The following is a 922,746-nucleotide window of genomic DNA, read 5'->3' as shown; positions in this document are numbered from 1 at the left end:
TATGCGAGCTTCGGGCTGATTGCCGGCCAGGCCGGTTATAGCAACCTGGATCCTCAGTTCACCTGGTGGGTCAATTTCAGCCTCGCTGCACTGTGGGGCGCGTTGAACGCCTCAACGACCCGACGGCGACTCGGGCTGTGGGCCGTGCTTGGACTGGCCTGCGGTATGGGGTTCCTGACCAAGGGGTTCCTCGCTTTGCTGTTGCCGGTGCTGATCGCCGTGCCCTACGCCGTGTCTCGCAAGTGCTTCAAGCTACTGCTGAAGTTTGGGCCGCTCGCAGTGCTGGTGGCGCTGTTCGTGTGCGCACCCTGGGCGTTGAGCGTGCATGCCAGGGAGGCGGATTACTGGAGTTTCTTCTTCTGGCATGAGCACATTCGACGCTTCGCTGCCGAAGACGCCCAGCACCTGCGGCCTTGGTGGTTCTATCTGCCCCTCATGCTCGCGGCCACCCTGCCCTGGGCCGGCCTGCTCCCGATCAGCCTCAAACAAGCGTGGCGCGAGCGCTCATCCGCCGACATGGTCTTCCTGGCGCTCTGGCTGGTGTTACCGTTCCTGTTCTTCAGCCTGAGCCGTGGCAAGCTGCCGACCTACATCATGCCGTGCCTGATGCCCCTGGCGCTGATGATGGCCCGTGCCATCGACCGGCGCCTGAGCGAGTACGAAGGTGCAGCGCTTCGCTTCAACGGCTGGATCAATCTCAGCATCGCCGTGATTGCTAGCGGCGGCCTGGCAGTTGTGCAGTGGAAACAGCCGGTCTATGTCGATGAACCTCTGGTGTTGTGGCTGGCAGTCATCGTCATCGTCGTGTGGGGGCTGTGTGGTCTGGCCCAGGCGATCAAGCCCATCCGCTTGTGGTACACCCCGCTGCTGGGCCTCTGGACGCTGATCGCGATCCTGCCAGCGGCGATGCCCGCACGTGTGGTGAACAACAAGACGCCTGATACGTTCATTGCCGCGTATCTGCCAGAACTGGCAAACGTAACGCATCTGGTCAGCAATGACTTGGGCGCCGCCTCGGCTTTGGCGTGGCGTACGAAAAGGCCCGAGGTCACCCTCTACGACACCAAAGGCGAACTGAAATACGGTTTGTCATACCCAGAACACCGTCATCGCAGCGTCGCGCCTGACGCCTTCCAGGCGTGGTTGCAGGAAGCGCGAAAAACCGGATCGGTGGCCATCGTGTTGAGAAGCAAGGACGGTTCTGGTCGCCATCTGCCCCAGCTTCCTGGCGGCGAACGGTACGCATCGGGGCACCTCTCCCTCATCATTCTCGAGCAGAGCCAATGATCACCCTGCTGCTACTCGCTACCTCGCTGCTGATCTGCTGCGGACAGATCGCGCAGAAGTTCACGGCCCAGCGCTGGGCGGCGTTGGCCGGCGGCAATTCGGGGTGGGCCATTCTGGGTTGTCCCTGGCCGTGGTTGGCATCGATCAGTCTTGTCCTGGGCCTGGGCTGCTGGTTGGGGGTGCTTCGGCACATGGATGTCGGCGTCGCCTATCCCATGCTGAGCCTGAACTTCGTACTGGTGGCGCTTGCTGGACGCTACCTGTTCGGCGAAATCCTGCAAGGCCGAAGTCTGGCAGGCATAGCCCTGATCGCAACTGGCGTACTGATGCTGGGGGGGCTGTCATGAGCTGCCGCAGAGGTCTGGCCGCTGCCTGGACCAGCGTCCTGTTGGTCAGTGCTGCGCAGTTGGCCATGCACTGGGGCATGACCCGTCTGCCAGCGTTCTCTGACTGGGCCTGGGGCACGTGGCCCATGGGTGCACTGGCCTGTGTGGCAGGCGGTGTGATGGCCTACGTGATTTCACTCGGCTTCTGGTTACTGGCCCTAAGCCACCTGCCTCTGGGCAGGGCCTACGGCCTGCTTGGCCTTAGCTACGCGCTGGTCTACATCCTGGCGGCGAGCCTGCCCTTTTTCGACACCCATTTCTCGGCCATCAAGACAGTGGGTGTGGGCCTGGTCGTGGCCGGCGTATGGCTAATGAATACCTGCGGTGCGAGCCGCGACTGCCCTGTCCAGTGTTGCAAGGAGAGTCAATGAAAATCACGGTCTATGGAAGCGGCTACGTCGGTTTGGTGCAGTCCAGTGTGCTGGCGGAAGTCGGTCATGATGTCGTGTGCATGGACATCGATCAGATCAAGGTGGACGCACTGTCGCGGGGCGTGGCGACGATCTTCGAGCCAGGGCTCGAGGCACTGCTGCGCGAAGGTCTGGACAGCGGACGATTGCGGTTCACCAGCGACTCATGTCTGGCTGCGGAGCATGGGCATGTGCAATTCATCGCGGTCGGCACGCCCCCGGGGGCAGACGGTGCGGCAGATCTGGGGGCAGTCTTCGCGGTGGCGGATCAGATCAGCCTTCACCGCTCAGCACCGGTCATCATCGTGGAAAAATCCACGGTGCCGGTGGGTACCGGTGATCGCCTGCGCCAGCACATTCGCCGGCGACTCGACGATGCGGGGCGCTCACTGGAGTTCGAAATTGCCTCGAACCCGGAGTTTCTCAAGGAGGGTGCGGCACTGGCTGATTGTCGCCGACCCGACCGGATCGTCATCGGGACCGAGAGCGAAGCGGTGCGTCAGGTGATGCGCGAACTCTACGAGCCATTCAATCGCAACCATGACCGCATGCTGTTCATGACGCTGCGCAGCGCCGAACTGACCAAATACGCAGCTAATGGCATGCTGGCCACCAAGATCAGCTTCATCAACCAGCTCGCCGAACTTGCCGAACACGTGGGCGCCGACATTGAGTCGGTGCGTTTGGGCATGGGGGCAGATCCCCGAATTGGCTACCACTTTATCTACCCAGGCTGCGGCTACGGCGGCTCATGCTTTCCCAAGGACATGCGCGCGCTCATCAACAGCGCGCAGCAGGTTCAATGCCCCAGCGACCTGCTGGAGGCTGTGGAAGCGATCAATGGGCGGCAAAAAAGCAAGTTGTTCGAACGCATCAAGAGCTACTTCGGCGGCGACCTCACCGGCAAGGTCTTCGCGCTCTGGGGACTGGCGTTCAAGCCCAACACCGATGACATTCGTGATGCGCCCAGCCGAGTACTCATGGAATCGCTGTGGGCTCACGGAGCGCGGGTCAATGCCTACGATCCAGAGGCGATGCTGGAAACCCAACGCGCCTACGGCCACGATGCGCGCCTGTCGTTGATGGGCACGCCCGAGGCGGCGCTGACGGGGGCGGACGCCTTGGTTATCTGCACGGAGTGGCAACAGTTCAAGGCCCCGGATTTCGAGGCGATCAAAGACCGCTTGAACGCACCGGTCATCATCGACGGCAGAAATCTCTTCGATCCCGAGCGGATGCACAGGCACGGTATCACCTACTTCCCCATTGGCCGTGGACGCTCGTGTGCAACCTCAGATGATGGACGTCTGTCGGAGTCGCTTTCGGCCTAGTGATCTGAAGAAAAGTCAGCGGGCGTTGATCGGGCATCTTGCGTAAAACGCCTGATTTCCATGCAGCGCTCGCCCTGTTGTTCACGGTGGACTGTGCGCGATTTGTCACCCGAGGTGCTTTTGAATCATCGACGAATCCTCATCATTGAAGACCGCTTCGAGGGGGCAGGCGTGCTGACGACCTATCTGAAAAGGGAAGGTTTCGAAACCACGGTCGTACACGACGGCATTCCAGGCCAAGCCCTATTTCGCCATCTCGATCCAGCGCTGGTCCTGCTGGATATCACCTTGCCAGGAAGAGACATACATCGATTTCTCTTCGAACTGCGTCAAACCTGCGTGACGCCCGTCATCGTCCTCACCGCCGCGGCCGACGTCACGGAAAAAATCGGCGTACTGCGCCAAGGGGCGGACGATTACATTCCCAAACCCTATAACCCAAGAGAGGTCACGGCGCGCATTCAGGCTGTACTGCGCCGTGCTTGGCCAGCACAGGCGTCGCGAAGCGTCCTCGAATGCGACGGCGTCTGGGTGGACCTCGACGCCCTGGTCGGTGGCGTGCGCACTGCCGACGGCGACTCGATCCTGCTGAGTCTGACTCGGACCGAACTGGGCGTGCTGACTGCACTGCTGAAAACCCCCTACAAAGCTTTCACCCGCGAAGAGCTGCTGGCGTCGAGCATGCCCGACAGCAATGCCCAGAGCCGCGTGATCGACACGCATGTCCATAATTTGCGGCGCAAGCTCGAAGCCGCAGGGGTCATGCAAGTGCCGAGCACGGTCAGGGCCGTGGGCTACCGATTCAGGTCGGAGGCCAAGCTGCGGCAAATGGGCGCGCCCTAAAGCTTTTACAGACTCACCCATCTGCGGCTTAATAGCGCCGTCCCGCTCAAGGATGGCCAATGCTCACCACGCGTCACATGCCCCTGCTGCTGCTTGCCTGCCTCGTCGTACTGTTCAACCTGCTGGCGATGCCGCTCGACCGCGCGCTACGGCCTCCTGCAGTCGATTCATCATTGCTGCTGGGCAGTTTCTGCAGCCTGCATGGTGTGCAGAACCTGCCCAAGTCGGTGCTGGCGCAACTCAAGCTCGACCAGGCCGAGTTGTCCGATCAGCTCGACAGCACGCCTGCGCCCGGCGATTGCTGCTGCGGCCACGCGGGCCAGGCCGCCTTGGCCTCGACCTATTTCAGACATCTGATCCCGCGCTTCTGGCCCGACGTCCTGCTCCTCAGCCCGGCGCCTGACCGGCCAGTCCCGCGCGAGCAACGACCCGCCCTCACACCGCGCGCCTCTCCTCTGGCTTGAAGACTCGTCCCTAGAGCACCGCGCTGCGCACTGCTTCGCGCACGCACACGACTGTCCTGCCAGGAACCGCTTTCCATGACTGCGTCACGCCATGCCGCACGCGCCGCCCTGCCCGCGCTTGCCCTCACCTGCACCCTCGCTCCGGCCGCCCAGGCCGAAGCCGAGACGATCCCTCCCGCGACTCCCCCCTGACCTTGGGCGCTGTCAGCGTCTCAGGCCGCGAAACCGGCCCACAGTCCAGCGCCGCGCTGATCGGTTCGGTCGATGTGCTGCGCGCCGACACGCTAGACACCCTGCCCGTCGCCTACGCCTGGGAATTGTTCAGGCGCGCGCCGGGCGTGCTGCTGACCGAATTCAACCAGGGCACCACCTCGGGGAAGCTGTCGATGCGCGGCTTCAATGGCGAGGGCGAAGTCAACGCCGTGAAGTTGCTGATCGATGGCATCCCCAGCAACACCAACGACGGCAACATGCCCTTCATCGATGCGGTGTTCCCGCTGGACATCGACAACATCCAGGTGGTGCGTGGCACCCAGGACCCGCGTTATGGACTGAACAACATCGCCGGCAACGTTTCGATCAACACCCGCACCGGGGGTGAATACAACCAGGCGCGGCTGCGCTATGGCAGTTTCGACACCCGTGAAGTGCAACTGGCCAAAGGCATCGAAGGCACGAACTGGACTCAGAACTACTTCTTCGCCCGCCAACAGGTCGGCGGATACCGGGATCACGCCGACACCGAGCGCTATACGTTTTCCGGCAAATGGTTCTACACGCCGGAGGACGGCCGCTACCGCGCAGGGCTGATTGCACGTCACTACCAGAGCACCGCCCAGGAGGCCGGTTACCTCAGCGCAGACGACGCCCGCCACGATCCACGCCACAGCAATGCCTTCAATGCGACCGACCAAGGCACGCGGCGCATCAACCAACTGAGCCTGCATCTGGACACCGACCTCACCGACGACCTCGCCTGGTCCACCAAGGTCTACCTCAACACCTTCGACGACCGGCGCTGGACGCAGTACTGGCGCACCAGCGCACAGCAGGAGCGCTACGCGAACGAAACCCAGTACGGTGCCCTCACCTCGCTCACCTGGCGGCCCGAGGTTCAGGGCCTGCACGGCTTTGCCCTGGAAGGCGGCAGCGACGTAAACCGCCAGGAAAATCGCAGCCAGCGCTATCGCACCCTCGACCGAACCCGCCAGGTCCGTACCCGCGACCAGCAGTTCGATTTCGACACGCTCGGCGCTTATGTGCAGGCCGAGATCGAGCCGGTCGCCTCGCTGAAGATCGTTCCGGCCTATCGGGTCGACACGCTCAGTGGTCACTTCGACAACCGCGCCAATGGACAGCAGGCGCCGATCAACGACTACGGCCTGATCCGCCAGCCGAAACTCAGCATCGCCTGGACGCGATGGGACGTGGCGGGCCTGTACGCGAACTGGGGTCGTACCTTCCAGGTCGGCACCGGCGCGGCGGCGTACAAGATCCCGCCAAGCCACCAGGACCTGGCGCCCTCGATCAACGAAGGCTGGGAGACAGGCATCACCTTCAACCCCACGCGCTGGCTGGACGGTCGCCTGGCTTACTGGCGCCAGGAGGCCAGTGGCGAAGTCAGCCGGCGCCTGAACGATCCCAGTGGCGAGTCCGACAACGTCGGCGAAACCCGGCGCTGGGGCTATGACCTGCAAATGAACCTGCACCCGGACGAGCGCACCGAGTGGTGGCTGGCCTATACCTGGCAGTACTCGCGCATCCTGGAGCCCAGCGCCGCCTTGCCGGCAAGCCGAGGACAGGAGATCGATCATGTCCCCCATCACGTGTGGAATGCCGGAGTCCGCTATCAGGCCTCGCCAGCATTGCAACTGGGTGCCTGGATGAACGGCCAGTCGCGCTATTACCTGGAACGCGAAAACACCCAGGGCCGTTACGGCAGCTTCGTGCTGATGAACCTGAGCGCAAGCTACCGACTGAGCGAGTCGGTCAGCGTCGACCTGCAGTTGAAGAACCTCGCCAACCGCTACTACGCATACGTCTGGTACGACCCCGATGGCGCGCAGGCTTCGCTGCATTCGCCAGGCGACGGGCGCGCGCTGTACGCCGGGGTCACCTTCGACTTCTAAGTCCGCCAGCCGGTCAACGCAGGTGCTGGGCGAGCTCGGCGATGTGTTGCGGACCGATGCCGCAGCAGCCGCCGATCATGCTCGCCCCGCGCTCACGCCAGTCCTGGGCCCACTTCAGGTAACCCGGCGGGTCCAGGTCGTCGCGCAGCTCATCCAGACCGTCGTTGGCGGTGGCCTCTTTCGGCTGGGGCGGGAAGGCATTGGCATAGGCGCCGATGGCGATGTCGGCCTGGCGCGCTTCGATTACCGCACGCGCGGCGTCGATCGCGGCACCGATGACCTCGGGCTGGCTGCAGTTGAACAGCACGGCCGCCACGCCGAGTTCGGCTGCCGCCGCCACCGCCTCGCTCACCGGCTCGCCGGAACGCAGGCGTGGGATCGGGTCGACCTCTTCGTCCTGGAGGGTGAACGACACCCAGAACGGCTTGCCGTCCTTGGGCAGATGGGCATGGATGGCGCGCACTTCGGCAATGGCGCTCTGCGTCTCGGCCAGCCAGACGTCTACATGCGCAGCCAAGCCCTGAACCAGCGGGGTGAGGACCTCGGCGACGCGCTCAGGCTGGAACAGGTCCGGCCGGTACGAACCGAACAGCGGCGGCAACGACCCGGCCACCTGCACAGGATGCGCACTGGCCCTGGCGGCCTGGCGCGCCAGTTGCCCGGCGATGTCGGCCAGGTGCTGACCTTCTTCGGCAAACCGCGCCTCACCGATGTGGAAGGGCACCACCGCATAGCTGTTGCTCGTGATCACCCGCGCCCCGGCCTCGATGAACGCGGCATGCACGCCGACTACCGCTTCGGGAGCCTCGCTGAGGGCGAGCGCCGACCACTCCGGCTGGCGGAACGGTGCGCCGCTGCGTTGCAATTCCCGTCCCATGCCCCCGTCAAGAATCACCATGTCACGTTGTTTCATATAACGCCTCTGCAGGTTCTTATGAAGAAAATTCATTATGAACGTCGGATTTATACCTATTAAATATCCGAATTCACTTTCCGCCAACCTTTCAGGTACTTACATGCGTTTTCCTGCCTTGCTCGGCGCGGGCCTCGTGCTGCTCGCCACCGCCACTCACGCGCTTGCCGGCGCCACGCTGGAGCGGGTCGAATCTCGCAAGGAACTGGTCAACGTGCTGATGGAGAGCTACCCGCCGTTTTCTTTCCTGAACGAGCAGAACCAGCTGGATGGTTTCGACGTCGACGTGGCCAAGGCCGTCGCTGAGCGGCTGGGCGTCAAGCTGCGCCTGGAAACGCCGTCGTGGGACGTGATTGCCGCCGGTCGCTGGAGCGGGCGCTACGACATCTGCATCTGCTCCATGACCCCCAGCAAGGCGCGCGCCGAAGTCTTCGACTTCCCCGTCGAGTATTACGCCTCCCCTGCGGTGATCGTGGTCAATGCCCAGGACGACCGTATCCACGGCGCCAAGGACCTGGACGGCCGCAAGGTCGGCCTGACCAGCGCGTCGAGCTATGAAAGCTACCTGAACAAGAACCTGGTGATCGAAGGCGACGAAGGCCGCAAGATCAGCTATCCGTTCGACTTCGTCCAGATCGCCCCCTACGACACCGACAACGTCGCCTTCCAGGACCTGGGCCTGGGTGCCGGCGTGCGCCTGGATGCCATTCTCACCAATCTGGTGACTGCCCAGCCGCGATTGAACCAGGACAAGCGCTTCAAACTGGCCGGCGCGCCGCTGTATGAAGAACCGAACGCTGTAGCCATCGAAAAAGGCGATCCCGAATGGGATGCCAAGGTGCGTCAGGTGTTCGCCGAGCTCAAAGCCGACGGCACGCTGACCAAACTGTCGCAGAAGTGGATCGGTGCCGATATCAGCAAATGAACGCCGAACGTTTTGCTTCAAGACCCTTGCTGGGCTTTCGCGCTCGCCTGTACCTGACATGGCTGGCGCTGTTCGTACTGTTCATCGGCTTTTTCCTGAGCTTCGACCTGAAGTTCTCGATCATTCTGGAGAAGTTTCCCAACCTCGCCGGTTTCAAGCTCGGACCCAACGGCTTCCTGCAAGGCGCTGCCCTGACGCTGTTCCTGTGCCTGTGCTCGATGCTGATCTCGGTACTGCTAGGCTTCGCCGCCGCACTGGCCCGGCTGTCGGGCAGTGCCGTGCTGGTGGGCATCGCCAGTTTCTACACGTCGTTCTTCCGCGGCACGCCGCTGTTGATCCAGATCCTGCTGATCTATCTGGGCTTGCCGCAACTGGGGCTGGTGCCCGGCGCCATCAGTGCCGGCATCATCGCCCTGTCGCTGAACTACGGCGCTTATCTAAGCGAAATTTTCCGCGCCGGTATCCTGGGTGTCGCCCGTGGCCAGCGCGAGGCGGCCCTGGCGCTGGGCATGCGCAGCCGGCAGATCTTCAGCCATATCGTCCTGCCCCAGGCCATGCGAGTCATCATTCCGCCGACCGCGAACCAGTTCATTTCCATGCTCAAGGACTCGTCGCTGATCTCGGTGATGGGCGTCTGGGAGGTGATGTTCCTGGCCCAGTCCTATGGCCGCTCGAGTTATCGCTACCTGGAGATGCTCACCACCGCCGCCGTGATCTACTGGGTGCTGTCGATCCTGCTGGAGCTGATCCAGGCGCGACTCGAACGGCATTTCGCCAAGGCGTACCTGCGCTGATCCCTCAGCGCACCTGATCCCGCGCCGGCACCGCCCGAGCCAGCTGCGCCGCTGAAGGCTGCGCCCGATGCAGCGTGACCGGCACCGACTTGGCCGCCGGCACCTTGCTGCGCTCGGCATGATGCCAGAGCGGCACCAACGGGTTGCATTCGGGGTAGTAAGCGGCCGCGCAGCCTTCGGGAATGTCGTAGCCGATGATCTGCAGGGGCCCTGCCTCACGCACCACCTCCGGTTCCACGGCGGTGCGCAGCATGACCCAATCCCCTGCCGCAAACCCCAGGCGAACCAGATCGCTGCGGTTGAGGAACACCACGCTGCGGGTGCCATGCACACCGCGAAAACGGTCGTCGTAGCCGTAGACGGTGGTGTTGAATTGATCGTTGCTGCGCAGCGTCATCAATTGCAACACATCACGCGGCATCGGCTCATCGAGCACGTCGTCGTCAGGATTGAGCCGCCCCGGCGCAACGAATTGTGCCTTGCCCGACTCGGTGGGCCATTGTCGCTGGTTGACCGCAACAGGGCGGTGGAAGCCACCGGTCCGCCACATCCGCGACTCCATGTCGTGGAAGATCTCCGGGTACACCTGGCCGATCGCGCTGCGAATCAGCGCGTAGTCCTGTCGCCAGGCAGACCAGGGAACACGGGAGTTATCGCCCAGCGTACCGCTGGCCAGGCCGGCGATGATCGCCACTTCCGAGCGCAACTGCTCGCCGGCCGGCTCGTGGGTGCCCAACCAGCCACGCACGCAGCCGGTGCTGTCCTCGGTGCTATAGGCCTGCACCACGCCGTCCTGGCGATCGATCTCGATGTGCCCCAGGCACGGCAGCAACCAGGTGCTGGTGCCGGGTACCAGATGGGTTCGGTTGAGTTTGGTCGCCACCTGGACATCGAGGGCTAGGTCGGACCAGGCCCGCTCCAGACGCGGGGAGTCGGGGATCGCCCTGAGGAAGTTGCCGCCCAGGCCGATGAACCCCTTGACCCTCCCGTCGAGAATCGCCTCGCAGGTGTCCACCGTCGCCAGGCCTTTGTTCGGCGGCACCTCGATGCCGAATAACGCGCGCAATGTGTCGGCCGGCACTTTGGCAGGGTCTTCGGTGATGCCCACCGTGCGCTGACCTTGCACGTTGGAGTGTCCGCGGACCGGGCAGATTCCAGCACCGGGTTTGCCGAAGTTGCCGCGCATTAGCAGGAGGTTGACCAACATCTGCACGTTTTCCACCCCATGCCGGTGCTGGGTCATGCCCATGCCATAGACCACCATCACCTTTTCGCTGCGGGCATACACCGTGGCAGCTGCCTCCAATGCAGCGCGTCCCAGGCCTGAACGGCGCTCGAGGGTTTCCCAGCTATAGCCATCCACTGCCTGGCAAAGGCTATCGAAGCCCTGGGTGTGTTCGCGGATGAAGGCATGGTCGAGTACCGACACGCGACCACTAGCCAGGGCTTCGCGCTCCATGGCCAGCAGCGCCTTGATGATGCCGGTCACGGCCGCCAGGTCGCCGCCGATCTTCACCTGGTGATACTGCGTGCTGATCACCGTGGACTCGGGACCGATCATCTCGCGTGGCGACTGCGGATTGACGAAACGTTCCAGGCCGCGCTCGCGCAGCGGATTGAAGGTAATGATCGGGATCTGCCGCTTGCGCGCCGCCTGTAGCGGATGGAGCATGCGCGGCGCGTTGCTGCCCACATTCTGGCCGAAGAAGAAGATGCAGTCGGTGTGCTCGAAGTCGGCCAGGGTCACGGTGCCGACCGGCACGCCGATGCTCTCCTGCAAGCCGACCGAGGTGCTCTCGTGGCACATGTTCGAGCTGTCCGGCAAGTTGTTGGTGCCATAGGCGCGGGCGAACAGTTGATACATGAAGGAGGCTTCCAGGGACGCCCGTCCTGAGGCGTAGAAGACCACCTGCTGCGGATCGAGCAGACGCAACTGCGCGCCGATCTCGCGGTAGGCGTGCTCCCAGGTGGTGACCTGATAGCGGTCGCTGGCGGCATCGTAGCGCAGCGGGTGGGTCAAGCGGCCGTGCTGTTCGAGCGCGTGGTCACTCCAGGTGCGCAGTTCCGTCAGCGTATGGGCCTCGAAGAACGCCGGGCCGGTGCGGTGGCGAGTCAGTTCCCAGGCCGTGGCCTTGACGCCGTTCTCGCAGATTTCAAGGCCATGGGGATCGCCCGGCTTGGCCCACGCACAGCTCACGCAAGCGAAGCCCTTGGGCTTGTTCTGCTTGAGCAGCGCGCGGGGCGCGGTGGCCAGGACCTGCTCGCGCCAGAGGATGGCCATGACCGACCTGGCCGAGCCCCAGCCGCCAGCGGCCGAGCGATAAGGTGTGTAGTGCGCCTGGGGATGAATGAGCGACATGGGCCGCCTCGCTGGTCAGAGTTATGAGGGTCTGAACGTTCGAGGAAGCCCTGCAAATTAAAGTTCAAGCGCCGTGGAGCGGCGTACTCAACGCGTGCGGGTGTCTGCCTGCAACGCGGCATGGGTGTGCAGCTCTTCATTGATGAAGGCCGCGATCATGGCGCGATAAACCTGTTCGACCACCGCCGGCGAAGCGCCGGTCTGCTCGGCCAATCCCCTCACTTTGCTGATCACCTGCTCCACCCGCGCCGGTGCGCGCACGTCATCGGTGGTCTTCTTGAAACGGGCGGCCTGGGTAACCAGGCCACCCCGTTTGGCGAGCAACGTCACCAGTTCGCGGTCGATCTGGTCGATACGTTGGCGAACCTGATCGAGTGAGGTGCAGGGTGCGTCCATCGGGGCGATTTCCTTTTCGTGAAGTCGAGACAAGCGCCCATTATTGCCTGACGTCAGTCTCAGCAGCCATATGCGTAGCGAAGCGCCCGACTGCCGTGACCACCTCTTGCGCACCGTCCTGGATCTCGGAAATCACCTTGCCGGCCTGGCTGGCCAAGGACAAGCCGATCTCGGCCTGCTTCCTGCTCTCGCCCATGCTCAGCACCGCTTCTTCCACCAAGGCATTGTTCTTCTGCACCACCTCGACGATTTCCTCGGTGGCGACACTGGTGCGTCCTGCCAGCTTTCTCACCTCATCGGCCACCACGGCGAAACCGCGCCCCTGATCGCCAGCCCGCGCAGCCTCGATGGCCGCATTGAGCGCCAGCAAGTTGGTCTGTTGGGCGATTCCACCGATGGTCGAGACGATGGAGGTGATCAACTGCGACTGATGGCCCAGGGCTTCGACACCGGCCGAAGCGCTGCTGACCTGGGTAACGATCCGGTTCATGGTCTGCACCGTGTCGGTCACCGCCTCGGCGCCGCGCCGCGCCGATTCATCCGTTTTGCGGGACACTTCGTAAGCCACTCCGGCCGCCGAACTGACCTCCGTTTCGCGATGAACCTGCTCGGTGATATCGGTGGCGAACTTGACGATCTTGTACAACTGGCCACGCGTGTCACGAACAGGATTGTAGGAGGCTTCCAGCCACAGCTCGCGACCGGACTTGTCCAGACGCCTGAAGCGGTCCGCGACGAAATGCCCTTCGTTGAGCTGGCGCCACAGCTGCTGGTACTCCTGCGAGTTGGCATAGGCTGCGTCGCAGAAGAGGCGGTGGTGTTTGCCGACGATTTCGGCCAACGGGTATCTGACGGTGTCGAGAAAATTCTGGTTGGCGTTGAGGATGGTGCCATCCAGATCGAACTCGATCACCGCAGTAGAGCGCGACAGCGCGCTGATGAACTCATTGTCCTCGCGCGCTTTGTTGATCGCCGAGGTGACATCGATACCGTAGGCCGACATGTGAGTCACGGTGCCATCTGCCGCTTTGGTCGGACACCAGGCCGCGCGCATCCACACCATCTTGCCGTCAGCCGCGATGTAGCGGTAATCATCGCTGACCCCACGACCGTTGCGCACCGCCAACATAAAGTTCTTGTAGCACTGCAGCTCTTTCACATAGCTGGGTGCAAGGGTGCCGAGGGACTTGCCGACCAGCCGCGACGTCTCCACCCCAACCAACCGCGCGAAATTGTCATTGACCGCCGTGATCTGCATGTCGCGATCCACGGTGATTTCCAGCATCTGATCGCTTCGGCTGCGTTCAGCGCTGCGCAGTTGCTCCAATTCCTGTTGGAGTCGGTGGATCTCTTTCTTGAGGTTGGCGTTGAACATGTCACTTCCCTTGAGTTGGCAGGGGCTGAGTAGGGCCAAGGATCGTCAACCCTCAGCGCTGGAAGTCATCGGGTGTACACGACACGCTAGTTCAAGGTGGCTGGAAACACGCCGCCTTTTTGCAGCCAAACTGCAAGGTCCGCCGGCGACATCGGCTTGGCGTAGTAATAGCCCTGCCCCTGATCGCAACCCCATCCGCGCAGCAGATGGTGATGCAGATCGGTTTCGATGCCTTCGGCCACCACCGTCAGGCGCAAGTCGCGCAGCAGGCTGACGAGGTTGCGGATGATGTGCCATTCGTTACTGCCCGGCTGCAGGTTGGCCAGCAGCGAGCGGTCGAGCTTGACGCTGGTGGCCGGAATCTTCCTCAGGTACACCCAGTTGCTGTAGCCACTGCCGAAGTCGTCGATGCCGATGGCCACGCCCAGCGTGCGGAAGCGCTGCAATTGTTCCTGGACCATGTCGAAGTCGGTGACCAGCGCACTCTCGGTGAATTCCAGCTCCAGGTGGCGAGGGTTGACGTCATACTCGCGCAGAGCTCGGGTGAGGTCGTCGAACAGGTGGCCGTCGGCCAGATCGAGCGCGGAAATGTTCAGCGAAACCACCATGTCCAGACCGTCGGCGCGCCACGCGGCGAGCTGTTCGCACGCATGGCGAACCACCCAGCGGGTGATTCCGCGGATCGACGCGGTGGTTTCCGCCAGGGGGATGAACTCCGCAGGGCTGATCGAACCGAGCGCCGGATGGGTCCAGCGCAGCAGGGCTTCGACAGCCACGCAGCGATTGACCGACAGGTCGATGCGCGGTTGATAGACCAAGTGCAGTTGATCCGGTGCGATCAGCGCACCCTCCAAGGCATTGAGCAACACCGTGCTGCGGCGCAAGCTGGCATCGATCAGCGGGTCGTAGCCCAGCCAGCGTCGCTCACTGCGGCGCGCCGTGTCGGTCATGCTGGCCAGCAGCCGAAGGTTGTCGATGGAGGCGTCGGTTTCGATGCCCAACTGCAGGAAACTGATCCCGACGTCGGCGAAGACCGGCACCCTGCCACAATGCAGCGGGCGGGCCAGCGCGGCGACGATGCTGTCGAGCTGCCCTTGCAGGCTCGCGGGATCGGAGCGTTCCAATACGGTGAGAAAACTCAGGGTGCCGGTCCGATACAGGCGCGCGCCGCTCGGCAGCGCTTCGAACAGCGCCTCTTTGACCGCCAGCATGAACTGCACGAAGAACTCCACGCCCAGCGCCTTGACCAAGCCGTCCATCGCCGAGGCGGAAATCGGCTCGATGAACACGGCCGTCTGGCTCTTGAAGGCGTGCACCTCGTTCAAGTCGGCTTCGAAACGCTTGCGGTTGGGCAAGCCGGTCATCGGATCGAAGAAATGCTGTTTGTGGATGGACTTCAGGCGAGCGACCACGATGTCAGCGGCATTGACCAGCAATGCGCGATCACGCGCACTCAACGTCGGTCGCGCCTGCTGGTCGATGATGCACAGGCGGCCAAGGCTGAGCCCTGGGCTCACCACCAGGGACGCGCCGGCGTAGTAACGGATGTGAGGATCGCCGGTCACCAGCGCGTTATCGGCGAAGCGATCGTCCTGAGTGGTGTCGCAGACTTCCAGCACCGCGTCGAGCAGCAGCCCATGGGCGCAGAACGACAACTCCCGTGGTGTACGCTCGGCATCCATGCCCATGCGGGCTTTGAACACCTGGTAGTCGCGGTCGATGATGCTGACCAGTGCGATGGGCACACCGAAGTAGCTGCAGAGCATGGACACTACGCTGTTGAGCACAGGGTCTGAGCCGTTTGGAATGGATGACGTCAGGCGGTCCACTTCGACCAACCGCAGGCGTTCATCCTGTGCAATTGCCGAAATTCCCATGGGACCTCCAGATATCAGGATAAACAAGAAACGGTGTTGCATAGCGGCATATAGCCAGCTTAGACAAACAACAGCGGTGCAACATAACGGAGTTCATACGCAGTCACAGTGAAAAAAACTATTGGACGGAGGGCCACGAATAGCCTATTTGTCCGCCGGGCCAAGCTATTTTCGCCCTATACCGAGGTTGTCGGCCGCCGGGCCGATTGATTGAACATCTGTAAGCCGGAGTGTTATTTGACCCGATTCATCGGATGGACCGCCCGTGTCATCAAGCGCTGGAACGGCGCACAGCTCAGTGTTCTGATGCGTTATCTGGGCGCACTGGCCGTCGTGGCCCTGTGCAGCTTCGCGCGCTCGCAGATGCCGGCGACGGCGCTGCCCTACCTGTTCTTCATCCCTGGCCTGATGCTGATCGGCTTCTGGTTCGGCATCGGGCCGTCGGCGCTCGGCTGCACACTGGCGGTGTTGGCGGCGCAATACTTCTTCATCGGCCCGATTGGCTTCGAGGCAGACTGGGGCTCGTGGGCCAACAGCGCCAGTTTCGGCCTGGTCACCTTCGCCATGGCGGTGGTGTGTGCGCTGTTTCGTCGCAACCTGAGGGCACTGGGTCAGGCCAACCACCGGCTGGCGGCCGAAGCTCAGCGACGCAAGGATGAGCGCGATGGTGTCTGGAATGTGTCGCCCGACCTGATCTGCACCTTGTCCGAGAACGGCGCGGTGCTGGCGATGAATCCTGCCTGGGAGGTCCACACCGGCTGGTCCGACCAGCAACTGCGCGACGGCGCGTTCTACAGCCTGATCGCGCCCTCGCAGATCGCCGATGCCCTGCGCAGCTTGAGCGAACGCAGCATCGCCGAACTGGACACCCAGAGCGTGCGCAGCGATGGCCAGCCGCTGCTGCTGAACTGGCGTATCACCGGACGCGCTGGCCGCTACTTCGCCATTGCCCGAGACGTCACCCAATACCGTGAGCGTCAGCAGGCGTTCGAGCAGGTCAGCTCGCAGTTGCAGCAGAGTCAGAAGATGCAGGCGCTGGGCCAGCTCACCGGCGGCCTGGCCCACGATTTCAACAACTTGCTCACGGTCATCACCAGCACCCAGGACATGATCGAAAAACGTCTGGCCCAGGGTCGCCACGCTGAGCTGCCGCGTTACGTCACCCTGTCCAGGACCGCCACACGGCGCGCCAGCTCGCTCACCCAGCGCCTGCTGGCCTATGCCAGACGCCAGCCGCCAGCCAGCGAAGCAGTCGATCCAGCGCTGCTCATCGACGACATGAAAGACCTGATCAGCAGAACCCTGACGCCACAGATCGACTTCCAGGTGCTGTCCGCCTCCACGACCGTCCTTTGCTATTGCGATGTCCATCAGTTGGAAAGCGCGGTTATGAACCTGTGCCTGAACGCCCGCGACGCCATGCCCCAGGGCGGCCGTCTGCAGGTCGAGGTGGGCGTGATCACAGTGAACAGCGAACAGGCCGATGCCGAGTTGCGCGCCGGTGAGCACGTGCTCATCCGCGTCAGCGACAGCGGCGGCGGCATGCCCCCCAGCGTGGCCGAACGGGCGTTCGAACCCTTCTTCACCACCAAACCCTTGGGTTCGGGCACCGGCCTGGGCTTGTCGCTGGTCAGGGATTTCGTGCGCCAGGCCGGCGGTGCTGCGCGGATCGAGTCGGCGCTGGGCCAGGGTACAGTGGTCAGCCTGTTCCTGCCGGTGTACCAAGGCGCAACGGCCACCGACGCTGCGCAGGACTCACCTCAGGTGATGCACCCGGAACATCGGTCACGGGGCATGGCCTTGGTCCTGGACGATGAGGCCGCGATTCGCGAACTGGTCGGCGAAGTGCTGCGGGACATGGGCTTGCAGGTCACCGAGGCGGCCACAGCCGAGCAGGCGCTGACCTGCATCGACGAACTCACGGAGCTGGAACTGATCGTCACCGACCTGATCCTGCCCGGTGGTATCAAGGGCGATGCAGTGGCCGACCGTGCCCAGGCGATACACCCGCAGGCCCGAGTGCTGTTCATTTCCGGCTTCATCGACGCAACGACAGAGATCGAGTACCGCCAAGGCCAGGTGTTGCGTCTGGCCAAGCCCTTCACCGTCCATCAGTTGCAGGCAAGCGTCGGGAGACTGCTGGATCGACCAAACGGCACGCCTCAAAAGGACGACTCATGCTCTATGTCGTGATGCTCGGTGGACGTCATCCCCGTGCCCGTATCGAAGTCCACGATGTGGTCTTCGCCCATGCGCCGTCCCTCACCGACGCCTACCCGCAGCTACGCGAGGCCTGGTTTGGGAGTGCCAAGGGCCTGCATATCGACTCTTGGCTGGAAGTTGACGGTATCGATGACTATCGCATCGAGCTGAGTCATGCAGCGCCCGCTGCCGACGCCATGCGCCTGTTCTTCATCAACCTGGGTGGCTACGAACGCGGGGTATTCGGCGAAGCCCACCGGTATCTGCTGGTGGCGGCCTTGGACAAGGTCCAGGCCAAGGCCATCGGCAAGCAGCGCATGGGCAGCGGCTGGGCCAAGCCGCACACGGATGCGGTATTGGAAGTGGATGACTGCCTGCCGATCGACCTGGTTGGCGGACGCTATCTGCACTTGGTCCAGGGCACACACCGTGGTGTCGTGCAACGCAGCGATTACATCGTGATCTGAGCAAGGCGGTGTCGTTGCCGGTGTGATGACGTTATTCTGCTGGTCTTCTCCCTGTCACGAGCCTGTCATGTCCGCCACTGCTCCGCCGTCCACCCTGCGCGCCGACCGGGATTCGCGCAACGCTGCCCAGGTGCTGGGGCTGTGCCTGCCCAGTGACGTACTGCTGTACCTGCTGCTGCCGATGTACGCCGAGGATTTCGGCGTCACCCTGGCCCAGGCCGGTGTGCTGCTGGCCGCCAATCGCCTGGTGCGTATCGTCGGCTACGGCTGGGTGGTGCGCTTCTATGCCCGCCACGGGGATCGCGCGGCGTGCAGCCTGGCCGCAGGGGCCGCAGCCGCTTGCGCGCTGGGCAACGCCACGCTGTCGGGGTTCGCCGCGCTGCTAGTACTGCGGTTGGTTTGGGGCTTGTGCTTCGCCACCTTCAACCTCAGCACCCAGACCTTGGCCACAGCCCAGGCGCAGGGTGCAGCCCGCCGCGCCGGGCGCTCCAGGGCCACGCTGTCCATCGGGCCGATGCTGGCCCTGCCCCTGGGCGCGGTCATGGCCCAGGCCTGGGGACCGCGCAGCGTGTTCTTCGTGCTCTGCATCAGCGCCCTCCTCGGCCTGTGGCGCGCGCGGGCACTGCCTGGCGAAGGGCATTCGATTCCAGCGCGCAGCGGCCGACGGCTGCGCCTGCCGGACAGCATCGCGACCTGGTCATTCATCGAGGGGGTGGCGCTGGACGGCCTGTTCATCTTCGGCCTGTCGCTCTATGCGCAGGTGCACGTCGGCGAGTCCGGCGTGCTGCTGGCTGGCGTGCTGATGGCGGTGCGGTACCTGAGCGAGATGCTGTTCAGCCCGCTGGGCGGGCGCCTGGCCGATCGATTCGGGCCGCTGCGCATGCTGGTGCTGCTGTCACTGGCCACGGCGCTGGCGCTGCTGGTGTTCGCCAGCCAATGGCTATTCATCGGGGCGTTCTTCGTACTGCTGCTGCGCGCCCTGCAGCTACCGCTGGTGATGACCTTGGTGGCCTTGCGCAACCCCCATGAGCGCATCCAGGCCCTGGCGGGCAACGCGGTGTGGCGCGATATCGGTGCTGGCCTGGGGCCGATGCTTGCCGGTCTGCTGCTGCCGAAGGTGCCAGCGATCTGGGCGTATGGGGCTGCGGCGCTGGCGATTGCCTTGGCCGCGCTCAACTGCGCCCGATCAGCCAGAGGCTGACCGGGCGGCAGCGATCACCGGGTCAGGACAGCAGCGCCTGCGCGGGCACGCGGTGCCTGAGCGGCTGCTGCCAGGCCAACTGAGCCTGGACGGCAGCGGCGGCAGCCATGACCTTGTGGGTCCAGTCGCCGTCCTTGGGACAGACCACCACGACGCGGAAGCCATGGTCGTCGCCTTCGATGCCAACGCCTTCGGAATCGTCCACATGCAGGTCGATGTCGAACGCCGAGGGCAGCTTCGAGGGGCCTTTTTCCACGCCCTTGGCAGCCAACACCTGCTGGTGCCGGTCACTGTTGACCACGCCATCGACACGGATGCCGTACAGCAGCAGCCAACGGCGGATATAGGCCGGGCTGCGCCCGGACGAGGTGTAGATCCAGATGCTGTACCCCTGGCGGCGCAGATCGCGCATCAGCTCACGGGTGCCGCGTCGCAACGGCTCGCCGAGCCAGCGGTGCACGCAGTCGGGCAGCTTGCTGTGTTCGGTCGGGCTGTGCTCGGGCAGGCAGGCGAGCGTGTCGTCGATATCGAACGAGATGCGCACGCGCGGGCGTCTGAACAGCCGGGCCACGCCCTGGCACGCCTTGCGGCTGCCGCTGCGCCATTGATCGAACCTGGAATGACGGGCCATCAGCGCCCCTCCCCGGACAGTCGCGGCGAGGCGCCGTGCATGAAGAAGACATCGGCGTCGGGGGCCTGCGCCTCGAGGAAGGCCGCGTACTTCTTCTTGATCTTGGGCAATTCGTACAAGGCTTTCACACCATGCTTGGCAGAGTTGCGGATGACCGAGGACGGGTTGAAATAGCCCTCGGCGTTGTCCAGCGTGAGCACGAACGGCGGCAACCCGGCCCGCATCAACAGGTAGCTGACGATCAGCGACCCGGTGCGGTTGTTGCCTTCGATGAACAATTGCGGCTTGCTCAGAATACGCACGTAGACACCTGCTGCCCGCTTCCACACCGAGTCGCTGCGGTAGGAGCAGTACCAGTTGTACAAGTCCTTGATGCCACCTTCGACATTGTTGAAGAAATGCGCTTCAGTGGCGGCCAGATGCTGGGCGAACTCGCGGCGATCGGCCGGATCGGTGCCACAGAGCACGGTAGCGTTGATCTCCAGCATCAGGTTCACCTGCTGCAAATCGAACAGGTCGACGCCCCGGGCGACATAATTGTCAATCAGCGCGTAGCCTTCAAGCACATTGTTCAGCACCTCATCGGTGAACGGATCACGCGGCTCGGTGAAGTGGCGGCTCAGCTCGGCAAAACGGCCCTGCACCTCCCGCAGGGCGCGTTCCACGGCTGACAGGTCTAGACGACGTGTCGCAGGCATATTCAATCTCTGGTTACACAAAATGGAAATGCGGTCGAGGGACGCATAGGCCATCCCTGGCCTGCGCCCCTCGACCGCCTTGGGCCAGTGACCGTCAGCTGAACTTGCCGCTGATGTAGTCACTGGTCAGTTGCTCGCGCGGGTTCTGGAAGATCTCGGTGGTCGGTCCCATCTCCACCAGATAGCCGGTGCGCGTGCCCTGGGAAATATCCACCGAGAAGAAGGCCGTGGTGTCAGCGACACGGATGGCCTGCTGCATGTTGTGGGTGACCAGGGCGATGGTGTAGTCCTTCTTCAGCTCGACCATCAGTTCCTCGACCCGCCGGGTGGCGATCGGGTCCAGTGCCGAGCACGGCTCGTCGAGCAGCAGCACTTCCGGCTCGGTGGCAATGGCGCGGGCGATGCACAGACGCTGCTGCTGGCCACCGGACAACGACAGACCACTGACCTTGAGCTTGTCCTTGACCTCGTCCCACAGCGCCGCGCCCTGCAGGGCGTGCTTGACGCGGTCGCCGATGTCGCCCTTGTAGCGGTTCAGGCGCAGGCCGAAGGCGACGTTGTCGAAGATGCTCATCGAAAACGGGTTCGGCTGCTGAAACACCATGCCGATGTAGCGACGCACCACCACCGGATCGACACCCTTGCCGTAGACATCCTGACCGAGAAAGTGCACATGGCCTTCGAAGCGAAACCCCTTCACCAGGTCGTTCATGCGGTTCAGGCTTCGCAGCACGGTGCTCTTGCCGCAGCCGGAGGGCCCGATGAAGCCGGTGATCTTGTTCTTCTCGATCGGCACATGGCTGTCACGCACGGCCATGAAGTTGCCGTAGAAGATCTTGTCCAGCTTGCAGTCCATCACCACTGGTGCCTGGTCGACCAACGGTGCGGCACGTTGCGCAGTCGATACGTTCAAGTTATAGGCTCCCGTACTCAATACTTTGGCTTGCCGAAAATACGGCTGAGAATATTCACGACCAGCACGATCATCACCAGCACCAGCGAGGCCGCCCAAGCGAGCTCCAGCTGGTTGTCGAAGGGCATGCCGGAAAAGTTGTAGATCAGTACCGCCAGCGACGCGGTGGGGTTCATCACCGCCAGGCTGCCGTCGTGGTAGATCCAGTAGTTGCTGAACAAGGCGGTGAACAGCAGCGGCGCGGTTTCACCGGCGGCGCGTGCCACAGCCAGCATGACCCCGGTCAAGATCGCCGGCATACCGGTGGGCAGGACGATCTTCCAGATCACCTGGGCGCGGGTACAGCCCATGCCGTAGGCGGCGTCTTTCATGATCTTGGGCACCATTTTCATGGCTTCCTCGGCGGTCAGCACCACGATCGGCAGCATCAGCACGGCCAGGGCGATGCCGCCTGCCGGGGCCGAGTAGGTGCCGGTGGTCATCACCACCAAGGCATAGGCGAACACGCCGGCGAGGATCGACGGCAGGCCGGTGAGCATCTTCGCGGCGAAGCGCGACGCGTTGGCCAGCTTGCTGTCCGGGCCAAGCTCGGCGAGGAAGATCGCCGCCAGGATGCCCACGGGCACGGCGATGGCCGCGGCGATACCGACCATGACGAAGGTACCGGCCATGGCATTACCGAAGCCGCCGCCCATCTCGAAGCCGGTCGGCGGCAGCTCGGTGAACACCTCCAGGCTCAGCCGCGCACCGCCGCGGGTGATCAGCATGTACAGCACGGAAATCAGCGGCACGCTGGCCAGCAAAGCCACGCACCACACCAGGGTGGTCAGGCTCAGGCTGCGCAGGGCGCGGCCTTCGAAACGGCGCTGCAGGCTCGGCATTGCGGCCACGGGGGTGGTGAGGTTGGTCATGATTTATGTCCCCGTTGGGCGTAGAGCATGATCAGCGATCCGACGACGTTCACCAGCAAGGTGATGAACATCAGGACCAGGGCGGCGTACATCAACACCTCCACCTCGTTCGGGCCGGCCTCCGGGAAGTTCAGCGCCAGCAGCGCCGCCAGGGTGTTGGCCGGGGCGAACAGCGACAGGGTGATGGTGTTGGCGTTGCCCACCAGCATGGCCAGCGCCATGGTCTCGCCCAGGGCACGGCCCAGGCCCAGCACCAGCGAGCCGAAGATACCGGTGGCAGCCGAAGGCACCATGACCTTGAGAATGGCTTCCCAGTGCGTGGTGCCCATGCCGTAGGCGGCCTGCTTGGTCTTCATCGGCACGCTGGTCAGGGCATCCTGGGACACCGCGGCCACGGTGGGCAGAATCATGATCGCCAGCACCAGCGCCGCCGGCAGCAGGCCGGGACCGCTGAGCGACGAGCCGAAGAATGGAATCCAGCCCAGTTCGCTGTTCAGCCAGGCGGCCAGCGGCCGGATAGCCGGAATCACCACGTAGATGCCCCACAGGCCATAGACCACGCTGGGGATGGCCGCGAGCAGCTCGACGATGGTGCGAAACACCGCCGCCAGCCGCGGGGGAAGAAAGTCCTGGGTCAGGAAGATTGCCATGCTGACGCCGAAGAAGCCGGCGATCAACAACGCGATCAAGGCGCTGTACAGCGTGCCCCAGATCGCTGGCAGAATGCCGTATTTGCCTTGGTTAACATCCCAGACGCTGCCGAAAAGCACGTCGAAGCCATGCTTCTCCATACCTGGCAGGGCCTTGCGCCCGACCTCGTAGATGAGCGCGAAGACCAGCGCCAGCACCAGCACCACGCCGATGCGGGCCAGGGCACGGAAGGTCCGGTCGACCAGGAAATCCTTCGCTGAAGGCGGCTGGCAAGCGGAATCGGGGTTATCCGGAATGGCAAAGGGTGTGTTCATGAATGATTTCCGGGACAGGGAGAAGGCGCGCGACGAGCGCCTCACGCTACGCCGCGCGCAACCTGACGAGTCTTACTTGATGTTCTCGGCGGCCTTGCGAACCTTCTCGACCACCGACGCCGGCAGCGGGATGTAACCCATCGAGTCGGCGATCTTCTGGCCTTCGGTCAAGCTGTACTCGACCATTTCACGCATGGCCTTGGCCTTGGCCGGATTACCGTTGTCCTTGCGGAAGATCATCCAGGTGTAGGACGTGATCGGATAGGACTTGGCGCCATCCGGATCCGGCAGCCAGGCCACCAGGTTCTCCGGCATGTTCACCGCCGCCAGCGCCTCGGCACCGCTTTCGGCGTTCGGCACTACATACTGGCCAGCCTTGTTCTGCAGGGCGGCGAAGTCGACCTTGGCCAGCTTGGCGAAGCCGTATTCGATGTAGCCGATGGCACCTGGGGTCTGGCGTACGGTGGCGGTCACGCCATCGTTCTTCGGCGACTTGATGAACTTGTCGGTCGCCGGCCAGTTGACGGTGTTGCCCTCACCCAGGGTCTGCTTGAAGTCTGGATTGATCGCCGACAGGTGCTTGGTGAACACCGCGGTGGTACCGCTGGAGTCAGCGCGCACGACGACGGTGATCGGCGTGGCCGGCAGTTTCAGCTCAGGGTTGGCGGCAGCGATCTTCGGATCGTTCCACTGGGTGATCTTGCCCAGGAAGATGTCCGAGTAGACCTCGCGCGGCAGCTTCAAGCCCTTGGGGTTGCCCGGCAGGTTGTAGGCCAGGACGATCTCACCCGCGGTCATCGGCAGCAACTGCACGCCTTCTGCCACCTTGGCAATTTCTTCGTCTTTCATGGCCGAGTCGCTGGCGGCGAAATCGACGGTCTTGTTCAGGAAGTCCTGGACACCGGCACCGCTACCTTTTGACTGGTAGTCGACGGTGACGCCGTCGGTCTTCTTGCTGAAATCCTTGAACCAGGTCAGGTAGATCGGGGCCGGGAAGCTGGCGCCGGAACCTGTCAGGCGGACGTTCTCTGCAGCGAAGGTCGAAGTGGCGCTGAGCGAGACCGCAACGGCGAGTGCAGCAGATTTCATCAGGCGTATCATGGAAAAGCGCTCCGTGTGATGGCCGGGACACTGTGCAGCAGCTGTGTGACAACTTTGTGACTATTGAATGGCAGAGTTGCTGGTCATCGCCGTTGGTCGTGGCGAAATGCCTGCAATGCGAACCTGTGCAACCCCGCCGCAGTCCCCTCTTCAGGCACCGAAAAAGAGCGCCAAGGGCCCGTGATGCCCTCTGTCCTGACCTGGAGAATCTCGATGACCGACCAAGCCCCCGCCTCCTCTACACCGCTGCGCTTCGAGCCCAGCTTCGAGCAGATCCCCGACGACGAGGCGCAGACCAGCCAGGAACTGGCCGACACTTTGAGGTCGATCATGCAGAAGACCTTCGAGGACCGCGGCCACGCCGACCGCAGCGTCCACGCCAAGGGCCACGGCCTGCTGCAAGGCACCCTGACCGTGCTCGACAACCTGCCGCCGCACCTGGCCCAGGGCGCCTTCGCCAAGCCCGGCACGCTGCCGGTGTACCTGCGCCTGTCCACCAATCCGGGCGACATTCTCGACGACAAGGTCTCTACCCCACGCGGCCTGGCGATCAAGCTGGTCGGTGTGGAGGGTCCGCGCCTGCCGGGCAGCGAAGGCGACAGCACGCAGGACTTCGTCATGCAGAACGCCAAGGCCTTCACCGCCGCCACGCCCAAGCAGTTCCTCAAGACCTTGAAACTGCTGGCCAAGACCACCGACAAGATGCCGCGCACCAAAGAAGTGATGTCGGCCGTACTGCGCGGCACCGAGGCGGTGATCGAGGCGCTGGGCGGCGAGAGCGGCACGCTCAAGAGCCTGGGCGGCCATCCGCAGACCCATATCCTTGGCGAAACTTTCACCACTGTGGCGCCGCTGCTGTATGGCGACCACTACGCCAAGCTGGCACTGGTGCCGGTTTCCCCGGCGCTTACGGCACTGACCGACCAACACCTGGACTTCGACGGTGATCCCAACGGTCTGCGCTCGGCCGTGACCCGCTACTTCGAGCAACAAGGCGGGGAGTGGGAGCTGCGGGTGCAATTGGCCACCGACCTGGAAAAGATGCCGATCGAAGACGCCTCGGTAGAGTGGCCGGAAGACCTCAGCCCCTACGTGACGGTCGCGCGCGTCGAGGTGAAACCGCAGTTCACCTGGTCCGAAGACAAGGTCAGGACGATCGACGACGGGATGGCGTTCAGCCCATGGCACGGCTTGGCCGCACACCGCCCACTGGGCGGCGTGATGCGCGTGCGCAAGCCCTCTTATGAAATGTCGTCGGCGTTCCGCGCTCGTCATAACGGTTGCCCGATCCACGAGCCCAAACGCTAGCGTCCGACTGGATCGGCACACGCGGTCGGAACGAACGATTGGCGTCCTGGGCCGTCATAAAAACTGCCCATGGACGCCGCCGAGGAACCTTGCATGACCCGACCCGATGATGCCTACATCCAGTGGCTGGAAGAGCGCTCGATGCTGCAAGCCTCCCAGCAGCGCGCACGCCTCTATGCCGGCCAATCGCGGCTGTGGCAGAACCCCTACGCCGAAGCCCAGCCGCGCCGCGCCAGCGAAATCGCTTCGGTGTGGCTGACGGTCTACCCCGACGCCATCATTGCCCCGGAGGATAGCAGCGTGCTGTCCGCCCTGGGCCACGAAGCCCTGTGGAAGCGCCTGTCCGAAATCGGCATCCAGGGCATCCACACCGGCCCGATCAAGCAGTCAGGCGGCATCAGCGGTCGGCAGACCACCCCCAGCATCGACGGCAACTTCGACCGCATCAGCTTCGATATCGACCCGTTGTACGGCACCGAGCAGGAACTGGTGCAGATGAGCCGACTGGCCGCCGCGCATAATGCGGTGACCATCGACGACCTCATTCCCTCGCACACTGGCAAAGGCGCGGACTTCCGCCTGGCCGAGCTGGGGCATGGCAGCTATCCCGGTCTCTACCACATGGTCGAGATCCGCGAAGAAGACTGGTCGCTGCTGCCCGACGTGCCGCCGGGCCGTGACGCGGTCAACCTGCTGCCGGCCGTTTGCGATGAACTCAAGCAGCGCCATTACATCGTCGGTCAGTTGCAACGGGTGATCTTCTTCGAACCCGGCGTCAAGGAGACCGACTGGAGCGCCACGCCGCCGATCGTCGGGGTGGATGGCAAGACCCGACGCTGGGTTTATCTGCACTATTTCAAGGAAGGCCAGCCGTCGTTGAACTGGCTGGACCCCACCTTCGCGGCCCAGCAGATGATCATCGGCGACGCCCTGCACGCGCTCGATTGCCTCGGCGCACGCGGCCTGCGCCTGGATGCCAATGGCTTCCTCGGCGTGGAGATTCGCGCTGAAGGCACTGCCTGGTCCGAAAGCCATCCGCTGTCGCTGACCGGCAACCAACTGATCGGCGGCATGATCCGCAAGGCCGGCGGCTTCAGCTTCCAGGAGCTGAACCTGACCCTGGACGACATCGCGCAGATGTCCAAGGGCGGCGCCGACTTGTCTTATGACTTCGTCACTCGCCCGGCCTACCAGCACGCGCTGCTCACCGGCGACACCGAATTCCTGCGCCTGATGCTCAAGGAGATGCACGCGTTCGGCATCGACCCGGCCTCCTTGATCCACGCCTTGCAGAACCACGACGAACTGACCGCCGAACTGGTGCATTTCTGGACCCTGCACGCCCATGACATGTACCTCTACAAGGGCCAGACCCTGCCTGGCAGCGTGTTGCGCGAGCACATTCGCGAAGAGATCTACGAACGCGCCTCCGGCGAGCATGCGCCCTACAACCTGCGCTTCGTCACCAACGGCATTTCCTGCACCACCGTCAGCCTGATTACCGCAGCACTGGGGATTCGCGACCTGGAGCAGATCGGCGCGGCCGATATCGAACGAATCCAGCGGGTGCACCTGTTGCTGGTGATGTACAACGCCATGCAGCCGGGGGTGGTGGCAGTGTCCGGCTGGGACATGGTCGGCGCCCTGCCCTTGCCCGCCGAAGCGGTGGCCGAACGCATGAGCGATGGCGACACGCGCTGGATTCACCGGGGCGGCTACGACCTGGCGGGGCTGAATCCAGACGCACAGGCCTCAGTGCGCGGCATGCCACGCGCCCGCAGTCTGTATGGCAGCCTGGATGAGCAGTTGCAGCGCCCGGATTCGTTCGCCAGTCAGGTCAAGAAGCTGCTGGCCGTGCGTCAGGCCTACGGCATCGCGGCCAGCCGCCAGGTGTTGGTGCCCGAGGTCAGCAGCCCCGGCTTGCTGGTGATGGTCCATGAGTTGCCGGCGGGCCGTGGCACCCAGATCAGCGCGTTGAACTTCGGCGCCGAGCCCATCAGCGAAACCTTGCAACTGACCGGTTTCCAACCCGGCCCGGTGGTGGACATGATCAACGAAACCGTCGAAGGCGACCTGGATGATGACGGCAAGCTGCTGATCAACCTCGATCCGTTCGAAGCCTTGTGCCTGCGTATCGTCAACAGCAGCGGCCACCACGCCTGAAGTCGCGCTGGCAGCCCCGCAGGCAACGATTGCCGGGGCTGCCCAGCCCTACTGCATCATGGCTTCGCGCTGATGGCCTGGCGGATTTCACGCACCTCATCAGCGCTGACCGCCGCCGCATGGTTGGACCAGCCCTGACGCAGGAACGACGCCAACTCCGCCACCTCCTGGTCGTCGAGTCGCTCGGCGAAGCCTGGCATCGGCAGCACCGAAGGCGCTCGGGCGGTCGAAGGGGTGCTGGCGCCTTGAAGAATGACCTGGATCAGCGCCTGCGGGCTTTGGGCATTCACCACGGTGGCGCCGTCCAGACGCGGGAACACCTGCTCGGCACCTCGGCCGGAGACGAAGTGGCAGGCGTTGCAGTTGTCCAGGTAAAGGCGCTCGCCCAGGGTCAGATCCTTGGCCGCCGTGAGCTTGGCCGCCGTCTGTGCACTGCGCGCCTCATTGTCCTGCCCAGATGCAGTGTCAGTCGGCGCCAGCGACTTGAGGTACGCTGCCATGGCCTGCAGGTCGGTGTCGCTCATGTGCGAGGTGCTGTGCAAGATGACGTCGGTCATTTCGCCGGCCACCGCGGCCTTGGCATTGCGCCCGGTGCCCAGGTAGTCGACCAGCTCCTGCGTGCTCCAGTGCGGCAGGCCGCGCAACGCTGGCACATTCCAGCCGTTGAGCTGGGTGCCGGAGAGGTACACAGGTGAGCGTTCGTCCAAGGCCTTTTCCTGAAGGGTCAACGCACGCGGTGTGTGGCAGGAACCACAGTGGCCCAGTCCCTGCACCAGGTAAGCACCGCGGGCGATGTCGCGCGGTTCGCTAGCCGGCGTTTCAGGCGTCGGCGCGGGTGCGAACAGTGCACGCCAATAGGCCAGAGGCCAACGGATCGACAGCGGCCAGGGCACAGCGTTGGCCTTGTTGGCCTGCTCCACCGCTGGCACGCCTTGCATGAAGTAGGCGTAGAGCGCCTGCGTGTCGGCATCGGTGATCCTGGCGTAAGACGGATACGGCATGGCCGGGTACAGCGCACTGCCGTCGTGACCGACACCGCGACGCAACGCGCGCTCGAACTCACCGTAGGTCCAGTCACCGATCCCGGTACGCTTGTCTGGCGTGATGTTGGTCGAGTACAGCGTACCGATCGGCGACGCGATACCCAGCCCTCCAGCGAACGCTTTGCCGCCCTCGCGGGCCGTGTGGCAGGCCACGCAGTCGCCGACCCTGGCCAGGTAGGCGCCCCGCTCGATCAGCTCAGGCGTGACGGCCACGTTCATCTGCGCCTGGGCATCGCCCACACGGTTCAGCCAGACGGCCAGCAGCCAGGCCAGGCATGCCGCCACCAGGACCAGCACCAGCAACTTGAGCAGCCACGAGCGCTCGCGGTGTTTCATCGCTGCCCCCCTCATGCCTGCACCAACGGGCCGGGATTCTTCAAGTACTGATCCTTGATGGCCTGGGCCGAAAACAGCGTCAACGCCCCGATCAGCGCCGTCGGATTGGCCTGGAAGTTCTGCGGGAAGGCATTGCCGCCAGGCACGAACACGTTGTGCACGTCCCAACTCTGCAGATAGCGGTTCAGCGCGCTGGTGCGTGGCGAGTCGCCCATCACCGCACCGCCGACGTTGTGGGTGGAGACGTACTTGGTGATGTCCCAGTGGTCATCCATGCCGAGGAAGTTCTCGCTGTAGCTGTCCGGTCCCAATTCGCGGGTGATGTCGCGCACGATGCCGCGCAGGTACTGCTGCAACTTCAGCTCGTTGGGCTTCCAGTCGAAGGTGATACGCAGCAGCGGCTGACCCCAAGGGTCTTTGTAGGTCGGGTCGAGGTCGACGTAGTGGCCTCGGTAGGACATACAGCCGGTGGAAATGCTGACCTTCATCGAGTGCCCGTACCAGTCCTGCATACCTTCCTTCCAGGCCTGCCCCCACTGCGGCGTGCCGGCCGGCAGCGCGGTGCCGATCGGCGCACCGGTGGCTTGGGAACTGTGGATCTTGGCGCCGCCGATGATGCCCAGGCCCGGCCCGTCGAAGTTGCCCGGAGAGATGTCGTTGAACATCTGCCCGGTGGCCCCGGCGGTGGCGAAGGGGTTGAAGCGCCGGCCTTTGAAGAACAAGGTGGTGTCGCCGACGCTGAGGTACGCGTAGTTACGGCCTATCACGCCTTCGCCGCTGATTGGATCATAGGGCTTGCCGATACCCGACAGCAGCATCAGCCGCACATTGACGAACTGGAACGCGGCCAACACCACGATCCGCGCAGGCTGGAACACTTCATTGCCTTGGCCGTCGATGTAAGTGATGCCACGGGCCGTCTTGCCATCAGGGTGCAGTTCGACCCGCAGCACATTGGCGTTGACCCGGTAATCGAAATTGTCCATGCGCTTGAGTGCATCGAGCACGGCGGTCTGCGGCGAGGCCTTGGAGTAGTTCAGGCACGGGTACTTGCTGCAGAACCCGCAGTAATTGCATGGCGCGATCTGATTGCCGTAGGGGTTCTTCCAGGCCCGCGACACATTGGCCGACGGGTTGGGGAATGGGTGGTAACCCAGCGTGCGCGCCGCTTGGGCGAACATCGTGTTGTTCAGCGTGTCCTCGAGCGCCGGCAGTGGAAAAGGACTGGAGCGCGGTCCCTCGAACGGGTCGCCGCCGACCATGATCTGCCCGCCGAGGTTGCCGGTGTTGCCCGACAGGCCACAGATCTTGTCGAAACGGTCGAGGAACGGCTCGATCTCTTCCCAGGTGAAGGGGTAATCCTGGATCTGAATGTCGGCGGGCAGCACACCTGGAGCGTAGGCTTGATCGGCGTAGGTCTTGAGCTTGAGGTCGGTGGGCGTGGGTCGAATCAGCACGCCAGTCCAGTGCAGACCAGAGCCGCCGACCCCAGTGCCCGGCACGAAAGCGCCCCACTGGCGGGTGGGCAACGCGGTGCCTTGCAGGTTGTGGCGCACCGTCAGCGCGCCATCCTTGGGTGCGAGCATGATCTTGTTGCGCACCCCATAGGCATACTGATCGGCCGGCTTGGGATAGCTGAAATCGGCATTGCGGCGGTCCTCGCCACGCTCGAAGGCGCGGACCTTGAGGCCGGCCTGGGCCAGTTCGATGCTCATCAGCGAGCCGGTCCAGCCCAGGCCGACCACAGCCACGTCGACTTCGTCATTGGTTAGCGTTGCCATGCACACCCCTTGCTTGCGAAAACGTCGGAAACCCAGCTCATGCCCGCTCTCCCGTCAGGCTCACCGGCCCGAGCGGGTAGACCACTTCGTGCTGCGCCACCCACTCCAGATAGCTGGCCCGCGCGCCTGGGAAACCGATGGCGACCCAAGCCTTCATGCCCTTGTTGCCGCCATAGATCGGGTCGGCCAGCCAGCCCTGGCGGGTCAGGTTGAGCAGCTCGTTGAAGAACAACGTGCTGCTCATCAACGGCTCGCCGTGCTCGGCGAAGTCGATCTCGCCCGCCTGTAGGCGATGCAACGTCTGCTCCTGTGCGCCCAGGGCCAACAGCGCGAAGGGATGGCCATAGTTCATCAGCGAGGCGTGCTCCACGGCAGAAATGCCTTTGTGGAAAATCTCCTGCAGGGTGTAGGGCAACTGATAGCCCAACGTCGCCGGTGCCTGGGGCTCGAAGGGGCCTTGCAGGTAGACCTCGCTGCCCAGGCCCGCTGCCAGTTGCTGGTCGATGAAGATCGGTACATTGGTTTCCAATGCACCGGGACCACGGCCGTCGGCGGGGATCAGGCGGTCGCAGGCGGCCAGCAGAAAGGTCCACTCACTGCGGCTGAAAAAGGTCGGGGAATAACTTTCAAGGCTCGGCGCGATCATCTCGGCGGCCAGCGCCGCACTCAGGCCCTTGACGGTGACGCCCAGCGCCGGCAAGGCGATCAAGGACGACAGCAGGAACTTGCGGCGTGAAGATTGTTTGGCTGACAACATCGGTTTCCACCTGTGACCAAGCACTCAGCATCGCCGTGCCGGCCTGCTCCAAGCAGGGGCACGAAAACGAATTGCAGCGTGCAGGCGTTGGATAACGCGCGGCAGGGATACAGGCCCTGGCGCGTCGAGTTACAAAATGTTACCCAAAGTGGACCCGCTTACGTGCGACATCGTTCCGCCAAGCTGTCAGCCATTTGCCATCACCATGGACGATCCATCGACAGCGGCACCCGCAGCGGCGCCAGCGGGCCGTCGCGCAAGCCGCACATTTCGTCGTGAACCACGTGTTGCACCAGCCAGCACGGCAGCGTCGGGGTATCGGCCAGCACCTGGCGTACTTCGGTGGTAGAGCGCAGGCGCATCACCTCGCCGTGTTCGTCGTGCAGCGACAGCGGGCCGTCGCCGGTGAACGCACGCAGCACGTAGAAGCCGCCTTCCAAGGACAGCACTTCCAGTTCGTTGATGCGGCCGGCCGCGGCCATCTCGTTCAGTTGCTGAATGTTCATGGGACCTCGCACGCCTATCGGTTTAGGATGATCAGCGTGCAAACTTGTACACGCTTGATTATTTGTACAAGCTCAGCCCGATTAATTCCCAAAATCTCATGAGATCGACAGGAGTCGAAGATGGCATTGATTGCAGAGCTGCCAGGTCCAGGTCAGGTGCTGGTCTGCGGCGCCAGTCGCGGCATCGGTCTGGCGCTGTGCCAACGCCTGCTGGCACGCAGCGATGTCGAACGGGTATTCGCGGTATCGCGTCGAGCCTCCGCCAGCCAGGCGCTTCAGACGCTGGCGCAACAACACCCCGGACACCTGGTGCTGCTGGACTGCGATGCCCGTGACGAGTCGGCACTGGCCGACCTGGCCAGCGCCCTGCGCCAGCAGTGCAGCCATCTGCACCTGGTGCTGTGCACCCTGGGCGTACTGCATGAGGCGCCGGCCCGGCCCGAAAAGTCACTGGCGCAGTTGGACCTGGCCAGCCTGCAGGCGACGTTTCTCAGCAACAGCTTCGCGCCGATCCTATTGCTCAAGCACCTCGCGCCACTACTGCGCCAGCATCCGGCCACCTTTGCCGCACTCTCGGCGCGGGTCGGCTCCATCGGCGACAATCACCTCGGCGGTTGGTACAGCTACCGGGCCAGCAAGGCGGCGCTGAATCAACTGCTGCGCACCGCAAGCATCGAGTTGCGGCGACTGAATCCGCTGTCGACGGTACTGATGCTGCACCCCGGCACCACCGACACCGACCTGTCCCAGCCCTTCCAAGCCAATGTGCCGGCAGAGCGACTGTTCGAACCGGCCTTCACGGCCGAGCGCCTGCTGGAGCTGGTCGCCCGTCACGGCCCTGCGCACAACGGTGCGTTCCTGGCCTGGGACGGGCAGCCGATCGAGTGGTGAGCGGGCCTGGAACCTATCGCCTGACGCCACAGTCATTGTGCTCAGAGACTGCCTGATCAGGAGCCGACGGCCACCCCACTCATCGACCACCTGGGTTTACTTCGTTTGCACCGACTCACGGCGCCGCCGCTCGCGCGACCCGTGTCCTGCTCTTGGGCCTCATTGAGATGCCATCTTGGACAACTACACCCCTCTCGCTTCGCACCAACGCGGCCTGGACTGGCTGAACTTCTTCCTCGCCGATGTCCGTGACGGCCTGGGCCCCTACCTGGCGATTTACCTGCTGGCCGTGCACCAATGGCAGCCGGCGAGCATCGGCCTGGTGATGAGCCTGGCCGGGATCGCCGCGCTGGTGGCGCAGACCCCAGCCGGAGCGCTGATCGACCGCACCCCGGCCAAACGGGCGGTGGTGGTGATCGCGGCCCTGCTGGTGACCGGCAGTTGCCTGCTGCTGCCGCTGATGGCCTCGTTCAGCCTGGTGGCCCTGACCCAGACCATCAGCGCCCTGGCCGGCTCGGTGTTCGCACCGGCCATCGCCGCCATTTCTCTGGGCATCACCGGGCCCAAGGCATTCACCCGGCGCATGGGGCGCAACGAATCGTTCAACCATGCTGGCAACGCCTTCTCGGCCCTGCTGGCGGGGGGGCTGGCCTATCTGTACGGGCCGGTGGTGGTGTTCTACCTGATGGCCGTGATGACGGTGGCCAGTATCATCGCCGTGAGCCGCATTCCGGCAGCGGCGATCGATCACCAGGTGGCGCGGGGGCTGGGTCACGGGCCAGCCGGGGACGCTGCGCCCGCCGGCTTCAAGCTGCTCTTGCACAACCGTACCCTGCTGCTGTTCGCCGTGTGCTGCGCGTTGTTCCACCTGGCCAACGCAGCCATGCTGCCGCTGGTGAGCCAGAAGCTGTCGCAGGTGGACCTGCGCCTGGCCACGCCCTTGACCTCGGCCTGCATCGTCGCCGCACAACTGGTGATGGTGCCGATGGCGCTGCTGGTGGGCGCCAAGGCCGAGCACTGGGGACGCAAGCCATTTCTGCTAGTGGGCTTCCTGATTCTGCCGCTGCGCGGTGCGCTGTACGTGGTCTCGGACAATCCGTTCTGGCTGGTCGGGGTGCAATTGCTCGACGGCATTGGCGCCGGGATTTTCGGCGCGCTGTTCCCGATCATCGTCAAGGACCTGACCGAGGGCACCGGCCGCTTCAACGTCAGCCTCGGCGCCTTGACCGCGATCTTTGGCCTGGGCGCAGCGTTGAGCCCCGGCATCGCTGGCCTGGTGGTGCAGTCCTCAGGCTATGATGCGGCCTTTCTGACCCTGGCCGGAATCGCCGCCGTGGCCTTCGTGCTGGTGCTGGTGGCCCTGCCGGAAACCCACCCCCGTTCGAGCGATACGCCGACGGTCATGCCGACCCCCGCTGGAACCTGAACGACCGATGAGTTTTTCTACAAGCACCTTGATCATCTGGACGGTGGCCGCGCTGGCCACCGGCGGCGTCATCCTGCGCCCATGGCGCATCCCCGAATACGTCTGGGCACTGGGCGGGGCGCTGCTGCTGGCCGTGCTGGGGCTGATTCCGCTACCCGCCGCGCTGCACGCCGTAGCCGAAGGTGGCGACGTCTATCTGTTCCTCATCGGCATGATGGTGTTGGCCGAACTGGCGCGCCAGGAAGGGCTGTTCGACTGGTTGGCGCGCTATGCCGTGGTGCACGCGCGCGGCTCCGGCCAGCGCCTGTTCGACCTGGTGTTCCTGGTCGGCACCCTGGTCACCGTGTTCCTGTCCAACGACGCCACCGCCGTAGTGCTCACCCCTGCCGTGTATGCAGCGTGCAAGGCAGCGAAAGCCAATCCCCTGCCCTACCTGTTCATCTGCGCGTTCATCGCCAACGCCGCCAGTTTCGTGCTGCCGATCTCCAATCCGGCCAACCTGGTGGTGTTCGGCAGCCAGATGCCGCCGCTGCTGGACTGGTTGCGTCAGTTCAGCCTGCCGTCATTGGCGGCCATCGTGCTGACCTACCTGGCCCTGCGCCTGACCCAGCGCCAGCAGATCAGCCAGCCACTGGCGCTGAGCATCGACCCGCAACCGCTGCCGCGGGGCGCGCGCCTGTGTGCGCTCGGCATCGTGCTGACGGGCGCGCTGCTGTTGTTGGCTTCGGCCCTGGATACACCGCTGGGCCTGCCGACGTTCTGTGCCGGGGTGGCGACCACCGCCCTGATCCACCTGAGCCAGCGGCGCAGCCCGATGCCAGTGCTGCGGCAGGTGGCCTGGGGCGTCCTGCCTCTGGTGGCGGGCTTGTTCGTGCTGGTCGAAGCCGTGGCCCAGACCGGCGTGATCCGTCAGTTGGCCCAGTCCTTGGCGGCGCTGGCCCACGACGCACCGACCCAGGCAAGCTGGGCCGCCGGCATTGGCGTGGCAATCGCCAGCAACCTGATGAACAACCTGCCCACCGGGCTGATCGCCGGCTCCATGGGGCACCTGGCCGAATTGCCGGTGCAGACCACCGCTGCACTGCTGATTGGCGTGGACCTGGGGCCGAACCTGTCGATCACCGGCTCGCTGGCCACCCTGCTGTGGCTGGTCGCCATTCGCCGTGAAGGCGAACAGGTCGGCGCCTGGCAGTTCCTGCGCCTGGGCATGGTAGTCATGCCGCCCGCACTGCTGGCGGCACTGCTGGCACTGACGCTGTAACGAGGACCAATTAGTGAATTCAGTTCATTGGTTTCGGGAATTAATGCCAGAAAAGGGAAATGAATTAACGAATAGACTGATCGGCCTTTACATCGAGCCCGATCATGTCCATCTACCAAACGCCCCCTCTGGCAGCGCCTTCCACGCAGAAGACCGGAATCAGCATCGCGATCCTGGCCTTCTCGGCTTTTCTGATTGTCACCACTGAATTCCTCATCGTCGGCTTGCTGCCGCAGATCGCGCGCGATCTGGATCTGTCGGTTTCAGCCGCCGGGCAACTGGTCACCCTGTTCGCCTTCACCGTCATGCTGCTCGGTCCGCCCCTGACCGCCGCGCTCTCCCACCTCGACCGCAAGCGCCTGTTCATCGCGATCCTGTGCCTGTTCGCGGCGACCAACGCTTTGGCCGCCGTGGCGCAGAACTTCACCGTGCTGGCCATCGCCCGCATCGTGCCGGCCATGGCGCTGCCGGTGTTCTGGGGCACGGCGAGCGAAACCGCCGGGCATCTGGCCGGAAAACAGCACGCCGGGCGCGCGGTTGCCAGGGTCTACCTGGGCATCTCGGCGGCCATGCTGCTGGGCATCCCGCTGGGCACGGTCGCCTCGACGCTGATCGGCTGGCGCGGGGCGTTCTGGGTGCTGGCCGGGCTGTCGTTGCTGATGGCCGTGGCCCTGTGGTGCCTGATGCCCCAGGTCGCCCGCACCGGGAAACTGGACCTGCGCCAGCAGGCGACGATCTTCAAGGACGCCTATTTCGTGGGCAATGTGCTGCTGTCGGTGGTGGTCTTCACGGCGATGTTCATCGGCTACACCTACCTGGCCGACCTACTGGAGCGCGTGGCTGGCGTGCCGCCCGCGCAGGTCGGCTGGTGGTTGATGGGCTTCGGTGCGGTCGGCCTGATCGGCAACTGGATCGGCGGCAAGCTCGTCGATCGCTCGCCGCTCAATGCCACACGGCTGTTCCTGATCCTGCTGGCGCTGGGTATGGCAGCGTTGGTTCCCGTCGCCCACTCCACCGTGCTGCTGTGCGCCGTGCTGGGGCTGTGGGGCATCGCCAATACCGCGCTGTACCCCATCTGTCAGGTGCGGGTGATGGCCTGCGTGTCGCAGGCCAAGGCCCTGGCGGGCACCAGCAACGTGTCGGCGGCCAATGCCGGCATCGGCCTGGGCGCAATCATCGGCGGGCTGACCCTGACGCACCTGGGCACCGACTACCTGGGCTACGTGGCCGCCTGCGTCGCGCTGCTGGCCTTGGTGCTGTTGGCGGTGGTTCGGCGGCTCGCGCCCTGACCGGCAGCGCTCATTGTGCCGTGTCAGGCGGCGCAGGCCGTCTGCCGTGGGCGCACAGGCGCGGCGCCAGGTAGTCGAGCAGGGCGCGGACCTTGGGCAGGTTTTCCCGGCTTTTCAACCAGACCAGGTTGATCGGCAAGCCATCGGTGGACAGTTCAGGCAACACCTCCACCACGCTGCCTTGCTCCATGTGCCGTTGGGTCAGCCAGGTGGGCAGCTGGGCGATGCCGAGCCCCGCCAGCACGGCCGCCACCTCGCCTTCGCCATCGCCGACGGCGATGCGCGAAGGCATGCTGCGTCGTTCGATGTCCCCGGCCTCGCGGCCCTTGAGGTACCAGGGCCCGACACCGCCATCACGCTGGCCATAGACCACGCAGGCATGGCCGTGCAATTGGGCCTGGTCGCGGGGCTCGCCATGGCGTTGCAGATACCGGGGTGCGGCGCAGAACACCAGCCGCTGCGCACCGAGGAACTGGTGCCCTAGGCTGGCTGGCCAGGCATCGGGACCACCGATACGCACCACGATGTCGATGCCTTCGGCCACCGGATCGACGAAACGGTCGGTGAAGGACACATGCGGATCGACCTTGGGAAACAGGTGCAGAAAATCCAGGATCAGCGGCAGCACGTGCAGGCGTCCGAAAGACGCCGGCAAGTCGATGCGTACCCTGCCCTGCGGCGTTTCGCTGTCGTTGAGCAACGCCGACTCCACGTCCTCCAGCTCGGCCAACACGCGGGTGCAGGTGCGCTGGAAGGTCACCCCGGCCTCAGTCAGTGCCAGGGTGCGGGTGGTCCGCTCGAACAACCGCACGCCCAACCGTGCCTCCAAGCGCGCCACGCTCTTGCTGACCGCCGAGGCGGTGAGGTTCAAGCGCTCTGCCGCCGCAGTGAAGCTGGCGCACTCGGCCACCGCGACAAACACGTCGAGGCCTTTGAGCCGCTCAGAGGTGTGCATGGGCGTGCCCCTGACTAGACGACCGGCTCGGGCTCATTCGGCGGCCTCCAGCACACCTTGGTCTTCGCCGAGGAAGCCTCCGCTCTGGTGCTGCCAAAGCCGGGCGTAGGTGCCGTTGCGCGCCAGCAGCTCGGCATGGGTGCCCTGCTCGATGATGCGCCCTTCGTCCATCACGATCAGCCGGTCCATCGCAGCGATGGTCGACAAGCGGTGGGCGATGGCGATCACCGTCTTGCCCTGCATCATCTCGTCGAGGCTTTCCTGGATGGCCACTTCCACCTCCGAGTCCAGCGCGCTGGTGGCTTCGTCGAGCAGCAGGATCGGCGCGTTCTTGAGCATGACCCGCGCGATCGCCACGCGCTGGCGCTGGCCGCCGGAGAGCTTGATGCCGCGCTCGCCGACCAAAGTGTCGTAGCCGGTATGGCCCTGGCGGTCGCTGAGCTGGCGGATGAAGTCATCGGCCTGGGCGTCGACGGCGGCCTGGCGGATCTGCGCCTCGGTGGCGTCAGGCCGGCCGTAGGCGATGTTGTCGCGAATCGAGCGGTGCAACAGCGAGGTGTCCTGGGTGACCATACCGATGGCACTGCGCAAGCTGTCCTGGGTGACCTGGGCGATATCCTGGCCGTCGATGCGGATGTGTCCTTGGTCGACGTCGTGGAACCGCAGCAGCAGGTTGATCAAGGTCGACTTGCCGGCCCCGGAGCGGCCCACCAGGCCGATCTTCTCGCCGGCCTGGATCTCCAGGCTCAGGCCATCGAGCACCTGACGTTCGCCGTTGTAGTTGAAGTGCACGTTGTCGAAGCTCACGGCCCCGCCCTGGGTCTGCAGCACACCGGCACCGGGCGCGTCCTGCACCTTGGGACCGGTGGCCAGGGTGGCCATGCCGTCCTGCACGGTGCCGATGCTCTCGAACAGCGAGGTCATCTGCCACATGATCCAGTGCGACATGCCATTGATGCGCAGCGCCATGGCGGTGATCGCCGCCACCGCACCGGCGCCAACCTGGCCCTGGTGCCAGAGCCACAGGGCATAGCCGCCGGCACTCATGATCAAACCGACCACCAGCGCCTGATTGGCGATCTCGAACTGGCTGACCAGGCGCATCTGTCGGAAACCGGTGTGCTTGAAGTCTTCCATCGCCGCCCGGGCGAAATGCGCCTCGCGCTTGGAATGGGAGAACAGCTTGACCGTGGTGATGTTGGTGTAGGCGTCCGACACCCGTCCGGTCATGGACGAGCGGGCGTTGGCCTGCTCCTGCCCCACTTTGCCCAGGCGCGGCACGAAGTACAGCATGGTCAGTCCGAACAGCAGCAACCAGGCCACGAACGGCAGCATCAGCTTGGGCGCGAAGCCGCCCGCCAGGGCGATGATCGCCACGAAGTACACCCCGATACCCGGCAGGATCTCGATCAAGGTGAACAGCACCTCGCGCACCGCCAGGGCGGTCTGCATCACCTTGGTGGTCACCCGCCCGGAGAATTCATCGGAAAAGAACGACAGACTCTGGCGAAGCATCAGACGGTGGAAATCCCACCGCAGGCGCAGAGGCAAATTGATCGCCAGGACCTGGTGCTGGACCATGGTGCGTGCAGCCACCAGCGCGATGCTGATCACCAATACGGCGCCAACGCCCCACACCACGCGGGTCTCCTCGGCGGTTACGGCTTCGCCGACCTGCCATTTGGCCAGCAGGTCCACCACTTGTCCGAGAAAGGCGAACAGCCAGGCTTCATACACCGACACCGCGGCGCTCAGCAGTGCCAGGGCGACGATGTAGCCGCGCGCGCCGCGGGTGCAGGCCCACATGAAGCGCGCCAGCCCCATGGGCGGTGGCGGGGCCTCGTCGGGCGGGAAAGGGTCAAGCCAGCGTTCGAGTACACGCAGCATGAAGGTCTCCAGACACAGGAAAAGGAAGGGATTCTGCCAGATGGGTGGCCGTGCTGACTGTAAGTGAAATGTGAAGGCGGTCCGTCAACCCAGCTGAATGAACAGCGCGTAACCGCCCAAAATCACCCAGAACGCCAGGAAGATCCACGGCGTGCGCAGGGAAAACAGCAGCGACTTGCGATGCGACGCCCGTGAGGTCTCGGCCTCGGCGAACAGCGGCGACTCGTCGTAGGCCAGGCCCATCAGCGGTTCGCTGCGCAGTAGATTGCTCTGCTTGAGCTGCCAGTGGTCGATGATCTTGTAGGCGGCATGGATCCCCGGCCAGGCGTTGAGCGAACTGAGCACGCCCAGCAGCGCCAGGAAGGGCGGCACCAGCAACGTGAACATCTGCCCCCAGCTCTCGTTGAGGTTGCTCATGGCGGAGACGAAGGCGATGACCAGGAAGGATTGCGCGGTGAGGTAGGCGTCGGTGCGGTTGGCCAGGATGGTGGTCTCGTACTGGATTTCCCGGCGATAGAAATCCAGGCGCTCTTTCGGCGAGCCGAACATCCGTGCTTCGCGCTCGCTGGAGATTTCATGCTCGGGAGTAGCGGGGGTGATGATGCGTGGCACGCGATCGCTCCTGATCGTTGTGTGACTCGATAGGGGATAGAGACAGGCGCGCGAGAAAGATTCAGATCAATCGCCCGCCGACCGTCTGTCGTGGCAGGCGTATATCCGTTCCAACCCTGAGCACTGGCTCGCTTCATAGGCAAAGAGACCTTTTCCTTCAGCAGGAGTGATCGCCATGCGCAACTACCCCACCCCACCGTTCGCCTCGCAGCCGCAGACCGTGCCCGGCAGCCAGAAGAACATGGACCCCGTACCCGATTGCGGCGAACAGTCGTACACCGGCAGCGGTCGGCTGACGGGCAAGAAGGCGCTGATAACCGGGGGTGACAGCGGCATCGGCCGCGCGGTGGCCATTGCCTATGCCCGCGAGGGCGCCGATGTGGCCATTGCCTACCTCGACGAGCACGAAGACGCCAAGGACACCGCCAAATGGGTGGAGGCCGAAGGTCGTCAGTGCCTGTTGCTGCCGGGCGATCTGGCGCACAAGCAGCACTGCCACGACATCGTCAGCAAAACCGTCGGGCAGTTCGGGCGCATCGACATTCTGGTCAACAACGCGGCGTTCCAGATGTCGCATGAAACCCTCGACGAAATCGACGACGAGGAATGGGTGAAGACGTTCGACATCAACATCACCGCCATCTTCCGCATCTGCAAGGCGGCGCTGCCGTCCATGCCGCGCGGCAGTTCGATCATCAACACCAGTTCGGTGAACTCCGACGACCCGTCGCCAAGCCTGCTGGCCTATGCCACCACCAAAGGCGCCATCGCCAATTTCAGTGCGGGGCTGGCGCAGATGCTCGGCCAGCAGGGCATCCGGGTCAACAGCGTGGCGCCAGGCCCGATCTGGACACCCTTGATCCCCGCGACCATGCCGGATGAGGCGGTGCGCAACTTCGGTTCGAAAACGCCGCTGGGACGGCCGGGACAGCCGGTGGAGGTAGCGCCGATCTATGTGCTGCTAGGCTCGGACGAGAGCAGCTACATTTCCGGGTCGCGCTATGCGGTGACCGGCGGCAAGCCGATCCTGTGAGGTCATCGCACTGAATGCGATTGGGGCCGCACAATGCGGCCCCAATGCGTCACGCCTTCCACTGGACTCAGTAGTAGGCGTTCTCTTTCTGACTGTGGTCAGTCACATCGCGCACGCCTTTCAGCTCCGGCACCCGCTCGAGCAGCGTGCGCTCGATACCGTCCTTGAGCGTCACGTCGGCCTGGCCGCAGCCCTGGCAACCGCCGCCGAATTGCAACACGGCGATACCGTCATCGACCACGTCGATCAGGCTCACCTGCCCACCGTGGCTGGCCAGACCCGGATTGATCTCGGTCTGCAGGTAGTAGTTGATGCGCTCGTTGAGCGGGCTGTCTTCGTTGACCATCGGCACCTTGGCGTTCGGCGCCTTGATGGTCAGTTGCCCGCCCATGCGGTCGGTGGCGTAGTCCACCAGCGCGTCTTCGAGAAACGGCTCGCTGACGGCATCGATGTATGCAGTGAAGCTCTTCAGACCCACGGCGGTGTCGTCAGGCTTCTCTTCGCCCGGCTTGCAATACGCGATGCAGGTCTCGGCGTACTGGGTGCCCGGCTGGGTGATGAAGACGCGGATGCCGATCCCGGGCGTGTTCTGCTTGGAAAGCAGATCGGCCAGATAATCATGGGCGGCGTCGGTAATGGTTATAGCGCTCATGGAAGTTCCTCACAGACTTGCCGTGCAGTGTACGCCAAAGCCCGGCGTCGGACAAAGTCCTAGTATTTGACTCGGGATAGCGCCGGTGCAGCCTGGTTCGTGGCGAACTGCGCCTTCAATCGCCGGTACAGGCCGCACTCCAGCCACTGGTAACTGAACCACGACAGCAAGCCGATGGCCGGCACGCAGACGGCGAACACCAGGTACGGGTTCAGCGCCAGGCGCTGGCTGACGAACCAGCCGGCCCAGAGCACCAGCACGTGGATCAGGTACACCGAGTAGGAACAATCGCCCAGCGCCTTGAGCACCCGGTTGCCGCGAAAGTATGGCTCCAGGGCGATGAACGCCAGCACCACCATGGCACTGGGCAAGCCCCAGTGCAGCAGGCGTTGCGAGGCGTCGAGCCGATACAACGCGAAGCCGGCCGCCACCAGCACCGCCAAAGGCAGCCAGAGTCCCTCGCGAATCAAACCACGGCGGTACAGCACACCCAGCCCGATCCCCAGCACGAACTCGTAGATGATGTCGTTGTTGTAGAAGCGGCTGAGCACACCAAGACGGCCGAGCACTTCACTGACCAGCAGCAACGCAGCGGTGACCAGAATCAGGTGATGGCGCTGGCGCACCAGAAAGGCCAGGCCGAACAGCAGGTAGAAGAACATCTCGAAGTTCAGCGTCCAGCCGACGTTGAGCGTTGGATAGAGGCCATAGCCACCGGGGTTTTCGGACGGTACGAACAACAGCGACAGCAGCAGATGCTGCCAGTCGAACACCTGATGCGGCATCCAGCGGCTGGCCGCCAGCAGCATCACGGCCATGAGCAAGGTGTAGAACCAGTAGGCCGGCACGATGCGCAGCACGCGGTTGAGGAGGAATTCGCGGGGCGCGATGTCTTTGTCGCGGGTCGAGAGGTAGATCACCAGACCACTGATGACGAAGAAGATGTCCACGCCTACCGCACCGCGCTCGGCGAGCAGGCGGCCCACGGGGCCGTCGGCCTGGAAGTCGAAGAAAATCTGCATGAAGTGGTGGCAGACCACCACCCAGGCGGCGAACGCGCGGAGCGCCTGAAGCGAATACAGCATGGGTTGTCCTGCGATTGTCGGTGCATTCAGGCCCGGCCGTGGCAGCGCGCTGAGCGCTGCCACGGCCGGGCCACCCACCTGTCCGACCACAGTCGACCCGGAAAGGTCCGATCAGAGGTTCTCGTAGCGGTTCATGTCCAGTACCCCGGCTTCGACCGGATCGGTTTCCTCGATGAAGGTGCTCAGATCATGAAAGTACTGCCAGAACTGCGGATGGCTGCGGCGAATGCCCCAGCGCTCGACGATGCGCTCGAGCTTGCCGGTGTCGTCGCGCGCCGCTTCCATGGCATCGACGAATGCCGCCACCTCACTGGCCGGAATGTTGAACATGAAGTTGGGATAACTGCTCAGCACGCCCGGGTACAGGGTCAAGGTATCCAGACCCGGCTGGTAGCGGTAGGCCTCGCCGAGCAGGAACGCGACATTGCTGTGGGCGCGGTTGCGCAGCAGGCTGTAGACCTGGCGCTGACCGCCCTGCCCTTCGATGCGCAGCAGGGTCGCCTCGGGCAGTTGGCCGATCACCTTGAGCCCGGCCGCCGGACGCGACACCAGGCGGCTGAGCGACTGCTCGACGTCACGGAACTGCGCGTTCATCTGCGGCCGCGAGCAATAGGCCCCGGTGCAGCGGTTGATCGGATCGGGGGCCGCGTTGAGGCTGGCGGTGCGTTGCAGCAGCTTGAGGCCGAAATCGCGTTCGGCGTGGTGCTTGTCCAGTTGCAGCCCGCTGGGTGTGTCGGTGTCGATGTCGGTGTAATCCAGCCACATCTTCACCTTGCCGCTGTTCTGGTACCAATCGTCGAGGATCGCCCCGCGCTTCTCGGCGGGCATCAGGCGCAGGAAATTGACCTCGGCGCCATTGCGGATCAGGTCGAAGTACAGGCGCGTCTGCAACTGGTGCGAGACGTTGCCGAACACGTCGAAGTTGACCGCCAACTGATAATAGGTGCGCTCGAGCAGCGGGTAGTCGAACAGCCACATGGTGGTCGGCACATCGCCGATCAGGCCCTTGCTCACCGAGGCGCTGTCGAAGTGGCGGAAGATGCTCAGCAAGGCGTTGTCATTGCCGGCCCACAGCGTCGACCAACTCGGTGGCGGCATTTCGGCATAGGCCTCGCGGCGCAGGGTTTCGTAGTCGTTGCGCTTGTTGCGGTAAGCGCGCCACAGGCTCAACACGCTGCCGACGTCGTCGATCTGTCCAGGCATGGCCAGCAGCGGCGTCGCCTGGCCACGGTACACCGCGTCGGTGACGTAGCGGTCGTGGGCCGGCTCCTGGAACAGCGCCCAGAAGTTGTCGCGGATCACGTCGGTGGCGATCTGCCCACGGCAGACCGGGCCGCGGATGAAGGTGCGCACGAAGTATTCGGCGTTGTCGAGCATGAATTGGTAGCGCGCCACCGCCGGGATCGCTTCGAAGGTCTCGAACGGATTGGCGCGGCGCTGCGGGCCATAGCCTGGCAGCGAAGTGGTCTGCCAATCGCCGCTATAGAACAGCTGCTTGACGCGCTTGAGCTTCTGCGGACCCATCGGGTAGGTGATGTGGGTCTTGTGCACGATCACGCCCTGCACCGGCATCAGCCGGTAGTAGAAATCGCTACCCGGCGGATCGTTGGGCCGCCGCGTGGCGATCAGGTCCACCGGCTGGCCACTGGGCGTGCGCGAACGCACCCACTGGAAGAAGTGACCCGGCTCACCGCCGGTGAAATAGATATGCGCCAGGAACAGGTGCTCGTACAGCCAGCGACCGACCAGCGCTTCGCTGGCGCCTGGGCGGTTGAGCAGTGCCTCCCACTCGGCGATCTGGCTGGCCTCGCTGGCGCTTGGCTGGATCGGCTGGTACTCCACCGGCGCGCCGGCGGCGAGCCAGCGCTGCAAGGTCTGGTGTTCCTGGTCGGTGAGCCCGGTGACCGCCAACGGCATGCCCTCCTTGGGATGGGCGCCAGCGTAGGCGTCGAACTCGTGGGGCAGCGGGCACATGTTGTTGCGCTCCAGGCCCAGGACGATCTCGTCCGGCAACTTGGCATTGGGCGTGAGTGGGGTCTTGTGGCCCAGCTCGAGCATCCGCGCCATCAGCGCCGCCTGGCTGCCCTGGGCGTCGAGCACCGAGTAGAAACCCTTCTTGCGCCAGGCCTCTTCACCCTGGGCGTCGTAGAACAGCCGCGTGGTCGGCACCGCCTCGCTGCGCTCACCCTGGTACACCGGCACTTTCGAGGCGCCGCGCTGCACGCCTTCGGCGCTGCCCAAGTTGAGCTGGCAGGCCGCATCGTTGCAGGCGTGGCAGGCCACGCACTTCTGGGTAAAGATCGGCTGAATGTCCCGGGTGTAAGAAATGCTCGGGCTCGATTGAGGGGCTTGGGCCCATGCGGCGCCACCGAGCAGCAAGGCAAAGGAGGCGGCGATAAAACGTTGCACCATGTGCGCAGTGTCCTGGTTCTTGAGAGCTGTCACGATTGTCTGTATTTCCAACGGGTCTGCGCCTGGCATCGCCAACATGAATCAAATTCATGCAATTGGCCGATGCACCTAAAATCCGTGCAGCTTTGTTATTATCCCGCACTTCCGATCTTCGTCCGACCAGGTTAGTTCTCATGCCCGACCGCAGCGCTCGTCTCCAAGCACTTCAGCACGCACTGAAGGAGCGTATCCTGATTCTGGACGGCGGTATGGGCACCATGATCCAGAGCTATCGTCTGGAGGAAAAGGACTATCGTGGCACGCGCTTCGCCGATTGGCCAAGCGATGTTAAGGGCAACAACGACCTGCTCCTGCTGACCCAGCCCCAGGTGATTGCCGCCATCGAGAAGGCGTACCTGGACGCCGGCGCCGATATTCTCGAGACCAACACCTTCAACGCCACCCAGGTGTCCCAGGCCGACTACGGCATGGAAGCGCTGGTCTACGAGCTCAACGTCGAAGGCGCGCGCATCGCCCGCCAGGTGGCCGACGCCAAGACCCTGGAAACCCCGGACCGCCCACGTTTCGTCGCTGGCGTGCTCGGCCCCACCAGCCGCACCTGCTCGATTTCCCCGGACGTCAACGACCCAGGCTATCGCAACGTCACCTTCGACGAACTGGTGCTCAACTACACCGAGGCCACCCGCGGTCTGATCGAAGGCGGCGCGGACCTGATCCTGATCGAAACCATCTTCGACACGCTCAACGCCAAGGCCGCGATCTTCGCCGTGCAGCAGGTGTTCGAGGAAGATCGGGTCGAATTGCCGATCATGATCTCCGGCACCATCACCGACGCCTCCGGCCGCACCCTGTCCGGGCAGACCACCGAAGCCTTCTGGAACTCGGTACGCCACGCCAAGCCTATTTCGGTAGGCCTGAACTGCGCACTCGGCGCCAAGGACCTGCGCCCCTATCTGGAAGAGCTCTCGGCCAAGGCCGACACCCAGGTGTCTGCCCACCCCAACGCTGGCCTGCCCAACGCCTTCGGCGAGTACGACGAAACCCCGGCGGAAATGGCGGCGGTGGTCGAGGAGTTCGCCGCCAGTGGCTTCCTCAATATCATCGGCGGCTGCTGCGGCACCACCCCAGGCCATATCCAGGCCATCGCCGAGGCCGTGGCCAAGTACCCGCCACGGGCCATCCCGGACATTCCCAAGGCCTGCCGGCTGTCGGGCCTGGAACCGTTCACCATCGATCGCCAGTCGCTGTTCGTCAACGTCGGCGAGCGCACGAACATCACCGGTTCCGCCAAGTTCGCCCGGCTGATCCGCGAAGAGAACTACACCGAAGCCCTGGAAGTGGCGCTGCAGCAGGTCGAGGCCGGCGCCCAGGTGATCGACATCAACATGGACGAAGGGATGCTCGACTCCCAGGCGGCCATGGTGCGTTTCCTCAACCTGATCGCCGGCGAGCCGGACATTTCCCGCGTGCCGATCATGATCGACTCCTCGAAGTGGGAGGTGATCGAAGCGGGCCTGAAGTGCATCCAGGGCAAGGGTATCGTCAACTCGATCTCGATGAAGGAAGGCGTCGAGCAATTCAAGCACCACGCCAACTTGTGCAAACGCTACGGCGCCGCCGTGGTGGTGATGGCCTTCGACGAGGTCGGCCAGGCCGACACCGCCGCGCGCAAGCGGGAAATCTGCCAGCGCAGCTACGACATCCTCGTCAACGAGGTGGGCTTCCCGCCCGAAGACATCATCTTCGACCCGAACATCTTCGCCGTCGCCACCGGCATCGAGGAACACAACAACTACGCCGTGGACTTCATCGAAGCCTGCGCCTACATCCGCGACCACCTGCCCCACGCGCTGAGTTCGGGTGGTGTGTCCAACGTGTCGTTCTCCTTCCGTGGCAACAACCCGGTACGCGAAGCGATCCACTCGGTGTTCCTCTACCACGCCATTCAGAACGGTCTGACCATGGGCATCGTCAACGCCGGTCAACTGGAGATCTACGACGAGATCCCCGCCGCGCTGCGCGAGAAGGTCGAGGACGTGGTGCTCAACCGCACCCCCGAGGGCACCGACGCCCTGCTGGCCATCGCCGACGACTACAAAGGCGGCGGCGCCACCAAGGAAGTGGAAAACGAAGAGTGGCGCTCGATGCCGGTGGACAAGCGCCTGGAGCACGCGCTGGTCAAGGGCATCACCGCCTACATCGTCGAAGACACCGAGCAATGCCGGCAGTTGGCCACGCGACCGATCGAGGTCATCGAAGGACCGCTGATGAGCGGCATGAACGTGGTCGGCGATCTGTTCGGCGCCGGCAAGATGTTCCTGCCGCAAGTGGTCAAGTCGGCGCGGGTGATGAAGCAGGCGGTAGCGCACCTGATTCCGTTCATCGAAGCCGAAAAAGGCGACAAGCCCGAGGCCAAGGGCAAGATCCTCATGGCCACGGTCAAGGGTGACGTGCACGACATCGGCAAGAACATCGTCGGCGTGGTGCTCGGCTGCAACGGCTATGACATCGTCGACCTCGGCGTGATGGTGCCAGCCGAGAAGATCCTGCAGACCGCCCGCGAGCAGAAGTGCGACATCATCGGTTTGTCCGGCCTGATCACCCCGTCGCTGGACGAAATGGTCCACGTAGCCCGCGAAATGCAGCGCCAGGACTTCCACCTGCCGCTGATGATCGGCGGCGCCACCACCTCCAAAGCCCACACGGCGGTGAAGATCGAGCCCAAGTACGCCAACGACGCGGTGATCTACGTCACCGACGCCTCGCGCGCCGTGGGCGTGGCCACCCAGTTGCTGTCCAAGGAGCTCAAGGGCGCCTTCGTCGACAAGACCCGTCAGGAATACGTGGAAGTGCGCGAGCGCACCGCCAACCGCAGCGCCCGCACCGAACGCCTGAGCTACGACCAGGCCATCGCCGCCAAGCCCCAATACGACTGGGCCGCCTACCAGCCGGCAGTCCCCTCCTTCACCGGCGTCAAGGTGCTGGAAGACATCGACCTGCGCGAACTGGCCGAGTACATCGACTGGACGCCGTTCTTCATTTCCTGGGACCTGGCCGGCAAGTTCCCGCGCATCCTCACCGACGAGGTGGTCGGCGAAGCCGCCACGGCGCTGTACCAGGACGCCCGCGACATGCTCGAGAAGCTGATCAGCGAGCAACTGATCAGCGCCCGTGCGGTGTTCGGCTTCTGGCCGGCCAACCAGGTCGAGCACGATGACATCGAAGTCTACGGCGACCAAGGCCAGACCCTGGCCACCCTGCACCACCTGCGCCAACAGACCATCAAGCCCGACGGCAAGCCGAACTGGTCGCTGGCCGACTTCGTCGCGCCGAAGGACAGCGGCGTCACCGACTATGTCGGTGGCTTCATCACCACCGCCGGCATCGGCGCCGAGGAAGTGGCCAAGGCCTATCAAGACAAGGGCGACGACTACAGCTCGATCATGGTCAAGGCCCTGGCCGACCGCCTGGCCGAGGCCTGCGCCGAATGGCTGCACGCCCGGGTGCGCAAGCAGTATTGGGGCTACGCCCAGGACGAGCAACTGGACAACGAGGCGCTGATCAAGGAGCAGTACAGCGGTATCCGCCCGGCCCCGGGCTACCCCGCCTGCCCGGACCACACCGAGAAGGCCACGCTGTTCCGCCTGCTCGACGGCACCGCCATCGGCGAAACCGGCCCCAGCGGCGTGTTCCTCACCGAGCACTTCGCCATGTTCCCGGCAGCCGCCGTCAGCGGCTGGTATTTCGCCCACCCGCAGGCGCAGTACTTCGCGGTCGGCAAGGTGGAAAAGGACCAGATCGAGCGCTACAGCGATCGCAAAGGCCAGGACATCAGCGTCAGCGAACGCTGGCTGGCACCGAACCTGGGCTACGAGGCCTGATCCTGTAGGCGCAGCGGCTCGCGGTTCGCCGCTTGCCGCTACCACCCTCCTAAATTCCTTCCGCGCAGGCTCGTCCATCCCTCACAACAGGTACCTCACCTGCCCTGACGATGGCGAGCCGCGAGAAGGCCATGACACGACCCCTTTGCATTCCCCACCCGCGCACGGCGCCTTCGGGCCACGCCCTGCCATGAACGACCGCCGAACCTTTCTCAAGCAAGCCGGCCTGTTGGCCGCAGCCCTACCCCTCGGCAGCGCCCTGCAGCACAGCGCCCAGGCCGCCACCGCGCCGCCGCACATCCAACCCCAGACCCAGGACAAGTGGCAGCGCCTGCGCCAGTTGTTCGACCAGGACCCCGACTACCTGCACTTCTCCAACTTCCTGATCACCTCCCACCCGCGTCCGGTGACCGAGGCCATCGCCCGCTACCGCGCCCACCTGGACCGCAACCCAGGGCTGGCCATGGACTGGGATCGCGAAGAGGTGTGGCAGCACGAAGCGCGGGTACGCCAAGCCGCCGGTCGCTACCTCAATGCCCGTCCCGGCCAGATCGCCCTGACCGGCAGCACCACCGAAGGCCTGACCCTGATCTTCGGCGGCCTGCAGGTGCGCCCGGACCAGGAAATCCTCATCACTCCCCATGAGCACTACGCCACCAAACACGTCCTGGCCTACCGCAGCCAGCGCGAAGGCACCCAGGTGCGGCGCATTGCGCTGTTCGACCAGCCCGCCAACGTGTCCACCGATGAAATCCTCGGCAACATCGCTGCTGGCATTCGCGACAACACCCGTGTGCTGGGCATGACCTGGGTGCAGTCCGGCAGTGGCGTCAAGCTCCCGATCGGCGAGATCGGCCAACTGGTCGCCGAGCGTAACCGCAATCGCGACGACAAGGACCGCATTCTCTACGTGGTCGACGGTGTGCACGGCTTCGGCGTGGAAGACCTCGACTTTCCCTCCATGCACTGCGACTACTTCATCGCCGGCACCCACAAATGGCTGTTCGGCCCACGCGGCACCGGCATCATTTGCGCCGCCTCGCAAACGCTCGAGCACCTGACGCCGATCATCCCCACCTTCTCCCAGGACAGCGACTTCGCCACCAGCATGACCCCGGGTGGCTACCACGCCTTCGAGCATCGCTGGGCCGTGGACGAAGCGTTCAACCTGCACCTGCAACTGGGCAAGGCGGACGTACAAACGCGCATTCACCAGCTCAACAGCGACCTCAAGCAGCGCCTGCTGGCCTTGCCCGGCATCGAACTGGTCACGCCGCAGCGCCCGGCCCTGTCGTCGGGTTTCAGCTTCTTCCGGGTCAAGGGCCAGGACAGCGACCAGGTAGCGGCCTACCTGATGGCCAACCGGGTGGTCGCCGATGCCGTGGACCGTGACGTCGGCCCGGTGGTGCGGACCGCGCCGGGACTGCTCAACGACGAGCGCGAACTGGACCGCTTCATGGCCATCCTCGAAAAACGCCTGTAGGCCCGCCTGTGGCGTGCCCCGTTTCCCCCTTCAGACAGCGAGACCCGCGATGACTCCACAGCCTCCCCGCCCTCTGTCCGCCCTGCCCTTGGCCCTGGGCCTGGTACTGATGACCGGCCTTTCCGCCAGCGCCCTGGCCGCCAGCCCCACTCAGCCAGGCAAGGTGTTCAAGGACTGCAAGGATTGCCCGGAAATGGTGGTGTTGCCAGCAGGCACCTTCACCATGGGCACCCCCGATGACGAACTCGGGCGCCAGCCCGACGAAGGCCCGCTGCACGAGGTGACGTTCAAGAAAGCCTTCGCCGTCAGCCGCTTCCAGGTCCAGAACGGCGAATGGAAGGCCTACCTGCGCAGCAGCGGTTACCAGGTGCCCAACGGCGACACCCGCCCCGGTCGCGAATGCATTGCCGGCAAGCCGCGCTACCCCCAAGGCGACAAGCAGCCGGCGGTGTGCCTGAACTTCCATGAGGCCGAAGCCTACGCCGCGTGGTTGTCGAAGAAGACCGGCCACGTCTACAAGGTGCAGAGCGAAGCCCAGCGCGAGTATGCCGTTCGCGGCGGCAGCAGCGGCCCGTTCCCCTTCCCCTTCGATGAAGGCGAGGAGTACAGCATCGCCAAGCACGCCAACACCTACGGTCCCAAGGACGGTTTCTCCTACACCTCGCCTGCCGGTAGCTACCCACCCAATCCCTACGGCGTGTACGACGGTCACGGCAACGTCTACGAGTGGACCCGCGACTGCTACGTCGACAGCTACGCCACGGCGCCCACCGACGGCAGCCCGCAGACCAAAAGCGGCGAATGCGCCGACCGTCGGGTGATTCGCGGCAACGACTACACCGAGGCGCCGATCTTCTCGCGCTCCGGCAACCGCAACGAACGCAGTTCGACCCTGCGCGGCGATTGGCTTGGTTTCCGTGTGGTGCGCGAGCGCTGAGCTCACCTGCAAAAAAATCGAACTGTGCCGGCAACGCACCGCTCATACGTGCATGCAGTACATCCCGTGAAGCTTCTGGAGGATTGACCATGCGTTACGCGCTGCTTGTCCCGGCACTGGTGCTGTGCATTCCCGCAGGTTCGGCGCTGGCACGCGTCGATGGTCGCGACGTCGCGACCTCGGCGGGTGTCTCGGCGTCGCTGTATTCCACCTTCAAGGACGACAAACGGATCATCCCTGCCCGCGACGAACTGTCATCGTTCGTGGCCAGCGGTGGTGCGATCCGTGGGGTCTATGTCGACGCTGCGCTGCAGCGGGCGCGGCAAAGTCATCCCGGCCTGCAGGTCAGCGACGAAGAGCTGGCCCAGGCGCTGCTGTCGCAGGATGACCTGCTGGCAGAACAGTAACCCGCCTGTCCAGGAGCGGGCTCGCCCGCTCCTGCGAAGCAGCGTCAGACCGCAGATGCACTCGACCTGCCGCCTCATTCGCCACTCTGCTATCGATCCATTCAGCCAATCTATCAATCAGCTTGATAGTGACCTTCGAGTCATTCGATTCGTTACCGCCGCCTGACGCTCGCAGAATCCGCCCACTATTCCTACATTGGCGGAGTTCTCCATGGAACCTTCATTCAAGGCCCTGCGCCTACCCCTCGCTGCCCTGGCAGTGGCGGTGATCAGCGCCTGCGGCAAGACCCCTGACGCCACGCAAGCACCCGCCGCGCCCACCGTCAGCGTGGCCAAGGTGATCGAGCAGCCGATCAACGAATGGGACGAATTCACCGGCCGCCTGGAAGCGCCGGAAACCGTCGAGGTGCGCCCGCGCGTCTCCGGGCAGATCGACCGCGTGGCCTTCACCGAAGGCGCCCAGGTCAACAAGGGCGACCTGCTGTTCCAGATCGACCCGCGCCCCTTCCAGGCCGAAGTCCGCCGCCTCGAAGCACAACTGCAACAAGCCAAGGCCAGTGCCACCCGCAGCGCCAACGAAGCCCGTCGCGGCGAGCGCCTGCGCGACAGCAACGCCATCTCCGCCGAACTGGCCGAGTCGCGCAGCAGCGCCGCCGCCGAAGCGCGTGCCGGGGTCGAAGCCATTCAGGCGCAGTTGGACCTGGCCCGCCTGAACCTGAGTTTCACCCGCGTCACCTCGCCGATCAGTGGCCGCGTCAGCCGCGCCGAGTTCACCGCCGGCAACATCGTCACCGCTGACGTCACGCCACTGACCAGCGTGGTCTCCACCGACAAGGTCTACGCCTATTTCGACGCCGACGAACGCGTCTACCTCAAGTACACCCAGCTCGCACGCCAGGGTCAGCGCGGCCAGAGCACCCCGGTGTACCTGGGCCTGACCAACGAAGCCGGCAACCCGCACCTGGGCCAGATGAACTTCGTCGACAACCAGGTCAACCCACGCACCGGCACCATCCGTGGGCGCGCCGTGTTCGACAACCGCGACGGCCAGTTCACCCCCGGCCTGTACGCCCGCTTGAAGCTGGTCGGCAGCGCCCAGTACGACGCCATGCTGATCAACGACGAAGCCGTCGGCACCGACCTGGGCAAGAAATTCGTGCTGGTCATGGACCAAGACAACAAGGCCACCTACCGCGCGGTGGAATTGGGGCCCAAGCTCGAAGGCCTGCGCATCGTACGCAGCGGCCTGAACAAGGACGAGCGCATCGTCGTCAAGGGCCTGCAGCGCGTGCGTCCCGGCTCGCCGGTCACGCCCCAGGAAACGCCGATGGCCAGCGACGACACCCTGGCCACCCTCGCCCGTCAGCGTGAGGCGCTGCAAGCCAGTAACCCCGCACCGGCCGTGGCCGGCTCGACCGTTAAAGTCGCCAGTGCCCCAGCACCGCGCGGTTAAGGGACGACACCCATGAACTTCTCGAAATTCTTCATCACCCGGCCGATCTTCGCCGCCGTGCTGTCGCTGGTCCTGCTGATCGCCGGTGCGATCTCGCTGTTCCAACTGCCGATCAGCGAATACCCCGAAGTGGTGCCACCCACGGTGGTGGTGCGCGCCAACTTCCCCGGCGCCAACCCCAAGGTCATCGGCGAAACCGTCGCCGCGCCGCTTGAACAGGCGATCACCGGGGTCGAGAACATGCTGTACATGTCCTCGCAATCCACCGCCGACGGCAAGCTCACGCTGACCATCACCTTCGCCCTGGGCACCGACCTGGACAACGCCCAGGTGCAGGTACAGAACCGCGTGACCCGCACCCAGCCCAAGCTGCCGGAAGAAGTCACACGCATCGGCATCACCGTCGACAAGGCCTCGCCCGACCTGACCATGGTCGTGCACCTGACCTCGCCGGACCAGCGCTACGACATGCTCTACCTGTCCAACTACGCCATCCTCAACATCAAGGACGAGTTGGCGCGCCTGGGCGGCGTGGGCGACGTGCAACTGTTCGGCATGGGCGATTACTCGCTGCGCGTGTGGCTCGACCCGAACAAGACCGCCTCGCGCAACCTCACCGCCAGCGACGTGGTCGCGGCGATCCGCGAGCAGAACCGCCAGGTCGCCGCCGGCCAGCTCGGCGCGCCGCCCGCGCCCGGCTCCACCAGCTTTCAACTGTCGATCAACACCCAGGGCCGCCTGGTCAGCGAGGAGGAGTTCGAGAACATCATCATCCGCGCCGGTGCCGACGGCGAGATCACCCGCCTGAAAGACATCGCTCGGGTCGAGCTGGGCTCCAGCCAATACGCCCTGCGCTCGCTGCTGAACAATCAGCCGGCAGTGGCCATCCCGATCTTCCAACGCCCTGGCTCCAACGCCATCGAGATCTCCGACGAAGTGCGGGCCAAGATGGCCGAGCTGAAGAAGGACTTCCCCGAGGGCATGGACTACAGCATCGTCTACGACCCCACTGTGTTCGTCCGTGGCTCCATCGAAGCGGTGGTGCACACCCTGTTCGAAGCCCTGGTGCTGGTGGTGCTGGTGGTGATCCTGTTCCTGCAGACCTGGCGCGCCTCGATCATCCCGCTGATGGCGGTCCCGGTATCGCTGATCGGCACCTTTGCAGTGATGCACCTGTTCGGCTTTTCGCTCAACGCCCTGTCGCTGTTCGGCCTGGTGCTGGCCATCGGCATCGTGGTGGACGACGCCATCGTCGTGGTTGAAAACGTCGAGCGCAACATCGCCCTAGGCCTCAAGCCCCTGGAGGCCACGCAGAAAGCCATGAGCGAGGTCACCGGGCCGATCATCGCCACCGCCCTGGTGCTGTGCGCGGTATTCGTACCGGCCGCATTCATCTCCGGCCTCACCGGTCAGTTCTACAAGCAGTTCGCCCTGACCATTGCTATCTCCACGGTGATCTCGGCGTTCAACTCGCTGACCCTGTCGCCGGCCCTGGCGGCCGTGCTGCTCAAAGAGCACCACGCACCGAAGGACCGTTTCTCGCGGGTGCTCGACCGGCTGCTGGGCAGTTGGCTGTTCGCCCCGTTCAACCGTTTCTTTGACCGCGCCAGCCATCGCTACGTGGGCGGCGTGCGCCAGGTCATCCGCTCCAGCGGCATTGCCCTGTTCGTCTACGCCGGCCTGATCGGCCTGACCTACCTGGGCTTCTCCTCGACGCCGACCGGCTTCGTCCCGGCGCAGGACAAGCAGTACCTGGTGGCCTTCGCGCAACTGCCCGATGCCGCCAGCCTCGACCGCACCGAGGCGGTGATCAAGCGCATGAGCGAGATAGCCCTCAAGCAACCCGGCGTAGCCGACTCTGTGGCCTTCCCGGGCCTGTCGATCAACGGTTTCACCAACAGCCCCAACAGCGGCATCGTGTTCACCCCGCTCAAGCCGTTCGACGAGCGTCGCGACCCCAGCCAGTCGGCCGGTGCCATCGCTGCGGCGCTGAACGCGCAGTTCGCCGACATCCAGGACGCCTACATCGCAATCTTCCCACCGCCGCCGGTTCAGGGCCTGGGCACCATCGGCGGCTTCCGCCTGCAGATCGAGGACCGCGGCAACCTGGGCTACGAGGCGCTGTACAAGGAAACCCAGAACATCATCGCCAAAAGCCGCGAGGTGCCTGAACTGGCCGGGCTGTTCACCAGCTACCAGGTCAACGTGCCGCAGGTCGATGCCGCCATCGACCGGGAAAAGGCCAAGACCCACGGGGTGGCGATCAACGACATCTTCGACACCCTGCAGGTCTACCTGGGATCGTTGTACACCAACGACTTCAACCGGTTCGGTCGCACCTACCAGGTCAACGTCCAGGCCGAACAACAGTTCCGCCTCGACGCCGAGCAGATCGGCCAGTTGAAGGTGCGCAACAACCTGGGCGAGATGATTCCGCTGGCCACCTTCCTCAAGGTCAGCGACACCTCCGGGCCTGATCGGGTCATGCACTACAACGGCTTCATCACCGCCGAGATCAACGGCGCGGCAGCCCCCGGCTACAGCTCGGGTCAGGCCGAAGCGGCGATCGAGAAGCTGCTCAAGCAGGAATTGCCCAATGGCATGACCTACGAATGGACTGACCTGACCTACCAGCAGATCCTGGCCGGCAACACCGCGTTGTTCGTCTTCCCGCTGTGCGTGCTGCTGGCGTTCCTGGTACTGGCGGCGCAGTACGAAAGCTGGAGCCTGCCGCTGGCGGTGATCCTGATCGTGCCGATGACCCTGCTGTCGGCCATCACTGGGGTGATCATCTCCGGCGGTGACAACAACATCTTCACCCAGATCGGCTTGATCGTGCTGGTGGGCCTGGCGTGCAAGAACGCCATCCTCATCGTCGAGTTCGCCAAGGACAAACAGGCCGAGGGCCTCGACCCGCTGGCGGCGGTCCTGGAAGCCTGCCGCCTGCGTCTGCGGCCGATCCTGATGACCTCCATCGCCTTCATCATGGGCGTGGTGCCGCTGGTGTTCTCCTCCGGTGCCGGCGCCGAGATGCGCCATGCCATGGGCGTGGCGGTGTTCTCGGGGATGATCGGGGTGACCGTGTTCGGCCTGTTCCTGACGCCGGTGTTCTTCAACCTGATACGCCGCCGGGTCGCCCGCCGTCAGGCTGGCACCGCCGAGCCTGCGCACACCCTGGAGAATCCTGCATGAGCCTGCTCAAACCCCTGACCCCGAGCCTGCTGGCGCTGGCCCTGGCGGCCTGTGCGGTGGGCCCGGACTACCACGCGCCGGACACCGCCCCGGCGCGGCTGGACAGCGCCGCAGCGGCGCAGACCCTGGACCGCAGCCGCTTCGAGAGCCGTTGGTGGAAACAGTTCGACGACCCGACCCTGGACCAGTTGGTGCAGGCGTCGCTGCAGGGCAACCGCGACCTGCGCGTGGCCTTCGCCCGACTCAAAGCCGCGCGGGCGATCCGCGAGGACGCCGACAACGACGACCTGCCGGTGGTCACCAGCCGCGCCAGCAGCGAGATCGGCAAGGGCCAGGTGCCGGGTCAGACCGATCGCCGGGTCAACCAAGAGCGCTACGACCTGGGCCTGGACATGGCCTGGGAGCTCGACCTGTTCGGCCGCATCCAGCGGCGCATCGAGGCCAGCGCGGCCCGCGAAGACGCAGCCCTTGCCGATCTGCAGCAGTTGCAGGTCAGCCTGATCGCCGAGCTGGTCGACGCCTATGGTCAACTGCGTGGCGCCCAGTTGCGCGAAACCATCGCCCTGGCCAACCTGCAGACCCAGCAGGATTCGCGGCGCATCACCGTGACCCTGCGCGACACCGGCGTGGGCAACGAGCTGGACGTGGTCCGCGCCGACGCGCGGCTGGCGGCGGTCGAGGCCAGCGTGCCGCAACTGCAAGCCGAACAGGTGCGCGCCCGCAACCGCATCGCCACCCTGCTGGGTCAGCGCCCGGACGCCCTGAGCGTGGACCTCTCGCCCAGGCAACTGCCGGCCATCGCCAAGGCCCTGCCGGTGGGTGATCCGGGCGAGCTGCTGCGCCGCCGTCCGGACATTCGCCGCGCCGAGCGCCAGCTCGCCGCCGCCACCGCCGATGTGGGCGTGGCCACCGCCGACCTGTTCCCCCGGGTCAGCCTCAGCGGCTTCCTGGGTTTCACCGCCGGACGCGGTTCGCAGATCGGCGCTTCGGCAGCCAACGCCTGGGCACTGGGCCCGAGCATCACTTGGGCGGCCTTCGACCTGGGCAGCGTGCGTGCGCGACTGCGCGGCGCCAAGGCCGACGCCGAGGGTGCCCTGGCCAGCTATGAGCAGCAGGTGTTGCTGGCCCTGGAAGAATCGTCGAACGCCTTCAGCGACTACGGCAAGCGCCAGCAGCGCCTGCTGTCGCTGATGCGCCAGAGCGACGCCAGCCGCAAGGCGGCGGAGCTGGCCTCGATCCGCTACCGCGAAGGCACCGCCGATTACCTGGTGCTGCTCGATGCCGAACGGGAAAAACTGGCGGCCGAAGACGCCCAGGCCCAGGGCGAAGTGGAGCTGTACCGCGGCATCGTCTCGATCTACAAGGCCCTGGGGGCGGCTGGCAGCCGGAGGCCGTCGCCAGCGTGAAGTAACGACCCCGGCAGCGCCTGCAACGACTCCTTTGGTGGATCTCCACCAGCCCTTAGCCCCGCCGGCCTCGGTCAGCGGGGCTCTTTTATCCAGCCACTCCAGCACGGCCATTTGTTAAGGCACCCACTGAATCGTTGTACTAGGATAGCGACCAAAGCCAATCGGAATGATAGCTATGTGCTATTATCCGACAGCAACACCAGGACGATTCACCCACCCATGGATGCCACGATGAATTCGCACCTGTTCTTCCCGCAAGTCGGCAAAGTCATTGCCAGCACCGGCAGCCGCCAGTTTCCGCGCCTGCTGCATGACCTGATCCAAACCCACCTGAGCGTCGACGCCACGCACATCCGCCAGGTACGCCCGGCCTCCAGCGCCAACGGCCACAGCACCACATTGCTCAGCGAAACCGTGTTCAGCGGCGCCGAACAGGACGGGCTGGAACTGGTCGCTCCCGCGCGTCTGCACCTGGTGCGGCGTACCCCCGACTATCACTACGAACTGCACGTGCTGCGCGCCGACGACGCGGCGTTCTCGGCCTGCGAGCGCGACCGGCTGCTGGACATCTCGCCGTTGCTGCTGCCCATGCTGCACAAGCACTTGGAAGCGTTGCAGCCCAGCATTGCCGAGCGCAGCAGTACCGACACCCTTCAACGCCGTTTCCAGGAGCGCCTCGACCAGGCGGACCTGACCTTGTCCAACCGCGAGCTGCAGGTATGCCTGGGCCTGCTGACCGGACGCACCGCGCCGCAGCAGGCTGAGCACCTGCAACTCAAGGTCAATACCGTGGAGAGCTACCTGCGCCGCGCAGCGATCAAGTTGGGTATCAGTGGGCGACATGCACTGCTGCGCTGGCTGTACGGGGATACCTGACAATATTGTCAGTATCGGCACGACCTCCTCTGCTCTTAGGCTGAAAGCCGAACCCGCACAGGAGCACGTTCATGAACGACAAACCCGGCACCCTCGACCCTGCTTATGGTCAAAACGGTATCGCCACGCCACCGGCCGATCCACCCGCGCCTGATGTTCACTCTCTGCAAGTGACTGCGCTATGCGCTGATGCCGACGGATCGCTGGTCTACTACGGGCTCAATCCCGGCGAGGACCTGCCTTATCGATTCGCTCGTCTGGATCCCGATGGTCACTACCCCAGCGACGGTGGGCATGTGATCGTCCAACCTGATGAGCACTATCCTGACGGCAGCCAACACTGCCCCGCCTTGTTCAGAACGACGCTCGCAGAACGGACCGTCTATTTGGCAGCAGGCCAACCCGCCTACTTCGAAGAGTCCACCGACCGGGTACTCAATTACATCAGCATCGCGCGCTTTGATGAGCAGTTCCAGTTGGTGCCGTCATTCGGCGAGCACGGCATGGCGTTGCCCGATCCAGGCGAGCCGTGGATACCGATACCCAGCGGTGAACAATCCAAGCGACGGTCTGCACATCCGGGAATCACCCGCTCACCCCGCCCGATCCAAAGTCATGTTATCGGTGTGTCCGACGGCGTGATCCGGGTGATCTTCCCACAAACGACGGAAGATGCTTTCGGCGACCCTGTCATTACTGCGCGCATTCTGCTGCTGGACGCTGACAGTGGAGAACAGGTTGCCGGGCTCGGTGAACATGGCGAGCAAAGCGCTCTAGATCTCACCGACGAAGACGGCAATCCTCTAAATGTTTATTTAGCCCACTTTCTTCCTGAGGGCGGGTTCATCGTCCTGGCCGAGCGAGTCGATGGCCGAATGGTACTCAAGCGGTATGAGGTCAATGGCTTGGTCCGACGTTCGTTTGCGGGCGGTGCGGTCGAGCTCGATCTGTTTTCTTACACCATTGGACTGCGTCCGGGACTGGCAGTGGATGACAGCCGCATCGTCATCACTCGAGCGATCAGTTCCAAAGCACTGGAGCCGACCACCGTGTTCTGCTTCGACCTCGAAGGCGAGCGCGACAGCGAGTTCAATGATGGGCAACCGCTTACGCTCAGGCCGGCAGACGGTGGCCTGGTGCTGAACAGGGTCGGGATTGACACACATGCCAGGATCGTCCTGGCGGGCGATCATCTCACCCGACAGCAGGGCATGTTGTGCGTCGCACGCCTCGAGCGCTCTGGCGCCTTGGACAAGGGCTTCGCGGACGGCGGTTACTTCGAGATGGGCAGTGACCTGATCTCGGCCGGTGGTCTGTTCCTCGATCCAGATGCCATCCGTGTTGCATCGCAGTTCCCCACCTTCCAAGGCGCGTTCCTTGACCGCGCGATCAAACTACTGGCATGAGTCACCACTCGCTGGCGCGGCCTTCAATCGCGCGCCAGCGCCTCTATCGGATCCAGGCGCGCCGCGTTGCGTGCCGGCACAAAGCCGAACAGCACGCCGATCAAGGTGGAGCAGGCGAACGCCGTGGCGATCGATGCCGGTGAGAAGACCATCTGCCACTGCTGGACGAACAGCGTGAACAGGTAGCCGATCCCATACGACAGGCCGATGCCCACCAGCCCGCCAAAAGACACACCATCACCGCCTCCACCAAAAATTGCTGGCGGATATCCGACTGCCGCGCCCCCACCGCCATGCGGATGCCGATCTCACGGGTGCGCTCGGTGACCGACACCAGCATGATGTTCATCACCCCGATGCCACCGACCACCAGCGAAATCACTGCGATCAGCGACAACAGCAAGGTCAGCGAGCGGCTGGTCTTCTGCACCGTCTGCATGATGCTGTCCAGGTTGTTGGTGAAGAAATCCTTGCTGCCATGGCGCTGCAGCATCAGCGCGTTGACCTCCTGATTCACCCGCTGGCTGGGAATGCCGTCCTTGATCCGCACGCTGATGCTGTCCAGGTGACGTTGGCCGAGCACCCGCCCGGCGGCGGTCTCGTAGGGCACCCAGACGTTCAGCGCATTGCCGGCGGCGAACAGGTTCTTGGTGTCCTTGGTCACCCCGATCACCGTGCACGGCAGGTTGCCGATCAGGATCACCTGACCGAGCGGATCGACGCCTGCGCCGAACAGCCGCTGGCGCGTGTTGTGGTCGATCACCACGACCTGGGCCTGGCGCCGGGCGTCGCTTTCGCTGAAGGCGATGCCGGCAGCCAGCTCGATGTTGCGCACCTGGAAATAGCGCTCGCTGACGCCGTTGAGCTGCACGTCCAGGTCGATGTTGCGGTAGCGCACCAGCAGGCTGCGGCCGATCACCGGGGTGGCGCTGTCGACGTAGTACAGCTGGTTCAGCGCCTGCACGTCGCCGAGCACCAAGGTCTCGATGCTCTTGGCTCGACTGTCCCCGAAGTTGCTCCCCGAATAGATGTCGATGGTGTTGCTGCCGATCGCCTGGATGTCCTTGAGCACGTAACCCTTGGCGCCTTCGCCGATGGCCGAGATCGACACCACCGACGTGATGCCGATGACGATGCCAAGCATGGTCAACAAGGTGCGCATGCGGTGCGAAACCAAGGCGATCCAGGCCATGTTGAAGGCCTCGCGGAACAGCCCCAGGTTGGCCACCAGACGCCGCGTCGGACGAGGCTGGCGCTGGGGCTCGGCCGCCACCGCGGCGGGCGCCGCCTGCGCCGGGTTGCGCCGGTCGCTGACGATCTGCCCATCGCTCACTTCGATGATCCGCTGGGCATGGGCCGCGACCTTCGGATCATGGGTCACCAGGATCACCGTGTGCCCGGCACCGTGCAGTTCCAGCAGGATCGCCATCACCTCCTTGCCGCTGACGGTGTCCAGCGCCCCGGTCGGCTCGTCGGCAAGGATCACCTCGCCACCGTTCATCAAGGCGCGACAGATACTCACCCGCTGCTGCTGGCCGCCCGACAGTTGGCTGGGGCGATGACTCAAGTGCCCGCCCAGGCCCAAGCGCCGCAGCAGCGCTTCGGCGCGCTGGTGACGCTGCGCCGAAGGCGTACCGGCGTATACCGCAGGAATCTCGACGTTGCGCAGCGCGTCCAGGTGCGGCAGCAGGTGGTAACGCTGGAAAATGAAGCCGAAATGGTCCCGGCGCAACGCGGCGAGGGCCTCGTCATCCATGTCACGGGTTTCCTGACCATCGACCTGGTAGGAACCGGCGCTGGCGTGGTCGAGGCACCCCAGGATGTTCATCAGCGTCGACTTGCCCGAACCGGAGGCGCCGATGATCGCCACCAGCTCGCCGGCGTGAATGTCCAGGTCGATGTGGCGCAGGGCGAGAAACTCGCGGTCTCCCGCCATGAAACTGCGGCTCACGCCCTCCAGGCGCAGCAGCGGCTGCGCGGCGATCTGTACGGGTGTGCGCTGCGCACCGGGCGCGACGTTCATGTTCATGCTCACGCCCCCGCCGCATCGCCGATGGGCTCGCCGATCACCACCCGGTCGCCTTCGGCCAGGCCTTGCTTGATCTCGACCCTGACGTTGTTGTTGATCCCGGCCTGGACCTGGCGCACCTGGGCGAAACCTTTGTCATCGAGCACGCGCACGGCGAAGCGACCCTCGCCCTCGCCCGGCCCTAGCGCCGCCACCGGCACGTTGAGCACCGCTTCGGCAGTGGCCAGCACGATGCGCACCTGGGCGGTCATGGCAATGCGCAACCGATGGTCGGGGTTGGGCACCTCGAACAGCGCGTTGTAGAACACCGCGGTGTTCTGCTTGGGCGCGGCGCCGCCGCTGCGGTCGCTGCTTTCCAGGTAGTTCTGCGGCGCCGGTTCCGTGCCGCGCAAGGTGGCGTAGTAGCGGCGGTCCTCGCCGAGGATGGTGAAGTACACCGGCTGCCCCGGCGTGATGTGGATCACGTCGGCTTCCGAGACCTGCGCCTTGACCGTCATGGTGTCCAGGTCGGCGAGTTTGAGGATCACTGGCGCCAGTTGCTGGGCGATCACGGTCTGGCCTTGCTGGGTGACGATGCCCACCACATCGCCGTCGATCGGCGCGCTGATGCGGGTGTAGTCCAGGTTGACCTTGGCCGTGTCGATCTGCACCTGGGCGCTCTTGATCTGCGCGTCCAGCGAGTTGAGGGTGGCCTGCTGCACCTGATACTCGGACTCGGCGTTCTCGAAGTCCTGGCGCGAGATCGACTCGTCGTCCTGCAGCGCCTGGTAGCGCTCGTACACCCGCCGCGTCTGGTTGACCCGGGCCAGAGTCGAGCGTCGCTCGGCCTGCAGCTTTTCCTCGTCGACCTGAGCCTGGCGCAGGGTGTTGCGCAGCACCAGCGGGTCGATCTCGGCCAGCCACTGGCCCTTGCTCACCTTGTCGCCCAGCTTGACCTTCAGCGAGCGTAACTGCCCGGACACCTGGGCGCCGACATCCACCTGGCGGATGCCTTCGAGTACCCCCGTGGCCAATACCGCATTCTCGATGTCGCCGCGTTCGACCGTGGCGGTGATGTAGCGCGGCGCCTTGGCCGGCGCCTGCACCGCGTACAGGGCGATGCTGGCCACCAGGGCCAGGGCGCAGGCCAGGCCTGCCTTGCGAAATCCATTCTTGTCCATAAGCACTCGTTTTCCATTGCCAATGCAGGCGCGGGGCTAGGCAGTGCGGGTGCTGCCCGGCCCCAACGCGATCAAGGAGTCACCCGTACCAAGCGCTGACCGTCATGCCACCAGGCCGCCAGGCTGAACACCTCGGGCGCCTTGAGGATGCTGTAGTGGTTGCCCGGGCCGTGCCACAGCGACAATTGCGGCAGCACACGCCGCCACCCGGCCTGCATGACGGCCTGCTCGCGCTGGTTGCCGGCGGCATCCAGGGTCGCGTCGGCCACCAGCACCAGGCTCACCGGGCCGCTGTAGATACCCGGCGCCAGGTACGGGGTGCGCAGCGCGCTGGCGAACGTGCGGGCGATGCCCTGCAGGGCCTGCAGCGAAGACCGCGCGGGCATCAGGCCGACCCGCACCATGGCCTGGTGCAAGGTCGACAGTTGCTGCGCGTCGTCCAGTGCGGCGAAGGCATCGCGGTCGAGCTGCAAGTCGCGCCCGCTGGACAGTTGCAGCGACTCGATCAGCCGTTGCAGCGCCGCCGTGGCGGTGTAAGGCCGACCACAGACGCTGTCGCTGCCAGGCGCTTCGCTGTCGATCAGAGTCAGCGAGCGCACCTCGCGCCCCTGTGCCTGCAAACGCACCGCCACGGCATGCGCCACCCAGCCGCCGAACGAATGCCCGACCAGGTTCAGCGGCCCGTGCGGATGCAGCGCCTCGATGGCCCGCACATGACAGGCTGCCGCCGCCTCGATGCTGCTGTGCGGCGGGGCGGCAGCGTCCAGCCCGCGCGATTGCAGTCCGTACACCGGCCACTCGCTGCCCAGCGCTTCGGCCAGGCCGATGAAGCGGGTGACGCTGTCGCCCGCACCCGGCAGGCAGAACACCGGGGCGTATCCACCCTGCCCGCTCTGGATCGCCACCAGCGGCTGGACATCGGCCCATGGCGCACACTCGCCGCCACGGGCGGCCTGCAAGGCTTCGCCCAGCGCGCAGCCGAGCGCCTGTACGTGCGGCGCCTGCATCATGCTCAGGTGATCGCCCGGCACTTCGATACAGTGCAACTGGCCGGCCGGCACCGTACGGTCCCAGCCCAGGTGCGCCACGTCGCCATGGTGACGGCGGCTGTCGCAGGCCTGGAACAGATGGATGGCGATCCCCAAGGCTTCGGGACGGTAATGCGCCATGGCATGGGCGTGGGCCAGTTCGCGTTCGAAGAACCAGCGCAATTGCTCATCGTCGGCCGTGGCCAGCTCGGGATAGAGCAAGCCTTGCTCGCGGCAGGCCGTCAGCAACACGGCGAACGACGCCTGCCCGTCATCCAGCGCCTGTACCTGGGCCAACTGCGCGGCGCCCTCGGCGCCCTGACCCTGCCAGTAGCCGGCGCAATGCAGCAGCAACTGCCTTTGCAGCACCCGTGTCCCCTGCCAGCGCGCCTTGCCCTGGTCCACCCAGCGCGGCTGCCAGGTGTCGATCAGACCCAGAAACTCGACGGGCTGGTCGGCCCCAAGCAGTTGCGCGGCGATCTCATAGGCCAGCAGGCCGCCGAAGGACCAGCCAGCCAGGCGGTACGGTCCCTGCGGCTGCACCTGGCGGATGCGCTCGATCTGCGCGCGGGCCAAGGCTTCCAGCGTGTCGGGCTGGGCCTGGCCCAAGGCCAGGCCCGGCACGCCGTAGATCGGGAAGTCGCCGTCCAGGGCGCGGCCCAGCACCGGGAAGTAGAAGTCCATGCCGCTGAATTCGTGAATCAGGAACAGCGCAGGCTCGCGGCCCTCGGCACGCACGCAGACCAAGGCCTCGGCGTTGGCGTCTTCGCCGCTGTCCAGGTGCTGCGCCAGGGCGGCAACGCTGGGGTGCTGGAACAGCTCGGCCAGCGACACCGTCATCCCCTGCTCGCGCAGCAGGCCGATCAGGCGGATCGCCAACAGCGAGTGGCCGCCCAGGTCGAAGAAGCTGTCATGCCGCCCCACCCGCTCGACCTCCAGCACCGGCGCCCACAGCGTGGCCAACTGCCGCTCCAGCGCCGTGGCCGGTGCCTGGTACAGGCTCTCCAGCAGGTCCTGGGGCGAAGGCTTCGGCAACGCCTTGCGGTCGATCTTGCCGTTGTTGGTCAGAGGCAGCGCATCGAGCCGCAGCCAGGCCGAGGGCAGCATGTAGGCGGGCAAACGCGCCTGCAGCCAACTGCGCGCAGTGCCGACCTCCAGGCTCGGGTCCTGGACCGTAAACCAGGCGACCAGACGCGCCGATTGGCCCGGGGCAAGTCCCTGCGCCATGACCACCACCTCGTTGATGCCGGGGCACTGGGCCAGGTGGTGTTCGATCTCGCCCAGTTCGATGCGCAAGCCACGGATCTTCACCTGATCGTCGTTGCGCCCCAGGCATTCCAGTTGGCCGTCGTCGCGCCAACGGCCCAGATCGCCGGTGCGGTACAGCCGCGCGCCAGGCCGCGCGCTGAAGGGATCGTCGAGGAAGCGTTCGGCGGTGAGCTCGGGGCGGTTCAGGTAGCCCAGCGCCACGCCGTCGCCGCCGATGTACAACTCGCCCACCGCGCCCAGTGGTACCGAGCGCCGATGGGCGTCCAACACATGCACCTGGGTACCACCAATGGGCGTGCCGATGGGCACCTGCTCGGCATCTGCCGGCAGCTCGCGGATCTGTCCGGCGGTGGCGTAGGTGGTGGTCTCGGTGGGGCCGTAGCAGTGCACCAGGCGCAACGCCGGGGCCTGGGCCAAGAGGCTGCGGAAGGCCTCGGGGTCGGCGCGCTCGCCACCACACATCAGCACCCGCAGCCCAGCCAGCACCTGCGGGATCATCTGCACGTACTGGTTGAACAGCGCGGTGGTGACGAACATCACCGTCGCTCCACCCTCGTCCAGCGCACGCCCCAGGCGCACGGGGTCGAGCAGCGTGTCCGGGTCGATCACCAGCACCTGGCCGCCATTGAGCAAGGCGCCCCAGACCTCCACGGTGCTGGCATCGAAGGCCGGGTTGGCGGCGAAGGCAATACGGTCCTGGGCGCTGAAATCGGCGTAGCCGTCGTCGAGCACCAGGCGGGCGATGCCGCGATGGGCCACGCGCACGCCCTTCGGCGCCCCGGTGGAACCGGAGGTGTACATCACATAGGCCACGCTGTCGCCGCCCTGGGCCAGACCGGGGTTGTGCTCCGGCTGGCCGGAAAGGTCCAGCCGGTCGAGGTCGATGCGCCGGGCGCGGTAGCCCAGGCGCGCGTCGCTGGCACAGATCAGCGCCACGGCCTGGCAGTCCTGCACCATGTAGCCCTGGCGCTCGGCGGGCGCCTGGATGTCCAGCGGCACATAGGCGGCGCCGCATTTGGCCACGGCCAACTGCGCTTGCAGCAGTTCCAGCGAACGCGGCAGCAGCAGCGCGACGTGGTCACCCGGCGCCACGCCCTGTTCGATCAGGTAATGGGCCAGGCGGTTGGCCTGGGCGTTGAGTTCGGCATAGGTCAGGCTGCGGTCCTGCTCGCGCGCCGCCACGGCCAGCGGATGGCGCGCCACCTGCTGCTCGAACAGGCGGTGCACTGCCAGGTCACGGGGGTAGCGGCGTTCGCTGGCATTGAAGCGTTCGCGCAGGCGTTGCGCTTCGTCGGCAGGCACCACCGAAAGCTGTTCCAGCCCCGCCTGGCGCTCGCCTTCCAGCGCCTGCAACAGCGCCTCGAGCCCCTGCTGCAGATAGCCGCAGAGGCGCCGCGCATCGATACCGGGCTCGGTCTGCGCCGTCAGGCTGAAGCCTTCGCCAAGGTCGTCGATGCTCAGCGCCAGCGGATAGTTGCTGCGCTCCTGCGCCTGCACCACCTCGATGCCGTCCCAGGCCGCGCGTTCGTCGTGTGCACCGGCCGGGGTGCCATGCCGGTAATTGAGCAACGCGCTGAACAGCGGCGCGCCGTTGGGCAGCGCACTGCAGCGCTGGGCCAGGGCCAGCGGCGCCTGTTCGTGGGCGAGCAGCCCGGTCAAACGGGCATGGGCCTGCTGCAACGCGGCCTGGGCCGATTGCCCGGCCAAGTCCAGGCGCAGCGGCAAAGTGTTGATGTACACGCCCAAGCCGCGCTCGGCCCCCTCGCCACCGCGCAGCCGTCCCAGCAGCACGGTGCCGAACACCACGCTGTCGCGCCCGCTCAATTGCCCGAGCACCTGGGCCCAGGCCAGGTGCATCAGGCTGGCGGCGCTTACGCCCTGCTGGCGCGCCAGCTCACGGACCCGGCGACTCAGCGCATCATCGAGGCGCTGATGGTGCTCGGTCACGGCGTCCAGATGAGGGCGGGTGTAGCCGCCATAGGCCAGGGTCGGTTCGTCGATGTCCGCCAACTGTTCACGGAAGAACGCCTCGGCACGTGCCGGATCGTGGCTGTGCTGCAACTGGGCGATGTAGTTGCGATAGGGCACGGCCGCCGGCAGTTGCTGAGCCTGATCGAGCAGACAGGCTTGCAGCTCGCTGCGCAGCAGTGCCAGGGCCACATGGTCCATGACCAGGTGATGGAACAGCAGGCTCGCGTCGATCCGCCCGCTGTCCGGGTCGGTGCGGTGCACCAGGCGCAGCAGCGGCGCCCGGCCCAGGTCGAACTGGCGGACATCGGCGATATCCCCCGCCTGCACCACCTGCAGCGGCGCGTGGCGCCAGACCACCTGCACCGGCTCGGCCAGGCCCTGCCAGTGGAATGCACTGCGCAGACTGTCGTGCCGCGCGATCACGTGATCCAAGGCCTGGTGCAGACGTTGCAGACGGCTGCGGTCGGCCAGGCGGAAGTCGGCCTGCAACACATAGGCCGCTTCTCCCTCGTGGGCCAAGTGATGGAAGAGCATGCCGGTCTGCAGCGGTCCCAGCGGGTAGATGTCCTGGACATTGGCGCAGCCACCCTCGACCTGGGCGACGATCCGCTCGATCGCCTCCTGCTCCAGGGTGACCAAAGGCAGCAGTTCCGGGGTGATACGGGTGCAGTCGGCGGCGATGCGGTTGGCCGGTACCTGCACCTGCTCCAGCGGCTGCAGCGTGGCGGCCAGCGCCGCCAGGTCCGGCGCGCTGAACAGGGCCTGGATATCCAGCGCCAGGCCGCGCGCGCGCAGGCGGGCGACCAGCGTTACCGCCAGCAGCGAATGGCCCCCAGCGTAAAGAAATTGTCGTGCCGCCCCACACGTTCCAGCCCCAGCAACTGACCGCACAGCTCAGCGACCAGGGTTTCTTCAGCCCCTTGCGGGGCGTGATAGGCCTGTTGCTGCAAGGCTTCGACCTTGGGCTGCGGCAGCGCCTTGCGGTCGAGCTTGCCGTTGGGGCTCAACGGCAGGCGCGTCAGGTGCAGGAACTGCGCCGGGACCATGAACTCCGGGAGTTGCCCCAACAGCGCGGCGCGCAGCGCCTGGGTGTCCTGCTCGACGCCGGTGTAGTAGGCCACCAGACGCTTGCCCGAAGGCGGCACGTCCAGCGCCAGCACGGCCGCCTCCTGGACGCCCTCGACACGGGTCAGGCAAGCCTGGATCTCGCCCAGCTCGATGCGCAACCCGCGAATCTTCACCTGGTCGTCGTTGCGGCCCAGGTACTCCAGGGTGCCGTCGGCCAGATGCCGGGCCAGGTCACCGGTGCGGTACAGGCGCGCGCCGGGTCGGGTGCCGAACGGGTCATCGATGAAGCGTCCAGCGCTCAGGTCGTCGCGATTCAGGTAGCCACGGGCGACCTGCACGCCACCGATGTACAGCTCGCCGGCCACGCCTTGCGGTACCGGCTGGCCTTGCGCATCGAGCACGTACAGCGTGGTATTGGCGATGGGCTTGCCGATCGGCGTGTTGTCCGGCGTCTGCGCCAGCGGCTCGGCGCAGTGCCAGGCGCTGACATCCACCGCCGCCTCGGTCGGGCCGTACAGGTTGTGCAGCTCGACACTCGGCAGTTGCGCCTTGAAGCGCCGCACCAGGCTGCCCGGCAGCGCCTCGCCACTGCACAGCACGCGCTTGAGCTGAGCGGGTTCGGCGTCGCCGAAGGCCAGGAACACGTCGAGCATCGAGGGCACGAAGTGCAGCGTGGTCACGCTGCGCTCGGCGATCACCTGGCGCAGATATTGCGGATCACGGTGGCCGCCAGGACGGGCCATGACCAGTTGCGCACCGGTCTGCAACGGCCAGAAGAACTCCCACACCGACACATCGAAACTGAACGGGGTTTTCTGCAACACCACGTCTTCGGCGCCCAGGCCGTAGGCGTCCTGGGTCCACAGCAGGCGGTTGACCACGCCACTGTGCTCGTTCATCACGCCTTTGGGCAGGCCAGTGGAGCCCGAGGTGTAGATCACGTAGGCCAGGTGTTCCGGCGTCAGCCCTGCTACCTCGGGATTTTCGCAGGGCAACTCGCGCCAAATAGGCTGATCGAGGTCGAGCAGCGGCACATCGAATTCAGCCAACAGCGCGCGGGTGGCGGCATGGCCCAGCACTGCCGTGGGCGCACTGTCGGTGAGCATGTGGCGGATGCGCTCGACCGGATAGTCCGGATCGACCGGTACATACGCGCCGCCGGCTTTGAGAATCGCCAGCAAGCCGACTACCATCGACAACCCCCGCTCCACGCAGATCGCCACGCGGTCGTCCGGTCTGACGCCGAGGGCCATCAGGTGATGCGCCAGTCGGTTGGCCTCAGCGTTGAGTTCGCCATAGCTCAGTGCCGCCTGCTCGGCGCGCACGGCGATGCGCGTCGGCGTGCGCGCCACTTGCGCCTCGAACAGGCCATGGACCGTCTGCGCCAGGTCGTAGTCCACCGCCGTGTCGTTGAACTCGACCAGCAAGCGCCGACGCTCCACCGCATCCGGCAACACCACCTGGGACAAGACCGCCCCGTCGCTCGCGGCCATGGCCCACAGCAGGTGTTGCAGATAGCCGCTGTAGCGCTCGATGGTCTGCCGGTCGAACAGCGCCGTCGCATAGCTCAGCGCACCGCTGAAACCGTGCGCCGTTTCGCCCACGCTCAGGCTCAGGTCGAACTTGGCGAAATCGGTGCCCTGCCCCAAGTTGCGCAGGCTCAAGCCCTCCAGCCCGCTGGCGTAGTCGTGCCCGCCCTGCCATTCCAGCGACACCTGGTACAGCGGGGTATGGGCCAGGCTGCGCGGCGGCTTGAGCAGGTCCACCACCTGCTCGAACGGCAGGTCCTGATGGGCCTGGGCCGCCAGCACCTGCGTCTTGACCCGCGCCAGCAAGGTGGCCACGTCCGGGGCGTCTTCCAGGTCCAGGCGGATGGCCAGGGAGTTGACGAACAAGCCGATCAGGCCTTCCACCTCGGCCTGGCGACGGCCGGCCACCGGGGTGCCGATCACCACGTCGGTCTGCCCAGACAGGCGCCCCAGCAGCACCGCCCAGGCGCCCATGAACAGCATGAATGGCGTGACCTGCTGGCGCTGGCACAGCGCCTTGAGGTCCTGCGCCAGACGTGGGTCCAGCTGGATCTCCAGGCTGGCGCCGGCGTAGTCCTGACGCGCCGGGCGCGGTCGGTCGGTGGGCAGGCTCAGCAGCGCCGGGGCACCGGACAGCGTTTCCTGCCAGAACGCCCCCTGGCGCTGCAACGCCTCGCCCTGCAACCAACGGCGCTGCCACACGGCGTAGTCGCCGTACTGGATCGTCAGGGGTTCTAGCTGCGCCTGCCGACCCTCGCGCAGGGCCGAATACAGCGCGCTCAGCTCACGGGTGAGCACGCCCATCGACCAGCCATCGGCGACGATATGGTGCACGGTCAACAAGAGCACATGCCGGGTCGGTTCGACCTGCAACACGCGGGCGCGCAGCGGCAGATCCTGAGCCAGGTCAAACGGCTGCGCCGCTTCGTCGCGGATCCGTTGCCGCAGGGACTGCTCGTCAGCGTCGGCCGCCAGGGTTTCGCGCTGCACCACCAGGCGCTGTTCGCTGACCCGCACCCACGGCTCGCCTTCGACGGCGAAGAACTGGCTGCGCAACGTCTCATGCCGCTGGACGATCAGTGCCAACGCCTGCGCCAGCGCCGCGCTGTCCAAGTCGCCACGCAACTCCAACGCCAGGGCGATGTTGTAGGCCTGGCTGGCACCGTTCATCTGCGCCAGGAACCACAGCCGCTGCTGGGCGAACGACAACGGCAGCGGCTGCTCGCGGGACACCGCCAGCACCGCCGGCAACTCACTGCGCGCCGCCGTGGCCACCACCTCGGCCATCGCCGACAGCTCGGCCTGGGCGAACAGGCTGCCCAGCGCCAGCTCCACACCCAGGCGTTGGCGCACCTGCGCCACCAAGCGCATGGCCAGCAGCGAGTGCCCGCCCAATTCGAAGAAGTGATCGTGCCGCCCCACCCGTTCCACCTGCAGCAAGCCTTGCCAGAGCTGGGCCAGGGTCTGTTCCAACTCGCCCTGGGGCGCCTCGTAGCGGCGCTCGAACAGGTCGGCGCGGCTGGGTGCCGGCAGCGCACGACGGTCGAGCTTGCCATTGGCCGTCAGCGGCAGCGCCGGCAGCCGCACGAAGGCCACCGGCACCATGGCGTCGGGCAGATGGGCCTGCAACTGGGCGCGCAACTGCGCGGGGCTGGCCACTTCGACGGCGTCCTGGCCGGTGAAATACGCCACCAGGCGCGGCTGCCCCGGACGGTCTTCGCGGGCCAGCACCACGGCCTCGTTGATCCCCGGCAGCAGCGCCAGACGACCCTCGATCTCGCCCAGCTCGATGCGCACGCCACGGATCTTCACCTGATCGTCGTTGCGCCCGAGATACTCCAGCGTGCCGTCCTCCAGCCAGCGCACCAGATCGCCGCTGCGGTACAGGCGCGCGCCCGGCTGCGGGCTGAAAGGGTCGTCCAGAAAGCGCTCGGCGGTCATCTGTGGGCGGCCCAGGTAGCCGCGGGCCACGCCGGCGCCGCCGATGTAAAGCTCCCCCACCACGCCCAGCGGCGTCGGCTGGCCGTGGGCGTCGAGCACGTAGAGCCGGGCATTGTCGACCGGCGCGCCAATGTGCAGCACGCCGCCAGGGGTCACCGCGCCGGAGCTGGCGACCACGGTGGTTTCGGTGGGGCCATAGTTGTTGACCACCGTGAAGCCGGGGTGGCGATTGAACTGACGCAGGCGATCGCCACCGATCAGCAGGGTACGCAACGTCGGGTGGTCGAGTTGATGGCTGAAGGCATATTCGGCCACCGGAGTGGGCAGGAAGCTGACATCCAGCGGGCAGCCGCGCCACCAGGCGAGCAAGGCGTCGAGATCTTCGCCCTGCTCGCTGGACGGTGCGATGTGCAGGGTCGCGCCGGCACACAGCGCCGGCCACACTTCCCACGCCATGGCGTCGAAGCCGAAGCCGGCCAGGCTCGAGGTGTGCCGACCGTGGCACAGGTCGAAGGCGCGGCAGTGCCAGTCGATCAGGTTGTTCAGCGTGCGGTGCTCGACCATCACGCCCTTGGGCAGGCCGGTGGAGCCGGAGGTGTAGATCACATAGGCCAGGTGAGCGATGCTCAACGCCTCGACCACCGGCGCCTGCTCGCTCGACGGCCAGTTGCCGCGATCCAGTTCGATCACCGGCAGGCTGCACGCGCCCAAGCGCGGGCGCAGCGCGCCCAGGGTCAGCACGGCGGTCGGGGCACTGTCCTGGAGCAGATAGGCGATGCGCTCATCGGGGTGCGCCGGGTCGATCGGCACGTAGCCGGCACCGGCCTTGAACGTGGCCAGCAGCCCGATCAGGGCATCGAGGCCGCGTCGGGCGAGGATGGCGACGCGGTCCTCCGGCTGCACGCCAAGGGCCACCAGGCAACGCGCCAGACCATTGGCGCGTTGCTCCAGTTCGGCGTAGCTCAGGGTGGCGTCGCCGCAGGTGGCGGCCACGGCCTCAGGGTGCTCCTGCGCCTGCCGCTCGATGCGCTGGTGCACCGTGAGCGACGTTTGCTCAGCGCCAGGGTGCGCATTGAAATGCTCCAGCAGGTGCGCGCGCTCGGCGTCGGGCAACATGTCCAGTTGCCCGACCGCCCGCTCTGGGGTGTGCTGCAAGGCGTGCACCAGGCTGTCCAGGGTCTTGTGCAGATAGGCGCAGACACGCTCGCCCGGCACCTGGGCGCTGTACAGCAAGGTCAGGCGCAGGTCCTGGCCCAGGTCATCGACGCTCAACGTCAGCGGGTAGTTGGTGCGTTCTTCGCTGGCCAGCACCTCGATGCCATCCCAGGCCGAACGCGCCTGCCCCTCGGCGACCGGGGCGCTGTGACGGTAGTTGAGCAAAGCGTTGAACAGTGGCGTCGGCGCATCCACGCCACTGCAGCGTTGGGCCAGGGCCAGCGGCGCATGCTCGTGGCGCATCAGGGTGGTCAGGCGTTTGTGGGTGGCCCTGATGGCCGGGATCAGCTCGTCATCGCCCAAGTCCACCCGCAGCGGCAAGGTATTGATGAAGATGCCCAAGGCGCGGTCGTTGGCCTCGGCGCCCATCAGACGCCCCATCAGCACCGTGCCGAACACCACCGCCTCGCGCCCGGTCAACCCGCCCAGCACCCGCGCCCAGGCCAGGTGGAACAGGCTGGCCAGGCTTACCCCAAGGCTGCGCGCCTGACTGCGCAGGCCCGCAGACAACGCCACAGGCAGCGTCAGGCTGGCCTCCAGCGGCGCACGGCCATCGCCTTGCACGTCCTGCAACCCATAGGCCAGGGTCGGCTCGGCGATGTCGCCCAGTTGCTCGCGGAAAAACGCCTCGTGCTGCGCCTGGCTCACGCCCAGCAGGGCCTGGCCCACATAGTTGCGAAACGGCACCGGCGCGCCCAGCGACTGACCCTGTCCGCGCAGCACCGCCTGCATCTCATGGCGCACCACCTCCAACGCGCTGTGGTCCAGGGCGATGTGATGGAACTGCAGCGTGGCGTACAGCCGGCCATCGCCGGCCAGCGGTTCACAGAGCAGGCGCACCAGCGGCGCCTGGGTCAGGTCGATGCGCTCATCGACCGACGCCACCTCGCACACCGCCAGGCGCGCCTGGCGCCACACCACCTGCAGCGGCGCCTCCAGGCCCTGCCAGTGCACCGAGGTGCGCAGGATATCGTGACGGTCGATCACCGCCTGCAAGGCCTCGACGAACGCCAGCAGGTGCCTCCGGCTGGCGAAGGCGAAGCGTGACTGCATGATGTACGGATCGCTGCCTTCGGCGCTGGCGTGGTGATAGAGGATGCCCTGCTGCAACGGCGCGAGCGGGTAGATGTCCTGCACGTTGGCGTGGCCGCCGGGAATCGATTCCACCAGGCGGTCGATGCAGGCCTGGTCCAGTTCGACCAGGTTGAGCAGCGCCGGCGTGATCCGCGTGCAGTGCGCCGGGATGGCATTGGCCGGGATCGGCGCAGCGCCACTGCGGGCGACATACTCGCCGCGCTCGATCAGTGCGACCAGTGCCGGCTTGTGTTCGCGCAGGCTCGCCACCAGCGCGGGATCGCTCAGCGCCTGGCGGTTGCCCTGCACGGCCAGTTGCCCGTCCTTGAGGGCCAGCTGGATATCCTTGGCCGACAGGGTGGCCAACAGTTCGTTGATGCTCACAGGACGATCTCCATTCTGTCTGTGATGGCGGCATAGCCCGCCAGTGTCGGTTGCTCGAACAGCGCTCGCACATCGGCCTCCAGGCCTTCCTGGCGCAGGCGCGCGGTGAGCGTCACCGCCAGCAGCGAGTGGCCGCCGAGTTCGAAGAAGTTGTCGTGCCGGCCCACCTGCTGCACGCCCAGCAACTCGGCCCAGAGCGCCGCCAGCAACTGCTCGGTGTCGCCCTCGGGCGCTTCGTAGGGGCGCTCGTCCGACACGTTGGCCGCCGGCAGCGCCTTGCGGTCGAGCTTGCCGTTGGGGCTCAGCGGCAAGGCTGCCAGGTGCACGAACAGCGCCGGCACCATGAACGCCGGCAGTTGCCTGGCGAGGGTCTGGCGCAGGGTGTCCAGCGCCTGCACGGTGCCGGTGTAATAGGCGACCAGACGCTGATCCACCGCCAGTACCACGGTTTCCTGAATGCCGGGCACACGCGTCAGACACGCCTGAATTTCACCCAGCTCGATGCGCAACCCGCGAATCTTCACCTGGTCGTCGTTGCGGCCCAGGTACTCCAGGGTGCCGTCGGCCAGATGCCGGGCCAGGTCACCGGTGCGGTACAGGCGCGCGCCGGGTCGGGTGCCGAACGGGTCATCGATGAAGCGTTCAGCGCTCAGGTCGTCGCGATTCAGGTAGCCACGGGCGACCTGCACGCCACCGATGTACAGCTCGCCGGCCACGCCTTGCGGTACCGGCTGGCCTTGCGCATCGAGCACGTACAGCGTGGTATTGGCGATGGGCTTGCCGATCGGCGTGTTGTCCGGCGTCTGCGCCAGCGGCTCGGCGCAGTGCCAGGCGCTGACATCCACCGCCGCCTCGGTCGGGCCGTACAGGTTGTGCAGCTCGACACTCGGCAGTTGCGCCTTGAAGCGCCGCACCAGGCTGCCCGGCAGCGCCTCGCCACTGCACAGCACGCGCTTGAGCTGAGCGGGTTCGGCGTCGCCGAAGGCCAGGAACACGTCGAGCATGGAGGGCACGAAGTGCAGCGTGGTCACGCTGCGCTCGGCGATCACCTGGCGCAGATATTGCGGATCGCGGTGGCCGCCAGGATGGGCCATGACCAGTTGCGCACCGGTCTGCAACGGCCAGAAGAACTCCCACACCGACACATCGAAACTGAACGGGGTTTTCTGCAACACCACGTCTTCGGCGCCCAGGCCGTAGGCGTCCTGGGTCCACAGCAGGCGGTTGACCACGCCACTGTGCTCGTTCATCACGCCTTTGGGCAGGCCCGTGGAGCCCGAGGTGTAGATCACGTAGGCCAGGTGTTCCGGCGTCAGCCCTGCTACCTCGGGATTGTCGCAGGGCAACTCGCGCCAAATAGGCAGATCGAGGTCGAGCAGCGGCACATCGAATTCAGCCAACAGCGCGCGGGTGGCGGCATGGCCCAGCACTGCCGTGGGCGCACTGTCGGTCAGCATGTGGCGAATGCGCTCGACCGGATAATCCGGATCGACCGGCACGTAGGCGCCGCCGGCTTTGAGAATCGCCAGCAAGCCGACCACCATCGACAGCCCCCGCTCCACGCAGATCGCCACGCGGTCGTCCGGTCTGACGCCCAGGGCCATCAGGTGATGCGCCAATCGGTTGGCCTCGGCGTTGAGTTCGCCATAGCTCAGTGCCGCCTGCTCGGCGCGCACGGCGATGCGCGTCGGCGTGCGCACCACTTGCGCCTCGAACAGGCCATGGACCGTCTGCGCCAGGTCGTAGTCCACCGCCGTGTCGTTGAACTCGACCAGCAAGCGCCGACGCTCGTGCGGCTCCAGCACCTGAAGCTGCGCCAGTGGCGATTCCGGTCGGTGCTCCAAGGCATCGGCCAGCTCGCCCAGCACCTGCTGCAACTGCCCGCACACCCGCGCAGCACCCACCACCGGCAACACCTGCACGGTCAGGCGCAGATCGTCGCCCAGGTCGTCGACATTGAGGCTCAGCGGGTAGTTGGTACGCTCTTCGCTGGCCAAGGTCTCGATACCCTGCCACGCCGCACGCTGACGCTCGCTTTCGGCAGCGCTGGCGCTGTGGCGGTAGTTGAGCATGGCGCTGAACAGCGGCAAGGGTGCCTGCACACCGCTGCAACGCTGGGCCAGGGCCAGCGAGGCATGCTCATGGGTCATCAGCGCACTCAACTGCGCATGGGTCGCCCGCACGCCGTCACGCACATTCAATCCGGCCAGGTCCAGGCGCAGCGGCAAGGTGTTGATGAACATGCCCAGGCCGTGGCCGCTACCAGCGCCGCCCTGCATGCGCCCCAGCAGCACGGTGCCGAACACCACGCGCTCGCGGCCACTGGCGCACCCCAGCACACGCGCCCAGGCCAGGTGCACCAGGCTGGCGGTGCTCACGCCCAACTGGCGCGCCTGGCTGCGCAAGCGCAGGCTCAAGCTCGGCTCCAGCAGCACCTGAGCCTGCTCGATCTGCCCGGCATCGGCCTGGATGTCACGCAGACCGAACGGCAAGGTGGGCTCGTCGATATCGCCCAGTTGCCCGCGGAAGAAGGCTTCGTGCTCGGCCTCACTGACGCCCAGGCGCGCCTGGGCCACGTAGTTGCGGTAAGGCACCGCCGGCTCGGTTGGCTCGGGCAGGCCCTGTAGGTAGCCGAGCAATTCGGCGCGTACCACGTCCAGCGCCGTGTGGTCGAGGATCAGGTGGTGGAACTGCAGGCGCGCCTGCACCCCGTCGGGCGTGCGGCGGTACAACAGGCGCAGCAGCGGCGGCCGGTCCAGGGCCAAGGTGTCGAAGCGCGCGTCTGGCGTGGCGTCGAGGTCGATCAGCGGCAGTTCGGCATGGCGCCAGACCACCTGCAACGGCTGTGGCAATCCGTCCCAGAGCACGGCAGTGCGCAGGATGTCGTGGCGGGCGATGACCTGCGCCAAAGCACCGGCGAACGCCTGCAAGCGCGCCAGGCTGTCGAACCTCAGCTGCGAGTGCAGCAGGTAGGGATCGGCGCCCTTGGCACTCAGATGGTGGTAGAGAATGCCTTCCTGCAACGGCGCCAGGGGGTAGATGTCCTGCACATTGGCCGCCCCGCCCGGCACGTTGGCCAGCACCCGGTCGAGGGTGGCCTGGTCCAGTTCGACCAGGCTGAGCAGGTCCGGTGTGATCCGCGTGCACTCGGCGCCAATCCGATTGGCTGGCACCTGCACTTCGCGGCTCTGGCCGAGCGCTGCGCTCAGCGCCGCCACGCTCGGCTGGCTGAACAGCAGCCGGACATCGGCCTCCAGCCCCTGCTGGCGCAGGCGCTCGATCACACTGACGGCCAGCAGCGAATGGCCGCCCAGCTCGAAGAAGTTGGCGTGCCGCCCTACCCGCTCCAAGCCCAGCAGCTCGGCCCACACCGCGGCCATGCGCTGTTCGATCTCACCCTGCGGCGCCTCGTAGGCCGCCACCGGCAGGTCGGCCGGGTCCGGTGCAGGCAACGCTTTGCGGTCGAGCTTGCCGTGTGCGGTCAACGGCAATACCTCCAGGCGCATGAAGGCCAGAGGCAGCAGGTGCGCGGGCAGGCTCATACGCAGCGCCTGACGCAGGGCATCGGCCGAAGCATCGCCGGTGTACCACGCCAGCAACTGCTCGCCACGCACCAGCACCACGGCATCGGCCACGCCCGGCTGGGCGGCCAGCGCCGCTTCGATCTCGCCCAGCTCGACGCGCACGCCGCGAATCTTCACCTGGTCATCGTTGCGTCCGAGGTAGTCGAGGGTGCCATCGGCGTTCCAGCGCACCAGGTCACCACTGCGGTACATGCGCGCACCGACCTCGTTGCTGAACGGATCGGCGAGGAAGCGCTCGTCAGTCATCTGCACACGGTTCAGGTAGCCCCGCGCGACGCCGGCCCCGGCAATGTACAGCTCGCCCGTGGCGCCCACGGGGACCAGTTGCCGCCGCCCATCGAGCACGTAGACGCGGGTGTTGGCGATGGCCGCGCCGATGTGCAGCGGCGCGCCGACCTGCACCTGGCCGGAGGTGGCGACCACCGTCGTTTCGGTGGGACCGTAGTTGTTGACCACGGCAAAGCCCGGATCGCGCTCGAACTGACGCAGGCGGTCGCCGCCGATCAGCAGCGTGCGCAGACTCACCGGGTGGCGCTGGCGGCGCAGTGCCTGCTCGGCCACCGGCGTGGGCAGGAAGCTGACCTGCAGCGGCTGCGCGGCCCACCAGTCGAGCAAGGCATCCACCTGTTCGTTGGCCACCTCAGCCGGCGGCAGGTGCAGCACCGCCCCGGCGCACAGCGCCGGCCAGACTTCCCAGGCCAGCGCGTCGAAGCCGAAACCGGCGACGCTCGAGGTGTGGGTGCCGGTTTCTATGGCGAAGGCCTCGCAATGCCAGTGCACCAGGTTGGCCAGGGTGCGGTGCTCGACCATCACGCCCTTGGGCTGGCCGGTGGAGCCTGAGGTGTACACCACATAGGCCAGCGCCGAGGCGTCTAGACCGGCCACCTGCGGGTCGTGCTCGGCGGCCGCGGAAAAGTCCTCACGGTCCAGATCCAGGCGCGCGACGGCCTGCGGCAGGTCCGGATGACTCGACTCGGCCAGCACCAGGGCCGGGGCGCTGTCTTCGAGCAGGTAGGCGATGCGTTCGGCCGGGTACTGCGGGTCCACCGGCACATAGGCGGCGCCGGCCTTGAGCACCGCCAGCAGGGCCACCAGACGCTGCGGCGTGCGCGGCAGGCACAAGGCGACCCGGTCGCCTGGGACTACGCCGCGTCCGATCAGGTGATGGGCCAGGCGGTTGGCCGCGCGGTTGAGTGCCTCAACGCTCAGCGCTGTGCTGCCCTGCACCACCGCCGGGGCCTGTGGGCTCTGCGCCGCGCGGGCTTCGACCAGCGCGTGGACGGTTGCGCCCTGCGGATAGGCCCGTGGCGTCGGGTTGAAATCCACCAGCAGGTGGCGGCGTTCCTCACTGTCGAGCAGCGACAGTTCGTCCACGCGTGCGCCCGGTGCCCGTTCCAGGGCTTGCAGCAGTTGTGCCACGGTGTTGGCCATCCACTGTGCGACCCGCTCGGCACCGATCTCGGCCAGGGTCAGCACGCTGAAGGTGAAGCCCTCGCCGCGATCGTCGACGCTCAGGGTCAACGGATAGTTGCTGCGTTCCTCGCCGCCGAGCAGGCGCACGCCCTGCCAGATACCCTGGCCGTCACGCGGGGTGTCGGCGGCGCTGTGGCGGTAGTTGAGCAAGGCGCTGAACAGCGGCTGCCCGGCCGGCACGCCGCTGCAGCGCTGGGCCTGGGCCAATGAGGCCTGCTCGTGGCCGAGCAGCGCCGAGAGCCGCGCATGGGTGGCGCGCACCGCCTCGGCCACGCCGAGCTGGGTGTCGATGCGCAGCGGCAAGGTGTTGATGAACACCCCCAGCGCCCGGTCGGCGCCTTCACCGCCCTGCAGGCGGCCCATCAGCACGGTGCCGAACACCACCTCGCTGCGGTTGGCCAGCACGCCGACCAGGCGCGCCCAGGCCAGGTGCATCAGGCTCGCGGCACTCACACCGAGCGCCCGCGCCTGTTGGCGCAGGCGCAGCGCATGCTCGGCATCCAGGGTCAGGTGAGCCTCTTCGATGCCGTGGCCTTCGCCCTGCACGTCGTGCTGACCGAACGGCAAGGTCGGCTCGTCGATGTCGCCGAGCATGTCGCGGAAGAACGCGTCTGCGGCGGCCGTGTCATTGCCCAAACGCGCTTGCGCCACGTAGTTACGGTAAGGCACCGGCGTACTCAGGCGGCTCGCATCGCCGCACAGCAGCGCGTGCATTTCCGCGCCGACCACGTCCATGGCGGTGTGATCCAGCGCCAGGTGATGGAACAGCAGGATCGCCACCACTTCGCCGTGGACCGGGTCTTGGCTGTAGACCAGGCGCATCAGCGGTGCACGGGCCAGGTCCAGGCGCTGCTGACGGGCATCGAAGCGCGCCTGCAACTGATCGATCACCGCGCCCTGGCCCTCGCACGCCACTTCGCTGACCTGCAGCGACGCCTGGCGCCAGACCACCTGCACAGGCTGGTCCAGACCCTCCCAGACCAACGAAGTGCGCAGGATGTCATGGCGGTCGATCACCTGCTGCAAGGCCGCCGCCCAGGTCTGCAAGCGTTCGAGGCTGTCGAAGGCCAGGCGTGATTGCAGCAGGTAGGGGTCGCCCTGGGCGGCGCTCAGGTGGTGGTAGAGAATGCCTTCCTGCAACGGCGCCAGCGGGTAGATCTCCTGCACGTTGGCCGCCCCCCAGGCACGGTCGCGACGATGGCGTCGATGGCCGCCTGGTCCAGTTGCACCAGGCTGAGCATCGCCGGGGTGATCTGCTGGGCGTTGGCGGGCACGCGATTGTCCGGCACCTGCACCTCGCGCCCACTGCCGACCGCTGCGGCCAGCGCCGCCAGGGTCGGCTGGGCGAAGAGCACGCGCACGTCGGCGGCAAGGCCCGCCACGCGCATGCGCTCGATCAGGTTCACCGCCAGCAGCGAGTGTCCGCCGAGCTCGAAGAAATGATCGAAGCGACCGACCTGTTCCACCTTCAGCACCTCGGCCCAGATCGCCGCCAGTTGCCGCTCCACCTCGCCCTGGGGCGCGACGAACTGACGGCTGACCACGGCGCTGTGGTCCGGTGCCGGCAGGGCCTGGCGGTCGAGCTTGCCATTGGCGGTCAGCGGCCACTGCGCGACCTGCACATAGGCCGAGGGCAGCATGTAGTCGGGCAGTTGCCCCTGCAGTTGCGCGTGCAGCTCGGCCAAGGCGGGTGCCTGGCCGGCCGCGCTGAACCAGGCCACCAGGCGTTTGTCGCCTGGGGTGTCCTCGCGCACCCGCACCACCGCGTCCTGCACCCCGGCGCAGGCCGCCAGGCGCGCTTCGATCTCACCCAGCTCGATGCGGAAACCGCGCAGCTTGACCTGCTGGTCGTTGCGCCCCAGGTAGCGCAAGGTGCCGTCGGCCTGCCAACTGACCAGGTCGCCGCTGCGGTACATGCGTGCCTGCGGCGCGTGGCTGAACGGGTCGTCGAAGAAGCGTTCGGCGGTCAGGGCCGGCTGGTTCAGATAGCCCAGGGCGACCCCGTCGCCGCCGATGTACAGCTCGCCGACCGCGCCCACCGGCAGCGGCTGGCGCCGGGCATCGAGCACGTAGCAGCGGGTGTTGCCGATCGGGCGACCAATCGGGATCGCGCCCTCGCTCACGCTGCGTATCTCGTGGGTGGTGGTGAAGGTGGTGGCCTCGGTTGGGCCGTAGCCGTTGAGCAGGTGTGCCGGGGCGCCGTCACGCAGCACCTGGGCGATCACCTGGGGATCAAGCACATCGCCGCCGACCATCAGGTAGCGCAGCCCCACGAAGGCCGGCAACAACTGGGCGGCGTATTGATGGAACAGTCCGGCGGTCAGCCAGAGTACGGTGACACCCTGGTCACGCAGCGCTTGGCCCAAGGCCTGGTGCGACAGCACCTGATGCTGATCGATGACCACCACGCAGCCGCCGTTGAGCAGCGGTGCCCACACCTCCAGGGTGCTGGCGTCGAAAGCCGGGTTGGACGCGAAGGCCACCCGGTCGCTGGCCTGGAAGTCGGCGAAGCCGTTGTCGATCACCAAGCGCACCACGGCCCGATGGGGCACCAGCACACCTTTGGGCAGGCCGGTGGAGCCGGAGGTGTACATGACGTAGGCCGGCGCGCCAGCGTCCACCGCGAGGTCCAGGGCATGCGCCGGGTAGGCGTCCAGCGCCAGGGCGTCGAGCTCGACTCGGGTGGCGTGGCCCAGCGCGGGCTGGTCGGCATGGGTCAACAGCACTTGGGCACGGCTGTCCTGGACCATGAAAGTCTGGCGCTCGACCGGGGCGTTGGCGTCCAGCGGGACGTAGACCGCACCGCAACTGCTCACCGCCAGTTGACTGGCCAGCAGATCGACGCTACGTGACAGCAGCAAGGCCACCCGGTGCCCGGGGCGCACGCCCAGTTCCAGCAGGTGGCGAGCCAGGCGATTGGCGTGCTCGGCCAGCTCGGCATAGGTCCACCGGCGCTGGCCATGGATCACCGCCACGGCCTCGGGTGTCTGCGCAGCGCGGGCCTGGAACAGGGCATGCAGCGGCTGGTCGCGTGGGTAGTCGCGGGCGGTGGCGTTGAAGCCTTGCAACACCTGCTCGCGGGCTTGATCAGACAGGCACGAGAGGTCGTGCAGCGGGCGTTGCGGCGATTGCTCCAAGGCTTCGACCAACTGGCTCAAGGCACTGTCCAGCAGCGCACACACCTGCCCGCCATCGACCTGCGGCACCGCCTGCACGGTGAAGGCCAGTCCCTGGCCGAGGTCATCGACGTTGACCACCAGCGGGTAGTTGCTGCGCTCACGCGAGGCCAGCAGCTCGATGCCTGACCAGCCCAGGCCATCGCCAGCGACCTTGGCGGTGCTGTGACGGAAATTCAGCAGGCTGGTGAACAGCGCCTGAGTGGCCGGTACACCGCTGCAGCGCTGGGCCAGCGCCAGCGAAGCCTGTTCGCGACCGAGCAATCGGGCCAGGCGTTGGTGAGTGCGGCGCACGCCTTCGGCAGCGCCCACGGCATCGACGCTGACGCGCAACGGCAAGGTGTTGATGAACATGCCCAGCGCGCGGTCGGCGCCGGCACCGCCTTGCAGGCGACCGAGCAGCACAGTGCCGAACACCACCTCGGACTGACCGCTGAGCTGCGCCAGTACGTGCCCCCAGGCCTGATGCACCAGGCTGGCGATGCTCACCCCCAGGCTGCGCGCCTGGACGCGCAGGCGCCCGGCCACGGTCGGGTCGAGGCTGTGCTGGCTGTCGATCACCTCGACGCCGTTGCCCTGCACATCGCGCAGGCCGAACACCTCGGTGGGTTCGTCGATATCGCCGAGCAGCTCGCGGAACAGCGCTTCATCGGCGCCAGGATCGGCATCCAGACGGGCACGCGCCACGTAATTGCGGTACGGCACGCTGTCCAGCCGCAGCGGCTGACCCTGCAAGGCCGCACCGACTTCGGCCACCAGCAGCTCGACGGCGGTATGGTCGAGCAGGATATGGTGCAGCAGCAGGGTCGCTTGCAGACGCTCGCCTTCGCGGTGCGGCAGCAGCTGCATCAGCGGCGCGCGGGTCAGGTCCAGGCGGTGCAGGTCGGCCGTCTCGCCCAGGGCCAGAGGCGCCTCGCGGTGCACCACCTGAACCGGCTCGGGCAGGCCTTCCCAGTGCAGGCTGGTGCGCAGGATGTCATGGCGAGCGATGACCCGGTTCAAGGCCTCGAGGAAGTCGTGCAGGTGCGCCGGTTGGTCGAAGGCGAAGCGTGCCCGCAGGACGTAGGGGTCTGCCCCGGCGCTGGCCAGGTGGTGATAGAGGATGCCCTGTTGCAGCGGCGCCAGGCCGTAGATGTCCTGGACGTTGGCGGCGCCACCGGGCAGCCGGGCGATCAGTGCATCCAGCGCCGGCTGGTCGAGGTCGGCCAGGCTGAGCATGTCCGCTTCGACCTGCGTGCAGCCGGCCGGAATGCGATTGACCGGGACCGCCGTCGACCGCTCGGCACTCACCGCCGCTGCCAGTGCGGCCAACGTCGGCTGGCCGAACAGGACGCGCACGTCGGCAGCCAGTTCCTGTTGGCGCATGCGCTCGACCAGCTTGACCGCCAGCAGCGAATGTCCACCCAGTTCGAAGAAGTTGTCGTGCCGGCCAATGCGCTCGACGCCCAGCAGATCCTGCCACAGCGCGGCGATGTGCTGCTCCACCTCGTTCTGCGGCGCCTCGAAGGCACGCCGGGCGAAGGCGTCGCCGTCGGGCTCGGGCAAGGCCTTGCGGTCGAGCTTGCCGTTGGCGGTGAGGGGGAACGCCTCCAATTGCACGAAGGCCGCCGGCACCATGTAGTCGGCCAGGCGCTGGAGCAGGCCGTCACGCAGGTCGGCGGCCTCGGGCGCGGCGCCCTCGGCGGCCAGCCAGTAGGCGATCAGCCGCGGCTCGCCGGCGCTGTCAGGACGAGCGATCACCACCGCCTCGCGCACGCCGGGGCACGCCGCCAGGCGCGCTTCGATCTCGCCCAGTTCGATGCGGAAACCGCGAATCTTCACTTGGTCGTCGTTGCGTCCGAGATAGTCCAGGCTGCCATCGTCGATCCAACGTGCCAGGTCACCGGTGCGGTACAAACGTCCGCCCGGGGTGAACGGATCGGCGATGAAGCGCTCGGCATTCAGCGCCTCGCGGTTCAAGTAGCCGCGCGCCACACCGGCACCGCCCACGTACAGCTCGCCGACCACCCCGACCGGCACGGGTTGGCGCTGGGCGTCCAGCACATACACCTGCAGGTCGGGGATGCGCTCGCCGATCGGGCTGACGCCCACCCGTTGCGCATCGGTGGCCTGCAAAGGACGGTAGGTGACGTGCACCGTGGTTTCGGTGATGCCGTACATGTTCACCAGGCGTGTGCCGGCGTTGCCGATGCGCGCGTACCACGGCTTGAGCAGCCCAGGCTCGAGCGCTTCGCCGCCGAAGATCACCTGGCGCAGGGAATGCTGCAGCGCGCTGCGGCCCTGGGCGGCGATCAATTGACGGAAGGCACTGGGGGTCTGGTTGAGTACGCTCACGCCGCTGCGGCAGAGCAAGGCGTAACACTCGTCCGGCGAACGGCTGACACGCTGCGGCACGATCAGCAGACGCCCGCCGTAGGCCAGCGCGCCCCAGATTTCCCAGACCGAGAAGTCGAAGGCGAACGAGTGGAACAGTGCCCAGGTATCCAGACGGTTGAAGTCGAACCAGGACTCGGTGGCGCTGAACAGCCGGGCCATGTTGCCATGCTCGACCATCACCCCTTTGGGCAGGCCGGTGGAGCCGGAGGTGTAGATGACGTAGGCCAGGTGCGAGGGCAGCAGACCGGCGCGTGCCGGGTTGTGGGTGGGTTGTTGCGACAGTTGCGGGTCATTCAGGTCGATCAGTGGGGCGTCGAGGCTGCCCAGCAGCGCCAGGCAGTCGCGCTCGCCGAGCACCGCGCGCGGGGCGCTGTCCTTCAGGGTGAACGCGATGCGCTCGGCAGGATAGGCCGGGTCGATGGGCACGTAGCCAGCGCCGGCCTTGAGCACGCCCAGCAGGCCGACCAGCATGCCCAGGCTACGCTCGACGCAGATCGCCACGCGGTCGTCCAGACCGATGCCGAGTGCGATCAGGCGGTGGGCGAGCTGGTTGGCGCGCTCGTTGAGCTCGGCGTAACTCAGGCTCTGCTGCTCGAAGATCAAGGCGGTGTCTTGCGGGCGCGAACGGGCATGGGCCTCGAAGCGCTGATGCAGCAGCGGCGTCTGGGCGAACGCGGGCACTGGCGGGTTGAGGCCGCGCAGCAAGTGCTCGCGCTCGTACGGCGGCAGGATGTCGAGGCTGTCGAGCCGTGCCTGCGGTGCGTGTTCCAGAGCGTGCACCACCTGCTCCAGCGCACGCCCCAGGTAGCCGGCCACACGCGCGGCGCCCAGGCCGCAGCCGACCAGCGCGGTGATGCGCAGGTCTTCGCCGAGGTCATCGAGGTTGAGCGTCAGCGGATAGTTGGTGCGCTCTTCGGCGCCCAGCACCTGGATGCCCGGCGCGATGTCGATGACATCGGCCGCGTCGCCCGCCTCGCTGTGGCGATAGTTGAACACCGTGTTGAACAGCGGCGCAGGTGCCGCCACGCCGCTGCACCGCTGGGCCAGGGCCAGGGGCGCCTGTTCGTGGCCAAGTACGCCGGTCAGGGCTCTATGGGTGGCCTGCAGGGCGTCACGCACGCTGACCGCGCCCACGTCGATGCGCAGCGGCAAGGTGTTGATGAACATGCCGAGCGCCTGCTCGCCGCCCTCGCCGGCTTCCATTCGCCCGAGCAGCACGGTGCCGAACACCACCGAGTCATTGCCCGACAGTGCGCCGAGCACACGACCCAGGCCCAGGTGAGCGATGGCCGCCGGGCTCACGCCCAATTGCCGGGCCTGGGTACGCAGGCGCGCGCTCAGGTCACGGTCCAGGGTCAAGCGGGCGTCCTGCACTGGGCTGTCGTCGAGTTCGGCCGCACCGAAGGCCAGGGTCGGTGTATCGATATCGGCCAGCATGGCCTTGAAGAAGGCTTCGTGGGCGGGCACATCCAGGGCCTGGCGCGCCTGCGCCAGCAGGTTGCGAAACGGCACTGGCGGCCCTAGGCGCTCGGCCTCGCCGGCCAGGCAGGCGGCGATCTCGCGACGGACGATGTCCAGCCCGGTGTGATCCATCACCGTGTGGTGGAACAGCAGCAGCGCGACCACCTCGGCGCCCGCGCCCTGGGCGTGGACCAGGCGCAGCAAGGGCGCCTGGCGCAGGTCGAAACGGTAGTGATGGCTGTCGTGCAGCGCGCGCAGTTGCGCCAGCGGCTCGCCCTGACCGGCCAGTTGCAGCGCTTCGCGGTGCAGCGGCGCACGCCGCCAGACCACCTGCAGCGGCTCGTCCAGGCGCTCCCAGAACAGTGAGGTACGCAAGATGTCGTGGCGCTCGATCACCCAGTCCAGGGCCTGGGCGAAGGCCTCCAGGTGTGCCGGGTCGGCAAAGCGCAGTTGGGCCTGCAACAGGTAGGGATCGCCGGCTTCGGCGCGCAGGTGATGGTAGAGCATGCCCTCCTGCAGCGGCGCCAGGGGATAGATGTCCTGCACGTTGGCAGCACCACCCATGATGCTGGCGACGATGCGGTCGATGGAAGGCTGGTCCAACGCCACCAACGGCAGCATGGCCGGGGTGATCTTGAACGCTGGGCTCAACCAGTCGTCGTCATGGGCGGAGAGCATCTCCAGCAGCGCCGGCTTGTGCGCGGCCAGTGCATCCCACAGGGAATCGTCGAGGCTGTCGTCGTCACCGTCGACGATGAGGTCCTGATCATCGCGCTGAAGTCGGATCGCACGGGTGGAGAGCACTGCCATCAGTTCGCTGAAGCGCATGGTTAAGCATCCTGCCTTTGCCAGTCGGAAATCGGCAAAGCTAGAGGATCGGGCGCGCCAGCGGTGACAGGGGAAGCGGGGACAAAGGCAGACAGGCCAACGCGTGCTGCCGTTGCAAGACCTTGCTAAGGGGGTGGGAACGATCGCCTGGGCACAGCCCGGCGGCGATCGTGTGTGGCTACGTCAGTGCAGCGGGACGAGCCGCTCGCGTTGCGCGGGGGTGAGGTCTTCGATCGAGGCAACACGCAGGTCGGCAGACGAGGCCGCCGAAGCCTGCGCGGCCCGCGACGCGTCCAGCTTTACCTTCACGTCATCAGGAAGCTTGTACATCGCGCCAGTAAGTGGATCGACGACCAACATGCCGATGACGCCGCCCAGCAGAATATTGCCCCAATACCAACCGCTGATCTTCGAATCGAGCTCGACCGTATGGTCGGTGAACCCTTCGCGGCGGAACGTGAGGGTGTAGGTCTGGCCTTTGAAGTAGCCGTCCGAAGAGGGTAGAACCACCACCGCTGGCGTCTGACCCTGGTGGACGACCTTGCCCCGTTTGTCGGCCACTTCGAAGGTGGCGCCCGGCGGCGTAGTCGAGACGGCGACGGGGTAGCTCGAATCGCCGGCGATGCTGGCGCAACCCTGCAACGTCGCCAGGGTCAGCAGGATCAATGGCATAACCTGCCGGGCTTTGTTTGTAAACATTGAAGAGCTCCTGAGTCATTAGAAACCTAAGGCCGCTATGGCCGGGGATGATTCTGTTCAGTCCCCTGGACAGTCGGAGCCAAGCATTTCCTAACGGGGCCATACTTCCTTCCTGCCACGAGGTAGGCCGTTTCCTCAGAGCGAGCGACTGAAAACAGGCAAGGCACTTTGCCATCAGTCATTCTCCTGTCATCTGCCTGACTTATTTTCGAGCCTCCCAGCCCCTTGGAACTCGGATGAAGTGAAGCGCCCTTACCTCTCGCCTGCTGGGCTGCTGCCCCTGCTGCTGCTGATTTTGTGCGGTGTCATCCTGGCGTTTGTGTGGGGGCTGCACGTGGCTCAAAAGGCCGCCGCCCGGCACGACGCCTTGGCCGCCAAGGCGGCCGAGCACCTGAACCTGGCCAACATCGTCGGCGAGAGTCTGCGCCAACTGGTCGACCGTGCCCAAGCGGTGAGTCGGGTCAGCCGCAACGACCTGCTCGGCGCGCGCCAAGGCAGCCTGAGCCTGGCGCGGCTGTTGGCCGAAGATCCGGTGTTCAAGCGCATGAGCCTGTACGACCGCCAGGGCCGTCTGGTCGCCGCCAGTCACAGCGACGAAGCGCCACGGCTGTCGGACGACTGGCTCGACCAACTTCGCCAGCACGTGTCGCGCCATGGCTTCAAGCCGTTCATGCCCAGCACGCCAGCACACGCGACGACACCCACCCTGCCCAACTGGCGACTGCCTTTTCTGCTGCCGCTGACCGACCTGCGTGGCCGGGAAGTCGACAGCGTCCTGGTGGTGCAATTGGACGTCGGCTACCTGGCGATGCTGTTCCAGCACATCGACCTGGGCCGCAGCGGCATGCTGCGCCTGCTCCAGGCCGATGGCCGCGAGCGGGTGCGCATCGACGGCAGCGGCGTGGTGGTAGCCGGCGAAACCCTGGCGCCGGAGTTGCCCGATAGCGAAGGCGAATCCGGCCAGTTCACCCAGTACAGCTACGAGGGCAGCTTCCAGAGCCTGTACCGGCGCGTGGCCGAGCGCGGTTTCAGCGTCGTGGTGAGCCAGCGCCAGGACGAGATCCTCGCCCCGACCACCCTCGCCTACCAGCGCCAGTTCTGGCTGAACCTGTGCATGAGCGTGCTGATCCTCGGCGGCCTGGCCTGGGGGCTGCGCCTGCTGCGCAAGCGCCAGGACGCCTTTACCGAACTGGAACAGGCGCAACAGGTGAACCAGGAATTGATCGGCCGCCTGGAAGAGGCCCACCGGCGCAGCAGCCATGCCGCCGCCACCGACCACCTCAGCGGTCTGCACAACCGTCGCCAGTTCGTCGAAGTGGCGGCCCAGGCACTGGCCCGCCAGCGCGGGCGCAGGCGCCTGACGGCGGTGCTGTTCATCGACATGGACCGCTTCAAGTCGATCAACGATTCACTGGGCCACAAGATCGGCGACCTGCTGCTGCAGGCGGTGGCCGGGCGTATCCAGCGCCTGCTGGAGCCAGAAGACGAAGCGTCGCGCTTTGGCGGCGACGAGTTCGTGGTGCTGCTGGCCGGCAACCGCAGCGAAGAACAAATCGATGCCTGGGTGCGGGCGCTGGTGGCCAAGCTCTCGGCCACTTATGCCCTGGATGGCAAGGAGGTCAATACCAGCCCGAGCATCGGCGTCAGCATCGCCCCGCGTGACAGCCAGGAGGTCGACAGCCTGATCCGCTGCGCGGACGCGGCGATGTATTCGGCCAAGCAGGCCGGCCGCGCCCAGTACCGCTTCTTCGACCCGTCGCTGAACCTGCCCGACATCCAGGCCTTCACCCTCGAACAAGCCTTGGGCAGTGCCCTGGCCGAACGCCAGTTCGTGCTCCACTACCAACCGCAGGTGCGCCTGGACACCTTGCAGGTGCAGGGTTACGAGGCGCTGGTGCGCTGGGACCATCCGGAATTCGGGCTGCTCTACCCGGACCGCTTCATCGGCATGGCCGAGCGCAGCGGCTTCATCGTCGAACTCGGCTGGGAGGTACTGCGCCTGGCCTGCGAAGAACTGGCTCGCTGGCACGCCGAGGGTCGCGAGACCCCCTTGGCGGTGAACGTCTCGGCACTGCAACTGCGCCAGGCCGATTTCAGCGAGCGCCTGCTGGCGCTGTTGACTGCGTACGGCATCGACAATCGCCACCTGGAACTGGAGATCACCGAGACCACCATCCTCGACCCTGAAGGCACGGCACTGGAGCACCTGCACCGCCTGCGCACGGCAGGCATCGGCATCAGCCTCGACGATTTCGGGCGCGGCTACGCCGGTTTCGCCCACCTGCAGGCGTTGCCGCTGTCGAAGCTGAAAATCGACCGCTCGCTGATCGCCCCGTTGTGCAACAGCCATGACGACAGCCCCATCGTTTCCTCGACGATCATCCTGGCCAAGCGCCTGGGGCTGGAGGTGGTGGCCGAAGGCGTGGAAACCCGCGAGCAGGTGCTGTACCTGAAACTGGCCGGCTGCGACATCGCCCAGGGCTATCACTTCAGCCGTCCGCTGTCGGCCGCGCAACTTCGCGACTACCCCCCTTTCAGCACCGTGCAGGTGGCCTGATGCGTATCCTCAGAGCCCTCACCCTGCTGGCACTGCTGTTGCTCCCGGTCACGCTGCTGGCCGACTGCGCGGAGCGGACACTGCGCCTGGCAGTGATTCCGATGTACAGCGCCGAGCTCATGCTCGAACAGCACCAGCCGTTGCTGCAGCATTTGAGCGAGGTCACCGGGCTGCCGGTGGAGTTGGTGGTGGCGTCGTCCTATGAGGCGGTGGTCGATGCCATCGTCTCCGGCGGCGCCGACCTCGCCCGGCTGGGGCCCGCCGCCTACGTGCTGGCGCACAGACGCGATCCGCGCGTTGAGGCCTTCGCCACCTTCGCCCTCAAAGCCGGACCGTACACAGCGGCCGGCAGCCAGTATCAGTCGCTGCTGTTGACCCGTGCGGACGGGCCTGCGCAGTTCGCGCAGTTGCGCGGCAAACGGGTGGCCTTGAGCGATCCGGCCAGCACCTCCGGCAGCCTGGTGCCCAGCGTCGAGTTCGCCGGTCGCGTGAATACCCCGTTGCGCGACTACTTCGGGGCCTTGGTCTACGCCGGCACCCACGACAAGGCATTGGACGCCCTGCTCGAGGGACGCGTGGACGCGGCGTTCGTGGCCAGTGAACGCGCCGATGCCTACCTGGCGCGCCATGCACTCAAGCCCGAAGCCTTCCAGGTGTTATGGCGCTCGGCGCCGATTCCCTACGATCCCTATGTGCTCAGCGCCCACCTGTGTCCGGCACTCAAAGCGCGGATCCGCCAGGCCATGCTTGCCGACCCGCAGGCGCTGGCCGCCTTCGTCCGCTCGCAGGATGCCAGTGCGCTGGTGGTCATCGGCCCGGGGGCCTACACCGGTCTCGAACAGGTGATGGAGCAAGCGCTGAAGGCCCGCTGACCGATTCAACTTTCCTGGCTCGGCGGCGTCGAAACAGCGACATCATGAATTTCCTGGAGGTTGCTCATGGCGATTCGCGCCACTTTGCTGGTTTCCTGCCTGACCCTGGCCCTGGCCGGCTGCGTGGGTTCACCGGACGACAAACCGCCGCCGCAGACCATGGCCGTGGATCTGCAGCAGTACCAGGGCAAATGGTACGAGCTGGCGCGCCTGCCGATGTTCTTCCAGCGCAAGTGCGTGCAGTCGGAGGCCAACTATCGCCTGCGCAGCGACGGCCAAGTCGACGTGACCAACCGCTGCCGCGAAAAAGACGGCCAGTGGCAGGAGGCGACCGGCATCGCCCAGCTTCAACAGCCCGGTCAGACTGACAAGCTGTGGGTGCGCTTCGACAACTGGTTCAGCAAGCTGGCGCCCGATACTGCCAAGGGCCAGTACTGGGTGCTGTACCACGATCCCGAGTACCGCGTGGCACTGGTCGGCCACCCCAACCGCGAGTACCTGTGGCTGCTGTCGCGCACGCCGACGGTCAGCGAGAACACCCGCAACCAGTTGCTGGAGGTGGCCCGCCAACGCGGCTACGACACCGACGAATTGATCTGGCGCGCGCCCGACTGAGGACTGCGCCTTACAGCAGGTCGTGGGTCACCTGGCCCACCGCCTGCACCACCCGCCGCGCGCCATCCTGGATCCCGCTGATGGCAGTGCCGGCCTGACCGGCCAAGGCCAGGCCGGCACTGGCCTGCTCGCGACTGCTTTCGATCTCGATCACGGCCTGGTCGGCCAGTTGCTGGTTACGCGCCACCACCGAGACGATCTCCTCGGTGGCGCTGCTGGTCCGCGCGGCCAACTGGCGTACTTCATCGGCCACCACGGCGAAGCCCCGTCCCTGCTCGCCAGCGCGAGCGGCCTCGATGGCGGCGTTGAGCGCCAGCAAGTTGGTCTGCGAGGCGATGCTGCCGATGGTCTGCACGATCGAACTGATCACCACCGACTGCTTGCCCAGTGCCTCGATGGTGGTGGACGCCGACTGCATTTGCCCCGCCACGGCCTGCATCGTGTTCACCGCCTCTTGAACCACTGCCGCGCCTTCGCGGGCACTGACGTCGGTGGTGCGCGACACATCGAGGGCCATTTCCGCGGCGCGGCGGATTTCCTGCTCCTTGCGCACCTGGTCGGTGACCACCGAGGCGTACTTGATCACCCGGATGATGTGACCCTCGGCGTTGTACACCGGGTTGTAGCTGGCTTCGAGCCACACCTCCTGGCCATGACTGTCCAGGCGCCGGAAGCGTCCGGCGACGTAGCGCCCGCTGTTGAGGGTCTTCCAGAACTCGGCGTAGGCCGGCGAGGCGACTTCCTCGGCGCTGCAGAAGATCCGATGATGCTGGCCGACCAATTGACCGAGCGAATAGCCCATGGCGCCGAGGAACTGCTCGTTGGCGGTGAGGATGTTGCCGGCCAGGTCGAACTGGATGACCGCTGTGGAGCGGAACAACGCATCGACGAACGCGCCGTTTTCGCGGTTCTTCTCGATCTGCACCGTGGTGTCGCTGCCAAAGCCTTGGATGTGGTCCAGTTGCCCGTCTGCATCGCGGACCGGCAACCAGGTCAGGCGCAGCCAGATGAGACCGCCTTGCAGGTTATGGAAGCGGTAGTCATCGGTCACCGGCTGAAAACGCGAGACCGACTCGTTGAAACGGCGATAGCACGGCAGCGTCGTGACGTAGCTGGGCACCAGGTCGATCAGGGGGCGTCCGATCAGCTTTTCCTTGGGCTGGCCGAGCGCAGCAGCGCACGCATCGTTGCAGGCGACGATGCGGCGCTCGGCATCCAGGCGCAAGGCCAGGGTGCCCTGTTCCAGTTGGTCCAGTACTTGGCGCAGGCGCCTGACCTCGGCTTCACTGGCCGCCAGCTGAGCTTTGACTTTGCGATCGAACATGAGGATACCTTGCGAACAGTGAGGGGGATGGGCACGCACGCATCCTGCAAGCCAGTCGGCTGGCGGCCCCAGGCCCCGGATGACGGGGGCTGGCGCTTCTTATTGGAGATGGGGTGCAGCATGCCATTAAAGACACAGCACCGCTATCAAAGTGCTATCGACGCTGGAGAATATTTTAGTCGTCGATGGCCAGGCTGCGAGGCGGCCAATGGCGCCGTCTGCCGGGCTGGTTTATGGTGGCGCGATCACTGCGCCACAGCCTGCCCCGCCATGACCGACATCGAGCGCTACGTCCGCGCTGCCACCCGTGACAATACCCGCCGCAGCTATCAGGCCGCCGTCGAGCATTTCGAGGTGCACTGGGGCGGTTTCCTGCCCGCCACCGCCGACAGCATTGCCCGCTATTTGGCCGATTACGCCGGCCAGCATGCCGTCAGCACCTTGCGCCAGCGCCTCGCTGCGCTGAGCCAATGGCACCAGGCGCAAGGCTTTCCCGATCCGACCAAGGCGCCTTTGGTGCGGCAGGTGCTGCGGGGCATCCGCACCCTGCACCCCACACTGCCACGCCAAGCCGCGCCCTTGCTGCTGCAGCACCTGCAGACGGCGGTGGATGGCTTCGAGGACGAGGCCCGCCAGGCCCAGGCACGGCACGATCTGCCTGCGCTGCTGCGGGCCCGACGCGACGCCGCCTTGCTGTTGCTCGGTTTCTGGCGCGGTTTTCGCGGCGACGAACTGGCGCGTCTGCGGGTCGAGCATATCCAGGCCGAGCCTGGGGTTGGCATCACGCTGTTCCTGCCCCGCAGCAAGGGCGATCGCGAAGCCCTCGGGGTGCACTACCGCACCCCGGCACTCAAAGCGCTGTGCCCGGTAGCGGCCTACCTGCAGTGGATCGAGGTGGCCGGTATTGCCCGAGGCCCGGTGTTTCGCAAGCTCGACCGCTGGGGTCACTTGGGCGAAACAGCGCTGCACAGCAACAGCCTGATCGGCCTGCTGCGGCGCATGCTCGAACGCGCTGGAGTGCCTGCGACGCTGTACACCGGGCACTCGTTGCGCCGCGGCTTCGCCACATGGGCGACGAGCAACGGCTGGGAGCTCAAGGCGTTGATGAGCTACGTGGGCTGGAAAGATGCCAAGTCGGCGCTGCGTTACATCGAAGCCGGTCAGGCGTTCGGCGAGTTGGCGCTGCCGACGGCCAAGTACACGCCCCACGCGCTGCCTGACGCGGCGAAGTGAACGCCTGGCATCGCGCATCGTCTCAGCTCGAGCTAGCCTTCAAGCACCCCTTCTGCCCATCGAGCATCCATGGCCTTTCATCGTCTGACCCGTTCCCATCCTCGCCTGACCCTCGGCACCCTGGCCGGCCTGCTCGGCGCCTGGCTGATCCCCGCCGACGACTGGACCCAACGCTTCCTGGCCGGCTGGAACGTCGGGGTCTGGCTGTACCTGATCCTGGTGCTCTGGCTGACCTGGCGGGCGACGCCGGACACGGTACAGCGGGTGGCCAACGTCGAAGACGAGAACGCGGGCCTGGTGCTGTTCACCGTCTCCATCGCCGCCATCGCCAGCCTGGCTGCGGTGACCTTGGAACTGGCCGCCAGCCGCGACCTGCATGGCAGTGCGCAGATGATGCATTACCTGTACACCGGCTTCACCGTGGCTGGCTCGTGGTTGCTGATCGGCTGCATCTTCAGCCTGCACTATGCGCGGCTGTTCTACCTCGACAGCGGCGATCAACCGCTGCTGCGCTTTGCCGACGGCGAGCGGCGACCGGACTACTGGGACTTCCACTATTTCGCATTCACCATCAGCGTGGCGGTGCAGACCTCCGATGTGGGCGTCGGCGGCCGGGCCATGCGGCGGGTGGTACTGGGGCACTCGTTGGTGGGGTTCGTCTTCAACACGGCGATTCTGGGGTTCACCATCAACATTGCGGCCGGGTTGCTGAGTTGACCGTCGGTCTGAAAGTGGCCTGAAGCTTGGCGGTGGGCGGGGGCGCCCCGGTCGCGAACACCTGCGTTGGCGTGCTGTTGTGGCGTGCTGCTTGTCGGGCTGTTGGTGATGTCGATCACACAGGCTTCGAATTGTCATCGTGGCGGGAGGACACTGGTGTGGCAGCTGCTATGTTTAGTGTCTGCCGACTGCCTGGGTGGATGGATGAATCGCTCCTGGGCAGGGCTTTCGGGCTTCCGGTCGTGGAGGTTGGCATGAACAAGATGACGTTTCCCAATGCCTGCCAAGTGATGCGCTGGCATTTTCATCCTTTGGGTTTCGAGGCGAGCATGGATGCACCGCGGAGCATGGTCGCGCGGGTGTTCGATCGGGCTACCGGGGAGACGGTGCTGGCCATTGCCGGGATTCCTTGTACGGCGGTCATGGCGGCGGCGGATGTTGAGCGGATCATCGAGGCTGTCGAGGTGGAGTTGGAGGCTTTTAGTGTGGGGCGGGGGTTGTTGGGTGGGTTTGAGCTGGGGGGGAATATCAGGTTTTTGTGGGCGGGCCGATGTGGGCATATCCGGATTTTGGGGTGAGGCTTAGTCACCTTTTCGCCCTTACGGCGACCCCCTTTTTTTCTTGGAAAAAAGGGGGGCAAAAACCGCTTGCTCCCGCATACGGCCCCTGCGCTGCGCGCAGGGGTTCCCTCGCGCCGGCGTCGCTCCGGGAGGACCGCGCTTAGGGGCCGTCCTGGCCCCAAGCGCTTGACGGGCATCCATGCCCGTCACCTCCCTGCGCAACGACGTCGCGAGGCCTCCTGAGGTCGCGGTTGGCGGTGTTGGAGCTACCGCGCACTAAGATCAAAAGCAACGGCAACGGCAACGGCAACGGCAACGGCAACGGCAACGGCGATTTGATCGCGCAGCGCTCCAGAACATCTGCCCCACCGCCCTGCTTCTAAGCGCGCAATCGTGCAGACGCCGCCCATCGCGACCTCAGGAGGCCGAGCAGAGGTGGCATGGAGGGGGTTGACGGGCATGGATGCCCGTCAAGCGCTTGGGGCCATGGATGGCCCCTAAGCGCGGTACCCCCGGAGTGCCACCGGCGCGAGGGAACCCCGCAGCGCAGCGAAGGGGCCGTATGCGGGAGCAAGCGGTTTTTGCCCCCCTTTTTTCCAAGAAAAAAAGGGGGTCGCCGTAAAGGCGAAAAGGTGACTAAGCCTCACCAAAGCCTCCGGATAAGCCCCAAACCACCAGTCCCCCACCCCACCCCACCCCAAAAAATCCCCAAGCCAACTAAATCCCCCCTCAAAAAAGTCGTCTAAGGAGAACGCAGCAGCCCCCAGCACGAACGCTCACCCAAGAGACCCCCAATGACCCCCACCCCCCCAGCCTAGCCCAGGAAACCCTGCGCCTTCTCAAGCCGTTCTGGTCACTGGTAGCCCTGTCAGCCGCCCTAGGCGTGATAAGCGGCCTGAGCGTCACCGCCCTGCTGGCGACCATCAACCGCGCCATGAATTCCGCAACCGGCCCCGGCACCGACATCGCCGTGCTGTTCGCCGGCCTGTGCCTGCTCACCCTGGCCTGCTCGACCGCCTCCAACCTGCTGACCAACTACGTCGGCCAAAACGTGGTAGCCAGGCTGCGCCGCGAGCTCTCGGCCAAGGTGTTGGTCGCTCCCATCGCCCAGCTCGAGCGCTACCGCGCACACCGTCTGATCCCAGTGCTGCTCAACGACGTCAGTACCCTCAGCACCTTCGCCCTGTCCGTGGCGCCGATGGTCATCGCCTTCACCGTCACCCTCGGCTGCCTGGCCTACCTCGCCCTGCTGTCCTGGCAGATCCTGCTGATCACCCTGCTCACCGTCGTGGTCGGCACCGGCGCGCAGTTCCTCGCTCACCGCTATGGCATGCACAACATCCTCAAGGCCCGCAACGCTGAAGACGACCTGCAGAAGCATTACCAGGCGCTGTCCGGCGGCGCCAAGGAACTGCGTATCCAGCGCCGTCGCCGCCAGCACATGCACGACCAGGCGATCCATGGCGCCACCGAACGCATCTGCCAGGCCAACATCCGCGCCGCCAACATCTTCGTCAGCGCCGAAACCTTCGGCTCCATGCTGTTCTTCGCCGTGATCGGCGTGGCCATCGCCTTCCAGGCGTTCTGGCCCAGCACCGAGCGCAGCGTGCTCGGCGGCTTCGTGCTGGTCATGCTTTACATGAAGGGCCCGCTGGAGCAACTGATCACCAATCTGCCCGCCATCAGCCGGGCGCAGATTGCCCTGCGCCGCATCGCCGAGCTCTCCCACCGCTTCTCCTCGCCCGAGCCGCACCTGCTGGTCAGCGACCGCACCCCGAGCGAGACCCAGGTGCGCTCCATCGAGCTGCACCAACTGCGCTACGACTACCCACCGGTAGAGGGCAGCCAGCCGTTCCACCTGGGCCCGGTGGACCTGACCATCAAACAGGGAGACATCGTCTTCATCGTCGGCGAGAACGGTTGCGGCAAGACCACCCTGATCAAGCTGCTGCTGGGTCTCTACACCCCGCAACAGGGCGAAGTGCGGCTCAATGGCGAGCCCGTCACAGCCCAAAGTCTGGATGACTATCGCCAACTGTTCACCACCATCTTCGCCGACTACTACCTGTTCGACGAACCGCTGCCCGGCCAGGCCGAACTGCCGCCAGAGGCCAGCAAGTACCTGGAACGCCTGGACATCGCGCACAAGGTCAGCATCCGCGACGGCAGCTTCACCACCACCGACCTGTCCACCGGCCAGCGCAAGCGCTTGGCGCTGATCAACGCCTGGCTCGATCAACGCCCGGTGCTGGTGTTCGACGAGTGGGCCGCCGACCAGGATCCAGCGTTCCGCCGCGTGTTCTACACCGAGCTGCTGCCCGAGCTCAAACAGCAGGGCAAGACCCTCATCGTCATCTCCCACGACGACCGCTACTTCCCCATCGCCGACCAACTGGTCCGCCTGCACGCCGGCCAGATCATGGTCGAGCACAATCCCCGCTCCGCCCTGCCTGCGTGACCGACCTCGGGGCGGCGCCAGCGCCGCCCGCCTGGGTTAAATTCCGCCGCGCTCGACTCGTTCTCCCAGTGCCGCCCGCAGAATCCGCACCTGCTCGAAAGCAGTCGCAGAGAAAAATCGCGACCGGAAGGCTTTTTCTTTCCGGTTTCGGCCTGCGCACGCGTCTCACTCGCAACGGAATAATTTTCATTTACTTGCGTACCTTGGATCGAGCCGACAAAAAATGCCAACACCACACTCCACACTGAGCCCCCTGAGCAAAGCCCTGATGCTGCGCAAGCTGTTGCGTGGCGCTCCGGCGATGACCGTCTTGGGCCTGGCCCTGTCGATGCCACTGGCCGCCCAGGTGCAGGCCCAGGAACAGGACTTCGACATCCCTGCCCAATCGCTCTCCAGCGCCCTGCAGGCCCTGGGCCGCCAGGGTAACCTGCAGGTGCTGTTCAGCCCGGAAAGCGTGCAGGGCGTGCGCAGCACCGCAGTCAAAGGCCGTTTCACGCCTACCCAAGCAGCTGGGGAGCTGCTCAGGAACAGCGGGATTCGCTTCAGCGTGCAGGGCAACACCCTGATCATCAGTGGCGCAGCCGAATCCGGCGCAGCCATGACCCTGGATGCCACCACCATTTCCGGGCAGACCCTGGGCACCACCACCGAGGGCAGCAATTCCTATACGACGGGCGCGGTGACCATCGGCAAGACCGCGCAAAGCCTGCGCGAAACGCCGCAGTCGGTGACCGTGGTCACCCGTAAATTGATGGATGACAAGAACCTGGTCTCGCTCGACCAGGTCATGGCCCAGACCACCGGCATCACCCGCGCCAACCGCGGCTATGGCAACCACCACTTCAGCTCCCGCGGCTTCGACCTCGAAGACGAAAGCTACATGATCGACGGCGTGCCTGGTCAGGCTTACGCCTACACCGGCTGGATGTCCCCGGACATGGCCATATTCGACCGTGTCGAAGTGCTGCGCGGCGCCTCCGGCCTGCTGGTCGGCGCCGGCAATCCCGGTGGCGCGGTCAACCTGGTACGCAAGCGCCCCACCGCCGATCCGCGCTTCACCGTGATCACCCGCGCCGGCTCCTGGGACAACTACCGCCTGGACCTGGACGCCAGCGGCCGCCTCAACCCTGAAGGTACCCTGCGTGGCCGCATGGTCGCCTCCTACGAGGACCGCGGCTATTTCACCGATGTCACCAAGTCCAAACGGCCCCTGCTGTACGGCATTCTCGAAGGCGACCTGAGCGACGCCACCACCGTGGCCGTCGGCCTGCGCCGGCAGACCTCGCGTACCAACGGCTACAGCGTGCTGGGCATTCCCAACAACCCGGATGGCAGCAATCCGCACCTCAAGCGCTCGACCTACCTGGGCCAGGACTGGACCACGCTGCAGACCAACATCGACGAAGTGTTCGCCGACCTCACCCATCACTTCAACGACAACTGGAGCGCCAAGCTGGCGATGTCCCATTCCGAAGGCGGCTACAACCGTAGCGCCATCGAATGGGATGCGGGCGACACGCTGGAGTACGGTGCGCCCGGCGGGCCAGTGGTCAATGACGTCAGCTACCACAAGTTCGACGTCACCTCCGACGCCGTCGATGGCCATCTGGACGGCACCTTCGAGGCCTTCGGCCTGTCCCATCAAGTGACCCTGGGCGCCAACTGGTCCAAGCGCAAGATGAACGACAAGGACCGCAGGGAAGAACTGCCCGACCCCATCCCGCTGAACGTCTACAACCCCAGCCACAACAACATCCCCGAGCTGGCACGCCAGGGCTGGGACTATGCCGACGACACCATCGATACCCGCTATGGCGTTTACCTGAGCACGCGCCTGCACGCCACCGAAGCCCTCAGCTTCGTGCTCGGCGGACGCCTGAGCTGGTACAAGAACGAAGCCTGGGACGGCCCTAAGGTCACCACCAGCCGCCAGGACAAGGAATTCACCCCCTTCGTCGGTGCGATCTACGACCTCAACGATCAGTGGTCCTGGTACGCCAGCTATGCCGATATTTTCCTGCCACAGTCGCAGTACCGCACGGTCTCCGGCAGCGTGTTGGATCCATCGATCGGGTCGAACTACGAAACCGGCATCAAGGGTGAACTGTTCGACAAGCGCCTGAATGTGTCCTTCGCCGTGTTCTACATCGAGCAGGAAGACAAGGCCGTTCAAGATTTCGAAAACCGCGGCAACTGCCCGACCGACCCGGCGGGACGCTGCTGGCTCAACGGTGACGGCATCAGCCGCAGCAAGGGCTTCGAAGCCGAAGCCACCGGTGAAGTATTGCCAGGCCTGCAAGTGGCGGCCGGCTATACCTACAACACAACCAGTTCCTCCGGTGGCGGCCCGATCTCGGCGCAGACCCCAAGCACATGGTGCGCTTGAACACCAACTACACCCTGCCGGGCGAATGGAACCGTTGGAGCGTCGGCGGCGGCATGTCGGCGCAGAACGCCTACGACGACGCGGCAAACGAAACCCGCAACAGCGGCCGAGCGATCTTCGATGCGCGTGCCGCCTACAAGATAGACCAGCACTGGACCGTGGGCGTGGACGTCGAGAACCTGTTCGACAAGAAGTACTTCGACTCGCTGGGCTACTGGACCCGTGGCACCACCTACGGCACCCCACGCAGCTACATGCTCAGTCTGCGAGGCGACTTCTGATCGGCTGAATGACGCAAACGCAACGCCCCCTCTTGAGGGGGCGTTTTTGTTTGCCTGTGAACCTGCAGGGTCCAAGCCCGCTTCACCGCTTGGGCAAGGTATGCGACACCGGATGATCATGCGTTTGTTGTTCGTCTGCAGCGCATGATGTCCAGAACCCAGCGCAGCATTTGTGGGAGATTCTATGGTTGTGGGCAATGCTTTTTGCCGCCTTTGCTCACGTATTCGCCTTGAGTCTTCATCAAGGCGAATGCAATTCTGGCCAGCTTTCGCGCCAGGATGACCAGGGCCTGAGTGGTTGCCTTACCTGTACTCCGATAATGTTCATAGACCTCCTTCCAGGCCTCGGTTTTGCTAGCGGACATGGCGGCGTTGTGCAAGAGTCGGCGCACTTCTGAGCAGCCGCGCTTGGTCAAGCGTCTGCGTCCGCATTTCTGGCCTGATTCGGAAACTTCCAGATCCATACCCAGAAAAGCGATGAAGGAGTCGCTTCGCTTAAAGTCGCCACGGATGAAGGCAGTGACCAAAGCGACAGCCGTTAGAAAACCAATGCCTTCAACTGCTTGGCAGCGGGCAACCTGCTCGCTCAGCCCTGCCTCTCTCACTAATGTCTTCAAACGCTTTTGAATCAGCAGATCAAGCGATGCAAAGTGCTTGGCAAAACTTTTGAAGGCTTCTTTGAGGGACACTTCGTTTCCCCAGCTCTGGGTCAGGCTGGTGCGTGCCGACACCAGTGCTGCTCGGCGTCGCAGAAGGCTCTGGAGCTTGCTGTAGACGGCTGGAGGGGGCGTCCAAGGACGAAGCGCACTGCCCTCACGATTAAGGAAACGGGCGAGTAGACAGGCATCAGACGCATCGGTTTTGACACGCCCGCCAATTCCTTTTCGGTAGTTGCTCAGCTGGAACCCATCGACGACATAGACGGCAAAACCCACTTCGTAAGCCATCTCCACCAAGTCCAGGTGATAAACGTTGGTGGCTTCAACACAGATGGCCGTATTGGCAGGCTGAAGTGCCAGCCATTTGCGGATCTCAGGCTTGGTATTTTTAAACGCGTGTTGTTGAGCAGTGTCCTCGCAGTAACTGACCAGTTCGACCTTGGCGACATCGACGCCAATGATGAACTTCTCGACTCGCATTGCCATGACCTGAACTCCCACGGTATGGTTTTTGGGCTCGGAGGGGGTTCACCAAGAGGCGCTGGCTTGCTTCTATCGTCGCTTGCAAACGATGCATTCTTTATCGGCGCTTTGGTGAAGGGGTGGGGCGAGGTCTCCCACGGTCTGTACTGTTTGTGGACAGTCAGATTCGGCCTTTTCGTCCCACCCCACCCCTTCGAGTATCACCATACAAGCGGCCTCGCGTCGCGATTGGACCGCAAAGCGGTCCCGACAATGTCAGCAGCGAAGCTGAAACCCGAGACCGCCAAACGCCAGCCCGTCAGCGCTGCCGCGCCAGCCGGGCCACGACCCCATCCATGAACTCGGCCGCGTTGACGATACCCTCATGCCCATCGGCAACCACCGTCGAACTGGCCAGTCCATTGATCGACGCCTGTGTCACCAATCCAGCCTCGCCTTTGGCCACACGCTCGGCACTGCGGCTCTGGCTCGCCCACCAGCAGTCCACCTGAACCTGCAATGGCCGCAGTCGGAACGCTTCGCTGAGCGCCGAGTTGTGCTCGAGCAACGCGAAACCGTCGACAATGTCGCGTTGCAGGTTCACGTTCCGATGGACCTCGCGCAATTGCTCGGCGCTGACCTCGCCCAGCGCCGCAACGCGCTCGATCACCCACTCGGCGCGGTCGACGTTGTCCGGCAACGCCTGCGCCTGGGCGATCAACGCCAGGATGCGCGCTTCACCAACACCTGGAGCGAAGGCCAGCAAGGCGCGCAGCAGGCTTTCGTCCGCCGCTTGTACGACAGGCTCGGCCACGTCGGTCTCGCTGTCCTGCAGTCCGCTGACGTGCGCTGGCAGCAGGCTGTCGACCAAGCCGACGAAGCCCACCTGCTGCCCCATCTGCTCCAGACGATGCGCCACTTCCAACGCCAGCGCGCCGCCCAGCGACCATCCCAGCAGATGATAGGGCCCCTGCGCCTGGGTGGCGCGAATCTGCTCGACGTAGTAGCCCACCATGTCCTCCCACGAGCGGTCGACCCAGCCCGGCACGGCGTAGCTTTTATTGACCACGCCGTACACCGGACGCTGCGCGGCCAGGCGCCTGGCCAGCGGGTAGTAGGCATAGGCAGCCCCGCCGCCGGGTGGCAGGCAGAACAACGCGGGGCGGTCCAACGTGCAGGCGTTGAGGGCGACCACAGGCGAGGACAACCGATCGTTGCCACCGCCGATGAAGCTCGCCAGCGCTTCGAAGTCTGGCATCAGCATGAACTCGTGCAGTCTGATCTGGGCAGAGAAGGTTGCCCTGAGCTTATTGACCAGCGTGATGACCAGCAGCGAATGACCGCCCAACTCGAAGAAGTTGTCGTGCAGACCCACCTGTTCGACGTTGAGCACTTCGCTCCAGATCTCAGCCAGTTGCTGTTCCAGTGCCGTACGCGGGGCGGCATAGCCCTTTTGCAATTGGCTGGCATCTGGTTTGGGCAGGGCCTTGCGGTCCAGTTTGCCGTTGGCGGTGAGCGGCCAGGCGTTCAGCACCAGGAAATGGGTCGGCACCATGTAATCCGGCAGTTGCGATTTGAGGTGTTGCTTGAGCGCTTCGCGCAGTTCGCTGTGATCGACTTGCGCATCCTGCGCGATCAGATAAGCCGCAAGTTGCTTGCCCCCGGCCCCGTCGATGTCCAGCACCAGCACTTCGCGCACCGCCTCGTGAGCATGCAGGCGGGCTTCGATTTCACCCAGCTCGATGCGGAAACCGCGGATCTTCACTTGGTGGTCGATGCGCCCGACGTATTCGATCACTGCCTGGCTGCGGTAACGGGCCAGATCGCCGGTGCGGTACAGACGACCGCCCTCGCTAGAGAATGGATCGGGTACAAAGCGCTCGGCAGTAAGCGAAGGCCGGTTGTGGTAACCGCGTGCCAGACCGGCATGGCCGACGTGCAACTCGCCGCTGCAACCTGGGGCCACTGGGTTGAAATCGGCGTCCAATACGTACATCGACAAGTCAGGAATCGCAGCGCCGATGGGGCTGCTGCTCTGATGCGTGTCTTCGAAACGAATCGGGCGATAAGTCACGTGCACCGTGGTTTCAGTGATGCCGTACATGTTGACCAGGTTGTCGCAGTCTTTGCCGAAACGCTCGAACCAGGGCTGCAAGGCAGGTACATCCAGGGCTTCGCCGCCAAAGATGACGGACCGCAGGGCCAGGTCGGAAGCACTTTCACACGCGACGCGCATCAACGGTTTGAACGCCGACGGCGTCTGGTTCAGCACCGTGACGCCCTGATCTACCAGTAGCTGGTGGAAGTCTTCAGGAGAGCGCGTCACCTCACGCGGCACGATCACCAGACGCCCACCGTGCAGCAGTGCGCCGAAAATTTCCCAGACCGAGAAATCGAAGGCGTAGGAGTGGAACAGGGTCCAGACATCATTCTGGTCAAAGGAGAACCAGTTCTCGGTCGCCTTGAACAAGCGCAATACGTTGTGATGCGGGAGCAAGGTGCCCTTTGGTTTGCCAGTCGAACCGGAGGTATAGATCACATACGCCAAGTTGTCCGGCTGAGTCAGGTGCTCAGGATTTTCATCGCTGTAGCCATCAAGCTCGGCCTCGAGCACAAGACTACGCACCGAAGCCGGCACGGGCAGATCGGACAGCAGATGCTGTTGAGTCACCAGCAGCGCAATACCACTGTCTTCGATCATGTAGCTCAGACGGTCCTGCGGGTAGTCCGGGTCCAACGGCACATACGCCCCGCCCGCCTTGAGGATCGCCAGCAACCCGACGATCATCTCGATCCCGCGCTCCACCGCCAGGCCCACCAGCACATCCGGCCCCACGCCCTGCTCGCGCAGCTTGTGCGCCAAGCGGTTCGCACGGCGGTTCAAGCCGTCGTAGCTCAGCGACTGCTCGGCAAAGGTCAGCGCAATGGCCTGCGGTGCCCGCGCCACCTGGGCTTCGATCAGCCCCTGAATAGACTCAGTGCTCGCAAATCGCGCAACCTCCTGCGCCACCACGCCGCCAAACGCCAGCTCACCCAAGACCCGCTGCGGCCCCTGCGCCATCCCCTCCAGCAGTTCGAGGAAATGCCCCGCCACCTGCTTGACAGTCGCCTCATCGAAGCACGCCCGGTCGAACTTGAAGCTGGCCAGCAGCTTGTCGCCCACTTGAGCGACCAGGGTCAGCGGATAGTTGGTCTGCTCCTGGGTCTGTACCTCACCAAACAGCAGCCCTTGCGGCGCGTCTTCCTGCAACGCCTCGGACACCGGATAGTTCTCGAACACCAGAATATTGTCGAACAACGCCTCGCCGCTGCGACCGGCCCAGCGCTGAATGTCGTACAGCGGCGTGTGCTCGTGCTCGCGCAAGGCCAGGTTCAACGCCTGCACCTGCTGCACCCAGTCCGCCACGCTCAGCTCAGGACGTGGACGGGCGACCACAGGCAAGGTGTTGATGAACAGCCCGAGCTGTTCTTCGATACCTGGGAGGTCCGCCGGACGCCCCGCGACCGTGGCCCCAAAGGCCACGCTCGACTGCCCGGTGTAGCGCTGCAACAGCATCAGCCACGCCGCCTGCACCAGGGTATTGACGGTCACCCGCTGCTCGCGGGCGAATTCGGCCAGACGCTGCGTACGCGGCGCATCGAGCACCGCGTTGCACTCACCCTGCCCCTCTGCGGGCCGCGCGCATTTGAGGACCTGCGCCAAGCGGGTCGGCTCGTCCAGCCCGGCGACGCGTTCGCGCCAGAACTGCTCGCTGAACGTGGCGTCCTGCGCTTGCAGCCACTGGATGTAGTCGCGATAGCGCCGTGGCGAGGTGGCCGGGGCGTGCCCGGCATAGCGCTGCAGCACTTCCCCGAACAACCGTGAACTGCTCCAGCCATCGAGCAGGATATGGTGATTGGTGAACACCAACTGGAGCTGCTGTTCGCCGGTACGGATCAGCGCCAGGCGCAGCAGCGGTGCGCGGGCCAGGTCGAAGCCCGCGGCCAGGTCCGCCTCGGCCCACTCGCGCAGGCGCCGCGCCTGATCCGCCTCGTCACGCCAATCCAACTGGATCACCGGCAGCGCCAGGTCACGTTGCACCACTTGCACGGCGCGGTCGAACTGGCTGATGAAGCTGCTGCGCAGGATCGGATGCTGGTCGATCGTCGCTTGCCAGGCGCCGATGAAGCGTGGCACGTCCAACCCCTGCACGCTCAGGCGCAACTGGTTGACATACTGACTCGCCGCCTCGCCAGCCAGACTATGGAACAGCATGCCCTGCTGCATGGGCGACAACGGGTAGATGTCCTCGATCGACTGCGCCGGCATCGGCAAGGCCGACAACTGCGGCTGGGTCAGGTGTGCCAGGGGGAAGTCCGAAGGCGTCACGCCCGCCACCTCGGGACGCACGCAATGGGCGATCAGCTCGCGCAGCACCTGGCCGAATTCGTCGGCGAGCGCCTGCATGCGCGCCGGCTCGAAGCGCTGGCGGCTGAAACTCCAGTCCAAGGTCAGGCGCCCGGCATACACCTGGCCGTCGATACTGATGGCGCTGCCCAGCGGCGCCTCGTCGCTCTGCCCTTGCCCGGTGCCCTCGGCGGCGAGTGCGAACAGGCTGGTCTGGCTGTCGAAACTGCCGTCGAACTGGCCCAGGTAGTTGAACACGATATTGCCCTGGGGCAAGGCGCTCAGGCTCTCGCGCGCAGGCGCCTCGCCCAGGTAGCGCAGCAGGCCGTAGCCGATGCCTTTGTTCGGCACTGCCCGCAGTTGCTCCTTGACCGTCATGATCGCCGCGCCCATGTCCTCGGCCGGGGTCAGTTTCAGCGGGTACAGGCTGCTGAACCAGCCGACCGTGCGGGTGATGTCCAGGTCGTCGAACAGGTCTTCACGGCCATGCCCTTCCAAGCGGATCAGCGCATGGTCTTCGCCCGTCCAGCGGCAGATGACCCGCGCCAGGGCGGTCAGCAACAGGTCGTTGACCTGCGTGCGGTAGGCCGCCGGTGCGTCCTGCAGCAATTGCCGGGTCAGCTCAGCGCTCAGCTCGGTGCGCACCGACACCTCGTGACGGCGCTGCTGACCCCCTTGGGCATCATCCCAGGGCAAATCGTCGGACAGGCCGCACAACTGCGCCTGCCAATACGCCAGCTCGGCCTGCAACGCCGGACTGCGGGCATGGGCCTGCAGGTGCTCGGACCAGGCCTTGAGCGAACTGCCGCTGGCCGGGAGCGACAGCGTCTGCCCAGCCGCCGCAGCCAGACAGGCCGCTTGCAGGTCTTCGAGCAGTACCCGCCAGGACACCCCGTCCACCACCAGGTGATGGATCACCAGCAACAGGCGCTGCTGCTCATGCGGCAGATCGATCAGCACCGCCCGCAGCAGCGGGCCGTGCTTGAGGTCCAGGCTGCGCTGGGCCTCGTCGGCCAGTTCGGCGATGCGCGCCGGATCGTCCAGGCGGTGGTGCCACAGCACCTGCGACAGGTCGAGGCTGGCGTACTCGCCGTGCCAACGCCCTTGGTCCTGCACAAAGCGCAGGCGCAAAGCCGCATGCTGCTCGACCACGGCAGCCAGCGCCGTGTGCACCTGGGCCACGCTCAGCGGCTGACGTGGGGTCAACAGCACCGCCTGGTTCCAGTGCTGGCGCTGGGGAATCTCGGTGTCGAAGAAACGCGCTTGAATGGGCAGCAAGGGCACCCGACCGTCCAGCGCCTCACGCGCCACCGGCGCCGGCTTGGCCTCGATGCGCTTGGCCACGGCCGCCAGTTGACCGATGGTCTGCTGCTCGAACAGTTGCTTGGGGCTGAGCTTGAGACCCTGGCGCTTGGCCCGGGCGATGATCTGCAAGCTCAGGATCGAGTCGCCGCCCAGCTCGAAGAAGTTGTCGGTGCTGCCGATCGGCTCGCGCTTGAGCACCTCGCTCCAGATCGCCGCCAGGGTCTGTTCGATGTCGCCCACCGGCGCTGTGTAGCGCTGCTGAACCGCATCGGGCCTGGGCAGCGCACGCTTGTCCAGCTTGCCGTTGGCGGTCAGCGGCAAGCGCTCGAGCAGCAGGATCTGCGCCGGCACCATGTAATCCGGCAAGCGCGCCTGCAAGGCCCCGCGCAGCGCCTCGGCCTGCAGTTCGACGCCGGATGCCGGTACTGCCCAGGCCAGCAGTTGCAGGCGCTCGGCATCGCTTTCCAAGGGCACGGCCAGCACCACGGCGTCCTGCACCCCTGGCTGGAGACGCAACAGTTGGCCGATCTCGCCAGGCTCGACCCGGTAACCGCGGATCTTCACTTGGTCGTCACTGCGCCCCAGGTACTCCAGCACACCCGCCTGCACCCGGGCGCGGTCACCGGCACGGTACAGACGCTCACCGTGGCGCGCCTGCGGATCAGGCACAAAGCGTTCGGCGGTCAATCCTGGCTGGCCGATATAGCCCTGGGCCAAGCCCTCGCCGCCCAGGTACAACTCGCCAGCCACCCGTTCGGGCAAGGGGTTCAGGTACGCGTCCAGCACCCGCGCCTGGCCGTTGTCCAGGGTTTGCCCCACGGGCACGCTGCGCCAAGCGTCGGCCGACCCGCGCACTTCGTGAGTGAGGATGCCGACGGTGGTTTCGGTCGGCCCGTAGTGGTTGACGATACGGCAGTCCGGCCGCAGCCGCTGTACCTGCTCGACCAGGGCCCAACTGCTGGCCTCGCCGCCCAGGATCAGCACCTGACGCGGCAGCACCCGCGCCGGGTCGGTGGCCTGCAGCAGGCCTTGCAGGTGGCTCGGCACGATCTTCAGGACATCGACCTGATGCTGTTCCATGTAGCGCGCGAAGGCGTCCGGATCGAAGCCTTGGTCGTGATCCATGAGGTGCAGCAAACGGCCGCTCGCCAGCGCCCCGAACAGCACCGTGTGCCCCAGGTCGGCGGCCACGGTGGAGACCATCGCCAGGCTGGCGTCGGTCGGCAGGTCCAGGCGTTGCAGCACGCCTTGCAGGTAGTTGGCCAGGGCACCGTGGCTGACCACCACGCCCTTGGGCTGCCCGGTGGAACCGGAGGTGTAGATGATGTAGGCGGCCTGGCCGGGAAGAATCGACACGGCGGGCGGTCGCTCGCTGCCGCCTTCATGGCGCGCCGCGTCGAACGCCAGCGCCGGACACACGCCCAAGGCGGCTGCCTGGGCATCGCCCGGTGCATGAACCAGCAGACGCGCCGCACTGGTGCGCAGCAGGTGCTGCAAGCGCTCGGGCGGCTGGCGGCCGTCCAGCGGCAGGTAGGCGGCGCCCAGCTTGAGCACGGCCAGCAGGCTGGTCACCCAATCGATCGTCCGTTCCTGGCACAGCGCCACGGTCATGCCGGCGGCGATGCCCTGCTCGCTCAGGTGATGGGCGAAGCGGTTGGCCCTTCGCTCCAGCTCGCCATAGCTGATCTGCACCTCGCCTTCGCGCAACGCCGGACGCTCGTCACCGGCCGCCAGGGCCTGGCGCCACAGGGCCAGGAAGTCGGCGCAGGGCCAGGTTCGATGCGGGGCGGGGAGCTGTACCGCCTGGTGATCGGGATGCGCCAGCAACGCGTCGTGGGGGTGATCGGCCAGGGTTTGCAGCACGCGTCGCAGCGAGGCGGCCAGGCGTTCGATGGTCGCGACCTCGAACAGATCGGTGCTGTAGTTGAAATAGCCGAGCAGCCCGTCAGGCGTCTCGCTGAAGTCGTAGGCCAGGTCGAAGCGGGCATCGCGGCCCTCCAGCGGATAACCGCTGACGGTCAACTCGCCGAGGGTCTGACGCGATTGCGCGGCGTCCTCGCCGTCGCTCAGGTTCTGATTGAGCTTGACCTGGAACAACGGGTTGTGGCCCAGGTTGCGCTCCGGCGCCAGAGCATCGACCAGATGCTCGAACGGCAATTCCTGGTGCGACTGCGCCCCACTGACCACCTGGCGCACCTGCTCCAGCAAGGCCGCGCCGCTCTGGCGCTCGTCCACTTGTATACGCAGTACCTGGGTATTGATGAAGAAGCCGATCAGGCCCTCGACTTCCTTGCGGTTGCGCCCGGCATTGGGCGCACCGATGCGGATATCGGCCTGACCGCTGTAGCGCGACAGCACCACCGCCAGCGCCGCCAGGGTCAGCATGAACAGGGTATGGCCGTTGCCGCGCGCCTGGGCCTTGAGCCGCTCGGTCAACTCGGCGGGCACGTCGCAGCGCAGCGTCGCGCCCCGGTAGCTGGGCTGCGCCGGACGCTCGTGATCCAGCGGCAGCTCCAGCAACGGATGCTCATCGCCCAGTTGCTCGCGCCAGTACTGCAACTGACGCTCGCCCTCCCCGGCCTCCAGCCAGGCGCGCTGCCAGATCGCGTAGTCGGCGTATTGCACCGTCAGCGCCGGCAGTTGCGGGTCACGTCCTTCGGACAAGGCTTCGTAGAGCTGCACGAACTCCTGCACCATCAGCTCGCCGGACCAGCCATCGGAGACAATGTGGTGCAGGCACACGGCCAGCACGTGCTGGTCAGCGGCCACGCGCAGCAGGCGCACCCGCAGCAGCGGCCCTTCGAGCAGATCGAACGGTGCCTCCAGCGCCTGACGCACATGCTGGGCCAGGCACTGCTCGGGATCCTCACCCATCACCGGCTGCAGTTCGATCACCTGCAGGTCCAGCGGTGCGTCATCCAGCACCTGCTGGTGGTACTCGCCGTCCTCGCTGACGAAGCGCGTGCGCAGGCTTTCATGGCGCTGCACCAGCGCCTCCAGTGCGCGGGTCAACGCCGCCAGGTTCAGCGGCCCGTCCAGGCGTACGACCGTGGGCACGTTGTAGAAACTGCTGTGCGGCTCCAACTGCCAGAGGAACAGCATGCGCTGCTGGGCGTACGACAGTGGGATGCGCGGGCTGTCGTGACGGGTCACGGCGATGGGCAGCAGGCGGAAGCTCTGCCCAGTCTCGTGCATCTTGTCGAGGATCTGCCGGCGCTGCTCCAGCGCCAGGCTGACGAAGCGTTTGGCGATACGTTCTGCTGTGCTCTTGTCCATCTCAGACACCCGCCATTTCGTTCATCATGCGTTCGATATCGGACAGGCCATCCTCGCTCAGCGACAGGCCAGTGGCGGCGCAGGCCGCAGCAAACTCGTTCAATTGCGGTTTCTCGAAAAGCAGGCGCAGGGCAACGTCGATGCCCAGGCCCGTGTTGATCTTGGAAATCAGCTGTGCCGCCAGCAGCGAGTGCCCGCCCAGCTCGAAGAAGTCGTGGTTCAGGCCCACCCGCTCGACCTTCAGCACCTCGGCCCACAACGCCGCCAATTGCTGTTCCAGCTCGCTGACCGGGGCCACGTAGGCCGTCTGCGCCTGCTCGGTATCCGGGAGCGGCAAGGCCGAGCGGTCCAGCTTGCCGTTGGGCAGTTGCGGCATGCGCTCGAGCACCAGCAGGTGCTGCGGCACCATGTAGTCCGGCAGGCTGGCGGCCAGATGCATGCGCAACTCGCTGCGCAGTGCCTCCTCGCCGTTTTGCCAGGCCTCGGCGACCAGGTAGGCGGCGAGCTGCCGGCCGGTCGCTGCGGGAATGTCCAGCACCACCACGTCACGTACTGCCGGGTGTTCGCGCAGCCGCGCCTCGATTTCGCCGAGCTCTATGCGGAAGCCGCGGATCTTCACCTGATGGTCGATGCGCCCGGCGTACTCCAGTACACCCTGCTCGCCGCGATAGCGGGCCAGATCGCCGGTGCGGTACAGCCGTGCGCCTGGGGTGGTCGAGAACGGGTCGGGAATGAAGCGCTCGGCGGTCTGGCCCGGGCGGCCATGGTAGCCACGGGCGAGCAGTTCGCCGCCCACCAGCAGTTCGCCCAGGGCATCAGGCAAGGCCAGGTCCAGCCCGCCATCCACCAGATGAATGGAACGCCCAGCCAGCGGTGTACCGATCGGGATCTGCCCCGGCAGCGGTTGCTGGCCGCTGACGTAGGCGCTGCAATCGTGGCTCGTGACGCTGACCGTGGCCTCGGTCGGACCATAGGTGTTGACCAGGCGCACGTGCGCGAGCCCGGCCTGCTGCCAGGCCAGCACACCCTCGGCGGGCATCGCTTCGCCGCCCATGTGGATCCGCCGCAGTGCGCCGTAGTCACGCGGACCGCGCGCGGCGAAGTCCTTGGCCAGCAGGTACCAGTAGGCCGTCGGCAGGTCGGCGAAGGTCACGCCCTCGGCCAGCACTTGGCGATAGAAGGTTTCGCTGTCCCAGAGGTCGGGGCCACGCAGCAGCACGCGGGCGCCACGGATCAGCGCGGGGTACAACTGCTCGACGAAGGCATCGAAGTTGAAGGTGGAGAACTGCAGCACGCAGTCGCTCGCGTGCAGCTCGCAGAAGTCGCGGGCCACCTGGGCATGCAGGCTCAAGGCCGAGGCGCTGATGGCCACCCCCTTGGGGCGGCCAGTGGAGCCGGAGGTGTACATGATGTAGGCCAGGTTGTCCGGGCCACCGAGCGGCGTCGGCGCGTGCTCGGGGTGCGGCTGCAACGGCTCGCGGTCCAGACACAGGCTCTGCACCTGGGCCGGCAACTGCTGCAGTTGCAACGCGTCGGCGTGGCACAGCAGCAGAACGATGCCGCTGTCTTCGATCATGTGCGCCAGCCGCGCCTGCGGGTAGTCCGGGTCCAACGGCACGTAGGCGCCGCCTGCCTTCAACACCGCCAACAGGCCGACCACCATGTCCAGGCTGCGGGGCAAGGCGATGCCCACCCGCACTTCGGGACCAACGCCCAGCGCGTGCAGGCGATGGGCCAGTTGGTTGGCTCGCACGTCCAGGGCTCGATAGCTCAGATGCGCACCTTCGCAGCTCAGCGCGATGGCCTCGGGGGTGCGTCGGGCCTGGTCCTCGATCAGGCACTGCACCGGACGCGGGTCGGCGCCCTGCAGTGCGTGCTGACTCCACTGTTCGAGGATCTGCCGACGCTGCGGCGTCTCCAGCAGCGGCAGCTCGAGAATGCGCTGGGACGGTTGTATGCATACCGCATTCAGCAGGCTCAGCCAGTGGCCCGCCAGACGCTCGACCGTCGCGGTCTCGAACAGGTCGCTGGCATAGGTCAGGGTGGCACCGAGACCGTCCTCGCTGTCGAAGGTGTCCAGCGACAGATCGACATGGGCGGTGACCTCGTCCCAGGCCAGGCCTTCGATCGCCAGGCCCGGCACCTGACGCACCGGCGCTGCCGCGTGGGTCTGATGGTTGAACATCACCTGGAACAGCGGGTTGTGGCTCAGGCTGCGCTCAGGCTGCAAGGCTTCGACCAGGTGCTCGAACGGCAGGTCCTGGTGCGCCTGGGCCTGAACGGCGGTTTCGCGCACCTGCTGCAGCAGCGCGCTGAAGGTGGTGTGCGGGGTGAACTGCGCCTTGAGCACCTGGGTGTTGACGAAGAAGCCGATCAGGCCTTCGGTTTCGGCGCGGGTGCGGTTGGCCACCGGCACGCCGACCCGGATGTCGTCCTGACCGGAGACGCGGTGCAGCAGGCTCTGGAACGAGGCCAGCAGCAGCATGAACAGGGTCACGCCCTGTTCGCGGGCCTGGGCCTTGAGGGCACTGGCCAGGGCAGGCGGCACGCTGACCGACAGGCTGCGCCCGGCATGGCTTTGAATACTGGGCCGCGAGCGGTCGGTGGGCAGGTGCAGCACGTAGTGTTCCTGGCCCAGGTGCGCCAGCCAGTACTGCAACTGACGCGCCTGTTCGCCAGCCTGCATCCATTGGCGCTGCCAGGCGGCGTAGTCGGCGTATTGCACTGGCAAGGCCGGTAACTCCGTCGGTTGACCTTGGCCGAGCGCCAGGTAGCGGCCGACCACTTCGTCCACCAGGATCGGCATCGACCAGCCGTCGGCGACGATATGGTGCAGGGTGAGCACCAGCACGTGCTCGTCCTCGGCCAGGCGCAGCAGGCGCACGCGCAGCAGCGGACCGCGCGCCAGGTCGAATGGCCGGCGCACCTCACGGGCTACCTGCTCGCGCACGGCGTGCAGCGAGGTGTCTTCCAGGGTTTCCATGACCAGCGTGAAGGTCGCAGGGCAATGGATGCGCTGCAGCGTCTGCTCGCCTTCGGCATGGAACGTGGTGCGCAGGGTCTCGTGCCGGTCGATGAGCGCCTCGAAAGCCTGGCGCAACCACTCGGCGTTCAGCCGACCGCGCAGGTGCAGCGCAGCCGGGATGTGATAGGCCGCGCTGTCGGGCTCTAGTTGCCAGAGGAACCACTGACGTTGCTGCGCGTAGGACAGCGCCAGGGACTGACTGCGATCTACAGGGATCAGTGCTGGTGCCTGACTGGCGCTGCCCTCGGCGGCGGCCTGGGCGAAGGTCGCCAGATCCGGCGATTCGAACAAGGCGCGCAGCGGTACTTCCAGGTTCAGGCGCTGGCGGATGCGTGAGGTCACTTGCGTGGCCAACAGCGAATGACCGCCCAGCTCGAAGAAGTTGTCGTGCAGACCCACCTGCTCGACGTTGAGCACTTCGCTCCAGATCGCGGCCAGTTGCTGCTCCAAGGCCGTGCGCGGGGCGGCATAGCCCTTTTGCAGTTGGCTGGCGTCTGGCTTGGGCAGGGCCTTGCGGTCCAGTTTGCCGTTGGCGGTGAGCGGCCAGGCCTCCAGCACCAGGAAATGGGTCGGGACCATGTAATCCGGCAGTTGAGCTTTCAGGTGCTGCTTGAGCACTTCGCGAAGTTCGCTGTGATTGACTTGCGCATCCTGCGCGATCAGATAAGCCGCAAGCTGCTTGCCCCCGGCCCCGTCGATGTCCAGCACCAGCACTTCGCGTACGGCCTCGTGAGCGTGCAGACGGGCTTCGATTTCACCCAGCTCGATGCGGAAACCGCGAATCTTCACCTGGTGGTCGATGCGGCCGACGTATTCGATCACTGCCTGGCTGCGATAGCGGGCCAGATCGCCGGTGCGGTACAGACGACCGCCCTCGCTAGAGAATGGATCGGGTACAAAGCGCTCGGCAGTAAGCGAAGGCCGGTTGTGGTAACCGCGTGCCAGACCGGCATGGCCGACGTGCAACTCGCCGCTGCAACCTGGGGCCACTGGGTTGAAATCGGCGTCCAATACGTACATCGACAAGTCAGGAATCGCAGCGCCGATGGGGCTGCTGCTCTGTTGCGTGTCTTCGAAACGAATCGGGCGATAAGTCACGTGCACCGTGGTTTCAGTGATGCCGTACATGTTGACCAGGTTGTCGCAGTCTTTGCCGAAACGCTCGAACCAGGGCTGCAAGGCAGGTACATCCAGGGCTTCGCCGCCAAAGATGACGGACCGCAGGGCCAGGTCGGAAGCACTTTCACACGCGACGCGCATCAACGGTTTGAACGCCGACGGCGTCTGGTTCAGCACCGTGACGCCCTGATCTACCAGTAGCTGGTGGAAGTCTTCAGGAGAGCGCGTCACCTCACGCGGCACGATCACCAGGCGCCCGCCGTGCAGCAGCGCACCGAAGATTTCCCAGACCGAGAAATCGAAGGCATACGAGTGGAACAGGGTCCAGACATCATCAGCGCCGAAACCAAACCACTCAGCCGTCGCCTTGAACAAGCGCAACACGTTGTGATGCGGGAGCAAAGTACCCTTTGGCTTCCCGGTCGAACCGGAGGTATAGATCACATACGCCAGGTTATCCGGCTGAGTCAGGTGCTCAGGATTTTCATCGCTGTAGCCTTCGAGACCGGCTTCGAGCACAAGACTGCGCACCGAAGCCGGCACCGGCAGATCGGCCAGCAGGCGCTGTTGAGTCACCAGCAGCGCAATACCGCTGTCTTCGATCATGTAGCTCAGACGGTCCTGCGGGTATTCCGGGTCCAACGGCACATACGCCCCGCCCGCCTTGAGGATCGCCAGCAACCCGACGATCATCTCGATCCCGCGCTCCACCGCCAGGCCCACCAGCACATCCGGTCCAACACCCTGCGCGCGCAGCTTGTGCGCCAAGCGGTTCGCACGGCGGTTCAAGCCGTCGTAGCTCAGCGACTGCTCGGCAAAGGTCAGCGCAATGGCCTGCGGTGCCCGCGCCACCTGGGCTTCGATCAGCGCTGGCAGGCACGACTTACGCGGGTACTGCGCGCTAGCGCCACACTCAGCGAGCAGCTGTACGCGCTCGGCGTCGTCAAGCAGCGGCAACTGCGCCACGCGCTGCGCCGCATCGTCGCAGAGGGCCTGGAGCAGGTTGCGCCACTGCCGGGCCAGGCGCTCGACGCTGCCACGGTCGAACAGCGCCGTGGCATACGTCAGCGTAGCGTCGAGGCCTTGGGCGTGCTCGGCGGTATCCAGCGTCAAGTCGAACTGGCTGGTCTGGCTGCCCCACTCCAGCGCTTCGACACTCAGGCCCGCCACCTCGCGAATCGGGTCGTCGCCGTAGGTCTGATGGTTGAACAGCACCTGGAACAGCGGGTTATGGCTCAGGCTGCGCTCCGGCTGCAACGCCTCGACCAACTGCTCGAACGGCAGGTCCTGATGGGCCTGAGCCTGCAAGGCCGTGTGCCGGACCTGCAGCAGCAGATCGGCGACGGTCAGCTGTGGCGAGAATTCGGCCTTGAGCACCTGGGTGTTGACGAAGAAGCCGATCAGGCCCTCGGTTTCGGCACGCGTACGGTTGGCGATCGGCACCCCGACACGAATATCGCGCTGCCCGGACACCCGGTGCAACAGGGTCTGGAACGAGGCCAACAACACCATGAACAGGGTCACGCCATGCTGGCGCGCCGTGGCTTTCAAGGCCTGCGCCAACGCCGGCGGGAGGTTGACGTTCAGGCGCGCGCCGGCCGGATCCTGCACCTGGCCGCGCGGGTGGTCCAGCGGCAGCTCCAGCAGCGGTTGCTCCTCGCCCAGTTGCTGGCGCCAGTAGGCCAACTGCCGGACCTGCTCGCCGCCTTCCATCCAGTTGCGCTGCCACGCCGCGTAGTCGGCGTACTGAAACGCCAAGGGGGGCAATACGCACGCCTGCCCCTGGCAGAAGCCGGCGTACAGGCGCACCACCTCATCGACCATGATCGGCATCGACCAACCGTCGGCCACGCTGTGGTGCAGGGTCAGCACCAACACATGCGCGTCTTCGTCCAGGCGCAGCAGACGCGCCCGCAGCAGCGGCCCTTGCTCCAGGTCGAAGGGCTGCGCGACCTCCTCCGCCACCCGTGCCAGCACGGCGGCTTCAGTGACGGCCTCGACCGGCAGGTCGAATTCACTCGGCGCATGAATACGCTGCCAGGTTTGATCGGCGTGCTCGTGGAAGGTGGTGCGCAGGGTCTCGTGGCGGGCGACCAGCGCGCTGAAGCTGCGGCGCAGCGCCTGCATGTCCAGGGCGCCATTGAGCCGCAAGGCCGAGGGGATGTTGTAGGCCGCGCTGTCCGGCTGCAATTGCCAGAGGAACCACTGGCGCTGCTGGGCGTAGGACAGCGCCAGCGGCTGGCTGCGGTCGACGTGAGTGAATGCCGGCGCCTGCAGGCCCGCGCCCTGCTCGGCGCGCTCGGCGAAGGCTTGCAGGTCGGCAGCCTCGAACAGGCTGCGCAGCGACACTTCCAGGTTCAGGCGCTGACGGATACGCGAGGTGACTTGCGTGGCCAGCAGCGAATGCCCACCCAGCTCGAAGAAGTTATCGCCCAGGCCCACGCGCTCGACCTTCAGCACCTCGGCCCAGATCTCGGCCAGACGCTGTTCCAACACGCTGCGCGGGGCCTGGTAATCAGCCTGCACCTGACTGCTGTCGGGCTTGGGCAGGGCCTTGCGGTCGAGCTTGCCGTTGGGCGTCTGCGGCAAGGCGTCGAGGAAGATCAGGTGCGCAGGCACCATGTAGTCCGGCAGGCTGGCCTTCAGATGGCGCAGCAGGTCGCCGCGCAGCTCCGGCTGCAGCGGCGCGCTCGGCACCAGGTAGGCCGCCAGTTGTTTACCGGCCGGACCGTCGATGTCCACCACCAGCACTTCGCGAATGCCCGGGTGTTCGCGCAGCTTGGCGTCGATCTCACCCAGTTCGATACGGAAACCGCGGATTTTGACCTGATGATCGACCCGGCCGGCGAATTCGATGACGCCGTCGGCGTTGTAGCGCGCCAGATCGCCGGTGCGGTACAGGCGCCCGCCTGCCTGGTCGCCGAACGGGTCGGGAATGAAGCGTTCGGCACTGAGCCCAGGACGCTGGTGATACCCGCGCGCCAGCAGTTCGCCGCCGACCAGCAGTTCGCCGATGGCGCCCGGCAGGGCCAGGTTGCCCGCAGCATCGACCAGGTAGATGCTGCGCCCGGCCAGGGCCTTGCCGATCGGAATCTGACTAGGCAGCGGCACCTGTTCAGTGACATAGGCGGTGCAGTCCTGGCTGGTGATGGTCACCGTCGCCTCGGTCGGGCCGTAGGTGTTGATCAGCTCGACATGAGCCAGGCCCGCCGCGCGCCAGGCCGGCACCCCGTCGGCGGCCATCGCCTCGCCCCCATGTGCACGCGACGCAGCGCGCCGTAGGAACGCGGGCCCTTGGCGGCGAAATCCTTGGCCAGCATGTACCAGTAGGCCGTCGGCAGGTCGCTGAAGGTGATGCCGTGCTCCAGCACCTGGCGATACCAGGTCTCGCTGTCCCACAGCGTCGGGCCGCGCAGCAGGATGCGCGCGCCGACGATCAGCGAGGGGTACAACTGCTCGACGAAGGCATCGAAGTTGAACGTGGAGAACTGCAGCACGCGGTCTGCATCGCTCAGTTGGCAGAACGCAGCGAAACCTAGGGCATGCTCGGTCAGGGCGGCGGCGCTGATACCGACACCCTTGGGACGACCGGTGGAGCCGGAGGTGTACATGATGTAGGCCAGGTTCGCCGGCTCGGTCAGGTTCTGCGGATCGTCCTCGCTGCAGCCTTGCAGCCAGTCGTCGCCTTGGTCCAGGCACAGGCTGCGCACCTGCTCGGGCACGCTCAGCCGGGCCAGCACCGGAGCCTGGGTCAGCAGCAGGTGCAGGCCACTGTCTTGCATCATGTAGCTCAAGCGCTCGGAGGGATATTCCGGGTCCAACGGCACATAGGTGCCCCCGGCCTTGAGCACCGCCAGCACGCCCACCACCATGTCCAGGCTGCGCTCGATGGCGATGCCGACCGCCACGTCCGGGCCAACGCCCAGTGCGCGCAGGCGATGGGCGATACGGTTGGCGCGACGGTTGAGGGCCTGGTAGGTCAGCGACGTACCCTCACAATCCAGCGCAACAGCCTGCGGCGTCTGGGCCGCACGCGCCGCGATCAGTTCATGCACGCAGCGCTGGTCGCTGAAGTCGGCACGATGGGCACCCTGGTCCTTGAGCTGCTGCACCTGTGCGGCACTCATCAGGGCCAGTTCGCCGATCAGTTGTCTCGGTTGACGGACGATCTCGCGCAGCAGGGCCAGCCAGTGACCCGCCAAGCGCTCGATGCTGCTGCGCTCGAACAGGTCGCAGGCGTAGGTCATGGCCGCCGTGAGGCCGTCGTCGCTTTCGTAGGTGTCCAGGCTCAGGTCGAGTTGTGCGGTGTAGCTGTCCCACTCCAGCCCTTGCACGCTCAAGCCCGGCAATTGCCGGGCGGCGCCACGCTGGGCGGCCTGGTGGTTGAACATCACCTGGAACAGCGGGTTGTGGCTCAGGCTGCGCTCCGGCTGCAAGGCTTCGACCAGTTGCTCGAACGGCAGATCCTGGTGCGCCTGGGCCTGCAAGGCGGTCTGGCGCACCTGTTGCAGCAGGTCGTTGAAGGTCAGGGTCGGCGTGAAGCGGGCATCGAGCACCTGGGTGTTGACGAAGAAGCCGATCAAGCCCTGGGTCTCGGCGCGGCTGCGGTTGGCCACCGGCACCCCGACGCGGATCTCGCCCTGACCGCTGTAGCGGTGCAGCACGGTCTGGAACGAGGCCAGAAGCAACATGAACAGGGTCACGCCCTGCTGCCGGGCCAGGTCCTTGAGCGCCTGGGCCAGCGACGCCTCGAAGACGATGGGCAGGCGTGCGCCGCGGAAACTCTGCACCAGCGGGCGCGGATGATCGGTGGGCAATTCCAGCACCGGCTGCTCACCCGCCAGACGCTCGCGCCAGTAACCCAACTGACGTTCCTGCTCGCCAGCCTGCATCCAGTCGCGTTGCCACAGGGCGTAGTCGGCGTACTGGATCGGCAACGCCGCCAGCGCCGCCGGCACACCCTGGCACTCGGCCTGGTACAGACGAATGAGCTCGTCGATCAGGATCGGCATCGACCAACCATCGGAGATGATGTGGTGCACGCACAGCATCAGTACATGCTCATCGGCGCCCAGTGCCAGCAGACGCACCCGCAGCAGCGGCCCGCGCTCCAGGTCGAACGGCTGCTGCATGTGCGCCTCGACCCGCGCCTTGATGGCCGCCTCGCGTTCGCCAGGGTCGCTCAGCGACAACGACTCGACCGCCACCTCCATGGGCAAGCGCGCATGGACGATCTGCACCGCCTCGTCACCGTCCTGGGCGAAGGTGGTGCGCAGGGTCTCATGGCGTGCCAGCAACTGGTCGAAACTGCGCTGCAACGCCGCGCTGTCCAACTGGCCGTTCAAACGCAGCGCCGCCGGGATGTTGTAGGCGGCGCTGTGCGGGTCGAGCTGCCAGAGGAACCATTGGCGCTGCTGGGCATAGGAGAGCGCTGTCCCGTCTGCAGGTTCCCTCCTGAAGATCGGGGTGACCCCGTAGAGATTGACACCCTGTCGCTTGAGCAAGGCAGCCAACGCCTTGCGCTCCTTGGTGGACAGCGACTTCACGGAGTCGAGCAGCTCTTGCACTTTGAAGGTCTCCCGCTAAGCGATCAGATTATCTATTTCCTGTGCTGTAAGACGTTTCAGTGCCTCCAGGGATTTAGTCAGTTCGTCATGGGCGCTGGCACGCTGTCCACGCAGGCTGTCGACCAGTCGAGCGAAGTCGGCCAAGGTGGCCTGTTCGAACAACTGGTTCAGGCTCAGCTCGACACCCAACTGCTCGCGCACCTGGGCGATCACCTGCACGATCAGCAACGAATGGCCGCCCAGCTCGAAGAAGTTGTCCTGCAGCCCTACCTGCTCTACGTGCAGCACCTGCGCCCAGATCGCCGCCAGGGTTCGCTCCAGCTCGCTGACCGGCGCCACGTGGCCAGGCTGCAACGCACGCGGGTCAGGCATGGGCAGGGCCTTGCGGTCGAGCTTGCCGTTGGGCGTCAACGGCATGGCCGGTACGGCCACCCAGTGGCTGGGCACCATGTAGTCCGGCAGGCCCGCCTTGAGGTGACTGCGCAGCGCCGCACGCAGGCTGTCCGCGCTGTCCTCGGTGTGGTGCAGCACCAGGTAGGCGACCAGTTGCTTGCCGGTGGCAGCGTCGATATCGATCACCGACGCCTGGCGCACGGCCGGGTGCGCCAGCAAACGCTCTTCGATTTCGCCCAGTTCGATGCGGAAACCGCGGATCTTCACCTGGTGGTCCAGACGGCCGACGTACTCGATCACGCCACCCTCGCGGTAGCGCACTAGGTCACCGGTGCGGTACAGCCGTGCCCCCGGTTCGCGGGCGTAAGGATCGGGCACGAAGCGCTCGGCGGTGAGGCCGGGGCGCTGGTGGTAACCACGGGCCAGGCCGTCGCCGCCGATCAGCAGCTCGCCACGTGCGCCCTGGGGCAGCACCTGCAACGTGTCACCCAGCACATGCAGGCGGGTGTTGGCCAACGGCCGACCCAACCAGACATCGTCGCTGTCGGTCAGGTAGTGACAGGCCGACCAGATGGTGGTCTCGGTCGGCCCGTAAACATTCCACACATGACCGCTGTGGTCGATAAGCCGCTGGGCCAGTTCGGCGCTAAGCGCTTCGCCGCCGCACAATACGGTCTTGCCGGCGAAGGCTCGGGGCGCGGCAGCATCCAGCAGCATGCGCCAGGTCGACGGCGTGGCCTGGATGACGCTCACGCCCTGCCGCGCGATCACCGCCAGCAGGGCCTGCGGGTCTTTGTTGACCTGCTCGTCCAGCAGCACCACACAGGCGCCGCTCAGCAGTGGCAGGTACAGCTCCAATGCCGCGATGTCGAACGACAGCGAGGTCAGCGCCAGCACCTTGTCATGGGCCGCCAGCCCTGGTTCGCGGCCCATGCTGCAAAGGAAGTTGACCAACGCGTCGTGACGAATGGTCACGCCCTTGGGCTTACCGGTCGAGCCAGAGGTGTAGATGACGTAGGCCAGATTCTGCGCCTGGGTGAGGCACGGTGGATTGTCCTCGCGCAGGCTGCCTGGCAGCGCCTGGTCCAGACACAGGCACTGCACCTGCTGCGGGATCGGCAATTGTTGCAGCAGCGCGCTCTGGGTCAGCAGCAGCTCGACGCCGCTGTCTTCGAGCATGTAGGCCAAGCGGTCGCGAGGGAACTGCGGGTCCAGCGGCACATAGGCACCGCCGGCCTTGAGCACCGCCAGCAGACCGACCAGCAGATCGAAGCTGCGCGGCACCGCGATGCCCACCAGCGCTTCGGGGCCGACACCGCATGAGCGCAGGTGATGAGCCAGCGCGTTGGCCCGTCGATTGAGTGCTTCGTAGCTCAGGGACTGCTCGCCAAGTACCGCAGCCGTGGCCTGCGGCGTGCGAGCCACCTGGGCTTCGAACAACTGCACCACGCTCTGCTCGCGTGGATAGACCGTGGCACTGTCATTGAACTGGTACAGCGTGCGCTCGCGCTCGGCGACCGCGAGCAGCGGCAGTGCCTCGACCGGTTGCGTGGCGTCGTCGCAGATGCCCTGCAGCAGGTTGCGCCAGTGTTCGGCCAATCGGGCGACGCTGACGGCATCGAACAAGCTGGTGGCGTAGGTGAAGGTCGCGCTCAGCCCGCCCTGGTACTCGACAGTGTCCAGGGTCAGGTCGAACGGCGCGCTGTGCTTGTCGGCGGTGATGGCCTGCAGGTGCAATCCGGCGATCTGACGCGCCTCGCCCGAGACCTGGGCCTGATGGTTGAACATCACCTGGAACAGCGGGCTGTGGCTCAGGCTGCGCTCCGGCTGCAAGGCCTCGACCAGTTGCTCGAACGGCAGCTCCTGATGGGCCTGCGCGCCGAGGGCGGTGCGCTTGACCTGCTGCAGCAGCGCGTCGAAGCGCAGTGGCGAGCTGAAATGGGCATCGAGCACCTGAGTGTTGACGAAGAATCCGATCAAGCCCTCGGTCTCGGCACGGGTGCGGTTGGCCACCGGCACGCCGACACGAATGGTCGCCTGCCCGGAGTGACGGTGCAGCAGGGTCTGGAACGAGGCCAGCAGCAGCATGAACAAGGTGACGTCCTGACGTGCCGCCAGTTGCCGCAGTTGCGCCACCAGCGCCGGTGGCAAGTCGATCGGCAAGCGTGCGCCGTCGTACTGCTGCACGGCCGGGCGCGGTCGGTCGGTGGGCAGTTCCAGCACCGGCTGCTCGCCGCCCAGTTGCTGCTGCCAGTAGTCCAACTGACGCTGCTGCTCGCCGGCGTCCATCCACTGGCGTTGCCAGGCCGCGTAGTCGGCGTACTGGAAGGCCAGGGCCGGGCGCACGGGTTCACGGCCTTGAAGGTGGCTCTGGTAACCGTCGACCAACTCCTCGATGAGGATCGGCATCGACCAGCCATCGGCGACGATATGGTGCAGCACCAGTACCAGCACATGTTCGTCGGCAGCCAGGCGCAGCAGGCGTGCGCGCAGCAGCGGGCCTTGCTCCAGGTCGAACGGTTGGCGCACCTGCTGCTCGATCCAGTGCGGCAGATCGGCGCTGACCGCAGAGGCCTCGACGATGTCCAGCGCGACCGGCAGCGCTGCATGGACGATCTGTTCGGCGCTGACGCCCTGCTGGCGGAAGGTGGTGCGCAAGGTTTCGTGACGGGCCATCAGCGAGGCGAAGCTGTAGCGCAAGGCCTCCACGTCCAGCTCGCCGGTCAAGCGCAGGGCCGAGGGAATGTTGTAGGCCGCGCTGTCGGGCTCCAGTTGCCAGAGGAACCACTGGCGTTGCTGCGCGTAGGACAGCGTCAGGGGCTGACTGCGGTCGGCGTGGGTGAATGCGGGTGCCTGACTGGCGCAGCCCTCGGCGGCGGCCTGGGCGAAGGTCGCCAAATCCGCAGATTCGAACAAGGCGCGCAGCGGTACTTCCAGGTTCAGGCGCTGGCGGATGCGTGAGGTCACTTGCGTGGCCAACAGCGAATGACCGCCCAGCTCGAAGAAGTTGTCGTGCAGACCCACCTGCTCGACGTTGAGCACTTCGCTCCAGATCGCGGCCAGTTGCTGTTCCAGTGCCGTACGCGGGGCGGCATAGCCCTTTTGCAATTGGCTGGCATCTGGTTTGGGCAGGGCCTTGCGGTCCAGTTTGCCGTTGGCGGTGAGCGGCCAGGCGTTCAGCACCAGGAAATGGGTCGGCACCATGTAATCCGGCAGTTGAGCTTTCAGGTGCTGCTTGAGCACTTCGCGCAATTCGCTGTGATTGACTTGCGCATCCTGCGCGATCAGATAAGCCGCAAGCTGCTTGCCCCCGGCCCCGTCGATGTCCAGCACCAGCACTTCGCGTACGGCCTCGTGAGCGTGCAGACGGGCTTCGATTTCACCCAGCTCGATGCGGAAACCGCGAATCTTCACCTGGTGGTCGATGCGGCCGACGTATTCGATCACTGCCTGGCTGCGATAGCGGGCCAGATCGCCGGTGCGGTACAGACGACCGCCCTCGCTAGAGAATGGATCGGGTACAAAGCGCTCGGCAGTAAGCGAAGGCCGGTTGTGGTAACCGCGTGCCAAGCCCGCGTGGCCGACGTGCAGTTCGCCGCTGCAACCTGGGGCCACTGGGTTGAAATCGGCGTCCAGTACGTACATCGACAGATCAGGAATCGCAGCGCCGATGGGGCTGCTGATGTTTTGCGTATCTTCGAAACGAATCGGGCGGTAAGTCACGTGCACCGTGGTTTCGGTGATGCCGTACATGTTGACCAGGTTGTCGCAGTCTTCGCCGAAACGCTCGAACCAAGGCTGCAAGGCAGGCACGTCCAAAGCTTCGCCGCCGAAGATGACGGAGCGCAGGGCCAGGTCGGAAGCACTTTCACACGCGACGCGCATCAACGGTTTGAACGCCGAAGGCGTCTGGTTCAGCACCGTGACGCCCTGCTCGACCAGCAACTGATGGAAGTCCTCTGGAGAGCGCGTCACTTCACGCGGCACGATCACCAGGCGCCCGCCGTGCAGCAGCGCACCGAAGATTTCCCAGACCGAGAAGTCGAAGGCGTACGAGTGGAACAGGGTCCAGACATCATCAGCACCGAAACCGAACCACTCAGCCGTCGCCTTGAACAAGCGCAACACGTTGTGATGCGGGAGCAAAGTACCCTTTGGCTTCCCGGTCGAACCGGAGGTATAGATCACATACGCCAGGTTATCCGGCTGAGTCAGGTGCTCAGGATTTTCATCGCTGTAGCCTTCGAGACCGGCTTCGAGCACAAGACTGCGCACCGAAGCCGGCACCGGCAGATCGGCCAGCAGGCGCTGTTGAGTCACCAGCAGCGCAATACCGCTGTCTTCGATCATGTAGCTCAGACGGTCCTGCGGGTATTCCGGGTCCAACGGCACATACGCCCCGCCCGCCTTGAGGATCGCCAGCAACCCGACGATCATCTCGATCCCGCGCTCCACCGCCAGGCCCACCAGCACATCCGGTCCAACACCCTGCGCGCGCAGCTTGTGCGCCAAGCGGTTCGCACGGCGGTTCAAGCCGTCGTAGCTCAGCGACTGCCCGGCAAAGGTCAGGGCAATGGCCTCGGGCACGCGCGCCGCCTGGGCTTCGATCAACGCGTGAATCGACTCCGTACTCGGATAGTCAGCAATGGCCTGCAACGGCAACGGCGGCAATGCCACCTCACCCAACGGACGCTGGGCGTCATCGGGCAACTGCAGCAGCAGGTGCTGGAAGTGCTCGGCCACCTGGGCAATGGCCGATGAATCGAAGCAGGCAAGATCGAAGCCCAGGCTCGCCTGCAAGCGCTCGCCCACCTGCACCACCACGGTCAGTGGGTAGTTGGTGCGCTCTTGCGTGCGCACCTCGCCAAAGCGCAGTCCAGCCGGTGCAGCCTGCTGAAGGGCTTCGGCTACCGGGTAGTTCTCGAACACCAGAATGTTGTCGAACAGCGCCTCGCCGCCGCGACCGGCCCAGCGCTGGATGTCGTACAGCGGCGTGTACTCGTGCTCGCGCAAGGCCAGGTTCAACGCCTGCACCTGCTGCACCCAGTCCGCCACGCTCAGCTCAGGACGTGGACGGGCGACCACAGGCAAGGTGTTGATGAACAGCCCGAGCTGTTCTTCGATACCTGGGAGGTCCGCCGGGCGCCCCGCGACCGTGGCCCCAAAGGCCACGCTCGACTGCCCGGTGTAGCGCTGCAACAGCATCAGCCACGCCGCCTGCACCAGGGTATTGACGGTCACCCGCTGCTCGCGGGCAAACTCGGCCAAGCGCTGGGTCTGCGCCACGTCGAGTTCCAGCGCGTGGAGGCCCTGCCCTTCGCCCGACGCCCCGCCTTTGAGCGCCTGCGCCAGGCGAGTCGGCTCGTCCAGCGCCGCCAGGCGCTCGTGCCAGAAGCCTTCGCTGACCTGCATATCCTGGACCTGCAACCACTGGATGTAGTCACGGTAGCGGCCCTCGCCCAGCGCCGGTGTGACACCGGCATAGCGCTGCAGCACCTCGCCGAGCAGGCGCGAACTGCTCCAGCCGTCCATGAGGATATGGTGGCTGGTGTAGATCAGGTGATGGCAGCCATCGCCCGTGCGCACCAGGCTCAGGCGCAGCAGCGGACTTGTCGCCAGGTCGAAGCCTGCCTGGCGCTCGGCCAGGGCCAGCGCGTCGAGGTCCTCGACCAGGGTCGCCGACGCGCTGCGGTCATGCTCGCTGAACGGCACGCACACGTGGCGGCGCACCACTTGCAGCGCCACCGGCAGGTCCTGCGGGAAGCTGCTGCGCAGCACCGCGTGGGCGTTCACCGCATCCTGCCAAGCCTGGCGGAAGCGGGCCACGTCCAACCCCTGCACATCGACCCGCAACTGGTTGATGTAGTTGCCGGACGCCTGGGCATAGAGGCTGTGGAATAGCATGCCCTGCTGCATGGGCGACAGCGGGTAGAGGTCTTCGATGTCGCTGGCGGGCAGCGCCAGGCTGTCGAGCTGGGCCTGGGTCACGCTCGCCAGGGGGAAGTCCGAGGGGGTCACGCCCTGGTGCGGTGCCCGAGCGCAGTGCTCGACCAGTTCGCCCAGCACCTGCTCGTAACGCCGGGCCAGGGCCTGGACGGTCGCCGGACGCAGTACCGCCTGACTGAAACTCCAGTCCAGTTCCAACTCGCCCTGGTAGACCTGACCGTTGATGCTCAGCCAGTTCCCCAGGGGGCTGTCCTCGGCCTGTGTGGCGCCGCTCGACTCCCGGGCAGGCCTGAACAGCGCGCCCTCGGCCTCGGCGAAGCTGCCGTCGAACTGGCCCAGGTAGTTGAAGGTGACCTGGGGCTGTGGCGCCGCTTGCAGACGTGCGCGCAGTGCTGGCTCACCCAGGTAGCGCAGGATGCCGTAGCCGATGCCCTTGTTCGGCACGCCACGCAATTGCTCCTTGATGGCGCACAGGCCGGCGCCGAGCGCGCCGCTGCCGGGCGTCAGGCGCACCGGGAACAGGCTGCTGAACCAGCCAACGGTTCGGCTCAGGTCGAGTTCGTCGAACAGGTCTTCGCGACCATGCCCTTCGAGCTGGATCAGCACCGATGGGCTGTCGGTCCACTCGCACAGTACCTGCGCCAGGGCGGTCAGCAGCAGGTCGTTGACCTGGGTGTGGTAGGCCGCCGGCGCCACTTGCAGCAAGGCGCGGGTCTGCTGGGCGTCCAGGCGTGATGTGGCGTGGGCCACCTCGCGCTGGGTGCGAGCAGCGTTGGCATCGTCCAGCGGCAAGGAGCTGACAGGCGCTTCCAGGCAGGCCAGCCAGTACTTGGCCTCGGCCTGCAGCGCCGGAGACTGGGCATACAGGCCCAGGCGCTCGGCCCAGGCCTTGAGCGAACTGGTCTTGGCCGGCAGGCTCACGGCCTGCCCGCTGGCGACGGCGCGGTAGGCCTGCTGCAAATCTTCGAGCAGCACCCGCCAGGACACGCCGTCGACCACCAGGTGGTGAATCACCAGCAACACGCGCTGGGTAGCGTCGGACAACGTCACCAGCACGGCGCGCAGCAGCGGCCCGTGGCTCAGGTCGAGACTGCGCTGGGCGCTGTCGGCCAGCGCGGTCAAGGTGTCAGGGTCGTCCAGTTGGCGGGTCCACAGCAGGTCGGCGTCCACGGCACTGTGGAATTCGGCCTGCCAGGCCTCGCCCTGGACAAAGCGCAGACGCAAAGCGTCATGCTGCATGACCAGCGCATGCAAGGCCGTGCGCAGCCACTCGGCGCGCAGCGGCTGCACGGGTTGGAGCATCAACGCCTGGTTCCAGTGCCCACGCTGGACGATGTCGGTGTCGAAGAAGCGCGCCTGGATCGGCAACAACGGCAGGTGGCCAGTGACCTGCTCCACGACCGGCTGCGCGGTCTTTCTATCGATGATCTTGGCCACCGCCGCCAACTGGCCGATGGTCTGCTTCTCGAACAGTTGCTTGGGGCTGAGCTTGAGGCCCTGGCGTTTGGCGCGGGCGATGATCTGCAGGCTGAGGATCGAGTCGCCGCCCAGCTCGAAGAAGTTGTCGGTGCTGCCCACTTGCTCCAGCTTGAGCACCTCGCACCAGATCGCAGCCAGGGTCTGCTCGACGATGCCCTGCGGCGCCACGAACTGCTGCCGTGGCGCACCGGGGGCTGGCAGCGCGCGCTTGTCGAGCTTGCCGTTGGCGGTCAGGGGCAGGCGTTCGAGCAGCACGAGCTGAGTCGGCACCATATAGTCGGGCAACAGCGCCTGCAGTTGCTGACGCAGCACCTCGGCCTCTAGCGCATGACCGGCACGTGGTACGCACCAGGCCACTAGATGCAGGCGCTCGGCATCGCCGTCCATCGGCACGGCCAGCACCACCGCCTCGCCGACCCCCTCCAAGCCCAGCAGCACCCGGCTGACTTCGGCCGGCTCGATGCGGTAGCCGCGCACCTTGACCTGGTCGTCGGCGCGGCCGATGAATTCGAATTGGCCCAGGCGATTGCGCCGCAGGCGATCGCCACTGCGGTACAACCTCGCCCCCGGCTGCGCCGGGTCTGGCACGAAGCGCTCGGCGGTCAGTCCCGGTTGGCCCAGATAACCCTGGGCGACGCTGGCGCCGCCGATGTACAGCTCGCCGGCGACCTGATCGGCCACCGGATTGAGCACGTCGTCGAACAGCAGCACATGGGCAGCGGGCAAGGCCTGGCCGACCGGCACGCTGCGCGCATCGGCGGCCAGCTCGGCGATCTCGTGGGTGAGCACGCCGACCGTGGTTTCGCTCGGGCCGTAGTGGTTGATCAGCCGGCAACCCGGCTTGAGCCGACGCACCTGCTCCAGCAACGCCGGCGGGCAGGCTTCGCCGCCGAGGATCAAGGCATGCTCGGGCAGCGCAGCGGCTGGCTCACCCGCCTGCAGCAGGGCCGCCAAGTGGCCGGGCACGATCTTCAACACCCCCACGCGCTGCTCGGCCATGTAGCGGGCGAAGGCGTCGGGGTCGAAGCCCAGCGCCTCGGGCAGCACGTGCAGCGTGCGGCCCGAGCACAACGCGCCGAACAGCACGGTATGACCCAGGTCGGCAGCGATGGTCGAGACCAGCGCCATGCTCGCCTGCGGCGCCAGCGCCAAGCGCTCGAGCAGGCCGGCGACGTAGCTGGCCAGGGCGCCATGGCTGACCAGCACGCCCTTGGGCTGCCCGGTGGAACCGGAGGTATGGATGATGTAGGCCGGAGATTCCGCCCACAGGCTCAGGGTCGGCGCGCAGTCGGGCTGCGCCTGCCATTGCCCGGGCGAGAACACCAGGCCCTGGCAACCGGCCACCTCAAGGCGCTGCACGCGCGGGTCATCGGCGGCGACCAGCAGCGCCTTGGCCTGGGCGGCCGCGAGCATCTGTTGCAGGCGCGCATCCGGCGCCTTGGTGTCGAGCGGCATGTACACCGCCCCGGCCTTGAGGATGCCCAGCAAGGCGGTCAGCCAGTCCAGCGACCGCTCTATCAGCACCGCCACCGGCTGGCCTGGAGCAATGCCCTGGGCGCGCAGGTGGTGAGCCAGGCGATTGGCCGCCTGGTCGAGGGCGGCGAAGCTCAGCCGCTGTTCGGGGCTGCGCGTCGCGAGGGCGTCAGGCTGCGCCTGCACCTGCCGTTGCCACTGCTCCAGCACCAAGGGCACCGCGGCGAACGCAGCGACCGGCGCGACGCTCGGTGCCAGGCGGTGCAGCGGCAGGTGCGGCGCGTCGAGCAGTTGCCCGAGCAAGTGCAGGAAAGCCGGAATGAACGCCTGTACCGTGTCATCGCGGTACAGGTCGCTGGCGTAGGTGATCTGGCCATGGATCAGTTGCCCGTCGTCGGTGATGTCCAGCGCCAGGTCGAAGTGGGTACCAGCTTTGTCCAGCGGGTACTCGGCCACGCTCAGCCCCGGCAGCGCCAAGGTGCGCTGGCGCTGCATGCCGACGTTCTGGTTGAACTTGACCTGGAACAGCGGGTTGTGGCCCAGGTTGCGCTCAGGCACCAGGGCATCCACCAGTTGCTCGAACGGCAGCTCCTGATGCGCCTGGGCGCCGAGCACCGCCTCACGCACCTGGCCCAGCAGGGCATCGAAGCTCAGGCGTTCGTCCACCTGGCAACGCAACACCTGGGTGTTGACGAAGAAGCCGATCAGGCCTTCGACCTCGGCGCGTCCGCGGTTGGCGTTGGGGACACCGATGCGGATATCGCGCTGGCCCGACAGGCGCGAGACGAACAGCGAAAAGCCGCTGAGCACCAGCATGAACAACGTCATGCCCTGGGCCCGAGCGCTGGCACTCAGGCGCCGCGACAGCTCGGCGCCGAAATCGAAGCTCAAGGTCTGGCCTTCGAAGCTCTGGGTCAGCGGACGCGCAAAGTCGCTGGCCACGTCCAGCAAGGGCTGCTCTTCGCCCAGTTGTCCACGCCAGTAGTCGAGCTGACGCTCGCCCTCCCCGGCTTCCAGCCAGCGCCGCTGCCAGATCGCGTAGTCGGCGTACTGCACCGGCAAGTCCGGCAATTGCGGCATCTGGCCCTGGCTGAAGGCCTGGTAGCCGTGCACGAACTCACGGACCATCACGTCCATTGACCAGCCGTCGGAAACGATGTGGTGCATGCTCACCAACAGCACCTGTTCCTCGTCCGCCAGCCGGTACAGGCTGGCGCGCAGCAGCGGCCCGCTGAGCAGGTCGAAAGGCTGCTCGCTGTCCTGCTCGACCTGCGCCGCCAAGGCGGCTTCGCGCTGCTCGCCGGGTACGGTGCTCAGGTCGATGCGTTGCAGCGGCAGTGACGATGGCGGCAGGACCACTTGACGCGGTTGCTCGCCCTCGGTGACGAATACGGTGCGCAGCACTTCGTGACGCGCCAGCAGGTGGTCGAAGGCGCGTTGCAGCGCCTGTTCGTCGAGTCGCCCGCGCAGGCGCAGGGCGGCCGCCATGTTGTACGCCGCGCTGTGCGGCTCCAACTGCCAGAGGAACAGCAGGCGCTGCTGGGCGAACGACAGCGGCAGGCTGTCGACGCCATGGCGCGACTCCACCACCGGCAACAGGCTGAAGTCCTTGCCCTGCTCGCGCAGCTTGGCCAGGAATTGCCGGCGTTGCTCCAGGGGCAAGCCGACGAACCGTTGTGCAATACGTACCGCCGTGCTGCCACTCATGCTTCAACCCCTTCCAAGGAACCCAGAAACGCGTCCATTTCCGACCAATCGTCGGCGTTGGCGCCGCCTGCCGCCTGTTGCGTCAGCTCAGCAGCCAGCTCGCCCAGCGTCGGCCGTTCGAACAGGCTGCGCAGCGCCACCACCTGGCCCAGGCGGTCCTTGATCCGGGCCAATACCTGGGCGGCCAGCAACGAGTGCCCGCCCAACTCGAAGAAGTGATCGTCCAGCCCGACCCGCTCGACCTGCAGCACCTCGCACCAGATCTGCGCCAATTGCTGCTCCAGGTCGCTCTGCGGCGCCCGGTACTGGGCCTGCAACTGACCAGGGTCCGGGATCGGCAGTGCCTTGCGGTCGAGCTTGCCGCTGGCGGTCAGCGGAAGGCGCGGCAGCAGCAGCAGATAGCCCGGCACCATGTACTCGGGCAACTGCGCCTTCAGCAGACTGCGCACCTGCTGGCGCACGCGTGTCTGCTCGGCCGCCTCCTCCAGCACCGCGCCCTCCGGCACCACGTAGGCCACCAGTTGCAGGCCACCGTGCAATGGCAACGCCAGCACCACGGCCTCGCGCACGCCCGGGCATTGCTGCAGGCGCGCCTCGATCTCGCCCAACTCGATGCGGAAACCGCGCACCTTGACCTGGTGATCGACCCGGCCGACGTACTCGATCGCGCCCTCGGCATTCAGCCGGGCGCGGTCGCCCGTGCGGTATAGCCGCTCGCCACTGGCGAACGGATCGGCGACGAAGCGCTGCGCGGTCAGTGCGCTCTGGCGGTGGTAGCCGCGCGCCAGGCCCGGACCGCCGATGTACAGCTCGCCCACCGCGCCCGGCGGCAGCAGGTTGAGATCGTCGTCCAGGAGGTACAGGCGACGGGCCGCCAAGCCACGGCCGATGGGGATGCCACGCCAGGACACCGCGTCGTGGCGCAGCTCGCTGCAGTCGTGCACGGTGCTGACCACCGTGGCTTCGGTGGGGCCGTAGGTGTTGAGCAGGCGCACGTGACCCAGCCCGGCCAGGTGCCACAGGCGCAGACCGTCCACCGCCATGGCCTCGCCGCCGACGTGGACCTGGCGCAGCGCGCCGTAGCTGGCCGGCGGCTGCGCGGCGAAGTCCTGCACCAGCCAGTGCCAATAGGCCGCAGGCAGGTCGGCGAGGGTCACGCCGTGTTCGATCAGCACCTGGTGCAGCGCCGCACTGTCCCACAGCCGGCCATCGCGCATGACCACGCAGGCGCCGTGACACAGCGGTGGGAAGAACTGCTCGATGAAGCCGTCGAAGCTGCTGGTGGCGAATTGCAATACGCGGTCGCCTTCACGCAGGTCGCTGTAGTCGATGGCGCGGGCGATGAATTCGCTCAGGGCGCCATGGCTCACCGCCACGCCCTTGGGGCGTCCGGTGGAGCCGGAGGTGTAGATGACGTAGGCCAGGTGCTGTGGCTCGACGCTGCACGGCAGTGGCTCGGCGGGCAGCGCGTCCAGGGCCAGGCGATCCAGGCACAGGCAGGTCAGGCCCGCCTGGGTCGGCAGCGCAGGCAGCACGGCGCTGTCGCTGAGCAGCCACTGCAAGCCGCTGTCCTCGCAGACCTGGGCCAGGCGCTCGGCCGGGGCTTGCACGTCCAGCGGCACGTAGGCGCCCCCGGCCTTGAGCACGGCCAGCAAGGCCACGGCCAGTTCCAGCGAGCGCTCCAGCGCGACCCCGACCAGTCGGTCAGGACCGACACCGCACTGACGCAGGTGATGGGCCAGGCGGTTGCTGCGGGCGTCGAGCTCGGCGTAGCTCATCGACGGCGCCTGGTCGACGCCGGCCAGCACCAGCGCCTGAGCCTGGGGCGTGCGCGCGGTCTGGGCCTGGAACAAGCGGTGGGCCGGCAGCAGTGCCTCGCTCGGCGCGACCGGGTACAGCAGCGCACGGCGCTGGGCGTCGCTCATCAGCGCCAGTTCGCCCAGGCGCTGGCCGGCATCGCGGCACACCGCCCGGAGCACCTGCTGCCAGTGATCAGCCAGCGCCGCGATGGTGGCGTGGTCGAAAATGTCGGTGGCGTAGGTGAAGGCGGCGAACACCTGCTCGCCTTCCTCGCGGGTATCGAGCATCAGGTCGCTGGTGGCGGCATGACGACGACCGCTGCCGGCCAGTTGCTGCTCGCTCAGGTAACCGACCCGCAAACCTGACTGCAACTGCACGCTGTGCAGGTCGGTGACCAGCGGCTGATGGTTGAACATCACCTGGAACAGCGGTGTGTGGCTCTGGCTGCGGTTGGGTTGCAGGGCTTCGATCAGCGCATCGAACGGCAGGTCCTGATGGGCCTGAGCACCGACCACGGCCTGATGCAGCCGCGCCAGCAGCGCGTCGAACGGCAGTTGCGCGTCGAGCTGGCTGCGCAGCACCTGGGTGTTGACGAAGAAGCCGACCAGGCCCTCGGTTTCGCTGCGGGTGCGGTTGGCGATCAGGCCGCCGACGCGAATGTCGGTCTGGCCGCTGTAGCGCAAAAGCAGGGTCTTGAAGGCCGCCAGCAGGACCGTGGACAGGGTCACGCCGTGGGCCTGCGCCAGTTGCCTGAGCTGTTGGCGCAGCGCGCTGTCGAGCACGCGCTCAAGGCGCTCGCCCTGATGACTGGGTTGCGCCGGGTACGGGCGGTCGGTGGGCAGTTCCAGCAGCGGGTGCTCATCGCCCAATTGCTCGCGCCAGTAGTCAAGCTGGCGCTCGCGCTCGCCGGCCTGCAGCCAACTGCGCTGCCACAGGGCGTAGTCGCGGTAGTGCACCTTGAGCGCCGGCAACGACGGCGACTGGCCGGCCACCAGGGCGTCGTAGCTGCGCATGAATTCATCGATCAGGATATTCATCGACCAGCCGTCGGCGATGATGTGATGCAGGGTCAGCAGCAGCACGTGCTCCTGCGCGCCCAGGCGCAGCAGCACGATGCTCAGCAGCGGCCCGCGCTCCAGGTCGAAGGCCTGGTTGGCCTGGGCCGCCATCTGCTGCTGCGCCTGCGCCCAGCGCGAGGCTTCGGGCCAGTCGCTGAGGTCGATCAGTTGCAGACGCAGCGGCGCGGCAGGCGCCACCCGCTGCACCGCGCGCTCGCCGTCCTGGGCGAAGGTGGTACGCAGACACTCGTGACGCTCGACCAGCAGGTTGAAAGCCTGCTCCAGCGCCGCCACCTGCAGCTCGCCGTCCAGGCGCACCGCCATCGGCAGGTTGTAGGCGGCACTGTGCGGTTCCAGTTGCCAGAGGAACCACATGCGCTGCTGGGCATAGGACAGGCCATCGCGCTCGGCCAGCCCCTCGCAGGACGGCATGGGCAGTTGCGCGAAGTCGATGCCCTCGCGGCGCATCCCGTCGAGAAACAGGCGGCGCTTGTCCTCGGGCAGCTCGATGAAACGACGGGAGAGGGTCTGGGCGTCTGCGGCATTCATGTCTTCGGTCCTTGCTGGTCGGCGGCGCGAGCGGAAGGTCCGCTCGCATCAACAAGAACGAATGGCCCTGGGCCTGATTTAGCGAGCAATGACCCGTGTTTGCGAGGCTGCGCGACACCGGCGCAGACACGACTTCGCCCGAGACGCAGTGCTCGGGCGAAGGGGCATTGCAGGCTTCAGGCCAGGTCGGCCGAATGGGCCTCGGCCATGGCCACGATCACTTTGCGGCTGCCTTCGAACGGCGAACGAGCGTGGGCAGCGAGCATGTTGTCGAGCATCATCACGTCGCCTTCCTGCCAGGGGAAACTGATCATGCAGTCGTCCAGCACGGCGCGGATCTGCTCGAGCACCTCGTCTTCGATGGGCGTGCCGTCACCGTAGTAGACGTTACGCGGCAGGTCCTCTTCATCGACGATGTCCAGCAGGCTTTCGCGCACCTCTGGCGGCAAGTTGGAGATGTGGAACAGGTGCGCCTGGTTGAACCAGACCATGTCGCCGGTGGTGGGGTGGCGCGCCACCGCCTGGCACACCTGGCGGGTGCGCAGTTCACCGTCGTCTTTCCATTCGCAGGTGATGCCGTGGGCGCGGCAGTAGGCCTCGACCTCGTCCTGGTCCTCGGTGTTGAACACCTGCTCCCAGGACACGTCCAGGCCGTTGCCGAAGTTGCGCACGTACATCAGCCCTTGCTGACGAAGCGCTCGCGAATGTGCGCCGGCACGCGGCGGTAGACTTCACGGCTGTCGGCGATCGGCGTTTCGCCGCCGGAGCGTGCGGCGATCATGCTGTAGAACCAGATCTTCATCGGCCAGTCGCGCGAGTAGGCCTGCTCGTTGTGCAGCGGGATGCTCTGGTGCGCCGGGTACTCGGTGGAGGTGTACACGCCCTGGGTCACGTTGGTGCGCGGCGTGGACCCGAACTCGTAGTTGAGCAGCGGATGGCCAAAGCGCGCGGCGAACTGGCGGAACGCTTCGGCGCCGTCGAGCTGGAAACCGCGGAACAGCACGCCGCCATCGCGCAGCAGGTGCTCGTCTACCAGCGCCTTGAGTTCATCGAACACCTCCAGCAGCCCGACGCCCTCCTCGGTCGCTTCGACCAGCAGCGGCAAACGCCCCTGCGCCGGCAGCAACGGACGCACGTTGAATCCCACGGCAACACCCATGACGGGCCTCCTTGTACACACTTTCATGGCAGGTTCGCGCAGGTCGCCAGGGCCCGCGGATCGGTATTGCTGTAGGAGACGGATCGCACCCTGAGCAAATTAGTCGTGCTCCCGGCCTTGGCTGTCCTGGGGCGACTGACTGGGGAACGTGTAAGATGCGCGCTCCCTCCGTTGCAGAGGCGTGACCATGAAAATCGCTGCCGCACAAATGGCCTCCGCCTGCGGCCTGATCGGCCACAACATCGCCCGGCAGGTCGCGGCGATCCACCAGACGGCCGACGCGCAGGTGCAGGCGGTGTTCTTCCCGGAACTGTCACTGACCGGCTACCAGCCCGCGCTCGCCGCGCGTCTGGCCATCGAGACAGACGACGCTCGACTGGACGTGTTCCAGTCATTGAGCGATCGATTCGGCCTGCTGATTGCCACCAGCGCGCCTCTGCGCGTGGCCCATGGTGTGGCGATCGCGCTGTTCGTGTTCCAGCCGCACAGGCCGCGTACCACGTACGCCAAACAGCACCTGCACGAAGACGAACGGAGCGTGTTCACGCCAGGTCACGGGCTGCGCACCTATGCCTGCGCCGACCAGGTGCTGGCGCCTGCCATCTGCTACGAATCGCTGCAGTCGTGCCACGCGCAGCAGGCCGCCGCGGCCGGTGCGACGCTGTATTTCACCAGCGTGGCCAAGTCGTCACGCGGTGTCGCTGCCGCCTACAGCCACTACCCCGAGATCGCCCGCACATTCGGCATGGCGGTGGTCATGGCCAACTGCGTGGGCGCGACGGCCGATTACGTCGGTGCCGGTGGCTCGGCGGCGTGGGATGCCAGCGGGGAACTGATTGTCCAGGCCGACGGGGAGGAAGAGGCGCTGGTGATCTATGACGCGAAGGTTGGAACAGGGCATATCGTGGGATTGCGTGCATGAGTGATCGGCGCCCCCAGCCTCCCGTCGCCGACTGGGTGATTCGCACAGCTCAACCCGGCAGCGTCGAGCGAATCGAGGCGTGGTTCGGCAGTCATGGCTACGACCCGCACCGCCACGACACCTATTCCATCGGCCGCACCCTGGCCGGGGTGCAGAGCTTCCACTACAAGGGTTCGCTGCGCCACGGCCTGCCTGGCAACACCTTGGTGCTGCACCCGGACGAGGTGCATGACGGCATGGCCGGTACCGAGGCCGGTTTTCGCTATCGCATGGCCTACATCGATCCGGCACTGATCCAGAACGTGCTCGGTGGCGAGCCGTTGCCTTTCATTGGCGCCGGGCTGTCGGAGGATCCGCGTCTCTACCGGGCCAGCGAAACCTTCGTGCAGGCACTGGACCATCCGCTCGACACGCTGGAGGAACAGGATGCGCTGTACGACCTGGCCATGGCCATGCGTGCCGTGGCCGGCAAACCGCGCGGTCGCAAGCGCCTGGACTTTGTGTCGGCCGAGCGCGCCCGGGCGTTCATCCTCGAACACCTGCACCAGGGCATCACCTTGGACATGCTCGAACAGGCCAGCGGGCGCGAGCGCTGGAGCCTGTCGCGGGACTTTCGCACGCTCTACGGCACCAGCCCCTACCGCTTCGTCACCCTGCGCCGACTGGACAACGTCCGGCGCCTGATCCTCGATGGGTTCAGCTTGGTCGATGCCGCCCTGGCCGCCGGCTTCCATGACCAGAGCCACATGACCCGGCATTTCACCCGTTGTTATGGGGTGCCGCCGATGCGCTGGCTGGAGCGGCTGCATGCGAGCCACCACGTTGCAGGATCGTACAAGAAACGACCGATCTCCCCACTCTAGGCTGAGCGCTCCATTCAATGAGGAACGCTCATGTCCCCTTCGCAGAATCCATACGCCACGCATCCGGTGAACCTGTTGCAGAAAATCGACCTGATCGACCAACAGTGGAGTCCCAGGGTCGTGGCGCAGATGAACGATTACCAGTTCAAGGTCGTGCGCATCGAAGGCGAATTCATCTGCCATTCGCACCCCGAAACCGACGAAGCCTTCATCGTGCTCGAAGGCATCCTGCGCATCGACCTGCCAGAGCGGTCAGTGCACGTCGCCGCCGGTGAGCTCTATGTGGTGCCCAAAGGCGTGAAGCACCGAACGGCGGCCGAAGGCGAGGCCAAGCTGATGATGATCGAGCCGCAGGGCGTGTTGAACACCGGACAGGAGGGCGGTGAGCGCACGGCGTTGAATGACGTGTGGATCTGAGGGGATGTTTCGCAACTGTGGCGGTGAGCAGTAGCACCGTTACGGTTGCCAATCGCGATGCCGGGCGAGCGCGCAGGCAACTTCACGCGAGAGTGAACTCACCCTTGCTTGGCGAACCTGCACCGCCTCGCCATCAGTGCGCCCCCTATTCCCACCGCCATGGCGGACAACAGACCCAAGTCCACACCTAGCCAGTGGGTCTGGCCTGCAAGAACAGCTCCCAGTCCGCCGACACCTATCAGCGCCGCCGCCAAATATGTTCGCAAAGCACCAGAACGCAGCAGTCTGTCCAACAGAAGGCCCAGGGCCAAGGCCAGGATCAGGTGAGCAAGGTCAGACATGCAGGCTCCGTCATACGCTAATGATCAGCGATTGGGAAGTTCGCTGAGGGCCAATGCCACCGCTGACCTCAGCCTCGACACTAACAAGTATGTCTCCTGCATGATATGTAGGCATCGCGCCGTCGACGTATTTACGGGTCGCCAAACCTGCAGTTGCAGATGCAAAGAAGCCACCCATCCAACCCGCGACTCCGGCAGTGGCGGAAGTAGACAGATTGATAACGGTGGCGCGCCGTGCATTCAATGAGTCCCCTTTGCGCCGCGTCAAAGGGCTGGAGATCCCGACTGTCATTACGCAGGGGCGATTGCCTGCCTGCATGTAGTCATAGACTTCAATTACTTTGCAACTGACTCGATATTGCGCGCCTTTGGCCTCTAAAAAAAACAGGCTCTGTAAACGGGAGCGGTCACCCGGATGAACAGTGAACCGACTCATGCAGAACAGCAATCCATCTGAAGTTATACGTTGGTAGGTGGCGTCTAAAATCACGGGTTTCCTCGACGTTGCTTAAACGACAACAAATCGCGCCGAGCACCCTACCCCTTTAATCACGCTTTATCAGTCAGAGTTTTCGTCATCTCCTATCATTCAATTCAGAATGTGAGCGTGGCCCGCCCCCTGTTACACCGACTTGACCATAGGCTGATAGACCAACCCCAGATGCTCACCGATCTCCCCGGCCTGCACGAAGCCGAAACGTCGATAAGCCGGCACCGAGGGCAGTGAGGCATTCACCGTGACGGTCTCAACGCGCGCGTGAGCCAGCGCCGCGCTCATCAAACGCTGGCCAATGCCTTGACGCTGGCAGCCTGGCTCGACGAACAGCAGAGCCAAATGGCGGCCTTCCTTGAGCTCCACCACGCCATTGATGGTCGCGTCCGAGAGGCACACCAGCAGCAGGTTGTCGCCGTGCATGCGTTCGGCCAGCGCCTGCTCGGTGACCCGTTTGGCGAAGGTGTCCACGCCTTGCGCCGACAGCGCAGGGGCGACGGCCTGGGTGAATGCAGCCAGGCACACGGCGCTGGCGTCGGGCAGGTCGGAGGGAAGAAGCGCGCGAATGTGCAGGGCCGTTGTCCGTGGCAGCGATGGATCGCCATTGATAGCAGAACGCGCCTTGAACGCCGAGCCGGTGTGCTGTGCAAGATCACCGTGGGCCTATGGCGCAATGGTAACCATCCTTGTCACTGCCGGCTTCGAGCCCAACGCGCTGGTATGATGCAGCACACTTTTGTGACGTCTTCATGGCAAGGAACACCGCTTCGTGAACAAAATTCTCGGCCACCCCCACGCACGCCTTGCCGCCCTGGCATTGCTGGTGGTGGGTCTACCTCTGGCCATCCGCGCCTGCTTGGGCTGGTCCGCCCCGCAGGGCTACCTTTCCGATCTGGCGCTCGGCAGCCTGTTGCTGCTGCTCCTGCAACGCAGCCCCTGGTGGCTGGCGCTGCCGCTGCTGCTGGCCTGGGCTGGATTGCTGGTGGCCTCGGCAGAACTGGTCAGCGCCGTTGGCCGCCTGCCCGACAGCGGCGACCTGACCTACCTGTTCGACCCGCAGTTCATGGAGAACTCCACCTCGGGCGCCCTCGCCCACCCCTGGCTACCCTGGACCTTGGGCGCCGGCATCCTTGGCTGGCTGCTCGTGCACTGGCGGCTGCGACGCCAGCCACGTCCGGCGCTGCCCCACGCCGCCTGGTTGGCGCCAATGGTGCTGTTCGCCGCCCACTGGGGCAGCGAGCACCTGCTGCCCTCGGACGCCGACCCTTGGCGTCAATACAGCCTCTCCCACCAGTTGCTCAGCACCGCTGGCGCCGACCTGCAGCTCAAGGCCCAAGGCTGGTTGGGCCACGACCTCAGCGTGACGCCACTGCCCAGCGCCGGCCTGACTCAGAGCGACCTGAACGGGCACAAGCTGCTGGACGCCCCCGGTCGAGCGCGCAATCTGTTGCTGATCACCCTCGAAGGTATCCCCGGCGCCTACTTGCGTGCCAACCGGCAGGCCCTGCACAGCGGTTTCGACGACGAGCTGATGCCCAATCTCAGCCGCTGGGCCGAACGCGGGATGAACACGCCAGACTATGTCCTGCACACCCATCAAACCATTCGCGGCCTGTACGCCATGCTCTGCGGCGACTACGACAAGCTCGCCAATGGCACGCCCAAGGGCGTCGAGCTGCTTACTCAAGACGTGCGCAATCAGGCCTGCCTGCCGGCGCAATTGCGCCAGGCCGGCTTCACCACTCATTACCTGCAAGGCGCCGGACTGCGCTTCATGGCCAAGGACCGGATCATGCCGCACGTGGGCTTCGAGGCGGTGCACGGTGTCGAGTGGTTCACCAATGCTAACTACCTGGAGTTCCCTTGGGGCAAGGATGACCGCGCCTTCTTCGACGGTGCGCTGAGCTACGTCGGTGAACTGCGCAAACAGCGCCAGCCGTGGATGCTCACCTTGTTGACGGTCGGTACTCATCAGCCCTATTCCGCACCGCAGGACTACCTGGAGCGCTACGACACACCGAAACAGGCGGCTGTGGCCTATCTGGACGATGCGCTCGGGCAGTTCCTCGACAACCTCGAACGCCAGGGCGTGCTCGAAGATACCCTGGTGGTCGTCACCTCGGACGAATCGCACGGCATCGATGGCGTGCGCCTGGCCTCGGCCTGGGGCTTCAACCTGACCCTGGCGCCCGAGCGCAAAGCCCTGCCTCGCCTCAAGCAAGGCACCTACGGTCATGTCGACCTGGCCACTTCGCTGCTCGATTACTTCGCCCTGCCCATCCCCGCCGCGCTGGCCGGGCGCTCGCTGCTGCGTGACTATGACAGCGGCCGGGAAATGATCTCCTTCACCAATGGCCTGTTGCGCTACCACGATGGCCAGGGCACCTTCAGCGAGTGCGATTTCCAGCAACGCTGCCGACGCTACGCCAGCGACGGTTTCATCGCCGACCAGGCGCGCCCGCTCGGGCGTGGCGAAAGCGCGCTGGGCCGACAGATCGGCGCGCTGGCCGGGGTGCTCGATCAATCGCTGCTGCACACGCCACTGAACCTGCGTTATCAGTTCGGCGGGCCGGCAGCGATCGCACTGAATCAGGACATTCGTGACGACTGGGCCGACAACCTGATCGGCGCGCAATACCTGGAGATGCCCGAAGGCACCCACACGCGGGTGCGGGTCAAGGTGCGCTCGCTCGATCCCGCCCATCGTGCGCACATCCAGCTCAAGGCCAAACAGCAGGAACAGGACGTACCGCTGGGCCTGCCCGAGGAAATCCTGGTGACTGCCGATCAGCCCATGGAGCTGGAGTTCGGTTTCGACAATCCGATCGAGCGCAAGGCGTTTTCCTTCCATCTGCTGGGCTATGGCGGCGGCGAAGTCGAGGTCAGCGATTTCAGCGTGATCACCGCCGTGCCCGGCGAAGATGAAGTGATCGAAGAGCTGCAGGACGATGGGCACCTCGCCCAGTCGAGCTGATCGACCGAGCGGCGCGCGATTGACGGCTAACGGATCTGGTGCTTGTGCAACAACCGATAGAACGTGGGCCGCGAAACCCCTAATACCTTCGCGGCGATGCTCATGTTGTCGCTGTGCCGGTTGAGCACATCGCACAGCGCCTGGCGCTCGGCCCGGTGCTTGTAGTCCTCCAACGTGCCCAGCGGCGCCTGCGCATCGTCGAGGTCTTGCAGGCCCAGGTCGTGGGCTTCGATCTGCCGACCCTCGGCCAGCACCAGCCCGCGCCTGACGCGGTTGGCCAGCTCACGCACATTACCCGGCCACTCATGCCGGCCCATGGCCGCCAGCGCGTTGTCGCTGAACGAACGCGGCCTTCGTCCGGTTTCCAGGCTGTAGAAATGCGAGAAATGATGAGCCAGCATCGACAGGTCACCATGCCGCTCGCGCAGCGGGGCGGTCACCACTTGGAGGACGTTGAGCCGGTAGTACAGGTCTTCACGAAAGCGCCCGCGCTCGATCGCCTGCTCCAGGTCCACGTGGGTGGCTGCCAGCACCCGCGCATCCACCGCAATGGGCTGGCTGCCGCCGACCCGTTCGATGTGCTTTTCCTGCAGAAAGCGCAGCAGATTGGCTTGCAGCTCCAGAGGCAGGTCGCCAATTTCGTCGAGAAACAGGGTGCCGCCGTTGGCCGCTTCGATCCGCCCGACCTTGCGCTGATGGGCACCGGTAAAGGCACCCTTTTCGTGTCCGAACAGCTCGGACTGGATCAGGTGTTCAGGGATCGCGCCGCAGTTGATGGCAATGAACGGTTTGTTGTGTCGCTGCGACTGGCGGTGCAGCGTGCGCGCCACCAGTTCCTTGCCGGTGCCACTTTCGCCACGGATCAGCACCGGTGACTCGGTCGGCGCCAGCTTGCCGAGCAGCTTGCGCAGTTCGCGCACCGGACGGCTCTCGCCCAGCAGTTCATGCTCGGGCTGCTCCAGCGGCAGTGTCTGTTTGCCGCGCAGGCGCGCCACCCCGAACGCGCGCCCCAAGGTCACCTGCACGCGCGACACGTCGAAGGGCAAGGTGTGGAAGTCGAAAAACCACTCACAGACGAAATCGCCGACATTCTGCAGACGCAATTCTTCGGCGCTGAGCACCGCGATCCATTCGGTATTGCTGCGCTTGATCAAGTCTTTGACGGCATCGGGGTGACGCAGGTGAGAGGCCTGCAGACGCAACAGGCCGATGTCGCAGGGATGCTCCAGCGCAGCGCCCAGGGTAGAACTGCGCACCGCCCAACCGGCGCTCTTGAGGCCAGGTAGCAGGCGATGACACTCATCACACGGATCGACGATCAGCAAACGGCGTTGCGTGGCGGGTTCGGGCATGACCTATCCTTGGCGCCAATTATCCGTTTTCCGACTAGAAACAGTGACTTGCGGCGCCCGGATTAACAGTAGCAATGAACTTGACGCTGCCCACTACCGTTGGTCTGCCAATGGCCGCCAAAAAAGAGCACTGGGGAATTTATTTGAACAACTGTCGTCACACGCGGCGTACGGCATGGATGCAGACATGGCGCTGTTTAAAATTTTTCCATTGTCATGTGACTTCACCTGCAACCTGGAGCATCAGTACCCATAACCCGCGCTGCACGCACTCATACATTCACGCACCGCGGACTTACACTTCGCTGTTTGGGACCAAAGAGAGACCGAACCATGAATGCCCCGCTCCGTGTCAACGAAGCACTGCTGATCGCCGACCACGCCTTCGAACCTTTCCAGTGCGTTGCCTGGGATGCACCCAACGGTACTGGTGAGTTGAGCCTGGCAGTGATCGACCGGACCAGCACCCGCATCGGCAGCAAACAAGTGCCCTCGCGCATCTATTCCGACCGCCGGCAATGGGTGAACCTGATCGAGGAAGTGCGTGCCGAATTGTTCCACAAAGGCTATGACCTGCAACCCTGGTCGATGCCCAAGTAACCCGTCTTATCCGCCCGTCTGACATCCACCTGTGTCAGGCGGGCAACTTTCAATGGCCTGGCTGGCAACTTTCAAACGGTGCGGTTTATTGTCGCGCCGGTCAATTGTTCAACACAGCTTGAACTGCTCGATATGCTGATAGTTCGCTTTTAGTTGCGCGGCGAGTTGCCGTGCGCGACCCAGACGCACCGGCGCCATTTCGATATCCACCAACTCGCACGGGCATGGCCAAGGCGCGAGGGCTTGCCAGCGCTGCAGACGGCCATCGGTGAGCACCAGGCAACGCTGCACCTCGTGCGGGTAGGCTTTGGCGCGGCGCTGCAACCATTGCCGTGCCTGCTCCAGCGCCGCCAGCAGCGGCGTGCCGCCACCGGCGCCCAGCTCACGCAGCCACGGCTGCAACGCGGCGGACGCTTTCAGGCCATGGCGTTGCCAGCGCGGCGCGTTGCCACTGGCGGTCAGCAGCGTCAGACGCGCACGCTGGCGGTAGGCCTGGTCGAAGAAACTCTCCAGCAAACCTTTAGCCTGGGCCAACGCGCGATGACGGCGCGTCGAGGCCGAGGCGTCGACGATCACCAGCCACAACTGCGGCGCCTGCCCAAGGCGCTGCTGCCAACACAGTTGGTCGAGCCGCCGCGGCTTGCCTTTGAGCAAGGTCGGCACCCACGCCACACGGCCGCGCGCAGCCGCCTGGGCACGCCCACGGTTGGCACCGACGCGCTTGTCGCTGCGCGGGCTGGCATCCGCGACCGCAGCGGCGCGGGCGCGGATGCTCAGGGCTTTTTTGCCCAGTTCGGCACCTCACGCCGCGCCTCGGCCGCCACCGGTTGCGCCGCCAACGCCCCCCAATCGCCCTGACCGCCCTGCCCCGGCGCTGCCGAACTGCCTGTGGAAGGCGGTGTTTCGGTCTCTGGCGACTGGGTCTGACGACGGCGATGGCGCAAGGCGAATTCGGCCACCGCCTCCACGTCCTCCTCGGCGATGGCCTCGGCGCCGCGCCAGACGGCATGGGCACGCGCGGCACGCAGCCAGACCAGGTCGGCACGCAGACCATCGACGCCCGCCGCGAAGCAACGCTCGGTGATCCAGGCCAGCGTCTGGTCGTCCAGGGCAATATCGGACAGACGCTCGCGCGCCGCGCGGCAGCGATCGCGCAACTGCGCCTGAGCCTGGGCCCACTGCGCACAGAACGCCTGCGGGTCGCTGTCGAAGGCCAGGCGGCGGCGGATGATCTGCTGCCGCTCAGCCGGCGCCGGCACCCCTTCCAGGGCAATGTTCAGGCCGAAACGGTCGAGCAACTGCGGACGCAGCTCGCCTTCTTCGGGGTTCATGGTGCCGATCAACACGAAGCGCGCTGCATGGCGGTGGGAAATGCCGTCGCGTTCGATGCGGTTGGTGCCGCTGGCGGCCACATCGAGCAACAGGTCCACCAGCGGGTCAGGCAACAGGTTGACCTCGTCCACATAGAGCACGCCGCCGTCGGCGTGGGCCAGCACCCCCGGCGAGAAGCGCGCCTGGCCCTGGCCCAGCGCGGCGTCCAGATCGAGGGTGCCGACCAGGCGCTCCTCGGTGGCACCCAGCGGCAGGGTCACGAAAGGGCCGTCACCCAGCAGGTCGGCCAGCCCTCGGGCCAAGGTGCTCTTGGCCATGCCACGCGGGCCTTCGATCAGCACACCGCCGATCTTCGGATCGATGGCCGTCAGGCACAGGGCCAACTTGAGGTCGTCGGCGCCGACCACGGCGGCCAGCGGAAACTGTATGGGTTCGCTCATCTCAGGCGTGTTCCTCACCGTCGAGCAAGTGCTGCTCGAGGGCTTCGCGGTAGTCGCCCGGCGCCTGCCACAAACCGCGCTGCTGGGCTTCGAGCAGGCGTTCGGTCAGGTCATGCAGGGCATGCGGGTTGTGTTGGCGCATGAAATCGCGGGTACCAGGATCGAGCACATAGGCATCGGCCAGCGCCTGGTAATGGTAATCGTCGATCAGATGCGTGGTGGCGTCGAAAGCGAACAGATTGTCCACGGTCGCGGCCAACTCGAAGGCGCCCTTGTAGCCGTGACGCTTGACCCCGTCGATCCACTTGGGGTTCAGCGCCCGGGCGCGGATCACCCGGTTCAGCTCTTCTTTCAGGGTGCGGATGCGCGGTCGATCGACCTGGCTGTGGTCGCCGTGGTAACTGGCCACGGCCTCCCCCGCCAGGGTTTCGGCAGCCGCCAGCATGCCGCCCTGGAACTGGTAGTAGTCGTTGGAGTCGAGCAGGTCATGCTCATGGTTGTCCTGGTTCTGCAACACCGCCTGCACCTGGCCCAGGCGCTGGGCGAACTGGGCGCGTGCCGGAGTCCCCTCGTCGGCGCCGCCATAGGCATAGCCGCCATGGTTCAGGTAGACCTCGGCGAGGTCCGCGCGGGCCTGCCACAAGCGCCCGTCGATGGCGTTCTGCACCCCAGCACCATAGGCGCCCGGTTTGGCACCGAACACCCGCCAGCCGGCCTGGCGCTGCGCCTGTTCTGCCGCCACGCCCTGCGCCAGCAGGGTTTCACGCTCGGCACGAACCCGGGCAGCCAGCGGGTTGAGGTCGTCCGGCTCGTCCAGTGCCGCCACCGCTTGCACCGCTGCGTCGAAGAGGCGGATGAGGTTGCCGAAGGCATCGCGGAAAAAACCGGAGACGCGCAAGGTCACATCCACCCGTGGCCGGTCGAGCACACTCAGCGGCAGGATCTCGAAGTCATCGACCCGCTGGCTGCCCGTGGCCCACACCGGTCGCACGCCCATCAGGGCCATGGCCTGGGCGATATCGTCGCCGCCGGTACGCATGGTCGCCGTCCCCCACACCGACAAGCCCAACTGGCGCAGGTGATCGCCATGCTCTTGCAGGTGACGCTCCAGAATCAGGTTGGCCGAGGCGAAGCCCAGCCTCCAGGCCGTGGTGGTGGGCAGGTTGCGCACATCCACGGTATAGAAGTTGCGCCCGGTGGGCAGCACGTCCAGACGCCCGCGACTTGGCGCACCACTCGGCCCGGCAGGCACGAAGCGCCCGGCCAAGGCCGCCAGCAGGCCGTCGATTTCGGCATCGCCACAGGCATCCAGGCTCGGTGCGACCTGCTCGTGCAGCGCATGCAGCACCGCCTGCACACCCTGCCAGCTCGGGGTATCGGGCGCGCGCTGGCGCGCTTCGATCAACGCCAGGGCAAGCAGCTCCAGACGCTCGCGGGTGTCGCCCTGAGTGCGCCAGGCACTCGTCACCACGTCCTGCAGCAGCGCCGGACGTGGTCCGTCCCAGGCCTGACCCAGGTCGCAATCCAACGGATCGAAGTCCAGTTGCAGCGCCCGCGCCAACGCCCGCAACAGGCTGGCATTGCCGTCGCGACCGTCGCCACGGTCGACCCGCAGCAACGCCAGCAGCGTGTCGCTGCGCAGGCGACCCTGGGGCGACTGGCCGAACACGTGCAGGCCGTCGCGAATCTGCGACTCCTTGAGGTCGCACAGGTAGGTGTCCAGGCGCGGCAGCCACACCGCAGCATCGTCCAGTTGACCTTCGAGCTGCAGGTCGCGGTCAATGTGGTTGGCCTTCACCAACTCGACGATGTCGCGCTGAAGCTCGCGGGCTCGCCGTGGGTCGAGCAACTGCGCTTCATAGTATTCGTCGGCCAGTTGCTCCAAATGGCGCAAAGGCCCGTAGGTTTCGGCGCGGGTCAACGGTGGCATCAAGTGATCGATGATCACCGCCTGGGTCCGCCGCTTGGCCTGGGCGCCCTCGCCTGGGTCGTTGACGATGAATGGATAGATGTTCGGCAACGGGCCGAGCAGTGCATCCGGCCAGCACTCGGCGGACAGGCCGACGCCCTTGCCGGGCAGCCATTCCAGGTTGCCATGCTTGCCGACATGGATCAGCGCATCGGCAGCGTAGACCGTGCGCAACCAGAAATAGAACGCCAGGTAGCCATGCGGGGCACCAGGTCCGGATCGTGGTAGACCGCGCTGGGGTCCACCTGGTAGCCGCGCGCCGGCTGGATTCCAACGAAGGTCAGGCCCAGGCGCAGTCCTGCCACCATCATCCGCCCGCTGCGGAACATGGGGTCCTGCTCGGGTGCCCCCCAGCGCTCGCGCACTGCTCGCTGGTTGGCTTCGGGCAGGTCGGCAAAGGCCGCCAGATAGTCGTCCAGGGCCAGGCTCTGGGCACACGGGCGCTGGTCGAGGTGGTCCAGGTCGTTGGTCACGCCGCCGAGCAGGCGGTGGATCAGTGCGGTGCCGGTCGACGGCAGGTCGGCCACCGGATAGCCCTGGGCTTGCAGGGCCTTGAGGATGTTCAGGGCCGCGCCTGGCGTGTCCAGGCCGACGCCGTTGCCGATCCGGCCGTCACGGGTGGGGTAATTGGCCAGCACCAGCGCCACGCGCTTTTGCGCATTGGGCAGGCGCGCCAGCTCGACCCAGCGCCGCGCCAGTTCGGCGACGAAATCCATGCGCTCCGGGTGGGCCTTGTAGCACACCACATCGGACTGGCTGCGTTCGCTGCGCCAGGCCAGGTCCTTGAAGCTCACGGGACGCGTGATGATGCGCCCATCGAGCTCCGGCAGCACGATATGCATCGCCAGGTCGCGTGCCCCCAAGCCCTGCTCGCTGGCTTCCCAGCCGGGCTGATTGTCCTGGGCGCAGATAGCCTGCAACACCGGCACGTCGCGGCGCAGCGGTCGCAGATTAGGGCGCTCGGGACTGGACAGGGCAAAACCGGTGGTGTTGATCACCACCTCGGCGCCGACCTCATCGAGCCAGGCTTGGACCTGCTCCAGGCACGCCATTTCCTTGAGGCTGGCAACCGCGATCGGCAAGGGGTTCAACCCGGCGGCTTGCAAGCGCTGGCAGAACACGTCGATGAAACCGGTATTGGCCGCCTGCAGGTGCGAGCGGTAGAACAGGATCGGGGCGACCGGCTGTTCGGGCTGCCAGTGGCCATACCAGTCCTGCAACTGCGCGGCGGGTTTGTCGGGATGGTAGACGCTGGTACGCGGCAGCGGCTGCGGCGCGTCCCAGCTATAGTCGCGGCCCAACCATTGGTTGGCCAGGCACTTGAACAGGTTCAGGGCATTGGCCCGACCGCCCTGGCGCAGAAAGTGCCAGAGCCGCTCGGCCTGAGCGTCGGGCACCGTGCCCAGGCGGGTCAGCTCGGGGTCGGGTCGGTCGTCGCCTGGCACGAGAATCAGTTGCACACCGCTGGCGGCCAGTTCGACCAGTTGCTCCACGCCATAGCGCCAGTAGCCGACGCCGCCGTGCAGCGACAGCAGGATCACCTTGGCGTGGCGCAGCACCTGATCGAAGTAGAGGTCCACCGAGGCATGGTTCTGCACCTGCATGGGATTGGCCAGGCGCAGGCTGGGAAAGTCGTCCGGCAACTGCTCGGCGGTGTCGGCGAGCAGCGCCAGGTGGGAATCACCGCTGCAGAGAATCACCAGGTCGGCGGGGGTCTGGCCGAGGTCGGCAATGCTGTCGTCCGGCACGAAGCCGCCGGGCTGGGTCCGCAGCAGGTGCATGGATCAGGCGCCCAGGGCCTGGCGCAGGCGCGCTTCGAGCTGGGCGGCATCGAGGTCCTGACCGATCAGCACCAGCCGGGTGATGCGCGGCTCGTCGGCGCGCCAGGCACGGTCGAAGTGCTTGTCGAAGCGCGTGCCGACGCCCTGGATCAGCAGGCGCATCGGTTTGCCGGGAATCGCGGCGAAACCCTTGGCACGCAAGATGCCGAACTCGCCCACCAACTGCGCCAGCGCGTCGAGCAGCAGGCGCTCGTCGGCTTCGGGCAGGTCGATGGAGATGGAGTCGAAGGCGTCGTGATCGTGGTCGTCCTCTTCGCCGTCATGGTGCGAATCGTGATGGGTGCGGCGCGCATCGATGTGCGCTTCGGCTTGCGCGTCCAGGCCCAGCAGCACGTCCAGCGGCAGACGACCGCTGCTGGCCTCGATCACCTTGACCGCCGGTGGCAGTTCTTCGGCCACCTCGGCGCGGACCTTGGCCAGGCCCTCGGCGTCGATCAGGTCGGCTTTGTTCAGCACCACCAGGTCGGCGCTGGCCAACTGGTCGGCGAACAGTTCGTGCAGGGGCGACTCGTGATCCAGGTTAGGGTCGAGTTTGCGCTGGGCATCGACCTGCTCGGGATAGGCGGCGAAGGTGCCGGCAGCCACGGCCGGGCTGTCGACCACGGTAATCACTGCATCGACGGTGCAGGCGTTGCGGATTTCCGGCCACTGGAAGGCTTGCACCAAGGGTTTGGGCAGCGCCAGGCCGCTGGTCTCGATGAGGATGTGGTCCAGGTCGCCACGGCGCGCCACCAACTCGCGCATCACCGGGAAGAACTCTTCCTGCACCGTGCAGCACAGGCAGCCGTTGGCCAGCTCGTAGACGCGGCCGTTGGCTTCTTCCTCGCTACAGCCGATGCTGCACTGCTTGAGGATCTCGCCGTCGATGCCCAGCTCGCCGAATTCGTTGACGATGACCGCGATGCGCCGGCCTTGGGCGTTGTCGAGCATGTGCCGGAGCAAGGTAGTCTTGCCCGAGCCGAGGAAGCCGGTGACGATGGTGACCGGAAGTTTGGCCAGTGTTTTCATGTGGCAATGCCCTTGGCAGCAATGGTGCGGGCATGCGGGACGAGCGCCTCGGCCGAGCGGCCGGGCACGTTCGCCACCGGATCACCCCGCCCGGTTGAAGGTCGAAAACGTCACGAGGCAGGTCTCCTGGCTTGCACTGCACGGCCGCGGGCCGTTAGTTCGACGCCTTCCCGCACGTGCAGTGGCTGTGTCGAACCTGTTCAGTGCTTACAGTTGCGGGGGCAGCCGCGGCTTGGACCGCGTTCCCGTCTTAGCTCCGGTCGGGCCGGAGAACCTCGAACCGGCAAGGCTACGCAGTGGGGCGCAGGTGGTCAACCGTCTCGCGCCGACAGGCGGCCACTACCATCCTTCGCCGGCCAGAAGCTGCTTGAGCGTATCGGCCAGGGCCTTGACCATACCGTCGGCGCTGGGCCGATGGACGATGACGATCTCGTAGCTGTCCACCTCCGGCAGCCCCTGCGCTGTCCCCAGTACGCGGTGTTCGGCGGTGGCTGCGCGCGGTGGCAGGAGGCTCACGCCCATGCCGTTGGCGACTGCCGCCTGGATGCCGGACAGACTGGAGCTGGTGAAGCTGATGCGCCAGCGGCGGCCCATGCCCTCGATGGCCTGGATCATGTCTTCGCGGTACAGGCCGCGCGGCGGGAACGTCACCAGTGGCACCGGGTCCAGCTCGAAGGTGGGCAGCTGCAGGCTGTCGATCCATTGCAGCGGCTCCGGCCAGCAAGCCAGGCCCTCGCGGCTGTTGCGCCTTTGTTTGAGCAGCACCAGGTCCAGTTCGCCGTTGTCGTAGGCCTGGCTCAGGTCGCGGCACAGGCCACTGGTGACCTCCAGCTTGACCTGCGGATACTGGCGGCTGAAGGCTGACAGTGCATGGGTGGTACGGCCGCCGACGAAGTCTTCGGGTACACCCAAGCGCACGGTCACGCCGACCGAGGCCCCGGCCAGGGCCTCGAGCATCTGGTCATTGAGCGCAAGCATGTGCCGGGCGTAGCCGAGCAGGGTCTGGCCGGCGTCGGTGGGCAGCACGTCGCGGTGACCGCGCACCAGCAGGCGATGGCCGACCATCTCTTCCAGGCGGCGGACCTTCTGGCTGATGGTCGACTGGGTCGAGTGCAGGCGAGCAGCGGCGGTGGTGAAACTGCCGCAATCGGCCACCACGACGATGGCGCGGAGCAAGTCGAGGTCGAACAGCGCTCTATTCGGTTTGACGCTGGTGTGCATCGCAGTATTCGATTCGCGAATGGAAGAACGGCGTTCTAACACAGCCCTGCCGCCCCGGCAATCGCGCAGGTATTCGCAAAGCCACTGCGTGTCATCCAGATAATTCGTTTCAGTCCGCTGCGTCTGATCTCCTAGGATGAACCTTCGTACCCAGGAGACCGCCTCATGCGTATGCCACTCATCGCCTGCCTGCTGGCTGCGCTCACCTGCCCTATGGCCCACGCCGAGACCTCGCCCATGGACACCCGCCTGCTGTATGCCGCCCAGCGCGGCGATGCCCCCGCCATCGGCCGCCTGCTCAAAGAGTCGGTGGATCTTGAGCGTCGCGATGCGCAAGGTCGCACACCATTGATGCTGGCAACCCATGGCAACCATGTCGAGGCGGCCCGGGTATTGATCGAGGCCGGGGCGGACGTCAACGCCAAGGACGCCATCCACGACAGCCCCTACCTGTATTCCGGCGCGCGGGGCCTGAATCAGATCCTGCGCCTGACCCTGGACCACGGCGCCGACCTGGCCAGCACCAACCGCTATGGCGGCACGGCGCTGATCCCGGCTGCCGAGCGCGGCCATGTGGACACGGTGCAGATGCTGATCGACGCCGGGGTCGAGGTGAACCACCTCAACCGCCTGCACTGGACCGCCCTGCTGGAGGCGGTGATTCTCGGCGATGGCGGCCCTCGGCACGTCGAGATCGTGGAACGGCTGCTGGCCGCCGGCGCCGACCCGACGATCGCCGACAAGGACGGCGTGACCGCGCTGGCCCATGCCAAGGCGCGCGGCTATGCGCAGATGGTGGCGCTGCTGGAACCCTGACGCCGCCCCCTACACGGCCTCGTACGGCAGGCCCACGTAGTTCTCGGCGATGTTCACCAGGCCGGCTGGCGAGTTCAGGAAGTAATCGCGGTCGGCCTCCTGCATCTTTTGGTCCCAGGCATCTTTGTGCTCGCCGAAATCGTGCAGCAACTGCGTCATGAACCAGCTGAAGCGCTCGCCTTTCCACACTCGCCGCAACGCCAGCTCGGAGTAGCGCTGCAACAGATCGGTGCGGCCTTCGCGGTAGACCTTGAGCAGGATGCGGTACAGGTAATTGACGTCGGAGGCGGCCAGGTTGAGCCCCTTGGCCCCGGTGGGCGGTACGATGTGTGCCGCATCGCCGACCAGGAACAGGTGGCCGTACTGCATCGGCTCCACCACCAGGCTGCGCAGCGGGGCAATGCTCTTCTCCAGCGCAGGGCCGGTGACCAGGCGCTCGGCGACCTCTTCGGGCAGCCGCGCCTTGAGCTCGTCCCAGAAGCGATCGTCTGACCAGTCCTCGACCCGCTCCTGCAGCGGTACCTGCAAGTAGTAGCGGCTGCGGGTGGCAGACCGTTGACTGCACAGCACGAAGCCACGGTCGTGGTGGGCGTAGATCAGCTCGTGGTTGACCGGCGGAGTATCGGACAGCAGCCCCAGCCAGCCGAATGGATAGACCCGCTCGTACTGCTTGAGCACGCCCTCGGGAATGCTCTGGCGCGAAACGCCATGGAAGCCGTCGCAGCCGGCGATATAGTCGCAGTCCACACGCTGCACCTGACCTTCATGCTCGAACGTGACGTAGGGCTGCTCATCCTTCAGGCCCTGGGGCTGGACGTTACTGACGCCGTAGAAGATCGGCGCCCCGCTCTGCTCGCGTGCCTGCATGAGGTCGCGGGTCACTTCGGTCTGGCCGTAGACCATCACTGTCTTGCCGCCGGTCAGGGCCTTGAGGTCCAGTCGCTGGCGACGCCCACCGAACAGCAGTTCAACGCCTTCGTGCACCAGCCCTTCGCGGTCCATGCGCGCCGAGACGCCCGCCTCGCGCAGCAGATCGACCGTGCCTTGTTCGAGCACGCCGGCACGGATGCGCCCGAGCACGTAGTCCGGCGTCTGCCGTTCGAGGATCAGCGTGTCGATACCGGCCTGGTGCAGCAGTTGGCCGAGCAGCAGGCCAGAAGGGCCGGCACCAATGATTGCAACCTGGGTTTTCATTGTTGTTGTCTCGCCTTGTCGGTGCCGGACTGGCAATAGCCGGCACGGATGATTAGGGTATGCCCCTGTATTTTTACTGGCGAAATCTGCTGAAAAGCTGTGTTATCCAATATAAAAACTGCACTTTCGAAAATCTTGTGCGATCAGCGAACAGGTTCCCACGATGAAATCCTCGCTTCCCGGCGTGCCGCTGTTCCAGCTCTACGGCGAAAACCACACCTGGCCTGGCACCGACCTGCTGCACTGCGAGTCGATTCCGGCCCGTAGCCGCCTGCACCACTGGGAAATCAAGCCGCACCGACATGCCGAGCTGTTCCAGTTGCTCTACGTACAACGTGGCCGGGCGGTGGTGGAAATCGAGGGACGCCGCCGCGAAATCGACGAGGCGGCGATTCAGGTGGTCCCGCCACTGACCGTGCATGGCTTTCACTTCAGCGCCGATATCCAGGGGCATGTACTGACCTTCGGCCCCGCGCTGGTGGCCGAACTCGAGCAGCGCCTGGGCGTGCCGCTGGCAGTGCTGACCTCGCCCGGATGCTACGCCTTGGGCCGCGACCGGGCGCGTCTGCGTGGCCTGATCGAGACGCTGCAACAGGAATACGACGGCAGCGCCCCAGGGCGTGCGGCCTTGCTCGACGCCCTGGTGAGCGCCTTGATGGTGTGGATCAGCCGACGCCAGCAACTGGGCCTGGCCCCGCGCAATCGCGATGAACGCGACCGCCATCTGCTCGGGCAGTACCTGCGTTTGGTCGAGGCGCACTATCGCGAGCACCTGCCGATCGAGACCTACGCCGCCCGCCTGGGCATCACCAGCCTGCAACTGAACCAGCTGTGCCGCGCCCTCAGCGCCCAGAGCGCGTTGCAGGTGATCCATCAGCGGCTGTTGCTCGAAGCCCGGCGCAGCCTGGTGTACACGCGCATGAGCATTGGCCAGTTGTCCGACCGCCTGGGCTTCAGCGATCCCACCTACTTCGCGCGCTTCTTCAAGCGCCTGAGCGGGCAGACGCCCAATGCCTATCGACGGACCGCCAGCGAGGATGCGCCTTGACGTAAACGTCAAGCTGCCAGTAGTTTAGCCGCACTGTGCACGCCCGGAGTCGCCACCGCTGCACCGCCATAGGAGCATCACCATGTCATTACCCGCACAGGTCCGCCTGGTCGAAGTCGGCCCGCGCGACGGCCTGCAGAACGAATCCCGCCCGATCAGCGTCGCCGACAAGGTGCGCCTGGTGGACGATCTCAGCAATGCCGGGCTGCGGTACATCGAAGTGGGCAGTTTCGTCTCGCCCAAGTGGGTGCCGCAGATGGCCGGCTCGGCCGAGGTGTTCGCCGGCATCCGCCAGCAGCCTGGCGTCACCTATGCTGCCCTGGCGCCGAACCTGCGCGGCTTCGAGGACGCCGTGGCGGCGGGTGTGCGCGAGGTGGCCGTGTTCGCCGCTGCCTCCGAAGCCTTTTCCCAACGCAACATCAATTGCTCGATCAGCCAGAGCCTGCAGCGCTTCGGGCCGATCATGGACGCCGCGCGCCAGCAGCAGGTGCGGGTACGCGGCTATGTCTCCTGCGTGCTGGGCTGCCCGTACGAGGGCCGGGTGGACGCGGCGCAAGTGGCAGCAGTGGCGCGAGCGCTGCACGACATGGGCTGCTACGAAGTGTCGCTGGGCGACACCCTCGGCACCGGCACTGCGGGCGACACTCGGCGCCTGTTCGAGGTGGTGTCGGCGCAGGTGCCGCGCGAGCAGTTGGCCGGTCACTTCCACGACACCTACGGACAGGCACTGGCCAATGTCTATGCCAGCCTGCTCGAAGGCATCAGCGTGTTCGACAGTTCGGTAGCGGGGCTGGGAGGCTGTCCATACGCCAAGGGCGCGACCGGCAATATCGCCACCGAAGATGTGCTGTATCTGCTGCAAGGGCTGGGTATCGAGACCGGCGTCGATCTGGACACGCTGATCATGGCCGGTCAGCGGATCAGTCAGGTGCTGGGCCGTGACAACGGCTCACGGGTGGCGCGGGCGCGACTGGCCAAGTAAGGCTGCTTGGCAAGCAAACCCACGCAACGATTCAGGCCGCCCAGGGCGACAGCGCCGGGATGCCGCTGGCCAGCAGCGCCTGGGCGGTGGGGTTGAGCGATGTCCGTTGCAATGCCTTGCGCGCCACCCAGGTGCAGGCCGCGATCTCGCTGCGCGCGGTGGGCTTGTCGCCGGGATACAGGTGGGTGGTGAACAGGTAATGGCACACCCCGCCGATTTCCAGACTGCACAGCTGCAGCAGTTCCTTGCCGCTCAAGCCGGTTTCCTCGTAAAGCTCCCGAGCTGCCGCCACGCGCGGCGACTCGCCGCGCTCGACGGTACCCCCGGGAAAATTCCAGCGTCCGCCTTTCTTGCGCACAAGCAGCACCTGCCCCTCGTGGAAACAAATGACGGTAGCTCTGTATTTTCAGGAAGATTGGCGTGGGGCATCGGACCTGCTCATGACCGGAAATCACTGTGTGACAGTTTTGTTACATAGTTTGACCGGCAAGTCTGACGCCAAGTTCACCCCTGAAGACACACAGCGCCGATGATCGGCGCGCCAGCAGCGGGGAGAACGCTGTGGCGCCCTCCCCGTAACCGCCTCAGTTCGCCGCCCGCGCCCGCGCCGCGTGCAATTTGCGGTAGCTGTCGATCAGGCGCTGGTGACGCTCCAGGCCCTCGAGTTTGAGGCTGGTCGGGGTCAGGCCGTGGAAGCGCACGCTGCCGTCCACCGAGCCGAGCGCGGCATCCATGCGCGCGTCGCCGAACATGCGGCGGAAATTGGCCTCGTAGTCGGCCATCTCCAAGTCCTCGTCCAGCACCACTTCCAGCACCACGTTCAGCGCCTGGTAGAACAGCCCGCGCTCGACGGTGTTGTCGTTGAACTGCAGGAACATCTCCACCAGTTCCTTGGCGTCCTCGAAGCGCTCCAAGGCCAGTTGGATCAGCAGCTTGAGTTCGAGGAGGGTCAATTGGCCCCACACCGTGTTGTCGTCGAACTCGACGCCGATCAGCGTGGTGATGGTGGTGTACTCATCCACCTCCAACTGGTCCAGACGCTTGAACAGCAGTTTCAAGGCGCGGTTGTCGAGGCTGTGCAGGTTGAGGATGTCGGCACGCACGCCCAAGGCACGGTTGGTGTTGTCCCAGATGAGGTCTTCCACCGGATAGATTTCCGAATAACCCGGCACCAGGATGCGGCAGGCGGTGGCACCGAGGTCGTCGTACACCGCCATGTAGACCTCTTTGCCCATGCCTTGGAGCAACGAAAACAGGGTGCGCGCCTGCAGCTCGGTGCTGTCTTCGCCGGCCCACTCCCACTCGACGAACTCGAAGTCGGCCTTGGCGCTGAAGAAGCGCCAGGACACCACACCGCTGGAGTCGATGAAGTGTTCGACGAAGTTGTTCGGCTCCATCAGCGCGTGGCTCTCGAAGGTGGGCTGCGGCAGGTCGTTCAAGCCCTCGAAGCTGCGCCCCTGAAGCAACTCGGTGAGGCTGCGCTCCAGTGCCACTTCAAAGCTCGGATGGGCACCGAAGGACGCGAACACCCCACCGGTACGCGGGTTCATCAAGGTCACGCACATGACCGGGAATTTGCCGCCCAGCGACGCGTCCTTGACCAGCACCGGGAAGCCCTGGTCCTCCAGGGCCTGGATACCCGCCAGGATGCTCGGGTACTTGGCCAGTACCTGCGCCGGCACGTCCGGCAGGCACAACTCGCCTTCGAGGATCTCGCGCTTGACCGCCCGTTCGAAGATCTCCGACAAGCACTGCACCTGCGCTTCGGCCAGGGTGTTACCCGCGCTCATGCCGTTGCTCAGGTACAGGTTCTCGATGAGGTTGGAGGGGAAGTACACCGTCTGGCCATCGGACTGGCGCACGAACGGCAACGAGCAGATACCACGCGCCTTGTTGCCCGAGTTGGTGTCGTACAGATGTGAGCCGCGCAGTTCGCCGTCCGGGTTGTAGATCTCCAGACAGTGCGCGTCGAGAATTTCCGCCGGCAGCGCATCCTTCGGTCCAGGCTTGAACCACTGCTCGTTGGGGTAATGCACGAACGCTGCGTTGGCGATCTCCTCGCCCCAGAACTGATCGTTGTAGAAGAAGTTGCAGTTCAGCCGCTCGATGAACTCACCCAAGGCCGAGGCCAGCGCGGCTTCCTTGGTGGCGCCCTTGCCGTTGGTGAAGCACATCGGCGACTGGGCGTCGCGCAGGTGCAGCGACCAGACGTTGGGCACGATGTTGCGCCACGAAGCGATTTCGATCTTCATGCCCAGGTCGGCCAGCAACCCGGACAAGTTCTCGATGGTGCGCTCCAGCGGCAAATCCTTGCCCGCGATGGTGGTGCTGGAATCGGCCACCGGCATCAGCAGGCCCTGGGCGTCGGCATCGAGGTTGTCGACCTGCTCGATGATGAACTCGGGACCGGTCTGCACCACCTTCTTCACCGTGCAGCGGTCGATCGAGCGCAGGATGCTCTGGCGGTCCTTCTCGGAAATGTCTTCGGGCAGCTCGACCTGGATCTTGAAGATCTGGTTGTAGCGATTCTCCGGGTCGACGATGTTGTTCTGCGACAGGCGAATGTTTTCCGTCGGGATGTCGCGGGTCTGGCAGTACAGCTTGACGAAGTACGCCGCGCACAGCGCCGAGGAGGCCAGGAAATAGTCGAACGGCCCAGGCGCCGAGCCGTCGCCTTTGTAGCGGATCGGCTGATCGGCGATCACCGTGAAGTCGTCGAACTTGGCTTCGAGTCGGAGGTTGTCGAGAAAATTGACCTTGATTTCCATGCGGGGGCACCAGCGCGTAAAACGAAATGGGCGCCATTATCCGGATTTTCCGGGGTGAAGTCTTGCCGAGGCGACCGAGCTGCGCAGCCGCTGCCTCAGGGCGACTTCGCGGCGTCTTGCTGGGCCTTCCAACGCGCCAGGTTCTCCGTGACCAGGCGCTCGGGCAGGTCGCTGGCGACGATGTCCTTCATCTTCGCCTCCAGCTTTGCGCGCAGTGCCGGCAGGTTGCAGGGCGACTCGCGGGACATCGCCAGGTACAGCCCTTCGCTGGAGATCGGCGGTTCCAGACCCTGCACCTTGGCCTCGATATCCATCACACGGGTCAGGGCCATGCCAGGAAAGCGCTCGAAGATCACGTAGTCGCTGCGTTTGTGCAGCAACTTGTCGAACGCCTGGCGGGCGCCCGGCACGGCTTCGAGGTTGAGGTTGGTGCGCGCGTACTCGTCGAAACGCTCGCCATGGCTGTTGTTGACCAGCACGCCACCCTTGAGCCCGCGCAAGTCGTCCCAGCCTTGGTAGGTCATCGCCTGCTCGCTGCGCACCCAGACCACGCTCGGGGTGTGCAGGAACGGCGGCTGGATGAAGTCCACCTCGTTCTCCCGCGCCCGGGTGAGAAAATAGCCGGCCAGCAGATCGACCCGCCCCAGGCGCACTTCCTCCTGGGCGCGGCCCCAAGGCCCGGCGTAGGTGATCTGCACCTCAAGGCCCAGCTCGCTGGCCAGATGCTGGAGCAGGTCGGCATTGGCGCCGATCAGCCGCTGAGGGTCTTGCGGGTCGCGCCACAGATACGGCGGATATTCCGGGTTGCCGGTGGCGGTCAAGCGTGAGCAGTCGTCGGTAGCGCACGACAGGCCCGGCAGCGCGAACGTGAAAAACAGCAGCAAGGCCCTGCGTAAATGGCACTCGATCATGGGAAGTCCCTCTTCTGGGCTGAACAGCGACGCAACAGTGATCGTCAAGGTGTAGGTGCTGCCAGAAGGCACTTGGTTCAGCAAATTCCAACGAGGACGCGACACCCGCGCCAGGACGGCGAACTCCGCCCTGTGGCGCGCGGGCGATGATGCCAGGCGCGGCGTGGAGAAAGTGTGATCGTGGTCACGGCCAGGCGCGTTGAGGCGGTGGTGACCGCGATCGATTACGCGAGTGTCGCAATCACCTGCGCCGCGGTGGTCACCTGACGGAAATGGTGGGTCCACAGCGCAATGCCCAATTTGCCCGAGCGGTCCAGCGAGGACCCTATCGTCAGGTCGGTGAGCAAGGTCGGCGCGAGTCCGGCATCGAACAGCGCGAACCCGGCGGCGAGCACGCAGGTCTCGGTGTGCAGCCCGCACACCAGTACCCGCTCGACCTGCAGACGCTTGAGGTAGTCGATGGCCTCTGCACTCTGCCCGTAGCCATGCTTGATGAACACCTCGTCGGCCTCGACCAGACTTTCGTCCTCGGTCGCCGGGTGCCAACCGAGCTGGCGGTCGAACGGGGTGACCTGCTCGTCGTGCAGCTCGACCGACGCGATGGCCGGCAACCGTGCAGCCAGTGCACGGATGCCGTCGACCAGCCACTCCGGTGGACTGAAGGTGGACTGCACATCGACGATCAGCAAGGCCTGCCGCATATAGGGGTCTGCGCGAGTAGACAAAGGGCGCGCAGTATACCGTCTGCGTTTCAGCCGTGCTCGGGCAGCGCGTGCATGTGCGTGGTGCGCCATAGCGGATCGTGCTCGACATCGACGATCACGAAACCCTGGCGCTGCCAGAACTCGATGGCGCCGGGCAGGAATGGATGGGTATGCAGATAGAGGCACTGCACGTGTGCCTGCCTGGCCTGGTCGCGCAATGCCTGGTACAGCGCTCGGGCCATGCCCTGCTGGCGATACTCGGGGAGCACGAACAAGCGCACCACTTCCACGGTGCGCAGGTGCCGGTAGTCGAGCTGCGCGAAGCGGTGGTCGTAGGGCAAATAACCGATCGCGCCGATCAGCCGGCCCTGGTCACGCGCGACCAGGAAGCGACCGGCACCGTTCAGGTACGTCTCGGTGAAGCGCGCCAGATCGTCCGGCATCGGCGCCTGGGCGAGCATGGGAAACAGCTCGCGGCGTGCCCGGTCGACGAAGGCGACCACTTCGTTGACGGTATCGGCAGTGACGCTCTGAATGGACCAATCGGACATGGGCACCTGCACAGGGTGATATCGACATCCCGTACTGTAGCTGCCGCGAGCGCGCCGCGCTTGATACAGGGCAACTGCATGGACCTGCCACGCCTCGCGCTTGTCCTAGGCTTTGTCTGGACCCTGATAATGAGCTGAAATAGCCTCCGCACGTCGACAAGGAACGCCCATGCCCAAGACTTCACCGCCCGCCGCACAGGGCTTCGTTCGCGTGCGTGGCGCGCGCGAACACAACCTCAAGAACATCGATGTCGATGTGCCCCGCGACGCCCTGGTGGTGTTCAGCGGCGTGTCCGGCTCGGGCAAGTCGTCGCTGGCGTTCTCTACCCTGTATGCCGAGGCGCAGCGCCGCTATTTCGAGTCGGTGGCGCCCTACGCGAGGCGCCTGATCGACCAGGTCGGCGTGCCCGACGTCGATTCGATCGAAGGCCTGCCCCGGCGGTCGCCTTGCAGCAGCAGCGCGGCACGCCAAGCGCACGCTCGTCGGTGGGCAGTGTCACCACCCTGTCGAGTTCGATCCGCATGCTCTACTCGCGCGCCGGCAGTTACCCGCCAGGGCAGCCGATGCTGTACGCCGAGGATTTTTCGCCCAACACGCCGCAAGGCGCCTGCCCGCAATGCCATGGCATCGGCCGAGTGTTCGAAGTGACCGAGGCCACCTTGGTGCCCGATCCGTCGCTGACCATCCGCGAACGCGCCGTGGCCGCCTGGCCCATGGCTTGGCAAGGCCAGAATCTGCGCGACATTCTCGTCACCCTAGGCTATGACGTCGATGTGCCTTGGCGCGACCTGCCCCAGGAACAGCGCGACTGGATCCTGTTCACCGAAGAAACGCCCACCGTGCCGGTCTATGCGGGCCTCACCCCGGCACAGACCCGCGCAGCGCTAAAGAAGCAGCTCGAGCCGAGCTATCAAGGCACCTTCAGCGGTGCCCGCCGCTACGTACTGCACACCTTCATGCACTCGCAGAGCGCACAGATGCGCAAGCGCGTGGCCCAGTACATGCGCCCCAGCCCGTGCCCAGCGTGCGCCGGCAGGCGCCTCAAGCACGAAGCCTTGAGCGTGACCTTCGCCGGGCTGGACATCGCCGAGCTGTCGCGCCTGCCCCTGCAGGACTTGGCCCAGGTGTTGCGCGACGTCGCCGCGCCCAGCTACCTGCAACGCCGCGACGAGGGGGGCGAGACGCTCAGTCACGCGCAGACCCGCAGTGCCCGCGAGCAGCGTGCCGCACGCGGCGAGCCCCCGCATGCCGGCGGCCAGGACGTGCGCCACACGCCCAATCTCTCTCTGGAAAAGCGCCTGGCCGCTCAACGCATCGCCAGTGAACTGCTGGCGCGCATCGACACCCTGCTCGACCTCGGCCTGGGCTACCTGGCGCTGGAGCGCAGCACCCCGACGCTGTCCTCGGGCGAGTTGCAGCGCCTGCGCCTGGCCACCCAGCTCAACTCGCAGCTGTTCGGCGTGATCTACGTGCTCGACGAACCCTCCGCCGGCCTGCACCCGCCGACAGCGAGGCGCTGTTCGATGCGTTGCAACGCTTGAAACAGGCGGGCAACTCGGTGTTCGTGGTCGAACACGACCTGGACACCCTGCGCCGCGCCGACTGGCTGGTGGACGTCGGCCCGGCCGCGGGCGAGCACGGTGGACGCATCCTCTACAGCGGCCCGCCGGCGGGGTTGGCCGAGGTGGCCGAGTCGCGCACCGGCGTCTACCTGTTCGCCGACCCGGCGCCCAGCCAGCGCGCACCTCGGCCTGCACGGCAATGGCTGTGCCTGGAAGGCATCAGTCGCAACAACCTCCACCAGCTCGACGCGCGCTTCCCGCTCGGCTGTTTCAGCGCCGTCACCGGCATCTCCGGTTCCGGCAAGTCGAGCCTGGTCAGCCAAGCCCTGCTGGAGCTGGTAGGCGCCCATCTGGGTCAGCAGGCGGGGGCCGATGAACCCCAGGAGCAGAGCCTGGAAGACGAACCCGAACAGCCCAGCAGCGGGCACATCAGCGCCGGTCTCGAGCAGCTCAAGCGCCTGGTGCAGGTGGACCAGAAACCTATCGGCCGCACCCCGCGCTCGAACCTGGCCACCTACACCGGCCTGTTCGATCACGTGCGCAAGCTGTTCGCCGCCACCGAGCAGGCTCGGGCCGCCGGGTTCGATGCCGGACGTTTCTCTTTCAACGTCGCCAAGGGCCGCTGCGAGACCTGCGAGGGCGAAGGTTTCGTCAGCGTCGAGCTGCTGTTCATGCCCAGCGTCTATGCGCCCTGCCCCACGTGCCATGGCGCGCGCTACAACCCGCCTACCCTGGCCGTCACCTGGCAAGGCCTGAACATCGCCCAGGTGCTGCAGCTCACCGTCGATCAGGCGCTGGCCGTGTTCGCCGAACACCCCGCGCCACGCCGCAGCCTGCGCGTGCTGGCCGACATCGGCCTGGGCTACCTGCGTCTGGGCCAGCCAGCCACCGAGCTCTCCGGCGGCGAGGCGCAGCGCATCAAGCTGGCCACCGAACTGCAGCGCAGTGCCCGTGGGGCGACGCTGTACGTGCTGGACGAGCCCACCAACGGCCTGCACCCGCAGGATGTCGACCGGCTGCTGGTGCAGTTGAACCGCCTGGTCGATCAGGGCCATACCGTCGTGGTGGTGGAGCATGACATGCGCGTGGTGGCGCAAAGCGACTGGGTGATCGACATCGGCCCGGGCGCCGGCACGGCAGGCGGGCAGATCGTGGCCTGCGGCACCCCTCGCGAGGTGGCGTCCTGCGCCGACAGCCGCACCGCGCCCTTCCTGGCGCGAGCACTGGCCGATGGGGTGGCGCGGCGATGAGCAGCCCGCTGCCGCCGCTCAACGCCCTGCGCGTCTTCGAAGTGGTCGCCCGCCACCTCAACTTCCGCCTGGCGGCCGACGAGCTGGAGGTCACCCAAGCGGCCGTCGCCCAGCAGATCCGTGGGCTGGAAGCGCATCTCGGGGCGCGTCTGTTCGAGCGCCTGCCACGCGGGCTGCGCCTCACCGAGGGCGGGCTGGCCTACAGCCACAGCATCCGCAGCGCCCTGGCGTTGATCGGCGAAGCGACCGCCGCGCTGCGCCCGGACGACCGTCACCTGACCGTCAGCGTCACGCCCACCTTCGCCTCGCGCTGGCTCATCCCGCGCCTGGGTTCGTTCACCCAGGCCCACCTCGACATCGACCTGCGCGTATTGGCCAGCGAACGTCTGTCGCGTTTCCAGGCCGATGGCGTGGACCTGGCGGTGCGCTACGGTCGACCGCCCTTCGGCCCCGGGCTGAACGCCGAGCTGCTGACCGAGCAGCGGATGGTGGCCGTGGCCAGCCCCGCCCTGCTCGCCCAGCAGGGTACGCCGCGCAGTGCCGAACAGTTGCAGCCGTTTGTGCTGCTGCACGATGCGCATAACCTGTGGCCGACCTACATCGCGCAGTTGTTCGGCCAGCCGACGCAGCCCATGCCGCGCAACCTGCGCTTCAACCAGACCGCTTTGGCCATCGAAGCCGCCCTGGCCGGACAAGGCCTGGCACTGTCCAGCGAACTGTTCGTCAAGGACGACCTGCACGCCGGGCGGCTGGTGCAGGTATTCGAGCAGGCGCTACCCATGGACAAGCATTTGTATCTGGTCTGGCCGCGCAAGGACGGCGCGCCGACAGCGCTGCTCGCCGTGCGCCACTGGTTGCAGCACCAGATCGGGGACACCTGAGAGAATAGTTTTTCTACTGGGTCAGCTGCTGATCGCTGCCTGTCTGGCGACAGACAGGCCTTGCTAACCTGGCGTTCGTCGATTCGATCAACGCACCCACGGAGGCTGCATGTCAGTAGAAAAAGTAGCGATCATCACCGCAGGCGGCAGTGGCATGGGCGCTGCCGCGGCACGTCGTCTGGCCAGCGACGGCTTCAAGGTGGCGATCCTGTCGTCCTCGGGCAAAGGCGAGGCGCTGGCCCAAGCGCTCGGCGGTATCGGAATCACCGGCAGCAACCAGAGCAACGACGACCTGCAGCGCCTGGTCGATGCCGTATTGCAGCGCTGGGGGCGCATCGATGTGCTGGTCAACAGCGCCGGCCACGGCCCGCGCGCGCCGATCCTGGCGATCAGTGACGACGACTGGCACCAGGGGCTGGACACCTACCTGCTCAACGTCATCCGCCCTACCCGCCTGGTGACGCCGACCCTGCAGGCGCAAGGCGGCGGCGTGATCATCAACATCTCCAGCGCCTGGGCCTTCGAGCCCAGCGACCTGTTTCCCACCTCGGCGGTGTTCCGCGCAGGACTGGCGGCCTTCACCAAGGTCTTCGCCGACACCTACGCTGCGCACAACCTGCGCATGAACAACGTGCTGCCCGGCTGGATCGACAGCCTGCCCGGCACCGACCAGCGCCGCGACAGCGTGCCGCTCAAGCGCTACGGCACAGCCGAGGAAATCGCCGCCACCATCGCCTTCCTGGCCAGCGACGGCGCCGCCTACATCACCGGGCAGAACCTGCGCGTCGATGGCGGGCTGACCCGCAGCGTGTGAAGCCGCCAGGGCAATCGATGGCAAATCCAGTTAAACCCTCCAGGCAAGCACCCTTCTAAACAGACTGTGCCTTCACGGCATGGTCTGTTTTTTCTTTACCTCGGAGGGAGACCCGATGGACGAACGATTGCTGCAGTTGCTGACCACCACCACGGTATTCGGCATCTCCATCCTCAACCTGCTGCTGGCGCTGGCCGTCACGGTGGCCACCTTCCTGTTCACCCGCTGGGCGCTGAGTTTCCTCAAGCGCCGCGCCCATCAATGGTCCAGCCACGAAAGCCAGTTCGCGCGGCTGGTCACCGAAGTGCTCGAAGGCACCAGCAACGCACTGCTGATGCTCGCTTCGCTGCTGGTCGGCCTGGGCGTGCTGGACTTGCCCGAACGCTGGCTGGACCGGGTCGGCAGCCTGTGGTTCGTGGTCGCGGCGCTGCAGATCGGTCTGTGGGCCAACCGCGCCATCGCCATCGGCCTGGGCCGCTATTTCGCCCGCCACGACACCACTGGCGCCTACCGTGGCAGCGCCCTGGCCACTCTGTCGGGCTGGGGCGCGCGGGTGTTGTTGTGGTCGGTGGTGCTGTTGGCGATGCTGTCGAACCTGGGCGTGAACATCACCGCCTTCGTCGCCAGCCTCGGCGTGGGCGGTATCGCCGTGGCCCTGGCGGTGCAGAACGTGCTGGGCGACCTGTTCGCCTCGCTGTCGATCGCCGTGGACAAACCCTTCGAAGTCGGCGACTTCATCGTCATCGGCTCGCTGGCCGGCACGGTGGAGAACATCGGCCTGAAGACCACGCGCATTCGCAGCCTGGGCGGCGAGCAGATCGTCATGGCCAACGCCGGCATGATCAGCAGCACCATTCAGAACTACAAGCGCTTGCAGGAGCGGCGCATCGTCTTCGAGTTCGGGCTGTCCTACGACACGCCCACCGAAGCGGTGAAGAAGGCCCCGGCCATCGTCGAGGAGTCGATCAAGGCGCAAAGCCAGGTGCGCTTCGACCGCGCTCACCTGCGCGGCTTCGGCAAGGAAGCGCTGGAGTTCGAAGCGGTCTACATCGTGCTGGACCCTGGCTACAACCTGTACATGGACATCCAGCAGGCGATCAACTTCCAGTTGCTCGAGCGCTTCTCCAAGGTGGGCGCCAAGTTCGCCGTAGGGGCGCGCTCGATCAAGGTCACCGGATTGCCGGAGGCGTCCAACCAGCTGACGGCGGTCAGGGGGCGAGACTCCCAAGGTCACTGACCCTGGGCAGTCACCGGCGCCGACTGCTGCGCAGGCCTGTAAGATCGAGCGGTGGAGCGCTCGATGGCCAGCGCCAGCGTTCGCTGCATGTCCAGCCGCAGCCGCGTGCGGGGTGCCTGCTCAGCACTGGCATCCGCCGCGTGCGCGAGGGGCAGCGCGCCCTCGTGCAGCAGCGCCTTGATGTGCAGCGGGGTCAAACCAGGGTCGATCGACAGCAGTGCGGCGACGGTCCCAGTGACCAAGGCCGCCGCGTAAGAAGTGCCACAGCCACCGCCACGTCCGGGGCGCGCTGCAGTGGCCAGCGAAGCCCCAGGACAGGCCGCGGCGGCGATGTCCACGCGAGGCCCCCGGTTGGAGCTTTCACGCCACTGCACCGCGCGAACGTCCGTCAGCGAACCTGACCAGGCGCTGCGTTGGTGCGCGCCGACCACCAGCAACTGCGGTGAGCGCAGGCCCGCCGGCAGGTGGTCGGCAACATCCCCGGCACTGTTGCCAGCCGAGTTGACGACGACGACACCAGGATGCTCGCGCTCGAGCCAAACGAAAAAACGCTCCAAGACCCGACGATAGCCTGCGAATGCCTGGTCGGACCGAACGTTCACCGTCACCGGCTCGCCCTCGCGGTCCAGCGTCCCCAGGCGATGGATACCCCAGCTCCAGTTCAGCACCTGCGCGCCGTCCTGCACCATGTTCACCGAGGCCGCTATGCGCGCGATCACGCCTGAGGGGGAGCCCCTGTCGATGATCAGATCGAAGCGGCCACCGGCCCGGCTCAGGCGACTGAGCAAGGCGCGGTTGCCACCCGGATAGAGGCTTGAGGCCAGGATGCCGGTGACCACGGAGCCATGCCGACTCGACGCAGGACTCTGGTAGGCATAGACACACAGGTTGGCACCAGCACAGGGCTTGGCATAGGGCCTGAAGTCGAGCGAGTCGAAGTCCACGCCGCGCTCGACAATGCCCACACGTACGCGCTGCCGGTCGGTATCGACACGCGTGGCCAGCGTGCGTTGATACAGGTCGACGGCGGCGCTGAAATGGTTGGCTTCCCAACCGGCCTGGTCCGCAGGCTCGACCTCATCGTCGGGGTCTTCGGGCAGCGCCCGGTTGTCATCCTCGATCACGATGGCGGCGACCTGTGGATCGGCCCGTAACCGCTCGATCCAAGCCTGACGCGCGAATATCCCGTCAGCGGGCAGGCGCACTTGGTACACGCCAAGCACGGTGATGGCCCCGACGATCTGCAGGCCATGCCGGCTGGCGATCCGTAAAGCCGCTTCAGGCGTACTGGCTTCGTCTTTCAGAACCAGACTCAGCAGATCGACAGCGGTCACCACCCCAGGGGCAACGTCTTCCAACCTGTCCTGATTCAACGGCAGTACGCGTGCGCCCTCAGGGTTCCAGCGCACCATGTTGCTCACTCGATCGCCATCGCTCAACCAGACCGGGACGCCGGCCTGCACCTGCTGCGGCAGGCTCACATGCATCAGCGTAGGCTGCATGACCACGGCTGTGTCGGCCAGTGGCGCACCGTCGAGCACTACCGCGGGCTTGGCGCTGGACAAGCCCTGCACGCCCATGCACCAGCGCTGCACCGGCCCGGTTTGCCAGCCCGTGCAGGGCATCAGGCTGGTGATACGCAGTGTCTCTGCCGCCAATACGGGGATGGATGCGGTCCACAGCAGCCCAGTGAACAGCAGCGCTGAGCCTACCTTCATGTTCAGGACGTCCGAGTCGTTGAAAGGCACCGGCCTGGCGTGAAGGCCAGGCCTTGGTGCACGACACTAAGCGGATCGTCCGTCGACGCCTACTGACAGAATTGTCAGGTCGCTGGCGGCTTGTGCTCGAATACCCGCCGGTGCGTCAGGGCATGATCGGTGGCGTATAGGCCAGGGTCGTACCCAGCGCCCAGAGCAGGAACAGCACCAGCGGCACGTGCACCAGCAGTTGCACGAAGGAAAAGCCGATCAGGTCACGCGCCTTGAGCCCCAGCACGCCCAACAGCGGCAGCATGTAGAACGGGTTGATCAGGTTCGGCAGCGCCTCGGCGGCATTGTAGATCTGCACCGCCCAACCCAGGTGGTACTGCAGGTCGTTGGCGACCAGCATCACGTAGGGTGCTTCGATGATCCACTTGCCGCCCCGGAGGGGATGAAGAAGCCCAGCACCGCCGAGTACACACCCATCAGCAAGGCATAGGTGTCATGGGTGGCGATCTGGGTGAAGGATACCGAGATGTGATGCGCCAGGGTCTGGGCGTCGGCGCCCTGGACTTGGGTGAGGATGGCGGCGATCGAACCGTAGAGCGGGAACTGGATCAGCACCCCGGTGGTGGTCGGCACGGCGCGGGCCACGGCATCGAGGAAACTACGCGGACGCCAGTGCAGCAAGGCCCCGAGCATGATGAACAGCAGGTTGTAGGTGTTGAGCCCGGAAATGGCGGTGATCGCAGGCTTGGTGGCGAACTCCTGGTACAGCCAGCCGGCCGCCAGGGCCACCAGCAGCAGGATCAGGATCGGGCTGTGCTCCAGCCACTCGCCCGGACGCGTGCGCTGGGCCGGCGGCGGCGCGGTGAAGCTGGGATCGACACCACAGTCCTGGGCGCTGCGGGCGCTGCTGGGGCCCGGTGCGGTCGCGTAGGCAATCACCAGTGAGACGATGACCAGCGCCGCCAGCATGACGCCGGACTGCCAGAGGAAGATGGTCTCGGTGAACGGAATCACCCCGGTGATGGACAGGATCGACGGTGGCAGGCTGGCCGGGTTGGCCTGCAACTGCGCCGCCGACGACGACAGCCCCAGCGCCCACACCGCGCCCAAGCCCAGGTACGCGGCAGCGCCTGCAGCGCGATAATCCATCTTCAAGTCCTGGCGACGTGCCAAGGCGCGCACCAGCAGACCGCCGAACACCAGCGACAGGCCCCAGTTGAGCAAGGAAGCGAGCATCGAAATCAACGCCACCCAGCACACCGCCGACCGGCCGTTCTTCGGCAGCCGGGCCAAGCGGTCGATGAGCCGAGCGGCCGGTGGAGAACTGGCGACCACGTAGCCGCCGATCACCACGAAGGCCATCTGCATGGTGAAGGGGATCAGGCTCCAGAAGCCGTCGCCGAAGGCCTTGGCGGTGGCCGTGGGTTTGGCCCCCATGGCCAGTGCGCCCAGGCAGACGAGCATCACCGCCAGGGCAGCGAACACCCAGGAGTCGGGGAACCAACGTTCGGCCCAGTTGGAGCAACGCAGGGCGAATCGAGCAGAGCGGCTGTCTTGAATTTCAGCGGCCACGGGGTGTTTTCCTTTTTTGGTTTTATTGGTGGAGGTCGTTCTGAAAACGACACAGCCCCTGCGGCCACGAATCACGCTGCGGCCGCAGGGGGCGAAGCACAGTTTTAGAAGGTCATTTCTTTCACATCGTCCGGCACGATCAGTTTTCCAGCGGTCTTGTCGACGATCTCCTGGACACTCACCCCCGGCGCGGTTTCGCGCAGGATGAAGGCGCCGTTGTCGATCTCCAGATAAGCCAGGTCGGTGAGTACCTTGCGGATACAGCCGGCGCCGGTCAGCGGCAGGCTGCAGCGTGGCAGCAACTTGGATTCGCCGTCCTTGGACGCGTGGGTCATGGTGACGATGATGTTCTCGGCCCCGGCCACCAGGTCCATGGCACCGCCCATGCCCTTGACCAACTTGCCAGGAATCATCCAGGAGGCGATGTTGCCCTCCACGTCCACCTCGAAGGCACCCAGCACCGTGAGGTCGACATGGCCGCCCCGGATCATGGCGAAGGACTGCGCCGAATCGAAGATCGAGGCGCCGACGCGGGCGGTGACGGTCTGCTTGCCGGCGTTGATCATGTCGGCGTCGACCGTGCTCTCGCTGGGAAACTCGCCCATGCCCAGCAGGCCATTCTCCGATTGCAGCATCACGTCCATGTCGGCCGGTACGTAGTTGGCCACCAAAGTCGGAATGCCGATGCCCAGGTTGACGTAGTAGCCATCCTTCAGTTCACGGGCGACACGTTGAGCCATCTGTTCGCGGGTCAATGCCATGGTCTGGATCTCTTTGTTGTTCTGTGGGCGGCCCTCAGGCCTTGACAGTGCGCTTTTCGATGCGTTTTTCGAAGGTGCCGACGATGACCCGGTCTACGAAGATGCCCGGGGTGTGGATTTCGCTGGGCAGCAGCACGCCGGGCTCGACGATCTCCTCGACCTCGACCACGGTGATGCGCCCGGCCGTGGCGGCCAGCGGGTTGAAGTTCTGCGCGGTGTGGCGGTACACCACGTTGCCGTAGTGGTCGGCCTTCCAGCCCTTGACGATGGCGAAGTCGCCGGTGATGGCGCGCTCCAGGATGTAGTGGCGGCCCTCGAACTCGCGCACCTCCTTGCCTTCGGCCACCGGCGTGCCGTAGCCCGTGGCGGTGAAGAACGCCGGGATGCCTGCGCCGCCGGCGCGCATCTTCTCGGCCAGGGTGCCCTGGGGCGTCAGTTCCACCTCCAGTTCGCCGCTGAGCAATTGACGCTCGAACTCGGCGTTTTCGCCCACGTAGGAGGCGATCATCTTGCGGATCTGTCGATCCTCGAGCAGCACGCCCAGACCGAAGCCATCGACGCCGCAGTTGTTGGAGATCACGGTCAGGCCCTTGACCCCACGCCGCTTGATCTCGGCGATCAGGTTCTCGGGGATGCCGCACAGGCCGAAGCCCCCGGCCAGCACCGTCATGTCGTCGGTGAGGCCCTCGAGGGCTTGTTCATAAGTTGCTACGCGCTTGTCCAGTCCGGCCATGCTGATCCGCCTTTATCGTTATTGGAGCGAGTGCAGCCATCTTCACCGCTGGCGACTGATTTGTTAATTTTGTTTTCGTCATCGATTGATAACTTTTGCAAAACAACAGGCGATTGCCATGAATGTCAAACAACTGCGCGCTTTCGTCACCGTGGCCAAGTACCAGAGCTTCGCCCAGGCCGGCGAGCACCTGCACATCTCCCAGCCGGCCCTGAGCCTGACCATCAAGGCGCTGGAGGACAACCTCGGCGGCGCCCTGCTCACCCGCACCACACGCAGCGTCAGCCTGACCGCCGAGGGCGAGGTGTTGCTGCCGCTGGCGCGGCGCCTGCTCGGCGACTGGGACGACACCGAAGAGTTGCTGCGCCAGCGCTTCACCTTGCAACTGGGGCGGGTGTCGGTGGCGGCGATGCCGGCCTTTGCCGGCAACCTGCTGCCGCAGTCGCTGAAGGTGTTTCGCCAGCGCTACCCGAAGGTGAACGTCACGGTGCATGACGTGATCAACGAACAGGTACTTGAACTGGTGCGCCACCGCCGCGTCGAACTGGGCATTGGCTTCGAGCCGGAGCGCAGCGAAGCGTTGCAGTTCCATGCCCTGTACCTGGACCGTTTCGTCGCGGTGGTGCCCGCCGACTCAGCGCTGGCCGAGCAGAGCGAAGTGAGCTGGGAGGCGCTGTTGGCCGAGGATTTCATCGCCCTGCAGCGCCCCTCGGCGGTGCGTCTGCTGCTCGAACAGCACCTGGCAGCCGAGCATGGACGACTGACCGTGGCCTTCGAGAGTCATCAACTGTCGACGGTCGGGCGCATGGTTGCCGCAGGCCTGGGCGTGAGCGCGGTCCCGGCGCTGTGCATCACCCAGATGCAGGAGCTGGGTGCACGCTGCGTGGCCCTGGTGGAACCGACCGTGGAGCGGCGCATCGGCGTCATCGCCTTGAGCGACCACAAGCTGTCTACCGCAGCACAGGCCCTGCTCGATGTGCTGCTCAGCCATACCCATCCCCCGGAGGTGACATGCGTAACGTGAAACTGGCAGGACACGACGTGCCGGCCATTGGCCAAGGCACCTGGTACATGGGCGAGTCCTCCGCATCGCGGGCCGCCGAAGTGGCGGCCCTGCAACAGGGCATCGACCTGGGCATGACACTGATCGACACCGCCGAAATGTACGCCGAGGGCGGTGCCGAACAGGTGGTCGGCGCCGCCATCGCCGGGCGCCGCGACCAGGTGTTCCTAGTCAGCAAGGTGTATCCGCACAATGCCAGCCGTCGCGGTATTCCCCAGGCCTGCGAACGCAGCCTGCGCCGACTGGGCACCGACTGCATCGACCTGTACCTGCTGCACTGGCGCGGCCAGTATCCGCTTGCGGAAACCGTCGAGGCCTTCGAGCGTCTGATCGACGAAGGCAAGATCCGCCGCTGGGGCGTCTCCAACTTCGATGTCGAGGACCTTCAGGCACTGGACGACGAGCGCTGCGCGGTGAACCAGGTGCTGTACAACCCGGCAGAGCGCGGCATCGAGTTCGACCTGTTGCCCTGGAGCCAAGCGCGGCATCTACCGACCATGGCCTACTGCCCGCTGGCCCAGGGCGGGCGCTTGCTGCGTCATCCGTTGCTGCAGACGATCGCCGAGCGCCACGGCGCCACCCCGGCCCAGGTGAGCCTGGCTTGGGTGATCCGCCAGGACGGTGCGATCGCCATTCCCAAGGCGGTGAACCCCGAGCATGTGCGGCTCAATGCCGAGGCCGGGCAGTTGCGACTGAGCGATGCCGACCTGCGCGAGATCGACCAGGCCTTCGCCCCGCCAACGCACAAGCAGCGTCTGGCTATGCAGTGAGGCCACGGACCAGGTGATCGCGCAGACGCAGTAACATCGCGTCACAGCCACGTAGTTGCTCGATGCTAACGAACTCGTCGGGCTTGTGGCCCTGCTCCATGCTGCCCGGCCGCACACCACCGTAGGGATACCGGCCTGATCGAACAGGCCGCCCTCGGTGCCGAACGCCACGGTGCCGAACGCCTCGCAGCCGCTGATCGACGCCAGCAGCCGCGCCGCTTCGCTGTCGGCGGGCGTGGCCAGGCCTGGATAGGCGCTCAACGGCTGCCAGTCGATGCGACTGGCAGGGCTGACCACGCGCATGCGTGGCAACAATTCGCCCTCGGCATAGGCCTGCACGCGCTCGGCCACGCTGCGCGCGTCGAAACCGGGCAAGGCGCGCACCTCGAAATCGAACTGGCAGTGCTCGGGGACGATGTTCAGCGCCTGACCGCCTTTGATGACGCCAGTCTGCACGGTCGAAAACGGCGGGTCGAAGCGCGGGTCATGCGCCTGCGGGTGTGCCAGTGTTTCGCCGATTTCCCCGAGCTTGCCGATCAGCCGCGCCGCGTACTCGATGGCATTCACGCCCTGCGGCGCATAGGCCGAATGGCAGGCGGCGCCGTGCACCTGGCAGCGCATCGCCAGCTTGCCCTTGTGCCCGAGCGCCGGCTTGAGCTCGGTGGGTTCGCCAATCAGGCACAGGCGTGGCGGGTGCGGGCGCTGAGCCAGCGCGTCGAGCAGGCTGCGAACACCTAGGCAGCCGACCTCTTCGTCATAGGAAAACGCCAGGTGCACCGGCACGGCCAGCGGCTGGGCGAGAAAGGCGGGCACTGCCGCCAGAACCGAGGCGATGAAGCCCTTCATGTCGGCCGTGCCTCGGCCGTAGAGCCGACCGTGACGTTCGCTCAGCCTGAACGGCTCGACCGTCCAGGCCTGGCCGTCCACTGGCACCACGTCGGTGTGGCCCGACAACATCACGCCCCCGCGATCACGCGGGCCCAGCGTGGCGAACAGGTTGGCCTTGGTGCCCTCCTCGTTGAAAAACAGCTCGCACTCAACGCCGTATCCGGCCAGATAGTCGCGAATGAAATCGATCAGCGCCAGGTTGGAGTCGCGGCTCACGGTGGCGAAGCCGATCAATTGGCGCAGCAGGTCGCGGCTGGCGAACTCACTCATCGCCCGGCACTCCGTAGCGTGGCGCGGTGGTCGGGTCGAGGGCACGGGTGACGTAGTCCTGCATCTGCGGGCGGTAGGCCTGCCAGAGGCGCTCGAGCGCGCCGATGGGGTCGTGCTCGGCCCAGTCCACGCGCAGGTCCACCAGCGGCCAGGTCAGCTCGCCGGCGATTTTCAGCGCTGCCGAATGCACCGGGCCCGCCTCGCCGCCGGCCGCCATGGCCGCCTGCATGGCGGCCAGCAACCGGTCGGCAAGGTGACCGTCGCGGTGCTCGAAGGCCTGCACCATGGCCGCGATCACCGACGGCGCAGACAGCAGATTACCGGCCGCCGCGCACTGTCTACCGGCCACGGCGTGGTGCACGCCCAGCGCCTGGCTGCCGGTAAACAGCGCCACCTGGCCCTGACTGTCGATCACGCTGACTTGGCGATACTCACTCCAGCCGTTGGCGCTGAGCACCTGGTCCAGCGCGGCGGCTGGTGGTAGCTGGCCTTGCTCCAAGGCGTCGAGAATTTGCGGGCCGAGCGCCGGCAAGGTGATGTTCTGCGTCGCCACCGCGCCGACGCCAGCCCGTACCCACGGGCAACGGGCGCCCACGGCGATGCTGGACGAACTGATGGCGATGCCGAGCTGGCCGGTTTCCTGACAGCGGCCGATGATGGAAAAGGTCATGGTGCAGCTCCTAGCAGGATTTAGCGGCATTCTCGGCAAGCACCGGCGGCGGCGAAACGAGCATTTTCCTGGGTACTGACCAGTAAAAAACTGGGCCCATTGCGCGCCCCTGGAACCGCGTCCGCGTGCTGCGCAGGGACCGCACAGTGCCCCTACCCGCCCCTTCGGCGTTTTATCGCCAAGCCCCAGCTAAATACTATTTTCGCCCTGCCGTGCCCGTCCCTAGTCTGGCCCCAGACCACGGCGGTCCTGTGACCGGCCGTATGACAACCGCCTGAACAAGGGCTCGGACATGACAGTGAACAATCTCGACATCGACACTTTGGTGGTCGGCGGCGGCCAGGCCGGCGTGGCCATCAGCGAACACCTGAGCAAACTCGGCGTGCCGCACCTGGTCCTGGAGCGCCGGCGCATCGCCGAAGCCTGGCGCAGCGGGCGCTGGGACTCGCTGGTGGCCAACGGCCCGGTATGGCACGACCGCTTCCCCGGGCTGGAATTCGACCTGGACGCCGACGCCTTCGCCGGCAAGGACCAGGTCGCCGACTACTTCGAGCGCTACGTACACACCTACAACCTGCCGGTGCGCACCGGCGTCGAAGTCAAACGCGTAGTGCGCAACCAGGACCGTCCAGGCTTCACCGTGCACACCAGTGACGGGGTGATCCGCGCCAACCGCGTGGTGGCCGCCACGGGGCCATTCCAGCGCCCGGTGATCCCGGCCATCGCGCCAAAAGACCCACGCCTGCATCAGATCCACTCGGCGGCTTACCACAACCCGCAACAACTGCCCGACGGCGCGGTACTGGTGGTCGGTGCGGGCTCATCCGGAGTACAGATCGCCGAGGAACTGATGCGCGCCGGACGCCAGGTGTACCTGTCGGTCGGCGCCCATGACCGCCCGCCGAGGACCTACCGCAACCGCGACTTCTGCTGGTGGCTCGGCGTGCTGGGTGAATGGGACGCGGAAATCGCCAAGCCTGGCCGCGAGCACGTGACCATTGCCGTGAGCGGTGCCCGTGGCGGACACACCGTGGATTTCCGCGCCCTGGCCCACCAGGGCATGACCCTGGTCGGCCTGACCCAGTCGTTCGAGCACGGCGTGGTGACGTTTCAGGACAACCTGGCCGAGAACATCCGCCGTGGCGACGACAGCTACCTGGCCCTGCTCGACGCTGCCGATGCCTATGTCGAGCGCAATGGCCTGGACCTGCCGCTCGAGCCCGAGGCGCGCCAGCGCCTGCCCGACCCGCAGTGCCTGACGCAGCCGTTGTTGCACCTGGACCTGGCCGAAGCCGGCGTCAGCAGCATCATCTGGGCCACTGGCTATGGGGTGGACTTCAGCTGGCTGCAGGTGGACACCTTCGACGCCAACGGCAAGCCCCAGCACCAGCGCGGCGTGGCCCGCGAACCGGGGGTCTATTTCCTCGGCCTGCCCTGGCTGTCGCGCCGAGGCTCCTCGTTCATCTGGGGCGTGTGGCACGACGCCAAGCACGTCGCCGGACACATCGCCACACAGCGCACTTACCTGGCCTACCAGGACCGTGAACAGCGTCAGGCCGAATCGCACCCCGCCCATCGATCAGCAATGTCGCTACCTCAGGAGCCCACTGATGCCCACTCATACCCGCATCCGCATGTTCAACACCAAAGTCACCTACCCCAACCAGACCCTGGACAACGACCTGTGCCAGGCGGTACGTGCCGGTAACACCATCTACGTGCGCGGTCAGGTCGGCACCGATTTCGAGGGTCGTCTGGTGGGCCTGGGTGATCCGCAGGCCCAGGCCGAGCAGGCGATGAAGAACGTCAAACAATTGCTCGAGGAAGCCGGCTCGCACCTGTCGCACATCGTCAAGACCACCACCTACATCACCGACCCGCGCTTTCGCGAACCGGTGTACCGGGAAGTGGGCAAATGGCTCAAAGGCGTATTCCCGATTTCCACGGGGCTGGTGGTCGCCGGCTTGGCCCAGCCGGAGTGGCTGATGGAAATCGATGTGATCGCGGTGGTGCCGGAGCCACTGTAATCGGCGAAATCAACCAGGGCCGCTGTGCGGCCCATCGTCAAATGGCCGGGTTGAACAGCGCCTGGTCCTGCCCGCTGCGTAAACGTCCCCGTCGCCTGACAACTTTGTCAGTTGTGGCCTGTCTCTGTGCGCCGTTCAATGGCCCTCTTATCTTAAGCGCTCAGCGCACCCGATCACCTGGGCTACATCCCTTCACGGAGGCGCGTGACATGACCCAGACTTCGAAGACCGAAACGCGGCACGACCCTTACCTGATCTCCACCCAGCCCGACGGTTTGCTCCCCGACATGACCGATTTTTCGCTCGAGCGGGTCGGCAGTGTCGACGGCGGCTGGTGTACCAGCAGCACGCTCAAGGCAGGCCGCGCGCTGGCCGAGGGCGAAGTCTTGAGTGCGTTTCTCATCGACCGACTCGACGGCGATATCCGTCGAGTCGATTACTCCGCACCCAAGGCCCAGCGCGCTGCCAAGCAGTGGCCCAAGGCATTCGCCGATCATCTGGCCGCCGCGGGTGAGCCGATGACCGCCGGGGGCTGGAGCGCGGACAACGTCTTTTCGACGGCCACCGAGCCCCTCAGGCTGTGGAGCCCGGCGCGCTACCGGGCGTTCAGCAACGCACCGTTCGCCGCTAACCTGGTGCAGGCATTGGCCTGCGACGACGCCTTCAGCCTTTCGGCGGGTGCAACGCTGTGCCTGCAAGTGCGCGACCTGACCTCTCAGGCCCTGTACGAGCAGCACTTCTTCACCGCGACGGCCGAGCAAGCCGGGACGAACTGGTCCAAGGCGTTGTGCGAGCAGGTCAACCGTGACAGCCGGGTGCTGCGGGCGGGTGTCCTCGACACTTGCACCGTGACCCCCGCCGAAAACGGCAATGCCTTTTGGGTGCCGCAGTGCGCCGAACTGTGTGTGACCCTCACCGAGGCGCACTGGTGGCAAAGCCAGACAATCGAAGGCCGGCAAGCCCTCGATGACGCTCAGCCAATCCAGGCGTGGGTCTACGATGGCTTTTCCCATCGCCTGCTGGCTCACCATCAGTGGACACCCAGCAAGGCCCAGCGCGCCTCAGGCAAGTGGCTCGGCGCCTGGGCGACTGCGCTCAATGGCTCACCGGTATCCGCCTTCCTGCGCGCCTCGACGCATAACCCTCAGGCCGGCCAGGCCGATGAGGCCGACAACCTGTTCCTGTGGCAACGCGGCGATGCACTGCGCATTTTCACAACCCTGCCCGACGCCGTCGGGCGCCAGGCAGGCCCTCACCTATCCTCGGCCTGGAAGGCTGACGCCGGGCACGCGGTGCTGATCACGATTCGCCATCCGTTCAGCCACAAGTTGCTGCACCGTGCCCTGTTCAAACCCCAGGATGCCAACAAGGTCAGTGACCGGGCCAGCTGGTTGCAGGCCTTGGCCGATTTCCTCAAAACGCAGGCCTGGCCGGAATTGCGGATCGACGCCGGCGACCAACCCCTGACCGTACCCCGTTTCAGCGAGCTGCACGTACTGCTGGAGAACGTCGGCGATGGCAAAAGCTGGAGCGACGGCGACTACGTCAAGTACCTGCTCGAGAACGACGACTGGCCGGGTCGCCAGAGCGCCGAACAGGCTCGGTTCACGCTGACGGCCGGCGATGGCACCGTGCATATCGACGTTCAGGCGCTCAATGGGGAGCTGGAATTTCGCCTTAACAAGGCCGCCTACGACAAAGGCTATCGGGTCGCCGCCTGCGTGCCTCGCGCAGGTGAGCAACGGCTGTGGCCGGTGGAGGTGACCGACACCAAGGTCACTTGGGCGGGGCCGATCGACAAGACGGTCTATGACCTGCACCTGACCTATCCTGAAAGCGCGCGCGACAAGACCATGCTGACCGTGGGCCATGTCGGCGCCTTGCACCCCAGCCACTTCTGGCACGGCGTGCAGGCCGTGGCGTTCACGCCGTCGCCGCCGATGGACGGGTATGAGGCCATCAGCTTCCTGTGCGAAGACTACGGCAACACCAACCACTCCGAAGTCTTCGACACCAGCCATCACGACCGCACCGGTGTGGACGAACGCAGTGGCCTGTTCCACGCCCATTATCCAATCGCTACCCTGCAAGGCCTGCGTGGACTGGGGCCAGTATGCGACCTGACCTTGCACTACTCGGCGCTGCGCGGTAATGAAGCCGGCCTGGGCGATGGATGGGCATGGCGCTTCTCCAGCATCATCACCAGCTCCGTGCAGGAGATCGATCACCGTGTGCTCACCCTCGCCGAGGGCAGCCCAGTGGTGTTCAACGCCGAGCAGTGGGCCCAACTGGGGGCAGGCAAAGCCGTCAAGACCCCGGCCTGCCGGGTGACCAGCAACAAGGACTACAGCACCTTCACCGTGGAGTACCCCAGCGGTCGTCAGGAGATCCTCAGTAAACCTTCGGCGCCGGGCAGCGACGAGGTTGAACCCAACGATGCCTTTCGCAAAAAAGTGCTTGAGGCACTCAAAGCCATCAAGCAGAAAAGCAAGCCTAACTTCCCGAAATTCCCCAGTCATTGGACACAGTGGGTACTGATGGCGCTGACCCCGGAGGTGTATAGAGGTGCAACGGTCATCGATTACACCGAAGCCCTGAGCGCATGGTCCGAGCACGCCAACACCCACGAGCTGGACAGGCGTATCGCCCTGTACGAACGGCCGTTCGTGCAGCTATTGCCTTCACGCATCGTCTCGCAATATGGCGAAGCGCTGGATCTACAGTGGAAGCGCCAGAACGGCCAATTCCTGCTGATGAGCATCAAGAGCGGCGAGTCCGCGCTGTTCAGTGCGCAGTACCTCAGTCCTGAGGCCAAGGCGGGCAGCCAGGTGAAGATGCAGCTGTGGTCTGGGAGCCCGGAAGCGTTCGAGATCGAGCTCAGGCTCGAACACTACCTGCTGCGCACGCTCAAGCGCGTGCAAAAGGGGGCCGTGTTACAGCAGGTGGAATGCGGCTACGACGACGACCCGACCCTGGACCGCGTGCTGTGCCGCCTGCAGGAACAGGACGGTTCGGTGGAGTGCGTGCAGTACATCAAGCAGGATGCCAAATTGAAAAGCTCGCCTGCCTTGCCGCGCGTGGCCTTGCATGCGCTGCTGCCGGGCGCGGGTCAGCAGAATCATATCGGTCGCTACACCTATACCGGTAGCTACCAGCACCCGGATGACCAAGTTTTCATTGCCGCCGTGCAAAGCGGTCCCCACGCCGCCGTGACCCATGAGTTGCATGCTTTTGGCCTTGATGAGGAAGGAAACCGCACGCCGCTGTTACAGGGCGCGGGCTCTGCGCAGTCCCATTGGCTGGAGTTTTCACTGGGTGATGCGCACACCAAGACCACCTTTCGCTATACCGGGTGGGGGGATGAGTTGGTTGAGATCATCGAGCATATCGTCATCAAGCTGACGTGGGATCGGATCGAAATTTCCGCCAACGCCTCGCCGATCGAGCGCAAGACAGCGGTATTGCACTTGCTGTGGCGGTATTCGACCCGGAATCGCAAAAAGCTGGCTAGGGAAATCAAGCACCTGCTGAGCCTGTCGCCCAAAACCCAGCGCGCACGTGTGGGCAAAACCGTAGACGCCACCACAATCGTGACCAACGCTCAAGGCGCGCCCCTGTCGCTTCTAAGCAAGGGTTCCCACACTATTCACTACTGCTATTACGGGGACGACACGCAAAATCAAATCGCGCTGAACGACGTGAAAGGCCTGGGCGGGATACCGAAGCTGGCATGTCCGTTCGTACCGGAATACGCCAGTGCGCCATTGATGGCCGAGTATCAATGTGACGGTTATGGGAATCCTCAGGGACTGAAGCTCTATGGCTATCGGAAAGTCAACCGCGCTGACCGCGATTACCTGGAGTTGGCCGAGGTGGTGTTGGTGGAAGGGGTGCGTGGCACGCTGAGCAACGATACGCTCGACAAGAGCACTCAGTGGAAGCTAATTGGAAAACACGCCCTATGGCATCAGATCAGCACATTGACCTCGGCGCCGGTCAGCAAGAAAACGCCCAGCGAACAAAGTAGGGTGTGGGAGTGGTCGATCACTAACAAGCAGACCACACACGCTCACGATCAGCGTATCGAGTTGTCCAACGTTCAGACCTTCATCGATAACCCCACATTGCCCGGTATTCAGGTGTTCGTCAGCGCGACTACTGCAGCAGGCACGGCCCGAGTGAGTAAGGAAGTTCGCTCACGCTACAGCCGGCGCGCGCTGGAAAAAATCGAGAACGGCGTGGAAACGCATTGGGAGCGCGATGCGTCAGGTAGAGTAACGAAGGAAACGCGCTATCAGCTTCCATCCGCTATTGACGTCAAGACAGCGAAGCAGGTAATGGACGAGCAAACCACTTCGCTGTACTCCCCCGACGGAAGACAGGTAGAACGCACGCACAAGGATGGGAGTCAGACTTACTCTCACCTCGATGGCTTGCAGCGATCTTGGCGCACGGAATGGCGCAGAGCCACGGCTGATGTTTATGTCCCTTTGGAAGAATTCTGTTTCTCGAGGCTGGATGTCTCTTTCCCCTTAGGAAGCTGGGCATGGGATTATCTGCCGGGCGGGCAGGCAGTGCGCAAGTGCAAGCACATGCCGGTATCGACGGGTCAGCAACCTTGGCTTGAACAGAACTCGAGTAGCTTAATCCGTCACACAGTTCCTTCTGAATTGGACACTCTGACCGCCTTGAGATATCCCGAAGATTATGTAGAACCCGCCCCTTCGGAAGAAGATTTACCTGAAGACTTCATAAGCCAAGTGCTTGACCTGCTTGCAGAAGCAAATGTCGAGTTTCCACTCAATGAGGTGGAATCAGGTTGGGGCGATGTAATTGGTTATGTCAATGCCGTGGGCTCGGTGTATTTGAATATCTGTAGTATTTTGCCTAAGAATGGCGTGACAGTATCTGACTACCCCCAGTTAATGAAACAGATCCAGAGCATCATCGGGCTGAAAGGGAATGAGGGGATTAAAGATGCTATTACTCAGTTCAAAAGACCAATGGGAGATATGTACGTAGACCCATTCAGCTACCCATTGAAATTCCCTACTGTAAATGATCTTTCCAACCTCGAAGGGACCTCTGATCCGCTCGATATATTTGAGCTATTCACGACATCTGACGGTCAATTCAATAGACGACAATTAGAAAATCGATTCGAGTTAACGCCTGCCCCCCCGTCAGCCCGTCGGCCACCAATGAGCCGCCCGTCCTGCTCATTGAACAACACGGTCTCGGCGCGCAGCCTCTGTCGCAACGCACAACCACCGACACCGCCAATACCGACGGCACCTTCCAACACGCCGTGCAATGGGCGGACAACGCAGGCCAGCAGCACCTGCAAGTCGATGAGCACTACGACACCGACGGCCGCGTCATCCGCCATACCCGTACCCTGGACACCCAAACCCAGGCCTACACGCTAGAACGCGACATCCTCGGCCGAGTCACCAAAGTCGTTCGGCCGGATGACACGACCCTCGAGCGCGCCTATGAGGGGTTCAGCAACCGCGTTCAGACCCTGACCGTCGACGGTAAGGTGATCGCGACGCAAACGCTCAGCCCTGTGGGCACGCTCACTACACGCAAGATTGGCAGCCGAAAATATGGGTTCGACGAACAGGCCATCACGCTCCCCGACAAGACCAAACTGCAGCGCGTGAGCGATGCCAAGGGCTCCCGCCTGGAGGTCGACGGCAAGGCGCTGTACAGCCAGACCCAGGCTGACGGATCGACGGTACTCACTGCTGCACCCGACTCACCCACCCATGCTGCCTGGCTGCACACCCTCGCCGCCGCCCAGGTACCCGGGCGGCGGCAAATCACTGAAAAAACTCCACGCGGTACCGTCAAGACCGCGGAGTGGCAGAGTCTGCGCGGGCAGCCAGTGGCTGCGCTGCGCGCCGACGGCTGCCTGCGACGCACCTTCCTCGACAGCCAAGAACGACTACTGCGCAGTTGCCAGGCGCATGAGGACGTGCGCTACCGCTATGACGCGCTTGGCCACCTGCAATCGCGGCAGGCGCATGCCCTGACCGGTGCCGGTCAATGGCAGGTCGACAGTGAACACGATGGTTTCGGCCGGGAGGTCGTGCGCACCTTCCTGCGCAATGGCGCGCCTTGCTTCAGCCAGCACATGACCTGGCGCGGCGACGGCCGCCTGACCAGCAAAGCCAGCTACCAGGGCAGCAAGCTGTTGCGCACCGAGCGCTTCACCTATGACCTGCTCGACCGCCTCGACAGTTACACGTGCGACGCCGCAACTGCGGCGCTTTGCCCGCAGGATGGCAATGGCACCCCGATCAAGGCGCAGACGTTCAGTTGGGACAGCCTGGACAACCTGACGCGCTGCATCAGCACGCCGTTCCAGGGCGATGCGGTCACACAGACCTTCAACTACGAGACGGCCTCGGATCCCACGCGCCTGACCTCGGTAAGCAGCGGTACGCAAAAGACCTCGCTGACCTGGAACAGCAACGGCCAGTTGCAGGTGGACGGCCACAAGCGCGTGCTGACCTACACGGGCGCCGGTCAGCTCGGCAGCATCAAGAACGACCAAGGCACCCTGCTCGCACGCTATGAATACGACGGCCTGCAGCGCCTCGCGGCGCAATACGACGAGCAGCAACAGACCACCCAGGAACTGCGCTATGACGGCGACGAGCTGATCGGCCAGGTGTGCTTCGACAAGACGGGCAACGCCACGGGCAGCCTGCACATTTCTCCGGGTCTGGCGCAATACGACGGCGACCAGGTGCGCTGGCTGATCGACGACCCCCAATCGGGTATCGTCGGCCAGGTCTGCGGTACCGACCTGCAACTGGCGCCCCTGCTGCCCTTCGGCGAAGGGGCGGCGCTCAAGGGTCTGGTCAGTGGCTACAACGGCATGCGCCGCGATCCGGTGACCGGTCACTATCACGCAGGCAACGGCTACCGCTGCTACGACCCCAGCCTGCGCCGTCATGCCCAGCCTGACTGGCTGAGCCCCTTCGGTGAAGGCGGCCTCAACGACTATGCCCACTGCCCGGATCCGGTCAACCTGCACGACCCCAGTGGCGCGATCATGCTCAGCCGCTGGGGGCAGGATCAGGAATTGGCCAACTATGCGCAGGTGCTGCGCGAGACCAAACCCATGCCGGTCGGCGGGCGCTGGCGAGGCCTGGCGCTGTCGGCGGTGCTGACGGTCGTCGGTATCGCCGCCTCGGTGATGACCGGCGGGGCCGCGTCGGTATTTTTCGTCGCGATGACGACCTGTGCGGTGCTCTCGTTCGGCTTCGAGGTCGCCTCGGTGCTGACCGAAGACATCAACCCCGAGCTTTCCCGAAAGCTGGGCTATGCGTCGCTGGCCTTCGGGGTGCTGTCGCTGGCCGAAAGTGCGCTGGGTTTGATCAAGAAGGTGCCGAGCCTGATCAAAGGGGCGATGCGGTCTACCCGCCAACTGGGCAAGACGCTCTCACGTCTCAAACCCGGTGCAAGGCTGTCGCGCAGCGCGGTGAGGCCTATGGAGTACGCCAGGCAGCAACTGGGTAATCTGCCGCCCGCGAACAGTGCTCGTTCGGGCGCGATGACCACGCTCAAGGCCGCCGGCCAGCAGTTGATCGATTACCTGGGTGAGGCGCCACACCTGAGCCTGAACAACCCACGCTATGCACGCATGGGCGCGTATGGCACGGCGCTGCGCCAGGCCCATCGGCTCAACAACTTCGCGACGGGCTCACGCAGCCTGAGCGCAGGGGCCTGGGTAACGGGCAAGGCGATCGAGGTGTACATCACGCGCGGTTCGATCGACGCCTTCATCGCCATGGCCAGCGATGATGCCTCAGGCCCCATTACGCCGTGGGGACGCTACTCCGTACCGCTCAAAGATCAGTACCGCTGGAATCACGGGGGTGGCGGGCACTTGCTGACATGATGCTGTACTAGGAGCCGGTTGTTGCACTGCCTGCGACAATCGACACCTGATAAATATGCCAGTATTCGCACCCAAAGGAACTGGTTAGGGTGGTACTGCCACCCTGGCATACTTTCAATCAGGAGATGAATCATGAGCGACGTTAAAGTTGCAAAGGTGAAGTTGTATAACGACAAATTGAAATCAGGCTTTCTCGCACACGAAATCGATGATGAAGATGTTATTCTGCCCACAGAGGCAGTGGGATCGTTGAGCTTGAATAACGAAGACGAAGTATCGTTCGAAGTAAGGAAAGACGGTGATAAGCACTATGCCACCAATGTAAAACTGGTAAAAAAAGCGAAGTGACCACGTTAACAATCAAATGGGGTCGCACAGCCTGTATCCAGACTGTGAAGACCTACAAGTCTGGTCAACTCGCGCGGCTTGCATGGGCACGACCGATATTACTGTTTTGGCGAACCTATGCAAGCCGTGCACTGCCGTTTCTTCTTTCAATTCTCTACGACCTCTTCAGAGCTTCGTCAGCTCTTCCCGACAGAACTCCACGAACAACTGCGCCGGCTTGGTCAACTGCACGCGTTTGAGGTGCGCCGCCGCCAGGCCTGACAACGCCACCGGCTCGGCGATGTCGAGCATCACCAGGCGCTGGCCATCGTAGGTGAACGACGAATGCGGTCGTGTCACCAGCAGTGAGAAGCCGAATCCCTGCCCCACCATGCCCCGCACCATCTCGATCGATGGCGAGCTGAAAACGATGTTCGGGGTCAGCCCTAGTTCGTTGAACAGGCTGACGAAGTAGGTACGACTCGGCGCTACGTCCAGCAGGATCATCGGTTCCGGACAGAGGTTACGCAGCGACACCTGGGCCTGTCCGGCGAAGCGGTGCTTCTCCGGCAGCAGCACATAGGGCTTTTGCGGCGCCATCAACGGTTCGGCTTCGATGGTGCCGTCCAGATCGTGGTCGAACAGAAACGCCAGGTCGAAACTGCCGGCAGTCAGCCCCTGGATCAGCTCCTGCTGGTCGCCGTCGCGTAGACGGATATCCACACCGGGATAGCGCTGGCGAAACCCGGCAATCAGTCGCGGCAGGTACAGCGGCGCCACCGTTTCGAAACAGCCGATGTCGATCTGCCCGGCCACCGTATCGTTGTCGGCCAGGGCGTTCTGCTCGAATTCGTGGGTCATCTGCAGCAGTGTCTTGGTCTTGGCGTAGAAGCGCTTGCCGCTCGGGGTCAGCGAGACGCCCTGTGCATGGTGGCGGATGAACAACTGCACGCCGAAGCTTTCCTCCAGGCTCTTGATCGCCGTGGAGATCGACGGCTGAGCGATGTACAACTGCCGTGAAGCCTCGGCCACGCTGCCGGCCTCCACGGTGGTGACGAAATACTTGAGTTGACGCAGGGTGTAGGACGCCATGGAGCACCTCCTGGGCGCCGGGGTGGCGCGTGGCTCGTTGCCTGCACCTTACCTCAGCGCCCGCCCGGCCGCAGGCGGCGCTACCCCAGCATTTGCCTAAGGCCTGACGATGTTTTGTCTACCCCAGGCGCGATTGACTCATGGCTGCTGCCAGACGATGGCTGCTGGATCGTCATGATCATGGGTGGCACGCACGAAAGTGCCGCGCTGGGGCGGGATACTCTGGTCCTCGTGGCTGAGCGCCTGCTGCTCGAATACCTGGCGCTGGCTGTCGAACTTCAGGTCATGCCGAGCGACGTTGCCGCCCCAATCGTCCGAGGGCAGGGATAAGTAGCTTATGGCGTAGGATGGATCGGTCATCTTGCCCATCACCAGGTACACCCCGTAATGGTTCTCACCAGGCGAGACGATCTTGTAGAGGCCATTGTCGTAGTAGTAGATGGTCGCCAGCTCGAAGGGCTTTTCGCTGTACATCACTTCGTACCTGAGTTGGTGAACGAAGGTAGGTTTGCCGACCGTGACGCTGATGTGCGGTCCAGGGTCTTCCTGAGCATGCGCCAGCGAACTGAGCCCCAAGGCAATTCCCATCAGCATGTTGCGTGCGTCCATTTCATGTCTCCTCTCAGTGCACAGGGAAGGCCCAAGAATAGGCGCCGAGCGCCGCGCGGTGCGGTACTCGGCGCTACAGAGACAGGTCTGACACGCTTGCGCGAGACGGCCTACCGAGCTTAGAAGCCCATCGTCGCCGACAGCAGCCAGGTACGCGGCGCCGACAGCGTCAGGCCGGTAGCGGTGCCATCGGGCACGTTGGCCGAGGCCCAGTAGGTCTTGTCCAGCACGTTCTCGACGCTGGCGCGCAAGGTCAGGTCCTTGTCGCCCAGCTTGAGGGCATAGCGCGCGCCTAGGTCGTAGCGCTGCCAAGCATCGATCTTCTGCCGGTTGGCGGCATCCAGGTACTGATTTCCGGTATGGATCACCCGGGCACTGAGGGTCAGACCATCGACAGCGGGCAGGTCCCATTCCACACCCAGGTTGGCGTTTACCACCGGGGCGCCGATGGCCCGGTTGCCATCGTTGCGGCCGTTGGCGGTGCGGGTCTGCTCGGCGTCGAGGAACATCGCGCCACCCAGCACACGCACACGCTCCAACGGCTCGCCGAACAGGCTGATCTCCAGGCCCTGGTTGCGCTGCTCGCCGTCGGCGCTGAGGTTGTTCTGCGCATCGGTGTAGTACGACGGCTTGTCGATTCGGAACACGCTGACGGTGGTACTGAAACGCCCCATGTCGTACTTGGCACCCACCTCCAATTGCTTGCTGCGATAGGGTGCGAACACTTTGCCCGCGTTGTTCGCCGTCTCCGGGGCCGTCTGGCCCTGGGTCAAGCCTTCCATGTAGTTGAAGTACAGCGACAGTTGATCGGTGCTGCGCCATACCAGGCCTACCGCCGGCGAAGTCGCGTGCTCGTCGTAGCGCTGGTCGGGCTCGCCGGGTTCGGAACTGTCCACCTCCACACGCTGCAAGCGTGCGCCCAAGGTCAGCAATACGGTGTCGTCGACAAAACTGAGGGTGTCGGCCAGGGCCAGGCTCGACAGCACGGTGTGGGTGTGCACCGGACTGTCCAGCGCCAGCGGCGCGCCAGGCTCGGGCAAGGCGACCGGCTGGTACAGGTTGCTGATACCGCTGGCATAGCGCGCGCCGTTGTTGTCGAAGGTCAGGTCGAAACGGTTGAGGCTGACATTCAGCGTGTGGCCGATCGGCCCGGTGTCGAACCAGCCGCGCACGCCGACAGTGCCGGTGACCACGTCCTCATCGCGTTGGAAGGCGCGCGGACTGACGGTGAAACGCCCGGCCGAATTGACCACCTGCACGGCGTGGCGCATGAAATCGTAGTCGCCTTTGCGGGCGCCGAGGGCGCCATGCAGCATCCAGTTGTCGCTCAGGTCATATTCGCCGCGCACCGCGCCGAAGGTGTCCTTGGCCCGCGAATAGCTCCATGGCTGGGCGAAGTTGTGGTGCACGTCCTTGGCATCCGGCACCTTGAGCCCGGCGGCCAAGCCTACGCGCTCCATCGGTGCATCTACATCGCGCTGCTGATGGCCGAGGTCCAGGGACAGCCGCGTGCGATCGCCCTGCATGTCCAGGCCCAGCACCGTGGCCTCACGCTCGATGCGCTGGTGGTCCCATTCGGTGTCGCCGGCCTGGCGCAGCGCGTTCAGGCGCACGCCGAAGCGCTGTCCTTCGCCGAAACGACGCCCGATGTCCAAGTGCCCGCCGCCCTGCCCTGGGCTTGCGTACAACGCGGTGAACTCGGTCAGCGGGGTGTCGCCCGCGCGCTTGGGCTCGATATTGACCCCGCCGCCGATGCTGCCGTTGGGCGCCAGACCGCCGAGCAACGCGCCGGGGCCTTTGAGGATATCGACCCGCTCGATCATTTCCATGTCGATCGAATAGGTCGGTAGCACGCCATACAAACCGCCGTAAGCGACATCGCTGTTGTAGAGGCTGAAGCCGCGCACGGAGAATTGCTCGAAACGCCCGCCGGCCGGGTTGGTGCTGCGCACCGAAGGGTCGTTGGCCACGGCGTCGGCCAGGGTGCGGGCCTGTTGGTTCTGCAGCAGTTCGCTGGTGTAGGAGGTGACGCTCAGCGGCGTCTCCATGTAGTCGCGCTCGCCCAGCATGCCCAGGGTGCTGCGCCGCGACACCTGGCCGCCGGCGTAGCTGTCGTCGGCCATGCCCAGTCCCTGACCGTGCACGGTGGTCTCGGGCAGTACCTGCACACCCTCGACCGGCTCGACCTGATGCACCAGGGTATAGCTGCCTGGACCGGCCGGCACCAGCATCAGCCCGGAGCCGCGCAACAAGGCGGCAAAGCCCTCTTCCACAGCGTACTCGCCCTGCAGGCCCAGGCTGCTGCGTCCGGCTACCAGTGCAGGGTCGACCGACAGGCTGACGCCGGCTTGACCGGCAAAACGGGTCAGGACTGCGCCGAGACTGCCGCCGCCGACCTGGAAGCTGCGCCGTGACGATTCCTCCGCCCAGGCACTGGCAGGCAGCCCCAGCGCAAGCAGCAGACCGGCACGCAGCAACTGCGTGGACAAAGGGCGTAACGAGGGGGAACGGGACATCCGCAAGGTTCTCTGCTCAGGGGTGGATACCCGTGATGACAAGCGAGTGAGTAAAAGGGGACAGCGCTCAGGCGATTTTCTTGCCTGGCGTCAGCGAGACCCAGTAGCGGGTACGGTAATGCACCTGAACAGGCAGGCTCGCGGCCAACAGTGCGAGGATGCGGTCGGTGTCGTCGAGCTGGAAGGTGCCGGTCACAGGTAGGCGTTCCACGGCCGGGTCCCAACGCAACACCCCTGGGCGATAACGATCCAGTTCACGCAGCAGTTCCCCCAGTGGCCGGTCGTCGACGATCAGCAGGCCCTGTTGCCAGCCGGGCAGTTGCGCATCGAATGCTTGCACGCCGGTCACGGCGGCAGGCGCAAGGGTCGCCCGTTGCCCGGCCTGCAGCTGCAGCCTCGGTCCGGCCAGCGGTTGCAGGCTCACCCGCCCCCGGCTGACCGACACCAGGCAGCCTTGATGCTGCTCGCGCACGCAGAGGCTGGCGGCCTCGGCCTGCAATACACCGTCGCGCGTCTGCACCCAGAGCTGCCCAGGCGAGTCCAGGCTGATTTCACCCTGCACCAGTTGCAGCCGATGGTGCCCCTCGGCGAAGTCCAGGTTCACCGCACTGGCGGTGTTCAACTGCAGGCGGGTGCCATCGGCCAACGCCACTGCCCGCCGCTGGCCGGTGGCCGTGCGCAGGTCGGCACGCCAGCTCGACAGCGGCAACTGGCGGTAGCCGGCCCAGGCGATCGGCGCCAGGACGGCGACGCCCAGCATCTGCCGCATCACCCGCCGACGCTCAGGATCGGGTCGGTCCAGACAGGCTACCGCCAGAGGCGCCGGTACCTGAGCAAAGCGTTGCCTGAGGGTTTGCGCCTTCTGCCACAAGGCCTCATGGGCGTCACTGCGCGCGCGCCACTGCTGGAGCCCACGCGCTTGATCGCCATCCAGCGGGCCGGCGTCCTGCAACGCCAACCATCGCGCCGCCTCGCGGGCCAACTGGCGGGCATCGCCGCGGCCAGGGCTGGTCACAGGTCCGCCAGCAGGCAGTGTTCATAAGCCTTGGCCATGTAGCGCTTGACCGTGCGCTCGGACACCGCCAGGCGCTGAGCGATGCCAGCGTAATCCAGCCCTTCCAATTGCGACCAGAGAAAAGCGCGGCGTACGGCACTGGGTAGCCCGTCGAGCAACTCATCCAGCGCCTGCAGGGTTTCGAGCAGCAGCCAGCGCTGCTCAGGCGATGGCGCCAAGGCCTGCGGGAGGTTGGCCAAGGCCTGCAGATACGCCTGCTCCAGGCTGCGCCGCTTGTAATGATTGACCAGCAGGCGACGCCCCACCGTCAGTAGATAGGCGCGCGGCTCCCTCAAGCCCGACAAGGCGCTGGTCTGCTGCGCCGCCAGCACGCGCAGAAAGGTATCGTGTGTCAGATCCGCTGCGGCCCAGGTATCGCCCAGCCGCCGCTGCAGCCAGCCTTGCAGCCAACTGCGATGGTCACGGTAAAGGGTGTCAAAGCTGGAATCGGGCGCCGCGGCAGGCTCGGACATTCGAAGACACACTGAAGATAACGGGGTACGAATGCGAGTGATTCTAATTATTTCTCATGGGCGCGCCAAGCGCACTGCTGCAATGGGCGGCATGATAACCATGTTTGGAGAGGATTGGTCGTGCATAGCGCGCTGCAGTGCACCGGGCATGCACCAAAGGCAGCGCTCAAGGCAGCGCTAAACTAGAATTATTTTCTGACGAGCCAAAATATCACTTGACCTGCAAATGATAACTATTATTATTGGACTCAGCCGGTCGAGAGACTGGCTGGATAACCTGGAGTCCTCAGGTCGGACGCTCAGATTATCTCCTCATCAGGCTAATCACGGTTTTTGACCCGGCTTTTTGCCGGGTCTTTTTTTTGGCTCTTCAGGCTAATGAAGAAGGGTTACCGCTTTGAATAGCCGCGATGATATCAAAGGCATAGCAATCGGTGAATGCGTGGCGCAGCAATTTGCGCAAACAGCACTTGAGAATCAATCTCGTTAAGATTAAGCTGAGCCGCGCATCAGGGAAGATGCCCCCCTTCGTTCCCTCCCCGCGCAAGGAGCCGTCCATGAGCCGCCTGTTGTTGCCCTTCGAGCACGATCCGCATGTCCCCCAGTGCGCGACCGAAAATGCGCTGCTACAGCACCTCGCACGCTTGCCACGCCGAGTGCAGCAGATTTTCCTGCTCAGCCGACTCGATCAGCTCGGTATCGCCGACATCGCCCAGCGCCTGGAGCTGCCCCTGGCAGCGGTCGAACGTCACCTGCTCCAGGCCCTGGACAGCGCTCGCCCGCGAGGCGATCAACTGGCGGGTGTCGCCGGACGCTGGTATGTGCGCTTGCAGAGTCCACAGGCTACGACGTGCGAGCGCATCGACTTCCGCCGCTGGTTGGACGCCTCGCCACAGCACCTGCACGCGTTCCGTCAGACCGAACTGCGCTGGCGTGCACTGTTGGCCCCGGCCAGACACCTAGGCGCAGACGGCTGGTACCGTCACGGACGTGCCGCGTTCTCCCTGGGCGGCTGCTCTGTTGCGCTGGTACTGGGCGTTGCTGCCGCACTGGCGCTCGGACTCTTGGCCTGAGATCGAACCTGCCTCGCGCCTGCCCCGAACCGCTCGTGGGTGTACAGTAGCGTCACAACAACGCCATAGGAGCCTGGCAATGACCGTGACGCTGTCCCCCTGCAGATCGACTGCGACTTCGATTCAGGCAATATCCAAGTCCTGGATGCCAACGACCCGCATCAGGTGCACCTGGCCATTCGCCCCGACACCCACAGCGGCCATTATCAATGGTTCCACTTCAGGGCCGGCGGCCTGACGCCGGGGCAGCGCCACAGTTTCAGCCTCGACAATGCCCATGGCTCGTCCTACCCCAATGCCTGGGAGGGTTATCACGCGGTGGGCTCCTACGACCAACAGCACTGGTTTCGCATCCCCAGCACCTTCGACGGCACAGCCCTGACCTTCAGCTTGGACGCCGAACAGCCCATCGCCTGGTTCGCCTACTTCGAGCCCTACCCTCGCGCTCGCCACAACCAGTTGATCGAACGCGCCCTCGAGATCGACGGCGTCGAGTTGCTGGCCAGCGGGCGCAGCGTGCAAGGTCGCGATATTCCCTTGCTGCGCGCCAGCTCGGGGACGGGTACCCGGCGCAAGCTGTGGCTGATCGCCCAGCAGCATCCGGGCGAGCATATGGCCGAATGGTTCATGGAAGGTGTGATCGAACGCCTGGAATCCAAGGACCCCAGCCTTCAGCGCCTGCTCGCTGCCGCCGACCTGTACCTGATCCCCAACATGAACCCGGATGGCGCGTTCCACGGCCATCTGCGCACCAATTTCAAAGGCAAGGACCTCAACCGTGCGTGGCAGGACGCCAGCGTCGAACTCAGCCCGGAAGTGTTCTTCGCCCAGAGCCAGATGAAACTCCATGGCGTCGACGCCTTCATCGACGTGCACGGCGACGAGGAGATCCCTCACGTGTTCACCGCCGCTTGCGAAGGCAACCCCGGTTATACGCCGCGCATCGCCGCACTCGAGGATCAGTTCCGCACCACGCTGCGCAGCCTGACACCCGACTTCCAGACCACTCACGGCTACACCCGCGACCAACCTGGCCAAGCCAACATGACCCTGGCCTGCAATGCGGTGGGCCAGGCCCACGATTGCCTGGCGCTGACCTTGGAGATGCCGTTCAAGGATCACGATGACAACCCTGACCCACGCACCGGCTGGTCGGGCGCCCGCTCGGCGGCCCTGGCCGGTGCCGTGTTGCAGACGCTGGAGCAGATGATCGCGGTTCTGCGTTGAGCCAGCCTCTTCGCTGGACATCAAGAATCGAGCTGTCCCGGTAGAACGTAGTGGGCGGAGTCGGCAGTAGGCGTTGTGATCGAACAACGGGCTGGCCGCCTTCGTACCCACCTTATTATTTGAACGCACATCGCCACAGACGCGAGGCGATCTCGACACAGCGTCACGGGAAAGCTACGCAAATTTCGCCGTGAAGCAGAACCTACTCTAATTCTTACCCTCAAATGGCCATGTTCCCGGCGAAAACCGTCACTTTCTGATACCTTGCATAGCACACACCTTGTTGCGCAGACGCCTATGGCTGCCCTGTGTGGCCATGACGGGAGAGTTTCCTTGACCACCGCTGAAAATGCCTTCGATCAAGCCGTTGAACGTTGCGCCCAGGAACCCATCCAGATCCCTGGCAGCATCCGCTCCCACGGCTTCATGCTGGTGCTCGACGAGCAGGATCTGCGCATTCTCCAGATCAGCGAAAATGCCTGCCAGTGGCTCGGCAGTACCGCCACCGACCTGATTGGCAAGACCCTGCCTACGCTGATGGAGGCAGGTTTCGATGCCCGTCGCCAACTCGAACGGCTGCCCGTCGACGAGATCTTTCCCTTCCACATCGGCGACGTGAAACTGCGTGATGGCGCCCCCTGGACCGATTGTCTGCGCCTGTTGGTGCATCGCCATGATCAGGTGCTGATCGCTGAATTCGAGCCCTGCATGCCGTCCGCCGGTCAAGGCGATCAAGACGACTACTACCCCTTGGTACGCGCGTTCGTCAGCAGTCTTCAGCAGGCCAGCAGTATCGAGGAACTGCTGCAGCAGTCGGTGCAGCAGGTCAAGCGCATCACCGGCTTCGGACGGGTCAAAGCCTACCGATTCGATGCCGAGGGCAATGGCCAGGTGCTCGCCGAAGTGGCAGACGCTGGCTACCCGCGCTATCAAGGCCTGTGTTTCCCAGCCTCGGACATTCCACGCCAGGCTCGTGAGCTGTACCGCGTCAACCGCATTCGCCTGATCGAAGATGCCAACTACACACCCTCGCCCTTGCTGCCGACGCTCAACCCGCGCACAGGTAAACCCCTGGACATGAGTTTCGCCGCGCTGCGCAGCGTCTCACCCGTTCATCTTCAATACATGCGAAACATGGGGACACTGGCCTCGATGTCGCTGTCGATCGTGGTCGAAGGTCGGCTCTGGGGCCTGATCTCCTGCCATCATGAGCAGCCGCGCGCGGTGGACTTCCGCACCCGCGCGGCCTGCGAGTTGCTGAGCAGCGTGCTCTCGCTGCAACTCGAAGCGCACGAGGCGCACAGCGCCACGCGCACCCTGCTCGATCTGCGCCAGCGTATCGTCCACATGCTCTCGGCCATGGCCGACTATGACAGCGTCAGCGACGGCCTGCTGAGCCTGCCCGAGGTATTTCTAGACTTCGCCGACGCCACGGGCGCGGCCATCATCAGTGCCGAACGGTGCGAGCTGATCGGCAGCACGCCCAGCGAGGCGGTGATCAACGAGCTGGTGCAATGGTTGTCGCGCCGTGGCGACGATGCCGTGTTCAGTAGCGACAACCTGGGTCGCGATATCGCCGAGGTGCCAGAACTGACGAACTACGCCGGCGGCCTGCTCGCCGTCGCGATTTCGCAGATTCACTCGCATTACCTGCTGTGGTTCCGCCCAGAGCAGGTGCGCACCGTCGAGTGGGCCGGCCGACCACTCAAGGAAATCAGCGTTCAAGGTAGTCTCAGCCCGCGCCACAGCTTCGACGCCTGGCATGAAGTGGTACGCGGCTTCAGCGCCCCATGGGATCCTTTGGTGATCGACGGCGCGGGCGAACTGCGCACCGCAGTGCTGGGCATCGTGCTGCGCAAGGCCGAGGAAATGGCGCAACTGAGCGGTGAGCTGCAGCGCTCGAACAAGGAGCTCGAAGCCTTCTCCTACAGTGTCTCGCATGACCTACGTGCACCGCTGCGGCACATCGCCGGCTACTCCGAGCTGCTCGGCGAAGTCGAGGGCCAAGGCCTGTCCGAACGCGGCCAGCGCTTCCTCAAGCACATTGGCGAGGCCGCGCACTTCGCCGGCTCGCTGGTGGACAACCTGCTCAATTTCTCGCAAATGGGGCGCTCGGCATTGCGCTTGTCGGACGTCGATCTCAATGCCCTGGTGGAGAACATTCTCCAGGAGTCGGCCCCGGACTACGCGGACCGCGAGATCGAATGGCACGTCGAGCGCTTGCCCAAAGTGATCGCCGACCCGGCGTTCATCAATCTGGTCCTGCAGAATCTGATCGGTAACGCAATCAAATACACACGCGGACGGCAGCCGGCGCGGATCGAGATCGGCGCGCTCCAGCACCCCGAAACGGTCGAGGTGTTCGTTCGCGACAACGGCGTGGGGTTCGACATGACCTACGCCAGCAAACTGTTCGGAGTGTTCCAGCGCCTGCACCGCATGGAGGACTTCGAAGGGACCGGCATCGGACTGGCCAGCGTGCGCCGCATCATCGAGCGGCACGACGGTCGAGTCTGGGCCGAGGGGGAAGTCGACAAGGGCGCCACCTTCCATTTCGCCCTGCCCGTCATCCGTTAACACCTGAGGTAACCTGACACATCATGCTCAAACCGATCTTGCTGGTCGAAGACAACCCCCGTGACCTGGAGCTGACCCTCCTGGCCCTGGAACGCAGCCAGTTGGCCAACGAAGTCATCGTGCTGCGCGATGGCGCAGACGCCCTCGATTATCTGCTACGCCGCAACGCCTATGCCGACCGCGACGACGGCAACCCTGCCGTCATGCTCTTGGACCTGAAATTGCCGAAGGTCGACGGACTTGAAGTGCTCAAGGAAGTGCGCGACACGCCCGAACTGCGCAGCATCCCCACGGTGATGCTGACCTCCTCGCGCGAGGAGCCCGATCTGCTGCGTGCTTATGAACTGGGCGTCAACGCCTATGTGGTCAAGCCGGTGGAATTCAAGGAGTTCGTCGCCGCCATCTCCGACCTGGGGATTTTCTGGGCCGTACTCAACGAACCTCCACCCGGCTCGTTGCGTCTGAATCGCCGCAGCAGCAACTGAAGGCGTCCTTGATGCAGCCCACCGCATTGAACCTGCTAATGGTCGAAGACAGCTCCATGGATGCCGAGCTGAGCTTGATGCGCTTGGAGCGCAGCGGTTTTCATGTCAAAGCGCAGGTGGTCTTCGATCACGCTGGGGTCGAAAAAGCCCTGCGCGAGGGCAACTTTGACCTGATCCTCTGCGATTGCGTGTTGCCCGGCTCTTCCGGCACCGATGTACTGGCCATCGCCCAGCACCTGGCGCCGGATGTGCCTTTCATCTTCCTGTCCGGCATCTATGGCGAAGAACACGCTGTGGAGATGATCCGCCTGGGCGCCACCGACTACGTGCTCAAGAAGAACCTGCCGTTGTTGCCCAAAGCGGTGCGACGGGCGCTGGCCGAGGTCCAGGAGCGTCAGCGCAGACGCCGTGCTGAGGAAGCACTAGCCGATGTCGAGGCCCGCGCACGCATCGCCATCGACGCTGCCGGCATGGGCACTTGGGACTACCGCCCCGCTGACGACCTGCTGCTGTGGGACGACCGCTGCAAGGCTTTGTTCGGCTTGCCCGTCGACACCGAGATGAGCCTGGAGATCTTCTACGCCGGCATCCATCCCGAAGACGTGGCCTTCGTAAAGCAGGCCGTCATGCAATCGATGCAACCTGACAGCGATGGTCACTACCGTGCCGAGTTTCGCAGCATTGCCCCCGGCAGGTCCGAGCCTCATTGGCTGCTGTCCACCGGGCAGACGCAATTCGTCGACGGTCGCTGCGTGCGCTTCTCCGGCGTGCTACAGGACATTCACACACAGCGCCAGGCCACCCAAGCGCTCAAGCAACTCAACGAGATGCTCGGCGAGCGCGTGGAGCGACGCACCCGCGAACGCGACCGCGCCTGGGAACTATCGCAGGACTTGCTCGCGGTACTCAATAAAGACCTCACACCGGTGGCGCTGAACCCGGCCTGGGAGGCCGTGCTGGGCATCAGCCGCGAACGCCTGAGTCAGACCTCGCTGCTGCACCTGCTGCCCGAGCACGAACACGAGGCTTTCCTGGAAGAGCTCGCCGCACTCGCCCACGGCCGCACCAGCGCCCGTTTCGTCGGCCGCATCCAGCACGCGGGCGGCCAACAACGCTGGCTGTCCTGGGTCGTGGTACCCGAAGACACCCTGCTCTATGTGGTGGCCCGCGATATCACCAGCGAGCGCGAGTCTGCCCTCGGCCTGGCCGAAGCCAACAGTCGCCTGCGCGACCAGATTCTCGAACGCGAGCGTATCGAGGCGGCGCTGCAGCAGATGCAACGCCTGGAGGCCGTCGGCCAACTGACCGCTGGCGTGGCGCACGACTTCAACAACCTGCTGACGGTGATCCTCACCGGCGCCAGTTTCGTCGAGCGCGACCTGAACAAAGGCGATCTGGAGAAGGCGCGCAGCCGCCTGAAACACGTGCGCGAAGCCGGTGAGCGGGGTGCCAAGCTCACCTCGCAGTTGCTGTCCTTCTCCCGCCGCCAACGTCTCGAGCCCGTGCCCCTGAATATGAACCGCACGCTGGGCGGCCTCGAGGAATTGCTGCGCCGTACCTTGGGCGGCAACATCTCGGTGCGGCTGGACCTGGACGACAGCCTGTGGCAGGCGATGACCGACCCGACCCAGACCGAGATGATCATCCTGAACCTGGCAATCAACGCCCGCGATGCCATGCCGGCCGGTGGTCAGCTCACCCTGACGACGCGCAACACCCGGGTCGAGAGCCGCCCGCAGCGTCCCGAAGATCCCGAGCCGGGCGACTACGTGATGCTGTCGATCCGCGACACGGGTTGCGGCATGAGCGAGGACGTGGTGGCACGGGTATTCGAACCCTTTTTCACCACCAAGGACATCGGCAAGGGCTCCGGACTGGGCCTGGCCCAGGTGTTCGGCTTCGCCAAGCAGTCCGGGGGTGGCGTGCGCATCGAGACCACGCCCGAGGTCGGCACACGGGTCAGTGTGTATCTGCCAGCGGTCAAGCAGATCGAGACGAGCGAACCGCAAACCACTGGTACACCCCAGACCAGCTCGTTCAACGGTCATGACCGCGTGGTCCTGCTAGTGGACGACGATCATCTGGTGCGCGACATGCTCGGCGATGTGCTGCGCCTGTACGGCTACCAAGTGCGTCAGGCGCACAGTGGCGAGCAGGCCCTGGCGCTGCTCGATGAACAGATCGACCTGCTGCTGACCGACTTTGCCATGCCCGAATTCAATGGCGCGCAGTTGGCCGCGGCCGCGCGTGAGCGCTACCCACAGTTACCCGTGGTTTTTCTCACCGGCTACGCTGAACTGGAGGGTCTCGAACTGCCCGGCAGCCTGGTGATGCAAAAGCCTGTGCAAGCCGAGGAACTGACACGCGCCTTGAACGAATTGCTGGCAAGCGGCTGAAGCATGAATCGGCGCGCTTCGGCGCGCCAGGCTTTTCGAGCGGAAACGGAAAATCCCCAGACCGAAGCTTCGGCTGGAGAACTTTAAATCTGGAAGGAAATGGCAGGGGCGGCTGGATTCGAACCAACGCATGGCAGGATCAAAACCTGCTGCCTTACCGCTTGGCGACGCCCCTGTAGAGAATTCACTGACAGCTGCGAGTGCTGCTGTGCTGGAATGGGCCGAACTTTACCAACAAAATTTGTCTCTGGGAAGCCCCAGCGTAAAAAAAATTGTCGGAAAACAGCAAGTTACTGGTCAGACAAGCGCACGACGTGCATTTGTCGACCCTCCCAGCGCCTGGGCCTGACTCAGCCAATCGTTTACACAACCATCCGTCGCTTTTTTACCGCTTCGCTTCAACACAATTGTCGCCGCTGATTCCAAGCAATTAACCCCACTTGTGCATCACAAGGACAGCGCCATGCCAGTCTCACACGATCTGTATCAGGACCTGCACTACCCACGCGAAATCGTTCAGCAACGCCGCCAGCATGATAAAGATCTCGACCGTCTGCTTGACGACTACACGGACATCGACAACCAGGTGCTGGCCGCCGAAGCCATTTCGGCCGGCAACTTCGAGGACGACGATCTGCGCCGTCTGAAGGAGCGCCGCCTGAGCATCAAGTTCATGATCGAGCGTCAGTTGGAGCGCAAAGCCTGAACGAGGCGTGTCATCCCGTCATGCGATAGGTCCCACGCCCATTTGCGACTGGTCAAACGACGCAGGCTCGCGCAAGCTGCGTCTGCACCCGTCTCTTGGAGCCGTCACATTGCCTGCCTGGATGCCCACTGCGCTGCGTCAACTGGCTCAGCGCCCGCAAACATCCGATACCGATCGGACCCTGATCTCGCACTTCACGTCTTTGGCCCAGGCACGCGGTTATCGTATAAGCGATAGCCAACGTCAGGTCATCGACTGCATGGCCACTGAGCTTGCCGCACTGGCCCACGGCAAGGCTCGCAGCCTCTACCTGCATGGTTCGGTTGGCCGCGGCAAGAGCTGGCTCCTCGATGGCTTCTATCAAGCGGTGCCTGTCGCGGCCAAGAAGCGCCTGCATTTCCACGACTTCTTCGCTCGGCTGCACCAAGGCATGCATGAGCACCGCAGCCAGCCCGATGCCCTCGCAGCCACACTCGACGCGCTGCTGGGCGATTGCCAGGTGCTGTGCTTCGATGAGTTCCACGTCCACGATATCGGCGACGCAACGCTGCTCACCCGGCTATTCGGCGCTCTGTTCGAGCGCGGCGTGTTCCTGCTGCTCACCTCCAACTACGCGCCAGAAGGCTTGTTGCCCAACCCGCTGTACCATCAACGCTTCGAGCCGGTGATTCGGGTGATCAACGCGCGCATGCAAGTGCTGGAAGTGGGCGGCGACACCGACTTCCGCACATTGCCGGCCAACCGCCAGCAGCAGCGCTTCACCCAGGGGCGATTCGTCTGGCCTGCTGACGCTGCGCAGCGCCAGGCCCTGGCACTGCCCGAGGTGCAGCCGCAGGTGCTGGAGGTCAACCGGCGTCCGCTGCGCGCCCTGCATAGCCAAAACCGACAGGTGATGTTCGCCTTCGATGATTTGTGCGAGCAGCCTACGGCGGTGATCGACTACCTGGCCCTGGCTGAGCGTTTCGATGACTGGATCATCGACGGACTGGACGATCTGTCGAACTGTTCGCTCGCCGCACAGCAGCGCTTCATCAACCTGATCGATGTCTTGTACGACCAGGACAAGCGCCTGCAGGTGCTGGCCAAGCACAGCCTCGACCAAAGCCTGCGCGGCGCGATCGCCGACCTGATGCGCACCCGCAGCCGCCTGGGTCAATTGCAGCAGACCGGCCCACTCACCTAGGCTCTGTCTGAAAAGCCTTGATACTCGTTCATGCTGCGTTGAAAACAGCCTGGAGCGCCAGCCCGGTCGGAATGCTCATGTACTCCAGTACACTCCGCTTCCTCGGCTGTTTTCGCCTTGCCTGACCTTCGTCTCAAGACTTTTCAAACAGAGCCTAGGCTCATCCCGCCCGAGGCAAACCCGCCAGCACTTGTTCGATTTCACCGAGCACCGCCACATCGTCCAGCGTCGACGGTGGCACGTAGTCCTGGCCATCGGCGATCTTGCGCAACACAGCGCGCAGGATCTTGCCCGAGCGGGTCTTGGGCAGGCGCTTGACCACACGCACGCGCTGGAAGCACGCCAACGCTCCGATCTGCTCGCGTACGCTGGCCACCAGTTCGGCCTGGACCTGCTGCTCACCGATGCCCTGCCCGTCCTTGAGCACCACCAGCGCCAGCGGCACCTGCCCTTTGATCTCGTCGTGCACCCCAATCACGGCACACTCGGCGACGGCCGGATGCTGCGCCACCAGATCTTCCATCTCACCGGTGGACAACCGATGACCAGAGACGTTGATCACGTCATCGGTGCGACCCATGATGTAGACGAAACCCTCGTCGTCCAGATAACCGCCATCACCGGTGTGGTAGTAGCCGGGGTAGCGCTGCAGGTACGCCTGCACGTAGCGCGAATGGTCGCCCCATAACGTCTGACTGCAGCCTGGCGGCAACGGCAGGGCGATGACGATGGCGCCTTGCTGGTTCGCCGCCACGGGGCGTCCTTCTTCGTCCAGCACCTGCACGTGGTAGCCCGGCACCGCACGATTGCTCGACCCCGGGCGAGCTGCACTGCCTTCCAGGCCCACACAGGGCGCGGTCACCGGCCAGCCCGTCTCGGTCTGCCACCAGTGGTCGTGCACCGGCTTGCCCGTGACCCGCTCAAGCCACTCATGCGTAGCCGAGTCGAGTTTCTCCCCGGCCAGGAATAGCTGGCGCAGCGAACTCAGGTCGTGGCTGCGGACCCCCTCGCCGTGCGGGTCTTCCTTGCGGATCGCACGCATGGCCGTGGGCGCGCAGAACAGGCCATTGACCCGGTACTGTTCGACAATCCGCCAATAGGCCGCCGCGTCCGGCGTGCGGATCGGCTTTCCTTCGTACAGCACCGTGGTGCACCCGCACATCAGCGGGCCATAGACGATCAGTGAATGCCCGACCACCCAGCCGACATCGGAGATGCCCCACCACACATCGCCCGCCTGCATGCCGTAGACATGGCGCATGGCGTAGCACAGCGCAACCGCATTGCCGCCATTCTCACGCACGATGCCTTTGGGTTTTCCGGTGGTGCCGGAGGTGTACATGATGTAGAGCGGATCGCCCGCGTCCAGCACCACCGGCGCTACCGATTGCGCGCCAGCGACGGCTGCCTCCCAATCAAGGTCGCGACCAGGCTCAAGCGCGGCCGTGGCCTGAGCTCGCTGCAACACCACCACGTGCCGAGGCTGATGCCGGGCCAGCAGCAAGGCCCGATCAACCAGCGGCTTGTATTCGATCACCCGATCGAACTCCAGGCCGCAGGAGGCAGTGAGCACCAGCGTTGGACGTGCATCATCGATGCGCAGGGCCAGTTCGTTGGCGGCGAACCCGCCGAACACCACTGAATGCACCGCACCGATCCGCGCGCAGGCCAGCATGGCCATGGCCGCCTGCGGCACCATGGGCATGTAGATGATCACGCCATCGCCTTTACCCACCCCCAGCTCACACAGCAGTCCCGCCAGACGCGCCACCTCATCGCGCAACTGGCAGTATGTGAAGCGCTGGGTGATACCCGTCACGGGCGAGTCGTAGATCAGCGCCACCTGCTCGCCGCGCCCCAACTCGATCTGTCGATCCAACGCCAGGTAGCTGCTGTTCAAGCGGCCGTCGGCGAACCAGCGCTGAGTGCCGTCGGCATTGGTTTGCAAGGTGACGCTGGGCGTGCGGTACCAGGCGAGCGAATCGGCCTGGGCCTGCCAGAAGCGGGCGGGGTCGGCAATGGACTGGGCATAGCTGTGCTGATAGGTCATTGGTTCGCAACCCGTTACTTGTTGTTATCGAAGGGCCAGCCTTGAGTATGGCCCGCCGCGGTCGAGGCGCAATCGGACTTGGCTCGCAACCCTTGTGCAGATTTGCAATGCCCCGGTCGGGCACTAGAATGGCCGTCCAACGCCTCATAGACGCCCCGCATGCACAGCCTCGAAGACCTCAAAGCCGGCCGCCTTCACGGCCTTACCCGCCTGGACCTGCGCCAGGGCCTGAGCGAATTCCCCGGGAAATCTTCGCACTGGCCGACACCCTCGAAGTCCTCAACCTCACCGGCAACGCCCTGCACGACCTGCCCGAGGACTTGCACCGGCTGACTCGGCTGAAGGTACTGTTCTGCTCGGAAAACCGTTTCGAGCACGTGCCCCGCGCTGTCGGTCGCTGCGAGCGCCTGGAGACGGTGGGCTTCAAGAGCAACCGTATCCACCAGCTCGACGCACACGCCTTGCCCGCCAGCCTGCGCGCGCTGGTGTTGACTGATAACCGGCTGGAACGCCTTCCCGAGGCATTGGGCGACTGCTCGCAACTGCAGAAACTCATGCTGGCCGGCAACCGCCTGACCGCCCTGCCCGATAGCCTGGCGCGCTGCGAACGACTGGAGCTGCTGCGCATCGCCAGCAACCGCCTCACCGCCCTGCCCGACTGGCTGCTGCGCATGCCTCGTCTGGCTTGGCTGGCCTACGCCGACAACCCGCTGCCTCAAGCACTGCGCGCACCGGCGGTGCAGGCGAGCTGCCCGCGCATCCACTGGGCACACATCGCATTAGGCAAGGAGCTCGGGCGCGGCGCCTCAGGCCTGATCCATCTGGCGCATTGGCATGCGCATCCAGACCCGGTCGCGGTGAAGCTCTACAAAGGCGAAATCACCAGCGACGGCTCGCCACTGGCCGAAATGATTGCCTGCCTGGCCGCAGGCGATCATCGTCAGTTGGTGCGAGTGATCGGGCGCATCGACGATCATCCACTGCAACGCCCAGCGCTGGTGATGCAGTTGATCGACCCCAACTGGTTCAATCTCGCAGGCCCTCCGAGCCTGGGCAGTTGCACCCGCGACAGCTATCCCGACGCGCGGCGACTAGCGCTACCCGCCGCGCGCCGTCTGCTCGCCGGCATCGCCTCGGTATCGGCGCACCTGCACGCCCGCGGGATCAACCACGGCGACCTGTACGCCCACAACATCCTCTGCGACACCGAAGGTGATTGCCTGCTCGGCGACTTCGGCGCCGCCTCGTTCCATCCGCCTAGTACGGACACCGAGACGGCAGCCGTCGAGCGGCTCGAAGTACGGGCCTTCGGTATTCTGATCGAAGAATTGCTCGACGGCTGTGACCAGGACGACACATCGCTGCGCAGCCTGGCGCAGCGCTGCCAACAGCCCGATGTCAGCGCTCGGCCAGGCTTTGCTCAGCTCGTGCAATGGCTGAGCAGATGACGCCTGAGCCCGGCGATCAAGTCGGTCTGGGTGATGACCCCGGCTAGTCTGTGCTCATCGAGCACCAGCAGACAGTGAACGCCGTGCTCGCTGAGCAGGGGCAGCAAGCCTTCCAGCGGATGGTCGCTGCCGACGCTGACAAGCCGCTGGCTCATCACTTGAGCCACGCGTAGCGGCCGGCGACCGAACATCCCGCGCCAACCCAAGCGTCCACGCGCCATAACTGCTGACAGCAGATCGCCCAGCTCGGCCACGCCTACCACCTGATCGCCTTCGCGCACAGGCAGCGTCTTCAAATGATGCTGAGCCATCAATGCGCATGCCTGCTCCAGCGTGGTCTCGGGCGCTGCGACCTGCACGTCCCGCGACATGACCGAGGCCGCGGTGAGGCCGCCGACCGTACGCCGCAACGCGCGCTGTTCGGTGGCCCGGATGATGCGTTCGAGCTCGTCGGGGGTGACGTCGACGAACTCGCCGAGGTCTTCCAGGGCCTGATCAAGATCGGCCCGGCTGATACCGACGCGCTCGGCAGGCGCCGGATCATGGGTGTGATGCAGGTCTTTGAGCGGCGCCGCAGCTTTGGGATAGCGCACGCCGGTCAGACGGTTGTAAAGCACGGCCACGATCACCAGGATCACGGCGTTGAGCATCACCGGCTCGAGCAGATGATCGCCCAGTGACACCAACCCCGGATCGGCCAGCACCGCACTGACGGCCACCCCGCCGCCCGGCGGATGCAGACAGCGCAGCGGGCACATCAATAGCAGCGACACGCCCAGCGCCAGTGCGGCAACCCACAATTGCCCGCCCAGGGCCTCGCGCAGCAGCAGCCCAAGCAGCGCAGCCACGGCATAACTGCCCAACACTGGCCATGGCTGGGCCAAGGGGCCGGAGTGCACTGCGAACACTAGTACTGCCGAAGCCGCCAGTGGCCCCAACAAGTGCAGGGCGATAGAGGGACCGTAGGCAAGGCTACACAGCCAGCCGGCCAGGAACAGCACCACCAGTGCGCCGACGCTAGCGCGCAGCCACTGACCGGGCGGAATGTTCAAGGGCGCTGGCAACAGGTGACGCAGACGACGTTCAGCAGGCGGGACAGACATGGGCGCGAACAGGTTCCTGAGGGTTACGCAAGGGAGCGCGCCCAGCCAACGGGTATAGGCCGACCGCCGATTCGAAGGTGGACCATTCTGCCGCTTGGCATGCAGCACGACCACCGCAAAAACCTGAGCCTGGGCCACAGTTTTTTTGATCTGTAAATGCTCGAAGCTCTCTATCGCCGAGCAAGAGCTGAATCGATCCGGTCCAGCGAGCCCGAGTTTTTCCTTTCACGACAATGAGTTGTAATCCTTGACCGACGTCAGTATTACTTGAGTGACGCCCGCCGACAAACGCGGCTTTCGACGCACTTGATTCCACCTCGGAATGAACTTCACCTCACCCCACTGGAAATGCCCGTCATGTCCAAACGCCTGATGCCCTCCACCACCGCCCTGCAGTGCTTTGAAGCGGCAGCCCGCCACCTGAGTTTCACCCGCGCGGCACAGGAGCTTCACCTCACCCAGAGCGCGGTGAGCAAGCAGGTGGCGCAGCTCGAGGACATGCTCTGTCACCCGCTGTTCCAGCGTATCCGGCGGCGCCTGCACCTGACGCCCGCCGGGGCGCTGTACCTCACCGAAGTGAACAAGATCCTCACCCAGATCGACATGTCCAGCCGCTACATCCTCAGCTACGGCGACGAGACCGAGGTGCTACGCATCGCCACCCAACCCACCTTTGGCGCGCGCTGGCTGGTACCGCACCTCAAAGGCTTCGGCGAACGCTACCCACGCATTCACCTGGACGTGCGCAACGAGCTGGAGCCGTTCGATCTGGTGCAGGCCAAGGCCGACATCGCGTTTTTCTTCGGCCAGGGCACCTGGCCGGGCGCGACCTGTCTGGAGCTGTTCAGCGAGGAAGTGGTGCCGGTGTGCGCCCCAACGCTGCTGCACAGTCACCGCTTCGACAGCGCCCGGTCACTGACCGAGCACCGCCTGCTGCAATGCGCCTCACGCCCGGAGGCCTGGCACGAATGGTTCCTGGGTCTGGGCCTGGAGAGTCAGAACAGCTATCACGGCCCGCGCTTCGACACCTTCTACCTGTGCATCCGCGCCGCCATCGCCGGCTGCGGCATCGCGCTGATTCCGCGCTACCTGGTGGCCGAAGAACTGCAAGAAGGCAAGCTGGTGGTGCCTTGGGATCATCCGCTGCCCAGCAACGGCCGACACTTCATGGCCCATGCCGAACACGCTGCCGAAGTGCCCAAGGTCAGGGCCTTCGTGGCGTGGATTCAGGAGCGCGTGGCAGCAGAGGCTTGACCGCCGCGAACCACACATCATCGGGGTCAGGAATTGAGGGAATGACCCCAATCGAATAATTCGTTTGCCCGGCGTGGCCCGTCACGCTTGGATAACGCGACATTCGAACAAGGTTACGCATGCCCATGAATCAGGACAGTATCAGCCAGTCCATCGCCATCGTTCACCCCATCACCCTCTCTCACGGCCGCAACGCCGAAGTGTGGGATACCGACGGCAAGCGCTACATCGATTTCGTCGGCGGAATCGGCGTGCTCAACCTGGGCCACTGCAATCCGGCGGTGGTCGAAGCGATCCAGGCCCAGGCGGCCCGCCTGACCCATTACGCGTTCAACGCCGCGACCCATGCCCCGTACCTGGCGTTGATGGAGCGCTTGAGTGCGTTCGTTCCACTCAGCTATCCGCTGGTCGGCATGCTCACCAACAGCGGTGCCGAGGCGGCCGAGAACGCCTTGAAGGTCGCCCGCGGCGCCACCGGCAAGCGCGCGGTGATTGCCTTCGACGGCGGCTTCCATGGTCGTACCCTGGCCACCCTGAACCTGAACGGCAAAGTGGCGCCCTACAAGCAGCGGGTCGGAGAGCTGCCCGGCCCCGTCTACCACCTGCCTTATCCCAGCGCCGATACCGGCGTCACCTGTGACCAGGCGCTCGCTGCGCTGGAGCGCCTGTTCAGCGTGGAAATTGCCGTCGAAGACGTGGCGGCATTCATCTTCGAACCCGTTCAGGGCGAAGGCGGCTTTCTCGCCCTCGACCCAGCGTTCGCCCAGGCTCTGCGCCGGCTGTGCGACAGCCATGGCATCCTGTTGATCGCCGACGAAATCCAGTCGGGATTCGGCCGCACCGGGCAGCGCTTCGATTTTCCTCGCCTGGGCATCGAGCCAGATCTGCTGTTGCTGGCCAAAAGCATCGCCGGCGGCATGCCCCTGGGCGCCGTGGTAGGTCGCCGCGAACTGCTCGGCGCCTTGCCCAAGGGCGGGCTGGGCGGCACCTACTCAGGCAATCCAATCGCCTGCGCGGCGGCACTGGCCAGCTTGGAGCAGATGAGCGACACGAACCTGGCCACGTGGGGTGAACGACAGGCCCAGGCCATCGCGCAACGCTACCAACGCTGGCAGCAGGTCGGGCTGTGTCGGTATCTGGGACGACTGACTGGCGTCGGTGCCATGCGCGGCGTCGAACTGGTCAATCAGGACGGCAGTCCGGCGCCCGCGCAATTGGCCCAAGTGCTGGAACGCGCAAGGGCGCGCGGCTTGCTATTGATGCCCAGCGGCAAGGCTCGCCACATCATTCGCCTGCTGGCCCCGCTGACCATCGAGCCCCACGTGCTCGAACAGGGCCTGACGATTCTCGAACAGTGCCTGGCGGAACTGGACTGAGGCTTAAAGACCCAGTTCCTGCGGCGTGAGCATGTCCGATTCGAACGCGATCCAGCCGCCTTCGAGTTCGGCATGGCCGTTGACGATGGGGCCGTAGTACACCAGGCCGTTCTCCAGCGTGACGCAGATGTGCGTGGCGGACTTCTGGGGTGCGGCCAGGGTGCCGACGAAATGCACTTTCTTGAGGGTTTCGGTCACTGCCTCCAGGCCGACACGCATGCCGGGATGCTCCGAAGCCTCGGCGTCTCCGCCTCGATCTTCAGCGCTGATGGTCACGGTGGCGATGTACGGATACTGGGTGCTCAAGCGCGAGTCCTCGGGGTGCGAGTGAAGGGGCGCGTAGAGTACGGCAGGCGCTCGCCCTTGTCTCTAACCAACCGACGGGCCAAGCGGGAGATGATCTGCAGGGCCCGATCTGTTAGGGTGCCCGGCGATGCACGCCCCACCAGACGAGGACACTCCGTGAGCGCCGAACAACCCCTGATCGCCGACCTGTTCGAGGTCGACAAACGCTTGACCCTCAAACCTGTCGTGGACTTCAACGCCTACCTGCGCAACGTCTTCGCTGACGGCCCTTGCCGCTGCCATCGCTGCCTGGAACTGAACGGCGACGAAAGCGGCTTCAGTCACCGTCACACTTTCACCTTCGACGATCGCACGGTGCACCGCCGCTTCGCCAACAGCGCGGGCAGCGACGTATTGCAGATGCTGAAGAAGGCCTGGCTGTCGTACACCAAGAATGAGCTGCCACTGGCCGGTCAGCTCGACCTGGACACCATACGCACCTTCACCGACGCCGCCCTGCATGCGCGCCTGCTGGCCCTGCTGCCGGCCAGCGGTCTGGCCCGCGAGGTCGAAGGTGTCTGGATGTTGCAGGCCCAGGTCGACTGAAGCGCCTGCAGCCTATCCCGCTCAGTGCTGCTCGCCCGCCCGCTTGAGCAGCTTCTTGCAGCGATCGGACAAATGCACCACCCGCAGGTGCTTGCCCGCCTTGGCATAACGCTCGCGCAGGGTCTGCAAGGCGGCGATCGCCGAATAGTCGACAAAGCTCAAGTGCTTGCAGTCCAGCGTGACGTTGACCGGATCCTGGGCGGGGTCGAACTGATTGAGAAACGGCGTGGTCGAGGCGAAGAACAGCGTGCCATGCACCTGATAGCGCTTGCCGCCTTCGCCATCCTCATGGCTGTCGGCATACAGCTCGCGGGCATGCTGCCAAGCGAAGTTGATCGCCGCGATAACGATACCGAACATCACGGCCATGGCCAGGTCGGTAAACACCGTCACCACCGTCACCGCGACGATCGCCAGCACGTCGCTCAGCGGCACCTTGTGCAGCACCCGCAAGGAGGCCCAGGCGAAGGTCTGCTGGGCGACCACGAACATCACGCCCACCAGCGCGGCCAGCGGAATGCGCTCAATCAGCGGCGACAGGAACAGCACGAACAACAGGATCATCACCCCCGCCACCACGCCAGAGAGCCGTCCGCGCCCGCTGGAACTGAGGTTGATCACCGTCTGACCGATCATCGCGCAGCCGCCCATGCCGCCGCACAGCCCCGAGACCATGTTGGCCGCGCCCAACGCCACGCATTCGCGGTCGGGAAAGCCACGACTCTCGGTGATTTCGTCGGTAAGGTTGAGGGTCAGCAGGGTTTCCAGCAGGCCAACCATGGCCATCAGCACGGCATAGGGCGCGATGATCTTCAGCGTCTCCAGGCTCCAGGGCACATCCGGCCACGCCAATTGCGGCAGGCCACCGGCGATGTGCGCCATGTCGCCGAGGGTGCGGGTCGGCAGTTCGAACAGGTAGACCAGCAGGCCCACGCCCAGGATCGCCACCAGTGCTGGCGGCACCGCGCGGGTGAGTTTCGGCAGCAGGTAGACCACCAGCATGGTCAAGGCCACCAGTCCGACCATCAGGTACAGCGACAGGCCGTTGAGCCACTGTTCGCCGTCCTTGAAGTGCTCGAGCTGGGCCATGGCGATGACGATCGCCAGACCGTTGACGAAACCGAGCATGACCGGATACGGCACCAGGCGCACCAGTTTGCCCAGGCGCAACACGCCAAACAGGATCATCACCACCCCGCCCAGCAGTACGGTCGCCAACAGGTACTGGGCACCGTGCTGCACCACCAGGGCGACGATCACCACCGCCATCGACCCGGCAGCGCCTGAGATCATGCCTGGGCGCCCGCCGAACAACGCGGTCAGCGTACAGATGATGAACGCGCCATACAGGCCCATGAGCGGGTTCAGGTGTGCCACCAGGGCGAAGGCGATGCACTCCGGCACCAGGGCGAACGAGGTGGTCAGGCCGGCGAGCACGTCGGCGCGAAGTCGAGCAGGTTTCATGAAAATCCTGTGGCAGGTTTGCTCAGAGCCAAGCCATAAGGCCTCGCTTGAGCAGGAACGAAAGGAAGGGGCGCGATGTTACGGAATTTGTCAGGCAGCGGCCACCGTAGTTCCCGCTCAGGTGACCTCGCTTTCATATCACTGTGATCCAGACCCGGCACGATCCAGGCAAATTTGCCATCATGTGTGTTCCATCTGTGGAGACCACCCCCATGCCGCTACGCCCCCTCGTCGCCTCCCTGCTGCTGGCGGCCAGCCTCAGCGCCAGCGCTGCCACCGAAGTGCTGCCCCTGCAGCACCGCAGCAGCGCCGAACTGCTGCCCACCGCCCAGTCGTTTTTGGGCAAGGACGGCACGGTGAGCGCCTTCGAAGACAAGCTGATCGTCAACGCCAGCCCCGAGCGCATCGATGATCTGCGCAGCCTGCTGCAACAACTCGACACTGCCCCCAGGCGCCTGCTGATCAGCGTCGACAATGACGACAGCAACTACCAGGACACCCGCGGCAACGTGCGGATCATCCAGTACGGCACCCGCAACCGCGAAGGCGGACTGCAGCAGATCCTGGCCAGCGAAGGCCAGCCCGCATTGATCCAGACGGGCAAGAGCATTCCCGTCACCAGCACTTCCAGCGACGGCTATGGACGGGTACAGAGCGACACCCGCTACCGCAATGTGACCCAGGGCTTCTATGTCACGCCCAGCGTGACGGGTGAAACGGTTCGTCTGCAAATCAGCACCAATAACGACCGAATGAGCCACGAACGTCCGGATGTAGTGAATGTGCAGAGCACCGACACGACGGTCACCGGCAAGCTGGGCCAATGGATCGATCTGGCGGGGTACAACCAGCAGAGTGACGCCAACACCGCGCCTTCCACCCTCACCTACAGCACCCAACGGGGCGAAAACATGACTCTTCGGGTAAAAGTCGATCTTGTGGACTGATCCCACGCCGTTCGAGGCCTCGACCAAAGGCCTGAAAAGTGACTACGGAGTCGTATTAGACCAAAGATGTAGTGCCACAAGAAAACCACTACAAAACGTTTGACAGGGTAATTTCGCCAGGGGCATGATGGCCCCGCTCCCGCTGATCAGGGGCCCTGAGAAGGGCCTTGCCGCGCGCTTTCGCTGCTTTCATCGAAAGGACATCCGCCCCCTGACTGCGCGCCCGGAGCATCAGCACACTTACTTTCAAGATCGATGCGACGAGGTTTATTTCCATGGCACTGACACGCGAACAGCAAATTGCAGCCCTCGAGAAAGACTGGGCCGAGAACCCGCGCTGGAAAGGCGTGACCCGTACCTATACCGCCGCCGATGTCGTTCGCCTGCGCGGCTCCCTGCAGCCGGAGCACACCCTGGCGCGCCAGGGCGCCGAAAAACTGTGGAAGCTGGTCACCCAAGGGGCCCACCCGTCCTTCCGCCCAGAAAAAGACTTCGTCAACTGCATGGGCGCCCTCACCGGCGGCCAGGCCGTGCAGCAAGTAAAAGCCGGCATCCAGGCCATCTACCTGTCGGGCTGGCAAGTGGCTGCCGACAACAACTCGGCCGAGTCCATGTACCCTGACCAATCGCTGTACCCGGTCGACTCGGTACCGACCGTGGTCAAGCGCATCAACAACTCGTTCCGCCGTGCCGACCAGATCCAGTGGAAAGCCGGCAAGAATCCAGGCGACGAAGGCTACATCGATTACTTCGCACCGATCGTGGCTGACGCCGAAGCTGGTTTCGGCGGCGTGTTGAATGCCTACGAGCTGATGAAGAACATGATCGAGGCAGGCGCCGCTGGCGTTCACTTCGAAGACCAGCTGGCCTCGGTGAAAAAATGCGGCCACATGGGCGGCAAAGTATTGGTGCCTACCCAGGAAGCTGTTCAAAAGCTGGTGGCTGCGCGCCTGGCTGCTGACGTGTCAGGTGTGCCCACCATCATCCTGGCCCGCACAGACGCCAACGCCGCCGACCTGCTGACCAGCGACTGCGACCCGTACGACCAGCCTTTCGTCATTGGCGAACGTACCCGCGAAGGCTTCTACAAGGTGCGCGCCGGCCTCGACCAGGCCATCGCCCGCGGCCTGGCCTACGCGCCGTACGCCGACCTGATCTGGTGCGAAACCGCAAAACCGGATCTGGACGAAGCTCGCCGCTTCGCCGAAGCCATCAAGAAGGAATACCCGGACCAGATCCTGTCTTACAACTGCTCGCCATCCTTCAACTGGAAGAAGAATCTGGACGACGCCACCATCGCCAAATTCCAGCGCGAGCTGTCGGCCATGGGCTACAAGCACCAGTTCATCACCCTGGCGGGTATCCACAACATGTGGCACGGCATGTTCAACCTGGCGCACGACTACGCCCGCAACGACATGACCGCCTATGTGAAGCTGCAAGAGCAGGAATTCGCCGACGCCAGCAAGGGCTACACCTTTGTGGCGCACCAGCAGGAAGTGGGCACCGGTTACTTCGATGACATGACTACTGTGATTCAGGGTGGGGCGTCGTCGGTGACCGCACTGACCGGCTCTACCGAGGAAGAACAGTTCCACTGACTGTCAATGGCTCGATAGAAGCCCGGCGCTCGCACAAGCGCCGGGCTTCGTCGTTTTTTCTACCCGCGTCCTCTACAGCAGTCATCGGCAACACTGACAACTTTTCTCCTGGCACCAACTTTACCAGGCGAGCCCGCGCCTCTCGCCGGATGCCGAGGCAGAACTCAGAATCAGGTCTATGCTTGGGGCAGCACAGCCAGCAAGGACCGTCTTATGCCTCGTCCAAGCCAACGCGTTGATGCCCGCGCGACCGCCTGCTACCGCCTCTTCAACGAGGCTCTCCGAGCTCATCGCTCCCACGCACCACTCTCCTTTGCCGAAACATTGATCCAGGGCGGTACGCGCGCGGCCGGAAACTGCTAGAACGAGAGTTTTTCTCATTTGCAAGTGACATATTTGCGAAGGGGGTCAGTTGCACAACAGAACTGCGAATAAACAGCATCTCAGCTAAATGCTATTAATTATCATTATTGATATCGGAATTCATTACAGCGTAAGGGAAACATAATTAACGAAACGGGTCAGAATCCCCTAAAATCAAGGCCTTCAGCGATTTACGAAAGATTTTTGTTCTTAATCCTACGAATAATTTTGCGCTGGAAATTTTACTTGCTGTGGGTTTACCCATAAAATCAGCGCGATTGATTCAGCTGCGACATTTGGTCACTGCGTCCGCGACACCGCGTCGCCGCTCTACTTATTTCAGACTGCAGAGCTGGGTCTCTGTATAAGGATTTCAAGCATGTCCGATTCGGCAGGACTCATCGCCCACAACTGGGGCTTTGCCATCTTCCTTTTGGGTGTCGTCGGCCTGTGCGCCTTCATGCTCGGCCTGTCCAGCTTGCTCGGAAGCAAGGCTTGGGGCCGCGCCAAGAACGAACCCTTCGAATCCGGCATGCTGCCCGTCGGCAGCGCCCGTCTGCGCCTTTCCGCCAAATTCTATCTGGTCGCGATGCTGTTCGTGATCTTCGATATCGAAGCCCTCTTTCTCTTTGCATGGTCTGTGTCCGTCCGCGAAAGCGGCTGGACCGGATTCGTCGAAGCACTCGTTTTCATAGCAATTCTGTTGGCAGGTCTTGTCTACCTATGGCGCGTCGGAGCTCTTGACTGGGCACCCGAAAGTCGCCGCAAGCGGCAAGCGAAGCTGAAACAATGAGGCTTTGGCAATGCAATACAATCTCACCAGAATCGATCCGGATGCCCCCAACGAGCAATACCCGGTAGGCGATCGGGAAACCGTCACCGACCAACTGCTCGAAGACCAGGTCCACAAGAACATCTACATGGGGAAACTCGAAGATGTGCTGCGTGGCGCGGTCAACTGGGGTCGCAAGAATTCCCTGTGGCCGTACAACTTCGGCCTGTCCTGCTGCTACGTGGAAATGACCACGGCCTTCACGGCGCCCCACGACATCGCCCGCTTCGGCGCCGAAGTCATCCGGGCCTCGCCGCGTCAGGCCGACTTCATGGTCATCGCCGGTACCTGCTTCGTGAAGATGGCGCCGATCATCCAGCGCCTGTACGAGCAGATGCTCGAACCCAAGTGGGTCATCTCCATGGGCTCGTGCGCCAACTCCGGCGGCATGTATGACATCTACTCGGTCGTTCAGGGGGTCGACAAGTTCCTCCCCGTGGATGTCTACGTGCCTGGCTGCCCGCCACGCCCAGAGGCGTTCCTGCAGGGCTTGATGCTGCTGCAGGAGTCGATCGGCCAGGAACGACGCCCGCTTTCCTGGGTAGTGGGTGATCAAGGCATCTACCGTGCCGAGATGCCCGCCCAGAAAGACCTGCGTCGTGAGCAGCGCATTGCCGTCACCAACCTGCGCAGCCCCGACGAAGTCTGATCCAGCGACCTGCCGCCCGTTCCTCAAGGAGCCGGCGGCCTGGCTTCATTCTTAACGCTGACCCAAAGCGACCGAGACCATGACAGCGGACAACGCTATTTTCATTCCGCCCTACAAGGCAGACGACCAGGATGTGGTCGTCGAATTGCACAACCGTTTTGGCGCCGAAGCATTCGTCGCCCAGGAGACCCGCACCGGCATGCCTGTGCTGTGGGTCAAGCGCGCCCAGCTCAAAGAGGTGCTCAGCTTCCTGCGCGGTGTCGCTAAACCGTACAGCATGCTCTACGACCTGCACGGCGTCGACGAACGCCTGCGTACCCAGCGCCGCGGCTTGCCGGCGGCCGATTTCAGCGTGTTCTACCACCTGTTGTCGGTCGAGCGTAACAGCGACGTGATGATCAAAGTGTCGCTAAGCGAAGGTGACCTGAACCTGCCTTCGGTCACCGGCATCTGGCCCAACGCCAACTGGTACGAGCGCGAAGTGTGGGACATGTTCGGCATCGACTTCGCCGGCCACCCGCACCTGAGCCGCATCATGATGCCGCCGACCTGGGAAGGTCACCCGCTGCGCAAGGACTACCCTGCCCGCGCCACCGAGTTCGACCCCTACAGCCTGACCCTGGCCAAGCAGCAGCTCGAAGAAGAGTCGGCACGCTTCAATCCAGAGGCCTGGGGCATGAAACGCCAGGGCGCCAACGAGGACTACATGTTCCTCAACCTCGGCCCCAACCACCCTTCGGCCCACGGTGCCTTCCGTATCGTCCTTCAATTGGACGGCGAAGAGATCGTCGACTGTGTGCCGGACATCGGTTACCACCACCGTGGTGCCGAGAAAATGGCCGAGCGCCAGTCCTGGCACAGCTTCATCCCCTATACCGACCGCATCGACTACCTGGGCGGGGTGATGAACAACCTGCCCTACGTACTGGCGGTCGAGAAGCTGGCCGGCATCCAGGTGCCACAGAAGGTCGACACCATCCGCATCATGCTGGCCGAGTTCTTCCGCATCACCAGCCACCTGCTGTTCCTGGGTACCTACATCCAGGACGTCGGCGCCATGACCCCGGTGTTCTTCACTTTCACCGACCGTCAGCGCGCCTACACCGTGATCGAGGCGATCACCGGTTTCCGCCTGCACCCGGCCTGGTACCGCATCGGTGGCGTCGCCCACGACCTGCCGCGCGGCTGGGACAAGCTGGTCAAGGACTTCGTCGAATGGCTGCCCAAGCGCCTGGACGAATACACCAAGGCCGCCCTGCAGAACAGCATCCTCAAAGGCCGTACCATCGGCGTCGCCGCCTACAACACCAAAGAGGCCCTGGAATGGGGCACCACCGGTGCCGGCCTGCGTGCCACCGGTTGCGACTTCGACCTGCGCAAAGCCCGCCCCTACTCCGGCTACGAGAACTTCGAGTTCGAAGTGCCGCTGGCCCACAATGGCGATGCCTACGATCGCTGCATGGTCCGTGTCGAGGAAATGCGCCAGAGTATCCGCATCATCGACCAGTGCCTGCGCAACATGCCGGAAGGCCCGTACAAGGCGGACCACCCGCTGACCACGCCGCCGCCCAAAGAGCGCACCCTGCAGCACATCGAAACCCTGATCACCCACTTCCTGCAAGTCTCGTGGGGCCCGGTCATGCCGGCCAACGAGTCTTTCCAGATGATCGAGGCGACCAAGGGCATCAACAGTTACTACCTGACGAGCGATGGCGGCACCATGAGCTACCGCACCCGCATCCGTACGCCGAGCTACCCGCACCTGCAGCAGATCCCTTCGGTAATCAAGGGCAGCATGGTCGCCGACCTCATTGCGTACCTGGGCAGTATCGACTTCGTTATGGCTGACGTGGACCGCTAAGCATGAACAGCACGCTGATCCAAACCGACCGTTTCGCCCTGAGCGAAACCGAGCGCTCGGCCATCGAGCACGAGATGCACCACTACGAAGACCCGCGCGCGGCGTCCATCGAAGCCCTGAAGATCGTGCAGAAGGCACGCGGCTGGGTGCCGGACGGCGCCATCTACGCCATCGGCGAGGTGCTGGGCATTCCGGCCAGCGATGTCGAAGGCGTCGCCACCTTCTATAGCCAGATCTTCCGTCAACCGGTCGGTCGCCACATCATCCGCGTCTGCGACAGCATGGTCTGCTACATCGGCGGCCATGAATCGGTGGTCAGCCAGATCCAGAGCGAGCTGGGCATCGGCCTCGGCCAAACCACTGCCGACGGACGTTTCACCCTGCTGCCGGTGTGCTGCCTGGGCAACTGCGACAAAGCCCCGGCGCTGATGATCGACGACGACACCTTCGGCGATGTGCAGCCGGCTGGCGTTTCCAAACTGCTGGAGGGCTACGCATGACCATCACTTCCTTCGGCCCGGCCAACCGCATCGCGCGCGCGGCCGAAACCCATCCGCTGACCTGGCGCTTGCGTGAAGACGGTGAGCCGATCTGGCTCGACGAGTACCAGGCCAAGAACGGCTATGCCGCCGCCCGCAAGGCACTGGCCGAGATGTCCGCCGACGACATCGTACAGAGCGTCAAGGACTCCGGCCTCAAGGGCCGCGGCGGCGCCGGCTTCCCTACCGGGGTGAAGTGGGGCCTGATGCCCAAAGACGAATCCATGAACATCCGCTACCTGCTGTGCAACGCGGACGAAATGGAGCCCAACACCTGGAAGGACCGCATGCTGATGGAGCAACAGCCCCATCTGCTGGTCGAGGGCATGCTGATCAGCGCCCGCGCCCTGAAGGCTTATCGCGGCTACATCTTCCTGCGTGGCGAATACACCACCGCCGCCAACAACCTCAACCGCGCCATTGCCGAAGCCAAGGCCGCCGGCCTGCTGGGCAAGAACATCCTGGGCAGCGGCTTCGACTTCGAGCTGTTCGTGCACACCGGTGCCGGTCGCTACATCTGCGGTGAAGAAACCGCGCTGATCAACTCGCTCGAAGGCCGCCGCGCCAACCCGCGCTCCAAGCCGCCCTTCCCCGCCGCCGTCGGCGTGTGGGGCAAGCCGACCTGCGTGAACAACGTCGAGACCCTGTGCAACGTGCCCGCCATCGTTGCCAACGGCAACGACTGGTACAAGTCGCTGGCCCGCGAAGGCAGCGAGGATCACGGCACCAAGCTGATGGGCTTCTCCGGCAAGGTAAAGAACCCGGGCCTGTGGGAGCTACCGTTCGGCGTCACCGCTCGCGAGCTGTTCGAGGACTACGCCGGCGGCATGCGCGACGGCTTCACGCTCAAGTGCTGGCAGCCTGGCGGCGCCGGTACTGGCTTCCTGCTCCCCGAGCACCTCGATGCGCAGATGTACGCAGGCGGCATCGCCAAGGTCGGCACCCGCATGGGTACGGGCCTGGCCATGGCCGTGGACGACAGCGTCAACATGGTCTCGCTGCTGCGCAACATGGAAGAGTTCTTCGCCCGCGAGTCGTGCGGCTGGTGCACCCCATGCCGTGATGGCCTGCCATGGAGCGTGAAGATGCTGCGCGCCCTGGAAAAAGGCCAGGGCCGCGCCGAAGACATCGAGACCCTGCTGGGTCTGGTCAACTTCCTCGGCCCAGGCCGCACCTTCTGTGCTCACGCACCGGGTGCCGTCGAGCCCTTGGGCAGTGCCATCAAATACTTCCGGTCCGAGTTCGAGGCCGGTGTCGCGCCAGCAAGCGCTGCCGACACCCTGCGCCCGAGCCTGGCCCAGCCGATTACGGTTGGCGCATAACAAGATGAAACGCGGGTGGTCCGTGCCACCCGCCGGCTTTGCAGGCGCGCGCAGGTATGACGCGAGCCGCAGGCGCACAGATTTCCATTAGCCACGCCCGCTCACGCGGGCCAACGAAGAACTTTGAACAATGGCCACTATCCACGTAGACGGCAAAGCGCTCGAAGTCAACGGTGCAGACAACCTGTTACAGGCCTGTCTGTCGCTCGGCCTCGACATCCCTTATTTCTGCTGGCATCCGGCGCTCGGTAGCGTTGGTGCTTGCCGGCAATGCGCGGTCAAGCAGTACACCGACGAGAACGACACCCGTGGTCGTATCGTCATGTCCTGCATGACCCCCGCCTCCGACGGCACCTGGATCTCCATCGAGGATGAAGAATCCAAGGCGTTTCGCGCCAGCGTCGTCGAATGGCTGATGACCAACCACCCGCACGACTGCCCGGTGTGCGAGGAAGGCGGTCACTGCCACCTGCAGGACATGACGGTCATGACCGGCCATAATGAGCGCCGCTACCGTTTCACCAAGCGCACTCACCAGAACCAGGACCTCGGCCCATTCATTGCCCATGAGATGAACCGCTGCATCGCCTGCTATCGCTGCGTGCGCTACTACAAGGACTATGCCGGTGGTACCGACCTGGGCGTGTACGGCGCTCACGACAACGTGTACTTCGGCCGCGTCGAAGACGGCGTGCTGGAAAGCGAGTTCTCCGGCAACCTGACCGAGGTCTGCCCGACTGGCGTATTCACCGACAAGACCCACTCCGAGCGCTACAACCGCAAGTGGGACATGCAGTTCGCCCCGAGCATCTGCCACGGCTGCTCCAGCGGCTGCAACATCAGCCCCGGCGAGCGCTACGGCGAACTGCGTCGGATCGAGAACCGCTTCAACGGCTCGGTCAACCAGTACTTCCTGTGCGACCGCGGCCGCTTCGGCTACGGCTACGTCAACCGCAGCGACCGCCCGCGCCAGCCGCTGCTGGCCGATGGCACCAAGCTTTCGCTGGACGCTGCCTTGGACAAGGCCGCCGACCTGCTGCGCGGTCGTACCATCGTCGGCATCGGCTCGCCTCGCGCCAGCCTGGAGAGCAACTACGGCCTGCGTGAACTGGTCGGTGCCGAGTACTTCTATTCGGGTATGGAAGCCGGCGAGTTGGCCCGCGTGCGCCTGGTGCTCGACGTGCTGAACAACAGCCCGCTGCCGGTGCCGACCCTGCGCGAGATCGAAGACCACGACGCCGTGTTCGTGCTCGGCGAAGACCTGACCCAGACCGCCGCCCGCGTCGCCCTGGCCGTGCGCCAGGCCACCAAGGGCAAGGCCGAGGCCATGGCCGAGGGCATGAAAGTGCAACCCTGGCTCGACGCCGCCGTGAAGAACATCGGTCAGCACGCGCTGTACCCGCTGTTCATCGCCTCGTTGGCCGAGACCAAGCTCGATGACGTCGCTGAGGAATGCGTCCACGCGGCGCCCGCCGACCTCGCCCGCCTGGGCTTTGCCGTGGCCCACGCCATCGACCCGAGCGCCCCGGCCGTCGCGGGTCTGGACGCCGACGCGCAGGCCCTCGCTCAACGCATCGCCGACGCCCTCATCGCCGCCCAGCGCCCGCTGGTCATTGCCGGTACTTCACTGGCCGACCCTGCGCTGGTCGAAGCGGCCGCCAACATCGCCAAGGCCCTGAAGCTGCGCGAGAAGAATGGTTCGCTGAGCCTGGTGGTGCCTGAAGCCAACAGCCTCGGCATGGCGATGATGGGTGGCGACGCCGTCGACGCCGCGCTGGACGCCGTGATCAGCGGCAAGGCCGACGCCATCGTGGTCCTGGAAAACGACCTGTACGCCCGTGTTCCGGCCGCCAAGGTCGACGCAGCCCTGGCTGCCGCCAAAGTGGTGATCGTCGCCGATCACTCCAAGACGCCCACCACCGACCGTGCCCACCTGGTACTGCCCGCCGCGTCCTTCGCCGAAGGCGACGGCACCCTGGTGAGCCAGGAAGGCCGTGCACAGCGCTTCTTCCAAGTATTCGATCCGCAATACCTGGACAGCAGCATCCTGGTGCATGAAGGCTGGCGCTGGATGCACGCCCTGCGTGCCACCCTGCTCGACAAGCCTGTGGACTGGACTCAACTGGACCATGTCACCAGCGCTTGCGCCGCCGCCGCGCCGCAGTTGGCTGGCATCGTCGATGCCGCACCGAGCGCTGCTTTCCGCATCAAGGGCATGAAGCTGGCCCGCGAACCGCTGCGCTACTCCGGCCGCACGGCCATGCGCGCCAACATCAGCGTGCACGAGCCGCGCACCCCGCAAGACAAGGACACCGCCTTCGCCTTCTCCATGGAAGGCTACTCGGGCTCGGCCGAACCGCGTCAGCAAGTGCCGTTCGCCTGGTCGCCAGGCTGGAACTCGCCACAGGCGTGGAACAAGTTCCAGGACGAAGTCGGCGGTCACCTGCGTGCCGGTGATCCGGGCGTGCGCCTGATCGAGTCGCAAGGCGATCGTCTGAGCTGGTTCGAGGCCATCCCAGGCGCGTTCAATCCCGCTCGCGGCACTTGGACGGCGGTACCGTTCTTCCACCTGTTCGGCAGCGAGGAGAACTCTTCGCGCGCCACACCGGTACAGGAGCGCATTCCTGCGGCCTACGTCGCGCTGGCCAAGTCCGAAGCCGACCGCCTGGGCGTCAATGAAGGCGCACTGCTGAGCCTGGACGTGGCCGGCGTCTCGCTGCGCCTGCCACTGCGCATCAATGAAGCACTGGGCGCAGGCCTGGTGGCGCTGCCGAAAGGCCTGGCCGGCATTCCCCCGGCCATCTTCGGTGCACCCGTCGAAGGTCTGCAGGAGGCAGCACAATGAGCTGGTTCACCCCCGAAGTGATCGATGCGATCCTCGCCGTCCTGCGCGCCATCGTGGTGCTGCTGGCGGTGGTGGTCTGCGGTGCACTGCTCAGCTTCGTCGAGCGTCGCCTGCTGGGCTGGTGGCAGGACCGCTACGGTCCGAACCGTGTCGGCCCGTTCGGCATGTTCCAGATCGCCGCCGACATGCTGAAGATGTTCTTCAAGGAAGACTGGAACCCACCCTTCGTCGACCGCGTGATCTTCACCCTGGCCCCGGTGGTGGCGATGAGCGCCCTGCTGATCGCCTTCGTGGTGATCCCGATCACCCCGACCTGGGGCGTGGCGGACCTGAACATCGGCCTGCTGTTCTTCTTCGCCATGGCCGGTTTGTCGGTGTATGCCGTGCTGTTCGCCGGCTGGTCGTCGAACAACAAGTATGCCCTGCTGGGTAGCTTGCGCGCCTCGGCACAGACCGTGTCGTACGAGGTGTTCCTGGGCTTGGCGCTGATGGGCGTGGTGGTGCAGGTGGGCTCGTTCAACATGCGCGATATCGTCGAGTACCAGGCGCAGAACCTGTGGTTCATCATTCCGCAGTTCTTCGGCTTCTGCACCTTCTTCATCGCTGGCGTCGCCGTGACCCACCGTCACCCGTTCGACCAGCCCGAAGCGGAACAGGAACTGGCCGACGGCTACCACATCGAGTATGCCGGCATGAAATGGGGCATGTTCTTCGTCGGTGAGTACATCGGCATCATCCTCATCTCGGCGCTGCTGGTGACCTTGTTCTTCGGTGGCTGGCACGGTCCGTTCGGCATCCTGCCGCAACTGTCGTTCCTGTGGTTCGCCCTGAAGACCGGCTTCTTCATCATGCTGTTCATCCTGCTGCGCGCCTCGATCCCGCGCCCACGCTATGACCAGGTGATGGACTTCAGCTGGAAGTTCTGCCTGCCGCTGACCCTGATCAATTTGCTGGTGACCGCTGCGATCGTGCTCTACAACACGCCAGCCGTCGCGGCCCAGTGAGGATTTGACCCATGTTCAAGTATATCGGCGACATCGTTAAGGGCACCGGCACTCAGCTGCGCAGCCTGGCCATGGTGTTCTCCCACGGGTTCCGCAAACGCGACACCCTGCAGTACCCCGAAGAACCCGTGTACCTGCCGCCACGTTACCGCGGCCGCATCGTCCTGACCCGCGACCCCGATGGCGAGGAACGCTGCGTGGCATGCAACCTGTGCGCCGTGGCTTGCCCGGTCGGTTGCATTTCGCTGCAGAAGGCCGAGACCGAGGACGGACGCTGGTACCCGGAGTTCTTCCGCATCAACTTCTCGCGCTGCATCTTCTGCGGCTTGTGTGAAGAAGCGTGCCCGACCACCGCGATCCAGCTCACTCCGGATTTCGAAATGGCCGAGTTCAAGCGTCAGGACCTGGTGTACGAGAAAGAAGATCTGCTGATCTCCGGCCCCGGCAAGAACCCTGACTACAACTTCTACCGTGTTGCGGGCATGGCGATCGCCGGCAAGCCGAAAGGCGCCGCGCAGAACGAAGCCGAGCCGATCAACGTGAAGAGCTTGCTCCCATAAGGACAGAAAGATGGAATTCGCTTTCTACTTCGCATCCGGGATCGCCGTGGTTTCCACCCTTCGGGTGGTGACTGGGACCAACCCCGTGCACGCCTTGCTGTACCTGATCATTTCGCTGATCTCTGTTGCCATGATCTTCTTTGCCCTCGGCGCGCCATTCGCCGGCGCCCTGGAAGTGATCGCCTACGCCGGCGCCATCATGGTGCTGTTCGTCTTCGTGGTGATGATGCTCAACCTGGGACCGGCCTCGGTCGCCCAGGAACGCGGCTGGCTCAAGCCCGGCATCTGGGCGGGGCCGGTGATTCTCGCCGCACTGCTGTTGCTGGAACTGCTCTACGTGCTGTTCGTGGCACCTAGCGGCGCCGCCATCAGCGGCACCACCATCACCCCGAAAGAGGTCGGCATCAGCCTGTTCGGCCCCTACCTGCTGGTGGTCGAACTGGCCTCGATGCTGCTGCTGGCTGCGGCCGTCACTGCCTTCCACCTGGGCCGCAACGAGGCGAAGGAGTAAATCATGGGTGCTATCCCTCTCGAACACGGTCTGGCGGTCGCCGGCATCCTGTTCTGCTTAGGTCTGGTCGGGCTGATGGTCCGGCGCAACATCCTCTTCGTGCTCATGAGTCTGGAAGTCATGATGAACGCCTCTGCCCTGGCGTTCATCGTCGCGGGTGCCCGCTGGGTCCAACCCGACGGTCAGGTGATGTTCATTCTGGTGATCAGCCTGGCAGCCGCCGAGGCCAGCATTGGCCTGGCGATCCTGCTGCAACTGTATCGCCGCTTCCACACTCTCGACATCGATGCTGCCAGTGAGATGCGCGGATGAATCTTCTCTTCCTGACTTTTGTCTTCCCCTTGATCGGCTTCCTGCTGCTGTCGTTCTCGCGCGGGCGGTTCTCGGAGAACCTGTCCGCCCTGATCGGTGTCGGCTCGGTTGGCCTCTCGGCCGCCACCGCCGCCTACGTGATCTGGCAGTTCAACGTCGCCCCGCCCGCCGGTGGCGCGTACAGCCAGTTGCTCTGGCAGTGGATGTCGGTGGACGGCTTCGCGCCGAACTTCACCCTGTACCTGGACGGCCTGTCGGTCACCATGCTGGGTGTGGTCACCGGCGTGGGCTTCCTGATCCACCTGTTCGCCTCCTGGTACATGCGCGGCGAAGCCGGTTACTCGCGCTTCTTCTCGTATACCAACCTGTTCATCGCCAGCATGCTGTTCCTGATCCTGGGCGATAACCTGCTGTTCATCTACTTCGGCTGGGAAGGCGTGGGCCTGTGCTCGTACCTGTTGATCGGTTTCTACTACAGCAACCGCAACAACGGCAACGCTGCTCTCAAGGCCTTCATCGTCACCCGTATCGGCGACGTGTTCATGGCCATCGGCCTGTTCATCCTGTTCGCCCAACTGGGTACTCTGAACGTTCAGGAACTGCTGGTACTGGCGCCGCAGAAATTCCAGGCTGGCGACACCTGGATGGTCCTGGCCACCCTGATGCTGCTCGGGGGTGCGGTCGGTAAGTCGGCGCAGTTGCCGCTGCAGACCTGGCTGGCCGACGCCATGGCCGGTCCCACCCCTGTATCGGCACTGATCCACGCGGCGACCATGGTCACCGCAGGCGTCTACCTGATCGCCCGTACCCACGGTCTGTTCACCCTGGCCCCGGACGTGCTGCACCTGGTCGGCGTGGTGGGTGGTGTCACCTTGGTGCTGGCCGGCTTCGCGGCACTGGTGCAGACCGACATCAAGCGTATCCTCGCCTACTCCACCATGAGCCAGATTGGCTACATGTTCCTCGCCCTGGGCGTAGGAGCCTGGGATGCGGCCATCTTCCACCTGATGACCCACGCCTTCTTCAAGGCCCTGCTGTTCCTCGCTTCCGGCGCGGTGATCGTGGCCTGCCACCATGAGCAGAACATCTTCAAGATGGGTGGGCTGTGGAAGAAGCTGCCGCTGGCCTACGCCAGCTTCGTGGTCGGGGGCGCGGCACTGTCGGCCCTGCCGATCCTGACCGTGGGCTTCTACTCCAAGGACGAGATCCTCTGGGAAGCCTTCGCCAGTGGCAACACCAACCTGCTCTACGCAGGCCTGGTGGGCGCCTTCATGACCTCGCTGTACACCTTCCGCCTGATCTTCATCGCCTTCCACGGCGAGGCCAAGACCGAAGCCCACGCCGGCCACGGCATCAGCCACTGGCTGCCACTGGGCGTGCTGATCGTGCTGTCGACCTTCGTCGGTGCCTGGATCCATCCGCCGCTGGCCGGCGTGCTGCCGGAAAGCGCCGGCCACGCCGGTGGCGCCGCCAAGCACTCGTTGGAAATCGCCTCGGGCGCCATCGCCTTGGCGGGCATCCTGCTGGCCGCCGTGCTGTTCCTGGGCAAGCGTCGTCTGGTCACCGCCATCGCCCACAGCAGCATCGGTCGCGTACTGTCGGCCTGGTGGTTCGCGGCCTGGGGCTTCGACTGGATCTACGACAAGCTGTTCGTCAAACCTTACCTGCTGATCAGCCACCTTCTGCGCAAGGATCCGGTTGACCGTGGTATTGGCCTGATTCCTCGCATGGCTCGCGGTGGCCACGTCGCCATGAGCAAGACCGAGACCGGTCAGCTGCGCTGGTACACCGCCTCCATCGCCGTAGGTGCCGTCTTGGTACTCGGCGCCGTGATTGTGGCTGCGGTATGACCGTGAATATTGCGAACCTCGCGAACCTTGCGACTCTGCGAAAGGAAACGAACCCGTCATGATTCTGCCTTGGCTGATCCTGATCCCCTTCATCGGCGGCTTCCTGTGCTGGCTGGGTGAGCGCTTCGGCGCCACCCTGCCGCGCTGGATCGCGCTGCTGACCATGTCCCTGCTGCTCGGCATCGGCCTATGGCTGTGGGGCACCGGCAACTACACCCTGGCCCCCGCTCCGGGCGCCGAGCCCGCCTGGGCGCTGGAATACAAGGTCCAGTGGATCCAGCGCTTCGGCATCAGCATCCACCTGGCCCTGGATGGCCTGTCGCTGCTGATGATCCTGCTCACCGGCCTGCTCGGCGTGCTGTCGGTGCTGTGTTCTTGGAAAGAGATCCAGCGCCACGTCGGCTTCTTCCACCTCAACCTGATGTGGATCCTCGGTGGCGTGGTCGGTGTATTCCTGGCCCTGGACCTGTTCCTGTTCTTCTTCTTCTGGGAAATGATGCTGGTGCCGATGTACTTCCTCATCGCGCTCTGGGGTCACAGCTCGGCCGATGGCAAGAAGACCCGGATCTACGCCGCTACCAAGTTCTTCATCTTCACTCAGGCCAGTGGCCTGATTATGCTGGTGGCGATTCTTGGCCTGGTGCTGGTCAACTACAACACCACCGGCGTGATCACCTTCAACTACAGCGACCTGCTCAAGGCGCAGTTGCCGCCTGGTGTCGAGTACCTGCTGATGCTCGGCTTCTTCATCGCCTTCGCGGTCAAGCTGCCAGTGGTGCCGTTCCACTCCTGGCTGCCTGACGCCCACGCCCAGGCGCCGACCGCCGGCTCCGTGGACCTGGCCGGTATCCTGTTGAAGACTGCCGCCTACGGCCTGCTGCGTTTCGCCCTGCCGTTGTTCCCCAATGCTTCGGCCGAGTTCGCCCCCATCGCCATGACCCTGGGTCTGATCGGCATCTTCTACGGCGCCTTCCTGGCCTTCGCGCAGACCGACATCAAGCGCCTGATCGCCTTCTCCAGCGTCTCGCACATGGGCTTCGTGCTGATCGGCATCTACTCCGGCAGCCAGCAGGCCCTGCAAGGCGCGGTGATCCAGATGCTCGCCCACGGTTTGTCGGCCGCCGCGCTGTTCATCCTGTCCGGCCAGTTGTACGAGCGCCTGCATACCCGTGACATGCGCCAGATGGGTGGCCTGTGGCACCGCATCGCCTACCTGCCTGCCATCAGCCTGTTCTTCGCCGCCGCGTCGCTGGGCTTGCCAGGCACTGGTAACTTCGTCGGCGAGTTCCTGATCCTGATCGGCAGCTTCGCCCACGTGCCATGGATCACCGTGATCGCCACCACTGGCCTGGTGTTCGGTTCGGTCTACTCGCTGATCATGATCCACCGCGCCTATTTCGGTCCGAGCAAGGCTGACACCGTCTTGGCCGGCATGGACACTCGCGAGCTGATTATGGTGCTGGGTCTGGCGGCACTGCTGGTCCTGCTGGGCGTGTATCCGCAGCCGTTCCTCGACACCTCTGCCGCCACCATGAGCGGTGTGCAGCAGTGGCTCGGTTCCGCTTTCACTCAACTCGCTTCGGCCCGGTAAGAGCGCTATGGAATTCACCACTCAACACTTCATCGCATTGGCGCCGATGCTGATCACCACCCTCACCACGGTGGTGGTGATGCTGGCGATCGCCTTCAAGCGCAATCACTCGCAGACCTTCCTGTTGTCGACGGTGGGCCTGAACCTGGCCCTGCTGTCGATCCTGCCCGCCTTGAAAGTGGCACCACTGGCGGTCACCTCCCTGGTGACCATCGACAAGTTCGCCTGCCTGTACATGGCGATCGTCCTGGTGGCGACCCTGGCCTGCGTGACACTGGCCCACGCCTACCTGGGCGAAGGCGCCAAAGGTTTCCCAGGCAACCGTGAAGAGCTGTACCTGCTGCTGCTGATGTCGGCCCTGGGCGGTCTGGTGCTGGTCAGTGCCAACCACCTCGCCGGCTTGTTCATCGGTCTGGAACTGCTGTCGGTTCCGGTCTATGGCCTGGTGGCGTATGCCTTCTTCAACAAGCGCTCACTGGAAGCCGGCATCAAGTACATGGTGCTGTCGGCCGCGGGCTCGGCCTTCCTGCTGTTCGGCATGGCGCTGCTGTACGCCGATGCCGGCAGCCTGACCTTCGACCAGTTGGGCAAGGCTTTGGCCGCGACCAGCATGCCGAGCCTGCTGGCCCAGCTGGGCCTGGGCATGATGCTGGTTGGCCTGGCCTTCAAGCTGTCGCTGGTGCCCTTCCACCTGTGGACCCCGGACGTCTACGAAGGCGCTCCGGCGCCAGTGGCCGCGTTCCTGGCCACCGCCAGCAAGGTCGCGGTATTTGCCGTGGTGGTACGTCTGTTCATGCTCTCCCCTGCTGCCAGCAGCGGCGTGCTGAGCACCGTACTGGCGGTGATCGCAGTAGCCTCGATTTTGGTCGGCAACTTGCTGGCACTGACCCAGAGCAACCTCAAGCGGCTGCTTGGTTACTCATCCATCGCCCACTTCGGCTATCTGCTCATCGCCTTGGTGGCGAGCAAAGGCCTGGCGATGGAAGCCATGGGCGTGTATCTGGTCACCTACGTGATCACCAGCCTCGGCGCCTTCGGCGTGATCACCCTGATGTCCTCGCCCTACGCCGGCCGTGACGCCGACGCGCTGTACGAGTACCGCGGCCTGTTCTGGCGTCGTCCGTACCTGACGGCGGTGTTGACCGTGATGATGCTGTCGCTGGCGGGTATTCCGCTCACGGCAGGCTTCATCGGCAAGTTCTACATCATCGCCACCGGTGTGCAATCGCAACTGTGGTGGCTGGTCGGGGCCCTGGTGATCGGCAGCGCCATCGGCGTCTACTACTACCTGCGGGTCATGGTCACCCTGTACCTGGCCGAGCCGAACCTGCGCAGCCACGATGCACCGCTGCGTTGGGAACAACGTGCCGGTGGGGTGATGCTGCTGGCCGTGGCGATCCTCGCCTTCGTGCTGGGCGTGTACCCGCAGCCGCTGCTGGACCTGGTCCAGCAGGCTGGACTGCACCTGGTCGGTTGATACACTGACCGCAAGACAAGACACCCCGCTTCGGCGGGGTGTCTTGTTTCAGGAGCAGGCGCTGCGCCGGGCATCGTTCAGCCGAGGTCAAGCGCTGCTCGCGCGATCCCTTGCCGGACACTGCGCCCTGTGCAGATTGAGCGCGGTGTTGATGATACCGATGTGACTGAAGGCCTGGGGGAAGTTACCCAGCATGCGCTGCCCGATCGGATCGTATTGCTCGGCCAACAGACCGACGTCGTTGCACAGTCCGGTCAAATGGTCATACAGCGCCTGGGCCTGCTCCTGGCGCCCCAGCAGCACATAGACGTCCGCCAGCCAGAACGAACAGACCAGGAAGGTACCTTCCCCAGGTGTCAGGCCATCGCCGCCACTGTCGGTGTCGTAGCGCAGCAACAGGCCGTTGTTCATCAGCCGCTGCTCGATCTGCTCGAGCGTGCGCAAAAAGCGCGGATCCTCGGCAGGCAAAAAACCGGTGAGCGCAATCTGCAACAGGCTGGCATCCAGATCCTTGGAGCCGTAGGCCTGGACGAAATGCTGACCACTGGCATCGAGTCCCTGTTCACAGACCTCGCGATGAATCTGCTCGGCCACCCGCCGGTAATGCTGTCCCTGCTCGCGGCCCTCTTCGGTGGTTTCAGCCAGACTCGCCGCGCGGTCGAAGGCGACCCAGGCCATGACCTTCGAATGCACAAAGTGCTGGCGCCCGCCGCGCACCTCCCAGATGCCCTCGTCCGGTTCACGCCAGATGCTCTCGACATAGGGCATGATCAACCGCGCGATGGCGGCGCTGCGCGGGTGTCGTGGTAGACCTCCTTTGAGCGCCTGACTCATGGCATCGGCCACCTCGCCATAAATGTCCAGTTGCCGCTGCCCGGAGGCGGCATTGCCGACCCTCACGGGACTGGAATGCTCATACCCGGCCAGCCAGGGCAAGGTGAACTCGGCCAGGTCGCGCTCGCCCGCCAGGCCATACATGATCTGCATCTGTTCCGGATTGCCGGCCACCGAGCGCAGCAGCCATTCGCGCCACGCCTGGGCTTCGTCGAAGTAACCGAGGTTCATGAACGCCAGTAGGGTCATGGTCGCATCGCGCAGCCAGCAGAACCGGTAGTCCCAATTGCGCTCGCCGCCGATACGCTCGGGTAACGAGGTGGTGGCCGCAGCGACGATCCCACCGGTCGGGGCGTAGGTCAGCGCCTTGAGGGTCAACAGCGAACGACGCACCCGCGCGCTGTTCGGGCCGATGTCGGGGCAACGTGCAGCGAATGACTGCCAGTGACTGATGGTGTGGGCCAGCGCCTCGTCGGCGTCGAAGTCCGCCTCGTCCGGCAGGTGCGAAGGCTGATGACGCAAGGCGAAGACCTGGCGTTCGCCCGCGCCGACACGGAATCGGCAGACGCTGTGGTGGTCCATGGCATGCAAACCCACCGTGCTACGCAGGATAAGCCGGTCGGGCCCGGCGACCGCGCTGAGACTCAGCGGATCGAGCCGCTCCACCCACGGCACGCTGCGGCCATAATCGAAGCGCATTACCAGATCGAGTTCGAAGTGCGTCTGCCCGGAAATGCCCTCGACGATACGCACTACGGCGTTCTGTTCGCCCATGGGCATGCAATCCAGCACCCGCGCCTGACCTGCGGCGGTGGTCCATACGGTTTCCAGCACCAGCGTGTCATCCAGGTAGCGCCGCGTGCACTGCTGCACAGGATCGCTGGGCGCCAGGCGCCAGCGTCCGTTCTCCTCATTACCCAACAGTGCAGCAAATACCGCAGGTGCGTCGAAACGCGGCAGGCACAACCAGTCGATCGAGCCATCGCGGCTGACCAGAGCGGCGCTGCGGCAATTTCCGAGCAAAGCATAGTCTTCGATGTGCGCGGGCATTGGGGCTCCTTGGGAAAGCGCTTCGGTTCGTTCTGCGTGTGACCACGACAACGTCCGCTTTGCGCCATCGATCGAGGCGCGGGCTGGTCAGCCAGACAAATCCTGCAGCACGTCAACGACGCCTGTCGGTGCACATGGCACACTGTGGCGCTTCATTCCCTGTTCAACCGTGAAGGATCACCCTGCCCCATGTCCTCTGACCTGCTACTGGTCCTCGGCCTGCTCGCTGTCGTCGTCACCCTGTTCATCGTCAACCGTCCGCGCATGGACGTGGTGGCGCTGCTGGTGATTCTGTTCCTGCCACTCTCCGGCATTCTCACCGTCGAACAGGCCCTGGCAGGCTTCAGCGATCCGAACGTGGTGCTGATCGCGGCCTTGTTCGTGATCGGCGAGGGCCTGGTGCGTACTGGCATCGCCTACCGTATCGGCGAGTGGATGAGCGAACGCGCCGGTCGCAGCGAGGCGCGCCTGCTGGTGCTGCTGATGGTGGCGGTGGCCGGGCTTGGTGCAGTGATGAGTTCCACGGGCGTGGTGGCGATCTTCATCCCGGTGGTGCTGAGCATTGCCGCGCGCCTGAAGCTGTCGCCCAGCCGGCTGATGATGCCGTTGAGCTTCGCCGGTCTGATCAGCGGCATGCTCAGCCTGGTGGCGACGCCGCCCAACGTGGTGGTGCACAGCGAACTGGTGCGCCATGGCCTGGCCGGTTTCAGCTTCTTCAGTTTCACCCCTTTCGGGCTGGTGGTGCTGGTGCTCGGCATTGGCTACATGCTGCTGACTCGCCATTGGCTCAACGGTGAGGTACGCAAGGACGGACGCAGCGAGACTCGCCGGACCCTGCTCGACCTGGTGCTGGACTACAAACTCAGTGGTCGCGAGCGCCGCCTGCGCATTCGCCCGCACTCGCCCCTGATCGGGCATACCCTCGGCGAACTCGAACTGCGGACTCGACACGGCGCCAATGTGGTCGGTATAGAACGCCAGCACAAGTTCACCACCCGGGTGATCGCTGCTGATTCCGGCACTGTGCTGCATCAAGGCGATGTGCTGCTGCTCGATCTGTTCGCCAATCACGACAACCTGCGCAGCCTGTGCCAGGCCATGCAACTCGAACCCCTGCATTTCAAGGCCGCCTACTTCATCGATCAATCGCAGGAAGTGGGCATGGCTGAGGTATCACTGCCGCCGGGTTCGCAACTGATCGGCAAAAACCTCCTCGAACTGAGCTTCCGTAGCCGCTACAGCCTCAACGTGGTCGGCCTGCGCCGCGAGCAGAACGCAGTGCAGACGCCCCTGGTAGAAGAGAAGCTGCGCCTGGGCGATACCCTGCTGGTCATCGGCCCGTGGAAATCGGTACGCCAGTTGCAAGCCGAGCCTCGGGACTTCATCGTCCTGAGCCTGCCCGCAGAAGTCGACCAGGTGGCGCCAGCTCGCGCCAGGGCGCCCCAGGCGCTGGCCAGCCTGGCGGTGATGATCGCCTTGATGGTGAGTGGCTTGGTGCCCAATGTCATCGCGGCACTGATCGGCTGTCTGCTGATGGGCGCCGGGCGGTGTATCGACATGAACAGCGCCTATCGTGCCATCCACTGGCAGAGCTTGGTATTGATCGTCGGCATGCTGCCGTTCGCCCTGGCCCTGCAGAAGACCGGCGGTATCGATCTGGCGGTAACGGCGCTGGTGAGTCTGCTCGGTGGCGCCGGGCCGCAGGCCATACTCGCCTGCCTGTTCGCCCTTACGGCGCTGATCGGCTTGTTCATCTCCAATACCGCCACCGCAGTGTTGATGGCCCCGGTGGCAGTCAGCACGGCGCAACAACTAGGCCTGTCGCCCTATCCCTTCGCCATGATCGTGGCCTTGGCTGCCTCGGCAGCCTTCATGACGCCCGTCTCCTCACCGGTCAACACCTTGGTGCTGGGGCCCGGGCAATACCGCTTCGCCGATTTCGTCAAAGTGGGCGTGCCGTTCACACTGTTGGTCATGGTCGTCAGCGTGGTCATGGTGCCCTGGTTTTATGCTCTGTAGCGCACAACGCTCAAACTCGAGCTGCGATGAACGGATATCACCGAGGATGGGTGCCAAATAATATCCAATTGACATCAATTCATCGCTTGAACCACACTTCACGCCGTGCCCCAGGTGTTGCCGCAGTCGTCCTGGTCTACTTCTCGCTTGTGGTCGAACTCATGGTTTTTCCAGCCCATTCGCGCCTGTTGCCTGCGTTGCTGCTGTTCGGTCTGACCTTCGCCTTGACCCTTGGGGGTATCCTGGCCCGGCCGATCGAATCGCTGTCGCTGTTCTGGCCTGTGAATGCGGTGCTGGCCGGAGTGCTGCTCCGCCATCCTCGCCACGGCAGTTTCGTCGGCATTGCGCTGATGTACCTGGCGATGGTGGGTGCCGATCTGCTGTGCGGCAGTCAGTGGTATCCGGCACTGTGGTTCAATCTGTGCAATGTTGGCGCAGTCATCACCTTCTGGCGTCTGTTGGTCAACTTGCCGCGCCAGCATCGGCGTCTACGCACCCCTCATGGCGTACTGCGCACGTTCGCCGCCTGTGCGGCCGGCGCGATGGTCGCCGCCACGCTCGCCTGCCTGATGGCAACACCCTGGTTCGACCAATCGCTGCGCTCGACCTGGATGGCCTGGTTCAGCGAGCAGTTCTCCACCAGCGTGCTGGTCTTGCCGATCATGCTCACCGCGCCTTCCCTGCCTGCCCTGCTGCGCAGCAGTGGCCAGCGGATCAGCCTGTCTCCCCTGCTCATGCTGCTGGCCTCGTTGGCCCTGAGCATCGGCTTCGGCGGTCCGGGTGCGATCGCCTTCCCGATCTCGGCCCTGCTGTGGTGCGCCCTGAGCTATTCACCCTTCCTGCTTTCGCTGTTGACCCTGACCGCAGGAAGCACGTTGATCGTGGCGGTGGCGCAGAACCTCATGCACTTCAGCATGCCGCAGAGCCAGGCCGGAGTGACCGCCTTGATGTCCGCACGGTTGGGCATCGCCATGCTGGTGCTCGGCCCGTTGATCGTGGCATGTATCAGCCACGCCAACCGCGCGCTGCTGGCGCGCCTGGCTCACCAGGCGAACGTCGATCACCTCACCGGTGCCCTCACCCGCAGTGCTTTCACCCGACAAGCGAACGCCTTGCTGGAAGGCCGTCGACAGCACAGTCAGAGGCTGCCTTTGACCCTGATGATGCTCGACATCGACCATTTCAAGGCGATCAACGACCGGCATGGCCATGCGGTTGGAGATCAGGTTCTGCGTGAATGCGCCCAGGTACTGCAGGCGCAGTTGCATGACGGCGAACTGCTTGCCCGCCTGGGCGGCGAGGAGTTCGCAATCGTCGTGCCGGGGCTGGTCCCGGAACAGGCCAGCTTCACCGCCGAACGCTTGCGCCGCGCCGTTCAGGAGTTGCAGGTGCGTGAGGGCGAAGAGCAACTGCGCGTCACCGTGAGCATCGGCATCAGCGGTTGCAGCGATCAGCGCCCGGCCTCCAGCCTGGACAACCTGCTGGCCGACGCCGACCAGGCCCTGTATCGGGCCAAAGCTCAAGGTCGCAATCGGGTGGAGCAGGCCCAGCGCCAGGTGATTTGAATCGCCGGCCGCCTGAGCGGTATCAGGAGCCGTCACACCGCTGAGCTACCCCTCACACGCTGTACAAATTCTGCTCAATCTAACGAAGCCCGCTCCGCCTCTGGCCTCCAGCGCTTTATCCACAGACCTGCCCACGTTTTCTGTGGACAGAATTCCCAGGCAGGAGAACGACTTATCGCACAGCGTCCGTCGCTGATGCTTTTTCAGTGAGACAACTTCACGCACAAACGCCGCGAGCCCGTCTCAACCAGAGACAGGCTCGAAAGGCTGTAGTAAAGGGAGTTTCAACTCGGAGGAATGGTGCCCAGCAGGCCAATCGCAATTGTCAGCAGCAGGAAACCACCCAGGAAAAACGCAAGCTTGCCCATTGGAACCTCGAGACAGTAGGGACTGATTGGCGGAGCTGCCCACTACGGTTGCGGTGCAGCCCCGCTTGCCCTGCGCATGATGCTTGGCACTACAGGGCTTGGGGGCTATTGTCAGGCCTGCACTGATACGGTTACAGATTCAGCTTTGCGGAAAAAAAGCATATCAGATGCGGTGCGGCACACGCCTTTCAGTCCAGTCGACGCAACTTGTGCATCGGCAGCCAGCCCAGCTCGCCATTGCGCTGCCTGCGGCACCACAACCAGCCATTGAGAGGCCGCAACCCGACCATGACCTGACCGGGATCGACGTCCAACTCATGCGCCGAATACGGCTCCAACGCCCTGCCCTCGCCGACTCCCAGGCGCTCTATCACCTGCGCTGGTACCCATCCCGCCTCCTGGCCTGCGCAGTGGCACAGGTACCAATCCTCCCAGCCTTTGTCTCCCTCATAGCGCTGACCGATCTGCAAGCGCACGCCCTGTGCGAAGCTGATGGGTTTCGGATACTCGCTGCGATGCCTTTCGATGACCACGTAGTTCACACGCCACTCCTTGGCTGAATGAGAAGATGCCCAACGTCGGTTTACAGTGCCATGACCATTTCGTGCCAGGCCATCCCGCCATGCTCGGAGCTGGACGGCTGCACATAGCGATAGCCCATCTTTTCGTAAAGACCAACATGTCGATCCTTACACATCAGATGAATGGTCGACTTGCCGCGCTCACGCATCTGCTCGACGAAGCGCTCCATCAACTGCGCGGCCAGTCCACGCCCCTGGAACGCCGGATCGACCACTACCGACATGATCACCACATTGGCAGCCTGCGCATCATGCCCGATCAGCTCTTTGAACGCCTCGTCGGACATCACGACTTCATGGGCGCAACCACTGTTGATGAAGCCGGCGATCTGGCCGTCCAACTCCAACAGCAAAAACCCTTCAGGGTACTGGGCGATACGGGTGGCGATCTTTTCACGGGTGGCGGCTTCATCGCCTTCGTATGCGCTGGTTTCTATCTGGTAGCAGCGATCCGTGTCGGCAGGCGTGGCGCAGCGCAAACGAATGGCGGTCATGACGTTTTCCCTGTTGCGAATTTCGGAGGTCGACATCCTAACCGCAGCGGCGCCGTCACGCATCGTCATATACCGCGAAGGCCTGCTTATAGTGGTTGATAGCTCAGTGCTATCTATCGATAATCTCGCGCCTTAACCTGATAGCAAGGATCCGCTGTGAGAAAACTCTACCTGACCCTGCCGTTCTGTGCCCTTCTGCTACAAGGATGCGGTGTAACCATGGCCCGCTACGAACCCGACTTCCAAAACGTTCAGCAACTGAAGCAGCATGCCCCGTTGCAGCATGTGCGCGACGCTCAAGTCAACGCCGATGCCGGACAGGATTCGCTGAGGGTTCGCCTGAATCCGATCTCGTCACCCATTGGCAGTATCCCTGCGCATGTACAAACGGCTATCAACGACGAGTTGCGCCGCGCAGGCCTGCTCGATCCCAAGGCGGACCGCGAGTTGCACGTCCAGTTGACCAAGAGCCAACTGACTGCCGGCCTTGCCAATGGCGAAGGTGAACTGGCTGCCCGATTTACCCTTCGCCGAGGCGGACAGGTCGTTTATGAGGCGACCAAAGACGTGACCCGCGAATGGGATAGCAGCTTCTTCGGTCCAATTGCCATCCCAGCCGCTGCCAACAACTACAACCCAATGTTGCAGGCATTACTCAAGAGTTTGTACAGCGACCCGCAATTCATCCGGGCGATGAAATAGGCCTACGCCCTCAAGAAAAAGAGCCGCAAAAGCGGCTCTTCTTGTATCAGGCGCGCGGTGTGCGGCCTTCAATCGACGAGTACTTGGTCCGATTCTTTTCAACCCAGCTTTTCAGCAGTGCGTTGACCTGACGGGCGAATGTATCACTCACAGCCGCCTTTGGTGTATTTCCCGCCAAAGGCAGGAACCAGATACCCATCCAAGTGTTGATAGCATCGTGGTTGGAAGACTTGGCCAGCGCCTGACCGCGATCATCCAGCGTTTCGAGCGTCATGGTGTACTGGTCGGTGGCCAGCGCGGGAATGATCGTCAGGGTCAAGCCGCTGATGAACGCAAATGCCGCTTGTCCACCACTCGGCGTATGGTTGTAGACCTTCAACCGTAAACGGTCATCACCCGGTTGACGCTCGAACTCATCGAGTGTCACCCGACCGAACAGGCCAGATTCAGTGAGGATACGTTTGAGCTCGGGCTTGAGCATGTCTCGGGCTTGAGGCACTTCGTTGGCCTTGGCATAACCAGGGTCTCCCTGGAAGAAGTCGAAGTCTACATAGACGTTCGGCTTGTTCGAGTAGCTGGCCATCGAAGGCAAGTCTACGTGGGGTACTTCATCCTTGGTGAAACTGGCACATCCACCCAGCGTGACGACCATCGCCAGCCCCAGGGCTTTTAGAAATTGCATATCGACTTCCTTGCTTGATGACTACGACCCCTTTGAAGGGGGCTGCATTTTAGAAGGTCGGACGAAAAATGCAAAATCATGCCGTCTAAGTTTTGGCTGAGTAGGACATCGTGACCCTGAGCATCTTACTGCAAAGGGGTAGAAAAGAGCGCGGACATCCATTTTAAGGAATACAGGTGGTCTAAAAAACCACTCGGGTCGTGAAGCCGAGTGGTTTTTCGGATCAGTTGGGGGGAGCTGATTAGTTAGTGATCATCAAATCCAAGCTGGTGGCATCACAGGAGTGATCTGCTTTCTTGTTGATTGCTAGATAGATGGCTGAGCCCTGATCCACACCGACATTAGCGGCTTTAATCACCGAACTACCGCCATTCGGAAGGTTCCCGCTTTGAATCGGTACATCGCCCAAATTCAAGGTCCAGGAGATTCCATCGCCGCAGGCATCATGGAGGTCGTTGATCCGACCCAGCACGTTGATGCTGCCATGAATGGGACTGGTCCAGCGGACAATGGTCTCGCTGTTGGAACCTGGATGGGTGACCACGTCGCCCTGCTTGAAGACGAAGCTTCCGCCACTACCGGTAAAGGTGAAGCTTTTTTTGATGATGTTGATATAGGCACCGGTGCTTGCGTCTCTCCAGCACGTTAAATTGGCACCGTTACATGTATCCGCGACGAATGTCGGGAGGGGCGTGTAGTTGGCTGACAGACTCTGTGCCGTTTTATTCTGCATGAACGACCATGGCGAGCCGGGGGCCGCGCGCTCCGTTGCAATGTACATGTCGCGAGCCAAGTTCCAGGACTGTGCAGTTGCTGCCCATAGAGGGGGCGCGCTAACACCGCAAAACAGCACAGCGGAAAGAATGATACTTTTTGCAATTTCCATAAATTTGCCTCGGTGTCGGTAAGAGAATTGATGCTGTTGTACGGTCAATGCCGCATTCAATTCGCTCGCTGGCGATCACTCGAGGCTCAAGGCCTTCGCCCAGAATCACTGCTCGTGTACATGGGAAAGAGACAGGATTGTCTCAGAGTAAAACTGTACATGCAACCAGTATTCAATCCGTGCTTGCCTTGGTCGGCGTCGTATCAGGGTTGAGCCTGCGGACATTACGGATCCATTGATTGCCTGACAGGGACACTCAACCCAACGGCCGAGCTAGGGCTGGCCTCTTGAGTACATAAATCCATCGAATGGCAACAAAGCATTATTCCTGTCCGTAAACGCAAAAACCCCCGATTTCTCGGGGGTTTGAATATGGCGGAAGCGTAGAGATTCGAACCCTTATCCTAGGCTCCTACCTACAGACTTAATTTCTGATCGGTAGCTCGACGTCCTTTATAGACTGTAAGCTAGCAAAACCGGGTCTTCCGCGCAAGCTTCAGGATTTTCGCAAGCGTGCAGTCGACTGCATACTGCTGAGTGCCAGGCCAAGGACAGTTTTAAAGGGTAAATGGATGGCAGAGCACGCGAGAGAATGCTGCAAGCCTCAGAAACAAGCGAACAGGATCCAGAGCCTTCCCCAGCTGAATGATGTTACTTCCGCCTTCGCGTTGACCTCCGCCGTCTGTCGCCCCCTCTCAAACTCCGTAACCGGGTCGCGGTGAAAGCCCCACGAAATCTAATGGAAATCACCATGAAAATTTTCACAGACAGGGACAGAGCAGCTCTTAAAGCAGCAATCCCAAAGCTCGCGCCACTTGTAGGTGCAGATAAGTTCGTAGGGGCCTATGAGGCCTTCAAAATCCTCGTAGATTCCCGAAGAGAAGAAAGGGTCAACCGATACTGCTTAGCGCTGCTTTCAGAACTCGACGAGGTGGATCTACAGGAAATAAACTCAGGGGATGAAAATCTGGACATCGACTTCGGGGATTTGCTGCAGAGCTGCATGGATGACAGTGACAGTAGAAAAACCGAAGCCTACGCTCGCCTCACTGTCGCTATACGCTTGCGCAATCTCGACGCCGAATACAGGCGATACTTCATCCTTGCACTGAAGCAATTGAGCTCTAAGGAGCTCGGCCTGCTTCAGCAAGGCTACGTTGCCAGACATTGGGAGATCGTCCCTGAAGAGGGGTTCGATGTTCTCAATCAGGCGACCGTGTATAACCCGAAAAAGCTCGGAATCATCGGTGGCCTGTCTGTAGACGTCTTCCGGCGGCTCGGATTCTTAGACGACGACGGAATCACTGCTCTCGGAGTGATATTTGCCGAATCCACGCATTCGAAAGACGATCTGACTCCAGACGCTCTCGAATGGAGAGTCTGGCAGGAAAACCCGATAGCAGTGGTGGTAGGTGACCCTCGAAAGGTAGTCCCCTTCAAGGAGGCAATGAAAAATCACCGAGTGAAAGTGAGTGAGCTAGCCGACTCAGTGCTGGGTGGCGCTCGTAACGACCGCGTAGCGTTCAATGCGGTAGCTTTCCTTGGCCCGTTCGGCAGTTGGTCACACAACCAAAGAATGAAATGGTCTGGCTACACAGATAAGTATCCGAGCCAGTGCATGCTGATCGACGCAGAGGGAGGCTCCCTTAACGGACGATACTGTAAGACTTTTAGCGTCCACGACCCACTGGACGAGACGGCAAGATCAATGCTGCGCCACTACAATTACATCGTTGACGACCCGATCATTCCATAGGTATGTGCCACCCGTGGTGTAGCCACAAACGCAACATCGATGGCAGCAGCTATGAGCTCCACAGGCACACAAAGCATGACCCGGCAGCGAGCTGCCATGAAGCCGCCCTGATGGAGCATTTGCACCGTGGCTTTAAGACGGGATCGATACCGACAGTGGGCTACATGGCCCCCTCGCTGGCCCAACAAAATATCGGGCAGTTTCTGATCAGCGAGACAACTGGCAACAGCCGCGTCAGTTCAACGGCGGGTTGCCGGCTGCGGTCGTCGCTGCCTATCTGCAATCATCGTCCCTACCCGTCTGCCATCATAGTCCACCCACCCGTTAAGATGCCCAAGGCTCGACATTGCGCCATGACGACTGGAAAATGCAGGTTGTCGAAAATCCACCGATCGCCAAGATCAAGCATCGCGCCCAGCGTGGAGCTGAAGGATAAAGGGCTTATCTGAGGCCTTGCTTGCACACGGGCGGGAACCTCCCGCCCATATGCGCGTACTTCATAGCGCGACAATCCACTCCAAGACCTCACATCTCACTTGGCTGAACTGGGCCTAAAACTCTCCATAGGTGATGTCTGACGCCTGCCACATCAATACCAAGGTAACGAGTTTCACCACCGCTAACTACGCCTCCGGTTGGCGACCGGCCTGTTCTCATACCCCGCGAAATGGTCGATTGAATCAACTGTGGCATGGTGCGATCAGGGAACTCGTAAACGCAAAGCATTCATGGCCTCCAATAACTGGACGACATCATCAACCAAGCCCGCATCAAAATCTTCTCGATCGATTTCCTCATGGGTGCCCTTGTTCAGATACCTCCAGATCAAGGTCTGCTCGCCGATTCCGAGGATTCGAACCAGTGCATCGATCAGTGGCTGCTTGTCTGCATGCTCAAACGTGTTGGCTCCTCGAAGCTTTGAACAGATAGATGCGGAGGTTACTCAGGCCAGGTTGATCTCCGTCACGAGCCAGCTGGACGGTCAAGACACCCTGACTGCATCTTCCCAACCACTTCCAAATTTTCAGCGTGAGCATTTCCAATGCCTGACGGGAGAACTGAAGTGCTGCCCTATGGTCACCACGATTGACTGCAGCCCTGGCCAACAAAAGGTAAGCCTGATGTGGGACGTTGCGCATCACTCTCGGGTGATAATTCCCCTGATGGTGCATGAACGCATAGGCCAACCATTGGTTCTGACCGACGTGATTCTGAATGTCCTTGATGAATTCGTTGCTGTGACACGTAATTATGATCTGGGTATTCGCGAAGCGCTCGCTCTCGAATAGAGCCTCCCGGATCCCTTGACGATGCTCATGGTCGATCGCATTGATGGCGTCGTCGAAGATCACAGTAGGCGCCTGGATGCTCGATGCCTTGGCTCACAGAATCGCAAGCCCCAAGCATCGGACATGGCCCTCACTGAGCACCTGGAGAGCATCGACTCGGCGTCCTCGCGCCCCACGGAAGCAGAGTTCTATTCGACCTTCACCAGTTAATGGCAGGTGCAGTTCAGCGAGTTTGTCTTCCTCTGCATCTCGCACGTTGAACTCGTTGTAGAGATCCAATGCTTGCGCGTTCAAGCCGGCCATCAATGTGCCAGGCAACTCGGATCGATGCCTTCGCAACAAGGCCAAAAACTCGGCATAAGCCGCCTGGATTCGCACCTCAGCGGCAATCAGGTCGCGCTCTACAGCAGCCGCTGCGATCAGCACAGCGTTCTGCACCTCGAACTCACCAATGCGTTGTCTTGCAGCGTCGACAAGCACCTGTGCTTGCTGCATCCTGGCCGCATGCTCTGCCAGTGCTATTCGAGCGCTGTTCAGACGATCTCGTTCAGCGACTAGGGTCTGCCTATGTGCAAGACTCTGCTGAGTGATGACATCTTCTTGCTCCAATGAACCAGCCCAATCCACCGCTTGTTGCGCAATTGACGGAGCGCCCTCGATTTGGCTGTAGACCAGCTGCCACCATGCTGTGTCTGCGAACCACACCAGGGGCAGCCAAGTAGCGTGATACCGCATTGTCGCGCTCCGTTCTTGGGGTTGCACGTTGAGAGAAGTAGGCCATATAAGCACCCAGGGCATCCGAGGCAGCTCTTCGTTGCCCTATAGCTGTGTGGTATCTCTGCTGCAGTGCCGTCAGCTCGCGCATCCGCTCCAAGCCTTACTCAGCCTTTTGGTAAGGGTCGACATGTACGTGAGGAACCCCTTGCAGTGGCGTGTCGCACGCTGGGCAGCGATCGGGTGAAATGGCCTGTACACGCTGAACAGCATTGAACAAAGCTTGGTAAGCAACATCGCTGTGTTGCTGTGCAAGGTGTTGCGACAGCGCTTCAACCGCAGCGTGGGCCGCATCAGCTGCCTGATAGGCGGCCAAAAGTTTTTGCGGGCTAATGCCGTACAGCATGGGCGGAGGCTGATTGAGCGCAAGCTCTACCTCTTGGAGCCGTCCTGGAACACCAAACAGCCCAACGGCTTCTTGAAGCTGCCGGTAGGACATGCCAGCCGCAAATTGTTGGGCGTACGTCTCCTCAACCCGCTGGAACTCCGCTCCGGCCATCACCGCGCCGGCCACAACCCCCATGTCATTGGCAATTGAGTTTTGCCGAAGACTCAGCTCCTGCCCCTTCAGTGGAGTCAGGTTCAGCTGATCGGTCAGCGCCTCGTTGAACTGTCCCACGAACTCGTTGTAATGATCCATCCCGAACAGAGCGGCTATGAGTTCGGTCTTCTGGCCGGCAGGCTTGGCTGCAATCCGTGAAAAGGAGTCGATCCGATTTTTCTCGATGAAGCAGAATCTGTAAGCGTCCGCATTAGAAGCGATCTCCGTGGGCTGCCCAGCCAAATTCAAGCCCCGGAGCTGGGGAGCCACAAAACGTTCCTCATGAATATTGCGCAGGTACTGCCCAGCATCGATACGCTTCTGGGCACCTTCATCCACGGCCCCCAGCAATGCGTATTCCAGGGCTTCACACAGGCTGGTTTTTCCGCTGCCGTTAGGCCCATAGAACAGAATCAGGCGCTTGGTGAGATCAAACGTCTCGGGGCTTCGAAACCCTCGAAACGGGCCAATCGTCAGCTCAGAGAGGCTTCGCCAACTCCAGCCGTCCCCTCCCGTGATGGCATTCAACCAGGGCAATGTCGGGTTAATCTGAGCAAGTTGACCCCGTGCAAGTTCAACGATACGAATTGCCCGCTGACTGCGATTTGGGACGTAGCACTGATTGTATCGAAATGCTGCAGCACCAAATTACCCATGCGCCGCGCGTCATCCGATGCAGCAGTCGCAGGTTCGTGAAGCCAACGTAAGAAATGCTGATAGTCGTGTTCCGCAGATGCCATCCGTGCCTCCCAGGCTCAATCTCAATCTTTGCTAGCTCTGTCGTGGGGCGTTACTTAGGAGCCCCACAGCCACAAAGTTCTCGGTGCGCACCTCATGATAGCAACGCGCCAGAACTGTATCGCTCGGGAGCTTGGACGCTCAGTCGATTGTGTATTGTGAGCCTAATACCCGCCACAGCAACCTCAGTCATGATCCGTTGGTTACATATACATCCAAGGCGAACTCAAAAGGTATGATGGGGAGGATTTCATCTTGGGCTCGAATATGACCACTAGCACCGCAACACTGGAATGGCGTTATCAACCGCCTGACCTTCTTAGAGAGACTCACACCATGGAGGCCCACGGAGCAATCATGGTGATCCAGGACGGGGTAGCCCGGGCTGATTTGGACGCTGTTACCTACCAGACTGACAGCGGGATAGCAGAAAGGCTGTTGAGAACGATCCGAGCACGCCTGGCCCCCTACGAGTTCACGCGTGTGGAGCCGATACACATAGATTCCAACCCAACGCTTACGATCACTCATCAAGACGGCCAGCCACGCGAGATCCACCTGCAGTCGTCATTCGCCAGCATCCGAATCACAGACCACGTTGAGATCCAAATTTACCGCAACGGGGTACTGATTCAGGACACCGCACAAGAGGGTCGAGATCGTCGTCAGTCCGAAGCAGAATTGCTATCGAGGCATGCAGATGACGATCTGCTCAGTCGATTGCTGGCAAGCAAAAGCGCTTCTAAGAGCAATCCAAGCGACGAGTTCACCCATCTCTACGAAATCCTAGAAGCCCTACAAAGCAAGTTCGTGAAACCGGCGACATTGATCAACGAGCTTGGGATCGAGAAAGCGAAGGTTCGCAAATTCCATTCAGTCTGCAATGACCCATCAACTGCCAGCCGCCACCGAGGGCTGGCAAAAGGCCCGTTGAAAGAGCCCAGCGCTGATCAGTACCACCATGCTCGAACCTTCGCTTGGGACATGATTCTTTCCTACGCGCAGTGGTTGGAAAAGAAATCGGCGCAGCCTGACTGACGCTCGTGGCGTCAGCGTTCGCAAGCGCTTTACGGTGCTGAAGGCCCTAAGGGCGAGCCAGCCTTTGAGCGTCCATGTCACATTCAAGTACAGAACGAGGTTGCTCGCTGCCCTCCACTGCACGGACTTAAAGATCACGCCATATCTTAACTTAGAGTGCGTGGCTAGGCTCTGTATGAGAAGAGATGTCGCAAACACCGGATGGAGCAAGCCGATGAGACCATTGCGGCATTGCTTTTCGCGAGCTTGTCGAAGCGTGTCACAATCCGCCGCTTCTCTTTCAGCCAGCCAAACATGCGCTCGATGATATTGCGCTGTCGGTACTTTGGCCGATCAAACAGTCTGAATAAGCCAGCTTGGGCTAGCGCTTCATCGATCGCATCGGAACGACGGGCTGCATTCGATATCGGTCGCAGTAGGGGCGCAACGCTTCTGCGTCGCGGCCCTTGTTGGCAAGCAACCACTCGCAGCGTTTACGCGGACGGCCACGTTGGCCCGATGAAATGCTGACTTCGTCCAGCAGTGGTTGTTCGCAGCTGATGTCACTGGCCTGACCGCCAGAGAGAAGGAAGTGCAACGAAGTCCCGTTGGCGTCGCAGAGCATGTGGATTTTGGTTGTCAGGCCGCCGCGACTGCGGCCTAGAGCGTGATCGGCAGGCTCGCAAGGCCTCCCCTACATCCGGAATTCCTGGGGAAATGCGGAGCAACCAGTGGGGGGTTGAGCAGGTGGCATTGCTACGCGATAAACTGGGTGCGAAACCAAAACTGATCGCCCTGGGACAGTTGGCAGATGGGCGCCTGAGCACATCTCCTCACTCATCCAATGCTCACCCAAGGCAAGGGCACTGGATCAAGAAAGGTGCTCTATGAGCGCCTTGTACGCGAGCTATTTGATAGCATCCTTGAGATCATCATATCCCTTCAAGCGAGCAAACTGATCAACCCTCTTTCCATGATCCCCAATAATTCCATACAGGAAGAAATCTTTACACGACTCATTAGTGCGCCGAATAACGCCCTCGACGATTGAGCGCTTTATAATCATGGTTGGATTGGTAGGTGAATCCATATTAGCGATGGCACGAACAGGGTCATAATATTTATTCCCCTCACCATCACAAAAATATTATTCAGATAGTAAACAATATCCATCAGACTCAGGAATGTCATCAGTCGAAACCCCGAATAAACAACGCTTTCGCCCTGATAACTTTCCGTGTAGCTTGATGTCGATGCGAACAGATTATAAAGCATGGCCAAAACGAGAGAATCCATTGGCGAAGGCCGATATACCTTACCCTCTTTACTGACCAACTCAACACTTTGGAGCCCCCCAGATCTTGACGGGTTTCACCAAGCCCTTCTTTAGTCTTTGAGTAGCGCCTGACCAGCGTAAAGCTGCTATTGGTCATGATAGAATAGTTATCAAACAGCAGATGACCGATACTACTCACATAATCCGAGGTATCAATCCGATTTTTCTTGTAAAGATCATCGGCAGTAACCAGCACCCAGAATGCGTGGTTTGTTGCGACAGTGAACCTAATTGCATAAATCAATGGCATACCATAGCGATCAGCAAATCGCTTGCGCCTGTCGATGTCAGTCCGGCTACATTTAAACTTAAGCTTTTCCGTGCTTTTGACTTCAATCATGCAATTGAAAGGTGGGGACTCGTAGCTGCTCACTCCAGAAAAGAATGAGCCTGGATGGAACGTAGCCTGAAAATCAGGGGTAATCTCGTCTGCATTTGTGATGGGTGTTTGATTGAGCGGAGTGATGGAAGCGCAGCATTCTAGCATTTTGCAAAGCGTTGCGAAGTCGTCTTCTTGAGACAAGCTGTTTATTATTCTATTTATGTTTGCAATGTTCTCATTCGGCACCAATTTCCTGAGAATTACCTCGAAGTTCTCCTTTGATGTCACCCCCTTGATTTCTTTGACCCTTTTGGCCAATTCAACATCCGATACATCCTGATTGACCTGTGTCATAATCTGCGGTAGTCCTTCACTCAGCGCCAGTTTAGGTGAATTCTTGCCACGCAGACCTGCGCAAGTCAAGTCACTTCTGAACGAGGGAAATCCGTAACCTGCCGAAGTCTTTACACCGAAGCCTGTCACCTTCAAGCATTTTGCGCAGCGCTGCAACAGAAAGAAGAATAACGATCATCTTAACCCAGAAAGGATACACCTATGTTCAAATGGATGAGAAACCGCTCCAAGCCCCGTGAAATTTTAGTTGAGACACTGATAGAGTTTGTCAGAAGATCTCTGCTGCCCTCGATCAGCAGCGTGGTGACAAAATCGCTGCTCTATGTCGGAGCGTCACTGATGGCGTGGCCGTTAATTGAAAGTATTTTCCTCTCCGGTATTCTAAAAAATTCACTGGAATTGACTTGGGGATCGCACCACCAGGCCCTGGATCTTATATAGCCGGCGCAGTACTTATGCTGGCAGGTGCCTTTTACAGCTATAAGGTATTTTCAAAAACCGTACATCGCGAAATAAAAATTGTTGATGCAAAAACATCAGTACTGTCTTCCATTTGGACGCTCTGTAACGATGCGGTCAAGAAATCAACAGGCCTCGTCGCCTACTACCCTACTCAACCCAAAGACGTCTACAAAATATTAAACTCCGCATTAGACTCTGTCGAAAACCTAATGGACACCCTAAAACAACACCGACCATTCATTTTATCGGAAAGCCTCTACCTGGAAGCCATGAGTATCGCGGAAAGGTGCCACCATGAATGCAGAATGTTTGGCGGGTACTTAAACAACATAAAATCAAGCAAAAAAGTCAAAGACGCTAGCTTCTGCCCTCACAGAGCATTAAAAGAAGCAGAAACAGAGTTTCGCACCATACATAGTATGAACGAGAGCTTCTGCATCTCAGTTAGAGAATTCATAAACTCATTGAAAATTTAACTGAAAACTTTAGCTGGGCTATTTAGGCTCTATAAGAAAAGATATGTCGCAACCCCCGTATGGAGCAAGCCGGTGACACCATTGCGGCATAGCTTTTCGCGAGCTTGGTGAAGTGTGTCAAAATCCGGCGCTTCTCTTTCAGCCAGTCAAACATGCGCTCGATGATATTGCGCTGTCGGTACTTGGGCCGATCAAACAGTATGGATAAGCCAGGCTTGGGCTAGCGCTTCATCGAGCGCATAGGAATGACGAGCTGCATTCGATATCGGTCGCTGTAGCGGCGCAGCGCTTCGGCTTCATGACCCTTGTTGGCAAGCAACCACATGCAGCGTTTACGCGGACGGCCACGTTGGCTTGATGGAATGCTGACTTTGTTCAACAGTGGTTGTTCGTAGCTGATGTCACTGGCTTAACCGCCAGAGTGAAGGTAGTGCAACGTAGTCCCGTTGGCGTCGCAGAGCATGTGGATTTTGGTTGTCAGGCCACCGCGACAGTGATCGCCGGTGTCATGAGTCTCGCTCACAACCCTAGGGTTTCGGGCGTAAGTTGAAGGGAGAGAAGGACGGGGGCTAGGGAGTGATCAGGAACGTCTACAACGCTTAACTGAGCCAGGCCACAGACTCCTGATCAATCACCTGCCTACTGTTGACTCCCTTTCACTGGCACCAGCCATACCGTATATTGCGCATCGCCCTGGCTATGAGCCTGACCCCACTTCCCCTGAATGCCTATGACTTCCTTCCCCATCCCTCGAACGCCCCTAGCTGCAACCATTATCGAGGTGACAGCCAAGCTGGTTGCTGAAAAAGGCATAGCATCTGCGACCATTCGGAACATCGCCACCCAGGCCAACGTCCTTCCTCCGCAAATCTACAAGCATGTCGGAGGTATCGATCAGCTGCTAGACGCAGCGGCGCTGCACCTCTGGCAAAATAAGCCACAGCGGCCAACAGATGCCGATGACACCATCAATGGCCTGTACCAAGCAATTGAAGACCTGATCTCGTTTGGGCTGAAAACCCTGACCTCTACCTTCACATCTGCAAGCCCCGTCAGTCGGGCGTCTCTCATGTATGGCAAATTCAGCTTGATGACCTCAAGAATCGCGTAAGACTGGTCGCAGTGGCGGGACTGCTGCAAGTCAGTCAAAAACAGGCCATTGAGTTTATCCATCCTTTTTGTACAGGTATGGTCTTCAGTTGCCTGCATCAAGTGAGCCGCCCGCCTGACGCAAGCTGGCTCGTGAGGCAAGCCGTTAAACCTTTACTAAAGGCAGGCGCGAAGCGCACCTTGCACGACGGCGACCCGCCCAAAGCCGATCCCCACCGTCGAACTCAAAACCTTGCCTCTGAGTTGAGAGGCAATCTGAGCACCGTGAAAGTCTTCAGCCGTTGCGAGCATTTGCTTCTGGGAGAATGGCTGGAGCGCATCGCCGCATCCTGAATCTGGGTTCTTGAAGGCCTTGTCCGCGCGAGACCTCTGCGATCATGCCAACTGCATGCTTGGCGCCTCTGGATATCCTTTAAGCGATCCCCTTGAAGCGCGTCGAGAGCCAAGATTCGCGCCTGTAAAGCCCCTTCTCCCATCCTGAGCTCCAATCATCCCCACCCCAATCAGCCTCGTAATGGCCGTCAGCCAGCCAAGCTCAAAATATTTTTATTTTTTTTGAAGTCTTGACAATCACGGCGCTCCACTGAATCAAACGAACCGGATGGCTAAACATCCGCTTATTCTGGTGCCCTAAAAAATCTTGAGCGTTAGCCTCAGACGACGATTTAGTCCGTAAAACCAGCCTCGCCATACTAACCCGGCGCCCCATAATCGATAACGTCGTTATATATAGCTATACAACACCGATACAGATAAATTTTAAATTAACCTAAAAAGTTAAGAAGCGTGCAATAGCGTGCAGTTGCATGCTTGAAAGTGTCCATGTAACCATTTGGTCATCCCAACAGAACTGGACACTGAGATGAACTCCGTGGCGTTACCTGGCCGACTTACCTCTTTTGCGCCACCGCTCCTAATCGCAATCACCAAGAATGGAAAAAAGATCTTTGCGCTGGCCTCAAACGACAAGGTGATGGATGACTTTTTTGAAAGCTGGTGCGCCATGCTCAGCCAAAAAAAATCTTTTAGAACAGTGAAGGCCTACGCGGGATATAACAGAGTATTCTTGGAGCTTCTGCAACTGCTCACGCATCTGCATGGGGAACTTACAGCCCCACTGCTCAGTGAGATTATCGAAAATTATGAGAACTTCTTAGTATTCGGAACTTCTAGCGAACACCCTATGATCGCAAAGGCGGCTCGTATCATGGGGGATCGGAACCTTTCCGGCAGTTCTGTGGGCGTTGCGCTGGCGGCGCTCAATAGCTTTGTCGCAGCCAGTGAACGCTTTCGCCTAGGCTTACTGGAGTTGGAAGCACAAGGCTATATCAAGTCTAAACATTTGTCGGGTTTTTCGCTGGCTCAAGCGGTCAAAATCGAAACAACCTCCAGCGTCAGAAGTGCTATCAAGAAAAACAGCTGGTTAGCGGGTTGCCTGGCCGGAGGTGCGCGTCGCATCAAACGAGCTGGACTTTCAGCGATCTCCAAGCCTTCAGCACTTGCGTATACCGACAACTATGGAGGAGACGAGTACGCATTTCCGATTGACCGCTGCAAAGAGCTTATTGAATCGGCTCCGAGTGCGCGTGACAAAATGCTGTGGAGCTTGCTGGCAGCGACAGGTGCGCGCATATCAGAAGCACTGACAATGCTCAACGAAGACGTCAAGCCTCACGTCGACCCAGGTTATAGCCGTATTGTGATCATTGATCCAGACACACGGCGGAATGCACTAATTAAGTACCTTTCAGCTTCCGACATTGATGCACTTCCGCATAAAGGACGCGCTCACACTGAAACTTTTATGATAGAGCCGTTCGCGTCGATGTTCTGGATTGCGCTGGAGGAATATAAAGCTGAGATTCGGGCTCAAAAATTGATGGCGCCTGTTAGACATGAGTTTTTAGTGAGAAATCTCGTAAACGGCGAGCCGATGCACAGCAGCTATCAAGCACTGTATGAGCGTTTTAGGAAAGCGGCATTTGATTTGACTCAGAAGTCATATGGTTTTCATTCTTTGAGACATATGTACGGCTATTACCTCGTCAACCATTGTCCCAACCCGAATCCTCACAGCAACAGACGTTACGGATTCGAACTGAGCCTGGTTCAGCAGCTGATGGGGCACGCACTCATCAAGACTACCCGAAGATACGCTCGACAGGACGCCCATCTGCTGCAGGCGGCACTTTCAGCTGCGAACTTTGCTCGTCTGTCCGGCGGGCCCAAGACCATGCTTGAAGCAAGGATTGCGTACCATCAGCAGGAAATCAAACAACTTCAACAGCTCGCCCTGGAGGCAGTATGATTAACCCTTCTCACACCGATCCTATTTGGCTAATTAAAAACAAAGAAATTGGCCCCGCTTTCGATATGGCTATGATCGATGTAAGGCACCGCTACTGGAAAAAATATAACACAGTGGACGGCGGTCGCCCGCGCGACGTATTACTTGCTCTCAACCAATTGGGCGCTCGCCCTTTCTTCGCATTGAAACGCGCGCAGATTGAACAACTGCTGACGTGCTGTTTTTCTGGAAATGATAAGAGGGAGGAAATCGTTAATGCCATCATTCCTGAATTCCCAGTATCTCGCACTGCACCCCTGATTTCACTGCTGAAGCTGGCATTTCTCCGTCTATGGGTGGAGAAAAAAATAATTCTACCGCTTGGCTGGAACTGCCCTATTAACAGCGATGGTATTTTGGACGATATCATCCAAGAGCACGCAGACAGCTGCCCCATGCTCATCAAAATTAGGGAGCTGAACCCCGTATCATCGCTTACCTACAGTGGAGCGATGACCAAGAAAGAGCGCGAACTCAGGGCCAGCGGCTGGATGCGCTTATTGGTCGCCTCTAACCTGCATGACGCCAAAAACTTTACAGCAGAAGATGCTCGCGACTTGAAACTCCGGAGTTTTGGACACAAATCAGAGCTTGCTAGATTTTACACCGACGATTTTTCCGTATTTCTGGCCAACGCCTCCAATAGTCCTTGGATGCGAGATGCAGTCAATCAAATTCTTGCTGAAAGCCGCGAACAAGCCAAGCAGGCTCACAAATTAAAGTATGCTGCTGCTCAAAAAACCAAGGTTAGCAAACAACATTTGAAAATGGTTGAGAAAACTCGCTCTTATTTAGAGGGAACCAACCATGGCATCGAGCGGCTTGCAACCATCTTTTCCGACGCAAGGGATCTAAGCCGCGCATTTAGAATGGATAACAGCCCAGCACTCCCCGGTGGACTTGAACTACTGCCTGAAAAGGTCGTAAATTTCTGCAAGATGCTTAACGCAACCTATCTCGCATACATCAAGTCAAGAAGACTTGAAAGCGAAAAAAACAAAAGAACTTCGCTTTACTACCTGCTTGCCTATTGCGGCCCCTACCTATACAAATTCTTCATGAATCGCGATGGAAACCTAGACTCCTACCCAAGTACATTCAACGATTTTAGCTGCGCCATTTATATTACAGCCGACGCCGACCTCTTGAAAGAAGTTGGAAACTTTGAGAAAGAGCTTCCCGAAACACTAATCTCGATGATCAGCATTCTTGTCGAAATCAACCAGAATACGCCAGACACTCAATATCAAAGAACCTACCCTATCGATGAGTTCTTCGACTATATCATTTCCCAGTCTACTGTCATCCCCAATGCAGATAAAGTAAGAAATAGCTTTTCTCCCGCCTGCTACCCGAAAACAGTAAAACGCTGGGGACTAGCAAGAAACCAATCCCAAGGACATATTTCTCGACCTTTATCAGCATGCTGTACTCACTGGAATATCTAACTATGCACCTCAATGGCATGGCAGACGGTAGTGAACCTGGTGTCGTCTCCGGCGAGCTGGCCTGGCCCACACTGAGCGAGCTTGTACATGGTTCAAATTGGTCGGGGCTGTGGGGTCAGGGTGCCATGAGCTGCGAAAGCGTCGACCTCAACGCACTCAACTTCAGCCCCATTTTCTATCACAATGGGAAGCCCACTCCGTTCAAGTACATTCCAAGATTCTACCGAATCTCAGACATGCACATTGATGGGAGTGTGCAGCCGCGCATCATCATGAACGATGTACGCTCTACTTTGCTTATGTGTGAGACCGGCATCCGCCAGCAGCACTTGCTGTGGCTAGATAAAGATAGATATGCAAACTATGTAGAGCGCAATATGACCAGGCCACTGGCCCCGCTGCTAGTAAGTACAGACAAAGCTCATGGCGAATGGACTGCGATTGTCTCCAGCAGAGTTATCGATATTTTAGACAGGCAGAGCAAATGGTATGAACGCTGCACGGAAGCCAGCTTTCAAAATAAAGTTTGGTATAACTACAATACAAACTCCAAGTTCGGGCGTCTACGCCCTCTCTTTAGGCTCGCGCTCACCCCTAACGGGTGGAGCAACTATGATCCCTTCAGACTTCTCTTGCTGTGCTTGCAGCAGTTTTTCAAGTTTGAACTAGGGGATATGCGCTGCCCTGACGTTGTGTGGTGCAAACCACCTGCGGGCTCTACTGAAGACATTCAACTTATCATTGACCATTCAGTTGCTGGCGTGTCGTCCATCACAGCTAGCATCCTTACTAGCGACTACACACCTCATGGCCTGAGAGCAGGTTTTGTGTCGGAGGCAATCAAATTCCTACCTCCAAGCATTGTTGGTCAGTGGCTCACCGGCCAGTCAGAGCCCCTAGTAAATTATTATTCAGTTTTTGATGAGAGCGACCTCGGGATGACTCATCAGCAAATGCTCTGCATGTCTCTCATGAGCAATCAAAGCAAGTTGTCGTCCGGTGATCTTCCAGAACTGGCCGCAGCAATTTCAAAACTAAACTTAACCCTTCAGAGTGATATCGCAAGTGACCCTGTAACTGCCATCAGCCAACACAGACTCATGAGCCTGTCGAGTGTAAAGCGGGAGTCAACAACTGGCTTGGACAGGATCCTTGCGAGGGAAATTAGTGAGCTCGCGTTTAATACCACGCATATCTGCCCTTTTAACAACACATGCCCTAAGGACGTCCTCGACTTATTTGGTGAGCCTAACTGCTGTTCTGCCTGTCCATTTGCTATCCGAGGAGTAGCGCATCTGCCAGCGATTTCCGCAAAGAAAGACAAATATCGAGAACTGATGGCAGGCACGCTGACTCTTATTCAACAATACGTCGCACGCAAACCAGCGGCTCGAATTAGCACTGAGCTTGAACAGCTTGAGGCTCAAAATGATCGCTTTGCACGGGAGGCCTGCCTTTTAGAGGCGATTGAGATTCAGCTTTTCCAGATGTATGAGAAAGGATTGGAACAGGAGCTTATGGTGAAAGACCGTGAGGAGATCGTAAAACACTACGAGCGATTCTCGCTTCCTGAAGAGGCCGGACTGCTGAAAAGGCTGATAGATGTCCAGAATTTCCCTGATGCTTCATCTGAAGATTTGAGTATGAAGCTAGCACACCTACGATATGTGTTATTAATGAAAGAGGGAGACATTTCTAAGCTACTGGGGATTGACCCAGACAAAACGACCCCGATTGCTACCAAAGTTTCGGCACAGATCAGCTCAATGGTTTTGTCCGGGGCAATCACTCCATTTGAATTGTTTGCTGTAAGCTCGGGAGACTCAAATGCCATCAAAGAATTGATTTCAGCGCCCGCCCAAAAAATCAAACTCACACACATGGTGGCTTAAAAGCTTAGGCGTATGAAAAACAAAACTAAGACCATGAAGCCACCGAAGAAGCCATCTACATTCGATGAGTATGTAGCAGCCAGATCCGCGCAAACTGAAAAAATGTTGCAACAGGCTATTCGCGTGGTATCTGCCCGTAAATATTCCACCATTACCGATTACTGCAAAGCTTTGTCAGGGGTGATATCGGAGGTGAGGGAAGCAAAGTCTGGCGACCCCACGACTCCTTTCTTCAACAAGAAGATTCGAGCCTTTAGCTACATTACATTGCTGCGAAATAATGATTATAGACATTTAGTAGATACAGCATTTAATCATGGACGTGAATCGCTGGATGAGCCGGAAGCCGTATCGGAAGAAATCTTATTGAAAATTTCCAGCTTGCAAGCACAGGTCAATCTCTTGAAAGATCGACTCAGCGGAGTTAAAACCGGAGTTGATTCGAACGCCCTTTTGGATGCGAACGCTCAGGAAACGATCCAAAAACTTGCATCCTATCTCACTGCCACGCTAGGTGCGTATAGCACGATGCGTCAACAGCTGAGTGGCTTTACCAAAGTTATTACCACGCCGACTGAAAAACATAAGATCGCTGGCTTATACAGCGGAATGGGGATGATTATTGATATGGAGGCCTTGCATGAGATTGAAGATGGCCGAAAGTTTTTGGAGCACCTTGTTCAGTCTAACCAGGGCTTTAGATAGTACAAAAAAACCTAGCATGATGCATTAGCACCTTGCCGACCTGACTGAGATGGCCCTTTTACTAGCGCTTCTTTTTCAAGGAGTGTGGGAAGCCGCAGATACCGTAGTGGGGAGCATTATAGGTTGCTGAGGGTGAATCGTGGGATGCTTATGTGCAGTAATGAATCTTGCTACTGCTAGCATCCCAGTAGAATCCAAAGCCCCCCGTACGACCAGGAATGCAATGATGGCCATATTGACAGATATTCCAGCCCCTGTCCCTGCCCCGACTTTAGGCCGGTTTCCATATAGCCTGCTCAAATCAGACAATCCGAGTAACCAGCTAAGCTCGGAACAAGGCCAGCGGAACAGACGCTCACTCCTCTAACCGGTGTCCCGTACCGCCAAATACAGTCCCGCCCACGATCATCGAGGCCGCAGCAACGCCCCCCGCAAGACCTCAATCATGTCAGGACTCGCTAAGCCTAAATGGAGACCGTTGAAGACTGCTTCAATCGCCATCCTTGATGTCGTGTAAGCAGGTCTAGGCCCACTTATATCACGCGCGCCACCGCAACCCTTTGTTTCTGACTCCGGCTGAACAGGTGAGTGACCGCTAAGAACAGCGCCATACCGATCACATCCGCTACGAAGTGCTGGTACGCATGAGCGAATGGAATTCCGTTGGTCATCGGATCGATCCACATTTCATTGCCCATGGATAAGGCGAGGACGAACAGCACCCCATCATGGGCTTCCAGCTCACGCCTTCTCTGAAGTCTCGGATAGTCGAACGCCTCGCTGTACGAATGAGCGCGAGCGGCCAAGCGTGGAAAGGCATTGCGAGGATTCGATCAGCCGCTTTCCTCACGTTGAGGATTTGGATATCCGAACGATCACACGACAGGTAACTCAGGGCAAAGGGGAACGTGAACCCGAACAGGGCGTGGCAGATGTTGTAATTCCAGGCTATCACGTCGATCAGAAAAAGCTGGATGCACAAGTACGATAGGCTGATCATGGTGAAGATCAGCCCCGGTACCCAGATACTGTTTCGTTTCAATCGCATGCGTCGATCTCCTTACCCCGGATGTGGCCTCACGCAGACCTTACAGGGAATTCGGAGCGGGGCAAGTCAAAATGGCCTGTTGTTTTCCTGTAAACATAGTCATTTAGGAGGTAACAAGCGCATGCGTAGATCTCCCAAAAACTCGCCACTTAGAGAGGGTAATGAGATCACTGAAGCGTTGGCGATGGATGTCCCATCATGCGTAGCTGGTATTCAGAGAGAGCCTTCCAGAGCGACTCCCCCTCAAGCCTCAAGCGCTCAACTTCTTCCTCAGGCCGGTTCGCTGCCATCGCCTCGTAGTAGAGCTTCAACGCGTCCAAGGCGCTGGCCATCAGCGGGTCTTGGGCATCAAAAATTGATAACAAAGCCTTCGCCATCTTCGTGTCCTTCGATCCTCAGGGTCTGCTCGCCGTAATACGAGCGACCGTGGTCAGCGATTAACCTGCCGGTGGTTGGTTGTCGAGAGCCGTGGCGAATAGGCTTTGTAAGCCTTGCGGATACACATCTTCCTCAATGGATGCGAGTTCCGCTTCTGACCACCACCTAGCCTCACGAACGGCTTCACGCTCCTGAGCAGACCATAGCGCACTCGAACACTGCTCTCCCCTGACGCGAACCACGTAGTATTGCTCTGAGGCAATCACATGCTCACCATCCGGCATCTGCCACGGAAACACGCGGAGTGCCACACATTGGCCGACTGACTGCACGTGGATCCCCGTTTCTTCATACAGCTCGCGAATCGCAGCCGACTCGAATGTTTCGTCGTCCCGCAGCTTACCACCCGGGGTGGCCCAGTAGCATTTGCCTGCCAACAAGCCGCTGCAATACCGGATGTTGAAAAGTAGTAGCCGGTTTGCATCGCTGATCAGCAAAATACGGGAAGCTAGGCGGCTGCGTGGCATATGCCAGCTCCTATGCAATCACGCCTAGCACTTCACTACCCTGCATTCGGCGCACCTCGACCACGAAGTCAGCGATGTTCGGGACGGCGTAGTCAACCACCAGCTCAACAACATTTTTCACTGGTTTGCCTGCACGGTTCACAGGGTAATCGGGAATTCTGCAGAAAATATCCCTACCGCGCCGATGCGGCATGGGCCAGGTGTTGCCTGAATTCATGTGGCATAGCCATATGCTTCGCGCATACGCCGGGATGAAAGACGCCGAGTCTAATGTCAGGACATCGTGCTCAAGCTTCCGGTAGTCACGCGCCCCCAAGAGATTGTGCAACCTAGTCTCTTCGGCCCAAAAAAATACCTTGTTGTTGATCAACTCATACCATTCTCGCGGCGTCGTCCCATCTGTGAGCGCCTGCAGCAACCGCCCTTCCGGCATAGGCTTCTGATCTCGAAGCACAATGTCCGAAGGATCGCCATGCCTCACATTCATCTTCTGGCCTCGGTGCTCGCTCTCGAACTGTGAACGCTCAACTCCCGTAACATCGAGGTGATCCAGGACTGCTGTAGCGCTCATCAGCCCGCGCTTGCGAATACTGTCCCAGGCGCCGCGCTCTGCCATGTGATAGACCCGAGGGTAAAGTTCGATTAGCTTGTTTACATCCATGTCTTACCTCCGCCCTGAGCGCCCAGTCCAATTGCGTCGATCGATCAAGGATCTCAGATCGCTGTGATCCGGCTCGCGGGGAAACCGGGTGTTTATCAAGGACACAGGCGCTTGCGCAACGCGCTCTAGCTCCTCAACGAATTTGATTGTGTCGGCATCAAGCTGCTCGAACCGCCTTGCATTACCATTGGTCGATTTGAGGTAATCAGCAAAGGTCAAGACGATGTCGGTTGGTGCATTTAGCGCGCATGCCTTTCGAAACTGATCCCACTCGAACCAGCCGACGCGCCGGTATCTGCGGGTAGTTGACGTCTTCTCCGCTTCGTTCAAGGCCTTTGCATCAAGGCCTGCCCGCTGTGCAATAACATCAAAAGTCGTCGCATGCTTCAGCGTTCCAGAGGTGTGACCTTTGTTACCGTCAGGATCGCCCACACGGATAGGCATAGGACGGATAACCATCAATATTTTCCGTATCCTGCTGGGTGATATGCCTGCCTCTGCAATGCAACCCGCGACGTTAGTGTCTCTCGATGTCACGTGGGGGTAATCGCCGTGAAAAATGCTGAGCCCACTACCCTGGGTACCTTCGAGCAGAATGGATTGTCCGCTTCGATAGGATTCTTCCAGGCGATCTGAGGTGCAACCGTGGTAATTTCCGGGTATCCCGACGTAGGGTTCAAGCTCTTTCACATCCCGAGCGAACCTGATCTCCTTTCCTCTGTTCAAAATGCGCCGAGCAGCCGCTGCTCCACTTCCGCTACCAGTGGAGGCAATGGTAGAGACTAGATGCCCTCCCTTTTCTGTCTCGATATCCTGATCCTCAATAATGATGGCTTGAGGATCGATGAACAGCCTGTCTGCACCGATTGAGCATTCTTTGATCTCCGTCAGAAGTCCCGGCAGGTGGATTGTCATGCCAGGGCCCAGCAACAGACGCGCGCTTACATCACGCGCTCCCGAGGGTAAGTGGTGGTACGTGTAGGCGCCGGCAGAACTGGCCACTGTATGCCCCGCGTTTGGCCCACCTACGCGGACGATAACGTCATACTCACGGGCCAGGTAGGAGACAATGTTGCCTTTACCCTCGCTTCCATATTGACCACCGATGAGGACATCAACACATCTAATTTCGGGCGGGGTGTATAGATGTAGTCGAGCAGCAACGCGTACGAGCGTATCTTTCGCGTCGGAGCGGTCGGTGAAGATACGTACATCGGCATCTGCCTTCAGCGCGCTGATTTGCGCCTGATCCTTGAGTTGGTTGACTTCATCGTACGACAGGGTAGGAGCAGCATCAGGAGCGCGTGCCGCGAAACGTTCTCGCAGAGTGGGTTCACTGGCGTAAAGATGGACATGAATCAGGTTTCCGCCAAACGCCTGGCGGAACTGAATCACCTGTTCTAGTGAGTCCAGATGATCAACCACCAATGGCCGACCATCATGGCCATCCGCACAAATTGCTTTGGTGGCTTCCAGCATCCATTGCGTTTGTTCGCTTTCCCCCAGCTCCCGCCGCCGATCAATCAAACTGGTTTGAGGCGTGCTGAGGCTCCACTCGGCTGCTTGTGACACGCGACGTTCGCAAATCACCTCAAAACCAAATTCTTTTTCAAGCAAGCGTGCAAGGCCGCTTTTGCCGCTACACGCTTTGCCAGTGATCACAACGATCTGACGACTTTCCATGCGCTAATGCTCCCAGAGTTCCAGTATCTGATTGGCGATGTCAAAAAGATTGAGTTCCTCGGTGTTCACCACCTTGTCAGCGATACATTCGAGCGACCGCGCGCTCTGCTCATTGGGGTGGTAAACGCTGGATTGATACAGCGCAAGCTGATCGGCTCCGCGCTCAGCGTATCTACGCTGAAGAACCGACTCGGGTGCAGTCACGTGAACATGCCTTACCGCGTTTCTGAAGTGGAGCCTAAACAGCTCCACCTGACGGGCCTTGCGCACTGCATCCAGCAACCAACTCTCGGTATTTGGACGCGCGTCGATTGCTGGTCTGGCGACCGATTCAATTAGCCAGGAAAAATCTGTGGCGCTATCCAGTGCATCGCCAAGCTCCTGGAGGTTATGGCGGTCATTGGGCTCATCTCGGGCGGCCAGCTGCGCCCGAAGAAAGCTGCCGCTGCTTATTGCTTCGAACCCATGGTGTGCTTTCAAGCATTCGGAAACGGAGGTTTTGCCGCTAGCCATCGGGCCACTTAAAAGAAGTAGACGCTTCACCTGCAGGGATCCCTCTCCATAACACGCAATTTTTGCTAAAGCGTAGCTGCTTTCTCACCTCACGATGGCTTTTTGACATGAAGTGCGAGCGGTGAGCGGTGACCTGGCTTCTCCCCGGATGGAAACAGCCATAAGCACCGCGCAGCCTACTGAGCCAGATCGGTATTTGCCTTAGGACTCCAAGGATATTGGAACAGTCAGCTTCGACCTCGCTGGCTGGAAAACCCACGGTGGCTTCCACCACCGCTCGGGGCAAAGCAACTTGGAGAATTCAACGCGTTTGCCTTCTAATTCAGTTGGAGCACCATACCCGGCAGCTCGTCCACTTCACTGACAACCTCGCCATCCAGCCCTGGCAAAAAATTGCTTTGGCCCCCTCCTTCCGTTGCAGAAGCAAACGGGGTCTGCAGCGTCACCGCCATGACGACGACCAAATTGCTTTTCGGCATTGCCACCAACAGCGCATGCCAATGCGTTTGGTCGCCCATCACCCTCGCCTCCGGCGCAACCTACCGTGCCATCTCGACGCAAAATGCTTTGCTTTAGCACCCTGAATTTGCATTGGATCGCAGCAAAAGGCGAGAAACACAACGTTATCCAATTAGCTTGGCAGCAGGCTCTGCCTCAATTGGTTACCAAACCGGTGCGACGTATAACGGAGCACCGGTTCGCGCGACCGTTTGCAACACTGCGAACCGTGCACGCTTGCCAAATCAATTGCCTAACTATTGATACTGGCGTAGCAAATTTGATTTCACAATGAACGCTGAGGCACGCATGGCGAGAATCAATAACCCATTTGGACGGCGGTCATGCATCGTGAGGCTGGCAGAATCGACGCATAGGCAATGACGCATACCACCTGTGACAACAGAAAATATGTATCGCTTGGAATATACTTGGACGCGCAACAATCCAATTGGGTTTTTAGCATCTCAGCAAAAATCCGATTGAATGTTCAGAATTGTAAATGACAGCGCGCAAAATCAATTCGCAGCTAATAACAAAGATATTTCTTGCCCAGTGGTAGTAATTACCATCCCAAGCTGACGCTCTATTAATGGCCCGGGCGGGCGCACCACATCAATGAACGAAAATAAAGAAATAAATGCCCTTCGCCCGGGCGCGCCACACCTACAACGCATAACAATTATTTGCAAGCTCACTGACAGTGGATGGCTCGCCACAAAATGTGAGGAAACACCATCAAAAAGTGTACTTTTACACAATAAGTGGATCCGAGCCCTTGAAACTCGCGGCCTCTACCGATTTCTTGAAATTAGTGCTTGCCGAGCAGAGTTTTCTCGCTAGGATATTGTTCAAACAGCGTTCAATGGTTAGCCGACAGGCAGGCCTCGTCGCACCGGTAAAAAACTAATTGGGGAGTACTGCTAGTGGGTGAATGGTCGAAAAGTGTGGGGGAGCACGGTGAGGACATTGTCTCAGCGTTCTTGAACCTGATCGGTTGGAAGGCAGCGATTCAGAACATGGATGTGGCTTGCATCCGACCTACCCCACACCAGGTTTCAAGCTCCGCACGGTCTTCCCATGGAATCGACTTCGTGTACTCAGACCGCTCACCTCTGGAGGATGGAGTCTTCAAGCATTTTTGCATCTCGTCGAAGTTTTCAACACAAGCCTACCCCGCCTCTCCTACAAATCAGTTTAAAAGCCATTTCATCGACCTAGCCATGGCCATGGAATGTTTCAAGCGCTCACAGCAACGCAGGGATATCAACACTGGTAGGACAGGCATCAGCACCGAGGTGATATCAGGCGTCTTGTTCTGGATCAACGACAAAAACGCCAAGGATCACGACGTGGTATCTGAGGTGGCCAGCTGCCGGATGCTCGACGAATTCAATTACGGCACTATCTACGTGGTAGATAACAAGCGGGCCAGCTTCCTATACGAAGCCATCACCTTCATGCGCAATGCCTACGGTGCCGCCAGCGTCAAATTCCTGTACCCCGCGACAGGCAAGAATGTCGACCCATCCCAGCGGGTAACCTCGGGTGATGTGCTACCTGCTGAATATCTCACCAGCGGAATCATTCCCTTCTTCATCACCGATGGCGCCGCCAAGAAACTGGCTGTGTGCTGTGACGACACCTTCAGTGAGGAGGGTATGCGCCGGCTGATCGGGTATCTCAGCTCTGTTGCACTGGATTACCCACAGCAGGTGCTGATCTGCTTCCCTGACTACAACTTCAGCCAACACAGTCGCCAAGCCGCTTTGGCTAAAGCGTCGATTGCTAACAAAGACTTCGCCGACCTGGTGGAAGTGATCAGCTACCGTTCCGATTTCCGGAGTATTGTGTAATGCAGATTGATGATGAAAACGCCATCCTGCCCCAAGGGGAAAGCTTGCGCAGCTACTTGGTTCAGCCATTCGTATCCAAAGGTGATCTGAAAACCCTGCTCCGCCGACGTGGCGTTTTTACCTCGCTGCAGGACAAGGAGCAGAGCATTCCTGCATTGACGCTGTCGCTGCTCAAGCCTAGCGAATTTGTCGAGCTCCAGCAGCTTTACACCGCTAAGGAAGACAACCCGAAGATCACCACCCAGATAATCGAGTGGGCCGGTACTGAAACGTTGATTAGCAGCATCCCGGACGACCTTGACGTGAACAAGGTCTTGGATTTGGACTTCGAGAATTTCAAAGTTTTGAACGCCCCAAGCTTCTATCCGGTACCTGGCAGCCTAGATGCGATTCGGATGGATTTTGAAATTGAGCGTCTCGACCGCTCCAAAAGCTGGGCAGATTCACGCAAGCGGTTCAAGGCTTCGATCGAGATTCAAAAAAACAAGTCCAAGGACGAGCTGATCGTGATCAGCACCCACACAGCCCCTGAGACCAAACAGACGAACCGCGCCGTTACCAAGCATCTCATCAGTCACTTCAAGGAACACGGCCAGATCGCCCAAAAAGCCAAGGTTCGCCAGATTCGATTCTGCGATTTCACTAACGCCAAACGATTTGACTATCTATTGGGCCTGACCAGGGACAGCCGCTATGCAACCGTCTCGTTCGTGGAGGTTGTAGACATCGGCTTGGTGCCCGATGAGGAACAATCGTTACCTGAAACGCTGGGTTGGATGGAAGAGCGCATACGCGGCCTCGATCTGCGCGGGGTAGGCCTAGAGGACTCTGATTTCTTGGCCAACGCAAAATACCGGACGTGCTTGCTCATTCACCGCCTAGACGCCAAATTTCGCTTTAGCCTCCTCGGTTTAGATGGGAATTGCGTTATTTCATTGAGCTTCCCTGAATTCAACAACGGTCAAAACCGCGACAGCGAAATTGAACTGAGAATTAAAAACATCGATTTTGATGAGCCCCGTCGAGGCTTAGACAAAAATGAGGCGAAGCAGATGATTTTGAAGGAGCTGGAGTTCGAGAAAATCGAGACGTTCAAAGCGCTATCAAAGCTCGAAGAACCCGCTTGAACGCGAAGGTTAGTCAATCCTTGAGCTGTGTTGGGCGTGCTGAATGCAGTCAAGCGGGTTGCGCTGACGCGTAACGCGCTTTGCCTGGCGTATCGCAGAAAAGCCCCGCTAAGCGGGGCTGTGAACGCTAATTATTGAATCCAGGATTCGACTTTGGCAACGCCGTACTTCGCTTTCCACTCTTTCAGAATTTTGTGATTACCACCCTTGGTTTGAATCACTTTACCGCTTTCTGGATTTTTATACTGCTTGACCTGGCGAGCCCGGCGCTGCGACTTCTCTGGAACAACAGCAGAAGCTGCATCACGTCGTCCCGACTGAGGATCCAGGATGTTAATGATGTCACGTAGGCTGTAACCATATTTACTCAACAGGTCACGCAGTTTGGTCTCAAACTCGATCTCTTTCTGAAGCTCACTGCTGCCTTTCAAAGCCTCCAGTTCAGCCAGCTGGGCGGCCAATTTTTGCTCAAGTTGACGAAACTCTGCAAGACGCGACATGTGAATGCTCCATAATGTGTAGATGGTCTTGAGAGAATCCTAACCCAGTTAAAGTTCAAACCCAAATGAAAATTCACGGCCACCAGTCATCGACTTGCTTACTGCTGCTCCAGTAGCCGTATTCTGAGTTTGGCAATTCAACGGACAGCTCAATGACTTTAGAAATATCCACTTTTAATGGATCAAGCAGCTCAACTTGTTGTGTAGCCCAGCTAACCCACATCGCCATTGCCATCTGAGTTGCTTCGTCCGGAGGCGAGCCTTCGACTGTCGCCCGGATGAACGCTCGCAGCCGCTGAGCGCGCTCCCAGCTTTCTAGATTTTTCATCAAATTCTGGCGCAGTTTGTCCAAGCGACGCTGCTGATCAATACCCTCTTTGCGCACCCGCTCCTCTTCGGCCCATCGGCGGCGACTTGCCTCATCGGATAATCGTTGGGCTTTCACGGAAGCGGCAATACGAACTAGACCTGTCAGGATTTGACCGAGCTTCGACTCAAGCTTTCCTGTCTTGCTGTCAGTCCAAGTTTTTTGAATCAGAACCTCAGATCGTGCATCGACGATGACGGAAAATATACCAGTTGGCTCCCAGCCGAAGCGAGCGGCTCTCATCGCGGCAAAGTCAGGCTCCCATAGCTGTCCAGGCTTGAGAGGTTTGGGAGGGGGCGGTGGAATATCGAAGCGTTTTATGCGCTCCTGGATTGTGATCAGTAGCTCCTCCCCGTCGACTCGCACGAAACTACCTTTATTACCAACACCCCAGGAGTACCCCAACGACTCGCTGACTTTGATCAAGCTGTCATAGAGAAGCGCGCAGCGATCCACCTCATTCCGGGATATGTGCGAGCTCAATACCTTTGTTTTGTCAAACACCAGTGCACCGTTGATGTCCTTGGCCTTGCTCGCTGCACCAAGCCATTTTTTTACCAACGGATGGGGGGCGGATAACTCCGTTGGCACGATCAACATCTTAGGGTCTTTGACTACATTCTCTGGCTTCAGCCTGGCAGCCTTCTCGACATTTAGAACATGAAACGTGATTGCCGTGGTAGAGGCTGGGGGCTTTGGACGACGCGGGCGTTTCGAGGCTGGCTTGGCCCAGTGGCCCCGGGTGGGCAACGTAATCCCCGCTTTGCGGCAGGCCTTCGAAAAGCCCACATCTGAAACACCAATTTCCTTAGCGATGATGAGGACAGGTCGCTCCCACACCATTTCAAAAAGCTGTTGAGGTGTGAAGGTCTTTTCGACGTACATTACTCATCCCTTGTGGCATCCAAAGCGTTGTACCAATCAGCGTATGGCGAAAGGTCTACCCGACATCGATTGTAGTCAGGGCTGCCGTCGTCCCACCAAACGGGCCCCCGCTCGCCCAGTTCTACTTTGGCGGCATTCACTCGCGCACGCGCAGATTTGAGCATGCTCGAATCGTCAGCGCGCTTAGCCCTTTTGACATCTCGTCGAGCATCCATCAGGTCATGGACAAGGCGCTGCCGCTCGCATTCACTCAACGAAGGGTTCGTGCAGCGCCAGAGCTGACCTTTGACAACAAAATAGCGTCCGTCCGGTGTCGTTGGATGCATAGATTAGATCGCGTGAGCATTACACCAAGGACACCAGAGATGACTCAAAGGCTGCACGCTAGATGAATTCGGGCCGCTACTGCATCACATCTGGGGGGGAAACAAACGTTATGGCGTATAGCATCGCTAATGGTTGGGCTTGGCTGGGCCACCAAGGACGCGAAGCTGATAGTCAGTAACGGCCTGAAACTGATGTTCAGCGAGCAGCCGTAAACGCTCAAGCTCCGCCCCGGTAATACCTTCGGCTTGTGCTTGGTGATACCGTTTCAAAGCCTTTATAGCGTCCGAGTACATTGGATGGTCAGGAGGCAGAACGCTGTTGAGATCCTTCGCCATCATGATAGGCCTCTGCGTCTACGGGATTAGCTGTACCACAGCCTTAAATACATTAGCTACTGCGGCGGCGGTACGGGCTTACGGAGGTGAGATCTAACTAAGAACTGCCTCGCAATCGGGATTGCTAGGCGAACGGCCTGACGACGGCAATTTCCGGATTAGTGCGCTGGTTCGCCTAGAGTACCGGCTTTGTGCAGTTGATAGTCAATCACGGTCTGGTACAGGTGATCCGCCTCAATGCGAAGGCGCTCAAGATCGGCGTCGTCTCGGCCTTAGGCCATTGCCTCGTTGTAGACCCTGATGGCCTCCAGCGCCTGCTTCAGTAGAGGTTCACCTGCCTCCGCCATTCCCAGCAGTGTTCGTTTCATCTGCTTGCCTCCGCACTCACTCAATGCCGCGCTCTAAGGTACAGCTTACAGCCCCTTCGGGGGTTATGCGATGTGAGGCAGGCGAATGTACCCAATCGCTTCGCGCGCAGAAATTGGAAGAGCATCATTTACAGTAAACAGTCCAAAGCTCATCCACCCGGGTAGTGAAGCTCTGGCTCATCATCTCCCGGCGCATACCCCAGCCCGGATCGATAGGCACGCTCGCCAGCCGCATCGTACCCCTTCCCCACCTGTCATTCACTGCATCAAGCACGCCCATGTAGGCAAGGTTTGCTTGCCGCCCTCCCTGTTGATAGGGCTACCGGGCATAGCTTGCTGAATGCGGCAAGGTAAGCGCCTACCACTTAGCTCGGCCTGCCCTTATCACCCGATTCAGCAGTAGAAGTGCCAGTAGTTTTTCCCTCAATTTTCCTTTCCCTCTTTTCCAGCGCAGGAATCAACTCAGGCTTCATTCCTCCACACTCCACAATTTGACGAGCCTCCTCAGGGTGGCCAAGATAACTCGTAAGGCTTCCGCCAATGAGCACCTCTCGCTCACGCAACGCCTCAACTTCTGATGAAGCACCTGATTTATCAACCAGGCCGGCATAAGGTGATGACATCATCTTAACGGCAGATAGCGTGAATGGATAGGTTACTTCTTCAAGATGATAGGCTTGATTTTGCGAAAGAAGATCATTGAGCTCGTTAGCTTCGGCCATCACACTAGGTGCGACCTTATGCCGACGCATGATCAGTGCCGAGGCAATAACTTGTGCTTTCATTGCCGATAAGCTTGGGTAGATATAGCTACTTAGCGAATGGTAATACTCAAGCTGCTGGACAGCGGCAGACTTAAGGAGCTGCCTAATGTTATCGGTAATGAGATGGTCACTCTGCTTTTTGCAGAAATTGAGCATATCTTTTCTATATACATCTTCATACGCAGCAGTTAGCGCACTAGCACGGCGCCCTTGGTGGTAATACGCCCCAAGAATATCCACCATGCTCGTCATTTTTTCGAAAACCTCTGGATCTATGTCCAGAACAATCTTCTGCAGGTTTTCCCGCATGGCCAACAACTGCTTTCCCACTGGCATCGTGCAATAGTGGTCAAACTCGAAAGAGGACAAGAAAATATCTTTATCCATCTCATTCTGGCAGTTCGAGTAAGCTTCGCTTAAGCGATCGTTTTGTTGAATAAATCTTTGCACCCCAACGCCAGTATCACCGTGAATTCGATTCGTTGCGGCGCGCTGATTTACGTATTCAAAGCCTCCGTAGCCACCCATTAAAATCAGGCTGAACAGGGCACCCGCCCGAAAGACCCAGTGCCAAGTGCTTGTCTTGGAGGCAGTATGAGGGTAATAGGATCTCTGGATCGTTTCATGCCTGCGAATGACATCTTCTATGGATTGCCATCCCCAGACCTCCACAGCAAATTCGCCTTTGGCCTGATGGGCTTGCGTGATTTCAAGAGCCCGGTCGCTAAGTCTTGTGTCGTCAGGTGAGCTCGTGAGGATCACAAAGAGATCAATTTTGAATTTAAAATCACGCGCTTTGTTTACCGCCTTGGTGACGTCGCCTGGGCTCAGGGCGGCACCGTATCCCCCATCCTTGCTTTTACTCTGAATGGCTATGAGTCGGCCATCGAGCGTGTAGGCGTAGGAGTCGATACCCCCCTGCCCTTGGCCGTTGCGCCCGTAGCTGTGGAAATCAATGCCGAAGTGAGCGCTTGCGACCGCTACGGATAGACGCTGAAATTGCTGCCAGTCGGCAGGGATACTGTACTGGGCAGCATGGTGGGCGGTCATACAACTCTCTTAACTGTACGCGGGCATTGGAACTGCGGCAGGGGGTCATCGTGAGCAGTGCTCAGGTGGCCAGAGCGGGCGATCCGATAGTTCAAAGCTGCACCGGCTCGATTGAAGCAACTTCAAAATAGCGAAATTTCTTTTTTTTCGCCGCAGCTTTTGCCTCCGCTTCAGCGATCAAAGTGCTAAGGGTGTTGGCATCGTGGACGAAGACCTCTTCAGGGCCTTCAAATACTTTTGCTACGCGGAGTTTAACCCGTAGTCGCATAGACAGCGGTTTTGACACAGCGGCTTTGGTAAGGGGTGATAGCGATGCCGCCGGTTGAACCCCTTGTCTTGAAGCCGCCCCAGCACTGCCGAAGAGCGCCAGGCGCATCTCTTGTTCACTCAGTGTCTCGCTCATTCCATTCATCTCTACGTTCACTGGGGACTAACAACGAGGGGGCACTGGGACGTCTTTCTCAGACACCAACATCACCCGCAAAAAGAGCATCCCTTAGATCGGGGGTTTCCTGCCGCTCCAGCACGATCCTGCGAAGCAGGTATTCGTGCAAGTGGGAACGAAGGCGAGCGCGGATCTCGACATACAAGTCAGATTGCCCTCCGCTATTGCTCGGCCAGCGACGACCTAAGGCCTGGGTCAACAACTGTAACCCCTCACGACCAACCGTGTTGTAGTGCACCCGCGTCAGCTCATCGAAGCCGGGTGATCGGTTGTAGCCAGCAAGTGCATCATCCAATACAAGGGCCAGGGAATCGCCGTAAACCTCCCAGGCCCTCTCCCATACGCGTTCTTCCACAGAACCGCCCACTCACAAACCTCAAACCGTTGGGAACAATTGGCCACAATCGCGCTCAGGATGCTGAAAGCGAACCAGGCGACGCCGTTGACCAGGATCTTCAGGTGAATTAGCCAACCTTACGGGCCAGTGCCAGAGCCTGAATCCTGCTGATCACCAGCGAGTCAATATACCGAAAAAGCCACCGCGTATGACTCGCCTGGCTCAAACTAAAATGCCGGCCACGCTCATCCACGCCTGTGTTGTACGAGGTTGGCAAAATCTAGGCGCACTGACCCTCCTCAAAATTTTCGTAAGTCAGTTCGCTTTTTGTGATCAAAGGCAAAGCAGTGGCCTCCGGCCCAAAAGACGATCTCCCGGCAGAGCCCTCGCCTCGCCTTTCGGCAAGGCGACTCAGGAGCGAAAAGCTTGAAAATCAAAGGCGACAAGCGAGGCCATTGCATCACATCAGAACCAGGCATTGCGGAGGGCCTGAGTGCGTAGCTTTTTTCTTGTCTTCAAATACAAGAACTCCGTCTCGCTTAAAAATTTTCAAGAGGGGGGGGTAGCCAAAATGGCGCGATTGAACAAACAGTGTCGCAAATAAACATTCTTTGTCTGAGCTTGTCCCGCGATCTCGGCTTCAGCGTTACGTTTGGCTCACGTAAGTGCTACCGCCAGGCCTGCACTCCTTCACTCCAATCAGGCCCCAATGCGCATGACAGATTCGCAGCCATATCCCGATCGACCTCATCATGAGTCAATCAAGTTAATGGTCAACACGACGTTGAGCTTGACCAGGACGCAGCCCAAGACAAGGTCGGAGATCCGAGACCTCTTCGTCCCATGGTGGACAGTTTGATGGCACACTGTGGCATTACTAAGAATGGTTTACCGGGGAAGATATGGACATTTGGGCAGCCGATAAGCTGATCCTGTTTATCGCATTTGTCATTCCGGGCTTCATCAGCATCAAGTGCTATCAGCTCTTCCACCCAGGGGTGATACGCAATGCGGCAGACCAGGTGGTCGATGCCATTGCGTACAGCTGCATCAACTACGCGCTGTTCCTCTGGTTGATTTTCGCGGTAGAGGAAAGCGCGCTGCGTACTGCACACCCAATGCTTTACGGGATGTTCTACGTGGTGGTTCTGCTGGTAGGCCCCGTGATCTGGGCGGTCATGTGGCGGTGGATGCGATCCTGGGAGGTGTTTCAGAGGAATGCCCCTCACCCTACTGCCAAGCCTTGGGATTTTGTTTTTCAACAGCGCAAGCCCTACTGGGTGATCGTGCATCTCAAGGGCGGCGGTACGATCGGCGGGCTTTACGGCGGACAGTCGTTTGCATCCAGCGCCCCGGCGACCGAGCAGATTTACCTTGAGCAAGAATGGATAGTTGAGGATGGTGGCCTGATCCGTGCTGTAGAATCCAGCGCAGGTGTCCTGGTCAGTGGTTCAGAGATATCTCACATCGAATTTCGACAATTCTGAGGGCAATAGCATGAGCGAGAACCGGCAGAGAATTGGTAATGGGTATCAGCCTGAACTCTTGAAAAAGGGTTACCAACCTATAGAGCATGCGCCGCTGAACCGCCCAGAGCCAGGGGCCGGGCACCAGCCGACTAGCCAAGGCGATAACCCTTCGAATACCCCTACTCCACCTAAAGGTCGCTGAGAATTGTAATTGTTCAAAGGATAAGTCGACGTCGATTCGAGGCCCATGGACGGGCACACGCTCGCTGAAAACTAAGCTAAAGCTTAGATTTCCTCGCGTCTCGCCTCTGCAACCGCCAAATCTAAGCTTTAGTTTAGTTTTCACAGGTGAAGCATGGAAATTACTGAAGTAGATAAGACCCATTGCGAGGGGCGCCAGCCATCCTGTGAGGACGTTACAGCAACAGCTCGACATGATTTGCCTCTATGTCCAAATCGGATGATCACTGCACTTGAAGCTGTCCGAGGCACAGGCTCTGCGCTAGAGCTGCTGCGCGAGCACCTGCACGTTCAAGGTCGGCCCGTCACTGGGCTGGCTCGTTTGACCGTTGATCTTGGCTTGAAGGAGTTCAGATGCTCATTTTGCTCGATCTAAACGTAAACGACGCCGAGGCTCTCTTGCGCCACTGTAAAGAGCACCAACCAAACAGTGACGATTTTCGAGAGGACGCCCGGGTCAGAGAGGCGCTGGAGACGCTCGAAACCGCGCTGGACAATGCGATGCGTTCGTCGCTGGGAAATGGCGAGTTGAAAGAAGCGATCGCCCCCCGCCTGCTTGATGCAGCAGCTGAGTTGTTTGGTGATCAGAACCTCGCGATTGATTGGCTATCGCGACCTTTGCGAGTCCTGGGCCAAAAACGCCCGATTGATCTGCCCGTCCAAGACGCCATCGAGCTGATTGGGCGCTTGGAAAATGGTTATGGCGCCTGAAAAACCTTCGGTCTTGATTGATCCACTAGTGAGAGACCGATGATACATCGACCAGACTGAGCCGAACCCAGCGTTGCGCCCCAAGGCTCTGGTCACACACTGTTAGCCCGGCCACCACTTGATCGCTTGAAATTGACCAGGGCATCAAAGGCCTCTTTGCTCGACATACCATCTTTCAACCGCGCCGCTAAAAATTCTGCATCCAGCGCAGCGGGGTCAAATTGCTCGCGGGCAAACCTTACAAGGTCAAGCCAGAGCCCCTGCGGTAGAGCTGTCCGCTGGCTGTCACGACACCCATAAGCAGGGAGACTGATCAGACGAGGCTCCAGGTTAGTTATCTCGTCACAAGCACGGCTTAAGACGCTGAAGAGTACATCGCTCATCTCGACTGGGGAATGATGCGGACAGCGCATGAAAATTTGGATGGGCGCATCAATATCGACCTTGTGAAGAGCGGTCAGGCGCTGCACTTCAATCTCAAAGGCCCCAGCCCCAACGGTTGCTACCAGCCGTTCAACAACTTCCAATTGGGATCGCTCACGATCCTCAAATCCACTAATCTGCTGCTCCATCAATATTGGCTCCAACCATCACGAATGCACATTGTAGTGGCCACCTTCTCAGTCGAGCACAGCCTTCTGGCTGGACTTCCGTCCCACCCTGGTAAACCGCAGCCCTTCGCTTTCACATGAGGCAACAGTCCACTTTCATCAGACATACATGCTCACGTTCATGCGCGTGAGCCGCCGTTGCCCCGGGAAGCGCATTCAGTCATCACCATAGGAATCATAGGCCTGTTTATCATCGTTGCAGAAACCCATGGTTGCGCTAACTTCGGTTGCTGATAGAAGCGCAAGCGACTCCCCCATGGGCAGCGGAGGAACGGTTGTACTTGCGTTTACGCGCTTTAACTTCAACTGCTCAAGCATCCACTGACCAGCTGCATCGAATTCAACCATCATGGTCGTGAACTCTTCTTCAGTCAGGGCCTTGAATGATTTGCCACCCATCATAGAGCCTCCGTTGGTGAGTCGGCCTCATCGCCTACCGCTCGCTGGACTGCCGCAGTTCGACGCACGATTTCTAATCTTTTACAGTGACATTCATTTAGCACTGGCAATGCTGGAGAGATCGCAAAAATCTTTACCCTTGAATCTATAGCCCGTCGGGCAAAACGGACGCTGGGCGGTGGACGCAAAGCCACACCCCCAAGCGCTGAACCACCCCGTATCCAAACCCTAAATGGACATTTCCGGCATGGCTAATCTACGTAACTCACTCCCTCCAGGACGAGAAACCTTCGCCCAAGACCCTTTTGCACACAGCGCACTAGGTGCGATGAAGTGGGAAACCGCGAGCTTGTATGCTGGCTATCCTCTCGATCCATCCATCACACCCTTGAGTGAGCAATTGAAGAACCCTGTGCTCTGGATGACCCAGGCGCATGCTATGTCTGAGGCGGCATCAGCAGTGCTTCTCAAGGAACAGCGATTTTCAGAGATGCCTCTTTCCGTCCGAGCGGTCTGTGAGAGCCAGTACTGCGCGATTGCTATGATGCTCATTGGCTACAGCCTTGAAGTGAGTCTCAAGGCGATGATCATCGTCGAGAAGGGGATCGAGGGTTACACCCAGATGGGCAAGAAAACTCTGCATCACCGGCTAGATGACCTTGCCTCGTTCCTGCCCGACCTCTCAAAGAAAGATAGAGCCATTCTTCGGGGGCTCAGCCACTTCGTCAGCTGGGCTGGTCGATATCCAGATCCAGGTACGGGGAAGGAGCACAAGCTTGAGGAAATTTTCGACTTGGGCGAAAAGCACCAAGTGACAGCTTTCGACCTCTTCAACGTGTCCAGTCGAGTGATGAGGCACGCGCAGACAGTTGTGAGTCAAGCCCTGGATTAAGAGCTGTGTGAGTCATCACATGGCTCTCGGCTGCGGCTCATCGGCTAAAATTTGTGCCATCTCAAGCAACGCATCACGCACGCGGTTTGGCGTTTGCTGGCCAAGAATGCGGTCGATGGAACGGAATGCGCGATCGCCAAAGGGGTTATGGGCGCGTTCGGTTAATCGATCAGCAGCTCGTTGACGGATTTCCTGAGAGGGTGCTCCGTCGCTAGCAAGCATCGCCCTGAGCTCGACCTGGAGGTTGGTCAGACTGTCCTCGCCTCCTTCGGCAAGCGCCAATGCTGTCAACCCCTTCACAGCGCTGTTCAGAATGTCCCATCCGGTTTCATGCCTGCCACCTTTCTTCCCCCACCCCATCAACAGCTTTCGGGACTGAGTGTAGAGCTCATCACCACCACGCCTAAAGCTGTTCCACGCAGACTCAAACAAGCATTCGGTAAGCGCGAAGTTTTCAACGAAGGTCACCGTCTCCCTGTCATCTGGAATCCACGAAAGCGTGGCCAGGAGCCAGTCAGCGTGGCGGATTAGTTCGTCTTGCAGATGTTCCGGGCAGGCCGGGGCTTCGGACAGGGCACTCAAGAGTGCCGAAATGTCGATAGCCCAGCCGATAGCATCAAAGGTGAACTGAGAACGGCTCTGCACAGCTGCTAGGAGAAGCTCCTTATGGGTAATGAAGATTTGATGGGCCCAGGTCTCGACATTGCCAATGATCCTTGCCGCCTGGTCGTGCTCCTGAGGCGCTGCCAATAGCTCGTTTACAAGGGCAGTAAGCTGACCCCTAAATGAAGCTACGCTGGCGCCCGAAAAATATGGCCCGAGCGTCATGCTGTGAATGGATGCAAGCCCCCCATCTACAGTTCCGAGATAGCTCTTCGAGACTGTCGCCACGGCAGAACGCAGCTTACTGACAAGCGCGCTTACATCACGGTCGCCCTTGACTAGAAGATCTAGGGTTATGGTGGCGAGCTGCTCGACGCCAGTCAGCGTGACAGGTTGGTGGCTGGCCTTCACAACCCCCACCAGCGAGAAGATGCCGATTTTCTCCACTAAAGTACCGATGTCGCTGGAGGGCACGTGTTCGAGAGCCACGGCTGATGCTTTACCCATTATTCGAACGCCTTGCATCATCAGATCAGGCATGTCGTGAGCTGCGACAGATTCAACTGCCGAAGCCAAATAGGTTGCGGCAAGCAGGGCGTGATGCTTTCTGCGCTCGCGCCTGGAATAGTCGATCCCCAGATACACCCCATAAAGCCCACCAAACGCGCGGATCGTGCTCTCTGCAAGTCGCTCATCACCCCTGGATAGCGCGTCTTGCATCGTCTGCCTCAATTGCTCAAGCGTAGTGTTGATGGTGTGGTCGCTCTCTCCTGGAACGGCAAAAAAACCGTTGCCGCCAACAAATGTGCCATTTTTGGCAGCACAGTAAGCGGCATTGATCAGCACTAGGTGATGGAAAGCAGAGTCGGTGACTTCGTAATCGCCTTGGCCGGCGAAGCGCTTCGCATATGAAATTCCATAGTGGATCGCTTGGTGCGCGGCGGTGACCCATTGAGGATTGGCTTGGTAAAAGGCTGCTTTCGTTTCGTTGAACTGGAACCGCTCACCTTCCCCATTGGCCTCAGGAGCCGCCCCCTTTCTCATGAGGATGGCAGCGTTGTCCGCTAGCCGGCTCCATCTCCGCAAATCGCGACTCAACGTGTTCGACATGATGTTGAGCTGCTCCATTGGATTGATAAGCTGGAGCGCTCGACGGTAGGCGTAAAGAAAAAAGAGCACGATCGCAGCGATACCCCAGATAGCGGTGAGCATCGCTGGGATCGCCCAACTCGCATCCGGGATCAACGATGTGCCTGAAATTGCGATGGCGGTGAGGAACGATCCGACGAACGAGCAGAGCAACCGCCGATCAGAACTGAACTGCTTGAAAAGCCCATGGGGCATCCGCTCAACGTTCGTCTGCATCGCGAAGACGATGATGGAGAATGCTATCGCTGCAGCCCCAACCAATGCCGACCCCATCCCACCGAGTAGACTCCTGAGCGCACCCAGGTTTTCTGGCCTACTGAAGAAGTCACCGACCAAAGACTGCAGAAAGGGAATCACCAGGATGCTTACAGCCACTCCACCGAGGACGGGAATGGCGATCAGTTTCATGCCATGACGCGACCTCCAAAACCCGAATTTCGTCTTAGCTTGAAAGATCCGCATGACAGTGAGTGCATAGGCTTTGTGCAGGCGTGCCTTGATGGCTGACATGTCCATTCGGTAAAACGCTCCAATCAAACGGGCTGCCTCGCGACCACTCAAGGTGCGAAGCCACAGGGGCCAACCTGATTATCTTAACGTTTGGGCCCATGAGAATCATCACCCGAGCTTGGGCTAGTCTGCTTTCATTGTGACCGAGTGGCCCCTCCGATCAGAAGCCCATGCGGTGATGATTACGCATGAGCAGACCGGGTTGCGCCCAGTCCCCAGTCCCCAGTCCCTTTGACACCTCCTCTATTTAACAGTGACTCCATAAGCCGCAAACTCTCCCACCAACTTCTTCCGACTCAACAGGCCTGGCAGCTTGAAAATGTTTCTGTAGCTGTACCAAAACGCCATAGGAATCAAAATTAACCCGAGACCAAACGTGGCCGTCGCAGCGATCACTCCCATTGGAATTGCCGCGACAGACATCAGAATACCTTTCAACAAAGTCGACCTAGCGATAATTCGCAAATCGTCAAAATCATATTCGACCTTACCATCAGACTTCTCGACTGCCACGATAATGATCGACTTTCTAGAGGAATGCTTATAATACCAAGTGCGTGGTGAGTCCGTGACGAGCGCACCATGGCGTCGCAGATACTTTGGAACCACGACTTGCTTATAGTAGGACGTCCTGCCCTGCTCATCCTCAACCCTGACGCGCGTGTAAAGCGCATCAATCTCAGCAATATTCTGAACATCGTAATTTTTTACGACGACCTTGGCTTTCTTCAACTCAGACATGCATTTTCCTTAAATATGCCTAACTCATTAACTTTCCGTGCCGCCGCGATTAACCGAGCAACCATCATCTACAACCATTTAACTGGCGCGCAGTATGACCGTCTGTGAAACACCGCCGAAGCTCTCCTCTAGGAATAGCAGGTGAGTGACAGCTACGTAGCACGACCCTGAGACAGTCAAAAACAGCGTGTAACCGTGCTCCTGACGTGTCTCCTGGATAGCACTCGTGGTGATGCTATCGCCATCCTGGTATCTGTTTAGAGAATCACTGAAGATCGCACCTCTGACACCACTCTCTTTGAGCCGCGCGTCCAGCAAGTACCCGGTTACAGCGCGACTAAAGTTTTGCTGAGCTGCCGTTGCCAGCTTTTCTACATAATTTGGCATTACAATCCAACCAACTCAAATAATTTCAAGGACAAACCCTTGATCAAACCCGCACTTTTCACCGGGATAGCCTCTAGGATTACTAATTAGGCGACACCCGGCAACCATCGCATCTACTCGATGGTGAGTGTGCCCAAAAACCCAATAATCAGCTTGGCCTACTAATTCTGGCCATTCATTGGAATACGCAGGCATCAACTCTGAATCTTTCTCAGGCCCTGAGAATTCAACAAGAGGACAATGATGAGTGACCACCAAAGTCTTGCCGTCAAAATCTCTGGCTAGTTCTTGACTTAGATAGTCATAGGTCTGGTGATTTCGCCGAATCATATCGTCGACTCTCAATCGCCGGTATTCCTCACCTGCCCTGATCAGGCGGAAGTCGTTCATGACACTCCGAGCTTCCTGGGAAGACTGGTAGACGCTTCCCTTCGAAGAAAAATCTGTCCAAGCGCAGGCCCCCAAAATTCGAAGATCGCCAATGGTCATCGACTCATTTTCGAGCACGTGGACATTAGTGCCAGCAGCGGACTTCTTCATCGACTGAAGCGTGCGATCGATATGGCCCTTATAAAATTCGTGGTTGCCACAGACGTACACAGTCGGGACTGAGAAGGCGTCTTGTGCCCAGGTAACGCCGCGCCCCTTGGTGTGGATGTCACCAGCCAAGATCACTACGTCGTCATCAATGGCGCCCTCGAAATCCAGCTGCGGTTGGGCGGCGAACTCGACGTGAAGGTCAGAGTAGATTCGGACGCGCAAGAAGTTCTCCAGCATTTGGCCAGGCGCTTGGGGCCTGGTGGTAAAAGTCGAATTAGTCTTATATTGAAACTGCCTCCCTTTGAGGCCGGCGGGACTCAGGTGAGGCGAATGGTGAGGCAGCGACGTGCGCACGACATGATCCATACGATTCAAATATATAGATTTGTTTGGATCATCGCAAACACGGCATACCGTTCCTTTTTTGGAAGCCGTGAAATGTCGATACCCAAGGGCTTCGCCTCCGCCCTGCGTCTAGTCCGCGTCAGCCGCCAATTGAACCAGAAAGACCTTGGCGACCAGGTTGCTTCGTCACACGTCAGTCAGCTGGAGGCCGGGAAGACGAGCCCGACGCTGAAGCTCAGTGTGGAGCTTGCGGGGGCTCTGGGCGTGGAGCCAGTTGCTCTGCTCGCTGTTGCGCTAGCAGCCGACCGAGGGGTCACTCCAAATCAACTGCTGGCTCAGGCAGCTGCCGATCTTGAAAAGCTGGATCTGCTTGACGCTATCCCTCCCGCTGAGCCTGGTGCCATTGACGCACCTCACCCCACCACCGCGCGTGCTGTGAAGGCGAATGCTCAAGTGCAAAGGCTGAAGGCTCAGGGGCTGAGTCGGCTTGAGGTTGCGCAGGCGTTGGGGCTTTCTAAGACAACGGTGCAGCGGTATTGGATGACCACTATTGATTAACGCAGTTGGGCGCCCTATGAGCTAACAGTCATGAAAGGTCTGCTGAAAATTATTGTTGACACGATTACTGTATGCACATACAGTTAAATCATCGACCCACGGTTTCCTCTTCAACTGGCGAGCAACACAGCCTTTGCAATGTGCCTGGGAAGATCTGCGCTACAAACAGGATGTTTGTGACGTATTAAGAAAGCCCCTTCCCGGGGCTTTTTTCGTTTTTGTGCTCAGTCGGGAAGCCGATGTGTCCGACTTTCACGTAGCCCCGGCTGGGCTATGAGCAATTGACCAGGCAGCAAATATCCCCTGCCCAGAACTGACAGGGCTCCCCCCTTTTAAGGTTTTGAAGGGGCGTTTTCTTTCAGCTCCGGGTTTGACTGTGGCCTTATCTCAGGCTGAGGTGTTGGCTCTCGCTTCGGGGTAATTTGAGGCTGAGATTCTGGGCCTGGCTGAGACCTAATTTGAGCCTGAGTCGCCGGATCGCTGGTAGACGGCTGCGGAGTTGTCGAAGCTGAAGCTTGGGGTGAGGGAACGACAGCCATCGACGACGAGGGTATAGGGGCGCTGTAGGTAAAAGCGTAAATAGAAATACCCAGGGCCGCGACCCCAAGCATCGCAATACCCCGGCAGCTGACCTTGTAGAAGAGCCCCTCAGCTTGCTCAATAGGCTCCCCAACCATTTTCTTGAACTCGGCTTCAGACAGAAAGCGATATAGCTTTGGCTGCCAGTCCTTGCGGAGCGTTCGCTGGATGTTGATGAATTTACGGCCCGACATCACGTTCAGTACCGTGTAGCCAAATGCGACGGCCATGACGATCGAGATCAGGTACGGATTGATCTGCAACGTCAACCTCGCGGCAATCAGGCCCAGGCCAACTGTCAGCGCCGTGGAGATCGCTGCTATTGCTTGGCGAGTCGCGTCTGTCGCCTTCGACGTTTCCTCCGTCACCGCCTTACGAAGATCTGTCAGAGATTTCAGAGTGTCCTTGGTGATTTCAGACACCGCCATCTGATAAGCGATCCTCGCGCAATCCAAGGCAGCGGCCAGGTTCTCCCTGAAGTACTCTCGCACCTCCCCGTCCGCCCTACCGGAACGCGCGATTTCGGCGGACAACAGGATGTGCTTCACCTCTGCTTCCCGCGCGTTATCGAACACCCATGTCGCTGCCTCCTGGACGACCTCGAAGTCTTTTAGCGAGAAGGGTGTATGACCCTCGACCGCCTCTAGGATGGTCAGGTTGAGCTTGGGAGGCCCTTTGAAGGTGAGATTGCTACCACTGGTGTCGATTTCATTCGCAAAGCAACGGCTCAATGCACTGAATGCCTGCCTTGCCCAGAGCATATGTAAAGGATCAGCCTCATCTAGATGGTGTCCTTCTGCGAGCAACCAATGGCGCACATCCTCCGGTACTTTCCGGAGGGTCGCTGACTCTTTCACTAGGAGCCGGGGTGACTTGGTCGGCTGTGATTGGGTGTAGGTGCCTCCCTCGCCCCAATCACAGTATGCCCTTACCCTAGTATTAAAGGGCTGAGTCAGGCCAAGCAGGTGCCAACTTGCCGCAGCGTGTCCGCTGTTCAGAAATGCCTTGAAGCCAACTTCCGTCGCCACATAGAGGGCCTGTCCCGGGACATGGTGTTCCGGAAGTGGTTTCTCCAGCTCAAGGCGGAACGGCCCGAAATCTTCATCCTCGTCATCGACGTCAGTTTCGCTGCTCGCACGGTCATAGATCGTAAATGACCAGGCAGCGGCGACAGCTGCTTTCTTGATCGACCGAGCAGTTTCCGCTGATAGCTCGGAAACGATGAGGGTAAGGTTGCCCTCTGTGATCAGCGCCTGACGCTTGCGCGATAGCTCGTTAAGCAGGCTGGCCAGGCTTTGGTGTGACAACGCTGTCCTCCTTGACTCGGTCTGTATCGACGATGATTTGTTTCTTATCTCCATCGAGCTGTATGACCTGGACGTTGGGGTTTTCCTTCCGATCGGGGAAGAGAATGGTGACGCCCTCAGCTGTGACGATCTTGCGCATGTAGGGCTGACGGAGAATTCGGCGATCGGGTTTGAAGCTCAGCTCGTGCAGCTTGCTCTTCCTGACACGACTGCGCGTTTCACGCTCAAGGCGGTTGGCGATTTTCTCATCCTCAGGATGACCCGCTGCCAGCATCACTGCTTCAACGATTGCCTCTTCATCAATGCGCCGGCGAGTGCCAAGGTTGGCCTGGGCCCGCTGCAGTGCCTTGGCTATATCCTGACCAGGCAGATGCTCAATGCAGGTTTGCAGTGCCGCCTTGAGCACTTTGCGGGTTATCTCGCTCAGCTCGGTGTCCGAGACTGCCCTGCTCACGGCCAGGAAGTCGGCGAAGTAATCAGCAAGGTCGACACCCACCTTTGTACGGTCGGTTGCCGAAATGTTCTGGTCGGCTACCCCGCTGATCACTCGAATGAGCGCGGTTTTTTGAATGGCCTTCTTCTCGTCCACCAAGGCATTCACGATACGCCGAAGCTTATTTCCTGGCGCACCATCGTTCTGTTCTAACGCAAGCTTGTAGTCATACTTGATCAGGCTGTAGATCTTCACATCAGGGTCTGCAACCGACAGTTCGAACATCAGCAGAACACCATCAGCACTCCCACCCACGTGCGCACGGTTGAAACTGGCGGCGAGGGCCTGAGCGCCGGCCACGAAGGACGTGTCCTCACTTGCGATCGCCTCAACCTCGTTACGGGTCACCGATACCGCTTTGAACATGAACACTGGCGCGGTGGCCATGTCCACGATCTTGCCAATGAAGAACGCTTCCTCTTCCAGAGCCCGCTCTGGCATGGCCGCGAAGTCTTTGGTACCCACGACATGCAAGATCATCCGTGTGATCTTGAGTGAATCAATCTCTTCGTCCGAAAAAAAGCTCATGCCATCTCCATGGAATCTGCCCCCTCCTGAGCAGGAAGAGTAACCACCCGCCTCGGCATGCGCCCAGGCGACAATTAAGCATCAATTGCAGCCTGCAGGGCCGATGGCCACTTCCGCGTAGGGCTGGATGTAACGCTATGGCCGGAGCATATCCGGAAAAGCTGGCCAGCAGCCAGTACACCACGCTGCGTGATGCACTGGCCGGCCTACGAGTTCATGAGCATCCCGTATCGGCGATGCTGACCTGAGTTCGTATCTGAGCCTCGGAAGCGTCTATCAGAACAACAAGAGTACCGAAGCTGATCGCAAGTCCACGGCCTCCAGCGCCTGCATGACGAACCTGAGTATTACTTGCTCAGGTAGACTACCCGCTTCCAGCCCTTAGACGTGAACGAGCAAACACCAATGCTACATGACGAGCGCAGCGAGCAGCTCAGCGCCACCCTATATGACATCACGGTCATCGAGATCACCTGCCGATCTATATCCCCGAATCGCTAGCACAGGAAATCGATGCCTTCTTTTTTGATTTTATTGATGATCAACCCAGCTCCGACGCGCTGATTGATCTGTCGAGGTTACCTCCGGAGCACGCTCAAGCCCTCTTTGATGCCTTCATGGCCGTGTCCCAAGAGCGCGGCTATCGGTTCGGAAATGCATTTCTTAGCTGCCTGTCCGATTACGAAGGATGGTGCGTCCCTGTAGATTCCTACCCTTTGAGGCAATTTTCTCAGCACCTTCTGCATGCCATGGACTCTGACGTTTTTCACCCGGAGCTCCGCGATTTCCAGTTCGCTGCTGATTTGGGCCTGTAACGATCCGAACGGCACACCGAAGCTTTCACTGTTCGTTGATCAGCCGTTCTGCTTACTTGAAGGTTTTTTGAGAAGTTCTGTAAGGAGCAGGCGCAACGGTCAGTCGGGTCACCAACGAACCGAAGCTCACGCGCTAGCTGAATGCAGGAGCGGTATGGGTGCACAGGGCTATGCGGGCAGCCCAGGAAATCTGCGGCTTGCAAAGCATGCAGTCGAAATCTCACTCTTTCCACAGCGTGCAGCAAGCGGCAGTAGCGTGCAGGGGATGAGATGCATCCCTGGCATCCCAAGACGGAAATTGTGCCTAAGCCTGCTGGGAAATCAAGAAATGAGCGGCCACAAAAAAGGGCCTAGATCGCTCCAGGCCCTGATTTTACTGAGTTTGGCGGGAAACCAGGGATTCGAACCCTGGGTACGCTATTAACGTACGCCGGTTTTCAAGACCGGTGCATTCAACCACTCTGCCAATTTCCCGATGCATACTGCTGAATTGTCTTGAAGTGTGCATCTAGGGTCTACCTTAGATAAGAACTCTAGGATAGTTGCCCATCGACGGTTTTCAAGACCGTTGCCTTAAACCACTCGGCCACGCTTCCAGCGCGTTCAGCGGCGGCAATCATACCGTAATGAAACAAGCTGTCAAACTCTCTATGTCGCCGGTTGCGAAGGCTCTGTTATGATCTTTGCATCTGAACGTTTCAAACCCACAGGATCCACAGGAGTATCGCCATGCGCGAGCAGGATTACGCCGTACATCACGGCCAGCAGGTCGAGCAGCAGGAGGTCAGCAAGGTCCTGCGCAACACGTACAGTCTGCTGGCTCTCACGCTTGCATTCAGCGGTGTCATGGCCTTCGTCGCCCAGCAGATGCGCATCGGCTATCCAAACGTGTTCGTGGTGTTGATCGGCTTCTACGGTTTGTTCTTCCTAACCGCCAAGCTGCGCGATTCGGTCTGGGGCCTGGTCTCCACCTTCGCCCTCACCGGCTTCATGGGCTTCATTCTCGGCCCGATCCTCAACCGCTATCTCGGCATGGCCGGGGGCGCTGAGGTCGTCAGCTCGGCGTTTGCCATGACCGCGCTGGTGTTCGGTGGCCTTTCCGCCTATGTATTGATCACGCGTCGCGACATGAGCTTCCTCAGTGGCTTCATCACTGCGGGCTTCTTCGTACTGCTGGGCGCCGTTGTGGCGAGCTTCTTCTTCCAGATCAGCGGTCTGCAACTGGCGATCAGCGCGGGCTTCGTGCTGTTCTCCTCGGTCTGCATTCTGTTCCAGACCAGCGCTATCATCCATGGCGGTGAGCGTAACTACATCATGGCGACCATTAGCCTGTATGTTTCGATCTATAACTTGTTCATCAGCCTGCTGCAGCTGTTTGGCATCATGGGTCGTGACGACTGATCGACATTAGCTAATCGCCAGGAAAGCCCGCTTCGGCGGGCTTTTTCATACACACTCTCCTCTATCCCTTCTTCTCCCTGCCCCGTAGAATGCGTTCCTTTTTTGCTTCCGGGCGTTTCCCATGAGCTCAAACGAACACGAGCCAGGTGCAGCAGCGCCTGCCAACGAACTGGTTCTCGGCCTCGAAGACAAGCCGAAACTGATGATAGGCCTACTGGCTGCGTTGCAGCATCTGCTGGCGATCATCGTGCCGATCGTGACCCCAGGTCTGCTGATTTGCCAAGCACTGGGCGTGTCGGCGCGAGACACCAACCTCATCGTATCCATGTCCCTGGTCATCTCCGGAATCGCCACCTTCGTTCAGTGCAAACGCTTCGGCCCTTTCGGTGCCGGACTGCTGATCGTGCAGGGCACCAGCTTCAACTTCGTCGGACCACTGATCGCCGGTGGCGCGCTGATGGTCAAGCAGGGCACCCCCGTCGAGGGCGTAATGGCAGCGATCTTTGGCGTAGTGATCGCCGGCTCGTTCGTAGAGATGGGCGTGTCGCGCATCCTGCCGTTCATCAAGCGTCTTATCACGCCGCTGGTGACCGGTATCGTAGTGCTGATGATCGGCCTGACCCTGATCAAGGTCGGTCTGATCAGCATGGGTGGCGGCTTTACAGCGATGGGTAATGGCACCTTCGCCAATGGCGAGAACCTGCTGCTGTCAGGCGTAGTGCTGGCAATCATCGTGGTGCTCAACCGTGTGCCAATGGTGTGGATGCGCAGCTGCGCCATCGTCATTGCCTTGGCGGTTGGCTATGCCCTGGCCGGCTATCTGGGCCGCCTGGACTTCACCGGCATGCATCAGGCCGCGGTGTTCCAGGTTCCAGTACCTCTGCACTTCGGCCTGGGTTTCTCCTGGGCGCTGTTCATTCCGATGCTGGTCATCTACCTGGTGACCTCGCTTGAAGCTATCGGCGATGTGACGGCCACCAGCAAGGTTTCACGCCAGCCGGTCCAGGGACCGCTCTGGATGCAGCGGATCAAGGGCGGGGTACTGGTCAACGGCGCTAACTCTCTGCTGGCCGGGCTGTTCAACACCTTCCCCAGTTCGATCTTTGCGCAAAACAACGGGGTGATTCAGCTCACCGGCATTGCCAGCCGCCACATTGGCGTCTGGATCGCGTTTATGCTGGTGATGCTGGGACTGTTCCCAGCCGTGGCGGGAATCATCCAGGCGGTGCCTGAACCGGTGCTGGGCGGGGCGGCAATGGTAATGTTTGGTGCGGTCGCAGCTTCCGGTATCAATATCCTGGCAAGTACACATCTGGACCGTCGGGCGCTGTTGATCATCGCCGTGTCACTGGCGCTCGGGTTGGGCGTTGCGCAAGTGCCGGAATTCCTGGCCCATATGCCCGCGGCGCTGCGTAACGTACTGGAATCGGGCGTGGCCACCGGCGGAATTTGTGCCCTGGTGTTGAACTGGTTCCTGCCGGACACCCACGCACGCACTTGATCTATGCGTGCTCCAGACAAGGCCCGCGCCCACAGGTGCGGGCTTTTTGCTTTATCATGAGCGCATTTCCTTGCCCGAGCTTTCCATGAAATTCGCCATCGCGGTGTTTTCTCCAGCCCATGCGCCCTCCTCGCGCCGTGCGCTACGCTTCGCTGAGGCGGTGCTGGACGGCGGGCACCAGATTGCCCGATTGTTCTTCTATCAAGATGGCGTCCACAGCGCCTCGAATACCATCGTGTTCCCTCAGGATGAGCGGGATGTGGCCGCACAGTGGCGCACGTTCGTCAGCGATCATCAGCTCGACGCTGTGGTCTGTATTGCGGCTGCACTACGCCGGGGTGTGCTCGACGAAGCAGAGGCCAACCGCTACCAACGCCCTGCCGTGAACTTGTCTGAGCCTTGGGAGCTGTCCGGTCTTGGGCAGTTGCATGAAGCTGCGCAAGTGGCGGACCGCCTGGTCTGTTTCGGAGGCGATTGAAATGGCCAAGTCCCTATTGATCATCACCCGCCAGGCTCCTTGGGCAGGTATGTCCGCGCGCGAAGCACTGGACATCGCCCTAGCCGGGGGCGCCTTCGATTTGCCAATCGGCATGCTGTTTCTCGATGATGGCGTGTTCCAGCTCGCCAGCGGCCAGCAACCAGCAGCGCTGCAGCAGAAAAATCTCGCGGCCAACCTGCAAGCGCTGCCGATGTTTGGCGTCGACGAGTTGTTCGCCTGCGCGCGTAGCCTGCAAGCGCGCGGATTGGATACCCACTCGTTGGAATTGCCAGTGCAGGCACTCGACGATGCAGCCCTGTCAGCCCTCATCGCCCGATTCGATCAAGTGATAACGCTCTGATGAAAACATTACACGTCATTAGCCATTCCCCCTTCGGTGATAGCCGCCTGCCCAGTTGCCTGCGACTACTGGGCACCCAGGACGCATTGCTGCTGTGCGGTGATGCAACTTACGCTCTCAAGGCCGATAGCGAACCCTTCCGCGCGCTGCGGTCCGCAGATCTGGAAGGCCGCCTGTTCGCGCTTGATGAAGACCTGCAAGCCCGTGCCATTTGTGGCGAGCGCGCACAGGCTGTGGACTACCCAGCCTTCGTCGAACTCTCGCTGCACTACGATAAGGTCAACACTTGGTTATGAGCATTCTGACTGCTGGCGATCGCACCATTGGGTTGGACAAGGATGGGTTCCTGCTCGATCTGCAAGCGTGGTCCGCCGACGTCGCCGAAGTGCTGGCCGCACGAGAAGGTATCGTCCTCAGTGCGGAACACTGGGAAGTCCTCGAACTGCTGCGTCAGTTCTATGAGGAGTACCAACTCTCTCCCGCTACCCGTCCGTTGATCAAGTACGCAGCGCTGAAACTCGGCCCGGACAAGGGCAATAGCCCCCACCTGAACCGTCTTTTCAAGGGCACCCCTGCGAAATTGGCCGCCAAGCTAGCCGGCCTGCCCAAGCCGACCAACTGCATATGAGCGAGCCGATGAACCCGACCCCGCTTAACGTGCACACGCCGCCCGAACACCCCTTCGCCGAGTTCGTGCGCATTCTTGGCAAGGGCAAGCGCGGCGCGCGCGGCCTGACCCGCGAAGAAGCCCGCGCGGCGATGACGATGCTGCTCGAAGGCAAGGTCGAGGACACCCAGCTCGGCGCGTTCCTCATGCTGCTGCGACATAAGGAAGAAAGTCCGGAGGAGCTGGCAGGCTTCACCCAAGCGCTGCGCAGCCAGGTGCAAGCACCACCCCTGGCGGTCGACCTGGACTGGCCGAGCTACGCCGGCAAGAAGCGTCACCTGCCGTGGTATCTGCTCGCGGCCAAGTGCCTGGCCAACACCGGCGTGCGCATCTTCATGCACGGCGGCGGCGCTCATACCGCCGGGCGCTTGTATACTGAGCAGTTGCTCGGGCTGCTCGATATCCCTCTGTGCCGCGACTGGCAAGCGGTGGCCAACAGCCTTGACCAGCGCGGCCTGGCATTCTCCCCCTTGCAAGACTGGGCACCGCAATTGCAGCGCATGATCGATCTGCGCAATACCTTGGGCCTGCGTTCACCCATCCACTCGCTGGCCCGTGTACTCAATCCACTTGGCGCTCGCCGCAGCCTACAGAGCATTTTCCATCCGGGTTACCAGGCCGTTCACCGCGAAGCCAGTCGACTGCTCGGTGACTCTGCGCTGGTGATCAAGGGCGATGGCGGTGAGATCGAGGTCAATCCAGACGTTGTCAGCCATCTCTATGGCACCGATGACAGCCTGGCCTGGGACGAGGAATGGCCAGCGTTGAGCGCCCAGCGTCACGTCAAACCGGCAAGCCTAGACCCACACCACTTGCTGGCGGTCTGGCGCGCAGAGGCGCATGACAGCTACGGCGAATTGGCAGTCCTAGCGACCATCGCCCTCGCGCTACGAGGGCTCGGACAAGACCGTGAGCAGGCCTTCAGTAACGCTCGAGAGGCTTGGCAGGCACGCAATACATCTGGTTAATCGATCAAAAGCAGGCGATCTTTGCACTGGTCGCTCGAACGATATTCCATAGACTGGTCTCCAATCACCAAATGACCTGGCTTTTGGAGCGCTCACATGGGCCTTTTGATCGATGGCCGCTGGCATGACCAGTGGTACGAAAACAGCAAGGACGGCGCTTTTCGTCGCGAAGACTCGCAACGCCGCGGCGCGTTGCCAGTTGCCGAGGCGGGACGCTATCACCTGTACGTTTCGCTGGCGTGCCCCTGGGCCCATCGCACCCTGATAATGCGCACCCTCAAAGGCTTGCAACCCTTGATCGACGTCTCGGTGGTCAGTTGGTTGATGGGCGAGCATGGCTGGACCTTTGACACCGCGCAGGGCTCGACCGGCGATGCGCTCGATGGATTGCAGTACCTCTACCAGCGCTACACATCGGACGATCCGCACTACAGCGGCCGCGTTACGGTGCCGGTACTGTGGGACAAGCAAGAGCAGCGCATCGTCAACAACGAGTCGGCGGAAATCATCCGCCTCTTCAACACCGCCTTCGACGCACTGACCGGCAACCGACTGGATCTCTATCCTGAGATGCTGCGCAGCACCATCGACGCGCTGAACGAACGCATTTACCCGGCCGTGAACAACGGCGTTTACCGGGCAGGCTTTGCCACTACCCAGCACGCCTACGAGGAGGCGTTCGACGAGGTGTTCGACGAGCTGGATCGCCTGGAAACATTGCTGGACACGCGCCGGTACCTGGCCGGTGAGTACCTGACCGAAGCCGATATACGATTGTTCACTACGCTGGTGCGTTTCGACGCCGTCTACCACGGCCACTTCAAATGCAACCTGCATCGCGTGGCCGATTACCACAACCTCTCGAACTGGCTACGGGAGCTGTATCAGTGGCCAGGAATCGCAGATACCGTGGACATGCAGCATATCCGGAATCACTATTACCTCAGCCACAAGACCATCAATCCGAATGGCATCGTACCCAAGGGACCGCAGCAAGACTTCGGCTTGCCACATGACCGGACGCGCTTGCCGGGTAACGGCATTTTTGAAGGGTAGAACCTAACGGGGCCGCTCAGCGGCCCCGTTAGAATTCAGCTGTTTTGTGCGCCTTCGAACCATGCCAGTTTTTCGCGCAGTTGCACCACTTCGCCCACAATCACCAGTGTTGGAGCGTGAACGTCGTGTCGGGCCACCAACTCAGGCAGGTCGGCCAAGGTGCCGGTGAATACCCGCTGGTTGCGCGTCGTGCCTTGCTGTACCAGCGCCGCTGGTGTGCTGGGAGCTCGCCCATGGCGGATCAGTTCGGCGCAGATAGCCGGTAACCCGACCAGTCCCATGTAGAACACTACCGTCTGTGCAGGCGCGACCAAGTCAGTCCACGGCAGGTTGCTAGTACCATCTTTGAGATGGCCAGTGACGAAACGCACCGATTGGGCGTGATCGCGATGGGTCAGCGGAATGCCGGCATACGCCGAACAGCCGCTGGCTGCGGTAATACCAGGCACAACCTGAAACGGAATACCCTCTGCTGCGAGCTCTTCGATTTCCTCGCCACCGCGCCCGAAAATGAATGGGTCGCCGCCTTTCAGGCGTAATACACGCTTGCCTTGACGGGCCAGATCGACCAGCAGGCGATTGATCTGCTCCTGGGGCACCGCGTGGTCTGCCCGGCGCTTGCCGACATAGATACGTTCTGCGTCGCGCCTGCACATGTCGATGATGGCCGGAGCCACCAGGCGGTCATACAGCACGACATCAGCCTGCTGCATCAGCCGCAAGGCACGGAAGGTCAACAGATCGGGGTCGCCAGGACCGGCGCCGACCAAGTACACCTCACCCCCTTGCTGAACAGGCGCACCGTCGACCATCGCCTGCAACAGACGCTCAGCCTCCGCCCCCTGCCCGGCCAATTGACGTTCGGCGATCGGACCTTGGAACACGGTTTCCCAGAAGCCCCGCCGCTGGTTGACGTCCGGATAGAGACCTTTGACCTTGTCACGAAAACGCGCGGCCAAACCCGCCAGCTCACCGTAAGCCGACGGAATCCAGGCCTCGAATTTGGCGCGAATCAGACGTGCCAGTACGGGTGCGTCGCCGCCACTGGACACCGCGATCACCAGCGGCGAACGATCGACGATTGCCGGGAAGATCACAGTGCACAGCGCCGGAGCATCCACCACATTGACCGGCAGGTTCATGGCCTGCGCATCGGCCGACACCTGAGCGTTAAGAGCCGCATCGTCGGTGGCCGCGATCACCAGCCGACAACCTTCCAGGTCGCCAATCTGGTAGCCGCGCACCCGCACCTCTCCGCCGCCTTCCCTGGCCAGCGTAGCGAGCTGACCATCGACCTCAGGCGCCACTACGCGTAGCAGGCCGCCGGCCTCTGCCAACAGACGCGCCTTGCGCAAGGCGATCTCGCCGCCGCCGACAACCAGCACCCACCCGCCCTGCAACCGGTGGAACAGTGGCAGGTATTTCATTTAGCGAATGACCTCGAGGCCGCCCATGTAGGGCTTGAGTACCTCTGGCACGCGAATCGACCCGTCAGCCTGCTGGTAATTTTCCAGCACCGCAACCAGCGTACGGCCCACGGCCAGGCCCGAGCCATTGAGGGTGTGCACGAGCTCCGGCTTGCCAGTCTCCGGGTTGCGCCAGCGTGCTTGCATGCGTCGAGCCTGGAAATCGCCGCAGTTGGAGCAGGAGCTGATCTCGCGATACTTGCCCTGGCTAGGCACCCAGACTTCGAGGTCATAGGTTTTCACTGCACTGAAGCCCATGTCCCCGGTGCACAGCGCCAATACTCGGTAAGGCAGCTCGAGTAATTGCAGGACGCGTTCGGCGTTGGCGGTCAGGCCCTCCAGCGCCTCCATGGATTTACTCGGTTCGACGATCTGTACCATCTCGACCTTGTCGAACTGATGCTGACGAATCATGCCGCGCGTATCACGACCCGACGCACCCGCCTCGCTGCGGAAACAGGGAGTATGCGCAACGAACTTGATCGGCAGTTGCTTGGCGTCGAGGATTTCGCCGGAAACGATGTTGGTCAGCGACACTTCTGCGGTAGGGATCAGGTAGAAGTCAGCTTCACCTTCACGGCTGATCTTGAACAGGTCTTCCTCGAACTTTGGCAACTGACCGGTACCTTGCAATGCCGGAGCCTGAACCAGGTACGGGGTGTAGGCTTCTTCGTAGCCATGCTCGCTGGTGTGCAGATTGATCATGAACTGCGCCAGAGCTCGATGCAGGCGAGCGATCGGACCGCGCAGCAACGCGAAACGAGCGCCGGATAGCTTGGCGGCGGTTTCGAAGTCCAGGCCGCCACTGATCTCGCCAAGGGCGACGTGATCCTTGATATCGAAATCGAATTCAGGCGCTGCACCCCAGCGACGCACCTCGACGTTGGCCTCTTCGTCCGGGCCGACGGGTACGCTGGCATCAGGCAAGTTGGGGATGGTCAGCACGATGCCGTCCAGCTCGGCCTGGATCTCGTCCAGTTCGGTCTTGCCGGCGGCCAGCTCGTTGGCCATGCGCTCGACATCCGCCATCAGCGGCGCAATGTCTTCGCCCTTGGCCTTGGCCTGGCCGATGGACTTGGAGCGGGCATTACGCTCGGCCTGCAGCTGCTCGGTGCGGGTCTGCACCGATTTGCGACGCTCTTCCAGTGATTCGATGCGCGCGACATCCAGGCTGAAGCCACGGGAGGCCAGGCGATCCGCCACTTCCTGAAGTTGGCCGCGTAACAGTTTGGCATCGAGCATATCGTTCTCTCGTTATATGAAGGTGTTGGTTCAGATTCGGGTCAGAGCGAGGCCAGCCCAAGTCGCGAGCAGGCCGCCCAGTACACTGGCGGCGGCGTAGCCGAATGCCAGCGGCGCCTGTCCGCTTTCGAGCAGGCGCACGGTGTCCAGTGAAAAGGACGAAAAGGTGGTCAGGCCACCGACGAAGCCGACGATCAGTCCGGCCCGTACCTCGATAGGCATGCCCGGCTTGTTGAGGAACATGCCGTAGAGCACGCCGATGATCAGGCAGCCCACCATATTGACCGCAAGCGTAGCGAGATAGAAGTGCCGTGGCCAGTGGGCATTGACCCAGTTACCTGCAGCGAAGCGCAGCAAAGTGCCGACAATGCCCGCAGCGCTGACCGATGCGACGAGTGCAATCACGTTTTTCTCCGTTGCCGTGGACTGTTGCGATCCAGTTCGGCCAAGTGGCGCAGTTTTTCGCCGATCTTCAGTTCCAGGCCGCGCGGCACCGGCTGGTAATAGGGCCGCGGCGCCAAGGCATCGGGGAAGTAGTCCTCACCTGCCGCATAGGCATCCGGCTCATCGTGGGCATAGCGGTATTCATCGCCATAGCCCAACTGCTTCATCAGCTTGGTCGGTGCGTTACGCAAATGTAACGGAACCTCCAACGAACCGTGCTCGGAAGCCTCCCGCAGCGCCGTCTTGAAACCCATGTACACGGCATTGCTCTTGGGCGCACACGCCAGGTAGGTAATGGCCTGGGCCACCGCTAACTCACCCTCGGGACTGCCTAGCCGCTCCTGCACGTCCCAAGCCGCCAGACACAGGCTCAGTGCACGCGGATCGGCATTACCGATGTCCTCGCTGGCCATGCGCACCACACGACGGGCGATGTACAGCGGATCGCAACCGCCATCGAGCATCCGCGCAAACCAATACAGCGCGCCGTCAGGATTGGAACCGCGAACCGACTTGTGCAGTGCCGATATCTGGTCATAGAACGCCTCGCCACCCTTGTCGAAGCGCCGTCGACTATCACCGAGCAGACTCTGCAGCATCTGCACATCGATCTCGCTGCCGTCTTCGGCAAGGTCCGAGGCATTTTCCAGGAAGTTGAGCATGCGCCGACCGTCACCGTCGGCAGCGGCCATGAGCATGGCGAAGGCTTCATCTCCGACTCGTAGATTGCGCTTGCCCAATCCACGCTCTTCACTCAGGGCGCGATCGACCAGTTTGCGCAGAGCGGCTTCGTCCAGACTCTTGAGTACATAGACACGCGCCCGCGACAGCAAGGCGTTGTTCAGCTCGAAGGAGGGGTTCTCGGTGGTAGCGCCGATGAACAGCAGGGTGCCGTCTTCCACATAGGGCAAGAAAGCGTCCTGCTGGGACTTGTTGAAGCGGTGCACTTCATCGACGAATAGAATCGTGCGTCGACCGTACTGACCGGCTTGCTGCTTGGCCACTTCCACAGCCTGACGAATTTCCTTGACCCCGGCCAGCACAGCCGACACGGTTTCGAAATGCGCGTCGCAAAACTGCGCCAGCAGCCGCGCCAAGGTGGTCTTGCCCACCCCGGGCGGCCCCAGAAGATCATCGAGTGCAGAGCACCCTGCTCCAGTGCCTCGCGCAGCGGCTTGCCGCGCGCCAGCAGGTGCTCCTGGCCCACGTACTCGTCCAGGTTGGACGGACGCAATCGGGCCGCCAGCGGCTGGGCGACAGGCTCGCTTCGAAACAGGTCCATGGTGCCTCGCGTTACTCCTGGATGACGTCAGCGCCTTCCGGGATCTTGAACTGGAACGTGCTCGCCGGGATCGCCTGGTTGGCCCTGACCCCATTGAACAGAATATTGGTGCGCTGGCCGACGCTGTCGATCAGTTGCATGTCATTGATCAGCCCCTTGCGGAAAGAAATACGCAAGGAGTCGAACAACGTGTCCTTGGTTTTGGGCTTGAGGGTGAAATCCATGACCTCGCCCTGTTCCTTGGAAACGATATCGAAACTCTGGCTGATCTTGGACACATCACCGGACAACAGTAACGCCGGCGTCTGGCTCAGGCGCACATCAAGCTTCTTCACCGTGGCCTGCTCCAGATCCGGGTCCCACAGGGTAACTTTCTGGCCATCGGAAACCACGACTTGCTCTTGTGGAGCATCCGTATGCCAGTAGAACAGGCCAGGACGTTTGACCGTCATCTTCCCTTTAGTCTCCTGCAGACTCGTGCCGCTGGCATCCAGGGTCAGTTGGGAAAAATTGGCCTCGATGGTCTGGGATTTTTCCAGCAACTGGGTCAGGCGCTGTACGTCTTGCTCACCGGCGTACGCGGTGAGCGGGCCCAGGGTCAGGGCAGAAACCAACAACATGCGAATTGCGCGCATGGGAGTCCTCATTGAGCAGTGAATAGGCCGGACACGATGTTTCGCACCCGGCAAGACAATCATCAATCGCGCGGGCCGCCCGGAGCTATCACTTCCCGCGAGCCGTTGCTGTTCATTGGAGTGACCACGCCGGCCATCTCCATCGCCTCGATCATCCGCGCGGCACGGTTGTAGCCGATCTTGAGCTTGCGCTGTACTGCCGAAATGGACGCCCGGCGACTTTCCAGCACGAACTGCACAGCTTCGTCATAGAGCGCGTCGGTTTCCGAGTCGTCGCCATCGCCACCTCCACCGCCGCCCTCGAAACCGCTACCGGCTTCCTCGACGCCGTTGAGGATATCGTCGTTGTAATCAGGGGCACCGCGCAACTTCCAGGCCTCTACAACGCGGTGAACTTCGTCGTCGGAAACGAATGCACCGTGAACGCGGATGGGCAGACTGGTACCCGGCGGCATATAGAGCATGTCGCCATGGCCGAGCAGTTGTTCGGCGCCGCCCTGGTCGATGATAGTCCGCGAGTCGATCTTGCTCGACACCTGGAACGCCATACGCGTAGGAATGTTGGCCTTGATCAGGCCAGTGATCACATCGACCGACGGACGCTGTGTAGCGAGAATCAAATGAATGCCGGCTGCACGTGCCTTTTGGGCGATACGGGCAATTAGTTCTTCGACCTTTTTGCCGACGATCATCATCATGTCGGCAAATTCGTCGACCACCACCACGATAGTCGGCAAGGTTTTCAGCGCCGGAGGTTCGTCCTCCATGCTTTCACGGCGGAAAAGCGGATCGTGGATGACCTCACCGGCGTCCTGGGCGTCTTTGACCTTGCGGTTAAAACCGGCCAGGTTACGTACGCCCATCGCAGCCATCAGCTTGTAGCGGCGCTCCATCTCGGCGACGCTCCAACGCAGAGCGTTGGCGGCGTCCTTCATGTCGGTGACGACCGGGCACAGCAAGTGCGGAATGCCTTCGTAAATCGACAGTTCGAGCATTTTCGGGTCGATCATGATCAGCCGCGCATCTTCCGGGCTGGACTTGAACAGGATCGACAGGATCATCGCGTTGACACCCACCGACTTACCCGAACCGGTGGTACCCGCCACCAGCAAATGCGGCATCTTGGCCAAGTCCGTGATGACCGGCTTGCCGCCGATATCATGGCCCAGCGCCAGCGTGACGGGCGACTTCTGCTCGTCATACTGAGGCGTGGACAACACCTCGGAGAAACGCACCATCTGACGATTTTCGTTGGGAATTTCGATACCGACGGTAGTCTTTCCGGGAATGACCTCCACCACCCGCACGCTGGTCACTGCCAGCGAGCGCGCGAGGTCCTTCGCAAGGTTGGCGATGCGGCTGACCTTGACCCCAGCAGCCGGCTGGATTTCGTAGCGGGTGATCACCGGCCCGGGTGGATCGAGTCTACGGAAACGTCGACCCCGAACTCCTTGAGCTTGATCTCCAGCAGATGCCCCACTCCAGCCAGGGACTCGGGCGAATACTCGATCTTTTTCTGTTCGGCAGGATCGAGAATCGAGATCGATGGGAGCGTTCCTTCCACAGCGCTATCGACGAACAGCGGCGCCTGTTTTTCTTTCATGACCCGCTTGCTGGGCTCGGGTGCCTTGACCGGTGCCGGCAGGTTGATCACCGGCGCGGGCTGCTGCTCGCGCTGTGCCACATGCTTGCTCAAGGATTCGTCACGTTCGATGATGCGTTCGCGCGCCTTGATCTGCTCGCGCTTGTCGACAACCACGGGCGCGACAATGTCCTCGACCTGCTCATCGACCTCGCGCAACTGCGCCACCAGCCGCTTGCGTTCATTGCGCGCGGCCCACCAGCGCGACGCGGCGCCTTGGACCAGCTCGAACAGGTCAAGGGTGATCTTGCCGGTCAGGTCCATGACCTTGAACCAGGACAAGTCGGTGAACACCGTCAGGCCGAACAGGAACAACGCGATGAACATCAAGGTGCTGCCCTGCACGTTCAGCAGGTTGCGCGCCAGTTCCCCAAGGCTCTCGCCCAGCGCACCGCCCGCCGAAAATGGAATACTGGCGGGCGGATGGAAATGAATATGCGCCAGCGCTGCGCCCGACAGCACAAGAAATACCAAGCCGATCAGGCGCCAGGAGAACAGCCACCCACTCCATTGCCAGGGCTGGTGACGTTCACGGAAGATCTGCCAGGTCTTGATCGCCAGCAGCAAAGGAAAGATATAGGCAAAGTAGCCAAGCACCATGAACAGGATGTCGGCGAAGAACGCGCCGGCGCGGCCAGCAGCGTTCTGAACCTGGTCGACATTGCTGGTGTGGGTAAAGCTTGGGTCGGATGTGTCGTAGGTCAGCAGTGCCATCCACAGGTACAGGCACAGCGCACCGACGGCAATCAGCGCGCCTTCCTTGAGGCGATAATGCAACTGCTGGCGCCATAGCGGCACTGGCAACGGAGTCGGGGATGCAGTGGATTTCTTCAAAACGCGTCTATTCCTGCGCTTGATGCGCGTTAAATAGTGATCGGGCCGGTGAATGGCCGACGAACCACTACTTTTAACATTACTGCCCGCCTGCCGCCATGGCGGCACGCCGCGTGGCGCATGGACGGGGGGCCGATTTCCATGGGTGCAATTTGAGCATGCATTTTGTTCTGTGACAAAGGCTTATGCTGTATTTTTGCACAGGTATGACAGCAAATGTCGGCGATGGTGCCAGATGCCCATCAGCTGGAGGTGAAGCAGCTCGACGAGCTGCGCCACTACTGCAGCCCAGCATGCTGCAACAGCCCAGACATTGACCTCGACGACGCCTGCCGCCATGCTCGTCACTCCCCTCCCCTACCGCCGAATCACCATGCTCACCTGGCTGACCCGCGACTCGCTGAACTTCCCCCCCTCAATAAAGCCCTCAACGAGCCCAACGGCTTACTCGCCGCGGGAGGCGATCTCACACCCGAACGCCTGATTCAGGCCTACCGCCACGGCTGCTTCCCTTGGTATCAGGACGGACAGCCGATTCTATGGTGGTCGCCCGATCCTCGCACCGTGCTGTTACCGGACGAACTTCACGTATCCCGGTCGCTGGCCAAGCTGATGCGCCAGGGCCGCTACCAAGTCAGCTTCGACACCGATTTCGCCAGTGTAATCGCCGCGTGCGCCGCACCCCGCGATTACGCCGACGGTACCTGGATCACCGACAGCATGCAGGCGGCATACCGCGAGTTGCACCACCGAGGTATCGCTCATTCGGTCGAGGTACGCCAGGCCGGCGAACTGGTTGGCGGCCTATACGGCCTGGCCATGGGCCGCCTGTTCTTCGGCGAATCCATGTTCAGCCGCGCCGACAATGCCTCCAAGGTCGGTTTCGTGACGCTGGTTGAACGTCTGCGCGAAGCTGGCTTTGTGTTGATCGACTGCCAGATGCCCACCGATCACCTGCATAGCCTCGGCGCGCGCGCTATCAGCCGGAGGGCGTTCGCCGACTATCTGTCATGCCATCTCGACCACTCCTGCGACGCAGCCTGGGCGCGCTAGGCGACCGCCCAGAGCTGGCATACACTTAGAGCAACGTCTTGCCCAGGGGGCGATCATGACAGAGCTGGCGCGGTTGAAGTTCTATGCCACTCAACCCCACTCCTGCAGCTACCTGCCCGATGAGCAGGCGACTACCCTGTTCCTGGACCCCAGCCAGCCGATGGACGTGCATGTGTATGCCGACCTGTCGGAAATGGGCTTTCGCCGCAGCGGCGATCATCTCTACCGACCTCACTGCCAGAGCTGCTCTGCCTGCGTACCGGCACGCATCCCCGCAGCACGCTTCGTGCCCAACCGCCAGCAGCGACGCATTCTCAAGCGCAATGAGGACCTTGTGGTCAGCCCCGCGCGACCGGCTTTCAAAGAAGAATATTTCGATCTGTATCGCCGTTACATAGAAACGCGCCACGCTGACGGCGACATGTACCCGCCCAGTCGCGACCAGTTCTCCACGTTTCTGGTACGCGACCTGCCCTTCAGTTGGTTCTACGAATTTCGCCTGCACGGTCGCCTGCTTGCAGTGGCGGTATGTGACCTACTGCCTAATGGCCTATCGGCGGTGTATACCTTCTACGATCCAGATGAAGAGCGCCGTAGTTTGGGCCGCTTTGCCATCCTCTGGCAGATCGCTGAAACGCTACGCCAGGATCTGGAGGCGGTCTATCTTGGCTACTGGATCAAGAATTGTCAGAAGATGAACTACAAGACCCAATACCGCCCCATCGAGCTGCTGATCAACCAGCGCTGGGTCAGTCTCAACTGAAAGCATTGGCTTGAAATACATTTTTCGGGCATAATCCACGCCACTTTTTTTGCCCGGTGCAGTTGCGCGTCGGGCCATCTCTGGACACCGAGGGTTTTACTGCATGTCGAAAGAAGACAGCTTCGAAATGGAAGGCAGTGTCGTCGACACCCTTCCAAACACCATGTTTCGCGTGGAGCTGGAAAACGGCCACGTTGTCACCGCGCACATTTCCGGAAAAATGCGCAAGAACTACATCCGCATCCTCACTGGCGACAAGGTCCGCGTCGAACTGACGCCTTACGACCTGAGCAAGGGCCGCATCACCTACCGCGCGCGCTAAGCTTCAGCCACAAAAAGCCCGGCCAATGCGCCGGGCTTTTTTTGTGCAGCCTACCAAAGCGCTAGGGCCGCACAGCGGCCCCTTTGCTCAAGCCACTTCGGCCGCGGTCTCGAAGTCGAACACCAGCTCGCCATCGCGCAGCTCCACATGCACCACGCCGCCATGCTCGGACAACTCACCGAACAGGATCTCTTCAGCCAGAGGCCGCTTGATCTTGTCCTGAATGAGCCGCGCCATAGGTCGAGCCCCATCTGCACGTCATACCCTTTGCTTGCCAGCCAACCACGCGCCTCGTCACTGACCTCGAGCAGCACGCGCTTGTCTTCCAGTTGAGCTTGAAGCTCGATAAGGAACTTGTCGACGATGCTCTTGATCGTTTCGTGACTCAAGCGACCGAACTGAATGATGGTATCCAGACGGTTGCGGAACTCCGGCGTAAAGCTCTTGCGAATGACCTCCATCGCGTCCGAGGCGTGATCTTGATGGGTGAAGCCAATCGAAGCCCGCGACGCAGTTTCCGCCCCGGCGTTTGTCGTCATGATCAGAATCACGTTACGGAAGTCCGCCTTGCGCCCATTGTTATCGGTCAGGGTGCCATGGTCCATGACCTGCAGCAGCAGGTTGAAGACCTCCGGGTGAGCTTTCTCGATTTCATCGAGCAGCAACACGCAGTGCGGTTGTTTGGTGATGGCTTCGGTCAGCAGCCCACCCTGGTCGAATCCAACGTAACCAGGAGGCGCGCCGATCAAGCGCGATACGGTGTGCCGCTCCATGTACTCCGACATGTCGAAGCGCACCAGCTCGACACCCAGTGCCTTGGCCAACTGCCGAGCAGCTTCGGTCTTGCCGACCCCGTAGGGCCTGCGAACAGGAAGGAGCCGACTGGTTTGTCGGGTGCCTTCAGGCCTGCTCGCGACAGCTTGATAGCAGTCGACAGTGAATCGATTGCCGCATCCTGACCGAACACGGTGAGCTTCAGATCACGCTCAAGGTTGCGCAGCAGCTCCTTGTCGGAACTGGTGACATGCTTTGGCGGGATACGCGCGATCTTGGCCACGATGTCCTCCACCTGTGGCACGTCGATACGCTTGACCCGGTTGGCCTCCGGCTGCAGGCGCTGGTAGGCGCCGGCTTCGTCGATCACATCGATGGCCTTGTCCGGCATGTGCCTATCATTGATGTAGCGCGCAGCCAACTCGGCAGCCGCGCGGAGCGCTTCATCGCTGTATTCGATGTGATGATGACTCTCAAAGCGCCCTTTCAACCCACGCAGAATGCCAACGGTATCCTCCACGGAGGGCTCGCTGACGTCGACTTTCTGGAAGCGCCGCGCCAGCGCTCGATCTTTCTCGAAAATGCCACGGAACTCTTGGAAAGTCGTGGAGCCAATGCAGCGGATATCACCAGAAGACAGCAGCGGCTTGAGCAGGTTGGAGGCATCCATCACGCCACCCGATGCCGCACCGGCACCGATGATGGTATGGATTTCGTCAATGAACAGGATGGCTTGAGGGCGCTTGCGCAGCTCACCGAGCAATGCCTTGAAACGCTTCTCGAAGTCGCCCCGGTACTTTGTACCGGCCAACAGCGCACCAAGATCCAGCGAATACACGACGCTTTGCGCCAGCAGGTCAGGCACCTGGCCATCGACGATACGCTTGGCCAAGCCTTCTGCAATGGCCGTCTTGCCGACACCGGCTTCACCCACCAGCAGTGGATTGTTCTTGCGCCGACGCGCGAGGATCTGCGCAACCCGCTCGACTTCCTGCTCGCGCCCGACCAGGGGGTCGATACGACCGGCACGGGCCAACTCGTTGAGATTGCTGGCATAGGCATCGAGCGGATTGCTCGACGAGGACGCTTCTGCGCCATCCTCGTCCTGCATGTCCTGGTCGCCTTCAGTATTCGGACCATGGCCCGGCACCTTGGAGATGCCGTGCGCGATGTAGTTGACCACATCGATCCGGGCCACGCTCTGCTGCTTGAGCAGGAACACCGCCTGGCTCTCCTGCTCACTGAAGATCGCGACCAACACGTTGGCGCCGGTCACCTCACGCTTGCCGGAGCTTTGCACATGGAAAACAGCGCGCTGCAGCACGCGTTGGAAACCCAACGTCGGCTGTGTCTCGCGGTCCTCGTCATGCACCGGGATCAGAGGGGTAGTGGAATCGATGAACTCCTGCAGATCATGCTTGAGCTTGTCGAGATTGGCGCCACAGGCGCGCAGAACGGTCGCAGCCGCCTCGTTGTCAAGGAGCGCCAACAGCAGGTGTTCGACGGTCATGAATTCATGACGCTTCGAACGTGCCTCCTTGAAGGCAAGATTGAGGGTGACTTCGAGCTCGCGGTTTAACATAGCTTCACCTCATACCCAAGTGGTCGGCGATTAACCGTCCTTCTCGATTTCACAGAGTAGCGGATGCTGGCTTTCTCTTGCGTATTGATTGACCTGCATGGCCTTGGTTTCGGCAATGTCGCGGGTAAACAATCCGCACACTGCCCGCCCTTCGGTGTGGACAGTCAGCATGATCTTGGTCGCCAGCTCGCGGTTCAGACTGAAGAACGTTTCGAGCACTTCGACGACGAAATCCATCGGTGTGTAGTCATCGTTGAACAAAACCACCTTGTACATCGGTGGAGCCTGAAGGATTGGCTTGGCTTCTTGGACCGCCAGACCTGCCCCATCGTCCTCATCGGACTTCGGGCGATCCTGATTGAATGTTAGTCGAATCTGCCTGAGTGCATGCATGGAAAGAATTTCATCATATCGACAGGTTAGGGTTGTGGGTCGACCGCACAGTCACCGCCGGCGCGGCTGCCGCATGACCTTGACTATCGGCAAAACGGTGTTACAACCAATAAGAGCCCACCGTGGTGTATAAAGATCCGCGCAGTCAACCAGATTTTTTCGCACGGTTCGTATGCGGATGACGTGGATGATACTCCAGTGATGGAGTCCTTTGCAGAGGGACATAGGGATGGCAAGCGGTAAAGTCAAGTGGTTCAACAATGCCAAGGGCTATGGATTCATCAATGAAGACGGCAAGACGGACGACCTGTTTGCCCACTACTCCGCGATTCAGATGGATGGCTACCGGACATTGAAGGCTGGCCAGGCAGTGACATTCGACGTCGTGCAAGGCCCCAAAGGCCTCCATGCTGTCAATATCGCTGGCGCCAAAGCCGATACCACCGTAACCGATGCCAACCGGCAGAGCGAGACCGCCAGGGCCTGACCGCGTTCATCGCACCTCGAAGAAGGCCGGCTGCCTGTGCTACAAGAGGCATGACCGGCTTTTTTTGTTACACAAAATTACCTTGTGCGTCACGGCGATTAGTCGCTGCCTGCGGCATCTCGTCACATTGCTCGTACATCTTTGGTCTTATAAAGGCGTCGATAGCGCTTCGCCTTGCTGAATCGACCGAAGGGTTTGATATACTCCGTCCCTGACCACAGGGTCATCGGGGCGAACCCTTGGAATAGGCGGCTCGCCCTCGGCCAGGTAAGGCCAGTAAGCCTGGGCTGTTACCGCACCCAGCACTTGACGCTCGACTGATGCATCCACCATCACCGCTCGCAGCCTCTCGACCATCCGCTCAAGGCACCGCCAGGGCGAAGCGCCTACCCTGCGCACCTCGAGACTCGAGTACGCTCAGCACACAGAGAGTTAACCCGCATGCCCACCCGTTCCAAGATCATCTATACCTTCACCGACGAAGCCCCCGCCCTCGCCACCTACTCGCTGCTGCCGATCATCGAAGCCTTCACCGCTTCGGCTGACATCGCCGTCGAAACCCGCGATATTTCCCTGGCTGGCCGTATCCTCGCGTCGTTCCCCGAGCAACTGGGCGCAGAGAAGCAGGTAGGCGATCATCTGGCGGAACTGGGTCAACTGGCCACCACCCCTGAAGCCAACATCATCAAGCTGCCGAACATCTCCGCATCGGTTCCGCAGCTCAAGGCGGCGATCAAAGAGCTCCAGGCCAAAGGCTTCAACATTCCTGACTACGCCGATGAGCCGACCACTGCCGAAGAGAAAGAGTCGCGCGCGCGCTACGACCGGATCAAGGGCAGCGCTGTGAATCCGGTGCTGCGTGAAGGCAACTCCGACCGCCGCGCCCCGCTGTCGGTGAAGAACTATGCGCGCAAGCATCCGCACAAGATGGGCGCCTGGGCGGCCGACTCCAAGTCGCACGTCGCTCACATGAGCCAGGGCGACTTTTATGGCAGCGAGAAATCGGCGCAGATCGAAGCCGATGACAACGTGCGCATCGAACTGGTCGGCAAGGACGGCAAGATCACCGTCCTCAAGGAAAAAACCGCTGTCAAAGCCGCCGAAGTCATCGACTGCGCTACCCTGAGCCGCAAGGCGCTCAAGACCTTCGTCGCCGAGCAGATCGCCGACGCCAAGGCCTCTGGCGTGCTGTTGTCGGTTCACCTCAAGGCCACCATGATGAAGGTCTCCGACCCGATCATGTTCGGCGTGATCGTCGAAGAGTTCTATAACGATGTGCTGAGCAAGCATGCCGACGCCCTGGCCCAAGTGGGCTTCAACGCCAATAACGGCATCGGCGACCTGTATGCCCGCATCAAAGACCTGCCTGCCGAGAAGCAAGCCGAGATCGAGGCCGACATCCAGGCCCTGTATGCCGTTCGCCCGGCCCTGGCCATGGTCAACTCCGACAAGGGCATCACCAACCTGCACGTACCGAGCGACGTCATCGTCGACGCTTCGATGCCCGCGATGATTCGTGACTCGGGCAAGATGTGGAATACCGCCGGCGAGTTGCAGGATGCCAAAGCTGTCATTCCTGACCGCTGCTACGCTGGCATCTATCAGGCCACCATCGAGGATTGCAAGCAGCACGGCGCCTTCGATCCGACCACCATGGGCAGCGTGCCAAACGTCGGCCTGATGGCGCAGAAGGCCGAAGAGTACGGCTCCCACGACAAGACCTTCCAAGCCCAAGCCGACGGCGTCGTGCGTGTGGTTGACGGAAAAGGCAAAGTTCTGCTGGAGCAGAACGTCGAGGCCGGCGACATCTTCCGCATGTGCCAGACCAAAGACGCTCCGATCCAGGACTGGGTCAAGCTGGCCGTCAACCGCGCCCGCCTGAGCGATACCCCGGCCGTGTTCTGGCTGGACCCGGCACGCGCTCACGATGGCGTGATGATCGAGAAGGTGCAGAAGTACCTGAAGGATCACGACACCAGCGGCCTGGATATCCGTATCCTGGCACCGGTCGACGCCATCAAGTTCTCCCTCGCACGCATTCGCGAAGGCAAGGACACCATTTCGGTTACCGGTAACGTGCTGCGCGACTACCTGACCGACCTGTTCCCGATCATGGAACTGGGCACCAGCGCCAAGATGCTGTCGATCGTCCCGCTGATGAGCGGCGGCGGCCTGTTCGAGACCGGCGCCGGCGGCTCGGCACCCAAGCACGTACAGCAATTGGTGGAAGAGAACTTCCTGCGCTGGGACTCGCTGGGTGAATTCCTTGCCTTGGCAGCCTCGCTCGAGCACCTGGGCAACACCTACGACAATCCGCGCGCCAAGGTTCTGGCCAACACCCTCGACCAGGCCACCGGCAAGTTCCTCGACACCAACAAGTCCCCTTCGCGCAAGGTGGGCGGTATCGATAACCGTGGCAGCCACTTCTACCTGACCCTTTACTGGGCCGAGGCGCTGGCAGCTCAAACCGACGACGCCGCACTGCAAGCGCGCTTCGCACCGCTGGCCAAGACACTGGCAGAGAACGAGGCGACCATCGTCGCTGAGCTCAACGCCGTCCAGGGCAAGCCGGTCGACATCGGCGGCTACTATGCGCCGGATGCCGAACTGACCGCCAAGGTCATGCGCCCAAGTCAGACCTTGAACAACGCCATCGCTGCACTGTAATAAACGGCTGAGGCAACACCACAAACCCCGGGCTTTGAACCGGGGTTTGTGCTTTCTGGACAAACGATTTCAAGCCCAACAGGAGCCCGGAACATGGCCTGGCAACCTCACATCACCGTCGCCACCATTGTCGAACAGGAAGGCACATTCCTCTTCGTCGAAGAGCTCAAGGCTGGCAAGCATGTGCTCAACCAACCCGCTGGCCATCTCGAAGCCAATGAGACGCTCGCCCAAGCCGCGTTGCGCGAAACCCTCGAAGAAACGGCCTGGGAAGTCGAGCTGACTGGCGTCGTCGGCATCTATCTGTATACCGCCCCCAGCAACGGTGTGACCTATCAACGCATCTGCTTCGCGGCCCGCCCCGTGCATCATCACCGCGAACGCGCATTGGACAGCGATATCACGCGCGCCCTGTGGCTGACCCGCGCCCAGTTGCTAGCCGATTCCGAGCGCTGGCGCAGCGAGCTAGTGCCACGCTGCCTGGACGACTACCTGGCAGGCCCGCTGCACAGCCTCGCACTGCTGCGCGACTGACGCGCAGGCCCTGGCCTGATAGAATCGGCGTTTTTCCCCTTGATACACATCGGTAGCCATGACCAGTCCAGCACCCAAAGACCCCTCCAGGACCCGCGTCATCGTCGGCATGTCCGGCGGCGTCGACTCATCCGTCTCCGCCCTCCTGCTCATGGAGCAGGGCTATCAGGTGGAAGGTCTGTTCATGAAGAACTGGGAAGAGGACGACGGCACCGAATATTGCACTGCACGCGAGGACCTGGCAGACGCCCAGGCGGTCTGTGACCGCATCGGCATTACGCTGCACACGGCCAATTTCGCCGCCGAGTACTGGGATAACGTGTTCGAGCACTTCCTGGAAGAATACAAGGCCGGTCGCACACCCAATCCAGACATCCTGTGCAACCGCGAAATCAAGTTCAAGGCGTTCCTCGACTACGCACTGTCCCTGGGCGCTGACTTGATTGCTACGGGCCATTACGTGCGTCGGCGTGACACCGGCGCCCTCACCGAACTGCTCAAGGGACTGGATCCGAACAAGGACCAGAGCTATTTCCTGCACGCTGTCGGCGGCAAGGAGATTGCCCGCACGCTGTTTCCCGTCGGCGAACTGGAGAAGCCCGAGGTACGTGCCATTGCCGAGAAACACGGCCTGGCCACCGCGAAGAAGAAGGACTCTACGGGCATCTGCTTCATCGGCGAGCGCCGCTTCAGTGACTTCCTCAAGCAGTACCTGCCGGCCCAGCCTGGTGAGATTCAAACCACCGACGGTGAAGTCATCGGCCAGCACCACGGTTTGATGTACCACACCATCGGTCAACGTCAGGGGCTGGGTATCGGCGGCCTGAAAGACGCAGGCGACGAGCCCTGGTATGTGCTCGACAAAGACCTCTCGCGCAATGTACTGGTGGTTGGCCAGGGCAACGAGCATCCCTGGCTGTTCTCCCGAGCCCTGCTGGCTTCGGGAATCTACTGGGTCAACCCGGTGGATTTGACCCGCCCGCGGCGCCTCAGCGCCAAGGTCCGTTATCGCCAGGGCGACCAGGCCTGCACCCTGGAGCGCACCGCCGAGGGCTACCGCGCCGTATTCGATGAGCCGCAACGCGCTGTGACGCCTGGACAGTCGGTGGTGTTCTACGACGGCGAGATCTGCCTGGGCGGCGGCGTGATCGAAACCGCCGAGCCTTGGAGCCCGCGCGAATGAGCAACCTGCGGGAGCAGTTGATCGCCCTTGGTGGCGTGTTCCAGGCAGCCGTCATGGTCGACCGAATCGCCCGAACCGGGCAGTCCAGTGAAGCGGATATCGGCTGTCTGCTGGGCAGCCTGCTGGTGCGCGACCCCAAAAACACCCTGGAGGTGTTCGGCGGCGACGACCTCAACTTACGTGAGGGCTATCGTGCTCTGGTCGGCGCCCTGGAACGCGACCCCAGCAGCCTGCAACGCGAACCACTGCGCTATGCACTATCGATGCTGGGCCTGGAGCGTCAGCTGGGTAAGCGTGATGACTTGCTGGAGACCATTGGCAATCGACTACCGCAGATCCAGGCGCAAGCCGACCACTTCGGACTCGTCCACGAGAACGTCATCGCCTCCAGCGGCGCGCTGTACCAAGACACGCTGAGCACCCTGCGTCAGCGTATCCAGGTGCACGGCGACATGCGTTTCCTGCAACAGGCCAGCAACGCCTCGAAAATTCGTGCGTTGCTGTTGGCCGGCATCCGCGCCGCACGCCTATGGCGGCAGCTGGGTGGACACCGGTGGCAACTGGTCTTTAGCCGCCGCAAGCTACTCAACGAACTGTACGACATGATGCGGTCGCCTTCTTGAGTGGCTTACACCCGCTGTGCAGGCAGGCCTGGCCTCGCAGGCAATGCAGCATCTGCCGCTGCGTGTTCGACTAGAACGGTCTGCGCTGGACCGAGAAACGCTTTTCATGACCACACCTTTGGTCAGCCACCCGACCCCGGCGCGATTTTCATGTATGATATGCGCCCTCCAAAAGCCCGACTGTCCGAGAGCACCCCATGCAGCTTTCTTCGCTCACTGCGGTTTCCCCTGTAGACGGCCGTTATGCCGGCAAAACCCAGGCCCTGCGCCCTATCTTCAGCGAATTCGGCCTGATCCGTTTCCGTGCCCTGGTCGAAGTGCGCTGGCTGCAGCGTCTGGCCGCCCACCCGCAAATTGGCGAAGTGCCAGCGTTTTCTGCTGAAGCCAACGCCGTGCTGGACAGCCTGGCCAGCGATTTCAAGCTCGAGCATGCCGAGCGCGTCAAGGAAATCGAGCGCACCACCAATCACGACGTCAAGGCCATCGAGTACCTGCTCAAGGAGCAGGCAGCCCAATTGCCAGAACTGGCAAAGGTTAGCGAGTTCATTCACTTCGCCTGCACCAGTGAAGACATCAACAACCTGTCTCACGCGCTGATGCTGCGTGCCGGTCGCGACGACGTGCTGCTGCCGCTGATGCGCCAGATCGCCGAGGCCATCCGCGCCCTCGCCCATCAGCATGCCGACGTGCCCATGCTCTCGCGCACCCACGGCCAACCCGCCTCGCCAACCACGCTGGGCAAGGAACTGGCCAACGTGGTCTATCGCCTGGAGCGCCAGATCGCCCAGGTAGCCGCCGTTCCCCTGCTGGGCAAGATCAACGGCGCCGTGGGCAACTATAACGCTCACCTGTCGGCCTACTCGCAGATCGACTGGGAGCAGAACGCTCGCGCCTTCATCGAAGACGAGCTTGGCCTGCAGTTCAATCCCTACACGACGCAGATCGAACCGCACGACTATATTGCCGAACTGTTCGACGCCATCGCCCGCTTCAATACCATCCTCATCGACTTCGACCGCGACGTCTGGGGTTACATCTCGCTGGGCTACTTCAAGCAGAAGACCGTCGCCGGCGAGATCGGCTCCTCGACCATGCCGCACAAGGTCAACCCGATCGACTTCGAAAACTCCGAAGGCAACCTGGGCATCGCCAACGCACTGTTCCAACACCTGGCCAGCAAACTGCCAATCTCCCGCTGGCAGCGTGACCTGACCGATTCCACCGTGCTGCGCAATCTGGGCGTCGGCTTCGCCCACAGCGTCATCGCCTATGAAGCCAGCCTCAAGGGCATCGGCAAGCTGGAAATCAACACCGCCCGCATCGCCGCAGACCTCGACGCCTGCTGGGAAGTGCTGGCCGAGCCGATCCAGACCGTCATGCGCCGCTTCAACATCGAAAACCCGTACGAGAAGCTCAAGGAACTGACCCGCGGCAAAGGCATCACGCCAGAAGCGCTGCAGACTTTCATCGAAGGTCTGGATATGCCTGCCGAGGCCAAGGCCGAGCTCAAACTGCTGACGCCAGCCAGCTACATCGGCAACGCAGCTGCGCAGGCCAAACGCATCTGAACGGCGCCCTGCGGACCACGCCCGGCCTCGCCGGGCGTTTTTATTCCCGGATTAAAATTTCATATTTTCAATAGGTTGAGCATGAATCCTGATACTCCACTGCAGTTGCTTGGCGGCCTCACAGCCCGTGAATTCCTGCGCGATTACTGGCAGAAAAAGCCCCTGCTGGTACGCCAGGCATTCACCGACTTCCAAAGCCCTATCGATCCCGACGAACTGGCCGGCCTGGCACTGGAAGAGGAAGTGGAATCGCGCCTGGTGTTGGAGCACGGCGAGCGCCCCTGGGAAATGCGTCGCGGGCCGTTCGAGGAAGATACCTTCGCTACCCTGCCCGAGCGTGACTGGACGCTGCTGGTCCAGGCAGTGGACCAGTTCGTCCCAGAAGTCGCCGAGCTGCTGGAGCATTTCCGCTTCCTGCCAAGCTGGCGCATCGACGACGTGATGATCAGCTTTGCCACTCCCGGCGGCAGCGTCGGCCCACACTTTGACAACTACGACGTGTTCCTGCTGCAAGGTCACGGCCAACGCAACTGGAAGATCGGCCAGATGTGCGACAGCGACAGCGCACTGATCGAACACGCCGACCTGCGCATCCTGGCCAACTTCGAGCAGAGCGACGAGTGGACGCTGGCGCCGGGCGACATGCTCTATCTGCCGCCACGCCTGGCCCACTACGGTGTAGCTGTCGACGACTGCCTGACCTACTCGGTCGGCTTCCGTGCGCCCAGTGCCGCCGAGGTGCTCACCCATTTCACCGACTTCCTCAGCCAGTTCCTGCCTGACGAGGAACGCTACAGCGACGCCGACGCTCAGCCTGTCAGCGATCCCCATCAGATTCAGCACGACGCGCTGGATCGCCTGAAAGCCCTGCTGGCCGAGCACATGGGCGACGAGCGCCTGCTGCTGACGTGGTTCGGCCAGTTCATGACTGAACCCCGCTATCCCGAGCAAGTCGCAGGCGAAACGCTCACCGAACAGGATCTGCTCGACAGTCTTGAACGTGGCGCCATACTGATACGCAACCCTAGCGCTCGCCTAGCGTGGTCGGAGGTCGATGACAATCTGCTGCTGTTTGCCAGCGGCCAGAGCCGCCTGCTCTCAGGACACCTGCGCGCACTCTTGCAACTGATTTGTTCCGCCGACGCCCTGCACAGTGAAAACCTTGCAGAGTGGCTGGAAGAGGAAGAAGGCATCACGCTGGTGTGCCAGTTGATTCAACAAGGAAGCCTGGGATTTGCCGATGAATAAAATTCGCGTTCGTCTCGCCGACTGGCATAAGGACAATGCCGACATCCAACGCATCCGCAACGCGGTGTTCGTGGCCGAACAGCACGTGCCGCCCGAGTTGGAGTTTGACGCCGAGGACCCGGGTGCCGTGCATTTTCTGGCCATGGAAGGCGACTACTCGATAGGTACCGCGCGCCTGCTGCCAGACGGCACCATCGGCAGGGTATCGGTACTCAAGGATTGGCGAGGACTGAAGGTCGGCGACGCCCTCATGAAGGCGGTGATCGATGAAGCGCAGAAACGCAACCTGAAGCAACAGATGCTCAGTGCGCAATTCCATGCGACCGCGTTCTATGAGCGCCTGGGCTTCAAAGTGGTCAGCGAGGAGTTTCTTGAGGCGGGCATTCCGCATGTGGATATGGTGCGCGACTCAAGCGAAATCGCTTGAGCGCCAGCCTGGCCGATACTGGCCAGGCACTCGCTCGATCAGGCCAGCGCCTGCAAATAGGCACTGGCCTCGTGGTAGCGACTAAGACGCGCCATATCGACCGGCCCCGGACAAACCAGGCGAGAAAGGTCACTGTTGTCTGCAAGGTCTGCCAGCTTGACTTCACGGGCCAATGGGTCGCTTCCCAGCCGCACCACGAAGTCGTCATAGCGCTCATCCTCGCGCCGGCTCAGCGCGAGAAGCGCGGCAAGTATCTTGAGAGGAAAGCCTTCCCGCGCCAAATCGGACAAAGTCACCGAGGTATCTTCGAGCACATCGTGAAGCACGGCGACAATTCGCTGCTCAGGGGTCGACACCCGCGCCATGACCCTAAGCGGATGCAGGATATAGTCCGCACCACCCTTGTCCAACTGCCCAGCATGAGCTCGGGTCGCCAGTAAAATTGCTCGCTCCACGCTAGACATGCCCCCTCCTTCAACGCTCACATAGCCGAACCGCATGACGCCAACGTGTCGTATGGCGCCGTGTCTGCTCAGCATAGCCCGGCAAATGTACGTGGACATCAATACCCTGGCCGCGCCAGCGCTGCGGTGCCGGTTCATTGTCACGTTGGACCGGCAACGGGCTCGATTAGTTTTGCACAAAGGAAAGATTGCCCAACCCAGATTACCCGCCAGCCAGCAGCCACAGGCCGGCGGACGAATCAGCGCTGAGCACCATGCTGAATTACGATCGAGTCCGTACCAAGCCGAGCCATGACATCGGCCTTGCGCGCATCGGCCTCATCCCTGGAGGGGAACGGCCCCATCAGCACCACCGGCTTGCCCTCTCGATAGTCGACGCGCGAGGGAATACCCTTTTCCAAAAGTCGTGCGGTCATGTCGGTGAGCGCTCCCATGTTAGGCCCTTGCACAACCTCAACGTCCCAGCCTTCCGGCGCCGGCTCACCCGCCAATGCATCCGCGCGGCGCTGCAAGTCGGCACCGCCGCAGACCTCGCGAATGCGCAGGTTGTTGCCGCTATCATCCACCAGTATCTCGTATTGACCGTCATGCTTGATCGCGACGTAACTGCGATAGGGCTCATACTGGCCAGCGTCGTCCTTGCCGCGCACCTGACCACAGATCGAGCCTTGAGTGTCGATCCGCACGTTGGCGAACTTGGCGCTCTTGGGGTTGTGCAGATGCTCTGCGACCTGCTTGTGAACACCCTCGACCTCGTTCTCGCAGCCCGCCAGGGCTATTATCGCCATCACCACCGTCAGCTTGCGCACGCATCTATCTCCTGAGTCGAAGGGGCGGGATTCTATCATGCTGGCAGTGAGAGACCGACGCTCGCGCTGTCGCACCCCATAACCTTGATCTTGGGAGGGAGACGCGGGAAAACACGGAAAACGAAAAGGGCGATCCTTTCGGATCGCCCTTTTCGTCGATTTGGTAGGCACAATTGGACTCGAACCAACGACCCCCACCATGTCAAGGTGGTGCTCTAACCAACTGAGCTATGTGCCTGTCGTGTGGTGCTCATATTAGAGCTCGCCTACGCACCTGTAAAGCGTTTTCTTCAAAAAAATCAAAAACTTTGCGACTTCGAGAATCAGCAACATGCAAAAGGGGCGACCCTTGCGGATCGCCCCTTTCGTCGATTTGGTAGGCACAATTGGACTCGAACCAACGACCCCCACCATGTCAAGGTGGTGCTCTAACCAACTGAGCTATGTGCCTGTCGATGAGGGCGCATTCTACGCATCATAAAATTGCTGTCAACTGTTTTTTTCGCGCTAACCTACTGATTATTAAAATATTTGCCCCGCGCAGATGGCATTCCAGGGTGTGAAGGATTTTCAACAGGTGACTAGCGGGTGTTTATTATTATTGATAGCATCGCTCCATGCGTTAAAAATATAAAACACGAGGTTTCCATCATGGCTCACACCCCCTACCCACAGTCTTACTACGCCGCCTCGGCCAACCCGGTGCCGCCACGTCCGGCGCTGCAGGGTGAGGTGGAAACCGATGTGTGCATCATCGGCGCCGGCTACACCGGTCTCTCCAGCGCCCTATTCCTGCTGGAAAGCGGCTTCAAGGTCACGGTGCTCGAAGCCGCTAAAGTCGGTTTCGGCGCGTCGGGTCGCAATGGTGGCCAGATCGTCAACAGCTACAGCCGCGACATCGATGTCATTGAGCGCACCGTTGGCCCACAGCAGGCGCAGTTGCTTGGCCAGATGGCTTTCGAGGGGGGGCGCATCATCCGTGAGCGAGTCGCCAAGTACAACATCCAGTGCGACCTGAAAGATGGCGGTGTATTTGCCGCGCTGACCAGTAAACAGATGGGCCATCTCGAATCGCAGAAACGCTTGTGGGAGCGCTTCGGTCACAATCAATTGGAGTTGATGGATCAACGACGCATCCACGAAGTGGTGGCCTGCGACAACTATGTCGGCGGCATGCTGGACATGAGCGGCGGGCACATCCATCCGCTGAACTTGGCCTTGGGCGAGGCGGCTGCAGTCGAATCACTGGGCGGCGTCATCTATGAACAGAGCCCGGCAGTGCGCATCGAGCGCGGCAGCAATCCCCAGGTACACACGCCACAAGGCAAGGTACGCGCCAAGTTCATTATCGTCGCAGGCAATGCGTACCTGGGTAATCTGGTACCGGAGCTGGCAGCCAAGTCCATGCCCTGCGGCACCCAGGTAATCACCACCGAGCCTTTGAGCGAAGAACTGGCCCGCACCTTGCTGCCGCAGGATTACTGCGTCGAAGACTGCAACTACCTGCTCGACTACTACCGCCTGACCGGCGACAAGCGGCTGATCTTCGGCGGTGGCGTGGTGTATGGCGCGCGGGATCCTGCAAACATCGAAGCGATTATCCGTCCAAAGATGCTCAAGGCGTTCCCACAGCTCAAGGACGTAAAGATCGATTACGCCTGGACCGGCAACTTCCTGCTGACGCTGTCGCGCCTGCCGCAGGTGGGCCGTATTGGCGACAACATCTACTACTCCCAAGGTTGTTCAGGTCACGGCGTAACTTACACCCATCTGGCCGGCAAGGTGCTGGCCGAGGCGCTTCGCGGCCAGGCAGAACGCTTCGACGCCTTTGCCGATCTGCCGCACTATCCGTTCCCTGGCGGCCAACTACTGCGCGTCCCGTTCAGTGCCCTGGGCGCCTGGTATTACAGCCTGCGCGACCGCCTGGGGTTCTGAGCGGCGCGATTCTAGAAAGTGAGGGCCGGAGTTCGGCCCTTCTCCAGGCATGAACATCACCCAGCGCTACTGTCCCAGACTACGCAGCGCCTGTTTAGCGGCAATCTCCTGGCCTTCTCGGGCCAGCTCATCGGCAGCCTTCACCCAACGCTGGCGGTCAACTCCAGCAGGCAACCGGCTGGGCGACTGAACCAACACGGCCCAAGCGCCCTCCTTGACCCAGGCACTCTCGAAGGTATCGAAATCCAGCAGATGGCGCCGGCTCATGCCTGAACGCAACAGCACACGTTGCTTGTAACGGTCGTAGCCGATCAGCACGGCATAGCGCGGCTCCCCAAACAGCGCGGATCCATCGTGGTAGCGCAGCAGCACGGGATTGCCCGCAGCAACCTGAGTCAACAAGGCATCCAGACGCTTGTCCAGCGGATACACCACCCTTCCATATTCGCGCACTACTCGCGCAATCGCGGCTTCCAATGACGCCGCACGCTCTGGCATGCCCAGCGCATTGCCCAGCAGACCCGGGGTGATGGGCGCGCCTTGTTGTGACAGCAAGGCGGCCAAGGCCATGGCGCTGCTGTAATTGGCGTTACCGCGATAGAACGGCACGCTGCTGATCTCTACGCGCTGGGGCAGTCGGTCGAGCGCGGCCGGCGCAGTCGAAGCACAACCGGTGAGATTCGCGGTCAACAGCAAGGCCACCAGCCACCTATACCGACCACCGCTCAAGGACTTGAGAAAATCGTGCGACATGAACACTCGCTTGTATCGACGCCTGGCTGACAGTGCCTGGCACTGGGGGCTGATCATAGGCGCCTGGGGGGTTCGGGTACAGCCCGCGGCTGGCTTGAAACCAAATTCCCCTGACGGCTAGACCTAAGGTCAATGGAACGTCATGCGCGCAGCGCTACACTAAAGAAGTGTCTGGAGGGTCGAGCCGAAAGCTGGCCCGAGAGAAGGAGGCACGTCCATGAGCCTGACAATGGCAATTATCACGTTGATCGCAATGTGGCTAAGCGTGGCAGCGGCCATGCTATGGGGGGTACTGCGCATCGCACGTCGCCATGCCCGTCCATACCACAACCCAACCACCGATTCGCCCAAGCCACAATCGCCTGGCCGCGCACGACGGCATGCGGGGGCACATTGACCTGACAGGAAAAGGAGCTGTCGCCAGCCCCATGCTTCCTACTCAGGCGTCCATCTGCTCACGCCGAATGCGCGCGCGTCTCACCATGATGTTAAGCACCTCGATGGCGGTCGAGAACGCCATCGCCGCGTACACGTAGCCCTTGGGTACGTGGGCACCGAAACCTTCGGCAATCAGGGTCATACCGATCATGATCAGGAAACCCAGGGCCAGCATCACGACCGTGGGGTTGTCGTTGATGAACTTGGCCAGAGGATCGGCAGCGACCAACATCACGATCACCGCGCTGATTACGGCGATGATCATAATCGGCAGGTGCTCGGTCATGCCGACGGCTGTAATGATGCTATCGACCGAGAAGACGATGTCGAGCAACAGGATCTGACCAATTGCGGCAGCGAAGCCCAGGGTCACGGTATTCCCACCCTTCGAGGTTTCTTTCGCACCGCGTGGGTCTACGCTTTCATGAATCTCTTTAGTCGCCTTCCATAGCAGGAACAAGCCACCTGCGATCAGGATCATGTCTTTCCAGGAGAATGCGTGACCCAACACTTCGATAACCGGCTCGGTAAGCTGGACAATCCAGGCCACCGTCGACAACAGCGCCAAGCGCATGATCAACGCCATGCTGATACCGATGCGCCGCGCTTTTGAGCGATAGGCCTCAGGCAGCTTATTGGTGAGGATGGAAATGAAAATCAGGTTATCGATGCCGAGCACGATTTCCATTGCCACCAGCGTAGCCAAGGCCACCCAAGCCGTCGGGCTCGCGGCAAGTTCCAACAAGTATTCCATTTAGTGCCTCTTCGCTCAGATGTCTTGGGTATCGTGCTTGTCTTGATGGTTTTCCGGCTTGGGCGGTTTTCCACCCAAGGTGTCGTTCAGCGCTTGCTGAGCCGTTTCGTGCGTTTTGTCGATCGCCTGTCTGGCCGACTCTGCGGCCTGATCGAGCACGCGTTGCGCAGACTGTTCGGCCTGATCGCAGCCTGCAGTAGTCAGCAGCACCAAGGCCAGCACCAAAGGCGTACCAATGGATTTCAGTTGTAGCATGGTGTCCTCACTTGTCGATGTCCCGCGACGCAGCCGCGCCTATAGACAGGCATTCTATGCAGGGCAACAGTTCAGGAAAATTCGTATTTTTACCGGGTATACTTCGGTTTTTACGAAAGACTCAGACATCCCATGCTTAATTATCGACAGCTCCACTACTTCTGGGTCGTGGCCAGGACTGGCAGCATTACCCGTGCCAGCGAGCAATTGAATCTGACCCCGCAAACCATCAGCGGTCAGATCAGTCTGTTTGAGCAAACCTATGATCTGCAGTTGTTCCAGCGTGTCGGTCGTCAATTGGAACTGACTGAAACCGGCCGCCAGACGCTGGCCTACGCCGAGCAAATGTTCCAGATTGGCAGCGAACTGGAAACCTTACTGCGCGCCGGCCCCGAGGAGCAGATCCTGTTTCGTGTCGGCGTGGCGGACGTGGTACCCAAGTCGATCGTCTATCGGCTCTTGGCACCGACCATGGCGGCAGATGAAACACTGCGCATCAATTGCCGCGAAGACAAACTCGAGCGGCTGCTGGCCGACCTTGCCATCCAGCGCCTGGACCTGGTGATCTCCGACAGCCCCATGCCGGGTCACCTGGATATCAAGGGCTACAGCCAGAAACTCGGAGAATGCGGCCTGAGCTTCTTTGCCACGCACGCGCTCGCCGCACGCCTGACACAATCGTTTCCAGACTGCCTTCACGATTCGCCGTTGCTCATTCCGGGTCAGGAGACGGTCGTACGCAGCCGCTTGTTGCGCTGGCTCGCCGAACAGCAGGTGCAACCGCGTATCGTCGGAGAGTTCGACGACAGCGCCTTGATGCAAGCCTTTGGTCAGTCTGGCAGCGGCATCTTCGTGGCGCCCAGCGTGATTGCTGACGAGGTCTGTCGTCAGTACGCCGTGCAACTGATCGGCCAGACTGACGCTGTGCAGGAATCGTTCTATGCGATCTCGGTAGAGCGCAAGGTCAAGCATCCAGGCATCGTCGCCATTACCGAGGGCGCGCGGCGAGACCTGTTCAACGGCTGAGCGGATGAGCAACGCGTTCCGTCAGTCTCGCCCTACTGCGGCTGTGCTACAGTCCACGGTTTGTCCGAATCTGGAACCGCGCGGCACATGATCCCCATTTTTCGTCTCCTGAACCGCACCAGCCTGGTGATGCAGATCCTTGTCGGCTTGGTAGCCGGTATCGCCCTGGCCTTGATAACGCCCAGTCTGGCTCGCGAACTGGCGTTCCTGGGCAAGGTATTCGTGACGGCGCTCAAGGCGGTTGCGCCGATTCTCGTGTTTGTCCTGGTCATTGCCTCCATCGCCAATCATCAGCAAGGACAACAGACCCATATCCGACCCATCCTCTGGCTGTACCTGCTAAGCACTTTCGGGGCTGCAGTCGTTGCCGTGGTGGCGAGCATGGCGTTTCCCTCGTCGTTACTGCTGAGCACCCACGAGGCCACACTGGCGGCGCCCGGGGCATAACGGAAGTGCTGCAAGGACTGCTGTTGAGCGCTGTCGACAATCCGGTGAGCGCCTTGGTGAATGCCAACTTCATCGGCATCCTGACCTGGGCCATCGGCTTGGGCGTGGTGTTGCGCAAAGCGGGCAAGGCCACACGGGGCGTGATCGACGATGTGTCCAACGGCGTTACCGAGTTGGTGCGTCTGGTGATCCGCTTCGCGCCGCTGGGTATTTTCGGTTTGGTCACCGCGACCTTGGCCGAGGCTGGGCTGGGTGCGCTGCTCGGTTACCTGCACCTGCTGGGCGTGCTCATCGGTTGCATGCTGTTCGTGGCGCTGGTGATGAACCCGTTGATCGTCTGGTGGCAGATCCGCCGCAACCCTTACCCACTGACCCTGCTGTGCCTGCGCGAAAGCGGTATCACGGCGTTCTTCACCCGCAGTTCGGCGGCGAACATTCCGGTCAACCTGGCATTGTCGCAGCGCCTGGGCCTGCATGAAGACACCTACTCCGTGTCGATTCCCCTGGGCGCAACCATCAACATGGCGGGCGCAGCCATCACTATCACCGTATTGACGCTCGCGGCAGTCCATACGCTTGGTATTGGCGTGGATCTGCCTACCGCTGTACTACTCAGCGTAGTGGCCGCCATCTGCGCTTGTGGGGCATCGGGCGTGGCTGGCGGTTCGCTGCTATTGATTCCGCTGGCCTGCAGCTTGTTCGGCATCCCCAGCGAAATTGCCATGCAGGTTGTAGCCGTCGGTTTCATCATTGGCGTCCTGCAGGACTCGGCCGAGACCGCGCTCAACTCGTCCACTGACGTACTCTTCACCGCCGCCGCCTGCGAAGCCATGGAGCGACGGGCAGCCTGAGCGTATCCAGCAATTGCCTGCGTGAGGGACAGGCCCTAGGCTAGTGGCCTTTCCTAGCGACGAGGCAGGGCCATGTCAGAACATGAAAGCACAGGCGAAGGCCGCTTCAACGGCATCGAGATCCGTATCCTCGGCTCGTTGATCGAGAAGCAGGCCACCAGCCCTGAGAGCTACCCGCTGACGCTCAACGCGTTGGTCCTGGCCTGCAACCAGAAGACCAGTCGCGAGCCGGTGATGAATCTGTCTTCTGGCCAAGTGGGCCAGGCCCTGCGAGCACTCGAAGGGCAAGGCATGACTCGCCTGCAGATGGGCAGCCGGGCAGACCGCTGGGAGCACCGGGTGGACAAGGCGCTGGAACTGGTTCCGGCCCAGCAGGTGCTGATGGGCTGATGTTTCTGCGCGGACCGCAAACCGTCAACGAGCTGCTGACCCGCAGCAGTCGGCTTCATGACTTCGAAGAGCTTGAGCAGGTTCAGCATCAACTGGAGCGCTTGGTGTCACGCGGTCTGGCATTGCATCTACCACGCCAGGCAGGACAACGCGAGGACCGTTACACCCATGCCTTGGGCGATCCTGCGGAGGTGGACGCGATTCTCGCAGCACGCCAGCAGGACAGTGGAATGCGCGGCACTCCTGCGGCCGCCACCGAAGAACGTATAGACGCACTGGAAGCGCGAATCGCCGAACTGGAAGCGCGCCTGGCGCTGCTCGAAGGCTGAAACGACTGACCCGCCCTTAGCGGTTGCGAGGGCGGGTCAGTCCGACAGGAGGAGGCGGCGGCCTTACGCCGGTGCGGACGTGCGAATCAGGTGATCGAAAGCGGCCAGCGAGGCCTTGGCGCCCTCGCCCACGGCAATGACGATCTGCTTGTACGGCACGGTGGTCACATCACCGGCTGCAAATACGCCAGGGATGCTGGTCTGACCTTTCGCATCGACAATGATCTCGCCACGCGGCGACAGCTCGACGGTCCCTCTGAGCCAATCGGTGTTCGGCAGCAGACCGATCTGTACAAAGATGCCTTCCAGCGCCAGCTCGTGGACCAGCTCGGTGGTGCGGTCCTTGTAGCGCAACCCCGTGACTTTCTCACCATTGCCCAGCACCTCGGTGGTCAGCGCGCTGGTGATGACCTTGACGTTTGGCAGACTATGCAACTTGCGCTGCAACACGGCGTCGGCGCGCAGTTGGCTGTCGAATTCGATCAGCGTCACCTGGGCGACGATACCGGCCAGGTCGATGGCCGCCTCCACACCCGAGTTGCCACCACCAATGACCGCCACACGCTTGCCCTTGAACAAAGGGCCGTCGCAGTGCGGGCAGTAAGCCACACCACGGGCTCGGTACTCCTGCTCGCCGGGCACATTCATCTCACGCCAGCGCGCGCCAGTGGCCAGAATCACCGTCTTGGCCTTGAGCGAGGCACCGCTGGCCAGACGCACCTCGTGCAGCCCACCCTCACTGGCAGGAATCAGCGCGTCGCCACGCTGCAGGTTCATGATGTCGACGTCGTATTGCTTGACGTGTTCTTCCAGTGCAGTGGCCAGTTTTGGCCCTTCGGTTTCCTGAACGGAAATGAAGTTCTCGATCGCCAAGGTGTCGAGGACCTGACCGCCGAAGCGCTCTGCAGCCACGCCGGTGCGAATACCTTTACGCGCGGCGTAGATGGCTGCGCTCGCGCCGGCAGGTCCACCACCGACCACCAATACATCGAAAGCATCTTTGGCGTTGATTTTCTCGGCCTGACGACTCCCGGCATTGGTGTCGATCTTGCCAAGGATTTCCTCCAGGCCCATACGACCCTGGCCGAACACCTCACCGTTGAGGTAGACGCTGGGCACTGCCATGATCTTGCGCGACTCGACTTCGCCCTGGAACAGCGCACCGTCGATGGCAACGTGGCGGATGTTGGGATTGAGCACCGCCATCAAGTTCAGCGCCTGGACCACATCCGGGCAGTTCTGGCACGACAACGAGAAGTAGGTTTCAAAGGTGAAATCGCCCTCCAGCGCCTTGATCTGTTCGATGACTTCGGCACTGGCCTTGGAGGGGTGGCCGCCAACTTGCAGCAGCGCCAGCACCAGGGAGGTGAATTCGTGACCCATCGGGATGCCGGCGAAGCGCAGGCTGATATCGCCCCCTGGGCGGTTGAGCGAGAACGAAGGGCGACGAGCATCGCTGCCGTCCTCGCGCAGAGTGATGAGGTTCGACAGGCTGGCGATTTCAACCAGCAGGTCGTGCATTTCTCGGGATTTCGCCCCGTCGTCGAGGGAGGCAACGATCTCGATCGGCTGGGTGACCCGCTCCAGGTAGGTTTTCAGTTGCGATTTAAGCGTGGCGTCCAACATACGGGCGATTCCTTTTTTCAAAACTCGGATACAAAAACGCCCAGGCGAACTCGCCCGGGCGTTTGACGGGGCAGTGAAGCGTTCAGCGTTGGCGGCTGCTCACCGCCCGCAGTCGGCGCATGACCTTAGATCTTGCCGACCAGGTCCAGCGAAGGTGCCAGGGTGGCCTCGCCTTCTTTCCACTTGGCCGGGCAGACTTCGCCTGGGTGAGCGGCTACGTACTGGGCAGCCTTGACCTTGCGCAGCAGCTCGGTCGCATCGCGGCCAACACCGCCATCGTTCAGCTCGACGATTTTGATCTGGCCTTCCGGGTTGATGACGAAAGTACCGCGATCGGCCAGACCGGCCTCTTCGATCAGCACATCGAAGTTGCGCGAGATGAGGTGGGTCGGGTCACCGATCAGCGGGTACTGGATCTTGCCGATGGTGTCCGAAGTGTCGTGCCAGGCCTTGTGGGTGAAGTGGGTGTCGGTGGATACGCCGTAGATTTCCACGCCCAGCTTCTGGAACTCGGCGTAGTTGTCGGCAAGATCGCCCAGTTCGGTTGGGCAGACAAAGGTGAAGTCGGCTGGGTAGAAGAATACGACGGACCATTTGCCCTTGAGGTCGGCTTCGCTGACCTGCACGAACTCGCCCTTGTGGTAGGCAGTGGCGTTGAACGGCTTGACCTGGCTGTTGATGATTGGCATGGAAACGCTCCTTCGAGGGTTGATTAACTGGGGTGTGTAACGTTCGATGGGGTTAATCCTATCCAATGGTCTGAGCGATCGCTCATTGGCAAAGCTCATATTGATGATTGGTTTTGGCTATAAGCTGTCGATTCGATAGCGTGATCCTGACTATGAATCGGCCTGAGCGGCGACACAGCGGGCATCACTTCCATCGCTCACTTCCAGCCAGCAAGAGGCTTCGGCGCCAGTCCCCCAAGAAACCCGGACCCGCCCCTGCTCGTCCGGCAAGCGAATATGCAGTCGGCTGCCCTGCCCAACCAGGCCCACTTCCACACCCTCTGCATCGAATACCTGAGCCCCGAATGGCAACACGTTGCCATGCCCGTCGCGAGCCTCCAGCACACGCAAACGGCCACTGCGCGTCGGGTAGCTCAGCAAGGTCGCGGCGCCCGAGCGGGGAATGACCGACTGGCCGCTGACCTGCAACTCGACGTCCCGAGACATGCCTTGGGGGTCGAGCTCGACGGTGTTGACGCTATAGGGACTCAATGACGGCACCACCGCAAAGCCTCGGGCGTCGAGCCGTACACTGGGATGCTGCTGAATAGCCGCAGCATGGGCATGGGGGGCATGAACGATCGCGAAGCTTTCACCCAACGACTGCGACAGCATCACACCACCCGCATGGCCCACCACGGCGCCACGCGCACCCAGCGCTAGCTGCCGCGACCCCGGGTGTTGGGCCAATGCCGCGGTCCACTCTCCAGCCGAACTGCGGTGCAGCAGGTTGGCATCCAGGCCCGCCCCAGCTCCACCGCCTGCCTGTTGCGTGGCGGACAGTCCATAGCCCCACTGCCCCGCCTCCCCGGCAGTGGCACTCCAGCGCAGGTTGGTGGACCCTCGACCCTCGGAGTCCCGATTCAAGCTGCTGCTCAGCGAGCCTCGCCGCTGCTCGCCAAGCGGCAGGCTCATCGTCAGCCTCAGCGCATTCGATTGGCCGCCGATACCCCGGTACTCGCGCGCGAGCGTCAGACCGTAGGAGAGCGATCCCAGATGATGGTGATAACCCACGCTGTACTCGCTGTTGCTCGCAGTATCCGCCCAGCGCTCACCGCCGCTGGCGCTCAGGCTCAGGCGCCCCCCACCGGGCAGGCGCTGATGAATGCCCAGCGCTGCACGCCATCGCTGGCTCATGCCTGGACGGCCGGAGCCAGCAGCCCGCGCGAATTCGTTGAAAGTGGAGTAATGCGCGTTATGGCGCTGGGTAAGGCTGGCACTCAGTTCCGTGGCAATCGGCGCGATGCGCTGGCGCCAGTTCAGGCGTAGCGCTTGCCCCTGGACTGGGCGGCGACGCGCTGCAGCACTGCGCGCATGATAGCCGGTCAAACCAAAGGCACCGACAGGGCTGTTGATCGCGGCGCCCAACGCGCCGGCCTGATAGCCTTCAGCTATCCAGGCACCGCCATGCACGCTGAAAACGTTGTTCAGGCCCTGCTGCCAACTGCCTTGAACATGACCCGGGCCAGTACGCCCCACATCGTCGCGCCATACACCTGCACTGAAATCCAGACGGCTGGCGCCTTCACGCAACGCCAGTGGCGCGGCTTGATAGGGCACGGTGAATCGTCGCACGCTGCCGTCAGATTCGCGCAGGGCTACCTCGAGGTCGTCGTTGAGGCCACTGGCAGGTAGGTCGTCCACCTCGAACGGCCCTGGGGGGACCGTCGTTTCGTGCAGCAGTGCGCCCCGCTGACGGATGCTCAGCAGCGCCGTACTGTTGGCCGCTCCTCGCACCACCGGAGCGAAGCCGCGCTGCGACCTGGGCAGCATACGCTCATCGCTGGAAAGACTCACGCCACGCAGGGGGCTGCTGTCGAAGACCTCCCCTGCCGCATAACTGTCGCCCAGCGTAACCTGAGCCCGCCACGTCGGTATGTCGTGCCGCACCGACGTCGCCCCCGCGCGGTAGTGCGCCGCGCCACCCGCGCTCGCACGGGCACTGCCCTCGTGACGCCAGTACCAGGATCCCGTATTCAAACCGAGGTGCAGGCCAAGGTAGCCTTGTCGGCTGCGCTGGCCATGGCGAAGGTCGTGCTGTTCGTGGATATTGAATCGATAGTCGACAAAGCCCGCGGTCACACCCGGGTCCCAGGTTTCCACCGGCAGGTGATCCTGGGGCTGGCGTCGCAAAGCCGACTGAGCGATATCCAGGCTCAACCGCAGGGCGGCAAAATCCAGGTCTTCACTGGCCAGCAGCATGAGCGATGACAGCGCCACGCAACTGCCCGTCTGCGCCAACGCCTTGAGCGGACGAGGCGCCAGCTGGGTCATGTCCAGCCCCAGGCTGTCGAGTAGCGCCTGGTCGTAACACGGCACGGCCTGGCCTGACGGATCGAAGACCCTCAGGGAAATCGCGCGACGCCCGATCCATTGTTGATTGAGCAAGACGTCCAGGGTGTAGTCGCCTTCGGGCACCCCAGCGCTGATCTGATAGCGGCTCACATCCAGGGTGCTGCCGCCGCGCAGAAGCCCCGCGTCGAATTCCACCGCAGCACCGAGTTCGGCCACCATGCCTGTGACACTCAGAAGCCAGCGCCATCTGCCCGCTGTCCAGGCGCGTCTAACCTTCATGGCCGCGCTGCAGCGCTGCAGAGGCAGGTCGCGCAGCACCGAAGTCGTCCAAGTATTCGTAGCGGACCTCAGTGACCGAGGCCGGACGCTGCGTTTGTTGAGGCAGAACGAAGCGCGCGTTGCCATAGGGCGGGATGTGCCCTGCCAGAGCCGCCTGAACAGCATTCGCGTCGGCAGCTTCCAGTTTGCCCAGATTGACATGGTAAGGCGTAGGATTGTTCGCCTGCAGCGCCCAACCCTCTGTGCTGCGGACCACGTTCCAGGTCACCTGTTCATGGGCCTCTGCAGGCTTGCCAGACAAGCCCTGCGGCCGATAGAGCAACTTGATACGGCTGCGCAGGGAGATCTGCAGGCTATTGGCGCCGCCGCCTTTTGGCGGGACGTCGAGCACATTGAGCCAGTACAGGCTCTCGCGGTCGTGCGGCATCTCACGGCCATCGTGGAAAATCCTGAGACTCTGCTGCTTGGCCGGATCCAGACGAAACAGCGCCGGCGCCAGGCTGAACGGGCCCTGCAACTCACCCTGCGCGTCCTCCGACCCACCTTCGTCGACCCACGCTTGTACCAGTGACGGCTGGCGCCCTTCGTTACTCACCCTGACGGTAACCTCAGGCGCCCCGGCCGAAAAGATGACGCGGGTGCTAGCGATCACTACGCTGGCGCTAGCCTGCACACTGGCGAGACACACAACCAGAAGCGCCCCCCGCACGAGAACGCTGCGTGAAAACGTCATGACTTAAAACTCGATGTCGGAAACGGGACGCCCCACAAGTGGACGGTCCCGCAGGAGGGTCTTAGAGGTAGTCCAGCGAGTAGCGAACGCGGGAGCTGACAGCCCCCGGCGTCGTATTGCCAGTCGAGTAATACTGGACGAAGTAGCTCAAGGTCGCGTTCCCGTCCACGATGTCGACGACCTGGGAGTTCTGATTGCCCTTGACCGCCGCCAGGTCCATCACACCCTTGCTGCTGTTGAGCAACTGCAGTTCGACGTTGCTGCTACCGCCAGCATCGACGATCAACCGCCCCTGATCACTGATGCCCGGACCCGGCTCGAAATAGGTCGAGACCCTGCCCAGATGGCTGCAGCCGCTCAGTTGCAGTGAGAATGCCGTCTGCCCCTCGACATCCCCTGGGCGGACCAGCTTGGCAGCATTGACGTCTGGCAGGGTTACCGGCAGGTTGCCATTTCCGCCGTTGACGGTGCAGGTTGGCGCCAACACCCGTCCCTGGAAGCTGATTTCACCATGGTCGGCGTGGGCGCTCCCCATTACCAGCAGCGAACCGCAGAGCCCCATCACACTTTGAGTCAACCTATTCATGAGTTCTTCCTGAAAAGAACAGCGAGGCTTATGCCGAGCCGGCGCCTGAAGCGACGCCGCCACAGTATCGGCAAGAACAGGTAGAGGCTCTGTCAGTGCTAGGAAGGAAATCCTCTGGAGACCACCATGCCAGCCGTAGGATTCAATGCCTGAGGCTGACAGATGTGCTTACCGTATTGCAGTGCGCATGGTCACGAACTCTTCGGCGGCCGTGGGGTGCACACCAATCGTTTCGTCGAACTGCTGCTTGGTGGCCCCTGCCTTGAGCGCGACACCCAGCCCCTGGATGATCTCGCCCGCATCAGGACCGACCATGTGGCAACCCAGGACCTTGTCGGTATCGGCATCCACCACCAACTTCATCAGGGTCTTTTCTTGCACATCGGTGAGCGTCAGCTTCATGGCGCGGAAGCGGCTTTCGAAAATCTGCACCTTGTGCCCCGCTTGCAGCGCTTGTTCTTCGGTCAGCCCCACGGTACCGATCGGTGGTTGGCTGAACACGGCCGTTGGAATGTTCTGGTAATCCACCGCACGGTATTGCTCAGGCTTGAACAGATGACGCGCCACGGCCATGCCTTCTGCCAGGGCGACCGGCGTGAGCTGCACGCGACCGATCACATCGCCCAGCGCGAAAATCGAAGCCTCGGTGGTACGGTAGTGATCGTCGACGCGGATATAACCGCGCTCGTCCAGCTCCACGCCGGTCGTTTCCAGTCCGAGGTCATCGAGCATCGGACGCCTCCCGGTGGCGTAGAATATGCAGTCGGCGACCCGTTCACTGCCATCTTTGAGCGTCGCCTTGAGGCTGCCGTCGGCCTGCTGGTCGATGCGTTGGATGTCCGTATTGAATTGCAGGTCCATGCCGCGCTTCTCCAGTTCCTCCTTCAGATGGGTGCGAACCGACCCATCGAAACCGCGCAGGAACAGGTCGCCCCGATACAACAAGGAAGTGTCGGCGCCCAGACCCTGGAAGATGCCGGCGAACTCCACCGCGATGTAGCCCCCACCGACCACCAGCACCCGACGCGGCAGTTCCTTGAGGTAAAACGCCTCGTTGGAGGTAATCGCCAGTTCCTTGCCAGGAATATCCGGCACGTGCGGCCAACCACCAGTAGCGATGAGGATGTTCGCGGCACTGTAGCGTCGGCCATCGACCTCCACCTCATGGGCACCGGTAATGCGCGCATGCCCCTGCAGCAACGTGACGCCGCTATTGACCAGCAGATTGCGGTAGATGCCGTTGAGCCGCTCGATTTCACGGTTCTTGTTGGCGATCAACGTGCCCCAGTCGAAATGCCCTTCTTCGAGGGTCCAGCCATAGCCGGACGCCTGCTCCACTTCATCGGCGACATGGGCGCCGTACACCAGCAATTTCTTCGGCACACAACCAACGTTGACGCAGGTGCCACCCAGGTACCGGCTCTCGGCCACCGCCACCTTGGCGCCAAAACCTGCAGCGAAACGCGCAGCGCGCACGCCACCGGAACCGGCACCAATCACGAACAGATCAAAATCGTAGGCCACTTTCCGTACTCCATGAAAAAAGCTGCAAGTTTCAAGCGGCAAGCTGCAAGAAAAGGCAGCTCGGCTTGCAACTTGCAGCTTGTGACTTACAGCTTATAGCTTATAGCTCAGTAAGCCTTGCCGGTCTTGTAGTAGTGCTCGAAGCAGTAGTTGGTGGCGTCGATGTAGCCTTCGGCGCCGCCGCAGTCGAAGCGCTCACCCTTAAACTTGTAGGCCAAAACACGCCCCTTGCGGGCTTGTTCCAGCAGTGCATCGGTGATCTGGATCTCACCGCCTTTGCCTGGTTTGGTTTTAGCGATGATGTCGAAGATGTCCGGTGTCAAAATGTAGCGACCGATGATGGCTAGGTTGGACGGCGCGTCCTCAGGCTTAGGTTTCTCGACCATGTTGGTCACCTGGAACAGGTCTTCGTCGATCTTGTCACCCGCGATGACGCCATATTTGTTGGTTTCCTGCGGATCGACTTCCTGAATTGCAACGATCGAGCAGCGGTGCTTGTTGTACAGCTCGACCATCTGGGTCAGAACACCATCACCCGTGGGGTTGACGCACAGGTCATCGGCCAGCACAACGGCGAAGGCTTCGTCGCCGATCAGCGGGCGACCGGTGAGAATGGCATGGCCCAGGCCTTTCATTTCAGTCTGGCGGGTGTAGGAGAACGAGCACTCGTCCAGCAGACGACGGATGCCGACCAGGTACTTCTCCTTGTCGGTACCCTTGATCTGGTTTTCTAGCTCATAGCTGATGTCGAAGTGGTCTTCCAAGGCACGCTTGCCGCGGCCGGTGACGATCGAAATCTCGTTCAGGCCGGCGTCCAGCGCCTCTTCCACGCCGTACTGGATCAGTGGCTTGTTGACCACCGGCAGCATTTCCTTGGGCATGGCTTTGGTAGCAGGCAGGAAGCGAGTGCCGTAACCGGCTGCCGGGAACAAGCATTTTTTGATCATAAACATCCTTAGATGAAGGCTGGGCCTGTGGTATTCGGCGCAGTCTAATCAGGCGGCAGTCACCTTACAATGCCCGCCCACTGGCCGACCGATGCCATGATAGAGATAACCCAGGGAGGATAGTTCCGATGGATCATAAATATTGCGCCCATCGAACAGCACCGGCATGCGCATCAGACCACGGATACGGCGAAAGTCCGGCTGGCGGAACTGCTTCCACTCGGTGACCAAGACCAAAGCGTCGGCCCCCTCGGCGCACATATAAGGGTCTTCGACCAGCGTTAGTTGTCCGCTGGAAACAGCCTGCGCGTAGAGCGCTGCCACACTGGCCAACGCCGCAGGATCGCATGCCTGGACCCGCACACCGGCGTCCAGCAAAGCCTCCAGCAGCACAAGACTCGGTGCCTCGCGCACATCATCTGTTCCCGGCTTGAAGGCCAATCCCCAGACAGCGACACGGCGCCCGCGCAAGAAGCCGCCGAAGTGCTGTTCCAGCGCCTTGAACAACAAGGTCTTCTGCTGGGCGTTGCGCGCCTGCACGGCACGCAGGATGGTCGGCTGATAACCATGCTGCTCGGCTGTGTGAATCAGCGCGCGCACATCCTTGGGAAAGCACGAGCCGCCATAACCGCAGCCGGCATAAATGAAATCGCTGCCGATGCGCGGATCACTGCCTATACCGCGACGCACCTGCTCGATATCCACCTCCAACTGCGCGCACAACCCAGCCAATTCGTTGATGAAGGAAATCTTGCTGGCGAGAAAGGCATTAGCCGCGTATTTGCTGAACTCTGCCGCACGCGGGCTCATGCACAGCACGCGCTCGCGGTTACGCACAAAAGGCGCGTAGAGACGTTGCAGCCGTTCGCGGGCCACCGGGCTGTCGCTGCCCAGGATGATCCGATCAGGGCGCATGAAGTCCTCGACGGCGCTGCCCTCCTTGAGAAATTCAGGATTGCTGGCCACCTCCACTGCAAACGCCACTGCGCGCTCGCGCAAACCGCTGTCGATCTGCGCGGCGATGCGCTCTACCGTACCCACTGGCGATGTCGATTTGTTCACCACCAGACACGGGCGCGGCAATTGCCGACCCAGGCTTTCAGCCACGGCCAGCACATGCTGCAGATCGGCCGAGCCGTCCTCCTGACTCGGCGTACCGACGGCGATGAACACCACCTCGGCGCGCGCCAGCGCCTGCTCCCAATCTTCAGTGAAACTCAGCAGCCCACTGCGTCGGCCCTCCTGCAGCAGCGCGGCCAAGCCTGGCTCGTAGATCGGGGACTGACCCTGGCGCAGCCGCGCCAGGCGTGCATGGTCGCGCTCCAGGCAAACCACGCGATTGCCCATCTGGGCAAAGCACGCAGCGGTGACCAATCCGACATATCCCGCCCCGATCACACACAGTTCCATGGCCGCGCCCCTTCATAGCAGAGGCGGTCATTGCAACCTGTGAACCGTTGCAAGGCGGTGACACCAGCGCGACAGGCCAGTGAAAGCGCTCAAACGACAACGCTCAGCGCCCGGTTCCCTGCCCGAGCACGACACCCTCCACCTTTTGGCCATAGAGGTTGACGCCGTCGTTGGCGTGAAACTTCAGACGCGTCTTTTCAATGGAGCCTTCCACCAGACGCGGATCCTGCGGACGCTCATGACGGTTGATCCACGCAGCCACATCCCAGGCCTGTTGATCGCTGAGGCTACCGGGCTTGCCCAGCGGCATGTTGTACTTGATGAACGAAGCGGCGGTGTTGATCCGGTGCATGCCCGCGCCCCAATTGTATGAATCGGCTCCCCACAGCGGCGGCATCACATAGTCGTCGGCCACCTTCTGCCCTTCGCCTCGGTCGCCGTGGCAGATCGCACATTGCTCGCGGTAAACCTGCTGGCCACGAGCGAAGTCATAGCCGCCGGCCGGTTGCGGCACCTCGGGGTAGCCGCGCCCTGGGGTTTCGATGGCGGTGCGGGTGCCGGTCGCCAACCAATAGGAGTACACGCTGAGGGCGGTCATCTGCGGGCTGTCCGCCGCCGGCGGGCGACCATTCATGCTGAACTGGAAGCACCCCTGGATGCGCTCGGCATAAGTATTGACCTTGTCATTTTTCTTGCGATAGGCCGGATACATCGGGTACGCCCCCCACAGCGGCGCAGAGTGAGCCATGCGCCCCTGATCGAGGTGACAGCTACTGCAGTTCATGCCATTGCCGACCGCCTCGGGCATCAGCCGGCGGGTATCGACGAACAAGGCATGACCCTGCCGAACCGTTTCCCCGAAAGCGTTATCCGGGAGGTCGCTTTCTGCAGGTGGCGCAAAGTGCGCAGCAGCCTGGCCGTCGGGCACCGTGAGCTGGCTTTGATCTTCCATGGCAATGGGCGCGGCCTGAAGGCTGCCAGCACTGAGCAGCAAGGCGGTCATCAGCGTTCTCATGGCGTGACCTCCTGGCGTGGCGCCTGGGCGAAGTAATCGGCCACTGCCGTGACCTCGGCGTCGGTCATAGCCTTCGCGACACCGACCATCAACTCATTGGGATCATTGCGGCGCGCGCCGTCACGCCAAGCGTTGAGCTGGGCAATCAAGTAAGTCGCCGGCTGACCTGCCAGCGGCGGAAAATGCTCGCCCACCCCCACACCACCGGGGCCGTGGCATTGCACGCAGCCAGGATCTGGCGACTCCAGTCGCCGTACAGCGCCAGACGTTCGGTGGCATCGGCCGCGATCTGCTGACGGCGTTTGCCAGGCGCGACGTCATCGGGCTGTGCGGCCAACCACGTGCTGACTGCCGTGCGCTCTTCAGCGCTCAATGCGCTGGCCAGCGGCGTCATCACAGGCTGTTGGCGGCTGCCGCTTGCGAAGTCGTCAAGCTGCTTGCGCAGATAGGCGGCTGGCAATCCTGCGAGGCGCGGAAAACCGGCGGCAGCGATGCCCTTGGCATCGGCACCATGGCAACCGAGACAGGCCATGGCGGCGGGGTTCTGCCCGCCTTGGGAGAAGATTTTCTGGCCATCGGCGGCGTACGCCGCGGGCCAGGTCAAGACCAGCACACTGCCGATCATGAGACGACTCATCGGGTTCATCAGGGACACTCCATTTCCTTGTTATAAGCTTAGTCTTAAAAGACATAAGGAAATGAATAGTAGTCAGCTCCCGCCAAACCGAACAATGTCCTTACTCAACCTGCGGCTTTTTGCTGCAGGTTATGCGCGAAATTGTTGAGCTGGATCAAGAACCCGAGATGCAAGCCGTCGCTGCAGTGCGCACATCGCCCAGGCGCAGCGGGAAATTGTTCAACCGTTCATGCACCTTGATCGAGCTGCCACTGCCTCGTTTGTCGATATCGAACAGTGCCGCCGGACCGACACCGGCCGTGAGTTTCTGCGGCACGATCAGACGCAAGCCATCGCCGCGCACTTCCTCAACCAGTGGATCACGTGTCTCGCTCAACTTGTCCTTGATGCAGTCAGCGTACTCGCGCGGTGTCTTCCCAGAGATCACGTCCATCGTCTCGCGCGACTCCTCCAGTTCCGACACGCTCACGCAACCGCCCAGCACCAGTGCCGCAGCCAGCATCGTCCACTTCATCGACCACCTCTGTGCCATTCAAAGAACAGCTTCGACCGTATTGCGGCGGTTTTGCTCCCCGACCTGTCACTTTTATCCTGCAGGCGCATGTCGAGCCCGGCAGCCGGGTAGGACATCGTGGTATCTTGGCGGTTTTGCAGAAACGACCTTGCGGGGCCCTTCATGAAATTCATACACCAGCGCGAGCACCTGAATGAAGACGATATCGTCGTCATCGAATGCTCCCAGCGTTGCAACATTCGCCTGATGAACGACGCCAACTTCCGCAGCTTCAAGAACGGCGGTCGTCACACCTATCATGGCGGGCTGTTCGATCGTTTCCCGGCGAAGATCTCGGTGCCCAGCACCGGATTCTGGAACATCACGCTCGATGCGGTGACTACCCGGCCGATCTCGGTGACGCGCAAGCCGGCCTTTACCCACAAGATCAAGATCATCCGTCGTTCCTCGTCGAAACTTGGATAAGCCCCCATGACCCAGAACATCAAGTACGTCATCAAATACAAGCTCGACGGTGAGCGGCGCTGGGACTTCGCGGTGATGCCCGATGCCTCCGAAGAACAGGCGTTGCAAGCGCTGCGCAAGATTCACGGCGACGATACGCAGAAAATCAGCGATATCCAGGTCAGCAAAGCCCTGTAGAACCCTCGCAAGGAGCGCCGCCGCATGAGCACTTGGTCAGACCGCCGCATCCTCGACCTGCTGAACATCGAGCAGCCCATCCTTCAGGCGCCCATGGCGGGGGCAGGCGGATCGGCGCTGGCCATTGCAGTGGGGAATGCCGGCGGCCTGGGCGCCCTGCCCTGCGCCATGCTCGGCGTCGAACAGATCCGTGACGAGGTGGCGGCTTTTCGAGCGTCCTGCCATGGACCGCTGAACCTCAACTTCTTCTGCCATCGGCCGCCTGAGCCAGATGCCGCTCGCCAAGCGCGCTGGAAGCAAGCCCTCAGGCCCTACTACGATGAAGTCGGCGCCGACTTCGAGGCACCCACGCCGGTGTCCAGCCGCGCGCCCTTCGACGAGCAGGGATGCCAACTCATCGAGCAATTGCGTCCGCAGGTGGTGAGCTTTCATTTCGGTCTGCCTGAGCCTGCCTTGCTGCAGCGGATAAAGGCCAGCGGCGCGCGCGTGCTGTCCAGCGCGACCACGGTCGAGGAAGCGATCTGGCTAGAGCAGCGCGGCTGCGATGCGATCATTGCAATGGGCTATGAAGCCGGCGGTCATCGCGCGATGTTCCTGAGCGAGGACATCAGCAGTCAGATTGGCACACTCGCCCTGGTACCGCAGGTGGCCGACGCGGTGCAGGTGCCGGTGATCGCAGCCGGCGGCATAGCCGATGCGCGGGGTCTGGTCGCCGCACTGGCCTTGGGGGCTTCGGCTGTGCAGATCGGCACGGCCTATCTCTTCACGCCACAAGCCAAGGTCTCGCCCGCCCACCGCCAGGCGTTGAGCAGTGCCCAGGCCAGTGAAACCGCGCTGACCAACCTGTTCACCGGACGCCCAGCCCGTGGTATCGGCACGCGCCTGATGCGCGAACTGGGGCCGATGAGCGATCTGGCGCCGCGCTTCCCCCTTGCCGGCGGTGCCTTGATGCCGCTGCGCGCCATCACCGAGGCCCAAGGCCGCAGCGACTTCAGCAACTTGTGGGCTGGCCAGGCGTTGCGTCTGGGTAACCCCATGGATGCAGGCGACCTCACCCGTACGATTGCCCAAGGCGCACTCGCTCGCTTGCGCTGAGCGCATCGCCGCTTCCCCGCTTCCCCGCTTCCCATCGACACTGCGTAAAGGGCCCAACGGGGCCCTCTATCCGCCCGAGGCTAATTCGCTATATATTCCGCTATATAACGATAACCCAAGGAGCTTCACCCATGCGTAGACCTTTTTTCCCTTTGGCTGCCAGCGCACTGGCCAGCCTGTTGTGCCTGAACAGTGCCTGGGCCGACGAGGTCCAGGTTGCGGTGGCCGCCAACTTCACCGCGCCGATCCAGGCGATCGCCAAGGACTTCGAGAAGGATACCGGTCACACGCTCGTTGCAGCCTTTGGCGCCACCGGACAGTTCTACGCGCAGATCAAGAACGGCGCACCGTTCGAGGTGTTTCTGGCCGCCGATGACAGCACTCCAGCCAAGCTCGAGCAGGAAAAAGCGATCGTCGAAGGCTCGCGCTTCACCTATGCCATCGGCACACTGGCGCTGTGGTCTGCCAAGCCCGGCTATGTGGACGGCAAGGGCGAGGTGCTGAAGCAGAATGCGTTCAAGCATCTGTCCATCGCCAACCCGAAAACCGCTCCCTACGGTCTGGCAGCGACCCAGGTGCTGGATAAGCTCGGTCTCACCGCGACCACCAAAGACAAGCTGGTGGAGGGGCAAAACATCACCCAGGCCTTCCAGTTCGTCTCCACCGGCAACGCCGAACTGGGCTTCGTCGCGTTGTCGCAGATCTACAAGGATGGCAAGGTCGACAGCGGCTCGGCCTGGATCGTGCCGGCCACTCTGCACGACCCGATTCGCCAGGACGCCGTCATTCTGGAAAAAGGCAAAGACAATCCGGCAGCCAAAGCGCTGGTCGAGTACCTGAAAGGACCCAAGGCCGCTGCGGTGATCAAGTCTTACGGTTACGAAATCTGATGCCACTGGACGCCAGCGACCTCGGCGCGATCTGGTTGACGCTCAAGCTGGCCAGCCTCACCACGCTGATCCTGCTGCTGCTGGGTACGCCCATCGCCTGGTGGTTGGCGCGGACGCGGTCCTGGCTACGCGGGCCGATTGGCGCGGTGGTGGCCCTGCCACTGGTGCTACCGCCGACGGTGATCGGCTTCTACCTGCTGATCGCCCTCGGCCCGCATGGCTGGCTGGGCCAGGCTACCCAAGCGCTGGGGCTGGGCACCGTGGTGTTCAGCTTTACCGGGCTGGTGATCGGCTCGGTGGTGTACTCCATGCCCTTCGTCGTGCAGCCCTTGCAGAACGCGTTCAGCGCCATCGGCCAGCGCCCGTTGGAAGCGGCGGCAACCCTGCGCGCTGGCCCCTGGGACAGCTTCGTGCACGTGGTGCTGCCGCTGGCGAGACCAGGGTTCGTGACCGCCAGCATCCTGGGCTTTGCCCACACTGTGGGCGAGTTCGGCGTGGTGCTGATGATTGGCGGCAACATTCCCGACAAAACCCGCGTGGTCTCGGTGCAGATCTTCGACCACGTCGAGGCCATGGCTTATTCGCAAGCGCACTGGCTGGCCGGCGCCATGCTGGTGTTTTCCTTCCTGGTGCTGCTGATGCTCTACGCCGGCCGCCGTGGCAAAGCGACTTGGAGTTGAGATGAGTTCACGCTTGCAGGCGCGCCTGAAGCTCGCGCGCGACACATTCACGTTGGACGTCGACCTCGATCTGCCCAGCCGCGGCATCAGCGCCTTGTTCGGCCACTCCGGATCGGGGAAAACGTCCTGCCTTCGCTGCCTGGCTGGTCTGGAGCAAGCCGATGAGGCTTTCATCCAAGTCAATGGCGAGGTCTGGCACGACACCGAGCGTAACCTGTTCGTCCCACCCCACCGCCGCCCGCTGGGCTATGTTTTCCAGGAGCCCAGCCTGTTCCCGCACCTGTCGGTGCGCGGCAACCTGGCCTTCGGCTGGCGCCGAGTGGCGGCGAGTGAACGCAAGGTGGAGTTGGACCAGGCCTGCCAATTACTGGGTATCGGTCACCTGCTGGAGCGAAAACCGAGCACGCTGTCAGGCGGCGAGGCGCAGCGAGTCGGTATCGCCCGCGCACTGCTCAGCAGCCCACGCCTGCTATTGATGGATGAACCACTGGCCGCACTCGACGGGCCCCGCAAGCGGGAAATTCTGCCCTATCTGGAGCGCCTGCACGACGAGCTGGACATCCCTGTGGTGTATGTCAGCCATGCCCAGGACGAAGTGGCGCGCCTGGCCGACCACTTGGTGTTACTGGAGCAGGGCAAGGTCATGGCCAGCGGCCCGATTGGGCCGACGCTGGCGCGCCTGGATCTGTCGCTGGCTCAGAGTGAAGACGCCGGCGTCGTGCTCGAGGGGGTCGTGGTCGGTCATCAACCGGATTACGGCCTGTTCGACCTGCGCTTGCCCGGCGCGGTGGGCCCTACCTTGCGCATTGCCCATCAGCACCTGCAAGTCGGCAGCACGCTGCGTCTGAAAGTCCAGGCGCGCGATGTGAGCCTCACCCTTGCCCAGGACACGACCTCTAGCATTCTCAACCGCTTGTCGGTGACCGTGGGTGAGTGCCGTGCCGCTGACAACCCTGCGCATATCCTGGTCAGCCTCGATGCCGCTGGTAATCCGCTGCTGGCACGCATCACCCGGTACTCCGCCGACCAACTTCACGTGCAGCCCGGACAGAGGCTGTGGGCGCAGATCAAGTCGGTGGCGCTATTGACCTGAGCAACTAGGTCACGCCCGTTGTCCACCGATCAGACGATTGGTCGATGGACGACGCCATGCCCGAGATCACCCTGCCCCGCACCCTGCACTACGTCGACGACACCCAGCCCGGCTTGAGCCGCAAGCGTTGGCGCGATCGCTTCATCTACCTGGACCCGGACGGTAACCGAGTCCGCGACAAGGAGGTGCTGGCGCGCATCGCAGCCCTAGTGATTCCCCCGGCTTACACGGATGTGTGGATCTGTCTGGACCCACAGGGCCATTTACAGGCCACCGGCCGCGATGCCCGTGGACGCAAGCAGTACCGCTACCACGTGCAATGGCGAACCTTGCGCGACGAACACAAGTACTCACGCATGCTGGCTTTCGCCCAGGCCTTGCCGAAACTGCGCAGGCAACTGGACGTGCATCTGTCACGCCCTGGCATGGATCGGGAAAAAGTCATGGCACTGGTGGTCAGTCTGCTCGACAACACACTGATCCGTATTGGCAATCGCCAGTATCTGCGTGACAACAAGTCCTACGGATTGACTACCCTGCGCAACCGTCATGTCGAGGTCAAGGGCAGCACCATTCGCTTCCAGTTCCGCGGCAAGCGCGGGGTCGAGCACAGCATCACGTTGCGCGACCGTCGCTTGGCACAACTGGTCAAGCGCTGCATGGAGCTGCCGGGCCAGGAGCTGTTCCAGTACGTGGACGACAGCGGCGAGCGCCACCGCATCGGCTCAGCCGATATCAACCTGTTCCTCCAGCAACTGACCGGCGCCGACTTCACGGCCAAGGACTATCGCACCTGGGGCGGCAGCACCCTGGCCCTGAACTTGTTGCAGCCCCTGGCGTGGCAGCCGGAAACCGAGGCCAAGCGCCAGGTCACGGCGATCGTGCGGGAAGTCGCCAGCCGATTGGGCAATACGCCAGCGGTCTGCCGCCGCTGCTATATCCATCCTGCGGTGCTGGAGCATTTTCACTTGGGTCGCCTGGCCGACCTGCCGCGCGTGCGAGCACGCAAGGACATGGAGCGCGAGGAGGTCGCCTTGCTCGGTTTTCTTCGGGCACTGGAGGCGCTATGAAGTGCCATTGATTGCGACTATATCCAACATAAATCAGAGAAATTTCCCATAGACGCGCTGGCACCCTATTCTTGCCATCGAGCACCTTCGCCGGACTGATCCCATCAGGTCAAAACGGCACCTGCACCGAAGAACGCCTGGAGATTTCGCCTGAGCAGGAATTTATAGCGTACCAAAGCGTCTTTACTGAGAAGGAAGAGGGACTCGCTCCCACCGCCCTGGCAAATGCCTGGCGGATTTCTACATCACCAAGGAGAAGTACATGCTGATACTCACCCGCAAGGTTGGCGAGAGCATCGTCATCAACGATGACATCAAGGTCACGATTTTGGGCGTCAAGGGCATGCAAGTGAGAATCGGCATCGATGCACCGAAAGATGTCCAGGTGCACCGTGAAGAGATCTTCAAACGCATTCAAGCCGGCAGCCCTGCGCCAGAAAAAAACGACGACTCACACTGATCGCTCACCCAAGTCGCACGGACGCGCTTGCCGCTGCCCATGACCGCAGGACTCGACCTGCGGCTCAGGCAGAGGGATCAAGCCTGCAACAGCGCGCGAACCTTGGCGATCATCTTGTCCATGTCGAAGGGTTTGTCGAACACAGCCTCGAACAGCTCTGGCCGTACGCGTCCCTGGCTGGCCTGAGCACCACTCATCAGAATCACCGGTAGCCCGGTGAGGTGCAGCTCGTCGCGAATCGCTTGGGCCAACTCCTCGCCATTGAGTACCGGCATCATGTAGTCGGTAATCACCAAGTCCACGGGACAGGCTCTCAGCGCATCGAGTGCCTTGCGTCCGTTGCTGGCCTTTTCCACCACGAACCCTTCCTCCTCCAGGGCAAAGCCCAGGATTTCAGCGATCAGGTATTCGTCATCGACGATCAGAATGGTTTTCATCGCCCGCCTCAGCGGTCCCCCGAAGCTGTTGCGGTACCCGACAGCACGCCCTGAGTGCCAACGAAGGCATTGCGCAAGGTTATGCCTGTGGGCCCGATGGTCAGCTCGTGCAGTGACGGGTCATAGTGACTGTCACGCACCTTGAGAATCGAAAGCACGCGGCGCAGTTGCGAATCCAGTTCGACGAAGCGCATGAGCAGCAAATTGTCGACGATACTCGACAGATCCGGTGCCGGCGCGGTGATTTCCGAACCGAACAGGTCGCGCATTTCCCAGGTCAGCAGCACACTGACGCCCTGCGCACGCAGCTCTGCGGTCAATGCGCGGAAAAAACCATTGAGACGATTGGGGTCCGAGGCCAAACGACCGAAGGCGCCGAGGCTGTCGATCACCACGCGCCGGGCGCCGCATGCGCGTACCTGAGTCAGCAGGCGTGCGCCGACCTCGTCCAGCGAGCCTTCGGTAGTCGGCTGCCAGCTCAATAGCAGGGCCCCACAACGCTCCATCTCGACGAAGTCGTAGCCCAGCGAGCCCGCTTTCAAGCGCAAGCGAGCAGGCGTTTCATAGAAGCCAAAGTGCAGCGCAGGCGCCTCTGGCGTGGCGGCGGCGAGAAACGCCAGCCCCAAGGACGACTTGCCCACCCCGGACGGGCCCATGACCAGGCTCACTGACCCTGCGGCCAAGCCGCCGCCGAGCATCTCGTCCAGCGTGCTCACGCCCGTGGTCACGAGCTTGAGCGTGGCCGAGCCCAAGTCGCTCGGATGGCTGTACAGCGCCTCCAATCGCGGATAGACCTGCAGGCCGGTCTGGCTGATGCGGCATTCATGGCGGCCGGACAATGCGCCACTGCCGCGGGTCTTGCGCAGTTGCACATGGCGCACCGCACGGCTGCCGTCGAGTTGTTCGCCCAGTTCGATGACGCCATCGACCATGGTGTGTTCTGGGCTGCCTTCCTCCAATCGAGCACTGGTCAGCAGCAGCACCGTGCAGCCGGCGAACGCTGCATGCCCCTGCAACTGCGCGACAAATTTCTTGGTATCCAGGCTGGTCTCGGCGCGCGAGCGCGCATTGAGCAGGCCGTCGACGATCAGCAGGCTGGCGCGTTGGCGTACGATCTCCTGGCGCAGCAGTCGCACCACGGCCTCCAGCCCCTCTTCCTGCAGCGTGTCGAAAGCGCTGAGGAACAGGATCTGATCGCCCACCAACGATGCGTCGAAGAACTCCAGCGTCGACAGGTACTGGAACAGGCGCTCGTGGGACTCGCTCAGCAACGTTGCCACCAGGACGCGACCGCCCTGCGCCACATGACCGGTGGCGACCTGGTTGGCGAGGATGGTCTTGCCCGCGCCCGGCGGGCCCTGAACGATGTAGGAGGCACCGGCCACCAGGCCGCCCATGAGCAAGGCATCCAACCCGTCGATACCTGTGGCCAGCCGTTTGAGTGTTTCAACCATGACTCGCTAGCACCTCTGCTCTGAGGAGGGGATCGGGCTCGATGAAATCGGCAGGTACAGACTCATGCACGTACCGTGACCGACCGTGCTGGTCACGCTCACTGCACCACCGCTCTGCTTGGCGAAGCCATAGACCTGACTCAAGCCAAGTCCGGTGCCCTTGCCGAAGACCTTGGTGGTGAAAAAAGGCTCGAAGATTCGCGGCAACACCTCAGGATCGATGCCCTGCCCGTTGTCTTCTACGTCGAAGCGCAGAAACGCGCCATGCAGACCTTCCACCTCCCCACCCAGCACGACCTGCGACACGCCGAGCCGGACGCACCCCCGCTCGGCAATCGCGTCGCGGGCGTTGAACACCAGATTGAGCAATACCATTTGCAACTGCCCAACATCCACGTCCATCTGTGGCAGTGCCTCGGCCACGCACGCACGCAGCGCGATACTCTCGGGCAACGCGTGCTCGATCAGGTTGCAGGTGGAGGCGATCAGCTCGGCAGGTGCGATCAAGGTAGTGTTCAACTGGCGATGGCGGGCGAAACCAAGCAGCACCTGGGTCAACTGCGCGCCGCGCTCGCCTGCCTCGACGATATGTCCCAGCAAGCTGTCCACGCGCGCGGGATCCGCGCTGGCGCGTGCCAAGCGAGCCGAACCCAGGATGATGGTCAGCAGATTATTGAAGTCGTGGGCAAGGCCTCCGGTGAGCTGGCCCAGCGCTTCGAGTTTCTGCGCATGGAACAGCTGGGCGCGCATGGCGTCCAGTTGCAGTGAGGATTCGCGTCGGTCAGAAATGTCACGCGTGACCTTTGCCAGGCCGATGACCTGACCCTGATCGTCGCGCACAACGTCCAGCGCCGTCAGCGCCCAGAACGGCGTTCCGTCCTTGCGCAGCCGCCAGCCCTCGTCTTGGGCCACCCCATGCTCCAGAGCTTGGTTCAGCAGCATGGCCGGCCGACCTTCGGCGCAGTCCTGGGCTGTGAAAAACAGCGAGAAATGCTGCCCGATCACCTCATCGGCGCGGTAGCCCTTTATACGCTGCGCCCCCGGATTCCAGGACACCACGTAGCCTTCGGGATCGAGCATGTAGATGGCGTAATCGACCACTGCGTGTACCAGACGCTCGTAGTGCTCGGCGGGCATGATTGGTGAAGCGGGACGATCATTCGAAACCCTGTCATTGAAAACCATGCGAGCTCCATGAGCACGACCAGCAGCAGTGGAATTGAGCCTAGTTGATTGATCCAGTGTCCAATACATACAGCAATGACAGCAAGTCGGGATTTACCCTATAGTGCCCATGCACTCATGCGCTTGTGGAGCCTGAATGACAACCAATTATCGGCTACTGAGTCTTCAGCGCGATCTGATGAACACCGCACAGCAGATCGACCAGTTGTGTCGAGGCTTGGAAGGCCATGCGCGCTTTCTGCGTCACTCGGTACATCCCGAAGACGCCAACACCATGGGTGAACAGGTTCAGGAACTGCGCGACAGCGCGCAAGACATGCGCGGGATCGCTCACACCATCCATCCGTGAAACGGTCTGCGGTTGACTGGCCTATAACGATGGGCTATAAAGCGCGCCTGATTGGATGGCCCTTCAGCATTGAAGCGTGCCGGTCGAATGACCCGATCACCTGTGCGAGTGTGGTGGAATTGGTATACACAGCAGACTTAAAATCTGTCGGCGCAAGCCTTGTGGGTTCGAGTCCCACCACTCGCACCATCTCCCTCGTCCAAGGCGCCTGATCAGGCGCCTTTTTCGTATCAGCGCTTGCGCTCAGTCATTCGGGTCATCGTGCCAGGCAGGATGGTCCTCTTCGTCGCCCAGGTCGTCGTCCGAGTAGTCGTCGTCCTCAATATCGTCTTCCATCCCTTCGGCGTCGGCCTCCAGCGGCTGAGCCTCATAGAGGAAGTCGTGATCAAGCAGGTGATCGTGCTCGGGTTCCGGGAGATCGTCCTCGTCGTGCATGGCTGGCTCCTGTTTTCAAGATGCTTGTATAGGCGCCACGCCCCGGTAGGTCAACCGTACCCGATTTAACGTTGCCTTAACTCCACCACCCATAAGCTGGTCGAGCTCCCTTCAGAACGTCTTGCCCGCCAGCTCGGCGGGCTTTTTATGTTCGCGGTTCGTCCTCGAATCGAGGAAGGAGTTGGTCATCGCGCACCTGGGATTTGCCAACAGACCTCCTTGAGATGTTTATCGGGCCGCACAGCCCAAGACTGCCTACCCTGCGCGCCAAAAAGTCTTGATTGGAATTTTGTGCCGCGAGAGCCACGGTATTGCTCTGGGTGGTGGGACGCACATACGATGCCCTCACACAGAGGCTACGAAAGCATTTAAAAAATGCCGACGTCGCCCGTCGGCTTTTTAGTGCCCGGCGTTCTTAGGGTTCCCGATTGATAGTTTTCTTCAATCAGTTAGTCCGTAAATAGAATTGGCCCGACACGAAACGTGTGATGCACAGTGCTTCGCATTACATCCCTTGATTCAGCTCCACATCGACACTGGGGCTTTGCTGACTCGCTTATCCCCTCCATCCAGCCGACCCCATCAGCTGGATTTGAGCGAGTCAGCTTTTTTATTCCTCTTGCCCTAACAGGCCCTTTTTGTGGCTGTATGCCGTCCTGAATAAGGGTTACGCCTTTCGGCATGTAGGCTACGTAGCAATTTCTCCTTCGAAACCTCTCTGAAAGAGCTTTAGAAGAGGACTCAGTTGAGGTCGACACAGGCGAATCAGACAGCTTGGTAGCTCAGCTGAGGGATGCCGAAGCCAAACCTTCGCCAAGATCGCGGGCGGTCATCGGCAGAATGGTCGGACTGGCAGAACGCGGTGAGATTAATGACCGCGCACGAACGCTCATCAACGATCTGCTAACGGAGGTTTCAAAGAAGTAAGAGCAATTGAGTACGCACCCCGTCAGAGGGTGGGCGAGCTCTCCGTAGATGAACCAAGAGACAACACCCAACCGCAGGATCTCAGGTCCATGATACTGCTTGATTTCAATGACGCTCACTTATCTTATCTCAGGAGCTAGATAACCTCGGATCCACACTGCCGGAACGGCTGACGTTAGGCCGCCAAGTTCCGGCGCCCTGACGGTACTATAGATGTTCTGCAAACCAGCTCGCAGCGGCATCGCTGGTGGTTTCGAAATGCTCTCTATAGACGGAGTAATGTCCGCCTGGCAGGAGAATAAGCTTCTTTGGATCGTGTGCCTGGCTGTAGGCTTCTTGCTGAAGGTCGGCTGGAGTAAGCCCATCATCCAAAGCGACGATCATCAGCAGCGGCGTAGGTGAAATGCGGCTGATGTAGGCGCCAGGCTCGTAGCTTCGGGCTAGCTCCAGCGACCGCAGCGTTACTTCGTTTTTCCACCAAGGGCTCCGTTCGCCTTCGCTGCCCATGTACTCGAAAGAATCGAGACCCGGATAGGCCACAGACGCGTTAGGGTCTGCGCTAATAATTTGTAGTCGTGCAGGTGGCTCTGCCCTGAAACGGGCTTCACGATCCGCTTCGAAACTCGCACGCAAGACCTTGGCTTTGTCTGGACTGACTCGACGTTGAGCTGCCTTGAAGCCACTGATGGTCGGCACCTGACTGACGACGCACTTAACGCGCCTGTCCAGCGCTGCCACGCTCAGGGCGTGTCCGCCAGCGTAGCTTGTCCCCCAAATGCCGATACGCTCAGGATCAACATCTGGGCGACTGCGAACGTACGAAATGGCACCACGATAGTCTTCGATCTGCTTATAAGGATCGATCTCCTGCCGAGGTTCTCCACCGCTTTTTCCCAGCCCGCGGAAATCGAACGTGAGAGCAGCAAATCCTCGGTTCACGATCACGGCCGCGTAATCGTCCAGGTCCCCGCCCGTTACCATCGACCAGCCGTTGGCCAGCACCACGGTTGGCAGTTGACCGAGTAACCCTTCAGGGCGGTAGAACGTGCCACGAATCGTGGCGCCTTCCAATTGAAACTCAATCGCCTCCACCGAAGCCTTGGCTTTTTCTCTCTGCTCAAACATACGTACCATCCTCAACTGATGTTTTGATTTACGCTGCTCGATTTCATCGGGCACAGCGTTCGTTTGCTCTATGGGCGTCGCCCGTGTCCCTCGCGACTGATTCATTCATCTATTTAAATAGGTTCGCCCCATTATTTCGCGGCCTTTAGACTAACGAAATATACAAATGGGATACCAGCTGTCTTAGGCTCTGTTTGAAAAGTCTTAAGATGAAGGTCAGACAAGGCGAAGGCCGCCGGAGGACGGTCGGAGTCGCGCTCGACTTTACGCGTTGTAAATGAGCATTCCGACCGGGCTGGCGATCCAGGCGGCTTTCAACGCAGCATCACCGAGTATCAAGGCTTTTCAGACAGAGCCTAGGGTCAATTTGCTCGTATCCCAAGAAGTGGTGTAACTCATCGTGGCTCTGGCCGCTGAGTTTGCCGTTTATTTGATCACGGTCGCCAGCTTGACCTGTAGATCATCGATCGCGAAGTTAGTCAGCCACCAGGCGCCACTGTCCGTCTCATTCAGCGCGGCTACACCATTTTATGGGACACGATCCTGCTCAGCCTTGATCTTGTTCAAGCAGTGCGTGCGGAGGGCCTTCCACCCGCAAGGTGTCTTGGACAGATGGTCGTTGACCGACGCGTTCGTAGAACTTCTGCAGGGCCGGCCACTGTGATAGGTCCATTGCCAGACGCCGTGCCCAGGTCAGCATCGTGAAGAGATAAGCATCCGGTGCGGAGAAATGTTCGCCTCCTAGATAGCTTGCTCCGGTCAGTCGGCGATTGACGTTGTCCAGACGAGGCGAGACGTGGAGACGGGTCTGGGCTTGCCCCTGAAGTGTTTTCGAAAGAAAGTTCGCTGCTACGCCGCCATGCCTCTCTGGGGTGATGAAATTCTTGTGCAACTCTGTCGCGATGAAGTTGAGCCATTCCAGCGCGTGATATCGCTCGCGAGTATTGGTCGGCGGCAATAGTTGCTTAGCAGGCACTTGGTCCGCGATGAACTGCAGGATCACTGCACATTCGGTGAGCACGTCGCCATCCCCCAGCTTTAGTGCTGGCACGTAAGCCTTCGGGTTGAACGCTCGGTAGTCGCCCCCCGACCAACTACGAGTGCTCAGATCGACTTTTTCCAAGGTGAAGCTCAGTTCAGCCTCTCTGAGCAGTATATGTGGTGCCTGTGAACTGGCGCCGGCCGCGTAGTAAAGGGTAAACATAATTTCCCCAATCGAAAGAAAACACAACGTTACCTATGCTTCATGCTCGTGGAAACGCGTGACAGTGCGATTCAGGCGTGCAAAGATGCAAGCATGTTCGATTGGCAGGATCTCCACTTCTTTCTAGCCGCCGCCAGGCTCGGATCATTCACTGCGGCGGCAGCCGAACTGGGCGTAGATCACGCCACGGTAGGACGTCGTGTCGCCCGTCTGGAGGCATCGACTGAGCGTAAGCTGGTTATTCGCCTGCCCCGATCAACGCGGTTGACGAAAGACGGCCAGGCGCTCGTTGCCGTGGCCCAAGCGATGGAAGCTCAGACGAGCGCGATAGTTCGCCATCTGCGAGGTAGCAACGATCCGCTACAGGCCACTGTCGTAGTGAGTGCGCTACCAGTGCTTGCAGCGTTTCTCATCGCTCCGAGCCTACCCGTTTTCGCTCAAGCACATCCCGAGATTCAGATAGTGCTGTCAGCCACGTCGACTGTTGCGTCGCTTGAGCGTGCGGAGGCCGATATCGCCATCGGTTTTGTACGACCGCAATTACCTGGGCGCGTCGTGCGTCAAGTAGGCGACCTATCGCTGGCTCTCTATACCAGCCACGACTACATCCTCCAGCCAGTGGAGCATTGGAGGCTGATCGGCTTCGAACCTTCGCTGGCGCACATTCCTCAGCAGCGCTGGTTGGACGAATTTGCTGCTGGTCGTCCCTTTGCCCTTCGATCCAACGATGTCGTCACTCAGGCGCAAGGAGCGCGTGCAGGCTTAGGTGTTGCCTTGCTCCCGCGACTTCTAGGAGATTCTGATCCTGGTTTGGTGCACGTCAAGACTCATCCGACTCCCTTGAGTCGAAAGCTCTGGATGTCAGTTCATGGCGACCTGAGGCAGTCTCCGGCTGTTCGGGCAGTCATGGATCACTTGATCGAGGTGTGCGCTGCACTGCCTGGGACCGGTGATCACCGGCGCTGATCGCCTCCACCATCTGCGCAGTCGGTGTGATCGCATCGACCGCTTCGCCACAGCCTGCGAATCCAATGCGGGGTAACCGTCGATGTCAGCTGATGAGCTCGTTGGTACTCTATAGGTCAGCTGCTTGATAGGTCAGCTGCGTGCCCCCAGTTCCAACAGCGTCGCCAGCCGCAGGTCTTTGGTCTTTTCCATGGCGTTGATCCTTTGGTGAAAAAGAGTACTGTTATGGCAGCAGCACCAAATATTGGTTACCGGTAATGTAGAGCGCCCAGGCTCGGCTGAACCGCCCCGGGTTTCACGCAGACTCCACTTTTTAAGCAACTGGAGCCACTGTGCCAAAACCATCGAAATTCTTCCCCGAAATCCGTGAACGCGCCGTGCGAATGGTCTATGAAGTCCACGAGTCGCACGACGCTCAATGGGCAGCCATCGAAGCGGTCTCCAGCAAGATCGGATGTACCGCCCAGACCTTGAGCAACTGGATTCGCAAGGCCTCCTCTCCCTCTACGCTCAGCACCCCGGCTGACCCTCGGGTCAAAGAGCTAGAGCGCGAGATTCGCGAACTCAAGCGCGCCAATGAGATCCTCAAGGTTGCCAGTGCTTTTTTCGCCCAAGCGGAACTCGACCGCCGTTTGAAGTGATCTGGTGGCTGATCGGCGCGCACCGGAAAAACATTCGCGGTTGAGCCGATGTGTCTTGTGCTGCATGTGTCACGTTCTGCTTACCGACATCATGCTTCACGCCTACGTGATCCTGCACGAGCCTCACTGCGCGCGATGCGTGACGAGGCGCTGGCATTGCGGGTCCGTCATGTTTGGCAGGAAAACTACGAGGTCTACGGGGCCAGGAAGGTGTGGCGACAGTTGCTATGCGAGGGACAGGCGGTGGCACATTGCGCGGTGGAGCGGTTGATGCGGGCAATGCGTTTGCGCGACGTCACCCTAGGCAGACTGTTAAAACCACGCAAGCACTCTCTGAACAGGCCAATCCTAGGGATCTGGTGAAACGCCACTTCACCGCTGGGCGGCCCAATCGGCTCTGGGTCGCCGACTTCACATTCGTCTCCACCTGGCAAGGGTTGCTTATGTTGCGTTGATCGTAGATGTCTATTCACGATTCATCGTTGGCTGGGGTGTGAGTCGACACATGCGTACCGAGTTCGTGTCGGATGCGCTAGGCTCTGTCTGAAAAGCCTTGAGACTCGTTCATGCTGCGTTGAAAACAGCCTGGAGCGCCAGCCCGGTCGAAATGCTCATGTACTCCAGTACACTCCGCTTCCTCGGCTGTTTTCGCCTTGACTGACCTTCGTCTCAGGACTTTTCAAACAGAGCCTAGAACAGGCGCTTCACGCCCGTCAGACTGAGCCTCACCAATTAATCCATCACAGCGACAGGGGGGCGCAATACCTGTGGATTTGCTACAGCGAATGATTAGGTGAAGCCGGTATTGAGCCGTCGGTTGGCAGTACAGGTGACAGCTACGACAACGCATTGGCAGAGACCATCAATGGCCTTTCCAAGACCGGACTGGACCACAAGAGAGGCCCATGGAAAAGCATCCTGGCCGAAGTAGTTGAGCACCAGCGTAGAAAGTCTTGAATGGGAAACACTGAATTGGGTGAGCTGGCTTAACCCTCAGCGCCTGCTGGGGCCGATTGGAAATAGGCCGCAGTGGAGTTTGAGGCATTATACGAGCAGAGTCAGGCTGCGGGCCGATTCGAATGAAGTAGCCTCCGTGAAATCCGGGGCGGTTCAAGGCGTCTATCAATTGCATTGATAGCGGCTAGTGCTTCAATGCATTTCCACTGTTACCGCCCCGGGGGTAAGTTCGAGTCAAAGGCCTTCCGAGGCCGGTCAACCAACCTGACATAAGGCTTATCATCATGAATCTTAACCTCTTCTCCGTCATTGCCGCTTCCGCTGTATCTGCCACTGTTGCCCTGCCTGCTGCGGCCAGCGTACAAGTCACCGGCGAAAAATCTCGAAACAGCGCCTACACCCAGAAGTACTTGCAGCAAAGCGCTCACTTCTACGCAGCGCTAGATCACAAGACTAAGGATTCTCCGATGAAGTCAACACAGGCCATCTGACCTGAGCTGAAATAGCCTTCCGTCCAACTGCCCTCTACAATCCCGTCATCCCATGCGTCAGATGAGCTTTTCCGATTTCGAGTACGCCGGTAAACGCAAGCAAACCCGTCGCGAGCGTTTCCTGGCCGAGATGGAGCAGGTGGTTCCGTGGAGCGGATACGCCAGTTTGCTCGTCTGACGCTCAGCGCTGCGATCCCTGAAGACACAAAGATCATGAATTTCCGGCACCTGCTGGAAAAGCATCAGTTGGCGATGGGCATCATGAAAACCATCAACAATTCCCTGCGAGACAAAGGCCTGTCGTTGCGCCAGGGCACCATTGTCGACGCCACCATCATCCATGCACCTAGTTCGACCAAGACCAAGGACGGCAAGCGCGATTCCGAAATGCATCAGACGAAGAAGGTAATCAGTATTTCTTCGACATGAAGGCGCCTATTGGGGCTGATGCTGAGTCGGGACTGGTGCACCACGTCCACGGTACAGCGGCGAATGTGGCCGGTGTAACGGAGGTCGCTCACCTGTTGCATGGTGATGAAAATATCTGTGCCGACGCGGGTTATACCGGTGTGGAAAAGCGGCCGGAGCATGAAGGAAGGCCGGTGATCTGGCAGATTGCGGCTCGTCGGAGCACCTATAAACACTCGAGCAAACGAAGTGTGCTCTACAAGGCCAGACGTAAGATCGAGAAGGTCAAAGCGCAGGTGCGAGCGAAAGTCGAACATCCATTCCGTGTGATCAAGCGCCAATTCGGCTATGTGTAAACCCGTTTCCGTGGCTTGGCCAAGAACACGGCGCAACTGATCACGCTGTTTGCCCTGTCGAATCTGTGGAGGGTGCGCCGGCAATTATTGCCGGCCGCGGGAGAGGTGCGCCCGTGAGGACAGAAACCAAGGCCATGCCTTAGACTTTGTCTGAAAAGCCTTGATACTCGGTGATGCTGCGTTGAAAACCGCCTGGATCGCCAGCCCGGTCGGAATGCTCATTTACAACCTGTAAAGTCGAGCGCGACTCCGACCGTTCCTCGGCGGTTTTCGCCTTGCCTGACCTTCGTCTCAAGACTTTTCAAACAAAGCCTAGTTATCCAATAGTCAGCGGCTGAAAATCGGGCTATTCGGCATGCCCAAACCGTCCATTTGAGGTGATGGGCCACTTGTTCGGAATTTCCCTAAGCAGTGATTTTTAGACAGCACGCGTCAAAAGTGGTAGCTGGCTTAGTTTGAAATGTATAAGTTCGTCATGCCAGCTCCACCTTCCCGCAGACAAGCCAGCTTCGACGTCCGATAGTTAAGTTTTGGCAGGCAGACCCGAACTCACAGAACTCCGAGCGTATTGATAGCGCTTCATGGGCCGCTGAGGTCGGTTACGTCGACGGACATAGCGTTCACAAGCGCCCTGCCATACAGCATCGCGTACTCTTGGCATCTCTGGATGCGTTTCTCCAGGATCATGCTTGACCATCACTCTGCAAGCTTGCGGTTTGGCTTTTATCCATGCAAGTGGTCGTTTGATCTACAACAGTGCGGGTTTTCAGGTCTTTCCAATGAATCGGAATGACAGATGTGCAGTACACCGCCCTTTTAAAACTGATGCGCGGGAAGTCACGGGCGATCCATTTTCCTTTTCCTGCGAAATCTATCGGGATATTTTTCGATCCGCGATGTGACCGCTCACACCACTAGTCGAGGTGACGGCTGCGCCGATGCGGCAGAAGCAACGAGATTCTGCCCCCATATCACTTCAAGCTGCGTCAGCCACAACACGTGCTGTGAGGGCAGGACCGAGGCCCCGCCCGAGAGGTCTATCAGCAGGCCTGGGGTGTCTCACCGCGAGACAGGCGACGATCGATGTCCTCGATGACTCCCGGTAGGTCGGCGATGGTGTCGATCAGATAGTGCGGGCGGGAAGGCTCGAACATTTTGGCGATGCGCACACGCTCATCAGCCAGCTTGTCCGAAGGCAGCGCTTTGTAGCGCTCGTAGGACAGCCCCATGGCGTTGCCCGAACAGGTCAAGGCTACTGTCCACATCCCAGCCTTTCGACCTTCCAGGATGCCAGGCCAGGTGTCGTCCACCTTTACGCAGGCTGCGACATCATCGATGCCCAAGGCGATGACGTTGGCCAGTGCTTGGGAGGGCCAGGGTCGCCCATTGGGTGTTTCGTCCGTGGCCACGACATGATCGGCGACGTAGCCGTTTTGCCTGGCCAACTCCACCACTTTGTCCATTACAACTTTCGGGTAGCCGGAGCAGGAGCCGACCTTGAGGCCTCTATTGCGCACCTCGGCGATGGTTTGCAATGCCCCCGGAATCAACGTCGAATGAACGGCGATCTTTTCGATCTGCAGCGGCATGAAGCGGTTGTACAGAGCTGTCACATCGTCATCGGTAGGCGTGTGGCCGAACACTTTGCGATAACGTTCGGCAATTTCAGGAATGTTGCACAGTGTGCGGATGTGATCCCACTTGCCCATGCCCATGGGGCCACGGGCTTCTTCCAGCGAGACCGCCACCCCGAACTCGGCGAACGCTTCGACGAAGATCTGCGTCGGTGCGAAAGAGCCGAAATCGACGACCGTGCCGGCCCAATCTAGGACTACGGCTTGCAGTTTCGATGGAGTTTCATATTTCATGGACGTTGCTCCAGTGAGAGTTTAAAGGACAGGTCGAGTTCAGGAATGGGTGCCAAGCGCGGCCGGTTGTTCGGGTGTGGGATGCAACGCCGTGTTTCCCACCGTCTTGGGACGAGTGTTCCAGAATGGAATCAACATTGACGCGGCCAGCAGTGCGGCACCTGTGAACACCAGGAATATAGTGGTGGTGTCGAAATAACCGGGGAGCAGCCCCCAAGCACTGCCCCCACCGATCCACAGCCGTTGACGAAGCCGGTGGCAGACCCTGCGCCACCCTTGCTGCCAAAATCGATGGCTGCCGAGCCGCTGATCATGGAGTCCGGCCCGTACAGGCAGATGCCTATCACGAACAGCATGCCCACCACCCCATACAGACTGCCGCTCTGCATGACCGGCACTAACAGTGCCAGGCAGACTGTTAGCAGTACTAGGCTAAGAACGCAGGCAGGGATGCGACGGGCGCCGAAGTATTTGTCCGAGACAATCCCGATCAGAATAGGTCCAACCAACCCGGCCACTTCAAAAGAGGTCGGTACGATGGCCGAGGCAACCTTGCCAATGTCGGGCATGCGCTCATAGATAATGACCGGCCCCCAGAACAGGATGGCGTAGCGGGCTGGCTTAAGCATGAAATAGGCCAACCCCAAGAACAGCACGGTTCGGTTCTTTAGCACCGTAAACAAACCGGCCCACGGACTTTTGCGAGGCGCAGTTGAGGTGCCGACCGGTTCAACTTCGATCTCGGCGGGCCTCAGCCCCACGTCTTCCGGACGATTACGCTGCAACAGGAAGAACAGCACAGCAACCACCAGCACAACGGCGGCACTGCTGAAGAACGCCAAGCGCCAATCGTGATAAGCCTCGTACGCCCACCAGCCTGTGAACGGTGTCGCCACCAGCCCGCCGAACGCGTAGGAAGTACTCCAGTAGCCCAGTACACGGCCACGCTCCTGAGTACTGAAGAAGCTGCCTACGTTCTTGCAGAGCCCCGACCAGCCCGTGGACTGGGCAAGCCCTTGAATCAGCATGCAGGAAGCGAAGATCGGCAGGGTCGCGTAAGTGCCCATGAGCGCGGCGGCCACCGCGGAGATGACCAGTCCGCTGAGTACCACGATCCTTGGGCCGAAGCGGTCGGAGAAGCCACCCCACAGAAACTGCCCCACGGCATAGGCCATCAGATAGAGGGCGTCCAGATTGGCCATCATGGCCTTTTCAAGCATGAAATCCGGGTCTTCGCCGATACCTAGCTTAGCGACGGAAAACGCCTTGCGTGTGAAGTAGAAAGTGGCATAGGCGACCCAGGTGATAATAAAGATCTGCACTCGCCATCGTTGAAGCGACTTCCAGCCTGTTGGTTGCGGGCTTGCATGATTGTTCATGGTGTTCTGATCCCGTAGTGGGTGGCAGACAGCGCAAGGTTATTGGCTTTATCGTTTTCGAGATTGATCAGTGCATCCATGCCACCTCCTCGTGCACAGCCCGCAACTGGGCAAAGTCACATTTGTGAAGGTGCGGCGCTCGCTTCCGCCAGGCACTGCCTGGCGGAACTAGGCAGTTGAACGGTTGAAAAAAGGTCCTTGCTCAAGGCGGCAATCCACTTGCTTTCGCTCGGGTCAACGGGGCCCTAAGGGCGGTGCGCTCAAGCCGTGGCGTGCGACATGTCGATCCTCATCGCCGCGAGGCTGTCAGCGATGGCCCGCAGCAATTGATGGATGACGTATTCATCGATCTGACCGATACAGCCAATACGGAAACTCTCTGCGACGGTGAGTTTACCGGGATAAATAATGAAGTTGCGCGACTTCAGTTCATCGTAAAAACGCTTGAATTCGAAGTTCGGATGTTCAGGGCTGAAGAATGTGGTGATGATGGGCGATAGCCACTGGTCCTCGAGTAACGTCTTGAAGCCCAACCTGCGCATCCCGGCCACCAATACGTCACGGTTGCGGGTGTAGCGTGTCAGCCGCCCCTGCACGCCACCTTCAGCTTCGTGCTGCTCCAGTGCCTTGAGGAAGGCTACTACGGAGTGGGTCGGTGGGGTGAAGCGCCACTGGCCGGTTTTCTCCATGTAGACCCATTGTTCATGGAGGTCCAAACTAAGAGAGTTGGCGCGGCCTTTTGCGGCTTCCAGAACAGAGCGCCGAATGATGACAAAGCCGAATCCAGGGATACCCTCGATGCATTTGTTGGCCGAAGAGACCATCACGTCGAACGCAATTTCCTGGATGGTCAGGGGCACAGCGCCGAAGGTACTCATGGCATCGATAATCAGGCCCTTGCCATGGGCCTGTACCACCTTGGAGATTTCATGCAGGGGGTTGAGGATGCCCGAGCTGGTCTCGCAGTGGACGAGAAACACGTGGGTCAAGTCCGGATTGGCTTTGAGCAGCTTGTCCACTTCCTCGGGCTGCGGTGGCAGATAGTCGCCCTTGTCGAGGGTGAGAAAAGCGCGGCCGAGATACTCGAGGGTCTTCGTGGCGCGCTGGCCGTAAGCACCATTCATCAACACCAACGCTTTGCCGTCACGCGGTATGGCAGCGGCAAGCGCCGCTTCGACCGAGTAGCTGCCACTGCCCTGCAGTGGCACGCAGGTGAAACTGTCGTCTTTTACACCCGCCATGGCCAGCAGCCGCTTACGAACTTCCATCGTTACTTCGTTGAAGGCCTTATCCCATGAGCCCCAGTCGCGGAGCATGGACTCCTTGGTGGCTTTGGACGTGGTCAATGGTCCTGGGGTTAGCAGGTAAGGCTCGCCCAGTGCGGGGGCCTCCAGGGCTCGGTAGGTGCTAAGCTCAGCTTTAGTCATGATCTTCTCCAGCAGCGTTGTTTTATAAGGAGTGATATGTGAGCTGATAAAAACATCTGTTTACGGTTAAATAAAATCACTTCTGGCCACACGATGCATAAGCAAGACTTATTGTTGAGGGTCCTTCGATCAAGTCGTTACGGCTATCTTCGTGTGCTGAGATAGCCTCCAGTCCGAAGGCCCTCTTCAAGCCCGCCATCCCATGAGCCAGATGAGCTTTTTCGATTTCGAGTACGCCGGTAAGCGCAAGCGGACCCGTCGCGAGCGCTTCATGGACGAGATGGAACAGGTGGTTTCCTAGAGCGGATTAGTAGCGTTGATAGAGCCTCACTCCCAAAGGCTGGCGGCAAGCCGTATCCACTGGAAACCAGGCTGCGCATTCACCTCATGAATTTCCGGCACCTGCCGCAGGAGCACCAGTAGCCGGCGGACATTCGTAGCCGCTATAGCCGAGGCCGCTCCGCAGGCACGGACGAAGATCGAACACCCTTACGTGTGATCAGACGGCAAATCGGCTACCTGAGAGGCGATCAGGCTGCCTGGGGGTGGTTGCTGCCGGAAGTAGCTATCCACGCCCGCGAAAATCGCATCGGCAATTTTGCGCTGGTGACGTGTGTCGTGCAGCCGTCGACAATCCGAGACGTTGGAAATAAAACCTGTTTCGACCAGAATCGATGGTATAGCGGCGGACTTGAGAACCGCGAACCCAGCCTGCTCAACCTTCGCCTGATGCAGCCTCGAAACCTGCCTCAACTGCGAAAGCACCTGATGGCCGAGATCCAAGCTGGTTGAAATTGTGGCATTCATCGACATGTCGAGTAGCACACCCGCAACCATCGGATCTTTTTTCCTTAGCTTGACGGCCAAGCCGCCACCGACAGAATCAGCACCGTTTTCTCGCTGAGCCATCCAACGCGCCATTGAAGAACTGGCGCCATTGTGCGACAGCGCAAAGACTGATGCCCCTGAAGCGTTAAGTCGTGGGGCGGCATCAGCATGAATAGAAACGAACAGATCAGCGTTCAGACGCTGGGCCACCTCCGCTCGCTTACGTAGCGGAATGAAGATATCGCCGGAGCGCACGAGCCGAGCTTTGTAACCCTTCCGGGCATCAATTCGTTTAGCCAGCAGCGTAGCAATCTGGAGTGCAACAATCTTCTCCTGCTCCCCTTTTGCACCAACTGCACCCGGGTCTTTGCCGCCATGTCCCGCATCAATGACGACCAGGAGGTCTCGATTGACCCTCCCCTTTGCTCGTACCGGTGAGGGCTGACTAGCGGTCGCGACGACGTTTTCCTTGACCGGCAGATCAGGAAGCAACAGCTCCAACTCACGCCCATTGGCTGAGAGAGGCCGAAGCTTCCCTTGGATACCTGACTTGGCCAGATCCAAGACAATTCTCAGATCCCCGTGGGTGTTTTTCCGCTACGCACAGCGCGGATCGGTGTACCGTCGAGCAAGAGACCGTCCAACGTCGTATCAAGTGCAGCGTGCTGAAGATCAAGTACTAAGCGCGGCGGAGAATCCAAGCTGAAGCTGTTTGCAACCACCGGGCCGCTCAGGTCAAGCACAAGCTTGGTAGATCCCCCGAACGAACGACGCTCACCCGCCGAACTGCCTGGGACGCCTGCGCAGCGAACGAGGCCGGCAGCGCTAGACCAGCCAAGATAAATTTCAACAAACGCCGTCTGTCCATACACCTTCCCCACATTCAGAAATTTCCGCCGGCCAGACAGAATCTCGGCATTTCATACGCCTTCTCCCGTCTGGAGCCCTTACACGCCCTTGAGATTTTTTGTGGCGCCCCTTTAATGTTACGTTATAACATTGCATAAATAGATGTTAAGATTTACTTTCTCACGTCCGACGGGGGGCCGCATGCAATTGACCACCAATCAGCAACGGGGGCTGGCAACCCTTCGACAGTCGAGCAAGCCGCTAAGCACATATAACATCCTTGGACACTTGAAGAGCGAGGGCTTGAAAACGCCCCCCCAGATTAACCGAGCACTCGGTCGTACCGCCGAAGGCAGTTTGGTGCAGTGCCTGGGATCTCTTGATGCCTATGTGAGATCTGCCCCTCTTCCACCGAGCGAGATTCAAGGGCGCTCGCAATCTGCGACTCATGCGGCCCCGTCGATGAGTTCATCTCCCCATCGCTCAACCGATACCTCGGCACCTGGATCAAGCAAAACGTGCTTTCCCTGGGCAGCACAACCATAGAGCTCCATGGGAAAAATGCGCGACTTGTAGCAAGCCCAATCGCACCTCTGACAGTTAGCACTAACGATTCCCTATTTTCGTCACCCCTTTCAGTGAGGCTTCCTGATGACAGCCCAACATTCAAGTGAAGCGCCAAAGCTTCCTGTGACAGTCCTTTCTGGATTTCTGGGAGCCGGTAAAACCACGCTGCTGAACCACATTTTGAACAACCGTGAAGGTCGACGGGTCGCGGTCATTGTCAATGACATGAGTGACGTCAACATCGATGCTGCGTTGGTTCGTGAGGGAGGTGCAGAGCTTTCCCGTACCGATGAGAAGCTGATTGAAATGAGCAACGGCTGCATCTGCTGCACCCTGCGTGAAGACCTGCTGCTTGAGGTAGATCGGCTCGCCAAAGAAGGACGATTCGATCAGCTAGTCATTGAGTCCACTGGCATTTCTGAACCACTCCCCGTAGCGGAGACCTTCACCTTTGAAGGTGAAGATGGTCGCAGCCTCGGGGAGGTAGCTCAACTCGACACCATGGTCACCGTGGTGGATTCGTTCAATTTCCTCCGCGACTACAGCTCGCGCGACAGCTTGCAGGCGCGAGGTGAATCGCTGGGAGAAGAGGATGTTCGCACCGTAGTGGATCTGCTGATCGAGCAGATCGAGTTCTGCGATGTGATCGTTCTCAACAAGATTGATCTGATCAGTGAGGATGAGCGGCAACAACTCATCGCGATCCTCAACAGCCTGAATCCTCGGGCAAAGATCGAGATCTCAGAGTTTGGCAAAGTCCCTCTGGATCGTGTGCTCAACACGGGATTGTTCGACTTCGACGAGGCCTCGCGAGCCCCCGGCTGGCTGCAGGAAATGCGAGGTGCACATACACCTGAAACGGCAGAGTATGGGATACGCAGCTTCGTATACCGCGCCCGTCGACCATTCAATCCCGAACGATTTCATAAGCTGGTAGAGCGTGAATGGCCAGGCGTCGTGCGTTCAAAAGGCTATTTCTGGCTCGCCAGCGAGCCGGCGATGGCGGGCAACTGGTCGCAAGCAGGCGCAGTGGCCCGACATGGCCCAGCGGGCTACTGGTGGGCAGCCATTCCACAAGACCGCTGGCCGACGGATACCGAGTCCGTCGAGAACATTCGCGCCAAGTGGGACAAGGACGTGGGCGATGCACGACAAGAACTCGTGCTCATCGGCATGGGCATGGATGAGCCCGCGCTGCGCGCAAGCTTCGATGCCTGCTTGCTCACCGATGAAGAAATGGCGTTAGGACCGAAGGGCTGGATGAAATTGGCCAACCCACTTCCAGGCTGGAACTGAATTGAAAGAGCCCTCCTGTCATGGGAGGGCCAGGCACCTGCGGACATACTAAATGAGCGTACACCTACCCGACGTTTCCGTCACCGACCTTGCCCCGACCCTTGGCCCCCTGGAATGGGTTGGCATGCAAGGTATTGACATACCGGTGACGATTGACGAAGCGGGCTATCACCGCGAGCTTCATGCCAGAGCGGACGTACAAGTCGATTTACCTGCCCCCAAGTCAAGGGGATCCACATGTCCCGGCTCTATCGCCTGCTGGACAGATGGGGAGAGGATTGTCACATCTCACCAACGCATGTTCGCGAGTTGCTCAGCAGCATGATCGACAGCCATCTCGATTGTGACAGCCGAAGCGCTCGTCTTCAGCTGGACTTTGATCTCCTCGTGCGCAGACCGGCACTAGTCACCGAGGGTTTGTCTGGCTGGAAATCGTACCCAGTGAACGTGAATGCATCCTTGGTAGAGGGCACTTTTTCCTTGAACGTTGAAGCCACGATTGGCTACTCCTCAACGTGCCCCTGTTCAGCGGCATTGTCGCGCCAGTTAGTGGAAGAAAGCTTCCTGAAAGCGTTCACAAATCAATCCGCAGTTGAACCCGCGATCGTGGCGCAATGGCTGCGTGCAAACGCATCCATAGCAACTCCACATAGCCAGCGGAGCGAGGCGCGTGTCTCTGTATTAATTGATCAAGAAGCTGCCAACCTGGGCCTCCTTTCGTTGATCAACTCGGTAGAGAACGCGCTGGGTACGCCAGTGCAGACCGCGGTGAAACGAGCCGACGAACAAGTCTTCGCAGCGCTGAATGGACAGAATCTCATGTTCGTAGAAGATGCCGCACGGCGAATTCGTGCAGCCCTTTCGAACTACCGAGCCCCAAAAGTCCACGTCAGGCACCTGGAAAGCCTGCATCCTCATGACGCTGCTGCGTGGTCTGCTCCTCACCGGCATGAGGCTGATCATGGGAAGTGAAGCGCAACGTTCGTTGATCCCCGTCACCCTGCTGACTGGATTCCTAGGCAGCGGCAAAACGACATTGCTAAACCAATTGGTGAGGCAGCCGGCATTTGCCAACACGCTGATCATCATCAACGAATTTGGTGAGATGGCTCTCGACCATCTTCTGGTTGCCCACAGTCACAGTAATGAGAACATCGTTATGGAGATGGGCAGCGGCTGCGTCTGCTGCACCATCCGCGGAGACCTTGTACAGACGTTGCGAGACATCACATGGCGTTTCTCGCGGAAGGGGAACCGCCAGTTTGACCGTGTACTGATCGAAACGACCGGCTTGGCCGATCCTGCACCGATCATCCACACGCTCATGACGCATGCTCAAATTACGCCAAAGTATCGGCTCGAGGGTGTAATCGCGACAGTCGACCTGGCCACTGGAATGGGAACGCTTGATGGTCATCAGAAGGCGATCAAGCCAGCAGCCATGGCTGACGTGCTGCTGCTCACCAAAGGTGACCTCGGGGGTCCAGAACACAGGGCCAATCTGCTTGAGCGGCTCGCCGACATCAATCCAGTAGCACCTCGATGGGAAATCCAGAACGGCGACCTGCAGGCTGAGAAGATTCTTGGTTTGGGCCTGTTCACTCACGAGGGTAAGTCGCCCGATGTTGAAGGCTGGTTGGACGAGCACGCATACAAGGCCAGCGCTGCTCCAAAGTTCCGAGTCGCACCTCAGTCTAAGAACGGTATGAATCAAGGGCTGTTCTCTGCAGGCTTGCGAGCACCTCAACGGGATGTAAACCGCCACAGCGACCGAATTCGTGCGTTTTGCTTCACCATTGACAATCCCATCAGTGAACTTGCTTTGGAATGCTGGCTCGAGGTGTTAACGACCTTGCTGGGGAACAACATCCTACGGGTCAAAGGCATCCTCAACGCTAAGAGACGAGACACGCCAATCGGACTTCATGGCGTGCAACACATCTTCCATCCGCCCACACCACTTCCTGGCTGGCCGACTGACGATCGGCGTTCCCGCTTGGTCTTCATCACCCAAGATGTGACACCAGAGATGATTGAGGCGACGTTCAGAGCCTTTAGAGAAAAGACAGGACATATAGAAGGCATCAGCGTATGAAGTCGAGCATCCACCTTTACAACACCCTCACCCGCCAGAAAGAGGCGTTGCGCACAGAGCAGCCTGATCGCGTGACCATGTATGTATGTGGCCCTACCGTCTACAACTATGCGCACATCGGCAATGCCAGACCCGCTGTTGTCTTCGACATCCTTGCCAGAGTCCTGCGCCACGAGTTTAACGAGGTCGTCTACGCACGGAATTTCACGGACGTGGACGACAAGATCAATGCGGCCGCAATCGCGTCAAACTCTCCCATAGCAGACATCACAAGCCGCTTCATCGATGCCTACCATGAAGACATGGCAGCCCTGGGAGTCGCCTCACCCGACCTGGAACCACGTGTTACCGACCATATTCCAGAGATCATCGCGCTGATCAAACGACTGGTTGATCGCGGCCATGCCTACGTCGAGCAAGAGCATGTGCTCTTCCATGTTCCTTCGTACCCCGCGTACGGCCAGCTATCAGGACGCTCACCCCAGGGCATGTTGGCGGGGGCAAGGGTCGAGGTAGCACCCTATAAGCGCAGTCCTTTGGACTTCGTTCTCTGGAAACCCTCGACCTCTGAAATGCCCGGCTGGAACAGCCCTTGGGGACGAGGTAGACCAGGATGGCATGTAGAGTGCTCTGCCATGATCGGTCGACACCTGGGCCATACCATCGACATTCATGGCGGAGGCCAAGACCTTATTTTCCCTCACCACGAGAATGAGATTGCTCAGGGCTCTTGTGCGAACGACGCACTCTACTGCCGCACGTGGGTGCACAACAGCTTCGTTACCGTCGATGGGCAGAAGATGTCCAAATCACTGGGCAACGTATTGCTAGTCCGAGATCTGCTTGCTCAGGCACCTGGAGAAGCGATTCGGTTCGCATTGCTGTCTACCCATTACCGCCGTCCGATGGACTGGAATACGCAGCGCCTGCAGTCTGCTGTCCAAACCCTGATTCGGTTCTATACCTCACTGTCGAAGGTCAGTTCGCTGGCCGCTTCTGCCGATGTGGCGCCGGACGACTACGTGCTGAATTCGTTAAAGAATGACTTGAGCGTGACCGAGGCACTGGCCCGGCTGCATGTAATCAGGTCGGAGCTCGATCAGGCGGAGACAGTTCAACTGCGGTCGCTAAATAAAGCACGGTTGCTCAGATCGGCTGGAATGCTCGGCCTGCTCCAGCAAGAGCCTCACACCGCCCTCGCTGCTTTGAACCCGCCAGTAGTGCCTTTGGACCAACCGCTGAGTCATCGACAGCATCTTGAGTCATTGCTGGAGGAAAGAAACAAAGCACGTAATGCGCGCGACTTCGCAAGAGCCGACGCCCTGCGTGACGAGTTGTTAGAGGCTGGCTTCAGCATCGAGGACAGCCCTGAAGGCTCCAAGCTGAGCCCGGTAGCAAGGAGCGTGATGTGAAGCGAGGACCGCACGCGATCTTGATTTCATTGGTGCGTGGCTACCAACTGTTCATCAGTCCAGTCTTAGGTCGTCGATGCCGATTTCACCCTTCATGCTCGCAATACTCGATAGAGGCGCTGCAAATTCATGGCGCGCTGATGGGCAGCTGGTTGACGCTAGGTCGGCTTTTGCGTTGCCACCCACTGCATCCCGGCGGATTTGACCCTGTACCGTCGAAAAGCAGCAAAGAAAAAGGTGGTACATGCTGATCCGTAAGCTATTCAAATTCGAAAACGCGCACATCGTGCGAGGCTGCAGCACCCGCCGCTGCTCTCACTCGATTCATGGGCACTCCTACAAAGTGGAGCTGCTCTTGCACGCTGACGCCCTGGATCACGGGCAGATGGTGTACGACTTTGGGCTGCTTAAAGGGGACGTTGGTGAATTGATCGACGCTTTCGATCACGCCGTCGCGATCTGGTCCAAGGATGATCCTGACTACATTGCGTCCATCCGCAGGCATTCAGAGCGATGGGTACTCATCCCCGTGTCACCGAGTGCTGAGCAGTTCTCCAGATTGATCTTCCGCTTGGTGGAAACGGCCTTGGAGAACACCGAAATGAAGAACGGTGAATCCGGTGTTCAGCTTCACTCTGTGATCGTGCACGAAACCGAAACAGGGTATGCGCAGTGCTTCCGCGAGGATGTTGTGAACCCCCGTATGGGCTTGATTGATCTCGACCTCATTGAGTTCTCTCCCGCGATCACTGCCCAGTGGACTGACCCAAAGCTGTACGAACGTCTGAAGTCGAAGCCCTGCATGATCCAGGCCGAGCTGGAAGGTTTGTATAGCTGATGCCCTGCACGAGTAGCCGGACTCACAGCTTAGAACTTGCAGCCCACCTCATTCATGACCAGGGCGTCCGCTAGCGGACGGCCCACAGTATTTCAAGATCGAGAAGCCCGTGACGATATCAGATAACGCACACCCCTCCCCTGTTTCCATCACGCTGCCAGATGGATCAATTCGTACCTACGACAACCCCGTCACTGTCCACGACGTAGCAGCATCCATCGGCGCCGGTTTGGCACGTAGCACGGTGGCAGGAAGGGTTGATGGCCGCTTGGTGGACGCCTGCGAGATGATTGACCGCGATGCTAAATTGCAGGTAATCACCCCTAAAGATGATGAAGGCTTGGACATCATCCGTCACTCATGCGCCCACCTGGTTGGCCATGCACTCAAACAACTCTACCCGACCGCAAAGATGGTGATTGGCCCGGTGATCAATGAGGGCTTTTACTACGATGTAGCGTTTGAACGGCCATTCACCCCGGCAGACCTCGAAGCCATCGAAGCTCGCATGCGCGAGCTGATCGCCAAAGAGTACGATGTCGTCAAGCGCATGACGCCGCGCGATGAGGCCATCCAGATCTTCAAGGCACGACACGAAGACTACAAACTTCGGCTGATCGAGGACATGCCAGATACCCAGGAGATAGGGCTCTACTTCCACGAAGAATACGTGGACATGTGCCGCGGCCCTCACGTGCCCAATACTCGCTTCTTGAAGGCATTCAAGCTGACCAAGCTAGCGGGCGCTTATTGGCGCGGTGATGCAAAGAACGAGCAGCTACAGCGCATCTACGGAACGGCTTGGGCCGATGCGAAGCAGCTGTCAGCCCATCTCATTCGACTTGAGGAAGCCGAGAAGCGTGACCATCGCAAGATCGGAAGAGAACTCGACCTTTTCCATTTCGAGGATGACGCACCAGGATCAGTTTTCTGGCACCCGCGGGGATGGACGGTGTTTCAGTCTCTCATAGCCTACATGCGACGCCGACAGAATGACGCGGGCTATGTCGAAGTGAACACGCCAGACGTCATGGATCGCAGCCTGTGGGAAACGTCCGGGCACTGGCATAACTATCGTGATCACATGTTCACGACCGAAACCGAGGATGGTCGCGCCCTAGCTCTCAAGCCAATGAATTGCCCCGGCGGCACCCTCCTCTATCGACACGGTCTCAAGAGCTATCGCGACTTGCCAATTCGCATGAGCGAATTCGGTAAGGTGCATCGGTATGAGCCCTCCGGCTCTCTCCATGGGTTACTTCGGGTACGTCACTTCACCCAAGACGACGCGCACATTTTCTGCACCCCCGAACAGATGAACGAAGAGTGCCGATCCGTCGTGGACCTAGTACTGGACATCTATCGCCAGTTTGGCTTCGAGGATGTGCGAATCAAGCTGTCTACTCGCCCCACCAACCGAATCGGCAGTGACGCAACCTGGGATCAACTAGAAGGGGCGCTTATCCACTCCCTCGAAAAAATGAACCTCGATTATCAGGTCAGTCCAGGTGAAGGTGCATTCTACGGACCCAAACTTGAGTTTGTTCTACGCGACGCGATTGGCCGGGACTGGCAATGCGGCACGCTTCAAGTCGACATGAACCTACCTGAACGGTTCGGCATCGAGTACGTCGACGAAGATGGCCTTCGCAAGCGCCCTGTCATGCTGCACCGCGCACTATTCGGCTCTCTGGAGCGTTTCACCGGGATCATGCTTGAACATCACTCCGGCAAGCTTCCAGCTTGGCTTTCACCTATCCAGGCGGTCGTCTGCTCTATTTCGCAACAGCATGCAGACTATGTTCGAGACATCGCCTCATTGCTGCGCTGCAGAGGTCTACGAGTTGAGACCGATACCCGAAACGAGAAAATTGGCTACAAGGTTCGGGCGCAGACAATTCAACGTGCCCCGTTCCTCCTAGTGGCCGGGACGAAGGAGCAGGAAGAAGGCACCATCGCTATTCGCAGTCGAGACGGCGAGAATCTGGGCGTGATGGAGCTAAATGCAGCCGCAGATTGGCTTCTTTCGAAGGTGGAGGCCCCAGATGCACAGCAGCGCCGGGAGGCACTTAAGAAAGTTTACGAGCGTTTGGAAGCCACTAAGGCCAAGCAACCAGCTTGACTTGAACTGGGCGCGCTCAACCACGCGCGCCCAGCGCAAGCGCTTGAGTCTACATTGCTTCGTAAGCGGCCAGCGAACCCACCTTGCGATCGTTAAGCAGGCGTCCACTGGTACGGCAACAAGGCCTCAATCTCGCTCGCCCGTTGAGTGGGCAGTCGCTTCAGCACGTCCTTGAGATAGGCATACGGATCATGCCCATTCATGCGCGCCGACTGGATCAAGCTCATGATCGCCGCTGCACGCTTGCCGCTACGCTGTGACCCAGCAAGCAATCAATTGGCACGACCAAGCGCCCACGGTCGTATCTGGTTCTCGACCTGGTTGTTATCGATGGGTAAGGCGCCGTCTTCCAGGTAGCGCGTCAGCGCTACCCAGCGTTTCAAGCTGTAATCGAGAGCCTTGGCGATGGCCGAGCCTTCGGGCACCAGCTCGCGCTGGGTCAGCATCCAGTCATGCAGCTTTTCAGCGATGGGAACCGCGTCGCTCTGACGTATTCGTCGGCGATCTTCTTCGCTCAGATCCTAGGCCTGTCGTTCGACCTCGTAGAGCGCACCAATCGTCAGAAGGGCCTGCCGGCCAACTAGCTCTTATTCGCCGTATGCAAATCGTAGAACTTGCGTCGTGCGTGGGCCATGCAGCCAATCTCTACGATGCCCTGGTCGAAACTGGCCTTGTAGCCGGCAAAGTCATCGCACACCAACTTGCCGCGACAGTCGCTGAGGAAGTTACGTGCATGCTCGCCGGCAGGGCTTGGGCTGAAGTCGTAGACCACGGACTTCAATTCTGCGTAAGCCGTGGTGCTGTAGGCCCACACATAACTCCGATGGGTTTTCTTTTCACCCGGTGCCAACATCTGTACCGGTGTTTCATTGGCGTGGAGACCGGTTGAGCCAGCACCGCTTCACGCAGGGCATCAACAAGCGGTTGAAGCTGCACGCCGGTTTCCCCAACCCAGCGTGCCAGCGTCGAGCGTGGAGTTGCCAAGCCAGCACGGCCAAAGATCTTTTCCTGTCGGTATAACGGCAGATGGTCCGCGAACTTGGCCACCATCACATGGGCCAGCAGTCCTGCGGTAGGGATACCTTTATCGATGACGTGTGCTGGAACCGACGCCTGGGTCAGGGTTTCACAACCTCGGCACACCCACTTTCCGCGTACATGCTGCTCAACCGTGAATATACCCGGCGTGTAGTCGAGCTTTTCGCTGACAGCTTCACCGATGCGCTGAAGCTGGCAGCCACACGCGCATTGGGTGTTGTCGGGCTCATGGTGGATAACTGTACATGGAAGCTGTGGAGGCAGTGGTGCGCGCTTCGGTTTTTGGCCTGGCTCTTTCGGGGCGGGATCGGGGTGAAGTGCATTCAACTCCGCCTCGATAGCCTCAAGGTCGATGTTGAGCAAGTCATCGAGCAAGCGGCCTTGCTCTGGGCTGATTTGTTCGCTGCGCTTGGCGTACTTATGGCGTTTGAGAACGGCGATCTCGTGCGTGAATTGCTCGATGATGATCTTGTCGTTCTAGAGCTTGCGACTCATCGACTCGACTTGAGACTGCAATGTCAGCGTCTGTTCAAGCAGCGCACGCAGCTCTGCTGGGGTCAGTTTGTCGAGGTCAGAGTAAAGAAGTCATGCCGCCAATAATGCCAGAGCAACACACTGGCGGCGATTGGTGGTTAGGCCAATAGTCAGTATTAAAGCCGTGTGATGGTGCTGTTGGCACCCATGCGTTGCCAAGGTGACCCTACGATGAGCGCCTGAACTTGCTCGCTGTCCAGTTCCACTTGAGCGCCGTGACGAATGACCGGCCATTGGAATTTACCTTGGTTGAGTCGACGTGCTGCGAGCCAAACGCCAACGCCATCATGCACCAGCACTTTCATCCGGTTGGCGCGGCGGTTGGCGAAGAGATAAGCGCAGTGCGGCTTCGCCGCACCGAAGACCGCGACAACACAGGCCAACGCCGTTTCGGTGCCGGCACGCATGTCCGTGGGCTCGGTGGCGAGCCAGATCATATCGATGCGGATCATTTGACGAGGCTACGAATGAAGCGCGCACAGCCGTCGGGGTCGACAGTGGGCCAAGTCACCGTGAGTGTTTGCTGTTTGAATGGAATTTCAATACGCGCCAACGTTGCTTCCAAAGGCTCAGATTCAGACTTCATCGTCAGTGGCAAGAATGCCGGGAGCGCGTCAGGTTGACGATCGCGATAGAGCGGTATCCATTTGCGCACCAGGTCAACATTGATGCCATGGCGCAAGGCGATGCTGGCGATCGACACGTCAGGTTGCAGGCATTCCTGAACAACTTGGGCTTTGAACGGTTTTGGATAAGAGGTGCGCTGGCGCATGGTGATTCTTGCGGTAAGGGCGATGGTGTCCACGTATTTTTAGGTGGACACCACCGCCCTTAATGCTGGGATTCTGAAGGTGTGTTCGCTGGCCGCTTACCTCTTTCGCACGCGCGTAATATTTGCATCGGAATATCTGCCGCATGAAGCTCACGCGACAGGGTCTGTATTCACAGCCGCGGAGCGGCGCCCAGTTCGCTTTGGATCAACTGCTTTTCATAATCTTTGCGCTCTTGCATCGCCTGCTCTGAGCGGTCCATGAGCGAAAACAGAACAATCCCAATGAATGCAGTCAGCATAGAGAAAAGGGCTGGATACTCGTAAGGATAAACCGCTTGCTTATGCCCAAGTACGTTCACCCAGACAGTTGGACTTAGCACAGTTAGAACCACGGCACAAAGCAAGCCCAGCGACCCGCCGATCACTGCGCCGCGGGTTGTCAGATCTTTCCAATAAATGGAGAGCAAGAGCACAGGAAAGTTAGAGCTAGCGGCAATCGAGAACGTAAGACTGACAATGAACGCGATGTTCTGTTGCTCAAAAGCAATGCCAAGAAAGATGGACAGCACTCCTAAGCTCAGGGTAGTGAACCGAGAAACTATCAACTCTTCGCGTTCGCTCGCACCGCCGCGGCGTAGCACCTTTGCGTACAAGTCGTGAGAGACAGCTGATGAGCCCGCCAGCGCTAAACCCGCCACCACCGCGAGTATGGTCGAGAAAACGACAGCGCAGATGAAACCGAGGAATAGATCACCACCGACTGCATGTGCCAAGTGGACTGCAACCATGTTTGTCCCGCCAACTAAAACACCATCGGCGCTATGGTATGCCGGATCTCCAGATACCAGGACGATGGTTCCGAAACCAATGACTATGATCAGCGCGTACCCTATGCCAATGACCCCAGTAGCGTGCAGAATACTCTTTCGCGCCGCCTGCACGTCGATCACAGTAAAGAAGCGCATAAGAATATGCGGCAGCCCTGCCGTACCAAAAATCAACGCCATGCCGAGTGACACAGCCGATACAAGGTCAGTTACCAAACCGCCAGGGCTGAGAATACCGCTGTGATTAGGATGTACCGCTACGGCTTCACGAAGCAGACTATCAAAGCTGAAATCAAACTGACGCAACACCATCAATGCCATGAATGCACACCCGGCCAGCATTAATATCGCCTTGACGATCTGAATCCAAGTGGTGGCAAGCATACCGCCGAAGTATACGTGGATGACCATCAGACAGCCAATCAGCACCACCGCGGACTTATAGTCGAATCCGAACAGCAATTCGACCAGCTTGCCAGCAGCCACCATCTGCGATACCAGATACAACAACACAATGATGATCGAGCTGGATGCCGCGAACGCTCGTACCGGCCGTTGCCTTAGGCGATACGACACTACATCGGCCAAAGTGAAACGCCCCAGATTACGGAGTGGTTCAGCGATGAGTAATAGGATGATCGGCCAACTGGCCAAAAATCCGATCGAGTAAATCATTCCGTCATAGCCGCTACTGAAAACTAACGCGGAAATTCCTAGCAAAGCCGCGGCAGACATATAATCGCCCGCTATGGCCCATCCATTCTGCAACGCACTTATACGTCCGCCCGCAGTGTAATGGTCAGCAATGGTATTGTTCCGTCGCGCAGCCCAGCGGGTGATCCCTAAGGTCGCACTCACAAACAGCAGAAACATGCAGATGGCGATGCCGTTGCTGCCACCACTCACATGAGTAGCCGCGAAAGTTGGGGTGGTTGCTGCCAGTAAAATCAATGCCCCTAGCGCTTTCATGGCCGCCCTCCTTCGCGCGCTTGCGCAACCAACGGGTCGAACACACGATTCGCCCAGCTTACGTACACCGCGACGATGAAGAATGTCAGTCCGAACAGACCAAATCCGGCCACAAAACCCCAGGTAACCGTGGCTCCCGGCAGCGCAGTGGCTAATGCCGTAGGTTTCAAGACCAGGATGAGGATGAATCCGAAGTAGGCGCCCAACATGAGTAAGGTGAGCTGACCACACAACTGACGCCGGCGGCGGATAAGGTTGACCTTTGCGATGCAGGGCGCCACTGTTGTAGGACTTGGTTTGACGTCATGAGTCGTTTCAGCCATCGCACTCTCCGTGGGGCAGGCTTGTTTCAGTGGTTGTTGAGAAGCGTGGAGTCAGCTAGCGAGCCGTTACAAGTTCGAAGGCATGGCTGCTACCGCATCGGGACCTCAGGCGAGCTTTAGCGCTCGGCCGTTTCGCAGCTGTGGTCACTGGCTAATTGAGCCGGTATGGCGGCGTCTAGGTGCCCGGCATTGCCGCATCACCCACAATCTCAGCTATAAGCACTCCACGTTGAGGGCGGGTGACGAACGCAGAATTTCTCAGCAAGGCGATCCAATTGCGTTCGTACGTGGCACCTTGCGCACGTGGATAGGCTGAAGAACGATTGCTGAGGTTCCCGATCACCTTTTGAATAGTGGTACGGGCAAGCTCAGGCGTAGCAGTCTTGATGTCCACTAATCCTTTTCGCGAATCGGGAGAGGTGACATATAATTCTGCCAGCACTCTCTGTTGAGGTTAGTCAGCAGAGCCACCTGAGACATGCACTATCAGAAAATTTGCTGTCAGTGACATATATTTTCGCATCTCTACCACCGTCAACGTCCACGCGCCACGCTGGTAGCGGATGGGAAGCACAACTACCGGCTATCCCATACGTCCTTGTCAGTAGCTGTGCTTCCAGTTTTATATTTCCACAAAGAAACAACTTCTCATAGGCTTCATAAGTATTATTTTGCAGTTTCCCAGTTCGGTTTTTCCGCCCCCCCTAATTGAATCGCCCATGGTTTCCAGCCACTCTCCGGCCCCAGAAAATAGCGTTTCTCATGCGCGACTGGCGACGGCGGCGTAACACCGCTGTGTCGACGCGTACGCGCATAGAACATCTCGATATAAGCGAAAATATGTTCGGGCTTCGTCACGCGCTCCGTAGATCTTCCGACAGATTCGCCCCCGCTTCGAAAGCTGGAAAAGGCGTTCGGCCGCCACTTGGTTATGGCAGTCCCTCGCAGCTTGCGCACGCCGCTCTTGGGGCTTGCTGTAGACCTTGATCCCTGCGTGGAGGCCGTGTACGGATATGCCCAGGCGCTGAGCCACACCAGCGACAGGCTTGCCTTTTCTCGGTCACTTACGTGACCGCTTCGATTTTGAATGCTTCGGGGAAACGCTGACGGCGCAGCACCTCCTATTCGGGCCTCAATACGAGGCCCAAATAGGAGGTGCCTGGGAAACCAAGGGCGATTCAACGGCCTTTGGACGCAGCTTTCACAAAATGCCGACATTCCGAGAGGCATAGTCAGCCTGCTTCGATACGTTCTTCTGACCCGCCAACATGGCGGGTTTTCTTTTGGGCTCGACAGCCCTCACGCCGCCTACATTAATAGCCTTCAGCCATCAGTTCCGGTGCATTTACTCAGCACGTTCGCTACGATCGGCCCTCGCCCGCCCATGATACTGAGTCGATGACCATGAAACTGCTTGCCGTGCTGATCCAGGTGCTACTCGTGCAGACGGATTGGCCGACACTGGAACGTCCCCGCCGCGTCTTCACCCGCGGATTCGTCGCCACCTGCCTGATGGTCGCTGTTATCGAATGGATGGTCTTGAGCGCACTGTTCAAGGGTTGAGCCCTACCTGCCATCACTGAGCAAGCGCGCGTCGCCGGGCTGCCCGGAGGCTCGTCTACACTGACCCCTGTCATCCACCGCAACCCAAGAGACGCTCATGAAACGACTCCACGCCCTGCTCACCGGGCTGCTGCTCGCGTTGGGCCTGGTCAGCACCGATGCCGTGGCCGCTGGCGAGCCAAACGCACCCATCCAGTTTGGCGCCATTGGCTGGGAAAGTGGCGCATTGACTACCGAGATCCTGCGCCTGATCGTCGAGAAGGGCTACGGCTACCCAACCGACACGCTGCCCGGCAGCACCGTGAGCATGGAAGTGGCGCTGGCGCGCAACGACCTTCAGGTGATTGCCGAAGAGTGGGCTGGGCGCAGTCCGGCCTGGGTCGAGGCCGAGAAAAAAGGCGAAGTGTTCGCGCTGGGTGATACGGTCAAGAATGCCGTCGAAGGCTGGTATGTCCCGGCTTACGTGATCAAGGGCGATCCGGCCCGCTCCATCGAAGCGGCGGCGCCGGATTTGAAAACCGTAGCCGACCTACAGCGCTACGCACAGGTGTTCAAGGACCCGGAGGCGCCCAAGCAAGGACGTTTTCTCAACAGCCCCAGCGGCTGGACTTCGGAAATCGTCAACAGTCAAAAACTCAAGGCGTACAAGCTCGACGACCTCTACGTCAACTTCCGCACAGGCTCGGGCGCGGCGCTGGACGCAGAAATCAACTCGGCCATTCGTCGCGGGCGCCCCGTGCTGTTCTATTACTGGAGCCCCACCCCGCTGATGGGCCGCTACGATCTGGTGCGCCTCGAAGAGCCTCCCTTTGATCCCAAGGCGTGGGCCACATTGACCGATCCGAGCAACCCACATCCTCAAGGCAGTGCTTCGCTCCCTACCAAACTGTCGATCGGCGTATCGAAAGCCTTCAAGAACCAGTACCCGGATTTGGTCGCACTGTTCGAGCAGGTGGACTTGCCCATCGACATCCTCAACCAGGCGTTGGCCAAAATGAGCGAGAAGCGCCAGGACCCACGCAAGGCGGCTGAAGCGTTTTTGCGCCAGCACCCCGAAATATGGCACGCCTGGATGCCATCGCCAGTCGCGGACAAGGTCGCAGCAGCCCTGTAGCGGCGTGTAGGCATGCAAAGAAATGTAACACCCTACTCCTTGGAGCCGGCAGCGCCTGGACTACGCTTGAGCCCATGTGATGCCGGGCCCCTCTGACGGTGCAAACCGCCATGTCGGAATCACTGTTGCCATGCAACGTCGACAATCAAGGAGGGGCTCATGACAGCTCTGCAGACATTCCTCACTTCTCCCCTGCTCGGCACCAGCACCTGGTTGTGGCTGGTGTTCATCACCATCGTCATTGCCCTGCTGGTGCTGGACCTGGGCGTACTGCATCGGCAGGAACGTGAAATCGAGATGCGCGAAAGCCTGCTGCTGTACTCAGGCTACTTCAGCGTGGGCGTGCTGTTCGGTGCATGGGTGTGGTTCGAGCTGGGCGCACAGTCGGCGCTGGAGTTCTATACCGGCTTTCTCGTCGAGCAATCGCTGTCGATGGACAATGTGTTCGTCATGGCGATGATCTTCAGCTTTTTCGCCATTCCCCGGCGCTACCAGCACCGAGTGCTGTTTTGGGGCATCATCGGGGTGGTCGTGCTCAGGGCGATCATGATCGGGGTGGGCGCAGCGCTGGTCCAGAACTTTGCCTGGGTGCTCTATCTGTTCGGCGCATTTCTGCTGTTCACAGGGATCAAGATGGCCTTGTCCAAGGAAGACAGCGAGCCTGACCTGGCCAACAATCCCATCCTGCGCTTCGTACGCAAGCATTTGCGGGTGACCGACCAGTTACACGGCAAGCGTTTCTTCGTCCGCCTGACGCCCCCGGGCCAGAGCAAAGCGCTGCGCTATGCGACACCGCTGTTCATGGCCTTGGTCCTGATCGAACTGGCCGACCTGGTGTTCGCGGTAGACAGCGTACCGGCGATTTTCGCCATCACCCAGGACCCATTCATCGTCTACACCTCGAACATCTTCGCCATCCTCGGCCTGCGCTCGTTGTATTTCGCCCTGTCAGCGCTTATGCACCGCTTCATCTACCTCAAATATGCCTTGGCATTGGTGCTGATCTTCATCGGCTGCAAGATTTTCTACCATGGCCTGATCGGTGAAGTGCCCGCGCTGCTCTCGCTGGGGGTCACGCTCGGGCTGCTGCTGGGCGGGGTACTCCTGTCACTGTTCAAGACCCGGCATGATCGAGGCGACGGAGCCGCCGACAACGGCAAGCCCTCGTGAATCCGGACGGGCCTCGATGCGCACTGGAGACCTGTTCACTGGCTGCTGCGCAGCATCTCTCTGGGCACGTATTTGCCAACCTCGTACTTGCCGATGGCAGCCCGATGCACTTCATCCGGCCCATCGGCCAGGCGCAGGGTACGCTGCATGGCGTACATGTAGGCCAGCGGGAAGTCACCACTGACCCCCGCGCCGCCATGGATCTGTATGGCGCGATCAATCACGCGCAACGCCACGTTCGGCGCCACCACCTTGATCTGGGCGATCTCGCTGCGCGCGACCTTGTTACCCACTGTGTCCATCATGTAGGCGGCCTTGAGGGTCAGAAGCCGCGCCATGTCGATCTCCATGCGTGAATCGGCGATCTTGTCGATATTGCCGCCCAGGCGTGCCAGCGGCTTACCGAACGCCGTACGCGCCACCGCACGTTTGCACATCAGCTCCAACGCTCGCTCGGCCATGCCCAGCGAGCGCATGCAGTGGTGTATACGCCCAGGCCCCAGACGCCCCTGAGCAATCTCGAAGCCTCGGCCCTCACCGAGGATGACGTTTTCATAAGGGACGCGCACGTTGTCGAACAACACCTCGGCGTGGCCGTGCGGTGCATCGTCATAGCCGAACACCGGCAGCGGCCTGACGATCTTCACGCCTGGCGCATCGGTGGGCACCAGAACCATCGAGTGTTGCTGATGCCGCGGGCCGTCCGGATTGGACAGACCCATGAAGATCATCACCTTGCAGCGCGGATCACACGCGCCGGACGTCCACCACTTGCGCCCATTGATCAACCACTGATCACCCTCGCGCACAGCGGTGGCCGCCATGTTGGTGGCGTCCGAGGAAGCCACGTCAGGCTCGGTCATGGCGAAGGCCGAGCGGATCTCGCCACGCAGCAACGGCTCCAGCCAGCGCTGCTGCTGGGCCGCAGTGCCATAGCGCACCAGGACTTCCATGTTGCCGGTATCGGGTGCCGAACAGTTGAACGGCTCCGGCCCCAGCAGCGAGCGCCCCATGATCTCGGCCAGGGGGGCGTATTCCAGATTGGTCAGGCCTGCGCCGTAATGCGATTCCGGCAGGAACAGGTTCCACAACCCTTGCGCTTTGGCCTCGGCCTTCAGCGTTTCCATGATCGCAGTGGGTTGCCAGCGGTCGCCCTCGGCCACCTGACGCTCGAACTCCGCCTCAGCGGGGTAGACATGGGTGTCCATGAACGCGATGACGCGCTCGCGCAGCGCCTGGACCTTGGGCGTATAGGCGAAATCCATAGAGAGGTTCCTGTGCGCAATGGAATGACTGGACTGCAGACTAGAGCAGCAGGCATCAATCCATCCAGTCTATTTTCTCTGTATATTAACATTCATAACCGATATATGATCCCGCGATAACATCAATCAAGAGCGGCGCACCATGAACCTCAGCAAGGTCGATCTCAACCTGTTCATCGTCTTCGACGCCATCTACACCGAGGCCAACCTGACGCGCGCCGGGCAGATCGTCGGCATCACCCAGCCAGCCGTGTCCAACGCCCTGTCACGCTTGCGTGAAACCTTCAACGATCCGCTGTTCGTGCGCACCGCCCAAGGCATGGTGCCCACCCCCATGGCGCAGAACATCATCGGCCCGGTGCGCAATGCCCTGGCGCTGCTGCGCACGTCGGTGCAGGAAAGCCGTATCTTCAATCCGCAGCAGGCGAACAAGACCTTTCGCATCAGCATGACCGACCTGACCGAGGCCGTGATCCTGCCCCTGCTCTTTCAGCGCTTGCGCCGCGTGGCCCCCGCCGTGGTGATCGAAAGCTTCCTGGGTAAACGCCGGGAAACCACCAAGGAACTGGCAGCAGGACGCCTGGATTTCGCCGTGGATGCACCGCTGAACACCGACCCACAAGTGCGTCACGTCAAGTTGATGGAGGACCGCTACGTCTGCGCCATGCGCCAGGGCCATCCCCAGTCGGGTAGCACATTGACCCTTGAGCACTATCTAGGCATGACCCACATCCACATTTCAAGCCGCCGCAATGGCTTGGGTTACGTCGACCTGGCATTGGGCAAGATGGGGGTGCAACGCAAAGTGGCCCTGCGCTCGCAGCACTACCTGATGGCGTCCCAAGTACTGCAGCAAACCGATATGGTCATGACCGTACCGGAACGTTTCGCCCGACGGCACCAATTACGCTACCTGTCTTTGCCCGTCGAGATTCCGCCGCTGGAAACGCACCTGTACTGGCACGAGAGCACAGATCAGGATCCCGCCAACCGCTGGATGCGCGAACAAATCATCGAGTTGTGTCAGCACGTGGTGGCGCAGGATGAACGAGCGCTTTCAGCAGGCCAGCCCGGAAATAACGATTAGATTTATTTCTATGTAAATCCATATATTTAGGAAATATTTCTATTTGAAAACGGAAAACATAGAAAATATGAAAGATCGTTTTTAGGTCAGGGCCTAACATGGCGGGTACCCTAGTAACCGCCTCGGATTCACTATGCCTGTCAGCCCACTCTATTTCGACTATGCCGCCACTACCCCGATCGATGATCAGGTCCTGGAAAGTATGCTGGCCTGCATGAGCCGCCATACGCACTTCGGCAACCCTGCTTCACGCGGCCACGCCTATGGGCAAGCCGCCCGCAAACTGGTCGAGCAGGCGCGAGAACAAGTCGCCAGGCAACTCGGCGCGGTACCCGACTCGATCGTATGGACCTCCGGGGCAACCGAGTCCAACAACCTTGCACTCAAGGGCATCTGTCATGGTATGGATAAGCCAGGACACCTCGTCACCAGTCAGTTGGAGCACAAGGCGGTACTCGACACAGCCGCCTACCTTGAGCGCCAAGGTTGGACCGTCACACGCCTGGCACCGGATGACCGTGGGCTGATTCAACCTGAGGCCGTACGCGCGGCGCTGCGCCCCGACACCCGGCTCGTGTCACTGATGGCGGTGAACAACGAACTGGGCACTGTCACCGATTTCGCCCGCATCGGCCACTACGTAAGAGCGCACGGGGCGCTGCTGCACGTCGACGCCGCGCAGGCGGTGGGCAAGGTCGTGCTAGACGTCGAGCGCCAGGCCGTTGATCTGATGTCGGTGTCCGCGCACAAGGTCTACGGCCCCAAAGGCATTGGCGCCCTCTACGTCGGCGAGCGTGCGCGCCCGCTGCTGCACGCGCAGATGCACGGCGGCGGTCACGAAGGTGGAATGCGCTCTGGCACCTTGGCCACCCACCAGATCGTTGGCATGGGCAGCGCATTCGCCCTGGCGGGGCTACTGGCCGAGGACGAACAACGTCGCATCCAGGCATTGTCACAGCGCTTGCGCAATGGGCTGCTGGGCCTGCCGGGCGTGGGTCTCAACGGCTGCGCCGAGCAGCGTATTGCGCACACGCTGAACCTGTGTATTCAGGCCAAGGGTTTCAACGTCGAGGCGCTGGCCTCGGAACTGGCGATCTCATCGACTTCGGCCTGCAACTCGGCCAGCAATGCAGCTTCGCACGTGCTGCTGGCGCTGGGCATGGGCGAGCAGCAGGCGCGCAGCAGCGTACGCATCAGCCTCGGGCGCTACAGCAGCGAGACGGACGTGGACAAAGCGGTCGAGGTGTTCCGCCGCGTCATCATGGCTGGAGCGAGCGCACTGTGGTAACTGCCTGATCGTGCGCAGACTGGACCAGACGCTGCAACTCACGCCGAACCATGGCCACGAAAGGCGGCGAGTCCATCTGATAGAGCTGAGCCGCCACCCAGTCGAACCACGCACCCTGCATCGCCGCTCGACAGGCCAGCATCCGCTGCGCCTCTCGCACGGCCTCGGCCTGATGCCGCTGATGAAACGCAGCACGATCCAAGGGCCGGGATCGCGCTTCGCTCATTCGCTGGCCTTGAACGTGGTCAGCTCACCCTTGCGCCACTTGGCGACCTTGCCGGTCACAGCCTTGAGCAACTTGCCGAGGCCCTCGGTGATTGGCTGATGCGCGGCGAACACCAGCATCACGCTGTGGCCGTCGCGAAAGACGATCCCTTCGCCTTCGGCAACCGAGACGAAGGCATAGTCGCCTACGCCATAGACATTGAACTTGATTTCGCGAAAGCGCAGTTCGAGCTTACCGCCTTCGCGACTGGGCAATACCGCAGCCCGGAAGTGGTCGCCCACCTTGAGTTCCAAGTGCTGCTTGTCGTCCACCACCAACGCGCTGTCGGTGTCGATCTCAGCCATGTACAGGCCGTCAGGATTTTGCTCGGTGACATAGACGAAGCGGTTCTGAAAGAGTTTGACCAGCTTGCCGCGCAAGTCGCCCAAGGCGAACAGGGCGTGGGTATCCAGTGTACTGACTGCCAATGAAGTGATCCTCGAACCTAATGTTACCCGCCGCCATACACGGCCGTGCAGGCATGACGCGGAGGCCATTTCAACGTGAAGTCTGAAAGGTTAGTGACATGATGTGCCCGACGTCTGTGAAGCTAGGCGATACGAAGAGCAGGATTCTTTACCCTGAATCGCCAGCAGACTCCCCAGAAAACGCTTCATGCCAGTCCCACAGGGGAACCAGCACCGTCTGACAACAACGCCGCTGGAAAAGATGCAATAGATAGCGTCAGGCCCTCGGCAGATCGGGCCCTGCAACGTATCCGCGCATTTACAGGGGAAGGAATATGCACGAAAACACCGAAATCCGTCGAGAGGTCTCGAGTATTTCTTACATGCAGCAACTGACGAATACCCTGCGGTTCGTCGTTGTCCCGGCCGGAATACAATTCTTTCACGTCACAGACCGCACCACCGGCAGGGTCAAAGGTTTCCGCCGCAGCCACCTGGAAGCCTGTGCACTGGCACGTCTGTTGGACGACTGTGCAGCGTGAAGCCTGCACCGCGCGCGATGGCAAACGGCTGAAAATGCAAAAGGCCCTGCGCGTAAGCTGCAGGGCCTTGTTGCTGAACGCCTCGATCAGATCTGCCGCTGGTGGCGATCCAACTGCTCGTGACGTTCCTGGGCTTCGATGCAATACTTGGTGGTTGGACTGATCAACAGGCGCTGCAGACCAATCGGCTCGCCACTGTCATCGCACCAACCGAAGCTTTCGTCGGCGATGCGACCCAGGGCCATCTCCAACTGCGGCAGCAGGCGCTGATCGCGCTCGATGGCATTGACCAACCAGTGACGCTCTTCCTCGACCGAGGCGACATCGGCGGGATCGGATGGCGTATCCAGGCTTTCGATGGTCGCGCGGCTCAGCTCGATACGCTCGTGGGTCTCGACTTTCATCGCTTGCAACATCGCGGTGAAGTACGCGAGCTGATCGGCATTCATGTAGTCATCGGCCGACATGGCCAGCAACTGTTCCTTGGTCATCGAATTCTCTATGAAAAATGTGCATTTGGGCGATTCGGGTACCACCGGCGATGGCACGCCGATGACGGAATTCTTCAAGCGCCAACCGGCACTCTTTTGCAGGGGGCGGCAGTCTAAGGTGCCAAGCCCCGGGGGGCAACAGCCAGCGTGGGGAATTTGCCTGAAACGGCAAGGATTCCGCCGGCCGGGCTGTCGATCGGCCACTGCCGGACAGGGCAAGGCGCGCTGGCCACGGGCGTACTATGCAGCAACTCGACAGCCCCGACCAGTCGGCGATGCGACGCGGGCGGGCGCATCGCCGTCGCCCGCCACGCGCCCAATGTGTTCAGCGGTCCTTGAACTGCGCCTCGCGCTTGGCGATGAACGCGGCCATGCCCTCCTTCTGGTCTTCGGTGGCAAAGGCCGCGTGGAACACCCGACGCTCGAAGCGCACGCCCTCGCTCAAGGTGACCTCGAAGGCGCGGTTGACGCTTTCCTTGACCATCATGCTCATCGGAATCGACTTGCTAGCGATGCTTGCGGCGACCTTGAGCGCTTCTTCCAACAGCTCAGCCTGGGGCACAACGCGTGCCACCAGCCCTGCCCGTTCGGCCTCCTCGGCGCCCATCAGGCGACCGGTCAGGCACAGCTCCATGGCCTTGGCCTTGCCCACCGCGCGGGTCAGACGCTGGGTACCGCCCATGCCGGGCAGTACACCCAGGTTGACTTCCGGCTGACCGAACTTGGCATTGTCCGCTGCCAGGATGAAGTCGCACATCATGGCCAACTCGCAACCGCCGCCCAGGGCGAAGCCAGAGACTGCCGCGATGATCGGCTTGCGTCGGTTGGCAATGCGGTCGGCATCGCTGAACAGGTCGTCGACGTAGATCTGCGGGTAGCTCAGCTCGGCCATCTCCTTGATGTCGGCGCCGGCAGCGAACGCCTTGGCCGAGCCGGTGATCACCACACAGCCGATGTTCGGATCGTGCTCGAGCTGGTCCAGGGCCTGGTTGACCTCGGCGACGATCTGCGCGTTCAGGGCATTGAGCGCCTGGGGACGATTGAGCGTGATCAGCCCGACTTTGCCGTGGATGTCCAGCAGGATTGTTTCGAATGCCATGCAAGCTGCTCCTTCAAAGGTTGCGCGCAATGACCATGCGCTGAATGTCACTGGTGCCTTCGTAGATCTGGCACACCCGCACGTCGCGGTAGATACGCTCCAGCGGGAAGTCCTTCAGATAGCCATATCCACCGAGCGTCTGCAAGGCGTCGGAGCAGACCTTCTCAGCCATTTCCGAAGCGAACAGCTTGGCCATCGACGCCTCGACCAATGCGGGGCGCCCGGCATCGCGCAAGGCGGCGGCATGCAGCACCATCTGCCGGGCCACGGCGATGCGCGTGGCCATGTCGGCCAGACGGAAAGCCACGGCCTGGTGTTCGAGCAGCGGCTTACCAAAACTGTGCCGTTCGCGTGCATAGTCACGGGCGACCTCGAACGCGGCACGGGCCATGCCTACGGCCTGTGCGGCGATGCCAATGCGTCCGCCCTCCAGGTTGGCCAACGCGATGCGATAGCCCTCGCCCTCCTCGCCAAGGCGATTGGCCACTGGCACCTTCACATTATCGAAAACGATCTGACAGGTGTCCGAGGCGTGCTGGCCGAGCTTGTCCTCGACCCGCGCCACCTGATAACCCGGCGCGTCAGTAGGCACGATGAAGGCGCTGATACCGCGCTTGCCGGCCTCGGGGTCGGTGACGGCGAACACGATCACCACCCCGGCGTTCTGGCCTGAGGTGATGAACTGCTTACTGCCGCTCAATACATAATGATCGCCGTCGCGGCGGGCACGGGTTTTCAGGCTGCTGGCGTCGGAGCCCGCCTGCGGCTCGGTCAGGGCGAAAGCCCCAAGCATGCTGCCGCTGGCCAGCGGGACAAGGAATTGCGCCTTCTGTTCTTCGGTGCCGAAGCGCAGGATTGGTACGCATCCCACCGAGTTGTGCACGCTCATGATGGTCGAACAGGCGCCGTCGCCGGCGGCGATCTCCTCCAGCGCCAGGGCATAAGCGACATAACCGGTGTCGCTTCCCCCCACTGCTCCGGCACCAGCATGCCGAACAGACCCAGCCCGGCCATTTCCTCGATGGCCTCGCGCGGGAAGCGATGCGCCTTGTCCCATTGTTCAGCGAACGGCTTGAGCCGCTCCTGAGCGAAGTCCTTCACCGCGTCGGCGATCTGTTGTTGCTCGTCAGTTACCAGCATGGTTCACCTCAGTACAGGCATTCGACCGCCATCGCCGTGGCTTCGCCGCCGCCGATGCAGATGGCCGCGATGCCGCGGCGCAGGTTGTTCTGGCGCAACGCCCAGAGCAGGGTCACCAGAATGCGCGCGCCCGACGCGCCGATGGGGTGACCCAGGGCACAGGCGCCGCCATGGATATTGACCTTGTCGCGGGGCAGGTCCAGATGCTTCATGGCCGCGAGCGTCACCACGGCAAAGGCTTCGTTGATCTCGAACAGGTCCACCTCGGCCAGGCGCCAGCCGGTGCGTTCGACCAGCCGCTCGATGGCCCCGATCGGCGCGGTGGGAAACAGCGCCGGACTGTCGGCAAACGCCGCATGCCCATGGATCACTGCCAGCGGTCGCAGGCCCCGTTTCTCGGCCTCGCTGCGACGCATCATCACCAGCGCCGCTGCGCCGTCGGAAATGGAACTGGAGTTCGCCGCCGTGACCGTACCGCCGTCGCGAAAGGCTGGCTTGAGCTGAGCGATCTTGTCCAGACGCGCCTTGGGCGGCTGCTCGTCGTGCTCCACCAGACGTTTCTGTTTGCCGTCGGTCACCTCCACCGCAACGATCTCATCAGCGAAACGGCCGTGGTCGATCGCCGCTTGTGCACGAGTCAGCGAGTCGATGGCGAAGGCATCCTGCGCCTGGCGATCGAAGCCGTTGGCCTGGGCGCAGTCCTCGGCGAAGGTGCCCATCAAACGGCCCTTGTCGTAGGCGTCCTCCAGACCATCGAGGAACATGTGGTCGAGGATCCGGCCATGCCCCATGCGGTAACCGGCCCGCGCCTTGTCTAGCAAATACGGCGCATTGCTCATGCTTTCCATGCCACCGGCGACCACCACCTCGGCACTGCCGGCCGACAACAGGTCATGGGCCAAAATGGCCGCCTGCATGCCAGAGCCACACATCTTGTTCAAGGTGGTGCAGGTGGTGTGCCTGTCCAGACCGGCGCCCAGGGCAGCCTGTCGCGCCGGTGCCTGGCCGAGCCCGGCGGGCAGCACGCAGCCGAACAGCACCTGCTCGACACTGTCGGGTTGCAGGCCGGCGCGCTCCACGGCGGCGCGGATCGCGGCACTGCCCAATTGCGGCGCCGTGAGGCTCTTCAGATCGCCCTGCAGCCCGCCCATGGGCGTACGCACGGCACTGACGATGACGATGGGATCGTTGGCGAGGGCCATGTAGCGTTCTCCTTATCTGGCAGCCATGCGCAGCGCGCCGTCGAGGCGAATCACCTCGCCGTTGAGCATGCTGTTCTCAATGATGTGTCGGACCAGCGCAGCGTACTCATCTGGCCGCCCCAGGCGTGGCGGGAATGGCACGCCAGCGGCCAACGAGTCGCGGACCGGCTGGGTCATGCCGGCCATCATCGGTGTTTCGAAGATGCCCGGAGCAATGGTCATCACGCGGATGCCGAAGCGCGCCAGCTCGCGCGCTGCGGGCAAGGTCAGGCTGGCCACCGCCCCTTCGAGGCGGCATAGGCTGCCTGGCCGATCTGGCCATCATAGGCGGCCACGGACGCCGTGTTGATGATGACGCCACGCTCGCCGCCTTCATCGGCAGGACTTTCACTGATGGCCGCAGCGGCCAGGCGCAGCATGTTGAAGCTGCCGATGAGGTTGACGCTGACCACCTTGGCGAAGCTGGCCAGGGCATGCGGCCCCTCCTTGCCCAGGACTTTCTCGGCGCCGACGATACCGGCGCAGTTGACCAGCCCTTGCAGGCTGCCGAAAGCGTTCACTGCTGCCGCTACGGCGGCCTGCGCCGCCTGCTCGTCGCTGATGTCGGCCACCGCGAAACGGGCATTGTCACCCAGTTCGCGCGCCTTGGCCTCGACCGCCTGGGCATTGACATCGACCAGCATCACGCGGGCGCCCGCCTCCACCAGCGATTGCGCGGTGGCCGCACCCAGGCCCGAAGCGGCGCCGGTGACGATGAAATGGGAGTTCTTTAGGTTCATGGATAGCTTCCTTCAGGCGCTGGCAGCGGGGGTCTGCGCAGCCTGTTGCTTGACGATTTCCTGGTTGCGCAGGATGAAGCGTTGCAGCTTGCCGCTGGGGTCTTGGGCAGCTCTGCGACGAATTCGATTTCGCGTGGGTAGGCGTGGGCGTAAAGCCGCTGACGCACATGCTGACGCAGGGTTTCCTCGAGTTCCGGGCTCGGGCCATGGCCCGTGCTCAACACCACGAATGCCTTGATCAGTTCGGTGCGCTCAGGATCGGGCTTACCGATCACGGCGGCCTCGACCACCGCCGGGTGCTCGATCAGCGCGCTTTCCACATCGAACGGCCCGACGCGATAGCCGGAGGTGGTGATCACATCGTCGTTGCGTCCGACGAAGCTGATGCTGCCGTCGGGGTTGAGCTCGACGGTGTCGCCGGACAAGTAGTACTTGCCGACGAAGGCTTTGGTCGGCCCCCCGTGATAGCCGTCGAACCAGCACAGCGGCGATTGCTCGCGGTCCACCGCCAGCACGCCGGGTTGGCCCGCCGCCAACTCGTTGCAGGCCTCGTCCAGCACCACGATGCGATGCCCCGGCACGGCGTAGCCGGCCGAACCCATGTGGACCGGGTGGGCCAGACCGTGGTGGTTGCACAACACCATGCCCAGCTCGGTCTGCCCGTAGTGGTCATGGATGGTCACGCCCAGCTCGTCGGCGAACCAGCGGATCACCTCGGGATTGAGTGGCTCGCCAGCACTGCTGACCACGCGCAAACGCCCTTCGATCGGCGCCGAAAAGGCGCTGCCAGCCGCGATCAGCAGGCGATAAGCCGTGGGCGACCCAGCCAGGTTGCTGATGCCCAGCTTGTCGATCACCCGCGCGCAGCTCTCGACGCTGAATGGACCATCGTAGAACGTGGTGGCATGCCCCAGGGCCAGCGGGCCGGTGACCGCGTAGTAGAGTCCATAGGCCCAGCCAGGATCGGCCAGGTTCCAGAAGTTGTCCTCCGGGCGCAGGTCGATGGCCTCGCGCATGTAGCCCTGAAACGCCACGATGGCGCGCAGCGGCACTTCCAGCGGCTTGGCAGGGCCGGTAGTACCGGAGGTGAACATCAGCAGGAAGGGGTCATTGCCGCTGCGCATCACCGCCTCGCGCAGGGGCTCGGCGGCGTCGCGCAATTGGGCGAAGTCGGGCTCGCCCGCCGCAGCGCCCACGGTGATGATTGCCGGCTCGCACGACAGTCCGTCGAGCTTGGGGCGGTTGTGCCGATCGGTCACCACCACACGGGCATGAGACTGCTCCAGGCGGTGCTCGATGGCCTTCGGCCCGAAGGCCGTGAACAGCGGTTGATAGACCGCCCCAGGCGCCAGGTGGCCAGGATGGTCACCAGCAACTCGACCGTGCGCGGCATCAGCCCGGCGACACGGTCGCCGGCGCCGACCCCGCGATCCTTGAGCACCGTGGCAAAACGCTGCGACTGCACCTGCAACTGTTCGAAACTGTAGCGACGGGTAGTGCCGTCGCGGTCCTCGCAAATCAGCGCGATCCGGTCGGCACCGACGTGTCGATCACAGCATTCGAGACAGGCATTGAGACGCTGGAGGGTGCCGTGCAAGGCCTCCTCGGTCGTTCGGGCATAGTCGAAGGCGCGCACGGCTTCGGCATGGTCACGCATCGTCGGACTCCTGTTGTTGTTATGGGAGCAAGAGACATGGGGTCCGACGATGTTGGCGCTGCCAGCCAGGGCCTACAATGGCCAAAGCTGTCAATGTGGTTGAGCGTTATGGCCATGCTCGCGTTCAGCTCCCGCTGTGCCTGGACGCAAGACCGGCCAGTGCTTCAAGGGTCAACTCCATGACCAGCGCATCGAGGGTGGCCTCCCGCTCGCTCTTCAGCGCATCCCAACGCGCGGTGTATTCCTGGCTGGACAGTTGCTCGCTCGCTTCATCGATGGCCTCGCCCCGGGCAGCGAAGTCCTGGGTGACCGAAGCGAATACCCGGTCATGTCGCTCCTGCAGGTACGTTCGCCAGAATTCCTGCTGCACCAGATACTCGACGAGCGCTTGCTCAGTCTCGGCAGCGAGCACGGTCTTCAACGCCTCATCCAGTTGCGAGGGGCTGACGTCAGCCACGCTCTCGTAACGCATCGAACGCGGCTGCAATGGCAAATCCAGGGACTCGGCAAGCTGTATCCGATAGAACAGGATCACTTCGAGGTCATCGACATCGCGGCCGGTCTGGCGCCGGCCGGCGATCACCTGGCGGGCGATACGGTCCACTTGCCCCAAGCGGTACAACTGCCGCCCCAAGTGGATCAGCCGAGCACCTCGTTCCTGCGCCGTACCGTGGCGGTTAGCCCTGGCCACTTCCACCTGTAGCATCAGCTCGCTGAACCGTTCGGCCAGACCATCCGCGCAGGTCGGGCTGTCCGAGACTCGCTCGAAGACCGTCTCACGTAACGGCGCATCCTCCGCCAGCACGCCGACCATCCACGTCACCCTGCCGGCGAGGTAGGCGTGATGCGCGACGAAATCGGCCGTGGAGTGCAACTCGTCCAGCAGCGCGAAGAAACTCTCACTGCCCGGCAGCGCTCGCAGCGTATCCCATTGCGCCTGCAGCGTGAGGCGCTGCTCGGGCTCAAGAGGCGTCAGCCAGTGACCTGCACCCTCCTGGGGTTCAGGTACTGAATCACCCTCACCGAAGTCGTGCAGGCGGTCGTAGTCCTGCACACTGTATAGCCTGACGAGCTCGCGGCTAGGCATGGGGTTACGCTCGAGCAGAAACGCTCTGCGATAGGACAACGGCATCATCATGATGTCGTCGGGCAGCGACATCAGTTGGTTGTCGCGTAGATCGACCCGCTGCAGCGCCCCGCACAACTGCAAGCCGAAAGGCCAAGTGGTCATATTGCAATGGCGCAGGAAAAGCTCGCGCAGGTGGGAAAGCTGATTGAAGCGCAACTGGACGAATCCCACGGGGTTGTCACTCAAGTCCAGCACCTCAAGGTTCGGCAGACCGCTGAGCACCGCCAGACCCTGGGCATTCATGCGCACCTGGTTGTGCGCCAGGCGCAATGTCTGCAACTCCACGAGATAGCCAACCCCAGGGGGTATCGCCAGCAGCTGGTTGCGATTGAGGGTCAGGCGTCGCAGGCGCGGGAAGGCTTGCAGGAACTGGGACGCAACAGCGTTGATCTGCACGTCCGTCAAGACCAGTTCGGTCACCGGCTCGAACGACACGGTACTGGGAAACGCGGGCAGGGTTCGCAGCGCCAGGCCACTGAAATCCAGACGCACGCTGGCCGGCATCTCGGAGGTCAGGGAGATGGCATCATCCTCCATGCGCCAGACCCGGCGCAGCCGATCGGCCAACCTGCCCCGCAGCACACTTCTCGATTCGTTGAGCTCAGCGCCCTGCCAGCGATTGAGGGCCGTATCGAGATCCTGATAGGCCTCCTGCGCCTGCAGCAATGCGCTCATCGGCGAGGGCGACAACAGCAGTCGCCGCAAATGGCGGGCCACCTGGGCGTCATTGAAACTCGGATAGAGTGCGCGGATCGAGTTGCTGAGCGCCGATGCAGCGCCACGCGAACCGCCCGGATGGCGGCCGCTGAGCAAGTAGCCCACTCGACCGTCGGGTAACCGCTGTCCTGGATTGACCCAACGCGCCTGGGTCGGCCAGCCCAACAGGCGGATCAGTTGCGTATCGGAAGCCGGCAGTTGACCGATCAACACCTGACGCAAGCGTTCGCTGGCTGTGCCAGGGGCAGCCACCAGCGATTGCAGTTGCGCAGGCGACAACAGCGCGCTGATCGCCTCGCAGAAGCCAGCGGGCTCCTCCACCTCGACCTCGAGCGCACGTCCCTGGGAATCGTACAACGATACGCGCCCCTCTCGTACCCTGAGCTCCGTGCACGCCTGGGCACTGCCCGCCGGATTCATAATCGCCAATTGCCGGCCATTGCCATCGCGCAGCAGCAGATTGATCGAGGAAGGCCAATTAGGCACGCGGCGCAACAGCGCCAAGATCAACTCGCCCGTCTCGGCGCACGTGGCATTGGCCAGGAATAAACCTTGTACAGCACGACTAAGCCTGGCCAGACGCAACAGGCATCGGGCGCCTTGGGCAATAGCCAACGGCACCCGTTGCTCGCCGCTCGCCAGCAGCCGTTGGGTGGCGCTGGCCTGCGCCACTGCCTGCACAGCATAGGCTGGCGGCAAGCCCGGAAAATCACGGCGCACCTGTCCCAGCAGCGCGTCGTCGGCGGGCAGCCCAACCTCACTGAGGTGATCGAACAACGCCTTGCGCAGCGCAGCCTGCTGTTGCACAAGCGCCTGGCGCAATCCGTCGGCGTCCAGGCCTGCCAGTGACGGCTGGGCCATACACCAGCGCTGAATCACCTCATCGCCTTGCACGGCGTGACGGCCTTCCTGCAGGCTGGCGAAAAATCGCTGGGTACGCGCATCGGCGTCGAAGCGACGCAGCGCATCGCGCAGATTGACCGGCAGCCTGCGATTGCCGACCAACAGGCCACGCAGTTCGTCGGCATCAACCCTGGCGGCCTGGATGATCGCTCTGGCGTCCTCGGCACTGCGGGCCGTGGCCGATGGCCACAGCGTCGCAAGCATGCGCGCTTCGTCGCCCCACTCCAACGGGCGTGCTCGACGCAGTCGCCAGCAGCGCTCGCCATTGAAATCGACCACCGGCCCGAACGCGTCAGGCCGCTGCGGATGACGCAGACGCCACGGCCCCTGCGGATCGGGACGGTGGATCTCGAAGCAGTCGGCGGCGTCATAGATCCAGCGCCGCCCCTCTCGTCCATAGGAACCGTCAGCGAGCAATTCGGCGCCATCAGCGCGGGATCGGTAAGGTGACAGGTCGGTACACCAGAGACGGTGACGGCCGCTGCCCAGGCTCGCCGGCTCCAGGCTGTCGACGAAGGCGCTGCGCTGGAAGCCGCGTGCGACCAGGGTCGCCCCGGTGGTAACCACGGCCGCGACCGCCAGTGTTTCGGCAACACCCAGCATATGCTCCAGCGCTTCATGCTGGTGATCCTGCAGCCAATCCCGGGCACCCTCGTAAACCTGCGACAGGGTCTGCGCCGCAAGCAGTCCCAGCAGCAACTCGCCGACACCGGGAATGAACAGACCGGCCAGATTGACCAATCCCAGCCCGGCCGAAGTCCAGGCTTGCAAGCGCTGGACTCGGCCAGTGCGGTCGGCATCGGCGGTCGGCACCAGCAGCAGCCGTGCATCGTCGTGAATGCACTGCACCTGTCGATGCACCCACTGCACGAACACATCCCCTCAGGGGTTACGCCCTCCAGCGCCAGGTCCGGACGCGGGTCACTCAGGCGAGTCGCCAACAACTGAAGAAACGCCGGCCGTTCGCGCAGGGCGATCAGGCGGCTGAAACGTTCGCGATAGACAGGTTCGCGCAGGCGCTGCACCAAGGTTACGGCCAGTGTGTGCCAATCAGCGAAGCGCTCGATGGCCCGCTCCGGATCACTGGGCAGATACAGCACCAGCCCTTGCGCTTGACCTTCGCTGTCGCGCAGCAGAATGACCATGGCGCCGTTGGTGGTGCAGCCAAGGAGGCTCAACAATCCGGGATAGCCCCGCAGCCCCTGCTCGTTGGCGTCGCGGTGTCCACGCGCGACCTCGTCCAGCGCGATCTGCTCGTAAGCGCTCAATTGACCTTTGAGCGCGGCGATCTCTGCCGCCAAGCTCAACCCGGCACGCTTGTCGTCAGCCAAGCTGGCACAGGTAGCAGCATCGAAAACCTGCTGCAATTGACGCTGATACTGTGAACCGACGTCCAGCGCTCGACAGGCATTGGCCAGCGCACTGGGTGTATCGGACAACAGCGTGTCGCTGCCGGCCGCCACCAACCCGCTACCGGCCAACAGCTCATCGCCCTCACTGAAATTCTGCATCAGGCGCAGCAACCCCGGCTCACGAACAGTCACAGGTCGGTAGAACGGCCAGTGCACGCCGGGCAGTCGACCAAACTCGCGACGGACCTCCAGCCATTGCAGGTCTTCGAGCTTCACCTGCGACGACGCGCCATCGCGCAACAGCGTACTCAGCCGCTGCTGCGCGAAGGCTTGCAGGGGAATCAGGTCCAGCGTGGCAGCGCGCACGCGCCGTTGGCTGGCCTGATGCTGCGCGAAACGGTCCCGCAGCCGGTTGATCTGGGCCGCAGACGCCCGGCGCAACCAAGCAGGCAGGGCGTCACCGATGAACGCATCGGTGGCCGCCTGCAGGCGGGCAGCGTCGTCTGGATTTGCAGCGTGTGATTGTGACATGGCACGTTCCTCGAGCAGTAAACACTCAGAGTGCCGGGAGGCGAGTGTCATCCGCAGTGGGAAAACCTGTCACACATCGGTGCTCGATGAGGCTTGCCCTCCTCCTGCATCTACCTCGCCCAAGGCTTCGCGGGTCAGACGCAAGCGCAACGCAGCGATCGCTTCGCGTTGCTCGTGCGCCACGGTCTCGACTTGACTCAGATAGACCGCATCACGCGTCGAATGCGTGACGTGCAGCTTCTCCAAACGCTCCCAGAATGGCGCCCGCACCGCATTGAACGCAGCGGCATGCTCGGACTCCAGATTGTCGGTCCAGAAGTCCTGCTTACTGATGGACTGAGCCAGTTCCTCGCCAGCCTCGGCCGCGCGCACTGCGGCGGCCACTTGACGCAACTGGTCTGCGCTGACTTCGGCCAAAGCCGAGAACTGCATGGTGCGAGGTTGTCCCGGCAACTCGAGTTGCGCCGCGAGCCCCACGCGATACGCCAGCATCACCTCCACCTCGTCGACCGTCTGGCCACGTGTCCGGCGTTGGATGATGTCGGCCAGCGCTGCTTTCTGTACCTGCTCCAGACGAAACAGCCGACGCGCCAGACGCAGCAACGCCGCGCGCGCCATGACCGGGTCACGTACGCTGCCCACCTCCTGAGCGATGAACAAGCGCACTTCCAGAGCACTGAAACAGGACGCGATGCTGTCCACGCACGTGCGTTCATCGGCCACCAGGGAAAACAGCTCGTTGCGCAAGGTGGTGTTCTCGCTCGCCGCTTCGACCAGCGTCCAGACCCGTTGCCTCAGGTCCGCTGGGGTCCTGCGAAAATCACTGGTCACGGTCATTTCGGCAAGCAGCCTGAAGAACTCTTCGCTCTGCGGCTCTTGCCGCAGGGCTTGCCACTGCTCCCAGCGGACGGTGCGTTGCGGCTCCTCGATCGACTCCAGCCACAGGTCGCGGGCACCGTCCACCAGCAACGCTTGCTCCCCAGCCAGCGCGGGTAGCGGTTCTACGATACCGACACGGCGCCTGATCGCAGCAGGCAGGGGGTTGCCCTCCAGACGCAAAGCCTGGATGAAGGATTGGGAGGACTCGAGAATTGACTGGGGCAACGAATGAATGTGGTTATCGCGCAGGTCGGCGTTTTCCAACAGCCCGCACCAGTCCAGATCGACCGGCACGGCGGGTAGATTGGCACTGCGCAGGTTCAGTTGACGCAAACGCACCAGCGGTCGCAACTGCAGGCTTACAGCACCCAAGGGATTGAAACTCAGATCCAGCGTGCGCAGGTTGGTCAGCGTACGCAGGGTGCTCACACCGGCATTGTTGAGGATGATCTGATTAGCCTCCATACGCAGATTTCGCAGTTTGCGTAGGCGCGCCAAGGCTTCGGGAATCTGGCGCAGGGCATTGTTGCTGACATTCAACCAGCGCAATTGGGAGAAGCAGTTCAAGAAGTCGGGCGGTAGGCTCTCCAGCCCCAGGTCCGTCAGGACCAACTCTCCCACGTGGCTGAAATCGATGTCTGCCCCCAGGTCCGGCAGGCTGCGCAGCGGCAGACCGCTCAGGTTCAAACGCACGCCATAGGACCTGCCGTTCACATCGAGAATCACATCACCGTTCAATCGCCAGGCCCTGCGCAACTGGCTGGCGACCTGTCGGCGCGCCTGGGCGTTGAGTAAGGTTCTGGCACGGTCCACCCACAGCGACAGTCGCTGTTTGAGCTGGCTGTACTGCTCTTCCTGGGCCAGCATGGCGCCGTAGGCCGTTTCCGGATGCGCCATCATCGCATTCAGATGCGACTCGACCTGACGTTCGTCGAATTCGCTGTACAAAGCGCCGATACGCCGGCGCAGGAGATCGCGAGAAACCCCGGTGCCGGCTTGGCGACCGCTGAGCAGATACCCCACGCGGCCATCGGGCAGGCGCCGCAAGGGGCTGACTGGTTCACCGGCATCACGCATGTTCATCAGCGCCAGTAGCGCTGAGCGCGAGGTGGGCAGCCAACTGCGCAGCCGCTGGCGCAGCGCTTGAGCACCGGCGGTCACAGGCAGCGCCAGGCGCGTGCGATCCGCCTGCGGCAGGCAGGCATACAGTGCTTCGAACAGTCCAAACGGCGGTGCAACCACCAGGCTCGATACGCCCCCCTGACTGTCGTACAGGCGCATTCGTCCCTGATCGGCGACCATTACCCGTGTCGTGGCACTCGATTCGAAGGCCGCCAGACGTCCGAGCAAGGGCCCTGCGAAGGTGCCCTGACGCAGCTCCAAGGTGACCGAAGCGGGCCAGTCCGCATACCGGTTCAACAACGCGAACACCACATCCACCGCACCCTGGCCATGACTGTCGCGCAGGTACAAACCTTCGCGCATGCGCGTCAGCCTGGCCAGTTGGAGCATCTCGCGAGCGTGCTGTGCCACGCTCAGGGGAAGACGTTGCTTGCTGCGTAGGGTGACGCGGGCTTTCATCGTCACGCGATCGAGTACCGCCAAGGCATACGCATCCGGCAGACCTGGAAAATCACGCTGCAGGAGTTGCATAGCGGAATCGGTGCGCAGGTAACGCCGCGAGAAATGCTCCAGCAGGCGCGGACGCAGGCTGTAGGTCGCCTCGGCCAGGCTGTCGGCCTGAGCAGTCTGAGATAAATCCTGAATGCCCAACTGGTCTACACAGAATTGCCATAGCGCAGGATCGGCATCTCCTTGGCCCAACTGCGCAAAAAAGACATCGATCCGGTTCTGCACAGCGAACCGCTCAAGGGTGTCTCGCAGTTGCACTGGCACAGGCCGCGCTTCGACCATCAAGCCGCGCAGGTGCACCTCGTCGATCCCTGCCACGCATAGCACTTGGCGCCGTTGCTCGTCGCTCAAGCCCTCGGCCGCCGGCCACAGGCGCTCCAGCAAGGTCGCCTGCGACCATTGCTGCGCACGCTCGAACTGCAACCGCCAGGCACGCTCGCCATTATGCTCCAGCGCCGGGCCGAAGCCCTGTGCATCGGAGCCATCGAGCAAGCGCCAAGGCCCATCGTTGCCCGCAGCCCAGACCCTGTAGCTCACATCCCGTGTGCGCCACCACAGGCGTGTGCCGTCCCCGTGCAAACCGTTTTCCAGTTCGATCGATACCGCCGGCGCTGGCGGCGCCTGATAGGGCGTCAAGTCGTTGCGCCAGAGGCGACGCTCACCGCTCGAGTTGGTGACAGGCTCCAACCTGTCGACAAAGTCGCTGCGCACGAACTTCCGTGCTATCAGCGTCGCGCCTGCCGCCAGCGCCGCGTTGACCGCCACGGTCTCGGCCACGCCCAGTACGTGCTCCACCGCTTCATAGCGATGACCGAGGGTCCAGTGCACGACGCCCTCGCACAACTGGCTCAAGGTCTGGCGAAGCAGATCGGCCAACAGCAAGGTGCCTAGGGCCGGCACGAACAGTCCGGCCAGCCCCGCCACGCTCCAGCCTGCCGAAATCAGGGTCTGCTGCAGCCGAGCGCGGTGAGCGCTATCCGCCTGAGCAGTAGGGACGGCCAGCGCTCGCGCATCATCGCGGATACGCGATACTCGCACCCGTGCCAAGGCGTCGAACAAGGCCCCTTGGCGAGCAGCCACGGTCGGTTCCAGGTCGGGCTCCGGATCGAGCAGGCGCTTTTCCAGCCTGGCCAGCCAGTCGCCCCGTGCCGATACCGAAACACGTGTGCACAGCGCCTGCAAAGTCTCAGGCTGCCTGGCCAGGCCGAGCAGAAAGTCGTTGACTGCACGCCAGCCGATGAACTGCCGCACCGGTTGCAAGGCATCGTCGGGCATCAGCAGCAGAACGCCGATGATCGGGGGCAGCATGGGCGAGGTATACAGCCCGCCCATGCCCCCCCGCATCTGCACCGCCAGCACCCCCGTCAGCGAGGCGCCGAGCACTTGCAACTCGGCGCATTGAACGAGCCGGGCGTTGCGATGCCGGAGGCGCCTGCCCGCCGCAAGGTCGAGCAAGAGTTGCTTCTCATCCGGCGGCAATTGCCGCCGAGCATCGGCAATCCGTGTGGCCAACACGAAAGAAGCACGCAGGTCGTTCGCCAGGTCTTGCATGAACTGCGCATTGAATACCGTCGACAGATGATCCTGGTAAGCGGCCCCCACATCGGTCTCGCGGCACACACTCACCACGCCAGCGCTGTCTTGGGTCAGCACGACTTCGGCCAATGCGGCCTGCGCGCTGGCCGGGTAGATCAGCGCTGTTCCCTCATAGAAAGACTCGCCACTGGAAAAATTCTGCATGAGCCTGGGCAAAGCCGGCTCCGAGACAAAATAGGGCTCATCCGACGGGAGCTGGTCTGGCTTGACGGTGAATCGGCGGCGTTGTTCGCGCCACCACACCTTGTCCAGGTCGACGGTCAACTGCAATCGATAGTGCAGCGCATCAGTCAATCGCTGCCTGGCGAAGCGATCCAGCGGTTCGAGTGCAGAGAGCTGATGGGTCACTGCACGCCGATGCTTGCCATGCTCGGCGAAGGCATCGCGCAGGTCCATCAGTTGCTGCGCGCTGGCCTTGGCCAGCCACTCAGGCAAGATCTGCTGGATGAATGGGTCGGTGGCGTGGGAAATGGTGTCGTGGGCCGAATCGTGCTGCATGACGGGCAATCCAGGTGTGGGAATCTCGCCACCTTCGCCCCCGTCTCTCGCGCAAATCAGTCGGAATCGCTTGCCTAGCGGGTCTGCACCAGCGTGCGGTAGTGCCCGGGGTTGCAGCCGAACCACTTGCGAAAGGCCTTGTAAAAAGAACTGGCATCGGCAAACCCAAGGCGCTCGGCGATCTCGGCCATCGCCACCTGCGACTCGCTCAGCCAGGCAATCGCCAACTCTCGTCGTGCGCTGTCCTTGAGCCCCTGGTAGGTCTGCCCCTCCTCGGCGAGACGGCGGCGTAACGTCGATACCGACAGGCACAGTTGGGACGCCAGACCGTCGGCGTCTGGCCAGGCGTCGGGAGGCAGGCGCAGCAGATCGCTGCGTATACGCCGCGCCAGGCTGTCGGGGTCGCGATACTTGACCAGGATGTTGGCCGGCGCCTGAGCCAGGAAACGCTGCAACTCCTGGGGAGTGCGGCGGATCGGCAAGGCCAGACAGTCCGCGGCGATGATCATGCGCGTGCAGGGCCGATCGAACTGCAGGTTCTCCGAGAACATCACCCTATAGTCGTCGCAGAAAGGCGGTTCGGCACAGCGCAGTTCAATGGCCAGGATAGGGATACGCCGCCCGGCCAGCCAGCACGCCACCCCGTGGACGATCATCCAGAAGGTGAAATAAGTGAACGCCCGGCGCGGCTCGTCGTGTGGCTCGCCCAAGACAATTTCAGCAAGACTATGCTGGCGCACCAGGGTGGGCTGCAGGTCGTCGAGCATCAACGTCAGAAATTCGAGCAATGTCTCCAGCCCTTCACCGACACTCGGCTGCACCCTGCTCGCCCGACACATGAAGGCCAGACTGCCGCTGCGTAGACCCCTTCGGTCCATGGCGAAGAACTCGTCATTGCAGCGGCGCGCCAGCAGACGCCAGAGCCGCGCATAGGCCCGGGCAGGTACCCGCGCGCTGACCACTTGCAGCAGTTGCGGATCGATTCCGGCCCGGGTCAGCAACGCGGCCACGGGAGCGTCCTGTGGGCAGGTCTGGACCAGCGCCTCGCGCACCAGTTGCATGGAAATGCTGTCTTTCTCGCTCATCGCCTGCCCAGATCGCCCTGTGCGAGCCATCTTAGAGGCAACGGAGAAAAACACCAGCCTCCCTGCGCTCAATCGACCCTCTCGCCCGCCTCCCTGGCCAGTGCTTGCTGCGTCAAGGCCAAGGCCTTGGCCTGGACCGCGTTGTCACAGGCCTTGGCAATGGCTTTGGCCTGGGCATCGTACTGCGCGTCGGTCATGCTCTGACGATTAGCGAAGAGCGCCTCCATCTGCTCGGCGAAAGGTTCGCGGATCAGGTCGAATGCACGGCTGTGGCGCCGTTGCAGATGATCGAACCAGAAGCTCCGTTGGCTGATGTCCAGCGCCAGGCCGTCGCTGGCTTCGGCCTCACGGACTGCGGCTTGGGCAGCGCTCAGGTCCTGCTGGCTGACATCAGCGATGGTCTCGAACTGCAACGTACGCGCCTGGCCGGGCAGGTCCAGTTCGCGCGCCAGCCCCACGCGGTAGGCCAGGCTGACCTCGACCTGATCGACATCGGTCCCGCGGGCCTCACGTTGGCGCATGTCCTGTAGCGCATAGGCTTCCACTTGATCCAGGCGGAAGAACTGACGCGCCAGGCTCAACAACTGCGCTTCGGTATCGGCGCCTGCGGCATCCTCCACCGAGGCACTGAGCATATTCACCTCGAGCAAACCGAAATTGGAGATGACGCTGTCGACACAGGTGCGCGGCTCACTGGCCAAGGCGAAGGTGCGCTCGCGCAAGGTGGTATTTTGCTCGAGCCTGTCGAACATCGACCACAGCCGCGCCTCAAGATCAGCGCGGGCCAGACGGAAGTCGCTGGTTTCGGTCAGTTCCGAGACGAGCGTGAAGAAGTCGCCACTGTCCGCCTCGGCCAGCAGGCGATTCCACTGCGCCGTGCGCAGGGCACGCTGGGTCGTATCCAGATGTTCCATCCAGCGGCTGATCTGAAAGGCATCGCCTTCGCTGCTCAGCTCGCTGTCGGAGGTTCTGCTGGGCTCGAACCACAACTCCCGGTAGACCTCAGGCAGCGGGTTGCCCGCCAGGAACAGCCTGCGCCGCCAACCCAGACGCTGGGTTCGCAGAGCCTGCGGTAAGTCACTGATCTGGTTGTCGCGTAAGTCCACGTACTCCAGAGATACGGCATGTTCCAGCGAACGGGGCACCTCGGTCAGACCGACGTCGCGCAAGCCTAATTGGCGCAGGCGCGGCAAACGGTCGAGCGCAAGGGTGAAGTTGCCGAAGTGATTATCGCTCATGTCCAGCACTTGCAGTCGCGGCAGACCGGTCAGCAGTGCAAAGCTGGCATCGTTCATCTGCAACTCATTGTGTGACAAGGTCAGTTCCCGCAAATGCCGGGTGTAGCTGAGCGCTTGCGGGAGCGCAGTGAGCGAATTGTTGTCTAGATTAAGCGTCAACAAGCTGCGAAACGCCTGCAGGAAGCTGCTGGGAATATCACGCAGTTGCATGTTTGCCAAACTGACTTCGCTAACATGACTGAAACCGTCCTGCCCGCTCAAGTCTGGCAGGGCACCCGCAGCGATACCGGAGAGGTCCATGAACATGCCCGGATCGCCATTGGCCTGCGGCCGACCCGCCTGCCCCTGAAAGCGCCAGCAGCGCTTGAGCTCGTCTGCCACCCTGCGCCGCTGCGGGCGGCGGGCCACGCTTTCGGTGCGTTCTACCCAGCGATCCAAGGTCTGCTCCAAGCGGGAGAACTCCCGCTCCAGATCCAGCAAAATCGTGAACGGCGAGCCAGGCTGTTCGTCCAGCACTCGCAGGAACAGCTCCAATTGTCGCTCGCTGAAACCTGGATACAGGCTGCGTACGCGATCCTGCAACGTGCGCTCGGCCAAGTGGTTGCCGGCTCCCCGCCCGCTTAGCAAGTAGCCGAAGCGCCGATCCGGCAACCGTTTCGGCGCACGGAAGGTGGGCTTTGAAGCGGTGATGCCCATCAGTTCGCGGAGCTTGGCGCGGTCGCTGGGTAGACGCTGCTGCAGGCTCGCGCGAAGGGCTGCGACCCCCTGCTCGCCGGAGCATTCCAGGCGCGTGCGCTCGCCCTCCGGCAGGAAATGCCACAGCGTTTCGACGAGGTCCCTGGGCCGAAGGGGCATGGGGTACACCGGTACGCCGTTTTCATGAACCCACATCTGCCCGTCACGCCAGACCAGCACCTTGGGCATGACGCCCCCTGTTGAGGGTAAAGCTCGGCGACGAGCCTGCCTTGTGCCGAACCCTCGCGCACCTGGAAGTTGATCTCCGGCGGCCAGGCAGGCGCTTGGCGCAACAGCGCGAACACCAACCCTGGCAGGTCCGGATGATAGGCATTGTTGAGGTAGAGCCCCTGCAAGGTGCGGCATACCCTTGCCTGCTGCAAGGCCAGCCTGGCCCGTTCGGCCAGGGCCAGGTCCAGGCTACCCTTGACCCTCAGCCGCTGCTGCTGCTGGGTGCTGGCCTGCTCGAGCAGGGCCGAGGCATAGGCATCGGGCAATCCGGGGAAGTCCCGTTGGATGATCGCCACCGCGCCGTCTTTCGAGGCGCTTTCGCTCAAGTGCGCCATGAGTTTCTGTCGAAGCGCAGGCGCCTGGTCCAGAATGGCTTGCGTGCACAGTGGTGCGGCGCGCTGCTCAACGGGCAATTGCTCCAGGCAGTACTCGAACAACTGACTGTCATGCAGTTGCGGCTTTTGCCCAGTGGCCAGGAAGAACTTGTCGATGCGTGTATCGGCCGCAAAACGCTGTAGCGTATCGCGCAACGGTACCGGCAACGCCCGCTGCTCGCTCACCAACCGACGCAGCTCGGAATGCTCGATATCGGCGACCTTCAAGATCAAGTCGATGCGCGCGGCGTCCAGCTCCGAGGACACTGGCCACAGGCGCTCCAACAGGCCAAAGACGCCGTGCCATTCCTGCGGGCGCTGCCAGGCCAGACGCCAACCGTACTCACCATTCCATTGCAGCGCCGGCGCGAACCCTGGCTGGCCATCCGTGCGCTCGAGGCGCCATTGACGGGTCAGCGGATCACGACGCACGGGATGAAAATGCCCCTCGTACAGCCACCAGCGCTGGTCGCCGTGATGATACAAACCGTCTGCACCACGTGATGCGTGCGGCGGCTTGTGTGCCACGCGAAACGGTGCAAGATCCTGCGACCACAAGCTGGCGGTATCCGAGGCCGGCTCCACCGGAACCAATTCGTCGACGAACGCGCTGCGCTTGAAGCCACGCGCCACTGCCACACCACCCGCGGCCCCCAGGGCGTTCACGGCGACCACCTCGGCCACCCCGAGCATATGCTCGAGGGCTTCATGCTGGTGCCCCCGCGTCCAGTCGTGCACGGACTCGTAGAGTTCCTCCAACACCTGAACCACGGTCGCAGCCAGCGTGAGCTGTCCCAACTGGGGCACGAACACGGCAGCCAGTTGCAACAGGTTCAACCCGACCTCTTGCAAGGTCTGCAGACGGTGCAATCTGACGTGGCTGTCGACGTCAGCCACCGGCACCAGCAAATAGCGGGCGTCCTCCTTGATCCGCGTCACCTGCAGCCTGGCGAGTTCATCGAACAGCTCAGCACCGGCCGCCTGCCCGGTCACCTCCAAGTCTGGGACCGGATCGCTCAGGCGTTTGTGCAGGAGCAGTTGCCACTGGCTTTTGGCCTCAAGCGCAACCAAGGTAAACAGAGCCTGAGCCTGCCGAGGATCCCTCAACAGGGTCACCAGGTGGGCGTTGAGGTCTTCCAGATTGGCAAAGCGCTGCAGGGGATGGTGGGGCAGGTAGAGCAGCAGACCGGCGCTGGGGCGGTCCATGTGCTTTGATCCGGCATCGGACAGTTCAAAGATCAACGCGCCCAAGAGCGCGTGCCCCAGCACGGACAAGTGCTTGATGACCAACGCCGGCTGGCTGGGGTTCGGGGCCGCCTGCTCGCCCAAGGTGTGCTCGAGGTTGACGACATCGGCTTCAGTGATGCCCTGCTGCAGGCCTGCAAGCTCGACGGCCAGGGCCAGACGCTTGCGCTGATCCTGCGCCAGCAACTGGCTAACCGATGCATTGAAGAAGGTCTGCAGGTATGTTTGGTACTGCGCGCCAACATCGGCGGTACGGCACTCCTGCGCCAGTTGAGCACTGTCCACCACCACGGCCACGGCCGCGGCCGCGGCCGGGGTGCCGCGGCGCAGTTCAATCAGCCCGCTCTTGGCATCGAAGCTCGACCCTGAAGGGAAGTTCTGCATCAGGTGGCTCATGGCCGTGTCGTAGGTGTAGTGGTCGCGTAGCGCTTCAGCGCCCATCATGCTGTAGCTGTCCCAGCGCTCCCGCCAGATCGCATGACGCAGGTCGACCTTGACCTTAAGCTTGTGCTCCAGAACCGCGCTCAGCCGTTCTCGCGCGAAGGGTTCGGGGGCTGCCAGACTCTTGAACAGGGCCTGCAATCGATGCTCGATCACACGGTGGTCGTCGAAGCGGGTGCGCAACGCGGCAATCTGCTCGACAGACGCGGCATGCAGCCAATTAGGCATGTGTTCGGAAATGAAGCGGTCTATGTGATCGGGTGAGGCGACGGCGCTAGCCATGTAAGGCTCCTGGTGAGGGATCGCTCACCACCTTGTCCGATCGCGGCCAGGGCGCTCAGCAGGAACTCTGCCCTGCCACCGCCTTCACGCACCGGCCAATGTCATGAACGCCTGGATCAGGCGCAGCTCGCGTCGGCGCTCCAGGCAGCCCACCCAGTGCTGATTGACCAGCCCCTCGCCCGTCAGAGACAACGCTACCAACCTGGGGTCATGGGACAACTCGGTGGACGACACCACGCCAATCCCCAATTCAGCGGCCACGGCTTCGTTGACCGCCTCGCGACTGCCCAGCTCCAGCAACACCTGTGGTTGGATTCCGGCCATGGCGCAGGCCTTGTCGAAGGTGCGGCGAGTGACCGAACTCGGCTCGCGCAGCACCATGACCTGTTGCTCCAACGCGGACAGCGGCAGCACCTGCTGCGAAACAGCCCAGCGGTGGCCGACCGGCAGCAGCACGCAGAGTCGCGACTGACACAGCGGCTGCAGGTACAGCCCTTGCGCGGCTCGGTTTCAGTCAGTACAGCGACATCGACATGCTCGCCCAGCAGCGCCGCGAGGGTGTCCTGGGCATTGCCCAGGCGCAGGTTGACGCTGATACCCGGATAGCGCTCACGCAATTTGGCCAATATGGGCATCACCCGATGCGGTCCATCGGCGGCCACCTCCAGGCGCCCACTCAACAACTGGCGATTGGCCTCGAGCATGACCTGGGCTTCCTCGACCAAACCGAACATCGCTCGCGTGATAGCTGCCAGCCGCGTGCCCTCCTCGGTCAGTTCCACGCGCCGGGCAGTGCGTCGTAACAACGTGATCTGGTAATGCTCTTCGAGCGCCTTGACGTGCCCGGTCACCGCGGGCTGGCTGATGAACAGACGCTCTGCTGCGCGGGTGAAGCTGCCTTCACGCGCAACGGCATCAAACGCACGAAGCTGGAACAGATTCATAACTATCGACCTTACTTATAGCTTGGATACCTACAAACAATTTGATTGATGGACTTCAGCATTGCAACCTGACCACATCGATTTTTGGCCCCTGTCTCCCGAGGTTGCACGATGCGCGATGCCCCGATTCTTCTCACCCCAGGCCCGTTGACCACCGCTGCGCGCACGCGCCAGGCCATGTTGATGGACTGGGGCTCTTGGGACGCAGACTTCAACACCATGACAGCCAGCGTGTGCGAACAGTTGCTGGGCATTGTTCAAGCTAGCGCCAGTCACTGCTGCGTTCCCCTGCAAGGCAGCGGCACCTTCGCCGTCGAAGCGGCCATCGCCACCTTGGTGCCCCGCGAGGGCAAAGTGCTGGTACTGATCAACGGAGCCTATGGTGAGCGCTTGGCGAAGATCTGCCAGGTGCTGGGTCGTCGATTCACGCCAGTGCGCAGCGACGAGGCTCGACCGACCTGCGCTGCCGAGGTTGATCGTCTACTGACCGACGATCCCACGCTGACCCATGTGGCGCTGATTCACTGTGAAACCAGCACCGGCATCCTCAACCCGCTGGTCGACATCGCCGAGGTGGTCGCCGCACAGGGCAGAGGCCTGATCATCGACGCCATGAGCTCGTTCGGCGCCCTACCCATCGACGCCCGTCAGGTCCGCTTCGAGGCGCTGATCGCCGCTTCGGGCAAATGCCTGGAGGGGGTGCCGGGCATGGGCTTCGTCCTGGCCGAGAAACACGCACTGAGTGCTGCGGCGGGCAACGCCCAATCCCTGGTTCTGGACCTGCACGACCAGTATCAGTACCTCGCGCGCACGGGCCAATGGCGCTTCACACCACCGACTCACGTGGTGGCCGCCTTGCATGCGGCACTCGAGCAGTACCAACAAGAAGGGGGATTGGCTGCGCGCCATGCTCGCTATCAGGAGAACTGCAGGATCCTGCTCGAGGGCATGGCCACGCTGGGCCTGCGCAGCTTCCTCCCAAGCGCCTGCCAGGCGCCGATCATCGTTACCTTCCACGCTCCCCGAGATGCCCGCTTTCAGTTCAAGGATTTCTACGAGCGGGTCAAGACCAAAGGTTTCATCCTCTACCCCGGCAAGCTGACCGAGGTCGAGACGTTCCGCGTTGGCTGCATCGGCGCAGTCGGCCCCACCCAGATGCACGCCGCGGTCGATGCTGTCGCCCAGGCGTTGCGCGACATGCATGTCGTAGATCTGTGAACCCTGCCCCCGAACTCCAGGACCCCCCTCAATGAACTACCGCAACCCGACACACCTGCAAGCGGCGATCCTCGACTGGGCCGGCACCGTCGTCGACTTCGGCTCATTCGCACCCACCCAGATCTTCGTGGAGGCATTCGCCGAATTCGGTGTTCACCTGTCCATCGAAGAGGCCCGCGGCCCCATGGGTATGGGCAAATGGGACCATATCCGCGCCCTGTGCGATCTTCCACAGATCGCTGAGCGCTACCGCCGAGCCTTCGGCCGCACGCCGACGGACGATGACGTCACAGCCCTCTACGAACGCTTCATGCCTTTGCAGATCGAGAAGATCGCCGAGCATTCGGCGTTGATACCGGGTGCACTGGATACCATTGGCGAACTGCGGCGCGCCGGGCTGAAGATCGGCTCCTGCTCCGGTTACCCGAAGGTGGTGATGGACAAAGTGGTCGAGCTGGCGGCGCGCAACGGCTACATCGCCGACCACGTCGTGGCCACCGACGAAACGCCCCAGGGTCGCCCGTGGCCAGCCCAAGCCCTGGCCAATGTGATCGCCTTGGGTATCGAGGATGTGGCGGCCTGTGTGAAAGTCGATGATACGCTGCCGGGCATTCTCGAGGGACGTCGCGCCGGTATGTGGACCGTGGCGCTGGTCTGCTCAGGCAACGCGTTGGGGCTGACCTGGGAGCAGTACCAGGCCCTTGAGCCGCAACAACTGGATGAGGCGCGACAGCGCATTCACACCCAATTCGAAAGCGCACGCCCGCACTATTTGATCGATACCCTCAACCAGTTGCCAGAGGTGGTGGCCGATATCAACCGGCGCCTGGCCGGAGGGGAGATGCCACAGGCATGCTGAAGGCGTCCGAAGGTAGAAGGCGGATCGAACCGCTGCCGCTTCACCTGCCGCACCCCCACCCTCAGACTGCGCGGTTGAGCTTCACCCACGAGGCGAATTTGTCGATGAAGCCCTGCAGGAACGGCCGGGTCTTGTCATTGAGCTTGCCGGCCTCGTCGAACAGGGTCGCCGCCCCACCAATGTAGGCCTCGGGCATCTGCATGCAGGGCATGTCGAGGAACACCAACGCCTGACGCACAGCGTGGTTGGCGCCAAAGCCACCGATCGCACCCGGCGACACACTCACCACCGCCGCAGGCTTGCCACTCCAGGCACTCTGACCATAGGGCCGTGAGCCCACGTCGATGGCATTCTTGAGCGCACCCGGCACGGAGCGGTTGTATTCCGGGGTCACGAACAAGACCGCATCACAGCGGCGGATCTCATCGCGAAAGCGCTGCCAGGGTTGTGGCGCACCCGCTGCCTCGACGTCCTCGTTGTACAGCGCCAGATCGCCGATTTCGACGATTTTCAAGGAAAGGCTGGACGGTGCCAGCTCAGATAGAGCACGTGCAACCTTGCGGTTGTAGGAGTCCTTGCGCAGGCTGCCGACAACGACCGCGACCGAATAGACCTGACTCATGGCAATGCATCCTCTGCGGGGTAAGGGGGACTGTGTAGTTATAGATGACAGTGTTTCCCGGCCAAGGTTTTTTTCCGCCGCAGGAAAACTTCCCACCCTCCTCGTTTGTCTATGGCTACAGATATTTCTCCATATTTCAGAGGTTTCAATCCACATGGCAGCAGTAATGGTCGGCCAATTCCATGCCCGCGACGCCGAAGGCCGCATCTACCCGGTGCACGAGTTCCAGGAATCGACCTTGCAGCCGGACGGCAGCACGTTGGGCTCGCCGATCACCACCTACCGCCTGGCCATCGGCGATCGCGTCAACTACTTGGGCGAGGATCGCTTCGAGCTCGCTCAGAGCGGCGTGGAGATCGTGCGCATTCCGTGAACAGAGGTGCTCAAGCCTGGCCAGAATGAGGCTCAGGCTTCGCTCAGTGTTTCCCACAGGGCGGGCCCACCGGCCGACTTGGCAATGGCCGCCAAGCGCTCGGCATGGGCCTGTAACTCCCCATCGCTGGCCATGACCACTCTACCCGGCTGGCGCCCGACGATACGTCGGATTTCGCTACCCGAGCGACCTTGACCATCGTCCTCCTCACCGCCCTGCCCAGCCAGCGACAGGCTGGTCTGGCCACCGGTCATCGCCAGATAGACGTCCGCCAGCAATTCCGAGTCGAGCAGCGCGCCGTGCAGGTCGCGGCCGGAGTTGTCGATGCCATAGCGCTTGCACAGGGCATCGAGGCTGTTGCGCTGGCCCGGATGACGGGCCCGCGCCATCATCAGAGTGTCGAGAATGGAGCAGTGCTGAGCGATGTCGGCACGGTCTTCCTGGCCCAGCAGGGCGAATTCGTTGTTGATGAAACCAACGTCGAACGCTGCGTTATGGATGACCAACTGCGCGCCCTTGATGTAGTCGAAGAATTCTTCGGCCACGTCGGCAAAACGCGGTTTGTCGAGCAGGAAGGTATCGGTGATGCCGTGCACGCCAATGGCGCCCTCGTCGCTTTCGCGGTCAGGCTGCAGGTAGACGTGGAAGTTGCGGCCGGTCAAGCGCCGGCCGATGACCTCGACGCAACCGATCTCGATGATCCGATGGCCTTCGCTGACAGGCATACCGGTGGTTTCGGTATCGAGGACGATCAGGCGGGTGTTCTGCTGATCCACGCGGGGCTCCAAGCGACATCTGGGAAAGCCGGCGAGTATACAACAAAGCGACCACGGGCTCGGCACCCGTGGTCGCCTGTTCCAACCACCCTGGCGTCAGTTCTGCACGCTCTGCACGGACCCGCCATCGACGCGCAGGTTGCTGCCGTTGATGAACGATGCGCGATCGGACACCAGCAAGGCGATGGCCGCTGCCACCTCTTCGGGTTTGCCACGGCGCTTCTGAACGATGCCGGGGCGCTCTTCGTCGAGGAAGCTCTTGATCGCCTCCTCGAAGCTTTCGCCGCGCTCCTGCGCACGCTGCTCCATCATGCCATCGGTCATGCCAGTTTCGATGAACGCCGGTGAGACCGTATTGCACAGCACCCCGTGGGCCGCTTCCTTGTAAGAAAGGTTCTTGATGAACGCGGCCAGGGCCGCTTTGGCGACGTTGTACACCGCCTCTTCCCAGTAGGGCTGCACCGCGTTTTCCGACGTGATGCACACCAGACGTCCCCAGCCGCGCTGACGCATCGGTGGGATGGCGGCACGGGCGATGCGCACGGCGCTGAAGAAATCAGTGGACCAGGCCTCTTCGTAGTCCTCGTCGGACAACGCCAGCGGATCGCCCTTGGCACCAGTGACACCGGCGGTGTGCACCACGATGTCCACCTGCCCAAAGTGCGCTTCGGCCTGACGAATCAGGCCATCGACCTCGGCTTGGTCGGTCATGTCCGCAGCAATGAGCAGCGGCTCACCACCGATGCCTGCGGTTTCTTTTTCCAGGTGATCCTGGTCCTTGTCCGTCAACACCAATCGCACACCCTCTTCGGCCAGCAGGCGCGCGGTCGCCAGACCAATGCCTCCTGCCGCGCCGCTGATCAGGGCTACACGCTTAGTCAAACCTAGATCCATCACATCTCTCCTCGGGCACTGTCAACAGCGATACGGCGAACGAATTCAAGCATGCGTTCGGCCAATTCACGGGGTGTCTGCAGCGGCATCAGATGACCTGCGCCAGGCAAGGTCAGCAGCGTGCTGTCTGGGAAATGGGCCAGCGTGGTGCGCTGTTGCGCTGAGGCATCCGGCACCTGCGCATCGTCGGCGCCGCAGACCAGCAACGTCGGATACGGCAGTTCGCCGATCCGATCGCTCCAGTCCTCGCGACTGCCGTGGTCGACCCAGGCACGCCAGGCGTCGAGGTTCACCGATTGGGCGTCGGCGATGGCTACCTCACGCAGCGCATCGGGCAAGCGGTGAAAGCTGGACTCATCGACGAACTGTTCGGCTTCGACCCGCGAGGCTTGATAGCGTCGCTGTCGATCGCGATCGCCCTCGCTCATCGGCTGCGGACCAGGCGGCGACGGCGCCACCAGCACCAAGCCTTGCAGATAGTCGGGACGCCGGGAGGCCAGGGCCACCGCGACCTTGCCGGTCATCGAATGACCGACCAGGACGCAGCGCTCGATGCCCAGCGCACGCACGCTGGCATCGACCTGATCAGCCATCTCGGCCACCGAATAGCCGCTGACTCCATGAGCATCGCCAAAGCCTGGCGTGTTGAGAGCCACACAGGCGTGCTCGCGGTCGAGGAATGGCAGCGTGGGACCCCAGGTGCGATGGGAGCCGCCCAGAAAATGCATCAACACCAAAGTGATCGGGCCTGAGCCCTGTTGGCTGTAGGGGAGCATCGAACGCCGCCTCATGGGATTTCTCAGTGGAGAGCGAGGCGGCTAGGAGAGTTCATTTCTTTGACAGGCAAGGGCGGGCACACCCGCCCTGGGGTGGTTCAGCGCTGTGCACGGACCTCATCGACGCCACGGTTGGCCAACTGGTCGGCGCGTTCGTTGCCCGGATGGCCGATATGGCCGCGGACCCATTTCCAGGTCACCTTATGCCGATTGACCTGTTCGTCGAGCAGCTTCCACAGGTCGGCATTCTTCACCGGTTCCTTGGTGGCAGTCTTCCAGCCGCGCTTCTTCCAATTGGGCATCCACTCGGTGATGCCTTTCATCACGTACTGCGAATCGGTGGTCAGGACCACCTCGCACTCGCGTTTGAGCGCCATCAGCGCGCAGATCGCGGCCATCAGTTCCATCCGGTTGTTGGTGGTGTCGCGCTCGCCGCCCCACAGCTCCTTCTCGACACCCTTGTAGACGATCAGGGCGCCCCAGCCGCCCAGGCCGGGATTGCCCTTGCAGGCACCATCGGTGTAGATCTCGACGCTATCGCTCATGTACCGCCTTCGTTCGCTTGCAGGTTAAATAGCGCGGACAATCCGCTCAGGGCTCGCTGTGACGGCGATTGACCTTGGCCAGCGGCAGCGGCAACAGCTTGCCCATCGGTTCGCGACGCTCCAGCGGCAAGGGCCGCAGCCCCACCACCACCTTGCGCGCCACCAGCAGATAAACGCCGCCGCCGGCCACCTGCCAGCGCCCGGCCGTCCGCTCCCAACCCGCCAGGCGCTGCTGCCAGGCGGGTGAGGAAAACGGCGGACGATAACACCCGAAGCGGCGTTTCTCCAGCGCGAAGCCCAGCAGGTTCAGCCAGTCGCCCAGGCGCGAGGGCGAGATGCAGCGCGCCTTGCGCAGTACCCCGCGACCGAGCAGATGGCGAGCGCCCCAGGCACTCCAGGGATTGATGCCGACGATCAGCAGATGTCCGCCCGGACGCACCGCGCTGGCGGCCTGGCGCAGCAGACCATGGGGCGAGAGGCTGAAATCCAGACCATGCTGCAGCACCACCACGTCGGCGGCATGCTCGGACAGCGGCCAGGCCTGCTCCTCGCAGACGATCTCGACACCGGGCAGTGGCGCGCCCAAGCGGACATTGCGCTGCACTTTCAGCGCCTGGGGGGGCGCAGCGGCACCGGGCCGTAGTGCACCAGAAAACCGCCGAAGAAGCGCTCCAATTCGTCCTCGAGCAGTTTCTCCTCCTCCTTGAGCATCAGCTGACCCAAAGGCCCGGCGAACCAGTCGCGGGCCAGGCTGATCAGTTCGACCCACTCGGGGTCGGCCTGGGCAAAGGCTTGATCGGTCATCGCATTCTCCCTCGAAGGTTTCGTCGGCCGCGCCATCGCGGCTAAGATGCCCTCATCTCCCACGCCAGATGATTCGGAACCGCACAATGATACAGATCGAAGCCCTTCGCGCTTTCTCCGACAACTACATCTGGTTGTTACAGGATACTGCCAAACGCCACTGCGCGGTGGTCGATCCCGGCGACGCCGCACCGGTGTTGGCGTGGCTGCAGGCGCATGGCGACTGGACGCTCACCGACATCCTCATTACCCACCACCACAACGACCACGTCGGTGGCGTGCAACAACTCAAGCAGGTCACCGGCGCCAGCGTCCATGGCCCGGCCCACGAAACCATTCCCGGGCGCGATGTGGCGCTAAACGACGGCGACACGGCGACGGTGCTCGGCATCACGTTCGAGGTGCTCGCCGTGCCGGGGCATACCCTCGGCCACATCGCCTTCTACAGTGACCGCACGCCAACGCCGCTGCTGTTCAGCGGCGACACACTGTTTGCCGCCGGCTGCGGACGGATGTTCGAGGGCACGCCCGAGCAGATGCAGCCCGCCTTGCAACGCCTGGCCAGCCTGCCAGAGAGCACCGAAGTGTACTGCGCCCACGAATACACCTTGAGCAACCTGCGTTTCGCCAGGGCCGTGGAGCCGAGCAACGCCGATATCCAACGGCGTTTCGAAGAGGTCACGCAGTTACGTGCGCAGCAGCGCATCACCCTGCCCTCGTCCATTGCGCTGGAGCGCCTGACCAATCCTTTTCTTCGCACCGCTGTAACATCCGTTAAACAAAAAGCGGACGAATGGAAAGGCAGCCCCAACAATAGCCAGATAGCGGTCTTCGCTGCGCTCAGGGCCTGGAAAGACAGCTTCTGATCGCGCGCCGTAGGGTCGTAGAAAGACATCCAAGGTTGACCCATCCGGGTGCGGTTTTTAGAATCGCCGAAATTTTTTGCCCGGAAAAATGTGTACGCCGATGTCTTCACGTAGCCGCCGCACCGCTCATTCCGCCGCCCTGACGCGTCTGGCACAAGTCAGCGCCCTGGCCCTGGCCGCCACCCTGGTGGGCTGTCAGAGCACCCGTCAGGTGGAGGAAACCGACAGCGTTCGCGCGCACAATTACCAGGCGCGGATGAAGCACAGGCCAGCCCCCCTGGTGATCAAACCGGTCGAGCAGAAGGCCCCCGACGATGTCTGGGAGCGTATGCGCCAGGGTTTCGTGCTGCAGGACAGCATCGACGTCAACCCGCGTATCGAACAGCAGCGGTTGTGGTTCGCCAGCAACCCGAGCTTCCTGGAGACGGCCGGCGAACGCGGCAGCCTGTACCTGCATTACATCGTCGAGCGCCTGGAAGAGCGTGGCATGCCGCTGGAGCTGGCACTGCTGCCGGCCATCGAGAGCGCCTACAACCCGATGGCCTACTCGCGCGCCCATGCCGTGGGCCTGTGGCAGTTCATCCCCTCCACCGGCCGTCACTTCAACCTGCGCCAGACCAACTTCTACGATGGCCGTCGCGACATCACCGCCTCGACCAATGCGGCGCTGGATTACCTGACGCGCCTGCACGACATGTTCAACGGCGACTGGCTGCTCGCCCTGGCCGCCTACAATGCCGGCGAAGGCACGGTCAGCCGGGCGATCGAACGCAACGAACGGCTCGGCCTGCCCACCGATTACTGGAACCTGCCCCTGCCCCAGGAAACCCGTGACTACGTGCCCAAGCTGCTGGCACTGTCGCAGGTGGTGCTGACCCCGCAGGCCTATGGCGTGAACCTCAGCCCCATCGCCAACGAACCCTACTTCGAAGCGGTGGTCATCAACGACCGCCTCGACCTGACCCGCGTCGCCGCCTTTGCCAACATCGACGAAGACGAGTTGATCCAGCTCAACCCCGCCTTCAAGAAACGCATGACCGTCGACGGTCCGCAGCAATTGCTGGTGCCCACCGCCAAGGCTCGTTTGCTGACCAGCAGCCTGTCCAACCTCAAGCCTGAACAGCTCCTGAGCTTGCAACCGAACAAGGCGGTGTTCCAGGCCGCTCTGGCCGAGGCCAAGGCCCCCGCCGCCACCAGCAGCTACCGGGTCAAGCGTGGCGACAACCTGGGCGCCATCGCCAAGGCCAACCGCGTGTCGGTCAAGGACATCCAGCGCTGGAACCGCCTGTCCGGCACCCGCCTCAAGGCTGGGCAGGTGCTCGCCCTGCGTGGCGCCAGCGCCCCCAGCGCTGCCGCCAGCCGCGTAGCCGCAGCCCAGCAGCGCTCGACCCAGTACAAGGTGCGCAAGGGCGACTCCTACTACCTTGTAGCCAAGCGTTTCAACGTCGAGATGAAGCACCTCAAGCGCTGGAATCCGCGTACCGGCCAGGCGCTCAAGCCCGGCCAGACCCTCACCGTCTACCTCGGACGCTGAACCGCGCCAGCCCAGGGCGAGTGCGCGGCGATGAGCCGCCGCAGCCGCCCCGGGCGCTACCCTTTTTCCATTGCAGACAAGCTGTTACTGTACGCCGGACCAAGCCCAACGCCGCCTCGACCGGATCCCAGACTTGATAAGAACTTTCCTCCTGTCATTGAGCCTGGCCTTGAGCTTTCCCGCAGTCGCGACAGTGAGCGAAAGCCACGGTTATGCGCAGTTCGGCACGCTCAAGTATCCGGCCAGCTTCACCCATTTCGACTGGGTCAACCCGCAGGCGCCCAAGGGCGGCACCTTGCGAGCCATGGCATTCGGCACCTTCGATACCCTCAACCCCTACACGTTCAAGGGCACCAGCCCGGTCTCGACGCCCAATTTCCAGCAGTACGGAGTCAGTGAGCTCAATGAGACGCTGATGATCGGCACCGGCCAGTATGACCCTTCCGGCGACGAGCCCACCTCCAGCTACGGACTGATCGCCCGCTCGGTCGAATACAGCGAGGATCGCAGCTGGGTGGTGTTCAACCTGCGACCTGAAGCACGCTTCCACGACGGCCACCCGATCACTTCGGCCGACGTCGCCTTCTCGTACCGCACCTTGCTCAAGCAGGGCCATCCGCTGTACCGCACCAACCTGCAGGAAGTGCAGCGCGTCGATATCCTCGGCCCGCTGCGGATCCGCTTCGTCTTCAAGCGTGCCGGCAATCCGTTGCTGATCCTGCGCCTGGGTGAAATGCCGGTGCTGCCCAAGCACTACTGGCAAGGCCGCGACTTCGAGGCCACCACCTTCGAGCCGCCGCTGGGCAGCGGGCCGTATCGGATCAGCGAAGTGCAGCCCGGCAGGCGCCTGGTGTTCACTCGGGTCAAGGACTACTGGGGCAAGGACTTGGCGGTCAACCGTGGCAAGTACAATTTCGACCGCGTCGAATTCGAGTTCTACCGCGACGCCACCGTCGCCTTCGAGGCATTCAAGGCCGGCGAATTCGACATCTACATCGAACACCAGGCCAAGAATTGGGCCAACGGCTACAACTTCCCGGCCATCCGTCGCGGCGAAGTGATCCAGGCGCAAATTCCACACCGGATCCCGACCCAGACCCAAGGCCTGTTCATGAACACCCGCCGCGAAGCCTTCGCCGAGCCCAAGGTGCGCCAGGCCCTGGGGCTGATGCTCGATTTCGAATGGACCAACCGTGCCCTGTTCAGCAGTGCCTACCGACGTGCCACCAGCTACTACCCCAACAGCGAATTCGCGGCCACAGGCCTGCCCACCGGCAAAGAGTGGCTGCTGCTTTCGCCCCTGCGCGATCAGCTACCGGCCAAGCTGTTCACCGAGCCCTACCAGGTCAGCCAGACCGACGGCCGCGGTATCGACCGCCAGACCTTGCGCAAGGCGCTAAGCCTGCTCGCTGAGGCGGGCTGGAAGCTCGACGGCCAGCGCCTGGCGGATGCCAAGGGCCGTCAGATGCGCCTGGAACTGCTGCTGGTGAATCCCAACCTGGAACGCATCCTGCAGCCCTATGTCGAAAACCTCTCGAGCATCGGCATCGATGCGCGCCTGCGCACCGTGGACCGTGCCCAGTACAAACAACGGCTGGACCAGTTCGACTTCGACATGATTCTGATGACCTTGAACCAGACGCTCAGTCCAGGCCTGGAACAGTGGCAGTACTTCCATTCCAGCCAGGCCTCGGTCAAGGCAGCAAGAACTACGCCGGCATCGACGATCCCGTGGTCGACCTGCTGCTCGATACGCTGATGGCCGCGCGCACCCGCGACGACCAGGTCGCCGCTGCCCGCGCTCTGGACCGGGTGCTGTCCTGGCACCACTACATGATCCCGAACTGGTACCTGGACAACCATCGCCTGGCCTACCGCAACCGGTTCGCCTTCGTCACCACACCGCCCTACACCCTCGGGCTGAACAGCTGGTGGCTCAAGACTTCGGAGAAAGCCAAATGATGCCAATGCCTCGCCTGCGCCTGGCCAGCGGCTTGCTGCTCGCCTGCCTGAGCCTCGCGGCAGCCGCCGCACCGCAGCATGCCCTCACCCTGTACGACGAACCGCCCAAGTATCCCGCCGACTTCAAGCACTTCGACTACGTCAATCCCGATGCGCCCAAGGGCGGTACTTTCCGCCAGTCCAGCTTCGGCAGCTTCGACAGCCTCAACCCCTTCATCAACAAAGGCGTGGCGGCAGACAACATCAGCAGCATCTACGACACCCTGATGCGCGCCAGCCTCGATGAGCCGTTCACCGAGTATGGTCTGGTCGCCGAACGTATCGAGAAAGCCCCGGACAACAGCTGGGTGCGTTTCTATCTGCGGCCCCAGGCGCGCTTCCACGACGGCCACCCCATGCGCGCCGACGACGTGGTGTTCAGCTTCGAGGCGCTGACCAAACAAGGCGCGCCACTGTACCGCCAGTACTACAGCGACGTGGCCGAGGTGATCGCCGAAGACCCGCTGCGCGTGCTGTTCAGGTTCAAGCACACCAACAACCGCGAGTTGCCGCTGATCCTCGGGCAATTGCCGGTGCTGCCCAAGCACTGGTACGCCGAGCGCGACTTCACCCGCGGCAACCTGGAAATTCCACTGGGCAGCGGGCCGTACAAGGTGGCCGAGGTCAAGGCCGGACGCTCGATCCGTTACGAGCGGGTCAAGGACTACTGGGCCAAGGACCTGCCGATCAACCGCGGACAGTTCAACTTCGACGCCATGACCTTCGATGCCTACCGCGACACCGCCGTGGCCCTGCAAGCGCTCAAAGCCGGCCAGTTCGACTACGGCCTGGAAGTCAGCGCCAAGAACTGGGCCACCGCCTACAACGTCCCAGCCGTGCGCGACGGTCGACTGATCAAGGAAGAGCTGCCCAACGGCAACCCCGTGGGCATGCAGGGCTTCATCTTCAACCTGCGCAAGCCGGTGTTCCAGGACATCCGCGTGCGCCAGGCACTGAGCCTACTGCTGGATTTCGAATGGACCAACAAACAGTTGTTCAATGGTGCCTACACCCGCACCGGCAGCTATTTCGAGAACTCGGAAATGGCCGCCAAAGGCCTGCCTTCGGCCGATGAGTTGAAGGTTCTCGAACCGCTGCGCGGCAAGGTGCCCGAGCAGGTCTTCGATCAGGCTTTCCACAACCCGGTCAGCGACGCCAGCGGCATGATTCGCGAACAACAGCGCAAGGCGTACCAACTGCTGACTGAAGCCGGCTGGAAGATCGAGAACGACAAGATGGTCGATGCCCAGGGCAAGCCGGTGTCCATCGAGTTTCTCCTGGCTCAGACCGAATTCGAGCGTGTTCTACTGCCATTCAAACGCAACCTGGCAGACCTGGGCATCGACCTGAGCATCCGCCGTGTAGACGTCTCGCAATACGTCACCCGCCTGCGCTCGCGGGACTTCGACATGATTGTCGGCGGCTTCCCCCAGTCCAACTCGCCGGGCAATGAGCAGCGCGAATTCTGGACCAGCGCCGCCGCCGACAATCCGGGCAGCCGCAACTTCATCGGCCTGCGCGATCCGGCCATCGACCAACTGGTCGAGGAACTGATCAACGCCGAATCGCGCCAGAGCCTGATCGCCCACACCCGGGCGCTGGACCGCGTGCTGCTGTGGGGCTACTACGTGATCCCTAACTGGCACATCAAGACTTGGCGCGTGGCGTACTGGAACCACCTCGGCCATCCGAAGGTGTCGCCCAAGTACGACATCGGCCTGGACACCTGGTGGATCAAGCCCGACGTCACGCCAGCGGTGAGCGAAGCGCCCGCCACCCCTGCCGCAGAGGCGAACTGACATGCTCGCCTATATCCTGCGGCGTCTGCTGCTGATCGTCCCGACCCTATTCGGCATCCTCATCATCAACTTCATCATCGTCCAGGCGGCCCCCGGCGGTCCGGTCGAACAGATGATCGCCAAGCTCGAAGGCTTCGACGGCGCCACCAGCCGCATCGCCGGTGGCGGCGCCGAAGTGTCGGTGGCCGGTTCCAACTACCGCGGCGCGCAAGGCCTGGACCCGGCGCTGGTCGCCGAGATCGAGCGCATGTACGGCTTCGACAAATCCGCGCCCGAGCGGCTGTGGATCATGGTCAAGAACTACGCCCAACTCGACTTCGGCGACAGCTTCTTTCGCGATGCCCGGGTCATCGATCTGATCGCCGAGAAGATGCCGGTGTCGATTTCGCTGGGGCTGTGGAGCACGCTGATCATGTACCTGGTGTCGATCCCGCTGGGCATCGCCAAGGCGGTGCGCCACGGCAGCCACTTCGACGTCTGGACCAGCTCGGCGATCATCGTCGGCTATGCCATCCCCGCGTTCCTGTTCGCCATCCTGCTGATCGTACTGTTCGCCGGCGGCAGCTACTTCGACTGGTTCCCGCTCAGGGGCCTGACCTCGAACAACTTCGAGCAGTTGTCTACCACCGGCAAGGTGCTGGATTACTTCTGGCACCTGGTGCTGCCGATCACCGCGCTGGTGATCGGCAACTTCGCCACCATGACCCTGCTGACCAAGAACAGCTTCCTCGACGAGATCAACAAGCAGTATGTGGTCACCGCCAAGGCCAAGGGCCTGAGCCGTACCCGCGTGCTCTACGGTCACGTATTCCGCAATGCCATGTTGCTGGTGATCGCCGGTTTCCCCTCGGCGTTCATCGGCATCTTCTTCACAGGTTCCCTGCTGATCGAGGTGATCTTCTCCCTCGACGGTTTGGGCCTGATGAGCTTCGAGGCCGCGATCAATCGCGACTATCCGGTGGTGTTCGGCACCCTGTTCATCTTCACCCTGCTGGGGCTGGTGGTGAAACTGATCGGCGACCTCACCTACACCTTGGTCGATCCGCGCATCGACTTCGCCAGCCGGGAGCACTGACATGGCCCTCTCTCCCCTCAATCGCCGGCGCTTCGAGCGCTTCAAGGCCAACCGTCGCGGCTGGTGGTCGCTGTGGCTGTTCCTGATCCTGTTCGGCCTGAGCCTGGGTGCCGAGCTGATCGCCAACGACAAACCGATCGCCGTGCACTACGACGGCCAGTGGTACTTCCCGGCCTTCAAGCGCTACCCGGAAACCACCTTCGGCGGCGAGTTCCCGCTCGAAGCCAACTACAAGAGCCCGTACGTGCGCGAACTGCTGAGTAAGAAGGACAGCTTCGTGCTCTGGGCACCCATCCCGTTCAGCTACCAGAGCATCAACTACGACCTGAAAGTGCCGGCACCGGCGCCACCGTCGGCCGATAACCTGCTGGGTACCGACGACCAGGTCGGGACGTGCTGGCACGGGTCATCTACGGCTTCCGCGTGTCGGTGCTGTTCGCCCTGACCCTGACCCTGGCCAGTTCCATCGTCGGCGTGATCGCCGGCGCCCTGCAAGGCTTCTACGGCGGCTGGGTGGACCTGGCGGGCCAACGCTTCCTGGAAATCTGGTCGGGCTTGCCGGTGCTGTACCTGCTGATCATCCTCGCCAGCTTCGTGCAACCGAACTTCTGGTGGCTGCTAGGCATCATGTTGCTGTTTTCCTGGATGAGCCTGGTGGACGTGGTGCGCGCCGAGTTCCTGCGCGGCCGCAACCTGGAGTACGTGCGCGCCGCCCGAGCCTTGGGCATGCGCAATGGCCCGATCATGTTCCGCCACATCCTGCCCAACGCCATGATCTCGACCATGACCTTCATGCCGTTCATCCTCACCGGCGCCATCGGCACGCTCACTGCGCTGGACTTCCTCGGCTTCGGCCTGCCCGCCGGCTCGCCATCGCTGGGCGAACTGGTGGCTCAGGGCAAGTCCAACCTGCAGGCGCCCTGGCTGGGCATCAGCGCCTTCGCCGTGCTGGCCGTGATGTTGAGCCTGCTGGTGTTCATCGGCGAATCCGCCCGCGACGCCTTCGACCCGAGGAAATGACATGAGCCAAGACATCCTGATCGAAGTCCGCGACCTGGCGGTGGAGTTCGTCAACGGCGAACAGGTCAACCGTGTGGTCGATGGCATCAGCTTCGACATCCGCAAAGGCGAAACCCTGGCCCTGGTCGGCGAGAGCGGCTCGGGCAAGTCGGTCACCGCCCACTCGATCCTGCGCCTGCTGCCCTACCCACTGGCGCGCCATCCCAGCGGCACCATACAGTACGCTGGCAAAGACCTGCTGCACCTGGGCGAAAAGCCCATGCAGCGTATTCGCGGCAATCGCATCGCGATGATCTTCCAAGAGCCGATGACCTCGCTGAATCCGCTGCACTGCATCGAAAAGCAGATCAACGAGATCCTCCTGCTGCACAAGGGCCTGACCGGCAAACAGGCCACCGCTCGCACGCTCGAGCTGCTGGAACTGGTCGGCATTCCCGAGCCACGCAAGCGCCTGAAAGCCCTGCCCCACGAACTGTCCGGCGGCCAGCGCCAGCGGGTGATGATCGCCATGGCCCTGGCCAACGAACCGGAACTGCTGATCGCCGACGAGCCGACCACGGCGCTCGACGTGACCGTGCAGTTGAAGATCCTCGACCTGCTCAAGGAACTGCAGGCACGCCTGGGCATGGCGTTGCTGCTGATCAGTCACGACCTCAACCTGGTGCGCCGCATCGCCCATCGCGTGTGCGTGATGCAAAGGGGCAAGATCGTCGAACAGACCGACTGCGCCACGTTGTTCGAGCAGCCCCAGCACCCCTACACGCAGATGCTGATCAATGCCGAACCCAGCGGCGCTCCGGCCATCACGCCGGTGGGCACGCCGCTGCTGCAGGTGGATGATCTGAACGTCTGGTTCCCGATCAAGAAGGGGCTGTTGCGCCGCACCGTCGACCATGTGAAGGCCGTCAACGGCGTGAACTTCAGCCTGCCGCAGGGGCAGACGCTAGGCATCGTCGGCGAGAGCGGCTCGGGCAAGTCCACCCTGGGCCTGGCGATTCTGCGCCTGATCGCCAGCCAGGGCGGTATCCGCTTTCACGGTCAGTCGCTGGATGGCATGAACCAGCAGCAGGTACGACCGCTGCGCCGGGAAATGCAGGTGGTGTTCCAGGACCCCTTCGGCAGCCTCAGCCCGCGGATGTGCGTGGCCGACATCGTCGGCGAAGGCCTGCGCATCCACAAGATCGGCACGCCGGCCGAGCAGGAGGCGGCGATCATCGCCGCCTTGCAGGAGGTGGGCCTGGACCCGCAGACCCGGCATCGCTACCCCCATGAGTTCTCCGGTGGCCAGCGCCAACGCATCGCCATCGCCCGGGCGCTGGTGCTCAAGCCGGCGCTGATCCTGCTGGACGAACCCACCTCGGCGCTGGACCGCACCGTGCAGCGTCAGGTCGTGGAGCTGCTGCGCACCCTCCAGGTGAAGTACAACCTCACCTACCTGTTCATCAGCCATGACTTGGCGGTGGTCAAGGCGCTGAGCCACCAGTTGATGGTGATCAAGCAAGGGCAAGTGGTGGAACAGGGCGATGCGCAAGGGATCTTCAACGCACCGCAGCATCCGTATACCCGGCAACTGCTGGAGGCCGCGTTTTTGCAGGCGCCCGTGCGATGAGGCTTTGCTGCTGTAGGGACTTTGCCTAGCGATATCTGTGATCGCTGGGCAAGTACGCCCCTACAGGAGCAAACGATGCCCGCCGCGACGATCATCCCACTACCTGCCGCAAAGCGGCCGCCGTTTGATTGATTCGGTTCCATAACGGCAATCTACACCCTGAAAAAGATGGCTTAAAGCCACACCCCCACGGATCGAATACGCCCCGCTGCGGTCTGTGTCAGTATCCGTAGTGCCCACGGCACCACCGTCCCACCCGCAGCACTCTCGAGGCTCCACATGGATTCCAACGTCCCTCCGTCGCCCAGTACCGGCGACGAACCTGCCAGCGTGCTCGAACGCCTGCAATTGGCCTTGGATTCCGGTGCGATCTCAGGAACCTGGGTCTGGGACATTCCCAACAACAGCATCACTGCCGACCTGGAGTTCTCCCGCTCCTTCGGCCTGCCCGCCGAGCGCTGCAAGGCTGGGATTCCCATCGAAGAGGCCTTTGGCTCCATCCACCCCGACGACCTCGACCAGGTGGCCGAGGAGATCCAGCGCACCTTGCAGCGTGGCGGCGCCTTTCGCTGCGAGTACCGTGCCCGCCGCGACGACGGCCAGTACCGCTGGATCGAAGCCAGCGGCCATGTCGAACTGGACGCCGACGGCGCGCCGATACGCTTTCCCGGCGTACTGATCGACATTGAGAGCCGCCGCGCCGCCGAGGCCGAGCGCGACCGCATGTCCGCGCTGCTGCGCACCTTCGCCGCTGCTGTGCCTGGAGTGGTGTACGCCAAGGACCTGCAAGGTCGCATGCTGGTGGCCAACCAAGGCACCACCGACCTGATTGGCAAGCCGCCGGAGTTCTACCTGGGCAAGACCGACCTGGAGTTCCTCGAAGACAAAGAGCAGGCACGCCAGGTGATGGCCACCGACCAGCGCATCATGCGCGAAGGCAAGGCGCAGCAAGTGGAAGAACGGGTCGACCTGGCCGACGGCACTGCGACCATCTGGCTGTCGCACAAGGCGCCGCTGTTCGACGACCACGGCAAGGTGATCGGGCTGATCGGCTCGTCCATCGACGTCACCGCCAAACAGGCCGCCGAGCAGGCGCTACGTGAGCTCAACCGCACCCTCGAGGCACGTATCAGCGAAGCGGTGGCGCAGAGCGAAGCGGTTCAGGCGGCGCTGAGTCAGGCGCAGAAAATGGAGGCCGTCGGCCAACTCACCGTGGGCATCGCCCACGACTTCAACAACCTGTTGGCCGGCATCACCGGCAGCCTCGACCTGATCCGCCTGCGCCTGAACCAGGGCCGTACCGCAGACCTGGAGCGCTACGTATCGGTGGCCCACACCGCTGCCCAGCGCGCGGCGGCCCTCACCCACCGCTTGCTGGCGTTTTCCCGCAAACAGACGCTGCTGCCGGTGCCCACCGACATGAACGCGCTGATCGGCGGTATCGAAGAACTGATCCAGCGTACCGTCGGCCCCACGGTCAACGTCACCGTCGACCTCAGCCCCACCCTGAAGACCTGCCTGGTCGACCCGGTGCAGTTCGAAAACGCCCTGCTCAACCTGTGCATCAACGCCCGCGACGCCCTGCCGGGCAGCGGCAACCTCAGCATCCGCACCGCCGCACGCACCCTGCTCAGCGCGCAGGACGGCGGCGACAGTCTGCCTGCCGGCAATTATCTGTCCATCGTGGTGGAAGACGACGGCATCGGCATGGACGCTGCGACCCTGGCCAAAGCCTTCGACCCCTTCTTCACCACCAAGCCGGTCGGCCAGGGTTCGGGGTTGGGATTGTCGATGATCTATGGCTTCGCCAAGCAGTCCGGCGGACAGATCAGCCTGGAATCCGAACCCGGCCAGGGCACCCGCGCCTGCCTGCTGCTGCCGGTACACGACACCCAGCCGCTGGCCGCAGGCGAACCCTTGCCGTCGCTGGCGCTGCCCGACGGTGAAGCCAGCAAGAACATCCTGGTGGTCGACGACGAGGCCTCGGTGCGTGCCTTCGTGACCGAAACCTTATCGGCCCTGGGCCACGTGGTCATCGAAGCGGCCGACAGCAAGGCGGGTCTGCAGTTGCTGCAATCGAACATCCCATCGACCTGCTGGTAACCGACATCGGTCTGCCCGGCGGCATGGACGGTCATTGCATGGCGCTGGAAAGCCGCAAGTACCGGCCGGGATTGCCGATCCTGTTCATGACCGGCTATGCCCACCCGAGTTGCTGGAGAGTTCCCCGCTGCGCAGCCAGTGTCCGGTACTGAGCAAACCGTTTTCCCTGGAAGCCCTGGTGCAGCAGGTGCACGCCTTGAGCTACACGGCCTCGTCCTGAGCGCGCACGCGTCACTCACGCTTGAGCAGCGTGCAGGGCGCGACACCGAACGCCTTGCGAAACGCATGGCTGTAATGTGAGAAATCGCTGAAGCCATAGTCCAGCGCCGCTTGCGAGATGCTCTTGGCCTCGCCCCGCTCGAGCGCTCGACGGCTGCCTTCCAGGCGCTCCTTCCAGATGGCCGCGGCTGGGGTCTTCTGGTGGCGGGCAAAGGCGCGGGTCACCGTGCGTGTGGAGACGTGGTGCGCCTGGGCGATGCGCTCCAGGCTCAGTTCGGGGTCGGCCAGGTGTTGACGGATGTAGTGCATTACCCGCCCGTGCAGATCCAGCTCGGCATGGGTGATGGTCAGGTCCTGCCATTCCAGGCTCAGCACCAGCAGGTCCAGCAGCGTTTCAGCATAGCGCGCGCTCAGCGCGCCCTCGCCCAAGGTGCCGTGGCTGGCGGCTTGCTGAAGCATGGCGCGCAGCGGCAACACGCCTGGCCGGTGCGCGTCCAGCACCGTGGCGGTGCGTTGCTCGATGCCGGGCACCCGCGAAGCCAGCCAGTGCCGGGGAATGCGCAGCAGGTGATTTTCGGTACCACCCAGACTGAAACGGAAACGCTGGTCTGCGTCGTAAAGAAACAAATCGTCCGCCGCCAGCCGAGCCTGACGCCCGCCTTGCTCGAACTGTCCATAGCCTTGGCGGGTGAACCCCAGCCATAGATCGTCGTTTGGATCGCTGCGGACGTGGTCCTGCTCGCGGGCCCAATGATGCAGCGGCGCCGACAAGGTATACAACTCCAGCGGACCGATGCCCTTGACCCCCAGCGTGCCCTGGAAATCGCTCTGCGACGCCGGCTCGCTGTCCGCCTTCAGGCAGTGTTGGCAGACCACATCGCGCCAGTAGTCGAAACGGCGTGGCGCCTCCACGGCAAGGGTCGAGTAGCGATTCGAATCAGGCATGGCTTGGACCTCGAACGGCGCGGTGCAGCGTGTGGAGTTGGGACGCGAGTACAGGAACAGCAAGTTTCACGCCAGCGACCCAAGGCCGCACAGTCCATCGCCCAGCGCTGAAACCCGCACCCTTCTGGTGCTTGCCGCCATTTCCAGCCCCATGCCGATACAGCGCGCGCACCCTGTCCTTCCCAACCAACAGGTTGTCCCGACCGACCAAGCGGCGCGCCCAGACGCTGCCTAACGTTTAGCCGACGCCGGACGCACCCCGGCGCCGCCAAGGCTGTGTGCACAGCGCCTGATGACGACCAAGAAGAACAAGGAGCCGCCCCATGGAATCCGCAATCGACAAGCATCTGAAATGTCCCAGGACGCTCTCGCGTCGGGTCCCCGACCACTACCAGCCGCCCTTCCCGATGTGGGTGGCGCGCGCCGGCGAAGAGCTGCGCCAGGTGGTGATGGCTTACCTGGGCGTGCAGTACCAGGGCGAAGCACAAAAAGCCGCGGCGCTGGCTGCCCTGCAGCACATCGTCGCCAGCTTCGCCCTGACCGATGGCCCGCTCAACCACGACCTGACCCACCACACCGACAACAGCGGCTACGACAATCTGATCGTGGTCGGCTACTGGAAGGACCCCGCCGCGTACCGCCGCTGGCTGCGCAGCAGCGAGGTGGATGGCTGGTGGTCGGCCGAGGCACGCCTGCACGAGGGCCTGGGCTACTTCCGCGAGGTGGTGGCGCCGCGTGCCGAGCAGTTCGAAACCCTGTACGCCTTCCGCGAAGACCTGCCCGGTGTCGGCGCGGTGATGGACAGCACCAGCGGCGAGATCGAGGAGCATGGCTACTGGGGCTCGATGCGCGACCGCTTCCCAGCCTCGCAGACCGACTGGATGGAGCCCGATGACGAGCTGCGCATCCTCAGCGGCGACCCGGCCAAGGGCGGCCGGGTGATCGTCGGCGGCCACGACAACATCGCGCTGATCCGCTCCGGGCAAGACTGGGCCGAGGCCGGCCCGAGGAGCGCTCGCTGTACCTGGACGAAATCCTCCCCACCCTGGAAGCCGGCATGGACTTCCTGCGCGACAACGGCGCGCCGCTGGGCTGCTACAGCAACCGCTTCGTGCGCAACATCGACCTGCAGGGCAACCTGCTCGACACCAGCTACAACATCGGCCACTGGCGCTCGGTGGAAAAGCTCGAACGCTGGGCCGAATCGCACCCCACCACCTGCGCATCTTCGTCACCTTCTTCCGCGTGGCCGCGGGCCTGCAGAAGCTGCGCCTGTACCACGAAGTGTCGGTCAGCGATGGTCGTCAGCAACTGTTCGAGTACATCAACTGCCATACCCAGACCGGCATGCTGCGCGATGCCAAGCCCGCGCCCCAGGCGTGCCCGGCACAGGCGAACGCCTCATGAACGTGGCCAACTCCACCCTGCGCCTGCTCGGCCTGGGCCTGCTGCTGCCAGGGGTTGCAGCGAATGCCGTGGAAGTGGCGCCCGGCGACTATGAACAGTACCCGGTCGGCGCCACCATCGGCGCGATCTACTACCAGCATTCGAGCACCAACACGCTGTATGCCCAGGACCACAAGGTCAGTTCCGATTTCAAGCTGCGCTCGGACATCGGCATCCTGCGTCTGCTGCACGTGATCGCCCTAAGCGACACGGTGACCCTCGACCCGCAGTTCCTGCTGCCCTTCGGTCACGTTTCCGGGCATGACGACGCCTCCCCCTGGGCAGCGCCGACGGCATCGGCGACCTGATCCTGGCGGCACCGGTCAAGCTGCGCCTGAACGACGCCCGCGACACCTTGAGCCTGACCCCCTACCTGTTCGTGCCGACGGGCAATTACGACCGCGACGATCCGCTGAACATCGGCGAGAACCGCTGGAAGTTCGAACTGCAAGGCGCCTACGTCAAGCATTTCGACGAGCACTGGGCCTTGGACCTGGTCGGTGGCGCCACCTGGTACGGCGACAACGACGACTACGGCCCAGCCAGCCAGCGTCTGGAGCAGGACGTGTCCTACGCAGCGCAGATCATGGCCCGCTACATGCCGGATGCCGCCACTACCTTCGCCATCGGCGTGGGCCACACCTGGGGCGGCGAGACCGAAATCGAGCAGTTGAACCAGGACAATCGGCTCGGCACCACCAACCTGCGCCTGACCGTCACCCGTTTCGTCACCCCAAGGACCAGGTGCAGGTGCAACTGGGTCGCGACCTGGCGGTGGAAAACGGACCCAAGGAAGACCTGCGCGTGAATCTGCGCTATGCGCATATTTCTGATCGGCGGCCGCCACGCCCACCCTCACCGACCTGACCCCAAGGACCGCACCATGGCCATCGACCGCCCCACCGCCGAACAATTGCAGGCGCTCGCCCAGCGTCTGCACATGCACTTGACACCCGAACAGGCCAGCGACTATCTGGCTTTGATGCAGGGCAGCTTCGAGGCCTACGACCTGATCGACGAACTGCCCGACTACACCCCGGTAGCACCCGCCTCACCGCGCCCCAGCCATCGCCCAGCATCGAGCGACAACCTGCTCAACGCCTGGTACTACCGCTGCGAAGTGAGCGGCGCGGTGGACGGCAAGCTGGCCGGGCGCAGCGTCGCCCTCAAAGACAACATCGCCCTGGCCGGCGTGCCGATGATGAATGGCGCCACGCCCCTGGAAGGCTTCGTGCCCGGCTTCGACGCCACGGTGGTGACGCGCCTGCTGGAGGCCGGCGCGACCGTACTGGGCAAGGCCACCTGCGAGCACTACTGCCTCTCCGGCGGCAGCCATACCTCCGACCCGGCACCGGTGCACAACCCGCACCGCCACGGCTATGCCGCCGGCGGCTCGTCGTCGGGCAGCGCCGCGCTGGTCGCCGCCGGCCAGGTGGACATGGCCGTGGGCGGCGACCAAGGTGGCTCGATCCGTATTCCCTCGGCCTTCTGTGGCACCTACGGCATGAAGCCGACCCATGGCTTGGTGCCCTACACCGGGATCATGGCCATCGAAGCGACCCTCGATCACGCCGGCCCCATCACCGCCAACGTACGCGACAACGCGCTGATGCTCGAAGTGCTGGCCGGGGCCGACGGCCTCGACCCGCGCCAGGCCGCGCCGCAGGTCGATCACTACACCCAGTATCTGGACCGCGGCGCCAAGGGTCTGCGCATCGGTGTGCTGCGCGGGCTTCGAGTTGGCCAACCTCGATCCACGCGTGGCCGACAAGGTCAACGCGGCCATCGAACGCCTCGCCTCACTGGGGGCTCAGGTAGCGCCGGTGTCGGTGGCCGAACATCGGCTGGCCGGTGCCTTGTGGCATCCCATCGGCTGCGAGGGCCTGACCAGCCAACTGATGCACGGCAACGGCGCCGGCTTCAACTGGAAAGGCCTGTACGACGTGGCCCTGCTGGACAAGCAGGCCGGCTGGCGCACCCAGGCCGACCGGCTGTCGCCTTCGCTGAAGCTGTGCATGTTCGTCGGCCAGTATGGTCTGGAGCGCTACCACGGGCGCTACTACGCCAAGGCGCAGAACATCGCGCGCCTGGCCCGCGCCGCCTACGACCAGGCGCTGCAGCACTACGATGTGCTGGTGATGCCGACCGTACCGATCCTGGCCCAGCCACACCCACCCAAGGACTGCTCGATCAGCGAGTACGTGGCCCGCGCCCTGGAGATGATCGGCAACACCAGCGCCCAGGACATCACCGGCCACCCGGCGATGTCGATCCCCTGCGGTCTGGTCGATGGCCTGCCGGTGGGCTTGATGCTGGTCGCCCGCCACCATGCCGAGGGCCTGCTGTACCAAGCCGCCGCCGCCTTCGAAGCCAGCACCGACTGGCGCACCTTGTAACCGACCGTGCCCGCCCCTGAGGAGATCACCATGAGCACATCAGTGCCGACACCCGAAACCACCAGCCCCGGCCAGCGCGCGCGCGCCTTGCTCAAGGTCATGCGCGACCAGGACATGATTCCCGACGGCTACATCGAGCACCTCACCGACCTGATGGAGAACCAGTGGGATCCAGCCAACGGCGCACGCGTGGTGGCGCGCGCCTGGGTCGACGAGGACTTCCGCCGCCTGCTGCTCGAGGATGGCACCGCGGCCTGTGCCCAGTTCGGCTACACCGGACCACAGGGCGAATACATCGTGGCGTTGGAAGACACCCCACAATTGAAGAACGTCATCGTCTGCAGCCTGTGTTCGTGCACCGCCTGGCCGGTGCTGGGGCTGCCGCCGGAGTGGTACAAGGGCTTCGAATTCCGTGCCCGGCTGGTGCGCGAAGGCCGCACGGTGCTCAAAGAACTGGGCACCGAACTGCCGGCCCAGACCCAGGTACGCGTCTGGGACACCACCGCCGAAACCCGCTACCTGGTGCTACCGCTACGCCCGGCTGGCAGCGAACACCTGGACGAACAGGCCCTGCGCAGCCTGGTCACCAAGGACGTGCTGATCGGCGTCGCCCTGCCCGTGGTGCGCTGAGCCCAACGCTTTCTCCCTCTTCCAGACAGGTACATCTGCATGAACGGATTTCACGACCTCGGCGGCTTCCAGGGCTTCGGCCAGGTGCCCCATCGCATCGACAGCCTCAGCTACAAACCGGTGTTCAAGGACGACTGGGAGCATCTGGCCTATAGCCTGATGTTCGTCGCCTGCGACCACCTGGGGCTGTTCAGCATCGACGAAGTACGCCACGCCGTCGAACGCCTGGACGTGCGCCAACACGTCGGCACCACCTACTACGAGCGGTATGTCATCGCCACCGCCTCGCTGCTGGTGGAGGCCGGCGCGATCAGCCGCGAGGCGCTGAACCAAGCGCTCGGGGCGCCATTCAAGCTGGCCAACCCGCCGCACAGCAAAGGCCGTGCAGCCATTGCCGACCGTGTGCCGTTCGAAGTCGGCGAGCGGGTGCGGGTGCGCGACGAGCACGTCGCCGGTCACGTGCGCTTCCCCGGCTACGTGCGCGGCAAGGAAGGCGTGGTACTGCACCGGACCCGCGAACGCTGGCCGTTCCCGGACAGCATCGGCCATGGCGACCGTTCGGCGCTGCTGCAGCCGACTTACCATGTGCAGTTCGAGGTGCGCGACCTGTGGGGCGACGCCGCCGATGACGGGCAGGTCGTGGTCGACCTGTTCGAGAGCTACCTGGACCGGGTGCCGCAGTCGTGAACGCGGCGGCGAACCTGCCCACGCGTCTGCCGGTGACAGTGCTGTCGGGGTTTCTCGGCGCCGGCAAGACCACCGTGCTCAACCACATCCTGCGCAACCGCGCCGGCCTGCGCGTGGCGGTGATCGTCAACGACATGAGCGAGGTGAACATCGACGCCGAGGACGTCGAACGCCAGGTCAGCCTCAACCGCGGCAGCGACCAATTGGTGGAAATGAGCAACGGCTGCATTTGCTGCACATTGCGCGCTGACCTGCTGGAGCAGGTCAGCCATCTGGCGCGGGCCGGACGCTTCGATTACCTGCTGATCGAATCCACCGGCATCTCCGAACCGATGCCGGTGGCCGAGACCTTCGCTTTTCTCGATCGCGATGGCTTCAGCCTGAGCGAGCTGGCGCGCCTGGACACGCTGGTGACGGTGGTCGATGCCAGCAGCTTCGAAGGGTTGCTCGGCTCATCGATGCCAGCCGGCGGCGAGCCAGGGCAACGGCCACTGGGCGAGTTGCTGATCGAGCAGGTGGAATACGCCAACGTGATCCTGGTGAACAAGCTCGACCTGTTGCCGGAGGCGGCTTATCCAGCGTTGGAAGCGATGCTGCAGCAGCTCAACCCGCAGGCGCGGATCGTGCCGATGGTGCGCGGGAGATTGCCTTGGACCACGTGCTGGGCACGCGCTTGTTCGACCTGCCGAGCCTGGCGCGCTCGCCGGGCTGGATGCAGCAGATGGACACGCTGGGCACGCCTGAGCCGGAATCGGCCACCTATGGCATCGCCTCGTGGGTGTACCGCGAGCGTGCGCCGTTTCATCCGCAGCGCCTGCAGGCACTGTTGCAGCGGCCCTGGCGCAATGGGCGGCTGCTGCGCTGCAAAGGCTATTTCTGGGTGGCCAGCCGTTTCTTTGAAATCGGTCTGCTGGCGCAGACCGCCGGGCACTTCCAGTGGCAGCACGACGGGCGCTGGTGGCGGTTCATCGACCAGACACAATGGCCGGTCGATGCTTATCGGCGCCAAGCCATTCTCGACAAGTGGGACGAACAGGTGGGCGACTGCCGACAGGAGATCGTGTTCATCGGCCAGGGGCTGGACTGGCAGCTCCTGCGCGAGGAACTGGACGCGTGCCTGCTCAGCGAGCAGGAAATCCTCGAGGGCCCACAGCACTGGCGGAGGCTACCGGGGGCCGAGGCTTTCGCCTGAGGGGCCGGCCCTAGGCAAGTTGCGGCCTCTCTTCAACCACGGTTGGCCGCTCGGTGGCCCTGATCGGCAGCAACTGCGCGCCGGCCCACAGCAGCTCCAGCGCCAGGATGGCCCCTATCAGCGCAGTGGCGCCGTGCAGCAGCGCATAGACTTGCCATGAGGCGAACAGCAGTCGGCCTACCGCGTCATAGCGGCCCAGGCGCCGCTCGGGATGACAAATGCGCAGCCAGGCCCAGACGCACACGATCGAGCCCATCAAGTTGGCCATCATCATCTGCGCCGGTTCGAATGCCGGCAGGTTGCCGCTCAGGCCCAATGTCGCGTGGAGTGCCGTCAGCCAGCCGTGCAGCAGCACGAAGGTCCAGGGCGTGGCGAACGCGACGGTGATGGCGAAGTCATACACACCACTGGCGCGCACCAGACGACGGTATTGGGAAGGGGTCCACATGCGGGCTGCTCCTGAGCATCAACGAAGGCGCCAGGCTAAACCCTGGAGTATGCTCCAAGGTCAAGTGCCCCTAGAGGAAAATCCCATGCGCATCGGTGAACTCGCCCAGGTTTGCGCTGTGAGTCGCGACACGCTGCGGTTCTACGAAGCACGCGGGCTGATCCAATCCCAGCGCCGCGCCAATGGTTACCGCGACTACCCGCAGGACACGGTCGAACTGGTGCTGTTCATCCGTACCGCCCAGCGCCTGGGCTTCAGCCTTGGCGAGATTGGCAGCAACGTCGCGCAGCTATGGGGCGCCGCCGATCCCGACCAGGCGGTGCGCAGCCTGCTGCACGACAAACTGCTGTTGGTCGAGCAGCGTATCGCCGAACTCGATCAACTGCGCGGTGCCCTGCGCCAGCGCCTGACACTCGCCTGCCCGTTGCGTCCAGACCTGGATACGACCGCATCGGCATCGACTCCTGAGGCATTTGAATTGGTTGAAACGTCTGCTTGAGCCTGACTGTCGAACGCTCATCGCTGGCAGGCTGAACCCTACGCACAGCCCTGCTAGAATGATGGCCTTTTCACATGCAGTCGGCGTGCCCTTGCCTGTCTGCTCACCTCCCCATCGACAGGCAGGGCCGATGACGCTCGATTCCCGTGTGAACCTCAGCAATTGCGATCGTGAGCCGATCCAGATCCCCGGCAGCATCCAGCCCCACGGCTGCCTGATCGCCTGCGACGCCTCGGCCAACCTTGTCCTGCGCCACTCGGTCAACACGCCGCAATTGCTCGGCTGTGCGGAGCCGATCAATGGCCAGACGCTGCACGCCCTGCTCGGCCAGGAAGTGGCCCATGACATCCGCAATGCCCTGGCCCGCACCCGCGATGCCTCGCGCCCTGCCCTGTTGTTCGCCGTGCGCCTGCCGGCAGGTGGAACCTTCGACATCACCGCCCACCTGTTCAAAGGCACCGCGATCATCGAGTTCGAACCGGCCAGCACGGACGCGGCAGAGCCTATCGATCTGGCGCGCAGCCTGATCGCCCAACTGCGCGAGATCGACCATTCGCCCAAGCTGCTCAGCGACGCAGCGCGCTATGTGCGGGCCATGCTCGGCTACGACCGGGTGATGATCTACAAGCTGGGTGCCGACGGCGCCGGTCAGGTGGTGGCCGAGGCCAAGCGCGGCGATCTGGAAAGCTTCATGGGTCAGTACTTTCCAGGTTCGGACATCCCGCAGCAGGCCCGCGCCTGTATTTGCGCAACCCCATCCGGCTGATCGGCGACGTGCGGTTTCAGGCCGTGCCCCTCGAACCGGTGCTCGATCACTCTGGCGAGCCGCTGGACCTGTCCCATGCACACTTGCGCAGCGTCTCGCCGATCCACTGCGAGTACCTGGGCAACATGGGGGTAGGCGCCTCGATGTCGATCTCAGTGATCGTCGACGGCGCGCTCTGGGGGCTGATCGCCTGCCATCACTATGCTCCGCGCACGCTCACCTTGGGCCAGCGCGCGGCGGCGGAAATGTTCGGCGAATTCTTCTCCCTGCACATCGAGCGCCTGCGCACTCGCCAGCAACTCGAAGCCGCCGAACAGGTGCACAGCTCGCTGGACGCACTGCTGCGCGACGCTAACCAGAGCCCGGACCTGGCCAGTTTCTTCCAGGCCCGGCTGGGCGAATTCAAGTCGCTGATCGCCTGCGACGGCATCGGCATGGCCGTGCAAGGCCGCTGGTCGGCACTGGGTCAGACGCCACCGCCTGCCGCCATCGCCGACCTGCTGCCCCTGGTGCAAAGCCTGGCCGAAGGGCGGACCTGGGCCAGCCATCAACTCTCTTTGGTGCATCCGGCCGCCCAGGACTACGCCGCGCAGGTCTCGGGCGTGCTGGCCATTCCCATGTCCCAGCATCCGCGAGACTACCTGTTGCTGTTCCGTCAGGAAGTGCTGGCGACCCTGGACTGGGCGGGCGACCCGCACAAGACCTACCTCACCGGCGTCTACGGCGAGCGCCTGACACCGCGCAAGAGCTTCGCCCTGTGGAAGGAAACCGTGCATCAGCAGTCCTTGCCCTGGACCGAGCAGGATCGCCAGTTCGGCGAAGCGATTCGTGCTGCCATCGTCGAGGTGGCACTGCACAACAGTGAACTGCTGGCCAACGAACGCTCCAAAGCCGAGGTGCGTCAGCGCATGCTCAACGAAGAGCTCAATCATCGGGTGAAGAACATTCTCTCGCTGATCGGCGCACTGGTGGCGCACCCACCTCGGAGAGCCAGACGCTGCGCGACTACGTTGGCAAGCTCAAGGGGCGCATCCAGGCACTGTCGCTGGCCCACGACCAAGTGGTGCGCGGCGACGGCGGCGGACGGCTGTCGACGCTGCTGGAGGCTGAGCTGTCGCCGTACTGCTCCGGCGCCGAGGCCATCGTCTTGAGCGGGCCGCCCGTGGTACTCGACGCGCGGGCCTATTCGGTCATGGCGTTGGTGTTGCACGAACTGGCGACCAATGCCGCGAAGTACGGTGCGCTGTCACGGTCCGGCGGCAGGCTGCACGTGGAGTGGACGATCGATGCCGGTAACGCCTGCGAGATCGTCTGGCGCGAGAGCGATGGCCCGACCGTGCGTGCGCCCACCCGTGGCGGCTTTGGCTCGGTACTGATCGACCGCAGCATTCCGTTCGATCTGGGCGGGACCAGTCAGGTCGAGTATCTGCCCGAGGGGCTGCGTGGCGTGTTTCGCATTCCAGCCCGTCACATCAACGTTGTCGATGAGACCGACAGCGCCCCCGCGCAGACCGAGGGCCTGCTGCCGGAAACCGGCCTGGAGCACCTGGGGCCGCTGAGCGTGCTGATCGTCGAGGACCAACTGGTGATCGCCGTCGGCCTGGAACAGATCTTCGCCGATGCGCAGCTCGACGACGTGCGCACCGCCGGCTCTGAACAGGAGGCGTTGCGCCTGATCGAGGCGCGCGCGCCCGACATCGCGGTGCTGGACGTGAATCTGGGCAGCGGCAACTCCATGGCCATCGCCGATGAGCTGACTCGGCGCGCCATTCCGTTCCTGTTCGCCACCGGCTATGGCGACACGCTGAGCATCCCGGCGCATCTGCGTGAGGTGACCGTCGTGCGCAAGCCCTACGACGCTGGGTCGATCCTGTCCAACCTCAGGCGCCTGCTGGAGCCGTCCTGACCCCAGGTTCAGGTCGCCGTTGTCTACCGCAGGCGGCAGCAGGCCGTCACGCACGCGCTGGAAGCGGGATTATCCATCTCGCAAAGCCGCTCATTTCCAGCTGAGCAGATCAGGTTCCGGAGTTCCTATGGAACCGATCTACAACCCCTCCGGGGCCACCAGCCGATAGCCGACGCCGGCCTCGGTGATCAGGAAGCGGGGGCGGTGGGGTCGTCGCCGAGCTTCTGGCGCAGATGACCGACCACGATGCGCAGGTAATGGGTGTCCTGCACATGGGTCGGGCCCCAGATGTCCTTGAGCAGTTGCTGCTGGGTGATGACCCGCCCCGGGTGCGCCGCCAACTGGGCCAGCAGCGCGTACTCCTTGCGCGTCAGTGCGACCTCGACGCCGTCCAGGCTGACCTTGCGGTAGGCGAAATCGACCAGCAGCGCACCGAACTGCGCGCTGCTGCTTTGCGCCACCTCGGCCTGAGGGTTGTGCCGCAGCAGTGCCCGCACGCGGGCAAGAAACTCCTGGATGCCGAACGGCTTGGTCACGTAGTCGTTGGCGCCGCCATCGAGGGCATCGACCTTCTGCACCTCGCTGGCGCGCACCGACAGCACCATCACCGGCACCGTGCTCCATTCGCGCAGTTCGCGCAGCACCTGTTGGCCGTCCATGTCCGGCAGGCCGAGGTCGAGCACCACCAGGTCAGGCTTGTTCAGTGCCGCCTGGGCCAACCCCTCGCTGCCGCTGGCCGCTTCCAGCACTGTGTAGCCCTGGGAGGTCAGGCTGATGCGCAGGAACTTGCGGATCTGCGGCTCGTCGTCGATGACCAGAAGGGTGGCGGGCTGGCTCATGGGGCGTCACTGTCGCTGTCGGGTTGAGGGGGCAGCGGCAAGCATAGTGTGATGCAGGTGCCCTGGCCATCGATGCCCTCGCCCACCCGGATACTGCCGCCATGGGCGCCGATCATGCCCTGGCAGATGGCAAGCCCCAGCCCCGTGCCCTGCCCGCCCCGGTCGCCGCGCGCGGCGGTGTAGAACATATCGAAGACCTTGCTGCGTTCGGCTGGCGGGATGCCCGGCCCCTGATCGGCGACAGCCAGGCACAACTGCGCGTCCTCGACCCTGAGTCGCAGTTCCAGGCGCCCGCCGATCGGTGAGAAGCGCGCGGCATTCTCCAGCACGTTGACCAACGCCTGCTCGATCAGCGCGGCATGCACGAACAGCAGCGGCAGTTCGGCGGGCACGTCGGTGTGCACCTGCAAAGGCGCCAGCACCGCGTGCAGGCGTGCCAGCGCGCTGCCGACGATATCGCCGGGCGCCACCCAATCGCGGGCGAGCTTGAGGCTGCCGTGGCCCAGGCGGGTCATGTCGAGCAGGTTCTGAATATAGCGGTCCAGGCGTTCAGCCTCGTTACGCGTCCCTTCGAGCAGCTCGCGGCGGTCGTCGAGCGGGATCGCCTCGCCCAGCGCCAGCAGGCTGTCGATACTGCCGCGCATGGCGGTCAGCGGGGTGCGCAAGTCGTGGGACACCGAGGCGAGCAAGGCGCTGCGCAATTGCTCGGTCTCGCCTTGCAGACGCGCCGCCTCCAGTTGCTCGCCCAGCCGTGCACGGGCCAAGGCCTGGGCCAGGGGCTCGGCGAGGGCCGTGAGTACACGCCGGCGCTGGGCACTCAGGGTCTCGCCGCCGCTGGCGCGCACCCCGAGCAAGGCCAGCGGCGCCTCGTCCACCGCCAGTGGCCACCACCACCAGCGGCCATTGGGCAGGGTATCGCTGCCCTGCCCGGCTGCCTGGCCGTGTTGCCAGGCCCAGTCGGCGGCCGCGCGCTCGTTGTCGCTGAAGGTCTGAGGAGCGCCGCTGGCCACCTGCAGAAGGCCGTCAGCATCGCGCTCGAGCACACACACGTCGATTCCCTGGGAGCCGCCCAGGTGCTGGCCCGCCGCGTTGAACACCGCCTGGCGATCGGTGGCCACGGTCAGCCGGCGCGACAGGTCGAGCAGTTGCCGGGTCTCGGCTTGAGTATCGCGCAGCGCTTGCAACTGACGGCGCTGGCGGGCCGCCAGGTTGCCGGTCAGGGCGGCCATGAGCAGGAAGAACACCAAGGTCAGCACGTCTTCTTCGCGCTGGATGCTCAGGGAAAAGCTCGGCGGGATGAACAGGAAGTCATAGCTCAGGAACGACAGCGCCGCGCAGGCCAGTGCCGGGCCCAGGCTGCTGCACACCGCCACCAGCAGCACGGCGGCGAGAAACACCAGCGAGATGTTCGGCAGCGCCAGCACGCTCGACACACCCAGGCCAGCGCCGACGCCAGTCCGGTGGCCAGCAGCGCCAGCAAGTAATGCCGCCAGTGCCAGATCCGTTTGACCGCGGCGCGCGTCGGCGGCGGCAGGTCGTCGCGGTCAAGCACGTTGATCTCCAGGCCCCGGCTGTCACGCAGCAGCCGCGCCGCCACGCCGGCACCGAACACACGGCGGCGCAAGCGATCCTGGGACTGGCCGACCAGCACCAGGCTGGCCCGGCGCTCCAGCGCATGCTGGACCAAAGTGCGCGCCACCTCGCCGGCACGCAGCACCACCACTTCGCCGCCCAGGCGTTCGGCCAGTTGCTGCGCCGCTTGCAGGCGCTGGCGCGCGCCCTCGTCCGGCAGCCGGCCATTGTCCACGTGCACCGCGCTCCACGGCAGGTGACGCCGCTGCGCCACGCGGCTGGCGTGACGCACCAGGCGTTCGGCCTGGGCGTCGCCATCGATCCCACCAGCAGGCGCCCGCGCAACGCCGGCGCCTGCTCGCCCCGTTGCCGGTAGCCGTGGGCGAGGTCGGCATCGACCTGGGCGGCAGCGGTCTGCATGGCCAACTCGCGCAAGGCGGTGAGGTTGGTCTGGGAAAAGAAGGCATCGATGGCGGCGCGCGCCTGCTCGGGCACATAGACCTTGCCCTCGCGCAGACGCTCGAGCAGTTCCCGCGGCGGCAGGTCGATGAGCACCAGTTCGAAGGCTTCCTGCAGCACCCAGTCCGGCACGGTTTCACGCACCTGCACGCCGGTGATGTCGCGCACCTTGTCGTTGAGACTTTCCAGATGCTGGACATTGACCGTGGTGTAGACGTCGATGCCGGCGGCGAGCAGTTCCTGCACGTCCTGCCAGCGCTTGGCGTGCCGGCTGCCGGGGGCATTGCTGTGCGCCAGTTCGTCGACCAGCGCCAAGGGCGGTGCAGCCTGCAACAGGGCGTCGAGGTCCATTTCTTCGAGGGTGACGCCACGGTACTCGCTGCGCAGCAAGGGCTGTTGAGGCAGGCCACCGAGCAGCGCCTCGGTCTCGCTGCGGCCATGGGTTTCGACCACCGCCGCCAGTACCCTGACGCCCTGGCGCTGCTGGGCGTGAGCGGCCTGGAGCATGGCGTAGGTCTTGCCGACACCGGCGCTGCGCCGAGGAACACCTTGAGGCGGCCGCGACCTGCCCGGGGCAGGCCTGCCAGCAGGGCATCGGCGCGGGTGGAATTGCTCATCAGGGATCCTTATACGAAGCGGTCGATTCGAACGGGCCTGCTGCGCAGGTCATCGCGGTCTTTACTTGGCGGGCACCGAGCCTTCCAGCGCCTGGTTCAAGGCCAGCACATTGACCACGGGTGGGCCGACCAATGGCCGCAGAGTGGCCTCATCCACCAAGGCTTGCAAGCGCTCGACGGGCATGTTGCGCGCCGCCGCCACCCGCGGCACTTGATACGCGATCGCCTCGGGCGGCAGTTGCGGATCCAGGCCGCTGCCAGAGGTGGTCAGCAAGGCCTGGGCACCGGTCCCAGTGCCGGTTGGTACAGGGCATCGGCCTCGGTTGTGACCCGCTCGGCCAACGCCGGGTTGCTCGGCGCCAGGTTGCTGGCGCTGCTCGACACGGTGGCGAAGGCGCCCGCCGAGGGCCGCGAATGGAACCAGCCATCGCCTCGAAGGCCTGGGCGATCAGCGCCGAGCCCCGGACCTGGCCGTGGGCGTCGCGCACCAAGCTACCGTTGGCCTGTTCGGGGAAGGCCACCTGGGCGATGCCGGTCACCGCCAGCGGATACAGCACGCCGGTGACCAGGGTCATCAGCAGGACCAGGCTCAGGGCTGGACGCAGATAGGTATTCATGGGGGTTCTCCTTCAAACCAGATGCAGGGCAGTCAGCAGCATGTCGATGAGCTTGATCCCGGCGAACGGCACCAGGATGCCGCCCACGCCGTAGATCGGCAGGTTGCGCCTCAGCAGTTGCGCCGCACTGGCGGCCTGGACACGCACCCGCGCAGCGCCAGGGGGATGAGCACGACGATGATCAGCGCGTTGAACACGATGGCCGAAAGGATCGCGCTCTGCGGGCTGGTCAGGCCCATGAGGTTGAGCGCCCCGAGCTGCGGGTAGATCGAGGCGAACAGTGCCGGCAGGATGGCGAAATACTTGGCCACGTCGTTGGCGATTGAGAACGTGGTCAAGGCGCCACGGGTGACCAACAGTTCCTTGCCAACCTGGACCACATCCAGCAGTTTTGTCGGGTCACTGTCCAGGTCGACCATGTTGGCCGCTTCGCGCGCCGCCTGGGTGCCGTCGTTCATGGCCATGCCGACGTCTGCCTGGGCCAGGGCGGGGCGTCGTTGGCGCCGTCACCGCACATGGCCACCAGACGACCGTCATGCTGCTCCTGGCGAATACGCGCCAGTTTCTTTTCCGGGGTGGCTTCGGCGAGCACGTCGTCGACGCCGGCCTCGGCAGCGATGGCCGCCGCAGTGAGTGGGTTGTCGCCGGTCACCATGACCGTGCGGATACCCAGCTTGCGCAGCTCGGCGAAACGCTCGCGGATACCGGGCTTGACCACGTCCTTGAGGTGGATCACGCCGAGCAGGCGTTTGTCCAGGCACACCAGCAGCGGCGTGCCTCCGCTCTGGGCGATGCGCTCCACCTCGCGGGCCAGCGGTGCCGGCATTTCCAGGCGCTGCAAGCCGACGAAGGCCAGCACTGCATCCACCGCACCCTTGCGGTAATGGCGCTGCTCGAAATCGATGCCTGACAGCCGCGTTTCGGCGCTGAAAGCAATGGCGTCGTACTGCGCTGCTGGCGGCTCGACGAAGTCGTGCAACTGGCGCAGGTACTCGACGATCGATTTGCCCTCGGCCGTGTCGTCGGCCAGCGACGCCAGCAAGGCGCCCTGCCCCAGCTCCTTCGCGGTGACGCCCGGCGCGGCGTGCAGGGCGCTGCAGCGACGGTTGCCGAAGGTGATGGTGCCGGTCTTGTCGAGCATCAGCGTGTGAACGTCACCGGCGGCCTCCACCGCGCGCCCGGAGCGGGCGATGACGTTCAGGCGTACCAGACGGTCCATGCCGGCGATGCCGATGGCCGACAACAAACCGCCGATGGTGGTGGGAATCAGTGTGACCAGCAAGGCCGCGAGGAAGATCAACGGCAGACTGCCGCCGCTGAAGCGGGCGAACGGCTGCAGGGTGACCACCACGATCAGGAAGATCAGGGTCAGGCCAATCAGCAGGATGTCCAGGGCGATCTCGTTGGGCGTCTTCTGCCGCTTGGCGCCTTCGACCAGCGCGATCATCCGGTCCAGGGTGGATTCTCCGGGGTTGCTACTGATGCGGATCAGCAGCCAGTCGGAGACCACACGGGTGTTGCCGGTCACCGCCGAGCGGTCGCCGCCCGACTCACGGATCACGGGCGCCGATTCGCCAGTGATGGCCGCCTCGTTCACCGCTGCGATGCCTTCGAGCACTTCGCCGTCGCCGGGAATCAGCTCGCCGGCGACCACGCGCACCACATCGTCCTTGCGCAGATCGCCAGCCGCGACGGTTTCGAAGCGGCCATCGGCCAGCCGGCGCTGGGCGGACAAGCCCTGACTGCCCGCCTTGAGGCTGTCGGCACGCGCCTTGCCACGGCCTTCAGCGAGGGCCTCGGCGAAATTGGCGAACAGCACGGTGAACCACAGCCAGACGGTGATCTGCACCGCAACGCCGGTGCTCACGCCATTGTTCGGCAACAGGCACAGCACGGTGGTGAGCAGCGCGGTCAGGGCCACCACTAGCATGACCGGCGAGCGTCGCAGTTGGCGTGGGTCGAGCTTGACGAACGCCTGCATCAGGGCCGGTCGCCAGAGTGCAGCGAAACGGGTCTGATCGGCAGCGCGGGCAGCGTTCATTTCAGTTAACGGCATATTCATGTGTGGGTCCTCAGAAGCCCAGGCTCAACTGTTCGGCGATCGGCCCCAGGGCCAGGGTCGGCAGGAAGGTCAGGCCACCGACCAGGACGATGGTCATCAGCAGCAGACCGGCGAACAGCGGTCCGTGGGTGGGGAAGCTGTTCTGGCCCTGCGGTGCGGGCGTCTTTGCTGCGAGGCTGCCGGCCAGGGCCAGGATCGGCAGGATGTAGCCGAAGCGGCCGATGAGCATGGCCAGGCCGATCATCAGGTTGTGGAACACGGTATTGGCGCCGAAGCCGCCAAAGGCCGAGCCATTGTTGGCGGTGGCCGAGGTGTAGGCGTACAGCAATTGGCTGAAGCCGTGCGGCCCCGGGTTGCTTACCGCCGCGGCAGGCCCTGGCAGGCTGGCGGCGATGGCACCGAGCACCAGCACGCCCACCGGCATCACCAGCAGGGTCGCTACCAGCAGTTGCACTTCGCGGGCCTGTAGCTTCTTGCCTAGGTACTCAGGGGTGCGGCCGATCATCAGGCCAGCCAGGAACACGGCGATCAGCACGAACAGCAGCATGCCGTAGAGACCCGCGCCGACGCCGCCGAAGATCACCTCGCCGACCATCATGTTGACCATCGCGACCATGCCGGTCAGCGGATTGAGGCTGTCGTGCATGGCGTTGACCGAGCCGTTGGAGGCGGCGGTGGTGGTCACCGTCCACAGCACCGTGCCAGTGGTGCCGAAGCGGCTTTCCTTGCCTTCCAGCGGCGCACGCTGTTGCACCTGCGCGCTGTCCAGGGTCGGGTTGGGCTGATGCTCGGCCCATAGCCCCACGGCGCCACCGACGAGGAACAGGGTGAGCATGCACGCCAGGATCGCCCGGCTCTGGCGCAGATCCTTCACGTAATGGCCAAAGGTGAACACCAGCGCCACCGGGATCAGGATGATCGCCGCCACCTCGAACAGGTTGCTCCAGGCCGTGGGGTTCTCGAACGGGTGGGCGGAGTTGACGCCGAAGAAGCCACCGCCGTTGGTGCCCAGTTGCTTGATCGCGATCTGGCTGGCCGCCGGGCCCAACGGGATAGTCTGGTCGGCACCTTGCAGGGTTACGGCGTGGGCATAGTCGGCAAAGGTCTGCGGCACGCCCTGCCACACCAGCAGCAGCGCCAGCAACAGGCACAGCGGCAGCAGGCCGTAGAGGGTGGCACGGGTCATGTCGACCCAGAAGTTGCCCAGTTGGTGAGTGCTACGGCGCGCGATGCCACGGCACAGGGCGACCAACACTGCCAGCCCAGTGGCAGCGCTGACGAAGTTCTGCACGGTCAGGCCGATCATCTGGCTCAGGTAGCTGACCGAGGCCTCGCCGCTGTAGGCCTGCCAATTGGTGTTGGTCATAAAGCTGACGGCGGTATTGAACGCCAGCGACCATTCTTGGCCAGGCAGGTGCTGCGGGTTGAGCGGCAGCGAACCCTGCAGCAGCAGAACGGCGAACAATAACAGGAAACCGATCAGGTTGAACGTCAACAAGGCCAGGCTGTACTGCTTCCAGTTATGCTCCTGGTCGGCGCGTACGCCGGCAAGCCGGTAGCCGCCGCGCTCCACTGGCCCGAGCACCGGCGACAACCAAGTGCCCTGTCCCTCCATCACCTTGTAGTAGAAGCGCCCGAGCCAGGGTGATGGCAACAGCACCAGGGCGAAAAACGCCAGCAGCAATGCGAAGTCGTAACTGTGCATGGCCGCTCCTCAACTGCGATCGGCGCGCAACAGCGCAACCAGCAGGTACACGGATAACGCCATTGCCAGCAGCAGTGACAGGCCGTCGAGCATGTTCATCGATGAATCTCCCCATGATGCGGCGTTGACCGCTATGGGGAAATTGTCGAAGGCACGGGCGTAAAGGGACGAGATCGAGCCTTGGCTCAGGGCATAAAGATTGCGTAAAGAACAGGCCCTGCATGGGCAGGGCCTGTGTGGACGGTTACGGGGTGGGCGGCACGGCGTTGCGGCTCCAGTCCAGCAACAGGCTGTAGCCCACCGCCAGCAACGTGGGGCCGATGAACAAGCCGATGAAGCCGAAGGCGATCAGCCCACCGAACACGCCGAGCAGCACGATCACCAGCGGCAAGTCGCCGCCACGGCTGATGAGGTAGGGCTTGAGCACGTTGTCCACGCCGCTGATGACGAAGGTGCCCCAGATACCGAGGAACACCGCCATCCCGTATTCGCCCTTCCACACCAGCCAGGCGGTGGCGGGAATCCAGGCCAGCGGCGGCCCCATGGGAATCAGGCTGAGCATGAACGTCACCAGGCCCAGCACGATCGCCCGGGTATTCCGGCAATGAGGAAGCCGATGAGCGCCAGTAGCGCCTGCGCGGCCGCGGTGCCGATCACGCCGTTGACCACCCGTTGCACGGTGCCGGCCACCAGCAGGATGTAGTAGTCGGCGCGTTCGCCCACCAACCGCTGCAGCAGACGCAGCACGAACGCCGCCAGGCGCGGGCCGTCGCGGTAGAAGAAGAACACGAACACCAGGCTCAGGGTGAGCTCCAGCACGCCGCCGCCGATCTGCGCACTGCGCGCCAGCAACCAGTTGCCGACCTGACCGAAGTACGGCTTGGCCGACGCCAGCAACGCCGCGCCCTGCTGGTCCAAGGACTGCCACCAGGCGACCAGACGCTCACCGACGACGGGAATGCCAGCCACCCAGTCGGGCGCATCCGGCAGGCCGTCGACCTGGATGTCACGGACGAACAAGGTGGCATCGCGCACATGGTCAGCCAGGTTGAAACCCAGCCACACCAGCGGCAAGGCCACCAGCAGAATCCATATGCTCGTGAGGATGCTCGCCGCCAGGGTTTCACGCCCACCCAGCCAGCGGGTGAGCAGGCGCATCAGCGGCCAACTGGCGAAGGCCAGGATCGCGCCCCACAGCAGCGCCGAGATGAACGGCGCCATCACCCACAATGCGGCGCCCAGGAGCGCCAGCAGGAGGATCTGTACCAACAGACGGTCAGTGTTGGCCATGGGGGTTCTCGTTCAACGAATCAGTTCCAGATGCACACCCTCGGTGGGCGCGCTGCCCACCTCCAGACGCGCGTTGCGCACGCCGGCCTTGACCAGTTGCTCGCGCCAGGCCTCGGCCTGTTCGCCGCTGAGGCTGGCGCGCAGGGTACTGTCCAGATTCAGGCTTCGAGCCAGCAATGACACCCAGGCCGGGCGCGGCGCAGCCAGATCGGGGTAGTCGAGCTTGCCGGTGTCGCGCATTTCGCGCAGTACGGTAGCCGGGGTCGGCAGCACCTCGTCCAACGGGCTGTCGGCGACGAATTCCTCGACATGCAGATAGGCACGGCGGTTGCCACGAGTCACGCTGTACAGGGCGACCAGGGTATCGGCCTGCTCGGCCGAGCGGCGCAGCAGGATGAACGCCTGCTGCTCGTCGCCACCGTTGAGACGGGCACTGCCAAATACGTCGTTGCCCCAGATGCTGGCCTCACCGCAGTCGCGGCCCTGGCACCAGAACAGCGGATAACCACCCTCGCGCTGCAGGGCTTCGCGAGCGCTGGTGAAGGCCTCTCGTGCAGTGCGCTTCACTGGCAGTTCATAGGTGACCGAACTGACCTGACCGCGACTTTTCACCTTGCCCTCCACGCGCAACCGGCCGCTGATCTTGCGCACCGGCCCCATGGGGTAGACACGTTCCTGTTCCACGGCAGGCCGCTGGTCGACCACCCTGGCGTCGGTCGGCACTGGCAGGCTGCCAGCCCAGAGCATGGGGCTGGCGAGGGTGAGGCAGACGGCGATGGCGCCGCGCAGAATCGACGGCGCGCTCATCGGCCGTCCTTGCGGCGAAGGCCGCTGTGAAGTGCCTGGATGTCTGGCATGTGCATGGCTGTCTCCCTGTTCAACCCGCCAAGCCTCGGCACTTGTCCGATGCAAGTCAAGCAAAGCCAAAGAGGCGATTGAAACAGTCTGCAACAAGGCTTGCGCCGTGTTCATCGTTCAGGTGCAGATGATGTCCGCCGGGCAACACCACCTGCTCGAAGGGTAGCTGCTCCAGCAGCGTCGTGTGCCGAGCCAGCAAGCCTTGCTCGGCGACCACCAGGCAACTCGGACACTGGATTCGCTTGGTGAACGCCATGGCCTGGGTCTCGCTCAGGCGCACCGGCGAGGGCAGCGTCAGACGGCTGTCGCTGCGCCAGCTGTAGCCGCCAGGCACCGGCATCAGCCCCGCTCGGCCAGCAGCTCGGCCGCTTCGCAACTGACCGCCACCATGCCTTTCATGCGCGCCTGAACGCCCTGCTCCAGGGTCGGATACACAGACTTGCGCTTGCCATCCGAACGCAGTTGCGCCTGCAACGCCAACCCTAAGCGCTCGGCGGCCTCCTGCTCGCCAGCGGTCGGCGGGATCACGCCGTCGATCAGTGCCAGATGACTGATGCGCTCCGGCAGTGCACCCGCGAGCTGGACGCTGATGACCGCCCCCAGCGAATGGCCAAGCAAGCCAAACCGCGCCCAGCCCATCTGCTCGGCGACGCGCAGGACATCGTGTACATAGTCGGCCAGGTGATAACTCGCGCCCACTGGCCGGTGCTGGGAATAGCCATGCCCGGCCAGGTCGAGCGCGACGATGCGCAGCCCCAGCAGGCGTGGTGCGAGACGGGCGAAGCTGTTGGCGTTGTCGAGCCAGCCGTGCAGGGCGATGACTGGCAGACCATCGACAGGACCGAAAACATGCGCGGCCAACTCGATATGGCCCAGGTTGAGGCGGATTTCCTCGACACGTGCGCTCATGCCCCGCCCCCATGTTCAACCTGGCCGAGGATATCGAGCAACTGCTGCACTGCTGGGCCGCCTACCGTTAAAGCGGCGAGTGGTTTGCCACTGGCGCGTGAAGAAACATCGTGGGTGCGAGCGAAGAACAGGAGCTGGGACATGGACGCCGGATCCAAAGCAGATTTCGGCCATTGTCGACAAGCTGCCAACGCATCACAACATTCGGATAGGTCATCGCCAAGGGCGATCAGGTCAGGTGCCGCCGTGCAGACGGCCCAAGGCGCGCTGCAGACAGGCCTTGATGTAGGTCAGTTGGCTGTCGAGCGCTTCGCAGGCCCGCTGCAGGTCGGCTGGACTCAACTCGGCCCGCGCCAGCGCCAGGCAACTGGTCTGCACCCCACTTGATACCTGCATGCACGACGCCTGAAGCCTTTGCAGCTCCTGTGCGGCATGCCTGGAAGCCGCCGAGACTTGGCCGCTTTCGAGCTTGCCCAGCACATGGTAAAGACGCGCCTCGGCGGCTTCGCGCAGCAGGCTGTGCTCGGCAAAATCCAATGCAACCCCGGCATCGAGCTTGCCAATCGTCGGCTGTAGATCCAGAGACCGCATCAACTCCCGTTGCAGACCACTCATAGACGAAACTCCGTGATATCAGCCATGACTGTCACAGACGCTAGCAAGCGAACCTCGCGGCTCACAACTGACAGAAATACCAGTTGCCACAAGCGGGTCAATCCGGGTGGTCGAGTGCCTGCAAGGTCATCAGGCCTGCGAGCGGCCAGTCACCCTCCAACTGCGCCAGGGAAGCCGTACTCATCGGCGCAGGGGACTGCGCATGACCCTGTTCCAGCAGACTCACCAAGCTACCCACCAAGGGTTGGTGACTGACCAGCAACACCTGTTCCAACCCCAACCGCTCGATTTCGCCGATGACCTGCGCCGCATCGCTTTCAGGTGTCAGCCAAGGCACGGTGCGCACTGGCTCGATGAAACCGAGGGTGTCGTGCACCAGCGCGGCGGTCTGCTGGGCCCGTACGTAGGGGCTGGCAATGATCGCTTGCAGGGGCTGTCCCAACAGGCGCGCAGCACTGCGCAACACCTGCTCGCGACCATGGGCGGTGAGCCTGCGTTCGGCATCGGTGTTGGCCCGCGGCTCAGCCTCGCCGTGGCGCAGGATCCACAGCTTCACAGCTTAGGCTCTTCATCACGCACCGGATGCGGCGCCGGGGGCACCGCATGCGGGGCTTCGCCCTCAGGCGCGCGCGGTGCCGGCCAGTCGGCGAAAGGCCAAGGTTTCTGTTTGGTGTGGAAGCTGCCGAAGCGACCGATTTGCGCCAGGAACTGGCTGAGACTGTCGCCGAAGTTCATCAGGCTGACGCTGGGTGCGCCGTAGACCAGGCGATAGATCAGTTGCACCAACACCAGGCCGCCGAGCAGCAGTTCGGCCAGTTGCCAGACCACCAGAAAAACCAGCATCCACACGATCCGCAGGATGATCGACTCGCGCTGGGCGTGTTCGGGGGTATCGTTCATGTCTCGCTCCTTGCTCGTGCGGCTCAGTTGAAACCGCTGGTGGAAATGAAATCGACGTCGGTCTTGGGTTCGGCGCGCATCAGGTGCTCGATCACCTGGGCCAGGGTGCGTCCCTCGAACAGGATCGCGTGCAGCCCGGCGACCAGCGGCATGTACACCTGCACCTGCTGGGCCTTGGCCTTGAGCACCTTGAGCGTGTTGACCCCTCGGCCACTTCGCCCAGGCGGCTGACCGCTTCATCCAGGCTCAGCCCCTGCCCCAGGGCATAGCCGACCTGATAATTGCGGCTCTTGGGTGACGAGCAGGTGACGATAAGGTCGCCAACCCCCGCCAGACCGAGGAAGGTCATGGGATTGGCGCCCTGACTGACGGCAAAGCGCGTCATCTCGGCCAGTGCGCGGGTGATGAGCATGCTCTTGGTGTTCTCGCCCATGTCCAGGGCCACCGCCATGCCAGCGATGATTGCGTAGACGTTCTTCAGCGCGCCGCCGAGCTCGACGCCGAAGCGGTCGGCGCTGGCGTAGACGCGGAAGGTGCGCCCGTGCAGCACGGCCTGGACCTGCTCGCAGAGCGCTTCGTCCTCGCTGGCGACCACGGTGGCGGTCAGCGCATGTTCGGCGATTTCACGCGCCAGGTTCGGACCGGACAACACACCGATCCGCGCCTGGGGCGCGATCTCTTCGATGATCTGGCTCATCAGCTTGAACGTCTGCGGCTCGATACCCTTGGTCAGGCTGATCAAGCCCTTGCCGCTAACCGTCTCGGCATGCGGCGCCAGCACGCTGCGCAGCGCACTGGACGGCAGCGCGACGAAAATCAGTTCGCTACCCTGCAGCGTGGCCAGCAGGTCGTTGACCGGCTCGACCCGCTCATGCAGGCGGATACCTTTGAGGTACCGTGGATTCTCGCGGTTGACGCGCATGGCCTCGGCCTGTTCCGGATCGCGCATCCATTGACGCACCGGGTTGCCATTCTCCGCCAGCAGATTCGCCACGGCGGTGCCGAAGCTTCCACCTCCCAGCACTGCAACAGGTCGCTGTTCAGTCATATTCAATCCGTCAAAGCCAATAAGTTGAGGGCGACGGCGCATTATAAGGGCAAGCTGCACGCTTCAAGCGACACACGGCAAGAAAAGGCCGTGCCCTTCTCACACGCCGCTCGGCGCTTATAGCTTGCCTCTCGACGGCTCGGTTACCATGCGCGGCCCATGTCTGACACAAGGCCGTCACGTGTTCCCTGGCACGCCCCCTGCCCGCCGCTTGCTGTTGCTCACTGCCCTGCTGGGCGGCCCGGCCGCGGCCGACGATCTGTTCATCGACACCGACCTGCCGCAGGTTCTGACCGCCACGCGGCTCAAACAATCCCCGGCGGCGGTGCCCGGCAGCATGACCGTGCTCGACAGCGCGCTGATCCACGCCAGCGGCGCGCGTGACGTGCCCGAACTGCTGCGCCTGGTACCGGGAATGATGATCGGTTACGGCGCCGGGAACCAGCCGACCGTCAACTACCACGGCAGCAACGTCAACGATGCCCGGCGCATGCAAGTGCTGATCGATGGCCGTTCGGTATACCGGGCGGGCCTGGCCACGGTGGACTGGAGCGACATTCCCCTGGCCATCGAAGATATTGAGCGCATCGAAGTGTTTCGCGGCCCCAATACCGTCAGCTACGGCGCCAACGCGCTGATGGCGGTGGTCAACATCCTCACCCGACGCCCTGCCGACAGCCATGGCACGCGCCTGAAGATCACCCGCGGCCAGGACGGCATCAATGACTTCTATGCCAGCCAAGGCCTGGGCTGGGACGGCGGCGACCTGCGCCTGTCGATGTCCGGCCTGCAGGACGATGGCTTCGACAAGAACCAGTACGGTCAGGACTACCGCGACAGCCGGCGCCTGACACGCTTCAACCTCAGCGTCAGTCACAGCCTGGCCCCGGATCAGACGCTGGACTGGCAACTGGCGGCCAAGGAAGGCAGCAACCAACGGCCGTATACCTACAAACCGGTGTTCCCTTCGTCACCGGGCGCGGCGACAACGCCGACCTGGACGCCAAGGACTACGCCGGCTCGCTGCGCTGGAGCATCGACTTCAACCCCGATCACAGCCTTTATGTGCAGGGCTCGGCGCAGCAGTTCGACCGTCAGCAGGTCTGGCGTGCCTGCGACGCGACATTGGTCTTCAGCCCCGAACTGACCCGCCTGTGGCAGCTCGACCCGAATTACGCCGAACGCGTGGCACGCAACGCCAACAACCCGCCGAACAGCCGCGATCCGGTTCTGCAGGGCCTGCGCAACCAGATCAAGAGCCAATGGGACAACGGGGGCAGCCGGGAAGTGTGCGGCGACGTCGACCAGAGCACCCGCGAAACCCGTTATGACCTGGAAATTCAGGACACCCTGAGCCTGACCGACAGCCTGCGCCTGCTCAGCGGCCTCAACTACCGTTATGATCGCGCCGACTCGCAGACCTACTTCAACGGCCGGCTCGACGACCGCACCTGGCGCCTGTTTGGCCAGCTCGAATGGCGCGCTGACGAGCACTGGATCCTGCAAGGCGGCGCGATGTTCGAAAACAGCCAGCTCTCCGGCACGTCCCTGACCCCGCGCGTGGCGGTGAACTACCTGATCACTCCGCGTCAGGGGCTGCGCGCGGTGTACTCCGAGGCCGTGCGCTCGCCGGACATGTTCGAGAACAACGTCAACTGGAGCTACACGGTCCGAAACCTCACGCCCAACGTGCTCGGCCTGCGCGACGGTGAGTACTTCGTCAAGACCCGCGGTCCCGGCAACCTCGACCAGGAGCGCATGCGCTCGCGCGAACTGGGCTACAACGGTTCCTTTTCCGACCTTGACCTGAACCTGGACGTGAAGCTGTTCTACGACGAGATCACCGGGATGATCAGCGAGCCGTTGAAGAACAATCAGTACATTGCCAGCAATGCCAACAGGGCACGCTTCAGTGGCAGCGAAACTCAGCTGGACTGGCGCCTGAGCCCACGTGACCGCCTGCGCATGAGCTATGCCTACGTCGATGCCTGGGCGAGCAACCCCGACGACCGCCGCCTCAGCGCACACAACAGCGGTTCTGTGGGCTGGTTGCGCGACTGGGGGTCGGGTTGGTCGAGCGCGCTGTTCTATTACGGGGACGATGCCCTCAATCAATACCGCTACGAGCGTGTCGATCTGAGGGTGGCCAAGCGCATGCGGATTTATGGCAGTTCGGTCGAGTTGGCTGCACTGTGGCAGCAACGCTTGGACGACCAGCCCACGACCGTGGAGCAGAACCGCTATGACAGCCGCCATCGCCTAAGCGTCAGTGCGGAGTTGGAGTTCTGATGCTGCGCCTGCTACGGATGCTGGCGCTGTGTCTGTGGCCCATGGGCACGCTGTGCGCCCATGAAATCCTGCTGGTCGGTGGCGATGACACCGCCGGGGTGAGCAGCTTCGTCAGCGCGCTGCAAGCCAGACGCCCCCTCGACCAGGTGCGCTTCCAGACTGTCACGCAGTTGCCCTCGCCCGGCCGACTCGATGTCCAGACGCGCCTGATCCTGCTGGATGAGGCCGCACTCGACTGGCGCCTGCGCGAGCCATCCGGCCCCCTCTCGCTGGCGCTGCGGATCAGCCGAGTTCAGGCGCAACTGCGCCTGGGAAAGTCGCGCCCCGAGTACCTCAGCCTGCTGTGGAGCGATCCGCCGTTGGCACGGCAACTGCGCCTGACGCGCTATCTGCTGCCGCAGGCACGACGTATCGGCGTGCTGTATGGACCTGACAGCCGCTTCCTCATCGAGGAGTTGCATCAGGCAGCCAGTCACATGGGCCTGGAGATCGTCGCCCAGGACTGGGCCGATCTGCGCGACAGCCGTCCCCTGCAGCACGTGCTGGGCAACAGCGACGTGCTGCTGGGCATCGACGATCCGCAGTTGTTCAATGCCAAGACCGTCAAGAACCTCTTGCTCAGCAGTTATGGGCGGCAGATGGCGTTGATCGGTCCCAACGCTGGCTTCGTCCGCGCCGGCGCCCTGGCCAGCACCTACAGCGACCAGGACGACTGGCTGGCGGTGCTCGACCGCTTGCTCGACCAGCCGCCCTCGCGCTGGCCGCGCAGCCTCTATCCCGATCACTTCCGGGTCAGCGGCAATCAGCAGGTGGCCCGCGCCCTTGGACTGGAGCGCATAGAGCCGAACGCAGCCGAGCTGGTCCTGGCCGAAGGAGAGTCGACACCATGAGCAAGCGCCTGAGTTGGGACATTCATGCCCGCACCCAGATCATCAGCCTGGGGCCGGCGCTGCTGCTCACCTTGTTGCTGATCGGTTTCTTCACCTTCGTACGCTTGCAGGACCTGCGCCAGGAGCTGGACCACACGGGCCAACTGATTGCCAACCAACTGGCACCCGCCTGCGAATACGGGGTGATCTCGGGCAACAATGAAGTGCTGGAAAGCCTGATGCGCGCAACGTTGAGCATCCCGCACGTGCGTTTTCTGGAGGTGCAGGACAGCCGCAACCACATCCTGGTGTACGTCGAGCAGTCCGGGGAAAGTGCCAATCGCGCCCAGCGAGTGGAAGTCTTCCAGGCCCCGATCCGCCTGCAACAGATCCGCCTGGACAACGACTTCCTGCAACAGGGCAAGACTCCGCCGAGCATCGGCGACGACTATCTCGGTCGAGTGATCGTCGGCATGTCCGACGACGCGTTCAGCGAGCGCCAGCAGGAAATCGTGATCAAGGCCGGCATTCTTGCCCTGTTCGCGCTGGCGTTCACCTTCCTCCTGGCGCGGCGCCTGGCCAGGAGCCTGTCGATGCCGATCAGCGACATGGGCCATGCCGTGAAGGCTATCCAGCAGGGCCAATTCAACGCGCCGTTGCCGGTGGTCGATGACAGCGAGCTCGGTCATCTGGCGCGGCACATCAACAACTTGGCCAACGCCCTGGATCAGGCCAGCCGCGAACAACAGCAAACCATCACCGAGCTGATCCAGGCGCGCGAGGAAGCCGAGCGGGCCAACCGTGCCAAATCCGAGTTCCTGGCGATGATGAGCCATGAACTGCGCACTCCGATGAACGGGGTGCTGGGCATGTTGCAACTGCTGGAGACCACTCGGTTGACTCGCGAGCAGGCCGAATGTACGGCCGTGGCCAGCGAGTCCACCGGCCACCTGCTGAAGGTGATCAACGACATCCTCGACTTCTCGCGCATCGAACGCGCCAGCCTGGAACTGGAACACATCGATTTCAATCTCGGCGAGCTGATCTCAAGTAGCGTGCAGTCGTTCCAGCACAGCGCCCAGCAGCGCAACCTGCAGTTACGCCTGCAACTGGCTACTGGCTTGGAACGTCTGCACGTGACAGGTGACCCGACACGCATCCGACAGATTCTGCTGAACCTGGTGGGCAACGCGCTGAAGTTCACCGAGCACGGCGAGGTGCAGGTCGACGCCCGATGGCGCATGCTCGATCATCAGTTGTTGAGGTTGACCTGCACAGTCCGCGACACCGGCATCGGCATCGACAGCGAGCGGCTGGAGACGATGTTCGAGGCGTTCCAGCAGGCCGATAGTTCTATTTCAAGACGTTACGGCGGTACTGGCCTGGGCCTGTCGATTGCGCGCACCCTGGCCGAACGCATGGGCGGCACGCTACGTGGTGAGAGCAGCATAGGCAGCGGCTCGACATTCACCTTGGAGATTCCGCTGGTACGCTCTAAACAGCGTGCTGCGCAGCTACTGGAAAGCGAACACAGGGCCACTGCGCTCAGTGATGGCCAACCGATGCTGTTGGTAGAGGACAACCCGGTCAACCAGAGCGTCATCGAAGCCATGCTGCGCAGCCTGGGCTTCGAGGTGGACCTGGCGACGGACGGCGAGCAGGCCGTGACGCTGGCAACCGAAAAAAGCTACGCCGCCATCTTGATGGATTGTCGCTTGCCGCATACGGACGGCTACCAAGCCACCCGCTGCATTCGTCTGCATCAGGCTGACGTGCCGATCATCGCCTTGACCGCCAACGCGCTCCCGGGTGATCGCGAGCGTTGCCTGGAGGCTGGAATGAACGATTACCTGAGCAAACCGTTCAAACGCGCCGACTTGCTGCGCACGCTGCAACGCTGGCTGCCGGACCGCACAGCGGCGACTGGCGATAAATGATAAAGTGCGGCAGTCTTAAAGACTGGACAGAGCCTGCAAGGGCCCGGAAAATACACTTTCAGTGCACACCTGTACTTCTTTTGCCAGGTGCGCTGTGACTTTCACCCCAACGCAATAGTCTACCTGTAGGCTGCCGCCCTGGTATCTGTAGGATTTCAGGCTGGCCAGGAAGATTCATCCCCTGCCACAGGGGGTTATTGAGGAGCTCGCATGACCAAACAACACGCCTTTACTCGGGAAGACCTGCTGCGCTGCAGTCGCGGTGAGCTGTTCGGCCCAGGTAATGCGCAACTGCCCGCCCCGAACATGCTGATGGTCGATCGCATCACTCATATCAGCGAAGAAGGCGGCAAGTACGGCAAAGGTGAATTGGTCGCTGAGCTGGATATCACCCCGGACCTGTGGTTCTTCGCCTGCCATTTCGAAGGCGACCCGGTGATGCCAGGTTGCCTGGGCCTCGATGCCATGTGGCAGCTGGTCGGTTTCTTCCTCGGCTGGCAAGGCCTGCCGGGCCGCGGCCGCGCCCTGGGCTCGGGCGAAGTGAAGTTCTTTGGCCAGGTACTGCCGACGGCCAAGAAAGTTACCTACAACATTCAGATCAAGCGCGTCCTCAAAGGCAAGCTGAACATGGCCATCGCCGATGGCTCGGTCAGCGTCGACGGTCGCGAGATCTACACCGCCGAAGGCCTGCGGGTCGGCGTGTTCACCTCCACTGACAATTTCTAAGGGTTATTCGCATGCGCCGCGTCGTTATCACTGGTCTGGGCATCGTTTCGTGCCTGGGCAATGACAAAGCTACCGTCACCGAAAACCTGCGCAACAGCCGTCCGGGTATCCGTTACAACCCGGAATACAAGGAAATGGGACTGCGTAGCCAGGTTTCTGGCTCCATCGACCTGAATCTGGAAGAGCTAATCGACCGTAAGGTCTATCGCTTCGTCGGCCACGCCGCTGCCTATGCCTACCTGGCGATGCAGGACGCGATCAAAGACGCCGGCCTGACTGAAGAACAAGTGTCCAGCCCGCGTACTGGCCTGGTAGCCGGCTCCGGCGGCGCTTCGACCCTCAACCAGATGGAAGCGCTGGACACCCTGCGCGAAAAAGGCGTGAAACGCGTAGGCCCCTACCGCGTTACCCGCACCATGGGCAGCACCGTTTCGGCGTGCCTGGCCACCCGTTCAAGATCAAGGGTATCAACTACTCGATCTCTTCGGCCTGCGCCACCTCTGCACACTGCATCGGTACCGCGCTGGAGCAGATCCAGTGGGGCAAGCAGGACATCGTCTTCGCCGGTGGCGGCGAAGAAGAGCATTGGAGCCAGTCGTTCCTGTTCGACGCCATGGGCGCGCTGTCGACCAAGCGCAACGAAACGCCCGAACAGGCTTCGCGCGCCTACGATGCCGACCGTGATGGCTTCGTCATCGCCGGCGGCGGCGGCATGGTGGTGGTCGAGGAGCTGGAACATGCCCTGGCCCGTGGCGCCAAGATCTACGCCGAGATCGTCGGTTATGGTGCTACTTCCGACGGCTACGACATGGTCGCGCCAAGCGGTGAAGGCGCCATCCGCTGCATGCAGCAGGCGCTGTCGACCGTCGATACACCGATCGACTACCTCAATACCCACGGCACCTCCACCCCGGTCGGAGACGTTGCCGAAATGAAGGGTGTGCGTGAAGTGTTCGGCGCCAAGGCACCGAAGATCAGCTCGACCAAGAGCCTGTCCGGCCACTCGCTGGGCGCAGCGGGTGTGCACGAGGCGATCTACTGCCTGCTGATGATGGAAAACAACTTCATCGCCGGCTCGGCCAACATCGACGAACTGGACCCAGAGGTTGCCGATCTGCCAGTGCTGCGCAAGACTGAAGAGAACGCCAAGATCGATACGGTCATGAGCAACAGCTTCGGTTTCGGCGGCACCAATGCCACCCTGGTGCTCAAGCGCTGGACCGGCAAGTAAGACCGTCGCTACACCTGAAACGCCCCGACCTGGTCGGGGCGTTTTGCTTTCAGGGGATGCCGATCAACCGCGCAGACGTCGCAAACGACGCCGCTGGCGTGCGCACGTGTAGGCCAGGATCAGCACCACCGCCCCAGCATGACCGCCAGGCCAACCAACACTTGGCCATAGCGCGCAATCAGCGCCTGGAAGCCACTGACCTCACGCATGACCTGGAGGGTCGCCGGCCCATCGGCATGCACGATGCTGATTCCCCCTTGGGTGATCTGCGAGAAGTCCGCATCGAAGTACACCCATACGCGACATAGGCCACCGGGCTCGATTGCAGGGATCTGAATAATGTTGGTGGCATTTTCGGGAATGCTGTCATCACCGGCATCATCGCGGACCTGCACCAAGCCCTTGGCCGGCAGACGGATCAACACCTTCTGTACAGGCTTGTCGCTGGTATTGCGCAAGGTGACGAACAGCCCAGTACGGTGATCGACCAACCCTGCCTCGAAGGGTTTAGCGAACAGTTGCATGTAGGGCGCTTGAGCCTGGCTGACCAGCGCCTCGACTTGGTCGCGGTTCAAAGCGCCCTTGGCCACGGCTTCGACGCCGGCGAACAGTCGCTCGTACTTGAGCTGCTCTCGAGCCTGGCCGATGCGTTCGTTGAACTGACTGGGATAGGTCAGTGCCTCGTAGGCGACATAGGCTTTCAACCCACCCTCATCCTTGAACGAAACGTACAACGCGGCGACAGCGCCCGCCGCGACCAACAGACCCGCAAGGGCCTTTCCGACTTTTTCCCAACTCACCTTGGCGGTTCCTTGTAGCGCGGCACGCGCAGTTGAAGACCGGGGCCAAGCGTGCCAAGTAACGGCTGCCGAGGCAAGCGCTCAGCACGTGCCCACGCCGCTTTAAGTGCAAGCACCACAGCCCCGGCAATGACGCTCCAGGCTGACCGCCCTGCCCTTCAGACGAATCGTTCGACTCGAGCAGGCGTTCGACGCATCAGCACCTTGCCTGCACGGATCGAGACCAGCGCATGCCCCTGGCTGCGAACCATCTCGTAGTCGTCGGCGGCAGACAGCACCAGCAGGTTCGCCGGGCGCCCGACTGCGATGCCGTAGCGCTCGCCCAGATTCAGGGTACGCGCACTGTTGTCGGTGATCAGGTCGAGCGCGCGCTGCAGATCCTCGTAGCCGAGCATATGGCAGATATGCAGACCCGCTTCGAGCACGCGCAGGATGTTGCCGTTACCCAGTGGATACCAGGGGTCGACGATCGAATCCTGGCCAAAACAGACGTTCAGCCCGGCACGGTCGAGCTCGGCCACCCGGGTCACACCGCGCCGCTTGGGAAAGCTGTCGAAACGTCCCTGCAAATGAATGCTTTCGGTGGGGCAGGATACGAAGTTGATGCCCGACATCTTCAACAGACGAAACAGCTTGTAGCAGTAGGCATTGTCATAGGAGCCCATGGCCACGGTATGGCTGGCAGTGACCCGAGCCCCCATGTTACGCACACGGGCTTCTTCGGCCAGCACTTCAAGAAAGCGCGACTGCGCATCGTCGGTCTCGTCGCAATGAACATCCACCAGGCAGCCAGTGCGCTCGGCCAGGTCCATCAGGAATTTGACCGAGGACACGCCCTGATCGCGGGTGTTCTCGAAATGCGGAATACCACCCACCACATCGGCGCCCAGCGCCACCGCCTCGGTCATCAGGGCCCGCCCGTTGGCGTACGACTCGATGCCTTCCTGAGGAAACGCCACGATCTGCAAATCGATCAGATGACGCACCTCCTCGCGCACCTCGACCATGGCCTTGAGCGCCACCAAGGTCGGATCGGTGACGTCGACATGAGTGCGCACATGCTGGATGCCGTGATCCACCAGCGCGCCTATGGTCTTCTTGGCCCGCGCCTTGATGTCTTCGTGGGTAGTAATAGCCTTGCGCTCGGCCCAACATTCAATGCCTTCGAACAACGTGCCGCTCATGTTCCAGCGCGGCTCACCGGCTGTCAGGGTGGCATCGAGGTGGATATGCGGCTCGATGAAAGGCGGTATCACCAAGTTCTGTGCCGCGTCGATATCCTCGGCACTGCTCGGTTCAATCTTCGCCGGTTGGAGCTCGATGGCGGCAATGCGCTCGCCGCTCACCCGGACTGTGAACAGCCCGGTCTTGCCGCGCAGGCGGGCGTTGATGATGTTCATGGCGTTACTCCTGGCCTTGGCTATTACTCTCGCGCCAGAGCAACGGCGCGATAAAAGCATTCATGCGTGATAATCGCGCATGGAAGGTATTGACGATGACGAACGCAGTGGGAGTCTAAGCAGCCCCGGGACAGGCCTAGCGTTTGGCTTGGACCGCAGGCTGTATTCGCGCTCTGAACTCAAGCAGAACGACATAACACAGTGCCGAGGCGCCGATTCCCACCAGCGGTGCGACCCACGGCGAGCTATAAGCCAACACCGCGCCCAGAGCATAAGCGAAAAGACCTGCGCGGTTGTAGCGCGGCAGCTTGACCGAAGCCAACGTGGGATAGTGGCCGCGATAGCGGTACCAGAAATCGGCCATGATCACGCCACCGACCGGCGGAATGATCGAGCCTAGCAAAACCAGGAAAGGAATCAGCCACTCGTACATACCGCCTATCGCCAGCACAATGCCCACACCTGCGGCGAGCAGCGTAGCGGTGCGTCGTCGCTCACTGCGTGCCAGGTGGCAACTGGCGGCTGCCACGTTATAGAGGGTCGGGCCTTGGATGGTCCAGAGATTCAGGCACAGCATCACCACCGCGGCGAACGACAGCCCTTGCAGCATCATCACCTCGACGATATCAGCTTGCTGATAAACCATCGCGCACCAAGCCCCCGCGACCACCATCAAGCCGTTGCCTACGAGAAACGCCACCACGCTGGCGGCTACCGCAGCCCGTGCGTTGCACGACAATCGGGTCCAGTTGGTGGCCTGTGTCGCGCCACTGGCGAAGGTGCCGAACACCATGGTTACGGCGGCCGAGAAGCTCATGCTCTCATGCGGCACCACGGCCAGCAGCCCGGCAAACCCGCCCGCATCGCGTGTAGCGACGACCATCGAGATCACCAGCAACGCGAACATCAAAGGCACCGAGACGCGTGACAACCCGTCAAGCCCTTGAAACCGATGATCGCAGTGACACTGAAGCCCAACCCGAACAGCACCATCAAAGCCGGAGTGAAGCTCTCTGCCAACCCCAGCAGCTTGACCAACACGATCGCCACCGTTGCCGTGCCCCAGGCGTACCAGCCCAGCTCTGCGAAACCGAGCAAGAAGTCGGAAAGGCGGCTGCCGGCCTCGCCGAAGCAGAAACGCCCATCAACACGGTATTCAGGCCGCTGCGCGAGGCGATGAACGCCAGGCTCGCGGCATAGGCGGCCAGCAGAATGTTGCCAATCGTCGCTATCCAGAGCATGTCGGCGAAGGTAAACGCCATACCGAGCTTGCCCCCGGCGAACATGGTGCCGGTGAAGAACGTGAAGCTGAATAGGATCATGGCAATGGGAAGCAGGCCCTTGCGGGCTGCTGGAGGGGCTTCGGTCAGAGAAAATTCGCCGGATGAACTCATGATTGGAATAGTCCAAGAGTGAGAATTCCAAAAGGCAGAGCAAGATACGGGCCGGGCTGGGCTGGACTGGACAACGCGCGCGGGTGCTCAGGCGCTAGCCAGCTTCACTTGATGTGAACACTCCACACAGTGCATCGTTTTAAAAATTGAAGGCGTTTACGCCCTACTGTGAAGCGTGAATGCACGTTTGAAAAGCGGTCAATGGTCGCGCTCTGCACTGGCACCACCAAAGAGACGTTCAGCCTCCTGGTTCAGATCGATACCCTTTTCTTTGGCAATGCTGATCGTCATTGCCCATCGGGTCCTGTCTCGACGAAAGACGGCGTAGCGTTTGACCGCCTGCCGATGACGACCACTGTTTATCACCAGCATCGCCAACAATGGGAGCATCAGCGCTACCCCCAGGATGGCCATTCCGTGACCCGGGGCATGAAACGCGAGCGTGATGGCCATGCACAGCACCAGTAACACCACATTGATCCAGACAGCCCAACTGCGCCCGCGTAAGACGAGCATGAACGCGAGCCCCATGACCACTCCGCCAAAAACGGTCGCAAAGAACGCAACCTTGAGCACGTGCTCATGACCGCGCCATGTAACGGGAGTTGTGATGATCCACGTGACCGCCAGCGTTGCCATTACCAGTATGTGGGCGAGCAATATCACCCAGCCAAAACGACGAATGAAAACCCGCGTTTCGTTCGTATTCAGCATTTCGACATCACCTTGAGCCCTTGGATACTCGTCTGTGGCGCATTGTAGCGCGGTCACTGGCGGTGAAGCTTGCGGCGAGGGATTGCCAAGTCAGGCCGATAGAACGACGCTGTCAGGCATCAGTGATTGCTTCAGGGCTTGGGGCCCTCTGGCGCTGACTGATCACCGCGCATTTGTGCCATCTGGCCGTCGATCATGGCCTTACTCATGCCGCTGAGGTAGAAGGTGGCGCGCATCAACACAGCGGCTTCACGGGGGTGATTGATGGCCCGACGGGTGAGCTCGGTCACGCAACCCATGATGGCGGAAATTTCCATGAGCGTGTCCTTGGCCGGCAGGCCAGGTATCGCCTGCACCCAGTCCATCCTCGGCTTGCGGCGCAAGCGGTCCATGGCGCTGATGACCTTGAGCTCAGGCCCCTTGGATGATTGATCGTCACTGCCCATATATCCTCCTGGAAATCGTCATGAAGTGCTTGCCACACTTCCTCGTCCTAGCTCAACCAGACTCACGCGAACCCGGCGTGCGTCTCTGCCCGTGGGCTGAGGCAGGATGAGGAAATGCAGCAAGCAGGCGAAGCCTAGAGGGCCTCTGGTCAAGGCACAACGGCTCAACACGGGGAAATAGCATCACGGGAAAAGCCCTACGCGACACTCGGAAGGTTCACCCGAATCGAGGTCGCCCTCAGCTGAAATGCCGCCCGAGACTATCCGATGGAACATCCCAGCCCTTGAGACCTCCCACACTAACGCAGGCCAATAGCGCGCTGCCCACGAAGATCTGGAGGACCACTCGCATGTACAAGATCCTGATGGTGCTGACTTCCCACGACCAACTCGGCGATACCGGTCAGAAAACCGGCTTCTGGCTCGAGGAGTTCGCCGCGCCGTATTACGTGTTCGTCGATGCCGGCGCCGAGATTACCCTGGCTTCGCCCAAGGGCGGCCAGCCGCCGCTCGACCCGAAGAGTGACCAACCCGATGCCCAGACCGAAGCCACCGAACGCTTCCAAGGTGATACCCAGGCACAGATGGCGCTGGCCGACACCGTACCGCTGGGCGAGATCGATCCTTACAATTTCGACGCCGTGTTCTACCCGGGCGGCCACGGCCCACTCTGGGACCTGGCCCAGGACAAGGACTCAATCACCTTGCTGGAAGCGTTCTATGCGGCCAACAAACCCATTGCCGCCGTCTGCCACGCGCCCGGCGTACTGAAGCAGGTGAAGGCGCCCGACGGCTCGTCGGTGATCGATGGCAAGCGCGTGACCGGCTTCACCAACAGTGAAGAACACGCCGTCGGCCTGACCGACGTGGTGCCATTCCTGGTAGAAGACATGCTCAAGACCCAGGGTGGCGAGTATTCCAAGACGGCCGACTGGGCCAGTCACGTGATCGAAGATGACCACCTGATCACAGGTCAGAATCCTGCCTCATCGCACGCCACGGCCGAGGCACTGCTCAAACGCCTGGCCAAAGAGCCGCACGCCTGATAACCACAGGTGTTGCGTAGGCACGCACGGACCTGCGCAACACGGTTCATGGCGATAAGCGTGCTCATCCACGCTTTGGTAATAGTGCCAGGAAGTTGTCCCTCGCCACTTGGCGGGCCACGGCTTCGGGCAACGCATCCAGAAACACGTCGAAGCCATGCATCTGCTCGCCTACGCTGGCGAACCGGCCCACCACATCCGAACCCAACATGAATCGATCCGGGAAGCGCTTCACCAGCGCCAGCCAGGCCTTGCGGGGCTTTCCCTGCTCATCCAGCAGATAGGGCTGACGCATGCTCCAGGACAAATCGATGTAGAGGTTGGGGTAGGCTTCGAGCATGCGCTCGAGGGTGGGCAGAATGAAGTCCATCTGGGTCTGGTGACGATGGATCTCCAGACTGGTGCCAGCGTGGGCCCAAATGAATCGGGTATGCGGATGATCGCGCAGCGGCTCTTCGATCTCCGCCAGATACAGCGGGTTACGCTCGCGTTTGGAGGTGATGTTGGAGTGCACCATCACCGGCAAATCCCGCTCAGCAGCCAGGTGATAAATTCGCGCCATCGCCTCGTTGTTGGCCCGGGGCGTATCGCCGCTGGTCAGCGCCGTCAGGTCATCGTGGCGGGTAAACACCTCGCCGATGCCTTGCCAGAAATCGGGATACAGTTCGAGCATGCGCTCGACATGGCTGACCGCGTTCTTGTCCACCGGATTGATCCCGGAAAGAAACGGATGAAAGCGTTTGCGCTGTTCGGCGGGCAGTTTCTGCACCGCCGCCGCCACGTGAATGTCGGTGGCACTGAACCAGTACGCTTCGGCATCGTCGCCGGCGTAATAGCGAGGACGCTTGGGTTCGTCCTCGTGCCATTTCTTCGCCACCGGAATACCGGAGATCATCGCGTGATCGACCCCTGCTTGATCCATGGCCCGCAGCAAGGCGGGCATGCCTTCACTTTCCTGGAAGAAGTCGACGTAATGCAGGTGGGCATCGCTGTAGCGATAATCGCGAGCCTGCACCGTTGGGCACAGGCTGGCGGAAAACAGCAGGCAGGCCAGTGCTCTGGCGATCATGGGGCAACGTCCTGATGGCAATCGAAGCAGCGTAGACCACCGCCGCAGGCCGATCGTTCAGGACTGCCACTTCACGCCTTGAACACTTCCTCGAGCAGATTGTGCATCGAGCGGAACGCACGCTCCGAGGTGCGTCGATCGTACTGCATCTTGCCCGGCACGTTGGCGGTAGGATCGGTGAAGGAATGCACCGCACCGCCATAGCTCAGCAGTTGCCAATCGACCTTGGCCGCATTCATTTCGGCCTCGAATGCCGGCAGTTGTTCGGCGGGTACCAGCGGGTCGGAGGCGCCGTGCAGCACGAGTACCGAGCCCTTGATACGCGAAGCGTCTTCAGGCCTAGGCGTATCGAGGGTGCCATGGAAAGACACCGTCGCCTTGAGGTCCGCGCCACTGCGTGCCAACTCCAGTGCGCAGCACCCACCGAAGCAGAAACCGAACGCGCCCGCTTTACCAGGCGCCAGGAGCGCCTTGGACTGACCGAGCAACTGCGCCAGGGCCTCGTGCATACGTTTGCGCAACTCGTCGCGGTCATTCTTCAACGGCATCATCGCCGCCCCCGCCTCTTCAGCATTCGACGGACGCACGCCCTGCCCGTACAGGTCGGCGATCAAGACCACGTAGCCTTGTTCGGCCACTTCCTTGGCGACGCGCTCAGCCACTTCGCCGATACCCATCCAGTTCGGTGCCATCACCAATGCAGGCCGTGCGGCCGCCCCTGGCTCAAAGACCAGGCGACTTTCATAGCTGCGGCCGGACAGGTGATAGACCAGCGACTCGACGATTACCTTGCTCATCATGCGTTCCTCAGGCTTGACCAAAAGAAAAGCCCGCCGAAGCGGGCTTTGCGGTGCGTCATCTCAAGCAGACAGCTCGACCAGCAGCTTGTTCAGGCGGCGCACATACGCTGCCGGATCCTTGAGACTGTCGCCAGCGGCCAAGGCCGCCTGGTCGAACAGAATGTGCGACAGCTCCGAGAAGCGATCTTCGCTCTGTTCGTGATCGAGCTTCTCGATCAGCGGGTGAGTCGGGTTGAATTCGAAGATCGGCTTGGAGTCCGGCACCTTCTGACCGCTGGCTTCGAGGATCTGGCGCATCTGCAGACCCAAGTCCTGCTCGCCGATGGCCAGGATCGCCGGAGAGTCGGTGAGACGGTGCGATACACGCACTTCTGCCACGCTGTCGCCCAGCGCCGTTTTCAGACGCTCGACAAGCCCCTCCTTGTCCTTGGCCACCTCTTCCTGGGCTTTCTTGTCCTCTTCGGAATCCAGCTTGCCCAGGTCCAGGTCGCCACGGGCGACATCGACGAAGCTCTTGCCATCGAACTCGGTGAGATAGCTCATCAGCCACTCATCGATACGGTCGGTGAGCAACAACACTTCGATGCCTTTCTTGCGGAAGACTTCCAGGTGCGGGCTGTTCTTGACCTGCGCGTAGGACTCGCCAGTGAGGTAGTAGACTTTGTCCTGCCCTTCCTTGGCGCGAGCCAGGTAGTCGGCCAGGCTGACGCTCTGCTCGCCGCTGTCGTCGTGCGTGGAGGCGAAGCGCAACAGACCGGCGATCTTTTCCTTGTTGGCGAAATCTTCGGCCGGACCTTCCTTGAGCACCTGGCCGAAATTCTTCCAGAAACCCTTGTACTGTTCAGGTTCGTTCTTCGCCAACTTCTCCAGCATGTCCAGCACGCGCTTGGTCAGGGCCGACTTCATCGAATCGATGATCGGATCCTTCTGCAGGATTTCACGCGAGACGTTCAGCGACAGGTCGTTGGAGTCGACCACACCCTTGATGAAGCGCAGGTACAGCGGCAGGAACGATTCGGCCTGATCCATGATGAACACGCGCTGCACGTACAGCTTCAAGCCGCGCGGTGCTTCGCGCTGGTACAGGTCGAACGGCGCACGTGCCGGCACGTACAGCAGCGAGTTGTACTCCAGCTTGCCTTCGACCTTGTTGTGACTCCAGGCCAGCGGGTTTTCGAAATCATGGCCGATGTGCTTGTAGAACTCCTGGTACTCCTCGTCCTTGATCTCGGTACGCGGGCGGGTCCACAGCGCGCTGGCGCGGTTGACGGTTTCCCACTCTTCAGCAGGCTGCTCTTCGCCTTCGGCTACGGCCGATTGCTCTTTTGGCAACTGGATCGGCAACGCGATGTGGTCGGAATACTTCTTCACCACATTGCGCAGGCGCCAGCCGTCGGCGAACTCCTGCTCATCCTGCTTCAAGTGCAGGACGATGCGCGTGCCGCGCTGCGGCTTGTCGATGGTCGCGACTTCGAAGTCGCCCTCGCCCTTGGACGACCAATGCACGCCTTCGGCGGCAGCAGTGCCAGCACGGCGGCTGTAGACATCGACTTTGTCGGCAACGATGAACGCGGAATAGAAGCCCACGCCGAACTGGCCGATCAGGTGCGAGTCCTTCTTCTGATCACCGGTGAGGTTTTTCATGAAGTCGGCCGTGCCGGACTTGGCGATGGTACCCAGGTGGGTGATGACATCCGCGCGGCTCATGCCGATGCCATTGTCTTCCAGGGTGACCGTGCCGGCTTCCTTGTCGAAGCTCAGGCGAATCTTCAGATCGGCATCGCCCTCTAGCAACTCGGGCTTGGCCAGGGCTTCAAAACGCAGCTTGTCAGCAGCGTCGGAGGCGTTGGAGATCAATTCGCGCAGGAAGATCTCTTTGTTCGAATACAGCGAATGAATCATGAGGTGCAGCAGTTGCTTGACCTCGGTCTGGAAGCCCAGGGTTTCTTTTTGAGTCTCCACACTCATCGTCTTCACACTCCGATCTGTTGGTCATTGCGCCCCAGGCGACGAGCCTGATGGGCGGATGTTCAGCAGATGGGGGCATGGCTGGCTATTTCAAGGGTGGCTGCGGCTGGATCTTAAAATGCGCCCGGGCCGTGGCGATGGGCGAGCCGCGCTCGCCCTGCCAAGCGGTGATCGACACATTGGTCACCCGCCGCCCCTGGCGCCACAGCTGGCATTGGGCGAAGGTGTCGCGGTAATGGCCGGCGCGCAGGTAATCGATGGAGAAGTCGATGATCTTCGGAATACTCAGGCTGTCACTGAAGATCAACAGGTACAGGGCGGCTGAAAGCTCCATGAAACCCGCGATCACGCCGCCATGAATGGCCGGGAGCAGCGGGTTGCCGATGTTGTCGGGGTTGGCGGGCAGACGAAACAGCAGATCATCGCCCTCGCGCTGACATTCGATGCCGATCAGCCCGGCGTAGGGAATCAGTGCCAATAACGGCGCATAGTCGCCGCGTGCATGCGCCTCTGTCAGTTGCTGGCGTATCGGCGCAGGGATCATGCCTGTCCCTCGCCCAGGCGCGCGGCAAAACTCAGGCCTCCGCGCGCCTCACCACCTAGACGCATGAAGGTGCCCACGACCTGGCAGATCGGCTGCGCCGGGTCGTCCTGGTAAGCGCTACCCCGAGTGAAGATCACATCACGGGTCACCCGGTAGCAGTACGCATGACCGTAAAGGTCCAAACCTGGCTTGGCCGGGTGCATGTAGTCGATACGCAGATCCAGCGTCGGACAGACTTCGAATTTCGGCAGCACGCACAGCGTGGCCATGCCGCAGGTGGTGTCCAGCAATGTGGTGAGCGCCCCGCCGTGCACGGCACCGGTCTGCGGATTGCCCACCAACCTGTCCGACCAGGGCAGCATCAAGGTCATGCCCTGCTCGTCGGCATGCTGCACCCGCATCTGCAACTGCTGGCAATGCCTCAGCGCCGATAGGAATCGCTGCGACATTGCCATCAGCGTGCTGAGCTCTGTAGGGGTTGGATTCATGACCAGAGCGCTCCGTGTTGTACTGGCCCACAGGGCCTGGAAAAAGTCGAGGCGAGTGACCTGTTTATATATCTGCACGCGGCATTGAACTTCTCACACACCGCCGAACTCGAAGGTTTCAACTCACTTATTCCACAAGGAGAAACATCCCATGCGTAAACCTTTCGCTTTTGCTCTGATGCTGGCCGCTGCCATGGGTCTGGCTGCATGCGACAAGTCCAGCGAAGATAAAGCTCAGGACGCACAGAAACATGCCGAGCAGGCCCAGGAAAAGATGGGCGAAGCCCAGGATAAAGTGAACGACGCCGCCAAGGAAAATGCCGAAGCTGCCAAAGATCAGGCTGAAGCGCAGCAGAAGGCCGTCGAGGAAGCTCAGCCGTCCAATCCGGCGCCGACCACCGCTCCTGCTGAACCTGCCAAGCAGTAATTCAAGCAGAACAAAAAACCCGACAATGTCGGGTTTTTTTATGGCCGCAACTTAATGGTGAAACGCTTCACTTGGGAAGTGCAAACTCTTGTTCTTGCCGAAACGACTACTGAACGCGCGCGTTTCGCGCCAGAGCAACTTCTCCACGTGCACCCCTCGCCTGGCGGCTGTCGCTTACTCGCATAAAAAAACCCTGCAGTCTTACGATTGCAGGGTTGTTGATGGGCACTTCACTCAGTGGCTGCGTAACGTATAGCCGTTACCACCGGCACACTTCGATCTGTCAGGCCAAGGCTTCGCGTGGTTTGCCAAGAAGGCGGTCGCACGCCACGGCAACTACCAACGTCGCGACCGAAGGCACCAACCAGGCCAGTCCCTGATCGCTCAGCGGCAGGTGTGCCAGGAAGTCAGGCAACATATGGGCGATGTCGCTGCCCTTGATCGCATCGACGATGCCGAAGATCAGCGAAACCAGCATCACCGGCGCGAGAATACGCGTGGGCGAATTCCACAGGTCGTTGACGAAGCTGAGCCCGACTACCACGATGCACGGCGGATAGATCGCAGTGAGCACCGGGATCGAGAACATGATCAGCTTGGTCAAGCCAAGATTGGACACCAGCAGCGAGAACCCGGCGAGGATCACCACCAGCGCGCGATAGGACAGCGGCAGCATCTGGCTGAAATACTCGGCGCAGGCGCAGGTCAGGCCTACGGCGGTGACCAGGCAGGCCAGCGCGATCAGCACGGCGAGGAAACCACTGCCCAGCGAGCCGAAGGTATGCTGAACATAGGCATGCAACACAGCAGCCCCATTGCTGGCGCCGGCAGCAATCTGGTGGCTCCCCGCCCCCAACCGGAACAGACTGATATACACCAGGGCCAGGCCGACCCCAGCGATCAGCCCGGCGATGATGGCATAGCGGGTGATCAGCTTCGGCGACTCGACACCACGCGAGCGAATGGCGTTGACGATGACAATGCCGAATACCAGAGCGCCCAAGGTGTCCATGGTCAAATAACCATCGGAGAAGCCTTTGGAAAACGCCGCGGCGGCATAGGCAGGTTGCGCCTCGCCGATACCGCCGGCTGGCAGCATGAAGGCCGCAATACCCAGTACCGCCAGGGCGATGATCTTCAGCGGTGCGAGGAAACGTCCGACAGTATCGAGCAGCTTGCCCGGATACATCGACACCGCCAGCACTACGATGAAATACACCAGGCTGTAAATGAACAGCGCCAGTGGGCTCTCGCCGGTCAGGGGTGCAACGCCTACCTCGAAGGAAACCGTCGCCGTGCGCGGCGTGGCGAACAACGGCCCCACCGACAGGTAGCAGACAGCAGCCAGCAGGCCACCACAGAACTTGCCGATCGGACTGCTCAGCGCATCCATGCCGCCGCCGACCTTGGCCAGCGCCACCACGGTGATGACCGGGAGGCCCACGGCCGTGACCAGAAAGCCCAGCGCCGCCATCCACACATGCGGCCCGGACTGCAGGCCGACGATAGGGGGGAAGATGATATTGCCCGCACCCACGAAAAGCGCGAACGTCATAAAGCCAAGTGCCAGGATATCCTGGCCTTTTAACACTTTCATTTAAGGAAGTACCACACTGCTGAAATCGGGGTTCGAGAGGGGATTTCCACATGGATGGCGGAAATGCTGCCCGGCCTGATGAGCCAGACCCGTTTAGCGTGTCGTTCCCTTTTGGGGTACGGGCACAGAGTGACGCGTAGGGTACAGAATTTAGCCAGCAAACGCACTGTAGCGGTGCAGCTTGTCCGATGTGCGTACATGTTTGTCGTTTAAGCGACCGATGACGTAGGGATTATTCCAGAGACGCGGAAAGCTTCTGTATGAAGGATCCTGTTAACCATGAGGAAAAATCCTAGAGCTGCAGGACAGAAACGACAAAGGCCACCCGAAGGTGGCCTCTGTGCGCGTGGGGGGGTACAGCGAGTTGCTTACTTCTTGGCTTCCCAGCCAGTCAGCTCGGCCAGGGCCTTGCCGATGTCTGCCAGGGAACGCACGGTCTTGACACCCGCGTCCTGCAGGGCAGCGAACTTCTCGTCCGCAGTGCCTTTGCCGCCGGAGATGATGGCGCCAGCGTGGCCCATGCGCTTGCCTGCAGGCGCGGTAACGCCCGCGATGTAGGAAACGACCGGCTTGGTAACGTGAGCTTTGATGTAGGCAGCCGCTTCTTCTTCAGCCGAACCGCCGATCTCGCCGATCATGACGATCGCTTCGGTCTTCGGATCTTCCTGGAACAGCTTCAGGATGTCGATGAAGTTGGAGCCTGGGATCGGGTCGCCACCGATGCCGACGCAGGTCGACTGGCCAAAGCCGGCGTCGGTGGTCTGCTTGACCGCTTCATAGGTCAGGGTGCCGGAACGCGAAACGATACCGACCTTGCCTGGCAAGTGAATGTGGCCTGGCATGATGCCGATCTTGCACTCGCCCGGAGTGATGACGCCTGGGCAGTTAGGACCGATCAGGGTCACGCCCAGTTCGTCGCACTTGACCTTGGCGTCCAGCATGTCGAGGGTCGGGATGCCTTCGGTGATGCAGACGATCAGCTTGATACCGCCGAAGGCCGCTTCGAGGATGGAGTCCTTGCAGAACGGAGCCGGAACGTAGATGACCGAAGCATCAGCACCGGTGGCTTCCACGGCTTCCTTGACGGTGTTGAACACCGGCAGGCCCAGGTGGGTAGTGCCACCCTTGCCTGGAGTAACGCCGCCAACCATCTTGGTGCCGTAGGCGATGGCTTGTTCGGAGTGGAAAGTACCTTGCGAGCCGGTGAAGCCCTGGCAGATGACTTTGGTGTCTTTATTGATCAGGACGCTCATTACTTGCCCTCCGCAGCTTTGACAACTTGTTGAGCAGCGTCGGTCAGGCTGGTTGCCGCAATGATGTTCAAACCGCTTTCTGCCAGTACTTTAGCGCCCAGTTCGGCGTTGTTACCTTCGAGGCGAACAACCACCGGCACTTTCACGCCGACTTCTTTGACTGCACCGATGATGCCTTCGGCGATCATGTCGCAGCGCACGATACCACCGAAGATGTTGACCAGAACGGCCGCGACATTGCTGTCGGACAGAATGATCTTGAACGCCTCGGTCACGCGCTCTTTGGTAGCACCACCGCCCACGTCGAGGAAGTTGGCCGGTTTGCCGCCGTGCAGGTTGACGATGTCCATGGTGCCCATGGCCAGGCCAGCACCGTTGACCATGCAGCCGATGTTGCCTTCCAGCGCGACGTAGTTCAGTTCGAACTTGGCAGCGTGGGCTTCACGGGCATCGTCTTGCGACGGATCGTGGAACGTCTTCAGCTTGGGCTGACGGTACATGGCGTTGGCGTCGATGTTGATCTTGGCATCGAGGCAGTGCAGGTCGCCGTCGGCCTTGATCACCAGCGGGTTCACTTCCAGCAGGGCCAGATCGTGATCCTTGAACAGCTTGGCCAGGCCTACGAAGATCTTGGCGAACTGCTGAACCTGCTTGCCTTCCAGACCCAGCTGGAACGCCAGCTCGCGACCTTGGAACGGCTGAGCGCCGACCAGTGGGTCGATGGTAGCCTTGAGGATCTTCTCGGGGTGTCGTGGGCAACCTTCTCGATGTCTACGCCACCTTCAGTGGAGGCCATGAACACGATGCGGCGGCTCGAGCGATCCACGACAGCGCCCAGGTACAGCTCCTTGGCGATGTCAGTGCAGGACTCGACCAGGATCTTGGAGACTGGCTGACCGTTGGCATCGGTCTGGTAGGTCACCAGATTCTTGCCCAACCACTGCGCAGCGAACGCCTTGGCGTCTTCTTTGCTGCGAACCAGCTTGACGCCACCCGCTTTACCGCGACCACCGGCGTGAACCTGGGCTTTTACCACCCACTCGGAACCGCCGATCTTGTCGCAGGCTTCTGCGGCTTGTTCAGGGTATCGACCGCGAAACCCTTGGAAACTGGCAGGCCGTACTCAGCGAACAGCTGTTTACCCTGATACTCGTGAAGATTCATGCTTTTTACCGTCTTCGTTAGGTACTGCGCTTCGGCGCTGCGCTGTTTCCAGCGCCGCGCCACCTGTGACCGTTAACCCCGGATTGTTCCGGTGGCCCGGTCCGGCGGACATTCCGCGGTGGATCTTGCGCGCAAGACCCACGACGGGCAGCCCGCCGTGGTTTTTATAATTAACGCTTCTTACGGTTGGCCACGTGAATGGCGCCGCCATTCACAGCCAGCGCGGCTTCATGCAGCGCTTCGGACAGAGTCGGGTGGCTGAACACCATCATGCCCAGGTCTTCGGCACTGGTGCCGAATTCCATAGCGATAGCGCCCTGCTGAACCAGCTCGGCAGCCGATGGGCCGATCACGTGAACGCCCAGCACACGGTCGGTTTTGGCATCGGCGATGACCTTGACGAAACCACCGGTGTCGTTCGCCGCCATCGCACGGCCGCTGGCCGCGAACGGGAAGGTGCCCACGTTAACCTCAACGCCTTCGGCTTTCAATGCCTGCTCGGTCTTGCCGACCCATGCGATTTCCGGGTGGGTGTAGATCACCGACGGGATCAGGTCGTAGTTCATCTGGGCCTTGTGACCTTTGATGCGCTCGACGACCATGATGCCCTCTTCCGAGGCCTTGTGCGCCAGCATCAGGCCACGCACCACGTCGCCGATGGCATAGACGCCTGGGACGCTGGTGGCGCAGTAGTCGTCAACGTAGATGTAGCCACGCTCGTCGATATTGACGCCGCTGTCGACGGCCAGCAGGTCAGTGGTCACAGGACGACGGCCCACGGCGACGATCAGCTTGTCGAAGGTGATCTTCTGCTCGCCTTCGGCGTTGGTGTAGGTGACTTCGACTTCTTCGCCAGTGACTTTCGAACCGGTGACGCGCGCACCCAGCTTGATGTCCAGACCTTGCTTGGTCAGGGTCTTCTGGGCTTCCTTGGAAACCGCGGTGTCGGCGGCCATCAGGAAAGTGTCCAGAGCTTCCAGGACAGTAACTTCTGCGCCCAGGCGAGCCCAGACCGAACCCAGCTCTAGACCGATCACGCCGGCACCGATTACGCCCAGGCGTTTAGGCACGGCCTGGAATTCCAGCGCGCCGGTGGAGTCGACGATGACTTTCTGGTCGACTGGCGCCGGTGGGATGTCGATAGGGCGCGAGCCGGAAGCGAGAATCACGTTCTCTGCTTCGATGACTTCGCTGCTGCCATCAGCCTTGGTGACTTCGACTTTCTTGCCCGCCAGCAGCTTGCCGTGGCCCTGGATCGAGGTCACGCCATTGGCCTTGAACAGGGTGGCCACACCACCGGTCAGGTTCTTGACGATGCCGGCCTTACGGCCAATCATCGCGGCGACGTCCATCTTCACTTCACCCGTGGAGATACCGTGGACGTTGAAGCTTTCTTTCGCTTCTTTGTACTTCCAGGAGCTGTCGAGCAGTGCCTTGGAGGGAATGCAGCCGACGTTCAGGCAGGTACCGCCCAGGGCCAGCTTGCCTTCGGCGTCGGTGTATTCCTCGATGCAGGCAGTCTTCAGACCGAGCTGGGCAGCCTTGATGGCAGCCACATAGCCGCCAGGACCCGCACCAATCACCACTACGTCGAATTTCTGGGTCATAAAAGATTCCTTTTTAGCTTCAAGCTTCAAGCTGCAAGCGGCTGGAACGGCAGGCTTCGTCATGAAGCCTGGCGCTTGCCGCTTGCAACTGTGCGATTAGATGTCCAGCAGCAGGCGGGACGGATCTTCCAGCAGGTTCTTGATAGTGACGAGGAAGGTTACGGCTTCCTTGCCATCGATCAGACGGTGGTCGTAGGACAGCGCCAGGTACATCATCGGGCGAATGACTACTTGGCCGTTGATCGCCATCGGACGCTGGATGATGTTGTGCATACCCAGGATCGCAGCCTGCGGCGGGTTGACGATCGGGGTCGACATCATCGAACCGAAGGTACCACCGTTGGTGATGGTGAAGGTACCGCCAGTCATCTCTTCGATGGACAACTTGCCGTCACGGGCTTTCTTGCCGAAGGTGGCGATGCCGTTCTCGATCTCGGCCAGCGACATCGATTCGGCGTTACGCAGCACAGGCACCACCAGACCACGGTCGCTGGAAACAGCTACGCCGACGTCCGCGTAGCCATGGTAGACGATGTCGTTGCCGTCGATCGATGCGTTGACTGCCGGGAAGCGCTTGAGCGCCTCGGTGGCGGCCTTGACGAAGAACGACATGAAGCCCAGGCGCACGCCATTGTGGGTCTTCTCGAACAGGTCCTTGTACTTCGAACGCAGGGCCATGACTTCGGTCATGTCCACTTCGTTGAAGGTGGTCAGCATGGCCATGTTCGACTGCGCTTCGACCAGACGCTCGGCGATCTTGGCACGCAGACGAGTCATCGGCACGCGCTTCTCGGTGCGATCGCCGGCAGCGACGACGACCGGGGCGGCGGCAGCGGCAGGCTTGGCGGCCGGAGCAGCAGCAGGCGCGGACTTCTTGTTGGCGATGGCCGCGACCATGTCTTCCTTGGTCACACGACCGCCCTTGCCGGTGCCCTTCACAGAGGCCAGATCGATACCGTTCTCTTCGGCCAGCTTGCGTGCAGCAGGCGCCGCGACCGGGTCATCTTCGCCAGCGTCAGCGGCGGCAGCAGCCGGAGCGGCAGCCGGTGCCGCAGCGGCGGCGGCAGGTGCAGCGGCAGCTGCGCCACCCTCAACGATCGAACCCAGTACTTCGTCGGACAGGACGGTGTCGCCCTCGCCCTTGACGATGTCGCCCAGCACGCCGTCGGCGGTGGCCAGCACTTCCAGGACGACCTTGTCGGTCTCGATGTCGACGATCAGCTCGTCACGCTTGACGGCTTCGCCCGGCTTCTTGTGCCAGGTGGCAACGGTGCCGTCGGCAACCGATTCCGGGAAGGTTGGGGCTTTGATCTCGATAGCCATTATCAGTGTTTCCTTAAATTCGGTTTCAGGTGCGCGAAGGCGTTAGACAGTGAACGCGTCTTGCAGCAGTTTTTCCTGCTGCTCGGCGCTCTTGGACGCGTAGCCACAAGCAGGCGCGGCAGAGGCGTCGCGACCGGCGTACTCGAGGACCAGCGCCTTGTCGTGGCGGCCCAGGATGCGACGCATGTGGTGCTGACTGCTGTACCAGGCACCCTGGTTCATCGGCTCTTCCTGGCACCAGACCGCATGCTTGAGGTTGGTGTACTGCGCCAGGATTTCGACCAGATCGTCCTCAGGGAACGGATACAGCTGCTCGATACGCAGGATGGCGATGTCTTCGCGGCCTTCGGCACGGCGTTTTTCCAGCAGGTCGTAGTAGACCTTGCCGCTGCACAGCACCAGACGCTCGACCTTGGCCGGCTCGATCGCATCGATTTCCGGAATGACGGTCTGGAACGAGCCTTCGGCCAGGTCTTCCAGGGTCGATACAGCCAGCTTGTGGCGCAACAGCGACTTGGGCGTCAGCACGATCAGCGGCTTGCGCAGCGGACGGATGACCTGACGACGCAGCAGGTGATAAATCTGCGCTGGTGTGGTCGGCACGCAGACCTGGATGTTCTGCTCAGCACACAACTGCAGGTAACGCTCAAGGCGTGCCGAGGAGTGCTCCGGGCCCTGCCCTTCATAACCGTGCGGCAACAGCATGGTCAGACCGCACAGACGGCCCCATTTATGTTCGCCGCTGGTGATGAACTGGTCGATCACCACCTGCGCACCGTTGGCGAAGTCGCCGAACTGGGCTTCCCAGATCACCAGCGCGTTCGGCGTGGTGGTCGAGTAGCCGTATTCGAACGCCAGCACGGCCTCCTCCGAAAGGAAGGAGTCGTACAGTTCGAAACGCGGCTGGCCCGGGAACAGGTTCATCAGCGGTACGTAGGTGCCGGCGTCCTTCTGGTTGTGCAGCACCGCGTGACGGTGCGAGAAGGTGCCACGGCCAATGTCCTGGCCGGTCATACGGATCGGGTGACCTTCGAACTGCAGAGTGGCGTAGGCCATGGTCTCTGCGTAACCCCAGTTGATCGGCAGGCCACCGGCCTGCATCTTCTGCCGGTCTTCGTAGATCTTGGCGACCTGACGCTGGACGACGAAGCCTTCCGGCAGCTCGAGCAGCTTGGCCGACAGTTCCTGCAGGGTCTTGAGGTCGAAGCGGGTGTCGTGACGCGCGGTCCAGGCATGGCCCAGATACGGACGCCAGTCGACGAACAACTCGCGGTTCGGCTCTTTGACCAGGCTCTTGACCACGTGCAGGCCGTTGTCCAGCGCGCTGCGGTACTCGTCGATCTTGGCCTGGGCGCGCTCGCTGTCGATGCGACCGGCCTGGATCAGCGCGTCGGCGTACAGCTCACGGGTCGTGCGCTGCTTGCTGATCTGCTGGTACATCAGCGGCTGGGTGCCGTTGGGCTCGTCAGCCTCGTTGTGACCGCGACGGCGGTAGCAGACCAGGTCGATCACCACGTCACGCTTGAACTGCATGCGATAGTCGATGGCCAACTGGGTGACGAACAGCACGGCTTCCGGGTCGTCGCCATTCACATGCAGGATCGGCGCCTGGATCATCTTGGCAACGTCGGTGGCGTACTCGGTGGAACGCGCATCCAGTGGGTTGCTGATGGTGAAGCCGACCTGGTTGTTGATCACGATGTGCACAGTGCCACCGGTCTTGAAACCGCGGGTCTGCGACATCTGGAAGGTTTCCATGACCACGCCCTGACCGGCGAATGCCGCGTCACCGTGGATGGAAATGGGCAGCACCTTGTCACCGACGCTGTCGTTGCGACGGTCCTGGCGGGCACGAACCGAGCCCTCCACCACCGGCGAGACGATTTCCAGGTGGGACGGGTTGAATGCCATGGCCAGGTGGACTTCGCCGCCGCTGGTCATGACGTTGCTGGAGAAGCCCTGGTGATACTTGACGTCACCGGAACCCAGCTCGTTCATCTTCTTGCCTTCGAACTCGTCGAACAGCTCGCGCGGGTTCTTGCCGAAGGTATTGACCAGCACGTTCAGACGACCGCGGTGGGCCATGCCGATCACGACTTCCTTGGTGCCATAGGAGCCGGAGCGCTGGATCATTTCGTCCAGCATTGGAATCAGGCTCTCGCCGCCTTCCAGGCCGAAACGCTTGGTGCCTGGATACTTGGTGCCCAGGTATTTCTCCAGGCCTTCACCGGCGGTGACGCGCTCGAGCAGGTGAGTCTGCACGTCGACGGAGAAGTCAGGACGACCACGCACGCTTTCCAGGCGCTGCTGGAACCAGCTGCGCTGCTCGGAATCGACGATGTGGGTGAACTCGGAGCCGATGGTGCGACAATATGTCTTCTGCAAGGCATCGACGATTTCGCGTAGGCTCGCTTCCTCTTTGCCGATGTACAGGTCGCCGGCACGGAAGGTCGTATCAAGATCGGCATTGGTCAAGCCGTAGTGATTGATCGACAGGTCTACGGGCGCAGGGCGCTGCCACAACCCCAAGGGGTCGAGCTTGGCAGCCTGATGACCGCGCATACGATAGGCCTGGATCAGTCGCAGCACTTCAACCTGCTTCTTCTCGTGTTCGCTGCTCACGCTCCCGGCAGATACCGGTTGAGCGCGGCGCTGGTTCTTCGCCAGCAGTACGAAATGATCGCGGATCGTCGAGTGCGAGACGTCGGTAGCGGTGCTGCCGTCGGCGGGCAACTTCTGGAAGTAGGTGCGCCACTCTTCTGGCACAGCGTTAGGGTCGTGCAGGTAGAGTTCGTAGAGCTCTTCCACATATGCAGCGTTACCACCTGAAAGGTGGGCGCTTTCCCACATGCGCTGCATCACGCTTTCTTGCATGCTTGGTCACCCTCGTTAGGGGACGGATCGACAAGAACCACGCAAACCTGGAAAAGTCCGAACACAGCGACCAACCACGCCACCTGGATCCTGCAGATTTTCCGGGTACCAGCCCGGAAGCCCCTGCTGGTCTCATATCTTCAAAGGTAATGAGCGCGGGCTTTGTGGGCCCTTGCTCCGGTTTTACCTCGGCGCGGGCTCACCACCCGCGCGTCGGCTTACTGCTGGTGCAACATTCGAATCAGGTGCCGCTTTGCAGCAGCATGTTACGTACGTGGCCGATCGCCTTGGTCGGGTTGAGACCCTTCGGGCAGACGTTCACGCAGTTCATGATCCCGCGGCAGCGGAATACGCTGAACGGGTCATCCAGCGACGCCAGGCGTTCCTGGGTCTTGGTATCACGGCTGTCGGCCAGGAAACGGTAGGCCTGCAGCAGCGCGGCGGGGCCCAGGAACTTGTCCGGGTTCCACCAGAACGATGGGCAGGAGGTCGAGCAGCAGGCGCACAGGATGCACTCGTACAGACCGTCCAGCTTCTCGCGCTGTTCCGGCGACTGCAGACGCTCGATGGCCGGGCCGGCGTATCGTTCTGCAGGAATGGCTTCACCTTCTCGTACTGCTTGTAGAAGATGCTCATGTCGACGACCAGGTCACGAATGACCGGCAGCCCCGGCAGCGGACGCAGCACCAGCTTGTTGCCCTTGACCACGCCCGACAACGGGGTGATGCAGGCCAGGCCGTTCTTGCCGTTCATGTTCATGCCATCGGAACCGCACACGCCTTCACGGCAGGAGCGACGGTACGAGAAGCCCTCGTCCTTTTCCTTGATCAGCGCCAGCACGTCCAGCACCATCAGGTCCTTGCCGCCGGTATCGACGTCGAACGACTCCATCTTGGGCGCCGAGTCGGTGTCCGGGTTGTAACGATAAACTTCGACTTTCAACATAGCGGCCACCCTTAGTAAGTCCGGACTTTTGGTTCGAAGGCAGGCACTGTCTTCGGCGCAAAGTTGACACCACGCTTGGCTACGCGCTTCTCACCCGGGTAGTACAGGGTGTGGCACAGCCAGTTTTCGTCGTCACGGTCTTCGAAGTCTTCACGGGCGTGTGCGCCGCGCGACTCTTTACGGGCTTCGGCCGCGATGGCGGTAGCTTCGGCGACTTCCAGCAGGTTCTGCAGCTCCAGCGCTTCGATGCGCGCGGTGTTGAAGGCCTGGGACTTGTCGTTGATCTTGACGTTGGCGATGCGGTCACGCAGACCGGCCAACTGCTCGATACCCTTCTGCATGTATTCGCCAGTACGGAATACACCGAAGTAGTTCTGCATGCAGCTTTGCAGCTCGCGCTTGAGGCTGGCGACGTCTTCGCCGCTGGTACGCTCGTTGAGCTTGTTCAGGCGGTTCAGCGCCACGTCGACATCGGTGTCGCTCGCATCGCGGTACTCGACGCCATCGCTCAGGGCTTTTTCCAGGTGCAGGCCGGCAGCACGGCCGAACACCACCAGGTCGAGCAGCGAGTTGCCGCCCAGGCGGTTGGCACCGTGTACCGATACGCATGCCACTTCACCCACGGCGAACAGACCCGGATGATGTGATCCCGGCCGTCGGCGTCCATGGTGATGGCCTGGCCATGAATGTTGGTGGCAACGCCGCCCATCATGTAGTGGCAAGTCGGGACCACCGGTACCGGCGCGACCACCGGATCGACGTGGGCGAAGGTCTTGGACAGCTCGCAGATACCTGGCAGGCGGCTGTGCAGCACTTCCTCGCCCAGGTGATCAAGCTTGAGCAGGACGTGATCCTTGTTCGGACCCACGCCATTGCCGGCGATGATTTCCTTGACCATGGAACGGGCGACCACGTCGCGGCCAGCCAGGTCTTTCGCGTTCGGCGCGTAACGCTCCATGAAGCGCTCGCCGTGGGCGTTGATCAGGTAGCCACCCTCACCGCGGCAGCCTTCGGTGACCAGTACACCAGCGCCGGCGATGCCGGTCGGGTGGAACTGCCACATCTCGATGTCCTGCACCGGCACGCCGGCGCGCAGCGCCATGCCGATACCGTCGCCGGTATTGATCAGGGCGTTGGTGGTGGAGGCGTAGATACGGCCAGCACCGCCGGTGGCCAGTACGGTGGCCTTGGACTTGATGTACATGGTTTCGCCGGTTTCGATGCAGATCGCAATCACACCGACGAACGCGCCGTCCTGGTTCTTGACCAGGTCAACGGCGTAGTACTCGTTGAGGAAAGTGGTGCCGGCTTTCAGGTTGCCCTGATAGAGGGTGTGCAGCAGGGCGTGACCGGTACGGTCGGACGCAGCGCAGGTACGTGCGGCCTGGCCACCCTTGCCGAAGTCCTTGGACTGGCCACCGAATGGGCGCTGGTAGATACGACCGGTTTCGGTACGCGAGAACGGCAGGCCCATGTGGTCCAGTTCGAAGACCGCAGCCGGTCCTTCCTGGCACATGTATTCGATAGCGTCCTGGTCACCGATGTAGTCGGAGCCCTTGACGGTATCGTACATATGCCAGCGCCAGTCATCGTTCGGGTCGGCCGAAGCGATGGCGCACGTGATGCCGCCCTGGGCGGATACGGTGTGCGAACGGGTCGGGAAGACCTTGGTGACTACGGCAGTCTTGTGGCCGCCTTGAGCCAGCTGCAGCGCAGCGCGCATACCAGCACCGCCGCCACCGATGATGATGGCGTCGAAGGAAATGGTTGGAATGTTAGCCATGAATCAGATACCCCAGAGAATCTGCACACCCCAGACGAAGTAAGCGAACATCGCAACGCCGCATACCGCCTGGAACAGGAAACGAATCGCCGTCGCCGATTTGCCAAGCGCCATAGGCGTCAGGTAGTCGGTGGCGATGGTCCACATGCCGACCCAGGCGTGAGCGCCCAGTGCGACAAGCGCCAGCAGGCTGAAGATTCGCATCGTGTTGTTGGAGAACAGGGCGTGCCACTGGGCGTAGTCGAGCCCAGGATGCACGGCCAGGTAGCCGATCAGGAAAATGAAATAAGCCGCGAGAACGACCGCAGAAACGCGCTGCGCCATCCAGTCATAGAGGCCCGAACGCGACAGGTTCGTGACATTGGTTACCATACCCAAACTCCCGCCAGAACGATCAGCACCACAGAGATGACGATCACGATTTTCGAGCCCAGCTTGCCGCCTTCCAGCGTCTCGCCGATACCCACGTCCATGATCAGGTGACGAACACCTGCGACGAGGTGATACAGCAGGCCGGACAGCAGGCCCCAGGTCACCAGCTTGGCCAGCGGACTGGTCAGACACGCCTTCACCTCGGCAAAGCCTTCCTCGGAACCCAGCGACTTGCCCAGTGCGTACAGCATGATGGCAAGGCCGAGGAACAGGATGACGCCGGAAATACGATGAAGAATGGACGTGTAGGCTGTGATCGGGAGTTTGATGGTCCTTAGGTCTAGGTTTACAGGTCGTTGGCTTTTCACGGCTTTTTTCACACTGAAGAGCCCCTAGGGAACAGGGCAAAGTTGTTGGTAAGTGTACTGGTCAGGTACCCACCACCGGAGAGAACACGACACCCAGCAGGGCGGGCTGGAAAGCCCCTGGGAGTCGGCTGCCGAGTATAGACAGTTAGGCTGCTTATGACAACGTGAGGGGCTAGCCCGAATAGCGCATTGCCTTTAGTGAACAAAAGGCGTAAATGGCCGGCAATTTCGTGAAAATCATGGGCTTGGAGAGGGTTTCAACCAGCCTTTAGGCAAATTGACATCTGAATTTATCCCTCTATAGTGGTGCGGGCCCTGCGTGGGGGTCTGACTGATGATTTCAAGCATTAATAGGAGGCCACATGGCTGACAAAAAAGCGCAGTTGGTCATCGAGGGCGCAGCCCCCGTAGAGCTGCCCATTTTAACCGGCACCGTTGGTCCCGATGTCATCGACGTCCGCGGGTTGGGGGCATCCGGTCACTTCACCTTCGACCCGGGCTTCATGGCCACCGCCTCGTGCGAATCCAAGATCACCTACATCGACGGCGACAAGGGCGTACTGCTGCACCGCGGCTACCCCATCGAACAGCTCGCCGAGCAGTCGGACTACCTGGAAACCTGTTACCTGCTGCTCAACGGCGAACTGCCGAACGCCGAGCAGAAGGCCAAGTTCGTCAGCAACGTCAAGAACCACACCATGGTTCACGAACAGCTGAAAACCTTCTTCAACGGCTTCCGCCGCGACGCGCACCCCATGGCCGTCATGTGCGGCGTGGTCGGCGCCCTCTCGGCCTTCTACCACGACTCGCTGGACATCAATAACCCCCAGCACCGCGAGATCTCGGCCGTGCGCCTGGTGGCGAAGATGCCGACCCTGGCCGCGATGGTCTACAAGTACTCCATGGGCCAACCCATGATGTACCCGCGCAACGACCTGTCGTACGCAGAGAACTTCCTGCACATGATGTTCAACACCCCGTGCGAGATCAAACCGATCAGCCCGGTGCTGGCCAAGGCGATGGACCGGATCTTCATCCTCCACGCCGACCACGAGCAGAATGCGTCCACCTCTACCGTACGCCTGGCAGGCTCCTCGGGCGCCAACCCGTTCGCCTGTATCGCCGCCGGCATCGCGGCGCTGTGGGCCCTGCCCACGGTGGCGCAAACGAAGCCGTATTGACCATGCTCGATGAAATTGGCGATGTCTCGAACATCGACACTTTCATCGCCAAGGCCAAGGACAAGAACGATCCGTTCAAGTTGATGGGCTTCGGTCACCGCGTCTACAAGAACCGCGACCCACGCGCCACCGTGATGAAGCAGACCTGCGACGAAGTGCTGCGCGAACTGGGCATCAAAGACGATCCGCAACTCGAACTGGCCATGCGCCTGGAAGAGATTGCCCTGACCGATCCGTACTTCATCGAGCGCTCGCTGTACCCGAACGTCGACTTCTACTCGGGGATCATCCTCAAGGCGATCGGCATTCCAACCAGCATGTTCACCGTGATCTTCGCCCTGGCCCGCACCGTAGGCTGGATCTCGCACTGGAAAGAAATGCTGTCCGGCCCGTACAAGATCGGCCGTCCGCGCCAGCTGTACACCGGCGAACCGCAGCGTGACCTGACCGCACTGAAAGATCGCAAGTAAACGATCACTGCGCGTCGAACGAAAAGCCCGGCAACTTGCCGGGGCTTTTCGTTTCTACTGACCGACTCAATCCAACGAAACCCTTCCTGCTGATGTGCCGCCAGCGGACACGAGACGATCCGAGCGCACGTCAGAACGTGCGAACTCACACAGCCTCAGCAGGACAAACTAATGACTATCGAAAAAAGCCTGGCCTTCATCGACCAGCTCCCCGCCCCACGCGTGCGGCGTGACGCACCCACCACCCTCGATACCCCCACAACACCGGGCACAGACGCGAAGGCCGGCGTCATTCAATCACAACTGATCGCCTTCACCTCGGGCCTGGATACGCACTTCAAAGAAGCAGTCAAGTATTCGACGCAGCTTGCGCAACGCGTAGCCGACAGCAAATTCAACCATATACAACAGCGCATGGAATGGTATGAGGCTTACAACGAAGCGCTGAAACATGTGGGCTGGGTAGGCTCCAACAACAAGTTGACCCAATACAAGAATAGCAACCTCGAAATCACCATGGAAAACGTGGCGATTGAACTGGTCAAACTGGCCGCCGGCCCGAACGCCGCCATTATTGCCGACCTGACCAGCGCCACCATCAATGCACTGAAGGGCGACGGCGAAGTGTTGAGCAAGCTGCAGACGTCTTCCAGCTCAGGTGCATCCGGCGCCTTCGACATCTTGCCCACCCTGCAGAAGGGTGACGATGTGGTCATGTACAACCACGCGATGGTGTTTGAACACAGCAAGGATAGCGGGGGCTTCTGGTTCTGGAGCTGGACCATGAGCCAGGTCAGCCTCAATCACTGCGCCAATGAGTGGACACTCAATTACTCGTTCTACAAAGACGTCGAAAGCAAGATCAAGCAAAAGCTCGGTGATAGCACGGACAAATTCTTCGACTCGCTGAATTTCTGATGGTTTGACAGGAAGACATCATGGACGACCACCCAAGCGATCTCTATCGAGTAGCCGAGGCGATTGTGTCCGTACCCTGCTCGATCACCGCCATGGACCGACAGGACATACTGGACAGCCTCTTACTGGCACAACTCTACGCTAGCCGGCAACATGACGCGCTCGAGGCCGCCAGCGAATGGGCGACGACGTGCCTGACAAGCCTGAACAACCTTCACTGGGGACTCATCTCGTCTTTTCACAAGGCCAAGACACTCACCGATGCTTTCAGCGTCAAGTCAGTGATAGAACACGCTGCCACTGTAGAGGTGCTAGACCGCCTATCAACAGAGGCGAGACAGACGATGCATACCTACAGCACGCGACAGCGCAGCGGCCTATTTCAAGTGAAGCTGGCGATCGTTCGGATCACCGCGCGGGACCGCTTTAACCTGATGAGCCTACTCTTCAACTGCGCGCCATCACCTGAGTATGACTGGATCAACCAGCAGCACTATGCGTCGCTACAGGCCCCTGTAGTCGCCAAATTGAACGAAGCAAGCTTCAGCCAGACGGCCGACTATGCCGACGTCAGGATGAAAGTCGTGAAAGCCTTGGGCGCTCAGCGACTGAAGGAGATTCAATTGCTGTAAACCACATGCCTAACGGAACCTCCGCCCCAAGCGATGGGGCGGATTTCTCTTCGATCAGCGCGCTTCAGCCCGCTCGCGCAACGCCTTGAGCGTATTGAAAGGCGCCTCGACCACGAACTTGTTGGCCAACCATGACGGCACGCTGCCGCCCGGCTCCGTGTGCACCTGATAGGTCACCTCGGTACTGTCACCCTTGGGCACCAGCTTCCAGAAGCCCTCCACCTGGACGACTCGCACGAACCCCTTCTCTTCCGGCAGGTACTTGGGCTCACCTTCGAGTTTGCGCGTCAGGCTGCCGTCCGCTTCCTGCACGGTGGTCACATGAAGGATCGAGTCACGCGGCGTCACCGGCCACGGCGTATTGAACTGCGTATAGGTCCAGCTCTGGTCGCCCTCATGCTTGAGCAGCTTTTGTGACTTGCATTCATGCACCCACGCGCAAGAGCTCGCCACATCCTCCTGCAGCGCCTTGATCTTGGCCAATGGCGCCTTGATGACGGTGACCCACGATAGGCCTTGTACTTCGAGCCAGCCACTTCGCTGAGGGACACCTGAATGCCCTCCTCGTCCTTGGCCACTTGCCAGCTCTCCGCCCAGACCACCGGCGCCAGGAGAAGGCCCATGCCACACAGCAAAACAACGCGCTTGATCGATCTCATCATCTTGTTCCTTTTGTCGAAGAGCCCAATGTCACGCCGCAGTCATTCGCTCCAGCCAGCCGATGATCCTGATCGCCTCGTCGCGATCACTCCCACAGATGTCCACCTCAGCCTTGAATCCGGCACAGACTTTCGGCCGCTCGGGCTTGCCAAACAAAGCACAGAGGTTATCCAAGGACAAATGCAAGCAGCGCTCGCCTGCCGGCTTGCCATGCGGCATTCCGGGTATCGACGAGCTGATGGACGGGGCGATGCAACAGGCACCGCAGCCCTCACGGCATTTCATGACAACTGCACTCCCTGGAGCAGAACGGGACGGACATCCCTGGATACTAACCGCTCAAACATACGTTTGAAATTGCCGACTCGATGAAATCCCCCGTGACTCGACAGTCAGTTACGGAATTCAAATTCGATGGCAGCACCCTCTACATCACGACGGCTGTCGTTACGCAACTGAAGCTGCATCTCGTTACTGATCAGCCTGCCATTGAGCTGGAACGGGCTGTCATCACCGGCAGACTTGTCGGGGAACATGGCCGGCAACAACGCCTTTCGGGGTGCAGGCGTGGAGCCTGCAGTCGGCTTGAGATTTCTCACCATATCGCTCGGCAGACTGAGGTCGAGCTTAGGATTGGGCAGCGGCTGGGCGGCAGCCGTACCGACGGACTTGCTCTTGGCCGCCTTGCGCTTGGCCTTGGCTGCCGATTTGCTCGGCGTCTTCGCCGGCTTCTTCGCGACCGGCTTGGCAGCCTGCTTGACTGCAGGCTTGGCAGCGGCACCACCCGTCTTAGCCGACGCGGCCTCACTCGCAGCTGGCGCCTGCGCAGCATGCACCGCAATGCCGGGCCACAAGGGACACGCTAGACACAATAGCAGTGCAGAAAGACGGAAGGCATTCATAGCGATCGAAGGCATGGCATCAAAATGCCTATGCTCCCCGTTAAACGCGCATATGACAAGCTAGAAAATGGCCATAGACGATTCTCGACACAACTGCTGGGCCAACAGCCCCAACGTCATGACTGCACGCTCGGCTTCCCTGTTCCAGGGAATCCCGCAGTTCAAGCGAATGCAGTGGTTGAACTGCTCGGTGTTGCTGAAGATGAGCCCGGGCGCGATGCTGATGCCCTGCTCCAGCGCCCGCACATGCAGCTCCTGGGTATTGACCCGCCCCGGAAGACTGACCCACAGAATGAATCCGCCCGTGGGCCGAGTCATCTGTGTGCCCTCGGGGAAATGCTGCTGTACCGCCAACTGATAGGCGCTGAGGTTCTTGCGGTATTCCTGGCGGATGAAGCGTAGGTGGCGGTCGTAACCACCATTTTCCAGGTAGGCCGCCACGCCCATCTGCGTGACACTGCAGGCCGAATGGGTGGTGAAGGTCTGCAGTCGCTGGATCTCATCCTGATAGCGTCCCGGAATCATCCAGCCGACGCGCACACCGGGCGATAGCGTCTTGGAAAAGCTCGAGCAGTAGATCACCCGATCCAGTCGGTCAAAGGCCTTGAGGGCCTTGGTCCGGCCCTGTTCGAACATCAGCTCACCATAGATATCGTCTTCGACGATCTGAATATCGAAGTCCGAAGCCAGGCGCAACAACTGCTTCTGACGCTCCTCGGGCATGGTGCCGCCCAGCGGGTTGCTCAGGCGTGGCGTGAGCACCAGCGCCTTGATCGACCACTGGTTGGCGGCCAGTTGCAAGGCCTCCAGACTGATGCCGGTGGACGGGTCACTGGGGATCTCGATGACCTTCAGCCCCAGCAGGTCAGCCAATTGCAGCAGGCCGTAATAGGTCGGCGATTCAGCAGCGATCAGGTCGCCCGGACGGGTCAACACGCGCAGCGACATCTGCAGCGCATCCACGCAGCCATGGGTGACGATGACCTCGCGCGGGTCGACCAGCACCCCGGCGTCGCGCATACGGATGGCGATCTGCCGACGCAGCGGCTCGAACCCTGGGCTGAACATATAGCTGAAGGCGCGCGGGCTGTGGAAGCGAGTGACCTTGGCGATCTGCTGATGCAGTGCGCGCACGGGCAGGTAGTCCACGTGAGGGACCGCTGCGCCGAAGGGAAACACGCCGTCGCGGCGCGCTTCGGTCAACACCTGCTGGATGATACTGGCCCGCGTGACCAGCCCTGGACGCTCGACCCGCGCGATGTCGGGGGTCGGCGCAGTCAAGGCGGGCGTCTGGTGGACGTAATAGCCGGACTGCGGCCGGGCGCGAATCAGCCCTTGGTCCTCGAGATTGGCATAGGCCTGCAACACCGTGGCGTGACTGACGTTGAGCTGTGCGCTCATCTTGCGCACCGACGGCACCCGCTCACCTGGCTGGTAGACACCGCGACGGATGTCCTCGGCCAGTTGCTGGGCGATACGCTGGTACAACAGCAGATTGGTCATGGTGATTCTCGAGACGCGGACAGATTCGTTGTTTTTGTGCCACTCACAGTCCAGACAGAATACCGGAACAGTTGCAAAGTGTACTGGGACAGATCAGAGGATAGTCGCCGTTACAGTTGCGTGATAGCCAAAACGACCCGTTGCCGCGTCAACCGCCTCAGCGTGGCGGCGCAAGCCTGCCCTTGTCGTCGGAAAAGACGATCTCGACCCGGCGATTCTGTGCCCTGCCCCGCTCCGACGCGTTGACCTCTACCGGATACTGATCGCCGTAGCCCTGGACCTCGATGCGCTTCTCATCGATGCCCAGGTCGACCAGCATGTCCGCTACCGACTGGGCGCGATCGCGCGACAGCTTCAGGTTGTCTTCCGGCGTTCCGGTGCTGTCGGTATAACCCTCGATGCGCACCACGCGTCGCGGGTTGAGCTGGAGGAACTGCACCAGCTTGAGCACGGTACGGCTGGCCGAACTCTTCAACTGCGCTTCGCCGGTGTCGAACAGCACGTCCGACAGGGTCATGACCAGACCGCGCTCGCCCTGCTCGGAGGCCAGTGCGGCGATCTGCGATTCGACCCATTTACCCTGCTGCTGAACACTGTCCAGTTTCGCCTCGCGCAACGCCAGTTGCAGACGCTGACGCTCCAAATCGAGTTTGGCCAGACGCTCCTGATTCAGCGCCAGGTTGGCATGCTCGCGGGCGATCTCGCTGTAGCGCTGGCTGAGATAAGCGTAATGGCGCACGTCACTGCCGGTGCCCACATAACCTGCCAGGCGCTCGGCCCGCGCCAGCGATTCACCGGCGCGAATCACATCGCGCGGCGCACTGCGCAGCACATCGGAGTCATCCTTGACCTTCTGCAAGGCGGTGGACGCATCGACCAACGCGGACTCACTGCGCTGGCTCGCGCAGCCCTGGAGGCCGACAAACGTCAGGAATGCCAAGGTGGCAAAAGGCTTGAGGGTGCGATTCATGGCTGCACCTCCAGTTGTTTGCGCAGGCGCTTGACGCGCGCGTCAACCACCTTCAATTGCTCGGCGCTCTTTTCCGTCAGCACCTGGGCTTCGGCCAGGCGCGCATCCAGCTCGGCCTGTTCGGCGCGCATGCGGGCGTCGCGAAAGTCCTGGCTGGTCATGTTGGATCTGGCCCGCGCCAGCTTGTCTTCCGCCAGCTTGAAGGTGTCGACCTGGTCGGTAGCGCCAACCGCCCTGGCCTGCTCAAGGGCTTGCTCGGACAGGCGCATCTGCTCATTGGGGGCCGGGTCATTGGCACAACCGGCGAGGCCGACGACGGCCAGGGCCAGGATCAGGGGTTGGGTTCTCACGCAATCTTCCTACTGTTTGGGGGCGTCAGCGGTCATCTGCATCTGCGCCTTCCAGCGCTCCACGTTCTGTTGCAGCACCGCCTCGGAGGCACCAGAGACCGGCAATTCTGTCAGCTTTTTCGCCAATTGCCCACGCAACCAGGCGTCATTGCAGGCCGAGTTGTGGGACACGGCCAAGTACAGCCCAGGCCGGTCCACCACCAGCTCCCGAGCGATGAGGTCACTGCCCAACCCCAGACTCTGGATCATGGCCAGGCCCGAATAGCGCCCGGCCAGCACGTAATCCACTTGGCCCAACACCAGCTTCTGCAAGGCTTGAGTCAGGTTCTGCGAGGGCACCAGCTTGAGCTGAGCCTTGGCGAAGGCCTCGAAGGCCGGGGTCAGCCGAGCCTTCTCCGACACGCTGCCCTGGTAGCGGGCAAGATCAGCTGGGCCGTCCAGCGTCACGGTTGCGTCATGACGGGTCCAGACCAGGTATTCGTTGAGTTGCAGTGGCGGATGAATGTAGTCCAGTGCGGTCAGCTGAGCGACCTGCATGGGCGTATCCAGCAACACGTCCATGCGCCCGCTGCGAACCTCTTCGAGCGCCTGATCCCGGCGTCCGGCGCTCAGTACTTCGACCTTCACGCCAAGCTCGCCTGCCACCTGGCGCAACAGGTCGACGTTGGCGCCGATCAAATGCCTGGGGTCCTTCGGGTCTTGCCAGGAGTAAGGCGGCGCGTCCGGGCTACCGGTCGCCACCAGCTTCTCGCATTTGCCAGCCGCCATCGCCTGCGAAGCCGTCACGGCCATCATGCACATCAGCCAGCGGCTGGTTTTGCCCAACTTCATTGCCCTCTCCTTGCCACACCGCACGGACCCACCATGAAAAAAGCCCGACCCTCTAGGCGAGGGCCGGGCTTCTTTATAAGTGAAGCGCCTGGATCAGACCAGCTTTTCCAGCTCCGGCACCGCCTCGAAGAGGTCGGCGACCAGACCGTAATCGGCCACTTGGAAGATCGGTGCTTCCTCGTCCTTGTTGATGGCGACGATCACCTTGGAGTCTTTCATCCCCGCCAGGTGCTGGATCGCGCCGGAGATACCGACGGCAATATACAACTGCGGTGCGACGATCTTGCCGGTCTGACCGACCTGCATGTCGTTGGGCACAAAGCCCGCATCCACTGCAGCGCGCGAGGCGCCGACCGCGGCACCGAGCTTGTCGGCCAGGGTATACAGGTGCTTGAAGTTGTCACCATTGCCCATGCCACGACCGCCGGAGACGACGATCTTGGCGGCAGTCAGCTCCGGACGGTCGGATTTGGCCAACTCCTCGCCCACGAACGACGACTTGCCTGCATCGTGAGCGGCCGCGACCGCCTCCACAGCCGCCGAACCACCTTCTGCGGCCACGGCATCGAAGCCGGTGGTGCGCACGGTGATGACCTTGACCGCAGCGCTCGATTGCACGGTGGCGATGGCGTTACCGGCGTAGATCGGGCGCTTGAAGGTATCGGCGGACTCGACCGCGATGATCTCGGAGATCTGGTCGACGTCCAGCAGTGCAGCGACGCGCGGCAGGATGTTCTTGCCATTGGTAGTGGCCGGGGCCAGCACGTGGGTGTAGCCGCTGGCCAGTTCCTGGATCAGGGGCGCGACGTTTTCTGGCAAGGCGTGGGCGTAAGCGGCATTGTCGGCCACCAGGACCTTGGCCACGCCAGCGATCTTGGCAGCAGCTTCGGCAATGCCGGCCACATTCTGACCTGCGACCAGCACGTGCACATCGCCACCGATCTTGGCCGCGGCAGCGACCGTGTTCAGGGTGGCAGGCGCCAGTGCGGCGTTTTCGTGTTCAGCGACAACCAGGATAGTCATTTCAGATTACCTTCGCTTCGTTCTTCAGCTTCTCGACCAGTTCGGCCACCGACTTGACCTTGACGCCTGCACTGCGGGCAGCCGGGGCTTCGACCTTGATGGTCTTGGTGGTGGAGGCAGTGGATACGCCCAGCGCGTCCGGCGTGACGGTCTCCAGGGGCTTCTTCTTGGCCTTCATGATATTGGGCAGCGACGCGTAGCGTGGCTCATTCAGACGCAGGTCGGTGGTGACGATCGCCGGGAGCGCCAGCGCGACGGTCTGCAGGCCGCCATCGATCTCGCGGGTGACGTTGAGCTTGTCGCCAGCCACTTCGACCTTGGAGGCGAAGGTGCCCTGAGCGTAGCCCGTCAGCGCAGCGAGCATCTGACCGGTCTGATTGTTGTCGCTGTCGATTGCCTGTTTGCCAAGGATGACCAGTTGCGGCTGTTCCTTGTCGACGATGGCCTTGAGCGCCTTGGCCACGGCCAGAGAGTTGAGCTCTTCGCCGGTCTCGACCAGGATGGCGCGATCAGCGCCCAGGGCCAGGGCCGTACGCAGTTGCTCCTGGGCGGCGGTCGGGCCGACGGCGACGGCGACGATCTCGGTCGCTACGCCCTTCTCTTTCAGACGCACGGCTTCTTCAACGGCGATTTCGCAGAAGGGGTTCATGGACATCTTGACGTTTGCAAGGTCGACGCCGGAGTTGTCCGCCTTGACGCGAACCTTGACGTTGTAGTCGACCACTCGTTTGACAGCTACAAGAACCTTCATGGATTCCTCGTTACTCTCCGGTGAAAAGAATGTCGCCTGGGGCGTGCCCGGCGAATGCGCGTGGGTACAAGGACACCTCTGAAAACGTTCCGGGGGCGAGGAAATTTGCCGTGACTGCTGAGTCTGGTGGCGACCCGGAAGGCAAAACCCTTGGGTCATTTCCTGTCGTGGCGTGTAGACTTCACTACACGACGGGTTTTAGCCGGAAAACCCTGCTCCACGCCTGGCTTTTAGAGGTGCACCTGCGCCCGACGATCAGCCTACGGCGAGCGTAAAACCGCTCGTATCTTGACCGTAACACCCAATCGGGTCAATACGGCAAATCGGCCAGCCTCCAGCCGCACACCTGTGATTTTACTGGGCTGCGGCATATTCAAACAAACGTTTGTATTGGACCCGCCAAGTGGTGTAGATATAATGCGCGGCCAAGACAATACGGTGTAGTCCGCCTCTGGCACGGCTACCGCTGCCCCCACCGTGAGCGGGCATTCGAGACACCCATAAGACAAAGCAAACGCGACGAGCCTTGAGTAGGAGAGAACCTGTGGAACGCGAATACATGGAATTCGACGTGGTCATCGTCGGCGCAGGTCCTGCGGGCCTGTCCGCCGCCTGCCGCCTCAAGCAGAAGGCCGCCGAAGCCGGTAACGAGATCAGCGTCTGCGTGGTCGAGAAAGGCTCCGAAGTGGGCGCCCACATCCTCTCTGGCGCGGTGTTCGAGCCCCGTGCGCTGAATGAGCTGTTCCCCGACTGGAAAGCCCTCGGCGCGCCGCTGAACACCGAAGTCAAACGCGACGACATCTATGTGCTCAAAGACGCGGGCAGCTCGGTCAAGGTGCCCGACCTGTTCGTGCCCAAGACCATGCACAACCAGGGCAACTACATCATCTCGCTGGGCAACCTGTGCCGCTGGCTGGCGCAACAGGCCGAAAACCTCGGCGTGGAAATCTATCCAGGCTTCGCCGCCCAGGAAGCGCTGTTCGACGACGCCGGTGTGGTGCGCGGCATCGTCACGGGCGATCTGGGCGTGGACCGTGAGGGCAACCCCAAGGAAGGCCTGTACACGCCGGGCATGGAACTGCGCGCCAAGTACACCCTGTTCGCCGAGGGCTGCCGCGGACACATCGGCAAGCAACTGATCAAGCGTTTCAACCTGGACAGCGAAGCCGATGTGCAGCACTACGGCATCGGCATCAAGGAAATCTGGGAGATCGACCCGAGCAAGCACGAGCAGGGTCTGGTGGTGCACACCGCCGGCTGGCCGCTGGACGTGGTCAGCGCGGAAAACACCGGCGGCTCTTTCCTCTATCACCTGGAGAACAACCAGGTGGTGGTCGGCCTGATCGTCGACCTCTCCTACGCCAACCCCTACCTGTCGCCGTTCGACGAATTCCAGCGCCTGAAACACCATCCGGTGATCAGCCAATACCTCGAAGGCGGCAAGCGCATCAGCTACGGCGCGCGCGCCATCTGCAAAGGCGGCCTGAACTCGCTGCCCAAGATGGTGTTCAACGGCGGCGCGCTGATCGGCTGCGACCTGGGCACGCTGAACTTCGCCAAGATCAAAGGCAGCCACACCGCGATGAAGTCCGGCATGCTCGCCGCCGACGCGGTGGCCGAAGCCCTGCTGGCCGGCCGCGAAGGCGGCGACACCCTCGATCGCTATGTCGAGACGTTCAAGGCCAGCTGGCTGTATGAGGAACTGTACGCCAGCCGTAACTTCGGCCCGGCCATGCACAAGTTCGGCCCGCTGTTCGGCGCGGCGTTCAACTACATCGATCAGAACTGGTTCGCTGGCAAGCTGCCTTTCACCTTGCGCGATACCAAGCCGGACTACGCTTGCATGAAACTTGCGGCCGACTCCACCCGCATTGACTATCCGAAACCCGACGGCAAACTCAGCTTCGACAAACTCAGCTCGGTCTTCCTCTCCAGCACCAACCATGAAGAGGAACAACCCTGCCACCTGAAACTTACCGATCCAAATGTGCCGATCGCCACCAACCTGCCACTGTACGATGAGCCCGCCCAGCGTTATTGCCCAGCAGGCGTGTACGAGGTGGTCACCCAGGAAGACGGCAGCAAGCGCTTCCAGATCAACGCGCAGAACTGCGTGCACTGCAAGACTTGCGACATCAAGGATCCGTCACAAAACATCACCTGGGTCACCCCCGAAGGTGCTGGCGGGCCGAACTACCCCAACATGTAAATTCGCCTCCAAGCAAAAGCCCCCAGACAGCGATGTCTGGGGGCTTTTACTTGGAGCGCTGAAAAGTCCTGCGCAACAGACCGACATTCAGGACAGTACGACCGCTTCCTGCTCGACCATCGCCCAACCACCCCGCCCATCCAGCTCCAGACGGTGGCTGTGAAAGCTCGCCAAGGTACTGCGGTGACCGACGCTGACCAGCAGTGTTTCCGGCATCTCGCGACGCAGCATCGAGTACAGGGCATGTTCGAGCCCCTCGTCCATCGCCGAGGTGGACTCATCCAGAAACACCACGTGCGGCTGATTGAACAACACCCGCGCGAAGGCCAGACGTTGCTGCTCACCGATCGACAGAATGCGCGACCACTCTCGGCTTTCCTCCAGCCGCTCGGCCAGATGCGCCAGGCTCACATGACGCAGCACCTGCTGCATTTTCGCGTCCTGCTCCGGGCTCGAGGGCGCTGGATAGGCGATGGCAGCGCGCAGATCGCCGAGCGGCAGATACGGTCGCTGCGACAAGAACAGTGCCAAGTGCCCAAGCGGCCGTCCGACCTGACCTTCGGCATAGGCCAGAGGCCAGCCAGCGCTCGCAGCAGCGTGGTCTTGCCGCTGCCCGATGGGCCCTTGATCAGCAGCGCCTGTCCAGCCTGCAGGTGCAGGTCAAGGTCGGCGATCAAGCGCTGCCCATCAGGGCGACACACCTGCAACCCTTCGATGGCCAACGCACGCGACAACTCGCGAGTCGTGAGTTGCGGCAACGCCACAGCCTGGCGGTTGGCATCGACGAAGCCGGTGAGACGGTCCAGGGTGGCGCGGTAGCTGGCGAAGGTATCGTAGGACTCACGGAAGAACGACAGCGAATCCTGTACCTGCCCGAACGCCTGCGCGGTCTGCATCACATCGCCGAGCTTGATGGCCCCACTGAAGAAACGTGGGGCCTGGAGGATAAACGGAAACACCACCGCCACTTGCCCGACGCCGAGGTTGAAACCATTGAACTTCAGCGTCCGCCAGACCAAGGCCCAGACATTGCCGATGAGTGCGAAGAAGCGACCCAGCAGGGTCCCGCGCTCGACCTGGGCACCTTGATAAAAGGCCACGTTCTCGGCGTTTTCACGCAGGCGCATCAGTGCATAACGAAAGTTCGCCGTGAGTTTCTCGTTGAGAAAGTTCAGCCGGATCAATGGCTGGCCAAGACGGAAGGCGATCCAGGTGGCAATCAGCACATAGAGGTAGACCGCGAACACCATCGCCCGCGGCACCTCGACACCCGCGACCGCAAGCGGTGCCGACAGCCCCCAGAGAATGCTGGTGAACGCCACCAGTGATACCAGCGCGCCGACCACCCCAGCGCCAGCGACACCGAGCCGGATACGAAGGCACTGATGTCCAGCTCGATACGCTGGTCCGGGTTATCCACGGATTGCTCGAGGAACTGCCCACGATAGTAGGCATCCCCCTGCATCCAGTCAGCCGTCAGGCGTTCGGTCAGCCAGATGCGCCAGTGGATGTTGAACGATTGCGTGACGTAGTAGCTGAACAGCGCGCGTGCCACATGAATGCTCGCCAGCACGGCGAATACGCCCAGCAAATACCAGAAGGCGCTCTGATCCAGGCTCTGCAAGGCGTCGTAGAAGCCGTTGTACCAGAACGAGAACAGCACGTTCATGCGCACCGCAAACAGCGTCAGCAACAGCAACAGCGCGAACATCGACAATGGCCGCCAACTGCGCCTGAAATTGAAATAAGCGCCCGCCAATTGCCAGAACTGCTGGCCCCAGCGGGTAAAACGCACCGCCAGCACGGCGGCACCGATGAACGCAACGACAGTGATCGAAAAGGCGATTGCCAGCCAGCTCAGGCTCTGTTGCAGGGCCTGGTGCCAGTTCATGTCCATAGGAAAAGTCCGCGGCGAGAATTTACCCGAGCCTAGCACCGGGCGCGCCGAGGGAAGATGACGGAGGTTTCATGTTCGAGGGGAGCCGCCCTGCCAGCAATCAGGGCGGCTCTGTACCGACTAGCTCAACGCTTCGCGTACCTTCGAATCAAGCCCCTCCCCCGCATGGGCCTCGATCCACTCACTCAACTGGCGACGCATCGCCGGGGTCCAGAAGCTCTGCAGGTGCTGCCTCACCCCCTGCACAGCCAAGGTGCGATCCGGCTCACTGTCGAAGTAGTGGGCGATCTGGTTGGCCATCTTGACCAGGCTGTCATTGCTCATCGACGCACCTCGGCTTTCTCCTGCCCCTCGGCCTGACGCCGCTCCTTGAGCAGGCGCTGTTGTTCGTCACTGAAATGCTGGTAGCGCTTCTGCCACTCCGACGGCTGGAACACGCGCACCACCTCGACCGCAGTGACCTTGTACTCCGGACAGTTGGTCGCCCAGTCGGAGTTGTCGGTGGTGATCACGTTGGCGCCGGACTCGGGGAAGTGGAAGGTGGTGTAGACCACCCCCGGTGCGACCCGCGCACTCACCCGAGCGCGCAGGACACTCTGGCCGGCACGGCTGCCCACGCCCACCCAGTCGCCGTCACTGATACCACGGCTTTCCGCATCGCTGGCGTGGATTTCCAGGCGGTCCTCGTCATGCCAGGCGACGTTGTGGGTACGCCGAGTCTGCGCCCCGACGTTGTACTGGCTGAGAATACGGCCGGTGGTCAGCAACAGCGGATAGCGCGCGTTGACCTTTTCGTCGGTCGGTACGTAGCCGGTGAGCATGAAGCGGCCCTTGCCACGCACGAACTGATCGATGTGCATGGTCGCCGTGCCCTCGGGCGCCGCGTCGTTGCAGGGCCACTGCAGGCTGCCGCGGCGCTCGATCTCGGCGTAGCTGACGCCATGGAAGCTGGGCGTCAGACGGGCGATCTCATCCATGATCTCGGAAGGATGACGGTAGTCCATGCGATAACCCAAGGCGTTGGCCAGGGCCACGGTGGCTTCCCAGTCGGCCTTGCCGGCCATCGGCTCCATCACTTTGCGCACCCGTGAGATGCGGCGCTCGGCGTTGGTGAAGGTGCCATCCTTTTCCAGGAACGAACTGCCCGGCAGGAATACGTGGGCGAACTTGGCGGTTTCGTTGAGGAAGATGTCCTGCACCACCACGCACTCCATGGCCATCAATGCGGCAGTGACGTGCTGGGTGTTCGGGTCGCTCTGGGCGATGTCCTCGCCCTGGCAGTACAGTGCCTTGAAGCTGCCATCGAGCGCGGCTTCGAACATGTTGGGGATGCGCAGGCCCGGATCGGGCTGCAGGGTCACGCCCCAGGCCTGCTCGAACTCGGCGCGCACAGTCTCGTTGGAGATGTGCCGATAGCCCGGCAACTCGTGGGGGAACGAGCCCATGTCGCAGGAGCCTTGCACGTTGTTCTGGCCGCGCAGCGGGTTGACCCCGACGCCTTCGCGGCCGATGTTGCCGGTGGCCATCGCCAGGTTGGCGATACCCATCACGGCGGTGCTGCCCTGGCTGTGCTCGGTGACCCCAAGGCCGTAGTAGATCGCCGCGTTACCGGCTTCGGCGTACAACCGGGCCGCGGCACGGATCTGCTCGGCGGGCACACCGCAGACCGGGCCCAGCACTTCGGGCGCGTTCTCCGGCAAGCCGACGAATTCGCGCCAGCGAGCGAAGTCCGCGCCTTCGCAGCGCGCCTCGATGAACGCCTCATCGAGCAGGCCTTCGCTGACCAGGGTGTGGGCCAGGGCGTTGAGCATGGCCACGTTGGTGCCTGGACGCAGTTGCAGGTGCAACTCGGCGCGGGCATGGGGCGAATCGACCAGGTCGATGCGACGTGGATCGATGACGATCAACTTGGCGCCCTGGCGCAGCCGACGCTTGAGCTGGGAGCCGAACACCGGGTGGGCATCGGTAGGGTTGGCACCGATCACCAGGATCACGTCCGCTTGCATCACTGAATCGAAGCTTTGGGTACCGGCCGACTCGCCCAGGGTCTGCTTCAGGCCATAGCCGGTCGGCGAATGGCAGACCCGAGCGCAGGTGTCGACGTTGTTGTTGCCGAAGGCAGCACGCACCAGTTTCTGCACCAGGTACGCTTCCTCGTTGGTGCAACGGCTGGAGGTGATGCCGCCAATCGAATCGCGCCCATACTTGAGCTGGATGCGCCGGAACTCGCTGGCCGCGTAGCTCAGCGCTTCCTCCCAGCTGACTTCCTGCCAGGGATCTTCCAGGCGCTTGCGAATCATTGGCTGGGTGATACGGTCCGGATGGGTGGCGTAGCCCCAGGCGAAACGACCCTTGACGCAGGCGTGGCCGTGGTTGGCGCCGCCATTCTTGTCCGGCACCATGCGCACCAACTGATCGCCCTTCATTTCCGCCCGGAATGAGCAGCCGACGCCGCAATACGCGCAGGTGGTGATCACCGCGCGCTCCGGCTGACCGATCTGCACCAGGCTCTTTTCGGTCAGCGTCGCGGTCGGGCAGGCCTGGACGCAGGCACCGCACGACACGCACTCCGAAGACAGGAAGTTGTCGCCACCGGCCGCCGCCACCCGCGATTCGAAGCCACGGCCGCTGATGGTCAGCGCGAAGGTGCCTTGAATGTCTTCACAGGCGCGCACGCAGCGGCTGCAGACGATGCACTTGCTCGGCTCGTAGTCGAAGTAAGGGTTGGAAACGTCCTTCGCCTCGGTCAGGTGATTGGCGCCCTCATAGCCATAACGCACCTCGCGCAGGCCTACCTGGCCGGCGACGGTCTGCAGCTCGCAGTTGCCGTTGGCCGAACAGGTCAGGCAGTCCAGCGGGTGATCGGAGATGTACAGCTCCATGACATTGCGCCGCAGGTCGGCCAGGCGCGGGGTCTGGGTGCGCACCACCATGCCGTCGCTGACCGGCGTGGTGCACGAAGCCGGATAGCCGCGCATGCCGTCGATCTCGACCATGCACATGCGACACGACCCGAAGGCTTCCAGGGTATCGGTGGCGCACAGTTTGGGAATGCTGGTGCCCAACAGCGCCGCCGCGCGCATCACCGACGTACCGGCCGGCACGCTGATGGCACGGCCGTCGATGTTCAGGCTGACCTGCACCTGGCTGTCACGGGCGGGCGTGCCCAAGTCCATGTCGCTGTTGGCGGGGTCGAAGTAGTTGATCATTGCGCGGCCTCCGGGCTGGCCAGACCGAAATCGGCAGGAAAGTGCTTGAGGGCGCTGGCGACGGGATAGGCGGTCATGCCGCCCATGGCGCACAGCGAGCCGTATTGCAGGGTGTCGCACAGGTCACGCAGCAGGTGCGCCTGGTCTTCACGGGCCGCCGAATCGCTGCTGGCGATCAACCGGTCGACCACTTCCATGCCGCGGGTCGAACCAATCCGGCACGGGGTGCACTTGCCGCAGGACTCCTCGGCGCAGAACTGCAGGGCGAAGCGCGCCATGCTGGCCATGTTCAGGGTGTCGTCGGCTACCACCACGCCGCCGTGGCCGATCATCGCCCCCATGGCAGCAAAGGCCTCGTAGTCCAGCGGCGTATCGAACTGCGACGGCGGCACCCAGGCGCCCAGCGGCCCACCGATCTGCGCGGCTTTCAACGGTCGGCCGCTGGCGGTGCCGCCGCCGTAGCCCTCGACCAGCTCGCGCAGGGTCAGGCCGAAGGCGCGCTCCACCAAACCGCCATGACGGACGTTGCCCGCCAGTTGGAAGGGCAAGGTACCCAGCGAACGGCCCATGCCAAAGTCGCGGTAGAACGCCGCGCCCTTGGCCAGGATGATCGGCACCGAAGCCAGGGTGAGCACGTTGTGCACCAACGTTGGCTGGCCGAACAAGCCCTCCAGTGCCGGCAACGGCGGCTTGGCGCGAACGATGCCACGCTTGCCCTCGATCGACTCCAGCAGTGCGGTCTCTTCGCCGCAGATATAGGCACCGGCACCGACCCGTACCTCTAGCTCGAAGGCCACGCCGCTGCCGTTGACGTCTAGGTACCCGCCTCGCGGGCCAGGATCACGGCCTCGTTGAGCGCAGCGATGGCATCCGGGTACTCCGAGCGCACGTAGATATAGCCCTTGCTGGCACCGACGGCCAGGCCCGCGATGATCATGCCTTCGATCAGCAGGAAGGGGTCGCCCTCCATCAGCATGCGGTCGGCGAAGGTGCCCGAGTCGCCCTCGTCGGCGTTGCAGACGATGTATTTCTGCGCCGCCGGCGCCTGGCGCACGGTGCGCCACTTGATGCCGGCCGGAAACGCCGCCCCGCCCCGCCCCCGCAGCCCCGAGTCGAGCACGGCGGCGACCACCGCGTCACCGTCCAGCAACGCCGCTTGGCGCAGGCCCTCGAAACCGCCGTGGGCCGTGTAGTCGTCCAGCGACAACGGTCGGGTGATGCCGGCGCGGGCGAACAGCAGGCGTTGCTGGGTCTTCAGGTAAGGGATCTGCTCGACCGGGCCGAGCGCCAGCGCATGGGTGGCGTCGCCGGTCAACGCGTCCAGCAGGCCTGGCACGTCCTCGGCACCTATCGGTCCGAAGCCCAGGCGGCCTTGCGGGCTGTCCACCTCCAGCAGCGGCTCCAGCCAGTACAAGCCACGCGAACTGGTGCGGCGGATCTGCAGCGGCAGTTGCCGGCGTGCCGCTTCGCTCTCCAGGGCCTCGGCCACCTGGTCGGCGCCCACGGCGCGGGCCAGCGAATCACAGGGAAGGTGCAAGGTGATCATGCGCCTGCCTCCGTCATGCAGCCCTGGACCAGCGCGCGCAGGCGCTCAGGGGTGAGTCGGGCGTGCACCTGACCGTCCAGCTCCAGCGCCGGTGAACAGGCGCAAGCACCCAGGCAGTACACCGAGCGCAGGCTAAGCGCGCCATCGGCGCTGGTGCCGTGATCGTCCAGACCGAGCTGCTCGCGCAACTGTGCGGCCAGGGCCTCGGCACCCCGGCTCTGGCACGACTCGGCGCGGCACAGGCGCAAGGTATGGCGCGCCGGCGGCGAGGTGCGGAAATCGTGGTAGAAGCTGATCACCCCGCGCACCTCGGCCAGACTGAGGTTCAAGGCGTGGGCGATCTCGGGAACGGCGGCGTCGGGCACGTAGCCCAAACCGTGCTGGATGGCATGGAGGATCGGCAGCAACGCGCCCGGCACCTCCTTGTGGCTGTCCAGTACGCGGTGAATCCAGGGCAGGTCAAGCGTCTCATCAGGCATACAGCGGACCTCGGCAACCCGGCGTCGTCGCTCCATGCAGACGGACGTCCGGCGGTGTTCTGCTGTGGCGTGCCGGGCCTGTCACGGTCACAGGATCACGGCCGCCCTCCTCGTCCGTGCCGGTGCGTCTGTGCACACCTGGTCTGCGGACATCCTGATAAGCATGGCACCGATAAGGCGAACAGGTTGCGCGCAAACGACGGAGCACGTCTTGAAAGCGACATGCGGGTTCCGAAGTGCGTGTAGCAAATAGTCAAGTTGTCGAGGTAGCGCTCAGTCCAGCACCACGTGGGGCACGAAACGCGAACTGTCCTTGGTGATCAAGGTATCGTCCTCGCGGATGCCGATGCCGGACGCCCGGTCACCGATGACCCATGAGCCGATCAGCGTGTAGCTGTCGCCGAACCTGGGCAGCGGCGCAAAGCGCTGGAGAATGTAGGGCGCATCATCGTAAGGACCGTCCTCGAACACCCGCTGATCGTCATCGGTGCGGATATCGACGTTCGCCCCTTCGCGGGAGAAGTATGGCTTGCGCACCCAGCCCTTGGGTACTGGCTGCAGAGGGTCTGGGTCTAGATAGGCTGGCAGCAGGTTCGGGTGCCCCGGATGCCACTCCCACAACAGCGGCAGCAGGCCCTTGTTGGACAGCAGCGACTTCCACGCCGGCTCCACGAACTGCGTGCCACTGGCCTGGATCGCCGGACCGAACGGCTCATGGAAGATGTGCTCCCAGGCATGCAGCTTGAACAGGCGCGCGATCGGCTCGCCACGCAGATCGACGAAACGCCCACGCGCGTCCAGCCCGATGTCCTGCAGATCGATGTGCCGCGTGGCGATGCCCGCATGTTCGGCCATGCGCCGCAGAAAATCAGTGGTACCGCGGTCTTCCACGGACCCGGCGATGGTCGAGAAATGGAAGATGCCCTGGCGGTCGAAGGTCGAGAACGCCTGCACCAAGTCTTCGGCGATGCGGTTGAACTGAGTGGCGTGCGGCGCCAGCACCCCGCGCTGGATTTGCTCTTCCAGCCAGATCAACTGAAACGCGGCCGCCTCGTACAGCGAGGTGGGCGTGTCGTAGTTGGCTTCGATCAACTTGGCCGGCGCACGGCCGTCGTAACTGAAATCGAAGCGGCCGTACAGGTGCGGATCACGCGAACGCCATGACTGGCGCACCAGATCGAAGTACGCCGGCGGGATCGCCAGGCGCGTCAGCAGCGCTTCGCTGTCGACGATCCGCGCCACGGCGTCCAGGCACAACGCGTGCAATGCTTGAGTAGGCGCCTGCAGGTCGCGCACAACCTGCGCTTCGCTGAACTGATAGTAGGCGCGCTCGTCCCAGTAGCGCTCACCGTCGAAGGTATGAAAGGCGAACCCCTCGCGCTCGGCGGTGGCGCGCCAGTCTGGACGTTCGGCCAGGGCGATGCGGCGCATGCTCAGCCGCCGAAAAAGCTGAACGACTTGCCGCCCCAACCACCGCGGGCCAGCGCCGCGCTGCCGAAGCCGCTGCGGGTGATCACCGAAGACGCCACCTGGCGACGGCTGGAGGACGTGTAGTAATCGTTTCTGACGGTAGAGCCAGCGCCACCGCTGTAGCCACCGCCGCCCGAGTATCCGCTGCTGGCTGCCTGCGCCTCGTCCTTGCGTTGCCGCACCACGTCGCGACGAAAATCGTCAGGCCCGGTGCCATAGCGATACAGGGGCTGTGCGCTGTAACGGCGGCTGTCCGGCGCGACGACCTTGCTCAGCAGCATGCCGGCGATCACCCCCGTGGCCGCAGGACCCAGGCCGCTGGTCTGGGCGTGCAAGCTCGGGTCGTTGTTGGCGGCATCGAGCTGCGCCTGGCTGACTTCGCCGGTGGTCTGCAAGGCGAAGCCGTCCAACTGCGGCTGGTAATGGGTCAGGTCGTATGTTTCGCAGCCGCCGGGGCTGTACACGGCCTCGCACTCGGCTTTGCTGGCATACCTCGGGCCATTTTTCTGCTGTTCGAGCCGAGCCTGTTGAGAGGCCTGTTCGCAGTCGCGACGCGGTACGTTGTCGGCGACGCACGCCTCGACGTCCGCGTAGTCGACACGCTGACTGACCTCGTAGGTGTCCTCGCCCCATCCGCAGGCGGTCAGGGTCAGCGGCAACGAGCTGGCCAGCACCAGCTTGAGAGAACTGCGTTTCATGTCCGGTTCCTCCTGGCTCAGACCGACGGGGTCATGCACGCCGAGTTGAGCAGGCCGACGCTGATGGCCACGGCGGCGGCGTAGATCGCGGCAGCCATTTCGCCTTTGGCGATGCGCGCGGCCAGGCCCTTGAGCACCCAACTGGCGATGGAGAAGGCCAGCAGTTGCACCACGGCGCCGATCACCACCCAGATCACCACATCGAGCAGGCCGATGCTGTAGGTGATGATGTTGCTGGCCGGTAGCGAAAAGCCGATCAGCGCGCCGCCCAGGGCGACGGCAGCGGCGCTGTTGTTGTCGCGGATCAGGGCGAACTCGCGGTGAGGGGTCAGGCGCGTGTAGATGAACTGGAACAGCCAGAACAGCACCAGGGCCAAGCCGATGTACAGGGTGAAGGCAATGAACGCCTGGGCGTTGATCGAGTGGCGCAGGGCTTCAAGCATGCGAGTTCCTTGTCAGGTGACGTGAAAGTCCATGGGGTACAGGGTAATGCCCAGTGAAGTGCTGAGGCAGACGCTGCCCGCCGCATCCTCCTCCACTGAAAACAGCAGAAATTCCCGGCGCTCGGGCAGGCCCGTATCGCGCGCGTAGAGCATCGACAGGTGACGCACCAGGTAGCGGGTCTCCGGGTTGCTGACCCGTTCGGTCAAGGGCACCAGTCGGGCCTGGCCGGGATCGGTGCCCCATTGGCGAGCGAAGATCTCGCCGTCATGCACCACGTGTGCAAGGCCGACGGTCGATGAGGCACCCGCCAGGCGCTTGAACGCCTCATCGTCGGCGATCGGCTGCACGCGGTGGTAACCGAACAGCACGATGTCGCCGGCCTGCGACGCACGCGGGCCGTTCATCACCACTTGCAGCCAGTAGTCCTCGTCGTCCAGGTAGAAGCGCGCCAGACGCATCGACGCGTCGAGCGGCACTTCGCCCACCGCCCACACCGGCTGTGGCCCTTGGGGTAGCAACAGATGGGCGTGACCGGACAGCCGTGGGCCCAGGGCAGGATCGAGGGTCAGCGTGGCGCCGCTGGCCAGGCCGAACGGCAGCTGCGCGAGCGCAACGTTCCCGGTCTCCCGGCGTGGCGCCTGGAAACCGAGCAGACGTTTCAGCCAACCCATGGCAGGGTTCGGCGAACAGTGGAGGGACAAAGCAGCATCGAGACTCCCTGGCGCTGCGGTGATCTCTGGGGCGCGCCACGATACTGCTTTTCCCTCGACACGCCAATGCCACAACGCCTCAGAAGGTGTAGGCGACGCCCGCCTGCACCGTACGCGGTGCACCAGGATAGACGTAGTTGTTCCACGCGGCTTCGTCATAGCCTTTGTTGAACAGGTTCTTCACGTCCAGGTTCAGGCGCACGTGCTCGTTGACCTTGTAGTAGCTGAGCAGGTCGACCACGCTGTAGCGGTCCATGGTGTACGTGACGTTCTCGGTCTGGCCCTTGCGATCGTCCACGTATTTCACCCCGAAGCCCAACCCCAGCCCCTTGGCGAAGCCGTCCTGGAACTCATAGGTGTTGATCAGGCTGAAGCTGTTGCGCGGAATGTTGGCCAGACGCGTGCCGGTGGCCAGGCGGTTGTCCTTGGTGACCTCGGCATCGACATAGGCGTAGCCACCGATGACTTTCCATGCCGGGGTGATGTTGCCGGTCACGTTCAGGTCCAGGCCACGGCTGCGGACTTCGCCGGCGGCCAGGTTGTTGGCGGGGTTGGCCGGGTCCAGGGTCAGCACGTTCTCCTTGACGATGTGATACAGCGCCGCGTCCACGCTCAGTTGGCGCTCCAGGGCCTCCCATTTGACGCCCACTTCATAGGACTTGCCCTTCTCTGGATCGAAGCCACCGCCACCGGCCGGTGTGCCGGTGTTGGGCTTGAACGAGCGCGCAGTGTTGGCGTACACGGCTACGGTATCGGTCAGGTCGTACATCAGGCCGAAGCGTGGGGTGACGCTGTTTTCGGCTTTGCTGAAGTCACGTGCATTGTCACGCTTATCGTCGTAGTCGTGCTCGAAGCGCTCGAAACGCACAGCGGCCAGGGCCTTGAGGCGTTCGGTCAGGGTCACTTGATCCTGGATGAAGGCGGCCCAGGTCTGCAGGTTCTCTTTATCCCAGGTGGTGACGCGAGTCAGCGCGGGACGCGGCTGGCCGAGAACAGGGTTGTAGATATCGACCGGATAAGCCGCCGACGAGCGCTGAATGATCGAGTTGTAGTCGTAGTTCTCGTACTCGATGCCAGTCAGCAAGGTGTGACTGAAGCTACCCGTGTCGAAGTGACCGGTGAGGTTGAGCTGCCAGTCGCGATCGGTCCACTCCAGCTTGCGGTAGTTGAAGTTGCGCTGCAGCGTGCGGCCGTCGGCTGGGGCGCCGTTGGCCTCCACGGCGTTGCCCTCGAGCGAGCCGTCGAGGAACTGGAAACCGCCGCCCAGGGTCCAGCTGTCGTTGAGCTGATGCTCGAAGCGCACCTGGGCCATGTTGTTGTCGTTGTGCAGCAGGTTGTCGCTGCCCTTCTCCCACAGGTAGGTGTCGCGCGACAGGCTGCCGGTCTGGGTCGGGTAGCGCGGCAGGCCACGGTCCAGCGGACGATTGTTGCGCATGAAATCACCTTCGAAGGTGATCTTGGTGCTGTCGTTGACCTGCCAACTAAGCACCGGCGCCACGTCGTAGCGTTCGCCACGCACATCGTCGCGGAAACTGTCGCCGCCCTCGCCCAGCAGGTTCAGGCGGTAGGCCAGCGCCCCGTCCTGGTTCAGCGGGCCGCTGGCATCCAGCGTGGCACGGTGCATGCCCTGGTCATCGAACTGGCTGCCGAGGGTGATCTTGCGCTCGGCCAGCGGCTGCTTGCTGACCACGTTGAAGGTGCCGCCTGGGTCACCGCGGCCGTACAGCGCGGTGTTCGGCCCGCGAATCACCTCCAGGCGCTCGATGGTGTTGGCGTCGGGGGCGTTGGGGTAGCCGCGATTGATCGGGAAGCCGTTGCGATAGAACTCGCCGGTGGTGAAGCCGCGCACGGTGAACGTCGTCAGGCCCTGGCCACCGAAGTTGTTGGCCCGGCCTACGCCGCCCGCGTAGTCCAGCGCATCCTGCAGGCGCGTGGCGCCAATATCGTCCAGCACATCCTTGGGCACCACGCTGATCGACTGCGGCGTTTCGTGCAGCGAGGTGTCGGTCCGCGTGGCCGAGGCCGAGCGGCTGGCCCGATAGCCCTGCACCGGACCGTCGGCGCGCTCGTAGTCGCCAGCGTCGGCGTTGATGTTGACGGCGTCGAGTTCGACGTTACCGGTGGCAGCCGGGAGTTCGGCAGCCAGCGCCAGGGGCGCAGCGGCGTTGAGCAGGCACAGCGAGACGATCATGCGACGCATCGATGGGGGTTCCAGACGAGACGATAAATGACAGGTGAGTGCAAAAGCGGCGAGATGCTATATGTAAATACTTCTTAGTTGCAAATATTTACGTACACGCTTCGCCATAATCGTTTCTCAAGCCTCCTTCGGTGCTCGCCTCAGCGCGCATAGACCTTCCACAGCTGATCCAGACGTGTCGTATACGACGGGCTCATCAAGTCTCTGCGCATCGCCCATTCGGGCGCCAGGGGCACGCTGGCCGTCCTCAGGGTGCCTCGGCCGAATCGTCCATTGATCGCATCCACCACGCCCATCAGACGGCCATCTGCCTCAGACTGCGCCAGCGTGAACAGATCGTCGGTGACCTCACCCGGCCGACACAAGTCCAGCAGCAGGACTTCGGCCTTGCTGTAGCGGTAGCCCTCGCGGTAGATCCGTTGCAACGCCTCGGTCGCCGAGCGAGTGAGCAGCAAGGTGTCGTTAGTGGCATAGGGCAACTGCACCAGTGCCCCTTGAGCATGGTGCCGTTCGCCTGTATTGAACATGCCGGTACGAATGCTGACCCGCAGTTGCCGGCACAACGATCCCTGGCGTCGCAGCTTTTCCGCGGCCCGTCCGGTGTAGGTGGCCACCGCCTGACGAATGGGTTCGAGTTCGGTCTGGCGGGTACCGAACATACGACTGCAGCAGATTTCCTGCTTGGGCGATTCGGCGTCCTCCAGCGCCAGGCACGAAATACCGCGCAACTCCCGAGCGGTCTTCTCGATCATCACGCTGAACGTGTCGCGCAGGGTCGGCGCGTCGGCCCGGGCCAGGTCCATCGCGGTGTGGATGCCCATGCCTTGCAGGTGCAAGGCCATGCGTTTGCCAATACCCCAGACCTCTCTGACATCGGTGTTGCGCAGCACCCAGTCGCGCTTGAAGTCCTCGGTGATGTCGACCACCCCGCCCGTCTGCCCCAGCAGACGCTTGGCCGTATGATTGGCCAGCTTGGCCAGGGTCTTGGTGCGGGCGATACCGACGCCCACCGGGATCGCCGTACCCTTCATCACCTTCGAACGCACGGCCCGGCCGAAGGTGGTCAGATCACCCGGGACACCGCTCAGGTCGGCAAAGCATTCGTCGATCGAGTAGACCTCCACCGCCGGCACCTGTGACTCGATCAACGACATGACCCGCTCACTCATGTCGCCATACAGCGCGTAGTTCGAGGAAAACGCCACGACCCCGTGGCGGCGCAGCTTTTCCCGTGCCTGGAAATACGGCTCGCCCATCCTCACGAAGGGCTTGGCATCGTAAGACCGGGCGATCACGCAACCGTCGTTGTTGCTCAGCACCACGATCGGCACCCGCGCAAGGTCAGGCCGGAACACACGTTCGCAACTGGCATAGAAGCAGTTGCAGTCGATCAACGCGAACACCTGATCACTGCGCATGATCACGTACGCTGTAACGCACCACACCCCAGACCACCAACTCGTCGCTTTCCAGCACGTGCCGAGGCGGGTAAGCCGGATTTTCCGATTGTAGTATCACCACGCCTTCACGACGGAACAGGCGCTTGCACACCGGCTCGGTATTGAACGCGGCAATGACGATGTCGCCATGCTCGGCCTCTCGGCCACGGTCAACGATGACGATATCGCCGGAAAAAATCCCCGCGCCGCGCATGCTGTCGCCCTCCACTTGCACCAGATAGACATGCGGTGCGCGCAGGTCGAACAACTGATCCAGCGAGATGTGCCGCTCCAAGTGGTCGTCTGCCGGCGATGGGAAACCAGCGGGCACCCGAAAGGCGTAGCGTGGATGCAGGTCGAGTCCGCCGGTCGGGGTACCCAGGAAGGTGATGGTCATGGTGTCGAACTCAAGGCAGACTGTATGCATATACAGTTAACTAGCCAGCAGCCTGTCGGTCAATCGCAGGCCGACAAACGTAGAGGTCACCCATGTGCGGACGTTATTCGATCTATGAATCCATGGATCACTACCTCAAGCAGTTGTCATTGGACCTGGTGGTGATCAATGGCTACGACGACGCGCGAATCAATCGCTACAACGTCGCCCCGCGCAGCCGTGCGCCGGTCATCCGTCCGGTGGCCGACGGCGTGCAGGTGGACGACCTGCCCTGGGGATGGGTGCCACGTTGGGCTCGCGACAGAGGCCCCGTGCCGATCAACGCCCGCGCCGAAACCCTCGGCAATGGCCGATTTTTCAGCAGGCTGTGGCCAGGCGGACGGGCCTTGGCGCCGGCCAGCGGCTGGTATGAATGGTCGGTGGCCGTACACGATGCCCGGAGCAAGCAGCCCTGGTACGTAAAGGCCGCCGAGGGTGAGCCGCTGTTCTTCGCCGCACTGGCCGAAGCCCCAGGCCATGACCTGGCCGAGGTGCGTGAAGGCTTCGTCATTGTCACTGCGCCGGCCGATGGGCGGCTTGCGGATATTCATGGGCGTAAACCTGTGGTGCTGACGGCAGCGCTGGCACGTGAATGGATCGATCCAGCCACGTCGCTGCAACGGGCGCTGGAGATCGTGCATAGCGGCGGCAAGCCCGATACCGCGTTTCGCTGGCATGCCGTCGGTCATGCAGTAGGCAACGTACGCAATGAAGGGGCTCACCTCATCGAACCTCTCCAAACGCGTGGCAAAATGCATCAATGATGAATATTTACTTGTACAGCGAACTTTCCTTGTACAAGTCTCGTCGGAGCACTGATGCCGTTTGAGTATCAAACAGCCACTACCCGCATTGCGCGGGGCGAGGCGATCCGTCCGTGCTTTCGGGAGCCCTCCTTCGATGTTTGCCAACCTCAGTCTTCGCAAAAAGCTCTACGCTAGCTTCGCGCTGATCTTGCTGATCATTCTGGTTCTGGTACTGGCCGCGCTGCGTGGCTTCGATCAGGTCAGCAGCAGCGTCAAGCGCAACATCCACAGCTATGAGGTACTGAACCAATCGGGCGCGGTACTGCGCAGCCTGATCGACATCGAGACCGGCATGCGCGGCTATGCCCTGACCGGCCAGGACAGCTTCCTGACGCCCATGCATGCAGGCGAAAAAGGCTTCACCGATTATCACGATCAAATCAAGGCGGCGACCGCCGACAATCCCGAGCAGCAGGCGCGCCTGGAGCGTCTGCAGGCGCTGTATGGGCAATGGCTACAGGACGATATCCAGTCCAGCCTGACCCTGCGCGAGCAGGTCAACCAAGGGGCTCAACCCTTCTCCGCACTGGCCGAGCAGATCGCCGCGGGCCGTGGTCGGGCGAAGATGGACGCCATGCGCGAAGTGATCGGCGAACTGCGCGCCAGCGAGAAAGCCCTGCAAGACCAGCGCACCGCGTCGATGAACGACGCCAAGCGCGATGCGGTCGCGATCCTGATTGGCGGCGGCCTGGCCGCCGTGGTGCTGGCGATGCTCATCGCCTGGTCGCTGTCGGGCAACCTCAGTCGCCGCCTGGGTCAAGCGCTTGACGTTGCCCAGCGCATCGCCGAAGGACGTCTGGACAACGCCATCGACGGCAGCGGACGTGACGAGATCGGCACTCTGCTGCAGGCACTGTCCGTGATGCAGGCCCGCTTGCGCAGCATGATCGGTGAGATCCGTCAGGGCGCGGAGCAGTTGGTCAGCGCCTCGCAGAGCATCTCCAGCGCCTCGCTGCAGTTGTCGGCTTCGGCCCAGGAACAGTCGCATTCGGCGTCGTCCATGGCAGCCACGGTGGAGCAGCTCACCGTCAGCATCAATCACGTCGCCGACAACGCTGGCGATGCCCACGCGCTGTCCAGCGAGTCGGGACGGCAATCCACCGAAGGCGGCAGCGTGATTCAGGAGACCCTGCAGAGCATGCGCCTGATCGCGGACACGGTGCAGGCCTCGGCCGGCCAGATCGGCGAACTGGACCAGCACGCCGAACAGATCTCCAGCATCGTCGGGGTGATCAAGAGCATCGCCGAGCAGACCAATCTACTGGCGCTGAATGCGGCCATCGAAGCGGCACGGGCCGGTGAGCAGGGCCGCGGCTTCGCGGTGGTCGCCGATGAAGTGCGCTTGCTGGCGCAGCGCACCGCCAACTCCACCCAGGAAATCACCGACATGGTGAAGAAGATCCAGCTCGGCACCCGCGATGCGGTGAGCAGCATGGATGTGGGGGTGGAGCAGGTCAAAGGCGGCGTGGCCCTGGCGCAACAGGCCGGCGAAGCGATCGTCACCATACGCCAGTCCTCCGCCGACGTGGTCCGTGTGGTCGACCAGATCTCCCTGGCCCTGCGCGAACAGACCGCCGCCAGCCAGGATGTGGCGCGTAACGTCGAGCGCATCGCCCAGATGTCGCAACACAATAGCCAGGCGGTGGAGCAGACCAGCGAAACGGCGGGCGCGCTGCAGCGTCTGGCCCAAGGACTGGAGCAGCAGGTGAATGTGTTCGTGCTGTGAGTTCGACGGCGCTGCGGTCCGAGCACAGCGTTGCAGCGCGTTCGGACCGCTGCTAGCCTCGGCCCGGCGCTGTCGAGTTCATCAAGGTTACCCATGAGTCATCGCGATCGCCTGGAAGCGACCTGCCCCCATTGCCAGGGGCAGGCCCTGTTCATCGAACCCTTCGAATTCACCACCGTTCTGCCGACCGATCGACCGGCACGTCGCTGGGGCGGCTGGTACGTGGTGGAGCGCTACCCGCAGTTGCTGCCATGGCAGGCGCCTGCCGGCAGCTCCAGCCAGCACCTGCTGCACGGTTCGAGCCACGGGCAGGGTTACGTGCCCCTCACCCGTGGCGTGGTCGAATGCCAGACGTGCCAGGCGCCTTTCGTTCACTTGCTGAACTGGCCCCAGGACGCCTGGTGGCAATGGTCGGTTCGCGGCAGGCTGCTCTGGGCCTGGGACCGAGACCATGCCCGGCGAATCGTCGAGTACGTGCGTGCCACCGATCGACCTCGGCGCGGTGTCTACGGCGACATCGCCAACCTGCCCGCCTACTTTCTCGCCGCCAAGCAGCGCGACACGGTGATCAAACTCATCGAGCGCACGCTGAACGCCACCCACTAGTGCGCCGCCCACAGGCTTCAGTGACAGGCGGCACTGGCGCTTGTGATTGCTGAACAATCTGTTGTGCGCCCTGGCCAGTGCCGTTGCCAGGCGGGCCGTGGTTTCGTTCAATGGCGCAGCCGGTTCCTTACCGGCACGGATTCAGACAGAACCATGAACACCCCGCGGAGCAGGCGCAATGATCATTCAGTTTCTTGGCAACGACAGCGCCCACAACCCGTCTTCGCGCACGTGCGATGCCTACCGCCTCGACGGCCTGACGCGCATGGACGAACTGTCGGCAGCAGGCCGCGAGATCGCTGCCCGTCACTCAGGCTGCACAGTGCTGTTTTCGCTGGATGACTTGCCCCAAGCGCTCTACACCAGCGGCCATGCACGGCTGTCTTCGAATCTCGACGCCATGAGCGAGGCGGATCTGGGGCAATTGCCGCCCGAGTGCTTCGAGAACGGCCAGTACCTGGGTTACACCACCACCAAGGCAGAGTTCGCCCCTTGCCTGCGCATTCTTCTGCGCCAGGCGGATGCCCTCTCGTTCGAGGCCCTTTGTGCCCATGGCCTGACCCTGGATGACGCCGCGCTGGAGCATTGGCTGGCCTATCAAGCCAAACCGCTGATGCTGATCGATCAGCCCATGCTCGCGCTGGCGGCGCCAGTCGAGCAGCCTTGGCAGGCCCTGGCCGCGTTCCCCAATGGCTACTTCGAAAGCGACTTGGACCCTGCGCAGAACTGCGCGCTGGCCCGGCACCTGCAACAGACACACGGTTATACTCTGATGGGGGTCGGTGCCTCGTACTTGGGCTTCACACGGGCCGAAGCGCCTGATGCAGCGCAAGCAGCGCGCGTTGCGGCAGACCTGTGCGCGCTGTACAACGTTCCGGCTGAACAGCGCCATGTACGACTGGACGCGCTGCGCGCCGGTATCGAGGGACGTTCGCACCTGTGGGTGCGCTATGTGGAGTGATCACTGCCGATGAATGCGGATACCCAGGCACTGGTGCATGTACTCGAACGCTTGGCCCTGTTGCTCGAAGGCGATGGCGACCAGCACTGGAGTCAATGGATGCGCCGGGCACGGACCCGTCTGCTCGCCGGTGACGGCGGCGGCGCGGAGTTTCTGCTATCAGCCTACGGCGGCATGGGTTCGTTCAATGATGTGGTCCTCGGGCAGCATTACGACAGCAACGGCTTTTCCTGGAAGCCAGGGCATGTCGAGTTGAATGATCGATTCGACGAACTACGTGGGGCGGCCTACACCTTGGCCCAGCAGATACGCCGCTCGCGCGCAGACACGCCCTGACCTCTCTCGCAATGCCGTCAGGGCGCTGTGGCAGACAGCTGCCGGATCATCGAGACGGTCAGGTACAGTCTCGGGGCGATACTCGACAGCTCGATGTATTCATCCTCGGCATGCAGGCCGGCCCCCACCACACCCAACGTCTCCAACACCGCCGGCTTGGCGCTGCCCGGCACATAGGCATAGCCGGCGTCGGTACCAAAGCGCATGGCGATGGGTTCGATACGCTTGTCGATCTGTCCGTAGAGCTTCTCGGCAGTCTTGGCCAGTTGCTCGGAACCGGCGTTTCTCGCCAGTGGCGGCCGCCCCTTGTCCAGACGCAGGCTGACTTCGGTGCCCTCGATCAATTGCGTGCGCACGATGCGTTGGGCATCGGCCAGCACCCGCTCGCTTTCACTCACGTCCGAGTAGCGCATATCGGCCTCGGCCGAGGCGCTGTCGGGAATGATGTTGCGCTTGTCTCCAGCCCTGAGCATCGTCCAGTTGACGGTGGTGCCCTTGGCGGGATCGCCGAGGTCCTTGAGTTGCAGCAACTGGTGCGCCAGTTCCATGGCGGCATTGCGGCCGGCTTCGGGTGCGGAGCCTGCGTGGGACGACGCTCCCTTGACCTGCAGCAGCAAGCCGTTGATGCCGTTGGTGGCAACCGTCACGGCATCTTTGTCCGGTGGCTCGTACGAGAACACGTAGTCATGCTGGCGAGCGAGTTCAGCGATGAGCGCTTTCGAACCGGCCGAACCGGTTTCCTCGTCCGGGTTGAACAGCACGGTCAGCGTGCCGAAGCCTTTGAACTGCTCGTCCTGCAGCAGCTTCAGCGCATGCAGGATCATCGCCACCCCGCCTTTGGCATCGGCCACGCCAGGACCATAGGCACGATCGCCGGCCACCTTGAACGGCCGCTTGGCTGCCGTGCCTGGCAGGAACACCGTGTCGTAGTGAACCATCAGCAGAAACGACTGGCTGCCCGTGCCTTTGAGCGTGCCGACAATGTTGTCGCCCGCAGAAGGATTGGCTGAGCGAGTCTGCACGTCGGCACCCAGCGCCTTGAGGCGTTCGACCAGCAGGTTGGTGACGGTCTTCAGGCCTGTGGCCTGTCCGGTACCGGTGTCGACATCGACCAATTGCTGCACGGTGGCCAGATAGGCTTGCTGCTCGGCATGGGCATGCTCGAGGCGTTGTGCGGGCGTAAAATCGGTGGCAAGTGCATAAAGCGGCAGGCACGCAAGGCTAATGATGGCGCCACCTATTGAGCGTGGAGTAAGCATTTTCGATCCTTAATAAAAGTTACGAACATGCAGTGTTGACCACGCCCCGTTTTGACGCCAGTTTATTGGCTCAACTCACTGGATACATAAATCGTTACATAATCTGCTTCATTAACTAGGGTGCACAAAAGACTAAGATGCGAGTGATAATCACGCGGTTAAAAAAATAAAAAGAATGGAACGATTACTGAAGTGCCATTATCGAATTCTGCTGCTGATCATCCCACCAGCGAAGCGTTCGATCCTCCAGGGTCGACGCAGCGCGGTCATGTGCCCTCTCAAAAGCAGGGTACGTGGCGGATGGCGATTGACTGAATAATGACTGCCCACTCCGTTCAAGTATTGAGCTGACACCCAACTGCACAGCACTCGCCATGGAAGAAGGTGGGACGAATGTGCAAACCTAAAAGTATTCATGAGATGAATGTCCCTTCAGCCGATCATCGCCGATCGAATTTGCTAAGTGCCGAGATGGCCGAGATAGACAAGAACGAATCCATTACCGCCGTATTGCAACTTGCTGCACAATTGACCGGCGTGCGCTACCTGGCGCTGCGCAAGTCGAACCCCTCGCTCTGGCTCGGCTTCATGGAGAACCGCCAGATCGAATTGAGCTTCCATGGTCAGACCACTGCCGTGTCGCAACTCGAGGCACTCGACAAGCTGCTGGGCAGCAGCGACCCGTCGCTGACCTCGGCGCCTGCCAAGTGGACGCCGCAGCCCCTGGCTGCGTTTGGCGCATCCACCATCGAAGGGTTGTTCACCACGCCGATTCATACCATCGACGGCACCAAGCTGGGCCTGTTGGTGGCCGCCAGCGATCTACCGCTGGGCCGACTGGAGGCCGAAGCCATTCAGAAAAACCTGAAATTGGTTGCCCGATTGACGGCCAGCATGAGGTCGGTGTTCTGAATACGACAGCGCCGACTCAGCGCTAGGCAGCAAAACGGCGCGCGCATACGCTCATCCCCTCCATCATGAGGCGTGAGCAGGTCGCCACTTGATCGAGAACTTATTGCAAGGTTGTGCAACCCCCATAGACGCAATCGATTTACCAGGACAAACGATTCAACCGATAATGGCCAGACGCTATCGCCGCGTTCACGGCGATTTTTCCTACGTCTCGGTATCCTATGCTTCCCAGCAGCTACAACCCCGTCCTGGTAGCGTTCTCTTTGATTGTCGCCATTCTCGCCTCCTACACGGCGCTCAGAATGGCAGGACGGGTTGCCAGCTCGACGGGCAAGGCCGCAGGGCTTTGGTTGGCCGGTGGCTCCTTTGCCATGGGCTTCGGTATCTGGGCGATGCACTTCATCGGCATGCTTGCCTTCGATCTGCCAATTCCTCTGGGCTATGACATTCCGCTGACCCTGCTGTCACTGCTCATCGCGGTATTTTCCTCGGCCTTCGCGCTGTGGCTGGTATGCCAGAAAAACCTGCCGTGGATTCGCCTGGTGCTCGGCGGCCTGCTGATGGGCGCCGGCATCGCGGCCATGCACTACACCGGCATGGCCGCCCTGCTGATGCGACCAAGCGTGATCTACATCCCGTGGATCTTCATGCTGTCGATCCTGATCGCGGTGCTGGCCTCGGGCGCAGCGTTATGGATCGTTTTTCGCCTGCGCAAGGGAGCCCGCGGCGAAGCCTGGGCCCGTATCGGCGCCTCGCTGCTCATGGGCTGCGCCATCGTCGGTATGCACTACACCGGCATGGCAGCGGCGCAGTTTCCACTGGGCAGCTACTGCGAAGCGTCCAATAGCGGTATCGACGTCAAATGGCTTGCCGTCGTCGTGATCGTCGTCAGCCTGGCCGTGCTGGCAATCGCGCTGATCGTGTCCGTGCTCGATGTGCGCAGCAACTTGCTGTCCCTCTCACTGGATCAGGCCAACAGCGAGCTGCTGCAACTGGCGCTGCACGACAACCTGACCCGCCTGCCCAATCGACTGCTGCTCAACGACCGCCTCAACCAGGCCATTCACAAGGCCACGCCGCATCAAGACCCGTTCTCGGTGTTGCTGATGGACCTGGATGGCTTCAAGGCCGTGAACGATGCTTATGGGCATCATGTGGGCGATCTTCTGCTGGTGCAGGTGTCCGAGCGCATCCTGGCCAGCAAGCGGCCGGAGGACACGGCTGCGCGCCTGGGTGGCGACGAGTTCGTATTCCTGATTCACCACCGCGAACCCGAAGACGCCGCGTTGTTCGCCCAGCAACTGGTCGAGTCGATTGGCCGCCCCTACAGCCTCGAAGGTCATGTCCTGCATATCTCGGCCAGCATCGGGATTGCGTTGTTTCCCGACAACGGCCTGACGGCCCACGAACTGATGGTCAATGCCGACGCAGCGATGTACCACGCCAAGGAACTGGGACGTGCGGGGTACTGCTTCTTCGAACGCACCATGAACAAGAACGCCCATGAACAGATGCAGCTTCAGCACGACCTGCGCCTGGCGCTGGAACGTGGTGAGTTCGTTCTGCACTACCAGCCCAAGTTCGTCGCCGCTGACGGCCATATGGTCGGTGTCGAAGCCTTGGTGCGCTGGAACCGTCCAGGCTCGGGGTTAGTACCGCCGGACCGCTTCTTGCCGCATGCCGAACGAACCGGGCTGATCATACCGATCGGCAACTGGGTGATCGATGAAGCCTGTCGGCAGATGCGCCAATGGCACGATCAAGGCCATGACGGTTGGAGCGTGGCGGTGAACCTGTCGACGATTCAGCTGGCCCAGGCCGACCTACTGGGGGTGGTGCGCACCGCACTGGAAAAATACGCGCTGGCGCCGCGGCACCTGGTGTTGGAAGTGACCGAGTCCACCGCCATGCGCAACGCCGAAGCCAGCCTGGAGATCCTCGACAAGCTGGCCGAACTCGGCGTGAACATCTCCATCGACGACTTCGGCACCGGCTACTCCAGCCTGCTCTACCTCAAGCGCTTTCCGGCCAACGAGCTGAAGATCGATCGCGGTTTCGTCAAGGAGCTGGTCCAGGGCAACGAAGACGAGGCAATCGTTTCGGCCATCATCGCCCTGGGTCAGACGCTGAGCATGAAGATCGTCGCCGAAGGCGTGGAAACCCTGGAGCAGCAAGCGTTGCTCACGCGACTGGGCTGCCATGCCCTGCAAGGCTATCTGTTGGGCAAACCGCTGCCGGCGGCGCAACTGCCCGAGGCGCTCGCCGCACAAGGGCGACTCCCCCTGGCAGCAAGCCCTGGTGACGACAGCGCGTCGATCACAGCTTCATGTTGAGCGAGACGAACGCCGAACGACCCGGTGCCGGTGAGAACATCGCCTGGTCGTCGCCGCCCCAGAAGAAGTTGTCGTACCAGACGTATTCGTATTGACGGTCCAGCAGGTTCTTGACCTGCAGATCGACGCTGGTGGAGGGGCTGAGGCGATAGCTGACGCTGGCGTCCACCACCACGAAACCGCCGTACTTGCCCTGCTCGTTCAGCTCGTCGATGTAGTAGCTGCCCTGCGCCCGGCCTTGTACGCCGAACTTCCAGTCGTCGTTGTAGCGATAGTCGGCGCCTAGGTTGCTGATGTAGCGCGGGGTGGAGAACACCTGTTTACCCGACAGCGATTGGCCGGACGCCGAGAATGCCTTGACCACCTTGGCTTCCTGGATGGCGTGTGAAGCCCACACCGTCCACTGTTCGTCCAACTGCGCGCTGATCTGCATGTCCACACCGCGCCGACGGGTCTCGCCCAGCCCAACCGTGGTGCCGGTGCTGGGCATGTTCGCCACTTCGTCGGTGGCATCCTGTTGCCACAGCGCAACGCGTGCCTGCGCGCCCGGGAATGGTTGGAACTTGATGCCGACCTCCTTGCCCGTATTGATCGATGGATCGTAGGACGTCTGCCCCGGGTCATGTAGGCCGGTGCGGTGGAGCCGGTGAGAATCTGGAAGGTGCGCCCCCAGTTGGCGTACACGTCGATCTCGGGGGTGAGGCTGTAGATCACGCTCAGCTTGGGCTGACGAATCCAGCCGTAGTCCTGCAGCGAGGCCTTGGCGCCACCGAGCAGCTCGGTGTTGCCGGAGAATTTATCGACACGCATCGCCGGGATGATCTTCAGCGCGTCGGTGGGCTGGATCACGGCTTGCACGTAACCGCCGATGTTGCGCAGGGTGTAGCTGTCATCATTCTGCACGCGGGCGGGCCTGACATCGAAGTCGGTCGGCACACCATAGCTGTAGCGCAGGCGACGGTACGCGTTGTCCTGTTCTTCGTAGTTGATGCCGCCATCGAGCGTCAGGTGCTCATTGGCGCGCCAGGTCAGGTTGCTGAGCATGCCGCGCTGCTGTTCGTCCCACTGCCGACGTTGGCGCGGGGCATTGCCTGGACGGTAGTCGGTGAAGGTAATGGTGCGGTCGTCGTTGTAGCTGTTGTAGTACAGCTTGCTGCTCAGGCTCAGGTCGTCGTTGAGCTGCCAGTCGGTGTGCAGGCTCAACTGCTTCATGTCGCGGTCATCGCCATCGTTGCCGTTCTTGTCCGGTGACTGGGTGCGGCTGGCGTGCATCTGTTCGCGGGTGAGGAAACCGGGTTCCTGGGCCTGATGGTGGTACAGGCGGGCGATGAGGCCGACGCGGAAATTCTGTTCGTCGTTGCTGAGGAACCACTTGCCGCCCAGCGCGTACTTGTTGGAGTTGCTGTGGTCGCGGTAGCCGTCACTGTCCTGCTTGGCGAGGATGTAGTTCTGGGCGAAATTGCCCTCCTCGCGGCCGATTGCCAGTTGCACCTCACGGGTATCGAAGCTGCCGTAGGTGAGGCGACTGTCGGTGTAGTTACCGCCCTGGCGGGTGGCGAAGTTGATGTTGCCACCGATGTTGTGCAGCCCATAGCGCGGGTCGTTGGTGCCGCGCACCACTTCGATGTACTCGATGTCCAGCGGGAAGACCATGTCGATGAAACGCTGGTTGCCGCTATTGACGTTGCTTGGCACCCCATCGATGAGGGTTTTGATGCCGTTGATGTAGCCCTCACCATTGAACGCGCGGAACGTGACCTTGCCCGACTCCGCGCCCTGCCCGGTTTCGGTGAGTTGAATCCCCGGCATCTGTCCCAGCAGTTGCCAACTGTTCATCACGTTCTTGTCCTGGACCTGATCGCCACCCAGCACATCGACCGACGTCAGCACATTTTCGGTGCTCAAGGCGCTACCGACGCCGGCCGCAGCCGTATGGGTAATGTTCACATCGCCGAGGACGATGGTGGAATTGCCGGTCGGCTCGGCGAACAAGTCAGGGGAGACCATTGCCGTGAAGATGGCAAGGGAGGCCGGGGTGAATCGCATGGAAGCTCCTGGTGTGCGGGGTGCAGGCGCGGGTTGAGCGCACGTTATAGAGGGACAGGTCTAAGCCTGCTTTTCGAAAATACGTTATATCATAACGGTATCAATTCGATACGATTTAGCTCAGTTGGAAACGCTTGGCTGTTTTGAGTGACTAAGTCAATGGCAGATGGCTAGTGCCCGCCCAACGATGGGTGTAGATTGCGCCATGCTTTGCCCTTCACTGACGATGCCGGACACCTGGATGCCGAGTGCCGCCATGATGATTCCCCGCCCGTTCGCTCGACTCATCAATCCAACGCCGGATGCTCTCTATGCCCCACCTGTCGCCTGACGAAATCGTACGTGCCGCTCTGCAGATTTCGCATACCCGGCTGCGCAGACAGCATGAGTTGGTCGTTGGCTTTGCAGTGCAGGCGCTGACCCTGACCTCGCTCGATGACTTGCTGACACGAGCCTGTGAAACGGCGGCGCTGGGGATGGACACGCCCTTTGCCAAAGTCCTGCAACCCAACGACGACCACTCGGCCTTTCGCCTGACCCACGGAGTCGGCTGGAAGCCCGCCGACATCGGCAACGCGGCGGTCGGGTCCGACGAAGCCAGCCCAGCGGGCTATGCGTACACCACGAGCCGGCCGGTCATTTCCAACCACCTGGGTCAGGAGTTAAGGTTCAGAACCCCTGCCCTGCTCAACGAGTACGGCATCGAGCGGGCCATCAACGTTCCAGTGCGGGGCACAGCGGGCATCTTCGGCGTACTGGAGGCAGACAGCCGTGACGGCGATGACTTCATCGAGAGCGACGTGGTGTTTCTCGAGGGGCTGGCCAACATCATCTCGATGGCCGTCGAGCGTCTGGCGACGAAAGAAGAGGCCAATTCACCGCATGCCTATTCGGAAAGTGTGCTCAATGCCAGTCCCGACTGCGTGAAGATTCTCTCGCGCACCGGTGAAGTGGAGTTCTTCAACGAGGCGGGGTTGTGCCGGATGCAGATCCGCGACCTCGCCGACATCGCCGGCAAGCCGTGGATCGAACTGTGGCCTGAGTGCTCGAAACAGGTGATCGAGGACGCGCTGGTGCGCGTCAGTAATGGCGAATCGGTGCGCTTCGAATCGTTCTGCCCAACGGCCAGAGGCGAGCCACGATGGTGGGATGTCACGGCTGCTCCGGTGCTTGATTCGCACGGCGAGATCGACAAGATCATCGCGGTTTCAAGGGACATCACCGAGCGCCATGAGCAGGAAGTGCGGTTCGCCGCTTTGATCGAGGCGCAAAACACCAAACTCACCGAAAGCGGCCTGCATGTGGCCGAAACTCATCACCGTGTGAGAAACAGTCTACATCTGGTGAACAGTCTGTTGCTGCTGCAAGCCAATCTGTCGATGGAAGAAGCCGTCCAGACCCAACTGCAGATCGCGGCCAATCGGGTGATGACCATCGCCAATGTGCATGAACATCTGTATCAGGATGCTCACTGCGACGCCCTGAGTGCGCCGGCGTACTTGCGCTCATTGTTGTCCGATATCCGAACGGCCTTTGGCGAACCGCACATCGAGTGGTCGGTCGACGACTTCCAGTTGCCCCCGGAGCGCATGGCGCCGCTCGGACTGGTGGTCTCGGAACTGGTCACCAACGCGTTGAAGTATGGTCAAGGCAAGATCACCGTCACCATCGAGCGCGATGCCGAAGATGCACGCATCAAGGTCACGGACGAAGGCACCGGCTTTCCAGAGTCTTATCCGAAACCGAGCGGAACCGGGCTCGGCATGCGGTTGGTCAAGAGCTACTCCGGGTACGGGGAAGACGCCATTACCTTGGATCGCTCAAGTGGCTTGAGCAGTATCGAAGTGCGCTTCAAAGTGTGAGGCGACTGCTGTCTCAAGCCTGTTTAACTGAACTTTAGGCACCGGCCAAACTTGGCATCGCACCGGGTGCTCAATGTAAAGAACTGTGCGCAGTTTATGGCACGGCACTGTGCTGCGCCGATAACTTCATGCGCCTCTCCAACGTGGCGCCCAACACAAAAATATTTGCCGAGCACTAAAACGCGGATTCCTCCCGTTCGTGACCTTGAAAAGAACGTGCGTCGACGGCTTAAACTTTTCTTCATCCTCACCTTAAGGGTTCCTTAAGCAACGCCCCCCTAGCATGGCGCCGGTCATCACACCCACCTAGAACGGGACACGTCCATGTTGAATGAAGCCTCAGAAATCCGCCCGAGCTCTGCACTTGGAAAGCAACTGGTCATCGAACTTTACGACTGCAACGACGCACGTTTCGACGATATCAAATGGATCGAAGACAGCATGTTGCAGGCGGCCCGCGAAGCCAACGCGACGATCGTCACCTCAACCTTCCACAAGTTCAGCCCTATCGGAATTTCCGGCGTGGTGGTCATCGCCGAATCGCACCTGGCCATCCACACCTGGCCTGAATACAAGTACGCCGCCATCGACGTCTTCACCTGCGGCGATGTACTCGACGGCGCCCAGGCCGTGCGCGTGCTGAGCGAGCGGCTGGGCAGCCAGCGTCACATCATTTCCAGCATGGACCGCGGGCTGGAAGGGCACCGTGTGGGCATGGTCAACCGTACCCTGAGCGGTGCAGGCGCGATCAACGACGACAGCCCGACGCTGCGCTGGGCCATCGGCTCGGAGCTAGGGGGCGCACAATGAGTTCGCTCAACGATCAGCCTGCCCGCGCGCAACAGATCGACCCGGACCGCTATGACGTCGACCTGAAGTACCTGGTCCCCGAGGACGTCGCCGGCACCCTGCCCGCACTGCCACCGAACCACTTCTACTTCTACCCGCCAGACCCTTCGCGCGAAGGCGACAGCGCGATCACGGCCCTGGAAAACAGCGATCTGTTCGACAGCTATCTCTATGGCGTGCGTCGGGTGCTTTACCAGGGCCGTACGGCCTGGCAGAACATCCTGATCGCCGACACTTACAACTACGGCCGCGTGTTGATGATCGATGGTGCGATCCAGAGCGCTGCCAGCGACGAGTCGCTGTACCACGAGCTGCTGGTGCAGCCGGCGATGCTGGCCCACGATGAGCCGCGCGAAGTCCTGATCATCGGCGGCGGCGAAGGCGCCACGTTGCGTGAAGTGCTGTCGCACGCCAGTGTCCGCCGCGCGGTGATGGTCGATCTGGACCAAGAGCTGGTGGAGCTGTGCCGAGCCCATATGTTCCAGTGGCACCAGGGCGCGTTCGACGACCCTCGCTGTGAGTTGGTGACGGCCGATGGCAGGGCTTACCTGGAAAATGACGCGTCGCTGTACGACGTGGTCATCATCGATGTCGTCGACATGCTCGACAACGGTCCGGCGCAGGCGCTGTACACGCGCCAGTTCTACGAGCTGCTGCATTCGCGCCTGCGCCCGGGCGGCGTGGTCGCGGTGCAAGGCCTGGAATTCTCCCACAGCGACGACAAACCCCATGCGGCACTGTCGCGCACGCTGCGCAGCGTCTTCAGTCAGGTCCACAGCTACCGCGCTGCGGTACCCTCGTTCCTGGCGTCGTGGGGCTTCCTGCTGGCGTCGGACTGGGTGGACCCTGCTCACTGGCAGGCCGCCGATCTGGACCGTCGCATCGAGCGCAAGCTCGGCCTGACCTGGCTGGACCACCTTGAAGGGGACTACCTCAAGGCGTGCTTCGTGATGGACAAGGAAACACGCTTCCTGATGGCTCAGCCCGGGCCGTTGCTGGAAGACGGCGTCACCTTCGTCGCCCCGCCCGACATCGAGGAAATCGAGTTCGGACCGACTCAGTTCCCAGCCCTCAAGGCCTATTGAAATGACCGCGCCACACGCCCTGCCGGCCGCAGACCTGTCCACGCCCAGCGCTTGCGTGCTGCATCGGGTGAAGTTCATGCCAGGCGTTGCCGTGCAGGCATCGGCGTCGCAGTGCCTAGCGCAGTTCGACGATCCGTACCCGACGCACGCCGCCCTGCTGCAACGTACCCCCATGACCGCCCTGCAGGCCTTGCCTGAAGACAGTGCAGCGGAGGAACTGCTGGTGGTGTTTGCGGCGGCCGGCCTGCAGACCAGTCACGCCTGGCGCCAGCACCTGGAAGCCTGGATGAGGACCGACGAGGACGCCGATCAGCCAACACTGGAGACGATGTCCTTTGGCGAGCGCATACTCTGGCGGCCTGGCCGAGCGCTGATTATCGGCAACCAAGAGCGCTGCACGGAACTGCTCGCCGGGATCGTCGCCTTCAGTTGGTACGAAGGTGGCTTGCGGCGTTTGGAAACGGAGATCGCGGCCTCCTGGAGCACCGCCGATGACGACATCGAACTGACCCAGTTGCCGCAGAAACGGCACCAGGCCCGCGCACGCCACGTCGATGCGTGCGTGACACGGACCACGCGTTGGCGTATCGCCTACACGCGTCTGGAAACCCGCCTGGAAAAAGCGCCCACGGGCCTGAGCAGTGCGATGCGCAGGCTCTACAATGAGCTGGCCATGCAAACTGAAGTGCACGATCGTCTGGTCAGCGTCGACGATCGCATCGAAGTGCTGCAGGACCTGTACGAACTGGCCACCGATCGACTCAGCGAGCATCGCCATGTGCTTGAGGAGCTGCGCGTGGAGTGGTTGATCGTGGCGCTGTTGCTGGCAGAGGCGGCGCTGAGTATCTGGGGATTGCTGACGTAGCGAAGAAGGCTAGAGCATGCGCGTACTACTCGTTGAAGATGACTTGCTGTTGGGCGATGGCATTCAGTTAGGTCTGCGCCAGGAAGGCGACCGGGTCGAATGGTTGACCGACGGCTTGCTGGCCAAACAGGCGCTGGCGACCGATGAGTTCGACCTGGTGATTCTCGACATCGGTTTGCCACGATGCAGTGGCCTGGAGGTGCTGCATGAACTGCGCAACCGCGGCTCCAAAGTGCCGGTCTTGCTGCTCACGGCCAGGGATGAAGTGGCCGACCGCGTGAAGGGGCTCGATTACGGCGCCGACGACTACCTGACCAAGCCCTTCGACTTCGAAGAATTGCTGGCCCGCATCCGCGCCCTGGCACGTCGCGCGCTGGGCCGTGCAGTGCCGCAACTGATCCACGGCAACCTGTGCCTGGACCCTTCGACGCATACCGTGACGGTGGACGACGACCCGATCAACCTCGCACCGCGCGAATATGCACTGTTGCGTCTGCTGCTGGAGAACAAAGGCAAGGTGCTGTCGCGCGCTCAACTGGAGAGCAAGCTGTATGGCTGGAGCGGAGATGTCGAAAGTAACGCCATCGAAGTTCACGTGCACCACGTACGACGCAAAACTAACAACAGCTTAATCCGGACCGTGCGCGGAATGGGATATACCATCGCCGAAGAGAACATGGGCTAGCGTCGATGCACGTCGGATCGTTCAAGTCATTCAGTCGCACAACGACGCACAAGCCGTCGGTGCGCAGGCTCTTGCTGGCGTGGTTGCTAGGCAGCTTCGTCGTGACCTGGTTGATGGTGATCGCCTTCACCTACTACTTGTCCACGAACAAGATCGAGCGCTTCTTCGATGAGGACATGCTCGACTTTGGTCAGGCTGCGCTCAACATCCTGTCGGTTGCCACCCGCGATGAGCGACTTGGCCGCAGCGCAGACGTCACGCAACAGACCATCGAAGCTAGCCGCGAAGCGATCAAAGGCCTGCCCCTGCTGCATCGAGGCGGGGTACTGGCCTATACGCTGTGGCAAAACGGCGAGGCGGTGCTATCGAGCGCCAACATGCCCGAAGGTTTCATTCACGCCCCGGACGGCTTCAGCTCGCTCAAGACGGCGAATGCCCAGTGGCGCGTGCTGAACATGCAGCAAGGCGAGATGAACGTGTGGGTCGGTGAGAACATCAGCTATCGCCGCCATACCATCAACACACTGCTGATCTATGCCCTGTTTCCTCTACTGCCGGCCTTTCCCCTACTGGCGTTGATGATCTGGTTCAGCGTCTCCCGTGGCTTGTCGCCGCTGCAGGCGATGCAGGAAGAAGTGCACAAGCGCTCCGATCGGAACCTCGAGCCGATTGCCCTGACCCGTGTGCCCGTCGAGGTCCATGGGCTGGTCGGCGAACTCAACCTGCTGCTCGAGCGTCTACGCAACGCGCTGGAGGCCGAGCGCCGCCTGACGGGTGATGCCGCCCACGAAATCCGCACCCCACTCGCCGCCTTGCGCACCCATGTACAAGTGGTGCTGCGCTCCACCGATCCTCAGTTCCAGGCGCACGGCCTGCAGCAAATCAACCGCAGCGTGACCCGTATCACCACACTGATGGAGCAGATTCTGCTGCTGGCGCGCTTGGACAGCGATGCCTTGATCGAAGAATTCTACCCGGTGGACTTGTCGACCGTGGCCGAGGCGGTGGAGGCCGATCTTGCGGTTCAGGCCTTCGACAAACGCATCAGCCTGTCGCTCGATCAAACGCCCGTCAGGATCATCGGTATCGAAGTGTGGCTGAAGATTTTGCTGAGAAACCTGGTGAGTAATGCGATTCGCTATACGCCTGCCGGTGGCCATGTCAGCGTGCGGGTCGAGCACCATGACCCGCATGCCGTGGTGTCGGTCATGGACGATGGTCCGGGGATCACGGCCGAAGAGGAAAAGGTGATCTTCAAACGGTTCTATCGGGGCACTGCGGCCTCAGGGATGGGCAAGGCAGTGGGCTGGGCTTGCCCATCGTCAAGCGGATTATCGAAGTGCACAAGGGTACGATCGTGCTGTCGCAGGGCTTGCACGGACGGGGACTGGGCGTGACGGTAACGCTGCCGAAAAGAATCTAGGCTTTGTTTGAAAAGTCTTGAGACGAAGGTCAGGCAAGGCGAAAATCGCCGAGGAAGCGGAGTTTACGGGTTGTAAATGAGCATTCCGACCGGGCTGGCGATCCAGGCGGTTTTCAACGCAGCATCACCGAGTATCAAGGCTTTTCAGACAAAGCCTGGAACGCTTCACTCTAATGCTTAGGAAACTTCACCGTGATCCACATTGATGACACCACCCACGTTGCCTTGGCCGATACGCTGTTCGTGTTTGCGCTCGAAGCGGAAGCCGCCGATGCATTCAGCCACGTCGATGCGGTATTCACCGGTATCGGCAAGGTCAATGCCGCCATTGCACTGACCAAGGCCCTGCAGACACGCAAGCCCAAGTTGATCGTCAACCTCGGCTCCGCTGGCAGTCCGCGTTACGGCAAAGGTGAGCTGGTGTGTTGTACGCGTTTCGTGCAACGGGACATGGACGTCACGCCCTTGGGCTTTGCCCGCTACCAGACGCCCTTGACCGACGTGCCGGTAATTCTGGAGCAGGGAGTGTCACTGCCCGGCATCCCATTGGGCACCTGCGGTACAGGTGATAGCTTCGAGACCAATCACGGCGATGCGCCCTATGATGTGGTGGACATGGAAGGTTATGTCCTGGCGCTGATCGCTCGCGAAGAGGGCATTCCGTTCCTGTGCCTGAAATACATTTCCGATGACGCGGGCAGCGAGGCGGCAGACGATTGGTCGGTGCAGGTGCACCTGGCGGCGCAGGCGTTTGGCAAGGTGTTGTTTGCCCAGGCGTGAATCGAAAGACGTTGGGCTTGCGAACGCGACCCCACTCATCAGGCAGGTATGAATAGATCTGCGCGGACGGCAATTGCAGAGAGTCTCTGCCCAATTCGTCTGCGTACGTGGGAACAGTCAGGCCAATGATCACACCCGCGTGAAAATGGAGACTCAGGATAACCTGCTCCCCTGAACGTCTATCTAATAGAGTCACTATCGCAGTCGCCCCCGCGACGCCGAGCCGAGAGGCATCACCGCCGCGGGAACGACAACGCCGTTAAGCCGTACCGGTGCCGCCGCGGTTGGCATTGCTGGGCGTCTGCATTTCATGAGTCTCGGCCTGGGTATCGGCGTTGCGCACCTGAGACTCCAGATCGTCGGTGGGTCGATGGCTACGGATCCTTCGAGTGAGGGTGCTGGCACTGGCAGCTAGCTCATCGGTCATTCTGCCGGTAGCCGCCAAGGCGCGTTGCCCTGTTTCTACAACACTCCGACTCACTTGCGTTCCGGTCTCCAACCCGCGACGGGCGACTTGCGCGCCCAGATGCCCTCCCGCACGCCCCACGTCATATCCGAATTGCGCGCTAGTCAACGCGGCGCTACCCAGGGCGTGGGGAGCAGAACGCAGCGCTTCTTTCGGCTTGGCGTGATTGTCATCGTTAAGCCAAGCCTTTCCCTTGTCAGAGAGTGTGCTCGTCATCGATGCAACGAACGCCCAGATACCGAACGCAGCGCCGGTTCCAAGCGTATTGATGGAGGTCCGCACAACGGTCTGTGCAGCAGGACCGGAAACCGCGTTGGCGCCCATGTGCTCGGCCGCTGCGCGACCCGCGAACGTCGCGCCCAAGCCAAAGTATCCGCCGCCAAGGCTATTGGCGCTGATGAGCGCTTTGCCGGCAGCGTCAAGCGCATTGGCGGGCACGCCAAGGAGCATGTTGCCCAGTCGCTGCCCTCCGTGCCCAATGGCCGACAGCACACTGCCTTGCTTTGCAGCCTTGTAGACAGACAACCAATCCTGTTCACCAGCCAGCGTGCGACGCACACTGGCCTGATCGGCCGTGTCGAGTGAAGTTCCCGCATCACGCAAGCCGAACAACAATGCTTCACCCCGCTCTTGCCGAGCGGTCTGAGCGTTATGCTTGAGGTTGGCCGTGGCGAGTCCAGATGCATAGTTACGCAGCGGTACCGCGATTTTATTGAACAGATCTGCAGCCTCGGGCCGACCGGATAACCTCAACGACGCCGACACGGTCCCGGTAATGACCGCACCAACCAGATAGGTCTGAATCTGCTTGGCATCCTCAAGCGCTTCGCGAATAGCCCCCTGCTGCTTGGCTTCCAGTCCCCTGGCCACGTCAGGGTGAAGTTTGTCTGCGGGTGCTTTGAGAAAGAAGGCGTCCGCTTTCGCTTCCGCGAACAGGCGCTGGAAGAACTCATCCGGAAAGTGGGCCTCCATACCCCTACCCCGCCCTCGGCCGTGGCTTTGAGCAGTCCATTGTCGATTTCGCCGAACACGAACTTGGTTACATCGCTGACAATCTCGGGCTTGGCAAACTGGGCGGCCACGACGCCGGTAAAGGGAAGACCGCCCACCAGGGCGGTTCCGTGAGTCGCATAACGATCGAGCCGGCCAGCATTTTCCATCGTGCTGCGGATTGCCGCGAGGTTCTCGCCTTCTTGCAAAAGCCGCTCGCTTCGGCTGTCCGCGATCGAATCCAGCATCTCGTGCTGTGTCTGCGCCAAATCAGCCTCAGCGGGGGTCGCCTGGGGCGACACTGGCAGACGATACTGAGCGAAGCGATCTCGCATGTAATCGCGTACAGCAGTGCGCTCTGCAGGGTCGGTTATGGCGCCGACGCCTTGGGCCTGCACAGCATGCTGGGCGGTTTCAGCATGTGCCCTATCAGGGGTGTGAAGATGTGCGACGTGAGATCCGTTGATATCCATCAGATAGGCCTCATTGTTGAATAGCCATTGCCAGGGATGTCAGAGCGCGTATTAGTTATGCCAGCGACTCTTCCTTCGTGCTGCCCTAGCACTGACTTGAGCGTGAATCGGACAGGAGAATGATTCGCATGAATCATGCAGTGGGCTGAGTGTGAGTGGTTGGCGAGCTCAGCCGGTTCCATGGAAAAGGCGTCGTACTGGCAGGTGAGAAACGAGCCCTGCAGGGGTCGCTGATCGCCCCCTCTGGCGTAGGCTAAGGTCGCGGGGGACATTGCTGGCGAAGGAGACTTTTGGGAGCGCCCAGATGCATCCGGCTAGCGGTGTGCTGTCTCCTGCCATCAGATTCGGACATCCAAGGTATTCTTGCGGGCTAAGGTTTACGTCTGCGTGTAAACTTGCGCCCTTTTTTCGATTCATCCTTGGCCGATGTCACTCCATGTGCCGTCAGTACGTCTGTGCCCTTTGATCATTGCCAAGGCGACATAGCTTTTGTCACGGGGGATGAGCCCGTTGGCAAGCGGTAGGCCGCGCCGCCTGCGCTTGGAACCCCTGCAAACCCGCTAAAACGCACTGGAAACACGCACCTCCGGAGACCGCATGATAGAGCCATACAAGCCAGTAATTACGCGCACTGGGCCATCTCGAAGGTTCTCCGTGGCCCCCATGATGGATTGGACCGACCGCCACTGCCGATATTTCCTGCGCCTACTCTCGCGCCACGCCCTGCTCTACACCGAAATGGTCACCACCGGCGCCCTGCTGCACAACGACGCCGCCCGTTTCCTGCGCCACGACGTCTCGGAGCACCCGCTGGCCCTGCAACTGGGCGGCAGCAACCCTGCCGAACTGGCAGCCTGCGCGCGCCTGGCGCAAGAGGCCGGCTACGACGAGGTCAACCTCAACGTCGGCTGCCCCAGTGATCGGGTGCAGAACAACATGATCGGCGCGTGCTTGATGGGCCAACCCGCGCTGGTAGCCGAGTGCGTGAAAGCGATGATCGACACGGTGCAGATTCCGGTGACGGTCAAGCACCGCATCGGCATCAATGGCCGCGACAGCTACGCCGAGCTGTGCGACTTCGTCGGCCAGGTCCGCGATGCCGGTTGCAAGAGTTTTACCGTGCATGCACGCATCGCCATCCTCGAGGGCCTTTCGCCCAAGGAGAACCGTGAGGTTCCACCGCTGCGCTACGACGTGGCCGCGCAGCTCAAGCGGGACTTTCCCGACCTTGAGCTGATACTCAACGGCGGAATCAAAACACTAGAGGAATGCCACAAGCACCTTCAGACCTTCGATGGCGTGATGCTAGGACGCGAGGCGTATCACAATCCTTACCTGCTGGCCGAGGTGGATCAGCAGTTGTTCGGCAGCCAGGAGCCTGTGGTGAGCCGCAGCGAGGTGATGGAGCGGTTGATGCCGTATCTGGTAGCGCATGTCGAGTCCGGCGGGGCCATCCATCACATCACTCGACACATCCTTGGCCTCGGCCAAGGCTTCCCAGGGGCGCGGCGCTTCCGTCAGTTGTTGTCGGCGGACATCCACAAGGCCGCAGCGCCCTTGCAAGTCGTGGAACAGGCGGCTCAGTTACTGCAGGGCCGGTAAGGGGAACCCTGGGCACGGAGCGCACTCGAACAGGGATTCGCCCTGCGCCCCTCGCGCCCCGGACAACCCTCGTGTTCGGCCTTGAGCGGCTGTCAGGGCTGGGGTAATGTCGAGACACTCACAGGACAGAGCACGCCCATGACTTCCAAGCTGGAACAACTCAAGCAGTTCACCACCGTCGTCGCCGACACCGGAGACCTGGAGGCCATCACTCGCCTCAAGCCGGTCGATGCCACCACCAACCCGTCGCTGCTGCTCAAGGCCGCCGCCATCGAAGGTTACGCCGACCTGCTCAAGCAGGTGCGCAGCGATGCCAAGGGTGATGTGCAACTGGCGTGCGACAAGTTTTCGGTCGCGGTCGGCGCGGGCATTCTCAAGGTCATTCCGGGTCGCATTTCCACCGAGGTCGACGCGCGCCTGTCGTTCGACGAGCCGGCGCTGCTGAATAAGGCGCGTCAACTGATCGCGTTGTACGAAGCGGCTGGCATCAAGCGCGATCGCGTGCTGATCAAGCTGGCGTCTACCTGGGAAGGCATCCGCGCTGCCGAGAAGTTGGAAAAAGAAGGCATCCAGACCAACCTCACCCTGCTGTTCTCCTTCGCCCAGGCCCAGGCCTGCGCCGATGCCGGAGTGTTCCTGATCTCGCCGTTCGTAGGCCGTATCTACGACTGGTACAAGAAGAGCACCGGCAAGGAATACACCGGTGCCGAGGATCCAGGCGTGCAATCGGTCACGCGCATCTACGACTACTACAAGACCAACGGTTACGACACCGTGGTCATGGGCGCCAGCTTCCGCAACGTTGGGCAGATCGAGCAACTCGCTGGTTGCGACCGACTCACCATCAGTCCGGAACTGCTGCAGCAACTGAGCGACGATCAGGGCGAGCTGCCGCGCATCCTCAAGCCGGGGTCTGCCGGCGAAGCCAAGCAGGTACTGGACGAAGGCCAGTTCCGCTGGGCGATGAACGAAGATGCCATGGCTACCGAAAAACTGGCCGAAGGCATCCGTCAGTTCGCACGCGATCAGGAAAAGCTCGAGAAGGTCATGGCGGAAAAAGCCTGATACATCTGGTGATTGTGCAACGGGCGGGAAATACTCAGTATTTTCCGCCCGTTTTGATTTGATGGTCTAGATGAATCCCTCACTGCCCGCAGTCCTCGCCGGCCCTGTGCTTCGACGCTTGGAGTCGCAACGCCTGGCTGTCTGGTTGGTCGGCTCGCGCCCACTGAATCCGCAATTCTTACTGCCAGGCCTATCAATCGAACCCCTACAGCAGTGCCAACGGGTTGCGATGGGGCGCCATGCGTTCGTTCACCTGCTTGAGGTGCAATTCGACGCGCCACTGCCTGAAGACGTCGAACTGGAGTACGACCTGCGTCTGGACAACGGCCTGGGTATCGCCGAGTGGGCTCCTCACCTGCTTTATCCTGGCAGGCATCTGCCCAATTTCGTGCTGCGCAGACGCGTGGACAACGTGCTCCACGGCTCCTGTCGCAAGCCCCATCATTCTGCGCCCGACGGCATGCTGTGCGCCGATCGCTTGCTATTGGAGAGCCTGGCACCGCAGCAGCGCCCTGCCCTACTGCTGATGACGGGCGATCAAGTCTATGCCGACGACGTAGCCGGCCCTACCCTCAAGGCCATCCACGGGCTGGTCGAGTGCTTGGGCCTGTTCGACGAAGCCCTCGACGGCGCGCTGGTCAACAGCGGCGAGGCTCTGTATCGCCACCCGGCAGGCTACTACCATCGCGCCGACCTGCTGCCGTCACACGAGGGCAACGAGCCGCTGCGGCGCCGCTTCTTCCGCGGCAAGCGCAAGCCGATCTTTTCGTCGAGCAATGCCGACAACCACCTGGTGACGTGGGCCGAAGTCATGGCCATGTATCTCTTGGTGTGGTCGCCGACGCCTTGGACGCTGATCTCGCTCGTGATGCCAGAAGGCCTGTCGGCTGAAGATCGACAGCGCTATCAAGCTGAACGACCTCTGATCGAAGACTTCCGCGACGGACTTGACCACGTGGCACGGGTGATGGCGCATCTGCCGTGCCTGATGATCTTCGATGACCATGACATCACCGATGACTGGAACCTGTCGGCGCAATGGGAGCAGACCGCCTATGGCCATCCTTTTTCCCGGCGGATCATCGGCAATGCCCTGATCGGATACCTTGTGTGCCAAGGCTGGGGAAACGACCCAACGGCCTGCTCACCTCTGATCCAGACTTTGCAGCGATTGACCGAGGACACTGGGCAGCGACAGCTCATCGCCTCGCTGCAAGACAGTTTGATAGACGCTCTATTGCGCTTCCAGTCCTGGCATTACGACTTGCCCTGCGACCCACCTCTGCGCGTTCTGGACACCCGTACCCGACGCTGGCGCAGCGAGCGCGACCTGAAGAAGCCCTCGGGCCTGCTCGATTGGGAAGCCCTGTGCGAATTGCAGCAAACCCTGCTCGATCATCCGTCGGCAATCATCGTGTCACCCGCACCGATCTTCGGCGTCAAGCTGATCGAGACGGTACAGCGGGTATTCAGCACGCTGGGCTATCCGTTGCTGGTCGACGCCGAGAACTGGATGGCGCATCGCGGTGCCGCGCAGGTGATCCTGAACATCTTCAGGCATTCGCGCACACCCGGCCATTACGTGATTCTCTCCGGCGATGTGCATTATTCCTTCGTGTACGAAGTGCTGATCCGACATCGCCAGCGCAGCCCGCACCTCTGGCAAGTGACCAGCAGCGGCATCAAGAACACCTTTCCACGCAGGCTTCTGGACGTGCTGGATCGGCTCAATCGCTGGCTGTATGCCCCGCGCTCACCGCTCAACGGTTTCACCCAGCGCCGCGCGATGGAAGTGGTGCCACGCCTACCAAGCCGCAGCAAGGCAGGAGAGCGCTTGTGGAACGGTTCGGGGTTAGGACAGGTGTTCTTCGATGATGAAGGCCGCCCGGTAAGGGTGCTTCAATTGAACGCCGATGCAAGCGAGGCGACCGAGTTCATCAGAACGCACAGGCACGAGCACTGACGCGGTCAGGTCAGGACCGCTCCAGCGCACTCACCAAATCACGAAACGCTTCGCGGTTGGAGTCGTTCAAGCCCATCAGGATCTTGTGCGCCTCCAACACCTTGGCACGCACGACTTCCTCGTTCTCGTCCTGGGAAGGTAGATCGCTCAGGCAGTCGGGGCACGGCAGGGGCCGATCGACGATATTGAACACCTGATCGAAGCCCATCGACTGCAGCAGCCGGGAAATATCCGGGTTTGTGGTCACCACAGTGGGCAGTAGGCCGACCTTCTGACGCGACAGGATCGACAACTTGGCCAGCAGACCCAAGGTGGTGCTGTCGATGCTCTCGGTCTCGGTCAGGTCGATGACGATGGCCGAGAAATTCAGCGCCGTGAAGATCTTTTCGATCGTCGCATCCAGGGCTGAACACAAGGTCAGGCGCACTTCACCGACGAATTTCAGTACGAAGGTACCGTTCTGCTCGGCGAACTGGATTCTACCGGTACTCATGGAAGGTTCCTGCTCAACACCAATAGGGCGATATCATCCGGCATCTCCCCAAGCGTAGCTAATCCGAATCGACTGCGCAGTCCGTCCAGACTGCCCTGCGCGTCTTTGACAATCTCCGGCAAGTTTGCCTCTTTGTCTTTGAGTGTGGCCCCAGGCAAAAGGTCCAGGATGCCATCGGACATCAGCGTAAGGCTGAAGCGCGGCGGCAATTCCAGCACATGGTCCTGATAGGTGGCTTCGTCGAACAGCCCTACCGGCAAGCCACGCCCCTCGAGGTAGCGTGCCTGACCTGGGGTATACAACACGGGCAACGGCAGATGGCCGCCCACGCTGTAGGTCATCAGTCCGGTGTCCTCGTCGATCACTCCGCCGACCATGGTCACATGCTTGCCCAGCTTGCAGTTGATCAGCCCACGGTTGATGTGCGCCAGCACCTCGGACGGCTTGAAGTCGCGCATCTTGCCGTTGCGTTTGAATTCGAACAGCAAACGGGTGGTCATGAACTTGAGCAGCACGGTGACGAACGCCGACGAAGCGCCATGGCCGGACACGTCCGCCAGATAGAACGCTACTCGACGCTCATCGACACGGAAGTAGTCGGTGAAGTCGCCCGACAGGTACAACGAGGGAATGATCTGGTGATCGAACGACAGGTCGCCCGCCGTCCAAGGCTTTTCCGGCAGCATGTTCATCTGCACCTGACGCCCGGCGGTCTGGTCTTCCTGCAACAGATGCAGACTGGCTTCCAACTCACGATTGGCCGCTTCGAGCTTCTCGCGGTAGCGCTCGTTTTCCAGCATCAACCGCGAGCGGTCCAGCGCGCGGCGCACCGAGTGCTCGAGTACGGCGAGGTCTTCCAGCGGTTTGATCAGATAGTCGGCCGCGCCCAGGCGCAGGGCTTCGACTGCATCGCTCATCACCCCGGCACCGGACACCACGATCACCGGCATTTGCGGAGCCTGCTCGGTGATGCGACGGATCAACTCGAGCCCGCCCATCTGAGGCATGCGCAGATCGCAGATAACGAGTTCAGGCTGGTGTTCTTCGAAGACCTGAAGCCCCTGTTGGCCATTGATGGCCTGAAGGACGCTGAAGCCACTGTCTTCCAGATACGCGGCGAGGCTTGCACGGACCACGTCGTCGTCATCGATTATCAGCAGCGTTGCACGGGTTTTCTGCATGTGGGCGAACGGCGCCGATTGGTTGGCGTAGCGGACATCGGCAAGGACGACGGTCGACTACTTGGAATACTGATGACCGCTGCGCGCGAGGTGGACAGCAAGGCTATCCGGCGACGCGCAAAGGTGCCTGTAAGGCGCAGACGGTACTCCCATCCGCTGGGCGTTTCAAGCATGCGAGGATGGAGTGCGCAGGCCTAATCACCTGAGGTTATTGGAGACCAGGTTTTGGCTCACTAATGGATATAGCCAAGCCGTTTGAACGGCGCGTTGTCACCTTGCGAAGTGCGCGCCGTGCCCACATTCGCCGACGAAAAAGGCGATCCTGAGATCGCCTTTTCTGTGGATGGCTCAGAAGTCGTCTTCGACCTCGCCATCCTTGACCTTGAACTCCCTGTTCTGCAGGTAGGCGTTGCGGATGAAGATGTACTTATCGCCCTGTATCAGCTTCTCTGCCGGGAGCAGGCTGGCGCGGGTATCGACCACATCGAGCGCGAAGATGGAGTTGCGCGTCGGCACATGGTCGATGTAGCGGTAGGGTTCGGTGAAGGAATCCGGGTACTTGGACAAGCCATCGCGCACGTTGCTCGGCCCCAGCAGCGGGATGACGACATAGGGCCCGCTGGGCACGCCCCAGTAGCCGAGGGTCTGGCCGAAGTCTTCATCGCTGCGCTGCAGACCCATGCGGGTGCCGACATCGAAGAAACCGCCCAGGCCGAAGGTGGTGTTGACGATCAGCCGCGCCGTGTCGACACCCGCAGCATGAGGCTTGAGCTGGAACACATTGTTGACCAGGTTGCCGACATCGCCCAGGTTCCGGAAAACGTTGTGGATGCCATCTTCGAGGAACTGCGGGGTCACGGCCTCGTAGCCTTTGGCCAACGGCCTCAGCGCGTAGGTATCGATCACGTCGTTGAAGCGGAAGATCGGTCGGTTGACCGCTTCCCATGGGTCGTCCTCGGTGGCCGCCTGGGTGGCGGCCATCGGCGCCAGCAGCAGGCTGGCACAGACACAGGCCTGGGTGATTCGCTCGATCACACCGGCACCGATCCTCTGCATAGCTGTTTCTCCATCGGGTTTCACGGCGGCAAGCACCGGATGGCGCTGCGCGATAGGGCGCCAGTATACGGGCAATCTGGCTGGCGGCGAGCATGGCATATCTTGCTTGATCGCGTAGTGTTCATCTCGCTCTTCATGTGACTATCACACTACCGTCACATAGAGACTCTAGCGTGGGCGATATTTCAGGGATGTTGCCATGCACGAAGCCCCCGCCCCCACTGCCGTGCTGTTCGGCCTGCGCGGCTGCCTGGTCCAGGCTGCGAAGGGTAGCCCCTGCCCGCCCCCGGCGCTCTCGACACCCTGGCGTCGCTGCACGCGCAACAGGTGCCCTGCATCTGGCTCGATGAACTGGACAGCGAGCACAGCACTGCGCTGACCGCTGTGCTGCCGAGTTGGTTACCCGGCCACGCCGCCAATGGTTCGCCTTGGCCTTCCCCGAACGCCTGCTGGCAAGCGTTGATGTCACTGAGCAGTGCCCGCCTGGACGGATGCGTCCTGGTGAGCGGCGAACCGCGCCTGCTGCAGGCAGGCCTGAATGCAGGACTATGGACCGTGGGCCTGGCCACCTGCAGCCCATCGTGTGATCACACCTCGAACCGGTGGCAGGCCATGAGCGTGCAGGAGCAGGAACTGGCGCGCGGCAAGTCCACCCTTGAACTGTTCGGATTGGGCGTGCACTCGGTGATCGACCATCTCGAAGCGCTCGACACCTGCCTGGCAGACATTGCCCACCGTCGACGCAAGGGTGAAAAACCCTGACGGCGCGGCTTGATGCCGATCATGCAAAGCGTCAGCAAGTGGATTACGCTTGCAGTCAGGTCAGAACCTTTGCGCCTGCGCCGAGGTCCATGGCTTGCCAAGTCATTGATGGAGAACAGCCAATGCCCGCCCGCGAATTGCAAGAACGCCTGAACAGCCTGCGCGAGCAACTGGATCGAAACGTACCGCTGTCGGAAGAGGAACTCGCCGGCCTGCGCGAGGAAGCACGACAGATCGAGGCGCAGATCAAGCTCGAAGAAGTCTCGCCAGACAACAATCTGGTTGATGGCGTGAATCTCGCCGTCGAGCGCTTCGAAGTCGATCACCCCGATCTCACTGCCACGCTGCGCGACATCATCACTCGCCTGCACAGCATGGGTATCTGATACGCCGCTTGGGGCTGCGGGTGCGGCCCCGAAGATGAACTTACTGGCGCACCAGCCTGCCGTTACGCGGGCTGATCGGCGCGGTGCTGCGATAAGGATTGATATCAAGCCCGCCCCGGCGCACGTAGCGTGCATACACCGTCAAGTGCTCTGGCTGCAGCAGGCGCAGCAGATCCAGATAGATCCGTTCCACGCACTGTTCGTGGAAGTCGGCATGCTGGCGGAAGCTCACCAGGTAGGTCAGCAGGCTGGCAGGATCTAGCGCCCTGCCCTTGTACTCAACCACCACGCTCCCCCAGTCCGGCTGACCCGTTACGGGACAATTGGATTTGAGCAGATGACTGTGCAAGGTTTCTTCGACCACGCGGCCAGGATCGCAGCGCAGCAGCTCGGGCTGTGGTTCGCCATAGTGGCTGATGGTCACATCCCACGCATCGATGCACTGCCCTGGCAGGGCCATGACCCCCTCGCTTTGCACGTCGTTCAAGCTCCGCACCCGCACACGCACCGGTTTACCGGCGGCGGCAGAGAGGTCTTGCTCAAGACACGTCACCAGTTCCTCGGCAGAGGCGAACACCGTCTGGTTCAACGAGTTGAGGTAGAGCTTGAACGACTTGGATTCGATGATGTTGGGCGAGTCGGCCGGGATCGCGAACTCGCCCATGGCCACCACTGGCTTGCCTGAAGGCAGCAGCCAGGACAGCTCGAAGCAGTTCCAGTAGTCCACGCCCTGCCACGGCAGCGTTTGCGCAGTGACGCCCAGTTCGGCCCACTTGGCCGCTCGGGGGATCGGGAACAGCAGCGAGGGCGTGTAGATGGCGATGTATTCGCTGGACTTGCCCAGCGGGGAGTGTTCGGCGGCGGGATGCATGTCTCTGACCTGAAAATGCGGAAATGCGCCCATTCTACCGGTTTTGCCGCCCGCCTTGGGCGCCGCTGTCACTCGATGGTCAACTGACCGACCATGCCCGCCTGGTAATGGCCTGGCACATTGCAGGCAAACTCGATGGGCGCCGTCTGGCGGAAGGTCCAGGTCAGCTCGGCACGCTGTCCTGGCTGGACCAGCACGGTATTGGCCGCGTCATGGCCGTGCGCAGCGTGGTCCATCTGTCCATGATCCATACCGGCCATGGCGGCCATTTCCTTCTGGTGCTCGGCGTGCATGGCCGCATCGCCCAGGTTGAACTCGTGAACCAGCTTGCCTTCGTTGATCAACACGAAGCGCACCGTCTCCCCCGCCTTGACCTGCAACTTGCCTGGTTCAAAGGCGATATCCTTGAGCACTACCTGCACGGTACGGGTGGCTGTGCTGGCTGGAGCAGGCTCGCCGAAGGCGAACGACTTGGCGCCGTCCGCAAGCGCCGGCAGGCTGACAAAGGCGAAGGCAGCACTGAGGATCAGAGATTTCATGGAGACTCCTGGCGTAGGTGGACAATGGCGCCACTCTACGGTCAGCGCGCTGGCGGCGGGCTGACCGGCAGATTACAACGCTGTCAGCTTGGGCACGCTGACGTTGGCTCACGTATCATCGTCGTCAATTCCCTTGGCAGCCGAGCGCGCCCACGGCGCGAGCAGGCCAACGCTCTTGTGTGTGGACACCCCATGAAACTGTTGATCGTCGAAGACCAGGCCCGCACCGGCCAATACCTGCGCCAGGGCCTGAGCGAAGCGGGCTTTGCCACGGAATTGGCCGACGATGGCGAAACCGGAGAATTTCTTGCCCTCACCGGCGATCACGATCTGCTGATCCTCGACGTGATGCTGCCCGGCCGCGACGGCTGGCAGATCCTCCAGGCCGTGCGCCAGGCCGGACTGGACACGCCAGTGCTGTTCCTCACCGCGCGCGATGCCGTGGCCGACCGTGTCCATGGTTTGGAATTGGGTGCCGACGACTACCTGGTCAAACCCTTCGCCTTCTCCGAACTGCTCGCTCGGGTTCGCAGCCTGCTGCGACGCGGCTCGAGCCCGAGCCAGGACAACGTCCTGATCCTCGCCGACCTGCGCCTGGACCTGTTGCGCCGCCGCGCCGAGCGTGCCGGTAGCCGTATCGACCTTACCGCCAAGGAGTTCGCCCTGCTCGAACTGCTGCTGCGCCGCCAGGGCGAGGTGCTGCCCAAATCGCTGATCGCCTCGCAGGTGTGGGACATGAATTTCGACAGCGACACCAATGTCATCGAAGTCGCGATCCGGCGTCTGCGCCTGAAAATCGACGAAGGCCATCCCGGCAAGCTCATCCATACCGTACGCGGCATGGGCTACGTGCTCGAAGAGCGTGCCGACTGATGCCGCGCCTGTCACTGGGAGGACGCCTGGCCCTGCTGTTCGCCGCCTGCACTGCAGCCGTTTCGCTGACCGCTGGACTGCTGTTCAGCCAGGCCAGCGAACGGCACTTCGTCGAGCTCGATCAGCAGTTGCTCAGCGCCCGCCTTTCGCAACTGCGCACCGCCCTTGCCCATGTCGACTCCCCACGCGCACTGGAGGCCAAAGTGCCAGTGCTGCGCAGCGAACTGAGCCACCAGGCAGACCTGGCCCTGCGCATCCGCGGCAACGATGACACGCTGTGGTTCGACAGTCGCACCGGCTTGCCCGAGGAACCTCGCCAGCCGGGCTTGGCCACCCTGCACAGGGGCAGCATCGCCTACCGCAGCCTTTCCGAGCGCGTAGCAGGCGGGCAGGTCACGCTGTTTCTGGACATCACCCATCACCAGCATTTCCTGGAGCGCATGCAGCAATTGATCTGGCTGACAGTGGGCCTGTCCGCGCTGGTCACCGCCCTGCTCGGCGCCTGGGCGGTCAGGCGGGGACTACGCCCCTTGCGCCAGATGGGAGCGGTGGCGGCCAGTGTCAACGCCCGCTCGCTGACCACTCGCCTGCCGGTGGCGCAACTGCCGGAGGAACTGGCCGAGCTTGGCCAGACCGTCAACGCCATGCTGCAGCGCCTGGAAGATGCCTTCGTGCGCCTCTCGGCCTTCTCCGCCGACATTGCCCATGAGCTGCGCACGCCGCTGTCGAATCTGCTCACGCACACCCAGGTCACGCTCACCCGACCGCGCAGCCTGGACGAGTACCGTGAGGCCTTGCACGACAATCTCGAAGAGCTGCAGCACATGGCGCAAATGGTCAACGACATGCTGTATCTGGCCAAGGCCGACCATGGCTTGCTCATGCCTAACCGAGAGCGGCTGGACCTGGCAGCGGAGGTCGATGCCCTGCTCGATTACTACGCCGCACTGGCCGAGGACGCCGCCATCACCCTGCGCCGCCAAGGCCAGGCGCACCTGCAGGGCGATCGCCACATGCTGCGTCGGGCGCTGTCGAACCTGCTGGAAAATGCCCTGCGCTTCACGCCGCCAGGCGGAACGGTCGAGGTGAGCGTGTCACCCGACCTGCGCGTGGACGTGGCCAACACCGGACCGGCCATCGCCGAGCACGCCCTGGCGCGCGTGTTCGACCGCTTTTATCGAGAGGATCCGGCACGCCATCAAGGCAGCACCGAGCACGCGGGACTGGGACTGGCGATCACCCGCTCGATCGTCCAGGCCCATGGCGGCTCGATAAGCGCGCACTGCCGCCAAGGCTGGACACATTTCGTGATCGAACTGCCCCAGCCATGCTGAGGCAGTGTCGGGGTCGATCTCACTCGTAGCGCAGCGCCATCGCCGGCTCGATCTGCGACGCCCGGTACGCGGGGTACAGGGTGGCGAGGAAGCTCATCACCAGCCCGGCGCTACAGATGATCGCCACATCGCCCCACTGCAGTTGCGACGGCAGGCTGCTGATGAAGTACAGGTCGGAGGTGAAGATGTGCTGCCCGCTGGTACGCTCCAGCCAGCCGACGATAGCGCTGACGTTGAGCGCGCCGATCACGCCCAGCACACCGCCGATCAAGGTGCCGACGATGCCGATCAGGCTGCCCTGGACCATGAAGGTGCCCATGATCTGCGCCGGCGTAGCGCCTAGGGTGCGCAGGATGGCGATGTCCGCGCCTTTGTCGTTCACCACCATCACCAGCGTGGCAATGATGTTGAAGGCCGCCACCGCGATGATCATCAGCAGCAACAGGCCGATCATGGTCTTCTCCATCTTCATCGCACTGAACAGGCTGCCCTGAGTGTGCGACCAGTCGTCGGCACGATAGGCCGTGCCGAGGCGGGTGGCGATCGCCTTGGACACCTGCGGCGCCGCGTACAAGTCATGCAATTTCAGGCGTACGCCCTGCACTTGGTCGGGCGCCCAGCGTTGCATCTGACCGGCATCGGCAATGTGGATATAGGCCTGCGAGCCGTCCAGCTCGGCACCGACCTTGAAGATGCCGACCACGGTCAGGCGCTGCATGCGCGGGGTGATGCCGCCCGGCGCACTGCTCACCTCCGGAACGATCAGCGTGACCTTGTCGCCGGTGTTCAAGCGAAAGCGCCGCGCCGTAAGCTCACCGAGCACTACCCCATACTCGCCCGGCTGCAACGCCTGCAGCGAGCCCTGGACGATATGCTCGCCGACGATGGACACCTGGCCCTCCTCGGCCGGGTCGATGCCACTGACCTGGATCGGCTGCATGGCGCCCTTGTAGGAAAGCATGCCCTCCATCTCGGTCAAGGGCGCGGCGGCGACCACGGCTGGATTCTTCAATGCGGCTGTGGCCACGCTGCGCCAGTCATCCAGCGGCTGAACGCCGAGAATGCTGGCGTGCGGCACCAGGCCCAACACGCGCGAACTCATCTCCCGCTGGAAGCCGTTCATGACTGACAGCACCACGATCATCGCCAGCACACCCAGTGACAGGCCGATCATCGAAGTCATGGAAATGAACGAGATGAAGTGGTTGCGGCGCTTGGCACGGGTGTAGCGGGCACCGATGAACAAGGGCAAGGGTCTGAACATGTACGCGAACATCCAGTTGAACAGAGGATGGGGCCGCGCAGGCAGCCCCGTGCAGTCAGATCGAGACCAGGCGACCGTCTTCCAGGCTCAGCACACGGTCCATCTTGCGTGCCAGGCTGAGGTCGTGGGTCACCACCAGGAACGCTGTGCGCGACGCTGTCGACAGCTCTTGCATCAGTTCCTGAATGCCCAGGGCCGTGTGGTGATCGAGGTTGCCGGTGGGCTCGTCGAGCATCACCAGGCCCGGCTGGTTGACCAGCGCACGGGCAATCGCCACACGCTGGCGCTCGCCACCGGACAGCTCGGCAGGCTTGTGATTCAGGCGATGCCCCAGGCCCACGCGCTCGAGCAATGCGGTGGCGCGCTGGCGGGCCTCGGGAATCGGCGTGCGGCCGATCAGCAGCGGCATGCAGACGTTTTCCAGGGCGGTGAATTCGGCCAGCAGGTGATGAAACTGGTACACGAAGCCCAACGCGCGGTTGCGCAGCAGGCCGCGATCGCGCTCGCCCAACGCCGACAGCTCTTCGCCGGCCAGCCAAACGCTGCCCTGGGACGGTGTGTCGAGCCCGCCGAGCAGGTTGAGCAGCGTGCTCTTGCCCGAGCCGGAACTGCCGACAATGGCCACCCGCTCGCCCGGATGCAGCTCCAGGCTCAACCCGGACAGCACCTGCACCGACTCCGGGCCCTCGTCATAGGACTTGCCCAGGTTGCGGCAACTCAGTACGGCTTTATCACTCATGCGCGACTCACTCATAACGTAGCGCCTCTGCAGGCTGGGTGCGCGCAGCACGCCAGGCCGGATACAGGGTGGCGAGGAAACTCAGGGCCAGCGCCGCACCACAGACCATCCACACATCCTGGGCGATGATCTGCGACGGCAGGTAATCGATGAAATACACGTCGGCGTTGAGGAATTTGTGCCCGATCAGCGTCTCGATGCCGGCAATGGCGGCGCTGACGTTGAGCGCGGCGAGGATGCCGACCACGGCGCCGATCAAGGTGCCGACCACGCCGATGACCGTGCCCTGGACCATGAAGATCGCCATGATCTGTCGTGGCGTGGCACCGAGGGTACGCAAAATGGCGATGTCGCCGCGCTTGTCGTTGACGACCATCACCAGGGTGGAAATGATGTTGAACGCCGCCACCGCGACGATCAGCAGCAGCAACAGGCCGATGATCGACTTCTCCATGCGAATCGCTTGGTACAGGTTGCCCTGGGTGCGGGTCCAGTCGCGGGCATAGTACTGCTGCTCGCCCAACTGCTTGACGATGTTCCAGGCCTCGCGAGGCGCCTGGAACAGGTCGTCGAATTTAAGCCGCAGCCCTTGCACCTGATCGGCTTTCCAGCGGTGCAGGCGCGACAGGTCGGACAAGTTGGTCAGCCCCAGGTACCCGTCGATTTCGCCGGCACCCACGTGGAAGGTGCCGACCACGGTAAAGCGCTTCATGCGCGGGAACATGCCGGCCGGGGTGATGCTCACCTCCGGCGCGACGAACGTGACTTTGTCGCCGACCTTGACGCCCAGTTTGTCGGCCGCCTTGTCACCGATCAGGATGCCCCACTCACCCGGCGCCAGGCGGTCGAGACTGCCCTGCTGGATGAAGTTGTCGATGATCGACACTTCACGCTCACGCTCGGGCAGGATGCCGTTGAGCAGCATCTTCTGCACCTTGCCGTCATCGGTCAACAGACCCTGCATCTGGGTGAAAGGCGCGACCGCCTGGACATGCGGATTCTGCTTTACTTGTTGAGCGAGGGCCTGCCAATCGGCGATGGGCTGATCGCCTTCCACGGTGGCGTGCGGAACCATGCCCAGCACGCGGGTGCGCATCTCGTGGTCGAAGCCGTTCATCACCGACAGCACCACGATCATGACCACCACGCCCAGGGCGAGGCCGATCATCGAGGTCAGGGAAATGAACGAGACGAAATGGTTGCGGCGCTTGGCACGGGTGTAGCGGGTGCCGATGAATACGAAGAGAGGTCTGAACATGTCGGGGCTTGTTCGCAGGAAAGGGAACGTCCTTGTGGCGAGGCGCCTGTGGCGGCTTTACACTCGGACCACTGCCGCAACCATGGGTTCGCCATGACGACACTAGACGAAGAAGATCGGCGCGAATACTACCGCATCGAAGATCGGATCGCACTGCAAATCAGCCCGTTGAGCGCGGCGCAAGCCCTTGATACAGAACTGTTGCTGGATGATTCGCCGCTGTTCAACCTGCTCAGCGAACTGCACCTGTCCGACTTTGAAGCCCAGCACCTGTTACGCCAGCTCAGCGACAAGGACCGTACCCTGGCCGCCTTCTTGCGCGCGCAGAACAAGCGCCTCGATCTGCTCAGCGCAGTGGTGGCGCAGACCCTGCTCGGCGAAATCGGCGAGCCGCAACGGGTGATCATCTCCGAGGGCGGCATCGAAAGCGTTCAGGCGCAGAGGATTGCCCCGGGCACCCGGGTGAAAGTGAAGATGGTGCTCATGCCACGCGCCCATGGCCTGCTCTTGCGCGGACGCGTCACCCATTGCGATCCACAGGCTGACGGCCAATTCGAGGTCGGCACCGAATTCACCGACATGAGCGATGCCGAACGCCAGTTGCTGGCCCGCTATATCCTACAGCGCCAGCAACAGCAGCGCCGCCAGCAACTGGAACGGCAAGACCCGCAACCCTGAACTTTTCCCTCTCCCGACTTGAAGGAATGAACGTGACCCTGATCTACGGCCATCGCGGCGCCAAGGGCGAAGCACCCGAGAACACCCTGACCAGCTTCCGCCAGTGCCTGTCGCACGGCGTGCACCGCTGCGAACTGGACCTGCACCTGTCGGCCGACAACCAGTTGATGGTGATCCACGACCCGACCCTCAAGCGCACCACGGGCCGCCGCGGCAAGGTGGTCGAACACAGCGCCGCCAACCTTGTCACTTACGACGCCCGCCAAGGCGGTCCGGGCCATGTGCAACCCTGCCCTATTCCGCGCTTGGAAGACCTGTTCGAAAAGTGCGCCTTCGAGCACTGGCAGCTTGAAGTCAAAAGTGCATCTCGTACGCGCGCCGCTACCACAGTGCTGGCCATTCGCGAACTGGCCCAGCAGTACGATCTGCTCGACAAGGTGACCATCACCTCGAGTTCACGGGAAGTGTTGGGCGCGGCCCAAGAGCTGGTGCCGGACATCGCGCGCGGACTGGTCGCCGAGTACGCCTGGCTCGACCCATTGAAGGTCGCGCAGAACTACGGATGCAACCTGCTGGCGCTGAACTGGACGTTGTGCACACCCGAGCGCCTGATCAAGGCCCAGCGCCAGGGTCTGCACGTGTCGGTATGGACGGTCAACGAGCCGGCACTGATGCGCCGACTCGCCGACTTTGGCGTGGACAGCCTGATCACAGACTTTCCCGGTTTGGCCAAGACCACCCTCGGGTAGGGCTGAAATCGGTCTCCCCGACCGGCTCAGGCCACCGGCCGGAGCCGCTCAAAAAAGCCGGTTCAGCCCGTCGTATGCCGCTACCCGATAGGCCTCGGCCATGGTCGGGTAGTTGAAGGTGGTGTTGACGAAGTACTTCAGATTGTTCAGTTCGCCCGGCTGGCTCATGATCGCCTGACCGATGTGCACAATTTCCGAAGCCTGGTAGCCGAAGCAGTGCACGCCGAGAATTTCCAGGGTCTCGCGGTGGAACAGAATCTTCAGCATGCCCTGCGGCTCGCCCGCGATCTGCGCACGGGCCATGCTCTTGAAGAAGGCCTTGCCCACTTCGTATGGCACCTTGGCCTGAGTCAGCTCCTGTTCGTTCTTGCCGATCGAACTGATCTCGGGAATGGTGTAAATGCCGGTCGGCACGTCGTTGACGAAGCGCCAGCTACCATTGTCGACAATGCTGCCGGCCGCCGAACGGCCCTGGTCATGGGCGGCACTGGCCAGGCTCGGCCAGCCGATCACGTCGCCGGCACCGTAGATGTTCGTCACGCCGGTGCGGTAGTTCTCATCCACCTCGATCTGCCCGCGGCTATTGACCTTGATGCCGATGTTTTCCAGGCCCAGCTTGTCGGTGTTGCCAGTGCGACCGTTGCACCAGAGCAAGGCATCGGCCTTGATCTTCTTGCCCGACTTCAGGTGCAGGATCACGCCGTTGTCCAGCCCTTCGACCCGCTCGTAGTCTTCGTTGTGACGCACGGTGATGTTGTTGTTGCTGAAGTGGTAGCTCAGCGCCTGGGAAATTTCCGAGTCCAGGAAGTTCAGCAATTGGCCACGGTTATCCACCAGCTCGACCAGTACGCCCAGACCGCTGAAGATCGAGGCGTATTCGCAACCGATCACCCCAGCGCCGTAGATGATGAGCTTGCGCGGAGTGTGGCTGAGGCTGAGGATGGTGTCGCTGTCGTACACCCGTGGGTGATGGAAGTCGATGTCGGCCGGACGATACGGACGCGAACCGGTCGCGATGATGATGTGCTTGGCGTTGAGCTTTTCCACCACGCCATTGGGGCAGACCACTTCGACCGTTTGCTCGTCGGCGAAGCTGCCGGTGCCGACGAACACATCGACGCGGTTGCGCGCGTAGTAGCCGGTGCGCGAAGCGACCTGCTTGGCGATCACCTTTTCGGCACTCTTGAGCACGTCCGGGAAGGAGAACCACCGCGGTTCGCCGATGGCCCGGAACATCGGGTTGGTATTGAACTGCATGATCTGCCGCACCGAATGACGCAGTGCCTTGGACGGAATGGTACCCAGGTGGGTGCAGTTGCCGCCGACCTGGCGACGACTGTCGACCATCGCCACCTTGCGACCTGCCTTGGCGGCATTCATTGCCGCGCCTTCACCGGCCGGGCCGGAACCCAGCACCACCACGTCGTAGTTGTAGACAGCCATGCGTACTCCTTCAGAACTGGCCCGTCAGCCGGTTGGCCACGGGGCTCGCCATGACGCCGCAGCGCCATGAAAAAATTCGGGTGCAGTCTAATCAAGCCTGAACGCTGCGCACATTAACCCTTGGTCGCGTCGTAGGCCAACACTGCCTGCACTACATGTACAGCACCTGCCACTCAGCCGAGCGCGCAACCGGCACCGCACGAAAAACGGGAACCCGCAGGTTCCCGTTCGTTCAAGACTTCACACGCGTATCAGCGTGGGAACGCTGGCGGGTTGACGCCAGCCATGTCTTCCATCACGCGGACCACCTGGCAGCTGTAGCCGAACTCGTTGTCGTACCAGACGTACAGGACAACGCGGTTGTCGTTGCAGATGGTGGCTTCGGCATCCACCACACCGGCATGGCGCGAGCCGACGAAGTCGGTGGAGACAACTTCCTGGGAGCTGACGTAGTCGATCTGCTTGTGCAGTTCCGAGTGCATGGCGGTCTGGCGCAGGTACTCGTTCAACGCTTCACGGCTGGTGGCTTTCTCGAGGTTCAGGTTGAGAATGGCCATGGACACGTTTGGCGTCGGTACGCGAATGGCGTTACCGGTCAGCTTGCCTTTGAGCACCGGCAGCGCCTTGGCGGCGGCGGTGGCGGCACCGGTTTCGGTGATGACCATGTTCAGCGGCGCAGCGCGACCACGACGGCTGCCCTTGTGGAAGTTGTCGATCAGGTTCTGGTCGTTGGTGAACGAGTGAACGGTTTCGACGTGACCGTTGACGATGCCGTACTCATCGTTGATCGCCTTGAGCACCGGCACGATGGCGTTGGTGGTGCAGGAAGCGGCGGAGATGATCTTGTCGTCAGCGGTGATTTCACCGTGGTTGATGCCGTGCACGATGTTCTTCAGCGCGCCCTTGCCCGGTGCGGTGAGGATCACGCGACCGGCGCCCGGGCAGGCCAGGTGTTGGCCCAAGCCGTCGGCGTCACGCCAAACGCCGGTGTTGTCGACGATCAGTGCGTTATCGATGCCGTACTGGGTGTAGTCGACTTCGCTCGGATTCTTGGCGTAGATCACCTGAATCAGGTTGCCGTTGGCGGTGATGGTGTTGTTGGCTTCATCGATGGTGATGGTGCCATCGAACGGGCCGTGCACCGAGTCGCGACGCAGCAGGCTGGCGCGTTTGACCAAGTCGTTCTCGGCACCCTTGCGCACGACGATGGCGCGCAGGCGCAGGCCGTCGCCGCCACCGGTCTTCTCGATGAGGATGCGCGCCAGCAGGCGGCCAATGCGACCGAAGCCATAGAGCACGACGTCGGTGCCCTTGCGTGCCGAAACATTTTGCTGACCGACCACATCGGCCAGTTCGTCGCGCACGAACTGCTCGGCGCTGCGGCCGTTGCCCTGCTGCTTGAACTTGTTGGCCAGCTTGCCCAGGTCGACCGAAGCGGCGCCCAGTTTCAGCTCGCTCATGGCCTTGAGCAGCGGGAATGTCTCGTGCACGGACAGTTCGGTCTCGTCGGTCTGACGGTGACGCGCAAAGCGGTGGGCCTTGAGGATCGAGATAACCGAACGGTTGATCAGGCTACGGCCATAGATCGAGCTCACCACATTGTTATTGCGGTAGAGCTGACCGATAAGCGGGATCATCGCTTCAGCCAGGGCTTCACGATCGATCCACTCACCAAGACACTGGTCGGGCTTCTGAGTCACGGGAACCTTCCACATGTAGGGACAGAAAAAAGGGGCTACATTATGCCGCCCCGTCGCGTAACCGGCAATGAGTGCCTGTCGGCGCCGCGCACAGGCGCCTTCGCGGCCTTTGGAACCTGACAGCAGACGGTGGCGTCAGTACAATCAATCCCTTTGCCGCACGCTTGGAGTCAGATCTTCCGTGTCAGTTCTGCGCCTACCGCCACTGTCGGCCACGGCCGGCAAACAAACCTGGGGCAACCTGCCCGGAGCCGCCCTCAGCCTGGCCATCGCCGAAGCCGCCAGCAGCGCTGGCCGCTTCACCCTGCTGCTGACCGCCGACAGTCAGGCCGCCGACCGCCTCGAACAGGAGCTGCGCTTCTTCGCACCGCAACTGCCGGTGCTGCCGTTCCCCGATTGGGAAACGCTGGCCTACGATCTGTTCTCCCCGCACCAGGACATCATCTCCCAGCGCATCGCCAGCCTGTACCGCCTGCCGGAACTGGACCACGGCATTCTGGTGGTGCCAATCAGCACTGCCCTGCACCGCCTGGCACCCACCCGCTTCCTGCTCGGTGGCAGCCTGGTCCTGGACGTGGGGCAGAAGATCGATGTCGAGCAGATGCGCACGCGCCTTGAAGCCAGCGGCTACCGCTGCGTCGACACGGTCTACGAGCACGGTGAATTCGCCGTGCGCGGCGCGCTGATCGACCTCTTCCCCATGGGCAGCAAGGCCCCTACCGCATCGACCTGTTCGACGACGAAATCGAGACGCTGCGCACCTTCGATCCGGAAACCCAACGCTCGATCGACAAGGTCGACTCAGTGCGGCTGCTACCGGCCCGCGAATTTCCCATGCAGAAAGACGAAGTGACGCGCTTCAAGGCGCGCTTTCGTGAACGCTTCGACGTGGACTTCCGCCGCAGCGCGATCTTCCAGGACCTGACCAGCGGCATCATCCCCGCGGGCATCGAGTACTACCTGCCGTTGTTCTTCGAAGAAACCGCCACCCTGTTCGATTATCTGCCGAGCGACACCCAGGTATTTTCCCTACCCGGCGTGGAACAGGCCGCCGAGGTATTCTGGAACGACGTGCGCGCCCGCTACGAGGAGCGCCGTGGTGATCTGAGCCGCCCGCTGCTGCCACCGGCCGAGCTGTTCATGCCGGTCGAGGACTGCTTCGCCCGACTCAAGCAGTGGCCACGGGTGGTGGTCAGCCGCGACGAACTGGAGGCGGGCGCTGGCCGCGTGCGTTTCCCCGCACGCACCCTGCCCAGCCTGGCCATCGAGGCCAAGGCCAGCCAGCCACTGGCCGAGCTGGCGAATTTCCTCGACCAATTCCCGGGTCGCGTGTTGTTCACGGCTGAATCGGCTGGGCGTCGCGAGGTGCTGCTGGAACTGCTCGAACGCCTGAAACTGCGTCCGCACACCGTTGAAGGCTGGACCGATTTCATCACCGGCAGTGAGCGCCTGGCGATCACCATCGCCCCGCTGGACGAAGGCTTGCTGCTGGACGATCCTGCCATCGCCCTGATCGCCGAGAGCCCGTTGTTCGGCCAGCGGGTGATGCAGCGCCGGCGCCGCGACAAGCGCGGCGAAGCGGCCAACGACGCGGTCATCAAGAACCTCACCGAACTGCGCGAAGGCGCGCCGGTGGTGCACATCGACCACGGTGTGGGCCGCTACCTGGGTCTGGCCACCTTGGAGATCGACGGCCAGGCTGCCGAGTTCCTCACCCTGGAGTACGCCGAGGGCGCCAAGCTCTACGTCCCGGTGGCCAACCTGCACCTGATCGCACGCTACACCGGCAGCGACGACGCCTTGGCGCCGCTGCACCGGCTTGGCTCCGAAGCCTGGCAGAAAGCCAAGCGCAAAGCCGCAGAGCAAGTGCGCGACGTGGCCGCCGAGCTGCTCGACATTTATGCCCGCCGCGCCGCGCGCAAAGGCTATGCCTTCGCCGACCCATCCGCCGACTATGCCACGTTCAGCGCCGGCTTCCCGTTCGAGGAAACGCCGGACCAGCAAGCTGCGATCGAAGCGGTGCGCCAGGACATGCTCGCTGCCAAGCCCATGGACCGCCTGGTGTGTGGCGATGTCGGCTTCGGCAAGACCGAAGTGGCCATGCGCGCCGCTTTCATTGCGGTGCGCAGCGGCCGCCAGGTGGCAGTGCTGGTGCCCACCACCCTGCTCGCCCAGCAGCACTACAACAGCTTCCGCGACCGCTTCGCCGACTGGCCGGTAAAGGTCGAAGTGATGAGCCGTTTCAAGTCGGCCAAGGAAGTCGCCAGCGCTGCAGCCGACCTCGCCGAAGGCAAGATCGACATTCTCATCGGCACCCACAAGCTGCTGCAGGACGATGTGCGCTTCAAGGACCTGGGCCTGGCGATCATCGACGAAGAGCACCGCTTCGGCGTGCGCCAGAAAGAGCAGCTCAAGGCGCTGCGCAGCGAGGTAGACATCCTCACCCTGACCGCCACGCCGATCCCGCGCACCCTGAACATGGCCGTGGCCGGCATGCGCGACCTGTCGATCATCGCCACCCCGCCGGCACGACGCCTGTCGGTGCGCACGTTCGTCATGGAACAGAACAAAAGTACGGTCAAGGAGGCGTTGCTACGCGAACTGCTGCGTGGCGGCCAGGTGTACTACCTGCACAACGACGTCAAGACCATCGAGAAATGCGCCGCCGACCTGGCCGAGCTGGTGCCCGAGGCGCGTATCGGCATCGGCCATGGGCAAATGCGCGAGCGCGAACTCGAACAAGTGATGAGCGACTTCTACCACAAGCGTTTCAACGTGTTGATCGCCTCGACCATCATTGAAACCGGCATCGACGTGCCCAGTGCCAACACCATCGTCATCGAACGCGCCGACAAGTTCGGGCTGGCGCAATTGCACCAATTGCGCGGCCGCGTCGGGCGCAGCCACCACCAGGCCTACGCCTACTTGCTGACGCCGCCGCGTCAGCAGATCAGCACCGACGCCGAAAAGCGCCTGGAGGCGATCGCCAACACCCAGGACCTGGGCGCAGGCTTCGTCCTGGCCACCAACGACCTGGAGATCCGCGGCGCCGGAGAGCTGCTGGGTGAAGGCCAGAGCGGCCAGATCCAGGCCGTGGGCTTCACGCTTTACATGGAGATGCTCGAACGGGCGGTCAAGGCGATTCGCAAAGGCACACAGCCCAACCTTGAACAACCCCTGGGCGGAGGCCCGGAGATCAACCTGCGCCTGCCCGCGCTGATCCCGAAGACTATCTGCCCGACGTGCACGCGCGGCTGATCCTGTACAAACGCATCGCCTCGGCCACCGACGAAGAAGGCTTGAAGGATCTGCAGGTGGAAATGATCGACCGCTTCGGCCTGCTGCCCGAGCCGACCAAGCACCTGATGCGCCTGACACTGCTCAAGCTGCAGGCTGAAAAGCTCGGCATCAAGAAGGTCGACGCCGGTCCCAACGGCGGCAAACTGGAGTTCGAGGCCGAAACGCCGGTCGATCCGCTGACCCTGATCAAGCTGATCCAGAGCCAGCCCAAGCGCTACAAGTTCGAGGGCGCGACGCAGTTCCGCTTCCTGGTGCCGATGGAGCGTCCGGAAGAACGTTTCAATACTTTGGAGGCGCTGTTCGAGCGCCTGGCCCCACAATCGAATTAAGGAAGCTCCATGCGCGCCATTGGTTACCTGACCCTGCTGCTGACGCTGACCGCGCCGGCGGCGGCCTTCGCCGAAGGCCCGTATCAGGTGGAAATGCTGCTGTTGCGGCAAAATACGGTTGCAGCCGTCACCAGCCCCTTCGCGCCCGAGAATTGGAGCGCGGGCGCTGCGCGCCTCACCCCGGATGCCGAACGCCCGCTGGCACTGGCCGATGAAGCCACGCGCCTGGAGGCCACTGCCGACTACACCGTGCTGGTGCACAAGGCCTGGCAACAGCAGGTCGGCAGCGAGCCTAGCCGTATCGCGCTTGGCACAGGCGAAGAGCAGTTCGGCCACTTTCCCATCGAAGGCAATCTCAGCATTGCCGAAGGTCGTTTCACCCGGATCGACGCCAATTTCTGGGTCAACGAACTGGACGGCAACGGCAGCGTACTGCGCAGCGAGCAGTTCAAGCAGAGCAACAGCAACGTGAAGAATGGCCAACTCACCTTCCTCGACGGCGGTCACCTGGCATTGCTGATCAAGGTCGCACCGGTGGGCATGCGCAAACCACCGATGCCCGACCCGGAAATGATGGAGCAGTGACGCCGTGAAAGAACTGGAGCATCTGTTCGCACAGAACCTGAGCTGGCACCGCAACTTCAGCGAAAACACGCTGCAACGCGGCAAGCGCTATGCCGAGCAGGGGCGTGCCGAGATCCTCTCCCATGAGCAGTTGCGCATCGAAGGCGTGTGCATTGGCAGTGGTACCAGCCGCTACAAACAACGCGTCGATTTCTCCGTCGCGCCTAACCGCCAGGTGCTGATCGACGGTCACTGCAGCTGTCCAGTGGCGCTGAATTGCAAGCACTGCGCAGCGCTACTCTTCACACTCGCTCAACGTTACGCCGAGGACGTCGCCAAGAACGACACCCTCCCGCTGCACCTCGAGCATTGGTTACAGGTTCTGGGGCAGCCGCCGGCGGCTGCACGCCAGAGCGAAGATCGACGCGGCAGAATGGTGTGCTACGAAATCCTCGACCGTGACGATCAAGGCTGCGCAGTGCGCGTGCGAAAAGGCACGCGGGAGGGCGAGGTCATTCGCTACAGCCGGCTCCACTCATTGAGTGAACTGCTTTATGACACCCCAACGTACGTCAAGGATGAGGACTTGCGCATATTGCGCCAGCTGGGCGCGCAGAACATGCCGTACGGCCAAGAGCGCGGTTTTCCGCTCAAAGGCAGAGAAGGCGGCGAACTGTTGCAACAGATCGCCCAGACCGGACGACTGCTGTACACCGAAGGCGGTCCACTGCTGAACCTGGGCGAGGAACGTGAGGCCGAGTTCCGCTGGGTTCGCTTGGACAATGGCGAATATCGAGGGCGGTGGCACAGTGCGGACGCCCCCTTGCATGTACTGCCACTGATCCCCTGTTCTACGTGGACACCGCCACCGCCCAAGTCGGCACCCTTCGACACACGCTGGACCCGCACACCGCTCAACAACTCTCCATCGCTCCCGACGTGCCGGAGCACCTGATCGTGCCCCTAAGCCATAAACTCAAGGCCCTGAACCACCAACTGCCGACACCAAGCACCGTCAAGCAGGAGCGGGTGGACGACATACAGCCCACTGCGCATCTGACCCTCGGCAGCGTCGAATTCAGTGCCTACACGCCCAAGACCGGCCGTATGCAGCGTCAGATGCAGCATCGCGCCGCCCTTTCGTTCGACTACGATGGTATCCGTGCGACGGGCAACGACGATAAACCCCTCAGCCGCCTGGTCGGCAGCGTCAGTCAGCGCATCGCCCGGCAGCCCAAGCAGGAAAAGCACCTGCGCGAAACCCTGCGCAAGCTGGGTTTCAAGGCCGCCACCCGACAAAGCAAAGCGCTGCCCGACAGCGCGGGCGACATGCTTCAGTTACCCGACGACGAAGCCTGGCTGCACTTCGCCCGTGAGGACCTGCCAGCGCTGCGCGAAGCCGGCTGGACAGTGGACATGCACCGCGACTTCGCCTTCAACCTCAACGAGGTGCAGGACTGGTACGCCACGGTCGAGGAAGCGCCCGCCCACGAGTGGTTCGAGCTGGAGTTGGGTATCGTCGTCGACGGTCAGCGCCACAGCCTGCTGCCCATCATCCTGCAATTGCTGCGCAGTAACCCGGAACTGTTGCGCCCCAGCGAGCTGGCGCGGCGCAGCGACGAGGAACACCTGCTACTGGATCTCAACCGTGGTGGCCTGGACGGCCCGGCTATGCGCGTCGCCCTGCCCTACGGCCGAATCAAAGCGGTGATGGGCACGCTGGGTGAGCTCTACCTTCATGAAGGCCCTGTGGGTTCCACCCTGCGCCTGGAGCGCGCCGACGTCGCGCGCCTGAACGACATCGAGCACCTGCCCCTGCACTGGGAAGGTGGCGAGCACTTGCGCGACCTTGGCCGGCGCCTGCGCGATGCACGCGACCTCGACGTGTTGCCGCCCAAGGGCTTGAAAGCTGCGCTGCGACCTTATCAACAGCAAGGCCTGAACTGGCTCCAGGCGCTGCGCGAAATGGGCACCGGCGGCATCCTGGGCGATGACATGGGCTTGGGCAAGACCCTGCAGACCCTTGCCCACCTGCTGCTGGAGAAAGAGTCCGGGCGTCTGGACCAGCCTGCACTGGCGGTCATGCCCACCAGCCTGATCCCCAACTGGCTCGACGAAGCCCAGCGTTTCGCCCCGGACCTGCGGGTTCTCGCCCTGCATGGCCCCAGCCGATCACGGGCGTTCGCCACGCTTGACGACTACGACCTGGTGCTGACCACCTACGCCCTGTTGCCACGTGACCTTCAGCATCTGCAAGCACATAACTGGCACTTGCTGGTGCTGGACGAAGCGCAGAACATCAAGAGCAGCACCAGCAAGGCCGCCCAGGCTGCTCGCGAATTGCACGCCGGCCAACGCCTGTGCCTGACCGGTACGCCAGTGGAAAACAATCTGGGCGAGTTGTGGTCGATCTTCCATTTCCTGATGCCCGGCTGGCTGGGCGACCAGAAGCGCTTCAACCAAGACTACCGCACGCCCATCGAGCGCCAGGGTGACACCGAGCGCCTGAACCACCTCGCCACTCGGGTGAGGCCCTTCCTGCTGCGCCGCACCAAGGAACAAGTGGCGCGCGAGTTGCCACCCAAGACCGAGATGGTGCACTGGGTCGACCTCAGCGATGCCCAGCGCGACGCCTACGAGACCGTGCGGGTGGCACTGGACAAGAAGGTTCGCGACGAAATCGCCCTCAACGGTGCTTCTCGCAGCCAGATCGTGATCCTCGACGCCCTGCTCAAGCTGCGCCAGGTCTGCTGTGACTTGCGCCTGGTCAAAGGCGTAAACGCCCAGGGCAACCAGGCGGACAAAGGCAAGCTGGGCAGCCTGCTGCAGATGCTCGAAGAACTGATCAGCGAAGGCCGCCGGATACTGCTGTTCTCGCAGTTCACCTCGATGCTCGCACTGGTTCAGGCCGAACTGGACAAACGTGCCATCCGCTACAGCCTGCTGACAGGGGAAACGCGCGATCGGCGGGCACCGGTCCAGCAATTCCAGAACGGGGACAGCGACGTGTTCCTGATCAGCCTCAAGGCAGGCGGCACCGGCCTCAACCTGACCGCAGCCGATACAGTGATCCACTACGATCCGTGGTGGAACCCGGCCAGCGAGAACCAGGCTACGGACCGGGCCTATCGGATCGGTCAGGACAAGCCGGTGTTCGTCTACAAGCTGATCACCCGTGGCACGGTGGAAGAAAAGATCCAGCAACTGCAACAGCAAAAAGCGACGCTGGCGGCCGGGCTGCTCGATGGCGGTCAAGCCGGACAGTGGCGCCTGGGTGACGAAGAAATCGAGGCGCTGTTCGCGCCGCTGCCGGGCAAGCGCGGACGTTGAGCGGACCCAGGCCGTATTGCGGGTAAAACCGCAATCGGCTTACTCGATCAATTGCGCCTCCTTCAAAGCGGCCAGTGCCTCCAGCCACCGCGGTTGCTGTTTATAGTCGGTGGACGCGAAACCCTGCCCGCGCATGCCGGCGATGCGCGGCGATGGTCTCACCTTCAAGCGCTGAGCCGCTGTCAGCGCCAGCTCCGCCGCAGCCCGATCGTTGCACACCAGCCCCATGTCACAACCGGCGCTCAACGCGGCCTCGATGCGATTGGCCGCATCGCCGACCACGTGCGCGCCGGCCATGGACAAGTCATCGCTGAATATCACCCCTTCAAAGCCCAGCTCACCGCGCAGGATGTCCTGCAGCCAGCGCCGCGAGAACCCGGCGGGCTGGTTGTCGATCTGTGGGTAGATCACATGGGCGGGCATGACCGCTGCCAGCTGACCGCTCAGATGCGTGAAGGGCACCAGATCGGCCTGACGCAACTGCTCAAGGCTGCGCTCATCGGTCGGAATGGCCACGTGCGAGTCGGCCTCTGCCCAACCGTGACCCGGAAAATGCTTGCCACAGGCGGCCATGCCTGCGGCATTCATGCCACGGATGAAGGCACCGGCCAGTCGCGTGGCATGCTGCGGATCGCCTTCAAAGGCCCGGCTGCCCACCACTGCACTGCGTTGATGATCCAAATCCAGCACCGGCGCGAAGCTCAGGTCCAAGCCGACGGCCAACACCTCGGTCGCCATCAGCCAGCCGCATTGCTCGGCCAAATACTCGGCGTTGGCGTTATCGGCCAGCGCGCGCATCGCCGGCAGGCGCACGAACCCCTGACGCAGACGCTGGACCCGCCCCCTTCCTGATCGACCGCCAGGATCAGGTCAGGTCGGATGGCGCGAATCGACGCGCAGAGCTCGCGCACCTGCCGAGGGCTGTCGATGTTGCGGGCGAAAATGATCAGGCCCGCCACTTCAGGTTGACGCAGAAGCTGGCGGTCCTCGGCGGTCAGCCAGTGACCGGCGATATCCACCATCAGGGAGCCTTGCAGGCAGGCAGTCATACGGAGTCCTTCATTGAAGATCCAGACCGAAAAGATATAGGACGGCAGCGCAGGCGCTCGCCATCCCCGGCTCTGGAACCGTTGATAAACGAATGGGTAGGGGGGCGGGCAAGCAGTGGGTAACGGCATGGGCGCTAGCTTAGCGGATGCGCCCTGCCCCGCCCAGCCTTCAGGCCTTGGCCGGTGTGCCAGTGGCCGGGCTTTTGCTGCGCGGACGCAGTTGCGCGGTCGCCATGGCCTGATCGGTTACGCCGGTGTCGGCGCGCATACCGGCTGCCAGAAAGGGGACCATCAGACGCATGACCTGCTCGATCGACGTGTTGATGCCGAAGTCGGTTTCAGCGATAGCCCGTAACGCCTTGATACCGGACATGCTGAACGCGGCAGCACCCAGCATGAAGTGCACGCGCCAGAACAGCTCTAGAGGCGGAATGCGGGGGCGGCGTCGTTGACCAACAGCATGTAGCGTCGAAACACTTTCCCATACATGTCCTCCAGATAGCGCCGCAGGTGCCCCTGACTCTGACTGAAAGCCAGGCCCAACAGGCGCATGAAGATCGACAGGTCATTGTTGCTGCGCGGCTGCACGACCAAGGCTTGCTCCACGAGCATCTCGAGCAGTTCTTCCAGGCTTGGCTTGGCTTCTGGCTGCGCCTGGCGCCGCTCGAGCTCACGCTCCAGGCTGGCGCAAAACGGCCCGAGGAAACGCGAGAACACCGCCTGGATCAGCGCTTTCTTGGAGCCGAAGTGATAGTTTACCGCCGCCAGGTTGACACCTGCTTTGCTGGTGATCAGACGTAGCGAGGTCTCCGCGAAACCTCGCTCGGCGAACAGCTGCTCGGCAGCATCGAGAATGCGTTCAACGGTTTCCGATTGGGCCATGACTTATCCGCCTGACAAACAGTTGTTTGAAACATACGTTTCAGGCGTGACGCTGTCAAGATTCAGTGACCCATCGGTCGAGTTATTTCCGACACCCGACAAAGAGCTGCAAGCCACGGACCACAAGGGGTTGCCGCAACATCACAGGCGCGCATGGATTTTTCTTGGCGCTTGCAGCTTGCAGCTTGCCATCTACTGTATATAATCCCAGTCACTGTATAAAAAGACAGAGCCACTCGCCATGCTGAAACTCACGCCACGCCAAGCCGAGATCCTGGCTTTCATCAAACGTTGCCTCGAAGATAACGGATTCCCCCCCACCCGCGCGGAAATCGCTCAGGAACTGGGTTTCAAGTCCCCCAATGCCGCCGAGGAACATCTCAAGGCGCTGGCGCGCAAAGGCGCAATCGAAATGACCCCGGGGGCTTCCCGAGGCATTCGCATCCCAGGCGTTGAAAGCAAGCCGCAAGACAGTGCCTTGCCGATCATCGGCCGCGTCGCCGCAGGCGCACCGATCCTCGCTGAGCAGCACATCGAAGAATCTTGCAACATCAACCCGGCCTTTTTCCATCCCCGCGCCGACTACCTGCTGCGCGTCCACGGCATGAGCATGAAGGACATCGGCATCATCGACGGTGACCTGCTCGCGGTGCATACCTGCCGCGAAGCACGCAACGGCCAGATCGTCGTTGCGCGCATCGGAGACGAAGTCACCGTGAAGCGCTTCAAGCGCGAAGGCAGCAAGGTCTGGCTCATCGCCGAAAACCCTGAATTCGCTCCGATCGAAGTGAACCTGAACGATCAGGAACTGGTGATCGAGGGCTTGAGCGTCGGCGTCATACGCCGCTGATCCTGGAGGCGTCATGCAGCAGTCCGCCCACTCAACGCAGCCCGCACAATTGCCGTTGTTCGAAGCCTTTCTCGCACAGCCCGTGCTGCCTGGCCTGAAGAGCCGCGAACTGCCGCACATGGCGAACCGGCCCGAGCTGTTCAGCGAATTGTCACTGCGCGGCGCCCCAGGGCATTGTCACAGCCTGCTGGCTCCTATCCTTCGCGAACTGAGCGATGTGGATGATGCGCGCTGGCTCACACTGATCGCGCCGCCCTCAAGCTTGACTCAGGCCTGGCTACGCCATGCTGGGCTGAACCGGGAGCGGATCCTGCTGCTGCAACCTGGCAACAGCCAAAGCGCACTGCAATTAGCCTGTGAGGCCTTGCGCCTGGGTCACAGCCATACCGTGGTCAGTTGGCTTGGCAACATCAATGCCGGCAACCGCCAGCAGCTCATTCACGCAGCCACCTGTGGAAACGCACAAAGCCTGAACATCCGCCTCGGCTGATGTTCAGGCTTTGACTATGTGAGATTTTGATGACGGCTGAGTCAAGGTTCAGTGGAGAACGCGCGGCCCTTCATCGCGTTCGAACTCACCCTCAATCAATTTACCAGCCATCTGCACGCCCACGCTGAGCATCGCCTTGGCCACTTCCACGTGCTGCCCCTGCAAGAACACCTTGGCATCCTCGGAAAAATCCAGAGTGACCAACGAACCTTCGTCCTCGGCACGACGCAGCTCGATGCGACCATCAGGCAATTCGACAATTTCTAGAAAGGACGTTGACATAAGGGGCCTGCTGTTCACGAAAGGCGAGTAGTGTACCAGCCACGCAGTCTGTCAGCACTCACTCAACGCGTCGCGGAAACGTCTTGCAAGCCCTTTCAACGCCTGACGCCATCGTTCCAACTCAAAGCGCGAAACCGCAACTTCCTCGCAATCGTCGAGATTGACCGCCTGAATCAACGGCTGAGTCACATCGGTCTTAGCGATTTTCCTCTCGACCGGTGGTTGGAACAAATCGGCATAAGCTCTAAGTAATTGGGCTAACCACGTCTGCGGCTGGCGTGCCAGCTCCAGCATCTCGGCCATTTCCGGAATGGCCACAGCGCTCAGCGTTTCATCGGTCAGCAACAGTTCGGCACGCGGTGCTGCGGCCTGAGGCAGGCGGTAGAATCCGGCGATTTCGTGGCACAGCCCTAAAAGCGCGCCATACAAATGAAAGAGCGCAGACTCACGCTCTGCCTGGATCAGCCCCTGAGCGTTCATAGCACCGCTCTGCTCAGCCTTGGCCATGGATTCCAGGGCAAGCCCCGCGAAGAACAGCTTCTGATTGGTGCGCGTGTAGAGTTCCTGGGCCATGTTCAATGACCTCCCTGACTGCAAGGCAATGGGCTTGCATCATAAATGATCGGGGCCGCGAGCGCGCTCATCACGTCATCCGTGACAGGCATACAAGCGGCCCCTCCATGTCATCGAAGCATCAGCGCTTGTCTTCGACCTTCCACGCCTTGCCGTCATAGAACGCTTTCCAACCGGTCGGCTTGCCGTCGACTTCGGATTGAACGTACTGCTCCTTGGTCTTGCGGCTGTAGCGGATCACCGCCGGGCGGCCGTCCGGGTCTTTCTGCGGCGCTTCGCACAAGAAATGATACTTGGGGTCGATCTCATGCTTGTGCGGCACGATTTCCAGTACCAGGGGCGCGCGGGTTTCGCGGTTCTTCGGGAACTGGCTGGCAGCCAGGAACAACCCGGAGGCGCCGTCGCGCAACACATAGGTATCGTCGACCTTCTCGCAGCGCAACTCAGGCATGTCCACCTTGTCCATCTTCGGTGGCGCGGCCTCCCCATTCTTGAGCAGTTTACGGGTGTTCTTGCAGGCCGGATTGGTGCAGCCGAAGAACTTGCCGAAGCGGCCGGTCTTGAGCTGCATCTCGCTGCCGCACTTATCGCATTCCAGGCTTGGGCCTTCGTAGCCCTTGATCCGGTAGCTGCCCTCTTCGATTTCGTAGCCCGGGCAGTCTGGGTTGTTGCCGCAAATATGCAGTTTGTGCTTCTCGTCCAGCAAGTAAGCATCCATCGCCGTCGAACAGATCGGGCAGCGATGCTTGCCGCGCAGCACCAAGGATTCGGATTCACCCTCGTCGTCTGCAGCAATCTCATCACCTGGAACCAGGTTGACGGTCGCCTTGCAGCGCTCTTTCGGCGGTAGGCTGTAGCCCGAGCAGCCCAGGAAAACGCCAGTGGAGGCGGTACGAATCATCATCGGCCGCCCGCATTCCTTGCACGGAATGTTGGTGAGGGTCGGCTGATTGGCCCGCATGCCATTCTCGCTGGATTCGGCCGTCAGCAGTTTCGTGCTGAAGTCGCCATAGAACTCATCAAGCACGTTCTTCCAGTCACGCTCGCCGTGGGCGACGTCATCGAGGTTCTCCTCCATGCCGGCGGTGAAGCCATAGTCCATCAGATTGGAGAAGCTCTCGGACAGGCGCTCGGTGACGATGTCGCCCATCTTCTCGGAGTAGAAGCGGCGGTTGTGCAACGTGACGTAGCCGCGATCCTGAATGGTGGAAATGATGGCTGCATAGGTCGAAGGACGGCCGATACCGCGCTTTTCCATTTCCTTGACCAGGCTCGCTTCGGTGAAGCGCGCAGGCGGCTTGGTGAAATGCTGGCTGGGATCGAGCTGAAGCAACGCCAGCGACTCGCCCTGGGCCATGTCCGGCAACACATCGTCTTCGCCCGGCTTGGTCTGCTGGGGCTGCACACGGGTGTAACCATCGAACTTGAGGATGCGACCCTTGGCGCGCAGCTCGAACTCACCGGCAGCAACGGTGACGCTGGTGGACAGGTACTGCGCAGGCGGCATCTGGCAAGCCAGGAACTGGCGCCAGATCAGCTCGTACAGGCGCTCGGCATCGCGCTCCATGCCACTGAGTTTGGTGGGATGGGTCGTGACGTCGGAAGGCCGGATGGCTTCGTGCGCCTCCTGGGCACCTTCCTTGCTGCCATACACGATCGGCGCCGCTGGCAGGTACTGCTTGCCGAACTCGCTCTCGATGTAGCTGCGCGCCATCTCCACCGCATCGGTGGAGAGGTTGGTGGAGTCGGTTCGCATGTAAGTGATGTAGCCCGCTTCGTAAAGACGCTGGGCCATCATCATGGTCTTCTTCACCCCGAAACCGAGGCGGTTGCTGGCAGCCTGCTGCAGCGTGGAGGTGATGAACGGCGCCGAGGGCTTGCTGCTGGTCGGACGGTCTTCACGCTTGATCACGCTGTAGCTGGAAGCCTTGAGCTTCTCCAGCGCAGCCATGGCCTGGGCTTGATTCAGCGGCTTGAAGGCCTCGCCGCGTTCACGGGCGACCTCGAAGCGCACCTTGGCGTTCTTCGCGGTACCGAGATCGGCGTGGATTTCCCAGTACTCCTCGGGATTGAAGGCACGAATCTCGCGTTCACGCTCGACCACCAGCTTCACGGCCACCGACTGCACACGACCGGCAGACAAGCCGCGGGCGATTTTCGACCACAGCAGCGGCGACACCATGTAGCCGACCACGCGATCGAGGAAGCGACGCGCCTGCTGAGCGTTGACACGGTCGATGTCGAGCTCGCCCGGTTGCGAGAACGCTTCCTGGATGGCCTTCTTGGTGATCTCGTTGAACACCACGCGCTTGTAGCGGCTGTCATCACCACCGATGGCTTCGCGCAGGTGCCAGGCAATGGCTTCCCCTTCGCGGTCCAAGTCGGTTGCGAGATAGATGGTGTCGGCATCCTTGGCCAGACGGCGCAGTTCGTCGATCACCTTTTCCTTGCCGGGAAGGATCTCGTACTGAGCTTTCCAGCCCGCCTCCGGATCGACACCCATGCGCGCCACCAGTTGCCGGCGAGCCTTCTCCTTCGGCGTCAGGGTCGACGCCTGAGCAGCGGTCTTGCCGCGCTTGGCAGCCGGCTCCTTGGCCGTACTGGCCGAACCGCTGGTGGGAAGGTCTCGGATATGGCCGATACTCGACTTCACCACGTACTGGTTGCCCAGGTACTTGTTGATGGTCTTGGCCTTGGCCGGGGATTCCACAATGACCAGCGATTTGCCCATGGATCGGAGTATTCCTGAATCTGAAGATGAAAAACGCGTCAGGTGCCGCACGCGGCACCGCTATATATAGTGGCGTAGGAGTGAGGTCAAGCGCGGTCGATCACTCGACGGCCTTCGCACCCTGTGCCAAGAGCCCGTCTTCAGCCCTGAGCAGAGCAAAGCGCGGCACCTGCTCGCCGTCAACCTCGACCGACTCTTGAAACATCGAGAGAGGCCGCACCCAAAAGCTGTAATCACCATACAGGCATTGGTAGAAGACCATCCACTCTTCGCTCTCGGAATGCCGCGCGACACTGAAGACACGGTACTCAGGCCCTTTGTAATGCCGGTACACACCTGGCTGTATCTGCATGTCACGTCCTCTCGCGCACAAACCCTGTAAAAAACAAAACCGGGGCACAGGGCCCCGGCTGCTGTCCTGCGACGCGATCAGACGCGTTCGAAGACAGTGGTGATGCCCTGACCCAGGCCGACGCACATGGTGGCCACGCCCAGCGTGCCGCCATTCTGCTTCATGACGTTGAGCAGGGTGCCGGAAATCCGTGCACCGGAGCAACCGAACGGATGGCCCAAGGCAATGGCGCCGCCATGCAGGTTAACCTTCTCATCCATCTTGTCGAGCACTTTCAGATCCTTGAGCACTGGCAGTGCCTGTGCGGCGAAGGCTTCGTTGAGCTCGAAGAAGTCGATGTCGCCGATGCTCAGGCCCGCGCGCTTGAGGGCTTTCTGGGTCGACGGCACCGGACCGTAACCCATGATCGCAGGGTCGACACCGGCCACGGCCATCGAGCGGATCACCGCCAACGGCTGGATGCCGAGGTCCATGGCGCGCTGGCCGGACATGACGATCATGCACGAAGCACCATCGGTGATCTGCGACGACGTGCCAGCGGTCACCGTACCGCCTTTGGGGTTGAACGCAGGCTTGAGCGCCGCCAGACCTTCGAGGGTGGTTTCCGGACGAATGGTCTCGTCGTAATCGAAGACCTTGAGGAAACCGTTCTCGTCGTACCCCTGCATCGGGATGATTTCGTCCTTGAACTTGCCCTCGACCGTAGCCTTGTGAGCCAACTGATGTGAGCGCAGCGCGAACAGGTCTTGCTGCTCGCGAGTAATGCCGTGCATCTTACCGAGCATTTCGGCAGTCAGGCCCATCATGCCGGAGGCCTTGGCCGCATGCAGTGACAGATGCGGGTTCGGATCGACCCCGTGCATCATGCTGACGTGCCCCATGTGCTCGACACCGCCGACCACGAACACATCACCATTACCGGTCATGATCGCCTGGGCGGCAGTGTGCAGCGCGCTCATCGACGAACCGCACAGTCGGCTGACGGTCTGCGCAGCGCTGGTATGCGGAATCGGGGTCATCAGCGAGGCCATGCGCGCGATGTTCCAGCCTTGCTCCAGGGTCTGGTTGACGCATCCCCAGATCACATCCTCGACTTCCTTCGGATCGACCTTGTCGTTGCGCTCCAGCACCTTGCTGATCAAGTGCGCCGACATGTCTTCGGCGCGGGTGTTGCGGTGCATGCCACCCTTGGAACGACCCATGGGCGTGCGACCGAAGTCGACAATCACCACGTCTCTTGGATTGAGGCTCATATCAATATTCTCGCTCTAGCTCAGTGGCCGTTCAGTTGAAGAAACGCTGACCGTTCTTGGCCATTTCACGCAGCTTCGCAGTCGGGTGGTACAGCGGACCCAGATCGGCATACTGGTCGGCCAAGGCAACGAACTCGGCCACACCGATCGAGTCGATGTAGCGCAGCGCGCCGCCACGGAAGGGAGGGAAGCCAATGCCGTAGACCAGGCCCATGTCCGCTTCGGCGGCCGTCTCGACGATGCCGTCTTCCAGGCAGCGCACGGTCTCCAGGCAAAGCGGCACCATCATCCAGTTGATGATGTCTTCGTCGCTGACTTCACGCTGCTCGTAGATCACGGGCTTGAGCACTTCCAGGACCGACGCATCGGCGACCTTCTTCGGTTTGCCGCGCTTGTCGGTTTCGTAGGCGTAGAAGCCCTTGCCGTTCTTCTGGCCCAGGCGATTGGCCTCGTACAGGGCATCGACGGCGGAGCGACGCTCGTCTTTCATGCGGTCGGGGAAGCCCTCGGCCATCACATCGCGGCCGTGGTGGCCGGTGTCGATGCCGACCACATCCATCAAGTAGGCCGGGCCCATGGGCCAGCCGAACTTCTCCATGACCTTGTCGATGCGCACGAAGTCCACGCCTGCGCTGACCAGCTTGGCGAAGCCGCCAAAGTAAGGGAACAACACGCGGTTGACCAGGAAGCCCGGGCAGTCGTTGACCACGATCGGGTTCTTGCCCATCTTCTTGGCGTAGGCCACGGTGGTGGCGACCGCCACGTCACTGGACTTTTCGCCGCGGATGACTTCGACCAGCGGCATCATGTGCACCGGATTGAAGAAGTGCATGCCGACGAAGTTTTCCGGGCGTTTGAGCGCCTTGGCCAGCAGGTTGATGGAAATGGTCGAGGTATTTGAGGCCAGAATGGCATCGTCTTTGACCTGCCCTTCCACCTCGGCCAGTACCGCCTGCTTGACCTTCGGGTTTTCGACCACGGCCTCGACGACGATGTCGACGTTGGCGAAGTCGCCATAGGACAGGGTCGGGCGGATGGCGTTGAGCGCCTCGGCCATCTTCGCCGAGGTCAGACGACCTTTTTCAACACGGTTGCCGAGCAGCTTGGAGGCTTCGTTCAAGCCCAACTGGATCGCTTCCTCGCGGATATCCTTCATCAGGATCGGCGTGCCTTTGACCGCCGACTGATAGGCGATACCCCCGCCCATGATGCCGGCGCCGAGCACGGCCGCCTGCTTCACATCGTGGGCGATCTCGTCGTGGGCCTTGGCCTTGCGCTTGAGTTCCTGATCGTTGAGGAACAGCCCGATCAGGCTCTCGGCCACCGAGGTTTTGGCCAACTTGGCAAAACCAGCGGCTTCGACCTCCAGGGCCTTGTCACGGCCGAAGTTGGCAGCTTTCTGAATGCTCTTGATGGCCTCGACCGGCGCTGGATAGTTCGGCCCAGCCTGGCCGGCGACGAAGCCCTTGGCCGTCTCGAAGGCCATCATCTGCTCGATGGCGTTGAGCTTGAGCTTCTCAAGCTTTGGCTGGCGCTTGGCTTTGTAGTCCAGCTCGCCACTGATGGCGCGCTTGATCAGGTCCAGGGCACCGGCCTGCAACAGTTCAGGCGCGACCACGGCATCGACGGCGCCCACTTTCAGGGCGTCTTCGGCGCGGTTTTCCTTACCCGAGGCGATCCACTCGATGGCGTTGTCCGAGCCGATCAGCCGTGGCAGACGCACGGTGCCGCCAAAGCCTGGGTAGATGCCCAGCTTGACTTCCGGCAGGCCGATCTTTGCGCTGCTGGCCATCACGCGGTAGTCGGCGGCCAGGCACATCTCCAGACCGCCGCCCAGGGCGATGCCGTTGATCGCGGCCACGGTCGGGACCTGCAGGTCTTCGAAGTCGCTGAAGATGCGGTTGGCTTCCAGATTACCGGCGACCAGTTCGGCCTCGGGCAGCTTGAAGTTATCGACGAATTCGGTGATGTCGGCACCGACGATGAACACGTCCTTGCCGCTGCTGACGATGACGCCCTTGATGGACGCATCGGCTTTGATCGTATCGACTGCCTGGCGCAGCTCGTTCAGGGTCAGGCGATTGAATTTGTTGACGGACTCACCCTTGAGGTCGAAGCGCAGTTCGACGATGCCGCTTTCAAGAGCCTTAACCGTGATGGCTTTACCTTCGTAAATCATCAACTGATCTCCACGATATGGAAGCTGAACTGTACACGCCGAACGCTGGCAGCCGGTTCGTTTGCAAGACCTTCTGCCAGGCACACCCGTCAGCGCGCTGGTCGGGATTCTGGACGAGCGATGTGAACATACAAACGCTCAATTCATACGCCCGTTTGATTTGGGTCCGCACACATTCTCCGAAAAGGCCGAAGTTGTCAAATACCCACAAGTCCCCGAAAAAAGCGACTTTCCAGTCATTTTGTTACAGATTTGAAAAAGCAGGATGAGCGTGATTGCTCACCATTCATCACAGCGATTCAGGCGTGATGCGGTGAAAATGGCGTGGGATAAGAAGTCAGCTCAGACCAAAGCATGAACGCGTCGATGAGGTTGCAGGCGCTTTCGCTGTTGAACGGGCGCAAGCCTGGCCTTTTTGCCCTGAGGATCAGCGGGATCGACGTGGCTGTCAGAGCTGGGGAAAGGTTCAGGCGAGTGTTTCCAGGGTATGCGCGATGTCCTGAAGAACAGCCGTGTCGCCACGCTCACTCCAACACAGCGCGATCATGCGGCTATCAGCCTCCACCTTATAGACGGTGGCAGGCAAGCGCGCGAAGCATTGTGCCAAGCGCGGTTCCTCGCAGGGCTCACGCCAGGTGTTCAGCCACACGCTGGGGCTCACCTGCCAGTAGCACCAAGTATCCTCATGCCCTCTGCGGCGCGCACGGTGGTATTGGGGGCATGGACTGGGCGGCTCGTTTTCCAGCCAATGCGGCCATTTCTGCGGGCTGAGCTGCATGGCCAGACCCATGCGCCGGCCCTCCAGCCGCAGGTTCATTTGCTCGCTCTGCTTGCGCGAGGGACGCAGCCAGGCCAGCGGGCTGAGAATCAGCGCAAGGATTGACACCACCAGCCATACCGTCATATCTGTATCCCCCATAATGCGTTGCACAGGCGCGGCTTGGTCATTTCATCTCGCCGGGCCAGAAAGCGACCATACTTTTACTATCGCGATTTTCAGGAGTCCCGCTCATGTCCTACGAACATCTTCTGGTCGCCGTCGACCTGACCGAGGAATGCGACCCGGTGATCAAGCGCGCCATGAAGCTCGCCGAACCGACCGGCGCCAAGGTATCGCTGGTGCATATCGTAGAGCCCATGGCCATGGCATTCGGTGGCGACGTGCCGATGGACCTGTCGCAACTGCAACAGCAGCAGTTCGACCAGGCCAAGGAGCGCATGGACCGGTTGTACGCCAAGTATCCCGGCATCAATCGCGGTGATTCGCACCTGAAATATGGCCAGCCTCGCCAGGAAATCCACCAGTTGGCTACCGATGAAGCCTGCGACCTGATCGTGGTCGGCAGCCATGGTCGTCATGGCCTGGCGCTGCTGCTTGGTTCCACGGCCAATGACGTCCTGCACGGCGCACCGTGCGATGTGCTGGCCGTGCGACTGCTGAAAAAGGACTGATGCCCGTGGCGGCACTGCCCTCGTGACTCAGGTCGCGAATGCAGTGCCAGGGTCCGCTCAGCCCTCCAGTTCAGCCCAGCGCTCGACCAGCGCATCAAGCTCAGCCTGCAACTGTTCGAGCTTGGCCAGCACCTGCGAGGTTTCAGCAATCGGCCGCTGGTAGAAGTCCGGAGCACCTACCTGCGCCTGCAGCACAGCCATCTTCTGCTCCAGTGCATCGATCTGCCCAGGCAGCATCTCCAGTTCGCGCTGCAGCTTGTAGCTGAGTTTTTTCTTGCCGCTGTCGGCGGTTTGGGCGACAGCAGGTTCGGGCACGTCATTCACCTCGACCTTCTCCACCACAGCGCTATTGAGCGCGGACTTGCCGCCCTTGCTCTCGGCCACCCCCAGCAACTTGGGCGAGCCGCCCTGACGAATCCAGTCCTCGTAGCCCCCGACATACTCCCGCACTTTGCCCTGCCCTTCGAACACCAGGGTGCTGGTCACCACATTGTCGAGGAAGGCCCGGTCGTGGCTGACCATGAGCACGGTGCCCTTGAAGTTGGCCAACACCTCTTCGAGCAACTCCAGGGTTTCCACGTCCAGGTCGTTGGTCGGCTCGTCCAGCACCAGCAAGTTCGCCGGTTTGCTGAACAGTTTGGCCAGCAGCAACCGCGCGCGTTCGCCGCCAGACAAGGCCTTGACCGGCGTGCGCGCACGCTGCGGGCTGAACAGGAAGTCGCCGAGGTAGCTCAGCACATGGCGGTTCTGACCATCGATTTCGATGAAGTCGCGGCCCTCGGCCAGGTTATCGATCACCGTCTTTTCGAGGTCGAGCTGGTGACGCATCTGATCGAAGTAGGCGACCTCCAGCTTGGTGCCGCGTTCGACCTTGCCACTGGTGGGCTCCAGGTCGCCGAGCATGAGCTTGAGCAAGGTGGTCTTGCCAGTGCCGTTGGCGCCGAGCAGGCCAATGCGGTCCTGACGCTGCAGCACCATCGAGAAATCCTTGACCAGCTTGGGGCCTTCGGGATGGGCGAAGCTGACGTTGTCCAGCAGCATCACCTGCTTGCCAGACTTGTCCGCGACCTCGATCTGGATGTTCGCCCGGCCCTGGCGCTCACGACGCTCACCGCGCTCCACGCGCAGCGCCTTGAGGGCGCGTACCCGCCCTTCGTTGCGGGTACGCCGGGCCTTGATACCCTGGCGAATCCAGACCTCTTCCTGGGCCAGACGCTTGTCGAACAGCGCGTTGGCGGTCTCCTCTGCGGCCAGCGCCGCCTCTTTGTGCACCAGGAAACTGGCGTAGTCGCCGTTCCAGTCGATCAGACCGCCACGGTCCAGTTCGAGGATGCGGGTGGCCAGGTTCTGCAGGAAGGAACGGTCGTGAGTAATGAACAGCACGGCACCGTTAAAGCCGTTCAGGGCCTCTTCCAGCCAGGCAATGGCGCCGATGTCCAGGTGGTTGGTCGGCTCGTCGAGCAGCAGCAGATCGGGCTCGGACACCAGGGCCTGGGCCAGCAGGACACGTCGACGCCAGCCGCCGGACAACTCGGCGAGGGTTTTGTCCGCCGGCAGTTGCAGGCGACTCAGGGTGCTTTCCACGACCTGTTGCAGACGCCAGCCATCGCGGGCCTCGATCTCGTGCTGGACGTGCATCAGCTTGTCCAGGTCGTCGTCGCCCTGAATGTTCTGGCTCAGGTGATGGTATTCGGCGAGCAAGGCGCCAACGCCATCCAGACCCTCGGCCACCACGTCGAACACGCTGCGGTCGTCGGCCACCGGCAGTTCCTGCGGCAGCTCGCCAATTTTCAGCCCGGGGGCACGCCAGATGTCACCTTCGTCGGGTTTTTGCTCACCCTTGACCAGGCGCAGCATGCTGGACTTGCCAGTGCCATTGCGACCGATGATGCACACCCGCTCGCCACGGGCGATCTGCCAGGACACTTTGTCCAGCAGCGGCATGGCACCGAACGCGAGGGACACATCGCTGAATTTGAGCAGGGTCATGATCATCTCCAAAAACCGGGTGCGCATTCTACCTGACTTTTGCCCTGCCTTGGCCGGTGCCTGCAGCGCTGTGCTGGCGCAGCGCAGGCTTTACGACGCGTGGTCGAGGTTCACGATTCGATACAAGCACAGTGCTTTCATCCACGACCGGCAACCGGCTAAGCTAGGAACCAAACGACCTCACCAGTGTTGGCTTCGCCGTCACTTTCTCATGGTTCAACTGCCCGGACGTCTCATGCGCAGCCGCCTGTTCCACTTCGTTTCCTGCCTGGTGTTCAGCGCCGCCACCGCGAGCGCTGCCCACGCCACCGACATCACCCAGCAGCGCCAGTACTACGACGAGGCCAAACGCGCACTCGCCAAGGGCGACAAGGAGCCTTACCTGCGCTACGCCCAAGCCCTGAGCGACTACCCGCTGACCCCTTACCTGGCCTACGACGAACTCACCGCACGGCTGAAGACCGCCAGCAACGAGGAAATCGAGGGTTTTCTCGCAAAGCACGGCGACCTTCCCCAGGCCAACTGGATGAAATTGCGCTGGCTGCGCTGGCTGGCCGAACGCGGTGACTGGAAAACCTTCGCCCGTTATTACGACGCCAAACTCAATTTCACCGAACTGGACTGCCTCAATGGCCAGTACCAACTGGCCAGCGGCCAGCGCGCCGAAGGTTTCGCCACGGCCGAGAAGCTGTGGAATGTCGGCAAGTCGCAACCAGCGACCTGCGATACCTTGTTCGGTCTGTGGGCCGCCGAGGGCCAGCTCACCGAGGCGCGGCGCTGGCAACGGGCCAAATTGGCGGCCGAAGCGCGCAACTACAGTCTGGCCAATAACCTGGTACAGACCCTGCCCACGCTTGGCACACAGGGAAAGCTGCTGATCGACGTGGCGCAGAAACCCGAATTGCTCAAGCAGCCTTCACGCTTCCAGCCGGCCAGTGACGCCATGTCCGATGTCGTCAGCCTGGGCCTGCGTCGCCTGGCACGCCAGGATCCGGACCAGGCCATGACGCTGCTCGACGACTACGCCCAGCGCATGCACTTCTCACGCGATGAAAAAGTCGCCATCGCCCGTGAAATCGGTCTCACCCTCGCCCGCCGCTACGACCCCCGCGCACTCGACCTGATGACCCGCTACGACCCGGAGCTGCGCGACAACACCGTCAGCGAATGGCGCATGCGCCTGCTGCTGCGCCTGGGCCGCTGGGAGGACGCCTACGAACTGAGCCGACGCCTACCCCAGGACCTGGCCGGCAGCAGCCGCTGGCGCTACTGGCAGGCGCGCAGCCTGGAACTGGCACAACCGAACAACCCGCAGATCCCGCTGCTGTACAAGAACGTGTCGCGTGAGCGCGACTTCTATGGCTTCCTGGCTGCCGATCGGGCGCAGACGCCTTACCAGCTCAACAACAAACCGCTGGTGCTGAGCCAGGCCCTGCTGAACAAAGTGCGCAACACGCCCGGCGTGCGCCGCGCCCTGGAATTCCATGCGCGCGGGCAGATCGTCGAGGGGCGGCGCGAGTGGTACCACGTCAGCCGTCACTTCAACCGCGACGAGATGGTCGCCCAGGCGCGCCTGGCTTACGATCTGCGCTGGTACTTCCCGGCCATCCGCACCATCAGCCAGGCCCAGTACTGGGACGATCTGGACATTCGCTTCCCCATGGCCCACCGCGACACCCTGGTGCGCGAAGCCAAAGTCCGCGGCCTGCATTCGAGCTGGGTGTTCGCCATTACCCGCCAGGAAAGCGCGTTCATGGACGACGCCCGCTCGCCCGTGGGTGCCAGCGGCCTGATGCAACTGATGCCAGGCACCGCCAAGGAGACCGCGCGCAAGTTCAGCATTCCGCTGGCCTCGCCAGCGCAGGTACTGGACCCGGACAAGAACATCCAGCTGGGCGCCGCCTACCTCAGCCAGGTACATGGGCAGTTCAACGGCAACCGGGTGCTGGCATCGGCTGCCTACAACGCCGGCCCGGGCCGCGTGCGGCAGTGGCTCAAAGGCGCCAAGCACTTGAGTTTCGATGTCTGGGTCGAGTCGATTCCATTCGATGAAACCCGTCAGTACGTGCAGAACGTCCTGTCGTACTCGGTCATCTACGGCCAGAAACTCAACGTACCGCAACCGTTGGTGGACTGGCACGAGCGCTACTTCGACGACATGTAGGCCTCACAGCCCTTTCGGAGCCGTCCCACGGCTTTGAAAGGGCCTCATGTCGGACTGGGTTAACCCACGGTTAATCAGCTCGCTCCAGCATGGTGCAATCACTGCACTGCCAAGGCGTCGACATGCGTGTTCTCCTGCTGCTCCTGACCTTCCTGCTCGCCGGCCCACTTCAGGCCAACCCCTTTGCCCCCAAGTCGGACTTCCTGCCGGTGGACCAGGCCTTCGTGCTCACCCACGACCGTCTACCCTCCGGTCAGACGCGTCTGTATTTCCAGATCAAGGACGGCTATTACCTCTACCAGAAGCGCCTCAAGTTCGATGGCATTGCGCCTGAGCAACAGCCGCAATTTCCACAGGCACTCAATCATCACGACGAGTTCTTCGGTGACAGCGCGGTGTATCGCACCGAACTGCAGCTGCTGCTGCCTGCCGGTGCCAGTGGCTCGCTGCGCCTGGGCTGGCAAGGCTGCGCCGATGCGGGGTTGTGCTACCCACCCCAGACCACGGTGATCGAGCTCGGGGGCCAGGCGGCTGCGTCACCATCGACCACCTCCCTCGACGACCAAGCCAGCGACCAGTCGCTGGCCAGCAGCCTGCAGGACGCCAGCCTGGTCTGGAGCCTACTGGCCTTCTTCGGCCTGGGCTTGCTGCTGGCCTTTACGCCCTGCTCGCTGCCGATGCTACCGATCCTGGCGGGACTGGTCATGGGCAACGGCGCCAGCGCACGGCGCGGGGCAATGTTGGCTGCGGTCTACGTACTGAGCATGGCACTGGTGTACGCCGCGCTGGGCGTGATCGCCGCCCTGCTGGGTGCGAGTGTGCAGGCCTGGCTGCAACAACCCTGGCTGCTGGGTGGCCTGGCCGCGTTGTTCGTGATCCTCGCCCTGCCGATGTTCGGTGCCTTCGAGTTGCAGTTGCCGACCGCCCTGCGCGACCGTCTCGACAGCGCCGGGCGCGGGACGCGGGGCGGCAGCCTGTATGGAGCGGCGCTGCTCGGTGCGCTGTCGGGGCTACTGCTGGGGCCCTGCATGACGGCTCCGCTGGCCGGTGCGCTGCTGTACATCGCGCAGAGCGGCGATGTCGTGCACGGCGCACTGGTGCTGTTCAGCCTGGGGCTGGGCATGGGCGTGCCGCTGCTGTTGCTGGTGACGGTGGGCAACCGCTACCTGCCTCGCCCTGGCGCCTGGATGGATCGGGTCAAGGGGGTATTCGGCTTCGTGTTCCTGGCCATGGCCCTGTATAGCGTACGCACCTTGCTCCCCAGCCCGCTGCTGCTGGCGCTGGCCGGGGGCTGGTTGATCGCCCTGGCCTGGGCGGCCTGGCCTGGCTTGCAACGCCTGCCTGCACTGCGCGTCTTGCCATTACTGGGTGGACTGTGGGGAGGGTTGCTGCTGGTCGGCGCTGCGGCGGGCGGTGGCGACCTGTGGCAGCCCTTGCAGCCCTTCGTTGGCACCCCAGCAGGCACCACGGCCAACACGCATCAAGAGCAAGCCCTCACGCTGGACAACCCTCAAGCGCTGCAGCGTGAACTCGACGCCGCCAAGGCCAATCAGCAATGGGTGTTGATCGATTACTACGCCGACTGGTGCGCTTCCTGCAAAGTGATGGACAAGCAAGTGTTCGCTCGCAGCGACGTCCAAGCCAGCCTGGACGATGTGCGCATCCTGCGCCTGGATGTCACCGCCGACACCCCGGCCAGCCGCGCATTGTTGCAGCACTACCAGGTCCCGGGACCACCCACGCTGGTGTGGATCGGCCCGGAGGGCGAGGAACGGCGCCACCGGCGTATCACCGGCGAGGTCGATGCCACCACGTTCCTGCAACACTGGGCCAGGATCAGGAGTGAAGGATGATGCTGACGATAACCCTGGGGCCGCTGACCATGGCCTTGAATCACCTGCTGCTGCTCATGGCGTTGGGTGTCGCCTGCCTGGTCGGCTGGGCGGTGGCGCGCCGGGGCGGGGAGAATCCGGAATCGACGCTGTTCAATGGGTTCCTGATCGGCGTGCTGTGCGCCCGCCTTGGCTTCGTCCTCCAGTACTGGGCCATGTACCGCGACGATCCGCTGCAGATCATCGACATTCGTGATGGCGGCTTTCAGCTCTGGGGCGGGCTTTTCGGAATCGTCGCCGCCACGCTCTGGCAAGGTCTGCGCCGCCCTGCCCTCCGCCGCCCACTCAGCTGGGCACTGTTCAGCGGCGCGCTGTTCTGGGGGTTGGTGAGTCTGGGCAGCCATCTGTACAGCAAAGGCACCGAGTTGCCGGATCTGGCCCTGCGTAACGCCAGCGGCGAGGCGGTGGCGCTGCACAGCTATCGCGGCAAGCTTCTGGTGATCAACCTCTGGGCCACGTGGTGCCCGCCCTGCCGGAGAGAAATGCCGGTGCTGCAACAGGCACAGAGCGACCATCCCGAGGTGACTTTCCTGTTCGTCAACCAGGGCGAGACGGTCGAGAGCGTCAGCACCTTTCTCGCCACTACCGGGCTGAGCCTGCAGCATGTGCTGTTTGATGGTGCCGGACAACTGGCCCAACAGGTCGGCTCGATGGCCCTGCCCACTACCCTGTTCTACGACGCTCACGGTCGCCTGGCTGGCAGCCATCTGGGGGAATTGTCGCGCGCCAGCCTGCTCAATGGCCTTACCACACTCGAACGGCCCGCCAAACCCGACGCTTCCCCTGCACGAGGACAATGACATGCGAATGACCGCTTTGCTGACTTTGATGGTGGCCCTGCTTGCCGCCCCATTGACCCAGGCCGAATCCTGGCCCGAGCCCATTCGCCAGATGGAGGCCAAGGGTGCCGTGATCAAAGGCAGCTTCGATGCGCCCGACGGCCTGCGTGGCTATGCCGCCGAGTATCACAACAACGGGATTGCCTTGTACCTGACGCCCGATGGCAAGCACGTGCTGGTCGGTAGCCTGTTCGACGAGCAGGGCCAGGACCTGAGCGCCGAACCGCTGGATAAGCTGGTCTACGCCCCGATGAGCAAGGCTATCTGGGCGAAGCTGGAGAACGCCGCCTGGATCGCCGATGGAAAGGCCGACGCACCACGCACCGTCTACCTGTTCAGCGACCCGAACTGCCCCTACTGCAACATGTTCTGGGAACAGGCTCGGCCATGGGTCGCCTCGGGCAAGGTGCAACTGCGCCATATCATGGTCGGCATCATTCGGCCGGACAGCCCAGGCAAATCCGCCGCATTGCTGGCCGCCAAGGAGCCGGCCAAGGCCCTGCAGGCGCATGAGAGCGCCGGTAAGGCGAGCACGCTGAAGCCGCTGGAAAGCATTCCTGAGTCGGTTCAAGCGCAGCTTACCGCCAATCAGGCGCTGATGGAGGACCTGGGGCTGGGCGCAACACCCGCGATCTTCTACCGCGACGAGGAAGGGCAATTGCAGAGTCAACAAGGCGCTCCGCGCCCGGAAATGCTCGGCAAGATCCTGGGCAAGCGTTGACCTGGTAGATCTGTCAGGTGCGCGGCAACAGGCATTTTCCTAGACTCGCTGCAGTGCAGGATCGTGGCCGAGCGACCGCTGTGCCTTAAGGCGTAAAGATAGGAAAAGCTAATGTTGGATCGCGAAACAGTGCGCCTGCATGCCGATACGCCACAGGTCAGCGTCAGATCTGCGACCGGTACGCGGGTGGCGAGTCTGCGCTTGTTGCGCCAGTCGCACGCTGACACGCCCAGGATCCTGCGCCATCGCACGCACACCGATGAAATCAGCCGCACGGTCCGTGAGTTCGGGCCACGGCCCTTGCGCACCTCGGAGGGCGCGCCCACGCTGGCCGACGCCGCCGTCTACCTGGGTCTGGGCGGCCGACCGTTGGCCCTGCACAGTGTCGATGGCGATACGTCGCTAGCGCTCGTCGATGGTGCCGGGCGCCCGTTGTGGACCTGCAATGCCCAGGGCACACGTCACTGGCACGATTACGAGCGCCCCGAACAAGGCGCGCGACGCCACGCGCTGTTCGAGCAAGCGGCGGCGGGCTTGCCGCGCATGCGCGAACGCTTGATTTATGCACCGGTGACCGACGCTCAACGCGCACGCAACAGGGCCGGCGCCGTCATGGAGCATTTCGACGATGCCGGACTGACTCGTACCGTCGCGCGGGCGCTCACCGGACAGCTAGTGGAGCAGCGGCAGTGCCTGTTGCAGGTGCAACTGGATCAGCCTGACTGGACCGAGGGGCCGGGAGGCGATCTCGAGACCGATGTCCATACCGCCCTCTGCGATTACGATGCTACCGGCGAACTGCTGAACCGTACCGACGCCGTCGGCCTGACACGTTCTATCGAGCGCGATATCAGTGGCGCCGTCTGTCGCACCCGCCTACGGCAAGGCGATCGGGAAGCCCTGGCGCTGGCCGAAGTCACGCGCAGAGCGGACGGCAAGGTCGTAAGGCACGAATCAGGCAACGGAGTGGTCGATCACTATCGTTACTCGCCGTTGGACCACCGCCTGATCCAACACCGTACCGCACGCCCGGCCGACCACCCGTTCGGCTACCTGCTGATCAGCGACTTGCATTACCGGTACGACCCGGTCGGTAATCTGCTCGAGCTGGACGATCAGGGCGCTGATCCGCAATGGCATGGCAATCAGCGCACAGACGGTCTGCGCGAGTATGCCTACGACACCTTGTACCGCCTGATCGACGCCAGCGGCCGCGAGCGCACCCCCGTGGCAGGTTACGGATCACCGGCCTTCGGCGCCGCCGACCGTCAAGGTGGCAGCGTCTGGACACCCTACCGGGAGCACTACGTCTACGACGACGGCGACAACCTGACCACTCTCAATCACAACGCAGGGACCGGCCAGCGCACCCGACGTCTGCGTGTCTCGACGCAAAGCAACCGGGCACTGCCCGAAGGTCACGGGCTCACCCCCGACACCGGCTTCTTCGCAGGCGGCTTGCAGAAGCAGATGGTCGATGGCCGGGCGCTGACCTGGCGCACCGATAACCAGTTGGCCGAGGTCACGCTGGTCACCCGTGCCCGCGACGCGATGGATGACCGCGAACAGTATCGCTACGCCGATGGGGGCACCCGACGGCGCAAGATCAACACCGTGCAAGTGGCCGGTGCCGCGCAGATCACTGTGACCACTTACCTGGAAGACTGCGAGTTGCGCATCAGAACACGCGATGGCCAGCCTGCGGCGCAACGCCATGTGCTGATCAGTGAAGCCGAGGGGGTGCGCTGGATACAGGATCGGGTGCACGGCAAGACCTACCTGCGCTACGCCTTCACCGATCATCTGGGTAGCGCCGTGGGTGAAACGGATGAAGCGGGCAACGTCGTATCGCGCGAAGAGTTCGCGCCCTATGGTGAGAGTACCGGCCTGGACGAGCCCGCCGCGGAAGTCGATGGGCTGAGACGGCGAACCCAGCGGTATGCGGGCAAGGAGCTCGACGCCAGTGGGCTTTATTACTACGGCTGGCGCTATTACCAGGCGGGGTCATGCCGGTGGTTGAGTGCCGATCCGAGCGGGTTGGTGGACGGAGTGAACCTTTACACTGCGAATACCAGCAATCCCCTGCGCTACGCCGATAACGATGGCCGGATTCCAGAGGACACGACGGGTCAAGAGGCCGTCCCGACAAGCACCGAATCGTCTGACTCGTGGGCGCCAGGCCCGTCGTGGCAACAGATAATTACGCGTATTGCAGTCGCCTCGACAGCGCTGAGTTTGCTAAAGAAACTCATCACGATCATTGGCGTTTACCGAGGCGGTGTAGGGTTTCGACACACCACTGGGGAAATCTTCAGAGGCTTGAAATACAGTATGCGCTCGCTCTCATTCAACCTGAACTCAGCGGCGTTCATCACCGGGCTGGCAAGCACGGTATCAGCGACGACGTTAGTGGCCGCTTCTGCGGCGGGGGTGAGTCACGCCACGGCAGACGACATCTCGAATACCACCGTAGGACTCACTGTGAGCGAGCAGATTTTTTCCATTCTCGGGCTCCTGAATGACATGCGCCACGACGAGTACCCCACTATTCAAGACCTGTTTCCCAAAATCGAGATTCCAGAGGTCGACCCCGCGGCAGGTGAAGCTTGGATTCACCTCGAGTCACGCGTGCCTACGCCAGCAGGTGATCAAGATTTCGCATCAGTAAGCAGGACTCAGGAAGGCATGCCTGAAGCGCAGGCCGTGACAGTCAACATCAACAGCACCAGCCCGGTGAGTATCGGCACCGTGAACGTGATTACCGGAACCCATAGCATCGGCCGGCAGACCGTTGTAAACATCACAGACCCAGAGGGCACTGCGCCGAGCGCCAGCCTGGTATCCGACCGCTCAGCGCATAGCACGCCCCAGCAAGTTCACCGACGCAAGAACCTCGCTCATCGTGATCCGCCCAGTAGACGCGCATCATTTTGAGGCATCGCTACACAGTCACATCATCACTCGCGTACGACACGGGCGTCGGGGCAACCTCATGCCCCTCCAACATCGCCATCAAATCACTCAACCGATCCACCTTGGCCTCATCCAGCGCACTCTCGCGCACCCCTTCGACGTACTGCGCCAATGCATCCACCGTGCTGCACTCGAACATCGCCCGCAGCGGCACGTTGAGTTGCAGACGCTTCTGCACCCGCGAGGCGATCTGCGTGGCCAGCAGCGAGTGCCCGCCCAGCTCGAAGAAATTGTCGTGTACCCCGACCCGCTCGACCCTGAGCACTTCGGCCCAGATGTCGGCCAAGGTCTGCTCCAGTTCATTGCGCGGCGCCAGATAGTCTTGCGGGTGCTGACCACCGATCTCGATGGCCGGCAGCGCCTTGCGGTCGAGCTTGCCGTTGGCGTTGTGCGGCAGGCTGTCGAACCAGCCCCAGTGCAGCGGCACCATGTACTCGGGCAGTTCGGCGCGCAGGCGCTGCTTGAGGTGATCGAGCAGCGCGGTATCGGCCGACACACCCTGATGCGCCACCAGGTAGCCCACCAGATGCTTGCCGTTGACGCCCTCCTGCACGCCGACCGCGACGTCGCGCAGTTCAGGTTGCTCGTGCAGACGTGCCTCGATCTCACCCAGCTCGATGCGGTAGCCGCGAATCTTCACTTGATGATCGATGCGTCCGACATATTCGAGCACGCCATCGGCGCGCCGCCGTGCCAGGTCACCCGTGCGATACAGGCGTTCGCCCGGCGCGCCGTGTGGATGCGGGATAAAGGCTAAGGCCGTGCGGGCCGGATCGCCGACATAGCCGCGACCAACACCCGTGCCGGCCACGCACAGCTCGCCCACCGCGCCCAACGGCACCAGGGTCTGCTCCTCGCCATAGAGGTACAGGCGGTTGTTGTCGGTCGGCGTGCCGATGGGCAGGTAGCTGCCGCGCGTCGATTCGACATCGACGCGGAAGAACGCCACATCGTCCGAGCACTCTGCCGGACCGTAAGCGTTGACCAGACCGATCCGTGGATACCGCGCCAACCACTGAGCTGCCAGCTCCGGCGGCATCGCTTCGCCTGTAGGCAGCATCCAGCGCAGGCCATCCAGCGCTTGGTGGTCGTTGGCCAGCATGCCCTGGATCAGCGACGGCACGCTTTCCAGCACGGTGATGCCGCGTGACTGCACGTGCGCCAGCAAACCTTGCGGGTCGTGGGCGATGGTGTTGGGCACGATCTCGACACTGGCGCCGAACAGCGGCGCGGCGAGGAACTGCCATACCGAGATGTCGAAGCTCTGCGACGCGGTCTGCGCGATTACGTCGTGCTCGTCCAGGGCCAGGTAAGGCACCTTGCTCAGTTGGTTGTTGAGCATGCCGCGCTGCTCGACCATCACCCCTTGGGCAAGCCGGTGGAGCCGGAGGTGTAAATGACGTAGGCGAGATTGTCCGGAGCACTGTAGAGACCTGGATCGTGACTGGCCACCTGACCGGCCTGGACCTCTTCCCACACCAGCAGATGCGGTCGCGTCACGCTGCCCAGTTCATCGAGCAACTGGCGCGCCTGCTCGGCGCAGGCGGCGCTGCACACCAACACCGGCGTGCGGCTCAGTTCGACGATGCGCTGCAAACGGACCGACGGCAGGCCCGGATCCAGCGGCAGGTAACCGGCCCCGGCCTTGAAGCTGCCAACGATCATCCCCAGCAGCGGCAAGCCCCGTTCGGCCAGCAGCGCGACCGGTTGATCGACGCCCACGCCAATCGACTGAAGCGCGTGCCCCAGGCGGTTGGCTGCAAGATTCAACCCAGCATAGTCGTAGGACGCTTCCAGGCAGCGCGCGACCGTGCGCTGCGGATGCGCCGCCACCCGCGCCTCGAACAGCGCCACGTAGCTCTGCTCCAGCGTGTAGGCATGCTCGGTACGGTTGCAGTCCTCGAGCAGGAAGCGCTGTTCTTCGGCGCCGAGCAGCGGCAAAGCATCCATCTGACCATCGAAGCCCTCGACCAGCGCCAGCAGCAGCCGCTTGAACTCGGCCAGCAGGCGTTCGACGGTGGCGTGATCGAAGTAACGCTGGTCGAACGACAGGTGCAGCCCCAGGTCGTCGCCCGGATAGCACACCGCCGTCAGCGGGAAGTTGGTGTGGGTGCGACCGGAATCGGAACTGGCATTGAAGTGCTGGGCATGATCGAGTACGGCGGTCTCGACCGGCGCGTTCTCGAACACGAACAGGCTGTCGAACAGCGGCTGGCCCTTGGGCAGCGCACTGCACTCCTGGATGGCGACCAGCGGCAGGTACTCGTATTCGCGCAGTTGCATGTTGCGCTCGAGCAGCCCTTGCAGCCACTGGCGCACGCTCAGGCGCTCGCCGGCAGCGGGCAACTGCACGCGCAAGGCGATGCTGTTGATGAACAGCCCGACCGTGCGCTGCATCTGCGGCAAGCTCACCGGACGACCGGCCACGGTCACCCCGAACAGTACGTCGCGCTCACCGCTGTAGCGCGCCAGCACCAGCGCCCAGGCGGCCTGAGCGAAGGTGTTGACGGTCAACTGGTGGGCCTGGGCCAGTTCGCGCAGACGCGCCCCTTCACTGGCCTGCAGGCGGGTGTAGCAATCACCGACGAGCATGCCGTCACCGGCGTGGTCATGGCGCAGCGGACGGTCGCTGGGAAGGGCCGTGGCCCGCTCGAAACCGGCCAGGTTGGCCTGCCACCAGTGACGCGCCTCGTCCAGGTCCTGACGCTGCAGCCAGCCGATGTAGTCGCGGTAACGTGGCGGCACCGGCAACTGCGCCGTGCGGCCTTCACCAAGGGCCTGGTAGAGCTCGAAGAAGTCGTTCATCAGCAGCGAGCGGCACCAGGCATCGATGAGGATGTGGTGGTTGCTCATCATGAACCAATAGCGCGCGTCGGCGACCCGCACCAGGCGCAGATGGAACGGCGCCTCGCGCAGCAACTCGAAACCCGCTTCGCGTTCTTGCTGGTGCAAGGCTTGCAGGCGCGCCTCCTGGGCGGCGTCATCCAGGTCGCGCCAGTCCTGGTAGTCCAGCGGCGTGTTGCCGGGTTTGTGGATGATCTGCAGCATCGCTTCACCGGCGTTCCAGCTGAACGACGCGCGCAGCGCCTCGTGCCGTGCGACCACGGCCTGCCAGGCCTGGGCGAAACGCGCCGGGTCCAGCTCGCTGTTGATGCGGTAGCGATCCTGCATGTAGTAAATCCCAGTGCCCGGTTCGAGCAAGGTGTGCAACAGCAGCCCCTCCTGCATGGGCGTCAGCGGATAGACATCTTCGATGTCCGCGGCAGGCACCGGCAGCGCGTCGATCTGTTCCTGGGTCAGGCGAGCCAATGGGAAGTCCGACGGCGTGAAGCTGCCATGGCCTTCGACCAGGCAATGCTCGACCAGCGCCAGCAGTTCTTCACGGTAGGCCTCGGCCAGCGCGGCGATGCTGGCCTCGTCGTAGCGTTCGCGGCTGAAGGTCCAGCGCAACTGCAAGGCGCCGCCATAGACCTGGCCGTCGACACTCAGCCAGTTCGGCAGGGGTGCCTCCAGGTCATGGGCCAAGCCGGCCGGCGCGTCCAGCGGCTGGAACAGTGCGGCGTCATCGAACTGCTGGTCGAACTGCCCCAGGTAGTTGAAGGTGATGCGCGCCTGCGGCAGTGCAGCCATGCGTTCGCGCAGCGGTGCATCGGCCAGGTAGCGCAGCACGCCGAAGCCCAGCCCCTTGTGCGGCACCTGGCGCAGTTGCTCCTTGATCGCCTTGATCGAGGCAGCGCGAGCGCTGTCGTCATCGCCGACCACCGGGCTCAGGCTCAGCGGATAGGCATTGGTGAACCAGCCGACACTGCGGGTCAAGTCGATGTCTTCGAACAGCCCCTCGCGGCCATGGCCTTCGAGCTGCACCAGCGCGTGCGCTTCGCCGCTCCACCGGCACAGGGTGCGCGCCAGGGCGGTGAGCAGCAGGTCATTGACCTGCGTGCGGTAGGCCGCAGGCGCCTGTTGCAGCAGTTGGCGGGTCTGCTCGCGGTCCAGGGCGATCGCCAGGGTACGGGCATGTCGGTGCAGGTTGCCGCCCTGCGGGTGATCGCACGGCAGTTCGCGCACCACGCCGCTCAACTGGGCGTCCCACCAGTCCAGCTCGTCACGCAGCGAATCGCTGCCGGCGTAATGGGTCAGTCGGGCAGCCCAGTCGCCCGGCGCATGGGTCTTGGCCGGCACACGGTGACCCCGGTACAGCGTCTGCAGGTCTTCGAGCAGCACACGCCAGGACACACCATCGACCACCAGGTGATGGATCGCCAGCAGCAGACGTTGCTGTCCGGCGTCATCGGTGAGCAGCAGACCGCGCAGCAGCGGCCCTGCGGTCAGGTCCAGGCTGCGCTGGGCGTCGTCGTACAGCGCTTGGCAATCGGCGAAATCGGCTACCGTTGCCGTCCATAGCAGCGGTTCAGTGCTGGGAGCGGCGTACTCGCCCTGCCATTGCCCCTGCGCCTGGGTGAAGCGCAGGCGCAGGCTGTCGTGGTGCTGCACCAGCGCGGCCAGCGCCGCTTCGAGACGCTCGGCCTGCAACGGCTGGCGCACTTCTAGCAGCAGCGCCTGGTTCCAGTGCTGCGGTTGCGGCACGTCGCTGTCGAAGAACCAGTGCTGGATCGGAGTCAGGCCAGTACGGCCCTGGCGAGCGCCCTGCTCCGCCTGGGTCGGCACCGCGCCCTCGGTCACGACCTCGGCCAGGGCCAGGATGGTCTGGTGCTGGAACAGGTCGCGCGGGGTGAACTGCAAGCCCAACTGGCGGGCGCGGCTGACCACCTGGATCGACAGGATCGAATCGCCGCCCAGCTCGAAGAAGTTGTCCTGCACACCGACGCGGGAAACGTTCAACACCTCGCGCCAGACCTGCGCCAATTGCACTTGCCGCGCGGTGGTCGGCGCCAGGTAGTGCTGCCCGGCCTGTTCCAGGTCAGGCACCGGCAGCGCGCGACGGTCGAGCTTGCCGTTGCCCATCAGCGGCAGGCGCTCCAGCAGCACCAGGTGCGCGGGCACCATGTAGTCCGGCAGGTGCTGGCGAGCCTGCACCTTCACGGTTTCGCGCAGATGCGCCTGGGCTTCACTGCCCGCCGTGGCCTGCGGGCAGACCAGGTAGCCGACCAACTGCTTGCCACCGGGCAGGTCGAGGGCCAGGACAACCGCCTGCTCGACGTCGGGATGGCTTTGCAGGCAGCTTTCGATCTCGCCCAGCTCGATGCGGAAACCGCGAATCTTCACCTGCTGGTCGGCGCGACCGATGTACTCCACCAGGCCGTCGGCGCCCAGGCGCACCAGATCGCCGGTGCGATACAGGCGTCCACCGTGATGGCTGAACGGGTCGGCCACGAAACGCTCGGCCGTGAGCCCCGCACGGTCGTGGTAGCCCTGGGCAAGCCCGGCGCCGCCGATGTACAACTCGCCGATACCGCCTTGGGGCAACAGCGCCAGGTCTTCGTCGAGGATATACCCGGTGCGCGCACCGACCACACGACCGATCGGCACGCTGCCGGCATCGCTGGGCACTGTCTGCGGCGCCAGGCAGGCCAGCGGCATGACGACCGTCTCGGTGGGGCCATAGGCATTGAACACCTGCTGCGGCACGAAGGCCTGGCGGATACGCTGCAGGTGCTCGCCAGTCAGCGCCTCGCCGCCGGTGATCACCAGCCGCACCGGTAGCGCCTCGCCACGGCTGGCGAGGAACTGCGCCAGTTGGCTGCCATAGCTCGGGGTGAAGCCCAGAATGCTTACCCGCTGCTCGCGCGCCAGTTCGCAGATCTCCTCGGCGCCCCACTGCCCTTGCGCACGCAGCACCACCCGGGCGCCGCACAACAGCGGCGTCAGCAGGCGCTCGGTGGCCGCGTCGAAGTTGATCGAATAAAAGTGCAACTCGCAGTCGTCGCTGCGCATGCCGAAATCAGCGATCACCGCCTGGCAGTGCATGGCGATCTCGCCGTGGCTGACCACCACGCCCTTGGGCTGGCCGGTGGAGCCCGAGGTGTAGATCAGGTAGGCCGAGTGCTGCGCCAGGTTGAGGTTGTCCAGCGCAGCGTCGCTGTGGGCGGACAGCGACGCCGCATCGTCTTCCAGGCTCCAGGTGGCCACGCCTTCGGGCAGCTCGCCGAGGGTAAGGAGCAAGTCGCGCGAGGCGATCAGCAGGCCCAGGCGACTGTCCTGGATCATGTAGTGCAAGCGCTCGAGGGGGTATTCCGGGTCCAGCGGCACATAGGCGCCACCGGCCTTGAGAATCGCCAGCAGCCCCACCACCATCTCCAGCGAGCGCTCCAGCGCCAGGCCGACGCGCACCTGCGGTCCCACCCCACGCTCACGCAAAGCCCGCGCCAGGCGGTTGGCCTGCTGGTCGAGCTCGGCATAGCTCAGGTGCCGACCGGCGAAGGTCAGCGCCAACGCCTGGGGCGCACGCGCGACCTGGGCGGCGAATAAGCCATGCAGCGTCTGATCGAGGTCGAAGTCCTGCTCGCCTTGCAACTGACCGATCAGCACCTGCTGCTCGGCGTCCGTCAGCATCGGCAACTGGCACAGGCGCTGCTGGTCATCGTCCAGCAGCCCGCTCAACACGTGCTGCAAGTGCTCGGCCATGCGCGCGATGCGCGGTTGGTCGAACAGGTCATGGCTGTAGGTGAAGCAGCAGCCCAGACGACCGTCCAGGTCGGTGACTTCCAGGTACAGGTCGAACTTGGTGGCGCTGGCATCGTTGACCAGATAGTCCACCTGCATGCCGGCCAGGCTGCGGCTTTGCTGGAAGGCCCAGCGCTGGACGTTGCACATCACCTGGAACAGCGGGTTGTAGGCGCTGCTGCGCGGCGGCTGCAGGGCTTCGACCAACTGGTCGAACGGCAAGTCCTGGTGCGACTGGCCGTCGATGACGGTCTGGCGCACCTGGTCGAGCAGTTGGGCAGCGCTCATCTGCCCGTCCAGCTCGCAACGCAGCACCTGGGTGTTGAGGAAGGCGCCGATCAGCCCTTCGCTTTCCGGGCGGATACGGTTGGCCACCGGCGCGCCGATGCGCAGGTCGCGCTGACCGCTGTAGCGGTGCAGCAACACGGCCAGGGTCGCCGTCATGGTCATGAACATCGTCAGCCCGCGCTGGCTGTTGAAGGCATGCACCCGTTCGACCAGTGCCGGGTCGAGGTCGAAGCGGTACAGCCCGCCGCGATGACTTTGCACCGCCGGCCGCGGACGATCGGCGGGCAGCGCCAGCACGGGGTGCTCGTCGCCCAGACGTTCTTTCCAATAGGCCAACTGACGCGCGCCTTCACCGGCGTCCAACCACTGACGCTGCCATAGGCTGTAGTCCAGGTACTGCACCGGCAGCGGCGCCAAGGGCGATTCGCGCTCGTCGACGAAGGCTTCGTAAAGCTCACCCAGTTCGCGGGCGAAGATGTCCATCGCCCAGCCCTCGGTGACGATATGGTGCAGGGTCAGGACGAAGTAGTGCTCGCGCGCCTCGGTCTTGACCAGGCACGCTCGCAGCAGCGGGCCACGCTCCAGATCGAAGGGCTGGTGCGCCTGCTCGTCGGCCAGTCGCTGCAAGCGCGGTTGACGGCTGTTCGCCGGCAGCGCGCTGAAGTCCTGCCATTGCAGGCGCAGGCCGGCGTCATCGGCCACGCACTGATAGGGCTTGCCGTCGATGCTGGGGAAGGTGGTGCGCAGGGTTTCGTGACGCGCGACCAGCGCCTGCAAGGCCCGCTCGAAGGCGTCCACGTGCAAGGCTCCGCGCAGGCGCGCCATGCCGCCGACGTTGTACGCGGGGCTGTCCGGCTCCATCTGCCAGAGGAACCACATGCGCTGCTGGGAGTACGACAGCGGCACGGCCTGGCGGCGATCGACACGGGCGATCGGCCCCTGCAGGTTGCGTCCGCCTGCCGCCTGGATGCGCGCGATCTCGGCGCAGAATGCACCCAGCTCGCTGGCCTCGAACAGGCTCTTGAGCGGCAGCTCGACATCGCAGGCCTGGCGGCAGCGCGAGACGATCTGGGTGGCCAGCAGCGAATGGCCGCCGAGGGCGAAAAAATCGTCCTGCAGACCGACCTGCGGCAGGTTCAGCACCTCGCGCCAGACGGCCGCCACTTGCCGTTGCAGTGCGCTGTGCGGCTCGACGTGCGCGTGCTGCTGCCAGACCGGCGCCGGCAGGGCCCGCCGGTCGATCTTGCCGCTCGGCCCCAGCGGCATCTGCGCCAGGTGGATCAATTGGGCGGGCACCATGTACGCCGGCAGGTGCTGACTCAGGTGGGCCAGCAGCGCGTCACTGCATTCGACACCACTGTAGTAACCGATCAGTTGCGCGCCGACGGCATCCTGGTGAATCAACACCAGCGCCTGATCCACGCCGGGCTGGGCCAGCAACCGTGCCTGCACTTCCTCAGGCTCGACGCGGAACCCACGTACCTTCACCTGCTGGTCGAGGCGTCCGAGGTAGTCCAGCGCGCCACTGTCCAGCCGCCAGCGGGCGCGGTCGCCGCTGCGGTACAGGCGCTGGCCATCGCCATCGGGCTGGGGCACGAAGCGCTCGGCGGTCAGCCCAGGACGGCCCAGGTAGCCGCGGGCCAGGCCTGCGCCGCCCAGGCACAGCTCGCCGGGCACGCCGAGGGCGGTCGGTTCGAACTGATCGTCCAGCACACGGCACAGCACATTGCCCAACGGCCGACCGATAGGCGAGCGCTCGCCGTCTTCGCGCCGACTGTGCCAGTGAGTGACGTTGATCGCGGTCTCGGTCGGCCCATAGCGGTTATGCACCTGCACCTGTGGCAACAGCGCCAGGGCACGGTCACGCAGGCTGGCGGGCAACGCCTCGCCCCCGGAGAACAATCGACGCAGAGAGGTGCAGCCGGCCGCCAGGGGCTCCTGAACGAACACCTGCAACAGCGGCGGCACGAAGTGCAGCGTAGTCACCCCATGCTGCTGTACCAGCTCGGCGATACGGCGCGGGTCGCGGTGCTCGCCGGGGCCGGCCAGCACCAGACGGCAGCCCGTGACCAGCGGCCAAAAGCATTCCCACACCGACACGTCGAAACTGATCGGTGCCTTCTGCATCAGCACATCGCTGGGGTCGAGGGCGTAGGTGGCCTGCATCCAGCCCAGCCGTTCGGCCAGCGCTGCATGGGTATTGCCGACACCCTTGGGACGACCGGTGGAACCAGAGGTGTAGATGACGTAGGCCAGATGCTCGCCTTCCAGGTGCAAACCCGGCGCCTGGTTCGGCCAGCTGTCCAGGTGCAACTGGTCCAGGGCGATGGTGCTGACGCCGTCCACGTGTGGCAGGCGTTCGCGCAGATGACTCTGGCTCAGCAGCAGACTCGCGCCGCAATCGGCCAGCATGTAGGCCAGGCGTTCGGCCGGGTAATCGACGTCAAGCGGTACGTAGGCACCGCCAGCCTTGAGGATCGCCAGCAGACCGATCAGCAACTGCGGCGAGCGCTCCACGGCGATGGCCACGCAGGTGTCGGGGCCGACGCCTTTGTCGCGCAGGTAATGGGCCAGGCGGTTGGCCTGCTGGTGCAGGCTGGCGTAGTCCAGCTCACCGCCCTCCCAGACCAGGGCAATGCGCTCGGGGGTCAGCCGGGCCTGTTCGTTGAGCTGCTCGACCAACAGTGTGCCAGGCGCCTCACATGGCGCCTGTCCCCAGGCGAGCAGTTGGGCGCTGGCGGCCTCGTCGAGCAGGCGCACCTCGCCGATGGGCAGGCTCGGCAGAGCACACACCTGTTCCAGCAGCGCCAGCAGATGCTGCGCCAGGCGCTCGACGGTACTCGCGTCGAACAGCTCGGCAGCGTAGTCGAAGGCCAGCGACAGGCGGCCCTGGTGGTCCTGCTCGCTGTGCAACTGCAGGTCGAACTTGGCCTCGCGGCTGTGCCAGGGCAACTCATCGGCCAGCAGGCCAGGCAGACGACGCAGGGCCGACAGATCGCGCTGTTGGTGATTGAACATGACCTGGAACAGGCCCTGCTCGCGGGCCTGAGGCAATGCTTCGAGCAGTTGCTCAAACGGCAGATCCTGATTGGCCTGGGCATCGAGGGTGCGGCTGCGGACCTGGGCCAGCAACTGGTCGAATGCGGTGCGCCCATCGAGCTCGGCGCGCAGCACCTGGGTGTTGATGAAGAAGCCGACCAGGCCCTGGGTGTCCAGGCGCGGACGGTTGGCATTGGGCACCCCGACACGGATGTCGGTTTGGCCGGTGTAGCGCTGCAGCAGCGCCTGCCAGCCGGCCAGCAGCACCATGAACAGGCTCGCCTGATGGTCGCGCCCCAGGCCTTCGAGCGCCTGGGCCAGCGCATTGGGCACCTTCACGGTCAAGCGCGCGGCACGCTGTTCACGTTGCGCCGAGCGGGGATGGTCGGTGCACAGGTCGAGCACCGGCGGCTGTTCGCCCAACTGCTCGGTCCAGAACTGCAACTGACGTGCGCCCTCGCCTTGCGCCAGCCACTGGCGCTGCCAGGTGCCGTAGTCGGCATACCCCAGTGGCAAGGGCGCCAGGTGCACGGGTTGACCCTGGCAGTGACCCGCGTACAGGCGGGCGAACTCGTCGAGCAGGATATTCAACGACCAGCCATCGGCGACGATGTGGTGCAAGGTCACCCAGAGCTGATGCTCGTCATCGGCCAGGCGCACCAGGGTCACCCGCAGCAGCGGGCCTCGACCCAGGTCGAAGGGCTGAACGGCCTCGTCCTCACGTCGGCTGGCCACTTCACTGGCCGGCAGCCCTTCACAGTCCAGGTGCTGCAGGCTGAACTCGACCTGCGGCTGCACCTGTTGCAATGCCTGACCATCGATTTCGCTGAAGCGCGTGCGCAGTGCTTCGTGACGATCGACCAGCGCCTGGAAGCTCGCCTGCACGGCAGCCAGATCCAGCTCGCCACGCAGGCGCAGCCCGGCCGGGATGTTGTAGGCCGCCGACTCGGGCGCCAGTTGCCACAGCAACCACAAGCGGTTCTGCGCCAGCGACTGCGGCAGGGGCTGGGCGCGGTCGAGGGCGGCAATGGCGCCGCTGCCCTGCTCGCCGGACGCCAGCAGTGCCGCCACCGCTGCGCTGTAGTCGGCCAGCAACGGGGCTTCGAACAGGGTCCGCAGACTCAGCGTCACGCCCAGCTCCTCGGACAGCCGCGCCGTGACCTGGGTGGCCGCGATGGAGTTGCCGCCCAGCAGCAGGAAATGATCATCCGCCGCGACCGACTCGACGCCCAGCTGCTCGCGCCACACCTCAGCGATGCGGGCGTGCAGGGTGTCGAGGGTCGCTGCTGGTGTGCTCGCAGTCGGCGTGTCCGGGAAGCGGGCGTAGCAATCCAGGCTGCCGTCGTGCAGGCGCTGACGGCATGCCGAACGCTGCAACTTGCCGCTGGAGGTCTTGGGCAGCGCGCCCGGGTTGAGCAGCAATACCACGGCCGGTGCCTGGCGGCAGGCGTCGGCGACCACCTGGCGCAGGGTCTTTATCAGTACCTCAGGCGCCACGGCCTTCTGCACGTTGCGACTGATCTCTACCGCTACGCCAATGGCTTCCTCGCCGTTGTCGTCCACCGCGAACACCGCCACCCGGCCTTTGCGCAGTCCCTCGACGGCTGTTTCGAGGGTTTTCTCCAGGTCCTGCGGATAGAGGTTCTGACCCCGCACGATCAGCATGTCCTTCAGGCGTCCGCTGACGAACAGCTCGCCGGCGCGCATGAAACCCAGGTCGCCAGTGCGCAGCCAGGTCTGGCCATCCTGCTCGACGAAGGTGCGCGCGCTGGCCTCGGGGTTGCGCCAGTAGCCCCGGGCGATGCTCGGGCCTGTCGCCCAGATTTCGCCCACCTGGCCGTCGTCCAGGAGGGTCATTTGCTGCGGTTCGACGATACGCACGGCATGACCTGGCTGCGGGTAACCGCAACTCATCAGCACGCTGCCTGTGCCCGGTTCGGCGCGGTGGGCGGCGAAGGCGTCGGCATCCAGCGCCAATGCCGCAATGCCCTGACCGCGTCGGCTGCCACTGACGAACAGGGTCGCCTCGGCCAGCCCGTAGCTGGCGAAGAAACTGCTCGGCTGGAAACCGCAGGCGGCGAATTTGTCGGCGAAGGTTTCGAGGCTGTCCTGGCGAATCGGCTCGGAACCGGAGTAGGCCACCCGCCAGCGACTGAGGTCGAGCCCGGCCAAGGCGGCTTCGCTGACCCGCTCGCAGCACAGGCGATAGGCGAAGTCGGGGCCGCCGCTGATGGTGCCGCCGTAGTCGCTGATCGCCTGCAACCAGCGCAGCGGCCGGGCCAGGAAGTAGCCGGGCGACATCAGCACACAGGGCACACCACTGAAGATGGGCTGTAGCAGGCCACCGATCAGGCCCATGTCGTGGTACAGCGGCAACCAACTGACGATCACGTCATCGGGGTTGAGGTCGATGCCAAAGCCGTGGCGGATCAGTTGTTCGTTGGCAACCAGGTTGCCATGGCTGACCTGCACGCCCTTGGGCAACGCGGTGGAGCCGGAGGTGTACTGGAGGAAGGCGATATCGTCGCTGGACAACGTCGGTGCCTGCCAGGTGGCGGCGAGGTCCGCCGCGAGCGTGTCGACCGCCAGCAGCGCCGGGGCATCCTGCGCGGACAATGCCTCGAGCCCACACAGGCTGTCGTGCAGGCTCTGCACGGTCAGCAACAGGCGCGGCTGGGCGTCGTCGATGATCGACAGCAGGCGCTGCTGATGATGCTGGCGCGAGGACTCCGGCGGATAGGCCGGCACGGCGATCACCCCGGCGTACAGGCATCCGAAGAACGCCGCGACGTAGTCCGGGCCGCTGGGGAACAGCAGGATCGCCCGGTCGCCCAGGCTCGCGCGGGTCTGCAGCGCCGCCGCGATGGTGCGTGCCCGCAGGTCCAGCTCACGGTAGCTGAGCACCGCCTGGTCGCTCGGATCGTCGGCGAGAAAGCGCAGGGCGATCCGGTCCGGGGTGGCCGCAGCGCGTTGCGCCAGGGCCTGGACCAGCGTGAGCGGGAGTTCGAAGGCGTCCGTCATGGAGTGTTCCTGCCAGTGTCTGGGTGGGGCGAGCCGGGGCCGGGCCCGGTGCTGGGGGCACGACGGGCGGCGGCAGGCGGCGGCTGGATGTACACAGGGGAACGGATGGGCAGTGGAAATAATTAGAAACGTCGCAAGGTGTTCAAGCCACCTTCACAGAGCGGTCACGCGCGCGGTTCAGCTTAGATCGAGAGCGAATAGAGACTCACTCACTTCTGTATTTGACAATCATTATCATTACGAATAGTTTGTCGCACGTTGCAGGGAGCACGCTTTCACGTTGTGCACCCTTTTCCTTTAAAGACCAGGTGATTTCCATGGCGGAACAACTATCCACAAGTAAGTGCGATTCACCACTGCTCCAGGCCTTCGTCGACAACCGCAGCATTCTCGTGAAGATCGCCGCCCGCATCACCGGGTGCCGCTCGCGCGCCGAGGATGTGGTGCAGGACGCCTTCTTCCGGCTCGGTTCCGCGCCGCAGATCACGTCGTCGTTCAAGGCCCAACTCAGCTATCTGTTCCAGATCGTGCGCAACCTGGCCATCGACCACTATCGCAAGCAGGCCATGGAGCTCAGGTACTCGGGCAGCGAGGAAGAGGGTCTGAACGTGGTGATCCAGAATGCTTCGCCAGAGGCCACCCACATCAACCTGGCCACCCTGGAGCACATCGCCGAGTCGCTCAACGAACTGCCCAAGCGCACCCGCTACGCCTTCGAGATGTACCGCCTGCACGGCGTGCCGCAGAAGGACATCGCCAAGGAGCTCGGGGTCTCGCCGACGCTGGTCAACTTCATGATCCGCGATGCCCTGATCCACTGCCGCAAGAACAGCCGCCAGGGCTGAGCGTCAAGGCCGCGGCGCCTGCACGGTGATGCGGTAGGGATCGAACAGCGCAGCCAAGGTGCCGCGCTCGCGCAGGCGTTGCATCAGTTGCGCGAACGCCTCGGCACTGATCGGCGCACCGGGGCGCAGCAGCGCGTAGTGATGGTAGACCTGATCGACACGTTGCGAAGCCAGCAACTCGGTGGCCTTGGCCGGATTGCGCTTGAGGTAGTCGCTCAGGTAGGAGCGCGTCACCAGCGCAATGTCGACGCGACCGTGCTGGACCATCGACAGGTTACTGTCGTGGGAGTAGGTGAGATTGGCCTGATAAGCCTTCTTCAGGTAATCCGGGTCGGCATTGAAGTCGGCGAACGCATAGTGATAGCCGCTGAACAGCGCCAGGCGCTTGCCCGCCAGTTCGTCGAAATACGGCTGGTCGCGTCCCGGCTGGCGACGGGCAACGAACACCTCGGCATCCTCCAGCCCCATGTCCACGGCACTGTGGGGGATCTGCTGCCAACCCCACTGCGGGTTTTCGAAGATCGCCATGTCGGTGCGGCCCTGCTGGAAGTCGCCGAAGCGCCGTGGGATCGAAGTCGGCACCAGGACGAAGCGGTAACCGGCGTGCAGTTGGTTCAGCGCCTGGGCCAGTTGCGGGAGCAGCCCGGTGTCGGCGCCCTGCTCCGGGCGCACCGTGTAGGGCGGGAAATGCGCTGCGCCGATGCGCACTTCGATCACCTCGGCAGCGTGGACTGCCCCGCCCACCCACAGTGCAGCGAGCATCAGCAACGATGGCAGGGCCTTGAGGCCGGGCAGAGGAATCACGGGAGACGCTCGATCACAGGGTGTTGACTTGGAAACGCCTAAGCTAGGCGTTTTCCCATCAGGGCACAACCGCTGCTTGCGCCAAAGTAGCGGCAATCTGCCAGGGGATGCCGTAAGGGTCGAGGATTGGCTACGCTCTAGGGGCCGCGACGCTGGAGCGCCCTGCAGACGTCGCGATCCCTAGGCGCTGAGCAAGGAAACCGGGTATGGGCCACTGGCTGGTCATCGATCTTGAAGCCACCACCGACGACGGTGGCTGGCCGGTCACCGACATGGAAATCATCGAGATCGGCGCGAGCCTGGTCACCCGCGAAGGGCGCGAGGTGGATCACTTCCAGCGCTTCGTCAAACCGCGTCGGCGCCCACAACTGACGCCCTTCTGCCGGCAGCTCACACATATCAACCAGGCCAGCGTCGATGCAGCCGCGTCATTCGCCGAGGTCTGGGCGCAGTTCGAGCGCTGGCTGGGCCATCACCGTCAGCAGTTGCAGGCCTGGGTTAGCTGGGGCGACTACGACCGTCTGCAATTGCTCCAGGAATGGCAGCACCATCAACTCGACAGCCTGCTCGCCCAAGTGCCGCACATCAACCTCAAGCAGCGCTTCGCCAAAGCCCGTCACTTGCAGCGACCCACCGGTCTGAACAGCGCCCTGCAACTGGCCGGACTGCAGTTCACCGGGCAGCAGCACCGGGCCCTGGAGGATGCACGCAACACCGCACGTTTGCTGCCCTTGAGCCTGCCGGCCAGCGGCGCCTGAAAGCAGATGACGGGCACGCGGGGCTTGGGCATACTGGCCAGCCTTTTTCCAGCCCCTGTTCAGGAGTGGCCCATGTTCCAGGTCAACGAATACTTCAACGGCACCGTCAAGTCGATCGCCTTCAGCGGCGAAGAAGGTCCGGCCACCGTGGGCGTGATGGCCCCGGGCGAATACGAGTTCGGCACCGCCAAGCGCGAGATCATGCACGTGGTGTCCGGCGCGCTGACCGTCAAGCTGCCCGGCAGCGACACCTGGGAAACCTTCGCCGCCGGCACCCAGTTCAACGTGCCCGCCGACAGCAAGTTCCAGTTGCAGGTCAAGGTCGACACCGCCTACCTGTGCGAGTACCGCGACTGATCGCAGTGCAACCGCTGCACCTACCGGTGCAGCGTCGGCGGCCGGTGCCGTTCGTCCAGGAACTGCGCCACCCGCTCGGCAGCCGTCTGCAGATGCTGCTCATGACTGAACCCGGACGCTTTCAGCGGCTTGAGGTCATGGTCACCCGCCACCAGCCAGCTCAGCTCGATCGCCGCTGACAGCGCGTAGCCCGCCACCGCCTCACGATTGCCCAACGCATCGCGCTCGCCCTGAACGATCAGCGTCGGCGTGCGCAACGCCGCCAGGTGCTCGACCCTGGGTTTGTGCGGCTTGCCCACGGCGTAGAACGGATAACCCAGGCAGACCAGCGCATCGGCAGCCAATTCGTCGGCCAGCAGACTGGCCATGCGCCCGCCCATGGACTTGCCGCCAATCGCCAGCGGTCCTGTGACCAATGGTCGCACCTGCCTGTACACCTCACGCCAACCCTCGAGCAGCACCGGCTGCGGATTGGGTGGGCGCTTGCCGCCGTTTATCCGCCGCTCGGCCATGTAGGAAAATTCAAAGCGAATGACGCCTACGCCAAGCCCCGCCAGCCTTTGCGCCATCGACTCCATGAACGCGCTGTCCATGGGCGCGCCGGCGCCATGGGCCAGGATCAAGCCCCACGAACACGTCTGATCCCCCCGAATTTGCGGGGGATCGACGCGCAAGCCTGGGATATTTCCCACTTGGGCCCATTGATCCGAATCAATACAGGCAAATTGCCCATCTTTCATGCTTGCCTCGCTGTTTAGCCTGCCTATAACCGTGGATGGGAACCCATACATGAACACAACCAGCAGTACCGCCTATAACTACAAGGTGGTCCGCCAATTCGCCATCATGACGGTGGTGTGGGGCATCGTCGGGATGGGGCTCGGCGTCTTCATCGCCGCGCAACTCGTTTGGCCAAGCCTCAACTTCGACCTGCCGTGGACCAGTTTCGGCCGCCTGCGACCCTTGCACACCAACGCGGTGATCTTCGCCTTCGGGGGTTGTGCGCTGTTCGCCACCTCCTACTACTCGGTGCAACGCACCTGCCAGACCCTGCTGTTCGCGCCCAAGCTGGCCGCCTTCACCTTCTGGGGCTGGCAACTGGTGATCCTGCTGGCGGCGATCAGCCTGCCACTGGGCTACACCAGCTCCAAGGAATACGCCGAACTGGAATGGCCGATCGACGTGCTGATCACCATCGTCTGGGTCTGCTACGCCATCGTGTTCTTCGGCACGCTGATGAAGCGCACCACCAAGCACATCTACGTGGGCAACTGGTTCTTCGGCGCCTTCATCCTCACCGTGGCGATCCTGCACATCGTCAACAACCTGGAAGTGCCCGTCAGCCTGACCAAGTCCTACTCGGTCTACGCCGGTGCCACCGACGCCATGGTCCAGTGGTGGTACGGCCACAACGCCGTCGGCTTCTTCCTCACCGCCGGCTTCCTGGGGATGATGTACTACTACGTGCCCAAGCAGGCCGAACGTCCGGTGTATTCCTATCGCCTGTCGATCGTCCACTTTTGGGCGCTGATCACCCTGTACATCTGGGCCGGCCCGCACCACCTGCACTACACCGCCCTGCCCGACTGGGCGCAGTCGCTGGGCATGATCATGTCCCTGGTACTGCTGGCACCGAGCTGGGGCGGCATGATCAACGGCATGATGACCCTCTCCGGGGCCTGGCACAAACTGCGCAGCGACCCGATCCTACGCTTCCTGGTGGTGTCGCTGGCGTTCTACGGCATGTCCACCTTCGAAGGCCCGATGATGGCGATCAAGACCGTCAACGCCCTCTCCCACTACACCGACTGGACCATTGGTCACGTTCACGCTGGTGCCCTGGGCTGGGTGGCGATGATCTCCATCGGCGCGCTGTACCACACCATCCCCAAGGTGTTCGGCAAGCAGCAGATGTACAGCCTGGGCCTGATCAACGCGCACTTCTGGCTGGCCACCATCGGCACCGTGCTGTACATCGCCTCGATGTGGGTCAACGGCATCGCCCAGGGCCTGATGTGGCGCGCAGTGAACAGCGACGGCACGCTGACCTACTCGTTCGTCGAGACCCTGGTCGCCAGCCACCCCGGCTTCATCGTGCGCTTCGTCGGCGGTGCGATCTTCCTCAGCGGCATGTTCCTGATGGCCTGGAACACCTGGCGCACCGTGCGTTCGCCAGCCCTTGACGTCGCCCCTGCGAACGCCCAGCTGGCTTGAGGAGAGACACCAGATGAAACATGAAGTCATCGAGAAAAACGTTGGCCTGCTGGCCTTGCTGATGGTGTTCGCCGTCAGCATCGGCGGCCTCACGCAAATCGTCCCGCTGTTCTTCCAGGACGTCACCAACAAGCCGGTCGAAGGCATGAAGCCCTATACCGCGCTGCAACTCGAAGGCCGCGACATCTACATCCGCGAAGGCTGCGTAGGCTGCCACTCGCAGATGATCCGTCCGTTCCGCGCCGAAACCGAGCGCTACGGCCACTACTCGGTAGCCGGTGAAAGCGTCTGGGACCACCCGTTCCTGTGGGGTTCCAAGCGCACCGGGCCGGACCTGGCCCGCGTAGGCGCGCGCTACTCGGACGACTGGCACCGCGCGCACCTGTACAACCCGCGCAACGTGGTTCCTGAGTCGAAGATGCCGGCCTATCCCTGGCTGGTAGCCCAGCCGGTGGACAGCAGCCATACCGACACCAAGCTGCGCGTGATGCGCTCGCTCGGCGTGCCCTATACCGACGAGGACATCGCCGGTGCCCGCGACGCGGTCAAGGGCAAGACCGAGATGGACGCGCTGGTGGCCTACCTGCAGGTGCTGGGCACCTCGATCAAGAACAAGAGGTGAGCACGATGGAATTCGACATCGGCATGATCCGCGGCCTGGGCACCCTGGTGGTGCTGGTGGCCTTCATCGGCCTGTCGCTGTGGGTGTTCAACCGGCGCCGCGACCGTGATTTCGCCGAAGCGCGCCTGCTGCCCTTCGACGACGACCGCCTGCCCCCTGCCGGGCAGGAACCCGCGGCTGCGAGCGCAGCCGTGACTGCAGTGGTGAGGAGTAACGGGCAATGACCACCTTCTGGAGTACCTACATCAGCGTACTGACCCTCGGCAGCCTGATCGGCCTGACCTGGTTGCTGCTGGGCACCCGCAAGGGCGAGAGCAGCAATACCACCGACCAGACGATGGGCCACAGCTTCGATGGCATCGAGGAATATGACAACCCGCTGCCCAAGTGGTGGTTCTGGCTGTTCGTCGGCACCTTGGTGTTCTCGGTCGGCTACCTGATCCTCTATCCGGGCCTGGGCAACTGGAAAGGCATCCTGCCCGGCTACGAGGACGGCTGGACCCAAGTCGGCGAATGGCAGAAGGAGATGGACAAGGCCGACGCCAAGTTCGGTCCGATCTTCGCCAAGTTCGCCGCCATGCCGGTCGAGGACGTGGCCAAGGATCCACAGGCGCTGAAAATGGGCGCACGCCTGTTCGCCTCCAACTGCGCCGTGTGCCACGGCTCCGACGCCAAGGGCGCCTACGGTTTCCCTAACCTCACCGACAAGGACTGGCGCTGGGGCGGCGAGCCGGAGACCATCAAGGCGTCGATCATGAATGGTCGTCATGGCGTGATGCCCGCCTGGGCCGAAGTGATCGGTGAGCAAGGCGTGGCGGATGTGGCAGCCTTCGTGCTGACCAACCTGGACGGACGCAGCCTGCCGGAAGGCGTGAAAGCCGACGCGGCCAAGGGCAAGGACATCTTCGCCAGCAGCTGTGTGGCCTGCCACGGCCCTGAAGGCAAAGGCACTCCGGCCATGGGCGCACCGGACCTGACCCACCCCAAGCGTTCATCTACGGTTCGAGCTTCGCCCAGTTGCAGCAGACCATCCGCTACGGCCGCCAGGGCCAGATGCCGGCCCAGGCCGATATCCAGGGCAATGACAAGGTGCACCTGTTGGCCGCCTATGTGTATAGCCTGTCGCAGGATCCTGTAAACGCTACCCACGAGTAACGCCCAGGCGGGCTGCTCAAGCGCCTCCTTCGCTGGAGCAGTCTGACTCTCCCGTATGCCTGACACCCGTCAGGCATACGCCATACCCTTTCTGCATCCCGCGCCAAGACCTCGGCCAACGCATCCAGCCCCGACTTGCCTAGGTCTTTCTTGCGCCAAGTATCCCCCGCCACCGTTTCGGCTCACCGCCTTCTCGAACGCCCCACTGTATACATACCCACTGTCATTTTTGTGAGTTGCCGAACGCCCGTCAGGGGGACAAGTTGAGTGCAGATTCGCACGGCATACAACCGATTCAGATATCAAGCCTGAAACGACTCACATTAACGGCAGCTAGCGAAGTCACCCATACACCGGCCGCGCGGTCCGTTCGCAATTTGAGTCCACGAAATGGCATACACCCTCAAGGAGTTCCCATGAACGTTGTCTCCACGCCTTTCCACGACGCCCTACCGAGCATGATTGGTTTCGCCGAAGAGCGCATCGGTATTCCGAAATGTGAATGGACTTCGCCTTGTTACTTGTTGGCTGACAGGGACCTTGCGTTGAACGAGGTTATCCGCGTATGGGCGGTTGACCGACGGGATGGGCGTGTGTTGAAGGTCGTTGCATTAAAAGCCACAGCGGATAATCGCACCCAGGCTAAATGGCCGGCGGCACTGATCAAGGCGATTCGTGACAATGATAGTTCGGTCAACCACTCCAAGATGCTTCACGCGGGCGTTATCAAAGGAAAAAGTTTCGAGGCCGGCGAAATAAGCCACTCCACGGCAGACTGCATCGCCGCGTCCTCCCATGAGGATTACAACCGTCTTTGGGTCTTTTCCACTTATGCGCGGCTGTTCACCAATGCACCGTTCGCGGCCAATCAGGTAATGGCCCACAATTTGGCGAACGTCGATTTCCAGGCGGCACAACGTGTGTGCGTTCAGGTGCGTGACCGTGTCAGTCAGGGCTTGCTGGAGTCGATTGTGGTGACCTTCGAAGCCAGTACCGATTCCTCTGCTCGGGCCAAGGCGCTGTGTGAGGCGGTGATAAAGCACAGCGAGGTACTGCGGGCCGGCGTGCTGGCGGATGACGGTATCAGTATCAGCCCGAGCGATCAGGGTAACGCCCTGTGGATACCCCAGTTCTCGGAGCTGTCGGTCACCGTGGATACCGCGCCGTGGGTCCTTCACGGTAACTTCACTGCGTCGCGGGCACTGACGGCGGCTGAGGAGCTGCGGGTCCACGTACACGATGATGTTACAGGCATGCCATTGAAGGGGTCGCCTGTCGTCTTCAAAGCAAGTGCTGATGAGTTAGAGCAGGGTAAATGGCCGGCAGCTTTGGCTAAAAAGCTGCAAGCCTCACCGTTGGGTGATTATCTTGCCCTGGAACTCGACAACGCGAAGGGCGCCTCCGGGCAATGGAAGTGCGCGGGGGTTCCATTGCGCATCTTGATGAGCGCGCCTTTGGAGGAAAACGATGAATGGGTGCCGCTGCTACCTGATAGCAGTCAACCCGGTCAGTCCATTTCAATGAGCGAGCAGTTACTTCAGATAGTAAATTCTCTGCCGAGCGTTATGGCTGAAGCTAGAAAGGCTGGATACTATTTTTCCGTGCCATCGCGCAATCAATACAACGATGAAATAGCCAAGATCCATCCACTGGAATTGACACTGCAGGACATTCGCACAGGTTACATTTGTTATCGTTTGAACACGGAGTACTCGACGGGCCCGGGTACACGCAGCGAATCAACTGACTCATTCATCAAAAAGCTGATGAGTGTTATGCGACGCAGCGGCATGCCTGACGTAGTCTCTAGAAATCTTAATTCGGCAAGTAACAATACTAAGAGTTCCGAAGATACGCTGGCCGTGTGTCTCCCTACCAGACTCGGCATGACAGCCACTTTACGTCTACGACGCCCCACGAAACTCTCGGATCACTATCGGAAACACGATAAATCCTTACGCCTGAAGCTCACCCAGACTGTAATCCCGTATTCAGGTCAACCTTCGCAATTCCCCTATGATACGCCCGAGCCAAAACACCCACCGGAGCGGCGCCTGGGCAACCAAACTGAGAAAAATCTGCAATACGATATAAGCAGTTATTTTCCATACTACTTACTGCCCCATCAGAGCTTTGTATCAGGCGACACCACGACAATACCTGAACAGATGACACAAGTGAAGCTCGAACCAAAAACGCTAAGTGCGGGTATACGCTTTTTGAGCCTAGCACCTGTAGCAGTTGATATTAAAGCCCTCCACAACAGCAAGAGATCTATTTCTACTAATGAAAACTCAATCTTCAGGAACTATACGTTATGCTTGTCCCCACCCTTCCATTACCCATCATTAGAATCGGTTGAGGCAATCAAAGCCCGCTTTAGTCCTGAAAGCCCTTGGTTCCATGCTGTCAGACTCGATATCAAAAAACTAGATGACTATATAGCATCATTTAGCCCCGATAGCACGCTGTGTGTTGACCGCTGCATGACCTTGGGAGCGCATGTTTACGATACGGGGGGTGATCGAGACAACGGTGTGGACGAGAATACCGGTTTGTTCCATGCCCACTACCCAGTCGCCACATTGAAAGGGCTTGCAGGTCAAGGTCCGGAGTTGGACCTGACACTCCATTATTCTGCGGTACGTGCTAACGAAGGGGCCTTGGGTGACGGTTGGGCGTTTCGCTTCTCCTACTTCGACAATCGGCGTCGCTTATTGACGTTGAGCAGCGGCCAAACATTGACCTTGACCAAGGCACAAATGAAGTCATTGAGTGCCGACAAGACACAATTTCTTGATCAGGATGGCTACCGTATAACGGCTGTCGAGGGCGATGAAAATGCATGGACCTCCCTGACCATCGAGATACCACCAGGCGTAGGGGCACGTCTGGTGGTACTTAAGTTACCCGCCCCCATGATGGAAAGGAAGCGGGTACAGCGTTCAAGGAAGCGCTGAAAGAGAAATTGGAAGCGATCATCGCTAACCTGACCCAATGGATCGACAAAGAAAAGATCACGCGCGATCAAATCACAAACCTGAAAAAACAGCGCGACACTTGGAAAGCAGAATTGGCGGATATTGACCGCGAAAGTCTTGTACTGGTGACATCGACTATTCGCTCTCCACACGGCGGGGAACTCAATCTGGCATGGCAGGGTGTGGATGGACATATCCGGCTTGACAGTATTAAAGATGGTAGCACTGTACTGCTCCGGGCCAATCATGGTTCGATCGTTGCGCAAGGCTCGTCGCAAAGCACATTCACGGTATGGCCTGATACACCTGAAGGCTACGAGGTCACACTGGACATCCGAAACTGCCTGTTGGAATCGATAAAACGGCATCGTATCGGGCAGATACAAACACCAGAGCGCCATGTTCGTTTCAATTATGACTACGATCTCGCGCTGGATCGTGTGCTAACCGGCATTGCAGAAGAAGATGGTTCGCTGGAAGTCGTACATTACAAATCTAAAGGGGTACGGAACCCTGTGGCGCCCCGCGTCCAAATGCATACGCTGGTCCCTGGTGCCGGACAGCCATGCATTGCCCATTACTATAAATGGGCTGGAGAATACGTCGTAGAAAAATCACTTAAACAGCAGCTGGGTAGTATCGGGGAAGATACGTGGCCTTTCGTCATCACCACATGGACCTTCAATGGCGGAGTACGAGTGGTCGATTCGATCATCGAAGAACAACCTGGCGACTCCCGGCGCATAACACGCTTCACGTATCCCGCTACCGCCCCGGCAAATAATTACAAGCATTTGATATTATCACGCCCTGTCAAAATCGAAGTGACCACCGAATCTTTGACCACCGCTTCAACCGTGGAGCAGCTGCCATGAACGACACGACCAACGCACCTTCTCTGAACGCCTCGCAAGTCGAAAGCACGCTGGCTGCTTACAACAAACACGGTCAACCGAGCTCGACGGTTACCAGTGATGGGCAGACGACTTGCTTGCGGTACTACTCAGGAGCGGACACCGATAAGGGCACTCGTGGCGATCAGTTGCCCGCGATCAGTGAATTGATCAGCGGGCTCAAACTTGCTGATGAAACCTTGCTGGCGGATGCCGCCGCGTTGGTCTGCCCGAAGATCGTCGATCCCCACCAACCACCCTTGATGGCTCGCCTGGAATACCTGGCATTCGACGGCTCGGCCACTTCGGCGGCCACCCTGACGCTTTGTGGTTATTCGAAGTCGACCCAGGATGCACAGGGCCGGCTGATGCCTGACACCGTGCTGGTACTCGAAGGTGTCACGGTCGCCAGTGTCAAATCAGAGGCAAAGGACTGGACGGTATCACTTGCCACGTCCTGGAGTGGCATCAAAGTTACGTTGATCCAGAGCCAAGCCAATAAAGTGAGCGGCGCATTGCGCAGCATCACCCGGACAGCCACGACCTGGTACAAGGACAACACCGTTCGCAGCACGCAGACGATCACGGAAACCACTTATCCAGGAAAACAGCCCAACACCTGGAAGCTCGTCACCACGGCCCCTTTGATCGCGGGCGGCGATGCCATCCTCAGCCAGCAGATCCAGTCGGCGTTCAGTGGTCGGCTGCTACGCGAGTCGCATCAGGATGGTGACGGCAAGCCTGTGCGTTTCTCCTGCCATGATTACGACACCCGTGGCCGAGGGGCCCACAGCGTGACGTACTCGTACGATGCCAAGGCGTTCGATTCTGGAGAGGTCAAAGCGCTCAAACCGATCGAAGAACAGCGTATCACCCACACGGAAACGGGTTCGGGCACTTGGTTGACAACCCTCAACGCGGACGGCCGCCAGCAGCGCACCCTATACGATGGCTTGCAGCGCGCAGTCAGACACGAGATGCAACGTGAGGCGAGCGACACAAGCGAATTCGTGCTACTGGAGGAAAGTACCTGGGGTCGGGGCGAGGCGCCTGAAAAAGTCAAGGCCTATGATTTCCTGCCTGGTGGCCTGTGCACCCACGATGACAAGCCACTCCAGACTCCCGCGCAACCGCACCTGCATTTCTGGCAGTTGTCTGCCGATCCTGTCATTGAGCAGAACGCCAAAAGTGAACCGACACTGACCCACCACTCGGCGCTAGCGCTCTTGCAGGGCGGCATCCAGTTCACTCGCCGGCAGCAGCAGGTGAACCATGCTGCTGGGTCCGTGACGGTGTCATCTGCGCTCTGGAGCGGGCAAGACAGCAGTGATGAGACCCTGGCACTGAGAACCGAGGAAGTCATTGATGCCCGTGGGCGCAACGTGGCCCTCAAGCAACATGTGCCCATGAAGGACCAAACGGTTAAAACGCGTGAATGGACCACAACCTGGGATGATTTGGATCGACCCCTAACACGCACTCAACCCGATCAGTCGGTAATCACCTGGAGTTATCAGGGAGTCAGTTCGGTACCGACCAGCGTCAGCATCAAGGCCAAGGGCAAGCCAAGCCAGCTCCTTGGCAACCAGACGCTGAAGGGTAGCGGCAATCAGGGTGACGTTGTAACTGGCCAGGTGGTTGGGGCCAAAAACGGTTTGGCTTACAGCGAGCAAGCCGGAAAAGTCACTGGACCAGATGGTAAGAGGTTCTATACCAAAGAAACCAACAACCGTGTCGAGTGGTATGCACAGGGTAAGGATGATAGTAAGGGTACCCTGCTCGCCGCGTTCAACTTCAATAAGCTGACCCAGTCCCTCAAGGCTGAGCGCCCGGCGCAGGGTACTCAGCAGAGCCAGGTCACCAGTGAGGACCTGACCCCGCTGCTGCTTGGAGCCTGGCATTTCAACCGCACCGTGCATGCCCAGCAACAGCGGCAGGAGGCCCTGGTGTCCTTACGTGGCCAGGTTCAGCGGGCGAAATATGCCAATGGCGTGAGCAGCCGAGCCTGGAGTGGCCCGCAAGGACAATGTGACCGCGTTGTCCGCGGCTCGCTGGAGTACTGGTACGAATACACCGCCTTGGGCCAATGCCAGCGGATGACCGTGCGTGACCTGAACACAGGCCGAACCATGGCCGTGTCCTATACGTACGACAAGCTGGGTAATGAAGTTGAAAGGCTGTATCGGCTCGATGACCAGACCAAGACGCGCTACGTGCAGACCTGGTCGTCCATCGGGCAGTTGACCAGCAAAGTCTTGTTCCGCGATGGCCAATCCACGCCGGCTCGTACCGAGACATTCATCTACTACACCAGTGTTAGCGGGACGCGTGATGAACTGCAGAAATGGACGGTCGAGGCGACCTCAGGCAATGAGGTCAAGGACACTCAAGGGCACACCATCAAGGAACAGCGCTACAAGTACGATGCGCTGGGCAACCTTACCGAGTGCAGCACCACACGCGTGAATGGTGATGTGGAACAACTGACCTATGCCTATGACAGCGATCATCCCACCCGCCGCACCCAGCAAAGTACTCAACTGACGCCAAAGGGCGGCCAACCCGGTACGGCTCGATCGTTGACCTACACATACGATGACGGGGGTCGCCTGACGCTCAACGAACGCGATCAAGCCCTCGCGTATTCGGATACCGGCAGGTTGCGCTCAGTCACCGAAAAAGGTCAGCCCACACCTTCGACTTATTACGAGTACGACGAAAATGACTGCTTGATCAGCCAATGGATCGCAGCGGACAACCAGCGTCGGGTTCTTGCTTACACGGGTGATGTGCTCTGCGGTGAAACCTGGCTAGACAAAGAAGGCAAGGTCGTTCGTTCCCTGACCCTGGACGAACACGCGGGGGTGGTCATCAAGAACCGTCAGGGAACTGCAGAGACACAGCTCTTCGTTCTGGGCGACCCGCAACAGGCCGGTGGCGATGAATACTGGGTAGATGCCAAGGGTGCCTGGCAACACCGGTCGTTGGCGTTTACGCCCTGGGGAGAAGCACCCCTGGCCAGCATCCAAGCGATGCTCAGTGGCCTGGGCCGCGACGGGCAACGGTTGGATCCTGCGACCGGGTGCGCTCATCTAGGCAATGGCTATCGTGTCTATGACCCGCGTCACCGGGCGTTCTATCAACGTGACGACTGGAGCCCATTCGGCGCTGGCGGGCTCAATGATCGGGCGTACTGCGCCGGTGGGGACCCTGTGAATTGGCATGACCCCAGCGGGCACATCATGCTCAGCCGGCGCGATCAAGCTCAAAGCCTGGCTCGGCTTGACTCGGCAATCAGTGCGACCCAGCCGCCGGTGCACGAGGCGGTTCCCTGGTGGCAATGGGTTGCGTTGGCGGTTTTCGTAGTGGTCGCTATCGCGGCGACCATCCTCACGTTAGGGGCCGCGGGGCCGGTAATGGCCGGGATCGGCATGGCGCTTTGTACCGCAATCATGGTGGGCGCGGCCGTCACCGCCGCGGGCATGGCCCAGCGCCAGAGCAACCCGCGGTTGTCCTCGCGCTTGGAAGGGGCGGGACACGTCGTGATGGCGTTGGCGAGTCTTCCGGGGATGGCTGGCGGTTTATCCGTGATGGTCGCTGCAGCACTGGTGGTCACTACGATGGTTTCGGTAGCACTGGACGTTACGAAAATAGCCGTGGAACAGGACAACCCCGAACTGGCAGAGAAACTGGGGTGGGCATCGATGGCATCCCAGGCGGTCGCAGCTTTGACTGCGCTTCCGTCCCTGGTGAAAAGCGCGGGTAAATCGTTGCAACGGCTGCGGGGAATACGTTCACGCCTATCAGTGAAACCAGCCGAGTATTCATTAAACGGGGGGTCGTCGGCTAACACCATGGGCGCAGGTAACGCTTACACGCTCTATCCTGGCGGCGCTAGCAGTGGGAGGCTCAAGGTGATTTCCCATGGCAAACGAGTGGCCGGCCCCATGGCCTCTGGCTTCGACGCACCCCCATCGTTTGTTTCCCCCTGGGAAGCAGAAACAAACTTCTTTACCCAAAACGGATTCAGAGCTGTCGTCAGGACTGACCCGTCAGATGTGAAATCCCTGAGTTCTTTCATTAGTGGCAAACGACCGGTTGTTCAAACCTATCGGTCAGGTAGCAAAATTGGTAACTATGAGCTTAGAGAGCTGGTACCGGGCAAAGCATCGACCGAGATCATCAAAGAGTACGAGCGAGCCCCGTTCCGAATGATGGTTAAGCGGCTAGCCGAGGAAAAGGCGGTCGATGTTGTGCTCGTCAACAAACCTGTGGCGCTGAATGAAGTTCTCGAGTCGCTCGCGGCAGAAGGACGCAGCTACACCGCTGTCGATTGTCTCCACTGCCGTGGAAACAAGTTGTATAGCAATCCTTTGTTTTACAGGCGTATCTATGGGGGTTACCTGACGGCACTGGATGCGCGGTTGTAGCCCTAAAGCCAATCTTCATTGGAGATCTCGATAGTCAAGGCCCGTGTAACGACGAGCCGTTATCGCCGAGTACCGCCCATCGCGCCCCCTCTGTTGGGGGTGCAGGTACGGGACAGTCCCGCATCTGCCCCCCCAACAGAGGGCGTGTCGTTCTGAGCCTTTGCTCCCCTGCCCCCGACCTCTAGGGTGGCGACCGTTCGCCTTCGGCCAAACGCATCCAGCCCCGATCTGCCTGGGTCTCTCTTGCGTCAAATCTCCCCCGCCACAGCCTCGGCTCACCGCCTTCTCGAACGCCCCACTGTATACATACCCACTGTCATTTTTGTGAGTTGCCGAACGCCCGTCAGGGGGACAAGTTGAGTGCAGATTCGCACGGCATACAACCGATTTAGATATCAAGCCCAAGGCGACTCACATTAACGGCAGCTAGCGAAGTCACCCATACGCCGGCCACGCGGTCCGTCCGCAATTTGAGTCCACGAAATGGCAAACACCAGTAAGGAGTTCCCATGAACGTTGTCTCCACGCCTTTCCACGACGCCCTACCGAGCATGATTGGTTTCGCCGAAGAGCGCATCGGTATTCCGAAATGTGAATGGACTTCGCCTTGTTACTTGTTGGCTGACAGGGATCTTGCGTTGGACGAGGTCATCCGCGTATGGGCGGTTGACCGACGGGATGGGCGTGTGTTGAAGGTCGTTGCGTTAAAAGCCAAAGCGGATTATCGCACCCAAGATAAATGGCCGGTGGCACTGATCAAGGCGATCCGTTACAACAATACGCTAATCAATAACTCTAAATTGCTTCATGCGGGCGTCATCAAAGGAGTCACTTTCGAGGCCGGTGCAACAAGTCACTCCACAGCGGACTGCGTCGCCGCGTCCTCCCATGAGGATTACAACCGTCTTTGGGTCTTTTCCACCTATGCGCGGCTGTTCACCAATGCACCGTTCGCGGCCAATCAGGTAATGGCCCACAATTTGGCGAACGTCGATTTCCAGGCGGCACAACGTGTGTGCGTTCAGGTGCGTGACCGTGTCAGTCAAGGCTTGCTGGAGTCGATTGTGGTGACCTTCGAAGCCAGTACCGATTCCTCTGCTCGGGCAAAGGCGCTGTGTGAGGCGGTGCTAAAGCACAGCGAGGTGCTGCGGGCCGGCGTGCTGGCGGATGACGGTATCAGTATCAGCCCGAGCGATCAGGGTAACGCCCTGTGGATACCTCAGTTCTCGGAGCTGTCGGTCACCGTGGATACCGCGCCGTGGGTCCCTCACGGAAACTTCACCGCGTCACGGGCGCTGACGGCGGATGAGGAGTTGCGGGTCCACGTACACGATGATGTTACGGGCATGCCATTGAAGGGGTCGCCGATCGTCTTCAAAGCAAGTGCTGATGAGTTAGAGCAGGGTAAATGGCCGGCAGCTTTGGCTAAAAAGCTGCAAGCCTCACCTTTGGGTGATTATCTTGCCCTGGAACTCGACAACGCGAAGGGCGCCTCCGGGCAATGGAAGTGCGCGGGGGTTCCATTGCGCATCGTAATGAGCGCGCCTTTGGAGGAAAACGATGAATGGGTGCCGCTGCTACCTGATAGCAGTCAACCCGGTCAGTCCATTTCAATGAGCGAGCAGTTACGTCAGATAGCAAATTCTCTGGTGAGCGCTATGGCTGAAGCTAGGATGGCTCAGTTCGAGTTTTTCCTACCAATTACCGGTGATTACGAATCTGATATGGCCACGGTCCACCCGCTGGAGTTGACACTGCGGGACATTCGCACAGGCTACGTTTGTTATCGCTTGAACACTGAGTACTCGATCGGCTCCGACATAAGCAGCGAATCAACTGACTCATTCACCGAAAAGCTGATGAGTATTATGCGTGGCAGCGGCATGCCTGACGTAGTCTCCAGGAGTCACAATTCGGCAAGTAATAATACTAAGAGCTCCGAAGATACGCTGGCCTTGTGGCTCCCTAAAAGACTTGGCATGACAGCCAGTTTAAGTCTACGACGCGTCACAGAACTCTTTAATTACGATCGGGAGGCCGATCAGAGGGACGATCAGAGGGACGATTGGACGGCAGTTAAACCATTACGCCTAGAGCTCACACATACCGTAATCCCCGACCCAAGTGGACTCTGGGACGCAACCTATGATACACCCGAGCCAGAAGATCGACCGAAGCAGCGCCTGAACAACCAAACTGAAAAAAATCCGCAATACGATACAAGCAGTTATTTTCCATACTATCTACTGTCCCGTCAGAGCTTTGTATCAGGCGAGATCACGACAATACCCCAACTGATGACACAACTGAAGCTCGAACCAAAAACGATAAGTGCGGGTGTACGCTGTTTGAGCGTAGCACCTGCAGCCGTTGGCATTGAAGTCCTCCATGACAGTCACAAGGCCATTCTTGAATACGCAGCCGTCAGAGCCAATGCATGTACGTTATGTTTGTCTCCGCCGTTCCATTCGCCGTTCTTAGCATCAATAGAGGCAATCGAAGCCCGCTTTACTCCTAAAAGCCCTTGGTTCCGTCCTGTCAAACACGATATTAAAAAACCAGATGACTATATAGCATCATTTAGCCCCGATAGCACGCTGTGTGTTGACCGCTGCATGACCTTGGGAGCGCATGTTTACGATACGGGGGGTGCTCGAGACAACGGTGTGGACGAGAATACCGGTTTGTTCCATGCCCACTACCCAGTCGCCACATTGAAAGGGCTTGCAGGTCAAGGTCCGGAGTTGGACCTGACACTCCATTATTCTGCGGTACGTGCTAACGAAGGGGCCTTGGGTGACGGTTGGGCGTTTCGCTTCTCCTACTTCGACAATCGGCGTCGCTTATTGACGTTGAGCAGCGGCCAAACATTGACCTTGACCAAGGCACAAATGAAGTCATTGAGTGCCGACAAGACACAATTTCTTGATCAGGATGGCTACCGTATAACGGCTGTCGAGGGCGATGAAAATGCATGGACCTCCCTGACCATCGAGATACCACCAGGCGTAGGGGCACGTCTGGTGGTACTTAGGTTACCCGCCCCCCATGATGGAAAGGAAGCGGGTACAGCGTTCAAGGAAGCGCTGAAAGAGAAATTGGAAGCGATCATCGCTAACCTGACCCAATGGATCGACAAAGAAAAGATCACGCGCGATCAAATCACAAACCTGAAAAAACAGCGCGACACTTGGAAAGCAGAATTGGCGGATATTGACCGCGAAAGTCTTGTACTGGTGACATCGACTATTCGCTCTCCACACGGCGGGGAACTCAATCTGGCATGGCAGGGTGTGGATGGACATATCCGGCTTGACAGTATTAAAGATGGTAGCACTGTACTGCTCCGGGCCAATCATGGTTCGATCGTTGCGCAAGGCTCGTCGCAAAGCACATTCACGGTATGGCCTGATACACCTGAAGGCTACGAGGTCACACTGGACATCCGAAACTGCCTGTTGGAATCGATAAAGCGACATCGTGCTGGGCAGACACAAACACCCGAGCGGCATGTTCGTTTCAATTATGACTACGATCCCGCGCTGGATCGTGTGCTAACCGGCATTGCAGAAGAAGATGGTTCGCTGGAAGTCGTACATTACAAATCTAAAGGGGGATGGAACCCTGTGGCGCCCCGCGTCCAAATGCATACGCTGGTCCCAGGTGCTGGACAGCCATGCATAGCCCATTACTATAAATGGGCTGGAGAATACGTCGTAGAAAAATCACTTAAACAGCAGTTGGGGGGGTACGGGGCCTTTCGTCATCACCACATGGACCTTCAATGGCGGGGTGCGAGTGGTCGATTCGATTATTGAAGAACAACTTGGCGTCTCCCGGCGCACAACACGCTTCACCTATCCTGCCACCGCCCCGGCGAATAGTTACAAGCATTTGACATTATCACGTCCTATCAAAATCGAAGTGACCACCGAATCCCTGGCCACCGATTCAACCGTGGAGCAGCTACCATGACCGACACGACCAGCGCACCTTCTCCGAACGCCTCGAAAGTCGAAAGCACGCTGGCCGCTTACAACAAACACGGTCAACCGAGCTCGACGGTTACCAGTGATGGGCAGACGACTTGCTTGCGGTACTACTCAGGAGCGGACACCGATAAGGGCACTCGTGGCGATCAGTTGCCCGCGGTCAGTAAATTGATCAGCGGGCTCAAACTTGCTGATGAAACCTTGCTGGCAGATGCCGCCGCGTTGGTCTGCCCGAAGATCGTCGATCCCCACCAACCACCCTTGATGGCTCGCCTGGAATACCTGGCATTCGACGGCACGGCGACTTCGGCGGCCACCCTGACGCTTTGTGGTTATGCGAAGTCGACCCATGATGCACAGGGCCGATTGATGCCTGACACCGTGCTGGTGCTCGAAGGTGTCACGGTCGCCAGTGTCAAATCAGAGGCAAAGGACTGGACGGTATCACTTGCCACGTCCTGGAGTGGCATCAAAGTTACGTTGATCCAGAGCCAAGCCAATAAAGTGAGCGGCGCATTGCGCAGCATCACCCGGACAGCCACGACCTGGTACAAGGACAACACCGTTCGCAGCACGCAGACGATCACGGAAACCACTTATCCAGGAAAACAGCTCAACACCTGGAAGCTCGTCACCACGGCCCCTTTGATCGCGGGCGGCGATGCCATCCTCAGCCAGCAGATCCAGTCGGCGTTGAGTGGTCGGCTGCTACGCGAGTCGCATCAGGATGGTGACGGCAAGCCTGTGCGTTTCTCCTGCCATGATTACGACACCCGTGGCCGAGGGGCCCACAGCGTGACGTACCCGTACGACGCCAACGCGTTCGATTCTGGAGAGGTCAAAGCGCTCAAGCCGATCGAACAACAGCGCATCACCCACACGGAAACGGGTTCGGGCACTTGGTTGACAACCCTCAACGCGGACGGCCGCCAGCAGCGCACCCTATACGATGGCTTGCAGCGCGCAGTCAGACGCGAGATGCAACGTGAGGCGAGCGACACAAGCGAATTCGTGCTGCTGGAGGAAAGTACCTGGGGGCGTGGCGAGGCGCCTGAAAGGGTCAAGGCCTATGATTTCCTGCCTGGCGGCCTGTGCACTCACAATGACAAGGACCTTCAGGCACCCACCCAGCTGCACCAGCATTTCTGGCAGGCACATGCCGACCCTGTGCTGAAGAAGAACGCGAAGGATGAACAGACGCTCACCCAGCAGTCGGCGCTGGCGCTTTTGCCTGATGGTATCCAGCACACCCGCCGGCAGCAGCAGGTAAATCATGCGACAGGGTCCGTGACGTTGTCGTCTGCGCTCTGGAGCGGGCATGACAGCAGCGATGAGGCCAAGGCGCTGCGAGTCGAGGAGCTCATCGATGCCCGTGGGCGCAATGTGGCTCTCAAGCAGCATGTGCCGATGGAGGACGGAACAGTCAAATCGCGGGAGTGGACCACGACCTGGGATGACCTGGATCGCCCGCTGTCGCGTACCCAACCCGACGAGTCAGTCGTCACCTGGAACTACCAGGGTATGAGTGCGGTACCCACAACCGTCAGCATCAAGGCCAAAGGCAAGACCAGTCAGTTGCTCGGCAACCAGACGCTGGAGGGCGGCGGTAACCAGGGCGACCTTGTGACTGGCTTGGTCGTCGGGGGTAAAAAAGGCTTGGCCTACAGTGATCGAGCCGGAAAACTCACGGGGCCTGACGGCAAGAAACTGTACCGCAAAGAAACCGACCACAGTGTCGAGTGGTATGTAGAGAACAAAAGTGACAGTACCGGCACACTGCTGGCGTCGTTCAAATTCAACCAGCTGACTCAGTCGCTGAAGGCCGAGCGCCCGGCGCAGGGTACTCAACAGAGCAAGGTCACCAGTGAGGACCTGACCCCGCTGCTGCTTGGAGCCTGGCATTTCAACCGCACCGTGCATGCCCAGCAACAGCGGCAGGAGGCCCTGGTGTCCTTACGTGGCCAGGTTCAGCGGGCGAAATATGCCAATGGCGTGAGCAGCCGAGCCTGGAGTGGCCCGCAAGGACAATGTGACCGCGTTGTCCGCGGCTCGCTGGAGTACTGGTATGAATACACCGCCTTGGGCCAATGCCAGCGGATGACCGTACGTGACCTGAATACGGGCCGAACCATGGCCGTGTCCTATACGTATGACAAGCTGGGTAATGAAGTTGAAAGGCTGTATCGGCTCGATGACCAGACCAAGACGCGCTACGTGCAGACCTGGTCGTCCATCGGACAGTTGACCAGCAAAGTCTTGTTCCGCGATGGCCAATCCACGCCGGCTCGTACCGAGACATTCATCTACTACACCAGTGTGGACGGTACGCGTGATGAGCTGCAAAAGTGGACGGTGGAGGCGATCTCGGGTGATGAGGTCAAGGATGCCGAGGGGCACGCCATCAAAGAGCAGAGTTACCAGTACGACGCGCTGGGCAACCTTACCGAGTGCAGCAGCACACGCAGCAACGGTGACGTGGAACGCGTGACCTATGAGTACGACAGCGATCATCCCACCCGCCGTACTCGGCAAAGTACCCAGCTCACGCCAAAGGGCGGCAAGGCCGGTGCGCTTCGATCATTGAGCTACACCTACGATGACGCTGGGCGGCTGACGCTCAACGAACGCGAGCAAACCCTTGCCTACTCGGATACCGGCAGGCTGCGCTCGGTCACCGAAAAGAACCAGGACACACCTTCAAGCTATTACGAGTACGACGAGAACGACTGCCTGGTCAGCCAATGGATTAGCACGGCTGAGCAGCGTCGTGTTCTCGCCTACACAGATGATGTGCTCTGCGGTGAAACCTGGCTGGACACCAAGGGCAAGGTCACTCGTACGCTGACCCTGGACGAGCACGCTGGCATGGTGATCAAGCATTGTCAGGGAGCGACAGAGACACAACTCTTCATCTTGGGCGACCCGCAACAGGCGGGTGGCGATGAGTACTGGGTGGATGCCAAGGGTGCCTGGCAGCACCGGTCGTTGGCGTTTACGCCCTGGGGCGAAGCGCCGGTGTCCAGCACTCAAGCGATGCTCAGTGGCCTGGGCCGCGACGGGCAACGGCTGGACCCTGCGACCGGGTGCGCTCATCTGGGCAATGGCTATCGTGTCTATGACCCGCGTCACCGGGCGTTCTATCAACGTGACGGCTGGAGCCCGTTCGGCGCTGGCGGGCTCAATGACCGGGCGTACTGCGCCGGTGGGGACCCTGTGAATTGGCATGACCCCAGCGGGCACATCATGCTCAGCCGGCGCGATCAAGCTCAAAGCCTGGCTCGGCTTGACTCGGCAATCAGTGCGACCCAGCCGCCGGTGCACGAGGCGGTTCCCTGGTGGCAATGGGTTGCGTTGGCGGTTTTCGTAGTGGTCGCTATCGCGGCGACCATTCTCACGCTAGGGGCCGCGGGGCCGGTAATGGCCGGGATCGGCATGGCGCTTTGTACCGCAATCATGGTGGGCGCGGCCGTCACCGCCGCGGGCATGGCCCAGCGCCAGAGCAACCCGCGGTTGTCCTCGCGCTTGGAAGGGGCGGGACACGTCGTGATGGCGTTGGCGAGTCTTCCGGGGATGGCTGGCGGTTTATCCGTGATGGTCGCTGCAGCACTGGTGGTCACTACGATGGTTTCGGTAGCACTGGACGTCACGAAAATGGCCGTGGAACAGGACAACCCGGAACTGGCAGAGAAACTGGGGTGGGCATCGATGGCATCCCAGGCGGTCGCAGCTTTGACTACGCTTCCGTCCCTGGTGAAAAGCGCGGGTAAATCGTTGCAGCGGCTGCGGAGCCTTCGCTATTCGGTTGCCTCAGAACAAATCGCTGTCATGCCGAAAGGAAAATCAGAACTCTTGAGGGGGTCTATTTCAAAAGCGCAGAGGGATGCCATCAATTCAACTCGCCCTGCGACACCACCAAGCACACCCATCCGCTCAGGCATCGTAAGAGGAACCTATCCAGTTCAGGAACAAGATATTGGGGATTTTATAGTCTTTCGCCGTAGTGGGAACTCTTCGGACACTGCCATCGTCCATGCGCATGGAGGAAACGCAATTAGGGGAGGAAAAGTCAGCATACCTGAGAACAGCCTGTATAACCATTATGCACCTCAGAGCGGAACCCTGATAACGGAGACTATACGGACAACCATCAAACATAAGTTTCTGGGAATCACCTACAGAACCACAAAAGGCCCAATAACTACAGATTTCGGCCTTATCACTGCAGCGTCCAAGATCAAACTCGCCACACCTACAAAGTCTGTACCAGGTGGCCATTTCACAAGCAACTACGTACTCAGTCACTTTGAGTACAATAACAACCAACTCAGACATCTGGTTGGGAAGTACGCGGTAGACATTATTGTGCCAAAAGAAACGATTGAGTCCACCACCTTGCACAGACTGTTCACTCAACTGGACACTGCCAACTTAAATTATAAAGTCTTTGAAGGGATGCACTGCCGCGCGTCTGAGCTAAAAGCCACGCTATTTTTCCCGTTACCCAAACTCCCAATCACTATTCCATGACTCGTTTAAAGTCCCCGTGAGGCGAACCGACGCGGGCCATTAGGCCCGCGGGGTTTGCTTGGTTGCCATCATGGCAACCTCTATCCTTTGCTTACCTCTCCGAACACAACCCAGCTTTATGCCAGGGCACCAACGTCCTGCGCGCGCGTCACATGGCGCGTGGGGCCTGGCCGACTTTGGGCGATTCAAGATCGGATACGCATATCCGACCTGCTCAGGCAGACCCGAAAAAGCCTGACCGATCGATCAGAAAAATTCCAGAAACGGTACACATAACAGATATTTATTTGTGTACAATCACCCAGGCCCAAGTGCTGCGGGACGGCAACCTGCGGGTTTGGACACGGGTCGGCGCGAGAAGCCTTGCGTTGCCATACCGCCAGGGGTTACCGATACTGGCGCCGATTTTCAACCAACAAGAATACTCAAACCGTGGAACCTTGGAATGAGCACAGCCATCAGTCCGCCTGCGTATAACTACAAAGTCGTCCGCCAGTTCGCCCTCATGACCGTGGTCTGGGGCATCCTCGGCATGGGCCTGGGCGTGTTCATCGCCTCGCAGCTCGTTTGGCCCAGCCTCAACTTCGACCTGCCTTGGACCAGCTTCGGCCGCCTGCGCCCGCTGCACACCAACCTGGTGATCTTCGCCTTCGGCGGCTGTGCGCTGTTCGCCACCAGCTATTACGTGGTGCAACGCACCTGCCAGACCCGACTCATCTCCGATGGCCTGGCCGCCTTCACCTTCTGGGGCTGGCAGGCGGTGATCGTCGGGGCGCTGGTCACCCTGCCCCTGGGCTACACCACCACCAAGGAATACGCCGAGCTGGAATGGCCGATCGCGATTCTGCTGGCCATCGTCTGGGTAGCTTATGCCGTGGTGTTCTTCGGCACCCTGGTCAGGCGCAAGACCAGGCACATCTATGTCGGCAACTGGTTCTACGGCGCCTTCATCCTGGTCACCGCCATGCTGCACATCGTCAACCATGCAGCCCTGCCGGTCAGTCTGTTCAAGTCGTACTCGGCCTATGCCGGTGCCACCGACGCGATGATCCAGTGGTGGTATGGCCACAACGCCGTCGGATTTTTCCTGACCACCGGTTTTCTCGGGATGATGTATTACTTCGTGCCCAAGCAGGCCGAGCGGCCGATCTATTCCTATCGCCTGTCGATCGTCCACTTCTGGGCGCTGATCACCCTGTACATCTGGGCCGGCCCGCACCACTTGCACTACACCGCCCTGCCCGACTGGGCGCAGTCGCTGGGCATGGTGATGTCGATCATCCTCCTGGCGCCAAGCTGGGGCGGCATGATCAACGGCATGATGACCCTCTCCGGGGCCTGGCATAAATTGCGCACCGACCCGATCCTGCGCTTTCTGGTGGTGTCGCTGGCGTTCTACGGCATGTCCACCTTCGAAGGCCCGATGATGGCGATCAAAACCGTCAACGCCCTTTCCCACTACACCGACTGGACCATCGGCCACGTTCACGCCGGCGCCCTGGGCTGGGTGGCGATGATCACCATCGGTGCGCTGTACCACATGATTCCCAAGCTCTATGGGCGCGCGCAGATGCACAGCGTCGGGCTGATCAACGCGCACTTCTGGCTGGCCACCATCGGCACCGTGCTGTACATCGCCTCGATGTGGGTCAATGGCATCACCCAGGGCCTGATGTGGCGGGCGATCAATGACGACGGCACGCTCACCTATTCCTTCGTCGAAGCGCTGCAGGCCAGCCATCCGGGCTACATCGTGCGCGCGGTGGGCGGGGCGTTCTTCGCCTCGGGCATGCTGCTGATGGCCTACAACGTGGTGCGCACGGTGCGTGGCGCCCACCCGGCGCAGGCCGACGAAGCCGCCAAGATCGTCGTCGTGGGAGCGCACTGATGAAACATGAAGTCGTCGAGAAGAACATCGGCCTGTTGGCCTTCTTCATGGTGGTGGCGGTGAGCATCGGTGGGCTGACCCAGATCGTGCCGCTGTTTTTCCAGGACGTCACCAACCAGCCGGTGGAGGGCATGAAGCCGCGCACCGCGCTGGAAGTCGAGGGGCGCGACATCTATATCCGCGAGGGCTGCGTGGGCTGCCACTCGCAGATGATTCGGCCATTCCGGGCCGAGACAGAACGCTATGGCCACTATTCGGTGGCTGGCGAAAGCGTCTGGGACCACCCGTTCCTGTGGGGTTCCAAGCGCACCGGGCCGGACCTGGCCCGCGTGGGTGGACGCTACTCGGACGACTGGCACCGCGCGCACCTGTACAACCCGCGCAACGTGGTACCGGAGTCGAAGATGCCAGCCTATCCCTGGCTGGTGGAAAACCACCTCGACGGCCAGGACACGGCGAAGAAGCTGCAAGTACTGCGCACGCTCGGCGTGCCCTACAGCGACGCCGACATTGCCGGCGCCCGCGAGGCGGTCAAGGGCAAGAGCGAGATGGACGCATTGGTGGCCTACCTGCAAGGCCTTGGCACCCTGATCAAGAGCAAACGGTGACGCGCATGGAAATCGGAACGATTCGAGGCCTGGGCACCCTCGTGGTGCTGGTGGCCTTCGTGGGCCTGGCGCTGTGGGTATTCAACCCACGCCGCAAGCGCGACTTCGACGAAGCCACGCAACTGCCGTTCGCCGACGATCCCGAGGCCCAGCGCCGGATCGAGCGCAATGCACAAGACACATCGGGGAGCGAGCGACCATGAGCAATTTCTGGAGCCTGTACATCAGCGTGCTGACCCTGGGCACGATCTTCGCCTTGACCTGGCTGCTGCTGTCGACCCGCAAGGGCCAGCGTGAAGACCTCACCGACCAGACCGTCGGGCATGCCTTCGATGGCATCGAGGAGTACGACAACCCCCTGCCGCGCTGGTGGTTCTGGTTATTCGTGGGCACCCTCGTCTTCGCCTTGGGCTACCTGGTGCTGTATCCGGGCCTGGGCAATTGGCGCGGGCTGTTACCCGGCTACGCCTACCTGGACAGCGACTCACGCCGCGAATTTGGCGACGGCCAGACGGGCTGGAGCGGCGTGCACGAATGGGAGAAGGAAATGGCCAAGGCCGACGCCCGCTTCGGCCCGATCTTCGCCAAGTTCGCGGCCATGCCATTGCAAGCGGTGGCCAAGGACCCGCAGGCGCTGAAAATGGGCGCGCGCCTGTTCGCCTCCAACTGCGCCGTGTGCCATGGCTCGGACGCCAAGGGTGCCTACGGCTTCCCGAACCTCACCGACAGCGACTGGCGTTGGGGCGGTGAGCCGGAAACCATCAAGGCCTCGATCATGAACGGTCGCCACGGCGTCATGCCCGGCTGGGGCGAGGTGATCGGCGAACAGGGCGTGGCCGACGTGGCGGCCTTCGTGCTGAGTCAGCTGGATGGGCGCAAGCTGCCCGAGGACGCCAAGGCCGACCCGGTCAAGGGTCAGCAGATTTTCGCCAGCACCTGCGTGGCTTGCCACGGACCGCAAGGCAAAGGCACCCCGGCGATGGGCGCGCCTGACCTGACTCATCCGCAGGCGTTCATCTATGGTTCGAGCTTCGCCCAGTTGCAGCAGACCATCCGCTACGGCCGCCAGGGCCAGATGCCGGCCCAGGCCGAGATCCAGGGCAACGACCGCGTGCATCTGCTGGCGGCCTATGTGTACAGCCTGTCTCAGGAAAAGCCTGCGGCCCAGGACGATCAGCCGAAATGAGGTGCGGTGGTCGGCGGTTAATTCCACCGGCCACTGACCTGAATCAATTGACACTTCCCATATCACGATTAACGAGCGCAACCCAATGCGACTAAAGGTCGCAGCCAGGCCCGACCTTGCCATCACAGGCGTATCATGGCCCGCAGAGCGCCAGCACCGAGCGCGCGACCACGGCCGGCACGCACTGGCCCTGGCATTTCTCCACTGCCGTGGGACTTGATGATGAGCAAGCAGATTCCCGTACACGATGTCACCCCGCCTGCAACCGGAAAGGATTCCGTCGACCTGTATGCCTCCCGAGAAAAGATCTACACCCGCGCCTTCACCGGACTGTTCCGCCGCTTGCGGATGGTCGGTGGCGCCGTGCTGTTCCTGCTGTACTTCGGCACCGTCTGGCTGAACTGGGGCGGCCACCAGGCCGTCTGGTGGAACCTGCCCGAGCGCAAGTTCTACATCTTCGGCGCCACCATCTGGCCGCAGGACTTCATTCTGCTGTCGGGCATCCTGATCGTGGCCGCGTTCGGCCTGTTCTTCATCACCGTGTACGCCGGCCGGGTCTGGTGCGGCTACACCTGCCCGCAAAGCGTGTGGACCTGGATCTTCATGTGGTGCGAAAAGGTCACCGAGGGTGATCGCAACCAGCGCATGAAGCTGGACAAGGCGCCGATGAGCGGCAACAAGTTCCTGCGCAAGCTGGCCAAGCACAGCCTGTGGCTGCTGATCGGGTTCGTCACCGGCCTGACCTTCGTCGGCTACTTCGCGCCGATCCGCGAACTGGTGGTGGACTTCTTCAGCGGCCAGGCCGATGGCTGGGCCTACTTCTGGGTAGGCTTCTTCACCCTGGCCACCTACGGCAATGCCGGTTGGCTGCGCGAGCAGGTGTGCGTGTACATGTGCCCCTATGCGCGGTTCCAGAGCGTGATGTTCGACAAGGACACCCTGATCGTCTCCTACGACCCGCGCCGCGGCGAAACCCGAGGCCCACGCAAGAAAGGCGCGGACTACCAGGCCAAAGGCCTGGGCGACTGCATCGACTGCACCCTGTGCGTGCAGGTCTGCCCGACCGGCATCGACATCCGTGACGGCCTGCAGATCGAATGCATCGGCTGCGCGGCCTGCATCGATGCCTGCGATGGCGTGATGGACAAGATGAACTACCCGCGCGGACTGGTCAGCTACACCACCGAGCACAACCTCTCAGGGCAGAAGACCCACCTGATACGCCCGCGCCTGATCGGCTACGCCGTGGTGCTGCTGGTGATGATCGGCGCCCTGGCCACCGCCTTCGCCACCCGTTCGCTGGTCGGCTTCGACGTGAGCAAGGACCGGGTGCTGTACCGCGAGAACGCCCAGGGGCAGATCGAGAACGTGTATAGCCTGAAGGTGATGAACAAGGACCAGCACGACCACGTCTACGTGCTCGACGCCAGCGGCCTGCCAGGCCTGCAGCTGTCCGGCCAGCGGGAACTGCGGGTGGCCGCCGGCGATATCGTCAGCCTGCCGGTGCAACTGTCCATCGCGCCCGAGCAATTGCCGTCGACCACCAACGACATCACCTTCATCCTCAAGGATGCCGATGACAGCGGCACCCAGGTTGAAGCCAAGAGCCGATTCATCGGCCCCCAGATCCGCTGAAAGAGAGACCCTGCGCCATGACCGCCACCGCCACCAGCCCTGGTACAAGCACCTCTGGCCCTGGATCATTATCGGCATCCTGACCACCTCGGTGTGCCTGAGCCTGACCATGGTCAGCATTGCCGTGCGCAATCCGGACAACTTGGTGAACGACAACTACTACGAGGCCGGCAAAGGCATCAACCGGTCGCTGGACCGCGAAATGCTGGCCCAGGCCCTGAACCTGCGTGCCAGCGTGCACCTGGACGAACTGACCGGCGAGGTGGAACTGCACCTGAGCGGCGACAGCGCACCGCAGAGTCTGGAGCTGAACCTGATCTCGCCCACCCAGCCGGACAGGGACCGCAAGGTCAAGCTGCTGCGCGTCGAGGGCGGGCGCTATGTCGGCCAGCTCGACGACAAGGTCGAAGGCCGGCGCTTCGTCGAGCTGCTCGGCAGCGAGCAGGATCAGGTGTGGCGTTTATTCGAGGAGGAGAAGGTCGAGCACGGGGTCGCCTTGCTACTGGGCGACGAAGCGCTGCAAGGGGCCGAGCACCAGCCATGATCCCAGGCCACAAGAACTTCGCCCGATGAGCCAACCCACCCCTGCTACCACTGCGCGCTGCCCGTCCCCGCCGGCAGCCGCTTCAGCGCCGTGGTGCTGGGCCAGGCCCGGCCGTTCTGCTGCCCCGGCTGCCAAGCGGTGGCCGAGGCCATCGTCGCTGGCGGCCTGGAGCATTACTACCAGCACCGCAGCGACAGCAGCGCCAACCCGCAGACCCTGCCCAGGCAATTGCAGGACGAACTGGCGCTGTACGACCGCGCCGACGTGCAGCAGGGCTTCGTCCATCGTCAGGGCGCGCTGGCCGAAGCCACCCTGATGATCGAAGGCATCAGTTGCGCAGCCTGCGGCTGGTTGATCGAGAAGCACCTGCGCAACCTCGAGGGCGTGGGCGAGGCGCGCCTGAACCTGTCCAACCATCGCCTGCACGTCAGTTGGGATGACCAGCGACTGCCGCTGTCGCGGCTGCTCGGCGAACTGCGTGGCATCGGCTACGCCGCCCATCCCTACCAACCCGACCAGGCCGCCGAGCGCCTGGCCCAGGAAAACCGCACGGCGCTGCGGCGACTGGGCGTGGCAGGACTGTTGTGGTTCCAGGCGATGATGGCGACCATGGCCACCTGGCCGGAATTCAACATCGACCTGTCGCCGGAGCTGCACACCATCCTGCGCTGGGTCGCGCTGTTCCTGACCACGCCCATCGTGTTCTACAGCTGCGCGCCCTTCTTCAAAGGCGCTGCCCGCGACCTGCGCACCGGGCATCTGACCATGGACCTGTCGGTATCGCTGGCCATCGCCCTGGCCTACGGCGCCGGGATCTGGACCGCGATCACCGGCAGTGGCGAGTTGTACTTCGATACGGTCGGCATGTTCGCCCTGTTCCTGCTCAGCGGGCGCTACCTCGAACGGCGCGCCCGTGAACGCACGGCAGCGGCCACCGCGCAGTTGGTCAACCTGTTGCCAGCCTCGTGCCTGCGTCTGGACCCACAGGGCCAGGCGCAGCGCGTGCTGCTGTCCGAACTGGCCTGTGGCGAGCGCGTGCAGGTGCTGCCCGGCGCGGTGATTCCGGCTGACGGCCGCATCGTGGACGGGCGCTCCAGCGTCGACGAATCGCTGCTCACCGGCGAGTACCTGCCACAGCCGCGGCAGGCCGGCGAACGCGTCACCGGCGGCACCCTGAACGTGGAAAGCACGCTGGTGGTGGAGGTCGAAGCCCTTGGCCAGGCTTCACGGCTGTCGGCCATCGTGCGCCTGCTCGAACGCGCCCAGTCGGAAAAGCCGCGCCTGGCGCAGATCGCCGACCGCGCCTCGCAGTGGTTCCTGCTGTTCAGCCTGCTGGCGGCGCTGGGCATCGGCCTGTGGTGGTGGCACCTGGACGCCGACCGAGCGTTCTGGATCGTCCTGGCGATGCTGGTCGCCACCTGCCCCTGCGCCCTCTCGCTGGCCACCCCGACAGCGCTCACCACAGCCACCGGCACCTTGCACACGCTTGGCCTGCTGGTCACCCGTGGGCATGTGCTCGAAGGCCTGAACCAGATCGACACGGTGGTGTTCGACAAGACCGGTACCTTGACCGAGGGGCGACTGGCGCTGCGCAGCATCCGCCCGTTGGGCCAGTTGACGGCGCAGCGCTGCCTGGCCCTGGCCGCCGCCCTGGAAAACCGCTCCGAACATCCCATTGCCCGCGCCTTCGGGGTCAGCGCCGAGCCGGCCGAGCAAGTGCAGGCGATGCCGGGGCTGGGCCTGGAGGGCCAGGTCGGCCAGCAACGCCTGCGCATCGGTCAGGCGACGTTCGTCTGTGCCCTGAGCGGCGCCGAGGTGCCGCCGGTGCCGGAGCTTCGCGGGCAATGGCTGCTGCTCGGTGACCGGCAAGGGCCACTGGCCTGGTTCGGCCTCGACGATCGTCTGCGCGAAGACGCCGACACCTTGCTCGCGGCGTGCAAGGCGCGGGGTTGGCACACGCTGCTGCTGTCTGGCGACACGTCGCCGATGGTCGATGAAGTGGCGACGCAACTGGGGATCGACCAGGCCATCGGTGGCCTGCGCCCGGACGACAAGCTGGCGCGGGTCAAGGCGCTGCAGGCGCAGGGGCGCAAGGTGCTGATGCTCGGCGACGGCGTCAACGACGTGCCGGTGCTGGCGGCGGCCGACATCAGTATCGCCATGGGCTCGGCCACCGACCTGGCCAAGACCAGCGCCGATGCGGTGCTGCTGTCCAACCATCTGCAAGCCCTGGCGCAAGCCTTCGACCTGGCCCGACGCACGCGGCGCAACATCCTCGAGAACCTGCTGTGGGCGACGCTGTACAATGGCCTGATGCTGCCCTTCGCGGCGCTCGGCTGGATCACCCCGGTCTGGGCAGCAGTCGGTATGTCATTGAGTTCGTTGATCGTGGTGCTCAATGCGTTGCGCCTGACCCGGCTGCCGGCGCCGAGCGAAGGTCGAGGCCGGCCCGATCTCGTCACCGCCTGCGCCGAGGCCTGACCGTGTGCACCTGCGTACCCTGAGGACTTTTGCATGCCCGCCCTGTACATCATGATCCCTGCCGCGCTACTCCTGGTCGGCGTGGCGCTGTACGTGTTCTTCTGGGCCGTGGACAGCGGCCAGTACGACGACCTCGAAGGGCCTGCCCACAGCATCCTGTTCGACGATCAAGACCCGCGCCACCAGGCAGCGATCAAACACGACGCCGTCGCCCCCGACGCCACCGACCAGGACGCCTCGCCCCGTGCCTGAACTGCTGCCTGCGCTCGTTTCGGCGCTGGTACTGGGCCTGCTCGGCGGCGGCCATTGCCTGGGCATGTGCGGCGGCCTGATGGGCGCGCTGACCCTGGCTATCCCGCCTGAACAACGCGCACGTCGCCTGCGTCTGTTGCTCGCCTACAACCTGGGACGCGTGCTCAGTTACGCAGTCGCCGGGCTGTTGCTGGGCCTGGCCGGTTGGGCCTTGGCCGGCAGCCCGGCGGTGCAGACGCTGCGGGTTGTGGCAGCCCTGTTGCTGATCGCCATGGGCCTGTACCTGGCGGGCTGGTGGAGCGGACTGACACGCATCGAGGCGCTGGGGCGCGGGCTGTGGCGACACCTGCAGCCCATCGCTTCGCGCCTGCTGCCGGTGTCCAGCCTGCCCCGCGCGTTACTGCTCGGCGCGCTCTGGGCTGGCTGCCGTGCGGGCTGGTCTACAGCACCCTGCTGTGGGCAGCGAGTCAAGGTAACGCGGTGCACAGCGCACTGCTGATGCTCGCCTTCGGTGTCGGCACCTGGCCGGTCTTGCTGGTCACGGGCCTGGCAGCCGAGCGTGTCACCGCCGTGCTGCGCCGACGCCACGTGCGCATGGCGGGCGGTGTGCTGGTGATGCTGTTCGGCCTCTGGACCTTACCGGGGCCGCACCAGCATTGGTTGATGGGGCATTGAAGAGCGGCAAGCTTTGAGCGGCAAGCAGCAAGGAAGAGCGGATTGCGTGCACTGGGCTATTGGCTATTGCCCGTTGGGGATGGCAGCGGGCTGTGAGGGGTGTTGCGCTTGATGCAGGTCAAGGCTGATTCCTACAGACAATTCTAGACTCCGGACACTGCCGCTCTATTCGGGGACTGCCCACATGCTCGACGAACTCCACTGGGACCCCGACCTGATCCGTCGTTACGATCTGGCCGGGCCGCGCTATACCTCCTACCCGACTGCCGTGCAATTGCACGCCGAAGTGGGCTCGTTCGACCTGCTGCATGCCCTGCGCGAAAGCCGCCGGGCCGTGCGTCCGCTGTCGCTGTACCTGCACGTGCCGTTCTGCGCCAACATTTGCTATTACTGCGCCTGCAACAAGGTCATCACCAAGGACCGCGCCCGCGCGGCGCCCTATTTGCAACGCCTGGAGCAGGAGATCCAACTGATCGCCTGTCACCTGGACCCGCGTCAGCGCGTGGAACAGTTGCACTTCGGAGGCGGTACGCCGACCTTCCTCAGCCACGTAGAGCTGCGCCAGTTGATGGCCACCTTGCGCCAGCACTTCAACCTGCTGGACGACGATTCGGGCGACTACGGCATCGAACTCGACCCCCGCGAAGCCGACTGGTCAACCATGGGTCTGCTCCGCGAACTGGGCTTCAACCGCGTCAGCCTGGGCGTGCAGGACCTGGACCCGGCCGTGCAGCGTGCCATCAACCGCCTGCAGAGCCTGGAGCAGACCCGCACCTTGGTGGAGGCCGCACGCACCCTGCAATTCCGCTCAGTGAACCTGGACCTGATCTACGGCCTGCCGAAGCAAACACCAGAAGGTTTCGCCCGCACCGTCGAGGAAGTCATCCGCCTGCAGCCAGATCGCCTCTCGGTGTTCAACTATGCCCACCTGCCCGAGCGCTTCATGCCGCAACGGCGCATCGACGCCAATGAACTGCCAGCCGCCGCGGTCAAGCTGGAGATGCTGCACAACACCATCGAGCAGTTGACCGCCGCCGGCTACCGCTACATCGGCATGGACCACTTCGCCCTGCCCGACGACGAACTGGCCATCGCCCAGGAAGAAGGCACGCTGCAGCGCAACTTCCAGGGCTATACCACCCACGGACATTGCGACCTGGTCGGCCTGGGCGTATCGGCCATCAGCCAGATCGGCGACCTGTACTGCCAGAACAGCAGCGACCTGAACACCTACCAGGACGCCCTGTCCAGCGCGCAGTTGGCGACACAACGCGGACTGCTGTGCAACCAGGACGACCGTCTGCGCCGGGCCGTGATCCAACAACTGATCTGCCACTTCGAGCTGGACTTCGAGCCGATCGAGCAGGCTTTCACCATCGACTTCCGTGGCTATTTCAAAGCCCTCTGGCCGCAGTTGCAGGCGATGCAGCGCGATGGTCTGATCACCCTCGATGCCCGCGGTATCCGCGTACTGCCGGCCGGACGCCTGCTGGTACGATCGGTGTGCATGGTCTTCGATGCTTACTTGGCCCTACAGAATCGTCAGCGTTTTTCCCGCGTAATTTAGGAGTTTCATACGCCTCAGCGAGACGATGGGCCGCATGGACAGCCCAACTTGTGAGGCACACCATGGACGGTAGAGGGTGCGCACGCCTATCCGCGTGCGCCATCAAGCAGCCGCACCAAAGAAGTGCAGGCTGGCCTCCAGACCACCCGTAGGTTACCCTTACGGCTTATGTGTGCTTTTCCACAAGGATCGAAAGAAATGTCCGAGCCAGTCAAACTGCGCCCCCACGGTCAGGCCCATTGCAAGGATTGCAGCCTGGCCCCCTGTGCCTGCCCCTGTCACTCAATCTTGAAGACATGGACGCACTGGACGAGATCGTCAAGCGCGGCCGTCCTCTGAAAAAGGGCGAGTTCCTGTTCCGCCAGGGTGACAATTTCGGCTCGGTCTATGCGGTACGCTCCGGCGCCCTGAAAACCTTCAGCTTGAGCGATGCCGGCGAAGAGCAGATCACCGGTTTCCACCTGCCCAGCGAACTGGTCGGGTTGTCCGGCATGGACACCGAAGCCTACCCGGTGTCGGCGCAAGCGCAGGAGACGACCTCGGTCTGCGAAATCCCTTTCGAGCGCCTGGACGAGCTGTCGGTGCAGTTGCCGCAGTTGCGTCGCCAGCTCATGCGCGTGATGAGCCGTGAAATCCGCGACGATCAACAGATGATGCTGCTGCTGTCGAAGAAAACCGCCGACGAGCGCATCGCCACCTTCCTGGTCAACCTGTCCGCGCGCTTCCGCGCCCGTGGCTATTCGGCCAATCAGTTCCGCCTGAGCATGTCGCGTAACGAGATCGGTAACTACCTGGGCCTGGCCGTGGAAACCGTGTCGCGGGTGTTCACCCGCTTCCAGCAGAACGGCCTGCTCAAGGCCGAGGGTAAAGAGGTGCACATCCTCGACCCGATCCAGCTGTGCGCCTTGGCCGGTGGTGCGATGGACGCCTGAGCGCGGCGCCAGGGTATACTGGCGCCACGTTTTTCCAGGATACCCGCCCATGCCTAGCGACACCTTCGACCTCAAAGCCCTGATCCGCCCGGTAGTGGACTTCCCGAAACCGGGCGTGATCTTCCGTGACATCACCCCGCTGTTCCAGTCGCCACGCGGGCTGCGCTACGTTGCCGACCAGTTCATCGAGCGCTACGTCGAAGCTGACTTCAGCCACATCGGCGCGATGGACGCGCGTGGCTTCCTGATCGGCTCGATCATCGCCCACCAGTTGAACAAGCCGCTGATCCTGTTCCGCAAGCAAGGCAAGTTGCCTGCCGATGTGCTCTCCGAGGGCTACCAGACCGAGTACGGCGAAGCTTTCCTCGAAGTGCATGCCGACAGCCTGTGCGATGGCGACTCGGTGCTGATCTTCGATGACTTGATCGCCACCGGCGGCACCCTGCTGGCGGCGGTCAACCTGGTGCGGCGCACCGGCGCCAAGGTGTTCGAGGCGGCGGCGATCATCGACCTGCCGGAACTGGAAGGCTCGCGGCGCCTGCAGGCGGCCGGCGTGCCGACCTTCTGCTTGACCGAGTTCTCCCTCTCCGAATACTGAGCCGCGCAGGGCTCAAGCCTGTCGGCGGAATACCAGCGCCTTGAGCCCTCCCTGCGGTTCGGCGTCGGGAAACTCCGGCGGGTTCTCCAGGCGCTCGACGAACCTCAGTTCGGGCGCCTGTTCGGCCATGCCCTCGATGAGAAACTCCGGCCCAATGGCCGGATCGTTGACGCACGCCAGCACGCAGCCGCCCTCCTCCAGCAATTCCGGGAGACGGCGCAGGATCTTGGCGTAATCCTGGGTCAGCACGAAGCTGCCGCGCTGGAACGTCGGCGGATCGATGATGATCAGGTCGTACGGCCCGTACTTGCGCACCTTGCCCCACGACTTGAACAGCTCGTGCCCCAGATACGCCACCCGCGAGGCGTCGTGGCCGTTGAGCCGATGATTCTCGCGCCCGCGCGACAAGGCGGCCTTGGCCATGTCCAGGTTAACCACCTGCTGCGCGCCCCCGGCAATGGCCGCCACCGAAAAGCCGCAGGTGTAGGCGAACAGGTTGAGCACCCGCTTGCCTGCCGACTGCTCACGCACCCAGCGACGGCCGTAGCGCATATCGAGAAACAAGCCATTGTTCTGCCGCACACCCAGATCGAGCAGGTAGCTCAGCCCGTCTTCGACCACTGCGCGTTGCTGGCAAGGCTCACCCAAAAGCCACTGCCCGGGACTGTCGGGCAGGTAGCGGTGCTGCAGCAGAATGGCCTGGCCGGTCCACTGCGAGCGTTCGGCCAAGCGACGCAACATCGATTCGAGCTCGGTCAACTGGCCGTCTGGTAGCTCGCGGAACAGGGCGACCAACAGCACGCCCTGCAGCCAGTCAACGGTAATCTGCTCAAGGCCTGGCCAGCAGCGACCACGGCCGTGGAACAGTCTGCGGGTTTCGTTGGGCGCGTGAGCCAAGGCGATGAGCAAGTGCTGCTCGAGGGTTTGCAAACACATAATGGGCATACTTACAACTGTGTGAAGGCACAGATGTTAACGTCAGTCGCGGTAAATTGATACCTCAAACGATTGTTTATTGGATTAATAGCCATGCATTCGAATAGAACTCGAACAGTGGATAGCTATTCAATTGCGATCACCCCATATGTAGGATATAGCCTACAGCAAGGTAACATATTATTTCTATAATTTATCGTACGCCATCACTTGATTTACCCCATGATTGAGCTTTAATCTGAAACTCACCCTCCAACAGGATCAACCCATGACAAATGGACATGTCACTTGGTTGGTATCGCCTCTCGGCTATCAATCAATCACCAAGCGCTGCCCCTCCTGCGAAGTGAAGAAGCTATTTTTCCCCGCCGGCACATTCCGCGTCAACGCACAAAAGAAGACGCTGGATGTCTGGAACATCTACAAATGTGAAAAATGCGACTACACCTGGAATATAGATATTTTCTCCCGAGTCAAGACGGGCAAGCTTGATCCCGAACTTCACCAGCGCTTCATTCATAACGACTTGGAAGAGGTACGGCGCTATGCCTACGACTACCCCTTACTCAAACGCAATCAAGCAGAACTCGGCCCCCTTCCAGACTACGAAATAAAAGGCCCCTCCCCTTACGCCTTCAATGATTCGCGCATTTTGCATATCACCATTGAGTTTGAGCAGGCCATCGCGGTACGTTTCATCAGCCTCCTGACTCGCAAACTTTGCCTTAATCGACGTCAGGTCGTGCAATTGATCGAGCAGCGCGCACTGTTGGATGTAACAGTTCTCGAAATCAACCGTAAGCTCAAAGGACGACGGAGCCTACGCCTCGACCTGCAGCGGCTGCATGCGCTTGACATTCCACTGACGACTTCATCGGCCCCAGCCGTAACGATTTAAGAAAAACTTCGGAAGTCCACCTGCGTATGATGAGGTTCAGACAATGCTGTTTTCCAAGCCCCCAGACCCCGACAAGCTCAACATACTGTGTTTCCCTTATGCTGGCGGCAACGCCGACTATTATAATCGCTGGAGCACTCAATTAGACGAATCTATATGCCTCCACCCCGTGCATCTTCCCGGGCGGGGGAAATATATTCAACGGCCTTTGATCAGCAGCATGGAATTGCTCATTACATTATTGATCGATGAGCTAGATACCTTCCGAGATTGTCGCGTGGGGTTTCTTGGAACCAGCATGGGCGGTTGGATCGCTTTTCAACTCGCGCAGCAACTCAACACGTCGTGCCATCCTGTCCAGCCCGAATGCCTAATCATTTGCTCCGCTGCCCACCCTGACTACAGAAGCCATCTTCCTGACCTATCAGGCTTGGACACCCAGCACGCAGTTAATCGACTAGGGACGTTCAACCCTGCCTGTTTGAATGTTCTGAGCAACCCAGAACTCGCGGAAATCTATTTGCCGATTCTTCAAGCCGATCTGTTACTTTGCCGGCACTGGCAGTTCCAAGCGCAGCCTGTGCTGAACTGCCCACTTTGGGCTTACCACGGGACGTCAGACCTCATTGTGCAGCACGATATGATGCCAGCATGGGCCAGCTTGACCTCAGCGAGTTTCAAACTCGATACGGTCGAGGGGATCATTTTTTTACAGAAAGGGCCCCGGACGGATTTTTCCAACTCCTGCACAAGCGTATCGCCTCATTACAGCAAACGCTGATGACCCACTGAAATCACGCCGATCACCTGATCGGCGTGATCTGCTTCGTTACTCCAACGCATCCAACACCAGTGTGCGTATCTCCTCTCGGACGTGATTGAACAATAACCCACCAATATTTGCACTTGCGCTAGACGTCATGGTCAGCACACCTTGATTGCTGGCATCATCGCGCAACGGCAACTGGTAGACTCCGGCACGAGGCGGCCGATCGTGATCAGGCCGTAAGTCACGCACCAATTCAGGGTGCAGATGAAGCATCAAACTGGTTTCGGTGACCCCCGCGTGCTCAGCGTGCCAGCCAGGAAAGGCTGGCAGATGTGTTTCAACCCATGAGGCTTTGACCAAACTCCACCAACTGAAGGCAAGTACCGAGCGCGTCCCCAGCAATCCACTCTGACGGACTTGATCAAGCGCTTCAAAAAGAAAACTCTCATTTTCATAATGGCCGTTGACTAACACCAACTGTCGAAACGGCAAGACGGCCAAACTGCGCAGCGTCTGCTCCACCAAACCGATGAACGTGCCGCCCTCGACGAAGACCGTACCGGGAAACTGTAATCCCCCACCGCTCTGCGGCAAGGACCGTACAGAGACGGGCAGCGTGGGCAACATGAAGCCGTGGATGTCGAGACTCAACGCGTGCGCAAACGCTTGAGGGATCAGGGTATCTACATGTAGCGGTAAGTGCGGGCCATGCTGTTCGATACCCCCGATAGCCCATATGAGCACTCGATCTCTTACCGCTTCAACAACCTCTGTGCTGGTCAGCTCGCAAAAGTGAAGAGGTTGATTCATGCGGTGATCTCTTTGTCGAAGGTTTGACAGCGCTCTGCATAGTCGGCGCGGATAGATTGCAGGGTGCCGAACATATTCTCGTGCAGCGCAGAATACACTTGGACAGTTTGCGCCCCGATTCGCAGATACTCATGCACGTCGCGGCCGCTGCTCACGCCGCCGCACCCCATGATCGGCAGATCGAATCCCTGCTGTCGAAGATCATGAATGGCGGCGAGCACTAGCGGTTTGATACCAGGTCCTGAATAGCCGCATACACCTCCTAACACTGCACGCTCCCCCCTCTCATCGAAAGCCAGGCCACTGAGAGAGTCACTCAAAGTCAGCGCCTGAGCCCCCCTCGCTCAGCACTGCGCGCCCGTTCGAGCAGTTGCGCCCCCAGACTGAGCTTGACCGCGAACGGCGAAGCGGTTTGTTCGCGGACCGCTTGAGCGTAGTCTTCAACTCGTTCAGGAGTGTCATGCTCGACATCATCGGCATGCAGACAAGAGATACCCAATTCCAGAGGGCAATCGCTGACCTCCGCCACTTGGGCTGCCAACTCGCCGAGTGCCTGCGGTGTCCTGGCATGAATCGACGCTATTATTGGCAACCCTTCACGCTTGAACTCGCTCAACAACACCAGCCATTCGCTCACCGGGCGCTTGGAGTAGGTCGTGTTATTGAGCAGCCCTGTCTGGATCGAGTAGATACGTTCTGCATGTGTTTTGCGGCACGCTGGGAAGATAGTTTTGGTGACGACGGCCGCAGCGCCATGGACAATCAACTGGCGGATGTTGCGCGGTTGATCGGACAGTAGTCCAGAACCGACGATCACCGGAGATTTCAGGCGCAGGCCCAGTATTTCAAAACTGTCTCCAGCCTTTTGAGTACTCATCGCAGCCTCCTTGCGTTGGTGGCCGCTCATCACGCCGGCTCCAAGAGGGCGCGCTCGCCGAGGAGAGCGGTAAAGATCTCCGCAAGTTGCCATGGGTTGGCCCTCAGTTCGTGAATGTCGAGCTTGGCGACCTGGCAGACATGCTCAAGTCCTTTGAGCAAGTGACTGGCGTTGGCCACAATCGGCAACTCCGTGACCAATAGAATTGGCCGTCGCAGTGCGCAGGCCCAACCCAGCTCGATATGAGTACCATCAGTTCGAAGCAGGTTCTGATCCGGCAGCACGGGGAGAACAGGCATGAAGATGTCGCACTCCTGCATCCAGGCGAAATCGCGTTTGGACACCATCTCCGGTGTGAACGCGGGAGTATCGAGCCCAAACCGCTCCACCGCGTGCGCAGAAAGAACCTGACCGTTCATCTGCCTGACGACATCCGCCGCCTGCTCGATGGTGTGTCTCAGCAACTCATGGAAGCCATCGTCTCGGATAGCAAATTGAATGGGGCCACCGATGAAAATCTTCAAATCGCGCAATGGCATGACAACACTCCTTGTTGAATGGTTTTGGAAAAGACGGCCCCAGAGGTATTGGGGCGATTAGGCTCAGATCAGCGCGTTGCTACGTAACTCTTCCAGGCTGTCGACGAACGCGTGATAGACCAGATCGAGATCTTCGTCATGGTGCGCCGTACTGATGAACCAGCAACGCCACTCCCAGATGTACACCCCTCGCAACAGCAAGTTGTAATACAGCAGATCCATATTCTCGCGATGCACCAAGCGCATGAAGGACGCGAAGCTGCGTGCTTCGATGGCCACACCATAATCGGCGAACAGTGCGTTCAGGCGCTGGGCGAAGCGTTTGGTACGAGCGGTGAGGTCTTCGGTGAATGCCGCTCCGAGCTGCTTGATATGCTGCAGCGAGGCAAGCGCGGTCGCCATCGCCAATGGATGCTGGAAGAAGGTCCCACCAAAGAATGTGGGCTCTACGGCAGGAAAGCTGGTATCACCGTAACTCCATGGCCCCCCATCGATCGCATCCAGCGTGTCTCCACGGCCAGCCACAACGCCTAATGGCATGCCGCCGCCAATGGTTTTGCCATACGTGACGATATCGGCCTGAATATCGAAAAGCCCTTGCACACCTGCAGGATGAGCACGAAAACCTGTAACGATCTCATCGAAGATCAACAGTGCGCCTGCGGCGGTGCAAACCTCGCGTAAAGCCCGCAGATAATTAGGATCAACCAACCCTGGATCTCGCGTAGGCACCGGCTCGATCAGCACTGCTGCAATACGCTCACCTTGCTCGGTGATGAAATCAAGAGCAGCTCTGGACGCAAAATCGAAGACGGAAACATCCGTCACCATACCTTGGGGAATGCCCACGGAAACTGGACTGCTGACACCCCGCTGTCCACCACTGGCCAGTACCGCATCCCAATGACCGTGATAGCTGCTGGAAAAGAGCACGACATGATTACGGCGTGTCGCCGCTCGAGCTGCGCGTACAGCGTTCATGATCGCCTCGGTGCCGCTGTTGACGAAGGCGACACGATGCATGCCGGTAAGCTCGCAGATCAATCTGGCAACGTCGAGCGCTGCCGCATTGCGCGTCCCCAACCCATAGGAAAGCTCGAGCTGATCATGCAGCGCCTGATCGATGAATGCCGGAGAATGGCCGAACAAGTGGGTGCCAAACCCCATGGTCATATCGACGTACTCATTGCCGTCTAGATCACGAACTCTGGCGCCTTTGAATTCGTTACAGACCAACGGGTACAGCATCTCTTTGGTCGAGCCCTTGAAGCCGATTCCAGACCGACTATCCGCGATGCACTCTCGCACTTGCTCGGCATGGATCTTGGACTGGCGAGTGCGTGCTACGTAACGTGGCACCAGCGCGTCGAGATAGCGCTGACGCGCCTGAGATTCTACCGCGTCCGCACTGCGGCGCATCCACGCAAATCCTTTGCCGGGACGGTCTACAGCCTGCGCCTGGAGATACTCATGCAACTGGCGGATGGTCTGAAGTTCGGCAAAAAACTGCCTGACCGACAACTTGACTCCGAAGCCCTGCTCAATGGGTGCCAGCACTTCGAACAATTGCAAAGAGTCGGCGCCCATTTCAGTCAACGGTGCATCGATATCTAGCGCTTCGGCCGAGACGCCAAACGCCTCCGCAAAAATCGCAACCAGCAGATCTTCTTTATTTGGCATGCTTTGCATGATCGACTCTCTCCTTGAGTGACAAAAACGATGCTGTCGACGACTAGACGCAACTGGGTACGGCAGGCGGTCCACTGACGATGACGTGGACGTTGGTACCGCCGATGCCGAACGAGCTGACGCCTGCCAGCCGCTGTGGTGCAGGCTTTGACCACGGTCTGCTGGTACCCGAGACATCGAAGGGTGATAGGGGATCGAGAAGCGCTTCACAGGGCTGCTCGCAGTGGGTGGTTCCAGGCAGAATGCCCATACGTACGGCCTGTACGGTTTTAATCAGCCCGCAAATACCGGAAGCGCAATCGGTGTGGCCGAGATTCGCCTTCAACGCCCCAAGCACGCAATTGCGTGGGGCAACGCCAGCGAAGACTCTGGATAGAGCTCTGAGCTCCACCGCATCACCGACCTGCGTTCCAGTACCATGGGCTTCGAGCAACCCGATCTGCTCGGCTGCGACCCCAGCCTGTCGTAGAGCCGCATTAATGACGGCCTCCTGTGCCTTGACGTTAGGCGCTGTATAACCGGCCTTATCCAGGCCGTCGTTGTTCACCGCTGAGCCCTTTATTACCGCTAAGATAGGATTGCCATCACGTATCGCATCGCTAACACGCCGTAACCCCACGAACGCTGCCGCGTCAGCGAATACGGTGCCGTCCGCCCGCTGATCGAAAGGTCGGACCTTGCCTGACCTAGACAGAATCCCTCCTTCATTGAACATGTAGCCTACGTGAGCGGGATAACGGACGCAGACCCCGCCAGCCAATGCCATGTCGCATTCGCCCAAACGCAGACTGTTACAGGCCAGGTGGACGGCCAGTAGCGACCCTGAGCAGAAATTGGCGATGTTGACCGCAGGCCCCTTGCAATCCAGCTTGTACGCCACCCGAGTGGCCATGGCGTCACTGCTGCGTCCGCCCAGTGTCAGCATGGTGTCGGAGGCACTTCGATCCTGGGTTGGCTGTTGATCGTGCCACGTGTCCGCTCGCGTTCCGACGAAAACGCCGCAAGCGTCGAGCTCGGCGCCGCTGTCGTAACCTGCTTGCTTCATCGCCTCTTCGCAGAGGGTCAGACACAGCCTCTGCTGAGGGTCCATACGTGACGCCTCTCGCGGGGTATAGCGAAAGAGTGCATGGTCGAAATGCTCAGCGTTGCGTAGAAACCCACCTTTGGCTACCCAGCCCTCAGGTCCACCGTCAGCATAGTGTTCGAGCAGTTCCTGCCGTTCTGTGATCGCTCGCCAAAGCGCGTCGCAGTTCTCGGCCCCAGGAAACTGCCCGACCATGCTGATCACGGCAATATCATCGGCATGCGTGATTGCGCTCATTGCTTAACTCCCTGTTCCTGTATTGCAGCGACTTGTCGCGCAAATGCCTGCGCACTGGAATATTCGAAAAGGTCAACCATTGCCAAGCCGACACCGAACCGGGCGTTGGCACGGCGAACCAACTCGGCGCCCACCAAGGAGTCGCCGCCCAGATCGAAGAAGTTATCCGTGTCCTGCACAGGACAATGCAGCACTTCCCGCCACAGTTGGAGCATGGCTTCAAGGCTGCACGTGGAAGACGTTTCCACATCCTGATGACTGACGGGAGCCGCCAGGCGCTGCGCCAGCAGCCTGTCGGAAACGATGAAGCGGGAAAAACGCTGAACACTGGAGAATATGGAATCAAGCGCTGCATCTACCTCAGCGGCGCCCAGACCCTCTCCACGTTGCGCGCCATAGCGCAGATCCCCGCTGTGTACCCAACCCTGCCAACCTTCCCAGTCGATACTGAAGTACGGTGCATTGCTTCGGCTACGACCGCTCCACCAGGCGCATGCCTCGTTGGCAGCCGCGTATGGCCCCAAACCCAACCCGCCTGCCAGTACTGCCAATGAAGACACAAAGCAGCCGAAGCGCAATGGCGTCTGCGCAAACCATTCATCGAGCCACCGCGCCCCCAGCCATTTAGGAGCCATCAGCCTCTGCCACTGTTCGGGCTCCGAGCGCATCAGCCATTGTTGGGTTGCATCACCCGAGGCTCCGGCGGCATGGATGAAGGCATCAATCTGCAGACCATCACGTCTTAGTTGTTCGAGCACCCCGTGCAGTTGTTCGCGGTCACAGACATCGGCCTCAACTACAGTCACGCGTACCCCAGTCGCGCGCAGAGTCTGCAGTCGCTGTTCACGTAGGGTCGCTCGCTGAGGATCGTCGCTCGCTCGTTGCAGCACGATCAGATCGCATCCCTGGCGGCGCGCCACGTAGTGAGCCATGCCGAAGCCCACGGTACCTAGACCTCCCGTTACCAGACACAGGCTTGCCGGTCTGGGGCCACTGGTACTCACCGACACCGGTAGCGGGTCATGCTGACGGATCCAGACACTGCCAGCACGCACAGCGCACAAAGCGGGCAACGCATCCAGACGCTGCAGGACCGGCGTCAGCACCTGGCATGCCACCTCCAGGCTGTCTGTGGGCACCATCAGGTCGATGACTTTGATGGAGATACTAGGGTGCTCATGACCGAGCGCGGCAATGCATGCCAGTGCTGCGCTCGGTCCCGGATCCACGTTGCCGGCTCCCCATGGATCAACGAAGCCGCTACCGAGAAGAATCAGCTCCATTTTCGGTCGTTTACGATGCACACAGGCTTTGACCTGCGAACACAACCACCAGGCAAAGTCCGGGCCGTCGGATGAGGTGGGCCACTCATCGAGCAACCAGACAACCGTGTCGGCAGCGTGCTCATCCGCCCCGGCACCCTTGTGGCCCAGCCGATGCAACTGGTCAATCAACGCCTCGCGCAGCGGTGGCTGTGCATGCAGCGCGTAGGGCGTGGAATTCGGCGTGGTGCTGACCCCATGCAACAGCCCCAATCGCTGCCAGTGCTCAACGTAGATGTGTGCCCGCTCGCCCGAACTCGGCGTGGCGTCAGTCGATGACTCCTGCTGTGGCTCATACCAGCAGCGCACCGGCCTCAGGGGTGCCAGTGGCAGATGGCAGTGACCTAGGGTTCTGGCCGTGCGAAGACATGACCAGTCGACCTCTGCGCCTCGCTCCCACAACGTCGCCAACCAAGCCCTCAACGTCTGAGCATGAAGGTCCAAGACAGACGAACCATTTCCTGATGGCTGCGTCCAGAACGCTGTTTCACCCGCCGAGGCGGACTGTGGAAGGGGCGTGCTGACAAACTCCAAGGCCTGGCGCGGCAATAGTCTGTGCAACCATTGCCGCGACGCGTTCGCCTCTAGCGCAGCGCCCTCGATTGACGCGCCTGGCGCACTGGCTCCAGCGCTCATAGCGTCGCGATACGCCCTGTAGGCTGGCTCCTGCTCGAGCGCTTGGTAAAGGGCTTCGTCGAGGTGCACTATGATGACGCCTTGATCCGGCTGCTTTGGCAAGACTCGGTATGCCTTCGAACCTAGCTGATCGGCCAAGTCGGCAATGTTCTGCACATACAGGGAAGCGCGCCAATCCAATGCGGTGCGCCCTTCACTCAGGGTTTTGGCAATCTGCTCAAGCTCCGGCAATGCGGGCTCTTGAAGTCGCTTGTGCAACGCGTCGGCCAACCAGTGCACATCGTGCTCATCTCGACCGCTCAGCACGATAGCCTGAGGTTGCCTAGGGCTGACCGCGATCTGGGCCACGCGGGCAGGTGCCTGCTCCAGTATTACGTGTACATTGCTGCCACCGGCCCCAAAAGCACTGACACCCGCACGCCGCGTGCAGCCGTTTGCCCAAGGTCGAGCCTGAGTATTGATAACGAAGGGGCTCGACTCCAGAGCGCATGCCGGATTGGCTCGCGAGAAGGTCGGATGCGGCGGGATGCAGTCATGCCTGAGCGCGAGCACCGCTCTCAATAGACCAGCCACGCCTGCGGCTGCCGCCAGATGCCCCAGATTCGCCTTGACCGAACCCAGCGCGCAGAACCCACGTCGATCCGTGGTCTCGGCAAAGGCTCGACAGAGGGCATCGAACTCGATGGGATCACCCAGGCGTGTTCCGGTGCCATGAGCCTCTATCATGCCTATCTCATCCGCAGCCACCTGAGCCAGGACCTGCGCCTGACGTATCAATCGAGATTGGCCATCGACGCCAGGGGCGGTGAAACCGGCGCGCGCTGCGCCATCGTTGTTGACCGCACTTGCGCTGATCACCGCCAGGATTTCGTCCCCCGCGACCAGCGCGTCCTGCAGGGGTCGCAACGCCACCAATGCCGCACCATCAGCGAAAAATGTGCCACTGGACTGTGCATCGAAGGGTCTGCAACTACCATCTTTGGAGAACATCAGGTCAGGCTGATAGAGGTAACCAGGCTGTGTCTGCGCGTGATAAGAGACGCCGCCTGCCAATGCGATTTCGCACTCCCCCAGCAACAGGCTGTTGATCGCTAGATGCACCGCGCTGAGCGATGAAGAACAGCCTGTTTGTACAGACATGCAGGGACCTTCAAACCCCAGCTTGTAGGCCACCCGAGCACACATGTAGTCCTTGTCATTGGCCAGCATGCGCTCAGTACCCTGCGCCGTGCTCAGATCCGCGTGGCCACCGATTACATTAGTCAGATAGGTGTTCATCGAGGCACCGGCGAATAATCCGATGCAGGGTCTGCCCAACTGATTGCCAAGCCCGCTGGTCTGAATGAGCTCCCAAGCGCAATCCAGCAACAGACGATGCTGTGGGTCGAGCAGTTGTGCCTCTCTGATGCTGATACCGTAAAGCGCGGCATCGAACAGATCGGCTCCGGCCATCCGCCCATCCACCGGCACGAAACGCGGATCGTTGATGAGCGCTTCACTGACCCCCATCTCACGCAACTGCGCCGTGTCATAACGGGTCGAGCAGACCTTGGCCTCAAGCAGATTCCGCCACAGCGCGTGGGGGTCACAGGCCGCGGGCAGACGGCAACTTATGCCGATCACTGCAATAGCGTGTTCATTCATTCTCAGCGCCTCGTTGCAAGGACCGTCCGGCCTGGCGGTCACGCAGCACGTTCTCACGCCTGCTTCGATGGCCAGTCATCGGCGCAATTTCGGGTTTGCCATGACGCTGCAGTTCGTCTGCCAGCATCCTGCCCGTGACCAATCTGAACAGATCTGACGGACGTAGATGGCGGGCCTCTGGCCATGCCTCGAGCTGCGCATGGATCTGCAGTAGGGTCATGGAGTTGCCTCCAAGATCGAAGTACGGTGTATCCAGATCCACGGGGTCGCGTTCGAATATGTCGCACAAGATGCGCTGCACCCGCTGGTGCCAGGAGCTGGGCTCCTGCGCAACCACAGTAGCAACCGCAGACAACTGTTCGACAAGCGCCGCAAGTGCCTTGCGGTCGAGTTTGGCGTGGCGATTGTGAGGCAGGCCCGGCACGCTCAACAGCCGGGTGGGCAGCATGTACGTTGGCAAGCGTTGGCGCAGATGGGCGCGCAGCGCTCGATCGTTCAAAGGCGTGGCACCACGGCGCCATTGCACCAGGGCAGTCAGCCGCGACTGCCCGGCCACGTCCTCGATAAGTGCGCCCGCCTGCTGGACTTCATCAATGCCCTCAAGACACCGTTCTATCTCTGCGAGCTCGATCCGATGTCCATTGAACTTGACTTGCTCATCCATTCGCCCTATGAAACAAAGGCGGTGTCCATCCCAATAACCCAGATCGCCTGTCCGATACGCGACTCCTCCGGCCCGATAAGGGTCTTGAATGAAGCGCTCACGATTCGACTGATCCAGTCCTATGTAGCCAAGCGAAACGCCTGCCCCGCCTATGACGATTTCCGCAACGCTTCCCGGTTGTGCAGCCGTGGTGCCATCAAGCAGGTATAGACTGGCCAGTCCCAGAGGCCGACCGATCGGGACGATGGTTTCCGCGGCAACCGATGCGTCAACTGGCTGAATAGTGGCGAATACGGTCGTTTCCGCCGGACCGTAAAGATTCCATAGCCGCCATTCGTTACTCAAAAAATCGCGCGCGACCGCCCCTGGCAGTGCCTCGCCGCAGACCACCCAATGCCTGGCATGCCCTAGCGGCGGACGTACTCTGGCCACAGGTGCCAATTGGCGTAAGCCAGAGGGGGTTTGCGTAATGACGCTCACCTTCTCGTCTTCGAGCAACTTGAACAACTGTTCCGGATTGGACCGAATCGATTGTGGTACCACCACCAGGCAGCCTGCCGAACAGAGCGCGCCCCAGATTTCCCAGATCGACAAGTCGAAACTGGCGGCATGCATCCAAGTCCACACGTGACCGGCCGGCAGATCAAGCTCGAGATACATCGACTCCAACAGCGCAACGACGTTGCAGTGGCGAACGTCGATACCTTTGGGCACGCCAGTGGACCCAGAAGTGAACACACTGTATGCGCGCCCCTGGCAAGAGCTGAAGTCAAACAGTGCGAGTGGCTGGGAGCTTGTCGAACTGCGGTGGCAGCTCATATCACACCAGCGTGCGACATTTAGTTGCGCCGGCATGGCACAATCGGCCACAACCGTGCCGATCTCGGCCTGTTCTAGAATGCGCGTCATTCGCTCCATGGGTATAGCTGGGTCCAGAGGCACATACGATGCGCCGACTCGCATGATCGCGAGCATGGCGATGATCGCGTCGACCCCTGAATTCAGATAGATACCAATACGCGCGCCTTGTAGAGGCCCTCCTTCCAACAGCTCCAGCGCAAGCGCAACACTCAGACGCTGAACACTCTGATAATCGAGGGTTTCATCGCCGTGACGTAACGCGGGCGCGTCGCTGAATCGAGCGCACTGATCATCGAACCAACCGATTAGCGACCAGTCCCGGGCAGCTTCACGTGGGCCAGAGTTCAACGGACCAGGAATGCGATTGATGTCGGTAGACGACGCCAGCGGCACCGACGCGTTGTCCTGCCGGGCTTGGTTCAATAACTCATCGACACACTGCAGCCAGTGCTCGGCGAACCTGGTCATACCGGTGCGGGAAAAACTTCGCGGATCACATTTCACGACCATGCGCAGGCATTCGACGGCATCGACGAACTCGAGCGCGATGTCGACCTGGCCTTGTTGCTGCAACAACGGCCAAGACCCGATATCCATGCCCGCCCACTGCTCGCGCGCATCAGCATCAGCCATCTGCAACGCTAACCAACGTGACTGATGCACATGCCCCAGCATGTTCACCGTGGTCTGGAACAGGGGATTGCGCCCAAGTGGGCGAGTAATGCCAAGCGTATCCAGAGCCTCAGACAGGTCGAACATACGGTGTTCCAACGCCTGATGAAGATCCGTTCGTGCGTCCTTTATCCGCTCCTGCAGTGCGCACGACGATTTCACGCGCAGCGGCAAGACATTGAACAGGCTGCCTAAGGTGTGTGCGTAGCGGTCGTCGCGCATGGACATAGGCATTCCAACCATGACTTCGTCCTGGCCGGTGGCTCGGGAAACCGCCAATGCCCAGCTGACCAGCACCAGGGTATACAGCGAAGCCTGGGTCTGCTTGGCCAACGCCCTGAGTGCCTGAAGGCGCACACCCTCGACCGTCAAGCAATGACTGGCACCTTCGTCCGACGCCGTTCTCCAACGCTCCGACCAGCGCAGCGGCTCCGGCGCCGAGGCTAGGTAGCGATGCCAGTAGGCTTGATGCTGCCCCCCGGCACCCAACGCGCCAGTCACCACCTCGCGCCGATAGTGCGAGAACGGTGCACTGCGTGGGCGCCAGATCGCGCCGTCGCCCATGACCTCGTCCAGGTACAGCGACTCCAACTCGTCAAGCATCAAACCCAGCGACGTAAAGTCCGCAATGATGTGGTGCGCCGCGAGAACCACCACACAGGTGTCGTCTGGCCGGATAAAGCAACCGAGGCGAACAATCGGCCCTTCGATCACATCGAAAGGGCGGTCGAACCACTGTTGAACCAGAGCCTGATTCGCACGCTCATCGAGCGTGGTGGTATTGACCAGATCCACCATAGCGCGGGCCTGCGTATCGCACATAGGGCTGGCTCGGGCATCAGGTCCCGGATAGCGAGTGCTCAGAATCGGATGCGCACTCAGTAGTCGTTCCCAAGCGAACTGCAGCGCTTCGGGCTGCAGCCGCCCGAACATCGTGAACGCCAGGCCAATGGTGTACCGGATATCCTGCGGATCCAGCGTCGCGATCAGCCATTGCGCCTGTTCTTGAGGCGTGGCGTGTCCAGAAGTATTCAGCGATTCGTGCATCAATGTCACCCACTTCCATGTCCAGGGATACTTGGATCAAGCGCTTGCTAGCAACTTGTCGACCACTTCATCGACCGCGCGACTGTCGAAGAAAGCCGTGATGGGCAGCGATCTGCCTGTTCGCTGCCGCAGGCGCTGAACGATCGCCACAGAGCCCAGCGAATCCATACCCAAGTCGGCCAGATCGGTTTGCGGACCGACCTCGATACTGCGGCTCACTGATGCCAGTTCATCTAGGACCAGTTGTGTCAGTGCTTTGCGGACAGTCTCGTCATCACCTGTCAGCGCGACCTGCTCACTCATGATCGCTTGTTGCGCAGAGCCACTCGGTCGGGCCAGCCCGCTCAGACGCTGTAATGCTCCAGGCGCCAGGCTGGCGACGATCTCAACATCGCCGGATGCGTCATCACTGCCGTCCATCAACCACTCCAGCATCTGCGCCTGGCTCATCAAGCCGAGGCCGGCAGCCTCCAGACGTCGTTGCTGGTCCCTCTCCAGGCGGGCTGTCATGCCGGCGGCCCATGGACCCCAGGCGATCACGCGCCTACAGCGTACCGAGCTGGCACGCACCCTCATCAACACTTCAGCGCAGGCATTGGCGGCCGCATAAGCGCTTTGCCCAGGCAAACCGATATGAGCCGATAGCGAAGAGCACATCACGAACCAATTCAGCGCGCAGTGCTGCGTTGCTTGCAGCAGATTCAGTGTGGCGCTGAGCTTGGGCCGTAGCACTGACTCGATGCTCTCGGTCTGCAAGCGAGGTAGCAAGGCGTCCTGCACAACCCCCGCCAAATGAACGATGCCCTGCAATGGCTGGCCTTTTCGCGTCAGCTGGCGCAACAGCGCATCGACATCGGTCTGATTGCCAACGTCACCTTGGAACAAGTGGACCTGAGCGCCCTGGGCTTTGAGTTTTTCAACGCACTCAAGCACGATTTCATCAGGGCGACTACGGCCCATCACACTGATATGCCGTGCACCTAGCTCGAACAGCTTCTGCATCACAGCCGTTCCGTTCTCGCTGAATCCTCCGGTGATCAGATAGCGGCCCGAAGGATTAATGGCCAGGGCGTCGCCAGGCTGCGTCCGGGTAGGCTGAACGTACTGTTCATAGAGCTTGCCTTGATCGATTCGAAGCACCCTGCAAAGTGCGGCCGACTCAAGCACAGGAACAAGCAAGTCCACTGTCTCAGAGGCCAAGGGCCACTGGACAGGCAGCTCGACGGCCTGGCATGCGATATCAGGATATTCGTTCGCAATGACGCGTAGCATCGACAGGGCTGCAGCCGCCATGAGCGAGCCTTCGACCGACCGCTCATCCGCCGTTCGAGTGACCAGACACAGCCGTGCGCCCTTGACACCCGATTGGTCGATCCGCACACACAGGTCCCGCAGTTGCAGGAGTTTCAGCGCTAGAAGTGCTGGCAGATCGAGTCCCGACGAGACGAGCGTTTCGTCGGTAACGACCCACTGGACGGGAATGCCCTGTGCGACAACGTCATCGGCCAAAGTCTCGCGCGCATTTGGCAAGATAGTGCGTAGATACCGGGCCAACGGTTGCTCACCTACTACGATATGGCTCAGGCGCCCAGAGGAAGGAACGCCCACGTACTCTCGCCAGCCCAGCCGGTAGGCACTGGGCGCCTGGGCAGCGCCGTCAGAGAGCAGCGACTGGCGAGCAGCACGTTTGAGCTGGGCATTGCGTAGCCAGACTACGGCGCGGCCGTCGGCATCGTGCAGCGTGATGTCTCCACGTAAAACCTCGCTCTTTCGGTCGAACTCCAGGGTCGTCATCGCGATGGTCGCTGACATCCGGCCATCCATAGGCCCAACGACGACGAGTTCGTCAATGGCCAGCGGAATGTAGAGTTCCAGCTCCGCACAACGCTGTAGATAGCCTGCGTACAATGCCTGGAAGCAAGAATCCAGCAGACCTGGATCCACCGACAACCCGGCCTCGCGAGCCGAAGCACTGGGTGACTTGAGTGACACCAGAATCTGCTGCTGGGCTGAATCCAGGCGCATTGATTCGATGCGCTGGAACAGCGGCCCTAGCTGCAGTCCGGCATTGTGCACGCGCTCGTAGAAGGCTTGACCACTCAGCTCACATCCCTCATCGCCCGGTATCGCTAGCGATGGATGGTCCAACTCGTATGGCGCGATGGTCTGCAGCAGACTGGCTGAAAGCAGGCGTTGCCCATGATCGGTATGGGCCTGCACGCTGACGTGATAGTTGCCCGGATGTTCTTCCTGCCGCCACTGGAAATCGACCTGGCAGGCCTGCCCGGGCTTGAGCAACAGCGGCTGCATGAAACGGATATCCGACAAGCGCACAGCGGACATGCTGCGTTTTTGCAGGGCTTGCGTGAGCAACGCGGACAAGTGCATCGCCCCCGGGACCACGATCGTGTCGAATACGCGGTGATCGGCGAGCAGATCCTCGCCACGCCAGTTCACGATGAAGTCCAGCGTTGTGTCCGATTGCGCAGCCATTGAGCCGCAAAGATCGCCAGAAGCAGCTTTCGTGGCGTAGGCAGGCAGTGCAAAACGGGCGTGATGCCACGTGTGAGAACGACGCGCCGCTGGCGTGTTGATCTGCAGATCCAATCCCGCTTCGAATAATCCTGCGCGCAATGTATCGAGTGTTTGCTGCGCGGGTCTGTGGCGATTAAGCACCGGCCAGGCTCTGAGATTGGATACCCGCGAGCCCAAGCAACGCTGGACATGCTGTATCAGCGAGGCGTGTGGACCCAGTTCGATGAACGTGTCGCACCCTTTATCCGCCAGCAAACTCAGTGCCCGATCGAATCGAACAGGGCGCAAGGCATTGCGCACCCAGTATCCAGCCTCGGTCGGCGATGCCTCGTTGTCGTCGAAGTGGCTGGAAGATTGAAATTCGAGCTGCGCCGGGGCGTGCTGTAACGTGCCGAATGCCTGTTCCAGATCCTCCCGCACCGGTTCCAGCAACGCACAATGAAACGCGTAGTGTTGATTGACCGTGATCGGCTCCACGCCCAGCCGTGCGCAACGTTCCTCGAAGCCAGGCAACGCAGCACGAGCTACCGAGAAAATGCTCGCACCCGGGCTGTTGCACGCCGAAACGCTCACCAGCGGATCATCTCCAAGTACTGAGTCGAGGATGTCCTGCTCTGCCAGTACGGCGTGCATACTGCCCAGATCGTGCAATTGCGCCATGCATTTGCCACGAGCCAAGGCTGCCTGAAGCGTTTGCTCACGTGACAGTATGCCGGCACAGCAGGCCGCTGAAAGCTCGCCCACGCTGTGCCCCATCACCGCAGCAGGCTCGAGGCCCCAAGACTTGAGCATGTCGAACAGAGCGAGCTGGATCGCGACGATACACGGTTGTGCCAAGCGGGTTTGCGTCAAGTCGGTCTGGGCACCAGCAGCGATGGCTGGCAACAACGCCCAACCATCGAGCTTTTGGATGATCGCCTGACTCTCTTCGAGGCTGCGCCTGAAATGAGGATCCTGACTCAGCAGATCCTCCACCATGCCTGGCCACTGGCTGCCCTGTCCGGAAAACAGCAAGGCAATCTTCCGAGCTGGGCTGACGCTCTGTGGAGTACTGCTCAGCCAACGATCCATCTCCTTGACGAGAAGGCCGGGCTCGGACGCAGTGAACGCTTTGCGAAATGCACCAGCCGGCACACTGACTGGACACGCTACCGGTTGATCGGTGCCCAGCGTCTGCACGTGCGCACGTGCTGTGCGAACTTCAGCGATCAGCGCCTGCGCAGAGTCAGCGGCCAGGCGATAGACGCTGGTCTTCGGAACGGGCGTTTGAGGCACCGCTCGCAATAGCACCTGAGCATTGGTGCCGGACCAGCCAAATGAACTGACCACACCAAGCAAAGGCTCCCCATCGTGCTCTGGCCACCGCTGGCCATCTCGCGCGAAGCTCACGCAAGGCGATGGCTCGATGTGGGTATTGAGTGTCTTCAGGTTGGCTTGGCCAGGCACATGGCGATGTTCCATGCATAACACTGCTTTGATCAACGAGGCGATACCTGCCGCTGCCTCGCAATGACCGATATTGCCTTTGGCCGACCCAACCAGGCACGGCGCCTCCCTCGGCTCGGTGCTCAAGACGGTGGCCAAGGCGGATATTTCGATCGGATCACCCAGGCGGGTACCGGTGCCGTGTGCCTCCACATAACCCAATTGATTGGCGCGCACCCCAGCCCTGCCCAGCAAGTCGCGCAGCAGCGCCTGCTGCGCAAGACCATTCGGGGCAGTCATACCATTGGTCCGGCCATCCTGGTTCAGTGCCGTTGCTTCGATCACGGCCAGAATCCGGTCATCATCCCGTTGAGCATCGCTCAGCCGCTTGAGCACAACGGCGCCACAACCATCGCTGCGCACAATACCGTCGGCCCGCTCGTCAAAGGGTTTGCAACGGCCATCGGCGGCCATTAGCCCCATTCGCGAAGTCGCGATCGTAAACTCCGGACTCAGCACCAGATTGACGCCGCCGGCAATGGCCTGGTCGCACTCGTTGTTTCGCAAGCTCTGGCATGCTTGATGGACGGCAACCAGCGAGGAAGAACAAGCCGTATCAATTGCCAAAGACGGCCCTTTGAGGTCCAGCAAATACGACACTCGTCCCGCCAGCACACTGTTCGATACGCCCGGACCGCTGAATGCAGTGATCCGCTCGATGTCGCTGAACAAGCGGCGAGCATAGCCATCGTTATAATTCACAACGCCAACGTAAACGCCTGTGCGGCTGCCGCCGATGCTACTGCGCTCACAACCCGCATGGGCCAGTGCCTCACAGGCTACCTCCAGAAAGATCCTCTGCTGCGCATCCATGTGCTCGACCTCGGCGTCGGTTATCCCGAAAAACGCCGCGTCGAACAGGCTTTCATCGATCAGGCCGGCCCACCGCGTACTGATCTTTCCGCAAGCCAGAGGATCCGGGTCGTAGAGATCCGCGTTGCTCCAACGATGGGGAGGAACCTCCTGTATCGCGTCGCCCTGACGGGTAAGCAATGCCCAGTAGGCGTCCAAGGAGTCCGCGCCTGGCAAGCGGCATGCAGCGCCGACTATGGCGATGGGCTCCTCACGCCGCTGGAGAGCCGCTTTCAACTCTCGTACGCTGGTCAGGGCCTGCTGCAACGCCGATACCGTGTCGGATTTCGCGATTCTTTCCACTAGACATTCCCTCCCTTGAATTTTTCCTGAATAGTGGCCAGCTCCCTCAGCAACTCGGCCATCAATGCATCGTCGTCCTCGTCGGCGGTCACATCAGCCACTACGCTTTCGCCGGCAGCGTCCGTGCCGGGCCAAAGTAGCGACTCCAAGTACTCCGCCAACGCGTGGATGGTGGGGTAGTTCCACAAAACCGTCGCAGGCATGCGCACTTGCAGTTCAGCCTGCAGGCGATTGCGTATTTCCACACCTAGCAGAGAGCTGATGCCTAGATCGCTAAGCGGCACGTCATCGGCGATGCACTCGACCGGCTCCTGCAGAAGCGCGGCGACGTAACGTCTGACGACCTCGCTCAACTGCGCATGACGGTCCCGAGCGTCCAGATGCAAGATGTCACGCTGTATAACCGGTCGCAGGGTCCTTCCCAGTGCGGTTGGCCCCCCATAGGCCATGATCGTGGGATGGATGTCGTACTCCCCATAGTCAGCCAATGTCCGCAAGCCCTGCGACAAAGTGATTGCAGGCAGATGCGCGAAGACGTGATCCTCGCCTAACAGCCCGGCCCCCTTGAACGGCCCGAAGCGAACGCTGGTAGCCGGCAGTGCCAAGTTTCGACGGTAGTGCGCCAATCCATCCAAATAGGCGTTGGCACCGGCATAGCCGGCGTAGCCTGGGAAACCCAGGAAACTCGAAACCGAAGAGACCAGCAGGAACTCTCGAACCGGCCAGTGCAGACTCAGACAATGAAGGTTCCACGCACCCTCACGCTTGCCGCTCATCTGCTGCAACAAGGACTCGCTATCCACGCTCCTGAGTTCGCAACCTTCGAGCGTTCCTGCGGCATGGCTGATTCGGGTCAAGGGGCCAAGTTGCCGTGCGCTGCGCTCGACCGCTTCACTCAACGATCGAGCGTCGGCAGCATCCAGATGCTCGACCAGGACTGTCACACCGGCTTTTCGCCAGCGTTGTAAGGTTTGCTCGACCGCTTGCGACGGTGACCGTCGACCGATCAATAGGAACCGCTGCTCGCCTGCGTCGATCCTGGACTGAACCAGCGCCTGACCCAAGGCCCCAAGACCACCTGTTACCAGGTGGAATCCTTCCGCCGCGCCAGGCATGGCGGCGGCCTGCGGGGAGACCGGGTCGATAACCTCGAGCACGGGACTCAGACGCTGTCCGGCTCGCCATACAGACTGCGTCAACGGACAAGCCAGACTGGCCTGTAGAGCGCTCAACCATTGCTCCAAGTCGGGCGAATGTTTGTCCAGACAAGGCAAATCGGTCATGCACAGACGAACGCCATCGAGCTCCAGAAGCGCGGTGCGCAGCACCCCCCACAGGAGGGTCGAGTCAGGCATCACGTCACTGTCTCCAGCGAGCCCATGCGCCCCCACGGTGAACACATGCAACGTGACAGTGGTGCTAGACACCCGATCAACCAGGCGCAAGGCCGCCAAAACAGTCTCAACCAGATTCAGCACGCCCTTTTCAGGCTCCAGCAACAGAAACACATGCTCGATAGCTGCGCAGGCAATAGCTGCAGCCAAACCTTCAAGATCGGGTACACCATCGTCGGCAATGCAAACACAATGGCCAGCGCCCAAGCGCTGTTCAAACAGCGCTCGAAGAGACTCGGGCATACCCCACAGCGCCACCTGTTTTGGGCAGTGCTGGGTATCTCCTGGCTCGAACTCAGCGCGCCAGACCAGGCGATAAGGGGCAGCACGTCGGGACGGGGCCGCCACCGGGCCGTAGACCGTCGGTAACGCCAAGGGTGGCTGCGACAAAGTCGCGCTTGTGCAAAACGTCGACCCGTTCAGGAAGCAACGAACTTCCATCTGCGCCAACAAATGATGAGGGTCATGGCCTTGGAGGTCATCGAACACCCCGGCGGTCCCCCCTATGCCGCCAGCGCAAGACGTCTGCCAATCGGCTTCGGTCAACTCGCAGGCAGCGCGTAGCAGCGCCTGCAATGATCCTCGAGGCAGATCCATCTGGGGCATTTTGCCCGAGAGCGTGCCAATCCGGTAATGAGCGACCATCACCCCACGTTCGCGCAACAAAACCACACAGCCGATCGCCAGTGCCAGACTCTCGAGCCATGGACCGTCGATACCCATCTGCCGTGCTACCTGCAGTACCCGCTGATATCCAGCACGGAACTCATCGAAAACCAGCAACGCATCACGCTGTGAGCTGTGAAGGAACGGCTGGGTCGATATCATCACTACCGCTTGGTCGGTGTTGGATGGTTGGGCGTCATCGATGGCCAACGCTCGCAGCCATTGCACTGCCTGATGGCGGTCGCTGCACACGCTCGCCAGGCGATGGCGCTCGTGACTAGTAGCGGTACGTAACGCCGCGCAGCAGTGTTCGAACGTCACGTCCGGATAATCCTGCAACCAAGCGAGTAGGCTTGTGACCTGTGCCCGGAGCGCCCCTGGACTGTGGGCAGACAACAGCAGAGCGCGTGCCCGACCGTCCACAGCGGGATTTTCCATTGCGAGGTCCCTGAGCACATCAGCCATGGCCCGGTCATCGCACCACCCTCGACGCGCACTGACCCACAGGCCTCGGCGTTGCTCTGTCTGCTTCATGGCAGCCTGCAAGCTGTGTTGCAGCACGGGATGACTGGCGACCTCGACCACTACGCCCGTGCTGTTCAACAGCGATTCGCACAGCGCATCGAACCACCGTATCGGTCGAGCTACAGCCTCGGCCCAGTACTGCGGGACGGGCACTTGCAAAAGACGTCCTCCATTACCGGCGCCAAACAGCGGCAATTGCGGCGCGGTCGGTACAATCTCCTGCAAGGCCTGGCTCAGGGCTGAGTACGCTTGATCATCGGACGCGGCGTGCACACGGACATGCGTGTGGACTCGCCTGAAGGGCGTACCGAGCCCTTGGCAGTGACGCTGCACCGTGGCTAGGGCCTGCTCGCTGCCAGAAATCACCGTCTCCTGCCCGGTATGCTGGATAGCCACGCGCGCATCGATCCGCAATTGACTCAGCAGCGACTCGGTCTGGTCCCACGAAAGCCCGAGCAGCGCCATTTCACCGGGCTGGCTGGCAGCCCAACAGGATTGAGCGTAGATGACGGTCAAAGCGTCCTGGAGACTCAACATTCCAGCGACATGCGCAGCGGCCACTTCCCCGATACTGTGACCGATCACCGCCGCAGGCTTGAGCCCTTTCTTGATCCACAGACGCGCCAACGCCACTTGAATGGCAAAATGGCACGGCCAAGCGATCTCCACACGGCTGAAGTCTTCGGCTTCGTCGTACAACCGTTCCGCCAAGGACCAGCCAGACAAGCCGACGAAGATTTTGTCGCACTGTGCGATAGTCTGGCGCAGTTCGGGGTCCAGCCTCGCAAGATGCAGACCCATGCCCTGCCAATGCCCTCCCTGCCCGGAAAACACCAGCAACGCCGACGACTCTCCTGGGCTCGCCGGCACCACTACCAACTCGCTGGTTTGCTGCAATGGTTCGCAAGATGTCGGCCACTGTCGACTAACGATCACGTGAGCATTGGTGCCGCCAAATCCAAAGGAGCTGACTCCCGCAGTCGGACACGTCGAGCGCCATGGTGTGTTCTGCACCACAGGCTGCAGGGCTAGCCTTGACCAGTCGATCGCTGGATTGGGAACGGCGTAGTGTAACTGCGCGGGAATCAGATCGTACTGCATGGCCAGCAGTACCTTGATCAGGCCAGCCATGCCCGCGGCAGCCTCGCTGTGCCCGATGTTGGTCTTCACCGAGCCGATCAACAGCGCAGAGCGGGTCACATTTCGAGGACAGTAGGCAGCCGCCAACGCTGTGGCCTCGATCGGATCGCCCATGGCTGTGCCAGTGCCATGGGCTTCGACGTATTCGACCTGCTCGGGGGGCACACCGGCCCGCTGCAACGCCTGCTCCAGCAGCGCTTGCTGGGCTTGAAGCGAGGGCGCGGTGAGGCTCGCGTGGAACCCGTTGTTGTTGACCACCGAGGACCTGACCACGCCCCAGATCGGCGACGCCTGAGCCAGCGCGTCGGGCAATCGACGTACCACCACCACCCCGGCGCCCTCCGCGCGAACATAGCCATCGGCAGCGGCGTCAAAGGCATGGCACGTCGAAGTGGCTGACAGTCCGCCAAACTGGCGCATCGCCGTGAAGCTTTGCTCGGCAAGCATCAGATTGACCCCACCGACCACCGCGAAATCACACTCCCCCTGTTTAATCGACTGGCAAGCCAAATGTAGCGCCACCAGGGAAGAAGAACATGCGGTATTGACCGTCAGACTCGGCCCGGTCAGCCCCAGCAAAAAGGAAATTCTGGCGGACAACAAGCTGGTATCCAGGCCGGTTGCGCTTTGTGCGGTCATCTGCTGCGGCGTGATGTGGTGAGCGAAATCGCACCACATCGCGCCAATGAAAACGCCCCCGCGCTGCCCGCGCACCGATGAAGGCGGCATTGCAGCCTGCTCCAGCGCCGCCCAACTGAGCGTGAGCAGCAAGCGTTGTTGGGGGTCCATCTGGGTGGCCTCATGGACACCGAGACCGAACTTCTGAGGATCGAACCGGCCAGGCTGCGTGATGAAACCAGCCACTTCTTCTTCAGCGACATGCCAGCGGCTGTCCCGTTGCTCATCGAAATGGTCGGAACCCAGCGGGCCTACTGCTGTGCGGCCCTCCACCAGCAGCCGCCAGAACGCGTGAATGTCGGCCGCCCCAGGGAAGCAGCAGGCTATACCCACGATTGCCACCGGTACGTTACTGGAACTGAAGCTGGGTACTGCCGATGCAGCCGGAATCGAAGACTCGCCACACAAGTGACGGCACAAGTGTTCTGGCGTTGCAAAATGCCAGAACAGCGTGGGTTCGAGTTCTCGGTCGAGGCGACTCTCCAGCGTGCTGATCAGATCGGTGATGGTGATCGAATCCAGACCGAGACTACCCAGTCGCTGCTGGGCGTCGATCTCGCGCACATTCGCGGCCTGCGCCAACTCGTCCAGCACGATTCGCAGCACGGTTTCATAGGTGCTTTTCATAGCGCTTCCCTTCAAGATTGCCATGAATCCATTTCATGACATGTCCAGCGTTTCAGCAGGCGGCGTGCTCGACCGTGCGCAAGCCTTCAAACAGCGCCTGCGTCCAGGCATGGATTGCCAACTGCCGCTCCAGCCCCGGCGCCGCGTGGACGGTGAGTTTCATTGACTGCTCATAAACTTCGGCCTCAAAACTCAGTGCTAGCTCGGCCAATTGCTCGGGCGCTCTGGGGATGTCGAGCGCCTCAGGCGCTAACCGATAACCCAGTAACCGGCGGCTGGGGCGCTGCGCGTTGACGAAGTTGAAGCCCACGGCCGGAAGAGTGGCGTGCGCGGCTCCCGGCGCTCCCGAAAAGTACCGCACGGCATACGCTTGCGCAGAATCCAACGCTACGCCCAACTCGGCTGCTGCCTTTTGAACATGCTCGCGCAACGTGCAGCGGCACAGATCGAACTGTACGGGGATAGGAAACGAAACGGAGCCCACCAGATCCGTCACGCAGGTGTCCCACTGCCCAACAAAATGCGGACTCACCCACATCATCAGCCCAACACTGCCCGCTGGCTGCAGCCGACTCAACGCGCAAATCCAATGCCCCAACAGCAGATCGGCCACGGTGACCTGCCACTGTCTTGCCTGTCGAGACAACTCAACCAGCGCCTCTGGCTCCAGCAACGCCGTATGGGTGACAAGCTGGCTGCGCAACGTCTGCCCACGGTGCTCCTGGCAAAGCTTGTCCAGAAGTCCTCTTGGAGCAAACTCTTGCATGACCTGCACTGCGCAATGCAGATGTCGCTGTTCAAGCTCCAACGCCAGATGTTGGTAACTGTCGCATCGTTTTGCCCGTTGCGGCTCGCCCTGAGCTGCGGCGAGGTAGGCATGCGACAGGTCGCGCCAGAGAATACGACTGGAAATGCCGTCGCATATCAGGTGATGGAACAGGATCAGCAGACGCTGCTCACCCGTCGCCGTAGATTCGAACAGCACGTACCGCAGCAGTGGTCGTGCTTGCAGACCTTGCGCCTGAACGGTGCGAATCAAGCGATGGATCTGCGCCAGCCTAGTAGCCTCCGATTCGAAGGCCACGATGCTCAACGCAGCGGTGACTGAGTCATGATCGCAATCACCCAGCAGCATTTGCCAACCGTCGGAAAAATGATGAAACTTGGCGCTCAACACCGGGTGCTTATCAAATAAATAAGTCACCGCCGTTCGCAAAAACTCAGGAACTAATTGCTCATCTGGGATAATGAGCTCACCAACGAATAGATGCTCCAAATCACAAGCATGCAGCGAATCGTATACCTGCCCTAGCCGCAGACGCATAATCACTCCCTGATGTTTGGCTAATCCAGACAGTCCTGATTCATTCAATGCAATCAGGTTGCTCCATTGCAGTCGAGTCCTGCCTTCGGAAGTTCATCCATACAACGCTGGCACTGACGATCAATATCAGAATTGCGCCAATCATCACCCAGTGCACAGCCTGCTCGAAGGCCAGTTGGGCATTGTGAGTCAATTGCTCCGCCAGTGCAGGTGGCAACTTCTGCGATGCTGCCAGCGCACGGTCAATGCCGTCCCGAATCTGTGCGGACTCGGCGATCTGTTCCGGGACCACCACCGTCGAGCTATAGACGATCGACATCAATGTGCCCAGTACAGCAATGCCAAGCCCGCCGCCGAGCTCGTATGAGATCTCTTCGGCCGAAGCCGCCATACCTGCTCGCTCCGGCGGTGCACTGGCCATGATGGTGCTTGAAGCGCCCGTCATACTTGCGCCCACACACGCGCCCATTGCGAAGAGCATGACGATTTGCATCCCCAATGAATGGGCGAAGCTGTACATGAATAACCCAATGGTCGCGGCATAGATGAGCAACGCCAGGACCAAGAAGCGATCACAGCGTATCCGCGGCAACAGCCAACCGCTCACCGGCCCGGCCACGATAGCTCCCAGCGACAATGGCAGGAAGTAAAGGCCGGTCTGCAAAGGTGACAGGCCCAGCACCAACTGCAGGCGCTGGCTCAGCACCAGATTGATACCCATCAGACAGCCGGCCGCCGCCAGGCTTGCCAATACGGCAGAGGAAAACGCCGCACTGCGAAAAATACCGAGATCGATCAGCGGATAGCCCCGCTTACGCTGTCCCGCCATAAAGATCCACGCCGTGCCTATGCAGACCACTAGGGCGATGAATGCAGACCACAATGAAGGTTCCGGCTTGGCGAATTCTTTGATCAGATAAGCAAAGCTGATCAAGCTGGTCATCGCTTGCAGAGAGCCCACTAGATCCCAGGGCGCCGCCTCGGCCAAGGGTGCGTTTTCAATCAACCGGATCGAGAGCACCAATGCTACTGCCACAATCGGAACGTTGATCAAAAAGACCGAACCCCACCAGAAATGCTCGAGCAGAGCTCCACCCACCAACGGTCCCAGCGCAGCCCCGCCAGAGGCAACCGCCGTCCACACCCCGATGGCTACGGAACGTTCGCGCTCGTCCGTAAAAATCAGGCTGATGATCGCCAATGTGGCAGGCATCATCGCCGCAGCCCCCAACCCTAAAGCGGCCCTGGCAAAGATCAGAAGTTGCGCACTGGAGGAGAAGGCTGAGAGTAACGAAGCCAACCCGAAAATGACCAAACCACTGACAAACAAGCGTTGATGGCCAATACGGTCACCTAAAGTTCCCGCCCCTAACAGCAAGCCAGCGACAACCAAAGGGTAAATATTGACGATCCACAACTTTTCATTAGTGGAGGCATCGAGTGCATGAGTCAGGGTAGGAAGGGCGATATACAGCACGGTCATGTCAATTGCGACCAACAACAATGCAAATGACAATACGGCCAGCACTAGCCAGCGCCGAGGATTGTGTGACATCAGGTTCTCCTTTCCCTTACTAGCCGACATCCCATATCGGCGTATTCAAAGCAGTCCCGAGCCTAGTCTAGGATTAGTCCTATTGCAAAAAATGATCATGTGTTTTTGTAAAAAATCCTCATACCACTTCAAAATCTCACTTCTGGCCAACCCCGTGTGAGCTTAGAGAGGTGTCTGCGCAGCGTGGGCTGCTTTAAGCCTCCACCGCCTCGAACCCAAGCAAACTTCCGTCACCGCTTGCCTGTCAGCGGTGCACGTTCCGGCCTGCATGCGTGAACACCTTAGAGAGCGTATTGACAGCGAGAATCACCGGTACTCGACACAACATCGAAACGCACCAAAAGAACACAATAGATAGGTAAAAAACCCAAATATTGTGCACAATCGTAACAAGCTAGCTGCAAAATGTGAGACCACCTGGCGAAGACCAGCAAGACAAAAATATAAAATACCTTTTATTTCAACCACTTAAAACTACACTAGACCAACCCATCCCTTTGATCACACCCAGACGATTTCGATGGCACGGAATTCGCAAAACCAGGGTGATTTGTATACAACCTTATAAATCACAATAAACCGCAACGCCTGGCCCAACAGGCCGTTCATGCCCTTCATCAATGATGCGACGCTGTAAGGAGGTGAGAAGGAGCCCATGGGTATTCCGCCTCCTCGCAGCCCCTGGCGCATCAGGAGCCTCCGGAATGAGTAACAGCCTCGACCTTGCCCCTGAACTTTCCGTAGCCAGCACCCAACCCACCGCCACCTCGCTCGACATCCCCGCGAGTCCATGCGAACTCAGCCCACGCCTGCACAATCGCGACCTGGCGCCCACTCGCCTCGAGGGCCGTCGCTGGGGCGGCTACAGCATCTTCGCGTTGTGGACCAACGACGTGCACAACATCGCCAACTACTCCTTCGCCATGGGCCTGTTCGCGCTCGGCCTGGGTGGCTGGCAGATTCTCGTGTCGCTGTCCATCGGCGCAGCGCTGGTGTACTTCTTCATGAACCTGTCCGGCTACATGGGCCAGAAGACCGGGGTTCCCTTTCCAGTGATGAGCCGCATCGCCTTCGGCATCCATGGCGCACAAATTCCCGCCTTGATTCGTGCCGTCATCGCCATCGCCTGGTTCGGCATCCAGACCTACCTCGCCTCGGTGGTGCTGCGCGTGCTGCTGACTGCCGTCTGGCCGCAGCTCGCCGCCTACGACCACGACAGCCTCCTGGGCCTGTCGAGCCTGGGCTGGCTCTGCTTCGTGGCGATCTGGCTGGTGCAACTGGTGATCCTCGCCTACGGCATGGAGATGGTTCGCCGCTACGAAGGCTTCGCAGGTCCGGTGATCCTGCTCACCGTGGCCAGCCTGGCCGCGTGGATGTTCTTCAAGAACGATGCGCGCATCGCCTGGTCGGTGAGCGATCCGCTGACCGGCTACGAGATGTGGCGCAACATCTTCGCCGGCGGCGCGCTGTGGCTGGCGATCTACGGCACCCTGGTGCTCAACTTCTGCGACTTCGCGCGCTCCTCGCCATGCCGCAAAACCATCCGCGTGGGCAACTTCTGGGGCCTGCCGGTGAACATTCTGGTGTTCGCGGTGATCACCGTGGTGCTGTGCGGCGCGCAGTTCCAGATCAACGGCCAGGTGATCGACAGCCCGACGCAGATCGTCGCGACCATTCCCAGCACCCCCTTCCTGGTACTCGGCTGCCTGGCCTTCCTGATCGTCACCGTGGCGGTGAACATCATGGCCAACTTCGTCGCCCCCGCCTTCGTGCTCAGCAACCTGGCGCCACGCCACCTGAATTTCCGCCGCGCCGGGTTGATCAGCGCCACCGTGGCCGTGCTGATCCTGCCGTGGAACCTGTACAACAGCCCGCTGGTGATCGTGTACTTCCTGTCCGGCCTGGGCGCCCTGCTCGGCCCGCTGTACGGCGTGATCATGTCCGACTACTGGCTGCTGCGAAAAGGCCGGGTCAACGTGCCGGAGCTGTACAGCGAACACCCAAGCGGCGCCTACCATTACTCGCGCGGTATCAACCTGCGGGCGCTCGCGGCGTTCATCCCAGCAGCACTGCTGGCGATCGTACTCGCCCTGGTACCGCACTTCCACAGCGTGGCACCGTTCTCCTGGCTGATCGGCGCCGCCACCGCCGCGACCCTGTACCTGCTGATCGCGCCGCGCAATCGCCAATACTTCGACGTCAGCGGCGAAGCCATCGCCGTCGACCACAGCAGTCACTGATCAAGGAAAGTCGTTCATGCGTATTTTGATCGCCAACGTCAACACCACCGAAGCCATCACCGAGGCCATCGCCGAACAGGCGCGCAGCGTGGCCGCGCCAGGGACCGAAATCGTCGGCCTGACACCCTGGTTCGGCGCCGAATCGGTGGAAGGCAACTTCGAAAGTTACCTGGCTGCCATCGCCGTCATGGACCGGGTGCTGGCCTATGACCAGCCCTATGACGCGGTCATTCAAGCTGGCTATGGCGAGCACGGCCGCGAAGGTCTGCAGGAGTTGCTGAACGTGCCGGTGGTGGACATCACCGACGCAGCGGCCAGCACGGCGATGTACCTGGGCCATGCCTATTCGGTGGTCACCACCCTGGACCGCACCGTGCCGCTGATCGAAGACCGCCTGAAGTTGTCCGGCCTGTACGATCGCTGCGCCTCGGTGCGGGCCAGCGGCATGGCGGTGCTGGAGCTGGAGGCCGATCCGCAGCGCGCGGTGCAGGCCATCGTCGAGCAGGCCGAGCGTGCCGTGCGTGAGGACAAGGCCGAGGTGATCTGCCTGGGCTGCGGCGGCATGGCCGGGCTGGATGAGCAGATCCGTCAGCGGACCGGCGTACCGGTGGTCGATGGCGTCAGCGCAGCGGTGACCATCGCTGAGTCGCTGGTGCGGCTGGGCTTGAGTACATCGAAGGTGCGCACCTATGCCACGCCGCGGACCAAGAAGGTGGTGGGCTGGCCTTTGCGCCTGGGGCGCTGACGCACCAAAGCGACGTCAGGGCAACTGACGTCAGCCTTCGGCACGAAGGGTTACTCGCGATTAGCGTGTCAATGCCGACGAAGCATCAGGCAGATACCCATCATCAAGCCCCAGGACTTCCACATGTACAGATCGATGCCGTGATAGAACCACGCTTGGTGAAACAACAGCGTGAAAAGACTGGAGGCAAAGAGAATCGACCCAATTGTTGTTCGCCACGCGGGTGCGGCGATCACACGATCCAGGACCAGCGTGGTGACGATCATTAGCCCTATCTGAAACGGATCCTGGTAGACATTCATGATCTACCATCCAGGAAGAATCCGGTCGTAGAGCGCTGCGGCCCAATTCCTCCGTGAACCGATGCCTCTAGGCCTACCATTACATCTCCGGCATGGAAGGTAGGAAGTCGGGATGAAATTAGAGGCATCAGGCCAGCTTTGGTGAGTACTCCAGCCAGTGGGCCTACCCCGAACGACACAGCACCGGCCACTGACCCCGAGACCACACTCGCAACCGTCCAGCGCTGAGCGTTAAGCTGGTCCGCTTGGACTCTTGTCAGTGGCAATGAAACCGACACCGACATCACGCAAGGCCTATCTCCAGCCTGCATGCGTTCGTACAAATCCTTCACCTTGCTCACCACCTGATATTGATGTGCCCCGGCGGCAGGCACGTGCAAGGTGTTGAGCCAACAGCAGTCCTCAGCCCTGACAGTGAACTCGATGACGTCATAAGTGATCCCGCGGTGCCCCCTATACCGGTAGGCTCGGTCGATTTCCATACACCCTCTCGCTCCAGCCCCGGAAGCGGTCGTCCGGGGAACCGGTGGAAGGTGCCTGACCATCGCCGGAAAACCAGCGAGCCTGAATCGACAGACTGCGTCAGAAAGCTCCGAAAAAACCTGGCGAAGGCGCCCTGATGCCTCAGGTCGGGCAGACCGTGGACCCGCCGTCGAGCTCCTGGCGTACGTTACGGCTGAGCAGCGTGGCCTTGCCGTCGTGCCAAGTGAGGGTCAGCACGTAGAGGGTGTCGAAATCGCCGCCGTCCCAGTCCTCGGTGATGACGCGCTTCTCGCCCAAGGCCTTGCCAGCCACAGCATTGATCAGGTCAGGCAGGTAGCCATGCGACCAAGCGGTGTACACCGTGGCATTGCGGTACTTGGGGCGCAGCAGTTCATCGGCGAGGTCGTCGTAATCGTTGGCGTCGAAGTCGATATTGACCGGCAGCCCCAGGCGAATGGCGCTCGGGCTGATGGTCATGAGCGGGCGGATGTAGCTGAAGCGTCGATCCTCGCTGCCTTCCTCGACATGGCGGGTCGGATTGGCGGCGAACACGTAATCGGCATTGCCGAAGCGCTCCGGCAGCACCGTTGCCAGGTCGATGGCACGGTTCAGGCCCTGGCAGTTCAATTGCCCAAGCCCCTCGCCAGGTTTTTCGGCATGGCGCAGGAAGACCAGGGTCTGCGTGCCGTCACCGCGCCTGTCGTCGCTGCGCACGGCCTCGAACGTGAGGGGTATCAACACCGCAGCGAGGGTCAGGCCGAGCAACAGGTGACGGCGTTTCAGGTAGTGCTTCCACTTCATGGCAGGACTCATTCGGCTAAGGACAAGAGGCCTCCTGCCAGCACCCCATGCCCGGCTGCGGTGCCGAGCAACGGCCGCCCGATGGGGGTTAACATGCCGGCCCTCCGTGGCAGCAGCCATGTTGGACCCAGGATGTTGCCGAATTACGTCATCCAGGTAACAACAAGACATCATTCGTCGCGGGTCAGCACCTCGAGCAACTCGATGTCGAAGGTCAAGTCCGCGTGCGGCGGGATGCGGCCGACGCTGCGCTCGCCATAAGCCAGCGCCGCCGGCACCTGCAAGCGGCGCTTGCCGCCCACGCGCATGCCCATCAGGCCCTGGTCCCAGCCCTTGATCACCCGGCCGGTGCCGATCACGCACTGGAAGGGCTTGCCGCGCGACCAGGAGGAATCGAACTCGCTGCCGTCGGCCAGCCAACCGGTGTACTGGGTGGTGATCAGCGCGCCCTTGACCACGGCCTTGCCGTCGCCTGGGTGAAGATCGGTGATGTGCAGTTCCTGAGTCACAGGCTGGCCCTCTTTGCCAAATACGAAGGCCGCTCTTTTCTCAGGAAAGCAGGGTTTTGACAAGCTCAGCTGTACATCGCCTGGATCTGCTCGCCGGTCAGTTGCTGGGTCTGATTGGAGAAGCAGTACCAGGACGGACGCTCATCGGCATAGACCTGCAGGCTGAATTGCCAATCTTGCGCCCCCTGCAGCATGCCCACCGGGAAGAAGTACTCGTCCTTGCCAGTCAGCCGGTAGAACAGGTGGGTGCCACACTGGCCACAGAACCCACGCTCGGCCCATGCCGACGACCGATAGACCGCAGGTGCCGCGCCTTCGAAGACCGGCGCCTGGCTGCCATGGGCCACGAGCATGGGGCCACCGCCCCAGGTGCGGCACATGCTGCAGTGGCAGGCACTGACGTCAGGGTTGTCGAGGGTGGCGGTGAAGTGGATCGCGCCGCACAAGCAGGCGCCTTGCCGGGAGAAAGACATGAAAGCGATGCTCCGTGTCGAGGGGAACGCGAAGTATAGCGGTGATCGTCTCGCTGCTTGGTCGACCCAGATCAAGCAGCCGCAGCGATCACCGCCGTGCGTTTCAGATGAATACCGTCCCGCGCAGATACAACGCGGCGCGACCGCTGATGATCACGCGCCCGTTGCCCGGCACCTCGCACTGCAACTGCCCCTTGCGCGCCCCGCCCTGCTCGCAGTCGAGCACGCGCTTGCCCAGGCGCTCGGACCAATAGGGCGCCAGGCTGGTATGCGCGGAACCGGTCACCGGATCTTCATTGACGCCCACCCGTGGCCCGAACCAGCGCGTGACGAAATCCCAGTCTCGTCCCGGTGCCGTGACCGCGATACCGCGCACCTCGAAGGCCGACAACGCGGCGAAATCAGGCTGCAACGCCTCGAGCCGCGCAGCGTCGTCGATCACCACCACGAAATCGTCCGAGCGGTACAGTGCGCGGGCGCCGGGCAGCCCCAAAGCGGACAACAGGCCGTCGGGAATGTCCACCGGCTGCGGCTGCTTGGCCGGAAAATCCATGGCCAGCAGGCCATCGGCACCGCGACTGACGCGCAGTTCGCCACTGCGGGTGTTGAAGCGCAGCACCTCGGCCTGCTCGCCCAGTTGCTCGAACAGCACCCAGGCCGCAGCCAGCGTGGCATGGCCGCACAGATCGACCTCCACGGCAGGGGTGAACCAGCGCAGGTCGAAGGCTTCGCCATTGCGCACGAAATAGGCGGTTTCCGAGAGGTTGTTTTCCTCGGCGATACGTTGCAGCAGGTCGTCCGCGAGCCAAGCGTCGAGCGGGATCACGGCCGCCGGGTTACCACCGAAGGGTTCGGCCGAAAAGGCATCGACCTGAAACATCTCGAGTTGCATGCACACACTCCTTGTCGCCCCACAGTGCGCGGGCGGGATCGAACGATAGGCTTACAGGGTCACCGGCGTCAGCACCGGCTCGCCGGCGAAGAACGCCTGCAAGTTGCGCAGCACCAGCGCGACGGTATCGCGCGCCGCTTCCGGCGACTGGCCGGCCACATGCGGGGTCAACACGGTGTTGGGGAGGGCCTTGAGGGCCTCCGGCACGGCGGGCTCGTCGTCGAACACATCCAGCGCCGCCCCGGCGATGCTGCCCGCGCGCAACGCCTGCACCAGCGCCTCGGTATCGACCACGCTGGCACGGGCGATATTCACCAGATAGCCCTGGCTGCCCAACGCCGCGAGCACCGACGCATCGACCAGATGCCGGGTGCCCGGGCCACCGGGGGTGGCGATCACCAGGATGTCGACCGCCTCGGCCAGCCGCTGCGGACTGTCGTACCAGGTGTAGGGCTGCTCGCGACGCGGCGTGCGGCTGTGATAGCTCACGCGCATGGCGAAACCCTGCGCAGCGCGTTGAGCGATGGCTTGACCAATGGCGCCAAGACCGATGATGCCCAGGCGCTTGCCGCTCACCGAGGGGCTGATCAGCCGGTTCCATTCGCCACGTCGGGTGCTGGCGTCGGCCTGGGGAATGCCGCGCAGCAGGGCCAGCAGCAAGGCCATGGCATGATCGGCCACGGGCCCGGCATTGGCGCCTGCGCCGTTGGTGACGGTAATGCCGCGGGCTTTGGCAGCGGCCAGGTCCACCTGCTCGTAGCCGGCGCCGATCACACAGATGATCTGCAGGTGAGTCAGGGTATGGATTTCAGCGGCGGTCAAGCCCAGCGGACCGCGCGTGAGGACGGCATCGATGTCGGCGGCATGCCGCGCGATGGCCTCGGCGCGCGACTGCGGGGTCTTGGCGTGGATCAGCCGGTAGCCGGCGTTTTCGAGCAACGGCAGATAGTCATCGACGGTTTCCACCAGCACCAGAACAGTCTTGCTCATGCCACCCTCCGCTTCGGTTTGGAGGGCGATTATGCCAGCTTGCGCGCACGCTGTTCACCTGCCGATGCCGGGGCTGCGGGGCCCCGGCCTGAAGTGCATCACTGCCCGAACGCGCGCCCCAACCCGCCCGGCACGCCGCTGGCATCGGTGCTTTGCCACGGCCCGTTGGGGCTCAGCGACCAGCTCCAGCCTTGGTCGTAGCGATAGTAGGTGCGCTGGCGGTAGAAGGTGTTGGGCTGCTTGTCGAGCACGTACACCCCCAGCTTGGGATCCCAATGGCTGGCGCCACCGGGCGGCGGCGCGAAACTGGCGGAAGTGCGTGGCAGCGGCTTGGGAATACCGCTGGGCGCGCTCGCCGGTGCAGCAGGCTTGCCGCCAGGCAGCGGCTTGACCACAGGCCCCTGAGGCGGCGTCTCCAGTGGCGGCAACGGCTCACGCTCGGCCGGCTGATGCCCGGTACAGGCGGACAGTCCCAGCGCCAGGGTAATCAGGGTCAAGCGTACGCAGCGGTTCATGGCGGGCTCTCTTATCGGTCAGGTCGGTCGATGGTCACGTGCCGCAGGGGCTGACCTTGGTTGGCCAGCGGCGCGCTCAGGCCGATCCACTCTCCTTGGGTCGGCTGGCCGCTACGCGACACGCGCGCAACCAGTTCGACTTCCTTGAAATCCGACAGTTTCATCTGCGGCATCATCGCGTCGGCATCGGTCAAACGCACTTCGATGGGCAACTGCGCCACCGTGACCCGCTTGGCCGCCAACGGCATGGGTGGACCTGTGCGAGCACGGGCGAAGATGAACACCGTGTCGTCCGGCCGCACCTTGTCCTTGAGCGCCGCCGCCAGCGCCACCCGCACGCTCAGGCCTGCCGCCGGCTGCGGCTTGACACCGCTGTCCTTGAGTTTGTCCGCCGCGCGGTCGATACCGCCTTGCAGCGCCGCACGCGAGGCGTCGCCTTCGGGCAGTTGCGCCAGCAGGCGCTGCCAGTAATCGATCGCCTCCTGATAACGCTCGCCCTCGAATGCGGCGATACCGCGCAAGCCCAGGCTGGTGACCTCGTTCGGGTCGGCCTTGAGCGCCTCGTCGGTGAGTTGCTGCAGGGGCGCGCTCCAGTGCTTGTCGGCGGCGAAATACTGGGCCTGGGCCCACTGCCCGAGCAACTCCGGCTGGCGCCCGGCCAAGGCTACGGCGCGCTCGAAAGCACGCGCAGCGTCAGCGGGACGCTGCTCGGCCATGTAGGCACGGCCCAGGAAGTACAGGCCTTCGGCCGAATCCGGCTGGGCCTGCACGGCACGCTCCAGGCGCGTGGTCATCTCCTGCACCGACTGCGGCGCTTGGGCGAATTCACGGGTCAGCTCGACTGTGTCGGCGGCGCCGAAATGCAGGTATAGCCCCAGGGCCAGCACCGGTACCAGCACCGCCGCCAGCAGCGGCACGGTGCGCCCCAGATGGCCCTGGCGCGGCGCTTCGGCGCCCTCGGTATCGGCCAGCAGTTCGCGGGCCGCCTCATCGCGTCCGCGCGCCAGTTGCTCGGCGTCGAGCACACCGGCCTGCTGCTGGGTGGTCAGCTCGGCGACGCGTTCCTGGTACAGGGCGACGTTGAGCGCGGTACGGTCTTGTTCGGCCTGCTGCTGGCGCCGGCCACGCAGGATTGGGATCAGCAGGAACGCCAGGGCCGCCAGCAGCAGCAGGCCCGCACTCAGCCAGAATTCAGTCATGGGTGTGTTCTTTATTCAGCAATTGGGCAAGACGGTGTCGTTCGTCCACGGAGAGCGCGGTGCCTGCCGCCGTTTCCGGCGTGCGCCGGCGGCGCACGATCACCGCGATCACCACCAGACCGCCAGTCAGCAACAGGCCCGGGCCGAACCACAGCAGCCAGGTGCGCGCCGTCAGCGCTGGCTTGTAGCGCACGAAATCGCCATAGCGATCGACCATGAAGTCGATGATCTGCCGATTGCTCTGGCCCTCGCCCAGCATGCGGAAGATCTCGCGACGCAGATCGGCCGCGATGGGCGCGTTGGAGTCGGCGATGTCCTGGTTCTGGCACTTGGGGCAGCGCAGTTCCTTGGTCAGTTGCTGATAACGCTCGCGTTCGGCCTCGTCGCGGAACTGGTAGGTGTCGATGGCGGCCCTGGCCATGCCAGCCAGGCTCAGGCCCAACAACGCAGCGGCGAACCAGCGCCTCATGGCTGGGCCTCGTCGACCAGCGCCTGGTACAGCGGCGCCAGTTGCTCGCGCCAGACCTGGGCATCGACCACACCCACGTGCTTGTAGCGGATGATGCCTTCGGCATCGATCAAGAAGGTTTCCGGTGCGCCATACACGCCCAGGTCCAGGCCCAACGTGCCCTGTTCGTCACGGATATCGAGCTGGTAAGGGTTGTGGAACTCGGCCAACCATTTGAGCGCAGCCGCGTTGTCGTCTTTGTAGTTGATGCCGTGGATCACCACGCCCTGCCCGGCCAGCTGATTCAGATACGGGTGCTCGACCTTGCACGACGGGCACCAGGTGCCCCAGACGTTGACCAGGGCCGGACGGCCAAGCAGGTCGGCCTGGGTCAAGGTCCGCCCGTCCTGCACGCTTTGCAGCGAGAAGGCCGGGAACGGCTTGCCGATCATCGCCGAAGGCAACTCGTCGGGCTTGAGAAACAGCCCCTTGTACAGAAAAACCGCCAGCAGCAGGAAGACTGCCAAGGGCACTACCATGATCCAACGCTTCATGCCGTCGCTCCAGACAGGCCCAGGGTGTCGCGCACCCGCGCCACCACCTTGACCCGATAACGCCGATCGCACGCCGCCAGCAACCCGCCCAGCGCGGTCAGCAACCCGCCCAGCCAGATCCAGCGCACATAGGGTTTGATGTGCAGCCGCACCGCCCAGGCGCCGTTTTCCAACGGCTCACCGAGGGCGACGTAAAGGTCGCGGGTGAAGCCGGCATCGATACCGGCCTCGGTCATCATCGACTGCTGCACGGTGTACAGGCGTTTCTCCGGGTGCAGCACACTCACCTCACGGCCCTGGCGCGACACGCGCAGGGTGCCCTTGTCGGAAATGAAGTTCGGCCCCTCGAAGTGCTTGGCGCCTTCGAAGAGGAAGTGATAGCCGCCCAGCTCGACGCTCTCGCCCGGCGCCATGCGCAGGTCGCGCTCGGTGCTGTTATTGCTCGACAGCACCACGCCCAGGGCGCACACCACCAGCCCCAGGTGCGCCAGGTGCATGGCCCAATAGCTGCGCGGCAGCGCCCGCACGCCGTTGGCCAGGCCCTTGTGGCGGGTCTTGTCGAGGATGTCGCGCACGCCCCCGAGCACCACCCACGCAGCCAGGGCGAAGACGCTCAGCGCCGGCCAGTCGAAGTCGTCGACGATCAGCCCGGCCACTGGCGCCAGGATGGCGCTGCCGATCAGCACCGGCGTCAGCAGGCTGGCCAGCCAGCGTCCGGGCGTGTCTTTCCAGCGCACCAGCACACCCACCGTCAGCAGCCCCAGCAACAGCGCCATGAGCGGCACGAACAGCGCATCGAAGTACGGCGGGCCGACCGACAGCTTGGCGCCGGTCAGGGCATCGAGGACCAGCGGATACAAGGTGCCGAGCAGAATCATCGAGGCGGCCACGACCAGCACCAGGTTGTTGGCCAGCAGCAGCGTCTCGCGCGACCACAGGCCGAAGCCCACCTGGCTCTTGACCACCGGCGCGCGCAAGGCGAACAGCGTCAGCGAACCGCCGACCACGAACAGCAGGAAGATCAGGATGAACACGCCGCGCGCCGGGTCGGCGGCGAAGGCGTGCACCGAGGTCAGTACCCCGGAGCGGACCAGGAAGGTGCCCAGCAGGCTCAGCGAAAACGCGGCGATGGCCAGCAGCACCGTCCAGCTCTTGAACACCCCACGTTTTTCCGTCACCGCCAGCGAGTGGATCAGCGCCGTGCCCACCAGCCAGGGCATGAACGAAGCGTTCTCCACCGGATCCCAGAACCACCAGCCGCCCCAGCCCAGTTCGTAGTAGGCCCACCACGAACCCAGGGCGATGCCGATACCGAGGAAGGCCCAGGCCACCAGGGTCCAGGGCCGCGACCAGCGCGCCCAGGCCGCGTCCAGGCGGCCGCCGAGCAAGGCGGCGATGGCGAAGGCGAAGGCCACCGAGAAGCCGACATAGCCCATGTACAGCATCGGCGGATGGACGATCAGGCCGAAGTCCTGCAGCAGCGGGTTGAGGTCGCGGCCGTTGGTCGGCACCTGCGGCAGCAGGCGGGCGAAGGGGTTGGAGGTGATGATCAGGAACGACAGGAAGCCCACACTGATCATGCCCATCACCGCCAGCACCCGGGCCAGCATCACCTGCGGCAACTGACGCGAGAACACCGAGACCGCGAAGGTCCAGGCGCCGAGGATCAGCGCCCACAACAGCAGCGAGCCTTCGTGGGCGCCCCACACGGCGCTGAACTTGTAGTACCACGGCAGCGCCGTGTTGGAGTTGTGGGCCACATAGGCGACCGAGAAGTTGTCGGTCATGAAGGCATGGGTCAGGCAGGCGAAGGCGAACACCAGAAAGGCGAACTGACCCCAGGCGGCTGGACGCGCCAGGCTCATCCACAGCCGGTCGCCGCGCCAGGCGCCGAGCAGCGGCACGCTGGCCTGCACCGCCGCCAGGCAGATGGCCAGGATCATCGCCAACTGCCCCAGTTCCGGAATCACCAGCGCCGCGTTCATGGCCGGGCCTCGCCGCTGGCGGCAGTCTTGCCGCTGTCCTTGAGGGCTTTGGTGACTTCCGGCGGCATGTACTTCTCATCGTGCTTGGCCAGCACTTCGTCGGCCACCACCACGCCGTCGGCGTTGAGCTTGCCCAGGGCGACGATGCCCTGCCCTTCGCGGAACAGGTCCGGGAGAATGCCCCGGTAGGTGATGGGGACCGACTTGTTGAAGTCGGTGACCACGAAGCGCACGTCCAGCGAATCGGCCGAGCGCTTCACCGAGCCCTGCTCGACCATGCCGCCAGCGCGAATGCGTGTGTCCAGCGGCGCTTCGCCATTGGCGATCTGGGTCGGGGTGTAGAACAGGTTGATGTTCTGCTGCAACGCGCTGAGGGCCAGACCCAGGGCGACGGCCACGCCGACCAGCAGGGCGAGGATGAGCAACAGGCGTTTCTTGCGCTGCGGATTCACTGGTGGTTCTCCCGGCGCAGACGACGCGCCTCTTCTTGCAGATAGCGGCGGCGCTCCAGCACCGGCACGGCGACGTTGATGGCCAGCACGACCAGGCAGAGGCCATAGGCCGACCAGACGTAGAGCCCATGATGGCCCATGGCGAGGAAATCGGCGAAGGAGGCGAAACTCATCGTGCGGCCTCCCGACCCAGACTGCCGAGCACCTGCTCGCGGACCCACTGGGTGCGCGCTTCGCGGCGCAGCACTTCAAGACGCATGCGCAGCAGCAGCACGGCACCGAAGAAGCAATAGAAGCCCAGCACCGTCAGCAGCAGCGGCAGCCACATCTCGGCGGGCATGGCCGGTCGTTCGGTGAGGGTGAAGGTGGCGCCCTGGTGCAGGGTGTTCCACCACTCGACCGAGTACTTGATGATCGGAATGTTGACCACACCGACGATGGCCAGCACGGCGCAGGCCTTGGCGGCGCTGTCGCGGTTACCGATGGCCTGGCCCAGGGCGATGATGCCGAAATACAGGAACAGCAGGATCAGCATCGAAGTCAGGCGGGCGTCCCACACCCACCAACTGCCCCAGGTCGGCTTGCCCCAGATGGCGCCGGTGACCAGGGCCAAGGCGGTCATCCAGGCGCCGATGGGCGCCGCGCACTGCAGGGCGACGTCGGCCAGTTTCATCTTCCACACCAGCCCCACCACGCCTGCCACTGCCAGCAGCACGTAGCAGGACTGCGCCAGCATGGCCGCCGGCACGTGGATATAGATGATGCGGAAGCTGTTGCCCTGCTGGTAGTCCGCCGGGGCGAAGGCCAGGCCCCAGGCGATGCCTGCCAGCAACAGCAGCACCGCCGCTACGCTCAGCCAGGGCAGCAGGCGGCCACTGAGGCTGTAGAACCATTTTGGCGAGCCCAGCTTGTGGAACCATGTCCAGCTCATTTTCATCAGGGTACATCCAGGGTCTTTGCCGGGCTTCGCTGCCCGGGACTCGTTATTCGCCGACGCTGATCCTCAGGCCGGCCGCTATCGCAAAGGGTGTCAGTGTTACCGCAAGGGCCGTGAGGCTGGCCAACCAGAGCAGGTACCCGGTGGCGGGCATATTCTGCAACGCCGCCTGCAACGCACCACTGCCCAGGATCAATACCGGGATGTACAGCGGCAGAATCAGCAGCGCCAACAGCAATCCACCGCGCTTGAGACCCACGGTCAGCGCTGCGCCCACCGCCCCCAGCAGGCTCAACACCGGCGTGCCGAGCAGCAATGAGCCGAGCAGCACTGGCAGGCAGGCGCTGGGCAATCCGAGCATCAGCGCCAGCACCGGCGCCAACAATACCAGCGCCAGGCCGGAAAAGGTCCAGTGCGCCAGCACCTTGGCCAGCACCAGCAGCGGCAAAGGCTGCGGCGACAGCACCCACTGCTCCAGCGAACCGTCCTCGAAATCGCTGCGAAACAGGCCGTCCAGCGACAGCAGCACCGCCAGCAAGGCGGCGACCCAGACCAGTCCCGGCGACAAGGTTTGCAACAATTGGCTCTCGGGCCGACCGCCAGCGGGAACAGCGCCACGACGATGGCGAAGAACACCAGCGGGTTGGCCAACTCTGCCGGACGCCGGAACAGCAGACGCGCCTCGCGGCGCAACAACAACGCAAAGACCTTCATGCTGCCCACTGCCCAAGATTCAGTTCGCGATAGCCGCCCGGCTTGTGTTGCAAGCTGTGGTGCGTGGTCAGCACCACCGTCCCGCCCTGCTCGCAATGGCTGGCCAGGTGCGCTTCGAGCTGGGCCACACCCTGCTTGTCGAGGGCGGTGAAAGGTTCATCGAGAATCCACAGCCCAGGCCCGTCCAGGTACAAGCGGGCCAGGGCCACGCGTCGCTGCTGACCGGCCGACAGCGTGTGGCACGGCACATCTTCGAAGCCGCGCAGGCCGACCTGGGCCAACGCCTGCCAGATGGACGCGCGGCTGGCGGGTCGATGCAGGGCGCAGAGCCAGGCCAGGTTCTCCTCGGCGCTGAGCAGCTCCTTGATGCCTGCAGCATGGCCGATCCACAGCAACACGCTGGCCAGGGCCTGGCGCTGCTCGCCCAGGACACGGCCGTTGAGCAGGATCTGCCCGGCCGTCGGCTGCATCAGCCCGGCCAACAGGCGCAGCAGGCTGGTCTTGCCGCTGCCGTTGGGACCACTGACCTGCAGCATGTCGCCGGGGCACAGTTCAAAGTCCAGGTGTTCGAAGAGCAGACGCCAGTCGCGCTCGCAGGCAAGGTTCGCGGCTTTGAGGTGGAAGGTCACGGTTTCGCCTTATGCTGTTCAGGGTCCGGCACCCGCTGCTTGCAGGCTCACCCAGCCCCTCTGCAGGAGCGGGCTCAGCCGCGCAACAAACGACGCCGAACACGCCGGTGTCTCAAGTCGCCCCACGCGCGGCCGTTAAACTACCCGTGGCGAGGCGCCCGGATTATACATGGACGCCCAGGCTGTCAAGAGAGCTGGCTCGACAGGTTGTATACAATCATGACCGAAATCAATAGTCTCAGCGCGCAGAGCGCCTTCGCCGCCCAGGTAGCCAAGGCCAGCCTGACCGGCGAACTGCTGCGCCTGACACAATCGCAACCTGGCCTGATCCCCAACGGCGAAACCGCCCAGGCCGAGGTGGTGAACCTGCGGCAGAACGGCGCAGACTTCACCCTGACCCTGCGCCTGATGCTGCCCGATGGCAGACCCGTGCAGCTTCAGGCCAACGCCACCCAACCGCTGCCACCCGGCAGCCAGGTCACCGTCGGGCAACTCGACAGCAGCCGCCTGGCCGTGGCCGTGCAGCAGGCCAGCGCCAGCAACATCGCCACGCTGACCCAACTCGACACCCGCCAGATCCCGATCGGTACGCTGTTGCAAGGCAAGGTCCTGACCAACCACCCCCTGCCAGCCGAAGCGGGACAGGCACCGGCCTTCCGCGCACTGGTCAGCCTCCTCAACAGCAGCCAGGCCGGCGCCACACTGGCCATTGACAGCCCGCGCCCGTTGCCCGTCGGCAGCCTGCTCAGCGCCCTGGTGCAAGGTGACCAGTCACTGCGCTTCGTGCCCCTGAGCGGTCGCCAGGATCAGTTGGCCATCGCCCAGCAACTGCTCACCCAGCAAGGCCGTCAGGCTTCGCTGCCCGCCCTGCTTGGCGCGCTTCAACAACTGTCCAACGCGCCCAGCGCCGACCCTGCACTCTCGGCCAGCGCCTCACGGTTGCTGGCCAGCCTGCCCGACCCCGCTCAACTGGGCGACGCCAAGGCCGTCGCCCAGGCCCTGAACAACAGCGGCGCCTTCCTTGAAGGCAAGCTGCTCGCAGGCCTGGGACCGGGCGTTGCGCCAGACCTCAAGGCGCAACTGGTGCGTCTGGTGGCGCAGATCCTGCCCAGTGTGCCAGGCAATCAAGCCTTGGCCGCGGCCACCCTGGCCCAGGCGCTGCCGGCCTTGGCCCGTGGTGCGCGCGGCCTGCTCGACCAGGTCGGCAACCGCCCGCAGCCCGGCGTGTTCCCGCTGCCGTCGCGGCTGTTACAGAACCTGGAGGACACCGGCGATCTGCAGCAGTTGCTGCGTCTGGCAGCGGCGGCAATTTCGCGGGTGCAAAGTCACCAATTGGCCAGCCTGCAGCAGACCGGCACCACCGAGACCGGCAACCAGCAGACCACCTGGCAAAGCGAGATTCACCTGCGCCACGGCCAGGAGTTCCTCCCGGTACAAGCCAAGCTGCAACGCGAAGAAACCCCGGAACAGCACGCCGACCCGCACCGCGCGCAGCGTGACCCGCTCGAATCGCTGTGGCGTATCGAACTGGCCTTCGACCTGCCGCCGCTCGGTCCGCTGCAGGTGCAGGCGCAACTGAGCCAGGGTCGTCTCAGCGGCCAGTTATGGGCCGAACGTCCACAGACCGCCCGCTTGATCGACAGTCAGCTCGGCAGCCTGCGCGAGCGTCTGCTGGCCCGCGGTCTGGACGTCGGCGACCTGGCCTGTCATCCCGGCGCGCCGCCCCAGGGCCCGCGCACCCGCCTGGAACAACGCTGGGTGGATGAAACCGCATGACTGAGCGCACACCACGCCAGGCCATCGCCCTGAGCTATGACGGCGAGCAAGCCCCGACCCTGAGTGCCAAAGGCGAGGACGCCGTAGCCGAGGCCATCCTCGCCCTGGCTCGCGAGCACGAAGTCCCGATCTACGAGAACGCCGAGCTGGTCGGTCTGCTGGCGCGTCTGGAGCTGGGCGAGCAGATTCCCGAGGCGCTGTACCTGACCATCGCCGAGATCATCGCCTTCGCCTGGCAACTGCGCGGCAAGCTGCCACCCGGCTTCGACGACACGCCGCGCGAGCCACGCGACATTACCCCGACGCTGGCCTTGCCCGCGCCCGACGACAGCACTATCTAACGCCTGCCCCGCCCCCCATGGCGCCAAGCTCTGTCCTCCACTGCTCTGCACGGAGGCCCGCATGGCCATGTCCCCTATCCCCGCCGAAAACCTGCACCTGGTGCACGCGGCACTCGTCGATTTCCCTCGGCCGGACGCTCTGGCCGAAAGCCTGTTGCGCCCGTGGCTGAAGGCGCGAGGCATCGATACGCCTGCGCAGGAAATCGACGTCGTCACCTTCCACTACCAGCTCCAACCGCTCGGCGAAGGCCTGCAGCATTTCCGTGAAAACGCGGTGATCACCCAGAAAATGAATGCAGTCCAAGCCCTGCTGAGCAATTGGCAAGGCGAAAGTGCCGAAGGCTATGGGGGCTTTCATTTCGGTGATTGGGCTGGGATCGCACCCAGTGGCGTGCTGCACCTGGTCGAACGTCTGAACACCGAGGGCACCTCGCCAGGGTTCTCGCCTTATCGGGTGTTCAACGGCCTCTATCGGCGCCAGACACCGGCGCTCTATGGCCCCGCTACGCGCCTGCCGGTACGAGCAGAAGACTTCCAGACGCTCATCTGGGGAATGCACCTGAACACCCTGTACAAGGCGCAGTTGGATGGTTATTGGTCGGCTCATCTGAACGACTACCAGCGAGCCCTGAAGATCAACTTCATCGCCGCCTGCAATCGGCAAGTCGCCGAAGGCAGTCTCAGCGAAGAGGCGCGGCAGATGATCTGGCAGGCCGCAGGCATCTCACGTCAAAACAGGCTCACGCTCAAGGTTTCGCTGCTCAACGTCTACGGCTACGTTGCCACCTCGCTGCTGTGCTTGCGTGCCGAGGACAGTGCACTGACCTTGTTGTACATCCCAGGCAACAGCAGTCCGTTCCTGAGCTTCGACACCCCCTTGGCAATGAAACACTGGTTCGCCCGCCAGTGCCAGTCGGCCGACCGCCGCGCGGCGCTTCTGACGCTCTTCAGTCCGCTCGACTGGCCCGATGGCCTGGATTTCAGCGGCCTGCAAACCGCACTGGCGGGCCTGGGACGCTATCCGCAGCCACACCGTTTCCTGCCCTCCCATTCGGGCTTCGCCACCAGTGGGCTATGGACGCCCGAGTTGATGATCGACTACCGCGCCGACCACTACAACCCGCCCATTGCCGAAGAGCTGTTCGGCTACCTGGCGCGCCACCAGCAACAGCGCGCCTATGCCACGCTCGACAGTCAGGTCGTCAGCAATCAACAGATCGAAAAGCTTCGCGCGACCCGCTATCTGAACATCGCGCTGGTGATGCTGGCACCGGTCGCGATGGTGATCCCTGCCCTGGCGCCGCTACTGGCCGCAGGCGGCCTGGCGCAGTTCAGCCTGGGCCTGGACCGTGTGCTCAACGGCCGCTCGCTGGAAGACAAGGTCGCTGGCGTCCAGGACCAGGTATTCGGCCTGTTCAACGCGCTCCCTGTGGTCGGCACGGCGGCGGCCCGATCGAGCGCGCTGTATCGCTGGTGCCGCCCCGGCTTCGTCAGCTTCAGGCAGTTGCTGCAAGGCAGCGACAGCGCCGAGGCATTGGCCCTGCAACCGGCCGAGGCGGCGTTTCACGAGCCCACCGTACAAGCGTCCACGCAAACCGCTGCCGTGGTTACTCGAATCGACGAGAGCCTGCAACACCGCTTCGCGGCCTGGCTGCAAACAGAGGATGGGCTGGAGAACGACTGGGTCTGCTACGAGCTGAACACCGACAGCTTCATTCGGCTGTCACAGATCCGCCAGGAAAGCCCGCCGCGCTGGATCGTCAGCGCCGAGCACGCCAACGCTCTGGTACCCATGACCGACAGCAGAACCGTCAGCGACCTGCAGCGCATGGCGACGCTGCGCGCCTTGGGTATCCACGTCGATCTACCGCTGGACTACACCCCCTACCAAAACATGTCGCGCACGCCGCTGGAGCCTTTGATCACCAGTGTCTGGCTGGGCGATCGTCGTCTGGGCGAGCCGTTCATCGACGCCATCGCCCACAACGCCCGAGCGCTGCACGGTAGTCGCTACGAGTATCAGTTGCTGCTGTCACGCCAGAACGTGGCGAACTTCGACCACAACGTCAGCCAGCTCAATGCGGTGGCGCCGCGGCTGCGAATCCGCACCCTCGAAGAACAGCCCTTCTTTCTCGAATTCGAGCGCTCTGCCTATTACCCGCAGTACCAGGCGGCGCTGCGCGGCGACGGCCTGGGCGCCACGCATTTCAGTTCGGCCTGCGACATCCTGCGCTATCGCGTTCTCAAGCACTTCGGCGGCTTGTACATGGACACCGACGACAGCCTGTTGCTGCCCAAGGACGGTAGCGTCGCCCTGCCTCTGGAGCAGCAGGACCTGCGTTGCAGCGCCGATGGGCTGCTGCTGGCGCAACCGGTGTCCAACGACCGGCTAGGCATGTACATCAAGTTCAACAGCAGCCTGATCGGCAGCCATGCGGGCAATCCGACCCTGGACGCCATTTCCGACGAGATCCTGCGACGCTACCGCATGGAGCCCACCTTCTACGATCACCATCCGGACCCGGACCTGGATCCGGTGGGTCTGCACCACTATGCCCGCCGCCTGAACCTGCTGACCGGTCCCGGCGTGCTCAACGATGTGATCGACCAGCATCTGCCGTGGCTGCGCCAGTTGCGCGAGACCTGCACCCTGCTGGCCTCGCCGGTCCACGACGTGTTCAGCGTGGTCAACAGCCGTGCGCTGATGGACGCCCTGGCCAGTTTCGCGCCCCTGGGCGATGTGGCCGACATCGGCCGCGCCCATTCCTGGTTGAACCACTGATCGGCACCGTACGACACCGCGATCCTCAACCCTCGACCCAGGTATCTGCCATGATCCCCATCCCCTATCTCAACGCCAAAGGTATCGATTTCGCCCGCCAGCACCTGGCAGCCTTCCCTCGCCCAGACCGTCAGGCCATCGCGGCACTCGACCAGTGGCTGCCCAGCCAAGGCATCGACGTACCTGCCGAGCAGATCGTTGCCGCCACCCTGCATTACCAAGCCGGCAGCGACGGCTGGAACGGCGTCGTCGTCCAGCGACAGAGCCTGGCGCAGGCGCTGCTGAGCAACTGGCAAGCGCCGCCGGATCTGGAGGCTGTACCGCACCTGCTCCGGCCGCAGCAGCCGCCAGGCAGCGCGCGGCACATCCGCATCGTCTCCGCCCTGCAGCCGCCGCACCAGACCGGAGCGCAGAACTACTACGTACTCAGCGGTCTGTTCCGGCGCAGCGAGCCCCAGGTCTATGACCAGCACAGTCTGCTGCCGCTGTCGGTTTCGGCATTTCAGTCGTTCGTCTGGGACCTGGATTTCAACCGGGCCTACAAGGCTGAGCTCGACGCTTACTGGTCCGAGCATTTCGACAGCTACCGCGACTCGCTGAAACTGAACTTCATCGCGGCATGCAACAAGCAGATCAGCGAAGGCAGCCTGAGCGATGAAGGACGGCGATTGGCCTTCAGGGCTGCCGGGGTGATGCATTCGCCGCGCCCGATCGATGTACGCATGCTCAATGTCTACGGTTACGCCAGCACCGACCTGGTGTGTGTGCAGGCCCAGGGAAGCGACCTGATCGTGCTGTACGTGCCAGGCAATGCCTCGCCACTGCTGAGTTTCGCCAATCAGGGCGAACTGCAGGATTGGTTCGGCGAGCAATGTCGGAGTGCGCCCACGCGCGAGGCACTGCAAGCGCGTTTCAACCCGGCCGATACCCCGGACGGCCTGAGCTTCAGCGGGCTGGAAACGGCCTTGGGCGGCCTGGGGGTCTACCCCCATCTCTACCATCTGGACAGCCAGCGGCCTGGCTTCACCGCCGCTGGGGTCTGGGCACCGCGCGAATACGTCAACTACAAGCCGTCCAGCTACAGCCCGACGTTGAGCGGCGATCTGTTCCACACCCTGGCCACGCGATACCGCCAGCGCAGCTATCAAGACGCCGACTTCCTCATCCACGCCGACAGCGAAGTCAGCAAAGCCCGCTGGCGTGGCTACCTGTCCTCGGCCATGACCTACCTGGCTCCCCTGGCGCTGGCCGTGCCCGAGCTCTGGCCGCTGTTTGCCGTCGGCGGTATCGCCCAATTCGGCCTGGGCCTGGACCAGGCCCTGCAAGCGCGCACGCAGTCTCAAGCCAGCGAAGGCCTGGAGGCGATGGTGTTCGGCCTGTTCAACGCGGCGCCACTGGCACTGGAGAGCGCGGCCAGGATCTCGACCCTATTGCGTGTGAAAAGCGACAACTTCGTCTTCCCCTCCCGGGTCAACGAACACTGGGGCTACCCGCTGAGCCCAGTATCACCGCCGCACCTACCCGATCTGGACATGGCCCCTTACTTCCACGTGTCAGACCCCATTGCGCCAGTGGCCGGTGCCGATCCCGCGGTGTCCGCAGCGGTGGTGCGCAACTGCCTGTACGATGGCACGCCGGATCGCCTGGAGGCCTCCCTGCATGGCTACAACGCCGAGGTGGTGTACGACCTGGAACAGGATGCGTTCATGTGCGAAGAGGATATCAATGAGGTAAATCCGCGCTACTTCACTGCCCGCCCCGGCCGGCGTGACCTGGCCCGGGTCGACGTGCGCCTGCGTCCGGTCGACGACGCCATGCGCAGCGCCAGCCTTCGCGCATTGGGTGTCGATCTGCAACTGCCCATCGTGTTGCCCGAGCCGGCGACGCAAGCCCTGCAGCCCATTGCACGAACGCTGACGTGCCTGTGGGTCGGCGACAAGGTGCTCTCCGAGGCTTTGATCGCCAACCTCGCGCACAATGCGCAACTGGTGCAGGACAGCAGTTACACCCTGCGCCTGCTGCTGTCGCGGGCGACCCCTTCGGCGTTCGAGCAGAACCTGGCGCAGTTGGTCCGTGAGGCCCCCAGCCTGCAGGTGCTGCCACTGGAAGACCAGGCATTCTTCGCCGCCCTGCGCAACAGCAAGTACCACACGCACTATCAAGCTGCCATTGACGGCGGTGCATTCGCCGCAGCCTCGGACATCCTGCGTTACCGCATGCTGTACCACGACGGCGGACTGTACATGGATGTGGACGACACGCTGCTTGGCGCAGGAGGCTATCGACAGTTCGACAATGGGGTCGGCGTCGGTACGCCGGGAGAGGCGCTGGACGCGGTGGAGCTGGCGACAAGCCCCGATGGGCTGCTGTTGCAGCCGCCGATCAGCAACGAAACCCTGGGCATGAACTGCCTGTTCAACACCAGCTTCATCGGCAGCCACGCGGGCAACCCTACGCTGGAGGCCATTTCCGAAGAAATCCATACCAGGCTGTCGCAAACGCCGGACTTCCATACCTGGCGGCCGACATTCGCCGAGGATCCAGCCGCCTTCTATCGCTACGCCCGACGCCTCAGTGCGCTGACCGGACCGCGCGTGGTCACGGACGTGATCGACCGCCGGCTTGCCGCCCTCAGCCAACTGCGCCAAGTGGCGAACCTGGGCTGCATGAAGATCGTCAATCTAGGCCTGTTCGTCGATCTGGACCGCTACACCGAACTGGTGCGCAGTCTCCTGCCACTCAACCGCCTGGCCAAGGTCGGCAGCCTGCACTCCTGGGCCAAAGGCTGATCCCGGCGTGTTTCAGCCCAATGCCAAGCGGCCCACGCGCGCGTCAGTGCGCCTGTGGGCCACTCAGCCGCGGTGCAGGCGGCTCATCAGCTCGGCCTCGGCCTGGGTCAGGCCACAGCTCTGCGTCAGTTCCTCGACGCTGGCGCCCATGCCCACCAGCTTGGCGGCCTGGGAGAAGGTGACGCTGTTGGGATCGCGCTGCTCCAGTTGCAGCAGCTTCTCCGGCAACGGCGCCACCACCGCGCGCAATTCATGAATCGCTTCGCCCATGCGCACGGTCACGTTCTGGTAGTCGTCCAGCCGCTTGGCCAGGTCCTTGATGCGCTGGTCACGCAGCGCATCGCCCTGGGCCTGCTGGGCGGCCAGCTCGCGCTGGCGCTTGCTGTAGTTGAGAAAGAACCACAGGCTCAGCGCCCACAACAACGCGAGCAAGATGACGGCAGCCTCGAAGATCACCTCAGATGTTCTCCAGCTCCGACCACTCTTCCTCGCTCATCATCTTGTCCAGCTCGACCAGAATCAGCAGTTCGCCGTTCTTGTTGCACACGCCCTGGATGAACTTGGCCGACTCTTCGTTGCCGACGTTCGGCGCGGTCTCGATCTCCGACTGACGCAGGTAGACCACTTCGGCCACGCTGTCGACCAGGATGCCGACCACCTGCTTGTCCGCCTCGATGATGACGATGCGGGTGTTGTCGGTGATGTCCGACGGCATCAGGCCGAAGCGCTGACGGGTGTCGATCACGGTAACCACGTTACCGCGCAGGTTGATGATGCCCAGCACGTAGCTTGGCGCGCCCGGAACCGGGGCGATCTCGGTGTAGCGCAGGACTTCCTGCACCTGCATCACGTTGATGCCGTAGGACTCGTTGTCCAGACGGAAGGTGACCCATTGCAGGATCGGATCTTCGGAACCTTGTGCAGACGACTTCTTCATTACCCTAGCCCTCTCAGTCCGCCGGTGGCGGTGTGCTCGTTATGGTCGCAGCAGCTGCGGCGCCGATTCAGTTGTGTGTGATGTTCATCTGCTTGACCGCGCCACTGGCGATCAGCTCGGCCAGCTCGGCAACGTCGAGCAAGGCGCACATGTGTTCGATGACCGTGCCCGCCAGCCAGGGGCGCTGACCGCGCTGGCTGCGCCATTTGATTTCCTGAGGGTCCAGGCGCAGCGAGCGGCTGACCTGATGCACGGCCAGGCCCCACTCGTAGCCCTGCACCGAAATCACGTAGTGCAGGCCTTGTCGAAAGTCGTCGCGGTAGCGGTCGGGCATCACCCAACGCGCGGTGTCCAACACCTTGAGGTTACCGGCCTGGCACGTGAGGATGCCGAGGAACCAGTCGGGCTGGCCGAACAGCGGCGTCAACTCCTGCCCTTCCAGACTGTAGATCGAGCCCAGGCACACCAGCGGCACCGCCAGGGTCAGCCCGGCGACGTCGAACAGCAGGCACTCGAAGGGCTCCGCCGCCCAGGCCGGACGACCGTCGACGGTGGCCGGGGGCACCGGCGCGCCAGGCGCCGGCAAGTGCACATCGACCAGCGGCGCGACGGGCTCGACGAGCTGTACTTGGCGCGTGGTGTCCGCCGCCAATTCACTGGCCTGAACCGGCGACGCGTCGTCGACGCTGACGTCGGTTTCAGGCGGCAGCACCGTAGGCAGAACGCGCGGCGCGGGCTCGGCGTAGGGCCGGGTCTCGACGGGACGGCGCGCATCGCGGGCCTGCTCTTCACGCACGGCAGCAGCGAATTCGTCGCTGGGGGCTTGTTCCAGCGCCGGCGCACTCGCTTCGGGCACTTCTTCGAACTCGGTGGCGTCCTGCAGCAAGCCATCGAGATAGGATTGCAACGCCAGTTGCGGCTTGCTGGTGATCTGTGGAGCGTGATTCATCAGGCCACCTGCAGGGCGTTGCGGTAAGAGAGCAGGTGCTTGAGCAGCGCCCGGTATGCGGTGACGCCACGGCTCTTGCCGTCGAACTGCGAGGGTGTGACGCCATTGCGACTGGCATCGCGCATGCGCGTGTCGACCGGAATATAGCCCTGCCAGACCTGCTCGCCATAGGTGTCGCGCAGCAGCTTCAAGGTGCCGAGCGAGGCTTGCGTGCGGCGGTCGAACAGCGTGGGCACGATCTGATAAGGCAGCGCCTGCTTGCGCGAACGGTTGATCATGGCCAGGGTGCCGACCATGCGCTCCAGGCCCTTGACCGCAAGAAACTCGGTTTGCACCGGAATCACCAACTGCTGGCTGGCCGCCAGCGCGTTGACCATCAGTACACCGAGCAGCGGCGGGCTGTCGATCAGGGCAAAGTCGAAATCCTGCCACAGCTGCGCCAGACTCTTGGCGATCACCAGGCCCAGGCCGTTCTGCCCGGGCGACTGACGCTCCAGCACGGCCAGCGCCGTGCTCGAGGGCAGCAGCGAGATCCGCTCGTGGCTGGTGGGTAGCAGCAATTGCCCCGGCAGGCCCTCGGGCACGCTGCCCTTGTGCAGGAACAGGTCATAGCAGCTGTGCTCGAGTACGTCGGGATTGTGCCCGAAATAGCTGGTCATCGAACCGTGCGGGTCGAGGTCGACGACGACCACGCGCTTGCCCGCCTCGGCCAGCAGACCGGCCAGAGCGATGGTAGTGGTGGTCTTGCCGACACCACCTTTTTGATTGGCTACTGCCCAGACTCTCATCGTGCGTTGCTTCCTCCCGACATGGGCGCGGGTCCCTGCGGGAACGGTCTATAAATTCGGTGACGGAGATTTGACGGGATCGCGCCCGGCCGTCGTGGCTGGCGAAGCTGGTGCACTTTGTGTGCCAGCACGGCGCAATGCCGCGTCCGGCGTGGCATTGGCCGTACCCGAACCGGTCAGGCTGCGGCGCACTTCCAGGTTGCGCGAGATCACCAGCACCACCCGGCGATTGCGCGCACGGCCATCGGCGCTGTCATTGCTGGCCACCGGCTGGTATTCGCCATAGCCCACCGAGGCCATGCGCGCCGGGTCCACCCCGTCCATCGCCAGCAGGCGCACGATGCTCGCCGCGCGCGCCGAGGACAGCTCCCAGTTGGTCGGGTACTGCGCGGTACGGATCGGCAGGTTGTCGGTGAAGCCTTCGACATGCACTGGGTTGGCGAACGGTTTGAGGATCTTGGCCACCTTGTCGATGATCTCGAAGGCGGTATCGCTGGGCATGGCATCGCCGCTGCCGAACAGCAACGCTGAGTTGAGCTCGATCTCGATCCACAGCTCGTTGCCGCGCACGGTCATCTGGTTGGAACCGATCAGGTCGCCGAAGGCAGCGCCGACCTCGTCACTGATGGTTTTCAACGCATCGGCGCTGCTCTGGCCGAGGCCGGCATCGACCTGGTCGCTGTCCTTGATCAACGGCTCGGCAGGCTTGACCGTCAGTGGACGCTCGTCGCCGATGGGAATCGGCCGCAGGCTGCGCTCGGGGTCGTTGAAGACCCCGACCAGCGCCTGGGAAATCACCTTGTACTTGCCTTCGTTGATCGAGGAAATCGAGTACATCACCACGAAGAAGGCGAACAGCAAGGTGATGAAATCGGCGTACGAGACCAGCCAACGCTCATGGTTCTCGTGCTCCTCGGTATGACGGCGACGGCGCATGGTCTACTCCATGAAGCCTTGCAGCTTGAGCTCGATGGAACGCGGGTTCTCGCCTTCGGCGATCGACAGCAGCCCCTCCAGCAGCATCTCGCGGTAGCGCGACTGGCGCAGGACGATGGCCTTGAGCTTGTTAGCCACCGGCAGCAGCACCAGGTTGGCGCTGGCCACGCCGTAGATGGTGGCGACGAAGGCCACGGCGATGCCATTGCCCAGTTGCGACGGATCGGCCAGGTTGCCCATCACGTGGATCAGGCCCATGACCGCACCGATGATGCCGATGGTCGGCGCATAGCCGCCCATGCTTTCGAAGACCTTGGCGGCCTGGATATCGCGGCTTTCCTGGGTCAGAAAATCCACCTCCAGAATGCTGCGGATCGACTCCGGTTCGGCGCCATCGACCAGCAACTGCAAGCCTTTGCGGGCATAGGGGTCAGGTTCGGCATCGGCCACGCCTTCCAGGCCCAGCAGGCCTTCCTTGCGCGCGGTCAGGCTCCAGTTGACCACCCGGTCGATGCCACCGGCCAGGTCCACGCGCGGTGGAAACAGGATCCAGCGCAGAATCTGCAGCGCACGCTTGAACGCCGACAGCGGCGACTGCAGCAGCGCTGCGGCCAGGGTACCGCCCAGCACGATCAGCCCGGCAGGTCCGTTGAGCAAGGCACCGACATGGCCACCTTCAAGGAAATTGCCGCCGACGATGGCGACGAACGCCAGGATCAGGCCGATGAGACTGAGCACGTCCATCAGACGCAGGCCTCGACCAGGTGGCGCCCGATGTCGTCCAGGCTGTACACCGCATCGGCCAGGTTGGCCTTGACGATGGCCATGGGCATGCCATAGATCACGCAACTGGCCTCGTCCTGGGCCCATACGGTGCTGCCGCCCTGCTTGAGCAGGCGCGCCCCTTCGCGGCCATCGGCGCCCATGCCGGTGAGCACCACCGAGAGCACCTTGTCGCCGTAGGTCTTGGCTGCCGAACCGAAGGTGATGTCCACACACGGCTTGTAGTTCAGGCGCTCGTCGCCAGGCAGGATTTTCACCGTGCCACGGCCATCGACCATCATCTGTTTGCCACCGGGCGCCAGCAGCGCCAGGCCCGGACGCAGCACGTCACCGTCCTCGGCTTCCTTGACGCTGATCTTGCACAGCTTGTCGAGACGCTCGGCGAAGGCCTTGGTGAAGGCGGCAGGCATGTGCTGGATCAGCACGATCGGTGCCGGGAAGCTGGCCGGCAGTTGCGTCAGCACCCGTTGCAGGGCCACCGGGCCGCCGGTGGAGGTGCCGATGGCGACCAGCTTGTAGGGTTTGCGCTTGGGCGCCGGCGAGTGGCTGGCTGCCGGCGCGCTCGGGCGTGTCGGGGCGGCACTGCGAACGGGCGCAGGGCTGCTGGCGACGCTGCTCGACGCTGCGCTGCTGCTCGGCGCGCTGGTCGCCGGGCTGGGCGTCGGGCTGGAGAAGCTGCTGAAACGGCGGTTACTGCGCGAAATGGTATGCACCTTCTCGCACAGCATCTGCTTGACCTTGTCGGGGTTGCGCGAGATGTCCTCGAAGTTTTTCGGCAGGTAGTCCACGGCGCCAGCGTCCAGCGCATCGAGGGTCACGCGCGCGCCTTCGTGGGTCAGCGAAGAGAACATCAGGACCGGGGTCGGACAGCGCTGCATGATATGACGCACGGCCGTGATGCCATCCATCATCGGCATCTCGTAGTCCATGGTGATCACATCGGGCTTGAGTGCCAGCGCCTGGTCGATCGCTTCCTTGCCGTTGGTCGCGGTACCCACGACCTGGATGGTCGGGTCCGCCGAGAGGATTTCAGAGACACGGCGGCGGAAGAAACCGGAATCATCCACCACCAGGACCTTGACTGCCATAAACACTCCATTAGACGGCGCAACCGCCAGGTCGCGCCGCCGAAATCAAATACGCCGGGCGGCGTAACGCTTGAGCATGCTCGGAACGTCGAGGATCAGCGCGATACGACCGTCGCCAGTGATGGTGGCGCCGGACATGCCCGGAGTGCCCTGGAGCATCTTGCCCAATGGCTTGATCACCACCTCCTCCTGGCCCACCAACTGGTCGACCACGAAGCCGATGCGCTGGGTGCCGACCGACAGGATCACCACGTGCCCTTCGAGTTGCTCCTCATGTTGCTGGTCCTGGACCAGCCAACGCTTGAGGTAGAACAACGGCAGCGCCTTGTCGCGCACGATCACCACTTCCTGGCCATCGACCACGTTGGTGCGCGACAGGTCCAGGTGGAAGATCTCGTTGACGTTGACCAGCGGGAAGGCGAAGGCCTGGTTGGCCAGCATCACCATCAGCGTCGGCATGATCGCCAGGGTCAGCGGCACCTTGATCACGATCTTCGAGCCCTGGCCCTTGGCCGAGAAGATGTTGATCGAGCCGTTGAGCTGGGAAATCTTGGTCTTGACCACGTCCATGCCGACACCGCGGCCAGACACGTCGGAGATCTCGGTCTTGGTCGAGAAGCCCGGGGCGAAGATCAGGTTGTAGCAGTCCGACTCGCTCAGGCGGTCGGCCGCGTCCTTGTCCATCAGGCCCTTTTCCACGGCCTTGGCGCGCAGCACGTTGGGGTCCATGCCCTTGCCATCGTCGGAGATCGACAAGAGGATATGGTCGCCCTCCTGCTCGGCCGACAGCACCACCCGACCGGTGCGCGCCTTGCCGGACGCCTCGCGCTCCTCGGGGGTCTCGACGCCGTGGTCGACGGCGTTGCGCACCAAGTGCACCAACGGGTCGGCGAGGGCCTCGACCAAGTTCTTGTCCAGGTCGGTCTCTTCGCCGACCAGCTCCAGGTTGATCTCTTTCTTGAGCTGGCGGGCGAGGTCGCGAACCAGGCGCGGGAAGCGGCCGAAGACTTTCTTGATCGGCTGCATGCGCGTCTTCATGACCGCGGTCTGCAGGTCGGCGGTGACCACGTCGAGGTTTGACACGGCCTTGGACATGGCCTCGTCGCCGCTGTTCAGGCCCAGGCGCACCAAGCGGTTACGCACCAGCACCAATTCGCCGACCATGTTCATGATCTCGTCCAGGCGTGCCGTGTCGACGCGCACCGTGGTTTCCGCTTCGCTGGCGCCATGCTTGTCCGCAGCCGGCGCCGCAGCGCGTGCCGGGGCGGCGCCGGCCGCTGCGGCGGGCTTGCCGGCAGCGGCCGGTGCAGGCTTGGCCACCGGCTTGCTTTCAGCCTTGGCCGCAGGCGTTGGTGCCACAGCTGTAGCAGCAGCAGGTGCCTCGGCAGCTACGGCATCACCGCTGAACTTGCCTTTGCCGTGCAACTGGTCCAGCAGCGCTTCGAATTCGTGGTCGGTGATGTGCTCGCCGGCAGGCTCGGCGGTGGGAGCGCCGGCGGCGGCTTCAGCCTTGGGCAGCCCATCGGCGGCGAAGGTACCCTTGCCGTGCAATTGGTCGAGCAGGGCCTCGAATTCGCTGTCGGTGATTTCGTCGCTGGCCGGCGATACTGCCGCAGGCGTTTCGCTCTCGGCCACGTCCGGCGAGAACTGGCCCTTGCCATGCAACTGATCGAGCAGCGACTCGAATTCGGCGTCGGTGATTTCGTCGGCGTTGCCGGAGGCCGCCTCGACCGGCGCCTGCTCGGCCGCTTCGGCCTGGGCCTTGACCGCATCCAGGGAGTCGAGCAACTGTTCGAACTCGGTATCGGTGATGTCTTCGCTGGCCGCTGGCGGTTCGACCGCCGCCGGCGCTTGGACCACGGCGGGCGCGGCGACGTCCTCGCCGGCAGGTTCGGCCAGGCGTGCCAGCGCTGCCAGCAGTTCCGGCGTCGCGGGGGTGATCTCGCTGCGCTCGCGGACCTGGCCGAACATGCTGTTGACCGTGTCCAGCGCTTCGAGCACCACATCCATCAACTCGGCGTCGACCCGACGCTCACCCTTGCGCAGGATGTCGAAGACGTTCTCGGCAATGTGGCAGCACTCCACCAGCTCGTTGAGCTGGAGGAAGCCGGCGCCCCCTTTTACAGTGTGAAAACCGCGAAATATGGCGTTGAGCAGGTCCGCATCATCGGGCCGGCTTTCCAGCTCGACCAGTTGCTCGGACAGTTGCTCGAGGATTTCGCCGGCTTCTACCAGGAAATCCTGAAGGATTTCTTCATCGGCGCCGAAGCTCATTAAACGTGCTCCCTAAAAACCCAGGCTGGATAGCAGATCGTCGACATCGTCCTGACCGGACACGACGTCTTCACGCTTATCGGCATGAATCTGCGGACCTTCACCCCGGGCTGGATGTTTTTCTTCATCTTTTTCAGCACGCAATTGATCGTGGTCATGTTCGATACCGGCAAAGCGGTCGACTTGACTGGCCATCAACACGAGTTTGAGCAGATTGCTTTCGACCTCGGCGACCAACGCGGTGACCCGCTTGATCACCTGCCCGGTCAGATCTTGGTAGTCCTGGGCGAGCAGAATGTCGTTGAGATGACCGGCCACCTTGCGGTTGCCTTCGGCGCTGTGCGTCAGGAAACCGTCGACGCGTTTGACCAACTCGCGAAACTCGGTCGCCGGCACTTCGCGACGCATGAAGCGCTGCCAATCGGCCGACAACGTCTGCGCCTCGGCCGACAGGTCGTTGAGCACGGGCGTGCTCTCCTCGACCAGGTCCATGGTGCGGTTGGCCGCGTTCTCGGTCAGGCGGACCACGTAGGACAGCCGTTCGGTGGCGTCGGTGATCTGCGACACTTCCTCGGCCTGCGGCATGCGCGGGTCGATCTGGAAGCTGACGATGGCGCTGTGCAGCTCACGGGTCAGTTTGCCGACCTCTTGATACAAGCCACGGTCTCGGGTCTGGTTGAGCTGATGGATCAGCTGCACCGCCTCGCCGAACTGGCCGCGCTCAAGGCTCTGCACCAGTTGTTCGGCATGCTTCTTCAGGGTCGACTCGAACTCCCCCAAAGAATCTTTTTTTGATTCCATAGCGCCCCCAGACATGCTTCAGCCGTTGACGCGTTCGAAGATCTTCTCGATCTTTTCTTTGAGCACCTGCGCGGTGAATGGCTTGACTACATAGCCGTTGACCCCGGCCTGAGCCGCTTCGATGATCTGCTCGCGCTTGGCCTCGGCCGTCACCATCAGCACGGGAATCCCCTTGAGCCGGTCGTGGGCGCGCACCTTGCGCAGCAGATCGATGCCGGACATGCCGGGCATGTTCCAGTCGGTCACCAGGAAGTCGTAGTGGCCACTTTCGAGCATCGGCAACGCCGTGACGCCGTCGTCGGCCTCTTCGGTGTTGGTGAAGCCCAGATCACGCAACAGGTTCTTGATGATCCGCCGCATCGTCGAGAAGTCGTCAACGATGAGGATTTTCATGTCTTTGTTCAATTAGACCTCCAAGCAGTCTTAAACGCGCTCGTCTCACAAGCGCGCGCTCAATCAATTCGGCACCACGGACAACGACTGCAGCGAATCGGGGCTCAGCGTGCCCGCCATTCTCCCAGGCGGCTGCGCAGACGCGCCGCGCACTGGCTGTGCAACTGGCTCACGCGCGATTCACTGACCCCCAGCACTTCCCCGATCTCCTTGAGGTTCAGTTCCTCGTCGTAGTACAGGGCCAGGACCAGACGCTCGCGCTCCGGCAGGTTGGCGATCGCATCGGTCAGCGCGGCCTGGAAGCGCTCGTCTTCCAGATCGCGCGACGGCTCGACCTGACCACTGACCCCATCCTCGTGCAGCCCCTCGTGTTCACCGTCCTGCAGCAGGTCGTCGAAACTGAACAGACGGCTGCCCAAGGTATCGTTCAGGATCCCGTAATAATCGTCGAGACCCAATTGGAGTTCGGCAGCAACCTCGTGATCTTTAGCGTCACGACCGGTTCTTGCTTCGACGCAGCGAATCGCGTCGCTGACCATACGCGTGTTGCGGTGCACCGAACGCGGCGCCCAATCGCCCTTGCGCACCTCATCGAGCATCGCACCGCGGATGCGAATACCGGCGTAGGTCTCGAAGCTCGCGCCCTTGCTGGCGTCGTATTTGTTGGCCACTTCCAGCAGACCGATCATGCCGGCCTGGATCAGGTCCTCAACCTGCACGTTGGCCGGCAGGCGCGCCAGCAGATGGTAGGCGATACGCTTGACCAGCGGCGCATAGCGCTCGACCAGCTCGTATTGGGCGTCCTTGGAGGCTTTGCTGTACATCTTGAAGCCGCTCGCGTTCATAGCACCGGTCCCGCGCTGGTGGGTTGCACCAGGCGCTCGACGAAGAATTCCAGGTGGCCGCGCGGGTTGGCCGGCAACGGCCAGCTGTCGACCTTCTGCGCGATGGCCTTGAACGCCAGGGCGCACTTGGAGCGCGGAAACGCCTCGTAGACCGCGCGCTGCTTCTGTACCGCCTTGCGCACGCATTCGTCGTAAGGCACGGCGCCGACGTACTGCAAGGCAACGTCGAGGAAACGGTCGGTGACCTTGGTCAGCTTGGCGAACAGGTTGCGCCCTTCCTGTGGGCTCTGCGCCATGTTGGCCAGGACGCGGAAGCGGTTCATGCCGTAATCGCGGTTGAGCAGCTTGATCAAGGCGTAGGCGTCGGTGATCGAGGTGGGCTCGTCGCACACCACCAGCAGCACTTCCTGGGCGGCGCGCACGAAGCTGACCACCGAGTCACCGATGCCCGCAGCGGTGTCGATCACCAGCACATCGAGGTTGTCGCCGATTTCGCTGAACGCCTGAATCAGCCCGGCATGCTGTGCCGGCGCCAGGTGCACCATGCTCTGGGTGCCGGAGGCTGCAGGCACGATGCGCACACCGCCCGGCCCCTGCAGGAGCACATCGCGCAGCTCGCAGCGCCCCTCGATGACGTCGGCCAGGGTGCGTTTGGGCGTGAGCCCCAGCAGCACATCGACGTTGGCCAGACCCAGGTCGGCGTCCAGCAACATGACCCGGCGGCCGAGCTCGGCCAGCGCCAGGGACAGGTTCACTGAAACGTTGGTCTTGCCGACGCCACCTTTGCCACCGGTGACGGCGATCACCTGTACGGGATGCATGCTACCCATGTCTGTTATTTACCTTGTCTCGCGTGGGACTTGCCCACTTGGAGGGTCGCTGTCGACTTCCGTGCGCCGTGCATCGTCAACCTACGCGCTTGTCGGGATTGTGGTAGAGATCAGCGAACATGTCGGCCATGGCCTCCTCGCTGGGATCTTCCTGCAACTGCACACTGACAGCGCGACTGACCAATTGGTGCCGGCGCGGCAGCTGCAGATCGTCAGGAATGCGCGGACCATCGGTGAGATAGGCCACGGGCAGTTCATGACTGATGGCCAGACTCAGCACTTCGCCAAGGCTGCCGGTTTCGTCGAGCTTGGTCAGGATGCACCCGGCCAGGCCACAGCGCTTGTAGCTGTGGTAGGCGGCGGTGAGCACCTGCTTCTGGCTGGTGGTGGCCAGTACCAGGTAGTTGCGCGCGGCGATGCCGCGCCCGGCCAGCGACTCGAGCTGCATGCGCAGGGCCGGGTCGCTGGCCTGCAGGCCGGCGGTATCGATCAGCACCACGCGCTTGCGCAGCAGCGGTTCTAGGGCTTGGGCCAGCGATTGGCCCGGGTCGACGTAGGTCACCGGCACGTTGAGGATGCGGCCCAGGGTCTTGAGCTGCTCCTGCGCACCGATGCGGTAGCTGTCCATGCTCACCAGCGCCAGGTTGTGCGCGCCGTACTTGAGCACGTAGCGCGCCGCCAGCTTGGCCAGGGTGGTGGTTTTGCCCATGCCGGCCGGACCGACCATGGCGATCACCCCACCCTCTTCCAGCGGCTCGACCTCCGGCACCTGGATCAGGCGCGCCAGATGCGCCAGGACCATGCGCCAGGCCTGGCGCGGCTCGTCGATTTCGCCGGCCAGTTGCAGCAGCTCGCGGGCGATCGGACCGGACAGGCCCAGGCGCTGCAAGCGGCGCCAGAGATTGGCCTGCTGGGGCTTGTTGCCCTGCAGTTGACCCCAGGCGAGCGAGCCGAGCTGCACTTCGAGCAACTCGCGCAGGCCCGAGAGCTCCGAGCGCATGGCGTCGAACACGCGGCGATCGACGCCCGACACGGCCGCAGCCGGCGCGGCAGCGGGCGCCTCGACGTGCGGCTCGACCAGCGGTTCGGAAGCGGTCAGCGAAAGGCCGGCGAACAGTTGACGATTGCCCGCCTCGACGTCGCCACGCCCGTCCAGTTCGGCCTGGGCGGTAGCGATGCGCGATTGGGTCTTGCGCAGCTCGTCTTCCAGCTCCAGGTTGGGCACGCGCGGGGCCAGGGCGGACAGCGTGTAGTCCAGCGCGGCCGTGAGCTCGACACCACCGGCAATGCGCCGGTTGCCGATGATCGCGGCATCGGCACCAAGCTCATCGCGGACCAGTTTCATGGCCTGACGCATGTCGGCGGCGAAAAAACGCTTAACTTGCATAACCCACTACCTCAGCCGTTAGGGCCCACGGTGGCAACGATGGTGACTTGCTTGTTGTCCGGTATTTCCTGGTAGGCCAGCACGTGCAGATTGGGCACGGCCAGACGACCGAATCTCGACAGCATGGCGCGGATGGGACCGGCCACCAGGAGAATGGCCGGCTGGCCCTGCATCTCCTGGCGCTGCGCCGCCTCGATGAGCGAACGCTGCAGCTTCTCGGCCATGCTCGGCTCCAGGAGAACACCGTCTTCCTGACCTTGCCCGGCCCGTTGCAGACTATTGAGCAAGATCTGTTCCAACCTGGGCTCCAAGGTGATCACAGGCAGCTCGGACTCAGTGCCTACAATGCTTTGCACGATGGCGCGGGACAAGCCGACCCGCACCGAAGCCACCAGCGCGGCGGTATCTTGACTCTTGGCCGCATTGTTGGCGATGGCTTCGGCAATGCTGCGGATGTCACGCACCGGCACCTGCTCGGAGAGCAGCGCCTGCAAGACCTTGAGCAGCCCCGACAAGGAAATGACGCCTGGCACCAGTTCCTCTGCAAGTTTGGGCGAGGCTTTGGCCAGCACTTGCAGCAACTGCTGGACCTCTTCGTGGCCGATCAACTCGTGGCAGTGCTTCTGCAGAATCTGGTTCAGGTGCGTGGCAACCACGGTACTGGCATCGACCACCGTATAACCCAACGACTGCGCCTGGGCGCGCTGGGCGACATCGATCCACACCGCCTCCAGGCCGAAGGCCGGGTCGCGCGCGGCGATGCCGTTGAGGCTGCCGAACACCTGACCGGGGTTGATGGCCAGCTCGCGGTCCGGATAGATCTCGGCCTCGGCCAGGATCACGCCCATCAGCGTGAGACGGTAGGCGCTGGGCTGCAGATCGAGGTTGTCGCGAATGTGCACGGTGGGCATGAGGAAGCCCAGGTCCTGGGACAGCTTCTTGCGCACGCCCTTGATCCGCGCCAGCAGTTGCCCGCCCTGGTTGCGGTCGACCAGGGGAATCAGCCGATAGCCGACCTCCAGGCCGATCATGTCGATCGGTGTGACGTCGTCCCAGCCCAACTCCTTGGTTTCCATCGCACGCTGCGGCGAAGGCAGCAGATCCTGCTGGCGCTGCGCTTCTTGCAGGGCCGTCTGCTTTGCCTTCTGCTGCTTCTTCCACACCAGGTAGGCGCCGCCGCCGGCCAGCAGGCCGAGGCTGAGGAAGGCGATGTGCGGCATGCCCGGCACCAGGCCCATGACCACCATCAAGCCGCCGGAGACGGCCAGCGCCTTGGGCGAGTCGAACATCTGCCGGTTGATCAGCTTGCCCATGTCCTCGGAGCCCGAGGCGCGGGTGACCATGATCGCGGCGGCGGTGGACAGCAGCAGCGACGGCAGCTGCGCCACCAAACCGTCACCGATGGTGAGCAGCGCGTAGACCTTGCCGGCATCGCTGAAGCTCATGCCGTGCTGGAGCATGCCGATGAGCATGCCGCCGATGAGGTTGATGAACAGGATCAGCAGGCCAGCGACGGCGTCGCCCCGGACGAATTTGCTGGCACCGTCCATCGAGCCGTAGAACTCGGCCTCCTGGGCCACTTCGGCACGACGCGCCTTGGCCTGGGCCTGGTCGATCAGGCCGGCGTTGAGGTCAGCGTCAATGGCCATCTGTTTGCCGGGCATGGCGTCCAGGGTGAAACGCGCGCTCACTTCCGAGATACGCCCGGCACCTTTGGTCACCACCACGAAGTTGATGATCATGAGGATGGCGAACACCACCGCACCGACCACGTAGTTGCCGCCGATCACCACTTCGCCGAACGCCTGGATCACCTTGCCCGCCGCGCCATGCCCTTCCTGGCCATGGAGCATCACCACGCGGGTGGAGGCCACGTTCAGCGCCAGACGCAGCAGCGTGGCCACCAGCAGGATGGTCGGGAAGGCGGCGAAGTCCAGCGGACGCAGGGCGTACACGCAGACCAGCAACACCACGATGGACAGGGCGATGTTGAAGGTGAAGAACACGTCGAGCAGGAACGGCGGGATGGGCAACATCATCATTGCCAGCATCACCAGCAGCAACAGCGGCACACCCAGGTTCCCCCGGCCGAGACCGGCCAGGTTGTTGCGGGCGTTGCTGAGTAACTGAGCGCGATCCACCGGGTATCCTCTTCGAGCAGAAACTTGACGCCTGGACAGCGCCTGGGCGGTGCTCTGCAAGAAGCTTTCCAACTTTGCCTGGGGTGCGATAGGGCATGGCCCCAGTGGGGGCGGCGGTTCGCCGCAGCGCCCTAGCGGTGACCGAGCGGGACGCTCAACTGTCGCGGCGAAGATCTGGCGGAATCGGCAGGTCCTTGTTCAGCGGATCCGGGGCCTTGCCGCGTCCCGAGCGGTACTGGCGAATCTGGAAGACATAGGCCAACACCTGCGCCACGGCCAGGTACAGGCCCGCCGGAATCTCGTTTTCCAGCTCGGTGGAGTAGTAGATCGCCCGCGCCAGCTCGGGCGACTCGAGGATCTGCACCTTGTGCTCCTGACCGATCTCGCGAATCTTCAAGGCCAGGAAATCCGTGCCTTTGGCCAGCAGCAGCGGCGCCGAACCACCCTTTTCCGGGTCGTACTTCAGGGCCACGGCATAGTGGGTCGGGTTGGTGATGATGACGTCGGCTTCCGGCACCGCCGCCATCATGCGCCGCTGAGAAGCCTCGCGCTGCAACTGACGAATACGCTGCTTGACCTCGGGCTTGCCCTCCATGTCCTTGTACTCATCGCGCACCTCCTGCTTGGTCATCTTCAGCTTCTTGTGAGTCTGCCAAAGCTGGAACGGCACATCCGCCAGGGCGATCAGCAGCAACCCCGACGCCATCCACAACGCGCTCCACCCGACCACCTGGACGCTGTGAATGATCGCCTGCTCAAGCGGCTCCTTGGCGATCGCCAGCAATGCCTCGCGGTCGTTGGTCAACACCACCAGCGCGACCACCAACACCAGGCAGAACTTGGCCAGCGCCTTGAACAGTTCGGTCAGCGAATTGAGCGAGAACATGCGCTTGATTCCCGACAACGGGTTCATGCGGCTGAACTTGGGCTGCAACAGCGAACCGGAAAAGATGAAGCCCCCCAGCACGACGGGCATCACCAGCGACAGCACGAACAGCAGCACCAGCACCGGCTGAGTGGCCCAAATGGCCATCTTGCCCGAGGCCATGAGGAACGCGCCCATCGAGCGCTCGTCCACCAGCACTTCGCGCGACAGGGTGAAGTTCATGCGCATCAGGGTCATCAGCGTCTCGGCCAGATAGCCGCCGAAGGCCAGCAAGGCACCGGCGCCGCCAAGGGTGATGGCGAAGGTGTTGAGCTCCTTGGAACGCGCGATCTCGCCCTTTTCGCGGGAATCGCGCTTGCGTTTGTCGGTGGGTTCCTCGGTCTTGTCCTGACCGCTCTCGCTCTCGGCCATGCTCAGCGCACCCGTGCCAGCTCACGCAGCCACTGCAAGGCCTCGCTGGCCAGCTGCTGATAGTGGGAAAGGATATCGGCAAGCCCGACCCAGAACACGCCGAGCCCCAGCACCAGGGTCAGCGGAAAACCGATGGAGAAGATATTGAGTTGCGGCGCCGCGCGGGTCATCACGCCGAAGGCGATGTTGACCACCAGCAGCGCGGTGATCACCGGCAGGATCAACACCACCCCCGCACCCAGCACCCACCCCAGGCGACCGGCGATATCCCAGAAGTGCTCGACCACCAGCGCGTTGCCGATCGGCAAGGTGGTGAAGCTCTCGGTGAGCACCTCAATGACCACCAGGTGGCCGTTCATCAACAGGAACAGCACGCTCACCAGCATGGTCAGGAACTGGCCGACCACCGCCACGTTGACGCCGTTGGCGGGGTCGATCATCGAGGCCATGGCCATACCCATCTGAATCGCCACGATCTGGCCGGCGATGACGAAGGCCTGGAACAGCATCTGCAACGAAAAGCCGAACAGTGCGCCGACGATGATCTGCTCGGCGCACAGCAGCACGCCACGCAGGCTCAGAGGCTCGAATTCGGGCATCGGCGGCAGGCCGGGCACGATCACCACGGTGATCGCCAGCGCCGCGTACAGACGGATGCGCGCAGGCAGCATGCGGGTACCGAACACGGGCATGGTCATCAGCACCGCGGTGACCCGAAACAGCGGCAGGATGAAGGTGGCGACCCAGGTGCCGATCTGCGCAGCGGTCAGCTCGAGCATGCGCCGCTCACCCGATCAACTGCGGAATGCCGCTGTACAGGCCGGTCATGTACTCCATGAACTTCTGCACCAGCCACGGCCCGACCACGATCAGGGTGACCAGCATCACCAGCAGGCGCGGCAGGAAGCTCAGGGTCTGTTCGTTGATCTGCGTGGCGGCCTGGAAGATCGCCACCACCAGACCGACCAGCAAGCTGGGCACCACCAGCACGGCCACCATCATGGCGGTCAGCCAGAGTGCCTCGCGAAACAGGTCGACTGCGATTTCCGGGGTCATGCGACACCTCCTGGAGCGGGCTCAGACACCGCCGAAACTGCCGGCCAGCGTACCCATGATCAACGCCCAGCCATCGACCAGGACGAACAGCATGATCTTGAACGGCAGCGAAATGATCAACGGCGAGAGCATCATCATGCCCATCGCCATCAGCACACTGGCGACCACCATGTCGATGATCAGAAACGGGATGAAGATCATGAAGCCGATCTGGAACGCGGTCTTGAGCTCCGAGGTGACGAACGCCGGGACCAGAATGGTCAGCGGCGCCTGGTCGGGGCTGGCGATGTCGGTGCGCTTGGACAGGCGCATGAACAGGTCCAGGTCACTCTGCCGGGTCTGCGCCAGCATGAAGTCCTTCAGCGGGCCTTGGGCCTTGTCGATCGCCTGCTGGGCGGTCATCTGCTCGTTCAGGTAGGGCTGCAGGGCATCGCGGTTCACCCGGTCGAACACCGGCGCCATGATGAACATCGTCAGGAACAGCGCCATGCCGGTCAGCAACTGGTTCGAGGGCGTCTGCTGCAGGCCCAGGGCCTGACGCAGGATGGAGAAGACGATGATGATGCGGGTGAAGCTGGTCATCAGAATGACGAACGCTGGAATGAAGCTCAGCGCCGTCATGATCAGCAAAATCTGCAGGCTGACCGAATATTCCTGTTGGCCGTTCGGCCCGTTGCTCAAGGTGATGGCCGGGATCGACAACGGATCGGCGGCCAAGGCCAGCGGCGCGGCCAGCAGCAGCGCCAGGGTCAGGATCGTGCGCAACGCGCGGTTCATCGGCGGTTGTCCTTGTCGTGCTTGCCATCCTTGCCCATCAATTCGAGCAGGCGCTGGGCAAATTCCGGCGCGGCCTGGCGCGCGCTGTCCGGCACCGGCACGGGTTCGGCCAGCACATGCAAGGCTTCGATGCTGCCAGGGCTGTGACCGATGAGAATCTGCTCCTTGCCCACCTGCACCAGCACCAGCCGATCCCGCGGCCCCAGGGCTCGGCTGCCGAGGATCTCGATGACCTGGCCGCCACGCGGTTGCGCCAGTTGCATGCGCCGCAGCAACCAGGCCAGCAGGAAGATCACCCCGACCACCAACAGCAGGCCCAGGACCATCTGCGCCAGTTGTCCGCTCAGACTGTCAGGCGCGGGGGCCGCGGCGGGCGCCGGCGCGACGGCAGCGCTGGCTAGCACCGCCTCGCTGGCGAGCAGGGCCGCGCAGGCGCCCAGGGCGCGCATCATGGCCTTCACTCAGCGCAGCTTCTTGATGCGTTCGCTTGGGCTGATCACGTCGGTCAGGCGGATGCCGAACTTCTCGTTGACCACCACCACCTCGCCGTGCGCGATCAGGGTACCGTTGACCAGTACGTCGAGCGGCTCACCGGCCAGGCGGTCGAGCTCGATCACCGAGCCCTGGTTCAGTTGCAACAGGTTGCGGATGCTGATTTCCGTGGCGCCCACTTCCATCGAGATGCTCACCGGAATGTCCAGGATCACATCCAGGTTCGGGCCTTCGAGGCTGACGTTCTCGTTCGGCCGTGGCGAGCTGGCGAACTCTTCCATCGGCAAGCGACCGGGGCCGGAGGCGCGTCCGGCATCGGCGGCCAGCAGCGCGTCGATGTCAGCCTGGCCGGCATCGCCGGTCTCTTCCAGGGCCGCGGCCCACTCATCGGCCAGGGCCTGTTCCTCCGGGGAGGTGATTTCGTTTTCGTTAGCCATAAAGTCCTCGACAAGCTTTCAATGCGTTGTACGATCGCGCCGCCGTCAGCGGCGCTCGATCGGATCGATGATCTGCAGCGACAGGGTGCCCTTGTGCGAGCCCAGCCGGGCCTTGAACGACGGCACACCATTGGCACGCAGCACCAGGTGTTCAGGCAGCTCCACCGGGATCACGTCGCCGGGCTGCATGTGCAGGATGTCGCGCAGCTTGAGCTGGCGACGGGCGACGGTGGCCGAGAGCGGCACGCTGACGTCCAGTACGTCTTCGCGCAGGGCCTTGACCCAGCGCTCGTCCTGGTCGTCGAGGTCGGACTGGAAGCCCGCGTCGAGCATCTCGCGCACCGGTTCGATCATCGAATAGGGCATGGTCACGTGCAGGTCGCCGCCACCGCCATCGAGCTCGATATGGAACGTCGACACCACCACCGCCTCGCTGGGCCCGACGATGTTGGCCATGGCGGGGTTGACTTCGGAGTTCATGTACTCGAAGTTCACCGGCATAATGGCCTGCCAGGCTTCCTTGAGGTCGACGAAGCACTGGTCCAGCACCATGCGCACCACGCGCAGTTCGGTGGGGGTGAATTCACGGCCTTCGATCTTGGCGTGGCGGCCGTCGCCGCCGAAGAAGTTGTCCACCAGCTTGAACACCAGCTTGGCGTCGAGGATGAACAGCGCCGTGCCACGCAGCGGCTTGATCTTGACCAGGTTGAGGCTGGTGGGCACGTACAGCGAATGCACGTACTCACCGAACTTCATCACCTGCACGCCCCCACGGCCACATCGGCCGAGCGGCGCAGCAGGTTGAACATGCTGATACGGGTGTAGCGGGCAAAGCGTTCGTTGATCATTTCCAGGGTCGGCATGCGACCGCGAACGATCCGATCCTGACTGGTCAGGTCGTAGCTCTTGACGCTGCCAGGCTCGGCTGCGCTCTCGGTCTGTACCAGCCCATCGTCGACGCCATGCAACAGGGCATCGATCTCATCCTGGGACAGCAGGTCCTGCACGGCCATCGGTCGGCTCCTACTGCAATACGAAATTGGTGAACAGCAACTGGTCGATGACCGGCTTGCCGACTTCCTTCTGCGCCACTTCCTGGACCACCGCAGTGGCCTTCTGGCGCAACATTTCCTCGCCCACGGCGCTGCTGGCCAGGCTGTCGAAGCCCTGACCGGAGAACATCATCACCAGGTTGTTGCGTATCACCGGCATGTGCACCTTGAGGGCATCGAGGTCGGCCTGGTTGCGGCCCTGCATGGTGATGCTGACCTGCATGTAGCGCTGCCGGCCGTTCTGGTTGAAATTGACCACGAAGGCCGGTGCCAGCGGCTCGTAGATTGCGGGGGGCTTGACGTTGGCCTGCGCAGGGTCCGCCGCCGGTGCGGGTTCGCTCTTGTGCATGACGAACCAGGTGGCGCCCACCGACAGGCCAACGGCCATCAGCAAGGCCAGTACCACCAACAGGATCAGCTTGAGTTTGCCTTTAGTGGCGGGGTCTTTGACTGCGTCGCTCTTCGCCATGCCAATAATCCGTCGTCCATCGTGGTTTCAAGAAAGGATGACGAGGCTTGAGCAAGTGTTATGCCAGATCTGTCGGACTGTCTGCAGACGCGGCTCGGGCCGCGCCTGCAGGAACGTCAGGCGTAATAGTCGACCGCACTGTCGCCGATCACCACCTGCTGCTCGGCAGGCCGAGTGGCGTCGCCCGGCTCGGCGTTGTCGCCGCCCTCCCCGGCCCGCCGCGCCGCGACACCGGAGAAGTTCGAGCTCCCTTGCTGCGCCTGCTGTTGCTGCTGGCGTGACTGATCGGCAACGTTGACGTCAGGTTGGGCCAGGCCCTGCTGGGCAAATAGCTCGCGCAGGCGGTGCAATTGGCTGTCGAGGGTATCGCGCACCCCGGCGTGGCCACTGATGAAGGTGATCTGGGTGGCTTGGTCCGCCGCCACGTTGACGCGGATGTCCAGGCGACCGAGCTCGGCCGGCTCAAGCTGGATATCGGCGGACTTGAGGTTCTGACTCGACAAGTACATGACCCGGTTGACCAGCCCCTCGCTCCAGGCCCCCTGGTTCATGACCAGGGGCTGCTGCAGCGGGTTGCTCGGGGCCACCGCGTTGGCAGTCTTTGGCGTGACGGCCTGGGTCAGGTTGGCCAGACGGTTGGCGAAGTCATCGACACGGGTGTCGCCGTCGGCTTTCTTGACGTCCTTCAGACCCGTCGAAAGCAGGTCCGAGAAACCCTTCTCGCCATGCTGGGTTTGACCGCGCGGCGACTCACCCTCGGCTTCCACCAGCAGATTCGCCAAGGTATTGACAGTGCCCGATGCACTGGCGTCCTGTCCTGGAGTCTTTTCGTTTTGGGACGAGGCATGCGTAGAGGTCGTGCCTTTTGCCTGGGCACTCTGTTCGAGGGCCAAGCGTAAGGTCGGCATGTTCGCCAAGGGGTCGGCTTCGGGATCGAAGTCGCCCTCTCCCGGTTTTTCCTCTGTGCCAGGCGCCGCCGCTGCCTGGACGGTAGCCGCAGGAGGCTGGACCGCCGCCTGAAGCACCGGCGCGACCGCCTCGGCCTGGGCCTGGATCAACTGCGCCCCAGTCTGGGCGTCGGTGACCTGCCCCGCCACCAAATTGGCGTCGACCGACCCAGGTTCGACGGGGCGTTCTTCAGCGTTGCCGGCCGAAGTCCGCTCATCGTCTTTGGCAGGCGCTGACGGGCCGTCGCGGTCCTGGGCCTTTTGCTCGGTGCGCGCAGGGGCCTGGTCGCGAGCCGCTGGCAAGGGCTTGCCATTGACGGCAAGCGCTGCGGGCTTGTCATTGCCGCCTTTGCCGCCGGGTGCAAAATCGGCTTTGGTCTTCGGTGCCGCTTGGACCGGCTTGTCGGCGCGCATCGCGGGCTGGTTGCGCTGCTGACGGGCCATCAGTTGGTCGAAGCCGCCGCCCTGCAAACCCGGCGCCTGCATAGGTTTTTCCAGCACTGCCGTGCTTGGCCGCGAGGCAGGACTGGCGTGGCCGGGTTGCAGCAAGGGGTTGGATGCGACAGGCATTGAAACTCTCCACGCCAGGGCAGCGAAAGGGGTGACTGGTCATGGATAAGCAAAACTCGCGCCAACCTCGTCTTCAACCTGCGGCAATCCGTTCGCGCTCGCCCCGATAGAACCGCTGGACCTCGACGAATTCCAGATCGATGCGGTTGATCAGGTCTTCGATGCCATACAACGGTTGCTGCCTCACGCGCTCTTCGAGCTGCTGGCAGAGCTGGGCCAGACCCACCGCACCCATGTTGCTGCTGCTGCCCTTGAAGCTATGTGCCGCCATGCCCAGCGTCTGCGCGTCCTTGGCCAGATGCAATTGACTCAGGCGCCGTTCGGAGTCTTCCAGAAAGGTCTCGAGCAGTTGCAGGTAGCCATCTTCCATGACCTCCCGCAGGTCGCTCAGCACCTTGTAGTCGATATGTTCGTGTGTCACTTGCTCGCTCCTTGATCAAGCCTGCCTGCGCCCGGATTCAACCCGTCACTTTACCAACCGAATTCGACCCGTGCCCGCCGTCCGTCGTCGAGCCACTGCGCACGTACGCCCAAGCGTCTGACCAGGTGCAGGCCGCGACCGCTGAGGCTTTGATGCGCCGCAGAATGGGCCAGTACGTCGTCGATATCAAAACCCGTGCCACTGTCACTGACCTCAAGCGTCAGACGCCCACCGTCGGCGATGGGTTCAACCTTCAACTCGATGCGCACGAACCCTTCGCGCAAACTGGCCAAACGCCGATCACGTTCGCGGTAGTACTCGGCAAAGCCTTGCGCATCGGTTTTCTGGCGCGAATCGAGACCGAGCACGCCATGCTCCAGGGCATTGGTATACAGCTCGCCCAACACGCTGTGCAACACCCCGCTGCTGGCGCGCAGGCCGTCGATCTCCTGCAGCAATTGCAGCAGATAGGGCAGTGGGTCGAAGCGCTTGAGGCTGTCGGCGTGCAGCACCAGCGACAAGGACCAGTCCAGCGCACTGCTGCGGTGGTTGTCGAGGGTTCGCGGCTCGAGCGGCAGGCGTTCGTCGCGCGCAAGCATGGCGATGTCGCACAGGCTGATGTCGTCACGCGGCCGCCCACCGAAACGCGCCAACGCCTGCATCACCTCGTCGAACAACTGCCGCGGCTCACGGTTGGCCTTCAGCACCTCGCTCAAGCGCTCGACGCCGAACAGCCGGTCCTGGGCATCGCCCGTCTCGATCACGCCATCGGAGAGCAACAGCAAACGCTCACCCAAGGCCATGGGCATGACCACAGTGGTGTCATCGAACTGTTCAGGCGCGAGGATGCCAAGCGGCAGATGCCGGGACGGCAATGTCGCCAGGACCTGCCCACCCGCCGTCAGGTGATAGGCATCGGGCATGCCCCCGTTCCAGACCTCCAGCGTGCCGCGCTCCAGGCCAAGTCCCACCAGCAAGGCACAGCAGAACATGTCCACCGGCAAGATGCGTTTGAGCTTGGCGTTCATCTCGCGCAGCATCTGCGCCAGGCCGTAGCCCTTGGCAGTCATGCCATGGAAAATCTCGGCCAGCGGCATGGCGCCCACGGCTGCCGGCAGACCGTGGCCGGTGAAGTCGCCGAGCAGTACGTACAGGTCACCCGAAGGTGTGCGCGCCGCCATCAGCAGATCGCCGTTGAACAGCGCGTAGGGCGATTGCAGGTAACGGATAGTGTCGCTGTGCAGGCAGCCGGCATGGGCGACCTTGTCGAACAGCGCCTTGGCCACGCGCTGTTCGTTGAGCAGGTGATGGTGGTGCCTGGCCAATTCGTCGCGCTGCTGCAGCACCGTCGCCTGCAGGCGCCGCTGACGGTCCAGGGCATTGATCTTGGCCGCCAGGATCACCGCGCTGTAGGGCTTGGCCATGAAATCGTCGCCACCGGCCTGCAGGCAGCGCACCAGCGCCTGCTCTTCGTTGAGCGAGGTGAGGAAGATGATCGGCACGAAGTGCTCGCCCGCCTGGGCCTTGATCCGGCGCGCCGCCTCGAAGCCATCCATCACCGGCATCAGGGCGTCGAGCAACACCAGGTCTGGGCGCTGCTCGATGAACAGGGCAAGCGCCTGCTCGCCATGCTCGGCGGTGATGACCTCATGGCCCTGACGGCGCACGATCTGCGCCAGCAGCAGACGATCGGTGGCACCGTCCTCGGCGATCAGCACGCGCAAGCGCGGGGACACCGACATGACCGGCCTCAGTGAATCTCGAACAGGCTGATGAAATTGGAAATGGCAAAGATCTTGCGCACGTCAGGGCTGGTGTTGATCACCCTGATGCGCGCGTGGTCGCCACCGACATGGTCACGCAGCAACAGCAGCATGCCCAGGGCCGAGCTGTCCAGATACGTGGCGTCCTTGAGGTCGATGACGACGCGCTTGGCCGGTTGGCGCTCGTAGGCTTCACGGAAGGCCTGGTGCTGGCCGAAATCGAAACGGCCCTTGATCGTGATCGTCAGCTGTTCTTCGTCCGCTGAATAAACAGATTCGACTGCCATGCGCGATTCCTTCGTTGATGGCGGGGAGTGAGGAAGGTGTAGCAGGCCGCTAGTTGCGCCGCAAGCGCAAGTCCTAGGCTTTGTCTGAAAAGCCTTGATACTCGGTGATGCTGCGTTGAAAACCGCCTGGATCGCCAGCCCGGTCGGAATGCTCATTTACAACCTGTAAAGTCGAGCGCGACTCCGACCGTTCCTCGGCGGTTTTCGCCTTGCCTGACCTTCGTCTCAAGACTTTTCAAACAAAGCCTAGAAAGGGCTCTGCCGGGGCAAGCGCTGCGACAACTCGTCGAGCAGCTTCTGCTCGCGCTTGTCTTCGGCGCGGCGCGCTTCGTCGAGGTAGCGCTGCACCAGTTTGCGCAGGCCCTCGACCCGCGCATAGGCTTGTTGCCAAGCATCGCGGGCGTTGCGCAGGTTGTTCTGGTGCCAGGTCAGGCTCTGGCGCTGCTGGGTCATGGCGGTTTCCAACTGGCCTAGGAAACGCTGGTAGTTCACCAGCCAGTTGCCGTCCACACCCTGGCTGCCGCGGTTGATCCACTGCTGTTGGTAGTCTTCGCGAAAGCGCTCCAGCTCGGCGAGCTTGGCCTGGGCCTGGGCCACCTGCTGCTGGAACTGGCCCATGCGCTGCACGGCCTTGCGCTCGGCCTCCTCGGCCATTTGCACCACAGGCGCAAGACGCGCGGCACGACTGGGCAGGGCCATGCCGATCAGCTACCCGAAGGCGGTGCGAAGATGCTGCCCAGCTGTTCACGGCTTTCGGCCATGCCGGTACTCTCGTCGAGCCCCTGGCGCAGAAAGCCCACCAGCTTGGACTGCAAGGCGATGGCAAGGTCGGTCTCCGGATCGCCGCCAGCCACATAGGCACCGACGCTGATCAGGTCGCGACTCTGCGACAGGCGCGACCACAGTTGCTTGAACTTCTGCGCCTGGCGCAGATGATCGGGGTCCACCACCTGCGGCATCACCCGGCTGATCGAGGCTTCGATATCGATGGCCGGGTAATGACCTTCCTCGGCCAAGCGGCGCGACAACACGAAGTGACCATCCAGCACACCGCGCGCCGAGTCGGCGATGGGGTCCTGCTGGTCATCGCCCTCGGACAGCACGGTGTAGAACGCGGTAATCGAGCCGCCACCGGCCTCGCCATTGCCCGCCCGCTCCACCAGCTTGGGCAGTTTGGCGAACACCGACGGCGGATAACCCCGAGTGGCGGGTGGTTCGCCGATGGCCAGGGCGATTTCGCGCTGGGCCTGGGCGAATCGAGTCAGCGAGTCCATCAGCAGCAGGACGTTCTTGCCCTTGTCGCGAAAATATTCGGCGATGCGGGTGCAGTACATGGCCGCGCGCAGCCGCATCAGCGGCGCATCGTCAGCGGGCGACGCCACCACCACGGAGCGCTTGAGCCCTTCCTCGCCGAGGATGTGCTCGATGAATTCCTTGACCTCGCGCCCGCGCTCGCCGATCAGCCCGACCACGATGATGTCGGCCTTGGTGAAGCGGGTCATCATGCCCAGCAGCACCGACTTGCCCACGCCGGTACCGGCGAACAGCCCGAGGCGCTGGCCGCGCCCGACGGTCAGCAGGCCGTTGATGCTGCGGATACCGACATCCAGCGGCTGGCTGATGGGATCGCGATTGAGCGGGTTGATCACCGGCCCGTCCAGCGGCACCCAGTCCTCGGCCTTCATCCCGCCCTTGCCGTCGAGGGCGCGACCGGCACCATCGAGCACCCGCCCGAGCATGCTCATGCCCATCGGCAGGCGGCCGCTGTCATCCAGCGGCACCACCCGCGCGCCCGGCGCGATACCGGCGATGCTGCCAACTGGCATGAGGAACACCTTGCTGCCGGCGAAGCCCATCACCTCGGCCTCGACTTCGACCGGGTGGTAGCTGTCGTCGTTGATCACCTTGCAGCGACTGCCCACCGCCCCGCGCAGCCCCTCGGCTTCGAGGGTCAGGCCGACCATGCGCAGCAGGCGGCCTTCGACCACTGGCTGCTCGGGCAGCTTCACCGCGTCGGCATAACCGCCCAGGCGTCGGCCGAAGCTGGTGCGTTCAAGGCGCATCAGGCACATCCAGCTCGACGGACACATCGGGCGACGCGGGATGCAAGGTCTGCTCATGGCTTTGCTCGAACAGTTGCGCCACAGCTTTTTCCATGCGCGTCTCCATGCTCGCATCGATGCGGCTATGGGCCGTCTCGATACGGCAGCCGCCGGGCAGCAGCGACTCGTCTTCGAGCAGCTTCCAACGCTCCTCGTGACGCTCGCGCAAGGTCTTGACCTGCTCGAAGTCCTGCGGGTTGAGGTGGATGCGAATGTTCTCGGCGCCCATCGGCAGCAGCTTGAGCGCCTGGCGCAGTACCTGGGCGATCTGCGTGGAATCGCTGCGCAGTTCGCGGCCGATCACCTCGCGGGCGACATGGGCCACCAGGTGCACCAGGGATTTTTCGATCTGCGCGTCCTGCTCGGCGATCGGCTCGAGCAGATGGGTCATCAATTGCTCCAGGCTTTGCAGCTTGGCCTCGAGGGCCTGCTCGGCTTCCTGGCGGACCTTGATCTGGGTGCTGTGAAAGCCCTCGCGCTCGCCCGTGGCGAAGCCTTCGTTGTAGGCCTCCTGACGAATCGCCTCGAGCTCTTCGAGGGTCAGCGGCTGGACTTCCTCCAGCGGTACTTCTTCGATTTCCTCGACCAGTTGCGGTTCGGGCTCCGGCTCGGGTTCCGGCGCGGGGCAGGGTCGAAACTGGGCAGCGCCCACACATCGACGCCCTCGAGGTCGCGGGCGCGGATCAGGTCGCTGGGGTGTTCTTTGGTGGTCATGTTCTCACGCACTCAAAACCGTGTTCGACCGACGCCGCACCGTGCAGGCGCGGCGGTTCGCCAGCCAGGCAAGCGGCCTTAGATCATTTCCTCGGCGCCTTTGCCGCCGAGCACGATCTCGCCGGCCTCGGCCATGCGCCGGGCGATGGTGAGGATTTCCTTCTGCGCGGTTTCCACGTCGCTGACCCGCACCGGCCCTTTGGCCTCGAGGTCGTCGCGCAGCAGCTCCGAGGCCCGTTTGGACATGTTCTTGAAGACCTTGTCCTTGACCTTCTCGTCGGCGCCTTTGAGCGAGACCACCAGCACGTCGGACGACACTTCGCGCAGCAGGGCCTGGATGCCGCGGTCGTCCACGTCGGCCAGGTTGTTGAAGACGAACATCAGGTCTTCGATCTGCTCGGACAGGTCGCTGTCGATGTCGCGGATCGCGTCCATCAACTGGCCTTCGACCGAACTGTCGAGGAAGTTCATGATGTCGGCGGCGCGCTTGATGCCGCCCAAGGTGGTGCGCGCGGCATTGGAGTTGCCGGAGAACTGCTTTTCCAGGATCTGGTTCAGCTCTTTGAGCGCCGCCGGTTGCACGGTGTTGAGCGACGACACGCGCAGAACGATGTCCAGGCGCACCTTGTGGTCGAAGTTGCTCAGCACCTCACCGGCCTGGTCAGGGTCGAGGTAGGCGACCACGATGGCCTGAATCTGTGGGTGCTCGAAGCGGATCACATCGGCCACGGCGCGCGGTTCCATCCACTTGAGGCTGTCCAGGCCGCTGGTGTTGCCCCCGAGCAGGATGCGGTCGATCAGGCCGTTGGCCTTGTCTTCGCCCAGGGCCTGGTTGAGCATCTTGCGAATGTAGCCGTCGGAGCCGACGCCCAGGCTGGTCTGGTCGCCGACGATCTCGACGAACTCGCTCATCACCTGCTCGACCTGCTCGCGATGGACGTTGCCCATCTGCGCCATGGCCACACCGACCCGTTGCACTTCTTTGGGCCCATGTGACGCAGGACTTGGGCGGCGTCGGTCTCGCCCAGCGACAGCAGCAGGATGGCCGCTTTGTCGACGCGGCTCAGCTTGGCGGTAATGGCTCGGTTGTCACTCATCGGCGTTGATCCACTCTTTGACGACCTGGGCCACACGACCCGGGTCTTCGGCCACCAGGCCCTTGATTGCGTTCAGTTGCGCCTCATAGCCTTCGCTTGGGCTCGGCAGCAGGATGCTGCTCGGTCCGCCCAGGCTGACGCGGTCGTCGCCGACCTCGCCGTCCATACCGATCATGCCCATGCCGCCCATACCGCCGAGTTGCATGTCGGGGTCGCCGGCCACGTTCTTGCCGCCACCGGTGATGCTGGTGAGCACCGGGCGCAGTACCCCGAACACCAGCACCAGGATGAACACCACGCCCAGCACCTGCTTGACGATGTCCCAGAACCAGGGCTGCGAGTAGAACGGGATATCGGCCAGCACTTCGCCGCGGTCGGCGGAGAACGGCACGTTCATCACCGTCACGCTGTCACCGCGGCTGGCATCGAAGCCCACTGCGTCCTGCACCAGGCGGGTGAAGCGCGCCAGGTCTTCGGCCCCCATGGCGCGCGGGTACTCTCGCCATTGGCGCCGACCTTGACTTGATCGTCCACCACCACCGCCACCGACAGACGGGTCAAACGCCCCTGCTGTTGACGGGTATGGCTGATGGAGCGGTCCAGCTCGAAGTTCTTGGTGCTCTGCTGACGCTTGTCGGCCGGGTACGGTGCCAGCATCGGCTGGCCGGTGGCCGGATCCATGATCTGCTGGCCGTTGGCATCGACCAGCGGCTGGCCGGGCGCGATGGCACCGGCTGGGGCTGCACCGGCCCTGGCGTTCTCAGGCGCCGCAGCGCCGGCCGGCGGCTGGTTGCTCAGCGCACCCGGCACGCCCTGCGGACCCTGGCCGCTGGCGCGCTGCTCGTTCACCGACTGCTCGCTGCGCAACGCCGGCTGGTCGGGATTGAACTGCTCGGAGGTGGACTCGACGGCGTTGAAGTCGACGTCGGCCGACACCTCAGCCTTGTAGCGGTCGTTGCCCAGCACTGGCTGCAGGATGTTGTGCACACGCTGGGTGAGCAGGCCTTCCATGCGCCGGGTGTAGTCGAACTGCTTGCCGGCCATGGTCAACGCGGTGTCCTGCAACTGGTCGGAGAGCAGGTTGCCCTTCTGGTCGACCACGGTGACCTGAGACTTGTCCAGTTCCGGCACGCTGGTGGCGACCAGATTGACGATCGCCATCACCTGACCGGCCTCAAGGCTGCGCCCAGGGTACATTTCCACCAGCACCGAGGCGCTGGGCTTGCGCTCGTCGCGCACGAACACCGAGCTCTTCGGGATCGCCAGGTGCACGCGGGCGGCTTTGATGTTGTTGAGGCTGGAGATGGTGCGCGCCAGTTCGCCTTCCAGGCCACGGCGATAACGGGCCGCCTCCATGAACTGGCTGGTGCCCAGCCCTTGTTCCTTGTCGAGAATCTCGAAGCCCAGATTGCCGTCGCTCGGTGCAACGCCGGCAGCCGCCAGCTTCATGCGCGCCCGGGACAGATCGTCGGACTTGACCAGCAACGCCCCGGAGTTGGGCTCGACGGTATAGGGGATGTCGGCAGCGGCCAGGGTTTCCATGACCTGCTTGGTGTCCATGCCGGCCAGGCTGCCATACAGCGGACGGTAGTCGGGCTGCTGCGACCACAGCACCACGGCAAAGCCGATGGCCACGCTGGCAGCCAGACCGACCAGCAGGCCGATCTGACGCAGCATGGGCATACGCGAAATGTTTTCCAGAAACGCCATGCCGAACAGCGGCGGCTTGGCCGCGGGCGGGCCGCTCTTGGCGGGGACGTTATCGACGACTGCTTCGGCCATGACTCAACGCGCCCTCAAACCGGCATCTGCATGATGTCCTGGTACGCCTGCACCAGCTTGTTACGTACCTGGGTCAGCGCCTGGAAAGAGACACTGGCCTTCTGCGAGGCGATCATCACATCGGTGAGGTCGACACCGCTCTTGCCGATCTCGAAGGCGTTGGCCAGCTGGTTGGACGCCTGCTGGGTATCGCTGACTTTGTTGATGGCCTGGCCGAGCATGTCGGCGAAGCTGCTCTGGCCTGGCGCGAGCTCGGGCGCAGCCGCGACCTTGGGCAGCGACATGGCATCGGCCTGCATCGCGCGCATGTCCAGCATCAGACGATTGAATTCAACACCTTGGCTCATGAACTTCTCTCTCCGGCGGCCGCATTTTTTTGACACTGATGCAGCGGGTAAGACGGTTAAAGCAACAAAGGTGCCAGCCTTGGCGGAGTGTCCCTTTACCCAGCATTCAACCGTACAGGCCACCTTCCACATCCAGGCCGGCATCGCGCATCTGCGCCAGCTTGTAGCGCAAGGTGCGGGGGCTGATACCCAGCTTCTCGGCGGCCTCCTTGCGACGACCACGCTCGGCGCGCAGGGTGTCGATGATCATCTGAAATTCGTGACGGCGCAGGTCATCGCCCAGGCCACTGGACTCGGCACTGGATTCGGCGCATGATGGCTCAATAGTGGCATCCCTGACTGGCGACAAGGGAATGGCACCCGCCAGACAGAAATCCGCCGCCTCGACCACCCCGCCCTGCTGCAGGATCAAGGCGCGCTGTAGCGCATTGTCCAGCTCGCGCACGTTCCCCGGCCAGGCGTATGCCTGAAGACAGTGGCGCGCGTCAGCGGACAGGCGCACCGGGGCGTGTTTCATCTTCAGCACATGCTTGGCCAGCAGGCGCTCAGCCAGCGGCAGGATGTCGGCGCGGCGCTCGCGCAGCGGCTGCCAGGCCAGGGGAAACACCGAAAGCCGGTAATAGAGGTCTTCGCGGAACCGTCCGGCGGCCACCTCGCCTGCCAGGTCGCGGTTGGTGGTGGCCAGCACACGAATGTCCAAGGCGATCGGCTTGCGTCCACCGACCCGCTCCACTTCCCGCTCCTGCAGCACCCGCAGCAGTTTGGCTTGCAGGCCCAACGGCATTTCGGAAATCTCGTCGAGCAGCAGCGTACCGCCCTCGGCCTGCTCGAACTTGCCGGCCTGGGCCGCGATGGCGCCGGTGAAGGCGCCTTTCTCGTGCCCGAACAGCGTGGCTTCGAGCATGTTGTCGGGGATCGCCGCACAATTGATGGCCACGAACGGCTGCGCGGCCCGCGACGATTGTTGGTGGATGTAGCGCGCCAGCACCTCCTTGCCGGTGCCGGACTCGCCGGAAATCAATACCGTCGAGTCACTGCGCGCCACCCGAGCCGCCAGCTCGAGCAGTTGCCGACTCGCCGCTTCGCAGGCCACCGGCCCTTCCTCTGCCGCCTCCAGATGGCCGGCGGCATGCCGCTCGACCAGGCTCAGCAGGGCCTTGGGCTCGAACGGTTTGACCAGGTAGTCGACCGCGCCCTGACGCATCGCATCGACCGCACGCTCGACCGCCGCGTGGGCCGTCATCAGCAAGACCGGCAACTGCGGCTGCTGGCGCCGGAGCTGGGCCAGCAACTGGTGACCATCCATCCCCGGCATGTTCACGTCGCTGATCACCAGGCCGAAAGCCTCTTCGCTCACCGCCGCCAGCGCCTCTTCGGCACTGCCCACCGCGCGATGGGCGAATCCACCGATCAACAACGTGTCGCTCAAGGCCTGGCGCAGGGCCCGGTCATCCTCGACCAGCAATACCTTGGTCATGCCAGTACCTGCGCGGCAGGGGCGGCAATCAGCGGCAGCACGACATGCACGCACGTGCCGCGACCTACTTTAGAACGCAGCGCCAGACTGCCCTGATGCGCCTTGACCACGGCCTTGACCACAGCCAGGCCCAATCCGGTGCCGGTGGACTTGGTGGTGACAAAAGGCTCACCCAGGCGCTGTAACACCTGCGGCTCGATGCCACTGCCGGCATCGCTGACACTCAGGTGCAGGTTCTGTTCACGGCGGAACAGATGCACTTTGAGCCGGGCCGGTGCGGTGCTGGCCTGCACGGCGTTTTCCAGGAGATTGAGCAGCGCGCCGACCAGCGTGTCGCGATTGCACAGCAACTCGCCCAGGTGGGTATCGCACTGCCAGCGCACCGCATGCCCCTGAACGTGGGGCTGGGCAACGTGCTGCAGGGCCTGGAACAGCGCCTTGGGTGTGATGCGATCGTTCAGCGGCAGTTCGCCGCGCGCGAAGACCAGCATGTCGCGTACCTGGTGCTCCAGTTCGTGCAGGCGCTCCTTGAGGTTGCCGGCAAAACGCTGGCGCGTGTCCAACGCCAGGGCGCCCTGGTCGTCCGCCAGGTGGCTGGCATAGAGCATGGCCGCCGACAGCGGCGTGCGGATCTGATGGGCCAGCGAAGCAACCATGCGCCCCAGCGATGACAGACGCTGGTGGCGCGCCAACTGCTCTTGCAGCCGACGGGTTTCGCTCAGGTCGTTGATCAGCACCAATTGCCCAGGCTCGGCATCCAGCGAACGCGTCGCGATGGACAGGCGGCGGCCGTCGCGCAGCGACACTTCATGGCCATCGTCTTCGCGAGGGGCGAAGCTGCGCGCAATCACCTGGCGCCACAGCTCGCCGACCAGCGGCTCACTGAGCAAGTCGCAGGCGGCCGGGTTGGCCTCGCGCACCTGGCCATGACCATCAATCACGATCACACCACCGGGCAGCAGGTCGAGCAGGTGCTGCAGACGGTTGGCCAGACGCTCCTTTTCATCCAGTTCCGCCATGCGCTGGGCACTGACCACTGCCAGCTCACCCTTGAGTTCGGTGACCCGCGCCTCGAGCAAGGTGTAGGACTCGCTGAGCTGAGTGGAAACCTGATCGAACAGGGCGACGGCGTGGTCGAGTCCGGGTCGGCTGTCCTGCTCGACCGGAACTCGCCCTGACGCATCATGGAGTCGGGAAATAGGGGCGGCCTGGGGCATCGTGCTCTCTCGCATGGCTGACCGTCATAAAAACGGTGCTTCGCCTGCGGTGTAGCAATAGCCGTGCCGGGGATGGGGTTTGCTTGCGATCGTGGGACCGCTTCGCGACCCGATCACGACACAAGGCCGCTGCCAGAAAATCTAAGCGGCCTTGTGTCGCGATGGACTGCAAGGCAGCCCCAAAGGAGTTGCATCCGGGACCGGGAACTCAGTCTTCGGCCTGTTCCTCTCCGCCCTGACGGCTCATGCCGTACTTGCGCATCTTCTCCACCAGCGTGGTGCGGCGGATGCGCAGGCGTTCGGCGGCACGGGCGACGATGCCGTTGGCATCATCCAGCGCCTGCTGGATCAGTCCTTGCTCAAGGCTGCCCAGGTAGTCCTTCAAGTCCAGACCCTCAGGCGGCAGCATGGCGTGATTGGAGAAGTTCGGCGTGTTGCCGTTGATCGCCACCCGCTCTTCCAGGTCGCTGCGCAGGCTGTCCACCAACTGCTCATCTTCGTCATCGACGTAGCGGAATTTCTTCGGCAACTCGGCGACGCCGATCACCCCGTAAGGGTGCATGATCGCCATGCGCTCGACCAGGTTGGCCAGTTCGCGCACGTTACCCGGCCAGCCATGGCGGCACAGCGACATGATCGAGGCCGAGTTGAAGCGGATCGAGCCGCGCTTCTCGTGCTCCATGCGCGAAATCAGCTCGTTCATCAGCAGCGGAATGTCCTCGACCCGCTCGCGCAGCGGCGCCATCTCGATGGGGAAAACATTGAGGCGGTAATACAAGTCTTCGCGGAAGGTGCCTTCCTCGATCATGTTCTCGAGGTTCTTGTGAGTCGCGGCGATGATACGCACGTCGATGCTCTGGGTCTTATTGCTGCCAACCCGCTCGAAGGTCCGCTCCTGCAGCACCCGCAGCAGCTTGACCTGCATGGGCAGCGGCATGTCGCCAATCTCGTCGAGGAACAGCGTACCGCCATTGGCCAACTCGAAGCGCCCAGCTCGACTGGTGATGGCGCCGGTAAAGGCGCCTTTCTCATGACCGAACAGCTCGCTCTCCAGCAACTCGGCCGGGATCGCCCCGCAGTTGACCGGCACGAACGGCGCTTCGCGGCGCTTTGAGTGGTAATGCAGGTTACGGGCGACCACTTCCTTGCCGGTGCCGGACTCGCCGAGGATCAGCACACTGGCGTCGGTGTCAGCCACCTGCTGCATCATCTGGCGCACATGCTGAATGGCCCGGCTGGTACCGACAAGGCTGCGGAACAGGTTGGGTTCGCGCTGACGACCACGCTCACGCGCCTGGTCATACATCTCGCGATAGACCTGGGCACGGTGCAGCGAATCGAGCAACTGACTGTAGCTTGGCGGCATTTCCAGATTGGAAAGCACGCGTCGGCGCAGGTCTTCAGGAAACTCAGCAGAAGAAATTTCGCCCAAAAGCAATACTGGAAGGAACTCATCCCACGCAGTGACGGTCTTAAGCAAGCCCAGCACCCCGGCCGGCCCGCTTACCGCGCCAATGAGCACGCAGAGAACTTCCCTGCTCGAAGACAATGCCTCCACCGTCTGCTGCCAGTCCAGGCTGGAGCAGGAGAGGTTGTCTTCGCCGAGAAAATTCAGGACCACCGCCAGATCGCGGCGGCGTTCGCTGTCGTCATCGATCAGAAGGATCTTGGTTTCACGCCACATTCAATACCAACTTCCCTAGTCATCTCGGCGCCCGCAGGCGTTATCGACTTCATTCAGACATCCGTCGTGAGGATCAGACGTCTGAAACTCGAAAACAGCCACTAGTTAAGTCAAAAAACAGCACACAGTCAAATTAATGGCGCGCAGCTTCTTGCATTGCCCAGCGATCAGCTGAACAGATGGTATACCTTTGTCGCGTTTTTTGCCTGGCGGATCTGCGACATCTCATCGACGAGGGATTGACGTTCACCACTTGCAACCTCAATCAATTGCCGGTAAACCCCCAGCAATTCATCCAGGCTGTTCCTGACCTGAGCATCGTGTTCGTGGGCCTCGGCCAGGATCTCATCGACGCACACGCGGCATTCCAGGTCGAGCTCCCCCACCGCTTCCCAGTCGCGTTCAGCGAACGCAGCCAGCAAGGCATCGCGAGTTTGTTCGATACGTGCAATCACTTCGCTCATGTGCGTCTCCTGGTATTACTCGGCAGCGGCTTGATCGCCAATGGCGTCCCAGCCTTCCTTGACGGTGATCAGCAGCCGCGCCACTTCGTCGATGATCGCCGGATCGCTGTTCACGTTGGCTTCAATCAGACGGCGGCTCATGTATTGGTAGAGGTTATCCAAGTCGGTCAGGCTGTTGGCATGATTTTCCAGATCCAGACCCTCGCGCAGGCCGCCGATGATGTCGATGGCCTTGCCGATCAAGACGCCCTTCTGGGCCACGTCCTTGCGCGCCATTGCGCCCTTGGCTTGCGCCAGACGGTCGAGACCGCCCTGCATCAGCATCTGCACCAAACGGTGCGGACTGGCTTCGGAGGTCTGTGCAACACCGTTGACTTTCTGGTATTGCCGAAGGGCCAACATCGGGTTCATGGATCTACCTCGTTGCAGCGAAAAAGATGACGGATACCTGCTGTATCGCCGCGATGTGAAAAAACTTTAGCGGCAATGCAAAAGGCCTGGCGCGTCAATATGACGCGGCCAGGCCTTTGCCACAACCGCCAGGATCAGCTGTTCTTCTGCTGGGCGTTGAGCGCTTCGAAGATCGAGTTGATCTGACTGGCCTGAGCCTTCATCTTGCCTAGAGCGGTATCGAAGGCAACGTACTTGCGCGTCAGGGACTCGGTGAGCGAATCGGTACGACGATCAAGAGCGGCCTGCTGGTTGCTGAGGTTCTTGGCGACTTTATCCAGGTTCGCCTTGCGTGAGGCCAGACTGCCGTCGATGCTGTTATAGGGATCAATAGCCTTATTCATCCTCTCGAATACACCACCGTCGCCGGTGAAGAGGTTTTGCACCTGACCACCCAGCATCTTTTTGTCCATAGCAGTCGTAAACTTGGTGCTATTGAACTCCAGTGTCCCATCCTTCATGGTATTGATCCCCAGCTGACTAAGACTGGACAACGACCCACTGGCGCCTGCCTGACTGAGCACGCCACGCATGTCTCCGAGCAGCGAACGCGTGGTAGGGTCGTTGGTAAGTTGGCCGAGCACCATAGTGCCACTGGCGTCCTTGGTCACGGTGGTCAGCGACGTAACAGCCTTTTGCAGGGTGTTGTAGGCATCGACGAAGCTCTGGATATTCTTCTTGAGGCCGTCGTTGTCCTGCGCAATGGTCAAACGGGTGGAGGCAGACGAACCATCGCCCGACTTGGCGCTAACGCCGGTGAGCTCCAGGCTCATGCCACTGATCGCTTTGTCCACGGTGTTCGACGCGCTGGTGATCTTCAACCCGTCGACGGATAGCTCAGCGTCCTGCGCCAGAGCGGTAATGAAGCCACCTCCGCTGCCGGACATCTGCACCGTGCCGTCAATGGTCAATTCGGGAATACCACCGACGGAAATATCACTACCGGCCCCGGTATTGGTGGAGGCGAACACGAGACGCGAGCCACCGGCTTCGTTGATGATGTTCGCGGAAATGCCGTTTTCGGACATCTCCTTGTTGATCTTATCGCGCACGCTCTGCAAGGAAGCACCGCTATCGATCTTGAGCTTGTAGCTTTTGCCTCCCTGGCTAATGGTCATCTCACCTGCACTGATGGCACTGCTGGCGCCACCGGCGAACTGCTGACTGGCCACCTTCGAACTGGTCGCGAGCTTATTAACGATGATGTCGTAATTGCCAGGAACAGCGCTGCCATCCGACTTCACCTTGACTACTGACTCGTTGCCAGAGGTGCCCGTGTAGGCGTTGAAAGACGGCGCTTTGGGATCGTTGAGCTTTTTCATGGCGTCCTGGAACGCCGTGAGAGCACTGCGCAGCGAGCCGATGCCCGAAATCATCGCACTGTTGTTGTTGGTCTGTCGCTTGATCTGCGCCTGCTTGGCGGAAGTATCGGACGTTACAAGCGCCTGGACGATCTTGCTGATCTCCAGACCAGAACCTAGACCAGTGGAAGGTACGATCGGACTCGCCATACTGAGGTCCCTCTTGATGATGCATTGCCCCGGGGATACAGGGCAGGCATTGAAATACGGGTTGTTGCGCTAACGCCGGTCACGCCTTGGCGTCAAACAGCACACTCTTGACATCGCTCAGACTGTGAGCGATTCGCAGGGCCTCTTCGGAAGGGATCTGACGAATCAATTCACCGGTTTCGCTGGCGATGACCTTGACCACGATCTTGCCGGATTCTTCATCCGTGGAAAACTGCAAGTTACGTTGGGTCTGCTTCATGAATTCTTCGATTTGCGAGACGGCATGCTTGACGTTGTCGGCGCCGCCGGGCACCTGGGTCTTTTCGTCGTCGCGATCGTCGCGTTGCTGCTTGAGCAACGGCGCCGGCTTGTCGACAGCCTGTTCGGCTGGACGCTGTGCCGGATAAGACAGGTTCATCTTGACGCTCATGTCCATGTCCACCACCTCGTAATGAAGAAGCGGGAAAGCGCCTGGACAGCGCTTCCCCGCCTACTGCCAGCTAGAGATTAGCCCAGCAGTTTCAGGACTGCCGATGGCAGCTGGTTGGCCTGAGCCAGAACCGAAGTCGAAGCTTGCTGCAGGGTCTGCTGCTTGGTCAGCTGAGCAGTTTCGGCAGCGAAGTCGGTGTCTTGTACACGACCACGAGCGGCTTCGGCGTTTTCGTTGATGTTCTGCAGGTTGTTGATGGTGCTGGTCAGACGGTTCTGCGCGGCACCGAGGTCAGCACGGTTGGTGTTGATGGTCTGCAGGGCGTTGTCGATCGCGGTGATGGCAGCGCTGTAGTTGGTGTTGGCCTGGGTGCTGGACGAGCCTTCGATGTTGATGGCCGAGGTGATGCCCAGGGAGTTGGCGTCGAACTTCTGGCTCAGGTTGATGCTGATCTGGTTGATCGAGCCGGTGTTCGAGCCGACCTGGAAGGTCATGGTCGAAGCGGAGCCGTCCAGCAGGTTCTTACCGTTGAGCTGGGTGCTGTCAGCGATACGGGTCAGTTCGGAAGCCAGCGACTGGAACTCTTTGTTCAGTGCAGCGCGGTCGTTGGTGCCGTTGGAGTCGTTTCGCGACTGGACTGCCAGTTCACGCATACGCTGCAGCATGTTGGTCTGCTCTTGCATCGCGCCTTCAGCGGTCTGGGCGATGGAGATACCGTCGTTGGCGTTCTTGATGGCCATGGTCTGACCACGGATCTGCGAGGTCATACGGGTAGCGATCTGCAGGCCAGCGGCGTCGTCTTTGGCGCTGTTGATTTTCAGGCCGGACGACAGGCGGGTCATCGAAGTGCTCAGCGCTTCGGAAGCACGGTTCAGGTTCTTCTGAACGCCCAGAGAGGTGGTGTTGGTGTTAACGGTCAAAGCCATGACGAATTCCTCGTTGGATTGGGTACTGCGGCTTCCGGCCCTGGCAACTGCCGGGTGTGTGGCCTAGAGAACCTTCGTAATGGTTATCGTCGTCCGCGCGGTTTGCTTTAGGGGATTTGCAGATTTTTTTTGCTGGCCCAATGCTACCCCAATGAAATCAAGGGTTTGACGCCAAAAAACCAGCTTTATTTCTGCTAGGCGAAAAAAAACGCTGGTCGCACGAGCGAGCAGCGCTTTAGCGGCGAAGACTGTTCAGTCCATTCGCTCGATGACGGCCGACCCCACGACAGACCGACCCCAAATCCACACAGCACCGCCCGCTTGTGCGCCGAGCCCAGCACGTGTTTTTCCAGCAGCAGGGGAATGCTCGACGATACCGTATTGCCGGTTTCCAGCATGTCCTTGACGAAGCGCGCCTTGTATTCGCCGTCCTCGAAACGCTGTGACACGGCATCGACGATGGCAGCACTGCCTTGGTGAAGACAGAACAGGTCCACCTGCGAAGCTTGCAATTGACTGGCTTCGAGCAGCGCCTGCATGTGCGCGGGCACCTTGGACAGGGCAAAGTTGTAGACCTGACGACCATTCATGAAGAACTTGCCATCGGTGGTGCGCAGATGCTCGGCACCGGCACCGTCGCTGCCGAACAGCGACTTGCCCAGTTGCCAGTGGGCGCCCTCACCCATCCAGGTGACGGTGGCGGCATCACCGAACAGCATGGTGGTATTGCGGTCTTCGGCATCGACGATCTTCGAATAAGGATCGGCGGTGATCAGCAGGCCATTCTTCAGCCCCGCGGCCTCCATGAAGCCCTTCATGGCATACAGGCCGTAGACATAGCCCGAGCATCCTAGCGAGACGTCGAAGGCTGCTACCTGGGTAGACAAACCCAGTTTGTGCTGGACGATTGCCGCTGTATGCGGAAGTCCTTCGGCGTCGCCGTTCTGAGTGACGACGATGACGACATCGACGGTGGCCGGATCCAGCTCTGGATTGGCGGCAAACAGCACCTTGGCGGCCTCGACGCACAGATCGGAGGTTTCCTGGCTGGGGTGCTTGCGCGGCAGGAAGGTCGAGCCAATCTTGCCGAAGATGAAATCCTGGTCTTTACCGAATTTCGCGCCTTGCGCGTAGTTGTCAACGCCCTCGACAGGTACGTAGCTGGCGATGCTTTTTATGCCAATCATGTGGCTTTCCTAAATTCTGAACAGCAAGGTGTACTGAGACGCATGTCTATAGATCCAGCAAGGCAGAGATTGGCTTGCGATGTACAGGCTGCACCGTCATTTCCGATTAACGCGATCATACAAGTGGAGATGCCCCTCGTGACTCTCAGGTCACGCATTTTGCCGGTTCAGTGCAAAGGATGGCTGAATTGAAACACTATAACAGTGGCGATGCTTGAGCGAACAAAAAGGCGCCGGGGTTCACTCCCGACGCCCCTTTTATTTGATGACAGTCAGGCCGCTTCGGCAAGACTCATCGTGCGACCCAGGCCTCGCGCCAGACGATAAGCGCATGCTCGTCGAGCATCCATTCCTTCTGCACCTGCATTCTGAGCTCATTCCCTTGCGCGGCGCTGGCCACTGGATCGCTGATATGCGAGCCAATAGCGTCTAGCCACCCCGCTGGGGTGTTGGCCGTACGCGTCACTGACAGCGTTCCTTCATGCGCGCGCACGTCGCTGCAAACCACGGGTACTCCCAAAGCCCCGAACTCCAACAGGTGCTGATTCCCTTTGCACTCATTGAGTACCCCCCGGCCAAAGGTACCAATGCCAAATCGATATCCAGACACGCCATTGACTGGGAATAGTGCAGAACGTCACCCATCGCATGAGTTTCACGAACGTATGGACGCCACGCATGTGGACACTCCCCCAATACTACCCACTCTACTTTTCCCGCCAGCGCTTTGAGCACGGTACCTATCACATCCAGCAAGCTCGCATCGCAAACATCGCCAGTCACCCCGATGCGGGGGTACCGACCGACCGCGCGGTTACTCCTCACGTCATTCCAGTACCGTGGCGCCAAGCGACTCGGTATCACCCGAATATCGGTATGCAGGCTGCTTAAGATGTCGGCCAACGCATCGGTGGCGACAATCAACCTGTCCGCGAACGCCAATCCTCGACTCAGCGTTCGCAACATCGCCTCGAATGCCTGGGGATCACTCACCACACTGGGCGCAAACTCCGCATCCAATTCAACAACTTTGAACACACTCGAAAACTTGCTGCTGCGTCGCAACAACTCGATCTGCCTCTCCACTACCGGACGTTGCAGCACGAGCGTGTCGGGCTGGTAGCGCTCGAGTTCGATGACGTTCAGCAGCCGCTCGGTGATGGCTCCGTCTATCTGGCCCGCTGTCACCAAGGCATTGAAAGGCTGCACTATCCGGTACTGACCAGAAGCATCGGCGTCCTGTGCCTGGGCCAGCACAACCGGTAGAGGCTTCCAGTTCAACGGCCGGAAGGTGAGACTGGTCTGCGGCTCCAGGTCGAAACCCGAGCCATGAAGTGAAATGTTCTGGTTACCAAGAGGGCCGCTCGCCAATTCTGGCAACCACCTCTCGTACAACGCATCCAACGATTCGCTGGATATCTGCGCTTCAGGACCATCGCTCGACAGCAGCAGCGCTCGAGGCGTGCAGATGTTCAGATATCCTGCACGGGTCAGGCGCAGGCAGAGATCAATGTCACTCCAATCCTGCAAAGCTGGCGCTTCGTCAAAGCCGCCCATTTCGACGAACAAGTCCTTGCGCAGCAGCAGGCACTTGCTGCTCAGGGCTGCGTAAATCTGGTCCACCTGCAACCTGTGCAGATAACCTGGAGCATCCATAGGTAGACCCTCGAAGGCCTTCGCCACAGAATCGTTCATCCCCAGGAGATAACCAGCCTGCCTGATCGTCTGGTCGGGCGCGACCAGCTTTGCCCCTACCGCGCCAACCTCCGGACGCGCCACATGGTTGACCATCTGATGCAGCCAGTGCGAGTCGAGCACAGCAACCGCTTCATCAAGCCACAGAAGCAATTCCCCTTGCGCATGCTCGGCTGCGATGTTGCGAACCTCAGCCTCGCTCAGGCTCGGGTCGAATCGCAGAACACGCATGGATCCGACCCCCATGTCTTCGATCCCCTGCAGCCAGTTGCCTAGCGGGATATCTTCGATGTCCTGAGCCAGTAGCAGGACTTCGTAATGAGGGTAAGCCGTCTTTTCCAGCAAGCTATCCAAGCAGCGCTGAATCAATGCCGCCTGACCTGCACGCAGGAGAATCAAAATGCTGACGTGCTGCGCCGTGGCGATGCCATAGTCAATGTCATACCGACCTGGCAGCTTCGTCTGCACCAGCGCGCACTCGAATCCTCGGACATGCAAATGGCGCACGATCGCCTTGCGCTCGTCCTCCGAGTCGATCAACGCCTGCACATCGCTGACGAGCAGCGGTTCGTCAACATGGGAAATGCCCGCAAAGCCCTCTGATTCGATCAACCGCAAAATGTAATCCAACCCATACGCCGAGCCAGCCTGCTGAGCGAAACCTCCGAGCGCCAACCAAGTCTGGTGGTTGAACACCCAGTGCCGGGCATTGGCTGCAGGCACGCTGAGTAGTAAGTCGTAGTTCAACTCAGGACGCAGTACGGCACTCATCTCACCGCTCGGCAACCGCACGCACTCATCGCCATAGACGGCACGACAGCCAGGAGCATTCATTACCTCCAGTGCCACGGCCAACAATCCGCTGGCCGTGAACGCGCTGCCTGCATCGACCACCATGAACCAGTCAGGCACTACTTCTTGCAAGGCGCGCCCAATACCTGCCAGCGGACGCTCGGAGTCGAGTTCGAAGAAGCGCAGTTTGGCGTCTGCGGACGTTTGCGGAACATTTCCGCTGGTCAATGCGAGGATGCGTACATACGGATAGAGGTTCGGCTCAACCCCCAGACTGTTGATGGTCTGCAGCAACCGCGTGGAGTTGTTTTCGGGATCGAGGATTACTACCGCAATAGTCGGTGCCTGCCCCGCCTGCAGCCGCGCATCGATCAAGCGTTTCTGTACAGCGGTAGGTACTCGCTCGGCCAGCCAGTCTTGCAGTTGTCTGCCCTGGCTTCTGCCCGCCCGCTCTACAGCGACGCGTTGAGTCAGCTCGATGAAATGATCCAGCGCGGGCCAGAAGTCCACCTGGGCTTTCAACAGCCGCTCACGCAGTAAGTGATTGGTTGATCGCGCTCTTTCGATTTCGGCGGGATCGGTTCCCCACGCAACGCCGTACGCCGTGCTCTCCAGCTTCAGCGGCGCCCACTCGTTGGGGATGACAACGCCCAGACATCCACATAACGCGGCTTCTCCCGCGAGTGCCGATGCCTCTGTGCAATAGAAATACTCGCACTGCTGGAACAAATCCGCCAAAGCCTCCCAGCTTTGCGGCCAACGGGAAGTGACTTCGATGGCACCAGGCGGTAGCAGCGCAGAATCGATAGGCGCCTGGCCATTGCGTCCCTGGTAGTAACACACCTTCCCAGGAATGCGCTTTGCCGGGTCTGAGGGCGGACAAAAGACGGTAAGATCCGGACCCGGCAAATACAACACCCGGTCTTCGCTCATGCCAGGCATGAGCAACGGTTTTGTGTAAGAGAACAGAATATCGTCCTCTGCGTACAACCCTTCCCCATGAAGGAATCCCGGACGATTGAGCAAGTAGCGTACGACCGTCTGGCCATTGAGAGGATTGCCGTCAATGATCTCAGGGTAAACGATGATAGGCGAGAGCCCCTGGAATTGATGTTGTGCGATAAGGTCGGCGTTCAACTTGGGCGTGATCAGATCAGGATTGACCACACTTGCCGTTACGTAAGCCTCTTGGCCCGACTGGTTGAGCGCATCGCAGAGCATGTGCAGAACGCGGATGCCCGCAGAGCTTCGTCGGTAGTCCGGGGCATAAATGTAGTAAGGCTGCGGTCGCTTGGAGAACAGCTCACGATGCATCGCGTGTTCCTCTGAACTGGAAATCAATCTATCCGGGGGATGAAGGCCACTTGCCTAATGCGTGCAGCGGCCAGTCTGGGCGTCGTCAGGACAATGCGTGAAAGGTCAGCAGGTCGTCGAACAGGCAGCCATGCTTCACGTTTTTTTCTGCCAGATGGCTCTCGGCGTACTCACGTCCCGCGTAGGTCGCAATGAAAACGAAGATGCCCGCCTGACGTAGCTCCTCCAGCGCGCTGGAGCGAACCACCGGTACACCGCAAAAGCGTTCGGCTTCAAGAAACTCATCAACCACTACGACCAACTCGCTGCCGGGCCACATCTCGCGCAGTGCTCGGCTCAGACGCACACCATGGGTATTGGCCCCCCAGAAAGCGAAGCGCAGAGACTTGGTTGTGTCGGGAAACAGGCGGCTCAATGCCTGGGCCATGAGATGGTTGTAGTGGCTACGTTCGCGGGCTTCATAGAAACTACTGATTTCTGCCCAAGGTGCCCAGCGGGCTCTGGCCGCTCGGATCTGGCTCGCCGCAGCATCCAGAATCATGAGTTTGGTTTGCTCGATGTCCGGCATCACAGGTTGCCAGTCGATCTCAGCGAAACTGTCCTGAGTGTGGATCTTCACGTATCGATCCAACCAAGCGAAACGGTCGCTGATATTGTGCGCGACCACGATCGTCGGAATGCCCATGGCGATACAGGGAGCGGCGCAGTGCAGCCGACTGGTCACCACGAGCGCGCCCTCGTCGGCATAGCGTTTGCACAAGGCACGGGTCATGGCATCAAAGCGATCGGCCTCTTCCTGATCCGATGGGATTTTCTCAAACGGGTACATGTGAGTCACATGCTCCATCTTGCCCGCGAACTCGGCGGGTAGGTGATCGAGCAACGATTCAGGTACATCCACCAAAAAGATCTTGTCCTGCTGCGGCGCCTTCTCACGTAATGCAAAAGTGATGGTCAAGCAACCGGATACGAATGCACTGATGTTCCGCTCACGAAACATTCGCATGACACGCTCATCGCGGGTGCCAATCGGCTCATGCCGCCTGAAATGGTCAAGATAGTCCGCCTGGTCGACATCGCTGGACAGACCGAAGCTGAAATACACCGGGATGATGTAGGGCGACATCGGTAAGGGACTCTGGGCGTTACCCAGCGTGAAATATCCGCACATCGGCATGAGGACATAACCATGTCGACCGTCATAACCATGAAATTCGTACCGATTCAGTCGCACGATCTGATCGGTGGGTATGCCCATATAGGCGTACAGACGTTCCACCGCATGGGTTTGTATATCATCGCCGATGTTATGCCGGCTGCCAGCCGTCAGGTGGCCGAACGTCATGACATTAGTAATAAGTCCGTACTTCATCGCGGTGGGTGCGAGCATGAAATAACCTCTTTCGATTGCCGGATCTGCGCCTGTGCATAGACCGTGCTTTGAATCCGTAGCCAGACAGCGCGTGGTAGGCGTGCTATTGCGAGGGCATAGTCACCGGGCAGGATTGAATGAAGGAGCGCAGTGTTCGGGCAAAGCCTTCCTGCGGCATCGTCTGCGGTCGCCAACCCAGACGCTCCATCTTCGCAAGGTCGAAATGACCGCCTGATCGGAACAGAGCCTGTCGATTACCCGTCGGCGCCGGATGAATCACCTTGAGTCCTGGGGTCGACGACATTCGGGCTATCAATCGCGCCAGCTCGAGAATGGTGGTTTCTTGGTCAAATCCGACGTTGTAGGCGTTTCCGCCCTCACCTCTGAGCAGCAACAGCAAGAATGCAGCCGTGGCATCACCCACATAGCAGAACGGACGACTCCCGGAGCCATCACTGCTGAGCACGATATCCCGTCCTGCCAATGCATCTGCCACAAAATCGGCGAAAGAACGCCCATCATTCAAATCGATACCCGGCCCATAGGTGTGTGAGATTCTGGCAATCACCGCCGCAACACCATGCTGACGGTGATAGTCAGCGCATAGCGTCTCTGCCATGCGCTTGCTCTCGCCATAGCAGGCAGAGACATCTAGAGGGTCGAGTGCACCGTAGTCCTCTTCGCCGAGAGGCTTTTCACTGTTGCCATGTCCATACACCGCGCCGCTGCTCATGAAAAGTAGCCGAGCCTGATGCTGGCGGGCGAGTTCCAGCAATTGCAGCGTACCGAAGACATTTGAACAGGCAGTTCCTATGGGGTCAGCCAGAAAGTGCTTGGGACTTCCAGCGCCTGCCGCGTGAACGATGTAGTCAAGCTGTGTCAGTTCAGGAAACGGACTGCGCACATCCTGAATGATGGGGCGAAACCACGCCCGTTCGCGCAGATGCGCGAAGCGCTGATTCAACTTGCTCTCGCTTCGAGCGAGTGCATGAATGATCACCGGCTGGTGCGGCCAACGCTCGCTCAGCACGCTGAAGAACTCGATCAGATAAGCAGCCAGGAAACTGGTCGCCCCGGCGATCAGTACATGTTTGCCAGCAAACAGCTCCCACGCTTCGGGGCGCCCCAAGATTTGTTGTATATCTTCAGCAATTACTGGATTGCGAACAGATACCGGAGTGAGCGGCTGCATCTTAAAGCGCCCTCGCCAACACACCCAGCACTTCCCCGCGGGTCCAGCCGACATCCACCGGCAGGTGCAAGACATCGACCAACTCGAGGTTCAACTGGCGCAACAATCGCCGCATTGCTTCTTCACTGAAGAAATTGACGTGTTCATGCCAGTGCCGTTTCAGGGGTGCAAGTTCAAGACTTCCTGGGTGTTCACGGACCAGCGCTTCATGCGGAACTTCGAGGTAGAGCAAAGTACCTTCACCAATGGCCGGCAACATCTGTCTGACGACATCGGCCGGAAAGGCCACATGCTCCAGGACTTGGCTACACGTGACCAGATCGTAATGCGTGCAACTGATAAGTTCAGGATCAGCACGCTCGGCTCCCGGCACCAGCTCGACCCCGGAAATATCATGGATATGCAACAAACGATGGTGATCCCGAAACAGGCTATTCACGCCCGTATCGCCGCCCCAATCCAGTACTGCGGGAGCTTCAGGCAGGCGCGGTGCAAGCCACGCCTGTACTTGGGTCAAATACGCCGCACGCTGATGATAATGCGGTACCACATTGACATAGCCCGGTTCGAAGCGGATACGTTGAGCATTGTATTCCGTACCGCGATAGTCACGATAGAGGGCACTCATCTGCTCGTCGGTAAAGCGGTAGTCAAGAAACAACGCACCACACTCTTGGCACTGCAGGGAGTTGCACAGGGTGTAGGCAGTTCCTTGTCGAAGATCGCGCAACCCCCATTCGGGAGTAATCTCAACGGGCTCATGGCCAAACACACGCAATGCTACAAACGGCATCAGTACCGCGGGTGACCGGTGCAACTGATCGCTTTCGCAGCAGATGCACCGGTTGGCGACGAATTCACGGTCTACCATGTGCTGCGCCCCCCATCGATCACCAGGTTGGTTCCGGTCATATAGGCCGATGCATCGGAGCACAGGAATGCCAACGCTCCACGGTATTCATCGGCGTCGGCCATGCGCCCCAAGGGTATGAGCTGAGTGAGATTGCGTACGAAGACGTCATTCTGGCCCGCATACACGCCGCCCGGCGACAATGCGTTGCACCGCACACCCTGCTCGCACCAGTACGTCGCCAAATATTTGGTAAGCCCGATCAGACCATGCTTGACCACCGAGTAAGTGACCGGTTTGACCGGTTGCTGGTCAGCCTCACGTCCACTGACCCGATACAAGCGTTGGTCTGGTGCGATGACGCCCAAGTCCGAGGCGATATTGACGATCACCCCGCGGCCCTGCTTGGCCATGTCCGGGCCCCATACTTTGGCGCAATTGAAAGCGCCGCCGAGCCCCACATCCAGATCCAGCCGCCATTGCTCCCAGGGAAAGTGCTCAAGACGGGAGAAATCCTTGTCGATCGCACTTTCCACCTTGGGGTTGCGCGCAGCATTGTTGATCAGGATATCGATACGGCCCTGGCGATCGATCAGTTGTTCACGCGCTGCCAAGAGTGCATCCAGATCAGTGATATCGGCTACCAGAGCCATTGCCCGGCAGCCCGTTTCCTTGGCCAGTCTTTCGACGTTTCGCTCAAGACCTGGCCCATCGATATCCAGCAAAACCGGTACACCACCGAGGCCTGCGATGGTGGCGGCATGCTGATAACCCAGCAAGCCAGCGCCACCAGTAATCACCGCTACTCGAGCATCGAGTCGAAACAAGTCATAGATGTCAGCCATGTACATTCACCTCGCTCAGCTGAACCTCTCTGCCCTCTTCAAGCGAGCGACGTGCAGCGAGGGCCAGGCGCAGACTTTGAACACCGTCATGCAGGCTCACCGCAGGCTGGCTCTTGCCAAGCACGCAGTCGAGGAAGTGTCGCGCTTGCTCCAGGAACATATCGTTGCGTGCGAAACCTTGGAAATCACTCTCCTCTGTTAGCTCGCCCTGCGCGTCATGGACCTTGAGGCGGTTGGCCAACAGATCGATTTCTGCATAACCGGCATCACCCACGACCTTGCAGCAACGCACAGGTGGACGCTGGAGATAATCCTGATGCAATAGAATCGGAAACGGCTGGTTTTCACTGCCGCCGCGCATGAGCGACGAGGCGGTATCCTCCACATCGATTTCAAGACCGCTGAGTTGACCGCCACAGGTGACGATGCTGCGAGGCAACCCAAAGAACCAGTAGATCAGGTCCATTTCATGGATTTGCGAAAGGATCACTCCTCCCCCTGATCGGCCCGCGCGGCATACATTTGCCGATAGTCCTCATAGCGGTGCCAGTTCGGCAAATACTCACCGATTTCAAATCGCGCGCTGAGCAGACGCCCGAAGAAACCACTTTCCAGCAACGCTTTGATTCTTTGCAGGCCGGGATGGAAGCGGAAGTTATAACCGACGTGAAACGGCAGACGCCGGCGCTCAACTTCAGAGACCAGGGACTCGATGCCCTGCAAATCACCGGCAAGGGGCTTCTCCATGAAGACCGGCACATTGGCTCGCACACATTCAAGTGCAACCGGCACATGCAACGTATTGGGGTTGCAAATAAACGCGGCCGACGGTGCCTCTGCCAGCGCCTCAGCCAAGTCGTGGTGCACTCGAATCTGGTAGTCGCGCTCCAGATCGGCACCTTCCTCAATGGTCAAATTGTCGCGCAACTTGAGCCGCTGACCACGTACTCGATAAGCGATCACCTGCAACTCATCGCCCAATAGTTGACGCAGGTTGCGCAAATGCCGCTGGCCAATGCCACCTAGCCCACAGAACAGAATCTTCACGGTTCAATCCTTTCGTTGAGCGCCTCGCCGCGCAGCCAGGCTGCGGCCAGCGCAGCCGCGTCGCTCAGCCAGCGAACCTCATCATCGGTTACACCCCGGGCGACCTGCAGAACGAAATCACCACGGTAGCCATGCACGATCAGTTGCTCTCGCAACGCAGGAAAATCAGTATCTCCCTGCCCTAACGGCACAGTGCCCCCACCGAGCATTCGATCCTTGATGTGGAAACTTCCGACTCGAGCACCATAAGCACTGAATTCGTCTGCCGGCCGATAGCCGAGCGAAGCGCTGTTGCCGGAGTCGTAATTGACCTTGACCAAGGGATGCTCAAGGCACTCAAGCAACTCTGCAAATGCTTGCGGTCCTAGATCGGTTTCAAGGTGCAACTCCACGCCGTACTTCTCAGCGACTGGCAAGACCTGACCGAGCGCTTGCACCACCTGATCGCGTTCGTCGTCGTCGCGCATACGCGAGGCATCAACGAACGGCAATACAACCCTGGAAATGCTCATTTGCGCACACACGCCCAACAGCCACTGCAATCGATCCAAGCGCTCTTGTCTGTGGGTCTCTGAGCAGCGCAGCAGCGGGCAGTCCATGAAATAGTCTGCGCAAACGGATACGACAGAAACGCCATGCAGGGTCAGAAGCTCGCCCATCTGCTCGCGTCCGGTGGGCGTCTCGAGCGGGTTGGCACCCTCACCGTATAGATCGTAGATCCATTCGATGCCTCGCAATCCAGCAGTTGACGCACGCTCGATTTCCTTCTGCCAGCCTTCCCGGGGGAAGGACTGAAAGCGGCCCTGCTCAGGCGCAGTGAGACGCCCCTGCATGGTATACAGGCCGGTGTCGGCGTATTGACTCAGGTAATCACTCATCGTCATTCGTCCACCAGCGGGATCATCATATTGGCACGTAACTCCTCTCGACTCAGGAACGGGAAAAGGTCCTCGAGCGGGCTGGAGACCATTGTCCCGTTCGGGCCGATCTTCGATGTGATGCGCGGTCCTATGGCTTGATCGGGCTCCACCATTACCTCACAAAGGACCGGCCCGTCTGCAGCCAGCACCTCATCGATGGCCGATCGCAGATCGACCGTGCCGTCAATGCGCCGGACCTGCAGTCCGAACGCAACTCCCAGGGCGCTGATGTCCGGCAATGTGAGGCCAGAAGTAGGGTCGCAGCCGATTGTCTGCTGGAAGTATCCACCTTGAGAGGCACGTATCGAGGCATATCCGTTGTTGTTCAACACGAAGTACTTGATCGGCAGTTTGAGGCGACGTACCACCTCGAGCTCCTGGATATTCATCACGAACCCGCCGTCGCCGTCGACCGATACCGTTCGGCGACCGCCGCTACCCAAACAGCCGCCAATGGATGCCGGCAGTCCGTAGCCCATCGATCCAAGACCACCTGTGGCAACGGCTCTCTGGCCACGTTTGAGGCGCACAGATAGCCAGAACGTGTCCAGCGCAGCGCCCGAACTACCGGGAATGATCTGGTCGCCCTCGGCCATGGCCTCTGAAAGCGTTTCACTGAATACATACGTGTTGACGAAATCGCTGGCAGCTCGATACTCGGGCAGCACCACTGGATAGGCGTGTTTCCATGCCGAGCAACGCTCACGCCAACCCTGGCATTGGAGTGGTTCTTGCCCGGCGACGCGCATCAACTCGTCGAAAAACAACCGAGCATCGCAGACGATGCGCTCATCGGGCATGTCTCCCAGCTTGGCAAGCTCAGCCGGATCGATATCGACGACCACGATCTCGGCCTGACGCGCGAAATGCCTGCGGTCGAAGCCAGTAATCGAGAAGTCCATGCGGCATCCCACTGCGAGCACCATATCAGCGTTCTGCACACTGAAATTGGCGCCACGCGCAGCGACCGTGCCACAGCGCCCCACATAAAGGGGATGGTCGTGCTCCAACAAATCGGCACCGATCCAGGTGGTCAACGTGGGAAGGCCCAGCGACTCGATCAGTTCACGCATCGGTTGCTCGGCACCTGCGGCGTGAACACCGTTACCGACCAACAGAACCGGACGCTGCGCCTTGCGCATACGCTGGACCAATTGCTGCAAAGCGTCAGCGTCCGGCACTGCCGGCTGGGAATCGGCTTCAGGCTGATAGCCCTCAAGCTGCTGAGGATCGATTTCGGTGGCTTGGACGTCGAGCGGCACATCGATCCAAACAGGCCCTTTACGACCACTGAGCATCAGGTGATGAGCTTTCTCCAGCTCATAGCGCACCTGCAGAGGATCGAGCAGACACACGGCGTACTTGCTCAGTGGCCCGACAACACTGACGATATCCAGCTCCTGGGTGCCGAGCTGACGCAGACCACTGTCTTTTTTCAGATCAGCCCGCTTGACCTGACCTGAGATGAACATGGCAGGCGTGGATTCGAACCAGGCACCTGCCAATCCGGTGATGGCGTTGGTTGCGCCCGGGCCTGAAGTTACCAGACACGCACCGAACTTTCCGGAAGTCCGTGCGTAGCCTTCGGCAGCGATCGCGGCGCCCTGCTCATGCAGCATGCTCACTGCCGTCAACCGAGGCTGGCGATAAAGCGCATTGTTCAAGTGCATGGCTCCACCCCCTGGCAAGAAGAAGACATGCCCTACGCCATGCTTGGCGATGAAGTCAAATATATAGTCAGCAACACGCATCGGTAATCACTCGAAGCTCGAAAAGGAGGGAACACGTTCGGCAGGTACGGCGTAGAGCACCAGATCCCAGCCATCGCTCACGTGCCCACAAAGGCTGTAACGATAGTCAGCACAGTATTCATGCAGTTGCAGGAGGATGCGCCAAAGGTGGTTCTGCTCGTGGTAGACGCTGACGGCCACCACAGGCTGATGTCGCATGAGCAACTGTTTAGCGCCTGCCAGGCACTGGGGTTCGAATCCCTCGATGTCGATCTTGATGAACGTAGGCAATGTCAGCCCGGCAGCCAGGTCGTCCAGGGTCGTCATGGGCACTGGCTCGTCGCCTAATCCAACACGTGAGGAAGGGCCATTTGCCGCTTCCATCATTACTTCGCCAAGCCGATCCCCCACTGCCATGCGATGGGCGAACAGCCCAGGTCGATCGATTCGCTGCATGCATGCATTCAGGGCCTCGAAGTTGCGGCTAACCGGTTCGAAGCAGTGATACTCCCGATAATGACGCCCGGTCGCCAGGTAGCCTTCCAGCGTGTCGCCGTTAAAGGCACCCAGGTCATACACCACCTCATCCTCGCGAAAGGTGGTGAAATGTGCATCGAAATAAATGTGCAACGCAGATGAAGTCGGCAGCAAATCATGATCCAGATGCAGTCGCCACTGAACATGGTCGACGAACAACTGCCTTGACGGCTCATCGCTCAACAGTGCGAATGCGCGGCGGATCGCATCAGCCTCACCCAGCACATGCTCGGGAAGATCCATGCAGTAATGTGGGAGCAGTTGCTCGGGATAACGCCAGGCCAAGTGTCCGAACAATGCGATGCGCTCGAAGCCAAGTGCGCGCAGAGGCGCAAGCCGATCAGCCATGCCATCGTGAATATGGCCACTCCAGATCGTGCAGATCACCGCTGGCAGCGCTTGGCCGTAGTGCTCGGCCAGTTGCGCGGGGCTATACACCGGCGCGCCGTCGATAGTCGTCCCCCACAACGCGGGGTTGTTATCCATGAATGCAGCGGGCGCGCGCGCCAGTGCCTTGAGCACGGCTTGAGCTTTCCTGCCCAGGTGACTGGCACCGAACAGGACAATCGGGCGATCGAGCCCGCCAAGCAGACGCTCCAGGGTAGTGGATTGACGCGATCGAACGGACCCCAAAGGTTCGTTCAACAAGTGCTCAAGACGCTGTTCGAGAGATTCGGCAGACATGAATGAAACCTCAAAGAGATTGCAGATAACGCAACGCCGACCAGAACCCGGCACCATGATCCTTGTGGCCCTGCCACACTTCCGGAATGAAACTCACCTGCGGATGCGCCTTGATCTGAGCCCAGGCGCGCGGCCAGTCGATATCGCCGGTCCCCATCAGCACCCCTTCGCCATTGGTGCCCTTGGCGTCTGCCACGTGCAAATGCGCCGAGTACGGCAGCAGCAGCGCCAGCGCCTTCTGGAAGTCCAGCGCGAAATGGAAGCAGGTCATCTGCAGGTGAGACAGGTCCAGACACAGGCGCAGGCCGCTGTCGCGGGCCTGGGCTGCCAACTCGTCGGGCATCATGAAAATGTTCTGGTGGCGCTGTCCGCCAAAATGCCAAGGGAACGGTGCCATGTTCTGCGGGATCAGTTCGGTGCTGCCGAAATCGATCTGGGCGCAGGATTCATAGAAGCGCGCGTACAACTGCTCGCGCATGGCCAACGGGCGTGGCGCATCGGCGGAGAAGCCGCCGATGTTGGCGACGATCAACCGCGCATCGGCGTTCGGGAAGAACGCGCCGATCTGTTCGGTCGCCTCCACCACCCGTTTCAGGTTGTCGATCGAGCGTCGGCGATAAGCCGGGTCATCGGCCACCAGGTCCAGCAGTTCGCTATTCTCGAACAGCTCCGGCGCGTGAACCACCAGGCGCGAGCAGTCGACCGGGGCCAGGAACGGCTGGGGGGCCAGCCCGAGGTCGCGGTATGACAGGTGGAACTCGTACAAATCCGGTTGAATGCGCCGACGATAATCGAGGAAATCGTGATAACGCACCGGCACGCCCCAGCGAATCGGCATCTGAAAACGCAGAGGCTGTTGAGGCTGCTGTGCCTGCAAGTCGCTCTCGAACAGGAAGTCGCCCAGCGCGATGTCGCGCTGCGCCGGCTTGCCCAGCAACTCGGGCAAACGATAAGGCGGCAGGCCCTGACCAGGGCTGGCGACACGTAGCATGTGCGCTTGGAGCACGCAGCCTTGGGCGATGTCCTGCGCCGCGATGACGCTCTTGCCGAGGTTCTCGCGGTTGAGCAGCTCGCCCTGGCTGGCGTGACGTCCAGGCCCCTGCCAAGGCAGCGCCAATTCCAACTGGCGGATGCCCTCGACCAACTGACGAAACTCCAGCGGCTCCAGGCTAGCCAGGTGATCCGGGCCTTCCATGTCACGGTCGAGCGTAATGTGCCGCTCCACCAGTTTGGCCCCCAGCGCCACGGCGCCCAGCGTGATGGCAGTGCCACGCTCGTGACCCGAATAACCGATCAGGTCGTGCAGCTCCTGCAGGCGCCGCAGGTAGCCCAGTTGAATATCGGATTCCGGGGCCGGGTAAGCGCTGTTGCAGTGCAACAAGGCGAAGGGGGTGCCCAACGCCTTGAGCTGTTCGATGGCACGCACGATCTCATGCTCGAACGACATGCCGGTGGACAGGATCAACGGCTTGCCCAGACTGGCTGCCTTGGCGATGAGATACGGGTTGCTCAGGTCCGCCGAGGCGATCTTCAGCGCTGCCACATCGAACTCGGCCAACGCGTCGACACTGGGTTCGTCCCAGGGCGTGCACAGGTAGGTAATGCCCTTGGCCGCACAATACTCACGCACCTGCCGGTGCTCTTGCAGGCTCAGCTCGACCTTGTCCAGCAGGTCCTGGATGTACTCGACACCCAGGTCTTCGGCTCGGGAGCCATCAGCTTTGCGCCGGTACAGGGCCTCGCGATTGCGCAACTGGAACTTGACGCAATCCGCGCCGGCCTCGATGGCCGCGTCAACCAACTGACGCGCTAGCTCCAGTGAGCCGTTATGGTTGTTGCCCACTTCGGCGATGACATAGACGCGCTCGCCGCCCAGCGGGGTGCCGTCGAGAAGAATGGAAGTCATTGGATTTTCGCTCGCCATGAGGTTACGCCGCTGGATTCAAAGCGGAAATTCTGGGTTTGGCAGCCTAAACCGTTCAGCACATGGACCACGCGCTGTCGCAATTGAGGCTGCACATAGAACAGGAAAAAGCCGCCGCCGCCCGCGCCGAGCAGCTTGCCGCCCACCGCGCCGGCGGCGATGGCGGCCTCGTAGATGCCATCGAGACGACCGTGGCTGATGCCCGAGGAAAAACGCTTTTTCAAGCGCCAGGCTTCGTCCAGGCACAGGCCGACGCCCTGCAACTCGCCGCGGATGAGATGGCGGTGCATACGTCTGCACAGCGTCACGCTGGCATGCAACAGGTCGGTCTGGTTGTCCTGCGCCTCGATTTCCTCTCGCTGCTGCTCGTGAAGCTGCCCGGAGTCGTGGGAAATACCGGTATTGCACAGCAGCAGACAAGACTCGAATTCGTTACGGATCGCCTCCTCCAGCCTGATCGGGTGCACCAGGTTGCGCTGGTTCTCGAATTCGATCAGGTTGAAGCCGCCAAACGCCGAAGCGTATTGGTCCTGCCAGCCGCCGGCGATACCGAAGCACAGGCGCTCGGCCTGAAACGCCAGCTCGGCGATTTCATAGGTGCTCCAACGGTCTTGACGCAGTTCGTTGAACACCGCGATCGTGGCCGTGGTGGCCGCAGAAGAGCCCCCCAGCCCCGAGCCGACCGGGAAATCCGAGCGCAGGAACAGGTCGAAGCCGTAACAGGGCTTGATTACCGCGATGATGGTGGCCAACAGGCTCTTGTCGTTGGCTTCCAGCAAGTCGGCCAAGGCATCGAAGTGTTCTTCGCGCCCCAGGTCCTCGGCATGGATGTTGATCTTGCGGTCATTGCGCGGCACCAGCGTCGCATGGGCATACAACCCCACCGTGCAACTGAGTACGGCTGCCGGATGATCGACGAAGAAGTACGTCAGATCGGTACCGCCGCCGCAGAAGCTCATGCGCACCGGCGCGCGCGCCCTTGCCAGTACCGGTACCTCGGGACTGGCCGCGAGCTGCCGGGTGTAGACCTCCACCAGACGCTGGTCGGCGTCCACGCCCGGCAAGGCGATGTAGCCCAGATCGAAGAGTTTGAGCAATTCCTCGCGCGCGGTACCGACCGGCACGGCGCGGAACTGCCGGTTCATGCACGCGGTAACCGGCAGATCGGTCTGTCCGCCTTGCAACAGGTGTCGCCGGACATCGCCATTGGTCACCACACCCACCAGTCGCCCGCTGTCATCGATGACGAAGACGATCTGCAGAGCGCCCGCTTCGATGCGTTCGACGGCATCGAGAATGCTGTGACGCTCACTGACGCTCAGTGTCTGGACGAGTGACGTCATGGGGTGACGCTCCTGTGGAAGTCATTGGCGTAGCGAGCGAACGATTCAGGCGTGCCGATATCAATGAACCGCCCTTGGTACTGGCAGACCCCCATCGGCCCACGACTCAACAGGCCAGGCAGCAGTTCACGCTCCAGCGAACAGGCTTGCACGCAATGACCGGCGAATGCCGATGCGGTGAAGGCGTACACACCGGCATTGATCAGCCCAGGGCCGCTGACGCCCTTCTCCTGGACAGCGCACAAGCGCCCTGCGGCATCGACCTGCAGGCTGCCATAGCGGCTGCGGTCATCGACACTGACGCCAAGGATGGCGTTGCCAGGGGCCTCGACTGCAAGACGGTAGGCCGGCGCATCGAGGTAGGTGTCAGCATTGATCACCAAGTAGCGCGCCTGGGCCGGTTGCTCGCGCAAGGCGTTGAGCAAGGCGCCACCGGTGCCCAGCGGCTCTGCCTCGACCACCAGGCGCAGCGCCAGGCCACTGGCACGGCTCAAGCTCGGCATTTGCTCGACCATCTGGTCGGCGCGGTAATGCGCGCACAACACGGCCTGGTCGATACCGGCCTGCGCCAGTTGCGTCAGCACTCCTTGTAGAAACGGCACACCCTGCACCGCGACCAACGCTTTCTGTCCGCCTTGGGCCACGCTCTGCAACCGCGTGCCGAAGCCGCCGCACAGGATGTAGGCACGCATCAGCGCAGCCTCCGCACATAGGTCTCGATGTGGCGCGCCGCGTGCTCCAGGTGATCCTCCGACAGTCCCGGCCACAGGCCGATCCAGAAGGTGTCGTTCATCACCTTCTCGGTCACGCTCAGATCGCTGGCCACTCGGTAGCTCTGGTCTTTCATGTACGGCTGGCGCGTCAGGTTGCCCGCGAACAGCAGACGCGTGCCGATCTTGTGTGCATCGAGATGACGCAGCAGGTCCAGTCGCTCGGTGCCACACCCGTCGCGCAAGGTCAGCGGAAAACCAAACCAGGAAGGATCGCTGTTGGGGGTTGCCTGGGGCAGGATCAGTTGCTCGACGCTGCCGGCCAAGCGTTCGCTGAGCCACTCGAAGTTGCGTTTGCGGGCCGCGATGAAGCCGTCCAGGCGATCCATCTGGGCCAACGCGCAAGCGGCCTGCATATCGGTGATCTTGAGGTTGTAGCCCAGGTGCGAGTAGGTGTACTTGTGATCGTACCCTTGCGGCAGGTCGCCCAGTTGCCAGCAGAAGCGCTTGCTGCAGGTATTGTCTTCGCCCGGGCCGCAATAGCAGTCGCGTCCCCAGTCACGGAACGACTCGACGATACGCTTGAGCAAGGGCGAATCGGTGAAGACCGCGCCGCCCTCGCCCATGGTGATGTGGTGGGCGGGATAGAAGCTTAGCGTACCCAGGTCGCCGAAACTCCCGACCTGACGGCCGTCGTAGGTGGCACCCAGGGCATCGCAGCAATCCTCGATCAGCCACAGTCCGTAGCGGTCGCACAGCTCCCGCACGACCTTGAGATTGAACGGATTGCCCAGCGTATGCGCGAGCATGATCGCCTTGGTACGCGGTGTGATGGCCGCTTCGATCAGCGAAGCATCGATGTTGTAGGTGCCCATCTCGATGTCGACAAAGACCGGAACCGCACCGAACTGCAGGATCGGATTGACCGTGGTCGGGAAGCCGGCGGCAACGCCAATGACCTCATCGCCTTTCCCGATGGCGCGATCGCCCAGACGCGGCGACGTGAGCGCGGAAAACGCCAGCAGATTGGCGGAGGAACCCGAATTGGCGGTGAGCACACCGCGACGTCCCAGATAGCGCGCCAGACGCTTCTCGAACGCTTGATTGAAGCGTCCGGTGGTGAGCCAGCCATCGAGCACCGCCTCGGTCATGGCCTGCAGTTCCGGTGCGCCGATCACTTTGCCGGAGGGCGGAACCGCCTGCTGATCGGGCACGAAAGGCGACGTGGCCAACTCCAGTTCTGCGTATCGGCCCACCAGTTCGGCAATTTGCTGGCGCAGTTGCTGCGCCGTCTGATCAGTCATCGGTTCTCGCCTTCAAAGGCCGCGATCTGTACGCGGCTGTAACACTGCATGTCCTGGCCTTCGCGCCAGGCGCGATGCCAATCGAGGGTTCGTTGCAAGGTCTGTGGCAGGTCCCATCGGGGCTGCCAACCCAAGGTGCGGCGGGCTCGGGAGGAGTCGAGGGTGAGCAGCCCGGCTTCATGGGGTTGCTCGTGCGCCTCAATGGACCAACGCGCCTGTTCGGGCCAGAGCGCGGCCATGCGCTCAACCACCTCGGCCACGCTGGCCGTACCCGCACTGTCGGGACCGAAGTTCCACGCCTGAGCCACGGCCTGACCCCGCTCGACCAAAGCCTGGGCCAAGAGCAGATAGCCGTGCAATGGATCGAGCACGTGCTGCCAGGGGCGCACCGCGCCTGGGTAGCGCAGGGTCAAGGACTGCCCGTCGTCCCAGGCGCGCAGTATGTCCGGCAGGAGTCGATCGACCGACCAGTCGCCGCCCCCGATCACATTACCCGCCCGCGCAGTGCCCAAAGCGATACCGCATTCGGCCAGGAACGACGCCCGCCATGAAGCGCACAGCACCTCGACGCAGGCTTTGCTGCTGCTATAGGGGTCATGCCCGCCCAAAGCATCCTGCTCGCGATACGGCCACGACCATTCGCGGTTCTCGTAACACTTGTCGCTGGTCACCACCAGCACCGCGCGCACAGCGTCGCACTGACGCACCGCCTCGAGCAGATTCAGCGTACCGGTCACGTTGGTCGCATAGGTGTCGGCTGGCGCGCGGTAGGACTCGCGTACCAGGGGCTGCGCCGCCAGATGCAGAACCACCTCGGGGCGAAACGCCTGGAGACTGCGCAGCAGATGATCAGCGTCGCGAACATCGGCGAATTCACCCGACGTCAGTCCGTCCAGGCGCAGGCTTGCGTAGAGTGTCGACTCGCCTTGCGGCGCCAGGGAATAGCCCCACACTTCGGCCCCCAGCTCACTGAGCCAGAGCGCCAGCCATCCACCTTTGAAGCCACTGTGACCGGTGAGGAAGACCCGTCGCCCGGTCCAGAACTCGCGACTCAGGACCAGACTCGCCACTGCGCCTCTCCCGACTTCCAGCGCTCTTCGAGGTAATTGCGGTCACGCAACGTGTCCATGGCCTGCCAGAAACCCCGATGGTTGTGGCTCATCAATTGGCCGTGCTGGGCGAGCGCACGCATGGGCTCGTACTCCCAGGTGGTGTCGGCGCCCTCGATGTAATCGAAGATGCCAGGCTCCAGGACGAAGAAGCCGCCATTGATCCAGCCCCCATCGCCCAACGGTTTTTCCTGAAAGCCCTGGACCTGCTCTCCACGCACATCGAGGGCACCGTAGCGCCCTGGAGGCTGGACGGCGGTCACGGTGGCCAGCTTGCCGTGGTGCTTGTGGAAGTCGACAAGGGCGGCGACATCGACGTCGGCCACGCCATCGCCGTAGGTCAGGCAGAACGTCTCGTCGCCGACGTAGTCGCGCACGCGCTTGATCCGCCCACCGGTGGCGGTGCTCTCCCCGGTATCGACGAGCGTCACACGCCAGGGTTCGGCGTTACGGTTGTGGATGTGCATGCGATTTTCCGACATGTCGAACGTCACGTCGGACATGTGCAGGAAATAGTTGGCGAAGTACTCCTTGATCACGTAGCCCTTGTAGCCCAGGCAAATCACGAAGTCGTTGATCCCGTAGTGGGAATAGATCTTCATGATGTGCCAGATGATTGGCTTGCCGCCGATCTCGATCATGGGCTTGGGACGCAGATGGGACTCTTCACTGATGCGAGTACCCAGGCCGCCGGCCAGGATGACTGTTTTCATTGTCGACTTACCTTGGAAGGTCGCTACCCAGGACCGGGCTGACAAAATACTGACCAATTCAGCAACTTGAGCAGTCGTAGCAAAAAGACTGCCAACTTGCCTACAGCGAAGGCGCCGATGATGGGGGGAGAGCAAGATGCCCGGCGCGGGGCCGGGGAAGGCACAACCCGACACCCGGAGGACGAGAGCGACAGGGATGTGCAGCGGTGACCTGACGCCGGTGCGAACGGCCGGCTCAGGTCACCAAGGCGCCGCGGTTCAGTCCAGCGCGCGCAGCCACTGTGGCCCGCGTGAATCGACCGGCTGGATCAAGCCCACTGCGCCGTCGATTGCCAGGCCACGGCTGAAGGCCCAGGGCGCTTGTTCGACGAGCGACGCACACACCTGTTCGGACAGTACGGGAACACCTGGGTTGACCAACTGCGCTTGAGGCGCCATGAGTACCAGCAGCCCCGCCTGGGACACCTGCAAGCACAGCTTGATCGCCCAGGCGTCGTCCAGTCCCAGCCCACCCAGCGACTCCAGCACCTGCTTGCGCACCATCAGCCCGTCGCCAGAAACCGCCTGGCAGCCCCGTACCACATCGAGACCCAGGGCCTGGACTCGCGCCTCCACCGGCAGCCCCAGCCAACTGGCGTGCACCTGCTGGCCGTCGAGCAACTCATACCCGGCATGGCTGACGCACCCGAGTTCATCATGCATCTGGCAACCGACCAGACCCACTTCAGGCCGCTGCGCCTGATTGAGCAAGCTTTCGATCCACCCTGGGCTGGACACCTGGCAGCGGTCGCTGATGAAGACCAGATACTCTCCACGCGCCTGCCCGACCGCCTGGCTCAGTCGCTCGCCGAGCACGCTGGACGAACACGACAGCATTCGCGCACGCCCTCCCAGGCTCGCCTCCTGCCCCTGTTCACCACGCGTGATCACCAACACTTCGTAACGTGGATAACGCGTGCGCTGCTGAATGCTGGCAAGACTCGCGGCCAGGCGCTGCATGTCGTCCCCCGCCTCCAGGATGATGCTGACCATCGGCGTGGACGGGTGGCGGAAGTCGAGGAACAAGCGTCCCTCGTAGCCGACCTCGACTTTACCCGCGTAGCCGAGCTGGCTCAGGTGCCGGCCTTCGGTGGCCACGGCATCGTCCAGCATCGTTTCACGCTGATTGCGGCCGATGACCAGGAACTCTTCGATGTGGGCCAGGCCGGCCATGCCCTGGGCCTCGATCACCCGAAGCAGCACATCCAGATCGAGCGCGCCATGGCAGGTCTCACTGAAGCCCCCACCTGCATCAGGGTGTCACGCTGCAGCAGCCAGTGCGGCGCCATCAGGTCAGGACGACTGCGCAGCAGGTCGATGTCCGCGCCTGGACGCAGCACTGCCACCAGGCGACCGTCCTCATCACGCTGCACGTCGTTGCCGCAGACCGCCTTCACGCCCTGCGCCTGGGCCAGCTCCAGTTGCAGGCGCAGCAAGCCACTGCCTGCCAGTTCGTCACCGGCCTGCAAGCGCATCAGCCACTCGCAGGGCAGTTGCCCAGCCAGATGGTTGAGGTGTGAAACAACATTTTCAGCCGTGACTTTGACGAAGTGCAGGGTGTCCCTGACGGTGGTGATCGCAGGCAGCTTGCCCGCCTTGAGCACCACGATGCGAACATCGCGAAGACCGCTGAGCACGATGCTGTCGAAGGTGCGCTGCAGGGCCGCGTCATCGTCATCCAGGTCGAGCACGAACAGGCCGATGCGCAGCGCTTTGCTGGCCGCAATGCGTTTGTGCACGCGCTGCTTCGCAGCACTGCTCAAGGTCGCCGCTGCCAGCGCCTCGAGTACCCGCCCAGAAGGCGTCTCCGCCAATTGTGCAGACACCTCCGGAGCCGGCACCTGCTCCAGACGGTCAAGCCAACGCCCAAGCTCGGCACGCACCTCGGACTGATCGTCGTCCAGCACCTGCAGCAGCGATCGGCACACCTGCGGCGAGAACAGGTTGATCGACAGCGCCTCCCAATATCGGGCACACAGTGATTGCGCACTGTCATTGGCCTGACGCACAAGCAGATCGCGCTGGCGAACCCAGGCGCCCTCGACGGCTCGCAGATGCTGGCGCCCTACTGGCCAGGCATGTACGAGAAACTCCAGGGCCGTCAACTGGCGAAACACCTGGGCGTTGTAGTAAGGCAGCTCCACAAACTGACGCGCCTCGAACTGACGCACCGGCGCCTGTTCGACGCTGCTCCATGGCGACTCGAACACGAGGGGCTGCTCGCCCGCTGCGGCCGTCGCCAGTACGAACTGACGCAGCACAGCGAAGCCCTCCTCGTCGTCGAAATGACCACCCTGCTGCTCATCCCACTGGCGCAAGGCGCGCAGGGTCGGCGCCAACGCATCGGCATCCGGGTGGTCGCCACGACATTCGCTGACGAGCAGCGTGTGCTCGAGCACTGGCAGCTCGAATCGGTACAGCAGCGCCAGCGACAATCCTATTCGCCAGTCCTGTTGCACCTCGGCCTCGGCCAATGCGGCACGTAATGCGTCGACACGCAGCAGGGCTCGCCAGGGCTGCAGGCCACTTCGAGCATGGGCCAAGACGCGCTCGCGCACGCCCTGTTCTTCCAACTGCTCATGCGCCGTTTCGCCAAAACGCAGGTAGCTCACCGTACCGTTGCCTGGACGCATACCCAGGGCGTAACCCTGCACGCCCGCTGCTTGAGGATGCGCGCGTAGCCAGGCATGTGCCTGCTGCAGGGCTTCGGGCAGCAGGAAGTCGCTGTCATCGGCCAGTACCACGAACGCGGCTTCGATCTGGTCGAGTGCCTGCAACAGTGACCGAGGCGTCGAGGTGCCCTCGCCTGCGTCGATCACACGCGTGCTCAACCCTTGCTGCGCATGGTAGGCAATCGCCCGGTCGCGGTATGCCAGGTCCAGGCTGCCGAGCAGTATCACGCAGGTATCGAGTGGCGACGTAGTGTTCATGGATGTATCTCCAGTCATGATGTACCCGATGCTCGGATGTCAGTGTGGCCGCGCGCCCAAGGGTCGGCGCGGCCTTTCAGTCGGCTAGCCAGGCATTGGCCCAGTGTTGCAGGTGCCGTTCATTGAGGACGTAGTCGCGCAGCACCATTTCACGCAGTTGATCGCCCTGACGGTAGCTGGCAACCGGGTCGGCCAGGTGCATGCGAATGGCTTCGAGCCATTCATCCGTGGTGTTTCCCGCCACCCGCGTGCACGGCAGGTAGCCCTGATAGGCACGTGTGTCTGTGCAGATCACCGGGAAACCGCAGGCGCCGTACTCGAGCAGTCGCAGATTGCTCTTGCAGTCGTTGAACAGGTTCTGTTCCAGCGGCGCCAGCGCCAGATCGAGATTCAGGCTCGCCAGCTTGGCCGGGTAGTGGGACATGGGTATGCCCGCATGGAACTCCTTGATGTAGGGGCGCAGGCTTTCCGGACACATGCCGAAGAACACCCAGTCCACTTGGTCGGCCAGGGCCTTGATCACCTCCAGCAACACTTCGAGGTCGCCGCGGTGACTGGTGCCACCGGCCCAGCCGACCCGAGGTCGAGCGGTGGTCTGTCGTTCGCTGGACAAGCCCGCCCACAACGAAGCGGCCAGCATGTTGGGCACCACGCGAATATCCGTGTGCAGGTCCGACAGTGCATCGGCCAACGGCTGGGTCGAGACCACCACCCGGTCGCACATGGAAATGCCCAGCCTGACGGCCTCGCGGATATCGGCCGGCATGTTGCGCGAGTGATCGTTACGTTCCGGCACACCAATGATGTAGTCGTCGATTTCGTAGATACGTCGCGCCTGGGAGGCGCGCAACAAGCGCCCGATTTCCTCCACTGAACTCATGCGGCTACGGTACTGCACGACGATGACATCGGGCTTTTCCCGCTCCAGCTCAATCAGGTCAGGCAGGCGATAGTTTTGCCCGCCCTGAATCCAGCCTGCCGCTTCGAGCTCATGAAACGGTTGCGACACGCGGTAGTGACCGACCGCCGAGGCGTTGATCGGCAGCGCCATCACCGAAGGCAGCACCCGCTCGATGAAAGGGTCCCAGCCCGTGCGTAAACCAGGCTCCAGGCTGAAGCTGGTCATGCCCAGGCTCAGGTTGTGATTGTAGGCAGGATCACGGGCGACCTTGGCCAGCCAGCGTTGATAGAACAGGTCGCGGTCGCCCTGCCCTGGTTTGACCTGCGCGTTGCCCCCGGCGCGTGGCACCTGGGCCAGCACTGCCGCAGGCGTCATGACCACCAGATAACCTTGCTCGCCCGCTCGCAGGCAGAAGTCGACATCCTGCAAACTCGCGGCCAGCGCATGGGTGTCGAAGCCGCCCAACGTCTGCATCAGCTCGCGGCGCACCAGCAGACAGTCCAGGGACACCGCGCTGCAGTTCTGCACACACGTCAGTCGATAGAGGTAGCCATTGGCGTCCCTGGGCATGCCGACGAACGGGCTGTCGGCCTCACCATGCAGTCCCAGCACCAGACCGGCCGCAACCACAGCCCCGGACGGATCGCACAACTTCGGCCCTACCACCCCGACTTCGGGGCGCTGGGCCTGCGCCATCATCTCCGGCAGCCAGTGCGCATCGAACGCTACACAGGCGCTGTCGAGCATCAGCAAGTAATCACCCCGCGCGGCGACGCTCGCCTCGTTCAGACGAGCAGCACGACTGCCAGCCGACACCTCGATGACCCGCAACTGGTCGCTGCCCAGGGTGAGCATCGCGTCCAACCACTGGCGCACGTGCAACGGGGTGTCGGCTGCGGCAATCAGCAACACTTCGAACGCCGCATAGGCAGTGTGCTCGAACAACGACTCGACACACTGCCTCAGCGTCCCCAGATCATCCCCAACAGTCACCAGGATCGACACGCTTGCCTGCACGTCGTGCCGGTAGCTCACACGGCAGAGGGCCTGATCGCTGGCACCGACGACCTGCGCCTGTACGCCCAAGCGCTGCAAGTGCGCCTGCACGACACGCGGTGCCTGGATCACGCAGCGCGGGTGGCTCAGCCATTGGCTGAAGTCCCACTGGCAGTGCACCAGCAGTTCATCGACATGCTCGATCACGTGCAGGCCGCGGTGCTCGGCCAGCCGCCAGAACAGATCATGGGGCGCCATGAGATCGAAGTCTGCGTCGAACCCGCCAACGGCCAACAACGCCTGGCACTCGAAGGCAAGCAGCCGCCCTACATAAGGCAGGCTGCGCATCAGGTCGAGGTTGAAGTCCGGCTTGAACAGCGGTTGGGTCGGCTGCAAAGTCGCATGACTGCCCTCATCGACATACAGGCAGACCCGCTCGCGTAGCGCCATTCTCTCTGCCATGATCGCCAAGGCGTGCGGCACCAGGCGGTCACCTGCCTGCACCAGGAAGATCCAGTCGGCATCGCCCAGTGACACCTGCTGCTGCAACTGGCCCAGGCCATGATCGGCGATGCGCAGGCATTGAACGCCGTCGCGCTCGGGCACGCTCAGCGCTCCCGAAGCCAGCACCCAGCAAGCCGAAGGCGGGTAAGACTGCGCCGCGAGGCTGTCGAGGGTTGCACGCAGGGCCAATGCCTGATCTTCCCCGGCCCAGATCACTGGAACAATGCGCGGCCGCGAAGGCCAGCGCTCGAAGCGCTTGGGCAAAAGGTTGAGTTGGGCCGTGGTCAGCGCGCGCGAGTCCAACCACTGTGCATACACGTCCTCGAACGACAGGCAATCGCTGCCCAACTGCTGGTTGACCCTCGCCTCCTGCAGCGAGCGCAGGCCATTGAGGTCGTATTCTTCCCACTCAGGTACCTGACCATCGCTGTAGTGGCGCAGCGGCTGATAGCGTACCCAGCCTTTGGCCGGCGCCGCTTCGCTGTTACGTGCCTCGAGCATGCCCTTGATCCAGAGGGTCTCGGTCGGATACGCCAAGGTCATACTGGCCTGATGGCTCAGTCGCCCTGGATGCAGACGTTCAAGGCTCAGGAACCGCTCCAGATGCCCCAGGTTGCCACGGCGCATGAGGCACAGATAAAGCGCGATATCCAGACGCGCTGCGAACCCCGCGTCCACCAGCGCAGGCAGGAATTGCTCGACCAGCGCGCGGCGCATCAGCGTATGACTCAACCCGCCGAAAATGTTCGAACCGGTCGCATGCACGGCCTCGAGCAGATCGGAGCCTTTGACCACGGCATCTTCCGGGCACAGGAACATGTTCAGCATGCGCGAAGGCAGGAAGGTATCGTCGGCGGCGCACAACATGCGCTGGCAGATGACCATGCTCACGTCGGTGTGCGTCTGCATCAGCGCCGCCTGCAAGCCGACACAGTTGTTGAACAGCAGATCGTCGTCGCACAGGAACTTGATCAGCTCACCGCTGGCATTTTCCAGACACTTCAACAGATTGCGCGCAAATCCCAGGGGTTGCGGATTACGGCTGTAGTGAATGGCAAAGCCCGTTTGCTCGCTCACGTCGTCGATGATCCGCCGTATCTCGTCGCCGCCGCTGTCATCGCACACTACGACTTCGAGATGGGGATAGTCCTGCTTGACTGCACTGAGCAACGCGTTGGACAGGAAGTCTGGATTGAAGGCAGGGATCGCGATGCTGACGAGGGGTGAATGATTCACGGTGTAGAACCTTGAAAAAAAGCCCGCGCATGGCCTTGGACAGGCCATGCAGGACCGATGACAGCCGAGCCGATCAGATGTAATTGACCAACGACAAACTGGCGATCTTGGCGTAGGACTGCAGCGAAGCCTGATACATGTTGGTCTGCATCTGCAGGCGCATCATCACCGATGCCGGGTCGCTGTCGCGGATCGAGCTCTGGGTCTTGGCGTTCTCGGTGGTCAGCGCCTCGTTGGTCTCGGACTGCACGTCCAGCGCCGCACCGCGGCCACCGATGCTGCTGATGGACGAGGCGACCTGATCGGACGCGCTGCGGACATTGCCGATCGCCGAATCCAGGGCGGCCTGGAAGTTGCGCTTGGCCGTCGGATCACTGTCCACAGGGGAGCTCAGGGCCGCGCGCAACTGGCCGATGGTGTCGAGTACGTTCTGGGTCTGATGGGTATCGACCTTGATGCCGAACGCGTCACCGGCACTGGGGGTGCCCGATAGTTGGAAGCTCACCCCCGAGGCGGTCGCCGTTGAACCTGACAGCGTTCCGCTGGAAATCGGGCGGCTATTGTCGCTCATCGGTGCGGCGTACAGCTCGAAGTCGGTGGCGCTGGTGAACTTCAAGACCGCACCGCCGCTCGGGAACGAGGCGTTGTACTGGCCCTGGTTGCTGATGGTAGCGCCGGTCACCTGCGCCGAAGAGCTGTTGCCGGGGCTGCGCGTGCCGGCGATAGAGTCGGCCTTGGAGCTCAGGCTGAAGGTGTGCCCTGCGATGGCTGCATCCGGGTTCGCCTGGTCGCCCGGTTTGAGGCTGATGCCCAGACGCAGGTCCACTCCGCGGAAAGAGATCGAAGGGTTGTCGCTCTTGGGATCGAACTTGCCGCCCTGAGAGGCTTCCAGCGTGACATCGTTACCACCGGCGTCGAGGATGCGGTACTGGGTGCTGCTGAGAAACTCGATGTTGTACGGCTCGCCGCCGCGGAAGCGGTCGTTGTAGGTGGCGCTGCCGGACACTTGCCCATCAGACAGGCTCACGCGTCCGTCGTCCACCGCCGGCGAGGTCAGGCGGGTCTGGCTGCGGCTGGTATTGAGCGCCTGTTCGAAGGCGTCGTAGCCCGTCTCGTTGGTCGCCAGGCTGAGCATGTCACCGACCTGTAGCTTGAGCTGGCTCTGGTCGCCCTGATAGCTGTAGGTGCCGTCAGCGTTGCGGGCATACGGTGGGGTGTCGCCCTTGGAGCCGGAGAACAGGTACTTGCCGTTCTCGTCACGGCTGTTCATCAGGGAGAACAATTGCTCCTCCAGCGATTTCAGCTCGGCGGCATTGGCCTTGCGGTCGTCGTCGGTGAAGCCGGCGTTGCCGGAACTGACCGCCAGTTCGTTGACACGCTGCAGGATGTTGCTGATGCCGTTGAGCGTGCTCTCTGCCGTGCCCAGCGCGTTGCGCACGTTGGTGGTGTTGGTCTTGTACTGGTCCAGCATATTCTTCTGCTGATCGAGTTGCAGCAGCCGCGAGGCGCCCACCGGATCGTCGGCGGCGGTACGCACGCGGACCAGATCGGTGGCTTCCTGCTGGGTCTTGACCAGGTTGCCGAAGCTGCGCTGGTTGTTGGTGCTGCTGGTGTTGTAGAACTGCGAAGTGGAAATGCGCACGGTCTACGTCTCCTTCAAAGACTGTTGATCAAGGTGGCGAAGGTGGCCTGGGCCGCCTTGATGATCTGCGAGGACGCGGTGTAGTACTGCTGGAACTTGACCAGGTTGCCGGTCTCTTCATCGATCGACACACCCGAGACGCTGTCGCGCCCTTCCAGTGCCGACTTCTGCAACGCGTCGGTGGCATCCATGTCCATGCTCGCCTGGCTGGCCTTGCCGCCGACGTTGGACACCAGCTTGGCGTAGGCGTCGGTCATGCTGATACCACGGCCGTCAGCGCCGACGTCCACCGTGGCCTTGGTTTGCAGGTCGAGAATCGACTGGGCGTTGCGGTTGTCGGAGGAACCGCCGGCGGTCAGCGACACCGTGAAGTTGTCACCGCTTTTCGGCGCACCCGACACGTCCATCTCGAAGGTGAAATTACGCTGGGTGGCGCCGTCCATGATCGGGTTGCCGGAGCCGTCGACCATCGGCACCGAAAGCTGCAGCTTGTTGCTCTGGCCGGGGATGATGGTGCCGGTGCCGATCGAATTGCCCTTGGCGTCGTACAGGGTGTAGCCCTGGGGCGAGGCGGAGTCGTCGCCGAACACCAGCTTGACCGGCGTGGAGTACTTCAGGCCCGTCTGCAACTCGGCGCGGTCGGTGGCGTTGTAGATGTCCAGCTTGGAGGTCAGGGTCGGCTGGTTGACCAATCCGGTGCCCTGGTTGCCCGCGCCGTTGACCACACTCAGTGGCGAGGACATGGCCAGGCGCTTGGGGTCGGTCAGCACCGCCTGGATACCGGCAGCGGCATTGCGCGTCGGGGTGATCTTGAAACTGTCACCGGCGGACACCGCGCCGCCGTTGAGCGACAGGCTGAAACCTTCGATCACCTTGGGCGGGTTGTCGGTGAGGTCGAAATTGCCCATACCGGTGCCATCGGGCAGCTTGCGCACGTTGTAGCCGGTGGCGCTGGTGAAGGTCACCTGGTAATCGCTGGTGCCGAGCTTGCCGCTGTCCTTGATGGTCACATCGAGGTTGCCGGAACCGGCGCTGTTGCCTTGTCGGGCGATGCTGCGCTCGCTGACGGCCTTGGCGCTGTTGATGTCGCCGAACAGCAGCGCGCCGAACTCGCCGTTCTTGTCGATGCCCTGCCCCAGTTGGCTGTTGATCGCGTCGGAGATCACCAGCGCCACGCGGCCCAGCTCGTTGAGCGCCGGGTCCAGGGTTTCCTTGCGGTAACGCAGCAGGCCGCCGAGCTCACCGCCGGTGGTGGAGGCGGTGATGTCCATCTTGGTGCTGCCGCGGTTGATGACCAGGCTCATGCGCGTGGGATCGTCGCGCCCCGGCGCCACTTCCAGGGCCTGGGTGGTCTTGCCGAGCACCAGCGCCTGGCCGTTGGGCAAGTAGATGTCGTAGTTGCCTTCGCGCTCGACCACCTGGGTGCCGACCAGCTTGTTCAGTTCGCGCACCGCACCGTCGCGCTGATCGAGCAGGTCGTTGGGCTGGCCCTGGATCGCCGAGACACGGGAAATCTGCTCGTTGAACTGGGCGATGGTGGTGGTGAGCTTGTTCACCTGGTCGGCCATCGACGCCATGTTGGCGTTGAGGTTGGCGTTCTGTTGGTTGAGCTGCGAGGACAGGCTGTTGAAGCGCTTGGCCAAGGTCTGCGCGCCGGTCAGCAGCAATTGCCGCGAGGCGTCCTCGTTGGGCTTGGCCGCCGCGTCCTGCATGGCGTTGAAGAAGCCCTTCAGCGCTGCGGTGATGCCGGTGTCGGCACTCGACAGCGCCGTATCGAGCGGAGCGATCTGCTTGAGGTACGAGGTGGCGTCGCTGGACAACGAGGTGGTGGTGCGCAGCTGGTTCTCGAGGAAGGCGTTGTACACCCGGCGCACGTCGGCCAAGGTCGTGCCGCTGCCCATGAAGACCGTGCCGGTCTGCTGCGAGCCCTTGGTCTTCTGCACGATCTGCTGGCGAGAGTAGCTGTCCACATCGGCGTTGGCGATGTTGTTACCCAGGGTATGCAACCCCGATTGCGCGGCGCCCAGCCCGGACATGCCAATGTTGATCAAGCTCGCCATGTTTCGCTGCCCTTAAAGTTGCGTGGTGGTCCCGAGCATTGCGTAGCTCGTGTCCGACTTCATTTGTCGTGCGATCTGCGAGATCTTGCTGGCGTAGTTGGGGTCGGTGGCATACCCCGCCTTCTGCAGCTCTCGCACGAACTGTTCCGGTTTATCGGCTGCGTTCACCGCAGCTTGATAGCGCGAATTGTTCTGTAACAGGCTGACCAGGTCGTGGAAGCTGTCCTGGTACGACGCGTAGGAGCGGAACGCCGCCGTCTCCTTGACGAACTGGCCGTCACGAAACTCGCTGGTGATCGCCCGCGCCTCGCCGCCCTGCCAGTTGCCGGTGGCCTTGATGCCGAACAGGTTGTGACTGCTGCTGCCGTCGGGATTGCACATGACCGACTTGCCCCAGCCGGTTTCCAGGGCCGCCTGGGCCACCAGATAGCGCGGATCGATGCCGATGCGCTTGGCGGCCTGCTCGGCCATCGGCAGCATGGTGGCGACGAAAGCGTCGCTGTCGGCGAACGCTTTCTTCGGCGCCAGCGGTGGCTGGGCCACGGCGCGGCCGAGGATCTGCAGGTCACGCCCGGGCGCGGCGAACGCTTGCGCCGGTTCCCAGTCGCCAGTGGCCACGCCGCCGGGGGAATGTCGCCGCGTTGCGGCAGTGCCGCTGCGTTGCCAGCCGCCGCAGGCGCGCTCGCCGACGGCACAATGCCGGCCAACAGGCGATCGGTGAGCTTGCCGGGCAGCGACAGGCGCCGCGCATTGAGCGCCGCCACGTCGTTGCGGGTCGACGTGGACTCCATCGCCTGCGGCGCGGCGACCACCTTGGTGCCCCACAGCGCCGGCGCATTGCCGTCCACGCGCGGGAACGGACTGGTGTTGGGACGCGCGGCCTTGTTCTTCGACAACTGGCGCACCAGCACGTCCTGCAGACCGATACCGCCGCCCTCGCGGGACATGCTCACGGACAACTGCTGGTCGTACATGTCGCGGTACTGCTTGACCGTCTCGGTGTTCATCGGGTCGTCGGCCGCCATGACATCGCCCGCCTTGCGCGAGGCCTTGAGCATCTCGCCGATGAACAGCGATTCGAACTCCTGGGCCACCTTGCGGATGTTGCCCTCGCTGTCGCGGTCGCCGTGCTTGAGCGAACTCAGGCGATTGAGGTCGGTGTAGGCGCCGCTGTCGGCGCTGCCAGAAACCAGGCTCTTGGGGGTCATCGCCAGGTTCCTCAGATCACGATCAGGTCGGCTTGCAAGGCGCCGGCCTGTTTCAGGGCTTCGAGGATCGCCATCAGGTCACCCGGCGCTGCGCCGACCTGGTTCACCGCACGGACGATCTCGTCCAGCGTGGTGCCCGGGCCGAACTTGAACATCGGCTTGGCTTCCTGCTGCGCGTTGACCCGCGAGCGCGGCACCACGGCGGTCTGGCCGTTGGACAGCGGCCCTGGCTGGCTGACGATCGGGTCTTCGGTGATGGTCACGGTCAGGCTGCCGTGGGTGACGGCGGCTGGCGAGACTTTCACGTTCTGGCCGATCACGATGGTGCCGGTGCGCGAGTTGATGATGACCTTGGCCACGGCCTGGCCGGGATCGATCTCCAGGTTCTCAAGGATCGACAGGTAGTCCACGCGCTGGCTGGGGTCCATCGGCGCGCTGACGCGTACCGATCCGCCGTCCAATGCCTGGGCCACGCCCGGGCCGAGCAGCTCGTTGACCTTGTCGACGATGCGCTTGGCCGTGGTGAAGTCGGGGCGGTTGAGGTTCAACGTCAGGGTATTGCCTTGGTTGAAGCCGCTCGGCACCGCGCGCTCGACCGAGGCGCCGCCGGGAATGCGTCCGGCTGACGGCACGTTGACGGTGATCTTGGAGCCGTCGCGACCTTCGGCGTCGAAGCCACCGACCACCAGGTTGCCCTGGGCGATGGCATAGACGTTGCCGTCAATACCCTTGAGTGGCGTCATCAGCAGGCTGCCGCCGCGCAGGCTCTTGGAGTTACCGATCGAGGACACGGTGATGTCGATCACCTGCCCCGGCTTGGCGAACGCCGGCAGGTCGGCATGCACCGACACCGCCGCGACGTTCTTGAGCTGCACGTTGCCCGACCCCGGCGGCACCTTGATGCCGAACTGCGAGAGCATGTTGTTGAAGGTCTGCAGGGTGAACGGCGTCTGGGTGGTCTGGTCACCGGTGCCGTTGAGCCCCACCACCAGCCCGTAGCCGATCAACTGGTTGGCGCGCACGCCGGAAATGCTGGCGATGTCCTTCAGCCGTTCGGCCTGGGCGGCGACGGCGAAGGTCAGGAGCAAGGTCGCGGCAATCAACTGCCTGGCGTTGAACATGGTCATCCGTACTCAGAAGGGCCAAAGCGGGCTCATGAAGAAGCGGTCCAGCCACCCGGGCTGGCTGGCGTCGGCGAAGGAGCCGGTGCCCGAATAGGTGATGCGCGCGTCGGCCACACGGGTGGACGGCACGGTGTTGTCGGTGGCGATGTCGTCGGCACGCACCAGCCCGGCGATGCGCACCAGCTCTTCGCCGGTGTTCAGGGTCATCCACTTCTCGCCGCGCACGGCGATGATGCCGTTGGGCAGCACCTCAGCCACGGTCACGGTGACCGAGCCGGTCAGGGTGTTGCCCTGGCTGGCCTGACTGGCGCCCTTGGTGGTCCGCTCACCGTTATAGCCGGCATTGAGCGACAGGTCGCCGCCGCCGAACGGGTTGTTGGTGTTCGGGGTGGTGCCGAACAACGAGGTCAGACCGAGGTTGGCCTTGCTGTTCTTCTGCAACTGCGAACCGGCGTTCTTGCTCGCCGAGGTGCGCTCGTTGAGGGTGATGGTGATGATGTCACCGACCCGGAACGCCTTGCGGTCGCCGTACATGTTCTGTTCGAACCCGGCCTGGTAGATCGAACCGTTGTTGGCCGCCGACGGCAGCGGGGTGCGTGGCAGCACGGGCGCATAGTACGGGTCGTTGGGCTTGGCCGACGGTGCGACGCAGCCGGCCAGCAACACGGCACCACCCAGGGCGACGACGGACAACAGACGATTCATGACGCTTACCTCACGGTGTAACGGGCGCTGCCACGGCAGCCGGGTCGCTAGAGCCAGGGCTCAGAGTTTCTGGGTGACGAACGACAGCATCTGGTCGGCGGTGGAGATGACCTTGGAGTTCATCTCGTAGGCACGCTGGGTGGTGATCATGTTCACCAGTTCTTCCACGGTGCTGACGTTGGAGTTTTCCAGGGTCTGTTGCAGCGTGGTGCCCAGCCCGTTCAGACCCGGGGTGCCCACCTGCGGCGCGCCGCTGGCGGCGGTTTCGAAGAACAGGTTGCTGCCGATCGCCTGCAGGCCGGCCGGGTTGATGAAGTCGGCGGTCTGGATGTTGCCGATGATCTGCGCGGCGGGGTTACCGGGCACAGTGATCGACACGGTGCCGTCCTGGCCGACGGTGAAGGTCTGCGCCTCCGGCGGCACGACGATGGCAGGCTCCAGGGCGAAACCGTTGGCCGTGACGATCTGGCCGTCCGAATTGAGGTGGAAGGTGCCGTCACGGGTATAGGAAACGGTGCCATCAGGCTGCAGGACCTGGAAGAACCCCCGGCCGTTGACGGCCAGGTCCAGCGGGTTCTCGGTGGTCTGCAGGCTGCCGGTCTGGAAGTTCTTCTGGGTGCCGACGACGCGCACACCGGTACCGACCTGCAGACCCGACGGCAGCTCGCTGTCCTGGGTCGACTGGGCGCCAGGCTGACGCTTGGTCTGGTACAGCAGGTCCTGGAACTCGGCACGGTCGCGCTTGAAGCCAGTGGTCGAGACGTTGGCCAGGTTGTTGGAGATGACCGACAGGTTGGTGTCCTGTGCGGAGAGGCCGGTTTTAGCGACCCAAAGAGCCGGAAGCATTCAGTGTTCTCCTCGTGCGCCTGTTTTACGGCACCCGTTCAAAGGTAATTAGCCGAGCTGCAAGACCCGAGCCATGGCTTGGTCGCCTTCTTCGGCGGCCTTCATCATCTTGACGTGCAGTTCGAACTGACGGGACAGCGCCAGCACCGAGGTCATTTCTTCCACGGCATTGACGTTGCTGCCCTGAAGGAAACCCGAGACCACGCGCACGTTGGCATCGGCATCGGCCGGCTGGCCGCTGTTGGTGTGGATCAATCCATCCAGGCCTTTATGCATGGCCTTGATGTCCGGATTGACCAGCTTAATGCGGTCCACTTCGGCCATGACCCGCGGATCTTCGCCCATGGCGCGAATGCTGATGGTGCCGTCGTCACCCACTTCGACTTTCTGCTCAGGCGGAATGGCGATCGGTCCGCCGTTGCCCATCACCGCCATGCCATTGCCGGCACGCAGCACGCCGAGCGCGTCGATGTTCAGGCTGCCCGTGCGCACGTAAGCTTCGCTGCCGTCCGGCGCCTGCACGGCCATGAAACCGTTGCCGCTGACCGCCACGTCCAGGTCACGACCGGTTTCGATCAACGGGCCTGCACTGAAGTCAGTGGCGGGCCGCTCGCTCATGGCGAAGGCACGCGCCGGAAAGCTGTCGCCGAACACGGGCATCGAACGCGCCTGTTCCAGGTCGCGCTGAAAGCCATTGGTGGAAACGTTCGCCAGGTTGTTGGCATGCGCCTTCTGCGCCACCGCGTTCTGGGCGGCGCCGGTCATGGCGACGTAAAGCATCTTGTCCACAGTCATCCTCCGCTGCACTGGCGATCGATTGCCGCTCACCGTTGCTGTGCAGGCTGTAAAGCAAGTTCCGAACCAACTTTCCAGAATTCGCTAAAAAGCCCGTGAACACGGGCTTTCGAGGGATCGGAGCAGTGGTTGGATGTCGGTTATCCGGCGCGGCTTTGCCGCCGGTGGCAAGGGGGTGCCAAAAGTTCGAGAGCCGCGAAGCCGCCCTCAGCGGTCACGGCATCCGCCATTGTCATAGGGCCCGGCGAAGCGCTTCCAGCCCTCCCCTGGCGACCACTGCGAGCACACCAGACGTCCGTCTACCTGACTCTCCCAGCGCCACCAGGGCGCGGTGCCGGCCTGGGCCTGCAGCAGGCACAGCCCGGCAAGCAGCGCGACTGCGACTTTCCTCATGATCACTCCTGCACAAACGACGAGCCCCTTCAAGGCAAAGGGGCTCGGATCACTACGCTCGACCGAAGACCATCAGGTCATCTGGATGATGGTCTGCATGATGGTGCTTTCGGTGGAGATGGTCTTGGCGTTGGCCTGGTAGTTGCTCTGCGCCTTGACCAGCTCGACCAGCTCCTGCGTCAGGTTGACGTTCGAGGCTTCCAGGGAGTTGGACTCCACCGAACCCAGGGTGCCGGTCTTCGGCGCATCGACACCCGGAATGCCGGAAGCGAAAGTTTCCTTCCAGCGGGTACCGCCGATCTGCTGCAGCCCCTGGTCGTTGGCGAAGCTGGCGATGGCCACTTGGCCGATTGCACGCGACTGCTGGTTGCTGAAGCTGGCGAACATCACCCCCGAGGAGTCGATCGACAGGCTCGACAGGATGCCGGTGGCGTAACCGTCCTGGCTCTGCGACATGCGCGCGGTCTCGGTGTTGTACGAGGTGGTGCTGTTCATCGACAGGCGCATGCCGTCGGTGTTGCCGCTCGAACCGTTGCTCGCCCAGTTACCGGAGGCGTCCTTGGACGCCGGGATCCAGCCCTTGAGGCTGAAGGTGTTGTTGGTCACGCTCCAGTTCGCGGCAGGCACGCCGGTGTTGTCGGTGGCCATGGCCTTGATGCTGCCGTCGGCATTGAATTCCATTGTACCGGTCAGCGGCGCGGCACTGGTCGGATCGAGCGGGTTGCGACCATCAACCAAGGTATACATGGTCCACTCGTTGGTGCCAGTCTTGCGATAGAACTGCTCCATCGTGTGTTCGTTGCCCTGGTTATCGTAGACCTTGGTCGGGAACGATTTGGTGTAGGTGGTCTGATCGGCCGGGTCGAACGGCTTGTTCGGCACCATCACCGGCGGCGTAGCGCCGTTGGACACTTCCAGGGGAATGGTGTCGGCGGAGGAGTTCAGGTTGATGCCCTGATCGATCAGGGTGGTCGCCTTGGGCGCCAGTGCCGAGGTGTCGATCTTCAGATTGGTGAGGATGCCCTTCTGGATCTTGCCGGTGCTGTCGGCGGCGTAGCCTTGCAGGTTCAAACCGTCGGAGGTGACCACATTGCTGTTCTTGTCGGTGCGGAACGCACCGGCACGGGTATAGCTAAGCGAGCCGTTGTCCGAGAGCACGAAGTAGCCCTGGCCCTGAATGCCCATGTCCAGCACGTTGCCGGTATTGTTCACGTCACCCTGGGTGAACTGCTGCGAGACGGCGGCCAGGCGCACGCCGTTACCGATCTGGTTCTTGCCCACGCCCAGACGGTTGGCGCCGGCATAGACGTCGGCGAACTCGGCGCGCGACGACTTGAAGCCGGTGGTGTTGACGTTGGCGATGTTGTTGCCGGTGACGTCCAGTTGCTTGTTGGCTGCGTAGAGACCGCTAAGGCCGATATTGAAAGACATGTAGTGCTCCTTCTGCCGAACAGACCGGCCTTAGATTCCGATGGTTTGTACTTTGGAGATGCCGACCTTGCCGATACCGGCGAGGTTGAGCATCATCTCGCCGCCTGCACCGGCAACGGTGACGCTGGTGACCGTGGCCGGCAGCAGGGTGTACATCTGCTGGTCCTTGCCATCGACGGTGGTGGTGGCGCTGAAGCTGTAGTTGCCGGCAGCGACCTTCTCGCCTTTGTCGTTGGTGCCGTCCCAGATGAAGTCGGCATTGCCCTTGTTCTGCGCGCCGAGGTCGATGGTCTTGACCACGTTGCCGTCCTTGTCCTTGATGGTGATCTTGCCGTTGTCGATGTTCTGCGGCACCACCACCTGGCCATTGAGGCTCTTGCTAGGGTCGATCATGGCCTTGTCGTTCTGCACGATCACCGAGCGACCGACCAGCGAGGACGCCTGCAGGGCCTGAGAGGAACCCATTGCACTGGTAATGCCATTGACCGACTGGTTGAGGGTCTGGATGCCCTCCAGGCTGCTGAACTGCGCCAACTGCGAGACGAACTCGCTGTTGTCCTGCGGGTCGAGGGGGTTCTGGTGCTGCATCTGGGTGACCAGCAACTGCAGGAAGGCATCTTTGCCGAGCGCGTTCTTGTCGGTCGACTCGGTGGTGTTCTTCTTGGTGTTGCCAGTGGTGCTCACGCCCGAATTGGCGAGGACTTCATTGAGGTTCGTGGCCATGTCTTACACTCCGTGATCACTGACCCAGGGTCAGGACCTTCTGCATCATGGTCTTGGCGGTGTTCATCAGCTCGGCGTTGGTCTGGAACGCACGGCTGGCGGAGATCATGTCAGCCATCTCCTCGACCACGTTGACGTTGGGGTAGTAGACGTAGCCGTCCTTGTTCGCCGCCGGGTGGTTGGGCTCGTAGCGAGCCTCCAGATTGCTCTGGTCCTCAATGATGCCCTTGACCTGCACGCCCTGGCCGGCCTGCCCCTGATCCTCGAACAGCGACTGGCTGCCGCCGTTCTGCGCCTGCTCGAAGGTGGTGGCGAACACCGGGTGGCGGGCACGGTAGGTCTGGTCGATGCTCGAGGACACGGTCTCGGCGTTGGCGATGTTGGAAGCGACGGTGTTCAGTCGCGTGTTCTGCGCACTCATGCCGCTACCGGCGATATTGAAGACACTGGCAAGGGACATGGTCACTCTCCGCGCAGGGCCGATACCAGCCCTTTGAATTTACTGTTGAGCAAGGTGAAGCTGGCCTGGAAGTCGATGGCGTTCTGCGTGTAGTTCGACTGTTCCATATGGGCATCGACGGTGTTCTGGTCGATCGACGGCTGCATCGGCGTGCGGTACTTGAGCGTGTCGTCGGCCAGCGCCATGCCTTCGGCCTCGATGTGTCGGCTGTTGGTGCGCTGCAACGACACCCGCTCTTCGGTGCGCTTGCCGGACTCACCGGCCAGTACCGAGGCGAAGTCCAGGTCGCGGGCCTTGTAGCCGGGGGTGTCGGCGTTGGCGATGTTGTTGGCCAGCACCTCGGCGCGCTGGGCGCGCAGACCCAATGCCTTTTCGTGGATGCCGAGGGCGTTGTCGAAGCTGATGCTCATGTCGGGGAACCTTCGAAGGTTGACCTGCGTTGCGTTGGCCAAGATATAGCAAGGGCTGTGCCAACACGCCACAGCCCAGCAATGCCGGGCATTGAACCTTTAGCGAGGGGTTTGGCCTGCCAGAAAAGCGGCAAGGGGTTTCCGCTTCATGGCGGCGAAGCGGCAAAAGCGCAGCGGCAACGGCGGCAATCCAAAAAATTGACGTGATCGCGCAGAACGAAAAAACCGGCGTCTTTCGACACCGGCTTTTTCATTACTTGGCCTGGTAGATGATCCCCGGACTGCACTGGACCATCTGGTAATGATCCGGCAAGCCGTTCAGCGCTTCGGAGGCGCCGAGGAACAGATAGCCACCCGGTTTGAGGGTGGCATGAATGCGCATGAGGATGTCTTTCTTCACCTGGGCGGAGAAGTAGATCAACACGTTGCGGCAGAACACGATGTCGAACTTGCCCAGCGACGCGTAGCTGTCGAGCAGGTTGAACGAGCGGAACTCGACGCGACTGCGAATCGGCGGCTTGACCGCCCAGCGGCCCGGGCCTTTCGGGTCGAAGTAGCGCTGCAGGCGTTCCTGGGACAGGCCACGGGCGATGGCCAGGCTGTCGTACTCGCCGGTTTTACAGTTGTTGAGCATGGCGCCGGAGAGGTCGGTGGCAACGATCTGCGCCCCCATCTTCAACTGGCCAAGATTGCTGCGCTCGAATTCGTCGATGGCCATCGACAGCGAATACGGCTCCTGACCCGACGAACACGCCGCCGACCAGATGCGCAGGCGCTGCCCCGGGTTGGCACGAATGAACTCCGGGATGACCCGGCTCTTGAGCACCTCGAACGGATAGGTATCGCGAAACCACAGGGTTTCGTTGGTGGTCATGGCATCGACGACCTGCTCGCGCAGACCGCTGCGTGGCTGGGTCTGAATGCGCTGCACCAGCTCGCCGAGGCTCTTGATGCCCTGCTGCTCCATCAACTTGTTGAGACGGCTGGACACCAGATACTGCTTATTTTCGCCCAGCAGGATGCCACAGGCTTTCTCCAGGAAGACCCTGAACTGTTCGAAATCCAAATTACCCGTAGACAATGCTGCCGCCTCTTTTCAATCGCTTGCGCCGGGGGCGAACCCCCGACAATTTCAGTGCGTCGCCTTGATCCGGTCGACCACGCGGTGGGCCAGGTCATCCGGCCTGAACTTGGCCAGGAAGTCATCGGCGCCGACTTTCTTGACCATCGCCTGGTTGAACACGCCCGACAGCGAAGTATGCAGGAGGATGTGCAGCTTTTGCATGCGTGGATCGCTGCGAATCTCGGCAGTGAGGGTATAGCCGTCCATCTCCGGCATTTCAATGTCGGAAATCATCATCAGGAATTCCTCTTCCGGACGCTTGCCCTCATCCACCAGCTTGCGCAGGTAGTCGAGCGCCTGACGACCATCGTTGAGCGCGACCACTTCCACGCCCACCGTCTGCAGACAACGGCTGACCTGCTTGCGTGCCACCGACGAGTCATCGACCGTCAGCACCCGCAGCAACACGGCCTTGTCCTGCACTTCGGCATCCACCACGCCGGCCGAGACCGACTCCGACGACGGCGCCACTTCGGCCAGCACCTTCTCCACGTCGATGATCTCGACCATGCGATTGTCCACACGGGTGACCGCCGTGAGGTAGTGATCGCGGCCGGTGCCCTTGGGTGGCGGATGGATTTCTTCCCAGTTCATGTTGACGATGCGCTCGACCGAGTGCACCAGGAAGCCCTGGGTCTTGGTGTTGTATTCGGTGATGATCACGAAACTGTTGCGCGTCTCTTCCTTCAGGCCCGGCAGACCGGTGGCCATCGACAGGTCGAGAATGGGAATGGTCGCCCCGCGAATGTTCGCCACGCCACGCACCACCGCATGTGACTTGGGCAACAGGGTCAGGTCCGGGCACTGCAGCACCTCCCGCACCTTGAACACGTTGATGCCGTAGAGTTGATCGCCATTGAGACGGAACAACAGCAGCTCCAGGCGATTCTGTCCAACCAGCTGTGTGCGCTGGTTGACCGAATCCATAACGCCAGCCATGCCAGACTCCTTATGTTTTTCTGCTTGCTAGACAACAAGTCGGCACGGGCTTTGCTTTTTTGAGCCCATGTACACGAAAACGACATTTTTCCGACGACCGACACGCCTCGTGGCCCTTTTTCTGGCCACCGCTTGCCTGTTCGCGTCCGGCGCTCGCACGCTGGCGGATTCGTTTACCTTGCCTGAACAGCTTATCGGTGTCACCCAAGGGTTTCTTGAGTTCACCGTCGAAGATTATCTGAGCCGCACGCAGACCCCTGGGCGTTATGACATTCAGGTCAACAACCTCGACCCGCGCCTGCGCATGCCGCTGTGCAGCCAGTCGCTGGACGCCTCGCTGGAAAGTCCGGCACAGCCACTGGGGCGAGTGACGGTGCGGGTACGCTGTGACGGCGAAGCGCCGTGGACCGTGTTCGTGCCGGCGCAGGTCAAGCTGCTGCGCGACGTGGTGGTGATGACCCGCCCGCTCAAGCGCGAAAGCGTGATCGGCGAAGGCGACGTGACCCTGCGCGAGCGCGACGTCAGCAGCCTGGGCCAAGGGTTCATCAGCGACCTCGATCAAGCCGTGGGCATGAAGCTGTTGCGCCCCACCGTGATGGACCAGGTGCTCACCTTGCAGCAGTTGGAGCAGGCCGAAGTGATTCGCAAGGGCGACCAGGTGGTGATTACCGCCCGCAGCGGCGGCCTGAGCGTGAGAATGCCGGGGGAGGCGCTGGCCAAAGGCGGCCTGACCGAGCAGATCCGCGTGCGCAACCTCAATTCCAAGCGGGTGGTCAAGGCCACGGTGATCGGACCGGGCCAGGTCGAGGTGCCTATGTAACGGGTGGGGGACTGGCGGCAAGGAACCGCCTTTCCTAAACTGGGTCAGAAATCGGGATGCGCGCCTGTACTGACGGACGGCAAAACTTTTATGCCTAAAGTTTGCTCCGGGTTAGCCGAAACAAAGGCAAGCGTCCTATTTACCCAGAGGTTTCTGATCATGGTCATCGACTTCAGTCGTTTGAATAACTCCCCGTCCGTAGCGGGCGGCGTGCGCAGCACGAGCGCCAGCGGCAACAGCGAAAAAGCCGCGGCCAGCAGCGATACCAGCAAGCCGGCCAGCGTCAGCGGAGAAGCGGTACACCTCAGCCAAGAGGCCCAGAAGTTGCAACAGATCAGCGACAAGCTGCGCGATCAGCCCGCCGTCGACAACGCCCGTGTGGCGCAGTTGAAGCAAGCGATCGCCGATGGCAGCTACAAGGTCGATGCCGGCCGTGTCGCCTCCAAACTGCTTGATTTCGAAGCTCAGCGCTAACCCCCGGGTGCGCTGACTCACAGGACGCCAGAGCCCAGAGCCAGCCATGCACGACACCACACTGCTGCAACTGATCGAAGACGACATCGCGCCGACCCAGGAACTGCTCGACCTCCTGCAAAAGGAGACGGTGGCCCTGCATGGTCGTGACATGCAGGTACTGGAGACCATCCTGGCCCGCAAGCAGTCGCTGATCGTCTTGCTCGAACAGCAGGGCATGCGCCGTAATCACCTGCTCAACGGGCTGGGCCTGAGTGCCGACCGGGCAGGCGTGCAGGCCGTTGCCGCGCAGTCGGTCAATGGTGAGCTCATCCTCCAGCAGCTCGATGTGCTAACCGGCCTGATGGACGCTTGCCAGAAGGTCAACGAGACCAACGGTCGGGTCATCCAGGTGCAGCAGCACGCCACGGCCAATCAGATCAGAATCCTCATGGGTGGCGACTCTCCGTCACTGTATGACAGCCGTGGCACCACCTCCCCCATGGACAAGCCTCGGGCGATCAGCCAGGTTTAATAGTCCTGTTCAAGGCACGGATCATACTGGCAAAATGCCGTAACTTGCGTGTGCCGTCTTTGCCTGGAGATCGATAATCCGTGTTCACTGAAACCGATGCACCTCAGCCACCGAAGGTGCTCACCACCGCGCTGGAAATTGCGGCCAACCTGCGCCAACTGATGGACAGCCACGACCCGCTGATCATCAGCTTCCCCGAGCGCAGCCAGCGTTTCCAGAGCTACGTGGTTCACGTGGACCGGGATGCCGACGTGCTGGCCCTGGACGAGCTCATTCCCCGTGATGGCGAGCGATTCATCGAAAACGGCGAGCCTTTCCGCGTCGAGGGCTTTCATGATGGGGTACGCATCGCTTGGGAATGCAATACCTCGCTGACCCTCGGTGAAGTCGATGGGCACCGCTGCTACCGTGGCGCGCTTCCGCAGGAAATGACCTACCACCAGCGTCGTAACGCCTTCCGCGCTGCGCTGAAGCTGTCGCAACTGGTCGACATCACCCTCGATGGCACGCACCTCAAAGGCAACGGCGCCATGCGCGGCAAGCTGCTGGACGTATCCGCCACCGGTTGCAAGCTGCGTTTCGACGGCAACGTCGAGGAGCGTCTGCAACTGGGTCAGGTCTATGAACGCTTCAAGGCTGCCAATCCGCTCGGCCTGAGCGATGTGATGGTGGAGCTACGGCACCTGCACTTCGAAGAGCGCATCAACACCACCTTTGCCGGCTTGCGCTTTCACAACCTCAGCGGCCAGGGCCAGCGCAAGGTCGAGAGTTTCGTTTATCAGTTGCAGCGTGAAGCGCGGCGATTCGACAAAGACGATTATTGATTCCGCGTCGTTAGCCGGGATTGCCAGGGCCGCTCAAGCGGCCCTTTTGCGTTCCATGCGCTTCAACCTGACTTGTCCAGGGGCGCCTGGGAAACAGCGGGGTTGACCGAAGCCGGATGCTCGATCTCGCCCTCGGTGGCCTCGGTGTCTTCGGCCGCCACCGGCGTCTGCATCACATCCTGAACCGTCTGCTCGTCCACCCGCGGGTCGAGCGCCGCCGACAAAGGCGAGCCCGCCGCCGGCATCGCGACGTGACCCAGCGGCGCGTCCTGCACCTGGTGCAGACCGGTAACCGCTTTGGGCCGTATGCGCCAGACCAGTACCAAGGCGAAGAACACGAAGAAGGCGTACAGCATCTGCGCGCCAAGCACCTTCATCAGCACGCCCGCCACCAGCGGCCCGATGCTCGCGCCGACGCCGTAGGTCACCAGCAACATCGCCGTCAACGACACCCGCCGCTCGCTTTCCACGTGGTCGTTGGAAAACGCCACGGCCAGCGGGTACAGGCAGAACTGCAGCAGCGACACGATGAAGCCCATCGCGAACAACACCTCCAAGGGCACGCTGGGCAGAATCGCCAGCGGCAGCGACGCCACGGCCAGTCCTATGGAGATGCTGCGAATCAGCAGCGCACGGTCATAGCGGTCCGACAACCAGCCCAGCGGCCACTGCACCACGAGACCGGCGAAGATGCAGCAGCCCATGAACAGACCGACCTGCTCGGTACTGAGCCCCTGGCGCGCTGCATACAGCGGGGCCAGACCGTAGAACGCACCGACGATCAATCCTGCGCCCAGTACCGTGCTCAACGACTGCGGCACCCGCTTGATGAAGAACTTCGGCTCCATGGGTGCAGGCCGCAACGGTGCAGGGTGAATTCGACGGGTCATGGCCACCGGCACCAGGCACAGGGCAAAGCACATGGCCACCAGCATCAGCAGCTCAGGACCCAGTGCCGGGTGTACCACCAGGATCAACTGACCCAGCACCAGGCCCAGGTAGGAAGCGATCATGTAGCCGCTGAACACCGCACCCCGCTGCTTGGCATCGGCCTGTTCGTTGAGCCAGCTCTCGATGACCATGTACTGGCACATCATGCCCAGGCCAACGATCACCCGCAGGCCGATCCAGGCCGGTACGTAGTTGGTCATGCCGTGTCCCAGCACCGCCGCGCCGACGATACCGGCGCAGGTGGCATAGGCCCGGATATGCCCGACCCGGCCAATCAGCCGATGGCCGACCTTGCCGCCCAATGCCAGGCCGAAATAGTTGGCGGCCATCAGCGCACCCACCCACAGGCTGTCGACCTGATCGGCGGCCAGGCGCAGGGCCAGGTAGGTACTGAGCAGACCGGAACCGATCAGCATCATCAACGCAGCGAAATACAACGAACGAAAGGACTTCCAGATCTGGCGCATGCGACCCCGCGGGCTCCTTGGGCAGGTATGGTGCTGCTGGACAGCATAAGGTCTGTGAACCGTTCATGGGCCGCTGGCCGTAAAAAAAACCAGCGGCGACGCAGGCGCAGAACGGCGTGTCTCGATCAGGCCTGCGCGGCCAGCACCCGCCGCTCCCAGGGGTTATCTCGTCGAGAAAATCGCTCAGTTCCAGCAGCTTGGTAGCGACGTATCCTTCGATGAACACCTCGCCGAACAGTTCCCGCGCCAGTGCGCTGCGACGCAGGCGTTCGAGACCGGCATGCAAGGTGCACGGCAGGCTCAGGTGCTCGGGCACGGTGAACTCGCCCTGCACGGCCGGTGCAGGTTGCAGTCCGCGCTCCAGGCCGTGAAGGCCAGCCGCCAAGCTGGCAGCGAGCGCCAGGTAGGGATTGCAGTCGGCCCCCGGCAGGCGGTTTTCCACGCGCCGGGCCACGGGCGCGCTGGCCGGGATGCGCAGGCCGGCGGCGCGGTTGTCCTGCGACCAGCAAGCGTTGTTCGGCGAGGCATATGGGTGACACAGCCGCTGGTAAGAATTGACGTTGGGTGCGAACAGCGCGGTGAAGTCGGCCATGCAAGCCTGCAGTCCGCCGATGAAGTGAGCGAAGCGCTCGGTCGCCCGCCCCTGCTCATCACTGAAGACATTTCGACCTGTGGCGATTTCGACCAGGCTCTGGTGGATGTGCATCGAGTTGCCCGGCGTGCGCGCCAGCGGCTTGGCCATGCACACTACGGTCAGCCCGTGCCTGAGCGCCACTTCCTTGAGCAGGTGCTTGAACAGGAAGGTCTGGTCGGCCAACAGCAAGGCATCACCGTGCAGCAGATTGATCTCGAACTGGCTGACACCCATCTCGTGCATGAAAGTATCGCGCGGCAGCCCCAGCGCCGCCATGCAACGGTACACCTCGTCGAAGAACGGCCGCAGGCCATTGTTGGAGCTGATGCTGAAGGCCGAGTGGCCCAGTTCGCGACGCCCATCCAGGCCCAGGGGCGGCACGAACGGCTGGTGCGGATCCGGATTGGCGGCGAAGACGAAAAACTCCAGCTCGGTGGCCACCACCGGCGCCAGGCCGAGGGCGGCATAGCGTGCGATGACCGCCTTGAGCTGGCCGCGCGTGGACAACGGCGAGGGTGTGCCATCAAGCTCCACCGCATCACAGATCGCCAGCGCCCGTGGCCGGTCACTCCAGGGCAGCACGTGGGTCTGTTTTGGGTCGGCGACCAGTGCCAGATCACCGTCGTCACTGCCGTAGAACTTCGCCGGCGGGTAGCCGCCCATGATGCACTGCAGCAATACGCCACGCGCCATCTGCAAACGTCGCCCTTCAAGGAAACCCTCGGCGGTCATCACCTTGCCTCGAGGTACGCCGTTCAGGTCGGGCGTGACGCATTCGATTTCGTCGATGCCGGTCAGGCGCTCGGCAGCAGAGCGCAGGCCTTGGGTCGTCATCACAGAGATCCTTGTTGTTTTGGCTGGCCGCGAGCGGCGACAGGCACAACATAGGCCGGGGTGTTTAAAATATCAAGCACCCCGCGCAGGGTGACGGCTACGTCCTATTCACGCAGGGTCATGCCGTTGGCGGGCAGCGGCAAGGCGGTCTTGTAACGCACCTGTTTGAGGGCGAAGCTGGAACGGATGTTGGCCACCCCCGGCAAGCGCGTCAGGTAGTCGAGAAAGCGCTCCAGCGCCTGGATACTGGGCAGCAGCACACGCAACAGATAATCCGGATCGCCGGTCATCAGGTAGCACTCCATCACCTCCGGGCGCTCGGCGATTTCCTCCTCGAAACGGTGCAGCGATTGCTCCACCTGTTTCTCCAGGCTCACATGGATGAACACATTGACGTCCAGTCCAAGCACCTCTGGCGACAGCAACGTCACCTGCTGACGGATGACGCCCTGCTCCTCCATGGCCTTGACGCGGTTGAAGCAAGGGGTAGGCGACAGGTTCACCGAGCGCGCCAGTTCAGCGTTGGTGATCCGTGCATTCTCCTGGAGGCTGTTGAGAATGCCGATATCCGTGCGATCGAGTTTTCGCATGAGACAAATTCACCTGATTCTTGTGGTTGTGCGGAATGTTTATCTGCGCCCTGCGGCAAAGGCAATCAACTTGAGAGAAATATTCTCCGAGCCAGCCTCTAAGATGTAGGGAACGCTGACCTGCCAGTCACGAGCCGGCACTCAGCGGCGATCGTTGCAAAGCTCACAAAAACAATATTCGAGCGAGCGTAAACAGCATGAACGAGTACGCCCCCCTGCGTCTGCATGTGCCCGAGCCTACAGGCCGGCCAGGCTGCCAGACTGATTTCTCCTACCTGCGTCTGAACGACGCCGGTCAAGTTCGCAAACCGCCCATTGATGTCGAACCCGCCGAGACCGCCGATTTGTCCGGCAGCCTGGTGCGCGTGCTCGACGAACAGGGCGACGCCGTCGGTCCCTGGGCCGAAGGCATCGACCCGCAGGTGCTGCGCCAGGGCCTGCGCACCATGCTCAAGACGCGCATCTTCGATAGCCGCATGGTGGTCGCCCAGCGTCAGAAGAAGATGTCCTTCTACATGCAGAGCCTGGGCGAGGAAGCCATCGGCAGCGGTCAGGCGCTGGCGCTGAACCGCAGCGACATGTGCTTCCCCACCTACCGCCAGCAAAGCATCCTGATGGCCCGCGATGTGTCGCTGGTGGACATGATCTGCCAGTTGCTGTCCAACGAGCGCGACCCGCTCAAAGGCCGCCAATTGCCGATCATGTACTCGGTGCGCGAGGCCGGTTTCTTCACCATCAGCGGCAACTTGGCCACGCAGTTCGTGCAGGCTGTTGGCTGGGCCATGGCCTCGGCGATCAAGGGCGATACCAAGATCGCTTCGGCGTGGATCGGCGACGGCGCCACGGCTGAATCCGATTTTCACACCGCCCTCACCTTCGCCCACGTCTACCGCGCGCCGGTGATCCTCAACGTGGTCAACAATCAGTGGGCGATCTCCACCTTCCAGGCCATCGCCGGCGGCGAATCGACCACCTTCGCCGGCCGCGGCGTGGGCTGCGGCATCGCCTCGCTGCGGGTCGACGGCAACGATTTCATCGCCGTCTACGCCGCTTCGCGCTGGGCCGCCGAACGTGCGCGCCGGGGCCTGGGCCCGACCCTGATCGAGTGGGTCACCTACCGCGCCGGCCCCCATTCCACCTCCGACGATCCCTCCAAGTACCGTCCTGCCGATGACTGGAGCCACTTCCCGCTGGGCGACCCGATCGCCCGCCTCAAGCAGCACCTGATCAAGGCGGGGCACTGGTCCGATGACGAGCACCAGGCCGTCAGCGCCGAACTGGAAGCCGAAGTGGTCAAGGCACAGAAAGAGGCCGAGCAGTTCGGCACCCTTGCCAATGGCCACATTCCCAGCGCCGCCTCGATGTTCGAGGACGTGTACAAGGACATGCCCGATCACCTGCGTCGTCAACGCCAGGACCTGGGGGTTTGAGATGAACGATCACACCAGCATCAACCCGGAAAACGCCATGACCACCAGCACCCTGACCATGATCCAGGCCCTGCGCTCGGCCATGGATGTCATGCTCGAACGCGACGAGGACGTGGTCGTCTATGGCCAGGACGTCGGTTACTTCGGCGGCGTGTTCCGCTGCACCGAGGGCCTGCAGGCCAAGTACGGCAAGTCGCGGGTGTTCGACGCGCCGATCTCCGAGAGCGGCATCGTCGGCACGGCGGTAGGCATGGGCGCCTATGGCCTGCGCCCGGTGGTGGAAATCCAGTTCGCCGACTACTTCTATCCTGCCTCCGACCAGATCGTCTCGGAGATGGCGCGCCTGCGCTATCGCTCGGCGGGCGAATTCATCTCCCCACTGACCCTGCGCATGCCCTGCGGCGGCGGCATCTACGGCGGCCAGACCCATAGCCAAAGCCCGGAAGCGATGTTCACCCAGGTCTGCGGCCTGCGCACGGTGATGCCGTCCAACCCCTACGATGCCAAGGGCCTGCTGATCGCCTCCATCGAATGCGACGACCCGGTGATCTTCCTGGAGCCCAAGCGCCTGTACAACGGCCCCTTCGACGGCCACCACGATCGCCCGGTGACGCCTTGGTCCAAGCACCCGCACAGCGCAGTGCCCGACGGTTACTACCGCGTGCCGCTGGACAAGGCCGCCATCACTCGCCCCGGCAACGATGTCACAGTGATCACCTACGGCACCACGGTCTACGTGGCCCAGGTGGCCGCCGAAGAGAGCGGCGTCGATGCCGAGGTGATCGACTTGCGCAGCCTGTGGCCGCTGGACCTGGACACAATCGTGGCCTCAGTGAAAAAGACCGGACGCTGCGTGGTGGTGCACGAAGCCACGCGCACCTGCGGCTTTGGCGCCGAACTGGTGTCGCTGGTGCAGGAGCACTGCTTCCATCACCTCGAAGCACCGATCGAACGCGTCACCGGCTGGGACACACCCTACCCTCACGCACAGGAATGGGCCTACTTCCCAGGGCCTGCGCGGGTCGGTGCGGCATTGAAACGGGTCATGGAGGTCTGAATGGGCACGCACGTCATCAAGATGCCGGACATCGGCGAAGGCATCGCCCAGGTCGAGCTGGTGGAGTGGTTCGTCAAGGTCGGCGACCTGATCGCCGAGGATCAGGTAGTGGCCGATGTCATGACCGACAAGGCCACGGTGGAGATTCCCTCGCCGGTCAGCGGCAAGGTGCTGGCCTTGGGCGGGCAACCCGGAGAGGTCATGGCCGTGGGCAGCGAACTGATCCGGATCGAGGTCGAAGGCAGCGGCAATCATGTCGATGCCGCGCCGAGCCAGGTGCAACAGTCCGCGGCCGCCGTCGCGCCGGCGCAGGTCGAAGTCCAGGCAGCGCCACAGCCACCCATCGAGCGTACTTCCACGCCTGAAGCTGGTCCGGTCGCCTCGCCCATCGTCCCACGCGAAACCCAGGAAAAGCCGCTGGCCTCCCCCGCCGTGCGCAAGCGCGCGCTGGATGCCGGCATCGAGTTGCGCTACGTGCACGGCAGCGGGCCGGCCGGGCGGATTCTCCACGAAGACCTGGATGCCTTCATCAGCGCACCACAGGGCGCTGCGGGTCAGCGGTCGCCCGCCTGCGGCAAACGCACCGACAGCCAACAGGTGCCGGTGATCGGTCTGCGGCGCAAGATCGCCCAGCGCATGCAGGACGCCAAACGCCGGGTGGCACATTTCAGTTACGTCGAAGAAGTCGACGTGACCCAGCTCGAAGCCTTGCGCCAGCAGCTCAACGCGCAATACGGCGAGCGTCGCGGCAAACTCACACTGCTGCCATTGCTGGTGCGCGCGTTGGTGGTCGCCCTACGTGACTTCCCACAGATCAACGCCACTTATGACGACGAAGCCCAGCTCATCACCCGCCACGGCGCTGTTCACGTCGGTATTGCCACCCAGAGCGACAGCGGTTTGATGGTGCCGGTGTTGCGCCACGCCGAGGCGGGCAGCCTGTGGGACAACGCCAGTGAGATCGCCCGCGTGGCGCAGGCCGCACGCGGCAACAAGGCCAGTCGCGAAGAGCTGTCCGGTTCGACCATCACCCTGACCAGCCTGGGCGCCCTGGGCGGCATCGTCAGCACGCCGGTGGTCAATACCCCGGAAGTGGCGATCGTCGGGGTCAACCGCATCGTCGAGCGGCCGGTGGTCGTCGGCGGGCAGATCGTCGTGCGCAAGATGATGAACCTGTCCAGCTCGTTCGATCACCGTGTGGTCGACGGCATGGATGCCGCGCTGTTCATCCAGGCCGTGCGCGGCCTGCTGGAACAACCCGCCTGCCTGTTCGTGGAGTGAGTATGCAACCGATCATCGAGACGACCCTGCTGATCATCGGCGGCGGGCCCGGCGGCTATGTGGCGGCCATCCGCGCCGGACAATTGGGCATTGCGACCGTGCTGGTCGAGGGCCAGGCACTGGGCGGCACCTGCCTGAACGTTGGCTGCATTCCGTCCAAGGCCTTGATTCATGTCGCTGAGCAGTTCCACCAGGCCACCCGGCTGAGCGGCGACTCGCCGCTGGGTATCCGCGTGACGGCGCCGCAGCTGGATATCAGTCGTAGCGTGCAATGGAAGGACGGTATCGTCGACCGCCTCACCAGCGGCGTCGCCGCCCTGCTGAAAAAGCAGGGTGTGCAGGTCATCCATGGCTGGGCGAAGATCCTCGACGGCAAGCACGTGGAGGTCGACGGCCAGCGTATCCAGTGCGAGCACCTGCTGCTGGCAACCGGCTCCAGCAGCGTCGAACTGCCGATGCTGCCGTTCGGCGGGCCGGTCATTTCCTCCACCGAGGCCCTGGCACCTGAGCGTCTGCCAGAACACCTGGTGGTCGTCGGGGGTGGCTACATTGGCCTGGAACTGGGCATTGCCTATCGCAAGCTCGGGGCGCGAGTCAGCGTGGTGGAGGCGCGCGAGCGTATTCTGCCGAGCTACGATGCCGAGCTCACGGCACCGGTGTCTGAATCGCTGAAGGCGCTCGGCATTGCTCTGCACCTGGGATACAGCGTCGAGGGGTATGAGGATGGTAGTCTGCGGGCACGCTCCAAGGCTGACGAACGGCTGCGCCTGGAGGCCGACCAGGTGCTGGTGGCCGTTGGGCGTCGGCCGCGCACTCACGGCTTTGGCCTTGAAGGCCTGGCCTTGACCATGAACGGGGCGGCTATCGCCATCGACGAACGCTGCCAGACCAGCATGCGTAACGTCTGGGCCATCGGCGACGTGGCAGGCGAGCCGATGCTCGCACACCGAGCCATGGCCCAGGGCGAAATGGTGGCCGAGCTGGTCGCCGGCAAGGCGCGGCGATTCGAACCCGCCGCCATTGCTGCGGTGTGCTTCACCGATCCGGAAGTGGTGGTGGCCGGCAAGACGCCGGAACAAGCCCAGGCGCTAGGCTTGGACTGCATCGTCGCGCAGTTCCCCTTCGCCGCCAATGGCCGAGCCATGAGCCTGGAGGCCAAGCGCGGCTTCGTGCGGGTAGTGGCGCGCCGCGACAATCATCTGATCGTGGGCTGGCAGGCGGTCGGGGCGGCGGTGTCGGAATTGTCTACAGCCTTTGCCCAATCGCTGGAGATGGGCGCGCGCCTGGAGGATGTAGCCGGCACCATCCATGCTCATCCAACGCTCGGCGAGGCAGTGCAGGAAGCTGCACTACGGGCGCTGGGACACGCGTTGCATATTTGATGGCATAGACAGGCGGGCCGGGGTTGCAGCATTGGCAGCCCTGGCGGTCTGGCGCACAGTGGCCAGAGAAAGAGATGTGTCCCCTGCTGGAATCGAACCAGCATCTAACCCTTAGGAGGGGCTTGTTCTATCCGTTGAACTAAGGGGACATCGCGGCGAGCATTCTACGCAGATTCAGTAGCTTGGAGAAGCTGACCAAGCTCGAGTGCGACGCACAAGGCCCGCATGTTAACCATCCCATCGCTATTTGTCATGACCAAGATGGCGCCTGGCGTGTCGTCCTCTCCCTCCATTCCCCTCCCCAGCACGCCTACAGGATTAATTGCATATTAGTGGCATCGACAGGGAATTTTTCCCGTGACCGCGGTCCAAACGTCAACGTCGGGCATTGAAGGCCTGATGGGGAGTGCTTGTGACAGGTCGTCGAGGCAGTCCGCTGGCAGCGCAAGATCCTTAGGGCCTTTAGTCATTTCCCTAGGCTTTTGCCGGTTTTACCCGCTCTTTTGAGCCGGATGCGGACTTAAGTGCAAACTGATCGCGTGTAGAACTTTTCAAACCAGTACGCATTTCTGATAATTGGTGCTGGCAAAAAGCCTTTATTCGGATCACTATTTGTCACAGAATTGACGCCAAAGAAACGGCGACCTTGAGGCAAGATGAGCATCCAAAATCACAACGGTTGAACATTTTGCTCTCGCCACGGTCGTAGCCACAACCGTGCGGCCAATTTGAGAACCGCTTCCCTGAACCCGAACTAACCGGTCAATTAATATGCGCCCAATGAAACAGGCTATCTACTCCAGCCGCACCGCTGACAAGTTTGTCGTCCGCCTGCCTGACGGGATGCGTGAGCGCATTGCCGAGGTAGCGCGCAACCATCACCGCAGCATGAACTCCGAAATCATCGCCCGCCTGGAGCAAAGCCTTATCCAGGAAGGCGCCCTGGGCGATGAACTGAGCATGCGTCTGGACAGCCCAGAGTTGTCGCTGCACGAGCGCGAGCTGCTGCAGCGCTTCCGCCAGCTTACCCACCGCCAGCAGAATGCCCTGGTCGCCCTCATCGCCCACGATGTGGAAATGGCCGCAGACGCCTCCTGAGGTTTCCAACGCCCACGAAAAAAGCCAGCGCAAGCTGGCTTTTTTCGTGGTGGCTGCAAAGCCTCAGAGCAGGAACAGCGTCGCCAGACCCAGGAAGATGAAGAAGCCGCCGCTGTCGGTCACCGCCGTGATCATCACGCTCGAACCCATCGCAGGGTCTCGCCCCAGACGCGTGAGGGTCATGGGAATCAGGACGCCCATGAAGGCCGCCAGCAACAGGTTGAGGGTCATGGCTGCGGTCATCACCACACCCAACGACCAACTGCCGTAGAGCAGGAACGCCACCGCACCGATCACCCCACCCCAGATCAGGCCATTGAGCAGCGACACCGCCAGCTCCTTGCGCATCAGGCGGCGCGTGTTACCAGGTGATACCTGATCCAGCGCCATGGCACGCACGATCATGGTGATGGTCTGGTTGCCCGAGTTGCCACCGATGCCAGCAACGATAGGCATCAACGCAGCCAGGGCCACTAGCTTCTCGATCGAACCTTCGAACAGACCGATCACCCGCGAGGCGACGAAAGCAGTGATCAGGTTGATTGCAAGCCATGCCCAACGGTTGCGCAACGAACGCCAAACCGAAGCGAAGATGTCTTCCTCTTCGCGCAGACCGGCCATGTTGAGCACTTCGCTCTCACTCTCCTCACGAATCAGGTCGACCATTTCATCGATGGTCAGACGACCAATGAGACGCCCGCCTTTGTCCACCACCGGAGCGGATACCAAGTCATAACGCTCGAAGGCCTGCGCCGCATCATAAGCATCTTCTTCGGGTGTGAAGCTCACCGGATCGGTCGCCATGACCTCCGCCACCTTCTTGTCCGGGTCATTGACCAGCAAGCGCTTGATGGGCAGCACGCCTTTGAGGATGCCGCCCTGATCGACCACGAACAGTTTGTCGGTGTGGCCGGGCAGCTCTTTGAGCCGGCGCAGGTAACGCAGCACCACCTCAAGGCTGACGTCTTCGCGGATGGTGACCATCTCGAAGTCCATCAGCGCACCGACTTGCTCCTCGTCGTAGCTCAACGCCGAGCGCACGCGCTCGCGCTGCTGGGCATCGAGGCTCTCCATCAGCTCATGAACAACGTCGCGAGGCAGCTCTGGCGCAAGGTCAGCCAGTTCGTCGGCATCCATCTCCTTGGCGGCAGCGAGCAGCTCGTGATCGTCCATGTCGGCGATCAGCGTCTGGCGCACGGCGTCGGAGACTTCCAGGAGAATGTCGCCATCGCGATCCGAGCGCACCAACTGCCAGACCGTCAGACGGTCTTCCAGGGGCAAAGCTTCAAGGATATAGGCGATATCGGCGGGGTGCAGATCATCGAGCTTGCGTTGCAGCTCGACCAGGTTCTGCCGGTGGACGAGGTTTTCCACCAGGTCGTTGTGCTGACCTTCCTGGCGGTGGGTCAGGTCTTCGACCAGACGTTGGCGCTGCAGCAGCTCGATCACCTGAGCCAGACGATCCTGCAGGCTTTCTTGAACTTTCTTTACTTCGACTTCGGTCATAGGCGAACTCCACTCCCAGCAGTGGGCACGCCGGGAGAATCAATCGGTCAGATCTGGCTTGGCAAGAATCAGTAAGGAGTAACTACTGGGTAAGTCCATGGTGGTATTCCACAAGCCCCGGCGGGGCTGACGGGCGCAATCATACACGGGTCGAGCCAGGTGATCGCTTAAATTTTTGGCTGTAACAATCGTTTGCGCGTTAAAGCTCTGACAACGCTCGAAGCCTACAGTGCGACGGCGTCGCGCTGTGAAAAATCACATCGCGGGCACAGACGCCCTGCAGGCCGCAGCACCGAGCGACAGACATGAAAAAGCCCGCTACAGTGAGCGGGCTTTTTGGGTGTGGCGGACTCAGGAGGATTCGAACCTCCGACCGCTCGGTTCGTAGCCGAGTACTCTATCCAGCTGAGCTATGAGTCCGTGGTTGGTAATTTTAGACCAGGTTACCACTGGTTTTTGACTTGGCTTCACTGAGCAGCCTTTCGGCAAGCAAAACCACTTCATAAAGTGGCGGACTCAGGAGGATTCGAACCTCCGACCGCTCGGTTCGTAGCCGAGTACTCTATCCAGCTGAGCTATGAGTCCACAGTTGGTAGTTTTAGACCAGATTACCACTGGTTGAATGATGCGCTTTCCTAGGAAAACCGCCTCATTGTATGGCGGACTCAGGAGGATTCGAACCTCCGACCGCTCGGTTCGTAGCCGAGTACTCTATCCAGCTGAGCTATGAGTCCGTGTCTTGCCGCGCATTATAGTTCGCTGAATCATTTTGCCAAGTACTATTTCGTTTAATTTCAACGACTTAGCATATTGACCTGCTACAGCGCCCTACACGAAAAATGGCGGTGAAGGGGGATTCGAACCCCCGATACCCTTATGAGGTATACTCCCTTAGCAGGGGAGCGCCTTCGGCCACTCGGCCACCTCACCGCAACACGGGGCGTATATTAACCAGACCCTTCCCCGTTTGCAAACCTTTTTTTGAAAAAAAACCGATAAAAATTAAAGGCTTGGTTCTTCGTCCTTCTCTTTCTTGATCCGCAGGTAGATTTCCTCGCGGTGAACAGCCACTTCTTTAGGGGCGCTCACACCGATACGCACCTGGTTGCCTTTCACACCCAGGACAGTCACGGTGATCTCTCCGTCTCCAATGATCAGGCTCTCGGCGCACCGACGAGTCAGAATCAACATAGCTTTCTCCTCACGCAATTCATTCAGGGACAACAGTCTGTTGGAATCAGGGCGCCGGACGGGACGATCCGGCGCCCTTGTCGGCTGTCAGGCAGGAAAAGGACAGTAACCCGCCCGCCAGCCAGAAACACGAAGGGCGCGGCATCGGCCGCGCCCCTGCGGGCAATGCGTCACTCGCTCTGTCGGGCAGGCGCATCGAGCTCGAACGCAGTGTGCAGCGCACGCACGGCCAACTCCAGGTACTTCTCCTCGATCACCACCGACACCTTGATCTCGGACGTGGAGATCATCTGGATGTTGATGCTTTCCTTGGCCAGGGCCTCGAACATGCGACTGGCCACACCGGCGTGGGAGCGCATGCCCACACCGACGATCGACACCTTGGCGATCTTGGTGTCGCCTATTACTTCCCGGGCACCGATCTCGCGCGCAGTGTTTTCCAGGACGCTGAGCGCCTTCTCGTACTCGTTACGGTGCACGGTGAAGGTGAAGTCGGTGGTGTTATCGTGGGAAACGTTCTGCACGATCATGTCGACTTCGATGTTCGCCGCGCTGATCGGGCCGAGGATCTTGAAGGCGACACCCGGGGTATCCGGCACACCACGAATGGTCAGCTTGGCCTCATCACGGTTGAAGGCGATACCGGAAATGATCGGCTGTTCCATGGATTCCTCTTCATCGATGGTAATGAGGGTACCCGGACCCTCCTTGAAGCTGTGCAGCACGCGCAGCGGAACGTTGTATTTGCCGGCGAATTCCACCGAGCGGATCTGTAACACCTTGGAGCCGAGGCTGGCCATTTCCAGCATCTCTTCGAAGGTGATCTTCTCCAGGCGGCGCGCCTGCGGCACCACACGCGGGTCGGTGGTGTAGACACCGTCGACGTCGGTGTAGATCTGGCACTCCTGCGCACCCAGCGCCGCGGCCAGGGCAACGCCAGTGGTATCGGAGCCGCCACGACCGAGGGTCGTGATGTTGCCTTGCTCGTCGACACCTTGGAAACCGGCGACAACTACCACCTTGCCTTCCTTGAGGTCGGCGCGAATCTTCTGATCGTCGATCTGCAGGATGCGCGCTTTGTTGTGCGAACTGTCGGTGAGGATGCGCACCTGGTTGCCGGTATAGGACACCGCCGGCACGCCCCGCTTGATCAAGGCCATGGCCAGCAGTGCGATAGTCACCTGCTCGCCGGTCGAAACGATCACGTCCAGTTCGCGGGGCACCAATTGGTCGCTGACTTGCTTGGCCAGGTCGATCAGACGGTTGGTTTCCCCACTCATGGCCGACAGAACAACCACCAGGTCGTCGCCGGCTTCGCGGTGTTTCTTGACCTTGTCGGCCACCTGCTCGATCCGCTCGATTGAGCCGACGGAGGTGCCGCCAAATTTCTGTACGATCAACGCCATTTCAAAGTGCCTCAGCCCACGAAGGGCACCCAGTAATCAATCCTTGCCGAAGCGGCCGCTGGCAGTCATGCCCGCGGCCGCTTCCTCTCAAAGCCCCTGCTCGGCGAACGGCACGGCCAGTGCCAGGGCCTGATCCAGCGCGGCGACGTCGACGCCACCACCCTGAGCCATGTCCGGACGGCCACCACCCTTGCCGCCGACCGCCGCAGCGGCCTGTTTCATCAGGTCGCCAGCCTTGAGTTGGCTGGAGAGGTCCTTGGTCACGCCGGCCACCAGCACGACCTTGCCCTCATGCTCGCTGCCCAGCAGGATCACTGCGTGGCCGAGCTTGTTCTTCAACTGATCGACGAGCGCCAGCAGCGCCTTGCCATCCTGCCCATCAAGACGGGCGGCAAGCACCTTGGCACCCTTGACCTCAACGGCCGCATTGGAGAGATCGTCCCCTGCGGCGCTGGCGGCCTTGGCCTGCAACTGCTCGAGTTGCTTCTCCAACTGACGGTTGCGCTCCAGCACAGCCGACAGCTTGTCGATCAGGTTGTCGCGGTTGCCCTTGACCAGTTGCGCGGCTTCCTTGACCTGCTCTTCGGCCGCGTTCAGCCAGGCCAGCGCCGCTGCGCCGGTGATCGCCTCGATACGGCGCACGCCGGAGGCCACCCCACCTTCGCTGACGATCTTGAACAGGCTGATGTCGCCGGTACGCTTGGCGTGGATACCGCCGCACAGTTCCACCGAGAAGTCGCCGCCCATGGTCAGCACACGCACCGTATCGCCGTACTTCTCACCGAACAAGGCCATGGCGCCCTTGCGCTTGGCGGTGTCGATATCGGTCAGTTCAGTGGTGACTTCGGTGTTGCGACGGATCTCGGCATTGACGATGTCTTCCAGCACCTTGATCTGTTCCGGCTTGACCGCCTCGAAGTGGCTGAAGTCGAACCGCAGGCGCTGACTGTCGACCAGCGAGCCCTTTTGCTGCACGTGATCGCCCAGCACCCGGCGCAACGCTTCGTGCAGCAGGTGAGTGGCAGAATGGTTCAGCGAGGTGGCGTGCTGCACGTCGGCATCGACATGGGCCTGGACAGGCGCGCCGATCAGCAGCGCACCGCTGGCGACAACGCCATGGTGCAGGAAAGCCCCGCCGGTCTTGGTGGTATCGCGCACATCGAAGCGTACGGCGCCGGACTGCAGGTAGCCGGCATCACCGATCTGGCCACCGGACTCGGCGTAGAACGGCGTGCGGTCGAGCACCACCACACCCTCCTCGCCTTCACCCAACTGATCGACCGACTGGCCGTCCTTGTACAGCGCAATGACCTTGCCTTCGCCATAGGTCGCTTCGTAACCGAGGAACTCGGTGGCGGTATCGACCTTGACCAGGCTGTTGTAATCCATGCCGAAGGCGCTGGCCGAGCGGGCGCGCTCGCGCTGGGCGTCCATCTCGCGCTCGAAGCCGGCTTCATCGATGGTCAAGTCGCGCTCGCGAGCGATGTCGGCGGTCAGGTCCATGGGGAAGCCGTAGGTGTCGTAGAGCTTGAACACCACATCGCCCGGCACGACCTTGTCCTGCAACTGCGCCAGATCCTGTTCGAGGATGCGCAGACCTTGCTCGAGCGTCTTGGCGAACTGCTCTTCTTCGGTCTTGAGCACGCGCTCGATATGCGCCTGCTGGCCCTTGAGCTCGGGGAAGGCCTGGCCCATCTCGGCGACCAGGGCCGCGACGATCAGGTGGAAGAAGCTGCCCTTGGCGCCGAGCTTGTTGCCGTGACGGCAGGCGCGACGAATGATGCGACGCAGCACATAGCCACGGCCCTCGTTGGACGGCAGCACGCCGTCGGCGATGAGGAAGCCGCAGGAGCGGATATGGTCGGCCACGACCTTGAGCGACGGCTGCTCGTCGTTGCTGCAACCGATGGCCTTGGCGGCCGCGGCGAGCAGGTTCTGGAACAGGTCGATCTCGTAGTTCGAGTGCACGTGCTGCATGACCGCACTGATGCGCTCCAGGCCCATACCGGTGTCTACCGAAGGCGCTGGCAGCGGATGCAGCACGCCGTCGGCCGTACGGTTGAACTGCATGAAGACGTTGTTCCAGATCTCGATGTAGCGGTCACCGTCTTCTTCTGGCGAGCCGGGCGGGCCACCCCAGATGTCCGGGCCGTGGTCGAAGAAGATCTCGGTGCACGGGCCGCATGGGCCGGTATCGCCCATGGTCCAGAAGTTGTCGGAAGCGTAAGGGGCGCCTTTGTTGTCACCGATGCGCACCATGCGCTCTGCCGGCACGCCGACCTCTTTGGTCCAGATGTCGTAGGCTTCGTCGTCGCTCGCGTAGACGGTGACCCAGAGCTTGTCCTTGGGCAGGTTCAGCCACTGCTCGGACGTGAGGAAGGTCCAGGCGAAGGTGATGGCGTCGCGCTTGAAGTAGTCACCGAAGCTGAAGTTGCCCAGCATTTCGAAGAAGGTATGGTGCCGCGCGGTATAGCCGACGTTTTCCAGGTCGTTGTGCTTGCCGCCGGCACGCACGCATTTCTGGCTGCTCACTGCGCGGGTATAGGCGCGCTTTTCCTGACCGAGGAAGCAGTCCTTGAACTGGTTCATGCCGGCGTTGGTGAACAGCAGGGTCGGGTCGTTGCCCGGGATCAGCGAGCTGGAGGCAACTCGGGTGTGGCCCTGCTCTTCGAAGAAGCGAAGGAAGGCTTCACGGATTTCTGCGCTTTTCATAGGTTCTTCCACGGAAACGGCGGCCGTTTTTGGCTAACGCGTCGGATCGACGAAACGACGGCAAAGGGCCGCATTATATCGGTCCTGCAGGCAAGGTGCAGTGTGTTTATGCGATGCAAACCGGTAATCCTGAGTATTTTCGGGCTCGCGGGGGTAAAACGGCATCGGCGGATGCTAAATCGTCGCTTTGGCCACTGACAAGCCAATTACCGCGCATCTGCGCGCAAAAGAAAACGGCAGACGGATTAAATCCTGTTCATCCACCTGCCAGCAGCGCCGGGTGGTAAGAACATAGCCTTGGCCAAGGCGGACCTGACGCCAAGATGCGACTTCCACCGTTCTTATAGGAAGCGCTCCATGTCACCGGACGAAATTAGAATCGAAGATCCTTCCGGCGCCTCAGTCGTGCAGAACCTGCCCTATCGCAACGGGCCGCTGACGATCACTCGCCATAGCCGACAATTACTGATCGAAGCGCGTGATCAGGATTGCGCCTTAGCATTACGCCACTGCGCTGAGGGCCTGGTACTGCACTGGCGCGACGTCACCTGCACCCTCGCCCTGGCAGCGCGCGATACCGTGCGCGTGCGCACTGGCGACGGTGACGATCAGGTGATCGTCGAGTCCAGCCTGGATCGGCGCACGGTGATCGAAAGCGGCGACGGTAATGACGACATACAGGTACACGGGCCTGCGCTGGATGCCGAGACACTGGATGCCGGCTCAGTGACGGTGGACGCCGGAGCCGGCGATGACCGCATCGTTGTGCAAGGGCTCAGGCAGGTAGAGATCGACGGTGGCGCCGGCAACGATGTACTGCGTAGCGGCGCCGCATACAGCCTGCTCTACGCAGGCCCTGGCGAGGACCGCCTTGAGGTCGAGGCTGGGAAGGGCACACTCGAAGCGCTGCACGGCAGCAACCGAGTGAGCACCGGCAAACAGGATGACCGGATTTACGGCGACCCTGCGCGCATCATCGCCGAGAGTGGCTTCAGCGCGCCCTTGCTGTACTCACTCAAGGACGCCCAACTGCCGCCTGACTACCTGGCGACGTTCAAGATCGAGGGCGATGCGCACTATGTCGACAAAGTCAGTCGCCAACTGGCGATGCTCAGAGCCAGCCCAAGTGCCTCGGTCCTGCTCGATCGATTGGTAGCGCAACAAGTGACCATAACTATTAAGCCCGCCGAGACGCTGGACAACGCCTTCGCGAGCTATGACGAAAACCTAGGGGATCCACATGTGCGCGATGGCGTTCGCGGCGACCGCATTCGCGACTGCGAAATCCACTACAACCCGCTGGCACAGCGTCCAGGCACACCGTCGTTGGTGATGCTGTACCACGAGCTGTGCCACGTCTGGAACTTCGCCACCGGAAGCGCCACGGACAATGTCGAGCGCCTGGCGGTCGGGCTCGACAATCCAGGTTCGCTATTCGATTACGACGACGACCCCAACACCCCTGACACCGACACCAATCCGCCGCCCTTCAACGAAAATGCCTTGCGCCTGGAACTGGGCCTGGCACCGCGCTTGAGCTACCCGTAACGGCCTAACCCAATTGCTGCCCGGCATCCGGCACCACCAGAAGGCCGGCACGCAGCCCATTACGCACCTTGGGGTTGGGAAAGATGATCCGCGCATCCTGCTCGTCGACCACCCAGCGGGTCTGGGCGATATCGTCAGCCAGCAGGTAGCCTTGCGGCAGCGGCGAAAAATTCTCGATATCCGCAGGCAAGTGAAGGCGGAAGTTATCACTGTGCTTGATGACCTCGCGGGCGACTCGGAACAGCTTGAGGTTCTCAAGACTCTGCGCAGCTTCTGGTTCGGCGTGTTCGATGAGCTGAATCAGACGCTGCTCGAGCCGGTCGAGGTTGACCGGCGCGTTCTGCCCGAACGGGCGCGCCTTGCCCAGCTCCAGGGTGAAGGCTTCGGCGTCGAGCTGTTCGTAGGTAAAGGCGCTGAAGGTGATCGACGACTTGCTCTGCAACAGCACCGCCTCGATACCGGCCGCTGCCAATCGCGCGAGTTGTTCACGTGAATGCAGCCGACCTTCCTTGAACGGATACAAAGCGAACTGCTCGATCTTCGAGCCACGAATGGCGGTGTGCAGATCGTAATGCAGGCGCTGACGGCCAGGCGTGGCGAAAAACACGCGGGCAAACTGCTCCAGCTCGGCCGCACGCAGCGCCTCGAAACCGCTGGACAGGGCATGGCGACCGTTGAACAGGCGATTGATGTCCTGCTCCACGAAGCGCTCGCCCTTGCGGATCGCTGCCGGATTGCCAAACAGGAACAACACCCGCGCGCGGGGTATCAGGGTGCCGCTGGCAACGCCGTGCAGTAACCGCTCGAGCAGCTCGATCGGCGCAGTCTCGTTGCCGTGAATACCTGCCGAAAGCAGCAGATCAAGCCCGCAGTCCTCGCCTTCGGGCGGACGCACTTCCAGCGCCCCCTCGCCCAGCCAACGCAGACGCACGCCCCGGGACGTCACCTGGGTCTTCTCGGCCGGTTCATGATCGGTGAGGGTCAACTCAAGCAGTTTGCCGAGGGCGAGCATAGGGCGCTTCCTTAGTGTTGGTGACCGCAGTCGGGGCCGTGCACGTGATCATCGTCTTCGTCGACCTCGGCGGGCTCCATCTCCAGTTGCAGGCTGACCAGGTTGGTGGCCATCGGGCGCAGCAGCAGGTTGGCGTATTCGGCATCGCCCTCCTCCACGTCGACACCGATCAGCAACTGGCCGCGACCATCCTGCTGGATCCATACCTCCTTGCCTTGCCACATCACCGCGAAGCGTGTGCAGGAGGTTTCCAGTTGGGTGCCGTCTTCATCTTCCAGGATCAGGCGCAGGGCATCGGACATCTCAAGGTTCTCTCTATCAAGGTTGGTATTGAAACGGGTAGACACTACCCAGGTTCAGGATCCGGGTCAGCTCGTCCAGTGCCGCACGGCACTCATCGAGCAGTTGCGGGTCGGCCAGGTCGGCGTCGGCCAGGCGATCGCGATAATGCGTATCCACCCACTGCAGCAAACGTTCATACAGCGGCGCGGTGAGTATCACGCCCGGGTTGACCGCCGCCAACTCATGTTCTTTGAGCGCCACACGCAAACGCAGGCATGCCGGGCCGCCGCCGTTGCGCATGCTCTGCTTGAGGTCGAACACCTTGACCTCACGGATCACGCCCTGCTGCGCAGTGAGCTGCTGCAGGTACTGCCACACCCGCTCGTTGTTGCGGCACTCCTCGGGCACCACCAGCACCATGGAGCCGTCGTCGCGTGACAGCAGTTGGCTGTTGAACAGGTAAGAGCGCACAGCATCTTCCACCGTCACCGCCGAGCGCGGCACCGCGATGGCCTGGAACTGCCCACCCCTGGCCCCCAGCTTGGTCTGCAACTGGCCGAGCACCGCATCGCTGTCGAGAAAGGCGTCCTGGTGGTGGAACAGCACTTGGCCATTACCCACCGCGATCACGTCGTTGTGGAACACGCCCTGGTCGATCACCGTCGGATTCTGTTGAGCGTAGACCACGCCATCGGCGCTGAGGCCGTGCAGCCGCGCCACCGCCTGGGACGCTTCCAGAGTCTGGCGTGCCGGGTACTTCTGCGGAGACGGATAACGGCTGTCGAACGCGCTGCGGCCATAGACGAAGAATTCCACTCCCGGCTCGCCGTAGTCGCGGCAAAACCGCGTGTGGTTGGCCGCGCCTTCGTCACCGAACTGCGCCACCGCAGGCAGCGCCGGGTGATGGACGAAGTGCTGCGCGTCGGCGAACATCGCCGCCAAAACGCGGCTGGTGGTCGGGTGCTCGATGCTGCGGTGATACTTGCAGTTGAGGTTGGCTGCGGTGAAGTGCACACGCCCATCGGCAGTGTCGGCGCTCGGGCTGACCGTGGCGGCATTGGCCACCCACATGCTCGACGCCGAACAACTGGCGACCAGCAATGGCATCGCCTCGCGCGCAGCGCGCCGGATGACCTCGGCGTCGCTGCCAGCGAACCCCAAGCGGCGCAAGGCGGCCACGTCCGGGCGCTCCTGCGGGGCGAGCACGCCCTGCTTGAAGCCCATGTCCATCAGCGCCTTCATCTTGGCCAGGCCCTGACCCGCAGCCTCTCGCGGGTTGGAGTGCTGCTGGCTGTTGCTCTGCGAGGCCACGTTGCCGTAGGACAGGCCACCATAGTTGTGGGTCGGCCCCACCAGGCCATCGAAATTCACTTCATGGGCTTTCATCGGCTCGGCTCCGAGACCTGTTGTCATAGCGTCACACCCGGCGTCAGGGTCGCCGGCAGAGCAAGGCTGGCGGTCTCCAGCGATGCCACGGGATAGGCACAATAGTCGGCGGCGTAGTAGGCGCTGGCGCGATGGTTGCCGCTGGCGCCCACGCCACCGAAGGGGGCGCTGCTGGCCGCGCCGGTCAGCTGTTTGTTCCAGTTGACGATGCCGGCGCGGCTGCGCAGCCAGAAGTGCTGGTAACGGGCGTGCGAATCGGACAACAGGCCGGCCGCCAGGCCGAACTGCGTGTTGTTGGCCTCATCGATCGCCGACTCGAAATCGTCGTAGCGAATCACCTGCAGCAGCGGACCGAAAAACTCCTCGTCAGGGCGCTCGGCCACGGCGGTCACATCGACGATGCCAGGGGTCAGCAAGGCCGCGCCATCCTGCGGTTGGGTCATCGAGAGCAGCGCCGTGCCGCCCTTGGCCAGCAGGTCAGCCTGCGCCGCCAACAGCGCGCGCGCCGCGTCCAGGGAAATCACCGAGCCCATGAAGGGCGCCGGCTGAGCATCGAAAGCGCCGACCCGCAACTGGCCGCACACCTCGACCAGTCGCGCCAGCAGCCGATCACCCCACGTCCCCTGCGGTACCAACAGGCGTCGTGCGCAGGTGCAGCGCTGGCCGGCAGAGATGAAGGCCGACTGAATGATGGTGTAGACCGCCGCCTCCAGGTCCTTGACCTCATCCACCAGCAGCGGGTTGTTGCCGCCCATCTCCAGCGCCAGGATCTTGTCCGGACGCCCGGCGAATTGCTGATGCAGCACGGTGCCGGTACGGCTCGAGCCCGTGAAGAACAGCCCGTCGAGGCCGGGGTGGGCCGCCAGCGCAACACCCGTGTCGCGCGCGCCTTGCACCAGATTGAGCACGCCGCTGGGCAGACCCGCGGCGATCCAGCACTGCACGGTCAATTCGGCGACCTTGGGCGTCAGCTCACTGGGTTTGAACACCACGCAGTTACCGGCCAGCAACGCCGGCACGATATGCCCATTGGGCAGATGGCCAGGAAAGTTGTATGGCCCGAACACCGCGACCACGCCGTGGGGCTTGTGCCGCAGCACGGCGGTGGCATCGGCCAGGGGGCCGCTTTTCTCGCCGGTGCGCTCACGATAACTCTGCACCGAGATCGCCACTTTATTGATCATGCTGGTGACTTCGGTCGCCGACTCCCACAGCGGCTTGCCGGTTTCCTGACCGATGCAGCGAGCCAATTCGTCGGCGCGCGTCTTGAGCTGTTCGGCGAATGCCTCCAATACTGCGAGGCGGGCCTCCAGGCTACGCTGCGCCCAGCCGGGGAATGCCGAGCGCGCCGCCTCAACGGCCGCGTCGACCTGATCGGCGGTGGCGCCCTGACCTTCCCAGAGCAGCGCCTGGCTCACCGGATCGAGCGACTGCAGCGCCTGGCCGTGACCGGGCTGCCACTGGCCAGCGATGAAATGCGTGGTCATGCCTGAACCTCCCGGGGCGCACTCAGCGGCACGGCGCGGACACTGTCGCCAACGCCCAGGCGCAGCCGTTTGGCGGTCAGTGCATCGACCACCAGGGTGCCTGCCGCCAGGCGTGCCGGCGCGGCGGTGATGCGGCAGTCTTCGCGCTTGCGGTTATGGATGATGTAGGGCGTAGCGTCCTCGCCCGGCGTGCCGACGGCCAGCACCAAGGTTTCGCTGTCGCGCACGGCGCGGATACGCTGGGTCTCGCATTCGATCGCCGGACCCGCGTCGAAGATGTCTACATAACCCTGATAGGCGAACCCTTCGCGCTCGAGCATCGCCAGCGCAGGTTCGGTGTCCGGGTGCACGCGGCCGATGACGCTGCGCGCTGCCTCGGACAAGAAGCAGGTGTACAGCGGGAACTTGGGCATCAGCTCGGCGATGAAGGCCCGGTTGCCCACCCCGGTGAGGTAATCAGCCTGACTGAACTCCATCTTGAAGAAATGCCGCCCCAGACTTTCCCAGAACGGCGAACGGCCATGCGCATCCGCCATGCCGCGCATCTCGGCCATGATCTTCTTGCCGAACAGTTGCGGGTACTCGGCGATGAACAACATCCGCGATTTGGACAGCAGGTGGCCGTTGCGCCCGTTGCGGTAGTCGCTGCGCAGGAACAACGAACACAGTTCGGCGTTGCCGGTCAGGTCGTTGGCCAGGAACAGGGTGGGAATTTCGCGATAGATGTCCAGCTCGCGGGAGGCGCTCACGGTCAAGCCGACCCGGTAGTTGTACCAGGGCTCACGCAGACCGACGGCGCCGGCGATGGCACTGATGCCGACCACCAGGCCCTCGTCGTTCTCGAGCACGAACAGGTAGTCGGTGTCGCCGCGCGCGGCTTCGCCACTGAAGCTCTTCTCGGCCCAGCCAACCCGCCTGGCCAGGCGCTCTTCGTTGGCCGGAAACGTGGTCAGTCCGGTGTTGCCGGTGCTGCGAGCCAGTTCGATCAGCGCGGGTAAATCGCTGCTGCGTACGGGACGAACGATCATGCTATCTCCTTGTGCGGCGGCCTGTGCCTGCCGCGAATCGCGCCTGCCGGCGAGCGCTCGGCTCAGGCGGCAACCACACGGACACTGCCACCTTCGCCAACGCCCAGGGCGTCGGCCGCTTCATTGCTCAGCACCAGCGGCTTGCCCGGCACCCAGTCCAGCTCCAGCAACACGGCGCGATAGTCCTGCAACTGACCATTGCACACCAGGTACGGGCGTCCACCTTTGATCGGCGTATCGTCGAGCCTGACCGGCACCACGCGGCTCTGGGCGATCGAACGAATGGCCGAGGTGCGCGCATGCAGGGTCGGCCCGCCATCGAAGATGTCGATGTAGTGCTCGGTTTCGAAGCCCTCGCGCATCAGGATGTCGAAGGTGATCTGCGCCCGCGGGTGGACCTGGCCCATGGCTTCCTGGGCGCGGTCGGGCAGCAATGGCACGTAGATCGGGTAGTGCGGCATCAGCTCAGCGAGGAAAGTACGGCTCTTCAGGCCGCACAGGCGCTCGGCGTCGGCGTAGTTGAGGTCGAAGAAGTTGCGCCCGATCGAGTCCCAGAACGGCGACTCGCCCTGCTCGTCGCTGTAGCCGACGATCTCGGTCACCACCGACTCGGCAAAGCGCTCCGGATGCGACGCCATGAACAGCAGGCGTCCTCGCGAATTCAGTTCGGCCCAGCCGCTGTCGACCAGTTCAGGCAGCACATAGAAGCTGGTCAGCAGGCTGTTACCGGTGAGGTCATGGCACAGCGACAGGACGTGGATCTTGTTGTGGATCTTCAGCTCGCGCGACGCGTGCACGAAGGTCTCGTTGCGAAAGCTGTAGAACGGCTCGGAATAGCCCGCCGAGGCGACGATGGCCGAGCAGCCGGCCAGCTTGCCGGTGACGCTGTCCTGGAGCACGAAGAAGTAGCTTTCCTCGCCATTGAAACTGACTTCGGCGGCAAAGGAGGTTTCCGAAGCGGCGATCTTGTCACCCAGGCGCCCGGCATCATCGGGCAGCGAAGTGACACCAATGGGGCTGTCGGCAGCCATGCGCTGCACTTCGTTCAGGTCCGCCATTTGCGCGGGGCGCATCACCAGCATGGTGTCACTCCTCAGGAATACGGGCCGAACGGGTCGGCACGGAAAATTGGCGGGTACGTGCTTGCACGCGCAGCCCCCGCACTGGAATTCGATGATCGCCGACGCGGCGCAGCCTGCATCGGCGATGAACCGCAGGCCGATCAGCCCTGGGTCAGCGTGCGTACGGCGCGCTCGAAGCGGGCCAGGCCCTCGTCGATATCAGCCTCCTCGACCACCAGGCTCGGGGCGAAACGCACTACGTCGGGACCGGCCTGCAGCACCATCAGCCCTTCTTTCTCGGCGGCGTTGAGCACGTCCTTGGCCTTGCCTTTCCAGGCCTCGGTGAGGACGCAGCCGATCAGCAGGCCGACACCACGCACCTGGCTGAACAGACCGGCAGCCTGACCAATCGCTTCCAGACGCGTCTTGAACCGCGCGTGCTTGGCCTTGACGCCTGCCAGCGTCTCGGGAGTGTTGACCACGTCCATCACCGCGCACGCGACGGCGCACCCCAGCGGGTTGCCGCCGTAGGTGGTGCCGTGGGTGCCGACGGCCAGGTGGCTGGCCAGCTCGGCCGTGGTCAGCATGGCGCCGATCGGGAAGCCGCCGCCCAGGCTCTTGGCGCTGGTGAGGATGTCCGGGGTGACGCCGTAGTGCTGGTAGGCGTAGAGCGAGCCGGTACGGCCGACGCCGGTCTGCACCTCGTCGAAGATCAGCAGAGCGTTGTGCTCGTCGCACAATGCACGCGCGCCCTCAAGGTAAGCCTGGTCGGCGGGCACCACGCCGCTTTCGCCCTGGATCGGCTCGATGACCACCGCGCAGGTCTTGTCCGAGATCTGCGCCCTCAACGCCTCGAGGTCGTTGTAGGGCACATGGCTGATGCCGGTGATCTTCGGGCCGAAGCCATCGGAATACTTGGGCTGGCCGCCGACACTGACAGTGAACAGGGTGCGCCCGTGGAAGCTGTTCACGGTGGCGATGATTTCGTGCTTGTCCGGGCCGAAGCGGTCATGGGCCACGCGACGGGCCAGCTTGAAAGCGGCCTCGTTGGATTCGGCGCCGGAGTTGCAGAAGAACGCACGGTCGGCGAAGGTCGCGGACACCAGCTTGTGCGCCAGGCGCAGGGCCGGTTCGTTGGTGAATACGTTGGACACGTGCCACAGCGTGTTGGCCTGCTCGGTCAGGGCCTTGACCAGCGCCGGGTGGCAATGGCCCAGGGCGTTCACCGCGATGCCGCCGGCAAAGTCGATCAGTTCGCGGCCCGATTGATCCCACACACGGGAACCCTCGCCTCGGACGGGAATGAAGGCCGCCGGGGAATAGTTGGGCACCATGACCTGGTCGAAATCGGCACGTTGCACCGGGGCTTGCTCAACGGACATCTGAGTCTCCTGAAGAGGAACGCTGGCCTGTGGAGTCACCAGCGATGGGGGGATTGTAAGGACTGATCGACGCCTGTCCTTGCTGCCAGGCGACAACTTGTTACAGGGTCAAACCCGGTTTTGCCAAGGCTTTCGGCAATGCGACAAACACGGTCGCATTCGCGCAGTGTACCGGCAGCGTGGTATTGGGTGAACGCTGCACGCCTCAGCCTTTCTCCGCAGGTGTCGAACTCAGCTCGAACGGGCTGCTGCTGCGCCGCTGGTTGCGATCTTCACGGGGTGTGGCGCCGAAGAAGTTGCGGTAGGCACTGGAGAAATGCGGCCCGGAGGAAAACCCGCAGGACAGGCCGATCTGGATGATCGACTTGCTGGTCTGCATCAGCATCTGCCGGGCTTTGTTCAGACGCAGTTCCAGGTAGTACTGGCTGGGCACGCGATTGAGGTACTGCTTGAAAATCCGCTCCAGTTGCCGACGCGACACACAGACATGCTGGGCGATTTCGTCGGTGGTCAACGGCTCTTCGATATTGGCCTCCATCAACAGCACCGCCTGGGTCAGCTTGGGATGGCTGGAGCCCAGGCGGTTCTGCAACGGAATGCGCTGGCGCTCGCCGCCCTCGCGAATGCGCTCGACCACCAGTTCCTCGGACACTGCTCCCGCCAGTTCAGCGCCATGGTCACGGGCCAACACCGCCAGCAGCAGGTCGGTGACCGCCATGCCGCCGCAAGCGGTCAGGCGGTCACGGTCCCAGTCGAACAGATGGCTGGTGGCAATGACCTTGGGAAAGCGCTCGGCGAAGTCGTCCTGCCAGCGCCAGTGCACCGCGGCCCGGTAGCCATCGAGCAAACCCAGCAAGGCCAGCGGGTACACGCCAGCAGAAAGGCCGCCGACCATGCAGCCGCTGCGCGCCACCTGCTTGAGCGCCGTCGTCAGCGGCGCACCCAGGACCAAGGTGGGCTCATCCGCCAACAGCAGCAGTTTGTGCAGGCCTTCGAGACGACCATTCCAAGGCTCGCCCGGCAGACGCCAGGCGCCCTCTTCGGCGGGCTCGGCCTGCAGGTAGCTCAGGTCGTAGATCACCTCCGGGTGCACCCGCTGGGCAAGCTGCAGCACTTCCTCGGCCAGAGCCAGGGTCAGCGGCCGAGTGCCGGGCCAGATGAGAAAGCCGATTCGCTGGGTGGTCATAGATGACGGTCCGAAACCTGGGGTCGAATGAGGCGGCAGGCGCTGCCGCGCCCGTAGCGCAGCATGCCCTATTCTGGTGCGCGAGTGCAGCCTTTACTTGAGGCTGCCGGAGAGAAACTGGCGCAGACGCTCGGACTGCGGATTGACCAGCACTTCGCGTGGATTGCCGCGCTCCTCGACCAGCCCCTTGTGCAGGAAGACCAACTGGTTGGACACCTCGCGGGCAAAGCCCATCTCGTGGGTGACCACCACCATCGTCCGACCTTCCTGGGCCAGCGCCTGCATGACCTTGAGCACATCGCCCACCAGCTCCGGATCAAGCGCCGAGGTCGGTTCGTCGAACAGCATGACCTCAGGTTCCATGGCCAGCGCACGGGCAATCGCCACACGCTGCTGCTCGCCGCCGGACATGTGTCCGGGGAAGGCGTCCTTGCGGTGCGCCACACCAACTTTGGCCAGGTAGTGCTCGGCCTTCTCCAGCGCTTCCTTGCGATTGACGCCCAGCACGTGCACTGGCGCTTCGATGACGTTCTCAAGCGCAGTCATGTGCGACCACAGGTTGAAGTGCTGGAACACCATCGACAGGCGCGAGCGCAGGCGTTGCAGTTGCTTGGTGTCGGCGGCGCGCAGCGCCCCGTCCTTGTCGGCGACCAGCTTGAGCGCTTCGTTGTTGAGCACGATCCTGCCCGCGTGGGGCTGCTCGAGCAGGTTGATGCAGCGCAGGAAGGTGGATTTGCCGGAACCGCTGGAGCCGATGATGCTGATGACATCGCCCGCCTTGGCTTCAAGGGACACGCCCTTGAGGACCTCGTGGCTGCCGTAGCGCTTGTGCAGGTCTTGGACTTGGAGTTTGTACATGCTGTCGATTCTCACAGAGCGGTCAGTGCTTGCGCGGCGCCAGGTAGCTGAGCCAGCGGCGTTCGGCCATCTTGAACAGGCGCACGAGGATGAAGGTCAGGCACAGGTAGAACACGCCCGCGGTGATGAAGGCCTCGAAAGGCAGGTAGTACTGGGCACTGACCGTGCGCGCGGCGCCGGTGATGTCGATCAGGGTCACGATCGACGCCAGACTGGTGGTCTGCAGCATCATGATCACCTCGTTGCTGTACTGCGGCAGCGCGCGGCGCAGCGCCGAAGGCAGCAGGATGCGGCGGTACATCTTCAGGCGCGACATGCCCATGGCCTTGGCCGCTTCGATCTCGCCATGGGGCGTGGCCTTGAGGCTGCCGGCGATGATTTCGGCGGTGTAGGCACTGGTGTTGATGGCGAAGGCCAGACAGGCGCAGAAGGTCGCACTGGACAGCCACGGCCACAGGAAGCTCTCGCGCACGGTCTCGAACTGGGCCAGGCCGTAGTAGATCAGGAACAACTGGACCAGCATCGGCGTGCCACGAATCACGTAGGTGTAGAGCCAGGCGATCATGTTCACCAGCGGTTGGCGCGAGACGCGCATCAAACCCAGCGGGATCGCCGCCAGCAAGCCGAAGAACAGCGACAGCGCCAGCAACTTGAGCGTGGTGAGCAGGCCACCGAGGTACAGCGGCATGGCTTCCCAGACGACGTTGTAGTCGAAGATCATAGTTCAGCGGCCCTCACGCCGACCGAGTAGCGTTTTTCCAGGTACTTGAGCGCCAGCAGCGAGACGCTGGTCAACACCAGGTACAACGCGGCTACCGCCAGGAAGAAGGTAAAAGGTTCGCGGGTAGCGTCGGCTGCCTGCTTGGCCTTGAACATCATGTCTTGCAGGCCCACCACCGACACCAGCGCAGTGGCCTTGGTCAACACCAACCAGTTGTTGGTAAAGCCCGGAATCGCCAGGCGGATCATCTGCGGCACCATGATGCGGAAGAAGACCTGCCGCGAGCTCATGCCGTAAGCCGCCCCGGCTTCGGCCTGCCCACGGGGAATCCCGAGAAACGCGCCACGGAAGGTTTCCGACAGATAGGCGCCGAAGATGAAGCCCAGGGTGAAGATGCCAGCGACCAGCGGGTTCACGTCGATGTAGTCGTCGTAGCCGACCAGCGGCGCGACTCGGTTGATGATGTCCTGACCGCCGTAGAAGATCAGCAGGATCAGCACCAGGTCCGGGATGCCACGGATGACCGTGGAATAGAGGTCACCCAGCCAGGCCAGCCAGCGCACCGGCGACAACCGCAAGGCTACGCCGATCAGGCCGAGAACGATGGCCAGGGCCATCGACGACAGGGCGAGCTGCAACGTCAGCCAGGCCCCTCGAGGATGACTGCCCCGTAGCCTTTCAACATGTTTCGAATTCCTCAGGACTTGGGAACGAAAAATGGTGCAAACCTCAGCGCTCCTGCTGTTTGCACCATTGCCCAGGTGATTGCCGGACGCTTATTTCGCGTCTGGACCGTAGATGTCGAAGTCGAAGTACTTGGCCTCGATCTTCTTGTACGTGCCGTTGGCACGGATGGCGTCGATGGCCTTGTTGATGCGCTCGCGGTTGGCGTCATCACCCTTGCGCACGGCGATACCCACACCGTCGCCAAAGTACTTCACGTCGGTGAAGGCAGGCCCGACGAAGGCGAAGCCTTTGCCAGCGTCGGTCTTGAGGAAGCCGTCTTCGAGCAGGGTGGCATCGGCCACGGTTCCGTCCAGGCGGCCGGCCGCCACGTCCAGGTAGACTTCGTTCTGCGTGCCATAGGGCATGACGGTGACGCCCTTGGGTGCCAGCACTTCCTTGGCGAAGCGGTCATGGATCGAACCACGCTGCACGCCGATTTTCTTGCCCTTGAGCTCGTCGAGGCTGTCGCTGACGGTGGTGCCGTCCTTCATCACGAGACGCGCCGGGGTCAGGTAATAGCGGTTGGTGAAGTCAACCGACTTCTTGCGATCGTCGGTGATCGACATGGAGGACAGGATCGCGTCGATCTTTTTGATTTTCAGTGACGGGATCAGGCCGTCGAACTCCTGCTCGACCCACGCGCACTTGACTTTCATCTCTTCGCACAGGGCGTTACCGATGTCGTAGTCGAAGCCGGCAATGCTGCCATCGGGCTGCTTGAAGGCAAAGGGTGGATAGGCCGCTTCGATACCGATCTTCAACGGCTTTTCGTCGGCCTGCGAGACCAGGGAAAACACGGACAGCGCCAGGGCGCCAAGCAGTGCGAGCTTCTTCATCAGGTAACTCCATCGGTACGGGGCACTAGCAGGCAGGGAAACGACTGCCCGAGAGGCGAATGAGTACAACGCGAGCCGCGCAGGGTTCGACCAGGGTCGCAGACCACGAGCGAGTGAGTGGCATTCTAACGGCAGCCCGGTGGTCGATATTTCTTCAAAGCGACAACTACGTATAGAAGCGCATAAACCTGCGGGCGGCGATATTGACAGCTCTTGCGAAACATGCAAGCGCAAAAGGAATACAACCTTTAGACGAAGCAATAAGCGCGCCTATTATTGGCAAAGCCTTGAATTCCGGCAAGTGCGGGGTGCATGAGGGTGACGATGGGATAGGAAATGCACCAGTGAGCTGCAGGACTGTTTCCCCTGGCCCCGATTCGGTGCAATGGATCAGCGCGACGGGTTACCGATGAATATCGGGTAACACTCGGCAAAATCGAGCAGCAATCCCGCAAATGGGAAGCTGCCGCGCGAATGCAAAGGGGCTGCATCGCAGCCCCTGTCATGCAACTACGCCGACGCCCGACTCATGGCCTTGTGGGTGTCGATCAGGTGTTGCACCACACCCGGATCGGCCAGGGTGGAAATATCACCCAGCGCATCGTACTCGGCCGTGGCGATCTTGCGCAGGATACGGCGCATGATCTTGCCCGAGCGGGTCTTGGGCAGGCCTGGTGCCCACTGGATGACATCCGGCGAGGCAATCGGGCCGATCTCCTTGCGCACCCAGTTCTTCAACTCCTGGCGCAACTGCTCGCTGGGCTCCTCGCCGGCGTTGAGGGTGACATAGACATAGATGCCCTGCCCCTTGATGTCGTGCGGTACGCCCACCACCGCCGCTTCGGCGACCTTGGCGTGCGCCACCATGGCGCTCTCGATCTCGGCGGTGCCCATGCGGTGGCCGGAGACGTTGAGCACGTCGTCGACCCGCCCGGTGATCCAGAAGTAGCCATCTTCGTCGCGACGCGCGCCGTCACCGGTGAAGTACATGCCACGGAAGGTCTTGAAGTAGGTGTCGACGAAGCGGTCGTGGTCGCCATACAGCGAGCGAGACTGCCCCGGCCAAGAGTCGAGGATCACCAGATTGCCCTCGGCTGCACCTTCGATCAGGTTGCCCAGGTTATCCACCAGTGCCGGCACCACGCCGAAGAACGGCCGGGTCGCCGAGCCTGGCTTGAGGCCGATGGCACCTGGCAACGGACTGATGAGGATGCCGCCGGTTTCGGTCTGCCACCAGGTGTCGACGATCGGGCAACGCTCCTTGCCGACCGTCTTGTAGTACCAGTTCCAGGCTTCCGGGTTGATCGGCTCGCCGACCGAGCCAAGCAGGCGCAGGCTCGAACCGTCGGCGCCGGCCACTGCCGCCTCGCCTTCGGCCATCATCGCGCGGATGGCGGTCGGGGCGGTGTAGAGGATGTTGACCTTGTGCTTGTCGACGATCTTCGACACACGGGTGATGTCGGGGTAGTTCGGCACGCCTTCGAACAGCAGCGTGGTGGCGCCGTTGGCCAGCGGACCATAGACGATATAGCTGTGCCCGGTGACCCAACCCACGTCGGCGGTGCACCAGTAGACCTCGCCCGGACGGTAGTCGAAGACCCGCTCATGGGTGAGCGCGGCGTACACCAAGTAACCGCCGGTGGTGTGCAGCACGCCTTTGGGCTTGCCGGTCGAACCCGAGGTATAGAGGATGAACAGCGCTTCCTCGGCGCCCATTTCCTTGGGCGCGCAGTGGTTGGAGGCCACCTTCATCAGGTCCTCGTACCAGATGTCGCGGTGCTGGTGCCAGGCAATGTCGCCACCGGTGCGCTTGCACACGATGATCTTCTGCACGCTGCTGGTTTCAGGATTGGTCAGGGCCAGGTCGACGTTGGCCTTGAGCGGCGTGCGTCGGCCGCCGCGCAGGCCCTCGTCGGCGGTGATCACCACCTTCGACTTGCAGTCGATGATGCGTCCGGCCAGCGCTTCGGGCGAGAAGCCGCCGAACACCACCGAATGAATGGCGCCGATGCGTGCACAGGCGAGCATCGCCACCACCGCTTCGGGAATCATCGGCATATAGATGGTCACCACATCGCCACGGTGCACGTCCTGCCCGCGCAGCGCGTTGGCGAATTTGCACACCTGTTCGTGCAGCTCGCGGTAGGTGATGTTGCGGTGTTCGGAAGGGTCGTCACCTTCCCAGATGATGGCCAACTGATCGCCCCGCTCTTCGAGGTGGCGATCCAGGCAGTTGTAGGAGACGTTCAGAGTGCCGTCGGCGAACCATTTGATGTCCACGTGGTGGTCATCGAAAGAGGTCTGCTTGACCTTGGTGAAAGGCTTGATCCAGTCCAGGCGCTGGGCCTGCTCGCGCCAGAAGCCGTCCGGGTTGATCACCGATTGCTGGTACATGGCCTTGTAGGTGGCCTCGTCGGTCAGGGTGTTTGCCGCGACCTCGGGACGAACGGGATACAGGGGAGCCGCACTCATCTGTTTTACCTCGGTGTAATAGTTGTTTTTGTATACGAAGGTTTTAACTGTACCAGAGCGCGCGTGACCATTCGACGTTGGTAGTACCAAAACCCGACTGGCGCGTCAGCGCTTCCACGATAGCGCTGCAACCGGCGTAATCGCTGATGTCCAGAAAAAAAGTGGTGGCGCAGGAAAAGATTGTTACCGAATCCAGCAAAAACTGTATCAAAACAGCGTCTTTTTCAACTTGCCACGCAGGCCTAACATGGGCCTCGCCAACAACGGCAAACCGATCAACTTCCAGTCCAGCCCCCCACGCGGCTTTGTTGATCCTCTCCCGAACTCAACTTTCAACGTTGTACGTTTTCGCGGCGCCCTGCGTGCCGCGCGTCCCTTCACGACCTTAGACAGGTAACTCGAACATGAAAGCTTTACTGGTATTGCTACTGGGCAGTGTCTGCAGCGCGGCGATGGCCGATGACCTGACGCCGCCCGCCGAGCAGATTCCGGTCGAACACTACAATTACTCCCAACACCTGGATATCGCCAAGGTGCTGTCCATGAGCCCGGTCGCCGATGTCTGCGCAGTGGTGCCGGCGCGCATGACCTACGAGGACTCCCAAGGCCACCGACACGTCCTGGAGTACCGCGTGATGGGCAATGGCTGCTCCAACGGTTGAGTCGCGACACGGGGGCCCTGCGGGCCCCTTTCGCCGCCTCGACGGACACACCACGGGCCCACTATCGATCGGTCATCTTGCCCAGGGAATAATCGCGTAACTTGTTGGCAATCGTCGTGTGCGAGACGCCCAATCGTTTCCCTAGCGCTCGACTACTTGGAAAGTCTGCCTTCAAACTTTCAAGCACCGCTTTTTCAAAGCGACCAATAATATCCGACAGTTCCCCCTCCAACGAAAAGTTACCCAGCGGTTGACGCGCGCCGTAATCCGGCAGGCGAATATGTTCAACTTTCACCACCCCGCCCTCGCATAACGAGACGGCTTGGAACAACACGTTCTCCAATTGCCGCACATTGCCCGGCCATTGATAAAGACTCAACTTGTTGAATGCCGCCGGCGCCAATGTCGGTAAGGCGCAGCCAATCTGTCGACTGGCCTGGTCGAGGAAATGACGAACCAATCCTTCGAGACCGTCCATGCATTCACGCAGTGGCGGAATATGCAATGACAGCACATTGAGGCGGTGATACAGATCCTGACGAAATTCGCCGCGTGCGCACAACTCCGACAGATCCACCTGGGTCGCGCAGATCACCCGCACGTCCAGATGCACCTCCTCGTCGCTGCCGACACGACGAAAACAACCGTCCTGCAGGAAGCGCAGCAACTTGACCTGCAGCCGCGGGCTCATCTCGGCCACGCCATCGAGAAACAGAGTACCGCCTGCCGTCAGTTCCAGCAGGCCGAGCTTGCCTTCGGCGCGGGCGCCTTCGAAGGCGCCTGGGCCGTAACCGAACAGCTCGGTCTCGGCCATCGATTCCGGTAACCCGGCGCAGTTGAGCGCCATCAGCGGCGCCTGGCCGCGCGGACTGGCCAGGTGACAGGCGCGAGCCAGCAGCTCCTTGCCAGTGCCGGTCTCGCCCTCGATCAGCAACGGCGCATCCAACGGCGCCATGCGCCGCGCCTCACGCACCACTGCGGCCATGACCCGAGAGCTCTGGAAGATGCTGTCGAAACCGCGCAACTCCTGTTTGCGTACGTTGTAGATGCGTTCGCCGATGCGGTCGGCGCGGTGCAGCGTGAGCACGGCGCCGGCGAGCGCTTCGCTGTCGTCGTGCTCGGACTGCAGCGGGGCGATGTCGGCCAGGAATACATCGCCTTTGACCTTGACCCGCAGGCCGTTGATGCGCGATTGATTGGCCCGCACCAGTTCCGGCAGGTCGAAATCCTCAACGTAGCGCGCCAGCGGTAGCCCAGGCACTTCGTCGACGCGCACGCCCAACAACTGCGCCGCCGCGCGGTTGGCCGCGACGATGCTGCCGCCCATGTCCACCGACAGCACGGGAAATTCCAACGCACCGAGCAGGGCGTTGAGTTCCATATGTCGGCGCTCGCTGGGCATCAAGCCGACGCGCTTGACACCAAACACGCCGGCGATGGCCTCGAACTTGGGACGCAGGGCCTGAAATTGCAGATTGATGAGGTTGGGGCAGTGCAGATAGATCGCATTGCCCTGATCGCCGCCGACCTCCCCGCGCAGCACGTTGATGCCGTACTCCACCAGAAGATTGAGAATGTCGCGCAGGATGCCGATGCGGTTTTGACAATGGACTTTGATGCGCATGGAAGCTCCGTCACGCCGTCTTTTTCATGTGCGGCGCAGAAATTCGTAAAGATAAGCTGACAAATCAATCAGCCTTAAAGCCTCAGGGAGGCGAATATTCGGTCAACCACAGGCTCTTTGTAAAACTTACCTTACAGAAATCCTTTGCAGACACCGCTCGCCTGACCTGATCACCGGATGCAATCGCCCAAACCAGGGGCTATTTCTAATGCCATTGCGGTCATAACAACAAAGCCCTCAGCAGGAGAGCGACATGAAACAAACGCAGTACGTGGCCCGTGAGCCCGACGCGCAAGTTTTTATCGACTACCCGCAGCATGAGCATGCAGTGTGGAACACCTTGATCACACGTCAGTTGAAGGTGATCGAGGGCCGCGCCTGCCAGGAGTACCTGGACGGCATCGAGCAGCTCGCCTTGCCCCACGACCGCATCCCGCAACTGGGTGAAATCAATAAGGTGCTGGGCGCTACCACCGGCTGGCAAGTCGCCCGGGTCCCGGCGCTGATCCCCTTCCAGACGTTCTTCGAATTGCTGGCCAGCAAGCGCTTCCCTGTCGCCACCTTCATTCGCAGCGCCGAAGAACTCGACTACCTGCAGGAACCGGACATCTTCCACGAGATCTTCGGTCACTGCCCCTTGCTCACCAATCCCTGGTTCGCCGAGTTCACCCATACCTACGGCAAGCTCGGCCTGGCCGCGACCAAGGAGCAGCGCGTGTACCTGGCGCGACTGTACTGGATGACCATCGAGTTCGGCCTGATGGAGACTGCTCACGGCCTCAAGATCTACGGTGGCGGTATTCTCTCCTCGCCCAAGGAAACCCTGTATAGCCTTTCCAACGAGCCCGAGCACCAGGCCTTCGACGCCATCGAAGCCATGCGCACGCCGTATCGCATCGACATTCTGCAGCCGGTGTATTTCGTGCTGCCGAACATGAAGCGCCTGTTCGACCTTGCCCACGAAGACATCATGGGCATGGTCCAGCGAGCCACGCAGTTGGGCTTGCATGCGCCGAAATTCCCACCCAAGGCGGCCTGAGCCACCTTGTCGACAACAAACTGATAGTGGAACCCCTCGATGAATGCCTTGAACCAAGCCCACTGTGAAGCGTGCCGTGCCGATGCACCAAAGGTCAGCGACGAAGAGCTGGCCGAGCTCATCCGCGAAATACCCGACTGGAGCGTGGAAGTGCGCGACGGTCACATGGAACTGGAGCGGGTGTTCCTGTTCAAGAACTTCAAGCATGCGCTGGCCTTCACCAACGCGGTCGGTGAAATCGCCGAAGCCGAAGGGCATCACCCAGGCCTGCTGACCGAATGGGGCAAGGTCACCGTCACCTGGTGGAGCCACTCCATCAAGGGCCTGCACCGCAACGACTTCATCATGTGCGCGCGTACCGATCAGGTGGCGCAAACGGCTGAAGGGCGTAAGTAAGCGCTGCACATTCGCAGCGGTTTGCCGCTGCGATTCACCCGCGATGCCTGCGCCTCTGCACCTGGCGCGAGCAGCGCCCATGGTCGCTGCCACCTCCCACTGCTCAAGGTTTCTCGCGCTCGCCCAGCGCGTTGACCGTCCGCTATCCGCCCACAAATCCGAAGTGCGCGCGGGATTTTTTTCAAACTGTCATCCAGACTCCTGTATCCTGCCTCGGCGTTGCAAACGCTTCAGAATGCGCCTGGCGCAGCCTTTTCACTCACACTTGCGAGGAACGACGAGATGCACGAAATCCCGAATCTTCCCTTCCCAAGCCTGAACCCCGAAGAGCAGACCGTTACCGCCCATGCCGCCGAGCCGGCACCTGCTGGGCACGAAGGTGACGACCCCTCCAGCGCCGATCAGGACTAATCGCGCCCCCCCCCGACCGTGTGAAAACGGCTGACCTGCGGGCTCGCCCCGTCAGCGCGCTTTCACACTGTCCAGACCCTCTCCCGCGAATCCCCTATGCCCGAATCACCGCGCCGCTTGGCGATCACGCTGCAAATCGTCTCCATCGTCCTGTTCACCTTCATCGGCTACCTGAACATCGGCATCCCGCTGGCCGTGCTACCCGGCTACGTGCATAACGACCTGGGCTTGAGCGCCGTACTCGCCGGCCTGGTGATCAGCGTGCAGTACCTGGCCACCCTGCTCAGCCGCCCCACTGCCAGTCGCATCATCGACAATCTGGGCAGCAAGAAGGCGGTGATGTGGGGCTTGGCCGGCTGCGGCCTGAGCGGCGCGTTCATGCTGGCGTGCAGCTTCCTCGGCCACCTGCCGTGGGTGAGCCTGGCCTGCCTGCTGGTGGGACGCCTGGTCCTGGGCAGCGCGGAAAGCCTGGTGGGCTCGGGTTCGATAGGCTGGGGCATTGGCCGCGTGGGCGCCGAACACACGGCCAAAGTCATTTCCTGGAACGGCATCGCCAGTTACGGCGCCCTGGCCATCGGCGCTCCGCTCGGGGTGCTGATGGTCAACCGCCTGGGGCTGTGGAGCATGGGCGCCAGCATCATTGCGCTGGGCCTGATCGGTCTGGCCCTGGCGTGGTCGAAGCCGGCGGCGCCGATCGTGGCCGGCAAGCGCCTGCCATTTCTGCAAGTGCTGGGCAAGGTGTTTCCCCACGGCGCGGGACTGGCCCTGGGCTCGATCGGCTTCGGCACCATCGCGACCTTCATCACTCTGTACTACGCCAGTCGCGGCTGGCCGAGCGCCGCACTGACACTGAGCGTGTTCGGCGCCAGTTTCATCTGCGCGCGTCTGGTGTTCGGCAACCTGATCAACCGCCTGGGCGGCTTTCGCGTGGCCATCGCCTGCCTGTCGGTGGAAACCCTCGGGCTGTTGATGCTGTGGCTGGCACCGAGCGCGGAGCTTGCGCTGCTCGGCGCGGCTTTGAGCGGATTCGGTTTCTCCCTGGTCTTCCCGGCACTGGGCGTGGAGGCGGTCAATCAGGTGTCAGCCGCCAACCGCGGCGCAGCGGTGGGGGCGTACTCGTTGTTCATCGACCTGTCGCTAGGGATCACCGGGCCACTGGTGGGCGCGGTGGCCGCAGGGTTCGGATTCCGCTCGATCTTCCTGTTCGCCGCTGGGGCTGCGGTGTGCGGGCTGGTGTTGAGTGTGTATCTGTACCGGCAGACGCGCCGATACGATCGCGGGCAGCCGCGCCTGTGAAGGCGCGGGGTGACCGTCAGGATCAGCGCAGCAGATGTTGCAGCACGACCTCCAACGGATGTCGCAACGGCTTGTCGGTCATGCGCTTGACCTGGCTACGGCATGAATAACCCGTCGCCAAGGCCTCGCCTGCCTTGTCCAGCTTGCCCGCCCAGGACTGCTCGAAGATGGCCTTCGACGTCTGCTGGTTGCGCGCTTCATGGCCGTAGGTGCCGGACATGCCGCAGCAACCGGTGGCTTCGGTCACCAGCTTGAGCCCCAACCGCTCGAACACCTGTTCCCACTGACGCGTGCTGGCCGGCGCGTTGGTCTTCTCCGTGCAGTGGGCCAGCAGACGGTAGCTGCCGCCCTGCCCTGCAGCCTGGCGTGGCAGCTCATCGACCAACCACTCCTGAGGCAGCAGCACCTTGGGGCAGCCTTCGAGCCCATCGACTTTCTGGTATTCCTGGCGATAGACCAAGGTCATCGCCGGATCCAGCCCGACCAAGGGTATCCCGCAGTCGGCCAGGGCCTTGAGTTGACGACCATTGCGAATCGCCGCCTTGGCGAACGCACCGAGGAAACCTTGTACGTGCAGCGGCTTGCCATTGGCACTGTAGGGGGCGAGAAACACCTGATAGCCAAGGCGGGTCGCCAGCTCGATGAGCACGGCCAGCAGCGGCGTTTCGAAATAGCGGGTGAAGGCATCCTGCACCAGCACCAGGCTACGCTCGCGCTGCATCGGCGTCAGTTCGCGCAGACTGGGCACGCTGGCCATCTTCACCCGGCAGCGGGTCAGCGTGGCCTGCAGGTTGAAGCGGCTGATCAGCGGGCTGTCGACCATGCCCACCTGATCGGCCAGCAGACGGCTCACCCACTTCGATCCCATCACGGCGTTGTACAGGCCCGGCGCGCGGGCCAGGTAAGGAATGGTGAATTCCAGCGAGCCGATCAGGTAATCACGCAACGGACGCTGGTAGCGCCCGTGGTAGAGCTCGAGGAAACGCGAACGGAAGTCCGGCACGTTGACCTTGATCGGGCACTGGCCGGCGCAGGACTTGCACGCCAGGCAACCGGCCATGGCGTCGTAGACTTCGTGGGAGAAGTCGGCCTGCCCCTGGCGCTGCGCGCGCCGGTTGGCCAAGCGCTTGGGCAGGCCCTTGAACCACGGTGCCTTGCGCTGCGCCGAGGCCAGTACGTCGATATCGGCCTCGCCCTGCAGGCGCAGCCACTCGCGGATCAGCGAGGCGCGGCCCTTGGGCGAGTGGCGGCGCTCGCGGGTGGCTTTCCACGACGGGCACATGGCGTCGTTGGGGTCGTAGTTGTAGCAGGCGCCGTTGCCATTGCAGTGCACCGCGCTGGCAAAACTCTGCCAGACGCGCTCGTCGATGTGACGGTCGAGGTCGCCGCGCAGGGTCACGCCATCGACCGCCGTCAGGCCCTCGGCGCTGTGCAACGGGGTGCAGATCTTGCCAGGGTTGAGTTGATTGCGCGGGTCGAAGGCACCTTTGAGGCGCTGCAGGGCCGGGTACAGTTCGCCGAAATATTCGGGTACGTACTCCGAACGCAGGCCTTTGCCATGCTCGCCCCAGAGCAGGCCACCGTAGCGTTTGGTCAGCGCCGCCACCGCATCGGAGATCGGCTTGACCAGCGCGGCCTGGGCCGGGTCCTTCATATCCAGCGCCGGCCGTACATGCAGCACGCCGGCATCGACATGACCGAACATGCCGTAGGCCAGGCCGTGGCCGTCGAGCAGCGCGCGGAACTCGGCGATGTAGTCGGCCAGGCGCTCCGGCGGCACGGCGGTGTCCTCCACGAAGGGCTGCGGCCGCACCTCGCCCTCGACGTTGCCCAGCAGCCCCACCGACCGCTTGCGCATGGCGTACACCCGCGTCACCGCTTCGGCGCCCTCGGCCAAGGTATGACCCAGGCGCTCGACGCTGGTATCGCTGCGCAAGTGCTCGACGAACGCCGCCACCCGCGCATTGACCGCCTCCGGCTCATCGCCGCAGAACTCGACCAGGTTGATGCCCAGGGTTGGACGCTGCGTATCGGCGGGGAAGTATTCGGCCACGCTGTGCCAGACGATATCCTGCATCGCCAGCATCAGCACCTTGGAGTCGACCGTCTCGATCGACAGCGGCTTGAGCGCCATCAGCGCATTAGCATCGCGCAGCGCGTCCATGAAGCTGGCATAGCGCACGTTGACCAGCACCGCATACTTGGGAATCGGCAGCACATTGAGCTTGGCCTCGACCACATAGCCCAATGAGCCCTCGGCGCCGCACAGTACGCTGTTGAGGTTGAAGCGACCTTGCGTGTCGCGCAGGTGCGCCAGGTCGTAGCCGGTCAGGCAGCGGTTGAGCTTGGGAAAGGTCGCCTCGATCAATTCGGCCTGGGTCTGCTGGATGTCGCGCGCCGTGCGATACACCTCGCCCACCCGCCCGGGTGCAGCGCAGGTCTGTTCCAGGGCTGCGTCGTCCAGCGGCAGGCTGTGCAGGCGCTGACCACCGAGCAGCACGCTGTGCAATTCGAGTACGTGATCGCGCGTCTTGCCGTAGGTGCAACTGCCCTGGCCGCTGGCATCGGTGTTGATCATGCCGCCAAGGGTGGCGCGGTTTGAGGTGGACAGCTCAGGGGCGAAGAACAACCCGTGAGGCTTGAGCGCCGCATTGAGCTGGTCCTTGACCACACCGGCCTGCACCCGCACCCAGCGCTGTTCGACGTCGATCTCGAGAATGGCATTCATGTGCCGCGACAGGTCGACGACGATGCCATCGGTCAGCGACTGGCCGTTGGTGCCGGTGCCGCCGCCGCGCGGGGTCAGCTTGATCTGGGTGAAGCGCGGCTCGTCCATCAGCGTGGCGACCCGCACCACATCGTCGGCGTCCAGCGGGAACACCGCCGCCTGGGGCAAGCGCTGGTAGATCGAGTTGTCGGTGGCCAGCACCGTGCGGGTGCCGTAGTCGGCGCTGATCTGGCCGCGGAAACCGCTGGCACGCAGAGCGTCGAGGAATTCGGGGTAACCGGCGGCAGGCGCACGGACAGGCAACTGGGCGATCATCGAAGGATGGCCTCTTGATAGGTCTGATCACGGTGTGGACGTTACTGACACCTGCGCAGCATGCATGAATGCCGACAGGCCAGATGACGGATGCGCCCATGCTCCTGTAGTTTCCGCTTCAGGGCAAACGGATAATCCTGCCGCTATCGATGAGTTTCATGAATGAATTACCGCCACTTGACGCCCTCGATGTCGTTGCTGCTGGCCTTCGAGGCGGCTGCGCGCCATGAAAGCTACACCCGCGCTGCCGTCGAGCTGTCGCTCACCCAGAGTGCGGTCAGCCGCCAGGTCCAGGCGCTGGAGCAGCAACTGGGGCTGACACTGTTCCGCCGCGAGGGGCGCCAGGTGCAATTGACCGATGTGGGCCGCTTGTACCAGCGCGAACTGAGCGAAGCCCTGGGTCGAATTCGCAGCGCCACCCTGCAGGCCCTGGCCTATCAATCCGGGGTCGGCACCTTGCGCCTGGCGACCTTGCCGACTTTCGGCTCGAAATGGCTTTTGCCGCGCTTGCACGCGTTCTATCAGGCGCACCCAGGCATGCTGGTACACATTCATTCACGTATCGAAGCCATCGACTTCGACACCAGCGAAATCGATGCCGCCATCGGCGTGGCCAGCCACGACCTACCTGGCTTGATCTGTCATCGGCTGCATGCCGAAGAGTTGGTGGTGATCCTGCCGCCGCAAGCGGCACTTGCGGCCGATGGCTGGACGCCGCGGCGGATCAGCGAAGAGCTGCTGCTCAACGTCGCCAACAATCCGCACGCCTGGGGCGAATGGTTCTCCCATCATGGACTGGCGCACCGCTCGATGCGCCTGGGGCCAAGCTTCGAGCTGACCTCGCATTTGATCCAGGCGGTCCGTGCGGGCATCGGCATCGGCCTGGTGCCCAGGATCCTGGTGGCCGAGGAATTGGCCAAAGGCGAGCTGTTCAGCCCCGCAGGGGCGTTCGCCAGCCAGCGCAGCTACTACCTGATCTATCCACCCCGCAATGAAGGGCTGCCGTCGTTGCGGGCCTTTCGCGGATGGTTGCTGGAGCAGATCTAGCTTTCGCCCAGACAACAAAAAACCCGGTCCCCGTTACCTGGCACCGGGCTTGATGGCATCAACCGCGCTTCACTCGGCCACGCTGCGCGTCGCCTCGCCCGCCTGCGCCATGCGCTTGGTCTTGATCACATGGAACATGTACATCACCAGCAACCACACCGGAATCGCGTAGACCGAAATCTGGATCCCCGGAATCTGCAGCATGATGCCCAGGATCAGCACCACGAAAGCCAGACACAGGTAGTTGCCATACGGATACCACAGCGCCTTGAACAGCGGTTTCTGGCCCGTGCGGTCCAGGTGCTGACGGAACTTGAGGTGCGAGTAGCTGATCATCGCCCAGTTGATCACCAGCGCCGCCACGACCAACGACATCAGCAGCTCCAGGGCCTGTTGCGGCATGAAATAGTTGAGCAGCACGGCAATCAGGGTAAAGGCCGCCGATGCCAGGATCGCCCGAACCGGCACGCCACGACGGTCGATTTTCGCCAGGGCCGCCGGCGCGTCGCCCTGCTCGGCCATGCCGTAGAGCATGCGCGCATTGCAGTAGGTGCCACTGTTGTAGACCGACAATGCGGCAGTGAGCACCACGAAGTTGAGCAGGTGCGCCGCCACGTCGCTGCCCAGCAGGGAGAACACCTGCACGAACGGACTGCTGCCATAACTGCCGCCGGACGCGTCGATGCTCGCCACCAGGCTGTTCCACGGCGTCAGCGACAGCAGGATCACCAGCGCGCCGATGTAGAAGATCAGGATGCGGTAGATGACCTGGTTGATCGCCTTGGGAATCACCGTCTTCGGCTTGTCGGCTTCGGCAGCGGTGAAACCGAGCATTTCCAGGCCGCCGAAGGAGAACATGATGATCGCCAATGCCATCACCAATCCGCTGACGCCATTGGGGAAGAAACCGCCGTGGCTCCACAGGTTGCTCACCGAGGCCTCCGGACCGCCGCTGCCGCTGGTGAGCAGGTAGGCGCCCAAAGCAATCATGCCGACGATGGCCACCACCTTGATGATCGCGAACCAGAACTCAGCCTCGCCGAACACCTTGACGTTCATCAGGTTGATGGCGTTGATCAGCACGAAGAAACCCGCCGCCGTGACCCAGGTGGGGATCTCCGGCCACCAGTAGTGGACATACTTGCCGACCGCCGACAGTTCCGACATACCCACCAGGATATACAGCACCCAGCAGTTCCAGCCCGACAGAAAGCCGGCGAAACCGCCCCAGTATTTGTGGGCGAAATGGCTGAATGAGCCTGCCACCGGCTCCTCGACGATCATCTCGCCGAGTTGGCGCATGATCATGAAGGCGATGAAGCCGCAGATGGCATAACCGAGAATCATCGACGGGCCGGCGGATTTCATCACCCCGGCCGAGCCCAGGAACAACCCGGTGCCGATGGCACCGCCCAGGGCGATCAACTGGATGTGGCGGTTCTTCAGGCCGCGCTTGAGTTCGCCTGACGGCTGCGAATGTTGTCCACTCATGAACGAAGTCACCTGCTTGTTTTTATCTGTGACGGAATCGGACCCGCAGCGCTCGTGGCACAGCGGAATGAAGCAAGGTGGTTACCTTGGGTTCTCGGACCCTGGCGCCGCGCCGGGCGCTGGGCCTGGGGCAGATCAGCCGGGTGTCGGCGAGAATGCGTGGTACGCGAGGGGGTCACAGGTAAAACGCGGCGCATTGTATACCCCTGCGAGCGCGCAGGCATCAACGCGTTGCGTGGTTTGCTCGGGGCAAAACGCAGCGGTCCTGAGGGAGAGGCCGACTGGGGCGGGATGATCGGCGTACATGGCGCCTCCATTTATTGTTGTCGGGCGCAGCATCGTGGCTGCGCAGTGCACGGGGCAATGGCTGGACTATCGGTGAGAACGCACGCGTACGACAAGGCCCGTGGTGCAGACAGAAAAGTGCTAACGCACCCCGATACGGAACGCTGGCTTTACAGGTGGCGCCGTTGCGGCGTTTGCTTCAAGGCCTGTTCGAAGCGTTCGTACACTTTTCTTTACAAGGTGGAAACCAGATCTGCCACAGGCTGGAAAAAGACTTTTTGCTCAAGGACTTGTAATAGCCTTCCAGCTCTTTGCGCAGGTGCAAAAAAGCCAGCCCAAGGGCTGGCTCATGCACTGCGCAAACCGATCAGCCGCGTGGCTTACCGCGTCCACGGCCGGCCGGCTTGTCAGCGCCGGGCTTGGTCGCACGCTTGCGCATCTCGCTTGGACGCTCGGCGACGGCACTGCCGCGATTACCCTTGCGCGGGGCCTCTTCGCGTACTGGACGTGCCGGACGCTCAGCCGCCTCGCGCGGCTGGCGCTCGCCCGCCGCCTGGGCAGGACGCAGGTTGCGCACGCGCTCGCCACGGCCCAGCGGACGGGTGGACTTGCGCTGCAGACGCTCGAGCTTGTCCTTGGCCTTGAGGTTGAGGGTCGGCAGCGCCACCGGCTGCAGCCCGACTTCGGCTGCCAGGATATCGATCTCACCCTGGCTCATTTCACGCCAGCGGCCCATCGGCAGGTCGGAGTTGAGGAATACCGGGCCGAAGCGCACACGCTTGAGGCGGCTGACCACCATGCCCTGGGATTCCCACAACCGGCGCACTTCACGGTTGCGACCTTCCATCACCACGCAGTGATACCAGTGGTTGAAACCTTCGCCACCGGGCGCCTTCTGGATGTCGGTGAACTTGGCCGGGCCGTCTTCGAGCATCACACCGGCCTTGAGGCGGTCGATCATCTCGTCGTCGACCTCGCCCCGCACGCGCACCGCGTATTCGCGGTCCATCTCGTAGGAGGGGTGCATGAGGCGGTTGGCCAACTCGCCATCGGTGGTGAACAGCAGCAGGCCGGTGGTGTTGATGTCCAGGCGACCGATGTTGATCCAACGGCCTTCCTTGGGACGCGGCAGGCGATCGAACACGGTGGGGCGACCTTCGGGGTCGTCACGGGTGCAGATCTCGCCGTCGGGCTTGTTGTACATGATGACGCGGCGGGTCGCCTCGGCGGCTTCCTCGCGCTTGATCAGCTTGCCATCGACGGCGATGGCATCGTGCAGGTCCACGCGCTGGCCAAGCGTGGCAGCGACGCCGTTGACCTTGATGCGGCCCTGGCTGATCCAGGCTTCGACGTCACGGCGCGAACCCACGCCAATGCGCGCCAGCACCTTTTGCAGCTTTTCGCCGGACGGCGGGGTGGGTTGGGTTTCTTGCAGGTCTTTGTCGCTCATCTGGGCACCTCCCGGTGTACGGTGTATGAAAGCGATTCGGCGACGGATGCGCCAAGGGGGCGCGCATTGTACGTGGTTGACGCAAGCGATGCATCGGGGCGCAGGTGTTTTTTTCCCAACGGTAGGCAACACGTCGACGTGATCATGGGCGCAGCCCGTGCCAGGCCCTCAGATCTTGTCCTCCGGCGCCTCGACCGCATCATCGGCCTGGCGCAAATCATCGAAATCGGTCTTGAGCCCCTCCTCCATCGCGTCGAGCTCCACCAACAAGCTGCGGAAGCTGGTCTGCTCCTTCGGCTCACCCTCCTGGACCTCATCGGCGAGGCTGGCGTCGGCCAGCGCCTGCAGATGCGCAGGCACCGGGGCCTCGTCCGGGTCGTCAGCCAGCACCTGCGGCTCCATTTCCCGCAGTTCGGCCAGCGGCGGCAGCTCGTCCAGGCTACGCAGATTGAAGTGATCGAGGAACGCCTTGGTAGTGGCGAACATCGCTGGACGGCCTGGCACTTCGCGATAGCCGACGATGCGGATCCACTCGCGCTCCATCAGCGTCTTGACGATATTGCTGTTGACCGCCACGCCGCGCACATCCTCGATCTCCCCGCGGGTGATGGGTTGACGGTAGGCGATCAGCGCCAGGGTCTCCAGCAGCGCGCGGGAGTAACGCTGCGGGCGCTCTTCCCACAGCCGGCCGACCCACGGCGCGTAGGTTTCGCGGATCTGCAGACGATAGCCGCTGGCCACTTCCTTGAGCTCGAAGGCGCGGCCGGCGCAGGATTTCTCCAAGGCTGCCAGCGCCTTCTTGAACACGGCCGGCGCCGGCCGCTCGGCCTCCTCGAACAGCTCGTAGAGGCGCTCAAGCGACTGCGGCTTGCCGCTGGCCAACAGAAAAGCTTCGATCAGCGACGCCAGGTCGCAGGGTTCATTGAGGTTCATCGGGGTAGTTTGACCGTTACTCGGCGCGGACTCGGACATGGATCGGGGTGAACGGCTCATTCTGCACCAGTTCGATCAGCGATTCCTTCACCAACTCGAGAATCGCCATGAAGGTGACCACCACCCCAAGCTTGCCTTCCTCGGCCTCGAACAGCTCGACGAAGGGTACGAAGCCGCCGCCCTTCAAGCGTTCCAGCACCTGACTCATGCGCTCGCGGGTAGAGAGCGTCTCGCGGGTGATCTGGTGGCTTTCGAACAGGTCGTTGCGGCGCATGACCTCGGCCATGGACAGCAGGATCTCCTCCAGCGCCACCTCCGGCAGCAGCTTGCGCACCTTGGCCTGGGGCGCCTCCAATTGCGGCACCAGCACCTCGCGGCCAATGCGCGGCAGGCCGTCGATGTCCTCGGCGGCAGCCTTGAAGCGCTCGTACTCCTGCAGGCGACGGATCAGCTCGGCGCGCGGATCGCCCTCTTCTTCCTCGACTTCGCTGGAGCGCGGCAGCAGCATGCGCGACTTGATCTCGGCGAGCATGGCGGCCATCACCAGGTACTCCGCCGCCAGTTCCAGGCGTACGGACTTCATCAACTCGACGTAGCCCATGTACTGCCGGGTGATCTCGGCCACCGGGATGTCGAGGATGTCGATGTTCTGCTTGCGGATCAGGTACAGCAGCAGGTCCAGCGGGCCTTCGAAGGCTTCGAGAAACACCTCCAGCGCGTCCGGCGGAATATACAGGTCGATGGGCAGCTCGGTCAGGGCTTCGCCATAGACCAGCGCCAACTGCAATTGCTGCGGCGTTTCAGGTTCGTGCGTCAGGGCCTCGGGGGCGTCGGCCTGGCTCACGCGTCGACCAGGAAAGGCGACGGGTCGCCACACCCTTCGCGGATCAGCTGCGGCGCGTCGCCGGACAGATCGATGATGGTGGATGCCTTGAGATCGCCAAATCCACCGTCGATCACCAGGTCGACGTGGTGCTCCAGGCGCTCACGGATTTCGTAGGGATCGGTCATCGGTTCGTCGTCGCCCGGCAGGATCAGGCTGACGCTCATCAGGGGCTCGCCAAGCTCGGCCAACAGCGCCAGGGTAATCGCATGGTTCGGCACACGCAGACCGATGGTGCGGCGTTTTTCATGCAGCAGCAAACGCGGCACCTCGCGGGTGCCGTTGAGAATGAACGTGTAGGGCCGGGCACATGGGCCTTGAGCAGGCGGAAGGTGCCGGTGTCGACCTTGGCATACAGCCCCAACTGCGACATGTCGCAGCACATCAGCGTGAAGTTGTGGGTCTTGTCCAAGCCTCGCAGACGCCGCACGCGCTCGATCGCCGCCTTGTCGCCAATTTGACAACCCAGGGCATAAGCCGAGTCGGTCGGATAGACCACCACTCCGCCTTTGCGAATGATCTCCACGGCCTGACGAATCAGCCGCGACTGCGGATTCTCCGGGTGAATCTGGAAGAATTGGCTCACTTCGTCGTCCTGTTCATACCGCCATAGGCTGTTCATGGTGGAATCGGCGCCACAGAGGTGGCAGGTCCTCGGGCAGGGGCCGGTAGGCACCGATCTCGCCCCAGGTGCCGGGGCCGTGGAAATCACTGCCGGCGCTTGCCAGCAGGCCGAACTCACGGGTCAGAATGGACATCGTGCCCACCTGTTCGGGCGGCATCATCCCATTGACCACTTCCAGTGCCTGCCCTCCCGCTTGAATATAGTCGGCGATCAGGCGCCTGCGCTTGCTGCGGGTGAGCTCGTAGTGCATGGGGTGGGCCAGGCTGACCCAAGCGTTTGACTGACGAAGGGTCGCGACAGTTTCCTCGAGCGTCGGCCAGTGCAACTTGACGTCGCCCAGTTTGCCGGCGCCCAGCCACTTGCGAAAAGCCTCGCCACGGTCCTTGACGTAGCCGGCACGGACCAGGAATTCGGCAAAATGCGGGCGCGCCGGCGCATTCTGGCTGTCGCCCAACGCCTGTTGCACCGCCCGGGCCCCGTCGAGGGCATCTGGCATACCCTTGGCCGCCAGGCGTCGGGCGATGTCCTCGGCGCGCATCCAGCGACCGCGATGCAGTTGTTCGATGGCCTCGAGCAGAGGCGGCGCATCGAGCGCAAAATCGTAACCCAGCACATGAATGGTGGCCCCGCCCCAGGTGCACGACAGTTCAACACCGCTGACCCACTGCAGGCCCCGCTCCAGGCAGGCGGCACGCGCCTCCGACAAGCCTTCGAGGGTATCGTGATCGGTCAACGCCAGCGTGCGCACCCCGTGTTCATGGGCGCGCGCGACCAGTGCCGTGGGCGACAAGGCGCCGTCGGAGGCCGTGCTGTGACAGTGCAGATCAACATTCATGGAGGAGCGCTTTCGCCGGAATCGATGTTTGTTATTATGCCGTCACATCCCGCTTCTGGCTGCCACTGTGAAACAATTCATCGATTTCATCCCGCTGCTGCTGTTCTTCATCGTCTACAAGATGGACCCGCGACCGCTGGAATTCGCCGGCCACACCTTCGAGTTCGGCGGTATCTACAGCGCCACGGCGATGCTTATTGTCAGCTCTGTGGTGGTGTATGGCGCCGTCTTCCTGCGCCAACGCCGGCTGGAAAAGAGCCAATTGCTGACCCTGGTCGCCTGCTTGGTGTTCGGCGGCCTGACCCTGGCCTTCCACAGCGAAACCTTCCTCAAATGGAAGGCACCGGTGGTCAACTGGCTGTTCGCCCTGGCCTTCGCCGGCAGCCATTTCATCGGCGATCGGGTCCTGATCAAGCGCATCATGGGCCACGCCGTGACCCTGCCGGACGCCATCTGGACCCGCCTGAACCTGGCCTGGATCGCATTCTTCCTGGTCTGTGGTGCAGCCAACCTGTTCGTCGCCTTCACCTTCCAGGACTTCTGGGTCGACTTCAAAGTCTTCGGCAGCCTCGGCATGACGGTGGTCTTCCTCATCGCCCAGGGCGTTTACCTGTCGCGCCATTTGCACGACGCCGACACCTCCCCTTCCAAACCCAAGGACTGACATGCTCTACGCCATCATCGCCAGCGACGTCGAAAATTCCCTGGAACGGCGCCTGGCCGCACGCCCCGCGCACATCGAGCGGCTGCAGCAGCTCAAGGCCGAAGGCCGCGTGGTGCTGGCCGGCCCGCACCCGGCCGTCGACAGCAACGATCCCGGGCGGCAGGCTTCAGCGGCAGCCTGATCGTTGCCGAGTTCGACTCGCTGACCGCAGCCCAGGCCTGGGCGAATGCCGACCCTTACGTGGCGGCCGGCGTCTACGCGCAGGTGGTGGTCAAGCCGTTCAAGCAAGTCCTGCCCTGACCGGCCCCAGGCCTGTACGCACGCTCTGCGGCGCACAGGCCTTTTCTGAACATTCATCTATCGCGGCCACTTGCCGACAACCTCCTGAATCGAATCAGAGAATCAGGAGTTCCGATGCGCCAAGGTCCGTTGTTCCTGCTGCTGTGCTGCCTGCTGTCGTCCTCCCCCCTCGCGCTCGCCGAGCAACCGCACTCGACGGATACCGATGCACGTGTCAGCGAACTGCAGCAGCGCCTGCAAGCCAGCGAGCAGCAGCGCGCGGTGCTGAGCCGACAACTGCAGGGAATCGACAGCACCCAGTTCGAACGCCTGCGTGAGGAGAACCAGCGTTTGCAGGCAGCCGTGCAGAAACAGCAGGCCAGCGGCCCGCTGCACCTGCTCACCGAACAGCAACAGTGGTTCGTGATCGGCTCGGGCGTTGCACTGTTATCGGCTGTGTGCGGTATCTTAGCCAGCGGCGGACACAGAAGACGTCGGCAATGGTTGAATTGAGTGAGTCATGAGCGAGCTGTTACTGATTGATGATGACCAGGAGTTGTGCGAGCTGCTCGGCAGTTGGCTGACTCAGGAAGGTTTTGCGGTCCGCGCCTGCCACGATGGCGAAAGTGCGCGCCAGGCCTTGGCCGCCCAGGCGCCGGCGGCCGTGGTGCTGGATGTGATGCTGCCCGACGGCAGTGGCTTGGAGTTGCTCAAGCAACTGCGCAGCGAGCACGCCGAACTGCCCGTGTTGATGCTCTCGGCCCGTGGCGAACCGCTGGATCGCATTCTCGGCCTGGAGCTGGGCGCCGACGATTACCTGGCCAAGCCGTGTGATCCACGCGAGCTCACCGCCCGCCTGCGTGCGGTACTGCGCCGCAGCCATCCGGCTGCGCCCAGTACCCAGGTCGAGATCGGTGACCTGATCTTCAGCCCGGTGCGCGGCGTGGTCAGCATCGATCAGCGCGAGATGAGCCTGACCCTGTCGGAGAGCCGTATCCTCGAAGCCCTGCTGCGCCAGCCCGGCGAGCCGCTGGATAAGCAGGCCCTGGCGCAGCTCGCCCTGGGCCGCAAACTCACGCTGTACGACCGCAGCCTGGACATGCACGTCAGCAACCTGCGCAAGAAAATCGGCCCCCACGCCGATGGCCGGCCGCGCATCGTTGCCCTGCGCAGCCGGGGTTATTACTACAGCCTCTAGAGCTCCAGCCCCAGCATCACCGCGCACAGGATCAAGAACACGCAGAACAGCGTGCGCAGCACCTTCTCAGGCAGCGCATGGGCCAGCCGCACGCCCCAGCTGATGCTCAGCAGCCCGCCGATGGCCAAGCCAGCGCCCATGCGCCAGTCGACGCTGCCATGCACACCGTAGGTGACTAAGGTCACCAGGGTACTGGGCGCCGCCAGTGCCAGCGACAAGCCCTGGGCCACCACCTGCGAGGCGCCGAACACACTGGTCAGCACGGGCGTGGCCACCACGGCCCCGCCGACCCCGAACAGCCCGCCCATGCTGCCGGCAAAACAGCCCAGCACTCCGAGCCACGGCCAGGGATAGCGTAACTGGCTGCTCGGTGGTGCCACCTTCATGAACATGCGCGCCACGTTCCACATGGCCAAGGCCACCAGAAACGCCACGAAGCCCAGACGCATCGCGTGCGCATCGAGCCCCACCGCCCAGATCGAGCCCAGCCAGGCGAACACAAAGCTGCACAGCGCCAAGGGCACGGCGTGTCGCAGCTCGATACGGTTACGCTGATGATAGCGCCACAGCGCCAGCAGCACGTTCGGCACCACCATGACCAACGCGGTCCCTTGAGCCAATTGTTGATCGAGGCCGAACAGCACACCCAGGGCGGGAATGGCGATCAGGCCGCCACCGATCCCGAACAACCCGCCAACGGTGCCCAGCACCGTCCCCAACAGCACATACATCAACCACTCGATCATCAGTCCCTCATGCGCCACGTTCTCGATGCCCGCATGCTACGCAGTCGTGCCTGGCAGGGAAACGCACAGCAGCGCACAATGGCTATGCGCATCACGCACAAGCAAGGACCTGTCATGAGCCCCGATATCCTCACCGAACAGCTGAGCCTGTTCCTCGACGTGTTGCACACCGGCAGTTTCTCCGCCGCCGCGCGACGCCATCCGCTGACCCCCTCGGCCGTTGCCAGGCGCATCGACGCGCTGGAGAACGCCTTGGGCAGCCGCCTGTTCGTGCGCAGCACCCACGCCGTGCGCCCGACCCCGGCGGGCAACGCGTTCGCCGAACGTGCCCGACGCATCATCGAGGAACTGCGCCTGGCGCGGGCCGAGGCGGTGTCGTTGAGCAGCGCGCCCGAAGGGCTGATCCGCATGGACGCACCCGCCGCCTTTGGCCGTCGTCACCTGGCGCCGGCCATTGCCGACTTTCTGGTGGCCTATCCCGGCCTGGACGTGCAACTGCGCTTGATCGACAGCTTCGTCGACATGCACGGTGGGCACCTGGGCGAAGTCGACCTGGTCCTGCGCGCCGGCACGCTGGCCGACACCCGTTTGGTGGCGACCCCTCTGGCCAAGATGGTGCGCATCGCCTGCGCCAGTCCTGCCTATTTGGCCAGCCGCGGCGTACCCGGCTGCCCCAGTGAACTGCCGCAGCACGATGGCCTGGACTGGGACGGCCTGGCACCGCCTTTCGCCTGGCGCTTCACCGTGAATGGCCAACAGCGGCTGTATCGCCCTGCCCGCCTGCGCATGACCGCGAACAATGCCGAGACCCTGCTGTTCGGCGCCCTGGCCGGCCTTGGCATCGCGCATCTGCCCACTTGGCTGGTCAGCGAGTACCTGCTGCGTGGCGAATTGCTGCCGCTGTTCTGCGAAAACGGCCTGCCAGAACCGGAAACCACCGGCATCTATGCGTTGCGACTCGAACATGAAACGAACTCTCGCAGCCGCTTGCTGCTCGAATTCCTCAAGAGTCGCTTCAGCCCGGTACCGCCTTGGGACCTGGCACTGCGCAGTGGACTGCGCAGTTAGTGAGCGCACTAACGATCAGCGTGCTAGATTCTTAACCGAACTCATTCAAGGACTTGCATGAACGCCGACATCAACGCCCCATGCGACGAGCTGCTGCTGAACAATCAGGTGTGTTTCGCCCTGCATTCCACCTCGTTGCTGATGACCAAGGTCTACAAACCTCTGCTGCAAGCCTTGGGTCTGACCTACCCGCAGTACCTGGCCATGCTCGTCTTGTGGGAGCAGGACGGGCTTACCGTAGGTGAAATCAGCCATCGCCTGCTGACCGATCCCGGTTCGTTGACCCCTTTGCTCAAGCGCCTGGAGAGCGAAGGGCTGCTCAACCGCACCCGCAGCCGTGAAGATGAGCGTGTGGTGCTGGTAGAACTGACCGACAAGGGACGGAACCTGCGCGAGGAAGCGCGCAAGGTGCCGCAGTGCATCTTGGAAGCCTCCGGGCGCACGGTGCAGCGCCTGCAGAAATTGCAGGCTGAATTACTGGAATTGCGCGAGAGCCTGCAAAAGAGCCTGTGAGCGAGCAACCCGACGAATGGCGTGAAAATCATATTGCGCGCAAAATAATTGCGTACTAAATTAATCCCCATACCCCATCGCGCTCCGGCGCTTATCACGCAAGCGAGGCTCAAGATGCACAAGGTTACTGCGCTGTACATTGCACAAGCGACTTCCACCGGCGGCCGTGACGGCCAATCCCGCTCCAGCGATGGCAAGCTCGAGGTCAAGCTCAGCACCCCCAAGGAGCTGGGCGGCGCAGGCGGGGAAGGCAGCAATCCCGAGCAATTGTTCGCCGCGGGTTACTCGGCCTGCTTCATCGGCGCGCTTAAGTTCGTCGCCGGCCAGGCCAAGCAAGCATTGCCCGGCGACACGGCAATTACCGCCAAGGTCGGTATCGGTCAGATCCCCGGTGGTTTCGGGCTGGACATCGACCTGCACATCGCCCTCCCCGGCCTGACCCAGGCAGATGCCGAGGCGCTGGTCGAGAAGGCCCATCAGGTGTGCCCTTATTCCAACGCCACCCGTGGCAACGTGGATGTGCGCCTGCACGTGACGGTCTGAATGAGCCGCCTTGCTGACAGACACAAAAAACCCGGCAAACGCCGGGTTTTTTATTGGCTCACCAGAAGTCTTACTTCTTGGTGCGGCCTTTGAAGCTGTTGTCGCGGGTATCGATATCGATCCACTCGTCGATTTCGATGAAGTCGGCGACTTGGATCTCGGTGCCGTTGGCCAGCTTGGCAGGCTTCATGACCTTGCCGGAGGTATCGCCACGGGCAGCGTTCTCGGTGTAGACGACCTTACGGCTGATGGTGGTCGGCAGTTCGACCGACACCAGACGGCCTTCGAAGAAGACAGCCTCGCAGATGTCTGCCATGCCTTCTTCGATGTACGGCAGAACGGCGTCGATGTCTTCGGCGTTCAGCTCGTACATGGTGTAGTCGGTGGTGTCCATGAAGGTGTATTCGTCACCATTGATGAACGACAGGGTCGCTTCTTTGCGATCCAGGATCACGTCGTCCAGCTTGTCGTCGGCGAAGTAGACGGTCTCGGTCTTGTAGCCGGTCAGCAGGTTCTTCAGCTTGGTCTTCATGATCGCGCTGTTACGGCCCGACTTGGTGAATTCCGCTTTCTGGACCAGCCACGGGTCGTTGTCGATCCGCAGGACGGTGCCGGGTTTCAGTTCTTTACCAGTTTTCATTACGCAGTATCCGAATCTGGATGGATTTATAAAAATCGAGGCCGCGTATCATAGCCAATTTCGATAAAACTGTACCAGCGCTGTAGCAAGGTCCGGTCGAGCGGCCTGTGCGCTGCGCCACTGCCGGGCGTGCGCCTGGAGTGTCGGCCAGTGGGGCTGCAACGCGCGCCAGGCCTGGGCCATGTCGCGGTCCATGTTCCACGCCCGCCACACCGCCAGCAGCGCCTGCGCCGCTTCGTCCGACAGGCCCTGGCGGTAGATCTTCAAGAAGGCTTCGAGCTTTTCCCAGTGGGCGTTCTCATCCTGGATGTAGATGTGCCACAGCCACGGCTGGCCGGCCCACTGGGCGCGCACGAAGGAATCCTCACCGCGCACGGCGTTGAAATCGCAGCACCAGAGCAATTGGTCGTAGTCTTGCTGGCTGACGAACGGCAGTACCTGAAGCGTCAAGCCACCGCGACGGCGTACATCCCCCACGGCCAAGGCTTCGCCGAACCAGGCATTGAGGTCGGCGAGAATACGTCCCTCTGGCACCAGCAGGTGCGTGGGCTGGACATCCTCAATCAGCGCGTCCAGCCAGTTGGCCAACTGTGGGTTTTCGTAGGCGAACAGCGAGATCAGCCGTGCCGAGGGCGCTGGATGCACGTTCAACCGGGCCAGGAATGCCTGTCGCGCGGTGTCGTCGGTCTGCCAGGCCAGGCAGCGCTGGACGAGATCGCGTTCTCGCAGCAGGCCACCGGTCTTGGCCGTGAAGCCGGGGAAGAAAAACACGGTGCGCAGACCATTGGGCTGTGGCGAAGGCAAGCCATGACAGCCTTCGACCCAGTCTTCGGCGCTGAGGTATTCCAGGTTCAGCCATAACGCGGGCGTTGCACGTGCCGCCAGCGCGTCGAGGTAGGGGCCAGGGAGGCGGCAGCCGAAGGCGCCGATGACCACCTCGGCAGTGGCGCACGCGGGCCAGTCGCTTGCCCAATGACGCACGTCGACACCCTGTTGCCACTGCTGCGAGGCTTGCGGGTCGGCGCTTGGGCACAGGCGAGTGAAGGTGGTGAGATCGTCGACCCACAGGCGCACGTGCAGTGAGTGCTCATTGGCCAGTTGCCGGGCCAGGCGCCAGGTCACGCCAATATCACCGTAGTTGTCGATGACCGTGCAGAAGATGTCCCAGGTGGGCGGCAAGGGCGCGTGCTGCATGGTCATTCTCGATAGCGGCGGATTGGGGGCCGGGTATTCTGGCGGCAAAGGGCCGAGGGGGAAAGCGTTGCTTGTGGGCGCAGTCCTCACCGGGTTTTCTGGTGTCGAGTGTGGGTGCCGATGCGGGGTCGTGCGACAATCGAGGGGTCATTCTCTTTTCCAGGAAGCCACGATGAATCGTCGTCGCGCAGTGAAGATCTCGCTCAGCCCTGTGCAGTTGGTCCTGAGCGTCGCCTTGGGCCTATGGCTTGGGGCGGTGGCCGTTGGCTTGAGCATAGGGCTGGTCTGGCATCTCTGGCCGGCGCAGGTCGAGCCGTTGGCACGCGCCGTGGCGCCGGCGCGCGTTGCGCCAGGGCCAACCCCACCAGCGCCCGCGCAACAAGACGCTCAGCAGGCGATGTTCGAGCGTTACCAGCAGGTGCTGCAGGAGCAGCAGGCACGCCAGGCCATCGAGGCCGATCCGCGCCATCTGGCCAACCCCAAATGCCAGTTCTGGTTGCAGCAGAACCGCAACGCCCCCACCGCCAACAGCCAAGCCAAAGTGATGGAGTTCTGCAACTGATCATGGACAAGGCCTGCCTGCTCGCCCACATCATCGAACGCCTCGAGCACGACAGCGAGGTGCTGCGTCGCGCCGCCCAGACGGCCTACGAAACCGCGACGGCCGAAGAAAACATCGCCGAGAACAAGTACGACACGCTCGGCCTCGAAGCCTCCTACCTCGCCACCGGACAAGCGCGGCGCACGGCCGAGATTCGCCAGGCGCTGGTGAGCTATCAGCAACTGCTGCTGCGCGACTACGACCCCGGGCGAGGTATCCAGGTGAGCAATAGGGTCACCCTCGAAGATGAGCAGGGCACTCGCCAGTGCCTGTTCCTCGGACCTGAGGGTGCAGGCCTGAAGATCGGCGAAGGCGATGCACAGGTCACCGTGATCACCCCGCGCTCGCCGTTGGGCCTGCAACTGCTCGGCAAGCGACTCGACGACGAAGTCACCCTGATGCTCGCCGGCACCGCGCAGGTGCAGTGCGTGGTCGAGGTCGACTGAGCCGCCCTACCCGCCGCTGGCCACGAAAGCCTCGTCCACCCGAGCCAACTGCGCCTCGCTCAGCGTGCCGGCCTGATAGTGCAGCTTGATCCACGCCAGCAGATAGTCGTAACGCGCCCGGGCCAGATCGCGTCGGGTGGTGGACAACTGCTGCTCGGCATTGAGCACGTCCAGGTTGACCCGCTCCCCGCCCTGCACGCTCTTGCGCGTCGAGGCCACCAACGCCTCGGCGGCCTGCAGGGCCCGTTCGTAGGCGCGCAAGCGGCTGGCGCCAGAGGCGCAGGCGTTGTACTGCCGACGCAGTTCGATCAGGGTGCTACGGGTATTGCCATCGAGTTCGTACTCGGCCTGCTCCAGGTGTCGGCTGGCTTGGCGGGTGGACGCACTCACGGCACCGCCAGCGAACAGCGGCAGGCTGATTTCGATACCCACCGTGTTGGTGTCATAACGCTGGTTGTAGGTGTTGCCGCTGTCCGACTCCTGGCGCCGCGAGGTGGCGAAGGCATTGACCTTGGGCAGGTGCCCGGCCCGGTTACGCTCGACTTCGTAGCGGGCCACGTCCAGCGCATGGCGCTGCGAGCCGAGCACGGGGTTGCCCTCCAACGCCAGCGACTGCCAGGCCTCGAAGCCTGTGGGCGCCATCACCGGCAAGGCGAAGCCGCTGCGCAGCGGCGCCAGGTCGTCGATGTGCACCGCCGGTTCGCCGATCAACGCACCGAGTTCGCGCAGGGCGGCGTCTTCGTCGTTGCGGGCCTGGATTTCCTCGGCATCGGCCAGCTCGAAACGGGCCTGGGCCTCGAGGATGTCGGTGCGCGTGCCCTCGCCTGCCTGGTACAACCGCTGGTTCTGCTGGAACTGCTGGCGGTAGGCCTGCTTGCTGGCCACGCTGATGGCGATCTGATCACGGGCATACAGCGCCTGGGTATAGCTGGTCATGACCCGCACCAGCAACTGCTGGCTCTGGTCACGGAAACTCTCGTCGGCGAACAGGGCCTGGGCCACGCCTTTACGGTAGGCGGCGTAGGCTTCGTAGTCGAACAGCGGCTGCTGCAGAATGAAGGTCGAGCCGTAGCTGTCGTAGCGCCGATCTTCGCTGGTGCGCCGCGCGTCACCCAGGTAGCTGGCCTTCGAATCGTTGCGGCCTTTGTTGTAGCTGTAGGACAGGTTCGGCAGCAGACCCGCGCGACCGATCGCACGGTACTCCTGGCCCGCCTCGCGGGCCTTGAAGGCCGCCAGGTAGGTCGGGTCTCGGCGCAGCGCCTGCTCGTAGACCTGGAACGGCCCCATGGCGGCCTGGACCAAGGCCGGCAACAGTGTGCAGGCCGCCAGCAGGCCGGTGGCAAAAGACTTCATCACAGCGTCCTCAAGGTTCGCTCAAGGCGCTGCCCGCTCGATCGAGCAGGGGCTTGAACAGGTAGTTGAGCAGCGAGCGCTCGCCGGTGCGCACGAACAGCTCCGCCGGCATGCCGGGGCGGATCGACAGCCCCTGCAGACGCGTCAACGCCTCTTCGCTCACGGTGCTGCGCAGCACGTAGTAGGGTTGGCCGCTGCGCTCGTCCAGCAACTGGTCGGCCGAGATCAGCGCCACTTCGCCAGTGACCCGCGGCGTGCGGTTCTGGTTGAAGGCGGTGAACAGAATGTCCACCGGCAACTGCGGCGCCACCTTGTCCACCAGGTTCACCGGCAGACGCCCCTCCACTTCCAAGGCCGTGCCCTGGGGCACGATTTCCAGCAGGGTCTCGCCCGCCCGCACTACCGCGCCTTCGGTGTGCACGCCCAGGTTGATGGCGATGCCGTCGGCCGGCGCCAGGATCTCGCTGTGGCGCAGTTCGAAACGTGCCGAATTCAGTTGCTGCTCCAGCGTCGCAGCGCGTACCTGCGCATCGGCCAACTGGCTGCGCACCTCCTTCTGGTACTCCTCGCGGCGCTGTTGCAGGTTGAGCTGGGCTTCGACGATGCCTTGTTCGAGACGGGCGCTGTCGCCGGCATTCTGCGCCAGGTCGCGCTGGACCTGGGACAACTGGCGCTGGTACTCCAGCACCCGATTGCGCGGGATATAGCCCTCGCCAGCCAATGGCCTCAGGTTGTCGAGCTGCTCGCGCAAGGAGTCGGCCTGAGCCTGCAAGTCGCCGCGCGCCCGGCGCATACCGGCCAACTGCGCCCGCGAGCCCTCGACGCTCGCCGACAATGCGCCTTGCTCGCGGGCCAGGGCCTGGCGACGGCTCTCGAACAGTTGACGCTGACCTTCGAGCACCAGTCCCAACTGCGGGTCGGACGCCTCGTTCAGTTCGGCCGGAAATTGCACCTGCTGCGCATTGTCACGCTCGCCGCGCCACCGCGCCAGGCTGGCCTGGGCCATGCGGTACTGGGCCTGCAAGGCCTCAACATCGGCCTGCACCTGGGTCCGGTCCAGACGCAGCAGCGGCTCGCCTAGGCGCACCGCCTGCCCTTCGCTGACCAGGATGCGACTGACCACGCCCGCCGCCATCGACTGCACCGCCTTGCGCTTGCCGGACACCACCACGGTGCCAGGCACCGTCACGCCCTGATCGAGCGGCGCCAGGCTGGCCCAGAGCATGAACCCGCCAAAGCCGAGCAGGGTCAGCAGCCAGCCCAGGCGTACATAGAAACCTGAATCGCGCATCGAACGGCTCATGCGCCACCTCCGGCCTGCAGCGGACGATGCACCGCGCCCTGGCCCAAGGCCTGGAGCACCTCACGTGCTGGGCCAAACACCTGCATCCGCCCCTCGTTCATCACCAGCAGCTTGTCGGCCTGGCCCAGCGCCGCGCTGCGATGGGTCACCAGTACCACGCTGCGCCCCAGCGCCTTGAGCTGGACCAAGGCATTGGCCAATGCCGCCTCGCCGAGGCTGTCCAGGTTGGAATTAGGCTCGTCGAGCACCACCAGGCACGGATGGCCGTACAGCGCCCGCGCCAGCGCGATGCGCTGCTTCTGGCCACCGGAGAGGTCGGCGCCGCCTTCGCCCAAGCGGGTGTCGTAGCCGTGCGGCAGGCGCAGGATCAATTCGTGGACCCCCGCCAGGCGCGCGGCCTCCACCACCTTGAGGCCGTCGAGCTCGCCGAAGCGGGCAATGTTCTCGGCGATGCTGCCGCGCAGCAGTTCGATACTCTGGGGCAAATAACCAATGTGCGGGCCGAGCGCCTCCCGATCCCACTGGCGCAGCTCGGCGCCGTCCAGGCGAACGTGACCGGCCAATGGCTGCCAGACCCCACCAGCAAACGCGCCAACGTCGACTTGCCCGAGCCCGAGGCGCCCAGCACACCCAACACCTCACCCGGCGCCAGCGCAAAGCTGACCTGCTGCAGCGTGGCCTGCTGGCGACCGGGCGGTCCAGCGCTGACCTGCTCCACCGTCAATTGCCCAAGCGGCGTGGGCAGTGGCATCGGTGCCGGCGGTTCGGGGTGCTCGCGCAGCAGCGCATCCAGACGCCGGTAGGCCAACTGCGCACCGCTCCATTGCTTCCACACAGCGATGAGCTGGTCGATCGGCGCCAGCACCCGTCCCATCAGGATCGAGCCGGCGATCATCATGCCGGGCGTCATCTGCCCTTCGATCACCAGCAAGGCACCGAGTCCCAGCACCAACGACTGCAAACACAGGCGTAGGGCCTTGCTGGTCGCAGTGATCACCGCAGAGGTGTCGCTGGCCTGGTTCTGCAGCGTGAGAAAACGGCTGTGCAGGGCGAACCAGCGTTGGCGCAGGACGCCGAGCATGCCCATGGCCTGGATGCTCTCGGCGTTGAGCAACTGGCTGGCGGCCAGGCTGCTGGACTGCTGCTGCAAGCCGCTGGCCTCGGCCAAGGGGCGTTGAGTCAAGCGCTCGTTGAGCACCGCCAGCAGCACCAGCAACAAGGCGCCGGCACTGGCGAGCACGCCCAGCCAGACGTTGAACAGGAAGATCACGGCCAGGTATACCGGAAACCAGGGCGCATCGAAGAAGGCGAACAACGCCGGACCGGTGACGAACTGGCGCACCTGGGTCATGTCGGTCAGGGCTTGCCCAGCCGCCCCGTCACCCTGGCGCAAGTTACGCTCGAAGGCGGCGCGATAGAGGGTCAAGTTGAACCGCTGTTCCAACCGATAACCCACTCGAATTACGATGAAACTGCGCACTGCCTCCAGCACGCCCATATAAAAGAAGAAGCCCACGACCATCAGGGTCAACATCCATAACGTCGTGGGATTCTGCGAAGTCAGTACACGGTCGTACACTTGCAACATATAAATCGACGGCACCAGCATGAGAACGTTGATCAAGGCGGTAAAACAGCCAACACTGATCAAGGTCGATTTGAATTCGGCAAGTGCCGCCCACAGAAGTGCACCGGGCTGATGGCTCGGAAGTTTCATGTTTCGCCCTTATTACCGTTGCAACTTGGCCTGGTTAGTTATTATCCAGACGCTCCAGTACCAACACCTCACCGCCCGGCACAGTGCCGGTATATCGATGTACCTGTTGGCGGCTGAAATGCACTACGGTGCTGCCATCGGCCCCCACCAGGGCCAGCGTGTCGGGCGTCACCAACCAACTGCCGGGGCGCAGACCCAGCAGGGCCTGGGCGCAGGCCAGGTCGCCGTCCAGGGTGCCTTGCTCGGCCTCCAGGCGCAGGGCGCAGCACTCGGCCGGACGCGGTTGCGGATAAAGCTGCCAGCGCCCGGCCAGTTGCGCCGCGCTGGGGAGTAGCAGGCTGCTCGCCATACCTACCTCGGTCATCGATATCAGGGCGATCGCGCCTAGCGCGATCATGGGGTTGACTGCTCGCATTCGTCCACCTCCGTGGCGAGGGCGACCCGCAGCCTGCACGGGCCGCCCCGTCAGGTCAGACCACGATGTCCGTGGCGACCGCCTGACCCACGGTAGTCACCAGGAAATCAACCTGGCTGTTGCCGGTGAAGTCGATGGCCAGGCTGCCCAGGTTGGTGGCCTGGTCATAGCTGAGCACCGCTTCGCCGGCATGGCCGCTGAAGCTGTTGACGAAGGCCAGTGGCAACTTGCTCTGGGCGAAGGCCGGGATGGCCGACAGGTCGATCTTGTCCTGACCGCTGGCGAAATCCATGATCCGGTCCGGCGCCTTGGCCGTGGAATCGCTGACTGCGCCATAGACGAAGGTGTCTGCGCCGCTACCGCCCCAGAGCACGTCCGCCCCGCCGCCGCCGTAGATGATGTCGTTGCCGGCACCGCCCTTGAGCACGTTGGCCACCGCGTTGCCGATCAGCAGGTCGTTGCCCGAACCGCCAATGGCGTTTTCCACGGTCACGCCCTTGGCGATCGAGACGTTGCCGACCATCCCCCCCACGTCGGAGAACGAGGCTTCGTTGAGGTTGATCTTCTGGTTCTGGGTGAACCCGGAGAAGTCCAGGGTATCGTTGCCGCCACCGTCCCACACAGTGAACACCAGCTTGGACGAAGCCGAGGTGGCCGAGTAGAAATCGCGATCGGCCGTGGAGTTGAAGCCGTACACGGTGTCGCCCGAGCGGGTGGCGTAGTTGGCGCCGTAGAGCTTCTGGATCGCCGCGATGTCGTCGATCAAAGGCGCCGAGGCATAGTACTGGCCGCCGCCTTTGACGAAGTTCTGCGCGGTGTTGCTCTCGCTCCAGTAGCTCATCACGCTGTAGCCGCGGGTGTCCTGGGCGTACGAAGCGTCACGGTAGCTCGGGTTGCCCTGGCCGGCGTTGTAGTCGCCGGGATGGGACAGGCCCAGGGTGTGGCCGATCTCGTGGGTCAAGGTCTGGCGACCGTAGTTGCCCGTGTCCGGGCTGATGTTGACCTGATAGCCGTTGTTGACCAGGTACCACGACTCACCCTTGTGCGACCCGGCGCCATCGAACGGCAGGTAGGCGAAGGCCGCGCCGCCGTCGTTGGCGCTGTAGTTGCCGAAGGTCATGTGACCGTCGCCACCTGAGGCCGACTCGGTGAAGGTGACCTTGGCCACGTCCGCCCAGGACTGCATGGCGAGCTTGGCCTGAGCCTTCTGCTGGGTGTTGAACTGACTGAAGGTGCCCAGGCCGCGGCTGACGAAGTCAGACGGCGCTTTGCTCAGGAAGGTGTAGGTGAGGCTGATAGTGCCGTCCTTGTTCAGGTCCTTCCAGGACGCGCCGTCACGCAGCAGCTGGGTCGCTGCCTGGTCGACGGTGAACGACGGTTTGCCATTGATCTTCGCACCACCGCGATCGTACTGGTGGGCGAAGCCGTTGATCAGCCCGAAAGCGGAACTGGGACCGTTGGGCTGCAGCGCCGAGGCGGCAGCGTACAGGGCCTTAGCATTGACATTCGACATGCAGACACTTCCTTGTTTGCGGAAATGATTGAAGTTCGACAGGAACGCTCAAGCATTGGCGAGAGCATCCTGTCACTCGCCCTTATGAGGCGTAAAAAAACTGACACACCCAGAAACTTACTGTCCAGTCTTTTTTTGGCGTGCGTTATACGAATTGCCAACCACGTCGAAGTTCTGGGTTATTTGCGCAAACAGTCGCGAATTATTACGGCAGCGCAGAACGGCTTATTCAAATAATGACTGGCCGTTCATTATGCGCGTCGGGGAAGTTTTATTATGAAAAAGCGACATGAATTACAACGCATGTGGCGCATTGGTAAAACAGCGCTATCGCTATTCGTTTGAATTCAAAAGCGCGCTGTCCGTCGTGGGCTCCGACCGGTTCAGGCTCGGCCACCCGACATCGAGCCGCCCTGCTACCATGTCGCCCTTTTTGCCCTCCCCGCCCTGCCCGCTTCCAAGGAGCCTCGCATGACCCCGCTTCGTTCTCGTCTGCCCTTCGGCCTGCTGGGCCTGGGGGTTGCGCTGCACGCCTGCCCTGGCCATGGCGCAGAACCGGTCAACCTGGCACCGGTGCAGATCAGCGAACGGGCGACGGACGCCGGCTACCAGGCCGATCGAGCGCAGGTTGGCGGCTGGCAAGCGGCCCCACTGCTCGACACCCCCGCCTCGGTCAGCGTGTTCAGCCGCCAACTGCTCGACGATCGCCAAGTACGTCTGCTCAGCCACGTGCTGCAAAGCGATGCCTCGGTCGGCGAGAGCTATGCGCCCATCGGCTACTACGAGAACTTCAACGTGCGCGGCTTGAGCCTCGACGCGGCCAACAGCTACCGAATCAACGGCCAGACCATCGCCGGCGAGCAGAACGTGGCGCTGGAGAACAAGCAGCAGGTCGAACTGCTCAAGGGTCTGTCGGGGCTGCAGAGCGGCGTCTCCGAACCCGGCGGGCTGATCAACTACGTCACCAAGCGCGCCGAGGACGTGCGCAGCGTCACCGTCTCGACCAACGACCAAGGCGAGCGCTACCTGGCCACCGACCTGGGCGGCTGGTTCGGTGAGCAGAAGCAGTTCGGTCTGCGCGCCAACCTGGCCTATGAAGACCTGCGCAGCTACGTCGACCACGCCGACGGCAGGCGCGACTTCGCCTCGTTGGCCTTCGACTGGCAGATCAACGCCAATGCCACGCTGCAACTGGATGCTGAATACCAGCACCGTGAACAGCGCTCGGTACCGGGTTACCAGTTGCTGGGGGGCAGCGAGGTGCCGCACGGCGTCAACCCGCGTGATCGCCTGGCCTATCAGTCGTGGGCAAAGCCGGTGCAGAACGATTCGCTGAACCTGGGCGGTCGCTTCGAATACCGCTTCAGCGACACCTGGAGCGGTGCGTTGAGCGCGTCGCGCAGCCAGGTGGTGATCGACGACTACAGCGCCTTCGCCTGGGGCTCGGACGCTGGCGCCGTGTTCGCCCGCAACGGTGATTACGGTATCTACGACTACCGCAGCCCCGACGACACCCGGCGTGTGGACGCCCTGCAGGCCACCCTCGATGGACACTTCCAGGCCCTGGGCCTCGACCACGAGCTGACCCTGGGCAGCAGCGCCCAGCGACGCACCGTGGATCAGCGCCCTTACTACAACGAGTGGCTGGGCACCGGCAACATCGACACCGACGCCCCCGCCCTCGCCCCGTCGGACAAGCCGGTGGGTCACAGCGAACGCCGCCTGGACAGCCGCCAGTACGGCCTGTTCTTCAGCGACCGCATCCGCTTCGATGAACAATGGCAGACCGTGCTCGGCGCGCGCGAAGTACGCCTGGACGAGAAGACCTGGGACGAGACCGGCACGCCTGGCCGCCACACCCGGCAGTATCAGTTGTTGCCCAACGTCGCGCTGATCTACAAACCGCAGGCCGACACCACCCTCTACGCCAGCTGGTCCAAGGGCCTGTCAGCCGGCGGCACCGCGCCTTGGTTCGCCAGCAACGCCGCCGAGATCCTCGCGCCGACCCTGTCACGCCAGTTGGAGGTGGGTATCAAGCGTGACTGGCAGGGCGTGAGCCTGAGCGCAGCGCTGTTCCAGATCCGTCAGGCCTACCAGTACGCCAAGCCCGGAGACGGCGCCGCGCCGCTCTACGTGCAGCAGGGGCAGCAAAAGAACACCGGCCTGGAGCTGGGGGCCAGCGGTTGGGCCACCGCCAACCTGCAACTGCATGCCAGTGCGGCGGCCATCCGGGCGCGGGTGAACGACACAGGCACCGACGCCTACGAGGGTCACCAGGCGATCAACGTGCCACGCCTTCGCGCTGCGTTGCAGGCCGAATACAGCTTGCCGCTGCCCGGCCTGGCGCTGCTCGGCGGCGCTCGCTACAGCGCCAGCAAGTACGCCAGTCAGGCGGGTAACGTGGCCGTGGGCGGCTACACGGTATTCGATGTGGGTAGCCGTTATCGCACCCGTATCGGCGACTACGACACGGTCGTGCGCTTGAGCGTCGATAACCTGTTCGACAAACGCTACTGGCGCGACGTCGGCGATTACCTGGGCGATGACTACCTATTCCAGGGCGCGCCGCGTACCGCCAGGCTGTCGGCGTCGGTCAGCTTCTAGGGCGCTTGCGGACGCGGACAGCTCTCCCAGGCGCTGTCCTGCACGGGCGCTTCGAACTCGTCGGCGAACACATAGCGGTCCTTGCCCAGGTGCTTGGCGTGGTACATCGCGGCATCCGCCGCCCTGAGCAGGCTGTCGCTGTCGGTGTCGCTGGCGTCTTCGCAGAGGATCACGCCGACGCTGGCGCGCACTTGAGCGCTGCCACCTTCCAAGGCAATCGGCTCGCGCACGGCAGCGATCACCCGATCGAGGATCATGCGGCATTCAGGGCGCCCGGACAGGTCCTCCATGATCAGCACGAACTCATCGCCCCCCAGCCGCGCCAACGTGTCGGAACCGCGCACCTTGCCCAGCAAACGTTGGGCAACCGTGATCAGCACCCGATCACCCTGAGCGTGGCCGAAACGGTCATTGACGCCCTTGAAGCCGTCCAGGTCCAGCAGCGCCAGGGCGAAGCGCTTGCCTTGCCGGCGGCTGCGCTGCTCAGCCTGCTCCAGGCGCCGTAGCATCAGCCGTCGGTTAGCCAGCCCGGTGAGTGGATCGATCAGTGCCTGGCGCAGCAGTTCGGCGCGGCGCTGGCGCAGACTCAGCAAGGCATGCATCAGCCAGGCGACCGAGCCGCTGCCCAGCAGGATCAGTCCGAACTCGAAGTAGTGCCGAGCATCTGCGGCCGTGGCGTGCAGCGGCGCCACACACAGATTCCATACCGTGGTACCGATCCTGACATCGCGACACAGCCCGTCGACCAGATCGCCTGGCGAGCGCAGCAGCACGCGACGCTCGCCGGTCTCGGCATCCAGGCCCGACAACGCATAGGCATAACCTTGAGACTCGATGGCTGGCAGGTTGGCATCTTCCAGGGCTTCGGGCAGCACCAGGGTGACCACCGTGTACCCCCAAAAGCGTGGTGTTCCGTTTGAATCCGGCAGAAACACCGGGAGCATGCCAATGGCGCCCAGCGGCCCCTGGATCAGGGTGAAGGGGCCGGTGAACTGAAGGCGCGGCGCCGCAGGGTCCAGCGCAGCCAGTACCTGCTTGCGGTCATAGAACTCCAGCAGATCGTGATCGCGCACGATCAGGTTGCGATCCAGTGGCTCGATCTGGCGGATGATGCCCTCCGGGCCAGTGAGAACGCGTAGGCGCCCTTGTACAGCGGCAGCAGAAAATGCGCGAGGGCGGGGAAATCCGGCACTTGGCCGTGACCCTGATAGACCATCACCGCCAGCGTGCGATTGGCGGTCAGCGCTCGCTCGAGCACTTTTTCCACCGCCACCGCAAAGGTGGTCGCCACCTCGCCGGTGCGCACTTGTTCGAGACGTCGAGCGTCCTCATCGAAACGCTGCAACAGAATCCAGCCGAGCAGGAAGAAGCCGGTGAAGGCCAGGAGCGGCAGGCTCCAGCGCAACCAGCGTCCGGCTCGAACGAAGCTCATCATGAGGCAATCCACTCGCGACCCAAGGCTGCGACCGATTCTGTCGGAAAACAACGCTTTTTCAAAAGACAGTCTGGCAGATTGATGCATCTTCTGCCGGTCGATCACCTGTCGCAGCGGCGCGTAACCACGCGCCGGCATGGCTGCCTGACCAACGGTAGATTGACGGATGTCTGAACATTTGCTGTATTGAAACCGGTTTCATTCGCCCATTACAACGCCAACAAGGCTCGCAATGACCACACAATCTTCATTGACCCGCCCCCGGGTCACCATCAGCGAAGTGGCGAAAGCCGCCGGTGTGTCCAAAGCCACCGTGTCGCGCTACATCGGCGGCGACCGCCAGTTGCTGGCCGAAGCCACTGCCCAACGCCTGGAAGCCGTGATCCAGCACTTGGGCTACCGCCCCAACCAGATGGCCCGTGGCCTGAAGCGCGGGCAGACGCGCCTGATCGGCATGCTGGTCGCGGACATTCTCAACCCCTATTCCGTCGCGGTGATCCGTGGCGTGGAAACGGCCTGCCGCCAGCACGGCTACAGCCTGGTGTTGTGCAACACCAACCGTGACGATGAGCAGGAACGTCACCACCTGCAAGCGTTGCAGTCGTACAACGTCGAAGGCCTGATCGTGAATACCCTCGGTCATCAGCCCGGCGAACTGCTCGACCTGCACCGTCGCCTGCCCATGGTGCTGGTAGATCGCCAACTGGCGGATCTGCAGGTCGACCTGGTCGGGCTGGACAACACCGATGCCGTCGAGCAGGCCCTGGACCACCTCCAGACCCAGGGCTACCGCGACATCGTTGCCATTGGCGAGCCGCTGGACGGCACCAGTTCGCGTCATGAGCGCGTGCAGGCCTTTACCGCCTCCGTGCAACGACGTGCCAGCGTGCGCGGGCGAGTGCTGAGTCTCGATGCCCATCTGCCGCAGACACTCGAGCAGTGTCTGGCCAACGACAATCACGCTCCCCAGGCCCTGCTCACCTTCAATGGTGTCGCTACGCTGGCTGTGACCCGCGCCCTTCACGCTATTGGGCGGGGACTGGGCAACGACTTGGGCCTGATCGCCATCGACGAACTGGACTGGTGCTCGCTGGTCGGTCCCGGCATCACTGCCTTGGCCCAGCCCACCGAACGCATCGGCGCTGCCGCGTTCGAGTGCCTGCTCGAACGCCTGCGCGGCAGTGAAGCCCAGCCTCGGCGTCTGGATTTCAAAGCGCAGTTGATCGTGCGCGGTTCCACATCCCTCCCCACGTAACGAGGTTGCGACGACAGCACGCAGCACACCGCTGCGACTCAAAATGAAACCGGTTTCATTCGAAGCAGACGAGGACAATAACAATGCAGCCCAATCCTGTTTCCATCAGCCTCTCCAGCTACGGCGCCGACCAGGTACGCGAGCGTGGCCAGGTCGCTTTTCTCGACGTGCTGGCCAACGCCGGGGTCGACCGCGTCGAACTGCGCGAAGAGTTGTTCACCGAGCCGCCTGATACCGCCCGGCTCAAGGCAGAGGTCACCAGCCGCGGCCTGGAATGCCTGTACTCAGCGCCCCTGGAGCTGTGGACGCGGCAAGGCCGGCCGGACCCGCAGTTGCCACAGGCACTGGCCACAGCACGGGCGCTGGGCGCGGTCGCGCTGAAGGTGTCGCTGGGTCATTTCCGCGCCGAATGCGACCTGGCCGACCTCGGGCCCTGGCTCAAGCCCGGCGATCCGCTGTTGCTGGTCGAGAACGACCAGACCGCGTATGGCGGTCGGCTCGAGGCGCTGCTGAGCTTCTTCCAACGCGCACAACAGGCCGCACTGCCGGTGGGCATGACATTCGACATCGGCAACTGGCACTGGCAAGGCGAATCGCCCGGACATGCGGCGCGTCATCTCGGGGGCTGGGTGCGCTACGTGCACTGCAAGGCGGTGACGCGCAACCCCGATGGCCGCTTGGTCGCCGTACCGCCGGAGCCGAGCGAGCTGGCGAACTGGCAGCGCTTGTTCACCTGTTTCCCGCCAGGGGTGCCCCGGGCCGTGGAGTATCCCTTGGTCGGTGCCGACCTCACCGCCGTGACCCATCTGCACGCCTGCGCACTGGCCCGGCTCGGCACTCACCCGGAGGTGAGCCATGCCTGAGCATGACGTGCTGTGTTTCGGCGAAACCATGGCCATGTTCGTGGCCCAGCAACCGGGCGATCTCGACCAGGTGGAGACCTTCAGCCGGCGTATCGCCGGCGCCGACAGCAATGTCGCAATCGGTCTTGCACGGCTGGGTCTGCGGGTGCGCTGGCTGAGCCGCGTGGGCGACGATGCGTTTGGCCGCTTCGTCCTCGCCAGCCTGCGCCGCGAGGGCCTGGATTGCAGCCAGGTGGCGGTCGATCCGCGTCATCCCACCGGTTTTCAGCTCAAGGCCCGTTGCGATGACGGCAGCGATCCGGCGGTCGAGTACTTCCGTGCGGGTTCGGCGGCGAGCAGGTTATCGGTCGACGATCTGGACGTCGCCTCGACGCAGGCGCGCCATCTGCACACCACCGGCATCGTTCCGGCCCTGTCCGCCCTTGTCGGCAGCTGTCACATCGCTTGATCGACTGCATGCGGGCGGCGGGCGCGAGCATTTCCTTCGATCCCAACCTGCGCCCGTCCCTGTGGCCGGACCGCCAGACCATGGTGCGCGAGATCAACGCCCTGGCGATCAAAGCGCATTGGGTGCTGCCGGGCCTGGAGGAAGGTCGCGTACTGACCGGCTGGAGCACGCCAGCCGACATTGCCGCGTTCTACCTCGACCAGGGTGTCCAGCGCGTCGCGATCAAGCTCGGTGCCGACGGGGCCTATTACCGCGACGCCGCCAGCCAGGGCCTGGTCGCCCCGGTGCCGGTAGCCAAGGTGATCGACACCGTCGGTGCCGGCGATGCCTTCGCCGTCGGCGTGATCAGTGCCCTGCTGGACGGCCTGCCATTGGCACTGGCGGTGGCCCGTGGCAACTGGTGTGGCAGCCGCGCCGTACAAAGCCTGGGCGACATGGAGGGCCTGCCGCAGCGCGAAGAACTGGCCGCCTACGAGTTGCGCGCCAGCGCCTGATGAACATCGCCGGTGCGCCGGCCCTGCTGAGACAACAACAATTCGCTCAGGAGTTTTTTCATGCACTCGAACAGTCTCGCGCCTCGGCGCTGGTGGTACCTGATTCCCATCGTCTTCATTACCTACAGCCTGGCCTACCTGGACCGTGCCAACTACGGCTTTGCCGCCGCCTCGGGCATGGCCGACGACCTGCACATCACCCCGGCCCTGTCCTCGCTGCTGGGAGCGTTGTTCTTCCTGGGCTACTTCTTCTTCCAGGTGCCCGGTGCGCTCTACGCCCAGAAAGGCAGCGTCAAGAAGCTGATCTTCATCAGCCTGATCCTCTGGGGCGGCCTGGCGACCCTGACCGGGATGGTCAGCAACGTCTACCTGCTGATCGCCATCCGCTTCCTGCTCGGCGTGGTAGAGGCCGTGGTGATGCCAGCGATGCTGGTGTACCTGTGCCACTGGTTCACGCGCGCCGAGCGCTCACGGGCCAATACCTTCCTGATGCTCGGCAATCCGGTGACCATCCTCTGGATGTCGGTGGTATCCGGTTACCTGATCAAGCACCTGGACTGGCGCTGGATGTTCATCATCGAAGGCTTGCCGGCAGTGATCTGGGCCTTCATCTGGTGGCGCCTGGTGGATGACCGGCCGGCCCAGGCGAGCTGGCTGAGCGAGGCGGATAAAGCCCGACTGGCGCAGGCGTTGGCCGACGAGCAGCAGGGGCTGAAACCGGTGAAGAACTACCGTGAGGCCTTCCGCTCGCCGCAGGTGCTGATCCTGTCGCTGCAGTATTTCTGCTGGAGCATCGGGGTGTACGGCTTCGTGCTGTGGCTGCCGTCGATCCTCAAGCAGGCCGCCCAGGTGGACATCGTCGAAGCCGGCTGGCTCGCCTCGGTGCCCTACCTGGCGGCCGTGCTGGCGATGGTCGGCGTGTCCTGGGCCTCGGATCGCCTGCAAGTGCGCAAGCGCTTCGTCTGGCCGCCGCTGCTGATCGCAGCGGTGGCGTTCTACGGCTCCTATGCGCTGGGCAGTGAACACTTCTGGCTGTCGTACACGCTGCTGGTCGTCGCAAGCGCGTGCATGTATGCGCCCTATGGGCCGTTTTTCGCCATCGTGCCGGAGATCCTGCCGAGCAATGTCGCCGGTGGCGCCATGGCCCTGATCAACAGCATGGGCGCGCTGGGCTCGTTCGGTGGCTCGTGGTTGGTGGGCTACCTCAACGGCATCACCGGCGGACCAGGCAGTTCGTACTTGTTCATGGCGGCAGCGCTACTGCTCGCCGTAGCGCTGACCGCCTTTCTCAAACCCCCGCACCGCGCCGACTGCAACGCTCAAGGTCCAGCGCAACTGGCGGCCAGTCATTAGGAGCTGACATGAACAAACGTGTCGTTGTGTACAAAACGCTGTCCCAGCCGCTGCTCGAGCGTCTACAGCAGCAGGTGGACGTCACTCAAGTGGACCTCAACGCCTCCGACGGGCTGGCACGTCTGCGCGATGCCCTGCCCGACGCCCACGGCCTGCTCGGTGCCAGCTTGCCGTTGGGCAGCGCGCTGCTGGACCTGGCGCCGAATCTGCAAGTGGTATCGAGCATCTCGGTGGGCGTGGACAACTACGATGTCGCGGACCTGACTCGACGCCGGGTAATGCTCACCCACACCCCGGACGTGCTCACCGAAACCACCGCCGACACGGGTTTCGCGCTGATTCTCGCCAGTGCGCGGCGGGTGGTGGAGCTGGCCAACTGGGTGCGCGGTGGCCACTGGCACAAGAGCCTGGGACCTGCGCATTTTGGCACCGATGTGCAAGGCAAGACCCTCGGCATCATCGGCATGGGCCGCATCGGCGACGCCCTGGCGCGACGGGCCGCTGCCGGCTTCGGCATGCGCGTGCTGTACCACAGTAACCACCGCAAGCCCGACGCCGAGGCCCGCCACGGCGCGCGCTTTCGCAGCCTCGAGGCCTTGCTGGGCGAAGCGGATTTCGTCTGTCTGACCGTGCCGTTGAGCGCCAGCACCGAAGGCCTCATCGGCGCCCGGGAACTGGCGCTGATGAAGCCGGAGGCGATCCTGGTGAACATCGCCCGCGGCCGCGTGGTCGATGAAGCGGCGCTGATCGAGGCCCTGCGCAGCGGACGCCTGCGTGGCGCGGGACTGGATGTCTTCGAGCAGGAACCGCTGCCGGCCGACTCGCCGCTGCTGCAATTGGCCAACGTGGTGGCGACTCCGCACATCGGCTCGGCGACCCACGAGACCCGTGAAGCCATGGCCCGCTGCGCGGTGGAGAATCTGCTGGAGGGATTGGCCGGGGAGCGGCCGAGGCATTGGGTGAACCCGTTCTGAGGGTCCAGAAATGCAAAACCCCAGCACATTTTCGATGTGCTGGGGTTGCATGAAAGTGGCGGTGAAGAAGGGATTTGAACCCTTGATACGATTTCTCGTATACACACTTTCCAGGCGTGCTCCTTCGACCACTCGGACACTTCACCGGATCTCTTCAAGCCATTCAGCCTGTCGAGGCGCGCTAATTTAGTAGAAGCGCTTTTCTTTGGCAAGCATTTTTTTCAGAATTTTCATGCGCTTAAGGCTTTCGTCCGGCAAGCACTCGGGGCCAGGGCAATACGGCCAATCTGACCCGTGCTTTTTTCGTTGCCTTTCAATCGGACCCGACGACACGCGGCCTGCGCCGCGTCGGCTGACCAGACAGTCAGCCAAGGCGCTTTACCTGGCCGGCAGCGCTGGGTAACGTCGTGGCCACGCCACCCAAAGGACTCTGTCATGAGCGAGCTGATTACCTACCATGCCGAAGACGGCATCGCCACCTTGACGCTGAACAATGGCAAGGTCAATGCGATCTCGCCGGACCTGATCACGGCCTTCAATGCGGCCCTGGACCGCGCTACCGAGGAGCGCGCGGTGGTGATCGTCACCGGCCAACCCGGCATTCTCTCGGGTGGATACGACCTGAAGGTCATGACGGCGGGTCCCAAGGAGGCCATCGGTCTGGTCACCGCCGGCTCCACCCTGTCCCGCCGCCTGCTCTCGCACCCCTTCCCAGTGATCGTCGCCTGCCCGGCAATGCCGTGGCCAAAGGCGCGTTCCTGCTGCTCTCGGCCGACTACCGGATTGGCGTCGAAGGCCCGTTCAAGATTTGCCTGAACGAAGTGCAGATCGGCATGACCATGCACCACGCGGGCATCGAGCTGGCGCGCGACCGCCTGACCCGCTCAAGCTTCCAGCGCTCGGTGAACAACGCCGAAGTGTTCGATCCGCACGCCGCCGTTGTCGCCGGCTTCCTCGACAAGGTGGTGCCGGCCGAACAGCTCCAGCAGGCAGCGCTCGCGGCAGCACACGAACTGAAGAAGCTCAATATGCTGGCCCACAAGAACACCAAGCTGAAGGTGCGCAAGGCGTTGCTGGCGAAATTGGACGAGGCGATCCAAGCCGACCAGCATCACATGGGCTGACACGCCTGGGCCCAGGCTCACCGGCGGTCAGCGCTGCCGGTGTTTGCCCCAGCCAGTGCACGGTCGTACACTGCACCGCGACTGTCTGGTGTGAGTCGTATCATGCTCTATCTGCTTCGCATGCTTGTGCTGGGCCTGCACTTCCTGCTGGTCGGCGCCGTGGGTCTGCTCATCGGCCTGTGCCGCCCCTTCAACCCGGATAACAGCCGCCTCTTTGCCCGCCTCTACAGTGTGCCGGCCGCTTGGTTCATGCGTATCCAGGTCAAGGCCGAAGTCGGGCCGTTGTGGGATCAGCCGCCCGGCTGCGTCATCGTCGCCAACCATCAATCCAACTACGACCTGTTCATCCTCGGGCAAGTCGTGCCGCGACGCACCGTGGCCATCGGCAAGAAGACCCTGGGTTGGATTCCCCTGTTCGGCCAGTTGTTCTGGCTCGGCGGCAACGTGCTGGTGGATCGAAAGAATGCCTACCAGGCGCGCAAGGCGCTGCAGACCACGACGCGTATCCTGCGCGACGGCACCTCGATCTGGATTTTCCCCGAAGGCACGCGCAACCCGTCCGAACAGTTGCTGGCGTTCAAGAAAGGCGCCTTTCACATGGCCTTGGAAGCCGGCGTGCCCATCGTGCCCGTGTGCGTCAGCCGCTACACGCAGCGCCTGAACCTGAACAGTTGGCGACGACGTACGGTGATCGTCCGCTCGCTGCCGCCAATTGCCACGCGAGGGCTCAGCCAACAGGACTTGCCCGCCTTGATGGAACAGTGCCGCACGCAGATGCAGCAGTGCATCGATCACATGGAGCAGGAACTGCCCACGCGCTGAGCGCGCGGCTTGCCGTTCGCCGCGACTCAGCCCAAGCTGTCGCAACAGTCAACCGAACAAGCAGGCAGCCATGGGTCGAGTCGTTGCAGCGGCGGTGTACAGCGCCGGCAGAAAGGTCACCAACATCAGCCTCGACGAAGGCAGCGAATGGGCGAACAAACCCGGTCATTTCGTCTGGATCGGCCTGGAGGAACCCAGTGCCCAGGAACTGGCCAACCTGCAGCGCCAGTTCGGCCTGCATGAACTGGCCATCGAGGACGCGCTGGAAAAGCACAGCCGCCCGAAGTTGGAGACCTTCGGCGACGCGTTGTTCATCGTCACCTATTCGCCGGTACGCCATGAAGGTCGTCTGGAATTCATCGAGACCCACATCTTCGCCGGCAAGGGTTATGTCATCACCTGCCGCAATGGTCACTCCAAATCCTATGCCTTGGTCCGCCAGCGCTGCGAAGCGCGACCCTTGCTGCTCGAACACGGCGAGGACTTCGTGCTGTACGCCCTGCTCGACTTCGTCACCGAGAACTACCAGCCGGTTAGCGAGGCGATCCACAGCGAGATCGAAGCACTGGAGCAGAGCGTGCTCAGTGGCTCGCTGCAGGAACAGGACATCCGCCGCCTGCACAGCCTGCGCCGCGATATCCTGCGCATGCGCCGCTACGTGGCGCCGATGGTGGAAATTGGCGAAGAGCTGCAGCGGCTGAGCTTTCCCTTCATCGACAAGAACATGCGCCCGTACTTTCGTGACGTGCAGATTCACGTCACCCGACAGATGGAAGACCTGGTCGGCATCCGCGACATCGCCAGCCAGACCATCGAGATCGGCATGCTGCTGGAGTCCTCACGACAGAGCATCGTGCAGCGCAAATTCGCTGCCTGGGCGGCGATTCTCGCCTTCCCTACGGCCATTGCCGGTATCTATGGGATGAACTTCCAGAACATGCCGGAGTTGGGCTGGCACTACGGTTATTTCCTGGTGCTGGGCGTGATCGCTGCCGGCTGCACCGGGCTGTTCGCCAGCTTCAAGCGCTCAGGCTGGTTGTGACGGCCCGCGAAGCGCAGCGCCCAATGCGGGCGCTGGCTTCGGTGAGCTTCTTCGTCTGAAGTCAGGCCGCGCTTTGTTTGCGGGGGTGCTGGATGAAGCGCAGCATCCACTCGCCCACCAGGTCACCTTGATGGTCGGTGCTCAGGCTCGCTACGGCCTGGTTGTAGACTTCATCGCCCAAGCGATCCTGACGCGCATCGAGCAATGCACGCGAGTAGTCGTGGACGAATTCCGGATGGCCCTGGAAGCACAGGACCTGGTCACCCACGTGGTAAGCGGCATTGGGGCAGAAATCGCTGGAGGCGATCAGCGTTGCGCCTTCGGGCAGTTGCGTCACCTGGTCCTGGTGGCTGATCAACAGGGTGAGTTCACTGACCTGCGGATCCATCCACGGCGCATGGGCGGCCAGACGGTAGCGGTGGATACCCAGCCCCAGCCGCGATCGGCACGCTCGGCCTTCCCTCCGAGCACCAGCGCCAGCAGTTGATGGCCGAAACAGACGCCCAGTAACTTTTCGCCGCGCTCGTAGAGTTTCAGCAGGTAGGCCTTGAGCGTCTGAATCCAGGCATCGGAACCGAACGAGTCGGCCTTGCTGCCGGTCACAAGATAAGCGTCGAAGGTTTCGCCTTCCGGAGGGTATTCACCGTTCATCACGTTGTAGACGCAGAATTGCGCTGCGATCGGCTGACGCGAGAACAGCTGCTCGAACATCCTTCCATAGCCCTGGTACTGCGCCGTCAACTCCGGTCGCAGGACATCGGTTTCAAGGATGCAGATGCGTAACGACATAGGGATAGTCCTGAACGACAAGGGTAGAAATCAACGCTAGAGACTGACGCGAAAGCCACGTACAAGCAAGAGGTGTGCACTGACGAACGGTAGGGAAGCAACGTTCTCTCAAGGGCTCACTTGAAGGCGTCTAGTCCAAGCATGACAGCGATCTGGCCAATAGCCTCATAATGTCAGGGAATGCTGGCGTCTTACGTTAGAACAAAGGGTTCTGAAACACAGGTGACAATCGCCCTACTTTTGGGTGTAGACACGTGTAACACGGCAGCAACAGGCAAGCAGCAAATGGCGTTGTGCACGCCATCGTGATCGACCCGACGCGACAAGGAAGCCTAGGGTTATTCAGGAATAACAACAAGAAGGCGGTCCGCCATGTTCAGACACTCGAAAGTACGCCAAGCGGGACTCATACTTTTCGCCACCACCTTGCTGCTGATCCTTCCCAACCTGACGCGTTTGTTCGGTTGATGCAAGGCTGGCGCCATCAGGCCGGGCAACGGTAATCTGCCAACCCTCATGGGTTGGAGAAACGTCGTGCGCCACTGTCTGGGCTTGTTCATTTTGCTGATCAGCGCGCCGTTGGCGGCCGCGCAACTGACCCTGGACCTGGGGCAGGTTCAGCGTCAATGGCAGACCGAGCAATTGTTGAAGCACCCCCAGGCTCAAGCGATCGACATTCCAGAGGACGTGGCCTACAAGCGAGGGATGCGCTACCGTGCCGTGCCCTTGGCAAGCCTGCTCGAGGGCGTCGACAAAGACGATCATCTGCAGGCCGTAGCGCTGGATGGATTCGCCGCAGAAATGCCGGCTGGCCCTTTACTGCAACTCGGACCGGCGCGGGCCTGGGTGGCAGTGGAAGACCCGCATCAACCATGGCGCGACCTGAAACCAGGCAAGCCAAGTGCAGGTCCCTTCTATCTGGTGTGGACTGATCCAGCTGCCAGCGCCATTCGCCCTGAACAATGGCCCTATCAGATAGCCAGCATCCGTCGGCTGGCGCCCGTCTCCGAGCGCTTCCCTGCCCTGCTTCCTGCGGCTGAACTGTCGGCCGAAGACCCTGTGCGGCAGGGTTTTGCGCTGTTTCAGCAAAACTGCCTGGCCTGCCACCGCCTCAACGGCGCAGGCGACGCGCAGTTCGGCCCGGACCTCAATGTGCCGCACAACCCCACTGAATACTTCCAGCCCGGCTATTTGCGCCAATACTTGCGTGACCCACAGAGCCTCAGGCACTGGCCGCAGGCGCGCATGCCTGGATTCCCGGAAACGGTATTGAGTGATCAGGAACTGGACGCGCTGATCGGCTATCTGGCGCATATGGCCGGACGTCGACGCTGAGCGATGAGGGGGCCAATCCATGGCCCGCCGTTCAGGCTACACAGCGTTCCTGCCGAACGCCCCAGCCCTCGACTTCGCCGCCCAAGGGCGAAATCACCGCCTCGAAGGCTTGCTCGAACGCCCCGATACCACGATGGGTGGCGAACATTACTTTGCTCAGTTCCAGGTGCCAGGCTCCATCGTCACGCTCATGCACCTGGGCATTGATCGACTCCCCGCGAAACTGTCCGGCAGCCTGACGCGCACCGTCCTCGTCCGGGAAGATGGCATAGAACTCGATGGGATGAATCTGGGTGAAGTCGAACCCGCCCGCCTTCATCTGGCGGAGTACGCTGCTGCTGATGTCATCGTTCTGGCTGCTCATGAATCGTCCTCCTGAAAAACCAAGGGATAGACTTTCCGTGCATTGACGCGCCCGCGCGGGCGCGCAGGTTAGGTGACTGGCAGTTCGAGCTGATGCAGCGGTGGAGGTGATAGGCACCGACTCGATGTGAACCGGCGCCTGTGTGCAGAGTAGTACGTCGTGCGGTGCCCAGCCAGGGCGTTGTGATCAGGACGCTTCGAGAATCGTGTGAATGGTCACCCCATGCTGTTCCTTGAGCAGCTCGAGCGTTGGGGTGGGATTACGGTCCTCGAAATCATTGAGGTCGAGCCGCTTCGTCACAGGGAACCATTTTGAAAGAATCTCGTGCGCCGCAGCCTCGAAGCTAGGCTCGCGCTCGCTGGCAAAACGCAAACTCTGCTTCACACCTTTCTGGTCGAGAAAGATGACTTCCCATTCTTTCATTGATAGATCCTCGCTCGAAGCACAACGTGGGTGACATCTGTTAATAGCTGACCATGGGGCTAGGGCGTTGTTCAGAAAGGCTGGCGCTGTGGCATGAAGATTTTTTCAGGATCCACTACGCCCCTATGAGCCTGGGTGGCAAATGAAAAGCCCGCCGATAAACGGCGGGCTCGATGATACCGCTGGCAATTACTGCGGCTTGCCGTGAACCACGCCAGCCGTGTTGTCCAGCAGGCTCTTGGTGGCCGTCTGGATGAAGGCTTCGAGCTTCTGGAGCATCTCCGGCTGGTCCGGGCTTTCGATCAGCTCGGCCTTGAATTCGCGACCCAGCTGATAGCGATACATGCGCGGGGACATGTCCTTGGACTCGATGAGCAAGCGATCGCCCTGCACCAGCCCCACTATCTGCTCGCTGCCCGAGGGTTTGATCATGCCCACGCCTTGATCGCCAGCGGGCAGGTTCAGCAGGTCACGGCCCCAGCACTGATGGCGGGTTTCGCCACCCAGGCGGCCCATGATGGTCGGTACGATGTCGACCTGAGTGCCGACCGTGTGACTGACCGCACCGAACTTCTCCTGGATACCCGGCGCGATCAACAGCAACGGCACGTTGAAACGACCCAGGTCGAACTCGGTGATCTGCTGGTTGTTGCCGAAACCGTGGTCGCCGACGATCACGAACAGAGTGTCCTTGAAGTACGGCTCCTTGCGCGCCTTCTCGAAGAACTGGCCAAGTGCCCAGTCGGAGTAGCGCATGGCAGTCAGGTGCTCGTCCAGACGTCCCTGGCCAGTGACCTTTTCCACCGGCAGGTCTGCCGGCAAGGCATACGGAGTGTGGTTGGAAAGCGTCTGTAGCAGGGCGTAGAACGGCTTCTTGCCGTAATTGTGCGACAGCTCCTGATTGGCGCGATCGAACATGTCCTGGTCGGACACACCCCACGTCGGGTCGGAGAACACCGGGTTGACGAAGTCGTTGCGGCCGATGAAGGTGGTCATGCCCTGGTTGCCGAAGAAACCGGACTGGTTGTCCCAGGCGAAATCGCCGTTGTAGACGTAGACATCGTCATAGTCGCGGGCACTGAGCAGCGCCGGCAGACCGGACAGCTTGTGCCCGCCTTCAGGCGTCTGCATCAGGTACTCGAAGCCCGGCAGGTTGGGGAAGCACGCCATGGTGGCGAACATGCCCTGATGGGTGTGGGTGCCATTGGAGAAGAAGCGGTCGAACAACAACCCCTCCTTGGCCAGCTTGTCGAAATACGGTGTGATGTTGTTCGGACTGCCCAGCGCGCCGACGGAGTGGCCGGCGAAGCTCTCCATCAGGATCACGACCACGTTCTTGATCGGCAAGGTGTTCTCGGCCGGCGGCCGGAAATCGCGGCGCACGGCCGCCTGGTCGGCATCGACCAGCGTGTCGTTGGGCGTCAGCAGCATGTTGCGCACGGTCTGCTGGGCCACCTGGGTGTCCAGGACCGGCTTCCAGATATTGGCGCGGTCCTCCCCGTAACGGCTCTTCGCCGCATCGATCAATGTCAGGGTGCCATTGAGGCCCAACTGGTTGACGAAGTTCGAGTCGGTGGTGAACGCATCGCCCCAGCGCATCGGCGGGCCTTGACGCAGCGTGCCGCGTGCCGCGACCACCGCCACCAGCAGCAGTACCATGAACACGGCCAGACGCCCGTACCAGGGTGCCACGCGACGCGCTCCGGCCACCTGCGCCGTGCTGCCGCTGCCTCGGGTGAGGCGGTCGATACCTTTGAACAGCAAGCTCAGCAGCCAGGTGCCGAACAGCCAGGCCAACAGGTAGCGCACCACCGGGAAGCCGTACCAGAGCATGCTCATGACGGTCTTGGGGTCTTCCTGGATGTACTGGAAGACCAGACCGTTCAGGCGCTGGTGGAACTCACGGTAGAAGTCCAGCTCCATCAGGCCGAGGAACATCACCACACTGGAACTGACCGTCAGCCAGAAACGGAACAGCCCGCGGCGTGCCATGGCCCATGGGCTGAGGGTCGCCAGCAGCAGCGGAATGCTCAGGTACACCACGACCCGCAGGTCGAAGCGCAAGCCGTTGACGAAGCCTTCGGCAACCGTAGCCGCCGGGGTATCACCGATCAGGTCGCTGTTGTAGATCAGCAGCGCCAGGCGCACCAGGCTGAGCATCAGCATGATCAGCAGACCACTGAGCAAGGTGTAGGCAAGGTGCGATTTGACGGTCGGTGCGAACGGTGCCGACGTGGCCCGTGGCTTCAAGGCATCCGAATTGGCCATGAATGGGAGGATCCTAGGGTTTCAGGGAGTGGGAGAAGGCACTGGCGCGCCTTTTTCAGGCCCGTGCCGGTCGATTGCCGGCAGGGACGCATACAGTAAACGTGCGGCGCGGAGTTTGGTGAATCCCGTGTGAAAATTTTGTCACGACGAACGGTCACAGCCGCACGTTACCGCGCGGTCCGGCAATCGCCCAGATGATCAGTCCCAAGACCGGCAACAATACAATCAGCAGAATCCACAGGATCTTGATCCCGACCTCGCTCGAGCTTTTCAGCACGTTGACGATCGCCCAGATATCCAGGGCCAGAATGATGAGGCCAACGAGGCCATTGAAGGTTGAACCCATATGGCAACTCCCAGTGTGACGTCGTTAGTCTCTGTCTGAAAAGTCTTGATACTCGGTGATGCTGCGTTGAAAACCGCCTGGATCGCCAGCCCGGTCGGAATGCTCATTTACAGCTCGTAAAGTCGAGCGCGACTCCGACCGTTCCTCGGCGGTTTTCGCCTTGCCTGACCTTCGTCTCAAGACTTTTCAAACAGAGCCTAGGGCTGAGCATAGTCGGCTATTACCCCATAGAAGGGAATCCTTGGCCCGCGCCACGGGTCACTGGATAGACTGCCGCCATTCATCGTCGCAGAGGTCTGCATGCCCCCAGTTCACATCCACGGCTCCTCACCCTCCTCGTTTCTGGATGCCTGGCGCCAGCAGGCGCTGAACACGCCCTGGCTGAGCGCCGGCCTGGGGCTGAGCCTGTTGGCGATCATCCTGCTGCTGCTGGCCAGCTTGTGGAATGCGGTTAATGGCGATCACTCGCAGAACCTGCACCTGGCGGCACTGGGCGGTCTATCGGGCTTTGCCGCGACGGCGCTGGGCGCGATCCTGGCCGTGGTGCTGCGCGACGTCAGCGCCCGCAGCCAGGACGTGATGCTGGGCTTTGCCGCCGGCATGATGCTCGCCGCCAGTTCGTTTTCCCTGATTCTGCCCGGGCTGGATGCTGCTCGGGCGATCACCGGCAACGGCCCGGCCGCTGCCGCTGTGGTGGTGCTGGGCATGGGCCTGGGGGTCCTGCTGATGCTCGGCCTGGACCGCTTCACCCCCCATGAGCACGAAAGCACTGGGCCTTGCGGCCCGGACGCCGAGCGGGTGAGCCGGGTATGGCTGTTCGTACTGGCGATCACGCTGCACAACTTGCCCGAAGGCATGGCCATCGGTGTGAGCTTCACCAATGGCGACATGAGCATCGGCTTGCCACTGACCAGCGCCATCGCCATTCAGGACATCCCGGAGGGTCTGGCGGTGGCCATGGCACTGCGCGCCACGGGGCTGTCGAATTTCAAGGCTGCGCTTGTGGCCATCGGCTCGGGACTCATGGAGCCGCTGGGCGCGGTGATTGGCCTGGGCATCTCCACCGGCTTTGCCCTCGCCTACCCCATCAGCATGGGCCTGGCGGCTGGCGCGATGATCTTCGTGGTGTCCCATGAAGTCATCCCCGAAACCCATCGCAACGGTCACCAGACCTCCGCAACCCTGGGTCTGATGGGCGGTTTCGCAGTGATGATGTTTCTCGACACGGCCCTGGGCTGACGCGTCGGCACGCCCTCTCACCCGCTCAAGGCACTGACTCGCGCCTCAGACGTGAACAGCGGCCTTGAGCGCCTCCAGCGCTGGCTCCACCTTGATACCCAATGCCTGACCCAACTCCAGCACCCGCGGCAGGTCATGTTGACCGACCATCACCATCTGCAATTCGTCATCGAGCAGTTGGCTGAAGTCGAGCAGCACATAGCCGCCCGCCTCCTTGTTCAGCGCACTCATCTGAACCTGAATGCGGTTGAGCGCTGTCAGCGGTTCGGTGCGCGCCAACTGCTTGGGCTTGAGGGTCAATGGCACGCTCTTGTCGAAGGAATCACTGATGGCCTGAAACAGCCCTTGGTAGGTATCGGCTTGAAACACCACGGTATCCGGGAGACTGCCGAGCACCACCCATTCGCCGAGCGGGATCGGGAAGCTGTCGTCGTAATTGATGTCGGGATTGGCTGCAAGAAAAGCCGCCGGATCGGCGTAGGCCTGGGCGGCTTCGTCAGCGATTCGCTCGATGTCAGCCTCCGGGATGCAGCCGGCGCCAATGAGACTGATGAATTCGAGCAACTGGGTTTTCATGGAGGGCCTGCTTGGCGAAGGGCAAAAAGGCGCCAAGGATACCCGCCGCGCCCTCAGCCGGCCAGGGCCTGGAGCCGAGCGGCAGCGTCGCTGGCGCCCATGGTTTGCGCAGCCACCAAGGCCGTGGCACCCCGCGCGTCCCGATGAGCCGGATCGGCACCCTGGGCGAGCAGGTAGTCGAGAATCTCGCTGCGGTTGAACATGGCCGCCAGCATCAGCGCGGTGCGGCCATCCTGGGCGGCGGCATCGACTGGCACGCCATGCTCGACCAACAGGCGAATCATCGGCAGGTCGCCTTTGAAGGCCGCCCCGGCGATAGGCAACTGACCATTGTCATTGGCGATCAGGGGATCGGCACCGTGGTTCAACAGCACCTGCACCGCCGCATGGTGGCCGTGATAGCTGGCCAGCATCAGCAAGGTGTCACCCTTGTGGTTACGCAAGTTGGCAGGCAATCCACCTTCGAGCAGCCGCTCGATCATCACCGCATCGCCCTGACGGGCGCGCTCGAATACCTCTGCAGCGAACGCAGCGGTTTCATCTTCAGTCATGGTGACGGGCTGTGAATCGGACATCTGCAACCTCCTGGCAAAAAATGATGGCCTGATTCTGCTTCAGGCCTCAGGCGCAGGACAAAGGTTCAGATTCTATCGACGTCAAAGACAGCGGCTATGACCTTGCAAAATGCACTGTGCAAATTGCACGACCATGCACAATGCATGGAAGGCTTTATGCAAATCATTAATAAGTCATTGATTTTAAAGGAAAATAACAAAGTTCGAATCCTGGCACGGTGACTGCAATCATTACTCCACGATTGCCAACGCTTACACATCAGGAGTTGCTAATGGACCTTATCCAGGAAAAATTCGTCTCGGTCTTTTCCGCTTACCAGGTCGACACCAAGTCCCGCCCGGACGGTGGCATCCTGCTGACGCTGCGCGCTGCTGACGGTACCGTCACCCGCCGCGTGCTCTCTTACGCACAACTGCACAGCGCCGAGCAACTGTCCTGGGCCATCAGCGCCATCCGCCGCGATCTGGCCGAGCAGGCAAGCGAATTGCCCGTCATTTCCATGCTGCAAAGCCAACAACGCTTCGCCCTGCCAACCTACCGTTGAGCGTGGCCACCAGGTTCGCGAGGCACTCCTGCTCCCACGAAGGGACTGCGCTGGAGCAGGAGTACCCCGCGATCGTTGCGTGGAGCGTTAGAGCTCAGCCATACCAGGAAGTTCGCGGCACAAATTATCCCCTGTGAATTTCGCGGGCTGACCGTTTCCGGTCAGGCGCAGTGCCAGGCAGAACGGCCTGTCACCCAGGTCGATCCAGCGCCGTATTTCGGCTGGCACGTGCAGAATATCGCCCCTCTCGCACAATACTGCGAACACCTGATCGCCTACCCGCAGGCTGACCTGAGCACGCCCCGCCATCACGGCAAACACCTCAAGCGCGTCGTGAACGTGCTCCTCGCGCCAGCCGCCGGCGTCCGGCAATTCTTCCTTACAATCGAGCAACGTCCATGATGTGGCGCCATGCTCAGCCATTAGCCCATCGATCCACTCACCCGCCTCGTCGCTAATCTGTTGCTGGGCATTACCTGGCCGGATAGACCACGGAAGACTCTGGTGGGCGAACCGCACGCCATGTTCGGCCAACGTTGCAACGATGTCGTCGTGGTGGGTCAGCACCTTGTACGGCAGCTGTGGGCTGCTGCACTGGAAAACGCTGAGAATGCTCATCAGGGGCTGCTCCTGCTCGGTGGACAATGGCGGGCAATGATAACGGCTGCGGCCAGCGCCGCGAGGCTGGCCATACCAAAGGTGAATGACGGGCCCAGGCCGCTCCAGGCATAACCGGAGAACAGTGCACCCAACGCGCCGCCGGTTCCGGACAGCGCAGCGTACAACGCCTGCCCTTGCCCCTGTTGCCGCGCCCCGAAGCTGGACTGGACGAAGGCGATGGCCGCGGCATGAAAGCAACCAAAGGTCGCCGCGTGCAGCAATTGCGCGAAAATCAGCACGGCCGGCACTTCGGCCAGGCTGCCCAATAGCAGCCAGCGCAGTGTGGCAAGCAGGAAGCTCACCAGCAGCACAGCGCTTATGCTCGAGCGCGCGAACACCCGGCTCATCAACAGGAACATCAGCACCTCGGCCACCACCCCCAGCGCCCACAGCAGGCCGATGGCGCCACGGCTGTAGCCCAAGTGCTCCAGATGCAGGGTGAGGAACGTGTAGTAAGGCCCATGACTGAGTTGCATCAGTGCCACGCACCCATAGAACGCCAACACGCCCGGAGCCCGCAGTTGCGCCAGTAAGCCTTCACCAGCAGGTCTCGCTGCGTGCTCCGCCGGCTGCGCATTGGGTACCCAGAGGCTGGCGACGAGGATGGCGGCCATGATGCCCACCACCGCCAGCGGATAGATATCCAGGCTCAACCACTCGAACAACCGTCCCAGGCCCACGACAGCGAGAATGAAGCCGATCGAACCCCACAGCCTGACCTGGCTGTAGCGCGAGGTCTGGCCATGCAGGTGAGCCAGGGTGATCACCTCGAATTGCGGCAACACGGCATGCCAGAAAAACGCATGCAAGGCCATGACCAGCGCCAGCCAGGCGTAGCTCTTGGCGAAGAAGATCAGCGAAAACGCACCCAGCGTGCACAGTGCGCCCAGGCGCACGATCAACAGCCGGCGACCGCTGCGATCACCCAGCCACCCCCACAAGTTCGGGGCCACGCAGCGCATGAGCATGGGAATGGCCACCAGCTCGCCGATGCGTGCCGGAGCAAACCCCAGATGATCGAAGTACAGGGCCAGGAACGGCGCAGTGGCGCCCAACAGGGCGAAGTAGCTGAGGTAAAAGCTGGACAGGCGCCAGTAGGGAATGGAAGACATGGGTGGACCAGGGAATAACCTGCGCCGACTCTGTCACACCGGGGTGCGACAGAGCCGCAGCGGGTAGATCAGCGCAGACCGAGTACCGGCGTGGTCACCTTCACATCGGCGTTCTGCGCGCGGTGGCGCAGCAGGTGATCCATCAAGGCGATCGCCATCATGGCCTCGGCGATGGGCGTGGCCCGAATGCCCACGCAGGGATCATGACGGCCCTTGGTCACCACCTCCACCGCATTGCCATCGACATCGATGGAGCGTCCGGGAATGGTGATGCTGGAGGTCGGCTTGAGCGCCAGATGGGCCACGATCGGCTGACCCGAAGAAATGCCGCCAAGAATGCCGCCCGCGTTGTTGCTGAGGAAGCCCTCGGGCGTCATCTCGTCGCGGTGCTCGCTGCCCCGCTGGGCAATGCTGGCGAAACCGGCGCCGATCTCGACGCCTTTCACCGCATTGATGCTCATCAGGGCGTGGGCCAACTCGGCATCCAGACGGTCGAATATCGGCTCGCCAAGGCCAGGCATCACCCCTTCGGCGACCACGGTGATCTTGGCACCGACCGAGTCCTGGTCGCGGCGCAACTGGTCCATGTAGGCCTCCAGTTCCGGCACCTTGTCCGGGTCCGGGCAGAAGAACGCGTTCTGCTCGACACTGTCCCAGGTCTTGAACGGAATCGCGATCGGACCCAACTGGCTCATGTAGCCGCGCACGCGAATACCCTGGGTCGCCAGGAATTTCTTGGCGATGGCACCGGCCGCCACGCGCATGGCGGTTTCGCGCGCCGAGCTGCGGCCACCGCCGCGATAGTCGCGCTCACCGTACTTGTGGTGATAGGTGTAGTCGGCGTGGGCCGGGCGGAACAGATCCTTGATCGCCGAGTAGTCCTTGGACTTCTGATCAGTGTTGCGGATCAGCAGGCCGATCGAGCAACCGGTGGTGCGCCCCTCGAACACCCCGGAAAGAATCTCGACTTCGTCGGCCTCCTGACGCTGGGTGGTGTGGCGGCTGGTGCCGGGCTTGCGCCGATCCAGGTCATGTTGCAGGTCGGCCAGGGTGATGTCCAGACCGGGCGGGCAGCCGTCGACTATGGCGACCAGCGCGGGACCATGGCTCTCGCCTGCGGTGGTGACGGTGAACAGCTTGCCGTAGGTATTGCCGGACATGGACGCTCCGCGAAATCAGCCTGAACTTGAGAAGGTCGCCAGTATACGGAAAGCCGCGCCCCTGCGACAAAAAACCCGAGAACCTTCGCTTGGCCCCCCGGTCAAAGCGAGCATCTCCCCACGCAGTATTCGCCGATGCGCTTCGTCGCCCTGTTCCTGCTGTTCTGCACCGGCCTTGCCCAGGCCAGCGCCGCCACCGTCATCAAACGCCCCATCGACCTGGACACCGGCACTGGCGTGCTGCATGGCAGCCTGCTGCTGCCCCAGCAGGACACGCCCGTGCCGGTGGCCTTGATCATTTCCGGGTCCGGCCCCACCGACCGCGACGGCAACAACCCCGCCTCGGGACGCATCGACAACCTCAAGCGCTTGGCGCAACTGCTCGCCAGCCAAGGCATCGCCAGCGTGCGCTACGACAAGCGCGGCGTCGCGACCAGCCGCCCTGCCGCGCCGGACGAGCGCGATCTGAGCGTGGAGGGCTATGTCGCCGACGTGGTGGCCTGGGCACATCTGCTGCAGTCCGACCCGCGCTTCGGACCGCTCATTCTGATTGGCCACAGCGAAGGCGCGCTGATCGCCAGCCTCGCCGCGCCACAAGCCGATGCCCGCGCCGTGATCACCCTGGCCGGCAGCGGACGCCCCATCGCCGACGTGTTGCGCGAGCAGCTCGCCCAGCGCCTGTCACCGGCGCAACTGGCCCGCGGCAATCGCCTGCTCGATCGCCTGCAGGCCGGGCAGACCAGCCTGGACGTGCCGGCGCCTTTGCGCGAAGTGTTCCGCCCGACGGTGCAACCCTACTTGATCTCGTTGTTCCGCCAGGATCCCGCCCAAGCGTTCGCTCAGTTGCAGGTGCCGGCGCTGATCGTGCAGGGGCGTAACGACGTGCAGGTCGAGGTCGAAGACGCCGAACGCCTCAAGGCGGCGAAACCCGATGCGCAACTGGTATTGATCGACGGCATGAACCACATGCTGCGCATCAGTCCCAAGGCCATGAGCGCGCAGCGCGACAGCTACAGCAACCCTGACCTGCCCCTGGCCCGTGAGCTGGGCGAACGCATCGTCGCGTTCATCAAGCAGTTGCAGTCGGCCTGATCGATACCCTCCTCAGGTCTTGCCCCGCCCTGCCGATAACGCAGGGCAACAGGCGGTGAAACCGGGCCAGGCGCTTGGCTGTCACCGACCCACGCAATCGAGGATGGCCTGATGACCGATACTCCCGCCACCGAGGCGACCGAACAACAACCGCCCGAAAGCCCCCCGCTGCCCTGGGCGGACCTGACCGCCGAGCACTTCCAGTTGCTGCGCCTGGCGCCGCTGCCCACCGACCGCAGCACCGGCGCGCGACCGCTGCGCTTCGTCCAACTGGGCTATGCCGAACGGCATGACAAGGCCAACAGCCTGTTGCGCCTGGAAATTCTGCTGCCCGCGCAGAAGGTGCGCAAGGAACAGAATCGACTGGACGTGCGCGTCGACCATGAGCAGCACCTGGTGCGCATCGGCGATCCGGCCGGCCTGCAACTCGAGCCGCTCAATCGTGGTCTGGGCCGGTACTTGCTGACCCAGGCCATACAGTGGCTGCAACGCAAGTGGTCGCACTATCGCGTCGAAGGCATGGCATTGCCGAACAAGGATGCCCTCAACGAGGACTCCCGCTTGCGTCGCGACCATGTGTTGCGCAGCGTTGGCATCGAGGTGGAATACGCCGATGGCCAGACGCTCAAGGCGCGTACCGTGGAAACGTCCGTGGGCCAGCTCAAGGGCGGCTGGAGCAACGACAAGCTGCAGCGCGTCGACATGCTCGAGGCTGCAACCTTGCTGCAACAGGCCGATCAGAAACTGCATGAGAAAGACGTGCAACTGCGCGAGCGTGACGAGCGTGTGGCCAAGTATCGCCGCGAGGACAGCGGGCTGCGCTTCACCATTACCTGCCTGGTGGCTTTTGCAGTCTTTCAGGCAGGCCTGCTGATCTGGATCGCCACACGCTGAATGTGCCTGGCGGGCCACACGCCCGCCAGGCCTGGTCCTAGACCCGCGAGACGAACAGTTCCTGATGGTTGCGGCACTGCTGCGCCGTGAGCATGAACACGCCATGGCCACCACGCTCGAAGTCCAGCCAGGTGAAATCCACTTCCGGGTACAGGGTTTCGACATGCACCTGGCTGTTGCCCACTTCGACGATCAGCAAGCCCTTTTCCGTCAAGTGATCGGCCGCCTCGGCGAGCATGCGCCGTACCAGGTCCAGCCCATCGTTGCCGCACGCCAGGCCCAACTCCGGTTCGTGCTGGTATTCGGCGGGCATGTCGGCGAAATCCTCGGCATCCACATACGGCGGATTGGACAGGATCAGGTCGAAGCGCTGCCCCGGCAGGCCGGCGAAGCCATCGCCCTGCACCGTGAAGACACGCTGCTCCAGGCCATGACGCTCGATGTTGCGGTTGGCCACTTCCAAGGCGTCGAACGACAGGTCGGCCAGTACCACCTCGGCGTCCTGGAAGACGTCAGCCGCGACGATGCCGATGCAGCCGGACCCCGTGCACAGGTCGAGAATGCGCGCCGGCTCACTGACCAGCCAGGGCTCGAAGCGCTTCTCGATCAGTTCGCCAATCGGTGAGCGCGGCACCAGTACGCGTTCGTCGACGATGAACGACATGCCGCAGAACCAGGCTTCGCCCAGCAGGTAAGCGGTGGGCACACGTTCTTCGATGCGGCGCTTGAGCAGGTGCTGCAGACGCACGCGCTCGTCATCTTCCAACTGGCAGTCCAGGTAGCTGTCAGCCATCTGCCAGGGCAGATGCACGGCCCCAGCACCAGCAGGCGGGCCTCGTCCCAGGCGTTGTCGGCACCATGGCCGAAGAACAGCTCATGCTCATGGAAACGGCTGACAGCCCAGCGAATATGGTCGCGCAGGGTGCGCAGGCGGGAAGTGATCACAAAGTACTCCTTTTCAGACTGTGCAAAAGTCTACCAGTCCACTGGCTGAAATGTTCCATCGCCCGCCGCTCAGGTAGCCACAGGCCAGTAACGGCGCCGTCTGCGTTGTCAACCATTCACATTGGCGCCTGGGCAAGTGACAATAGCGCGATGTAAGCCCTTCCCGAGGAGCCCTCGATGTCCGTTCCAACCACGATGTTCCGCCTCACCGGTCGCGACTACCCGCCGGCCCGGTTGAGCCAAGCCAGCCTGATCGTCATCGACGCGCAGAAGGAGTACCTCAGCGGTCCGCTGGCACTCTCGGGCATGGACGAGGCCGTGGCGAACATTGCCCGGTTGCTCGACGCGGCCCGCAAGGCCGGTCGCCCGATCATTCATGTCCGCCACCTGGGTACGGTGGGCGGACGCTTCGACCCACAGGGCCCTGCCGGGGAGTTCATCCCGGGCCTGGAGCCACAGGGTGACGAAGTGGTCATCGAAAAGCGCATGCCCAATGCCTTCAAGAACACCAGCCTGCACGAAACCTTGCAGCGCCTCGGCCACCTGGACCTGATCGTCTGCGGCTTCATGAGCCACTCCAGCGTCAGCACCACCGTGCGCCGCGCCAAGGACTACGGCTACCGCTGCACGCTGGTCGAAGACGCCTCCGCCACCCGCGACCTGGCGTTCAAGGACACAGTCATCCCGGCCGCGCAGATTCACCGCAGCGAGATGGCGGTCATGGCCGACAACTTCGCCTGCGTAGCGCCCACCGACAGCCTGATCTGATCGCCCCAGCGCCCGGCCGCCGGGCGGAACCGCACGGGTCGGCGCAGGTCGAATTCCGATACCGAGAGAGGAATACGGAATGAAGCTCAAAGGCAGTTTCGATGCCAAACGCCTGCGCCCACACCAAGCGGGCAACTGGGGCGTGCGCCTAGCGGCAGCACTGTCGGCGCTGCTGGCCACAGTGGGCATTCTTCTGGCCATGGCGGGCATTGCGGGCCTGCTGGGCAACTACGAAGCCCTGGCCGAGTTGAACGCCAATCACAGCCTCGCGGCGATTCTCGTCGCGCTCGGCCTGCTGCTGCTCTACCTGGGCGTGCGCTTCTGGCGCCTGAGCCGCATTCGCCTGCGTCGCAATCGCGATCTCAACCTGTCGCCGCACCTGATGAAGAAACACGACTGAAGCCCCCACACGCCGAGGCGTGCGCTGGCGCGTGTGCTGACGACCCAGCGCCGATCGCGTAGACTACGCCGCCCACGTGGAGGCTCCCATGCAAGACGACGACTTTTCCCTCTTCCGCAGCGAAGTGCGCGGCGTCAAGCCCATCGCTCATGACCGTGCCGAAGTGGGCAAGCCCAAGGCTGACCGCACGCACCTGGCCGGCCTGCGTCAGGCCGCCAGCGTGCGCACCGGCCAAGCGCTGGTGGTCGACGGTCTGTCGGACCAGTTCGTCATCGACGTGGGTGCTGAAGACGAGCTCATGTGGCGCCGTGACGGCGTTCAGGAAAGCCAGATCCGCAAGCTCAAGCTTGGTCAGATCGCCTTCGAAGGCAGCCTCGACCTGCATGGCATGACCGTCGAACGCGCCCGCGAGACGCTGTGGGCCTTCATCGCCGAAGCCACCCGCCTGGAAGTACGCTGTGTGCGGGTCACCCACGGCAAGGCGGCCCGCCTGGATGGCAAGCGGCCGATGATCAAGAGCCACGTCAACACCTGGTTGCGCCAGCACCCGCAGGTGCTTGGATTCGCGTCGTGCCAGGCCCGCCATGGTGGCACGGGTGCGCTCTATGTGATGCTCAAGCGGACCATGCTCGAAGGCCGCGACGAGTAATCGCGCTTGCAGCGCCGCGTGCGCCGCCGTACCCTTCGTTTTTGCGTTTTTTCCCACAGGTAGATCCATGTCCCTGGAACAGAACTACACCGAGATCCTCAGCCAGATTGGCGAGGACGTCTCCCGCGAGGGCCTGCTCGACACGCCCAAGCGGGCCGCGAAGGCCATGAAGTACCTTTGCCGCGGTTATGAGCAAACCTTGGAAGAAGTCACCAACGGCGCGTTGTTCACTTCCGACAACAGCGAAATGGTGCTGGTCCGCGATATTGAGCTGTATTCGATGTGCGAGCACCACATGCTGCCGTTCATCGGCAAGGCCCATGTGGCCTATCTGCCCAAGGGCAAAGTGCTGGGACTGTCCAAGGTGGCACGGATCGTCGACATGTACGCACGTCGTCTGCAGATCCAGGAGAACCTCAGCCGTCAGATCGCCGAGGCCATCTCGCAGGTCACTGGCGCAGCCGGTGTGGCCGTGGTCATCGAGGCCAAGCACATGTGCATGATGATGCGCGGTGTAGAAAAGCAGAATTCCAGCATGATCACCTCGGTGATGCTTGGCGAATTCCGTGCCAATGCCGCCACTCGCAGTGAGTTCCTCAGCCTGATCAAGTGATCGGTATCGACCTCAAGCCGGCCCCTCGGGGTCGGCTTTTTATTTGGCCTTCGTGCCCCCAAGCTCAGGAGTAGCCCATGATCGTCAAAGCCCTGCGGGTCGGCCTCGGCCAGCTCATCGTGTTCGGCGACTGGATCAGCCGCCCGGCCAAGCGCAAGCGTGACGCCGCCGCCCAGGCCCAGGTCGAGCAGCAGGCCAAAGGGCTGGCGCTGTACCAGTTCCATGCCTGCCCGTTCTGCGTCAAGACCCGCCGCGCCCTGCACCGGCTCAACGTGCCGGTGGCACTGCGCGATGCGAAGAACGACCCGCAGCACCGTCAAGCACTGCAAGACGGCGGCGGGCGGGTGAAAGTGCCGTGCCTGCGTATCGAGGAAGACGGCAAGACCACCTGGATGTACGAGTCCAACGACATCATCGCCTACTTGGACAAGCGCTTCGGCTCGATCTGAGTCAGCCCACCATCGGCACGTGCCGGGGATGACTGGCGACCCGCTCCAGCCAGGCGCGCACGGCGGGATACTCGGCCAGATCGAAGCCACCCTGGTGGGCCACATGGGTATAGGCATAGAGCGCGACATCGGCGATCGAGTACTGCTCGCCCACCAGGTACGGCGTCATGTGCAACTGCCGCTCCATGACCCTCAGCGCCTTGTAGCCGCCCTTGTGCAGCTTGCGGTATTCCTCCAGGCGCTCCTGCGGCAGCCCCAGGTAGAACTGGATGAAGCGCGCTACCGCGATGTAGGGCTCATGGCTGTACTGCTCGAAAAACTGCCATTGCAGCACCTGGGTACGCAAACGCGGCTCGGTGGGCAGAAACTCGCTGCCATCGGCGAGAAAATTGAGAATGGCGTTGGATTCCCACAGGCAGGTACCGTCTTCGAGCTCCAGCACGGGAACCTTGCCGTTGGGATTGCGCGCGAGAAATTCCGGTGTTTCGGTTTCGCCCTTGAGAATGTCCACCGGGTGCCACTCACACGGCCGTCCCAGCAGACTGAGCATCAACTTGACCTTGTAGCAGTTGCCTGACTGATAGTCCCCATACACCTTGTACATCGCCCCTCCCCTCCTGCGCAGCTGCAAGTCAGCGCTCCATAGTTGAGGACTGTACGGCTAAATGCAATGGTCGCTGTATGGCGCGCGGCAGGTCGCTGCGCGTTAGGCTGCGCGAAATGCCCCATTGCACAAGGAATGCACCGTGACCGACGCCACCTCCACGCCCCTGCGTCCACTGGCCGACAGCTCGCCGTCGGCCGTGGTGGCCGGCTTCATCGCCATGCTCACCGGCTACACCAGTTCGCTGGTACTGATGTTCCAGGCCGGCCAGGCCGCCGGCCTGAGCAATGCGCAGATCTCCTCCTGGATCTGGGCGCTGTCGATCGGCATGGCGGTGTGCAGCATCGGCCTGTCGCTGCGCTATCGCACACCGATCACCGTGGCCTGGTCGACACCGGGCGCGGCGCTGCTGATCACCAGCCTGGGTGGGGTCAATTACGCCGAGGCCATCGGTGCCTACGTCACCTGCGCCGCGCTGGTGGTGATCTGCGGAATGACCGGCAGCTTCGAGCGCCTGGTTCGCCGCATTCCCGCGTCGCTGGCCTCGGCCCTGCTGGCCGGCATCCTGTTCAAGATCGGCAGCGAAATCTTCGTCGCTGCGCAACATCGCACCCTGCTGGTGCTGGGCATGTTCTTCAGCTACCTGTTGGTCAAGCGCCTGTCACCGCGCTACTGCGTACTCGCCGCCCTGCTGGTCGGCAGCGCATTGTCCGGCGCCTTGGGCTTGCTGGACTTCAGCCACTTCGACTTGCAAGTGGCACGGCCGGTGTGGACCACACCGAGTTTCTCGCTGGCGGCGACCATCAGCATCGCCATCCCGCTGTTCGTGGTGGCGATGACTTCGCAAAACATGCCCGGCGTGGCCGTGCTGCGCGCCGACGGCTACCAGGTGCCCGCCTCGCCGCTGATCTCGGCCACCGGGCTGGCCTCGCTGGTGCTGGCCCCCTTCGGCGCCCACGGCGTCAACCTGGCAGCGATCAGCGCCGCAATCTGCACCGGCCCACACGCCCACGAGGATCCGGCCAAGCGCTACACCGCTGCCGTCTGGTGCGGGATTTTCTACGGTATCGCCGGGGTCTTCGGCGCCACACTGGCGGCATTGTTCGCGGCGCTGCCCAAGGAACTGGTGCTGTCGATCGCGGCCCTGGCGCTGTTCGGATCGATCATGAACGGCCTGAGCGTGGCCATGAGCGAGGCCCGCGAGCGCGAAGCGGCACTGATCACCTTCATGGTGACGGCCTCGGGGCTGACGCTGTTTTCCATCGGGTCGGCGTTCTGGGGCATCGTGGCGGGAGTGATCACCTTGATGATTCTGAGTCCGCGCAAGGCCGGATGAACGTCACGGCGGCGATGAACCCTCCCTGGGATCGCGGAGCGCGACACGAACAGACCACTACAGCCTCTCAATGCAGCCTGAAGTGCCCCACCATCCCCTTGAGTTCATCGCCCAACTGCGCCAACTCGACGCTTGAGCGCGCCGTGTCCTGCATGGCCAGCGCCGCCTGATCGGCGCTGCCGCGAATCTGCGTGACGCTGCGGCTGATCTCTTCGGCCACCGAGCTCTGTTGCTCGGCCGCTGCGGCGATCTGCTGGTTCATCTGCTGAATCAATGACACGGCAGCCGCGATGCTGCCCAGGGCACTTTCGGTGTGCAGCGCATCGGCCACCGCCAGACGCACCAACTCGGTACTGCCACGGATCTGCGTCACCGACTGCTGCGCGTTGCCGCGCAGGCTCGCCACCAAACGCTCGATTTCCTCGGTCGATTGACGGGTGCGGCGCGCCAACGCGCGCACTTCGTCGGCGACCACCGCGAAACCGCGACCCTGCTCACCAGCACGCGCTGCTTCGATAGCCGCATTGAGCGCCAGCAGGTTGGTCTGCTCGGCCACGCTCTTGATCACTTCCAGCACATCGCCAATGGTGTGAATCTCGGCACTCAGGCTGTCGATGCCGGCACTGGCGGTTTCCGCCGCCTGCGCCAGTTGCTCGATACGCTGCATGCTCTGGCGCACCACCTGCTGACCGGACTCGACCTTGTCATCGGCCTGCTGGGCCGCCTGGGCCGCTTCCTCGGCGTTGCGCGCCACATCGTGCACCGTAGCCGTCATCTGCTGCATGGCGGTGGCGACCTGCTCGGTCTCCTCTTTCTGACTGCCGACCTCGCGATTGGTCTGCTCGGTCACCGCCGACAATGCCTGAGCATTACCAGCCAATTGTTCGATGCCCTGCTGCAAACCACTGACGATGCCCGACAGCCCAGCGGCCATCTGCTGCATGGCCAGGGTCAACTGGCCCACCTCGTCGCGCCCGGCGACCTGCGCATCGACCAACAGATCCCCTGCGGCAATGCGCTGCGCACTGGCGATCACACGTTTGAGCGGCGCTACCACGGCGCGGGTGATCAGCCAGGCAGCGACAATCCCGACCAGCAAGGCCAACGCCGTGGCCAGCGCGATGGCCAGCGTATTGTGAGTCAGCTCCTGGCGCATCGCCGCCTGCTGCGCATCGTAAGCCTGGTCGATGCGTGCCGTGACCTGTGTGGCGCTGGCCTGCAACTGCGCCTTGATGTCCTGCTCCTTGCCCAGTTCGGCCGTGTACTCATCGAGCTTTTCGGAGAACGAGGCGATATGGCCGGCCACCTCACCGAGCAGGCTCTGGTAACTGGTGTCGGCAACCGATGTCTTGAGTTCATCGACCAGATTCGCGGCCTCGACGGTCTGCGCGATGCGCCCTTGGTCAATCGACTCATCGCCTTTGCGTGCCTGCTCCAGGCGCACCCGCGCAGCATCCATAGCCTGCAGCATCAAGCGCGAGACCTGCGCCACCTGGGTGGATTGTTCGAGCATCTCGCTGCCCTGCTGGCCTTGGGATTGCTTGAGGGCATCGGCGCCATCGTCGGCCAAGCCCGACTGCAGCACATCGAGGTTACCGGCCACACTGGAGACCGACCACGCAGCGGTGTCCAGCGCCAGCTCCTTGCCCTGCACCGCTTCGACGAACGAATCGAATGCCTGGCCGTAGGCATGCAGGTCGGCTTCGCTCGCCGCCAATAGGGGAATGCCCCGGATGCGTTCGATCAATGCCTGCAGGCCGGCGCGCAGTGCCTCGGCTTGCTTGATGTCCGAGCGTAAGGCGAAGGCCTGTTCGTGCTCGCGCAGGCTGAGCAGATCGGCCTTGACCTCACCCATCTGGTGCAACGCGTCGAAACGCTGGCCGACCTTGCTCAAGGCCTGGATGCCGATGGCCGCCACGGCCAACGTCAGCAGCAGTACCAGAGCAAAGCCCAGGCCGAGTTTGCGGGCCATGCCCAGGTTGGCCAGACTACCGCGCTTGGTCGACGTCATCGCCACTCCCCCTCGCCCTTAGGTGTTGCCGAAGGCACAAGAGTGACAACCGCATGGCTCGGGTCACAAGGCCCTGCGGTCAGAATGGTGTCAAATAGCTATGAACCTGTCGTTTTCAGCTAACTGCGGGTCGTCCAGCAGCGGCGAGAAACGCTTGGGCGCGTCTGTCCTGTGCGTAGGCGACGTTGATGCGCAGCCACTCGCTTTGCCCGCCCACGGGGTCGAAGGCGCTGCCGGGCGTGAGCAGTACCGAATGCTCCAGGGCCAGGCGGTCGAGCCAGGCGAAATCCCGACCCGGCATGCGCGCCCAGACGAACAGGCCGCCGTAGGGTTCGCAGAGTACCTCCCAGCCATGGGTTTCCAGTTGTCCCAACGCCTTCGCCATGTGCTCGGCCAGACGCCCGCGCACCCGCTGCACATGCTTGCGATAGCTGCCATTGCCGAGCAGGTGTCCGACCACCTGCTCCACGAACCTGGAAGTGCCAATGCCGGTCACCATCTTCAATTGCGCCAGGCGCGCAATGAGTTCGGGATCTGCACTGATAAAGCCCACGCGCAGCGCACTGCTCAATGTCTTGGAGAAGCTGGACAAGTAGATCACCTGCCGCTCGCTGTCCAGCGTCGCCAGGCGAGTGGCGGGGCCATCCTGGAAGTCGGCGTAGATATCGTCCTCGATGATCCGCAGATGATGCTCGCGTGCCAGTTCCAGCACGCGATAGGCCGTCTTGGGGCTGAGGCTGGTACCCGTGGGATTCTGGTACAGGCTGTTGATGAACAGGCAGCGCGGCCGGTGCTCAGCCAGAAGCTGCTCGAGCGCCTGCAGATCGGGCCCGGTCGCGGTGCGGGGCAAGGGCAGCATGCGCACCTGGTGCTGGCGCAACAGGCTGAACAAGTTGTAGTAGCCGGGACTTTCGACGATCACAGCATCTCCTGGTACGAGCAGCGTGCGCACCAGCAGGTCCAGCCCGTGGCTGGCGCCCTGGGTGGTGAGCACGCCCTCCGGCGCGCTGGGAATCTGCAACTGCGCCAGACGCTTGAGCAACTGCTGCCGCAGCCCGGCCATTCCCAATGGCGGACAGTAGCGGAGCAAGTCTTGCGGGTCGCCGCGACTCACCAGACGTATCGCCTGGGCCAGCGCTTCCTGCGCCTGCCAAGCGTCGGGCAACCAACCGCAACCGAGCTTGAGCAGTGCTTGATGGGCGTCACTGAACTGCCGCCAACTGCCATCGATGGCATCGCCCCAGGCCAGCGCATCGTCGCGAGCGTAGGTAGACATCCGCTCGGCGACGAAAAAACCGGCCCCATGGCGCGCTTCGAGCCAACCGCTGGCGACCAGTCGATCGTAGGCATCGATCACACAGCCATGGCTGATCGCCAGGGTGCGGGCCAGGCTGCGAATGGAGGGTAGGCGCGTGCCAGGACGTAAGCGCTGCTGCTCGATCCAGGCTTGCAGCTGTTCAGTGAGTTGCTGGGCCAAGGGTGTGGCGGCGAGACGATCCAGAGTCAGGTGCATGGCAAAGTGTTCGACGATTTTTAGCGAACAGTTAATCACAAATCCCCGTGAGGTGTGCCTTGCCTGTGCAAGGCCATGAACCGAAGCTGGTTGCACGGGGCTCCCCCGTGTTTACCACCTGATCCACCACTTCCAGACGGACCTCCCATGCCCGCACGCCTGGCTTTTGCCCTTTGCCTGATCACCCTGGCGGTGAACCTGCAAGCCCCGCTCTACACCACCTACGCCACCCTCTCGGGATACGGTGCCGCCGCCACCGCCCTGGCCTTCTCCAGCTACGTGCTGGGGGTACTGCCCGTACTCCTGGCGTTTGGCGGGCTGGCCGACCGGGTGGGCCGCCGACTGCTGATCATGGTTGCACTGATCTTGTCGATGATCGCTACCACGCTCGTCATGTTCGCGCCTGGACTACAGACGCTGGCCCTGGCGCGGCTGCTGATGGGTGTGGGCACGGCGCTTTCGACCACCCTCGCCACGGCCTACATGGGCGAACTGCAAGGCGGTGGCGACACCGCAAGGGCGGCGAATTGGGTCACTGCCAGCACGTCGCTGGGCTTTGGCTTGGGGGCGGCCTTGACCAGCCTGTTCCTACTGCGTGGTCCAAGCCTGACGCCACTCAGTTTCCCTCTACACCTGGTGCTGGCGGCCACTGCGTTGTTCCTGGTCTGGCGCCTGCCCGATCAGCGTACTGCACATCGCACGCCGATGCTGCGCCTGCCCTGCTATCCGAGCGGCAGCTTGCCCTATGGGCTGGCCATTCTGCTGGCCTGGGCCTGCACCGGGCTGGTCATCGCGCTGGTGCCGGGCGTGCTGCGACGACACGGCCTGGATCAATGGTCAGGGTTCTCTACCTTCTGCGTGATCAGTTGCGGCGTGCTGTTCCAGCCACTGGCCCGACGCCTGCACAGCAGCCGGGCGACTCTGCTGGGGCTGGCCATTCTGCCGCCCAGCTTCCTGTTGTTGGCCTGGGGGCCGATAGCGGCAGACTGATGGCCGTGTTGATCGGGGCAGTGGCCGCCAGCAGCGCCTGCTACGGCTTCATCTACCTGGGCGGTCTGGCGGCGGTCAATGCCCTGGGTGGCACGGAGAAGCCGCGCGCCAGCGCCGGGTTCTTTCTTCTCGCCTATCTGGGATTCAGCCTGCCAGTCGTCTTCACCGGGTTGCTCAGCGATCGACTGGGTGCCCACATCGCTCTGCAACTGTTCGGTGCCGCCCTGTTGCTGGGATGCGCGCTGGTGGCCCTTGCACTGATCGGCGCCGGGCCAAGGCTCAGATGGCGGTAGCGCCGCCATCCACGGTCAGGCTATGGCCAGTGGTGAACTTCGCGCCATCACTGCACAGGTACAGCACCGCGCTGGCGATCTCTTCGACCTTGCCGATGCGCCCGACCGGATGCATCGCTGCGGCGAACTCTGCCTTGCGCGGGTCGGCCTCGTAAGCACGGCGGAACATATCGGTATCGATCACCGCCGGACACACCGCATTGACCCAAACACCCTTTTTCGCGTATTCGATGGCCGCCGACTTGGTCAGGCCGATCACGGCATGCTTTGACGCTGCATAAATGCTCATCTTGGGCGCCGCGCAAAGGCCTGCGACCGACGCGGTATTGACGATAGCGCCGCCGCCTTGGGCCATCATCAGCGGCAACTGGTACTTCATGCACAGCCAAACGCCCTTGACGTTGACGGCCATGATCGCGTCGAACTCGGCTTCGCTGCCTTCGGCGAGGCGGCCCTTCTCGATTTCGATTCCGGCATTGTTGTAGGCGTAGTCCAGTCGACCGTACGCCGCGACGATGCGCTCGTGGAGCTGGCGCACATCGCTGTCATGGGTAACATCGCAGGCGACGAACAGACCATCGCCGCCGCTTTCACGGATCAACCCCAGCGTCGCTTCGCCACCGACCGCATCCACGTCGGCCACCACCACCTTCAGCCCCTGTGCAGCGAACGCCAGTGCCGTCGCCCGCCCTATGCCCGCCGCACCACCGGTAACCAAAGCGACTTGGCCAGAAAATGTCATGCTCATCGCACACTCCGTTTTTCATGAAGGCTCATGGCGGGTGAGTCTACTCAGCACAACCGGGCACAGGGCAGCATCATCAGGTCTGCCGTTGCAGTACCATCGTCGGTGGTGATTTTATGCATGGCACTCAATCACTCTGCTGGATCGACGAGCATTCGCCATTCAGGTCAGGCTTGAACAGTAAGACTCGACGGTTTATCAACAGACTTTGCCATCTACCCGGAGACGTTTCATGACCCAGACCAACCGCCGCTTCCTGCTGGCCAAGCGACCGACCGGCGCCGTCCGGCGGGAAGACTTCGACTATCAACAGGTTCCGGCGAGCGAACCGGCGGACGGCCAGATCCAGGTGCGCAACCTCTACCTCTCACTGGACCCGGCCATGCGCGGCTGGATGAACGAAGGCAAATCCTATATTCCGCCGGTCGGGCTGGGCGACGTGATGCGTGCTTTGGGTGTAGGTGAGGTCGTCGCGTCCAACCATCCGGACTACAAGCCTGGTGACCATGTCAGCGGTGCGCTTGGCATACAGGACTATTTCACTGGCACCCCGCAGGGCATGCACAAGATCGACCCGAACCTGGCCCCACTGCCCCGCTATCTGTCTGCCCTGGGCATGACTGGCATGACCGCCTACTTCGCCCTGCTCGAAGTAGGACAACCCAAGGCCGGCGATACCGTGGTCATTTCCGGTGCGGCAGGCGCTGTGGGCAGCATCGCCGGACAGATCGCCAAGATCAAAGGTTGTCATGTGGTGGGTATCGCCGGTGGTGCCCAGAAGTGCCAGTACCTCAAGGACGAACTGGGCTTTGACGGCGTCATCGACTACAAGGCCGAGGACGTGCTGGCGGGCCTCAAGCGCGAGTGCCCCAAGGGCGTTGATGTGTACTTCGACAACGTCGGCGGCGATATCCTCGACGCGGTACTCAGCCGTCTTAATTTCAAGGCACGCGTGGTCATCTGCGGGGCCATCAGTCAGTACAACAACAAGGAAGCGGTAAAAGGACCGGCCAATTACCTGTCGCTGCTGGTCAATCGCGCACGCATGGAAGGCTTCGTGGTGATGGACCACGTCAAGGAGTACGGTAAGGCCGCACAGGAAATGGCGGGCTGGCTGGCCAGCGGCAAGGTCAAGAGCAAGGAAGACGTGGTGGACGGGCTGGAAACCTTCCCCGAAACACTGCTCAAGCTGTTCAACGGGGAAAACTTCGGCAAGCTGGTGTTGAAGGTTTGACCGTGCTGGGGGCCGTAATGCGGCCCCCACTGGCCTCAATCAGGCACGAATCTCGGCCACCACGGCAGCCAGCGCCTGCGCCGGATCTGCGGCCTGGCTGATGGGGCGACCGATAACCAGGTAGTCGGAGCCCGCTTCAAGTGCCTGGCGCGGCGTGAGAATGCGCCGCTGATCGTCCTGTGCACTGCCTGCCGGGCGAATGCCCGGAGTCACCAATTGCAGCGACGGATGGGCTGCCTTGAGCGCCGGAGCCTCCAAGGCCGAGCACACCAGGCCGTCCATTCCTGCCTTTTGCGCCAGCGCAGCGAGGCGCAGCACCTGCTCCTGTGGAACGACATCCAGGCCGATACCGGCCAGATCCTCGCGCTCCATGCTGGTCAGCACGGTCACCCCGATCAGCAGTGGCTGCGGACCGCTGCGCTTGGCCAATTCTTCACGGCATGCAGACATCATGCGCAGGCCGCCAGAGCAGTGCACGTTGACCATCCATACACCCATCTCGGCAGCCGCTTTGACCGCCATGGCCGTGGTGTTGGGGATGTCGTGGAATTTCAGGTCGAGGAACACCTCGAAGCCCTTGGCACAAAGGGTCTCGACGATACCGGATGCGCTACTGGTGAACAGCTCCTTACCCACCTTGACCCGGCACAGTGCAGGATCGAGCTGGTCAGCCAGCTTCAGGGCGGCCTCACGGGTCGGGAAATCGAGGGCGACGATCAGGGGCGTCTGGCAGGCGGACATGGTCGGATCTCTGTGGCAAGTCGTGAACGGCGCGCATTGTAAACGAAGTGGCGAGTCGATTGGGGATACGCAATGATACTGTTCACACGTGCCTGAGCGGATGTCGGGGAACGTACGACTGGCGCTGTCGGTCGAATGTCATGACACGCAGTATTTTGAAGATCAGGAGAACGACGATGCCCTGGTACGCCTGGCTGATACTCGTCGTAGCCATCGGCTCCATCGTGGGTGGGCTGATGATGCTGCGCGATACCGCGAAGAAATTGCCGCTGACGGACGAGCAGTTGAGGAAAGTGCATGAACGCAATGCCGAGGCGGACGCCAAGGATGCGCGCGATCGATAAGAGTTTCAGAGCGAGGCCAAGGCACTTACTGCGGCCTTGGCCTTCCAACTGGAGTTATGGAGCTGTCAGTCTATTTTTATTGCGCTCTACCAGTGCGCTCCCCACCCCCTTGACCTCCAGCAACTCGTCCACCGTCTGAAAACCTCCGTTGGCATCGCGGTACGCGATAATAGCCTCAGCTTTCGCTTTTCCTATCCCGCTCAACTCTCTTTGCAGAATTTCTGCGCTAGCGGTATTCAAATTTATAGTCTGCTCATGGCTTGGGCTACTGAATGAGTGCGGAGTCGTCGCTTTGCTGGGTGGGATCGCATGGACAGTGAACGCCACTCCTGTGAACAGCGGCAGAAGCAAAGCATTGAGTAGTGTCTTACGCATGAAAATATCACTCCTGTGAATGGTTTCCGTGATGCAGCCATTTCCTGAGCTGCTTTTCTAAGCTACCCGCCTTAATTCAGTCCCGCCATAGCGTCGTGGCGAAAAATGTTTACTGGATCAGACGTAACTTAGCGTTGCGAGATCCTGCGCACGACCGAGCCGAGTCATGGCCGCTAATAACGCCATCTCGCAGACGTCATCGGCGGATTGTCAGAAATTTTGTGTTCGGATATGACGTGAGCAAGAGGTGCATGGCCCGGCGGCGTCATGTCAATGTCCGCCAAGTGAACTTACGCAGCCGTGTTAACGAGCTGTACAGCCAAAGCCGTGGCTCAGCGGATAGCCGCAGTCTGGTTGCCATGCTCCGGGACGAAGGCGTTAGGCTCTGTCTGAAAGACTTGATACTCGGTGATGCTGCGTTGAAAACCGCCTGGAGCGCCCGCGCGGTCGGAATACTCATTTACAACCCGTAAAGTCGAGCGCGACTCCGACCGTTCCTCGGCAGTTTTCGCCTTGCCTAACCTTCTTCTCAAGCTTTTCAAATAGAGCCTAGCTTCGGACTTTTCACAGCAGAAGATTGATGAAGGAACAAAGAGTGATCAGCAAACAGCCCGGTGCTCATGCGTATAAGAAGACTACGGTCGATGGAGCTATCTGGCTGTGGTCTTGAAGTTGAACGGCCGCACAGTGGTGGTTGGGCGATGTCCGCCAGGCCTGATGCCGAGCTGGTAGTCAAGGCGCTCGACGGACCTACGAGATGCGTGGCAGAACACAAGCAGTGCTGTTTCATAGCGACCAGGGCAGCCATCAACAGGGCCTGACGAGCTTCAAGCCTGAGAAACTGAACGCACTGCTAATCGTACTGCTGACATTCACCGCCTGTGTGGCGACACTGGATGCCTTCATCTTCAAAGGTACAATCGCCACCTTTGAAGAGTTCGAGCGGGTTCCTGGAGAGTTTATATACGGTGGCGTGTTCGCCCCAACGTTCCTTGGCCTGAAATTCCATGGCAGCAATGGCATCAACGGAATCGCCGTATTCTTTGCGTTTTCATTCATGGTGTTGCTGGCACTGGGCATCGTCCTCAAGCCGCCGAAAAAGCTGGTGATCGTTGCGGGTATCGGTATGCTCTGCTGCGTTATTCTGGTACTCGGTAGCGGCTCTCGGCAGGCCGTCTTCGGGATGCTGCTGAGCTTCCTCTGCTATTTAACTGCAGGCAAAATGACGGTCAATCGCATTGTCTGGCTGTGGCTTGCGATACTGTTTGGCGCGGTCGGCTCGACCGTCATTCTCGTGAACTTCTCTGACTACTTCATCGAACTCACTGCCAAGTCGGCCATCATGCTCGACAATATCACAAGTGGTAACTGGGACGGCGTGTCAGTTGTAAATGAGCATTTCGACCGGGCTGGCGATCCAGGCGGTTTCAGCTCAGCATCACCGAGTGTCAAGGCTTTTCAGACAGAGCCTGGATATCGCCTGAGACGTGGTAGAGGGACCGTGCTCGATCTAAAATCCATGTGCGCCCGCCCATACGGCGCTCAAAAGTGATTCGGAAAGATTATGTGCTGCAGTAGGGCGCGCTTGCGTGCCCCGTTTCGTTTTGCCTGGCCTTCGCGCAGACAGATTCAAGGCAGATGTTGATGCGAGCAGAGCACCAACACGCCAGAGCAGTGTCATTCTAGACGGCACGAACGCGTGGGAGGTGGGGGTCGGTAGGATTGGAACAGAGAGGATGGAAGTCGGTCCAACTCCCTTGTGGCTCAGCATGATGCCCCTAGGTCGTCAGGTAATTGATGAGCCACAGATCACAACGAGCCGGTACCGCCCACAGCATCGCTGAAATTAATGAGTATCGACCTCCAACGCCTGCACTGACCTGTTCTCGACAATGACTCGCTGGCTGTCTGGGCCGTTGCGACACGTCCCAGACAGCCGGAGACATCACCCCTCCAGACGACGCTGCTGGTGGATCCAGTCGACGATTTCTCCTTCAGGGGTATAACCGACGACCGTCTCACGCAGCAGCTTGCGCACTTGCACGAAGTCGTCTTGCTGAACCGCCTGCATGAGCTCCTGCAAGGCACCCTTGAGGGCCTCCCATGGGAGGAAATCCTCCACAGCGCTCATGATCATCGGATGTCCGGTGGGGATCACGTTGTCGCCGATCAGCAACTCCTCATAAAGTTTCTCGCCAGGCCGCAGACCCGTGAATTCGATAGCGATATCGCCGTGCGGGTTATTCTCCGAGCGCACGCTGAAGCCGGAAAGGTGGATCATTTTTTCGGCCAGCTCGACAATCGTCACCGGCTCGCCCATGTCTAGCACAAAGACGTCTCCGCCCTGCCCCATGGAGCCAGCCTGGATGACCAACTGCGCCGCTTCGGGGATTGTCATGAAGTACCGGGTAATCTTGGGATGGGTGACCGTGACGGGCCCCCTTCCTTGATCTGCCGATGGAAAAGTGGGATGACCGACCCCGAAGAGCCCAGCACGTTGCCGAAACGCACCATGGTAAAACGCGTCTTATTGACCTGGGCAACGTTGGAATGGTCGCCATACAACACCGGTGCTACCTCTTTACTCAGCGCCTGAAGCAACATTTCCGACAAGCGCTTGGTACTGCCCATTACATTGGTCGGGCGCACCGCCTTGTCGGTGGAGATCAGCACGAAGTTCGGCACGCCCGCCTGCACAGCGGCTTGCGCCGTGTTAAGCGTCCCCATAACGTTGTTGTGGATGCCCTCGGCGATATTGTGTTCGACCATCGGTACGTGTTTATAGGCGGCAGCGTGGTAAACGGTGTCAACCCGCCAGGTACGCATAACATCGACCAACTGATGGGCGTTGCGTACCGACCCAAGAATCGGTAGTACCTTGATGGAGAAGGACTCACGCGCAACACGCTGCTCCAGCTCCGACAAGATGCTGTACAAGTTAAACTCGCTGTGTTCCAGCAGCAGTAGCACTCGCGGTCGCAGGCTCAGTATCTGCCTGCACAGCTCTGACCCGATAGAGCCGCCAGCCCCCGTTACCAATACTGCCTGTCCCTGCACGCAGTGCGCCAGCAGATCCGCCCGAGCGGGAACGGCATCGCGGCCAAGCAGATCGGCAATGTCGACTTCCTGAATGTCGTCGACCTTAACCCGACCGCTCGCCAGGTCCATGAAGCCCGGGACACTGCGCACGTGCAAAGGGAAGCCTTCCAGATAGCCGAGAATCTCTCGCCTGCGTGCACGGCTGACCGAAGGCAATGCCAGAAGCAATTCTTCTGCACCGGTGTTATCGATCATTCGTTGAATCTTGTTGGACCCGTAGACATGCAGACCCGAAATGACCCTGTCGGTGATGCTGGGGTCATCGTCGATGAACGCCACGGGCCTCATCATCTTGCCCATTCGCAACGCCGCCACCAGTTGGTTGCCCGCTGCGCCCGCGCCGTAGATCGCCACTCGCGGCAAGCCGTTGTCGCGCGTACCGAACGGAGCACTGGGCGGAGCACCAAACCAGTCGCCCAGAAAGTACTGGCGCATGACCAGACGCAGGCCACCGACCATGATCAGGCTGAGCCACCAGTAGTTGAACACGATCGAGCGCGGCACCAGCGGAAGATGATTGCTGTACCAGAAAATGACCAGACCCAGGATCAACGACGACAGCGTCACCGCCTTGACGATGGCAATCAGCGCGTCATTGCCCAGGTAGCGCATCACGGCGCGGTACATGCCGAAGCGTATGAACAGTGGTATGGCGGTGAATGGAGCACTCAGGAACAACCAAGGATGCTCAGTGATCGGGTTATCCATTTCGCTGACACCCAGGCGAACCGCAAATGCCAACCATAGCGCGACCCACACCAGGACCACATCTGTGGTGACTTGGATAAGCCGCTTCTGCCTGCGGTTCAGGTTCAGCAACCCTAAGCGTAGTCTGTCCATACATCCCTCAGTAACATTTCACACCCAGGCATTGGGCAACTCACCGTGCTACTGCACGTTCCATGACCGACGCCAAGACATCACAAGTCAACTGAACCTCTTCTGCACGCAATGTTGGATGCACCAGGAACATCAGGCTGGTTTCACCCAGCTCATGGGCCACCGGCAACGGCTGCGCGGGGCGCCAGCCCGTACCGTCGAAGGCTTTTTCCAGGTAGACCTCGGAGCAGGAACCGGAGAAGCACGGCACGCCGGCCTCGTTGATTTCCCGGGCGATTCGATCGCGATCCCAGCCCTCGGCCAGCGCCGCTGACTCGACGAACACGTAGTACTTGTAGGCGGCGTGGCGAACGTCGCCTGGAACCTGCGGTACACGCAGACCCGGCAGTCGCGCCGCCGTAGCCTGAATGCGCTGGGCATTTTCGCTTCGCTGCGCCTGCCATTGCGGCATCTGCTGCAATTGCAGGCGGCCGATCACCCCCTGGACTTCAAGCATCCGCCAGTTGGTCCCGAAGCTCTCATGCAACCAGCGGAAACCCGGCGGATGCTGCCGCTCGTAGACAGCCTCCCAGCTCTTGCCATGATCCTTGTACGACCACATGGCCGACCACAGCGCCTTGTCGTTGGTGGTAACCATGCCACCTTCGCCACCGGTGGTCATGATCTTGTCCTGGCAGAACGACCAGGCTCCGACGTGCCCAATCGATCCTACGGCACGCCCCTTGTAGAGTGCGCCGTGCGCCTGGGCACAGTCCTCTATGACCTTCAATCCATGCTTCTCGGCCAGTGCCATGATGGGGTCCATGTCGCACGGCCAGCCAGCAAGGTGTACGCAGATGATGGCCCGGGTTCGGTCAGTCAAGACCGCACCGATGGTCTGGGCGGTGATGTTCTGCGAGTCGCGGTCGATGTCGGCGAAGACAGGCACTGCGCCTGCATTGACGATCGACGACACGGAGGCAAGGAAGGTGCGCGAGGTGACGATGACTTCGTCGCCATCACCGATCCCCAGCGCTTCGAGGGCCAGGTCCAGAGCGACGGTGCCATTGGCCACGGCGACGGCGTAGTCGGTCTGCGCCCAACTGGCGAACTCGCGCTCGAACTCACGGCATTGCTGGCCCATCCAGTAATTCACCTTGTTGGAAAGAATGACGTCACGGACGGCATTGGCTTCTTTCTCTGTGAAGGAGGGCCATGGGGCGAAAGCAGTATTCAACATATCGATAGGTCCATAATTCGATGCGAAACGAAATCCGTTGATTCAGTGGGGGTCGGCCAGTGTGCGAGCAGGTACGCCTACGGCAGTGACGCCGTCTGCCACGGGTTTTACCACCACGGCCCCGGCACCGATCACCGCCCTCGATCCAACTTGGATCAACTGGCGAATGCAGGCGCCGATGCCTATCCAACTGAGGCTGCCGACGCTAACGCCACCTGCCAGGCGAGCACCGGGACTGATGTGTACGAAATCGCCCAGCAGACTATCATGATCGACGCTACAACCCGTATTGAGGATAGCGCCCTCGCCTATTCGAACATCGATGTTCACGATTGCACCAGCCATGACGACGCTACCCTTAGCGATACTGCATCGCGGGCTTACGACCGCCTGTGGATGAATCAACGAGACGATAGGCGCACCGACGCTCGCCAAGTAACGCTGTTTGTTCTGGCGTATCTCATTGTTGCCGATGCCGACGATCACACCAGCAACGGTACCCAGCTGTTCGATGAGGGCCGCGCTATCGCCGACGATCGGCCATACGCCGTTGGATCGTCGCGATGGCCAGGCGTCGTCGTAGAACATGATTTCGTCGAAGAACAGTTCGCCGATTTCGGCCAGTACCTTGCCATGTCCGCTCGCACCCAGAATTGCCAGGCGTCTCATGGTTCGTTTCCAGTGAACTTGCTCATTGTCGCTTCGCCGCTACCGGTGATGTCGTCTTTCTTCACCACTTTCTTGACGGTCAGCAGCAAGATCTTGATGTCCAGCCAAAAACTACGGTTGTCGACGTACCAGATGTCGAGCTTGAATTTTTCATCCCAGCTCAACGCGTTCCTGCCGTTTATCTGCGCCCAGCCAGTCACTCCGGGACGCACATCATGGCGACGGTACTGCTGCTGCGAGTAGAGAGGGAGGTACTCCATCAACAGCGGACGTGGCCCGACCAGGCTCATGTGACCGAGCAGCACATTCCACAGTTCCGGCAGCTCGTCCAGACTGGAGGCGCGCAGGAAACTGCCGAAGGGCGTCATGCGCTCGGCGTCAGGCAGAACATTACCCTGCGCATCCACGGCGTCGCGCATGGTCCTGAACTTGACCATCTCGAAGGGTTTGCCACGCAGCCCCGGGCGTTGTTGACGAAACAGCACAGGGGCACCCAGATTCTTGCGCACCTTCCATGCCACGATCCCAATCACCGGTGACAGCAGCAACAAGGCGCAGGCGGACGCTACCACATCGAATAATCGCTTGATCATTTTGGGGTGCCCTCCAGCCAACGCACGAATTGTCCGGACAGCACCTTGCGATCGAAGCTGCGCATCGCCAGTTGACGCCCGCGCAGGCCCTTGGCCTTAAGCTCGTCACGGTCCGACGCCGCTCGCTCCAAGGCGTCGGCGAATGCGTCGGGATTCTCGGGTACGACGGCGAACCCGCAGTCCTCCTTAGTGATCATCTCGGCCAGCCAGCCCGGATAGTTGTTCAGCACTGGCAAACCCGAGGCGATGTAGTCGAAGAACTTGTTTGGCGACGTTCCGAAATAAAACGCGCGAACATTCGCCAGAACCTGCAAGCCCAGATCGGCGCTGGCCATCAGCCCCGCCAATCGCTCCTTGTTGACCGGATCGTGGAACACCACATTATCCAACCCTTCCGCCTTGGCGCGGGCCACAAGACCGGGCTTGAGCTTACCCTGCCCGATCAGCACCAGGCGAATGTCGTCACGACCACGTGCCTTTAGACGGGCGGCGGCATCCAGTACGGCATCGAGCTTGTTAGCGATGCCATGGGTGCCGGTGAACACGGCCATCAGGTGCTCGGCTTCTACGCCTGCCGGCCGCCAAGGTGGTACCGGCGCATCGAAGATATCCAGATCGCAGCCGTTGGGAATCATGGCAACCTTCGCAGGGTCGACTCCCCGCGAGACAATGCCCTCAACGATGCCCGGCGATAGGCCGATCAGCCGATGCGCCGAACGATAGCTGACCCATTCGAGCACCGACATAGCCCAAAGCACCGCGGGATTCTTGATAACCCCCATGGCCTTTGGCAGCTCCGGCCACAAGTCGCGCACTTCGAAGACGAAGGGTTTGCGGCGCAGCCAGCGCGCGAAGATACCTGGGATACCCGCAGTCAGCGGGGTGGTCGTGGCGAAAACTAGATCATAGCGGTGCGTCAGGGCGACCCCGATGCTGCGAACCGCAAATTTCAGGAAGCTGATCGCCCGTTTGAGGAAACCGTCGCTGTTCGCATAGGCCAGATCGAATTCGATGACGTCGATCCCTGCCACCTGCCCCGTACGCTTGCCGGACTCGAATGGCCCGCCAAGGCCGGTATTGCCACCGCCGTAACTGCCACACACCATCGTCACCTGATGGCCTTCGGCAACCAGTCGGCGCGCCATTTCGTAGGAACGGATTCCAGTAGCACCATTGGGAGTCGAGAAATGTTGATGGAAATAGAGAACTCTCATGGTTACCAGTGATACTCCGTAATCAAGACCCCAGCGGTCGCCACTTCGACTTCCAGCACTGGTACCGGTGTTTTTTCAAGGTAGTAACGCGATTCCCAGCCAGTGACCAGCTCGCAGCGTACGATCGGCACATCGCCGGTGACCGAAAGCCGGTGCGAACCGTTGCTTACGCCATTGCCCTGCAGGACCCAGTCCCCGGGCTCCAAGCGCCAGCGCAGCACTGCTTTGCTGGAAAAGCCGCTGATTTGGTCACGCACTTGCAGGCTGCGCGGTCCCAGGCTCAGGCTGCGCCCATGCTGGGCGCCTTTGCCGTCTATGTAGGTCGCGCCACAGCTCGTCACATCGCCCACATTGCCTGGAGGCTGAACATCCACCGCACGCAACCAATCGCCGAACAGGAATCGGCTAAGGCGCGGCATCTGGTCGCGGCCGTCGAACTGCACAGTGTTATGACTGGCCGTACCAGGGAAGTAGCGTAACCACTGCGGCTCGCAGTTGTAACTAAAACTGCCTGCATCTCGCAGTAGATTTCTACCCTCGAGCCAGAGATCCACATGCAGGGCATCGGCCTGGCCTGGTCGGAATCGAAAACGCGGATAACGGAGCACGGCCTTGCAAGCCGGCTGATGCAGGATTGCATAGCCGCCGTGATCGAACAACCGGCTGTTGGGCCGTTCGGCCAAGGCCGCTGGTTTCGTCAGTTCCAGCCACTGCAAGGGGAGATCCCACGGCCCGGAATCGGCGTAGGCACACTGCTCATTGAACAGGGCCATCGCCAACTGCACCGACGGACGATAGTCGCGGTAATCGGTATCGCTCAGGGCAAGCAAGCGCGCGCCGTCGTTTGCACCCAGGTTGGGAGCGTCACCCGTGGTCCCATCGGTCATAGCGAATAGCCACTGGGCCGCAGCCTTCGCCCGGGTGTACCACGTGAGGCTGAAGGGAGCCAGCTCGCACTTGCGCCGCCACACCTCCACCATCGAGAACGTATCGAGCATCACCCGATGATAATTGACCGAGTACTGGCTGAAGCTGCCGTCGCGTTCGATCAGCCGTGCCGCCCGGTTTTCCAGCCAGCGCCGCCCTGCCTCGAACCAGCCCCTGGCAGCAGGATGGCCGCTGTTCATCAGCCAGCTGCCGCCGACATAGAGCGCGGCGGCTTCGGAAGTACCATGGTTATTGTCCTGAGCCATGGCATAGCTGACGGTGGGTGCGATGCGCTTGAGGTGCACCTCGATCAATGCGGCCAGGCCCGGCTGGATGGCGTCATGCTGGCCAAGGAGCACAGCACTCATGGCCAGGTGCAGGACGCGTATCGACGCCTCCTGCCCGCACTTCCAATTCGGCCCATGATAGGGCCTATTGTGTTGGCACCAATCGGCAAGCCAGAGATTCAAGCGTGTCAGAGCCGTCGAATCTCCCTGATGGGCACCTTGGGCGAAGGCGAGTACCCAGTCGAATCTCGAAGCCTCCCAGATACTCTTGATATCGCCCACCGACGGATCGAAATCGGCGATCAGCCACCAGGGTCGGTCAGGGAAAGGCACGCGTACACCGGACAGCGGGTTCAGATGCCAATCGGGCGGACTGTCCTGCTGGGCGACCGGCCAGTAACCATAGTACAGCACCGACTCGTACCACTGGCTGGTCACCGGCAATTGCCGGAGTGGTGGTTGAGGCGCGACGAAGAATGGCCCATTGGGCGTCTGCGCTTGGAGCCGGCGCACGGGGTTCAGGCCGGTCTTCACCCCCAGCCTGTAGCCCAGCGCCCGGCAAAGATTGCCAGGCCCCAGTGCCAGCGCGGTCCGAGCCTTCACGAGGAAGAGACTCATTGCGCTCGCAGCATCCGAGCCACTTCGATACTGACCCGTGCCACCTCAAAGATTTCATCACTGGGGATCGGCGTAGGCTTACCTTGCGCGACCGCCTCAAGGAACGCGGCTGCGCACTCGGACTGCCCCTTGTTCTGTTTCCACAGGTTGAGCTTATCGAAGCCTGGCCAGCCGAAACCCTTGAGCTTGCGGAAGTTGTCCAGCTGAAGGACGCGGCCCGCCGCGAATACTTCGACGCGCTCCTTGGGGAAGCTCGCGGCGCCATTGGCCAAGTAAAGGATGGTGCCGAAAGAGCCATCCTCGAAGCCCAGAGTGATCGAGGCTTTGTCCTCGGTGACAGCCACCGCACCGGAATCGCCCATTCTACGAGCCTGAATGGAAACGATCGGGCTAGCGACCAGGAAGCGCATCAAGTCGATGAAATGACAGGCTTCACCGATGATACGACCGCCGCCCACAGCCTCGTCCTGGGTCCAGTGCTCCGCGGGAATGGCTCCGGCGTTCATGGTCATGATCAACGACTTCGGCTCTCGGACGGTGCTCAGCAGTGCCTTCATCTTCTGCACCTGCGGCGAGAAGCGGCGGTTGAAGCCCACCATCAAGTGCGGCTTGCTGCCATGCTCGACCGCACCGGCATAGGCGCTCTGCACCTGAGCCAGGCCTTGCTCGTCGATTGCCAGCGGCTTTTCGACGAAGACGTGCTTGCCAGCCTCAAGCACTTGTGACACGAAACGCGCATGGCTGTCGTGCCGAGTGACGATGGCCACGGTATTGATCGCTTGATCGTCCAACATCGCGGCGACATCGGTGGAGGCCTGTGCGAAGCCCGCCTTGCTGCCATGAATCACGCCGTTGAGTCCGCCGGCGGTGACGATGGTATGGAACTGCGCACCGGCGGACTTGAACGCTGGAATCAACATGCGCGATGCATAGTTGCCTGCGCCTATGAAGCCCACCACCGGCTTGACCGGGTCGAACACGGGCGTCGACTGGGGCGAAAGCGTCACGGCTTTGATGTGGCGCTCTTCCGGCGCCGAACGGTACTCAAGGAGGATACCGAGCGCCGAGCTCTCGCCGGTCAGGGTCTGGTAGGCGCTCCCCGCCTCCTCGAAGGCAAAACGATGGGAAATGAGCTTGTCGACGTTTAGTTGGCCACTGGCAAGCATGTCGAGAATGGCCTCGAAGTTGCGTTGCTCGGTCCAGCGCACAAATCCGATGGGGAAATCGTTACCTCTCTCTTCATAGTTCGGGTCATACCGACCTGGACCGTAGGAGCAAGAAACCTGGAAGGTCAGTTCCTTCTCATAGAAATCGGCCCGGTTAAGCTCGAGGCCGGTGACCCCTACCAGCACTATGCGACCCCGCTTGCGGCACATGTTTGCTGCCTGGGTAACCGGATCCGAAGACTTCGTGGAGGCGGTGATGATCACACCATCGACACCGCGCCCCCGGCTGAAGGCCATACCAGCGGTGACCGGATCCTCGCCTCGACCAGGGTTGCAGGTCTCGGCCCCGTAGCTGCGGGCTAGTGCCAGCTTCTGCTCATCGAAGTCGATGGCCAGCACTCGGCAACCTTGTGCGCGTAGCAGTTGCACGGTGACCAGGCCGATCAGGCCCACACCGGTTACGACAAAAGCCTCTCCAAGTGTAGGCTGGGCCAGACGGATACCTTGCAGACCGATGCTGGCGAGCACGGTAAACGAGGCCGCCTCGTCACTGACCGCGTCGGGAATTCGTGCGCACAGGTTCTTCGGTACCACCACGACGTCGGCGTGCGGGCCATTGGATACGACCCGATCTCCCGGTTTGAAGTCCGACACACCAGCTCCAGCAGCGGCCACCACGCCTACGTTGCAGTAACCCAGCGGCAGCGGCTGAGCGAGCTTGGAGCGCACGGCTTCGACCGTCGTTGCCAGCCCATCGGTCTGGACCTTCTGCAGCACCATACGAACTTTGTCGGGCTGTTGACGGGCTTTCTCGATCCAGTTGGCCTTGCCGAATCCAACCAGCATACGTTCGGTACCCGCCGAGATCAGCGTCCGGCTGGTATTGATCTGCAGGGCGCCACCCCGCACCGCCGGCACCGGCGCCTGCACCAGGGAGGTTTCGCCGCTCGCCATGTTCTGAACAACTTGTTTCATGAATTGCCACCAATAAGATTGAAAAAACCGTGCGTGCTTTCATCACCTCAGGTCGGGAGCGTCACACGCCTCGACCGACCCTCGGCCAGTACAACGCTCTCAGCGGTCGAGAGCAAAGTTGCCATCCAGATACTGCTTGCACCACAACTCCATGCAGACTATGCCGAACAACGTGTAGGCTGCATCTATGCGCCCTGCCCGGTCGGCCGCGATCAGTCGCGCTACGGCATCAGGATCGAAGATGCCGCGATTACGCAGGGAAGCAGGCGACAGCACCTCGTCCACCAATGGCTTGAGACGTCCTTGCAGCCAGTTGCGCAGAGGCACGCCAAAGCCGGTCTTGGGTCGATAGATGATGTCGTGCGGCAGGTAGGGCTCCATGGCTTTCTTGAAGATCCACTTGCCCTCGCGCCCTTTTTGCTTGATCGAAGAAGGCAGGCCACCGGCGAGCTTCACCAGGTCTATGTCGAGCAATGGCACGCGAACCTCCACACCGGCGGCCATACCCATCTTGTCGGTGTAGTTGAGATTGTGATCGGTGAGGAAATGCTTGCACTCCAGAGTGAGCATCTTGTCCAGCGGCGTTGCACCAGCAGGTACTCGAGACAAGGTCTCGCGAAGCGGTGCAAACAGTTCATCGGCCGCCAACTGTCGCCGAAGTTCGGGGGCCAGCAGGCCGTGAGCCTGCTCGGGCTCGAGCCAGAAGAAATAGCTGATCAAGCGGTCGTCACTTGGCAGGTCGGCGTAGCGGAAGGCCTTGCCCAGACGGCGCGAAAGGGGCGAGGATGCTGGCAGCAAGTTGGCACTGGCAGCCAATGCGCCGCGCAAGGGGCCGGGGAGGCCGCCCCACCAACGTTCCTGGCTCAACGCGAAATGGCGACGATAGCCGGTGAAGATGTCGTCTCCGCCAGCTCCGGACAGCAACACCTTTATGCCATTTTGGCTGGCCAGTTCCGAAATGAACAACGCATTGAGCGCGGCAGGATCAGGAGTTGGCTCGTCCAGCAGGTAGACCATCTCAGGCAGACGATCCATCATTTCGTCACCGACACCGACCACATGCAAGTCGACACCTAGATGCTTGGCGACTCGTTCAGCGTAAGGCAGGTCGTCGGCAAACCCTTCGTTCGCCGTCGATCCGTTGTCAACTCGGATACTGAAGCACTGCAGACGCTCCTTGTCACGCATCTGCTCGGCGGCGAACGCGACGATCGCGCTGGAGTCCAGACCTCCGGACAGGAAAGATCCCAAGGGGACATCGGAAACCAGCTGGCGATTGACCGCGGTGCGAACAGCCTCGGCGACTGCAGCGGCGGTTTGCTCGACGCTTTCGGTCAGAGGTTGCTCCTGAATCGGCAACTGGTAATGAAACCACTTCTCTTCAACCTGACCATTGCGCACCCGCAAAACCTGCCCAGGTAGCACCTTGGTGATGTCGCGCACGATGGTGCGCTCGCCTGGAGACCAGAGATAGCCCAGATGAGCGAGCACTGCTCGAGGATCGATTTGAGGGGTGCTAAAACCGCCTCTGAGCAAACCTTTCATCTCGCTGGAGAATGCAAAGCAACCGCCGTCGTTGAAGACGTAGAGCGGCTTTACGCCCAATTGATCCCGCGCGACCCAAAGCGTCTGACTGTCGCGCTCCCAGAACACCACGGCGAAGATGCCATTGAGCCTTTTGAGACAGTCGATACCGTCGCGGCAGAACAAGGCCAACAGTACTTCGGAGTCGGACTGGCTGGTGAACGTCACACCGTCACGTTCCAGTTCGGCTCGCAATTCACGAAAGTTATAGATTTCGCCGTTGAACACCATCACTACACGGCCATCAGGCGAAACCATCGGCTGGTGGCCGGCCGAGGTGGTATCGAGGATGGACAGTCGAACCTGACCCAGCCAAACGCCAACTTCGGTATCGGACCATATCCCCTGATCGTCAGGCCCGCGACGGCGAATGAATGAAAGCGCCGATGAGAAATCAATCGACGTCTTGGTGCCATTGTGTAGATAACCCAGAATTCCGCACATGCCTGTATCTCTAGTTCGGGTAAGTGGCAGGCGTCTCGCGCCTGGAGCTCAAAAGGAGGAACGGCAACCAGATGGAGGCCAGCAGCAGCAAGACCGAGGAGAGCTCGCCGCGGAAAAGATGGAGCATCGAGGCGATGGCCAGGGCGTAGGAGCCAAGTGCCCGATCATTTCCGGGATTGTAGATTACCGCACCGTATAGTCTTCCCCAGACGAGGCCCAGGATGAAGCCGCCGGCCAGCACTCCCAAAATGCCAAAGTTCATGTAGAACTCCCCAAAGACGCCAGGTGGGAGGGTAGTACCCTCCATCAGCCATTTATTGGGCCAGAACGCAGCGGTAAAGACTCCGGCGGCCGTAAGCGGTTTGTCCGGGAATAGGGTCGATGGAATCAGAATCAGCACAACCATCATAAGCGTCGAGCCATTTTGCCATGGCAGTCCTTCGGGCATGGCATCGACGAGAACGGTCATCGTTTGCAGCTGCATGAGATTGCCAGTGAACTGGGTAGCTAGAAAATTTATAAAAGACAGGAAGACACCTTGATCTTCTTTGATGAAATAGAAGTGTCCAGTAGCAAGAAATTCCTGTTTGAAGATATGGTAGGTCATCAAAGACACGAACATCACGACCCCCATTACGGCGCCTTTGAATAAGTTTATTCGCTTGACCCGATAATGACGAACGACCAGAAGAGAAAGAATTGCGATGAATATTGTGGATTTTTGTCCTTGCAAAGCACACACCATCAGTGCCGCTAAGAAGAAAATCCAAAAAACCACGCGCTCGCGTCTGGATACCGAACGCCCACGTGTCAGGCGGATATACCATGCCAAGGTCACCGAGAGCAGAAGATTCTGCAGCAAAAAAAGACCATTGAGTCCCGCAAAGGCCCTAATCCTGTCGCTAGCCCCCTGAAGAAGTCCGGTCAAACCTCCCAGAATTACCAATATCACGCAAAAAGCGGCTAAACCTACGATGCTGAACACTATCGATCGCTGCAGGAAAATACTCGATCTGACAATGTATCGGGCCGCTCCAGGAAAATTCAGCTGGGATTTGCGGCCCAACAGCACACCGGCCATAACTGTCAGCAATGCGGCACTATAGATCATCAACGCCTGAAGAACTGACGCATCTTTGTCCAGGAAGCTGAAATCCCAGAAAAGGCTAAATCCATCAATGGAGACGATGAATGGGTACAGTGGAACAAGCACCCCTACGCACCAGATTACAAAAAGAAAAACCCGGCTGAAAAGCAATCAAAGCTAGCGCTTCTGCTGAAGTTCTGCCCTGCTGTCGCCGCGCGACTACCCTGTTGCATCATCCCACTCCCCTTCGAGGCTCGCCACGCGCATCTTCACGGCAGATAGCAAAAACACCAATGACAGCATCGTCCCAGCGAAGTAGGCGACTACTCCTGCCCATCCAGCAACTGTTGGAATGCCGACATAAAGGATAACGGCTACCAACACACCTTCGAGGATATTTACTTTCAAACTAAGCCCAAACACTCTAAGTGCTACCAACATCGTACCGCATGCGAGTGTCACTGCCTTGAGCGGTAGGCTTAACGCTAGCAGCAGTACATAATGCGCGGCCGTCTCATACTTACCGCCCACAAACAACAGCCAGCCTCCCGCCGCCCCCATCAATGCGATTGCAACTGCTGACGAAACCAGCACCATCATTTTCATCAGGGATTTGAACTCAACCCTTAGGGCAGACGGATTCCTCAACGCCTCCACTAAATCGGGTATGGCGCGCTGGGCAATAATAGCCAGAGGGAGTAGACCCAGTACCAGGCTCAAACTAGCGAGACCGAAAAATCCGATCTCATCCGTTTTGACATGAAGCGCCGTCATCATCAAAATGGGTAAGCTGTCGACCAGAAGGCGCACAAATAAACTTGCATTAATTGTCAGCCCAGAAAAACCTGTAGCTCTTAGCTCACCGCTTTTGACACTGGTTAGATGCAATGCGGGCACCACATATCCGCGCATACGCCACCAGACCGCCATCAGACATGAGAGCTCCGTGAGATAGCGAGCCGCCATCCAGCCTTGTACTCCGAAATAACACGTCAGTACTACGTGGACGACTATACCCAGCGCCGTCACAAACATGAGCGGCAGGTAAATCTCATGAATTGCTTTTACGCCCTGGGCGAAACCTGTAGTCACACGCAGTAAATTAGTTACCAGTACCAACCCGCAAGTGAGGAAAACATAGTAGCTGATCGCAGTTGTTAGTATAAGCTCGTGTACAGCATAAATCCCCAACATCACGATACTTGACGTCAGAAGAACTAGCAGAAACACCTGACGCAGTACGGCTTGCTGAGTGGTTCGATGTTCACAGGCTGCGGTGTCGCGAATAGCAATGCTCTGCATTCCGAGGCTTCCGCCAAGCACCACCAGTGCTAAAACCGTCTCCAATGAACGGACGACGCCGACCACACCTGGCTCAACGAACGGCGCGATTAAAAACTGGCTTATTATGACTCCGCCCTGAATGCAGGCAGTCACAATGAATAACTGCAACAATCTAGAGGTCTGAAAAGTTCTTACGACACGAGCTAGCACACATGTACACCTTTATTGTTCATTTGAGTGCCGAATTTCCAGCATGTCAAACTAATGTATCGAGGATAGCCTTCAGCGCTTGGCGGCGTGCGTCGATTGAGTATTTTTCGGAGATCCAGCGATGGCGAGCCATACCCTCTTTCTCATCAACCGGTGTGGTCAACACCTGCTCCATCGCAGCGGCTATTTCCTGCGGGCTATCCGGTTGCACCCAGTGTGCGAATTCGCCAGCCACTTCTGGTACAGCCCCCCGCGGTGAAGTGATAACCCGAGCACCGCATGCCAGCGCCTCACCGATGGCATGGCCGAAACCCTCGTAGAGGGTTGGCTGCACATAAGCCAGGCAACGACGGTAATGGTCCCGTTTTTCTTCATCGGAGATCATGCCGATGAACTGTACCTGCTCGGCCACACCCAGACGCTGTGCCAACGCCTGCAACTGCGGTAGATAGTCACCATGCTTGCCAGCAATGACGAAGCGGATCTGCGGGTGATCCTTGGCGATTCGAGCGAACGCCTCGATACTGGGCACCAAGCCTTTGCGGATAGCGTTAGTGCGGCTTGTCCAGGTCACCGTGAAGAAGTAGTCGGAAGGTTCGCTGACCTGCGACGCAGGCGAGTAATACGCCGTATCCACTGCAAGCGTGGCATAGACCGGATTACGCACGGCGAGGTTACTGGTCACTTCGTCGTACTCAGACATGGAGATGAACAGGTTGCGATCAGCCAAGCGCAACGACGTCTTCAACACCAGTTTTTGCCACAGCGGACGGTCTAAGTAGCAGAGGCCAGGAATTTCATTGCGACAGGTCGAGTAATCGAATGCCCCTGTCACCACGACCGGCTTTCTGCGCAGCTTTCCGGCTAACAGTGGGAACGGCGAGTGTCCCCACCACCAGCAGTAATAAAGATCGGCCTTCCAATCGAGACTCGTGGGCGAGCCGGCCAATACGACCTCGTGCCCCAGCTCTTTGAGAATTCTAATGTCAACGCGGTAGAACTCGACTTTGTCGAACATTTCACGCCAGTTGGCGTGAGCAGACATATTGGCAAAGAAACAGATGCGCACAGTTATACCAATCCGTTGTGATTCACGTGGCTGAAGCCTGGAGGTTACATTCGTACATCGATCGCAGCGTTTCGGACAGCTCAGGTACTTCGATGGTACCGACTAGGTCGTATAGCCGTTGTGGACTGCCGTACAACTCCTTGACTTCGTCGGCTCGGACGAAAGCCGAGTCGACCTGCACCTGTGGACGATAGCCTGCAAGCTCCGCCATCGTATCGATGACCTGCATCAGGGAAACGCTGCGTCCTGAGCAGAGATTCACGAACTGCCCTTGTGCCTGGCATCCCAATAATCGCGCATAGGCTTCAGCGATGTAGCGAACGTCCGACAGATCGCGGGACACATCGAGATTGCCTAGACGGAGTTCGGTTTGACGACGTGCGAAAGCGGCGACGATCTTGGCGAAGACGAAAGCTTCGGACTGCCCTGGCCCGGTGTAGTTGAACGGCCGGGTGACGAGTATCGGAAAACGACTGAACCACTTGCCGACCAGTGCCTCCATGGTCAGCTTGCTCAGCGCGTAGTGATTCATCGGCCGCGGCTCGCTGCCTTCGGTAATCGGCGATTTCAACGCATTGCCATAGATGTTGGCGCTACTGGCAATGATGACCTTTTCCAGGGCCACGCCACTGTCCTGGAGAGCCGTAAGCAAGCTTTCGGTACCCAGCACGTTGACTCGGTAGTAGGACAACGCGTCACTACCGGTCACGTGTGCCAGAGCAGCAAGATGAATGACGTGGGTAGGCTTGACCTGACCGATCCACTCGGTCAGGCGTGCGGTATCATTCAGATCCGCCTCCAGATGCTCCGCCTCACACGCCAGGCGACGTCCACCCAGTCCGACGATACGCCAACCTTCTTCGCTCAGGCGGTGCGCAAGATGCGCACCGGTGAAGCCGGACAACCCAGTGATTAGGACGGTCTTGTCAGAACGAAGTGCCATGCTTGGCCCTCTTCAGGTCTGCTTCGACCATCAGTTGGCAAAGCTGCTCAAGACTGGTCGTGGGCTGCCAGCCAAGGCGTTCCTTGGCCAGGGAGGCATCACCGATCAGCAGCTCGACTTCGGCTGGACGGTAGAACTGCGGATTGACCTTGACGCGAGTGACGCCAGTACGGCGGTCTACGCCGAACTCCTTTTCGCCGCTCTCGCGCCACTCGATATCCACGCCGACTGCTTTGAAACTCATGCTGACGAAGTCACGCACGGTTTCGGTTCGATTGGTGGCCAGGACGAAAGTATCGGGCTGGTCAACCTGCAACATGCGATGCATGCCATCGACGTATTCGCGAGCAAAGCCCCAATCGCGCTTGGCGTCCATGTTGCCCAGCTCCAGCACCTGCTGAGTGCCCACTTCGATATTCGCGACGGCGTCGGTAATCTTGCGTGTCACGAACTCCTTGCCGCGCAGCGGGGACTCGTGGTTGAACAGAATGCCGCTGGTGGCGAATATATTGTAAGACTCGCGGTAGTTGATCGTTGTCCAGTGCGCGAACAGTTTCGCGACGCCATAAGGGCTGCGCGGATAGAACGGCGTCGACTCCGATTGCGGAACGGCCTGCACCAACCCGAACATTTCCGAAGTCGAAGCCTGGTAGAAGCGGATGCCCGGATTGACGATACGGATAGCTTCCAGCAGATTCAGCGCTCCAACGCCGGTGATCTGTGCTGTAGCGATAGGCTGATCGAAGGAAACACCGACGAAACTCTGCGCAGCGAGATTGTAGACCTCGTCAGGCTGAGCTTTCTGCAGCAAACGCACAGTACCTGCCAGATCAGTCAGGTCAAATTCTACCAGGTGCAGGTTCTCATGCCCAAGTAAGCCCAGTTCCTGCAACCGCCAGAAATTGACCGAGCTGGTCCGACGGTAGGTGCCATAGACCTTATAGCCTTTACCCAGCAGCAACTCGACAAGATAAGCCCCGTCCTGCCCGGTAATACCCGTAATCAGCGCACTCTTTTGCATTTGCCACTCCACTAAAATTCAAGCCTTAAATACGGCCATAAGTATCATCGAACCGGACGATATCGTCTTCGCCAAGGTAGCTTCCCGATTGCACCTCGATGATTTCCAACGGGATGGTGCCGGGGTTGGAAAGCCGATGGACATGACCGACAGGGATATAGGTACTTTGGTTCTCGTTGAGCTGGAATACCTGCTGCTCGCAGGTGACTTCGGCTGTGCCGGAGACGACGATCCAATGCTCGGCACGGTGATAATGCTTCTGCAGGCTCAAAGTCGCCTTGGGCTTGACCAGTATGCGCTTGACCTGGAAACGGGAACCGCTGTCGATGCTGTCGTACCAGCCCCAAGGCCGATGAACACGCCGGTGCAACTTTGATTCGCTACGCGTGTCGCGGCCCAGCGCCTCGACGATGGCCTTGACGCCCTGACAACGGCTTTTATCAGCGACCAGAACGGCGTCTGGCGTTTCGACGATAACCATGTTGTCCAAACCGACAGCGGTCACCAGGCGGTGGGAGGCATACACCAAGGTATCGGTGCTTGAATCAAGGATCACATCGCCATGAACGCTGTTGTGTTGAGCATCCTTTTCGCCGGAGCGCCATACGGCATCCCAGGCGCCAAGGTCGGACCAGCCGGCGTCCATGGCCAGCATCTTGAGCTCCAGCCCTGGAACTGGGGACTGCGTGCAGTGTTCAATCACGGCGTAGTCGATGGACTCCGCCGGAATGGCTTGGAAACAGCCGACCTCTGGCCTGACGAAGCCGTTGTCGGAGCCACGGGCGGCCCAGGCTTTTTCGGTCGCCTCCAGGATATCGGCTCGGTAGTGTTTCAACGCCCGCAGCCACACCGAAGCGCGCAAGATGAAGATGCCACTATTCCAGTAGTAACTACCGGACTCGAGATAGCGTTGAGCCGTTTCCAGATCGGGCTTTTCGACAAAGGAATCGACATCCTTGACCTCGGCGACATCGGCCGAGTGAATATAGCCATACCCAGTCTCAGGACGGTCAGGCTGAATACCGAGGGTAACGATCGAACCCTGTGCAGCAACTTCCACGGCCTTTTCCACAACACGTGTAAACACAGCGACGTCATGGATAGTCTGGTCTGCAGGAATGACCACTAGCACCGGATCGGCATCGACTGCGCAGCCGTCGCGGGCCTGAAGAGCCGCCAGCGTCAGGGCTGGGGCAGTGTTGCGCCCTACTGGCTCGAGAATCAATGCCCCTGTTCGACCTTTATCTCGCGCAGTTGGTCCAGACACAGAAACCGATGCTCGTCATTGGCCACGATGCAGGGGGCAGCAGTTCGCAATCCTTCGGTGCAATCTTCATCAGGCGCTCGATAGCCTGCTGGAACAGGGTCTCGCGCCCATACAATGCGAGAAACTGCTTCGGATACAGCGTTCTGCTCAACGGCCAGAGGCGGGTACCCGACCCACCGGACATGATTACCGGGAGGACCTTCATACCGGCCAGATCCCGCGCGTGTCGACAATCTGCAGACCTTCGAGCGACTGTGGCGCAATGGCCTTAAACGGCTTGTGATCGACCAGCAGCAGTAGAACATCTGCTTGCTTGATCGCCTCCTCCACCGTGCACAGCACGGTAGCTTCCAAGGAGGCGGGCAGCGTGTGGATGTTCGGCTCGACGACAACTACCTTGCCCGCATGACGCTTGCTGACTTCCTTGGTGATTTCCAAAGCCGGGCTTTCCCGGAGATCGTCGATATCGGGCTTGAACGCCAGACCGAAGCACGCCACCACAACCTCCTGGGCAGTCTTACCCGGGTGTTTGCTAAGGTGCTCACCAATGGCTGCATGCAGCTTTTCGATCACCCATGCGGGTTTGGAGTCGTTGACCTGACGGGCGGTGCGGATGAGTCTGGCCTGCTCTGGCGCAGAGTCGACGATGAACCATGGGTCGACTGCAATGCAGTGACCGCCCACGCCTGGACCAGGCTGAAGGATATTGACCCGTGGGTGTCGGTTGGCCAGCCTGATGAGCTCCCACACGTCGACCTTGAGCTCCTCGCAGATGATGGACAATTCGTTGGCAAAGGCGATGTTCACGTCGCGGAAGCTGTTTTCCGTCAACTTGCACATTTCGGCGGTACGGGCGTTGGTCAGCACGCACTCGCCCTCGACAAAAGTCTTGTACAGCGCACGGGCTGCCAGCGAACACTTCTCGGTCATCCCGCCGATCACGCGATCGTTCTGTACCAGCTCGCGCAGAACATGGCCAGGCAAGACGCGTTCGGGGCAATGCGCTACACGAATGTCGGAAGCATCGCCCTTCTGTTGAGGGAAGCTCAGATCAGGCCGTGCCTCAGCGAGCCAAGCCGCCATCTGCTCGGTCGCACCTACTGGGGAAGTGGACTCGAGGATAACCAAGTCCCCTTTCTTCAGGACCGGGGCAATAGCCTTGCTCGCCGACTCGATGTAGCTAAGGTCGGGTTTGAATCCTTCCCTGAAAGGCGTTGGCACTGCGATGAGGAAGGCGTCAGCTGCTTGTGCTGTGGTACTGGCACGCAGATAACCTTCGGTAACCGCAGCGTGAACTACCATATCCAGGTCTGGCTCAACGATGTGAATCTGCCCGCGATTGATCGTGTCGACGCAGTGCTGATTGACATCGACGCCAATCACCTGAATTTTGCGCGAGGCGAATACGGCCGCGGTCGGGAGACCGATGTAACCCAGGCCAATGACGGAAACCTTGGAAATACTCATAGCACTACCTTGTTTTGAAATTGGCAAGAACATCGATGATACGGGCACAAGCCAGCCCATCCCCGTAAGGATTGTGGGCTACGCTCATCGTACGATAGGCCTCATCATCCTCAAGCAGTTGCTCGACGTTGTCGATGATGGCTTGCAGGTCCGTACCCACCAGTCGAACCGTACCAGCCTGAACGGCTTCCGGTCGCTCGGTGGTCTCGCGCATAACCAACACGGGTTTGCCCAACGACGGAGCCTCCTCCTGCACACCCCCTGAGTCGGTCAGGATCAGATGGGATCGGTTCATCAAGTAGACGAACGGCAGGTAATCCAGAGGCTCGATCAGGTGGATATTGTCGACATCCTTGAGTAGACGGTTGACCGGCTCTCTGACATTGGGATTCAGGTGGACCGGATAGACGATCTCGATATCGGGATGATCCTGAGCCAACCTGACCAGCGCTTGGCAGATTCGTTCGAACCCGTCGCCGAAGCTTTCGCGACGATGACCAGTGACCAGTAGCAGCCGACGTGACGCGTTGAGGAAGGCGAATTGCTCGTCCAGCGAAGCGGCAAACTCGGAACGCTGCAGTTTACGTACGACCTCAAGCAACGCGTCGATGACAGTGTTTCCAGTGACATGCACATGCGTTGCAGGCACGCCTTCGGCCAGGAGGTTCTTCTCGGATTGGGCAGTAGGAGCAAAGTGCAGGCGCGCTAGGGCACCGGTCAGCTTGCGGTTGGCCTCCTCCGGCCAGGGCGAGTAGAGATTGCCAGTGCGTAGCCCAGCCTCCACGTGCCCAACGGGAATTTGTTGATAGTACGCGGCAAGAGAGGCCGCGAACGTGGTCGCCGTATCGCCGTGGACCAGAACGATGTCCGGCTTGAACTCACCCAGCACCACCTTGAGCTTCTGCAGGATGGCGACGGTAACGTCGGTCAGGTCCTGCCCAGGCTTCATGATCTGCAGATCATAGTCAGGCGTGAGTTCGAAGAGGTCCAGAACCTGATCCAGCATCTGACGGTGCTGGCCAGTCACGCAGATCCGGGCGTCAAAGCGCCCGTCCGCGTGCAGACCCAACGCAAGGGATGCCATCTTGATCGCTTCTGGTCGAGTGCCAAATACGCTTAAAACTCTGAGCGTCATGCAACTACCATTAATTTTAGTGAATTTTTTTGCCGAGATTGACCTCACCGATCACGCATCAGCAAATCCGTCAAGACCTACTTCAATCCTTTCAAGATAATTCAGCCCTTCCACTATCACCGCACCGGGTGCACTTGACGAATTCAGCATCGACTCCCCAAGAAATAGCGGCACAAACACACCTTGAGCTAAGCGCTATAAGCACTGGCGCCATTAAGCTTAAGAAAATACCTCCAACCATCTCAGCACATTGAGCTGTTGGATTTCCGGCGCTCGAGAGGGATTAGTCTATCTCGCACAAGCGTCTAGTTAGACGCGAAACAAAGGCTCCATCATAATCTTTTTAGGCGTCTCGCACCATAAAGGTTTCGAATACCAAATTACCACCACCCCGCCATCACCCGAGCAATACTCCTTCCTCCTACCTAGGCCCAGTGCCGCGTCGAGCCATAGGCTCGAACGACTTCAGCGATCGCGCTCTCGTAACCGGGGTACGGGACCCTGGAAGCTGGGCACCAAGCGATGCCTGCTCAGCTATCGACACAAGCCCCCACGATTGCGTTCTCGCTGACCCGCCTTCGATTGCGGCATCACAAACCTTGAACAAGGGCGGACGTCTATTTTTTTGCCAGCGCAACGCCATTGACCGCAGAGAGCGCTTAATACCCCCGGCTCAACCCAGTAAAACCTGAAACGCATCTAAGTACAGGGAGCTAGCGCAGGACATCCAACTTCCCCAACAATACATGCTCAATAGATCAATACGGCGATTCTAGCAGGGGACAAATGTGAGCTTGATCAGAAAAGAAAAACCGCGCCGAGCGCTGACAAGGCTTCGAATAGCGCAATGCAGCACTCCGAAGCCCCTGGGAATAATCACTTGCAACTAGGCAATTTTCTACCTGGCTGGACAAACTCGCATTTTTCCCGCTTCAAATCTCGGAAGCTCGAGACAGAATGTAGGAACACGAAAAAAGTCTCAGAGGCTGGGCTGGCGACCCAATCCTCCAAGACCTAGAGAGTGCGAGCAGAAATTCAACTAGCCCTGCCAGTGCGCCGCGCGCCCACCCAGAACTGTCGCACAAATGCCACTACCAACCCCAACCCAAGTCCGCCAAACACCGCCATACCCACGATCAGCGCCTTCCGGGGCTTTACCGGCTTGTCCGGCTGGAAAACAGCACCATCTTGCTGATACATAGCCACCAATGAAGGATCAATCTTCAAGTTACGAAGAAAGGTCAGCCGCTCTTGACGCTCGCGCAGACCAGCGATATATGGATCATTGGAAGACCGAGAATTCAAATTGGAAATTTCCGCCTCAAGCGCTTTGCTACCCCGCATGTACGTCAGAGCCCCACCCATACCTGCAGAAACTTCACTCGACAATGTATTGGATATGATAGGCGGCTTTTCCAAACCGATTGACTTGGCGATGATCAGCGCCTCCTTAAGCTGAGCAATCTGATCAGAGCGCTGAGTGTCAGCAGTAGCACGCGCGGCCCTGATCTGCTGCTCCAGATTATCCGCCATAATGGAAATATCGCTGCGTGTACCACCCAGAAGCTCGCCTTTCGCTTGCTTCGCGGCCATTTCTGCGTAACTCGATACCCAAAGCGCCGCAACCCTCGGATCCTCGACGTTCGAAGTGATCAAATAACGATCGGCACCGTCCTTAACAACCTGCTCAACAGACAACATACCGTTGAATTTAGCGTAGAGCACATCCCGCGAATTTTTTCGCTCATCCTCTTTTAACCACGGCAAAAAAGTAGTACGAAAAAATCTGTCTCGAACCGACTCAGATTGCAACGCCTTGACATATATGCCATACACATCATTCGCGGTAAGCGGTGCCAGACCCGTACCTTCTCCCCGACCAAAGTTGAGCTGCGAAATCTCATCTTGAGTGGGCGGCCTGATGTACACCTTCGACTGGTAGACAGGAGTCGCCAGCAGAACGTAGAGCATGGCGATACCAATGATCGGCATCGCCACCAGAACAACCCAAAGCTTCTGCTGCCAGATGCCTTGAAGAAGCTCTATCAAATCGATTTCACCACCACCGTTCAGGTGCTCGCGTTCATTGCGCATTTAGCATATTTTCCTTAGAGGCGCCCTACCGACTCACAACAGAGACACGCCGGACATAGAAGCGGAGCATAAGCCCCATCAGCACCAACCACAGCTAGCAGACAGCCACTCACCACAGTAATCGGGAGTAGATTCAGTCACACCCCATAAGTTCCTCACCAGATATCTCGATTACCTTGATAGGCACGCACGTCATCAGCCCACACGCAACCATCGACCAGTATCCGGCAGGATCCACACCACGGAACCCTACAAGCGCTTCGGCTCACCCCGGAACCGAGAGACACTCTTTCGAGAGCAGAGAAACAAATTGACGATCGCGATTCCGCTCAAAAAAACTACAAACCCAAGCTTAGCCGTCACTAGTAGCTCGCCGCTCTGAAGATCGAGAATTGAACCCAGCCCCAAGCGCGCGGACCAAGTGAAAAAAATTTCCAAGCAGTAGACCTGCAATCAATGCCCCCAGCACTATCACCGCTATGGGCATAGGAGGTGCAGACCACCCTACCATCCCGACAACCACGGACTGTTGATTCTCCAGAACAAAGAGGAGCGCCACAATCATTATCAGAAGCACCATCATGACAGTGACAATTTTTTTGAAAGCGCGCATCAGTCATTCCTCGCATCAAAGACCAGAATGCTCATCCTCGTTAACTCGATCCCGCAGCTCCTTCCCAGGCTTGAAATGTGGCACGAATTTGCCCTCAAGCTCGACAGACTGACCGGTTTTCGGATTACGGCCTACCCGAGGAGCGCGATAGTGAAGAGAAAAGCTTCCGAAGCCACGGATCTCGATCCGATCACCGGTTGCCAGGCACTGAGACATCTGTTCAAGCATGGTCTTGATGGCCAGCTCCACATCCTTGGAAGAGAGCAGCCCCTGGTGTGTGACAATTCGTTCGATCAGCTCCGACTTCGTCATGATTTTCCCTTCGTTATCAAGCAGCTAGATCAATGCTTGATCAGGTTTTAACATGGTCGAGGCCATTTGAACAGAGCTTACGCGAGTGATGATCGAATTCTCGACAAAGGATCCTGGTTGATCCGCCTCTGGCGCCACTCTCACCCACGGCTTCACACCACACCACCAAGTTATACCTATCACACCCTAATCTAGCCACAGATTTGCACCGCAGCCTTGTAGGATTTGTCATAATCGCACCCCAGATGACTCTGATATTAGAGCGCTAACAAACCGCTTGATGCCTGCCCCTTGCTCTCTTGTAGTGACCACAAGGATCGTTTATGCAAAAATTGTCTGTTTCGATCATGCTCGCGGCCGGACTGGCCGCACCCGTAGCAGTCGCTGACTCGGCCGACCAATCCCACTCATGGGAAAACGAGCCCACGGCTTTCCTAGGTGTGCCTTTTCATGGAAATTTCATGAAAAATGTGCCCGAATGCCCGGAAAAACCCGAGCGACCTACCATGATTTGCCGCTCCTCAACTTCCGATCCCTCCCAGTATGAAATCAGAGGCCTCCCCTATATTCCTATTAGTTCCGGATATCAGCTATTCGCCACTATCCAGAGCGATGCAATCACCCAGATGATGCTTACCGGCAATGCCAGCAGCCTCGAGCTAGTTGATGACTTTCTTACCGACACTTTAGGCCAACCCAACTCAAGCGTAAGCCGAAGGATCCAATTGACTTCTGGCGCTTCTTATGAAATTAAATCCAGTTCATGGGAAGGGAAAAAGATAGCTGTACACTTCCAGCGCGATGAAAAAGATTTGAGCCGATACGCAGTTATCTTTACACCGACTACGCCCCCATCTCCGAACCCAAAGACCCCAGGATAAGGGATCATACGGGCTCTGCAGGTAGTGGGGAAAAATAGTCGGCGAAGCTAGAAACTCTACCCATCCACGGATAGTAGCTTCTGAGCGCCAAGCGAGACGAATCGAGTAGGAGGCGGGCTCACACCCGCCGTCCCATCACACCACCGTGCGTGCAGCTCCGTACACAGTGGTTCAGATTATACGGCTAAGCCGATTGATCGTATCCAATCTCCACACAAGCCCAAGGTGATCCCATAGTCTCTTCGGAAGCGCCTGATTCATATGCGGCTCACCCGAGTCCACCATGGGCGTAAGCGTCCGCCCAACGCACCTTGCGTAAGTCAGGCCGATACCCACTCATGCGGCAGCAGTTGCCCGATCTCACTGGCCCGCTGTGTCGGCAACCGCGTCAGCACATCTTTGAGGTAGGCATACGGATCATGCCCATTCATGCGCGCCGACTGGATCAAACTCATGATCGCAGCCGCTCGTTTACCACTGCGCAGCGACCCGGCAAACAACCAGTTCGAGCGCCCGAGTACCCATGGCCGTATCTGGTTCTCGACCTGATTGTTGTCGATGGGCACAGATCCATCGTCCAGGTAGCGCGTCAGCGCTACCCAGCGTTTCAGGCCGTAGTCGAGGGCTTTGGCCGTGGCTGATCCGTTGGGCACCAGGTCACGCTAGACCAACATCCACTCATGCAGTGTTTTGCTGATCGGTACCGCCAGTTCCTGACGTATTCGCCAACGATCTTCATCCCTCATTTCCCGCGCCTGGCGTTCGACCTCGTACAGGCCGCTGATCGAGTGCAGCGCTTGTTCGGCCAGCTGACTTTTGTTCGCTACGTGCAGATCAAAGAACTTGCGACGGGCGTGGGCCATACAGCCGATTTCAGTGATGCCTTACTCAAACCCGGCTTTGTAGCCAGCGAAGTCATCGCAGACCACCTTGCCGCTCCAGTCGCCCAGGAAGTTGCGCGCATGTTCGCCACCACGGCTTGGGCTGAAGTCGTAAACCACCGCATTAAGCGCCGAAAACGGCGTCGTGCTATAGGCCCAAACAGAAGCCCGGTGAGTTTTCTTCTCGCCTGGCGCAAGCATCTGCACCGGCGTTTCGTCAGCGCGAATCACGTCCTGTTTCAGCACAGCTTCACGCAGAGCATCGACCAGCGGCTGCAGTCGCACGCCGGTTTGTCCGACCCACTGGGCCAAGGTCGAGCGAGCGATTGCCAGCCCGGCGCGATCAAAGATTTTCTCCTGCCGGCACAGCGGTAAGTGATCGGCAAACTTGGCCAGCATCACGTGGGCCAACAAGCCTGCGGTCGGGATGCCTTTATCAATAACCTGGGCTGGCACCGGCGCCTGGATCAGGGTTTCGCACTGACGGCAGGCCCATTTGCCACGCACATGTTGCTCGACGGTAAACACCCCCGGCGTGTAATCCAGCTTCTCGCTGACGTCTTCGCCGATGCGTTGGAGTTGGTAGCCACAGGCGCACTGGGTGTTTTCGGGTTCGTGACGAATCACCGTGCGTGGAAACTGCGGCGGCAATGGGGCGCGCTTCGGCGATTGCCGTGGCTCGGCTTGTGACGAAGCGGGAAGAAGCTGTTTCAGCTCGGCCTCGATAGCTTCAAGATCCGTATCGAGCAGGTCATCCAGCAAGCTGCCTTGCGCCGGGCTGATTTGCTCTCTGCGCTTGGCAAACTTGTGGCGTTTGAGCAGGGCGATTTCGAAGTTGAATTGTTCGATGAGGATTTCGTCGTTCTGGATCTTCCGGCTCATCGCCTCGTCCTGGGACTGCAACTGAAACGCCTGTGCCGCCAAGGCACGAAGCTGTTCCGGAGTCATCTGGTCGACGTGGCGAATACCGAGCCAGTGAAACTTGCCTTGATTCAGGCGCCGCGCGGCAAGCCAGACGCCCACGCCATCGTGCACCAACACTTTCATCCGGTTAGCCCGGCGGTTGGCGAACAGGTAAGCGCAGTGCGGTTTCGCCGCACCGAACACGCCGATCACCCGAGCTAATGCAGTTTCGGTGCCGGCGCGCATATCCATCGGCTCGGTGGCCAGCCAGAACGCATCGATGCGGATCATTGGGCCACAGCCCGGATAAATTTCGCGCAGCCCTCAGGATCCGAGGCTGACCATTTCACCGTGATCAATTGCCCGGCCACGGGCAACTCAATGATCACTGATGCTTCGTCTGGCCGTTTAGGTGCGGCTTTTAGCGGAACGAATGCCGGTAGGAAGTCGCTGCGGGCTGATCTCGATAGAACGGCAGCCATTTTCGGATGACATTGGCATTGATGCCGTGGCTGATGGCGACACTGGACACGGTTGCGCCAAGTTGCAGGCATTCCTGAACGACCTGGGCTTTGAATTGTTTCGGATAAGAGCGTCGGTGGCGCATGGAAATCCTAGCGATAAGGGTGATCGCGTCCGCTTAAAAATACGCGGACACCATCGCCCTTAATGCTGGAGTTCGGAAGGTGAGTTCCCCGGACGCTTATACACACGCGGCAAGCGCGCCGCATGTACGAATGCCAGCAATTTTGATGTGAAGAAGAACCAGGCCTGAAGTCGGGGGGGGGTAGACGATGGAGCAGGAGACGAGTTCGCACTGACCACCCTCTCACACCACCGTGCGTACAGTTCCGTACACGGCGGTTCAGGTTATGCGACTAAGCCGATTGATCGCATCCGGTATCGAGACAAACCCAAGTCGACCCCATAGTTTCTTCGGCAGCGCCTGACTCATGCGTGGTGCTCCGGAGTTCCACCATGGGCCTCGGCCATTGAAGGCTGATTTGTACGTCTAACCCTAGACACATCAGGTTGCACGTCCTCGTGAAGGGTTGCTTCCATTGGTGCCAGATGGCACAGCGAAGTTTGCGCCTGACCCAACCATCCAGTACCTCAAGCGGCCATTTGCTCTGATAAGGCTTGAAATAGTCAGCCCAACCTCATAACACGGGGTTTATCAACCCAATGACGCTCACCATCTTGCGCCCCGCACGCCATGTAGCAGTTCGCTTAGCCGATCGCGCACGCGACCTGGGCTCATCGCTACCACGCGCGACCTCGGCTGCCGGTGCCCGCTCCATCAGCGCGTCCAGCTCCGCGCTCGTCCACGCCACTGACGCCGTTGGTACTTTTGCACGACCAGCAGTCATTCTCGGCTTCTGGCCGGAACCCCGGGTGACCGGATTTTCCTTAGGACATTTCTGCATTACGGCTATCAACGAGACAGCGATGCCTCCTGGCGGCATAACCTGTTCGGCCCTTGGTGGCGCGTTAACCGCCAATTACTACGGCTTCGGCTGACTTCTGCACGCTCATCCCGCCGCCTCTCTGCGCTCGGTAGCACAGTGACAAACGTGCAGATCTCCCAGGGTAATTCGCGCGACCTTCCTGCTTATTCCTGTCGGATCTACCCCACAGCGCTCTGTGCAAGTATCGGGCTTTGGCGATTTGTGCCACCTCACCCCGCTGTGCCGCCTCTATCCGCTCCCTGTTCGTCAGGCCAGCATTTTGCCTCAGGCTTACTTCAGATTCGCAGTCACCTGCGACGCCCTTGCCTCTGGCTAACACTTCCCCTTGCCGGGTGTGTAGAGGACTTTCACTTCCAAGCCACCCGCCTGGCCACCACAACCAAGCGGGTTACGCTCACGCGCAACGCGCCATGCCTGGCGCACACAAAAAAGGGCGACCCGAGGGTCGCCCTTTTTCTTACCGATCAAACAGAACTCAGTTCTGCTTGGCCATTGCTTCGCGCAGCAGCGCAGCCATGGTGGTGTCGGCAGCAGCTTCCGGAGCGGTGTTTTTCAGGCTCTGGATAGCTTCGCGCTCTTCAGCATCGTCCTTCGATTTGATGGACAGGCTGATGACGCGGGACTTGCGGTCAACGCTGATGATCTTGGCTTCGATCTCTTCGCCTTCCTTCAGCACGTTACGCGCATCTTCAACGCGGTCACGGCTGATTTCGGAAGCCTTCAGAGTCGCTTCGATGTCATCGGCCAGGGTGACGATGGCGCCTTTGGCGTCAACTTCCTTCACGACGCCCTTGACGATTGCACCCTTGTCGTTGACAGCAACGAAGTTGGAGAACGGATCGTCTTCCAGCTGCTTGATACCCAGGGAGATGCGCTCGCGCTCTGGGTCAACCGACAGGATGACGGTTTCCAGCTCGTCGCCCTTCTTGAAGCGACGTACGGCTTCTTCGCCGGTTTCGTTCCAGGAGATGTCGGACAGGTGAACCAGACCGTCGATGCCGCCGTCCAGACCAATGAAGATACCGAAGTCGGTGATCGACTTGATGGTACCGGTGATCTTGTCACCCTTGTTGAACTGGCCGGAGAAGTCTTCCCATGGGTTGGATTTGCACTGCTTGATACCCAGGGAAATACGACGACGCTCTTCGTCGATGTCCAGCACCATAACTTCCACTTCGTCGCCAACCTGAACGACTTTCGACGGGTGGATGTTCTTGTTGGTCCAGTCCATTTCGGAAACGTGTACCAGACCTTCAACACCTTCTTCCAGCTCCGCGAAGCAGCCGTAGTCGGTCAGGTTGGTAACGCGCGCTTGTACGCGAGTACCTTCTGGGTAACGGGCAGTGATAGCGACCCACGGATCTTCGCCCATTTGCTTCAGACCCAGCGAAACGCGGTTGCGCTCACGGTCGAACTTCAGAACGCGCACGTCGACTTCGTCGCCAACGTTAACGATTTCCGATGGGTGCTTGATGCGCTTCCACGCCATGTCGGTGATGTGCAGCAGGCCGTCGATGCCACCCAGGTCCACGAATGCGCCGTAGTCGGTGAGGTTCTTGACGATACCTTTGACTTGCTGGCCTTCCTGCAGGGTTTCCAGCAGGGCTTCGCGCTCGGCGGAGTTCTCGGCTTCCAGCACGCTGCGACGCGAAACAACAACGTTGTTGCGCTTCTGGTCCAGCTTGATGACCTTGAATTCCAGCTCTTTGCCTTCCAGGTGGGTGGTGTCGCGCACTGGGCGGACATCAACCAGGGAGCCCGGCAGGAACGCACGGATGCCGTTAACGTCGACAGTGAAGCCGCCTTTAACCTTACCGTTGATAACGCCCTTGACCACTTCTTCGGCGGCGAAAGCTGCTTCCAGAACAATCCAGCACTCAGCGCGCTTGGCTTTTTCACGGGACAGCTTGGTTTCGCCAAAGCCGTCTTCGACCGCGTCCAGCGCAACGTGCACTTCGTCACCGACCTTGATGGTCAGCTCGCCAGCTTCGTTGTAGAACTGCTCGAGCGGGATGACGCCCTCGGATTTCAGACCGGCATGTACGGTAACCCAGTCGCCGTCGATGTCGACAACGATACCGGTGATGATGGCACCCGGCTGAAGATTGAGGGTTTTCAGGCTTTCTTCAAAGAGTTCTGCAAAGCTTTCGCTCATTTTAATTCCTGTAGATTCGGGCGAAACAGACGCCCATCGCCACATTCCAGACAATGTGGGTTTCGTTTAAGTAAAGGAAAGCAGGCAGGACGATGACTGGTGCCCCTGCCTGCTTTCCTGATGATCAGAGCAGATCGCGCAGGGCGATCTCGCTTCTGATCCGTTGCAGCACCTGCTCGATGGACAATTCGGTGGAGTCCAACTGGATGGCATCGGCCGCCGGCTTGAGCGGGGCCACTGCGCGTTGGGTGTCGCGCTCATCGCGCGCACGAATCTCATCTAGCAGACTTGACAGACTAACATCTTCACCCTTGCCCTTCAACTGCAGGTAACGGCGACGCGCTCGTTCCTCGGCACTGGCCGTAAGGAAGACTTTCAGCGGGGCGTCTGGAAATACCACGGTGCCCATGTCGCGACCGTCGGCAATCAGCCCCGGCGCTTCGCGAAAGGCACGTTGGCGCTGCAGCAGCGCTTCGCGAACGGCCGGCAGTGAGGCAACCATGGAGGCACCCGCCCCGACCGTCTCGGTACGGATGACATGGCTGACATCCTCGCCTTCGAGAATGATTTGCTGCAGCTTGCCGGGCTCCGCCGCGATGAACTGCACGTCCAGGTGAGCCGCCAAGGCCTTGAGCAGTTCTTCGTTGGTCAGGTCGACGCCATGGTTGGTCGCGTTGAATGCCAGCAACCGATACAGCGCCCCGGAATCGAGCAGTCGCCAGCTCAGCTCACGCGCCAGCAGCCCGGCCACAGTACCCTTGCCGGAGCCACTAGGTCCATCAATGGTGATGACCGGCGCCAGCGAATTCACGACTGCGCCTCTTGTGCCACGCGGATACCCACTTCGGCACACAGCGCCAGGAAGTTCGGGAACGACGTGGCGACGTTGGCGCAGTCATGAATGCGGATTGGCGCGCTGGCCCGCAGCGAAGCGACGCTGAAGGCCATGGCGATACGGTGATCACCGTGACCATGGACCTCGCCGCCACCGATCGGTCCGCCATCGATGATGATGCCATCCGGCGTGGGCTCGCACGTGACGCCCAGCGCCTGCAAGCCATCGGCCATGACCTGGATACGGTCGGACTCCTTGACCCGCAGTTCTTCGGCGCCGCGCAGCACGGTACGCCCTTCGGCACAGGCCGCGGCGACGAACAGCACCGGGAACTCGTCGATGGCCAGCGGCACCAGCGCCTCTGGAATGTCGATGCCCTTGAGCTTCGCGCCGCGCACGCGCAGGTCAGCGACCGGCTCGCCACCCACTTCACGCTGGTTTTCCAGAGTGATGTCGCCGCCCATCAGGCGCAGAATATCGATCACGCCGGTTCGGGTCGGGTTGATGCCGACATGCTCCAGCACCAACTCAGAACCTTCGGCAATGGATGCCGCCACCAGGAAGAAGGCCGATGACGAAATATCGCCGGGCACTTCGATGCGAGTGGCTTTCAGCGTGCCGCCTGCTTGCAGCGAAGCTACCGGACCATCGCTGTGCACCGAATAACCGAAGCCCCGCAGCATCCGCTCGGTATGGTCACGGGTTGGCGCGGGCTCGGTGACGGTGGTGGTGCCTTCGGCGTACAGGCCGGCCAGCAACAGGCACGACTTCACTTGGGCGCTGGCCATCGGCAACGTGTAGTTCAGCGCCTTCAGTTTCTGGCCGCCGCGAATGGTCAGCGGTGGACGTCCCTCAGGCCCCGTCTCGACCACCGCCCCCATTTCCCGCAGCGGATTGGCAACGCGGTTCATCGGGCGCTTGGACAGCGAGGCATCGCCGGTCATGGTCACGTCGAATGGCTGTCCAGCCAACAGACCGGAGAGCAGGCGCATCGACGTGCCCGAGTTGCCCAGGTAGATCGGACCGGGCGGCGGCTTGAGACCCTGCAGGCCGACACCGTGAATGGTCACGCGGCCGTGGTGCGGACCTTCGATGACCACACCCATGTCACGGAAGGCCTGGAGGGTTGCCAGAGCGTCCTCGCCCTCGAGGAAACCCTCGACCTCAGTGGTGCCCTCGGCCAGGGAGCCCAGCATGATCGAGCGATGGGAGATGGATTTGTCGCCCGGTACGCGAATCCGTCCGGACAGGCGGCCACCAGGTTGGGCCAGGAAAATCAGGTCGTTGGCGTTCATAGCGTCCACATAGGCCCGGCGGGCCAGGATTTTACTGAAATGCTCACGGGCGACCCGAGCACGGGTGAACACACCCAGCAGTTGGTGCCCGTCTCCTGCATCGACCGCGTCGCGCAAAGCGTCGAGGTCGCTGCGAAATGTATCCAGCGTGCGCAGGACAGCCTCGCGGTTGGCGAGGAAGATGTCGTGCCACATGATCGGGTCGCTGCCAGCGATTCTCGTGAAATCGCGGAAGCCCCCGGCAGCGTACCGGAAGATATCGAGGTTTTCATTGCGTTTGGCCAGCGAGTCCACCAGACCGAAGGCCAGCAGGTGCGGCAAGTGACTGGTGGCGGCCAGCACTTCGTCGTGGCGCTCGACCGGCATGTGTTCCACGTCAGCGTCCAGCGCACGCCACAACCGATCGACCAATGCCAAGGCGGCGCCATCGGTTTCGCCAAGCGGCGTGAGGATGACCTTGTGCCGACGGAACAGCACCGCGTTGGATGCCTCCACACCGCTCTGCTCGGAACCCGCGATCGGGTGGCCCGGTACGAACCGAGGAAGACGCTCGCCGAGCACAGCCCGCGCAGCGCGCACTACATTGCCCTTGGCGCTGCCGACATCGGTAATTAAAGCCCCCCCAAGTTCCAGCACAGCCAGGCGTGCTAGAAGCTTCTCCATGGCGAGAATCGGGACAGCAAGCTGGATCACATCGGCACCGACGCACGCGGTGGCCAGATCGTCTTCGCAACGATCGACCACGCCGAGCGCCACCGCCTGCCTGCACGATTCGGCATCCAGATCGACGCCGACCACTTCGCGGCACAGGCCGCTTTCACGCAAGCCCTTAGCGAACGAACCACCGATCAGGCCGAGACCGACGACGACCAGACGATCGACGATGGGCGCGGATTTGCTTTCTGCTGCATTTACCACGGGTGCGAACCTTGTTTGGAAATCGGGACGAACTGTGAGGGGGTTGCGGGCCGCTCTACCCCCTACAGCCTCGAGTCAAAGCACCGCCTTCGGATAAGACCCAAGCACCTTGAGGGCTACAGCCTCCTGGCTGATCTGCTCCAGCACGGCCTTGATCAATGGGTCACGATGGTGGCCGACGAAGTCGATGAAGAACACGTAGGTCCACTTGCCACTGCGCGAAGGCCGCGTCTCAATGCGGGTCAGGTCGATCCCGTTATCGTGGAACGGCACCAACAACTCGTGCAGCGCACCGGGTTTGTTGCTCATGGAGACGATGATCGAGGTCTTGTCGTCCCCAGTCGGCGGCACTTCCTGGCTGCCGATCATCAGAAAACGCGTGGAGTTGTCCGGACGGTCTTCGATTTTCTCAGCCAGTCGGGTCAGCCCGTAGAGATTGGCTGCCATGTCACCGGCGATCGCCGCCGAATTCCATTCACCCTTCACGCGCTTGGCCGCCTCAGCATTGCTGGAGACCGCCACCCGCTCGACGTTCGGGTAGTGGGCGTCCAACCATTTGCGGCATTGAGCGAGCGACTGCGCATGGGAGTAGATGCGCGTGATGCTGCCGGTCTTGGTGTTCTCCCCCACCAGCAGGTGATGGTGGATACGCAGCTCCACCTCACCGCAGATCACCATGTCATGCTCGAGGAAACTGTCCAGGGTATGGCTGACCGCACCCTCCGTCGAGTTTTCCACGGGCACCACGCCGAAGTTGACGGCACCGGCCGCCACCTCTCGGAACACCTCGTCGATGGCCGCCATGGGGCGACTCACGACCGCGTGGCCGAAATGCTTCATGGCCGCCGCTTGCGTAAAAGTGCCTTCAGGGCCGAGGTAAGCCACTTTCAGCGGCTCTTCCAAGGCCAGGCAGGAGGACATGATTTCGCGGAACAGTCGCGCCATCTCCTCGTTGCCCAGTGGTCCTCTGTTGCGCTCCATCACGCGCTTGAGCACCGCAGCCTCACGCTCGGGACGGTAAAACACCGGCTTCTCGCCTTCGGCGAGCGAGGAGGTCTTGACCTTGGCCACTTCCTGGGCGCAGCGGGCGCGCTCGCTGATCAGCTCGAGGATCTTCTCGTCGAGGCTGTCGATGCGCACGCGCAGCGCCTTGAGTTCCTGCTCGACCATCAGGCGTGCTCCTTCTCGAATTCAGTCATGTACTGCACCAGGGCCTCGACAGCCTCCAGACCCAAGGCGTTGTAGATGGAAGCGCGCATGCCGCCAACCGAACGGTGCCCTTTGAGGTTGAGCAGACCGCGTGCATCGGCGCCGGCCAGGAAGGCTTTGTCCAGGCGCTCGTCAGCCAGGCGGAACGGCACGTTCATCCACGAGCGGGCATTGTGGCTGATGGGGTTGGTGTAGAACTCGCTGGCATCGATGAAGCCATACAAGCGGTCTTTCTTGGCCCGATTGCGCTGCTCCATGGCCTCGACACCGCCCTGCTCCTTGAGCCACTCGAAGACCAGGCCCGACAGGTACCAGGAATAAGTAGCCGGCGTGTTGTACATCGAACCGTTATCGGCCGAAATCTTGTAGTCAAGCATGGTCGGGCAACTGCTGCGAGCGCGACCCAGCAGGTCCTCTCGCACGATCACCACCACCAGACCACTCGGGCCGATGTTCTTCTGTGCGCCCGCATAGATGAGTCCGAACTGGGACACGTCGATAGGCCGGGAGAGAATGTCGGAAGACATGTCCACCACCAGCGGTACGTCGCCCGTCTGCGGCACCCAGTCGAACTGCAGTCCGCCGATGGTTTCATTGGACGCGTAGTGGACGTAGGCAGCATTAGCGGTCAGTTGCCACTCGTTTTGCCCGGGAATGGCCAGGTAATCGTAAGGCTTGGCGCTGGCCGCCACGTTGATGGTGCCAAAGCGGCGACCTTCCTCGATGGCTTTCTTCGACCAGATACCGGTCTCGATGTAGTCGGCGGTGCCGTTCTCCGGCAGCAGGTTCAACGGGATCTCGGCGAACTGCTGGCTGGCACCGCCCTGCAGGAACAGCACTTTGTAGTTCGAGGGGATGGACAACAGTTCGCGCAGATCCTGCTCGGCCTTTTCGGCGATCGCGACGTATTCGTCGCTGCGATGGCTCATCTCCATCACCGACAAGCCTTTGCCATGCCAATCCAGCATCTCGGCCTGGGCGCGCTGCAGGACAGCGTCGGGAAGCGCGGCAGGGCCTGCGCAGAAGTTGAAGGCTCGTTTGCTCACATCCACTCTCGCTCTGACAAATAGAACAAAATCGTTACTGGCGGGCCGCGCTGTTGCTCGCATGGGCGACGCTGAGGCCGCCTTGCAGTCTTAGCGCGGCGCAAGGCCGCCCCACAAGAAGCGACCGCTGAATACAGGGCATTGCCAAGGGCAATCAGTCGAACGGGGCGACCTTGGTCGCCCCGTTCGGGTCTTGCGTCTACTTACTCCTGCGGAGCCTCTTCAGCACCCGCAGCATCATCCTCTGTGCCTTCGAGCTCGGCACCCTCCTCGCCTAACTCGACGCTGTCGTCGAGCTCGTCTTCGGAAGGCTCCTGGATACGCTCCAGACCGACCAGCGTCTCGTCGCTGGCCAGCTTGATCAGCGTCACACCCTGCGTGTTGCGGCTCAGGCTGGAGACCTCGCCGACGCGCGTACGAACCAAGGTACCCTGGTCGGAAATCAGCATGATTTCCTCGCCCTCATGGACCTGGATGGCCCCGATCAGCAGACCGTTGCGCCCCTTGGTCCCCATGGCGATGACGCCCTGACCACCGCGACCGCGACGTGGGAACTTGGACAGCGGGGTGCGCTTGCCATAGCCGCGCTCGGAAGCGGTCAGGATCTGCGCGCCAGACTCGGGGATCAGCATGGAGATCACCTCTTGGCCCTTGCCCAGACGCATACCGCGCACACCGCGAGCGGTACGACCCATCTGGCGAACCACGCCTTCGGCGAAGCGGATCACCTTGCCGGCGCTGGAGAACATCATCACTTCCTTGGCACCGTCGGTGATCGCGGCGGCGATCAGGGTGTCGCCTTCCTTGAGCTTGACGGCGATCAGACCGTTGGAGCGAGGACGAGCGAACTGCACCAGCGGAGTCTTCTTCACGGTCCCCAGGGCGGTCGCCATGAAGATGTAGGCGCCGGTCGGCTCGGCGACCAGCTCTGGCGTGTCACCTTCTTCCTCGTCGACTTCCTCGGGCTCGACCACCTCGCCCTCGAGCACGGCGTCATCGGCCTCATCGAGCTCTTCGTCGAGCTCATCGCTTTGCTGCAACGCTTCGAGGTCGATCTGCAGCATGGCGGTGATACGCTCGCCCTCTTCCAGGGGCAGCAGGTTGACCATAGGACGGCCACGCGCCGCGCGGGACGCTTCAGGAATATCGTAGGTCTTGAGCCAATACACCTTGCCCTTGCTGGAGAACAGCAGGAGGGTGGCGTGACTGTTGGCAACCAGCAGATGCTCGATGTAGTCCTCGTCCTTCACGCCGGTCGCCGACTTGCCCTTGCCACCACGGCGCTGCGCCTGGTAGGCAGACAGCGGCTGGGTCTTGGCATAGCCGCCGTGGGAAATGGTCACCACACGCTCTTCTTCGGGGATCATGTCGCCGTAGTTGAGGTCGTGGCGGGCATCGAGAATCTCGGTGCGACGCACATCGCCATACTCGGCGCGAATCGCCTCCAGCTCTTCGCGGATCACTTCCATCAGGCGCTGGGCGCTATTGAGGATGCGGATCAACTCGCCGATCTGCTCGAGGATCTCCTGGTACTCGGCCAGCAGCTTCTCGTGCTCCAGGCCGGTCAGGCGGTGCAGGCGCAGCTCGAGGATGGCCTGGGCCTGCTCGGGCGACAGCCAGTATTTGCCATCACGCAGACCATACTGCTCCGGAAGGTCCTCTGGACGGCAGGAGTCGGCGCCAGCACGCTCGACCATGACCTGCACGGCGCTGGACTCCCAGGGCGTACTGATCAGCGCTTCCTTGGCCTCCGACGGCGTTGGCGAGGCCTTGATCAGCGCGATGACCGGGTCGATGTTGGACAGCGCGACCGCCTGACCTTCGAGGATGTGCCCACGCTCGCGTGCCTTGCGCAACTCGAACACGGTGCGCCGGGTCACCACTTCACGGCGGTGACGCACGAAGGCTTCGAGCAGGTCCTTGAGATTGAGCAGGCGCGGACGGCCGTCGATCAGGGCGACGATATTGATGCCGAATACGCTCTGCAGCTGGGTCTGCTGGTAGAGGTTGTTGAGCACCACCTCCGGCACCTCGCCGCGACGCAGCTCGATGACGACGCGCATGCCGTCCTTGTCGGACTCGTCACGCAGCTCGGTGATGCCTTCGAGCTTCTTCTCCTTGACCAGCTCGGCAATCTTCTCGATCAGACGCGCCTTGTTCAGCTGGTACGGCAGCTCGGTGATGACGATCTGCTGGCGGCCACCGACCTTGTCGATGTCTTCGATCTGCGAGCGGGCGCGCATGTAGATGCGGCCACGACCGGTGCGATAGGCCTCGATGATGCCCTGGCGGCCGTTGATCAGGCCAGCGGTCGGGAAGTCCGGGCCCGGGATGAACTGCATGAGTTCGTCGACCGTGACCTCGGGATTGTCGATCAGCGCCAGGCAGCCATCGATCACCTCACCCAGGTTGTGAGGCGGGATGTTGGTCGCCATGCCCACGGCGATGCCGCTGGAACCGTTGACCAGCAGGTTGGGGATCTTGGTCGGCATGACCGCCGGGATCTGCTCGGTGCCGTCGTAGTTGGGGACCCAGTCGACGGTTTCCTTGTGCAGGTCGGCCAGCAGCTCGTGGGCCAACTTGGTCATGCGCACTTCGGTGTAACGCATGGCGGCGGCGTTGTCGCCGTCCACCGAGCCGAAGTTGCCTTGACCGTCGACCAGCAGGTAGCGCAGCGAGAACGGCTGCGCCATGCGTACGATGGTGTCGTACACGGCGGTGTCGCCGTGCGGGTGGTACTTACCGATGACGTCACCGACCACACGGGCGGACTTCTTGTACGGCTTGTTCCAGTCGTTGCCCAGTTCGCTCATTGCGAACAGGACGCGGCGATGCACGGGCTTCAAGCCATCACGCGCATCGGGCAGCGCTCGCCCGACAATCACGCTCATCGCGTAGTCGAGGTAGGACTGTCTCAGTTCGTCTTCGATATTGACCGGGAGGATTTCTTTGGCCAGTTCGCCCATGAGAAGCCTGATTCCTTTTTCTGGTGAAACTTCGTGATGTCCATCGGTGGACGAACGAAGCTCGCCGCCACCGCGTTCGACGCAGGGGCGACATACGACAAATCAATGAGTTGAGCCCAGGATCTGCGCAATGAAGGGCACCGCAAACAGCACCCTTGGAAACTGCCGGATGGTATCACAAACGGCTGCGCGGTGGGAGAGAGGGCAGGATGCCACCGGGGCGTAATTCTGTGCCGATCTGCCAGGCGTTCCAGCACTCAATGCAGGCGTTTGCGACACATCAGTTGGGCGATCTTGGCCGTGTCAGGACGCTCGACAATGCCCTTTTCGGTCACGATCACGTCGATCAGGTCTGCGGGCGTCACATCGAAGACGGTATTGAACACTTCGACCTCGGCCGCCACCCGCTTGCCGGCCACTTCAAGCAGTTCGTCCGCCTCGCGCTCTTCCAGAGGAATGTCTTCGCCACTGGGCAAATTCAGGTCGATGCTGGTGCTCGATGCCACGACCATGAAGCGCACGCCGTGATGCATGGCCGCGACCGCCATCTGATAGGTACCGATCTTGCTCGCCACATCGCCATTGGCGGCGATGCAATCGGCGCCAACCACGACCCAGGTGATGCCTTTGGTCTTCATCAGATGTGCCAGCGCCGAGTCGGCACATACGGTGACCGGAATGCCCTCATGCGCCAACTCCCAGGCCGTGAGCCGCGAGCCTTGCAGCCACGGCCGGGTTTCGCCGGCATACACCCGCTCGACCATGCCTTCCAGATAGGCGGCATGGATCACCCCCAGGGCCGTACCGAAGCCACCACTGGCCAGGGCGCCGGCGTTGCCGTAGGTGAGCAAGGTCTGTTCGCTACCCTGATGGCGACGGATCTGCTCGATGCCGTGCTGGGCCATGGTCAGGTTGGCTTCACGATCGCTTTCGTGGATGGCCACCGCCTCGGCTTCCATCAGCCCCAACAGATCATCTTCGGGACTCAGGCGCTGCAGGCGCTCACGCATGCGGTTCAGCGCCCAGAAAAGATTGGCAGCCGTAGGGCGCGCTTCAGCCAGCTCGAGAAAATCCTCCTCCAGCGCCTGCTCCCAATCGTCCTCGCTCAGGCGCTCGCGCAGGGCAAGAACCAGCCCATAGGCTGCAGCGATACCAATGGCCGCCGCCCCACGCACGGCCATGGCGCGGATCGCCTGCACGACGGAGGCGACGTCGGCACACTCCAGCCATTGCTCGCGGGCAGGCAGCAGACGCTGGTCGAGCAGGTGCAGGGTGCCATCACGCCACTGGATGCCGGTCACCTTCTCTGCCGCCATAAGTCGCTCGCGCATCGCCTCTCCCCGCCGTTGACTGATCAAAAGCGGACGATTATAGCGAGCCCAGGCCGCGAGCGCTCGGGTATACTGCGCGTTAAATCGTCAGAAACCCCGGACCCTGCGCATGCCGCCAGCCTCTTTGCCCGTTGACCTGCTGCTCGTTCCCACCTGGCTGGTGCCTGTGGAACCGGCCGGAGTGGTGCTGGAGGGGCACGCGCTTGGCATTCGCGATGGTCTGATCGCCTGGTTGGGGCCGCGCGAGCGGGCACCGCAGGCACGGGAGGTGCTCGAACTGCCCGACTGCGTGCTGACCCCTGGGTGGATCAATGCCCACGGCCATGCTGCCATGAGCCTGTTTCGCGGCCTGGCCGACGACCTGCCGCTGATGACCTGGCTGCACGCGCATATCTGGCCCGCTGAAGCGCGCTGGGTCGATGAGGCTTTCGTGCGAGACGGCACCGACCTGGCCATTGCCGAACAGCTCAAGGGCGGCATCACCTGCTTCGCCGACATGTATTTTTTCCCGCGCGAAGCCTGTGACCGCGTGCATCGCAGTGGTATGCGCGCGCAAGTGGCCGTGCCCTTGATGGACTTCGCCGTTCCCGGCGCGCGCAGCCCCGACGAGGCCCTGCATCAGGCCATCGCGCTGTTCGGCGACGTGCGCCATCACCCGCGCATCACCCTCGCCCTCGGCCCTCACGCGCCTTATACGCTCAACGACGAAAACCTGGAAAACATACGCGTCATCGCTGACCAACTGGATGCGCCGCTGCACATGCACATCCACGAAACAGCCGATGAAGTGCAACGTGGCGAAGCCGAACACGGCGAGCGTCCGTTGACGCGCCTGGCCCGTCTGGGCCTGCTTGGCCCGCGCCTGCAGGCGGTGCACATGACCCAGGTCAGCGAAGACGACCTGGCCCTGCTGGTAGAAAGCAACACCAGCGTGGTGCATTGCCCACACTCCAATCTCAAACTGGCCAGCGGTTTGTGTCCGGTCGAGCGCCTGTGGCAGGCCGGCGTCAACGTCGCGCTGGGTACCGATGGCGCCGCCAGCAACAATGCCCTCGACCTGCTTGGCGAAGCCCGCACCGCCGCCCTGCTGGCCAAAGCCGTTGCCAGTTCGGCCACCGCTCTGGATGCCCACCGCGCCTTGCGCATGGCCACGCTCAACGGCGCCCGGGCGCTAGGGCTGGAGGCCTGCATCGGCTCGCTGGAAGTCGGCAAGGCAGCGGACATCACTGTGTTCGACCTCACGGGCCTGGCTCAGCAACCGGTGCATGATCCTGTTTCACAGTTGATCTACGCCACGGGCCGCGACTGCGTGCGCGATGTCTGGGTGGCGGGCCAGCGCCTGGTCGAGAACCACCGACTGACTCAGATGGACGAGGCCGCGCTGATCGCCAGCGCCCGCGAGTGGGGCGCGCGTATTCGCGACGGCCAAGCATGACTGGCGGGCAGCCAAGGCTGCTCGCCTGAGACACCTTTTATCGAAGCTTTCAGAGGATCTGTTCAATGAGCAACGTCGACCGCGCCGAAATCGCCAAGTTCGAGGCCCTGGCCCACCGCTGGTGGGACCGCGAGAGCGAGTTCAAGCCCCTGCACGAAATCAACCCGCTGCGGGTCAACTGGATCGACGAGCGCGCCAGCCTCGCCGGAAAAACCGTACTGGATGTCGGCTGCGGCGGCGGCATTCTCAGCGAAGCCATGGCCCAGCGCGGCGCGACGGTCACCGGGATCGACATGGGCGAAGCACCGCTGGCGGTGGCGCGCCTGCACCAGCTCGAGTCCGGCGTCGAAGTGGACTACCGGCAGATCACCGCCGAAGCGCTGGCCGAAGAGATGCCCGGTCAGTTCGATGTGGTCACCTGCCTTGAAATGCTCGAGCACGTGCCAGACCCTTCGTCGGTGATCCGTGCCTGCCAGCGCTTGGTCAAACCCGGCGGCCAGGTGTTCTTTTCGACCATCAACCGCAACCCGAAGGCCTATCTGCTGGCGATCGTCGGCGCCGAGTACATCCTCAAGATGCTGCCGCGCGGCACCCATGACTTCAAGAAGTTCATCCGCCCTTCCGAGCTCGGCGCCTGGTGCCGTGTGGTCGGGCTGGAGGTCAAGGACATCATCGGCCTGACCTATAACCCGCTGACCAAACACTACAAACTGGCCAGCGACGTCGACGTCAACTACATGATCCAGACCCTGCGCGAGGAATGAACATGCGCCTGCGAGCAGTTCTCTTCGACATGGACGGCACCTTGCTGGACACTGCACCGGACTTCATCGCCATCTGCCAGGCCATGCTCGCCGAGCGCGGCCTGCCGGCGGTGGACGACGAACTGATCCGAGGCGTGATCTCCGGCGGCGCCCGGGCCATGGTCGCCGCCACCTTTGCCATGGACCCCGAAGCAGAAGGTTTCGAGGCCCTGCGCCTGGAGTTTCTCGAGCGCTATCAGCGTGATTGCGCGGTACACAGCAAGCTGTTCGACGGCATGGACACGCTGCTGGGCGACATCGAGAAAGGCAACTTGCTGTGGGGCGTGGTCACCAACAAACCGGTGCGCTTCGCTGAGCCGATCATGCAGCAGCTCGGCTTGGCCGAACGTTCGGCCCTGTTGATCTGCCCCGACCATGTCACCCGCAGCAAGCCTGACCCAGAGCCGCTTATCCTGGCGTGCAAGACCCTTGGCCTGGACCCGGCCAGCGTGCTGTTCGTCGGTGACGATTTGCGCGACATCGAATCTGGCCGCGATGCAGGCACACGTACCGCCGCCGTGCGCTATGGCTATATCCACCCCGAGGACAACCCCAACAACTGGGGCGCGGACGTGGTCGTGGACCATCCGCTGGACCTGCGCAAGGTGATCGACAGCGCCCTGTGCGGCTGCTGAGAAGACGGACAACGCCCCTACTACCGGGGCACAGACAGGGATCACATCATGTTCGACTACACCCCACGTGCCGACCTGCTCAAGGGCCGTGTCATTCTGGTCACCGGTGCCGGTCGCGGCATCGGCGCCGCAGCAGCCAAGGCCTATGCCGCGCTGGGTGCCACGGTACTGTTGCTGGGCAAGACCGAAGCCAACCTCAACGAGGTCTACGACCAGATCGAGGCTGCCGGCCATCCGCAACCGGTGGTCATTCCGTTCAACCTGGAAACTGCCCTGCCCCACCAATACGACGAGCTGGCCGTGATGGTGGAAGAGCAGTTCGGGCGCCTCGACGGGCTGCTCAACAACGCCTCGATCATCGGGCCGCGCACCCCGCTGGAGCAGTTGTCCGGCGACAACTTCATGCGCGTCATGCACATCAACGTCAATGCCACGTTCATGCTCACCAGCACCTTGCTGCCGCTGCTCAAGCTCTCCGAGGACGCATCGGTGGTGTTCACGTCCTCGAGCGTGGGTCGCAAGGGCCGGGCCTATTGGGGCGCCTATGGCGTGTCGAAGTTCGCCACCGAAGGATTGATGCAGACGCTGGCCGATGAACTGGAAGGCGTGGCGCCGGTGCGCGCCAATAGCATCAACCCCGGCGCCACGCGCACGGCGATGCGTGCGCTGGCTTATCCGAGCGAGAATCCGCAGGACAACCCGTTGCCCGAGCAGATCATGCCGGTCTATATGTACCTCATGGGGCCGGACAGCACGGGCGTCAACGGGCAGGCCTTCAACGCCCAGTGAGCCCAGGATGGGGCGCCGTGCACAGCGCGCCCCTCGATCTACACCCCCGACGCCAACGCCGGTTTGTGCACGGCCTGGCGCTGGGCTGGCTCCATCGCCAGGCAACGCTCCAGGAACAGGTACATGCAGTCGTAACTCTTGCAGATCGCCTTGCGCAACTCGTCCTGCAACGCCTGCGAAGGACGTTCCCCCACCAACGTGCAGATGATTTCCAACGCTTCCCAAGGATGCTCGTCGTCGTATTGGGCATGCAGCTTGAGCCAGCGCATCGCCGCCTTGTCACCGCGCTCGATGAATCCGCGGGCATAGGGCGTGTCGGGATAGACCAACGCTGACCACTCGCCGGTGGCGCCCTCGATGGCGTAGTTGGTCGCCGCCATGGCGATCGCCAGCGACTCGGTGCTGCACACGCGCCAGCACCAGTCGTTCAGGAAGCTCAGCTCGGGCGGAACGTCCTGCCCCTGCAGGTCGTGGAGACTGACATCGTGGGCCTTGCACCATTTCACCCAATGGTCGGCATGATTGAGCTCGACGCGAATGTTGCGCATCAGCCAGCGACGCGCCATGTCTTCGCCTTGATGGCGGCCATAGCGGGTCTTGGTGAGGTTGTGCGCCATGTAGAGGGAAAACTGCTCGACCACTGGCCAGCCACCGATCAGGTACTGACGAATCGTCTGCTTGCTCAAGGTGCCTTCGCTCAAGCGTTGGTAGATTTCGTGCTCCACCACACGACGCTTGCTCTCGAAACATTGCTCGATCATCCGCTGGGCCCAGGCAGGATAGCTCCTGGGGTCCATCAGTGGTCCGATCCTTACGAATGCGTCTATCACTCTCAGCTCCTTGATTCCTTGTGATGATGCGGGGCACTGGCGTGGTCAGCGGAAGGCCCCCGGCGCCCGCTGAACTGGGGGCCTTGCTGCAATCCGTTGCCGCTGCAGACAGCCACAGGTGAACACCTGTGGCCGTTCGATCAGATAACCCTGGGCGTAGTCGACGCCAATCTCCTGCAGCGCCTGCTCGATCTGTGGCGTTTCGACGAACTCGGCGATGGTTTTCTTGCCCATCACATGACCGATGTGATTGATCACCTCGACCATGGCCCGATTGATGGGGTCGTCCAGCATGTCCTTGACGAAACTTCCGTCGATCTTGAGGAAGTCTACCGGCAAATGTTTCAAATAGGCGAATGACGACATTCCGGCGCAGAAGTCGTCCAGAGAGAACTTACAGCTCAAACCTTTCAATTCATTGATGAAGCGAATGGCGCTTCCCAAATTGGCGATAGCGCTGGTTTCCGTTATTTCGAAACAAATCATCTGGGGTGGAATGCGGAACTCGTCGAACAGCCGTTGCAGACACTCCAGAAACTTGTCGTCGCCGATACTGATACCCGAGAGGTTGATCGCGCACATGGCCAACGGTTGGTCGCTGCCGGCGTCCAGCGCCTGACGAATCACCTGGAATACATTGCGCACCACCCAGCGATCGAGTGCCGGCATCAGACCGTAGCGCTCTGCGGCGGGAATGAAGCTGTCGGGCAGAATAGTCCGACCGCTTTCGTCGTGCAGGCGTAGCAGAATCTCCAGGTGTCCGGCGTCCTCGCCAGACTTGAGGGGAACGATCTCCTGGGCATACAGGCAGAAGCGATTTTCCTCCAAGGCCACATGCAGGCGCTGGATCCAGGCCATCTCGCCAAAGCGCAGGGACAGCTCGCTGTCATCGGCGTGATACACCTGGACCCGGTTTCGCCCCTTTTCCTTGGCCATGTAGCAGGCCATGTCGGCAGCGCGCAACGAGGCCTCGAGCGTGCCAGCCAACTGACCCAAGTGCACCAGGCCGATGCTCACGGTGGTGACGAAGGGCCGCTCTTTCCAGACGAAATGCAGGCTCTGCACGGTCTGACGCAGGTGCTCGGCGATGCGCTCGGCCTGCTCAGGACGGCAATCCTCCAGCAGCACCCCGAACTCGTCGCCGCCCAGCCGGGCCAAGGTATCGCCTTCACGCAGCCCCGACTGCAGGACCGCACAGATGTGCCGCAGCAATTCGTCGCCCGCCGCATGGCCGCAGGTATCGTTGACCAGCTTGAATTGATCCAGGTCGAGGAACATCAACGAGTGGTGCCCGGACTGGCGGGCCAGGGCGTTGAGCGCCTGTTCCAGGCGATACTCGAACTCGCGGCGGTTGGCCAGCCCGGTCAGGGCGTCGTGGGTCGCCTGCCACGAGAGATTGGCGATGTACTGCCGCTCCTGCGTCATGTCGTGCAAGGCGAGCACGATGCCGCTTATTTGCCCATCGGTGTGGATGGGCGAGCCGACCAGGTTGACCGAAACCGTACTGCCATCCAGGCGCTGGATCAGCCGTGCATGTTCGGCGCCGCCCTTCAGACTGCCGCTGAGCACCTGCTCGACCAACGTGCGACTGTCCTGCTCCGCGCTTTCGTCGAGCAAGCTGAACAGTGCCGCCAGCGGCAAGCCCTGGCCTTGACTGGCTTGCCAGTGGGTCAGTTGCTCGGCAGCCGGATTCATGTAGAGGATGCAGCCATCCACATCGGTAGTAATCACTGCATCGCCGATCGATTCGAGCGTGGTCTGCGCCCGCTCGCGCTCGATCTGCAGGGCACTGGCGAAGGCCTGCCGCTGCGACAGTAAGCGTGCCGAACGACGCCAGGCCAGGACAATGAGAAACAGGGCGGTGAGCAGGTTGGTGACCATCAACACCCGCAGCAGCATCCGCGACCCCTCCCCCAACGCGTTGCTGAACGCCTTGGCAGCAGGCGTGACGCCCTCGTTGATGGTCACGATGCGGGCTTTCCATTGCGCCACTTCGGCCTCACTGGCGCTGCCTTGGGTGAAACCGGCGTGCATCTCGCGCGCGACCCCATCCAACTGTAGTAGGTAGTCGTCACCGGTGTTCCAGTAGTCGATGGCCCGTTCCATGTAGCTGATGTGGCGGAAGTTCTTGTAGAACCAGATGATCCGGTTGACGTCATCGGGATGATTGCCGCCCTGCAGAATGCCGGTACGGGCAGCCTCTATATCCGGCACGGGCTGATCGAGGGCGACTCGCAACTGACGATCACCCTGAGGGATGGCGATGGCCTGGTGATAACGCTGGAACACCTGCTCGTCACGGTTTTGCGCGTACAGGCTGAGAAAGTAGATGGCGTCCTTCTGCGCCTTGGACCACAGGCTCTCGCCCGCCACGTAAGCACGCATGGCCGAGAGCGAATACAAGCTGAGGCTGCCCAAGAGCACTTGGAAAACCACTACAGCGACGAAGGGCCAGATGATCCCCAGCAATCTTGGTGCTTCGAGCGTCCGATTTCCCTTCATGTAGTCCCTGCCCACCGCACAGATGGCACTAATTGCCCCAGACCAGCACAGCGTAGGCCATTGGCCAGCCACAAGCCACAAGACACGCACCGCGCACGATCACAGGGGTAGGTTCGGTGCCGTTCAGGCCTGCTGCAGGTGGCCGTACAACTTGGCGTACAGGCCGCCTTCGGCGATCAGTTGCTGGTGGTCGCCGTCCTCGGCCACGCGACCGCCGTCGAACACCAGCACGCGATCGGCCTGCTTCACCGCCGACAGGCGGTGGGCAATGATCAGGGTGGTGCGACCACTGAGGAAGCGTGCCAGGGCCTGATGCAGGTTGTACTCGGTCGCCGCATCGAGGGCCGAGGTGGCTTCGTCGAGAATCACCACCTTCGGCTCGGCCAGCACCATGCGCGCAATCGCCAGACGCTGGCGCTGACCGCCCGATAGGCGCACCCCCGAACGACCGACCACGGCGTCCAGCCCCTGCGGCAAAGCGGCGATGGTGGCGTCGAGCTGCGCAATGCGCAGCGCCTGCCAACAGGCCTCGTCACTGCATTCGCGCCCCATGGTCAGGTTGGCGCGCACGCTGTCGTTGAACAGAGAGGGATGCTGCAGCACCACAGCCACCTGCTCGCGCAGGGTTTCCAGGCCGATCTCCTGCAGACTGGCGCCACCGAAGCGGATGGTCCCGGCCTGGGCGCTATAGAGCCCGAGCAACAACTGCACCAGGGTGCTCTTGCCGCCACCGCTGGCACCGACGATGGCGACCTTCTCGCCTGGCGCGATCGACAGGTTCAAATGCTCGAGCACGGGCTCGTCGGCATAGGAAAACTGCAGGTCGCGCACCTCGATCCCCACGGTCTGCTGACCGCTGAACGGATCGCAGGCACTGGGATAATCTGGCTCGTCCTCACGCGCCAATAGCTCGTTCAGCCGGCTCAGCGCGCCACCGGCGGCGTAGTAGGCATATTGCAGGTTGAGCAACTGCTCCACCGGACCGATCATGAACCACAGGTAGCTGAACACCGCCAGCATCTGCCCGATGGACAGATCCGAGAACAGCACCGTGAGCATGGCGGCCGCGCGGAAGATGTCGATACCGAACTGAAACAACAAGCCGCTGGCGCGGCCGCTGGCATCGCTTTTCCACTGCGAGGCCACCGCATAGTCACGCACTTCCCGCGCACGCAGGCCGAGGCGGCCTAGAAAATAGCCCTGGCGGTTGCTGGCGCGGATTTCCTGGATGGCGTCGAGGGTTTCGCTCAAGGCCTGGGTGAAACGCCCCGTGCTGTCGTTCTCCAGCTTCTTCAGGTGCTTGACCCGCTTGCCCAATTGCACAGTGAAATAGATCACCAACGGGTTGAATAGGAGAATCAGCAGCGCCAGCTTCCAGTGCATCCACAGCAGGATGGCGGCGGTTCCGGTCAAGGTCAGCATGGCCACCAGAAAGCGGCTCAGGGTTTCGCCGACGAACTTGTCCAGCGTGTCCAAGTCCGTGACCAGGTGCGTAGTGACCGTGCCGCTGCCCAGGCTCTCGTATTCCTTGAGCGAGATGCGCTTGAGTCGCTCGATCAGGCGCACCCGCAGCCGGTAGACGATGTCCTTGGCCAACCGCGCGAACTGCCGCGCCTGGATCACGCCAAACGCCAGCGAGGCCAGGCGCAAGCTGAACGTGGCCAGCAGCATCAGACCGATGTAGCCGCCTGCGACCTGCCAGGAAGTCGGTAGCCATTGGTTCATCCACTTCAGCGCGGTATCGCCATGGCCCAGGAGCACTTCGTCGACCAGCAGCGGCAACAGCAGCGGAATCGGCACACTGCAGGCGGCGGCGAGGACGGCCACCAGGTTGGCAGTCCACAGCGCCTTGCGGTGATGCAGCGCCAGGCGACGGATTTCCGCCCAGCTCAGTCGATCCGGCGCACCGCCGGGCTTCCCCGGCACAGGGTCTGGCGACCCTGGAAGATCAAGCACAGGCGACCTGCTGCAGCCAGCGGCCCAGCAACGGTTCGAGCTTGTCCAGCGGCTGGTAGCCGTTGGTCAGCAGCGCCAGTTGTCCATTGCGTTCGGCCAGCAGCGTCGGAAAGCCGGCGATGCCCAGGTCCTGCACCCAGGAAAAGTCGGCCGCCGTCTGGGCACGGGTATCGGCACTGGAGAACGCTGCCGCGAAAGCCTCGCGCGCGTAGCCGGCCTGCTCGGCCAAATCCACCAATTGCGGGGCACGGGTCACATCCAGCGCCTGTTCGTAGAATGCGCGCTGAATCAGTTCGAGCAGCGTCCAGACATCCGCACACTGCACTCCACGCGCGGCGACCAGCGCACGGCAGGCCGGCTCGGTGTCGTAGACGAACCCGTCGGGCATGGCGCCATCGAAGCGGAACGGCTGACCGGTCGCCTCGGCCACCGCTTGCCAATGCTCGAGGATGTACTGGCGGGTCGCGCTATCCAAGGCGCTACTGCCACTGCGCAGCCCCCCGACCACCAACTGCGTCTGCACCCCAGCGTCCTGCGCCTGGGCGATCAGCGCCTGGGCCACGGGCGCGAAGCCCCAGCACCAGGAACACATCGGGTCCATCACGTAGAGCAGGCGTGCCGTCATGCCTCAAACCTCGGCTTTGTAGTTGTGCCCGATCGGATGCGGCAAGTTGCGCGCCTTGGCCAGCTCGATCTGCTTCTGCCGGTCGATGGCACTGCGCCGAGTCTTCTCGCTGAGGCTGTCCCAGCAGTGCGGGCAGCTCACCCCTGGCGAATAATGTTCGGACTCACGATCCTTGGCGTCGATCGGGTGGCGGCAGGCGTGGCACTGGTCGTACTCGCCCTCGGACAGGTCGTGGCGCACGGTGACCCGATTGTCGAAGACGAAGCAGTCGCCATCCCACAGGCTCTGCTCCTGAGGCACTTCTTCGAAGTACTTCAGGACGCCGCCTTTCAAATGATAGACCTCTTCAAAACCCTCGCCGAGCATATAGCTGGAGGCTTTCTCGCAACGGATGCCACCGGTGCAGAACATCGCCACCTTCTTGTGCTTGCTCGGGTCGAAGTTGGCCTTGATGTACTCGGGAAACTCGCGGAAGGTCTCGGTCTTCGGGTCGATGGCGCCCTTGAACGTGCCGATGGCCACTTCATAGTCGTTGCGGGTGTCGATCAGCAGCACTTCAGGGTCGCTGATCAGCGCGTTCCAGTCCTTGGGCTCGACGTAAGTGCCGACCTGGCGGTTCGGGTCAACACCCGGTACGCCCAAGGTGACGATCTCTTTCTTGAGCTTGACCTTGGTGCGGTAGAACGGCTGCTCGTCGCAGTAGGACTCCTTGTGGTCGACATCCACCAGGCGCGCATCGCTGCGCAGCCAGGCCAGCAGGCCATCGATGCCTTCGCGGGTGGCCGAAACGGTGCCGTTGATGCCTTCGTGGGCCAGCAGCAAGGTGCCTTTGACGCCGTTGTCGAGCATGGCCTTGAGCAGGGGCTCACGCAGTTCGACGAAGTCATTCAGGGTGACGAACTTGTACAGCGCCGCCACGACGATCGGTTGGGACATGACTCATGTTCTCCTGGTGGTCACCCTCGTAAGGGCGGACCGGGTTTGACAAAAAGCAGAGGGCCGCAAAGCGGCCCTCGGATGACGCGGATTCTACCAGAACGACAAGCAGGTTTCAGTGCCCGCCGCCTGCACACACCGGAGAGGCCGGCGCCACGCCCACTTGCGCCCATTCTTGCGGCGTGTAGGTGTGAATGGCCAGGGCATGGATTTCACCCATCAGCTCACCCATGGTGGCGTAGACCTTCTGGTGACGTTTGACGCTGTTCAAGCCAGCGAACTGCTCGCTGACCAGCACCGCCTTGTAATGCGTCTCCTGCCCACGACTGTGCATGTGACTCTCGTTCAGCACCTGCAAGTGCAGGTCGCCGAGCTCGGCCAACTGGCGTTCGATGCGTTGCTGCATGCTCATCGCGTCAGGCTCACTTCTTCGCTGGCGCGGCGGCCTTGCCGGCGTTCGGGTCCAGCTCCTTGGTCATGTCGTCCAGCAGCTTGTTGACCACCGGCACGGCAGGCTCGAGGCTCTGCTGGGTCAGCTGGGCCGATTGCTGGGTGACTTTCGGCATTTCCTGCAGGACTTTCTTGCCCAGCGGCGACTCGTAGAACTTGACCAGGTCCTTGAGCTCTTGCTCGGTGAAGGTCGCGGTGTACAGATTGACCATCTGCGGCTTGAGCTTCTTCCAGCCGATGGCGCTGTCCAGCGCAGCATTGGCCTTGGCCTGGTAGCTGGCCAGCACCGGCTTCTTGGAGTCCGGCGCTTTGGTCTGGGCGAAACGCTGGGCGAACATCTGCTGAACCTGCATGTAGACCGGTGTGCCCAGCTTGTCGGCACTGGCCAGGCTCAGGAACTTCTCGGCGGCGGCGTTGTGGCTTGGAGTGGCGGCGAGGACCTGGCCACTGGCACAGGCCAGGGCGACGGCGGCAAAGAGGACACGAAGACGGGTCATTGCAATTCCTTCATGAAAGGGTGAGGCGGATACCTCGGAGTCGAGCATTCTGCGCCGCGGCGGGCGTTGTGCTCAAGTGGCAGGACGAGCGATTGAACCGCTCGGACGAAACAGGACCTAAACTGCGATTTCGTTCTACAAAGGAGTGAACGCAGCATGAGCCGTATCGAGACAGACAGCCTGGGCCCGGTCGAAGTTCCTGAACAGGCCTACTGGGGCGCGCAGACCCAGCGCTCGCTGGTCAACTTCGCCATCGGCCAGCAGCGCATGCCCTTGCCGGTGCTGCATGCCCTGGCACTGATCAAGAAAGCGGCGGCGCGGGTCAATGACCGCAACGGCGACCTGCCAGCCGACCTCGCGCGGCTGATCGAGCAGGCGGCCGACGAAGTGCTGGCGGGCAAGCACGACGACCAGTTCCCCTTGGTCGTGTGGCAGACCGGCAGCGGCACCCAGAGCAACATGAACGTCAACGAAGTGATCGCCGGGCGGGCCAACGAGCTGGCGGGCAACGGCCGCGGCGGCAAGCTGCCGGTGCACCCGAACGACCACGTCAACCGCTCGCAGAGCTCCAACGACTGTTTCCCCACCGCCATGAGCATCGCTGCCGCCCAGGCCGTGCAGACGCAACTGCTGCCGGCCATCGCCGAACTGTCGTCGGGACTGGCGGAGCTCTCGGCGCGCCATTCGCAACTGGTCAAAACTGGCCGTACGCACATGATGGACGCCACGCCGATCACCTTCGGCCAGGAAGTGTCGGCCTTCGTCGCCCAGCTCGACTACGCCCAGCGCGCAATCCGCGCCACCCTGCCGGCGGTCTGCGAGCTGGCCCAGGGCGGCACCGCCGTGGGCACCGGCCTGAATGCCCCCCAAGGCTTCGCAGAAGCCATCGCCGCCGAGCTGGCGGCGCTGTCCGGCCTGCCCTTCGTCACCGCGCCGAACAAATTCGCCGCCCTCGCCGGCCACGAGCCGCTGACCAGCCTGGCGGGCGCCCTGAAGACGCTGGCCGTGGCGTTGATGAAGATCGCCAACGACCTGCGCCTGCTCGGCTCCGGGCCACGCGCGGGGCTCGCCGAGGTCCGTCTACCGGCCAACGAGCCAGGCAGCTCGATCATGCCAGGCAAGGTCAATCCGACTCAGTGCGAAGCGCTGTCGATGCTCGCCTGCCAAGTGCTGGGCAACGACGCCACCATCGGTTTCGCCGCCAGCCAGGGGCACCTGCAGTTGAACGTGTTCAAGCCGGTGATCATTCACAACCTGCTGCAGTCGATCGAACTGCTGGCCGACGGCTGCCGCAACTTCCAGCAGCACTGCGTGGCCGGTATCGAGCCGGACGCCGAGCAGATGGCGGCGCACCTGGAACGTGGATTGATGCTGGTGACCGCGCTCAATCCGCACATCGGCTATGACAAGTCGGCGGAAATCGCCAAGAAGGCCTACAGCGAAGGCAAGACCTTGCGCGAAGCGGCGCTGGAGCTGCAGTACCTGAGCAATGAAGAGTTCGACCAGTGGGTACGGCCGGAGAACATGCTGGCACCGGGCGGCAAGGGCTGACCCGCTGTCGACGTCGTCCCGATTGCGCGGTTGCCTGCGATCAGGACGACAGTCGGCGTCGCCCTCGGGCCCGCCACCCTGCCACCAACGACGGCCCCAACGCCACCAGCGCGGACCCCACGACCACGGTCACCGCGCCGAGGTAACCCAGCGCATTGATGTCCTCGGCATGCACGTAGTCAGGCCATACCCAGGCCGCTCCGGCCACCGCCACGAAGGTCACCAGCGGCGTCAGCGCCAAGGTCGCACTGACCCGCGAAGCCTCCCAGTGCGCCAGGGCCTCGGCGAAGGCACCGTAGGCCACGAGGGTGTTCAAGCAGCAGGCCAGCAGCAGCCAGCCCTGCACCGGCGTCAGCTGCAAGGCCTCCAGAGGTTGTACCCAAGGCGTCAGCAACGCCGCGCAGCTCAGGTAGATGACCATCATCACCTGTTGCGAATGCCAGACCGTCAGCAGTTGCTTCTGGCTCAGGGCATAGAACACCCAGATGCTGGTGGCCAGGAGGATGGTCAGTACCCCCGTGGTGTAGGCACCCAGCGATGTCAGCAACTCTTCCAGGCGTTGGTTGAAGAACAGCCCGAACCCGGCCAGTAACACCAGCAGACCGAGCCCTTGGCCGACACTGAAACGCTCTTTGAAGACGAAAACGCTGGCCACCAGCAGCAGCACCGGCCCCAACTGCACCACCAGTTGCGCCGTGCCGGGACTGAGCAGCTTGAGCCCGACCAGGTACAACACGTAATTGCCCATCAGCCCACAAACGGCCACCACCACCAGCCCAAGCCGCTTGCGCCCCAGCCCCCGAAACACCGGCAAACGCCGGCTGGCCGCCAGCCAGGCGAACAACAGCCCGCCAGACACGAGCAAGCGATACCAGGTGACCGTGACCGGGTCCATGACCAGCAGGACCTGCTTGAGTTTGATCGGCAGAATGCCCCAGAGCAGCGCGGTCAGCAGCGCCAGCGAAAAACCGCGGACCCAGCGTCCGGAAGAAGTGTGCATAGCGTCCTCGATAACGGAGCAGCGGCAAGCGGCAAGCGGCAAGCGGCAAGCGGCAAGCGGCACAGCGTGCACCGCCACTCAACGCCAGGCAATAGCTTGAAGCTTGAAACTTGCCGCTTGAAACTTGAAGCTCGCCGCTATTTCTTGTGCTTGGCGAAGGCAGCCTCCAGGGCTTCGTTGAGTGTGCGCAGCACCTTGACCCTGGCCCAGCGCTTGTCGTTGGCTTCCACCAACGTCCAGGGCGCGATCTCGGTGCTGGTGCGGTCGACCATGTCACCCACCGCCTCGGCATACACATCCCACTTGTCGCGGTTGCGCCAGTCCTCTTCGGTGATCTTGTAGCGCTTGAACGGGATCTGCTCGCGCTCCTCGAAGCGCTCCAGTTGCGTCTGCTGATCGATTGCCAGCCAGAACTTCACCACCACCACGCCGGCGTTGCTCAACTGCTCTTCGAAATCGTTGATCTCGCCGTACGCGCGCATCCAGTCGGCCGGGCTGCAGAAGCCTTCGACGCGCTCCACCAGCACCCGTCCATACCAGGAACGGTCGAAAACGGTGAACTTGCCGCGCGCCGGCACGTGTCGCCAGAAGCGCCACAGATAGGGCTGGGCGCGCTCTTCTTCGGTGGGTGCGGCGATCGGCACGATGCGGTACTGGCGCGGATCCAGGGCGGCGGCGACGCGGCGAATGGCACCGCCCTTGCCTGCCGCGTCATTGCCCTCGAACACGGCCACCAAGGCATGTTCGCGCATGCGCTTGTGGCGTAGCAGGCCGGCCAGACGCGCCTGCTCGGCCACCAACTGCTCCTGGTAGTCCTGCTTGTCCAGGCGTCGAGTCAGGTCCAGCGCACCCAGCAGGCTCATGTGGTCGATGCTGCGGCCCAGCGGCGCGACGTTGGCCTGGCGCGTGTTTTTGGCGTTGGCCAGCGCCGCCTGCAGGCTCTCCAGCAGGATGCGCCCGACGGCCAGTGCACGGTAATTGGGATCGACACCTTCGATCACATGCCAGGGCGCATAGTCGCGGCTGGTGCGGCGCAACACACGCTCGCCGAAGCGTACGAAGCGGTCGTAGGTCTGCGACTGCTGCCAATCCAGCGGGCTGATGCGCCAACTGTGCAGCGGATCGTCGCGCAGGGTCTTGAGTCGGGCCTTCATCTGTTTCTTGGACAGGTGGAACCAGAACTTGATGATCACCGTGCCTTCGTCGCAGAGCATCTGCTCCAGACGCTCGGCACCATTGATGGCCTGGTCGAGCACCGCATCCTTGAACTGACCGTGGACCCGGCCCTGGATCATCTGGCTGTACCAGTTGCCGAAGAACACGCCCATCCGCCCTTGGGCGGCAGCGCACGCCAGTAGCGCCAGGCCGGGGGCCGGGCCAGCTCCTCGTCGGTCTGCTGGTCGAAGGTGCGCACCTCGATCATCCGCGGGTCCATCCACTCGTTGAGCAGCTTGACCGTCTCGCCCTTGCCAGCGCCCTCGATGCCATTGATCAACACGATGACCGACAGCCGCGCCTGCTGCTTGAGCTCGAACTGCGCCTCGAGCAGGGCCTCGCGCAGTGCGGGCACCTCGGCGTCATAGGTGTGCTTGTCGATGCTGTGACCGATTTCCGCGGATTCGAACATGGAGGGCTCCTTCACTGGACCGGCCTAAGCTACAAGCTGCGAGCGGCAAGCTGCAAGAAAAAGCGCGGCGTGCCACTATTAGCGCTTTCCCGCAGTTTGAAGCGCGCTGCTTGCAGCGCTCAGAGGCCATGTCCGATAACGCCCCTCTCCAGCACGCCCAGATCGACTGGGATGCGCAAGGCCGCCCCCATTCGCGGCAGTACGACGACGTCTACTTTTCCAAGAACGAAGGCGTGCATGAAACGGTGTACGTGTTCCTGGAACGCAACCACTTGGCTCAGCGCTTTGGCGAATTGGGCGCGCACGACTGCCTGGTGATCGGCGAGACCGGTTTTGGCACCGGCATGAATTTCTTCTGTGCCTGGCAGTTGTTCGATCAGACCGCCCAGGCCGAAGCGCGCCTGCATTTCGTCAGCGTCGAGAAATATCCGCTGACCCGCGCCGACCTGGCCCGCGCCGCCGCGCTGTGGCCGGAGCTGTCGGCCTACAGCGACGCATTGCTGGCACAGTACGTGGCCATTCATCCGGGCTTTCAGCAGTTCAGCTTCGATCAGGGTCGCGTCACCCTGACCTTGATGGTCGGCGATGCCCTGCAGCAGCTACCGCTGCTTGATGCGCGCATCGATGCCTGGTTCCTCGATGGCTTCGCCCCGGCGAAGAACCCGGACATGTGGACGCCCGAGCTGTTCGCTCAACTGGCCCGCCTCTCACACCCAGGTACCACCCTGGGCACCTTCACCACCACGGGGTGGGTACGCCGCAGTCTGCTGGCGGCCGGGTTCGCCATGCGCAAGGTGCCGGGGCTAGGCAAGAAATGGGAGGTGATGGGCGGCGAGTTCGTCGAGACGCCCGACGATCCGCACGCCGCGCCCCCCTCTGCGCCCTGGTATGCCCGTCCTGCTGCGGTCCGAGGACCTCGGCAAGCCCTGGTGATCGGCGCCGGGCTGGCGGGCTGCGCCAGTGCCGCCAGCCTGGCGGCGCGGGGTTGGCAGGTCGAGGTGCTGGAGCGCCATGACGCCCCGGCCCGCGAGGCGTCCGGCAATCCGCAGGGCGTGCTGTACCTCAAGCTCTCGGCCCATGGCACGGCCCTGTCGCAGATGATCCTTTCCGGTTTCGGCTACACCCGACGCTGGCTCGAGCGGCTGCAACGCGGTCGCGACTGGGACGACTGTGGCGTGCTGCAACTGGCCTTCGATGCCAAGGAGCGCGCGCGTCAGGGCAAGCTTTCAACCGCCTTCGACAGCCGCTTGCTGCATCGGGTCGAGCGCGAACAGGCCCAGGCCATCGCGGGCATCGACCTGGCCAGTGGCGGCCTGTTCTATCCCGAGGGCGGCTGGGTGCACCCGCCGGCGTTGTGCCAGGCGCAATTGCAGCACCCACGCATCCGCCTGCTGACCCACCGCAGCGTGCTGGAACTGCGCCGGGACGCGGGCCTGTGGCAGGCCTGGGACGGCGAGCAGTTGCTGGCCAGCGCACCGCTGGTGGTCTTGGCCGGTGCCGCCGAGGTGCGTCAGTTCCCAGCCTGCGCCGAACTGCCACTCAAGCGCATTCGCGGACAGATCACCCGGGTGCCGCTCACCACGCGCAGCCAATCCTTGAGTACCGTGGTCTGTGCCGATGGCTACGTGGCCCCGGCGCGTCACGGCGAGCACACCCTCGGCGCCAGTTTCGACTTCCACAGCCAGGACCTCGCCCCCACGGCCGCCGAACACGCCAGCAACCTGGCACTGCTGCAGGCGATTTCCCCAGACCTGGCGCAACGCCTGGGCGCCGCCGAGCTGGATCCGACCCGCTTGCAAGGGCGTGCCGCCTTCCGTTGTACCAGCCCCGACTACTTGCCGATCGTCGGCCCCCTGGCCGATCCCGGCGCGTTCGCCGACACCTACGCCGTGCTGGCCAAGGACGCTCGTCAGGTCCCCGCCATCGACTGCCCCTGGCTGGATGGCCTGTACGTCAACACCGGCCATGGCTCTCGCGGCTTGATCACCGCGCCCCTGAGCGGCGAGCTGATCGCCGCCTGGGCCAGCGGTGAACCCCTGCCGCTACCGCGCGCCGTGGCCGAAGCGTGCCACCCGAACCGCTTCGCCTTGCGCAAGCTCATTCGCGGGCAGTAACCACCCTCAGTGCCGAACGCCACTCGTCGCTTATAACGGATCGATCTAAAACTCTGCTAATTCACCTGGGTCAGTTCCTTAAGGTGCCCCATGGGAGGGCACTTTTCCCCAACGGCAAAACCGGTAAGGACTTATGTGCGGATTAGCAGGAGTATTGGTAAGGGGGTTTTAAAGGCTTGCAGGGCTATAAATCCCCCTGATTCCCCCACAAAAAACCTGTTTTGGTACAAAAAGTGGTACAAAAATCACGGGCGCAACCTGTAAATTTGAAATCGCGATAGGTCCGAATGAATCGATGAGTGTCTTTTTTCCTGCATCGGACATCTTGAAACGGAACTATGGCCAATACAAAAGGCTTCTCTAGATTGTGGTTCAAGTCTAATCTCGGACTGAATTAGATTCTACTCCGACCCTGGAAATAAATGGCCAATCACTAAATTTATGAAAATTTTCTAAAGATTTTTTAATTGGGGCCGATACAATTCTAAGTAACATAACTGGAGTCAAGCTAAATGATAAATTTGAACACGTCAAATATTACATCGAACCCACCCGCAAAAGCTGATACGCCAGAAAAAAAACTATACAACTACACAGCCGAAGATGAGGAAACAAAAAAAACTGAACGCCTGAGCATTTCAGTTGACATCTCAAATCTTTCGATTGAAAAACTAAAAAAAGAAAACGAAGAAAACAAAGACATCGATGAAAGCGGGCTCCCCGAGGCAACTAAAGAGATCCTAAAAAATATTCGCAGAATAAAGAAACAGATTGAAGAAAAACAGGCAGAGCTTAGGGCAATCGAACAAGATGGCACGCTGGACCCTCAAACGCGAATGATTAAAATACAAGGAGCTCAAGCGGCAATCAAAACTCTCCAAGGCATGTTAACCGAAGCAACCGGTGCGTTGGCCAAGCAGATGAAACATGGCCTCAGTGCTGATCAGGCACTAAAAGCGGGAAGTTTGGCGATGAAATAGTTTGTTATGATATAACATATCCATATCAAATCTATTTATCCCAGTTTACTGCTGCTCGCCGGCAAGAGGTAAGCTCAACCTACAAATGCCACTGATAGTCAGCGGCAGGCGCCGACCGCCGCCTCCAGAAGTCTCTCGTACCCGATCCGCTGACGCCGCTCTGCCAGCAGCGCAAGAATCTTCGCTTCAGGGGAGTCGCCCTTCTTTAGGCCGGTGGTGGCCCATGCAGGAACCCGCACCTCCGGCGCGCGACACGGAATCTGGACGGGAACCTCGACGCGCACGTACTGGACCTGAGGGGGCGCCTTCGATGCACAACCCGCCAGCAGCAGACCAGCCATCAACACCTGCAGGGCCTGCACATTCTTCCAGGTCCTGCAGGTTTTCGGGCGACCTGCACTTTTTCCCAATACCTGCGTCATCATAGACCCAGCTCCTTGTCGACTTGGTTGATCGCGCATACCCCAGGGTTGCGCTCCTGTTGGAGCCGGTTCGCGGCAGCGTAGTCGTCACGGGCTGCTACCTTGGCTTGAGTCGCGGCCTGCTCTGCCCTGTCCTGGCGGGCCTGCGCGGCCAGGGTCAGGTCGCCGAGAGCCTTTCCTTGCTCCTGCGCCAGGCCTGCAAGGTTGTCGCGCGCGGCGGCGCACTGTGCGGCCTGGTCTTGCTGGTCATCCAGCAGCGGTCGGAAGTGGCTGGTGGTGGCCCAGGTGCCAACGGCGATGCCGAGCAGCACCAGCAGGCCAGCCCCCGCGAGGCGCATCAGCCAGGCATTCATGCCAGCACCCGCAGCGCGATGTCGTACAGGGACTGGCGCTCTGCGGCGCCGTTCGGCGTCCGTCCAGGCTGCCCGGTGTTGATGACGCTGCCGATATCCTTGAAGCGGCCGGCATCGGCCAGTTCGTTCAGGCCGTGCTGCGCCCACCACCATGCCGCTGACATGGCGGCATGCTCTGGCTGCTCGAGCAGTTCCGGCTGTTCCTCCAGCGGCAAGCCAAGGGCCTGGCCAGCGGCGCGATAGTTCGACCGCCCGGTGAGCTGGATCAGGCCGCGCCCACGGTAGCGCCAGCCGTCGCCGGAGGCCTCGGGGCCGTTGCCCATGCGGCCGCCGTAGACACGATTTGCGATCTTCTCCGGCTGCCGGGCATAGGCCGGCACGTTCGCGGCGGTGAATCTGGTGGGCCAGGTCCGCACCAGGGCTTCGGCGCTGTAGTTCAGGTTCTCGCTCAGCGCGCGCAGCTGGCCAGACTCGTGCCCGATCTGGGCGAGAAATGCCGCGACCCGCAGGCGGCTGTCGATCTTGTAGCGGGTCATAGCACGGTTCAGCGAGGCGAGGAATGTAGCAGCGGCGGGGCCTGATTTCGGCAGAACCTGCCGCAGTTGCTGTTCGGTGATCGGCATTCGGTTTTCTCCAGGCAAAAAAATACCGCCAGGCGGCGGCTCTAGAATTGGGCTATGGGATCAGGCCTGCGCCTCATCTCCCGCCTGAGTAAAAGGCTGGGGCGGCACCTCCGGTTCGGGCATCTGCAAGCGCACGTCGATCCAACTGTTGAGCGGAACATCCAGGGCGGCACCCTTGCCCAGATGCATTTCGCCGTCTTCGTCGAGCGTCCAACGCTGCTTGAACAGCCGGATGGTCACGACACCAGCGGAATCCTGCTCACTCTCAGTGATCCCCAGCATGCGGCCGCCATCAGGCGAGCACGGGTCGTGGATGCGCCAGCCCTCAGTTGCTAGGCCAAGGCTCCCACTGAGTCGGTAGACGCCTACGCCAAGACGCTCGACCGTGACGCCCCGTGCCTCACTGTTTGCAACACCCCACTCGCCCGCAGGCTCGAATGTCTGCTCTTGAAGGTCTGCCCTTTCGCTATTTGCAACGCTGGCCACGCGCACGATCGGCGACGCAGCGGACAGTACGCCGCCGGCGCCACGGGTGGTATTGCCGGTGTGGTACAGCTCGATCACTGGCGTAGTTGCATCCCCATACACAGACCAGAGCTTGATTGTTCCGGTATTGCCGGACAGGCCGTAGGGCCAGGCAATCATCAGGCGGTTACCACCCGTCCCGAAACGAATCGTCTGTTTGTACCAGTACCCTGTGCCCCCGCTCGGCGCGCCGGGCGAGCCAGGCGCATACAGAACGGGATCGAAGCCCTGGTCAAAGCCGTCGTACCAGCTCTTCGTTGACGAGGATGTCGTCGCCCAGCCCAGGGCCTCGGCTGGGGGAACTTGGTCACGAGCAAGGCTGACTGCGCGAGTAGCAGCGGCCCCGAGACCTAGATTATTTCTGGCTCCGGCGGAGTTGTCGGCGCCAGTACCGCCTCTCACTACCGGAAGCGCAGCGGGGAGAGTCTGTGGACTGCCTATTGCTCCCAGGGCACTGTAGAGCTCGTCGAAGTTAGCGATGGCCTTGGCATTAGCGCTACGCGGAGTGTCGCCGCCCTGACCTGTCGGCGCAGTTCCTAGGTTGATTACCTGTTTAGACATAACCCATCCTTAAATTGGCTTCATTGGCTTAGAGGCAAAAAGAGTTCGTCCATTTGCTGTAATTGGATTTACGCCGTTATAGTTATCGCAATACATTTGCAGGACTGACCTATTGCCCGGAAGGAAACCTCCGAAGTTAGCCCTTATTGGTTGAGATGTAGCAGCAATGTTAACGCAAGATAATAATGCATTTGCCAGCACGAAGTCCCCGTAGCTACCAGTCCAAGGCATCTGCTGACTTGGAGCGTAGTAACCGGCAGAGCCTGTTATCGGTGTACCTTGCGAGACGAACTTGTTGGTTTCGGGCTGACTGTTAAGTAAAGCAAGGCTGGCGGTAGTGATGAACGTCCTTGCCCCGGAGGCGTCGCGGATCGAAATACCGTATTCTCCAGGGCTACCCTCTGGAGCCAGATAGCTCGCGCAATACCATTTGATTTGCATGTAGTCATTGGCTGCATTTCCGTGCGCCTGAGGATTTGCGTACTGACGCACCATGAATCCAGTCCAGTTCCCAGGAGAACCCTTGACGAAGAAGTTCCCCACCATCATGTAGTCAGATGCGTTCAGAAATATCAGCGGCCTTTCATAGGTGGTTATTGGAGAAGGAAAATTTACATCCCCCATCTTATTTCCTGAACCTTCTCACCGGGACGCCAGTAAAGTCCAATTTGGAAGCTTCCGTTGTACCTTACAGATAACACTTTATTGACTGAGTCTATCTGCGTCCTGATGTCTCCATTGCGAGACCTGAACCCATAGTCCCCTTGAGATGAAAAAGGCTCACCACCCAGGGACAGGATCATGACTTGCCAGCTGGACACCCCTGGCTGACGTAACTGAAGTTGGCCCTTCGTGTACCAGGCCTGAGGTGACCAGGTGTTCTCCCCTTGATCCCGTAGCGTGTCCACAACAACAAACGACTGCTCTTGGATCTCGGGGATAGATATGTACTGGTCGAACGCTCCATTGCCCGTGACTTGCATCATCTTGAGCGAGCGAATAGAGGTTACGGTGGTGTCCAGGGTTACAACCCCGGACGCATCACGGGTTCTGATTCCATACTGTTCAGCCACTGGTCAGCCTCCCTACGCCAGCGCGTTCGATGTCTTTGTTGTCGTAGACGAATAGACCACCGTTGTTAATCAACGTAGAGCCGTTGGCATCTTGGCCGCGCAGCGTGAAAGTGCCTGCTGCGACGTTGATTTCCAGAAGCGGGCGTCCTTGCGAGTCCGTCGCCTGGGATCTCAACGTCATGCCGAGGATGATTTCGCGGATGTATGCCTGGTTGATCAGCGCCGTGTTGAAGTAGGCCTTCCCGTCTTGGAAGATGAACATGCTGTTGAGCGAGTCGCCGTTCAGCCCGTTGATGATCGCAACGCGGTCGGCAGCCAGAAGGATCTCGCTGACAGATCCGTCACTTCCCTGCACAATTCCCGTCTGCACCTTCTTGCCGTTGACGTTCGTCTCTGTCTTCCACGACGAGATTGCCGACACGCGGCCGTTTGCATCGACGATCGCTTTGTCGTTGCGCTGAACTGCCGCCGAGGTCTGCGCCTGCTGGGCCTGCACTTGGCTGAACTGCTGTGCAGTCGAGCCCTGCAGATCTACGACCGACTTGCTGACTTGCTGTACAAGCGCATTCGTTTCGCCCTGGCGCACCTCCACTTGATCAGTGCGCTGCGCCTGGGCTATATCGCCCTCGATCCGCGCGGACTGCTCCGACCATGCACCCACATACGTCTGCTCGGAGCCGGCGAAGCCCTCCTCGCTGCCGGCTAGGGCCGGGTTGACTTGCACGAAAACTCCGTCGAGCTTCTGAGCGTTCGCCTTTACCTGGTTGCCCAACACCTCAACGGTCCCTTTGACCTGGCTCAGTCCCTGGGCAGTTGCGTTGACGCCGGTGTTCGGGTCGTTGACCGTAGCTTTCACGGATCTGATCTGCTCAGCGTTGGCAGTGATGTCCTTGCCCTGCTGCTGAATTGAGGCCGTGTTTTTCTCGACCTGCGCGGCCGTAGCGCCGGCCTGCGTGACCACTTGACCAACATCGATCCAGTACGTCGCATTCGGCGGCGCATTGCCCTCGCCCGCTGGCACATCGACCTTCGCTTGGTACAGGCGCTGCCCTGGCGCACGCTTTCGCCGGCCTCGTATGGCTTGGCCGGGTCGTATTCCAGCGCATCGACAAGATCGCCGATTTCCTGCTTCAGCTCACCCAATCGCTCGTTCACAGACCCGGGCCCGTCGCCGGATATCAGCTCGATCTCCTCGCGAAGCTCGGGCGCCAGCAGGCCGCTATTCACCTGTTCCTTGAGCGCATCGAGCATTGCGCTGACATCGTTCGAGGTCGAGGCAGGAACCTTCAGGTATCCGCTCACCCCGTAGGCATTGCGGGCTCGGATGAAATAGAAGTAGTTGGCGAAGAACGCCAGACCGGTGTGTGTAAATGTCAGGCCCTGCCCCAGATACTCGGCCTGGCCCACCGGCGCCGATCCGTCGCGGGTGTAGAAATACTCGTAGGTGCCCCCGTTCAGCCTGTGCTGGGTGTTGGTTGGCGTCAGCGTGATCGTATCGAGCGATGCGCGAACGATGCACCCTTCGGGCACTGGCGGCCCGTCGACGTTGACCGTGATTGTGGCTTCGCCGGAGCGCGCCTGCGGACCGAGCGCCGCAACGCTCATCGTGTAGTTGCCTGCGGTCAGGCCGGCGAGCGGCACCTGAAGTGTGGTTTCCGGAACCTGCATTGCCTGCACTGCGGCGCCAGCCTGGCGCACGGTGATGGCATAGCCGGACACAATGCCGGTGGGCGCCGACCAGCTCAGAACACCCTGGGTCACTTCGGCGGTGTCGTCCGCCACCCAGGTGAGCCCCGTAGGGCTGCCCAGGCCGCCGGCCGGCAGGCTGATGAAGCCGATCGGGCTGTACGGCTGGCCCACGGCGTCGTCGTAGATCGCCGGGTCGTAGACCTGCAACGAGGCCGTGCAGCCTTCGCTGGTTCCCATCGACCAGTTGGTCACGATGAACTCGCCCAGGATGTTGAGCGAAGGCAGGTTAGCGCGCACCACGCGGCCAGGACGGCAGTTGTAGCCCAGCAGGTTGAGCGGAACGTTGATCACGCCGCCCGCGCGCCGGCGGCGAAGTTCGATGTTGGCCAGGCGCTGGGCCTGATACGGGTCCGTGATGTAGGAGAAGGTCAGGGTCTCCGCCGACTCGCCGCCATCAGCCACCACCCACGACGCGACACTGACCTCCGGATAGTCGGTCTCGGTCCAGGACTGGGTCTTGTCGATGAAGGTGCCGCGGATCGTGTTGATGGCTGCGTCGTTCGTGGGTTCGGTGCTGCCAGTGATTGCGCCGATCACCATGTCCTCGGTGATCTCGAAGTCCCACGGGCCGTAGTAGGCCCCTGCCTGGAACATCCAGCGGCCGCCCACGCGGATGACCTTGCCACCGCACGCAGCCTCAAGCTTCTGCAGCACGTTGGTGCGCTGCTCGTCGGCGCCGATCACGCAACTGCTGCGGTAGCGCGGGCTGACGGTGCCATCGGGGTTGCCGACCGACTCGTCGCACACGTTGGCGCCGCTGGCGAAGGTCTCGAAGACGATCTCGTCGTCAGGCACGTTGCAGCGGTTGCGCAGGAACCAGAGGATGTGCAGCGCGGTGTTCTCGCTGTAGCCAGACATGCCGGTGCGCGGGTCGTAGAGATCGTTGCGCCCGCGCACGACGAAGCGCGCGTCGGGGATGCCGGGCGGGAATTTCTCGGCGTTGTAGCGCAGCGACAGGCGCACAAAGGACAGGCCTCGGCCGATCTGGCTGTCTTTCCAGTCCGGGCAGTTGGCCTTCAGGAAGGCGTTCACCTGGGTAGGGTTCACCACCAGTTCGTAGGAGGCATCGGTGCCGTAGGTGTTGATGACCTCCTCGCCTAGGTAGATCTCCTCCAGCGCATCGACCGCGCCTTCACAGAGGACGTACACAAGGTGCAGCCACTCGCCCTCTCGCTGGGCGCCGGCCTCCTCCTGCGCCCACACCAGCACACCGCCGGTGCTCACGCGGCCCAAGATGAAGCGAGCCGGGGCCTTTGATGAGCGCACAGTCTGCGCAGATGGCTCGTTGTCGCGCAGCGGCGACTTGGTGTTCAGCTTTTCCTGTTGCTCGGATGCGTAGAACGCCAGGCCCGCGCCAATGGCGGCGCCAATCGGGCCACCCTGAACGAAGCCGATGACGGCGCCGATGGCGACTTGTGCAACCTTCCTGACTCCGCCGCTCATTCCACTCTCCAGACTGCTGTTGGCTCGCATACCACCCGCGCAGCGCCGTCTTCGGTTGCCGCCCAGTATTCGCCCGCCCAGTACACGGCGATGGCCTTACCCTGCGGGCCGTCGTACATGGCCACGTCGCCGCGCTGGATGAACGCCGGCGCGACTCGGGCAAAGCACGCATCCCACGCCGCCTCCAGGCTGCCGTGGTTCTTCTTCAGCGCTCGCTTGGCCCCGGACTCGGTCTTGTACGTACCCCGGTACACTGCCGCCGGATCGACGCCGCACACAGCCACAGCGCAGTCAGCAGCGAACAGGCAGCAGTCGAATTCGCCCCATGAAAAAGGCCGCTCTGAGGCGGCCTTGATCACTTCGCATAGACGTATCGTCCAGTCCCTGTTTCGCATGGCTATTTCTCGTAGTTGAAGGTCGGCGCGTCCTTGCTGGAGCCCCAGTAGATCGGCCACTCGGAAAGCTGGGCGACGGCGTAGAAGAAGCGGTCGCCGTCATGGCGCGCGCGGTGGTTCTCGTCGGTGAAGCGCTCGGTGCCGGTGCGGCTCCACTCGGCCATGCGGTCCACGATGGGAACGGTGATCTTGTTGCCGTCCTGGCCATTGCCCGCGTAGGAGAAGGTGGCCGCGTCCATGCGACCCGAGAACAGGATGTCGACGGCGTAGTTGCCCGCCTCGTCGAACACCACGAACAGCAGCTTGCCTGACCGCCCGCGGCATCCCCGGATGTTCGTCTCGGTGATGATGTAGCTGTCCAGGCCGTTGAGGCTCAGCTCCACCGACATTGGCGAGTTCGAGTTGTCGCTCTCTTGCGACTGACCGACCTCGCCGAACTGGCCTACACCCAGGTACGTTATGCCGTCGATCACCAGATCACCGGTGCCCGTGTGGGCGTAGACCGGGCCGTCCTCGAAGTCGAGCTGGCAGGCGTACACGGTCATGAAGCGGCCGCGCGCGATGATGTCGACTACGCTCTGGCTGAAAGGGAATGACTGGGGCATCAGAAGGCCTCTCTGAACTGATAGCTGCCGTTCGAAACCACCGGCTGAACGCTCCACTGGTTGGTGTCATCCACTCGTCGCATCT

General features: G+C 62.3%; 660 protein-coding genes, 11 tRNA genes, 100 pseudogenes, 1 riboswitch and 1 other annotated feature (2 of these 773 only partly in view). Of the genes and pseudogenes, 311 read left to right on the top strand and 460 right to left on the bottom strand.

What is annotated here, in order from left to right:
* The 7 genes from arnT to GKC70_RS11150 all read left to right on the top strand — a co-directional run.
* Window positions 1–1,287, top strand: partial view of a lipid IV(A) 4-amino-4-deoxy-L-arabinosyltransferase gene (arnT, locus tag GKC70_RS11180; protein ID WP_342651358.1) — the 3' portion only. The gene continues 354 nt to the left of window position 1, outside the view; 1,287 of the gene's 1,641 nt are visible here — the last part of the coding sequence; its start codon lies off the left edge, out of view; it ends in the stop codon at window positions 1,285–1,287.
* Window positions 1,284–1,634, top strand: a complete 351-nt coding sequence (locus GKC70_RS11175) for a 4-amino-4-deoxy-L-arabinose-phospho-UDP flippase (RefSeq protein ID WP_342651357.1) — start codon at window positions 1,284–1,286, stop codon at window positions 1,632–1,634. The genes arnT and GKC70_RS11175 overlap by 4 nt, the downstream gene beginning before the upstream one ends.
* Window positions 1,631–2,044, top strand: coding sequence for a 4-amino-4-deoxy-L-arabinose-phosphoundecaprenol flippase subunit ArnF (arnF, locus tag GKC70_RS11170; RefSeq protein WP_342651356.1), 414 nt, complete (start codon window positions 1,631–1,633; stop codon window positions 2,042–2,044). The genes GKC70_RS11175 and arnF overlap by 4 nt, the downstream gene beginning before the upstream one ends.
* Complete coding sequence (locus tag GKC70_RS11165) at window positions 2,041–3,414, top strand: UDP-glucose 6-dehydrogenase (RefSeq protein ID WP_342651355.1); 1,374 nt, start codon at window positions 2,041–2,043, stop codon at window positions 3,412–3,414. The genes arnF and GKC70_RS11165 overlap by 4 nt, the downstream gene beginning before the upstream one ends.
* Window positions 3,415–3,507: 93 nt before the next feature.
* Entirely contained in the window at window positions 3,508–4,257 is a 750-nt protein-coding gene (locus GKC70_RS11160) for a response regulator transcription factor (RefSeq protein WP_342651354.1), read from the top strand.
* Window positions 4,258–4,316: 59 nt separating this feature from the next.
* Entirely contained in the window at window positions 4,317–4,721 is a 405-nt protein-coding gene (locus GKC70_RS11155) for a DUF2946 family protein (protein ID WP_342651353.1), read from the top strand.
* Between the two features lie 194 nt (window positions 4,722–4,915).
* Entirely contained in the window at window positions 4,916–6,850 is a 1,935-nt protein-coding gene (locus tag GKC70_RS11150) for a TonB-dependent receptor (protein ID WP_342651352.1), read from the top strand.
* Window positions 6,851–6,863: 13 nt separating this feature from the next.
* Here the strand turns inward: GKC70_RS11150 and GKC70_RS11145 are convergent, their stop codons facing one another.
* Window positions 6,864–7,748 (bottom strand): homocysteine S-methyltransferase family protein, encoded by an 885-nt coding sequence (locus GKC70_RS11145; protein ID WP_209435534.1) that lies wholly within the window; start codon window positions 7,746–7,748, stop codon window positions 6,864–6,866.
* A 118-nt stretch (window positions 7,749–7,866) separates the two neighbouring features.
* Between GKC70_RS11145 and GKC70_RS11140 the strand changes: the two genes are divergently transcribed.
* Together GKC70_RS11140 and GKC70_RS11135 are read left to right on the top strand one after the other, a co-directional pair.
* Entirely contained in the window at window positions 7,867–8,688 is an 822-nt protein-coding gene (locus GKC70_RS11140) for an ABC transporter substrate-binding protein (protein ID WP_342651351.1), read from the top strand.
* Window positions 8,685–9,482 carry an amino acid ABC transporter permease gene (locus GKC70_RS11135; RefSeq protein ID WP_342651350.1) on the top strand — a complete coding sequence of 266 codons (798 nt, stop codon included), beginning with the start codon at window positions 8,685–8,687 and terminating at the stop codon, window positions 9,480–9,482. The genes GKC70_RS11140 and GKC70_RS11135 overlap by 4 nt, the downstream gene beginning before the upstream one ends.
* Window positions 9,483–9,486: 4 nt before the next feature.
* On the opposite strand, the gene GKC70_RS11130 is transcribed toward GKC70_RS11135, so the two are convergent.
* The 4 genes from GKC70_RS11130 to GKC70_RS11115 form a co-directional block, all read right to left on the bottom strand.
* Window positions 9,487–11,841: an FdhF/YdeP family oxidoreductase gene (locus GKC70_RS11130; RefSeq protein ID WP_342651349.1), complete on the bottom strand. Its 2,355-nt coding sequence runs from the start codon at window positions 11,839–11,841 to the stop codon at window positions 9,487–9,489.
* Window positions 11,842–11,928: 87 nt separating this feature from the next.
* Window positions 11,929–12,237 carry a chorismate mutase gene (locus tag GKC70_RS11125; protein ID WP_342651348.1) on the bottom strand — a complete coding sequence of 103 codons (309 nt, stop codon included), beginning with the start codon at window positions 12,235–12,237 and terminating at the stop codon, window positions 11,929–11,931.
* 40 nt (window positions 12,238–12,277) lie between these two features.
* Entirely contained in the window at window positions 12,278–13,612 is a 1,335-nt protein-coding gene (locus GKC70_RS11120) for a PAS domain-containing methyl-accepting chemotaxis protein (protein ID WP_342651347.1), read from the bottom strand.
* An 86-nt stretch (window positions 13,613–13,698) separates the two neighbouring features.
* Window positions 13,699–15,489, bottom strand: a complete 1,791-nt coding sequence (locus GKC70_RS11115) for a GGDEF and EAL domain-containing protein (RefSeq protein WP_342651346.1) — start codon at window positions 15,487–15,489, stop codon at window positions 13,699–13,701.
* A 237-nt stretch (window positions 15,490–15,726) separates the two neighbouring features.
* On the opposite strand from GKC70_RS11115, the gene GKC70_RS11110 reads away from it, so the two are divergent.
* From GKC70_RS11110 to GKC70_RS11100, 3 genes are all read left to right on the top strand, one after another.
* Complete coding sequence (locus GKC70_RS11110; protein WP_342651345.1) at window positions 15,727–17,682, top strand: ATP-binding protein; 1,956 nt, start codon at window positions 15,727–15,729, stop codon at window positions 17,680–17,682.
* On the top strand, window positions 17,667–18,158 hold the full coding sequence (locus tag GKC70_RS11105) for a DUF1543 domain-containing protein (protein ID WP_342651344.1): 492 nt from the start codon (window positions 17,667–17,669) through the stop codon (window positions 18,156–18,158). Before GKC70_RS11110 ends, GKC70_RS11105 begins: the two co-directional genes overlap by 16 nt.
* A gap of 67 nt (window positions 18,159–18,225) precedes the next feature.
* On the top strand, window positions 18,226–19,359 hold the full coding sequence (locus GKC70_RS11100; protein WP_342651343.1) for an MFS transporter: 1,134 nt from the start codon (window positions 18,226–18,228) through the stop codon (window positions 19,357–19,359).
* Window positions 19,360–19,381: 22 nt separating this feature from the next.
* On the opposite strand, the gene GKC70_RS11095 is transcribed toward GKC70_RS11100, so the two are convergent.
* The 6 genes from GKC70_RS11095 to pstS all read right to left on the bottom strand — a co-directional run bounded on the left by GKC70_RS11095 (window position 19,382) and on the right by pstS (window position 24,578).
* The gene (locus GKC70_RS11095) at window positions 19,382–19,990 is read right to left on the bottom strand and encodes an HAD family hydrolase (RefSeq protein WP_240326848.1); all 609 of its coding nucleotides are present in this window, start codon (window positions 19,988–19,990) and stop codon (window positions 19,382–19,384) included.
* Window positions 19,990–20,688 carry a hypothetical protein gene (locus GKC70_RS11090; RefSeq protein WP_342651342.1) on the bottom strand — a complete coding sequence of 233 codons (699 nt, stop codon included), beginning with the start codon at window positions 20,686–20,688 and terminating at the stop codon, window positions 19,990–19,992. Before GKC70_RS11090 ends, GKC70_RS11095 begins: the two co-directional genes overlap by 1 nt.
* A gap of 94 nt (window positions 20,689–20,782) precedes the next feature.
* A complete protein-coding gene (gene pstB / locus GKC70_RS11085) occupies window positions 20,783–21,544 on the bottom strand; it encodes a phosphate ABC transporter ATP-binding protein PstB (protein WP_233630991.1) in 762 nt (253 codons plus the stop codon).
* Between the two features lie 74 nt (window positions 21,545–21,618).
* Window positions 21,619–22,512 carry a phosphate ABC transporter permease PstA gene (gene pstA / locus GKC70_RS11080; protein WP_039578166.1) on the bottom strand — a complete coding sequence of 298 codons (894 nt, stop codon included), beginning with the start codon at window positions 22,510–22,512 and terminating at the stop codon, window positions 21,619–21,621.
* Window positions 22,509–23,477 carry a phosphate ABC transporter permease subunit PstC gene (gene pstC / locus GKC70_RS11075; protein WP_342651341.1) on the bottom strand — a complete coding sequence of 323 codons (969 nt, stop codon included), beginning with the start codon at window positions 23,475–23,477 and terminating at the stop codon, window positions 22,509–22,511. The genes pstA and pstC overlap by 4 nt, the downstream gene beginning before the upstream one ends.
* 72 nt (window positions 23,478–23,549) lie before the next feature.
* The gene (pstS, locus tag GKC70_RS11070) at window positions 23,550–24,578 is read right to left on the bottom strand and encodes a phosphate ABC transporter substrate-binding protein PstS (RefSeq protein ID WP_039578172.1); all 1,029 of its coding nucleotides are present in this window, start codon (window positions 24,576–24,578) and stop codon (window positions 23,550–23,552) included.
* Window positions 24,579–24,791: 213 nt separating this feature from the next.
* Between pstS and GKC70_RS11065 the strand changes: the two genes are divergently transcribed.
* Complete coding sequence (locus GKC70_RS11065; protein WP_342651340.1) at window positions 24,792–25,886, top strand: catalase family protein; 1,095 nt, start codon at window positions 24,792–24,794, stop codon at window positions 25,884–25,886.
* Window positions 25,887–25,979: 93 nt separating this feature from the next.
* The gene (gene treS, locus GKC70_RS11060; RefSeq protein WP_342651339.1) at window positions 25,980–28,049 is read left to right on the top strand and encodes a maltose alpha-D-glucosyltransferase; all 2,070 of its coding nucleotides are present in this window, start codon (window positions 25,980–25,982) and stop codon (window positions 28,047–28,049) included.
* 56 nt (window positions 28,050–28,105) lie between these two features.
* On the opposite strand, the gene GKC70_RS11055 is transcribed toward treS, so the two are convergent.
* The 4 genes from GKC70_RS11055 to GKC70_RS11040 all read right to left on the bottom strand — a co-directional run bounded on the left by GKC70_RS11055 (window position 28,106) and on the right by GKC70_RS11040 (window position 32,472).
* Window positions 28,106–29,428, bottom strand: coding sequence for a cytochrome c (locus tag GKC70_RS11055; RefSeq protein WP_342651338.1), 1,323 nt, complete (start codon window positions 29,426–29,428; stop codon window positions 28,106–28,108).
* Between the two features lie 11 nt (window positions 29,429–29,439).
* Window positions 29,440–31,209, bottom strand: a complete 1,770-nt coding sequence (locus GKC70_RS11050) for a GMC family oxidoreductase (RefSeq protein WP_342651337.1) — start codon at window positions 31,207–31,209, stop codon at window positions 29,440–29,442.
* A gap of 37 nt (window positions 31,210–31,246) precedes the next feature.
* A complete protein-coding gene (locus GKC70_RS11045; RefSeq protein WP_342651336.1) occupies window positions 31,247–31,966 on the bottom strand; it encodes a gluconate 2-dehydrogenase subunit 3 family protein in 720 nt (239 codons plus the stop codon).
* 200 nt (window positions 31,967–32,166) lie between these two features.
* Window positions 32,167–32,472: a DUF6482 family protein gene (locus GKC70_RS11040; protein WP_029613572.1), complete on the bottom strand. Its 306-nt coding sequence runs from the start codon at window positions 32,470–32,472 to the stop codon at window positions 32,167–32,169.
* 120 nt (window positions 32,473–32,592) lie between these two features.
* Between GKC70_RS11040 and GKC70_RS11035 the strand changes: the two genes are divergently transcribed.
* From GKC70_RS11035 to GKC70_RS11020, 4 genes are all read left to right on the top strand, one after another.
* On the top strand, window positions 32,593–33,363 hold the full coding sequence (locus GKC70_RS11035) for an SDR family NAD(P)-dependent oxidoreductase (protein WP_342651335.1): 771 nt from the start codon (window positions 32,593–32,595) through the stop codon (window positions 33,361–33,363).
* A gap of 175 nt (window positions 33,364–33,538) precedes the next feature.
* A complete protein-coding gene (locus GKC70_RS11030) occupies window positions 33,539–34,789 on the top strand; it encodes an MFS transporter (RefSeq protein WP_342651334.1) in 1,251 nt (416 codons plus the stop codon).
* 7 nt (window positions 34,790–34,796) lie between these two features.
* Entirely contained in the window at window positions 34,797–36,050 is a 1,254-nt protein-coding gene (locus tag GKC70_RS11025; protein WP_342651333.1) for an arsenic transporter, read from the top strand.
* A gap of 104 nt (window positions 36,051–36,154) precedes the next feature.
* Window positions 36,155–37,339, top strand: coding sequence for an MFS transporter (locus GKC70_RS11020; RefSeq protein WP_342651332.1), 1,185 nt, complete (start codon window positions 36,155–36,157; stop codon window positions 37,337–37,339).
* Window positions 37,340–37,349: 10 nt separating this feature from the next.
* Here the strand turns inward: GKC70_RS11020 and GKC70_RS11015 are convergent, their stop codons facing one another.
* The 3 genes from GKC70_RS11015 to GKC70_RS11005 all read right to left on the bottom strand — a co-directional run bounded on the left by GKC70_RS11015 (window position 37,350) and on the right by GKC70_RS11005 (window position 40,793).
* Entirely contained in the window at window positions 37,350–38,294 is a 945-nt protein-coding gene (locus GKC70_RS11015; protein WP_295481799.1) for a LysR family transcriptional regulator, read from the bottom strand.
* 33 nt (window positions 38,295–38,327) lie between these two features.
* Window positions 38,328–40,181, bottom strand: coding sequence for an ABC transporter ATP-binding protein (locus tag GKC70_RS11010; RefSeq protein ID WP_342651331.1), 1,854 nt, complete (start codon window positions 40,179–40,181; stop codon window positions 38,328–38,330).
* An 84-nt stretch (window positions 40,182–40,265) separates the two neighbouring features.
* Window positions 40,266–40,793, bottom strand: coding sequence for a hypothetical protein (locus GKC70_RS11005; RefSeq protein WP_029613568.1), 528 nt, complete (start codon window positions 40,791–40,793; stop codon window positions 40,266–40,268).
* A gap of 175 nt (window positions 40,794–40,968) precedes the next feature.
* Here GKC70_RS11005 and GKC70_RS11000 point away from each other — a divergent pair, with 175 nt between their 5' ends.
* Complete coding sequence (locus GKC70_RS11000; protein ID WP_342651330.1) at window positions 40,969–41,826, top strand: SDR family oxidoreductase; 858 nt, start codon at window positions 40,969–40,971, stop codon at window positions 41,824–41,826.
* A gap of 67 nt (window positions 41,827–41,893) precedes the next feature.
* Here GKC70_RS11000 and nfuA read toward each other — a convergent pair whose 3' ends face one another.
* The 3 genes from nfuA to GKC70_RS10985 all read right to left on the bottom strand — a co-directional run bounded on the left by nfuA (window position 41,894) and on the right by GKC70_RS10985 (window position 45,975).
* Window positions 41,894–42,478 carry a Fe-S biogenesis protein NfuA gene (nfuA, locus tag GKC70_RS10995; protein WP_342651329.1) on the bottom strand — a complete coding sequence of 195 codons (585 nt, stop codon included), beginning with the start codon at window positions 42,476–42,478 and terminating at the stop codon, window positions 41,894–41,896.
* A 59-nt stretch (window positions 42,479–42,537) separates the two neighbouring features.
* Window positions 42,538–43,563 carry an acyltransferase gene (locus GKC70_RS10990; protein ID WP_342651328.1) on the bottom strand — a complete coding sequence of 342 codons (1,026 nt, stop codon included), beginning with the start codon at window positions 43,561–43,563 and terminating at the stop codon, window positions 42,538–42,540.
* Between the two features lie 111 nt (window positions 43,564–43,674).
* On the bottom strand, window positions 43,675–45,975 hold the full coding sequence (locus tag GKC70_RS10985) for a fatty acid cis/trans isomerase (RefSeq protein ID WP_342651327.1): 2,301 nt from the start codon (window positions 45,973–45,975) through the stop codon (window positions 43,675–43,677).
* Between the two features lie 173 nt (window positions 45,976–46,148).
* Between GKC70_RS10985 and metH the strand changes: the two genes are divergently transcribed.
* The 9 genes and pseudogenes from metH to GKC70_RS10940 all read left to right on the top strand — a co-directional run bounded on the left by metH (window position 46,149) and on the right by GKC70_RS10940 (window position 61,019).
* Window positions 46,149–49,856, top strand: a complete 3,708-nt coding sequence (metH, locus tag GKC70_RS10980; RefSeq protein ID WP_342651326.1) for a methionine synthase — start codon at window positions 46,149–46,151, stop codon at window positions 49,854–49,856.
* 190 nt (window positions 49,857–50,046) lie between these two features.
* Window positions 50,047–51,339 carry an aminotransferase class V-fold PLP-dependent enzyme gene (locus tag GKC70_RS10975; protein ID WP_342651325.1) on the top strand — a complete coding sequence of 431 codons (1,293 nt, stop codon included), beginning with the start codon at window positions 50,047–50,049 and terminating at the stop codon, window positions 51,337–51,339.
* Window positions 51,340–51,388: 49 nt separating this feature from the next.
* Window positions 51,389–52,276 carry a formylglycine-generating enzyme family protein gene (locus GKC70_RS10970; RefSeq protein WP_342651324.1) on the top strand — a complete coding sequence of 296 codons (888 nt, stop codon included), beginning with the start codon at window positions 51,389–51,391 and terminating at the stop codon, window positions 52,274–52,276.
* A gap of 89 nt (window positions 52,277–52,365) precedes the next feature.
* A complete protein-coding gene (locus tag GKC70_RS10965; RefSeq protein WP_295483933.1) occupies window positions 52,366–52,683 on the top strand; it encodes a DUF2388 domain-containing protein in 318 nt (105 codons plus the stop codon).
* Between the two features lie 211 nt (window positions 52,684–52,894).
* Window positions 52,895–54,136 (top strand): multidrug efflux RND transporter periplasmic adaptor subunit MexE, encoded by a 1,242-nt coding sequence (gene mexE / locus GKC70_RS10960; RefSeq protein WP_039578214.1) that lies wholly within the window; start codon window positions 52,895–52,897, stop codon window positions 54,134–54,136.
* Window positions 54,137–54,148: 12 nt separating this feature from the next.
* Complete coding sequence (locus tag GKC70_RS10955; protein WP_342651323.1) at window positions 54,149–57,328, top strand: efflux RND transporter permease subunit; 3,180 nt, start codon at window positions 54,149–54,151, stop codon at window positions 57,326–57,328.
* Window positions 57,325–58,739 (top strand): annotated as a pseudogene (locus GKC70_RS10950) (TolC family protein). Before GKC70_RS10955 ends, GKC70_RS10950 begins: the two are co-directional and overlap by 4 nt.
* A 229-nt stretch (window positions 58,740–58,968) precedes the next feature.
* Window positions 58,969–59,613: a LuxR C-terminal-related transcriptional regulator gene (locus GKC70_RS10945; protein WP_342651322.1), complete on the top strand. Its 645-nt coding sequence runs from the start codon at window positions 58,969–58,971 to the stop codon at window positions 59,611–59,613.
* A 71-nt stretch (window positions 59,614–59,684) separates the two neighbouring features.
* Complete coding sequence (locus GKC70_RS10940) at window positions 59,685–61,019, top strand: hypothetical protein (protein WP_342651321.1); 1,335 nt, start codon at window positions 59,685–59,687, stop codon at window positions 61,017–61,019.
* 23 nt (window positions 61,020–61,042) lie between these two features.
* Here GKC70_RS10940 and GKC70_RS10935 read toward each other — a convergent pair.
* The 5 genes and pseudogenes from GKC70_RS10935 to GKC70_RS10915 form a co-directional block, all read right to left on the bottom strand.
* Window positions 61,043–63,042, bottom strand: a pseudogene (locus tag GKC70_RS10935) (MacB family efflux pump subunit).
* Between the two features lie 8 nt (window positions 63,043–63,050).
* Window positions 63,051–64,208, bottom strand: coding sequence for a macrolide transporter subunit MacA (gene macA / locus GKC70_RS10930; protein WP_342651320.1), 1,158 nt, complete (start codon window positions 64,206–64,208; stop codon window positions 63,051–63,053).
* 71 nt (window positions 64,209–64,279) lie between these two features.
* Window positions 64,280–75,687: pseudogene (locus GKC70_RS10925) on the bottom strand (amino acid adenylation domain-containing protein).
* Window positions 75,684–88,585, bottom strand: a pseudogene (locus tag GKC70_RS10920) (amino acid adenylation domain-containing protein). The pseudogenes GKC70_RS10925 and GKC70_RS10920 overlap by 4 nt, the downstream one beginning before the upstream one ends.
* A 183-nt stretch (window positions 88,586–88,768) precedes the next feature.
* Window positions 88,769–89,251, bottom strand: coding sequence for a hypothetical protein (locus GKC70_RS10915; protein ID WP_342651319.1), 483 nt, complete (start codon window positions 89,249–89,251; stop codon window positions 88,769–88,771).
* Window positions 89,252–89,525: 274 nt separating this feature from the next.
* On the opposite strand from GKC70_RS10915, the gene GKC70_RS10910 reads away from it, so the two are divergent.
* The 3 genes from GKC70_RS10910 (at window position 89,526) to GKC70_RS10900 (ending at window position 93,328) form a co-directional block, all read left to right on the top strand.
* A complete protein-coding gene (locus GKC70_RS10910) occupies window positions 89,526–91,841 on the top strand; it encodes an EAL domain-containing protein (protein WP_342651318.1) in 2,316 nt (771 codons plus the stop codon).
* Window positions 91,841–92,713, top strand: coding sequence for a phosphate/phosphite/phosphonate ABC transporter substrate-binding protein (locus GKC70_RS10905; protein WP_342651317.1), 873 nt, complete (start codon window positions 91,841–91,843; stop codon window positions 92,711–92,713). The genes GKC70_RS10910 and GKC70_RS10905 overlap by 1 nt, the downstream gene beginning before the upstream one ends.
* A 66-nt stretch (window positions 92,714–92,779) precedes the next feature.
* Window positions 92,780–93,328 carry a lipocalin family protein gene (locus tag GKC70_RS10900; protein WP_304485448.1) on the top strand — a complete coding sequence of 183 codons (549 nt, stop codon included), beginning with the start codon at window positions 92,780–92,782 and terminating at the stop codon, window positions 93,326–93,328.
* A 10-nt stretch (window positions 93,329–93,338) separates the two neighbouring features.
* Here GKC70_RS10900 and GKC70_RS10895 read toward each other — a convergent pair whose 3' ends face one another.
* On the bottom strand, window positions 93,339–94,652 hold the full coding sequence (locus GKC70_RS10895) for a methyl-accepting chemotaxis protein (RefSeq protein WP_342651316.1): 1,314 nt from the start codon (window positions 94,650–94,652) through the stop codon (window positions 93,339–93,341).
* Between the two features lie 270 nt (window positions 94,653–94,922).
* On the opposite strand from GKC70_RS10895, the gene GKC70_RS10890 reads away from it, so the two are divergent.
* From GKC70_RS10890 to GKC70_RS10865, 6 genes and pseudogenes are all read left to right on the top strand, one after another.
* Window positions 94,923–95,885, top strand: a complete 963-nt coding sequence (locus GKC70_RS10890; RefSeq protein WP_342651315.1) for a site-specific integrase — start codon at window positions 94,923–94,925, stop codon at window positions 95,883–95,885.
* 69 nt (window positions 95,886–95,954) lie between these two features.
* Entirely contained in the window at window positions 95,955–96,602 is a 648-nt protein-coding gene (locus GKC70_RS10885; RefSeq protein ID WP_039578237.1) for a DUF1345 domain-containing protein, read from the top strand.
* Window positions 96,603–96,856: 254 nt separating this feature from the next.
* Window positions 96,857–97,084, top strand: a pseudogene (locus GKC70_RS10880) (DUF1652 domain-containing protein); the annotation flags it as partial.
* 907 nt (window positions 97,085–97,991) lie between these two features.
* Window positions 97,992–99,620, top strand: a complete 1,629-nt coding sequence (locus GKC70_RS10875; RefSeq protein WP_342651504.1) for a cyclic peptide export ABC transporter — start codon at window positions 97,992–97,994, stop codon at window positions 99,618–99,620.
* Between the two features lie 223 nt (window positions 99,621–99,843).
* Window positions 99,844–102,006, top strand: a complete 2,163-nt coding sequence (locus GKC70_RS10870) for a TonB-dependent siderophore receptor (protein WP_342651314.1) — start codon at window positions 99,844–99,846, stop codon at window positions 102,004–102,006.
* Entirely contained in the window at window positions 101,994–102,287 is a 294-nt protein-coding gene (locus GKC70_RS10865; RefSeq protein WP_342651313.1) for a TonB-dependent receptor, read from the top strand. Before GKC70_RS10870 ends, GKC70_RS10865 begins: the two co-directional genes overlap by 13 nt.
* 182 nt (window positions 102,288–102,469) lie before the next feature.
* Here the strand turns inward: GKC70_RS10865 and GKC70_RS10860 are convergent, their stop codons facing one another.
* The 7 genes and pseudogenes from GKC70_RS10860 to GKC70_RS10830 all read right to left on the bottom strand — a co-directional run bounded on the left by GKC70_RS10860 (window position 102,470) and on the right by GKC70_RS10830 (window position 137,651).
* Entirely contained in the window at window positions 102,470–103,432 is a 963-nt protein-coding gene (locus GKC70_RS10860) for a transposase (protein ID WP_342649421.1), read from the bottom strand.
* Between the two features lie 295 nt (window positions 103,433–103,727).
* On the bottom strand, window positions 103,728–112,376 hold the full coding sequence (locus GKC70_RS10855) for an amino acid adenylation domain-containing protein (RefSeq protein WP_342651312.1): 8,649 nt from the start codon (window positions 112,374–112,376) through the stop codon (window positions 103,728–103,730).
* A 1-nt stretch (window position 112,377) separates the two neighbouring features.
* Window positions 112,378–120,647 (bottom strand): annotated as a pseudogene (locus GKC70_RS10850) (amino acid adenylation domain-containing protein).
* A 33-nt stretch (window positions 120,648–120,680) separates the two neighbouring features.
* Window positions 120,681–122,066 (bottom strand): annotated as a pseudogene (locus GKC70_RS10845) (condensation domain-containing protein); the annotation flags it as partial.
* Window positions 122,067–122,102: 36 nt separating this feature from the next.
* The gene (locus tag GKC70_RS10840; RefSeq protein ID WP_342651311.1) at window positions 122,103–133,085 is read right to left on the bottom strand and encodes an amino acid adenylation domain-containing protein; all 10,983 of its coding nucleotides are present in this window, start codon (window positions 133,083–133,085) and stop codon (window positions 122,103–122,105) included.
* A complete protein-coding gene (locus GKC70_RS10835) occupies window positions 133,082–136,492 on the bottom strand; it encodes an amino acid adenylation domain-containing protein (protein ID WP_342651310.1) in 3,411 nt (1,136 codons plus the stop codon). Before GKC70_RS10835 ends, GKC70_RS10840 begins: the two co-directional genes overlap by 4 nt.
* A gap of 176 nt (window positions 136,493–136,668) precedes the next feature.
* Window positions 136,669–137,651, bottom strand: a pseudogene (locus GKC70_RS10830) (TauD/TfdA family dioxygenase).
* 187 nt (window positions 137,652–137,838) lie between these two features.
* Here GKC70_RS10830 and GKC70_RS10825 point away from each other — a divergent pair.
* The 3 genes from GKC70_RS10825 to GKC70_RS10815 are packed head-to-tail and all read left to right on the top strand — an operon-like array spanning window position 137,839 to window position 139,853.
* Window positions 137,839–138,573 (top strand): carbon-nitrogen hydrolase family protein, encoded by a 735-nt coding sequence (locus tag GKC70_RS10825; RefSeq protein WP_342651309.1) that lies wholly within the window; start codon window positions 137,839–137,841, stop codon window positions 138,571–138,573.
* Window positions 138,570–139,436 carry an AraC family transcriptional regulator gene (locus GKC70_RS10820; protein WP_342651308.1) on the top strand — a complete coding sequence of 289 codons (867 nt, stop codon included), beginning with the start codon at window positions 138,570–138,572 and terminating at the stop codon, window positions 139,434–139,436. The genes GKC70_RS10825 and GKC70_RS10820 overlap by 4 nt, the downstream gene beginning before the upstream one ends.
* A gap of 30 nt (window positions 139,437–139,466) precedes the next feature.
* Window positions 139,467–139,853, top strand: coding sequence for a cupin domain-containing protein (locus tag GKC70_RS10815; protein ID WP_342651307.1), 387 nt, complete (start codon window positions 139,467–139,469; stop codon window positions 139,851–139,853).
* 351 nt (window positions 139,854–140,204) lie between these two features.
* Here the strand turns inward: GKC70_RS10815 and GKC70_RS10810 are convergent, their stop codons facing one another.
* Both GKC70_RS10810 and GKC70_RS10805 read right to left on the bottom strand, forming a co-directional pair.
* Window positions 140,205–140,684 carry a hypothetical protein gene (locus GKC70_RS10810; protein ID WP_342651306.1) on the bottom strand — a complete coding sequence of 160 codons (480 nt, stop codon included), beginning with the start codon at window positions 140,682–140,684 and terminating at the stop codon, window positions 140,205–140,207.
* A gap of 132 nt (window positions 140,685–140,816) precedes the next feature.
* Window positions 140,817–141,260: a GNAT family N-acetyltransferase gene (locus GKC70_RS10805; RefSeq protein WP_342651503.1), complete on the bottom strand. Its 444-nt coding sequence runs from the start codon at window positions 141,258–141,260 to the stop codon at window positions 140,817–140,819.
* A 196-nt stretch (window positions 141,261–141,456) separates the two neighbouring features.
* On the opposite strand from GKC70_RS10805, the gene GKC70_RS10800 reads away from it, so the two are divergent.
* Window positions 141,457–143,661 (top strand): LTA synthase family protein, encoded by a 2,205-nt coding sequence (locus tag GKC70_RS10800; RefSeq protein WP_342651305.1) that lies wholly within the window; start codon window positions 141,457–141,459, stop codon window positions 143,659–143,661.
* 26 nt (window positions 143,662–143,687) lie between these two features.
* Here GKC70_RS10800 and GKC70_RS10795 read toward each other — a convergent pair whose 3' ends face one another.
* On the bottom strand, window positions 143,688–145,013 hold the full coding sequence (locus tag GKC70_RS10795) for a sigma-54 dependent transcriptional regulator (RefSeq protein ID WP_342651304.1): 1,326 nt from the start codon (window positions 145,011–145,013) through the stop codon (window positions 143,688–143,690).
* Window positions 145,014–145,346: 333 nt separating this feature from the next.
* On the opposite strand from GKC70_RS10795, the gene GKC70_RS10790 reads away from it, so the two are divergent.
* Window positions 145,347–145,613: a hypothetical protein gene (locus GKC70_RS10790; protein WP_342651303.1), complete on the top strand. Its 267-nt coding sequence runs from the start codon at window positions 145,347–145,349 to the stop codon at window positions 145,611–145,613.
* 108 nt (window positions 145,614–145,721) lie between these two features.
* Here the strand turns inward: GKC70_RS10790 and GKC70_RS10785 are convergent, their stop codons facing one another.
* From GKC70_RS10785 to GKC70_RS10765, 5 genes and pseudogenes are all read right to left on the bottom strand, one after another.
* Complete coding sequence (locus tag GKC70_RS10785) at window positions 145,722–146,285, bottom strand: VWA domain-containing protein (RefSeq protein ID WP_342651302.1); 564 nt, start codon at window positions 146,283–146,285, stop codon at window positions 145,722–145,724.
* 101 nt (window positions 146,286–146,386) lie between these two features.
* On the bottom strand, window positions 146,387–147,385 hold the full coding sequence (locus tag GKC70_RS10780; RefSeq protein WP_342651301.1) for an AAA family ATPase: 999 nt from the start codon (window positions 147,383–147,385) through the stop codon (window positions 146,387–146,389).
* A gap of 1 nt (window position 147,386) precedes the next feature.
* Window positions 147,387–151,135: pseudogene (cobN, locus tag GKC70_RS10775) on the bottom strand (cobaltochelatase subunit CobN).
* Between the two features lie 3 nt (window positions 151,136–151,138).
* On the bottom strand, window positions 151,139–152,203 hold the full coding sequence (gene cobW / locus GKC70_RS10770; RefSeq protein ID WP_116888457.1) for a cobalamin biosynthesis protein CobW: 1,065 nt from the start codon (window positions 152,201–152,203) through the stop codon (window positions 151,139–151,141).
* Window positions 152,204–152,301: 98 nt separating this feature from the next.
* Window positions 152,302–152,496, bottom strand: a riboswitch (cobalamin riboswitch).
* Window positions 152,497–152,542: 46 nt separating this feature from the next.
* Window positions 152,543–153,424, bottom strand: a complete 882-nt coding sequence (locus tag GKC70_RS10765; protein ID WP_295481713.1) for a LysR substrate-binding domain-containing protein — start codon at window positions 153,422–153,424, stop codon at window positions 152,543–152,545.
* 213 nt (window positions 153,425–153,637) lie between these two features.
* Here GKC70_RS10765 and GKC70_RS10760 point away from each other — a divergent pair, with 213 nt between their 5' ends.
* On the top strand, window positions 153,638–154,240 hold the full coding sequence (locus GKC70_RS10760; protein ID WP_342651502.1) for an ankyrin repeat domain-containing protein: 603 nt from the start codon (window positions 153,638–153,640) through the stop codon (window positions 154,238–154,240).
* Between the two features lie 9 nt (window positions 154,241–154,249).
* On the opposite strand, the gene pobA is transcribed toward GKC70_RS10760, so the two are convergent.
* Complete coding sequence (gene pobA, locus GKC70_RS10755; protein ID WP_342651300.1) at window positions 154,250–155,434, bottom strand: 4-hydroxybenzoate 3-monooxygenase; 1,185 nt, start codon at window positions 155,432–155,434, stop codon at window positions 154,250–154,252.
* Between the two features lie 163 nt (window positions 155,435–155,597).
* Between pobA and GKC70_RS10750 the strand changes: the two genes are divergently transcribed.
* The gene (locus GKC70_RS10750; RefSeq protein WP_342651299.1) at window positions 155,598–156,482 is read left to right on the top strand and encodes a helix-turn-helix domain-containing protein; all 885 of its coding nucleotides are present in this window, start codon (window positions 155,598–155,600) and stop codon (window positions 156,480–156,482) included.
* Between the two features lie 82 nt (window positions 156,483–156,564).
* Complete coding sequence (locus tag GKC70_RS10745) at window positions 156,565–157,464, top strand: hydroxymethylglutaryl-CoA lyase (RefSeq protein ID WP_342651298.1); 900 nt, start codon at window positions 156,565–156,567, stop codon at window positions 157,462–157,464.
* Window positions 157,465–157,495: 31 nt separating this feature from the next.
* Here GKC70_RS10745 and GKC70_RS10740 read toward each other — a convergent pair whose 3' ends face one another.
* The 5 genes from GKC70_RS10740 to GKC70_RS10720 form a co-directional block, all read right to left on the bottom strand.
* Window positions 157,496–157,831: an NUDIX domain-containing protein gene (locus tag GKC70_RS10740; RefSeq protein WP_342651297.1), complete on the bottom strand. Its 336-nt coding sequence runs from the start codon at window positions 157,829–157,831 to the stop codon at window positions 157,496–157,498.
* A 217-nt stretch (window positions 157,832–158,048) separates the two neighbouring features.
* Window positions 158,049–160,232, bottom strand: a complete 2,184-nt coding sequence (locus GKC70_RS10735) for an OsmC domain/YcaO domain-containing protein (RefSeq protein ID WP_342651296.1) — start codon at window positions 160,230–160,232, stop codon at window positions 158,049–158,051.
* Window positions 160,233–160,327: 95 nt separating this feature from the next.
* Complete coding sequence (locus GKC70_RS10730) at window positions 160,328–161,143, bottom strand: transporter substrate-binding domain-containing protein (RefSeq protein ID WP_342651295.1); 816 nt, start codon at window positions 161,141–161,143, stop codon at window positions 160,328–160,330.
* A 224-nt stretch (window positions 161,144–161,367) separates the two neighbouring features.
* The gene (locus GKC70_RS10725) at window positions 161,368–161,844 is read right to left on the bottom strand and encodes an isochorismatase family protein (RefSeq protein ID WP_342651294.1); all 477 of its coding nucleotides are present in this window, start codon (window positions 161,842–161,844) and stop codon (window positions 161,368–161,370) included.
* Between the two features lie 50 nt (window positions 161,845–161,894).
* Window positions 161,895–162,398 carry a GNAT family N-acetyltransferase gene (locus tag GKC70_RS10720; protein ID WP_342651293.1) on the bottom strand — a complete coding sequence of 168 codons (504 nt, stop codon included), beginning with the start codon at window positions 162,396–162,398 and terminating at the stop codon, window positions 161,895–161,897.
* A 169-nt stretch (window positions 162,399–162,567) separates the two neighbouring features.
* On the opposite strand from GKC70_RS10720, the pseudogene GKC70_RS10715 reads away from it, so the two are divergent.
* From GKC70_RS10715 to GKC70_RS10695, 5 genes and pseudogenes are all read left to right on the top strand, one after another.
* Window positions 162,568–163,571 (top strand): annotated as a pseudogene (locus tag GKC70_RS10715) (excinuclease ABC subunit A); the annotation flags it as partial.
* Window positions 163,572–163,679: 108 nt separating this feature from the next.
* Window positions 163,680–165,211: pseudogene (locus GKC70_RS10710) on the top strand (excinuclease ABC subunit A); the annotation flags it as partial.
* Window positions 165,208–166,092 carry a LysR substrate-binding domain-containing protein gene (locus tag GKC70_RS10705; RefSeq protein WP_342651292.1) on the top strand — a complete coding sequence of 295 codons (885 nt, stop codon included), beginning with the start codon at window positions 165,208–165,210 and terminating at the stop codon, window positions 166,090–166,092. The pseudogene GKC70_RS10710 and the gene GKC70_RS10705, both read left to right, overlap by 4 nt.
* Window positions 166,093–166,201: 109 nt before the next feature.
* Window positions 166,202–166,906: an SDR family oxidoreductase gene (locus tag GKC70_RS10700; protein ID WP_342651291.1), complete on the top strand. Its 705-nt coding sequence runs from the start codon at window positions 166,202–166,204 to the stop codon at window positions 166,904–166,906.
* A 115-nt stretch (window positions 166,907–167,021) separates the two neighbouring features.
* Window positions 167,022–168,143 carry a mechanosensitive ion channel family protein gene (locus GKC70_RS10695; RefSeq protein ID WP_317872538.1) on the top strand — a complete coding sequence of 374 codons (1,122 nt, stop codon included), beginning with the start codon at window positions 167,022–167,024 and terminating at the stop codon, window positions 168,141–168,143.
* On the opposite strand, the gene GKC70_RS10690 is transcribed toward GKC70_RS10695, so the two are convergent.
* The 4 genes and pseudogenes from GKC70_RS10690 to GKC70_RS10675 all read right to left on the bottom strand — a co-directional run bounded on the left by GKC70_RS10690 (window position 168,137) and on the right by GKC70_RS10675 (window position 172,918).
* Entirely contained in the window at window positions 168,137–169,861 is a 1,725-nt protein-coding gene (locus GKC70_RS10690; RefSeq protein ID WP_342651290.1) for a S8/S53 family peptidase, read from the bottom strand. The two genes, GKC70_RS10695 and GKC70_RS10690, sit on opposite strands and share 7 nt — an antisense overlap.
* A 145-nt stretch (window positions 169,862–170,006) precedes the next feature.
* Window positions 170,007–171,424, bottom strand: a pseudogene (locus tag GKC70_RS10685) (TIGR00366 family protein).
* 104 nt (window positions 171,425–171,528) lie between these two features.
* Window positions 171,529–172,185 carry a CoA transferase subunit B gene (locus GKC70_RS10680; protein WP_295481738.1) on the bottom strand — a complete coding sequence of 219 codons (657 nt, stop codon included), beginning with the start codon at window positions 172,183–172,185 and terminating at the stop codon, window positions 171,529–171,531.
* Between the two features lie 34 nt (window positions 172,186–172,219).
* Window positions 172,220–172,918, bottom strand: a complete 699-nt coding sequence (locus GKC70_RS10675) for a CoA transferase subunit A (RefSeq protein ID WP_342651289.1) — start codon at window positions 172,916–172,918, stop codon at window positions 172,220–172,222.
* A gap of 118 nt (window positions 172,919–173,036) precedes the next feature.
* Between GKC70_RS10675 and GKC70_RS10670 the strand changes: the two genes are divergently transcribed.
* Window positions 173,037–173,942, top strand: coding sequence for a LysR family transcriptional regulator (locus GKC70_RS10670; protein WP_116888469.1), 906 nt, complete (start codon window positions 173,037–173,039; stop codon window positions 173,940–173,942).
* Entirely contained in the window at window positions 173,930–174,751 is an 822-nt protein-coding gene (locus tag GKC70_RS10665) for an aldo/keto reductase (protein WP_342651288.1), read from the top strand. The genes GKC70_RS10670 and GKC70_RS10665 overlap by 13 nt, the downstream gene beginning before the upstream one ends.
* A gap of 90 nt (window positions 174,752–174,841) precedes the next feature.
* Here GKC70_RS10665 and argE read toward each other — a convergent pair.
* Both argE and GKC70_RS10655 read right to left on the bottom strand, forming a co-directional pair.
* Window positions 174,842–175,909, bottom strand: a pseudogene (gene argE, locus GKC70_RS10660) (acetylornithine deacetylase); the annotation flags it as partial.
* Window positions 175,902–176,579, bottom strand: a complete 678-nt coding sequence (locus GKC70_RS10655) for a DUF1028 domain-containing protein (RefSeq protein WP_342651287.1) — start codon at window positions 176,577–176,579, stop codon at window positions 175,902–175,904. The gene GKC70_RS10655 and the pseudogene argE, both read right to left, overlap by 8 nt.
* Window positions 176,580–176,871: 292 nt before the next feature.
* On the opposite strand from GKC70_RS10655, the pseudogene GKC70_RS10650 reads away from it, so the two are divergent.
* From GKC70_RS10650 to GKC70_RS10630, 5 genes and pseudogenes are all read left to right on the top strand, one after another.
* Window positions 176,872–178,190: pseudogene (locus tag GKC70_RS10650) on the top strand (NAD(P)/FAD-dependent oxidoreductase).
* Window positions 178,190–178,606 carry a RidA family protein gene (locus GKC70_RS10645; protein WP_295481750.1) on the top strand — a complete coding sequence of 139 codons (417 nt, stop codon included), beginning with the start codon at window positions 178,190–178,192 and terminating at the stop codon, window positions 178,604–178,606. The pseudogene GKC70_RS10650 and the gene GKC70_RS10645 overlap by 1 nt, the downstream one beginning before the upstream one ends.
* A gap of 209 nt (window positions 178,607–178,815) precedes the next feature.
* Window positions 178,816–184,035: a hypothetical protein gene (locus tag GKC70_RS10640; protein ID WP_342651286.1), complete on the top strand. Its 5,220-nt coding sequence runs from the start codon at window positions 178,816–178,818 to the stop codon at window positions 184,033–184,035.
* A gap of 710 nt (window positions 184,036–184,745) precedes the next feature.
* The gene (locus GKC70_RS10635) at window positions 184,746–186,521 is read left to right on the top strand and encodes an RHS repeat-associated core domain-containing protein (RefSeq protein ID WP_342651501.1); all 1,776 of its coding nucleotides are present in this window, start codon (window positions 184,746–184,748) and stop codon (window positions 186,519–186,521) included.
* A gap of 132 nt (window positions 186,522–186,653) precedes the next feature.
* Window positions 186,654–186,869, top strand: a complete 216-nt coding sequence (locus GKC70_RS10630) for a hypothetical protein (protein ID WP_342651285.1) — start codon at window positions 186,654–186,656, stop codon at window positions 186,867–186,869.
* Window positions 186,870–187,034: 165 nt separating this feature from the next.
* Here GKC70_RS10630 and GKC70_RS10625 read toward each other — a convergent pair whose 3' ends face one another.
* The 5 genes from GKC70_RS10625 to GKC70_RS10605 all read right to left on the bottom strand — a co-directional run bounded on the left by GKC70_RS10625 (window position 187,035) and on the right by GKC70_RS10605 (window position 192,592).
* On the bottom strand, window positions 187,035–187,940 hold the full coding sequence (locus tag GKC70_RS10625; RefSeq protein ID WP_342651284.1) for a LysR family transcriptional regulator: 906 nt from the start codon (window positions 187,938–187,940) through the stop codon (window positions 187,035–187,037).
* Between the two features lie 138 nt (window positions 187,941–188,078).
* On the bottom strand, window positions 188,079–188,549 hold the full coding sequence (locus GKC70_RS10620; protein ID WP_342651283.1) for a hypothetical protein: 471 nt from the start codon (window positions 188,547–188,549) through the stop codon (window positions 188,079–188,081).
* A gap of 119 nt (window positions 188,550–188,668) precedes the next feature.
* A complete protein-coding gene (locus GKC70_RS10615) occupies window positions 188,669–191,065 on the bottom strand; it encodes a TonB-dependent receptor (RefSeq protein WP_342651282.1) in 2,397 nt (798 codons plus the stop codon).
* 67 nt (window positions 191,066–191,132) lie between these two features.
* On the bottom strand, window positions 191,133–192,080 hold the full coding sequence (locus GKC70_RS10610) for a FecR domain-containing protein (RefSeq protein ID WP_342651281.1): 948 nt from the start codon (window positions 192,078–192,080) through the stop codon (window positions 191,133–191,135).
* The gene (locus tag GKC70_RS10605) at window positions 192,077–192,592 is read right to left on the bottom strand and encodes a sigma-70 family RNA polymerase sigma factor (protein WP_342651280.1); all 516 of its coding nucleotides are present in this window, start codon (window positions 192,590–192,592) and stop codon (window positions 192,077–192,079) included. The genes GKC70_RS10610 and GKC70_RS10605 overlap by 4 nt, the downstream gene beginning before the upstream one ends.
* Before the next feature lie 557 nt (window positions 192,593–193,149).
* On the opposite strand from GKC70_RS10605, the gene GKC70_RS10600 reads away from it, so the two are divergent.
* The 5 genes from GKC70_RS10600 to GKC70_RS10580 all read left to right on the top strand — a co-directional run bounded on the left by GKC70_RS10600 (window position 193,150) and on the right by GKC70_RS10580 (window position 200,350).
* Window positions 193,150–193,665: a DUF4880 domain-containing protein gene (locus tag GKC70_RS10600; RefSeq protein WP_342651279.1), complete on the top strand. Its 516-nt coding sequence runs from the start codon at window positions 193,150–193,152 to the stop codon at window positions 193,663–193,665.
* 99 nt (window positions 193,666–193,764) lie between these two features.
* Window positions 193,765–194,892, top strand: a complete 1,128-nt coding sequence (locus GKC70_RS10595) for a M14-type cytosolic carboxypeptidase (RefSeq protein WP_342651500.1) — start codon at window positions 193,765–193,767, stop codon at window positions 194,890–194,892.
* Between the two features lie 297 nt (window positions 194,893–195,189).
* Window positions 195,190–197,469 carry an ATP-binding protein gene (locus tag GKC70_RS10590; RefSeq protein ID WP_342651278.1) on the top strand — a complete coding sequence of 760 codons (2,280 nt, stop codon included), beginning with the start codon at window positions 195,190–195,192 and terminating at the stop codon, window positions 197,467–197,469.
* Between the two features lie 23 nt (window positions 197,470–197,492).
* Window positions 197,493–197,954: a response regulator gene (locus GKC70_RS10585; RefSeq protein WP_029613330.1), complete on the top strand. Its 462-nt coding sequence runs from the start codon at window positions 197,493–197,495 to the stop codon at window positions 197,952–197,954.
* Window positions 197,955–197,965: 11 nt separating this feature from the next.
* Window positions 197,966–200,350 (top strand): response regulator, encoded by a 2,385-nt coding sequence (locus GKC70_RS10580; protein ID WP_342651277.1) that lies wholly within the window; start codon window positions 197,966–197,968, stop codon window positions 200,348–200,350.
* Window positions 200,351–200,450: 100 nt separating this feature from the next.
* Here the strand turns inward: GKC70_RS10580 and GKC70_RS10575 are convergent.
* Window positions 200,451–200,525, bottom strand: a tRNA-Gln gene (locus tag GKC70_RS10575).
* Window positions 200,526–200,813: 288 nt separating this feature from the next.
* Here GKC70_RS10575 and GKC70_RS10570 point away from each other — a divergent pair.
* A complete protein-coding gene (locus tag GKC70_RS10570) occupies window positions 200,814–201,056 on the top strand; it encodes a hypothetical protein (RefSeq protein WP_039578330.1) in 243 nt (80 codons plus the stop codon).
* A gap of 109 nt (window positions 201,057–201,165) precedes the next feature.
* A complete protein-coding gene (gene zapE, locus GKC70_RS10565; protein WP_342651276.1) occupies window positions 201,166–202,239 on the top strand; it encodes a cell division protein ZapE in 1,074 nt (357 codons plus the stop codon).
* 160 nt (window positions 202,240–202,399) lie between these two features.
* On the opposite strand, the gene GKC70_RS10560 is transcribed toward zapE, so the two are convergent.
* Window positions 202,400–204,289, bottom strand: coding sequence for a propionyl-CoA synthetase (locus GKC70_RS10560; RefSeq protein ID WP_342651275.1), 1,890 nt, complete (start codon window positions 204,287–204,289; stop codon window positions 202,400–202,402).
* A gap of 159 nt (window positions 204,290–204,448) precedes the next feature.
* Here GKC70_RS10560 and GKC70_RS10555 point away from each other — a divergent pair.
* Window positions 204,449–205,737, top strand: a pseudogene (locus GKC70_RS10555) (leucine-rich repeat-containing protein kinase family protein).
* Here GKC70_RS10555 and GKC70_RS10550 read toward each other — a convergent pair.
* A complete protein-coding gene (locus GKC70_RS10550) occupies window positions 205,710–206,840 on the bottom strand; it encodes an HPP family protein (protein ID WP_342651274.1) in 1,131 nt (376 codons plus the stop codon). The pseudogene GKC70_RS10555 and the gene GKC70_RS10550 overlap by 28 nt on opposite strands.
* Before the next feature lie 357 nt (window positions 206,841–207,197).
* Here GKC70_RS10550 and gcvA point away from each other — a divergent pair, with 357 nt between their 5' ends.
* Together gcvA and GKC70_RS10540 are read left to right on the top strand one after the other, a co-directional pair.
* Window positions 207,198–208,094, top strand: coding sequence for a transcriptional regulator GcvA (gene gcvA, locus GKC70_RS10545; RefSeq protein WP_342651273.1), 897 nt, complete (start codon window positions 207,198–207,200; stop codon window positions 208,092–208,094).
* A 125-nt stretch (window positions 208,095–208,219) separates the two neighbouring features.
* A complete protein-coding gene (locus GKC70_RS10540) occupies window positions 208,220–209,470 on the top strand; it encodes an aspartate aminotransferase family protein (RefSeq protein WP_342651272.1) in 1,251 nt (416 codons plus the stop codon).
* Between the two features lie 3 nt (window positions 209,471–209,473).
* Here the strand turns inward: GKC70_RS10540 and GKC70_RS10535 are convergent, their stop codons facing one another.
* Window positions 209,474–209,776, bottom strand: coding sequence for a hypothetical protein (locus GKC70_RS10535; RefSeq protein ID WP_342651271.1), 303 nt, complete (start codon window positions 209,774–209,776; stop codon window positions 209,474–209,476).
* Window positions 209,777–209,932: 156 nt separating this feature from the next.
* Here GKC70_RS10535 and GKC70_RS10530 point away from each other — a divergent pair, with 156 nt between their 5' ends.
* Entirely contained in the window at window positions 209,933–210,361 is a 429-nt protein-coding gene (locus tag GKC70_RS10530) for a hypothetical protein (RefSeq protein WP_342651270.1), read from the top strand.
* Window positions 210,362–210,382: 21 nt separating this feature from the next.
* Here the strand turns inward: GKC70_RS10530 and GKC70_RS10525 are convergent, their stop codons facing one another.
* The gene (locus GKC70_RS10525) at window positions 210,383–211,825 is read right to left on the bottom strand and encodes a SulP family inorganic anion transporter (RefSeq protein WP_342651269.1); all 1,443 of its coding nucleotides are present in this window, start codon (window positions 211,823–211,825) and stop codon (window positions 210,383–210,385) included.
* Window positions 211,826–212,037: 212 nt separating this feature from the next.
* Between GKC70_RS10525 and GKC70_RS10520 the strand changes: the two genes are divergently transcribed.
* From GKC70_RS10520 to nuoN, 15 genes are all read left to right on the top strand, one after another.
* On the top strand, window positions 212,038–212,772 hold the full coding sequence (locus GKC70_RS10520; protein ID WP_342651268.1) for a secretin N-terminal domain-containing protein: 735 nt from the start codon (window positions 212,038–212,040) through the stop codon (window positions 212,770–212,772).
* 275 nt (window positions 212,773–213,047) lie between these two features.
* A complete protein-coding gene (gene aceA, locus GKC70_RS10515) occupies window positions 213,048–214,373 on the top strand; it encodes an isocitrate lyase (protein WP_176512818.1) in 1,326 nt (441 codons plus the stop codon).
* A gap of 742 nt (window positions 214,374–215,115) precedes the next feature.
* The gene (locus GKC70_RS10510) at window positions 215,116–215,529 is read left to right on the top strand and encodes an NADH-quinone oxidoreductase subunit A (RefSeq protein WP_029614112.1); all 414 of its coding nucleotides are present in this window, start codon (window positions 215,116–215,118) and stop codon (window positions 215,527–215,529) included.
* Between the two features lie 10 nt (window positions 215,530–215,539).
* The gene (locus GKC70_RS10505) at window positions 215,540–216,217 is read left to right on the top strand and encodes an NADH-quinone oxidoreductase subunit B (RefSeq protein ID WP_029614113.1); all 678 of its coding nucleotides are present in this window, start codon (window positions 215,540–215,542) and stop codon (window positions 216,215–216,217) included.
* A gap of 79 nt (window positions 216,218–216,296) precedes the next feature.
* Window positions 216,297–218,078: an NADH-quinone oxidoreductase subunit C/D gene (gene nuoC, locus GKC70_RS10500; RefSeq protein ID WP_342651267.1), complete on the top strand. Its 1,782-nt coding sequence runs from the start codon at window positions 216,297–216,299 to the stop codon at window positions 218,076–218,078.
* Window positions 218,079–218,080: 2 nt separating this feature from the next.
* Entirely contained in the window at window positions 218,081–218,578 is a 498-nt protein-coding gene (nuoE, locus tag GKC70_RS10495) for an NADH-quinone oxidoreductase subunit NuoE (RefSeq protein WP_029614115.1), read from the top strand.
* Entirely contained in the window at window positions 218,575–219,939 is a 1,365-nt protein-coding gene (nuoF, locus tag GKC70_RS10490) for an NADH-quinone oxidoreductase subunit NuoF (RefSeq protein WP_342651266.1), read from the top strand. Before nuoE ends, nuoF begins: the two co-directional genes overlap by 4 nt.
* Window positions 219,940–220,069: 130 nt before the next feature.
* Window positions 220,070–222,784, top strand: coding sequence for an NADH-quinone oxidoreductase subunit NuoG (nuoG, locus tag GKC70_RS10485; protein ID WP_342651265.1), 2,715 nt, complete (start codon window positions 220,070–220,072; stop codon window positions 222,782–222,784).
* Complete coding sequence (nuoH, locus tag GKC70_RS10480; protein ID WP_029614116.1) at window positions 222,781–223,788, top strand: NADH-quinone oxidoreductase subunit NuoH; 1,008 nt, start codon at window positions 222,781–222,783, stop codon at window positions 223,786–223,788. Before nuoG ends, nuoH begins: the two co-directional genes overlap by 4 nt.
* Before the next feature lie 11 nt (window positions 223,789–223,799).
* Window positions 223,800–224,348 carry an NADH-quinone oxidoreductase subunit NuoI gene (gene nuoI / locus GKC70_RS10475; RefSeq protein WP_016488223.1) on the top strand — a complete coding sequence of 183 codons (549 nt, stop codon included), beginning with the start codon at window positions 223,800–223,802 and terminating at the stop codon, window positions 224,346–224,348.
* Between the two features lie 10 nt (window positions 224,349–224,358).
* Window positions 224,359–224,859, top strand: a complete 501-nt coding sequence (nuoJ, locus tag GKC70_RS10470) for an NADH-quinone oxidoreductase subunit J (RefSeq protein WP_039578378.1) — start codon at window positions 224,359–224,361, stop codon at window positions 224,857–224,859.
* 3 nt (window positions 224,860–224,862) lie between these two features.
* Complete coding sequence (gene nuoK, locus GKC70_RS10465; RefSeq protein ID WP_008096201.1) at window positions 224,863–225,171, top strand: NADH-quinone oxidoreductase subunit NuoK; 309 nt, start codon at window positions 224,863–224,865, stop codon at window positions 225,169–225,171.
* Window positions 225,168–227,021 (top strand): NADH-quinone oxidoreductase subunit L, encoded by a 1,854-nt coding sequence (gene nuoL / locus GKC70_RS10460; protein ID WP_039578386.1) that lies wholly within the window; start codon window positions 225,168–225,170, stop codon window positions 227,019–227,021. The genes nuoK and nuoL overlap by 4 nt, the downstream gene beginning before the upstream one ends.
* A gap of 58 nt (window positions 227,022–227,079) precedes the next feature.
* Entirely contained in the window at window positions 227,080–228,612 is a 1,533-nt protein-coding gene (gene nuoM / locus GKC70_RS10455) for an NADH-quinone oxidoreductase subunit M (RefSeq protein ID WP_029614118.1), read from the top strand.
* 7 nt (window positions 228,613–228,619) lie between these two features.
* Window positions 228,620–230,089: an NADH-quinone oxidoreductase subunit NuoN gene (nuoN, locus tag GKC70_RS10450; protein WP_029614119.1), complete on the top strand. Its 1,470-nt coding sequence runs from the start codon at window positions 228,620–228,622 to the stop codon at window positions 230,087–230,089.
* 87 nt (window positions 230,090–230,176) lie between these two features.
* Here the strand turns inward: nuoN and GKC70_RS10445 are convergent, their stop codons facing one another.
* Window positions 230,177–231,973: a glycoside hydrolase family 15 protein gene (locus GKC70_RS10445; RefSeq protein WP_342651264.1), complete on the bottom strand. Its 1,797-nt coding sequence runs from the start codon at window positions 231,971–231,973 to the stop codon at window positions 230,177–230,179.
* 189 nt (window positions 231,974–232,162) lie between these two features.
* Between GKC70_RS10445 and GKC70_RS10440 the strand changes: the two genes are divergently transcribed.
* Both GKC70_RS10440 and GKC70_RS10435 read left to right on the top strand, forming a co-directional pair.
* The gene (locus tag GKC70_RS10440) at window positions 232,163–233,992 is read left to right on the top strand and encodes an SLC13 family permease (RefSeq protein WP_342651263.1); all 1,830 of its coding nucleotides are present in this window, start codon (window positions 232,163–232,165) and stop codon (window positions 233,990–233,992) included.
* A gap of 161 nt (window positions 233,993–234,153) precedes the next feature.
* Window positions 234,154–235,557 (top strand): diguanylate cyclase, encoded by a 1,404-nt coding sequence (locus GKC70_RS10435; RefSeq protein WP_342651262.1) that lies wholly within the window; start codon window positions 234,154–234,156, stop codon window positions 235,555–235,557.
* Window positions 235,558–236,113: 556 nt separating this feature from the next.
* Here GKC70_RS10435 and GKC70_RS10430 read toward each other — a convergent pair.
* Both GKC70_RS10430 and GKC70_RS10425 read right to left on the bottom strand, forming a co-directional pair.
* Complete coding sequence (locus GKC70_RS10430; protein WP_029614122.1) at window positions 236,114–236,467, bottom strand: SH3 domain-containing protein; 354 nt, start codon at window positions 236,465–236,467, stop codon at window positions 236,114–236,116.
* Window positions 236,468–236,508: 41 nt separating this feature from the next.
* The gene (locus tag GKC70_RS10425; protein ID WP_342651499.1) at window positions 236,509–237,000 is read right to left on the bottom strand and encodes a GNAT family N-acetyltransferase; all 492 of its coding nucleotides are present in this window, start codon (window positions 236,998–237,000) and stop codon (window positions 236,509–236,511) included.
* Between the two features lie 156 nt (window positions 237,001–237,156).
* Here GKC70_RS10425 and GKC70_RS10420 point away from each other — a divergent pair, with 156 nt between their 5' ends.
* Window positions 237,157–237,702: a hypothetical protein gene (locus tag GKC70_RS10420; RefSeq protein WP_342651261.1), complete on the top strand. Its 546-nt coding sequence runs from the start codon at window positions 237,157–237,159 to the stop codon at window positions 237,700–237,702.
* 46 nt (window positions 237,703–237,748) lie between these two features.
* Here the strand turns inward: GKC70_RS10420 and GKC70_RS10415 are convergent, their stop codons facing one another.
* Window positions 237,749–238,384: a hypothetical protein gene (locus GKC70_RS10415; protein WP_342651260.1), complete on the bottom strand. Its 636-nt coding sequence runs from the start codon at window positions 238,382–238,384 to the stop codon at window positions 237,749–237,751.
* A 241-nt stretch (window positions 238,385–238,625) separates the two neighbouring features.
* Window positions 238,626–239,270, bottom strand: a complete 645-nt coding sequence (locus GKC70_RS10410) for a hypothetical protein (RefSeq protein WP_342651259.1) — start codon at window positions 239,268–239,270, stop codon at window positions 238,626–238,628.
* A gap of 751 nt (window positions 239,271–240,021) precedes the next feature.
* Here GKC70_RS10410 and GKC70_RS10405 point away from each other — a divergent pair.
* The gene (locus GKC70_RS10405; protein WP_342651258.1) at window positions 240,022–241,026 is read left to right on the top strand and encodes a hypothetical protein; all 1,005 of its coding nucleotides are present in this window, start codon (window positions 240,022–240,024) and stop codon (window positions 241,024–241,026) included.
* 893 nt (window positions 241,027–241,919) lie between these two features.
* Here GKC70_RS10405 and GKC70_RS10400 read toward each other — a convergent pair.
* The 3 genes from GKC70_RS10400 to GKC70_RS10390 all read right to left on the bottom strand — a co-directional run bounded on the left by GKC70_RS10400 (window position 241,920) and on the right by GKC70_RS10390 (window position 244,158).
* Window positions 241,920–242,378 (bottom strand): hypothetical protein, encoded by a 459-nt coding sequence (locus tag GKC70_RS10400; RefSeq protein WP_342651257.1) that lies wholly within the window; start codon window positions 242,376–242,378, stop codon window positions 241,920–241,922.
* Window positions 242,379–242,408: 30 nt separating this feature from the next.
* On the bottom strand, window positions 242,409–243,050 hold the full coding sequence (locus GKC70_RS10395) for a hypothetical protein (protein ID WP_342651256.1): 642 nt from the start codon (window positions 243,048–243,050) through the stop codon (window positions 242,409–242,411).
* 142 nt (window positions 243,051–243,192) lie between these two features.
* Window positions 243,193–244,158, bottom strand: coding sequence for an AAA family ATPase (locus GKC70_RS10390; protein ID WP_342651255.1), 966 nt, complete (start codon window positions 244,156–244,158; stop codon window positions 243,193–243,195).
* A gap of 567 nt (window positions 244,159–244,725) precedes the next feature.
* Between GKC70_RS10390 and GKC70_RS10385 the strand changes: the two genes are divergently transcribed.
* Window positions 244,726–245,406: a hypothetical protein gene (locus GKC70_RS10385; RefSeq protein ID WP_342651254.1), complete on the top strand. Its 681-nt coding sequence runs from the start codon at window positions 244,726–244,728 to the stop codon at window positions 245,404–245,406.
* A 164-nt stretch (window positions 245,407–245,570) separates the two neighbouring features.
* Here the strand turns inward: GKC70_RS10385 and GKC70_RS10380 are convergent.
* Window positions 245,571–246,079: pseudogene (locus tag GKC70_RS10380) on the bottom strand (IS5 family transposase); the annotation flags it as partial.
* Window positions 246,080–246,575: 496 nt separating this feature from the next.
* The gene (locus tag GKC70_RS10375; protein ID WP_342651253.1) at window positions 246,576–247,526 is read right to left on the bottom strand and encodes a hypothetical protein; all 951 of its coding nucleotides are present in this window, start codon (window positions 247,524–247,526) and stop codon (window positions 246,576–246,578) included.
* A gap of 72 nt (window positions 247,527–247,598) precedes the next feature.
* Between GKC70_RS10375 and GKC70_RS10370 the strand changes: the two genes are divergently transcribed.
* Window positions 247,599–247,838, top strand: a complete 240-nt coding sequence (locus tag GKC70_RS10370; RefSeq protein WP_342651252.1) for a hypothetical protein — start codon at window positions 247,599–247,601, stop codon at window positions 247,836–247,838.
* Window positions 247,839–248,357: 519 nt separating this feature from the next.
* On the opposite strand, the pseudogene GKC70_RS10365 reads toward GKC70_RS10370, so the two are convergent.
* Window positions 248,358–248,825, bottom strand: a pseudogene (locus GKC70_RS10365) (transposase); the annotation flags it as partial.
* A 240-nt stretch (window positions 248,826–249,065) separates the two neighbouring features.
* On the opposite strand from GKC70_RS10365, the gene GKC70_RS10360 reads away from it, so the two are divergent.
* The 6 genes from GKC70_RS10360 to GKC70_RS10335 all read left to right on the top strand — a co-directional run bounded on the left by GKC70_RS10360 (window position 249,066) and on the right by GKC70_RS10335 (window position 255,837).
* Entirely contained in the window at window positions 249,066–249,446 is a 381-nt protein-coding gene (locus tag GKC70_RS10360) for a helix-turn-helix domain-containing protein (RefSeq protein WP_342651251.1), read from the top strand.
* Between the two features lie 11 nt (window positions 249,447–249,457).
* Window positions 249,458–249,778, top strand: coding sequence for a hypothetical protein (locus GKC70_RS10355; protein ID WP_342651250.1), 321 nt, complete (start codon window positions 249,458–249,460; stop codon window positions 249,776–249,778).
* 529 nt (window positions 249,779–250,307) lie between these two features.
* Complete coding sequence (locus GKC70_RS10350; protein WP_342651249.1) at window positions 250,308–251,753, top strand: site-specific integrase; 1,446 nt, start codon at window positions 250,308–250,310, stop codon at window positions 251,751–251,753.
* Complete coding sequence (locus GKC70_RS10345) at window positions 251,750–253,240, top strand: hypothetical protein (RefSeq protein WP_342651248.1); 1,491 nt, start codon at window positions 251,750–251,752, stop codon at window positions 253,238–253,240. Before GKC70_RS10350 ends, GKC70_RS10345 begins: the two co-directional genes overlap by 4 nt.
* A 2-nt stretch (window positions 253,241–253,242) precedes the next feature.
* Window positions 253,243–255,132: a hypothetical protein gene (locus GKC70_RS10340; protein ID WP_342651247.1), complete on the top strand. Its 1,890-nt coding sequence runs from the start codon at window positions 253,243–253,245 to the stop codon at window positions 255,130–255,132.
* Between the two features lie 12 nt (window positions 255,133–255,144).
* Complete coding sequence (locus GKC70_RS10335; protein ID WP_342651246.1) at window positions 255,145–255,837, top strand: hypothetical protein; 693 nt, start codon at window positions 255,145–255,147, stop codon at window positions 255,835–255,837.
* Window positions 255,838–256,370: 533 nt separating this feature from the next.
* Here the strand turns inward: GKC70_RS10335 and GKC70_RS10330 are convergent.
* The 7 genes from GKC70_RS10330 to GKC70_RS10300 all read right to left on the bottom strand — a co-directional run bounded on the left by GKC70_RS10330 (window position 256,371) and on the right by GKC70_RS10300 (window position 261,165).
* Window positions 256,371–256,559, bottom strand: coding sequence for a hypothetical protein (locus GKC70_RS10330; protein ID WP_342651245.1), 189 nt, complete (start codon window positions 256,557–256,559; stop codon window positions 256,371–256,373).
* Window positions 256,560–257,052: 493 nt separating this feature from the next.
* Window positions 257,053–257,262, bottom strand: a complete 210-nt coding sequence (locus GKC70_RS10325; protein ID WP_342651244.1) for a hypothetical protein — start codon at window positions 257,260–257,262, stop codon at window positions 257,053–257,055.
* Window positions 257,263–257,322: 60 nt separating this feature from the next.
* Window positions 257,323–257,790: an NUDIX domain-containing protein gene (locus GKC70_RS10320; protein ID WP_342651243.1), complete on the bottom strand. Its 468-nt coding sequence runs from the start codon at window positions 257,788–257,790 to the stop codon at window positions 257,323–257,325.
* A 10-nt stretch (window positions 257,791–257,800) separates the two neighbouring features.
* Window positions 257,801–258,451, bottom strand: coding sequence for a hypothetical protein (locus GKC70_RS10315; protein ID WP_342651242.1), 651 nt, complete (start codon window positions 258,449–258,451; stop codon window positions 257,801–257,803).
* Between the two features lie 3 nt (window positions 258,452–258,454).
* Window positions 258,455–260,134, bottom strand: a complete 1,680-nt coding sequence (locus GKC70_RS10310; RefSeq protein WP_279806513.1) for an adenylosuccinate synthetase — start codon at window positions 260,132–260,134, stop codon at window positions 258,455–258,457.
* 3 nt (window positions 260,135–260,137) lie between these two features.
* A complete protein-coding gene (locus tag GKC70_RS10305; RefSeq protein ID WP_342651241.1) occupies window positions 260,138–260,677 on the bottom strand; it encodes an AAA family ATPase in 540 nt (179 codons plus the stop codon).
* 287 nt (window positions 260,678–260,964) lie between these two features.
* On the bottom strand, window positions 260,965–261,165 hold the full coding sequence (locus tag GKC70_RS10300; RefSeq protein ID WP_279806515.1) for a hypothetical protein: 201 nt from the start codon (window positions 261,163–261,165) through the stop codon (window positions 260,965–260,967).
* Between the two features lie 1,074 nt (window positions 261,166–262,239).
* On the opposite strand from GKC70_RS10300, the gene GKC70_RS10295 reads away from it, so the two are divergent.
* The gene (locus GKC70_RS10295) at window positions 262,240–263,001 is read left to right on the top strand and encodes a hypothetical protein (RefSeq protein WP_279806516.1); all 762 of its coding nucleotides are present in this window, start codon (window positions 262,240–262,242) and stop codon (window positions 262,999–263,001) included.
* Window positions 263,001–264,128: a hypothetical protein gene (locus GKC70_RS10290; RefSeq protein ID WP_342651240.1), complete on the top strand. Its 1,128-nt coding sequence runs from the start codon at window positions 263,001–263,003 to the stop codon at window positions 264,126–264,128. Before GKC70_RS10295 ends, GKC70_RS10290 begins: the two co-directional genes overlap by 1 nt.
* A gap of 131 nt (window positions 264,129–264,259) precedes the next feature.
* On the opposite strand, the gene GKC70_RS10285 is transcribed toward GKC70_RS10290, so the two are convergent.
* From GKC70_RS10285 to GKC70_RS10245, 9 genes and pseudogenes are all read right to left on the bottom strand, one after another.
* Window positions 264,260–264,628: a histone-like nucleoid-structuring protein, MvaT/MvaU family gene (locus tag GKC70_RS10285; RefSeq protein WP_342651239.1), complete on the bottom strand. Its 369-nt coding sequence runs from the start codon at window positions 264,626–264,628 to the stop codon at window positions 264,260–264,262.
* 73 nt (window positions 264,629–264,701) lie between these two features.
* Window positions 264,702–265,880 (bottom strand): hypothetical protein, encoded by a 1,179-nt coding sequence (locus tag GKC70_RS10280; RefSeq protein WP_342651238.1) that lies wholly within the window; start codon window positions 265,878–265,880, stop codon window positions 264,702–264,704.
* Window positions 265,880–266,206 (bottom strand): hypothetical protein, encoded by a 327-nt coding sequence (locus GKC70_RS10275; protein ID WP_342651237.1) that lies wholly within the window; start codon window positions 266,204–266,206, stop codon window positions 265,880–265,882. The genes GKC70_RS10280 and GKC70_RS10275 overlap by 1 nt, the downstream gene beginning before the upstream one ends.
* A 126-nt stretch (window positions 266,207–266,332) precedes the next feature.
* Window positions 266,333–266,542 (bottom strand): hypothetical protein, encoded by a 210-nt coding sequence (locus GKC70_RS10270; RefSeq protein WP_279806545.1) that lies wholly within the window; start codon window positions 266,540–266,542, stop codon window positions 266,333–266,335.
* Between the two features lie 158 nt (window positions 266,543–266,700).
* Window positions 266,701–266,910: pseudogene (locus GKC70_RS10265) on the bottom strand (hypothetical protein).
* Between the two features lie 124 nt (window positions 266,911–267,034).
* Window positions 267,035–267,190, bottom strand: a pseudogene (locus tag GKC70_RS10260) (DUF4113 domain-containing protein); the annotation flags it as partial.
* A gap of 85 nt (window positions 267,191–267,275) precedes the next feature.
* Entirely contained in the window at window positions 267,276–268,724 is a 1,449-nt protein-coding gene (locus GKC70_RS10255; protein ID WP_342651236.1) for a hypothetical protein, read from the bottom strand.
* A 91-nt stretch (window positions 268,725–268,815) separates the two neighbouring features.
* Entirely contained in the window at window positions 268,816–269,127 is a 312-nt protein-coding gene (locus GKC70_RS10250) for a hypothetical protein (RefSeq protein ID WP_342651235.1), read from the bottom strand.
* 58 nt (window positions 269,128–269,185) lie between these two features.
* Complete coding sequence (locus GKC70_RS10245) at window positions 269,186–269,524, bottom strand: hypothetical protein (protein ID WP_279806524.1); 339 nt, start codon at window positions 269,522–269,524, stop codon at window positions 269,186–269,188.
* Window positions 269,525–270,408: 884 nt separating this feature from the next.
* On the opposite strand from GKC70_RS10245, the gene GKC70_RS10240 reads away from it, so the two are divergent.
* Complete coding sequence (locus GKC70_RS10240) at window positions 270,409–270,993, top strand: DUF6338 family protein (protein WP_279806525.1); 585 nt, start codon at window positions 270,409–270,411, stop codon at window positions 270,991–270,993.
* Window positions 270,994–271,569: 576 nt separating this feature from the next.
* Window positions 271,570–271,926, top strand: a complete 357-nt coding sequence (locus GKC70_RS10235) for an antitoxin Xre/MbcA/ParS toxin-binding domain-containing protein (protein WP_279806526.1) — start codon at window positions 271,570–271,572, stop codon at window positions 271,924–271,926.
* Between the two features lie 92 nt (window positions 271,927–272,018).
* Here GKC70_RS10235 and GKC70_RS10230 read toward each other — a convergent pair whose 3' ends face one another.
* A complete protein-coding gene (locus GKC70_RS10230; protein ID WP_342651234.1) occupies window positions 272,019–272,498 on the bottom strand; it encodes a hypothetical protein in 480 nt (159 codons plus the stop codon).
* A gap of 195 nt (window positions 272,499–272,693) precedes the next feature.
* Window positions 272,694–272,939, bottom strand: a complete 246-nt coding sequence (locus tag GKC70_RS10225) for a hypothetical protein (protein ID WP_342651233.1) — start codon at window positions 272,937–272,939, stop codon at window positions 272,694–272,696.
* Window positions 272,940–273,183: 244 nt separating this feature from the next.
* Here GKC70_RS10225 and GKC70_RS10220 point away from each other — a divergent pair, with 244 nt between their 5' ends.
* A complete protein-coding gene (locus GKC70_RS10220; protein ID WP_279806529.1) occupies window positions 273,184–273,828 on the top strand; it encodes a hypothetical protein in 645 nt (214 codons plus the stop codon).
* A 15-nt stretch (window positions 273,829–273,843) separates the two neighbouring features.
* Here the strand turns inward: GKC70_RS10220 and GKC70_RS10215 are convergent, their stop codons facing one another.
* The 3 genes from GKC70_RS10215 to GKC70_RS10205 all read right to left on the bottom strand — a co-directional run bounded on the left by GKC70_RS10215 (window position 273,844) and on the right by GKC70_RS10205 (window position 277,980).
* The gene (locus GKC70_RS10215; protein ID WP_342651232.1) at window positions 273,844–276,090 is read right to left on the bottom strand and encodes a hypothetical protein; all 2,247 of its coding nucleotides are present in this window, start codon (window positions 276,088–276,090) and stop codon (window positions 273,844–273,846) included.
* Window positions 276,091–276,333: 243 nt separating this feature from the next.
* The gene (locus GKC70_RS10210) at window positions 276,334–276,831 is read right to left on the bottom strand and encodes a hypothetical protein (protein WP_342651231.1); all 498 of its coding nucleotides are present in this window, start codon (window positions 276,829–276,831) and stop codon (window positions 276,334–276,336) included.
* Window positions 276,832–277,233: 402 nt separating this feature from the next.
* A complete protein-coding gene (locus GKC70_RS10205) occupies window positions 277,234–277,980 on the bottom strand; it encodes a metallophosphoesterase (RefSeq protein ID WP_342651498.1) in 747 nt (248 codons plus the stop codon).
* Between the two features lie 135 nt (window positions 277,981–278,115).
* Between GKC70_RS10205 and GKC70_RS10200 the strand changes: the two genes are divergently transcribed.
* Complete coding sequence (locus tag GKC70_RS10200) at window positions 278,116–278,661, top strand: helix-turn-helix domain-containing protein (protein ID WP_342651230.1); 546 nt, start codon at window positions 278,116–278,118, stop codon at window positions 278,659–278,661.
* A 332-nt stretch (window positions 278,662–278,993) separates the two neighbouring features.
* On the opposite strand, the gene GKC70_RS10195 is transcribed toward GKC70_RS10200, so the two are convergent.
* The 3 genes from GKC70_RS10195 to GKC70_RS10185 form a co-directional block, all read right to left on the bottom strand.
* Window positions 278,994–280,547, bottom strand: coding sequence for a hypothetical protein (locus GKC70_RS10195; RefSeq protein WP_342651229.1), 1,554 nt, complete (start codon window positions 280,545–280,547; stop codon window positions 278,994–278,996).
* The gene (locus GKC70_RS10190; RefSeq protein ID WP_342651228.1) at window positions 280,516–281,568 is read right to left on the bottom strand and encodes a nucleoid-associated protein; all 1,053 of its coding nucleotides are present in this window, start codon (window positions 281,566–281,568) and stop codon (window positions 280,516–280,518) included. The genes GKC70_RS10195 and GKC70_RS10190 overlap by 32 nt, the downstream gene beginning before the upstream one ends.
* A gap of 1,198 nt (window positions 281,569–282,766) precedes the next feature.
* Window positions 282,767–282,857 (bottom strand) — tRNA-Ser (locus tag GKC70_RS10185).
* A 255-nt stretch (window positions 282,858–283,112) separates the two neighbouring features.
* Here GKC70_RS10185 and GKC70_RS10180 point away from each other — a divergent pair.
* The 8 genes from GKC70_RS10180 (at window position 283,113) to GKC70_RS10145 (ending at window position 288,815) form a co-directional block, all read left to right on the top strand.
* Complete coding sequence (locus tag GKC70_RS10180; protein WP_342651227.1) at window positions 283,113–283,784, top strand: Bax inhibitor-1/YccA family protein; 672 nt, start codon at window positions 283,113–283,115, stop codon at window positions 283,782–283,784.
* A 121-nt stretch (window positions 283,785–283,905) separates the two neighbouring features.
* Window positions 283,906–285,285 carry a nucleobase:cation symporter-2 family protein gene (locus GKC70_RS10175; RefSeq protein ID WP_342651226.1) on the top strand — a complete coding sequence of 460 codons (1,380 nt, stop codon included), beginning with the start codon at window positions 283,906–283,908 and terminating at the stop codon, window positions 285,283–285,285.
* An 85-nt stretch (window positions 285,286–285,370) separates the two neighbouring features.
* Window positions 285,371–285,763 (top strand): sulfurtransferase complex subunit TusD, encoded by a 393-nt coding sequence (tusD, locus tag GKC70_RS10170; RefSeq protein ID WP_342651225.1) that lies wholly within the window; start codon window positions 285,371–285,373, stop codon window positions 285,761–285,763.
* 1 nt (window position 285,764) lies between these two features.
* Window positions 285,765–286,124, top strand: a complete 360-nt coding sequence (tusC, locus tag GKC70_RS10165; RefSeq protein ID WP_342651497.1) for a sulfurtransferase complex subunit TusC — start codon at window positions 285,765–285,767, stop codon at window positions 286,122–286,124.
* Complete coding sequence (gene tusB, locus GKC70_RS10160) at window positions 286,124–286,420, top strand: sulfurtransferase complex subunit TusB (protein WP_342651224.1); 297 nt, start codon at window positions 286,124–286,126, stop codon at window positions 286,418–286,420. The genes tusC and tusB overlap by 1 nt, the downstream gene beginning before the upstream one ends.
* Window positions 286,417–286,752, top strand: a complete 336-nt coding sequence (locus GKC70_RS10155) for a TusE/DsrC/DsvC family sulfur relay protein (protein WP_317872505.1) — start codon at window positions 286,417–286,419, stop codon at window positions 286,750–286,752. The genes tusB and GKC70_RS10155 overlap by 4 nt, the downstream gene beginning before the upstream one ends.
* On the top strand, window positions 286,749–287,759 hold the full coding sequence (locus tag GKC70_RS10150) for a glycosyl transferase family protein (RefSeq protein ID WP_342651223.1): 1,011 nt from the start codon (window positions 286,749–286,751) through the stop codon (window positions 287,757–287,759). The genes GKC70_RS10155 and GKC70_RS10150 overlap by 4 nt, the downstream gene beginning before the upstream one ends.
* Window positions 287,760–287,855: 96 nt before the next feature.
* Window positions 287,856–288,815: a glutathione S-transferase family protein gene (locus GKC70_RS10145; RefSeq protein ID WP_342651222.1), complete on the top strand. Its 960-nt coding sequence runs from the start codon at window positions 287,856–287,858 to the stop codon at window positions 288,813–288,815.
* A gap of 35 nt (window positions 288,816–288,850) precedes the next feature.
* Here GKC70_RS10145 and cysG read toward each other — a convergent pair whose 3' ends face one another.
* The 6 genes and pseudogenes from cysG to ftsK all read right to left on the bottom strand — a co-directional run bounded on the left by cysG (window position 288,851) and on the right by ftsK (window position 296,360).
* A complete protein-coding gene (gene cysG, locus GKC70_RS10140) occupies window positions 288,851–290,242 on the bottom strand; it encodes a siroheme synthase CysG (protein ID WP_342651221.1) in 1,392 nt (463 codons plus the stop codon).
* Entirely contained in the window at window positions 290,243–291,523 is a 1,281-nt protein-coding gene (serS, locus tag GKC70_RS10135; RefSeq protein ID WP_342651220.1) for a serine--tRNA ligase, read from the bottom strand.
* A 30-nt stretch (window positions 291,524–291,553) separates the two neighbouring features.
* Entirely contained in the window at window positions 291,554–291,928 is a 375-nt protein-coding gene (gene crcB / locus GKC70_RS10130; RefSeq protein WP_342651219.1) for a fluoride efflux transporter CrcB, read from the bottom strand.
* Window positions 291,925–293,249, bottom strand: a pseudogene (locus GKC70_RS10125) (replication-associated recombination protein A). The gene crcB and the pseudogene GKC70_RS10125 overlap by 4 nt, the downstream one beginning before the upstream one ends.
* Before the next feature lie 11 nt (window positions 293,250–293,260).
* Window positions 293,261–293,884 (bottom strand): outer membrane lipoprotein chaperone LolA, encoded by a 624-nt coding sequence (gene lolA, locus GKC70_RS10120; RefSeq protein WP_317872500.1) that lies wholly within the window; start codon window positions 293,882–293,884, stop codon window positions 293,261–293,263.
* A 62-nt stretch (window positions 293,885–293,946) separates the two neighbouring features.
* Window positions 293,947–296,360, bottom strand: a pseudogene (gene ftsK, locus GKC70_RS10115) (DNA translocase FtsK).
* Window positions 296,361–296,733: 373 nt separating this feature from the next.
* Between ftsK and aat the strand changes: the two are divergent.
* The 3 genes and pseudogenes from aat to infA all read left to right on the top strand — a co-directional run bounded on the left by aat (window position 296,734) and on the right by infA (window position 298,498).
* Window positions 296,734–297,413, top strand: a pseudogene (gene aat / locus GKC70_RS10110) (leucyl/phenylalanyl-tRNA--protein transferase).
* Window positions 297,414–297,468: 55 nt separating this feature from the next.
* Window positions 297,469–298,176 (top strand): arginyltransferase, encoded by a 708-nt coding sequence (locus GKC70_RS10105; RefSeq protein ID WP_317872497.1) that lies wholly within the window; start codon window positions 297,469–297,471, stop codon window positions 298,174–298,176.
* A gap of 103 nt (window positions 298,177–298,279) precedes the next feature.
* The gene (infA, locus tag GKC70_RS10100) at window positions 298,280–298,498 is read left to right on the top strand and encodes a translation initiation factor IF-1 (protein ID WP_029614443.1); all 219 of its coding nucleotides are present in this window, start codon (window positions 298,280–298,282) and stop codon (window positions 298,496–298,498) included.
* Between the two features lie 87 nt (window positions 298,499–298,585).
* On the opposite strand, the pseudogene clpA reads toward infA, so the two are convergent.
* A pseudogene (gene clpA / locus GKC70_RS10095) lies at window positions 298,586–300,854 on the bottom strand (ATP-dependent Clp protease ATP-binding subunit ClpA).
* A gap of 30 nt (window positions 300,855–300,884) precedes the next feature.
* Complete coding sequence (clpS, locus tag GKC70_RS10090; RefSeq protein WP_029614442.1) at window positions 300,885–301,247, bottom strand: ATP-dependent Clp protease adapter ClpS; 363 nt, start codon at window positions 301,245–301,247, stop codon at window positions 300,885–300,887.
* Window positions 301,248–301,476: 229 nt separating this feature from the next.
* Here clpS and cspD point away from each other — a divergent pair, with 229 nt between their 5' ends.
* From cspD to GKC70_RS10050, 8 genes are all read left to right on the top strand, one after another.
* The gene (gene cspD, locus GKC70_RS10085; RefSeq protein WP_029614441.1) at window positions 301,477–301,734 is read left to right on the top strand and encodes a cold shock domain-containing protein CspD; all 258 of its coding nucleotides are present in this window, start codon (window positions 301,477–301,479) and stop codon (window positions 301,732–301,734) included.
* A gap of 441 nt (window positions 301,735–302,175) precedes the next feature.
* Window positions 302,176–304,401, top strand: coding sequence for an NADP-dependent isocitrate dehydrogenase (locus GKC70_RS10080; protein WP_342651218.1), 2,226 nt, complete (start codon window positions 302,176–302,178; stop codon window positions 304,399–304,401).
* A 93-nt stretch (window positions 304,402–304,494) separates the two neighbouring features.
* Complete coding sequence (locus tag GKC70_RS10075) at window positions 304,495–304,935, top strand: NUDIX hydrolase (RefSeq protein ID WP_029614437.1); 441 nt, start codon at window positions 304,495–304,497, stop codon at window positions 304,933–304,935.
* Between the two features lie 58 nt (window positions 304,936–304,993).
* The gene (mnmA, locus tag GKC70_RS10070) at window positions 304,994–306,118 is read left to right on the top strand and encodes a tRNA 2-thiouridine(34) synthase MnmA (protein WP_342651217.1); all 1,125 of its coding nucleotides are present in this window, start codon (window positions 304,994–304,996) and stop codon (window positions 306,116–306,118) included.
* A complete protein-coding gene (gene hflD, locus GKC70_RS10065) occupies window positions 306,115–306,741 on the top strand; it encodes a high frequency lysogenization protein HflD (protein ID WP_342651216.1) in 627 nt (208 codons plus the stop codon). The genes mnmA and hflD overlap by 4 nt, the downstream gene beginning before the upstream one ends.
* A gap of 197 nt (window positions 306,742–306,938) precedes the next feature.
* A complete protein-coding gene (purB, locus tag GKC70_RS10060; RefSeq protein WP_304482540.1) occupies window positions 306,939–308,309 on the top strand; it encodes an adenylosuccinate lyase in 1,371 nt (456 codons plus the stop codon).
* Between the two features lie 81 nt (window positions 308,310–308,390).
* Window positions 308,391–309,557 carry a cupin domain-containing protein gene (locus GKC70_RS10055; protein WP_342651215.1) on the top strand — a complete coding sequence of 389 codons (1,167 nt, stop codon included), beginning with the start codon at window positions 308,391–308,393 and terminating at the stop codon, window positions 309,555–309,557.
* A complete protein-coding gene (locus GKC70_RS10050; RefSeq protein ID WP_342651214.1) occupies window positions 309,550–309,984 on the top strand; it encodes a GNAT family N-acetyltransferase in 435 nt (144 codons plus the stop codon). Before GKC70_RS10055 ends, GKC70_RS10050 begins: the two co-directional genes overlap by 8 nt.
* Window positions 309,985–310,022: 38 nt before the next feature.
* Here GKC70_RS10050 and GKC70_RS10045 read toward each other — a convergent pair whose 3' ends face one another.
* The 4 genes from GKC70_RS10045 to GKC70_RS10030 all read right to left on the bottom strand — a co-directional run bounded on the left by GKC70_RS10045 (window position 310,023) and on the right by GKC70_RS10030 (window position 311,708).
* Window positions 310,023–310,448 carry a GTP pyrophosphokinase gene (locus GKC70_RS10045; RefSeq protein WP_342651213.1) on the bottom strand — a complete coding sequence of 142 codons (426 nt, stop codon included), beginning with the start codon at window positions 310,446–310,448 and terminating at the stop codon, window positions 310,023–310,025.
* A gap of 239 nt (window positions 310,449–310,687) precedes the next feature.
* Window positions 310,688–311,257 carry an SPOR domain-containing protein gene (locus GKC70_RS10040; protein ID WP_039578458.1) on the bottom strand — a complete coding sequence of 190 codons (570 nt, stop codon included), beginning with the start codon at window positions 311,255–311,257 and terminating at the stop codon, window positions 310,688–310,690.
* A gap of 161 nt (window positions 311,258–311,418) precedes the next feature.
* A tRNA-Val gene (locus tag GKC70_RS10035) sits at window positions 311,419–311,495 on the bottom strand.
* A gap of 136 nt (window positions 311,496–311,631) precedes the next feature.
* A tRNA-Val gene (locus GKC70_RS10030) sits at window positions 311,632–311,708 on the bottom strand.
* 200 nt (window positions 311,709–311,908) lie between these two features.
* Between GKC70_RS10030 and GKC70_RS10025 the strand changes: the two genes are divergently transcribed.
* Complete coding sequence (locus GKC70_RS10025; RefSeq protein ID WP_342651212.1) at window positions 311,909–313,192, top strand: FAD-binding oxidoreductase; 1,284 nt, start codon at window positions 311,909–311,911, stop codon at window positions 313,190–313,192.
* A gap of 66 nt (window positions 313,193–313,258) precedes the next feature.
* On the opposite strand, the gene GKC70_RS10020 is transcribed toward GKC70_RS10025, so the two are convergent.
* Window positions 313,259–314,002: a peptidase C39 family protein gene (locus GKC70_RS10020; RefSeq protein WP_342651211.1), complete on the bottom strand. Its 744-nt coding sequence runs from the start codon at window positions 314,000–314,002 to the stop codon at window positions 313,259–313,261.
* A 160-nt stretch (window positions 314,003–314,162) separates the two neighbouring features.
* Here GKC70_RS10020 and GKC70_RS10015 point away from each other — a divergent pair, with 160 nt between their 5' ends.
* A complete protein-coding gene (locus tag GKC70_RS10015) occupies window positions 314,163–314,342 on the top strand; it encodes a hypothetical protein (RefSeq protein ID WP_342651210.1) in 180 nt (59 codons plus the stop codon).
* Between the two features lie 42 nt (window positions 314,343–314,384).
* On the opposite strand, the gene GKC70_RS10010 is transcribed toward GKC70_RS10015, so the two are convergent.
* Window positions 314,385–315,137, bottom strand: a complete 753-nt coding sequence (locus GKC70_RS10010; protein WP_029612310.1) for a TerC family protein — start codon at window positions 315,135–315,137, stop codon at window positions 314,385–314,387.
* 15 nt (window positions 315,138–315,152) lie between these two features.
* Complete coding sequence (locus GKC70_RS10005; RefSeq protein ID WP_317872487.1) at window positions 315,153–315,392, bottom strand: hypothetical protein; 240 nt, start codon at window positions 315,390–315,392, stop codon at window positions 315,153–315,155.
* A 132-nt stretch (window positions 315,393–315,524) separates the two neighbouring features.
* On the opposite strand from GKC70_RS10005, the gene nhaR reads away from it, so the two are divergent.
* The 3 genes and pseudogenes from nhaR (at window position 315,525) to GKC70_RS09990 (ending at window position 318,435) form a co-directional block, all read left to right on the top strand.
* Window positions 315,525–316,418: a transcriptional activator NhaR gene (gene nhaR / locus GKC70_RS10000; RefSeq protein WP_342651209.1), complete on the top strand. Its 894-nt coding sequence runs from the start codon at window positions 315,525–315,527 to the stop codon at window positions 316,416–316,418.
* Between the two features lie 87 nt (window positions 316,419–316,505).
* A pseudogene (gene sstT, locus GKC70_RS09995) lies at window positions 316,506–317,716 on the top strand (serine/threonine transporter SstT).
* Between the two features lie 72 nt (window positions 317,717–317,788).
* Window positions 317,789–318,435 (top strand): annotated as a pseudogene (locus GKC70_RS09990) (DUF480 domain-containing protein).
* 63 nt (window positions 318,436–318,498) lie between these two features.
* Here GKC70_RS09990 and ahpF read toward each other — a convergent pair.
* The 11 genes and pseudogenes from ahpF to GKC70_RS09935 all read right to left on the bottom strand — a co-directional run bounded on the left by ahpF (window position 318,499) and on the right by GKC70_RS09935 (window position 330,729).
* Window positions 318,499–320,061: an alkyl hydroperoxide reductase subunit F gene (gene ahpF / locus GKC70_RS09985; protein ID WP_342651208.1), complete on the bottom strand. Its 1,563-nt coding sequence runs from the start codon at window positions 320,059–320,061 to the stop codon at window positions 318,499–318,501.
* Between the two features lie 125 nt (window positions 320,062–320,186).
* Window positions 320,187–320,750 carry an alkyl hydroperoxide reductase subunit C gene (gene ahpC, locus GKC70_RS09980; protein WP_029612316.1) on the bottom strand — a complete coding sequence of 188 codons (564 nt, stop codon included), beginning with the start codon at window positions 320,748–320,750 and terminating at the stop codon, window positions 320,187–320,189.
* Window positions 320,751–320,900: 150 nt separating this feature from the next.
* Window positions 320,901–323,303, bottom strand: coding sequence for a fimbria/pilus outer membrane usher protein (locus tag GKC70_RS09975; RefSeq protein WP_342651207.1), 2,403 nt, complete (start codon window positions 323,301–323,303; stop codon window positions 320,901–320,903).
* A 49-nt stretch (window positions 323,304–323,352) separates the two neighbouring features.
* Window positions 323,353–324,096, bottom strand: a complete 744-nt coding sequence (locus tag GKC70_RS09970; protein ID WP_342651206.1) for a molecular chaperone — start codon at window positions 324,094–324,096, stop codon at window positions 323,353–323,355.
* 61 nt (window positions 324,097–324,157) lie between these two features.
* Complete coding sequence (locus GKC70_RS09965; RefSeq protein ID WP_342651205.1) at window positions 324,158–324,682, bottom strand: fimbrial protein; 525 nt, start codon at window positions 324,680–324,682, stop codon at window positions 324,158–324,160.
* 168 nt (window positions 324,683–324,850) lie between these two features.
* Window positions 324,851–326,206, bottom strand: coding sequence for a glutathione-disulfide reductase (gene gorA, locus GKC70_RS09960; RefSeq protein ID WP_342651204.1), 1,356 nt, complete (start codon window positions 326,204–326,206; stop codon window positions 324,851–324,853).
* A 107-nt stretch (window positions 326,207–326,313) separates the two neighbouring features.
* Window positions 326,314–327,153 carry a UTP--glucose-1-phosphate uridylyltransferase GalU gene (galU, locus tag GKC70_RS09955; protein ID WP_342651203.1) on the bottom strand — a complete coding sequence of 280 codons (840 nt, stop codon included), beginning with the start codon at window positions 327,151–327,153 and terminating at the stop codon, window positions 326,314–326,316.
* A 48-nt stretch (window positions 327,154–327,201) separates the two neighbouring features.
* Window positions 327,202–328,563, bottom strand: coding sequence for a UDP-glucose/GDP-mannose dehydrogenase family protein (locus GKC70_RS09950; RefSeq protein ID WP_342651202.1), 1,362 nt, complete (start codon window positions 328,561–328,563; stop codon window positions 327,202–327,204).
* 103 nt (window positions 328,564–328,666) lie between these two features.
* Window positions 328,667–329,578 carry a c-type cytochrome gene (locus GKC70_RS09945; RefSeq protein WP_342651201.1) on the bottom strand — a complete coding sequence of 304 codons (912 nt, stop codon included), beginning with the start codon at window positions 329,576–329,578 and terminating at the stop codon, window positions 328,667–328,669.
* A pseudogene (locus GKC70_RS09940) lies at window positions 329,575–330,224 on the bottom strand (c-type cytochrome). Before GKC70_RS09940 ends, GKC70_RS09945 begins: the two are co-directional and overlap by 4 nt.
* Window positions 330,225–330,369: 145 nt before the next feature.
* A complete protein-coding gene (locus tag GKC70_RS09935; RefSeq protein WP_029612323.1) occupies window positions 330,370–330,729 on the bottom strand; it encodes a hypothetical protein in 360 nt (119 codons plus the stop codon).
* A gap of 162 nt (window positions 330,730–330,891) precedes the next feature.
* Here GKC70_RS09935 and GKC70_RS09930 point away from each other — a divergent pair, with 162 nt between their 5' ends.
* From GKC70_RS09930 to csrA (GKC70_RS09895), 8 genes are all read left to right on the top strand, one after another.
* Window positions 330,892–331,194: a DUF1883 domain-containing protein gene (locus tag GKC70_RS09930; protein WP_029612324.1), complete on the top strand. Its 303-nt coding sequence runs from the start codon at window positions 330,892–330,894 to the stop codon at window positions 331,192–331,194.
* Window positions 331,195–331,200: 6 nt separating this feature from the next.
* A complete protein-coding gene (locus GKC70_RS09925; protein WP_162889541.1) occupies window positions 331,201–331,371 on the top strand; it encodes a hypothetical protein in 171 nt (56 codons plus the stop codon).
* A gap of 24 nt (window positions 331,372–331,395) precedes the next feature.
* Window positions 331,396–332,466, top strand: a complete 1,071-nt coding sequence (locus GKC70_RS09920; protein WP_295482735.1) for a nitronate monooxygenase — start codon at window positions 331,396–331,398, stop codon at window positions 332,464–332,466.
* 131 nt (window positions 332,467–332,597) lie between these two features.
* Complete coding sequence (gene modA, locus GKC70_RS09915; protein WP_342651200.1) at window positions 332,598–333,356, top strand: molybdate ABC transporter substrate-binding protein; 759 nt, start codon at window positions 332,598–332,600, stop codon at window positions 333,354–333,356.
* Window positions 333,356–334,036 carry a molybdate ABC transporter permease subunit gene (gene modB / locus GKC70_RS09910; RefSeq protein ID WP_039578497.1) on the top strand — a complete coding sequence of 227 codons (681 nt, stop codon included), beginning with the start codon at window positions 333,356–333,358 and terminating at the stop codon, window positions 334,034–334,036. Before modA ends, modB begins: the two co-directional genes overlap by 1 nt.
* 1 nt (window position 334,037) lies before the next feature.
* Complete coding sequence (modC, locus tag GKC70_RS09905; RefSeq protein ID WP_342651199.1) at window positions 334,038–335,129, top strand: molybdenum ABC transporter ATP-binding protein; 1,092 nt, start codon at window positions 334,038–334,040, stop codon at window positions 335,127–335,129.
* A 56-nt stretch (window positions 335,130–335,185) separates the two neighbouring features.
* Window positions 335,186–336,199 (top strand): DNA topoisomerase IB, encoded by a 1,014-nt coding sequence (locus GKC70_RS09900; RefSeq protein ID WP_342651198.1) that lies wholly within the window; start codon window positions 335,186–335,188, stop codon window positions 336,197–336,199.
* Between the two features lie 262 nt (window positions 336,200–336,461).
* Window positions 336,462–336,659, top strand: coding sequence for a carbon storage regulator CsrA (csrA, locus tag GKC70_RS09895; protein WP_029612328.1), 198 nt, complete (start codon window positions 336,462–336,464; stop codon window positions 336,657–336,659).
* Window positions 336,660–336,736: 77 nt separating this feature from the next.
* Here the strand turns inward: csrA (GKC70_RS09895) and GKC70_RS09890 are convergent, their stop codons facing one another.
* The 3 genes from GKC70_RS09890 to GKC70_RS09880 are packed head-to-tail and all read right to left on the bottom strand — an operon-like array spanning window position 336,737 to window position 339,687.
* The gene (locus GKC70_RS09890; RefSeq protein WP_342651197.1) at window positions 336,737–337,096 is read right to left on the bottom strand and encodes a response regulator; all 360 of its coding nucleotides are present in this window, start codon (window positions 337,094–337,096) and stop codon (window positions 336,737–336,739) included.
* A gap of 8 nt (window positions 337,097–337,104) precedes the next feature.
* Window positions 337,105–338,550 (bottom strand): ATPase domain-containing protein, encoded by a 1,446-nt coding sequence (locus tag GKC70_RS09885; RefSeq protein ID WP_342651196.1) that lies wholly within the window; start codon window positions 338,548–338,550, stop codon window positions 337,105–337,107.
* A 6-nt stretch (window positions 338,551–338,556) separates the two neighbouring features.
* Window positions 338,557–339,687 (bottom strand): ATP-binding protein, encoded by a 1,131-nt coding sequence (locus tag GKC70_RS09880; protein ID WP_342651496.1) that lies wholly within the window; start codon window positions 339,685–339,687, stop codon window positions 338,557–338,559.
* Window positions 339,688–339,871: 184 nt separating this feature from the next.
* Between GKC70_RS09880 and GKC70_RS09875 the strand changes: the two genes are divergently transcribed.
* Window positions 339,872–340,084: a hypothetical protein gene (locus GKC70_RS09875; RefSeq protein ID WP_029612330.1), complete on the top strand. Its 213-nt coding sequence runs from the start codon at window positions 339,872–339,874 to the stop codon at window positions 340,082–340,084.
* 104 nt (window positions 340,085–340,188) lie between these two features.
* Window positions 340,189–340,273 (top strand) — tRNA-Leu (locus GKC70_RS09870).
* A gap of 54 nt (window positions 340,274–340,327) precedes the next feature.
* On the opposite strand, the gene GKC70_RS09865 is transcribed toward GKC70_RS09870, so the two are convergent.
* The 3 genes from GKC70_RS09865 to gstA form a co-directional block, all read right to left on the bottom strand.
* Entirely contained in the window at window positions 340,328–340,519 is a 192-nt protein-coding gene (locus GKC70_RS09865; RefSeq protein ID WP_342651195.1) for a hypothetical protein, read from the bottom strand.
* A gap of 1,134 nt (window positions 340,520–341,653) precedes the next feature.
* The gene (locus GKC70_RS09860) at window positions 341,654–342,625 is read right to left on the bottom strand and encodes an alpha/beta fold hydrolase (protein WP_342651194.1); all 972 of its coding nucleotides are present in this window, start codon (window positions 342,623–342,625) and stop codon (window positions 341,654–341,656) included.
* A gap of 493 nt (window positions 342,626–343,118) precedes the next feature.
* Complete coding sequence (gene gstA / locus GKC70_RS09855) at window positions 343,119–343,775, bottom strand: glutathione transferase GstA (RefSeq protein ID WP_342651193.1); 657 nt, start codon at window positions 343,773–343,775, stop codon at window positions 343,119–343,121.
* Between the two features lie 93 nt (window positions 343,776–343,868).
* Here gstA and GKC70_RS09850 point away from each other — a divergent pair, with 93 nt between their 5' ends.
* The 6 genes and pseudogenes from GKC70_RS09850 (at window position 343,869) to GKC70_RS09825 (ending at window position 348,496) form a co-directional block, all read left to right on the top strand.
* Window positions 343,869–344,741, top strand: coding sequence for a LysR family transcriptional regulator (locus tag GKC70_RS09850; RefSeq protein WP_342651192.1), 873 nt, complete (start codon window positions 343,869–343,871; stop codon window positions 344,739–344,741).
* A 332-nt stretch (window positions 344,742–345,073) separates the two neighbouring features.
* Window positions 345,074–345,382: a transposase gene (locus tag GKC70_RS09845; protein ID WP_342651191.1), complete on the top strand. Its 309-nt coding sequence runs from the start codon at window positions 345,074–345,076 to the stop codon at window positions 345,380–345,382.
* Window positions 345,340–345,456, top strand: a sequence feature (AL1L pseudoknot). Its footprint overlaps the gene before it by 43 nt.
* 613 nt (window positions 345,457–346,069) lie before the next feature.
* Window positions 346,070–346,465: pseudogene (locus GKC70_RS09840) on the top strand (IS3 family transposase); the annotation flags it as partial.
* A gap of 158 nt (window positions 346,466–346,623) precedes the next feature.
* Entirely contained in the window at window positions 346,624–346,830 is a 207-nt protein-coding gene (locus tag GKC70_RS09835; protein ID WP_342651190.1) for a hypothetical protein, read from the top strand.
* Between the two features lie 52 nt (window positions 346,831–346,882).
* Window positions 346,883–347,711: pseudogene (locus GKC70_RS09830) on the top strand (IS5 family transposase).
* 572 nt (window positions 347,712–348,283) lie between these two features.
* Window positions 348,284–348,496 (top strand): hypothetical protein, encoded by a 213-nt coding sequence (locus GKC70_RS09825; RefSeq protein WP_342651189.1) that lies wholly within the window; start codon window positions 348,284–348,286, stop codon window positions 348,494–348,496.
* Window positions 348,497–348,634: 138 nt separating this feature from the next.
* On the opposite strand, the gene phnX (GKC70_RS09820) is transcribed toward GKC70_RS09825, so the two are convergent.
* The 3 genes and pseudogenes from phnX (GKC70_RS09820) to GKC70_RS09810 all read right to left on the bottom strand — a co-directional run bounded on the left by phnX (GKC70_RS09820) (window position 348,635) and on the right by GKC70_RS09810 (window position 352,268).
* Complete coding sequence (phnX, locus tag GKC70_RS09820; RefSeq protein ID WP_342651188.1) at window positions 348,635–349,462, bottom strand: phosphonoacetaldehyde hydrolase; 828 nt, start codon at window positions 349,460–349,462, stop codon at window positions 348,635–348,637.
* A 39-nt stretch (window positions 349,463–349,501) separates the two neighbouring features.
* A pseudogene (locus tag GKC70_RS09815) lies at window positions 349,502–350,841 on the bottom strand (MFS transporter).
* Window positions 350,842–351,101: 260 nt separating this feature from the next.
* Window positions 351,102–352,268, bottom strand: a complete 1,167-nt coding sequence (locus tag GKC70_RS09810; protein ID WP_342651187.1) for a 2-aminoethylphosphonate--pyruvate transaminase — start codon at window positions 352,266–352,268, stop codon at window positions 351,102–351,104.
* Between the two features lie 202 nt (window positions 352,269–352,470).
* Between GKC70_RS09810 and GKC70_RS09805 the strand changes: the two are divergent.
* Window positions 352,471–352,658, top strand: a pseudogene (locus tag GKC70_RS09805) (IS5/IS1182 family transposase); the annotation flags it as partial.
* A 99-nt stretch (window positions 352,659–352,757) separates the two neighbouring features.
* Here the strand turns inward: GKC70_RS09805 and GKC70_RS09800 are convergent.
* Window positions 352,758–353,964 (bottom strand): annotated as a pseudogene (locus GKC70_RS09800) (N-acetylmuramoyl-L-alanine amidase).
* Between the two features lie 632 nt (window positions 353,965–354,596).
* Here GKC70_RS09800 and zigA point away from each other — a divergent pair.
* The 7 genes and pseudogenes from zigA to thrS all read left to right on the top strand — a co-directional run bounded on the left by zigA (window position 354,597) and on the right by thrS (window position 362,275).
* On the top strand, window positions 354,597–355,808 hold the full coding sequence (gene zigA / locus GKC70_RS09795) for a zinc metallochaperone GTPase ZigA (protein WP_342651186.1): 1,212 nt from the start codon (window positions 354,597–354,599) through the stop codon (window positions 355,806–355,808).
* Between the two features lie 52 nt (window positions 355,809–355,860).
* Window positions 355,861–356,780, top strand: a pseudogene (folE2, locus tag GKC70_RS09790) (GTP cyclohydrolase FolE2).
* Window positions 356,725–357,903 (top strand): GTP-binding protein, encoded by a 1,179-nt coding sequence (locus GKC70_RS09785; protein ID WP_342651185.1) that lies wholly within the window; start codon window positions 356,725–356,727, stop codon window positions 357,901–357,903. The pseudogene folE2 and the gene GKC70_RS09785 overlap by 56 nt, the downstream one beginning before the upstream one ends.
* A complete protein-coding gene (gene cysS / locus GKC70_RS09780; protein ID WP_342651184.1) occupies window positions 357,900–359,315 on the top strand; it encodes a cysteine--tRNA ligase in 1,416 nt (471 codons plus the stop codon). The genes GKC70_RS09785 and cysS overlap by 4 nt, the downstream gene beginning before the upstream one ends.
* Window positions 359,316–359,332: 17 nt before the next feature.
* The gene (gene yidD, locus GKC70_RS09775) at window positions 359,333–359,566 is read left to right on the top strand and encodes a membrane protein insertion efficiency factor YidD (RefSeq protein ID WP_342651495.1); all 234 of its coding nucleotides are present in this window, start codon (window positions 359,333–359,335) and stop codon (window positions 359,564–359,566) included.
* Window positions 359,560–360,153: a 6-carboxytetrahydropterin synthase gene (locus tag GKC70_RS09770; RefSeq protein WP_342651183.1), complete on the top strand. Its 594-nt coding sequence runs from the start codon at window positions 359,560–359,562 to the stop codon at window positions 360,151–360,153. Before yidD ends, GKC70_RS09770 begins: the two co-directional genes overlap by 7 nt.
* Before the next feature lie 115 nt (window positions 360,154–360,268).
* Window positions 360,269–362,275, top strand: a complete 2,007-nt coding sequence (gene thrS, locus GKC70_RS09765) for a threonine--tRNA ligase (RefSeq protein WP_342651494.1) — start codon at window positions 360,269–360,271, stop codon at window positions 362,273–362,275.
* A gap of 92 nt (window positions 362,276–362,367) precedes the next feature.
* Here the strand turns inward: thrS and GKC70_RS09760 are convergent.
* The 6 genes and pseudogenes from GKC70_RS09760 to GKC70_RS09735 form a co-directional block, all read right to left on the bottom strand.
* A pseudogene (locus tag GKC70_RS09760) lies at window positions 362,368–363,874 on the bottom strand (IS66 family transposase).
* Between the two features lie 89 nt (window positions 363,875–363,963).
* A complete protein-coding gene (tnpB, locus tag GKC70_RS09755) occupies window positions 363,964–364,299 on the bottom strand; it encodes an IS66 family insertion sequence element accessory protein TnpB (RefSeq protein ID WP_342651182.1) in 336 nt (111 codons plus the stop codon).
* Entirely contained in the window at window positions 364,296–364,619 is a 324-nt protein-coding gene (locus GKC70_RS09750) for a transposase (RefSeq protein WP_342651181.1), read from the bottom strand. Before GKC70_RS09750 ends, tnpB (GKC70_RS09755) begins: the two co-directional genes overlap by 4 nt.
* A gap of 170 nt (window positions 364,620–364,789) precedes the next feature.
* Entirely contained in the window at window positions 364,790–366,415 is a 1,626-nt protein-coding gene (gene actP, locus GKC70_RS09745; RefSeq protein ID WP_342651180.1) for a cation/acetate symporter ActP, read from the bottom strand.
* A complete protein-coding gene (locus GKC70_RS09740; protein ID WP_342651179.1) occupies window positions 366,412–366,738 on the bottom strand; it encodes a DUF485 domain-containing protein in 327 nt (108 codons plus the stop codon). The genes actP and GKC70_RS09740 overlap by 4 nt, the downstream gene beginning before the upstream one ends.
* Window positions 366,739–367,470: 732 nt before the next feature.
* Window positions 367,471–367,678: pseudogene (locus tag GKC70_RS09735) on the bottom strand (IS3 family transposase); the annotation flags it as partial.
* Between the two features lie 458 nt (window positions 367,679–368,136).
* On the opposite strand from GKC70_RS09735, the gene GKC70_RS09730 reads away from it, so the two are divergent.
* The 3 genes from GKC70_RS09730 (at window position 368,137) to GKC70_RS09720 (ending at window position 370,585) form a co-directional block, all read left to right on the top strand.
* A complete protein-coding gene (locus GKC70_RS09730) occupies window positions 368,137–368,301 on the top strand; it encodes a hypothetical protein (RefSeq protein WP_155290531.1) in 165 nt (54 codons plus the stop codon).
* Window positions 368,302–368,398: 97 nt separating this feature from the next.
* On the top strand, window positions 368,399–369,415 hold the full coding sequence (locus tag GKC70_RS09725) for an ABC transporter substrate-binding protein (RefSeq protein WP_342651178.1): 1,017 nt from the start codon (window positions 368,399–368,401) through the stop codon (window positions 369,413–369,415).
* 159 nt (window positions 369,416–369,574) lie between these two features.
* On the top strand, window positions 369,575–370,585 hold the full coding sequence (locus tag GKC70_RS09720) for a TerC family protein (RefSeq protein WP_295482842.1): 1,011 nt from the start codon (window positions 369,575–369,577) through the stop codon (window positions 370,583–370,585).
* Window positions 370,586–370,620: 35 nt separating this feature from the next.
* Here the strand turns inward: GKC70_RS09720 and GKC70_RS09715 are convergent, their stop codons facing one another.
* Window positions 370,621–371,850 (bottom strand): acyl-CoA dehydrogenase, encoded by a 1,230-nt coding sequence (locus GKC70_RS09715; RefSeq protein WP_295482854.1) that lies wholly within the window; start codon window positions 371,848–371,850, stop codon window positions 370,621–370,623.
* A gap of 142 nt (window positions 371,851–371,992) precedes the next feature.
* Here GKC70_RS09715 and GKC70_RS09710 point away from each other — a divergent pair, with 142 nt between their 5' ends.
* Window positions 371,993–372,937 (top strand): LysR family transcriptional regulator, encoded by a 945-nt coding sequence (locus tag GKC70_RS09710; RefSeq protein ID WP_342651177.1) that lies wholly within the window; start codon window positions 371,993–371,995, stop codon window positions 372,935–372,937.
* Between the two features lie 133 nt (window positions 372,938–373,070).
* Window positions 373,071–374,225 (top strand): cysteine desulfurase family protein, encoded by a 1,155-nt coding sequence (locus tag GKC70_RS09705; protein WP_342651176.1) that lies wholly within the window; start codon window positions 373,071–373,073, stop codon window positions 374,223–374,225.
* Here the strand turns inward: GKC70_RS09705 and GKC70_RS09700 are convergent.
* From GKC70_RS09700 to GKC70_RS09660, 9 genes and pseudogenes are all read right to left on the bottom strand, one after another.
* Window positions 374,197–374,451, bottom strand: a complete 255-nt coding sequence (locus GKC70_RS09700; protein WP_052192082.1) for a hypothetical protein — start codon at window positions 374,449–374,451, stop codon at window positions 374,197–374,199. The genes GKC70_RS09705 and GKC70_RS09700 overlap by 29 nt on opposite strands.
* Window positions 374,448–374,918, bottom strand: coding sequence for a hypothetical protein (locus GKC70_RS09695; protein WP_039578521.1), 471 nt, complete (start codon window positions 374,916–374,918; stop codon window positions 374,448–374,450). Before GKC70_RS09695 ends, GKC70_RS09700 begins: the two co-directional genes overlap by 4 nt.
* A gap of 607 nt (window positions 374,919–375,525) precedes the next feature.
* Window positions 375,526–375,930: a TraR/DksA C4-type zinc finger protein gene (locus tag GKC70_RS09690; RefSeq protein ID WP_029612337.1), complete on the bottom strand. Its 405-nt coding sequence runs from the start codon at window positions 375,928–375,930 to the stop codon at window positions 375,526–375,528.
* Window positions 375,931–376,255: 325 nt separating this feature from the next.
* On the bottom strand, window positions 376,256–377,029 hold the full coding sequence (locus GKC70_RS09685) for an enoyl-CoA hydratase (protein WP_295482913.1): 774 nt from the start codon (window positions 377,027–377,029) through the stop codon (window positions 376,256–376,258).
* Between the two features lie 13 nt (window positions 377,030–377,042).
* Window positions 377,043–378,169, bottom strand: a pseudogene (locus GKC70_RS09680) (acyl-CoA dehydrogenase).
* A gap of 8 nt (window positions 378,170–378,177) precedes the next feature.
* Window positions 378,178–379,371, bottom strand: coding sequence for an acetyl-CoA C-acyltransferase (locus tag GKC70_RS09675; RefSeq protein WP_342651175.1), 1,194 nt, complete (start codon window positions 379,369–379,371; stop codon window positions 378,178–378,180).
* A 12-nt stretch (window positions 379,372–379,383) separates the two neighbouring features.
* Window positions 379,384–380,150, bottom strand: a pseudogene (locus tag GKC70_RS09670) (SDR family NAD(P)-dependent oxidoreductase).
* A 12-nt stretch (window positions 380,151–380,162) separates the two neighbouring features.
* Window positions 380,163–381,807, bottom strand: a pseudogene (locus GKC70_RS09665) (AMP-binding protein).
* A gap of 124 nt (window positions 381,808–381,931) precedes the next feature.
* Window positions 381,932–385,426 carry an NEL-type E3 ubiquitin ligase domain-containing protein gene (locus tag GKC70_RS09660; protein WP_342651174.1) on the bottom strand — a complete coding sequence of 1,165 codons (3,495 nt, stop codon included), beginning with the start codon at window positions 385,424–385,426 and terminating at the stop codon, window positions 381,932–381,934.
* A 173-nt stretch (window positions 385,427–385,599) separates the two neighbouring features.
* Here GKC70_RS09660 and GKC70_RS09655 point away from each other — a divergent pair, with 173 nt between their 5' ends.
* Window positions 385,600–385,941 carry a hypothetical protein gene (locus tag GKC70_RS09655; protein WP_342651173.1) on the top strand — a complete coding sequence of 114 codons (342 nt, stop codon included), beginning with the start codon at window positions 385,600–385,602 and terminating at the stop codon, window positions 385,939–385,941.
* Window positions 385,942–386,118: 177 nt separating this feature from the next.
* Window positions 386,119–386,430 (top strand): hypothetical protein, encoded by a 312-nt coding sequence (locus GKC70_RS09650; RefSeq protein WP_342651172.1) that lies wholly within the window; start codon window positions 386,119–386,121, stop codon window positions 386,428–386,430.
* A 78-nt stretch (window positions 386,431–386,508) separates the two neighbouring features.
* Here the strand turns inward: GKC70_RS09650 and GKC70_RS09645 are convergent, their stop codons facing one another.
* From GKC70_RS09645 to GKC70_RS09625, 5 genes and pseudogenes are all read right to left on the bottom strand, one after another.
* Entirely contained in the window at window positions 386,509–391,044 is a 4,536-nt protein-coding gene (locus GKC70_RS09645; protein ID WP_342651171.1) for an NEL-type E3 ubiquitin ligase domain-containing protein, read from the bottom strand.
* A gap of 74 nt (window positions 391,045–391,118) precedes the next feature.
* Window positions 391,119–392,129 carry an AraC family transcriptional regulator gene (locus tag GKC70_RS09640; RefSeq protein ID WP_342651170.1) on the bottom strand — a complete coding sequence of 337 codons (1,011 nt, stop codon included), beginning with the start codon at window positions 392,127–392,129 and terminating at the stop codon, window positions 391,119–391,121.
* A gap of 68 nt (window positions 392,130–392,197) precedes the next feature.
* Window positions 392,198–393,577 carry an NEL-type E3 ubiquitin ligase domain-containing protein gene (locus GKC70_RS09635; RefSeq protein ID WP_342651493.1) on the bottom strand — a complete coding sequence of 460 codons (1,380 nt, stop codon included), beginning with the start codon at window positions 393,575–393,577 and terminating at the stop codon, window positions 392,198–392,200.
* A 485-nt stretch (window positions 393,578–394,062) separates the two neighbouring features.
* Window positions 394,063–396,675 carry a DUF6543 domain-containing protein gene (locus tag GKC70_RS09630; RefSeq protein ID WP_342651169.1) on the bottom strand — a complete coding sequence of 871 codons (2,613 nt, stop codon included), beginning with the start codon at window positions 396,673–396,675 and terminating at the stop codon, window positions 394,063–394,065.
* 84 nt (window positions 396,676–396,759) lie between these two features.
* Window positions 396,760–397,619: pseudogene (locus GKC70_RS09625) on the bottom strand (LysR substrate-binding domain-containing protein).
* A 111-nt stretch (window positions 397,620–397,730) separates the two neighbouring features.
* Between GKC70_RS09625 and GKC70_RS09620 the strand changes: the two are divergent.
* Both GKC70_RS09620 and phnX (GKC70_RS09615) read left to right on the top strand, forming a co-directional pair.
* On the top strand, window positions 397,731–398,837 hold the full coding sequence (locus tag GKC70_RS09620; protein WP_342651168.1) for a 2-aminoethylphosphonate--pyruvate transaminase: 1,107 nt from the start codon (window positions 397,731–397,733) through the stop codon (window positions 398,835–398,837).
* 31 nt (window positions 398,838–398,868) lie between these two features.
* Window positions 398,869–399,696, top strand: coding sequence for a phosphonoacetaldehyde hydrolase (gene phnX, locus GKC70_RS09615; protein ID WP_342651167.1), 828 nt, complete (start codon window positions 398,869–398,871; stop codon window positions 399,694–399,696).
* 61 nt (window positions 399,697–399,757) lie between these two features.
* Here the strand turns inward: phnX (GKC70_RS09615) and GKC70_RS09610 are convergent, their stop codons facing one another.
* Entirely contained in the window at window positions 399,758–400,318 is a 561-nt protein-coding gene (locus GKC70_RS09610) for an NAD(P)H-dependent oxidoreductase (RefSeq protein ID WP_039578546.1), read from the bottom strand.
* Window positions 400,319–400,472: 154 nt separating this feature from the next.
* Here GKC70_RS09610 and GKC70_RS09605 point away from each other — a divergent pair, with 154 nt between their 5' ends.
* Window positions 400,473–400,691, top strand: a complete 219-nt coding sequence (locus tag GKC70_RS09605; RefSeq protein ID WP_029614166.1) for a hypothetical protein — start codon at window positions 400,473–400,475, stop codon at window positions 400,689–400,691.
* A 32-nt stretch (window positions 400,692–400,723) separates the two neighbouring features.
* Here GKC70_RS09605 and dnaQ read toward each other — a convergent pair whose 3' ends face one another.
* From dnaQ to GKC70_RS09580, 5 genes and pseudogenes are all read right to left on the bottom strand, one after another.
* Window positions 400,724–401,416, bottom strand: coding sequence for a DNA polymerase III subunit epsilon (dnaQ, locus tag GKC70_RS09600; protein WP_342651492.1), 693 nt, complete (start codon window positions 401,414–401,416; stop codon window positions 400,724–400,726).
* A gap of 147 nt (window positions 401,417–401,563) precedes the next feature.
* Window positions 401,564–402,349, bottom strand: coding sequence for an SDR family oxidoreductase (locus GKC70_RS09595; RefSeq protein ID WP_240326850.1), 786 nt, complete (start codon window positions 402,347–402,349; stop codon window positions 401,564–401,566).
* Between the two features lie 11 nt (window positions 402,350–402,360).
* A complete protein-coding gene (locus GKC70_RS09590) occupies window positions 402,361–403,137 on the bottom strand; it encodes an alpha/beta hydrolase (protein ID WP_295482990.1) in 777 nt (258 codons plus the stop codon).
* Between the two features lie 98 nt (window positions 403,138–403,235).
* Window positions 403,236–403,682 carry a ribonuclease HI gene (rnhA, locus tag GKC70_RS09585; RefSeq protein WP_295482993.1) on the bottom strand — a complete coding sequence of 149 codons (447 nt, stop codon included), beginning with the start codon at window positions 403,680–403,682 and terminating at the stop codon, window positions 403,236–403,238.
* A gap of 46 nt (window positions 403,683–403,728) precedes the next feature.
* A pseudogene (locus GKC70_RS09580) lies at window positions 403,729–404,486 on the bottom strand (SAM-dependent methyltransferase).
* Window positions 404,487–404,572: 86 nt separating this feature from the next.
* Between GKC70_RS09580 and gloB the strand changes: the two are divergent.
* From gloB to GKC70_RS09540, 8 genes and pseudogenes are all read left to right on the top strand, one after another.
* Complete coding sequence (gloB, locus tag GKC70_RS09575; RefSeq protein WP_342651166.1) at window positions 404,573–405,352, top strand: hydroxyacylglutathione hydrolase; 780 nt, start codon at window positions 404,573–404,575, stop codon at window positions 405,350–405,352.
* Between the two features lie 100 nt (window positions 405,353–405,452).
* Window positions 405,453–406,886, top strand: a complete 1,434-nt coding sequence (locus tag GKC70_RS09570) for a transglycosylase SLT domain-containing protein (RefSeq protein ID WP_342651165.1) — start codon at window positions 405,453–405,455, stop codon at window positions 406,884–406,886.
* 133 nt (window positions 406,887–407,019) lie between these two features.
* Window positions 407,020–408,848 (top strand): annotated as a pseudogene (locus GKC70_RS09565) (extracellular solute-binding protein).
* Window positions 408,845–410,686 carry an extracellular solute-binding protein gene (locus GKC70_RS09560; RefSeq protein ID WP_342651164.1) on the top strand — a complete coding sequence of 614 codons (1,842 nt, stop codon included), beginning with the start codon at window positions 408,845–408,847 and terminating at the stop codon, window positions 410,684–410,686. The pseudogene GKC70_RS09565 and the gene GKC70_RS09560 overlap by 4 nt, the downstream one beginning before the upstream one ends.
* A 1-nt stretch (window position 410,687) precedes the next feature.
* Window positions 410,688–411,761, top strand: coding sequence for a microcin C ABC transporter permease YejB (locus GKC70_RS09555; RefSeq protein WP_317872451.1), 1,074 nt, complete (start codon window positions 410,688–410,690; stop codon window positions 411,759–411,761).
* Between the two features lies 1 nt (window position 411,762).
* A pseudogene (locus GKC70_RS09550) lies at window positions 411,763–412,781 on the top strand (ABC transporter permease).
* A 1-nt stretch (window position 412,782) separates the two neighbouring features.
* Window positions 412,783–414,390 (top strand): ABC transporter ATP-binding protein, encoded by a 1,608-nt coding sequence (locus GKC70_RS09545; RefSeq protein ID WP_342651163.1) that lies wholly within the window; start codon window positions 412,783–412,785, stop codon window positions 414,388–414,390.
* 279 nt (window positions 414,391–414,669) lie between these two features.
* Window positions 414,670–416,713, top strand: a pseudogene (locus GKC70_RS09540) (PAS domain-containing protein).
* Between the two features lie 11 nt (window positions 416,714–416,724).
* On the opposite strand, the gene GKC70_RS09535 reads toward GKC70_RS09540, so the two are convergent.
* Window positions 416,725–417,657 carry a helix-turn-helix domain-containing protein gene (locus tag GKC70_RS09535; RefSeq protein ID WP_029612099.1) on the bottom strand — a complete coding sequence of 311 codons (933 nt, stop codon included), beginning with the start codon at window positions 417,655–417,657 and terminating at the stop codon, window positions 416,725–416,727.
* Between the two features lie 323 nt (window positions 417,658–417,980).
* On the opposite strand from GKC70_RS09535, the pseudogene GKC70_RS09530 reads away from it, so the two are divergent.
* From GKC70_RS09530 to GKC70_RS09505, 6 genes and pseudogenes are all read left to right on the top strand, one after another.
* Window positions 417,981–419,064 (top strand): annotated as a pseudogene (locus GKC70_RS09530) (phenylacetaldoxime dehydratase family protein).
* Window positions 419,061–419,970, top strand: a pseudogene (locus tag GKC70_RS09525) (transporter). The pseudogenes GKC70_RS09530 and GKC70_RS09525 overlap by 4 nt, the downstream one beginning before the upstream one ends.
* 16 nt (window positions 419,971–419,986) lie before the next feature.
* A pseudogene (locus GKC70_RS09520) lies at window positions 419,987–421,499 on the top strand (amidase).
* Window positions 421,500–421,529: 30 nt separating this feature from the next.
* On the top strand, window positions 421,530–422,129 hold the full coding sequence (gene nthA, locus GKC70_RS09515; RefSeq protein ID WP_039578584.1) for a nitrile hydratase subunit alpha: 600 nt from the start codon (window positions 421,530–421,532) through the stop codon (window positions 422,127–422,129).
* Between the two features lie 39 nt (window positions 422,130–422,168).
* Window positions 422,169–422,816 (top strand): nitrile hydratase subunit beta, encoded by a 648-nt coding sequence (nthB, locus tag GKC70_RS09510; RefSeq protein WP_039578585.1) that lies wholly within the window; start codon window positions 422,169–422,171, stop codon window positions 422,814–422,816.
* Window positions 422,817–422,830: 14 nt separating this feature from the next.
* Window positions 422,831–424,008 (top strand): annotated as a pseudogene (locus GKC70_RS09505) (GTP-binding protein).
* Window positions 424,009–424,018: 10 nt separating this feature from the next.
* Here GKC70_RS09505 and GKC70_RS09500 read toward each other — a convergent pair.
* The gene (locus GKC70_RS09500; protein WP_342651162.1) at window positions 424,019–424,456 is read right to left on the bottom strand and encodes a hypothetical protein; all 438 of its coding nucleotides are present in this window, start codon (window positions 424,454–424,456) and stop codon (window positions 424,019–424,021) included.
* Between the two features lie 85 nt (window positions 424,457–424,541).
* Between GKC70_RS09500 and GKC70_RS09495 the strand changes: the two genes are divergently transcribed.
* Both GKC70_RS09495 and GKC70_RS09490 read left to right on the top strand, forming a co-directional pair.
* On the top strand, window positions 424,542–424,955 hold the full coding sequence (locus tag GKC70_RS09495) for a MerR family transcriptional regulator (RefSeq protein ID WP_342651161.1): 414 nt from the start codon (window positions 424,542–424,544) through the stop codon (window positions 424,953–424,955).
* A 130-nt stretch (window positions 424,956–425,085) separates the two neighbouring features.
* Window positions 425,086–427,627, top strand: a pseudogene (locus tag GKC70_RS09490) (HWE histidine kinase domain-containing protein).
* 138 nt (window positions 427,628–427,765) lie between these two features.
* Here GKC70_RS09490 and GKC70_RS09485 read toward each other — a convergent pair.
* From GKC70_RS09485 to GKC70_RS09420, 14 genes and pseudogenes are all read right to left on the bottom strand, one after another.
* Window positions 427,766–428,466, bottom strand: a pseudogene (locus tag GKC70_RS09485) (response regulator).
* Window positions 428,463–431,114: pseudogene (locus tag GKC70_RS09480) on the bottom strand (sensor histidine kinase KdpD). The pseudogenes GKC70_RS09485 and GKC70_RS09480 overlap by 4 nt, the downstream one beginning before the upstream one ends.
* 61 nt (window positions 431,115–431,175) lie before the next feature.
* Window positions 431,176–431,731: pseudogene (gene kdpC, locus GKC70_RS09475) on the bottom strand (potassium-transporting ATPase subunit KdpC).
* 12 nt (window positions 431,732–431,743) lie between these two features.
* Window positions 431,744–433,793 (bottom strand): annotated as a pseudogene (gene kdpB / locus GKC70_RS09470) (potassium-transporting ATPase subunit KdpB).
* 10 nt (window positions 433,794–433,803) lie between these two features.
* Window positions 433,804–435,498 (bottom strand): potassium-transporting ATPase subunit KdpA, encoded by a 1,695-nt coding sequence (kdpA, locus tag GKC70_RS09465; protein WP_342651160.1) that lies wholly within the window; start codon window positions 435,496–435,498, stop codon window positions 433,804–433,806.
* A 9-nt stretch (window positions 435,499–435,507) separates the two neighbouring features.
* Window positions 435,508–435,597 carry a K(+)-transporting ATPase subunit F gene (gene kdpF, locus GKC70_RS09460; protein ID WP_037027358.1) on the bottom strand — a complete coding sequence of 30 codons (90 nt, stop codon included), beginning with the start codon at window positions 435,595–435,597 and terminating at the stop codon, window positions 435,508–435,510.
* A gap of 145 nt (window positions 435,598–435,742) precedes the next feature.
* Window positions 435,743–436,788, bottom strand: a pseudogene (locus tag GKC70_RS09455) (AI-2E family transporter).
* Window positions 436,789–436,800: 12 nt separating this feature from the next.
* Window positions 436,801–437,595: a DUF4892 domain-containing protein gene (locus GKC70_RS09450; RefSeq protein WP_342651159.1), complete on the bottom strand. Its 795-nt coding sequence runs from the start codon at window positions 437,593–437,595 to the stop codon at window positions 436,801–436,803.
* A gap of 106 nt (window positions 437,596–437,701) precedes the next feature.
* A pseudogene (locus GKC70_RS09445) lies at window positions 437,702–438,555 on the bottom strand (alpha/beta fold hydrolase).
* A complete protein-coding gene (locus GKC70_RS09440; RefSeq protein ID WP_342651158.1) occupies window positions 438,552–438,698 on the bottom strand; it encodes a hypothetical protein in 147 nt (48 codons plus the stop codon). Before GKC70_RS09440 ends, GKC70_RS09445 begins: the two are co-directional and overlap by 4 nt.
* 91 nt (window positions 438,699–438,789) lie before the next feature.
* Window positions 438,790–439,170 carry a hypothetical protein gene (locus GKC70_RS09435; protein WP_029612082.1) on the bottom strand — a complete coding sequence of 127 codons (381 nt, stop codon included), beginning with the start codon at window positions 439,168–439,170 and terminating at the stop codon, window positions 438,790–438,792.
* Between the two features lie 97 nt (window positions 439,171–439,267).
* A complete protein-coding gene (sixA, locus tag GKC70_RS09430; protein WP_342651157.1) occupies window positions 439,268–439,726 on the bottom strand; it encodes a phosphohistidine phosphatase SixA in 459 nt (152 codons plus the stop codon).
* Window positions 439,723–440,070, bottom strand: a complete 348-nt coding sequence (locus tag GKC70_RS09425; RefSeq protein ID WP_342651156.1) for a DUF4389 domain-containing protein — start codon at window positions 440,068–440,070, stop codon at window positions 439,723–439,725. The genes sixA and GKC70_RS09425 overlap by 4 nt, the downstream gene beginning before the upstream one ends.
* A gap of 23 nt (window positions 440,071–440,093) precedes the next feature.
* Window positions 440,094–441,118 (bottom strand): annotated as a pseudogene (locus GKC70_RS09420) (NAD(P)H-dependent glycerol-3-phosphate dehydrogenase).
* Between the two features lie 181 nt (window positions 441,119–441,299).
* Here GKC70_RS09420 and GKC70_RS09415 point away from each other — a divergent pair.
* The 5 genes and pseudogenes from GKC70_RS09415 (at window position 441,300) to fabB (ending at window position 448,170) form a co-directional block, all read left to right on the top strand.
* Window positions 441,300–443,407 (top strand): annotated as a pseudogene (locus GKC70_RS09415) (TonB-dependent receptor).
* Entirely contained in the window at window positions 443,407–444,297 is an 891-nt protein-coding gene (locus tag GKC70_RS09410; protein WP_342651155.1) for an ABC transporter substrate-binding protein, read from the top strand. The pseudogene GKC70_RS09415 and the gene GKC70_RS09410 overlap by 1 nt, the downstream one beginning before the upstream one ends.
* The gene (locus GKC70_RS09405; protein ID WP_342651154.1) at window positions 444,294–446,213 is read left to right on the top strand and encodes an ATP-binding protein; all 1,920 of its coding nucleotides are present in this window, start codon (window positions 444,294–444,296) and stop codon (window positions 446,211–446,213) included. The genes GKC70_RS09410 and GKC70_RS09405 overlap by 4 nt, the downstream gene beginning before the upstream one ends.
* 210 nt (window positions 446,214–446,423) lie before the next feature.
* Window positions 446,424–446,939: a 3-hydroxyacyl-[acyl-carrier-protein] dehydratase FabA gene (gene fabA, locus GKC70_RS09400; RefSeq protein ID WP_029612079.1), complete on the top strand. Its 516-nt coding sequence runs from the start codon at window positions 446,424–446,426 to the stop codon at window positions 446,937–446,939.
* Between the two features lie 11 nt (window positions 446,940–446,950).
* Window positions 446,951–448,170: pseudogene (fabB, locus tag GKC70_RS09395) on the top strand (beta-ketoacyl-ACP synthase I).
* Window positions 448,171–448,289: 119 nt separating this feature from the next.
* Here fabB and GKC70_RS09390 read toward each other — a convergent pair.
* From GKC70_RS09390 to GKC70_RS09370, 5 genes and pseudogenes are all read right to left on the bottom strand, one after another.
* Complete coding sequence (locus GKC70_RS09390; protein ID WP_342651153.1) at window positions 448,290–448,970, bottom strand: hypothetical protein; 681 nt, start codon at window positions 448,968–448,970, stop codon at window positions 448,290–448,292.
* Window positions 448,971–449,128: 158 nt separating this feature from the next.
* Window positions 449,129–450,370, bottom strand: coding sequence for a cytosine deaminase (gene codA / locus GKC70_RS09385; protein ID WP_342651152.1), 1,242 nt, complete (start codon window positions 450,368–450,370; stop codon window positions 449,129–449,131).
* 136 nt (window positions 450,371–450,506) lie between these two features.
* Window positions 450,507–451,764 (bottom strand): annotated as a pseudogene (gene codB / locus GKC70_RS09380) (cytosine permease).
* Window positions 451,765–451,962: 198 nt separating this feature from the next.
* On the bottom strand, window positions 451,963–452,478 hold the full coding sequence (locus tag GKC70_RS09375) for a hypothetical protein (RefSeq protein WP_342651151.1): 516 nt from the start codon (window positions 452,476–452,478) through the stop codon (window positions 451,963–451,965).
* A 131-nt stretch (window positions 452,479–452,609) separates the two neighbouring features.
* Window positions 452,610–452,924: a DUF3077 domain-containing protein gene (locus GKC70_RS09370; protein WP_342651150.1), complete on the bottom strand. Its 315-nt coding sequence runs from the start codon at window positions 452,922–452,924 to the stop codon at window positions 452,610–452,612.
* A gap of 350 nt (window positions 452,925–453,274) precedes the next feature.
* Here GKC70_RS09370 and GKC70_RS09365 point away from each other — a divergent pair, with 350 nt between their 5' ends.
* Window positions 453,275–453,970 carry a type 1 glutamine amidotransferase domain-containing protein gene (locus GKC70_RS09365; protein WP_342651149.1) on the top strand — a complete coding sequence of 232 codons (696 nt, stop codon included), beginning with the start codon at window positions 453,275–453,277 and terminating at the stop codon, window positions 453,968–453,970.
* Between the two features lie 64 nt (window positions 453,971–454,034).
* On the opposite strand, the gene GKC70_RS09360 is transcribed toward GKC70_RS09365, so the two are convergent.
* From GKC70_RS09360 to GKC70_RS09340, 5 genes are all read right to left on the bottom strand, one after another.
* On the bottom strand, window positions 454,035–455,039 hold the full coding sequence (locus tag GKC70_RS09360; protein WP_342651148.1) for an amidohydrolase family protein: 1,005 nt from the start codon (window positions 455,037–455,039) through the stop codon (window positions 454,035–454,037).
* Window positions 455,040–455,110: 71 nt separating this feature from the next.
* A complete protein-coding gene (locus GKC70_RS09355) occupies window positions 455,111–455,836 on the bottom strand; it encodes a dienelactone hydrolase family protein (protein WP_029612074.1) in 726 nt (241 codons plus the stop codon).
* 63 nt (window positions 455,837–455,899) lie between these two features.
* The gene (htpG, locus tag GKC70_RS09350) at window positions 455,900–457,807 is read right to left on the bottom strand and encodes a molecular chaperone HtpG (RefSeq protein ID WP_029612073.1); all 1,908 of its coding nucleotides are present in this window, start codon (window positions 457,805–457,807) and stop codon (window positions 455,900–455,902) included.
* Window positions 457,808–457,892: 85 nt separating this feature from the next.
* The gene (locus tag GKC70_RS09345; protein WP_029612072.1) at window positions 457,893–458,351 is read right to left on the bottom strand and encodes a PaaI family thioesterase; all 459 of its coding nucleotides are present in this window, start codon (window positions 458,349–458,351) and stop codon (window positions 457,893–457,895) included.
* Window positions 458,348–458,839 (bottom strand): PaaI family thioesterase, encoded by a 492-nt coding sequence (locus GKC70_RS09340; protein WP_342651147.1) that lies wholly within the window; start codon window positions 458,837–458,839, stop codon window positions 458,348–458,350. Before GKC70_RS09340 ends, GKC70_RS09345 begins: the two co-directional genes overlap by 4 nt.
* A gap of 151 nt (window positions 458,840–458,990) precedes the next feature.
* Between GKC70_RS09340 and GKC70_RS09335 the strand changes: the two genes are divergently transcribed.
* Window positions 458,991–459,266: a hypothetical protein gene (locus GKC70_RS09335; protein ID WP_029612070.1), complete on the top strand. Its 276-nt coding sequence runs from the start codon at window positions 458,991–458,993 to the stop codon at window positions 459,264–459,266.
* A 283-nt stretch (window positions 459,267–459,549) separates the two neighbouring features.
* Here the strand turns inward: GKC70_RS09335 and brnQ are convergent, their stop codons facing one another.
* The 10 genes and pseudogenes from brnQ to sdhC all read right to left on the bottom strand — a co-directional run bounded on the left by brnQ (window position 459,550) and on the right by sdhC (window position 472,564).
* Entirely contained in the window at window positions 459,550–460,863 is a 1,314-nt protein-coding gene (gene brnQ, locus GKC70_RS09330; RefSeq protein WP_342651146.1) for a branched-chain amino acid transport system II carrier protein, read from the bottom strand.
* Between the two features lie 368 nt (window positions 460,864–461,231).
* Window positions 461,232–462,116 carry a succinate--CoA ligase subunit alpha gene (gene sucD, locus GKC70_RS09325; protein ID WP_003254203.1) on the bottom strand — a complete coding sequence of 295 codons (885 nt, stop codon included), beginning with the start codon at window positions 462,114–462,116 and terminating at the stop codon, window positions 461,232–461,234.
* Window positions 462,116–463,280, bottom strand: a pseudogene (gene sucC, locus GKC70_RS09320) (ADP-forming succinate--CoA ligase subunit beta). The gene sucD and the pseudogene sucC overlap by 1 nt, the downstream one beginning before the upstream one ends.
* Window positions 463,281–463,450: 170 nt before the next feature.
* Window positions 463,451–464,887, bottom strand: a complete 1,437-nt coding sequence (gene lpdA / locus GKC70_RS09315) for a dihydrolipoyl dehydrogenase (RefSeq protein ID WP_029612067.1) — start codon at window positions 464,885–464,887, stop codon at window positions 463,451–463,453.
* A 96-nt stretch (window positions 464,888–464,983) separates the two neighbouring features.
* Window positions 464,984–466,210 (bottom strand): 2-oxoglutarate dehydrogenase complex dihydrolipoyllysine-residue succinyltransferase, encoded by a 1,227-nt coding sequence (gene odhB / locus GKC70_RS09310; protein ID WP_342651145.1) that lies wholly within the window; start codon window positions 466,208–466,210, stop codon window positions 464,984–464,986.
* Between the two features lie 42 nt (window positions 466,211–466,252).
* Window positions 466,253–469,084 carry a 2-oxoglutarate dehydrogenase E1 component gene (locus GKC70_RS09305; protein WP_317872425.1) on the bottom strand — a complete coding sequence of 944 codons (2,832 nt, stop codon included), beginning with the start codon at window positions 469,082–469,084 and terminating at the stop codon, window positions 466,253–466,255.
* 241 nt (window positions 469,085–469,325) lie between these two features.
* Window positions 469,326–470,029, bottom strand: a pseudogene (locus tag GKC70_RS09300) (succinate dehydrogenase iron-sulfur subunit).
* 11 nt (window positions 470,030–470,040) lie between these two features.
* Window positions 470,041–471,812: pseudogene (sdhA, locus tag GKC70_RS09295) on the bottom strand (succinate dehydrogenase flavoprotein subunit).
* A gap of 3 nt (window positions 471,813–471,815) precedes the next feature.
* On the bottom strand, window positions 471,816–472,184 hold the full coding sequence (gene sdhD, locus GKC70_RS09290; RefSeq protein ID WP_342651144.1) for a succinate dehydrogenase, hydrophobic membrane anchor protein: 369 nt from the start codon (window positions 472,182–472,184) through the stop codon (window positions 471,816–471,818).
* On the bottom strand, window positions 472,178–472,564 hold the full coding sequence (gene sdhC / locus GKC70_RS09285) for a succinate dehydrogenase, cytochrome b556 subunit (protein WP_116888551.1): 387 nt from the start codon (window positions 472,562–472,564) through the stop codon (window positions 472,178–472,180). The genes sdhD and sdhC overlap by 7 nt, the downstream gene beginning before the upstream one ends.
* 350 nt (window positions 472,565–472,914) lie before the next feature.
* On the opposite strand from sdhC, the pseudogene gltA reads away from it, so the two are divergent.
* From gltA to GKC70_RS09270, 3 genes and pseudogenes are all read left to right on the top strand, one after another.
* A pseudogene (gene gltA / locus GKC70_RS09280) lies at window positions 472,915–474,203 on the top strand (citrate synthase).
* A gap of 171 nt (window positions 474,204–474,374) precedes the next feature.
* Complete coding sequence (locus GKC70_RS09275; protein WP_342651143.1) at window positions 474,375–475,121, top strand: hypothetical protein; 747 nt, start codon at window positions 474,375–474,377, stop codon at window positions 475,119–475,121.
* 20 nt (window positions 475,122–475,141) lie between these two features.
* A complete protein-coding gene (locus tag GKC70_RS09270) occupies window positions 475,142–475,753 on the top strand; it encodes a hypothetical protein (RefSeq protein WP_342651142.1) in 612 nt (203 codons plus the stop codon).
* Between the two features lie 54 nt (window positions 475,754–475,807).
* On the opposite strand, the pseudogene GKC70_RS09265 reads toward GKC70_RS09270, so the two are convergent.
* From GKC70_RS09265 to GKC70_RS09225, 9 genes and pseudogenes are all read right to left on the bottom strand, one after another.
* Window positions 475,808–476,412, bottom strand: a pseudogene (locus GKC70_RS09265) (START domain-containing protein).
* Window positions 476,413–476,443: 31 nt separating this feature from the next.
* Window positions 476,444–476,698, bottom strand: a complete 255-nt coding sequence (locus GKC70_RS09260) for a YkgJ family cysteine cluster protein (protein ID WP_029612058.1) — start codon at window positions 476,696–476,698, stop codon at window positions 476,444–476,446.
* A gap of 107 nt (window positions 476,699–476,805) precedes the next feature.
* Window positions 476,806–477,315 carry a hypothetical protein gene (locus tag GKC70_RS09255; RefSeq protein ID WP_342651491.1) on the bottom strand — a complete coding sequence of 170 codons (510 nt, stop codon included), beginning with the start codon at window positions 477,313–477,315 and terminating at the stop codon, window positions 476,806–476,808.
* Window positions 477,316–477,375: 60 nt separating this feature from the next.
* Window positions 477,376–478,818, bottom strand: a complete 1,443-nt coding sequence (locus GKC70_RS09250) for a PLP-dependent aminotransferase family protein (RefSeq protein WP_039578677.1) — start codon at window positions 478,816–478,818, stop codon at window positions 477,376–477,378.
* Between the two features lie 157 nt (window positions 478,819–478,975).
* Window positions 478,976–479,788: an OmpA family protein gene (locus GKC70_RS09245; protein ID WP_342651141.1), complete on the bottom strand. Its 813-nt coding sequence runs from the start codon at window positions 479,786–479,788 to the stop codon at window positions 478,976–478,978.
* The gene (locus GKC70_RS09240; RefSeq protein ID WP_029612056.1) at window positions 479,785–480,138 is read right to left on the bottom strand and encodes a DUF4398 domain-containing protein; all 354 of its coding nucleotides are present in this window, start codon (window positions 480,136–480,138) and stop codon (window positions 479,785–479,787) included. The genes GKC70_RS09245 and GKC70_RS09240 overlap by 4 nt, the downstream gene beginning before the upstream one ends.
* Window positions 480,139–480,147: 9 nt before the next feature.
* A complete protein-coding gene (locus GKC70_RS09235) occupies window positions 480,148–480,969 on the bottom strand; it encodes a transporter substrate-binding domain-containing protein (protein WP_342651140.1) in 822 nt (273 codons plus the stop codon).
* A gap of 93 nt (window positions 480,970–481,062) precedes the next feature.
* A complete protein-coding gene (locus tag GKC70_RS09230) occupies window positions 481,063–481,992 on the bottom strand; it encodes an FAD-binding protein (RefSeq protein ID WP_295485105.1) in 930 nt (309 codons plus the stop codon).
* A 1-nt stretch (window position 481,993) separates the two neighbouring features.
* Complete coding sequence (locus GKC70_RS09225) at window positions 481,994–482,743, bottom strand: electron transfer flavoprotein subunit beta/FixA family protein (protein ID WP_116888555.1); 750 nt, start codon at window positions 482,741–482,743, stop codon at window positions 481,994–481,996.
* A gap of 544 nt (window positions 482,744–483,287) precedes the next feature.
* Here GKC70_RS09225 and GKC70_RS09220 point away from each other — a divergent pair.
* Window positions 483,288–484,952 carry an electron transfer flavoprotein-ubiquinone oxidoreductase gene (locus GKC70_RS09220; RefSeq protein ID WP_039578690.1) on the top strand — a complete coding sequence of 555 codons (1,665 nt, stop codon included), beginning with the start codon at window positions 483,288–483,290 and terminating at the stop codon, window positions 484,950–484,952.
* A gap of 87 nt (window positions 484,953–485,039) precedes the next feature.
* Here GKC70_RS09220 and GKC70_RS09215 read toward each other — a convergent pair.
* The 12 genes and pseudogenes from GKC70_RS09215 to GKC70_RS09160 all read right to left on the bottom strand — a co-directional run bounded on the left by GKC70_RS09215 (window position 485,040) and on the right by GKC70_RS09160 (window position 499,441).
* Window positions 485,040–486,849, bottom strand: a pseudogene (locus tag GKC70_RS09215) (ABC transporter ATP-binding protein/permease).
* A 120-nt stretch (window positions 486,850–486,969) separates the two neighbouring features.
* Entirely contained in the window at window positions 486,970–487,173 is a 204-nt protein-coding gene (locus GKC70_RS09210; RefSeq protein ID WP_029612051.1) for a formate dehydrogenase subunit delta, read from the bottom strand.
* Window positions 487,170–490,058 carry a formate dehydrogenase subunit alpha gene (gene fdhF / locus GKC70_RS09205; RefSeq protein WP_342651139.1) on the bottom strand — a complete coding sequence of 963 codons (2,889 nt, stop codon included), beginning with the start codon at window positions 490,056–490,058 and terminating at the stop codon, window positions 487,170–487,172. Before fdhF ends, GKC70_RS09210 begins: the two co-directional genes overlap by 4 nt.
* Window positions 490,055–491,604 (bottom strand): annotated as a pseudogene (locus tag GKC70_RS09200) (NADH-ubiquinone oxidoreductase-F iron-sulfur binding region domain-containing protein). Before GKC70_RS09200 ends, fdhF begins: the two are co-directional and overlap by 4 nt.
* Window positions 491,601–492,083, bottom strand: a complete 483-nt coding sequence (locus GKC70_RS09195) for a formate dehydrogenase subunit gamma (protein WP_342651138.1) — start codon at window positions 492,081–492,083, stop codon at window positions 491,601–491,603. Before GKC70_RS09195 ends, GKC70_RS09200 begins: the two are co-directional and overlap by 4 nt.
* A 273-nt stretch (window positions 492,084–492,356) precedes the next feature.
* On the bottom strand, window positions 492,357–493,514 hold the full coding sequence (locus GKC70_RS09190; protein ID WP_116888559.1) for a glutathionylspermidine synthase family protein: 1,158 nt from the start codon (window positions 493,512–493,514) through the stop codon (window positions 492,357–492,359).
* A gap of 2 nt (window positions 493,515–493,516) precedes the next feature.
* Window positions 493,517–494,251 carry a DUF1190 domain-containing protein gene (locus GKC70_RS09185; RefSeq protein WP_342651137.1) on the bottom strand — a complete coding sequence of 245 codons (735 nt, stop codon included), beginning with the start codon at window positions 494,249–494,251 and terminating at the stop codon, window positions 493,517–493,519.
* A 17-nt stretch (window positions 494,252–494,268) separates the two neighbouring features.
* The gene (locus GKC70_RS09180) at window positions 494,269–494,694 is read right to left on the bottom strand and encodes a DUF350 domain-containing protein (protein ID WP_029612047.1); all 426 of its coding nucleotides are present in this window, start codon (window positions 494,692–494,694) and stop codon (window positions 494,269–494,271) included.
* Between the two features lie 12 nt (window positions 494,695–494,706).
* Window positions 494,707–495,366 (bottom strand): DUF2491 family protein, encoded by a 660-nt coding sequence (locus tag GKC70_RS09175; protein ID WP_342651136.1) that lies wholly within the window; start codon window positions 495,364–495,366, stop codon window positions 494,707–494,709.
* A 118-nt stretch (window positions 495,367–495,484) separates the two neighbouring features.
* Window positions 495,485–497,605, bottom strand: a complete 2,121-nt coding sequence (locus GKC70_RS09170; RefSeq protein ID WP_342651135.1) for a TonB-dependent siderophore receptor — start codon at window positions 497,603–497,605, stop codon at window positions 495,485–495,487.
* A 140-nt stretch (window positions 497,606–497,745) separates the two neighbouring features.
* Window positions 497,746–499,023 carry a Y-family DNA polymerase gene (locus GKC70_RS09165; RefSeq protein WP_342651134.1) on the bottom strand — a complete coding sequence of 426 codons (1,278 nt, stop codon included), beginning with the start codon at window positions 499,021–499,023 and terminating at the stop codon, window positions 497,746–497,748.
* On the bottom strand, window positions 499,013–499,441 hold the full coding sequence (locus GKC70_RS09160) for a S24 family peptidase (protein ID WP_342651133.1): 429 nt from the start codon (window positions 499,439–499,441) through the stop codon (window positions 499,013–499,015). The genes GKC70_RS09165 and GKC70_RS09160 overlap by 11 nt, the downstream gene beginning before the upstream one ends.
* Before the next feature lie 92 nt (window positions 499,442–499,533).
* Between GKC70_RS09160 and GKC70_RS09155 the strand changes: the two genes are divergently transcribed.
* The 5 genes from GKC70_RS09155 (at window position 499,534) to GKC70_RS09135 (ending at window position 503,915) form a co-directional block, all read left to right on the top strand.
* Window positions 499,534–500,244 (top strand): SOS response-associated peptidase family protein, encoded by a 711-nt coding sequence (locus tag GKC70_RS09155; protein ID WP_342651132.1) that lies wholly within the window; start codon window positions 499,534–499,536, stop codon window positions 500,242–500,244.
* A 136-nt stretch (window positions 500,245–500,380) separates the two neighbouring features.
* Window positions 500,381–502,012, top strand: a complete 1,632-nt coding sequence (locus GKC70_RS09150; protein ID WP_342651131.1) for a methyl-accepting chemotaxis protein — start codon at window positions 500,381–500,383, stop codon at window positions 502,010–502,012.
* A gap of 93 nt (window positions 502,013–502,105) precedes the next feature.
* Window positions 502,106–502,618 carry a hypothetical protein gene (locus GKC70_RS09145; protein ID WP_342651130.1) on the top strand — a complete coding sequence of 171 codons (513 nt, stop codon included), beginning with the start codon at window positions 502,106–502,108 and terminating at the stop codon, window positions 502,616–502,618.
* Between the two features lie 178 nt (window positions 502,619–502,796).
* Complete coding sequence (locus GKC70_RS09140; protein ID WP_342651129.1) at window positions 502,797–503,579, top strand: DUF4253 domain-containing protein; 783 nt, start codon at window positions 502,797–502,799, stop codon at window positions 503,577–503,579.
* Window positions 503,580–503,588: 9 nt separating this feature from the next.
* Entirely contained in the window at window positions 503,589–503,915 is a 327-nt protein-coding gene (locus GKC70_RS09135; RefSeq protein ID WP_342651128.1) for a hypothetical protein, read from the top strand.
* Between the two features lie 17 nt (window positions 503,916–503,932).
* Here GKC70_RS09135 and GKC70_RS09130 read toward each other — a convergent pair whose 3' ends face one another.
* On the bottom strand, window positions 503,933–505,174 hold the full coding sequence (locus GKC70_RS09130) for a M20/M25/M40 family metallo-hydrolase (protein ID WP_342651127.1): 1,242 nt from the start codon (window positions 505,172–505,174) through the stop codon (window positions 503,933–503,935).
* Window positions 505,175–505,645: 471 nt separating this feature from the next.
* Between GKC70_RS09130 and GKC70_RS09125 the strand changes: the two genes are divergently transcribed.
* Both GKC70_RS09125 and GKC70_RS09120 read left to right on the top strand, forming a co-directional pair.
* Entirely contained in the window at window positions 505,646–506,086 is a 441-nt protein-coding gene (locus tag GKC70_RS09125; protein ID WP_342651126.1) for a hypothetical protein, read from the top strand.
* A 221-nt stretch (window positions 506,087–506,307) separates the two neighbouring features.
* The gene (locus GKC70_RS09120) at window positions 506,308–508,419 is read left to right on the top strand and encodes an EAL domain-containing protein (protein WP_342651125.1); all 2,112 of its coding nucleotides are present in this window, start codon (window positions 506,308–506,310) and stop codon (window positions 508,417–508,419) included.
* Here the strand turns inward: GKC70_RS09120 and GKC70_RS09115 are convergent.
* Together GKC70_RS09115 and GKC70_RS09110 are read right to left on the bottom strand one after the other, a co-directional pair.
* Window positions 508,403–508,987 (bottom strand): TonB-dependent receptor, encoded by a 585-nt coding sequence (locus tag GKC70_RS09115; protein ID WP_342651490.1) that lies wholly within the window; start codon window positions 508,985–508,987, stop codon window positions 508,403–508,405. The two genes, GKC70_RS09120 and GKC70_RS09115, sit on opposite strands and share 17 nt — an antisense overlap.
* Window positions 508,988–509,124: 137 nt before the next feature.
* Window positions 509,125–510,255: pseudogene (locus tag GKC70_RS09110) on the bottom strand (TonB-dependent receptor); the annotation flags it as partial.
* 521 nt (window positions 510,256–510,776) lie between these two features.
* On the opposite strand from GKC70_RS09110, the gene GKC70_RS09105 reads away from it, so the two are divergent.
* From GKC70_RS09105 to GKC70_RS09070, 8 genes and pseudogenes are all read left to right on the top strand, one after another.
* A complete protein-coding gene (locus GKC70_RS09105) occupies window positions 510,777–512,327 on the top strand; it encodes a PAS domain-containing protein (RefSeq protein ID WP_342651124.1) in 1,551 nt (516 codons plus the stop codon).
* Between the two features lie 324 nt (window positions 512,328–512,651).
* A complete protein-coding gene (gene speD, locus GKC70_RS09100; protein WP_342651123.1) occupies window positions 512,652–513,137 on the top strand; it encodes an adenosylmethionine decarboxylase in 486 nt (161 codons plus the stop codon).
* The gene (locus GKC70_RS09095; RefSeq protein ID WP_342651122.1) at window positions 513,134–514,261 is read left to right on the top strand and encodes a spermidine synthase; all 1,128 of its coding nucleotides are present in this window, start codon (window positions 513,134–513,136) and stop codon (window positions 514,259–514,261) included. The genes speD and GKC70_RS09095 overlap by 4 nt, the downstream gene beginning before the upstream one ends.
* 1 nt (window position 514,262) lies before the next feature.
* Window positions 514,263–515,126 (top strand): hypothetical protein, encoded by an 864-nt coding sequence (locus tag GKC70_RS09090; protein ID WP_342651121.1) that lies wholly within the window; start codon window positions 514,263–514,265, stop codon window positions 515,124–515,126.
* Between the two features lie 16 nt (window positions 515,127–515,142).
* Complete coding sequence (locus GKC70_RS09085) at window positions 515,143–515,811, top strand: response regulator (RefSeq protein ID WP_342651120.1); 669 nt, start codon at window positions 515,143–515,145, stop codon at window positions 515,809–515,811.
* Window positions 515,812–515,816: 5 nt separating this feature from the next.
* Window positions 515,817–517,046: pseudogene (locus tag GKC70_RS09080) on the top strand (histidine kinase dimerization/phospho-acceptor domain-containing protein); the annotation flags it as partial.
* Between the two features lie 104 nt (window positions 517,047–517,150).
* Complete coding sequence (locus tag GKC70_RS09075; protein ID WP_342651489.1) at window positions 517,151–517,234, top strand: hypothetical protein; 84 nt, start codon at window positions 517,151–517,153, stop codon at window positions 517,232–517,234.
* A 192-nt stretch (window positions 517,235–517,426) separates the two neighbouring features.
* Complete coding sequence (locus GKC70_RS09070) at window positions 517,427–518,014, top strand: nucleosidase (protein WP_342651119.1); 588 nt, start codon at window positions 517,427–517,429, stop codon at window positions 518,012–518,014.
* Window positions 518,015–518,273: 259 nt separating this feature from the next.
* Here the strand turns inward: GKC70_RS09070 and GKC70_RS09065 are convergent, their stop codons facing one another.
* The gene (locus GKC70_RS09065) at window positions 518,274–519,452 is read right to left on the bottom strand and encodes a hypothetical protein (protein ID WP_342651118.1); all 1,179 of its coding nucleotides are present in this window, start codon (window positions 519,450–519,452) and stop codon (window positions 518,274–518,276) included.
* A 1,088-nt stretch (window positions 519,453–520,540) separates the two neighbouring features.
* Here GKC70_RS09065 and dusA point away from each other — a divergent pair.
* From dusA to GKC70_RS09050, 3 genes are all read left to right on the top strand, one after another.
* Window positions 520,541–521,545 carry a tRNA dihydrouridine(20/20a) synthase DusA gene (gene dusA / locus GKC70_RS09060; RefSeq protein ID WP_342651117.1) on the top strand — a complete coding sequence of 335 codons (1,005 nt, stop codon included), beginning with the start codon at window positions 520,541–520,543 and terminating at the stop codon, window positions 521,543–521,545.
* 138 nt (window positions 521,546–521,683) lie between these two features.
* Entirely contained in the window at window positions 521,684–522,610 is a 927-nt protein-coding gene (gene tal, locus GKC70_RS09055) for a transaldolase (protein ID WP_029613010.1), read from the top strand.
* Window positions 522,611–522,680: 70 nt separating this feature from the next.
* The gene (locus GKC70_RS09050; protein WP_342651116.1) at window positions 522,681–524,573 is read left to right on the top strand and encodes an alkaline phosphatase D family protein; all 1,893 of its coding nucleotides are present in this window, start codon (window positions 522,681–522,683) and stop codon (window positions 524,571–524,573) included.
* A 10-nt stretch (window positions 524,574–524,583) separates the two neighbouring features.
* On the opposite strand, the gene rssC is transcribed toward GKC70_RS09050, so the two are convergent.
* The 3 genes from rssC to GKC70_RS09035 form a co-directional block, all read right to left on the bottom strand.
* The gene (rssC, locus tag GKC70_RS09045; RefSeq protein ID WP_029613011.1) at window positions 524,584–525,066 is read right to left on the bottom strand and encodes an anti-sigma factor antagonist RssC; all 483 of its coding nucleotides are present in this window, start codon (window positions 525,064–525,066) and stop codon (window positions 524,584–524,586) included.
* Entirely contained in the window at window positions 525,063–526,247 is a 1,185-nt protein-coding gene (gene rssB / locus GKC70_RS09040) for a two-component system response regulator RssB (protein ID WP_039578750.1), read from the bottom strand. Before rssB ends, rssC begins: the two co-directional genes overlap by 4 nt.
* Before the next feature lie 348 nt (window positions 526,248–526,595).
* The gene (locus GKC70_RS09035) at window positions 526,596–527,303 is read right to left on the bottom strand and encodes a VacJ family lipoprotein (protein WP_342651115.1); all 708 of its coding nucleotides are present in this window, start codon (window positions 527,301–527,303) and stop codon (window positions 526,596–526,598) included.
* 199 nt (window positions 527,304–527,502) lie between these two features.
* Here GKC70_RS09035 and GKC70_RS09030 point away from each other — a divergent pair.
* Window positions 527,503–528,065, top strand: a pseudogene (locus GKC70_RS09030) (phosphonoacetaldehyde phosphonohydrolase-related protein).
* 122 nt (window positions 528,066–528,187) lie between these two features.
* The gene (locus GKC70_RS09025; RefSeq protein WP_116888619.1) at window positions 528,188–528,451 is read left to right on the top strand and encodes a DUF4404 family protein; all 264 of its coding nucleotides are present in this window, start codon (window positions 528,188–528,190) and stop codon (window positions 528,449–528,451) included.
* A 40-nt stretch (window positions 528,452–528,491) separates the two neighbouring features.
* On the opposite strand, the gene queF is transcribed toward GKC70_RS09025, so the two are convergent.
* Window positions 528,492–529,322, bottom strand: coding sequence for an NADPH-dependent 7-cyano-7-deazaguanine reductase QueF (gene queF, locus GKC70_RS09020; protein WP_342651114.1), 831 nt, complete (start codon window positions 529,320–529,322; stop codon window positions 528,492–528,494).
* 68 nt (window positions 529,323–529,390) lie between these two features.
* Window positions 529,391–529,861 (bottom strand): cupredoxin family protein, encoded by a 471-nt coding sequence (locus tag GKC70_RS09015; protein ID WP_342651113.1) that lies wholly within the window; start codon window positions 529,859–529,861, stop codon window positions 529,391–529,393.
* 192 nt (window positions 529,862–530,053) lie between these two features.
* On the opposite strand from GKC70_RS09015, the gene GKC70_RS09010 reads away from it, so the two are divergent.
* Window positions 530,054–530,734, top strand: a complete 681-nt coding sequence (locus tag GKC70_RS09010) for a heavy metal response regulator transcription factor (RefSeq protein ID WP_029613018.1) — start codon at window positions 530,054–530,056, stop codon at window positions 530,732–530,734.
* The gene (locus tag GKC70_RS09005; RefSeq protein WP_342651488.1) at window positions 530,731–532,068 is read left to right on the top strand and encodes a heavy metal sensor histidine kinase; all 1,338 of its coding nucleotides are present in this window, start codon (window positions 530,731–530,733) and stop codon (window positions 532,066–532,068) included. The genes GKC70_RS09010 and GKC70_RS09005 overlap by 4 nt, the downstream gene beginning before the upstream one ends.
* Before the next feature lie 19 nt (window positions 532,069–532,087).
* Here GKC70_RS09005 and GKC70_RS09000 read toward each other — a convergent pair whose 3' ends face one another.
* From GKC70_RS09000 to GKC70_RS08990, 3 genes are read right to left on the bottom strand one after another with little or no spacing between them, the layout of a single operon-like run.
* The gene (locus GKC70_RS09000; protein ID WP_342651112.1) at window positions 532,088–533,332 is read right to left on the bottom strand and encodes a lipoprotein-releasing ABC transporter permease subunit; all 1,245 of its coding nucleotides are present in this window, start codon (window positions 533,330–533,332) and stop codon (window positions 532,088–532,090) included.
* A gap of 55 nt (window positions 533,333–533,387) precedes the next feature.
* Window positions 533,388–534,071: a lipoprotein-releasing ABC transporter ATP-binding protein LolD gene (gene lolD, locus GKC70_RS08995; RefSeq protein WP_342651111.1), complete on the bottom strand. Its 684-nt coding sequence runs from the start codon at window positions 534,069–534,071 to the stop codon at window positions 533,388–533,390.
* Window positions 534,072–534,078: 7 nt separating this feature from the next.
* Complete coding sequence (locus tag GKC70_RS08990) at window positions 534,079–535,329, bottom strand: lipoprotein-releasing ABC transporter permease subunit (RefSeq protein WP_342651110.1); 1,251 nt, start codon at window positions 535,327–535,329, stop codon at window positions 534,079–534,081.
* A 93-nt stretch (window positions 535,330–535,422) separates the two neighbouring features.
* Here GKC70_RS08990 and GKC70_RS08985 point away from each other — a divergent pair, with 93 nt between their 5' ends.
* Both GKC70_RS08985 and GKC70_RS08980 read left to right on the top strand, forming a co-directional pair.
* Complete coding sequence (locus GKC70_RS08985; RefSeq protein ID WP_342651109.1) at window positions 535,423–536,007, top strand: PilZ domain-containing protein; 585 nt, start codon at window positions 535,423–535,425, stop codon at window positions 536,005–536,007.
* A gap of 32 nt (window positions 536,008–536,039) precedes the next feature.
* Window positions 536,040–536,756 carry a glycerophosphodiester phosphodiesterase gene (locus tag GKC70_RS08980; protein WP_342651108.1) on the top strand — a complete coding sequence of 239 codons (717 nt, stop codon included), beginning with the start codon at window positions 536,040–536,042 and terminating at the stop codon, window positions 536,754–536,756.
* A 48-nt stretch (window positions 536,757–536,804) separates the two neighbouring features.
* Here the strand turns inward: GKC70_RS08980 and sthA are convergent, their stop codons facing one another.
* Both sthA and GKC70_RS08970 read right to left on the bottom strand, forming a co-directional pair.
* Entirely contained in the window at window positions 536,805–538,199 is a 1,395-nt protein-coding gene (gene sthA, locus GKC70_RS08975) for a Si-specific NAD(P)(+) transhydrogenase (RefSeq protein WP_029613024.1), read from the bottom strand.
* Window positions 538,200–538,450: 251 nt separating this feature from the next.
* Window positions 538,451–539,914 (bottom strand): glyceraldehyde-3-phosphate dehydrogenase, encoded by a 1,464-nt coding sequence (locus GKC70_RS08970; protein WP_295482145.1) that lies wholly within the window; start codon window positions 539,912–539,914, stop codon window positions 538,451–538,453.
* 166 nt (window positions 539,915–540,080) lie between these two features.
* Here GKC70_RS08970 and mfd point away from each other — a divergent pair.
* The 3 genes and pseudogenes from mfd to GKC70_RS08955 all read left to right on the top strand — a co-directional run bounded on the left by mfd (window position 540,081) and on the right by GKC70_RS08955 (window position 547,422).
* Window positions 540,081–543,528 (top strand): annotated as a pseudogene (mfd, locus tag GKC70_RS08965) (transcription-repair coupling factor).
* A 9-nt stretch (window positions 543,529–543,537) separates the two neighbouring features.
* The gene (locus tag GKC70_RS08960; RefSeq protein ID WP_029613026.1) at window positions 543,538–544,113 is read left to right on the top strand and encodes a CsiV family protein; all 576 of its coding nucleotides are present in this window, start codon (window positions 543,538–543,540) and stop codon (window positions 544,111–544,113) included.
* 13 nt (window positions 544,114–544,126) lie between these two features.
* Window positions 544,127–547,422, top strand: a pseudogene (locus GKC70_RS08955) (DEAD/DEAH box helicase).
* Window positions 547,423–547,461: 39 nt separating this feature from the next.
* Here GKC70_RS08955 and nagZ read toward each other — a convergent pair.
* Window positions 547,462–548,459: pseudogene (gene nagZ / locus GKC70_RS08950) on the bottom strand (beta-N-acetylhexosaminidase).
* 181 nt (window positions 548,460–548,640) lie between these two features.
* Window positions 548,641–549,353: pseudogene (locus GKC70_RS08945) on the bottom strand (TetR/AcrR family transcriptional regulator).
* Between the two features lie 241 nt (window positions 549,354–549,594).
* Here GKC70_RS08945 and lexA point away from each other — a divergent pair.
* Together lexA and sulA are read left to right on the top strand one after the other, a co-directional pair.
* A complete protein-coding gene (gene lexA / locus GKC70_RS08940; protein ID WP_039578783.1) occupies window positions 549,595–550,203 on the top strand; it encodes a transcriptional repressor LexA in 609 nt (202 codons plus the stop codon).
* A gap of 13 nt (window positions 550,204–550,216) precedes the next feature.
* A complete protein-coding gene (gene sulA / locus GKC70_RS08935) occupies window positions 550,217–550,693 on the top strand; it encodes an SOS-induced cell division inhibitor SulA (RefSeq protein WP_039578785.1) in 477 nt (158 codons plus the stop codon).
* A gap of 48 nt (window positions 550,694–550,741) precedes the next feature.
* Here the strand turns inward: sulA and GKC70_RS08930 are convergent, their stop codons facing one another.
* From GKC70_RS08930 to GKC70_RS08900, 7 genes are all read right to left on the bottom strand, one after another.
* Window positions 550,742–550,975 carry a hypothetical protein gene (locus GKC70_RS08930; protein WP_029613032.1) on the bottom strand — a complete coding sequence of 78 codons (234 nt, stop codon included), beginning with the start codon at window positions 550,973–550,975 and terminating at the stop codon, window positions 550,742–550,744.
* Window positions 550,976–551,026: 51 nt separating this feature from the next.
* The gene (locus tag GKC70_RS08925) at window positions 551,027–551,548 is read right to left on the bottom strand and encodes a DUF6586 family protein (protein ID WP_342651107.1); all 522 of its coding nucleotides are present in this window, start codon (window positions 551,546–551,548) and stop codon (window positions 551,027–551,029) included.
* 121 nt (window positions 551,549–551,669) lie between these two features.
* On the bottom strand, window positions 551,670–554,279 hold the full coding sequence (topA, locus tag GKC70_RS08920) for a type I DNA topoisomerase (RefSeq protein ID WP_039578790.1): 2,610 nt from the start codon (window positions 554,277–554,279) through the stop codon (window positions 551,670–551,672).
* Window positions 554,280–554,379: 100 nt separating this feature from the next.
* Window positions 554,380–554,631 carry a DUF1653 domain-containing protein gene (locus tag GKC70_RS08915; RefSeq protein ID WP_342651106.1) on the bottom strand — a complete coding sequence of 84 codons (252 nt, stop codon included), beginning with the start codon at window positions 554,629–554,631 and terminating at the stop codon, window positions 554,380–554,382.
* A 77-nt stretch (window positions 554,632–554,708) separates the two neighbouring features.
* Window positions 554,709–555,884 (bottom strand): acetyl-CoA C-acyltransferase FadA, encoded by a 1,176-nt coding sequence (gene fadA, locus GKC70_RS08910; RefSeq protein ID WP_342651105.1) that lies wholly within the window; start codon window positions 555,882–555,884, stop codon window positions 554,709–554,711.
* Window positions 555,885–555,915: 31 nt separating this feature from the next.
* Window positions 555,916–558,063 (bottom strand): fatty acid oxidation complex subunit alpha FadB, encoded by a 2,148-nt coding sequence (gene fadB, locus GKC70_RS08905; protein WP_342651104.1) that lies wholly within the window; start codon window positions 558,061–558,063, stop codon window positions 555,916–555,918.
* Between the two features lie 466 nt (window positions 558,064–558,529).
* Window positions 558,530–558,967, bottom strand: coding sequence for a hypothetical protein (locus tag GKC70_RS08900; RefSeq protein ID WP_342651103.1), 438 nt, complete (start codon window positions 558,965–558,967; stop codon window positions 558,530–558,532).
* A 107-nt stretch (window positions 558,968–559,074) separates the two neighbouring features.
* On the opposite strand from GKC70_RS08900, the gene GKC70_RS08895 reads away from it, so the two are divergent.
* Window positions 559,075–559,515, top strand: a complete 441-nt coding sequence (locus GKC70_RS08895) for a universal stress protein (protein ID WP_029613037.1) — start codon at window positions 559,075–559,077, stop codon at window positions 559,513–559,515.
* A 57-nt stretch (window positions 559,516–559,572) separates the two neighbouring features.
* Here the strand turns inward: GKC70_RS08895 and GKC70_RS08890 are convergent, their stop codons facing one another.
* The gene (locus tag GKC70_RS08890) at window positions 559,573–561,504 is read right to left on the bottom strand and encodes an ATP-binding cassette domain-containing protein (protein ID WP_342651102.1); all 1,932 of its coding nucleotides are present in this window, start codon (window positions 561,502–561,504) and stop codon (window positions 559,573–559,575) included.
* Window positions 561,505–561,739: 235 nt separating this feature from the next.
* Here GKC70_RS08890 and GKC70_RS08885 point away from each other — a divergent pair, with 235 nt between their 5' ends.
* The 5 genes from GKC70_RS08885 (at window position 561,740) to GKC70_RS08865 (ending at window position 570,054) form a co-directional block, all read left to right on the top strand.
* Entirely contained in the window at window positions 561,740–563,668 is a 1,929-nt protein-coding gene (locus GKC70_RS08885) for a transglycosylase SLT domain-containing protein (RefSeq protein ID WP_342651101.1), read from the top strand.
* Between the two features lie 122 nt (window positions 563,669–563,790).
* Window positions 563,791–565,521 (top strand): protein-disulfide reductase DsbD, encoded by a 1,731-nt coding sequence (gene dsbD, locus GKC70_RS08880; RefSeq protein WP_342651100.1) that lies wholly within the window; start codon window positions 563,791–563,793, stop codon window positions 565,519–565,521.
* The gene (locus tag GKC70_RS08875) at window positions 565,521–566,360 is read left to right on the top strand and encodes a prolipoprotein diacylglyceryl transferase family protein (protein WP_342651487.1); all 840 of its coding nucleotides are present in this window, start codon (window positions 565,521–565,523) and stop codon (window positions 566,358–566,360) included. Before dsbD ends, GKC70_RS08875 begins: the two co-directional genes overlap by 1 nt.
* 1 nt (window position 566,361) lies before the next feature.
* Window positions 566,362–567,120 carry a thiol:disulfide interchange protein DsbG gene (gene dsbG / locus GKC70_RS08870; RefSeq protein ID WP_342651099.1) on the top strand — a complete coding sequence of 253 codons (759 nt, stop codon included), beginning with the start codon at window positions 566,362–566,364 and terminating at the stop codon, window positions 567,118–567,120.
* A gap of 111 nt (window positions 567,121–567,231) precedes the next feature.
* A complete protein-coding gene (locus GKC70_RS08865; RefSeq protein WP_342651098.1) occupies window positions 567,232–570,054 on the top strand; it encodes an RHS repeat-associated core domain-containing protein in 2,823 nt (940 codons plus the stop codon).
* A gap of 7 nt (window positions 570,055–570,061) precedes the next feature.
* On the opposite strand, the pseudogene GKC70_RS08860 reads toward GKC70_RS08865, so the two are convergent.
* Window positions 570,062–583,062: pseudogene (locus GKC70_RS08860) on the bottom strand (non-ribosomal peptide synthetase).
* Window positions 583,063–583,379: 317 nt separating this feature from the next.
* Between GKC70_RS08860 and GKC70_RS08855 the strand changes: the two are divergent.
* Window positions 583,380–583,907, top strand: a complete 528-nt coding sequence (locus GKC70_RS08855) for an RNA polymerase factor sigma-70 (protein WP_029615047.1) — start codon at window positions 583,380–583,382, stop codon at window positions 583,905–583,907.
* Window positions 583,908–583,910: 3 nt separating this feature from the next.
* On the opposite strand, the gene GKC70_RS08850 is transcribed toward GKC70_RS08855, so the two are convergent.
* Entirely contained in the window at window positions 583,911–584,711 is an 801-nt protein-coding gene (locus GKC70_RS08850) for a transporter substrate-binding domain-containing protein (RefSeq protein ID WP_342651097.1), read from the bottom strand.
* Window positions 584,712–584,917: 206 nt separating this feature from the next.
* Between GKC70_RS08850 and GKC70_RS08845 the strand changes: the two genes are divergently transcribed.
* Window positions 584,918–585,469, top strand: a complete 552-nt coding sequence (locus GKC70_RS08845; protein ID WP_317872372.1) for an exonuclease domain-containing protein — start codon at window positions 584,918–584,920, stop codon at window positions 585,467–585,469.
* Between the two features lie 72 nt (window positions 585,470–585,541).
* Complete coding sequence (locus GKC70_RS08840) at window positions 585,542–585,826, top strand: pyrimidine/purine nucleoside phosphorylase (RefSeq protein WP_029615045.1); 285 nt, start codon at window positions 585,542–585,544, stop codon at window positions 585,824–585,826.
* Window positions 585,827–585,846: 20 nt separating this feature from the next.
* Here GKC70_RS08840 and GKC70_RS08835 read toward each other — a convergent pair whose 3' ends face one another.
* Window positions 585,847–586,566, bottom strand: a complete 720-nt coding sequence (locus tag GKC70_RS08835) for an alpha/beta family hydrolase (RefSeq protein WP_304482782.1) — start codon at window positions 586,564–586,566, stop codon at window positions 585,847–585,849.
* Between the two features lie 49 nt (window positions 586,567–586,615).
* On the opposite strand from GKC70_RS08835, the gene ccoN (GKC70_RS08830) reads away from it, so the two are divergent.
* The 21 genes and pseudogenes from ccoN (GKC70_RS08830) to GKC70_RS08730 all read left to right on the top strand — a co-directional run bounded on the left by ccoN (GKC70_RS08830) (window position 586,616) and on the right by GKC70_RS08730 (window position 619,006).
* Complete coding sequence (gene ccoN / locus GKC70_RS08830) at window positions 586,616–588,040, top strand: cytochrome-c oxidase, cbb3-type subunit I (RefSeq protein WP_295482198.1); 1,425 nt, start codon at window positions 586,616–586,618, stop codon at window positions 588,038–588,040.
* 13 nt (window positions 588,041–588,053) lie between these two features.
* Window positions 588,054–588,662 carry a cytochrome-c oxidase, cbb3-type subunit II gene (gene ccoO, locus GKC70_RS08825; RefSeq protein WP_039578822.1) on the top strand — a complete coding sequence of 203 codons (609 nt, stop codon included), beginning with the start codon at window positions 588,054–588,056 and terminating at the stop codon, window positions 588,660–588,662.
* Window positions 588,663–588,667: 5 nt separating this feature from the next.
* Window positions 588,668–588,886 carry a cbb3-type cytochrome c oxidase subunit 3 gene (locus GKC70_RS08820; protein ID WP_029614905.1) on the top strand — a complete coding sequence of 73 codons (219 nt, stop codon included), beginning with the start codon at window positions 588,668–588,670 and terminating at the stop codon, window positions 588,884–588,886.
* Window positions 588,883–589,817 (top strand): annotated as a pseudogene (gene ccoP / locus GKC70_RS08815) (cytochrome-c oxidase, cbb3-type subunit III). Before GKC70_RS08820 ends, ccoP (GKC70_RS08815) begins: the two are co-directional and overlap by 4 nt.
* A gap of 416 nt (window positions 589,818–590,233) precedes the next feature.
* Window positions 590,234–592,777 carry a hypothetical protein gene (locus GKC70_RS08810; RefSeq protein WP_342651096.1) on the top strand — a complete coding sequence of 848 codons (2,544 nt, stop codon included), beginning with the start codon at window positions 590,234–590,236 and terminating at the stop codon, window positions 592,775–592,777.
* 8 nt (window positions 592,778–592,785) lie between these two features.
* A complete protein-coding gene (locus GKC70_RS08805; RefSeq protein ID WP_342651095.1) occupies window positions 592,786–593,673 on the top strand; it encodes a hypothetical protein in 888 nt (295 codons plus the stop codon).
* Window positions 593,670–598,121, top strand: a complete 4,452-nt coding sequence (locus GKC70_RS08800; protein ID WP_342651094.1) for an RHS repeat-associated core domain-containing protein — start codon at window positions 593,670–593,672, stop codon at window positions 598,119–598,121. Before GKC70_RS08805 ends, GKC70_RS08800 begins: the two co-directional genes overlap by 4 nt.
* A 509-nt stretch (window positions 598,122–598,630) precedes the next feature.
* Window positions 598,631–601,939 (top strand): hypothetical protein, encoded by a 3,309-nt coding sequence (locus GKC70_RS08795; RefSeq protein WP_342651093.1) that lies wholly within the window; start codon window positions 598,631–598,633, stop codon window positions 601,937–601,939.
* A 153-nt stretch (window positions 601,940–602,092) separates the two neighbouring features.
* Window positions 602,093–606,640: an RHS repeat-associated core domain-containing protein gene (locus GKC70_RS08790; RefSeq protein WP_342651092.1), complete on the top strand. Its 4,548-nt coding sequence runs from the start codon at window positions 602,093–602,095 to the stop codon at window positions 606,638–606,640.
* Between the two features lie 445 nt (window positions 606,641–607,085).
* Complete coding sequence (ccoN, locus tag GKC70_RS08785) at window positions 607,086–608,528, top strand: cytochrome-c oxidase, cbb3-type subunit I (protein WP_342651091.1); 1,443 nt, start codon at window positions 607,086–607,088, stop codon at window positions 608,526–608,528.
* Window positions 608,528–609,136 carry a cytochrome-c oxidase, cbb3-type subunit II gene (gene ccoO, locus GKC70_RS08780; protein ID WP_039578836.1) on the top strand — a complete coding sequence of 203 codons (609 nt, stop codon included), beginning with the start codon at window positions 608,528–608,530 and terminating at the stop codon, window positions 609,134–609,136. The genes ccoN (GKC70_RS08785) and ccoO (GKC70_RS08780) overlap by 1 nt, the downstream gene beginning before the upstream one ends.
* Window positions 609,137–609,141: 5 nt before the next feature.
* Entirely contained in the window at window positions 609,142–609,339 is a 198-nt protein-coding gene (locus tag GKC70_RS08775) for a cbb3-type cytochrome c oxidase subunit 3 (RefSeq protein WP_342651090.1), read from the top strand.
* Window positions 609,336–610,322: a cytochrome-c oxidase, cbb3-type subunit III gene (ccoP, locus tag GKC70_RS08770; RefSeq protein WP_342651089.1), complete on the top strand. Its 987-nt coding sequence runs from the start codon at window positions 609,336–609,338 to the stop codon at window positions 610,320–610,322. Before GKC70_RS08775 ends, ccoP (GKC70_RS08770) begins: the two co-directional genes overlap by 4 nt.
* A 222-nt stretch (window positions 610,323–610,544) precedes the next feature.
* A complete protein-coding gene (gene ccoG / locus GKC70_RS08765) occupies window positions 610,545–611,957 on the top strand; it encodes a cytochrome c oxidase accessory protein CcoG (protein ID WP_029615020.1) in 1,413 nt (470 codons plus the stop codon).
* Window positions 611,899–612,501, top strand: a complete 603-nt coding sequence (locus tag GKC70_RS08760) for a FixH family protein (RefSeq protein ID WP_342651088.1) — start codon at window positions 611,899–611,901, stop codon at window positions 612,499–612,501. Before ccoG ends, GKC70_RS08760 begins: the two co-directional genes overlap by 59 nt.
* Window positions 612,502–612,558: 57 nt before the next feature.
* A complete protein-coding gene (locus GKC70_RS08755) occupies window positions 612,559–614,982 on the top strand; it encodes a heavy metal translocating P-type ATPase (protein ID WP_342651486.1) in 2,424 nt (807 codons plus the stop codon).
* A gap of 33 nt (window positions 614,983–615,015) precedes the next feature.
* Window positions 615,016–615,234 (top strand): cbb3-type cytochrome oxidase assembly protein CcoS, encoded by a 219-nt coding sequence (gene ccoS, locus GKC70_RS08750; RefSeq protein WP_039578843.1) that lies wholly within the window; start codon window positions 615,016–615,018, stop codon window positions 615,232–615,234.
* A pseudogene (locus GKC70_RS08745) lies at window positions 615,227–615,909 on the top strand (sulfite exporter TauE/SafE family protein). Before ccoS ends, GKC70_RS08745 begins: the two are co-directional and overlap by 8 nt.
* A gap of 184 nt (window positions 615,910–616,093) precedes the next feature.
* Entirely contained in the window at window positions 616,094–617,476 is a 1,383-nt protein-coding gene (hemN, locus tag GKC70_RS08740) for an oxygen-independent coproporphyrinogen III oxidase (RefSeq protein ID WP_342651087.1), read from the top strand.
* A 198-nt stretch (window positions 617,477–617,674) separates the two neighbouring features.
* A pseudogene (gene fnrA / locus GKC70_RS08735) lies at window positions 617,675–618,408 on the top strand (Crp/Fnr family transcriptional regulator FnrA).
* Between the two features lie 49 nt (window positions 618,409–618,457).
* Window positions 618,458–619,006, top strand: a complete 549-nt coding sequence (locus GKC70_RS08730; protein ID WP_029614985.1) for an adenine phosphoribosyltransferase — start codon at window positions 618,458–618,460, stop codon at window positions 619,004–619,006.
* Between the two features lie 12 nt (window positions 619,007–619,018).
* Here GKC70_RS08730 and GKC70_RS08725 read toward each other — a convergent pair whose 3' ends face one another.
* Complete coding sequence (locus GKC70_RS08725) at window positions 619,019–619,951, bottom strand: class I SAM-dependent methyltransferase (protein WP_342651086.1); 933 nt, start codon at window positions 619,949–619,951, stop codon at window positions 619,019–619,021.
* Window positions 619,952–620,210: 259 nt separating this feature from the next.
* Between GKC70_RS08725 and GKC70_RS08720 the strand changes: the two genes are divergently transcribed.
* Both GKC70_RS08720 and GKC70_RS08715 read left to right on the top strand, forming a co-directional pair.
* Window positions 620,211–620,840 carry a DUF1062 domain-containing protein gene (locus tag GKC70_RS08720; protein WP_342651085.1) on the top strand — a complete coding sequence of 210 codons (630 nt, stop codon included), beginning with the start codon at window positions 620,211–620,213 and terminating at the stop codon, window positions 620,838–620,840.
* A gap of 43 nt (window positions 620,841–620,883) precedes the next feature.
* Window positions 620,884–621,621 carry a thioesterase domain-containing protein gene (locus GKC70_RS08715; RefSeq protein ID WP_342651084.1) on the top strand — a complete coding sequence of 246 codons (738 nt, stop codon included), beginning with the start codon at window positions 620,884–620,886 and terminating at the stop codon, window positions 621,619–621,621.
* Window positions 621,622–621,669: 48 nt separating this feature from the next.
* Here GKC70_RS08715 and GKC70_RS08710 read toward each other — a convergent pair whose 3' ends face one another.
* From GKC70_RS08710 to GKC70_RS08650, 13 genes are all read right to left on the bottom strand, one after another.
* A complete protein-coding gene (locus GKC70_RS08710) occupies window positions 621,670–622,419 on the bottom strand; it encodes a creatininase family protein (RefSeq protein ID WP_342651083.1) in 750 nt (249 codons plus the stop codon).
* A complete protein-coding gene (locus GKC70_RS08705; protein ID WP_342651082.1) occupies window positions 622,416–622,739 on the bottom strand; it encodes a hypothetical protein in 324 nt (107 codons plus the stop codon). The genes GKC70_RS08710 and GKC70_RS08705 overlap by 4 nt, the downstream gene beginning before the upstream one ends.
* Before the next feature lie 2 nt (window positions 622,740–622,741).
* Window positions 622,742–623,296 carry a hypothetical protein gene (locus GKC70_RS08700; RefSeq protein ID WP_342651081.1) on the bottom strand — a complete coding sequence of 185 codons (555 nt, stop codon included), beginning with the start codon at window positions 623,294–623,296 and terminating at the stop codon, window positions 622,742–622,744.
* 29 nt (window positions 623,297–623,325) lie between these two features.
* Window positions 623,326–623,835, bottom strand: coding sequence for a nucleoside 2-deoxyribosyltransferase (locus tag GKC70_RS08695; protein WP_342651080.1), 510 nt, complete (start codon window positions 623,833–623,835; stop codon window positions 623,326–623,328).
* 63 nt (window positions 623,836–623,898) lie between these two features.
* Window positions 623,899–625,524, bottom strand: a complete 1,626-nt coding sequence (locus tag GKC70_RS08690) for an aminotransferase class III-fold pyridoxal phosphate-dependent enzyme (protein WP_342651079.1) — start codon at window positions 625,522–625,524, stop codon at window positions 623,899–623,901.
* Window positions 625,525–625,567: 43 nt separating this feature from the next.
* Window positions 625,568–626,845, bottom strand: coding sequence for a polyketide synthase (locus GKC70_RS08685; RefSeq protein WP_342651078.1), 1,278 nt, complete (start codon window positions 626,843–626,845; stop codon window positions 625,568–625,570).
* Entirely contained in the window at window positions 626,842–630,447 is a 3,606-nt protein-coding gene (locus tag GKC70_RS08680) for an SDR family NAD(P)-dependent oxidoreductase (protein WP_342651077.1), read from the bottom strand. The genes GKC70_RS08685 and GKC70_RS08680 overlap by 4 nt, the downstream gene beginning before the upstream one ends.
* Window positions 630,440–633,691 carry an amino acid adenylation domain-containing protein gene (locus GKC70_RS08675; protein ID WP_342651076.1) on the bottom strand — a complete coding sequence of 1,084 codons (3,252 nt, stop codon included), beginning with the start codon at window positions 633,689–633,691 and terminating at the stop codon, window positions 630,440–630,442. Before GKC70_RS08675 ends, GKC70_RS08680 begins: the two co-directional genes overlap by 8 nt.
* A 36-nt stretch (window positions 633,692–633,727) precedes the next feature.
* Window positions 633,728–638,722: an SDR family NAD(P)-dependent oxidoreductase gene (locus GKC70_RS08670; protein ID WP_342651075.1), complete on the bottom strand. Its 4,995-nt coding sequence runs from the start codon at window positions 638,720–638,722 to the stop codon at window positions 633,728–633,730.
* Window positions 638,723–638,865: 143 nt separating this feature from the next.
* Entirely contained in the window at window positions 638,866–643,896 is a 5,031-nt protein-coding gene (locus GKC70_RS08665; RefSeq protein WP_342651074.1) for a type I polyketide synthase, read from the bottom strand.
* Window positions 643,897–643,948: 52 nt separating this feature from the next.
* A complete protein-coding gene (locus tag GKC70_RS08660) occupies window positions 643,949–645,220 on the bottom strand; it encodes a condensation domain-containing protein (RefSeq protein WP_342651073.1) in 1,272 nt (423 codons plus the stop codon).
* Window positions 645,221–645,260: 40 nt separating this feature from the next.
* Entirely contained in the window at window positions 645,261–646,775 is a 1,515-nt protein-coding gene (locus GKC70_RS08655) for an MFS transporter (RefSeq protein WP_342651072.1), read from the bottom strand.
* 501 nt (window positions 646,776–647,276) lie between these two features.
* Window positions 647,277–647,465 carry a hypothetical protein gene (locus GKC70_RS08650; protein ID WP_342651071.1) on the bottom strand — a complete coding sequence of 63 codons (189 nt, stop codon included), beginning with the start codon at window positions 647,463–647,465 and terminating at the stop codon, window positions 647,277–647,279.
* Between the two features lie 14 nt (window positions 647,466–647,479).
* Between GKC70_RS08650 and GKC70_RS08645 the strand changes: the two genes are divergently transcribed.
* Window positions 647,480–649,015, top strand: a complete 1,536-nt coding sequence (locus GKC70_RS08645) for an NCS1 family nucleobase:cation symporter-1 (RefSeq protein WP_342651070.1) — start codon at window positions 647,480–647,482, stop codon at window positions 649,013–649,015.
* Between the two features lie 16 nt (window positions 649,016–649,031).
* Complete coding sequence (locus tag GKC70_RS08640) at window positions 649,032–649,760, top strand: aspartate/glutamate racemase family protein (RefSeq protein ID WP_029614983.1); 729 nt, start codon at window positions 649,032–649,034, stop codon at window positions 649,758–649,760.
* Between the two features lie 68 nt (window positions 649,761–649,828).
* On the opposite strand, the gene GKC70_RS08635 is transcribed toward GKC70_RS08640, so the two are convergent.
* From GKC70_RS08635 to ccmA, 16 genes and pseudogenes are all read right to left on the bottom strand, one after another.
* Window positions 649,829–650,062: a hypothetical protein gene (locus GKC70_RS08635; protein ID WP_342651069.1), complete on the bottom strand. Its 234-nt coding sequence runs from the start codon at window positions 650,060–650,062 to the stop codon at window positions 649,829–649,831.
* 624 nt (window positions 650,063–650,686) lie between these two features.
* Window positions 650,687–651,346, bottom strand: a complete 660-nt coding sequence (locus GKC70_RS08630) for a hypothetical protein (protein WP_039578861.1) — start codon at window positions 651,344–651,346, stop codon at window positions 650,687–650,689.
* 170 nt (window positions 651,347–651,516) lie between these two features.
* Window positions 651,517–651,855 carry an FKBP-type peptidyl-prolyl cis-trans isomerase gene (locus tag GKC70_RS08625; protein ID WP_295482234.1) on the bottom strand — a complete coding sequence of 113 codons (339 nt, stop codon included), beginning with the start codon at window positions 651,853–651,855 and terminating at the stop codon, window positions 651,517–651,519.
* Between the two features lie 65 nt (window positions 651,856–651,920).
* Complete coding sequence (locus GKC70_RS08620; RefSeq protein WP_342651068.1) at window positions 651,921–652,328, bottom strand: GFA family protein; 408 nt, start codon at window positions 652,326–652,328, stop codon at window positions 651,921–651,923.
* A 103-nt stretch (window positions 652,329–652,431) separates the two neighbouring features.
* Entirely contained in the window at window positions 652,432–653,220 is a 789-nt protein-coding gene (locus tag GKC70_RS08615; protein ID WP_342651067.1) for a PhzF family phenazine biosynthesis protein, read from the bottom strand.
* A gap of 51 nt (window positions 653,221–653,271) precedes the next feature.
* Entirely contained in the window at window positions 653,272–654,210 is a 939-nt protein-coding gene (locus GKC70_RS08610; protein ID WP_342651066.1) for a 2-hydroxyacid dehydrogenase, read from the bottom strand.
* Between the two features lie 98 nt (window positions 654,211–654,308).
* Window positions 654,309–654,725: a hypothetical protein gene (locus tag GKC70_RS08605; protein WP_029614976.1), complete on the bottom strand. Its 417-nt coding sequence runs from the start codon at window positions 654,723–654,725 to the stop codon at window positions 654,309–654,311.
* 11 nt (window positions 654,726–654,736) lie between these two features.
* Window positions 654,737–655,924, bottom strand: a complete 1,188-nt coding sequence (gene ccmI, locus GKC70_RS08600; RefSeq protein WP_342651065.1) for a c-type cytochrome biogenesis protein CcmI — start codon at window positions 655,922–655,924, stop codon at window positions 654,737–654,739.
* The gene (locus GKC70_RS08595; RefSeq protein WP_342651064.1) at window positions 655,917–656,393 is read right to left on the bottom strand and encodes a cytochrome c-type biogenesis protein; all 477 of its coding nucleotides are present in this window, start codon (window positions 656,391–656,393) and stop codon (window positions 655,917–655,919) included. Before GKC70_RS08595 ends, ccmI begins: the two co-directional genes overlap by 8 nt.
* Window positions 656,390–656,926 carry a DsbE family thiol:disulfide interchange protein gene (locus GKC70_RS08590; protein ID WP_029614974.1) on the bottom strand — a complete coding sequence of 179 codons (537 nt, stop codon included), beginning with the start codon at window positions 656,924–656,926 and terminating at the stop codon, window positions 656,390–656,392. The genes GKC70_RS08595 and GKC70_RS08590 overlap by 4 nt, the downstream gene beginning before the upstream one ends.
* Window positions 656,923–658,896, bottom strand: a complete 1,974-nt coding sequence (locus GKC70_RS08585) for a heme lyase CcmF/NrfE family subunit (protein WP_342651485.1) — start codon at window positions 658,894–658,896, stop codon at window positions 656,923–656,925. The genes GKC70_RS08590 and GKC70_RS08585 overlap by 4 nt, the downstream gene beginning before the upstream one ends.
* A gap of 11 nt (window positions 658,897–658,907) precedes the next feature.
* Window positions 658,908–659,363, bottom strand: coding sequence for a cytochrome c maturation protein CcmE (gene ccmE, locus GKC70_RS08580; RefSeq protein ID WP_029614973.1), 456 nt, complete (start codon window positions 659,361–659,363; stop codon window positions 658,908–658,910).
* Window positions 659,360–659,536, bottom strand: coding sequence for a heme exporter protein CcmD (gene ccmD / locus GKC70_RS08575; protein WP_342651063.1), 177 nt, complete (start codon window positions 659,534–659,536; stop codon window positions 659,360–659,362). The genes ccmE and ccmD overlap by 4 nt, the downstream gene beginning before the upstream one ends.
* Window positions 659,533–660,300 (bottom strand): heme ABC transporter permease, encoded by a 768-nt coding sequence (locus tag GKC70_RS08570; RefSeq protein WP_039578886.1) that lies wholly within the window; start codon window positions 660,298–660,300, stop codon window positions 659,533–659,535. Before GKC70_RS08570 ends, ccmD begins: the two co-directional genes overlap by 4 nt.
* A gap of 46 nt (window positions 660,301–660,346) precedes the next feature.
* Window positions 660,347–660,951: pseudogene (gene ccmB / locus GKC70_RS08565) on the bottom strand (heme exporter protein CcmB).
* Window positions 660,938–661,643, bottom strand: a pseudogene (ccmA, locus tag GKC70_RS08560) (cytochrome c biogenesis heme-transporting ATPase CcmA); the annotation flags it as partial. The pseudogenes ccmB and ccmA, both read right to left, overlap by 14 nt.
* Window positions 661,644–661,862: 219 nt before the next feature.
* Between ccmA and GKC70_RS08555 the strand changes: the two are divergent.
* The 4 genes from GKC70_RS08555 (at window position 661,863) to GKC70_RS08540 (ending at window position 669,331) form a co-directional block, all read left to right on the top strand.
* Window positions 661,863–663,419 carry a flagellar hook-length control protein FliK gene (locus GKC70_RS08555; RefSeq protein ID WP_342651062.1) on the top strand — a complete coding sequence of 519 codons (1,557 nt, stop codon included), beginning with the start codon at window positions 661,863–661,865 and terminating at the stop codon, window positions 663,417–663,419.
* Complete coding sequence (locus tag GKC70_RS08550; protein WP_342651061.1) at window positions 663,416–663,760, top strand: EscU/YscU/HrcU family type III secretion system export apparatus switch protein; 345 nt, start codon at window positions 663,416–663,418, stop codon at window positions 663,758–663,760. Before GKC70_RS08555 ends, GKC70_RS08550 begins: the two co-directional genes overlap by 4 nt.
* A gap of 61 nt (window positions 663,761–663,821) precedes the next feature.
* Window positions 663,822–666,542, top strand: a complete 2,721-nt coding sequence (locus GKC70_RS08545) for a DUF6543 domain-containing protein (RefSeq protein ID WP_342651060.1) — start codon at window positions 663,822–663,824, stop codon at window positions 666,540–666,542.
* A 50-nt stretch (window positions 666,543–666,592) separates the two neighbouring features.
* On the top strand, window positions 666,593–669,331 hold the full coding sequence (locus GKC70_RS08540; RefSeq protein ID WP_342651059.1) for a DUF6543 domain-containing protein: 2,739 nt from the start codon (window positions 666,593–666,595) through the stop codon (window positions 669,329–669,331).
* Window positions 669,332–669,394: 63 nt separating this feature from the next.
* Here GKC70_RS08540 and GKC70_RS08535 read toward each other — a convergent pair whose 3' ends face one another.
* The 75 genes and pseudogenes from GKC70_RS08535 to GKC70_RS08165 all read right to left on the bottom strand — a co-directional run bounded on the left by GKC70_RS08535 (window position 669,395) and on the right by GKC70_RS08165 (window position 748,985).
* Window positions 669,395–669,787 (bottom strand): DUF2802 domain-containing protein, encoded by a 393-nt coding sequence (locus GKC70_RS08535; RefSeq protein WP_039578900.1) that lies wholly within the window; start codon window positions 669,785–669,787, stop codon window positions 669,395–669,397.
* 1 nt (window position 669,788) lies between these two features.
* Complete coding sequence (locus tag GKC70_RS08530) at window positions 669,789–670,268, bottom strand: chemotaxis protein CheW (RefSeq protein ID WP_029614967.1); 480 nt, start codon at window positions 670,266–670,268, stop codon at window positions 669,789–669,791.
* Between the two features lie 67 nt (window positions 670,269–670,335).
* A complete protein-coding gene (locus tag GKC70_RS08525) occupies window positions 670,336–671,217 on the bottom strand; it encodes a CheW domain-containing protein (RefSeq protein WP_342651058.1) in 882 nt (293 codons plus the stop codon).
* Entirely contained in the window at window positions 671,217–672,005 is a 789-nt protein-coding gene (locus GKC70_RS08520) for a ParA family protein (RefSeq protein ID WP_116888655.1), read from the bottom strand. Before GKC70_RS08520 ends, GKC70_RS08525 begins: the two co-directional genes overlap by 1 nt.
* A 48-nt stretch (window positions 672,006–672,053) precedes the next feature.
* Window positions 672,054–672,941, bottom strand: coding sequence for a flagellar motor protein MotD (gene motD, locus GKC70_RS08515; RefSeq protein ID WP_295482283.1), 888 nt, complete (start codon window positions 672,939–672,941; stop codon window positions 672,054–672,056).
* 3 nt (window positions 672,942–672,944) lie between these two features.
* Window positions 672,945–673,685, bottom strand: coding sequence for a flagellar motor protein (locus GKC70_RS08510; RefSeq protein ID WP_039578908.1), 741 nt, complete (start codon window positions 673,683–673,685; stop codon window positions 672,945–672,947).
* Entirely contained in the window at window positions 673,685–674,812 is a 1,128-nt protein-coding gene (locus tag GKC70_RS08505) for a chemotaxis-specific protein-glutamate methyltransferase CheB (RefSeq protein ID WP_029614965.1), read from the bottom strand. Before GKC70_RS08505 ends, GKC70_RS08510 begins: the two co-directional genes overlap by 1 nt.
* Before the next feature lie 45 nt (window positions 674,813–674,857).
* Entirely contained in the window at window positions 674,858–677,086 is a 2,229-nt protein-coding gene (locus tag GKC70_RS08500) for a chemotaxis protein CheA (protein WP_342651057.1), read from the bottom strand.
* A gap of 12 nt (window positions 677,087–677,098) precedes the next feature.
* Window positions 677,099–677,887 carry a protein phosphatase CheZ gene (locus GKC70_RS08495; RefSeq protein WP_029614960.1) on the bottom strand — a complete coding sequence of 263 codons (789 nt, stop codon included), beginning with the start codon at window positions 677,885–677,887 and terminating at the stop codon, window positions 677,099–677,101.
* An 18-nt stretch (window positions 677,888–677,905) separates the two neighbouring features.
* Complete coding sequence (locus GKC70_RS08490) at window positions 677,906–678,280, bottom strand: chemotaxis response regulator CheY (RefSeq protein WP_162889548.1); 375 nt, start codon at window positions 678,278–678,280, stop codon at window positions 677,906–677,908.
* Window positions 678,281–678,384: 104 nt separating this feature from the next.
* A complete protein-coding gene (fliA, locus tag GKC70_RS08485; RefSeq protein WP_029614958.1) occupies window positions 678,385–679,125 on the bottom strand; it encodes an RNA polymerase sigma factor FliA in 741 nt (246 codons plus the stop codon).
* Entirely contained in the window at window positions 679,122–679,964 is an 843-nt protein-coding gene (fleN, locus tag GKC70_RS08480; protein ID WP_205419329.1) for a MinD/ParA family protein, read from the bottom strand. Before fleN ends, fliA begins: the two co-directional genes overlap by 4 nt.
* Before the next feature lie 67 nt (window positions 679,965–680,031).
* Complete coding sequence (gene flhF / locus GKC70_RS08475; RefSeq protein ID WP_039578918.1) at window positions 680,032–681,342, bottom strand: flagellar biosynthesis protein FlhF; 1,311 nt, start codon at window positions 681,340–681,342, stop codon at window positions 680,032–680,034.
* A gap of 11 nt (window positions 681,343–681,353) precedes the next feature.
* Window positions 681,354–683,483 carry a flagellar biosynthesis protein FlhA gene (gene flhA, locus GKC70_RS08470; RefSeq protein WP_039578921.1) on the bottom strand — a complete coding sequence of 710 codons (2,130 nt, stop codon included), beginning with the start codon at window positions 683,481–683,483 and terminating at the stop codon, window positions 681,354–681,356.
* A gap of 154 nt (window positions 683,484–683,637) precedes the next feature.
* Window positions 683,638–684,780, bottom strand: coding sequence for a flagellar biosynthesis protein FlhB (gene flhB / locus GKC70_RS08465; protein ID WP_039578922.1), 1,143 nt, complete (start codon window positions 684,778–684,780; stop codon window positions 683,638–683,640).
* Between the two features lie 2 nt (window positions 684,781–684,782).
* A complete protein-coding gene (gene fliR, locus GKC70_RS08460; RefSeq protein ID WP_039578925.1) occupies window positions 684,783–685,559 on the bottom strand; it encodes a flagellar biosynthetic protein FliR in 777 nt (258 codons plus the stop codon).
* A gap of 7 nt (window positions 685,560–685,566) precedes the next feature.
* Window positions 685,567–685,836 (bottom strand): flagellar biosynthesis protein FliQ, encoded by a 270-nt coding sequence (gene fliQ / locus GKC70_RS08455; protein WP_029612405.1) that lies wholly within the window; start codon window positions 685,834–685,836, stop codon window positions 685,567–685,569.
* A 21-nt stretch (window positions 685,837–685,857) separates the two neighbouring features.
* Complete coding sequence (fliP, locus tag GKC70_RS08450; RefSeq protein ID WP_039578927.1) at window positions 685,858–686,613, bottom strand: flagellar type III secretion system pore protein FliP; 756 nt, start codon at window positions 686,611–686,613, stop codon at window positions 685,858–685,860.
* Window positions 686,610–687,062, bottom strand: coding sequence for a flagellar biosynthetic protein FliO (gene fliO / locus GKC70_RS08445; protein ID WP_342651484.1), 453 nt, complete (start codon window positions 687,060–687,062; stop codon window positions 686,610–686,612). Before fliO ends, fliP begins: the two co-directional genes overlap by 4 nt.
* Window positions 687,063–687,074: 12 nt before the next feature.
* Window positions 687,075–687,542 carry a flagellar motor switch protein FliN gene (gene fliN / locus GKC70_RS08440; RefSeq protein ID WP_039578932.1) on the bottom strand — a complete coding sequence of 156 codons (468 nt, stop codon included), beginning with the start codon at window positions 687,540–687,542 and terminating at the stop codon, window positions 687,075–687,077.
* Between the two features lie 45 nt (window positions 687,543–687,587).
* Window positions 687,588–688,555, bottom strand: a pseudogene (gene fliM, locus GKC70_RS08435) (flagellar motor switch protein FliM).
* 10 nt (window positions 688,556–688,565) lie between these two features.
* The gene (fliL, locus tag GKC70_RS08430; RefSeq protein WP_342651056.1) at window positions 688,566–689,063 is read right to left on the bottom strand and encodes a flagellar basal body-associated protein FliL; all 498 of its coding nucleotides are present in this window, start codon (window positions 689,061–689,063) and stop codon (window positions 688,566–688,568) included.
* A 116-nt stretch (window positions 689,064–689,179) separates the two neighbouring features.
* Window positions 689,180–690,580: a flagellar hook-length control protein FliK gene (locus GKC70_RS08425; protein WP_342651055.1), complete on the bottom strand. Its 1,401-nt coding sequence runs from the start codon at window positions 690,578–690,580 to the stop codon at window positions 689,180–689,182.
* 73 nt (window positions 690,581–690,653) lie between these two features.
* Window positions 690,654–691,001 carry an Hpt domain-containing protein gene (locus tag GKC70_RS08420; RefSeq protein ID WP_295482319.1) on the bottom strand — a complete coding sequence of 116 codons (348 nt, stop codon included), beginning with the start codon at window positions 690,999–691,001 and terminating at the stop codon, window positions 690,654–690,656.
* A gap of 50 nt (window positions 691,002–691,051) precedes the next feature.
* Entirely contained in the window at window positions 691,052–692,743 is a 1,692-nt protein-coding gene (locus GKC70_RS08415; protein ID WP_342651054.1) for a fused response regulator/phosphatase, read from the bottom strand.
* An 8-nt stretch (window positions 692,744–692,751) separates the two neighbouring features.
* The gene (locus GKC70_RS08410) at window positions 692,752–693,051 is read right to left on the bottom strand and encodes an STAS domain-containing protein (RefSeq protein WP_342651053.1); all 300 of its coding nucleotides are present in this window, start codon (window positions 693,049–693,051) and stop codon (window positions 692,752–692,754) included.
* 246 nt (window positions 693,052–693,297) lie between these two features.
* Window positions 693,298–693,750, bottom strand: a complete 453-nt coding sequence (gene fliJ / locus GKC70_RS08405) for a flagellar export protein FliJ (protein WP_039578945.1) — start codon at window positions 693,748–693,750, stop codon at window positions 693,298–693,300.
* A gap of 5 nt (window positions 693,751–693,755) precedes the next feature.
* Window positions 693,756–695,114, bottom strand: a complete 1,359-nt coding sequence (gene fliI, locus GKC70_RS08400) for a flagellar protein export ATPase FliI (RefSeq protein ID WP_342651052.1) — start codon at window positions 695,112–695,114, stop codon at window positions 693,756–693,758.
* Window positions 695,104–695,867: pseudogene (gene fliH / locus GKC70_RS08395) on the bottom strand (flagellar assembly protein FliH). The gene fliI and the pseudogene fliH overlap by 11 nt, the downstream one beginning before the upstream one ends.
* A 78-nt stretch (window positions 695,868–695,945) precedes the next feature.
* Window positions 695,946–696,964: pseudogene (gene fliG, locus GKC70_RS08390) on the bottom strand (flagellar motor switch protein FliG).
* Window positions 696,957–698,746: pseudogene (gene fliF / locus GKC70_RS08385) on the bottom strand (flagellar basal-body MS-ring/collar protein FliF). The pseudogenes fliG and fliF overlap by 8 nt, the downstream one beginning before the upstream one ends.
* Window positions 698,747–698,760: 14 nt before the next feature.
* On the bottom strand, window positions 698,761–699,093 hold the full coding sequence (gene fliE / locus GKC70_RS08380) for a flagellar hook-basal body complex protein FliE (protein WP_029612419.1): 333 nt from the start codon (window positions 699,091–699,093) through the stop codon (window positions 698,761–698,763).
* A gap of 106 nt (window positions 699,094–699,199) precedes the next feature.
* A complete protein-coding gene (locus GKC70_RS08375) occupies window positions 699,200–700,570 on the bottom strand; it encodes a sigma-54 dependent transcriptional regulator (protein ID WP_342651051.1) in 1,371 nt (456 codons plus the stop codon).
* Window positions 700,567–701,787, bottom strand: a complete 1,221-nt coding sequence (locus GKC70_RS08370; protein ID WP_342651050.1) for an ATP-binding protein — start codon at window positions 701,785–701,787, stop codon at window positions 700,567–700,569. Before GKC70_RS08370 ends, GKC70_RS08375 begins: the two co-directional genes overlap by 4 nt.
* Before the next feature lie 208 nt (window positions 701,788–701,995).
* Window positions 701,996–703,471, bottom strand: a complete 1,476-nt coding sequence (gene fleQ / locus GKC70_RS08365; protein WP_342651049.1) for a transcriptional regulator FleQ — start codon at window positions 703,469–703,471, stop codon at window positions 701,996–701,998.
* Between the two features lie 167 nt (window positions 703,472–703,638).
* A complete protein-coding gene (locus tag GKC70_RS08360) occupies window positions 703,639–703,935 on the bottom strand; it encodes a flagellar protein FliT (RefSeq protein WP_029612421.1) in 297 nt (98 codons plus the stop codon).
* Window positions 703,936–703,950: 15 nt separating this feature from the next.
* The gene (fliS, locus tag GKC70_RS08355; protein WP_342651048.1) at window positions 703,951–704,346 is read right to left on the bottom strand and encodes a flagellar export chaperone FliS; all 396 of its coding nucleotides are present in this window, start codon (window positions 704,344–704,346) and stop codon (window positions 703,951–703,953) included.
* Window positions 704,347–704,480: 134 nt separating this feature from the next.
* On the bottom strand, window positions 704,481–705,896 hold the full coding sequence (gene fliD, locus GKC70_RS08350; protein WP_342651047.1) for a flagellar filament capping protein FliD: 1,416 nt from the start codon (window positions 705,894–705,896) through the stop codon (window positions 704,481–704,483).
* A gap of 79 nt (window positions 705,897–705,975) precedes the next feature.
* Window positions 705,976–706,332 carry a flagellar protein FlaG gene (locus tag GKC70_RS08345; protein WP_342651046.1) on the bottom strand — a complete coding sequence of 119 codons (357 nt, stop codon included), beginning with the start codon at window positions 706,330–706,332 and terminating at the stop codon, window positions 705,976–705,978.
* Between the two features lie 71 nt (window positions 706,333–706,403).
* Window positions 706,404–707,252 carry a flagellin domain-containing protein gene (locus tag GKC70_RS08340; RefSeq protein WP_342651045.1) on the bottom strand — a complete coding sequence of 283 codons (849 nt, stop codon included), beginning with the start codon at window positions 707,250–707,252 and terminating at the stop codon, window positions 706,404–706,406.
* A 194-nt stretch (window positions 707,253–707,446) separates the two neighbouring features.
* Window positions 707,447–708,439, bottom strand: coding sequence for a ketoacyl-ACP synthase III (locus tag GKC70_RS08335; RefSeq protein WP_342651044.1), 993 nt, complete (start codon window positions 708,437–708,439; stop codon window positions 707,447–707,449).
* A gap of 292 nt (window positions 708,440–708,731) precedes the next feature.
* Window positions 708,732–708,905 carry a hypothetical protein gene (locus tag GKC70_RS08330; RefSeq protein WP_342651043.1) on the bottom strand — a complete coding sequence of 58 codons (174 nt, stop codon included), beginning with the start codon at window positions 708,903–708,905 and terminating at the stop codon, window positions 708,732–708,734.
* Window positions 708,902–712,240, bottom strand: a complete 3,339-nt coding sequence (locus GKC70_RS08325) for a glycosyltransferase (RefSeq protein WP_342651042.1) — start codon at window positions 712,238–712,240, stop codon at window positions 708,902–708,904. The genes GKC70_RS08330 and GKC70_RS08325 overlap by 4 nt, the downstream gene beginning before the upstream one ends.
* 85 nt (window positions 712,241–712,325) lie before the next feature.
* Window positions 712,326–713,630 (bottom strand): polysaccharide pyruvyl transferase family protein, encoded by a 1,305-nt coding sequence (locus GKC70_RS08320; RefSeq protein ID WP_342651041.1) that lies wholly within the window; start codon window positions 713,628–713,630, stop codon window positions 712,326–712,328.
* Window positions 713,631–713,715: 85 nt separating this feature from the next.
* A complete protein-coding gene (locus tag GKC70_RS08315; RefSeq protein ID WP_342651040.1) occupies window positions 713,716–714,804 on the bottom strand; it encodes an NAD-dependent epimerase/dehydratase family protein in 1,089 nt (362 codons plus the stop codon).
* Window position 714,805: 1 nt separating this feature from the next.
* The gene (locus GKC70_RS08310) at window positions 714,806–715,675 is read right to left on the bottom strand and encodes a class I SAM-dependent methyltransferase (RefSeq protein ID WP_342651039.1); all 870 of its coding nucleotides are present in this window, start codon (window positions 715,673–715,675) and stop codon (window positions 714,806–714,808) included.
* Window positions 715,669–716,499: an SDR family oxidoreductase gene (locus tag GKC70_RS08305; RefSeq protein ID WP_342651038.1), complete on the bottom strand. Its 831-nt coding sequence runs from the start codon at window positions 716,497–716,499 to the stop codon at window positions 715,669–715,671. The genes GKC70_RS08310 and GKC70_RS08305 overlap by 7 nt, the downstream gene beginning before the upstream one ends.
* Entirely contained in the window at window positions 716,492–716,989 is a 498-nt protein-coding gene (locus tag GKC70_RS08300; RefSeq protein ID WP_342651037.1) for a Gfo/Idh/MocA family oxidoreductase, read from the bottom strand. Before GKC70_RS08300 ends, GKC70_RS08305 begins: the two co-directional genes overlap by 8 nt.
* Entirely contained in the window at window positions 716,986–717,546 is a 561-nt protein-coding gene (locus GKC70_RS08295; protein WP_342651036.1) for a Gfo/Idh/MocA family oxidoreductase, read from the bottom strand. The genes GKC70_RS08300 and GKC70_RS08295 overlap by 4 nt, the downstream gene beginning before the upstream one ends.
* Window positions 717,543–718,424 carry a sugar phosphate isomerase/epimerase family protein gene (locus GKC70_RS08290; protein ID WP_342651035.1) on the bottom strand — a complete coding sequence of 294 codons (882 nt, stop codon included), beginning with the start codon at window positions 718,422–718,424 and terminating at the stop codon, window positions 717,543–717,545. The genes GKC70_RS08295 and GKC70_RS08290 overlap by 4 nt, the downstream gene beginning before the upstream one ends.
* Window positions 718,425–718,426: 2 nt before the next feature.
* The gene (locus GKC70_RS08285; RefSeq protein ID WP_342651034.1) at window positions 718,427–720,217 is read right to left on the bottom strand and encodes a thiamine pyrophosphate-binding protein; all 1,791 of its coding nucleotides are present in this window, start codon (window positions 720,215–720,217) and stop codon (window positions 718,427–718,429) included.
* 6 nt (window positions 720,218–720,223) lie between these two features.
* Window positions 720,224–721,417: an FkbM family methyltransferase gene (locus tag GKC70_RS08280; RefSeq protein ID WP_342651033.1), complete on the bottom strand. Its 1,194-nt coding sequence runs from the start codon at window positions 721,415–721,417 to the stop codon at window positions 720,224–720,226.
* 10 nt (window positions 721,418–721,427) lie between these two features.
* A complete protein-coding gene (locus GKC70_RS08275; RefSeq protein WP_342651032.1) occupies window positions 721,428–723,323 on the bottom strand; it encodes an N-acetylneuraminate synthase family protein in 1,896 nt (631 codons plus the stop codon).
* Window positions 723,320–724,684: a CBS domain-containing protein gene (locus tag GKC70_RS08270; protein WP_342651031.1), complete on the bottom strand. Its 1,365-nt coding sequence runs from the start codon at window positions 724,682–724,684 to the stop codon at window positions 723,320–723,322. The genes GKC70_RS08275 and GKC70_RS08270 overlap by 4 nt, the downstream gene beginning before the upstream one ends.
* Complete coding sequence (locus GKC70_RS08265) at window positions 724,681–725,376, bottom strand: sugar phosphate nucleotidyltransferase (RefSeq protein WP_342651030.1); 696 nt, start codon at window positions 725,374–725,376, stop codon at window positions 724,681–724,683. Before GKC70_RS08265 ends, GKC70_RS08270 begins: the two co-directional genes overlap by 4 nt.
* Window positions 725,376–726,698, bottom strand: coding sequence for a lipopolysaccharide biosynthesis protein RfbH (gene rfbH / locus GKC70_RS08260; protein WP_342651029.1), 1,323 nt, complete (start codon window positions 726,696–726,698; stop codon window positions 725,376–725,378). Before rfbH ends, GKC70_RS08265 begins: the two co-directional genes overlap by 1 nt.
* Window positions 726,695–727,759, bottom strand: a complete 1,065-nt coding sequence (gene rfbG / locus GKC70_RS08255) for a CDP-glucose 4,6-dehydratase (protein WP_342651483.1) — start codon at window positions 727,757–727,759, stop codon at window positions 726,695–726,697. Before rfbG ends, rfbH begins: the two co-directional genes overlap by 4 nt.
* Window positions 727,750–728,520: a glucose-1-phosphate cytidylyltransferase gene (gene rfbF / locus GKC70_RS08250; protein ID WP_342651028.1), complete on the bottom strand. Its 771-nt coding sequence runs from the start codon at window positions 728,518–728,520 to the stop codon at window positions 727,750–727,752. Before rfbF ends, rfbG begins: the two co-directional genes overlap by 10 nt.
* Window positions 728,521–728,778: 258 nt before the next feature.
* Window positions 728,779–729,762: a hypothetical protein gene (locus GKC70_RS08245; protein ID WP_342651027.1), complete on the bottom strand. Its 984-nt coding sequence runs from the start codon at window positions 729,760–729,762 to the stop codon at window positions 728,779–728,781.
* Window positions 729,747–731,489: a hypothetical protein gene (locus tag GKC70_RS08240; RefSeq protein WP_342651026.1), complete on the bottom strand. Its 1,743-nt coding sequence runs from the start codon at window positions 731,487–731,489 to the stop codon at window positions 729,747–729,749. The genes GKC70_RS08245 and GKC70_RS08240 overlap by 16 nt, the downstream gene beginning before the upstream one ends.
* Window positions 731,490–731,565: 76 nt before the next feature.
* Window positions 731,566–735,126, bottom strand: coding sequence for a glycosyltransferase (locus GKC70_RS08235; protein WP_342651025.1), 3,561 nt, complete (start codon window positions 735,124–735,126; stop codon window positions 731,566–731,568).
* Between the two features lie 73 nt (window positions 735,127–735,199).
* Window positions 735,200–736,768, bottom strand: coding sequence for a flagellar hook-associated protein 3 (locus GKC70_RS08230; protein ID WP_342651024.1), 1,569 nt, complete (start codon window positions 736,766–736,768; stop codon window positions 735,200–735,202).
* Window positions 736,769–736,782: 14 nt separating this feature from the next.
* A complete protein-coding gene (gene flgK / locus GKC70_RS08225; protein ID WP_342651023.1) occupies window positions 736,783–738,828 on the bottom strand; it encodes a flagellar hook-associated protein FlgK in 2,046 nt (681 codons plus the stop codon).
* Window positions 738,829–738,840: 12 nt separating this feature from the next.
* Window positions 738,841–740,036: pseudogene (gene flgJ / locus GKC70_RS08220) on the bottom strand (flagellar assembly peptidoglycan hydrolase FlgJ).
* Between the two features lie 11 nt (window positions 740,037–740,047).
* On the bottom strand, window positions 740,048–741,163 hold the full coding sequence (locus GKC70_RS08215) for a flagellar basal body P-ring protein FlgI (protein WP_162889550.1): 1,116 nt from the start codon (window positions 741,161–741,163) through the stop codon (window positions 740,048–740,050).
* Window positions 741,164–741,169: 6 nt separating this feature from the next.
* The gene (gene flgH, locus GKC70_RS08210; protein WP_342651022.1) at window positions 741,170–741,865 is read right to left on the bottom strand and encodes a flagellar basal body L-ring protein FlgH; all 696 of its coding nucleotides are present in this window, start codon (window positions 741,863–741,865) and stop codon (window positions 741,170–741,172) included.
* A 60-nt stretch (window positions 741,866–741,925) separates the two neighbouring features.
* Window positions 741,926–742,711: a flagellar basal-body rod protein FlgG gene (gene flgG, locus GKC70_RS08205; RefSeq protein ID WP_029612435.1), complete on the bottom strand. Its 786-nt coding sequence runs from the start codon at window positions 742,709–742,711 to the stop codon at window positions 741,926–741,928.
* A 48-nt stretch (window positions 742,712–742,759) separates the two neighbouring features.
* Window positions 742,760–743,500: a flagellar basal body rod protein FlgF gene (locus GKC70_RS08200; protein ID WP_039578983.1), complete on the bottom strand. Its 741-nt coding sequence runs from the start codon at window positions 743,498–743,500 to the stop codon at window positions 742,760–742,762.
* 213 nt (window positions 743,501–743,713) lie between these two features.
* Window positions 743,714–743,899: a hypothetical protein gene (locus GKC70_RS08195; RefSeq protein WP_039578985.1), complete on the bottom strand. Its 186-nt coding sequence runs from the start codon at window positions 743,897–743,899 to the stop codon at window positions 743,714–743,716.
* A 72-nt stretch (window positions 743,900–743,971) separates the two neighbouring features.
* Window positions 743,972–745,330: a flagellar hook protein FlgE gene (gene flgE, locus GKC70_RS08190; RefSeq protein WP_342651021.1), complete on the bottom strand. Its 1,359-nt coding sequence runs from the start codon at window positions 745,328–745,330 to the stop codon at window positions 743,972–743,974.
* A 30-nt stretch (window positions 745,331–745,360) separates the two neighbouring features.
* Window positions 745,361–746,053 carry a flagellar hook assembly protein FlgD gene (gene flgD / locus GKC70_RS08185; RefSeq protein WP_342651020.1) on the bottom strand — a complete coding sequence of 231 codons (693 nt, stop codon included), beginning with the start codon at window positions 746,051–746,053 and terminating at the stop codon, window positions 745,361–745,363.
* A 16-nt stretch (window positions 746,054–746,069) separates the two neighbouring features.
* Entirely contained in the window at window positions 746,070–746,513 is a 444-nt protein-coding gene (flgC, locus tag GKC70_RS08180) for a flagellar basal body rod protein FlgC (protein WP_029612437.1), read from the bottom strand.
* Window positions 746,514–746,515: 2 nt separating this feature from the next.
* Complete coding sequence (gene flgB / locus GKC70_RS08175) at window positions 746,516–746,923, bottom strand: flagellar basal body rod protein FlgB (protein WP_029612438.1); 408 nt, start codon at window positions 746,921–746,923, stop codon at window positions 746,516–746,518.
* Between the two features lie 253 nt (window positions 746,924–747,176).
* Window positions 747,177–748,004 (bottom strand): protein-glutamate O-methyltransferase CheR, encoded by an 828-nt coding sequence (gene cheR / locus GKC70_RS08170; protein ID WP_029612439.1) that lies wholly within the window; start codon window positions 748,002–748,004, stop codon window positions 747,177–747,179.
* A 51-nt stretch (window positions 748,005–748,055) separates the two neighbouring features.
* Window positions 748,056–748,985, bottom strand: coding sequence for a chemotaxis protein CheV (locus tag GKC70_RS08165; protein ID WP_317872321.1), 930 nt, complete (start codon window positions 748,983–748,985; stop codon window positions 748,056–748,058).
* 67 nt (window positions 748,986–749,052) lie between these two features.
* Between GKC70_RS08165 and flgA the strand changes: the two genes are divergently transcribed.
* From flgA to GKC70_RS08145, 4 genes are all read left to right on the top strand, one after another.
* Window positions 749,053–749,805, top strand: coding sequence for a flagellar basal body P-ring formation chaperone FlgA (gene flgA, locus GKC70_RS08160; RefSeq protein WP_039578992.1), 753 nt, complete (start codon window positions 749,053–749,055; stop codon window positions 749,803–749,805).
* A gap of 159 nt (window positions 749,806–749,964) precedes the next feature.
* Entirely contained in the window at window positions 749,965–750,279 is a 315-nt protein-coding gene (flgM, locus tag GKC70_RS08155; RefSeq protein ID WP_039578995.1) for a flagellar biosynthesis anti-sigma factor FlgM, read from the top strand.
* A gap of 46 nt (window positions 750,280–750,325) precedes the next feature.
* Complete coding sequence (locus GKC70_RS08150; protein ID WP_304483253.1) at window positions 750,326–750,793, top strand: flagellar protein FlgN; 468 nt, start codon at window positions 750,326–750,328, stop codon at window positions 750,791–750,793.
* 80 nt (window positions 750,794–750,873) lie between these two features.
* On the top strand, window positions 750,874–751,617 hold the full coding sequence (locus GKC70_RS08145; RefSeq protein WP_342651019.1) for a flagellar regulator YcgR PilZN domain-containing protein: 744 nt from the start codon (window positions 750,874–750,876) through the stop codon (window positions 751,615–751,617).
* A gap of 62 nt (window positions 751,618–751,679) precedes the next feature.
* Here GKC70_RS08145 and GKC70_RS08140 read toward each other — a convergent pair whose 3' ends face one another.
* From GKC70_RS08140 to bkdR, 3 genes and pseudogenes are all read right to left on the bottom strand, one after another.
* Window positions 751,680–753,035, bottom strand: a complete 1,356-nt coding sequence (locus GKC70_RS08140) for an MFS transporter (RefSeq protein ID WP_342651018.1) — start codon at window positions 753,033–753,035, stop codon at window positions 751,680–751,682.
* 125 nt (window positions 753,036–753,160) lie between these two features.
* Window positions 753,161–754,401: pseudogene (locus GKC70_RS08135) on the bottom strand (glutamine synthetase family protein).
* A 206-nt stretch (window positions 754,402–754,607) separates the two neighbouring features.
* Entirely contained in the window at window positions 754,608–755,093 is a 486-nt protein-coding gene (bkdR, locus tag GKC70_RS08130; protein WP_039579003.1) for a Bkd operon transcriptional regulator BkdR, read from the bottom strand.
* 197 nt (window positions 755,094–755,290) lie between these two features.
* Here bkdR and GKC70_RS08125 point away from each other — a divergent pair, with 197 nt between their 5' ends.
* From GKC70_RS08125 to lpdA (GKC70_RS08110), 4 genes are read left to right on the top strand one after another with little or no spacing between them, the layout of a single operon-like run.
* The gene (locus GKC70_RS08125; protein WP_039579006.1) at window positions 755,291–756,523 is read left to right on the top strand and encodes a 3-methyl-2-oxobutanoate dehydrogenase (2-methylpropanoyl-transferring) subunit alpha; all 1,233 of its coding nucleotides are present in this window, start codon (window positions 755,291–755,293) and stop codon (window positions 756,521–756,523) included.
* Window position 756,524: 1 nt separating this feature from the next.
* A complete protein-coding gene (locus GKC70_RS08120) occupies window positions 756,525–757,580 on the top strand; it encodes an alpha-ketoacid dehydrogenase subunit beta (protein ID WP_039579008.1) in 1,056 nt (351 codons plus the stop codon).
* Window positions 757,581–758,861, top strand: coding sequence for a dihydrolipoamide acetyltransferase family protein (locus GKC70_RS08115; protein WP_342651017.1), 1,281 nt, complete (start codon window positions 757,581–757,583; stop codon window positions 758,859–758,861). It begins immediately after the preceding gene.
* Window positions 758,862–758,863: 2 nt separating this feature from the next.
* Window positions 758,864–760,243, top strand: a complete 1,380-nt coding sequence (lpdA, locus tag GKC70_RS08110; protein ID WP_342651016.1) for a dihydrolipoyl dehydrogenase — start codon at window positions 758,864–758,866, stop codon at window positions 760,241–760,243.
* A 77-nt stretch (window positions 760,244–760,320) separates the two neighbouring features.
* On the opposite strand, the gene GKC70_RS08105 is transcribed toward lpdA (GKC70_RS08110), so the two are convergent.
* Window positions 760,321–760,392 (bottom strand) — tRNA-Arg (locus GKC70_RS08105).
* Window positions 760,393–761,014: 622 nt separating this feature from the next.
* Here GKC70_RS08105 and GKC70_RS08100 point away from each other — a divergent pair.
* Complete coding sequence (locus tag GKC70_RS08100; protein ID WP_029613963.1) at window positions 761,015–761,341, top strand: Arc family DNA-binding protein; 327 nt, start codon at window positions 761,015–761,017, stop codon at window positions 761,339–761,341.
* A gap of 63 nt (window positions 761,342–761,404) precedes the next feature.
* On the opposite strand, the gene mgtE is transcribed toward GKC70_RS08100, so the two are convergent.
* The 8 genes from mgtE to alaS form a co-directional block, all read right to left on the bottom strand.
* Window positions 761,405–762,847, bottom strand: coding sequence for a magnesium transporter (gene mgtE / locus GKC70_RS08095; RefSeq protein ID WP_039579015.1), 1,443 nt, complete (start codon window positions 762,845–762,847; stop codon window positions 761,405–761,407).
* Between the two features lie 343 nt (window positions 762,848–763,190).
* Window positions 763,191–763,267 (bottom strand) — tRNA-Arg (locus GKC70_RS08090).
* Between the two features lie 88 nt (window positions 763,268–763,355).
* Window positions 763,356–763,432, bottom strand: a tRNA-Arg gene (locus GKC70_RS08085).
* Between the two features lie 72 nt (window positions 763,433–763,504).
* A tRNA-Arg gene (locus tag GKC70_RS08080) sits at window positions 763,505–763,581 on the bottom strand.
* A gap of 106 nt (window positions 763,582–763,687) precedes the next feature.
* A tRNA-Ser gene (locus GKC70_RS08075) sits at window positions 763,688–763,777 on the bottom strand.
* A 72-nt stretch (window positions 763,778–763,849) separates the two neighbouring features.
* Complete coding sequence (gene csrA / locus GKC70_RS08070) at window positions 763,850–764,038, bottom strand: carbon storage regulator CsrA (RefSeq protein ID WP_003254503.1); 189 nt, start codon at window positions 764,036–764,038, stop codon at window positions 763,850–763,852.
* Window positions 764,039–764,208: 170 nt separating this feature from the next.
* Window positions 764,209–765,444, bottom strand: a complete 1,236-nt coding sequence (locus tag GKC70_RS08065; protein ID WP_116888672.1) for an aspartate kinase — start codon at window positions 765,442–765,444, stop codon at window positions 764,209–764,211.
* A gap of 87 nt (window positions 765,445–765,531) precedes the next feature.
* A complete protein-coding gene (gene alaS, locus GKC70_RS08060; RefSeq protein WP_342651015.1) occupies window positions 765,532–768,156 on the bottom strand; it encodes an alanine--tRNA ligase in 2,625 nt (874 codons plus the stop codon).
* A gap of 357 nt (window positions 768,157–768,513) precedes the next feature.
* Here alaS and GKC70_RS08055 point away from each other — a divergent pair, with 357 nt between their 5' ends.
* On the top strand, window positions 768,514–769,704 hold the full coding sequence (locus GKC70_RS08055) for a M91 family zinc metallopeptidase (protein ID WP_342651014.1): 1,191 nt from the start codon (window positions 768,514–768,516) through the stop codon (window positions 769,702–769,704).
* Window positions 769,705–769,708: 4 nt separating this feature from the next.
* On the opposite strand, the gene astE is transcribed toward GKC70_RS08055, so the two are convergent.
* From astE to acs, 13 genes and pseudogenes are all read right to left on the bottom strand, one after another.
* Window positions 769,709–770,716: a succinylglutamate desuccinylase gene (gene astE / locus GKC70_RS08050; RefSeq protein ID WP_342651013.1), complete on the bottom strand. Its 1,008-nt coding sequence runs from the start codon at window positions 770,714–770,716 to the stop codon at window positions 769,709–769,711.
* A gap of 11 nt (window positions 770,717–770,727) precedes the next feature.
* Window positions 770,728–771,018: a hypothetical protein gene (locus GKC70_RS08045; RefSeq protein WP_039579059.1), complete on the bottom strand. Its 291-nt coding sequence runs from the start codon at window positions 771,016–771,018 to the stop codon at window positions 770,728–770,730.
* Between the two features lie 16 nt (window positions 771,019–771,034).
* Window positions 771,035–772,384 (bottom strand): N-succinylarginine dihydrolase, encoded by a 1,350-nt coding sequence (gene astB / locus GKC70_RS08040; RefSeq protein WP_342651012.1) that lies wholly within the window; start codon window positions 772,382–772,384, stop codon window positions 771,035–771,037.
* Between the two features lie 23 nt (window positions 772,385–772,407).
* Window positions 772,408–773,871 carry a succinylglutamate-semialdehyde dehydrogenase gene (astD, locus tag GKC70_RS08035; RefSeq protein ID WP_342651011.1) on the bottom strand — a complete coding sequence of 488 codons (1,464 nt, stop codon included), beginning with the start codon at window positions 773,869–773,871 and terminating at the stop codon, window positions 772,408–772,410.
* On the bottom strand, window positions 773,868–774,899 hold the full coding sequence (gene astA / locus GKC70_RS08030; RefSeq protein WP_039579066.1) for an arginine N-succinyltransferase: 1,032 nt from the start codon (window positions 774,897–774,899) through the stop codon (window positions 773,868–773,870). The genes astD and astA overlap by 4 nt, the downstream gene beginning before the upstream one ends.
* Window positions 774,900–774,961: 62 nt before the next feature.
* Window positions 774,962–775,981, bottom strand: a complete 1,020-nt coding sequence (gene aruF / locus GKC70_RS08025; protein WP_116888677.1) for an arginine/ornithine succinyltransferase subunit alpha — start codon at window positions 775,979–775,981, stop codon at window positions 774,962–774,964.
* Window positions 775,982–776,121: 140 nt separating this feature from the next.
* Window positions 776,122–777,342 (bottom strand): aspartate aminotransferase family protein, encoded by a 1,221-nt coding sequence (locus GKC70_RS08020; protein ID WP_342651010.1) that lies wholly within the window; start codon window positions 777,340–777,342, stop codon window positions 776,122–776,124.
* A gap of 205 nt (window positions 777,343–777,547) precedes the next feature.
* Window positions 777,548–778,528, bottom strand: coding sequence for a transcriptional regulator ArgR (gene argR, locus GKC70_RS08015; protein ID WP_342651009.1), 981 nt, complete (start codon window positions 778,526–778,528; stop codon window positions 777,548–777,550).
* A 93-nt stretch (window positions 778,529–778,621) separates the two neighbouring features.
* Window positions 778,622–779,386, bottom strand: coding sequence for an ATP-binding cassette domain-containing protein (locus GKC70_RS08010; RefSeq protein ID WP_116888679.1), 765 nt, complete (start codon window positions 779,384–779,386; stop codon window positions 778,622–778,624).
* Between the two features lie 22 nt (window positions 779,387–779,408).
* Window positions 779,409–780,107 carry an ABC transporter permease gene (locus GKC70_RS08005; RefSeq protein WP_342651008.1) on the bottom strand — a complete coding sequence of 233 codons (699 nt, stop codon included), beginning with the start codon at window positions 780,105–780,107 and terminating at the stop codon, window positions 779,409–779,411.
* Window positions 780,104–780,792 (bottom strand): annotated as a pseudogene (locus GKC70_RS08000) (ABC transporter permease). The gene GKC70_RS08005 and the pseudogene GKC70_RS08000 overlap by 4 nt, the downstream one beginning before the upstream one ends.
* Before the next feature lie 91 nt (window positions 780,793–780,883).
* Window positions 780,884–781,669, bottom strand: a complete 786-nt coding sequence (locus tag GKC70_RS07995) for an ABC transporter substrate-binding protein (protein ID WP_342651007.1) — start codon at window positions 781,667–781,669, stop codon at window positions 780,884–780,886.
* A gap of 510 nt (window positions 781,670–782,179) precedes the next feature.
* The gene (gene acs, locus GKC70_RS07990; RefSeq protein WP_039579080.1) at window positions 782,180–784,141 is read right to left on the bottom strand and encodes an acetate--CoA ligase; all 1,962 of its coding nucleotides are present in this window, start codon (window positions 784,139–784,141) and stop codon (window positions 782,180–782,182) included.
* 404 nt (window positions 784,142–784,545) lie between these two features.
* Between acs and GKC70_RS07985 the strand changes: the two genes are divergently transcribed.
* Window positions 784,546–784,803: a DUF2790 domain-containing protein gene (locus tag GKC70_RS07985; RefSeq protein ID WP_029614282.1), complete on the top strand. Its 258-nt coding sequence runs from the start codon at window positions 784,546–784,548 to the stop codon at window positions 784,801–784,803.
* A gap of 61 nt (window positions 784,804–784,864) precedes the next feature.
* Here the strand turns inward: GKC70_RS07985 and GKC70_RS07980 are convergent, their stop codons facing one another.
* On the bottom strand, window positions 784,865–786,427 hold the full coding sequence (locus GKC70_RS07980) for a sigma-54-dependent transcriptional regulator (protein WP_342651006.1): 1,563 nt from the start codon (window positions 786,425–786,427) through the stop codon (window positions 784,865–784,867).
* A gap of 253 nt (window positions 786,428–786,680) precedes the next feature.
* On the opposite strand from GKC70_RS07980, the gene phhA reads away from it, so the two are divergent.
* The 4 genes from phhA (at window position 786,681) to GKC70_RS07960 (ending at window position 789,569) form a co-directional block, all read left to right on the top strand.
* Window positions 786,681–787,466 carry a phenylalanine 4-monooxygenase gene (gene phhA / locus GKC70_RS07975; RefSeq protein ID WP_342651005.1) on the top strand — a complete coding sequence of 262 codons (786 nt, stop codon included), beginning with the start codon at window positions 786,681–786,683 and terminating at the stop codon, window positions 787,464–787,466.
* A 39-nt stretch (window positions 787,467–787,505) separates the two neighbouring features.
* Window positions 787,506–787,862, top strand: coding sequence for a 4a-hydroxytetrahydrobiopterin dehydratase (locus GKC70_RS07970; protein ID WP_039579085.1), 357 nt, complete (start codon window positions 787,506–787,508; stop codon window positions 787,860–787,862).
* A 282-nt stretch (window positions 787,863–788,144) separates the two neighbouring features.
* Window positions 788,145–788,273, top strand: a complete 129-nt coding sequence (locus GKC70_RS07965; protein WP_275898054.1) for a hypothetical protein — start codon at window positions 788,145–788,147, stop codon at window positions 788,271–788,273.
* Window positions 788,274–788,369: 96 nt separating this feature from the next.
* A complete protein-coding gene (locus GKC70_RS07960) occupies window positions 788,370–789,569 on the top strand; it encodes an MFS transporter (protein ID WP_342651004.1) in 1,200 nt (399 codons plus the stop codon).
* A gap of 22 nt (window positions 789,570–789,591) precedes the next feature.
* Here GKC70_RS07960 and GKC70_RS07955 read toward each other — a convergent pair whose 3' ends face one another.
* Window positions 789,592–792,612 carry an FAD-binding and (Fe-S)-binding domain-containing protein gene (locus GKC70_RS07955; protein WP_342651003.1) on the bottom strand — a complete coding sequence of 1,007 codons (3,021 nt, stop codon included), beginning with the start codon at window positions 792,610–792,612 and terminating at the stop codon, window positions 789,592–789,594.
* A 162-nt stretch (window positions 792,613–792,774) separates the two neighbouring features.
* Here GKC70_RS07955 and GKC70_RS07950 point away from each other — a divergent pair, with 162 nt between their 5' ends.
* Complete coding sequence (locus GKC70_RS07950; protein WP_039579092.1) at window positions 792,775–793,659, top strand: LysR substrate-binding domain-containing protein; 885 nt, start codon at window positions 792,775–792,777, stop codon at window positions 793,657–793,659.
* 69 nt (window positions 793,660–793,728) lie between these two features.
* Here GKC70_RS07950 and GKC70_RS07945 read toward each other — a convergent pair whose 3' ends face one another.
* The 6 genes and pseudogenes from GKC70_RS07945 to GKC70_RS07920 form a co-directional block, all read right to left on the bottom strand.
* Window positions 793,729–795,150, bottom strand: a complete 1,422-nt coding sequence (locus tag GKC70_RS07945; RefSeq protein ID WP_342651002.1) for an amino acid permease — start codon at window positions 795,148–795,150, stop codon at window positions 793,729–793,731.
* Between the two features lie 652 nt (window positions 795,151–795,802).
* Entirely contained in the window at window positions 795,803–796,885 is a 1,083-nt protein-coding gene (gene rluB, locus GKC70_RS07940) for a 23S rRNA pseudouridine(2605) synthase RluB (protein ID WP_342651001.1), read from the bottom strand.
* Window positions 796,886–797,053: 168 nt separating this feature from the next.
* Window positions 797,054–797,818, bottom strand: a complete 765-nt coding sequence (gene scpB, locus GKC70_RS07935; RefSeq protein ID WP_342651000.1) for an SMC-Scp complex subunit ScpB — start codon at window positions 797,816–797,818, stop codon at window positions 797,054–797,056.
* 16 nt (window positions 797,819–797,834) lie between these two features.
* Window positions 797,835–798,533: a ScpA family protein gene (locus GKC70_RS07930; protein ID WP_162889593.1), complete on the bottom strand. Its 699-nt coding sequence runs from the start codon at window positions 798,531–798,533 to the stop codon at window positions 797,835–797,837.
* 125 nt (window positions 798,534–798,658) lie between these two features.
* Window positions 798,659–799,287: pseudogene (locus GKC70_RS07925) on the bottom strand (L-threonylcarbamoyladenylate synthase).
* 13 nt (window positions 799,288–799,300) lie between these two features.
* Window positions 799,301–800,161, bottom strand: a complete 861-nt coding sequence (locus GKC70_RS07920) for a PHP domain-containing protein (RefSeq protein WP_295482511.1) — start codon at window positions 800,159–800,161, stop codon at window positions 799,301–799,303.
* A 67-nt stretch (window positions 800,162–800,228) separates the two neighbouring features.
* Here GKC70_RS07920 and GKC70_RS07915 point away from each other — a divergent pair, with 67 nt between their 5' ends.
* The 4 genes and pseudogenes from GKC70_RS07915 to GKC70_RS07900 all read left to right on the top strand — a co-directional run bounded on the left by GKC70_RS07915 (window position 800,229) and on the right by GKC70_RS07900 (window position 802,302).
* Window positions 800,229–800,825 carry a septation protein A gene (locus GKC70_RS07915; RefSeq protein WP_295482515.1) on the top strand — a complete coding sequence of 199 codons (597 nt, stop codon included), beginning with the start codon at window positions 800,229–800,231 and terminating at the stop codon, window positions 800,823–800,825.
* A gap of 1 nt (window position 800,826) precedes the next feature.
* A pseudogene (locus GKC70_RS07910) lies at window positions 800,827–801,125 on the top strand (YciI family protein).
* A gap of 114 nt (window positions 801,126–801,239) precedes the next feature.
* Window positions 801,240–801,617, top strand: a complete 378-nt coding sequence (locus tag GKC70_RS07905) for a translation initiation factor 2 (protein ID WP_342650999.1) — start codon at window positions 801,240–801,242, stop codon at window positions 801,615–801,617.
* Window positions 801,618–801,624: 7 nt separating this feature from the next.
* Window positions 801,625–802,302 carry a response regulator transcription factor gene (locus tag GKC70_RS07900; RefSeq protein ID WP_039579112.1) on the top strand — a complete coding sequence of 226 codons (678 nt, stop codon included), beginning with the start codon at window positions 801,625–801,627 and terminating at the stop codon, window positions 802,300–802,302.
* Here the strand turns inward: GKC70_RS07900 and GKC70_RS07895 are convergent.
* A complete protein-coding gene (locus GKC70_RS07895; protein WP_342650998.1) occupies window positions 802,299–803,048 on the bottom strand; it encodes a sulfite exporter TauE/SafE family protein in 750 nt (249 codons plus the stop codon). The genes GKC70_RS07900 and GKC70_RS07895 overlap by 4 nt on opposite strands.
* Before the next feature lie 114 nt (window positions 803,049–803,162).
* Here GKC70_RS07895 and GKC70_RS07890 point away from each other — a divergent pair, with 114 nt between their 5' ends.
* From GKC70_RS07890 to GKC70_RS07880, 3 genes are all read left to right on the top strand, one after another.
* Entirely contained in the window at window positions 803,163–804,116 is a 954-nt protein-coding gene (locus GKC70_RS07890; RefSeq protein ID WP_342650997.1) for a LysR family transcriptional regulator, read from the top strand.
* A gap of 57 nt (window positions 804,117–804,173) precedes the next feature.
* A complete protein-coding gene (locus GKC70_RS07885) occupies window positions 804,174–804,629 on the top strand; it encodes a MarR family transcriptional regulator (protein ID WP_342650996.1) in 456 nt (151 codons plus the stop codon).
* 114 nt (window positions 804,630–804,743) lie between these two features.
* Window positions 804,744–805,172 (top strand): organic hydroperoxide resistance protein, encoded by a 429-nt coding sequence (locus tag GKC70_RS07880; protein ID WP_342650995.1) that lies wholly within the window; start codon window positions 804,744–804,746, stop codon window positions 805,170–805,172.
* Window positions 805,173–805,242: 70 nt separating this feature from the next.
* Here the strand turns inward: GKC70_RS07880 and efp are convergent, their stop codons facing one another.
* Together efp and earP are read right to left on the bottom strand one after the other, a co-directional pair.
* Complete coding sequence (efp, locus tag GKC70_RS07875) at window positions 805,243–805,812, bottom strand: elongation factor P (protein ID WP_342650994.1); 570 nt, start codon at window positions 805,810–805,812, stop codon at window positions 805,243–805,245.
* Between the two features lie 48 nt (window positions 805,813–805,860).
* Window positions 805,861–806,991 (bottom strand): elongation factor P maturation arginine rhamnosyltransferase EarP, encoded by a 1,131-nt coding sequence (gene earP, locus GKC70_RS07870; protein ID WP_342651482.1) that lies wholly within the window; start codon window positions 806,989–806,991, stop codon window positions 805,861–805,863.
* A 187-nt stretch (window positions 806,992–807,178) separates the two neighbouring features.
* Between earP and GKC70_RS07865 the strand changes: the two genes are divergently transcribed.
* Both GKC70_RS07865 and GKC70_RS07860 read left to right on the top strand, forming a co-directional pair.
* Complete coding sequence (locus tag GKC70_RS07865) at window positions 807,179–807,568, top strand: hypothetical protein (protein WP_342650993.1); 390 nt, start codon at window positions 807,179–807,181, stop codon at window positions 807,566–807,568.
* A 2-nt stretch (window positions 807,569–807,570) separates the two neighbouring features.
* Complete coding sequence (locus tag GKC70_RS07860; RefSeq protein ID WP_295482540.1) at window positions 807,571–808,053, top strand: transcription elongation factor GreAB; 483 nt, start codon at window positions 807,571–807,573, stop codon at window positions 808,051–808,053.
* 6 nt (window positions 808,054–808,059) lie between these two features.
* Here GKC70_RS07860 and GKC70_RS07855 read toward each other — a convergent pair whose 3' ends face one another.
* The 5 genes and pseudogenes from GKC70_RS07855 to GKC70_RS07835 form a co-directional block, all read right to left on the bottom strand.
* Entirely contained in the window at window positions 808,060–809,406 is a 1,347-nt protein-coding gene (locus tag GKC70_RS07855; RefSeq protein ID WP_317872295.1) for a TolC family outer membrane protein, read from the bottom strand.
* 10 nt (window positions 809,407–809,416) lie between these two features.
* Window positions 809,417–810,709, bottom strand: coding sequence for an HlyD family type I secretion periplasmic adaptor subunit (locus GKC70_RS07850; RefSeq protein ID WP_342650992.1), 1,293 nt, complete (start codon window positions 810,707–810,709; stop codon window positions 809,417–809,419).
* Window positions 810,706–812,426: pseudogene (locus tag GKC70_RS07845) on the bottom strand (type I secretion system permease/ATPase). Before GKC70_RS07845 ends, GKC70_RS07850 begins: the two are co-directional and overlap by 4 nt.
* A gap of 34 nt (window positions 812,427–812,460) precedes the next feature.
* On the bottom strand, window positions 812,461–812,841 hold the full coding sequence (locus GKC70_RS07840; protein WP_342650991.1) for an AprI/Inh family metalloprotease inhibitor: 381 nt from the start codon (window positions 812,839–812,841) through the stop codon (window positions 812,461–812,463).
* A 55-nt stretch (window positions 812,842–812,896) separates the two neighbouring features.
* On the bottom strand, window positions 812,897–814,354 hold the full coding sequence (locus GKC70_RS07835) for a serralysin family metalloprotease (protein ID WP_039579134.1): 1,458 nt from the start codon (window positions 814,352–814,354) through the stop codon (window positions 812,897–812,899).
* 471 nt (window positions 814,355–814,825) lie between these two features.
* Here GKC70_RS07835 and GKC70_RS07830 point away from each other — a divergent pair, with 471 nt between their 5' ends.
* The gene (locus tag GKC70_RS07830; RefSeq protein ID WP_342650990.1) at window positions 814,826–816,958 is read left to right on the top strand and encodes a TonB-dependent siderophore receptor; all 2,133 of its coding nucleotides are present in this window, start codon (window positions 814,826–814,828) and stop codon (window positions 816,956–816,958) included.
* On the opposite strand, the gene GKC70_RS07825 is transcribed toward GKC70_RS07830, so the two are convergent.
* Together GKC70_RS07825 and GKC70_RS07820 are read right to left on the bottom strand one after the other, a co-directional pair.
* A complete protein-coding gene (locus GKC70_RS07825) occupies window positions 816,955–818,031 on the bottom strand; it encodes a sensor domain-containing diguanylate cyclase (protein ID WP_342650989.1) in 1,077 nt (358 codons plus the stop codon). The two genes, GKC70_RS07830 and GKC70_RS07825, sit on opposite strands and share 4 nt — an antisense overlap.
* Before the next feature lie 2 nt (window positions 818,032–818,033).
* A complete protein-coding gene (locus GKC70_RS07820; RefSeq protein WP_342650988.1) occupies window positions 818,034–818,531 on the bottom strand; it encodes a hypothetical protein in 498 nt (165 codons plus the stop codon).
* Between the two features lie 94 nt (window positions 818,532–818,625).
* On the opposite strand from GKC70_RS07820, the gene GKC70_RS07815 reads away from it, so the two are divergent.
* The 5 genes and pseudogenes from GKC70_RS07815 to GKC70_RS07795 all read left to right on the top strand — a co-directional run bounded on the left by GKC70_RS07815 (window position 818,626) and on the right by GKC70_RS07795 (window position 823,780).
* Entirely contained in the window at window positions 818,626–819,648 is a 1,023-nt protein-coding gene (locus GKC70_RS07815; protein ID WP_342650987.1) for a LacI family DNA-binding transcriptional regulator, read from the top strand.
* An 83-nt stretch (window positions 819,649–819,731) separates the two neighbouring features.
* Complete coding sequence (locus GKC70_RS07810; protein WP_342650986.1) at window positions 819,732–820,511, top strand: AP endonuclease; 780 nt, start codon at window positions 819,732–819,734, stop codon at window positions 820,509–820,511.
* A pseudogene (locus GKC70_RS07805) lies at window positions 820,504–821,453 on the top strand (sugar kinase). The gene GKC70_RS07810 and the pseudogene GKC70_RS07805 overlap by 8 nt, the downstream one beginning before the upstream one ends.
* A 60-nt stretch (window positions 821,454–821,513) precedes the next feature.
* A complete protein-coding gene (locus tag GKC70_RS07800) occupies window positions 821,514–822,806 on the top strand; it encodes an MFS transporter (protein ID WP_342650985.1) in 1,293 nt (430 codons plus the stop codon).
* Between the two features lie 8 nt (window positions 822,807–822,814).
* A complete protein-coding gene (locus tag GKC70_RS07795; protein ID WP_342650984.1) occupies window positions 822,815–823,780 on the top strand; it encodes a D-glycerate dehydrogenase in 966 nt (321 codons plus the stop codon).
* 56 nt (window positions 823,781–823,836) lie between these two features.
* Here the strand turns inward: GKC70_RS07795 and GKC70_RS07790 are convergent.
* A tRNA-Ser gene (locus GKC70_RS07790) sits at window positions 823,837–823,926 on the bottom strand.
* 289 nt (window positions 823,927–824,215) lie between these two features.
* Here GKC70_RS07790 and GKC70_RS07785 point away from each other — a divergent pair.
* The 3 genes and pseudogenes from GKC70_RS07785 to GKC70_RS07775 all read left to right on the top strand — a co-directional run bounded on the left by GKC70_RS07785 (window position 824,216) and on the right by GKC70_RS07775 (window position 826,768).
* Window positions 824,216–824,904 (top strand): annotated as a pseudogene (locus GKC70_RS07785) (crotonase/enoyl-CoA hydratase family protein).
* 102 nt (window positions 824,905–825,006) lie between these two features.
* Window positions 825,007–825,726: a lysophospholipid acyltransferase family protein gene (locus tag GKC70_RS07780; protein ID WP_295482575.1), complete on the top strand. Its 720-nt coding sequence runs from the start codon at window positions 825,007–825,009 to the stop codon at window positions 825,724–825,726.
* A 70-nt stretch (window positions 825,727–825,796) separates the two neighbouring features.
* Window positions 825,797–826,768 carry a magnesium and cobalt transport protein CorA gene (locus tag GKC70_RS07775; protein WP_039579153.1) on the top strand — a complete coding sequence of 324 codons (972 nt, stop codon included), beginning with the start codon at window positions 825,797–825,799 and terminating at the stop codon, window positions 826,766–826,768.
* 61 nt (window positions 826,769–826,829) lie between these two features.
* On the opposite strand, the pseudogene GKC70_RS07770 reads toward GKC70_RS07775, so the two are convergent.
* Window positions 826,830–827,557: pseudogene (locus tag GKC70_RS07770) on the bottom strand (amidotransferase).
* Window positions 827,558–828,091: 534 nt separating this feature from the next.
* Between GKC70_RS07770 and GKC70_RS07765 the strand changes: the two are divergent.
* Entirely contained in the window at window positions 828,092–828,892 is an 801-nt protein-coding gene (locus GKC70_RS07765; protein ID WP_342650983.1) for a cytochrome c, read from the top strand.
* 31 nt (window positions 828,893–828,923) lie between these two features.
* Here GKC70_RS07765 and GKC70_RS07760 read toward each other — a convergent pair whose 3' ends face one another.
* The 4 genes from GKC70_RS07760 to GKC70_RS07745 form a co-directional block, all read right to left on the bottom strand.
* On the bottom strand, window positions 828,924–829,256 hold the full coding sequence (locus GKC70_RS07760; protein ID WP_342650982.1) for a ribonuclease E inhibitor RraB: 333 nt from the start codon (window positions 829,254–829,256) through the stop codon (window positions 828,924–828,926).
* A gap of 186 nt (window positions 829,257–829,442) precedes the next feature.
* A complete protein-coding gene (locus GKC70_RS07755; protein WP_029613755.1) occupies window positions 829,443–829,679 on the bottom strand; it encodes a hypothetical protein in 237 nt (78 codons plus the stop codon).
* 189 nt (window positions 829,680–829,868) lie between these two features.
* Window positions 829,869–831,947 carry an LTA synthase family protein gene (locus GKC70_RS07750; protein ID WP_342650981.1) on the bottom strand — a complete coding sequence of 693 codons (2,079 nt, stop codon included), beginning with the start codon at window positions 831,945–831,947 and terminating at the stop codon, window positions 829,869–829,871.
* Between the two features lie 154 nt (window positions 831,948–832,101).
* A complete protein-coding gene (locus tag GKC70_RS07745) occupies window positions 832,102–832,293 on the bottom strand; it encodes a PLDc N-terminal domain-containing protein (protein ID WP_039579165.1) in 192 nt (63 codons plus the stop codon).
* 300 nt (window positions 832,294–832,593) lie between these two features.
* Between GKC70_RS07745 and GKC70_RS07740 the strand changes: the two genes are divergently transcribed.
* A complete protein-coding gene (locus GKC70_RS07740; protein WP_342650980.1) occupies window positions 832,594–833,532 on the top strand; it encodes a ZIP family metal transporter in 939 nt (312 codons plus the stop codon).
* 45 nt (window positions 833,533–833,577) lie between these two features.
* Here GKC70_RS07740 and GKC70_RS07735 read toward each other — a convergent pair whose 3' ends face one another.
* Together GKC70_RS07735 and GKC70_RS07730 are read right to left on the bottom strand one after the other, a co-directional pair.
* Window positions 833,578–834,108: a hypothetical protein gene (locus tag GKC70_RS07735; RefSeq protein ID WP_342650979.1), complete on the bottom strand. Its 531-nt coding sequence runs from the start codon at window positions 834,106–834,108 to the stop codon at window positions 833,578–833,580.
* Window positions 834,109–834,161: 53 nt separating this feature from the next.
* Window positions 834,162–834,683, bottom strand: coding sequence for an ankyrin repeat domain-containing protein (locus GKC70_RS07730; protein WP_342650978.1), 522 nt, complete (start codon window positions 834,681–834,683; stop codon window positions 834,162–834,164).
* A gap of 272 nt (window positions 834,684–834,955) precedes the next feature.
* Between GKC70_RS07730 and GKC70_RS07725 the strand changes: the two genes are divergently transcribed.
* Window positions 834,956–835,228 carry a DUF3509 domain-containing protein gene (locus tag GKC70_RS07725; RefSeq protein ID WP_029613749.1) on the top strand — a complete coding sequence of 91 codons (273 nt, stop codon included), beginning with the start codon at window positions 834,956–834,958 and terminating at the stop codon, window positions 835,226–835,228.
* An 87-nt stretch (window positions 835,229–835,315) separates the two neighbouring features.
* Here GKC70_RS07725 and GKC70_RS07720 read toward each other — a convergent pair whose 3' ends face one another.
* The 3 genes from GKC70_RS07720 to aroC all read right to left on the bottom strand — a co-directional run bounded on the left by GKC70_RS07720 (window position 835,316) and on the right by aroC (window position 838,160).
* Window positions 835,316–835,846, bottom strand: coding sequence for an oxidase (locus tag GKC70_RS07720; RefSeq protein ID WP_342650977.1), 531 nt, complete (start codon window positions 835,844–835,846; stop codon window positions 835,316–835,318).
* Window positions 835,846–837,000: an MFS transporter gene (locus GKC70_RS07715; RefSeq protein ID WP_342650976.1), complete on the bottom strand. Its 1,155-nt coding sequence runs from the start codon at window positions 836,998–837,000 to the stop codon at window positions 835,846–835,848. The genes GKC70_RS07720 and GKC70_RS07715 overlap by 1 nt, the downstream gene beginning before the upstream one ends.
* A gap of 68 nt (window positions 837,001–837,068) precedes the next feature.
* Window positions 837,069–838,160, bottom strand: coding sequence for a chorismate synthase (gene aroC, locus GKC70_RS07710; protein ID WP_039579181.1), 1,092 nt, complete (start codon window positions 838,158–838,160; stop codon window positions 837,069–837,071).
* A 135-nt stretch (window positions 838,161–838,295) separates the two neighbouring features.
* Here aroC and GKC70_RS07705 point away from each other — a divergent pair, with 135 nt between their 5' ends.
* Both GKC70_RS07705 and GKC70_RS07700 read left to right on the top strand, forming a co-directional pair.
* Window positions 838,296–839,252 carry an alpha/beta fold hydrolase gene (locus GKC70_RS07705; RefSeq protein ID WP_039579184.1) on the top strand — a complete coding sequence of 319 codons (957 nt, stop codon included), beginning with the start codon at window positions 838,296–838,298 and terminating at the stop codon, window positions 839,250–839,252.
* A 111-nt stretch (window positions 839,253–839,363) separates the two neighbouring features.
* Window positions 839,364–840,146: a hypothetical protein gene (locus GKC70_RS07700; protein ID WP_342650975.1), complete on the top strand. Its 783-nt coding sequence runs from the start codon at window positions 839,364–839,366 to the stop codon at window positions 840,144–840,146.
* Between the two features lie 37 nt (window positions 840,147–840,183).
* On the opposite strand, the pseudogene prmB reads toward GKC70_RS07700, so the two are convergent.
* Window positions 840,184–841,091 (bottom strand): annotated as a pseudogene (gene prmB / locus GKC70_RS07695) (50S ribosomal protein L3 N(5)-glutamine methyltransferase).
* 177 nt (window positions 841,092–841,268) lie between these two features.
* Here prmB and GKC70_RS07690 point away from each other — a divergent pair.
* From GKC70_RS07690 to GKC70_RS07670, 5 genes are all read left to right on the top strand, one after another.
* Window positions 841,269–841,859 carry a cysteine hydrolase family protein gene (locus tag GKC70_RS07690; protein ID WP_295482611.1) on the top strand — a complete coding sequence of 197 codons (591 nt, stop codon included), beginning with the start codon at window positions 841,269–841,271 and terminating at the stop codon, window positions 841,857–841,859.
* A gap of 79 nt (window positions 841,860–841,938) precedes the next feature.
* Window positions 841,939–842,259 (top strand): hypothetical protein, encoded by a 321-nt coding sequence (locus GKC70_RS07685; RefSeq protein ID WP_342650974.1) that lies wholly within the window; start codon window positions 841,939–841,941, stop codon window positions 842,257–842,259.
* An 88-nt stretch (window positions 842,260–842,347) separates the two neighbouring features.
* Window positions 842,348–842,908, top strand: coding sequence for a Smr/MutS family protein (locus GKC70_RS07680; RefSeq protein ID WP_342650973.1), 561 nt, complete (start codon window positions 842,348–842,350; stop codon window positions 842,906–842,908).
* Between the two features lie 67 nt (window positions 842,909–842,975).
* Complete coding sequence (gene folE, locus GKC70_RS07675) at window positions 842,976–843,521, top strand: GTP cyclohydrolase I FolE (RefSeq protein ID WP_039579200.1); 546 nt, start codon at window positions 842,976–842,978, stop codon at window positions 843,519–843,521.
* A 77-nt stretch (window positions 843,522–843,598) separates the two neighbouring features.
* Window positions 843,599–843,970, top strand: a complete 372-nt coding sequence (locus tag GKC70_RS07670; protein ID WP_039579203.1) for a glutaredoxin — start codon at window positions 843,599–843,601, stop codon at window positions 843,968–843,970.
* A gap of 1 nt (window position 843,971) precedes the next feature.
* Here GKC70_RS07670 and GKC70_RS07665 read toward each other — a convergent pair whose 3' ends face one another.
* A complete protein-coding gene (locus GKC70_RS07665) occupies window positions 843,972–844,574 on the bottom strand; it encodes a glutathione S-transferase family protein (protein ID WP_039579205.1) in 603 nt (200 codons plus the stop codon).
* Window positions 844,575–844,716: 142 nt separating this feature from the next.
* On the opposite strand from GKC70_RS07665, the gene GKC70_RS07660 reads away from it, so the two are divergent.
* Window positions 844,717–845,910: a benzoate/H(+) symporter BenE family transporter gene (locus tag GKC70_RS07660; RefSeq protein WP_029613740.1), complete on the top strand. Its 1,194-nt coding sequence runs from the start codon at window positions 844,717–844,719 to the stop codon at window positions 845,908–845,910.
* A gap of 67 nt (window positions 845,911–845,977) precedes the next feature.
* On the opposite strand, the gene GKC70_RS07655 is transcribed toward GKC70_RS07660, so the two are convergent.
* Both GKC70_RS07655 and GKC70_RS07650 read right to left on the bottom strand, forming a co-directional pair.
* Complete coding sequence (locus GKC70_RS07655; protein WP_342650972.1) at window positions 845,978–847,921, bottom strand: methyl-accepting chemotaxis protein; 1,944 nt, start codon at window positions 847,919–847,921, stop codon at window positions 845,978–845,980.
* A gap of 115 nt (window positions 847,922–848,036) precedes the next feature.
* Window positions 848,037–849,434 carry a PLP-dependent aminotransferase family protein gene (locus GKC70_RS07650; RefSeq protein WP_342650971.1) on the bottom strand — a complete coding sequence of 466 codons (1,398 nt, stop codon included), beginning with the start codon at window positions 849,432–849,434 and terminating at the stop codon, window positions 848,037–848,039.
* A 147-nt stretch (window positions 849,435–849,581) separates the two neighbouring features.
* Here GKC70_RS07650 and GKC70_RS07645 point away from each other — a divergent pair.
* A pseudogene (locus tag GKC70_RS07645) lies at window positions 849,582–850,717 on the top strand (MFS transporter).
* On the opposite strand, the gene GKC70_RS07640 reads toward GKC70_RS07645, so the two are convergent.
* A complete protein-coding gene (locus GKC70_RS07640; protein WP_342650970.1) occupies window positions 850,704–851,465 on the bottom strand; it encodes an SDR family oxidoreductase in 762 nt (253 codons plus the stop codon). The pseudogene GKC70_RS07645 and the gene GKC70_RS07640 overlap by 14 nt on opposite strands.
* A gap of 229 nt (window positions 851,466–851,694) precedes the next feature.
* On the opposite strand from GKC70_RS07640, the gene GKC70_RS07635 reads away from it, so the two are divergent.
* A complete protein-coding gene (locus tag GKC70_RS07635; protein ID WP_295482632.1) occupies window positions 851,695–852,696 on the top strand; it encodes an NADP-dependent oxidoreductase in 1,002 nt (333 codons plus the stop codon).
* A gap of 39 nt (window positions 852,697–852,735) precedes the next feature.
* Here the strand turns inward: GKC70_RS07635 and pyrF are convergent, their stop codons facing one another.
* Window positions 852,736–853,437 carry an orotidine-5'-phosphate decarboxylase gene (gene pyrF, locus GKC70_RS07630; RefSeq protein ID WP_342650969.1) on the bottom strand — a complete coding sequence of 234 codons (702 nt, stop codon included), beginning with the start codon at window positions 853,435–853,437 and terminating at the stop codon, window positions 852,736–852,738.
* A 176-nt stretch (window positions 853,438–853,613) separates the two neighbouring features.
* Here pyrF and GKC70_RS07625 point away from each other — a divergent pair, with 176 nt between their 5' ends.
* The gene (locus GKC70_RS07625) at window positions 853,614–853,781 is read left to right on the top strand and encodes a DUF2897 family protein (protein ID WP_342650968.1); all 168 of its coding nucleotides are present in this window, start codon (window positions 853,614–853,616) and stop codon (window positions 853,779–853,781) included.
* Window positions 853,782–853,835: 54 nt separating this feature from the next.
* Here GKC70_RS07625 and GKC70_RS07620 read toward each other — a convergent pair whose 3' ends face one another.
* Entirely contained in the window at window positions 853,836–854,156 is a 321-nt protein-coding gene (locus tag GKC70_RS07620; protein ID WP_342650967.1) for a ComEA family DNA-binding protein, read from the bottom strand.
* A gap of 257 nt (window positions 854,157–854,413) precedes the next feature.
* Between GKC70_RS07620 and GKC70_RS07615 the strand changes: the two are divergent.
* Both GKC70_RS07615 and GKC70_RS07610 read left to right on the top strand, forming a co-directional pair.
* Window positions 854,414–854,542, top strand: a pseudogene (locus GKC70_RS07615) (IS3 family transposase); the annotation flags it as partial.
* A gap of 185 nt (window positions 854,543–854,727) precedes the next feature.
* Window positions 854,728–854,961 (top strand): annotated as a pseudogene (locus GKC70_RS07610) (DDE-type integrase/transposase/recombinase); the annotation flags it as partial.
* 1,140 nt (window positions 854,962–856,101) lie between these two features.
* Here the strand turns inward: GKC70_RS07610 and GKC70_RS07605 are convergent.
* The 18 genes and pseudogenes from GKC70_RS07605 to ihfB form a co-directional block, all read right to left on the bottom strand.
* A pseudogene (locus tag GKC70_RS07605) lies at window positions 856,102–857,867 on the bottom strand (nucleoside-diphosphate sugar epimerase/dehydratase).
* Window positions 857,868–858,135: 268 nt separating this feature from the next.
* Window positions 858,136–859,314 carry a DegT/DnrJ/EryC1/StrS aminotransferase family protein gene (locus GKC70_RS07600; RefSeq protein ID WP_342650966.1) on the bottom strand — a complete coding sequence of 393 codons (1,179 nt, stop codon included), beginning with the start codon at window positions 859,312–859,314 and terminating at the stop codon, window positions 858,136–858,138.
* Window positions 859,315–859,356: 42 nt separating this feature from the next.
* Complete coding sequence (locus GKC70_RS07595; protein WP_342650965.1) at window positions 859,357–859,983, bottom strand: acetyltransferase; 627 nt, start codon at window positions 859,981–859,983, stop codon at window positions 859,357–859,359.
* On the bottom strand, window positions 859,980–860,576 hold the full coding sequence (locus GKC70_RS07590; protein ID WP_342650964.1) for a sugar transferase: 597 nt from the start codon (window positions 860,574–860,576) through the stop codon (window positions 859,980–859,982). Before GKC70_RS07590 ends, GKC70_RS07595 begins: the two co-directional genes overlap by 4 nt.
* Entirely contained in the window at window positions 860,573–861,790 is a 1,218-nt protein-coding gene (locus tag GKC70_RS07585; RefSeq protein ID WP_342650963.1) for a glycosyltransferase family 4 protein, read from the bottom strand. The genes GKC70_RS07590 and GKC70_RS07585 overlap by 4 nt, the downstream gene beginning before the upstream one ends.
* 2 nt (window positions 861,791–861,792) lie before the next feature.
* Entirely contained in the window at window positions 861,793–863,607 is a 1,815-nt protein-coding gene (locus GKC70_RS07580; protein ID WP_342650962.1) for a heparinase II/III-family protein, read from the bottom strand.
* A gap of 11 nt (window positions 863,608–863,618) precedes the next feature.
* Entirely contained in the window at window positions 863,619–865,763 is a 2,145-nt protein-coding gene (locus GKC70_RS07575) for a bi-domain-containing oxidoreductase (protein ID WP_342650961.1), read from the bottom strand.
* Window positions 865,764–865,862: 99 nt separating this feature from the next.
* Entirely contained in the window at window positions 865,863–867,791 is a 1,929-nt protein-coding gene (gene asnB, locus GKC70_RS07570; protein ID WP_342650960.1) for an asparagine synthase (glutamine-hydrolyzing), read from the bottom strand.
* Between the two features lie 10 nt (window positions 867,792–867,801).
* Entirely contained in the window at window positions 867,802–869,004 is a 1,203-nt protein-coding gene (locus GKC70_RS07565; RefSeq protein ID WP_342650959.1) for an oligosaccharide repeat unit polymerase, read from the bottom strand.
* Window positions 869,005–869,097: 93 nt separating this feature from the next.
* On the bottom strand, window positions 869,098–870,372 hold the full coding sequence (locus GKC70_RS07560) for a hypothetical protein (RefSeq protein ID WP_342650958.1): 1,275 nt from the start codon (window positions 870,370–870,372) through the stop codon (window positions 869,098–869,100).
* Window positions 870,373–870,418: 46 nt separating this feature from the next.
* The gene (locus GKC70_RS07555; protein WP_342650957.1) at window positions 870,419–871,441 is read right to left on the bottom strand and encodes a glycosyltransferase; all 1,023 of its coding nucleotides are present in this window, start codon (window positions 871,439–871,441) and stop codon (window positions 870,419–870,421) included.
* 22 nt (window positions 871,442–871,463) lie between these two features.
* Complete coding sequence (locus GKC70_RS07550; protein ID WP_342650956.1) at window positions 871,464–872,384, bottom strand: GDP-mannose 4,6-dehydratase; 921 nt, start codon at window positions 872,382–872,384, stop codon at window positions 871,464–871,466.
* Entirely contained in the window at window positions 872,368–873,405 is a 1,038-nt protein-coding gene (gene gmd / locus GKC70_RS07545; RefSeq protein ID WP_342650955.1) for a GDP-mannose 4,6-dehydratase, read from the bottom strand. The genes GKC70_RS07550 and gmd overlap by 17 nt, the downstream gene beginning before the upstream one ends.
* A 25-nt stretch (window positions 873,406–873,430) precedes the next feature.
* Window positions 873,431–874,877 (bottom strand): annotated as a pseudogene (locus tag GKC70_RS07540) (mannose-1-phosphate guanylyltransferase/mannose-6-phosphate isomerase).
* The gene (gene wecC / locus GKC70_RS07535) at window positions 874,874–876,139 is read right to left on the bottom strand and encodes a UDP-N-acetyl-D-mannosamine dehydrogenase (protein WP_342650954.1); all 1,266 of its coding nucleotides are present in this window, start codon (window positions 876,137–876,139) and stop codon (window positions 874,874–874,876) included. The pseudogene GKC70_RS07540 and the gene wecC overlap by 4 nt, the downstream one beginning before the upstream one ends.
* Before the next feature lie 4 nt (window positions 876,140–876,143).
* Window positions 876,144–877,274: a UDP-N-acetylglucosamine 2-epimerase (non-hydrolyzing) gene (gene wecB / locus GKC70_RS07530; RefSeq protein WP_342650953.1), complete on the bottom strand. Its 1,131-nt coding sequence runs from the start codon at window positions 877,272–877,274 to the stop codon at window positions 876,144–876,146.
* A 1,035-nt stretch (window positions 877,275–878,309) separates the two neighbouring features.
* Window positions 878,310–879,368 carry a Wzz/FepE/Etk N-terminal domain-containing protein gene (locus GKC70_RS07525; protein ID WP_342650952.1) on the bottom strand — a complete coding sequence of 353 codons (1,059 nt, stop codon included), beginning with the start codon at window positions 879,366–879,368 and terminating at the stop codon, window positions 878,310–878,312.
* A gap of 628 nt (window positions 879,369–879,996) precedes the next feature.
* A complete protein-coding gene (gene ihfB / locus GKC70_RS07520) occupies window positions 879,997–880,293 on the bottom strand; it encodes an integration host factor subunit beta (RefSeq protein ID WP_342650951.1) in 297 nt (98 codons plus the stop codon).
* A gap of 323 nt (window positions 880,294–880,616) precedes the next feature.
* On the opposite strand from ihfB, the gene GKC70_RS07515 reads away from it, so the two are divergent.
* Complete coding sequence (locus GKC70_RS07515) at window positions 880,617–881,174, top strand: hypothetical protein (RefSeq protein WP_342650950.1); 558 nt, start codon at window positions 880,617–880,619, stop codon at window positions 881,172–881,174.
* Window positions 881,175–881,494: 320 nt separating this feature from the next.
* On the opposite strand, the pseudogene GKC70_RS07510 reads toward GKC70_RS07515, so the two are convergent.
* From GKC70_RS07510 to mtnA, 11 genes and pseudogenes are all read right to left on the bottom strand, one after another.
* Window positions 881,495–883,003, bottom strand: a pseudogene (locus GKC70_RS07510) (IS66 family transposase).
* Window positions 883,004–883,033: 30 nt separating this feature from the next.
* Window positions 883,034–883,204, bottom strand: a pseudogene (gene tnpB / locus GKC70_RS07505) (IS66 family insertion sequence element accessory protein TnpB); the annotation flags it as partial.
* 175 nt (window positions 883,205–883,379) lie between these two features.
* Window positions 883,380–883,565 carry a transposase gene (locus tag GKC70_RS07500; protein WP_342650949.1) on the bottom strand — a complete coding sequence of 62 codons (186 nt, stop codon included), beginning with the start codon at window positions 883,563–883,565 and terminating at the stop codon, window positions 883,380–883,382.
* 258 nt (window positions 883,566–883,823) lie between these two features.
* Window positions 883,824–884,249, bottom strand: a pseudogene (locus GKC70_RS07495) (group II intron maturase-specific domain-containing protein); the annotation flags it as partial.
* Window positions 884,250–884,902: 653 nt separating this feature from the next.
* On the bottom strand, window positions 884,903–886,582 hold the full coding sequence (rpsA, locus tag GKC70_RS07490) for a 30S ribosomal protein S1 (RefSeq protein ID WP_029613715.1): 1,680 nt from the start codon (window positions 886,580–886,582) through the stop codon (window positions 884,903–884,905).
* A 124-nt stretch (window positions 886,583–886,706) separates the two neighbouring features.
* Window positions 886,707–887,393 (bottom strand): (d)CMP kinase, encoded by a 687-nt coding sequence (gene cmk / locus GKC70_RS07485; protein WP_029613714.1) that lies wholly within the window; start codon window positions 887,391–887,393, stop codon window positions 886,707–886,709.
* Window positions 887,390–889,597 carry a bifunctional prephenate dehydrogenase/3-phosphoshikimate 1-carboxyvinyltransferase gene (locus GKC70_RS07480; protein WP_342651481.1) on the bottom strand — a complete coding sequence of 736 codons (2,208 nt, stop codon included), beginning with the start codon at window positions 889,595–889,597 and terminating at the stop codon, window positions 887,390–887,392. Before GKC70_RS07480 ends, cmk begins: the two co-directional genes overlap by 4 nt.
* Before the next feature lie 108 nt (window positions 889,598–889,705).
* Window positions 889,706–890,800, bottom strand: coding sequence for a prephenate dehydratase (gene pheA / locus GKC70_RS07475; protein WP_342650948.1), 1,095 nt, complete (start codon window positions 890,798–890,800; stop codon window positions 889,706–889,708).
* Window positions 890,800–891,885, bottom strand: coding sequence for a 3-phosphoserine/phosphohydroxythreonine transaminase (gene serC, locus GKC70_RS07470; RefSeq protein WP_342650947.1), 1,086 nt, complete (start codon window positions 891,883–891,885; stop codon window positions 890,800–890,802). The genes pheA and serC overlap by 1 nt, the downstream gene beginning before the upstream one ends.
* A gap of 203 nt (window positions 891,886–892,088) precedes the next feature.
* Window positions 892,089–894,851, bottom strand: a complete 2,763-nt coding sequence (gene gyrA / locus GKC70_RS07465) for a DNA gyrase subunit A (RefSeq protein ID WP_342650946.1) — start codon at window positions 894,849–894,851, stop codon at window positions 892,089–892,091.
* Window positions 894,852–895,108: 257 nt separating this feature from the next.
* Window positions 895,109–896,182: an S-methyl-5-thioribose-1-phosphate isomerase gene (gene mtnA, locus GKC70_RS07460; RefSeq protein ID WP_342650945.1), complete on the bottom strand. Its 1,074-nt coding sequence runs from the start codon at window positions 896,180–896,182 to the stop codon at window positions 895,109–895,111.
* A gap of 109 nt (window positions 896,183–896,291) precedes the next feature.
* Between mtnA and GKC70_RS07455 the strand changes: the two genes are divergently transcribed.
* The 4 genes from GKC70_RS07455 (at window position 896,292) to GKC70_RS07440 (ending at window position 899,844) form a co-directional block, all read left to right on the top strand.
* Window positions 896,292–897,617, top strand: a complete 1,326-nt coding sequence (locus tag GKC70_RS07455; RefSeq protein WP_342650944.1) for a TRZ/ATZ family hydrolase — start codon at window positions 896,292–896,294, stop codon at window positions 897,615–897,617.
* Window positions 897,618–897,682: 65 nt separating this feature from the next.
* Window positions 897,683–898,381, top strand: coding sequence for a bifunctional 2-polyprenyl-6-hydroxyphenol methylase/3-demethylubiquinol 3-O-methyltransferase UbiG (gene ubiG, locus GKC70_RS07450; protein WP_039579277.1), 699 nt, complete (start codon window positions 897,683–897,685; stop codon window positions 898,379–898,381).
* A 2-nt stretch (window positions 898,382–898,383) separates the two neighbouring features.
* Complete coding sequence (gene mupP, locus GKC70_RS07445; RefSeq protein WP_039579279.1) at window positions 898,384–899,055, top strand: N-acetylmuramic acid 6-phosphate phosphatase MupP; 672 nt, start codon at window positions 898,384–898,386, stop codon at window positions 899,053–899,055.
* A gap of 48 nt (window positions 899,056–899,103) precedes the next feature.
* Window positions 899,104–899,844: a YciK family oxidoreductase gene (locus GKC70_RS07440; RefSeq protein WP_342650943.1), complete on the top strand. Its 741-nt coding sequence runs from the start codon at window positions 899,104–899,106 to the stop codon at window positions 899,842–899,844.
* 38 nt (window positions 899,845–899,882) lie between these two features.
* On the opposite strand, the gene GKC70_RS07435 is transcribed toward GKC70_RS07440, so the two are convergent.
* From GKC70_RS07435 to GKC70_RS07405, 7 genes are all read right to left on the bottom strand, one after another.
* A complete protein-coding gene (locus GKC70_RS07435; RefSeq protein WP_317872256.1) occupies window positions 899,883–900,674 on the bottom strand; it encodes an iron-containing redox enzyme family protein in 792 nt (263 codons plus the stop codon).
* Window positions 900,675–900,719: 45 nt separating this feature from the next.
* Window positions 900,720–903,176 (bottom strand): EAL domain-containing protein, encoded by a 2,457-nt coding sequence (locus GKC70_RS07430; protein WP_342650942.1) that lies wholly within the window; start codon window positions 903,174–903,176, stop codon window positions 900,720–900,722.
* 123 nt (window positions 903,177–903,299) lie between these two features.
* Complete coding sequence (locus tag GKC70_RS07425) at window positions 903,300–905,132, bottom strand: ABC transporter ATP-binding protein (protein WP_342650941.1); 1,833 nt, start codon at window positions 905,130–905,132, stop codon at window positions 903,300–903,302.
* Window positions 905,125–905,757 carry a DsbA family protein gene (locus GKC70_RS07420; RefSeq protein WP_342650940.1) on the bottom strand — a complete coding sequence of 211 codons (633 nt, stop codon included), beginning with the start codon at window positions 905,755–905,757 and terminating at the stop codon, window positions 905,125–905,127. The genes GKC70_RS07425 and GKC70_RS07420 overlap by 8 nt, the downstream gene beginning before the upstream one ends.
* A gap of 3 nt (window positions 905,758–905,760) precedes the next feature.
* Complete coding sequence (locus GKC70_RS07415; RefSeq protein WP_029611954.1) at window positions 905,761–906,693, bottom strand: rhodanese-related sulfurtransferase; 933 nt, start codon at window positions 906,691–906,693, stop codon at window positions 905,761–905,763.
* A gap of 115 nt (window positions 906,694–906,808) precedes the next feature.
* Window positions 906,809–907,105, bottom strand: coding sequence for a BolA family protein (locus GKC70_RS07410; protein WP_029611955.1), 297 nt, complete (start codon window positions 907,103–907,105; stop codon window positions 906,809–906,811).
* A 10-nt stretch (window positions 907,106–907,115) separates the two neighbouring features.
* The gene (locus tag GKC70_RS07405) at window positions 907,116–907,640 is read right to left on the bottom strand and encodes a DUF2059 domain-containing protein (protein ID WP_039579296.1); all 525 of its coding nucleotides are present in this window, start codon (window positions 907,638–907,640) and stop codon (window positions 907,116–907,118) included.
* 156 nt (window positions 907,641–907,796) lie between these two features.
* On the opposite strand from GKC70_RS07405, the gene GKC70_RS07400 reads away from it, so the two are divergent.
* Window positions 907,797–909,191 (top strand): class II fumarate hydratase, encoded by a 1,395-nt coding sequence (locus tag GKC70_RS07400; RefSeq protein WP_342650939.1) that lies wholly within the window; start codon window positions 907,797–907,799, stop codon window positions 909,189–909,191.
* 40 nt (window positions 909,192–909,231) lie between these two features.
* Here GKC70_RS07400 and GKC70_RS07395 read toward each other — a convergent pair whose 3' ends face one another.
* Together GKC70_RS07395 and pap are read right to left on the bottom strand one after the other, a co-directional pair.
* Window positions 909,232–910,191 carry a DMT family transporter gene (locus GKC70_RS07395; RefSeq protein ID WP_342650938.1) on the bottom strand — a complete coding sequence of 320 codons (960 nt, stop codon included), beginning with the start codon at window positions 910,189–910,191 and terminating at the stop codon, window positions 909,232–909,234.
* Window positions 910,192–910,328: 137 nt separating this feature from the next.
* Window positions 910,329–911,818: pseudogene (gene pap / locus GKC70_RS07390) on the bottom strand (polyphosphate:AMP phosphotransferase).
* A gap of 128 nt (window positions 911,819–911,946) precedes the next feature.
* On the opposite strand from pap, the gene mnmC reads away from it, so the two are divergent.
* Both mnmC and GKC70_RS07380 read left to right on the top strand, forming a co-directional pair.
* Window positions 911,947–913,932, top strand: coding sequence for a bifunctional tRNA (5-methylaminomethyl-2-thiouridine)(34)-methyltransferase MnmD/FAD-dependent 5-carboxymethylaminomethyl-2-thiouridine(34) oxidoreductase MnmC (mnmC, locus tag GKC70_RS07385; RefSeq protein ID WP_342650937.1), 1,986 nt, complete (start codon window positions 911,947–911,949; stop codon window positions 913,930–913,932).
* 512 nt (window positions 913,933–914,444) lie between these two features.
* Entirely contained in the window at window positions 914,445–914,912 is a 468-nt protein-coding gene (locus tag GKC70_RS07380; protein ID WP_342650936.1) for a hypothetical protein, read from the top strand.
* Window positions 914,913–915,010: 98 nt separating this feature from the next.
* On the opposite strand, the gene GKC70_RS07375 is transcribed toward GKC70_RS07380, so the two are convergent.
* From GKC70_RS07375 to GKC70_RS07330, 10 genes are all read right to left on the bottom strand, one after another.
* Window positions 915,011–915,253, bottom strand: coding sequence for a hypothetical protein (locus tag GKC70_RS07375; RefSeq protein WP_342651480.1), 243 nt, complete (start codon window positions 915,251–915,253; stop codon window positions 915,011–915,013).
* Between the two features lie 80 nt (window positions 915,254–915,333).
* Complete coding sequence (locus GKC70_RS07370) at window positions 915,334–915,687, bottom strand: hypothetical protein (RefSeq protein ID WP_342650935.1); 354 nt, start codon at window positions 915,685–915,687, stop codon at window positions 915,334–915,336.
* The gene (locus GKC70_RS07365) at window positions 915,684–916,310 is read right to left on the bottom strand and encodes a glycoside hydrolase family 19 protein (RefSeq protein ID WP_342650934.1); all 627 of its coding nucleotides are present in this window, start codon (window positions 916,308–916,310) and stop codon (window positions 915,684–915,686) included. Before GKC70_RS07365 ends, GKC70_RS07370 begins: the two co-directional genes overlap by 4 nt.
* A 60-nt stretch (window positions 916,311–916,370) precedes the next feature.
* Window positions 916,371–916,955 (bottom strand): hypothetical protein, encoded by a 585-nt coding sequence (locus tag GKC70_RS07360; protein WP_342650933.1) that lies wholly within the window; start codon window positions 916,953–916,955, stop codon window positions 916,371–916,373.
* Between the two features lie 450 nt (window positions 916,956–917,405).
* Window positions 917,406–918,020, bottom strand: a complete 615-nt coding sequence (locus tag GKC70_RS07355; RefSeq protein WP_342650932.1) for a hypothetical protein — start codon at window positions 918,018–918,020, stop codon at window positions 917,406–917,408.
* Window positions 918,021–918,461: 441 nt separating this feature from the next.
* Window positions 918,462–919,430, bottom strand: a complete 969-nt coding sequence (locus GKC70_RS07350) for a DUF1983 domain-containing protein (RefSeq protein ID WP_342650931.1) — start codon at window positions 919,428–919,430, stop codon at window positions 918,462–918,464.
* Window positions 919,322–921,661 (bottom strand): hypothetical protein, encoded by a 2,340-nt coding sequence (locus GKC70_RS07345; RefSeq protein ID WP_342650930.1) that lies wholly within the window; start codon window positions 921,659–921,661, stop codon window positions 919,322–919,324. The genes GKC70_RS07350 and GKC70_RS07345 overlap by 109 nt, the downstream gene beginning before the upstream one ends.
* Window positions 921,658–922,056, bottom strand: a complete 399-nt coding sequence (locus GKC70_RS07340; protein WP_342650929.1) for a hypothetical protein — start codon at window positions 922,054–922,056, stop codon at window positions 921,658–921,660. Before GKC70_RS07340 ends, GKC70_RS07345 begins: the two co-directional genes overlap by 4 nt.
* A 2-nt stretch (window positions 922,057–922,058) precedes the next feature.
* Complete coding sequence (locus GKC70_RS07335) at window positions 922,059–922,661, bottom strand: hypothetical protein (protein WP_342650928.1); 603 nt, start codon at window positions 922,659–922,661, stop codon at window positions 922,059–922,061.
* Window positions 922,661–922,746, bottom strand: partial view of a hypothetical protein gene (locus tag GKC70_RS07330; protein ID WP_342650927.1) — the 3' portion only. It continues 499 nt past the right edge of the window; only the last 86 of its 585 coding nucleotides appear in the window; its start codon lies beyond the right edge, outside the window — the gene reads right to left on this strand; its stop codon occupies window positions 922,661–922,663. Before GKC70_RS07330 ends, GKC70_RS07335 begins: the two co-directional genes overlap by 1 nt.

It is taken from the genome of Pseudomonas sp. REB1044, assembly GCF_038813925.1.
In the GTDB taxonomy this organism is placed as follows: domain Bacteria; phylum Pseudomonadota; class Gammaproteobacteria; order Pseudomonadales; family Pseudomonadaceae; genus Aquipseudomonas; species Aquipseudomonas boreofloridensis.
The sequence above is the reverse complement of the archived record's forward strand: the minus strand, read 5'-3'. Positions and strand labels throughout refer to the sequence as shown.

What these genes read in the sequence shown, in the direction of transcription:
- gloB (WP_342651166.1), top strand. Translation starts at nt 404,573, where the DNA reads ATGATACAGATCGAAGCCCTTCGCGCTTTCTCCGACAACTACATCTGG.
- GKC70_RS08285 (WP_342651034.1), bottom strand. Translation starts at nt 720,217, where the DNA reads ATGCGTGTTGCTGACTATATATTTGACTTCATCGCCAAGCATGGCGTA.
- GKC70_RS07375 (WP_342651480.1), bottom strand. Translation starts at nt 915,253, where the DNA reads ATGGCTGGTCTGCTGCTGGCGGGTTGTGCATCGAAGGCGCCCCCTCAG.
- GKC70_RS10820 (WP_342651308.1), top strand. Translation starts at nt 138,570, where the DNA reads ATGAGTGATCGGCGCCCCCAGCCTCCCGTCGCCGACTGGGTGATTCGC.
- GKC70_RS08820 (WP_029614905.1), top strand. Translation starts at nt 588,668, where the DNA reads ATGGAATTCGACATCGGCATGATCCGCGGCCTGGGCACCCTGGTGGTG.
- clpS (WP_029614442.1), bottom strand. Translation starts at nt 301,247, where the DNA reads ATGCATGCACTCAGGCAGATTCGACTAACATTCAATCAGGATCGCCCG.
- GKC70_RS09700 (WP_052192082.1), bottom strand. Translation starts at nt 374,451, where the DNA reads ATGAGCGAAGCGCGATCCCGGCCCTTGGATCGTGCTGCGTTTCATCAG.
- GKC70_RS10210 (WP_342651231.1), bottom strand. Translation starts at nt 276,831, where the DNA reads ATGTCTGAGTTGAAGAAAGCCAAGGTCGTCGTAAAAAATTACGATGTT.
- GKC70_RS11155 (WP_342651353.1), top strand. Translation starts at nt 4,317, where the DNA reads ATGCTCACCACGCGTCACATGCCCCTGCTGCTGCTTGCCTGCCTCGTC.
- nuoN (WP_029614119.1), top strand. Translation starts at nt 228,620, where the DNA reads ATGGAATTCACCACTCAACACTTCATCGCATTGGCGCCGATGCTGATC.
- GKC70_RS10730 (WP_342651295.1), bottom strand. Translation starts at nt 161,143, where the DNA reads ATGATCGAGTGCCATTTACGCAGGGCCTTGCTGCTGTTTTTCACGTTC.
- GKC70_RS10025 (WP_342651212.1), top strand. Translation starts at nt 311,909, where the DNA reads ATGGCTCACACCCCCTACCCACAGTCTTACTACGCCGCCTCGGCCAAC.
- gyrA (WP_342650946.1), bottom strand. Translation starts at nt 894,851, where the DNA reads ATGGGCGAACTGGCCAAAGAAATCCTCCCGGTCAATATCGAAGACGAA.
- GKC70_RS07840 (WP_342650991.1), bottom strand. Translation starts at nt 812,841, where the DNA reads ATGCGAGCAGTCAACCCCATGATCGCGCTAGGCGCGATCGCCCTGATA.
- GKC70_RS11025 (WP_342651333.1), top strand. Translation starts at nt 34,797, where the DNA reads ATGAGTTTTTCTACAAGCACCTTGATCATCTGGACGGTGGCCGCGCTG.
- GKC70_RS08620 (WP_342651068.1), bottom strand. Translation starts at nt 652,328, where the DNA reads ATGTCTTTCTCCCGGCAAGGCGCCTGCTTGTGCGGCGCGATCCACTTC.
- GKC70_RS09810 (WP_342651187.1), bottom strand. Translation starts at nt 352,268, where the DNA reads ATGACTAAAGCTGAGCTTAGCACCTACCGAGCCCTGGAGGCCCCCGCA.
- GKC70_RS09645 (WP_342651171.1), bottom strand. Translation starts at nt 391,044, where the DNA reads ATGCAGCACGATTCGGCCCACGACACCATTTCCCACGCCACCGACCCA.
- GKC70_RS09925 (WP_162889541.1), top strand. Translation starts at nt 331,201, where the DNA reads ATGACCCAGAACATCAAGTACGTCATCAAATACAAGCTCGACGGTGAG.
- GKC70_RS09425 (WP_342651156.1), bottom strand. Translation starts at nt 440,070, where the DNA reads ATGAACGATACCCCCGAACACGCCCAGCGCGAGTCGATCATCCTGCGG.
- GKC70_RS09710 (WP_342651177.1), top strand. Translation starts at nt 371,993, where the DNA reads ATGAACCTCAGCAAGGTCGATCTCAACCTGTTCATCGTCTTCGACGCC.
- GKC70_RS07340 (WP_342650929.1), bottom strand. Translation starts at nt 922,056, where the DNA reads ATGCGAAACAGGGACTGGACGATACGTCTATGCGAAGTGATCAAGGCC.
- GKC70_RS11105 (WP_342651344.1), top strand. Translation starts at nt 17,667, where the DNA reads ATGCTCTATGTCGTGATGCTCGGTGGACGTCATCCCCGTGCCCGTATC.
- GKC70_RS10720 (WP_342651293.1), bottom strand. Translation starts at nt 162,398, where the DNA reads ATGTCCGATTGGTCCATTCAGAGCGTCACTGCCGATACCGTCAACGAA.
- GKC70_RS07600 (WP_342650966.1), bottom strand. Translation starts at nt 859,314, where the DNA reads ATGTTGAATACTGCTTTCGCCCCATGGCCCTCCTTCACAGAGAAAGAA.
- GKC70_RS09050 (WP_342651116.1), top strand. Translation starts at nt 522,681, where the DNA reads ATGAATCCCTCACTGCCCGCAGTCCTCGCCGGCCCTGTGCTTCGACGC.
- nuoL (WP_039578386.1), top strand. Translation starts at nt 225,168, where the DNA reads ATGAATCTTCTCTTCCTGACTTTTGTCTTCCCCTTGATCGGCTTCCTG.
- GKC70_RS07670 (WP_039579203.1), top strand. Translation starts at nt 843,599, where the DNA reads ATGATCGTCAAAGCCCTGCGGGTCGGCCTCGGCCAGCTCATCGTGTTC.
- aruF (WP_116888677.1), bottom strand. Translation starts at nt 775,981, where the DNA reads ATGCTGGTGATGCGCCCCGCGCAAATGGCGGACCTGAACGAAGTGCAG.
- GKC70_RS09640 (WP_342651170.1), bottom strand. Translation starts at nt 392,129, where the DNA reads ATGAGCGAGAAAGACAGCATTTCCATGCAACTGGTGCGCGAGGCGCTG.
- GKC70_RS10175 (WP_342651226.1), top strand. Translation starts at nt 283,906, where the DNA reads ATGAGCTCAAACGAACACGAGCCAGGTGCAGCAGCGCCTGCCAACGAA.
- hemN (WP_342651087.1), top strand. Translation starts at nt 616,094, where the DNA reads ATGCTCGACGAACTCCACTGGGACCCCGACCTGATCCGTCGTTACGAT.
- modC (WP_342651199.1), top strand. Translation starts at nt 334,038, where the DNA reads ATGAGTTCACGCTTGCAGGCGCGCCTGAAGCTCGCGCGCGACACATTC.
- GKC70_RS08340 (WP_342651045.1), bottom strand. Translation starts at nt 707,252, where the DNA reads ATGGCTTTGACCGTTAACACCAACACCACCTCTCTGGGCGTTCAGAAG.
- GKC70_RS10235 (WP_279806526.1), top strand. Translation starts at nt 271,570, where the DNA reads ATGCTCATTTTGCTCGATCTAAACGTAAACGACGCCGAGGCTCTCTTG.
- GKC70_RS11120 (WP_342651347.1), bottom strand. Translation starts at nt 13,612, where the DNA reads ATGTTCAACGCCAACCTCAAGAAAGAGATCCACCGACTCCAACAGGAA.
- GKC70_RS10425 (WP_342651499.1), bottom strand. Translation starts at nt 237,000, where the DNA reads ATGACCGCCATTCGTTTGCGCTGCGCCACGCCTGCCGACACGGATCGC.
- GKC70_RS10700 (WP_342651291.1), top strand. Translation starts at nt 166,202, where the DNA reads ATGTCAGTAGAAAAAGTAGCGATCATCACCGCAGGCGGCAGTGGCATG.
- GKC70_RS08615 (WP_342651067.1), bottom strand. Translation starts at nt 653,220, where the DNA reads ATGCAACTCGAGATGTTTCAGGTCGATGCCTTTTCGGCCGAACCCTTC.
- GKC70_RS09160 (WP_342651133.1), bottom strand. Translation starts at nt 499,441, where the DNA reads ATGACCATCACCTTCCTGGGTACCCCGACCGGCGGACTCGACCTGCAT.
- csrA (WP_003254503.1), bottom strand. Translation starts at nt 764,038, where the DNA reads ATGTTGATTCTGACTCGTCGGTGCGCCGAGAGCCTGATCATTGGAGAC.
- GKC70_RS07635 (WP_295482632.1), top strand. Translation starts at nt 851,695, where the DNA reads ATGACCCAGACCAACCGCCGCTTCCTGCTGGCCAAGCGACCGACCGGC.
- GKC70_RS09620 (WP_342651168.1), top strand. Translation starts at nt 397,731, where the DNA reads ATGCGCGATGCCCCGATTCTTCTCACCCCAGGCCCGTTGACCACCGCT.
- ubiG (WP_039579277.1), top strand. Translation starts at nt 897,683, where the DNA reads ATGAGCAACGTCGACCGCGCCGAAATCGCCAAGTTCGAGGCCCTGGCC.
- fliJ (WP_039578945.1), bottom strand. Translation starts at nt 693,750, where the DNA reads ATGGCCCTGCCCAGTCGTGCCGCGCGTCTTGCGCCTGTGGTGCAAATG.
- mnmA (WP_342651217.1), top strand. Translation starts at nt 304,994, where the DNA reads ATGACCAGTCCAGCACCCAAAGACCCCTCCAGGACCCGCGTCATCGTC.
- GKC70_RS08875 (WP_342651487.1), top strand. Translation starts at nt 565,521, where the DNA reads ATGCTGACGATAACCCTGGGGCCGCTGACCATGGCCTTGAATCACCTG.
- GKC70_RS08540 (WP_342651059.1), top strand. Translation starts at nt 666,593, where the DNA reads ATGATCCCCATCCCCTATCTCAACGCCAAAGGTATCGATTTCGCCCGC.
- GKC70_RS10855 (WP_342651312.1), bottom strand. Translation starts at nt 112,376, where the DNA reads ATGGACAAGAGCACAGCAGAACGTATCGCCAAACGCTTCGTCAGCCTG.
- GKC70_RS07595 (WP_342650965.1), bottom strand. Translation starts at nt 859,983, where the DNA reads ATGAGACGCCTGGCAATTCTGGGTGCGAGCGGACATGGCAAGGTACTG.
- GKC70_RS09545 (WP_342651163.1), top strand. Translation starts at nt 412,783, where the DNA reads ATGAGCCAAGACATCCTGATCGAAGTCCGCGACCTGGCGGTGGAGTTC.
- ahpC (WP_029612316.1), bottom strand. Translation starts at nt 320,750, where the DNA reads ATGCCAATCATCAACAGCCAGGTCAAGCCGTTCAACGCCACTGCCTAC.
- GKC70_RS10045 (WP_342651213.1), bottom strand. Translation starts at nt 310,448, where the DNA reads ATGTCTAGCGTGGAGCGAGCAATTTTACTGGCGACCCGAGCTCATGCT.
- GKC70_RS08800 (WP_342651094.1), top strand. Translation starts at nt 593,670, where the DNA reads ATGAACGACACGACCAACGCACCTTCTCTGAACGCCTCGCAAGTCGAA.
- GKC70_RS10570 (WP_039578330.1), top strand. Translation starts at nt 200,814, where the DNA reads ATGCCAGTCTCACACGATCTGTATCAGGACCTGCACTACCCACGCGAA.
- GKC70_RS07880 (WP_342650995.1), top strand. Translation starts at nt 804,744, where the DNA reads ATGCACAAGGTTACTGCGCTGTACATTGCACAAGCGACTTCCACCGGC.
- GKC70_RS09170 (WP_342651135.1), bottom strand. Translation starts at nt 497,605, where the DNA reads ATGCGTCGCATGATCGTCTCGCTGTGCCTGCTCAACGCCGCTGCGCCC.
- GKC70_RS10510 (WP_029614112.1), top strand. Translation starts at nt 215,116, where the DNA reads ATGTCCGATTCGGCAGGACTCATCGCCCACAACTGGGGCTTTGCCATC.
- GKC70_RS08895 (WP_029613037.1), top strand. Translation starts at nt 559,075, where the DNA reads ATGTCCTACGAACATCTTCTGGTCGCCGTCGACCTGACCGAGGAATGC.
- GKC70_RS07620 (WP_342650967.1), bottom strand. Translation starts at nt 854,156, where the DNA reads ATGCGTAAGACACTACTCAATGCTTTGCTTCTGCCGCTGTTCACAGGA.
- GKC70_RS09250 (WP_039578677.1), bottom strand. Translation starts at nt 478,818, where the DNA reads ATGACCAATCTGCTGTTGTACCAGCGTATCGCCCAGCAACTGGCCGAG.
- folE (WP_039579200.1), top strand. Translation starts at nt 842,976, where the DNA reads ATGTCCCTGGAACAGAACTACACCGAGATCCTCAGCCAGATTGGCGAG.
- GKC70_RS08630 (WP_039578861.1), bottom strand. Translation starts at nt 651,346, where the DNA reads ATGAAGTGGAAGCACTACCTGAAACGCCGTCACCTGTTGCTCGGCCTG.
- GKC70_RS08925 (WP_342651107.1), bottom strand. Translation starts at nt 551,548, where the DNA reads ATGGCCCAGGAACTCTACACGCGCACCAATCAGAAGCTGTTCTTCGCG.
- nuoG (WP_342651265.1), top strand. Translation starts at nt 220,070, where the DNA reads ATGGCCACTATCCACGTAGACGGCAAAGCGCTCGAAGTCAACGGTGCA.
- aroC (WP_039579181.1), bottom strand. Translation starts at nt 838,160, where the DNA reads ATGTCCGGCAATACCTACGGCAAGCTGTTCACCGTCACCACCGCAGGC.
- GKC70_RS07725 (WP_029613749.1), top strand. Translation starts at nt 834,956, where the DNA reads ATGGACCTTATCCAGGAAAAATTCGTCTCGGTCTTTTCCGCTTACCAG.
- GKC70_RS09875 (WP_029612330.1), top strand. Translation starts at nt 339,872, where the DNA reads ATGACAACCAATTATCGGCTACTGAGTCTTCAGCGCGATCTGATGAAC.
- rfbH (WP_342651029.1), bottom strand. Translation starts at nt 726,698, where the DNA reads ATGACTGATCAGACGGCGCAGCAACTGCGCCAGCAAATTGCCGAACTG.
- GKC70_RS07665 (WP_039579205.1), bottom strand. Translation starts at nt 844,574, where the DNA reads ATGTACAAGGTGTATGGGGACTATCAGTCAGGCAACTGCTACAAGGTC.
- nuoH (WP_029614116.1), top strand. Translation starts at nt 222,781, where the DNA reads ATGAGCTGGTTCACCCCCGAAGTGATCGATGCGATCCTCGCCGTCCTG.
- GKC70_RS08115 (WP_342651017.1), top strand. Translation starts at nt 757,581, where the DNA reads ATGGGCACGCACGTCATCAAGATGCCGGACATCGGCGAAGGCATCGCC.
- phhA (WP_342651005.1), top strand. Translation starts at nt 786,681, where the DNA reads ATGAAACAAACGCAGTACGTGGCCCGTGAGCCCGACGCGCAAGTTTTT.
- GKC70_RS07365 (WP_342650934.1), bottom strand. Translation starts at nt 916,310, where the DNA reads ATGCCGATCACCGAACAGCAACTGCGGCAGGTTCTGCCGAAATCAGGC.
- motD (WP_295482283.1), bottom strand. Translation starts at nt 672,941, where the DNA reads ATGCGCCGTCGCCGTCATACCGAGGAGCACGAGAACCATGAGCGTTGG.
- pheA (WP_342650948.1), bottom strand. Translation starts at nt 890,800, where the DNA reads ATGGTCGAGCAGGAACTCAAGGCGCTGCGCGTGCGCATCGACAGCCTC.
- GKC70_RS08635 (WP_342651069.1), bottom strand. Translation starts at nt 650,062, where the DNA reads ATGAATGTCTACCAGGATCCGTTTCAGATAGGGCTAATGATCGTCACC.
- GKC70_RS10075 (WP_029614437.1), top strand. Translation starts at nt 304,495, where the DNA reads ATGGCCTGGCAACCTCACATCACCGTCGCCACCATTGTCGAACAGGAA.
- GKC70_RS11000 (WP_342651330.1), top strand. Translation starts at nt 40,969, where the DNA reads ATGCGCAACTACCCCACCCCACCGTTCGCCTCGCAGCCGCAGACCGTG.
- nuoF (WP_342651266.1), top strand. Translation starts at nt 218,575, where the DNA reads ATGACCATCACTTCCTTCGGCCCGGCCAACCGCATCGCGCGCGCGGCC.
- GKC70_RS08500 (WP_342651057.1), bottom strand. Translation starts at nt 677,086, where the DNA reads ATGAGCTTCGGCGCCGATGAAGAAATCCTTCAGGATTTCCTGGTAGAA.
- GKC70_RS08010 (WP_116888679.1), bottom strand. Translation starts at nt 779,386, where the DNA reads ATGTACAAACTCCAAGTCCAAGACCTGCACAAGCGCTACGGCAGCCAC.
- GKC70_RS07965 (WP_275898054.1), top strand. Translation starts at nt 788,145, where the DNA reads ATGCACGAAATCCCGAATCTTCCCTTCCCAAGCCTGAACCCCGAAGAG.
- GKC70_RS07745 (WP_039579165.1), bottom strand. Translation starts at nt 832,293, where the DNA reads ATGGGTTCAACCTTCAATGGCCTCGTTGGCCTCATCATTCTGGCCCTG.
- GKC70_RS08960 (WP_029613026.1), top strand. Translation starts at nt 543,538, where the DNA reads ATGCGCGCCATTGGTTACCTGACCCTGCTGCTGACGCTGACCGCGCCG.
- GKC70_RS10905 (WP_342651317.1), top strand. Translation starts at nt 91,841, where the DNA reads ATGCGTATCCTCAGAGCCCTCACCCTGCTGGCACTGCTGTTGCTCCCG.
- GKC70_RS08990 (WP_342651110.1), bottom strand. Translation starts at nt 535,329, where the DNA reads ATGTTCAGACCTCTCTTCGTATTCATCGGCACCCGCTACACCCGTGCC.
- GKC70_RS09140 (WP_342651129.1), top strand. Translation starts at nt 502,797, where the DNA reads ATGATCATTCAGTTTCTTGGCAACGACAGCGCCCACAACCCGTCTTCG.
- GKC70_RS08930 (WP_029613032.1), bottom strand. Translation starts at nt 550,975, where the DNA reads ATGTCAACGTCCTTTCTAGAAATTGTCGAATTGCCTGATGGTCGCATC.
- GKC70_RS08650 (WP_342651071.1), bottom strand. Translation starts at nt 647,465, where the DNA reads ATGCGCCAGGGGCTGCGAGGAGGCGGAATACCCATGGGCTCCTTCTCA.
- GKC70_RS10985 (WP_342651327.1), bottom strand. Translation starts at nt 45,975, where the DNA reads ATGGTGCAACGTTTTATCGCCGCCTCCTTTGCCTTGCTGCTCGGTGGC.
- GKC70_RS08835 (WP_304482782.1), bottom strand. Translation starts at nt 586,566, where the DNA reads ATGAAAGATGGGCAATTTGCCTGTATTGATTCGGATCAATGGGCCCAA.
- GKC70_RS10955 (WP_342651323.1), top strand. Translation starts at nt 54,149, where the DNA reads ATGAACTTCTCGAAATTCTTCATCACCCGGCCGATCTTCGCCGCCGTG.
- GKC70_RS08885 (WP_342651101.1), top strand. Translation starts at nt 561,740, where the DNA reads ATGCGCAGCCGCCTGTTCCACTTCGTTTCCTGCCTGGTGTTCAGCGCC.
- purB (WP_304482540.1), top strand. Translation starts at nt 306,939, where the DNA reads ATGCAGCTTTCTTCGCTCACTGCGGTTTCCCCTGTAGACGGCCGTTAT.
- GKC70_RS10625 (WP_342651284.1), bottom strand. Translation starts at nt 187,940, where the DNA reads ATGGCGTCCTACACCCTGCGTCAACTCAAGTATTTCGTCACCACCGTG.
- tnpB (WP_342651182.1), bottom strand. Translation starts at nt 364,299, where the DNA reads ATGATCCGCATCGATATGATCTGGCTCGCCACCGAGCCCACGGACATG.
- modB (WP_039578497.1), top strand. Translation starts at nt 333,356, where the DNA reads ATGCCACTGGACGCCAGCGACCTCGGCGCGATCTGGTTGACGCTCAAG.
- GKC70_RS08240 (WP_342651026.1), bottom strand. Translation starts at nt 731,489, where the DNA reads ATGAACACTACGTCGCCACTCGATACCTGCGTGATACTGCTCGGCAGC.
- kdpA (WP_342651160.1), bottom strand. Translation starts at nt 435,498, where the DNA reads ATGCACAGTTACGACTTCGCATTGCTGCTGGCGTTTTTCGCCCTGGTG.
- phnX (WP_342651188.1), bottom strand. Translation starts at nt 349,462, where the DNA reads ATGAAATATGAAACTCCATCGAAACTGCAAGCCGTAGTCCTAGATTGG.
- bkdR (WP_039579003.1), bottom strand. Translation starts at nt 755,093, where the DNA reads ATGCGAAAACTCGATCGCACGGATATCGGCATTCTCAACAGCCTCCAG.
- GKC70_RS09195 (WP_342651138.1), bottom strand. Translation starts at nt 492,083, where the DNA reads ATGCCTGATGAGACGCTTGACCTGCCCTGGATTCACCGCGTACTGGAC.
- flgA (WP_039578992.1), top strand. Translation starts at nt 749,053, where the DNA reads ATGTACACGAAAACGACATTTTTCCGACGACCGACACGCCTCGTGGCC.
- ccoN (WP_295482198.1), top strand. Translation starts at nt 586,616, where the DNA reads ATGAACACAACCAGCAGTACCGCCTATAACTACAAGGTGGTCCGCCAA.
- GKC70_RS09365 (WP_342651149.1), top strand. Translation starts at nt 453,275, where the DNA reads ATGTACAAGATCCTGATGGTGCTGACTTCCCACGACCAACTCGGCGAT.
- pstA (WP_039578166.1), bottom strand. Translation starts at nt 22,512, where the DNA reads ATGACCAACCTCACCACCCCCGTGGCCGCAATGCCGAGCCTGCAGCGC.
- aceA (WP_176512818.1), top strand. Translation starts at nt 213,048, where the DNA reads ATGGCACTGACACGCGAACAGCAAATTGCAGCCCTCGAGAAAGACTGG.
- GKC70_RS08985 (WP_342651109.1), top strand. Translation starts at nt 535,423, where the DNA reads ATGACGACACTAGACGAAGAAGATCGGCGCGAATACTACCGCATCGAA.
- GKC70_RS09370 (WP_342651150.1), bottom strand. Translation starts at nt 452,924, where the DNA reads ATGGGCAGTGACGATCAATCATCCAAGGGGCCTGAGCTCAAGGTCATC.
- GKC70_RS07740 (WP_342650980.1), top strand. Translation starts at nt 832,594, where the DNA reads ATGCCCCCAGTTCACATCCACGGCTCCTCACCCTCCTCGTTTCTGGAT.
- GKC70_RS08655 (WP_342651072.1), bottom strand. Translation starts at nt 646,775, where the DNA reads ATGTCACACAATCCTCGGCGCTGGCTAGTGCTGGCCGTATTGTCATTT.
- fliN (WP_039578932.1), bottom strand. Translation starts at nt 687,542, where the DNA reads ATGGCTAACGAAAACGAAATCACCTCCCCGGAGGAACAGGCCCTGGCC.
- GKC70_RS07700 (WP_342650975.1), top strand. Translation starts at nt 839,364, where the DNA reads ATGACCGATACTCCCGCCACCGAGGCGACCGAACAACAACCGCCCGAA.
- htpG (WP_029612073.1), bottom strand. Translation starts at nt 457,807, where the DNA reads ATGAGTGTGGAGACTCAAAAAGAAACCCTGGGCTTCCAGACCGAGGTC.
- GKC70_RS10190 (WP_342651228.1), bottom strand. Translation starts at nt 281,568, where the DNA reads ATGAGCTTTTTTTCGGACGAAGAGATTGATTCACTCAAGATCACACGG.
- GKC70_RS11015 (WP_295481799.1), bottom strand. Translation starts at nt 38,294, where the DNA reads ATGCACACCTCTGAGCGGCTCAAAGGCCTCGACGTGTTTGTCGCGGTG.
- GKC70_RS07585 (WP_342650963.1), bottom strand. Translation starts at nt 861,790, where the DNA reads ATGAGAGTTCTCTATTTCCATCAACATTTCTCGACTCCCAATGGTGCT.
- GKC70_RS11145 (WP_209435534.1), bottom strand. Translation starts at nt 7,748, where the DNA reads ATGGTGATTCTTGACGGGGGCATGGGACGGGAATTGCAACGCAGCGGC.
- GKC70_RS11115 (WP_342651346.1), bottom strand. Translation starts at nt 15,489, where the DNA reads ATGGGAATTTCGGCAATTGCACAGGATGAACGCCTGCGGTTGGTCGAA.
- GKC70_RS07410 (WP_029611955.1), bottom strand. Translation starts at nt 907,105, where the DNA reads ATGAGCATGCAGCAACGCATCGAACGCCAGTTGGCCGAGCTCGGCGAC.
- GKC70_RS07795 (WP_342650984.1), top strand. Translation starts at nt 822,815, where the DNA reads ATGAACAAACGTGTCGTTGTGTACAAAACGCTGTCCCAGCCGCTGCTC.
- GKC70_RS10340 (WP_342651247.1), top strand. Translation starts at nt 253,243, where the DNA reads ATGCACCTCAATGGCATGGCAGACGGTAGTGAACCTGGTGTCGTCTCC.
- GKC70_RS10680 (WP_295481738.1), bottom strand. Translation starts at nt 172,185, where the DNA reads ATGGCATTGACCCGCGAACAGATGGCTCAACGTGTCGCCCGTGAACTG.
- GKC70_RS09105 (WP_342651124.1), top strand. Translation starts at nt 510,777, where the DNA reads ATGCCCCACCTGTCGCCTGACGAAATCGTACGTGCCGCTCTGCAGATT.
- GKC70_RS10885 (WP_039578237.1), top strand. Translation starts at nt 95,955, where the DNA reads ATGGCCTTTCATCGTCTGACCCGTTCCCATCCTCGCCTGACCCTCGGC.
- GKC70_RS10445 (WP_342651264.1), bottom strand. Translation starts at nt 231,973, where the DNA reads ATGCCCGCGCACATCGAAGACTATGCTTTGCTCGGAAATTGCCGCAGC.
- GKC70_RS09440 (WP_342651158.1), bottom strand. Translation starts at nt 438,698, where the DNA reads ATGTCCCAGCTCCTGTTCTTCGCTCGCACCCACGATGTTTCTTCACGC.
- sucD (WP_003254203.1), bottom strand. Translation starts at nt 462,116, where the DNA reads ATGAGCGTCCTGATCAATAAAGACACCAAAGTCATCTGCCAGGGCTTC.
- GKC70_RS08005 (WP_342651008.1), bottom strand. Translation starts at nt 780,107, where the DNA reads ATGATCTTCGACTACAACGTCGTCTGGGAAGCCATGCCGCTGTACCTC.
- GKC70_RS10550 (WP_342651274.1), bottom strand. Translation starts at nt 206,840, where the DNA reads ATGTCTGTCCCGCCTGCTGAACGTCGTCTGCGTCACCTGTTGCCAGCG.
- GKC70_RS11010 (WP_342651331.1), bottom strand. Translation starts at nt 40,181, where the DNA reads ATGCTGCGTGTACTCGAACGCTGGCTTGACCCTTTCCCGCCCGACGAG.
- GKC70_RS07960 (WP_342651004.1), top strand. Translation starts at nt 788,370, where the DNA reads ATGCCCGAATCACCGCGCCGCTTGGCGATCACGCTGCAAATCGTCTCC.
- GKC70_RS10290 (WP_342651240.1), top strand. Translation starts at nt 263,001, where the DNA reads ATGCAGATTGATGATGAAAACGCCATCCTGCCCCAAGGGGAAAGCTTG.
- GKC70_RS09410 (WP_342651155.1), top strand. Translation starts at nt 443,407, where the DNA reads ATGCTGCGCCTGCTACGGATGCTGGCGCTGTGTCTGTGGCCCATGGGC.
- GKC70_RS07920 (WP_295482511.1), bottom strand. Translation starts at nt 800,161, where the DNA reads ATGAATGTTGATCTGCACTGTCACAGCACGGCCTCCGACGGCGCCTTG.
- GKC70_RS09190 (WP_116888559.1), bottom strand. Translation starts at nt 493,514, where the DNA reads ATGCGCCGCATCGCCCTGGCCGAACGTCCAGACTGGCGCGCCACCGCC.
- GKC70_RS08730 (WP_029614985.1), top strand. Translation starts at nt 618,458, where the DNA reads ATGCCTAGCGACACCTTCGACCTCAAAGCCCTGATCCGCCCGGTAGTG.
- GKC70_RS09730 (WP_155290531.1), top strand. Translation starts at nt 368,137, where the DNA reads ATGACCATGAAACTGCTTGCCGTGCTGATCCAGGTGCTACTCGTGCAG.
- pyrF (WP_342650969.1), bottom strand. Translation starts at nt 853,437, where the DNA reads ATGTCCGCCTGCCAGACGCCCCTGATCGTCGCCCTCGATTTCCCGACC.
- GKC70_RS07830 (WP_342650990.1), top strand. Translation starts at nt 814,826, where the DNA reads ATGACCCCGCTTCGTTCTCGTCTGCCCTTCGGCCTGCTGGGCCTGGGG.
- GKC70_RS09590 (WP_295482990.1), bottom strand. Translation starts at nt 403,137, where the DNA reads ATGCTCCCCTACAGCCAACAGGGCTCAGGCCCGATCACTTTGGTGTTG.
- GKC70_RS10415 (WP_342651260.1), bottom strand. Translation starts at nt 238,384, where the DNA reads ATGCAATTTCTAAAAGCCCTGGGGCTGGCGATGGTCGTCACGCTGGGT.
- GKC70_RS11175 (WP_342651357.1), top strand. Translation starts at nt 1,284, where the DNA reads ATGATCACCCTGCTGCTACTCGCTACCTCGCTGCTGATCTGCTGCGGA.
- GKC70_RS11055 (WP_342651338.1), bottom strand. Translation starts at nt 29,428, where the DNA reads ATGAAACACCGCGAGCGCTCGTGGCTGCTCAAGTTGCTGGTGCTGGTC.
- fliP (WP_039578927.1), bottom strand. Translation starts at nt 686,613, where the DNA reads ATGAACCGCGCGTTGCGCACGATCCTGACCCTGGCGCTGCTGCTGGCC.
- GKC70_RS07755 (WP_029613755.1), bottom strand. Translation starts at nt 829,679, where the DNA reads ATGAAAGAATGGGAAGTCATCTTTCTCGACCAGAAAGGTGTGAAGCAG.
- GKC70_RS09270 (WP_342651142.1), top strand. Translation starts at nt 475,142, where the DNA reads ATGGACGACCACCCAAGCGATCTCTATCGAGTAGCCGAGGCGATTGTG.
- tusD (WP_342651225.1), top strand. Translation starts at nt 285,371, where the DNA reads ATGAAATTCGCCATCGCGGTGTTTTCTCCAGCCCATGCGCCCTCCTCG.
- GKC70_RS09275 (WP_342651143.1), top strand. Translation starts at nt 474,375, where the DNA reads ATGACTATCGAAAAAAGCCTGGCCTTCATCGACCAGCTCCCCGCCCCA.
- topA (WP_039578790.1), bottom strand. Translation starts at nt 554,279, where the DNA reads ATGGGCAAATCGCTGGTCATTGTGGAATCCCCGGCCAAGGCCAAGACC.
- GKC70_RS10655 (WP_342651287.1), bottom strand. Translation starts at nt 176,579, where the DNA reads ATGACCTTTTCCATCATCGGCCGCTGTCAGGAAACCGGCCAGCTCGGC.
- GKC70_RS09345 (WP_029612072.1), bottom strand. Translation starts at nt 458,351, where the DNA reads ATGATCCCTGCGCCGATACGCCAGCAACTGACAGAGGCGCATGCACGC.
- GKC70_RS08550 (WP_342651061.1), top strand. Translation starts at nt 663,416, where the DNA reads ATGACTGAGCGCACACCACGCCAGGCCATCGCCCTGAGCTATGACGGC.
- efp (WP_342650994.1), bottom strand. Translation starts at nt 805,812, where the DNA reads ATGAAAACTGGTAAAGAACTGAAACCCGGCACCGTCCTGCGGATCGAC.
- flhB (WP_039578922.1), bottom strand. Translation starts at nt 684,780, where the DNA reads ATGGCCGAGAGCGAGAGCGGTCAGGACAAGACCGAGGAACCCACCGAC.
- GKC70_RS10520 (WP_342651268.1), top strand. Translation starts at nt 212,038, where the DNA reads ATGCCGCTACGCCCCCTCGTCGCCTCCCTGCTGCTGGCGGCCAGCCTC.
- phnX (WP_342651167.1), top strand. Translation starts at nt 398,869, where the DNA reads ATGAACTACCGCAACCCGACACACCTGCAAGCGGCGATCCTCGACTGG.
- GKC70_RS08345 (WP_342651046.1), bottom strand. Translation starts at nt 706,332, where the DNA reads ATGGACATGAGCGTCAAGATGAACCTGTCTTATCCGGCACAGCGTCCA.
- nuoJ (WP_039578378.1), top strand. Translation starts at nt 224,359, where the DNA reads ATGGAATTCGCTTTCTACTTCGCATCCGGGATCGCCGTGGTTTCCACC.
- GKC70_RS08660 (WP_342651073.1), bottom strand. Translation starts at nt 645,220, where the DNA reads ATGCGTCTGCGGCTAGGGCAGGTATACGATTCGCTGCATGCTTGTGAT.
- GKC70_RS07415 (WP_029611954.1), bottom strand. Translation starts at nt 906,693, where the DNA reads ATGTCCCAACCGATCGTCGTGGCGGCGCTGTACAAGTTCGTCACCCTG.
- GKC70_RS10270 (WP_279806545.1), bottom strand. Translation starts at nt 266,542, where the DNA reads ATGGCGAAGGATCTCAACAGCGTTCTGCCTCCTGACCATCCAATGTAC.
- GKC70_RS08215 (WP_162889550.1), bottom strand. Translation starts at nt 741,163, where the DNA reads ATGACCATGTTCAACGCCAGGCAGTTGATTGCCGCGACCTTGCTCCTG.
- GKC70_RS07735 (WP_342650979.1), bottom strand. Translation starts at nt 834,108, where the DNA reads ATGAAAACCCAGTTGCTCGAATTCATCAGTCTCATTGGCGCCGGCTGC.
- GKC70_RS10105 (WP_317872497.1), top strand. Translation starts at nt 297,469, where the DNA reads ATGACAGAGCTGGCGCGGTTGAAGTTCTATGCCACTCAACCCCACTCC.
- GKC70_RS09125 (WP_342651126.1), top strand. Translation starts at nt 505,646, where the DNA reads ATGGCCGAGATAGACAAGAACGAATCCATTACCGCCGTATTGCAACTT.
- GKC70_RS09850 (WP_342651192.1), top strand. Translation starts at nt 343,869, where the DNA reads ATGTTCGATTGGCAGGATCTCCACTTCTTTCTAGCCGCCGCCAGGCTC.
- GKC70_RS08675 (WP_342651076.1), bottom strand. Translation starts at nt 633,691, where the DNA reads ATGCACGAATCGCTGAATACTTCTGGACACGCCACGCCTCAAGAACAG.
- GKC70_RS08375 (WP_342651051.1), bottom strand. Translation starts at nt 700,570, where the DNA reads ATGACCAAGGTATTGCTGGTCGAGGATGACCGGGCCCTGCGCCAGGCC.
- GKC70_RS08100 (WP_029613963.1), top strand. Translation starts at nt 761,015, where the DNA reads ATGCGCCCAATGAAACAGGCTATCTACTCCAGCCGCACCGCTGACAAG.
- GKC70_RS07945 (WP_342651002.1), bottom strand. Translation starts at nt 795,150, where the DNA reads ATGAGTGGACAACATTCGCAGCCGTCAGGCGAACTCAAGCGCGGCCTG.
- flhF (WP_039578918.1), bottom strand. Translation starts at nt 681,342, where the DNA reads ATGCAAGTTAAGCGTTTTTTCGCCGCCGACATGCGTCAGGCCATGAAA.
- GKC70_RS09945 (WP_342651201.1), bottom strand. Translation starts at nt 329,578, where the DNA reads ATGAGAACGCTGATGACCGCCTTGCTGCTCAGTGCTGGCAGCCTTCAG.
- GKC70_RS09010 (WP_029613018.1), top strand. Translation starts at nt 530,054, where the DNA reads ATGAAACTGTTGATCGTCGAAGACCAGGCCCGCACCGGCCAATACCTG.
- GKC70_RS10560 (WP_342651275.1), bottom strand. Translation starts at nt 204,289, where the DNA reads ATGACCTATCAGCACAGCTATGCCCAGTCCATTGCCGACCCCGCCCGC.
- GKC70_RS10790 (WP_342651303.1), top strand. Translation starts at nt 145,347, where the DNA reads ATGAATGCCCCGCTCCGTGTCAACGAAGCACTGCTGATCGCCGACCAC.
- GKC70_RS09740 (WP_342651179.1), bottom strand. Translation starts at nt 366,738, where the DNA reads ATGGCTGAAACGACTCATGACGTCAAACCAAGTCCTACAACAGTGGCG.
- GKC70_RS10945 (WP_342651322.1), top strand. Translation starts at nt 58,969, where the DNA reads ATGAATTCGCACCTGTTCTTCCCGCAAGTCGGCAAAGTCATTGCCAGC.
- GKC70_RS10280 (WP_342651238.1), bottom strand. Translation starts at nt 265,880, where the DNA reads ATGTACGTCGAAAAGACCTTCACACCTCAACAGCTTTTTGAAATGGTG.
- fadA (WP_342651105.1), bottom strand. Translation starts at nt 555,884, where the DNA reads ATGAGCCTCAATCCAAGAGACGTGGTGATTGTCGACTTCGGTCGCACG.
- GKC70_RS09085 (WP_342651120.1), top strand. Translation starts at nt 515,143, where the DNA reads ATGCGCGTACTACTCGTTGAAGATGACTTGCTGTTGGGCGATGGCATT.
- GKC70_RS10050 (WP_342651214.1), top strand. Translation starts at nt 309,550, where the DNA reads ATGAATAAAATTCGCGTTCGTCTCGCCGACTGGCATAAGGACAATGCC.
- GKC70_RS09155 (WP_342651132.1), top strand. Translation starts at nt 499,534, where the DNA reads ATGTGCGGACGTTATTCGATCTATGAATCCATGGATCACTACCTCAAG.
- nthB (WP_039578585.1), top strand. Translation starts at nt 422,169, where the DNA reads ATGAACGGATTTCACGACCTCGGCGGCTTCCAGGGCTTCGGCCAGGTG.
- GKC70_RS10580 (WP_342651277.1), top strand. Translation starts at nt 197,966, where the DNA reads ATGCAGCCCACCGCATTGAACCTGCTAATGGTCGAAGACAGCTCCATG.
- GKC70_RS10225 (WP_342651233.1), bottom strand. Translation starts at nt 272,939, where the DNA reads ATGATGGGTGGCAAATCATTCAAGGCCCTGACTGAAGAAGAGTTCACG.
- GKC70_RS10795 (WP_342651304.1), bottom strand. Translation starts at nt 145,013, where the DNA reads ATGCCCGAACCCGCCACGCAACGCCGTTTGCTGATCGTCGATCCGTGT.
- ccoP (WP_342651089.1), top strand. Translation starts at nt 609,336, where the DNA reads ATGAGCAATTTCTGGAGCCTGTACATCAGCGTGCTGACCCTGGGCACG.
- speD (WP_342651123.1), top strand. Translation starts at nt 512,652, where the DNA reads ATGTTGAATGAAGCCTCAGAAATCCGCCCGAGCTCTGCACTTGGAAAG.
- codA (WP_342651152.1), bottom strand. Translation starts at nt 450,370, where the DNA reads ATGAACATCATCAACGCCCGCCTGCGCGGCAAGACCGGGCTGTTCACA.
- GKC70_RS10080 (WP_342651218.1), top strand. Translation starts at nt 302,176, where the DNA reads ATGCCCACCCGTTCCAAGATCATCTATACCTTCACCGACGAAGCCCCC.
- GKC70_RS10435 (WP_342651262.1), top strand. Translation starts at nt 234,154, where the DNA reads ATGGTTTTTCCAGCCCATTCGCGCCTGTTGCCTGCGTTGCTGCTGTTC.
- GKC70_RS11165 (WP_342651355.1), top strand. Translation starts at nt 2,041, where the DNA reads ATGAAAATCACGGTCTATGGAAGCGGCTACGTCGGTTTGGTGCAGTCC.
- GKC70_RS08840 (WP_029615045.1), top strand. Translation starts at nt 585,542, where the DNA reads ATGTTCCAGGTCAACGAATACTTCAACGGCACCGTCAAGTCGATCGCC.
- sdhD (WP_342651144.1), bottom strand. Translation starts at nt 472,184, where the DNA reads ATGGTAACCAATGTCACGAACCTGTCGCGTTCGGGCCTCTATGACTGG.
- GKC70_RS11100 (WP_342651343.1), top strand. Translation starts at nt 18,226, where the DNA reads ATGTCCGCCACTGCTCCGCCGTCCACCCTGCGCGCCGACCGGGATTCG.
- GKC70_RS07640 (WP_342650970.1), bottom strand. Translation starts at nt 851,465, where the DNA reads ATGAGCATGACATTTTCTGGCCAAGTCGCTTTGGTTACCGGTGGTGCG.
- GKC70_RS09180 (WP_029612047.1), bottom strand. Translation starts at nt 494,694, where the DNA reads ATGCTTGAAGCCCTGCGCCACTCGATCAACGCCCAGGCGTTCATTGCC.
- rnhA (WP_295482993.1), bottom strand. Translation starts at nt 403,682, where the DNA reads ATGAGCGATAGCGTCGAGATCTACACCGATGGTGCCTGCAAGGGCAAT.
- GKC70_RS10525 (WP_342651269.1), bottom strand. Translation starts at nt 211,825, where the DNA reads ATGAAACCTGCTCGACTTCGCGCCGACGTGCTCGCCGGCCTGACCACC.
- GKC70_RS07780 (WP_295482575.1), top strand. Translation starts at nt 825,007, where the DNA reads ATGCTCTATCTGCTTCGCATGCTTGTGCTGGGCCTGCACTTCCTGCTG.
- GKC70_RS10725 (WP_342651294.1), bottom strand. Translation starts at nt 161,844, where the DNA reads ATGCGGCAGGCCTTGCTGATCGTCGATGTGCAGTCCACCTTCAGTCCA.
- GKC70_RS10585 (WP_029613330.1), top strand. Translation starts at nt 197,493, where the DNA reads ATGCTCAAACCGATCTTGCTGGTCGAAGACAACCCCCGTGACCTGGAG.
- GKC70_RS07720 (WP_342650977.1), bottom strand. Translation starts at nt 835,846, where the DNA reads ATGAGCATTCTCAGCGTTTTCCAGTGCAGCAGCCCACAGCTGCCGTAC.
- GKC70_RS08510 (WP_039578908.1), bottom strand. Translation starts at nt 673,685, where the DNA reads ATGGACGTGCTCAGTCTCATCGGCCTGATCCTGGCGTTCGTCGCCATC.
- GKC70_RS07625 (WP_342650968.1), top strand. Translation starts at nt 853,614, where the DNA reads ATGCCCTGGTACGCCTGGCTGATACTCGTCGTAGCCATCGGCTCCATC.
- sthA (WP_029613024.1), bottom strand. Translation starts at nt 538,199, where the DNA reads ATGGCTGTCTACAACTACGACGTGGTGGTGCTGGGTTCCGGCCCGGCC.
- GKC70_RS07715 (WP_342650976.1), bottom strand. Translation starts at nt 837,000, where the DNA reads ATGTCTTCCATTCCCTACTGGCGCCTGTCCAGCTTTTACCTCAGCTAC.
- GKC70_RS11035 (WP_342651335.1), top strand. Translation starts at nt 32,593, where the DNA reads ATGGCATTGATTGCAGAGCTGCCAGGTCCAGGTCAGGTGCTGGTCTGC.
- GKC70_RS07420 (WP_342650940.1), bottom strand. Translation starts at nt 905,757, where the DNA reads ATGACGGCACGCCTGCTCTACGTGATGGACCCGATGTGTTCCTGGTGC.
- GKC70_RS10275 (WP_342651237.1), bottom strand. Translation starts at nt 266,206, where the DNA reads ATGCATCCAACGACACCGGACGGACGCTATTTTGTTGTCAAAGGTCAG.
- GKC70_RS09000 (WP_342651112.1), bottom strand. Translation starts at nt 533,332, where the DNA reads ATGTTCAGACCCTTGCCCTTGTTCATCGGTGCCCGCTACACCCGTGCC.
- GKC70_RS07525 (WP_342650952.1), bottom strand. Translation starts at nt 879,368, where the DNA reads ATGCGCAATGAACGCGAGCACCTGAACGGTGGTGGTGAAATCGATTTG.
- ahpF (WP_342651208.1), bottom strand. Translation starts at nt 320,061, where the DNA reads ATGTTGGACGCCACGCTTAAATCGCAACTGAAAACCTACCTGGAGCGG.
- flgC (WP_029612437.1), bottom strand. Translation starts at nt 746,513, where the DNA reads ATGTCCCTTGCCAGTGTCTTCAATATCGCCGGTAGCGGCATGAGTGCG.
- GKC70_RS08570 (WP_039578886.1), bottom strand. Translation starts at nt 660,300, where the DNA reads ATGAAAATGAGCTGGACATGGTTCCACAAGCTGGGCTCGCCAAAATGG.
- GKC70_RS10405 (WP_342651258.1), top strand. Translation starts at nt 240,022, where the DNA reads ATGAAAATTTTCACAGACAGGGACAGAGCAGCTCTTAAAGCAGCAATC.
- GKC70_RS09770 (WP_342651183.1), top strand. Translation starts at nt 359,560, where the DNA reads ATGCTGATCCGTAAGCTATTCAAATTCGAAAACGCGCACATCGTGCGA.
- GKC70_RS08790 (WP_342651092.1), top strand. Translation starts at nt 602,093, where the DNA reads ATGACCGACACGACCAGCGCACCTTCTCCGAACGCCTCGAAAGTCGAA.
- asnB (WP_342650960.1), bottom strand. Translation starts at nt 867,791, where the DNA reads ATGTGCGGAATTCTGGGTTATCTACACAATGGCACCAAGACGTCGATT.
- GKC70_RS09935 (WP_029612323.1), bottom strand. Translation starts at nt 330,729, where the DNA reads ATGAAGTGGACGATGCTGGCTGCGGCACTGGTGCTGGGCGGTTGCGTG.
- GKC70_RS07430 (WP_342650942.1), bottom strand. Translation starts at nt 903,176, where the DNA reads ATGAAGGGAAATCGGACGCTCGAAGCACCAAGATTGCTGGGGATCATC.
- GKC70_RS07655 (WP_342650972.1), bottom strand. Translation starts at nt 847,921, where the DNA reads ATGACGTCGACCAAGCGCGGTAGTCTGGCCAACCTGGGCATGGCCCGC.
- GKC70_RS09335 (WP_029612070.1), top strand. Translation starts at nt 458,991, where the DNA reads ATGCGTAAACCTTTCGCTTTTGCTCTGATGCTGGCCGCTGCCATGGGT.
- GKC70_RS07370 (WP_342650935.1), bottom strand. Translation starts at nt 915,687, where the DNA reads ATGAATGCCTGGCTGATGCGCCTCGCGGGGGCTGGCCTGCTGGTGCTG.
- GKC70_RS10745 (WP_342651298.1), top strand. Translation starts at nt 156,565, where the DNA reads ATGTCATTACCCGCACAGGTCCGCCTGGTCGAAGTCGGCCCGCGCGAC.
- ccoG (WP_029615020.1), top strand. Translation starts at nt 610,545, where the DNA reads ATGAGCAAGCAGATTCCCGTACACGATGTCACCCCGCCTGCAACCGGA.
- GKC70_RS07760 (WP_342650982.1), bottom strand. Translation starts at nt 829,256, where the DNA reads ATGAGCAGCCAGAACGATGACATCAGCAGCAGCGTACTCCGCCAGATG.
- rpsA (WP_029613715.1), bottom strand. Translation starts at nt 886,582, where the DNA reads ATGAGCGAAAGCTTTGCAGAACTCTTTGAAGAAAGCCTGAAAACCCTC.
- GKC70_RS10990 (WP_342651328.1), bottom strand. Translation starts at nt 43,563, where the DNA reads ATGCTGTATTCGCTTCAGGCGCTCCGCGCGTTCGCCGCCTGGGTGGTG.
- GKC70_RS07865 (WP_342650993.1), top strand. Translation starts at nt 807,179, where the DNA reads ATGAATCGTCGTCGCGCAGTGAAGATCTCGCTCAGCCCTGTGCAGTTG.
- GKC70_RS07335 (WP_342650928.1), bottom strand. Translation starts at nt 922,661, where the DNA reads ATGCCCCAGTCATTCCCTTTCAGCCAGAGCGTAGTCGACATCATCGCG.
- GKC70_RS08065 (WP_116888672.1), bottom strand. Translation starts at nt 765,444, where the DNA reads ATGGCGTTGATCGTACAGAAATTTGGCGGCACCTCCGTCGGCTCAATC.
- GKC70_RS10440 (WP_342651263.1), top strand. Translation starts at nt 232,163, where the DNA reads ATGTCCTCTGACCTGCTACTGGTCCTCGGCCTGCTCGCTGTCGTCGTC.
- GKC70_RS10735 (WP_342651296.1), bottom strand. Translation starts at nt 160,232, where the DNA reads ATGGAAATCAAGGTCAATTTTCTCGACAACCTCCGACTCGAAGCCAAG.
- astD (WP_342651011.1), bottom strand. Translation starts at nt 773,871, where the DNA reads ATGACCACGCATTTCATCGCTGGCCAGTGGCAGCCCGGTCACGGCCAG.
- GKC70_RS07575 (WP_342650961.1), bottom strand. Translation starts at nt 865,763, where the DNA reads ATGAAACAAGTTGTTCAGAACATGGCGAGCGGCGAAACCTCCCTGGTG.
- GKC70_RS08290 (WP_342651035.1), bottom strand. Translation starts at nt 718,424, where the DNA reads ATGAGTGATTACCTGAGTCAATACGCCGACACCGGCCTGTATACCATG.
- GKC70_RS09720 (WP_295482842.1), top strand. Translation starts at nt 369,575, where the DNA reads ATGACAGCTCTGCAGACATTCCTCACTTCTCCCCTGCTCGGCACCAGC.
- pstC (WP_342651341.1), bottom strand. Translation starts at nt 23,477, where the DNA reads ATGAACACACCCTTTGCCATTCCGGATAACCCCGATTCCGCTTGCCAG.
- GKC70_RS07690 (WP_295482611.1), top strand. Translation starts at nt 841,269, where the DNA reads ATGTCCGTTCCAACCACGATGTTCCGCCTCACCGGTCGCGACTACCCG.
- GKC70_RS08810 (WP_342651096.1), top strand. Translation starts at nt 590,234, where the DNA reads ATGAACGTTGTCTCCACGCCTTTCCACGACGCCCTACCGAGCATGATT.
- GKC70_RS10815 (WP_342651307.1), top strand. Translation starts at nt 139,467, where the DNA reads ATGTCCCCTTCGCAGAATCCATACGCCACGCATCCGGTGAACCTGTTG.
- GKC70_RS08045 (WP_039579059.1), bottom strand. Translation starts at nt 771,018, where the DNA reads ATGTCCGATGCCCTGCGCCTGATCCTGGAAGATGAAGACGGCACCCAA.
- GKC70_RS08020 (WP_342651010.1), bottom strand. Translation starts at nt 777,342, where the DNA reads ATGTCCGTTGAGCAAGCCCCGGTGCAACGTGCCGATTTCGACCAGGTC.
- GKC70_RS09950 (WP_342651202.1), bottom strand. Translation starts at nt 328,563, where the DNA reads ATGGAACTGTGTGTGATCGGGGCGGGATATGTCGGATTGGTCACCGCT.
- GKC70_RS08725 (WP_342651086.1), bottom strand. Translation starts at nt 619,951, where the DNA reads ATGCCCATTATGTGTTTGCAAACCCTCGAGCAGCACTTGCTCATCGCC.
- GKC70_RS09975 (WP_342651207.1), bottom strand. Translation starts at nt 323,303, where the DNA reads ATGGTGGCCGAACTCGGTGCTGCGGTGGAATTCGACGCGGGGCTTCTG.
- GKC70_RS07355 (WP_342650932.1), bottom strand. Translation starts at nt 918,020, where the DNA reads ATGGGGGATGTAAATTTTCCTTCTCCAATAACCACCTATGAAAGGCCG.
- GKC70_RS10220 (WP_279806529.1), top strand. Translation starts at nt 273,184, where the DNA reads ATGGCTAATCTACGTAACTCACTCCCTCCAGGACGAGAAACCTTCGCC.
- GKC70_RS09715 (WP_295482854.1), bottom strand. Translation starts at nt 371,850, where the DNA reads ATGGATTTCGCCTATACGCCCAAGGTCCAGGCGCTGCGCGAGCGCGTC.
- GKC70_RS10335 (WP_342651246.1), top strand. Translation starts at nt 255,145, where the DNA reads ATGAAAAACAAAACTAAGACCATGAAGCCACCGAAGAAGCCATCTACA.
- GKC70_RS10825 (WP_342651309.1), top strand. Translation starts at nt 137,839, where the DNA reads ATGAAAATCGCTGCCGCACAAATGGCCTCCGCCTGCGGCCTGATCGGC.
- fliR (WP_039578925.1), bottom strand. Translation starts at nt 685,559, where the DNA reads ATGCTCGAGCTGACCGCTGCGCAGATCGGCACCTGGGTCGCCACCTTC.
- GKC70_RS08125 (WP_039579006.1), top strand. Translation starts at nt 755,291, where the DNA reads ATGAACGAGTACGCCCCCCTGCGTCTGCATGTGCCCGAGCCTACAGGC.
- argR (WP_342651009.1), bottom strand. Translation starts at nt 778,528, where the DNA reads ATGACCACCCAGCGAATCGGCTTTCTCATCTGGCCCGGCACTCGGCCG.
- GKC70_RS08525 (WP_342651058.1), bottom strand. Translation starts at nt 671,217, where the DNA reads ATGAATCACGCTCCACAGATCACCAGCAAGCCGCAACTGGCGTTGCAA.
- GKC70_RS09355 (WP_029612074.1), bottom strand. Translation starts at nt 455,836, where the DNA reads ATGAGCAAGGTAATCGTCGAGTCGCTGGTCTATCACCTGTCCGGCCGC.
- GKC70_RS08640 (WP_029614983.1), top strand. Translation starts at nt 649,032, where the DNA reads ATGCGTATTTTGATCGCCAACGTCAACACCACCGAAGCCATCACCGAG.
- GKC70_RS10890 (WP_342651315.1), top strand. Translation starts at nt 94,923, where the DNA reads ATGACCGACATCGAGCGCTACGTCCGCGCTGCCACCCGTGACAATACC.
- GKC70_RS08195 (WP_039578985.1), bottom strand. Translation starts at nt 743,899, where the DNA reads ATGAGGAAAGTCGCAGTCGCGCTGCTTGCCGGGCTGTGCCTGCTGCAG.
- GKC70_RS07405 (WP_039579296.1), bottom strand. Translation starts at nt 907,640, where the DNA reads ATGACCCGTCTTCGTGTCCTCTTTGCCGCCGTCGCCCTGGCCTGTGCC.
- GKC70_RS08505 (WP_029614965.1), bottom strand. Translation starts at nt 674,812, where the DNA reads ATGGCAGTCAAGGTCCTGGTGGTGGATGATTCCGGTTTCTTCCGCCGC.
- mtnA (WP_342650945.1), bottom strand. Translation starts at nt 896,182, where the DNA reads ATGCGCGAGCGACTTATGGCGGCAGAGAAGGTGACCGGCATCCAGTGG.
- GKC70_RS07730 (WP_342650978.1), bottom strand. Translation starts at nt 834,683, where the DNA reads ATGTCCGATTCACAGCCCGTCACCATGACTGAAGATGAAACCGCTGCG.
- alaS (WP_342651015.1), bottom strand. Translation starts at nt 768,156, where the DNA reads ATGAAAAGCGCAGAAATCCGTGAAGCCTTCCTTCGCTTCTTCGAAGAG.
- GKC70_RS09865 (WP_342651195.1), bottom strand. Translation starts at nt 340,519, where the DNA reads ATGCACGACGAGGACGATCTCCCGGAACCCGAGCACGATCACCTGCTT.
- GKC70_RS10865 (WP_342651313.1), top strand. Translation starts at nt 101,994, where the DNA reads ATGGTGCGCTTGAACACCAACTACACCCTGCCGGGCGAATGGAACCGT.
- GKC70_RS08595 (WP_342651064.1), bottom strand. Translation starts at nt 656,393, where the DNA reads ATGAGGCGCTGGTTCGCCGCTGCGTTGTTGGGCCTGAGCCTGGCTGGC.
- GKC70_RS09890 (WP_342651197.1), bottom strand. Translation starts at nt 337,096, where the DNA reads ATGAAAACCATTCTGATCGTCGATGACGAATACCTGATCGCTGAAATC.
- GKC70_RS10385 (WP_342651254.1), top strand. Translation starts at nt 244,726, where the DNA reads ATGGTGATCCAGGACGGGGTAGCCCGGGCTGATTTGGACGCTGTTACC.
- gstA (WP_342651193.1), bottom strand. Translation starts at nt 343,775, where the DNA reads ATGTTTACCCTTTACTACGCGGCCGGCGCCAGTTCACAGGCACCACAT.
- GKC70_RS09435 (WP_029612082.1), bottom strand. Translation starts at nt 439,170, where the DNA reads ATGAGTGGTCTGCAACGGGAGTTGATGCGGTCTCTGGATCTACAGCCG.
- GKC70_RS10360 (WP_342651251.1), top strand. Translation starts at nt 249,066, where the DNA reads ATGACTTCCTTCCCCATCCCTCGAACGCCCCTAGCTGCAACCATTATC.
- GKC70_RS07775 (WP_039579153.1), top strand. Translation starts at nt 825,797, where the DNA reads ATGGGTCGAGTCGTTGCAGCGGCGGTGTACAGCGCCGGCAGAAAGGTC.
- GKC70_RS07440 (WP_342650943.1), top strand. Translation starts at nt 899,104, where the DNA reads ATGTTCGACTACACCCCACGTGCCGACCTGCTCAAGGGCCGTGTCATT.
- GKC70_RS09065 (WP_342651118.1), bottom strand. Translation starts at nt 519,452, where the DNA reads ATGGAGGCCCACTTTCCGGATGAGTTCTTCCAGCGCCTGTTCGCGGAA.
- GKC70_RS11065 (WP_342651340.1), top strand. Translation starts at nt 24,792, where the DNA reads ATGACCGACCAAGCCCCCGCCTCCTCTACACCGCTGCGCTTCGAGCCC.
- GKC70_RS10255 (WP_342651236.1), bottom strand. Translation starts at nt 268,724, where the DNA reads ATGACCGCCCACCATGCTGCCCAGTACAGTATCCCTGCCGACTGGCAG.
- GKC70_RS09725 (WP_342651178.1), top strand. Translation starts at nt 368,399, where the DNA reads ATGAAACGACTCCACGCCCTGCTCACCGGGCTGCTGCTCGCGTTGGGC.
- GKC70_RS09305 (WP_317872425.1), bottom strand. Translation starts at nt 469,084, where the DNA reads ATGCAAGAAAGCGTGATGCAGCGCATGTGGGAAAGCGCCCACCTTTCA.
- nfuA (WP_342651329.1), bottom strand. Translation starts at nt 42,478, where the DNA reads ATGAGCGCTATAACCATTACCGACGCCGCCCATGATTATCTGGCCGAT.
- GKC70_RS10200 (WP_342651230.1), top strand. Translation starts at nt 278,116, where the DNA reads ATGATCCATACGATTCAAATATATAGATTTGTTTGGATCATCGCAAAC.
- wecB (WP_342650953.1), bottom strand. Translation starts at nt 877,274, where the DNA reads ATGACGCTCAGAGTTTTAAGCGTATTTGGCACTCGACCAGAAGCGATC.
- fliI (WP_342651052.1), bottom strand. Translation starts at nt 695,114, where the DNA reads ATGCGCCTTGAACGCACCAGCTTCGGCCGACGCCTGGGCGGTTATGCC.
- GKC70_RS08865 (WP_342651098.1), top strand. Translation starts at nt 567,232, where the DNA reads ATGTTGGATCGCGAAACAGTGCGCCTGCATGCCGATACGCCACAGGTC.
- GKC70_RS08520 (WP_116888655.1), bottom strand. Translation starts at nt 672,005, where the DNA reads ATGAGAGTCTGGGCAGTAGCCAATCAAAAAGGTGGTGTCGGCAAGACC.
- GKC70_RS08410 (WP_342651053.1), bottom strand. Translation starts at nt 693,051, where the DNA reads ATGGCAGTCGAATCTGTTTATTCAGCGGACGAAGAACAGCTGACGATC.
- scpB (WP_342651000.1), bottom strand. Translation starts at nt 797,818, where the DNA reads ATGAACCTCAATGAACCCTGCGACCTGGCGTCGCTGATCGAAGCTTTT.
- nuoK (WP_008096201.1), top strand. Translation starts at nt 224,863, where the DNA reads ATGGGTGCTATCCCTCTCGAACACGGTCTGGCGGTCGCCGGCATCCTG.
- GKC70_RS10600 (WP_342651279.1), top strand. Translation starts at nt 193,150, where the DNA reads ATGAGCCGCCTGTTGTTGCCCTTCGAGCACGATCCGCATGTCCCCCAG.
- GKC70_RS10240 (WP_279806525.1), top strand. Translation starts at nt 270,409, where the DNA reads ATGGACATTTGGGCAGCCGATAAGCTGATCCTGTTTATCGCATTTGTC.
- ihfB (WP_342650951.1), bottom strand. Translation starts at nt 880,293, where the DNA reads ATGACGAAGTCGGAGCTGATCGAACGAATTGTCACACACCAGGGGCTG.
- GKC70_RS08415 (WP_342651054.1), bottom strand. Translation starts at nt 692,743, where the DNA reads ATGTCGGTGTCCCCGCGCTTGCGCGTGCTGATCGCCGAGGACGGTGCC.
- modA (WP_342651200.1), top strand. Translation starts at nt 332,598, where the DNA reads ATGCGTAGACCTTTTTTCCCTTTGGCTGCCAGCGCACTGGCCAGCCTG.
- GKC70_RS07395 (WP_342650938.1), bottom strand. Translation starts at nt 910,191, where the DNA reads ATGCACACTTCTTCCGGACGCTGGGTCCGCGGTTTTTCGCTGGCGCTG.
- GKC70_RS08605 (WP_029614976.1), bottom strand. Translation starts at nt 654,725, where the DNA reads ATGAACCGCTGCGTACGCTTGACCCTGATTACCCTGGCGCTGGGACTG.
- GKC70_RS07955 (WP_342651003.1), bottom strand. Translation starts at nt 792,612, where the DNA reads ATGATCGCCCAGTTGCCTGTCCGTGCGCCTGCCGCCGGTTACCCCGAA.
- flgM (WP_039578995.1), top strand. Translation starts at nt 749,965, where the DNA reads ATGGTCATCGACTTCAGTCGTTTGAATAACTCCCCGTCCGTAGCGGGC.
- GKC70_RS08545 (WP_342651060.1), top strand. Translation starts at nt 663,822, where the DNA reads ATGGCCATGTCCCCTATCCCCGCCGAAAACCTGCACCTGGTGCACGCG.
- flgH (WP_342651022.1), bottom strand. Translation starts at nt 741,865, where the DNA reads ATGAATCGTCTGTTGTCCGTCGTCGCCCTGGGTGGTGCCGTGTTGCTG.
- GKC70_RS10310 (WP_279806513.1), bottom strand. Translation starts at nt 260,134, where the DNA reads ATGGAAAGTCGTCAGATCGTTGTGATCACTGGCAAAGCGTGTAGCGGC.
- GKC70_RS08140 (WP_342651018.1), bottom strand. Translation starts at nt 753,035, where the DNA reads ATGCGCCAGATCTGGAAGTCCTTTCGTTCGTTGTATTTCGCTGCGTTG.
- tal (WP_029613010.1), top strand. Translation starts at nt 521,684, where the DNA reads ATGACTTCCAAGCTGGAACAACTCAAGCAGTTCACCACCGTCGTCGCC.
- GKC70_RS08315 (WP_342651040.1), bottom strand. Translation starts at nt 714,804, where the DNA reads ATGCAGCCGCTCACTCCGGTATCTGTTCGCAATCCAGTAATTGCTGAA.
- flgB (WP_029612438.1), bottom strand. Translation starts at nt 746,923, where the DNA reads ATGAGCATCAGCTTCGACAACGCCCTCGGCATCCACGAAAAGGCATTG.
- GKC70_RS09785 (WP_342651185.1), top strand. Translation starts at nt 356,725, where the DNA reads ATGACGCTGCTGCGTGGTCTGCTCCTCACCGGCATGAGGCTGATCATG.
- GKC70_RS10765 (WP_295481713.1), bottom strand. Translation starts at nt 153,424, where the DNA reads ATGCACACCAGCGTCAAACCGAATAGAGCGCTGTTCGACCTCGACTTG.
- fliA (WP_029614958.1), bottom strand. Translation starts at nt 679,125, where the DNA reads ATGAACGCGAGCGGCTTCAAGATGTACAGCAAAGCCTCCAAGGACGCC.
- GKC70_RS09340 (WP_342651147.1), bottom strand. Translation starts at nt 458,839, where the DNA reads ATGAATCCAACCCCTACAGAGCTCAGCACGCTGATGGCAATGTCGCAG.
- GKC70_RS10605 (WP_342651280.1), bottom strand. Translation starts at nt 192,592, where the DNA reads ATGTCCGAGCCTGCCGCGGCGCCCGATTCCAGCTTTGACACCCTTTAC.
- pstS (WP_039578172.1), bottom strand. Translation starts at nt 24,578, where the DNA reads ATGATACGCCTGATGAAATCTGCTGCACTCGCCGTTGCGGTCTCGCTC.
- GKC70_RS10505 (WP_029614113.1), top strand. Translation starts at nt 215,540, where the DNA reads ATGCAATACAATCTCACCAGAATCGATCCGGATGCCCCCAACGAGCAA.
- GKC70_RS10370 (WP_342651252.1), top strand. Translation starts at nt 247,599, where the DNA reads ATGTTCAAATGGATGAGAAACCGCTCCAAGCCCCGTGAAATTTTAGTT.
- GKC70_RS08165 (WP_317872321.1), bottom strand. Translation starts at nt 748,985, where the DNA reads ATGGCTGGCGTTATGGATTCGGTCAACCAGCGCACACAGCTGGTTGGA.
- GKC70_RS07855 (WP_317872295.1), bottom strand. Translation starts at nt 809,406, where the DNA reads ATGAAGTCTTTTGCCACCGGCCTGCTGGCGGCCTGCACACTGTTGCCG.
- ccoS (WP_039578843.1), top strand. Translation starts at nt 615,016, where the DNA reads ATGCCCGCCCTGTACATCATGATCCCTGCCGCGCTACTCCTGGTCGGC.
- GKC70_RS09705 (WP_342651176.1), top strand. Translation starts at nt 373,071, where the DNA reads ATGCCTGTCAGCCCACTCTATTTCGACTATGCCGCCACTACCCCGATC.
- GKC70_RS08900 (WP_342651103.1), bottom strand. Translation starts at nt 558,967, where the DNA reads ATGACGGTATGGCTGGTGGTGTCAATCCTTGCGCTGATTCTCAGCCCG.
- cysG (WP_342651221.1), bottom strand. Translation starts at nt 290,242, where the DNA reads ATGAAATACCTGCCACTGTTCCACCGGTTGCAGGGCGGGTGGGTGCTG.
- GKC70_RS09150 (WP_342651131.1), top strand. Translation starts at nt 500,381, where the DNA reads ATGTTTGCCAACCTCAGTCTTCGCAAAAAGCTCTACGCTAGCTTCGCG.
- GKC70_RS08685 (WP_342651078.1), bottom strand. Translation starts at nt 626,845, where the DNA reads ATGAGCGCAATCACGCATGCCGATGATATTGCCGTGATCAGCATGGTC.
- GKC70_RS10645 (WP_295481750.1), top strand. Translation starts at nt 178,190, where the DNA reads ATGCCCACTCATACCCGCATCCGCATGTTCAACACCAAAGTCACCTAC.
- GKC70_RS07895 (WP_342650998.1), bottom strand. Translation starts at nt 803,048, where the DNA reads ATGATCGAGTGGTTGATGTATGTGCTGTTGGGGACGGTGCTGGGCACC.
- GKC70_RS07995 (WP_342651007.1), bottom strand. Translation starts at nt 781,669, where the DNA reads ATGAAGAAGCTCGCACTGCTTGGCGCCCTGGCGCTGTCCGTGTTTTCC.
- fliO (WP_342651484.1), bottom strand. Translation starts at nt 687,062, where the DNA reads ATGCGCGCCCTGGGCGCCTGCGCGGCCCTGCTCGCCAGCGAGGCGGTG.
- gcvA (WP_342651273.1), top strand. Translation starts at nt 207,198, where the DNA reads ATGTCCAAACGCCTGATGCCCTCCACCACCGCCCTGCAGTGCTTTGAA.
- GKC70_RS10230 (WP_342651234.1), bottom strand. Translation starts at nt 272,498, where the DNA reads ATGGAGCAGCAGATTAGTGGATTTGAGGATCGTGAGCGATCCCAATTG.
- GKC70_RS07850 (WP_342650992.1), bottom strand. Translation starts at nt 810,709, where the DNA reads ATGAGCCGTTCGATGCGCGATTCAGGTTTCTATGTACGCCTGGGCTGG.
- GKC70_RS09260 (WP_029612058.1), bottom strand. Translation starts at nt 476,698, where the DNA reads ATGAAATGCCGTGAGGGCTGCGGTGCCTGTTGCATCGCCCCGTCCATC.
- GKC70_RS08690 (WP_342651079.1), bottom strand. Translation starts at nt 625,524, where the DNA reads ATGCAAAGCATGCCAAATAAAGAAGATCTGCTGGTTGCGATTTTTGCG.
- GKC70_RS08310 (WP_342651039.1), bottom strand. Translation starts at nt 715,675, where the DNA reads ATGGTAGACCGTGAATTCGTCGCCAACCGGTGCATCTGCTGCGAAAGC.
- serS (WP_342651220.1), bottom strand. Translation starts at nt 291,523, where the DNA reads ATGCTCGATGCCAAACTGTTACGCGGCCAACTTCAGGAAGTGGCGGAT.
- GKC70_RS08425 (WP_342651055.1), bottom strand. Translation starts at nt 690,580, where the DNA reads ATGCCTGTCGCATCCAACCCCTTGCTGCAACCCGGCCACGCCAGTCCT.
- GKC70_RS09675 (WP_342651175.1), bottom strand. Translation starts at nt 379,371, where the DNA reads ATGGCCCTCGCCAACGATCCCATCGTCATCGTCAGTGCCGTGCGTACG.
- GKC70_RS07515 (WP_342650950.1), top strand. Translation starts at nt 880,617, where the DNA reads ATGCAAAAATTGTCTGTTTCGATCATGCTCGCGGCCGGACTGGCCGCA.
- GKC70_RS09685 (WP_295482913.1), bottom strand. Translation starts at nt 377,029, where the DNA reads ATGGCATTCGAAACAATCCTGCTGGACATCCACGGCAAAGTCGGGCTG.
- GKC70_RS10675 (WP_342651289.1), bottom strand. Translation starts at nt 172,918, where the DNA reads ATGGCCGGACTGGACAAGCGCGTAGCAACTTATGAACAAGCCCTCGAG.
- rssC (WP_029613011.1), bottom strand. Translation starts at nt 525,066, where the DNA reads ATGAGTACCGGTAGAATCCAGTTCGCCGAGCAGAACGGTACCTTCGTA.
- GKC70_RS10630 (WP_342651285.1), top strand. Translation starts at nt 186,654, where the DNA reads ATGAGCGACGTTAAAGTTGCAAAGGTGAAGTTGTATAACGACAAATTG.
- fliE (WP_029612419.1), bottom strand. Translation starts at nt 699,093, where the DNA reads ATGAGCCAAGGTGTTGAATTCAATCGTCTGATGCTGGACATGCGCGCG.
- fliL (WP_342651056.1), bottom strand. Translation starts at nt 689,063, where the DNA reads ATGGCGAAGAGCGACGCAGTCAAAGACCCCGCCACTAAAGGCAAACTC.
- GKC70_RS10900 (WP_304485448.1), top strand. Translation starts at nt 92,780, where the DNA reads ATGGCGATTCGCGCCACTTTGCTGGTTTCCTGCCTGACCCTGGCCCTG.
- GKC70_RS09360 (WP_342651148.1), bottom strand. Translation starts at nt 455,039, where the DNA reads ATGATCGCCAGAGCACTGGCCTGCCTGCTGTTTTCCGCCAGCCTGTGC.
- GKC70_RS11130 (WP_342651349.1), bottom strand. Translation starts at nt 11,841, where the DNA reads ATGTCGCTCATTCATCCCCAGGCGCACTACACACCTTATCGCTCGGCC.
- GKC70_RS07860 (WP_295482540.1), top strand. Translation starts at nt 807,571, where the DNA reads ATGGACAAGGCCTGCCTGCTCGCCCACATCATCGAACGCCTCGAGCAC.
- GKC70_RS10835 (WP_342651310.1), bottom strand. Translation starts at nt 136,492, where the DNA reads ATGAATGCCGCAGACGCCCAGACCCTCTCCCGTCGTTTCATCGAGCTG.
- GKC70_RS09245 (WP_342651141.1), bottom strand. Translation starts at nt 479,788, where the DNA reads ATGAATCGCACCCTCAAGCCTTTTGCCACCTTGGCATTCCTGACGTTT.
- GKC70_RS07970 (WP_039579085.1), top strand. Translation starts at nt 787,506, where the DNA reads ATGAATGCCTTGAACCAAGCCCACTGTGAAGCGTGCCGTGCCGATGCA.
- GKC70_RS07820 (WP_342650988.1), bottom strand. Translation starts at nt 818,531, where the DNA reads ATGCCGGCGCGTGGTTACGCGCCGCTGCGACAGGTGATCGACCGGCAG.
- ccmD (WP_342651063.1), bottom strand. Translation starts at nt 659,536, where the DNA reads ATGAGTTTCGCCTCCTTCGCCGATTTCCTCGCCATGGGCCATCATGGG.
- GKC70_RS08335 (WP_342651044.1), bottom strand. Translation starts at nt 708,439, where the DNA reads ATGATTGGCATAAAAAGCATCGCCAGCTACGTACCTGTCGAGGGCGTT.
- GKC70_RS07590 (WP_342650964.1), bottom strand. Translation starts at nt 860,576, where the DNA reads ATGATCAAGCGATTATTCGATGTGGTAGCGTCCGCCTGCGCCTTGTTG.
- GKC70_RS08530 (WP_029614967.1), bottom strand. Translation starts at nt 670,268, where the DNA reads ATGAAGAAGTCGTCTGCACAAGGTTCCGAAGATCCGATCCTGCAATGG.
- GKC70_RS07685 (WP_342650974.1), top strand. Translation starts at nt 841,939, where the DNA reads ATGAAGCTCAAAGGCAGTTTCGATGCCAAACGCCTGCGCCCACACCAA.
- GKC70_RS10635 (WP_342651501.1), top strand. Translation starts at nt 184,746, where the DNA reads ATGACCTGGCGCGGCGACGGCCGCCTGACCAGCAAAGCCAGCTACCAG.
- sulA (WP_039578785.1), top strand. Translation starts at nt 550,217, where the DNA reads ATGCAGCAGTCCGCCCACTCAACGCAGCCCGCACAATTGCCGTTGTTC.
- GKC70_RS10965 (WP_295483933.1), top strand. Translation starts at nt 52,366, where the DNA reads ATGCGTTACGCGCTGCTTGTCCCGGCACTGGTGCTGTGCATTCCCGCA.
- nthA (WP_039578584.1), top strand. Translation starts at nt 421,530, where the DNA reads ATGAGCACATCAGTGCCGACACCCGAAACCACCAGCCCCGGCCAGCGC.
- nuoI (WP_016488223.1), top strand. Translation starts at nt 223,800, where the DNA reads ATGTTCAAGTATATCGGCGACATCGTTAAGGGCACCGGCACTCAGCTG.
- lpdA (WP_342651016.1), top strand. Translation starts at nt 758,864, where the DNA reads ATGCAACCGATCATCGAGACGACCCTGCTGATCATCGGCGGCGGGCCC.
- GKC70_RS10345 (WP_342651248.1), top strand. Translation starts at nt 251,750, where the DNA reads ATGATTAACCCTTCTCACACCGATCCTATTTGGCTAATTAAAAACAAA.
- GKC70_RS10690 (WP_342651290.1), bottom strand. Translation starts at nt 169,861, where the DNA reads ATGAAGGTAGGCTCAGCGCTGCTGTTCACTGGGCTGCTGTGGACCGCA.
- nuoM (WP_029614118.1), top strand. Translation starts at nt 227,080, where the DNA reads ATGATTCTGCCTTGGCTGATCCTGATCCCCTTCATCGGCGGCTTCCTG.
- cysS (WP_342651184.1), top strand. Translation starts at nt 357,900, where the DNA reads ATGAAGTCGAGCATCCACCTTTACAACACCCTCACCCGCCAGAAAGAG.
- GKC70_RS10760 (WP_342651502.1), top strand. Translation starts at nt 153,638, where the DNA reads ATGGCCCACGCCGAGACCTCGCCCATGGACACCCGCCTGCTGTATGCC.
- GKC70_RS07500 (WP_342650949.1), bottom strand. Translation starts at nt 883,565, where the DNA reads ATGCGCCACCGACGCTCTTATCCGAAACAATTCAAAGCCCAGGTCGTT.
- GKC70_RS10010 (WP_029612310.1), bottom strand. Translation starts at nt 315,137, where the DNA reads ATGGAATACTTGTTGGAACTTGCCGCGAGCCCGACGGCTTGGGTGGCC.
- GKC70_RS09880 (WP_342651496.1), bottom strand. Translation starts at nt 339,687, where the DNA reads ATGCCCGCCGAGCACTACGAGCGTCTGGTACACGCAGTGGTCGATTAC.
- GKC70_RS07950 (WP_039579092.1), top strand. Translation starts at nt 792,775, where the DNA reads ATGAATTACCGCCACTTGACGCCCTCGATGTCGTTGCTGCTGGCCTTC.
- GKC70_RS08280 (WP_342651033.1), bottom strand. Translation starts at nt 721,417, where the DNA reads ATGTCTGCCGAATCTCTCGAACAGCGTCTTGAGCACTTGTTGAACGAA.
- ccoO (WP_039578836.1), top strand. Translation starts at nt 608,528, where the DNA reads ATGAAACATGAAGTCGTCGAGAAGAACATCGGCCTGTTGGCCTTCTTC.
- galU (WP_342651203.1), bottom strand. Translation starts at nt 327,153, where the DNA reads ATGATCAAAAAATGCTTGTTCCCGGCAGCCGGTTACGGCACTCGCTTC.
- GKC70_RS08970 (WP_295482145.1), bottom strand. Translation starts at nt 539,914, where the DNA reads ATGTGGAAGGTTCCCGTGACTCAGAAGCCCGACCAGTGTCTTGGTGAG.
- GKC70_RS10750 (WP_342651299.1), top strand. Translation starts at nt 155,598, where the DNA reads ATGAAATCCTCGCTTCCCGGCGTGCCGCTGTTCCAGCTCTACGGCGAA.
- flgG (WP_029612435.1), bottom strand. Translation starts at nt 742,711, where the DNA reads ATGCTTCCGGCTCTTTGGGTCGCTAAAACCGGCCTCTCCGCACAGGAC.
- GKC70_RS10590 (WP_342651278.1), top strand. Translation starts at nt 195,190, where the DNA reads ATGGCTGCCCTGTGTGGCCATGACGGGAGAGTTTCCTTGACCACCGCT.
- GKC70_RS09210 (WP_029612051.1), bottom strand. Translation starts at nt 487,173, where the DNA reads ATGAGCAATGACAGCCTGGTCAAGATGGCCAACCAGATCGCCCACTAC.
- GKC70_RS10860 (WP_342649421.1), bottom strand. Translation starts at nt 103,432, where the DNA reads ATGGCAATGCGAGTCGAGAAGTTCATCATTGGCGTCGATGTCGCCAAG.
- GKC70_RS10695 (WP_317872538.1), top strand. Translation starts at nt 167,022, where the DNA reads ATGGACGAACGATTGCTGCAGTTGCTGACCACCACCACGGTATTCGGC.
- GKC70_RS09690 (WP_029612337.1), bottom strand. Translation starts at nt 375,930, where the DNA reads ATGACCAAGGAACAGTTGCTGGCCATGTCGGCCGATGACTACATGAAT.
- lolD (WP_342651111.1), bottom strand. Translation starts at nt 534,071, where the DNA reads ATGAGTGATAAAGCCGTACTGAGTTGCCGCAACCTGGGCAAGTCCTAT.
- gmd (WP_342650955.1), bottom strand. Translation starts at nt 873,405, where the DNA reads ATGCAAAAGAGTGCGCTGATTACGGGTATTACCGGGCAGGACGGGGCT.
- GKC70_RS11040 (WP_029613572.1), bottom strand. Translation starts at nt 32,472, where the DNA reads ATGAACATTCAGCAACTGAACGAGATGGCCGCGGCCGGCCGCATCAAC.
- brnQ (WP_342651146.1), bottom strand. Translation starts at nt 460,863, where the DNA reads ATGAAAGTGTTAAAAGGCCAGGATATCCTGGCACTTGGCTTTATGACG.
- astA (WP_039579066.1), bottom strand. Translation starts at nt 774,899, where the DNA reads ATGATCGTTCGTCCCGTACGCAGCAGCGATTTACCCGCGCTGATCGAA.
- GKC70_RS10015 (WP_342651210.1), top strand. Translation starts at nt 314,163, where the DNA reads ATGAGCCTGACAATGGCAATTATCACGTTGATCGCAATGTGGCTAAGC.
- GKC70_RS08325 (WP_342651042.1), bottom strand. Translation starts at nt 712,240, where the DNA reads ATGCATCGTGAGCTGTTCTCCAAGCGACCGCAGCCTTACTACATTTAT.
- tusC (WP_342651497.1), top strand. Translation starts at nt 285,765, where the DNA reads ATGGCCAAGTCCCTATTGATCATCACCCGCCAGGCTCCTTGGGCAGGT.
- flgK (WP_342651023.1), bottom strand. Translation starts at nt 738,828, where the DNA reads ATGGCGAGCTTGATCAACATTGGCATGTCCGGGCTGGGCGCCGCGCAA.
- GKC70_RS11020 (WP_342651332.1), top strand. Translation starts at nt 36,155, where the DNA reads ATGTCCATCTACCAAACGCCCCCTCTGGCAGCGCCTTCCACGCAGAAG.
- pobA (WP_342651300.1), bottom strand. Translation starts at nt 155,434, where the DNA reads ATGAAAACCCAGGTTGCAATCATTGGTGCCGGCCCTTCTGGCCTGCTG.
- GKC70_RS08590 (WP_029614974.1), bottom strand. Translation starts at nt 656,926, where the DNA reads ATGAAGCGTTGGATCATGGTAGTGCCCTTGGCAGTCTTCCTGCTGCTG.
- dsbG (WP_342651099.1), top strand. Translation starts at nt 566,362, where the DNA reads ATGCGAATGACCGCTTTGCTGACTTTGATGGTGGCCCTGCTTGCCGCC.
- GKC70_RS07550 (WP_342650956.1), bottom strand. Translation starts at nt 872,384, where the DNA reads ATGGCACTTCGTTCTGACAAGACCGTCCTAATCACTGGGTTGTCCGGC.
- GKC70_RS08645 (WP_342651070.1), top strand. Translation starts at nt 647,480, where the DNA reads ATGAGTAACAGCCTCGACCTTGCCCCTGAACTTTCCGTAGCCAGCACC.
- ccoN (WP_342651091.1), top strand. Translation starts at nt 607,086, where the DNA reads ATGAGCACAGCCATCAGTCCGCCTGCGTATAACTACAAAGTCGTCCGC.
- GKC70_RS09145 (WP_342651130.1), top strand. Translation starts at nt 502,106, where the DNA reads ATGAGTCATCGCGATCGCCTGGAAGCGACCTGCCCCCATTGCCAGGGG.
- GKC70_RS09970 (WP_342651206.1), bottom strand. Translation starts at nt 324,096, where the DNA reads ATGACGTTTTCACGCAGCGTTCTCGTGCGGGGGGCGCTTCTGGTTGTG.
- rfbF (WP_342651028.1), bottom strand. Translation starts at nt 728,520, where the DNA reads ATGAAAACAGTCATCCTGGCCGGCGGCCTGGGTACTCGCATCAGTGAA.
- odhB (WP_342651145.1), bottom strand. Translation starts at nt 466,210, where the DNA reads ATGGCTATCGAGATCAAAGCCCCAACCTTCCCGGAATCGGTTGCCGAC.
- dusA (WP_342651117.1), top strand. Translation starts at nt 520,541, where the DNA reads ATGATAGAGCCATACAAGCCAGTAATTACGCGCACTGGGCCATCTCGA.
- GKC70_RS09535 (WP_029612099.1), bottom strand. Translation starts at nt 417,657, where the DNA reads ATGCCTGATTCGAATCGCTACTCGACCCTTGCCGTGGAGGCGCCACGC.
- GKC70_RS07885 (WP_342650996.1), top strand. Translation starts at nt 804,174, where the DNA reads ATGAACGCCGACATCAACGCCCCATGCGACGAGCTGCTGCTGAACAAT.
- GKC70_RS10350 (WP_342651249.1), top strand. Translation starts at nt 250,308, where the DNA reads ATGAACTCCGTGGCGTTACCTGGCCGACTTACCTCTTTTGCGCCACCG.
- arnF (WP_342651356.1), top strand. Translation starts at nt 1,631, where the DNA reads ATGAGCTGCCGCAGAGGTCTGGCCGCTGCCTGGACCAGCGTCCTGTTG.
- infA (WP_029614443.1), top strand. Translation starts at nt 298,280, where the DNA reads ATGTCGAAAGAAGACAGCTTCGAAATGGAAGGCAGTGTCGTCGACACC.
- GKC70_RS08700 (WP_342651081.1), bottom strand. Translation starts at nt 623,296, where the DNA reads ATGAGTACTCAAAAGGCTGGAGACAGTTTTGAAATACTGGGCCTGCGC.
- GKC70_RS08710 (WP_342651083.1), bottom strand. Translation starts at nt 622,419, where the DNA reads ATGAATCAACCTCTTCACTTTTGCGAGCTGACCAGCACAGAGGTTGTT.
- mexE (WP_039578214.1), top strand. Translation starts at nt 52,895, where the DNA reads ATGGAACCTTCATTCAAGGCCCTGCGCCTACCCCTCGCTGCCCTGGCA.
- GKC70_RS08305 (WP_342651038.1), bottom strand. Translation starts at nt 716,499, where the DNA reads ATGGCTGACATCTATGACTTGTTTCGACTCGATGCTCGAGTAGCGGTG.
- nuoC (WP_342651267.1), top strand. Translation starts at nt 216,297, where the DNA reads ATGACAGCGGACAACGCTATTTTCATTCCGCCCTACAAGGCAGACGAC.
- GKC70_RS10975 (WP_342651325.1), top strand. Translation starts at nt 50,047, where the DNA reads ATGAACGACCGCCGAACCTTTCTCAAGCAAGCCGGCCTGTTGGCCGCA.
- GKC70_RS07810 (WP_342650986.1), top strand. Translation starts at nt 819,732, where the DNA reads ATGCAGCCCAATCCTGTTTCCATCAGCCTCTCCAGCTACGGCGCCGAC.
- GKC70_RS10145 (WP_342651222.1), top strand. Translation starts at nt 287,856, where the DNA reads ATGGGCCTTTTGATCGATGGCCGCTGGCATGACCAGTGGTACGAAAAC.
- dsbD (WP_342651100.1), top strand. Translation starts at nt 563,791, where the DNA reads ATGCGTGTTCTCCTGCTGCTCCTGACCTTCCTGCTCGCCGGCCCACTT.
- fleQ (WP_342651049.1), bottom strand. Translation starts at nt 703,471, where the DNA reads ATGTGGCGTGAAACCAAGATCCTTCTGATCGATGACGACAGCGAACGC.
- GKC70_RS08270 (WP_342651031.1), bottom strand. Translation starts at nt 724,684, where the DNA reads ATGACGTCACTCGTCCAGACACTGAGCGTCAGTGAGCGTCACAGCATT.
- GKC70_RS10005 (WP_317872487.1), bottom strand. Translation starts at nt 315,392, where the DNA reads ATGCTACAACTGAAATCCATTGGTACGCCTTTGGTGCTGGCCTTGGTG.
- GKC70_RS07900 (WP_039579112.1), top strand. Translation starts at nt 801,625, where the DNA reads ATGAGCGAGCTGTTACTGATTGATGATGACCAGGAGTTGTGCGAGCTG.
- queF (WP_342651114.1), bottom strand. Translation starts at nt 529,322, where the DNA reads ATGCATCCCGCCGCCGAACACTCCCCGCTGGGCAAGTCCAGCGAATAC.
- astB (WP_342651012.1), bottom strand. Translation starts at nt 772,384, where the DNA reads ATGAAAGCCCATGAAGTGAATTTCGATGGCCTGGTGGGGCCGACCCAC.
- hflD (WP_342651216.1), top strand. Translation starts at nt 306,115, where the DNA reads ATGAGCAACCTGCGGGAGCAGTTGATCGCCCTTGGTGGCGTGTTCCAG.
- zigA (WP_342651186.1), top strand. Translation starts at nt 354,597, where the DNA reads ATGACAGCCCAACATTCAAGTGAAGCGCCAAAGCTTCCTGTGACAGTC.
- GKC70_RS09165 (WP_342651134.1), bottom strand. Translation starts at nt 499,023, where the DNA reads ATGCGCAGTGATCAGGTGTTCGCGTTGATCGACTGCAACTGCTTCTAT.
- flgE (WP_342651021.1), bottom strand. Translation starts at nt 745,330, where the DNA reads ATGTCTTTCAATATCGGCCTTAGCGGTCTCTACGCAGCCAACAAGCAA.
- GKC70_RS07835 (WP_039579134.1), bottom strand. Translation starts at nt 814,354, where the DNA reads ATGTCGAATGTCAATGCTAAGGCCCTGTACGCTGCCGCCTCGGCGCTG.
- GKC70_RS08555 (WP_342651062.1), top strand. Translation starts at nt 661,863, where the DNA reads ATGACCGAAATCAATAGTCTCAGCGCGCAGAGCGCCTTCGCCGCCCAG.
- GKC70_RS09835 (WP_342651190.1), top strand. Translation starts at nt 346,624, where the DNA reads ATGAATCTTAACCTCTTCTCCGTCATTGCCGCTTCCGCTGTATCTGCC.
- GKC70_RS08795 (WP_342651093.1), top strand. Translation starts at nt 598,631, where the DNA reads ATGAACGTTGTCTCCACGCCTTTCCACGACGCCCTACCGAGCATGATT.
- GKC70_RS08855 (WP_029615047.1), top strand. Translation starts at nt 583,380, where the DNA reads ATGGCGGAACAACTATCCACAAGTAAGTGCGATTCACCACTGCTCCAG.
- GKC70_RS08055 (WP_342651014.1), top strand. Translation starts at nt 768,514, where the DNA reads ATGTCACCGGACGAAATTAGAATCGAAGATCCTTCCGGCGCCTCAGTC.
- GKC70_RS10665 (WP_342651288.1), top strand. Translation starts at nt 173,930, where the DNA reads ATGCGTAACGTGAAACTGGCAGGACACGACGTGCCGGCCATTGGCCAA.
- GKC70_RS10870 (WP_342651314.1), top strand. Translation starts at nt 99,844, where the DNA reads ATGCCAACACCACACTCCACACTGAGCCCCCTGAGCAAAGCCCTGATG.
- GKC70_RS09130 (WP_342651127.1), bottom strand. Translation starts at nt 505,174, where the DNA reads ATGCTTACTCCACGCTCAATAGGTGGCGCCATCATTAGCCTTGCGTGC.
- GKC70_RS10325 (WP_342651244.1), bottom strand. Translation starts at nt 257,262, where the DNA reads ATGGCGAAGGCTTTGTTATCAATTTTTGATGCCCAAGACCCGCTGATG.
- GKC70_RS09560 (WP_342651164.1), top strand. Translation starts at nt 408,845, where the DNA reads ATGATGCCAATGCCTCGCCTGCGCCTGGCCAGCGGCTTGCTGCTCGCC.
- GKC70_RS08150 (WP_304483253.1), top strand. Translation starts at nt 750,326, where the DNA reads ATGCACGACACCACACTGCTGCAACTGATCGAAGACGACATCGCGCCG.
- GKC70_RS09885 (WP_342651196.1), bottom strand. Translation starts at nt 338,550, where the DNA reads ATGGTTGAAACACTCAAACGGCTGGCCACAGGTATCGACGGGTTGGAT.
- GKC70_RS10940 (WP_342651321.1), top strand. Translation starts at nt 59,685, where the DNA reads ATGAACGACAAACCCGGCACCCTCGACCCTGCTTATGGTCAAAACGGT.
- GKC70_RS10895 (WP_342651316.1), bottom strand. Translation starts at nt 94,652, where the DNA reads ATGTTCGATCGCAAAGTCAAAGCTCAGCTGGCGGCCAGTGAAGCCGAG.
- GKC70_RS08715 (WP_342651084.1), top strand. Translation starts at nt 620,884, where the DNA reads ATGCTGTTTTCCAAGCCCCCAGACCCCGACAAGCTCAACATACTGTGT.
- GKC70_RS09920 (WP_295482735.1), top strand. Translation starts at nt 331,396, where the DNA reads ATGAGCACTTGGTCAGACCGCCGCATCCTCGACCTGCTGAACATCGAG.
- lpdA (WP_029612067.1), bottom strand. Translation starts at nt 464,887, where the DNA reads ATGACCCAGAAATTCGACGTAGTGGTGATTGGTGCGGGTCCTGGCGGC.
- GKC70_RS09375 (WP_342651151.1), bottom strand. Translation starts at nt 452,478, where the DNA reads ATGCTGAATACGAACGAAACGCGGGTTTTCATTCGTCGTTTTGGCTGG.
- GKC70_RS10840 (WP_342651311.1), bottom strand. Translation starts at nt 133,085, where the DNA reads ATGAGTGGCAGCACGGCGGTACGTATTGCACAACGGTTCGTCGGCTTG.
- macA (WP_342651320.1), bottom strand. Translation starts at nt 64,208, where the DNA reads ATGGACAAGAATGGATTTCGCAAGGCAGGCCTGGCCTGCGCCCTGGCC.
- GKC70_RS10410 (WP_342651259.1), bottom strand. Translation starts at nt 239,270, where the DNA reads ATGGAAATTGCAAAAAGTATCATTCTTTCCGCTGTGCTGTTTTGCGGT.
- GKC70_RS08890 (WP_342651102.1), bottom strand. Translation starts at nt 561,504, where the DNA reads ATGACCCTGCTCAAATTCAGCGATGTGTCCCTCGCGTTCGGTGCCATG.
- GKC70_RS09230 (WP_295485105.1), bottom strand. Translation starts at nt 481,992, where the DNA reads ATGACTATCCTGGTTGTCGCTGAACACGAAAACGCCGCACTGGCGCCT.
- GKC70_RS11045 (WP_342651336.1), bottom strand. Translation starts at nt 31,966, where the DNA reads ATGTTGTCAGCCAAACAATCTTCACGCCGCAAGTTCCTGCTGTCGTCC.
- GKC70_RS08120 (WP_039579008.1), top strand. Translation starts at nt 756,525, where the DNA reads ATGAACGATCACACCAGCATCAACCCGGAAAACGCCATGACCACCAGC.
- nuoE (WP_029614115.1), top strand. Translation starts at nt 218,081, where the DNA reads ATGAACAGCACGCTGATCCAAACCGACCGTTTCGCCCTGAGCGAAACC.
- GKC70_RS09185 (WP_342651137.1), bottom strand. Translation starts at nt 494,251, where the DNA reads ATGAAACGCAGTTCTCTCAAGCTGGTGCTGGCCAGCTCGTTGCCGCTG.
- wecC (WP_342650954.1), bottom strand. Translation starts at nt 876,139, where the DNA reads ATGAGTATTTCCAAGGTTTCCGTCATTGGCCTGGGTTACATCGGTCTC.
- csrA (WP_029612328.1), top strand. Translation starts at nt 336,462, where the DNA reads ATGCTGATACTCACCCGCAAGGTTGGCGAGAGCATCGTCATCAACGAT.
- GKC70_RS08360 (WP_029612421.1), bottom strand. Translation starts at nt 703,935, where the DNA reads ATGAGCGAAGTGATTGCACGTATCGAACAAACTCGCGATGCCTTGCTG.
- GKC70_RS08695 (WP_342651080.1), bottom strand. Translation starts at nt 623,835, where the DNA reads ATGCCATTGCGCGATTTGAAGATTTTCATCGGTGGCCCCATTCAATTT.
- GKC70_RS09750 (WP_342651181.1), bottom strand. Translation starts at nt 364,619, where the DNA reads ATGCGCCAGCGCACCTCTTATCCAAAACCGTTCAAAGCCCAAGTTGTT.
- GKC70_RS10970 (WP_342651324.1), top strand. Translation starts at nt 51,389, where the DNA reads ATGACTCCACAGCCTCCCCGCCCTCTGTCCGCCCTGCCCTTGGCCCTG.
- metH (WP_342651326.1), top strand. Translation starts at nt 46,149, where the DNA reads ATGCCCGACCGCAGCGCTCGTCTCCAAGCACTTCAGCACGCACTGAAG.
- GKC70_RS09235 (WP_342651140.1), bottom strand. Translation starts at nt 480,969, where the DNA reads ATGAAGTTGGGCAAAACCAGCCGCTGGCTGATGTGCATGATGGCCGTG.
- GKC70_RS08915 (WP_342651106.1), bottom strand. Translation starts at nt 554,631, where the DNA reads ATGCAGATACAGCCAGGTGTGTACCGGCATTACAAAGGGCCTGAGTAC.
- fliD (WP_342651047.1), bottom strand. Translation starts at nt 705,896, where the DNA reads ATGGCGAGTCCGATCGTACCTTCCACTGGTCTAGGTTCTGGTCTGGAG.
- GKC70_RS10615 (WP_342651282.1), bottom strand. Translation starts at nt 191,065, where the DNA reads ATGTCCCGTTCCCCCTCGTTACGCCCTTTGTCCACGCAGTTGCTGCGT.
- dnaQ (WP_342651492.1), bottom strand. Translation starts at nt 401,416, where the DNA reads ATGCCTGTCAGCGAAGGCCATCGGATCATCGAGATCGGTTGCGTCGAG.
- GKC70_RS10640 (WP_342651286.1), top strand. Translation starts at nt 178,816, where the DNA reads ATGACCCAGACTTCGAAGACCGAAACGCGGCACGACCCTTACCTGATC.
- GKC70_RS08265 (WP_342651030.1), bottom strand. Translation starts at nt 725,376, where the DNA reads ATGCGTGCCTACATCCTGTGCGGCGGCTTCGGCACGCGGTTGCAGAGC.
- lolA (WP_317872500.1), bottom strand. Translation starts at nt 293,884, where the DNA reads ATGCGCGCAATTCGCATGTTGTTGGTTTCTGCCCTGACCCTGGGCCCG.
- GKC70_RS07705 (WP_039579184.1), top strand. Translation starts at nt 838,296, where the DNA reads ATGCGCTTCGTCGCCCTGTTCCTGCTGTTCTGCACCGGCCTTGCCCAG.
- cobW (WP_116888457.1), bottom strand. Translation starts at nt 152,203, where the DNA reads ATGAAAACACTGGCCAAACTTCCGGTCACCATCGTCACCGGCTTCCTC.
- fadB (WP_342651104.1), bottom strand. Translation starts at nt 558,063, where the DNA reads ATGATTTACGAAGGTAAAGCCATCACGGTTAAGGCTCTTGAAAGCGGC.
- GKC70_RS07750 (WP_342650981.1), bottom strand. Translation starts at nt 831,947, where the DNA reads ATGGCCAATTCGGATGCCTTGAAGCCACGGGCCACGTCGGCACCGTTC.
- rluB (WP_342651001.1), bottom strand. Translation starts at nt 796,885, where the DNA reads ATGAGCGACAAAGACCTGCAAGAAACCCAACCCACCCCGCCGTCCGGC.
- GKC70_RS09555 (WP_317872451.1), top strand. Translation starts at nt 410,688, where the DNA reads ATGCTCGCCTATATCCTGCGGCGTCTGCTGCTGATCGTCCCGACCCTA.
- GKC70_RS09095 (WP_342651122.1), top strand. Translation starts at nt 513,134, where the DNA reads ATGAGTTCGCTCAACGATCAGCCTGCCCGCGCGCAACAGATCGACCCG.
- GKC70_RS10320 (WP_342651243.1), bottom strand. Translation starts at nt 257,790, where the DNA reads ATGCCACGCAGCCGCCTAGCTTCCCGTATTTTGCTGATCAGCGATGCA.
- GKC70_RS08845 (WP_317872372.1), top strand. Translation starts at nt 584,918, where the DNA reads ATGGGCCACTGGCTGGTCATCGATCTTGAAGCCACCACCGACGACGGT.
- GKC70_RS09090 (WP_342651121.1), top strand. Translation starts at nt 514,263, where the DNA reads ATGACCGCGCCACACGCCCTGCCGGCCGCAGACCTGTCCACGCCCAGC.
- GKC70_RS09405 (WP_342651154.1), top strand. Translation starts at nt 444,294, where the DNA reads ATGAGCAAGCGCCTGAGTTGGGACATTCATGCCCGCACCCAGATCATC.
- GKC70_RS11050 (WP_342651337.1), bottom strand. Translation starts at nt 31,209, where the DNA reads ATGGCAACGCTAACCAATGACGAAGTCGACGTGGCTGTGGTCGGCCTG.
- rssB (WP_039578750.1), bottom strand. Translation starts at nt 526,247, where the DNA reads ATGCAGAAAACCCGTGCAACGCTGCTGATAATCGATGACGACGACGTG.
- flgD (WP_342651020.1), bottom strand. Translation starts at nt 746,053, where the DNA reads ATGGCCACGAACCTCAATGAAGTCCTCGCCAATTCGGGCGTGAGCACC.
- GKC70_RS09570 (WP_342651165.1), top strand. Translation starts at nt 405,453, where the DNA reads ATGTCTTCACGTAGCCGCCGCACCGCTCATTCCGCCGCCCTGACGCGT.
- fliS (WP_342651048.1), bottom strand. Translation starts at nt 704,346, where the DNA reads ATGAACCCGATGTTGGCCCTTCGGCAATACCAGAAAGTCAACGGTGTT.
- GKC70_RS08760 (WP_342651088.1), top strand. Translation starts at nt 611,899, where the DNA reads ATGACAGCGGCACCCAGGTTGAAGCCAAGAGCCGATTCATCGGCCCCC.
- GKC70_RS08665 (WP_342651074.1), bottom strand. Translation starts at nt 643,896, where the DNA reads ATGAAAAGCACCTATGAAACCGTGCTGCGAATCGTGCTGGACGAGTTG.
- fliQ (WP_029612405.1), bottom strand. Translation starts at nt 685,836, where the DNA reads ATGACCCCGGAAATCGCAGTCGACCTGTTTCGCGAGGCACTCTGGCTG.
- actP (WP_342651180.1), bottom strand. Translation starts at nt 366,415, where the DNA reads ATGAAAGCGCTAGGGGCATTGATTTTACTGGCAGCAACCACCCCAACT.
- acs (WP_039579080.1), bottom strand. Translation starts at nt 784,141, where the DNA reads ATGAGTGCGGCTCCCCTGTATCCCGTTCGTCCCGAGGTCGCGGCAAAC.
- GKC70_RS08490 (WP_162889548.1), bottom strand. Translation starts at nt 678,280, where the DNA reads ATGAAAATCCTCATCGTTGACGACTTCTCGACGATGCGGCGGATCATC.
- GKC70_RS09965 (WP_342651205.1), bottom strand. Translation starts at nt 324,682, where the DNA reads ATGAATAGGTTGACTCAAAGTGTGATGGGGCTCTGCGGTTCGCTGCTG.
- GKC70_RS10780 (WP_342651301.1), bottom strand. Translation starts at nt 147,385, where the DNA reads ATGAGCGAACCCATACAGTTTCCGCTGGCCGCCGTGGTCGGCGCCGAC.
- GKC70_RS07905 (WP_342650999.1), top strand. Translation starts at nt 801,240, where the DNA reads ATGCGCCAAGGTCCGTTGTTCCTGCTGCTGTGCTGCCTGCTGTCGTCC.
- GKC70_RS09025 (WP_116888619.1), top strand. Translation starts at nt 528,188, where the DNA reads ATGCCCGCCCGCGAATTGCAAGAACGCCTGAACAGCCTGCGCGAGCAA.
- GKC70_RS08370 (WP_342651050.1), bottom strand. Translation starts at nt 701,787, where the DNA reads ATGCCCCAGGCCGCCCCTATTTCCCGACTCCATGATGCGTCAGGGCGA.
- pstB (WP_233630991.1), bottom strand. Translation starts at nt 21,544, where the DNA reads ATGGACTGCAAGCTGGACAAGATCTTCTACGGCAACTTCATGGCCGTG.
- GKC70_RS07360 (WP_342650933.1), bottom strand. Translation starts at nt 916,955, where the DNA reads ATGATTGCCTGGCCCTACGGCCTGTCCGGCAATACCGGAACAATCAAG.
- GKC70_RS10055 (WP_342651215.1), top strand. Translation starts at nt 308,391, where the DNA reads ATGAATCCTGATACTCCACTGCAGTTGCTTGGCGGCCTCACAGCCCGT.
- GKC70_RS08610 (WP_342651066.1), bottom strand. Translation starts at nt 654,210, where the DNA reads ATGAGCAAGACTGTTCTGGTGCTGGTGGAAACCGTCGATGACTATCTG.
- GKC70_RS07345 (WP_342650930.1), bottom strand. Translation starts at nt 921,661, where the DNA reads ATGAGCGGCGGAGTCAGGAAGGTTGCACAAGTCGCCATCGGCGCCGTC.
- GKC70_RS08275 (WP_342651032.1), bottom strand. Translation starts at nt 723,323, where the DNA reads ATGACTTCCATTCTTCTCGACGGCACCCCGCTGGGCGGCGAGCGCGTC.
- GKC70_RS08320 (WP_342651041.1), bottom strand. Translation starts at nt 713,630, where the DNA reads ATGCTCGCACCCACCGCGATGAAGTACGGACTTATTACTAATGTCATG.
- GKC70_RS09120 (WP_342651125.1), top strand. Translation starts at nt 506,308, where the DNA reads ATGCTTCCCAGCAGCTACAACCCCGTCCTGGTAGCGTTCTCTTTGATT.
- GKC70_RS10395 (WP_342651256.1), bottom strand. Translation starts at nt 243,050, where the DNA reads ATGCGGTATCACGCTACTTGGCTGCCCCTGGTGTGGTTCGCAGACACA.
- GKC70_RS10300 (WP_279806515.1), bottom strand. Translation starts at nt 261,165, where the DNA reads ATGGGCGACCAAACGCATTGGCATGCGCTGTTGGTGGCAATGCCGAAA.
- GKC70_RS08495 (WP_029614960.1), bottom strand. Translation starts at nt 677,887, where the DNA reads ATGGAATCAAAAAAAGATTCTTTGGGGGAGTTCGAGTCGACCCTGAAG.
- GKC70_RS07815 (WP_342650987.1), top strand. Translation starts at nt 818,626, where the DNA reads ATGACCACACAATCTTCATTGACCCGCCCCCGGGTCACCATCAGCGAA.
- GKC70_RS10285 (WP_342651239.1), bottom strand. Translation starts at nt 264,628, where the DNA reads ATGTCGCGTCTTGCAGAGTTTCGTCAACTTGAGCAAAAATTGGCCGCC.
- tusB (WP_342651224.1), top strand. Translation starts at nt 286,124, where the DNA reads ATGAAAACATTACACGTCATTAGCCATTCCCCCTTCGGTGATAGCCGC.
- GKC70_RS08680 (WP_342651077.1), bottom strand. Translation starts at nt 630,447, where the DNA reads ATGAATGAACACGCTATTGCAGTGATCGGCATAAGTTGCCGTCTGCCC.
- cspD (WP_029614441.1), top strand. Translation starts at nt 301,477, where the DNA reads ATGGCAAGCGGTAAAGTCAAGTGGTTCAACAATGCCAAGGGCTATGGA.
- GKC70_RS07400 (WP_342650939.1), top strand. Translation starts at nt 907,797, where the DNA reads ATGAGCCGTATCGAGACAGACAGCCTGGGCCCGGTCGAAGTTCCTGAA.
- GKC70_RS10250 (WP_342651235.1), bottom strand. Translation starts at nt 269,127, where the DNA reads ATGAGCGAGACACTGAGTGAACAAGAGATGCGCCTGGCGCTCTTCGGC.
- GKC70_RS09610 (WP_039578546.1), bottom strand. Translation starts at nt 400,318, where the DNA reads ATGAGTCAGGTCTATTCGGTCGCGGTCGTTGTCGGCAGCCTGCGCAAG.
- treS (WP_342651339.1), top strand. Translation starts at nt 25,980, where the DNA reads ATGACCCGACCCGATGATGCCTACATCCAGTGGCTGGAAGAGCGCTCG.
- GKC70_RS10670 (WP_116888469.1), top strand. Translation starts at nt 173,037, where the DNA reads ATGAATGTCAAACAACTGCGCGCTTTCGTCACCGTGGCCAAGTACCAG.
- GKC70_RS09175 (WP_342651136.1), bottom strand. Translation starts at nt 495,366, where the DNA reads ATGGGTTGGCTGAAACGTCTGCTCGGTTTCCAGGCGCCACGCCGGGAG.
- GKC70_RS08775 (WP_342651090.1), top strand. Translation starts at nt 609,142, where the DNA reads ATGGAAATCGGAACGATTCGAGGCCTGGGCACCCTCGTGGTGCTGGTG.
- GKC70_RS10620 (WP_342651283.1), bottom strand. Translation starts at nt 188,549, where the DNA reads ATGGACGCACGCAACATGCTGATGGGAATTGCCTTGGGGCTCAGTTCG.
- GKC70_RS08720 (WP_342651085.1), top strand. Translation starts at nt 620,211, where the DNA reads ATGACAAATGGACATGTCACTTGGTTGGTATCGCCTCTCGGCTATCAA.
- GKC70_RS10020 (WP_342651211.1), bottom strand. Translation starts at nt 314,002, where the DNA reads ATGATCAGCCCCCAGTGCCAGGCACTGTCAGCCAGGCGTCGATACAAG.
- GKC70_RS09635 (WP_342651493.1), bottom strand. Translation starts at nt 393,577, where the DNA reads ATGCAACTGCGTGATATTCCCAGCAGCTTCCTGCAGGCGTTTCGCAGC.
- GKC70_RS07455 (WP_342650944.1), top strand. Translation starts at nt 896,292, where the DNA reads ATGCCGCCAGCCTCTTTGCCCGTTGACCTGCTGCTCGTTCCCACCTGG.
- GKC70_RS09630 (WP_342651169.1), bottom strand. Translation starts at nt 396,675, where the DNA reads ATGGCTAGCGCCGTCGCCTCACCCGATCACATAGACCGCTTCATTTCC.
- GKC70_RS09495 (WP_342651161.1), top strand. Translation starts at nt 424,542, where the DNA reads ATGCGCATCGGTGAACTCGCCCAGGTTTGCGCTGTGAGTCGCGACACG.
- GKC70_RS10155 (WP_317872505.1), top strand. Translation starts at nt 286,417, where the DNA reads ATGAGCATTCTGACTGCTGGCGATCGCACCATTGGGTTGGACAAGGAT.
- GKC70_RS10705 (WP_342651292.1), top strand. Translation starts at nt 165,208, where the DNA reads ATGAGCAGCCCGCTGCCGCCGCTCAACGCCCTGCGCGTCTTCGAAGTG.
- nhaR (WP_342651209.1), top strand. Translation starts at nt 315,525, where the DNA reads ATGCTTAATTATCGACAGCTCCACTACTTCTGGGTCGTGGCCAGGACT.
- GKC70_RS09135 (WP_342651128.1), top strand. Translation starts at nt 503,589, where the DNA reads ATGAATGCGGATACCCAGGCACTGGTGCATGTACTCGAACGCTTGGCC.
- fabA (WP_029612079.1), top strand. Translation starts at nt 446,424, where the DNA reads ATGACCAAACAACACGCCTTTACTCGGGAAGACCTGCTGCGCTGCAGT.
- ccoO (WP_039578822.1), top strand. Translation starts at nt 588,054, where the DNA reads ATGAAACATGAAGTCATCGAGAAAAACGTTGGCCTGCTGGCCTTGCTG.
- lexA (WP_039578783.1), top strand. Translation starts at nt 549,595, where the DNA reads ATGCTGAAACTCACGCCACGCCAAGCCGAGATCCTGGCTTTCATCAAA.
- GKC70_RS09605 (WP_029614166.1), top strand. Translation starts at nt 400,473, where the DNA reads ATGGCAGCAGTAATGGTCGGCCAATTCCATGCCCGCGACGCCGAAGGC.
- GKC70_RS07890 (WP_342650997.1), top strand. Translation starts at nt 803,163, where the DNA reads ATGAGCCCCGATATCCTCACCGAACAGCTGAGCCTGTTCCTCGACGTG.
- GKC70_RS09500 (WP_342651162.1), bottom strand. Translation starts at nt 424,456, where the DNA reads ATGTGGACCCCTTCCCAATACCGTCGTCTGGTGCGCGCCAGTGGTGTG.
- GKC70_RS09930 (WP_029612324.1), top strand. Translation starts at nt 330,892, where the DNA reads ATGAAATTCATACACCAGCGCGAGCACCTGAATGAAGACGATATCGTC.
- GKC70_RS09225 (WP_116888555.1), bottom strand. Translation starts at nt 482,743, where the DNA reads ATGAAGGTTCTTGTAGCTGTCAAACGAGTGGTCGACTACAACGTCAAG.
- GKC70_RS07650 (WP_342650971.1), bottom strand. Translation starts at nt 849,434, where the DNA reads ATGCACCTGACTCTGGATCGTCTCGCCGCCACACCCTTGGCCCAGCAA.
- GKC70_RS11125 (WP_342651348.1), bottom strand. Translation starts at nt 12,237, where the DNA reads ATGGACGCACCCTGCACCTCACTCGATCAGGTTCGCCAACGTATCGAC.
- GKC70_RS09450 (WP_342651159.1), bottom strand. Translation starts at nt 437,595, where the DNA reads ATGAGCGCGCCGTCGATTCTGCGCGGCGCCATCGCCGTCTGCCTCACC.
- mupP (WP_039579279.1), top strand. Translation starts at nt 898,384, where the DNA reads ATGCGCCTGCGAGCAGTTCTCTTCGACATGGACGGCACCTTGCTGGAC.
- GKC70_RS07985 (WP_029614282.1), top strand. Translation starts at nt 784,546, where the DNA reads ATGAAAGCTTTACTGGTATTGCTACTGGGCAGTGTCTGCAGCGCGGCG.
- GKC70_RS09015 (WP_342651113.1), bottom strand. Translation starts at nt 529,861, where the DNA reads ATGAAATCTCTGATCCTCAGTGCTGCCTTCGCCTTTGTCAGCCTGCCG.
- GKC70_RS10215 (WP_342651232.1), bottom strand. Translation starts at nt 276,090, where the DNA reads ATGTCAGCCATCAAGGCACGCCTGCACAAAGCCTATGCACTCACTGTC.
- GKC70_RS10540 (WP_342651272.1), top strand. Translation starts at nt 208,220, where the DNA reads ATGAATCAGGACAGTATCAGCCAGTCCATCGCCATCGTTCACCCCATC.
- GKC70_RS11095 (WP_240326848.1), bottom strand. Translation starts at nt 19,990, where the DNA reads ATGGCCCGTCATTCCAGGTTCGATCAATGGCGCAGCGGCAGCCGCAAG.
- GKC70_RS09255 (WP_342651491.1), bottom strand. Translation starts at nt 477,315, where the DNA reads ATGAATGCCTTCCGTCTTTCTGCACTGCTATTGTGTCTAGCGTGTCCC.
- kdpF (WP_037027358.1), bottom strand. Translation starts at nt 435,597, where the DNA reads ATGAACATGCTCGACGGCCTGTCACTGCTGCTGGCAATGGCGTTATCC.
- GKC70_RS07680 (WP_342650973.1), top strand. Translation starts at nt 842,348, where the DNA reads ATGCAAGACGACGACTTTTCCCTCTTCCGCAGCGAAGTGCGCGGCGTC.
- GKC70_RS11135 (WP_342651350.1), top strand. Translation starts at nt 8,685, where the DNA reads ATGAACGCCGAACGTTTTGCTTCAAGACCCTTGCTGGGCTTTCGCGCT.
- GKC70_RS09900 (WP_342651198.1), top strand. Translation starts at nt 335,186, where the DNA reads ATGCCCGAGATCACCCTGCCCCGCACCCTGCACTACGTCGACGACACC.
- astE (WP_342651013.1), bottom strand. Translation starts at nt 770,716, where the DNA reads ATGCTCGCCCTCGGCAAACTGCTTGAGTTGACCCTCACCGATCATGAA.
- GKC70_RS07980 (WP_342651006.1), bottom strand. Translation starts at nt 786,427, where the DNA reads ATGCGCATCAAAGTCCATTGTCAAAACCGCATCGGCATCCTGCGCGAC.
- GKC70_RS09035 (WP_342651115.1), bottom strand. Translation starts at nt 527,303, where the DNA reads ATGCAGAGGATCGGTGCCGGTGTGATCGAGCGAATCACCCAGGCCTGT.
- mnmC (WP_342650937.1), top strand. Translation starts at nt 911,947, where the DNA reads ATGTCCGATAACGCCCCTCTCCAGCACGCCCAGATCGACTGGGATGCG.
- GKC70_RS10315 (WP_342651242.1), bottom strand. Translation starts at nt 258,451, where the DNA reads ATGGATGTAAACAAGCTAATCGAACTTTACCCTCGGGTCTATCACATG.
- GKC70_RS11090 (WP_342651342.1), bottom strand. Translation starts at nt 20,688, where the DNA reads ATGCCTGCGACACGTCGTCTAGACCTGTCAGCCGTGGAACGCGCCCTG.
- GKC70_RS07800 (WP_342650985.1), top strand. Translation starts at nt 821,514, where the DNA reads ATGCACTCGAACAGTCTCGCGCCTCGGCGCTGGTGGTACCTGATTCCC.
- GKC70_RS10180 (WP_342651227.1), top strand. Translation starts at nt 283,113, where the DNA reads ATGCGCGAGCAGGATTACGCCGTACATCACGGCCAGCAGGTCGAGCAG.
- mgtE (WP_039579015.1), bottom strand. Translation starts at nt 762,847, where the DNA reads ATGACCGAAGTCGAAGTAAAGAAAGTTCAAGAAAGCCTGCAGGATCGT.
- fdhF (WP_342651139.1), bottom strand. Translation starts at nt 490,058, where the DNA reads ATGATCAACTACTTCGACCCCGCCAACAGCGACATGGACTTGGGCACG.
- GKC70_RS11140 (WP_342651351.1), top strand. Translation starts at nt 7,867, where the DNA reads ATGCGTTTTCCTGCCTTGCTCGGCGCGGGCCTCGTGCTGCTCGCCACC.
- ccmI (WP_342651065.1), bottom strand. Translation starts at nt 655,924, where the DNA reads ATGACTGAATTCTGGCTGAGTGCGGGCCTGCTGCTGCTGGCGGCCCTG.
- GKC70_RS07380 (WP_342650936.1), top strand. Translation starts at nt 914,445, where the DNA reads ATGATAAATTTGAACACGTCAAATATTACATCGAACCCACCCGCAAAA.
- GKC70_RS10150 (WP_342651223.1), top strand. Translation starts at nt 286,749, where the DNA reads ATGAGCGAGCCGATGAACCCGACCCCGCTTAACGTGCACACGCCGCCC.